We start from the raw sequence: 922,746 nt of genomic DNA on the forward strand, positions 1-922,746 counted from the left end.
GTATGCTTTGTCGCTGGAATGAAACTGGAAATTATCTTGCTGGGTATGGGTAACCGACGTAAAGGCAAAAAATACCAGTGTTACCGTGGTGATGAATAAAATTCTTCTGAACGGATAAATTTTTCCCATCGCATGCTCCTACCTAATAATTATTAAATCCTTTCATCTGTTATTACAATTAAACAGCTATCAGGTCTCAATTATTAAGAAGGAATGTTGATTTCTCTTGTAGGTATTATCCTTACAACAGGTTTTAAGATTGGCAGAATATTCTGATTAGTAACATCTCAATTACACTAAGTCCTTATCTGATACCGATCGCAGTTATTAAAGAAATTATATCCTTTTAAAGTTAATTTTGTCCTGTGGTGATAAATGCAGCTAAGACGTGAGATGTGTTTTCCAGAGCATTAAACTTTTTGATATATGTTTTACTTGTGAATTATGATTAAATCGGTGTCACGAAGTAAACTTAATTCCTACAGTTGTTTAGGTAAATCCCTTACATCTTCGGAAATGGAAATTTGTTAAATAGGTTTAAATTTATAACCCAAAGGAGAAGCTATCTTGAAAAACATTTTGATACCAACACTACTACTGGCAATGTTACTTACCGCATGTACCAGCTCAGGGGCTTTTTTATCGGCTAATCAAACAATTGTCAATCTGAATGAGGGCAACTATGCTTTATCGGCAACAAATGTCGCCGGAGAGGCAGAGTCCGCCTACCTGCTCGGGTTAAGTTATTCAACCGGTTTTACGGCCAGTACTTTGGCTATTGCCAGGGTTGAAGGTACAGGAATGCTGTATGCCGAAGCTCTGGAAAATCTGTGGGAAAATTATGAAAATGAATATGGGGCGATTTCAGGTCAAAAGCTGGCGCTTACCAATGTTCGATACGATACGGATATCCTGAATCTTGTACTTTACACAAAAGTGAAAGTTATGGTGAGAGCCGATATTGTTGAATTTGAATGATCTGCCTGTAGTAAAGAGTGTTTTGGAAAATCACGCATTTTGATCAGTATTAAAGCGTGAGGAAATTCAAAATCGTACCATAGAAAGGCATATGTGTGGGTTTTGAATTTGTGAAAATGCAGGGATTAGCTAAAAGAACGGTTTTGCAAAGGCTCTATAAAATGATAATAGTTCGGATGGCAAGGACGCATCAATAGTAGGTCTAAAGTAATCTTAAGCCGGGCGTGGGGTTCTATTGGATCTCATTTTTCAGTTCTCGGAGTAAAGAAAAGAATAGCTAAAAGTATCAATTTGAGCAGCATGACTGTGTCCCACAGAAATATTGGACAAAACGATCACTCCTTTTCTATTGTCTGCATCCAATACCATGGAAGAGCGGTAAGCCCCTGTCCCCCCATTGTGCCAATACCATGTTGTGGTTGAATCCCGCCTTAGGATAAACCAACCCAGCGCAATATCCATTTTTTTGCTTATACTGAATGTCTTTTCCCGTTGTAATTTCAAAATTACATCATCCTTGTCAAAATTGGCCTGACCGAATTTGACCAGATCCTCCGAAGTGGAAAGAATAGCTCCGGCCCCCGGAATGGCCCCCAGATCCCAGTTGCTGGCAGTTTTCCCGCGCTTACTTAATCCCGGTATAAGTTTATCCTCAACCAATGATCGTTGCTTCGTGGATTATTGCATATCCAATGGTTGGAAGATCACTTGTTGTAACATCTCCTCGTATGATTGATCTTCAAACTGGGTCAACACATATCCAAGGATGCCGGCCCCGATATTGGAATACTGAAATACTTTACCCCGTTCGTTTTCTGATTCCATTTTGTTGCTCATATAGTTTCGGAGTTTTTCTTCATCATAATCTTTATAGGGATTATCCATGTGCCATAGTAATTCCCTTATAAAGCCAGAAGGACTTCTGGGCAGACCTAACATATGATTTACGAGCTCTTTGAAAGTAATCTGCAAGCTGTCTTTTAGCGGGAAGTTTGAGTAATGCTGTATTGGCTGATCAAGCAGTAGTTTATCACGATAAGCCAGATTGGCAAGCAGGGTAGAGGTAAATATTTTCGAAAGGGATCCTATTTCAAATACGCGTCTTTTGTTGTCAATCGTTTGTATCGTATCAGCTGTACGGATACCCCATAAAATACCGTGGATGTGTCATCAATGAATGCGATCGACAGTTGGGTCTGGTTGGGATAGTAACGTAGTGTGTTAAAAACATGGTCTATCTGTGCCTCGGATACCCCGGGTGAGTGCTGAAGGTTATTTATGGCTACTTCAGGATTGCTGACACTTCCAAAGGCAGTAACCATTATGATTAATTTCATCATAAATTCCTCTTGTTTTATTAGTTAAATGGTGTGTTTGTGAACTTCAGATTTAGTTAAGTCTAAGTAAGTCGTTCGCTTTTAGTGTACCATTTTATGATTCTACAGTATGTTAGCAGTCCTGCTAAATCTGCTGTGGGAATTTGGCATGCACGGATATAAGTGATTTACCTACATTGATTTGGTGCTTTCCCTTCCAACGGTATAATCAAGGATCTCATAAGTTTTTTTATCAATGAAAACATGAAAGACATGAAATGAGGGAACTGCCGTTTACGATAGATCAATTTTTACAGGTATTTGAAGTCTATAACCGAGCTATTTGGCCAACACAATTTGTTGCTTATCTGCTTGGTACAGTGGTGATATGGCTTGTAATAAAACAGGGTCTATCCTCCGAAATATATATAAACCGAATAATTGGTTTATTCTGGATTTGGATGGGAGTAATTTATCACATCATCTTTTTTGCAGTGATAAATCCTGCAGCTTATATCTTTGGAGCTCTGTTTATCCTGCAGGGGGGGCATTCTAGTGACTGAAATAAAAGATGTCCAACTACGATATAGATTTGGAAAAGATATTTATAGTGTAACAGGTATTATTTTTATCCTGTATAGCATAATTATTTATCCGCTGCTCGGATATAGTTTTGGCCACGTCTATCCGCAGTCGCCTGTGTTTGGACTTGCCCCCTGTCCAACAACCATATTTACCTTTGGAATACTTCTCCAGGCCAAAGGGAGAATCCCCCTTTGGCTCATAGCCATACCCGGAATCTGGTCGCTCGTAGGCTTTTCTGCCGCATTCCAACTTGGGATCTACGAAGATATTGGATTGATCGTAGCAGGAGTGTTGGGAGTAGGTATGCTGATGTTCAAAAATCATAAATCAAAATTTGATATTGCATATGGAACGTAACAGATTCATTAAATCCGGCAAAAGTTTTTATATCCTGATGGGATTGATCCTATTTCAGGGAATAAGCGGAATTTTTGGAGGAGGCGCATTAATACTGGATTCCAGCGGTGCTATATTGCAAATGCCACTCAGTATGCTTAGAGGTTCACCTTTTGAAACATTTTTGGTACCCGGAGTCATCCTCTTTTTTGTATTGGGGATTTTCCCATTGATCGTGTTTTCAGGGCTCTGGAAGAGAAAGTCATGGGCATGGACAGGAGCACTACTGGTGAGTATCGCTCTTATAATTTGGATTAGTGTTGAAATCGCCTTGGTAGGATATCACTCCGAACCGCCCCTGCAGTTGATGTATGGGTTAGTGGGAGTGGCTTTATTGTTGCTAACGCTGATGTCTTCTGTTCAGCATAGGCTTAGAAGTGATGCTTTTCGCGCTAAAAAGTAAAATTTACTATGGGGAAAATAATCTTCTCGCTTGTCATAGTTATCCATGGGTTAATTCACTTGTTGGGATTTGTAAAAGCCTATGATTTGGCACCCGTTGAACAGCTAACCGAAAATATATCTAAAACAGCGGGGCTGATCTGGCTGCTGGTATGCATACTGTTCTTGGTCACAGTATTTCTTTACTTTACTCAGAACGATGTCTGGTGGGTAGTAGGACTAGTGGCGGTTATTATTTCGCAGGTGCTTATTATTCTTTCCTGGAGCGATGCCAAAGCGGGGACAATTGCTAATATTATCATTGTGATACCTATCATTATAGCTATTGCCGATCATCTCCCAGATAACTAATGCTTATTATTTGATGTCAAAAGATGGCAAGAATCGATAACTCATCACATAAAACTGCTTTACCGGGTAGGCAGTACTGCCACGTTTCTCGCGCTTGGATTTAACGTGGTTGATGTGGCACTGGGGATCGGTAAGGCGAACTTATTTTTCCTGGAGCAAGAGAGGCTGTCGGTGGTTTGCTGACTATCACATGGTTTCTTCTTACGGCACTTAGGTTATTCAAATTGAGTGAATCTAGAATTGGGTGAAAATAGTTACCCGCAAGTGATCATTCTAAGAGTAAAGAAAACCCCTACAAATTTTTTATGATTTGTCTTGCAGGGGGCGCCTGAAAAACTGGTAAAATTCAGTAGTGATAATTTAGAATACAAAAGAGGAAGTCTTATGGAAAGTTTTACAAAAAGTTAGAAAATGGGAAAAGTTATAACTCTGAATGAGCCCAAAATTACCAATCATCGGTGGCAAAGGCTCTCTAAGCTCGGTGGGCGGCTTATACAGATCTGCAACATCCTACAGAGATCGATACCGGGTAAAGAGTAAAAATCCTTCTGATTTGAATTAATCGTCCAGATAAATTGAACAGCAAGTCAAAAGAATCAATTCAACTAAAATACCTATCCAAAAATGCTTGAATCCCTTTTTGAATATCTAAAACCTGCAATACGCTTCTGTATACGATTCCCGTCAATCGTTCTTGGTACAGGCTTTTTGCTGGCTGCAGTTGGATTGCTTCTTGCTCTGAACCTCCGCATTGATAACGATTTCTCAAAATTACTTCCGGAAAGCTATCCTAGTGTGCAGTCACTTGAGAAACTGAGGGAACAGGTTGGTACTCCCAATGAAGTGGCTGTAATAATTAATAGTACTTCTTTTGAACTGAATAAGGAGTTTGCGCAACGGCTTATACCGGAAGTAATGAAAATGAAGAACCGATCGGACGATTCTCCCTATTTTAGCAGGGTCTTATTTCGAAAAGAAACAGATTTCCTGAAATCTAATGCCCTGTGGTTTGCCACTGATCAGGAATTAAGTCTTATTGAATCCTACCTCGACGAGGAGATTGAACTTGCACGGATGAGGGCCAATCCTTTCTATTTTGAACTGGATGATGATACGGCTGCGTCTGATTCACTTGGAACTGAGCTTCAACAGGCCTATGACGAACTTATCGGATCGGAATACCCGATTTCGGCTGACTCTCTGACCATGGCTGTCCGCTTTTATCCTGCCGGTTCCCAAACCGATATCCGGTATATTCGTGAACTTTACGAAGACCTTAAGCTCCTTACTACCCGGCTTGCGAAAGAATTCGGTCAGGAGGATCTAAACCTGGTCTTGGCAGGGCGACTTCTCCGCTCTCTCATCGAAATCGACAGTATATATCTTGATGTGCGCGATTCCTTCTGGGCAGGTACGATCATGCTTTTGTTATTGGTTATGGGCTATTTTTTTTACAAAAATTACCACATTCGTACAGGGGGAGTCCACTCTCTGAAAGTTTTTGTATCCGAACTATTCAGGCTTCCGGTTACAGCATTAATCATGGCGGTCCCCCTGATTGTGAGTCTCTGCTGGACATTCGGCATTACCTGGTTGACTTTCGAAACCCTGAATATCATGACTTCTACTCTGGGTTTGTTGCTGTTTGGTATGGGAATTGACTTTGGTATCCATTTTTATGCCCGCTATATCGAAGAGCGCGGTGAAGGTAATCCGATTGAAAAAGCGATTGAAACAACTTTTATGACGACCGGACAGGCGATAGCATCGGTAGGTATTACTACTTCAGTGGCATTTTTCATATTAATGATCGCTGATTTTAAGGGTTTCAGTGAATTTGGTGCCATTGCCGGTATAGGGTTACTCTTCTCTATCTTTTCCATGATATTTCTGTTGCCTGCATTGATAATACTGTTGGAAAAAATGGGTTTTCTGAAAACTTTAATGTCTGTCAATACATTTCAAAAAAAAGATAATAACAGTTTGTCTAAGCCGGATATTGACAGAAGAATACTTGCAACCGGTGTTATCCTGATATGCCTGGCAGCCACTGTTTTGTCGGGCTGGCATGCCCGCGGCCTAGACTTTGAATATGATTTCGGAAAACTTGAACCGGTCTATGAATCGTATAACATTGTTGCACAAGAAGCCCGTAAAGTATATAGCGACCGGAAAACCAGAAATGCGGCCTATATTATTGCCGATAATCCGGAAGATGCCATTGAATTACGAAATGTGTTGTTAGAACGAATCTCTTCAGATACACTTACTTCAACGATAGAGTCGGCTGAGATATTCCAGGACCGTTATCCTTTTTCTGATGCAGAACAGCAACAAAAACTTGCCAGAATTGAAGGAGTTCGGGACAGGCTCGATGACTCATTTCTACGAACCAGTGATTCTGAGCAACTTCATCGATTGAAGCGGGCGGCATCTACTGTTGAATCGATTCATCTTGAGCAGGTCCCCGATTTTCTATTGGAACCGTTTACCGCTAAAGACGGGTCGATTGGAAACCTGGTTATCATCTATCCGTCGGTCCCGTTATCCGACGGACGCAACTCGATGAATTTTGCAGATGACCTATCTAATATCGAATTGAGCAATGGAAAAATCTATAACGCGGCTTCGACCTCAATTGTAGCTTCCGATATGTTGCGACTGATGATTCATGAAACGCCCCGTATGGTTGCTATCACACTTACGTTCATTATTTTGATAAAGCTGATCATTTTCAGGAGCGTGAAATGGATGGTTCTTGCACTGTTTCCATTGGCTGCCAGTTTTCTCTGGCTGTTCGGTTTTATGGAAATTGCAGGGTGGAAACTCAACTTTTACAACATTGTCGTGCTTCCTACAATACTAGGCATTGGAGATGATAGTGGTATTCATATCATCCATCGCTACCTTGAGGAAGGCAGGGGATCTATCTACAAAGTGATCCGTTCCACGGGAGAACATGTTACGGTGAGTTCGCTTACTACGATGCTGGGCTTCGCCGGGTTGTTGTTCTCCACTCATCCGGGGATGAGATCGATTGGAGAACTTGCCGTGGCCGGTATCGGCCTGATGCTGTTTGCATCTTTGGTTTTATTGCCCTCTATTTTATACATCCTGGAAAGATGGAATAAAATCAGAATCCGTTAGGTTGATCAGTATAAGAAGGACAGATGAATTTTTACAATCAAAAAATTTTAGCCATCTAATACCCTGTAAAATCGTTTCTTGAACCACTCCGTGGCCCAAAGATATACAAGGCCGATCAACACCATTGAGAAAAACATTATACCTCCAAGTGGAACAAATCCAGTTATATCATAGATAGGGAGATAAATCAGGATTATGGTGGCTACAATGGTTACAATTGAGGTACTAACCAAGCCACGTGAGATGGCCGGCCTGAAAAAACAGACTTGCGGGATTTTGTGAGAGGTTGTGTGTAGCTGAAGAGGCGGAAGGTGCACTGGCAATTTGGTTACGAGTTTCATGGGCCGGTGCATTCAACATTGGGATTGCTTTTTTGGAAGGGCGGGTATCCCCCGAAGTTATAGCATTCGGAGTGTTTGCGAATTTCTATGTCTTTCCTCTCGTCTCAGGTGCTATGAATGGCATCATCATGATCAGTGCTACCGTGGTGATTCTTCGAACCGGTGTCTTCTGGCGATGGCTGGGCTGTTCCGGAATCTTGATCGGCATTAGGCTATCGGCGGGTTTGCAGCGTTTGTTGAAAACAACCCCGGCGGACTGTTTGCAACCATTAGTGCTTTCGTCTGTCTTGCTTACTTTTTGTGGATTGCGGCGGTGTAGATTGAATTGGTACGGGCTAAAATATGACGATATCAAACAGCCTTGATATTTAAATAAAAAGAAACAAACTGATCAACTGAAAACTTTATGTCATTGTCCCAAAAGATAATCAATACCCTTACTTCAACAACAATTAACCTACCTACATAGGGTGAGCAGTGGCTTGGCGTATCTTTTTAAAATATATAAGCAAAAAATTGATGAAAGGTCTGGACATATATCTAATATGATGGGTAATTTCCAACATTGTTGGTATTCTGATGTTCTGGGCAGCTTATAAAAAGCCCAAGCTGGCTAGGGGAATGTTTTTCCTGTTGTTTGGATGGGCAAGCTGGTTCAATTACACTACAGCTCATACAACCCCTGAAGTATATCTTGACTATGCCTCAATGTCGGTGGATTTGTGCAGTGAATCTATATTGGGCTGGTTCAGCCATCAATATCATTCCTGTCATTTCAGTAATACCTGTTGGTCATGGTATTATAGCTCTCGGTATGATATTCAGGGGTCTGTGGGTTAAACTGTCTTGCACAGGTGCGATTATATTTTTGCTGAGTATAGCACCGCTCGGCGTGGGTACGGGATTTCCGTTTTCCATCACAGTTTCAATTGCTGCTTACCTGATCAATTGCAAGGAAGGTTATGATTATTTATGGATATCCCCAAAACAGAATGCCATAAACAGCCATCTCTTTGAGACGTTAATATCATCAAGTAGTGAATTCCCTTAGTTGAACAGACATATATGACCTACAGTAATTCAATCTGACATCGGGTTAATTAGATATATAATGAGCTGGAAAAAGATAAGTACGGTTCTCAAAAGTTAATCATAAGTGGATATGCAATGGAACTGAATAAACTACCGTTTTATGACGTCTCCGATAATCCGACCGGTTGTTGTCCACGGTTTAAAGCCGAAGGGTGGGACAGACAGGAGCTACATTTCAGCATAAACCATTTGTTAAGGCTACAACCCGAAGCCTGTTCCACATCCCGCTGAATATGGGTCGTGTGTTTTCGAAAACTTTTGATACCATAGAGAAAGCGGGAGCTCTTGAAAAAGATCAGTTTGTTGTGTTAACCCGCGATCTTTCTCCATGGAAAAGCGAGCACTATTTTTCAGTTAACAAAGAAGTGACGGGAGAGGAGATGGAATATATCAGCGGAGATTTCCGCACTCGTGTATTCGAGGGGCCCTACCGCGAAGCCGGTAGATGGTATTATGAACTGAAGGTCGAGATCAGTCAGTCGGGAAAACATCCGGAAGCAATATATTTTTACTATACAACATGTCCCAAGTGTGCCAAATATTATGGCAAGAATTATGTAGTCGGTTTCGCCAAAATGAATAATGAGAGAGTCAATTAACGAGTAACAGGCAAATGAATAACAAATATTTTTTTAATCTGAAGAAATACGCGTTATCGGATTACGGCAGGGAGCTCGAAGAGGGGGAACTGTTTCTGGGTAGGAGACTTCTCCAGGAGAATACTAAGGAGCGATTCAAAAAGCTCAGTGACAGAGGTATCAGTAACCTTGATGAGCTGGCAGAAATTCTAAAATCCAAAGGAAAGATAGATCAACTGGCAGATGAGTCAGGAGTTCCTGCAGAGTACCTGAAAATTCTTAAAAGGGAACTTAATCGGCTTTTGCCCAAGCCGGTCTATCTGAATAATTTTCCGGGCATTCCTGTATCTGTCATTGCTAATCTGGAAAAGTATGGTATCAAAAATACATTCCAGCTATTTGAACAGGCCGATACAATCGAAAAAAGGGACAAGCTTTCAAAGTAAGCAGACATAAGTCTTGCTTCTATTAATGAACTGCTCAAATTATCTGATCTTTCCAGAATATGGGGCGTAGGATCTGTGTTCTGCAGAATTTTTTTTAAGGCTGGTTTTGATTCGGTCGGCAAAGTGGCAGAGGCCGAAACATCAGAATTATATGAAGCGCTGACAGAAACCAACAGAAATGGAAACTATACAAAGGCCAGATTTACGGTTAAAGATGTGGCGTCCTGCATTGAATTTGCGCGGCAGCTGCCAATAATCATTAAATAAAAATTTTAACACAGAAGCAATGGATACGAACAACATTCTGAATGAAGTTCGAAGGGAGCTGAAACAAAACAGCGAGCCTGAAAACAGGAAAATCGGCAAGACCTTCTTCAAAGAGGAGGTCCGGTTGTATGGAGTTAAAACGGCAACCGTAACACAAATAGCAAAGAAATATTTCAAAGAGATCAGTGATCAAAAGAAATCTGAAGTATTTGGGCTGTGCGAACAGCTTTGGCAGTCGGGTTACACGGAGGAATCCTATATCGCCTGCAACTGGGCGTATGCTCTACGTAAAGATTATGAGCCGGATGATTTCATCATATTCGAAAAGTGGCTTCATCTATATGTAGTAAACTGGGCCTCGTGTGATACGCTCTGCAATCATACAATTGGTACCTTCATCGAGATGTATCCTGAATATCTGCCAGAATTAAAACTGTGGGCTAAAGCGGAAAATCGGTGGGTGAGACGCGGATCTGCCGTCACGTTAATTGTCCCAGCTCGAGATGGCAAATTTCTGAAGGAAGTTCTGGAGATCTCCGAACTGCTGCTTATGGATGACGATGACCTGGTGCAGAAAGGGTACGGTTGGTTAATGAAAGCAGCCAGTGAATCCCATCAAAAAGAGATTTTTGATTATGTAATGAGCAAAAAAGAGATCATGTCGCGGACGGCCTTGCGGTATGCTATTGAAAAGATGCCGGATGAACTGCGAGCGGCGGCAATGGATCGGGCGTCAAAATCAGCATAACTAATAGTGTGCGTGAGATTAATGGGAAAACTAAGAGAAGGATAAAACCATGGAACAACAAAATTCGCATAAGACAGTTGGATATTGGGCTGCCATCTTTGCCAGCGTGTTCAGTATTGCTTATTTCGTAGCGCAGCTTTTCGAATGGATGGGAATGCTGGGATCGCACGGGGACCTGAAAGCTCTAGTACTCCGATGGGCATTGTACTATTGCTGACGCCTTCATTGCTGCTGGGCGTATCTTTTGTGGTATTGATGGCTGCCGTGCACTATCAGGCTTCGGAGGAGAGAAGAATCTGGAGTCACATCGGCTTGAGTTTCGCAACGGTCTATCTCACGCTGATCGGAATTGTTTACTTCGTTCAGCTTGTGCTGGTTTTGCCACGTATTATGCGTGGTGAACTTGAGGGTATTGAGTTTCTTGTTTTCGTTCCTTTTGATTCGTTCCTATATGCCGTTGACATTCTTGGCTACAGTTTTATGAGCCTGTCGACCTTGTTTGCAGCAATGGCTTTTACCGGTGATGGACTGGAACGAATCGTACGGCGGTTTATGATTGCTAACGGGCTTATTTTACCTTTCCTGGTTTTTCAAATGTACTTTCATCCTCTTATTTGGATTGCCAGCCTCTGGGCGATCACCTTCCCGGGGTCGACGATATCACTGTGGCTGTTGTTCAAGAGGAAGGTACCGAAATTGAATAGATTCGGAGCTGTTTAGCCCACTAACCTCTAATATGGTATAGAATGGGTAAGCGAATCAAATATTCTTCAATAAGAACAATGGACTGGAAACGAAAACTTATTGTGCTTGTAGGTCTGTCGGTGATAGTGATTGTTGCTTATTTTCAGATACCACCGGTCCATATTTGATGACTTATGGCTCATCCAATCTTCCATAAGATGTTCAACTTCTTTTGTCCGGGTATTCTGCACTCGTTCTGTCATTTGTTTATAGAATTCTTGGTTTGGATTTTTACCATTTCTTTTTCCAGTTTATCCAGCAATTCTTTCACCTGGTTCCAGTCGGTGTATTCGGTATCTTTTGACGTATCGGTACTTCCTCCGCTTTTCTGGGCAATCATTCGCATAATGATTTTTTTAAAAAAGTTATATTTTGTATAGCGAAGTGCGCCGGCCACCTGCTCTACAAAGGTCGGATTCCATCCCGTTTTGTCAAAAAAATTATTAGCGATTTTTTCAAGCTCTTTTTGGTTTTGGGAATCATCATAAACAGCCGTCAAACTTACCGATAAGAAACCCGTGGGCATTTTATTTAAAGATTTGTGATGTTCTTGAACGTAGTGTTCAACAGAATATTGGTATTTTTCAGCATGAAGCGAAGCTCCGATAATAGTCGCATCAAAACTATTTGGATTTACATCGGGGCCGGTGGCATCCACAATCGTAACCTGATGGCCATTATCTACGGCTTTGCCACGCAGATAGTTGCAAATTTTTCTTGTTTGTCCTTCCGTTGTACCGTATACAATTAGCAATTTCATGGCGAATTGAATAGTTGGTTATCAAGCTAGTTTGTTTATAGTAAAATATAGGTGTCTTTTGCTGACAAGGTAGAAGGATAAATAGAAGATTAGGGTAGGCATTTTCCCTACAATAGTGTTGGCAAGCAACGGAACTATAAGGGATCGAGAGAATTTTTGCAGCTTGGAACGTGTATCTAAAACAAAGATGCAGATTAAAGAGTGTAGTATTTGAACTGACAGCATGCGGGGAAATGAACTACATTCTCTTCAGTAAATTACACTGATACGCTGGATTAAATAATTTTGTATCCTAGGCTTAAAATTGAACTATTATATCAATTCATGAGATATGGCATCATCCAGAAATATATTGTTCCTCTTGGTTACGACAGTGATTCTTTTCCTTTATTCCAACAAAAAAGAATCCATTGCCTCTTTTGAAGTTTCAGCCCCAGAAATGGCAGAAATTATTTACACTTTTGAAGATACAGTAAAGATTAAGGACTATTTTAAGGTGATGGACAACATTGTAAACCGCTATGACTCTTTGCTCACTTATCCAGTTTCGGAACATTTGATTGTCCGAAATAACCCTTGGGTTGTCGATTCGCTTGCTGCCACTGATTATTATGGATTAAAGGAACGGGGTATTACCAGTTTGAAGATTAAAGAACGCACCATATTCAAACCGGGAGATTCTCTGCTTATTCCCGATTCCGCAGCGGTTGATAGTCTGAATCGGATTTTTGAACAGACCTGGCTGGATATCAATCTTCCGGAATTTATACTACGAATTAGACAGGATAATAGCATAACCTATGAATTTCCAGTACGTATAGGACGTAATGAACGCAAATACCTGGCCATGGCTGGCAGGGTAGTGGATCTACGCACTCATACCGGAGAGGGAATCATTGTCCAGCACAGCAAAAATCCAAACTTCATCAATCCCAGCAATAACCGCGCCTACCACGTCACCCGTCGGGACGATGGGGTAGTGACGGATTTGCCCAATGTTCCCTGGCTCGTAACTGAGATCAATGGTATACACTATGGTGAGCTTATACATCCCACCACCAATATTGAGACTCTGGGCAAGGCGTACTCGAACGGCTGTATCGGTACTTCGGAGGCGGCCGCCTGGTACATTTATTATCACGCACCCTTAGGCACACGCATCGTTATTCGATACGATTTGGAGATTGTTAATGAAAAGGGAGATACCCTGAAACTGGAAAATATCTACAATCGGTAGCCTGCTTAAAATCCTTCGCTCCGGCGGCCATACATACTTGGCTGTACTTGGCTGTCTATTTATCCTCTTGATTGAAATAATTCGCCGGAAATTGAATACTCCAGATTCCCCTTAGCTCACCGATCTCAAAACCGGTGGCCATATCCTCGGGATACAACTCTTGAATGATCTCAACATCTGATTGTGAGATATCCGTCCCGGGACTGCCGTGACAACTCAAGCACAGTTGTCCTTGAATGCGAATAGGGGCGTGATAAATGATGGCATTTTCCCGGGTGTAGGTTACCGGTTTTAATTCACGGCCTTGCTCGATATTTCGTATATATTCTTTTATAGCTATCATTTCCAGTGAATCAGCTTTATTGACCGGATTTCTGGGCTGGTGAGACGCCCGCTGAAGCTCAATGCCGTAATGGGAAGCAAGGGAATCGGTAAGAGGCATTGCTTTTATATTACAAAATTCAAGGGCGTTGGATACACCTCCTTCACTCATGGCCTTTTGTAAATTACTACTTAGCGTCTTAAAAGATGCCGTAGTAATTTCCTTAGCTGCTTCGACCACTGCTGTTGTATCAATATTAACAACTTTGTCTATACTCTCGGATTGCCGATTATCATTTTCGGGGCTACAACTTAGTAGAAGCAGAAAAAAAGAAAGAATGGCAAATCGCATAATAGGATAGTTTTTTATGTAATGGTTGAACTATCCGTAAAATACGGCAGAAAGTCTTTTGGGAATTACAGTTAAGGATGAAACAGATGTAGTCTAAATCCTTACATTTTTACATCTCCCAGATCTGATCTACGGGCAGCTTGTTGTTTTGGCACCATTCCCGGACGGTGTCTTTGTTTCCGTAATGGGTTACTAGGATAAAATCAGCGTCCCATCGTTCATACCCCAGTTTAATAATTTTTTGTAGCGGTCGCTTGAGTCTTTTTAAATCTTTTGGATTATCTTCGATAAATTCAAAATAGTAAATGATTTCATTTTTTTGGGCCATTAGCGGAGGCGTATATCCCATCTCCTTTATGAGGGTATGATTGACTTGCGGATCTGGATATTCTGAATCATTGTTAATGCGTATATCCGAAAAATTTAGGTGCCTGAGCAACCGCGTAAGATTTTTAGTCAGCTCATCCATTGGGCATGGGATTCTTAAACGTTATATGGGTAACCTTTCTCTCAATTTTACTAGATAATAAAAGTCTACAGAATTAATAATTAGTTAGCAATATCATTTTAAAATTGATGGATTAAAAATCTCCAATATTATCGGGTATTTCATTACAACACGGTAAATAAGAAACGCTTATAATTTATTACAAAATAATCTTCACCTTCTTAAAAGGAGGTCCAAATGATCGTATTAAGTGGAACAGCAATTTTTTGGTTTACCGCATTGGGGCTGGTGATCGGCTCGCTTTATGGACTTATTATAAAAAAAGAAGGGATTTCAGTCATCGGAAATATAATATGGGGCGTGATTTCATCAGTTTTAACCGGATCACTTGGTATCTGGCTTAACTTTGGCGATGGACTGTTATTCGCTTTTATGTATACCATTGCCTTCCTGTTTATTGTGAATGTGTTTCACCAACACCATGAGGAGGACATCTATGGAAATAGTGAGCCACGTATTCGTTTGGAGTGATGGAAATGTAAGATTTATCCTCAAGCTTAATCAAGCATAAGTCCGGTTTATTTTAATGAACTTTGAATTGGGAAAGTAGAAGTGGAGAATTAAAAAAGCCCCCGCATACATATTATATACAGGAGCTTTGCCCTCAAGCAATTAAATTGAAGCCATTGGTTTCCTTTCGCCGGTATGGCCCGGATCAAGTTCAAGGGGTTTGATCTCAGTCTCAAATCTCTCGTTTGTGACACCCTCAACCGTTGGCTTCTTGTTGCCCACCTTCCAGTGAACAACGTAAAACCTGAGCACACTCTCTAAATCCCTTACTGTAAAGTGACTTATCAAGAAGTCGAAGGTAAATTTTCAGACTTACTTACGTTTGTACCATAGTACCTCCGTAAGCTGTGCTCTTATATTTATATCATTATTTAAAAAGAACTTCTATCACTTATCTATCTTTGATTTCTAATTATAAAATAGCTTTAGTAACGTTACCTGTATGTAGGAAAAATGATGAATAACCTGTAGGGTTTTCCCTACTTAACCTTTTTCGGATCTGAATTACAGGCTTTCATCTTTTCCTTGTTTCTTTGCTTCAATACTGTAACGGGTGTGAGGAACGGCTTCTAATCTTCCCTTGGATATTGGTTTTCCGGTAGCTTTACAGATACCGTAGGTTCCATCTTCAATTCTCTGTAGTGCTTCATTAAGTCGATTAATGGAATTTTCTGGTTCTTTGCAGGAACTGATAATTCATCTGTTTTTCTTCGGTATCGGAACCAAAATCTCCCATATGATGTGCAATAGAGGATTGATCCGCATCATCAGCTTCATTTAAGTTGGAAATATTATTTTCAATTTGTTCTTCCTGTTCTTCAGCTTCCCTGCGTTTTTCCAAAAGGAGTTCCTTAAAGTACTGAAGTGTTTGTTGGTCAAATGGGGACTTAATAGTGGTTGTAGTTTCCATAACATTACCTCATATCTGTTTGGATGATTTTCTGTTTATCTGTTTTACTTTTTAATAACCCAAAATATTAACTACCGGATTATAGTAGATTGATCTATAGATCCTGTAGTGTTATTTCTTACATCTTATCTAAGCTTTTAATTATTTGTGACTAGTAGCCTTTCTTTTTGTAGGGTATTCGCCCTCATTGCAGACGGGAATCTGACTGTAAACAATTGACATCTGGGTTTGAGATAATTATGGCAAATGAAACTTAATTCTTTAAACCGACTTACTGTTATGGCTATCAAGGAAATAGAAAAAAGAGAATGGGGTAATTATTTCAATTCTTTTTCTAAAAAATTCTTAAAAGACTCGCAGCCGGAATATGCTGAAATACGGGTATTAGCTGACGCACTGGGAATGCAGCCTGAAACGCAGTGGATGCTGCTGAAAGGGATCACCTATGATGATAAGTCTGATTTGCTGGATATTCAGTTGGATAAATTAAACCGGTTAATTCACCACCCGGAAAAAATATATGTTGATGAAGCGGATGAGGGATGGTTGCTCAGTTTTGAGGTGGTTCAGCCAGACGGTACCAAAAGTATCATTGAAATACGTTAATCATCGCTACATAACCTATGGCTCCTAAGTCCAAATTAATGTTTCAGGCTAAACTGCTGAAACAGGATGCGAAAGAACTTTCCCGCAGACATACTTTTACTTATCAGAATAAAGATATTTTACCTATAAAGCCGCGGCTTGAGGAAGCGAAAGAAGGATTGACAAAGGCATATAAAATTCTGGCTACATCGGTTAAGCAGAATAAAGATATCACGCCAGCCGCCGAATGGTTAATTGATAATTTTTATATCATCCAGGAGCAAATTGTTCAGGTAGAGAATGATTTTCCCATCGGTTATCAGCGCAATATCCCCCACCTTTCTTCTGGGTCTAATATGGGGTTGCCCCGTGTTTATGATCTTGTGCAAAACTTGGCACTCCATACCGATAATGTAATTGATATTGAAGGTCTGACCCGGTATGTCCAGAGTTATCAGGAGGAGGTACCGCTAAAGGTCGGTGAGCTTTGGGCTATCCCTGTTATGGTACGTTTAGTACTCATACGCCATTTGGCATTAAAAGCCAGCCGAGTGCTGAAAAGGCGTAATATCCGGACAGATATCCAAGACCTCATCAATCAGTTAGTGGAGCATGATACTGATGAGCCGGGAAGAGTGTTGCGAAGGGTTATCGAATGGTTGGACGAGCGAAAAGATTCGTATGATGATCGATTACTTTACGTTGAACTTGCTCACCAATTACAGGGGGCGGGACTGATATCCGAAGAGGAGAAGAAATGGTTCGAGTACAGGCTGCGCTCTCATGATACAACACTCGATGAAGCCCTGAGAGACGAAGCACAGCGACAGTCCAAACTACATGTCAGTATCCGGAACGCTATCCTTTCAATGAGGGAGGCTTCCGAAACGGAGTGGCAGGAGTTTGTTGAAGAGTGCTCCATTGTTGATCAGATTTTGCATCTGGATCCAATGGAAATTTTTACAGATATGGATTCAGGCACTAAGAATAAGTACAGAAGTACTGTTGAGCGGTTGGCCAGCCACTCAGAATATACTGAGAAGCAAGTGGCAGAAGAAGTGCTTGTGCTTTCGGAAAGCCATATTAATCACTCTGGCAGGGATGCCAATGATATTTTTAAGGGTTACTCGGTGTTGAAAAAACATGTGGGCTATTACCTGCTTGGGGAAGGTTATGATGAGTTGACCCGGCGTATCAGATATGATATGCCGCTGGGCGAACGCATTCGACGAAAACTTGAGGAAACAGCCGGTTATTACATTGGATTTATAGCTTCTTTTACCATCATTTTACTGGCAGTGCTCTGGCTGGCTACTGATGCTATAAGTTCTTCTATATTTGTTTCTTTGAGCGTACTGCTGGTAGGATTTTTTCCCGCCCTTGAGCTGTCAATCTCAGCCATAAACCGCTTGTTTGTATTTTCGCTACCTCCCCGGATACTCCCCAGAATGAGGATTAATAAGGAGATACCAGGCCAGGCCCGCACCCTCATTGTAGTGCCTACCCTTGTCGGATCACCTGCGGAGATGGAACACCAGCTGGAAAAACTGGAAATTACCTCATTGGCGAATCCCGATCCGGGGCTGCAATTTGTCTTGCTGTCTGATTTTACGGATGCCGATCAAGAGCATATGCCGGGAGATAAGAGTATTCTTGAAAGGGCCGAACGAGAAATAAACAGACTCAACGAGAAATATTCGTCCAGCTACGGTGATAAATTTTTTGTGCTGCACCGCCAGCGAGATTGGAATCCTTCAGAAGTAAAATGGATGGGCTGGGAACGAAAACGCGGGAAGCTGGAAAAGTTGAATGAGTTACTTTGTAACCCGTCGGGTGGGTCTCCATTTCCATATATGATGGGCAATTTTACCAATTCTATCCAGAAAAAACCCGTCCGGTTCGTTTTAACCCTGGATGCCGATACCCGAACTCCACCCGACAGTATCATCGACCTGGTGAGAATAGCTTCTCATCCACTGAACAGAGCCTTTTACGATAGGGAAAAAGATCGCATTACCAAAGGCTACGGTATTATTCAGCCCCGGATATCCATTCCCCCCGATGCAGCAAACAAGTCTTTATTTGCACGAATATTTTCTGGGAATGTAGGCATCGATCCGTACACTACCGCTGTATCGGATATTTACCAGGATTTGTTTGGAGAAGCGATTTTCACGGGTAAAGGTATTTATGACGTACGTGCTTTTCATACGGTTCTTAAAGATCGGTTCCCCGAGAATAGAATACTATCGCATGATTTAATCGAAAGCAATTATGTACGGGCGGCGCTAAGTACAGATATTGAACTCTTCGATGAGTATCCAACGAACTACGCTAGTTATTGCAAAAGAAATCACCGGTGGACACGCGGTGACTGGCAGATTGCAAGATGGCTCTTCCCTCGCGTTCCTGGACCCGACGGGACCACAAAAAATCCAATTAATTTGTTATCACGCTGGAAGATATTTGATAATTTGCGTCGGTCGCTCAATCCTTTCTTCCTAACGCTCTTTTTTGTGACTGGGTGGTTTTGGTTGCCCGGATCTGCCCTTATATGGACAATGGCCGCTTTTGGTATTCTTGCTTTTCCCATATATGTGAGCTTCTCAACGGATATATTCAATCGTCCTGCCCGTATAAAATGGAAATTATATTTTGAAAAAGTCCGATCAAACTTAAAAATAAATACCGTTCAGGCTATTTCGACACTGGCTATTCTTCCTCATCAAGCGGTTCTCCAGCTGGATGCTATCGGCCGAACCCTGTGGCGCTTGATTGTTGCAAAAAAACGGCTGATGGAATGGACCTCCGCTTCACAGGCTGAAAGCCTTAGTGCAAATGATCTGGGTTCTTATTTCCGTTCTATGGCAGCTTCGGTTGTCTTAGGAATAGGTGTCTTAGTGGCGGGAATATTGATTGATCCCGCTGATCTCTGGATTGTTATCCCATTTTCAATGCTGTGGATAAGTTCTCCCTGGTTTGCTAAGTATTTCAGCACCACCGACCGAGAGAAAAAAAGTGAGCTTTCTGATGATGATAAAATAAAGCTGCGGACTTATGCCCGGCGCACTTGGTTTTATTTTGAGCGACTGGTCACTGAAGAATATGCTTGGCTACCCCCTGATAATGATCAGGAGGATCCCCCGCTTCCACCGGTTGCCCGTACTTCACCGACCAACATCGGGCTGACACTTGTTTCCACGCAGGCAGCCTATGAAATGGGATATATTACGGTAAGCGAACTTTTGACTCGGCTGGAGAATACCCTGAACTCACTGGTACAGCTTGAACGCTACAAAGGTCACTTTTACAACTGGTACGAAATTAATTTGGGAGAGGCTCTAAGTCCTAAATATGTATCTACTGTTGATTCTGGTAATCTTGCAGCGGGACTTATTGTAATCAGACAGGCTGTAGGTCAGCTTATGAAGCAACAGAATCCCAGCGGTGCTTTTTGGAATGGACTGAGGGATACAATTGAAACCCTGAGATCTATTGTATCCGATCTTAAAGAAGAGGTTAATAATGAGGATGTATGTACTGAGATGATAGCTTGCCTGAATGCAATGGAGGATTTATTGAAGAGTGAAGAGCCAGCTACGGTTTCAGGCACCCTCCAGCTATTAGATGAATTAAAAGAGACAGCCTGTAATCTATGCGGAAAAAATATTATGGAGCTTCGCGGTTTACTTGGGGATGAGCAAATGGATGATTTGCTTTACTGGCTGGAAAGTCCACTTCGACAGATAGATAGTTATAAGCATGAATTGAGAAAATTGGAAAACTCCGCTTCGGAAGATTCTCTGCAATCATCACCTGAAGAGCGTTTAAAAAATCTGGGGAATGAAACAGAAAACAGTAGTGCATATAAGTTGTTGAAAAGGTGGGAAGATCAAATTCAATCTATAAATGATATCAGTGAGCGATTGGTATCCGAGATGGATTTCCGCTTTTTGTATGATAAAAAACGCGGATTGTTCAGCATTGGTTATAATGTGGAGAAAGCGGAGCTTGACGAGGGGACCTATGACCTGCTGGCCAGTGAAGCTCGTATTGCTTCACTGATTGCCATTGCCAAAGGAGATGTTCATTCGGAACATTGGTTCCGGTTGAGCCGGCGGTTAACCAGTCGTCATCAACATGAGTTTCTGCTTTCCTGGGGCGGAACGACATTTGAATATCTGATGCCCCACCTGTTTCAGAGGTCGTATCCTAATACCTTGCTAAGCCATACCTATGGACACATAGTGGATCTGCAGCGCGAGTATGCAAATAAATTTGACCGCCCCTGGGGATTCTCTGAAAGTGCCTATAACAGTCTCAATATGGATTTGAATTACCAGTACCGGGCTTTTGGGGTACCTGGACTTGGCCTGAAAAGGGGATTAGCTGAGGATTTTGTTGTCGCGCCTTATGCTTCTGTCTTATCGTTGATGGTAGATCCTAAAAAATCACTGGATAACCTGGAAGAACTGGAAAAAATAGGGGCACTCGGGCTGAAGGGATTTTACGATGCTGTTGATTACACACCGGATCGCCTAGAGAAATCAGAATCCTTTAAATTGGTAAAAACGTATATGGTGCATCATCATGGGATGAGCCTTATAGCCCTTTTGAATGTACTGCAGGGTTGGTCAATTCATCGTTATTTCCATTCCCATCCCCAAATTAAAGCCTGCGAACTCTTACTGCAGGAACGTATCCCACGCGGTATTCCGGTCAAAGAACCCTACCCGATTGACGTAGAAATGGAACCCGGGGAGCAGCAAAGTGTAACGTATACTGTTGATCATGCGGGAATGAATAATATTGATGATTCCCCTCCACGAGTACACCTGCTATCAAATGGCCAATTTCATTCGTTTATAAGTCACGCCGGTACCGGAAGTTCCCGCTATGAAGATATCAGACTCACAGGATGGGAAGCTGATGCTACGGAAGATCCGCTGGGTCAGTTTATATATGTCAAGGACCGGGAAAGTGAAAAATATTGGTCGGCTTTTCATCAACCGGTAAAACGGAAACCTGATCGCTACGATACCTGGTTTCACAATGGGAAGGTACAGACCTCTAGAGTGGATGACTGGATAGAAACGACAACGGAAGTATGTGTATCACCGGAGAATCCCATTGAGCTTAGAAAAATTACGCTCACTAACTATTCCGACCGCCAACGAACCCTGGAGCTTACCAGCTATGCCGAAATAGTACTTAATGGAGCAGAAGACCATAAATCTCATCCAGCTTTTTCAAAGTTATTCCTGCAAACCGACTATCTGGCTGAGCATCATGGTCTTCTAGCCTGGCGCAGACCTCGAAGTGCTGATGAGGATTCTATATGGATGGTCCATATGGTAGCAAGCCATGACCTGGAAAATCTTTCGGAACCGCTTCAATTTGAGACCGAACGGGCAAACTTTATAGGGCGAGGTCGGTCGCTGGAGAATCCCTGTGCTATGGATGCAGGGTATAAGCTCAGTGGATCCATAGGGAATGTGCTGGATCCCATACTTAGTCTGCGACGATCAGTGATATTGGGTCCGGGTGAAAAGATAAGTATTACCTTTGGTACTGGTTGGGCCGGGAGCCGGGAAGAAGCAGAAGAGCTGGCAGATATGTTTGATAATCCACATGCCGTTGAACGCGCTTTCGAACTTTCTTCCATCTATAACACGGTGGAGCTAGAGCATGTTGGAATAAGTAGCACACAGTTTCAGTATTTCCAAAAAATGACAGGGTATTTGTTATATAATGATTCCCGATTTAGAGCAGATTTGGATGTACTTATTCAAAATCGCCACCAGCAATCCGGATTATGGTCATACGGGATTTCAGGGGATTATCCGATTATAGTATTCAGAATTAGCAAGACCGATCAGTTAAAGTCACTGAAAAAGATGCTGAAGGGGCATCTCTTTTGGAAACATCGTGGGCTGAGAGTTGACTTAGTGATTGTTAATGACCATCCACCGAGCTATGCTGATGAGCTGCAGGAAGGTATCCAGCGGATAGTAGAAGCCTTACACAGCAGCCACCGGGGACATGGAGAGGGGGATGTATTTACGCTGCGGTCTGACCGCCTGTCCCATAAAGATTTGACACTGATCCTAACGGTTGCTTCAGTAGTGTTAAAAGGTAGTCTCCCAAAAATGGAAACGCTTATCTCTGCTAATACTGAAGAGGTAAGCTCCTTTAGCGAGGACCGTGAGTTTCAACTGTACCAGAAAGCCTCGATAGGTGATCATAAGCCTGAGGAAGATGAGGAGGTTGTAAAAGATCTCCAATTTTTCAATGGTTATGGAGGTTTTTCCAATAATGACCGTGAATATCGTATTATTATTAAGCCTGATTTTGATCAAGCAATATTTCAGTATCCCCCGGCCCCCTGGATCAACGTAATTGCCAATTCAAATTTTGGATTTCTGGCTACCGAAAGTGGAGCCGGATATACGTGGAGTGAAAACAGTCGGGAAAATAAATTAACTTCCTGGTCTAATGACCCGGTGCTTGATCCGCCGGCTGAGGCATTTTATATCCGCGATGAGGACAAAAAGATCTATTGGTCGCCCACACCGGCCCCTGTATCCGGACAAAATCGCTATGAGGTGTCACATGGATTCGGATATACGAGATATGAACACACCTCTTATGACATAGAATCCAAACTGTTGCAATTTGTACCTGAAAATGATCCGGTTAAGATTTCAAGGTTAACAATACGCAACAAAAGCGACGAAAGTAGACATCTTTCTCTGTTTAGTTATCGTGAATGGGTGTTAGGTATCAACCGGGAAGATTCTGCTCCTTTTATAATTCAGGAAGCTGACCAAGACAAGCATGTAATCTATGCGCGAAACCATTACAACAATGAATTTGCTGGTCGTGTAGGTTTTGCTTCCTCTTTAACAGAGGCAAAGAATGGAGCTGAAATTTCGTTCACAACTGATCGCCAGGAATTTATTGGTCGAAATGCTTCGCTGAAAACCCCAGCATTCGTTATAGCAGAATCTCACCTTGATAATACTGTTAAAACTGGTGGAGACCCTTGTGCTGCTTTTCAGATCAAGGTGGTTGTGGAACCGGGAGAAGAAATTGAATGGATAACAGTAATGGGAGAAACAAAAAACAGCGAAGAAGCGGAAAAGCTCGTCCAGAAATACCAGCATAAGACGGAGGTGGACAGCGCATTTCGGGATATAACAGCGTTCTGGGAAGAGCGTCTGGGACGCATTCACATAGATACCCCCGATTCCTCCCTTAATCAAATGATGAACGGTTGGTTGATGTATCAAAATATAGCCTGCCGTATGCTGTCACGAACAGGCTTCTATCAGGCTGGTGGAGCGTACGGTTTTCGCGATCAGCTGCAGGATGCCATGACTGTTTTATATGTTGATCCCCAGATGACGCGGGAACAAATTTTATTGCATGCGTCCCGACAGTTTCCAGAGGGTGATGTACAGCACTGGTGGCATCCTCCGACGGGTCGGGGAGTGCGAACCAAAATATCGGACGATCGGCTTTGGCTTCCTTATGTGGTCAACTTTTATATCGAGTCGACCGGGGATGAGGAAATTTTGGAGGAGCAAGTTTCATACCTCGAAGCCCGGACACTAGAAGACGATGAACACGAGGTTTACCTGCAACCCCAGCAGTCTAATAAAAAGGCTTCCCTTTATGAACACTGCATCAGGGCCATCGAGGTCACCATGAAAACTGGTAAGCACGGTCTGCCGTTGATGGGGACCGGCGACTGGAATGACGGTATGAACCGAGTGGGGGACGAAGGAAAAGGTGAGAGCATATGGCTGGGGTTCTTCCTGCATATTATCTTAAAAGAGTTCACAAAATACTGTGAAAAGCAGGGAGATAAGGAAAGAACTGAACGCTACCACACAGAGGCTCGGAAGTTAGCGAAACATCTCAACAAGGAAGGATGGGATGGAGAGTGGTATCTGCGGGCTTTCTATGACGACGGCACCCCGTTGGGTTCTGCTGGGAATATGGAAGGACGTATAGATGCCATCGCACAATCTTGGTCAATTATATCGGGGGTGGCCCCCAAAGAGAAAAATAAAAAAGCTCTTGAGGCTTTGGAAACGTATTTAGTTTCGAAAGCGGATCGTATTATCCGTCTGCTCACCCCGCCTTTTGATCAAACGGACAAAAACCCGGGATATATTAAAGGGTATATTCCCGGTGTACGGGAAAATGGGGGACAATATACCCATGCTGCAGTATGGGCGATTAAAGCATTTGCTGAAAGTGGATTGGGAGACAAGGCTGTCGAGTATTTACATATGATAAATCCGGTTAATCATACTTCGACTCCTGAACAGGTCTCGGAGTACATGGTTGAGCCTTACGTGGTGGCGGCCGATGTCTATGGCGAACCACCACTCACGGGCCGGGGAGGTTGGACCTGGTATACCGGATCAGCAGGGTGGATGTACCGGGTAGCCCTGGAATCGATTCTGGGTATACATATCAAAAAGAATGTAATGACGATCAATCCCGTGATTTCGTCGGATTGGAATTCCTACCGTGTGAAATGGAAGCTGAGAGATGGAGAAACCGTTTACCAGTTGGAAATCCTTAATCCTGATGGATTGCAAAGCGGGGGACTTGAAGGAACGGTTGATGATGAGCCGGTTTCTTTTTCCAAAGGTAAAGCCAGGATCACTTTGAAAAGTGATAGAAAATACCATTCCATATCATTACAACTTATCAGTAAATGAATCAGAACATGTTATTAGCAAATTACTCCTGTAATAAAATGTAATGCATTCCCTCACATTTTATCCCCCGAAGACCGTACAACAGCTGACGGAAAGAGATAGTATAATCCAATAGACAACAATTAATCCGAGACCTGTCTTCTAAAATGGCTTTGGATAGCATTTTGGAAAGATGTCATTTGATATAGATGCGGAAACCAACTGGCTGTGTATGAATTATATAAATAGGGAGGGTTGCTTCCCAGAATGTTGAACAATGCAGGCAGTGGGATGAAAAGTAGAAGGAGTTTGCCATGGAAAAAATTAAAGTACTTGTTCTTGATAATAATATAGTAGTCCGGCAGGCCATTGCTGGAGTGCTGAAACGGAAGTCCGATGTAGTGGTTCGGGTCAGTGGAGAGCTAACAAAAAGTGAACAATTGGTTAGTAAAGAAAATCCTGATGTTGTTTTATTGGATATCGAAAATTCGGCATCGGACGGATATACGATTTTTAATACCCTACGGATACGATTTCCAAAACTGCCGATAGTGGTTATTAGCTCGCGTTCAGAAAGGGGAGCTGAGGCTGCAATTTATGCTCTTCAAAATGGGGCGGTCAATGTTTTTACCAAGCCGGAAAAAAGTAATGCCCTTTTATTTTCCAGTCATCATTTTGGAAAGCGCTTGCCACAGATAATACGAGGAGTCGAGCGGGTGATTAGGAGAAATGCTGTCGATGGGTGGAGTATAGAGAAAACAGCCCACCAGAAATCAGAAAAAACGGAGGAACAGCCGGAAAGAGAAGAACTAAGGATAAACAGAGGACCGGTCAGACTGATTGTTACAGGAGGCAGTATGGGTGGACCGAAGGCATTGAATGAGATTCTCAAGAAGCTCCCTGCTGATTTTTCGGTTCCGATTATTTCTGTCCAGCACTTTCCCAGGCATTATACCCGGGAATTGGCAAGGATTCTAAAAGACGTATCCCCTTTGGCTGTAAGGGAGGTTCTTGAGGAGGAAGTACTTATGCCTGGAACGGCTTGGCTAGCTCCAGGAGGCCACCATTGTGAAATTATAAAGAGCGGTAACCGGCCTTTTGTTAAAGCCCATCGTGGTCCCAGAGAAAATGGGAACCGTCCTTCTATTGATGTCCTTTTTAGATCTGCGGCAAGATTATATGGAAAGGGTGTATTGGGTATAATTTTAAGTGGGGATGGAGTTGATGGATTGGCCGGGGCCCGGACAATCCGGCAGGAGGGAGGGCATGTCATCGTTCAGGATCCCCGGGATGCAAAGGTTGATGATCTACCGTTGTCTGTGATAAGAGAAGGTATGGCCAATCACTATTCTTCCGCAGAACAGATAAGTCAACAGCTTCAAAAATATGTGATGCAGCCCCTCGATAACCGAGAGATGGAAGGATATACTCATATTAATATTTTTAACAGAAATCAGGACTATTTCAGAACCTTATAATGAATCAACATTCTCTAGAAGTACTATGAGCAGCCCACATTCCCTTAAAAAGTCTGAAGAAGCATGGGCTGATGAAGCGAAAGATGTAATTAAGGCCTTGGAAAGTGAACAAGAGAGCGGACTCACCAGTTCGGAAGTTCAAAACCGTCTTAAACAATTCGGTCAAAATCAGCTTAGAAAGCATAAGACAAAGACGTTATGGCAAATTCTTGTTGATCAACTCAAGAGTCTGATCATCTTATTACTGGCTGTGGCGACATTGATATCCTTTCTTTACAATGAAATACTGGAAGGTTGGGCTATTGCGATTGTCATTATTATTAATACAGCCATCGGTTTTTTTACCGAGTTGAGGGCTGTGCGATCGATGGAGGCCCTGTTCAAGCTTGGAAAGGTGGAGACTAGGGTACGCAGAGACGGAGAGGTTATGATGGTAGACGCCCGGGACTTGGTTCCCGGTGATATTATCTTGGTAGAGGGGGGAGATATCATTACGGCGGACGTTCGTATCCTTACTTCTTCAAAACTGCAGGCCGATGAATCGGCCCTGACAGGAGAGAGCATGCCAGTGGGTAAAAATCCGGAACCGGTTGATGAAAATATGGTTTTGGGGGAACGTACGTCTATGCTCTACAAGGGAACATCAATAACTCGGGGGTCAGGAGAAGGTATTGTCATTTCAACCGGTCAGGAAACAGAACTGGGACATATTTCTTCGCTGGTTGAGGAGGCCGAAAATGAGCAGACGCCGTTGGAAGAACGACTAGATCGACTCGGTTACCGGTTGATCCTGTTAACATTTGTGATAACGGTTTTTATATCGATAAGTGGTATTTTGTCAGGCAAGGAGATATTCCTGATGATCCAAACCGGTATTGCCCTGGCCGTGGCCGCTATCCCTGAGGGGTTGCCAATTGTTGCCACTATTGCGTTGGCCAAGGGGATGCGGATTATGGCCCGTAAAAATGCCCTTGTCAACCGACTTTCATCCGTTGAAACACTAGGAGCTACGGAAATTATTTTTTCAGATAAGACAGGGACACTCACGGAAAATAAAATGAGTGTTACCCAGTTATTTCTCGCGGAAAGGGGGATAGAGGTTGATTCGAGTTCGGGTTTTTCAGGGAAGAATGGAGAAGAGGAGGACATAAGGCTAGCCTTGGAGACGGGAGTCTTTTGTAATAATGCAACTTATACAGCTGATACAGATGGAGGAAATAGCGGTGATCCACTGGAAATTGCGTTGCTGGAAGCGGGGCATCTTGCTGGTATTGAACGAGATATTCTTTTGGAGCAGTATCCCGAAGTTCGGGAAGAAGCCTTTGACCCTGAGGTCAAAATGATGGCCACCTGGAATGAAATTGAAACAGGCCGATACCGCATTTCTGTAAAAGGGGCCCCCGGTACGGTATTGGAGCATTGTGACTCTTTTTTGGTAAAAGGGGAACACCGTTCGTTAAGCGGGGAGGAGCAAGAAAAATGGAAAGCTATGAATGAGAAACTTGCTGCGGATGGTCTTCGAGTACTGGCCCTGGCTTATCGGGAGACGGATACGGTGGATGGTAATCCCTATGAACAGCTGATCTTTATAGGGATGGTTGGATTACTGGATCCGCCCCGGAGTGATGTTAAGGAGGCGATGGAAGCCTGCCGGGCTGCAGGGATTCGCGTTGTTATGGTAACGGGCGATCAACCCCATACGGCCGAATATATTGCAAAATCAGTAGGTTTAGTTACGGAAGAAGGGGGCGGGGCGAAAGTGATTCACGGTCGGGATCTGCCTTCCCCGCAGGAGCTTGAATCATCGCAACAGGACACCAATCAAATAATATCAGCCAGTATTTTTGCTCGTATCAGTCCCAAACAGAAACTTGACCTTATTGAATTATATCAAAAGAAAGGGCACGTTGTAGGCATGACTGGTGATGGAGTAAATGATGCACCAGCTCTTAAGAAAGCGGATATCGGCATAGCTATGGGACAGCGCGGCACGCAAGTAGCCAAAGAAGCTTCGGATATGGTATTAACAGATGATGCCTTTTCGACAATTGTTACGGCTATTGAACAGGGACGTGTTATTTTTACGAATATACGGCGGTTTGTATATTATCTACTGTCCTGTAATGTCAGCGAAGTGTTTGTTGTAGGACTGGCTTCCCTCTTGGGAGCACCATTACCGATATTGCCACTGCAAATACTTTTTTTGAACCTTGTAACGGATGTTTTCCCAGCCCTGGCCCTCGGCGTCGGAGAAGGTACGCAGGGAGTGATGCAGCAGTCTCCCCGTAAAGTTGATGAACCGATTTTGAGTCGTAAACACTGGCTTGGCATAGGTGGTTATGGGATGGTAATAACAAGTGTGGTTCTCGGAGCCCTGTTTATCGGTCTGTATTGGTTGGAACTCTCCGAGCGCGGAGCCGTTACCCTCAGCTTCCTGACTCTCGCTCTTGCCCAGCTTTGGCACGTATTCAATATGCGGGATAAGAACAGTGGTATATTTGACAATGCAATTGTGCAGAATAAATGGATATGGAGAGCTATTGTCCTGTGTCTCATGCTGATATTCGGAGCTATTTATGTCGGGCCTGTTGCCGAAGTGATGCAGTTATCACCACCGACCGGAGAAGGATGGTTAGTGGTAGCGGTCATGAGCTTAATACCATTATTGGTTGGTCAGCTTCAAAAAGTCTGGGCTGCCCGGTATGCCGAATGAGTATAACCATGAGTTTGATCCATGGAAATTACGATTTTTATTTGATTCATTGAACACTTTTTAAAAAACTATTAAAACATGAAAGGATCGTTAAACCTAGGTAAGGTAGCCGGAATCAGGGTCAGAGTTCACTGGACTTTTCTGCTGCTGATACTTTGGATTGTTTTTATGGAGGTAAGCAGAGGCAATGATCTGGAAGCTATACTGTGGAGTGTATTATTCATCTGCGTTCTGTTCGGATGTGTTGTATTACACGAACTGGGGCATGCGTTAACGGCTGGCAAATTTAACATAGGTACCCGCCAGATAACACTTCTGCCGATTGGCGGGGTGGCAAGTCTCGAGGCTATGCCCGAAGATCCCCGGGAGGAATTTCTTGTTGCCGTAGCAGGTCCGGTTGTAAATGTGATTATAGCCTTGCTGCTCTATCTTGTTGTACCGATTGAAAACTACCTGAATCAGGATCCTGAGATGCTTGAGCAGACAATGAGTTCCATAAATGGGGCCAATTTTTTGTTTTATTTATTTTCGGCCAATGTGATGTTGGTCTTATTTAATCTCATACCTGCGTTTCCGATGGACGGCGGAAGAGTATTCCGGGCTATGCTCTCTATGAAGTACGACCGGGTAACTGCCACTCAAATGGCGGCCCGGTTGGGGCAGGGGGTGGCGTTCTTTTTCTTTCTGGTCGGACTACTGTACAATCCTATTCTCATATTGATTGCTATTTTTGTCTACTTTGGCGCCCAAGGGGAAAATATAATGGTTCAACAGCTTGCACTGCTGAAGGATTATAAAGTAAAAGACGCAATGATGACAGATATTACAACCGTTCAACCCGATGATACACTCAACGAGGTGGTTGATATTATTTTAACCGGAACGGAGCGTGACTTTTTAGTTATTGATAATGGAGAAGTGAGCGGTATTCTTTATCAGTCTGATCTCATGCAAGCATTTAAAAATAAGAATGCCGAGGCTAAAGTTAGGGATGTTATGGATGATGAGTTTTACCAAGTACAAATCAATGATAATTTGACCGATATTTACCGGAAAGTTCGTTCAGGTAATAAGACCTTCTTTCCCGTTATGAAAGGTGGAAAGCTGGCAGGAGCAATAGACATGAACAATATAAATGAATTTATGATCTTTCGGGCTCCGCTCGATTATTGATATGAATATGAAGAATGTGTCGATGAGGAATATGGTTGGTTTAAAAACTATATTACTTACTATTTCTGAAATTAAATAGCTAAAACGATGAGTACTACAAAAAAGACGATGACTTTTTCTGAGGTTATTAATAGTGATATCCCTGTACTGGTGGATTTTTATGCCGACTGGTGCGGTCCCTGTAAAATGATGTCTCCAATTCTCAAAAAATTAAAAAATGAGATGGGCGACACACTCAACATCATAAAAATAGATACCGAAAAGAATGCCGATGCAGCTATTAAGTATCAGGTGCGAGGAGTACCTACGCTAATTTTGTTTCACAAAGGGAAACTCCTTTGGCGTCAGTCAGGCGTAGTGCAACTGCATCAGCTTAAAAGAATTATCGATCAGCTGCTGCGGGAGATATAATCAGACTGAAGTAATACTGGTTAAAAGCTTACAACCACTGGAGAATATTTGCTTGACAACCAAGACGTCGAAGGAAGCACCAACGGCCTGCCCAACAAGGATTTACTGAAAAATCTGCCACTTTAATTCAGTTAGGATACCATATCTCCATCAGGATTAAGCACATAGATCCCGAGGATATCACATTCAGGTAAACCTTTCTGCCGAGGGGCTTCCCACTAACTATAGGTCTAATGTTTAAATGTTGTAAGCATTCAAGGTAGAAACTCGGATACTCATTATCCTCAGTTTTTCTTCACCATGCATGGTTTTACCATAGCACAAGTTTGGATTTTGCGTCCCTGAACAGTCAGTTCACACCCATAGCTTTTCAACTGGGCACTAATTGTAGGTTATAAAATCTATTGGCTTAATTAAAGGTTTAACTCATGTGTAATATAAGACCTGTAATATGGTCCAGAGGCAAATTTAAAACAAATATATTAGGGGGATATTGAGTGGCAATCTGTATTTACTTTTTAACTATAACAGTTTGAGAATAAAACTCTCAATTCATGGCACTCAGGAATTTTTTATCAGAGTTGAAATGTTGAGAAAAATATTCCTTCTTTGTTTCGATATTCCCGCCTTCCAGGATTCGTACAGATTCAGACAGCAGGTTTTTGGCTGTCTGACTGTCGTTATTAATAATAGCCTGATGGAACGCATCAAGTGGCTTGATTACATTTTTCTCTGATGCGGAAGGCTGACTTACAGATATGGAAGTTCCAATTATAAATAGGAGAACTGCAGTTAATGATATTCGAGTAGCATAATGTAGTTTTAATGATTAATTGAGTTGGGTTAAGGTCAACCGATCAATAAGTATGGTTCCAGTTCCATTTAGCTTTAGCCCCACACTTCCGGCCTCGGGAGCATCCCCATGGCCATGCACCACCATCTCTTTGTTGATATACCCACGGAAGTGAGTGCTGTTACCGACGGTACGTAAAAACAACATTCCCGAAGCAGAATAAGATTCTTCGGCAAATACTTCACGGTTGCCCTCGCTGACCCGTCCCTGGGATATCGTGCCATCAGAAGAGAGCATCACAAAGTCATAGTTCTGGGCATCCTGCACATGGTTGACGAGCGAAACCTCTCCATTGAAATCAGACAAATTCAGATAGTAATCTACCTGCACATTTTGGAATGAGTCCTTGCCCACAAAGAAGCTAGTAGTAGAATTGGCAGATATTTTAAGCAGATAATTACTTCCACTGTTAACAATAGTTGGCTGCAGCTGGGAAGCTGACCCTTCCAGCCAATGGAAGCGGGAAAGTAGCGTGCTTATGCTATTCGGACCAATTTCCCAAGACCAGTTGCCATCGTCACTAGCGGTGAAGGTTGATCTTGTCTCTTGAAGACTATCCGCTTCGGGTGACGATGAGCTTTGTTGCTCGACCAGCTGACCAGTCCCAGCGCCATAGCCAAAGACCAATTCGGCACCGTGGTCTCCTGTTTCATAAAGAAAGAAGACTCCGGGTAGAGCCACGATAAACAGCCCAATTTTGATCATTTTTTGATCGATCTTTTGAAACCAATGGAGTAGAATTCGCAGCACGGCATAGATCCCGAAAAACCAGACCGTCCAGAGCGCCCAGTCGCTATGCTCGTTTAAGACCGTTTGGGCACCGGAGGATAAAAATACACTATCAGCTGCCAGCGACCCCGTATAGTAAGCAGCAATAGCCGAAATGGCTCCAATCCCATATAGAATCGTTGTTTTAAGCTCATCCCACCATTGGTCGGGCAGAAAAAAGTCCAGCAAGTCCATCAATACCGCTACCAAAATAATGGCAATGGGAAAATGAACAAGGATCGGGTGAATGTTGGGTGCCCATTCAGGAATCAATTCCATAATATGAGGTTCTTTTCGTTATAACAATTGGGTGTAAGCAAATGCTAACAATCCTAAGACATTAATGATAATAAATAGGGTAACAGCAATTTTCTTAATCTTGCCACCGCTTTCCATATCCATCATCTTCATCTCGTGACTCTGCAGGTACTTTTTATGCAGCCATACCAATCCGGCGGCAATCCAAACAAATACAAGATTCATCCAGAAAGTATAGTCGATTTTGAACTGAGTGATCTCAGAAACTACGCGCTTGCTTTCCGGCACAATATCCAGAATTGTGAAAAGACCGTTCAGGATTAGTGCTGTAAGTACAATGCTGACAAACATCACACCGGCAATATACAATGCGACCCGCCATCCATAGTATTTGGCGTTAATATGAACCAGTGGTGGCACCATCAAGTCGGAGTAGATAAAGCCCATAATGCCCGCAAATAGCACCCCATTTTGATTGAGTACGGTCGCCAGGGGGATATTACCCATCGATCCAATAAAGGTGGAGGCAGCCACAAAAGGAGCAATAGCAGCATTCTCCAAGGCTACCAACCAGTCGGGAAGGTGTTGGGCATCAGCCAGGAATAGGGTGGTCCAGAACGACTCGGGGACCAGCACGGCCACAAATCCGGCAATAGTGAAGCCAATCAGGATATCCTCCCAGGCCATCTTCCAGTCGTTGACAAATTTGTGGCCAACCAGTTGCCATCCTTCTTTACTTTTGATGCGTTTTTTCCAGTCAAAATCTTCGGTTAGTCCATCGTCATCGCTTTCAACTTTTTCGCGGGCGGCCTCCAGCCAGCTTTCGGGATAGGTCCATTTGATGAGCAGGCTGCTAATGGCAATGAGGACAAGTCCGCCAATAAGTTCTGCAGCTAGAAACTGCCATCCCAGAAAGATGAGTATCAATATACCCAGTTCAATAACAAGATTTGTAGAGGCAAACATAAAGGCCACAGCTGCAATGAAGTGAGCTCCTTTCTTGACCAGCGATCGGGCCGCGGCCAGGGCTGCAAAAGAGCAGGACGAGGAAGCCGCACCAAAGAAGGTAGATAGGGAAATACTTTTCAGATCAGCATCGCCCATGTATTTGGTAAGTTCTTTCTTGGGGACGAAAGCTTGGATCATCCCGCTTACAAAGTAGCCGAGCACAAAGGCCCAACCGGATTTCCAGAAAAAACCCAGTGCCGTTTTTGCTGATTCACCAAAAGATTGAATAAAAGTTTCCATTTATAGTCAATAATCAATTCAAATTATTGATTTTTTATTACTTAGGTAATCTCTAAGTTCGCCATCATCCCCGCATCTTCGTGTTCAAGATTGTGGCAGTGAAACACATACAATCCTTTAGGAGCATCGAACTGTATAATGATTCTAACTCGTTCACCCGGCATAACCAGGGTGGTATCTTTCCATCCGGTTTCGGTTGGGTGCAGGCCTCGGTTTCCGCTGCGGCTTAGTACCTTAAATTGTACCGCGTGAATATGCATGGGGTGAGGGACAGCAGAGTTGTTTACGAATTCCCATATTTCTGAATCTCCCTGGGTTACTTCTTCGTCTACCCGAAGCATTTCAAAAAGGCGTCCATTTATGGTATGGCCGGTCATCATTTCCATGTTTAATTCTATTCTTCGGGTGCGTACAGCGTCATCTTCAGTTGGGAAATTAACCTCAGAAAGTTGTTGGGGTAGATTCATAGAACTTGACGTGCCAGAGGTATTATCTATCCGAAACTCCATCAGTGGAAATTCACTGCCTTGCTCGGGTCCGCCGCCTCCCATCATCTGAGACATATTGCCCATCATGCCACCGTTTGAAGGGACCGAGAATTCCTTGCTGATTAATTCCGCCGAGCTGCCAGAAAATCCGTTGGAAAAATCCACCAATAGATCCGCACGTTCTCCGGGAGCCAGTAAGAGTTCCTTAGTTTCAACGGGCTGAGGTAAAAGTCCACCGTCGGAACCAATCACCGTAAACGATTGCTCGTTTCGGAAAGCAATATTATAGATTCGGGCATTGGAACCATTCAGTAATCGCAACCGGTAGGGGCGTGGCTGCACTTCGTGGTATGGATTAGGGATGCCATTAACCAAAATATGTTCACCCAGATAGCCCGTCATCATGCGCTCCGGCATAGAAGGATCATAGTAAATATTGCCAGCGTCATCTATTTTACGGTCCTGGATGACCAGCGGTAGTTCATAATCCCCGGATGGTAGGTTCAACGCCTGTTCTTCTTCGTCCGTTACGATAAAAAATCCCGCTAAGCCTCGATATACCTGTGGGCCTGTAATTTTGTGGGGATGCGGATGATACCAATAGGTTCCGGCTCGCTGATTGATTGCAAAGTCATAGGAATAGATGCCTTCCGAAATGACGTCTTTGGGATGACCGTCCATGTCAGGAGGTACAATCATGCCATGCCAATGGATAATGCTTTCCTGCCCAATGTCGTTTTGAAATTGAACCTGGAATCGCTCTCCTCTTTTTATGCGAACAGTCGGACCCGGCAGGCTTCCATTAAACTGCAGGGAGTCCAATGTATATTGTTCAGCAATTGTAAGGTCGTCGCGAGAAGCCCGAAGCTGATCACTGTCCAAGGGATCGGGAAATCGTAGGGGATAGCGATAGATATCAGATGTATCTGTACTGAAATTCATACAGGAGGTGATAAAAGAGGGGGGCAAAAAGAAAGCAGCACCGGTTCCAGTATACTTTAAGAAGGTTTTCCTATCCATTTCAGTTATTTTTGCAATTCTTGTTTTCGCCTTTGGAACTCCTCTTTATCAATTTCCCCATTGGTATACCGGCGTTTAAGGATATCCATTGGTGTTTCTTTATGTTGACTCTGATTGGATTGACCAGAGTTTATAACCGCACGGATGGCAAATATGACTAGTACAATAATCAAAAACCACCAGAAAAACATCATCCATCCACCTCCAAAGAAATTAAAATCATGCATAAAAGATCCTTGTGATTGTATTAGTTTAAAGTAAATATACTACTAAAACCACATGCGAACGCCGCCAAGCATGCTAAAGCTGTCCACATGTCCACCCTCCGTGCGAGCCATATCAGCAGTTTTGCCCAGCTTGCGTTCCCAGTTAATGCCGATGTAGGGAGCAAATTCCCGCACAAACTCATAGCGAAGCCGAAAGCCAAGTCCGATATTATTTAATCCGGATCCGACGCCCCATTCAGAAGTCTCCTGTAGGGCAACGCTTGTTTCAAAAATGGGTTGACCGATAAGCCGCTGCGTGAATAGTAGATCGTATTCGGCTTCCAGATCGGCGGAGATATCACCGTCCTCGCTTACATATATTCCACTTTCAAAATGAATAAAGTAGGGCGCCTTGCCTTGAAGACCGACAGTTGCAAAACCTCGGGATTTATTGCCGTGTTCATAGGCCAGATCATAACGGAGGCCGCCCAAAACGTCAAGGTAAGGACTTATGGCTCGGCTGTATACCCCCTGAAATTCCATATGCGCCTGACTTTCGTTTGGTACAGCTTCCCCGTGGGATTTGAACCAGAACTTGCCCAGATCTTTGCCTATATAGCCTTTTATATCCCACATAATAGGATTTGAGCCACCTACGCTGCGGTACTCCAGTTTATCGGCAATCAGGTAGGCGTAGGTTTTATCGCCCATCATCAGGTCGTTGCTAAACTCGGGTGCTTTTTGTGCAAAGGCTGAACTGCCGGCAATTATAGTGATAACAAAAGTGGTGAGAATGATTGTTGATATGCGTTTAGTCAAGGTCATGATCATACAAACTTATATATCAGAAAGAATTCGTTCGTAATTATTTGTTTCAATCCATTTATGAATAGTCCTGTCCATAAATGCTGCCGTCCTCATCGGCTACCTGGACGACGCGGAACATGCCGCGCTCCATATGATAGAGGATGTGGCAGTGGAAGGCCCAGCGTCCTTTGTCGCGTGGCGTGACGAGGGCTGAAATCCGCTGGGCCGGCTGCACGAGCAGAGTATGCTGCCGGGGGTTATACTGCCCGTTTCCATTTTCCAGTTCCATCCACATACCGTGCAGATGGATAGGATGCTCCATCATCGTATCGTTGACCAGCGTCAGTCGGAGCCGCTCATTGTGTCTGAACTCAATAGGACCGTCCACCTCGTGAAACTGCTTCCCATCAAACGACCACATGTAACGCTCCATATTGCCGGTCAGGTGGAGCTCTACTTCCCGCTGTGCATCGCGTGTGTCCTTATTGGGACGTAGGCTTTTCAGGTCATTATACGTCAGCACGTTGCGACCGTCATTTCCGAGGCCGATGCCCGGTTCGTCGAGTCTGTCAAACTGATTCGTGGCAATGGCAGCTGCCCCCAGTCCGTGCTTATCGGGACCGTGTTTTACAGGTGTTTCCTTCATGGCTGGCATTTGCATATCTTTATGGTCCATATTCCCATGATCCATGCCTTCCATATCCATTTCCTTCATATCACCGTTTTTCATGTCCATGCCGCCCATCGACATCATCATGCCCATGTCCCGCATGCTGCGCTTTGGGCGTGGACGAAGTTCCGGAACGGGAGCCGACATGCCTTCGTTCGGGGCCAGCGTTCCGCGAGCAAAACCTCCGCGGTCCAGAGATTCCGCAAAAATAGTATAGGGTTTTTCTTCTTTTGGTTCTACGATGACATCATAAGTCTCGGCAATACCGATTCGAAACTCGTCGATTGGCACCGGCTCCACATTTTGGCCATCGGCTTGAACCATCGTCATTTTCAGTCCGGGAATACGAACGTCAAACGCCGTGGTTCCGGCCGAGGCGTTAATAAATCGCAGGCGCACTTTTTCCCCTTTTTTGAACAAGGCATTCCAGTTGGAGTTAGGACCATGTCCGTTCATCAGATAAGTGTAGGTGGCACTGGTTACGTCTAACAGGTCGGTAGCCTTCATGCGCATCTTTCCAAATGAGTGGTAGTCCTTAACTGTATCTCCAAATCCTTTCTCTTTTATATCTGCAAAAAACTCTCCAATTGTACGCTGCTGATAATTGTAGTAGGCATCCAGTGATATTACATTGTCCAGCACGTTGTGGGGATCTTCAAAGGTCCAGTCAGAAAGTACGATTGGATATTCACGGTCATACTCGACCGGATCTTCTTCGGCCGGATCGATAATCATGGGGCCATAATGGCCAAGCTGTTCTTGAAATCCTGAGTGACTATGGTACCAATAGGTTCCATTTTGCCGCACCGGGTACCGGTATTCAAATGTTTCACCCGGGGCAATGCCGTCAAAACTAACACCGGGTACGCCATCCATCTGGAAGGGCAGGAGAATTCCGTGCCAGTGGATAGAGGTAGGATCGTCCAACTCATTGGTTACTCGGAGCATCACGTCTTCTCCTTCTTGCAAACGGATCAAGGGACCTGGCACTGAACCGTTGATACCTATGGCTTCGCCTCGCTTACCATCAATCTTGTGCGGCATTTTACCGATGGTCAGATCAATGATATTATCGGTGCCTTTAGGAGTTAACACTTCTCGTTTGTCCTTACCGAAGCCAGCTAAAGCGTAGCCCGGCAATACCGCACTTGCACTGGCAAAGGCTATCAAGGAGCCAGCATATCGGAGAAAGGTGCGGCGATTCATACCATTATTGTTATCGTCATTCATAAATCAGCGTAGCCTGTTATTTTAATTAGCTAAAGTATTGGTTTCAGAATATCGAACCTAAACATACGAATAGAACCTTAAATTAAGCTTAAAACATTATTGGTCCGTGTCCTTTATCTTTGAGGTGTTATTTATTTCACGGAATAGAATTACGAGTTTATGTGGATATTATTAGTTGAAGATGAAAAACAGCTTGCCCAGTCCCTTAAACGTGGACTGGAAGAGGAGGGACACGTGGTGGAAGTAATGCATGATGGAGAAGAAGCCGAATTGCAAGGTTTGGTCAATGATTACGATATGGTGATATTGGACTGGCGGCTGCCCAATCGTGATGGCAAGCAAATTCTGGAGCATTGGCGCGGAGAAGATCGGACGTTCCCGGTTCTCATGCTGACGGCGCTCGGGGACCTGGATCACAAAGTGTCGGGACTTGATGCGGGAGCTGATGATTATATGGGCAAGCCGTTTTCGTTTGAAGAGCTGCTGGCCCGTGTTAGGGCATTGGGACGGCGATCATCGGAAATGCAGAATAACGAAGTGGTTTCGGTGGGACCTATTGAGCTGGATCCGCGTAAACACTGGGTTAAGGTATGTAATATTGAGCGGTCGCTCAGGCCCAAGGAATTCATACTATTGGAACTATTACTAAGTGAGCCGGAAACGGTGTTTTCTAAGACCAAATTGGCAGAACGGGTATGGGGATCGGCCTATCACGTAAGTGATAACACCATTGAGGCTACGATTTCAACACTGCGCCAGAAACTGGCCGAATCGTTTGAAGAGTGCAACAAAGAATTTCTGGAGGACCACTCCCAAGTGATTGAAACCATACGCGGAGCAGGATATCGACTGAATAATAAGCTAATGGATAAAAGTGAGTAGGATTATGAGTAGCTTAACAAGCTTTTTTGATCGGCTTTCGATTTCTAAAAAGCTAGCATTTTGGTATGGATTGAGTTTATTTATAATGCTAAGTGTTTTCGGCTATTTTCTATATGAATCCTTTCATCAGTCGATCCATCATAACTATGATCGTCATCTGCGATTCGAGGCTGAGCAGCTGCTTCCGCATATCAATACCAGCGGAGATTCCCTTTCCATTAATCTTACAGGATACAGCAGGAATGCAGCACTTAAAAGCGGCGTGGAATATGGGACCTACGTTCGATTGTACAGCCAGGTGGAGCACCTCATTTATAAAAGCTCCAACTTCGCGGATGTAAAACAGCCATTGGATACAAATATTCCTGAAAGGCCCGAGGAATATTCTTTTAGCAGCCAGTGGCAGGAACTGCCGGCACGAACGCTGTTCTATCCGATTATGGATGATGCTGGTCAGCTTTGCGGCTGGCTTGAGGTGACCGGATTTGAATGGACGTTACATGAAGAGTTGAGTCGATTCAGGCAGTATTTATTGGTTTTGATTGCCATAAGTGTTGCTTTTTCGATTCTTGGAGGATACTGGCTGTCGCGGCGTGCCTTGTCCCCGGTTTCTTCAATCATTGATGGTGCCAAATCAATAACAGCCACAGACTTGGATAAACGTATTCCGGTAAACTTTCAGGTGAGGGATGAGCTTACCGATCTGGCTGAGACTTTTAATATGATGCTCAATCGTCTTCAAAAAGGTTTTGAGCGGGAGAAGCGTTTCACCTCCGATGCGGCCCACGAACTGATGACACCACTTTCATCGATGCGCAGTGATGCTGAAATCATGCTCCGTAAACCTCGTTCAAAGGAGGAATATCGAGAAACCATCCAACGAATGTTGACGGAAACCTGCCGCATGAGCGAGATGGTACACTTACTGCTTCAATTGTCAAGAGTGGAATCAGTGCATCGTTCTGAGCCGAACATCATTAATATAAGTCGTATCACGAAAGTGGTGGTGGATGGGTATCAGGAAAACGCTCAAGCTAAGAATATAAATATTCAAACACAGATTAAACCTGACCTGCAAGTCCGGGCGCATGAAGCTTATATTAAGGAGGTTATCAATAATCTGTTGGGAAATGCATTGAAATATACCCCCAAAGATGGAGCTATAGAGATACAGCTTCAACGATCTAGTGGCAAGGCGGTACTGTATCTTATTGATACAGGTATTGGATTTGATGAAGTTACAAAAAAACATCTATTCGAGCGTTTTTACCGTGCTAATAAACAGGATGTGCAGGAAAGTCCCGGTAGTGGATTAGGATTACCTTTGGTAAAGGCGATTGTCGAGTTATATAATGGTAAAATTCGGGCATATAGCGACGGCGAAGGGAAGGGGAGTACATTTGTAGTTGAATTGCCTTTGATAGAAGATTTTAAAAGTTAATGGGGTTTTCTGGCGTCAATCCGTTTCACAATTCCACCGGATGTTAAGTCGCAGACATTCTTTATATCCCACCCTGCCTTTTTTACATTTGAAACTGTTCTGCGTGCAATATGTACCCCACTCAGGAAATGGATAGGACTATCAAGCTTATCCATTATAAAAGCTAATGCAGAGTGATCAGCACGCATGTGTTCTAATAGATGCAATTTACCGCCGGGCTTGGTCACGCGCAGCGCTTCTTTTAATCCCAATATCGGATCGGGAACCGAGCAAAACACGAAGGTTGCTACTACCTCATCAAAGATATTATCGGAGAAATCCATCTGCTGGGCATCCATCTCTTTAAGGGTAGTACGGTTTTTCTGCCTGTCTGCCAACAGCTCTTTTGCCCGTTTTAGCATGCCCGGGGAAAGGTCAATTCCTGTTAATTCAATCCCTTCGGGGTAGTAGGGGATATTTTTGCCTGTTCCTACTCCAATTTCAAGCACTTGTGGTCCCGTTATTTTTTCCCAGAGCTCTTTTCGCCAAGACTTGAAAAGAAGCTGTTCAATGGGCCATTCCATAACATTATAGAGAGGCGCAATTAAATCGTATCGGCTACGTGTGTGTTTTTTTCCTCTCTTAGGCATAAGCAGTTTAGCTTTCAGAATTAACCACTATGGGTTGTGATTTTCTTCAATAATGCGCTTACGTTCTTTATATTCTTCTTTTTCTATTTCTCCCCGTGCAAATCTTTTCTTCAAGATATCTAAGGGGGCTTCGCTGGATTTAGAAGAAGAGTAACGGTAGGGCAAAACATTAAATACAGTTAATAATATGATCAGCGTTATAATAATCCACCAAACCCAGTGCATTCCGATAAAGTGATGATCGTAAAACATGATGCTAATTTCTTTGAGGTCAATATTATGAAACCATTAATTATGATGCTGTTGATGTTTATTTCCTTTCTTTGATTCCTTGTTCATCATGCCCCTCTGATCCATCATATTTCCCTGCATCATCTGCATACACATCATGTGCATTTCCATCATTGATGAATCACCCATCATGTTTTTCATTTTAGAGTGATCCATACTGCCATCCATCATAGATTGCATCATTTCCATATGCTTTTGTAATTGTTTTTTCATCTGAGGATCATTCATCATTTTTTCCATATTGTTCTTAATAGTTGAGTGATTCATATTCCCGGACGTCATCATGTGTTGCATCATTCTTTTGCGCATTTCAGGATTCTGCGCCATATGTTCCATCATCATGGCTCGCATGGTGGAATCTTTCATTATCTCCTGAATTTGTTGTTTCTTATTGTTCATATCGCCTTGCTTTTGTTGGGCAAAAGAAGTGCCGACTACTAAAAGTGAAATTGAGAGTGTAAGAATTAAACGTTTCATAGTATGCACCTTGAATTTTATAATGATTTGGTTAACACTATCTGTTTTCAACATAAAGATGGTTTGCTTAAAGTAACCTTAAATTCTCGTTGTTAGTTGAAAATACCTGAACTCTGTTCACTATCTCGTATGCGGCTTGTTCAATAGGGGGGGGATATAAATGATACCATTTCCTTTGCGACCGGTATATCCGTGTTTTTTGGATTGTTTGAATTAATATTTATTGAATGCAAATTGTAAATTCAGAGAACATGAAACATCCGTAAGTTTCCTCTGTTAAAGTTAATCTAAGGGAAACTTGTTTTTAAAAGCATGTAACTTTTTTACGATTCAATCGTCATACTCATGCTGTAAATGATCATCTGCATTTTTAATAAGCTATGAAATTTACCAAACTGCTTTCTTACACTACTTTGTTTGCTTTACTGGCATTCTTTATTACCAGTTGTGATACAACAAGTACCAGCACCGAATTGGGAAAAGGGAATGTGGAGCTACAGTTTAAAACTGTTTCTGGCAGTTCTTCCTCTAAAACTTCTTCTTCCGGTACCATTGCCTCCACACATGATTCTCTCACGATAGAAGGGACCAATGGGACACTACAGATCGATGACATTCGTTTTATCGTTTCAGAATTTGAACTAGAGCCAGCTGATGCAGAAGATGACTCTGAGGAAATCGAAGAATTTGAATCTCGGCCATTCTTTGTTGATTTGCCACTTGGGGAAGATGTGCTGAGCCTGGCAAATAATCAGATTCAGGCGGGCTTATACGAAGAACTGGAGTTTAACGTTGAGGACTTAGACTTCGACGACGATGGAGAAGAGGAGGAACACCAAGCCTTGGCCGATTCCATCCGTTCCGAGTTTGCTGACTGGCCGGATGAAGCCAGTATGGTATTATTTGGTACTTTTACCTCCACGGATGGTCAAACACAATCGTTTAAAGTTTTTGCAAAGGCAGAAATTGAGATCGGACGGGAATTTAATCCACCGCTTGAAGTGACCGAAGACAATATACAGCAAGTTGTTTCGGTTCGAATCAATCCCACAACGTGGTTAGTAAAAGAGGACGGCTCTGTACTTGATCTTACGCAGTACGACTGGGATGAACATCAGGAGCTGATAGAGTTTGAAGTCGAGTTCGAGAACGGCGTAGAGGAGATCGAAGTAGATGACGATGATTTTGAAGATGAGGATGATGATAATGATGAGGAGGAAGATGATAATAATGAAGACGATGATTAATTGCGTCTTATAATCATCCGATAAACTAAATAAAAGCCCGGAACTCTGTTCCGGGCTTTTATTATTTTAAAGAGTATATCCTGCTTTTGTTAACAGAATTCCGAATGTACCTGAACTTGCTACATTTTTCTCTATTCTGCCTATGGGTTTTATGTCTAGGGACGTGAATTATCTTATGCTCAAGCTATTTAACAGGGGATTATTATTTAGGTTACTACAAAGATCAGGTTTCAGAATTGTTTGAAATTCGTAAGGTATTGTTTGATTTCTATAATTTGATTGGCAATACCTTCGCTATGTTGTGCCTGTAAGCATCTCTTCTCCTAAGGTTAGGGAATTCTGCAAATCATAATCTAAGTTATTAACAATTTTAAAAATGAATTGGATCTTGTCGTTTTGGGTTAAATACTTTATTCAGTTTAAAAAGAGAATAGCAAGCTTTTGTAAAATCAGGTGATACCTGTAGATTAGATGAAACTGAACAGGAGTAGATATTATGAGTAATTCTAAAAAATTACAAGACTGGTACAAACAAAAAATTGATTCCGTTCCTGAAAAAACGCAGATGGAGAATGAGCGTTTTGATGTATTTAAATTAGATCCTTTTTTGGGAGATAATCCTGCACCCGTACCCTACGATCAGAGAGATTATTACAAAGTCATGCTGTTTAGGGGCAAAGGTAAAGTCTTATATGCCGATAAAGTTATTGAAGTGAAAAAACAAGCACTCAGCTTCTCTAATCCACTTATTCCATGTGAGTGGATTGATAAAAAAGATGTGATGGGGGGCTTGTTTTGCATATTTGATAAGGAGTTTTTCCAAGAATTTGCAGACTTCAGTGAATATTCAGTATTTCAGCCTGGTGGAAATCATGTGTTTGAGCTTACCGATGAGCAGCTAAAAAAAGTTGCTACTTTTTATAAGCGCATGTTTAAAGAGTTGAATTCTGACTATCAACACAAATATGATGTTTTGCGAACTATCATTTTTGATTTGATGCACTTTGCTATGAAGATGGAACCTTCATCCCATATCAGAAGCAAAGAAATTAATGCCTCGCGGCGTATTTCTATGATGTTTCAGGATCTTTTAGAACGCCAATTCCCGATTGACGACTCCCATCGTTGCTTAAACCTTCGTATGCCTTCTGATTTTGCTGAAAAACTTAATGTACACGTGAACCACCTGAACCGGGCGTTAAAGGAAACGACCGGGAAAACTACTTCTCAGCATGTTAATGAACGGATACTTCAGGAGGCAAAAATTCTGCTGAAGCGTAGCCAGTGGAATATTTCTGAAATTGGCTATGGATTAGGATTCAGCGAAGCCCCCCATTTTAGTAATTTTTTCAAAAAGCATGTTGATATGAGTCCCTCGGAATTCAGGGATGTTTGAAATTTGTAAGCTATTGTTTGGTAAATGTAATTGATTGGGCGAGCCTACTGTTAATTTAGGTTTAGATATTTAAATATAAATTCATTTTGTATGAAAACAGTTAGGCAAAGGAGGCAACTTGGGGAAAGCGGTTTAGAGGTTTCAGCCGTTGGATTGGGCTGTATGGGCATGAGCTTTGGATTTGGTTCGGCATCGGATAAGCAGGAGATGATTAAACTGATCAGAACTGCTTTTGATAAGGGCGTTACCCTTTTTGATACAGCAGAAGCCTATGGTCCTTTTGAAAATGAGAAGCTTGTTGGTGAAGCGCTGGAACCTATCCGTGGTAATGTGGCCATCGCAACAAAATTTGGTTTCAAAAATGGAGAACCAGGAGAGGGACTCGACAGCCGGCCTGAACGCATTCGTGAAGTGGCTGAAGCATCACTCCGGCGGCTAAGGACTGATTATATTGACATCTTCTATCAACACCGGGTTGACCCAGATGTTCCCATCGAAGATGTTGCGGGAACTGTTAAAAAGTTTATTGAAGAGGGTAAAGTGAAACACTTCGGAATGTCGGAAGCGGGAGTAGGAACTATTCGGAAAGCGCATGCCGTTCAGCCGATTACGGCTGTTCAAAGTGAGTACTCTATGTGGTGGAGAAAACCAGAGGAGGAACTCATTCCAACCCTCGATAAGCTTGGGATCGGCTTCGCCTAATACAGTCCGCTTGGCAAAGGTTTTCTGACCGGTGAGATTGATGAGGATACCACTTTCAAGGATGATGATTTCCGTAGTATCGTCCCTCGTTTTAACAAGAAAAACCGGAAAGCCAACCAGGATCTGGTTAAACTACTCGGCGAAATTGCAGATGATCATAGCGTAACGCGGGCTCAGATTGCCATTGCCTGGGTACTAGCCCAAAGGCCTTGGACTGTTCCCATTCCGGGAACCACGAAGTTGAAGCACCTGAAAAGTAATATGGCGGCCACTGATATCAAACTTGCCGAGGATGATCTCGATCAAATCGATGACGCTTTGTCAAAGATTGATATACAAGGCGCTCGGTATCCGGAAGAGTTGGAAGTACTCACAGGGAATTAAAATTTTATTATCATACATATTTTTAAAAAACAATAGATAAGGAGTTTAATATGGAAAAAAGAAATCCCGTTATAGGTAACTTGTTCAACAAAATGATTGTTCTTACAGTCATGATAGCGGTAGGAATCCTAGCCAATACAGCCATTGGGCAGGCGCAGCAAACGGAGAAATATCCGGTTGGTAACCCTCTGGGCCTAACATCCAATGGTGATTTTCAGCCGATCTCACCCAATGTAACCGTATTTGGAGCCATTAATAATGCCGAGAGTTGTATTTATGATGCTGAACGAGACCTGATTGTCGTACCAAGCCGTGGGGTGTCTCAACGTATGCAGGAAAACAATGCCTGGGTTTCGCTCATCAATTCCGACGGATCTGTTCATACCACGAAATGGATTGGGGTTCAGGATCCTGACCGCCGCAGTGAATTATCTCCTCCCCTTGTCTTAAATGATCCGCTGGGAAGCGAAATAGCAGGTGGTGTTCTCTATTTTGCCGACCGCGATGGTGGGACAAATGGTGATGATCCGACGGTGGCCGTCATTCGCCGGTTTGATTTGAAGACTGGGAAACCCCTCAAAGATATTCAAATCGAGGACTCTCCGTGGATTAACGACATTACCGTGGCAGAGGACGGTACCATTTACACCACACAAACCGGAGATTTGGGACAAAATCCCGACCCGAAAACTTGGAAAGTATGGAAAATATCTCCAGAGGGAAATATTTCTGAATTCGCCGTGGGCAATCCTATTAACGTCCCGAACGGCATTGCGATAGATCCGGACGGAAATATTGTAGTGGTCAACTTTGGTAATCCCGAAGTCCTCACATTTTCACCAGAGGGGAAGCTGATAAAAACGGAAAAAGCTGTTCAGACGGGAGGCGATGGAATAGAAATTATGCCTGACGGTACCAAATATATAAGCAGTGTGAGACAGGGAGGTATTTCCCGAATTACTCCCGATGGATCCGCCGAGCTGATTGCAGAGAACATCCCAAGCGCGGCATCTATTTGCTATGATTCTGGAGTAAATCAACTTGTGATTCCGATGACTTCACAGAGCACGCTGGGTTTTGTTCCGCTCGATTAATCAATGATCCCAATTCAACCTTTTATGTGAAAACGTTTTTAACATTATGAACATTAAAAAATATTTTTTGACTTCCTACGGTGAAGGATGCTCCAACTATTTAACTGAGACCATACAACAGTTTTCTGTTCTGTTTCTTCTCGTGGTACTGTTTATTGCCGGATGCAGCGAGTCTGCAGCCGACAAGGAGTCTTCAATTGAAACAAACCCGGAGATTGTGTGTGCCGCCGACAACGGTGGTATTACACTGCCGGACGGATTCTGTGCGAGCCTCGTAGTTGATAGTCTTGGTCGTGCACGTCATATCGCCGTGGCATCTAATGGCGATATCTACGTGAAAACGCGTAGTGAAGAGGGAGGTATTGCAGCATTGCGGGATACCACAGGTGACTTCCAGGCGGATATCATTGAGCGATTTAGTGATATGACTCCGATGGGCAACGGAATTTTGTGGGAGACAGGAATGGCTATTCACAATGGCTATCTCTGGGCCTCGAACACCGAGGCTGTCTATCGTTGGCCCATGCCCGAAGGTGGGAAACTAGTTCCAGAAGGGGAGCCAGAGATTGTCGTTAACGGCTTCCCCGAGCAGCGGGCGCATGCCTCCAAGTCCATTACTTTCGACGAGAGCGGCCACCTCTATGTAGCCGTGGGCGCACCCTCGAATAATTGCCAGCAGGAACCGCGTACGCCCGGCTCTCCGGGATTGGATCCTTGTCCACAATTGGAGCGGCAGGCAGGTATCTGGCGTTTTTCGGCTGACTCTGTGGGTCAAACGCAGCAGGATGGTATCCGTTACGCCACGGGTATTCGCAATATCGTGGGCCTCGACTGGAACACGTCAGACCACGCACTCTACGTCATGCAGCACGGACGTGATCAGCTCAACCAGCTTTGGCCGGATCTCTACACCACAGAGGATAATGCGGAACTTCCAGCCGAAGAGATGCTGCGTCTTACCGAAGGCGCCAACGCAGGCTGGCCCTACTGCTATTACGACCAGCAGCAGGAGCAGAAAGTGCTCTCCCCCGAATACGGTGGCGATGGCCAGGAAGTAGGTCGCTGCTCTGAGTTTCTCGATCCAGTGGCGGCTTTTCCGGGACACTGGGCACCGAATGGCCTCATGTTTTACACGGGTGAGCATTTCCCTGAACACTACCGGGGGGTGCCTTCGTTGCTTTCCACGGCTCCTGGAACCGTGCTCCGCTGCCCCAGGAGGGCTATAAGGTCACTTTTACCCCCTTTGAAGATGGTACTCCGGCAGATGATTACGAAACGTTTGCCGATGGCTTCGCTGGTGTGGATACCATCACTAGCCGAAGCGCGGCGGAATACCGCCCGATGGGTCTGGCAATGGGACCGGATGGTGCCCTCTTTATCTCCGACTCCCAAGAGGGGCGCATCTGGCGCGTGGTATATACCGGTAAAGAGAACAACGAAGAGAGGGGCGGAGGATAAGCTCCATGGCGTCAACACGCTACAACCAATGTTCATTACCTATTGACAAATTTACAATCATGAAATATAAACCCTCTTTCACCTTGCTACTGGTCGCATTCTTTGGGCTTATTTCGTGTTCATCAAACGCCCAAGAGCAGGATGCCGCCACTGGCGAGATAGATAAAGAAAATATCTTATTAGTATATCTATCCCGTACAGGCAACACCGAGGCGGTAGCAGAAATAATCCAACAAGAAGTGGGTGGTGAAATGGTCCAACTCAAGCTGCAAACACCGTATCCGGAAAATTATGATGCCATAGTAGAACAGGTGGATAAAGAAAATGAAACGGGTTACCTGCCCCCACTTAAGACCAAAATTGAGGATATTCAGGATTACGATACTGTTTTTCTTGGATTCCCCACTTGGGATATGCAACTACCGCCGCCGATGAAAAGTTTTTTGAACGAATATGATTTGAGTGGTAAAACGGTGATCCCCTTTAATACCAACGGGGGATACGGCCTCGGAAGCAGTATTCAACAAGTAGAAGAACTATGTCCTGAATGCAATATCCTGGATGCCTTTTCAACCAAAGGCGGCTTGGAACGAGACGGGATATACCTTGCGATAGAAGGAGAACGAAGAGACCAAGTCCATGCCGAAGTAACAGATTGGTTGCAAAGTATTGAGATACAATAACTGTTTGGGACAAAAACTACTTAACAATAAATATTTAACTCTTAAATAATCATGATTATGAAATCACTAATTACAGGTATAAAAATATTACTTATCGGACTGTTTTTAATCGCTGTGGGTATGCCATCCTTCGCTCAAAATGCTGATGCGGAACAGCAGGTCACAGATCTCTCTAAACAAAAGTGGCAATGGATGGCCGACAAGAACGTGGATGAGCTTGCCACTCTTTTTCACGACAAGTCAAAATTTGTCCATATGAGTGGAACCTGGAGTAAGGACCGGGAGCTTGAAATCATTGAAAGCGGAAGCATTTGGTACAAAAATACGGATGTTCATGAGGTTGCGGTAGAAATTGTAGGCGATACGGCCATCCTTTGGAATCGTATTACGCTGGTGGCGGTTGTCCGAGGTAGTGAAGTATCGAATGAGTTTACCGTTACCGAAGTCTATAAACAACAAGAGGACGATTGGAAATTATTAGACTTGACCTTTAGCAGTGTACGAGACACCCATAGCATTGAATGATAGTGGATAGCATTAAAATAATGGATATTCCATACCCGGTGATATTGCACTACTTGGTTATGGCGACCTTCCCATTTGTCAACAGGCTCGGCCCACAATTACTTCAATTTCTACAGATTCCCAAAAACTTGGGAAGGCTACCATTGACAAATTAATGAAATTAATATTACAGTCAGACTGTAATATTAAAACCACAAGCTATATTCTCGTTTCTGTATTAGAACGAGAATCTGCTTAGGTAGAATTGTGCAGTTGGTTTAGACTAATGTTTCTTTATAATTTATTTGTAGAAAAAATATTAACAGTTAGCAACAATTTAAGTTATTCATCTGGTTTATTTGATAAACATTTATTAAAGGTGATTTAATGCTGAAATTTTTGTATAATAATTATAACCCAAAACAAAATCAGATGGGTTATGAAATGGGCTTTATTCATATTAATTTTTCTTCCTACTGCGTTGCAAGCCCAGGAATATGAAGTTAAAGATCGATGCATGGGTGGAGGTACCTATGCAATGGTAGTTGAATTTAGCGATCAATACTATGTTGTAGAGACTCCCCAATACTTTCAGCATAATTGGGTTATTATAGATTTGATGGGGATTGTACATGGTGGAACCAATCTACTTTATTATGCAAATGCAGGCGGAGCTACCAAAAGTTTGCAAGTCAGAGTCTTATCTCGAAGACGTTGGAAATATGCTGGTTTAATCGGAGCAAGTTCGGTATGTAAACAGATCACACAGGGAGGGTTTAGACGCTTTTCTGCTTGACTATATATTTCTGTGTAAACCTTGGTTGTTAAAGTGAAAGCATGTAAGCCAGAACGTCGATTCATTTTATGGCCGACGGGGTACAGAACTATGTGGGGCCTAGCCTGCCTGAAAAAAGCCAATGATTTAGGTTGTAAATAAATCAGATAAAAACCTTATCTTGAAAAAAGGCTTATAGGTTTCTTGACCCTTTTAAGGGTTCAGTATTTATAATTCCAGACCTTATTAAACCGGTTTTAACATATCAGGAATGGAACTTTTGTTAAGCATTTTGAATTAAAATTTTCACATTTTTGTAAAAATTGTTGTTATTAGTGATGCTGGCATGATTACAAAATGTTGATACGAAGTTCCGAAATCCCACTATTTACATCATAAATATGTGTCTACAGAAAGTACTGGTTTAGTCGGGGCATCTCCAATGTAGAATGAGTAAAAAGAATTACATGATCAATCGACGGTTATTTCCTTATTTCTTATTGTTGGTGTGTTTTGCTATTCCTGTTTCTTTATTTGGCCAATCGGAGAGGAATTCTATGCGTGAGGATAGGGTTCTGCAAGAATTAATAACAGAATTAGATTCTTTACTATCAGAAAAATCGCGGCGTATTTCTGATGGAGATACAGATTATTATAAGGAGCTACACAGGTTATTTGCTACAAGAGAGAAAACACTAAAAGATGACTCAAATCCACGCTTGGATGAAATATCAGCTGAGCAACAACGATTTTATAATGATTATGGGCTGAGCTTTAATTGGAGTTATCTGAATAATATTGAACAGGGAATATTTACAGGAGGCGATATTTTTTATAACAAACGCCTCACAACAGGCCTGAAGTGGGATATCCTCGGGAATGGATTATTGGATAACAGAAGCAGGGCTGCAGAACTGGAGGTGGAAAAAGAAATAGCCGAGAAGCAGTTAATGCAGTCTAATGCAGAAGACAAATATAAAGTACTCTACAAAAAAATTCTGTATCTCTTCACCAAAAGTAAATCAGCGTATATTAATGAATATCTTGATGTTGTTTCAGTCAATTTGGAACTACTCCACCGGTTACATTACAAGGATCTGTTATCTTGGCAGGAAGTACTTAGACTAAGTTCATTAAAGGCACAATTGGAACACAAACTGGACACCTACCGTGCGGTAGAAAAGCAACTTGTAGAAGCAGAGGGTATAGAAATCCTTTCTAAAAGTACCCCGGAAGTGACGAATTTAGCAGTACCTGATTTAGATATCGAACTGTTTTTGAATTCGGTGCGAAATTTTCATGAAGATATTCAGCTTAGCGACGATAAGCTTGATAAACTTGATTATAGTTTCTTATCAGATATCTCATTTTCCGTTTCGGCCCAATACAATATATACGATAATTTATATGATCGTCCGGAAAATGAAGCCGTGGGAGGTCGGGAATATTTTTCTACAACATTTAATATTTCATTCCCGCTTCCAATAAATATGGGAAGTAAAAAGAAATTAGCGGAAGCCCGGAAACGCAGAATAGTGCAAGACCAAAAGGAAAAGCGCCGGAATATATCCGATGAGATAACAGATCATTTTTTAGAATATCAACAGCAGAAACAGCGATACCTGGAGTTATATGAAACGTATTTGATGCGGGAAGAAGAGATCAAAAGCCAGCAAGCGTTAAGAAAGATTGGTAGTCCTGATTTCAGCATCCGTAAATTAAGTAATGCGATGATTGACCGCTACGGAGCTGTTTTAGACCTTATTGAAGCCAAACAGCAGCTTTATTTGAAGCTGGTTAATATCGACTCGTATTTACCGAACGAAGGAATAGAACAGTTCATCTCCGGATCCCAAATTGAAAACTATGAACCTAAGGCGAAAAGAAAAGCAGATCAGTTATATATATGGTCGTCTTCATTTGCAGAAATAAATAATCAAAAATTATTGCATTATCTCAAAAGAGAGGGTTTTAGTCATCTCTTTTTGTCTGTTGGACCTGATACCTCGTTATATCGCAAGGCAAAGGCCTTTAACCAGTTAGCCTCAAGACAGGGTATTACAGCCGAAATGCTTATTGGTAACAACCATCTGGTTAATCATGAAAACCGGGCAAATGAATTTCTTCAACTTGCCAATCGGGCAGAAAGGTTGCAATTTGAGGGTATACATCTGGATGTTGAGCCCCATACTTTCGATGATTGGGATTCCAACAGGGAAATGTACTTGCGCAGTTATGTAAATATGCTTGAAGCCGTACGGGCGTCGCTGGAGGATACCTCATTAAAGTTAAGCATCTCCATACCCCATTTTTATGATTCAATAATTTCAGATTTAGTTCAGTATGCCGATACCATTGTAGTAATGGCATATGAAACCACAGATATTAAAGATCTCTTGGATAGAACAGAAGTGGAGAGAAAAATATTAATGGATCGTTTGGCTATTGCATTGCGACCAACAGATTTTAGTAATCGGCGTGAACTGAATAATTTTGTACGCGAGATAGTCTCTCAAACTAAATTTCAAACATTTGTTTTGCACGACTATGATGCGTTAAAAGAACTAGAGGTGAAGTAGATGAAAAGTGAATATTTTAAAAAGGGAAGTCAGCCCTCTAACATCAGAGGCACCCGGGAGAAAAAGCAGCCCCAGAGTAAAAATTGGGATAAAATAATCTATCTTTCGTTTGTTGCGGTAATACTTCTTGCCATACTATATGTCGTTTTCTTTAATACTTTCTTCGTAATGGGACAAGGAGTGGTCGTTTCGGAGAATGTTGACATTAAAGCACCTAGTGATATAAGCATAGAAAATTATTTTAAAAAGCATGGTGAGGAGGTACAAAGAGGGGATTCTCTTTTTTCTTACACAACAATGGATTGGACAAAAAGGGTTGAAAAAGGTGTTGAGCTGAGAGAAAAGATCAGTGAGCTTGAAAGCGAACGGAGTGATATAGAAGATGAAATTTATCTGAAGAATCGGGTAATACAGCTTTCTGAAAGCAGAGTTGACTTTTATGAGGAAAACCAAGCGGAGATCCGGCAGAAAGTAGAGCTTGATTTAGTACCGAGTACTGAATTGTCTGCGGTAGAGCGGGATTTATTTGAGGAACGTACCCGGCTTGAGGAGATGGAAACAGAATTAACGGTATTATACAATCAAAAGAATCGCCTGAACCGGCGCATTAGCGAATTGCAGGATGATCTCCGGAAGGGAGTTGCTGATCAGCTTGTGCAGGTATTTAATTCGCCGGTAAAAGGTACGGTAACAGAAATTTATGAATCAAATAGCAAACAAATATTTAGGTCAGATCGGGTGATGAGAATTAAGCCTGAAGAATCTGAAGCTTATATCATGTCCTTCTTCCCACGAGATGATGTTAAGCACCTGGAGACAGGAATGGTACTTTCAATTGAATTTGACAACGGCGTAGAAAGTGAAGGAGCGATCAGGGATATATACGATGCCCGGGAAAATATTGTTGAACATTTTGAACAGACCGGGAATTTAATCCTTGAAAATGTAATTGTTGAGTTGGTTCCTATTGATAGTGGTGCCGCCCAGCAGTGGTCAGAATTCAATAGGATGGGGCTAGAGGCTTCCCGTACAAAGTATGGGATTTTAGGGCTGGATAAAGAGGACGTAGATATACGCCAATAGAGTTTATTTAACTAACTTTTTATGAATTTGATACTATGATAAAGAATAGTCAGGATCAAGAATTAGTGCATGATGATCTTACCTTTTTAAAAGTGGATCCGCTTGAGTCATTTGATATGAAATGGCTGGAAAACGGCAAGGTGGATGCCATTATTATTGAATATCGAAAAGCCCTGAGTGTATTGGAGTTTATCAACGATATTAGGTCTCATAACAACAAGGAAGTGTACCTGATGCCGGTTTTTCTCTATAAAATTCATGGGGAGACAGATCCTGCGGTTTCTCAGCTGGCAGATGGCGAGATTACGAATCTGTCGAATCTCAATCCGCTAGCTGATATAGCAAAAAAAATTAAGAGTCGGTTTTAGAAAAAGTAAAGGACATTATTGTAATTAACGCTTATGGAACTGAATTGTATAATAGTTGAGGATGATCCCACTTTTCGTGTTGTTCTAAAAAAGAATGTGGAAAGTAAGTCCTCTTTAAATCTCATTGGAGTCGCTGAAAATGGAAAAGAGGCGATTAAGCTTATAAATCGGAAATCGGTTGACTTGGTTTTTCTGGATATTAACCTGCCGGATATGACCGGATTTGATGTCATTGATCTCGCCAAAGATCTGGATCCCAGCAAAGTTATTATAATAAGCGGGAGTAAAGAAGACGGTATAAAAGCATTTGACTATGGTATTACCGATTATATCGTTAAGCCGTTTGAAGAAGGACGCTTTGATGAGGCATTAGGCAGGTATATCAGGGATGTGGGGAGGAGTCAGAAATCTGCTTCTTTTGTTGACCGAATGATTGAAAAATCATTAGAATATATATATACAAGGCAAATACGGGATTATAAACCCCTCTCTTTTAGAAATGCAAAGCTGGGATACATTTATCCCATGTTGACTGCTAATTTTGACTTTGAACGGGAAGATCAGGTCCCAAAAATTCTGGATATCGCTGTTAAGGAGGGGTTCCTGACATCAGAATATTATGACAGTTTTTATACTTGCAATCACTGTAGTAATAGCTATCTTCACTTCCGGGAAAGTTGCCCTAACTGTCATTCTACAAACATTGAATCCGAAGACCAGATTCATCACTTTTCCTGCGCCTACATGGGGCCCCGATCTGATTTTGAATCAAATCCAGGCTCCAGGGACCTGATTTGTCCTAAATGTGATAAATCACTTACACATATTGGCGTTGATTATGACAAGCCCTCTGAAATATTCGAGTGTAACCAGTGTAATGAGATGTTCCAGGATCCTTTGGTAAAAGCAAAATGTAGGAACTGTAATTCAGATATTAAGGTAGAAAACCTGGTCAAAAAGAAATTAATGTCTTATCAATTGACGAGTCTTGGTGAGGATGCTGCCAAAGGCAAGATTGCAGTTGATGTGGGCGAATTGGATAACATGCTTGATGTTATCGACAAAACCTATTTTAAACGTTCTTTATCTAAAGAAATAGAGCGCAAAAAGGAAGCTAACTTCGAAAGTACTATCGCTTCTATCTATTTGGAAAATATCTCAGAGTTATATGATCAGTTAGGGGACCAAAGAAGTAAAAACTTTGTCCGAGAGTTATATGAAGTCGCCCTGAATGAGGTAAATCGTTCTGATGAAGTAATTTTTAAAAATATGGTTACTCTGTGGTTACTTATTACGGAGAACAACGTACAGGAGGCGGATTCAATGACTGGAAAGGTCATGAAGCGGATAAAAGAGTTGGTGGATGATAATAATCCAAACTTTACGCTTAAAATTTCTAAAAATTTACAACCGGTTGAAGCCGATAAAAGTGCGGATGAGCAACTCAGACAATTGGATATCGATAAAGATTAAGCCTTACTAACACATATATAAATTATAAATGGCTGATTTTTTCCAATTTTGGACTAACCAGGGAATAGACGGATTCCTGAAGATTTTTTGGTTTTATTTTATTTTGGAATTTCCCCGTTATGTACTTTTAGCATATATCTTTTTGATTATCCACAAGATTAAGACTCATTTTAACAAAGAAAATTATGAGGATGCCAAGAGGCAATTGTGGAATGAGCATCCTCTAATTTCAATTATTGTACCAGGCAAAGACGAAGGTAAAAACTACTATAAACTGGTACGAACACTTGAGGAACAGACCTACGACCATTTCGAGATTATTATCATTGACGATGGCTCTGAAGACGATTCTGAATTGATTGGTAGAGACCTTGAACGCAATGGGAAAATTGATCTGTTCTTAAGGAATGAAACCAGGGGAGGGAAAGCTTCTGCTGCCAACTTAGCCCTTCGGTACGCAACCGGAAAGTATGTTGTACATTTGGATGCAGATAGTTCCTTTAATCGGGATGCAATAGAAGAAATTTTAGTTCCCTTTTATGAGGAGGAAAAGGTAGGGGCAGTGGGAGGTGCCATTGAAGCAAAAAATGGGGGACAGAACTTAGCTACTACTTTTCAGGCTATTGAATACTTCAATATCTTTACGACAGGGCGTATGATTGCGGATTCACTTGGAATCCTGAGGATTGTATCCGGTGCCTTTGGGGCCTTTCGGCGCGATTTATTAGTGGAGCTGGGGGGATGGGATGTCGGCCCCGGGTTGGATGGGGACCTTACTCTGAAGATTAGGAAAAAAGGCTATAGGATAACATATACCCATCTGGCTATTTGCCTGACCAATGTCCCGACATCTTTTACCAAATTGGCCAAGCAGCGTATTAGATGGAGCCGGTCGCTCATTCGGTTTCGATTTAGGAAACATCGGGATCTACTTTTTCCCACAGATAATTTTAGCCTGAGTAACTTTTTTGCTGTAGTTGAAAATGTATTTTTTAATTTTATTCTCAACCTTCTTTGGTGGGCATATTTGATATTTCTTGCCCTGTATTTTAAAGCAGAATTTGGCTACCTGATTATTGGAGGAACATTTTTATATAGCATATCCAAAATAATTGAATTTGGAGCGATTATAGCACTTTCAGCCAATAAAAGTGATAAAGCTAAATATATTTCATATTTGCCGGGGATGACTTTTTATGTGGGGTTATTTTTGAGAGGGGTAAGAACCTATGCGTATATCAGGGAACTATTTTTCTACGACTCCTATAAAGATGCATGGAATCCAAATAAAACATCCAGAGCCGCCAGAAAACTGGAGGATAAAATTAAAAAGGTGTTTCAGGGCAATTAAGAAAGCTTAATTAGGATTCTTTGCCATTTAGATTTATTATTTAAACTAATAAAATATCATCTTATTCAGGTTGGCTTAAAAACAATACTACTATGTCTTCTTATCCCCAAATAGCTATACATATTACTGTGGTTGCGCTGGTATTAGCGTTGACCAGCTGTGACTTTTTATCAGCTGATGGCAATTCTCCCTATGTAGAGCCAGAGTTTTCAGTAACTAATGACGTTACCAATCGATTAACGCTTTATGATGATACCGGGAGTAGCGAAAGTAAAGCTAAACCTTCGAGAGGTATAGAATCGGAGCTAAGTGTTGCGGCTACAGTTAGACCTCCTGTGGTAAATACTGAGGCAACAAGAGCCAGTCACCTCGATTATGATGGAGAGTATATTCATGTAGGATATAAGACCTATGGAGAGAAATATGGTGGTGGCGTAGATATCTTCTCCGCCGATGGTGACTTAGAAGTATCCAATCGTTCGTTTCAGGGAAATGACTTTGATGTTCAGGAAGTAGTATATGATAATGGGGAAAATGCAATTTATATAGCGGGTGCTGTAAAAGGTAAAATCACAGGTGATTTTAAAGCACAGCTCTTGAAACTGGATGGAGAATCAGCAGAAGTGATGGAAAGCATTAGTACCGAAGGAAACTTGGTAAAAAGTATAGACCGGACTGATAACTATATCTATGCCGTATCAGATCAAAACCATATGTATAGATTTGCAAAAGATCTGGATGCTTGGGAATTGTTGCCAGAGTCTGCGTCTGAAAATGTTAACAACTATCGTTCAATATGGACTGGAATTCCGAATGAAATTTTTACCCTGGACCAGTTGGGAACGGTAAGAAGGGTAAATCATAATTACAATGGGTTTAGAATTACTCAGAATCTAATTGGCAATAACGGACAGAGCGAAGATCCTCGTTTCCAGGAGGGAACCATTGCCCGTCTCTCTTCTTTTACTCACACAAATGGTCGTAACTATGTTTTGGCGGCCTTGAACGAATTTGGATTTACGGTGCTGGATACGGAAGGGGCGGTTAAGTGGAATAGTAAAATGGATTCCGAATCAATTGAAGTTCAAAACAGGCATTATACTTCTGTAACAACATTTGAGCCATCAGGCCCATCCGGAAAAAATAATACCTATGTATATGCTGGTGGAAGTGATGAAACCGGGAACTATATCGATATCTTTGAGGTGCCCAATGGATTTAACGGTAGAGGTTTGACGTTGGTTAATAGTCACAACTTAGATGAATTTTCTGAGATTAATTCAAGTGGTCAGGTTAATCATATTGTTGCAACCCAGAGTCGATTATATGTTGCTAAAGGATCAGATGGTCTCGTTATATTTGATTTAGAATAAAAAAACTTTGTGTGGGTATTACTCTGGTTTAATCCCACATCAATCGGTTATTACAATTTGTGCGTGCTATAGCATCAAGATGATTTCTATGTTATAGCACTTTTTATTTTTGGACTAAAATTGTCGCTTCCCACAATTTAATTTATTTTAGCGGGTTAACATCTGTTTAGATCCTAATAACTGAAAATGTAATACTTTATGATTTGGCAGGATAGCCATTATCTTTGGTTTTTATTGTTGGTACCGATACTTATAGGTATTGTCTATTGGTATAACAGGCGGATGAGCCAACAAAGGGAAGAGTATTTTGGCAAAGAGCTTTTCCAGAAACTTCGCACGGGATTTTGGCCTTTGGGAAATCGTATTCGTCAACTAAGCTTGTATGTGGGTTTAACCCTCCTTATTATTGCTGCAGCAGGTCCAAAGATAGGTACAGAGGTCCGAGAAGTGAAAAGACAAGGAGTAGATCTGCTTGTGGCGTTAGACCTCTCTGCCAGCATGAATGCCGAAGATGTGAAGCCAAGCCGACTAGAAAAAGCAAAGTATGAGATAGACCGACTTATTGAGAAGCTAGAAGGAGATCGGGTGGGTCTTATTGTATTCACCGGCGAGGCTTACTTGCAATCCCCCATGACATTGGACTATTCTGCCTTGAGGATGTTTTTAAATATTGCCGAAACTAACCAAATGCCGTCTTCTTCCACCGATTTTAGTGCAGCTATGGAAACAGCAGCAGAAGCTTTTTCGGATGGAGAAGAATCAGAATCGGAAAATCAGGCATCCAAAGTGCTCCTTATTATTTCCGATGGTGAAAATCATGGAGATAGTTATGATGCTAGCCTGCAGGCACTGCGTGAGGAAAATGTATCCATTTATACTTTAGGATTGGGAACAGAGGCAGGGACTAACATTCCCTTGTATGATGAATCGGGATCTCTTATTGGATATAAAAGAAACAGCGAGGGGCAGGTTATAACTACCCAGCTTCAAACGGATGTGCTGCAAGATATAGCAAATGAGGGCAATGGTGAGTATTATGAAATTCGCAGCGGTAGTTCAGGAATTGATGCTTTCCTGGGCCGGCTTGATGAACTTCAGCAGGGAGAGTTTGCCAGCCAAGAGTATGCCGATTATAAAAACCAGTACCAATGGTTAACAGGTATTGGTTTAGCATTTTTACTGCTGGGTATGATTTTCCCCTATTATAAATCTTCATAATTATATTAATACAGGACTGTGTTTCTTTTCTCCGGAGTCTTTTTTAAACAGGGATAAATAATGATCAAACTTTTTATTACCGACCTTGACGGTTGTATTTCTACGCCTTTTAAAAAGCCCGATTGGAATGTACTTTCGGAAATTCGTCGAATTAATGAACAGCATGTAGATGATATGGCCGTTCCCCCTCTTAGTATCTGTTCTGGACGCCCCCAGCCTTACGTGGAAGCTGTGGCGCAGTGGTTGGGAATTCGCCATCCGGTATCCTTTGAAAGCGCAGGTATCTTTCATATCGATAAAAGCGAAATTGAGTTTTTACCGGTTTTCAACCGAAAAGCGGAAAAACAGGTACACGAGCTTAAGCAATGGTTGAAGGATGAAATTATCGCAGACTATTCAGGGATGATGCTTGAGTTTACGAAGCGGATGGATGCTGGTATCATACATGCGGAAAAGGAGGTTATAGATGAAGCTTATCCTAAAATAACCTCGTATATATCAGATCGCTATCCATTATTTGAAGCTCATAAAACAGATGTATCCGTAAATGTTATACTATCGGATAATAACAAAAGAAATGGAGTGCTCACGCTTTGTGAACGATTTGGAATAAAGCCGGAAGAAGCCGCTTATATCGGAGATAGCAGTGGAGATATTCCCGCACTTGAAGTTGTTGGAAGGCCCTTTGCTCCGTCAAATGCAGCAGATGTTGTCAAGGACCATGCCGAGGTTTTGGATCTTGAGGTCACGGAAGCCGTGCTAAAGGCTTATCGTCTTATTATCCGGGAAAACCGGGAAGTACTTTCTGAAAAATTATCCGGTTAACCCGATAATTTGAGAGATTTACGAATACCCATCTCCAATCCTCTTAATTCCGCCAACCCCCGGAGACGACCCAAGCCAGAATAGCCGGGATAGGACTCTCGATGCAGGTCATCCAGTAGTCGGTGTCCATGATCCGGCCGCATGGGAATAGTAATATCTTCCCTTCCTTCGGAGGCCCGGCGCTGTTGTTCCTTTATGAGCGCAAGCATGACTTCGAACATTCCTGCATCTCCTTCAAGATGACGTGCTTCCTGGAAGCTTCCGTCATCATCTCTTTTAACGCTGCGCAAATGGATAAAGTTAATCCGGTGGCCTAATCTTTCAACCATATCTGCCAAGTGGTTATCAGCACGGGCGCCGTAGGAGCCGGTACAGAAGGTCAGACCATTATATGGGGAGTCAACGGTTTCCAGCAACTGTCGAGCATCTTCTTCGGTACTTACAATACGGGGAAGTCCAAATAGAGAACAGGGAGGGTCGTCTGGATGGATTGCCATTCGGACCTCATGTTCTTCAGCTACCGGTATTATTTCCTGTAGAAAAGAATACAGATGGGAACGCAATTTTTGATCATCGATATTCTGGTATTCCTCTAAGAGGGTCCGGAACTTTTCGACGGTCATTTCTTCGTCACCGGGCAGGCCTAAGAGAATGGTTTCTGTCAGCTGGGTAATCTTATCCGTATCAAGAGATTCAAAATAGCGTTCTGCTTTTTCTTGTTCTTCTTTTGAGTAATCCTTTTGGGCACCATCTCTTTTTAAAACAAAGAGCTCAAAAGCAGCAAAGGCTGTGGCATCAAAACGCAGGGCGGTAGAACCGTCATCCAGTGGCTGGTTGATGGTGGTGCGTGTCCAGTCGGTAAGCGGCATAAAGTTGTAACAGATCGTATCAATGCCGCATTCTGACAGGTTTCGGATCGTCCCTTTATAATTTTCGATATAACTTTTATAACTGCCGGCCTGTTTTTTAATGTCTTCGTGGACGGGTACACTTTCCACTACGGACCACTGCAGGCCGGTATCTTCAATAACTTTCTTTCGATTTTCTATCTCTTCAACAGGCCATACTTCTCCATGCGGGATATGGTGAAGGGCCGTGACAATACCGGTGGCGCCTGTTTGTTTAATATCTGTTAAAGGTATGGTATCGTAGGAGCCGAACCAGCGCCAAGTCTGTTCAAAGTGCATGAGTTAAATAGTTAAATTATTAATATCAAATCTTCTAGTAGTCAATACTGAGGATATTTTTAGAGGCCAAATACTTCTGGAAGCCAGAGTGTTAATTGAGGGAAAAAGGTGATCAGTAATAAAGCAATGATCATGGCAAGAAATAGGGGAAGTAATGGCTTGATAACTTTTTCTATGGTAGTTCCGGCGACTCCAACACCAACGAATAGGATTGTCCCTACAGGTGGAGTACATAACCCTATTGACAGGTTTAAAACCATCATAATACCAAAATGCAGGGGATCGATCCCGAGTTCGGTTACAATGGGCAGAAAAATCGGGGTGAATATGAGTACCGCCGGGGTCATATCCATAAAGGTCCCCACAAAGAGAAGAATAAAGTTAATCATAAGTAAAATAACAATTTTACTGTCACTCATTGCCAACAAAGCGGCACTGATATCCTGGGGAATATTTTCGAAAGACATAACCCACGACATGCTAATGGAAGTGGCTATGAGTAGCATTACGATAGCGGTAGTGTTAACCGAACTCATTAGAATATCGGGTAAGTTTTTAACAGTAACTTCCCGGTAAACGAAACCCAGGATAAGGGTATATACAACGGCTATTGCTGCCGCCTCAGTAGCAGTAAAAATACCGGCTATAATTCCTCCGATAACAATAATAAGCAGAAGGAGGCTTGGAAATGCCTTTATAAATGTACTAAAAACTTCAGAAAGGTTGCTTCGTTCGCCAACCGCAAAATTTTTACGCTTAGCCCAAAAAGCAGCTACTCCCATCAAGAGGAGACCGGTTAAGATTCCGGGAATATAACCGGCTACGAAAAGCGCAGCAATGGATACACCACCACTGGCTAAAGAATAGATAATAAGAATATTTGATGGCGGAATAATAAGGCCCGTGGTGGATGAGGTAATATTAACCGCTGCCGAAAATTCTTTTGTATATCCTTCCTCTTCCATGCGCGGCCCCAGAATTGAACCGATAGCAGAAGCTGCTGCTACGGCTGAACCGGCTATGGCTCCAAACATCATAGCTGCAAAGATATTTACGTATGCAAGCCCCCCAGGCAGAGAACCCACCAGGGTTTTAGCGAAATCAATCAGTCGTTTAGCAATGCCTCCACGATTCATTACTTCTCCGGCCAGTATAAAGAAGGGGATGGCAAGCAGGGTAAAACTGTTTAGCCCGGTAGCCATCTGTTGGGCTATGGTGGTAAAAGCCGAGATTGATTCCACATTTAATAGGAGGGTAACGATACCTGAAATACCCAATGTCCAGGCAATAGGAACCCCAAGCCCCAATAAAACGACAAAGCTTAATACCAGTATAATAATTTCTAAGTAATCCATAATGTTATTGGGAATCTGTTTTTTGGGGAGTTAGATCCGTTTTAAATAGTTGCTTTATCTCAATTACTTTGTAATAGATAATCAACAATCCACTTAATGGAAGCACGATATATATATAAGCGAGGGGAATGTTTAGGGCCGAGGAGCTCTGTCCTAAAACATAGCTTATTTGGACTAATCGTCCTCCTCCTATTACCATCACCAGTAAAGCAAAGAGAATGACGATAGAGAAGGTAAAGATTGAAAGTTTTCGCTTGCCCTCTTTGCTTAGTCTATTGGGTAAAAGATTGATTGATAGATGCATTTTTTTACCTGCGGCGTACGCTCCTCCTAACAGGCAGATCCAAATAAGCAGGAATCGGGCCAGCTCTTCGGTAAAAGTGCTGGGGCTGCCGATGATATATCGGCTGATAACTTGCCAAACAACATTAAAGAGCATAAAGCCCATTAGAAAAACCAACGTACCTCGTACCAGTCGATCAATTTGTTTTCGCATATTCTAAGCTAGCTGTTTTTATTTTACGTTTTGAATCCGTTGGATTAGTTTGTAGAATTCTGGTTCGCTTTCTTTAAATTCTTCGTAAATGGTTTGAGCTTTTTCCTGAAAGGGTTCTTTATCGGGACGGATAACTTCGACCCCGGCTTCCTGTACGGTCTTTAATGCTTCTTCTTCGGCCTCAGCCCATATTTTCCGCTGATATTTTTTTGAACTGTCCGCAGCTGTTTGAATCCATCTTTGCTGTTGGTCGGTTAAATCATCCCATGTTTCTGTACTGATAAGCAGGACATCAGGGATGGCTGTATGTTCATCAAGGCTAAAATAATTGGAAACTTCATAATGGCGTGAACTTTGAAAGCTTGGCGGGTTGTTTTCAGCCCCATCTACAATTCCCTGTTGAAGAGCCGTATAAAGCTCCCCCCATGAAATAGGTGTTGGAGAACCGCCGAGCGTATTAATCATATTGACGGCCATGGGACTTTCCTGTACTCTTATCTTTAATCCTTCAAGATCTTCAGGAGTCCTGATAGGCCGGTCCTGAGTATAAAAGCTTCGCTGTCCGGCATCATAATAAGTTAAGCCCCTGAGCCAGTACTTTTCACCGGCAAGTAATAGCTCCTGACCTATTTCACCATCTAAAACGTTAAAATAGTGTTGTTTGTCTCGAAACAGGTATGGAAGGCTGAAAACCCTTGTTTGAGGGACAAAATTTTCGAGAACGGCACCGGAAACCTTAGTAACATCTAAGCTCCCTATCTGGAGAAGTTCCAGAAGTTCGCGTTCAGATCCAAGCTGTTGACTCGGATAAATTTGGACCTGAAGTTTCCCATCTGATTTTTGATTAATTAACTCAGCCATGCGAACCATTCCTTTATGGACTGGATGCGTGACATCCAGGCTATGAGCTAGCTTAAGGGTCCTAACATCCGTTATTTCTTCGCAACTTGAAAGTATCCCTAGAAGAAAGATACCGATAAAAGCGAGGGATAGACTTTTGATTATATTCATAGTTTGCTCTACGACCTAATTTCTTTAATAAGTGCCAGCGTGTTGCGCACATGCTCTTCAAGCCCTTCAAAGTCTTTGCTGTTGAGGAATTCCTTAGTGACAAGTTTTGATCCCATTCCCACACAAGTAGCTCCGGCTTCAAACCAACTGCGCAGATTTTCTTCTTCTGCGGTAACCCCGCCGGTAGGCATGATACTGGTCCACGGACAAGGACCTTTAACGGCTTTGATAAAGCCAGGGCCCAGTTGGCTGCCAGGAAATATCTTGACGATTTCTGCTCCGAGTTCTTCAGCATAATTAATTTCAGAAAGAGTACCGCAGCCGGGGGACCAGAGAACTTTTCGACGATTGCAAGTTTTACCGACATCTTCCTTAAGCATAGGGCTAACAATAAAATTAGCTCCCAATTGAATATAAAGTGAGGCAGTTCCGGCATCTGCAACAGAACCAACACCGAGAATCATTTCTGGTAATTCTTTTGCTGCAAACTTGTTAAGCTCCCCAAAAACTTCGTGGGCAAAGTCTCCTCGGTTGGTAAACTCCAGCAGCCGTGCTCCGCCCTTGTAACAGGCACGCAATACTTTTTTACTGACTTCTATATCGTTATGGTAAAAAAGCGGAACTAAGCCAGAAGATTCCATTACTGATGCTACATGAGTACGTTTAAATCGAGCCATAATTTAAAATGATTTCAAAACCACAACTAAAAAGGACCTTAAAGTACTATTTAAGTAGATAAAAGCCCGTTGTGTGTTAATTGTGATTAATTTTGATTAGTGATTTTATGAATTTATTAAAAAGACTGTAGGCAAATGTAAAAGGTTTATTAAATCTCCACTTACTCTTTTTGAGTATATATGTCCTATATTAATCAAAAGTTATTAAGAAAGAACTGAAGGATAGAAACAAAGTCCTGTCCTTCAGTTCATTTATGGTTTTATCGAGATACCCGTCCGGAAGCATCACCTTCCATAAGCTTCTCAACTTCTGGTACAGTCGACAGGTTGGCATCCCCATAAATAGTATGCTTTAGACAGGAAGCTGCTACAGCAAACTCCAGGGCCTCTTGATCAGTATCATACGTTAAAAGGCCATAAATAAGACCACCCATAAAAGAGTCACCACCTCCCACTCGGTCCACAATATGGGTAATCTGATAAGTGGGTGCTTCTAAAAACTCATCACCGTTGTATAACACACCGGACCAGCTGTTATGGGAAGCACTGATAGAGCCGCGCAGAGTTGTAATTACCTTTTGAGCTCTTGGAAATCGTTCCATAAGTGCTTCGCAGGTAGCCCGGTAAGCCTCGGCTTCAACAGAATCACCTTGTGTTACGTCTACACTTTCCGGATGAATTCCAAAATGTTTTTCAGCGTCTTCCTCATTGCCTAAAATGATATCACAACCCTCCACAAGCTCGGGCATAACTTCTCCAGGTTCCTTGCCGTAATTCCATAGCTTTGCTCGATAGTTTAGATCTGTTGAAACAGTTACCCCCAGCTCGTTGGCAGCCTGGATCGCTTCAAGGCAAACGTCAGCCGCTCCCTGGGAGAGTGCCGGGGTAATACCAGTCCAATGAAACCAGCCGGCTCCGTCAAAGACTTTTTCCCAATCGATAGTTCCTTTCTCTATTTGTGAAATAGCCGAATGAGCACGATCATAAATAACCTTGCTTCCACGGCTTACAGCTCCGGTTTCTAAAAAATAGATACCTAAACGTTCTCCGCCCCAGGCAATATGATCAGTACCAACCCCGCGTTTGCGCATTTGCATCATCGCACACTGTCCAATATCGTTTTCGGGGAGACGAGTCACAAATTCTACCGGTACTCCATAATTTGCAAGTGAAACGGCAACATTTGATTCTCCACCACCATAGATAATATCAAATGAGTTAGCCTGTGAAAACCGAAGTTTTCCAGGTGGTGAGAGCCGCAACATAATTTCGCCAAATGTAATTACTTTTTTCATAATACAGACACCTTATCGTTTAACTATTAACATTAAAGTATTCTTTTGTGTTATTGTAGATAATATCAGAAGCAATTTCACCATCTTATGCTTCACAAATCCATGTTAATTATTATCGAGCTACCCGCCCTGATTTATCTCCTTTCATCAGTTTTTCAACTTCATTTGTAAAAGAAAGATTAATGTCACCAGGAATAGTATGCTTCAGACAGGAGGCGGCAGTCGAAAAATCTATAGCTTCCTGATCAGTCTCATACGTCAAGAGTCCATAAATAAGACCTCCCATAAAGGAATCCCCTCCACCTACTCGATCAACAATATGAGTGATTTGATAGTCAGGAGCCTTAATAAACTTCTTTCCATTATAAAGGACTCCCGACCAGTTATTATGGGAAGCGCTTATTACTTCCCGAAGACTTGTTGCAATTACACGTGCTTTTGGAAAGCGGTCCATTAGCTTTATGCAAGTAGATCGATAGGTTCCTTCTTCAGAGTTATTATCATTAGAATCAATATCAAAATACTTTTTGGCAGCATAGCTACCACCAAGAATAATATCACATTTTTCAACAAGCTCCGGCATTACCTCAGAAGGGCTTTTACCATAGTTCCAAAGCTTGGAACGATAATTTAGATCGGTAGATATAGTGATTCCCAGCTCTTGTGCAGTATTGAGTGCTTCGAGACAAACATTAGCAGCTTGCTGAGAAATAGCTGGAGTAATGCCCGACCAATGAAACCATTGAGCATTACCGAACACTTTCTCCCAGTTGATCATGCCTCGTTTGATTTCTGATATTGCCGAGTGGTTCCGGTCATAGACAACCTTTCCACCACGGCTTACCGCTCCTTTCTCCAAAAAATATAAACCAAGTCTTTTACCTCCTCTGGCAATATAATCAGTTCCTACCCCGTACTTTCTAAGCTCCATTATGGCACGTTGTCCGAAATCATTATCGGGTAAACGGCTTACAAATTGAGTAGGAATACCAAAATTAGCTAACGATACAGCTACATTGGAAGCTCCCCCTCCAAACACAATATTAAAAGAATCGGCTTGTGAAAACCGAAGATTCTTCGGCGGAGAAAGCCGCATCATAATTTCTCCAAAGGTGATTACTTTTTTCATGAAAATCCCAATAATTATTTTTCTGGAAAGGTAAAGTATTCTTTCGCATTATTATAACTAACATCTGAAACTATTTTACCAAGCCAGTCCAAGTCATTGGGCAGAAGCCCCTTTTCTACATCATTGCCGATAAGATTACATAAAATTCGCCGGAAATATTCATGTCTGGGATAAGATAAAAAGCTTCTGGAATCGGTTAGCATACCGATGAAGCAGCTAAGTAAGCTCATGTTGGATAACGTATTTAGCTGTTTTTCCATCCCATCCTTTTGATCCAGAAACCACCAGGCTGAACCGAACTGCATTTTTCCCCGGGTGGAACCATCATTATAATTACCGATCATCGTAGCCATCACTTCGTTATCCCGCGGATTCAGGTTGTAGAGAATTGTTTTAGCCAGCTGATTGGTAGAGTCGAGTTCATTTAAGATACGCGCCAGATTACGACTTTGAGGGAAATCGCCGATAGAATCAAAACCGGTATCCGGACCTAGTTTGCGACGCATCCGTTCATTAGTATCGCGCAGTGCACCCAAATGATACTGCTGTACCCAGTCTCTTTGTTCATACATTTTGCCGAGTTCAAGCAGCAGATAATAGGTGAGTCCTTTTTTCTGGCTATCAGAAATTCTAGTGCGGTTTCGGATTTGCTTAAACCCTTCTTCAAGTTCTTGCAGGGAGAGGTCGGCATAGGGTATATTCTCAAGTCCGTGATCGGCTAGGCGGCATCCCTGGCTGTGGAAATAATCAATTCTGTTTTCCAGTGCACTAAGAAGGTCGGTCAGACTTTCAATATTCGTATTGGAAACTTCGCTCAGCTGGTCAAGATAATCATTGTATTCTTCTACATTGCTAAAGGAATAAGCTTCATCCGGACGAAAAGCGGGTAGGACCGTAGTATCAAAGGATTGTTGTCTCATCTCTTTGTGTTGATTCAGCGAGTCCACCGGATCATCGGTCGTACAAATAATTTCTACATTATTTTTTTTGATAAGGCTTTGCGTACTGAATGAGGGTTTTTGTAGCATTTCAGTACATGAGTCATAGATTTCTTCGGCAGTATCATCATTGAGAAGCTTATCAATTCCAAAGTACCTTTTTAGCTCCATGTGGGTCCAGTGATACAATGGATTTCGCATAGTATAGGGTACCGTATGAGCCCATTTGAGAAACTTTTCCTTATCTGGGGCATCACCGGTGATATATTTTTCATCAATTCCCAGGGTTCTCATGGCCCGCCATTTATAATGATCTCCATCGAGCCAGATACCGGTTAAGTTATTAAAATTTTTATCGCTGGCAATGTCGTTAGGAGGAAGATGGCAATGGTAATCTATAATTGGCTGTGGAGCGGCATGATCATGGTATAACTTCTTTGCAGTCTCCGTTTCCAGTAAAAAATTTTTTGTAAAAAAAGTTTTCATAATATGGTGTTTTTAAAAATCCTTAGACGCAAACGATTGCATAATAAAATAAATATGATGTTTATTACAAAGCTTGTTGCTCTGCTTTGACTTTTTCTTTACGCATCGAAGACGCTCTGATTATAAGTTCCGGTTTGAGTGTGGTATCAAAAGGAATATTTTTTGAATCGGAGTTTATCTGTTGAAGAAAGACCTGGGCTACTAACTCTCCCATTTGGCGGGTATGTTGGTCTATTGACGTTAAAGGGGGATCTATAAAAGAAGTGGACAGGTCATTACTGAAACCTACAAGAGCGACTTCATCGGGAATTTTTATATTCTTTTCCTTTAAGACTTGTATGGCTCCCATGGCGGCAAAGTCACTTGATGAAAAAATAGCATCAGGTATTTCATCCCCTTCAAAAAGTTTATGAGTAAGCCGGCGCCCGGTCTCCAGAACTTGTTCTGTTTCGTCAATAAGGTCTCCCTCCAGGATCCAGTCCTCATTGATCGGAAGGTGGTGTTCTTTTAAAGCATCTTTAAACCCCCTAAGACGCTCTTGATATATATTCAAATGACGTTTCCCCATGAAATGGGCAATTTTTGTACATCCCTGCTCTATGAGATGATTAACCGCCATTACCCCACCTTGATAATCATCATTAACCACTGTATTTACTCCGAGTTCTTCATTTACACGATCAAATAAAATCAAGGGGACACCCCTTTTAATCGCCCGTTTAAAATGGGTATAGTCGGTTGTTTCGCGGGCTATAGAGGCAATAATGCCATCTACCTGTACTCTCAATAAGGCATCTATATTTGATTCTTCTTTGGATGCTATATCATCTGATTGGGAGATAATTAAATTATAGCCCTCTTCCCTTAAAACTTGTTCAATACCTTTAATAACAGAGGCAAAAAACCTGCGATCTGAGGTAGGAATAATAACTCCTATAATATTGCTTTTCCCTTTTCTTAGTGCTGAAGCAATATTATTCGGTTGGTAATTGAGCTTATCCGCCATTTCAACGACTGCTTTTTTTGTAGCATCGCTAATCCGTGGATGATTTTTTAGTGCTCTTGATACAGTTGATGCCGTGACATCCAATTTGTCGGCAATATCCCGAATCGTAATTTTTTTCTTTTTCATACTTTAATTATGCAAATGAAAGAAAATAAAATGAGCAGTATCTTATTTTCTTTAAAGCAATTTTAGTTAGTCTGTTGAGAAAAATTTCTATCAGCAGAGAATGTATTAAAAAATATTTTGCTGATATATACAAGTAGTAACTACTGATTGGAGGATAAAATGGATTTAACAACAATATTTAACTTTGTCACCATCAAACCCCAAATTTTTAAATTAGTTAACCATTGTTACGCTTTAATGCAAAACAATATCAGAATTACCTCTCCATTGTAAGAAAACTGACATGAAGTTATAATCCTTCACAAAAGAACCAAACCGCACTCCAGAATTAAATGTAAAATTATGTAAATAATACTTGATAAAGTCTGGAGGTCTTTTACATTGACATTTGTGCAAACGTTTTCGCAGACATCGAAAATTATTCCGCGATCATCAAATTTTTTGTTGGTTTATTTAAAACTAGAAAAGGGTAACTAAATCAATATAAATATAAATGATATGCTAATAGGCTTCTTTATCTGTGCATTAGAAATGCGAACATTTCTTTTTAATCTTAAAATAATAAGGGACTGAAATATGGGGAAATTGAATACGATTAAGATTTTTATCTTTATAATTTGTGTTGCTCTGTTCGGAGGGATCTCTGTCAATGCTTTCGGACAAGGGGCTCAGGAGGTGAGTGGGACAGTCACCTCTGCCGCGGATGGAGAAACACTACCAGGAGTTAATATTTCGGTAAAAGGGACCTCGACTGGTACCTCTACCGATGCTAGTGGTGAGTATTCACTCACTGTTTCATCGGCAAATGATACGCTTATCTTCTCATTTGTCGGCTATCAAACCCAGCAAGTACCTATTAATGGTCGATCAACCATAAATATAGAAATGGTATCGCAGGCGATAGCCGGTGATGAAGTGGTTGTGGTCGGTTATGGACAACAGGAGGCACAGGATATTACTGGTTCTGTATCCTCAGTTTCTTCTGAACAGCTAAATGAAGTTCCGGTATCCGATCCTGCCTCTGCATTACAGGGTAGGGCCGCTGGAGTTATGGTTTCAAGTACTGGAAACGGCACGCCGGGAGAAGGCGTAGTAGTTCGAATTCGAGGACGTCGTTCACTTACCGCCGGCAATGATCCTCTGTTTGTAGTTGATGGTATCCCATTTAGTGGGGGATTAAATGACATCAACACAGAGAATATTGAATCCATGGAAGTGTTAAAGGATGCTTCTGCAACGGCCATTTACGGGTCTCGTGGGGCTAACGGCGTCGTTTTGATTACCACCAAGCGCGGTGGTGATTTTGGAACACAGGTTTCCTACGATGGGTATTACGGCATGTCTGTTCAACTCTCAAATCCAGATGTATTTAACGGGGAAGAGTTTGCAGAAATGAAGCGTGAAGCACATCGGAATGCAGGAAGCTACGGGGGAGATGACGAGAATATATTTACAGCACCAGAGCTGGAATCTATACAAAATGGTAACTCGTACGATTATGCTGATCTTGTTACCGATGATTTTGGTTATCAGCAAAGTCACAATATTACCATTCAGGGGGGGAATCAAAGCACGCAGTTTGCAATAAGCGGTAACTTCTTTAACGAGGTCGGCATCATTCCCGGTCAGAGCTTCGATCGCTATAATATGCGTATCAATTTGGACCACGATGTCAGTGATAGGCTTCACATTGGTACATCGACCTTGCTTGCACGAACGGAACGAGATGTAGGTACCAATCCTTTTGGAACAGCATTGGCCTTGAACCCGCTTGGCGATCCATACAATGATGACGGAACCCTTGATTTTCGACCTACCAACGACGGCTTGATTGCCAATCCGTTAAATGATTTGGTTCCGGGAAAGATGCTTGATGACCGTAACAGAATGCGCATTTTCAGTAATATTTTTGCTGAATACGATATTTCTGACAACCTTTCATATCGGTTGAACTTCGGTCCGGACCTTTCAACCTACCGGCGCGGGGTATTTCAAGGTACGCTCACCACTGCCCGTGCTGAAGGAACTCCATATGCTGAGAAAGAGGAGCAGATAAATTTTGATTATACCATTGAAAATATCGTGAACTACCAGCAGGAATTTGGGGGAATTCATGCTATTGAAGCAACGGGACTTTTTAGTTATCAGTCCAGCAATTGGGAACAGGATGTTATCGCGGTTTCCGGCCTCCCTTATGAGAGTCAAAAATACCACAACTTAGGTACTGCCAGTCAAACTGAGAACTACGGCAGTTACCTGTCAGAGTGGAGCATCATGTCTTACATGGGGCGGTTTAACTACCGGTTAAATGAGAAGTACCTGTTAACAGTAACCGGACGTGCCGACGGTTCATCCCGGCTGGCCGAGGGTAATAAATGGGGAGTATTCCCTTCCGCAGCCTTGGGTTGGAGGATTATTGAAGAATCGTTCATGGACGGTCAGGACCTGTTTTCTGATTTGAAATTAAGAGTCAGTTATGGTGTTACCGGTAATACAGCTATTGATCCCTATCAGACCCGAAGCTTACTTTCTCAAACGGCTTACCAGTTTGGGGAAGCAGCCGGTTACGGGTATGCGCCAACACAGATTTCTAATCCGCGCCTGCAGTGGGAAACCAGTAAGCAGTATAACATTGGATTAGATTTTGGCTTGTGGAATTCGAGGGTAGTCGGTAGTATAGAGGCCTATCAGACGAATACGACGGATATGCTTCTTGAACGAAATCTGCCCATTACTTCCGGGTTTGAATCAATACAGGAAAACATTGGCGAAACTAAAAACAGAGGTCTGGAAGTAACGTTGAATACCCAGAATATAGCTGGTAATAGCCGTGACGATTTTAGCTGGAACAGCGATCTTACGTTTGCTACTAACTATGAAGAGATTGTAGCCCTTTACGGGGATAACGAGGATGATGTCGGAAACCAATGGTTTATCGGCGAACCACTTACCGTCTGGTACGATTACGAAAAGGTCGGTATCTGGCAATCAGACGAAGCCGAGGAAGCTGCTTCCTATGGACAGGAACCCGGTGAAATCAAGGTTAAGGATCAAAATGAAGATGGTGCTATCAATGAGCAGGACCGGGTAATACAAGGCACCAACATGCCAGACTGGACTGCCGGTTTTAATAACCATGTCAGCTATAAAGGACTTAACCTGTCCGTCTATTTGTATGCCAGTGTCGGTCAGACCATCTATAATTCGTTTAACGCTCCGAATATGATCGGTCGCTATAATACGGCTGATCGTGAATACTGGACACCAGATAACCCAACGAATAAACAACCCCGACCTGAAGCAGGTGTCGAGAGTCCTCTGTATGGCTCTTCACGGGGATACCAAGATGGGTCTTTCTTGAAAATCCGTAATATCAGGCTGGGTTATAACTTTTCACCAAATCTGACTAATCAATTGGGAGTCCAGTCTCTGAGGATTTATGCTAATGCAGAAACCCCGCTGCTTTTCTCCAAAACAGGTAATATTGATCCCGAGCAGTATGATGGGAATATCGGGGGAGAAGTACCGACGACGCGTCTCTATACAGTTGGTGTCAACATTAATTTTTAATGATTAAGGAATTAGCATAATGAAGAAATTAATATTTTTATCAATCATATCTACGTTAGTAGTTCTCCTCTCGTCTTGTGGTGACGCCTTAAATGAGGAGTTAGTATCAGAAGTAAGTACCGATTCGCATTATACCACGCCCAGTGGTTTCGAAGATGCGGTAAATGCCGCGTATGAACCATTGCGTAACTATTATGGCAATAATGTGGGTGCATACCTCGAAGAGTACGGGACCGATCTTATCCAGAATGCAGGCCATGGTGGATTTCATCACTATAATCAGTTTACGGCCGCATTGAACTCGGAAGATGATATTATTACCTCTCATTGGAGCAATACATATCCTGCGATTAATACAACCAATGCAGCCATTAACCGTGCTGGTGGAATAGAAGACATGGACGAAACCCTGAAACAAACCAGGCTGGGGGAAGTCCACGCACTTCGGGCGTATTATTACTTCATGTTAGTTCAGCATTTTGGTGCTGTTCATCTTACCACGGATGAGACTATCGGTGTAGAGACTGAGGCCAGTCGTACCGAGCCGGCTCAGGTTTATGAGCAGATCGTAAGTGATCTGGAAACGGCGATCAGTAACCTGCCGTCCGATCCTTCAGATCAGCAATGGGGACGGATTACAGAGCCGACTGCAAAGATGATGCTATCCCAGGTACTTTTGACCCGGGGTTATCAGGATTTCGCGGGGAGTGATGATTTTAGTCGTGCGGCAACGCTGGCGGAAAGTGTTATCAATGATTACAATTTCCAGCTGGTTGAGGATTACGAACAAATATTCGCCCACGATAATCAGCAGAATTCTGAAATTATCTGGTCCGTACAATACGGACAAGATCCACTGCTTAATGGACCTGGGAATCACAGCCATGTGTATTACCGACCTTGGTATGAGGTGTACAGTGATGGGCTCGTAAGAAGCATGGAATATGGTCGTCCCTGGATTCGATTCAAGATGACGCCATTTGCCCTGGAGAACTTCCGGCCGCTCGATCAGGATTCCCGGTATGACAAAAGCTTCCAGGATACCTGGAGGTATAATGACGCCGCGAGTCTGCCAACGGAACAATATCCCAACGTTTCTGTTGGCGACACCGCCATCTACATAGATCCTGATATGACTGCTCAAGAAGTAGAACAACAACAGGATAATACACCGTATCACCTGCAATCCTGGGCAACTACTCACACAGCGGAGAACATAAATATGTTCCCCAACCTGAAAAAGCATGACGATCGTCAGCGTCCCTCTATAAATGAGTATGCTGGTACCAAAGACTACTTCGTATATCGTCTTGCTGAAGCTTACCTGTTTGCTGCAGAAGCCCATTTCAATATGGGGAATAATCAGCAGGCGGCCGACCACATTAATGTGGTTCGCAGACGTGCTGCCTGGCCGGGACAAGAGTCCAACATTGAGATATCCGCCGGGGATGTTACCCTAGACTTCATTCTCGACGAGCGAGGCCGTGAATTTTACGGTGAATCCAAGCGCTGGACGACGCTCAAACGCACTGGAAAATTGATTGAGCGAGCTTCAAAATATCCCGGTGAATTAGCAGGTGAACCTTCAAGGGATGTGTCTAATCTCCAAACTACCGCGAATGAACAATATGGAAATAAGGGGTATAAGTACTTGTTGAGGCCCATTCCGGCTACTCAAATAACAAGAACGGAAGGGGGTTATCCGCAAAATCCCGGATATTAAATAGTAATAAATACTCATGAGATAGTATCCCTTTTGAGTGATAATGCCTGTAAAAGGCAATGAAGACCTCAGCTCTTCTTCCGAAGTCCTAATAAGAACTTTCGGGGGAAGAGCTTGAGGTATTTCAGGCCGATATGTAAATCTCTGAATGATTAATAATTTTAACGAAGAAATTGATAAAAATAACCAACTGGTTCATGGATCATATCCCTGTCAAGGCAGGTCTGCTGTTTTTAATTGTTGGCTTCACTGCCTGCTTGGATAGCTCCGAAAATGGAGGTGATGAGTCGTTGTATGATACAGAAATTCCTTTTGCTGTAGAGAATACCGGCACCGATTGTATAATTCCTTCAATTATCAATTATACCGATTTGGAGAAGATTCCGCATATGCCTGATCCTTTTCTGGACATGGAAGGAAACCGAATTACGGATATCGAGGATTGGCGCTGCCGTCGCGCAGAAATTAGTGCACAGGTACAGAAATTTGAATTGGGTCTAAAACCCGAAACTGCTCAGGAAAAGGTATCCACTACCATGGATACAGATACCACAATGACTGTTACTGTTGAAGAAAATGATACAACGATTTCTTTTGAAGTAGATGTTAACTATCCCAGCCATGGGAAAGCACCCTATCCGGCTATGATCGGGATAGGCCGTTCATTTTTGAATAATTCGGACCTGGACAGCCTGGGAGTGGCCGTTATTCAATTCCCTAATAATGAACTTGGGGAACAGATGGGCAGTAATTCTCGAGGCAAAGGAAAGTTTTATGATATTTTCGGAAATGAGCATACTGCCAGTGCCATGATGGCATGGGCCTGGGGCGTCAGTCGTCTCATTGATGGGTTGCAAACGACCGAGGGTATTGAAATTAACCCCGAGCGCATTGGGATTACCGGCTGTTCACGTAACGGAAAGGGAGCCCTGATGGCAGGGGCCTTAGATGAACGCATCGTACTCACTATTCCACAAGAGTCCGGTTCGGGGGGCGCCGCTGGCTGGCGTATTTCTGATGCTCAGTATGAAAGGGGACAAGAAGTCCAAACCTTAAGGCAGATCGTTCAAGAAAATGTATGGTTCACCGAAGATTTCGAAAAATTCAGCGAATCAGTGGAGAGGTTGCCCTACGATCACCACTCAGTCATGGGGATGATTGCGCCACGCGCCCTGTTGATTCTTGAAAATAGCGATATAGAGTGGCTGGGTAATGAAAGTACGTACACCACCTCAGTCATTGCAAGGGAAATATGGAAAGCAATGGGTATTTCCGATCGCATGGGAATATCTCAGGTTGGTGGCCATAATCATTGCCAGTTACCTGATACCCAAAGGCCAGAGGTAAATGCATTTGTCAAAAAGTTTCTACTAGACGATTCAACAGTGAATACCAGGGTTGTAAGAATGGATACAGATTTAAATGTTGATCTGACAAAATGGGCTCCCTGGGAAACCCCGACGCTTTAGAAAATGTCTGGTGCTTTTTTGTTAGATTATATGATTTGTAAAGACAATTAATTTCAATCTGTTAATTTATTTGGAACTACAATTATGCAAAGTATGATGTTAAAATCGGCCAAAGCGTTACTCTTTTTGTTCTGTACTGTATCGATGAGCTTATCTGCTGGTAGTATAGCACAAGCTCAATCACAGGAAATTGCTGAGTTTACGGTGCATGCTGGGGAAAATGAACGTCTTAATACTCCTGTCAGTGCCTCACTGGATGGTATTCCACTGGGACTTCAAACAGGGCAGGAACTTAAACTCTATGAAATAACAGATGGAAGGGAAGAATTGATCGCCTCGCAAATTGATGCTGATGGTTATGACAAAACGCTCCGCTGGATTTTAAAAGGGAAGACCCCTGCCGGGACACAACGGAGTTTCTTGTTGAAAAGAGAAAAGGAAAGCGATCGGTCCGGAGATGATGAAAAGGCCGTTCAGTTTAAGGACGATGGCAAATCCTTAATACTGATGGTTGAAGATAAAAAGGTGTTGAGCTATCGCTATGCCCCTACGCCACCACCAGAAGGGGTTTCAGAGCTTTACACACGAAGTGGATATATTCATCCGCTCTGGTCGCCTGAAGGGGAAGTGATAACAAGAATTCAGCCTTCCGATCATTATCACCACTATGGTATATGGAATCCGTGGACCAAAACTAATTTTGAAGGTCGTGAAATCGATTTTTGGAATTTGGGTGACGGAGAGGGAACCGTTCGGCATAAATCACTTCCCACTACTATTGAAGGAGATGTATATGGCGGATTTGAAGCGTTTTTAAATCATGTTGACTTAAAAGCTGAGACCCCTGATAGTGAGAAAGTGGCGCTCAATGAAAAATGGGAAATCAAGGTTTGGAATGCAGATCCGGAACAGGGCATTTGGCTGGTCGATTTTGTTTCCAGGCTTAATCCCGCTACGAAATCGCCCCTAACTATTAAAGCCTATCGCTACCAGGGATTTAGTCTTCGGGCTACCGAAAAATGGGATGATGATACTGCTACTTTGCTAACTTCAAAAGGGAAGGATAAAAGCAATGGTAATGCCACCCGGGCCCGGTGGACTGATATCAATGGCGTGTCAGAAACAGAATCGGGGACTTCCGGAATTTTGTTTATGACGCATCCGGGCAATCAAAACTTCCCTGAGCAACTTAGAATATGGCCAGAAGGAGCCAACGGCGGGGAAGAGAATGTGTACTTTAACTTTAATCCCGCCCAGGAACAGGATTGGAAGTTGAAGCCGGGTAATAGTTATAGCCTTAAATATCGCATGATGGTGTATGATGGCAAGATAAAACCCGCCGATGCAGAACGTTATTGGCAGGATTTTGGAAATCCGCCCAGGGTAGAGGTCCAAAAAAAGGTTCTCAAGGATAGTCGGGTATTAGTTTATACCAAAAATGGGGAGGGCTATGTACATGAGAATATCCCCAACAGTATTGAAGCAATAGAAGAACTTGGCAATAAATATGATTTTACGGTAGATGCTTCTGAAGATCCGGCAGACTTTACGGAAGAAAATCTTAAAAAATACGATGCTTTGATCTTTTCCAATACGAACAATGATATTTTTAATACTCCTGAGCAGGAAGAAGCCTTACAAAACTATATGAAATCAGGAGGAAACTTTGTAGGTATTCACTCAACTTCCGGAGCAGAGCGTGACTGGCCCTGGTTTTGGAGTCTGGTAGGAGGCACTTTTCACCGGCATGCTCCATTTCAGGAGTTTACGGTAAATGTGACGGATAAGACGCATCCTTCCACCTCATTCCTTCCAAATAATTGGGTACGTGAAGATGAATGCTACTATCTTAAACAGTTGAATCCCAATATAAATGTGTTGTTGCATGCGGATATGACAACAGTTGAGGATGAAGAAAAAGGCGAATATCCCGGGCAGGTTTATGGAGATAAATTTCCTTTGGCATGGTATCATGAGTTTGAAGGTGGACGTTCCTGGTATACCACATTAGGGCACAGTGTGGAGGATTACGATGATCCCGTCTTTATAAAGCATATTCTGGGCGGTATTGAATGGGCTGTATCGGGAGGATCTCTCTAATAAAATAATCAAAGCTTAATATAAATTTTAGAGTATCATTATGGATAAAAAAAATAACGATAGCAGTAAAATGTCGCGGCGTGAATATTTAAAAACATCGGCTATGGGGACAGCGGGACTCTTTTTTGCTCCTTCCATCGTACCCTCTTCGGTGATGGGGTCTAATCCGCCGAGTGAAAAGATTAACATCGGTCAGATCGGTTTTGGCCGTATTGCACGGGGGCACGATCTACCGGAGACAATGAAAAATGATGTGGCCCGCGTAGTGGCGGTGAGTGACGTAGATTTGGATCGCGCACGGGACGGCAAGGCATTCGTAGAGAAGTATTATGCCGAAAAGAAGGGCAAGGAAAATTATGTGGATGTAGATGTCTATCAGGATTACCGGGAAATGCTGGAAGATCCCGAAATTGATGCTGTTATTATTAGTACCCCGGATCACTGGCATGCCCAACCTGCTATTGAGGCAGCCCTGGCCGGGAAAGATATTTATCTGCAAAAACCGGCGTCTCTGACGGTTGAGGAGGGACGAGCCATGAGTGATATTATTCACCGAACGGGTACCGTTTTTCAAATTGGTAGCCAGCAGCGTTCGGTTAATCCATGGCCGCAGTTTAAGCAGGCATGCGAACTAGTGCGCAATGGACGTATTGGGGAACTCCAGAGGGTGGAAGTAGGCCTGCCCGGTGACCCTGGTGGTGGAAATCCGACTCCCATGTCAATTCCTGAAGGGCTTGATTATGATATGTGGCTTGGCTCCACACCTGATGTACCATACACGGAACATCGGGTACATCCCCAGGAAGATTATTCACGTCCGGGCTGGCTGCGAATAGAGGCTTATAGTGCAGGTATGATTACCGGATGGGGTGCGCATCATATTGATACAGCACATTGGGGAATGGGTGCTGAATATACGGGACCTGTTGAAGTTGAAGCTACGGCGCAGTTCCCAACAGATGATCCGAATTACAAAGGTCTTTGGAATGTTCACGGCGATTTTCAGGTAACAGCGAAGTATGCCAATGGTGTTGTAATGACCGTCGGTGGGGATAATAAACAAGGCGTTCGTTTTGAAGGATCTGACGGCTGGATCTATGTTAAACGCGGAGATGTAGGCGTTACGGACAGTGATCCGGATACTGGTGAAGAAGGTGAAGAAAAGGAGGAGCCCTTCCAGGCAAGTGATCCGAAAATTTTGGAGTCGGAAATTGGGGAGAATGAAATTCATCTTTATGAGAGTCAGGAACAGCATGATAACTGGCTGAAATGTATTAAATCCCGGGAATTAACGGTTGCTCCTGCGGAAGTAGCTCACCGATCCTGCAGTGCCTGTCTAATATCTCATATAGCAATGAAGCTGCCCCGGAAGTTGCATTGGGATCCGGTTAATGAACGCTTTAAGAATGACGATGAAGCAAATTCTATGCTTTCCCGTTCACAGCGTTCTCCCTGGGGAATCAAGTATATAGATGGACTTAAATTATAAATTTATTATTAACTAATACTGGTATTTATCATATTTGATGCCTGCTTACTACGTTAAGATAATCTTATAATGAAGGTAAGCAGGCATCTGAATTTAAAAAGAGGAAAGAAGTGAAGAACTTATCTTTAAAATCGTACGTATTTGTATTTATGCTGTCTTTAGCATTTTATTCCTGTTCAAACTCTGATTCCGATAATAATGCAAGTCCGGAAAATGAGTTTACAGGTGCCGATGACGAGGTGAAATTAATGACTGTGGATCCTGGACATTTCCATGCCGCCCTTGTTCAAAAATATGGGTATGAGCAGGTTGATTCCGTGGTGCATGTATATGCACCTGAAGGAAAAGATCTCGAATTGCATTTAGATCGGATTGAACAGTATAACAACCGCGAAGAAAATCCAACAAACTGGGTAGAAGAAGTCTATACAGGGCCCGATTTTTTTGAGAAAATGTTGGAAGAACGGCCAGGGAACGTAGTCGTGCTTTCCGGTAATAATGCTAAGAAAACACAGTATATTAAACAATCGGTAGATGCAGGACTAAATGTGTTGGCTGACAAGCCGATGGTTATTAAACCTGAGAAGTTCCCAATGCTTAAGGAGGCGCTGGCCCAAGCACAGGAAAATGATGTCCTGCTGTATGATATTATGACCGAGCGTTTTGAGATTACCACCCTTTTACAACGAAAACTTTCACAATATTCCGATGTTTTCGGGACATTGGAGAAAGGTACTCCTGAAAATCCGGCTATTACTAAAGAGAGCGTCCACTATTTCTTCAAGTATGTCTCTGGTAATCCGCTAATTCGACCCGGCTGGTTTTTTGATGTTGACCAACAGGGAGAGGCAATTGTTGATGTTTCCACTCATCTTGTCGATATGATTCTATGGGAAACGTTTCCAGGCGAGGGGATAGATACCACACAGGTAGAAGTGGTGGAAGCCGAACGCTGGGCTACCGAAATGACACCTGGTGAATTTGAAAAAGTCACTGAAATGGAGCCTTATCCTGACTACCTTGAAGAAGATTTGAATGATGAAAATAACCTGGAGGTCTATTCCAACGGCTCCTTTGTATTTAAGGTGAATGGAGTTCACGGGAAGGTCTCAGTTGAATGGGGATATGAGTCTTCTGAAGGCGGAGATACTCACTATTCAATCATGCGGGGCAGTAAGGCTAATTTAGTGATCAGACAAGGCGAAGAAGAGGACTATGTCCCCACCCTGTATGTCGAACCGGTAAATGATAATAGTGGTGATCAATACGAGGCTGCATTGCAGGATGCTATTGATGAAATTGCAGAAGAATATCCCGGCCTCTCGTTAAATGAAACATCCAATGGATGGCAGGTGGCTATACCCGATGAACACCGGGTTGGTCATGAAGCTCATTTTGCTCAGGTTACCGAGCAGTACCTGCAATATCTTGTCGACGGGGAAATTCCCGAATGGGAAAGAAAAAATATGCTAACAAAATACTATTTGACTACTCAGGCATATAAAAAGAGTCGATAAGATTAAAATAAGTAATCCTGATTTAAGAAAGCTGATAAAGCTGTAATTCCAATCCACTCATCGTCCCGTTACCGATCTTGATGAAAATATATTCCTTTAATTGATTTTGAGGGAAAGGATGACGAGTGGTTGCTGAGTAGGGATTATATTAATTCAAAAATCATCTTCAATCGAATTAGAAATTAATGCAGAAGCAACAGTGTAGTAATAATCTTTACCGATATCGGTATTTCCCGTTCTTGGTTTGTTTTCTTATTTCTTTTTCTGTGTTTTGGTCTACAGATTCGCTGGCTCAAAGTAATACAGCCATGGATAGAACCATTGAGATCAAGGCTATTTCGGGATTAAAATATGATAAGGTCCGTTTGGCGGCTGAGCCCGGCTCTACTATTCGGATTAATCTGGAGAATGACGATGAGATGATACATAATCTGCTGATTGTCAAGCCCAGTACCCGAATGGATGTAGTTAAACAGGCCGAGTCTATGGGAGAAGAGGGAGCAGAAAATAATTATGTACCCAATTCATCAGATGTTTTGGTGAGCACGCCGCTCCTCAATCCCGGCGAGGAAGCGTCAATAATATTTGAAGTACCCCAAGAAGAGGGAATCTATCCCTATGTCTGTACCTACCCAGCCCATGGAATAGTCATGTACGGGGCTATTTATGTAACCAACAGCCCGGATGAATTGCCACCAATTGAAGAAGATCCCAACATACCGGAACAGGTGCGGGATGAAATGGCAGCTTCCGATTCCATGCATCCTTATCCTTTGGAAATGCCTACACTTACCCGGCTCTTTATGCCGGAATCAAGTCCCGCTGCTATTGCCGTGGGTATGGAAAAAGACCAGTCATATAATTGGGATGCGGGCTACAGTTTCCTTCGCTACGCGTGGGATGGTGGATATATTGACGCTAGTGATCAATGGAATGATAAAGCCCAGGAAGTCGCAAAAGTAGTGGGAGATATCTACTATCGAAATACCACTGGTTTCCCGTTTAGGATTTCTAATCCGGACTCTATTCCGGAGCCGGATTTCCAGGGATACCGCATGGTGGATGGGTATCCACAATTTAAATATAAGATGGGAGATATTACGGTACATGAACTGATCTTACCGGCAGAAGTCACTCCCGGCTTTCAGATAAATTATATGCTGGAAAATGTACAGGAGCCGATCTGGTATATGCTAAGTGACAATGATAATGTCAGTATCGATTTTTCTGAAGGTGAAAGAGAAGGAAATCGAATAAAACTGACTCCCGAAGAAGCCAAAGAGTTTACAATATCAATTGTTTCAGAAGAGTAGGATGAAGTATAGAATACAACAAACTTATAGAGATTTTTGTAAAACCGGTCTAACCCAGTTTCATCGGTCGATTTATCAGGGACTTAGGAAATATATATTGTCACTAGTATCAAGAATTTCATCCAAAGCGATCCCAATTGCTGTCGTTCTTTTAGGAGTTCTTCTAAGTTCGGCCTGTCAGCAGGAGGATATGGAGCCCGAAGGACCGGCGTACAGCGTAGAAACTATTAAAACGCCCGAAGGATTGAGTGTGGAATCCGGAGGACTTGATTTTCTGCCTAATGGACGAATGATTGCATGTTTTCGGCGCGGTGAGGTGATGACTTATAATCCTGAGACCGAAGAATGGGATCTGTTTGCCTATGGACTGCAGGATCCCTTATGGATTAAGGCGGTTTCCGATCATGAGGTTTATGTAATGCAGCGTGCAGAGTTAACCAGAGTTACCGACACCGATAAGGATGGAAAAGGGGACCTGTATGAAACAGTTACCGATGATTTTGGCATGTCGGGGAATTATGCTGAATTTGCTTATGGACCGGAAATTGATGAGGAAGGAGATTTCTTTATCTCACTGAACACTGCTTCGGCCATGGCAGACGTATACAATATCATGCGGGGCGAGTTTTCTCCTATTGGACGAAAAGGTCGTATGTATTCAGCCGTTCCCTACAGGGGTTGGGTGCTGAAAGTAAAACCGGATGGAACAACCATTCCCTGGGCGAGTGGACTACGATCCCCAAACGGTCTTGAATTAGATGATGAGGGTAATTTATTCATTACTGATAACCAGGGCGACTGGCTCGGAACCAGTAAATTGTATCATATCAGAAAAAATCATTTTTACGGGCATGCTCCCAGCTTGGTTTGGGAAGAAGGATTTGAAAATATTGAGCCGCTGGAATTGCCCGTTCCGGTACTGGATAAAATGCGCACGGAGGCGGCCGTACAGTTTCCTCATGGATTTTTTGTAAACTCTCCCACTCAGCCCCTGATCGATCGGACCGGCGGGAAGTTTGGGCCTTTTACAGGACAGATGTTTGTTGGAGAGATGAATCATAAAAGAATAGTACGTGTAATCCTTGAAAAAGTGCAGGGAGTATTCCAGGGAGCAACTACCTCCTTTATAGATTCTACAGGATTAAATATCGGTAATAACCGGTTGTCCTTTTCTCCCGAAGGTGAGCTGTGGGTAGGTCAAACCGATCACGGATGGCCGGGGGATCAGGGAATCCAAAAGATTACCTGGAATGGTAGCGTACCCATGGAAGTCCTCAATATGAGTCTTACTGAAACGGGTTTTGAACTGACATTCACCAAGCCGGTAAATCCGGAACTCGCTTCCCAACCAGAGAACTATAATTTTGAACGATATTACTATAAGTACCATCAGGCCTATGGTTCGGATCGTTACGGTATTAAAGATATTAAGGTAACCGGAGCGGAGGTATCTGATGATCGCAAAAAAGTGACCCTGCAACTGGAAGAACTGGATTCCGATTTTATTTATGATATGCGGATTGAGAACTTAGAATCGGAGAGCGGAGATACCCTTGTACATAATAGGGTATATTATACGATCAATCGTCTGAGGTAATCATTGTAAATATGAAACAGCGAGTTCCATACACTTTTCTGGCTCCCTGCACTCGTGGGGTTGGATTCTGTATGATGCTGTGCCTTATATTGCTTACAGGCTGTTCTTCATCCCCTGAATTGCAATGGAATGAAGAAGAACATTTTCGCTGGGCGGAGGTGTCTCCGGGCTTTTGGGGAGACGCAGGATTCCAATCACTTTCGGCCTCCCAAACCAATATTCAGTTTGAGAACCAAATTTCCAAGGAGGAAATTACAGAAAACCGTCACTATTTGAATGGCTCTGGAGTGGCCGCGGGAGATATTGACGGTGATGGACTGGTTGATCTCTATTTTGCCGGTTTGAGCGGCCCGAACAAGCTGTATAAGAATTTAGGCCACATGCAGTTCAAAGATATTACCGATGAAGCAGGCATCGCTCATGAAGGATTCTATTCTACGGGAGTTGTCTTTGCTGATGTTGACAGTGATGGAGATCTCGACCTGTTAATTACGGCCATGCATAAGGAAAATGTACTGTATATCAACGATGGCTCCGGCAACTTTACGCTCAAAGAAGACAGCGGTTTGGATTCAGCTAAAGGAAGTATGACAATGGATCTCGCCGATATAGATACCGATGGGGACCTCGATCTGTATGTGACAAATTACAAAGAGCAATCAGTTAAAGATATTTATACCACCGAAGAGCTCGAGTGGAATAAAATTTTAAAAGAGCCATATAACGAACAAAATCAAACCGGACCTTTTACGCTGGTTCCTCCATTTGATGAACATTACCGCCTATTTATGACCGAAGATAACAGGCTGTCTGGGGCTGCGGAGTCGGGAGAGGAGGATGAGCTTTATATTAATGAGGGGGGGACTTTTCACAAAGTTTCGGATACGGAAAATGTTTTTCTGGATGCAGATGGAGAGCCGCTTGGATTACCTCGGGACTGGGGTTTGACAGCAAAGTTCCAGGATTTAAATGATGACGGCCTGCCCGACCTTTATGTATGCAATGACTTTTATCCCCGTGATCGAATCTGGATTAATCAAGGTGACGGTACCTTTCGTGCGATTGAATGGTCAGCTATACGCAACATGAGCTTTGCCGCTATGGGTGTGGACTTTTCTGATATTAATCGTGACGGACACCTGGATATTTTTGTTACTGAGATGCTGAGTCCAAAGCATGAGCGCCGTCTTCGTCAGGCAGGTTCGGACGATCCCACACCGGATCGTACTGATATGATAAAAGCCATTCCCCAGTACAACCGTAATTCCATGTATCTGAAAAGAGAGGATGAGACCTACACAGAAATCTCATACTACACTAATACTGAGGCCACAGAATGGTCTTGGGCTACCCGTTTTATGGATATCAACCTCGATGGGTACGAGGACCTGATTGTAAATACCGGTTTTACCTACGATATACTGGATATTGATACGCAGACAGGAATGATTCGTGACGGCCGCAATATGGATGAGGATTATGATGAGTTGGTGAACCGGGCCCCATCACTGGAACTTGAGAATAAATTCCTCATGAATAACGGTGATCTTAGCTTTAAGGATCAGAGCACCGAGTGGGGATTCCGGGAAGCGGATGTTTCACACGGTCTAGCCACAGCCGATTTAGATAACGATGGAGATTTAGATTTTGTCAGTAATCGCCTTAATAAATCGGCCGCTGTATTTGAAAATAAAACCAATGCCCCCCGCATTTTAGTACGGTTAAAGAGAAAAAAATCCAATAGCCGAGGCATCGGAGCTAAGGTCAGGTTGAAAGGCGGGGAAATGCCACAGGAAAAACAACTATCTGCCGGGGGCGACTACCTTTCTGGATCTACTCCGGTTGCGATGTTTGCGGCAACTGAAGATACTAACTATATCATTGAGGTAGTTTGGCCAGACGGATTGAAAAGTCGGATCAAAAATGTGAAATCCAACAGAATTTATGAGATCAATAAGTCGTGGGCTCAACCGGCAGAGAATACAGCCGATAGTTCTATAGCCGATCAGCAACCAATCTTTCAAGACGTCTCAGACCGTATCGCCCATACTCATCATGAAGACCCGTTTAACGATTCGGAGTTACAGCCGCTTTTGCCGGTAAAACTTAGTCAGCTGGGTCCGGGTGTTAGCTGGATGGATATCAATAATGATGGTAATGACGACCTGATTATCGCTTCGGGAAAGGGAGGGGTACCGGGCGTATTTGCAAGCCAGGGAGACGGTTCATTTAAACCTTTAGACCAACCTCCTTTTAATGATATCGCACCGGGTGATCAGACTACCATACTCGGATGGGATACAGAAGAAGGCTTCCATTTATTTGTAGGGAGTGCCAATTATGAACAGGGAAATCCACAAGTGCCCGCAGCTTTCCATTATCGAATGTCAGGTTCTGGAATTGAGCAGACTGAGAGTCTATCAAATTACTCTACTACAGGAGCGATGGCAGCTGCGGATTACGATAACGACGGAGATATTGACCTGTTTCTCGGGGGAAGGTTTGTACCGGCCCATTATCCCCGAAACGCCACTTCACGGCTGTTTACCAATGAGAATGGGTCCTTTGTACTTGATCGGGTCAATTCGCAAAAATTAGCCGAAGTCGGTCTTATTACTGGTGCCGTATTTACCGATTATGATGGGGATGGAGATCAGGACCTGTTATTTAGCCGCGAATGGGACTCTATTATGCTTATGGAAAATGAAGATGGTGTTTTTAATGATGTTTCAAAACGTGAGGGGCTCGAAGAATATAAGGGATGGTGGAGTGGTATAGCCACCGGGGACTTTAACAATGATGGTCGGCCCGATATCATCGCTGCCAATTGGGGATTGAACAGCACCTATCAGTTGGCTAACGATAATCCACTGCGAATGTATTATGATGATTTTAACGGTGATCGCCGCGTAGACATCATCGAAGCATACACAAATAGTGAAGGTTCCTACGTGCCTGCAAAGCGATTATATGAATATAATTCACTTCCGGTTATAACAAACCAGGTAGATAGTTATCAAGCATTTGCAAATTCTACATTGCAGGATATTTTTGGTGATCGATTGCCACAAATTCCATATAAGGAGATAAACACACTGCAACATATGCTGTTCATTAATACGGATGAAGGATTTAAAGCTCAGCCATTGCCAAAAGAGTCACAATTTACGGCCGGATTTCATGTTGGAGTGGCTGATTTTAATAACGACGGGAACGAAGATCTCTTTATGAGCCAAAACTTCTTTGGAGTACCGCGTCAGGTTCCTAGGCTAGATGGAGGGCGGGGATTATGGCTGCAGGGAGACGGACAGGGAAATTTCACTAAGGTGCCAAGTAACAGATCCGGTATTAAAATTTACGGTGAGCAGCGGGGTGCCGCTTTCAGTGATTACAACAGTGATGGGAAAGTAGATTTTGTTGCATCTCAGAATAATGCAGAAACTAAGTTATACGTGAATCAAACAGATAAAAGCGGGTATCGTATTAAACTCAAAGGTCCTGCTCAAAACAGAAATGGAATCGGTTCTGCTATACGACTCGTATATAGTGATGGAGAAAAGGGGCCGGTTCGTGAAATACAGAGTGGTTCTGGCTATTGGTCACAAAATAGCTTCACCCAGGTTTTGGGAATTCAATCTGGTAAAGAAGTTCATAGCATTGAAGTTAAATGGCAGGATGGTACCCGGAAAACAGTCACTGTAAAAGAGGGACAAAGAGAATATCAAGTTTCCTACAAGGAATAGATTATATATGAACATATAATTCAAAGTATTATAAAAACGGTCTCACTCAGAAAAGAGTGAACCGGGAACTATTATTATCAGAGCAAAACCAAATGGTTAAACTCAGATCAGATAATTATTAAGAGCGAAAAATAAAAACTTGCAATAAAATTTATAGAGTTTTGACCAAAATGATAATTAAGTTACTAAATTTATACAGGAATATGCTTTAGATCCTCAATAAGAATAAGGTTAAAGTCGACAGGTTTTTTTTCGAGCAGTGCCTGACCGATTTCTTTTAAATTTTGATACAGGTAAATGACAATGATGCCTTACCAGGTAATACTTTTTTTATTATTGGTTGTGGGATGTGAAAATAATAACCCCGCTGAACCGGAAAAATCGAACGAAATAAAAGCAGATGCTTCAACCATTAATTTAGCTGTGGATGAGCAGATTATACGAGGCTTCGGAGCTGCTAATATCGTTGGATGGCGACCGGATATGACCAACTCCGAAATTGAAAAAGCATTCGGTGCTGGTGAAGGGCAACTGGGTTTTACTATCCTTCGCCTGAAGATACATCCTGATCCCTCTCAGTGGCAGCAGAGTGTATCTGCGGCAAGGAAAGCGTACAACATGGGAGTTAAAATCATTGCAGCCCCTTGGAACGCCCCGGATGATATGCTTATTCTTGGTACAGAAAAAGATACAGTAGCTGCTGACAAATACGATGAATATGCCGCTCATCTGGAATCATTTAGAGATTATATGTCAGATAATGGAGTCCCGATCTATGCGATCTCAATTCAAAATGAACCAGACTATGCCAATACTTGGACAGGGTGGAGCCCGGAGGGTATGCTTACCTTCATGAAGAATCATGCCGATGTTATAGATACCCGGATTATGGCTCCTGAGTCCTTTCAGTTCAGGAGAAATATGTCGGACCCTATACTTAACGATCCGCAGGCAGTTGGGAATATCGATATCGTCGGCGGTCACATTTATGGAGGAGGACTTGAACCTTATCCTCTGGCCGAAGAGAAAGGAAAGGAGGTGTGGATGACCGAGCACTACACCACAAGTGACCGGTCTGGGAACCTTTGGCCCGATGCGCTTGAAGTGGGCCATGAAATCCATCAGGTAATGCGTGCGAATATGAATGCCTATATCTGGTGGTATATCGTCCGGTATTACGGCCCAATCGGCGATGGGGAGGAAAATAGAACTAAAGGCGAAATCACAAAGCGGGGCTATGTGATGTCGCACTATTCCCGTTTTGTTCGTCCCGGATACCATCGGTTAGCAGCTGATGAAAATCCCAAAGGAGAGATTTACATCACCGCATATCAGGGAGACGACAAGGTCGTTGTGGTAGCTGTAAATATGGGTTCGTATGACCGTGAACAGCAGTTTGTTTTGGAGAACCGTGACCGTACCATCATTTCCATGACGCCCTACGTGACCTCAGAAACACAAAGTATGGCAAAAGGCGAGCCACTCACTGTTTCAGATGAGTATGGTACGTTCACATATGAAATTCCAACCAACAGTATTGTAACCTTTGTTGAAGAATAGCTGATCAAATAATCTATCCGTTATGTTTACAACCAATCCATCATTCAGCATTATGAATGCTACTACCACACTCTTTAGAAACCTCAGTTTAACCTGTCTGTTGGTTTTTAGCCTTGCACTAACTGTCGCAGCGCAGCAAACGAGCGGACTAGCATCCGAAATTATTACAACTCAGCCTCAGTCTGATGTTGATTTTCCTATTGTCAGTGAGGGTGCCGAGGCATCGCCGCTGCGGTATGATGCCAACGATTATGAAGGTGTAGTCCGTGCCATTTGCGACCTTCAATCGGATATTGATACGGTTACTGGGATGCAACCAGAACTAGTGACCTCGGAAAGTTCGGCCGGGCATCAAATTATCATCGGCACGCTGGGTAAAAGCGAGGTGATCGATCAGCTTGTCACAGAAGGTAAATTGGATGATAAAGATCTGAAAGATAAGTGGGAGAGTTTCGTTATTACAACAGTAGAAAATCCAAGTACCGGCGGAGACCAGGCACTGGTTATTGCTGGCAGCAATGAGCGGGGGACTATTTATGGAATTTACGAATTATCAAAGCAGCTGGGTGTATCTCCCTGGTACTGGTGGGCCGATGTACCAGTCGATCAGCGTGCTTCAGCATATGCTTCTAGTGGGTACTACACATCTGGCGAGCCGGCCGTAAAGTATCGCGGTATCTTTATTAATGATGAAGAACCTGCGTTCGGCGGCTGGGCACGGGAGAAGTTCGGCGGCATCAACAGCGATATGTATAAGCATGTATTCGAACTTATTCTGCGGTTGCGCGGGAACTATATGTGGCCAGCCATGTGGGGTAAAGCGTTTAACGAAGACGATCCCAAAAATCCGGAGTTGGCGGATAAATACGGCATTGTAATGGGCACGTCTCACCACGAGCCGATGATGCGGGCTCAGGCGGAATGGTCGGCCCATGGGGATGAATACAATAACGGGGAATGGAACTACCTCACAAATGAAGAAGGGCTAAAACAGTTCTGGATAAATGGCTTTGAGCGAAATCATGAATATGAGAACCTCGTCACGCTGGGCATGCGGGGGGACGGCGATATGGAAATGGAGGGCACCGGAAGCCTGCAGAAAAATATCGATCTCATGGAAAAAATTATCGCCGACCAGCGCGATATCATTGAAAATGTCACTGGTAAATCGGCCTCCGAAACCCCGCAGGTGTGGGCGCTCTACAAAGAGGTGCTGCAATATTACGAGCAGGGGATGGAAGTGCCTGACGATGTGATTATACTTCTGGCCGACGACAACTGGGGCGATGTTCGTAAGCTGCCAGAACTGAATGAGGAGAAGCATCCTGGAGGGTACGGCATGTACTATCACGTTGATTACCACGGCGCTCCGCGTTCATACCGCTGGCTCAACATGAATCAGCTTCCGCACATGTGGGAGCAGTTGCAGCTTACCTATGATTATGGGGTGGATAAGGTATGGATTCTGAATGTGGGTGACATTAAACCGATGGAATATCCCACTACCTTTTTCCTGGATATGGCCTGGAATCCTGAGTCGTTTAATGCCCATAATCTTAAGGATTATGCAGAGAAATTTCTTGAGGATAAGATAGGAGCCGACAGAGCAGAAGAAGCGGCTGATATCTTAACCACCGCTTCCAAGTTTAACAGCCGTATAACTGCGGAACTGCTGGATGAGAATACCTTTAACCTGCAGAGTGGGGAGTTTCAGCAGGTACGCGATTCGTATCTGGCACTGGAAGCCCGGGCACTGCGTCAGTATAAAGACCTGCCCAAGCGCTATGAGGATGTCTATTACCAGCTCATACTCTTTCCTGTACAGGCGATGGCCAACCTGTATGATATGTACTATGCCCTTGCCATGAATAAGAAACTGGCGGCTGAAAATGACTTGCGAGCCAACTACTGGGCCGACCATGTAGTCGAGGCGTTCAAGCGGGATTCCGCACTCACTGAAGAATTCCATCAGATAGCCGATGGTAAGTGGAACCATATGATGGATCAGACCCATATTGGATATGAGTCATGGACACAGCCGAAGGGGGGTGACCAGATGCCTGAAGTGAACCGCGTGGATTCAAGCGAAGCCACTCAAGGCGGTTATATCTTTAACGAAGCAAATAATGATGTAGTGGTGATGGAAGCGGAACACTACTATGAAAATGAAGCTGCTGACAATGCCAAATGGACCGTAATACCTGATCTCGGGCGTACGCTCTCCGGTATCGCTCTGATGCCGTATACCGAACAGACCGATGGTGCTTCGCTTACGTATAGATTCAATCTCGATACCGAGGCTGACAGCGTTAAGTTGCGTACAATATTCGGCACTACGCTTCCATTTAACGGGGAAGGGCACCATGTTGCCGCTTCGCTGAACGGAGGAGAAGAGGTAGTCTGGAATATCAACGAAAATCTGACATGGGAGAATAACTATTCACTAATGTATCCTACGGCAGCTGCGCGGATCATCGAAACCGAACAGACTATGGCGCTGCCGGAAAGCAGTGACGATACCCATAGGCTGACGATTCGTCCATTAGACCCGGGGGTGGTGTTCCATAAGATGATTATTGACGAAGGCGGCTACGTTGAAACATTCCTCAAGATGTCGGAAAGCTCCTATGTAAAAGAGTAATAACTAAGAGTACCTCCTTAGAAAAGGAGGACAGGAGGATTGATTTAGTCTGCTCCTGTTACTACCAACATCAATTTCAAGATTATGTACTTAAACGTTCCCAGAAATTTAGCCCTGAATCAGGGCTGCGGCCGGGATTCTGCCCCGCCTGCAGTTGAGCAAACCACAGCATCAGCTGCGTCTGATCCCAAATTCGACTGGTTTAAATATGAAGGTAATGACCCTGTCTATCAGCACCTGTCGGTTGGCGAGAATGAGTTTATCAATCCGATTAACGCCGGTTTTTACCCCGATCCGAGTATTGTACGCGTAGAGGATGACTACTACATGGTGTATTCATCCTTTATCTACTTTGCGGGTACGGTAATCGCTATGTACGCGTATGAAGACAATAAGTACTAATCATTATAAAAATCATGAGAACCTTAATTGAAATCGTATGAGGAAATATGCGCAACAAAAAAAATGACAGAACAAAAGTAGACCATCTTTTTTCTGACAGCAGAGGGGGCATGATGGTACTGCTTGCACTTCTGTTTGTTATTTCATCCTGCACCAACAGTGCGAATAATTCTGCTGGTCAGAACAGATCGTGGATCGGTACGTGGTCGAGTTCTCAACAGTTGGTGGAACCGCGTAATATGCCACCGGAGCCGGGACTTGAAAATAATACGCTACGGCAGGTGGTACACGTTTCGCTTGGCGGAGACTCTCTGCGTGTTACTTTCTCCAATACATATGGCAATGCGCCTCTAACCCTGAATGAAGTGCACCTCGCCGTTTCGGATGACAGCAGTGCTATTAGGCCCGAAACCGACCAGACACTATACTTCGATGGAAAGAAACAGGTGACAATTAACCCGGATACGACCGCTACTACCGATCCTTTTGCTTTCGACCTGCAACCGCAGAGTAATGTGACTATTACTATTCATTACGGACAGGTGCCTTCCGACCTGACCGGGCATCCGGGATCGCGGACCACATCATATGTAGTAGAAGGTAACCAGCTTTCAGCCACTGCTTTTGATAGTTCCGGTCAGAAAAACCGCTGGTATACCATTCGCAGCATTGAGGTGCTGGCACCCGATTCGGCTGCCAGTGTTATCGCTCTGGGTAATTCTATTACCGACGGGCGTTCATCCGGAATCAACAAACAGGCCCGGTGGACCGACTACTTGGCCCGCAGGTTGCAGGCCAATCCTGAAACCAGCCATATATCAGTGCTGAACCAAGGGATAGGAGGTAACTGTGTGCTCAAAGACTGTCTTGGTCCTTCCGCACTGAGTCGTTTCCAGGAGGATGTACTGAATCAGCCGAAAGCTAAATGGCTGATCATCATGGAGGGCGTCAATGATATCGGCGGTTCTCAGGGGGCGGAAGGAGCAGCCCAAGTTGCCGAGAATCTGATCGATGCCTATAAAACGATGATCGACAAGGCCCATGATCACGATATGAAAATATACGGTGCAACGATTACGCCATTTGGAGGATCATTTTACGATTCACCACCAAAACGGGAAGTGTGGAAAAAAGTCAATGAATGGATACGAACTAGTGGACACTTCGATGCTGTTATCGATTTCGCTGCAGCCCTCCGTGATCCGGAGCAACCCACGCGATTATTGCCTAAAGCTGACTCTGGCGACCATCTTCACCCAAGCCCCCAGGGCTACCAGATGATGGCAAAGGCCATCGATCTGAAACTTTTTAAAAAAGACTCCTGATGAAATTGTTGATACAGTATAGCTTGTCTATATTTCTGATGGTATGCTTTTTGATCAGTTGAAGTAACATTTGAAGTGAACCTGTAAAAGAAGTTTGTAACATGGAAGTCAAGTGGTAGGATGGCTCCCGGGAAATCGTCGCTGTAAAAAATGGGAAGAAAGAATATAAAATTAACTATAATGAATAGATATAACTGAATTTGAAGGGAATATTTATACAAATAATCACAAGGTTAGGCCTATTATGATACTCAAAATATACAGATACCTATTGGTGTTATTGCTTTTAGTAGCGGGACTTGGTGTGCAGCATCTAGAGGCCGATGATGGTTATCGACTCTGGTTGCGATATGATCAGATTTCAAATGAAGAGGTACGTGAGCAATATCGATCGTCTATTGGAGAAGTTGTTTTAAATGATAATTCAGATACCTTTGCACTGATCAAAGAAGAAATTACCAAGGGACTAAGCGGTCTGCTGGGGAAGGATATTCCGGTTAACAGTCAGGTAACTGATAATCCATCCCTGATCATTGGGACCCCCTCCAACTCAAATGTGATTTCATCTCTTGATCTAACTGAAAAACTAAAGTCTGTTGGAAATGAGGGCTTTTTAATTGAACAACACGAGATAGATGGAGAAAATCATTTCATAATTGCCTCAAGTACGGATATAGGAGCTCTTTACGGTACCTTCCATTTTTTGCGATTGCTTCAGACGCATAAGGATTTGCAGGATATCGCCATTGAAAGTGCACCCAAAATCCAACACCGCGTTTTAAACCACTGGGATAACCTGGATCGTACTGTTGAACGCGGATATGCCGGTCTCTCATTGTGGGAATGGAAGACATTGCCAAATTATGAGGATCCACGATATAAAGACTATGCCCGGGCCAATGCATCTATTGGTATTAACGGAACGGTGCTCAATAATGTGAATGCCAATCCAAATATGCTAACCGAACAGTATATCAAAAAAGCGGCTAAGCTTGCTGATATATTTCGTCCATACGGAATTACCGTATATTTTTCGGCTAATTTTTTTGCTCCAAGCCGTATTGGAGGACTTGAGAACTCGGATCCGCTGAATCCCAAAGTACAGCAGTGGTGGAAAGATAAGGTTGATCAAATTTATAAACATATTCCGGATTTTGGGGGATTTCTTGTTAAAGCCAACTCTGAAGGGCAGCCCGGTCCCCAGGACTATGGCCGTTCTCATGCGGAAGGGGCAAACGTATTGGCCGAAGCACTGGCTCCCCACGATGGCATAGTGATGTGGCGGGCCTTTGTGTATAGTCCCGAGCAAGAAGATCGCTTTAGAGAAGGCTATGATGAGTTTGTGCCGCTGGACGGAGAATTCGCTGATAATGTAATATTGCAGGTCAAAAATGGTCCCATCGATTTTCAGCCGCGCGAGCCATTTCATCCGCTTTTTGGAGCCCTTCCTGAAACAAATACGATGATGGAGCTACAGATTACACAGGAATATTTTGGATTCAGCAACCATCTGGCATATCTGGGTCCGCTGTATACCGAAGCCATAAACGCCGATACCTATGCCAAGGGGGAAGGATCAACGGTTGCCAAGGTTATCGATGGAGAAGTATTTAATTATGAGCATACAGGGATTGCAGGGGTTGCTAATACCGGCACTAACCGTAACTGGACCGGACATCCCTTTGGACAATCGAATTGGTATGCTTTTGGACGGCTGGCATGGGATCATACCTTAACGGCAGAAGAAATCGCTGACAATTGGATTCGAATGACATTCTCGCATGAACAGGATCTTATGGAGCCGGTCAAAGAGATCATGATGATGTCGCGTGAGGCAGGAGTGCGTTATAGAAATCCGCTCGGACTTACCCATCTGTATGCTCAGGGACATCACTATGGTCCGGCCCCCTGGACTTCAGAATTATCCCGTCCTGACTGGACCGCCGTCTATTATCACAAAGCTGACGAAGAGGGCATCGGTTTTGATCGCACAGAAACAGGATCGAATGCGATAGAACAATATCATCCACCAGTGAAGGAAAAGTTTGACGAATTGGAAGATACGCCTGAAGAATACCTTCTTTGGTTTCATCACGTAAGTTGGGATCATGAAATGTCTACCGGCCGGACACTTTGGGAAGAGCTTGTCCATCGCTATTACCAAGGGGTGGAGGACGTTCGGGAAATGCAGCGAAAATGGGCCTCCGTTGAAGGACTAATTGATCAGGAGCGGTACGATCATGTGGAATCTTTGCTTGAAATACAGGAAGAAGATGCCATATGGTGGAGGAATGCCTGTGTGCTTTATTTCCAGACGCATTCGGGTAAGCCCATTCCCGAAGGATATGAAAAGCCTGAACACTCACTTGAGTATTATAAAGAGCTGGAGGAAACGCACCATATTGCCCGGTTCTGACAGCTCCCGAAGCAAAAATGGACAGTGAGTAAAAAGCCGGGAGGATCTGATTAAAAAAATTATCGGTCTAGAAGTGGTTTCATAGGTGATCCACCAGATTTAATTTGGGTTTACTATAAAACTATGTTTTTATTTAATATAGACACTGATTGTGTAAACGATTGTACATAATAATGAACACTAGGAACTGAAATAATAGCGGATGACTGCTGACTGCAAGATTATTTGAGAGGGCGCAGTTTAAGCATTAAATAAATAATTGAAATCAGAAATAAAGTAAACGGGATTATGAATAGGGAATATTCTTTTACGTGGGGACACTTGCTGTTACCCATACTTTTATTTGTAGTATTATCCTGTCAGAAGTCGGTGACTGAGAACTCCGAAAAACTTCCCGCCCTGAAAGAGGTTTACAAAGATCATTTTGTTATAGGTGCGGCCTTAAATCAAAATCAGGTTGATAATCCCAACTCCAAGGCCATGGAATTAGTAAAGCAGCAATTCAATTCCATAACCCCTGAAAATCTTTTAAAGTGGGAATCTGTCCACCCTGAGCCAGACAGTTTTAACTTTCAGCCTGCTGATCAGTATACACAGTTTGGTGAAAACCAAGGGATGTTTACAGTGGGGCATACCCTGGTTTGGCATAACCAGACCCCGGATTGGGTCTTTACGGATCAGGAAGGAGAGGAATTAAATCGCAGTGATCTTCTCAAGCGAATGGAGAACCATATTTCTGCTGTGGCAGGAAAATACAGCGGAAAGATTGATGGCTGGGACGTAGTTAACGAGGCTTTCGAAGATGACGGCACCTTTAGGGAAACCGAGTGGTATAAGATAATCGGTGAGGACTATATCGAACAGGCTTTCCAGTTTGCTCACAAAGCAGATTCAAACGCTCAGCTGTATTACAATGATTATAACCTGTGGAAACCGGAAAAGAGAGATGCTGTTATAGCCCTTGTTAAAGATCTTCAGTCAAAAGGGATTAAGATAGATGGGGTAGGCATGCAGTCTCACCTGGGACTTGAAGACCCGTCTGTTGAACAAGTTGAAGCCAGTATTGAGGCGTTTTCAACACTTGGTATAGATGTTATGATCACCGAACTGGATATAAATGTTACCAGAACCCTGATCGATAAAGATATAGAATTTGAAGGAGCGCTTCCTGATTCACTCCAACAGCAATTGGCGTCCCGTTATGCCGATCTATTTAATCTCTTCGATAAACACAAAGATAAAATATCACGAGTAACATTTTGGGGCGTTAATGACGGCCAGTCGTGGCTCAACTACCGCGACGATAGCAATAGAAGAAACTATCCCTTACTGTTTGATCGTGAAAATGAACCTAAATCAGCTTTCTATTCTGTAATTGAGGTAGTGAATGAAGAGATGTAGTATATAAACTATATATTATTAGGATAACAGGCATTTAAAAAATAAAACCTTAATAAAATCGAGTGAGGTAAAAACTATGAAAAGTAAAGTTACCTTATTACTTATAACTATATTAATTCTAGGATTCGGGCAGGGAGTGGTTGCTCAAGATAAACCGCTATACCTGGATCCGGATCAACCTACGGAGGAAAGGGTTGATGACCTGATTCAAAGGATGACGCTTGAAGAAAAAGCATCGCAAATGCAACACGACTCTCCTGCGATTCCACGATTAGAGGTTCCAAAATATAATTGGTGGAATGAAGCACTCCATGGAGTCGGCCGATCCGGTGTGGCAACAGTTTTTCCGCAAGCCATTGCAATGGGAGCTACCTTTGATAAAGATTTGATCCATGAGGTAGCTACCGCTATTTCTGACGAGGCACGAGCCATGTATAATATTTCCGTCGAAAAGGGATACCGTCAACAATACGCAGGATTAACCTTTTGGACTCCTAATGTAAATATTTTCAGAGATCCCCGTTGGGGAAGAGGGCAAGAAACGTATGGTGAGGATCCCTTCCTGATGTCTGAAATGGGAGTAGCATTTGTAGAAGGATTGCAGGGCGATCATCCCGAATATATGAAAGCTGCAGCCGGAGCCAAACATTTTGCTGTGCATAGTGGTCCGGAACGACTACGCCATGAATTTAATGCAGAGGCATCTAAGAAAGATATGTATGAAACCTACCTGCCAGCCTTTGAAGCTGCAGTTAATGCTGGGGTGGAAACCGTCATGTGTGCCTATAATGCAACCAATGGCGCCCCGGCTTGCGCCAGCGATGAGCTATTAAATGAGATACTTCGACAAGAATGGGGATTTGACGGTCATATTGTCTCAGATTGTTACGCACTTGAGGACTTATATACAGAAGGAGCTCATAATGTTGTTGAGGGAGAAAAAGAAGCAGCAGCCCTGGCTTTGGAAACCGGCGTTAATCTCAATTGTGGAAGTACCTATTCAACGCTGCCCCAGGCAGTGGAAGCGGGCTTGATTAGTGAAGATAAAATTGATGAAGTACTTAAACCATTACTGACTACCCGGTTTAAACTGGGCATGTTCGATCCATCCGAAATGAACCCTTATAACGAATTATCTGAGGATGTAATTAATAGCCCTGAACATCGCAGACTGTCCAGGGAAACAGCAGTTAAATCTATCGTGATGCTCAAAAATGACGGTGTGCTGCCCCTTGAAAATGATTTATCCCGGTATTTTGTAACGGGTCCCAATGCTACGAGTATTGAGGCTCTTATTGCAAACTACTACGGCATTAATGATCAGATGGTAACCATATTGGAAGGATTAGCCGGAGCCATAGAGCCTGGCAGCCAAATGCCTTATGAACAAGGGGTCTTATTGGACCGCGAAAATGTGAATCCCATTGACTGGGCCAGCCCGAATGCGAGTATTTCTGATGTTACGTTTATGGTTATGGGCATTAACAGCTTACTTGAAGGAGAAGAGGGAGCATCTATTGCCTCGCCTCATTATGGTGATCGTCTGGATTACAACTTACCCCAAAACCAGATCGATTACCTTGAAAAATTGACCGAAGGGAATGACAATCCGGTTGTAGCAATTATAACGGGAGGAAGTCCCATGAATCTAGCTAAAGTTCATGAGCTGGCTGATGCAGTATTGCTAGTCTGGTATCCCGGACAGGAGGGGGGAAATGCCGTTGCGGATGTGGTATTCGGAAAAGAGTCGCCATCGGGCCGGCTTCCGCTTACATTTCCAAAATCATTGGATCAACTTCCTCCCTATGAAGACTATTCTATGGAAGGCCGAACCTACCGGTATATGGAAGAAGAACCGTTATATCCGTTTGGATTTGGACTCAGCTATACAGAATTTGAATATTCTGATATCGAATTATCTTCAGCAAGCTTAACGGAAGGGGATTCCGTAACAGCCAAAGCAACGGTAACGAATGTCGGAGATGTTGAATCCGATGAGGTTGTTCAGCTTTATATATCCGATCTGGAAGCCTCAGTGAGGGTACCTATACACTCCTTAAAAGGGGCAGAACGCATCAGCCTGAATCCGGGTGAATCAACCGAAGTTGAATTTGAGATTAACTCAGAGTTGCTGGAATTGGTTAATGAAGAGGGAGAAAGACAACTAGAACCGGGAGAATTCCAGATCACAATAGGTGGTTCCGTTCCCACTGAACGCAGCATGGAATTAGGAGCTCCAGAACCTGTGGAAACTATACTCCGGGTTGAGCAATGATTTATTATTAGTACGAATATGCTGTACTAAACATCCTCTTTAACCCCATGTCCTTTGTGTAAGGATATGGGGTTATATTATTTATTGGTTCCAAATCTCTATGTGACACCAATAAAGCTTTGAAAAGTACTGAACCTATACCAGGTAGAGAAATAAACTGCCAATTAGAACTTGGTTGCCAATATTTAAGATAATCGGATGGGCAGGAAGACAAGATGAATTTGATTTAATAAGATTGGTCAATGTTAGTTGTGTATAGTATTTTCTTTCAGAAAAATGCTTCTTGGCAGCATGATAATGAAGGAAATGAAATCCGGTTACCTCGATAGGGGTTTGTGTTTCTGGGGTATTTTTTTTAAATAACCAACCAATCATTAGGGATAATCTGTTTAAGCTAAAATAATTCAATTTTTGATATGCTGCTTTAGCTAAAGGCAGCATAATTTTTTCAGATAATACTTAACCGGTTAAATATGGCTACTAAGAAGTTAAAATTAGGCTTCATATTTCATTGTTTATAGCAAGTAGAAGGGATTTAAAATTAATTAAGAATACTTAGGTAAGATGAAAATAGAGCATTTTGCGATAAATGTTGAACAACCCCTGGAAGTGGCTGACTGGTATGTCAGGCATCTGGGATTTGAGATTGTGAAGCAAGATTCAGAACCACCGTATACAACTTTTCTTGCTGACGATGAGGGACGCGTAATGATTGAGGTCTATAATAATCCTTCCGATAAGGTCCCGGATTATTCAAACATGGATCCGTTGATTCTGCACCTGGCAATGGTTTCTAAAGATCCGGCAGAAGATAAGAAGCGATTAATTGAGGCGGGGGCGAAAGAGGTAAGCGACGAGATACTGGAGGATGGATCGCATTTAGTAATGCTAAGGGATCCCTGGGGATTTTCAATACAGCTATGTAAGCGTTCTACTCATATGTTAAGGAAGGGAGATTAGCTAGCTATTTATTTGAATCAGGTGAAAAAGAGAATCATTGCTATAAAAACCACAGTGTGAATGGTAGTAATTTTTGGAAGCAGATATATGCAACAACTTAATATATAATAAAATGTAAGTTATGCTCGAAAGGAAATGGAACCGAATTAGAAGTATTTCATTAAAAGTGAGGTCTGGTGTTAAAGTTTTTGCGGGCTGCCTGATACTCAGCTTGTTTGTGCCAGGAATGGTATATCAGCCCAAGCCGGTTACCCTGTATTTAATAGGCGATTCCACCATGTCCGAGAAAGAAGTGCAAGCCTATCCTGAAACTGGGTGGGGGATGCCGTTTAAATATTATTTTGATAAAGGAGTAGTGGTGGAAAACCATGCCCGGAATGGACGGAGTACTCGTACCTTTTTGGATGAGGGTCGTTGGGAGCCTATCCTTTCTAATTTAAAAAAGGGCGATTATGTCTTTATCCAGTTTGGCCACAATGATGAGGTACAGAGCAAGGAACAATCCACTACGCCGGAGGAGTTCCAGGCCAACCTGGCAAAATATGTAACGGAAACCAGATCTCGCGGAGGCAAGCCGGTTTTGTTGACTCCCATCGCCCGTCGCCATTTTGATGAGGATGGACAGCTTATCGATACCCACCACCAGTATTCGGAACTGGTAAGAGAAGTAGCTCGCAAATTTGAAGTATCGCTGATCGATATGGATCAAAGAAGCCAGAAACTATTAAAGGCTTTGGGGCCAGAAAAATCAGTTTTTCTGTATCTGCATTTGGATGTGGGACAAAACCCTAATTATCCTGATGGTGTGAAGGATAATACACATTTCAGCGAATTGGGAGCCCGTATGATGGCAGAGCTAGCTCTTAAAGGTATTAGAGATCTGAATTTGGAGCTGGCTTCACATATTCCAAAGTAATAGCTATAACTTTCAATTTTATTTGAGTTTTAATTTTAATATATCTGAGATTATGTCTAATCCAACAATAAGAAGTAACGGGATTTACTCAAAGCAATTATACACGGTAATTTTATTTTTGGCAGTATTAATAACGGTAACATGCGAGGCGATGGCGCAAGAAAATCAGGTGCCTGAAGATATCGCCCCCATTAATACTCCATTTGATATGGCGGAAGTTGAACGCCCTTCCTTTCCGGACAGAACTTTTGATATCCGGGATTATGGAGCGCAGCAAATGCAGGGAGAGAATCCGTTTGAAAATACGGATGCCATCCACAAAGCTATCGAAGCCGCTCACCAAGCGGGCGGGGGAAAAGTATTGATCCCCAAAGGAGAATGGTTGAGCGCTCCCATTCATCTTAAAAGTAATATAAACCTGCATGTAGCGGAGGGGGCTACGGTCTATTTTAGTACTGACAAAGAGGATTATTTGCCGGTAGTAAGGCAGCGCCATGAAGGGGTGGAAGCTTATAATTATTCTCCCATGATTTATGCATATAAGCTTAATAATGTTGCAGTAACAGGTAAGGGAGCACTGGATGCCCAGGGCGACCATTGGTGGGAATGGGCGGAAGGTAAAGACTTTGGTGAGCGCACGGAAGTTACCAAAGTTCCCCTGTCACGGCGCGCCTACGGAAAGGGGGCGGGACTGGAAGGCATGCGTCCTAATTTCCTGATTTTCTGGAAGTCTGAGGATATCCTGGTGGAAGGAATCACCCTGAAGGATTCTCCGATGTGGAATGTTCATTTAGTGTATAGCAACAGGGCCATTGTCCGGGATGTCACCGTAAACAGCTTGCGCGCTCCCAATGGGGATGGTGTGGTACTGGACTCTGCCAGTGATGTGTTGGTAGAGTATAATCATTTCCAAACCGGAGATGACGCTGTTGTACTGAAATCCGGGGTTAATGAAGAGGCCCTAAAGCTCGATATCCCAACTCAGAATATCGTGGTACGGAACTTCGAAGCTCGTAATGTACGTACCGGCAGTGGAGGAATTGTTTTCGGAAGCGAAACCTCCGGTGGTATCAGAAATGTGTATGTACATGACGCCTATTTTGAAGGTTCTGACCGGGGCATCCGTTTTAAGACTGAACGGGGACGCGGCAATGTGATTGAGAATATTTATATCCGTGATATTGAAATGAAGGATATCGACAGCCAGGCGATAAACTTTAATACCTATTACTCCGGTCCGGGATTAACGGGACCATCACCGCTGATCCGAAATATTGATATCCGTAATATCCAGATTGACGGTGTACCGGAACCCATAGTGTTAATGGGTTTGCCGGAGAAGTGGCTGGAAAATATCAATCTACAGGATATTCGCGTCATTAATGCCGAAGAAGGCGCGCGAATTACCCGCGTAAAGAATCTCACGATGAAAAATGTCGAGATTAGCTCCAATACCCGGGCAATGATCGTTGATGATACCTATGAGCTTACGCTTGATAACGTGACACTTACAGATAATACAGAGGGAGCAGAACTTCTTCTTGAAGGAGAGTATACGGGCGCCATTTCTATCGGTAATATGACTCTTAACCAGGTGGAATTTGGGGAAGAAGTATCTGAAAATATAATAAGGGAAAATTGATGATTAGGGATAATAAACAAGCCTGTTTTATTCTACCATTAGTTCTGGCACTCTTAACTGGATTGTCCAATAATGGTTTCGCTCAACAAGAAACTGAATATTTGGTAGCCAAAGACGGTAGTGGTGACTTTACCAATATTCAGGCCGCTATTGACGACAGCAAATCGTACCCCTACGAACGTATCACTATTTTTATAAAGAACGGCGTGTACAAAGAAAAAGTGAAGGTTCATTCATGGAACCCCAACATTTCGTTGATAGGTGAGAGTAAAGAAAAAACCATTATTACCTATGACGATTATTTTGATAAAGTGGATCGGGGACGAAATAGTACGTTCCATACATACACCTTGCTGGTAGATGGCAATGATTTCCACGCGGAAAATCTCACGATCAAGAATAGTGCCGGTCCGGTAGGTCAGGCTGTAGCCCTGCATGTGGAGGCCGATCGGGTTTCATTTGAAAATTGCAGGTTTTTAGGTAATCAAGATACGATTTACCTGGCTGGAGAAGGAGCCCGACACTATTTTAACAATTGTTATATTGATGGTACGACCGATTTTATTTTTGGATCTTCAACGGCCGTATTTGAAGATTGTACCCTGCACAGTAAGAAAAATTCGTTTATAACGGCGGCTTCCACTCCCCAAAGTGAGTCCTTTGGATTTGTATTTCTTGACAGCAAACTAACGGCTGAAGCGAATGTTGACAGTGTATACTTGGGACGCCCCTGGCGAAAATATGCGCAGACGGTTTTTATAAATACGTATATGGGAGATCATATTGTACCGGAAGGATGGGATAATTGGGGAGATGAGTCTAACGAGGAAACTGTCTTTTATGCAGAATATAACAGCCAGGGAGCAGGAGCATTCTTAGATGAGCGGGTGGACTGGTCTGAGATCTTATCAGAAGATCAGGCCCAAAAATATATCCTAAACAATATTTTTGGCGATTGGGAGCCTAATCTGAGAAAATAAATGGAAAATAAAATTGAAATCGACAAAACCTTTCATTATTTGTATCATAGTTATGATTAATTAATAGCATAAAAATAAAGGGAATAAAATGATTCGATTTTTAAAAGTAAGGGTTTTGCAAATCTTGGGATTACTTTTGTTATTAACTGTTCCATTACAGGCACAAGACTGGCAGGAACTCTTCAACGGTGAGAATCTTGATGGGTGGACCCAAAAGGGTGGAGTCGCGGAATATTTTGTGGAAGAAGGAGCCATTGTTGGTGAAGCCATTCCCAGTACTCCCAACTCTTTCTTGGTTACCGAGGAAGAATATGGTGATTTTATACTGGAATTTGAAGTGTATATGGATACCCAGCTTAATAGTGGTGTCCAAATTCGCAGTAAGAGCAGGCCAGATTATCAGGATGGTCGTGTTCACGGCTACCAAGTAGAGTTAGACCCTTCTGATCGGGCCTGGAGTGGAGGTATTTATGATGAAGCCCGGCGGGGATGGCTCTATCCTCTATCCAGGAATAAAAAGGGACAAAAAGCCCTGCAGCTTGGACAATGGAATACCGTTCGGGTAGAGGCGGTTGGATCCAGCATCAACACATGGATTAATGGAATACAAACGGCCCGGTTGGTAGACGATATGACAGCTGAAGGATTTATTGGCTTGCAGGTACATTCTATTAATGACTGGATGATGGAAGGAGCCCAGGTAAAATGGCGCGATATTCGTATCCTCACAGAAAACGTCGAAGCACATCGGAAGACACCGGATCCACAGGTGGAAGAAGTAAGTTATTTAAAGAATGAGTTGACCCAATGGGAAAAAAGTAAGGGCTGGCGACTTCTTTGGGATGGACAAACTTCTGAGGGCTGGCGGGGTGCAAACCTTGATCATTTTCCCGAAAGTGGTTGGACTATTAATGAAGGAGTGCTTACAATTGAAGCCACGGATGGAGGCGAAGCCACCGGACCCGGTGATATCGTAACCACCGCACAGTATAGCGATTTTGAACTGGAGCTGGAGTTTAAAATTACCGAAGGGGCCAATAGTGGTATAAAGTATTTTGTAGATCCGGATCTGAATAAAGGAGAAGGTTCGGCAATTGGAACTGAATTTCAAATTCTGGATGACCAGCGTCATCCCGATGCAGACCGGGGAGTAGAAGGGAATCGTACGGTCGGTTCGCTCTATGATCTTATTCCTGCAGAGAACTTGTCGGTTCCAGGACGAGGGAAGCCTTTTAACGGCGTTGGAAATTGGAATAAAGCCCGGATTGTATCTAAAGATGGACATGTCGAGCATTGGCTCAATAATCAGAAGGTAGTTGAGTATGATCGTTTCTCACAAATATTTGAGGCATTGGTCGCATATAGTAAATACCAAAAATGGGAAGGATTCGGCCAATGGCCGCAGGGACATATTCTGCTGCAGGATCATGGAAATGAAGTTCACTTCCGCAGCATTAAGATCAGAGAATTTTAAAATAGTTGAATACTAAACAGATATAGAATAATATTATGGGATCACGAAAAGATTTTATCAAAAAAGCAACGTTAGGCGCCGGTGGATTAGCATTGGGATTATCCGCAAAAAGTTACGGCAGAGTAATGGGAGCTAATGATCGTATCAATATTGCGATCATGGGATGTGGTCGCCGTGTAGGCGCCTATTATGAGATTCTCTCCTCTGATTACAATACCAATCTAAGCTGGCTTTGTGATGTAAAAGCAAGCCAGCGCACAAAAGTGATTGAAGCGTTGAAAAAGGAAGAGATAGATGCCGAGCCAAAGCAGACGGATGATATCCGGGAAGTACTGGAGGATCCTGAAGTGGATGTCATTTTTAATGCCACCCCTGACCACTGGCATGCGCCGGGGACTTTAATGGCTGTTCAGGCCGGAAAACATGTATATGTAGAAAAACCTTGCAGTCACAACATGGAGGAGAGTAAAATGCTTGTAGCAGCCCAGCAAAAGTATGACAAGATCATACAGATGGGGAACCAACAGCGTTCGGCCCCTCATACCATTGAAATTATTAATGAAATCCACAATGGAGCTATTGGAAGACCCTACAAAGCGGTGGCATTTTATAATAATCAGCGAGGAAAGGTTCCAAATCCCGTTCAGCAGGATCCGCCGGAAGATTTAAACTGGGAGCTGTTCCAGGGACCGGCGCCTCGCGAAGCCTACCATCATGATACGTGGGACTATAACTGGCACTGGTACGGCTGGAAATGGGGAACCGCTGAGACCGGCAATAACGCTACTCACGAGGTTGATGTCGCACGCTGGGCCCTGCAGGTTGACTATCCTGAACAGGTTGACGTAGACGCCGCTAAACAGCACTTTCAGGATGATGGATGGACTATGTATGATACCATGTATGCAACTTTCCGCTATGCTGATGACAAAACGATCAATTGGGATGGAAAGAGCCGAAATAGCTTGCAGACGTATGGTGCAGGCCGGGGAACAATTATTTATGGAACGGAAGGATCAGTTTTTGTAAACAGAGGCATTTACCGGCTTTTTGATCGGGAAGGAGAATTGGTACGAGAAAAATCTGCTGGTGGTAACGAGCAGGGGACGGCCTTGGGTGGGGGCGGAAGTATGTCCACCCGGCATATTCTTAATTTCCTGAATACCATCCGGGGAACATCAGATCAGCAAAATTCTCCCATTGATGAAGGATCCAAAAGTGTAGATCTTTGCCATTTGGCCAATATCGCCTATCGCACGGGCAAAAGCTTAGAAGTTGATTCTTCGACCGGTCGTATTTATGATCGGGAAGCAATGCAACTTTGGGGACGGGACTATGAGTCCGGTTGGGAGCCCAAGGTATAGCATGCATCTTTTTTAAGTATTGAAGTAAATAAAGCTTTTTGTGTTTTAAATTTTTACTTTACCGCTTACTTAAAGTAGTTTACAGTTAAACATTATTATTAATCATATTTATAATTTTACTAAATAATTATGCTTAGAAAGTATTCACTCGGTACCGGGGATCGGTTTGGACAGCAGGGGATAGCGCAACTAAGATCCGTTTTAAAGGCCAAAGAAGAGGAGGGGGTTACCATTACTCCTGTATGGAATAAATCACACCGGGAGCACGAAATTATTGGTACCACTCACCAGGATGTACGCAAGGAGGCAGACGATGCTGTGGACACGCTTAACTGGGCGGACGGCTATTGTGTAGATGCCGATCATATTACCAAGGAGATTGTGGATCCCTATATTTCATGCTCTAACTTTTTTACCATTGATGTGGCTGATTATATCGGAGAGAAAAGTGATTCAGAAGCGAAGGAGGCATTCCTTCAGAAGAACGAAGAACTGATTGGAAATCTGAAAATTCCTGGAATTGAGGAGAGCTTCAAGGTAACGGAATCGTTTTTAAGTAACTGGGCCGATCAGTATTTGCTTGCTATAAAGGAGGCCAGAGCGATATATGAATATATCGCGAAGAAGAAAGATGGCGATGCAGTCTATGAAATATCCATGGATGAAGTGGAAACTCCCCAAACGCCTATAGAGCTTTATTTCATCCTAAAGACGGCTGCAGAAGAAGATATTGAGATTCATACTATTGCCCCAAAATTTACCGGGGATTTTTATAAGGGGGTCGACTATGTGGGAAATTTAGATCAGTTCGTAAAGGAATTTGAGCAGGATATCCTGGTAATTGACCATGCTGTAACGACCTTTAATCTACCGGATAGCCTAAAACTTAGTATTCATTCGGGAAGTGATAAATTTTCTTTATATCCGCATATACACGCGCTGCTAAATAAACATGAGGCGGGAGTTCACCTTAAAACATCCGGAACCACCTGGCTGGAAGAACTTATAGGATTGGCGGAATCCGGCCCAGAGGGTCTGGAAATGGTTTCAACAATCTATAAGGAAGCCTATACCAGATATGGCGAGTTAACCGGTCCTTATAAGCCAGTCATTAAGATCGATCAGAATCAGTTACCCGATCCGAATGAATTTGCGGGATGGGATGGAGCAACCATTGTTGCCAAATTAGAACACCGGCCCGAGCATCCGGAATTTGACTCACAACTAAGACAGTTCCTGCACTGTTCTTATAAGATAGCAGCAGAACAGGGAACCGGTTTTATTGAGCTATTAAAAGAAAACGAGTCAGAGGTAGGTAGCAGAGTTACCAACAACCTTTATGACCGTCATATTAGGCCCTTATTTTTAGGTGAGTAAAGCTAACTAAGCTTATTAAATACCACTAAAGGCGTTAAATCCACCGTCTACGGGGATAACAGTACCGGTAACAAACTTTGAGGCATCACTGCATAACCAAATAGCTGTACCGACTAATTCATCGGCCTCACCAAAGCGATTCATGGGAGTGTGATCGACAATTGTTTGTCCGCGATCGGTCAGGCTCCCATCTTCATTGAGAAGTAAATCACGATTTTGCTTTCCAATAAAAAAGCCGGGTGCAATAGCATTAACGCGGAGATTTTCTCCATGCTTGTTGGCCAGTTCTACCGCCAGGGATTTTGTAAAATTATCTATAGCAGCTTTGGCCGCGGAATAACCGATAACCCGGCTTATAACCTTTTGTGCAGCCATAGAAGAAATATTGATAATGATCCCCTGTTGTTGACCTATCATCTCCTCAGAGAATATTTTACACGGATAATAGGACCCATGCAGGTTAAGATCTACTACTTTTTCGAAGGCTTCATTATCTAAATCCAGAAATGAGTCGTCGGGATCCACAACAGCCCCGGAAATATTTCCTCCGGCTGCATTTATGAGGATATCAATTTTCCCCCATTTAGTTAAGAATTTTTGTTTAGCAGCCTTGAGGTCCTCTTCATTAAGAACGTCTGCAATTAATGATAATGCCTCACCGCCATTACTTTTTATCGTCTCGACTTGTTCTTCAACTGTCTCGCGGGTGCGTCCCAGGATACCTACCTTGGCTCCCGCCTGGGCAATTCCTTCGGCCATTGCTCCCCCCAATACTCCATTACCACCGGTTACAATTGCAGTTTTGCCCGTTAAATCAAAAAGTTTGTTCATAATGTAAAAATCTGAATAATTTAAGTTAAGCGTATCTTCTTATGCATATGGATTGAAACAAAATTCCGACTACATTGTATTGCGCTACAATCAAGTAAGCAAAAAATAACCTGTTTTTTGTCGCTTGTTCGAATGAGGGTAAATATTCCTTAATTTTTTTTGAAAACCAAGTAAGATTATATTTCCCAAAGGATTATACAGATTTTGGAGAAGTCGTTATATATTTACCTATACCGATGTAAAACTCTGTAGCTTACTATCAAAAATCCCTCCCAAATATCATCAAATAGGACCATTGTATTTCCATATCCATCTGTTTGTACAATCGTTTGCATAATATAGAAAATATATTGGTCTGTTTGTAAAAATACTCCTCCTTGTTAGTAGTTGGAGGTGAATTTATTTCTGGAAATAGTCTTCAATGGATAGCTATAAAAAAAGGGATACCGTTGATGACGGTATCCCTTTTTTATTAATGAAAAGAGTGATTATACTTTTCCAGTATTTTTCCACTCTTGAATTTCCATACGAATCTCTTGTGCTTTTTTCTTCATTGCCTGAAGAGTTTTACGGGCACGTGTTCCGGCAGCTTTATTGCCCTTCTCATAGAACTTATTGATGTCAGGTTCCAGCTGATCTAATAGTTCGTTCATTTCATCGTATCGGCTCATTATATAACTCCGTTTTTTATAATTAATATTATCAAAATCGTTCGATGCTGATATATAACATCAGCCTCGATAAGGTCGAATCTATGTATATGGAATTGATCTGTCAAGTAAAAAGCCCTTTTTAATGCAATAAATAGGATTTTTTACATATTTAGACCGGATTTATCCTTAAAAATAAGGTTCTAAAAGAAATATGAAGCTCATTCTACAATCAAAATGGCATTTTCGAGGCTGGGAAACTGACCAAAATCCTGGGCCGTAGTTAAATAGCACCGCCTATTTAGTTTGCTGAACTCATCGGGAATTTGGACATTCCGGAACTCTTTGTCCATCGACTCCCAGCTTATTTTTGAAGGCATATTATTGGTGAAAATTTCGGCTTTGTCTGATTTCGAAAAAATAACCAGCTCATCGCTATTCAGTTCTTTCTGCAAGAAGGATAACAACTTGGGTAATTCAACGGAAATTTCCTTATTACGATCAAGATCCTGAACTAATGTTGAAATTAAAAGTACTGGCTGATCAGAAATGTTCTCAAGGAAAGTACGGTCGAGTTGTAAATTGCCATCCTTAAGGGTAATAAAATTTCGTTTATAGGGATTGATTCCAATAGTGGAAACGCCTTCATCTGCTAGTAGCGCTACCAGTCTTTTGTTTAGATCTTTGAGACTTCGAATGGTAGCTTCTTCACGCATTACACCTGTTTGAATAATGCGCTCAGTATATTCGCTGTCGGTATGTACGATAATAGAGCGAATATTGTTATCGCTTTGCTGCTGTTGAGCCAGAGATCGAGCCAAAGCGGTTAGAAATATCCCATTGTCAAGGTGATCATGATCAAGTGCTGCAAGGTAACGCATATAATTTTTTAAAATCTATAAATTTGAAAGAGCATTTGAATGAAAGCTAAAAGGGAGCAGGTCTTTGGCAAAATGGTTGGACCGCGTATGATCGGAATGATGTAAGTATATCTTTTTTTCGGGTATATGTTCGATAATTACCTGGCGGCAGGCCCCACATGGGCTGCTATAATCTCCATCTCGGGAATGAATATGAAGTGCTTTAATATTGAGATCATAAGTCAGAGCTTTAGCAATAGCCACGCGCTCCGCACAAAGCCCCATGTTCCATGAGGTACATTCAATATTAGCTCCTCCAATATATCCCTGGTTTGTTTCTGCCAGTGCCGCAACGGGGAAGTTGGAGTTCGGAACCCGTGCCCGCTCCAGCAAATTGATTAAAAGTTGATCGGGGGTGTCATGATCATGTAGGATGATTTCAGCAAGGACGATATCTGGTGGGTTTTCTGTATCAAGCTTTTCCACTGATATATTAAACTCTTTCTTCCATAAGGGAAGAAAGGGGTCTTCCGGGTTTGTAGTCAGTAGCCTGTCCGGCTTTTTCCCTTCGCTAATACAGCAAAAAAGCGCATTTTGTGCAGCCGTAATGGAAAGAGGATACGAAATATTTTCTATTCGTATACCCGGGAAATACTCTCCCTCTTGACCACGTACCAAAGCGAGTTCCGGCTGATGAGAATAGGGCACATAACTATGTTCGTATCTTTGAAGAAGATCCATTAATCAATAACTGAAGTGATTACAGCATTGGCCACCGCTGCTCTTATTTTACTAATATTCCGTCCATATGACCGATACGGATAGACGCGGTTCGTAAGAATAATAATTGTCAGATCATGCTCCGGGTCAACCCAAAAACTGGTACCGGTAAATCCGGTATGACCAAACGTTTTTTCACTGGTAAGCGATCCCGCTGAACTGGAATCTTCGTCTTTTCGGTCAAAACCCAGTCCACGGTTTACATACTCCGACTGTTTGCGGGTAAAAGAATTGATAATAGCGGGAGACAAATATTGTTGTCCGCCATAGGTCCCCCCGTTAAGTAGCATCTGAGTATAAGCTGCCAGGTCAGATCCGGACGAGAAAAGTCCGGCGTGACCCGCCACTCCATCCATATAATATGCGCGTTCGTCATGTGCTTCGGCCCGTATGGTCTTTTGGCGATATATAGTATCGATTTCCGTGGGAGGGATACGATTTGAGACCCACTGTCCGACATCCCGGGGATTAAAATAGGTACTATTCATTCCCATGGGCGAGTAAAAGGTATCCCGCATGTATCGATCCAGTCTTTTGCCGGTAACCTTTTCTACAATTTCGCCCATTAGGATAAAACCCAGATCACTATATTCATAAGTGGTTCCGGGTTCATTGATAAGCGGTTCATTCTTAATGGCTTCTACTATTGCACTGCGGGATTTAAGCTTATCTACATAAACGCGATAAGCAGGCAGGCCTGAGGTGTGTAGTAAAAGATGGCGGATGGTGATATCCTGTTTCTTTCCTTTGTTAAACTCAGGAAAATATGAGGAAACTTTGTCATCAAGGTTAATCTTTCCTTCATCGATGAGTTTCATCATGGCCGGAGTGGTAGCGGTCACTTTTGTCAGTGAGGCGAGATCGTAGATATCAGATTTGTTAACCGGATTATGTTTCTCGTAGGTTTCATACCCAAATCCTTTTTGGTAAGCGACCACGCCATCTTTAACAACCGTTACCACGCCTCCGGGAAAGGTTGAATCAAAAATTGCATCATGCATGATGGTATCGATTTTATAGAGGGAATCACTTGAAAGCCCCGCTGATTGGGGGTCCCCGAATCGTATGGTAGTCTGTGGAAGCGATAATCCCCTGTTAATGCCATAGGAACCCGGAATTTCAATGGGCAACCTGCCCCCTATATTTGAGGCGCCAAAGAGGGCAGGGGCGGTATTACGCAGTTGTAAGTCGGATCCCTGCCAGGCCAGCAGGTGAAATCGGGCATTCGGAAGATCTCCAACCGCGTAAGGATTCCCAAAAGTGATAACCCCTTTTGGAGTACCATCGGGTAACGAATGGATTAGACGCCGCTGGGCTGCATCAAAATGGTGCCCACCACTCGAATTGATATAAACATGGGAGCCAATGATAATAAGATTTGCCCATTGTGCACTTTGAATAATATCCTGACGATCTTCAGCACTTATATTACGATGAAAGACCCGGTGCCGTACAGCGGGGTGATATTTACGCATTTCATAGGCCAGTGCTGCTCCTCTTTCCTCATTATCGTTGTCGGTAACCGAAAGTAGCAGAATACGGGAATAACGATTGGGCTGTATTGGGAGCATTCCCCTCTCATTTTTTAGGAGTGTTAGTGATTTTCGGCTAATTTCATTTGCTATTTCTCTATTCTCGGGATTGCTTATCGCAATATTCAGCTGATTAATATCGATTTTCCTTTGCTCAAAGAGACCCGCTTGTTTCTTTTTTTTCAGGATTTTACGCACCGAGCGATTAATGCGATTTTCCGTAAGTATTCCTCTTTCTACTGCCCGCTCCACTTCTTGTATGGCCGAAATTTCATCAAGGCTTAGCAGCATCATGTCAGCCCCGGCCTTGAGAGATCGGATAACCGCTTCACCAGGCGAAAAATGGGCGGATATTCCCCGCATTTCGAGTCCATCGGTAGCGATAAGCCCTTTAAAATTAAGGGAATCAACCAAGATGCGCCGAAGAATAGAGGGATCCAGCGTACCGGGAAGGTTAGGATTATCACTGATATTGGGGAAGGCAATATGAGCACTCATAATGCTTTGAATGCCGCTATCTATCATTTTTTTAAAAGGAACCAGTTCCACCTCCTCTAACCGTTCATAATCATGGTTTATTACAGGAAGAGCATAGTGGGAATCGGTATCCGTGTCGCCGTGGCCGGGAAAGTGCTTGCCGGTAGCAATAATGTTTTGTGACTGGATTCCCTCCATAAAACGCTGTCCATACAGGGCAACGGTATCCGGCTTTCCTGAAAACGAGCGTACATTGATTACCGGATTACGGGGATTGTTATTTACATCCAATACAGGAGCAAAAACCTGGTGAACGCCCAGCGCTTTGGCTTCCTGTGCGGTAATCCTTCCCGCCAGGTAGGCATAATCTGGGTTTTGAGTTGCGGCAATGCCCATTGCCGGAGGCAGGCGCGTGGTACCCTCCACCCGCATGGCCGCTCCAAACTCCATATCCTGGGTTATCCAAAGAGGTAAACCACTGATCTCCTGTAATTGATTCGTGAGCACCGCCTGACCGTAAACCGAGCCTTTAAAAAAAACAATACCTCCTACATGATATTGTTTAATCAAAGAAGCCAGTTCCCGATAATCTTCATCGTTAACGTTTTGAAAATATCCCTGGGCACGAACGAAGAAAAGTTGTCCGATTTTTTCCCGGAGCGAAAGTTTGTTCAATAGGGAATCGACTTGAATCTCTTTCTTTTTATGCAGTGTATCGACTGAATCGGTGATAGTAACGGGTAACTTGTAATTTGCATCAGGAATATCCTGGGCATAAGCCTTCGTTGCTCCCTCCAGCTTTTCAAAAGAGCACGCCTGTATAAATAGAAGTATTATTATAGTCGACCCCAGAGCGGTGCATATTTTAATGATATTATGATGAAATTGAGGCATAAGTGGTGTGTAGAGGATATCTAAAAGGATTGATCACATTGATAAATATCGAAACGGAAACATAGCTCAAAGCGGCTGTCAAGTCAATGGTATTTATGAGATTTTGTGGTTGTTTTAGTTTATAGGTAGTAGCCGCATCGTCTCATATGCTGCATTATTAAAGAAAGTGCTGTCCCTGTAAAGCCGTTTATACTGTCCCTCAATCCAGCTTTGAGTTTGGTTGCCGTAATAGGGGGAAAATGGATTCTCTGATTGCCCGGTTGGAAGAATCGAAAGGGTATAACCGGGTTCTGAAAAGTCAATAATACGGCGAATGGAGGGACCTAAAGTCATTTCATAAGGATCATTCCAGTCGTATTCTCCGTTATTAAGCGTTGAACTATGACCCCTGACGGGAAGAGGTCCGATGCTCAGCAGGTTCTCTACAATTATTTTTAATGCTGAAGGCGCCTCTGGCTGTTCGGCCGCTTCACCCAATAGCTCGGGCTTAAGCGTAATAGTGTGGAGTTGTTCCCAGCGCCATTCAAACGGCTCGGGACCGAACCGGCTCCTTAGAAAAGAAATGGTTTGGTCCATGCTGCGATTTATGATTTGTTCTCTTGTTTCCTGCTCATCCGTGTTGATATTATCAAAGAATGAGCTGCCGTCTTGCAATAGACGTATTAGTATACGTTCCGGAATGGCCGTAAATTTTATAAAGCTTTCATATACCGGCTCTGTCATCTCATCGGCAAAGGTATTTTGGGAAAGGCGGAGCATAAAAACATCCATAATGGATGCCGCTGTCTCAGACTGGTTATAGGAAAAATCCCAGTTTTCGAGATAAGAGATTACCGTATCGAAACGGTCGGGATGTTTCTTTAATACCGGAAAGATCTGGTCCATCAATTTTTTTGCGTAAAGAGAACGGCTGTCGTTTTGCATCTGCTGGAAAATTTCGGGGGAAAGTTGCTCATTTTCTGCCATATACTGGGTAATACGATTATAACGGGCGTTATCTTCCCAGTAAATGGAAAGATAATGCGGATAATTATCATTCACCGGTTTTTGGTTGGCGTTTGCGACCCATCCCCGGTCGGGATTTATCTCCGAGGGAAGCTCTTCATAGGGCACATATCCTCTCCAATCCTGTGAAGGATCCCAGCCCTTCCGAAAGAGAATAGGATTATTATCTCTGACTGGCACGTTGGCCAAAGCCAGTCGGGCAATATTCCCATCCCGATCAGCATATACAAAATGTTGGCCGGGAACTTTAAAATCACGGGCATGCTTTTGGAAAGCCTCAAATGACTGGGCCCAGTTCATGCCCAGCAACGCTTCTACTTCATTACTGACTTCATGCCCGGTCCATTTCATGGTAATAACCCGGTCCCCAATAAGTTGTTGGTCGGGATAAATATCTGATATAACCGGACCGTGTTTGGTAAGGCGGCGTGTAAATACCGTGTCCCCCTCATTTTTTATGGGAATAACCTCTTGCTGTTCTTCAAAGGATTCATAGAGTGGTTCTCCGGCCAGGGAATCAAGCAGATATTCATCTGGATTATCGGGATCGATGGCTTCCTCAAAGAAATCAGTATCATCGAGCATAATATTGGTAAGTGACCATGCCAGGTGATCGTTACGTCCCAATACCACCATCGGAGCCCCGGGAATAGTCGCTCCCGACAAATTTTGGTCATTCACATTAAGATGCACCTCATACCATTTACCGGGAATACTAAGTGCAAGGTGTGGATCCCCACCTAATAATGGTGATTCGGTAGTAGACTTATCCGTATTTACGGCCCAGGCATTACTGCCTGTATGGGTGCCCTGAGCCCCAATAATGTGCCGTACTCGCTGATCATTTTTAAGAAAGGGAAGCAGGGTTGTCGTCAGGCTATCCGTAGTGTCTGCAGCGGTCTCAAAATTAAAAAATCGATTGTCCGGCAGGATCTGTTGAAATTGATTCCCCGGGAGTTGTTCAAATAGGTAGGCATACGTAAGCTCTGAACGCCAGGCAAGGTTTAGTTCCCAGGCCATCATCCGGGCTAGTGCAACGGAATGAGTGGGGGTCCATGGGATGGGTTCCATATCGGTCAGTGAAAACTGTATGGGTAAGCTTTTAGGATGCTGATCAGCATAAGCATTAACCCCCTTGGAATAGGCTTCTAAATAGGATCTGGTGGAATCTGACAGGGTAGTTTCTATCTTTTGAGCCATTCGCCAAAAGCCCAGCGTCCGTTGGGTAATATCAAGAGGCAATAAATCTTTACCCAGGAACTCCGCAAAGCGTCCCTCTGCTGCCATCTGGGTGACGGTCATTTGCCACAGGCGGTCTTGGGCATGTGCATAGCCCAGGCTGTAGTAAAGGTCTTCTTTATTTTGGCCGTAAATATGCGGAACGCCATGACTATCCCAATACAGGTCCACCGGCTGATTGAGTTCCGGCTGTTCTAAGGTAATATTGTATTCAGGAAGAGGACGATAGAACGTCCAGTAGATGCCAATAGCAATAGTGCCTGATAATAAAATTAAAAGGCCGGTAAAAATACCGAAAAACTTTCTCATGAAATAGAAGCTTTTATTAACAATTCAAAAAGGAAGGTAGCAAAGTTATGGATGAATGTCAGAACGGAAGCCATTGAAAATGCCGTAGAAATTTGATACTCTCTGCATGGATAAGTTAAAATAATCAGTCAAAAAAGCAGAGCAATGGATATAAAAAAAGCAGCAGTCATTGGCGGCGGCACAATGGGCAATGGCATTTGTCACGTTTTTGCTATGAATGAGATAACTATTCACTTGGTCGAAATGAACCAGGAGCTGGCGAATAAAGCAGTAGCCACCATTGACCAAAATTTGGATCGGATGGTCACCAAGGAAAAAATAGATGAATCTAAGAAGGAGGAGACGCTTGATCGTATAATCACATTTACTGATACGGCTGAGGCCGTGGCTAAAGTCGATTTAGTTGTGGAGGCTGTGCCCGAAAATTTTGAACTTAAGAAAAAGGTTTTTGCGGAAGTTGACCAGGCTGCACTGGATAAAACCATCTTAGCCACTAACACTTCATCCATCTCTATTACCAAATTGGCCGCAACTACCTCACGTCCAGGACAGTTTATCGGGATGCATTTTTTCAATCCGGTTCCGGTGATGAAACTGGTGGAAGTTGTGCGGGGGCTTGATACGAATGAGGAAACAGTAAATACTATTACGGAAACGGCGAGGTTGCTTGACAAGAATCCGGTTGAAGTAGCTGATTATCCAGGTTTTGTATCTAATCGTGTGCTGATGCCCATGATCAACGAAGCTATTTATTGTATATATGAAGGCGTTGCAGAGCCCCAAGATGTGGACCAGGTTATGAAATTGGGTATGGCTCATCCCATGGGACCACTAAGACTGGCCGACTTTATTGGCTTGGATGTCTGTCTGGATATTCTAAACGTACTGCATGATGGCTTTAAAGATCCCAAATATCGCCCATGTCCATTGCTGGTTAAAATGGTTGATGCCGGTAAGCTGGGTGATAAAACGGGCGAAGGTTTCTATGAACATTAAAAGAGCTGTTTGTTAGTTCAATCAGCAGTCGTTCGCCATTTTTAACCAGCTCCTCCGGCTGCTCCGCCTCCGGCCGCACCGGCTGAAGCACCACTACCGCCCGCCGTACCAGCGGAAGAAGAACCGGGAAAGGAAGTTGTGCCGGTGGCGCTGAGGGTACTGAAAGAGTTGGCAATATCCGCGGATGAACGGGCGCCGCTCGGATATATCATCAACCAAACAAAAGCGGAAGAAGAGGGATTATTTTCTTCGATAATGGTTTTTATTTGACTCTTGGATAAGCCAAACGCGACAGCATAGATTACATGTTTATCAAGGATATCGTTACCAATAGAATGGGCTTTGGCATTTTTAAGTCCCTCTTTATAGGCCTTCCAGCGTTTATAGGTTTGTTCTCCTTCAGCAGTGCGGCGAATTATTGCTACGGAACTCACCAATAAGACAAATGTTATAGCAAGTGAGGCAATACCTAAAGGGCCTGCCCAATAAGTAGCCAGAATAGCGAGGATCAACAAAAAGAACTGGACCCCTGCATTGCTATATGCGCCTTTATAACTTTCTTTGTCATACCAATTTTTTGCCCGACAATAATCATTGAGCTGTTTCTTCCAGTTCGAAAACCATTTAGATGAGCTATAACTGCTATCCGAGAAAAGTTCATCAATATAATTATTTCCCCCGCCAATCTGCTCAGACACAAAAGATGATAAACTGGATTCCCAATCGGTCAGTTCATCTGGGAAAGTGGTTTCTGTTTTTTCAATACGGAAACGTTTTTTCTCGCTGCCAAACCATCCTTCTTCGGATTTCTCTTCCTTAATAATGAATTGACCCTGTCGTGCCAGATCCAGTAGTGTTGCCATCAGGTGGGTGCTGTTTATATTTCGTCCCTGAAGCAGCCATCCCGTTGTAGCAGGTTTCAGCCTGCCGGGTGTCATAATAGTTTCTGTAGATGAAATATTGGTCGAGAACCGCTTACCATATTTCCGATAGAAAAATAGAAAAGCAGCAATACTCAGCAGGGATGTGAGAATCGTCAGCTGCCGTCCATATTGAGCATAACGGTCGTCCTGCTCTTGTTGTTCCGCTAAAGCTTGCTGATATTGCTGTTCATCCTCCCGAGCTAAGGCAAGCGTAAAATCTGAATTGGTAGTTGTGACATCCTGCTGATTAAATATATACCTTGGGAAGACACTTCGGATTTTGACCGACTCATCCTCGTTCAGGTTTTTGGCAGTCACGAGATAACCGTTTTCTGTATTGGTGAGTGTAATCTTGTTCGCTGGACCGCGTTCCCAGCTATAAATGGAATCAGATCCTACGGATTGCGGCAGCTTCATTTCTATATGCAGCCTTTCTGTGTCTTGGTCTCGGTCGGCACTGATATAATTCCAAAAGAATTCCACCCATTCAGATCCAACTACAACCGCACCTTCCAGTGTATAGGATATGGAAAAGGTGCGTTGTTCATCATTGGCGTCATAGAACCATTGTATCCGTATCTGCTCATCACCCCGCTGTACCTGGAATGTACCCGGCTCTTCACTGTTTTGGTTGATGAAAGCCGTATTATTTTCCCTGACACGGATATCTTTGATAGCGGTATATCCCTGCAAAGGAAGGCGGTAATCGGCCCAGGAAAAAGAGCCGTCAAAATAGTAGGTGCGATGTTCTGTAATATGGATGGTACCGTCTTCCTGAACAGCAACCTCTACCCGGATTTCCGGAATAGTATATGACTTGGCCTCCATGCTATGAGGCAATAGAGTAGAGATCAATAACAAAAAAAATGCTGATATATATGTATAATATCGATATCGCATGAAAGTGATTGATTGTTGAATACGAATGATTTTACTTAACAATAGTAGCCTATTTTGTTCAAATAATAAATTTATCACTATGAGAGATCTTTCTAACCAAGTGCTTACTGACGATGCCAGAAGCAGCACTAATTTTTTTAAGAGCGATCATATTTTCCGGCATTATCTGCGAAAACACGTTCCCGATTCCGTCTTGGAATATATGGCTCCTAAGCTGGAACGTGTTGGTCAGCAGGCCGCAACCCGCATGAATCCCCTTTCATTAAAAGCTGACCAACAGCGGCCTGAGCTTAAGAAACGAACAAAATTTGGAGAGACGATTAATGCCGTTCAATTTCATCCTGCGTACTGGAAACTGATGGATATTGCTGCCGAGTCTGAAATGTTCTACGTAAAATATAATCCGGAGTTGCGGGAACGCTTTGAAGGAAATCGGCATGCGTTGGGCTTTGCAGCGGGACAGTTGTATGGGATGAGTGAAATTGGGGTATACTGTCCACTTTGTATGACCGATGGAGTAGCACACTTGGTGGATCAATATGCTCCTGAGGATATCCGAAAGCGGTTATTGCCTAAATTGTCGGCTTGCAAGGGCGCCTTACTTAATACCGGCGCTATGTTTCTAACCGAAAAGTCCGGCGGTTCGGATGTGGGACGGAATATAGCCACCGCGGATAAAGTATCCGGACGAAAGTATAAGCTGAATGGTGAAAAATGGTTTTGTAGTAATGTTAATGCGGAGGTGATTATGGCACTGGCACGAACAGGAAACGCAGAGGATGGTACGCGCGGACTGTCGCTTTTCTTAGTGGAAAAGGAACTTCCCGATGGAAGCCGAAATCCGATGAATATTATACGCCTGAAAGAAAAATTGGGGGTGCGTTCGATGGCAACCGGGGAAGTGGAATTAGAGGATACCATCGGTATTCGTCTGGGTGAAGAGAATAGAGGATTCAAGGTGATGACAGAGATGATCAATATCTCTCGGATTTATAATGCAGTTGGGGCCGTTGCAGGCATCCGCCGGGCCATTATTGAGAGCTACGAGTATTTAAATCATCGTATTACTTTTGGAAAAAAGGCTGTTGAACATGCGTTAATACGGCAAAAATTCCATGAGATCGGGTCGCTCTATTTGTCCGATTTTCTGCTGACCTGGCGAGCCATCCGGGCAATGGATAGCGCGGAGCAGGGCAACCAAAAAGAGAAGGAATTGCTACGGACTCTTATCCCAATGGCTAAATGGAGCTCGGCCGAACAGGCCGTTTATATCGTGCGGGAGTGCATGGAGTTGATGGGCGGTAACGGATATATTGAAGATTTTGTAATGCCTAAGTTACTTCGAGACATTAATGTACTGCCTATATGGGAGGGATCGGGTAATATTATTGTACTGGATATATTGCGGGCGACTCAAAAATCGGAGGGATTGGATATTATTATCGATAAGATTCGCGGCACTGCAGAACGGTCTCAAAATTACGGTTCATTAATGCAGGATAAACTAGATAAAATTCTCGCGGTCTGGAAGGAATTAAACGATACAGATGATCGGGAGGTTGTTGAATCCACTGCCAAGCCGCTTTTTGAAGAACTTATTCACCTCTATCAAATGGCCCTGATGATTGAAGAACGCGATGGACAAAGTGAAGCATGGATCGATCCGGCGATGGATTATATGGCCTCGGAGTTAGATGATACGCTGAAAATTAAAAATGCTCCCGATCTGGATATTATTCAAAATCTCATCGGGTGGAAGTATTAATGAGAAAGGTTAGCGCATTTAATACTTGCGGTAAAAATAGTTTTTATAGAGGTAGGTTGGTTACTAATCATATTTATAAAACTTCAGAATCATTTTGTTGAAAAAAGTTATTCCACTTTTGCTACTGTTTCTCCAATCGCTGGCTTCTATACCAGCGGTATATTCTCAGCCAATCGGTAGTACTGCATCAAATATGGATATCCCCGTACAAAGTATATACCTGGAATTAGGTGGTCCTGGCAGTATCTATACGGCAAATTATGATGCCATTTTCGACAGTGGATGGGGATTTCGAATAGGAGGAGCGTATCTGCCAGAGGAAACCTACCGTTCACAAAGTACTGGGAACTCATATTTTGGAACCGATCTTTTGGTTATTCTCCTCATGGGAGAATATGTTACTGGGGAGGGACCTCATAAATTCGAATCCTCATTTGGGATCATGCTAGGAGAGTCCAATATAACCAATATTGATGTCTCTGTGCCTGACCCTCCGGGATTGGCAGCTTCCTTTGGCTATCGCTATTTACCTAAGGAAGCAGGCAAATTGACCTTTAAAGCTGCGTTTACTCCGGTTATTGCCAAGGGACATATTTATCCCAAAATCGGGGTGAGCATCGGATTTATTCTACCATCAGAATAATGAATTTGAGAGCTCATATTCTATATTAAATAGTGATGCTTATAAGACGGATACATTGGGTTGCTATTTTTTTAATGGTGTTTGTAGTAGATTACATTGTCAGCCCACTTCTTTAATACCGCAGTCGTCTTACAGGATTTCCGACTATTCAATGAACCTTTGGAGAATACCCAAAGACTTACAAAAATATTTTGCTGTGTTTCCATTTCTACCATATTCTTCTTATCTCATTACTTAGTAAACAAAAATGTTAGTTCAATTAAGTTCAGATATAAATAGATGGATACCATTGAAATACCCACACCCCGAAGAATAGAGCAAGCACGGGAAAAGCTGGGTGAGAAAGTGCGTCGTACGCCCGTTTGGGAGTGGGAGGGTGACGTGGCAGATCAGCTTTTAAGTAAAGAAACGAATATTTTTTTGAAGCTTGAGCTCTTTCAATATGCCGGCAGTTTTAAGCCTCGGGGAGCTCTTATGAATATGCTGGATTTGACTGAAGAACAGTTGGAAAAAGGAGTTACGGCCGTAAGTGCCGGTAATCACGCTATCGCAGTCGCCTATGCGGCCAAATCTCTTGGTACTACCGCCAAAGTGGTAATGCCCAAAACCGCTAATAACTTCCGGGTGGAAAAGTGTAAGTCGCAAGGAGCCGTAGTGGAGTTGGTCGATGATGTGCATGTGGCATTTGAGTGGGTTAAAGAGATTGAAGAACAAGAATCACGAGCATTTATTCATCCCTTTGAGGGAAAGCAAACGGCCCTAGGAACGGCTACAGTAGGGTTAGAGCTTTGCCAGGATATCCCTATGCTGGATGCGGTTATCGTACCCATCGGGGGTGGGGGACTTTGTGCGGGAATCGCTTCGGCGGTAAAACAGCTCAATCCGGATTGCAAAGTGTACGGTGTAGAACCGGTAGGAGCCGATAGTATGAGTCAGAGTTTACAAGCCGGAAAGCCGGTAGAGATAGAGAAGGTCGATACTATTGCCGACAGTCTCGGTGCACCCCATGCGGCACCATACAGCTTTAGTTTATGTCAGCGTTTTGTGGATAAAGTGGTAACCATTACCGACCTGAAGATGGCCCAGATGATGCGTACGATGTTTGAAGAATTGAAGCTGGCAGTAGAACCCGCCGGGGCATCGGCGCTGGCCGCAGCAGTAGGTCCGCTTGCGGATAAAGTTATTGGAAAGAATGTAGGAATTATTGTTTGCGGTACAAACATCGATACAGAAAACTTCCAGAGGATTATCGGTAAAACAAAATAACATTGAATAAACTCAAAGATAGCATAGTTCATTTTTTGATATGATCGATTTGAGAAGTGATACGGTAACGAAGCCTACAACCGAAATGCGTAAAGTCATAGCCGATGCCGAGGTTGGAGACGATGTATTCGGGGAAGATCCATCTGCCAATGCTTTAGAAGAAAAGGTAGCACGAATGTTCGGCTTTGAAGCAGGCTTGTTTGTTCCCAGTGGTACAATGGGCAACCAGTTGAGCATAAAGGTACTCACGGACCCGGGGGAGGAAGTACTGATTGAAGAAGCAGGACATATCATTAATTATGAATCTACGGCAGCAGCACACCTTTCGTCGGTACAGCTGACTCCCATCCGGGGAGACAAAGGTAAGATTTCGGTAGATGATTTGCAGGACAGGCTACGTGGGACTCATGACTGGGAGCCTAGAACGAAAGTTTTATCGATAGAGAACTCAACCAACAAGGGAGGAGGGTGCTGCTATACGGAGGAGGAATTGCTGAGGATACGTACATTTGCTGATAAGCAGAATTTGGTAGTGCATCTCGACGGAGCTCGTATCTGGAATGCAATGATAGCTACGGGAACTAAACCGGAATTTTACGGCAGTATTGCCGATACTATGTCGGTTTGCTTTAGTAAGGGTCTGGGAGCCCCGGTGGGATCGATGGTTTTGTCCACCCAAAAAAATATTGATCAGGCGCGCCGGATGCGTAAGATGTGGGGCGGTGGTATGCGCCAGATAGGGATGCTAGCTGCGGCGGCGGGTTATGCTATCGAAGAACATCTTCCATTGCTGCAAGAGGATCACCGTCGGGCTCGGGAGCTGGCAGAAACAATTGAGGGATGCTCGGGGTTTGCCATAGGCTTGGATTCAGTAGAGACCAATATTTTAATTTTTGATGTATTGGATGAATCAGCTGTGTCTGCGGTAGAGCGACTGGAAGAAGAGGGGATACGGCTGGTCCCATTTGGTCCCAATACATTGCGAGCTACGTTCCATTTTCAGATTACAGATCAAGATTTAGAGCAGGTGCAATCGGTGTTTGAGACCTGTTTTGGATAGTAATCGTTAAGTACAGGGTGACATCTTATTTCTAATTACAGAAAAACGTTTCATATCGAAACCAGTTGTGGTTCTCACATTGAACAATTCAAATCCTATATCAACGTTATAATCTAAAAGAACTTGTCCGACGAAACCTTGGTGTAGTCGGGCTTTTTTCAGGATCTTGCCCAGCCGAATATCTTTAGGGCACATCCCGGGAGGACAACAAGATAAAAAATCGGGAACAGTTCTTTTATTCCCGCTTTTTATTATTACTATCTGATTGAAAAAGCGGGTTGTCGCGATCTACTATAGGTAAATCATATATTTGGTAGACTCCGAATTCAAACTGGTTATTGATATAGGGAGCCACCGTTTTCATAAACTGCCACATCCAGTCGGGACCGATACTTCTTTCCAGCTCTTTGCGATAGGCTTCTACGGCCATATCAAGATATTCCTGACCCTTAAAAGGGGGAGTATAGTATTCCGTTTCACTGGGAACTTCATAACTGCCCATTTCACTCATAATGCCCCCCGACATTGAACGGTCAAATTTAGACTGCATATTCAGCTTCCGTTCTTCCTGCTCAGGTTCAATTTCTTGCCTAGTAGTATCTGTTTCTTGAGCAAAGGTGATTGTTGGGATCACCCCAAAGAAAAGGAGGAGTAAGAAAAACCGGCGATATGTAAGGTTCCTTTTTGCCAATAAATAGTATTTTATTCAGTGATCATTCAGGTATAATAACTGAAAAGTAATCAATTTGTTATATCCGGAGCTGTTTTTTTAATGGAGTGGGCAAGCACATGGGCCAGAGTATCCAGTTCTTCTTCACTGATAATCAGGGGAGGAATCAGTCTAATTACATTACCACTGGTACAGTTCGAGAGAACTCCCTGTTCCATCATTGCAGTTACTACCGGACGCCCTTCAAAGGCGAGCTCCACACCAATCATGAGTCCTTTACCCCGAATATCCTTCACCGATGGAAGATCTTGAGTAAGATTACGAATTTTCTGTCTTAGGAATACACCTTTTTCTTTTGCTGCCTCCGAGAGATTTTCATCGAGGATAGTCTTAATAGCAGCAAGGGAAGCAGCACAGGCCAGGGGATTTCCTCCATAGGTACTGCCGTGGGCTCCATAGTACATGGACTGAGCAACTTTTGACTGGCAAAGCATACCGCCGATGGGAAAGCCTCCGCCCATGGCCTTAGCTACCGCAATAATATCGGGCTGTATTTCATAGTGCTCAAAGCTAAACATCCGTCCCGTGCGGGCCATTCCGGTCTGTACTTCATCCACAATAAACAGGGCATTGTGCTGATCGCAAAGATTTCTAATTTCCTGTATAAATTTTGGGGAGGCGATCTGTAATCCTCCTGAACCCTGTACGGTTTCCAAGACCACTCCCAGAGTTTGATCATTAAAATTGGCTTTTAATGCGTAAATATCATTAAAATCGACCTCATAAAAGCCTTCTAAGAGGGGATCATATCCTTTAGTATACTTATCCATGCCCATGGATATTGTAGCTACTGTACGGCCATGGAAAGCGTTTTTTACCGTTATAATCGGTCCTTTTTTGTGATTTTGGGTTCCAAATAGCCTTGCTGCCTTAAGAGTAGCTTCCATCGCTTCACCTCCACTGTTACAGAGAAAACCGTGACTCATCCCGGATATTTCAGTAAGCAGTTGCAGTAGTTCCGCCTGCGATTTACTGTAATAAAAATTTGAAATATGCATTAACTCAGCGGACTGTTTTTGGACGGCTTTAACCACCTTGGGGTGGCAGTGTCCCAAGCTGTTTACAGCGATGCCAGCCAGGGCATCGAGGTACTGATTTCCGTCCTCATCCCAGACCTTTGTACCTTGACCTTTCACCAGGGTAAGTGGAAATCGATTGTAGACGGGTAGGTGATATTTCTCCGTGATCTGTTGGGCATTCATGGATACAGATTTAAGGATTAAAAAAGTGTTTTTTGTTGATTTGATATAGCCAATAGTAATAAAAAATAAAGGCTATTCCGCAATAGTAATTCGGTAAGTCTGAATTATTTATTTACCCAAAATAGAAGTTGCAATTCCCTGGCTATATTTTTTGTGGCTGTTTGGTTGACTAACTAAGAAGGAGGTAAATATTACTACCCAAAGTAAGACCCGGATACTCACTTTAAGCTTGATCAGTCATTTTGACAGAGTAGACATAACTAATAAATATAACAAGAGAAAAACTATCATAACTATTTGGGCTGCAATAGGTTATGAGCTTCTATTAAAAAATAGAATATTATGGGGGTAATTTTGGTAAAAGAAAGCATAAAATAAATAAAGCAAATATATATAATCAGGTATAAAAATATGTCTTAATATATTGTGAAGTAACAGGTTACAGATATTAGTTAATACATAATATATATATCTTTAATGCACGATATTGAGAGTGGCTTAAATTATTTAGGCAGGGAAAAATAGAATTTATGAACTTAATATTAATTTCTAGATGATTATTTCTATAAATATAGTAATAACAATTACTTATAGAAATAAAAAATAGTATATAGACCTAATTTTAAGACCTTTTAATTTTACCTAAATAATTTAGGTTTTTGGAAATATACCCTTAAGCAGACAATTTATCATACCTATTTATGGTAGTATAATACACTGGTATTAAATAACTTATGGTGTTTATATAAAAATAACTTTATATAAAAAATTTATTTCTGGTCTCAATTTTGGGAAGAATGGATAAAATCCTGATAAAAAAGCCGTTAACCCGAAAGGAGTTAACGGCCAGAAAGACAGTAAGAAGAAAGGAGAAAATTAGATAGGATTGCAGAAGAAGTTACTGCTTCAGGGCAAGCCCTATGCGTCCCCTTTCCAGATCGAGGGAAACAATTTTGAGTTTTAGAATATCACCTACCGATACAATTTCGTGCGGATCTTCTACCTTGCGGTCAGCCATATTTGAGATGTGTAAAAGTCCGTCTTGCTTCACGCCGATATCAACAAAAGCGCCGAAATCTACAACGTTGCGTACCGTCCCTTCGACCACCTGACCTTCACTCAGATCTTCCATCTTCATGATGTCATTTCGGAGCACCGGTTTGGGTAGGGAAGCCCTCGGATCCCGACCGGGTTTTTGCAGATTTTCGATGATCAATTCGAGGGTGGGAACGCCCACATCAATTTGTTCAGCAACCTCTTTTTTATTAATATTTTTGAGTTTTTCAGCAACAATATTTTCCTGACTATTCAGGGAGTCCAAATCTATCTTGAAAAGGTTGCAGAGTTTTTCAGTTGCCTCATAACTTTCCGGGTGAATGGCCGTATTATCCAACGGGTTTTTAGATTCCGGTATACGCATAAATCCGGCGGCCTGCTGGAAACGAAATTCACCCACGCCCCGTATATCTTTTATTTCATCCCGGCTGGAAAAAATTCCTTCGTCCTCTCGACGCTTCACAATGTTTTTGGCAACCCGACGACTGAGTCCCGATATATGAGTAAGCAAAGGAGCACTGGCTGTATTTAAATTTACCCCTACTTTATTGACACAGCTTTCAACGACATCGTCCAGCGACTGGGCCAGTTGATTTTGATTTACATCATGTTGATAAAGACCCACTCCGATTGATTTGGGATCGATCTTAACCAGTTCGGCCAGCGGATCCTGTACGCGTCGTGCGATAGAGATATTGCCTCGTTGTGCTGCTTCGAGGTCGGGAAACTCCTCGGCTGCTGTTTTGGAGGCTGAATAGACCGAGGCTCCTGCTTCATTGACAATCAGATAATTGAGTTCCTCGTCGGGATGCCGTTCTTTTCGTTTTTGTATAAACTCCGCCACAATCTGTTCGGTTTCCCGGCTGGCCGTACCGTTGCCAATAGCAATCAGGTTGACATTATATTTGTCGATTAGTTTGTCAAAGACCTTTTCGGCTTCGGCTACTTTATTTTGTGGAGGGGTCGGATAGGTCGTGGTTCCCTCCAGATATTTACCGGTCTCGTCCACTACAGCTACCTTACAGCCCGATCGATAGGCAGGGTCGATGCCCATGACCACTTTGTGATCGAGCGGCGGCTGCATGAGCAAATTGGAAAGATTGGTAGCAAAGGTTTCGATGGCATGCTGGTCTGCTCGTTCGGTAAGGTCATTGCGCAGCTCTCGTTCGAGAGAAGGAAACAGCAACCGCTTATAGGCATCTTCTACGGCATCCTGTAGGTGCGGGGTAAAGATACTTCTGTCGTTCGTAATGACAATATCGTCGATATTTTCGAGTGTTCTCTCTTCCCACAGTTCTACATCTACAAAAAGGATGTTTTCGCGTTCACCCCGGTTGATCGCCAGAATCTGATAGGGTTTCAGATATTTCGCTTTGAGAGAGAATTCGTAGTAATCTTCGAAGTTCGTACGTTTTTCCACGGCAGGGTTTTTCTCTGTTTTGATCACTGCGTGTTCCTGGAAAATACTTCGCAGCTTCTCACGTACTTCGGCCGATTCATTGATCCATTCCGCTACGATATCCAACGCGCCCTCCATAGCGTCTTCGGCAGTTGGCACCTCCTGCTCTTCATCCACAAATTTGGCGGCGTGATCCCTGGGATTACCCTGCTCGGTTTCCTGGACCCAGATAAGTTCTGCCAGCGGCTCAAGACCTTTTTCTTTGGCCATATCGCCTTTAGTACGCCGCTTGGGCTTGTAGGGCAGGTACAGGTCTTCAAGGGTATTTAGGTCTTCACAGTTTTTTATTTTTTCTTCGAGCTCATCAGTGAGCTCGTCCTGCTCTTCAATAGTTTTCAGGATGGTTTTCTTCCGGTCTTCAAGCGTGCGATGGAAATCCAGCTTATCTCTCACGCTGCGGATATCCTCTTCATCGAGGCCGCCGGTGGCTTCCTGTCGATAGCGGGCTAGGAAAGGTACGGTAGCCCCGTCATCCAGAAAGTCGGCAACCGTGCTAATCTGTTTGGATTTAAGGTTTAGTTCATTGGCAATACTTTGGTATATCTGGGCTTCGGTCATATAATTATTCTACATTCTTATTTCTGAGTCCTATATTTGGGTAGCTGAAAATAATCACCCTAAGACAATATGTACACATGAATTTTGATCTCGATACCATCCATAAGTTAGCGATTAAAATTGCCAAAAAGGGCGGTGACCATACGCTTAATTATTTCAACAAATCTTTTGAGGTGGAGCGGAAGTCGGATGATTCGCCCGTTACTATTGCGGACCGGGAGGCGGAGTCAATTATGCGCAAGGCCATTGCAGAGCGGTTTCCAGATCATGGCATTATCGGTGAAGAGCATGGTAAGTCCAATGAGGGGAGTTCCGTACAGTGGATTTTGGATCCCATCGACGGTACGAAATCGTTTATTCATGGCGTTCCGCTCTATACGACACTTATTGGAGTGGTAGTGGATGATGAACCGGTAGTGGGCGTAATTTATGCGCCGGCTCTGGATGAATTGTGCGAGGCAGCAAAAGGAAAAGGGGCCCGATTGAATGGTGAAAAATGCAAAGTTCGAAGCTGTGATAGTTTAGGTGAGGCCAGTTTTATGAGTACGGATGTCTATACGGCAGAGGAGTTTGATTATGGTGATGCCTTTGATATGCTGATTGAAGAAACACAGATACACCGGACATGGGGCGATGCCTATGGGCATATGCTGGTGGCTACCGGCCGCGCAGACCTGATGTTTGATCCTGTGTTAAGTATCTGGGATGCGGCACCGCTGCTAACTGTTTTGCAGGAGGCGGGTGGTGTTTTTTGCGATACGGATGGGAATGAAACCATTCAGTCGGGCAACGGGTTTTCCACCAGTCGCCCATTGATACCGGAGGTACTAGAGGTCTTTAAGAAAAGTTAGGTAGTCTTTTAATTAGATCTCTTTTTTAAAAAACAATAGCGCGGGAGTTAATTCCCGCGCTATTGATAATTCAAAGCTATTGGGTGTTTGTACTTTACATTTCCAGCACGACTCGGAAACGTGCTTCATTATTAATCATTCTATCGTAGGCTTCATTAGCTTTTTCAAGAGGGAAAGTCTCAATTTCAGGAGTGACATCGGTTAGAGCGCTAAAACTGAGGGTCTCTTCCGAGTCTTTGGCATCGCCACTGGGCCAGCCAGAAATGGATTTTCGTCCCATAATAAGCTGAAAAGGAGATACTTCAATGGGATCGTTAGTGGCAGCTACAACCATTAGCTGACCATTGCGTCCCAATCCGTTAATAACAGAGGAAATGGCTTTACTGTTCGGAGCGGTAGCAAGCAGCACATCCGCACCGCCAAGCTTTTGCAGTTCTTCTGCAGGATCGGTGGCTTCGGTGTCGATATATTTATGAGCACCGAGTTTAAGTGCCAGTTCTTTCTTTTCAGGTCCGCGCGACAGCGCTACAACTTTGCACCCGAATTTATTCGCATATTGTAGACCCAAGTGACCAAGTCCCCCGATTCCCTGAACGGCTACGATATCACCGGGTTCAATATTGCTGTTCCGCAGTGCGTTAAAGGTGGTGATTCCCGCACAGAGGAGTGGAGCTGCTTCGGCAGAATTCAGTGAGTCGGGTATGTCTGCCAGGGCGCTTTCTGGTGCGGTGAGATATTCGGCATAGCCACCATCGAAGTGGATACCGGTTACCTGTCCGTTTTCACAATTAATAAAATCTCCGTTTCGGCACGCCTCGCACTGGTAGCAATGTCCGCCGTGCCAGCCCACGCCCACGCGCTGTCCCTCTTTCCAGTTCGAAACATTATCACCCTGCTGTTCAATGGTACCGATGACTTCATGTCCGGGTACGCGGGGATATTCAATACCTGGCATTAAACCGTCTTTTACGAAGGCATCACTGTGACAAATACCGCAGGCCTGTACTTTAATTAAAACTTCATTCTCGGAGGGAGTTGGAATATCTTTTTCAACGAGTTCAAAATCAGAACCCGCTTCCGTTATTTGCATTGCTTTCATAATAATTCTGTCCAATATTTTAGATTAAATTTTTTATAGCAAAGAACTATCAAAAGAACAGAAATGTTTTTAAAATCATTTACTGAAAGGGAACATAAAAACTATATTTTACTTAGATTTATCCAGCGGTATAAGAGTCTTGGTATTTTTTACGTTATGTTTAGAAATGGAGCAGTGATTTGGTAACCTTAATTCTGAAGTGATCTTATGAACAGAACTGAATATCCAGCTACATTAACTTGTGATTATATTTGTGTTTTTTGTGCGTTGATCTTCTTATTGATGATGTGTCCGGCCGGTTTAACAGCTCAGTCCTTTGATTATGAAGAACATCCCCGCCTTGATTTTGAGTTGATGAATTTAGAGCTGGATTTGGGCATACAACCACAGAACTTGCGTTTTGAAGGAGCTGCTAATTATCAGCTTGAAGCAAATATTGATGGAGCGGATACCTTGATAGTGCATACGGCCCATCTGGATGTTCGATCTACTACCGTCGATGGTAATAATGTGGAATTTCAGCTCCAAAATGACTCCCTATTTATTCCAGTTTCCGATTCTGCAGAATATGGAGAGTCATTTGAGGTTCGCATCCGTTATAGCGGGGATTCACAATTCGGCTTACTTAAGAACGGCAATGGAACGGTCTGGACCTCCTATCTGCCGCAGGCCCAGCGTCATTGGGTTCCGATCATTGAAAACCCTCATGTTACGCTGCAAACCACTTTTAATATTTCTGTTCCCTCCGATTACCAGGTTTGGGCAACTGGACGGAAGACCGGGGAAAATGAAGTGAATGAAAGTACCATTCAGTATAACTTCTCGTCGGAAACGGAAATCCCGGCCACAGATCTGGCTTTTGCTATTGGTCAGCTTGAAAGCACATCCACTACCTATGGAATCAAAAGAATTAACCTAGCTATTGAAGAAGGATTGACCGATGAAATTGTCGTGCAGGAACTATTGCAAACGGCCTACGACGAATTACAAGCCGTAGAAGAGGGGATGCAGTCAGAGTTTCCGTTTGAAAGGTTGAATGTTATTGTTCTGGAAGATCATAATTGGGAGACCCGCTCGTGGGGAGCTTCGACCATATTCTTATACGAAAATGCAGGGGATATAAAACAACAGCTGCTGCGTGGTATTATTGGCCAATGGATAGGATCCAGGCAGAGGGCAGCACAATGGGAAGACGGAGATATTATTACGTTATATCAGACCATTGCCTACGAATCCCTGAATGATTCCCTTTCGATATTTGAAGTTAAAGATCGTCCTGATAAAGGAGAGCAAAGCCTTTATGATGTGTATAGTCCCGAATATTGGAATGGCTGGCAAAACCAGTGGGAGCGCTGGCAGGGCGGTTCGTGGGGAGCGGTTGTCGCAGGATTATATCCCAATTTATTAAATCAAATGCTGCCGGTGATAAGCTGGAAAGATTTTGCCAACCACTGGTATCAGCAGAGTGGGCAGCCGATGTTTGATGCGCCGAATATAGTAACAAAAACAGGTAAGAATAGCTCCAGAGATAGTGTATCTGTGGCCGATACGGTGGTATATGAGGTGAATTATCAAACGGGTGGCGCAGGTCAGAACTTAAGGCTTACCTTTGAGGCGGATGGAAGAGAGGTATTTGATGAAATTGTGACACTACAGGCTCATCGCGTGTACGAAAACGGCAGTGAGAGCGATGAAGTAAGTTTTACAGGAGCACGGGATTCTGTAGATATCTCCATCTCGGCCGATATGCGGACTTTACGTTTGGAGGTGCCGGATGGAATTCCCTTAAAGCTCAGGGAGCACAAACCCGTTTCTTTCCTACTATATGAACTGAGAAATTCCGAGACCTTAGAGCAGCGGGTACAGGCGGCAGGGAATCTGGGTACTCATACCGAAAATCCTGACCTCCAGCTGGCCATTACCGATATGCTGGAAAGCGGGGTAGACCCCAGAGTACACGCGGCCTTGTTGACTTCACTGGCTGAAATTACCCAGGGTGCAGCCGGAACAGAGCAAATGTTTCTCAATGCTCTGGATTATGAGTATCCTTTAATCCAGAAAGCCGCACTTGGAGCTTTGAAGTATTACCCGGATAATGCTGAGATCCTAAAAGCGGTAAAGAGTATGACTGCCAACACTGATGATCCTTCTTTGTTTCGGCAAGGCGTTGCTGTGATGTCCGATATCGCTGGAGAAAAGGAAATGCAGCAATTCTTTACTGAGATTGTTCAGCAGGATACCGTAGGTCATCGCTCACTTGCTGCAATAAATCAGCTCCTAAAAATGGGACAAACCGATCTTCTTTCGGAAATGGATCAGTTTTTGGAAAATTCGTATGACTATAGCGTTCGGGCAGAGGCATTTGAGATCTTAATCGAGCATGATGACAGTGCACAGAATTGGCTGACCAGGGCTAAAGAGTTTTTAAATGAATCCCCCGATCCTCGCATTCGATATTTAGCGGTACGGGGACTTTTAGAACATCAAAATTCGGATATCCAATCGTTTCTGGAAGAGTATCAGCCTGATGAATATGATGCCCGGGTGTATAATCTTATTCAAAGAGAGATAGAATGATTTCTGATTATTAGTGGCAAAACTATTGTTTTATCCACTTCATTAACTCTTTAAAACTGGCGCTTTGCCCATAGCTGAGGATGCCCACACTATATATTTTGGCGCTTATCCACATTGTTCCGGCGAAAGTCACAACCATTAACAGAATGGATAGGGAAATTTGCCAAAAAGGGACGTCCGTGATGGCAATGCGGGTGATCATTACAATGGGTGTGCAGAAAGGAATCAGTGATCCTACAATGGAAAGAGTTCCATCGGGGTTTTCCATCGCTTGGAACATAATAAAATAGGCAATCATCACGGGAATCATGATCGGAAACATAAACTGCTGGGTATCGGTCTCTGAGTCTACTGCGGAACCAACAGCTGCAAAGAGGGAGCTGTATAGCAGGTAGCCCAGTACAAAGAAGAGGACAAAATAGATGATAAGGGATGCTTCAATTTCAGGGATAGCAAACACAGAGGGATCAATGGGAGCGGCCTCGGCTGTAGATGCTGACGCCATGATATCAGAACCCATTAGCATGCCGGCTGCCGGCCCGGCCATTGCCCCAATACCGAAGAGGGCTGCAATCCAGATACTCAATTGAGTAAGGGCCAGGGCACCAACGCCACCCATTTTGCCCAAGAGTAATTCTATCGGTTTAACGGAGGAAGTAATGACTTCAATAATGCGATTGGTTTTTTCTTCAATGACGCTTCGGGTGAGCATTCCGCCGTATCCCAGAACCGAACCAAAGATGATAAATCCCATAGCTACACCTACAATCGTTAAAAAGCCGGTATTATCATCTTTTGCTTCTCCTTCTTCGGTTAGCTTGCTGGTGGTCAGGGTAATTTCAGTTTGGAAAACCTGTTGCACGTCTTTTGATACATTAGCCCTGCTAATACGTTCATCTCGGATTACCTGCCGCAGATCGGCGCGAATACTGGATTGCAGGCTCATTCCACCAGCTCCACTAGAAACATATTCAGGACTTTCCTCGAGATTAATATGCTCTTCCTGAAGAATAATATATCCGTCTATTGCTTCATTTAGAGTCAGTGATTGGAGGGAGTCCTCGGAGAGGGACGAAAAATCCTGATATCGCGCCTTATTTAACTTCTCAAGACGTGGGTAAATAACTTCTGTCTGATCAACAATACCGATGGTATGCTCTGCTTCAGACTCCCATACAGCCATTCCTACTACAAATCCGATAAAGGCTATCATACCGAGTGGAATGAGAATAGTTGCAACAATAAAACCTTTAGATCGAAGTCTGGTTAGATATTCGCGTTTTAGAACTAATAAAATCTGATGAATATTCATTGAATTGGTTAGGCTAATTCATTGGGATTGATGTTATCTTCTCCTACGGTAGAGATAAATATTTCGGTAAGAGAGGGTTCCATACGCTCAAACTTATAAATTTCGGCGTGCTCCATAGCCTTTTGTAATATGTGCTGCATATTCTGCCCGTCAAGCACCCGAATTTCAGCAAAATTAGTAGAACGATTATTGATGCGGACATTTTGAAGTTTATCTAAAAAATTATGATCTCCCTCAAATTCGATATTGATCGTATTTTTGCCGAAGGACTGTTTGATTTCTCGCAGATTTCCTTTAAGTACCGCTTTTCCTTTGTTGAACAGACAGATATCGTCGCACATCTGTTCGACCTGTTCCATACGATGTGTCGAAAAAAGCACCGTCTTTCCACGCTCCCGAAGCTCTATTACAATCTCTTTAAGCATTTCGCTGTTAATGGGATCCAGTCCGCTGAACGGTTCATCAAAAATATAGATATCGGGGTCGTGAGCAATGGTAGCAATAAACTGTACTTTCTGGGACATACCTTTTGAAAGCTCTCCAACCTTCCTGTCATACCAGTCCGATGCATCAAAACGATCCAGCCAGTGTTGGGTTACTTTCTTTGCCTCTGCCAGCGTTAATCCTTTTAAGCGAGCCAGATAAATGAGCTGCTCACCCACCTTCATCTTCTTATATAATCCTCGTTCTTCAGGCATGTAGCCGATCATTTTTTGGGTTTGGGGGCTCACATCTACACCATTAATAGTAATGCTCCCACTATCCGGAATGATAATATGGTTGATCATACGAATGGCGGTTGTTTTGCCGGCGCCGTTTGGTCCTAATAAGCCGAATATACGTCCCTTCCTGACTTCAAAGTCTACTTTTTGTACTGCCTGTGTTTCCCCAAATGATTTGGAGATATTGTTAACCTCTATAACTGGCATATTGTTTGTTAGTTTTTGGAAAATTTAGTGCGAATATCTTCATAAAGAAAGATATTGATTGGAGCGTAAACTTTTGATTACTTGCAGTTAACTTGTATTTCGTAAATTTTGGCGTCAGCGTAATAGCATACGGCCAATGTAAAAAGGAGTTTCATTGTATGAAAATAATTCATGTTAGTGCAGAATGCTATCCTGTTGCTAAAGTAGGAGGACTTGCTGATGTAGTAGGTTCCTTACCCAAGTATTTAAGGGCTGATGAAGTGGATGCTTCTGTTATTATGCCCAAGTATGGGAATGAGTGGATGGCAAATCATAACTTTAAAAATGAATTAAAAGCTCAGGCGCCCTTTGGAGACCTGCCGTTTGATTTCTCTATTCAGCGAGAGAAAAAAGATACACTGGGTTTTCCACTTTATGTTACTGATATACCTCACCGATTTGATCGGGCGGGAATTTATGTTGATCAAGAGAGTGGAGTCCCATACAGTGATGAATTCGAGCGTTTCCTTAGCTTTCAAGTTGGGGTGCTCGACTGGATTAACCAGATGGATAAAAAGCCGGATGTCATTCATTGCCATGACCATCATTCTGCGCTCATTCCCTTTATGGTTTCCCAGTGCTATCGATATGGAGATTTAAAGCATATCCCTACGGTCTTAACGGTCCATAATGGGGAGTACCAAGGCGTTTTTAGTCATGAGAAACAGCATCTCATTCCCGATTTTGATCCGAAAAACGGTGGATTATTAGACTGGGATGGCAAGCTTAATTGTTTGGCAGCGGGACTGAAAACCTGCTGGCGGATAACGACCGTTTCACCTTCCTATATGAAAGAATTGAGTTATAATAGTCATGGTTTGGAGGAGTTGTTTCGTAGTGAACAGCAAAAATCACGGGGTATTATCAATGGGATAGATACAGAAGTGTGGAATCCCGACACCGATCCGATGATTGCCCATCATTACAATAAAAAGAAAACTGCAAAGGGAAAGCGGAAAAATAAAAAAGAACTCTGCGAATATTTCGGTTTGGATCCACAATATCCCACTTTCTCTTTCATTGGCCGATTGGTTCGTGAAAAAGGGGCTGATCTGTTGCCGGATTTGTTCAGGACATTTCTGGAATCTACGCAAAGCGTCAATTTTGTTGTGTTGGGAACCGGCGATCGGGCATTGCATTATCAGTTTGAGGCTATGAGTGATCGGTTTGTAGGTTACTTTGATGCCACTTTAGATTATAATGAATCTCTTGCACATCAAATCTATGCCGGTAGTGACTTTATGGTAATGCCCTCGCGGGTTGAGCCTTGTGGACTGAACCAAATGTATGCTATGCGCTACGGTACGGTCCCCATAGTTAGGAATATAGGAGGATTAAAGGATTCAGTTGTTGATATTGGAAAATCGGATGGATATGGAATAACGTTTCATGATTTTTCAATCGAAGCAGCAGCTGAGGCTATCCAGAGGGGGATAAATTTATATCAACAGGGAAATAAAATGGCCGGCACCCGTAAAAAAATTATGAATCTCGATTTTTCTTGGAATGCTTCAGCTAAAGAATATATTAAATTGTATCATGAACTAATAAGGTAACCAAACTTTCTGCTTATGAAAGGATCAACTATTGCGCTTATATTGGGAGGCGGTCAGGGAACACGTCTTTTTCCGCTTACAAAATTACGTTCAAAACCTGCAGTTCCTATTGCGGGAAAATACCGTTTGGTAGATATCCCTATCTCTAATTGCCTAAATTCCGATATCCGCCGGATTTATGTACTTACCCAGTTTAATTCGCATTCGCTAAATAGACATATTAAAAATACCTACAACTTTGATGTCTTCAGCAGTGGTTTTGTAGATATTTTAGCAGCCGAACAAACTCCTGAAAGCAAGAATTGGTATCAGGGCACGGCAGATGCCGTTCGACAGTCTATGCATCACATGCGAAATAAGGATCATAAACATGTGGCTATCTTATCGGGCGACCAGCTTTACCAGATGGACTATCAGGACATGATTGCCGAACATGAGGAGAAGGATGCTGACCTTACGGTTGCGACTATTCCGGTAAATGCTGAGGATGCGACCGGATTCGGAATTATGAAAACGGATGAAGAAGGGGCAATAGAGCGGTTTATTGAAAAGCCTGATAAAGAACAATTAAGTGAGTGGCAGTCAGAAGTTCCGGAAAAATTTAGCAATGAAGGCCGGAATTACCTGGCTTCTATGGGAATTTATATTTTCAAAGAAGAGATTCTTACAGAGCTTTTGGATAAATATGAAGATTCAACAGATTTTGGGAAAGAGATTATTCCAAAAGCAATAGAAACCGATTACCGGGTGCAAAGTTTTGAATTTGATGGCTATTGGACAGATATAGGAACCATCAAATCGTTCTTTGAAGCGAATCTGGCTCTGACCGATGATCTTCCTCAATTTAACCTCTATGATAATGAGGACTTTATATATACCCGGGCGCGATTGTTACCGGCTTCTAAGCTTTCCGGAACAACTTTCGATCATTCGGTATTGGCAGAGGGATGTCTTATTGAAGCCAGCCGCATTGAGCGGTCAGTTATCGGAATACGCTCCCGAATTGGGAAAGGAACCACGATAGAGCGGTCTATCATTATGGGTAATGACTATTTCCAATCGCGGGAAGAGTTGGATGAGAGTGATGAAGATAATCCTCCTCTGGAAATTGGCCAGCGCTGCTTTATCAGTAATGCGATTATTGATAAAAATTGTAGTATCGGAGATGATGTGCGTATCGCCGGAGGCGATCATCTTGAGGATGGCGACTACGGGGAATACCATGTTGTTGACGGTATTGTGATTGTGCCCAAGCGCTCTGTAATACCCGATGGAACAAAGATTTAATAGATAATCAGGAGTTTATTTAGCCTTACTAAACTTTTCAAAGGTTTAGTAAGGCTTTTTTTATCCGGCCTGAATTTCCTTGAGCTTCCCCATGGCCCTCTTATTCAGATTATCAAACAGCTCTTTGTTAATATCTCCGACGGTATATTTGAGATGCAGCCAAACAACGTAGGTAGCCATAACATCTTCGTAGCAGTAGTGCTCAATTTCAGGAAGTTCTCCACGCCGGTACATTTCCAGAACCTCATTTCCTTCCCCCGTTTGCTTGAATGGAATATCAATTAGATGGCCCAAATGTTTGAGCTTCGGCCAGGAGCTGGCGCCATAGTTACTGAATTCGTCCAGTAGATCCACATTGTCATTGCTGTAGCGGTATTTAATATCGTAATGATTTAATCGCATGGGCATCTGGAGACTATGCTTCATTGCCCGATAAGTCAGCAGCGGGAGGTCAAATCCCCGTCCGTTATGGTGAATTAGTCCGAAGTCTTTATAGGTGCTCAGGGCATCAAAAAGTTGTTCAAGTCCCTGGCGCTCATCGGTGCCATGCCAGGAAACCTTTTGTTTGGGCATGCCATTATTTTCTATCCACAGCCCTACCCAGGAAACCATGCGGTGGAACATTGGTGGAAGAAAACCGGAGGAGTTTCGAGCCAGCTCTTCGCTTGCCTGAAGAAGTAACTCATCCTCATCTTCTTCAGGTTCATCAATAACATGGCGCACAAATTCAAAGTCGGGAATTGTTTCTACGTCAAAGATAAAAAACATGATAGTTACGTTAATTCACCTGCTAAGTTTTTCTGAAACTGTTGTGTTACCGTCTCTGCATCGGGATGCTTACCCAGAAGATACATTAATTTTGTGAGTGTTGCCTCTGTAGTCATATCCTCCGCACTGAGGGCCCCCAGTTCAAGCGCGTGGCGACCGCTTTTGTAATTTGATAAATCCACGGCATCGTAGGCGGCCTGGGACGTAATAATTAACATGGTATCATTTGATAAACATCGCTCAAAGAAGGGGAGAAGGTTTTGATCTCCTCTGATGGGAAAGTTACCACTGCCAAAAGCCTCTATGACCAGGGCTCTTATATTGTCGAGGGGAAGCTCTTGTAAAAAAGCGGGGTCAAGATTGGGATATAGCTTTAAAAGGAATAGCTGATCTGAAAATTGAGTTGATAAGCTGAGTTCCCCGGAAGGGGCTCTGACGTGCGGTTTCATCTCAATGTGTAATCCGATTTCAGCCAGAGGCGGATAGTTGGGAGAGCTGAACGCATCAAAGTCTCCAATACTTATCTTTGTAGCCCTGTTACCCCGATAAACATAGTCGTTGAAGCAGATAGCAACTTCCGGCAGATTCATCGTTGCCATTTCAATTGAGTTAATAAGATTCCGGCGTGCATCGCTTCTGATGCTGCTCATCGGTACCTGGCTGCCGGTTAAGATAATGGGCTTTTGAATATTTTGCAGAGCAAAAGAAAGGGCAGAGGCCGTGTAGGCCATCGTATCGGTACCGTGTAGAATGACGAACCCATTGTACTGCTCATAATGTTGCTGGATGTAGGAGGCAAGCTCTGTCCAGTGCCGGCGATTAATATCTGAACTATCCTCAAGAAAAAGCCTTTCTGTTTCAATATTCGCAATTTCAGAAAGCTCGGGAATAGTTTGATTAATCAGATCAGACCATTTGGTGGGATTTATTGTTGGACCGCTATCTTTTTGGCCCTCCATGGCAATGGTTCCCCCGGTTTGAATGAGCAGAATCTTTTTCATAAAAAATATTTTTTTAATCTGATGCAGTTAATGTTACCAAATTTCAAACAAAGTATTGAGTTCAAACCTTTTTTTGTATTACTTACTCATATAATAATTTAATTATCGGAAACGGCGATGGATGTTAAGCCATAAATATACTAGTTCTATGATGGTTCTACATCATGAGCCAGCTTGGCAGGTATGTTTCCATTCAAAAATGGAGGTTAATTATGAGAGTTTATCCATCATCCAGAGTTAGAAATGTTGTATTGTTGGGCCATGCTGGCTCGGGAAAAACCACACTCTCCGAAACAATGCTGTATGAATCCGGGAGTAAAAGCCGCCGAGGCTCAGTAGAAGATAAGTCAACCACATCGGATTATCACGATATTGAACATGAGAAAGGGAAATCGGTTTTTGGTACGTTGCTGAACCTGGACTGGCGGGGTAATAAAATAAATCTGATCGACACACCGGGCACCTCAGACTATATCGGTGAGGTTATTGGAGCACTTCGTGTAGCAGATACTGCTATTTTTTCGCTCAATGCAGAATATGGGATTGAGACAGGAACCGAATTACACTGGAAATATACAGAGCGTTATAACATTCCCTCATTGCTGATTGTCAACAAGCCGGATAGCAATCATGCAGATTTTCAGAGAACAGTAGATATGGCTAAAGAGCGGTTTGGACGTGGGGTGGTGGTTGTGCAATATCCCTATAGTGAGGGCGAAGACTTCCATGCCATTATTGATGTGCTTAAGATGACGATGTATGAATTTCCCGAGGATGGCGGCAAGCCGGATAAGCTTCCAATTCCTGATTCCCACCAGGCCCAGGCCGAATTACTGCACAATGAATTGGTGGAATCGGTGGCAGAAAATGACGAAACACTGCTGGATGTTTATTTTGAACAGGGCAAGCTTACAGAGAGCCAGATGCGTGAAGGATTACAGCAAACATTGCTCAACAGGGATATCTTTCCACTATTTTGTTGCAGTGCCAAGCGGAATATGGGAACGGGACGTGTAATGGGTTTCCTGGGAAATGTAGCACCAAATCCAATAGAAGCCAATCCGCCCAAAACGCTGGATGGAGAAGAGATAAAACTTGATCCTGAAGGTGATCCGTTGATGTTTATCTTCAAAAATAGTTCGGAGTCGCATATGGGAGATATGCTATATTTTAAGGTGTATGGAGGTTCTGCGGAATCGGGATTGGATTTGATCAATCATACTACAGAAAGCACCGTTCGCTTGCCGAGTTTATATCTGATGAATGGGGAGGAGCGCCAGGAAGTAAACAGGGTGAATACGGGGGATATAGGAGCTGCGGTCAAACTAAAGAATACCAATGTCAATGACCTTTTACATACTAAAGGCGACTCAGTAGATATTGATCCCATACATTTCCCGGAACCGATTATTCGTACGGCCATTAAGCTAAAACGAGAGGGAGAGGAGGATAAGCTTGGGACGGCGTTGCACCAGCTTCAGCGAGAAGATCCTTCATTACAGGTAGAGCACAGCCAAGAATTGAGACAGGTTATTATTCATGGGCAGGGAGAAGAACACTTAGCTGTAATTAAATATGCTCTTGAAAATCGATTTAATATTGACTTGGAATTTGTAAAGCCACGAATTCCTTATCGGGAGACAATTACGAAAGAGGTTCGTACAAATTATAAGCACAAAAAACAGTCCGGCGGGGCAGGACAGTTTGCACAAATTTCGCTGCTGATGGAGCCTCTGCGTAATCATATGCCCGAACACAGTGATCTTAAAATTCGTGATGTCCAAGAAATTGATCTTGATTGGGGAGGAAAGCTGGTTTTTAGAAATTGCATTGTAGGGGGCATAATTGATAATCGGTTCATGCCCGCTATCTTGAAAGGAATCATGGAAAAAATGGAAAATGGACCGTTGAGCAATTGCCGTGTACGGGATATCCGTATCTCGGTTTATGATGGAGCAATGCATTCGGTAGATTCTAATGACGCTGCTTTTCGTTCGGCGGCCCTTATGGCTTTTCGGGAAGGCTTCAGGCGAGCTGCTCCTAAATTATTAGAACCGATCTATACCATTGAAGTGACTATACCCGCTGATTATATGGGGGATGTAATGAGTGATATCAGCACCCGGCGGGGACAGATTACGGGGATGGATGCGGAAGGTTCTATTCAGAAAATAGAAGCACAGGTGCCTCTGGAAGAACTGGATCATTATGCCACACGCTTAAAATCCATTACCCGGGGGAGTGCCGGCTTCAAAAGGACGTTTTCACATTATGCTGAGGTTCCCCGTGATGTCCAGAAGAAAATTGTAGAACAAACAAAAAAACAGCAGGAAGCATACTAACCAACTCCTGTTGCTCTAAATTTAGGATATAACAAGTAGCAATGACTGCTAAAGCTAATCTGTTGTCGTTGCAGTGGAGTCTTCGTCAGGGGCTTCAGGTTCTACTTCAATATTCTCATCAGTATCAATATTATTTTCATTATTCTTCGGAAGTCTCGGACTTTCGGGGTGGGTTTTCCTGAGATGTTCAATGTATCGCTCAGGAAGCTCGAAGAACAGTTCTTCCGGGATAGTTGGAAAACGGCTTTCCATCGGCTCGGCGGGTTTTTGGGGACGAAGATCAGGGTTCCAGACAAATCCTTCGAGTTTACGTTGGGCTGTTTCTTCACTTTCGGGAAAGAAGGATCCTTTGTTAGAACCGTTTGCAATCATGCGTACAAGTTCACCGTCTTCAAATAGTATGCGAATAGTAGGAGCGGATAACTCAATAGCTCCATCAGATTCATTCTGTTGATTCTTTGTAAACCGAAGGAGCTTGGCATTGTTAAAAACAAAAATCTCGCTGAGGTTACCTTCGGTAAAGCCAGCGGTGAGGGTATCGCCGGTTATTTGGTTGAGCCGATCAATAGTAGTGTCTTTTTGTACGGAAAAGGGCTGAGGATATGACTGGAGGCTGTCAATATCACCATCTTTGAGAATCGCTTTAATATAAGGGCCGGTAAGCTGAACATTATCATGCCAGGCTTTGGCATTGGACCACAACTCAAAGGTTTGAGTACTGTCGGAGTATTGGGTGGTATCAGAAAGGGAGGCAAAACTCGGTGACCAGACCCGCACATTTTCATAGGCATGGGTAACAATAGTGGTATCTGTTGGATAACGATGTTCCCGGGAAATAATAGTTTGAGCCCTAATATGAGTGGTATCGGCAGACTGAGTGGTGTCGCTGGTATCGGCCTCAAAATTTATAAGCCAGGCGTCATCCCCCTCCAGCAGCCGACGTCCAGTAGAGTCTGCCTCAAGATATGCTCCCTGAAGCATTGTATTGTTTTCCTGGTCATCTCCAAATATTTGGCCGTGAATCTCATAATAATCCTTGCTTCTATTGCTGAAGAGAGAATCTCCTTCCAGGTATTGGAGTGAATCGGTTAGTTGAACCTGACCGTGAAACCGAACGCTGTCGGCCGAACGATAATAATAGCCCGAATCGGCTCGGAGAACTCCACGCTGATCTTCAAGGCGAATTTGATCAATAAAATGGGCTACTTTTGTAGAAAAACGATAGTCCACACTGTTGCCAAAAATAATTGTGCTGTCAGCATCAATTATAACGCGTCCACGAAGCTCGCTAAAATCAACATCAGTGTAATAGTTCAGGGAGTCTGTCCATATAATTTCCTCACCTGTATCAATCTCAATATTTCCAAAAGCGCGAATCTCACTTTTATCGATAAATTGATAAGCGCTGTCACAATACATCTCCAGATCGCCATGCCTGAGATGGACTTCATTCAGGATGCGGCGAACTTGTTCGCCCTCATAGGTGCCGCCGACAATCCGGGATGCATTCAGGATATTGACCTGTCTTTGTTGGGCCTGGGCATCAGTAACGAGAAAGGCTGCGCCAGCTACTCCGAAAAGGAGGAATAGGCGTTTAGACAATTTCCGGGCTACATTGTAGAGAGATGGGAATATCATATCAGTCGATAACAAATTGTCCCGTTGGTTTTTCGATGGTGTAATCGTCACTCAGATCCGTCGTTCCTTCAAAACCGGTTCCCGCTATACTGTCGGAAGGGGTGGTAATAATAACAAATTTGGGGGTGCTGATGATATCTTCACTTTGAATCCATTTCAGGTATTCGGAGGTAAGCTTCCGGTTGTCAGCGGTGTTCACTCGAACATCGCCAAAAAGTTCAAAAATGGCATTATCGGCATCATAGACGGCGCGTTCCGAGTAAGCACGGGTCGTAATAGTACCCGTTGAATCATAGAGGTGAATAATAACTGGACCTTTGACGCGGGTTGAGCTGCTGTCCTCAGTAGTATAGGTAGCGGCATATGACCCAAATAACCTCATTTTTTTTGTACCATCTTCAATGATTTCCATATCCACATCCCAGCTTTCGGTTGTGGAAGTGAGGGAATCACTCAGTGCTTCGTCCACCTGTGCACTCTGTTCTTCGGAGAGCTCGCCGCAAGAGGATATAGAGATGGTCAGAAGAAGACTGAATAGAAATAGTCTGAAAATTTTAATGTTATGTTGTTCCAAAATATCGATCACCTGCATCACCTAATCCGGGGACGATAAATGCATCGTCGTTGAGTTTTTCATCAATGGCTGCCGTAATGGTATGGACATCGGGATGTTTTGAGCCGATTCTTTCCAATCCTTCCGGGGCACAGATTAACGAAATAAAACGCAAATGTTGTGCGCCTTCCTTTTTAAGAAAGGATATGGCGTCATCAGCACTGCCGCCGGTTGCCAGCATCGGGTCAACGACCAAAACCAGGGCATCCTCAACCCCGTCGGGAATATTGGAATAATAGTCCACGGGCTCGTGGGTGCTCTCATCCCGGTACATCCCCAAATGTCCCACTTTGGCATCCGGTATAAATTGAAGCAGGGCATCGGAGAGGCCAAGGCCGGCCCGTAAAATCGGGACTACAATAATATCCTGGTCTATATCATAACCAGTTGTTTTTTCGATAGGGGTTTCTACTTCGAACTCTTTTAAAGGCAGTTCTTTAAGCGCATGATATGCTAAAATAATTGCAATACGCTTAAGCGCCGATCGAAAATCATCGGTAGAAGTATTGACGTCCCGCAAGATGGTCAAATCCCTGTTAATAACAGGATGTTCAATTAATGTCAGATGCTCGAAAGATTGACTATCCATAATTATCGCTGATTAGGATTCAGGCGAACTGTGATCTCTGCTGAAATATTTTTGAGTAATTTGATATGCTTTTCCTGAAAGTGCAAACAGCGCAACAATGTTGAAGAAAGCCATAAGTCCGAGCATAACGTCACCAAATGCCCAGATAGTAGTTAGGGTAACAACGGCGCCGAAAAAGTGCATAGCTACAAAGACAACCCGATACCAAAAGATAGATTCGAAACCTAACAGGTATTGAGCAGCCCGATCTCCGTAATAGCTCCAGCTAATAGAAGTGGAGATAGCGAAGAGAAGCACTGCAAAGGTAACTACGTAACCTCCACCGGGGAATAAGGGATTTAAACCAATTTCAAAGGCACGGATTGTAAGTGGGGCACCATTTTCAACTATTCCGCCATGGAGCTGGGACAATTCGGTGTCACCTTTTGTATAAACAGCAACGGCACTATAAGTGTCGCTGCCTTCTGATTTAGTAAGTTCAATACGCCCGGTAAAAGGCTCGCTGTAATTGGCATCGGTATACATGGTATCTACCGGAATATTATAGTGTTCCATTGTACCGTTCTCTGGTACCCCATCACTAAAATAGAGCGTTTCGGAAGCACTACCGGCCGCTTTTTCAGAGAGAGTGTAGGAGAAGGAATCGGTAGAGGGATTTACCGTTGTTTTATGCTGCATATCCCACGCTCCGGTAGAAACAATCACCAAGCCGGTCATGGTACAAATAATGAGTGTGTCAATGAACGGTTCCAGCAGGGCAACCACACCTTCACGAACGGGTTCATCCGTTTTGGCGGCAGAGTGTGCAATGGGAGCGGAACCCTGGCCCGCCTCGTTAGAAAATATTCCCCGCTGTACTCCATAGCTGAGGGTGAAAATCAGGGCACCGGACCCCACTCCAAGGGCGCCTGCTTGCGGATTAAATGCATAGCCGACGATCATTTGGAGGGAAGGAATAATTTGATCGTAATTAAGAATAAGAATAACTAAAGCTCCAAGTACATAAAGAATTCCCATAAAGGGGACCAGCTTGGAAGTTACTTTCCCAATACGTTTAATACCCCCCAAAATTACAGCTGCAACCAAGCTGGCGGTAATAAGACCTGTTACCACCGTTGGAATCTGAAAATCACTTTGCATTACGTCAGCTACGGTATTGGCTTGGACGGCATTACCCGTTAAAAAGGCACAAATAGCAGCGGAAACGGCAAAAGCCACCGCAAGCCATTTCCAGTTTGATCCAAGTCCCCGCTCAATATAATACATGGGACCTCCAGAAACGGTACCGTCAGGATTGGTTTCACGATATTCCTGGGCCAACGTAACCTCTGTGAATTTAATAGCCATCCCAAAAATAGCGGTAACCCACATCCAGAAGAGTGCTCCGGGACCACCATAATGAATTGCCAGGGCTACACCAGCAATATTTCCAATACCTACCGTTGCTGATAACGCCGTAGTTAATGCCTGAAAGTGATTAATGTCCCCCTCATCTTCCGGGTCATCGTAGAAACCGGTCACCACTTTAAGCCCATGAGCAAAGCGCCTGACCTGTACGAATCCCAGCCGGAATGTAATAAAAACTCCGAAGGCAAGCAGCAGTACTACCATCGCAGGCAGACTTTCGGGCGTGTTCCAAATTAGATTTTCAAGAAAGGCAATAATTCGTTCAAAAGTTTCCATGGACTGTTATTGGCTTAGATTTTTTATATACAATCAGGCTGAATGTATAAAAAGATTTCCGAATTTTTTAGATTAAATTTAGCCTAAGCTATGACTATCCATTAAAAAACGTTAAAATATAAGTAATTGAAAGGATGTATTTTTTTAAATTAAGGATAGGCTTCTTAAAGCAGGATGCTTCTGTACACTCAAGCTGTTATTTTATTGGGTATGGAAGTTGCAAGTGTTAGTAGGGTGTATTAAATATTTATAGGCTATTTAAATTCTAAATTGAGTTTAATATAAGACAGTATAAAAGGTGAATTCTTATGACTAAAGCAGATATAGTAGATGTAATTGCTTCTTCAACAGGTTTAACAAAAGTCGAAACTGAAGCCGTAGTCAATGGTTTTATGGAAACGGTTATAGATGCTATGAAAAGGGGGGAACATATAGAGCTACGAGGTTTCGGAAGTTTTAAAGTTGTAAAGCGAGCACAACGCGTAGCCCGAAATCCCAAGACAAATGAAGAGGTCATTGTACCGGAACAATACGTTCCTGTTTTAAAAATGTCTAAGATATTTAAAGAACAGGTAGACGAAGCTATGAAAGAGAAAGAAGAGGGATAATACTTATACTCCTGATATAATAGCTACAACACTCCTGACTCTGAAGAAATATTCCCCCAGACGTAGTGATATTGATTAAATCATAGCTTATGATTTTACGCAGCCACTTGATTATGCAGCGTATGGTCTGCCAGCTTAATAACTCTGTTTGATTTAATAAGTAATTCCTGAAGAATACGAAGCACAAATTTATGCACCTCATTCAGACTGTTAAGATCGGAAAAAGTGTACTGGAAGTAGGATAAAAGGTTAACTGCAGTTAAATATTTACCGCTTGGCGTACCATCGACCTCAACATGCCAGCGACTGATAATATCATCATCAGCAAGCAGATCGTTTACCTTATGATTAATTTCTTCCATCCACTGACTGGCAGCTTCTACTTTGTGATAACCATTTTGTGCAGAGAGATCAGGATTTGAGGCCCTTTCATTAAAAAGCCAGGTAACTTCAATATCAATATCAGGTGAAATAGAAGTGCTAACCATATTTTCTTCTTGGAGAAAAGGATGCTCTTCCATGCCTTTTAACTGCTTGGCAAGAACGGTTTCACGGAAACGGTCCCAATCAAAATTAATTGCAATTGCTTTGATAAAATCAGAATCCTGACTTACATCGATTTTGATTTCCAGTCCCGTTGCATTTATTCTATCTTCATCCCAGGTGCGAAATGATTGAATAGAGATCTCTCTTCTTTGAAGGTCGCTTTCTATCCGGTTGACTACAGAATTAAAAATCGGATATTTCATTCGTTGAGCCTGTTTAATATTAGTTATTCGGAACGTCTCTTTTAGTTAATTAAGCATGAACAATTATTACACGTTAATATATTTAAACCGCGAGATAAAAGAAAAAATCTGTGATGGTTTTTTTGACTTCGCTATTAGTCCCCATAAAGATGTTCTGCATATTTATATAAAAACAAAGGAAGAGACCTATAGATTGATTTTTAGTGCGAATTCGCGGGAAACAGCTCTCTTTCTGGATTATTATCGTCCACCCAAAAAGCGTAACGTGCTTGATTTTTTTTCTTCTCTGGAGGGGCAAGAAGTGAGCGAGGTGAGTCTGGCAAAAAAGGATCGGTTGCTGTCTGTTTATTTTGAAAATGGCAAACATCTTTTGTTTAAGCTGTTTAGCGGACGTCCCAATGTTTTTTTAGTGGATAACAACCAAATTACAGATGCCTTTAAAAACCCTGAAAGTCATAAAGGCGAGGCACCTCCTGAACCGATGGCACCGGACTTTAAGGAAGAAGTAAGTCCCAAAAGGAGTGCGAAAAACCAGATGACGGAAGTGAATCCATTGCTTCCGAGAAATTTACTTCCTTATCTTATCGAACAGCATGATGTAGAAGAAATGCCGCCAGCGAAAGTCAAGGCTTTTACCCGGCAGGTGACACAGGCATTGAGGGAGGATCCGCATCCCCGGGTATTGAAAACCGGTGACTTTTGTCTGTGGTCAAGGGAATGGCTGGATATATCAACAAATAAACAATGCTCGGAAGTAAATGATTGTGTAGCGTATGCCTATAAAAATGCGGTTCATTTGCGTCGGCTGCATAATAAGAAGGAAGATATCGTACGATTTTTGAAACGGACAGTAGAGCAAAAAGAGGGGACCATAGCCCAATTGTCCCAATCCAAAAAGAGTCTGGAACGGGCTGACCGATATGAAAAGTATGGTCACCTGTTGATGGCACATGCCCATGAATCGATCTCTCCGGGAACTGAAAGCATTACCATCAAAGATTTTTATGAAGATGATGAAGAGATAACTATTCCATTGCAGGAGGGTCGGGACATTGCGCAGAACGCTGAATACTATTATGAAAAAGCCAAAGATGCGCGAAAATCCTATGAAAATGCTCAAAAAAGACTGCCTGTGGAAAAAGAAAAGCTGGAAACGCTTCAAAAGTTATTGGATGAAATAGATCAGATTGAACGGTTGCCAGATCTAAATTCGTGGATTAAGGATCACAAAAAGAAATTGCAGCAGATTGGCTTTGGCGATAGTGATGACAAACAGGCAAAATCGCCATATAGGAAATTCAAGGTGGGGAAATATGAAGTTTGGATCGGAAAAAATGCGAAAAGTAATGATCAGCTTACCAGCCGGGCCCACAAGGAGGATATCTGGTTGCACGCCCGGGGAGTAGGTGGATCGCATGTAGTAATTCGGATGGGAAATCAAAAAGATTATCCTCCCAAGAATGTTATCTTAAAAGCTGCAGGATTTGCAGCCTATTATTCAAAGGCTCAGGGAATGAAAACAGCACCTGTGATGTATACAAAGCGGAAATATGTGAGGAAACCCAAAGGAGCAGCCCCGGGGGCAGTAGTTGTGGAGCGGGAGGAGGTTGAGATGGTACCTCCGATTAATCCCCAGGAAATAAATTAAGTAAAGGAGGATAGATAGAGTATGATGAAACATTTGTCGGACGGTACGAATATTTTTCTAAGCGGCTTTATGGGAACCGGTAAATCAACTATTGGGCGCCTACTGGCCGATAAGTTGGAATGTTCTTTTATGGATTTGGATGATTACGTAGAGAAAAAGGAAGGTAAATCCATTCCTGATATTTTTGAGGAATCCGGGGAGAAGGGATTTCGGGATCTTGAAAAACAGGTATTATTAGAGGTATGTAAGGAGTTTGAAGGGGTGGTGGCCCTGGGCGGAGGGAGCCTGCAAAATCAGCATTTGGTAGATCATCTGAAATTGAACGGTATTCTTGTGTTTTTAAAGACGCCATTTCCGATTATTTTAGACCGCATCTGTAAAGATGTGAATCGTCCCCTGTTATTAGATGAGGAAGGAAATCCCAAGGATCGGGAAAAGCTTCGCCGGGAACTAAAATTACTTTATGAAAAACGGTTACCGCTCTATGAACAGGCTCCAATCATTTTAAAAACAGGGGGTGATAAAACCCCTGAAGAAGAAGTAGAAATTTTGATTAATAAAATTCGTAACCATGTCGCATAACATCGATGTCTCGGTATCACTTAACAAACGGTATTCCATCCACGTGGAGAAAAATGTAGAAAAAGCTTTTTTTGACTTTTGTGCTGATCGTTATTCAAAAGAAAAGGTGATTCTCGTAGTCGATGAAAAAGTATATGAACTGCATGAAACCAAAATAGAATCAATGTGCAGCCGGTATTTCGAGAACTTATTTGTTTTAAAAATACCGCAGGGAGAGAGCTCGAAATCACTTAGCCAGTGGCAACAGTTAGTTAATGAGATTTTAGCAGAGGGCGTAGAGCGAAATACTCCTTTGGTAGCAATTGGGGGTGGCGTTACAGGGGATCTGGCCGGTTATGTAGCTGCTTCGGTGCTTCGGGGGATCCCGCTTATTCATCTGCCGACTACCTTATTAGCGATGGTAGATAGTTCAATTGGAGGTAAGACGGGACTTAATCACGATACTGGAAAAAATCTGATTGGAGCATTTTACCAGCCGGATGCAGTATTTGCTGATGTAGAATTTTTAGAAACACTTGAACAGAGAGAGTGGATTACCGGAATGGCAGAAATTATAAAATATGGGGCTATTCGCAGCCCGGAACTGTTCAGTCAGCTCGAAAAGCTGAAGGATAACTTATCGGCTGATGATGGAGAATGGATAGAGGTGATTCGTGAAAGCGCACGCATAAAAACGGATATTGTTCAGGAGGATACGCTCGAGGCCGGTAAGAGAGCGCACCTTAATTTTGGCCATACCTTTGGACATGCACTGGAACGCGTAGCCGGGTATGGAAGTATTTCCCACGGAGAGGCGGTCTTTGCGGGGATGATAGCGGCCACTTATTTTTCGAAGGAACTGGGGCACCCGATAGATGATACGGTTTTTACCCCATTTATGTCGCTTTATAAGCAGCAAATCCAGTCATTCCCTTCCCAGCCGGACAAGCTAATAGAGGCGATGAAAACGGATAAAAAAGTGAAAAATAATATCATCCAATTAGTGTTATTGAAAGAGTGGGGTTCGCCTTATATTAAACCATGCACAGATCTATCGAAACTAAAAGCGGCCTGGAACTACACGATAGATCAATTTAACTGATTATACAATTGAGAAACAAGTAATTGATTCTTCGCTGGCTACATAAAAGTTGGAAATATCTGTGGGGAATCATCCTGACAGTTATTCTTATTTTGCTTATAGTATCGGCAAGTGTTATAGGACTACTACAGCTTGATATTACTCAGGGCTATCTGCTTGACAGGGTCAAGGACAGGATATCCCAAGATTATAAGACACAGATTACGATAGGGGATGTACAGGGTTTTTTACCCTTCAATATCGAGTTAAGGGAGGTGGTGATTGCAAATGGTGATTCAAGTCGCACAGATACCCTGGCAAAGATCGATGGTGTTACCAGTCACATTGATATATGGGGATTTTTGCAAAACAAGGTAACAATTACCGGCTTTACTCTTGAAAATCCTGAAATTTGGGTGCGAAGGAGTGCAGATGGCCGCATTGTGTTTTTGGAAAGAAAAGAGGCACGACAGGATACGTCATCTTCAGAAAGACGCTGGTTGAATAACGTAGAAATATTAGCCCCGCAGATAGAAATAATTGAGGGTACAGCGCACTTAGAATCCTTGACAGAAGATGGGGACCTTGTACATTTGCCATCCCGGGTTACCTTATCAAATCTTAATACCCAGTTCTTTTTGGAGTGGACCGGTAATCAGCGTTATTTAGATATCGATCAATTTTCCGCAACAACTGAGGACCTGAATGCCAAAAAATTTTCTATAACGGGACAGGTATACAGTGACCGGCAATTTTTGGAGTTTAATTCCTTTTTTATGAATATCGGTCAAGCCGAAGTTATTATTAATGGGGAGATTGAGGGATTAGATCTTGGAAGTCCGGGGATCAGGGAGCAATTTTTATCTTCCAATTATGATTTAGGAGTGATGGCTACTTCTTTATATCCCAGGGAACTCAGAGAATTTCTTCCGGTAATACCAGATATAGAAGGTCCCTTTGCTCTTCAACTTTATACCGAAGGAAATACAGAGTCGCTTTGGGTAGAGGAAGTTTCTATTGAAAAAGGTGAAAGTTTTTTCAGGTTAAATGGTGAGTTTCAAAACCTTACGGAATCCAATCTTTTTACTTATGAGGCGAGTATTGATAGCTTAAATCTTCGGAGCGAAGATTTAGCTCCTATTCTTGATACGCTCCGTCGGCCAGAATACCGGGCGCTGGAAGATTTGTCAATGCGGGGCAGTGCATCGGGAACTCTCGACTCTATATATGTGGATGTGGCGATGAGTTCTCCTATTGGCTCTATGGATTTGCAGGGCGGGAGCCAATTAAAGTCACCTTATAGGTACGAGGGAGCATTGGATGGGCAAAATATTGATATTAGCTGGATGGTACCAACCGTCTTTGATACGACCTCTATAAATATGACAGCCCAATTATCGGGATCAGGCATAACTCTTGAAGAATCTGCTACGGATTTCGAAGCCTCCTTTACTCAAAGTTTATTTGACCAGCAGACGATTGACCAGGTGGAACTTTCATCATCCTTATACGGAGGATTATGGAGCCAAAAGTTTCAATACCAGAATGGAGGACAGGTTATTACAGGATCAGGCGAAATTGACTTTAGTCGTGAGCGGCCTCCGGTTACCATGAAAGGAGAGGCCCGGAATATAAATTTAACCGATTTTGCAAGAGATTCTGTGATTGCTTCTACCGATCTGGATTTTACATACAGTATAGAAGCGGCTGGACTATCGCTGGACGAAATACGGGGACAAGCAAATTTTGATGTGGCTCCTTCAGTTATTGGGGGCGATTCAGTCGAGGCCCATCAATTTTATGCAGATATTAGCAATATAGGTGAGCAACGGCGTTCATTTCGCCTTACCAGCTCCCTTTTGGATATGAATGTAGAGGGACAATTGTATCCTAAAGTAATTATGAACCAGTTTCGATTTTGGTCGGCTTACTTAAAGGAGCGTTACCGAAAAGAGATTAGCATGAATGATGGAGAAGTACAACGGGCAATTTCAGCGCCGGAAGAAAGCGTAATCATTGATGGAAATATTACCTTAAAAAACCTGAATCTTATCAAGAAGTATATTCCAGTATTTCCTTCTATACATACTGATTCTCGTATTGCTTTTAATATGAATGCGGATGCAGACCGATTGCTGTTCTCCACTGAGATGCAAGCCGATACATTATCATTTAATAGCTGGGCTAGTCAGAATAGCCAAATTCAGTTCACCGGCAGTTTTCGCAGTGATCGTACGCTAAAGGAATTTTCATCCGTTGATTTCCGGGCAGATATCGGAACCTATACTTCTAACACTTTTAATATGGATTCCCTTGGAATCGTAGCCACCTTAGAACAGGATTCTCTCTATTACCGGCAGGCTATCAAGAATATTGGTGAAAATGCGCGCTTTAATCTTGAGCTTAACGGCGCACTTTCAGATAGCTCTGCATTAGTTTACATCAATGATTTTTTTCTGGGTAACGAAAGCTATGCATGGAGAAATCAGGATGTTCCTACTTTAGAGGTAGAAGGAACGCATAGAATTCAGTTCAACGATTTCAGGTTCGCTAATCAAAATGAATACCTGCAGCTTCAGGGAGCCTGGAGCCAGAGTAGTGAGGATTCCCTTTCATATACGCTAAGAGATATAAATTTAGAACGTATTTCTGAGTTAGTGGATGGAGAGGTTAGTTTTAAAGGGGTGCTCAATGGGGAATTAATGACCAAGTCTATTACAGAGCAACCAACGGTACAAGGTTCCTTCAATATAAGCAGGTTGGCGCTTAACAATCGTACGGTAGGGGATCTGCAGTTTAACAGTCAATATAATGCTGATGCTGATCGCTTTGATACTCGTATTGAAGTATTTACAGATCCCCAAAAGTATGAGGACTATCTGGAAGCGAACGATGGAATTCAACAGCATTTTGTACTCGATGGTTATATAGGCGGAGGGTCAGGCCAGGGCAACGAAGATGATTTGTATCACTTTGATGCCGATTTTAAACAGATCGATATATGGTTAGTCCCTTTAATTGTGGACAATCTTTTCCAGCAGATGGAGGGACAGGCTGTGGGGCAAGGGTATATAAGTGGAGATCTGGAAGATTTTGACTTCCACGGCGAATTTGATGTACAGAATGCTTTCATAAAACCCCGGTTTTTAAACACGAACTATTTTGTAAATGGGGGAGTTACGGTAGATCGCCAAGATGGCGTTATCCTTGATTCACTTGAGGTAATTGATACTAAGGGAGGATCAGGAAAAGTTTGGGGCACAATCGATCTTAACGATTTTAATCCATTGACATACCTGGATTTAACTTTTACAATGGACCGCCTGCAATTTTTGAACAGCACTATGGATCCCGATGTGCCGTTTTTTGGAAATATCTCAGGAACGGGTACACTCAGACTTAGCGGATCCAATGCTGATCTTTATTTGCGAACCAATAATCCCATACAGGTAACAAGTGATTCAAAAGTTTCTATCCCTTTACTTGAAGAAACTGAACTGACTGAAACGGGGCGGTTTATACAATTTGTGGATTCTTTTGAGGAACGTTTTGATTCTCCTACAGCCGCTGGCGAGGAGGGAACCAGCAGGGAGGAGGAAATCAGGAATAGCCTCGAAGATATGACATTCAGTGAACGTTTTGATCTGGATCTGCAATTTAATACCGCCCAGGATATAGCTGTCAACCTTATTTTTGATCCGGTTACCGGGGAGGAGTTAAATGCCCGCGGTTCTGGACAGATGCGTATATCCATGCAGAACCAGGAAGTCCAGATGTTTGGCAGATATCAAATTAACAGCGGAAGTTATCAGTTTGTAACCGGGGAGATTATCAGCAGGCGACTGCAACTTCGCCCCGGCGGAACCATCGTATGGGAAGGACCTCCTGATAATGCCCGGTTAGATATCAGTGCCGTTTATCGCGCGCGTCCTAATATTTCAACACTTTCAGCTGAAGGGTCTGTAGGCTCACAAAATCGCAGTAATAGTCAGCAGGTACCCGTTGATCTTATAGTGGATATAACGGGTACATTGAATAGTGTAGAAAATAGTTATTATTTTGAGTTGCCGAGTTCGCTGGATATTTCATCAAATTCCACATTATCATATACCATCAATCAGATCAACCGGGATGAACAGCAAAAATTGCTGCAGGCAACCAGTATTCTGTTTACGGGACAATTTATTCCAACCCAGGGAGCAGGTAGCGCAACAACATCATTAAGCCAAAATTTAACCCGTGGTTCAACGGTATTGAACCCGCTGCTTTCAAACCAAGTAATTAGCCCCTTGCTTTCCAACCAGATCAATGCGTTATTAAACAGCGATGTAAGCAGACTGGATGTGGATTTCAATCTAAATGCCTATAATGAAGTTGATTTAGGAATTGCATTGAGTTTGTATAACGACCGCCTCATTTTAAGAAGGGAAGGCCAATTAACCGGTGGAAACGCTCAAACGACTCTAGGAGATCGAATTGGGGATCTGAACGCAACATATCGGATTAATCGGCGTCTCTCGCTAACGGCCTTCCATCGGCAAAATCAAATTTTGAGTAATTTTGGCGCACAATCACAGGCGGGAGATGTAACACCGAGTGTAGATGGTATAGGATTAGAAGCAATGTTTCAATTTAATACGTGGCAAGAGCTTTTTGATCGAATTACCGGTACCTCCGATACAAGTTCTGCGCGAAAAGAGGAAGAAGCCTCAGTATCTGATACTGATACTGAATAGAAAATTTAACATTACAGTTTAAAAAATATTTAATGAGTAAAAGCAAACGAGAAACATTTGAAGAGATTATTCTGGATATATTACAGAATAATCCTGAAGCACAAATTCCATTTGAAGCCTTACAGAACATACTGCAGGTTGAAGGTGGCAAAGACAATCAGCGGCTCAAGAGTGCTATTAACAGCCTGTTTGACCGTAATTTGATTGTCAAGCGTAGAGGAGGGGATATTCAACTGGCCTCTGGAAATGGAAAAAAAGAAAGACCAGCAAATAGTAATGTAGTAATAGGTAAGATTGATATCAGCCGTCGCGGAACAGGTTACCTGATCACCGAGGACTTTGATGAAGATGTTCGTATCCCTTCCAAACACTTGGGTACGGCCTTACAGGATGATAAAGTAAAAGTAGAGCTCTTCAAACGTGGCAGGGGAAAACGCCGTGAAGGGAAGATTATTGAAATTCTGGAACGGGGGCGATCAATTTTCGTTGGGAAACTCAAAAAGCAGGGAAAACAGAATTATCTGATTCAGCCCGATGAGAAGTCGGCCCATATTGATTTCTTTGTTTTACCCGAATATGTGAAGGATGCCCAACCCGGGGACAAAGTTATTTTTGAGTTGGAGGACTGGGTTCATCCGCGTTCTCTACCTGAGGCCCGTATTGTCGAAATACTTGGCAAGGAAGGTACCAACGACGCCAATATCCTTTCTATTCTGGCCGAAAATCAAATTAAGGCTTCGTTTCCGGAAGAGGTAGAAGAGTATGCTGAAAATATTTCAACGGAGATTCCGGAGAAAGAGATTATGCGGCGTCATGACATCCGGAATAAAACCGTATTTACCATCGATCCCGATGATGCCAAGGATTTTGATGATGCTATCAGCATAGAAATTTTGGATAATGGTAATTATTATCTCGGCGTACATATTGCCGATGTAACCCACTATATGCCGCGCAATACGATTTTGGATGAAGAGGCTTATAAACGGGGAACCAGCGTCTATCTGGTTGATCGGGTTATTCCCATGCTGCCGGAGAAATTGAGTAATGGAGTTTGTAGCCTTCGCCCCCGTGAAGATAAGTTGGCCTACAGCTGTTTTATGGAAATTGCCCCCAATGGAAAAATGGTTGACCATTCTATTGAAGAAACAGTCATCCATTCCAATCATCGGTTTACCTATGAGCAGGCTCAGGAAGTGATTGACGGCAAGGAAAGTGAATTTTCTGAGGAAATGGGAATGGCAGCTAAACTGGCCCATATCCTTCTGGATAAGCGTTTCCGGGAAGGAAGCATAAATTTTGAGACGCCGGAGCCTAAATTCGTGTTGGATGAAAACGGAAAGCCTATAGATGTTATTCTCAAAGAGCGATTATTTGCTCATCGACTGGTGGAGGAATGTATGTTGATGGCAAACCGGACTGTGGCCAAGCATGTAGATCAGCTCCGGAAAAAATCCAACAAAAAGACAACAAAGGATCTGTTTCCGTTCTTCTATAGGATACACGACCAGCCGGATCTGGAAAAACTGAAAAATATTGAAGATAACGTTAAGCCGTATGGGATTAACTTCCATATAGACAGCCCAACGGTTAGCTCCAAGGCACTCAATACCTTGCTGAAGGAAATTGAAGATACCCCGCTTGAGCTTACGGTTAATGATTTAATGCTGCGCGCGATGGCTAAAGCAGAGTACCATCCTAATAATATCGGGCACTTTGGGTTAGGATTTGAGAACTATGCACACTTTACGAGCCCCATTCGTCGTTATCCCGATGTGGTTGTGCACCGGCTGCTTAAAAGTTATGCGGCGGGACAACCCAGTTACAGCTATGATGAACTTAAAAAGGTTGGTTCTCATTGTAGTGAACAAGAACGGGCAGCGATCGATGCTGAACGTGATTCTATAAAGCTAAAACAGGTTGAGTATTTGAGCCAGCATCTGGGAGAAGAATTTCCCGGAGTAATTAGCGGAGTTATAGAGAATGGTATTTTTGTTGACCTGAAAGATATTCATTGCGAAGGTATGGTTCGGGTTAGCGATTTAAGTGATGACTACTATGAGTACGATGAAAAACAGCATCAATTGGTTGGTAGAAATCACGGAAAGAAGTATTATCTTGGAAAGGAGATACGCGTAAAAGTTGTGCGGACTGATATAAAGGCACGCCAAATTGATTTGGAACTTGTGGATGATGGCGAATAATATAATCTTTGAGTAAAAGCAAAGACATTTGGAATTATGAATAGATGGAAAATTGTAGGACGATTACTGACAGGTTTTTTGATTTTTACGGTTATCGCCGGTGCCGTAAATGAGGTGAGTGCCCAGTATTTTTCATTTGGGAAAAATCGTGTTAAATACAATGATTTCGACTGGAGGTACATTCAGTCCGAACATTTTGACGTCTATTATTATTCTTCAGGCAATTACGATTTAGCTAATTTTGCCGCCATTTCTCTGGAAAGTGCATTAAGGCAGCTTCACGAAGAGTTTGACCATCAAATTACGGATCGTATTCAGGTTATTATTTATGACTCTCACAATGACTTCTCTCAAACAAATGTGGTGCCTTTACCGGTAAGTGCGGAAGGGATAGGCGGGGTAACGGATGCCTATAAAAACCGTATTACCATGCCTTTTACTGGCAACTTCAGAGAGTTTCGCAGTACCCTGCATCACGAGCTCGAGCATGCCGTAGTAAATGATATGTTTTATGGCGGTAATGTTCAGTCTCGATTGAGTGGCAACGCTCTCCAGATACCTCTGTGGTTCAATGAGGGGATGGCCGAGTATACTTCGCTGGGCTGGGATACCGAGACGGATATGTGGATTCGGGATGCGGTAATCAATGACTACTTACCCCCAATTCAGCGACTGGGTGGATATTTTGCGTATCGCGGGGGGCAGTCGGTCTGGAATTACATTGTTGAAGAATACGGACGCCAGAAAATTCCGGAAATAATGCAGACAATTAAGAGTCAGCGTAATGTGGGAACGGCTTTATCGAGTACTCTTGGCTATGATATTGAAGAGCTCTCGGAGCAATGGCGGGATTTTTACAGGAAACGATATCTGCCCGAAGTAGCAAACCGGGAAGATATTGATAATTTTGGCGAACTAGTCACCGAGCGCGGAAGATATGGAAGCTATAATACGAGCCCTTCTGTTTCTCCTCAGGGCGATAAGATTGCTATGATCACCAATGCCCGAGGCTATTTTGATGTGGTGGTTATCAGTGCTTTGACAGGAGAAAAGTTGAAAACGCTTATTAAAGGGGAGGATAACGTCAATTTTGAAGAGCTTAATATTTTAAACCCAAATTTAAGCTGGTCTCCACAGGGCGATAAAATTGCCCTTTCGTCCAAGTCCAAGGGGAATGATAACTTAGCAATAGTCGATTACAATACCGGGAAAGTGCAGATGATTCAGTTCCCGCGGTTAGACGCTATTGGTTCAGTCGCATGGTCGCCGGATGGGAATAAAATTGCCTTTGATGGGAATATTGGGCCCTTCCAGGATATATATGTCTATAACCTGCAGACAGAAGAGTTCAGTAATGTGACCAATGATGTTATTTCCGATATGAATCCGGCGTGGGGCGGGAATTCCGAAACTATTTATTTTGTGTCTAACCGAGGTGACCAGGTAAATTTGAACAGCGTCAAAAACACGAGCCGTCTGTTGTTAACGGATGACATGTACAGTTCAGATATTTATTCGGTAACAATAGGAGATTCACAGGCTCAGCGTCTAACAAGAACTCCTCTGTGGGATGAAAAGCAGCCTGTGACCACACAAGGTGGGCAGCTGTTCTTCGTTTCCGATGAAAATGGAATTCCCAATGTATATCAGATGGATCTGGAGGATCGAACAACAACCCCCCTCACGAACCTACAGACCGGCGTTATGCAAATGTCGGTTAGCTCTGATGGTAGCCGGTTAGCCGTAAACTCTATCAACGAGGGAAACTTGGATATTTTCTTGATCCGTTCCCCTATGGCCCGGGCCAAGGAGCAGTCACTTGAGCGAAATCAATGGTCACAACGCCGAGCTTCGGAAACACAGGCTGAACGTGTACCGGCTACCGGTTATGTACGGGAACGGCTTCGTACCTCATCACTCAACGAAGTTCCTCTTACGGAAAATGTTGCTGATCTGCTTGTAGGTCCGGAACCCAAAGAAGCGGTTGTGGATACGGTGGCCCAAGCTCAGCCGGATACGGTGGAAGCCGATACCACACAGCAAGAAGCGGATCCCGAGAATATAGACTTTCGGAATTATGTCTTTGACTCTTCTGTCGAAGATGATTCGGTATTTGCTGCCAAATATCTTGAAGAATCCGTGTTCGATATAGAGGGCAATCAAACAGATGACGGACGATATATTCCTCGGGAGTATCGGCTGAAATTTTCGACTGATCTGGTCTATGCGGGCGGAAGTTTTTCAACTTATTATGGGACCTATGGACTTACCCAGATCGTTTTTAGCGACCTTCTTGGAAACCATCAAATAGCATTTGGCAGTAATTTGAATTTAGATCTGCGCAACAGCAGCTACTTCCTGCAGTACGGGTATATGGAGAATCGGGCAAATTGGATATTCAATTTTTTCCATAATGCCAGTAATTTCCAGGACTTTAGCGGCCGCTTATATCGCTTCCGTTCGTATGGGGGGGCAGTTAATATGCGGTACCCAATTGATAAATTTCGGCGGGTAGATGTAGGATTATCAGCTGTAGGTTTAGCACAGGATTTCTCAATTGCTTTTACCGACAGCACTCGCAACGAGACTTCTTCTTTCCTTTATCCGCAGGTTACTTTTACCAGTGATAAAACACTGCCGGGGATGATTACTCCTGTTGGAGGCCACCGGTATGCCGTTAGCCTGACTGCCAGTCCGCCTATTACCAGCGAAACACTCCGATTTGCTTCGATACTCGGAGATGTGCGCAAGTATATTAATCTTGGATCAAGATATTCCCTTGCTTTTCGCGGTTCGGGAGCGGCTTCTTTCGGCCGCGACTCCCAGACCTATTTTATGGGAGGTATGCTGGGCTGGATTAACCAAAAATGGTCCGGACGTTCCATACCATTAGATCGTTTGGGTGATACATTCTTTACCCTGCCAGCTCTTCCGCTGAGGGGGCATCCCTATAATTCAATGTATGGTGATCGCTTTAGCTTGGTGAATGCGGAATTCCGTTTCCCGCTTTTTGCAGCAATCTTACCAGGACCCATACCAGTTATTCCGCTTTATAACTTAACGGGAGTGGCCTTCCTTGATGCCGGTATGGCATGGGGACAGGAAGTGCCCCATGAGGCCAGTTTTTCGAACGGAAGAACTTTAGAGTATGCAAACAATCCTTCGGAGCTGAATTTCCAACTTCAAAAATTGGAAAACAAATACTATGATGGACAAACAGGAAACATCTTAGATGAACGACCTGCTGATTTTGAGACCAGTCCGAACAGGTATGCTGAGCTGCCCTATGAGCGCGGTGATATTTTAATGGGCGCCGGATTCGGGCTGCGTACGATCCTGTTTGGTTTCCCGCTCCGTTATGATGTCGGCTGGCCCTACTATCGCGATGGATTCGGCAGTGACCCTATCCACTATGTGACCATCGGTATTGATTTTTAGCGTTGGAGGTCAGGGAATACAGAAGGTTTTGCTATAGTTTCCCAAAAAGAACTAGGCCTGCAACGAAGAAAGCGGATATTGGCCTTCAAAAACAAACTGTGCGGGACCTTCCAACTGTAAGTCTGAGTAGGATTTATCCGATGAGTTGTATGAAAAATAAATATTCAACCGGCCGCCTTCCGTTATTACAGACAAAGGTTGTATATCTTCTTGTTTGTCATCCTGCAGATGATGCCAGACAAGGGCGGAGGCAAGAGCGCCCGTCCCGCAAGCCAGTGTCAGGTCCTCCACGCCACGTTCATAGGTCTGCAGCCTTAGTTTCCTCTCGTTAACTCCCGAAATGAAATTTACATTGGTTCCCTTGGGTTGAAATTTCTGATGGTAGCGAAGTTTCCGTCCCTCGGCCACCAGTTGGTCAGATTGTTCAAGCTTTTCATCTTCCACAACCGTAACAATATGTTCGGTACCGGTATGGAGTTTAAATATTGTTTGTCCATCAATTGTCAACTCATCGATAGACGTCTGAGCCGGGAAGGTAAGGCGTACGTTTTGTTGGTCGATAACCTGAGCCTGATAAAGGTTCTTATGTACGCTAAAGTTATGGTTCCGGTCAAATCCAAGTTGGTGGGCGAATAACGAGAGACAGCGTCCTCCATTTCCACACATTCCTGCATCGCTGCCGTCCGGGTTGCGATAAAACATTTGAAAATCTGCGTTATCCATATCCGAGGGGAAAAGTACTAGTAGTCCATCGGACCCAATACCAAATTTTCGATCACAGAGCTGTGGAGTCCACTTAATGAGCTCTTCTTTTGAAAACTGTAGGCTGCGGTTGTCTATAACCACAAAATCGTTTCCAGCTCCCTGCATTTTTGTAAATGGAATAAATATTGATTGAGTATCCATGACTAACCAGAGAGTGCGGGTAAATGTTTATGATTTTCATTATCGGGAATAACGAGATCCAGGTCACGCATCAACCGTGAGAAGCGAAGGGCCAGTACGGTAAAAACATATTTGGCTTGTACATTTTGATAAATCATCGGCTTGCACCGGTTTACCTCTTCGATCATTTCCTCCAAACGGGCATCACCCAGTGTTTCGCAAAATTTCTGGATTACTTCCAGCTGACCGGCATTGGTAATCAGCGAACTGTTTTCGGTAGAACGATAAACAAGCAAATCGCGTAGAAACACCTCCAATACATTTAAAATAGAAATTTGTCCTTCGATATTTTGCTGGCTCTGCCAATTTTGGGCTGTATCAGTAATCTGGACAGCATCCTGCATGTATGAGGCACGGAGATAGTTGACAATTTCTTTTCTCAGGCTTTTAAGTTGACTGACATCAAAAAAACGGGTCATTGCATAATTGCCTCCCGAAACACGGGAAAGATAGTCCGCATCATCTTCAGATAGCCCGTCATAAGTTATAAGCGCTTGCTTGATTTCTCCGGTTTTCAAAGCTGATAGCTGTATATGTTGACACCGGGAAATAATAGTGGGAAGCAGGGCCTCGGTATGATCGGTCGTTAATAGAAAGATGAGGTCATCAGAAGGTTCTTCCAATAATTTCAGAAAAGCGTTTGCCGCCTCTTTACGCATCTGCTCAATGCCCGTAAGAATAATAACCGTTTTTCGACCCTCGTTCGGCTTAAGACGAGCAGTCTTGCGAATATGTTCTCTGAAATAATCTATGGGATAGAAAGCCTGCAGGTTTTTAGAAGCGTCGTCATCTGTCAGGGAGGGACGCAAACTAAAATCGACAATTTCGTAGGGATCGTCACGCAGCATCTCAAGACGGGGTCTCAGTTCAGCTGATACATTCTTATTACGGACTGCACTTGTGGGCATTGGTAGAAATACATTAATATCAGGATGGGTAAACCACGATGATTTTTTTGAGAATGCCTGTCCTTTGATATCAGTAATATTGTCTATGCCGTTTATTATTTCAGCAAAGGCCAAGGCAAATGCGGTCTTGCCGATTCCCGGAGGACCGGAAAATAGGTAGGCATGGCTGATACGTTCTGATTGTATAATACGTTTTACCTGTTTTCGGGCAAACTTTTGCCCCACAAGTCGTCGGTCGCCAAAATCAAATTCTAAATCTTTAAATTCAATCATGATTAATCGTCCCAGATATAGTCAAAAAGCAAAATGCCGGCTGTTATGGTTGTTCCCACATAGCCGATGAGCGCCCAGAAATCATTGAGAAAATTCTGATCAATATTCTCAATAAGTGCGGCCTTCGTGAGCTGAACTAAAATTAGAATTAGCGGAAAGAGCAGCGGCAGGCTTAAAACGGAAAAAATAGCTCCCTTGCGGTCGGCCTGCGAAACAATCGCTGCCAGCATAGTAGCTACGCTTGAAAGTCCTGCTGTACCGAAGACTAAAACAGAGATCAGCGCCCAATGATCGGCAACGGAGATACCCAATAAAAATATATAGACCGTAAAAGTTACTAAATTTACAGTAAAGGTAAACAGGTAGTTGAAGCACAGCTTTCCGAGATATACATTCGATGCTTTTCCGTGGAGCCGAAGCAAATTAAAGGTTTGCTTATCAGTTTCCATGACAAAGGACCGGGAAAGACTTGACAATCCTGCAAATAGAATCACAATCCAAACTAATGCACTTTGTGGTTCTGCAGGCAGCTGTTCCGCCTTTAGGGCAAATAAAATTAATAACAAAGCAGCCCCTACAAATGCGAGGACGGTGTTAAAGGCATAACGCGAACGCAGCTCGGTTTGTACGTCCTTAAGTAGTATGGCAGTTATTCCACGAATAAAATTCATGAACAAAGTTTACAAAATTTGTGGGGAAGAATTAAGTCTAGGTTAAATATGAAAAATTAATGAATTAGGTTGTTAATAGACTTGTATCAGAAGCTAAACGATGCCTATATTTAAACGGCATATGAAATAAATGAATTTAGTCAATTTTCGCATGAATATTTTCAGCTTGTTAGATACAGAGACTGTTATACCGAACTTAGAAGCCCAGAATAAGGTTGAGATATTGGACAAGCTGGTTTCTACGTTGGAGAGTAAAATTCCAGCCGATAAAGTAGAAAAGATATTAACAGCAGTAAAAGAGAGAGAAGAAATTATGTCCACAGGTGTGGGTAAAGGATTGGCTATTCCTCATGGAAAAACATCCGCAATTGAGCAGACCTACGCTGCTTTTGCTGTTTTGAAAGAACCTGTTGAGTATGAGGCGATTGATCAAAAACCTGTAAAAATGGTTTTTTTGCTGGTGGGTCCACAGTCAAGCAACAGCCTGCATATCAAAATGCTAAGTCGTATTTCTCGTTTAATGAATAATAGCGATTTTAGGACTCGCCTGCTTAACTGTACCTCAGCCGAAGATATTATCCAACAGTTTCAAAGTGAAGAGTCTATGACGCTCAGCGGATAACTGAATTGTAATTAATTATTTATCATATGCTTGGAAAAAAAATATGTGCCGTTGGCTTTGCTACGTTGGCGCTGCTTGCTGTTCGTCCGGCTGAAATATCTGGCCAGAACATTATTTTTTCACCGGAAATTATTCAGACCGTTGAAAATAGCCGGGCTGCTGATGCCTTTTGGTCCGTTATTGTTCGAGACTCATCGGGCACAATTTTGGAAGGCTATAACTTTGATAAGTTTGTGCGCCCCGCTTCTAACTTGAAACTCATAACCTCCGCAGTGGTTTTGGATGAACTTGGGGCTAACTTCCGATATTCCACAAAAGTTTACGGGACAGGATCCCAGGTTGAAGATAAATGGATGGGAGATATTATTGTCCGGGGGAGTGGTGACCCGTCTATCAGCGGGATCTTTTACAATGAAGATCGGTTTCATGTATTTGACAAGTTTTATAGGACTCTTGATTCTCTGGGCATTAAACATGTCAAAGGTTCACTTATAGGCAATGATTCCTATTTCGATCAAAAGCCATATCCGGAAGGGTGGAGTTGGGACGATCTTTCCTTTTATTACGGAGTGGAGATTAACGCCCTTTCTTTTAATGAAAATGCAGTTGACCTAAGAGTTTACGCCAGAAACGGGATTGGAGAAAAACCCGATATTGAGTGGTTCCCCTTTGACACCGATTACGTAGAGTTCGTCAATGAACAGGTGATCACTCCGTCATATTCTGAATATGACGAATCGTATCAGCGAATTTTGGGTACGAATACCATTCTCTTGAGAAGTTCACTACCCCAGGGGTATGTGGAAAAAGAATCATTATCTATTTTGGATGCTCCCCGTTTCTTTATCGATACATTCAAAAAATACTTGGAGCATGGAGACATTACCTTTGAAGAATCTATTATGATTGAGAGCGACACGCGCCATTGGAAAGATAACCGCTATACTGTACTTGCCAGCCATAAATCAGTACCATTAAGCCAATTGCTAGGCGAAATGAATAAAGAAAGCAATAATTTTTATGCTGAGATGCTTTTAAAAACGGCTGCGGCAGAGCACTACAATACCTCGGGAAGTACAGAGCTGGGAATTAGTTTGATTGAAGAGTTCATGGAAAGAATGGGAGTCAATCAGGATCATATTGAAATAAGTGATGGTTCGGGGCTTGCTTCCTCAACATTATTAAAGATGGAAGATTTGAGTAATATTTTGGTTAAAATGCAATCAAATCCACAGTTTGATGTTTATAAACAAAGTCTTTCCGTGGCAGGAATAGACGGGACTTTAGAACATCGTTTCCAAAATACGCCCATAGAAGGTAAGTTTTTGGGCAAGAGTGGATATCTCTCGGGCGTGCGAGCCTTAAGCGGATATTTAGAAGCGGAGTCCGGGCAGCAGCTGATCGTCAGCATAGCCACCAATAACTACACTATTTCAACTTCTTATATCGACAGGATACAGGAAGAAATAATCCAAAAAGTATACAAAAAATATTAGTTTAGTATAGATGAGTAATCGCGAGCCGACCATAATGGTAACGGATGATGAAAAAAGCATTCGTAATTCACTGCGGGAAATTCTCGAATTTGAGGATTATCGGGTTATTGAGGCAGAAAGTGGGGATCAAATATTCGAGATTTTATCTGATGAGTCGGTCGATTTGATGTTGCTGGATATCAAAATGAAAGGGATGGACGGGATAGAGGTCCTTACCAGGCTAAAAGAGGAGAATTACAGATTTCCGGTTATCATGATATCAGGACATGGTAATATTGAGATTGCCGTGGAGGCGACAAAGAAGGGGGCTTTTGATTTTATCCAAAAACCACCAGACTTGAATCGGCTTTTAGTGAGTGTGCGCAATGCTCTTGATCAGCAGCGGCTCTCCGAAGAAAATAGAAATATTCGTTCCCAGCTGCCGGAAGTCCCGGAAATTATTGGAGAAAGCCCTGCAATCAAGAAAATTAAGAAGACAATTGATAAGGTTGCGAAAACCAATTCAAGGGTATTGGTAACCGGCGAAAATGGAACGGGAAAAGAGCTTGTTGCCCGGTGGATACATGAAAAAAGTCAGCGCAGCAGCGGAGCATTTGTAGAAGTTAATTGTGCTGCTATTCCTACAGAATTGCTTGAAAGTGAACTTTTTGGCCACGAAAAAGGAGCTTTTACCGGTGCTCATGATCAACGAATCGGTAAATTTGAACAAGGGGACGGAGGAACCCTGTTTCTGGATGAAATTGGGGATATGAGTGCCGATGCCCAGGCTAAAGTTTTACGGGCATTACAGGAGAGCGCAATTATTCGCGTGGGAGGAAGCAAAAAAATATCCGTGGATGTACGGGTTATTGCTGCGACAAATAAAGATTTGATCGAAGAAATAGAGGCCGGAAACTTCAGAGAAGATTTGTACCACCGACTTAATGTCATTCCAATACATGTGCCGCCCCTGCGTAAAAGGCGCGAAGATATTCCTGCTCTTGCCAAACGGTGGCTAAACCATCTTGCTGAAGAGGATGTCTTGTTTTCAGCGGTATCTTTTTCCGATGAGGGACTTGAAGCGCTTAAACAACAGCATTGGTCCGGGAATGTACGAGAGTTACAGAATGCTGTGGAACGATTGGGACTACTGGCAGAAGATGACATAATTGGTGCCGAGGATGTAGAAAGTATGACGCGCACTCCGAAAAAGAAGTCTGATCAGACGGATGATTTATTGGATCAGAAAACTACCTTCCAAGGTTTTAAAGAATCGGCAGAACGGTTATTTTTGCTGCGAAAACTTGAAGAAAATGATTGGAATATTTCACAAACCGCCGAAGCTATTGATATTCAGCGCAGTCATATGTATAACAAAATGAAAAAGTACAATATTGAGCGATGACACTTTGTGGATGTGAAGAAGACGATGTATTCCATCATTTCATCAAATCAAATTTAATTTTTTAGTTTTTTATTGATGTCCGCTAAAATTATTGACGGTAAAAAAGTAGCAGGAATAACCAGGGATGAAGTTCGCCAGGATGTAGAAGATTGGCTTGATGCAGGAAACCGGCCTCCATTTCTGCAGGTTTTGTTGGTGGGCAATGATCCTGCTTCCAATGTGTACGTGGGAGCTAAAACACGGGCATGCAAAGAAGTGGGGATTGAGACGGATACTCATCGACTGCCTGATACCGTTTCTGCTAAAGAGCTTAAGAAAACTATCCATCGATTTAACGATGATGACTCAATAGACGGAATCTTGGTTCAGTTGCCGCTGCCTTCCCATCTTTCCTCTCATGATGTTATTGAAGCCATTGATCATAAAAAAGATGTGGATGGATTCCATCCTATGAATGTGGGACGCCTAACCGTGGGGCAGCCCAGCTTTCGTTCCTGTACACCCGCAGGTATTTTCGAATTGTTTAAATACTATAGCATACCAACTAAAGGTAAGCATGCCGTGGTAGTTGGGGCTAGTAATATTGTGGGACGTCCCATTTCCATTATGCTTTCCAAAGAAGATTCCGAGGGGAAGGCTACGACAACCATTTGTCATAAGTACACGAAGGATTTAACGGCTCATACCATATCAGCGGATATATTGATAGTCGCTGCGGGCCAGCCGAACCTTGTCAAAGGGGAGATGGTTAAAGAAGGTGTGGTCGTCGTTGATGTGGGCATTAACCGTGTAGCAGACGAGACTAAAGAGAAAGGGTATACCCTGGTTGGAGATTGCCATTTTGAAAGTGTTCAGGAAAAAGCCAGCTGGATAACGCCGGTTCCCGGTGGGGTTGGACCTATGACGGTAGCCATGCTTATGAAGAACACCCTGTTGGCGGCCAAGCGATCTATTTATCCTGAATAAATAGCATTAGGAAGTTTTGATTAACGAGTTATTTAAGGAGAAAACAGTTGCTATGCTATGACTAATTGGAAATAACCAGAAAGCCCAAAAAAGGGTGCCAATTATGAAGAACTTCCTAATTTTACATTATGGGTTTGAAAGACCCACTTCAGAAGAAATGACCGCTTGGAAAAAATGGTTCAAATCAATTGCTGATATTCAGGTTGACAGAGGGGGGGCTTCGGGATGGTCGAGAAATTACTCAATCAGGAACTAATAATCTCCCATTCACTAAAAATTCTATTACTGGTTACACTATTATTGAAGCAAGTAACCTTGATGAAGCAGAAAAAATAGCCAAGCAATGTCCAATTGTTGATAGCACAAGGGTTTATGAAGTAAACAAAAGTTAAACCAACTAACACTGACAAGCCTTGCAACCTCCCTGTTTTCCTATAATGTACTGTCCGTGCTTGCTATGCGTCAAATCGCTATAAACATTTATCTGGATTGTCAGGGTCCAGGTGACAGGTATCCGATTGCATACTTCTACTGAGCTTTAATTCCCGATGCAGTTTTTCCAATATCTTTTCAATTTTTTCCGGGGCAGTCCATATCTGGTAACCATCACTCAGCGCAGGTAATTGATTCCTGGTTAGAGTATCAGGCAAGGATCCATTGCTGTCTGCTTCTACGACTTCATGAGCTACGACCATTTCTTTAAGCTTCTCTTCAATACGCCTGGTAAAAGGGGTTGAGGTATTTTTATAAAATGTAAGCATAAATTAATAAGTAGAAGTATTTGCCGCGCTTATATTTTTTATGGAAACAATTCTATTTCACCTGCAATTCCATTTTAAGTGACCCGTTGGTTGTATTCTGACCGTTTAGGCTTGAATTGAAGAGAGCTTTATAGTTACCACAAAACTTTTTTAAATAGGGGTGACATAACGCTGTCACTCAGGCTGGTTAGGTTGGGAGTGAAGATTAATTAAACTCAAAAATCGGTTATGAATACAGCAATTAAAACTTCCCGGCAACAGTCAAAAGTAAATCTTGAACCTGTACTCCAAAAAGTTATTAGGCAGGCGAAGAGAGAGCATAAGGAACTTCAGCAGATGTTTGAATTGATGGGCTGGGGAGATTTGCCCGATGCGCTTAAAATGGAAATTAAGGACGATGTAGCCGCGATGGTTGATGAGTTGCAGGGGCAGTACTCCAGCTGCGATCCGCATGTGGAGCGTCGCCGCCAACGCGTAGTTTACTGGGTTAATAGTTTTAAGGATGACATATGCTCCTTGAAAACGGCTGTTGATGCTTTGCGTATTCGCAGCCTTTGAACAATCTTTTTTAGAAGAGAGGCAGCTTGGGCTGCAGTGAGATGTGGGCGATTTCTGCTCTATAGATTTTTTTGCAAAAACTGTTAAGCAGGTCGTCCACATTTTTTTTATCTTTGCCCAAACCTGAATCCCAACGCTTGCAGATCCCAGCAATCATGGAAAATTCCTCTCCTTTTGATCGCATTACACGTCAAGGATTAACATACGATGATGTACTTTTAGTACCAGCGTATTCACAGATTCTTCCACGTAATGCCAACACTAGCGTCGACCTTACCTCGAACTTAACTCTCAATATACCTGTCATCAGTGCGGCGATGGATACCGTTTCTGAATATCGCTTGGCAATAGCTCTGGCCCGGGAGGGAGGCATTGCCATGCTCCATAAAAATATGTCCATCGAAGATCAGGCTGACCAGGTGAGAATGGTTAAACGGAGTGAAAGCGGGATGATTGTCGATCCGGTAACGCTGGATGAGGATTCTACGGTTCGTAAGGCCCGTGCTTTGATGAAAAAGCATAAAATTGGCGGTATTCCGATTGTAGAGGAGGATAATACGCTGGTTGGTATTGTAACTAATCGTGATTTGCGCTTTGAGCACTATGTGGATAAGAAACTGAGTACGATTATGACTCGGGATAACCTGATTACGGCCCGAGAAGGAACTACGCTGGAAGAAGCCGAAAAGCTACTGCAGGAACACAAAGTGGAAAAGCTTCCTATTGTTGACGAGAATAATAAGCTGGTTGGGCTTATTACTTTCAAGGATATTGAAAAGAAAATGAATTTCCCTCATGCCTGTAAAGATGACATGGGCCGGCTTCGCGTTGGCGCCGCAGTAGGTGTTACATCTGATACCATGGATCGGGTTGCTGCGTTAGTTGAATCCGGTGTTGATATAATTACCATTGATACGGCACACGGTCATTCTAAAGGCGTTTTGGAGATGGTCAAGAAAGTTAAATCTGCTTATCCAAATCTGGATCTTATTGCTGGAAATATAGCCACTAAAAATGCAGCTGAAGCCTTGGTTGAAGCCGGAGCAGATGTTCTCAAAGTAGGTGTGGGACCCGGGTCTATTTGTACTACCCGTGTTGTAACGGGGGTAGGGGTACCGCAGCTTAGCGCCGTCATGGAAGTCGCTGAATACGCCCAAAGTGCCAATGTAGGTCTTATCGCTGACGGAGGTATTAAGCAGACAGGGGATATTCCGAAAGCGATAGCGGGGGGAGCCGATGCCGTAATGATGGGATCAATGTTTGCCGGTGTGGATGAAAGTCCCGGCGAAACCATTATTTATGAATCACGAAAGTATAAATCATACCGTGGCATGGGCAGTATCGGGGCGATGGAGAAAGGTTCGAAGGACCGTTATTTTCAGGATGTAGAAGATAATATTAATAAACTTGTACCGGAAGGTATCGAGGGACGGGTGCCCTATAAGGGATATTTGAGTGAGGTAGTGCACCAGATGGTTGGCGGACTTCGTGCTGCAATGGGATATGCCGGTGCGGAAGATATTTCTAAGCTCCAGCAGGCAGAATTTGTCCAAATATCGGCTGCCGCCTATAAAGAAAGTCATCCCCACTCCGTTCAAATTACCAAAGAATCACCGAACTATTCAGTTAGCTAAAAAAGATTGTTATTTTCGTACCGAATACAGGGCTCCGAGCCCTAAGCCCAAAAATAGGAGATGAGGCAAGAGAGCCGCAAGCAAAGGAGACATTTCTCCACTGCCTCCAAAGGGTTCAATAACTTTCATCATCACTAAGTAGAGGAAGCTGACTGCCAGTCCGGCGGCAATATAAAATCCTTTGCCTCCCTGGCGCCGAACCGAAGCGATGGAAAAGCCGACAATGATAAGAACAATAATAGAAAAGGGATAGGCATAGCGTCCGTAGAGCTGGACTTTGGGAGTCCCTACATTGCCGGCGCCACTCCGCTCGATAGACCGTATATATTTTCGGGCCTCCGGGTAGGTAAGTTGATATATATCAGAGGTGGTACGAGCCAGGTCCTGGGGATAGATACTAAAAGTGGTATCCATTGAATCAATACTAACGTACTCATAGCCTGTGGGTGTAAAAATACGTTTATCAATATCTCTCAGGGCCCATTGTTTCTTTTCCTCTTTCCAGTTCATCCGCTGGATATAAAGAGTTTCTTTTATACTGTCGGCAGCAAAGGTCGTAACATCTACGCGATAAGCAGTGTTTTCATTGGCATTGTAGTATCCAATCTTTAAGATAGATTGTTCCGATTCCTGTCGGAACAGTCGGTTGCTGTCTATTTGTTCCGACTTTCCCTGCAAATATTTTGATTCGAATTCTATCCGTTTTTCGTTTGCGTCAGGAATAAGAAAACCATCCATATAGCTTATGGCAGCCGTTATAATGAACGCGAATACCAGGTAAGGCACAAGCAACCGATACAGGCTGACTCCGGATGCTTTAAGTGCAATAATTTCAAATCTTTCAGACATCTGTCCGGTTAGATAGAGGCAAGCTATAAATATAGCGAGGGGACTTATTAACCGAATAATTTCTGGTATATAGTTCAGGTAATACACCCCGAAGATCTCTGTAAAGGTAGCTCCACGGTCCGTAAAATCTTCGCTGTGTTCCGAAAAGTCGATAACGATAAAGATGAATACCAATGCCATCAGCAAAAAAACAGTGATGGTAAAAAGGCGTAATAAGATATATTTATCAATCTTCTTTATCACGGTTGTTCCACAGGTTTGATAATTTAAAAGGAGTAGAAATTCGAATAACTAAATAGGTTCCGATAATGCCTAAAAGTACGTTAGAGAACCACATTCCAGTGCTGGGAGCAATAAAAAGCCGGTCGGCCAGCTTTTCGCCCTGTATTATAGATATCCAATAAAAGGACAATAGAATAAGACCTATCAGGGCGGCATAGCCCAGATTTCCTTTTTTGGTATACATTCCGATAGGAGCTCCGAGCAGCACAAAGATAATACAGGCTACAGGAATAGAAAATTTCTTATGTATTTCCACCATAAATTGGGCAATTTTGTTAATTCGCCAATCGATATCCGTAATGATATTTTCAAAGAGAGAGCGGTAATTGCGTAATTTGGAAACGGTCATGCTTTGCAGGGTCTGCTGGTCCGATTCCGATTCCAATGAATTTAGGACAACAAATCGGCTATCATAGGGAGGTTGCTTTATTGAATCTGGCTGAGATCCTAATCGCCGGGCATATTGCGATTTCTCTTCATCAACATTAATTGCAGGAACGATATAGCTGTTGCTATTTATCACCTGTTGTTTTTGATCGTTAACTTCTCGTTTTAGAGAATCTACCACCGCTTGCATGGCCTGTACGTCCATTGTACGATCATTACGAGAACGATCTTGCGGGTTAGACCGGGAAAAGGAGAGATCGGACAAGTCGAAACTGATGCGATAACGATCAAAAGCAGTTTCTTCGAGAACAGTAATTTTCCGTCCCTCTTCGCGACGATCCAGATACCGAAGTATTGTACCTTCGCGAAGAAAGAGCGTCATGGTTTCACCGTTATGCTCGCTTACCAATTCACCTCTTTTAGCCTTAATAAGGGCTTCTTTGCGGTTGTCGTCGGGATGCTGGAAGATGGTGACATCATGAAGAGAATCAGATTCATTGGTCATGTCCTGAACCAAGAATGTATATCCGTCAATCCCTTCGTAGAATTCTCCCGGTTTGAGGTCAAATCCGGGCTTTTTCATCCGTATGTCTATAAACAGGGACCGTGCACGCTGGTTGGCATCCGGCAATACATCATTAGAAAACCAGACTAAGAAAATAGAAAGAATGGTGCCTACGATCAGGACCGGTTTGATAACCTGAAAGGGATTTACACCGGCAGCTCTGAGGGCAGTTAGTTCATTCAACTCGGTTAGTTTACCAAAAGCCATCAGGCAGGCAACCAATACGGCCATAGGGATGGCTAGTACTACCATCGAGGCCAGGTTTGTAAGAATAAGTTCTACAATAACCCCAAAAGGAAGTCCCTTGCCCACCAGCAGATCGATGTATAAAATCAAAAACTGCATTAGCAGAAAGAACATTACGGTAAAAAAACAAAAGACAAAGGGCCCGGAATGTCGCTTTAGGACATCAAGTTGTAGTTTATTAGGTAAAAAACGCATATAATATATTCATTGAACGAACTCTAAATTAGGCCTATACTTGTACTATACAAAATGGCCTATTGATGAGAGCAGTGAAAACTCAACTTTTGAGAAAGGAAATTAACTATTATTATCTTCACAGGCACAATTTAGCATTTTTTAATTTTTAAAAAAGAGGAGCTGCGTATAGAATAGCGATACGATTGATTTTGGATCAACACATCATAGGAAATTATTGTAAAACTATACGTGCAGCTCAGTACAAAAATATTTTTTGTTACGCTGTTATTCTTGTTCTTAACCGGTGTTACGGCTGGTTTAAGTCAGGATAATAATAAAGAACAGCAACTTTTACAGCCGATGCCTTTTTCGGCCGTACAAGATACGATTCCATATCTGTATCAGCCCCGGAGAGTTAATCATGCGTTTTGGGAAGTTCCTCCGAATCTCTTTTATATCCGGTTGCCTCAGGAAGAATTCTCAGTGCGGCGCGATTCACTGGGTACCTATGTAAGCCGCCGGATGTTATATCAGCATCCTATTTCACTTCCCTATGTAATGGATTTTGACGAGTATGTACGAAGACATCGTCAGCAATCCGTACGGGAAAATTGGAGCCGGTTGTTACAGGAACAAACCTCAGAGGGACTCAAGGGAGGATTACTGGATTTTAGTATGGATCTCCCCGGAGGCGAAGAATCCACTTTTTCTACTATTTTTGGCCGCCCGGAGGTGAATTTGTCTATCAATGGGACCGCAAATATGAATGTTGGGGCTTCTATCCGGAAGACGGAAAACCCCAATATACCGGCCGATCAGCAGACGCAGGTTGTTCCTACTTTTGAACAAAGCCTGCAGCTCAATATCCAGGGGACAATCGGAGATAAACTCTCGATACAAACCGACTGGGATACCGAAAGGGCCTTTGATTTCATGAACCGGGTGAATATAGTCTATGAGGGTTATGAGGATGAGATCATACAGCGGCTTGAGATGGGAAATGTTTCAATGCAAACAGGAAACTCCCTAATTCGTGGAGGTAGCGCACTTTTTGGAGTGAAATCTGTCGTTCAGCTGGGATCCCTCGAACTCACTTCCGTTCTTTCGCAGCAAGAGGGAGAGGAACAAACGGAGACTATAACCGGCGGATCGCAAGAGAAAGAAATTAATATACGTCCTATAGATTATGAGGATGACCGCCATTTCTTTTTGGATTTTTTCACTCGCCAGGAATATGAAGGAAATGTTTCAAATCCCCAGCAATTGGGACAAGCGCTCCAGCTAACCGAAGTTAATGTTTGGGTATTGCGGGAGTCTTCACAGTCTGAAGAGGGAGAACGCCAGGCCATAGCACTGGGCGAGCTCGGAGTCATAGAAAATGCTGATGGGAATTATGCTCCTCCGAATGAGGGGGGAGATATTTTCCCGGAGGGGCTCCTTGATCAGTATAGAGATCCTTCACTGGGCGTTTCTGCCGGAGACCTAAACGCTGATCCATCTACTTTTGTAGAGGGATATTTTATTCCCTTACAGGAGGGAACAGACTATGAGCTTCATCGCTCTCTTGGATATTTATCATTAAAGCGGAATTTGGCCTCGCGTCAGGCTTTGGCAATCTCGTTTAAATATATTGATCCCCAGAGTGGTCAAATTGTGAGTGTCGGTGATATAAGTCCGGGTGGGGGAAATCGAATCTATCTTAAACTCATTCGTCCCCAGACCTTAACGACCGATAACTATCTATGGGATTTAATGATGAAAAATGTGTATTCCATTGGTGCGAATAATTTAACACCGGACGGGCTGGATATTGATATCAAATATACAGAGCAGAATGTACCGGCCAGCTCGCTGCCGGGTCGGAGTTCTATTTTGCTCCAGGATTTAGGGCTGGACAGGGTTGACCGGCAGGGGAGCCTGAATCCCGATAATGAAATTGATTTCAGTACCAGCGTGTTAAATCCAAATACCGGTCGCATTGTTTTCCCCTATTTAGAACCGTTTGGAGATCGGATTGTTACCCTTCTGGAAGAGAGCGGAGCTACGCAGGATCAAATTGAAAACTTGGCTTATGATGAGTTATATATCGAGCGAAAAGATAATGCGGCTCAAAGCGCTAAAAATAATTTCTATCTGATTAACGGGGAAGCCCAGGGAGCTATTTCAGCTAGTTATAGCTTGGGATATTCCTTGGTTGAAGGTTCGGTAAACGTCTATGCCAATGGACGGGAACTGCAGGAGGGAACAGACTATGCAGTGGATTATTCTATTGGTAGCATTACTATCTTAAATGAGCAGTATTTACAGCGGGGACAGGAAATTCGGATTGAATATGAAAATAATCAGATCGCCCGGATAGGTCAGAAAAATTTTACGGGAATCCGGGCTCAATATAGCATATTTGATAACATAAATCTGGGAAGTACCTACTTCAATTTAAAAGAGAAACCCCTGCAAGATAAAATTCGCATTGGGGATGAGCCTGTGAATAATTCGGTGATTGGCCTGGATGCAAATGCCCATTTTGATGCGCCGTGGCTGAGCCGCATGCTCGATCAATTGCCCTTATTGCAAACCAAAGAGCCCTCCGCTATTAGTTTAAGTGGAGAATTTGCCCAGCTGAACCCCGATGTATCACGAACGGGTGCTGTTAATGATGCCATTGATGACAACAGATTGTTTGAGGATGAAGAAAATGGCCTTTCGTTTATCGACGATTTTGAAGGTTCGGATATCAACCTCAGCTTTATGAACCCTTCTCAATGGAAGCTGGCTGCAGCCCCGGCTGCCGTGCCCGGCTATGAACCCGATGAAGCGATTTTTGAAGAGGATTCGACTTCCAATCCGATGCAGAACCTGGCGGATAAGATAGCCCGTTCCGATTTACGCAGTACTTTTGCATGGTATAGTATCCCCCAAAACATTGACGAGATTCTTGACGATGCGGAACGCACTCCTGAATCTCAGCAAGTTAAAGTCACTGACGTGTTCCCTAATCGGGATGTACTTACGGAAGAAAACTTCATCCGCACGCTGGACGTCCATTATAATCCAACAGAAAGGGGACCGTACAATTATAATAGCAACTTGAGAAACCTCCTTCGTAATGAGCCGTCCCGAACCTGGGGAGGAATGACCACCACCTTACCGGCTGGCCAAGAGGATTTAACCCAAAACAATATTGAATTTCTGGAATTCTGGGTCCAGTCTGTTTTGCCTGATGGTCGTACGCCTACGGTTCAGGATCTCCAGGACTACGAAGGGGAAATCTACATTGATGTGGGCGTTGTATCTGAAGATGTTGTTCCAAACTTTAAAAACAATACCGAAGATGGATTGGCTCGCCGGCCCGATAATTTGGAGCCGGATAATCCCGTCAATAGTATCCGGTCATATATACCAATACCTCCCCCGGCACCGGAAGGGCAGTTTTCGAATGAAACACGATCCCTGGAGGATGTAGGACTGGACGGGGCTCCAAACAGTGAGGGTATAGATAATAAAAATGAGCAAACTCTTTTTGCTGACTTTATCAATAACATGCAGGCTGAATATGGTAGTAACAGTCCCGAATTTGAAGCTATACAGAGTGATCCATCCAATGACGACTATATATACTACGGGGAGAGCCAGATTGGTGAGCTGGTGCTTCACGAGCGCTTCCATCGTATGTTTGGATATCATGATGGAAACTCTCCGACAAACCAGGAAGATAAACGGGCCGTAACTAATACACCGGATACGGAAGGACTGATCACCCCTTCCAATGTAGAACAGAATAACAAGTACTTTCAATACCAGGTGGACTGGAATCCCGCCGAGGTGGACGACATCGATGTCGGCACTGAAAGAGACTATATCGTAGATAAAGTGGATGGGCCTAATCAACAGGATCGTTGGTACCAGGTACGTATTCCGCTTAAAGACTGGATTCGAAAAGTTGGTGGTATCGAGGATTTTCAGAACATCTCTTATATCCGGGTGTGGATGTCGGGCTATGAGAAACCATTTACGTTACGTTTTGCTACTTTTGAACTGGTCGGCAGCCAGTGGCGCGATGCCGATAATGTGGAACAAGAACAGGGACCACAGCAGGGAGAAATGGACATATCTTCAATTAATATTGAGGAGAACAGCCAGCGCCGTCCTATTCCATATCGCCAGCCCGAGGGTGCTATCCGCGAAACAAACAGAAGCCGTCAGCGTCAGACTATTGCCAATGAACAATCTATTGCATTGGGAATAGATAACTTGGGTCCGGGAGAACTTAAAATGATAAAGCGCATCTATCCCGGGGGACTTAATATGGTACATTATTCGAATGTTCGAATGTATGTTCACGGGGAAGGGTATGATAACCGGAGCGATGCGGAGCTCGTTGTTCGGTATGGAACGGACTTGACGAATAACTACTACGAATATCGCCAGCCCATAAGTCCTTCCGATCCCGATTACCCATACAGTTTTGAAGCGCTCAATGAAATGAGCAGTAGTGAGCTGGAACAGGAAGCAGAAGAGGTTTGGCTCTATGAGGAGAACAGCATGAATATTATTTTGCGGGCGTTTAATGAGCTAAAGCAGCTGCGTAATCAGGAGGGGAACGATCCATCGGGACGTTATGAACGCTCTGACCTTCTTGAGGAGGCACCGCCCGGCGCAGTGATTGCAATTAAAGGAAACCCCTCATTGGACCGCGTGGGAGAAATTGGGATTGGTATCCACAATCCTTTTGATCCGCAGAATCCTTCCGGAGGAGGAGTTTCATCGCTTGACGGACAATTCTGGTTTAATGAACTGCGCGTTTCAGGTTTTGACAATCGGTCTGGCTGGGCTGCCAATGCTAAAGCACGCGTGGAGATGGCAGATTTTGCTTTATTAAACGCAAACTTAAATCGTGAGACAGACGGATTCGGAGCCCTTAACTCCCGCTTGGGTCAGCGGCGTACCTCAGATCTTCTTTCGTACGATGTGAATTCTACTTTTAACATGCATAAATTCCTCCCGGGTCGGTTTGGATGGAATATTCCGGTAACCTTATCTACCCGCCAGTCAAATTCCACTCCCCGATACCTTCCTAACCAGGGAGATATTCGTCTTTCCGACTTCGAAAATGCCGTTTATGCACGTCAGGATATTAACGAGGACCAGAAAGAAAGGATTATTCGGGAACGTATCAGGGAAAGCCAAACCGCAATGGAAAGTTACTCCATTAACCTATCCAATATTTCAAAATCGCGTTCAACCTCTACCTTGGCCGAATATACCTTAGACAAGACTACCCTGAATTACGTGTACAATACAACGAAACGGCGTGATCCGCAATATAGCCGGCAGAACAACTGGAATTATAGGGGCAGTCTTCGCTATAACCTCAATTTTAGAAGCACACAATTATTTCGCCCATTTGACTTCCTGGGGGATATGCCGCTTCTTCATCCATTAGCTGGCATACAGTTGGGATATACTCCGGCTTCTATAACAGCCGGGACCAGTATTGATCGTGATTATAACGAGCGGCTTCGACGGTTTGCGTCCGGCACTGCTGAAAATCCCCTACAGCAATCCCATAGCTTTACCTATGACACCCGTTTAGGGTTTGGTTATAACCTGACGCCTTCCATTAAAACCACCTTTCAGACGCAGTCGGTCTTTGATCTTTCAAGGGCTGGTATACAGGAAGATCCGGAATCAGGATCGGATAATTACCGGGTTCGTTCTACTAAAAGCGTACTGCAGGATCTTGTTTTGGATACGCTCTCGGCACGCCGAAGTACCTACCAGGAGTCCTACTCCGCAAATTGGCAGCCTAACCTGAATTCATTTGAGCCCGTTAGCTGGATTGATTATTCCTCCAACTACAGCGGGGGATATCAATGGAGAAACAGTCCTGCCGGATCCGGATTAGGATCAAATATCTCTAACAACTTGAGCCTAAACCAAACCCTTGATTTCAATATACAGGAATTGTTGGAACGCATGGGATGGTATAATAATCTTACAACATCAACAAATAGCAATAGCCGATCCGAACCTGATAATCCAGATGGAGATGGTGGACTAGCTACTCTTGCCCGGGAAAGCCTTCAAGCGATCCTGAGCATTGAATCACTGGATGTTAGTTTTAATGTCTCCAAAAACGCCATACAAAGCGGATATGATGGGGGATCCCAGTTTTTCCAAATGTTCAATCGGAGTGGGAGTCAATTTTCACCTCCCTTTTCTTACCGTACAGGGCTGACTGATCATATAGGACGGGATAGGTTAATCAGTAACCCGGGTGGTAGCTCGCTTCAAATACCGTCTAATCGCAACTTATCAGATGATTTGAGGGTTGAGACCAGCCTCAGACCGTTCCAAAACCTGACCATAGATTTTACCTGGAATGCGGAATGGAATAAAACAGATACGGAGTCTATTTCGCTTCTTCCCAACGGGGAAAGAAGTACGATCCGCAATCAAAGCGGGCAGATAAGGTCCAGCGTATGGGCGCTCGGCGAAGGATACAAAGGATTTTTCCGAAGGCAGTTACAAACCGCTTTTGATGATATAAATGCTCAGAATGGGGTTATATCGGATTCAACCGGTAACAACGACGGACGTTCTGTATTGGGGAAAGCGTCTCTGCAGGAAGATTTCCGCAAATCATATCTGGGAATCGGGACCGGGGCAATAGGCGAACGCAGCTTTATGCCGTTTCCGCTTCCTGATTGGCGCATTACATGGTCGGGCATAGAAACGTTTCTCCCATTTGGAGAAGATATAATGAGCCGGGCCTCCATTACGCATAATTATAGTGGTTTATACCGATTGGGCTGGACATTCAATGCAGATCAAAATCTTTTGCCAGGTATCTCATTGGGGAATTATTCCGTTCAGAACAGGCGTCCTGAGTATGAAGCCAATACCATCAATATCGAAAAACGTTTTAGTCCGCTGGTGGGATTGAATGTGACCTGGATCTCGGGATTACGATCAAATATACAGTACGAGTACAGCAAGCTGACCAGTCTTTCGCTTTCCAATACCTCGGTTATAGAACGGTTATCGCGTGGACTGAGGTTTTCTTTTGCCTATACCATTCGCGATTTTAAACTTCCGCTTTTTCCCCGCATTGACAATGCCGTAGATATTACACTTAACGGGAGTTTTATTGAGGATGAAGAGAAAAAGTTTGTACTTGATTCCGATCTCGAAGATGTTCTGGAAGGCGATTTAAGCACTCTTCCCACCGATCCGGACCAATATGATTTTACCAGCAGCTTTACCGGGGGACAGTCACGGTTCAACGGTTCTGCGGTTGTCGGATATCGGTTTTCCCAAACCATCCGAGCCAATTTTGAGTACACTTATAGCCGCCTTATTCCAAAGTCTTCGAATATTTATGCCCGAACCGATCACGACATACGATTTAATGTTGTTATGTCTATACAGTCGGATTAGGAGCGTTAAAGCTTTAATTATTCGTCTTTTTGGACCAGCTTCAAATTCAAGATTTTCGGTTATTTTTGTTCTTAATAAATATATAACCGATGCCTCCGAATGCAAGTAAAAGCATGCCGATCGGCAGCCAGTCGCCATATCGGGCATAAAACGTTTGGGAAGTGAGAACAGGGACGTCATAGCGGAATGCAGTGGTTTCCCAGTAGGGGGTTCGCACTTCAACAGAGCCATCCGGGGCAATAATGCCTGAAATCCCGTTATTGGCACTGCGCACTACCCACCTGTTAAATTCAATAGCCCGAAGCCGTGCATAAGCAAAATGCTGGGAATGTCCGCTGGTATTGCCCCACCAGCCGTCATTGGTAATAATGGTCAGGTAACCGGCTCCTTCCTGTACAAAACTTTTTACCCAGCTGGGGAAAACCGAATCGTAACAGATAAGTGCCGGCGTTTGGGTAGACCCTACAAAAAACTGATCGTTCTCCTGTCCCTTGCCATAGCCCTGTATCTGGTTCCAGTTGACCCAGCCAAAAAGATCAATCGCATCCAGAAAGTGTACAAAGGGGATACGCTCGACAATGGGTACCAGGTTGTATTTTCGGTATATATCCAGTTGATTCGGAGAGAATGCCAGAGCCGCATTAAAGGGAAGATAAGGACGACTGTTGCGATCATAATAGGGGAGAGTCGGAGCATTATCAGGAGAATAGAACTCGTAGTAAGTAGCCCCTGCAATAAGTGTAGCATCCCATTCCCGGACTTTCTCCAGCAGCCGTCGTTTGGTTTGTCCGGTGGGATCGCCAAAGCTGTCGCGATTGGTAATATTTGACTGGATAGCGTTCTCGGGCCAGGCAATGAGTTCCGTATTCGGAGTATAGAGAGAGTCGCTGAGCTGAATCAGGTGATTGGTGGCTTCTGCCGCGTTGTCAAATCCGCCGTTGGGTTCATAGGAGTCAAAATTGGGCTGAACGACGACAACCTCTTGCAGCGCTTTGGGTTTTTCGGCAGATGAAAAACCAAGCATGATGACCGATACCAGGGGGAAAAACAGAAGAGATGCACCGGCCAGGATCGGCCTTTCTTCGGCCCGAAACGCCTGGTAGGCCAGGGCTGAAGTCAATACGATCCAGAAAGAAATCCCCAAGTAACCGGTAAGAGAAATGTATTGAACCAGTTCGGGGACATTGGACCACGCATTGCCCACGGAGAGCCACGGCCAGGCCAGATCCCAGTGGTGGTGTAAAAATTCAAAACTGATCCAGCAGGCCGTTTGAAAAAGGGCTATAAGTCCGGACGACATGCTGGATTTCTGGAAATAGTACTGCAGCATCACCGGTAGCGTCATGACGGCCGCATTGGCCAGGATAGCCGCTATGCCACCGGCCATGGTTGCCATGGTCAGCCAGTAGGTACCGATGATATTCCAAACCAAGAAGGCGGGATACGTATAATACGCCGCTTCGCGGGCAGATGCTGAGAGGTCTACAATGCGGAAAATGAGAATAAAAGCGGGAATGGTAAGAAAGGGAAGGGGGACCGGTGGATAACTAAGTCCCAGGAGTATACCCGCTGTAATACTGAGCCATCCCTTTGAGTTCCAGAGTTTTTGTATAAAATCCATTATTCACTGTAGCTTTTAGGGGCCATAATTACAACAATTTCACCCTTTATCTTGTCTCTCAGTTCAAAAGTATCGAGCACCGTTTTAAGTCGGCCGCGGACGATCTCCTCGAATTTCTTGGTAAGCTCCCGGCATACCGCCACCATTCGTTGATCACCGGCATATTCCCGCAGCTCCGAAAGCAGCTTTTGCAGCCGGTAGGGGCTCTCATACAGTATGACCGACCGTTCCTCCTCCACAAGCTGTTTTAATCTCTTTTGCCGGCCTTTCTTCTGGGGAAGGAAGCCTTCAAAAACGTATTTGTCGCAGGGAAGGCCGCTTGCCACCAAAGCGGTAGTGGCCGCATCGGGTCCCGGGATAACGGAGACGGTATGGCCGGCCTGGTGCGTGGCTCGTACCGCAAGAAAGCCCGGATCGGAGATGCCCGGCATCCCCGCATCTGAAATAAGCGCCACATCCTGGTGTGCATTAAGGATATTCATGAGATGGTCTACCTTCTGGTACTCATTATGCTGATGAAAGGCAAAGGTCGGGGTGGCAATGCCCCATTTGTCCAATAACACCTCCGAGGTCCGGGTGTCTTCGCAGGCGATATAGGAAGCCGATTTGAGTACCTCTACGGCCCGTTCTGAGAAATCTTTTAGGTTACCAATAGGGGTTGCAACGAGATAAAGAGTGCTCAAAACAAAGATTTAGTTGTAATTTATCGTTTCAGTCAATTGCCTGCGGGATCGCCCGGCAATTGCAGCCGGTACATATTAATAAATTTTGAGGGAGGTTGTTATCCGAATTTTAGAAAACTATTCCCTTTGCAGGATGAAATTTAGCCGTAAAAAGGATATACTAAGCTGCATTCACAGCTTATGAGAATTCGATAAAATATTAGTTAATCTTTAAAACTATTATGGCAAATTTTAATCCTTCCGGTATTAATCATATTACCATTCGCGTGAACGAAATTGAGCGTGCGGAAGAGTTTTACGGAGAAATATTAGGTTTCGAGCAGGTTCGTAAAATGGGGAAAAGCATGGCCGTGTATCGCGTGGGTGAAGAAGATACTCTTGTACTGGTTGAAGCGGAAACCAGCTACGATCCATCCTCGCGTGATTACCGGGTTGACCATTTTGGATTTTACCTGGATTCGGAAGAGGAGGTGGATGAAATGGCGGAGTATTTCCGGGAAAAGGAGGTCACCGTTTTAAGCGGACCGGCCAACCGGAAAAGAGGACGCTTTTTGTTTATCTCCGATCCCGACGGGAATATGCTTGAATTTTTCTATGAAGAAGATGAGGAATAATAAATACCTCTGCTAAGGACGTTTGTATAACAGCATGACAGTATGGACCCTTCCAGAGTTGACAGACTAAACCTACGTAAGTTTGTCAGCTCAATCGGGGGTATGTGGCAATGGCATGTTATTTGCATGCTATAAACCGAAAGAAATAAACAGAACTAAATCATTACAGTTATTTGTACATGGGTGAATCTAAAGAAGAATCCACAAAAGAAGTAAAAGAACAGGAAGTTGATCAGCAGCAGGAATCGGCCGAGCTAAAAGAACAGCTGACAGAAAAATTTCAAGATCTTGATGAAGAAGAGCTCCGTGAGCGGTTAGTTAACCGGGAGCAGGAATATCATGAACTGGAAAAAGAGCTGACTAAAACGCAGGAGCAGCATCTGCGGAAAGCTGCTGAACTTGAAAATTATCGCAAGCGCGTGCAGCGTGAACGTTCCCAGATCTATGAAACGGCCAAAGCCAATGCACTGGATGACTTTCTGGATATTAATGACGACCTGCGCCGTACCCTGAAGGCTGCCGAAGATGTTGAAGTGAATGATACCTTTATGGATGGCCTGTTGCTGGTAGCTAACAAATTTGAGGAAGTATTAAATAAGTACGGAGTTGAACGTATTGATGAAGTAGGCGTTCCCTTTAATGTTGATCTGCACGATGCCATGATGCGCAAAAAACCTGAAGATGAAAACGTCGGCAGCGACGTAGTACTGGAGGTCATTGAGAATGGCTATCGTATGGGCGAACGTACGATCCGTCACGCAAAAGTAATTGTAAGCGAATAATTTTTTAAGGTAAAAAGTTTTATTCATGTCCAAACGCGACTACTACGATGTTTTAGGCGTCAGCAAAGATGCCTCGGAAGATGAAATTAAGAAAGCCTATCGAAAGCGGGCTATGAAGTTTCATCCGGATCGCAATTCGGATGACCCCAAAGCAGAAGAGAAGTTTAAAGAGGCTTCGGAAGCCTATGAAGTACTCAGCGACAGTCAAAAGAGGCAGCGCTACGATCAGTATGGCCATCAAGGCCTGAATGGCGGTAGTGGCTTTGGCGGCCGCGGTGGCGCCGGATTCGAGGATATGGGCTTTGAAGATATCTTCAGCCGGTTCAGCGATATCTTTGGAGGCGGCGATCCTTTTGGCGGGGGACAGTCCCGTGGACGCCGTTCTCCCGGTCAGACCGGCTCGGATATGAAGCTTCGCATTGAGCTGAGCCTTGAAGAAATAGCGTTTGGTACGGAGAAAAAGCTTAAGGTCAAAAAACAGGTGAAATGTGATGCCTGTAACGGTACCGGCGCGGAAACCGAAGACGATTTCGAAACCTGCGGAACCTGCAACGGTATGGGTCAGGTGCGGCAGGTACGCAAAACGATGCTGGGACAAATGGTTAATGTGCAGCCTTGTCCCGAGTGCCAGGGTGAAGGACGTATTATCAAGGAGAAATGTTCGAAATGCCACGGTGAGGGACGGTATAAAGGCAAAGATGAGATAAAAGTGCGTGTCCCTTCCGGCGTTTCCGAAGGCAATTATATTACCATGCGCGGACAGGGTAATGCCGGGAAACGCGGCGGCGATGCCGGCGACCTGGTCATCCTGATCGAAGAGAAAGAGCATAAGCATTTCGAACGGGACGGCAACGATATCTATTACGATCTCGTATTAAGCGTACCGGATGCCATCCTGGGTACCGAGGTGAAAGTGCCTACTCTTAAAGGAAAGGCTAAAATTAAGATTGATGAAGGTATTCAGCCCGGCAAGCTGCTGCGGATGAAAGAGAAAGGTATCCACGGCATGAAGCGATCGGGCATTGGCGACCAGTATGTACGGGTTAATGTCTACATTCCTAAAGATCTGTCTGGCGAGGAGCGTGAACATATCGAAGCTCTGAGAGGAAACGACCACTTTGAGGCTTCCAATAAAGAAGACGACGGCAAAGGCTTCTTCTCCAAGATAAAAGACGTATTCACTTAGAAAGTAGAAGATTTTAAGTGTTAAGTCTTAAAGTAACAACCTGTTCAGTGAACAGTAAACAGTGATCAGTGTGTCAGTTGTGTAGTTAAGTAGGTAGGTCAAATGTTGCAGGTTGAAGGTTGTGCTCAGCTCAAGCAACACCCGAATAACCAATAGCCGATTGACTAATAACTAATATTCAAATTAATCCTTGACACTGAGTACGGAAATTGGCAGCCTGCTAACTGCTAACTGCTAACTGCTAACTGCTAACTGCTAACTGCTAACTGCTAACTGCTAACTGCTAACTGCTAACTGCTAACTGCTTCACTGATTCCTCATCCACTCGTCGAAAACTTTGGCAAAGCGTTCCGGTGACTGGGGATCCATATTAAAGTACAGGGAAGGCTCGATGAGCTCCAGCTCCATGAGAGCAAAGCCGTTTTCGTGACGCACCAGGTCTATTCGCGCGTATAGCGGCTGCGGGGTAATGAGATCCAGTATCTTACGGGATATTTGCCGCATCTCCGGTTCGGCTTCCACCAGTTTCAGCACGCCCCCGTGTTCTTCCTGCACCCGGAAATCATCCTTTTTAGGCGTCTTGAGCACGGTATGGCTATAGGTATCACCAAAATAGAAGAGTGAAAATTCTCCCTCTTTGATGATATCCGGCATAAAAGGCTGAACGATGTACGGCCGGTCGGCAAAGGTAGATTGCAGCTGACCGGTATATTCGTCCGCCCGGTCTTTCGGGATGCGAAACGTATCTTCAGCCCCGGCGCTGATGGTGGGTTTAACAATAATTTCATCCGATGACAGACGCTTAAACGAATCCATGTAGGTCCCATTGTCAAAACGCTCTTCCCACAGGCTGGGGACGATGGTAATGCCCTGTTCCTCGAGATCGCGCAGATAGGTTTTGTCGATATTCCATTCTACCAGTTCCAGCTTGTTTTCCAGAAGGGCGGAGGAGGCCTCAATCTCTTTCAGTACCTCAAAGAAGGCTTTAGGATCCTGCTGGTAATCCCACGGACTACGGATGATGACGGCCTCGTACTGGTCCCAGTTCGCCTGCCTATTGCGCCAGGAGATCTCTTCGGCCGACCACCCGTACTTTTGGAACGGTTCAAAAAGGAGGTGGTCGTAACATTCATAATCCTCGAGGCTGTCCATGGACAGAAAAGCACACTTTTTCATAGGGTAGAGCAGTAATGATTTAAAGATGCCGATTAAGAAAATTGAAGCCTAAAATAGGGGATCTGCGGTGATAAAGAAATGCCTTTTTCTGTGTAACGGGTTTGTATTTGGATAGAAAGGCGGGAAATAAAAACGAAAAAAAATAAAATTTTTTGTAAGGATTGGGCTCAAAAAGGTACTTACCTATAATGGAAGCCGCAAATATACAGGCTTTCCTTATTAAAAAAACACAAACTAAATAATATATATTATGGCTATTTCAATCAAAGCTATAGAGAAAGGCGAACCGGGAGTTGCGGGTGGAGGCGAGACCAAATGGTATGCTTCTGCTAATGCAACCGGTGATATTAATATTAATGAACTCTCTGAACTTATTGAGATGATCAGTACGGTCAGTGATATTGATATTTCCGGGGTCTTAAAAAGCTTTATCAAAGTCGTGCCCCGCGAGTTGGCAGCGGGCAATATTGTACGGCTTGGTGACCTGGGATACCTTCGCGTGAGTATTAGCAGTGAGGGACATGACTCCGAAGACGAAGTGGGGCCCAACAGCGTAATCGGCCGCCGTATCATCTTTACACCGGGACCGGAACTCAAGAAGATGCTTCATAATCTTGAATTCAAAAAGATAAACGGTGAAGCTTCGTAAGGAGCTGCCATGAAGACTTCCCTGCTGTCGTCTGAAAACGGCAGTAGGGATTTTTCGGGCAGCAGGCAGGTCTTTTCAGAGAACACCCGTGTTCTCCGGGAAGAACACACGTCTTCTTCCGAAAAAAGACCCGTCTTTTTGTCCGAGAAGACCCGTCTTTTTCCAACAACTCAAAAAACGCTCTTTACATCCCGTAGGGGGCGTTTTTTTATTTTACCCTTTTTGATGGTTGAATAATGGTGAATGTGTGGGGACCAGAAGTGGCGAATATGGTGGAGAGATATTGGAATTGAGTTCAATCAAAAAAGGATTAACCTAAAAATTGTCATAAGATCAATTCGCTTTTGGGACTAGCCAAAGCCAAATTGTCGGGACATTTAAAACTCGCTTAAGAACTATGAAATCCTAGAGTAACTTTTTGGCGACTTGTATAGGCCGTGAAGGTTCCGGCCTAGTCAAGGATATAAGCTAATGCTAAATAGTTATAACCATGAGGCTATTCCTTGGAGTGTAAATCCTATGACAATTAATATAATTCCTAAATAGCCTTTGGCTCCATAATTTTTCATCCCGACAGTATAGGTAGAACCGTCAGAATCTTCTATAGGAATCCCCATTCCGTCTATAAACCTAGGAACCCCATATCTAAATGTTATAACAACACCAATCACATCAAGTAAGAGTCCAAAGGATATTATTGTAGCCTTAATATTTGAGCAGATGAAATCTATTACAGCCATTATTTACTTTCGTCAGGCTTCGGCTTTGGAGGTTGCTTAGGTGGTGTGGCTCCATGCGTATAAGGAGGTTTCTTATCTGTCATTTTATTTGATTTTTTAGTTTTGTTTTTGTCTGACATAGCAAAAGTATTTAGTTGAAATTAAAGTAAACAAAGGTTAGGATAAGGAAAATCCCTATTGCAAAAGTTATACCAGAGGCATAGTTAATACGATCTGTATATTTAGCAAACTTACCGCCAGTCCTTGAATTATCAGCATTCTCAGGGCTATCAATATCTTTAATGGCCTGCTTGAAAGCATTAACACTCATCAGGTGACTACCGAGCTGGAGTAAAATTGAAAAAGTTAAAAACCCCCAACCAGAAATTATTAATGATGTATAAACTGGTTTACCAGTAATAAATGCATCCATAAATGCAAAAGAAACTGCAAATGCTCCACTGGAAAGTGTGAGTAAGGTTTTATCATAAATCCTTTGAGAAGTAATTTGCTCCTCTGAATAAAGCTTTCTGTAATCCTTCTCTTGTTCTAACATTTGTATAGCTCTTGACTAAGGTTGCGCATTATTACACAATAATACACGCAAATATTCGAAATGATGCCAAAAATAAATCTAACGGTCTTGCGCATAACCAACGTATAGTTTATTATAAATATAGATATTTATAATACTGAAGTGGAGGTAACGGGAATTGAACCCGTGGGGCCAAGGTCTCAAATCTCAGCACCCGCAACCTGCTACCCCCACACATTCAGTATTTATATTTAAGCCATTCAGCCATTATTGGCTGGGTGGCTTTTTATTTCCATTATCATTATAAAAAAACCACCTTTTTTAACGAAGTGATAATCATATTAAGTAATCTAATAACTTCGCTTATTTAAATATACAGTCCATATATTTCGGAGCAAATCCTTACAGAATTTTTTTCCACAAAATGGGGAAGTTATCCACGATTTGAGATGGTGGGGAGACTAATTCCAAAGAAATTTGAATTCTTTCTAACTCAGTAATGTGGATAACCTTGAACAAAGTTACATTTTGCCAACAACGACCCTACACATACCAAAAGGCGGAAAAAAAGCCCGAAAAGAGCCTGTTCGACTACCGGTGAAGGTTTAGGATGCCGGCAGGCCTGTCTACCGAAGCTTTAGCGCAGGTATGGTAATCCGAACCTGGTCACCGACACCGGTCGCCAGCGATAGGTTTGAAAAACAGTTTATAAAATAGAAAAGAAAGAATACTGGGTGAGGACTATCTACTTGACATTTTCCTTTTTGAAGGGGTTATAGAGCATGTAGGTATTAATCCAAGATTATGATATGCAGGAATTTCAAAAAATTAATTCTTTCGAAAATTTTGTTGATCATCATCTACATCGATAAAAATCGGTTCATCATTTTCATCAACTAGCCAAGTATAAACTTTTCCTTTCTCTGGTTGACAAGTTTCCAAAGGAATGCCAGTTAAAAAAGACATTAAATAAGAATATTCATCATTGTCCCAATCGTCAAAAATAGGCTTGGAGCTAAACCCTTGAATAGGAAGTAAATGTGTCTCTACTGGACCATCTCCTGTCTGAGTGTTTATGAATTTTGGGGTTCGATTCATAAGCAAACCCTTATATAATATTTTTGCGGTTAATTCTCGAAATTGCAGAGGATGCAAGTCTACTTCTTTATGTATATCCAAATGGTGTTCCATATTTTTGGTAGCCTTACAATCCTGTAAATGTACCATTAATCCAACATCACCCATTCTTATTGATATGAATAAAGTTTGATGATTGTCGATGAAGTCCCATTGATCTTCTATTTTTTGTGGTTTTTGTGTCTTAAATAAATAAATTGAAGCTGGGAAAAAGTTGGAAAATGAATGCTTACCTCTGATGCCTTGAAGGAATAGGAAATGGGAGAAAAATGAATCTATATATTCAGGATTTGTTATTGTCCCTTTCTCCGGATCTGCTCTGTCTAAATTCAGGAATAATTCACGGTACATCATCCCAAAGTAAATCTTACCTAACCAATAGAACAACGTTTCTTCAGATAGGCTACACATTCCCTCAAATCCATTTTCAAAAGCCTTCTTTACTTTATCTTCAAATGGTTTTAGATGAATATTATTGCACTCAAAACAGCAGGGAATAGTGAGATTTTTATAGGGGAAAAGGGTTCCATTTAATAGTGTAATTTTTTGATCCCACAAGTTGAATTCGTATTGTAACCACTTAGGAATTACATGTTCAACCGTGCTGTTTTCTTCATTTAGTTGGCAACCACAAAGAAAGCATTGATCTATTGAGTAATTGCGTTCTTCAATTTGCTTGAAAATACCTGTCAGCTCACTCATTATGCTCTTTAACATATAATTAAGCGGAGTACTAACTAAACCAATTTCCTTATAATATTGGCTTTTATCCAGTTATTTATCGAGAGAGCACATTCAAAGTATTTTATCTGTAATAGTGGGTCCTGATAATGTATTCAGATAAGAATTGACTGATCTCCTCCCTACAGCATGGAGTACCCACTCCATAGTGACCGTACTTACTACTCCATACCGACTGTACTTCTAAGTACAGCCGTAGGGGACTTATAAGTACATAATGTAAGTACTTGAATAACTACAGAATTTAAACGCTGAGAAACGTTTGGCGAAAAAACGCTAGCGGTTCTGTTTTCAGGATAAAGAGTAACTATAAAAACCATTAATGGGCAATAAATGGCGAGGCCTGTCCGCCGCTAGCGCGGTTAGGTAGCGGATGCTAGTTTTTTGTTATCAAAAGTTTTGCAGAATAATCTTTATTCTCTAACTCCACATTATATTTAGGATAGGGGTTTAGTGAGAGAAGTTGGACTTTATATTCATGGATATTGGTTTGTTTGGGTTCCAGGTAGGTATTTAGATTAGCCTCTGCATCATTTAGTTGAATAACAATTTCTGCATTCCCGGCCCAAACACAAGTCACTCCTTTTGGACATCTTGAATCTTCCAAAACATCACTGAACTGGAGACTAATGCCTTCTTCAGGAATAGTGATTTGTTTACCAAACTCAATTTCAAATTCTTCGCCCAGCTTTGGCTGAACAGGTGAGGTAGTGTTTTGACAACTGAGTATAACTGATATAATGAGCAGAGTGATTATCTTTCTCATGCCGATCCACTTTTTATAGTGATACACACTCGAATATCAAAATAACTAGTTTAAATTTTAAAGCCACCTAACGATTTTCGGCATAAAGGGCACGGTAATTATAAATAAAAATTAATAGGTAAAGCGATAACTGCAAAGAGAGGATCAGCCGAAAAGGGGAGCGAGTCCATGATCAGTTGTCTTATTGGCGTACAATTTCTAGCGCTTTTTCTAGAAATTCATCCCGGCCGTTCCTGACGCCCTCGATCGTTTTCCTCACGGGTACAGTTGGTTGTATGCCAATCATATGATGCTGCGAACCGTCGAGTTTTACAACTTTCTGCCCAGTCCAGGTCGTGGAATATCCCCCGGGAAGGCGCAATGCGTTTGTGACGCCGTTGACTCCCCCTGTGGGTTGACCGACAATTTCAGCCAGGTCGTAATGGGCAATAAAGCTCAGAAATGCTTCTGCATAACTAACGGCACGTGCATCGGTCAGGAAGACGACCTTGCCCTGAATGTGCGGTTTAGCTGGCTCCAGCTTCCATCCCGACTTTTTGTATCCCAGAAGTTTCTTCTGGTCCGGATAAATGTATTTAGGAGTTTTAAACCATTGATTCGAGGTGTCCGGCTCGCTCAAAAGATGACTGATAACCTGGTGATTGGAGTTCGGATATCCCCGCAGGTCAAAAATAACGCCTTTAGCTGCGGCTATCTTCTCCAGCTCTTCATTAATCTGACTCATTGAGGCTTTGCTCAAACTCACGTAATATATATCCTCTTAGATCTTGTCGATGACCGGTAGATGAGACCATTCCATTTCATCTGCAGATTCACGGTCGATACGTAAGACGGAGTATATCGAGATACCATTGCCTTGCTTAACCTCCACCTTTGCCTTAGTGTCCGGCTTGCCCGTGCCAAAGAGTCTGAGAGAGCGATACCGCGAGTGCTGGGATGATCCCGATATAAGCTCCATCTGAGATTGTACTATATCACCGGCTGGTACTTTATCCAATGTTAGAATGATATCGCCCGGCTTGATAGACGTGTGTTGAGAATGAGTCACTACACCCTTGTCATCAATCCAGTCCACGATAAAGGGCAACGCGGCTGGCTTGTCCTGGGAGGGATGGGTAAGCCAGATATGTCCGTCCTGAAGAGAGACCAGCATTTTGCTTAAGGTAAGGTAAAAATCCTCCTCCGTTTTGTCCGTCAACGCCCCCTGAAGAGTCCGGATCAATTGCTGTTCCCAGTCGGTATGCACCACATCAAAGTAGGGGTAGAAATGCTGAAAGACGTTCCATGCAATAATGACATCGGCCAGTCGTACATTTACATCATCCGCTGTGGCGCTGTCGGTATTGACGGCATTTAAATGGCTATTCAGTTGCTCAAAGCGTTCTGTATTCCCCGGGGGCAAGGTGTGTTCATCATCCCTGTAAAGCGCCAGTGGCACTTCGCTGTACAGACCGGGTGCGATCTCGCGTTTTGCTGTTTTGCCCACCTCGGGATGCTTGTCAAACAGCCGTGTCGGTAATTCAATCCTGTAGCTCTGCTTTCCTGAGAAAGAAGCTTCATCGGTAACCGCCCCATAATTGTTTCCGCTGGCCAGCCAGGTATGAGTGGGAGAAGAATTATGGACGCCCTTCATTCGACTCCATTTACGCGCGTTCACAATCATCCAACCAGCCAAGGGATCCGTAAACAGCTTTTGGTCATTTGAATGCAAATACTGCTCCTCAAAACCAGCATTGGGGAGCGAAACCGGTTCCCAATTTCCGTCTGCCATTTGGGCCGATAAGGTTACATCGTCAATCCACAAAGTACCGGGACCATATAGACTAATTTCAATAGCTGCTTCTTCCAGACGCTTCTTTACGTTAGACTCTACTTCAATAATCCTCCACTTATCCGGGGAGTAACCTGGTGTTGAAGCGTTTTCGACGGTACTGGAAATGCTTTGAGACCAATCATGGCCCTGTCCTTGTTCTACTTCAATCGATACCTGAACTTCACTGTCTTCGCTTTTAAATGTGGTCTTAAGTGCAGCCCGGAGTCGTAGTTTCTTGCCAGCGACCTGCTGGGGGTCCACATTATGACGCAGGCCAAACATATCTTCGAGAAGCCTGTTGACCCGGATGCTGTTATAAACAATACCGGGACTTTGCAAACTAACTCCCAGGTGTTGCCATGCCACCGGTTGCAATTTGGTTGTATCATAATCCAATTGGTTGAGATAGGATGAAATAAAAGGGCTGTCGGCAAGTTCCTTTTGCCGAATTCGCACGGTGGGAGCGATGGGAAGGAACAGGGAATTCAATGCCTCCTTCAGTTCATCTCTGTTTGCTGCTCCTTTTACTTCTTTTACTCCATGAATAGCAAACTTATTCCAGTCGATTGCGCTGGCCTCATCGCTCGGATGAAAATACTTGATATGGCCGTACAGCCTGGCAAATGCAACGAGATTTTGGATCTCTTGATTTGGTTGTTCCTTCAAATCCTGAGATTTACAGGAACGAGTGCTGCTTAGGATTAAAAATAGTGATATTATTATTGTACCTGCTCTTGATGGAACCATAGTGTGTAAGTTAGATAGCAAACGCCCTCGCGGCCTACTGCACGCACCGTCGCCAAAGCATTACTTCCCACTTCAAAGTATGGTTAGAATACATGCTATGGTGCGTAGGAGACAGAAGTAGCTCTACTACGTGTAAGACTTCGTAGAGCAGGTCCAACTATGCATAAAGGTTTCACTCACGCAGAAGTAGCATTTGCTAGGTACCTGTGCACCGAAGTGCTCCGGCACGCAGGCGTAGGCTGTACTTAAGGTGCAGGCGCCAAGGCGTTAAATTGTTTATAAATAAGATTTTAACTATAAAATAGGAATCGCGCAAGAGGTGCAGCCTGCAATTACTTATGAGCTGCTCCATTTTAAATTTTTCCCTCTAAGAATTTAACTTCTTGATGGCTCTTTGATGCTAATTTTCTTTGGATACATATTCTTTATTTTATTTCTCTCATCACTTCCTTCTTCAAGCGTTTTATAAGGTTTGTCGAACAATTCCATTGAAGCCTGGTCTCTCAATTCCTCATAGACCCCCATAATTTTATCAATGGCATTGATATACGTGTCTCGAGGTGTTTGTTTAGCAGTTTTTATTGTTATGATCGCATCTTTCGGACTTTCTGATAAACTTGCAGATTTTCCGTTATTAGTTAAGAATTCTTTTGTTAATCTATCAACTTAAGAAAGCGTGGCGGGTTCTTTATTAATTAGCAACTGTCCCGCTTCATTAATGAGTATGCTCAGGACATTACGACTATCTGGTCTGGGGCTCCAAGCCTCCCTGGGCTGGCTATCATTTGATTGCACAGTGGAATAATTAATTCTCAGGGTGCCATTTTCACGGAGGATTTTTTGTACGTCCGTAACCAAACCCGTGGGGACATTCTCATGCACTTCAAAATCAATAATTATCTGATCGGGATTTATTGACAGTTCAGAAAACGCAGATTCAAACTGAGAAGCCGAAACAGTTTCGCCATTCAGTTTTATGGTTTCAGCGTCTACTATTTCCACGCTTACTATATCTTCAATTTGATTATCTGATTCCATACTGGCTGGTTCACAACCAAAAGTGATGCCAAGAAGAACAAAGAATGGTATAATCAATGCTAATTTTAAGGAAGAACGGTATGTTGAGTGGCTAAGAGTCATCATCTGGAACCTCTTCTTTGTAATGTTAAAATTTAGACTGGTGCTAAGATAGTGAGCTGATTTAGCGGTTCGCATTTTTAGTAATAAGGTCTGGTAGTCTGCTATATCCGTACCATTAGACAAGACCTCATCGTCTGCAATATATTCGTGATTGACCTGGATTGCTTTTTTATAAAAGTACAGGACGGGATTAAACCACCAGATGGTTTTCAAAATCTCTACGATGAGAATATCCAAAGAATGATTTTGTTCGGCATGGATGAGTTCATGAATCATTACCTCTTCGCTTATTTCTTTATTTTCGTACTGCTCTTTATTTACAAATATGGTTTTCCAAAATGTGTGGGGGACTACTTCCTTATCTACCAAAACCACTTTGTGACCTTTAAAAGAGGTAGCTGGATTCTTCATTGACTTAAGTTGCATGCAATAAAAATGTCGAATCATTCGAATAGACAGGATCAGTGTCACAATACCGTAAACCCAAAAAATGAATGGAGTAATCCATTCAACGTATGAGGTGTGGCTTGCAGAATTTTCTTCTGTCGGATTATCCGTAACCTGATGAACAGACTTAGCATTGGTGTTCTCAATTCCACCTGGAAGTATTTGTGATATTTCAGTATTGCTGCCTAAGGTTAATAAAGAGTCAGCTATTCCAAAGGGCATAAATGGGACGGTCAATGAAAATAGAAGGCCGACAAGCAGATACCCGCGATTGATCTGATATATTTTTTCCCTTGCAAGAACAGCATGATAAAACAGGAGGACTAATCCCAGGCATATTGTTGAGTATATCAGGTAAGAAATCATTGATCTCTCTTTTTAAGTTCTTTGTTGATAATGTCCTGAAGCTCCTCCAGTTCTTCCTCTGATAAGTTAGTTTCTTTCGTGAAAAAAGAAGCAAAGGTCGAGGGAGAATCATTAAAATATTTCTTAATCAGACTATTTATGTGCTTCGAGAAGTAGTCTGACTTTTTTACCAGCGGATAGTATCTTCGTGAACGTCCCATCTGCTCATAATCGATATAGCCTTTGTCCTGCATTCTTTTCAGTAAGGTTGCGACCGTACTGCTGGCTGGTTTGGGTTCGGGATATTTTTCGAGCAGGTCACTTAAGAATGCCTTCTCAAGTTCCCAGAGATACTGCATCAACTGTTCTTCTGATTGCGATAGCTTCATATTATTCTACATTATTAGAACTGTTTCTACAAATGTAGAAATAAAATCGTAAAAAATCCAAATTTTAGTTCTCAGTAATGTTTTTGTGGTACTAAAGTGATGAAGGTAGGAGGGCGAAAGACTACATATAACGACATGGTGCCCAGTATTGAACCGTCTTGTTTTTTTCGGAGACCGATTATGTTACTCCCCGTGTTGATGTAAGAAGCGGGAGATGGTCGGGCCGATCTGTTTTGATTGCTTCAGCCATGGCGCATGGCCTCCTTCGACTGTATGCAGCTCGGCCGCGGGCATAATCTCTGACATCCTTTTTCCTACCTTCGGTGACCCAAAGGGGTCATTCTTTCCCCAAAAGAGCAGGGTTGGTTTATCAATCCGGGCAAGCTGTCCGGCCGTCAGCATCATTTCGGGTCGACCGCCCCGCAAACGAAGCAAGGTATTAAGCATGGAGAGAAACGTTTGGCGAAATTCCGGCAGCTGTTCGGTTTTAAGGAGAAGATCTGCTAACTCAGGTACAAGGGGATATTCTTTAACCATTTTACTCAGCTGTTCCACCTGTTTTTCTGATGGGGACTGCAGTCTAGTCAGCAATGATCCGAGGCCTTTAACCGCAAGGAGGCGCATCGGTAGGGGAGCGGAAGTATCAAGTACCAGGGCGGGGCATCCAATGTATACCAGGGCCGAGACCCTATTGGGTTGGTCCAAAATCAGCCAGCTTGTCCATAACGCACCCAAAGAATTGGCTATAAAAAAAGGAGATTCCAGCTCAAGTTCATCCAGAACTTCGCTGAGGAAGCGAATAGCATTATCCTTAAGGTTTTCAGAGAATGTATCGGTGGTATCGGTAAGACCGAAGCCGGGCAAATCAACGGCATACAAAGAAAATTCATTGAGTTCTGCCATCAGGGGAGCCCACATAGCACCGGGCGTTCCTATACCATTAACCATAACCACAGCCGGCCCTACACCTGCAATCAGAACGTGGGCACGTCCGCCAACAGAAGGGATATCGATGAATTGTGACTCCGCTTCAATGTCATAGCGACCGAGCATCCGCTGTTGCGCATTCATGAATTTTTTCCGGCTATTCATAGTTGATGGTGAGTTGATGTTACATAAGCATAAGTTATAACGGTCTTAGTAATCACCTTTGAACGGTAGTTCCTTTAATTTTACTATTTCACGGAAAGAAAAACAAAGCTGGGCAGCGATCCATTTTATCTTATATGAGGTATTAACTACTGGGAACTGATTCCTGAATAAACCATCACTTCTGGGCACTTACCGTAACAATGCGCTGCTCATAGATAAAAGCATTGTCATCCTCATCTACGAACTCCTGCCACTTATTGACCACATCCTCCTCCAGTGAAGTTTTTGCCTTTTCATTCGCTTCCGCTAAAACGCCAGCCAGAGGTGTACTATAAATATATTGCCAGAGGAAATCTTTCGGGGCGGGGAGAGATAACGCCTTGTTCTTTGCTTGTATATCCACATTGCGAAATCCAGCGTTATGGATGAGCTGCCGGATATCTTCGGTATCATTGAGCGCAAATACCTGGTCTACAAAGTGTTTGGCTTCGGGACTAATGTTTCGCTCCATTGCCTCGGCCATAATGGCAAAGGGTTCCCCTGCAGGACCTGGGACGTTCAGGAGAAGACGTCCGCCGGGAACTAGAACGCGATGCATCTGCTGCAGCGCAGCCGTTCTGTTTTCCATAAACTGTAGACTTAACTGGCAAATAACCACATCAAAGGATTGATCCTCAAACGGTATTTTTTCGGCATTGGCCTCATGCCACTTTATGGGCAAATCCTTCGTAATTGATCGGGCTACCGCCAGCATTCCGGGATTAATATCCAGTCCTGTTACCGCTCCTTTACTGCCAACTTTCTTTAAAGCCAGCCGGGCTATAATTCCGGTGCCGCAGGCGACATCCAGTACCCGTTCGCCCGCCTTGAGTTCTGCCTTTCGGATCAGATCTTTTGCCACCGGTTCGCCGATGGTTGGGACAAAGAAACGCTCATAGTTTTGGGGTGGTTTTGAGCCAAGGTTTTCATTGTAGTGTTGTTTTATTTCTGTCTTCATTGGTGTACTCCATTTTATAGTTAGTCCTCAACGGTTATCAGGATGAGGAAGAATTGTTTATAAGATTGTGAAGTGCATTCGTAAATGCGTTAGGACGCTCCAGCTTAGGATCATCCCGGGTTTCTTCAATAACCTGCAGTGGCCATCCGAATTTTTTGCTGGCAGCTTGGGCAATTTTAAGCTTGTTCGCTTTGTCATGTCGTCCCCAAATCAGGGCCGTAGGTACATTAATTCTTTGGAGTTCTTTATCAGGAATCTTTGGGATGCCGAGGTTTTTCATCATGAATTGTAAAGCATCGCTGCGTTCTTTGTCACGAGCGCATTCAAGATTATATGCCACAAAGGGATCCCAGTATTTACCCATGCCTTGGCGCAGATTATCTACATCATACATGCAGTGCGGGAAGAAACGGCTAAAGTTTTTCTCGGTTGGCCAGAGCATGAAGCGCATTAATCTAAAAGCAAAGCTGGGTTTTGGCCTGAACTTTCCAAGTCCAAGTGAATTGACGAGCACCAATCGACTGATCTGATTTCCATGGTTGACTGCAAAGCGGACTCCAATGGATCCGCCAAGAATGTTACCCACCAGGATAGGAGGAGAGGGGCAGGTTTGTTTGATCAGATCGCTGAGCCAGTCGAATACGAGGCCGGTATCCAGGAATCCTTTATTGACTTTGGATTCTCCGTGTCCGGGCAGGTCGGGTACGATTACCCGGTTATCCTTTATCAGTTTTGGAATGACGCGCATCCACCAGACGGACGACTCACCCGGACCATGCAGCAATATCATTGGAGATCCTTCGCCACCTATAAGTACAGCTGTTGAAACTCCGGATAAATTAAGCTGATGCTCTGTTACGGGGAGAGCTGCCGTAAGCTGTGTGCGGTTTCTATTTGCAGAGGTCTGTTTCTCTTTTTCATGTGTGGAACGTACTGGATTCATCATAATCCCCACCTTTAACTTGTGAGTAAGTAGAAGTTTTATTTACCAGAAATATAACCGGTAATAGAGGAGAGCGAATCGGAGAGAGTACCCAATTTCTCAAAAAAATAGATTTAGGTAATATTACCCATTTCCTGACACTGAACTAAATACGCTGGCCGGGTCGTGGTTTTGGCTTTGCATATAGAAAGCTAGTGGGAAGATGAGTTATCCAGAAGGCAGGGTATCGAATACGGATACACTACACCGTTATTAAGAATCAAGCTTCACATCAGATCATGTTCATAGGCATAAGCAGTGGCGGCAGCGCGGGTTTCCACATTAAGCTTGCCCAGGATGTTGCTAACATGGCGGTCTACCGTCCGTTCGCTGATGTACAGCTCTTTGGCGATATCCTTATTGGTTTTGCCGGTAACAAGAATACGGAGTACTTCCAGTTCACGTGGCGTCAGTCCGTGAGTGTTTTTAGGTAACTCTTTTTTGATGAGCGAATTGACCTTGAAAAGGTCAGGCTCGGCCCCAAGTTGTTCAAATATCTCCCGGGCAGCTCTAAACTCCATAACGGCAGTGTCTTCATCTCCAATCCTGCGACAGGCAAGTCCGATAAGTACCTGTGTCCGGGCAGATTCATAAGAGGCCTCAAACTGTTTCAGCAGGGACCAGGATTGACGTAATTTTTTAAGTGCGGTCCCGGGTTTTGAGTTTTCAAGAAGAACGCTTCCCTGGGCTCGTGCAGCTATGGCCTTCAGATAAGGAGCTCCGATCTTAGTGGTAATGTCTGAAAGCTCACTGGCTTTTTCTTTAGCGGTCTGCAATTCCTGTGAGGCAAGCATAATTTCCACATATGCAGGTAGTATTCTTGAGCGAGCCATCCGTTCCTTGGTTTCCTCTTCCACATGGTGGATTGCTGTTTGGGCAGCGTCGATATCGCCTTGAGCCAGCCTTAAAAGAGCCAGGCCGGGTTGTGGACTTCGGCCCCACTTGCTGGTATCCTGGTATGCTTTTTCCGCTTTGGGATAATGGCCCTGCAGCCGGTGGAGCTCGGCTTGCCTGTAAAAAGCTTCCCCGGTAGCGGGCGGACTTGAAATTTGTTTGAGCTGGCAAGCCCGTTGGACTTCATTCATGGCATCCGACCATCTGCCATGTAATTGCAGGATTTCAGCACGGCGCACCAGGCACTGTCCGCGATAGGGAACCAGGTCCGGCTGAGCATCACACCATCGGCTCAGGGCATCTGTCCATTCCTGGGCGCGCTGCAAATCATAAATTTTTTGGCATGTTTCGATGACGGCACAGTAAACAATTCCGGCAACGATGGGCGAGAGTTCATTGGAAATAACGTTCACCATCGCCTCGTCAAGCAGTGTTGTCCCTTCTTCTATTTTATTTTGCTGGATTAACGCTTGTCCACTGCCTAACCTGCCCAGTGTTTGAAGGTCCGGATTATTGAAACGAGTTCCGATCTTCGCAGCCTGTCTGAAAACTTTATGAGCAGCCTCACCGTTCCCTTGACGAAGTTGTTGAAGTCCACGGGGTATCAGCAGAAGCCCCTGCTCAGCGCATTCCTTTTTATGCTCTTTGATCAATCGCTCTGCCCGGGCCATCCAGCCGTTGCCCTGAGCACGTTCCCCCCGATTAAAGAGCACCATCCCCAGCCAGAACGCACTGCAGGCTGCCCGCTCAGTATCATTCTGATCCAAAAACTTTTGATGGGCCCGTGCCCATATTTCGGTACATTTTGATTCTTTTCCGATCAGGTATGCAGCTTTTGCCAAAAGCTCGAGATCTTCAGCACTAAGAACGGTTTCTTCATCCGCAGCAGACAGAGATATATATGCATCAGCCCACGCCTGCTGACGAAATGCCTGACGCCCCTGTTTAAGTGTATTGTCTTTGGCCATGTGGAATTCCTTTTAAAATAAAAGATCCTCCATCGCTATTAGAATACGGGAAAAAGTTTAAATATTGAAAAGGAAATCACTTTTGTGTTGGTGAGCCAGGGGGGATAGGCTTTAAACACCTGCGGAACGCCACTGTGTGGTTCTGCTCTGCGGAATCCACAAGGGCAGGTGCCAATGTGTTGAAATTGTTTACAAAGGAAAGGTTGACTAATAAAAAAGCGGGCAAAAATTGGAATGGTTTTGCTGCCTATTGGTGGAGAATTAGCCAGCCGGGGATTGATATTTTCCTTTTTGAAGGGGGTAGGTGGCTGAATTAAATATTAGTTTCTTACTACTAACACGTTTGTAAATTGGTCATAGAGTGTTTGTTTTTTTGAACTTAACAAAAGAGTCAGCAGATAGATACCAACCAATATCCAAACAAGAATAAAACCGATTAGGATTATTGGACTGGGCTCTTGGTTGCTATCACTCATTTGCCAAATGCAAGTATGTGCCAGTTCCCATGGAATGAATTTTAACGCTGTTCGGCCCAAAGCTCGTATCCGACTCAACCTTTCCCCGTTATTGTGAACCACTTTTATTGCTTGCCAGCGCTTTCCCCATGTCGCCTGATGAGATGAGGATTCTGAGATTGTGAAATAAAGAGTGACAGGTAACGTAATCAAAACAAATCCAGATAACTGACCTGATAAAGGATTACCGAATAAAGGCTGCAATATTCTGTGATTAACCGATTGGATGAGAATACTTATGGCAACCAAAAAAGCAATATAAAGAGAGATTACAAGGTAATCAGCAGAAAATGCCTTTACTCGAATCCATAAACCTGCATATGACTGTGACAATTTCAAAGATATTTTTTAATGTTTAAGCCATCTATCTACTTGGTGAATAAGGTGCGCAAGAATGAATGTTGAGTTGATAAATAATAAATGAAAAGCTTAAAAGCTAGATATTTGCAAGATCTGGTGCCTGTCCACCATAGTCTTCTTGATCTACAAAGATTTAGCGTATTAGATGGCGCAGGAGGAGGTGTGTCCCCTTAAATGCTATTTAGATTTTGGTAATACCATAGGGGGGAGGGACTGATTCAAGCGTTGGCTTTCCTTTCTTTTATTTAAATAATGCAAAAGGGCTACAAGCATAGCATTATTTTTTTACCTTTAGAAAAATTGATCACAGCCAATAGAATCTAAATTAAATTACGGGTAGATATAGATATGAAGAAGCTTTTAGTACTGTTGCTGGTCCTGTTCTGGGGTGCCGGAGTACAGGCTCAGAACGGGGAGGATGCGGAATGGGATGTCAATAATCCCGGGGAACCCCATGAGGAGATCGAGTTTTCTACAACCGAGGGTACCTGGATGAATTTGGATGTAAGTCCGGATGGAGATCAGGTGGTCTTCGATCTGCTGGGCGACATCTATATTATGCCTATGGAGGGAGGCGAAGCGACCGTATTGCGTGATAACCTGGCCTATGAGATACAGCCGCGCTTTAGTCCCGACGGAGAAAAGGTATCTTTTACCAGTGATGCCGGGGGCGGGGATAATATTTGGGTAATGGACACAGATGGATCCAATGCCCGACAGGTAACGGACGAGGATTTTCGCTTGCTGAACAATGCCGTTTGGACGCCCGACGGGGAATACCTTATCGCCCGAAAGCATTATACGTCCACCCGCTCGTTGGGAGCCGGGGAGATCTGGATGTATCATCATTCCGGCGGATCCGGAATACAGCTGGTAGAAAAGGCCAATGAACAGCAGGATATCGGTCAGCCGTTTCTTTCACCCGACGGACGCTATGTCTATTACAGTCAGAGCGTGTATCCCGGGGGATATTTCCAGTACAACAAAGACCCGAACAGCCAGATTTATGTCATTAACCGCTATGATCGGGAAACCGGGGAGACGAAGCGTATTACCGGCGGGGCTGGAGGAGCGATCAGCCCGACGTTATCTCCGGATGGAGAGAAAATGGCCTTTATCAAGCGGGTGCGGACGAAAAGTGTACTGTATGTCCGCGATCTGGAGTCCGGTATTGAGCGGCCCGTCTATGATCAGTTGAGCAAAGACCATCAGGAGGCATGGGCAATTTTTGGTCCCTATTCCAATATCGACTGGACGCCCGACAGTGAGCAGTTGGTGTTCTGGGCAGAGGGAAAAATCCGAAAGTTGAATGTGGAAAATCAGGAAGCAGAAATTATTCCTTTTGAGGCTGATGTACGTCAGCAAATAGCGGAAGCCCTGGAATTTGAACAGAATCCCGCTCCCGAAACCTTTACGGCCAAAGCCATACGACATGCTGTAACGGCTCCCGATGGCGATTATATGGTCTTTAATGCCGCGGGTTATCTATGGACAAAAGAGCTTCCCAATGGCACGCCGGAACGGCTAACGGACGGGAATGCCTTTGAATTTGAGCCTTCATTCTCTCCCGATGGGAATTCACTGGTCTATGTAACGTGGAGCGATACGGCATTGGGGAAAATAAAGGTGCTGGATATGAACAATTCCAATGCGGAGCCCCAAACGCTCACCGAACGCAAAGGCATTTACCGGCAGCCTTCTTTTTCACCTGACGGAGAAACCATCGTATACCGGCGCGAAGATGGTAATAATCAGCAGGGGCATGCCTATACGAACGAGCCGGGAATTTATACCATGCCGGCTTCGGGTGGGGAAGGGACTCTGGTAACGGAAGACGGCTCGAATCCCCGGTTTAGTGCCAACGGAGAGCGCATCTTTTATCTGGGAGGAAGCTATTTGGATAACTCATACGAAAGTGTCGACCTGTCCGGGAATGACAAGCGCGTGCACTTTACTTCCAAATATGGAAACAATTTCGTTCCCAGTCCCGATAACCAGTGGGTGGCATTCAACCACCTTTTTAAGGTCTATATTGCCCCTATGCCCCGGGCCGGGAAAGAGATTGAGCTAAGCGCCGATACCAAAGCCATTCCGGTAACCCACGTTGCGGAAGATGCCGGAATTAATCTCCACTGGAGTAATGACGGTCAGCAGCTGCACTGGACACTGGGAGAAGAATATTTTTCGGTAGGGGTGCAGGAAGCTTTTGACTTCCTGGAAGGGGGAGCAACGGATAAGGAACTCCCCCTGGATACGAATGAGGGACTTGATATCGGACTGGAGATGGAAGCAGACCGTCCCGATGGAATCATGGCGCTGACCAATGCCCGTATCATCACCATGGATGGCGACAAGGTGATAGAGCAGGGAACCGTGGTTATTCGTAACAGTCGCATTGAAGAAGTGGGCGCTTCCGGTGAGGTGGACCTCCCTTCAAATGCTGAAGTTATGGATGTGGATGGCAAAACAATAATGCCGGGTATTGTGGATGTTCATGCCCACATCGGCAACTTCCGGGAGGGATTGAGTCCCCAGCAGCAGTGGGAGTATTTTGCAAACCTCGCTTATGGCGTTACTACAGCACACGATCCTTCCTCCAATACCGAAATGATTTTCTCTCATTCCGAAGCAGTAAAGGCCGGTCATATGGTGGGTCCGCGTATCTTTTCTACGGGACGTATTTTATACGGAGCCGAAGCAGAATTTAAGGCGGAGATTGATAATTACGAGGATGCCAAGTCTGCGCTGGAGCGGACCAAAGCGTTTGGGGCTTTTTCCGTGAAAAGCTACAACCAGCCCCGGCGCGATCAGCGACAGCAGGTAATTAAGGCGGCCCGGGAACTGGAATTATTGGTATTGCCGGAAGGGGGATCGACCTTTACGCACAATATGAGCATGATTATGGATGGTCATACGGGAATAGAGCATAATATCCCGGTCTACCCAGTGTATAAGGATGTTCATGAGCTATGGAGCGCCAGTGGTACGGATTACACTCCCACGCTGGTTGTCAATTATGGCAGTGTAAGCGGGGAATACTATTGGTATCAGAACACCAAGGTCTGGGAGAAAGAGCGGCTGCTTAACTTTACGCCCCGCAGTATTGTCGATTCCCGATCGCGTCACCGTAAGATGATTCCGCAGGAAGAGTACGAAAACGGACACATATTGAGTGCCGCAACCGCCAAAAACCTGCAGCGTAACGGCGTAAATGTGAATCTCGGTTCACACGGACAACTTCAGGGACTTGGAGCCCACTGGGAACTCTGGATGATGCACCAGGGAGGAATGACCGAGCTGGAAGCCCTACAGGTTGCCACTATTAACGGAGCTCGTTACCTGGGGATGGATCATGAGCTGGGATCTATTGAAGAAGGAAAGCTCGCAGATCTTATTATCATTGATGGAAATCCGCTGGAGAATATTCGCGATACGGAAAAGGTAACCCACACGATGGTTAATGGAAGGCTGTATGATGCCGCTACTATGAATGAAACAGGAACGCGAGAAAAAGAGCGGCTGCCGTTTTGGTGGGAGCAGGAAGGGTATCCCGCTAATTTTGATTGGCATGCCCAAACGGATGCTCACGGTCATATACAGTGCAGCTGTGGATATCAGCCGGCTTATCTAATGGAATAGAAAGGGAAATTAATGTGCAGTACATATAATCCGTTTAGTGGTTGGCTTTTAATGGTAACTCTATGTCATCCCGGACTTGATCCGAGATCTCGCAGGGGTAGTCTACGTTGATCTTCTTTCCGTTCTTGTATCAACGTTACTATAATTATTATGAGATCCTGAAACTAGTTCAGGATGACATAATAGCTGTTTTTAGTCACTAAACGGGAAACAGACTATATATAAATAAAAAGGCCCTGTGCTAATCACAGGGCCATTGACATTAAAAAAAATGTTATCAGTGGGAGGTAAGGAAAACCTAATTATGCAGCGGAAGGCTCTTTCTCATCCGCTTCCTGACGCTCTTTGCAGGCTTCCTGATCTTTGCAAACTCCAAAAAAGTGCAGAGAGTGACCGGTGATATTAACTTCGTGGATTTTTTCCATCATATCCTTTATTTCCTGGATACGCGGATCACAGAATTCCAGGACCATACCACACTCTTTGCAAATTATATGATCGTGTTGCTGGTAAGCGTATGCCCGTTCGTAATGGTATTGGTTTTTGCCAAATTGCTGTCGCTGTACCAATCCGCATTCAACGAGTAGATCGAGCGTGTTATAGACCGTAGCGCGCGAGACTCGTGTGCCCCCTTCCTTCATATTGAAAAAGATATCATCAGCATCAAAATGACCATCGGCACGGTAAATTTCTTCCAGTACCATAAAGCGCTCGGGAGTCTGCCGCTGATTATGCTCCTTTAAATAAGAGCTGAAAATTTCTTTTACGAGGTCAATTGTTTCTTCTTTCGCCGGATGTGCCATGCTATCATTTTTCTTTTAATATAAGAAATACAAGTACTGAATAAAATAGGATCCTTTCAACAATTCTTACTTTATTACATAATAGTAAGTGCTGAAGTTTCATTTCAAAATGTTATATTCATTTATCTATCCTAAGATCAAGCATAGCATGGGGTATTGCGGCTAATTAATTAGTAATAAAATTTATAATTATATGCCTACAGTAGTAGCGTTTGAAACACTAACTGAGCTTTTTCAGAACCTTGCTAATAAATATCGCGGGACCGATAAAACAGCCTTTGCGCGTAAACCGGCCAGCGATGCTCCCTATGAAACCATAAACTGGGACCAGGTTTCCGAAGATGTTCATCATTTGGCCGCCTTTTTAATTGAGAAGGGTGTTGAATCCGGCGACCGTGTGGCCATTTTAAGTGAAAACAGGTATGAATGGGCCTTGGTGGATTTAGCCCTGCAGCTTATTGGTGGCATTAATGTATCTCTCTATACTACGCTTCCAGCCGGACAGTGTGAGTATATTCTGCAGGATTCAGAAGCAAAACTCTTTTTTGTCTCTACCGGAATACAGCTTAAAAAAGCGCATGAGATTTTTGACAGATGCGATGATATCCAGCGGGTTATTGCATTTGATGAACCTAATATTGAACGCTTTTTGGATGAGCCATATGTCAACTTGTTCGAGGATGCTATGATAGAAGGGGCCAAAAGATTCCCTGAAGTTGAGGAGGAGATAAAGCAACGGAGCAAATCGATCGCCCCGGAAGATTTGGCTACGCTTATTTATACATCCGGAACGACAGGAAAGCCTAAAGGGGTGATGCTAACTCATCGAAATATTGTAAGTAATATTAAGGCAGCTCACCAGCTTATCAATATCAATCAGGATGATCGGTGTCTTTCCTTTTTACCGCTTTGCCACTCTTTTGAGCGAACGGCAGGCTATTATGCCATGCTGGCCGGAGGCGCGGAAATCTATTATGCAGAAAGCGTGGATACGGTGGCTAAAAATATGACGGAAGCCAGTCCTACAATCGTTATGAGTGTACCCCGCCTGTTTGAAAAGATATACAATCTCGTAACAAAAAGTGTTGAGGAGGGATCTGCCGTTAAAAAGAAGATATTTGAATGGGCACAGTCCGTGGGCCAAAAATACGCTGACGGGGAACGCGGACTGATAACGATGCAGAAGAAACTGGCGGATAAGCTGGTATTTGATAAACTGAAAGAACGTACCGGTGGACGTATACGATTTTTCGTTTCAGGCGGGGCAGCTTTACCGGCGGAGATAGGTACGTTCTTTATGGGGGCTGGCCTGAATATTATTGAGGGTTATGGACTTACAGAAACATCTCCTATTATGTGTTGTAATACCCTTGGAAATGAAATAATGGGAACCGTCGGACGGGTACTTCCGGGTGTAACGGTAGCAATTCAGCGGTTGGAAGACAGTGAGATTGTGACCGCGCTAAGTGGTGAGGATTATCCGACTTCCATAGATACGGAACAGGGAGAGATTTTATGTAAGGGGCCCAATGTAATGAAGGGATATTGGAAAAATGACGAGGCCACACATGAAATGATAGACAATGAAGGATATCTGCATACCGGAGATGTGGGTAAATTTGTAGACGGGAAGCTTCAAATTACCGATCGTATCAAGCATATGATTGTAAATGCCGGAGGGAAGAATATCTACCCGGGACCAATAGAAGATCTCTTTAAAACAAGTAAGTGGATTGATCAACTGGTGGTGGTAGGAGAGCGCAAACCGTATATGGCTGCGCTGATTGTACCTGATTTTGAAGCTCTTGAGGATTACGCCGAAGATGAGAATATGACTTATGGAAGTATAAGTGAGCTAATTAATGAAGAGAGAGTACAAAAGATTTACCGAAATGAGATTCACAGCTATTCTAAGGAATTGGCTTCACACGAGAAAATCCGGGATTTTAGGTTGGTTTCCAATGAGTTTACGGTGGAAAGTGGTGAATTGACGCCCACCTTAAAAGTAAAACGACGCATTGTAGAGGATAAGTACGGCCATTTGATAGAGGATATTTTTAGCAATTCCAAGGTCTGATTATTGGTTATATTCAAGTGTTCCTGACTCTTCATGTCGTACCAAACGTTTTATTCTCTCCACATCTATTCTTATGTAATATGGTTGCTGGCTTTTGCCGGGAGCCTTTTATTGGCATCCAAAGTCAGGGAAGAGACTGATGTCCACCGAAAACGGCAATATATCCGGTACGAACGATTAATCACGAATATAGGTGCCCATCTGGCGGCCCTGGGAATCTTGATATCCGGTGGAGGGATGGTTTCGCTGGAAGAGGGGCCGCGATGGGGATGGTTTGATTTTCAAGAACATACCTGGCTCGCCGTAAAACAGCTTTTCTTTGTTCTTATTTTGGTGTGTATAGGGTTTTCCATAAAACGAAGCCGAGCTCTTAAAAGAGAGATTCGGAATTTCGATCAAGTAATGAATGATCGTATTTCCCAAAAATGGTCCTCAGCCTATCGGATGTCACTTTTGGTCTATATGCTGGTATTAATGAATACCTTTTTAGGATTTGTGAAGCCTTTTTGATCAATTTCCAAGGGAGATAGATTATTGAATTAAAAAGGGTAAGGCAGAGAATTTTGTATAACACCCTCACTCTCTTTGATGCTTTTCCATAACAGACTCTCCAAAATTTTCTTATCTACTAAATTATGTAAAAAGAGTTTTTATTTAGGGTTTGATTTCAAATATTATCTGCAATATAGATTGTCACAAGACAGTACAAAAATGGGAACGTGGTGGGATCAGGCTCATATCGGGAAATGGGAATTTAAAAATAATCAAGTATTATTGGGGAGACAACTCCACCAAAGAATTGCCATTATTGATCTAGCTATATTCAAACTAAAAGTATTAGGTAGAGATAGTTATGAAATCTTTTAGGAAGAAAGTTCTCCCGGCTTTGCCGGTATTTTTGTATGCACTGCTTTTAATTTTGTGTGTTAGTCTAGAAGTATCCGCCCAAAATGATGAAACGGATAATATCACTCCCACACTGGGACTTGAACAAGGCTATCTGGATTTTGAAATTCCCAACTTTCGGTTGAAGCTCGTCAAGGCTTCACAGACAATAGCTGCATTAGAGCCCAAAGGAGAAGGAGGGTTCGATTTTACGCCCGCCGACTGGCTGGAACGGCGCAATGGAGATGGCTATTACCATTTGGGAGATCTTACACTGCGCTTAAGAACCGGAAAATCAGGTGAATGGACTAGGTACTCAACAGCCGATAAGCGTGCCCCGGTAAAAGCATTGGAGTCATCATCTTTTTTGGCTGGAGCGCTGCTTAATCCCACCTTAGACGAGGATATACCGTTGCAGGTCCGAAGGTATTGGCAGGTAAAAGAGGGAAATCTTGTATTACGTTTTGAATTAGAAAATACGGGTAATGAAGCTGTTGAGGTGGGCGGACTTGGTATTCCCATGGTTTTTAATAATATCCTGCATGAGCGTGATTTGGAAGAAGCCCATGCGAAGTGCTCTTTTTATGATCCGTATATTGGACAGGATGCCGGGTACTTGCAGGTGACCCGTTTGAATGGTCAGGGTCCGGCACTTATTGTAGCACCGGATAAAAATAAATCCACTTCCTTTGAATCCTATAAGCCTCTGCTGGCAGATTCCACACAAAAGGGGATTACCTTTGAGGGATTTCATGAGTGGATGGTCCATACGGAAGCCTATGAACAAAACGAATGGAAAGATGCCGATAATTGGAATGAGACTACCTCTGCTGTAATAGTACCGGGGGAAAGCCGCAGTTATGGCATAAAATTTCTGCTTTCGGATACCATCCGTGATATTGAAGAAACCCTGGTAGAAAACGAGCATCCTGTTGCCAAAGGAATGCCCGGCTATGTATTACCGCAGGATCAAGAGGGACAGCTTTTTCTGAAATATACACAGGATATAGCGTCTGTGTCTGTAGAGCCGGAAGGATTATTGCAAATAAATCGTAGCGGTACTACCCAAAACGGTTGGAACCGAATTAAGATAAATGGTGAAGAGTGGGGACGTGCCCGGCTAACGGTTACCTACCAGGATGGGGTTAAGCAGTCGGTTCATTACAAGGTAATTAAGCCGGAATCGGAGGTCGTAGACGATATGGGCGATTTTCTTACAACAGAACAGTGGTTTGACGAGCAAAATGATCCCTTTAACCGAGCCCCATCAGTTATTAGCTACGATTATGGGAAAAAAGAGCAGGTACGCCAAGATAATCGCGCCTGGATCGCGGGATTAAGTGATGAGGGGGGAGCTGGTTCCTGGCTTGCTGCAGTTATGAAACAGCTTGTTGATCCCGATCGCGAAGAAATAAAAAAGCTGGAAGCTTTTGTCGATAATACCTTGTGGGGAGGGATTCAATACAGCGAGGGGGAGCAAAAGTACGGGGTTCGTAAAAGTATGTTTTACTATGAACCAGATGAGATGCCGGAGGGCACCTACAGCGAGGATGTTAATTTTGGGGGATGGTCGAGCTGGAGTAAAGAAGAAGCCCGGTCGGTCGGGCGATCTTATAATTATCCCCACGTGGCTGCGGCCTATTGGGTGTTGTATCGCCTGGCACGCAATCATGAGGGACTGGTAACTAACCATCCCTGGGACTGGTACCTGGAGCGGGCTTATGAAACCTCGGAAGCCATGGTTGAGTATGCCCCGCACTACGCCCAGTACGGACAGATGGAGGGAACTGTGTTTTTACTGATTCTAAAAGACCTCCAAAGGGAAGGTTGGGAACAGGCGGCGTCCCTTGAAGAAACAATGCGGGAGCGAGCCGAACTTTGGGAGTCTCTTCCATTTCCATTCGGCAGCGAAATGCCCTGGGATTCCACCGGACAGGAAGAGGTCTACGCCTGGTGCAAGTATTTTGGCTTTGATCAAAAAGCCAGGGTTACGTTGAATGCAATTCTTGGATATATGCCAACCGTACCCCATTGGGGATATAATGGAAGCGCTCGGCGTTATTGGGACTTTCTTTATGCCGGTAAGCTAAGCCGTATTGAACGGCAGCTGCATCATTACGGATCGGGATTAAATGCTATCCCCGTGTTGACGGAATACCGGGAAAATCCCGAAGATTACCACTTGCTCAGAGTAGGTTATGGTGGATTGATGGGATCCATAGCGAATGTCACGCAGGATGGTTTCGGTCCGGCAGCATTTCATAGCTTTCCTTCTACTTTGGCAATTGATGGTTATTCAGGAGATTACGGATCCGGTTTCTTTGGGCATGCCGTAAATACCGGGACCTATGTAATTGACCATCCCGAGTTCGGGTGGCAGACTTTCGGTGGAAATTTAGAACACAGCGAAAACTGGATTACAGTAGAACCCCTGAATTCAGCACGTTCCCGGTTTTATTTGGCCCCCATGGGACTATGGCTTACCCTGGATGCCGGTAAGTTTGATAAAATTCGGTTTAATCCCGATACAAAGGAAGTACAGTTGGTATTTGAAGAAGAAAACGAGTTTACCAAGGAAGCTCGCCTGCGTATTAACCAACCGGCTAAAAAAGAAATAGTAGGTACTTTCAAACCACAAACCGAATGGGAAAAGGAACGCGGGGCATTTGTCATTCCACTCGGTAAAGCAAACAACAAAGTGAATCTTGATAGCAACTAATTATACAGGGTAACTATGCATTATTTAAAATATATAGCTGTTTGTTTTTTCATTTTTTTCGCAACGGTTGTTTTACAGGCCCAGCCGGAGTCTGTCAGCCGCCTGTATATCACAGTTGAACAATACCAGGCAGATGTTCGGAGCCTTGAGCGTGCTTTTGTACTTGAGGAGAGTCCAAAATATTTTGACCGCATGGAACAACTGCATAATAACTGGCTTAACCGGCTGGATCAGATGAATTACAGTGATCTTAATACTTCTGAAGCGGTTGATTTTATTTTGTTGCGTCGAAATATCAGAAGAGATCTGCAGGAGCTACAGCAGTCGCGCTCGAGCTATAACGCCATAAAGCCAACCATCCGGTTTGCCGATATTATTCAAAATCTACAGGAAAAAAGAAGGGTGGGAGTTGATATAGAAGGCAGCCGTTTTGCCGAGCAGCTGGATACACTTGCAGAGGCCATACGGAAAAATAAAGAGCAAATAAAAGATCAGGGACGGCTGGAACCGCATGAATCCCGTCGATCGGTTGAGGTTGTGAAAAATTTACGACAGACACTGGATAATGTGTACACTTTTTATGATGGCTATGATCCCGATGTAACTTGGTGGGGCCCGGAATCCTATGAAGATGCGGATACCACGCTATCCAACTATGCTACATATCTTGAGGAGTGGACGGTTGATCAGTCGCACAAAGATGACGGCAGTGGCATTATCGGTGACCCCGTCGGTAGAGAAAAGCTTTTGGAACTTCTCGAATATGAAATGATCCCCTATACCCCTGAAGAGCTTATCGAGCTTGCTGAAAAAGAATACCAGTGGTGTTTGGATCAGATGCTTAAAGCTTCAGAAGATCTGGGATACGGGGATGATTGGCATGCGGCACTTGAGCATACGAAAAACACTTATGTGCCACCGGGGAAACAGCCGGAAGTTATTTATGATCTGGCTATCCGAGCTATAGATTTCCTTGAAGAACGCGATCTTTTGACAATCCCCGAACTGGCTAAAGAAACCTGGAGTATGGAAATGATGACGCCCGAACGCCAGCTTATCAATCCTTTCTTCCTGGGAGGCAGAGTAATTCGCATTTCCTATCCCACCAATACAATGGATTATGAAGCGAAGATGATGAGTATGCGGGGGAATAACCCTAACTTTTCCAATGCTACGGTTCATCATGAACTTATTGCCGGACACCATTTGCAAGGATTCATGACGGATCGATATCATCCATACCGTGATGTCTTTCGTACTCCTTTTTGGATCGAAGGGTGGGCATTATATTGGGAGCTTCAGCTCTGGGATATGGACTTCCCGGAGACTCCGGAAGAACGGATCGGTATGCTGTACTGGCGGATGCACCGGGCCGCTCGCATTATCTTTTCACTACGCTTCCACCTGGGAGAAATGAGTCCCCAGGAAGCGATCGACTTTATTGTGGAAAAGGTGGGCCACGAATATAAGAATGCAGAAGCTGAAGTACGCCGCTCTTTTGAAGCGAATTACCCTCCACTGTACCAGGCCGCTTACATGCTGGGAGGACTGCAAATCCGTGCTTTATATAATGAACTTGTTGTAAATGGTGATATGCCCGATAAGAATTTTCATGACCGGATACTTAAAAATGGCAATATGCCCATAGAAATGGTCCGAAAAATTTTAACGGGACAGAAACCACCTAAAGATTTTGAAACAAACTGGCGGTTTTATGAGGAATTGAATTGAGATGGAAGACTGCCGGGGATTGCAGGACAGAACGAATAGGCGAATGTAAAATGTAATTGAAAAAATACTTGTTGAAACTAAGAATATATTTGTATGCATAGATCTGGAAAAATAATAATAGGGCTCGTTTTCTTTGGCTTAGCTGCATTGCAGGTACAGGCACAAGATATAACCAAAGAAGATTACCAACGAGCCGAGCAGTTTTTATATCAGAACGTAAATGAACTGGTCTTTCGGGTGGATGTAAATCCCCATTGGGCTGAAGTACAACGCAAGTTCTGGTACCGGGTGGATACTCGAAAGGGAGAGGAATATTTTTTTGTTGATGCTCGGGAAGAAAAGAAACAGTCTTTCTTTGACCAAGAGAAACTGGCGCAAAGTTTATCGGAAAGCTTTGGTGAAAAGGTTGATCCTTATGACTTGCCGCTGAGTAGACTGGAGTGGAAACCGAAAGATGAAAGTCTTGAGTTTTTTCACAAGGATAAAAAATGGAAAGTGGATTTGGGAACACTGGATGTTTATGAGCTCGAAGAAGAGGAAGAAGGGGCTGAGTGGTATGACCAGAGTCAGCTGTCAGAATCCCCGGATGGCAAGTGGACGGTAGCCCGGAAGGATTATAACCTATGGGTAAAAAACAATGAAACAGGGGAAGAATACCAGCTTACGGAAGATGGAAACAAAGAAATGATTTACGGTGCTTCTCAACCATGGGCCTGGAAAAAACAGGAAGGTCCCAATGAAAAAGAGCGTGAGGATTTGTGGCTTAATGTATCCTGGTCACCGAATTCCCAAAAATTATTTGCCAATAAACTTGATCTGCGTAAGGCCAAACTGATGTACCTTCTGCGGTTTGTACCGGATGAGAGCTTCCGGGCACAATCAGTGTCTTATTACCGGGCGCTCCCCGGAGAGGATAGCGTAGCTAAGCAGATTCCTTACGTATTTGACATCGTTAATAAAAGCCGGACCCGAATTAAGGCCGGACCCTATGATGATCTTATTGCCGGAAGCTGGAACTGGCATGGAGACAGCAATGATACGCTTTATATGTTAATTCGTGAACGCGGATATGGTTCGGCTACATTGCTAAGGGCAAATGCGGAGAGCGGTGCGGTGGATACGGTATTCAGGGAAGTGAGTGATACGTATGTGGATCCCGGTAAATCGGAATCAGAATACTTACCTGATACGGATGAGTTTATCTGGTTATCCGAACGGGATGGGTGGAATCATATTTATTTGTACGACCTTAATACGGGGGAAGTAAAGCAACAGGTTACCCGGGGCAAATTTGTGGTTTACGACATTGAACATATCGACAAAGAGAATCGAAAAATATTTTTTACAGCCGGGGGACGTGAAGCCGACCGCGATCCTTATCTTGAACATCTTTATTCGGTAAATTTTGATGGGTCAGATCTTCGGCTGCTAACGCCTGAAAATGCGGATCATAATATAAATTTTTCTTCCGGCTATAACTACTTTGTGGATACCTATTCACGGGTTGATAGAAAGTCCACTTCGGTGTTACGAAGAAGTTCGGATGGGAAAGTGATTATGAAACTGGAGGAAGCGGATATTAAGGATCTCTTGGCTACCGGATGGCAGCACCCCGAACCCTTTAGTGTTAAGGCACGGGACGGAGAAACGGATATTTACGGAGTAATTTACCGTCCTTCAAATTTTGATCCTAATAAAGAATATCCTGTTATCGACGGTACTTATTCCGGGCCCCAAGCGGTCAGAACGCCCAAAAGTTTTGCCGGGGGATACCAAAACAGTGACCAGCCATTAGCGGAACTGGGATTTATTGTGATCACGGTAGATGGACTTGGAACAGCCGGCCGTTCCAAGGAATTTCAGGATTATTCCTGGAAAAATCTTGGCGACATCGGTTCGTCGGATCATATTAAAGCTATTAAAGAACTAGCTGAAAAATATACCTATATGGATACTAGCAGAGTGGGTATCTACGGGCATTCTGCCGGTGGATATGATGCGGCGCGGGCTGTTATGAAGCATCCCGATTTTTATAAAGTGGCGGTATCGTCTGCGGGAAATCATGATCACCGTATAGCGAAAGCGTTCTGGCCGGAAATCTATATGGATTATCCCGAGGGACCACACTATGAAGAGCAGTCAAATGTTAATTTAGCAGAAAATCTGGAAGGGCATTTATTATTGGCTCACGGCGATATGGACGATAATGTGCATCCCACCGGGACCATCCGGATGGCCGATGCGTTAATAAAAGCCGGCAAAAGTTTTGATCTGTTGATTATGCCAAACGAAGATCATGGGATGTCTGGCACCGATTATTTTACTAAAGCACGGTGGAATTATTTTGTAGAGCACCTGCTTGGAGCCGAGCCACTTCGACATTATCAGATTGGTCAGGATTAGCGGGTTGATGTGGGAAGTTGGATAGAAGGGAAAGAGATTATCAGCTAATTATTAAAGGGAAGATGATCAAGACATTCTTCGATACTGTTAGCTGTTTTTAGAAGGGTTCGGTTTTGTGGACTTATAAAACCACTCTCCACGGCGTGATCTATAAAAGCAATAAGCTGATCGTAATAGTGATCAATATTGAAAAGAATGACCGGTTTCTGATGAATACCCAACTGAAGCCAGGTAATGGCTTCCATGAGTTCTTCAAATGTTCCGAATCCACCAGGAAGGGCGATGAAAGCGTCGGATAACTCAGCCATCATCGCTTTACGCTCATGCATGGTATTTGTGATATGGACTTTTGTTATATCCGGATGGGCATGTTCACGATCATTAAGATGTTTTGGAATAACACCGTGGACTTTTCCATTATTATTAAGCGCTCCGTTGGCAACTTCATTCATAATGCCGACCGAACCACCTCCATAAACAACTTCAATATTGTTGATCGCCAGTTGCTGTCCCAATACTTTTCCCTTTTCGGCAAAAGCAGGGTTATTTCCTTTTTTAGAACCACAAAAAACACAAATACGCCTGGAAGTACTCATCAAGAAGTGGGGGCTTTTGAGGCCATGCGATTTATAACAATTTCCAGCTTTTCTAAGAGGTAATCGATGTCATCTTCAGTATTATCTTTCCCCATACTGATGCGAATACTTGAGTTGGCTACCTTATTATCCAAGCCAATATTATCGAGCACATGCGAAGGTTCTATCGTTCCGGAAGTACAGGCGGAACCATTAGATACGCATATCCCTTCAACATCCAGGTTTAGCAACAGCATCTCTCCGTCAAATTGTTCTCCGGTATCGGTAAAGGAGAGGTTAACAATATGCGGGGCACATTTTTCTTTGTTGCAATTTATCTGGTAACGGTCGCCGAACTTTTTATCCAGTCCGGAAACCAAGCGGCTGCGTAGTTTTTTGAAGTGCCGGGCATGTTGATCCATCTCTTCTACCGCCAGCTCCAGCGCTTTGGCCAATCCAACAATTCCAGGTACATTCAGAGTCCCTCCACGCCGGCGGCGTTCTTGAGATCCACCGTGCATCCAGGGCAGCCATGGAGTCGCGTGACGCATATAAAGCACCCCGATACCTTTTGGCCCATATATCTTATGTGCACTCATACTTAGGAAATCAAGTCCCAGCTCATCCACATTCACCGGTATCTTTCCAATGCTTTGAACTGTATCTGAATGAAATGGAATATTGTGCTCCCTGCATACTTCCGAAATTTCTTTTAGCGGATTGATGGAACCAATCTCATTATTCACGTGCATCAGGGATACAAGAGCCGTATTCTCCGTAATTGCATCAGCTACTTTTTGTGGATTTACCGTACCGTCTGGGTTTGGCTCTACATAAACAGGTCGGCCACCGTCTTGCTTAAGGGCCTCAGCTGTATGAAGAACCGCATGATGCTCAAGTGGAGAGGTAACAACCTCGCTTTTACCCGTTGCTTTGACCACACCTTTTATGGCAGAGTTATCACTTTCAGTCCCGCCGCTGGTAAAAATAATTTCAGCGGGTTCCGCCCCAATGATATCGGCAATAGTTTCTCGTGCATCTTCGACTGCTACCTTTGCCTGGTTACCCATTTGATGGGCTGAGTTGGCATTTCCGAAATGTTCGGTTAAATAAGGCTTCATAGCCTCAAGAACGCGCTCATCAAGAGGCGTAGTGGCAGCGTGATCGAAATAAACGGTCTTCATAATTCCTGCTTCAATATTCGAATTAACCTATCAAAGATATTTAAATTTGATTAGAAAAACAGTTCCTAAAATAGAAAACCTCCCAAAATAGGAGGGTAATAAAATTAGCTATTTGGATTGATCAATGTGTGTTGCCGTTGTATCTTGAGGCGACTTTTAATTTAAGTACGAAAAGATATTACTATGGATAAGATGACGTTGAAAGATGCTGATGTTGAAGGAAAGAAGGTGCTCATGCGGGTTGACTTCAATGTGCCGATTGAAAATGGCCAGATAGGAGATGACAACCGCATTGTTCAGGCATTGCCTTCCATAAAATTTGTAACCGATAGGGGAGGAAAACTTATCCTAATGAGTCACTTAGGGCGCCCCGGTGGCGAGGTTGATAAATCACTGAGCCTGAGACCCGTGGCAGAGCATTTGGAGACATTAGTAGATACAACCGTTCATTTTGCGGAAGATTGTGTAGGAGAAAAAGCCTCAAATGTAATTGAGCAGGCAGCAGATGGGGAAATTGTATTGCTTGAAAATGTTCGCTTTCATGCGGGAGAAAAGGCAAATGATGAGGAGTTTTGCAAGCAATTGGCTGCACATGGGGATCTCTTTTGTAATGATGCTTTTGGCAGCAGTCATCGTGCCCATTCTTCGGTGGCAGGTGTTACACGCTTTTTGCAGCCGGCCGTATCGGGCTTTTTGCTGGAAAAAGAAATTAAGTATTTAAGCGGATCTATCAATGATCCTGAACGACCATTTGTTGCCATTTTGGGAGGAGCAAAGGTCTCAGATAAAATTGGCGTTATAGAAAATCTACTGGACAAGGTGGATACTATTATTATAGGTGGCGGCATGACCTATACTTTTTATAAAGCCAAAGGATTACCCATTGGTGATTCCCTCTTGGAAGAAGACAAGGTAGAGTTGGCTGCAGAGCTCATGGAAAAAGCAGATGAAAAAGATATTAAGTTTGTACTGCCTATGGATTCAGTTGTTGCCAGGGAATTCAAAAATGATGCGGAGCATAAGGTAGTAGATGAAGATGGAATTGAAGATGGCTGGATTGCTGTTGATATAGGTCCCCAATCGGCGATTTCATTCGGAAATGTAATTAAAAATGCTCAGACGGTTGTATGGAATGGTCCGATGGGAGTTTTTGAAATGGAAAACTTTGCAGATGGAACGAATGCCGTTGCAGAAGCACTGGCGCAAGCCACTAAATTGGGAGCTACCACCATTATAGGGGGTGGTGATTCAGCTTCTGCTATTAAACAGGCAGGTCTCGAAGAAGAGGTCTCACACGTATCCACTGGTGGTGGAGCCAGCCTGATGTTCCTCGAAGGGAAAGAGCTCCCGGGCGTTGTGGCGTTGACAGATAAGTGAGATAGAACTTTACTAATACTTTATCCCGATATAGCCCGGCCCTGTTAAGTCAGCGGGTTTTTAATACGATATTTCAAAATTTCTGGGGAAACCCAGATAATTTGAAGAACTTTTTTTGGAAAGAAATATTTCTCAAAATTGCTCTCTATGCAATATAGAGGCGTAAAAAGTGAGATAATCAAAGAATAAAATAAAAAAAGTAAAAAAAATTCTGTAAGGATTTGCTCCGAAATATATCTTACTTACCTTTAGAGAGAAATACTAAACAAAACGGAGACAATTATGAGTTCATTAAATAAAGCTATGATCATCGGCCGACTTGGGCGTGATCCTGAAGTACGCTATACACAGTCTAATACAGCAGTGGCAACATTATCAGTTGCAACTTCTGAACGATACAAAGATAAGCAAGGCGAATGGAAGGAAAATACCGAATGGCACCGGGTCGTTGCCTGGGGACGTTTGGCGGAAATTTGCCAGGAATATCTCAAAAAAGGATCTCAGGTATATATCGAAGGTCCTATTCAGACACGCCAGTGGGAAGATAAAGAAGGTCAGACGCGCTATACTACAGAGATAAAGGCGCTTACCATGACCATGCTGGATAGCAAAGGAAGCAGCGAAGGTGGTGAGAATGTACCGTCACAACCCGATAGCTCCCAACCTGTGTCCAGTAACGTTGATCTAAGTGAAGATTTTGATGATATGGATGATGATTTGGATGATGATTTGCCATTCTAATAAAGCTCACTTATTTAAAGGAAACGAAAAGCGACAGGATGATTTAGTTCTGTCGCTTTTTCATTCTTGCACCAGAAGCTTGAAGTATATAGCTTTAGAAAAAATGAAGTCTCATAACTAATTGGACGAACCGAATAGTTTATTTTTGATTACCTTTCTGCAGTCGACTGATATTGTTGAACTATCTTCGACAATAGATCCGGTTGGACTGATTATTGAAATTTCCATCATTATTATTGGATTCATATTTTCAGCTCTTTTCTCAGGATCTGAAGTTGCTTTTTTCTCGCTTTCTTCCCAACATAGCTCCATTATAGAGAGTGATGGACATCCAGAAGACAAGTTGATCAGGCGGATGCTGAAACGTCCACGCCGATTGCTGGCGACTATACTGATTGGAAATACTTTTGCCAATATTGTGACTTCAATCCTTGCGGCGGTGGTTACCGGTAATATTATAGCTTATTATGGGTTTTCAGAGTTTTGGATTTACTTGTCGGAAGTTATCGTACTTACCTTTTCAATTTTGGTTCTGAGTGAAATAACTCCAAAGGTCATTGCTATAAATGATCCACTGAAAAATGCCAGGCTTATTAGCCGTCCTATCTATTTCTTTTATATTATTCTTAAACCACTTGCAGTTCTTATAGCAAACAGTACGCTCAGCCTTGAGGAACGGCTTCCCAAACCAAATAGCAAAATGACTTCCGAAGATATCATGACGATGGCTGAAGTCAGTGAAGAGGAAGGATCGATTAGAAGAGATGAACGGGAGATTATTGAAAATGTAATAGAATTTGGGAATATCAGTGTGCGGGAAATTATGACCTCTCGGATTAATATTGTAGCTATATCTACTACGAATTCCCTCGATGAAGTATTAACACTTATACGTGAGAAAGGACTCTCACGTATGCCTATATATGAGAATGATCTGGATAATATCCTGGGGATTATTCATTCAAAAGATGTGCTCCCCTACATTAATTCTGATATAGAGCGGACAACCATAAATTGGCGGACTATTGCCCGAAAAGCACTTTTTATACCTTCTACTAAAAAACTTGATGACCTTCTTCGTGATTTTCAGCAGGAAAAAACACATATCGCAATTGTAGTTGATGAATATGGTGGCACAGAAGGATTAATTACACTAGATGATATCCTTGAAGAAATTGTAGGTGATATATCTGACGAATACGATGGGGCAGAAGAACAGCTGTTTACCCGTTTTCGAAGCGGGGTCTATGTATTTGACGCCAAAATTGACCTGGATGATATGGAGGAAATACTCGAATGCACGCTAACTTCTGGGGAGGATGATTTTGAGACGCTCGGAGGACTTATGTATAATCTGACCGAGCGCATCCCGAATGTAGGGGAACGAGTCTATTACAAAAATGTCGAATTTACCATACATTCAGTTCAAAATAATCGGGTGCGGAAAGTACGAGTAAAAGTACAGGAACCAAGATCCAAAAATGCCCGAAATTCTTCAGAGAATAAGTAATTACTGTATGCCAGAATCGCTTAACAAAATTGTAAATCAGGATGTCCAGTTACGTCCGTATAATACCCTCGATATTCCAGCCAGGGCCCGTCTTTTTGCATCCATAACATCTGTAGAAGAACTCCAGCAGCTACTTCAGGAATCGCCGGTGGATACAGATGATATGTTAGTATTGGGGGGAGGAAGTAACATCCTTTTTGCTGGTGATTTCCCGGGAATGGTTTTGCAAATAGCGATTAAAGGAAAGAAAATAGTTGAAGAAGATGATTCCTTTGTCTGGTTAGAAATAGGTGGAGGAGAAAACTGGCATCAAACCGTACGCTACGCTATAGACAAAGGATGGGGAGGCATCGAAAATCTCTCGCTTATTCCCGGAACCGTGGGTGCTGCCCCTATCCAGAATATAGGTGCTTACGGCGCAGAATTGGCGGATGTTTTTGAAAGACTGGAGGCGGTAAATATAGCATCTGCAGAAGTACGGACATTCAGCAAGGAGGAATGTGAGTTCGGATATCGCGACAGTATATTTAAGAGGGCTCTTAAAGGGAAATTTGCAATTACCAAAATAGTTCTTAAGCTATCGAAAAGACCTGAGATTAACAGTTCTTACGGGGCAATACAGTCGGAACTTGAAAGAAGAAATATCAATGAGCCCACCATCCGCGATATCAGTGACATTGTTATTTCTATTCGCAATGATAAACTTCCAAATCCTGAAGCGCTGGGTAATGCTGGTAGCTTTTTTAAAAATCCGATAGTTGAAGCAGAAAAGTTTGAAAAATTAAAACAATCTTATCCACAGATACCCGGTTATGAAATAAGTGAAAATGAGATCAAGGTTCCCGCCGGATGGCTTATTGAAGAAGCGGGGTGGAAAGGAAAAAAGATTGGTAATACCGGTACCTACCGACAACAAGCGCTGGTAATTGTAAATCACGGGGGGGCAACCGCCGAAGAGATATTGAATCTCGCTGCTAAAATTCAAGAATCTGTCAGAGAAAAATTTGAAATTGATTTGGTCCCAGAAGTAAATATTATTTCGTAGGATGAAGGAGGAAACTGATCGTGCTGTTTATTTTACAAAACACCTTTTTCGGACGGGTTTAGGATGTCCTACAAAGCTTTATTACAAAGCTAAAGATTATCCTGAAAGCCAGGCAGGACGACCCTTTATTGAACATGCCATTCTCAACAAAAGGCTTTTGAAATCATTAGTACATTCAATTTATCCCAGTGGTGAATTTATAAACGGGCGAAATACTAGGGAGTCTGCAGAACAAACAAAGGGTCTTTTTGATAGTAAAGAGAGTATTATCTTTGATGCTACCTTCATTCATAAACGAATGATGGCCAGGTTGCCGGTCATATTGAAAAGTGCAGACCGTCTTACGGTCATGCATATACAGACTAAAGCTTTCAACGCTAGAAAGCATAGCCTATTAGACAGAAATGGAAATATCCATTCTAAATGGAGAAAGTATTTATTTGATTTTGCGTATCAACTATATATTCTTCAGGAAGAATATTCGGATTTTTCTATACTTCCTTTATTAGTTTTACCCGACAAATCTTCTTATGCCCAAAGCAGTGAATTGCCGGGCGCACTAAAGCCTTTTGAACCGGATTCTATAGCCTCGGATATACCTACTTCAAATCAACAGCTATTGGTAAAGCTGGATGTGAGCGATCCGTTAAAAAAAATATGGCAGGATTCGGATTTTGCGGAAGAGCACTTTCAAAAAGAATCTTTTGAGGAAACGCTATTTTACCTGAGAGATATTTATCTGGAACAGGAAAAGGTTGATCCGCAAGTGGGTACGAAATGCAAGGAGTGTGAATTTAGAATTGTCTCATCTCGGGTTGAAAAAGGCGAGAAAAGCGGTTTTAATGAGTGTTGGGATCCATTGAGACCGGAGGAATCAAAATCAGGACACATATTTGACCTGATTGGTGCCGGCACCCAAAAGTGGTTGGATGAAGGAAAATATTTTCAGCAGGATATTGATGAAGATAGTATTTTACCGATTAATTTTATTACAGAGAGTACGAATAAAATTACGGCCCAAATGCGCCAGTCTCTTCAGGTCCATAAAGCAAAAGGGCGGTCCGTTCCGGAAGAAATTTTACGTCCTCCTCTCATAAAAGAATTGCGAAGATGGAAGTATCCCGTTCATTTTTTGGATTTTGAGGCTGGAAATTATGCCGTGCCGGTGCGTAGAAACCGCCCTCCATATCATCTGGTGGTGTTTCAGTTTTCCTGTCATACGCTCCAGAAAAATGGAGACTGGGAACATCATCAGTGGCTCGATGACCTCGGCAGTGTTTACCCTAACTATGAGCTGGTTCGTCGATTAATGAACGTGCCTAACATTAATAAAGGTACAATTGTACAGTACTCTAATTTTGAGCGTAATGCCCTGAAGATAATTCGCCGGGAATTAAGAGATGAATCCGAAATTATCCCCGATAGTAAATGGCTTATTCAATGGATTAAAACCATCATTAAACGTAATGATTCCAAGCATGCTCATCCACCATATGTGGCTGATTTAAGCCGTCAGGTAAAGGATTATTATTACAATAGAGAAATGGAAGATTCATTGAGTATCAAGGATGTGCTGCAATCTGTTATGACACAGAGCGACCTTTTGAGGCAGAAGTATTCCAAACCATATAGCAGCCATAATTTTGATAAAGTAACCTGGTGGCAACCGGATAAGAATAATAAGGCCCGAAATCCATATAACATTTTGGCAGAGAGATCGGAAGCGTTAGTTCGTCGTGGCACAGAAGCGATGGTGTGTTATGGGAAACTTTTAGCCCGTGACTTGAGTAAGAGTCAAAGAGAAGCGTACCGAAACTCTTTACTTCGGTATTGTGAACTTGATACACTGGCAATGATGATGATATATGAGCATTGGAAGGAGAAATTGAATCAGTTATATTAATTTTAATAGAATGATTCAACTGAGATAAAACAAATTTAACGGGCATACTATTATGAAGCTATTACATTTTCGGAATATTGTTTTATTAGCCTTATCTGCATTGCTGATAACTTTTTGTGTGGTACAGCGGAGTCCAATTACGGACCAAAAGCGAGCCTATGGCTATAGCTGGGAAAAAGAAGTTCAAATAGGACAACAGGCTGATAAGCAAATACAACAACAGTATGGTATATACGATGATGAGCAATTATCGAATTATGTTGAAAATATCGGGCAGGAAGTGCTTTCGGTAAGCCACATGCGCCGTGAAGATACTGATCCCAAGTATAAAGAAACTGAATTTTATTTCCGGGTATTGAATAGCGGCACACCCAATGCTTTTGCTCTTCCGGGAGGGTATATTTATGTAACCCGGGGTTTATTGGGGCACTTGGAGAATGAAGCCCAGCTGGCAGTAGTCCTTGGACACGAAATCGGTCATGTTGCTGCTCGTCATGCTTCGCAGCGAGCATTTGAACAACAGATGGGGCAGCTCGCTCTCATTGGTGGAGCAGTAGCAGGACAGGAGCTACTAGGTGTTCCGGGACAGTCGATTCTCAATATGGGAGGTCAGGCAGCACAATTTCTGTTTTTAAGTTACAGCCGCGATGATGAAAGAGAGTCCGACCGTTTGGGAGTCGAATACTCTGCAATGCAGAATTATGCAGCGGCCGAAGGAGCAGGTTTCTTTTCAGCTTTGAAACGCATATCCGAACAATCAGGACAAAGTATTCCGGCTTGGGCTTCCACGCACCCCGATCCGGCTGCACGGGAACAGACTATCCCACAACTGGCCCAGGAGTGGGAGGAAAAAGGATATGAGCAGACGATTCGGGATACTGACCAGTTTATGCAGGCTATTGACGGAATGGTATATGGGGAAAACCCTCGTGAAGGATTTACTCGCGACGGGATGTTTTATCACCCGGAACTGGCCTTCCAGTTTCCTTATCCAAAAGGATGGCAATTGGCTAATCAACCTTCCGCAGTGCAGATGGTGAATGAAGACCAGAATGCGATAATTGTTTTCCAGATTGACAGTAAAAATAATTCTCCAAAAGCTTCGGTTAACGAATTTTTGAATCAGGATGGAGTAGAGCCGGCTACAAGTAGCGCTATATCTCACAATGGCTTAGAAGGTTTTGAGGCCACCGCAAGTGCCCAAACTCAAGATGGAGCCGATGTACGATTCTATCTCTATTCTGTAGCCTATGACGGGAATATCTATCGTTTTGTATCCTATACACTGGCGGATCAGTTTGACGAGTACAGGTCACAGTTTGAGCAAACAGCGAACTCTTTCCGCTCTCTTGAAGATCGGTCAATTCTTAATATCCAGCCCGCACGGGTTCAAGCGTTCCGAACAGATCGTTCGGGGACTTTCCAGTCATTTTTACCCGATAACCTGCCGCTTGAATTAACACCGGAAGATGTAGCCATAGCAAATCAGGTACAGCTGGATGAAACAATTGAAGCAGGAACTTGGATTAAGATTCCTAGACAATAAAAGTTAGCTTTTTCTCCTACAAATAAATCCAATATCTTTGGGGCATAACAGAACCCGAACTTTTTGGATATTTATTTCATGATTGAGCGATATTCCCGTAAAGAAATGGCCGATATCTGGTCACTGGAAAACCAATTTCAGGCCTGGCTGGATGTGGAACTGGCTGCCTGCAACGCTTGGAGCAAACTGGGCAAAATTCCCAAAAATGATGTCAAAAACCTCTATGAAAATGCTTCTTTTGATGTCGATCGTATCAAGGAAATAGAAAAGAAGACTCGTCATGATGTGGTGGCCTTTACGCGGTCGGTTTCGGAGTCGCTCGGAAAGGAAAAGAAGTGGGTCCACTATGGGTTAACCTCCACCGATGTGGTCGATACCGCCAATGGGTATCGGCTCAAGCAGGCCAATGAGATCCTGCGAAAAGATATTCATGATATTATTGATGTACTCGCGGAGAAGGCGAAAAAGCACAAATATACCGTCATGATGGGGCGCACCCACGGCGTGCACGCTGAACCCACAACCTTCGGCCTGAAATGCGCACTCTGGTATGCCGAAATGAAGCGTAATCAGGAACGCTTTGAAAAAGCAGCCAAGGCTGTTGAGTTTGGAAAGATGAGCGGTTCGGTAGGGACTTTCGCAAATATTCCGCCTGAAGTTGAAGAATCGGTCTGTGAGGAATTAGGTCTTTCTCCCGCGCCTATCTCTACCCAAACCCTGCAGCGCGATCGTCACGCTGATTACATATCCACACTGGCGCTTATTGGTTCGACTATGGAGAAAATGGCGGTTGAAATTCGTCACCTTCAGCGCAGTGAAGTCCGGGAGGCTGAAGAGTTTTTCCGGAAAGGACAAAAAGGTTCTTCCTCAATGCCGCACAAGCGTAATCCGGTCAGTTCAGAAAATATATCGGGATGCTCACGCGTGTTGCGTGGTTATATGATGTCGGCTTATGAAAATATTCCCCTCTGGCACGAGCGCGATATTTCACACTCATCGGTAGAGCGTATTATTTTGCCCGATGCTACTATTTTACTGGACTATATGCTTAATCGTTTCTCGGGCGTTGTTGAAAAGTTGACGATATTCGAGGACAATATGCACGACAATATCTATAAAACCTACGGATTAACGTTCTCTCAGCGTGTCTTGCATAAGCTTATTGATACGGGAATGTCACGTGAAAAAGCCTATGATACCGTCCAGCCACTGGCGATGCAGGCGTGGGAGGAAAAGACAATGTTCCGTGATCTGGTGGAAGCGGATGAAACCGTACAGGAAAATCTAACTGAAGAGGAAATTGATGAGGCTTTTGACTTGGATCATCACACCCGAAATGTGGAACGTATTTTTAAGCGAGTGGGATTGGAATAGAATGCATATGAAACGGATAAAGCAGGTTACTGCAGGTAGAATTGATAAAAAATAGTCGAATCAGAATCATCCGTATTTAATTAAATTACTGTGCAAAGCTGGCCTAATCTCATCTTTTCGGATACTCTTTCTTTTGAGGAGAAAGTCCAACAGGTTTTCGAATATCAGTCTGAGAACAATCCCGTATATCGGAGATATTGTGAGGCATTGGATAATATAGAAGCTATTCCATTATTACCTATCAAAGCGTTCAAAGAAGCCGCGGTAACGGCCCATCCTAAAGAGGACTACGAGCTTGTATTCAAAAGCAGCGGTACTTCGGATATGCAGCGGAGTATCCACAAAGTGCATGATCCTGAGCTTTATGATCAATCGTTGTTAAAAGGATTTCGCCATTTTTACAATCTGGAGAATGCGGTAATTTGGGGATATACGCCGGGCTATGCTGATAATCCGCATTCGTCGCTTATTTATATGATCCAAAAACTCATAAACCAAGGTGAAAGTGGATTAAGTCGCTTCTTACCACTTGATAAGCCTTTACAGGCTGATGATATTAAGGAAGTCAAACAAAGTGGAAAACAACTGATTCTATTCGGTGCTGCATTTGGACTGTTGGATCTTTTGGAACTGGATGTTCCTTCTATCCCCTCAAATAGTGTGATCATTGAAACCGGCGGGATGAAAACCCATAAGCGCGAGATAAGCAGGAAAGAGCTCCACAGAAAACTGAGCAGGGGATTTGGACTGGACCAAAGCCGGATTCACTCCGAATACGGCATGGCGGAGCTACTGAGCCAAGCGTATGCTACCGGAGGAAAATGGTTTAAAACCGTCCCCTGGATGCAGGTTTCCATTCGAAATCCCGATAATCCCGCAGAAGTGTTACCAGCCTATAGGGAGGGGCTTATTGCCGTCATTGATTTAGCCAATGTTCACAGCTGTTCGTTTTTACTAACCCATGATAAGGGCGTAATGGACCCAGAAGGGCGGTTCCAGATACTGGGACGGTGGAATCCCAAAGATCTGCGTGGCTGTAACTTTTTAATCGAAGAAGATTAGTATAGTAGTTCACAGAGAAATCTTCAGGACCCAGGTAACATAATGGCTGAATTGCAAAAACGTATAGATACATTACTCGAGGCCTCCGATAATTGGCTCAGCAACGATAATCATTACCTGATGGATGCCATTGACCGTACCATTCGCGAAGGATACTTTAGTTTCGAAGATGTAAAGTATGCCCTTAAAGTGATAAAGGAGAGTTTAGATAGAGATGCCGTGGAGGAGTGGGCTGAACGTGCTGAGCTTGATCACAAACAGGAAAATAATGCCTCCGGACAAAACGTAATGTGCCTGCATGCGGGGAATCTGCCGTTAGTAGGATTCCAGGATGCTTTTGCTACGTTGTTGAGCGGAGCCCGCTATACGGGAAAAGTCTCACGGAAAGATCCGTATCTACTGCCTACTTTTTTGAACGAAATTAAAAAGACGGGAATGTGGACCGATCGTGATGTGCAGTGGACGCACCGGCTTGATGATTTTGAAGATATGCCCCATGACGCTATTATTTTTGCAGGTTCAGAATCATCTGTGCCTGGGGTAAAGCAAGCCATTGAAGAGTACAACCTGGCAAAAGATAATACCCGATATCTTATCCGCACGGCGCATTTTTCTATGGCTTTTTTCGATCGCAAAGATGAGAAAACAATAAAGAATTTAGTGGATGGTGTATTACGATATGGTGGAAAGGGTTGTCGATCAGTCGGTATTGTGGTTTCCCCTTTTTCTTTAGAGGAAATTAAAGATGAACTATCCGATTATATACGGTCATTTTGGGAAGCGAATCCACAACATGAATTTCCACCTCCTAAACTCAGGCAGCAGTTCGCCTATAACAAAGCCGTAGAGCGTTCACAGCTATGGCTGGAATATCTTCTTTTGCAGGAGGGAGGCCTAGAATTTGACCAGGATTTTGTGTGCTATTGGGTAGAAGGTGATGAATCGAAGGTGGCAGAATTAGGCGAAAAATATGCCGCCCAGCTACAGAGCATTTATGTAGCTCACCCGGAAGTAGCAATTCCCGGCTATGGTGAGCAAACTGAATTTTTATCCAATGCACAACAGCCCTCGCTTTCCTGGAAACCGGATGGAGTGGATACATTGGAGTGGTTGATCGGCTAACGGATTAACTATCGGTTCTATAAAAGCCTATTCAGCGATCATCTCCGGTTTTTCCATGACCACATAGATATCCCTGCCAGATTTATTCTCGGAATTAATTAGTTGAAAGCCAGCATGCTCTAATTCATCGACGACTGTTTCAGCGGTAACCCCATGCTGATCATTTGAGTCTCTGCCTGAAGGTTCAGCTTCGGAACCCCGCGGCTCAAAGTCAATGATTGCAATTCGTCCCCCTGGTTTCAGCGATTTCCAAAGACTTTTATTCATTGAGGCTGGGTTCCCAAAATGGTGGTAAACTCTGCGCATATACAAGGCATCACAGCATTGTTCAGGCAGGTTCGTCTGTGCTGGTTCTCCTTCAATAACGGTAACATTGTTTAATTCTGTTCCGTTAATAGCGCTTCGTAAATTTTGTATTTTTTCTGATCCAAGTTCGGTACTGTATACATGTCCGTTGGGACCAACATGTTTTGCTATTTCTATGGTCTCATCGCCATCTCCCGCACCAATGTCGGCCACCACAGAGCCCTCCTTTAATTCAAGAACCTCAATCAGCCAGTTAGTATCATCAGCATTCCCTGGAATTTGGGCACAGGCCACGGGACTCGACAGTACAATGGTTAATACAACCACTATTAAATATTTTAATTTTTTTGTGGTACTCTTCGATAGTAGGGTCTTCTTTTCTGATTGTCTCATAATGCAGCAACTGTTAGGTTAAGTATTTGTTTCCTTCATGCTCTAATTTATTGTGCGAAATTACAGAGTTAAATTCAATAGCGGTATTGTTTTCAGTTCGGATGTTCGGAATGGAAACGAATTAACTTCTAAATCCAGAGATATGTCAACTTTTACTATATTTAGCAATTTCGGCTAATCCCTTCTTCAAACCAGTCCATTTTTTTCTTATCTTTGGCAACTTATGCATAAGAGCGCTGATGAATTGCCAATAATTGGATCAGTAATAATATAGAGTAATAGCGTATTATTTTATTACATACCTGTATAAGAGCGCTTTTAGCCTATTACCCAGAATTATAATTAAGCTTTAACCAAACGTTTGAATGAGCTCGTATAGTCCCGAAAAAATTGAAACTAAATGGCAGCAGTACTGGCAAGAGAACAAAACGTTCAAAACGCCGGAGGACCATGATAAGCCCAAATATTACGTGTTGGATATGTTTCCCTATCCCAGTGGTTCGGGCCTTCATGTAGGACATCCGGAGGGCTATACCGCAACAGATATTCTGGCCCGTTATAAGCGGATGAATGGTTTCAATGTACTGCATCCGATCGGATGGGATGCATTTGGATTGCCCGCCGAGCAGTATGCTGTTAAGACGGGAACACACCCGCGGGATACTACGCAGAAGAATATCGATCGATTCCGTGAGCAATTACAATCTCTGGGTTTTAGTTATGACTGGGATCGGGAAGTCAATACAACGGATCCCGACTATTATAAATGGACCCAGTGGATCTTTTTGAAACTCTATGAGAAAGGGCTGGCCTATGAAGACGATGTGCCCGTAAACTGGTGTCCGGAGTTGGGAACCGTTTTGGCAAATGAAGAAGTAATTGACGGAAAGAGTGAGGTGGGAGGCTATCCAGTTGTAAAGAAGCCCATGCGTCAGTGGGTGCTGAAAATTACCGAATATGCGGATCGTCTGCTTGAGGGACTTGATGATCTCGATTGGCCGAAATCTACTAAAGAGATGCAGCGTAACTGGATTGGAAAATCCATTGGGGCCGAAATTGATTTTGAGATTGCCGATTATGATGAATCCCTGCGCGTATTTACTACCCGTCCCGATACAATTTTCGGAGCTACTTATATGGTGTTGGCTCCGGAGCATGATCTGGTTGATACTATAACTGAAGACGATCAGAAGGAAGCGGTAGAAGCCTATCGTGAGGAAGCAGCGCGGAAATCTGATCTTGAACGTACGGAGTTGAGTGATGAAAAAACGGGTGTGTTTACCGGGGCTTACGCGGTAAATCCGGTAAATGGAGAAGAAATTCCAATTTGGGTAGCTGACTATGTATTAGCTACCTACGGGACGGGCGCTATTATGGCTGTACCGGGACAGGACGAGCGTGACTGGGAGTTTGCAGAAAAATTTGATTTGCCGATCATCCGTACGGTAGAACCACCCGAAGATTTTGACGGCAAAGCATATACCGGGGAAGGGAAGACGATCAATAGTGATTTTCTCAACGGACTGGATGTTCCCGAGGCTAAAAAGAAGATCATTGAATGGCTGGAAGAGCATAATGCCGGAACTAAAGCAGTAAACTATAAGCTGAGGGACTGGTTATTCTCGCGCCAACGGTATTGGGGCGAGCCTTTTCCCATTATTCACGTAGATGGGGAACCCAAACCTGTTTCGAAGGATGGGCTTCCGGTGACCCTCCCGGAAATGGATGATTTTGAACCAACCGATGATGGCAATCCACCCTTGGCCAAAGCCGAGGACTGGGTCAATACTACCGATCTTGAAACAGGAAAACCGGCCAAAAGGGAAACGAATACCATGCCCCAGTGGGCCGGTTCGTGTTGGTATTATCTGCGCTATTGCAGTCCCCATTTTGAGGAAGGCCCCGTAGATCCCGATGAGGAAAAATACTGGATGCCTGTAGATATGTATGTGGGCGGAGCCGAGCACAGTGTGTTGCACTTGTTGTATGCCCGATTCTGGCATAAAGTATTATATGATTGCGGGGTAGTTTCTACCAAGGAACCGTTTCAGCGGCTGGTGCACCAGGGGATGATTTTAGGCGAGATGGAATTTACCGGCTTTAAGAAGGATGGAAAATGGATTGATTATGAAACTGTTGAAAATTTATCAGATGAAGAATTAGGAGGTCCTGGAGTTTACACTGAGAAAGTGAAATTGGATAAAAGTGATGTTGAGAAAAGAGGCGACGATTTTGTTATTGAGGGTACTGATGTAACGGTCGATGCCAAGGCCCATAAAATGTCCAAATCACGGGGTAATGTAGTTAATCCCGATGATATTGTAGAACAGTACGGGGCTGACTCCATGCGGCTCTATGAGATGTTTATGGGGCCTCTGGAACAGGTTAAGCCGTGGAGCACCAAAGATGTGGACGGGGTCTATCGTTTTTTGAGTCGTGTGTGGCGATTAATTATTGATGAGAAAAGCGGAGAGCTGAACGAGTCGGTACAAGATACCGAGCCTTCTAAAGAACAGCTGAAAGCCTTACATAAGTGTATTAAAAAGGTGACAGAGGACGTAGAAGACCTGTCTTTTAATACGGCAATTTCAGCGATGATGATCTTCATTAATGAGGCGAATAAATGGGATGAACATCCGAAGGCACTGCTCGAAAGTTTCATGAAACTGCTTTCACCCTTTGCACCGCATATCTCTGAAGAGCTCTGGTCGCGTTTGGGTCATGAACAGAGCATTGCCTACGTTGATTGGCCGGAATTTAAGGAAAAATACCTTATCTCAGATACCCAGATGTATCCCATCCAGGTGAATGGCAAAGTGCGGGGAGAAATATATGTTCCCCGCGACAAAGCCAAAGATAAAGAGTATGTACTTTCGGAGGCTAAAGCGGTTGAAAACGTTGAACGATATCTGGAAGAGGGCAAGCTAGTTAAGGAAATTTTTGTTCCCGAACGTATCGTCAACCTGGTAGTGAAGTAGAAGCTTATATTATTTCAGGGTTATTTCTTATTTATTGAAAGCCTTTGAAGTAATTAATATCCCGGTCTTTACGGAGGATAGCGGGAAGTTTTCCCTGGGCTTTCTCCTTTCCCTTTTGCTGCAGCCAGTTATTTACCTGCTGTTGTGAAATAGTATATATCTGAGGCTGGCCAAGGGTGTTATTTTCTCGGCGAATGGTATAGTGCCTGTTCATTTGGCATATAGTATCGTCTAGACGCTTGGCAAGTTTATCCAATGTATCTGAATGAAGGGATTCATCGGTTTGTATAAACCAAAAATGACGTGGGATATCCTGTTCACTGCCCATTTGTGCCCCTACGGTAAATTTGCCAACCGTCAGTCCCATACTGTCAGCCGTTTGCTGAAGTGCTTCTTCGGCCTCATAGGCATAGAGCGCTTCTCCATAGTCGTCGAGCATTTCGCTTACGCGTCCCATTACTTTAATACGCGGCGGATCTAGTTGCGTGAATTCAATAATATCATTTAAAGCATATCGCCAGAGGCCCGCATTGGTTGTTACGAGCAGGGCATAGGGGGTATCCGGTTCTACTTCCCATAGTGGAACGGTTTCCTGAATAGACATGGAATCGGGATCGGGCAGCGGATTTGGGATAAATTCAAAAAAGATACCGTTATCGGTTACCAACTTGAGGTCATCACGATCTACATGACTACTAAAACCGATATATCCCTCGGAGGCTCCGTACGTTTCAATGAAATGGACTTCTTTATTGCCGATCAGCTTTTCTAAATGGGGACGGTAATTAGCCAGCTTTACCCCACCACAGATCAGAAGGGTCAGGTTAGGCCAAATTTCTTTGATGTGTTTCTTCCCAGTTTTTTTGAGTAATTCCTGGAAGATAGTCAGTACCCAGTTGGGAGCTGCCGTTATGACTCTTACATCATGGTTGATGCCTTCTTCCAAAACCCGATCTATTTTTTTATCGAAAGAAAGATTAGTAAGCTCATTACTGTCGAAAAGTTGCAGGGGGCTAAGCCACCATGGAGCTTTGAGAGCGGTAAAGGCACTTATTTCACCAATTTGAAAATTATTTTTTTGTTCTAATACCCCGGGAAGGCTGATGTGGGTGCCAATAATATCAAATATATTAGGATTTTGTTTAAGATATTGCAGGGCAATCATACGCATGAAACGCCGATCGGATTGCAATCGCTGATTGGACAGGGGAAGGTGTTTTCCTTTGCCTGAAGTCCCCGCAGATACGGCAAAATGGTTAATTTGACCGGGCCAAAATAGATCGGCCGATCCATTTTTTAGCTGTTCTATCTGGTTGCTAATATCTTTATAAAAAGATATGGGAACTTCCTCGCGGAAATCCGGGTAGCGTTGAATTTTTTTGAACTCATGCTCTTGGCCAAACTTTGTGTTGGTAGCCGTACGTATTAAATCAAAAAGCTGTTTTTCCTGTCTTTGATGGATGTTCAAAACAAAAACTATTATTAGGATGCAAATATAATTTCAGGCCAAATATAAAAAAAGCCCCGAAGTTAACGGGGCTCAAAAATAAACTAAAGATCGGTTAAGTATCTTACCGTTCTTCAACCGGTACCCAATCGAGATCCTTTTCGCCGGTATAAAGGGCGCGCGGACGTACCAGACGATTGTTTTCGGCCTGTTCAATATAATGACCCGTCCATCCTGAAACGCGACTCATAGCGAAAATACAGGTATATAGATCGGGGCTTATACCCATAGAATAGTATACCGTGGCTGAGAAGAAATCAACATTGGGATCGATTCCAATTTCATCCTTCATCGTTTTAAGAATGGCTTCAGACCATTCATACAAGGTTTCATGGCCGGTTTCTCTGGAAAGCTTTTCAGACATGCCGCGCAGGATACGTGCTCGGGGATCCATAGTTTTGTAAACTCGGTGACCAAAGCCCATAATTTTTTCTTTGCGCTTTAAACGTCCCTTCACATAATCGACGGGATCGGCATCCTGTTCATCAATATCCATCAGCATATTCATAACCTGCTGATTTGCTCCGCCATGCAAAGGGCCTTTGAGCGCGCCAATCGCCCCGGTTACCGAAGAGTACATATCGGACTGAGTGGAGCAAATGGCCCTGTTGGTAAAGGTAGAGGCATTCATGCCATGCTCAGCGTGCAAGATCAAGCAGAGATCCATGGTCTTTTCAGCCTGGTCGCCCGGCTCTTCACCGTTAAGCATATAAAGGAAGTTAAAAGCAGTGCTATGATCTGAGAGCGGTTCTACAATTTTTTTGTTATTTCGGGCACGATCATAAGCGGCAATAATAGTAGGAATTTTTGCCGTGATGGATATCGCTTTATTTAGGTAAAATTCTTTATCATTTTCTGTGTCAACTTCATGAAAGTCTGAGAGCATGGAGACCGCCGTACGGAGCACCGCCATCGGCTCCGCTTTTTTGGAGGTATTTTCCAAGTAATTGATCACAGCAGAGGGGATGGACCGTTCCTTCCGTAACTTCGTTTTTAATTCCGACAGTTCCGATTCGTTCGGTAGGCGATCATTCCAAAGCAGAAAACAAACTTCTTCAAAAGTAGCATTTTCCGCCAAGGTATCAATAGTGTAGCCAGCATAAATGAGTTTTCCTTCTTGTCCGTCAATAAAACTTTTAGTAGTAGAAAAGGCAACAATTCCTTCTAATCCTTTATTGATGTGCGGATATTGACTTAAGTCAATGTCTTTTTTTAAGCTCTCAGCCATTCTTGTACTCCGATTTTTGGATTGGATATAAACTTTATAATTGGGGCTCAAATATAATATTTGCTAACCACAAAATCAGATTTTGATTTAGGTACTCTGTTTATCTGATAAATCGTTAAGTCATTTAACACAGAACGACTTAACAGCGTTTACTTAAACGTAAAATTTAACACTCTTTAATAGGTTAGTTTTGGGAATGATTTTTAGCTTCATTCCAATAATGATCCATATCCTCAAGCGGCGTTTCCCGGATGTCCCTATCGTCTTCCTTCAATTTTTCCTCGATATATTGAAAGCGTCGAATAAATTTGCGATTCGTTGAGCGGAGACTGTCTTCGGCATCAAGCTTATAATTCCTGGCTACATTGACCAGTGAGAAAAGAAGGTCCCCTAATTCGTCCTGTTTTGCCTGATGATTTTCACCATCCAGCGTTTCCTTAAATTCGTCAAGTTCTTCTTCGAGCTTTTCCCAAACCTGTTCTTTTTCTGGCCAGTCGAAACCAACATTGGCTGCTTTTTCCTGCATCCGTTGAGCCCGGATTAGAGCGGGAAGCTTTTTGGGAATACCTTCTAAAACAGATCGTTTACCTTCCGTAAGTTTTATGTTCTCCCAATTTTCAGCAACCTGTTGCTCGTTATCAGCTTTGGTATCTCCAAATACGTGTGGATGACGTCGAATTAACTTTTCCTGAATAGCTAAAATGACATTTCCGATATTAAATTGATCGGTTTCATCGGCCATAATACTGTGAAAGACCACTTGTAACAAAACATCTCCCAATTCTTTCTTTAACTCTTCAAAGTCTTCCATGTCAATAGCCTCGATAGCCTCGTAAGATTCTTCTATTAAGTGGTCCTTGAGGCTTTCGTGGGTCTGTTTTTTATCCCAAGGACATTCTTTGCGAAGAATTTTGACGATTTTGACCAAGTCATCGAAACTTCTTGTTGCTTCCATCAGAAAAATATAAAGTTCAACGATTTTATTTCTCGGAATGTAAGCAAAAGTTGGCACTTCTGATATCCCGGATGAACGGAAGAAGTACTACCCTTTATTCATATTATCGGCAAGATATTCAGGAGCAAAGTTTTTCATCTCGCGATAGAATTTATACAAGGGAAACCCCACAACGGTATTGTAATCCCCATCTATATGCTTAACAAAAAGCGCCCCGAAATCATCCTGAATGCCGTAGGCACCGGCTTTATCCATTGGAGCCCTGCTTTTAACGTAGATGGAGATGTCGTCGGCATCAATTTCACCAAAGGTAACCTTTGTCTGTTCCACAAAATGATGGTACTGGGGGTCCTTATCTTCAAAGGTTTTATAGAGGGCTACACCGGTCAATACGGTATGTGTTTGTCCACTTAATTCCATCAGCATTTTTATTGCCTGTCGTGGATTTTTCGGTTTTTCTAATATTTTGTTGTCGTAAACTACAATAGTATCAGCACCTATAACTAAATTTAAAGCGGTATTTTGGGCAATGTCCCGGGCCTTTCGATCTGCCAGAATCTGAACAATATCAGTTGGCGGACGTTTAGGATCATAGTGTTCATCCACAGTACTGACTTGAACACGAAACGTTAAATTAATTTGTTCGAGTAGTTTCTTACGGCGGGGACTTCCGGATGCAAGGATAATGGAATTCAAAAAAGACGTATATTTGGATGAAATTTTTTGTTAGTTTAACTTAATAAGATCAGAAAAAAGATAAACCTGTTTTTAGGTTTATAACAATCAAGATTTGCAACAAAAATATCAGTTTAATGGTAGCTCAAAAAAGTAAAGGCCGCAATTCTAAAAAGCCGATGATATTTAGTCCCTGGAATTACAAAGTTCTTGCCCTGGGATTACTTTTGGTTATTGCCGGATTTACCGCAATGTATTTGGAAAATGAGGTGGAAGGTATTATATCACTGTACATTTCGCCTATTGTAATAATGGGAGGTTATATTACTGTAGTAGTGGCAATTCTAAAACATGATGGCGGCTCTTCTGCTATGTCATCCGACCAATCTTAATTACTACAGGTGGATCGTAAACTCAATGTTCTCGTTTCCTTTTTAGCGGTTGTTATATTTGTTTGGAGTGCCGATAAGGCTGCTTATAATTATACCATAGCTTTTGGTGCTGCTTTAGCTTTGTTGTTTTCCCTTGTAGCTTTTATCGCGGGATATTTAACGCTGGATGGTCTTTTTTCGGCAACGGCAGCCGGCACCATTGTTTTTGGAATTGGAGACTGGGCTGCCGCTTCCGTATTGATATTTTTTTTCGTTAGTAGTGCACTTATCACGGGTCGCAGGGAGGACCGTTCTTACGAAGGAGTACGTCGCACTGGCATGCAGGTGTGGGCAAATGGATGGAGTTTGGTATTCTTTTTTATAATTGCCGCATTACTTCAGGCAGAGGTTTTTATTATCGGCGGATTAGCAGCCTTGGCAGTAGCTACTGCCGATACCTGGGCTACTGAATTGCGAAGTACAGATCCGAATTCAACCTACCTAATTACTAGTTTTGAGAAGGTGCCTCCCGGCACTGATGGGGGAATTAGTGTTAAAGGGACTCTTTGGGGGATAATGGGGGCACTGATTATTTCTATGCTTGCAAAGTATGTTTTTTTACTTTCTTTTCCCGTCTTTTTATTCATTTTTATAGGCGGATTTTTTGGATGCCTGGTCGATTCGTATTTCGGAGCGACTATTCAGCGTAATAATATGTTAGTATCGATCCCTTTGTTTAATTGGCAATTTTATATTGACAATAATGGAGTTAATGCAATTTCAACAGGGATAGGAGCAATGCTGACGATAATTTTAAAATTACTCATCGCATGAAGAAATGGTATAAACAGCTTCATTGGCAAATTATTATTGGATTAGTACTTGGTCTTATCTGGGGGCTTGCTGCAAGCGTGGGAGGATTTTCTGTGTTTACCGCTGATTATATCAAGCCTTTTGGGACCATTTTTATAAATTTGCTTAAGCTTATTGCAGTCCCATTAGTGCTTGCTTCTCTTATTGTAGGCGTGACAAGTCTAAATGATACAGCTAAACTCTCACGCATGGGTGGTAAGACGGTTGGAATATATATTGTTACAACCATGTTTGCCATTACCATCGGATTGACGGTGGTGAATGTATTGCAGCCCGGTGATTTTTTGCCTGCAGAAACACAGCAGCAAATGATGTCAAGTTACCAAGATAATATTGAGGGTTCCGCCCAGTCAGCCCGGGAAGTTATGGAGCGGTCTCCCTTAACATTTTTTGTCGATATTGTCCCGGAAAACTTTTTTGCTTCCGCATCTGATAATGGCAATATGCTTCAGGTGGTCTTTGTAGCAATTTTACTGGGGATAGGTATTATTCAGATCCCAAAAGAAAAGGGCCGTCCGCTAGTCAGCTTTTTTGATTCTCTCAACGATGTCATTATTAAAATTGTGGATTTAATAATGCTACTTGCTCCCTATGGCGTATTTGCTCTTATGGCGGGCGTTATTGTTGATTTGGCAGGGGATGACCTTACTCAGGCACTGGATTTACTGGGAGCCTTGGGATGGTATACAGCAGCGGTATTAATTGGATTAATCCTGCATGTGCTGATTATTTATAGCAGTTTGTTTAAACTATTCAGCAACATGAAGTTGCGAGACTTTTTTAAAGCTATGCAGCCGGCTATTCTATTAGGATTTAGTACCAGTTCCAGTTCAGCAACCCTGCCTGTAACTATGGAAAGAGCCGAAAACAATTTGGGTGTGGATGAAGAAGTTTCAAGCTTTGTTTTGCCCATTGGAGCAACCATAAACATGGATGGTACCAGTTTGTATCAGGCAGTTGCAGCCGTATTTATTGCCCAGGCTTTGGGACTTGATCTTTCTGTTGCACAACAGTTAACTATTGTGCTTACCGCTACCCTCGCGTCGGTAGGGGCTGCAGGGGTTCCAGGGGCCGGGATAATTATGCTGGTGGTTGTACTGGAGGCCATACAGGTACCAGTAGAAGGGATTGCCTTAATTCTCGGGGTAGATCGTATCCTCGATATGTGTCGTACGGCCGTAAATATTACCGGCGATGCCGCAGTTAGTGTGGCCGTTGCACACACCGAAGGGTTATTGGGAGAGATGCATCTCGATGATGAATAATTTAATAAGTATTTAGACAGACGAAAAGTAGATTAGCTTTCGTTAAGAAATGCAACAAACAGATACTGATGACTTAATCCGCTTTATGAATATAAAAGTACTCTCTCTTTTTATCTGTCTGATGGGATGGTTCGCATTACCAAGTATTTGTTTAGGCCATTCCAGCCCGGATTCAGTTTCTTATGACCAGCAACTTAGCCATGGTATTGAGGCTTTCTATCAGTCTGACTGGAAGGAAGCTTCTACTATATTTGAAAAGTTACAAGAAGTTAATCCTTCCGATGCCCGGGCCTATTTCTTTTATTCAATGATTCCATTTTGGCAGTATTATTTTGGAGACCAAAGTCATGGGGCCGCTAACCTATACTTGGAACGTTCAGAAAAAGCCCTCTCAGTCAGTCATAAACAGTTAGAGGATAACTCCCGCGATACCACTATGATATTAATGCTTAGTGGACTTTATGGTTATCGTAGCCTAATCGCGGCTTCTGAAGAAAATTATAAGACGGCTGTCTCAAGTGGATTAGATGGATTTAAATATACCCGAACACTTTTATCGCTCGATAGCAGTGATCCTAAAGCCCTGATAGGTAAGGGGATGTTCTATTATATGATGGGAACAGTACCGTCTTCGCTTAGGTGGGTTACCAATATGGCCGGTGTAAGCGGTAATATGGAAGAGGGGTTCCGGGCTCTTGAGTCGGCAGCCCGGTCGGATAGTTATGTTCGGAATGATGCAAAAATGATACTTGCCTATTTATACGAAAGGGAAAATAATTTAAGCAAATCTCTCGAACACCTGCGGGACTTATCTGAAGATTATCCTAAAAATATAATCTTTCAGTATAATCTCGGTAGAGTTCTTGAGCGGACTGGAAAGGAAGCAATGGCAGAGAAAAGATACCAGTTAGTGGTAGATATGGATACTTATTATTTGAAGTCTTTACAGTCTAAAAGTGAAGAACGTTTGGAAGTATTGAGAAATGGATAGATTTCTTATGAAAGTTTTTATAAAAAGAGTAAAAAGGTTTTGCATAAGTTTGATTAATAAGTAAAAAAAGTTTAAATATAAATATAGATTCTGGGATGTAAACTGATATTATTATATGGCAAAAAGGCTACTGCGCTCCCTTACATTTTTGTGGCTCTTCAGCGTTCTCCTACTTGGAGTTAACGGCCGGGGTATGAGTCAGTCTTTAGGGGATATTGCCTTTGTTGAAGTCAGCAGCAGTACCAATTCTTTTATTATCGGTATACAGAATGATCTACCGGCTAATACTACCATTTTTTTTACGGATTCAGAATGGGATGGTGAATCATTCAGCAATGAAGGGGGGATTATTCGTTGGCAGACAGGAGATGAAGTAATCTCATCAGGAACCATTATTTTTTTTGAAGAAATTAATTCAAATGAGGTAAAAGTTAGTACTGGAAGTGCCTATGGATCGGGAATAGATATTCGAAAAGGGGATAGGAGTTTGCTTGCATATACAGGAACTGATTGGCAAATCCCTTCTTCCTTGCTTGCCGCAAATATTGGTGAATATTCAAATAATAGACAGGAAAAACTGAAGAATACCGATTTATGGGAGCAATTGGAGCGGGATATTGTAAATATGCCCGTTCAGGTTGCAGACACAAATCAAAATGAACGGATTGATATAAAGGAAGGTATGAAGCTTCTGAGTAATCCGTTTGCCCAGTCCATTTCCGTAGCGGCCTTAAAAGAGGTGCTTAGGAAGACGGGTTCCGAGTTAAATGGTCATGTCTACATCTGGAATCCGGAATTTGGTAAGAGTAATGGACGATTTGAACCGTTAGCATCTCAAGAGACGATTGCGCCATTTCAGGCTTTTTGGGTTTATTTTAAGGATGGGAATATTGATGGTTTGCGTTTTAATCGAGCAGAGCTTGTTGCCGGTGAAGTGGATCAACCGGAGCGGTCAAATAATATCGTGGGGAATCTAAAAATTCAACTCGGAGATGGCGAACAATTTGATCAATATGGGATAGAGTTCAGGAGTGAAGGAGAAGCTGGGGAAGACGATCTGGACGTATATAAACTGTTTTCTTTACAAAGAAGGGCAATAAATATTTTTAGCACTACGGAAACAAATGATAGGCTTGCCCGGAATGCTATTCCTCATCGATTGGAAGAACAACTTCAAATTCCATTACTGTTTTCAGCTCCCGAACGTGATAGATTAACATTTAACTGGGAGATTCCGGATAATTTGCCCCGTGATTGGGATTTTTTACTTCTGGATCGCGAAACAGATCGTGAAATTGATCTAAGAACAACCAATTCCTATTCGTTTGATTTGGATGAGATTGATACGGAAAAAAATAATTCAGCTGAGATATCGAATCCTCAGATATTTAAAGATAAGGAGGAGAGGGATGCAAACAGTCGTTTTACTTTGCTTGTGGGCCCTTCGGGGGCAGGAGATGATGAAATTAATCAGGAGACGACCGAATCTATTCAATTAAAACCCAATTATCCGAATCCCTTTACAAATTCCACAACAATACCCTTTGAACTAGCTGAAGAAACCGAGGTTAGCCTGACGGTTTGGAATATGATAGGGCAAAAAGTTGAAACGTTAACAGAGGGACCTCGCGGGGCAGGTTCTCATGATGATGTCATCTGGAATGCTTCAAATATGCCCAGTGGAATGTATATTATTCGGCTGGAAGCGGATGGAGAAGTTTTTACGAGAAAAGTGACCCTGATAAAATAGCGTTCAGTTAATATAATTATAATTCTTTTTTAGAACTGCTATACATTCTATATTTTATCGAACATTATTGCCATATAAGCTGTTATATAACTTAATTTAAACTAAAATAAACGGAGTATTACCTTTAGTACAGATGCAATATAAAAATATACAGGGACTGGATGTGCCCGAAATAGGTCTCGGAACCTATAAACTCCATGACAGAGAGTGTGAAAATGTAATTCGAACTGCGCTCGATATAGGGTATCGTCATATTGATACTGCCCAGATGTATAAAAATGAAAGAGAAATTGGAAAAGCGCTCAGTGTATCCAATGTCCCTCGCGAAGACATTTTTCTAACTACAAAAATTTGGCACACCAATCTCGAATCAGATGATGTACTGCAGTCTACGGAAGAAAGCCTTAGACAACTGGATACTCCCTATGTAGATTTGCTTCTTATTCACTGGCCTAACAACCAGTATGATTTGAGGGCAACAATTGAATCTATGCTGGTATTGCGCGATCAGGGGAAGGCCATGAATATTGGGGTCAGTAATTTTCCTCTCCCACTGTTGAAAAAAGTTAATGAAGAGATCCGTGCCCCGATCTTTTCTAATCAGGTCGAATTTCATCCCTTTATCGATCAGCTTGATCTGTTGGATTATGCTATCGAGAATGATATTATGCTGACGGCCTATGCTCCCTTGGCGCAAGGGAAAGTAGCAGAAAATGAAGAGCTTCGGGAAATAGCTAAAAAATATGATAAGTCGGCCGCACAAGTTTCTTTGCGATGGCTTATTGAGCAGGAAAATGTGGTGGCTATTCCCAAGGCTTCAAGTAAAACGCATCTACAGGAAAATTTTGAGGTTTTTGACTTTTTCCTTGAGGATGATGATTTCGAACGTATTGATCAAATGGAAAAATCAATGCGGTTGGTTAATCCCAGCTTTGCTCCCAATTGGGGATAGTGAATATTTAAGTTATTAAAAGCACATCTCAAAAAGAGGGATGTGCTTTTTTTATTTTGTCTGGGCCAGTACCAATGTTTGTTGGTTTTCCTGGTTACGGATTTCAAAATAACAGCCGCCCTGGTTGTTATCCGTTGATAGTACAAGAACCGTATCTCCAAGTCCGGCTTCGCCGGTAAATTTAATATCTAAAACGCTTTTTACTTTTTCTTCTGGCAGGCAGGCCAAACCCCATTCTATATATCGTACGTTATTAACGTGCTGGTTTAAATCAAGGTCAGACTTTCTAACTGCAAATAATTGAGTTCCTTGAGGATGCTCAATGTTCCTGAAATTACCTTCATTAACGGGCAGAACGTGTTCACTTTGTTTCGGAACACTTTCTAGTATTGATTTGGGTATACGCTTTGGCCGACGGCTCTCAATATCTAGTATGAGCCAATAACTTAGGGATTTCCCAATAATATTATTCTCGCTATCCAATATCAGGAAATCACGGTGAGCACGCAGTCCGTCACCGCCAGAAGGCCAGGTTTTAATAGTAATAGTATCTCTCCAATTCGGGAATTCATCCATCTCTATCCGGAGCCGGTGAAGAACCCACGTTAGCTTGTCTTGCTGAAGATCAGTTATATCAAATCTTAGTTGCCGAGCATGATTTCCAGCCACCTCCTGAAGCAGTTCGCAAATAGCTGGCAACGTTGCTTTTTGATGAATGTTGACTTCAGAAGCACGTATTTTAAAGGACTCTTGGTAGATTAACTTCTCGTTAGCCATATTTACTCTTTTACTTTAAAGGTAAATAGGAAAGTAAGCGTTTCTACTTTACATCGAAATAAATAAAGGATAGCAAGTGACATCCATCCTTTTAGCTGCAATTGATAGAGCCTGTGGTAGTTGAAAATCTCTTAACTTTATACATTCCAGCCGTTTTGCCATACACGGCTCCCCCAGCATTTGATATCATCAAGAATTAAATAGATAGCTGGGAGCACTAATAGCGTAACCACGGTTGAAAAAGAAAGTCCGCCGACAATGGCCCGTGCCATTGGAAAGTATGGAGGGCCGTCTCCGCCAATTTGAGTGGTGCCAAAGCACAGAGGCAGAAGTCCGAGTACGGTAGTAGCTGCCGTCATTAAAATGGGACGCATGCGATCTCTTCCTCCTTTTATGATCGCTTCGAATCGTTCCATTCCACCCATTCGGAGCTGGTGGATGTGATCAATCAGCACAATTCCATTATTAACTACGATACCCATCAAAATAAGAATGCCAATCATAGCCATAAATGAAAAAGTAGTACCGGTAACGAAGAAAAACCAGAATACGCCAACTACAGCAAAGAAAATGGATGTTATAATACTGGATGGGAAAAGTACCGACTCAAACAGAGAGGCCATTACCAGATAAATTAAAAACATGGCCAACAACATATTTATAAGCATTTCATCCATTGCTTCCTGATCTTCCTGGAAGCTGCGTCCCTGGCTCCATCCATAACCAGCCGGGTAATTAATTTGATCGAGAATGGGAAAGATACGTTCCTGGGCTTCACTCATGGTAATACCATCCAGGTTGATATTGATTCCCAGTGAAGTTTGTTGATCTTCTCTCTGGATACTTCTCGGTCCGGTGCTAATTTGGTAATCAGCCAGTGAAGCCAGCTTCATGCTTTCATTATCACCCACATTTACGGGCAAATTCATCAGGTCATCAATATTTTTTCGATCGGATTCGCGCAGTGCAAGTACGACATCTGTTTCACCCTGATCACCGCGAACGCGCCGCAAATTCATGCCCCTCATCGAGTTCGATACCAAACTTGCAATCTGTTGACTGGAGACATCCAAATTCCGCGCTCGCTCTCGATCTACAACCACTTGTACTTCTTCCGTTCCGGTTTCGGCCTCCGAACGTACATCCGCGAGACCCGATACATCTTCAAGTCGGCGTTTGACTTCAGATGCAAGTTCTGTTAGTACATCTGAAGATTCTCCGATGACAAAAATCCGAAGCTGATCCCCGCCGGTACGATCCCGATATTCAAATGAAAGTTCACCGATGGAGAGTTTGGGTAAGTTCTCAACAATTTCTTCTTTTATGGTTTTAACGTCCTTTTTAGCTATGTCATCATCGGTAAGTAAAAGGGTTGAAGTAGCATGACCCGGCTCGAAATAAGAGTAGACTGCATCAATCTCAAATGCTTCTTGGTTATCGTAGAGATATTTTTCTACCCGTCTTACCGACTGTTCAACGCGCTCGAGAGTATAGGTTTCATTTAAATTATAGTGCAAATATAATTCGCGTGATTCGGAGGAGGGAAACATATCAATATTGGTCATATTCATCGGTATGACCACACTGAAAAGAATTCCCAGTATTAAAAATGAAGAGGCATAACGCCTTTTGAGTAAGCTGCTTAATATTCTGGAGTAAACGCGCTCTATTTTGTCAATATACTTGGTCTGTGAAGTCTGTTCAGGCGCCTTTATTTTGGACGTTAATAATGGAATAACCGTTAGGGAGATAAGCAATGAGGCACTCAGGGCCAGAATGATAGTTATGGCCACATGGTAAAGTTGAATAGCAATCATAGAATCTTCACTGATAATATTGGGAAGGAAAACTATGATTGTAGTAAGAGTACCTGCCGTTACGGCCATCCCAACCTGTTTAACTCCATGCCTGGTAGCTTCTGCTTTATCATCCATCATATGCTGGTTGCGATGGATATTCTCGGTTACCACTACTGCGTTATCGACCAGCATTCCAACCGCCAGCATAAGTCCCATCATCGAAAGAATGTTTAGGGAAAGATCCATAAAATAAAGAAGTCCGAGCGTAACTATCAGTGAGAAGGGGACAGCAAGCGCCACAATTAAGGTAGTGCTGATCCTGCGCAGAAACAGATACAGAATGATAATAGAGAAGAAGGCTCCCAGGAGACCGGCTTTCAAAAGCTCGGTGAGGGAGCTGATGATACCCGTTGCCTGATTGTGCATCTCGAAAATATTAATTCCCTTCATCTCGGGCAGTTGGTTGATTTCTCCGATTTCTGCAAGTACACGGTTACCCACCTCAACCGTATTTGCTCCTGACTCTTTGAATACATCCAACCCGATGGCATATTTTTGATCCAGATGGCGGCCATACTCTCGTTCTGGACTGCCATATCCAACGGTTGCCACATCATGTAATTGTAAATTATTGGGACCGATTACCAGCTGAGCAAATTCATCAGGTTTTGTCATTTCACCAGTGGGACGTACCATATAACGTTTACCGGCTTCGTCAACTTTTCCAGCAGTTACTGAAAAATTACTTTGCCGCAGGGTCTGTGCCAATTCATTTAAATTGACGTTATGGGCTTCAAGTCGTTCGGGAATAAGTTCAATGCGAATTTGCCGTTTTTCAACTCCATAGAGGTCCACATTTGCGACTCCCCGTATGCGTTCAATCCGTTGTTTTAAGTTCCTGTTCAACAATTCGTAGGCATTTGATAAATCGCGCTCAGAGGAGAGCCTAAGATTCATCATCGGGTTGTCCTGTGCCGAAAACTTATTTATAAAAAAGCGCTCCATATCATCTGGCAACTGGTTACGCACACCGTCGATTTTTTCTTTTATCTCCATCGCTTTCAGGCTGATATCAGATCCCATTTCAAACTCTACAAAAATACCCGCCTGGTTTTCACTGGATGAAGAATTCATTCTCTTCAGCCCGCTGATGGTAGCCAGAGCTTCTTCAATGGGCCGTGTAATGGTTCGTTCGACTTCTTCCGGAGTGGAATTGGAGTAGGGTACCGAGACATATGCCCCGGGAAAGGAGATATCCGGAAAATATTCCAATGGTACCATACGGCTGGCAATAATCCCGATAACGACAAAACTGATAAATATCATTATTGTTGTTACCGGGCGGCGGAGGGAGAGGTCTGTGAAGTTCATTTTAATCCCCCTGATCTTTTTGAATAGATTCATTCCCGGCAACAGCGGGTTGTTTGTATACTTTGCGATCCATAATCGCGTACATTACCGGAATAACTACCAGCGTTAAAAGAGTAGAAATCACTAGACCGGCAATGACCGTTATTGCCATAGGCGCACGAAGCTCAGCGCCATCTCCTATACCGATAGCCAATGGCAACAGGCCAAGGGTAGTAGTCAGGGTAGTCATTAAAATGGGGCGAAGTCTTGATTTTCCTCCCTCGAGAATAGCCTTGATCTTTGCCATTCCGCGCTCGCGGTATTGGTTGATTAAATCAATGAGTACAATAGCATTATTTACCACTATTCCGGCCAGTAGAATAAGACCGATAAATACTACCACGCTAATGGTTGAACCGGTTATCCAAAGCCCCAAGATGGCACCCACAAGCGCCAAAGGAATCGTAAACAGGATGATAAAAGGGTGCAAAAGTGATTCGAATTGTGAAGCCATTACCAGGTAAACCAGAAATACGGCCAGTGAGAGTGCGAATAGGAGAGATTCGAAAGAATTTGTCATCTCTTCATTTTGTCCACTTACTTGGGCCTGAATACCGGTCGGCATCACTGTTTGATTGATGATGCTACGGATATCTTCAGCAGCTGTGGAAAGATCTCCATAGTTTAAATTAGCGGAAATAACCGCTACACGCTGTTGGGCCGTGCGCCGTATCTCGCTTGGACCTGTAGCTCTTTTGATTTCAGCAATACTTGCAAGTGGTATCGGGGAGCTGCTGTTGGGATTGATAATCAGGTTTTGTATATCAGTAGCGGATGAGCGATCCTGCTCTTTGGCGCGTACGAGGACATCAATTTTTTGATCTCTCCATGAATAACGAGTAGCAACATCGCCGCGTACTTTGCTTACTACGAGATCTGCCACTTCATGGACTTGTAGTCCCAATGCTGCTGCTTTGGATCGGTCAAAGGTGATCTGTATTTCAGGATTGCCATGTTCCATAGTTGATTTGATATCGGTAAATCGAGAATTATCCGATATTCTTTGGACCATTTGATCACTGACTTTTTTAAGGTCGTCCAGATTGTACCCGGAAATTTCCACTTCAACAGGTGTATCAAATGTAAACAGGGCAGGGCGGGAGAATTTATATTCTAGTCCCGGAATACGCTGAAGATCGGTTCGAATTTCCCCCATAGTGCTCTCTTCAAGCGTTCGTCCCGCTCCACTTGTCAGGGCAACGTTGAGTTCCCCCCAGTTTTCACCGCCCTGGTTGGGATTAGCATCCATTTTATTGCCCGTACCGGCTACGGCAAAGGTTGTATTTATGGAAGAAACATTTCCGGCCGTTTGCTGAATTTTTTGAAGGGCACGGTCGGTTTGTTCTATCGGAGTACCGGGCGGCAGCTGGAATTCCACGTTAAATTCCCCCTGTGATAATGAAGGGATAAGTTCCATTCCCAGCTGAGGAACCAGCATTAAACTTCCTATCAATGACATGAAGGCAAAGGAAAGAACCATAAATCGGTGACGAAGGGACCAGCTTAAAAGGGCAGGATATCGATCTTCAATGGAGGTGAATCCTTTGTCAAAAAGGTTGAGGAGCGGATTAAGCACAAACATGATGCCCTTGCTAATGGCGTGTATCAATTTGCTGATTATTCCAACAAAGAAGGTGGGAACTGTTTCGAATATGAAGATTCGGGCTTTGCGCATCCAGCGCCCCACCTTTGTTTTGGGTTCTCGCAATTCCGGCTTTTCAATCTCCGTTTTTTCGCGTCCCGCCAGTGAGGAAAGCATTGGAATAAGGGTAATGGCAACGACCAGCGAAGCAAGCAGTGAAAAGGTGACCGTAAGGGCCTGGTCGCGGAATAATTGTCCCGCAATGCCGTGAACAAAAACGAGTGGAAAGAATACTGCTATGGTTGTAAGCGTAGAAGCAATTACAGCTGTACCAACTTCACCGGCTCCATCCCGGGCGGCCTGAAGGGGTGTTTTCCCCATATCCCGGTGACGTGATATATTTTCAAGTACCACAATAGAGTTATCGACCAGCAGGCCTATGCCTAATGCAATACCGCCAAGGGACATAATATTCAAGGTGATATCATTGCCATACATAAGATTGAATGTGGCGATGACTGAAACAGGAATAGACAGTGATATGATGACGGTGGCCCAGAAGTTGCGGAGGAATAGGTATAATATTATGATTGCTAAAATACCTCCGATAATCCCCGCATCCACTACTTCGTTGACAGCAGAAGAAATAAAAGTAGACTGGTCATATACCTTGGTAACAGCCATTCCCTCGGGTAGACGTTGTGCTACGTTTTCCATCTTTAATTTAACATTTTCAGCCACATTGACCGTATTGGCATCTCCCTCCTTATAAATAGCGATTTCAACCGCTTCCTGACCATTAAGCCGGGTAATGGCCTCCCGTTCCTTATATCCCTGGCTGATTTCTGCCAGATCTTTGAGATATACCGGGCTGCCTTCTTGAGTAGTTATGACTACATTACGAATGTCATCAACCGTTTGGAACTGGTTGAGTGTACGCACCAGGTATTGTTGGGTCCCTTCCTCCAGTCGTCCACCGGAAAGGTTTACATTTTCAGCTCCGAGGACCTGCGTGATCTGTTGCATTGGAATATTCAGATGGGCAAGCCGGTATTGATTTACAGCAACCTGGATTTCTTCCTCCAGTCCCCCGCTTATTTTAATAGAGGCTACGCCCTGGGCTGCCTGCAGATCTTTCTTAATCTGATCGTCGGCAAAGCGTCGAAGTCTCTTGAGTTTGTTGATATTATATTCCGATTGCTGTTGATCCTGGTAAGTGGCATAGTTGACTTCAGGATTTCGTTCCGACTGTGAATCCTCAATAAAGAAAGCATATCGTATAATAGGATCGAGCGTAGGGTCAAACCGGAGGATAACCGGCCGACCCACTTCGAGCGGAAGTTGCAGGGCGTCAAGCTTTTCACGAACATCGATACTGGCAAAATCCATCTCGGTTCCCCAGGCAAACTCAAGAGTTACATCCGACTGACCTGACCGCGAAATAGATCGTACCTGCTGGACATCCTTGACGACTCCCAAGGCCTCTTCAATTGGCTTGGAAACAAGGTTTTCAACTTCTGCCGGCGCAGCTCCTTCAAATTCCGTACGGACGGTAAGCGTAGGATAACTGAGTTCAGGCAGCAGGTTGATATTAAGTCTGCTCAGTGAAACAAAGCCAAAAAGGATAATCCCAATCGTAAACATGGCGATCGTTACTTTGCGGCGAATAGAAAAATCAATCAAATTCATAGTCGGGCTCCCCGTTAAGATATATAATGCTGGTTTTTAAAAGGAGACAATCTCAACTAAAGCACTGTCTTGCAGGCTGCTTTGGCCAATAGTTACTACGGTATCAGCGGGATTTAAACCTTCCAAAACCTCGATGTTATCCCCGTTTGAATAGCCGGTATTAATATTCCTTCGGTATGCGAGTTTATTGTTAATAACAAAAACACTTTTAATACCATCTTCGCTTATCACGGCATTCTTGGGAATTAAAAGTGCATCCTGATGGGTGTCATATACAATTCGAACACGTCCGAACATACCCGGCTTCAATTGCCGTGACTGGTCGTTTACAGATACCGTAACTTTAAATGTACCGGTTTCTGAATTTACAACCGGACTTACGCGTAGAACCTTTCCCTCAAAGCTTGCTCCCTGTATGGCATCTACCTGAATGAGTGCTTGTTGTCCTTTGCTGAGTTTATCCATCTCGTGCTCAGGGATGTGTAAAATAGCCAGCAGGGGGTCGAAATCTGTGATTCTAAAGACTTCTTGGTCAACATTGATCATATTTCCCGCTTTAATTAGCCGTTCGGAAATGACCCCGCTAATCGGAGCCTGGATTTTTGAATATTTCAGCTGCAACAGGGTAAGTTCATAATCCGATTTTTGTGCCTGGTATTCATAATTAGCATTTTCAAATTCCTGGGCACTAATTAATTCTTTTTGAAAAAGTTCTTCCTTTCTATTGAGTTCATTCTTTAGGCGGTCCATCGTTGCTTTGGCACGTTGTGTTTCCAGTGCTAATTGTTCCTCATCCAATTCTGCTAAAATATCACCTGCATTTACAATGTCGCCCTCTTCAACGTTTAGCTTTTCAACTATACCCCTGACTTTAGCTACAACCATGGCTTCTTCATCCGCTTCCAAAGTCGCCGTGCTGGAATAGTAGGCCGATATTTCACCGGAATTAGCAACAGCAATTTCGACAGGCACAGTGGCCGTGGAATCTTCATCCGTCATGTTTTTGGATTGGGTTTCGGAGCTGCAAGAAGAAAAAGTAACTGAGAAAAGTCCCAGCAAGCCAAGTATTATTAGTTGTGTAAAATATTTTATCGACATCGTCCCGAGCTTAAATTATTTTATTTTGATAACTACTCGGGATTACGAATAGGAATCACTAAAAGTTGCGATAAATTTTTTTAACGATTGGAAAAAATGACTGTAACTTTAAGATAGCACTGGATTAAGGCACATCAGTATTTATAAGTAAAATAAGTGTTTAGAGCCTATGGGATAGGCTATGCCTTGATAACAGATAATTACTTTGTAAATAAAGTGGGATGGTCTCTGTGAAAGTCTGTAGCCTGCTGGTATTTATTTGCCACTTCAAGAAGCGTTTCCTCATCGAATAAATCTCCAATAAAGGTAATACTGGTAGGTTGGCCTTCATCAGTAAATCCATTGGGTAGTACAACGGATGGATGTCCCGTGAGGTTGGTTAATAAAAGATTATTTCCTCCATAAGTCGGAGAGATATAGAGATCTACTTCGTGCATCAGTGAATCCATTTTTCGGATAAGTTCCTGTCGGGCTCTGTTGGCCTGTATATATTCAACAGCCGGTATAAAGCGGGCAGATCGAAAGAGATTGGGCCATGCCGACTTGCCCTGCCGCACCATTTCATCATCTTTATCGCTCAGCGTAAGCTGGTCAAAAGCGGCGGCTCCTTCAGCCATTAGAATGAAGCTAAGGTCCCCGGTAGGATAATCTGGCAGCTCCATAGGAGTAAGTTTGGCGCCCAGATCTTTGAGCGTAGCCAGGGTGAGGCTGTCGCGCTTTTGGTTATCATAATCACTTTCAAAAGCTGATTTTAAATAACCGATAGTAAGTTCACTCAAATTCACATCTGGAGTGTAATTAAAGGGGAGGTCAACAACCGTCTGATCTTTGCCGTCGGGACCTCGAATGGCATCAAAGACAATAGCAGCATCTTCTACTGATCGGGTGAGGGGACCTACTTTATCCATGCTCCAGCTCAGTGCCATTGCTCCGTGGCGGCTTACACGTCCGAAAGTAGGACGCAGGCCCGTAGCCCCGGTTCTGTTTGCGGGGGAGATAATTGATCCCCACGTTTCTGTCCCAATGGCAAAGGGAAAAAAGCCGGCAGAAGTACCGGCTGCAGATCCTGCGGAGGAGCCACTGGAACCCTGATCGAGATTCCATGGGTTGCGGGTGGTGCCTCCAAACCAGACATCACCGTACGCAAGTGCGCCCAGGGTCGTTTTAGCAATAAGCACTGCTCCGGCTTCTTCCAGCTTTTTGGCAACCGTCGCTGTTTCATTACGGATCTGGTCTTTATAGGGTTCAGCACCCCATGTCGTTTTATAATCTTCAACAGCAAACAGGTCCTTCAGTCCATAGGGTATTCCGTGCAGGGGACCGTGATATTCCCCGTTTCCCAGTTCTTCATCCATCTTTTGGGCTTGTTCCAAAGCCAGTTCCTCGGTAACGGTGATTACTGCCTGGAGCGTATCATCGTACTGGACGATCCGATCCAAAAAAAATTTGGTGAGCTCTACCGACGTAATTTTATGCTGCCGGATGAGTGAGGCAAGTTGCCTGATGCTATAAAAGGCAAGATCAGCCTGGTTTTCCGGTAGATTTACATCGTGGGGAATATGCCATTCTATAGGTTTTTCTGTAGTGTCGAAGGTACGTCCTGCGGGAATGGGATTGAAATTTAAAGCGGGAGGGATGCTGTTATCCAACTTAAGTTTACGCAATGATTGGTAAGCCTCTAGGTTACTTTCGAGTTCGGTAATCATGGAATCCTGTTCAGCTTGGGTAAACTCTATACCGATTATTTTAGAGGCTTCACTAATTACATTGGAAGTAATATCATCGTTGATGAAATGTACGGAAGTAAATGCCAGCAGGAATCCCAAAAAAAGTCCAAGTAGTAAGGTGTAAATTCGCTTGCCCATGCGGGTAAATTTTAATTGTAAAGTGAAAACAATATTAATATAACCTATCAAAACTAAAAAGAAGCGTATTCAGGTAACTTGTGGTAGTTAGAACTAATTTGGCCCGAAGGTAACCGGATAGAAAGCAAACTATGGATAAGTGCATTTGAAAAAGGTATTAGCTTATGACAGATCAGACTATTATTTTCTTCCTCAAGTTATTTTTAACGTACTGATTCGATATGGGTCCGTATTATTTATTTGTGAGATAATGCGGTTAAAAGGGAATTCGGTGCTTCTTATAATTAAACCTGTAAGGAAAGTCCGAAGCAGTCCCCGCTGCTGTAAGCTCCTTAACGCTTTAAATCCTTCGATAACCACTGTTTCGTTTTCTAAAACGGGCGGGAAGGTTGTTTAAAGTGGAGTAAGCCAGAAGACCTGCCAGTATTGATGACGGAAAACGCTTTCGGGAGAAAAGCTGATCCATGATTTGCACGCGCTTGTACCAGCCCTGTACATTCATACTTTTGGTCGGATATTTCATTTTATTGCTTCTTTCGGGAGCAGCTTGTCAGTCGGAACATCCGGATCAAACCCAGCCTGCGGTAACCGCCGATTCAGTTCATTTTTCTCATAAGGTGCAAGCCAAGTACGCCGAAGGATTTCGCATCAGCTATCATAACAATCACAAGCTGCTCGAGATAATAAAGCCTTTTCAGGATCAGGTGGATACACTCCGCTACGCATTGGTGCCCAGAGAGTTAAGTGATGAAGTGCAGGTTGAAGGTGCTGAAGAGATCGCAATCCCCATTAAAAGCCTGTTGGCCACATCAGCTACGCATATCGGACTTACAGATATGCTCGGAACCATCGATATAATTACCGGTATGGCTGGCGCCAATTATGTCTATCATAAAAAAGTTCGGCAGGGTATCGAAGAAGGTAACATAGTGAGCTTGCCACAAGGTGAACTAAACAAAGAAGAAGTGCTATCGCTCGATCCTGATTTAATGATGATATCGGGTGGGCAGTCGTCGCAGTTTGACAATTACAAAGTGCTTATGGATTCCGACATCAACGTGATGGTAAACTCGGAATGGCTCGAAACAACACCTCTGGGGAAGGCTGAGTGGGTAAAAGTGCTGGCCGCTCTGCTAAATAAAGAGAAACTCGCGAATGAGAAATTTGGACAGGTGGCCGAAAAATATAACCGGCTAAAGGCAAAGGTCGATACGGTGGATAAGATGCCACTGGTGATCAATAATATGCCGTATAAAGGCGCGTGGTTTGTGTCGGGCGGAGACAGCTTTACGGCCCAGTTTCTCAAAGATGCCGGCGCAGATTACCCATGGTATGATGAACATGACACAGGCGGACTCCGCAAGAGTTTTGAAGTGGTCTATGAGGTCGGACTCGAAGCCGATATTTGGATCAATCCCGGAACAGCCGAAACCAAGGAAGATATTTTGGACAAAGATTCCCGGTTTAAAGATTTTAACCCCTATAAAACGGGTGAGATCTACAACAATAACCGACGCACAAACGAAAGTGGGGGTAATGACTATTGGGAGTCGGGCGTGGTGCATCCCGAAATATTGCTGGCTGATTATATCAAGATCTTTCATCCCGATGTATTGCCTGAGCACTCTCTGTATTACTACAAACAAGTTGAGTGATGGCTGAGCAATCGACGCAATATCGCACGGGCATGCGTCCGCTTTACTTCTTTCTGCTTATTGGCGGAGTGGCAGGGCTATTTCTGCTTAACCTGGCACTGGGTTCGGTGGATATACCTCTACACGAGATTGTACAAGTGCTACTGGGTGATGGATCGGTCCGCGACTCATGGCAGAAAATTGTGATCAATATTCGTATTCCCCGTGCGGTCACTGCAATTTTGGCTGGCAGTGCGCTATCCCTGGGAGGATTATTAATGCAGACCCTCTTCCGGAATCCCCTGGCAGGTCCCTCTGTATTGGGGATAACCGCCGGGGCCAGCCTGGGAGTGGCTATCGTAATGCTGGCTGGAGGGACCATCACCAGTATCTTTGCCATTCAGCAGCTTTCGGCAATGGGCAGCTGGCTGATTGTTATTGCGGCCAGCCTCGGTTCGGCGGGCGTACTGCTGCTTATTCTGTTGATCTCCATCAAAGTACGAGATAATGTAACGCTGCTCATCATCGGACTAATGGTTGGAAACATGACGATCGCTCTCGTGAGTATCTGGCAGTATTTTAGCCGGCCCGAACAGATACAGGATTACCTTATATGGACCTTTGGAAGCCTGGGTGGAGTGCCGCTGGAACAGCTTTGGATCCTGGGCGCTGTTACCATTGTAGGCACTTTAATAGCGTTGTTACTTGTTAAACCACTAAATGGCTTGCTATTGGGAGAAAGTTACGCCCGAAGTATGGGCTTATCCGTCACCTCTTCCCGGATATGGATTATCATAAGCACAAGTCTTTTAGCGGGGGGCATTACTGCTTTTTGTGGCCCGATTGGATTCATAGGTATTGCAGTGCCACATCTCACGCGCTCTCTATTCGGCACAAATGAACACCGGGTGCTGATACCCGGGACATTGCTGATGGGCGCGCTGCTCCTGCTTGTTTGTGATATTATTGCCCAGGTACCCGGGACTGCAACTACTTTACCTATTAGCGCCGTTACGTCCATGATTGGCGCCCCGGTTGTAATCTGGGTGATCATTCAACGCAAAAATTTACAGGCCTCATTTTAATGGATCCCCATAAGCCTATCATATCTACAGAGAAATTAAGTATCGGATTCTCCGGTCGGGGAAGGGAAGCCCCTAAAACGGTGGCTGCTGGTATTGATGTATCGCTGAAGAGCGGGCAGGTGGTATGTTTGTTAGGGCCCAATGGATCGGGGAAATCCACCTTAATCCGAACACTTGCCGGACTTCATCCACCGTTAAATGGTGAAATAAGTTTGCTGGGAGAGTCGATGGCTCAACTTACCAATAAAGACATTTCCAAAAAGATAAGTACCGTTCTAACGGATCAGCTTACCATAGGTAACTTGACCGTCCGGGAGCTGGTTTCTTTCGGCCGATCTCCCTATACGGGATGGTTTGGTTCTCTGGATAAGCGGGATACTCAAAAGGTGGAATGGGCCATTGAATCCACAGGTATTGCTTCTTTTGTGAACCGGGATGTACTACAGCTGAGTGATGGCGAGCGGCAAAAGGTGATGATTGCCCGTGCTTTGGCCCAGGATACCCCGGCCATGTTACTGGATGAGCCCACAGCCCATCTCGATTTGCCCAATCGGGTAAGTATTATTCGCTTGTTGAGGAAACTCTCGCATAATACTCAGAAAGCGGTACTCTTTTCGACCCATGAGTTGGACTTAGCGTTAAAGGCTGCTGATCATTTATGGCTCATTAGTCTGCAGGGAGAAGTTATTACCGGAACCCCGGAAGACCTCGTCTTGGATGGGACTTTTGAGTCGGTATTTGAAAAGGATAGCTTTGTCTTTGATCGGGCTACCGGTTCTTTTAAGCTGCACGAACCATCCAAAATGCCTATTTATTTGTATGGAAATGAAGTAGGGGTGTTCTGGACACGGAGAGCTTTGGAACGTGCGGGCTATAAAGTGAAAGAATCAAATGGGGCCGGACTGGAAGTAAAGGTGCAGCAATCTGATGATGGGTTCCAGTGGATTGTAACTGAAAAAGGAAAGGGGCACCGGAAAGATTCTGTTCAGCATTTGTTATCGCTCCTCCATGATTTATAAATCACTAGCAAGGAGTAGGTATAAGCAAAGTGATACGCATTTATTTATGGTTAAGGAAATTTTAAGATAGAAAATTAAGTTTCATTTTATCCATAAACGCCCTACTTTTCCTACGCTCTTTGAAATAGTGTGTTGGTTTCCGCCAGCTGGCGGATGAAAAGGGAATTCCGTGCTCCGTATCAAGTTTTTGAACGGAAATTCGGAAGCTGTACCCGCAACTGTAAATCCATGCAAGTGATGTCTCCAACCTTTTGCCACTGTCCGCCGAATAGCGGATGGGAAGGCCGGACATCAGGATGAGCCAGAAGACCTGCCATACAATTTCTATTTCTTGAGAAACTTTCGGGAGTTAAAGTTTCTGCGAGGACATTTTATGACCCAATTATATAAACAAATCAGTACAGCTGTTTTATTCTGTACGTTCTTATTTCTTTATCAGGCAGCCTATGGCCAGACTATAGCTGATACACTTCAATTGGAAGAAATTGAAGTAGTGGCTACCCGTATACACCAGCCTTTAATCTATCAGCCCACGAATGTAGAAGTGACTGATTCTTCGCGCCTCAGTCTTTTAAAGGGACAGTCTATAGGAGAAGTGATAGCCATGGAGTCTTCTCTGTTTATCAAAGAGTACGGGCCGGGCGGCATGTCTACGGCCTCTCAACGGGGACTTTCTTCCGAGCAGATACAGGTGCTTTGGGAAGGCGTTCCTATCAATAGTCCTACGCTTGGGCAAACAGATCTTTCGCTATTGCCCGCCAATATTTTTTCGGAGATACAATTGAGCTCGGGAACGCCAAGCACAGCTTTTGGTGGGGGAAGTTTGTCCGGCGCACTCTATTTGCGATCTGATTGGAATGCCGGGAAATATTTTTCTGCTCGTCAAAGGATTGGGTCATATGGGCAATGGCAATCCTCAATGGAAGGACACTATAGTACTCAAGAACTCCAGGTTTCGGTGCACAGCATGTACGACTACTCTGAAAATGATTTTGAGTATTATAACCGAGCCTATAACCGAACGGAAAAGAGAGAGCATAACCGCAGTAAAGGCGTTAATGTAATGGCTTCGGTAGGTAAAGAATTAAACAATGGACATTGGAAATCTGTTTTTTGGGTGGCTGACAAAGATAATCAAATTCCGGGATCTATTTTAAAAACTGACAGTAAGAGCCGTCAGGAAGATCAAGCTCTTCGCTGGTTAGGTACCTATGAACGTAAGCTTGGGAATGCAGAATTTTCGTTTAAGAACTATTTAAGTCGTGTGGAGCTGAACTATTTTGATCCGGACACAGATACCCGAAGCTTTAGTACCAATAAGCGCTGGATGGTCAGTTCCGATCTGAAATATCCTGTTGCTGAACAGTTGTTATTGAAAGGAGAGATCAGTGGAGCATTGACGGGTGTGACCTCCAATAACTATGTGACTGATAAAAGCCGTAGTCAGTTTAGCATGCTTGCCAATCCGGAAGTGATGCTGGTGGACCACAGGTTAAGGCTATATCCGGCATTGCGAATGGATGCATACAATGATTTTGGAACTGTAGTCAGCCCTTCATTGGGGATAAATTATGAGTTGTTTCCTGATAAGCTTTTTCTGCGGGGACAGCTGAGCCGGGATTTTAATCCGCCCACTTTTAACGCGTTGTACTGGGGACAAGGTGGAAACCCAAATTTGAAAGCAGAGCGAAGTAACACCGGCGAAGCAGGTATTATAATAACTCCGCGAAAATTTTTGGGTGTATCTTCCATTAGATTAACGGGCTATTACAGTAAGATCAGTAATGGCATCCGCTGGTATCCCGGGGATGATGGTATCTATACGCCATCTAATGTAGAAGAGCTAACTACAAAAGGAATAGAAGCCGAAATTGACAATAGTTATTTGATTTCCCCAGGCTGGCAATTGAATATTCAACAATCGGGTATCCTAAACCGCACAGAGATAATGACTCCTCGTTTTCCCGGTGATGAGGCTGTTGGGAGCCAGCTACGGTATACTCCGCAGTGGAAATATAACGGTACCCTCAGCTTACAAAAAGATATTTTTAAGGCTCTCATTCAGTATCGCTGGGTTGGTCGGCGATATACGACTGATACCGAAGACCTGCGTGATTCACTCGATCCTTATCAGGTATTGGATGTGAGTGTACAAACCCAAAAACAACTGCAAGCATTGGAGCTTACATTACAGGCAGGAGTTAAGAATCTCCTGGATACCAATTATGAGATTATTCAGTGGTACGCCATGCCTCAACGAAATTTTAGTTTATCATTAACAGTAACTTATCATTTATAAATTCTCGATTATGAAAATTAGATACATTCCCTTATTACTTTTGATAACAGTGACCCTGAGTTCCTGCCTGGGGGACAACGGAAATAATCCTGATCCACTTGAGCTTGCAACCGTTTATGTTAGCAATGAAGGAAATTTCAGCGATGCAAACGGCACCATTACAAGTTACGACCCCAAATCCGGAAGTACCTTGAAGGCCGCTTTTGAAGATGCTAATGGTCGGCCTCTTGCTGGTATCATTCAATCTGCTAAGATACGCGGCTCTCGAATGTATATCGTGCTCAATGAAGCTAATAAAATAGAAATCGTTGATGTAAGATCGTTGGAAAGCATTGGAACTATTGAGATGTCAACGACTCCAACAGATTTCGAGATTCTTACTGAACAGGTCGGTTATGTAAGCAATCTTTACGATGGAAGCATTTCGATAGTGGATCTGGAAAACTTTGAGGAGACAGATGAAGAACGAATTTCCGTCGGCTCCCAGCCCAGAAGCATGGTCCGAATAGGAAATTTTGTTTATGTCGCCAACAGCGGCTCCGGTGATGATCAAACTGTAACGGTCGTTAATGGAAGCAACGATACCGTCGAAGAAACTATTGAAGTAGGGGCTGGACCTACGGAGATTGCAAGAGATACTGGTAATCGCTTGTGGGTGGTGTGTAAAGGAAAAATAGCCTATGATGAAAACTGGGAGCGCGACCCGGAGAATGATATTCCCGGTAGTGTCCATATCATTGACGGTCAAACAGCTACCGTTATAGATTCTATAGAAACCGGAGGGCATCCTACGGGTATTGCCCTCAATAATAATGGAGCCGAAGCTTATTTAATAGACGAGGTGTTATCCGCGATCAATATGAATACGTTTGAAATAAAAGAGGATACCCTCATTGATCGTACTTTCAGCAGCATTGAGTATATGCCTACCGAAGGCAGACTTTATGTCGGAGACAGTAAGGGATACAGTCAGAATGGACAGGCAATTGTTTATGAACTAGACGGAACAGCGATAGATTCTTTTAGCGTAGGTATTGCACCTAAAGCATTTCACTTCATAGTGAACTAAGTATCGTAAAATTATCGGCGACAAAATGCCGAATGCTAGTATAGCAGAATAGATATAAGAGTTCCGGGGAGGGAAGCCTGCCCGGAACTCTTTATTTTTTATAGCATCCAGATTCAACACAGTCAGAAGTCATTAATAAATGGAAAAAGTGATATTTAATTGGAGTGGAGGAAAAGACTCCTCTTTGTGTTTGCTCAAACTCCTGGAAAGTGATCAGTATGATATTTGCAGGCTGTTGACTACCGTGAATCAGGAGAAAGGCCGCGTTTCCATGCATGGAATCAGGGAAGAGCTGATTCATTTACAGGCTGGGCAAATTGGCATTCCGCTTCATTGTGTAATGTTGCCCGATCAGCTTGATATGGAACAGTACGACCGTATAATGTCCGAGTCATTGCAGGCGTTTAAAAGAGAGGGAGTCCATCTTGGAGCTTTTGGAGATATCTTTTTGGAAGACCTGCGCAAATATCGCGAAAATAAGCTCAGAGAGATTAATGTGGAAGCAATTTTTCCTTTATGGAATAAAGACACTGATCGGCTGGCCCGAGAGTTCATCGACTTGGGATTCAGAGCCATAATTGTTTCTGCCGATGGTCGGAAACTTGATGCCTCATTTGTGGGCCGCGAATTTGATCATCAGTTCTTAAAAGACTTGCCGGAGGGAGTTGATCCCTGCGGAGAAAACGGGGAGTTTCATTCTTTCGTTTTTGACGGTCCGATATTTAAAGATCCCGTTTCATTTGAGAAGGGGAAGCTTGTTGAGCGAAGCTATGAAGCACCCGGTGATTCAGCCTATTCTTTTTCCAATCGACCAGCTCAAGGATCTTCTTGGTTTTTAGATTTGTTGCCGGACAACTAGTTGATAGGGGATTACAAAGCATTAGCTACCTCCCTCAAAGAGTTATCCACAATTAAAATGCGCGAGAAAATATAATTTCTTAGGAATTGGTCTATAGGTGGCTAAAAATTGTGGATAACTTCCCCATTTTGTGGAAAAGTAATTGGGTTTTTTACTTGCTCCAAAGTTGCAGTCCGTTATATTTAATTATAGAAAATGTGGAGTTATTAATTGTTTTATAAATCCCTTCTACAACGCAGGTAAGTAATAATTATTAGTCAAGTAACTGGAGAAATTATATGAAATTTACACGCTTTTATACTCAGGATGATTGGGAAACCCCATTCGGGGACATGAAATTTGAGAGCCGGAAATCGGAGATTAAAAATCCGGACGGCTCAATGGTTTTTTCGATGGATGAGCTAATTGTACCTGAAGACTGGTCGCAGGTATCAACAGATGTGATAGCTCAGAAATACTTTCGCAAAGCCGGAGTCCCCAAAAAGACTAAGAAAGTCAAGGAAAAGGGAGTACCCAAATGGTTGCAGCGTTCCGTACCTGATGAAAAGGCGATGAAAGATATTCCCGAGGATGAGCGTTTTGGCGGAGAGGATGATAGTCGCCAGGTATTTCATCGTCTGGCGGGTTGCTGGACCTATTGGGGCTGGAAGCATGACTACTTTGATTCGGAAAAGAATGCAAAGGTATTTTATGATGAACTGTGCTATATGCTGGCAAACCAGATGGCGGCTCCAAACAGCCCGCAGTGGTTTAATACCGGCTTGCACTGGGCTTATGGCATCAACGGGCCGTCGCAGGGACACTATTATGTCGACGGGAAGTCCGGAGAGCTTAAGCGCTCGGAAGATGCCTATACCCATCCACAGCCGCATGCATGCTTTATCCAGAGCATTGATGACAACCTCGTGAATGAGGGCGGTATTATGGATCTGTGGGTACGGGAGGCCCGCCTCTTTAAATACGGATCCGGAACAGGCAGCAACTTTTCCAAAATTCGCGGTGAAGGAGAACCTCTGAGCGGCGGCGGAAAATCTTCCGGTCTGATGAGTTTTCTCAAGATTGGAGATAAGGCGGCCGGTGCTATCAAATCCGGTGGTACGACACGTCGTGCGGCCAAGATGGTAACGCTGGATCTGGATCATCCTGATATTGAAGAGTATGTAAACTGGAAGGTGCGCGAGGAGCAAAAGGTCGCTTCTATTGTAACAGGATCCAAAATCCTTGAAAAGCATCTCAAGAAAATTATTAAGCTGTGTAATAAGCCGGTGGAGATTGACGGGCGTACCTTCAACGGGGCGGTCAGCCGTGATCCTCTGAAAAACAAGGAGCTCGGAAAAGCAATTAAAGAAGCGAAGGAAGACCAGGTGCCGCTGAATTATATTGAACGCGTCGTTCAGCTGGCTGAGCAGGGCTTTACGGATCTGGAGTTTGATACATATGATACTGACTGGGATTCAGAGGCTTATCGTACGGTGAGTGGACAGAATTCCAACAATTCGGTCCGTATTCCCAATAAGTTTATGAAGGCCGTCAAAAATAATGACGAATGGAACCTGTATTGGAGGACTGAAAAACGTAATGCTGAGAAAGAGGGCAGAGAACCAGAGCCCTGCAAGAGTATGCCGGCGCGTGAACTCTGGGACGATATCGCCAATGCGGCCTGGGCATGTGCTGATCCGGGAGCGCAATACCATGATACGATTAATGAATGGCATACTTGTCCCGAGGACGGACCCATAAACGGTAGTAATCCCTGTTCGGAATATATGTTCCTGGATAATACGGCCTGTAACCTGGCTTCACTGAACCTGATGAAGTATTTTAAAACGGATCAGTGTCAGGAATTTGATGTGGAAGCGCTTCGTAATGCTTCCCGTTTGTGGACAGTTGTGCTGGAAATTTCAGTGCTGATGGCCCAGTTTCCCTCCAAAGAGATCGCAGATCTTTCTTATAAGTATCGCACGCTCGGTTTGGGTTATGCGAATATAGGCGCGGCTCTGATGGTTCAGGGCGTTCCCTATGATAGTCCCGAAGGTTGTGCGATTGCCGGTGGGCTGACTAGCATCATCCACATGAATGCTTATGCGACCAGTGCGGAGATGGCAAGTGAGTTGGGGACCTTTGAACGCTATGAAGCAAATAAAGAACACATGCTTCGTGTGGTTCGCAACCACAAGCGAGCGGCTTTCAATGTGGATCCCGATGAGTATGAAGGGCTTACCGTCAAGCCGATGGGTATTGATGCGAATGAATGTCCCGACAACCTGTTAAAAGCGGCACGGGAAGACTCCAAAAAGGCCGTAGAAATGGGTAAGGAACATGGCTACCGCAACGCCCAGGTAACGGTTATTGCACCGACCGGAACGATCGGTCTGGTTATGGACTGCGATACTACCGGCATTGAGCCCGACTTTGCCCTGGTGAAGTTTAAGAAACTGGCCGGCGGCGGACACTTTAAGATTATAAATCAATGCGTGCCCAAGGCGTTAGAGAACTTGGGTTACAGTCCCAAAGAGCGTAAGGAAATCATTAATTATGCAAAAGGATACGGCACGCTGGACGGTTGTCCGCATATTAATGAGGAGAGCCTGCGCGAGAAAGGCTTTGGTGATAAACAACTTGAAGCCATTGAGGAAGCGCTGCCCAGTAGTTTTGAAGTGAAATTCGCTTTTAACCAATGGACGCTCGGCGAGGATTTCTGCAAGGAAGAGCTCGGACTTACAGATGAGCAGCTTGCTAATCCGCAATTTGATATACTCAAGCATCTCGGGTTCACCAACGAGGAGATCAGGGAAGCTAATAATTATGTGTGTGGAACCATGACCGTAGAGGGCGCTCCGCATCTGAAAGATGAGCACCTGCCGGTCTTTGACTGTGCTAATCGATGTGGACGTATCGGAACACGGTACATCAAACCCGGCGGACATATCCGCATGATGGCTGCTGCACAACCGTTTATTTCCGGCGCTATTTCAAAAACGATCAACCTGCCGAACGAGGCCACCGTAGAAGACTTCAAGGATGCCTATATGGATTCCTGGGAGCTGATGCTCAAAGCCAATGCGCTTTATCGCGATGGATCAAAGCTGAGTCAGCCGCTGAATAGTCTCAGCGATGTCTTTGAAGACCTCGACGAAGAAGATCTGGATGAGGAGACCGCGGAAGCTCAGAATAAGGTAGTTGAAACGGCTGAGAAGATTATCCATAAGTATGTGGCTGATCGTCAGCGCCTGCCTAACCGTCGAAGCGGTTATACGCAGAAGGTGAAGATCGGCGGACAGAGTGTCTACCTGAGAACGGGTGAGTACGAAAACGGACAGCTAGGTGAAATCTTTATAGATATGCACCGCGAAGGCGCCGCTTTCCGAAGCCTGACCAACTGCTTTGCTATTGCAATTTCACTTGGACTGCAGCACGGGGTACCACTCGAAGAATTTGTGGATGCCTTTACCTTTACCAAGTTTGAGCCCAGCGGAACCGTTAATGGAAGTCCGCATGTTAAGATGACGACCTCTGTTATCGACTATATCTTCCGCGAGCTGGCTGTAACCTATCTCGGTCGGGATGATTTGGCTCATGTTCCTGCAGAAGATGTGATGTCGCGAAAAATGCGGCCTTCGGAAGAAGCCGAACAGGCCCGTGAAAAGGCCAAGCGCGTAGATCCAAAGCAGGCCCCTGGTACCGATGATGATAATGGTGAATCTGAGGAGCCAGAAACGGTGGTGCAATCACAACCGACGAAAAAGGCCCAGACTGCCGCAGATGACAACAGTTACCAGAGCGATTACGAGAAGGCGAAAGAACTGGGTTATACCGGCGACTCTTGCCCCGAATGCGGAAGTATGACGATGGTGCGCAACGGCACCTGTCAGAAGTGTATTACTTGCGGGTCGACTACCGGTTGCTCGTAAATAAAATTAATCATGGCGAGCCTTTTAAACTTGCCGTGTTCTGATACTTAACTTAATTACAAAAGCCCCGACAGATATATGCTGTCGGGGCTTTTATCATAGTTTAATTTTTAAAAAAAGACTTATTACAATGGCACCTTTTGGCGGGATGGAAATTATAACAATGTTACTCATCTTCTTATCACCGTGGCTAATTGTGATCGGTTATTTTCTTTGGATTGGAGCCAAGATCAGCCGTATTGCAAAAGCCCAGGAAGATCATAGCAAGCATTTGGAAGAGATTATTTCATTGCTTAAAGAGGAAAAGTTGTATTAACAAATGCCCCTATACTCAAGGTGTTCCTTTAATTTACCCGGCAACAAATAATGATACCGGTAGCCCATGCTAAGCGGCATACATTGAGATGTGAGTATTCATTAAGTGTCTTCAAAAGTTTTTTCACCTTTTTTTCATGTCCCTCGGGCCAGTTTTGCTGGGGACTCATATCATCGATTATGTAGAATCCTCCAACGTTAAGCAGATCCAGGGTTTCATCCAGCAAACTATACTTACCCGGCCAGGCATCCGCGAAAATCAGATCATAATAATTGGGCTGTGCCTGCCTGATAAAATCTCCTCCATCACAGTTGTGAAATGTAAGGCGTTTATCATGCCCAAGATGTCGCCGGGCAATTTCAAGGACTGTATTATCATTATCAACTGAGTCGAGCAGCGAAGACGGATGCATGCCGGAGAGAAGCCAGGCTGTCGAAAGCCCCGTCCCGGTTCCCAATTCAAGGAAACGTCCACCGGGTTTGGAGCTAACGAGTGTACGCAACAGTGATCCTGTTTTACGTTCAGAAGGCATCGTAAAGTCACTCTTTTTAGTATCCTGTTCAATGGACTTGAGGGCCTCTGGAATTTGTTGGAATGCAGTATCTTTCATAATGTAGCTGTTAATTAAGTGCTAGCTGATGGAACATAATCCTTGTTGCTACCGCGAAGTACCCAATATCTCTATCCCGATATAGGGTACTTCGGGGTAGGGAAGTTATCTATATCAGGGAAGGACCCAGCAGAAATACTATTCGGTGCCTGAGTAGATGGTAGCGATGAAGTAGATCTGACCCATTTAGAATTGTTGCAATACTATATCTTCAAACACGGCTAGTATCAGAGACTTGCCGAATTTTATATGACCTTTAATAATTACTAACCAATCCAGGGGTAATTATCCCAGTTCGGCTTTCGTTTTTCCAAAAAGGCATCGCGTCCTTCTTCAGCTTCATCCGTCATGTAAGCCAGTCGTGTAGCTTCGCCGGAAAATACCTGTTGGCCTACCATGCCGTCATCCACTAAATTGAAGGCGTATTTGATCATTCGTATTGCAGTGGGACTTTTTTCCAGGATCTCCTGCGCCCACTGATAAGCCGTTTCTTCCAGTTCTTCATGGGGAACGACTTCGTTTACCATGCCCATATCAAAAGCTTCCTGGGCAGAGTAGTTACGCCCCAAAAAGAATATTTCCCGTGCCTTTTTCTGCCCTATTTGCCGCGCGAGCAGGGCAGAGCCATACCCACCGTCGAAGCTAGCTACGTCGGCATCGGTTTGTTTGAAAATAGCGTGTTCTTTACTGGCCAGCGTTAAGTCACAAACTACGTGGAGACTATGTCCGCCGCCGACCGCCCAGCCGGGAACTACGGCAATCACCACCTTGCCCATAAAGCGGATAAGCCGTTGCAGATCAAGCACATTGAGGCGCGGCGTTCCGGCATCATCCTTGTAGCCGGCTTTCCCGCGTACGTTCTGGTCGCCGCCGGAGCAAAACGCCCATTTTCCGTCTTTGGGAGAAGGCCCTTCGCCGGTAAGTAAAACCACGCCTATATTTTGATCTTCTCGCACATTCAGAAAGGCCTCCTGTAGTTCAAAGAGCGTTTTGGGACGGAAGGCATTGCGGATTTCAGGTCGGTTAATAGCGATGCGTGCCACGCCGTTCGATTTTTTAAAAGTGATGTCGTCGTATTTTTTAACCGTTGTCCAGTTCATAATTATTCGTGAGTTAGTCTAAAGTAAATTTATTGATAAATTGATTTATGGTATCCGCAAACTGTGTGGGATTATCCAGGTGGACCCTATGACCGGCTTTGATGGATTGAAACGTAGTATTGGGAAATTGTTTCTCCAAATAGCGGTTTATGCGCTGGTATTTCTTATCCGCTGTACCAGCTATTAAAAGAACCGGTAAATCCAGTTGTTTGATATCACTGCAGGCCGGAGTCATTGATCCGGTACCAAATCCTCGTAAGGAAGCTGCCAGACTGGTGGGCGATTGGGCCAACTGAATCTGGTGATACTCCTGCATTAACGATTTATTAACAGACACAGGAGACTTAAACAAATCTAACTCTTTCCATCTGGATATAAAATGCTGGAAATCGGTTTCAATTTGATTCGCTCTTTTGTTGTCGGTCTTTATTCGCTCCTTACGTTTCGCTGGATCAGTGATTCCACAGGTAGTGCTTTCCAATATCAGCCCTTCAAACTCCCCGGATGTATGGAGTGCCGTTTTCAACGCCAGTCTTCCGCCCATGCTATAGCCGTGGATATATAATTTTTCTACCTCAAGGTGATTTATGAAAGCTTTAATGTCGGCTATTTGGTGTTGCTCATCATAGCGATATTCGGATGCAGGTTTGGATGATTCTCCATAGCCGAGCAGATCAAGAGTTACGGGATTACAAAAACTACGCAGATCGTCCATCAGATGATTGAACACACGATGATCGCCCATAAAGCCATGGAGCATCAGCAGGAAGGGGAGCCCTGCTTTTTGCTGATGGATGCAATAGGTATAATTTTGCTGATTGAGTTCAATGGTTTCCATAACTAGAAATTCCAAAGTTTCTTGCGGAGCGCCATGGAAGCATCCGAATTCGTACGGCATTCGATAACCGAGAGACGAGGGTGCCGCTCTTGCCATTTCTGGAGATCAAATTCCCATAAGGCTGAAAGATCAGCAATCTGGTGGTAGTCAATACCGTAGGATTGTACCAATTGCTGGATATCAGCAGATTGCGGCGTTTCGAAATACTCTTCAAAATAGTCTTTATGCTTTTTGATCGGAAGCATCCGGAAAATGGAACCTCCACTATTATTGACCACAACAATAGTTAGGTTTTGGGTTACCATTTTATGGTTCAGCAGGGCATTTGTATCGTGCAGGAATGCCAGGTCACCAATAAAAAGGATTCCCGGTTTTTGAAGGCCGGCACTCAGGCCAATGGTGGTGGAGATCACTCCGTCAATGCCGCTGGCGCCCCGGTTCAGAAATAGCGGGTGCCGGTTGACATTCCGGCCAAAAAGTTGGATATCCCGCGCGGGAAATGAGTTGGATACGGCAATGAAATACTCATCTCCGCATTGAGGAAGCAACTGATGAAACAGGTGTCCATCAGTTAGTTCTGCTGTTTCATTAATATTCTTTTTAAGGTAATTTCTAAAACTGTAATCTGTTTTTTTCCACTGATTAATCCACTCTTTGTTATCCGAATGATTTACTTGCTCAATAGCAATGGGGCGACCTAGCCAGGGGAGATGCCTGCTTCCGGCAAAGGTGGCATCCTGCCAGTCAGTGGTACTTGCAAAATGGAAATGGTGATCGGTATCCCAATTTCGGAGCGCCAGTTCAACTGCTTTTGACGTAGGCTGGAAGCCAAAACGCAGTATTAAATCGGGCTGTAAATTATTCCGGACATCGGAACTCTTCAGAAATCCCGCAAAGCCATTGATAGCATAGTCAGTTTCAGCAGTTGATTCGGAAAGTACGGGACAGTCTAATTGTTCGGCCAGACTGGCAATAGATTGGGTATCATCTTCTGGAGCAAGGGGACCGATTATGATAAGTGGCCTGGAGCTGGATGCAATAGCTTTTTGAACGCCATTTGGCAAGTGATAAATCTCTTGGCGGAATTGTGTTAAGGTACTAGTGTTCACAGTTGTTTCCCGGTTTTCCTTTTCCGTTTCTTTTACAAAATCGGGTGTGGGTTCGAGGGGTTTTCGGAAAGGAAAATTAAGATGTACGGGTCCCCGACGTTGCTGTGAAATACCTGCCGATTGACGGGCAAGCATTTTCAATCGTTTAAGGTCTTTTTCGTCAGCATGTGGTTCTCCCACTTCATGAAAGAAGACCGGGTAATCTCCAAACAATTTAATTTGATCGATAGCCTGGTTGGCTCCCGTTGACCGTAAATGCGGGGGACGATCAGCAGTGGCAATAATAAGTGGAACACCCGATTGGCGGGCTTCTATAACAGCCGGGTAATAATTAGATGCGGCGGTTCCGGAAGTACAAACAAGTATCGCAGGTTTGCCCGTGGCCTTTCCTATGCCCAAAGCAGTAAAGGCTGCCGATCGTTCATCCAAAATAATATGTTTTTGCAGCTTTGGATGAGCCGCTGCAGCCATGGTAAGGGGAGTGGACCGTGAACCCGGGGAAATAACCACATGACGAACCCCGGATGTCAACAGGCTGCGAATAAAAATCGTAGCCCAGTAAAACGAAATGTTTCTTGTTTCCAGATCAGTCATATTCAAAAGCCGAGAGCATGGGTCTCAATTTCAAATTGGTTTCTTCCCATTCCGATTGGGCGTCAGAGTCTGCAACAATTCCGCATCCTGCAAAAAAGTGCGCATGGGTGCCGTTTAAAAGTCCACTTCGGATGGCTACAGCAAATTCTCCGTTACCGCTGCCGTTAAGCCAGCCTATGGGACCAGCATACCATCCCCTGTCAAAATTTTCAAACTCTTTTATATGAGGAGCGGCCTCTTCCCAGGGATAGCCGCCAACGGCTGGTGTAGGATGGAGTTGTTGCAGCACCGACATAACATTAACATCAGGCTTGAGGTCAGCACGTATGGGAGTATATAGGTGTTGCACATTGGAAAGCTTTTTAACTTTGGGTTGCTCCTCCCTGTAAACAGTATGTGCCAGGGATTTGAGTCGTTGTTCTATATCGCGTACTACAAATTGGTGTTCCTTCTGGTTCTTTGAACTAAAAGAGAGATTCTGTGCCAAAGCTGAATCCTCTTCGGGGGTTTGTCCCCGCTGTATACTTCCCGCCAAGGCTTCGGTAAAAAGTTTGCCGTCTTTAAAAGAGGCCAATTTTTCTGGGGTAGCTCCCAAAAAAGTGTGATCTTCATCTTGGCGAACAAGAAAGCAGCTGCAATTGGGATATTGCTCTCTTAGCCGGGAAATGAATCTGACGGCCGATTGTTTCGATTCGTAGGGCACGGAAATCTGTCGGGCAAGTACGATTTTTTGGAACTTCTGTTCATCAATAAAATCGACGGATCGATTTACGGAAGTTTCCCACTCCTTGTAATTGGGGCTTGATTCCGGGAAGGAACGGTTATTTTTATATTCTGAGTCTCTCGGACTGTTGTTTTCTGAATTGAAAGACTGCTTTTTGTCCGGTACGTTCTCAATCCGCCGGATAACTTCTTGATGCAGTTCATCAGGGTTGTCAAATGTATCCAAGTGAAAGGTCAGTGTCAGAAGAGTATGCTCAGAATCTTGCACTATCAGCCATTTGGGTACCACTAGGGATGCAGCTTCAAAAGAGTCCCATAGCGGTTGCTGCATTTCATCAAAAAAAGAGAATCCCCCTAAAAACATGAGTCCCGCGCAGGGATGAGAAAGAGCTGAAAAAGTTGCAGTAGAAGATATAACTTCCTGTTGCTGTTCCTGAATATCTGAAAACCGGTCGGTGCCCGCAGACGAAAGTTTTATAAGGCTTTCCCCGGCAACAATTGAAAATTGTTTTGAAGGTTGTTCCCAATAATAGCAGAAACCTTCTTGTTTATATACCGAAGACAGGAGGGAAAGGGGATCGGTATTGTCAACAGGAAAAGTAAATACAGCTTGTTGTATACTCGGCTGTTGAAATAAATCTTTAATAAATTCTTTCAGGTGTTGATCGGCCTTTTGTGCCGAATCTAACGCCAAAACGGGTATGGTTGATTTTAAATCGGTATCCATAAAGATTACAACTGAAGAATAACTTTCAGAACTTTCAATAAAAATTGAAAATAACTTATTCTTCCGTAAATGTCATCCTTATTTAGCAGAGAAGTGTCTCAACGAATAAAACAATTACTGGATAGCCAATAATCGGTAAGTTTAAAACTATTTGGCCTCGTCTGCCTCGTTCGATTCAAATGGATTGTAAATGCCGTATTCTGAGGGATCATATTCGGCCAATGCAAAAAAATGTTTCCATGCTTCTTTGCTGTTGCCATTTTCGTCAACCCAGTTAGGGTGACTCTGTTTGATGAGACCAACGGCACGCTTGGCGTATTCAATGCGTTCCTCCTCATCTTTAATGCGTGGGAGGGAGGCGATCATGCGATCCAGATTTGAACCGCAATCAAAATCTTTAGGTTTCTTTTGTTCTATAAACATGCTTTAAGGATAAAATCTATTTTTTGTTTGCAAAGAAGATAAGACGCTTGGCCATCGAAATAAAGAGGAATTCGGTGGATTTCCACAAAATCCCTATATTATGGAATAATTTCCTAAATAAATTGAACATTAATTTAAGCTCAGAAATTGTCGGATGTACTATAACTCAATACTGGAAACAATCGGTAATACGCCCTTAATAAAGCTGAATAATCTAGCTGATGATCTTCAGGGGACGGTTCTTGTTAAAGTTGAATACTTTAATCCGGGCCATAGTGTAAAGGATCGTATCGGATTAAAAATGATTGAGGATGCAGAAAAAGAAGGATTGATCGAGCCTGGCGGGACCATTATTGAAGGTACTTCCGGCAATACCGGAATGGGATTAGCATTAGCTGCCGTAATCAAAGGATATGACTGCATTTTTACAACGACCGATAAGCAAAGTAAAGCAAAACTTGATATGCTGAGGGCCTTGGGAGCTGAAGTAAAAGTATGCCCTACAGATGTAGAGCCCGATGACCCCCGGAGTTACTATTCCGTAGCAAAAAGGCTAAGCGAAGAGATACCAAATTCCTATTATCCCAACCAGTACGATAATCCCAGCAATACCCAGGCTCATTATGAGACAACAGGTCCTGAAATATGGGAGCAAACAGAGGGAAATGTAACCCATTATGTTGCAGGTATGGGTACCGGAGGAACGATTTCTGGCACTTCAAAGTATCTGAAGGAGCAAAACGAAGATATCCAAACGATAGGGGTAGACAGTAAAGGATCGGTTTATAAAAAGTATTTTGAAACAGGCGAATTCGATAAAGATGAGATTCATCCCTATCTGACTGAGGGAATTGGAGAAGATATTATTCCCGAAAACATGGATTTTGATCTTATTGATGCAGTTATGCAGGTAAATGATGAAAATGCATTTATTACGACCCGCAAGCTGGCACAAGAAGAAGGCTTGTTTGTGGGGGGATCCTGCGGCGCAGCGGTCTATGGAGCCTTAGAATATGCCCGTTCCGGAGATTTTGGTGAAGATGATTTGATGGTGATTATATTACCCGACAGCGGAACCCGGTATGTATCTAAAATATTTAACGACAAGTGGATGCAAGAAAAAGGGTTTCTGGATTAAATTACCATATCCAAAATCTATGCGCTTTATTACCCACAGTATTTTGTTGATGGGGATTGGGCTCTTATTTGGGGTTTCAAATATTAATGTCCAAAATTTTGAGCGCAGTGTAGCTGTTCTTGAAATAAATAACGAGCAAACCGGCAACCCGGATCTAGCCAAGACATTATCTGTCAGGTATATGGCGGAGGTTGCCGGTGTTCCGTTTGAGATAACTCAAAATTTTGAACGAGCTATTGAGCACTCAGTGCTTATTGCCACGGAGGGATTTAATGAAACAAACCTTTCCAACGTAGAACGGGATATACTTAGAAATTATGTCGATAATGGAGGAGTGTTAATATCACCTAATTTTAAGGATTCCAATCTTTTTGATGTCTTTGGGATTCATAATGAAGAATATTCGCGAAGCCGAAAGTCGATCACTTTTGAGGTAGATGAGTTTGATCAGATTTATCAGCTATTTAATGAGCCACGGGAAGAACAAGTTCCTTTGGGAAGCCAATCTACTGAAAATGTGATTTTAAGCAGGGCCTATTTTCAGGACGGCGCTGAAATTTTGGCAACGTTTGATGATGGCAATCCTGCTATAACCCGCAATAGTTATGGAGAGGGCTATGCATATGCTATTGGTATTTCTTTTCGAGATGTTATTGTAAGGAATCAGCTGGGGCTGGATTTTTCGGCCAACAGGGATTACTCTAATGCTTTTGAGCCTGGAGCTGATGTCTATTCGCTTATGTTACGAGGTATATTTGCAGAACACATTCCCTTTTTGGTTTGGAAACATACTTCTCCCTCAAATACCAGTTCCTCTGTAATTCTCACGCATGATGTGGATAGCGAAAGCAGTATGAAGGTTATGAATCGATTCGCCGAATTTCAAAACGGTCGCGGGATAACTGCCACTTATTTTATCACTACGCATTATATTCATGATGCTCTTGACGGTGACTATTACACTGCATACAGAGATTCTATTGCAAAGCTTGACGAACAAGGGCAGAACATTGGAAGCCATGCTGTAGGTCATTTTCCAGATTTCGATAATCTCCCCGTTGGCAATCTGGGCGAAACTAAATCAAGCTATAATCCTACACACAGTAATGGAGAAACACAGGGCGCCACATTAGCCGGAGAGCTGGAGGTTTCGAAAAATCTTTTAAGTCAGGATGCATCTCAGGATCAGAAAATCCAATCATTTCGGGCACCTCACCTGTTGTTCCACGACAAGTTGATTAATATGCTTGATACCCTGGATTATAAATATAACTCAACCTTTTCGGCTAACAACATTATGACCTCTTTTCCCTATTACAGTTTGAAGGACCGGTCTTTTTCCGGGGAGGAGACGGGATTACTTGAAATACCGCTTACTATTTCTGATGTGATTGACGGGGAATTTGACGGGAATAATTATGAAGAGGTAGTGAGTTTATGGTTAGAAGTAACAAAAAAATATGATGCAAATTCCTCACCGACTGTTTTATTAATACATCCAAACAGGGATTATAAATTGAGGGCTTTAAAGAATTATTTGGATCGCTTACCTCCGGATATGGGTATTGAATCCATTGAGTCGTTTGGGCAATTCTGGAATCAAAGAAATAAAGTTCGTTTTGAAAGTTATTTAGAAAACAATACTCTCAATATTCACTTGTTAAACAAAGTTCCGGAATTTAATAGGATCTCATTCAAGATAGAAAATGGGATGGAGTTGGATGAAGTACACGTGTACGATACAGAAGGTAGTCAGTTATCGCTTCAATCTGAGCAATCAGATAATGGCTCTCTTCTGGTTTATACAATGCAAGAATCAGATGAGACCTCCGAATCCGATAGCTTACCAAAGCCGGTTGTTTTATACCCAAATTATCCCAATCCTTTTAGTGGCACAACCACAATACCTTATGACTTAAAAGAAGATTCGAATGTTACTTTGGAAATATATACCATACTGGGAGAGAAAATAGTGGTATTAGTTGATGAAGATCGGGAAAAAGGACCTCATTGGGTAGATTTTAATGCAGAAAATCTTTCAAGTGGCATATATTTATATAAGCTTAAGGTAAATTCATACGTAGGAACTGGAAAGCTAACTTTAATTAAATAGAAATTGATATGTCTGACAAAAGCAGTAACCTGAAAAAAGGTCAGATAGAAATAGAATTGCCCGACGAAGAGGCAAGTGGAACGTATTCCAACTTAGTTATGATATCACACTCTGCCTCTGAATTTATTTTGGACTTTATCTCCGTAATGCCCGGACGCCCGAAGGCAAAAGTGGTAAAGCGAATGGTCCTCACTCCGGATCATGCAAAACGTCTGGTCAATGCGTTATCTGAAAACATTAAGCGGTTCGAAAGCGAAAACGGGACGATATCAAATGATGATCAGATTGATGTACCCTTTAATTACCGGGGACCGACACCTGAAGCATAGCCTATTGAAGACATCATGCTAGATTTTTTAAAACAGCTTTTTAATAAGAAGGAGCGGGATTTAACCTTTGTATTATTTGATGACCGCGAGCCTGATCCTTCCTCCAGCTATCGTTTTAAACCGGTTAAGATATTCTATCTTATCGGTGGAATGTTATTAACAGTAGCCGTAGGGGTATTTCTGCTGCTAAAGTTTACCCCGATAGCTGGTTTGTTTTTTTCCCAGACTGAAAAGGAGTTACGAACACAGGCTATTGAAATTGCCCAACAAGTTCAGATGCTCCAGGATTCTTTGGAGGTACGTAACGAGCAGCTTCTCCAGTTAAAAGAGGTGATAGCAGAAGGACAGGATACGGTCTTTGCCGTGAACCAATCACGGAGCGAAGCAGAAATTCCAGAAAATGAAAAAAGTTCGGAACTTTCAAACTTTTCGCAAGTACACACTATGCAGGATACCTTATTGGCAAAGAACGAAGTTGTTCTTTCCGATATATTTGAGAATAAACCGGAATTTCCAGTTGGCTATCCGTTGGAAGGAACCATCACACGAGAATATGATCCTGGAAAAGGTCATTTCGGTATAGATATTGCTACCCGAGAGGGTAGTGCATTCGCAGCAATTGCAGACGGTGCTGTTATCAATCAAAGTTGGACTTTAAATTACGGATGGGTATTATACATACAACATAGTAATGATATAGTTACCGTCTACAAGCACGCTGCAAGTGTTTCTAAATCTATAGGTGATATTGTTTTAAAAGGTGATGTGCTTGGCACTGCCGGGAATGTCGGTATTATAAGTTCGGGTCCTCATTTACATATAGAAATCTGGAAAAATGGTGTTCCTCAGAATCCTAATTCTTATCTCATAAATTTGTAAACAGCTTTATGTTTAATAAAAAGAACGACAATCAAAATAATATGAGTTCTAATAACAACAAACCCAATAGTCCCTCAGTTAATATGATTAGTGAAGGCACAACATTAGAAGGTACGCTTAAAACTAAAAGTGACGTCCGTGTTGCCGGTACCGTAGACGGAGAGGTTAATGCGAAAGGAAAAGTCATTATCTCTTCAACGGGCAATATTAAAGGAAATATTGAAGCAGTTGATGCGGATATTGCCGGCCATGTGGATGGTAAAATAAAAGTTACCAATAAACTTGTTTTACGAGATTCGGCCGAGATTGAAGGTGATATCTATACTGAAACACTATTAGTAGAAGAGGGTGCCCAAATAAATGGTGAATTCCATATGACCCAAGAAGGCAGCAGTAGTGGTAGCAATAGTAAGAAATCTACGATAAATGGCCTGACGGGAACAAAGTCAAAAACGAATTCAAAAGATAAAAAAGAAGACAAGGATAAGGAGACTAAAACTCAAAAGAAGTAATTATCTCCCATATTGAGCAAACAAAATTTTCTTGCCGAGTATATTAGGTATGTCTCTTTGGGGATAGAGATAGCCGGGGCCCTTGCTATACCTATATTAATTGGATATTGGCTCGACAGTTATTTTGATTTGGCTCCCTGGCTTTTGCTGACTGGCTGTTTGGTGGGCATTTTAAATATTTTTGTGATGATTTTTAAGCTTAACAGGCATTTTAATCAGAAGTCTTAACGTGTAGCGTTGGCTGGAAAAACTTTTCGCAGGGTCTTTGTTCTATTCTTATGGGTGAGCCTGTTTATCTTAGTTTGTATTGCTCTGCTCTCATATTTCCTTTTTTATCCTGCCTTTTGGATGATAGTAGGAGCGAATGTACTTAGTTTCATTTTTGTCGGATCAAATTTCATTATTGTTAAGAACTTCAGGAGAAAGCCCCATAAAGTATTTTACCGACATTTCCTTATTGTTTTGTCCCTCCGCTTTATTATAGTGCTGGTAGGATTAATCCTTATTTTACAGACTATAAAATTTCATCAAATTTCCTTTACAGTTAGTTTTATAATTTCTTATATTCTCCATTCTGTAATTGAGATTTTTTCAATCAACAAAATACTGCAAACTGACAATTAAAAAGTAAATGCTACAGGCCTTTCGCCGCGTACTCGTTACCTTATTGATTTTCTTATTTGTTGCTTCTTCTGTAAAAGCCGCACAGGCAGATGAGGAGGATTCAGGTTCTGTTATTGATGTTATGGGAAAGGTGGTTGATCATCATTATTTTGCTTTGCCCGGATATGAGTTGCAGTTACCTCGTATTATGTTAGTGGACGGAGAGTGGCATTTTTATTCAAGTACCGGGGCGGCTCTTAATTCGGGAGATTTTGTTGAAGAAAATGGAGTACTGGTTCCATCCAATGGGAACGAAGTTACATTGGATATGTCAATCACTTCTCATTTAGTTTATGTATGGATTGGTATCGGACTGACTCTCTGGTTGACTATTGCTATGGCTCGTCGGTATAAAAGGGGACAGGGACGAAAGACAGAGCCAAAAGGCTGGTTTCAAAATCTATTTGAGGTTGTATTTGTATTTGTTCAGGATGATATAGCGAAGCAAAATATTTCCAATGATAAATATCGAAAATTTGTTCCTTATCTATTTGCCGTTTTTGTAGCCATCACTTTTATGAATCTTTTCGGGCTCTTACCGTGGGGAGTTACGGCAACGGCTGATATAACGGTTACGGCTATTTTGGCATTTATTACTTTTGTATTAACACAGTGGAATGGCTCGAAGGACCACTGGGAGCATGTCTTTTGGTTTCCCGGAGTTCATCCTCTGATGCGTATTATTTTAACTCCTATTGAGATTATCGGTCTTTTTACCAAGCCTTTCGCCCTGGCCGTACGTCTGTTTGCAAACATGCTTTCTGGTAAGATTATGATTATTTGTATTCTGGGGCTGATCTTCATCTTTGCTGATATCTTTGGTTCAATTGCAGGAATAGGAGTTAGTTTCTTGTCTGTACCACTGACAGCGGTATTGTATATACTGAAGGCATTTGTCGGGATTTTACAAGCTTATATTTTCACACTGCTTTCCGCCGTGTTTATTGGGATGGCAGCAGCAGAGCACGAGCACCATGAGGAAGGAATTGAGGCTCATGCTTAATATTTTTCACTCATACATACTTATTAATTCAAATAACAACTAAACATAACAGGTAAATACTATGGGTTTATTAGCAGCAGGAATCGGAGCAGGAATTGTAGCAGTTGGTGCAGGAATAGGTATCGGTATGATCGGCAAGGGTGCTACGGAAAGTATTGCTCGTCAACCTGAAGCATCCGGAGATATTCGTGGAGCCATGATTTTGACTGCAGCTCTTATTGAGGGTGTAGCTCTGATCGGTGCTATTGTTTGTATCCTTCTTGCACTCCAAGTATAAATGATAATAATTATTATATAATCATCGAATCATGATGCTATTATTGGCAGGTGGAGGTGGAATCCTCTCATTTAACGGGGGGTTCGCTATATGGGTACTTATAAGTATGATCATCTTTCTATGGATCATGGGTAAGTATGCCGTTCCTCTTATTATGGATGCTCTGCAGGAACGTGAAGAACGGATTAAAGATTCATTGGAATCTGCTGAGAAGGCACTTAACCGTGCCGAGCAAATTTCAAAGGATAATGAGAAAGCTCTTCGGGAAGCGGAAAAGAAGGCTCAGGAGATTCGTAAAGAGGCAATACAAGAAGCTGAGATGCTTCGTGCTGAACGAATTGAAAAGTCTAAGAAAGAGGCAGAAGAGATGATTGCCCAGGCTAAAAAAACCATTGAGCAAGAAAAGGAACGTGCGCTCATGGAACTTCGGGATGAAGTTGTTCACCTGGCCGTGCAGTCGGCATCTAAAATTATTGATGCAGAGCTTGACGAAAAGAAAAATAGCAAGCTCGTGGAGAGCTTTATCAAAGATATCTCTAAAAATTAAGGTATATGCATACAACCAAAGCAGCCACAAGATATGCAACGGCCCTCTTGGGGGTAGCCAACGAACGAAATGAACTGGAAGAAATACTTGAAGATATCCGGTTCATTCATAATACGTTAAATGATTCTAGTGAATTGGTTACTTTTTTGAAGAGTCCCGTTATTAAGTTTGATGACAAAACGGCTGTATTGGATAAGCTTTTTTTTGATGAGATCCGGGAGGCTACAAAGCTTTTTTTAAAGCTTTTATCGCGTAAAGATCGTATTAATCTGCTGGATCAGATTACCACTGCCTTTATAGCTCAATATAAAAAACAGGTCGGCATTATTACGGTTAATGTGTATGTGGCCGAAGAGCTGGCAGATGAACAACGGGAGTTGTTGCATCAGAAGCTAGAGGAAAAAACCCAGAAGAAAGTAGAGATGGATATCAGCCTGGATAAATCATTGAAAGGAGGAATGGCTATCCGAATCGATGACACAGTAATTGATGGTACGGTTAAACATCAATTGGAACAGCTGGAAGAATCACTGCTTTCATCTACTGTAGAATAGAAATCAAATACGTTTTAAATTACAATATAAGCAATGAGTCAAGTAAGACCAGACGAAGTATCAGCAATATTACGCAAGCAATTATCCGGTTTTGAAAGCGAAGCGGATGTCTATGATGTTGGAACTGTTCTCGAAGTAGGGGATGGTATTGCCCGCGTCTATGGCTTGTCCAAAGTACAGGCCGGAGAACTTGTCGATCTTCCTGATTCTAAAGATGAAGATGGAAATACCGTTCGAGGCATGGTTTTAAACCTCGAGGAAGACAATGTGGGAATTGTACTTTTTGGTCCTACTAGTGCTGTGGAAGAAGGCGCCACCGTGAAGCGGACCAAGGATATTGCTTCTATTAATGTGGGGGATGGTCTTTTAGGGCGCGTTATTGATCCACTGGGACGTCCCCTTGATGGAAAAGGACCTATCTCCGGAGATACTATTCGTGTCCCTCTTGAACGAAAAGCTCCGGGTGTTATTTACCGAGAACCGGTTAAGGAACCCTTGCAGACTGGAATTAAAGCTATTGACTCACTTATCCCAATTGGACGGGGCCAGCGTGAGCTGATTATTGGTGACCGCCAGACCGGAAAAACTTCGGTAGCTATTGACACCATTATAAATCAGAAACAAACACAGGATACGGAAAAACCGGTACATTGTATTTACGTAGCGGTTGGACAAAAAGGATCTACGGTTGCAGGAATTGCTAAAGCTCTTGAAGATCATGATGCCATAGACTATTCCACTATTGTTTCTGCACCCGCCAGTTCCACGGCTCCCATGCGATATATCGCTCCATTTGCAGGAGCAGCAATTGGGGAGTACTTCCGTGATACAGGCCGGCATGCACTAGTCATTTTCGATGATCTTTCGAAACAGGCCGTTGCTTACCGGGAGCTTTCACTACTGTTGAAACGACCGCCTGGACGGGAAGCTTATCCTGGTGACGTTTTTTATCTGCACAGCCGGCTTTTGGAGCGTGCTGCTAAAATAATTGATGATGATAAGATTGCCCGGCAAATGAATAATATTCCGGAGCAATTAAGGCCGAAAGTTAAAGGCGGTGGATCTCTGACTGCTTTGCCGATTATTGAAACACAGGCTGGCGATGTTTCTGCGTATATTCCGACTAACGTTATTTCTATTACAGACGGACAGATATTTCTTGATACGGATCTGTTTAACTCCGGTGTCCGTCCCGCTATTGATGTAGGGACCTCGGTATCTCGTGTAGGTGGTTCTGCTCAGGTTAAATCCATGAAAGACCTCTCGGGTACTATGAAGCTGGACTTGGCCCAATATCGTGAGCTTGAGGCATTTGCTAAGTTTGGATCTGATCTTGATCCTGCCACTCAGCGACAATTGAAGCGTGGAGAGCGAACGGTTGAACTGTTGAAACAGGATATTTACCAGCCTCTTGCGGTGCAAGAGCAAATTGCATTGCTTAAGATAAATAGTGAAGGATTGCTGGATGAATTGGAAATTGATCAGGTTCAGGAATTTGAGGCCGAATACCTCGAGACAGTGAATGTTAAATTTGATGAAAAAATGACTGAACTGGCAGAATCCGGTAAGCTTAGTGATGAGTTTGCTGACAAGTTATTGAATACTGCTCAAACAATAATTGATCAACTTACAGCTACTGAGAACTCTTAAACATGGCGAATCTTCGCGACATACGAAACCGGATAGAATCCGTTAAAAATACGCGGCAGATTACGAAGGCCATGAAAATGGTTGCTGCCGCTAAATTGCGAAAGGCTCAAGATAGAATCATTGAGACCCGCCCCTACGCTTCTAAAATGAAGCAGATTGTAGGTCGGTTGGTTCAAAATGCTTCTGAAGATCACGAGCTTCTCAGAGAGCCGGAAAGCCGTAATGAGGTTTTGTTTATTATTATCGGTTCCGATCGGGGCTTGTGTGGTGCTTTCAATAACAATCTGTTTAAGGTTATTGGAAAAAAAATTGAGGAAGAATATGCAGAACAGAGGTCGAACGATTCCCTTTCTCTTGTTTGTATCGGACGAAAAGCAATCAAGCATTTTGGCAAGCGTAAGTATAATATTATAGCTGAATATCCTAACTTCTTTGAAGATGTTCAATTTGCCCAGGCTTCAGAAATTATGAAGTGGGTCATTAAAGAATATACGTCTGGTAAGTATGATGAAGTAAAGCTGGCTTATAATGAATTTAAATCAGTTATTGCTCAAGAGCGTATAGTCGAATCTGTTTTACCTATTGACCCGACTTCACTGATTGATGAAGAAATCAGTGATCAGCCTGAAAGAGAATATATTTATGAGCCGGATGTAGATAGTATCCTGAAAGAATTATTACCTTCCCACTTGAATTTACAGTTATGGAAGGCTATTCTTGAATCAAATGCAGCTGAGCAGGGGGCGCGAATGACCGCAATGGATAACGCTACCGAGAATGCAAACGAGTTGCAGGAAGATCTTGAACTTGAGTATAACAGGGCGCGTCAGAGTGCTATTACAACTGAAATTTCAGAAATTATTTCAGGTGCACAGGCGCTGGAGAATGCATAGATAAATTTATTGTTAAGATACTGGAGGGATGGCAGAGTGGTCGAATGCGGCGGTCTTGAAAACCGTTGAGGCCTTATGGTCTCCGGGGGTTCGAATCCCTCTCCCTCCGCTCTGATAAGGTATAGCCTCTTCCATTAGGGAGAGGCTATTTTTTATTAAATAAAAAGAGATGGACAAACGTTTATCAATCGAACTTCTCATTGAATAGATACTTCACCGCTATGAAGAAAACTACCTTTGTTTTAGTATTACTTTTATTCTTCTGTTCGTATGGAACTTTTGCTCAGGATACCGTGCGGGTATCAATGCAGGAATTTATTGAGCGGGGAATTGAAAATGCCTCACAACTTGATTATGAACAGCAAAAAATACATTTAGCCGAGAACCAGATTGACCAGGTAAATGCCAAACGTTATTTGCCTTCATTTGAATTTAGTACCCAGCATGGAGTAGTGCCGGGTGTTGTTAGTCAACGCGATGATTTGAGTGAAGATGAATATTATTTGGATCCAAATCTTAAAAATGACTGGGAAGATTGGGCGGTATTTACCCGGGCCGAAGTAAGTGCGGCGCAACCTCTTTTTACTTGGGGAGCGCTAAGTAATGCTGTAAAAGCAGCCAAATCAGCTGCAGTAGCGGCAAAAGAGCAGTTTGAACAGCAAAAATCGGATTTGGAAGTTCGTTTAATAGAGCTTTACCAAAGCCATATCTTGACAAATGAAATTATGCGATTGCTAGAGGAAGCAACTAATACTATTAAGGATATCGAGAAACAGCTTGAAGAGAAACAGGAGGAGGGAGCTGAAGATTTTGATGAATCTGATTTTTTTAAGTTTAGAATTTTTAAATCGGAATTCGCCAGTCGGGCGGCTGAAGTTCGGGAAAGCGCACAAATGACACGTCGAATATGGAACTATGTGTTACAGGCAGGAGAAGATACACTTTTTATTCCGGAGGAGTCATTTTTGGATCCTGTTACCGGGGAATTAAGGGAATTTGATTACTACCGGATGAATGCCGTTAGTAATCGTTCAGAAATAAAAGCGATCGAAGCGGGGATGAATGCGGCTGAGTATGGTTTGGAAGCTGAAAAGAGTAGAAACTATCCCGCACTGGTTCTTGGTATGTCCGGAAGTTTTGCCAATACTCCCAATCGGCCCCGCCAGAGCAATCCCTTTATCATTAACAATGCCAACTACCTTTCAGCATCATTTGGCTTAATTATACGACAGAATCTGGATTTTTTAAGTATGAATGCTAATGTAGAGCGAAGGCAGCTACAATATCGCCAGACAAAATATTTAAGGGAGGCGGCCGTTGATGGTATTGAATTAGAACTTAATGAGGCTTATAAAAATGCCTCACTTTCAAAAACTAAAGTGGAGAACACCGATGAAGCTCTTCTAATTAGCAAGAAGTGGCTTCGTCAGGAACAACTGGACTATGATTTTGACATAGGCAATACCAAAGATCTGATTGATGCCATGAAGAAAGAACTTGAACTGAGAGTACAAAAAAGGCGTGATATCTATGATTTTAATACGGATATGCTTGAATTACATCGTAAGTCCGGTTTGCCGTTAACACCAATTTTTAATAATGAAGATTAATATGAAGTTTTTTAAAAATTATTTCCGCATATCACTCATTGTATTATTAGGTATACTTTTTGTGCAACCCGTAGATGGATGGGCGCAAAGAGATGTTTCAGACATCAAACAGCTTTTCGAAGAACGGGATCGGGAAATTAAGGCCTTATTGGGGCCTAAAGGAACCGAGTATACTGATGAGCAACGGGAGAAACTCAAAAATATAATCAACGGGAATATAGATTATGGAGAAATGGCTCAATTCGCTCTGGGAGATACTTATGATGAGTTGTCCGCTGATAAACAAAATGAATTCGTCGATCTATTTTCAACGATCATTCGTGATCAGTCATTAAATAAGCTGGATATTTATCGTGCAAAAGTAACCTACGAAGATATAACGGTAGAGGGAGATAGTGCTTTTGTAAGTACTATTGCGGAAATGGATAAGGTCCGTACGCCTGTAGGTTACGAACTGGAGTATGAAGAGAAAAACGGTACGCAGCAGTGGGTGGTAACAGATATGATTATTGACGATGTATCAACAGCTGGTTCTTATCAGCGACAGTTTCAGAGAATTATTCGCAAGAAAGGGTTTGATTCACTTATGGAGACGCTCCGTAAACGGGCAGCCCGATAGGACAGAGAGGTTTTAAAATTTGACAAGAATAGTTGTATATTTAGCCCAAATTATATAAAAACTGTCTATGCTAAGGTCTGTCCAAAAGAAAAATCTAGCTCCTGAGGGGTATATATATACAACTTACGGCCATCCAAAATATCTTAAGCACGCCGTTGCTTCGGTTATTTCGCTGAGACGCTATGATGATGAGCGACCCGTTGCCCTTGTTTGTGAAGAGAAGCATAAAAGGATACTCGAAGAGCGTAATTTAAGTGGCATCTTTGATCTAATTCATATTATGTCACCGGAACATGCTTCCATCGTGGGATTTAAGCATAATATCCATGAATATATGTTCTTCGAGCGGAATATGTATTTGGACAGTGATATTATTTGGTGTAAAAACCCGGATTCTTTATGGCAGTCCTTTAAGCCCCATCCTTTTACTATCACAGGAACCCAAGTTTCAGATAATTTCTTTGGGGGACCGAAAAATATTGGGATTATAGCAGATATTATTTTACGTCGTCGCCGCCGTACGCTCAATCATTTTGGCCTGACTTATTTGAGTCGCGTCCAAACGGGTATGATCTATGCACAGGATTTTACTCTTACCAAAAAAGTATGTGATTTTGCCCAGAAAATGCTCAATCGAAAAGATGAGACTCACTTTCGAAGCAGAACATTGGAACAGGGCCGCAGTGAAGAATCTTGCGAGTGGAGTATGGCTATGGCAATGTCGAAACTGAACTTGCCGGTTTATCCCTGGCTACAGGGACATACCAGTCCACAACTGGATTATATAGGGGATTTAACCTCACATGATGATGACTTTGAATATGTAGTATGCAAATACTATTGTGATAGCTTTGTATACAATTTACGGGGATTAAAGATTAAATGGCTGAGAAGATTTCTGATAAAATTATTTTCGCTTATTCCTGGAAAAGGTGACTATTTAGAGACCACCCCTTACTGCCTGCATTTTGGATGGTATCATCAAAAAAAGCCGTTTTTTGCTTTTGCCGATAGAATGTGGAATGCCCTTAAAAAAGAGAAATTCAGCAGCCTGATAGAGGGGAAGGATCGCTTGGTAAACTACGGTTAACCTATTGATCAATATGGACCAATGTTCTTATCAGATATATGGTATCATTCTATCATTTTTTTTAATTCTTTTCCTTGCTGATGTTTGTCAAGCTCAGCAAGAGAAGGTAGAATATGGACTTGAAACATCGGCTTATCTGGGCTTATCAGAAGCACTTCCTTTTTGGCTGTATGCTAATACAGATGGAAGGGTTGATGCTTCCTCTTCTAACTTTATAAATCGATTTTATAGCACTTATTCCGTTTCTAATAGTTCAGAAGAACTTCATTTTAGGAGTGGATTCAATATGAACGGGCGGATTTCTCAGCAGACTGCACTTTTCTTTACCCAGCTTTTTGGTGAACTGCGCTACAAGGGAGTGGCTTTAAAAGGGGGGCGATATTATGATCCTATTGGGCTAAATGATCGTGAGTTATCCATGGGTTCGATGATGGTTAGTCGGAATGCCACACCTGTACCAAAAATTCGTTTGGGTACGGCAGGTTTTGCCCATATACCCGGAACCCGGGAACGTCTGGAGCTAGATGTGATGATGAGTCACGGCTGGTTTACGGATGATCGTCATATTGACGGGCCCTACCTGCACCAAAAATATTTTTATCTTAAATATAATCATCCTCGGTTTGACCTGACCGCAGGTGCTATACATAACGTCATGTGGGGAGGCACTCACCCACGGTTTGGGGAACTTCCATCGTCTTTTTCAGATTTTCTAAGAGTAGTGAGTGGCAAAGCAGCAATAGGGAATAATGCACCCGCAAATGATACTGCCAATGTCATTGGGAATTCGGTAGGAGCTTACGATTTTAAAGCCGGTATTAATTTTACCCATTTTCGCCTTAAAGTCTATCGGTTGTTCTACCTCGAGGATAAGGTTGCCTTGCGGTTTCGAAGCCCGTGGGATGGTATATGGGGCGCAGGAATAGAATTTGATGACCAGGAAGGGATTGTTACTGAACTCCTATGGGAACATATGAATACCAAACGTCAAAACTCATGGATAGGAGATCCCCCGGGAAGGTCGGGATACTATCACAATGGTGTTTATCGGTCGGGTTGGTCTTACGAGGGTAGAGTTTTAGGAAATCCATTATTATTAATTGGACCTAATGAGCACTTTGAGGGGAGGGGAGAGATATCAAATAATATGATTGTGGCCCATCATATTGGGCTACAGGGAAAGCCATCAAACCGGTTAAGTTATAAAGCCTTTTTCACCTATTCGCGCAATTATGGTACAGTCATTATGCAAGGGGAAGAGCCACCCTATACGCCATTGGAAGAATTGCGGATAGATCAATATTCAGTTCTGTTGAGTGGGTCATATAAGTTAATTCCAGAGCATAGAATTAGTGCTATTGCTGCTGTTGCTGCAGACATTGGAGAACTCTACTCAGAAAATAGGTGGGGAATGCAGGTGGGACTAAAGTTGGATTTTGGAAACTGATCGTCATTTGACGATTCCGATTTGACTGATACGTCTCAGATCAAAATTGTATTGACCGATAAGGAAAATCAGCAATATTTTTTTCGATGTATTTTTGGTCCTTATCAGGCAATAGATCAAATTTCTTAGAGCTGGACAGTTGGGCTGAAGTATTCTTCTTTTTCCATTTTTCTTCCTCTTTAATAAGTGTAGAGGCGGTTTCATGGTATGACTGAATCATCACCGGATAATAGGGAAGTCCTGTCTTTTTACAGAAAGCCTTAAGTACTACTTCAGGCTCGCTTACCAATTGTTCATAGGATATAAATAGATGCTTTTGCGAACCTAAATATTGCTTCGAATATTTTGTGCTTCTATTCCACCAGTAGACACACTTTTCGATAGATCGCTCCCCGCCCCATTGCTCAGGATGCTTTTGGGTGGCAAAGTACATGCTTGAAACAACCTCTTTCCCTTTCCTGATGATATGGATAAACCTGCTATCTGGATCAGCTTTTGATATTAGAGAAATGTAGCGCAAGTGACGGGGGGTTTTTTCCAACCAAAAAGCCGAATTTTCTTCCGCAAGGTGATTCGCTAAGCGGTCAATATTTTCCAAAATAACATTAACCCATGCAGCGGATCTGAAAATTACGGATTTTGGTTGGAATACTTGTTCTCTGTTAAGTCCCAGATCTATCATGCTTCTAAGCAAAACAGAGCGGGAGGTCGATCCATAGATTTTTAAAAATCGTAAGACTGGATTTACCGGAATAGTGTGCGACAATAGGTGTGTTTCCGGAAAAGAAATGACCTTTGGATGAGAACTTAGCATACTTTGTAATAAAGTAGTTCCAGAACGGGGGCATCCAACCAGAAATAACCTTTGCATTATTATTATTTGAGTGTTTTAGCTAATCGTGATTAAGCATGAGCTATCAGGGTTATGATAACAAGTTTGCTTATCTGCTTTACAATAATTCCAGTTGTCTGGAGTCATTTATATAGTGCTGAAATGCTTTTTCTGCTTGTGGAGGAAGAGAAAACTTCGGATGACTGAAAAGGTCTCCTTTAATTTTTTTATACCAGAGATAAAGAATTGCGTCTTTTGGGTTGTTTCGGATACGTCTTAAAAAGTGATTCTTTCCCCAGGTGTTTGATCCGTGATAGCACCGAATGCATAAGTAAGAATATTTGTCGGGAAGTTGTAAATAGCGTTTTTCCATCCACTTTTCTAAATATACCGTGTCTTCAGCTCGTTTTGTATGGGGATATTTGATGTCAAAATTTGTCCGGTGCATAATGCTTCCCGGAACCCCGTTGGGTAGATGTCCAATATAGGGCTGGTTCTTATATGGCTCTACGTTCAGATGCATTAGTGTGCCGGAAAGACAGCAGGCGTCATACCCTTTAAGGAGTGTGTTAACCTGTTTTTCAATTCGTTCGGGATGGTACCAATCATCGTCATCCCACTGGGCTATGAACTGTCCTGTTGCTTCTTTCAATGAAAGATTCCTCAGCTTGCCCAAAGTATTGTCAGGTTTGGAAGGGAGTTTTACATAGTTTAGTTGTGAAGAGGGCAGAACTTGCAATACATCATGCAGATCTTCCTCTCCATCATCTACAATGATTAATTCCCTGTTGGGGTATGTCTGCTTCCGATAGCATTCAATAGAACGTTTAACCAATTCCTTCCGGTCAGCTGTAACCATTACGCAACTGACTTTCGGTAGAGATGAATCTATAGTTTTGTTATTGTTCTTTTGCAAAGTAATTGTAATCTATTTTTTTGGTAAATAATGACTGCTATAGAAAGATTTTCTTTAATCTATTCTTTATTCATTTGAATCTTTAAAATCGGATAATGTTTCCATGTTTTTTTGAGGTTCCGGAACGACGTCACTTTGTTTAGATAGATTTGACAATCCAAAAGCTGCAACATTACCTATCTTATTCAGCGCACTTTTTGCCAGCATAATACCGGCAATTGATTCTTCGGCAACGGCCAAATCACCTGCGATGCTAATACTAATACTTGCAAAAATAAGATCGCGATTCGGCAGAAAGGGTATGCGAGAAAGAATGATTTCGATTGCTAAGTACGTAAACCATATGTACAGTGGAATATCGGGAAGTACAATTATATACATGAGCAAGTTAACGGTTTGTACCAGTAACAACCGTACCATTTGAATACCAAAAATCTGATAAGCTGTCTTTATGGGCATTGAAATGACATAGTGCCGAAATTTGACGAAAATAAAAATGATGAGTACTAAAAAGAGTCCTCCCCCTATAAAATACATTTGGTTTTGATTAGCGATCCATTCCATAATTTTTATCTGGTCAGTAAAAAGAAAAATGGAAAGCAGGGCGATTGAAAGAAGGGTAGAGGCAACAGAGGAGATTATGTTATTGTCTTTAATGATTTTAAAAATCTCCGATCCCGATAAATCGAGAGTATTTTTTGCCCAGGCAAAGAAGTAAAATTCTCCAGAATAGCCTAAGACATCCTTATTATAAACTCGTTTTACCAAAAAGACTGGAATGGACCTAAGAGAATCAAATTTCCAGGTAAGTCGATAAATAAGCACTTCAAAGAGAGGGAGCTGGAAAAAGAGAAAAAGAAAAAGAATGTAAAATAACGGTTGGCTGGGAAAGGATTGCCAAACTTTAAGCCAGCCTATTTTGTTCAGCTCATAAATCAGCCATACTAATACACCGACATTAATAAGATGCTGACTCCATTTAAGAATCAACTTGCCGCGCTCTGTTTTGAAAAACTCAGTTATTTTACCTGTTAACGAACTAAAACTCATTTTTATCAAGTATGGCTATTGCTTAATTTAGGCGGCTAAATATACAGTATATTTTCGTGAGTATTTAATTCAATAAGTATTTGACCTAATAGATAAGAATTTTTCGTAGGCAAGATTAGAGCATACTATTCGTTGATAAGAGAAATGAATATTGATAAAAATCATTTATGAGAAAAGCTACCGCTATCACTATTATCCTACTTTTAACGTTTCATTATTCAAATGCCCAGAGTAGGAGTAGTAACAGGATGTTGGAAGAAGGCCATATTCTTGAAAATTTTGAAAACGATGAAATCGGGACATTGCCACATAAGTGGTATAACCAAAAAGGGGAACAATCAGTCACTGAATTCTCCGAGGAAGAGCGGGAAAAATATAAATATGAGGTTGTAAAAGGAAGGGGGGGCAATAAGTATTTAAAATATAGCGGCCGTCGTGCAATGCATTTGAGCCTTCCATTAATTAATAAGGATCGTGAAAATATTTATGGCATTAATATTTTTGAAACGCCTATTCTTTCCTGGAAGGTACGTGCATACAAACTTCCTGAAAATGCCCGGGAAGACGATGATAGCTATAATGATTCCGTTGCAAGTATTTATGTGGCGTTTGACATGGGACGAGTGGCCTTAGTGAAAAAAGTACCCAAAACCATACGATATACCTGGAGTTCTACATTGGAAAAAGGCACAGAACTTTCTAAGTTTTTTGGTAATCAAAAAGTGGTAGTAGTAGAATCAGGAGATGAACGCACAGGAAAATGGATTACCTTTAAGCGTAATATTGTAGAAGATTATCGACGATTATTTGGTGATGACCCGCCTAAAAATCCAATAGCTATTCTCATCCTAAGTGACGGTGACAGCACTCATTCCTGGGCTGAAGCCGATTACGATGATATTAAACTATTGCCCGAGCAGACTAAATAAATATGATTAAAATGATTAACTTCATCGCTGATTTGTAAAATCTGATTTTCGACTGTTAATGGAAAAGATCCTACACTTTTTTCGTCCTCTAATAAAACTAAATTATAAGTATCCTTTTTGGATCGTTGGCATAACGGTACTGTTGGCTGCTGTATTGGGGAACTACGCCGTACAGCTCAAAATAGATACGGACCTTGCGAACCTATTGCCCAAAAGTAATCCCCATGTTAAAGCACTGGAAGAGTTGCAGGAAACAGTTGGAGGTGAAACACCAATGGAAGTGGCGATCAAGTCTCCCAGTTTTGAGGATAATAAACGGTTTGCCGAGGATTTAATATCTGAAAGTATGGAGCTGAGGGATACTCCTCGTAACCGCCAATATTTTGAACGTGTTGTGTTTCATAAGGAAACTTCTTTTCTCAGAGATAATGCGCTCTATTTTGCCAATCCTAATGAGCTTAAAGATATTAAGTCGTATCTCAAAGATGAGATACAGTCCGCTAAAGAACAGGCAAGTCCGTTCTTTGTGGATTTTGAAGAGGATGATGAAGAGGAATTAAGTGAAGAGCTAAGTGATTTTGAGGAAAGCTATGAATCGCTCATTCCCTCTGAGTATCCCATCAGTCCGGATAGTACGGTTATGATGTTCCAGTTGTTGCCTACCGGCTCTAAGAGTAATCTCAGCTATCTGAGGAGCATGTTTGCATCTTATGACTCCCTTGTAACGGAAATGAGTCCCGAAAGCTATAATAGTGAAATGGAGGTTCGATATGGAGGGCGGCTTAAACGGCATCTTTCGGAAATTGATTCTATCATGGGGGATGTTTTTAAAAGTTTTGCATCGGGCATTTCGGGAGTTATTCTTCTGGTGATGTTCTACTTCTCCATTAAAAAGTACATAAACTATCGAAGAGGAGATGCCGAAGAAAAGGAACATCAGCTTTGGGAACATCTTATTCGAATGCCGGTTCCTGTTGTAGTCATCGGCCTTCCCCTGATTATCAGTCTGGCATGGACGTTTGGGATCACCTATTTCGCATTGGGAACTCTAAATACCATGACCTCTGTATTATTTGTCATCTTATTTGGGATGGGTATTGATTATGGGATTCACTTTTATGCCCGTTATATCGAATTTCGTTCGAAAGGAAAATCGATTTTAGATGCCCTCCATGAAACGTATGATAATACCGGTTCGGCTATTGTTGTAAGCGGACTTACTACCGCTTTTTCACTGTTTGTGCTTATTATCGCACGGTTCCGGGGGTTCTCAGAGTTTGGCTTTATTGCAGGATCAGGCATTATATTGGCATTAAGTTGTATGCTTTTTGTTCTGCCTGCCTTGCTTGTAATATGCGAGCGCTGGAATTGGATACTTCTCAATACAAACAGCAAAGCCTATGAGTCGTCAAGCACTACATTATTTACGCGATTTCCGATGGCACGGTCAATCGTATTATCGGGACTTTTGGTAGTCTTAGCCGTTGGGATAAATCATCAGCATTTGGGTTTCCAGTATGATTTTGGGGAGCTCGAGCCAGAATTTCCAGAGTATCAGGCTTTCATTGAATTGTCAGGAGAGGTTTCTCAGTCAAATAAGCGCAATCCAGCCTATATTTTGGCGGATAATCAGCATCAGGTGTTGGATATTTTGGAGAAAATCCGCCACAAGATGGAAACGGATACAACCAGTCCTACCATTCTGGATGTTGAGGCACTGCCGGAGCGTTTTCCCCCGACGGAAGAGGGAGCGAATCAAAAGTTAAAGGAAATAGCAGAAATTCGTGAGCTGTTAAACGATCCTTTTATCAGAGAACAGGATGATCCTCAGCTGAATAAACTCCGCCGTGCTGCTCAAACCAAAACTCGGTTACATATTGATCAAATACCAGACTATTTTAAGAGTCAGTTTGTCACAAAAGAGGGAGAAATAGGCAACTTTGTGATCGTTTACCCAAGTGTTGGTCTTTCAGATGGAGAAAAATCGATTGCCTTTAAGGAGGATATTGGTAAAATAACGCTAGATAGTGGAGAAACTTTTTATGCTGCCAGTACTTCTATCATCGCAGCAGAAATGCTTGATCTGATGCGCAGTGAAAGTCCTTATATGGTAGGAGCTACCTTTTTGGTTGTATTCCTTCTGATGCTTGTTTCCTTTCGTTCTTTTCGCTGGGCTATAATAGCAATGCTTCCGCTGGTTGTAGGACTCGTTATATTATTCGGAATAATGATGTTAACGGGCATGATGTTTAACTTCTATAATTTAGTGGTATTACCTGCTATACTTGGAATTGGCGAGGATAACGGCGTGCATCTGGCTCACCGCTTCAGGGAAGAGGGGGGGAGCATGTGGGAGGTGCTTTCAAGTACGGGACAGCATGTCACGGTTGGCTCACTGACTACTATACTTGGATTCTCAGGCCTTTTGTTTACCTCTCATCCGGGATTGCAATCACTGGGGAGTATGGCGGTTATCGGTATAGGAATGACCTTGGTAACGGCGTTGACATTTCTGCCGGCCTTGATACAATGGCTTGAAGACCGTAATTGGATTTACTACTAGATTCTTTCTCTATTTATTGCTTCCAGAAGGCCGGAGTAAAAATAAGTAGAACGGTAAATAGCTCAAGGCGACCGATCATCATCATAAAGATGAGAACCCACTTTCCGATATAAGGTATTTGGGCATAGTTATCAGTTGGGCCAAATTCTCCCCAACCGGGGCCAATATTCCCAAGGCAGGCGATGCTGGCTCCAATAGCTGATTCCAGGTCAAAGCCCATAGTTGCAATTATAAAAGCTCCCAATCCAAAAATAATCAGATAGAGGACAAAAAAACTTAGAACTGTGCGTTGGATATGATGATCGATGGTTTTATCACCTATTCGGATAGGAAGTACGGCCTTTGGGTGAACCATCTGTTTGAATTCTCTGAAGGTATTGCGGATAATAATCAGCCATCGGATCATTTTTACTCCGCCACCGGTTGAACCGGCACAACCCCCGGTAAAAAAGAGCAGAAAAAGGAAAACGCTGCCCAGGGAATACCAAAGTTCATAGTTATCAGTACCGAAACCGGTGGTAGTAACAATAGAAACAACCTGAAAGGAACCGTATCGAAGAGCATCGCCCACAGAATATTCGTTGAAAAGCCAGAGAGAAAGACTAACGATAAAAATACTTATCAGTGTAATAAGCGTATAGAAACGGGTTTCTCGATTGTTGAAAAAGGATTTTATGTCCCCGCGAAGAAGACGGAAATGCATGGCAAAGCTAATACCTGCCAGAAACATAAATAAAGTGATAACAGAGTCGATATAGACCGAATCAAAGGCCTGAATGCTAGCATCTTTGGTTGAAAAACCTCCGGTAGCAAGGGTAGCAAAAGCGTGATTAATAGCTTCAAACCAATCCATCGATGGATGTACCCATAAGAGTAAAAACTCCAAGCCTGTAAAAGCGACATACACCTCCCAGAGAAGTTTGGCTGTTTCCTGTATGTGAGGTGTAAGTTTATCTGTGGTAGGCCCAGGGGACTCCGCCCGGAAGAGCTGCATTCCACCTACCCCTAAAAGAGGGAGTATCGCCAGAGTGAGCACAATAATACCCATGCCACCAAGCCAGTGAGAGAGTGATCGCCAAAAAAGAATGCTCATGGGCAGGGATTCGATATTAGGATTGAGAAATCCACTGCTTGTTTCTCCTCCAAAGATGGTGGCACCGGTAGTTGTTAAACCACTCATGGTTTCAAAGACGGCATCGGTATAGCTGGGCAAAATACCGGATATCACAAAGGGCAGGGCACCCACCAGCGACAGGAAAAGCCAGGTAAGGCTTACTACCAGGAATCCTTCCCGAATGCGTAACTCTTCTTCGGGTTTAAAAAAGTAATAAAGTGCTCCCCCCAAAATAAAGGCGATAGAAGCGGAATAAAGGAAAGTGTGCCAAATCCCCTCATCGTAAATGAGATCAATAAACATGGGAGCCAGCAGGGCAAAGCCTAAATAGAAAATAAAAGCACCCAAAATTCCCAAAACGTTAAGGAAGTTAATATGGGGATGCCTGAAACGATTAGCCATAAAGAATACTGCTTATTTAAATAGCGACGTTATTTTATCAACAGCTTCAGGAAGACAGAAAACGATGACACGATCATTGGCTTGTATTTGCGACTGTCCCGTTGCAATATTAGCTGAGCCATTTCTCAAAATACCACCAATTACACACCCATCGGGAAAGCGAATTTTGTGGATGGGTTTCTTGACTACCTTTGAATTTTCTGCGGCCTGTAATTCAATCACTTCTGCCTTAATACCCTGCAACGAAGTTACTGAGATGACTCGTCCTTCTCGTACGTGCCGGTGTATTTCATTAGAGGCTGCCGACTTTTTATTGATTGCAGCATCCAATCCAATAGTCTGACTGAGGGGGATATAATCTGATTTAGAAACTAGCGCTACGGTCTTTTTAACTTCAAGATGTTTGGCCATCAGGCAGGAAATAATATTTGATTCCTCGTCGTCAGTAACGGAAATAAAAGCGTCAGTATCCGTTATTCCCTCTGTGGCCAGAAGATCTGGATCCGTTGGATTTCCATTGAGCACAAGTACATCTTTTAGCTCCTGCGCTAACTCTATTGCTATATCTTCGTCAGGTTCAATAAGTTTTATGTTCCATTTTTTATCTTCTTGACTTAAAATACGAGCAATGATAGCTCCAATGGGAGTTCCTCCAGCAATCATTACGCGGTTAAGCTCAATATCAGGCTTGCCGGTTGTTTCAATGATTTCAGGAATAACATTGGTTTTGGAAATGATAAAAAGCTGATCATATGCCTGTATTTTTGTTGTTCCATTGGGAATGATAGTCAGATCTTTACGCCAGATTGCAACTACCCGGAAAGTAAGGTTCGGAAATGCCTCGGCATATTCTGTCAAAGACTTTCCAACAAGGGGAGATTGCTTCCCAATACGGAGTCCGATCAATTGCATGCGACCATCCGCAAGATTGATTAGGTCACTGGCAGATGCTCGCTTGATAAGTCGTATGATTTCTAAAGCTGCGCTTCGTTCAGGATGGATCAGTACGTCAATACCCAAATCAGTGGATTTTAAGGGGGCATTGGGACGGGATAACTCTTCACTTCGGACCCGTGCGATAACAAGCTCTACACCTAGTCTCTTACTCATCATAGAGGCGATCATATTGACTTCATCAATACTGGTCACCGCAATGAGAATATCAGCATCTTTAATACCGGCCTCTACAAGATCTTCCGCGGAGGTGGCATTTCCCTCGAAACACAGAACATCAAGGTTTTCAGTAACTTTGGAGAGGGCTTCTTTATCTCGGTCTAATACTATTACGTCATGATTTTCTTTCGACAACAGGCTGGCTAATTCATATCCGATTTCGCCAGCGCCAATTATAATAATTTTCAAAGTAGAAACTCCTTCATTTTTTTACAGAAGTACGCTAAAAGTCGATAAGTAGAATTAGAATTGCAACATTATTTAATAATTTAAGAGATTGCGAATTCTAAATAAGATAGCCTTAGTTGGAAGTTTCGTCCAAGCTTGTTTTTTTAGTAACTTAGTGCGATTCTTAGGCGCAACTCCAGCCAATTTAAAATGAAAACCTGTAGCCACACCATCCATGATCGTTGATCTGTTAAAACCCGAATTTGATGAGCTGATTGAGGCCAAGGATTGGGTCGCTCTTAAAGATATTTTAAATGATGTGCCCGCTGTGGATGTAGCGGAATTGCTTGAAGAGTTAGATAATGAGATAGCCATAGTTATCTTCAGACTATTAAAAAAGCAGAAGGCCGCTGATGTCTTTTCTTATCTCAGTTCCGGGAAGGGAATGGATCTTCTGAATTTATTTACGGCTCAACAGCTTAGCGAGGTAATGTCTAACTTAGAACCTGATGAGCGGGTATCGCTCATGGAAGAACTGCCCGGACATCTGACCCAACGGTTGATGAATTCCATGCAGACCAAAGACAGAAAACAGGTTCAAAAATTGTTGGGCTACCCGGATGAGAGTGTAGGTCGCCTGATGACGCCGCGCTACGTAAAAGTTCGCAAGGACTGGAGTATCCAAAAAGCAATGGATCATATCCGAAAGTTCGGACAGAGTGTGGAAACAGTGAACGTGATTTATGTAGTGAATGAGGATGAGCGACTGATTGATGACCTGCGGTTGAATCAGCTTATTCTTGCTAATCCGGAGAATCCCATATCTTCCCTGATGGACGAGAGCTTTGAAGCTTTAAGTGCTTTTGATGACCAGGAGGATGCGGTAAAAATGCTCAGTAAATACGACCGCGTAGCGATGCCAGTGGTAGACTCGGATGGAATATTGGTGGGCATTGTAACGGTGGATGACGTTATAGATGTGGCCGAAGAGGAAACCACCGAGGATATGCAGCTGATGGCTGGTATGGATGTGTTGGATGATTACTATTCTCAAACGACTATATTTGAGATGGTAAAAAAACGTATCGGTTGGCTGGCATTTTTGTTTGTGGGCCAGCTCTTTACAGCCACTGCAATGGGAGCCTACGAAAGCGTTATTGCCAATGCGGTCTTTCTCTCGCTGTTTATCCCTATGATTATTTCCACTGGTGGTAACTCTGGAACTCAAGCTGCTACCCTGATTATCCGGGCTATTTCTACAGATGATATTGACTTGGGAGAGTGGCTTAAAGTACTCGGCCGGGAATTGTTGTCAGGATTGATGCTTGGATTAATAATGGCTGTCATAGGATTTTGTGTGATAGTAAGCTGGGGCTTTGTGACCACCGGGGGGTTAACCGAAGAGCTTGTACTAAGTGCTCTGGTTGTGGGACTCAGCTTGATTGGGGTCGTTTTATGGGGCAATCTCAGTGGATCTATGCTACCGTTTGTACTTTCAAAAATGGGCTTGGATCCCGCCGTGACCTCTGCTCCTTTTGTATCAACATTAAGTGATGTAACCGGAATTATTATTTATTTTTCCATTGCCATTGCCTTACTTGAAGGCGTGGTGTTATAACAAGAATTAAAACTGTAAGGACAAAAAGATATGAGACAATATTTAGATCTGGTTCGCAGTGTACTGGAGAACGGAGTTAAAAAAGAAAACCGGACCGGTATTGATACGATTTCAAATTTCTCGGAATTCTATAAGATAGATTTATCAGAAGGATTTCCTCTGTTGACAACCAAGAAAGTATATTTTCGGTCGGTAATTCTGGAGTTGCTCTGGTACCTCAGGGGAGAAGATCATATACGCTGGCTGAGAGATGAAAACGACTGTCACATCTGGGATGACTGGGCTGATGAGGATGGACAGGTTGGGCCCATTTATCCAGTGCTATGGCGACGGTTCCCCTATCATGAAGAGGAGGAAATACGCTTTGAAGGGGATGCTTCACATATTTGTAAAACGGTTTGGATAAAGAAAGAATTTGACCAGGTGCAGCGTGCCATCGATATGTTAAAAGAAAATCCCAATAGCCGCCGGATAGTAGTTAGTGCCTGGCACCCGGGATTGTTAAAGAAGATGGCGCTGCCGCCTTGCCATCTAATGTACATTTTTAATGTAGCTGACGGGAAGCTTAACTGTCATCTCACACAGCGATCCGGAGATATAGCCCTGGGAATTCCTTTTAATTTGGCCTGCTATTCGGCACTGACCATGGCTATTGCTAATGAAGTGGGACTGGAATACGGGACTTTTGCCCATACCATTGTCGATGCTCATATCTATGAAAACCATGTTGAAGGTCTCAAAGAGCAATTAGAGCGGGACCCCCGGGATCTTCCGAAGCTTAATATCGCTGACAAGCCGGTTGATGAGCTGGAGTTTGAAGACTTTACGCTTGAAGACTATAATCCACATCCTTCCATAAAATTTGAAGTAGCAGTATGACTCTTGCCGCTATTGTTGCACATGATCCGAACCTGGTAATCGGCCGGAAAGGAGAATTGCCCTGGCATTATTCAAAAGACCTGAAATATTTCAAGAAGGTAACGATGGGACATCCCATTATTATGGGAAGAGTAGTGTTTGAAGAGTTAAATGAAAAGCCGTTACCCGGTCGTGAAAATATTGTATTAAGCAGGTCGCGTAACTATGAGCATGTGCCCACTTTTAATGCCATAAAAGGTGCCTTGGATTATGTAGCGGATGAAGATATTGCCTTTGTTATTGGGGGTGCCGAAGTTTACCGGCAGTTAATGCCCAAAGTGGAAAGATTATTTGTAACCGAAATCCACGAGGAGTACCAAGGGGATACCTATTTCCCTGAATATCGGCATGAAATTGGCTCCATATGGAGAGAGAGAAAACGTGACACTCATTCGGAGCTGAGTTTTGTAGTGTATGAGCGGATTTAAGGGTACTTAAGAAATCAATCATACTTCAATGGATTTCAGATGCACCACATAAGGCTTAATTACGGGTTCAGTGAGGGCAATAATATTTTGGGTGTCTGCTGCTTTGGAAAACTCTACTGCTTTGTCCTTTTCTTCTAAAATCCAGATTCCTTCATTTTCATAGCGATAGGCCTCGCTGTAACTTTTGTCAAAGGAAAAATAATACTTAGTGGCTTCATCACTGTAAGGTAGGTTCCGTTCTTTTAAAACTTTTTTGGTCTTTTCTCTTACAACTCCTTTTAAATTATTCGACGGATTTTTTTCTAAAAAAGTAGTACGGAACAGAGCCCGGGATTGGAACCGCTGGCAGAGATCAGATAAAATAGGATCATTTGAATGCTGCCAATATTTAATACTTTGGTAGATATCATTGTCATCCAGTTGGAGATACTTCTGAAGTACCGTTGACGAAATCCCTTTCTTGGCGCTTGGCCTTTTTTCGAGAAAGTATTTTAGAGCGGGAGAGGGATGATATAGCTTTTCATTATCATCGATGAGCATCCGAACCCGGCGGAATATCTGGTGAAGCAGTTTATCCGCACTCAGAACTGTTTTATGCAAGTACACCTGCATATACATAAGGCGGCGTGCCAGTATGTAATTCTCAATAGCATAAATACCTTTTTTCTCAATAACGATATTTCCTTTATATACCCGCATGGTTTTAAGAATGCGTTCAATGCCCACTGATCCTTCATAAACAGAGGTGAACACGCTGTCACGTTTGAGATAGTCAAGCCGATCAATATCCAACTGTGAGGAAATTAATTGATTGAGGAACGGCTTTTTAGGATACTGGTCTGTAAATATTTTAATGGCCATATCCAGCGCTCCATTCATTTCCTTATTGAGCTTACGCATTACGGCCAAGGTCATCATTTCGTGATGAAAATCCTTGATCAAATTAAATTCCAGCGTATGGGATAATGGGCCATGTCCGATATCGTGCAGTAAAACAGCAATCAATGTCCCTTCATATTCGGCGGGACTTATAGTCGTATCTTTTTCGCGAAGATTATTGAGTGTACGTTGCGCTAACTCCATTGCTCCCAAAGCATGGGTAAAGCGGGAATGCTCCGCGGCTGGGAATACCAGGTAGCCGAGCCCCATCTGTTTAATGCGTCGCAGCCGCTGTATATACGGATGGTCAATCAAATCCAGGATAATTCCTTTGGGTATGGTTATAAAACCATGAATGGGATCATTAAATATTTTATACTGCGTACTTTTATCCATAAATATACTGTGTGGAACTCTGTTTTTAGAGCTGTTTGATTAATTAAGAATCCAAGATTTCCTTGGGAAGGAAAAGCTTTTCTCGCTGACTAATATCAGGAAGTTTACTTGGGCGTTGCTTGTTGAGATCGAACCAAACCCCATGGGCTTCGGCTACGGAGACCAGGGTTTTATCCTCTTCCGTGTAGATCGCCTGAAAACTAGATATACTGGTATTTCCGGTTGACCGGATGCCTGTCCCAATTAATAGTTCCCCGGGATATTCTGCAGGATTTACAAAATTAATTCTAATGTTAGCCAATACAAAGCTAAAGCCTTCATCCAGTTGATTGGAAAATTCGGGGACACGTTGAATAAATTTAATGCGGGCTTCTTCGTAGTAGGTACTGAAAAGAGCATTGTTTACATGATTAAGTGGGTCCAGGTCACGGAATCGAATGGGAATAGAAGTCCAATGAGGAAATAAGTTTTGCTGGTAAGCAGGTTTAAGCATCTTGTAAGTAAAACTCAGAATTATGAAAATTTAAAATGAAGGAAGTTAGATAATTTAACTAAATATAGCATTGAGAAAAAATGGACAAGGACTGGCCTAAAATATCTGGAAGGAATAATTTATGGGATCATAATGGATTGTTTATATTCAGTACCTTTGAAAACAAACTACTAAGTCTGAAAGAAAAGTCATGATGGATAGGCAAGAACAAGAATTTTTAGAAGAGTTATTAATCACTCCCAGTCCCACAGGTTTCGAATCGCAAGGGCAGAAGGTATGGAAGAAATACGTAGAACAGTTTGCGGACAGTGTAGAGGCAGATGCCTACGGCTCGGCTTGTGCCAAGCTTAACACTAGTTTTGACGTAGTAACTGTGATGCTGGAAGCACATTGTGATGAGATCGGAATGATTGTACAGCATATTACGGAAAATGGGTTTGTGTATATAAACAAATTGGGAGGAAGTGATTCTACTATTGCTCGGGCAAAAAGAGTCAATATACACACCAAAAAGGGAGTGGTATCTGGAGTTATTGGTAATACGGCTATTCATCTGCAGGACAAAAAAAACGGTGGAGGAAAGCAACCGGCCTGGAAGGATATTTATGTTGATATCGGTGCACAGAGCCGCGAGGAAGCGCTGGAAATGGTTCAGGTTGGTGATCCTATTACCTATGCCGATGAATACGAATACCTCTCGGATGATATCCTGTCAGGACGAGGACTGGACAACCGCATCGGCGGATTTATGATAGCCCAGGTACTTCGGAAGTTAGAAGAACGTCGGGATGAGCTGAATGTTAATGTTGTGGCGTTAAATTCTGTTCAGGAAGAAATAGGGGGTTATGGTGCGCGGATGATGAGTTATCGCATTGATCCGGATATGGCTTTGGTAACGGATGTAACCCATGCCACGGATACGCCAGGTATTAAAAATAAGGAACATGGATTGGTAAAATTAGGAGAAGGGCCCTCACTGCAACATGGCGGGGCGAACCATCCTAAAATTGTGGAATACCTGGAAGAGATCAGCGAACAAAAAGAAATTTCCATTCAACATGAAGCTACCAGCGTGCGTACCGGAACAGATACCGACAGTATTTTCTATCAGAAGACAGGTATTCCCAGTGCTCTTATTTCGTTACCACTCCGCTATATGCATTCACCAGTAGAGACAGCATCACTAAAGGATTTGCACTCTCTAGTTGACCTGATGACCGAGGCTGTGCTCTCTATGGAACCCGATCAAACATTTCAGGTCTTTTAAATTAAAATAGCCTGTTCCCGATAATGGAACAGGCTATTAATGTTATCCAAGGAAGCAGGAAACCTTTATCTATTCTTTAGAGGGCACTTCCAGTATGGTATCGATAATGTGAACTACTCCGTTATTTCCTTCAATATCAGCTGTACTGACGGTTGCCTCTCCATTAATGATGATATTCTCTCCATCGATTTCAACCGTCAGTTCTTCTCCGCTGAGAGTTTCATAGGTTTGCGAAGAGCTAAAATCATCAGACATTAATTTCTGAGGTACAACGTGATACTCAAGGGCATCCTGAAGTGTTGCATCTTCAAAGGCTTCATCCTCCGGGGCAAAGACGGTATAGTTTTGTGTGGTGTCTGCAAGATCAGCTTGCAAATCAGCATCAGATAAAGCACTATCCAGACTGTCAAGTTGGTAGCGTTTGGAAATAAGTCCCGCCGTATGAAGATAAGAGTCGGGGAGCATAACTTTATTAATCTGGTAGATAACCCCATTGTCTGCTCCCACGCTGGCAAGGAGTTGCCCACTATTTACAAAAGAGCTGTCTGTTCCTACCTCAAAATAGAGATCATTACCCTGCATGCTTTCAATACGTTCTTGGGTATCCACATTATTGAGATCAACCACCTCTTCTACGATATGATAGGAAAGGACCTCAGTAAGTTCTTCTTCTGAAAAAGAAGAAAATGTTCCTTCCGGAAGCTCATCAAAGGCCTCTTCGGTTGGAATAAGAACGGTAAAAGGACCTTCATTCGCAATCGTAGAATCGAGTTCTGCTTCGTCTGTCTCGCTTAAATAGCCCACAAAAGTATCAAATTCGGAGTAGGATTTTGCTTCTTCAAGTAAATTTCCCGGTGCCTGATTGGGATTTGAGCTATCCAGACAGGAAGTAAGAACGAATGAACAAATAAATAGGATAATAGGTAGATGTAAAAGAGATAAAGTGTTGTTCTTTTTCATAATAATATAAAGTGTGTACTAAAGATTAGGGTTTCATTTCCTTTTAAGGTTTATAATACACACCCTTTGATGAGTATAACTATTATGATCTCTCTCTATATCGATTCCTGAGTTTTTCAATCAGCTAATAGCTTTTCGAATCCTGTTTTCAAGGGCAGGAATCAACGGATGATCTTGTGATTGGGTAAACCGTTCAATGGCTATCGCTTTATACCCTTCATAATCAGCTTGGCGGAAACGGTCATAAAGTTCACGGGCAAATTTTTTAAAGTCTCCATCATATTCTATGATATTGTTACTTTTTTTATTGGCATTATGGCTGTGGAGCAGATAAAGTATATCCGGATTATTTAACTGACCTTCCTTATTCAACCATTTTACCTTTGCATCCGGAGAATAATGAGAATATTTAGTACCCGGACTTTTAGGGGTTTCCTCAGATTGGTTTCCTTTATTACGATGAATCTTTTTACCTATCGTATCCTCAATTTCTTGAATAGTGACCGCTCCCGGACGATAAATGAGGTAGGGCTCTTTTGAAACGTCAAGGACCGTTGATTCTAATCCAATGGCTGTTTCGCCGGCATCAATTACCGGGAAGTCTTCCCCAAAGTCCTCCCGTACGTGTTGGGGTTTCGTGGGGCTGGGCTTCCCGGAAGAGTTGGCGCTGGGAGCTACCAGAGCCCCTGTATTTGCGATAAGCTCTTGTGACAGAGGATGGCTGGGCCAGCGGATGGCTACCGTATCAAGCCCGGCAGTTACCAGGTCTAGTACTTCAGATTTCTTTTTAAAGATGAGGGTTAGTGGACCCGGCCAAAATTTTTGAATAAGTTTTTGGGCGTCTTCCGAAACGTCATCGGTAAATTCATGAACCATAGATGTACTCGCTACATGAACAATCAATGGATTATCGGAAGGACGTCCTTTCTGAGTAAATACCTTTTGAACGGCACTCGGATTCCATGCATCTGCCCCAAGACCATAAACTGTCTCAGTGGGAAAGGCAATGAGTTCTCCCTTTTTAATTAATTGTATATATCGATCAAGCATAACTTACTTCTTTAGTGTATGCAGATGATATTTCCTTTAGAAACTTTGCGGCTGCTTCCGGATCCGGAATTTCGTGAATGACAAACCGTACCTTGTCATCTTTTTGAACGACTTTGAATTTATTCTCAGCCTCCTCTTGCAGTGTTTTTAGTAATTTTTGGAAGCGTTCTCCATAGAATTCTTCTCCAAGGTCCGAATCGTGCTTAGGACACTCCATCCACATCCGGTTGGACCGGATACGTACTTTCGTAATGAAAAGTCGTGAAGCAAAAAGCTTAATAACCGTTGCCGTAATGAGGTTCTGTGTAGCTTCGGGTACGGGTCCAAAGCGATCTTTTATCTCTTCCTTCCAATCACGAATCTCTTCCAGCTGTTGAGCACTGGCCAGTTTCCTATAAAGATTAAGCCGTTCGACACTGTCAGATACATAATTACTTTCAAGCAGAGCCGGCAAATCAAATTCCACCTGAGTTTCGGGAAGCTCCAGGTCTACTTCAACATCACTGAAAACGTCGCTGAATTCTTGTTCTTTAAGTTCTCTAACTGCATCATTGAGAATTTTTTGATAGAGATCAAATCCTAAGTCGTTAATAAAACCACTCTGTTCGGCTCCAAGGATATCTCCGGCACCGCGAATGTCCAGATCGCGCATGGCAATATTAAAACCGGAGCCCAGATCAGAAAACTCTTCTAGTGCCAACAGGCGTTTGCGAGCATCATCAGTAAGGGTTTTGATCTCGGGAGTAATCAGGTAGCAAAATGCTTTGCGATGTGATCGTCCCACGCGTCCCCGCAACTGGTGAAGTTCTGCCAATCCGAAATGGTCGGCGCGGTTGATAATCATGGTATTGGCATTTGAAATATCTATACCGTTTTCTACAATATTTGTGGAAACGAGAACGTCAAACTTGTGCTCATAAAAATCTTCAATAATCTTTTCGAGCTTATTGGAACTCATTTGTCCGTGAGCAAAGCGAACGCGAATATTTGGGACAAGCTGTCGTACCATATTCGCAGTTTCTTCAATATTTTTAACCCGATTATGGATGAAAAATACCTGTCCGCCGCGAGATACTTCCTGACTGATGGCATCTCGAAGGAGATCCTCATCAAAGCTGTGTATTTCGGTTTCAACCGGTTGGCGGTTAGGCGGTGGGGTGTTGATAATACTAAGATCACGGGCACCCATAAGAGAAAACTGAAGTGTTCTTGGAATGGGTGTAGCTGTCAGGGTGAGTACATCCACCGTCGCCCGGTATTCCTTAAGTTTTTCTTTAGTAGACACGCCAAAACGTTGTTCCTCATCTACAATAAGCAGGCCAAGGTCATCGAACTCCACATCTTTGGATGTCAGGCGATGAGTCCCAACGACAATATCAACCTTTCCCTCTTTTAATTTGTTGAGTGTCTTTTTCTGCTCCTTTCGGCTCCGGAAACGGGAGAGCACGTCAATAGAAACCGGAAATTCTTTCATTCTTTTTTTTAGGGTCTTGTAGTGCTGGTCGGCCAGGATGGTAGTAGGAACTAACATAGCTACTTGCTTGTGGTCCATGACCGCTTTAAAAGCGGCACGCACGGCTACTTCTGTCTTTCCAAAGCCTACATCACCACATATCAGTCGATCCATGGGCGTATCGGTTTCCATATCTGATTTTACAGCCTCGATGGCATCACGCTGGTCCGGTGTCTCTTCAAACTCAAAACGAGCCTCCATTTCCGTTTGCCAGGAGTTGTCATTCGAATAAGCATAAGCATCCTGTGCCTTTCGTTTGGCATAGAGCTTAATAAGATCTCTGGCAATATCTTTGACCTTCTTTTTGGTCTCAGCCTTTTTGCGTGCCCAGCGTCCCGAGCCCAGCTTATTGATGCGCGGCTGGGTACCTTCCTTTCCCGAATATTTCTGGATTTTATGGAGGCTTGAAACATTTACATACAGAAGGGAATCTTCTTTGTACTCGAGTACAACCGATTCCTGCTCTACACCGCGGACCTTAATATTTTTAAATCCTCTGAATTTTCCAATACCATAATCTACATGTACCACATAGTCCCCTATATTGAGATCCCGAAGCTCTTTTACTGAAATACTGCTGCTGACAGACTTGCGCCGGCGGACCTTGGGACGGTGGTAGCGGTTAAAAATCTGGTGATCGGTATAAACGGCCAGTCCTTGTTCTTGCAATAGGAATCCCTGGTGGAGCGTCTCTACCGAAAGGTGATATCGAAAATCCTTCGATGGTTCACCCAGCAGTTCTTCAAAGCGGTCGCGTTGCCCCTCGTTATCACATAAAATATAGGTATCGTATCCCTGCTGGCTTAATTCCTGAATATCTTCCCGAAGCAGCTTAATGCTTCCGTTAAAATCGGGTTGTGGTCGGGCATCCAGCCGGAAAGACCAGTCCATTTGTTTATTACCGGAAAATCCACCCAGGCAAAGATGAGCGCACCCCTCAACAGACTGTTTAAATTGATTGGGATCTACAAAAAGTTCCTCTGGCGGTAATGTATTTTCGGTGGATTCAATTTGTTCATACTCCTGTACAGCCTGTTCAAAATGCTCGTTGAATTCTGTCTGGATGAGTGACTGATTGATCATTAAGACGAGCGTATCATCCCCAAAATAGGAGAGGAGCCCCTTTTTTGTTCCTTCATCCAGGTTGGTTGCGTCCGGAACAAGACGGACCGTATCCAGAAAAGAGACAGAGCGTTGTGAGTCGGCATCGAATTCACGGATCGAGTCGACCTCATCACCAAAAAACTCCAGCCGAATGGGATATTCTCCTGAATAGGGGAAAACATCCATAATTCCACCCCGATGAGCAAATTCACCTGGCTGACTGACAAATCTTACCGGATCGTATTTTTGGTTGACCAGTGTTTCCTTAAGTTCATCAATATTGACTGAATCTCCATTTTGGATAGTGATAGAAGCATCTGAGAAAACACTCGGTGATACAATTTTCTCAAACAAGGCGGGAACGGATGAAACCAGTACAGACCTTGAACTGTCCTGTATATTTTCAAGTACTTCTGAGCGCTGAACAACTACCGAGCTATTGGTGATTTGCTGGTCATCATAGGGCTTATGTCCGGTGGGGGGAAAGTAGTTCGTGTTTGATAGCTGAAGTGCATCCAAATCTCCCTTCATGAATTCAGCCGATTCAGTATCTGGATGGATGACGACAATCCGGTCATATTTTTCGGCTAAACGGGCAACTAACAGTGCCGGGGTTGATCCGACAAAATGATTGAGAGCCAAGGTATTACGCTTGCTGATATTTTTCTTTAGCTCTTGCCAGGGAATCTGGCCGGAAAACGTTTTAAGTACAGACTGTAACGCCATGAAAACAGGTAAAAATGAAAATTTGTTTTCTCTAAATCACTAAACAAAGGTAAGGATTAAAACCGTTCTTTTTGAAGGATTTTTAAGTAATGGATTGGATACGAACAGCTTTGCTTCTTAACAGGTGAATGTCAAACAAACAAGAAGTTTAGGTTACTCCACAGCATTTCTGAAGATAAGGCGATCAGAAACGATAGACAGTATAAACAGGAATACAGCTGGAAGCAGGAATCGGGGATAAAGATCCTGATAATCAGTATAAATAATTTCTTCTATCTCGGTTTTTTCAAGCTCATTAATCTGGTCATAAATTTCCTGCAGGTTTTCGGTATCAGTGGCGCGAAAATAATTGCCGTCCGTCATATTGGCAATTTCAGTGAGCATCTCTTCATCAATGTTTACTTCCACATTTTGATAGCGATTGCCAAATATGGGATCCTGTACAGGATAGGGAGCTGTGCCCCGGGTTCCGGCTCCAATGGTATAAATCTTTATGTTGTGAGATAGAGCCAGTTCTGCTGCGGTAACGGGATCAATTTCTCCGGAATTATTTTGTCCGTCGGTTAATAGAATGATAACCTTACTCTCGGCACGGCTTTCCTTGAGGCGGTTGACAGCGGTAGCAATGCCCATACCAATTGCTGTTCCATCTTCCACCACTCCCATTTCAACTTCACCGAGTAACCGATTTAACAAATCGTAGTCCAGGGTGGGGGGGACCGCCGTGAAGCTTTGCCGGGCAAAAAGCACCAACCCTATGCGATCGGAAACACGCTGGTCAATGAAATCACTTGCTACATTTTTGGCTGCTTCCAGTCGATTGGGTTTCAGATCTTCCGCTTTCATTGAAGTAGATATATCAAGCGTAAGTACGATATCTATCCCTTCGGCATTACGTTCCACCGTAGTATTTTGGTATTGGGGACGTGCCAGAGCACAGACGACCAGAATAAAAGCAATGCATTGAAATAACGGGGCAAGATAGATGCCGTAGTTTTTCCAACTTCCGGATAGCTCACTGAGGGTGGAAGTATTTGAAAAGGTAAGAGTAGGGTTACGGTTACCTAAATATTTCCAAAGCTGATAACCAATGACTGGTATCAGTAATAGAAGCAACCACAGCCATTGTGGATTAGCCCAACTCATGCTTCTACCTCTTGCTGATTTTGTCGTTCTTTATGTTCTTCTCGTTCAGCTTCGACTCGTGATTGATGCTCGCGACGCATATGTTCAACCCGGGGAGCGTCAATTTCTTTGGCACGTTCCAGGAAATTATAACCTTTTTTCAGGGCGCGGCCCGCTTGCTCTTCGGTGGGAGTAAAATTAGCAAACTTGACCATATCAGCCTCCTGCAGTACGGCGCGGGTATCATCAATGAGGGTATAGTCAATAGACCGGGATCGGAGTTTTTGAAGGATCTCGGTACTGGTCAATTCCAGAGCCCGGATCTGGTGCAGCTCCTCAAAATAACGGCGTATAGCATCTCCCAGTTCTGTATAGAATATTTGAAAGTCCTTGGTTGAAGATAAATCCATTTGTTCCAGCCTGTTTATATCTTTTTCCAACACTTTAAGAGGATTGATAAAAGGCTTCGGTTTAAATGGTTGAGGTTCTACTATTGTCTCTTCTTTCTCTTTTTTTGTTAAGTAGTAATACAGGAGAAAACCTACTATCAAAAGCAACAGAAAGCCTATAATATAAGGCCACCAGGCCGCAGCAAAATCGTAGATTGGTTTAAGAGGCCGAAGTGATTCATCTTCTTCTGCCAGAACACTGCTGAATTTTATGGGGACAGGGTTTGTATAGACCGTTGTTGTATCTTCCTCGTTTATCAAAAGGACCGGAAGAGGTGAGAGTATGGTATCGGAAGTTGCAAAAAATTGCAGATCGTAGGAGATGCTATCTTTAAAAGAAGATACCTGGAATCGGGACTGGGAGCGGATTTCGAAGTTAGATGAAAAATTGGCACTGTCGGGGAAAGTGATTCGATCGTAATCCTCGTCATAATTGACGGTAATAGAAAAGTTGAATCTATCTCCAACTTTTAAAGAATCAGCACTCGTGTACTCTTTAACGGTTTGACCAGAGCTATTTAAGGTAATCCCCGTAAAAAGCCAAAGTAATAATATTCTTTTAAAAAGTTTTCCGTAACCCACCGAATTGATATGCATTAATTGGTACTAAAAACAGAGATAATAACCTTTAAAAACAATCATTTATTGCATCGGCGCTCAAAATAGAAAAAATCTTTCCATTCGGAAAAACTTATTATGATTTTAGGATTTGCTAAAAGTCATTTTTTGTGTGCATAAAATTATTAAAAATGGTATATTTGAGTGTTTTAAAATCAAAAAAATAAGAGTACAGCATTTTATGATAAGGGCATTTTCTTTAGGGCTTCTCATGATAACCATTCTATGTTCTTGCTCGAAGGAACCGAAGAAGGCGAGCCCGGTAGAAGCTTCTTCAGTAATTCAACCAGAAGATACCGTTAAGGCTTTAGAATTGGAAGTTGATGAGTTTGGTTTACCTATTGCCAGTGTCGAAATCGAGGAGCATACGATAGAGCGAAATGAAAGTCTTTATGTCATTTTTGACAAGCTTGATTTTGATCCCCAAGAGATATATTCAATCAGCGAAAAGGCAAAAAAAATAATTGATTTCAAGAAAATTCGTCCGGGACAACGGTACCGCACTTATTTTAAAGAAGATAGCACCGAAGCACTTTCGCATTTGGTCTGGCAGCCTAATTCAATGGAATATGTGGTTTTTGACTGGAAACAGGATTCGCTGAATATATATAAAGCCGCTCGCCCTCTTTATACCAAAACTGAAGTTACCTCTGGAGTTATCAATAACTCGTTATATCAAACTATCAGTCACGCTGGGGGTAGTCAGCTTCTGGCCCATAAATTGTCTCAGGTTTTTGCCTGGCAAATTGATTTTTTTAGCATTCGTAAAGGAGATAGCTTTAAGACACTTTATGAAAAAAAGTATGTTGACGATGAATTTTATGGAACTGGAGATGTTTTAGCCGCTCAAATAGAGCATAGGGGGGAGCTATTCCGCGCTTACTATTTTTCCGAAGATGGAGTAGAAGGCTATTACACAGAAGAGGGGGAAAGTGTGCAAAAAGCTCTGTTGAAAGCTCCTTTTGAGTATGACCATCGCATTAGTTCACCTTTTTCGAAGAACAGAATGCACCCTACTTTAAACAGGCGCCGCCCACATAACGGTGTTGATTATGCTGCACCCAGGGGTACTCCTGTACTTTCAACTGGTGATGGAACGGTAACAAGAGCCGGATACTATGGAGCCAGCGGTAATATGATTCGGGTAAAGCATAATAAAACATTCGAAACCTCTTATTTGCATCTCAATGGATTTGCTAGCGGGGTACATGCCGGTGCCAGAGTAGAGCAGGGACAAGTTATAGGATATGTGGGAACGACCGGTCGCTCAACCGGACCGCACTTGCATTATGAAGTTAAAAGAAATAGCCGTGCCATTAATCCATTAACGATGGATTTACCTTCCTCAGAATCCATTCCTGATAGCTTAATGGATGACTTTAAGGTAGTTCGAAATGCCTTTGATCGTCAACTGAATCAAGTGCAGCAGGATACTGCTGAAACTGACCGTCCTGTAATTACTTTGAATGATACCTTCATTAGTAACGATGCATTCGACGTCGGAAGAACGCGATAAGGGGACGGATATAGGACGCATTTGTCTCAACCTCGATCATGTCGATTTTTCTGCGCAGGGATTGATTACGCAATTCTTCTTTTTGTTGCCGCCGTTTTCTGCGATATTCATTACGAACTTTTTCACTAGAGGTATCTACTAAGATTTCTTCTCCCGTTTCAGCATCTTTTAAAGGAATAAGTCCGAGATTGGGAAGATCATCCTCCAGTTTATCATTGATAAATATATTTACCAGATCGTGTTTACGGTTTGTTATTTTCAGCTGGCGATCATACTGATTATCCTGAAAATCACTGGCTAGAATAATAATAGCCCGCCGGTTTAGCAGGCGATTAATGTAAGACAGGGCCTCACTAATATCCGTTCCATTTCCCTCTGGTTCAGTTGTGAGGAGTTCTCGAATAAGACGAAGTACATGTAGCCGACCTTTTTTAGGGGGAATTACTTTTTCAATTTCATCTGTGAAAAGTACCAATCCAACCTTATCGCCATTCTTAATGGCGCTGAAAGCAAGAACTGCGCATATCTCTATGGCAAGTTCCATTTTACTCTGACCCCGACTTCCGAAAACACCACTTGGGGATATATCAACGCACAACATGAGGGTTTGCTCTCGTTCCTCTTCAAATTTTTTAATGAAAAGATCTCCCGTTCGGGCTGTTACATTCCAGTCAATCTGGCGAATATCATCACCATATATATACTCTCGAACCTCGGAAAATTCCATACCCCTTCCTTTAAAGGCCGATTGATATTCACCTCCGAAAATACTGTTAACCATTCCTTTTGTCCGTATTTCAATTTTACGGACTTTTTGAAGTATTTCTTTTGAAATCATATCGAAGTAAATTGTTTTATCTGAAGATCAAAGGATACAAGAAATCGGTCATTTTTAAAAGACAAACCTATTATAACAAGCAGGAAATGGTAATAATATCGTAATACATGGGTAACTTTAGGTTTAATATAAAATGTTCTTTTTAAACAAAACTAATTGTTATGGTAAATAAATAGTTAAATGATTATTGGCAGTAAGTTTAGCAGAAAATACCATCAGCTGTTAATAAAAATAGGAGAGCTTTCGCTGGGAAAAATAAATAAGGAAATATCCGTAAAGAATTTAAATTCAGACCTGGATATGGATAGAACAGAAATTAAAAATGCTTTGGAATATCTGGAAGAATTGGGATATATCCATATTAAAACCATAGGAGGTCCTTTATTGTATGGCCATATTACAATAACGGAATCAGGACTTCAAAAATATCACAGCCTGTAACTATATGATATTTCGTTGGGTTTATATTTTGATGAGCATGACTAAAACTTTTCCAAAAAAATACCTACCTTTATCACAAAATTTTCTGGTTTATTAAGATAACCGTTTTTTAAAAATCAGCCTCTTCCTGAATTGGGAAGCAACTCATCAAAATGAAACTCTAAATTTAATATTCACATCCATGATTATAGGTGTACCCAAAGAAATAAAGACTCATGAAAATCGCGTTTCCCTACTACCCGGAGGGGTATTGAAGTTAGCAAAACATGGACACGAAGTCTTAGTCGAACAGGGGGCCGGAGAAGGCAGCGGGTTCTTTGACAAACAGTATGAAGACTCGGGTGCTACCATTATGGAAGATATTGATGAGTTATGGGAGCAATCAGATATGATTATGAAGGTCAAGGAACCCATAGAAGTAGAATACCCGAGAATGAGGGAGGGGCAAATTATTTTTACTTACTTCCATTTTGCTGCAAGTGAGGCTCTGACAGAGGCTGTAGCTAAATCCCGAAGTATTGCTATTGCATATGAAACCGTTGAAGAAGAGGACGGTACGCTGCCGCTCTTGGTTCCAATGAGCGAAGTGGCCGGACGAATGGCCTCGCAGGAAGGCGCAAAATTTTTGGAAAAACCTGAAGGGGGGAGAGGTATTTTACTCGGAGGTATTCCAGGAGTTAAACCAGCCAATGTTATGGTGCTCGGCGGCGGAATTGTGGGTGTTAATGCTGCAAAAATTGCCGCCGGAATGGGGGGCAATGTAACCATTATGGACATTAGTATGCCACGATTACGTTATTTGGATGATGTTATGTCTAAGAATGTAGATACCATGTTTTCGAATGAAGCTAACATCAGAAGTATGCTTCCGCATGTGGATATGATAATTGGAGCGGTACTCAAGCCCGGGGCCAAAGCGCCTCATCTTATTACCAGAGATATGCTATCGGAGATGCAAAAAGGAACGGTATTGGTAGATGTTGCAATAGACCAAGGAGGATGTTTTGAAACTTCCAAACCTACGACGCACGATAATCCCGTCTACAAGGTAGATGATGTGGTACATTACTGTGTTGCTAATATGCCGGGTGCTGTTCCCTATACTTCTACACTGGGATTAACAAATGTAACCCTTCCATATGCTGTTTCTCTTGCGAATAAGGGCTGGAAACAGGCTTTGAAGGATGAAGAAGAGCTTCAAAAGGGACTAAATATTGTGGATGAAAAAATTGTGTACAAGCCGGTTGCAGAAGCATTTGATATGGAATATACTGCAATTGAAGAGGTACTGTGATGAGATGAAATAGGGAGCCATAATATTTCATCAAAGAACTTTGGCTCACTTTTTAATCAGTTCTTATTCTTTTAAGAGGGATTCTCTGTAAAATGAGGTTAAAATTATGGGGATAAAATAAATTGTTAACTGAGCGGTTATAATATATTGATAACCATAATGATAGGTTATTTGTAATCCGGTTGACAACTTGTTGATAAGTATTTTTGTTTACCATAAGACATCCCATTATATTTTCGAGACATTAGAGTAATAATCGTTGTAACAGACATTTCATATGGGTAAAGTAATTTCCATTGCCAATCAGAAAGGAGGGGTTGGTAAAACTACTACAGCTATTAACCTTGCTGCCAGCCTTGCAGCGATTGAGCATACTACTTTAATCATAGATATTGATCCCCAGAGCAATACGACTAGCGGATTGGGAATTGAGTCGAAAACAGTAAATAATTCTGTTTATGAAATTATGGTTGGAGGGGTGGAAGCAGAGGATGCAATTCGTGAAACAGAACTTCCTTTTTTAGAGATTATACCTTCCCATATTAATTTGGTAGGGGCTGAAATAGAAATGATAGATCGTGAGCGCCGCGAACGCATCCTGGAAAAAGCGATTAGTGGTTTAGAAGAAAAATATGATTTTATAATTATTGATTGTCCTCCTTCATTGGGGTTGCTTACTATTAATGCTCTGACAGTTTCAGATTCTGTTATAATTCCGGTCCAGTGCGAATATTTCGCCCTAGAAGGATTAGGTCAGTTATTAAACACTATTAAGATCGTACGTCAGCATTTGAATACTGAGCTGGAGATAGAAGGGGTCTTGCTGACGATGTTCGATACGCGCACCCGTTTGTCCGATCAGGTGGCCGATGAAGTAAGGAAATATTTCGAAGATAAAGTTTTTGAGGCGGTAATTGCACGAAATGTGCGGCTGGCAGAAGCGCCAAGCTTCGGCAAACCGGCTTTGTTATATGATTCAACCAGTCGTGGTGCAAAGAACTACCTTGCATTGGCACGTGAGATCATCCATCGGAATAAGAATTTATTTAAAAATAGTCCTGTTTTTGCAAACAGTTAGGAAGGAGTAATTATGGCATCTAAAAAAGTTTTAGGGCGGGGTCTTGGTGCTTTCTTTCCAGAGTATGATGAAGACAAAGACCAAAAGGGAGAAAAGAATCAGGAGGGTGCGCCGGATAAATCTGCGTACGCTACACCAGAGCAACGTGTAAATGTAGTTTTGGAAGTTCCTGTTGATAATATTCGTCCAAACCCTCATCAACCTCGTAAGGAATTTAATGAAGAACGTCTTCGGGAATTAGCCCAGTCTATTGAAGAACATGGGTTAATACAGCCTATAACAGTACGCTATATCGGTGAAAAGAGGTTTGAGCTGATTAGTGGTGAACGGCGGCTTCGCGCTTCAAAGCTAGCCGGAATTGATAAGCTGCCTGCATATATTCGGGAAGTGAGCGATGATGATGTTATTTCGTACGCTCTTATTGAAAATATTCAGCGGGAAGACCTGAATCCTATTGAAGTAGCTATGGGATATCAGCGTTTAATTGAAGAAGCGGAATTCACTCAGGCAGAAGTTGCTGAACAAGTGGGTAAAAACCGATCTACTGTTGCTAATATGCTTCGACTGCTTAATTTACCGCCTTTTATACAAGCGGCTTTACGTGATGAAAGTCTCTCAATGGGACATGCACGAGCATTGCTTGCGGTTGAGGATCCCGAAGATCAGAAAGCTATTTTTAAAAGAATTATTGATAAAGGATATTCGGTCAGAAAAACGGAGAAAGCAGTTAAGGCATTATCAAAGGACAAAGAGAAGTCAACTTCTCAAAGCTCTGATGACCAACAGAGTGCTTTTTTAAAAGAAATATCAAATAGGCTTCGGAGCAAATTAAGTACCAAGGTCAATATTAAGTCCAAAAAGAATGGTGGTGAAATACGTATTGAATACTATTCGGATGAGGAGCTTGATCGGCTGCTGGAGTTGTTTGAGAAGCTTTCTTAGCCTGCTTGTTCTTCTCTTGGGGTTTGTGCTGCACGCATCAGCCCAGCAAACGGACAATTATTCTTCTCTTTCGATAGATCGATTAGAGAAAAGCCGCCATTTGCACATTGATGGTCGCATTCAGGAGCAAAATTCGGCTAATGATACGTTACCATCTCCTAAGAGTGTCATGTACAAATCAATGATCATTCCGGGATGGGGACAGATAACAAATAAACAAATTTGGAAAGTACCTATTGTTTATGGTCTGTTAGGGGGGCTGGCCTGGTATAGCAGTGATCTTACAAAGCGTTATCATGATTATAGAGCAGCTTATTATAATTTGCATCCACAAACAGACGAAGATCAGCGATTTGGACCAACACCTGATTATATTCCGGAAACCGCTAATTTGGAGCAGTTAAAAACCATCAGAAATACCTATCGTAACAGGCGCGATATGGTATATATCGGCATCGCCCTTGCCTATGGTTTAAATATTGTGGATGCATATGTATTTGCACATATGCGCTCCTTTGATGTATCTGATGATTTAAGTATGCGAACGCGTATTCAACCTTCTCTTACTGCTCAGGCAACACCGGGAGTTACACTTTCGATAGATTTTATAACTAAATAGAGACTGGAAAAATGACCAATAAAAAAGATGAAAAGTTAAGTGTGCCCGAGAATTTTGAAGACACTCATCACGATGATGTCTGGAGTGTTTTCAAGATTATGGGGGAATTTGTAGAAGGATATGATAAGCTTTTTAAAATTGGCCCCTGTGTTTCTATCTTTGGTTCTGCACGAACGTCAGTAGAAGGGAAATACTATGAGATGGCCCAGTATACTGCACAAAAAGTAACAGAGCAGGGTTTCGGAGTTATAACAGGTGGTGGACCCGGAATTATGGAGGCCGCCAATAAAGGAGCACAAGAAGGAGAAGGGAAATCTGTTGGTCTGGGGATTACTTTGCCCCATGAGCAGGGGTTGAATGCATTTGTGGATAATGATTATGTCATTAACTTTCACTATTTCTTTGCTCGAAAGGTTATGTTTGTTAAATATGCACAGGGATTTATTGTATTTCCGGGTGGGTTTGGAACACTCGATGAGTTTTTTGAAGCATTAACCCTTATCCAAACAAAGAAGGTTACCGCGTTCCCCGTCGTTTTAATAGGAACAGAATATTGGAAGGGATTGGTTGACTGGATTGAAAATACTATGATAGAAAATGGTACCATTTCAAAAGGAGATTTAGACCTCTTTCATCTTACCGACGATCCGGATGAAGCAGTCAATATTATTTGTGAATTTTATAAGGAACATACGTTACAACCCAATTTTTAGGGGATAAAGAGGTTGACTTATTGAAATGAAACTTTTTCTTTTTATGAGGCTTTAAAATAATAAGTAGTAGAAATGTCCGTTTTAATAATGGAAAAGAGAATATTGTTTAATATCAAAAGAAATTTATAATAAAAGCGTACAGTAATGAGTTTTACTTTTAAATAAATAGTTTAATTCATTACATTGATCGCGTTTAATACTCAACCAAAACAGGATGACCATGAAGTTGCTTAAAAATAGCGTTACAACACTGTTACTGGGTCTGTTTATCATTGGCTTAGTTTCAAATGTTAATGCACAAGATAAACGAAAGGCCGTTGAAACTTATAATCAAGCCTTGGAACTCATGAAAGCGAGTGAGTATCAACAGGCTATAACCCAGTTTAATAATGCTCTTTCGCAGGCAGAGGCACTTGGGGAAGAAGGGCAAGACATTATAGAACGGGTGCATAACCAATTGCCGGCTGCTAATTTTGAATTAGCTAAAAATGCATACCGTAATTTCCAGAATGATAAAACAATTAGTAACCTGGACCGGGCTATTGAAGCTTTCCGCCAGGCTGCTGAAGTAAGCGAGGAGTATGGGAATGAACAGATAGCGGAAAAAGCGCCAAATATTATTACCCAACTAATGTACAACAAGGCATTGGTGCAATATCAACAGAAGGAGTTTGAAACGGCAATGGCAACGCTCGATGAAGTAATAGAGCGTAATGCCAATTATGCCAAAGCTTATTACCAGAAAGGTATTGTAGCAAAAAATATGGATGGACGCAGCTTGGACGAGGCCCTTGGTTTCTTTGATAAAGCCGCTGAAGTAGGTAATGAAGTCGGAGATAATCAGATCGTAACTCGTGCTCAAAATGCAGCTGCGGAAGAGCTCGTTTATCAGGGATCTCAGGCTGTACAGAATAGCAATTATAATCAGGCTCTAGAATATTTAAACAGAGCTTTGGATTATAATTCTGAATCAGCAACCGCTTATTTTCGCTTGGCCGAGGCATATAATGGACAGCAAAATTGGCAGCAGGCTGCTGAAGCCGCTCAAAAAGGACTTGATCTCAGCAATGGTGGACGTACCGACAATGCTAAGTTCTATTTTACTTTGGGTACTGCCTACCAGGGAATGGGACAAAAGAACGAAGCCTGCGGCGCCTTCGAAAATGCATCATACGGCTCGTTTAAATCCTCCGCAGAACACAAAATGGAATATGAGCTTAAGTGTGATAGTTAATTAAGTACCTCTAATTACTTTTATCTTATAAAAAGGCTTCTGATTCTATTCAGAGGCCTTTTTTTATAGATGCTATTCTGTATTTGCATTTTTCTTTTATGTAAGCAGAGCTTTGGCTATTTTCTTTACTAAATTTTTGTCATAAACTAATAAATACTACCGGGATTTTAACTGATGAGTCAAACTACTACCAGTTCTTTGGATGAACTTTGCGTCAATACAATAAGAACCCTTTCAATGGATGCCGTACAGGCGGCTGAGTCTGGCCATCCGGGTATGCCTATGGGAATGGCCGACGCTGCTTATGTGCTATGGACAAAATTTCTAAAACATGATCCGGCCCACCCCGATTGGTATAATCGCGACCGTTTTGTTCTTTCAGCGGGTCATGGGTCAATGCTGCTTTATAGCCTGCTTCATCTTACCGGATATGATGTGCCCTTGGAAGAGTTAAAAAACTTTCGCCAGTGGGGAAGCATAACCCCTGGTCATCCAGAAGTACATCTTACTCCAGGTGTTGAAACAACTACTGGTCCGCTGGGACAAGGATTTGGTACGGGAGTAGGTATGGCCATGGCTGAAGCTCATTTAGCAGCGAAGTTTAATAAAGAGGGATATGACATAACTAATCATTTCACCTATGGTATTGTTAGTGATGGTGACTTGATGGAAGGTGTATCGCAAGAAGCAGCTTCCATGGCCGGGCACATGAAGTTGGGCAAACTGATCTACCTTTATGATGATAATGAGATCTCTATCGATGGGAGTACGGATTTGGCTTTTACCGAAGATGTTGAAAAACGCTTTAAAGCAAACAAGTGGCATACTATCAAGATTGATGGCCATGATCATGCTGCTGTAGAAGAAGCCATAAAGGAAGCTCAATCGGTTACTGATAAGCCCTCCTTAATTTGTTGCAGAACTCATATTGGATTTGGTAGTCCGAATAAGCAAGATAAGTCAGCCGCACACGGAGCACCGCTTGGTGAGGAGGAAATAGTAAAGACCAAGGAAAATTTGGGATGGGAGAACAAGGAAAAATTCCATGTACCTGAAGATGCATTGAATCATTTTCGGAAGGCAAAAGAGCAGGGAGCCAAAGCATATAAGGAGTGGACGGATAGCTTTGCAGAATTTGAAAAAGTGCATAGCGAAGAAGCTAAAGCCTTTAAATTAGCTGTTGAACGTCAACTGCCTGATGATTTTGAAAGTTTTTTACCTGTTTTTGAACCGGACGAGAAGGGAGTGGCTACGCGTAAAGCCTCGGGTACTGTGATTCAATCTTTGGCCGCCAATATTCCACAGCTCATCGGAGGTTCAGCAGATCTGACAGGAAGTACCAAAACCTGGATGGATGATTTTGGTATTTTTGATTCTTCAAATTACGGAGGCAAAAATATTCACTTTGGTGTTCGTGAACATGCAATGGGAGCCGCTGTAAATGGAATGGCGCTTCATAAAGGGGTTATACCTTTTGGCGCCACATTCTTAATTTTCTCTGATTATTGCCGACCTGCTCTACGAATAGCCGCCCTGTCTCATATTCCTTCCATAGTTGTTTTTACCCATGACAGTATTGGGCTCGGCGAAGATGGCCCTACCCATCAGCCTATTGAGCATTTGGCGTCTTTGCGTGCTATGCCTAATGCACTGATACTACGTCCCGCTGATGCTAATGAAGTAGCCTGGGCCTGGAAGGCTGCACTGGAGCATACCGATGGTCCTTCCTTGCTGGCATTAACCAGACAAAGTCTGCCGATATTTGAACGTACGGATGCTAATTCCGCCCAAAATACTACTAAGGGAGCGTACATCCTGGCTGATTCCGAAAAAGATCAGCCGGATGTGATCCTGATGGGCAGTGGCTCTGAAGTTCAAATTGCGATGGAAGCCAAATCCCTGCTTAATGAAGAAGGCATTGACGCACGGGTAGTAAGTATGCCATCCTGGGAGCTTTTCCGTAAGCAGGAAGATGCTTATAAACAAAAAGTGCTGCCGAAGGAGGTAACCGCCCGTGTTTCTGTAGAAGCAGCTGCTACTTTTGGCTGGCAGGAATGGGTTGGACATGAAGGTACTGCCCTCGGCATTAATCATTTTGGAGCTTCTGCACCGTATAAGAAGATCTTTGAGGAGTTTGGGCTTACACCAGAGCGAATGGCGGAGGAAGCACAAAAACTTATCTCTTAAGTTTTAAAAGATAGAACTGAGTAAATAAAAAGAGAAGGGTGGACAGTTTTGGACTGTTCACCCTTTTTGATTTGGAAAGAGAGTGGATTGATTTGTTATAAAATCCCATCCACTTTGTACATTTAGAGTATGTGATATTAGTTCGAGTGATGCACACAGGTGAATGTAATATCATCGGCGGGTTTTTCAGAACCAATAAAGTTTTCCAATGACGACTGTATCTTTTGGACAATAGATTTGGCATGTAATGATCCATAGATGTTCATAATGGCATCGAGTCGTTCTTCCCCGAATTCTTCCCCATTATCATTTCGGGCTTCTGTAAGCCCATCTGTGTAGAAAAGTACACTATCACCGGCTACAAACTGGAATTTCTTTTCCTGGAGGTGTGCTTTCAGATGATTGGTTGAAGTCATGCCGAGAGCAAATCCATCTGAACGGAGGTCAAAAGTAGCATCTTGTTTTTTGCTAAATAAAATAGGAGCATTGTGTCCGGCCCGGGCAAAAGTGAAGTGTTGGCTGTCTTTGGGAAAGAATGCGGCACAAGCGGTAACAAAGGTTTTATCCTTAATATCTGACTTTACATAATTATTTAATTCTAAAAATAATTCTTTTGGTGAAGGATTATCTTTTTCGATAATAAGGTGGACCAGCGCTTGCATGCGCACCATATACAGTGCAGCGGATAAGCCTTTTCCTGAAACATCCGCAATAATCATATATGTTCCTTCATTGGTCTTGATAACATCTACGTAATCTCCGCCTACTTCTTTTGCAGTATTGGCAAATGAAAAAATCTCCAGATTTTCTGACTTATAAGCTGTAGCAGGTAATAAGCCAAGTTGTATTTCCCTTGCAAGATCGATCTCGCGCTTGACATCTGATTTTTCCAAAAGCTCAACCAAGAGCAGCATCAGCATTGAACTAAAGGCAAAGGGAAGTAAAATCTCATGAAATAAGACGAAATTTATAATTCCAAAGAAACTGGATAAATAATATATCAGGAATGCAATGATTGAGAGTCCGAATAAAAGACGTCGGGTAGGATTTAAACGCTGGGTGAGGGCAGAAAATAGTTTTAAGAACTTAAGATGTGCCGGAATCTCTTTTTTTTCGAATTGAGAATCCTGCTGGATGGCTTCTTCATATAGCTGTTTAAGCCGATCGGTATCTTTATAAAATTCTTTGCCGATACGTTCCGGGGTCATGCCGGAAACATATTCTTTATAAACCGATTTAGTATTTTGAAATGCTGTCTGTGCTTCGTTTTTTAAGCCCATATAAATCTTTTATTAATCATCTGTGACAAATACTTATTCGTAATAGAATAGAAAAAGTTTTACTTTTTTATTATTGAACGGAAGGTATACATAGTCCGTGAATTATATTAGAAACTTAAATTAATGACAAAATAAAGAATGTCTAAAAGTGTTCTGTTTTTACTGGATGGTATGGCCTTGGCTTATCGTTCACATTACGCATTTATTAGCAGTAATTTAAAGAATTCCGAGGGCATCCCTACCGGGCCTATTTTGGGGTTTGCCAATACGCTCGAAAAATTATTAGAAGAACATGAACCCTCCCATATAGCGGTTGCCTGGGATACCAACGTCCCCACTTTCCGTCACGAAATGGATGAAGATTATAAAGCAAACCGTCCTCCTCAACCTGAAGAGCTTAAAATAGGAATTCCCCTTATTAAGGAGATGATTGAAGGATATGGCATCCAAAATGTTGAACAGGATCGATATGAGGCCGATGATCTTATTGGGACTATTGCCAGTGATGCTAATGCGGAAGACGTTGATGTGTATATGGTTACACCGGATAAGGATTTTATGCAGCTGGTACATGACCATATAATGATGTATAAGCCTGATAATCAGAATGGGGGGTTTAATCTTATAGACCGAGAGGGAGTGAAGGACTATTTTGGGGTATATCCGGAGAAGGTGATCGATGTGCTGGCTATTTTGGGGGATACATCCGATAATATTCCCGGCGTGAAAGGCATTGGCAAGAAAGGAGCACCTAAACTCATTAACAAATACGGCACGCTGGAAGCAGCCATTGAGGATGCGCCCAATATGTCTTCAAAGCGGCATCGCGAAGGCCTGCAGGAATACGAAGAAGAAGCCCTCCATGCCAAGGAAATGGTAACGATTAAGACTGATGTGCCGGATACCGTAAAATGGGAAGAGCTTAACTGGGAAGGAGCAAATGAGGAGGAACTGGGTCGGTTTTTTAAACGAATGGAATTTCGTACGCTGACGCAGAAATACCTGGGAGAAGAGATAACCCGATCTTCTCGTGAAAAGTCGAATAAAAATCAGACTGATCTTTTTGGCAGCAATGAGAAGGAGGAAGAAGAGAGTGAGTTAGAGTCTTTTGAGGAGGATATTGTCAATTATGAGCTGATTAATGAAACGGAGCATCTCGAAAGTCTGGTTACTAAATTACAGGGCGATACGCTCTGTTTTGATACCGAAACTGACGGGGTTGACCCCATGGAAAATAAGCTGGCGGGTATTTCTCTTTCAACCACGGCCGGGGTAGCCTACTACGTGCCGGTAAATGTGGAAAATGGGATTCCCCAGACAAAAGCTATTACCATCCTGGAGCCGTTATTTACGGATGAATCAACGTTAAAAATAGCCCATAATTACAAATTTGACTTTATGATGCTCTATCGGGCCGGGGTGGAGGTTTCGGGACCGGCTTTTGATACGATGATTGCCGCCTATTTGATTGATGCCGACCAGAAGCTAAAGATGGATGCCCTGGCTGAGAAGTATTTGAATTATGAGACTATTCCTATTACCGAGTTAATCGGTTCGGGACGTAAGCAAAAGACGATGGATGAGATTCCTGCTGAGGAAATCAGAGTGTATGCTTGCGAAGATGCGGATATTACGCTCCGTCTATATGAGATACTCGGCGATATCCTGGAAGAAGATGAACTCTCAGAAATAGCGGAAACCCTTGAATTTCCGTTGATGGAAGTACTGGCGAAGATGGAAATGGAGGGCGTCTTGGTGGACCGGGAGATGCTGGGAGCGTTTTCTAAAACGCTCCATGACGATCTGCTTGCCCTGGAACAGAAGATTTATGACAAGGCAGGTACAGAATTTAATATTAACTCCCCGAAACAACTGGGAGAGGTATTATTTGATAGAATGGGTTTGCCCGCCGGAAAGAAAACAAAAACAGGCCAGTATTCAACGGCGGAATCGGTACTGAAAAAGCTGGCAGCAGAGTATGAGATGCCGGATCTTATTCTGGAATATCGTGCGCTCAGCAAGCTAAAATCTACGTATGTGGATGCTTTACCCAAGCTTATCAATGAAGAGACAGGACGCATCCATACGGACTTTAACCAAAGTATTGCTGCTACTGGTCGACTTTCTTCCTCAAACCCAAACCTTCAGAATATTCCCATTCGCACCGAACGGGGACGGGAGATCAGGAAAGCCTTTATTGCCGAGGAGGGTCACCAGTTGCTTTCAGCTGACTATTCCCAAGTAGAGCTGCGGGTTATCGCCTCTATAGCTGAGGATGAAAATATGATTCAGGCCTTTCAGGACGGGGAAGATATTCACTCCCGCACGGCCAAAGAGATTTTTGACCTGGACTCCCTTGATGAGGTAACTCCAAATCACCGCCGTAAGGCGAAGGAAGTCAATTTCGGCATTCCCTATGGCGTTAGTGCTTATGGACTCGCTAACCGGCTTGGAATAAGTAACAACGAAGGTAAGGATATGATTGACCAGTATTTTGACCGTTTTCCGGGTATTCTGGATTATATTAATGAAACGAAGGCCTTTGCCAAAGAAAATGGCTATGTAAAAACATTATTGGGCCGCCGCCGCTATATCCCACAGATAAATTCCGGAAACTGGAATGTACGATCTTTTGCCGAGCGTACAGCTATAAATATGCCTATTCAGGGGACGGCTGCGGATATCATCAAGCTGGCAATGATTAATATTCAGGAATATATCGAAGAAGAGCAGCTAGGCACCCGAATGCTGTTGCAGGTACATGATGAATTGATTTTCTCGGTTCCCGATGAAGAAGCGGATGAAGTCCCGGAAAAACTTAAGGAACTGATGGAAACCGCTTTTGAGCTTTCCGTCCCTCTGGATGTAGAGATGGGCCTGGCCAATAACTGGCTGGAAGCCCATTAGATGTGCCCATCCAACAGAGCATAGATCAAAGAGACTGTATGTATGTCAGAGCCGAGATATATCCTATGTGAGGGCTACGACATGACCCTGTCGTGGTCGTGATACATCCTGTGCTAAGGCTACGACATATTCCTGTCGTAGGTGGGGGATCTCCTCAGCGTAGGGCAGGCAGTAGTATCCCCATTTGATATTACTCAACTCTTTCTTGTACATAGCACTGAGTGAGAATAATATCAGAGGCTGTCAACACTGGGCTGTTTCAGCACCAATGCTTCACTCTTCCTCCAGTTTAAAGCGTGGCAGGTGCAGTCCCCATTGAATGGCTGCCAGCCGGAGCCCAATAACGACAATCATAGCCGTCATAATGTTAACAGATGAGGGCAGGGCAGTGAGCTGCAACAAAAGGTAAACAGTAGCACCGGCCAGGGCAGCGGTAGCATAGATATCGCGCTGTAGAATCATTGGGATTTTGTTTGTTAGCACATCACGTATCAGTCCGCCGACGGTGCCAGTGATAGCGGCCATAATGACAATAATAACTTCATTGGAAACAACTTCCTGGGTGATCTGGGCTCCCGTAATGGTAAACACGGCCAATCCGAGAGCATCCGCCAGAAGCAGTGCTTTTTGGGGCGGCTCCTTATGGCGGGTATACCAGATGGTGAGTAGGGTACCAATGATTATAGCTGTCAGGTATGTGGGATCGGCAATCCAGAAGACGGGATGTCGATTAAGCAGAAGGTCGCGCGTAGTACCGCCTCCTACAGCGGTTACAACGGCAATGACTACCACGCCCAGCAGGTCGAGACTCTTTCGTCCGGCGGCCAGAGCACCGGATACGGCAAAAACCACGACGCCGAAGAGGTCCAGCCAGTATAACAGTTCAATCTCTTCCCAGCTCATTTTCCCTTATTATCTGAAGCTAAAGGAAAGTCCTGCATTTGCCGTTGAATATTTGGAAACGTTAAACTCACCGAAAATATGGAAGAAAGCCATTTTAAAAGTTACACCACCAATCAGGCTAAATGAGTTTTGGCCATTTTCGGAGTAGCTAAACGGATCTTCAATCACGTCATATCCCTGAATCCCATTGACTTCCATACTTACAGGATACTCCCCCGTTACATCCATATTAAAAGCCGAGGTTTCATAACCCACGCCTCCGTAAAATGAAATAAAAGGGAGGTCTTTGCCCGCCAGTGCTTTAATGGTGAAGGTATTTATATTGACATTGCCCTGCTGATTATCAAAATCAGCAGTAGCTGCATCCGGATTTTCAGGATTCGGAATAGCACCGGGTTCAGGTTCCAAATCGAAATTCATATCCAAATTGATATTGGTATAGCCAGCAAGCACGGAAAGGTTAACAGGGAGAAGATTACCGCCCGGCAGCCATTGATTGATGCCGTGCTTTAAACCAAATCCGGACATATTGAAATTGCCGTCGCTACCGATCGATATTTCCGGAACATATCGCACTATTAAATCGGTATCCCTTACAATACCCACTCCCGCCTGGACCATTGGAGCCGGTACAAAAGAGTAGCCTGTGCCTTCGGGTAAGTTGAACCGTGCCACTTCATTGCCGTCATCTTCAACAATGACTTCCGGGCCTAATTCGTCATTACCACCCACTGTGGGACTAATAGTATTTGAAGGGTCAGCCGGCTTTATCTTTTCGAGGTTAAGATCATTTAAATCAAATGACTGATCGTCTCCCGGAATAAATGAAAGTGCACCTCGGACCTGAATATCAAATCCTAGGGTACTGTGGGGCTCAGCAGAAGTAGTCCATCCGGAATTGATATCAGCACCCAATCCCGATGGAATAGGTTTTAGATATGCTCTGGTAACTTTTTCGGCATCTTCGGCTCCGGCTCTCAGCACATCTCCAATATCGCTGAATTGTGCAAGAGTAGTGGATGTTCCAGTTAAAAATAATACTCCGAATAATAATATTAGTTTCTTTTTCATGGGTTATAATAGCTAGGGGAATTTTAATCCTGAAGGTAAATCATTAAAAATATCTAATACTTGGTAATATCAGGATTTTGAGGGAATTTAAAAAAGTAAATTCCTAAGGATAATGGCAGTATTAAAATAGATAGACTTTCTCTGGGAATCGCATTTGGCCATCTAGGTGAAGGCAGATAAATTATTGGGCCGTTAATCGTTTTCCAGGGAATCTAGGATATTTAGGTAAGAGTCATAGCGATCGGGATGTATATGGCCCTCTTCAAATGCCTCCATGACGCCACAGCCGGGTTCGTGGCTGTGGGTACAGTTATTGAATTTACATTGCTGTCTGAATTCGAGCATTTCCGGGAAAAACAGGGAGAGCTCCCATGGTTCGATATTAACCAATCCGAATTCCCGGAGTCCCGGTGTATCTACCAGATAACCGCCTAACTGCAAGGGGAGAAGCTTGGCAAAAGTAGTGGTATGGACTCCTTTTTCGTTGTAATCGGATACGGCCCCCACCTTGTGGTTAATAGAGGGCTCAATATGATTAAGCAGGCTTGTTTTACCTACACCCGAGGGACCAACAAAAACGGAAGTTTTATCCTGGAGATCTTCTTTAAGCCGTTCCAGTGATTCCTCGTCTTTAATGCTGGTAAGCAGAACATTATAGCCCAGAGAATCATAAAGTTCTGCAAGATTGTCGATATGTGGTTTATCTTTATCCTCAGCCAGATCCATTTTATTTAATATGATACGAGCCGGTATTTGGTATGCTTCACAGGTTACCAAAAACCGATCCAAAAATCCCCGCTTGATGTTTGGCTTTTTAATAGACTGTACCACATAAGCACAATCAATATTGGATACCAGAATCTGGTTTCCTTCTTTGTGATGCGTTGATTCCCTAATAAGATAATTTTGTCGGTCCTCGATTTCCTCAATACTTCCGGAGCCGTCATCATTTCTTGAGAAGTGCACATAGTCTCCTACCGCAATGGGGTTGGTAAGCTTGTGATCTTCGAGACGAAAGCGACCAGGAAGGCGACAACTAATGGTTTGACTGTCATCTCCCTGTGCATAGGCCACTTCATACCATTGGCCGGTTGATTGTACAATGCGTCCTCGGTGTGTCAAAGGCAGTTTGTTTTTTTATTAAGGTTGCTTCAACATAAAAAAGTCACCCCGATTAATCGAGGTGACTAATAAGATTAATTTAAATAATTGAAATATTAATTTGGTGTAAGCTCGGTATGTATTCCTTCTCTATACTCTTCGATCATTTTATCGATAAAAGCGGGAAGGTCATCGGGGCTTCGGCTTGTGGTCAATCCCTTATCAACAACCACTTCTTCATCTACCCATTTGGCACCTGCATTCATTAAGTTTGTTTTGATGAATGGATATGAGGTCATTGTCTTACCCTCAATCTCTTTTGTTTCTATCAGCATTTGCGGTCCATGACAGATCGCTGCGATAGGGATTCCTTTGTGTAGAAACTGAGCTACAAACTCATTGGCTTTTTTATCTTTTCGAAGTTGATCAGGATTCAATACTCCGCCGGGTAACAACAGCCCATCATAATTGTCTACACTTGCAGCTTCAAGAGAGATGTCGACTTCATAATCATCGCTCCAGTTTCCCTGGTTCCAGGCTTTAATGGAACCTTTCTTTGGAGAGATAAGATGAGTATGGGCTCCGGCGTGATGTAATGCTTCTCTGGGTTCGGTTAATTCTACTTATTCAAAACCATCTGTGGAAAGAATAGCAATTTGCTTATCAGCTAGTTCGTAAGCCATAGTTCAGATAATTTTATTAACAATTCCCAGTTTAGTTTGAACATTGTTAAAATGCTTATACAGCCTTAAAAGTTTCGTTTGTGCCTTACTAGACTACTATGTCTTAACTACTTATAAATAAAAAAACCGCTTCTCCATCGAGAAGCGGTTTTTAAAGGGAGCATATTTATCTAATCCATAACAATGGTTTCTTCAGTGGAATCTTTATCATCCTTAGCTCTATCGTTACTCCGGTTTTTGTGCTCTTCGCTTACTTTAAAGCGGTCGACGGGACTAAGAACCGGTTCATCTTCAAGCACAATATCCAGCAGGGGGTCCATGCGTTCCAGATATTCCACTTCGAGATCTCCGAGGACATCCTCGTCAATTTCTGCTACATCTTTTTCATTTTTTTCCGGCAGCAGTACTTTTTCAATACCTGCGCGTTTGGCCGCCAGTACTTTTTCTTTGATACCGCCCACCGGGAGTACGAGTCCACGGAGCGTAATTTCGCCGGTCATAGCCAGTGTCCCTTTCACCTTACGCTGCGTAAATATTGATGCTACCGCAGAAAAGATAGAGACCCCTGCCGAAGGTCCATCTTTTGGAACAGCTCCTTTTGGAACGTGGATATGGAGATCCCAGTATTTAAACGCTTCTTCAGGGATATTGAGCTCTTCGGAATTGGCTTTTAGGTAAGACATGGCAAGCATGGCGGATTCTTTCATCACATCCCCCAGCTGACCCGTTATGTGTAGCTTGCCGCTGCCTTTGGATACACTGGCCTCAATAAAGAGAATATCGCCGCCGTAAGGGGTCCATGCCAGTCCCGTAGCAACCCCGGGTACTTTGGTTCGTTCAGCTACTTCAGAGAAGTACTTCCTCTTGCCGAGGTAATCTTGCAGCTCGTTAACGCCTACTTTATGGGGCCCGTCATCGCCTGTGGCAATTTTAGCAGCTACTCCCCGGCAAACCGAACCGATCTGACGTTCCAGAGATCTTACTCCTGATTCACGGGTATATTCGTCAATAATTTTCTGGATACCCTGATGAGTAAGTTTAATTTGTTCTTCTTTCAGGCCATTCTCCTTAATTTGTTTAGGAATGAGATGTTCTTTGGCTATCTCAGTCTTTTCCTGCAGGGTGTAACCGCTGATATTGATAATCTCCATACGATCACGCAATGGTGCCGGGATCGTATCCAACGAGTTAGCCGTGGCAATAAACAGTACTTTTGAAAGATCGTATTCCAGCTCCAGGTAATTATCTGCAAAGCTGTCGTTCTGTTCCGGATCGAGTACTTCCAGCAGGGCAGAGGTGGGATCGCCTCTATAGTCAGATCCTACCTTATCAATTTCATCCAGCATAATAACAGGATTACCCGTTCCGGCTTTCTTCATTGATCGCAATATACGTCCCGGCAGGGCGCCAATATATGTTCGGCGATGGCCTCGAATTTCTGCTTCGTCATGTATTCCTCCCAGGCTGAAGCGCTCAAATTTTCTATTTAAGGCACGGGCAATTGATTTTCCGAGAGAAGTCTTACCCACACCCGGAGGTCCGTAGAAGCAGAGAATAGGTGCTTTCATGTCGCTTTTAAGCTTAAGCACCGCGAGATATTCAACAATTCGTTTTTTGACTTTTTCAAGCCCGTAATGGTCTTCGTCTAATACATTCTGCGCATTATTCAAATCAAGGTTATCGTCGGAATATTTATCCCACGGTAGATCAAGGATCCATTCGATATAGCTGTGAATAACCCCGTAGTTGGGGGAAGAGTTAGGGGTACGCTCTAGTCGCGTAATTTCCTTATCTACGGTTTCTTGGGCTTCCTCAGGTAGATTCTTTTCTTTGGCTCGTTTCCGAAGTTTCTCAACTTCCTGATGTTCTCCATCTTCCCCCAAAGCTTCCTGAATGGCTTTCATCTGCTGGCGCAGATAGAAATCACGTTGCTGATCATCAATGTCAGATTTTACCTTCGTGCGTATCTCTTCGCTGAGGTTTAATACCTGGAGTTCTTTATTAAGAAATTCCATAACGCGTTCCATACGCGTAGAGAAAGTGCGGATTTCGAGCACTTCCTGCTTTTCATTTGTGGAGACGTTGAGATTTGAAGAGATAAAGTTAAGCAGGAAAGTAGGACTGCTGATGTTATTAATTGCAATGGAAGCTTCGGAAGGTATATTCGGTGAGAGGTTTACAATTTTTCTTGCTGTCTCTTTTACCGACCGAATAGAGGCATCGAGTTCTACTCCTTCCAAATCCATTTCCTGGCGATAGGGCTCTACAATGGCTTTAAAATAAGGGTCTTTTTGAAGAAACTCCTCAATCTTAAAGGTCGTCTTGCCCTGAATGACAATACTTTTACTGCCATCAGGCATCTTAATTAGTTTTAAAATCTGGGCTACCGTTCCTACTTCGTACAGATCTTTCTCATTGGGATCCTCATCCTCCTCATTTTTTTGACTGACTACTCCAATCGTTTTGTCAGCTTCATATGCTTCCTTTACTAATTCGAGGGAACGATCACGTCCTACAGTAATAGGTACAACCACACCGGGAAAAAGCACCGTGTTCTTAAGTGGAAGAATAGGAAGTTCGTCGGGAATTTCAGACTGTGTTAATTCTTTTTCTTCCTCTTCCGACATAAGAGGAATAGCCTGTTCAAAATCGTCGAACTGGTCGTCAATATCTTCAAAATTGACCATGTTTTTGAACATTTCCTTCATGTATGCTAAGGTTTTAAATCAAAGTTTTAGTATTGGAAACAATTAAGTGCAAATAAAGAGCCAAGCTTCTTCCATCTACCAATTAGTCATGGATACTGGCAAAATAACAAAAAGTTAGGGAAAATAGAGTATTAATTGACAGCTTGGCAGTAATTGGATTATCAGAAATGAAACTGCAGTCCCCCGATCGCTCCGCCGGCCAGGGCTGCTTGTTGAGATTGAGGATATATTAAGGCCTGAGAACCAAAAGTAAAATCCCAGTATTTTGTTTCTAATCCAGTTGAAAAACCTACTTGCAGAGGCATATTTGAAGCTAATTTGGTTCCCATTCGCAAAGGTATTCTTTCAAAGGGCCGGGCTTCCATTCCCAGGTAGACAGACAAGTTCTTGGATGTATAGGCACTGTTATCGAGTCCGAGGGTAAGATCTCCGATAAACTTGACGGTCGATAAGTCAACTAATATACCTGCGTTAACGGATGTGGGTAGCATGGTTGAGTAGGCTTCCTCAGAGCTCTCTTCAGCGCTCAGTAGCGGGTTAGGCAGTGATTCGGCTTGGTGAAGGTGGTTAATATATTGTCCGCCAGACCCAATAAACATTTCATTTAAGGGTGATTGTTGCTGGGCAATAGTGGTATCTCCAGGAGTATCAATGGTGAGTGGTTGTTCCGTTTGACGCAGTACTCCGATATCGGCAAGAGATAAAGCAATACGCAGTGATTTTTTAGGAATACCTTCTGTACGCTGTGATAATCCTTCATCACTAAGGGGAATTACATAATTGAGTCCAAAATCAAATCCCAATCCATACCCGCTTTGTTCAAAGTGATAGCTGCCAAAATTGTTTTGTATTGCCTCTTGGGGATTTTCGGACTGCATATATGCATGGATGGCATCACTGAAGCGCCCGGTACTTTGCAGGCTAAAGTCAGAAGTAAAAGGATTTGCCTGGGCGTTTATTCCGTCATCATAATAACGGGCATGATAGCGGGCATCTAGCTTGGGACCAGCTACTATTAGTTTTGGAGCAAACCCAATATAGAGTTTGCTCAATCCCGGCATCAATCCGTTTACAAAAGTGAAATCCTGTGCGTAGCCAAAGGAAAGTTCATAGAGTTCGCTTTGTTGTTGAGATAAGGTAAAATCCCGGACGGTCCGATTATTTTGACCTATGAAGCTATCATCATACCATCCTCTTCCGGTAATAATCCGGGAAGCCAGACGCGCACGCAAAGCAATAGAAATTGCATAGTCTTTTCTGTACCAATGGATTCCTCCTAGCATTATCTCAGCTCGTGATGGGGTATTGGCTTGTAGCCTCTGTCCCCCAAAATGTTTATCAAGAATTGTAGTACGCTGCGAAGAATTTATACCAACATACTTTTGAATATAGGGACGATATCGGTTTCGGAAATTGGTGAACTGTCCTGAAACAGTATTCGAGGATAGAATCGGGTTAATTTGCAAGGCAGCTTGTCCGATATCTAAATGCAATGTGCCCGGACGATTGGGAAGCATTAAGTTAGCTGGATTGCTGAATGCAGCTTCGCTTCCGCTAAAATATGCGATACCGCCGCCATTCAAGCCCAGGTTATTTGAAGTGAGAGAAGGTTGGGCTTTGAGCGTGTGGGTGAAAATCATGGCGATAAGCGCCCACGTGGCGATAGCTATACCTTTTTTGATCGTTTGTATGAGGAAATAATTTTTCATCTATAATATCAATATCGCCCTATAGGCTAACCAATAACCCTGAGTTTTGCTACGCGAAGCATTAATGTTTTACGCTGTTGCCGTTCTTTAAAGTAGATAACCACTTTCGTTTTTTCACCTTCACCACTTCTGCTTATAATTTTACCCTGACCAAAAATATTATGTTCCACTTTTGCTCCTACCTGAAATGGATCTTCATCGGGATTGTCATAATATACCTGAGTATTATTAGAAGACCGATTTTTCTTTTTATAAAGTGGCTTTTTCCAGTCGTATTCAATCCGAGTATCTCCGTTTTGAGACGAAGAACTATTTTTTTCAGAGAATCGATCCTTATCTTGTTTTATGGAGGATCCGGTTTCCGTACGAACAACATCTGAACTTACTTCGTCTAAGAAACGGGAACGTCTTTTTCGTTGTTCTTCACCGTATTTATAACGACTGCGGCAGTGACTAAAAAAGAGCACTTCCTGTGCTCGTGTAATAGCCACATAAAAGAGTCTCCGTTCTTCTTCAATATTGACTTCTTCATTATTTCGACTGCCCACCGGGAATAATTCTTCTTCGAGCCCCACAACAAAAACAGCCGGGAATTCCAGCCCCTTAGCTGCATGAACGGTCATCATGGTAACGGCAGGTTTCTCCTCATCGTATTTGTCGGTATCGGTAATAAGGCTAATTTCCTGTAAAAAAGAGCTTAGTGAAGCGTTGTTGTTATTTTTTTCGAAATAGGATATCGCGTTTTCAAGTTCTAAAATATTTTCGCGACGCGTCATTGACTTGGGAGAGTTTTCCTCTACCAGTGACTTCATATAGCCTGATTTTTCCAGCAGCTTTTTGGTAACATTGATGAGCTTTTCGTTATTCTTCAGGTCATTCTTAAGCTCATTGATCATGGCTACAAAATCCTTGACACTATTCTCTGCCGGTTTATAAAGATCAATCTGATCCACATTTTTTAAAACCTGCCATAAAGACTGGTTCGTGGAACGGGCGCGGGCCATGAGATCATGCAATGATTTATTGCCAATCCCCCTGGAGGGTTCATTAATGATGCGGACAAGATTAGTATCATCATCCGGATTGATAAGAAGGGTCAGATATGCCAGTACATCTTTGATCTCTTTGCGCTGATAAAATGAAAGTCCGCCTACCAACTGATAGGGAATACCCTTACGGCGGAACGTTTCCTCATAAACCCTGCTCTGATAATTCGTCCGATAGAGTATGGCGAAATCATTGTAGTCATAACCTTTCCGGGCTTTCAGTTCTTTGATATAATTCGCTACCCGATTGGCTTCATCCCGCTCATCGTAGTTGTCGAGTACCGTTATGGTATCGCCCATGTCGTTGTCGGTCCAGAGCGTTTTATCCAGCTGACTCTCATTATTTTTGATAATAGAGTCTGCCGCTTTGAGTATGGCCTGGGTAGAGCGATAATTTTGTTCCAGCGGAATCTCAACCGCATCCTCATAATCATTTTTGAAATCGAGGATATTATGAATATCAGCACCCCGGAAGGAGTAGATACTTTGGGCATCATCCCCAACCACACATAAGTTCTTATACTTTTCAGCCAGCATGTTGGTCACTTTATACTGGGCATGATTGGTATCCTGGTACTCATCAATCAAGATATATTTAAAGCGATCCTGATATTTTTCGAGCACATCTTCGTTTTTTTGAAACAGCTCGATGGGTTTGACAAGCAGGTCATCAAAGTCCATCGCATTATTGTGTTTCAGGCGTTCGACATACTGCCCGTAGATTTTGGCGGTAATATCATCAAGCGTGCTATGTACAAATTTTTCCTGGTAATGATCCGGATAGATGAGCTCATTTTTGGCATCACTGATTAGTCGCTGAATAGTACGCGGACGTATCTCTTTGGGATCGTAGTTATTTTCCCGAAGTAGCTGCTTAATGGCATTTTTAGAATCTTCCATATCGTAAATAGAATAATTGGAAGTAAAGCCAATCTTTTCTGCCTCGAAACGCAGAATTTTTGAAAAAACGGAGTGAAAAGTTCCCATCCAGAGTTTGCGTGCTTCATCCCCAATAAGCTGCTGGATACGCTCTTTCATCTCTTTGGCAGCCTTATTGGTAAACGTCAGGGCCAAAATATCATCCGGGGCTGCTTTCTGCTGCTGAATAAGATAAGCTATACGGTAGGTAAGCACACGGGTTTTGCCACTGCCAGCTCCCGCTACAATCAGTAGGGGGCCCTCGGTATGACGTACTGCCCGTTTTTGTTGTTCATTCAGATCATGTATAAAATCTGGTTCTTTTGGCATAAAAATACTAAAAACTAAATATCTTGTTGTTATTACATCTCCCGGCTGCGTAAAATAAATACGGAGTTGTCCTCCACAAGGGGGGGGCACCTTCGAAGGAATCCGATTTATCGGGAGTAATTACGAATCCAATTCGCTTAAAATTTCGCGTAGTTTCTCCAGGTCTGTTTCAGTGTCTTCTTTCTTATCGCGTTCACGCTGGACAACCTCCGCTGGTGCATTATTTACGAATCCATCGTTTTTCAACTTGCCCTCGATAGATTTCAGAAAACCTTCCAGACGGTCAATTTCTTTTTGGATACGCTCGCGTTCCTTATCCAGATCGATGAGTCCCTCCAGCGGGACAAACAATTCAGTGCCTTCAATAACCGCAGAGGCCGATGTTTCGGGCTTGTCCAGATCCGCTTCTACTTTAAACGTATCAATGGACTGAAGCTTGCGGAAAATCCACTCGTTTTTACTGATAGCTTTGGCGGTGTTATCATCCTTGGCCTTGATAAGCAGATCAATCTCATCATTGGGACTTAGCTTAAATTCCGCACGAATATTACGGATGGCAGAGATCATCTTTTGAATGGATTCAAAAAGGGTTCTATCGTCCTTCGAGACAGCCTTTTCATCAAATTTCGGCCAGGAAGCTACGATTATCGCTTCATCCGTATCACGGTTGCGGGTAAGCTGCCAAATTTCTTCTGTGATAAACGGCATAAACGGATGCAAGAGTTTCATCAGCTGTTCAAAGATATTGAATCCACGTGAAAGGCGATCTTCTGGAATGCTGGCGCCCGGCTCATCGGCTTTGATAAGTTCAATATACCAGTCACAGAAATCATCCCATATCAACGAGTAAATTTTGTGTAGTGCCTCATTGATCCGAAAGGATTCCATATCCTTATTGATAGCATCGATCGTTTCGTGCAGACGAGAAAGCATCCAGCGGTCGACAAGATTGTCTTCATCAATCTTAAGTTCGATAGCCAGTTCGGTATCTTCCGTCCGATTCATCGACAGGAATCGGAAGGCATTCCAAATTTTGTTGGCAAAATTTCGTCCTTGCTCGCAAAGCTGCTCTTCGAACAGCAAATCATTTCCGGCAGGAGAGGAGAATAGCATCCCCACGCGCACGCCATCCGTACCGTATTGTTCCATGAGCTTAAGCGGATCGGGGGAGTTCCCTAGCGACTTCGACATTTTACGCCGTTGGCTATCGCGGACGATGCCTGTATAATAAACATTGCTGAACGGCTTTTCGTCTTTAAACTCATATCCAGACATAATCATCCGTGCAACCCAGAAAAACATGATTTCCGGAGCGGTAACCAAATCCTGTGTAGGATAATAGTATTCCAGCTCTTCATTAGCTTCGCCCGTACGGATAAACTCAGGGTCAAAAACGGTAATTGGCCATAGCCATGAAGAAAACCAGGTATCAAGCACATCTTCATCCTGACGGACATCATCAGTTGAAAGATCAGCATTCCCTGACTTTTTACGTGCTTTTTCAAGGGCTTCATCTTCGGTTTTAGCTACAACGTAATCATCCTTGCCGTCTCCGAAATACCAAGCAGGAATACGCTGTCCCCACCAAAGCTGACGCGAAATGCACCAATCGCGGATGTTTTCCATCCAGTGGTTGTAGGAGTTTTTGAACTTCGCCGGATGAAACTGAATATTATCGTTCATTACATTTTCATGGGCCGGCTTGGCTAGTTTATCCATCTGGCAGAACCACTGCAGCGATAGGCGCGGTTCGATAATAGCGTCGGTACGCTCGGAGTATCCGATTTTGTTTTCCAGCTCCTCGATCTCAACAAGCTGATCAAGTTCTTCAAGGTCTTTGATGATCAGTTCACGGGCATCAAAGCGGTCTTCTCCAATATAGTTTTCGGCTGCTTCATTCAGGGTCCCATCGGGATTGAGTATATCGATAATTTCCAGATCGTGCTTCTGACCAATTTCATAGTCATTTTCGTCGTGGGCCGGGGTGATCTTCAGACAACCTGTCCCATATTCCATATCTACATACTCATCGGCAATAACCGGGACTTCACGTTCCACGATTGGAATAATGGCCGTTTTACCGATCAGATCCTGATAGCGTTCGTCTTCCGGATGAACACAGACAGCGGAATCTGCCAAAATGGTTTCGGGACGTGTAGTGGCAATAGTTACCCACTGATCGCTGTTATTAATCTTATAACGGACGTGATACAGTTTTGATTTTTCCTCCCGGTGGATGACTTCTTCGTCAGAGAGCGCGGTTTGTGCTTCGGGATCCCAGTTGATCATGCGCTTCCCACGGTAAATATAGCCCCGCTCATAGAGTTTGATAAAGCAATCCACAACGGCTTCATATAGTTCATCCTCGAGCGTAAATCGCGTACGCTCCCAGTCGCAGGAAGCGCCCAATTTTCGGAGCTGTTGCAGGATAATTCCCCCGTGTTCTTCCGTCCACTCCCAGGCATGTTCTAAGAATTCATTACGGGTGAGATCGGCCTTGGTAATACCTTCTTTACGGAGTTTCTGAACGACTTTGGCTTCCGTTGCAATGGAGGCATGATCGGTGCCTGGTACCCAGCAGGCGTTCTTGCCCTGCATGCGGGCGCGGCGGACCAGCACATCCTGTATAGTATTGTTGAGCATGTGTCCCATATGCAGCACGCCCGTAACGTTTGGAGGAGGAATGACCACCGTATAGGATTCACGGTCGTCGGGTTCGGAATGGAAAAATCCGTTATCCTCCCAAAAGCTGTACCATTTGTCTTCGATGCTGCCGGGATCAAAATGCTTGGGAATATCCTTTGAAGCAGTTGTTTTTTTCAAAATTAATGAATGCGCTTTATGATGTTCAGATTAGATTTTACTGGAGGGTGAAGATACGAAAAAGGAGAGAAGATTTTGAGCCAATTATTGCTTCTATTTTAATAAGGCCCGCCTGACGGCTGTTATTTAGTCAAGTACATAAATATCCTGAGCCGTCCGGCGGGTGATTTTTTATAAGGTTATGAAGTTCGTTTTAATAAAACTCCGAAATGACCGTCGCAGTTATGTTTATGGGGGAAAGTCTGATATCCGAATCCACCGTCGACCATCACTTCTTCCGGTACATAGCCTTCCACGGTCTGCAGCTCAAAATTCTCATGGCGGTCGAGGAAATTCATTATCTGGTCCATATTTTCCTCTTCTTCAAGGGAACAGGTACTATATACCAGTCGCCCGCCTTTTTTAACCATTTTCGCGGCTGAATCCAGCAGTCGGGCCTGTTGCTCAACCGCATTTTTGAGTCCTTCCTCATCTCGTCGCCAGCGCAGATCTGCTCGTTTGCTCAGTACGCCCGTTCCTGTACAGGGAGCATCCAGAAGAACCCCGTCCGCTTCATCAAGTTCGAGTTCAGTTACATCTGCCCGGCGCACACGGATGTTTTCTGCGTGATAGGTAAGGGCACTTGATGCCAGTTTGTCCAGCCGTTCCGAAGAAATATCTACGGCCAAAATACTTCCTTCTGCATTCATTCGATCAGCCATCAGGATGCTTTTTGTACCCGGAGCAGCACATAGATCGTAAATTTCCTCACCGGGCTGAGGATCAAGAAGAAAGGGAGCGAAGCCAGCGGCTATATCCTGTACCTGGCAAAAACCTTTGTCAAGCCAACCCTTGGATATAAAAGGAGCAACGCTATCCACTTGAAAATAACCTGGAAGCCAATCGCTCTCCGTAAAGTCAATGTCGTGCTTCGTCATTCTCAGTTTAAAATTTTCTGTTTTGGTACGCAGGTTGTTAGCCCGGACATAGTAGACCGGCCTTTTGTTATTAGCCTGCATCAGCTTAAAAGCTTCACGCTCTCCAAACCGCTTCGTCCATCGTTCTACGAGCCATTCCGGATGTGAAAAGGTCGTTGCAACGAGTTTTGTCCGGTCTTCATAGGAGGGTTTGGGAAGGTTATCAATATCGCGCTGGAGATTCCGGAGAATTGCATTGGTGAGATCACCCGTACGTGAGCCGAGTTTCAGCTTAGCAAGTTCCACCGACTCATTAATCGCCGCATAATCAGGGGTACTGTCCATGAATACCATATCATAGATGCCCAGGCGTAAAATGTTTTTTAAGCTGGGCTTCATCTCCTTGATCTTAACATTTGAAAACTCGTCAATAAGGAAATCAAGATAGGTGCGGCGTCTTAAAATATTTTGTACATATTCGCGGACTTCAGCACGGCCGCGCGAATCCAATTGATCTGCAGTCGAATAATCTAATACGTTATTTTTGTCAAAATTGATTAATATTTCTACGCTGACAGAACGAGCCGATGCTTCAGTTTCCAATGCGATATCCAATTTAAATTATATTTTCAGTGATCTGTTCGCTGCGGACAAAAAAGAGTTCAGGACCAGTGGATTTCGAAATGAATCTTAATCAAAAAATGGCTGACTCTAAAATTGATGGAACAGGTTTAAAAAAATACAGTTTTAGGAGGGGAGTTGCTAATACGGAATAAGAAATCTGGTCACTGATTTTAATACTTTATTTTGATCAGTCATTACCTGTTCTGTGCGAAATAGTATACTGGTAATCCTAATAGAAGAATCAGAATTCCAACAAGTGCTCCCCATCCGGTGAATACAACACTAGAATAGAGCAGGTACAGGCAAACGGTCATAAATAACAGGGGAGTAAGAGGATAGAGTGGAACTCTAAATGACAATTTATAGTTGGGATTTCTTCGGAAAACAAAAAGAGATAAAGTTGTTAAAAAAATAAAAAACCAAAATACCGGTGCGGTATAATCAACCATTGTAGAAACAGCTTCTTCTGTAAAGCCACCCAGTATAACAAGTCCAAAAGCAATAAAACCCTGGAGTAGCAAAGCATTAACGGGGGTGTTATTGGCATGATTCCATTGGCCAATAAATTTGAGAAGAGGGAAATCACGTCCTAATGCATAATTTGTTCTGGCTCCGGTAATAATCGTAGCATTTGCAGTAGAAAGGGCTGAAATCACAATGAGGACTGCCATTGCAAATGATCCGCCGGACCCAATAATTTTATTGCTCAGGCTAACTCCGATAGTATCGGAATTTCGCAGGGTTTCAAGCCCTAAAAGCTGGAGGTAGGCACTGTTAATAAGCACGTATAGGACGGTAATAGTCGCCAGGCTTAACAGAAGTACGCGAGAAATATTTTTCCGAACATCCTTAATTTCGGCGGAAAGGTATACGCCTTCGTTCCAGCCTCCGTAAGTGAGCAGTACAAATATCATAGCTGCTCCCGCGGAGGTAGTCACACCTGAGTCGGAAGCAGCTTGTACCGGTTCAGCGCTGAATCCGGTTAATACTCCGGCTAAACCAGCCAGCAGCAAAACAACCACAATTATAGAGGTCATAGCCGTTTGGATATTTTTAGAGGGACCGGTGCCTATAATATTGAGGGCGGTTAGCCCAACGACCGTAATTCCGGCATAAATAGAGGAGCTGTAGGTCCCTAGATCATAAATGACAGACGCATAATCGCCCAGAATAAAAGCTGCAAGAGTAATGGAGCCGGTTTGTATGACGGTCATACGTCCCCATGAAAAGAGAAAACCGGTACCCGGACCAAATGCCTTGGTAAGGAAAAAGTACTCTCCTCCCGCATCGGGCTTGGCAGAGGCTAATTCTGCATAGCAAAGTGCCCCAATAATTGAAATGATGCCTCCCGCTATCCAAAAGCTAAGATAATGCAGTTCTGAGGCGGCATTTTGTGCAACCATGGAGGGCAGGCGAAAAATACCAATACCTATAACAATGCCTATTATGACGGCAATCGCATTGAAGTTGTTAAAAATTCGCCGGGGCTTGCCCCGGGAGTCCTTTTTCATATAATAGTATAAATAATTATGGCTATCTCACTTATTTGGCATACCAATGTAAAAGCTACTCGCGGGTAGCAGTCCAGGGAGAAAATGTCTTTTCATTTGCATTATGGTGTTGCATGGAGCCATGGATTTGATCGCCTTCTACACGTCCGCTGAAAATGTAAAACTGGTTGCCATTCGAGGCTTTTATAGTAATGCGGTCGCCTCTTAACAATTGTTGCTCTGTCTTATAGGTAGTGCCATTTTGATCAGTGAGTGAAGCGGTAATCTCCTGATACCTTTGCGTTAAATTAATTTCAAAATCTTTGCCGTCAGCCGAAAAATTCCAGTTGCCTGCTACTTTTGCTGGAATAACCCAGTAGTAAATGTCATGCGACCGACTGCTTCCCTCTGATTCAATAGTAAGTTTTTTATCTGCTTTCCAATCTCCCATATCAAAGCTGTGAGAAACAATACGTGTACCCGGCTGCAGCCTATCGAGTAATTCCGGACGTAGTTTCTTGTTTACGGAGGGCAGGAGATACATGGTAATTACGGATGCTTCACTGAAGTCGGTTTCAAAGAGGTTGCCTTCGATAAATAGGATTTGATCGTCTACTCCGGCATCCTGTGCATTTTGACGCGCTTCTTCTATGCGTTCCGGATCAAGATCAATTCCATGACCATTGGCCCCGCGTTCTGCTGCAGCTATTACTATGCGTCCATCGCCGGATCCCAAATCAATAACATAGTCACTTGGTTTAACGTCGGTAACCTCTAACATTTTTTGAACTACGTTATCGGGCGTAGGTACATACGGAACATCCAGATCTTGCGCTTGTAGCGGGGAAGAAGCCAGTAGTAAAAACAGGCTAACAACAAAAGCAGTAATCGTTGATTTGAGAAATCTATTTATTGATGAAGTTGACATATTCGTCACCATTTTTTAAAAGGGTTGAAAAGGGAAGATTATAGCTAATGAATATAGGTTAAAAATCATGCTCAAAAACAACACTAAGTTAAATAAAGGTTATAAACTTAACAGTTACAACTACAAGCTATATTCATTATGTAATAAAGAGTTAAAATTGTTAGAAGTTCCCACCAACCTCATGTAATTGGATTCAAATAATTTGGTTTGAAAGATTATGTATTGCTTTTGCCTTTTCCTTGGAAAAAGCCTAACTTTCGTCGCTTCCAGAGTGATGGAACATTTCGACTAAAATTACCAAAATTAACTCATTATAATCGACTATTAGATAATGAATAAAGGAACCGTTGCACAGGTCATTGGTCCGGTTGTGGATGTGGACTTTGATGAGGGAAGCATCCCCCCCGTATTAAATGCCCTCTATATTGAACGTGAAGACAAATCTAAACTTTATCTGGAAGTTGCCCAGCACCTCGGAGAAAATCGTGTGCGTACCATTGCGATGGACTCTACCGATGGCTTGGTTCGGGAAATGGAAGTCGTTAACACCGGTGCTCCGATCTCCATGCCTGTCGGCGAAGATATTCGCGGAAGAGTATTTAATGTGGTTGGAGAACCAATTGATGGCATTGAGCCACCTAAAGGAGACCGAACGTATCCCATTCACCGATCTGCTCCCGAGTTTAAAGAATTGGCAACTTCTACCGAAATGCTGGAAACCGGTATTAAGGTTATTGACTTGCTTTGTCCCTATGCCAAGGGTGGTAAGACTGGGCTTTTCGGTGGTGCCGGAGTAGGGAAGACGGTTCTTATTCAGGAGCTTATTAATAATATTGCGAAAGGTCACGGTGGATTATCCGTATTTGCCGGGGTGGGAGAGCGTACCCGGGAAGGAAATGACTTGATCCGTGAGATGCTTGAAGCCGATATTATTGACTATGGAGAGGCTTTTAAGGAATCTTTTGAGGAAGGTAATTGGGATCTTGAGAAGGTAGACAAGGAGGCCCTTAAAGAATCAAAATCTGCTTTTGTATTTGGTCAGATGAATGAGCCCCCGGGAGCTCGTGCACGTGTAGCACTTTCAGGTCTGACGATAGCGGAGTATTTCCGTGATGAGGTAAGCCGTGATATCCTGTTTTTTATTGACAATATTTTCCGCTTTACCCAGGCAGGCTCCGAAGTATCTGCCTTGTTGGGACGAATGCCATCAGCTGTTGGATATCAGCCAACACTTGCTACGGAAATGGGAGACCTACAGGAGCGAATTACTTCTACTAAAAATGGGTCTATTACCTCAGTACAGGCGGTTTATGTACCGGCTGATGACTTGACAGATCCCGCTCCGGCAACGACATTTGCTCACCTCGATGCAACGACGGTATTAAGCCGTGCACTGACGCAGATTGGTATTTATCCTGCGGTGGATCCCCTTGACTCTTCTTCCCGTATTCTTGATCCCCATATCGTAGGTGAAGAGCATTATAATACGGCCCGTGGAGTTATTGAGATTTTGCAGAAGTATAAGGATCTGCAGGATATTATTGCTATTCTCGGTATGGATGAACTTTCTGATGAAGACAAAACGGTCGTAGCCCGGGCACGAAGAATTCAGCGATTCCTGAGCCAGAACTTCCACGTAGCTGAGCAATTTACTGGCCAGCCGGGTGTTTTCGTAAATGTTGAAGACACCGTGAAGGGCTTCAAGAAAATTCTGGACGGAGAGCTTGACCATTTACCTGAGAATGCTTTTTACATGGTTGGTACTATTGAGGAAGCCATAGAAAAAGGCGAAAAATTGTTAGCCGAAGAAAAGGAAGCTGAGGCAGCAGAATAAAATGACCAGTTTCAAAGCTCAAATTCTAACTCCAGAGGGTTCGCTTCTGGATGAAGAGGTAACAGGTGTTAAACTGCCCGGAACAATGGGCAGCTTCGAAGTTAAAACGCTGCATGCCAATATTATGTCTACTCTTGAAGTAGGTGAAGTGGTGGTTCGCAAAGCAACCGGGGAAGAGCAGCATTTCGCTATAACCGGTGGATTTGTAGAGGTTGTGGATAACCACCTGCATTTACTTGCTGAGGCTGCTGAATCGGTAGAGGAGATTGATGTAGAGCGTGCAAAAGCTGCAAAAGAACGAGCACGTGAACGTTTGGCATCAGCATCGGAAGATGACTCTATCGATAAGAAAAGAGCGAAGAAAGCTTTAGAAAGGGCAGAAAACCGTATCAAACTAGCGGCTGATGTAACGGTATCTACACAGTAAGGCAGATGGTTACTTATTTTCTATAATAGTTATCCGAAAAAATTAGGCGATCTCTCATTGATTGAGGGATCGCCTTTTTTATTGTTTAGATCTTTCCTTGCCTAGTCCAGCTTTTATCGTATTAACTCAGCATCAGGACGTATCCCATTACTGAAAAGTAACGTACTATTATTACCTTACCAGTCAATCCGACCGGTACCGGTGTTATTACCGTTGTTGCCGGCACCTTCCCGGGGCATCACAAATCCTGCAGGAGGTTCAAATGCTTCATAACTCCAGGGAGCATCGGGATCGGATGAGGCAAGGTTCATGAATCGACCGACCATTGGGAGTGCTGTATGGGCCCCCTGACCGGTCCTGCTGGTCTCAGGGAAGCGAATACGCCGGTCGGCACCGCCCACCCAAGCTCCCATTACAATATGAGGAGTCATTCCCATAAACCAGTTATCTGCCGCATTCTGTGTAGTTCCGGTCTTTCCGGCAATATCCTGTCGGATATTATAAGTGCTTTGCAGGCGCACGCCGGTTCCATAGTAATCTTCTCCGCCCCGTATAACCCCGCGCATCATATCAATCATAATATAAGCTGTCTCAGGACTTATTGCTTCCTGCTGAAACTCCGGCTGATATTCTTTAATTACATTGCCGGACTTGTCTTCAATACGGGTAATTGCGAAGGGTTCAATATGCACGCCCTGATTCGCAAAAGTGGTATAGGCGCTTGTTAATTCCAACAGCGATACTTCCGCTGTTCCAAGGGCTATAGATGGGAATACGCGTTCATCCGAGAGGTCAATCCCCATATTTTCAGCCATCTGCTTTATCTTTTGCGCTGCTGGCATTAAATCTTCAACACGGTTTGTATTCGGAGCCCCCGCAATTTCGGGCAGCAGTCCAACCGTCACATTATTTAAGCTCCGTGCCAGTCCTTGCCGCAGGGGCAGCATATCCGGTCCTTCGGGAACACTCGGATCTTTGGGGGCCCAAACTCTGCCGCTCTTTTGAACAAATTTGCGGGGATATTTTGAGAATCTGTGATAGGGCATATAGCCATTATCAATAGCCACGGTATATACAAAGGGCTTAAAGGTTGATCCGGCTTGTCGTTCGGACTGGTAGACATGGTCGAACTGTACATCACCATAGTCGGAGCCGCCTATCCAGCACAGGATTTCGCCCGTCTTGGGATCAATCCCTACAAATCCTGCTTCTAAGCGCATTTTAGCGCGCTTGACGGAGTCCACAAAAGCTTCATCGGCCCTCAATTTTTCCATAACTACCGAGGATTGATCGGTGTCATATTTAGAAAACCCGTTTTTAAAACGATCGGTTTCACGAATAAAACTGGGTAAGAACTGGGGATATCGCTGCCAGAAGATATCCATAAACTCCCCATTGGAGGAGGTCCATTCATCTACGAATATCGACTGCAAAGAATCAAGCTTAGTCTCTACGGCTTGTTGAGCATATTTTTGATACCGTGAATCAATAGTGGTATAGATCGTAAGTCCATCGGTATTAAGATTATAGCCGTTTTCTTCGGCCCAACCTTCTATTTGTTGCCTGACATATTGCCCAAAATACCTGCTTTCAGTTCCGGCTTTGGAGGGAGGATGATAATCTAATTGCAGGGGTTGTTCTAAAAGTTGGTTATAGGCCGTATTATCAAGAAATCCCCGTTCATTGAGGAGCATAAGCACCGTATTGCGGCGGGAAATAGCATTTTCAGGATTAATGCGTGGATTATAAAGATAAACTCCTTTTAATGAACCTATGAGTGTAGCGGCTTCAGGGGCTGTAAGTTCTTTGGCTGTTTTACCATAATGCGTATATGCAGCAGATTGAATACCGAAGGCGCTATTCGGAAATTCAACTGTATTCAAATACATTTCTATTATTTCACGCTTAGTGTAATTGCCCTCTATTTCAATGGCAGTTATCATTTCGCGCAGTTTCCTGATGATCGAAAATTCACGCCCGATCTTCTTATATAAATTTCGGGCTAGCTGTTGGGTAATAGTAGATCCTCCTTGTATCCGTCCGTTCAGCAGATGCCAGGGTACGGAGAGGGTGCGGATCATATCTATACCCCAATGTTCGTAAAATCGGTGATCCTCAGTAGCTATTAATGCATTTATAGCATGGGGGGATATATCTTCATAGGGTACGTAGGTACGATTTTCTGTATAAAAACGATCCAAAACAACGCCGTCCCGACTTTTAACTTCGGAGGCAATAGCTGTTTGAGGATTTTCAAGTTCGGATACTGAAGGAAGACCCGAAAAAAGAAAAATAAGAAAACCGGTAAACAATATAACTGTTATACCACCAGCAATGGTTGTCCACTTAACAAAATCATTTTTATTCCAGTTAAAGGAGAACCAATTTTTATAACCTGAGTGGCCAGAATTATCCTTTGAGGCCTTTTGCCGGCGGTATTCGGGATCGTTAAAATAACGATCCATTTCATTATCAAAGTCTGAGTTACTCATTTAATTTTTGACTCAAAATGGTTTAAGAGAATGTGTTTCAGGCTCCCAACAAACGAGTTTAATGGCTGAATTATTGTAAAGGGCCAAAGTACGATGCTTGTAAAAGGTACCTAAATTTATATAGCTTCCGAAGTCATATTGTTCCCGGCGGGGTATATGATCGTGACCAGAAATTATTAAATCGAAATCACTTTTCTGTAACTGATCTTTTGCCCAGTTAGAAAGCATTTCTTTATGATTTTCAGGATCATCGAGTTTTCTGTTAAAACGGGAAAAGTATTTCATTAGTGTCAACCCAGCCGACCCATTTAATATAGCCCGATAACATTTCAGAAAAAAGGAATTACGCAGGATCCTGTGCATCAGTGGCCTGGGTAGATCAAAATGGGAATTTGCTAAGCCATCTCCATGCAAGAGCATAAGTTTTTTTTGGTCCAGGGAACATTGAATATATTCGTGAGTGATTTTGAATCCCCTGTCTATAAGATGTCCATACGTCCAGTGATCATGATTACCTGTTATATAGGGAATAGAGGAGATATTACGATTATACGTTTCAAATCGGTCAAGAAGTTTATTTCCATAGGAGGGAATATAGTCAGGAAATTCCATCCAGTAGTCGAATAGATCCCCCAGGATAAAAATTTGAATAGATCTTTGTTCGCAATAATCGATCAGCTGGATAAGTTCGGTTTCTATTCGGTGGTTCTCCTGGTCCGAAAATCCCCCAAAATGTACATCAGAGAGGAACAAGACTGGAGGCTTAATAGTGGATAAGTCCATCTGGCGGCCGCTTATTTTTTTCGGCTGATGATAAACTCAATAAGATCCTCAAATGCTTGTCGGTCTTCGGACATGGGAAGCGTCTCTAATTCCGAGAGTGCCTTTGAGGCATATTCTTTCATTATGGACTGAGCATATTTAATTCCCCCTTTTTCGTGAACAAAAGCGACAATTTTATCGATGTCAGATTCTTTTTTATTCCGTTTCCTCATTAGATGCCGGACATGAATTTTTTCCGTTATGGACGCATTATCCAGCGCCTTTATAAAGGGCAGGGTTACTTTGCGTTCACGAATATCATTTCGTTTGGGCTTACCAATATCATCAACCCCATAATCAAAAAGATCGTCGCGTATTTGGAATGCAATCCCCACATTCATTCCAATAGCATGCATCTTTTGATGATAATCCACATTATCAGTGGTAGAGATAGCCCCACATTCGCAGCAGGCAGCAATAAGACTGGCTGTTTTTTCAGAGATGACTTTGAAATAGTAATCTTCATCCATATTAAAAAGGCGGGCTGCTTTAAACTGCCGTAATTCTCCTTCGCTCATACTTTCTACCGCTTTAGAAAGTACTTTTAGTAGTTTAAACTCGTCATAGTCCAGAGCAATGAGTAGTCCTTTGGAAAGTAAAAAATCGCCTAACAACACTCCTGCTTTATTATTCCATACTTTGTTTATACTTAGAAATCCCCGACGTATATCAGCTTCATCAACTACATCATCGTGAATGAGGGTTGCAGTATGCAAGAGCTCTATCATGGTTGCTGCCACATGACTTCTGGTAGTAGGCTCCCCAAATAAGCGGGCCGACATAAATACCAGGGTAGGACGGAGTTCTTTTCCCTTTTGGCGGAGTAGGTATTGCACAATTTTATCGAGTACAAACACATCAGTTCGAAGAGCATCTTTATAAAAATGCCTGAATTCCGAGAGTTCATCCGCTACTGGACGAGTAATCTGGCGAAGATTTTTTTTCTTCTTCCGATTAAAGGAAGTAAGTTCTTGCAACTGAGAGTCTATCATTTGATAAAATTAAATAGCTTTAGGTGCAGCGGTAAATAAAAGTTGAAATTTAATAATTATTCAGGTTTTATACTCCCGTCATTTACAATACCTTTGAGCAACAAAAATATAGAAGTTGAATAGACAATTACGAAAAATTTTAATGATAAAATGATAAAAGCTGATTATAGCCGTGCTCGGTCTTTTTTGACAGATAATGAGTACGAAGAAAGTTACGCTAAAGCGGAGCAGTCCTTCCAGTTAATTAAGCAAGAAAGTGGTGAAGGAGCCGAATGGCTGGGTTGGCGGAAGATGCTAACGGATCCTAACGATGCAATACTCGAGGAGTTGGATAGCCTGGCCTCTACCATTAGAGAAGAAGCAGATGTATTTGTGGTCTGTGGTATTGGAGGCTCTTACCTGGGATCTCGTGCGGTAATTGAGGCATTATCCTCATTCTTTGGAGGGGCAGGCCCAGAAATTTTGTTCGCGGGGCATCATCTCAGTGGAAAATATCTTGAACAGCTTATCCAATATTTGGAAGAGCCCAATGATGAGGGAGAACCCAAAAGTGTGTATTTAAATGTGATTTCAAAGTCTGGAACAACTTTGGAGACGGCACTCTCATTTCGCGTTATCCGTAATTGGATGGAGGATAGGTTCGAAGATGTTGATGGTCGGATTATTTGTACTACCAGTGCAACGGGTGGTGCACTAAATGCCCTGATTGAAGAGCACGGATATCAGAAATTTGTAATTCCCGAAGATGTCGGCGGACGCTTTTCTGTGCTTACACCCGTAGGCTTGTTGCCCATAGCTATAGCGGGAATAGATATTCGTTCCCTGTTTTATGAGGCCGTATCACAGTATGAACAGTTGGAGGAAGATCCACAAAATGTTCTGAAATATGCGGCAATTAAGCATGCATTATATGAAAAGGGAACAGTTACGGATTTGTTTACGACTTTTGAGCCTCAGTTAAACGATTTATGCGGCTGGTTGCAGCAATTGCTGGGTGAAAGCGAGGGAAAAGATGGAGTGGGAATGTTTCCCGCTAAAGCAGTTTATTCTACGGACTTGCATAGCTTAGGACAGTTTGTCCAGGATGGACCTCGTAATTTAATGGAGACTTTTATCCAAGTTGAGCAGGGTAATGATCATATTACAATTGATGAAGATGAACAGAACCATGATGGCCTAAATTATCTAAGCGGGCGCTCTTTTCATGAAGTTAATACAAGGGCTCTGGAGGGGACATTGCAGGCACACTATGAAGGAGGAGTGCCGTGCATTGTAATAAAAATGGAAGAGTTAAATGCTCAGCATATCGGTGAGTTTATTTACTTTTTTGAACTTATGACAGCCATTTATTGCTATTGTTTGGGAGTCAATCCGTTTAATCAGCCGGGCGTGGAGTTTTATAAAAAAGAAATGTATAAACTTTTGGGAAAGAAGTAGTCTGATGGCAGAAAGTGAACATCATCCTATTACGGAACAGGTATCTGACGATGAGTTAAAGTTTATCTCCGTTGCTGGTAATATAGGCGCTGGTAAATCTTCTCTAACGGGATTGCTCGCTAAGCATTTTGGCTGGGAACCATTTTATGAATCGGTAGATGATAATCCTTATTTATCCGATTTTTATGATGATATGCGGAGATGGAGCTTCAATCTGCAGATTTATTTTCTTTCCAGTCGTTTCAGACATCAAAAACAGATGTTGCAACGGCCTGGGCGTTTCGTACAGGATCGGACGATATATGAAGATGTGGAAATTTTTGCCAAAAACCTGCATGAAATGGGGCTAATGAGCGACCGAGACTTTGAAAACTATCAGGCCTTATTTTCAGAAATGGCCCATTATCTTAAACCTCCGGGACTACTAATCTATATTCGTGCACAAGTTCCAACCTTGGTTAAGCAAATCCAACAACGGGGAAGGGATTATGAAAATACAATACGCATCGAATATTTAGAGCGATTAAATCGTTTATATGAGGACTGGATTGACCGTTATCCCCATGAAAAGCTAATTATTGATACCGATGATCTGGATTTTGTAAACAGTAACGAAGATTTAGGGCGAATTATTGAACTCATTGAACAGCGTTTATTTGGCTTGTTTAATTGATTGCAGGTAAAGCCAAATATTCATAACTTTGCAAGCTGTAAAAGTTATGTCAAAACTTGAATTTAACATAGTTGAGATACCCGAAGGAGAAAGTCGGCGAACTGTCGACCTGCCGGACGAAGCATTGGATCTGGCTCCTTATGAATTTAAAGGGGGACACATAGATCTTAAATTCTATCGAACCCTCCATTTTATTCGGGTGAACTTTCATTTAGATGCCGATGTAGAATTGGTATGCGATCGATCGCTGGAAGAATATACTCAGCCGATAGCATCTGACTATGAAGTTCTTTTTAAAGTTGATGTACAGGAAGAAACGGAAAACGAAGACGGGGCCGTTCGCCGGTTTAATTTCTCGTCGAACACCCTCAGTATAGAGGAAGAAGTAAGAGATACAGTCTTACTAAATATTCCGATAAAAAAGCTGCATCCTAAATTTATTGATGAGGATGGAGCTCCCAAAGAGTTTGAAATAAAGAAGTTTGGGGATATCCGAGATGAATCTGAATCAGATAACATTGATCCCCGTTGGGAGAAATTGAAAAAACTTAAGAATTAACAGAAACACTATTACCATAGATAATGGCACATCCAAAGCGTAGACATTCCTCTTCACGAACTAATAAGCGGCGTTCACATCACAAAATTGCTGAACCCACTCTTGCCGAATGCAGTAATTGTGGTGCATATCATAAATATCATCATGTGTGCACAGAATGCGGATACTACCGCGGTCGACAGGTACTGAACGTAAATAAATAATTTTATCTTAATTCAATAATCCATGGTTATTGCTGTTGATGCCGTAGGTGGGGATTTTTATCCGCAGAGTCCGGTAAAAGGTGCTGTTCAGGCTTCTGAAAAGTTACCCGATCTTAATCTTATTTTAGTCGGACCTGAAGACATAATTGAAGATGAGCTTTCTAATTATGATCATGATTCTCAACGCATAAAGATACAGCACGCCCCTGAGATTATTGGAATGAATGAATCGCCTGCCCAAGCGGTTAAAACCAAGCAGAACTCTTCTATTGTCTCAGGGCTGGGCATGCATAAAATGGGTAAATGCGATGCTTTCGTCAGTGCCGGGAATACGGGTGCACTTTTGGCAGCATCTACTTTTTTATTAGGTAAATTAAAAGGAGTTTCCAGGCCCACTATTGCTGCTGTCTATCCAACCATCCAAGGGTTAAGATTAATGATGGATGTGGGGGCAAATTTGGAAGTTCGCTCGGAAATGTATGTTCAATTTGCTCAAATGGGTTCAATTTATGCTCATGAAATTATGGGCATTGAAGAACCTAAAGTTGGACTGCTCAATGTAGGGGAAGAAAAGAGTAAGGGTACTGAGGATCTGAAAGAGGCTTACGAAGCTCTGGCTGAGCTACCTAACTTTGCCGGGAATATTGAAGGACGGGATATCTTTGATGCAAAGGCAGATATATTTTTGTGTGACGGACTTATAGGAAATATCTTGTTAAAGTTTGGAGAATCTATACCAAAAGCTCTTAAAGTTTTCTTTAAAAAAGGTATAAAGAATTTAAATTTGGGCCCCGAAGAATCAAAAGTAGTTCAGCAGGTTCTTAAAAGTTCACTAGAAGAATTTAATCCGGATCGGGTAGGTGGTGTGCCTTTTCTAGGCGTTGACGGACTTAGTATGGTGGGACATGGAAGCAGTAAACCCCGGGCAATGAAAAATATGATATTGAATGCAGCGAAATGCCTCGAGCACAATATCAATGAAAAAATTGTAGCATCTCTTAATTAAATAAACCCCTTACATGGCGGAAAGAAAACTGGCAGGAATTACATCTGTAGGTCACTATTTGCCTGAATACAGGTTGACCAATAGTGACCTTGAAGAAATGGTGGATACAAATGATGAATGGATTCGTACTCGTACGGGCATCAGTGAACGGAGGATCCTAAAAGACGAAGGTAAGGCCACTGCATTTATGGGGGCAAAAGCGGCGGCAGAAGCCATAGAACGCCGGGGTATTGACGCTGATGAGATAGATGTAATCATCGTAGCCACGGTCACACCCGATTATCTTTTTCCAGCAACGGCCTGTTTAGTTCAGGAACAAATAGGGGCTAATAACGCCTATGGATTTGATCTTTCAGCCGCCTGTTCCGGATTCCTGTTTGCCCTGTCTAACGGTGCCAATATGATTGAGTCAGGCAGAGCGGAGAAAGTACTGGTTATAGGGGCCGATAAGATGAGTTCCATTGTAGATTATACCGACCGATCAACCTGTATTTTATTTGGGGATGGAGCCGGAGCTGTATTATTGGAACCTACAGAGGATGGTACTGGCATTATTGATTATATACATCATACTGAGGGGGATACTAATGGAACGCTTTATCAACCTGCAGGGGGGAGTTTAAACCCGGCTTCCCATGATACCGTAGCGGAGCGACTTCATTATGCAAAACAGGACGGGCGTACGGTGTTTAAAAAGGCGACGGTAGGCATGGCTGATGTATCGGCCGAGATAATGGAAAAGAACGACCTTACGGCCGAAGACATAGCATGGTTGGTACCCCATCAGGCGAATTTGAGAATTATTGATGCGACAGCTAATCGCATGGGACTTGATAGCGAAAAGGTAATGGTTAATATTGATAAATACGGTAATACAACTGCTGCAACTATTCCACTTTGTTTATACGACTGGAAGGATAAATTAAATCATGGCGATAACCTGGTCCTCGCAGCTTTTGGTGGCGGCTATACATGGGGATCAATTTATATGAAATGGGGGGAACAATAATGAGTACTGCTTTTATATTTCCTGGACAAGGTTCTCAATCTGTTGGTATGGGACAAGCCCACTATCAACAAAATGAACAATTTGCCCATTACATAAATCGGGCAAATGAAGTATTAGGTTTTGACCTTAAAACTATTATGTTTGAGGGACCTGCAGATAAACTCAAGCAAACAGAATTTACACAACCAGCCATTTTCTTGCACTCCATAGCCCTATATAATACATTAGATGCCAGTCCAGATATGGTTGCAGGGCATAGCCTTGGCGAGTTTTCTGCTTTGGTTGCATGTGGGGCAGTATCATTTGAGGATGCCCTGCGGATTGTTCGCAGGCGGGGTGAGCTTATGCAGCAGGCGGGAGAAGAAAACCCGGGCACGATGGCTGCTGTTATTGGCATGGACGATGAAGTAGTAGAACAAATTTGTAAACAGGCTGCCAAGCAATTAGGTAAAGAAGTTATTGCAGCAAACTATAATTGTCCCGGACAAATTGTAATTTCAGGTGATGTAGAGGCTGTTGAAAAGGCCGTGGAATTGTTGAAGGAAGAAGGATGTAGGTTAGCCAAAATATTGCCGGTAAGTGGAGCCTTTCACTCTTCATTAATGCAGCCGGCTTATGACGGATTAAAAGAAAGTTTGGAGCGTTTATCTGTTAGTGAACCAGCATGTCCGGTTTATAGCAACTATACGGCAGAACCCACTATCGATCCTGAGGAAATCAGGTCAAACGTACTTAATCAGTTGTTGAATCCCGTATTATGGACCCAAACTTTAATGAATATGCATGAAAATGGTGCAGATTCTTTTGTAGAGGTAGGGCCGGGTAATGTACTCCAGGGTTTGGTAAAGCGAACGCTGGATAATGTAGAAATAAATGGTCATCAATAATTTAATGAGCTTATGAGTTTAACATTAGAAGGAAAAACAGCCTTGGTTACCGGAGGTAGTCGGGGAATCGGGCGTGCTATTGCACTTGTCCTTGCTGATTTAGGAGCAGACGTAGCCATTACTTATGCTCATTCTGTGGACGCTGCAAACGAGGTCAAAGAAGATATTGAATCCAAAGGACGGCGGGCTAAGGCCTTGCAGGCTGATGCCGTGAGTTTGGAAAAGGCAGGAGAAGTTATAGATGAAATAACTTCGGATTGGGGTAAGTTAGATGTTTTGGTAAATAATGCCGGTATTACCCGGGATAATTTGATCCTGCGAATGAGTGAGGAACAATGGGATCAAGTTATAGATACGAATTTAAAAAGTATTTTTAACTATAGTAAAGCCGCAGCAAAACCGATGATGCGCAATCGGGGCGGGTCTATCATAAATATTAGTTCAGTTGTTGGAATTAGTGGAAATGCCGGTCAAAGTAACTATGCCGCATCGAAAGCAGGAATTATAGGATTTACAAAATCTTATGCAAAAGAACTGGCATCCCGTGGTATTCGTGCGAATGTAGTTGCTCCAGGCTATATTACTACTGAAATGACCGATGAACTGGATGATAATCTTCTTGAAGCAATTAAAGATGAAACACCATTGGGACGTCCCGGTGATGCTGATGAAGTCGCACAAGCAGTTGCATTTTTAGCTTCAGATCTAAGTTCGTACATTACCGGAGAGATTATTCGGGTAGATGGTGGTATGGCAATGTAGAGAATTAAGTTAGCTGTACAGAAAGTGTATTTTTAATAATTTAAATTGTATTTTCTGCCCATGCTTTAGTTAAGCAGGTAGATTTGAATTATATCATAAACATAAATTTAAGCTAAATAATAGTCATTATGTCACAAGATGTTGAGTCAAAAGTAAAAGCCATTATCGTTGATAAATTAGGTGTTGACGAAGAAGAAGTTACGCACGAAGCTAATTTTACGAACGATTTAGGTGCGGATTCTTTGGATACCGTAGAACTCATTATGGAATTTGAAAAAGAATTCGATATCAGCATTCCTGATGAAGATGCAGAAAACATTGCAACAGTAGGTAATGCTATTGAGTATTTGCAAGAAAAAGTATAGGTACTATACTGCATTCATAAATCTTACACGCTAAGCTATTAGCATGTCCAATAGAAGAGTAGTCATTACCGGAATCGGTGCCCTTACCCCAGTAGGTAAGACGGCACCGGATTTCTGGAATGGATTAATTTCCGGAAAGAGTGGGGCCCAGCCCATAGAACATTTTGATACCGAGGACTTTACAACAAAGTTTGCGGCCCAAATTGAGGATTATAATGAGGAGGACTATTTTGATCGCAAGGAAGCCCGGCGCTTAGACAAAGTTTGTCAATACGCGCTTATTGCTGCCGAAGAAGCTATCCAGGATACCGGCTTAGATCTCGAAGATATCGATAAGGATCGTGTGGCTGTTATTGTTGGAACTGGTATTGGTGGTATGATCACTTTTTACGATCAATCAATCTCTTTCCATGAACATGGACCCCGAGGAGTTTCTCCTTTCTTTATTCCTATGCTCATACCCGACATGGTTGCGGGGCAGATTTCTATCAAATATGGCTTTAAAGGACCAAACTTTTGTGCTGTTTCTGCCTGTGCAACAGGATCTCATAATATTGGCTTAGCGTATGATTCTATTAAAAGCGGTCAGTGCGATATGGCAATTTCTGGTGGTTCGGAAGCTCCCGTGTCCCGGATTGGAGTCGCGGGTTTTACTTCCATGCGAGCAATGTCTAGCAGAAATGACGACCCAAAACGGGCCTCCCGACCGTTTGATAAGGATAGAGATGGATTTGTATTAGGAGAAGGTTCCGGCATCTTATTTTTAGAAGAGTATGAACATGCCAAGGAACGTGGCGCAAGAATATATGGGGAACTGGTTGGATACGGTTTTTCAGCAGATGCCCACCACATCACCGCACCAGATCCAGATGGAGAAGGAGTTATTTTAGCGATTAACAGGGCATTGGATTCTGCCGGAATAAAGCCAGAGGATGTAGATCATATAAATATGCATGGAACATCAACACCTCTGGGAGATATTGCTGAGACAAACTCCATTAAAAAAGTCTTTGGAGACCATGCTTATAAGATCAACCACAATTCAACAAAATCGATGACAGGGCATGCACTCGGTGCTGCCGGGGCTTTGGAAGCTTTGGCGACAATGCTTTCAACCTATCATGGTATGATTCCACCTACTATCAATTATGAGACACCCGATCCTGAGTGCGACCTGAATTACACGCCTAATGAAGCCGTCGCTCGGGATGTAGATTATGCCTTAAACAATGCTTTTGGGTTCGGAGGCCATAATACCACTCTTGTATTTAAAAAGTTTGAAGAATAAGTATGTTCGAAAAGCTTAGGGCTCTTTTTCAATCCGAAGAACCGCTCCCCCCTGAGCATCAAAAAAGAGTAGATAAACTTCAGCGAATAACTGAAGTTCCCGTTGAAAATCCGCATATTTATATTCGGGCATTACGCCACCGATCTACTTTGGCGGATGAGAATTATAGTCCCACAGATTCGTATGAACGTCTGGAATTTTTAGGAGATGCTGTTCTTGACCTCATTGTTACTGAGATTATTTTTGATCTTTTTCCAAAAGAAGAGGAAGGATTCCTTACAAAACTGCGAGCTAAATTAGTCAAGGGAGATACACTGGCAGAATTTGCACGTGAACTGGAACTAAATGAGTTGCTATTGCTGGCAGATCGTGCACACGGACAAGGAATAGAAAACTCTAAGAGTGTCCTCTCAGATGTATTTGAAGCCCTTGTTGGAGCGCTTTATCTGGATGCCGGATATAGATCGGCATCAGAATTTGTACGCAGTGTAATCGAACAGTATATCAATTTTGATACTATTACAAATACCTTAGATAATTATAAAAGTTTGTTGTTGGAGTTTGCCCAGGCAAATAAGATGGAAATTCCAACTTACCGTGTGGTAAAAGAAAAAGGTCCTGGTCATGACAAAACGTTTGAGATTGAGGTCTTTGTAGATAACCAGCCTATATCTACAGGTATTGGTAAGAGTAAAAAGAAGGCAGAACAACAGGCCGCCCGTAAAGCATTACAGATCCTGAAAAAATAAAGCAGAATCCTGCCTAATATTCTGCAATCATTATTTTTCTACACTAATTATTAGAAAGGAATAATATTGTTTTTTCCAAAAAAAATTGAATATTGAAACTCTATCTTCTGAAGAAGAAATAGAGACGGAGAGATTTAGATTTTAAAAGCTTAACCATTTGTAAAATATCATTGGGTAATTCAGTATGGCAAGTCACGATTTTATTCAAAATAATGGGAGCTCTTCAAATGGCACTTCATTTAAAAAGAGCATCTCGCAAAAGGCAAATATAGCTCAACAAGAGCTGATCGATTTTAAACGGTTGTTTTCATTAATCAGCAGGTATAAATGGGTATTCTTGCTGTGTATAATCATTTTTGCTTCAGGGGCCTATGCTTATGTGAATTATTATTTGGCACCTATATATAAAAGCAGTGCTACAGTATTAATAGAAAATACTGAGAGTAACTTACCTGGATCGGAAAGTGAAATAGGACAAATTGTTTCTTCCTCCTTTAGTATCGGAAGAGGACAGAATGTGGTACAGAATGCTATTTATCTATTCCAATCTAAGGAACTTTCTAATAGGGTAGCTGAAAAGGTGCTCCAGTTTGATGAACAACCGAATGGTAAGAGGTATCCAATTTTTTGGACCAATTACCCGGAGGATTCTACAATGGTATCTTCGGCTACGGTTGCGAGCAGAATTAGAAGTGGCTTAAAAGTCGAGCGTTCGGAACAAGGCTCTTCACTTCTGGTTGTTTCCTATGAAAGTTATTCTCCCTATGAAACGGCACAGATCGTTAATTTTGCAGTTAATGAATACCAAAACCTTTCATTGGCAAAGAAAAAGAAATCGGCTAGTAATGCACATGAGTTTCTTGCCGAAAAAAAGGAGGAATTAAAAGAAGCACTGGACCGATCAGAACAGCAACTTAGCCAATTTACCGGAAGTCAGGATTTGGTTGCTTTGGAATCTCAGGCAAGTAATGCGGTTAATTCTTTATCGGAATTGGAGGCCGAACGTCAGTCAATACAGATTCAGCTAGAATCTACTAATACTGCTATCGAAAATTATGAAAACAAAATAGAGTCTATTAAACCGGGTTTATCAGATCAATATTCAAAGGCTATTGGACCACAAATAGCAAGTTACCAGCAACAGTTGGCCCAGCTGACAACCCGACGATTTATACTGCTTTCTAATAACCCAAGATTAAAGGAAAATCCGGATTCGGAACCTGAACTCAAAAAACTAAACGAACAAATTGAGGAACTGCGCTCGGAAATTGAATCCCTAAGTGCCGAAATGTTAGGAGAAGACGGGCAGTATATTGGATTTGTTGGTGAAAATAGCGGTAATATGGCACAAGAGCTTGGGAATATCCAGAGGCAGCTGATGGAGCTACGGATGCAAAAAAGTCAATTTGAAGCACAAATTTCTGCCCTGGATCGACGGATCGAACAATCACGTGGATTTTTGGATCGAGTGCCGGACAACAGAGTTCAACTGGCCCGACTGGAGCGAACGGTTGAAATGAACCGGGAGCTTTATACTTCTATTTCCCAACAGGAGGCAGAAATAGGTCTTTGGGAACAAACACAAAGTAGCAATGCAACAATTTTCGACCATGCTACCGTAAATATGAGCCCGGTTAAACCTCAAAAAACTATATGGTATCTGGGTAGTATCCTTTTGGGATTTTTACTTCCGTTGGCCATTATATTGGCAAAGGATTATTTTACTTCAGTTATAAACAGCTCGGAGAAATTAAAATCTTATCCCTATCCATTATTGTCAGTAATTTATCACTATTCTCTTTTGGAAAGCCGGGGATGGAACTTTAGTAAAAAGAAAGGAAGTGAGAAAGGCGTTTCTGAAGATTTAGTGATGTACCATGATACCACTTCACCTATTGCTGAGTCTTACCGACGCATGGTAGGTAATCTGTTGTATGGTAACCCCGATCATATACCGAAAACTTTGCTTATTACCAGTAGTGGAGCTGGAGAAGGTAAAACTACCCTGACGGCTAATTTAGGATGGGCTCTTGCTGAAATTGGAAAAAAGGTTCTGATTATCGATTGTGATTTTCGTCGGCCTAATTCCCATAAAATGTTTAATTTGTCTGTTAGTCCGGGATTAACAGAATTAGTTTATGATGAATCTACGGCAGAAAAAGCAATACGATCTACAAAAATGACTGATTTGTATGTTCTACCGGCCGGTAAGAAACCTATTCAGCCTGCAAAATTAACTTCAAGCAGTAAATTCAAAGAACTTGTTAAAAAATTAAAAGAAGAATACGATATCGTATTATTTGATACTCCTCCTTATGGTATTGTATCCGATATAACTCCAATTATTGGTATGAGTGATCAAATCATTGTTGCGGCTAAATTCAATGAAACTAAAGACGTGGTTCTTAAAAATACGTTGGAAGACTTAAACAGGGGATATGATGAGAATAATATTGGTCTTGTCTTAACCATGTATAAGCCCAAGAAAAGCAGCGATAGCTACGAAACGAAAGGGTTATATCAGTACAGGTATCAGGAGTATTACGACTATGCAAAGACGAACTAACTTCCTGACAATATTATTAAATCAAAAAATAAATATATTATTATAGCATTATGACCTTTAAGAAATGGATTAAATATGTATTGAGTACTTTGTTAGTATTAGTAGTAACTCTCCCCGCATTTGGTCAGTTTGATGAGTTTAATAATGTGAATCCTGGGTTTATCAAAATTACTAATACGGGTCAGTTAGCTGATACATTAAGTTTATGGGGAGATGTGGGGCGTTCTGGACGTTATATCATTCCGCAAGGGACAACAGCTCTTGAATTAATATCATATGGCGGGGGATTTGGTGGTACCCGTCTTAATGGGAATAATTCCGCTTTTGCAAGAATACAGATGAGAGTAAGTATATCGAGATTTAATGAACAGCTAAACAGAGAGGAGGTGGACCATTTCAGTTTTAGACATGGAGATCCGGTTCCCCAGGGGTTGCGTACTTATCAGCTTTCTAGTGAGGATGTGGTAACGCTACAGGTTAAACGTAAACCTTCATTTATAGATGTACTGGGTGTTGTGGGACCAATTCTTTCTACTATTACAACCAGTTATTTTATATACACAGAAATTATTAAATAAAGAATAAAGGGAAGTCTGAGTTAAGACTTCCCTTTACTTGATTTTGATATTTGTACCTATCGTTTCAATTGGCAAATCAGCTTAAATTGTATATATGAAGTGGTCCCCTAAGTTTAGACAATTGGTTAAGTACATGATTTGGTAGATAGATTAGTAAGGATACCCAAATATTGCCGGCAGCATTCTATAGTGGGTGGAATGGATACGCTGGCGATTGTAGTACACTTCAATATATACACTTCTCGTTGAATGGCTGTGTGGGTCAATGATGGATGTATTAGGGCTTCGTTTCTTAGGATGGGGAAGAAATTTCTCCACCAGAGTATTATCCCAACAGTTCCCCTTAGCAGAACTTGCTAGCAATCATTTCCGAGAGAGCCAGTAATCGGAGTAATTCCACGAGGCATATTAGCTTTCCCAAGACGAGTGAAGGATCCGCGTCCCTAACAGATGCCCGCTAGCCTATGGCCATTCGAAGAGCATCGATATCCAGCCGTTTATGCAGGCTCTTTTGTATGGACTATCCGATCACTCGTCGAGAATAAAGGTCCTACGACCACTGTCAGATAGATCCAATCCAGACCACTAAGGCAGGTCGGTCAATATCCTGTTGGCGGTAGCGACTCGGAAACCTCTGCGGCAGAAGATTTTCACAATCGGCGGTTACCATAGCAGCGCTTGGGTCTATTTTCCCGCAATCCCAGAATATTCTCAAACAGCTAACGGTCATGGTCTCCCCGAAAGGCTTCCCCGGTGGGGGCAACGGTAATAGCTGCTGGGAGAAACCTCCATGGCCTTGCTCAGGCGCCGGATGGCAGATCGTTTTATGGGATCGATCAATCAATACCTTAGCAGTAGCGCGGAGCAAGGATAACTGCAGCTTTTTTAAAAGCATTCTTCAGCTCAAGGTTGTAGAGGTTTTCTTTCAAATTAGCTAGCCCTTAACCCTTGGGCATCCCGCTTACTAAGATATATGGATTTCAAAGCTCCCCTTTTTTTCGGACCACAGAAAAATAGAGGATCTCGGTTGAAGTAGTAGTTCTACCGCTGCTTTATACCCCAGCGACCAGTGGGGTCGGTTGTGTTTATAATCGTATTTCCATTACTGGGTTTTCTGTCGTACTTCGCTTAGCGTTTTGAATATATAAGCATTCAACAGCTCTGACTGCCGTTGAGCCGTTTGACATAGGCATTTTGCGTTGGTTTGCTTAGCTGGATAAAGGCCAACGTCTTGTTATGATACTTGCACCAAAGGGTCTAATTTGTGAGAGGTAACCCCCGGGCCTTTATCCATCCGAATCATCTATGGGAGCCCACGAGACTCTTTCAGGTTTTCGAACATGCGAATGACTCGCAGGGCTGGTATAGAATATCTGTTTTGATCCAAAGCACTTGAGGCTGGAGTCATCGATCCCATTGAGCATGTGGAACGTACGTCCACCACAGAGACTTTCATGCATAAAATCCAGACTTCATACCTGGTTAGAGCCTTCGGGCTGGAACAGTTGTTGCTTAGCTCTTACGTGTAGTCACTTCTTCGATCGGCGGCGGATATTAAGCACCAAGGCCGTATAGATCCGATACACCTGCTTGTGATTCTCGGGATATCCCATTGTCCCCAGGCGGTAGTAACATTGCCAGAAGCTCGTCAATAATTGATTGATCACCTCTCGGTTTGCGCTCGTATCCGAGGTATGCCAACGGCTTTACAACTCTGATGTATGCTCTCCTTATGCTGCTGGCGGATATACGTGACCATTACTCATCTGCGGTCAGAAGCTTATCCTTTTCTAGAGAGCATCTTTGAGTAGTGCATGATGGACGAGACTCAGGTTTGCGTATATACACCTAAGCTTGGAATCTTCTTTTTTTAAGTTCATTAATGCGATCCAACTTATGCTGAGTCCTCCATACTTGGCTTATCAGTTGTAGAAGGTCCCGACGCTGATGTCAGGCCTACAACAAATGTCTCGGACCTTCAGTCCCTGCTCCGGTTTGTTGAGAATAAAGATGATTCGGGATTTGCTAAGTTATGATTTTTTTACAGTTGAAAGGAGTCAATTTTATCAACTCTCGGGTAAGCTTACAGTCCAAGTTTCTAAGAAAGAACAGTTATATAGAGATAAATAGAAAAAATAACTTCAGGAAATAGAGCGATAAAAAAACGAAAGGCAGATATTCTGCCTTTCGTTTTAATGGTAGGTATTATTAATAAGTTAATTAGCAGGCGCCAATAAGCAATTAAACTAGGAATCTATTCTGTGCTCTGATCACATTTGGCACTCTACTATTCAATTGCTTTTCCTCCAACTACCCCATGGGCAGCAATGTAATATTCGTTATTTTCGCATGCTGCTATTTGATTATTTTCGAAGTCGTTTTCAGACCCAATTTCTAAACTGAAAGTATATTCTGAGAATAATTCATCCGGTTCGTACTTAAAAGGAAATTGTCCGGGTGTAGTAGTATTCTGGCCACCTTCCTCTTCATAACTACAACCTATCCAAAGGTGAGCTTCTTCATACAAATATCCTCCTGTAGCAGCATAAGTTATTGAAAGTTCGCTTTGATTAAGGGAAACGTTCAACCAACCAACCCAGAGATCTTCTAAGTCTTCAGCCGTATATGTTCCATCATCCTTGCCTGCTCCAGCAATAAGGGGTGTTGAAGAAGCAAAGTTATTTTCTTCATTCAAGGTGGTGACATATACCCATCCCCATTTACCGCTACTATCTTTTCTGAAGTTAATTTCTCCGAAAGCCCAAAATGTTTCATCACAGGGCACAATAACTGTTTGGGTATCAGAATCGGTCTCTACAACACAGATCTCTTTTTCCAGTTCGTCATATGATTGAGCAGTTAATCCGTCACTCTTCGATTTCTGAGTTGTTTGATTCTTCACCTCTGCAACAATATTTCTAACTTGCTCCTTACTAAAGTTAAATTCTCCGTTGGTAACCATTCGGCTTGGAATGTCATCTACGGATATTTTATCCAGATCAAATTTTGGGAAATCCCGGAGGGCCCAAATAGCAACCTGTATTTCTCGATAAGTTATATCAGGATTATTAGCCAGTAAATGGTCTTTTATTCCTAGTAACCGACGAATAGGTTGCCAGCGCTCATCTTCAGCTAATGAAAGCTTAAGGTTTTCCTGTACTTGTCCGTCAGAATCTATTGGTTTATCATAGGCGATACACCAGCCTTCATAAATGCCATTATTAATATAATTATTAGGCTCTATATTGCTAAAATCCATCGTAAAGTAACTGTTAGTACCTTTATTGACTTTTAAATCTACATTTTGGGCACCTTCAATAGCAGTTACCTTTGGTACAGTTTCCAAAGAATCCTCAATACCTGTTGTAGAGTTATCTTCGCAACCCGTAAGATAAATACCTCCGATTACTAGAAGTGAAACACTAAGTATAACTCTCTTTATTTTCATCATTTTATTTTTCCTCACCCATTATTAGTTTTTTATTTAGCCAAGCAACTCTTTTTAAAAGAATATGTTTTATGTTAAGAAAACAGCTTGCCTTACTAAAGTTAATTCTTCTTAATAATTAGTTGTTGCAGGCTTTTGTAAGCAGATATAATTTAATCCAACTTCATCATATTTTGATTATTTCCTAGAAAAGAAAGTATATATCAAAAGTGAAGGCGATGTTTTGAGGATCATAATTTTTTCCCGAATTGTCTGAAAATCCTACCAGTCCTAGGAGAGCCTGTAATTCAACACCAACTTTAGTATTTAATCCATATTCAAGTCCACCCCCGATGATAGCGCCAGCCTCGTAAGGAGTATAAAGATGAGTTACATCATCCGAGAAACTATTTTCAAATTCTATACCTATTGGTGCTCCCCGATTTGTGCCAGTGAAAGTAGCATCAATAAGATATCCTCCATAAATACCAGTCGAAATGTGATACGTAGTTTCTGCCCAAGGCCGAGGAAATTCGGCACGATCAGGAGGAGTGGTTGTAAATTGAAATAGAATAGGAAGCTGAAAATAGGTGAGGTCTGTCCTGCTTTCGGATTCAAATTCGAAATTGTTGTATAGGAATGTATCAGAATAACTGGCTCCAACTTGAGTAAGCGTCGGTTCAAGCTGCATTCGGACGTTGCGGCCAAATATCTGCCTGTAAATAAGCCCTGCGTTATATCCTTCTGTGAATTCAGGTGAAAAATTCAGCTCTGTGTCTCCAAACTGATATGTAAAGTCATTAATGTGAGTGCTGAGATTAAATCCCACAGAGGCCCCCAGGCCTACATTTTGGGCATAGGATATATGGCTCCAGAAAGGAACCATAAAAAGTAATAGAGTGAATAACTGAAATCTCTTTTTCATAGTATAAAGTACATTAAAGCAATCAGAAAAAAACGTTATTTTAACAGTTTCTTTAGTGTTGATCTATATATGGTTTTGGTTAACTTATTATTGACTGCCGGGTTCGTGAGAAACTTATTTTTGAGTATCTTTTTATAAAACTGGTATTTAATAGCCATATCTGTTTTTAAATCCCGGTCTACTTTAAATCTGATTTGATCCCCAAGTATTGAGATAATTTGATCTGACATCTTTTTATAAACACGCCTGTTAAAGTGCCGGATAGTTGTTCCCATATCCGATTGGGAGCTCGCAAGTTTCCTTACATCCACTAAGTAGCAGTTTGACGCTTGATTGATAAATTCATCAAGTGCATTGTTCATTTCTTTATGTCTTTGGAGGGCAGCGGGCTCTCCTTCAGGATCGGGATTTATTTCAGCTCCATTAATAAATATGATAGGGAGATTAGCAGAAAGAGTATCCCTTAATTTATGAAGCATTTCTTTAAACTCTTTAGGGGAGAGTAAACCTTCGTGGTCATAATGATTATCAAATTCTTCTATAAATGTGTTGGGATTTTCTATTCCCCGGCTTTCAAGGTATTCAATCATTTTCTGATTCTCTGTTTTGAAAGTCAACAGATGATCATATTCTCCCCATGCAATTCGGAATCCATATTTTTTATGTCGATATACATTTTGACCATAATTAGCAACCACGCTATATATCAAAGCGTTGTAGTTTTCGCGAAAAACTTTGTTCTCCAAGTTATGTTGACTTAGGAATGGAAGTTCTTCTAGTAAATTGAGATGATGTTCATCCTTTATGAATTTACTATTTAAGATCGTGATAAGGTGATCTGGAAATTCGGGAAGGTTATCTTTCCCCACTTCGACTACATTTTTTTGGATGTGTTTCGAATAGGCCTGAAGGTAATATAAAACAGATCCAAGCTCACAGCTCCCCGTAAATAATAGCTTTGTTGAATAATCAGTATCTTGTTCCTTCAATTCAGGGGAGGATGAATCCTTTGTATCTGTACTCTGTAGCTGTTCACTGATCCAGTCAATGTCCGAATCCTCTGTTAGCGATATAGCCACGTCTCCTTTAATATCAATATCCGGGTATTTGAGTTTTTGATAGACGAATTGTTCAACTCCGAGGTTTAAAATGCGACAGGAGAAGACAAAATGAGTGAGTTTATGGTGATCTAAATCGTATTGAACAAATCCTACAATCCCGTAATCACCAAATTTATCTTTTACCTTAAGTGCAAAGGACAAATTGGTTTGATCATTGATAACCATTTCTACCTGTTGAGGACTTAGCCGTTTCTTCGTAAAGTTCAGTTGGTTCGTACGGGAAATAAGTTCATGAATACGTTCCTTTATTGGAGAAAGATCTTCGATATAGGTTACTTGAATATTTGAATCTCTGAGAAATGCTACATTGGAAGAATACTTTTCCTGCTCCTCCGATTTTTCTTCTAGCAACTTATACTGTTTTAACCGGGAATGGCCCCTGTCATCTTTCCCTTCAAGAGCCTGGTGGGTCATGTTTTTTAAGATAAAATCCGGTGATTTAGTCCAAATATTTTTATTGTAATACTTAACTTCTTCGCGGTTAAGGTGGTTGTCATCCAGAAACAGTACATTTTCTGCTCTAAGTTGACAATTCTCAATAATCTGCTTTACCTGTTGTCCTTTTGCCTGCCAGCTTATTGAGGGGAAAACAAAATACTCCCATACATCCAAGTCAATAAGCTTTTCTTTTGCCTGCTCAAAATCATTTTTTGAGCATATGCTGTTAATGATCCCCCTGGATGTGAGTGTTTTCAGAATATCAATATTCTTTTCTTTTGCAACCACTCCTTCTTCTGAAAGCGTCCCCTCCCAAAAGGTTTCGTCCAGATCCCAGATAACTAGTTTTATTTTTTCCATAATGAATAGACCGAGCCAACTTTTAAAACTGATTTTTTAGATAGGTAAATAAAAATAAAATCAGCTGCAAAATAAGAAGCGAACCTTAAGAAATATTAATGTCATTTGTCTGTAAAATATAGGAGTTTATGTGATGTCAGGAGAGAAGAAATTTTATAATAGGTTGATTACAGACGAAATAAAACGAATAAAAGTTTATTAAAGGTATGTTGGGGTATATAAGAAGTCGTTTCTTGATATTTATTTTACTTATAGTTTCTGGAAGCATGATGCTGTTATCATGTGAGTATGAACAACAAAATAGTCAGGAAGATGAACAACTTGTTCCTTTAATACCAGAGGCACTAAATGCAATGAGTTTTTCTATTTCCACTGATGACTCAATTGCACAGGCCTATTTCGACCAGGGATTGCAACTCGGATATGCTTTTGGTAGGGGAGATGCTCGGAGATCATTTATAGAAGCACAACAGCTGGATTCCACCTGTGCTATGTGTTATTGGGGTGAGGCTTGGGCAAGGGGTCCTTATCTTAACAATCAGTGGTATGTTCAGCCCGGGGCCTATGATGCCGTCAAAAAGGCTATGGAATTGGCGGAAGCAGGACATACTAATGCTATGGAAAAATCTTTAATTACTGCCCTGGATACCAGGTATAACAAAGAAGATGATTTAACAAACAGGGCCCAATTGGATACCGCCTATGTGCAAGCTATGGAAAAAGTCTACCAAGAGTTCCCGGGGCATCCGGAAATAACAACTCTTTATGCGGAAGCTCTTTTTATCCTTGAACCCCGAAGGGGAGAACGAAGCCTTGCAGATCCGGATGTGAAGCGTATAGTAGAAGTACTTGAAGAGGCCATGAAAGAAACTGGGATGCATCCGGGACTATGTCATTTTTATATTCATGTTCTGGAAGCCTCCGACCAGCCGGAAAGAGCGTTATCATGTGCGGAATATATCGGTGATTCCATTCCGGGAGCCAGTCATATCAATCATATGCCATCGCATATCTGGAATCAGGTGGGAGAATGGGAAAAAAGCGTTTCGGCAAATATTAATGCTTGGCATACCGACCTGAAAGCAGATCGTGGGGAAGCTTTTGAAATTTATGAGGGACATAACCTCCATATGTTAGCTTTTACAGCTGCTATGGACGGACAGGGAGCCATATCGATACAAGCCGCCAAGGATCTGGCAAAAATAACAGGTAGTAATGTTCAGCATTTGTTAGCCCTTATTCGTTTTGGAAGGTTTGAAGAGGTATTAGAGCTGGTTAGTCGACCGGACGGAGAGACTGAGGGCGGGATTTGGGAATTCGCGCAGGGCTATGCTCAGCTAAAAACTGGGAATAAAGACACTGCACAGGATTATCTTGAGTCACTTAAAAGCATTGCTAATAATTCTGAGGATAACTATAACCGGCATCCTGCTCAAAAATTATTGGGTGTCCTTGGTTATATCCTTGAGGGAGAGATTTTCAGAAAAGACAAGAGCTATATAAAAGCCGTAAAAGCATTTGAAGAAGCAGTTACCATTTATGACCAATTTGAGTATTCTGAACCGGAGCCACTCCCATTTTCGCCTCGTCATTGGTTGGGGTCAGTTCTGATTGACATGGGGGACTATAGCAAGGCAGAAGAAGTGTATCGCAGGCAGCTGGAGCATCATCCCAATAATGGATGGTCATTGTTTGGTTTGAAAGAAGCGCTAAAGAGACAGGGGAAACCAGAAGAAGAAGTAGAAAATGATTTTCTGGAAAGTTGGAAGCGATCGGAAGTATGGATTGAATCGGCGCAATTTTAATGAAGTTCCTAAACACAATATCATCAAAAAGAGACTCGAATGTTGAATAAAAAACTTAAAGAGATTGATAAAAGATTTTTAAATTCTTATCTCTTTAAAAAACTAAATCCCAGGAAGGCAAGAATTTATTGTGTGGGAACCCCAAAATCGGGAACACATTCAATTCGCCAAATTTTTAAAAATAATTTACGAGCAAGTCATGAACCTGAGCGGCTCGCTTTTATTGATGCTATTAATCAGTATCAGGCTCAACGATTGAATGAGAAACAACTTGTGAAATACTTGCGAAAAAGAGATCGGAGACTATGGCTTGAAGTTGATTCCTCATTTCTAAATTATTTTTTCCTTGATCAATTTATCCGTGAGATGCCTGATTCAAAATTTATTCTAACGATCCGGGATCCATATTCCTGGATGGACTCTTGGCTGAATCATGAACTCAATGTACCAATGGCAGAGCCGCTTCAGGCTATTTTTGACCAGCTATCCGGTAAAGAGCAGGAAAAATATGCTCCAGAAGAAAAAATACTGGAGAAACTTAATTTACCATCCTTAAAAGGATTGTTACAGTATTGGGAAAAACATAACAGTCAAGTTATTAGTAAAGTACCGGGAGAACGATTGTTGGTCGTGCGTACCGATCAGATTACAGATCGGCAGGATGAGATTCTTAAATTTGCCGGGGTATTAAATGGAACCTTACCCCAAAAGTCGTCAAACTCGCATGCATACAAGGCAAAACAAAAACATCATATATTAAATAAAATAGATCCTAATCATCTTAAGAAAACGGTTAATGAGTTTTGTAGCCCAGTAGTTGAGGCATTTTTTCCAGAAATAAATGTTTCAACAAATAATGTCCTTCGTTTTGGAAAAGGAACTAATTAAAATAAATAGAGAGATCATGAAAAATATTGCTTCAGGTTTGAATAAGATATCTTCTTATGTCGGTAAGATAAATAAAAAGAAGAGGCGTGATAGAGAGTTACAGGAATGTTTTGACCAAATCCGCTTACACTCAGCAAAAGAACTTGAAGAGCAGATGGAAGAATATAGGTCAGATGAGGCTCACTTAAATAAATTAAAAGAATTCAATAAGCGATTTTTGGGTGGATACAATAATATCGGCTGGAATATGCTTCTTTGTACCCAAACAGGCATAATGTCAGAAAAATTTATTCCTGAGGATGTATTTGTGAATCACATAGAGCCAAGGCTAAATAATGTTCATCATGCAAGAAGCTTCCAGGAAAAAAACAATTATGATACTATATTTCAGGATATTAGGAGGCCAGAGACACTTGTTCGATATGTCAACGGAACCTATTTCAACGCACATTATGAACATATATCTCTTGAAGAAGTTATGAATATATTAGCTTCCCATGATAATCCTTTACTTCTGAAACCAACACTCTTTAGTGGAAGGGGGCGTGGGATAGAAATATTTCAATCGGGTCAAGAGGAAGAATTAATTAACTTTATACATAAAAATAAAAGTACTCACTATTCTTCTATTGTTCAGTCATGGGTTAATCAACATCCCGAGCTTGCGAAAGTCTATTCAGGAAGTGTAAATACATTGAAAACGATAACTCTACGTATTGATGGTGAGATAGTTCACCTGATGAGCAGATTGAATTTTGGAGGAGGAACAAGTCATACAGATAAGATCGGCTACATTGTGGGAGTTAATGAGGAGGGACAGGCACAAGTAATTGCATTTAATAAGCAGACGTTGAAAAAACAAAAAATTCACAATGATTCTGAGATTGCCTTTGGAAGTATCCACGTACCTTCTTTTGACAAGGCAGTTAGTATGTGCAAGAAGGCTCATCAGCGATTACTTCATTTTGATATGGTATCTTGGGATATTGCTATTGATTCTGAGGGAGTACCTGTGCTTATCGAACTTAATATAAAATCTCAGGGAATTGTTCAGATGCAATTGACTAATGGACCTTTGTTTGGAGAGCATACCGAAAAGATATTGCAAAACATGAATCTGAATATATACTTCAATATTTAAAAAATGAGTCAATTTTTATTATCGAAAAATAAAGGCGAAGAGAAGTACAGTAATTCAGAAGGATATCGATCTGAACAGGCTAAAACTAAAGTATTTGATTTAGATTGGTGTCGGCTGAGTTTTTCTTGGTTTGAAAAAAATAACTTCAACCCGGTCTATGAAGACCAACAGAACTCATTTTTTTGTAATGGAATTTTATATATTGAAGAGCAGAGGATAGATAAAAATTGGCAAAAGGTAGCTTCTGTCTGGGGGACATCTGATTCCAGCGGTATCAAAAAACTTAACGGGTTTGGAAACCTGTTGGTGTATTCCAAGAGTGAGCGGCTAATTTATATCATTACCTCCAGGATGGGATTTTTGCCTATTTACTTTGGGAAAAGTACAGATGATAAGGATAAACGAGCCCTTGGAACCCACCCCGATGAAATTGCTTCTTTTCTTGGGAGGAATAAGCTCGATAAGCTGAGTATAGCCGAATTTATTTCGACCAGTTGTATAGCTGCACCGCACACCTATTATGAAAATATTAAACAACTTGAGCCCGCATCAATTTATACTTTTGACGGAGATGAGCTAATCCGTAAGAAGGTTTATTGGGAACCTAATTTAGATCATAATGACTTTGCTGATTCTGAGGAGTCAGCAAAGCTTATTGCTGACTTTATTAAAGAATCCGTTAACAAGCGGATATCAAACAATGGGAAAGGATTATTGCTGTTAAGCGGTGGACTTGATTCCCGGTCTGTATTATTCGCTCCGGATAACCCTTCGGAAATGCTTGAAGCGGTTACCTTTTACAATGAACCCAATACCGAGCTAAGACTGGCCTCAGAGTTGGCTAATAAAGCAGATGTCAAACATCATCATCTACAACGTGAATATGACTATTATGGTAAATTAGCAGTTGATGCTATTAAATTGACCGGGGGGATGTGGAACTTTGGTTGTTTCCACACATCCGGGTTTAATCGGGAATTGAGTGAATTGAACCATGGAATTTTACTTTCCGGGATGTATTTCGACACTTTTTTTAAAGGTTTTGCTTTCGATAAAGAAAATCTGCATAAAAAGCTGACTGGAAAAATATACAAAAGATATCCAGCTCAGGATGTATATTGGGATACAAAAGGAGCTGATGATTTAAAACGGGAGTGGCGGGAGGCAATCCATATGAGACGTGTAGAAAGTTACGGGTATGATAAAATATCCCGAGATGAGTTAACCCCCCAAATACTGAATAAAGTTAAATACAGCCGGATAGGTAATATGGCCAGAATACGAAGTGGGGGGATGGATATTGCCTTATATCGATCTCAATATTATGATATGGTTATTTCTGACAACAAATTTAGTGGTGTATTTAGTTTTTTAAATCCTTTAGATGAGGTTAAGGCGGACTTTATGGAATCAATTATTAAACAATTGACCAATGAACCGCTTTCAGTGGCCGATTCAAATCAGTTAAATTCAGAATTTGTATCGAATAACTACTACCTGACGGCTGCAAGAAACATACTTAGAAAGCGAATACGGAAAATTTCTCCGGTACAAAATAAATCTGCTGACATTGCTATGGGATCTTCCTGGATTGATTGGTATACCTATCGGCAGGAAAGTGAGCTGATCAGCCAGCTGTGGAAAGAGTGTGAGCAGGATGAAACGGCCTGCGAAGCAGTAGAGCAAATCATGGATTATAATCCGTTTTTCTTGGAACCTGATTATTCTTCCAGCAAATATGACTTTTTAAATCTTCTTACAGTGGGATTGTGGCTTAAATATGGGTATGTAAACTAATGATTATTAATTACTTAGCATGCATTAAAACATGTCTACGACTATATGATAAAGAAAAGAGCAAAAGAACTACTATTTAGTTTTTTTTATTTGTTGACTAAATATGTTTATCCACGAGAGAAAAAAGAAAAATATATTAGATCTTACTCTATATTTTTTTATATACATAGATTTTATCAGAGTTTATATTTTATAAAAGATCATATAATTAAGAAGAAATATAAAACCATTGATTATAATGGTGAATTTTCTCCTGAATTAAAATTCGTTTTACCCCATGCATATTGGCACTATAAAAATGGCACATTAGAGAAAACAATTTCTTCAGAAGACACCGCGTGTTTTTATTTTTTCTCTGAAAACCATCATGAAAAGTATAGAAAAAGGAATGATCGTAATGTCTCGTTAAAAATTCCGAATTCAGAAGATCATAATCATCGGTATTATCTGAAAAAATGGAAGAGAGTTCCTTTAAAAACCTTTTACCAAAATGGTATTTTTGAATTTGAAAAACCCTTGCTTATTATTTCCAATAAATATAATATTGAATGGGGCAAAAGGCCGATCAATTACTATTCTTTGGAACTTTTAGCGTGGATATTCGAAGAATTATCTGAAAAATATCAAATCATTTATAATAGACCATCCTCTTCTCTTATTGTAGATGATAATTCTGAAATATTAGAATTTAAGGATTCAGAATTAATGCAAGAATACCCAAAAGTTATTGATTCGAGAACACTTTATTCAAAGTATAGTGATAAATACTCATTCAATACTTTTCAGATGCTTATTTATGCAAATTGCCGAAAATTTATTTCAGTCCACGGTGGATCTTGTGTATTGGCCAGTTATTTTGGAGGAACTAATCTTATTCTCTCTAAAGAGGGGAAAGAACACCACTTTGACGAATTTAATAATTTTTTTCCAAAATTATCTGGGGCCAAGATATTATTAGCAACCAAAGATGAAGATGTGATTCCTTTAGTTCAGGAATACTATTAAAATATGTTTTTGAGGATGGCAAACTATCTTTCTTTAGTTATTCAATTCCTGTTACTACGGGTGAACGAAGGTTTGAACGCATGTAAATAGTGATATATTAAATTGTTTTCATATATCATAATCTGTTGGTGTTGCTAAGGAAGTTCTGCTATCTTAATCGAATAGCAAGGGATGGGTAGAAAAGGTTAAAAGAATAATTTAATTTCTTGAGATGCTAGATAGTTTAAAAAAAATATATCATCTGTTATCCAAAAGTGATCGTTACAAGTTAGTTGGGCTCTTTTGTTTAATGGCGTTTACTTCTGTTTTGGAGATGGCCGGACTTGGTGCTATTCCGGCATTTGTTTATACACTTTCCGACCCGGATAAAGTACTTTCCTATCCTTTAGTATCCGATTTTTTTAAGGCACTGGATATTACTACTCAAAAAGAGTTGATGTTATTTGGAGTGATTGCCCTTATTATTTTATATGTTGTCAAGAATGTGGTTATAGGTTTTGTGCATTATATGAAAGCCAAATTTGTAAATAACCGTAGGGTTAAATTTGGCGTTCGTCTGTTTAGATCCTATATGCATGCTCCATATACATTTCATCTTGAGAACAATACTTCCCGATTGTTACGAAATGTAAATGGTGAAGTGAATTTGTTGATAAATATAATGCTGAATTCTCTTACCATATTAATGGATGCTCTGCTGATTATTTCTGTTTTTATCATGCTTCTGTATGTAGAACCTATGATTTCTATTATTTCCATCCTGGCACTTGGACTTACAAGTCTTCTTTTCCTACAGCTTGTTAGAAGTAAAATAAAGGAGTATGGCAAAGAACAACAGTTCCACCGTAATGAGATGATTAAAGCTGTAAATCAAGGTCTCGGGGGCGTTAAAGATGCCAAGATATTACGTAGAGAAAAGTACTTTATTGATGTTTTTAAACATAGTGCAGATAGAAATGCATATACAAATCGTTATAAAGTAGTTGCAAAAAGCTTACCCAAAAATTTTATCGAGACTATCGCAGTCGTTGGGATGCTGATAATTTGTGTCTTATTTGTTTATCAGGGCAGAGAGGTAGCACAAATCTTGCCAACCTTGGCTCTGTTTGGTGTGGCTGTTGCTCGATTACTCCCCGCCTTCAAAGATATGGTATCAAACTTTACAAATATTCGCTTTGATCTCTATGCTGTCGATCCGGTTTATGACGATTTACAGTCACTAGAGCATAATTATACAAATGAACGAAATGCTGACCGGGCAAACAAGAATAAAAGAGTTCAATTTGAGCATCAGATACATATTCGTGACCTGTATTATTGTTATCCTAATGGTGATGAACAGGCTTTAAATGGAATTAGTATTGATATCCCTAAAGGATCGGCCGTGGCATTTGTAGGTCCCTCTGGTGCAGGCAAAACTACCATTGTAGATGCCATACTGGGATTATTAGAGCCCACAGGTGGACAAATTTTAGCGGATGATTATGATATATCTCAGAACATCAGGGGATGGCAGAAAAATGTCGGATATATTCCACAGTCCATTTATCTTTCTGATGAGTCAATTAAGAGTAATATTGCTTATGGAATTCCTGAAGAAGAAATTTCAGAGGAACAGCTTTGGCAGGCTATAAAGGCTGCCCAGCTGAAAGAAATGGTTGAGTCTCTTTCCGATGGAGTTGATACAGTTATTGGTGAGAGGGGAGTAATGTTATCTGGAGGTCAACAGCAGCGCATCGGAATAGCACGTGCTTTATATCACAATCCTGAGGTACTCATAATGGATGAGGCTACTTCAGCACTGGATAATATTACTGAACAATTTGTGATTGAAGCCATTGAACGACTTAGGGGGGAGAGAACAATCATTATGATTGCCCATCGCCTATCTACGGTTCGAAACTGTGATAATATTTTTTATATGGAAGAAGGGAAAGTGATTTCTGAAGGTACATATGATGAATTGTTGGAAAACAGCGAGAGTTTCCAACGAATGGCAGTCTAAGGAGTCATAGTTAGTAGTTTTTTAATCGAGCTAAAGGAGAATAGAAATGTTAATTTCGGTTGTTATACCTTGCTATAATGTAGAAGAGTATATTGACGATTGCCTTCACTCCATTTTGGAACAAGAATATAAGAATCTAGAAGTTATTGTTGTAAATGATGGTTCAAAAGATCGCACTTCCCAGATATTATCTTCATGGGAAAAGTCAGGGTCTCTTCAAATAAAGGTAATTGAGATTAAAAACAGTGGAGCTGGAGCTGCCCGAAACAGAGGAATACGGGAATCAAAAGGAAAATACATACAGTTTTTGGATGCGGATGATCTATTACATCCTTTCAAAATAGCTCATCAGGTTTCACTTATAGAAAAAAATAATGGCAAACCTGATTTTATTGCTGCTACCTACAAATCAAAAGACAAGAAAGGTCAAACAACGCTTTTTGAACCGGATCATCGAGGAGTTTGGTATGGGCTATTATCGTCAAATTTGGGAATTACCTCAGCAAATTTTTTTAAAAAAGAATCTTTGCGAGAAGTAGGTGGCTTTGATGTATCCCTGGCTAGCAGTCAGGAATATGACTTGATGTTTCGACTTCTCAAAAGACCGAGCTGTTCCGTTTTGTTTGATAATGCTATGTATACTATTAAAAGAGACATTAATGCAGAGGCAATATCTTCCGGAAATCAGAAGGCCAATATTTTGAGATTTGTCAGTCTTAGAAAAAGAATGCTTGAGTATCTGGAGTCTTCGGGTTCGCTTACAGATGATTTATATAAAACTTGGTGTGAAGTGGTTTTTAATGCTATTAAAAGACTTTATCAATACGACCGTTATGAAAGTATCAGGCTATATAATAAGTTAATTCCTCAAAGCTTTGTTCCTGCCTTATCAGGTGCCATATCAAAAAAATACCAGTTTTTTTATCGATATTTTGGTTTTAGAGTGGCGCAGTATTTATACAGTTTGAAGATGAAATGGTATTAGGATGGATAAGATTGTTATTTCTGTAATAATCCCGGTTTATAATGACAGTAAACGTTTAAAAAACTGTTTAGAAGCCTTAGAAGAACAAACTATTTCAGAAAATTTTGAGATTCTGGTTGTAGATAATGGATCGGAAGAAGATATTTACAAGATTGTACAGAAGTTTGAAAGAGCAAAATATTATAACGAAAAGAAAGTGGGTTCCTACACAGCACGAAATTGTGGAATAGAGCACTCATCAGGAGATATCTTGGCTTTTACGGATGCAGACTGTATACCAGAACAGGGTTGGTTAAAAACAGGTATAGATTTTTTAAGAAATAATCCGAACTGCGATGCTGTAGGTGGGGAGATAAGCTTATTTCCGAAAACAAACTCGCCTAATGCATTTGAACTATATGATATTACATTCGGTTTTCGGCAGGAAAATTCAATTTATAAACATGGTTACAGCGTCACAGCTAATCTATTTGTGCGTGGAACAGCCTTTAAGGAGATTGGTTTATTTAATGAAGAATTAAAATCGGGGGGAGATGCCGAGTGGTGTCAACGATTAATTTCTAAAGGAGGAAATTTATGCTATTTAAGCAGTGCCCGGATTAAACACCCTGCCTTGCATTCATTTCAGAGTTTCAAAAGAAAGTATAGAAGAATTGCTGGGGGGAGATTTCAAAAGGATATTTTTGATTTTTATACGCTATGTCGAGCCTCTTACCACCATTTGTTATCACTGATCAATCTCAGAGGAGATTCCTTTCAAAATGAATATACCGATAGTTTTTATCGGAAAATTTCTTTATTTGGAATTCACGTTGTTAAAATAAGCGTATATATAGTTACTTATTTCAAGTTATATATTGGCATAGGAAAACCAGGGAGGGAATAGATTGTCTTACAAAGTTTCAGTAGTTATTCCATGTTATAATGTAGAAAAATTTGTTGGGAAATGTATTGAATCCGTATTGGGCCAAACTTATAAGAATTTTGAAATTGTTTGTGTAAATGATGGCTCACAAGATAATACCCTGGAGGTGATTCAAAAGTATGAAGCGGAATTTGGGGATAAAGTTTTGGTGTTAACCCAAAAGAATGAGGGACAGAGTAGTGCTATAAATAAAGGTATTAGAGCTTCTGGTGGAGAATACTTACAGTTCTTAGATGCAGATGACTTTTTGAAAAAAGAAAAGATAGAACATCAGATAAGGTTAATAAAAAAAGGAGATGTAGAGCCAGATATTATTGCTTCTGCAGTTGAAAAAAGATTTGAAGATGGACGGATAAAAATAGACAAGAATATAGAATATGAACCTTGGGAGGGGCTTGCCAGATACCATATAGGTATAACAAGTTCTAATCTATGGAAGAAAAAAACTGTACAACTAGTAGAAGGATTTGATGAGAATCTGTCATCTAATAAAGAGCATGATCTAATTTTTCGAATGTTAAAAAATGGAGCGACTGTTCTGCATGACCCAGAACCATTAACTGTTAAAAGGCAAAGAAGCAGTGGATCGATATCTTCTCAGAATGACCATAACCACCTTGGACGAAAGGTAATTCATAGATATAAAGTATATGAATACACAAAAAAGAATGATTTGTTGAGTAAAGAACTATTGAACTACTTAATACTCGAAAATATTAGTGACTTAAAACGTATATATGATAATGATTCTCTGATGGCCCTTGAACTACATAAAAAGTATATACCTGATGGCTTTAAGCTGTCCAGTAATTTGAGTAGATCGTATCGTTTATTATACAATTTATTGGGATTTAAATATACAGAACTATTGCGTAGCTATTTAGGAAAATAGGATTACATGAAAATTCTTTATTATTCTCCCTATCCAAATCTTAACTTGTCTGCTCCTGCTAGTTATGGTACCCATATGCGTGAGATGATTACCACCTTCGAGCGGTCGGGTCATGAAATTTTGCCGGTCATTATGGGAAGAATACACTTAGCTGATAAAGAATCGGCTGAAAGTACAAAACCGAGATGGATAGATTTTATAAAACCATATTTTGGAAAAAGAATCTGGCAAAGTTTAAAGGATCTTAAACTGCTGGCTTTTGATAAGGGGGAGCCAAAATCCTGGAGCAGAAGATAAAATATTTTCAACATAATTTTATATACGAACGGACAAACTAAAGTAAAAAAGTAATTAGAAATGGTTTATCTAACATTAGGAGAAGGATATTCCGGGGTATATAAAAGTCAAGTTATTGATGTATGTATTCACCTAAGAAATGAATTTGATAAAGATATCAAGCTTGTATCAATAATTTCATTAAGAAATTTCTTTCAAGAAAGACGTAAAATTAAAAAAGAGATAGAGCATGCGGTTATACTTCCCATGATGCCACAATTTTTAGGATGGCTATTAAATCTGCCTCTACTTTTGCTGTTTTTCCTTTTTAGTAAAAGGTACTCTGTGATCTGCAGAAATGTAAAAGCAACTAATCTTTGCCTTATAATTAAAAAGATAGGTTTGCTTAGCAAAGTATGTTATGACGGGAGGGGAGCTATAAAAGCTGAACGGGAGGAATATTTGGATAATAATGGCCTGAAATATCATGAATTTGAGCTAAATGCCGTACAAAAGTCTGATTTTAGGATAGCTGTATCTAATCAATTAGTTGAGTACTGGAAGCAAGAATTTAACTATACAGGTAGTGCCCATCTGGTTATACCCTGTACTTTAGGGTTATCTTTTACAAGTTCCCTTCTAAATGAGGAGAAAAATATTAAAGTAAGGAAAAAATTAGGGTTCAATAAAAAAGATATAGTACTAGTATATGCCGGATCTTTAGCAGGTTGGCAATCTTTCAATTTGATAAAAGATTTTCTTAATTACGTTTTACAAAAGAACTCAAATGTTAAGGTACTCCTAATGAGTAAAAGGGATGAGAATGTGAATAGAATATTGAATATGTTTCCCAAAGATGTGGTGTGTACTTGGGTAAATCATCGGGAGGTACCAGATTATTTAGCTGCCTGTGATTATGGTTTGTTATTAAGAGAAGATAGCGTAACTAATAGAGTCGCAGCGCCTACAAAATTTGCGGAATATTTATCCGCAGGTCTTTCTGTGATTATAAGTAATACTGTTGTTGACTATGCTGAGTTGGTAGAAAAAGAAAATCTAGGGATTGTTGTTGACAATTATAATCTTAAAAAAATAATAATTGATAAAGTTTCTTATAAAGAAAAAATAAATAGAGCCAATTTTTCCAAGAAATATTTTTCCAAGAAATCTTCTTTAAACATCGGAAAATATAAAGAGCTTTTACGTGCCTTAGAATCTGATTTATAACAGGTAATTAGCAGAGATCTAAGCATAAATTGTATTCATGAAAGTATTATTACTTACAGATGGCATTTATCCTTATACCATAGGAGGGATGCAAAAGCATTCGTATTATTTAGCTAAGTTTTTAGCCCGGGAAGGTGTTATCCTTGATGTATTGATCCCGACAATACCTGTAGAGACAACTGCTAAGTTAGAAGATTATCTGACTCTCGAAGAGCAGAAAAAGATTAATTTTATTGAAATCAATCAACCTAAAGTTGGTTATTTCCCTGGGCACTATATCTACGAATCGTATAAATATTCTAAAAATATATATAATCAAGTTATTGATCATATTGATGAGTATGACTTTGTTTATGCCCAAGGATTTACGGCTTGGAAATTATTAAAAGAAAGAAGTGATGATATTAAGAGGTTACCGATAGGCGTGAATTTTCATGGATTGGAGATGTTCCAGATAACGGATGGAATTGCTTCAAAAATGGAACAGTTTTTATTCCGCTCTCCAGCGCGTTATTGTTTGAATAAGGCAGATTATGCTTATTCATTAGGTGGAAAGTTAACAGACATTATTGATAGGGAAACGGATGGAAATACTGATATTCTGCAAACACCTATTGGAATAGAAGATTATTGGCTTGAGAATGTACACCTGAATATTGAAAGACCCAGAAGATTTGTTTTTATAGGGCGCTACGAAAAACGAAAGGGAATAGATTTACTAAATAATGTGATCGAAAAAAATTACTCTGGAGATTTTTACTTTGATTTTATTGGCCCTATACCTGAGGAGAAAAGGGTTGACTTTCCTAATGTATATTATCACGGAGCCATTTATGAGGAAAATAGAATTATTAAAATACTCAATCAGGGAGATGTACTTTTTTGTCCAAGCTATTCGGAGGGTATGCCTACGGTTATTTTAGAAGCAATGTCCCGGGGACTGGCAGTGGTGGCCACTGATGTTGGGGCCGTCAACTGTTTAGTTTCTTCGCAAACCGGTTGGCTTATAGAACCTGGTGATCAGGAATTGCTGGATAAAACGTTTAAAGAATGTATCAATATAGGTGAAGAGGAACTTATAGATAAAAAAAGAGCGGCCCATCAACTTATAAAAGAGGAGTATACTTGGACTAATATTGCCAAAATAAATAAACAGGCTATACTTTCGGCTGTGGAGGAATAGATGCAATCGGATATTCTTATCTGGTTAAGGCACTGAAATTTAAAGAAATCCTAATCTCTGAATAGTAAATAAACTCCCGGAATTTGATTATTATTCTAATAGGGGTTAATACTGACGGAGTTATATTTAAACAACCATTTGAATGAATCGCAAGAGTGCTTTAACATCTCTATTTGGAAATCAGACATTAGTAGCTTGCTTACTGATCTGGTTGGGTTCAAGCATTATACTGGGTGGACTATCTCCCGTCATTGTCATTGCTACAGCTCTATTATTGGCTTTTAAAAGAAGGTACCTGGAACTTTTTATAGGATTTGCCTTTTTGCTTTTTGTGGCCGACAGCCGACAGGATATATTTGTTTTTGCCAAGAATTCACGCGATGTCTACGCGGTAATCATGACGCTTTGCATTGTTTTTGATAAACAATTTCCAATTTACAGGAAATTTTATAACTACTTTTTGCCTTTTTTCCTGATTGCGGTATTGGCCTTATTTTTTAGCCCTACAATTGTACTGGGAGGCTTAAAAACTATTTCTTACCTACTAATTATCCTGATTGTTCCGAATTTCGTTATTCATATTTATGAATTATATGGCAGTATCTTTTTTAAGCAGCTTCTCTCATTGGGATTTGTCATATTAACTATTGGTATAATTCTTTCATTTGTTAATCCCGGATTCGTTCACTTGGGAGGACGATATAATGGATTGCTAGGTAATCCAAATGGTATGGGATTATTTGTTTTACTTATTACTATCTTATTTGAGGTATTATATACAAATAACAAGGATGAGTTCATTAGTCAGGGGAGAATTTTTTTTCTAGGAGTCGCGTTTATATCCATTATACTTTCCGGTTCCAGAACGGCGTTAATGGGGCTGGCAATATTTTTTGTGTTGCGCTATACGATAAGAGTTTCCCGGGCTCTGACATTTGTTTCTTTGATATTGGCAGTAGCTTTTATTCCGCTAATAATGCAGTATTTACCGCTTATTATACAGGAACTAGGATTAGCAGAATTTGCCCGTTTAGATTCATTACAGGATATGTCCGGAAGAGCCGTGGCTTTTGAGTTTTCTTGGGCACAGATACAAAATAATTTTTGGATGGGGAAAGGATTTGGTTATTCCGAATTTCTCTTTAGTCAGTGGAAGGAATATCTAAGTGACCTCGGTCACCAAGGAGGGACCCATAATACCTATCTCACGGTTTGGTTGGATACTGGATTATTTGGAGTCCTTTGTTTTGTTGGAGCATGGATAGGTATTTTCAAAAAGGCCTTTAGTGTGTCAAGTTTAGCTCTACCTGTGGGATGTACTGTTATTTTTACTACAATTTTTGAATCCTGGCTCTCTGCTTCTTTAAATGCATTTACCATCATTTTATTAATTATAGTCACAATACTGACGATACCTCATTTAACTAATGAATTTGAATACGAATAGTAGTAAGAAGATACTTTTTTTATACGCTGAGCTGGCGCAGTATTTTATTTCATGCGTCAATAGTTTGAAAGAAAATTATGATGTTGAAATTCATATCGTACGTTGGGAAGTGAACGAGCATGCCCCCTTTAATTTTCATGTCACGGATGGAATTATAATAGATAATCGGGGTAATTTTAATCGTTCTTCGTTGTTGGATTTAGCACTAAATTTCGATCCGGATCTTATTTTTTGCAGTGGATGGATGGATAAGGATTATCTAAAAGTCTGCAAAGAGTTTCGGGATAAAATTCCAATAGTAGTGGGTATGGATAATCAGTGGGACGGGGGGATAAAACAGCAACTTGCAAGACTAGTCAGCGATTGGACTGTGCAGAAGTGGTTCAGTCATGCCTGGGTTGCAGGGGGACCGCAAAAAGAATATGCCCTTAAGTTGGGATTTGATGAATCTCATATTCTGGAGGGGGTATACTCTGCTGATTATACTTATTTTGCAGAGCAATTTGGAAATACGATTGCATCAAAAGAAAATGAGCTGCCCCATCGGTTTTTGTATGTGGGGAGATATATTGAAAGAAAAGGAATTGAGGATCTATGGGAAGCTTTTTCCAAGCTTTGTGAGGAAACGGAAACTGACTGGGAACTGTGGTGTTGCGGCACCGGACCATTAGAAGAGGCGGCAGCTCAGCATCCTCAGATCAAACACTGTGGCTTTGTTCAACCCAAGGAAATGGAGAAGGTGATTACCGAAACGTCTGTGTTTGTTTTGCCATCCCATAAAGAGCCTTGGGGAGTAGTTGTTCACGAGTTTGCAGCCGCAGGATATTCCCTAATCTGTAGTGATCAAATAGGGGCCGCAACCCAATTTTTAGAAGAAGGGGAAAATGGCTACCACTTTGAGGCAAGAAATTCAGAAAATCTAAAAGAACAGATGAAAAAGATTATTAGTAAGTCGGATGAAGCTCTTGTAAAGATGGGGAAAAAGAGTTTTGAAATTGCCTCAAGGAATACACCAAGCATTTGGGCGAATAAATTGATGGATATCACTAAAGAAATTGAGAGAGAATAAATAAGATGTGTGGAATAAACGGCATATTTGGACTTGAAGATCAAAATCAACTCGACAAAACGATTGTCTCTATGAATCGGTGCATTGAGCATCGAGGTCCCGATGACACAGGAACTTTTTGTGATCATCAATTGGCGATGGGGCACCAGCGCTTATCTATTCTGGATTTATCAGAGGCAGGACATCAGCCTATGAAAAGTTTTGATGGTCGGTATGTCATCGTTTTTAATGGTGAGATATATAACTACAGGGAATTAAAAGGTGAACTGATTAAATATCCATATACCTCCACAACCGATACCGAAGTAATATTAGCTGCTTATATGAAGTGGGGCAAGCGTTGTGTGGAAATGTTAAATGGGATGTTTGCATTTGCCATATGGGATACCAATCAAAAAGAATTGTTCATCGCCCGGGACCGGTTGGGTATTAAACCACTTTACTATTATAAAAATGAAAATCTGTTTCTTTTTTCATCTGAAGTAAGAGCTCTCTTGGAAAGTGGACTCATTCCCCAAAATATCAATCGATCAGCATTGGTGGACTATCTGAAATACCAGACGGTTCATGCCCCGGAAACAATGGTTAGCAATGTTAAAATGTTGATGCCCGGTCATTATATGACCGTAACAGAAGATCAAACAACTGTAAGGAAATACTGGAGTTTAAGTGATCATGTTCAACCGAACGATAATAACGAAGGTTATGCCCAGATAAAGCAGGTCGTAAGAAAAAAACTGGAGAAAGCGGTTGAGCGACGAATGATTGCGGACGTACCGATCGGTGCATTTTTGTCTGGGGGTATAGATTCCAGTGCCATTGTTGCATTAATGAGTCAGATAAGCCCGGGAAATGTCAAAACATTTTCGGTTACTTTTGATGAGAGTAGATACAGTGAAGCTCCATACGCTCGAATGATAGCTGAAAAATTTGAAACAGATCATACTGAAATCCGGCTTACCCCGGATGATTTCCTCAATATTCTTCCTGAAGCATTGGGGGCTATGGACCATCCGAGCGGAGATGGTCCTAATACATACCTGGTTTCAAAAGTAACACGGGAGGCGGGAGTTAAGGTTGCTCTTTCTGGGCTGGGAGGAGATGAATTGTTTGCCGGTTATCGGGTATTTAGTCAGTCAGCCAGATTGGAAAAATATCGATGGTTTGCCGATCTGCCTCAAGGCTTAAGAACATGGGTGGCTAATATCGTTCAAGGAGTAGGACAACGTACAGCAACGGATAAAATATCGGCACTGTTTAAGCAACCCAGTTGGGACCTCCAGCATTCTTATCCTTTATCGCGACAGGCCTATATGAATCACGAAGTCCAAAAATTGCTAACACTGAATGGAGAAGTAGCTGAAAACAAGGTTCAGAAAATTGTTCAAAGTATTATTGAGACTACAAATTCATCGAATTTACTCAGCAGAGTTTCTTGTTCTGAGATAGAAACCTATATGCAAAATACCTTGCTTCGAGATACTGACCAGATGAGTATGGCTTCGGCTCTTGAAGTACGGGTCCCTTTTTTGGATCACGAACTGGTAGAATATCTTTTATCACTTTCAGATAGTGCTAAATATCCTTCTTCACCTAAAAAGCTATTGGTAGATGCACTTCATCCATTGCTACCGGATGAAATAGTGAATAGGAAGAAGATGGGTTTTACCTTCCCTTGGGATGTATGGATGAGAAATGAGTTGAGAGAACAAACAACATCAAGCCTCAAAAACCTTGCAGACCGGTCATTCTTTGATGCAGACTCAGTCATGAATATGTGGAATAGGTTCCTGGAAAATGATAAACGTATTAATTGGGCCAGAATATGGATTTTAGTAGTTCTGGAGCAGTGGCTGGAAACTAATAATATTAATTAGTTTTGCCGTACTTAAAATTAAAAAGATCATCTAAAGCAGGTTATACGATATTATTAAAATGATTAGAGTCGGGATTGATGCTTCAAATATTATTAGTGGTGGTGGATTAACTCATCTTGTTGAAATTTTGAATAATGTTCAAATTGACAAGGTAGGGATAGATTCCATAGAAGTTTGGGCATCGCAAAATACTTTATCTTTCTTGCCTGAAAAGGAGGGAGTTGTCTTAAGGCATCATCCCTGGTTGGATCAAAATTTACTGAAAAGAGGTCTCTGGCAACGATTTAAGTTAACTGCTGTAGCAAGGGATCATTATGACTTATTATTTGTACCGGGAGGGAGTTACCTGGGATCTTTTCGTCCTTTTGTAACGATGAACCGCAACCTGCAGCCATTTGATCAGGATGCAATAGATCGGTATTCCTGGTCTCCACAGAAATTGCGTATACAGTTGCTTAGTGTCATCCAGAAGTACACCTATAAACAGGCTGAGGGAGTGATCTTTCTGTCGGATGAAGCCCGTAAAATAACATTAGAAAATTTAGATCGGGTATCATTTGATACCCGGATAGTTCCTCACGGGATTGCACAAAAGTTTTTTAAAAAACCCAGGATACAAAAACCGATTGGGGAGTATTCGTTTACATCTCCGATGAGATTATTATATGTATCTACCATTAATCTCTATAAACACCAGTGGAATGTTATTGAGACCGTTGCTCATCTTAGAGAAAAAGGATATCCAGTGGTATTAGATCTTATTGGGAATATTAAAAACAAGCAGGCTGGAAAAAGATTCTGGGATGCGGTAAAAAAATATGATCCCAATAATGAATTTATTTTCTATCATGGTAGCAGAGATCAAGATCAATTGATAAAAGACTATCATAATGCAGATATTGCTGTTTTTGCTTCCTCTTGTGAAACGTTTGGACAGATTCTCCTGGAATCTATGGCAAGTGGCCTGCCGGTCGCCTGTGCCGACCGTAGTGCAATGCCTGAAATTCTGCAGGAAAGCGGAGTATATTTTGATCCGGAGAATGTATCTTCGCTGATAGATGCGTTGGAAAAATATATTGGTGACACAGAATTAAGAAATAAAATGGCTCATTCTGCCTATAAAAGAGCCCGGAATTTTTCATGGGATAAATGTGCAGAGGATACCTTCAGCTATTTATCTCAAATAACAAAACAATATTATAGTACGAATTAATTATGCTTCAAATCATTCAGGATCTAAAAAACGGGGACACAACCCTTGAAAAAGTACCCGTACCAAAAGTCAAAGAGGGAGAAGTGCTCATTCGCTCCCATTCCAGTCTTGTTTCACTGGGAACGGAACGAATGGTAGTAGAATTTGGCAAAGCGGGGTTATTGGGCAAGGTACGCCAACAGCCGGAGCGTGTGAAGGAAGTGTTGGCAAAGATGAAAACCGATGGTATTATGCCGACAATTGAGGCAGTTCGGCGTAAGTTAGATATGCCTATCTCTCTTGGATATAGCAATGCTGGCACTGTTGTGGAAGTCGGGAATAATGTTTCCAGTTTGAAGGTAGGGGACCGGGTCGTCTCTAATGGATGCCATGCAGAATATGTAAGAGTTCCTGAAAATCTGGTTGCCAAGATCCCGGATTCTGTAACTTTTGAGGAGGCTTCTTTTACCGTTGTGGGAGCAATCGCTTTGCAGGGAATACGCTTGGCGGATCCAACCTTTGGGGAAACGGTGGTAGTGATGGGGCTTGGACTTATCGGTTTATTGGCTGCGCAGCTGCTCAAAGCAAATGGTTGTAAGGTCATTGGCGTGGATCTTGATACGTCAAAGCTGGATATTGCTGAACAATTAGGTATTGAAACTATCAATGCTTCTACCAATGATCCGGTTAAAGGTGTTAAACAGTTAACAAATGGGATAGGAGTGGATGCAGTTATAATAGCAGCATCTTCTCAGTCAGATGAAGTAATCAGTCAGAGTGCCAAGATGAGTCGCAAACGGGGACGCATCGTCTTGGTTGGGGTTGTAGGACTCGATATCAATCGTTCTGATTTCTTTGAAAAAGAGCTCACTTTCCAGGTTTCCTGTTCTTACGGTCCGGGACGTTATGATCCGGAGTATGAAGAAAAGGGGCATGACTACCCATTGCCTTATGTGAGGTGGACAGAGCAACGAAATTTTGAAGCCGTGCTGGAAGCGATTCGATCTGACCAGCTCAATGTAAATCCGCTGATTACCGAAAAGGTTGCTTTAGAAGATATCAGTCAGATTTATGGGGAAATGTCCGATTCAGACAGTATTGCCTCATTGATTACCTATCCCCAAAAAGAAGACAGTAACTCGAAACCGAATCGATCGGTTCATATTAGTGATGAAACGTTAGAAGAAGTCACGGAAGGAATAGCTATAGTTGGAGCAGGAAATTTTACACAATCTACGATCCTCCCGTCGCTTCAAAACGGAGCCTTTCCGATTAAATATATTGTTAGCTCACAGGGGCTTTCTTCCACCCAGATGGCCAAGAAGTTTAATATAGAACAAAGCACTACTGATTTTAATAAAGTGCTGGAAGATCCCTCTGTTCAGGGCGTACTGATAACAACGCGACATAATCAGCATGCCCCGATGGTTATTAAGGCTCTTAATGCCGGCAAGCATGTATTTGTAGAAAAGCCGTTAGCGTTAAATAACGATGAGTTAGAAGAAATTATCGAAGCCAAAGAAGCTTCCGGAAAGAGTGTTTCCGTGGGATTCAACCGCCGGTTTTCTCCCCATACGCGTAAAATGAAAGAACTGATTGGGAATGATCCTACTGAAATGAATATAGTGGCAACAATGAATGCAGGATTCATACCAGAGGATTCCTGGGTACAGGATCCGGATATAGGAGGTGGACGTATCGTCGGTGAAGCCTGTCACTACGTTGATCTCATCCAGTACTTAACCGGATCGCTGGTTGAGTCCGTTTATATGCAGGGGATGGGACAAAATCCCAAATCTACTACCGATAATGCTTCTATTCTTTTGAAGATGGAAAACGGTTCTACCGGGGTGATCAATTATTTTTCCAATGGAAATAAATCATATTCAAAAGAACGTATAGAAGTCTTTTACCAAGGTAAAAATTTGATATTAGACAACTTCAGAAAGCTTTATGGTTATGGTTACGGGGGATTAATCACCAACAGGCTCCTGAAAACAAAACAGGACAAGGGACATAAAGAGCAGTTCGAACGATTAGCTCAGAGTTGGAAAGAGGGGGGGAGCGTTCTGATTCCCTTTAATGAAATTGTAAATACAACGCGGAGTACCTTTGCGACAATACAGTCCTTGAAAACCCAACAAAAAACAGAAGTGAAATAGGGGGTTATATGTTAAAAAATTATCCTTGGCTTGATATTAAGTTGTTAGGGCAATTGTTATAGAGTATAATATGTTAGAGAATATAAAAAGGTATTACCATACCATTAAGCATTTAAAGCTGAGACAGCTGGTATATGGTATCTATTATCGATTTCGAAATCTTTTTCTCCCGTTTAAGTTCGATGATTCGGCAATTCCCGCCAAAACGAATAACCTCAAATTTCAAGACTTTGTTGCTCATCCTACAAGCTTACTCTCGGAAAGAACCTTCAAATTTTTGAATAAGAAACACCAATTCAAAGAGTCCGTTGATTGGAATTTTCAAAAGTATGGGAAGCTGTGGACCTATCATTTGACTTACTTCGATTTCCTGCATCAGCACAACATGAATAGAATTGAAGGAGTGAAGTTGATTAAGGATTTTATTCGAAATCAAGAGACTATTCAAGATGGTATGGAACCTTATCCGATATCACTGAGGGGCGTAAATTGGATTAAATTTTTAAGTAAACATCAGGTACAGGATTCAGAGGTAAATAAATCGCTGTTTAATCAGTATCAGCTACTTGGTCAAAGAATAGAATATCATTTGATGGGTAACCATCTGTTGGAAAATGGAATCTCTCTTCTTTTCGGGGCTTTTTATTTTGGGGATCCCGATTTCTTAAAAAGGAGTAAGCAAATTTTGAACGAAGAGCTTGAGGAGCAGGTATTGGCTGATGGAGCACATTTTGAACGATCTCCCATGTATCATTTAATTCTGTTACACAGGCTCCTGGATGGCTTTAATTTGGTATCCAACAATAAAGATAACGGATCTTATGACACTGAGTTGGAATTGTTATTACTGGACAAAATAAAATTAATGCTGGATTGGTTACTGGAGATACGATTTGATTCAGGCCAACTTCCCGCATGCAATGACAGTACAAATAAGTCCCCGATTGATGCAGATGATTTGCTGGAATATGCCAATAGACTTGGATTTAACATCTCTTCTATAACAAAGAACAATCATCAAAGCACAGGTGAAAGTGGATATCGGATGGTGAAACATTCAAATTATGAACTGTTGATGGATGTTGGGAAGCCCGGTCCCGATTATATTCCCGGTCACGCTCATTGTGATATATTTTCATTTGTTCTACATATTAATAACGTCCCTTTTGTGGTTGATCCCGGAGTTTCTACCTATGAAGAGAGTGAAACCAGAATGAAAGAGCGATCAACCGAGTCTCATAATACCGTCATATTTGATGATGTGGAGCAGAGTGACATATGGAAATCCTTTCGGCTTGGCCAGCGGGCACGAGTTGAAATATCAGATGAAAATGAGCAGCTGTTGTCAGGATATCACGATGGCTTTAAAGAAAAGGAAGTTATCCATAAACGGACCTTTCAATGGAATTACGACCAGATATTCATTGAAGATATAATGGAAGGGACGAATAACAACAAAGAGTCTAGGGCGTTTTTGCACTTTCATCCCAGCCGTAATGTTGTAGCTGATATCGATAATATCACGGTGGATGATAAGGTTACATTTAAATTTGATGGGGCTGCCGGACTACGAGCAGACTATTATCAGTATGCACATGATTTTAATGATACCGAGCAGGCGCAGCGCATTGAAATTGTATTTAAAGAGAAACTGGTCACAAGAATAGAGATTTCGGAATGAATATACTTTTCATCACAGATAATTTTCCACCCGAAGTTAATGCTCCGGCCACCAGAACGTACGAGCACTGCAAGAAGTGGGTAGAGCTTGGAGCTGAAGTGACAGTGATAACCTGCGCTCCCAACTTTCCACACGGTGAAGTATATGAGGGATATCGAAATAAATTATACGATGAAGAACAGGTTGACGGTATTAGGGTAATAAGGGTGTGGAGTTATATTACGGCCAATGAGGGGACTATCAGCAGAATTATCGACTACCTGAGTTTTGCCTTAACCAGTTTTTGGGTGGGACTGTTTCAAAAAACGGATGTTATTATTGCAACCTCTCCCCAGTTTTTTACAACCTGGTCGGCATTCGCTCTTTCAAAACTAAAACGGAAACCCTGGATATTTGAGCTGCGGGATCTCTGGCCGGAGTCCATCAAAGCAGTGGGAGCGATGAAGGACGGCTGGTTACTTTCACTACTGGAAAAGATAGAACTCTTTTTATACAGGGACGCTGATTTGGTAATCCCAAATACACCGGCTTTCAAAACTAATTTGACGGAACGTGGAATTGATCCCGATAAAATTAGAGTCATTCCCAATGGAGCGAACACGGATTTATTTGGACCCCGGCCCAAGGACAAAGGTATTGTTAAGCAGTTAGATCTGGAGAACAAGTTTCTAGTCGGTTATTTGGGAACCCATGGCATGGCTCATGGACTTAATTTTATTCTAAATGCCGCTGCTGATATTCAAGATGAGAATATTCATTTCTTATTTATAGGCGACGGCAGTGAAAAAGATGCTCTTGTCAAACAGGCTGTGGATCTTGGCCTGGAAAATGTAACCTTTCATGAACCGATTCCTAAGGAAAAAGTCCCGGCCTACCTTTCCGTTTTTGATATTTCTCTGGTACCGTTAAAAAAGAATGATACCTTTAAAACGGTTATTCCTTCAAAGATTTTTGAAGCAGCAGCGATGCATAAACCTATTTTGCTGGGAGTTGAGGGTCAAGCTGAGGAACTGGTAAAGAATTATAAAATTGGACTGTGTTTTGAACCGGAAAATAAGAATAATTTTTTAGAAAAATTATACATACTGAATACTCAAAATGGACTGTCCTCGGATATAGAAAAGAATGCTAAGAAATTTATCCGGCATTTCAGCCGGGAAAATTTAGCTGAGGAGATGTTGGAAATAGTAAAGAGTACGACTTAAAAAAGTTGATAAAATGCTGACTATAGGATATTCAAACAGAACAAGATATTGGCAGAAATATGTTTTTAATAATCCGCCTATAGGAGTAAAGTATAAGAGAGCAATAGATATTCCATTTCATTTAATGGGGATTAGTAATCAGTTTTTAAAGCACACGAAATGGATGATTCCTTTACAGAATTGTGATATGTATCATACATATAATAGTATCGTGGGAGGATATAAGCCGTGGGTGGTAGAAGTGGAATCAGATATTCCTAGGTATGGTCCAATGAATGAAACCAGTCGATTATTCCGGTGGGGAATAAAAAGGTTAAGATCTAACCAGTGCAAAAAAATAATTTTTACATCTGAATGTAGTCGTGAGTTGAATAGGGAGAATTTCAGCAAATGGGGCATTGATGAGGACAAATGTCATGTTGTTTATCGGGCTGTTGAACCACATAAGCCCCTTGAACGCTCAGGTGAAGAAACTAAATTTTCAATTTTAATGGTAGGAAATGCTTTTTATAGAAAAGGGGGGATAGAATTATTAAAAGCTTTTGAACAATTTGATCATGATGATGTTAGTTTGACTATAATATCAAACTTCGAGGTTGACTGGGCAATGTATCCCACTCCAGAGGAAAAAGAATATGTGGCAAGGAGTATTAACAGAGATCCGAGAATAAACGTATTGTCTAATATTTCGCATCAGAAGGTAATTAATTGGATGAGAAGATCGGATATTTTTGTAAGCACAACGTATGCTGATCCATTTAATAATACTGTTTTAGAAGCACTCTCGTGTTCTCTGCCAGTTATAACTACGGATGTTAGGGCTATTCCTGAATTTGTTATTGACGATTACAACGGATTTATCTATGAATTAGATGAAAATATTGAAAGAGAATCTATTATCAGCTTTGTCTTGGGTAAATTGAACAACTATTATGATAATCAAGACTTATTACAAAGGCACAGTGAAAATGCATTAGAGATGGTTAAATCTAAATTTTTAATAGAGCATAGAAATAAGCTATTGATTGAAAAAATATATGCTTTGTAATATGTAGGTGAAATACTATGATCGACTTTTTTATTTTGAGTTCTCCAAGAAGTGGTTCAACTTTTTTGCGATTAAACCTTGACAAATTAAAAGTAGTAACAACACTTCCTGAAACACATTTCTTCGGATTTTATGACCGATACAAAAAAATTGATCTTCGAGAAGAAGAACACAGAACAGAAGCAATAGAAGAATGGATAAACTGGTATAAAGTAAAACGGTTGAAGATTAACAGACAAGATTTAAAAAAAAATCTTTCCGATCATGTTTCTGGCTGGAAGGACATATTGGATCTGACAATACAGTTTTATTTAAATGATCGTGGGATTAATAGGGAGGGAATCTTAATTGGAGAAAAGAGTTCTAATCATATTTTTCACCAAGATCATATTAAAAAGTTCTATCCGGATGCTAAAATTATATATTTAGTTCGGGATCCCAGGGCTATTGTTGCAAGTTTAAAGGGATGCGCCTGGAGTACTTCCAATGTAGTGACTAATGCAAGAGTTTGGCGTAACGGGGTAAGGGAAATTGATAGTATGAAGCCCAATTTTGTTATTCAGTATGAAAAGATGATAAGAACTCCTGAAGAAACCATGGAGAAGTTAAGCAATTTCCTGAATATTGAATATGTAGAAGATATATTTGAAACTAAAACAGAAGATAAAATTGAGGAAGAAAGTATTACGAGTAAAAATTCTCTTAAACCTCCTTCCAAAGAGCATATTAATAAGTGGAAAAATATACTTTCACGTACAGACAGAGATATAGAAATCATAGAATATATATGCAAAGAAGAAATGAAAAATTATGGATATAAGTTTGAGGGAGGTTCCTACGATTTTAGGTTTTATTCTACCTTAATTACACAAAGTATGGCTTCATATCTTGCTAAATTTGGTAAGAATTAATTACCTGTATAATCAAAATTATCTGAATAAGAATTATTTAAAAAAGATCTCTATGTTACCAAATCTGGTTGGTATTGGTGTACAAAAGGCTGGGACTAATTCCTTGTATACTATTTTGCAAAAACATCCTGAAGTAGAAGTCTCCTATGAAACGGAAATTCACTTTTTTGATTTAGATCGTAAATATAGTAAGGGGATTGGGTGGTATGAGCAACAATTTCCACCTGTTAAAGACGAGAAATATCTTTGTGAAATCACTCCGGAATATATCTATAAGGAAGAAGCTTTGGAGAGGATCTCTGAGACCTTAGATAGCAAGACAAAGTTTATCCTAATGCTCCGCCATCCTGTTGATCGTGCCTATTCTCACTATACTATGAATAAAATGGGGGGAGTGGAAAACCGGACGTTTCAACAGGCTTTGGAAGAAGAAGAGACTTCTGGTGGTAATAAAAAGTATATACAGAAGAGCCTGTACGGCAAACAATTAAACAACTTCTTGAAATATTATTCACTGGATGATATCCATTTTATATGGTTTCATGAATTTACAACTAACCAAAATAAGTCGATTACTGACTTATGTGATTTTCTAGGGATTCCCTCAATTGAATTAAATAGAGATGTACATCGGAATCAATCGGGAGCGGTAAAATATTCGTCTTTGAGATGGATTTACAAAAATAATAAATTTTTGGATCCGATTAAGGATACCTTACATCGTTTTCCTAAAATGAGATCATTTTTAAAATCCTTTTTAGAAAATAGGCCTAAAAAACTCTCAGTAGAAGAAAGAGAATTTTATTTTTCAAAATATTTCCAGAAGGATGTAGAATTGTTAGAAAGAACTCTGGGAAAAGAAATAAAAGAGTGGCATGGCAGGGATTTTGTCCCAGCCGAAGGTTAACATTTCTTATTAGTTGTAATCAAGCTGTTTATGAAACAAATTATGGTAAAAAGGGTTAAATAGGGTGCTTTTTTGGTAGGTAGCGTGTCAAATATAAAGTTCATTCAGCATGTTAGAGTTACTTTTATTTATTAATCTTATTACTCCCTTTCCATAATTAACTACTGTCATCTTTAATGATTAATAGCACGCTTTTGCATAAAGAAAAAGTATTGTTTCTCGTTGGCCTTTTATTCCTTATTTGTACCTTGGGTCCCATCCCGGCGACTGCGCAGCTCCCGCAGGATCACGGGTACCAGGGCGAACTTCGGAATTATATAGGGTCACTCTCGGAGGGAGATTTTGAGCTTGATTTATCCCCATTAACGGTAGAGACCAGTTATTTTGATACCGATGCGGAGATTTATCAATCGTGGTTGGTTTTTGGACATGATGCCTCAGAATTTCCTCCAGCCGATGGGATACGGGTGGGTTCAGATTATTTTACTCTTGATGCTATTGAATCCGGTGGGAGCGTGCATATGACCATTGGCCGCGGGGGATGGATCTCGGCGCTGGCCACTGCTTTTTTTGCCGACTGGAACTATGAAGGCAATCCGCATTACGATTCCCGGGCGGTCAAGCTCCGGGCCTTTGTAGCCGCATCCGTCGATATGATGATGCAGGATCAGGCCCACGATGAAGGTAATGGCGACCGCTCTGATTTTTTGGGTGGACAGTTGATCCAGTGGGCCTATGCGTATGGGGTGGCCAAAGACGAGCTGCCGGAATCGGCCAAAGCCGCCTTTGAGGAAGGGCTCATCCGCATGTTTGAAAAATTGGAGTCGTGGGGCCCGACCGGGACCCATGCTGATATGGATACGCGTGCTATCCCGGGGGTACTTTATGTGGCCCGGCATGTGGAGAGCCAAGACCTGACCCAGCGGGCGTATGATTATATTGACCGGGTATTGGACAGCCATTTTAGGCCAGCCGGCTATATTGATCATGGCGGGGCGTATGATGCCTCCTATAACGGCATTAGTTTGTTCCATCTGAATTGGGGAGCGTATTTGTCCGAGTACTCCCCGATCGTAGAGGCCCTGCAACAAATGACGAAACTGAAAGCCCACCTTACCTTCCTGGATCCGGACGGGGACCACAATACGCCCCATCACAGCAACTCCTCGAGTGCGGGGGATGCCGCGGAGGACCAGTGGATGCGTCATTTTCGTAATGCCGGGTTGGCCTACTGGTCGGATGAGGGGATGGCCCTGTTGGGAGAAGACAATATAGCTGATGCCTCAACGATGATCAGTGATATGAATTTTAGGTCGGACTTTCTGAATAGCTCCGACGGGCAGGAAGACTTTGATGATCCGGACAGCAGTACGCCGGGGGAATGGGAGCGACGGCACTGGACGGTGACGAACTTTAACTATACGTCGCTGTATTATCGGGAGGACCATTATGATCGGCTCCGGTCGGCCACACAGCGAGAATTAACCCTTCCCTTTGAACGGGGTGAAAAGTTTATTGAGAGTTTCGATGATAAATTTTTGTCCACCCGCCAGAAAGGATACGGAACGGTGCTGTTTAATGACCGGCTTTCCTGGTGGACCAGCGAAGGACAAACCGAAGAGCTGAATGGGTTTGGGGGTGGAAATATCTCGGCTTTTTGGACGCCTGCGACCGGAACGGTACTTATGGGGGTGGCCCGGGGCACCCGTCACGGCGGGCACGACCTGCAGGACTGGCCGATGTGGCCGGTCCACGCGCTGAGCGGCCAGACGACGGGAGGAGCGGCCTTTAGTTCCGCCCTCCAGCGTCATCCGGAGGCGAGCTATGCCCTCAATCAGGATCTTCCCACGGTCACGGTCAGCGGGGATCTGTCGAATGAGTGGTCCGATCCCACAGGGGGGATAAGCGGGCAGGCCAGCTACCAGCGGGAGTTTACGATTGGGGAGGAGGAACTCTATGTGACAACCTCAGTTAATGGGGATTCCGGCACCGAGGTGGAGGAACTCTATGAGATTCTGCCGGTATTCCGCCGCAATGCCTCCGACCAGTCCTCCGATACCCAAACGCAGATTGCCTTTGAGGTGGATGGCAGCTGGGAGCCGGCCGGCACGGATATGAAGACGGTCACCCGCATTCGCCTGCAGCGGTTTGAGGGGACGGTCATGATTGAGTTTGCCAGCCCTGCCCGGGTGAAGCTGTCTTCGGAGGATTTTTACATCAACCCGTCCAGTCAGAGCGGAGCCCAGGTACGCAATATTCTGATTGACCTGCTGGGCAGTGGCGGCCCCGCCCCGCTGGGAGGGCAGGCCATCGAATATCGAATTTATAATGCGGGTCCTAAAAAGGAACTAAGCGGATCGCAAAATGGAAGATTTATTCAAAACCCTCCTCTGCTAAAACAAAATTATCCCAATCCTTTTACCGGGAATAGCAGTACGACTATTGAGTTTGAAATGCCAGATACCCAAGAGGCCTCTCTAAAAGTTTATGATATTACGGGCAGACTAATAGCTACTTTGGCTAATGGAGTAATTGAAGACGGATCACATACAGAAGTTTTCAATGCCGACGGATTAGCATTAGCGAGTGGCATCTATTTTTACAGCCTTACAACCGAAAATGCTATTCTTACAAGAAAAATGACCTATCTAAAGTAATGTTACATGATAGGTAGTACTATGGATGATCGCTTTCCCCAGTATATAGTATTTTCAGTAAAAATTGCTGGGACAAATATCTCTTCTAAGTTTGATTTTATAATTAAAAGATATTTTTTCGGAACACTTCCTAGGAAGTTGTGTTAAAGAAATATAATATTAAAATTTATTAATAAATAAGCTTATATTTGAGTTGGTTAGTAATGAAGCTGTTTTGCAGTTCGTTTGATATCATTTACAAATAATATTTTCCCATTTAAATAGATTAATAGCACGCTTTTGCATAAAGAAAAAGTATTGTTTCTCGTTGGCCTTTTATTCCTTATTTGTACCTTGGGTCCCATCCCGGCGACTGCGCAGCTCCCGCAGGATCACGGGTACCAGGGCGAACTTCGGAATTATATAGGGTCACTCTCGGAGGGAGATTTTGAGCTTGATTTATCCCCATTAACGGTAGAGACCAGTTATTTTGATACCGATGCGGAGATTTATCAATCGTGGTTGGTTTTTGGACATGATGCCTCAGAATTTCCTCCAGCCGATGGGATACGGGTGGGTTCAGATTATTTTACTCTTGATGCTATTGAATCCGGTGGGAGCGTGCATATGACCATTGGCCGCGGGGGATGGATCTCGGCGCTGGCCACTGCTTTTTTTGCCGACTGGAACTATGAAGGCAATCCGCATTACGATTCCCGGGCGGTCAAGCTCCGGGCCTTTGTAGCCGCATCCGTCGATATGATGATGCAGGATCAGGCCCACGATGAAGGTAATGGCGACCGCTCTGATTTTTTGGGTGGACAGTTGATCCAGTGGGCCTATGCGTATGGGGTGGCCAAAGACGAGCTGCCGGAATCGGCCAAAGCCGCCTTTGAGGAAGGGCTCATCCGCATGTTTGAAAAATTGGAGTCGTGGGGCCCGACCGGGACCCATGCTGATATGGATACGCGTGCTATCCCGGGGGTACTTTATGTGGCCCGGCATGTGGAGAGCCAAGACCTGACCCAGCGGGCGTATGATTATATTGACCGGGTATTGGACAGCCATTTTAGGCCAGCCGGCTATATTGATCATGGCGGGGCGTATGATGCCTCCTATAACGGCATTAGTTTGTTCCATCTGAATTGGGGAGCGTATTTGTCCGAGTACTCCCCGATCGTAGAGGCCCTGCAACAAATGACGAAACTGAAAGCCCACCTTACCTTCCTGGATCCGGACGGGGACCACAATACGCCCCATCACAGCAACTCCTCGAGTGCGGGGGATGCCGCGGAGGACCAGTGGATGCGTCATTTTCGTAATGCCGGGTTGGCCTACTGGTCGGATGAGGGGATGGCCCTGTTGGGAGAAGACAATATAGCTGATGCCTCAACGATGATCAGTGATATGAATTTTAGGTCGGACTTTCTGAATAGCTCCGACGGGCAGGAAGACTTTGATGATCCGGACAGCAGTACGCCGGGGGAATGGGAGCGACGGCACTGGACGGTGACGAACTTTAACTATACGTCGCTGTATTATCGGGAGGACCATTATGATCGGCTCCGGTCGGCCACACAGCGAGAATTAACCCTTCCCTTTGAACGGGGTGAAAAGTTTATTGAGAGTTTCGATGATAAATTTTTGTCCACCCGCCAGAAAGGATACGGAACGGTGCTGTTTAATGACCGGCTTTCCTGGTGGACCAGCGAAGGACAAACCGAAGAGCTGAATGGGTTTGGGGGTGGAAATATCTCGGCTTTTTGGACGCCTGCGACCGGAACGGTACTTATGGGGGTGGCCCGGGGCACCCGTCACGGCGGGCACGACCTGCAGGACTGGCCGATGTGGCCGGTCCACGCGCTGAGCGGCCAGACGACGGGAGGAGCGGCCTTTAGTTCCGCCCTCCAGCGTCATCCGGAGGCGAGCTATGCCCTCAATCAGGATCTTCCCACGGTCACGGTCAGCGGGGATCTGTCGAATGAGTGGTCCGATCCCACAGGGGGGATAAGCGGGCAGGCCAGCTACCAGCGGGAGTTTACGATTGGGGAGGAGGAACTCTATGTGACAACCTCAGTTAATGGGGATTCCGGCACCGAGGTGGAGGAACTCTATGAGATTCTGCCGGTATTCCGCCGCAATGCCTCCGACCAGTCCTCCGATACCCAAACGCAGATTGCCTTTGAGGTGGATGGCAGCTGGGAGCCGGCCGGCACGGATATGAAGACGGTCACCCGCATTCGCCTGCAGCGGTTTGAGGGGACGGTCATGATTGAGTTTGCCAGCCCTGCCCGGGTGAAGCTGTCTTCGGAGGATTTTTACATCAACCCGTCCAGTCAGAGCGGAGCCCAGGTACGCAATATTCTGATTGACCTGCTGGGCAGTGGCGGCCCCGCCCCGCTGGGAGGGCAGGCCATCGAATATCGAATTTATAATCCAGATGTATCAACTAACGATGATTGGCAAGACGAACCGGATCCAGATACTACCTCTCCTGAAATAAGTGTATCACATAGCCCATCAAATCCGAATGATACCGACGAAATTACGTTTTCTGCTACGGCAGAGGATAGCAGCGGCATCTCGAAAATAGAGATTTACGTTAATGAAAATTTAGAGAAAACCTGTGAAGGGTCTACAAATTGTGAAGTAATCGGGGGTCCTTATCCGGCGGGAGACGTTAGCTACCATGCAATTGCATATGATGCATCCGGGCAAGCCAATAAGGCAGAAAGTAGCGTAAAGACAGTATCTGTATCTAATTCAGAAGACACAGAGGCAGATACTACTGCTCCCGAAATAAGTGTATCACACAGTCCCTCCAATCCGGATGAAACCGATGAAATTACTTTTTCTGCTACGGCAGAAGATAGCAGCGGCATCTCCAAGATAGAGATTTATGTTAGTGATAGTTTGGAAAAAACCTGTGAGGAATCTACAGACTGTAAACTAACCGGGGGTCCTTATCCGGCGGGAGACATCAGCTACCAGGCAATTGCATATGATGCATCTGGGAAAACCAATGAAGCAGAAAGTAAGTCAAAAACAATTTCTGTCTCTGAGGAAGAGTATCCTGAAAATAATAACTGGCCAACTATCGATACCCCCGAGCTTAGTAAGAAGGGAGAGATGTTGCATGTGGAAGCTTCTAAAGCACAGGACGAAGACGGAGACTCTGTTTTTACAAATATTGATTGGCGCATAAACGGAGAAAGTATTTCTCTTATTAATTATTCTTTTGATGTAGAAGGTTCGGTAGCAAAGGATTCTTTAGCAAAAGATTTTACTTCATATCAGAATCATGGAAAGCAAAAAACTAAGTCACATATCCCTGCCTGGACGACCAAAGGGAGAAAGGCGGGGGCTTACTATTTTGATGGGCAGGGAGATCATATTTATACACCGACATCTGATAAGATTGAATCACTCAAAGCATTTACTATCGAGTTTTGGATGAAACATGATAACTGGGGAAAAGAATGGGCTACCTTGGTAAGTAAACCTTATTATAATGATAAATGGGAAGATCCGTGGAGTGTGTTTAAAATTGGAAGAGATGGCCCTAGAGAACAATTAAATTTTCAAATTACGGTGAGCGATGGTAAGGCTGTAAGTGTCCAATCCAAAAGTGACATTTCGGGTAATCAATGGGTCCATGTAGTGGGGACTTATGATGGAAAGATGCTAAAGTTGTATATAAATGGAGAGTTGGATAAGCAAATCCAGGTTGATGAACCACTGGTTTCCGGGAGAAAGACGGGTATATATCTGGGCAGTAAATGGGGGAAGGATAATGAGCAAGAAGCGTACAGAGGATTGATGGATGAATTTCGTCTTTTCAATAGGGCGTTATCCCCTCAACAGATTGAAAGACATTATGCCACCAAGTATACGGATTTTTCTTTGGATGAAGTATCGGATGGAGAGGAGTGGACAGCTTTGGTTACCCCAACAGATACTAAAGTTTATGGGGAGAGTAAAGAATCCAATGAATTGGTAATCGAACAGTCAAACAATGACGAGGGTTCAGAGTTAACTCTTAGTCAGAATTATCCGAATCCTTTCCAGTCTGAGACTAATATTGAGTACACATTACCGGATGAGGAAGTAGAGGTTAGCCTAATTATATATAATACCGTTGGCAAAAAAGTAGCTACACTGGTCGATTCCGAACCACAGTCCGGTGTACAACAAATTCCATTTGATGCATCTGATTTTAATCTTAGCAGTGGAATATATTTTTATCGATTAAAGGCAGGCGACACTCATTTTTTAAAAAAAATGACCTATATAAAGTAGGTATACAACAACCCACCTTATCATTTTCTATTTTAAGAATACCATTATATATAAGATATATGAAGTTATATTTTACTAATATTGATTAAGGAATATTAATAAATTATTACAGACTAATAGTCTTTTCTTTTTTTGCTTATCTTATGATGATCAAACAATGAAAAATTGGTGTTGAGTAAAATGAAAAAAGAGTAAAAACTATTTTACTTACCAGTTATCATATCTCTATAATAATCCCCTGTTCTTTTGTTTCCACCCATTATTCAGAATAATACTGATTAAGTTTTTTTAATGAGTGTCTATTTCCTTGACTACCAATAAGGAATATTCTACCATTAAAAAAAGGGTTTTCGGAATAGTTTAGAAGAGAGTTCTAACTAACAATACATTGTAAAGAATAATAATCTTGAGGGGTACAATGAAGGTAGTAATTCTTGCTGGGGGTTATGGTACACGACTAAGTGAAGAGACAGCTGTTCGTCCAAAGCCGATGGTTGAGATCGGGGAGAAACCCATACTTTGGCACATCATGAAAATATATTCTTCATATGGCTTAAATGACTTTGTTATTTGCTGTGGTTATAAGGGACGGATAATCAAAGAGTATTTTTCTAATTATTTTTTGCACGAGTCAGATATGACATTTGACTTGAAAAACAACAGCATGGAAGTTCATCATAATGATGTTGAACCTTGGAAAGTATCTTTAATTGACACCGGTAGTGGAACAATGACCGGAGGGCGGCTGAAAAGGGTCGGTCATTTACTTGATGGTGAGACTTTCTGTTTAACCTACGGAGATGGGGTCAGTAATCTGAATATCAAAAAACTTATCGAATTCCATAAAGACCATAATTTAAAGGCGACACTGACTGCTGTACAGCAGCCCGGCAGATTTGGAGCATTTAAATTGGGGAAAGGAGAGTATGTAATTGACTCGTTTAACGAAAAGCCCAAAGAAGAAGGGGCTTGGATTAACGGTGGTTTTTTTGTTCTGGAACCTGAAGTTTTAGACCTAATCGAAGGTGATTCTACTGTTTGGGAAAGAGAGCCACTGGAAAGGCTTGCTAATTCGCAAGAACTAGCTGCATTCAGGCATTATGGGTTTTGGCACCCAATGGATACACTTAGAGATAAAAATAATTTGGAGGATTTATGGAAATCCGACAGTTGTCCGTGGCGTGTTTGGGCAAAGAGTAGCAAAGAGGAATATGTATAATTATATAATTGCCGGTGGCGGAATAGTGGGTTTAGCGACCGCGTTTGCGTTAAAGCAGAAGAAACGTGATTTGTCAATCATAATTTTGGAAAAAGAGAATGCTCTTGCAACTCACCAGACGGGTAGAAATAGTGGAGTAATTCATTCGGGAGTGTATTATAAACCGGGTAGTATTAAGGCAGATTTAGCCACACGTGGGAGCAGAAGTATGATTGAATTTTGCCGCGAGTTCGGAATAGCCTACGAGAAATGCGGAAAAGTCATAGTGGCTACAGATCAGCGCGAATTGGACTATCTCGATGTGCTGGCAGAAAGAGGTAAGATGAATGGTTTGTCAATTAAACGAATAGGGAAGGATGAACTGAATGAGCTTGAACCACATGTCAACGGTATTGCAGCCTTACACGTACCTGAGGCGGGAATAGTAAACTATCGTGAGGTTTCAGAAGTTCTTGCCAATGAACTGTTGAAATCGGGAGTGGAGATAGCTTATAACAATAAAGTTACGGGAATTGTAACGGAGTCCGAAAATTGTTTGATTGAAGCTACTGGTGGAATTTTTAAAGCAGAATACCTGATCAACTGTGCCGGTTTGAACAGCGATATTCTCGCTGCCAAATCAGGGATTGAACTCAGGCATAGAATTGTGCCATTCAGAGGTGAGTATTATGAGTTGATTCCTGAGAGGCGCTATTTAGTTAAAAATTTGATTTATCCGGTTCCCAATCCTTCTTTTCCTTTTCTCGGGGTTCATTTTACAAGAATGATTGACGGTAGCATTCATGCGGGGCCTAACGCTGTGTTGAGTTTGAAAAGGGAAGGCTATGAAAAATTCTCTTTCAATGCATCCGATACGTGGAGCACAATTTCATATCCTGGATTTTGGAGGCTGGTACAAAGGCATTGGCAAGATGGATTTAGAGAGTTTTATCGATCAATTTCTAAAGCTGAATTTGTTAAAAGTCTCCAAAAGCTCATACCTGAAATTAGCGCTGAGGATTTAATACCCTCCCCATCTGGAATCAGAGCCCAGGCATTGAATCCGGACGGTAGTCTCGTGGATGATTTTCTAATCATGTACGAAGGTAGGAGTATACATGTTTGTAATGCTCCTTCACCCGCGGCAACTGCCTCTTTGGAAATCGGGAAAAAGATATCAGAGTATGCTTTAAATCTAAATAAATTAAAAACAGTAGCATGAAAATTTTAGTCACGGGAACAGACGGATATATTGGTTCAATTTTAGGACCATATTTAATTAAAAATGGGCACGATGTAACCGGTCTAGATACGGGGTTCTACCGGTCAGGGTGGCTATATAATAATGATGAAGGGAAAAAGTACCCAAGCTACATCAATAAAGATCTGAGAAATATTAATGCAGAGGACTTGGAATCGTTTGATGCGGTGGTTCATCTCGCAGAATTATCGAATGATCCGCTGGGAAAGCTGAATCCGGAGATAACGTATAAAATCAATCATAAGGGCAGTGTTAGAATTGCCGAGCTGTGTAAAGAGGCTGGCATAGAACGATTTGTTTATGCTTCATCGTGCAGTGCATATGGGATTGGAAATGATGGCTACAAGACGGAGGAATCGGAGGTAAATCCACAAACGGCCTATGCTGAGTGTAAGGTCCGTGTTGAGCGGGATGTATCAAAATTGGCGGATGACGATTTTTCTCCAACCTTTTTACGTAATGCTACGGCATTTGGTCCGTCACCACGTATGAGGTTTGATATTGTTCTTAACAATCTCTCTGGTTTAGCTTGGACTACCGGGGAAATCAAAATGATTAGTGATGGAATGCCGTGGCGTCCCCTTGTTCATGTAAATGATATAAGTAAAGCTATTTTGTGTGTATTAAATGCTCCCAGAGATGTAGTCCATAATGAGATTTTTAATGTGGGAGATACTGATGAAAATTTCCGGGTTAAAGAAATAGCCCAGATCGTGAGTGAAGCTTTTCCGGGATGTGAGACATCCTTTGGAGACAGTGGGGGAGATAATAGGAGTTACCGAGTGTCGTTTGAGAAGATTAATAACAATCTTCCGGGATTTTCTTGTGAATTTACCGCCGAAAAAGGTGCAGAACAGCTCTATAAAATATTTTCCAAAATCAATATGGATGCTGAAACCTTTGATTACCGGGCATACACACGTCTTGAGCAACTAAAATACCTGTTAAGAACTGAACAGTTGAACGAAGATTTATATTGGGTGTAAAGATGATATTTCATAAAACAAATCTCAAAGATGCCTACATCATAGAATTGAATAAGCTGAAAGATGAAAGAGGCTTCTTCGCCCGGCAATATTGCCAGAATGAATTTCGTGATCATGGTATCCAGATATCTATAGTTCAGGCCAATGTATCCTACAATAAGTTAAAAGGGACACTTCGGGGAATGCACTACCAGACCGAGCCCCATGGGGAAGCTAAGCTAGTACGGTGTACAAAAGGAGGAATTTATGACGCTATAATAGATGTACGGTCAGGTTCGCCCACCTTTAAAAAATGGATCGGTGTGGAATTGACTGAGCATAATCACAAGATGTTATATGTACCAGAGGGATTTGCACACGGATTTATTACCCTGCAAGATGACACGGAAGTAACTTACCAGGTTTCAGAGTTTTATACCCCGGGTGCGGAAGAAGGTATACGATGGAATGATCCCACCTTTAATATCGATTGGCCAGCCGAGGTAAATGTGATTTCAGAAAAAGACCTTAATTGGCCGGATTTTGATTCTGAGTAACCAAGGTTAATTGAACTAATAAATATTTTTTTAAAACGGGAAGGGGTAACTGATGATAATAGTTGACAAAGCGCTTGAAAAAAGAGAAAAAGAGAAAAATCCTATTAAAGTTGGAATGGTTGGGGCTGGTTTTATGGGAAAGGGAATTGCCCTTCAGATTCATGCGGCAACTAAGGGAATGAGGCTGGTTGCTATTTCCAATAGGGACAAAGAAAAAGCATATAAAGCTTATAGTAAAGCAGGAATCAAAAATGTTGAAGAAGTTGACTCCGTTGACAAGCTCGATAGTGCAGTTCGCAATAATAAAAGTACGGTAACTGACAACCCATTTCTTTTGTGTAAATCAGCAGAAATTGATGTGATAGTTGAGGTAACCGGGGCTGTTAAATTTAGTGCTGAAGTGGTTTTAGAAGCTATTCAAAATAAAAAGCATGTTGTGCTGATGAATGCGGAACTGGATGGAACGGTCGGACCTATTTTAAAAGTGTATGCCGATAAAAATGATGTAATTATAACAAATGCTGATGGTGACCAACCCGGTGTCATCATGAATCTTTATCGGTTTGTTAAAGGAATTGGAGTAAAACCAGTGCTATGTGGGAATATTAAAGGGCTCCATGACCCGTATCGAAATCCAACAACCCAAGAGGGCTTTGCCAAAAAGTGGGGACAAAAGCCTTCAATGGTAACCTCCTTTGCTGATGGGAGTAAAATCTCTTTTGAACAGGCTATTGTGGCAAACGCTACAAATATGAAAGTTGGGAAGAGGGGAATGTATGGTCCCACGGTGCCTTCGGGTACGCCAATCTCCGAGGTTATACGGGAATATCCTGAAGAATTATTGGAAATTGAACAGGGGGTTGTTGATTATGTTGTGGGGGCCGTACCCGGACCAGGTGTATTTATAATCGGTACACATGATAATCCAACTCAGCAGCATTATCTGAATCTCTATAAGCTGGGAGAGGGGCCATACTACTGTTTCCATACCCCTTATCACTTGTGCCATTTTGAGGTTCCCAATACAATAGTACGTGCTGCTTTGTTTGATGACGCAACTATTGCTCCGAACGGAGGACCATCCGTCGAAGTTATAACCATCGCCAAAAAAGACCTAAAAGCCGGCGAAGTGATCGACGGGATAGGCCACTATATGACATACGGCGTTTGTGAAAATGCAGAAGTAACCGATTCGGAGAATCTGTTGCCTTTAGGTGTGGCTGAGGGATGTACATTGAAAAAAGATATAGCAAAGGATCAGGCGATTACTTACGACGACGTTAAAGTACCCGAAGGAAGATTAATTGACCAGCTGCGTATTGAACAGAAGAAATATTTCTCATAATGCTATGATCCTAATATATATTTGTAAAGATAATCAAAGATGAAAGAAGATAACTACATACTGGGTATATCAGCCTACTACCATGACTCTGCAGCTGCTATTTTAAAAAATGGCGAAATTATCGCCGCTGTTCAGGAAGAGCGTTTTACTAGGAAAAAAGGGGATGCAAGATTTCCAATTGATTCTGTTTCATATTGTTTAAATGAGGCCGGGATAGTTATTTCGGAGTTGGACTATGTAGTATTTTATGAAAGCCCTTTTTTAAAGTTTGATCGCCTTATGGAAACATACATTTCTTTTTGGCCGGCGGCTAAAAAACTTTTTACCGAATCATTTCCATTGTGGGCAAATCACCGGTTGCATATTTCCAGAGAGATAAAACGAGAATTGGGAGATGGATTTGTGGGAGAAATTGGTTATACCGATCACCACCTGTCACATGCTGCATCTGCTTTTTTCCCATCACCGTATGAAGAGGCCGCTATTTTAACACTTGATGCGGTTGGTGAATGGTCAACCAGTTCTGTCGGTGTCGGAGAAGTGAACAACGTGGAACTCCTTCGGGATATGCGATTTCCGCATTCCATTGGAATGTTATATTCAGCCTTCACTTATTATACAGGATTCAAGGTAAACTCCGGGGAATATAAATTGATGGGGCTAGCTCCCTATGGTGAACCTAAATATGTAGACACGATTTTGGACAATGTCATTAAGGTTAACGATGACGGTTCAATATGGATGGATATGAGCTATTTTAATTACGCCAAAGGGTTGGCAATGACTTCTGATAAGTTTCATAACCTGTTTGGCGGGCCGCCGCGTAAAACAGAAGAGACTATTCAACAGAAGGATATGGACTTAGCTGCATCGATCCAGAAGGTTACGGAGGAAATTATACTTCGTTCCGCTAAATATGCTTATGAACTTACAGGTAAAAAGAATTTGGTAATGGCGGGTGGAGTTGCCTTGAATTGTGTTGCAAATGGCAAAATATTACGTGAAGGTCCCTTCGAAAATATCTGGATACAGCCGGCGGCAGGGGATGCTGGTGGGGCACTCGGAGCTGCACTATTAATGTGGCATCACCACTTGGATAAACCAAGAAATGTGCATCCTGATGACAGTCAAAAGGGGTCATTCCTTGGTCCCTCATTTACCAAAGATAAAGAACAAATTTATTTGGATTCAGTTGGTGCAATTTATGAATTAATTGAGGATGAAAAAGAACTTATTGACAGAGTTTCGGACCTGCTTAAAGAGGAAAAAATAGTGGGCTGGTTTAACGGGAGAATGGAATTTGGACCTCGGGCGCTGGGTAGTAGAAGTATAATAGGAGATGCCCGTTCCTCCCAAATGCAACAGACCATGAATTTGAAGATTAAGTTTCGGGAATCATTTCGTCCTTTTGCTCCATGTGTGCTTCATGACCATGTCCATAAATACTTTGAAATGAAGGAGGGCAGGGAAAGTCCTTATATGCTTTTTGTGGCACCGGTAAAAAAAGAGGAAAGAACAGAACTGAGTGAGGAGGAGATTAAAAAAATGAACGATCCTGATTTGCGTAAACGGGTAGCAGTACCCCGATCCACTATTCCAGCAGTAACGCATGTGGATTATTCAGCCCGAGTCCAGACCGTTGATGAGAAAAGGCATGGCCGGTATTACCGCATGATGAAGAAATTTTATGAGAAAACAGGTTGCCCTGTTATTGTTAACACGAGCTTCAATATACGGGGGGAGCCTATTGTTTGTACTCCGGAAAACGCATATAAATGTTTTATGGCGACAAATATTGACTGCCTAGTAATAGACAACTTTATGCTTTTAAAAGAGGAGCAACAGGAAGGCTTATTACCTGAGATAGCAAATTACAAAGATTTATTTGAATTAGACTAAACGAGATTAAACTATGCTTACACTTCCGAATAAGATTGTTTATAACACTTTAAAAAGCTTCTGGGTGGTTTTGTGTACAACGGTATTAGTACTTTCTTCTATTATTGCTGTTGCTATTACAGGTTCTTTTATCTGGCTATCTTTACTTCTGACAATCCCACTATTTGTTTTGATCGGAGTTAAATATCCAAATAAAATAGTAAAACCTTATGCATACTTTAATGCAGCACTTAGAAGAATGGTATCTCTATTGCAATATATAGTTCTGCTTATTGTGCACTACCTTTTACTTGTTCCATTGAAGTTAACTGGGGGAAAGCTGAAATTTTCTAAAAGTGATACAATGTGGGAAGTTAAAAAGGTTACCAGCTTAATCGGAGAAAAAGGGAATCAAGATGTTTCCTTAGACAGCTCTCAGAAAAGGTTCAGGTTTTATTCCATGCTGAAATGGATTATAAAAACAAAAAAATGGTGGGTTTTGGCAATCATCCCTTATCTATTTGTGCTTTCAATTTTGTCTGAACCAATAGAAGATATCGAGGCCGCCTCCGATACATACACCCTGTATTAGTACAATAATTTAGAATATAAAATTTTATGTTACGGTTAATATTAATAACACCTTTTTTTCTTCTCTCCATGGTATTGGTCTTACCAGTACTGATTATAATTTGCCCTCTTTGGTTGTTTGTTTTTTTGTGTAAAAAAGTAGACCAGTCATTAATGTTGAATGGAGTTACCAACTGGAATGAAATAATACAGTATAATTCAAAAATCGGCTGGCAACCTTATCCATCATTAAATGATGTCAAATATCAAGATCCTGTGGGAGAAATCGGAACAATTACTACCGATAGCTTGGGCTGGCCTCATAGTAAGGCAATAGAGGATAGCAATATTGTAGTATTTGGTGATTCTTTTGCATTCGGGTTTGGGTCAAAATTGGAGGATACCTATTATGGGAAGGAAAATGGTATTAATATTAAACCAATTGCAGCTCCGGGATATAATATGGTACAGGAGTTGATGCTAATGGAAGAATATCGTGAGAAGTTAGAAGGAAAATTAATCTTTTGGTTCGTTTGTCTTGAAAATGATCTTGTAGAAAATTTGAAGCCATACAATTCCAAGAATTATACTAATCCTTTTCTAAGGATTAACGGGGATGACAACTGGGAAATTGTAACTGAGCATTTACAGCCCCACAAATGGGAGTATGCTGAAGAGGCAAAGAACACACTTCATTTCGCTGAAATTTGCACTGAATCCCCATATTCTAAGAGGGTATTTTTAAGCGTACATTTTCTACTGGATAGAGCCAAAAGTATTTGTGATTCTGTTGGTGCAGAACTCGTTGTTTTTACCATTCCTGATAAAAGACAATTAAGTGGCGATGGGGTTAAGAGCTTCAAAAAACATCTGGATAAAAAAGCTAATTTTAATGCCGACTACCCAGATGATAGGTTCGGGAATATTTGCAGGGATCTGAATATTCCATTTATAGCAGGTAAATCACATTTAACGGATGAGGATTATAAGATTTATGATCCTCACTGGAATAAAAAAGGGAATAAGAAAGTCTCTCAAGTAATAAAGGACTATTATACTACGGTTTATAAAAACGGGAATAAAGAGAAGGATATTTATGTCAAAGGATAACTTGCCGTTAGTTACAATCGGAATTCCAACCTATAATCGTGCTGATGCATATCTAAAGGAAGCGCTTGAATCTGCTTTAAATCAAACCTATTCGAATATTGAAATTGTTGTATCTGATAACTGTTCAACTGATAATACCAGTGAACTTGTTAATTGCTATCAAGATTCCAGAATAAAATATTATAGGCACAACGAAAATATTGGAGCTAATAATAATTTTAACTATTGCCTGGAAAAAGCTTCTGGAGAATATTTTCTTTTGTTGCATGATGATGACAAAGTCGATAGTGATTTTGTAGAGGCATGTTTAGAGGATGTTAATTACCGAACAGATGTTGGTTTGATAAGGACCGGGGTAAGAGTGATTGATGAATTTGGAAATGAGCTGCAGTTTCGCAAAAATTTTGTAGATGCTGATACGATAGAGAAGTTTATTGAGCAATGGATGGACCAAAGAAAGGTCTCTATTTACTTATGTAGTGTACTCTATAACAGAAAGGGTTTACAGCAGATCGGAGGGTTTACATCACCCCAAAATTTATTACAGGATAATGTTGCTGAAATCAAGCTTACTGCGATGATGGGAAGGGCAGATGTCAGTCAGGTTAAAGCAAGCTTTCGTCGTCATGGAGACAATAAGGGTGGTTCGGAATCTGTACAAGAGTGGGCGATGGATTCAAATCATATTTTGCATTTGATTAAAGAGCATGTGTCAGATCAGGATTTGATCAAGAAATCTACTATAAACTTATGCGAGTGGAATTATAATCGCGTATATCGGATAAAATCTCCTTTGGTAAGATGGCGATCGTATTTAATCAATTACAAGATGTTTGATTACTATTATTCCCCCTTTAGTTATGTATATAAAAGAGATATTAGGCCGAAGCTAAGAAAAATACGTTCTTTATTTTTCAATACAGAAACCATTTAGTAATGGACAGCAAGAATAATGCGAAAGTGATAGGCCTGATACCCGCTGCAGGCATGGCTCATAGAATTTCACCTTTGCCATGTAGTAAGGAACTATTCCCTATAGGCTTTACTAGCTCAACTAGTAACAAAACGGGTACACCCAAAGTAATATCGTCTTATCTATTAGACAGTTTTAAAAAAGCAAGTGTTGACTTATGCTATATGCTTATACGCAAAGGGAAATGGGATATTCCGGAATATTTTGGTAATGGGGAAAAATTTAATATTGACTTAGCCTACGTGGTTACGGATGCCACAAATGGAGTTCCATACACATTAGATAAGGCTTACTCGTTTATAAAAAATAAAACAGTACTATTTGGCTTCCCTGATATATTATTTCAACCTGAAGATGTCTATAGCTCATTACTTAAAAGAAAAGCGGAAACCGGAGCAGATATTGTATTAAGTCTTTTTAGAACTAAGAATCCGCAAAAAGTGGATATGGTGAAAATAGATAAAGACCAAAACGTTCAAGAAATCCATATTAAGCCAGAGGAGACCAACCTCAAGTTTACATGGCTTCATGCGGTATGGTCAAATCAATTTACGCTCTTTATGCATAAATATGTTGCCAATCATAATATTAAAAATTCCTCAAAAAGAGGAAGAGAATTATTTATGGGGGAGGTTATTCAAGAAGCTATTCATGCTGGATTAAATGTTGAATCGGTGAAATTTGAGAATGGCTTTTATGTAGATATTGGTACATATGAGGATTTAGTAAAAGCAATTAATAATCAACTCATACAGTAAATAAAAATGAATATCTCCTATTATTGGGAAAGGTTGTTAAATAAGAGCTTAAAGGATGTCGTTGGTACTACTACATCGGTTAAAACCGAAGAAAAAGTAGCAGCATTGACATTTGATGATGGACCTCATCCTTCCAATACACCGCAACTCTTAGATTTATTGGAAGAATTTAATGCAAAAGCTACATTCTTTGTAATTGGAGAATTCGCCCAAGAACATCCTTTAATAATTGATCGAATAGTAAGTGAGGGACATGAACTTGGCAATCATACTTGGTCTCATAAAGACTTACCTAAAATGACCTTAGGAAAAGTTTATAAAGAAATTCAATCCTCAAGTTCTGTTATTAATACTTCATATTTTCGTCCTCCATTTGGGCATCAAAATATAAGAACCTCCCTTATAGCAAAAGTACTAGGTTATAAAATAGTAACTTGGAATTTTCACCTCGAAGATTGGGAGAATAGAGATTCTAAATGGATGTTTCAGAAATTTAAAAAAAATATTTGTCCAGGAAGCATAGTACTTTTACATGATAGAACTTTTGAAAAAGAAATAATAAATGATGACAAGACGTCATTATTTGAGGTATTAAATAAGATATTTACTACAATTGATGATTATAATTTTATAACAGTTTCAGAATTGTTAAAAGATAGGATAGAAAACAATAAATTATGGATTAAGTAAAGTATTAATTGTTTCTATGAAGAGTTCTAATTTAGCCGACATATCTTTGAGTGTAATTGTTCCTTGTTTTAATGAAGAAGATAATTTAAAGTTTCAAGTAGAAGCTTTACTTAATGAATCATGGGATGAATCGTGGGAGGTACTGCTATGTGATAATGGATCAACCGACTCTACAGTTAAAGTAATAAAGAGGTATTCAAGAAATGAAGATAAAATAAAATATGTGGATGCTTCGAAAAAGAAAGGTGTTTCGTATGCGAGAAATCGAGGTGTTGAGGAGGCCCAAGGAGAGTTAATTGCATTTATTGATGCAGATGATATAATCGCAACTGGTTGGGTACCTGCAATAGCTGAAGGCATTAGATTGCATTCCTTTGTAGCTTCAAAAAGGGATCAATTCGTTAATGATAACAAAGTGGGAAACAAAATTAATACTAAAAATCCAAGTAAAGGATTGATTCAATATAATTATGTAGATTACTTGCCTTTTTCGGGAGGTTGCGGGCTAGGTATTCGTAGAAAAATCCACGAGAAAATAGGTGGATTTGATGAAGAGCTGATTTATTGTGAAGATACTGATTATTGCTGGAGGGTTCAGCTTCAGGGAATACCTTTGATTTTTTGGCCAAAGGCATTAGTTCATGTCAGAACGCGAGAATCTACGATGGACTTATTTAGACAAGGATTAAATTGGGGGGAGTATAACGCTCTTTTATATAAGAAGTTCAAACCATATGGAATACCAAATGTAAGCTATTTAAGGGGAATTAAGCTATGGGTCAAATTATTAAGAAGAATATTTTTTTTATGGAAAAAATGGCAAAGGGATACGTTTATAAAAGGGCTTGGATATAGAATTGGAATGTTAAAAGGTAGTATAAGATTTAGGGTTTTTGCTCCCTAACCTTAATATCAACAATAACTGTTAATATTATTGTATTATTGTAAGTTTCTTTGATTGAACTGTATTTTCTGATGTAAGACGATATATATATATTCCGCTTGCTAAATTTGTTGCACTGAAAGTTATATTATGGAATCCAGCTTTTTTTTGAGTATCTACTAGAATAAGAATTTTTTTTCCTATCATATCAAATAATTCCAGACGGACATGTGAAGCTCTTGGGATTCCAAATCGTATCGTGGTTCCAGGATTAAATGGATTGGGATAATTTTGTTGTAAAACAACTTCACCAGGAATCATTTCTTGTGGGGAAGTAGTTGTAATTGAAGTATCAGCCGACCAGCTACTGGTGCCGTTACTGTTTACGGCCCGCATCTGCAAGTCGTAGGAAGTTCCCGGGCTCAGATCGGAGATAGTGAATGGATTAGTTGTACCTATGTCAATTGGGTCTCCTTCATCTAGTCGATATTCATAACTGCCGGTGTTATTAACCTCGATGTAGTAGACTTTGGCCGTAGTTTCTGTGGTGGTAACCTCATCAATAATTGGCGGACTGTCGGGAGATTGTGATTCTTGCTGTGTAGTAAAAGTAGTAGTGGAAGACCAGTCGGAATTTCCGTCAGAGTTGACAGCTCTCATCTGCAGGTCATAGGAGGTACCGGGCCTCAGGCCTTCAATGTTAAAAGGATTGGTAGTTCCAATATCGACCGGTTCATTCCCATCCAGACGGTATTCATAACTATCGGTATTATCGGTACCGGAGTAACTGACCGTAGCGGTAGTCTCGGTAGCATTGACCTTATCTATGTTAGGGGGACTGCTTGGTGGATTAGCGCTTTCCTGAGTGGTAAAAGTTGTATCAGTGGACCAGTCACTGGTACCCTCACTGTTAACAGCCCGCATTTGAAGCGTGTAAGAGGTGTTGGAGGTAAGGCCGGTTATTTCGAAGGGATTGGAGGTCCCGATATTAACTGGGTCTCCACTGTTGAGCCGGTACGCATAACTATCGGCATCGGATACGGTTGAGTAGGAAACTTCAGCCGTTGTAGTGGTGGTGTTAATATTGTCGAAAGCGGGAGGGCTTTTTGGTGGCTGGTTTTCCTGATTGGTGTTAAAGGTGGTCGTGGCTGACCAATCGCTGGTCCCATCGCTGTTGACCGATCTCATCTGGAGATCGTAGGCGGTGCCAGCACTGAGATTGGTAATTCCATAAGGATTGGTGGTTCCGATGTTAACCGGATCACCTCCGTCGAGGCGGTACTCGTAGCTATCGGCGTTGGAAATTTCACTGTATACGACCTCTGCAGAAGAGACGGTTGTGCTAACCTCATCAATAGAAGGGGGATTTGACGGAGGTTGGCCTCCGGAACCGTCATCTGTACCGTCTATTGCTATCACCCAGTCCGAACTGTTGGGGGCCATCCACGTTATTTGGCTATTGGAAATAATATTTGAAGTGATGTTTATTTCAGTATAGGGGGCAGCTCGGGTATCGACTGCCACGGCAGATTCAACGGTAACCCCCGTTAAATCCATATCAATGGAACTGGTACTTTCTTTGTAGAAAATAAGCTTATTTTTAGAAGGGGTTGACAGAGCATATCCGTCGGTTAGGCTGTTGTTGCGTTCAAAATCTACAGCAAAGCGGTCAGTCCAAAAATTGGAAAAGACTTTAAACATTCCTTTGTTGTCAAATACAGAAGAATGACTGTATTCGTCATTAATCCAAGGTCCATGGCCCCATATACTTCCAACTCCACCAACCATGGCAGACTCCCATATTGTTTTTCTGACTCTGTTGTCATCATCAAAATTTCGAGATTCCTCTTCCCCCGTATCTATTCGGAATCTATCCTCAGAAAGGTGGGGTTTGTTGGGATACTCAGTAAGCCAGTCTACCCACCTGTCATAGGCTATATTACCATTATAATTGATTGTGGCATGGTCTTCATGGCCTATATAGTCAGTTTGATTAGTCATTATACTAGATATGGGGTCATCGTTTTTATGTATTCTTCCGCCAATTATATGAGGCCATCCTAGTTTGGAATGGTAATAATTTCTCCATGTAGCAACTTCAGCCCCCGTCCAACGGTCCCAAACATCCCATCCAACTCCCATAGTCCAACCAGGTAATGGACCTAGCCTAGCTGCTACGTAGCGCTGTAGTCTTTGCATTCTTACACTGTTCCTTCCTATTTCTCCAGAGTCCATCCCTGTTATTGGGCCATGATTCCAAATATGAATAAAACCACCTTCTTCATATATTCGTTTTATAATTGATTCCATTACTTTGAAAGCTTCTGGGTCAGGAGATACATTCGAATCGGTCATATCAAGGGAACTATTGGTATATAAACCATCTTCCGCGGTAATATCCCACCAACTGTACCAGACTGGGATGTGGAAACCCTTAAATCCATGTCCCCCAATAAACTCCGTTATATCAGCATCCAATTGAGAAAGATTATTATGGTATTGATCCAGACCTTCCCCACCTCTCATTACAAGTGTTGGGATAAAGGCTTTTTCATTACCTACCCAAATCCATTTTGCATTTTGGTGATTTATAAATCCACGAGCCTGTGTAGCATTACTTTGTTCAACCACTTCAATAGAGCCCGATAATCTATTAAGTGCAGATTCGTTTGAAGAGGTATTAAAGATCCATTCACCTAGTTTTGTCCCTGAAAACCTAAATTTAAAGATATTTACCGAACCTTTGGTCCCGGTTTCCCAGTCCCAGTCACCATCATAAAACATTTCAGTGATAATTTCTTCACCACTAGAAGTATGTGTAAAAGTAACAGTTGCAATTACATCGAACGGATTACCAGAATAATCAGCGTGTTCAACTTCCCATTCTGCATAAGGATAGTATAGGGGAGTTGAATCAGGATCTTGTGCATATAGGATATCCGCTACTATAAATAATGAAAAGAAAAAATACAGGATCTTGAAGTGAGTGGATTTTTTAGACGGTTTAGATTTATAACACACAATACACCATTCGGCATGAAATTGAGTTGAAAATTTAAAAGTGATAGAATCAATTCTTTGGTGAATATATTTACCCGAAAATCGATATATTTATTATTGAACATTAATACCTAAAAAAGGTTCCGCATTTCTGTATACATCCAAATTTAATTTAAATTTTTAATAGATTATTTATAGAAACTTTTTAATGATCAGGGATTAAATCATAAATCTATACAAGTAACAATGCCATGGTAAAAAAATTAGCAAAGCAAATTATTGGATCTATGGGGTTTGAGTTATCCAGGTTCAGTGAGTCTGAGAAAAAGGTAGCCGAGGAATTTGAATGGGATCTTGAATTATTTGCTTATAAAGATTTTCAGGTTGCACGTGGCATTGCCTATTCAGGTTTAATGACAGTTGATGAGGCACGTTTTTTATCTACCTTAGTGCAGCGCACATCTGAAGAGGATCCTATTATTGAGATTGGAACTCTGTTCGGGTTTTCGACGATGGTAGTTACAATCAATAAAAGTAAAGCACAAAAATTGATTACGGTAGATAATTACTCATGGAATCCACATAATATTTCACCGGTTGCCCATAAACTTGCAACTGCTTCCAGGCTACAAGATGCAAGTTCAAATCATAATGTTGAGATTTTAAATAAAAGTAAGAACGATTTTTATAATGAATATTCAGGGCCGATACCAGGATTATTTTTTTGTGATGCTAACCATGAATATGAATCGACACTTGATGATCTAAGATGGGCACGCCAAGTGGGAGCTAAAATTATCTGTGGGCATGACTACAAGTCCAAATTCCCTGGTGTAAAGAAAGCAGTCAAAGAATTCGGAGGACCAAGTGAATTGGTGGGGTCATTATTTGTCCTTTAGCAAAGTCAGTCTCAATAATATTACTTTCCTTTTATATTTAAAGGATTCATTTAATTTGCTGGTTTTTTAGATTATGGGTTCTTTTTTAAGTAATCCACTTCTGACTGGTTAAGCAATTTTTGATATTTTACATCAGTAACAAGATTTATGATAGGTGGAGAAAAGTTCACTTGTTCATATCTGGAAAGTGCTTCTACAGTACTAGGTTTTTCCTGTCCACTAAATGAGGAACCGCCTCCTTGGGAACTCATAGTCGGAATAATATCAACTTTAAGCTCTAATTGTTGTAGAAAGTTTAATCTGTATTCTTTTGAAACAATCCATTTTTCGTACTCCCATACTTTGAAGTTTTCTGGTATAGAATGCCACTCTAATAGAGTTTCGAAAAATGAAACATCAACATTATGTTCTGAGTACCCAATACCTTCGCTTGCTTTCTTCTGAAGATATCGAAGTCTACTCGCGACCACATTTAGGACACTTCGTTTTATGTAAATAGCTTCATTCCATTTTGGGATGCGAAAATTATTATAATTTGGCCCACAATCTTCTGCAGAAATAATAAGATATTGACAGTTTTTAATTAGTTCCCGGTTATTCCACAATACGCTCAAAAAACGTTTTCCTGACTTAATATTAACTTCATCAAGAAAAACAGTTTTACCAGTGCTTGTTATGTATAAATTGTCAATCTTAGGTTTAAGACTGGCATACTGTTCTTCAAGTGCGTTTGTCAGCCAGTTTATAAAAGCATGATTACCGCTTCGCCTCATACCGATAACATAATAAACTATCGGCCCATGGATGAGATACAAAACAATAGTTTTGGCGATCAGATTTTTTGTTGATTTAATAAAGCTCATAATTCTAAAAATATTTTACATTTGATAGTAAAACTGCCCACGGTCCGTTACCGGGTGCTGTAAGTTGGACAGTGCTGCGACCCTTGACCGGGATTTCATTTTCCCACTCGTTATTCTGAATGTTTAGCCATTGCAGAGAAAGTGCTCCGGAGGCATCGGAAACATCAATGGTAACTGAACCACCATTAGGAAAATAAACGGCATATTGATGCTCAACGTCAGCCATGGCATATGCTTCGTCGTCATGACGATACCCAAGCAAGTGATTAGCCGGTTTGCTTAAAAAAACATTCATCCGGTCTGTTAGCATGCGCATGCTCTTTATGTGGGTTTGTGCCAAGGGAGAAAGACCTATGCCTGATGGATTAAAGGGATTACTTGTTCGATGAAAACGTGAAGATGCAAAACCTCCGAATATATTCCGCCATAACTTATGAGTACCTTCTTCAAAACCACCGCCATGATTTAGACCTCCATAAATTTTAACACTATTTATCGGTCTGCGCCCATTTTCCTGAATCTCAGTTCGGACCTCTTGAGCATTATCCCAATGTGCTTGTTCCTGCTGATGGTTATTTTGTGATATATCTACATAGGTATAGAGGTTGGGTTTTTCAAAAGTAGCTTTATGCATCGGATCAGAAAGATCCCATGCATCCCACATTTCTGTTACATGAATAAGTACATTTTTTTCCTTAGCACTTTTCAAAATATAATACGCCCAAAAGTCGCTCCATTTTGGTGACTCATTTGTTTCATTACTGATACAGTACAGGATATGGGGATATTCCAGAGAGATCGACAGTATCTGATCAACAAGCGCCTCCTGGAATTTGAGCAGGAGAGGGTTGTCTTCGAATTCCGGTGGAGATCTAAAAAATGGATTTTCTTTCTGTCCGGGATGGGTTTGGATTACCTCGGGAAGTCCACTCTCCTCTGAAGTATAATTCACATTGTTTTTTGGATTAAATGGATTCTGATTCCATGGATCCCGGGCAAAATCAAAGCGATCCCATAATTCAATTTGGACAATAATATCACGTTCATATGTCATGGTAAGAAAATCCTTAAAACGATTCCAGTATTCTCCATTCCATGTTGTAAGATCGTAGATTCCATCTTGTGTTTTCCCAAACGGCCAGACGTTTCCGTGATCCCTGCTCGACATTGTATTTCTTACATAGTTACCACCGTTATATGCCATTAAATCGAGGTGAGACTCAAGTCCGTAGGGCCAGATATCTGGATGATTAAAAAGATTGTCTTCGTCTGAAGCTCCCAGCAGCAGTACGGGTTCTCCCTTGTATTGCCAGTATCGGGCATTTTTTTTATAGGGTTGTATTCTTAATGAGTCTTTCTTAACGGTTTGGTGATATCCCATTTGAAGGAATTGTTCATACGATTCCGTTTTAATATCAATTGGGGGAAATTGTGATTTTTCTTGGCATGCCGAAAGCAGGTAACATATTGAAAGGGTACAAATAAGTATTAATAGAACCTGACTTTTCATTTTATGTTATTACTGGGATTCTAACTCAAGAAAATTTTTGACTGCTTGTTCAGCTTGCATTTCATCAAAAACAGGAAGATGGGTCATATTCCCGTTCAACCAATCCTTGTTTTCATCCCATGCCTGAATCATAGCTATAGCCAGGGCATCAGTATCGTTTGATGGAACGAGCTCCCCATTTTTACCTGCAATTACCAATTCGTCAATGCTCGCATTAGAAAAACCGATCACAGGCACTCCTAAAAGAAGACTCTCAATCACAGTATTTGGTAAATTATCCGCTCGGGATGGAAGTACAGAGGCGATAGAATCAGATACGATCTTATAAAGTTGAGAAGAAGGCTGGTGATCAATCCAGATTAACCTCTCTTTGGTATCTTCTAATTTTTCATGAATTGGAGTACCGATATCCTGAGAATATCTTCCAACCCATACCATTTTTAAATCCGGATTTGATTTCCATGCTTTTTCTAATGCCTCAGCAACCAGATCGGTGCCTTTTCTAAATCCGAGAATACCAAAATGAACTAAATACCTTTTGGGTAAATTGAAGGGTATTTTTTTAGCGGGATCTATATATAAAATGGCAGGAGGACGTACAACAGAGATATCCAATGCATATTTTTTTTCAAAATAATCAGATAAAAACTGACTGGGGGAATAAGAATGATCCGCTTTTCGGATACAGTGGAGATCAATTTTTTCAGTAATTTTTTGACTTAACTTGATCTTTTTAAAGGAAGCTTTATCAAACAGTAGTCTTGATGTGCTTAATCTTAAATAGTGCTTACGTCCTTGCTTTCTTTTTACAAAAAATCCTGTTTGGGGATAATTTGTTGATTGGACAATATCAAATTTTATGTTTTTATCTCTTTTCTCAAATGCTTTATTAAGGATATACGAATAAATGATCGTATTAATATTCTCATAAGCCTCTTGGCTAAATAAATAAAGGATCAGCCTCTTTAAGACTTTGAATAATATGCTATCTGGTTTCTTAATACTGTGAATAGTAATGCCATTCACGATAGTTGTATTGTGGGGATGGTTTACCAATGCAAAAACTTCTACATGATGACCATGCTTAGATAAAGCGGCGCCCATTTTTGCCAAGTAATTTCCAACGCCTCCCTCATTTTTATCATCAGTAACATATTGATCTGTAAGAAAAGCTATTTTCATATAAATCCCTTGTTGTATCCCCTGTAATAATGGTAGTTATTGCTTCCTGGCAAAACTAACTATTAAACTAATGCCCAGATTTTCTCTGAAACTTTAATATATCTCTTTTATTTATGGAACCTCTCTATTTAAAATAACCAATGCTTTTGCTTCAAAAACTAATTAGATATTTCTAATACTTACGCTAAGCGAGAGATTTAAGATTTTAAATACCGAATATAAATTTTCGGTATTTCCCTGATCTGGAGAAGTCTAGGATTGCCTTATGGGTATGGTTTAGAGCTTTTTATAAAAAAGGCTCTGTAGGTGGAAAGTTAAATTCTTGATTTTAATCATTATAGAATCTTGTATAAAGATAGATAGGAATAAAGGATATTTTACTTAATAGTCCTACCAAGAAAAGTTTTTGCAGAAGCTATTTCAGTTCCCTTTTCAAAGTCATTAGAATGAATGTCAAATTCTGTACCCAGAACAGTAATTATTTTTTGAATGAACCTGGAGGTGAGACTATTTCCTGGTTTGGATTCAGACCAGTACAGTATTTTAGTTCCATTAAACTTTTCAATTAACAGTCGAATAATGATACGAATGGTGAAAAAAAGACGTTTAACACGCTTTTGACCAATTTTCGGCAGTTCTAATAGGGGTAAAATTCTTTCACTTCCTGCCTGTAATTTCAGTAATTCTTTATTTTTGGCTGGTTTTAAGAAAATATTTTTTTCCGATAGGGCGATAATGTCTTTACTAATAATTGTAGCGCTATGCCAATCCAAACCAAAAACTGGGATTGTTGTTTTAGGACGAATTGGATCAGGGTACTGGTAATTGAAAATTCCCTCATGACAAATCAAACTAATAGCCTTGGCCTCTTTAGCTGGCATTTTACTTTTCCATTTATAAACATTTTCTGAATTTATTGGCTTAGATACTTTGTTTTTCCAAGTTTCTTTTGGGGAAACTAAGTGCCTAGCTGATATAGTCGGATCAAACATAGTACCTTCATGCTGAATACCAATGTGGGTGCAAATTTTATCTAGTATGAAAGTCGTTCTATTTACTAAGTCTTCATATCTAACAGAGATACTATTTTTTAATTTTTCGTTATTTGTTAGCTGACTCTCCAACCTATACCAATGATAACTGTTGATAATAGCAGAATCACTCGCATGAGGTAGTTTTTTCATGGAATTACATGCATCCCTCGGATCGCGAATAATTTGTATTATTGATGCGTTAGGATAAAGATTTAAAATTTCTGGTAAGTGTAGTAAGTGGTTTGGTGTTTTCTCAGCCCAAAATGGTTTATCAATATTTTTTGCAAATTGGGCGGTAAGTGATTCTAGCATGGCTTGTTGTGAGGGCACAGAATCCTTTAAATAGGTATATATTTGTTTTTTAGATAGCTTAAATAATTTGTATACAAATTGCCCACTTAGCTTTATTGAAGTGATTAAACTAACAGCCTGTTCCGGCCAATTTGGATCTTCGACAGCTTCTTGCCTTTGTTCAAAACTGGTTTTAGAAAAAAAATGAGTTTCCGGGCCACAGGCAATTTCACTATGCGAAGATATTAAAGCTGCTAGAAGAGTTGTTCCAGATCGAGGTATACCAACTATAAATATTGGTCTTCTTTTATCGTATAATAATGGTTTATCTGAAGCAATAGGTATGTTTTCATGAGACATGGTGTTATGCTATAAGTAGCTAAATAGGTTTTGTAAAATTCTAAATGATAACTTGCATTATGCTCCCAATTTAATTCTTCTTTAATGTATATTCTTTTCTTTTTTCTAAATTTTAATAATAAATGTATATCGTGTTGAGCACTTCTTCTACCATCAAGATGAAGTTGAATGTTCTTACTGACCTCCTCCCTAAAAACTGGTCCATTGTAAAGTAGAGTTTTCGGGCAATTATGCTAACTTAAAATAAATCATCATTGCCATGAAAAAATCAAAATTTACCGAATCTCAGATTGTCTTTGCCCTCCACCAGGCCGAGACGGGAACCCGCGTTGGGGAGGTCTGCCGCAAGATGGGCATCAGCGAGGCGACCTTCTACAACTGGAAGAAAAAGTTTGGTGGGCTGGGCACCTCCGAGCTGCGCCGCCTGCGTCAGCTCGAGGAAGAAAACAGCCGGCTGAAGAAGCTGGTGGCCGATCTGTCCCTGGACAAACATATGCTTCAGGAAGTACTCAAAAAAAAGCTATGAGGCCGGCCCGCTGCCGCGAGCTGGCCCGGTGGCTGGTCGAGGAGTACCGCATCTCCGAGCGCCGTGTGGCGCAGGTGACCGTGCTCGCACGGCCCACCTTTCGTTACCAACCCGTCGAGCGTGATGACGACCCCCTTCGCGCTCGTATTCGTGAAATCGCCATGACCCGGGTTCGATACGGATTCTGGCGGATCTACGTGTTACTTCGTCGGGAAGGCTGGATGGTGAATCATAAGCGCGTATATCGGCTCTACAAGCTTGAAGGGCTGAATCTGCGTGCCAAACGCCCCAGAAGAAGCCGGGCGGCCGCGCATCGCCTGGATCGCCCCGACCTCAGCGGGCCCCACCAACTATGGAGTATGGATTTTGTGGCCGACCAGCTCTTCGATGGGCGCCGACTGTGAGCCTTAACTGTAGTGGATAATTTTAGTCGCAGCTGCCTAGCCATCCATGCAGATCAGTCGATCAAAGGAGGGGATGTAACCGGAATTATGGAACGAATTTCCCGTCGAGTTGGTCAGGTGCCAGAACGGATCCAAGTCGACAATGGCAGTGAATTTATCTCTAAAATACTCGACCAGTGGGCCTACGACAAAGGGGTGACGCTGGACTTCTCCAGGCCGGGGAAACCTACCGACAACCCGTATATTGAATCGTTCAACGGGAGCTTCCGCGATGAGTGTTTAAACCTACATTGGTTCTTATCGTTGGAAGATGCTCGCCAGAAAATCGAGGCCTGGAGAACCGAATATAACGGCTTCAGACCTCACAGTTCACTAGGAGATTTGACCCCGAATGAATACATTGAACAACACCGCATAACGTCCGATTCTCTACTTTTGACTGGGTGAATTACGGGGAGGGGCTCATTACCAGTTGAAATATATACGGATTGCGATTCAGAAAGGGGGGATAAGATTTTTTATTTTTCTAATCTAGAGATATTAATATTAGAAAAAGAAATTTGATTATTAGGTCTTATAGGTATAATAGTAGGCTAATTGGATAAGGATTTGACGATTGATTAAAATGAATTTCTGATACTTATTCTGAGGCAAGCATTTTAAGATTTAGAATTACCGAACGATTTACCCCTTGCATTTGTAAAATAGTTGATCATGATAACTTGAGTTAATATTAATAGTAGAATTATTTATGCCCGAAGGACCGGAAATTTGGAGAACTGCAGACGTACTTACCGAATCCCTAAAAAATAAACCGATAAACGACCTCTTTTTTGCTTTTGATAAACTCAAGGAATATGAGTCTAAATTAGAGGGACAAAAGGTTAACAGGGTAGAGGCCAGGGGAAAGGCGATACTCACGTACTTTGAAAGTGATACCGTTATGTACAGTCACAATCAGCTTTATGGTAAGTGGATGATTAGTAAAAATGGCGAGCAACCTGATACCAACCGGTCCCTGCGAGTAGCTATTCATAACGATGAAAAATCAGCTTATCTTTATTCTGCTTCAGAAATAGAGATTTTGAATAGAGATAAGGTCAATGAACATTCCTATATCCAAAAGTTAGGTCCCGACGTCCTTCATCCAAAAACAACCTATGAAGATATCCTTGGACAGTTTCAATCTGATAAATTTAAAAACCGAAAGCTTACGACTTTACTGTTAGATCAGGGGTTTGTAAGCGGTATTGGGAACTATTTGCGTAGCGAGATTATGTTTTACGCCAAAGTCAATCCCCGTGAAAAGCTTCGTGAATATTCGAATCAAGAGAAAGAAGCGTTAGCAGAAGCCACCATTAAACTCTCTGAACGTTCCTATGAAACGGGAGGGGTAACGAACGACGAAAAGATTGTGAACGCCCTTAAACGCGAAAATGCATCGTATGATGATTACAGACATTTCGTTTATAATCGGACTGATGATCGGTGCCATAAGTGCGGTACGGTTATCGAGGAAGAGAAGACCGGGGGACGTAAAATCTATTATTGTCCGAATTGTCAGTTAAACTGATTGATGATCCTAATGTCCAGAAGGCTTGAAAAAAACGGACTCCAAAATGACCGGAGCAAAAGGTCTTTATTTCAGTGGTCCTTGGCTTTTTAGGAGCCTTTTGTGTCAATAGAAAAGGCGGACGAAAATCGATTTTTTCCGAATTACCAGTTGAATATGAAGGATGATCTGGATAAGGTAAGGGCAAAATTAATTATATTGTAATTGAACTTTCATCAAAAAACCCTTCGACTATGGAAAATTCATTACAACGAGATTTGCGAACGCTTTACATGCGAGATCTTGATCAGCTTATTGATAATATAGAAGCCATTCCCGAGGATCTGCTTTGGAATGCCCCCGAGGGAGTTACTAACAGTTGTGGAGTATTGGTACAGCATCTGGTCGGTAACCTCAATCATTACATTGGAGAAGGTATTGGGGAAACCGGCTATGTTCGTCAGCGTGAACAAGAGTTTACGACTACTCAAACATCTAAGAAAGATCTGATTGCGGATGTCGAGTCTTTACAAAGAACGCTCGATACTGTTTTTGATACTTTGGAGGATAGCGACTTATCCGAAGAATATCCGCTGGAGACTTCATATGAATTTTCAACTCGGGGGTTTCTTATTCATTTGTATGGTCACTTAAACTATCACTTGGGACAAATTAATTACCTGGGGCGCTTATTATCTGAAAGGGGATGAAAAGAAGCCGGGAGAATCATACCTTTGGAACCCTTGGAAATATAAATTTAAAGCAGAAGTACGTTCATGAAAGACAATGATTTTTTAAAGCCGGGAGATACCATTGCACATAGTAATAAACAGCTGATGGAATCCCCCGAAGTAGAAAAAATAGCGGAAATAGTGATTGAGCGCGAAAGCCTGGATTTCGGTCCCGCTGAAATTGGCTACTTTCTCGTTTATCCTAATCTCTCAAAATATAAAGCAGCCAAATGCGTCAAGGCATCCCGGGAGGTACAATACTATTCCGGAAATAACTATTTGATTGAGATATCCGGGGAAATGTGGGATATGCTCGACCAAAAAACGCGGGAGATGGTTCTTTTCCATCAGCTTATGCATGTGGATCCCGTTTATAAAGCCAAAAATCAGGAGTGGAAGATGAAGATCCGCAAGCCAGACTTTTCCGATTTCTACGAGATTAATGACAAGTACGGCAATGACTGGTACAAAACGGTGCAGGCAACAGTATCTTCTCTTTATGATCTTGACCCCAAAAGAGAGAGTAAAGTATCTTTATAAATAAGTTATTCGTAAGCTTTGAGGGGTGTATATATAAATATATACATCCCTTTTCTTTTTTAATTTATAGCTGAGTTACTGTTAAGGCTGAACGTTTTTGCCCTTAAATGTTATTACGATATTTACTACGAGCCTTAGGAGCAGATAAAGTGAATTCTTTAGACTCTACAGTAGATGGGATTGCGATTAAGCGGAGAAAATAACAAGAAAGAGAAGGGAACCGGGATTAAAAAGTACTTTGATGTACATGGTCCGGTTTTTTGGCCATGTTAGTGATTGTTATAGCGATGGTCGTCGGTACTATTTCGTTAGGGAAGCACAGCCAGAGACCATTTTTATTCTTCATGTTCTTCGTTGTCCCACAATCTATATTGTTGATTCTTTTGTGTAGAATATTCGGGATTGTTGAAGAGTATCCTTGACAAATATTGAGTCCTACTATTGGCGTTCTTTTCCATTAATTACCTCTTCCAGCGACTGTAAACGCTTATCTATATCCAGCAGCTTTTGAATGATAATAGCATGGGTCTTTCCGGCGTCAATACCTACCGGACTATCATCGCTTTTAATTTGGTTGAGTATTGCTTTTAGCTGTTTTTCAGTAATATTTAAGTTTTCCATCACCTTCTAACATTCAACATGTAACTTTACAACTTTTATTTAACTTCAAATCCTTCTTTCTCAAGAAATTTTTGCACCTTGGCTACGTGATCGCCCTGAATTTCAATCGTTTTGGCATAACTGGTGCCGCCTGCTCCACAGTGTTTTTTTAGCTTCTTTTCCAAATCTTCGATAACCTGTGGATTGTGTTTAATATTACTAATAACGGTAACTGTTTTACCTCGTCGTCCACCGGTTTCTTTCTTTATTTTGATAGCCATAATGCCTTAATATTAAAAAATTATTTGGTCTGGGTTTGCTCTTCCTTTTTTTTCTGCTCTTGCTTCCATTTACGGTAACGTTTGAGATGCTCTACATAAATATCATATACGCATCGGTCACATCCGCTACCACAGCAGTCCGTGGGAAGAGGTTTAATTGGTTTTTTCATAGTGACCGAAGATAGAGTACCTGAGGACTTTAATCAAAGAAATTTATATTTGTTAAAGAACATATGGTCGAAGAATACGAGTGAAAGCTGGGACGGGCATTCATTTTTAAACTGAAAGTTTATTAGTTTAATAGTGAAGTATTAAATTGATGACCTCAGGTATACTTATGGGCGATAAAAATTATTTAAAAGATCTGTTTCACCGAACCTTAACAGCATGTTCGCCCGAGAATGCTGTCAGAGAGGCCGTAGAAATAGAGGGAGCAAAAATAAAAATAAGGGACCATCACTTTGAAAGCGATGAATATCCGGTATATGTATTAGCCGTTGGTAAGGCTTCGATTCCTATGTTTAAAAGTTTAGATAATATCATTGGCAACAGGATAATTAAAAGCTTGATTGTAACCCCGAATTCTCCTGAAAATTGTTCGGCTGATCAGATTATAACAGCGAATCATCCCGTTCCGGATGAGGAAAGTATAAAAGCGGGACGTGCCGCTGCTTCTTTTATGGAAAGCGTGCCCAAAAACGCATTAATTATAACATTGATTTCAGGGGGAACTTCTTCCCTAATGTGTAATCCGGCCGGGGCAATCACGCTATCAGATTTACGTACAACATTTGATTTATTGAATCAGTGCGGGGCATCCATAAGTGAAATAAACACGGTAAGAAAACATTGTTCCCAGATAAAAGGAGGTCAGTTACTGCGTTATTTGCATCAAGATGTAACCCTCATAGATTTGATTATTTCCGATGTACCTAGTAATGATCCGACCTTTATTGGAAGTGGTCCGACCGTGGGTGATCCATCAACATACCAGGATGCTTATCATGTTTTATTGGAATATCAGTTGTGGAACAAGATTCCTGAAAGCGTTAAGAGTCACATAGAAAAAGGATTAACCGGAGAAGTGGTGGAAACATTATCTCCAGAAGAAGAGACGATTAAAAGGCATGAAACTGAAATTATTAGTTCGGCAGAACAGTTTACTCAACAAGCGGCCGATTTTGCCAGTGAGGATGGTTATAAGTGCGTCCTTTCGGATCAACCATTTAACGAAGATGTTGAATCGGTAGCCTCATATATAACAGATAAAGTGTTATCCAATGAAGACCGAGATGGGAATCCTGCAATATTCTTTTTTTATGGAGAAAGCAGGGTAGTGGTAACCGGTGAAGGCAAGGGAGGGAGGAATCAGGAACTAGCGCTGCGTGGGGCCCTTAAGATAGCGGGATATAACAATTTAAGCTGGCTGAGTGCCGGTACAGATGGGGTTGACGGTCCTACTGATGCGGCCGGAGCCATCGTAGATGGGCAAACCATAACAAAAGCAAGAGATAAGGGAGTAAACCCTGATGAGCATCTTCAAAACAATGATTCCTATCATTTTCACAAGCAGATGGATACCCTGTTAGTAACGGGCCCCACCGGAAACAACTTGATGGATGTCGTTTTTGTAATACGAAATTAGTGCCGGTAAAAAATACCGTGGCATTACAAAGTTGACTAACCTATTACTTTATTGTAACCCCACGCTTGAATATCTTTCTCCTTTTAGCGATTAATTTGTACAATGGTGGTAACGATCAGGGCCAGAGTAGAGGTGACCGTAGATAAAATACTTATACGTTCCTGTGGTGAAAGTCCGGCAGTGGGCGACTCTTCCGGCACGACAATGGTGGCTCCCGGTTCCACATCTGGGAAATTCTTAAAGAAAAGGAATTTCTTCACGCGATCCACATCGCCGTTGGCATGGATAATATATGCGCGTTTTTTAATGGCCAGGTCATTAAATCCACCGGCAGCTGTTATATAGTCTCTAAAGGATCGACCGTCTTCATACCGAACCGTGGTAGGATAAAATACACCCCCTTCTACTGTAACCGTTTCAAGTTTTTTGGGGATAAACAGGGAGTCTCCTTCTTCCAATAGTAAATCGTATCTTGATCCGGGATTTTGCAGAACCTGTGGAAGTTCAATTCCAACCTGTGCAGACTCATCCTGTAATCTTTGCTGGCGCTGTTCCTCTAGTTGTTGTGCCCGTTCTTCCGCTGTCAGGCCTTCTCCCTGCACATTTGCAGTCATTTGTTGTGATTCCTGTTGAGTAAACTCTCGCTTACGAAAAAGAGTGGCCCCATCGGTATAAGCGTCAGGAGTCAGCCCGCCGGCTCTTTCAATAATATCTGAAATACGTTCATTTCTAGCGGAAATAGCATATTTGCCTGGGAATTGTACTTCTCCTACAACATGGATTTCCTGCTGTTCTTCATAATTTGGGAGTCTTCTGATATACACCTGATCAAAGGGCTGTAACTTAAACGAAGCGTCTTCTTCGTTCAGCGTCAGATCTTCATTTACTTCAAAAGTTTGAACATCGGCAATAAAAGAACTGCTTTTGGCGGTCTGACTGGCATCCCGGATTCGCCTCGCAACCTCTATACGATAGGGGGCAGCAGACTGCATAAATCCTCCGGCCTGGTAAATCAAATCTTCCAGAGTCATACCATAGGCAAATTCATATTGGTCAGGTTTTTGTACCGGACCATTAATAGTAACAGTATAATCTTCTCGAAGATCAAAGATGGAGGATATGCGAACACGGTCATCTTTTTGAAGATCAATATTATTTTGTTCTGGATTCCTAATGAGCTCGCGAACATTAAACGAGATGGTTTCTATCGTGTAATCGTCACGGGTACGATAGATAATACCCCGGTTCATAAAGGCATCTCCCATAAGTCCGTCGGCTCGTTGAATAAGGGAGTAAAGCGAGGTAGTATCTTCTAAGGCATATTCTCCCGGACGAAATACCGCTCCTTCAATTTGGACCATATTTTCAAACCGATCCAGTATTTTTCCAACCGATACCGAATCACCATTTTCCAGAATATAATTATCAAAAAATCCTTTCCGCACGTCGGTAATACGCTTCTGTTTTGGAGTGTTTCCAATGACTTTTATACGTTCGGTATAAGCTTTATTGGTAAAATCACCGGCATAAAGAATAAGATCCTGGAGCGTTTCTTTCCCCATTAGTTCATAGATACCGGGACGTTTAACTTCTCCTTCAATTTCAATGCGATTGTTATATGGCTTGACTTGGATAATATCCTGCGAGCGGAGTCGAATATTACTGGACTGGTCGCCATAAACAAGCAAATCATAAAGATCAAATGTAGCCACGGTTTCACTACCTCGGATAACATTAATTTCCCGAAAACTACCTGAAGTTGTTGGCCCGCCAGCCGCATATAATGCATTAAACACGGTTGAAAGGGAGGAAAGGGTATAGGAGCCCGGCACGGAAACTTCACCTAGTACTGTTACGTTGATGCTACGCACCTGCCCCAGGGATAGCTGCATATAGGTATCCTTGTTTTGTTCATTCTGGGGATCCAAGCCCGAGTAAATTTGACCCAACCGCGCTCTCAGACGTTCTTCTGCCTCCTTAATACTTAGTCCATTTACATTCACGGGCCCAAGGTCCTGAATTTGTATAAATCCCTCCGGTGAAACAGGCAGGTTATAATTCATTTGGGCTGCTCCCCAAATATTGATAACCAGTTCATCGCCCGGACCTATTTGATAATCCTGGGGCGTAGGGATATTCATGGCCGGCTCAAAAGTAACCCTTTCATTGGTAAATATCTTATAACCGAATATTTTGTCCTTCATTTGACGTTCCGCTCTTTTGAGCGAATCGGCTATCATATAAAGGGAATCAAACTTTGTGGAATCGGGAGCAGGCCCTTCAATGGGAACCTGATTCCTTAATTGTCCGGGAAATCCTTGCTCTTGACCTTGCCCAGCGGTACCAGCGCGAACCTGCTGAAGTCGTTGGCGAAGCTGGCTTGCCTGGGATTGGGGGAGGCCCTGTGCAACTGCTAACTGTACTGTTTCATCAATAGATAAACCCCTGGATTGTGCTCCACTGTAAATGCGCTGGATTTGCTGGTCGGAAAGTTCACTTACGCGTACACTTTTAAAATCTATATCGGAAAGGCTTTGAGCACTTGCTGAAACAGCAATGCATAGAAAGAGAATAGTTAACAGGCTCTTCGTCAGTCGCATTGATTTTTATAATCTTATTGGTATTGGATTTTACTAAGCACTCAAATTAATGAATTTCAAGGTAAACTTACATTATGAATTTACGCTGGACAGAGGTTTTTAGGCTTGAGGGCGAACTTAACTATAAAGTAGATAACAAGGAAGGAAAAGAAATAGTAAAGAAAAAAAATAAGGCGGCATCCGGTATTCCAGGTATGCCGCCTTTAGGGATTATGATAAGGGATATCGGTTAAAAAATAATTTCAAATATTTTTTTTGCCATGGATATTGCCCTTTCTTCGTTTATAAAGGTATCCTAATACTTATCTAGTTGTTAATTGATTATGTCTACTAAGGCTGATAGAAAGCTTCTATTAGACGGTTATCGAAAGAAATGCTAAAGCGCGGAAAGTATATATGTAAAAAAGTAATAAGTCAATACCTTATTTTGTGTATTTTTAACATTATAAGATATATAAAAATAGCCTTAGGAAGACGCTGGAAGGACTATTGAGAAGAAGGCTCCTTATAGAAAAGCTGTTATTTAATTTTATTTGATAAGAGGAATGCGGTAAAATGGCGAACAAGGCCAAACTTCATAAAAGGGATCTTCACGTAAAACACATAAAAATGCCACAACAGTTATTGAAGAAATAACCCTTGTTGTGCGAACTACATGCTTGGAACAGGTGTTAAGAAATAATGATTTGCTATAACTATCAGGAAAAGTCAACCGGTGGGGCTGTAGGCTTCCGGCCGTTTGGTTTTCAGTTCGCAACCATGGAAAGTATAATTCTTCAGATGCCACATAAAGCGCTGAAATTTAGAATCCGGAAGGGTAAATGAAACAATAGAATGAGCAGCGCGCCGGAGTGTTTTATCAGCATCAGTGTATTCATTAATATCTACTACAACCAACCCATTAAAAGCTTTTACCTTTTTCAGAAAATAGCGTTCCTGTGGAGTTGCATACTTTACGCGGGAAGATGAGTTGCCAGTATATGAACCACAGAATTTGCCACCATTTTTGAAATAGAGAATGGTGTCTGACTGCTGAAGGTCCTTGAAAAGGTTATCCAGCCTCTGAAATGTTTCGGATTCTATTTTAGTTACCAATTCAGCGGTGTCAATAACCTTTACCTCACGCTCCAGTGTATCGGCCAATTCTTCTAATGCTTTCTTTTTATTCGGCTCATATAGTCCCAAAAAAAGGCAGAGATGATGTTGGTTCTCGTTTGCTGTTCGCGATAATTCATCTTTTAGATCCTCAAAAGAAGAGTCCCCGTACGCGATATCCTGGAACGTATTATCAACGGATTGGATGTCCATAAAAATATATTGAATACTACTTACTGTTCAGTTTAAAAAAACTATGCTTATGATAATTAGTATTCGGGGTCTTTGCAAAACCCCAGAAATTCAAACTTGTCATTGCGAATAAGCGAAGCCTGCCTATGCTGAAGCTTTTTTAACAAGGGTAATTATATACAATGCAAGGCTCCGCGCAGGCAAGCAATCTTCCGGCAAAAGCCTCTAAAAAGAGGTCGATGCACTCCGTTCGCGATTACAATAAGGTTTTGCAAAGACCCCTATTCTTCAAAATAGCTAATGATCAGCCACAGGAGTCGTTTTACCTGCGGGTACCACTAATTCCGCTGTACGTAGTCGTATTGCCTGAAGGGGTGGTAACACTAATTTTAAGTGTCAGGCTGGCAGCTTCATCCGATTCATCATCCGTATCCCGGATAGAGAAGCTAAAGTTTGTAGCACCCGCCCCCGGAGTTATATGATCGCCAAGGGTAAAGTTTGTATCTCCGGTTAGCTCGATACCGGCCCCGGCCTCAATAGAGATTTGAGTACCCTTTGCCATGGGATTACCATTAACATCCTGTACCGTGTAATTAAACGAAGCTCCACCATCCGGATCCAGATCAAAACTTGTGGGACTTGCTGAAATATATGCTGTCCTGGATGAGAAGACTATCGGTATCTCTTGAGTTATATCTTCTCCGTTTTCTCCCTTTGTTGAAGCCGTAATCGTAGCCATGCCATTAGTTGGCCGGGGGTTGCCCGAAATAAGATCCACTTCCACAATACCGTCTTCGTCGGTTTGGCCTGATCCCTGGATAACACCCCCGGTGGTTTCAAAATAAACAACCGTACCGGGCTTAACGGGATTGCTGAACTTATCCCCAACCACTGTTGAAATAACATTGCGGTTATTATTAATGTCCCAGCCCTCGAAATTAAAATTTTCAGCGGCAATGCTAAAGTGATCCTGGTCAGGGAAGCCTCCGTGTATAGCCACTACAATGGGACTTGATTTTATTTCTATTCCGTCATCGCGGTTAACCAGTGCCTGTACTTTGATCTCACCGGCCGTATTTCCACTGAAAAGGGTAGTGGTTACATTACCTGAACTGTTCGTGGTAGCGGTAGCCGGAACCAAGTCTTCGCCACCGCCCGGACCGTTAATGATGCTAAACGAAACCTCCACGGCATTGTTTGACGACAAGGCCCGGCCCAGAGAATCCTGCACTTGGAAAGTCATAGAGGTACTTACCTGGTCCCCGGTTTCATTAATATTAATAGCACCCTCAGGCTGATCGGTCAGCACAATGGCAGCGGCACCTACCGTTTCTCCATTTTGGTCACCACCCCCGTTATCACCATCACCATTACCGTCATCTCCTTCTGCAGTAAGTTCTATTACCAAATCATTTATTTCGTCATTAGAAGAGACCTCAACATTGCGTGTAGCACTCTGATAGCCTTCTTTTGTTACTTCCAGAGTAAGAGCAACAGAACCATCATCTGGTTCCACATCAAAAGAAAAACGCCCGGATGAGTTCGTTATGGTGGATTGCTGAAAATTCTCCGGCTGAATAATTTCAACGGTAGCCCCTTCCACCGCATTTTCGGAACTGGCTTCGATGACCTCTCCGCCTACAACAGCAGGTTTGGATTTAAAATAATCGCAAGATTGTATAAAAAACAGTGAGACAAGGGTAAGTAAAACCAGTTGTATTTTTCGCATTGATCCCGATCGTTTACAGATGAATTATATTTGATCCCAATACACCAAATGGAATAATAACCGAATAAGATTAAGGTTAATCGGCATTATTGTCAAATGGTTTTAGTTGGCGGAGGGCAGTTACCAGTTTGCAGATGGCAGATAGCGGGAAGGGTTCGAGTCCATGCAATCTGCTATCTGATATTCGTAATCCCCTTAACTGCTTGCCAGAACCCTTCATTTATTCTCTATTTGAATTATAAATCAATTTGAAAGCTGTGAATATTTCACTTTATTTATCTTTGGCTCAAAACAATAACCAATTCAAGAGCAAAAAGATATGACCCTTGCCGGTTGGGCGGTGGTTGCCGTCATCTTATTATGTTTATTTCTGCTGATTAAGACGCGCATCTCGGCCGATGTGGTATTTATGTCGGGCCTTGCGATACTAATTGTCAGCCAGGTTATTCCTGCCTCAGAAGCCCTGGTCGGCTTTTCTAATGAGGGCATGCTTACGGTGGCGTCATTATATGTGGTAGCGGCAGGGATGAAGGAAACCGGGGCCATTGAATATATCGTTGCGAAAATTATTGGCCGATCGAAGAGTATCCGGCGGGCACAGCTTCGCATTATGGCTCCAGTGATGATTGTGAGTGCTTTCTTAAATAATACACCGGTTGTAGCCTCTTTTATACCCGCTCTCGAAGATTGGGCTCGAAAAAATCGTATACCCGCCTCGAAAATCCTTATCCCTCTCAGTTATGCGGCCATTTTGGGAGGGACCTGTACACTTATAGGTACGAGTACCAATCTTATTGTAAACGGACTTTTGATTGAAGAAACCTCTTATGGGTCACTGGGAATTTTTGAACCGGCCTATATTGGGATTCCCTGCGCTATTGCGGGTTTTATTTACATGTTCATATTCGGAAGGAAGCTTCTGCCTATCCGGGGTTCAGGTTTCGACAGTTTTAAAGATCCAAGGGAATATACCATTGAGATGCTGGTGGATAGTGGAAGCTCCCTCGTGGGCCAAACGATAGAAGAAGCAGGGCTCCGTAATCTTCCGGGGCTTTTCTTGGTGGAAATTTACCGGGATGATCAGATTCTGGCGGCCGTTGACCCGGAAATACGCCTGCAGGGGAATGATCGTCTTATTTTTGCCGGGGTCGTAGATTCTATTGTTGATTTGCAGCAGATCAAGGGGCTAAGCCCTGCTACCGACCAGCTCTTTAAACTGGATTCCAACCGCCGGGAACGTCTTCTGATGGAAGCAGTGGTATCACCTACGCATCCAGTGAACGGACAAACCATAAAAGATGGGCGATTTCGCAATCTCTATGATGCGGTGGTATTGGCTGTGGCACGAAACGGGGAGCGGGTAAAGGAAAAAGTGGGGGATATCCGTCTTAAAACAGGAGATACCCTGCTGCTGGAAGCACATCCTAACTTTTTGGAGCAGTATCGTAATTCCAGCGATTATTACCTGGTGAGCGGCATCAGTGGATATAGTCGGCCAAACTATGAAAAATCCGGAGTTGCATGGTCTATTCTCGGGGTGATGATTGGCAGCGTTGCAGTGGGACTGTTAACGATGTTCCAGGCCTCTTTTATGGCGGCGGGACTGATGATTCTGTTTAACTGTTGCGGTTCGGCAGATGCTAAAAGTTATATTGACTGGTCAGTATTGCTTGTTATTGCCGCAACGCTGGGCATCGGTAATGCCATGCAGTATACCGGTGCCGCTGAGGTTTTGGCAACAGGATTTTTAAGCCATGTGGAGTCCAATCCACATTTAGCACTTATTGGAGTCTATATTTCTACCTGGATATTGACGGAAATGATTACCAACAACGCAGCCGCCGTTCTTATTTTCCCTATTGCTATTTCTATAGCAGCCTCTTTCGGGGTAAACTATATTCCGTTTGTGATGACTATCATGATGGCGGCCTCGGCCAGTTTTTCGACGCCTATCGGTTATCAGACAAACTTAATGGTCTATGGTCCGGGGGGATACAAATTTACGGATTTTACTAAAATTGGCCTGCCTCTTAATTTAATTGTAGCGACTATCACTATTATTTTAGTGCCGATTATCTGGCCGTTTTAATGGTTTCTGCTATAAAAAATAAAGAGTAAGTAAGGATACTGAGTGATCAGTATGAAGTCTTAAGTTGAAAGTGTTAAGTTTTAATTAAACGTTGAAGGTTTAATGTTTATGAGGGGTACTGATTCGTTTAGGCTGGATGCCAGGTGGAACTGAATAGGTGCCATATATTAAAGCCTATCCCTAAAAAATATCCATCATCATTCTGGACCCCGATCCGGGATCTTGTAAAGCTTCAAACGTTTATAACATTTGTAATTAGATAAACGGGATGGTTTAATGCGAGATCCAAAACTAAATTATGGCTTTTAAAGTGCTTTTAGGGTTTTAGAATAAATGAGTATGTTAAGGAATCGGTGACAAATCAATACAACATTCTTTTAAATTTCAGGGCTTTATCAATGACTCAGGGATATAGCAAGCATCTAGTACAGTTTTTCAAAAAGAATTCAGCGGGATGGTTATTACTTATCACGGGACTGGTTTCTCTGGTTTTTCTGATCGTTGGATATCTGACATTTACCATAACCGAAACCGAATTGAATGGCTACGTTTTCTCTGCCTTATTTGCTGGAATGGCACTATTCGTTTCAGCTATTTTTTTAGCTTTGGAGTATAAAGTTGAAACCCGCATTCGCGATGCCGAGATCGAACTGAAAGCGACAGTAGGTCTTGCCAATTATACTAATATAAATCTGCCGCTCAACTGGGGTGATTACGCCATCACCGCGCACTTTTTAGATCGGTTGGTAAAGGAGATCCATCGAAATAAACCAGCATTGATTTTAGAATGTGGTTCTGGGACCTCCACAATGGTAGCGGCTTCCTGCTTGAAAGAGATGGGGCAGGGGAAAGTGGTCTCCCTGGATCATCTGGATCAATATGCCCGGAAGACCCGGGACTTTCTCCGTTTGGAAGGATTGGAAAAACATGCAGAGGTCGTAACAGCCCCGCTCACTGAGTATGAACTGGATTCCGGGATGTTTCAATGGTATGGAAATGGCTATGAAGGTCATATAGACAGGAGTATAGATATGCTGGTAGTTGACGGTCCGCCGGGGCGCCTGCAGTCGTTATCCCGCTATCCAACGGTGCCGCTGTTGCGTAATTCGTTAGCGGATGAGGTAGTCATTATGCTTGATGACGGGAATCGTAGCGACGAGAAAAAAATTGCAAAGAAGTGGGCCGACGAGCTGGATGCCACTCTGGAATATGACGACGGATATAAGGGATACTGGGTGGTCAGGAAGAATTCTTGAGTTTTAAGTTAAATGTTGAAGGTCAAAAGTTGAAAGTTGTAGGTTTAAGGTTGTTGTGGTTTCGGATAGCGGATAGGTCATATCGGAGTTCCAACCCCAACCTAAAAATATCCATTGCCATTTGGGGGAAGTGCAGTGAAACCGGAGGAACTTGATTTTTTGAGCACCTTTTGCATCAAGGTAAAAGGTGCAAGTAAACGCTATTCAAAGATAAAACCCTACGCTAAGCGCCACTGGTTAATTCAAATTCTCGGCGAATCGTCGTTGAAAAAATGGAACAAGGGAAAAAGTATAAGAATATCACCTTACTAAAAGGAAAAACTTAACAATATTAATAGTGTCCCTTTTGGCTTGATCCAAAAGAGACGAAAAGATCAAGGACCATTTAACTCCTCAGGGTGGACAACATTCGGAAACGTTGACTTTAGCTTTAGACCACCCCTCGTCAAACAGAAATGGTCCGTGGTGGTTTTGTCACTTTCAATATAACCGTAGAGTTATTGCGACCTTGAAAGATCAAGAACATATTTCCTCCGGCCTTGGGTTGTGAGCCGATCAGAGTAAGGACGTGAGAACCGGCCGTAAATAAGCTTGTTTGAGTGACCAACGGGAGCGAGTTTTGCTTTTTTACAGGTTCGAACGGACGCGCTCAGGCGAAGAACCTACAGCCGGCGACGTTTTTGGGTTCCGTTTTTGCGTCGTACCAAAAATGGAACAACTCTATTATTTACAAAAAAATAAAATGAATCAAATCATCCCCCATAGCCCCCTTTGGTTCTTAAGCAGCGGCTTTTTAGCGGTCCAGCCACAAGGGGGACTTTAATTCTTGACCTTTAAAAGTCTGGGCTTCTCCACCATCCGGCGAATCGCAATAACTGGCGTTGATTTGGCTTTATCAATCTACCTGCCTCGTGGAATCTCCCGTTGCACTGGGAGGCCACTTTAGTGGCATTCCATAGGCCCTGCCCGCTTTACGGCCGGTTGTCGGTCACGGCTCCAAGGCGGAACTCCCAAAGACCTATCCTGAAAACCAAAGGTCCATCACAAGTATGATATGCCAAGAGATAATCGTGAAGTCCACAATTACTTGGCCTTCCGGTTACCAGGACCGCAACAATAAGCCATTGGCTTTGGTAAACCCACTTTCAGCAGGGAACAGGGAAAAAGAAACATAATGAATGGTTAAAATTTCTTTTTTATCATTTTTTTAATGATTAACTTGCTTTTTTACATACAAGGTTAAATATTACCTATGGATTAAAGAAATCTAATTTGTAGGACGTGATGGAAACGGTTAACGTTTAATCAGATTATCATTTACAAATAAAACATCGAAACAGACGGTCTTGAGTACGGCAGGTAGCTTACCAGTGGCCGGCTTTTTTATAAATAAAATAAACAAGGCTTTTTTCGGTCTAACTTAACAACAAATCAAATACAATAGGTAAACTACTATGGGACAACAACAACTCTTACTCGTAATTTTGGTAACCATTATCGTGGGCGTAGCTACGGTCGTGGCAATTAACACCTTTTCATCGGCAGCGGACAATGCTAACTTAGATGCTGTGAGAAATGATATGGCTACTATAGCTTCTTCCGCTCAAGGATATTATATGAAACCTGATATGATGGGTGGTGGTGGAAATTCTTTTACAGGAATGACTTTTGATGATCTCGCGTTTGCTACAGATGGAAGTGAATCATCAGGGGCCACTGAAGTAACGAATGGAAACGGTACATATACACTCTCTATTAATGCAGATAATTTTACTATAACTGCTGTTCCTGCACAAGCTGATGGAAATATTGTAGCTTATGTTGAAAAGGATTGTATGGATATGAGTGATTATGATCCGAATGGATCAGCTTCCTCTCCTGGCTCTTGCTCAAGTTCTTCTTAGTATAATTTTTTATCAATATTTGAGGCTTCACTTTAATTAGTGAGGCCTTTTTTATTTATATATCTTCCGGCTCATTCAAAGTATGAAATATTTATTTGGTGAAGGGGTTTTGCTTGTTATTGTCGGGATTTTAATCTGTCTTCCAACATTACAATATGAACCTTATGGTATTGACCATTTATATAATACGAAGCGGTTATTTGAAATTGGGTTGCTAGGATTAATAGGAAGTGTTCTATTATTTTCAACAAATAGTAGAATCCAAACAGCTTCATTTATACAATTCTATTCGATCAAATTCAGGCTATTTTTAATGGCCATTTTTCTTATTGGTGCCGTTTCCTGTTTTTTTAGCCTTCATAAAGAATGGGCCTTACTAGATTATAGCCATTACTTATTGCTAAGCACCACTATTTTTTTTGTGGCTTCTATTACATATAAAGATATCAATAAAGCTGTTTTATATCTTAAGGTGGCTGTAATAGGCTTTGTTTTTTTTTATTCATGTCGAGTTTTAATCTTTTATTTTTTATCCCAAGTAGGTAGTATACCGCTATGGCCTGGTAGTGTAAATGGTAAAGCACTATATAGTTTTTCATATATTCGCTTTTTTAATCAGACTCAAACTTGGACAATTCCCATATTAATTAGTTTAAGTTGGTATGGTTGGAATAGTATAAAGAAAGATTGGCTGCGTTGGGGCTCGGTTATACTCACTATTTGGTGGGGGGCTCTAGTTTTTGCCAGTGGTGCAAGAGGCACCATACTAAGTATAGTAGTAAGTTTCTTTATAATGTTCGGATTGTTTGTAAAAAATAAATCTTCATTCCTTCGGCATAATTCTCTGATTGTAGCTTTTACCCTAATTTGCTATTACATTTTTTTTAAAATACTTGGAAGTAGTACTAGCTTGTCAGTGTTACGTACAGATAGTTCAGGTCGAATAGACCATTGGATAGATTTAATTCATGGTATGCTAGAGAAGCCATTATTGGGATATGGGCCTATGCATTATGCTTCTGTTGAATTAAACAAGTCCTGGGGACATCCACATAATTGGTTTTTACAGTTTGGGTATGAATGGGGCATCATAGTAGCTCTTATTTTACTAGGTATTTTTATTTTTGGCCTATACAAATTTGGAAGTCAATTAAAAGTTAATTTAAAAACAGAAAATTATACTCAAGAAAGGTATTGGATTAAATTTGGTTTACTTTGGTCAATGATTGCTGCATTTATTCATGGCTTTTTGAGTGGAATTATTGTAATGCCTTTAAGCCAAGTATGGTTAATACTTATTGTGGGGGTATCAATGGGTTTATATATAGAGGAACGAGAAACAGGGAAAACTTTACTCAAAAGTAAAGGAGATAGAGTAACTGCAAATATAGTAGCGAGTTTAGTTATAATATCATTTATAGGATTTTTAAGTTGGTCTATGAAGCATCCGATAGATAGAGGTAAGGCTGATTCTTTATTTTATAAAAAGTCGGAATCAAGTAAATCATACCCTCGGTTTTGGCAGCAGGGCAAGATTGGATGGGAGAAGGACGAACCCGGCAAGAGAGAGGTAGAAATAGACAATTAGGAATTAAGAATTGGTAATCGTTCGCTGGAGTCAAGGTTTGCAGTCAAATTAAATTGAAATATTGAAGGTTTCAGGTTAAAGATTTTCCAATGGAGAATTAAAAATTAGGAATTATTCTAACCAACCCTTGTCATTACGAGGAGGAGCCTGCGACGACGAAGTAATCTCCCTGGCTAAGACTCTGCCTGTTCGAGGAGATTGCCTGCCTATGCCGAAGCTTTTATAACAAGGGTGCCATATTCTATAAAAGGCTTTGCGCTGACAGGCCGCGTCGCCCGGAAACCCGCGGGGCTCCTCATAATGACAGGCGTTGTTCATTTTTCTAGCCTGTCTTCAACCAAAAAAGAAGATAAAGAAAATTTGAAAGTGGGCGGCTGTGGTCGGAAGTCTGTTGCCGGATTGAGTTTAAAGGTTATAAAGTTTAAAGTGTTAAGTTTTAAGTAATGGTCAATTAGTCCTTGACACATGGTGTTGAAATCAGCAGCCTTCCATCCGCCAAGGGATGGAACAATTACCAAGAGCTGTACTATAATCATAATCTGAAACCCACTTTAGAAATAAAAAAACCGGGCCTTAATTTTAGTGTTCTTTATTTATTAGTGGCTATTGGATCATGAAATTTTTAATTTTGTCCGCTTTAGTTTTATCATAAACAGAAAATCATTTATGCGAAAATATAAATTGAGTCACATCCGGCAGTTGGAAGCCGAGTCTATTCATATAATGAGAGAAGTCGCCGCCCAGTTTGAGAATCCGGTACTGATGTTTTCAGGCGGAAAGGATTCGATTACGATGGCGTGGCTGGCAAAGAAAGCTTTCTGGCCGGGAAATATTCCCTTTCCCTTTCTGCATGTGGATACAGGGCATAATTTTGATGAAACCATCGAATTTCGCGATCAGCTGATGGATGAGCTGGGCGTCAACCTCATTGTGGCCAAGGTGCAGGATTTAATCGATGCCGGGGAGATCAAGGAACAAAATGGTCCCAATCCCAGTCGTAATAAACTGCAGATTCCCACGCTGTTAAAGGCGCTGGAAGAGCATGAGTTTGATGCGGCTTTTGGAGGCGCGCGACGGGATGAAGAAAAAGCCCGTGCCAAAGAGCGGTTCTTTTCGCATCGCGATGAATTTGGACAGTGGGACCCCAAGAATCAGCGTCCCGAGCTGTGGAATCTCTACAACGGCAAGAAAAACCACGGCGAACACTTTCGGGTATTTCCGCTAAGTAACTGGACCGAGATGGATGTGTGGCAGTATATTGCTGCAGAGGAAATTGATATTCCAAGTCTCTATCTCGCACATGAACGAACGGTTGTGGAGCGCGAAGGTACCTATCTGGCGAAATCGCCTTTTATTAAGCTGAATGATGATGAAGAGTATAAAGAAGAAACGGTTCGCTTCCGGACGATAGGAGATATGACCTGCACCGGGGCCTTTAAATCGGAAGCCTCTACGGTGGCCCAGATTATTGAGGAGGTCGCCTCCGCGCGGATCACCGAACGGGGTAATCGTACCGATGACAAACGTGCCGAAGCCGCAATGGAAGAACGAAAGAAACAGGGATACTTTTAGGGCTGTTAAAAGTGTTAAGTGTAAAGTTTTAAGTAATGGCTTATCAATCTTTTGAAGATCTTAAAGTATGGAAAAGATCAACTCGCTTGTCGGTTGAACTCACGAATTGTTTAGTAGAGTGCAAGGATTATGCTTTTAAAAATCAATTACTAAGATCTTCAATATCAATTCCTTCTAATATTGCGGAAGGAGCAGAACGTCAATCATATAAAGAATTCCGTTATTTTCTTAATGTAGCGAAGGGGTCGGCAGCAGAACTAAGAACTCAGTTTTATATAGCAATGGAAACACAGCTAGTTGACAAAGAAGTTTGTCAAAAGATGATTGATGAGCTGAAAGAATTATCCTCAATGCTGCAAGGTTTGATTAAAAGTATATATAAGAAACTTAACACTTAAAACTTTAAGCTTTACACTTTCTACAAAATAAATAACAAGTTTAAAGAAATTAATTTAAATACTCAGATTCATTTACGATGAGCACCACCAACGAAAACAGCGCCAGTAAATACTTAAATATGGATCTCCTTCGCTTTACTACGGCGGGGAGTGTGGACGACGGCAAGAGCACCCTGATCGGGCGATTGCTATATGATTCTAAATCCATTTTTGATGATCAAATGGAAGCCATTGAGGAGTCCAGTAAAAAGAAAGGGGATGAGTACACAAACCTGGCACTTCTGACAGATGGTCTTTCTGCCGAACGTGAGCAGGGCATTACTATTGATGTAGCCTATCGCTACTTTTCAACGCCCAACCGGAAATTCATTATTGCCGATACCCCGGGTCACGTGCAGTATACCCGCAATATGGTAACCGGTGCTTCTACTGCTAACCTCGCGGTTATCCTGGTGGATGCCCGCAGTGGCGTAATCGAGCAGACCTGTCGCCATTCCTTTATTTCTTCTCTGTTGCAAATTGAGCATATCGTACTCTGCGTGAATAAAATGGATCTGGTGGACTATAGTGAAAAACGCTTTAAGGAAATCCGCGAGGAATTCCGGTCCTTTTCTTCCAAACTGGACGTACCCGACATTCATTATATCCCGATAAGTGCGCTCTACGGGGATAACGTAGTGGAAAAATCGGATAATATGCCGTGGTACGGCGGCTCCACGCTGCTTTATACCCTGGAGAATGTGCAGGTAGACAGCGATTACAATCACGTAGACAGCCGTTTCCCCGTTCAGTGGGTAACGCGACCGCAGTCTAAAGAATATCCCGATTATCGCGGCTATGCCGGTAAAGTAGCGGGCGGCGTTTTTAAGCCGGGCGATGAAATAATTGCTCTTCCATCCGGATTTACAAGTACGATTAAAACGGTGGAAACCTATCAAAAGGAGGAAGAGGAAGTCTTCCAGCCGATGTCGGTAACAATGACGTTAGAAGATGATATTGATATCAGCCGGGGAGATATGATTGCGAAGCCGGATAATCAGCCTTCTGTAGGACAGGATATTGATCTAATGGTTTGCTGGTTGAATAAAGAACCATTGAAACCCAATGGAAAGTACGCCATCAAGCATACTACCAAAGATGCCCGCTGCATCATAAAAGAGGTGAAATATAAAGTGAATATTAATACGCTACACCGTGTAGAGGGTGATAAGGAGATTGGACTTAATGACATCGGACGTATCCAGATCCGTACTACTGAGCCGCTTTTTTACGACAGCTATAACCGTAACCGTACTACTGGCAGCGTTATTTTGATTGATGAATATACAAATGAAACCGTGGGCGCCGGAATGATAGTAAAAAGGGATTGATAAGCTGTTCTAGGTGTTCAAAAAATAAGCTTGCCCTATTTACTTGTACATCTCTTGTTCCGTTTTTTAGTGACGATCCGCCAGTGAGTGAACCAGAAAACTGGTTAGCAGATATTGGATGGTGGATAGCAGGTCTAGGAGATCACAACTGGTTCAAGTTTGTAACTTGGACCAGTTATTAGTTTTTTTCTTACTAGTGGGGAAGGGATGGGGCAAAAAAGAGGGAGTGGCTACTTTTATTACCTAACCGCGGGAATGGATTCCCGCGCTAGTGATAGATTAACTTAGTTCTGTGTCCTACCAATCCAAGCCCTGGATTCACCTTTCTGTACCTAAACGGCTCGTTCTATTTTCAAGGCCGGAAATTAATTTTCCCCTTGTGGGAGGGTCGTAGAAAGGCTTTTGAATGCGAACTGAAGGGGGCATGGGCCCCGTGGAATGCCCATTTAGGGCCCGCTTTAGCGGATTCCATGGGGCAGGCTGAATAAATTTTGCCGACGTTCCCCGCGTCTGCGCTAACAGCCTACTGTTCATTTTTTTAATCATAAAAAAACGAACCAAAAAAATGACCGGCGATGAAAATGTTGCTGCCGTTTAGGGGCCTTCGTTAAAATCATTTAAAACTCCTCCCGATGGTCGTCAGACAAAAATAATTTTTTACCACTACGGCCCCTGCACTTTTATCAGCAACATATTCAAAGGCCGGAGGATAGGCTACTTTGAAAGCGACAAAACTAACCCGGACCATTTCTGTTTGACGAGGGGCGGGCGGTGGCTGTTATCAACGCCACGGGCCGAAGTCCGCACCGAGGAGTTAAATGGTCCTAGCGTTTTTACGAGCCTTTTGGGGCAATGCCAAAAGGCGGAATAGAATTTAAGGGCTTGCCCGGGATAATGGATTCCTGCTTTTATTACCTGCAATTCAATTCTCCTAGTAAGCACAGAGACCATGTCCTAGTAAGGGCAAAGACTCTGTCTTACTAAGGACAATCTCCCTGCTAAAGTATTACAAAGACTTTGTAAAGTAATGTCAGACACCTTGTAATAGTTTTACAATCTGTTTGCAATAGTAATGGCAAACACTTTCCCATATATATGAAAAATATAAACAACGCCCGTCATCGCTAGGGAGCGTATCGTGCGACCACGGCCTGCCTGTGCGGAGCCATGTATTGTATATGATTACCCTTGTTATGAAAGCTTCGGTCTCTTACGCTTCATAGTATAGCCTTCGCAGCTTGGGCTTCGGCGTAGTAGGCTTTCAGCGACGTAGCCCATGGGCAGGCGATCTCCCGGAAACAGTTTGTGAATGGATAAAGGATAATCCCAGATAGGTTGTAGTTCGTTACTAGGAGATTGCCACGTCGCCCGCAACCCACGGGCTCCTCGCAATAGACAATAAATATAAATAATGAATGCTAATTGATATTGTGGCGTCTCTTTCTTCCGTGATTTTCAGGGAGAACAAGTCTGACGAAGCCGTGTTTTTGGGCGTAGTTGTGCGGGATGGGTCAAAAAAAGGAGGATTACATATTAGGCATCTCGTGATTTGGTGGCTGCCGCAGTTCGTCGGAAGGGCACCCCTGATCGGGTCCATCGGGCGGCTTAATTGACCCATAATCTGTCAACCTATACCAGGATAAGCCCCCAATATCCACCATCTTCAATCTGTTATCTGCTAACCGCAAACTGCCATCCGGTATCCAACATCCGGAATGAACAACCTTGAACCTGCAACTTTTAACATTAAACTTTTTCAGCCCAAAACCTGTAATCCGATGACCGACTACTCTCATACAACTCTCAATTCTTATAAAAATCTTCCATTTTGAAGGAACGATCCACTTCACTACATTACTACTTGTATTTTATATTATGTCATACAGAAGTAAGGGGTCCCATTAATTCAATAGTAAACGTACGTAGCTAATGCCACAATTTCGATTGAAGGCTATTTCGGCTCAAGGCAAACCCATGCAGACGGAGTTTGAAGCCGATAGTAAAAAACAAGCACAGAATAAGGTAAACAGGCTTTCCAGTAAAAATGGTTTTGAAGTTAAAGCCATTCAAAAGAAAGAAACCTATGTTTATAAGGTTCAGCGCGGGACCAAAGATCCGGTGCAGGGCGAGCAAGAAGCCTATTCTAAAGAAGAACTTGAGCGGGCACTCGTTAAGCTCGGTTATAAGGTACATAGTATTAATAAAAAGTGGTTCGACTGGAAGGGAGGCGTACCTAAAAAAGATGTAGTTACCTTTATCCGTCTCTGTTCCGACCTTCTGCGTCAACAGCTGAGCTTTGATGAAATTCTGGTGCTACTGCAGGACGACACCCAGAATAAACGGCTTAAAGAGGTCATACGTACCATCCAAAAAGACTTAAAGGATGGAAAAGAAGGGGAAGAAGTATACGGTAAGCATAAGGATGTGTTTGGTGAGTTTGCGGCCTATATGTTGAGTGTGGCTTCTACCAGTGGTAATATGGCTCAGGTATTTGAAAGCACGGCCAAGTTCCTGGAGCGCGATGCGGAATTCAAGAAAAATCTGCGCCGCTCCCTGTTGATGCCGGGAATTACCGTGTTGGCAACGCTTGGAGTACTTCTCTTTTATGTGGGATATATTTTTCCTCTCACAGCCGAATTGTTTGTGGAAATGAATATTCAACTGCCACCCATGACGGCGGCAACGCTAGAGATGAGCTATTGGCTGCAGGACAACTGGATAATGTTGACGTTGGCTTTTGTGACACCCATTGCAGGCTTTGTGTACTTTGTATCTACTCCCAAGGGCAGGCTTTGGTTTGATAAAAATATCATAAAAGTGCCCGTAATCGGTGATTTGATGCACAAAACCAGTATTGAGATATTTTCCAGGGTTTTCTATACCCTTTACAGCGGTTCCGGTGAAAATATTGAAGTAATAAAGATAGCTGCTGAAGCCTGCCGTAATAAGTATATGGAAAAACAGATCAAGCAGGTCGCTATCAAAATGATGTTGAAAGAGGGAGCGGGGCTGGTGGAATCGCTAAAAGCGACCGGTGTATTTACAAATACGGCTATTAGCCGGTTCAAGTTGGGGGCAGAGTCGGGGGCCCTGCGCGAAAATGCCCATCAATTGGCACAGTATTATGAAACACAAACCACTTATAAGATGGATAAGGTGGTGGATATGATTAATCTTTTTGTCAATATTTTTATAACGATTGCCCTTATTGTTATTACTATTATTTCTTCTGAATCGGCTATTGTACAACCTGAATCGCGCTTTTAAGGGGTATGTTCGAGAAAGTGTACGGGCTGGCATTATTTAAAAGTTTTTAAAAGTATATTTAAAATATTAGGTTTCTTTAATATCTCGGCAGTTTACCCCTGGCCGGTACAATTTCTAACGTATCTTTTTTTTACAGATGGCTAATGTAAATACACGGCAGCATATTGGGAATCTTCTGGTTGATCGGGGCGTCATAACGATCGAGCAGCTTCACGAAGCGATGGCTATACTTCGGGAAGAACCGGAAACATCTAATCGTCGTTTAGGTCAGATTCTCTACCAGGATCTCGGTTTGAACCGGCATGAAATAATGCGGGAAATTTCTGCGATTTATGCTTTCCAGGAAGTATTTGAAGATAAAGAGAAGATAAGTCCCGAAGAGATCAAGGAGATAAAAGAGCATATCGATGATCTTCCTAATGATATCGTCGATGAGCTTGTGTACCAAAAAGCAATTCCACTGGAAAAAAACAGGCGTTCGGTTACCGTCGCGGCTGCAGATCCTACTGATCCTGAATTACGGGGCATTATAGAGCAGCTTAATTTTAAACAGCACGAAATTGTTTATGTTCGCTACGAGCTTATCGAACAAATGATTACCCAGGTCTATGAGCAGAAAAACGAATTCCTGGAAATGCTCGACGACCTTGATTATGAAGAGCCTGATATTGAAGAACAGACGGAAGAGGAGGTAGATGAGGAAGAAATAGATGCCGAGATTAACCAGAGTATGCTCAACTCCCTGGTGGAGGGTTTCTTGGTGGAAGGGGTTAGAAAAGGAGTAAGTGATATTCATATTGTGCCCAGTGGAAATGCATCAACCGATATTCGTTTTCGTATTGATGGTAAATTGCAGCTCTGGCATCGCCAGGAAAAAGTGAAGCCTGAAGCTATTTCTGCGGTAGTAAAGGATAAAACCCGTAATGTAGATCGATTTGAACGAGATGCAACCCAGGATGGATTTATCCAGCGTACGGTAGATAACCATAGTATTCGTTACCGGGTTTCCATAATGCCGATGGTAGGGAAACAATTTGATAGGAAATTTGAATCTATTGTCATACGTATACTGGATGACCGGAAGGTAATTACAGACCTCAACGTGCTGGGTCTGCAGGAGAAGGCGAAAGCTGATTTTGTAAAGGCTATTGAAAAGCCTTCGGGTATTGTGATCATTACAGGTCCTACAGGAAGTGGTAAGTCCACCACTCTGGTAGCGGCTCTCTACTATGTAAATGATCCGACGGTTAATGTATTAACGGTAGAAGATCCGGTAGAATATCTGGTAGAAGATGCACGTCAGCTCAAAATCGGCAACGATATGAGTTTTGATCAGGCTATGCGGGGTATCTTGCGGCATGACCCGGATATTGTACTTGTGGGTGAGATTCGGGACTTGAAGACTGCAGAAATTGCGATAAAACTGGCCAATACTGGTCACCTTACCTTTTCAACGCTGCACACAAATGATGCGCCGAGTGCTATTTCCCGGCTTTATAAAATGGGTGTGGAGCCTTTTCTGATTGCCAACGCGGTTAATTTGATTATGGCCCAGCGGCTGGTTCGTAAGCTCTGCGATAACTGTAAAGAGGAGTACAAACCACATCCGGAAACAGCCAAGGGGATAGGGTTTACGGAAGAAGAAGTCAGAGATACTACTTTTTATCGTCCGGTTGGGTGTGATAAATGTACCAAGGGATATAAAGGGCGAACTGCTATTATGGAAGCGCTTTATTTTGATAAAAAAATCCGGAAAATGATTCTTGAATCCGGTAGTGAGATTGATGAGGCGGCTATTAAGGAACATGCAATCAAGCAGGGAATGCTTAGTTTACGGGCTTCCGGAAGGGAGCGTATTAAAAACGGAGTTACCTCTATTGATGAAATAATGGCGATAACCATAGAAGATTAATAAATGAGTATGTTGGTATGCAGACTCTCAGCCGGCACAGTGATTTGCGGGTGACCTCAATTTAAATATGAAGTTGTTCTATGAACGATTTTAATCCATCACAAAAAAAGACAACACCGGATTATATCCGGCATTTTTTGAAAAATCCGCCGCTGCTATTGCAGAATTTTCATTATGAAGATAAGATGGAATTTTTGAAGATAGGATCAATTCACAATTACAGTAATGATGAAGTAGTGGTAGAAGAAAATAAGCAGGTAGATTCGGCTTACCTGGTAACACGCGGAAAGGTGGGGATATGGAAAGAAAATATTCAGCTCACTTCTTTAGGAGAGGGAGATTTTGTTGGAGAAGCATTTTTGTTTAGTCCTAACAGCCGTATAGCAAAAGTAATTTCTGAAGGTGACAGCCAATTGCTTAACTTTAAACGATATGAAACCTTAAACTTTTTTAGAAAAAGGCCGGAAAAATTATTTAATATTTTCACCCGTAATATTATCGAAATTCAACAAGCCAAGATTACAGAGACAAATAATCAGCTTATGCAGGTAAAGAGACAGCTACTGGATAAGCATGAGTAGGGAACCTTCAATGGATTCTACTTAAAGTTGTAGCCGTAATTCTAAATAACTATACTATGAAAAGTCGTTGTGCTTTTTAAGCCATTAGTATTAATTGAGTTAGCGTAAACAAGCATAAGGGAAGTTTTGTTAATTATTTTTAATAAACGTTTTAAAAATTCCCTTTTTAATGCTAAAATACATCTAACATCTGTTAGAAAGGTACCCGGGATACAGAATTGGCTTCTTTATATTATATATATAGCATAAAATCTATACATGGTAACATTTGAATATGGACGCAGGGATACAAAAAGATAAAATTAAGGATCTGATTGCTCCGATGGCAGGGAAGCTTAGCCCCAATTTAAGCGGGGTTGATCGTCATGAAACGATCGGAATTATTATTGCCAATCAGCAACCCGAGGTGCGTTCCGAGCTGAAAGGAGTATTGGATGGATTGCTTCGGAAAATGTACGATAACGAGGCTTCCGATATTGACTTGGGGGGACCCGGTTGTAAGGGGAAAGTCTGGTATCGTATCTATGGAGACAAATCTCCTGCTAAATGGAGTCCTGAGTTTACGCTTACTGAGACCGATTTCCTGCTTCATAATATTATGATGCCATCCCAGCGTGAGCGGCTGCTTAAAGAACGAAATCTCGATTTTTCCTATTCGTTGGAGGGAGGATCGGATGACGACAGTTTTTCCAACCGGTTTAGGGCCAATATCTATTTTGATATTGAGCACCTTGCACTGAATATGCGTAAAATTGATAATGAAATTCGTCCCTTTAAAAATCTGGAACTCCATCCGGAAGTTGCCAAAGCCTTAAGTCTGCAATACTATAAATATGGACTGACCTTGGTTACCGGTATTACAGGCTCGGGTAAGTCGGCGACTCTTGACACCATAATTGATGCCAATAATCGAACGGTAGATGCTCATATTGCGATTATCGCTTCACCGGTTGAATTGATTCACCGACCAAAGAGATCGGTAGTACGGCATCGTGAAGTGGGAAGGGATGTTAAGTCTTTTAAAGAAGGGGCGGTGCAGTCCTTGCGTCAGGACCCCGATATCATTGTTATTGGTGAGCTTCGTGATCCGGAAACGATTATGACTACTCTCGAGATAACAGATTCGGGTCATAAAACTTTTGGTACCTTGCACACGAGTTCTGCGATGGAAAGTATTGAGCGTATTTTGGGAGAAATTCCTGTGAATGAACAGAACAGGGTGCGTACACGTCTTGCTGATGTGCTTACCTGTGTAATCAGTCAGAAATTAGTACCCAGCCTAGATGGCAAGCGCGAGTTGGCAAAAGAAGTGTTGTTGGTAACAAGCTCCGTTAAAGCCGCCATTCGCAATAATAATGTGAATGAAATCTATCAGATGCTGATGGAAGGAGGCAAAAAGGGTATGAATACCATGGAACAAGATTTAAAGCGTCTCTATGATGAGGGTAAAATCTCTAAAGAGGTGGCAATGAACAATGCCAACAATAAGAAGCGATTAAGTGACTTACTCTCACAGGATCAATTTGAACATATCAGTGGATAGGATAACCTGACGGATGTTTGGAAATAAAGAATTTACGGGAATTAGTCTGGAAAGCGACCTTCTTCGTCTCGCACGTATTGAGGTGGTTAATAATAAATTCAAAATTAAAAAACTGGATCAGTTTTCTCTTGTTGAAGAAGTCTTTTCAACGGCTCATACCGAAGATGTCCAGCAACAGGAAGAGGAGGTTGATCAGGCAGAATCGGTCTTCGGCTTTGATGAACTTGACGATGAAGAAGAGGAAGAAGATATAAGTTTTAGCGACCTGGAGGGTGGAGAGGAAGGATTTGTCTCCGACATGGTACAAGAAACGCAGGAAGCCCAGTCCAATGACATTCTCTTATATACTGTTCTATCGGATATAAATAAAGAGACGCTTCACCTTGGGTTGAACGTACCTGCTGGTAATACCATTTATCAGATTATCAGCAATACGGACTTTAGACAGGTTGAAGAGGATGATCTGAAAGAAGATCTCGAAAATAAGTTGGAATCTATATATGGGGTGCCGCAATCACCTGATAACTATTCGTATGAGATTCGCGAAGACGGCTCGCTGCTTTTGGGATCCGTTGACGAAGAGTCGCCCACGCTCTCCATGGTAAATGCTGCCCGGGAATATTATAGCGGCAAGCTTAAGGTAGAAGAGATCCTGGCCGATGAAATGGTACTGGTTGGACTCGTACGAATGAACTACGAGCTTGCCGAGGATGAGATAAGTTGTATTATTCAGTGTGGCAGAAAAGTGAGCCGGGTTATTTTCATGCGGGGAAAGGAAGTTTGGCTGGTCGCTCCGCTTATTAACGAAGGAACCGACAGCCGTTCCTTTTTGAATACGGTCTTTAGTAAGATATTATTCCAGCTGGATACTGGTGAGGTACCGAATCTGGATCGTATTCTGCTTGCCAATAATACCCTGGGCAATTCAGCCATAAAGTTTTTTAAGGACAACTTTCCGGATGTAATTGTTGAGAACCTTACCTTAGACGAGAAATTATTTGATTTTAGTGCGGTAAATTCTGAGTCCGTTCGTACTTTTACGACGGCTATTGGAGTAGCACTGGGAGCCTCCGGGTCGGCGACAGAAAATTTCCCTAAGCTTTCCTTTCTCCCCTCGTATGTAAAGGAACGGCAAAAGATATTTAAGTTGCAGTGGCATGGTATGGTACTGCTGTTTCTGATATTTCTGTCTCCGATTACTTTTAACTACTTATATAATCAGAATGTCCAAAAAATAGAAACGGCAGAACGGGAACTCACGCAGATCAATTCACAGATCACCCAGATAGAACCAATTGTTGAAAGTACCAACGAGATTAAAGATAACCTGGCAATTTTAAGGGAAAAATTGGTATTGCTGGACACTCTCTCACAAAATAGTATGGAATGGTCGGTAAAGTTTGATATCCTTAATGATGGAATTAACCAGGTTAACAATAGTTGGATTACCTCTATGTCGGAATCAGATGACGGCGTTTTTATACAAGGATATGCCCTTAATAGAAATAGAATCCCCCGCATCGTAAATATATTTAATGATGCTACTTTGCTGAATGTAACATCCGAAGAGATACGAGAACAGGAGGTGTATAACTTTTCAATTTTAGTAAAAGGTTTTGTTGCCGATCCTTCGGTTTATTCTCCCGATTCCCCTGATGAAGTCCAAGCATTAATAGAAAATTAAAATTCTGCTGTAGTATATGTCATATGCCGTTCGAAATACACTGGTTTTACTTTTAGTGCTGCTTATATTTGTCGGCGCGGGATGGGGCTATATCTATTTTGTTCAACAACCAAAAGTTGAAGATCTGCAATCACAAGTAGCTGAAAAAAGGACAGAGCTGCAGGAAAAAAGAGCCATAGCGAATCAATATCCGACGCTTAAAAACCGTTTTGATAAAGCTACTGAATACTTTAATAGTTATGATAAAGCACTCTATGGAAGTAGTGATGAGGATGACGTATTCGATTTTTTAAATCGTATTAATACCGGTTCCGCTGCTACCGATTTTTCCTTTTCATTTTCCGACTCTACATTTCAGGAAGAGTATGGTACACTAAATATGGAAATTACGGGGGAAGCACCATATAGTAATTTTGTGAATTTTATGCGGCAGATTGAGCAAAGTAAGCCTTTGAACAAGGTAGATGATGTAACGGTCAATCCTATGGCAACAGAGGATTCGCACAATTTTGTCAGCTTTAGTTTTTCCCTGCAGAGTTTTTACGATCGGGTGGCCCTGTTGGGTGAGCCCTCTCTTGACGTGACCAATAATTTACAGGCTTCAATACCGAATCCTTTTTTCCCGCTTATTCGGTCCATAACAGCTAATGAAAATGGATTGCTCGATGTTGAGTCAAGCACTCTTGTGGCTGTCAGTAGCAACAGGGTTTTTATGATGAATCAAAATGATACCATGCAACAGCTTTCACCAGGAGACCGGGTCTATTTGGGCAGACTCTCTTCTATAAATGTAGAACAGGGTGCGGCTACTTTTGAATTAAATAAAGGAGGGATTGTAGAACGCATAACTCTCCGGGTAAATAATGAAGATGGAAATCAAAGTAACTGATATGACTATTAGTAAAATTACAACCTCTGTACTTATAATTTTTGTATTTTCGTGCCTAGCACCTGTGGTATTATTAGGACAGAATAGCGATCGCATGCCTGTGCGTGAATATACCAATCCCGACGAGGTTGTAACTTTTGACCGTTCCATTTCTTTTTCCCGGGCGCTGGATGTATTTAATGAATTTTCCCAGGAGTATCGGGGTAAAATGATTATTGACCGTACGGGAACAGAAGGAAATATCGGTATCTCTATTCCTTCCATGCACTGGATGGATGCTCTTGAAACTATTTTAAGGGTCAAACAGCTACGGCTTGTTGAACAAGAGGAGTTTTATGAAATCGTATTTCCCAGAGAAGGAGCCACAACGGGGGGGCAGGCTACTGCCAGTGGAGAAGATGGAGAAGGGCCTGCCGCAACTATCGATACCCGGGAAGTACGGATTAATGCTATCTTTTTCGAGGGCAACAGGCGCGCGCTTCAGGAAGTGGGAGTCGACTGGTCTACCTTAACGAATAATGTTCCTGATAATGTTGGTTCTTTTGTAAATGAACAACAAGGCGGCCAGGGTGGTGGAGGAGGCGGCCAGGGAGGACAGGGTGGACAAAGTCAGGGGCAGCTACCTGCCGGTGACGATTTTATCGGTCCCTTCGTTTCGGTTAACTCCAAAGGTGCACAGGATGTATCCCAGAATGTATTTAATTCCTTGATTAACCTGGGCGAAATTGGCAATACCGGGATACGGGTACAGGCCTTGTTTAGTGCTTTTGAAGCGGATAACCTGGGCGAAATATTAGCCTCACCTACAATAAAGGTTGTTGATGGTCAGGAAGGAAGAATTCAGGTAGGACAGGACTTTTCCATTAAACAGCGTGATTTCGCCGGTAATGTGGTGGAAGAATTTTTTAGCGTTGGTACTATTCTTACGGTCACACCACAAATTATTACCCATAACGATACTACTTTTATTCATCTGGACATTGATGCTGAACGTTCTTCAGCTCAACCTGATCCCGTGAGTACTATTATCAACAAACAGCAGGCAGAAACAGAAGCGCTGCTCTTGGATGACGAGGCAACGATCCTAGCCGGTTTGTACAGAACTGAGAAAACAGAAGTACGGCGGGGTGTGCCCATATTGAAGGATCTTCCCCCATGGTTTTTTGGTCTGAAATACTTGTTTGGATATAATTCGCAGGATTATCAGATGAGGGAACTGGTAGTGTTACTGCAAGCATCTATTGAGCCTTCTATTCAGGACCGGTATGATAAACCGGATACCAGAAATAAATTTGAAATTATTCAGGATGAACGCGATCGATTCCGTCAGGATATCAGGGACAGTCAGCGCGAATTAAATAATGAAGGCGTGATGGATGACCTGGAGGGCAAAAATACCGAAGATCCCGATTCCTTAACGGAAGATACAGAGCAGCCGGAACCGGAAGATAATTATGACAAGAATCAGGAAAGAGACTCACCTGATGAACAACGTTCTGAGAACCAAGTGCAGCAGGAGAAGGAGGAAACACCTAGAGTTAGGGATCCGGAAGTGGAGGTTAAATCGGTAGAGATCGCAATGGATGAAGAGGAGGATCGCGATGACCAAAATAAAACGGATACTTCGGTAACCGAAGAGGAAACAGACACACCGGCACGTTCTGAATCTACAGAGGCCGAATATTACATTATTGCCGGTTCGTTTAGTGTCCAGCAAAATGCTGTGGATCTGCAGAACGAGTTGCAAAATAAGGGATATAACTCAACTATTATTCAGAAGTCAGGTTCCTCAATGCAAATGGTTACTTTTGGAGGCTATGACGATTTTGGAGTGGCGCAATCTCAGCTAAGCGAGATCCAGACGAATGAAAATCCGGATGCGTGGCTTTATCGCAGCAATTAAGAAAAGGATATTATTTCTTCCTGACTTTTCAGGAGTCGGTAGCGTCCCAAAAGATTTGCTGTTAGACAGGAGTGAACCGGTAAGACCATCAGTGTATCGCCTATAGCAAAGCGATCAAAAGTTGTATCTGAACATTGTATGATGCCGTGCTCTTGGGAGAGTTTCATAAGATAGGTGTCATTGTCCATAATCTTCCATCCGTTATTCTCCTTTTCCGCTATCCATCCATAATGTTTAAGTCCGTTAATGGTTTCCAGCACTTCCTTAGAGAAGTGGATAGCGCCTCCGTAGATCGCGATCTGATTGCGATCAGGGTAACGGTCAACTATAGGGCAGGTGACCGCTGTCGCTATATCTGAGACCTTACAGCTGCCAATTTGATACTGCATCAGATCATAGAAGACAAAATTACCGGGACTTATAGCATCAATGGAGTCAAAATTTGTACACTTCGAGCAGCATGGAGTATCACCAATACAAACCTCATAAGATGAGGTAGAATCTGAAACAATTGAGCGTAACTGCTTTATTTTCCAAGCAACAGTTTGATGGATGTTCTGAATTTCCTCCATAGAGCGGGCATTATAGGAGTGACCCGGGTGGGAATAAAACCCTTTCCAGCTGAGTTTATCCACACCTTTTAAGACATTTAGGAGTTGATTAATTGTTGATATATCCTCAGTGGGTATCCCGGTTCGTTTGGATCCGGTATCAATTTCAATATAGCAGTCAACATCCGCTGTAAGCTTTTTTTGGAGTTGTTGTGCGGTGAAAGTGGAATTTACCAATAAGGTCAACCTTACCTTTTCCGCCAAGTCGTTGATAGTTTCTATCTCTGTTAAGTTTACAGGAAAGGCAATGGTAATATCGCTCCACCCATTTTCGGCAAAATAATTTGCCATAGTCACTGAGGAGACGGTTATCGCTTCTACTCCCTCCGCTTTGAACCAATCCCCGATGTGAGCCGATTGATGAGTCTTCATATGGGGTTTAAAAGTCAGATTATGTTTCTGTGCCTTTTGAGACATCCGCTTTATATTGGCGTGGGCAATATCTTCATCAAGCAGAAGGGTAGGTTTTGTTATTGGATGCATATATAAAGTTGAATTAAAGTTCTTTGTGAGCTTTTAAATAATTAAGGAAGGTTATTGATTCTGCATACCCTCAGCTACCTTATTGACCTGCTCCCAAACCCGAAAAATATTACCGGATGCAATTTTCTGTACATCTTCTTCGCTGTATCCACGATCGAGGAGTTCGTCAAAGAGATTGGGATAGGAAGATACGTCTTTCAATCCGGTGGGAAGAGTATTGCCCACGCCATCGTAATCGGAACCTAATCCCACGTGTTCAATACCAACAAGTTCCACTACGTAATCTATATGATCGGCTGCCTTTTCTACGGTACTGTACTGAAAGTTCTCTTCGAAATAGGTTTCACTAAATTCTTGAGCTTCCTTACTGCCGGGCTCCAGTCCCCGTTCTTCGATTTTCTCCTCAATTTCAGTTCGTACTCTCGTACTGCTCTTATTTGAGGTACTATCAAGGAATGTGGAGCCGAAATTAATCATGATCACACCATTATTTTCAGCCAGACGCGTAATCAGGGTATCGCTCATGTTTCGCTCAAACCCGGGGGTGAAATGTCGGACGGATGAATGGGTTGCCACCACCGGAGCCTGAGTTACCTCCATCACGTCAAAGAACGCTTCGTCCGTTATATGAGATACATCTACCATCATCCCTACACGGTTCATCTCCTGGACGACTTCCCTTCCAAAATCACTGAGTCCATTGTGAGTGTCTTCTGTAGTATCGTAGGAAGAATCGCTTATTTTATTATCCCGGGAATGGGCCAGCGTTATGTAGCGAATACCCCGATCGTAGAAATACCGGATATTGGAGAGGTCCGTCCCTATGGGAGCCCCGTTTTCCATTCCCGTGGGAAGAGCGATTAATCCCTCATCAACGTGTTGCCTGATTTCTTCGGGAGAAGTAGCGATTGCAAACTTTTTCGGATGGTCATTTGCTATTCCCTGAACCATATTGATTAAGCTATCGGCCACGGCTTTGGCTCCACCGGTTTCCTGGTATCGTACCGGAATATAAATGGACATAAACGGGGCATCCAGGCCACCTTCCTTTGCTCTCGGATAATCGAAGTCACCGCTCTGGGTAGAATCAGAAATATCTTCCCAGTTATTTCGCAGTCGATAAGGGACATCAATATGACCGTCTACAATAATATATTTCTGAGCTAACTCTTTCCCGCTTGGTGGAGTAGGTTCTTTAGCCTGTGATTCCGTTTGGGGTTGTTTTTGGGAATCAGGAGAGGTACAGCCCAGACTAATAGCTATCGCTATAACAAATAGTGCCAGTTTTTTGAAAAGCTTCATGACCCGGGATTTTGTTAAAAAGTTTGAATATAAGATTGAGGAAATAATAATTGCTTTGCAAATCTTATCAAATATTTTACAACATTTGGATGATAAGTACTTTATCCTTTATTGAATCCTGAAAAGATAGGCAATAGGTTATTTGATGAGCAACGTCCAATACTTTTTATTCTTTCCGCTATTGATAGTCTTTCTTTTCTTTCATCTTGAAAGTTGTGACGAAAAAAAGAGGCATAAGGGAGGACTAAAAAATGATCCCCATATTACCAAAATATATAGAGGAATTGAAGTTGATTCTATAGAAGCAAATATACGTTCGCTGAGAAATTATCATACTCAGGATGATATAGATGCTGTCCGTCATTGGATATATGATACTTTTAAAAGATACGAGGAGGCATCCGATCATAATCTGAAGGTATCTTATACCTATAGAAGTGAAGAGGAAGACTCGGCAGAGATTGTCAATATAGCAGCTATTTTACCAGGGACTCAGCTCGAAAGCAAAGAAAGGATGTACGTGGTAAGCGGACTGTATGATGCCGCTCAATCAGATAACAAGAATGATATCCGCCATATTCCTAATATGGGTGTTATTATGGAGCTGGTACGGACGATGTCTGAGCATGAATTTGATGCTACTCTTGTTTTTTTAATTTCAGTGGACAGAAAGAAAAACCGTACCGGGACAGCGCATTTTATTAAGGGAATCCAGAAATATAACCTGCATATCGCAGGCTTAGTTTTAAATGATTTAGCCAGCTACAAGCATAGGGCCAATAAGTACAAAAACGAAGTCCGGATATCGGTACCGCGGATATCTGGCGGAGAAAACCAAAACACCAATAATGACCTCCAGTCGCGAGAGCTGGGACAATATTTTTATGAAATGTCCGAACAGTTTGTACCGCATATTTCTGTTGAGGTAGTGGAAAGGGAAGATACGGAAAGAGAATTATTTGCGGATTTCAATGAATATCCTGTAGTACGATTGGATCCCCCCGGACAGGAGGACCGAGAAAGGGAAGAAGTTCCGCCTGCAAATGCGGCACGCTACGTTGACTATAACTATCTTCATCAGGTTGTTAAATTAAATGCTGCCGTACTCAGTACCTTGGCAAATGCACCTGCCGGACCAAGTGAGGTGCGCGCTGACATTGCCCAGTCGGATGATAATATTAGCTTGCAATGGGAGCCGAATAACGAACCTGATTTAAAAGGATATGAAGTTGTCTGGAGAGCAATGGATGAACCCTATTGGACAGATTCTGAGTTTGTCGGTGATACCACAGCCTTTACCTTAAAAGGAGTTTCAACAGAAGACCTTTTTTTCGGAGTCCGTGCTGTTGATCGCTATGATCATAAAAGCCCGGCCGCATTCCCTATGTCAATTCAAGATTAGGTGGTGGTCTTACTATTATATTCTTGCTGCTCCTCATCAATCCATTTCCGAACCTCAGATAATTCGTCTTGTTTAAATAAGAGCGGCCGCCCCCGGTATTTGATTAGAGGAGATTTATGCTGTTCTTCTTTAAAGTTGACTTTGAGTATGGCCGATTGCGGATGCAAATAGTGGGTCCAAAAGGGGAGGTCATTGGACGTAGGCAGGATCGATTGAATCGCAGAGCGATCGAACTGTTCGTTTAGCACTTCCTTTTCGTTTTGGACATAGGAGATTAGCAGATATTTGGAGTTAAAACTGAGTTCTACTTCCATAGGCGATTCCATAAGTTTTAACGTACCAAAGACGGTAAGCGTAAAAAATATAAAGGTAACCAACCGAAGTATCCCTATCCACAGAGGATCGGGGATATTCCAGAACAGGATAAAAAACAGGATGGTTAACATTGCAGAAGCAAAAGTGCCTTTACGCCATATATCATGGCGTTGCTCATATATTATCATTGATCTGTCCATAAAAAGCCATGTATTTCTTTATTTACCCGTACCCCTATAAGATAGCTGATAGCTTTTAAAGGAAAAAATGACCTTTATTTTGGAAATAACCCCTAAGAGCTATAATTTGATTTAAAAGGCCAACAAATAGGAGTCGTTATGGATAAGAAAAAAGTTCAGAAAAAGAAAGAGATGTCAGATGAACAGGCAATAGCGGTTTCTGTACTACTCATTGGCGCTGGTGCTGCAGCTGCAATTTATGCGCTTGTTCTTCTCTTTAATTATTTCTTTCCCGGATTTTAGTTTTGGGAGGCATCTAACGGTATCAAAATTCCGGAAAATTTTAAAGAAGCCACATCGCAAATCATATAATTCCATGCAGTATTTTAAATCCTTTTAAAAATACTGCTTTAGAAAATGACCGGCTTCCGGATGGTCTAATTCCTTTGCCCTGAGAAAGTCTTCCCGTGCATTATCCATTTGTTCCCGGAGCATATAGCTGCATCCCCGATTAAAATGAGCATTGGCAAAGTCATGATCTAATTGAATTGCCCGGCTGAAACATTCGATTGCTTTTTTATGATTTGAATGTTGATTGGCAGCAATGAGCCCCAACCCATAGTGAGCCAGGGCATTGTTATCATCGAGGGCAACTGATTTTTTGAAATATTTTTCAGCCCTTTCTGCTTTATTCAGGCTCATATAATAGCTGCCGGCAATTTGATGCAGCTCACTATCCTCAGGGACCTGCTTTAAAGCAAACTGTAGGAATTCCTCTGTTTCCTGGTTCTTCTCCCTGTCAATTTTAATTATGAGCTTATTTTTGAGCGCCTTTTTATGACCGGGTTCTCTGTTAAGTACCTGGTTGAAAAGACGCAGCGCCTGTTCGTAGTTCTTTTTCCGGAGGAAAGACTCCCCGCGGTTGTAAATACGTTCTGTTCGTTGTCCCATTAATTTGTTTTGAGTGTGATATTACTAAAGAATAGCAGCTAAAAAATAAAAAGGCTGCCTATTGGTCGTAAAATAGACAGCCTCGTTTAATGCGTTTTAAAATGGCCTAATAGGAATTGCTGCGAGTATAACTGGTGCAATTACCATTTTCTTTGCCATCTTTCTTACATTCTTCTTTGTCCTCAAATCCGCCATTGGAGTACGCTTCTATATCGCCGTTTTTGGCTGTTCTTCGCCATCTCCATTCTCCTTTGGCATCTTTATAAATTTCACATCTAGGCATAAAAAGTGCTGTTCTTTTGGGTTATGTATTGACAATCATGCTTTTTAAAAAATAAACTGCATATATCTATTTACAAAAAAAATGTCTGTTTAATTCCGTGTTTTTGACAAACTAAAGCGTAATCCTAAACTATCCACTGATAGGGCATCTTTTAAGGTAGAAGCTTGAAATTATAATCCACATTTTCCTTTACTTCTATTCTTGGCAGATCTACCTGGGTATCGTTTTCTTCGGCCTCCTTCAAAAGAGCTTGGTGAAAATCTTTGGAAAGCAAAAGCCGGTGGTACTCAGTTCCTTCTTCGTAAATATAATCTGTAATTGCATCACGCAGTCGGTTCATCTTTTCCATAACATTCAATGGGTTAGATTAATTTTCTATCAGTTCTGTTACTAATGTAAAGAGGTTCGAGCGTTAAATCAGCCTTCCCTGCGATTTAACGCTCGAATAGTATTGATTTATGGCAGGGGTTTTACCTTTATGTTTTTGTAGTACACCACACTTTCTGGGTCGTGTCCCTGCAGGGCAAAGGTACCGCTATCGAGTACGCGTCCCTCGCGGTCCACATTTTCCGGTTCGGTATACTCAATGAGGGTCTCTCCATCCAACTTCACCGTAACGTTTTTATCTTGGACCTTGATGTGCAATGTAAACCATTCACCGTCTTTGGCGGGAGCATCATTCATGATGTCTTTCACGGCATAGAGACTGGCGGTTTTTCTTGGATCATCATCAGTATTATTAACCTGTACTTCATACCCCTTTTCCGGCCAGCCTTCTTCCTGGTATTCGGTGTGGAAGTAGATGCCCGAATTAGATCCTTCGGTCGTTTTTACATCCGCTTGGAACTCAAAATTCGTGAAATCATGATTTTCCACAGGTCCCGAATAAAACAGGTGTGCGCGGGGACCATCAACTTTAATGATTCCATCTTCTAACGAAAAGGTCTCCGGATTTTCACCGGCCTGCCAATTTTCCAGTGTTTCACCGTCAAACAGGGAAATCCATTCTCCGTTTGTTTCCTGCGCCGAAGAGGAGAACGCTCCGCCCAGCACCATTGCGATGACAATCATTGCGGTCATTACTTTGATCGAAAATTTCATAATAGTTTAATATGCCTTATAAGTTCGTGTTATACTTTCCCATCAAGGGACAAGCGGTTTATTAATAGCTACCTTACCATACGCATTTTAACCCGTTCCTTCAACTTGTAATATCCTTGTAGAGGATTCTTACAGGCCGAGAGGGGCAGTATACCCCTACTAATAATGCTCACTGCCATGGGAATGATATTCTAAAAGTTATTAGTATAACTTTCTCACTGTTATACTAATAACACTACCTATGTTACCCTAATAACTGTAATACTGTTATCTAAATAACTCTGTGTAAGTTATACTGATAACAGTGAAGTTACGTCGGTTAGGGGGAACGTTACGCAGAATTACAAAGGATAATTCATTCAATATCCTACTAAAGCAAAGGCGGGAGGAGGATCAGGCTAGCTGGAGTTTAGTATCAAGTCTTCCCGATCGAATTTCGGATGAGCTGTGCATTATTGCCCGTATTTCTAGCCGGTAACTGTCAGCCGTGAGGGTATCGGGAATGGCAAAGATCAGCTCTTTGGGCATATTCCGGATGAATCTGTTTACGCGAATCTCTGTACCGTCATGGCTGATAAAGAATACCCCTTGCTGTTTGTCATCCGGATCTGTTTTTAAACGGTAACCACGGACGATAGCGATGCTTCCGGGGGTGAGCAATTCGTTTTTCGTATCGGAATCCACATCTAAAAACCGGGTGATGGCGGGGCGGGGAATATGTCCGTTTACTTTTTCCAGTCGAAGCTTTCCGGGAAGGGTTTTTAAACGCAGCCCACAGTTACAGTTGATATGCAACTGGTGGCGACTAGGATCGAAGTAATCTTCATGATCTTTAAAAATACCCGAGATAGACAGGCTGATATTCATCAGGGGAGTATCAATACGGTGGCCGCGGGAAAGAGCACGTTCAATGGCCGCTTCATAGTTTTCGAGCGTGGCCAGTGCATCGGCTTTAGTTATCGTTGATCCCCGGCTGATCATTTCATCAATAATATCTTCCATCGAAAGGCTTTTCCCGTGCCGGACGATAGCCCGGTGGTCGTTCGGTTTATTGGTCAGATGGTTGGGGTAAAGGGCGTAGGTAATGGGCATAGCTTTTTGTTTGTTTTGAACGTTTATGGGTTGTAATAAATCACCCGTGTCATTCTGAATTTATTTCAAGCTCTGGAGGCGTTAGTATCTGCAATAAATGCTGAAATGGTTTGCATGATATAGTAGTTATGCTCTTTCTCAATAAGTAAGATCCTTTTGGAGGGGAATCCTTACAGATTTTTTGGCCCATATCGGGATTCTGTTAAACCTGTTTATTCAGGAGGTTATTGATAGGACAGGTTGCCAATCCGTTTGGACTGGTTAACAACTCGTCCTGTAAAGCGACCCAGGGCTATAAGTGTTTATAAATAACTGGGTAAAAGGGACAGGAAATAAGTAGCGCGGGAATTAATTCCCGCGCTATTGACTCATACATATAGCTGTTTCAAGTTTACAATGCAGACCCACAACAGAACCTACTGATTATAACTATGCACACTGGTTTTCCATGAAACCACTTTGGTGCCATTTATACATCGAAACTTTCCTCCGGAATGTTAACAACTTAGGCTAAATGTGGAAAAGTAATCGTTGACAATGAACGCCGAAGCTGTTTTCTTAAAAGTAAGATTTAAAGGTGTCCCGACCACGGTCGGGGTGAAAAGGGAATCCGGTGATTCCTGAGAAGGAGAATCCGGAGCTGTTCCCGCAACTGTAATCCGATAGATTTCTTTGTTAAGCCACTGTCTCAGCCCCAAAAGAGATGGGAAGGATCAAGGAAATTTCGGTAAGCCAGGAGACCTGCCTTTAAATTGAGTAAACGAGGCCTTCGGGAGTTAAGGCGTTGTTGAAAGACAGGAACGGCGTAGGTCTTCATTATGGTTTATGTGATATTTTTTATCTCCTGTCTTATCAACGTTTTAGCGTTCTCACCTCGTATAATTATAAGCTAAAACAAGGTATTACTCATGCTTACTCACAACCTCGGATACCCGCGGATAGGTATCAACAGAGATCTTAAAAAAGTCGTAGAATCTTATTGGAAAGGCGATATCAGTAAATCAAAACTGGTGGAATCCACCGAAGCCCTTCGGGTGATGCACTGGACCAAACAGAAAGAAGCCGGCATAGACTGGGTGCCGTCGAATGATTTCTCACTCTATGACCAAGTGCTGGATACGGCGCTGCTGGTGGGGGCTATCCCGGAGCGCTACCAGGAGTTGTATGACCAGGAGAATGACAAAATCCTGAGCTATCCCATTGATACTTATTTTGCCATGGCACGGGGCATACAGGATGAAGATCATGACATCTCGGCCATGGAGATGACCAAATGGTTCAATACTAATTATCACTACATCGTCCCGGAGTTTTCGGCCGATCAGACCTTCCAATGTCTTTCATCAAAAATATTTGACGAGTACGAGGAAGCCAAAGCCGTGGGCGTAATTACAAAGCCCGTGCTTATTGGTCCGGTCAGCTTCTTGCTGCTGGGCAAGGAAAAGGAGGGAGGCGGTGATTTTCACCGCCTAGACCTGCTAGATAAGCTGCTGCCTGTATACCAGGAAATTTTGGATAAGCTCGAGCGGATGGGCGTCGAGTGGGTGCAGATCGAAGAGCCGTTTCTTTCTCTGGACCTTGATGGAAAAGTCAAGAAGGCCTATCGGAAAGCCTATCAAAAACTGGATGAAGACCTGGGAGAATTAAACTTGCTGCTGACGACCTATTTTGAGGGTCTCGGTGAAAATTCGGATCTGGCGTGCGAACTACCGTCAGACGGCCTTCATATCGATCTGGTAGAAGATCAGAATCAGCTGGAAGTGGTGCTTGATAAAATGAATGGGGAGCAAGTGCTTTCCCTGGGATTGATCAACGGACGGAATATCTGGAAAGCAGATCTTGAAAAAGCAGCAGAGATTATTGACCAGGCTGAGGAAGCAATTGGAAGCGACCGGCTTTGGATAGCACCTTCGTGCTCGCTGCTGCACTGTCCGGTGGATCTGGAGCAGGAAACGGATGAGACGGCGCTGCCTGCCGAGGTCAAGCGCTGGATGGCTTTTGCCAACCAGAAACTGGACGAGCTGTCCCTGATGAAGAAGCTCGCAGAGGATTCGTTGACAGACGAAGAGCAGGAACTTGTAAGGGCGCACCAGGCAGATCTGGCTGACAAAGGAGAGTCAGCGCTGGTGCATAATCCCGATGTGCAGGAGCGCATAGAGAATCTGGATGATGGTATCCTACACCGCGACCATCCCTACAGAGAACGAAAAAAGGTACAGCAGAAACATCTGGATCTGCCGGACCTGTTCCCCGCTACCACCATTGGGTCCTTCCCGCAAACTAAAGAAGTCCGGCAGTGGCGAGCGGATTACAGAAAGGGAAAGTTATCCTGGGAAGAGTACGAACAGCATATCAAAGAGGCGATTGATAAACTGATCCAAAAACAGGAAGAGATTGGCTTGGACTTGCTGGTCCACGGTGAATTCGAGCGCAATGATATGGTAGAATATTTCGGTGAGCAGTTTGCCGGATTCGCTTTTACCCGCAACGGCTGGGTGCAAAGCTATGGCACCCGCGGGGTAAAGCCGCCCATCATTTATGGCGATATCCACCGTCCGGAAGCCATCACTGTCAAATGGTCCTCGTACGCCCAGTCCCAAACTGACCAGCCGGTCAAAGGAATGCTCACGGGTCCGGTAACCATCCTGCAATGGTCCTTTCCGCGCGACGACCAGCCCTGGTCTGAAACCGCTAAGCAGATTGCCCTGGCCATCCGCGATGAAGTAAAAGACCTGGAGGAAGCCGGCATACAGGCTATCCAGATTGATGAACCCGCTTTCCGGGAAGGGTTGCCATTGCGGCGTGACGATTGGGATCGTTATCTGGAATGGGCGGTAGATGCCTTCCGCATGGCTTCTACGGTGGTAGAGGACCAAACACAGATCCACACTCATATGTGCTACTCGGAGTTTAATGATGTGATCGAACATATTGCCCGCTTGGATGCGGATGTGATCTCTATGGAGACTTCCCGTTCCCAGATGGAGCTGCTGGATGCCTTTGTGGAGTTCGAATATCCCAATGAAATAGGTCCGGGTGTCTACGATATCCATTCTCCGCGGGTGCCTTCAACCGACGAGATGGTCGCGCTGCTGGAAAAGGCTGCGGATGTACTTGAGCCTGAACAGATCTGGGTAAACCCCGACTGTGGACTTAAAACCAGAGGCTGGGAAGAGACGCTGCCGTCGCTGGAAAATATGGTGGAAGCAGCCCGCCTGATGCGGGATAAAGTATAAAATTTTAATCTATACGGACGTAGCATACTACGTCCCGACAAAATCTATTTATTTATGAACAACAAACTAATAGGACGCACTTCAGTACGTGATAATATTAAACTCAGTGAAGATCCCTCATATCCCATTTTCAAGGAGCTCTACGAAAAACAAAAAAAAGCGATCTGGTTTCCGGAGGAGCTGAATATCCAGCAGGATGCGCTTGACTATCACTCGCTTTCGGATGATGAAAAGGATCTCTTTGATACGGCTGTGGGCTACTTCTGCTCCTCGGAGCTGCTGGTACAGAATGTGCTGGTAAACTCCTTCTTTCCGCTGCTCACCGATCCACACGCCAAGATGAGCTTCAGCACGCAGCTGTTTATGGAGAATATCCACAGCGATTTCTTTGAGATTGTGCTGCAGTCATTCGGTATGGACCGCGAGAAGATGTACGATGTAGCCTTTGATGACCCCATCCTGCGCAAAAAGCAGTCGCTGATTGTGGATGAGATCGACAAGATCAGCTATGAGAAGATCGATCCGGAAACGCTTGAAGGACAGAAGCAGGTCCTGCGGGCCATTTTACTGAATAACATTATCCTGGAAGGGATTTTCTTTTACTCCTCTTTTGCACATTTCTTCGCCCTCAAAGATATGGCCAAGATGAAGAATGTGGTCTCCGGGGTAGAACTGGTGCTGATTGACGAGTCGTTGCACCTGCAGAACGGTATTGAGGCAATCCTGATTATGCTGGATGAAAATCCGGAGATTGTGGAAGATACCGAGTACGTGCAGGATATACGGGACATCATTTTGGAGGGAACCGCCCTGGAAATAGAATACGTGAAACATAAGTTCGGAGACCGTACGATCCTGGGAATTTCTTACGGTGAACTGGAGCGCTACCTGAAGTATATCACCGACCGGCGCCTGCAGGAATTGGGTTTTCAGCAGGAGTTCCACATCAACGAAAATCCCCTGCGATTCCTACAGAAGGAAGATGTAAAGAAGCTGATCAACTTCTTTGAGGTATCCTCAACCGAATATACGAACTATTGATATAGCACCCTATAGATATTGTAAAGACCACTTTCAAAGAGCAAGCAGTCTATTAACCCTTTATAAGGTAACCCCCACAGTTGACAGGAAATGATACTACCGGGCAAAAAAGCTCGGTGGAGACAAAACCCTTGACAAGTGGCAACGAGTAGGGGCTGTGCGGATTAACCTTCAATATTTAACCTTTCAACCTTTCAACACTATGAAAAGAACTGTCATAAAGCGCGACGGAACGGAAGAACCGTTCAGAACACAGAAAATTATTAACGCCATTTTTGAAATTATAGAAGGACTGGAGGTAGAGGACGACTACGAGCTGGTCTTTCTGATCATGAAAGAACTGGACCTAAAAGTCCCGGAGCGGGTGTCCACCGAAGAGCTCGACCGGCTGGTGCTGAAGGCTATAGAACAGCTCATTCCTAAACACCCGGTCTACGATACCCTGGCCACAAGGCAGTTGTTGAAGCTCATTAACAAGCGAATTGACCGGCGACTGGATAGCTTCCGGGAATACCTGAAAAAAGGATTTGAACAGGAGCTGCTGCATGAACGGCTCAAAGCGTTCGATTTTGATCTTCTGGAGCAGTCGGTCAACTTTGAGCGGGACAGCCTGCTTGGTTATTTTGGCTTAACGACCATGAATGACCGTTATCTGATGAAAAACCGCGATGGTGAGGTCATGGAGAAACCGCAATGGTTTTTTATGCGGGTGGCCATGGGCATCGGTAATTCCAACGAGGAGATCGTCAAGATCTACAACAAGCTTTCAAAGCTGGAGTACCTGCATTCCACGCCAACATTGTTTAATTCGGGTACCGTTACCTCGCAATATTCTTCCTGCTATGTGAGCGTTATCGATGACTCCTTGGATTCGATTATGGACAAGGCACGCGAGACGGCATTCCTGGCCAAATATGCCGGGGGTGTGGGGACGGATGTCAGTCGTATCCGGGCTACGGGTTCGAATATTGCTTCGCTGAATGCACCCTCATCCGGGGCCATTCCCTTTATAAAGATCTTTGATACGCTGGTTAACTCCATCCAGCAGGGGGGACGCCGCCGCAGCTCGCAGGTAATCTCCATGCAGCCCTGGCACCTGGATATCGATGGTTTCCTGGATCTGCGGGAAACCACGGGCAACGCCTATTTTAGGACACCATCGCTCAACACGAGCTTATGGATGCCCGACGAAATGATGCGTCGAATTGACCAGGGAGAGCCGATCTACCTGTTTGATCCCGGTGAGTGTTCCGAACTGGTAGATGCCACAGGCGATGACTTCAAAAAGAAATATGAGCAGCGTATTGAGCAGGCCGAAGTCAATGAGTTGGAGCAATTTAGGAAACTGGACAGCCAGGATTTTTTCAAGAAGTATCTCTTCAAGCTGGCGAAAACAGGTCACCCGTGGCTGATCTTTAAAGATGAGCACAACCGCCATAACCCGTGTCCGGAGTATAGCGTGATCAACAGCTCCAACCTATGTACCGAGATCTCCATTCCCAATCGTCCTGACTCTACGGCTGTTTGTACGCTGGCATCGGTGAACCTCTCGAAACATGTGAAAGAGGACCTGAGTGATATCGACTGGGAAAAGCTGGAAGATACGCTCGAAACAATGACCCGGGGATTGGATAATATCCTGGATAAGAATTTTTATCCCTCCGAGGCTGCAGAGCGTAATACAATGGACTTGCGTCCCTTGGGTATCGGACTCATGGGTTTTGCGGAGGCCCTGATCGACCTAGAAATTGCCTATGACTCTGAAGAAGCCGTTATGTTGGCCCGGAAACTGGGAGCCTTCATGCGGAAGATTGCCTACCGTACCTCGCAGGAGCTGGCCGAAGAGCGCGGGGCATTCAGGCATTACCAAGAGATGGAAGAGCAGGGTAAAGGGTATGATTACCCGCCACGCCGCAATGCCGTACTATTAGCAATTGCGCCAACTGCGTCGATCTCCATTATCACCGGTACAACCTCGTCCATCGACAGTTATTTCAGTAATCTTTATTCCCGCGATACTCTTTCCGGCAAGCATATCGTTATTAACCGTCAGCTGATTGAGGACCTGGAAGAAAAAAGAAAGTGGAGCGATGAGATCGCCGATGCCATAAAGGCCAATAACGGCTCGGTGCAGTATATCGATGAGCTTGATGGCGTTATTGACAAAGAGTTGTATAAGACCGCCTATGAGATCCATCCCAAGCGGCAGATTGATATCGCGGCGGCTTTCCAAGAATCCATCGATCAGGCCGTGTCCAAATCGCTGTACATTGATGAGCACTTGCGTGACAACATGGAGGAGATCTATCTTTATGCTTGGGAAAAGAAGCTGAAGTCCACCTATTACTGCTTCATTGACAAGGTAGTAAAAGGGGAGAAGTACACCGAGAAAGTAAATAAAAGGGGATCGCGCAAAGGGTTCGGAGCCTCATCTCCATCTGAAAACGATGGGGCGAAACAGAAAACCGATCCGGTAGAAGAAGATAAGGCAGAACTAGAGGCCAAAGCACGGGAAAAATTTGGTGATGAGGTCGTAGATGAAGCACTCGAAGCCAATGCCGACTCGTGTCCCACGGACCCGATGCTGCGGCGGATTTGTCCGGCGTGTGAATAGTAAATATTTCAAAATATATCAATAGCCCGGGAATACATCCCGGGCTATTGATATATAGTAATGCTAATCTGTTAAAAGTTTAAATATTTTTTATAAATCTGTAATTGATTAATATACAATTGGTTATAGGAAATACTTAAACTAACTATTAGATCTGTTTTATCCCCGAATCAACCAGGCACCCGGCGGTACGTTGCGAGAGAGCGTGTAGCAGTCACCGGGTGGAGGCTGGTGGCCAGGTGGAGTATTGGGATACCAGATTCTGCAGCTTCCGGGAGGCGGCATATGTCCGGGAGGTACTTTTCCAACGCCTTTCCGATGGTCAGGTCTCCGCTCATGTTTTTCTACAGCTACCCCGCCTCTTTCTCCTTCAAGGATAAGAAGTCCATGGGAGCAGCCAGAAAGTAAAACCGTGACCGTAATAATGAACAGTACTTTTAAAAGGTAACTTAGCTGGTTTTTCATAATATGGCGTTCTCATTGCGATTTATTTCAATAAGAACAGACAAATACCCGTTTTAAATAGCATGTTTGTGCTAAATCACCTTTCAGGCGCGTTCGGCCAGTTCAAACCAGCGGCTGGTTTTCTTTTCTATTTTGGCGTTGAGTTTTTCGTATTGTTTTGATTTCTCCTGCAATTCGTCGTGACTAAGTTTTCCGCTGCTTATTTCAGTTTCAAGCGCTTCCTTTTTCTGCTCAAGTTTTGCAATATTTTCTTCCAATTTGTTATACTCCCGGCGTTCATTATAGCTGAGCCTTTGTTCATCGGTGGATGAGGATGAATGATTTTGAGCAGAGGAATCTGTTTCTTGTTTTGGTTCCGGGGAGGATGTAGATGAAGAGGATAATTGTTCTTCCAAGATCTGTTCTCTGTACTCTTCGTATGTACCGTGGTGATCCCTTATTTGCCCTTCACCTTCAAAAATAAAATAGTGATCAACTAGCTTATCCATGAAAAAGCGATCATGTGAGACGATGATCAAGCATCCTTCAAAATCCAGGAGAAACTCCTCTAATTTATTAAGGGTCAGCAGATCAAGATCATTAGTGGGTTCATCCAAAATGAGAAAGTTAGGGTTTTGGATAAGTACTAACATTAGTGCCAGCCGGCGTTTTTCGCCACCGCTAAGCTTGCGCACATGTGTATATTGCATTTCAGAGGTGAACATAAAGTGCTCAAGAAAACGGGAGGCCGTAATTTTTTTGCCGTTGGCCAGTTTAATAATTTTAGCCTCGTTCTGAATAATATCGATGACCCGTTCATCTTCATCAAACTCCAGTCCCTGCTGTTCATAATGGCCAAATACGACGGTTTTACCGGTTCGTATTTTTCCGGAATCCGCCTGCTCTTTTCCGGTAATCATATCTAGGAAGGTGCTTTTACCGGCCCCGTTTTCGCCAATTATCCCGATACGCTCTCCCTCTTCAAAAGTGTAATAGAAGCTATCCAGTATTTTATTGTCATCAAACTTTTTGGAAACATTTTTAAGTTCTAAAATTTTACCTCCAAGCCGTGGCATATCAATACTCAAGCGCAATTCCGGATCTTTGGGTCCGGTTTCGGTTTTATCCTTTAGTTCCTTGAAATCATCAATACGGGATTTAGATTTAGTGGTCCGGGCTTTGGGTGAGCGGCGCATCCATTCGAGCTCTTTTTTGAAGAGTTGCTGGGCTTTGTGAGCTTCTTTGCGTTCAATTTCTCTTCGCTCCGAACGCTTCTCCAGAAAATACTGATAGTTGCCTTTATGATGGTATAGTTTGCCTCCTTCCAGTTCGAGGATGTGGTCGCAAATCCGATCCAGAAAGTAACGATCGTGGGTGACCATCAAAAGTGTTCTGTTGGTACTAATGAGATATTCCTCTAACCACTCGATCATGGCAATATCCAGGTGGTTTGTGGGTTCATCAAGGATAAGAAGATCCGGATTATCGAGGAGCACAAAAGCAAGGGCCACACGTTTGCGTTCTCCACCGGAGAGGGTGGCGATGGATTGGTCAAGATTGTGAATATTAAGCTTGCTCAGAATCTTTTCCATGCGCTGCTCATAATCCCAGGCGCCGACGGTATCCATGGCCTCAGAAGCACGTTCAAACTTTTTCCGGTTCTCTTCATTGTAATCTTCTGCCTGTTGTTCAGCGGCTTGGTGGTATTGCTGTATTATTTCAACGGTTTGATTGTCATTTTGAGCAATGAATTCCCTGATCGTCAGGTTTTCATCCAGATTGGGATCCTGTTCCAGAAATCCGATTCGTATATCATTTTGGACCATTACTTTTCCACCGTCGGGCTGTTCCTCGCCGGCCAGAATTTTCAAAAGGGTAGATTTGCCGGTCCCGTTCTCCGCAATAAGAGCTGTTTTATCTCCTTCGGTAATACCGAACGACAGTCCTTGAAAAAGTACTTTTGGACCATAATTTTTAGATAGATTTTCCGTAGAAAGATAGGTCATAAATTACTTAATAGTCATTTATCGGATTATAAAATTTTGAAAGAGATCTCTGTTTGATTCCTTAGCGGCTGAGAATTTTTGCGAGAATAACAGCCTGAATATTATAAGCTTATTCAATCGAATTCTCATACATTTTTTCACCAGCAGTGATTGCTACTGACAGCTGATTTTCCAGGGGTGGGAGGGGACATGTTGCGTAGTCGGTAAACACACAGGGAGGATTATAAGCCTTATTAAAATCAATAGAGGTAACACTATTTTTGTTCGGAGTGTTTATATAGAGATACCTTCCGCCATCGTAGGTGGATTTACCATTGGTTTTATCTCCCAGGATGATGAAAAACTCTTCGTCATTATCCGGATGACCTAACGGTGCTAACTGATATTCTTGGTCATTAATGGTAAAATGAAGGGTTCCGTATAGTGAATCTTGGTAGCTTTCACCAAGTATATCAGGAATAGTAACAGTGCGGGGAGACTCAAAACGTTCAAAGGTTGCTTTTATATTCCATTTACGATCAACGGGAAAGCGATCAATGCCATCGAAGGTTGAAAAATTAGGATGTTTGGTATCTTTGAGACGCAGGTAGTAATCCCCCCGCCTTTCTATGATATACCAGATAAAATCATTGTGCCTTAGTTTGGTGGGAGCTTGCTCTCCCTGGACCTGGAGGTCAATTTCAGAAATGGTATCTCCTTCTGAACTTACTGAAGCTTCGGGATCCGCAAAAAAGGTCAGGGAATCCTCCTTGCGTATAATAGTTCCGATATATGGAGCTACTCTGTCAGGAAGAATAATATCATTGGTGGAGTCAGCCCCGACGGCATGTTCCCCCTTTTCAATTCTGTATAGTCCGGCCAGGCTTAGCCAGCTGTCTTCTTCCTGCAGAGATTCAATGCGTTGTTTGTGCCATTCATTAATAGTTTGAAAGTATTCTTCATCACTCATACGATCCTGCTCTGTACTGCAGGAAATAATAATACATAACCCCAAAAAAGGCATGACCTTATAGAGGATAGATACGATTTGAAGAAACATCGGAGATAGATTTGCCTACATCGTTAAAGATTTTCAGGGACATGAACGAGCATTGGAACATGGGTATGATAGGTCAGTTCTTGTGTATTGTTGGCCCAAAGCAGTGTTCTCAAAAATACTTTTTTATACCGGATGAGGATAATCAGAGATACCGGATATTCTTCGAGGAAGCTCGAAACCCCTTTGGAAAATCGTTCTGCTTCAAGGTGATGGAATTCGAGTTTTGAATAATCGATCTCCTCTTTTATTAAATCTTTAAATCCTCTGAAGCGGATATCAGTATCCATATCCTTCTCTTCGGAAACATGAAGCACATGAACTTCCGCATCAAAAATGCTGGCCAGAAAGACGGTCGATTTAAGCGCTTCCATATCCTTGGACCGGAAATCCGTAGCAAAAAGGAAACGATCGAGATAGGGCTTCTTACTGTTAATAGGCACGGTCATGACCGGAATTTCTGAATCAAGAATGACATCAGACGTGACATTCCCGTAAAGAATACGTTTTAAGCTGGATTCCCCCTTAGTGCCCATAACCAAAAGATCAGCCCCTATTTCATCGGCCTTTTGATTGATAACCCCATAAGGCTTACCTCTTTCAATGTGATATTCAATATTCAGATGTTCGAAGTCGGATGCTGCTTCCGCTATGAGCTCCTCAAAATGCTCTTCGGCTTTTTCAATAAGAGCATCTACTGTTTCTTCAACGCGGGTTGCAAAATCATACGGCTCTTCAATAGCATGTAATAAATGTAGTTCTGCGTCGGCTTGAGCTGCTATTTTAACGGCGTAGGTATAAGCCTGGGCGGCATCCTCTGTAAAATCCGTTGGAAATAAAATTGTTTTTAAATGATCCATCTTCTCGATTTTTTGAATGGTTGTGTTGCTAAATTACACTTCCATTAATAGTAAATAAAGTAAGTAGAATAATTTTTTGCTATGGTATCCCATTTAGCTCCCGTGTTCCAAAAGAATCTGTTTAATTGATCTCCAGATCAATAGATACCTCTTTGTATGTTTTATAAAAGAGTGGAACCATAAGAGCTGCAATATAACAAATGATACCAATAGCAACGAATGTGAAAGCAACTGTTCGGTCATATTGCAATGCATCTAATTGGAATAACAAGTTGTACCAGTCATGGGCCTCTTCACCCAGGTTGCCAATAAGTGGTAGTTGACGTTCACTTGCATCGGCCGCATATCCGGCTACGTCCATCCAGCTGAATCCTAACAAACAAAATGATAGCTGAACTCCAATGCTTTTTCTGTTAATCCAGCAAAATATTAAAATAGCCAGAGGTAGTAATATCTGGAATAAAGAACCTCCTAAAATAGTGATAAACCGGAAACCAAAAATACCGAAGAATGTATGTCCCGCTTCATGAGTAATGAGCAAGAAGGTATCTATAAACAGGTGAACAATATTGAGTGGAAAAGGATAGGAATAGTTAACTGAAAAAAAGATGTTGAAACGAAGTGCCCAGTACATCTGATGGATAGAATAGATAATGAAGGGGAGAATAAGGAATGAGGCCCACCATTTTTTAAAAAATGCAGCTGTTATTTTTTTTAGTCTCTCAGTTTGCATGCCATTTATCTTATTTTAATCTGATCCCTTCTCATATATCAATTATCCATCAGATCCCGAAAGGTGTCTTTGCCTTTTAAAAAATAATCCCACACCAGACGAACGGGAAGGATAGTAGGGGGATCTGATTGCTGTTTGCGGCTTTGTTGCAGGTTTTGCCTCTTCTCATGAGTAACCGTGAATTCTGTCCAGAAATGATAGTGGGCTTTGGCTATAGCAATAAATTCATTCCAATTACCTGTTAAAAGGGAACGCAAGCCTGCAATGATATCCAGTAGATATCTTCCCCAAAAGCGCGTGATCAGGCTTTCTGTACTACAGTTCTTCCAAAGCATTTTTAAGCTGTTGCGATAATTGTAATAGAGCTTTCGCGGAGAATCCATCGGAAGGGATCCGCCACCAAGGTGATAGATCATGCTATCGGGACAATAACGAACCTTATAGCCGGCATTCCATACCCGCCAGCATAGATCGATTTCTTCCATATGAAATTCGAAATCCTCATCAAATCCCCCATGTTCTTCGAATATTTCTTTTCGGATGGCCAGGGCGGCTCCGCTGGCCCAAAGAATCTCCTGTTCATCATCATATTGGCCTTTATCCATCTCGATCGTGTCAAAAACTCGTCCCCTGCAAAACGGGTAGCCATATTTATCCAGATATCCACCTGCCGCTCCTGCATATTCAAAGTATTCGGGCTGTCTGTCAGATCGCAACTTGGGTTGTACGGCTGCCGTTCTGGAATTTTTAAAGCAGTTGGATAAGCCATTCAGCCAGTCCGGCTCTACGCGAACGTCATTGTTAAGGAAAACAAGAATTTCTCCATTTGCATAGGAAACGGCCCGGTTATTACCCCCGCAGTATCCATAATTTTTATCCAGAGAGGCAATCTTAATATTAGGGTACTGTTCCTGCACCCAATTTTTTGATCCGTCAGTGGATGCATTATCTGCCAAAATTATTTCATAGTCCGGATAGTTGGTCGCTGTAACACTCGGAAGATATTCCTGTAGATGATGTAAGGCATTCCAGGAAACGATAATTATGCTAAAAGAGGGCAACATAAATAATTTAGATAAAGATAAAATGTTTTGATTGCCAGCGTTAACGTTTTAATCTGCTAAGAAAGAGTTGAAGGTAGTAATTAAATAGTAAAGATCGAATAAGTGTCATGCATGGGAAAAGGTGGAAATCTATTTTTCAATTGATGTAATTTTTACTGATACTGAAACTTTGTACATTTGGTAGTGTTTTGATTGTATAGATGAAAATGAAGAAGGAGCATGATTAAGGTTGGCCTAATTTCGGATACACATAATTACCTTGATCCTCAGGTAGCGGAATATTTTGCAGATCGTGATGAAATATGGCACGCCGGGGATTTTGGAACTATTGGCATCGCTGAACAACTCAAATCCATTGCACCATTAACCGGGGTTTATGGTAATATCGATGGAAATAAAATTCGTCAGGAATATCCGAAGCACCAACGGTTTGAACGACAGGGGATTGATATTTGGATGACCCATATTGGAGGAACACTGGGGCGATATTGTTTGCCAATCCGGGAAGAGATGGAGAAAAGTCCCCCGGATGTTTTTATTTGCGGCCATTCGCATATTTTAAAAGTCGGACGGGATCAGGAAAAGAACAGGATGCTTTTTATAAACCCTGGGGCTGCGGGCAGATATGGCGCTCAAATATACAGAACCTGCATTCGATTTACGATAGACGAAGGGAAACTCCAGGATATGGAGGTTATTAATTTAGGACATACCTAAATTAATGGTTGGATATCCTGAGCTAACCATTCAGTTTTATTCATATCTTTGAATAAGTTCAAAAGCGTGAAATGCAGAGAGGGTAACCAAGGGGATTCCTCCTCCGGGATGGGTACTTCCGCCCACCAAATAAAGGCCATCTATTGAACGTGATTTATTGGCCGGCCGCAGAAAAGCGGCTAACTTGCTATTGGAAGAGGTTCCGTAAATACTCCCCTTGTTACTGCGATATTTCGAGTAAAAATCCCGGGGAGTAATTGTTTGGGAAAACCGGATGTGGTCGTTAAGGTTTGTTAGTCCCCGTTGGCTTAGCTCATTAATAAGAAAATTTTGGTATTGGGATTCTTTTTCTTCCCAGTGATATGCATTGCTTAAGTAGGGTGCATTTACTAATACAAACAGGTTCGATCCACCCGGGGGGGCATGATCCGGATCCGAATGCGACGTATTTGCAATGTAAATTGTGGGATCATCAGGCATTATTTTTTGGTTAAATATCTGATGGAATTCCCTTTTATAATTGCTTGAGAAGAAAATATTGTGATGCGTGAGCTGTTCATATTGTTTATCAAGTCCAAGCAGTAATACAAATCCAGAGCAGGAGGGTTCGGCTTGTTCTATTTTTGTTCGGTTCAGCCAAGAGGAATCAGCAGTATTGAGCAGGTTCAGGTAGGTTTCACAGGCATCGGCATTGGAAATGACTATATCAGCTGGATAAAACTCTTGGTTATCACCTTCTACTCCTGATGCTCTTTTTCCTTGTAACCGGATGCGCCGTATCGGTGTATTGGTAGCTATATTAACGCCTAATTTTGTAGCAAGAGCATGCAAAGCTTTTATGAGAGCATACATACCATTTTTGATATAGTATCCGCCCAGGCTAAGTTCCACATGCGGTATGACATTTAGGGTTGCAGGGGCCTGATAGGGAGAGGAACCGTTATAGGTTGTAAACCGCTTAAAGAATTTTTTAAGTTCAGAAGATGTAAACTGGGTATCAACGCTTTCGGCAACAGTTTGAAAAGCATCGATGTGTAAAAAATCGGTTAATTTGAGAGAACTTAAATCTGTTATCCCGTAAAGGGGATTGAAGAGAAAGGAATCTTTGGTTTTTTGATACAGATCCTGTGAATGATTCATGAAATCCTGGTAGACTTCAACATCTCCCTGAGCAAATTCTTTTATCTGGGAAATATTGGCAGCCGAATCCTGGTAGCAGTCAAATTGGGTACCGTTTTTATAGAAATATCGACAAATCGGATTTACTGTTTCGATAGTAAGAAATTCCTGAAGCTTGTATCCACACCTTTCAAAGAGAGATTCAAGAATAAAAGGCATCGTCAAGAGTGAAGGTCCAGTATCAAAACGAAACCCTCCGGTTTGAACCTCATTTATTTTACCCCCGATGGCATCGTTTTTTTCCAGGATAGTAATATCGTGTCCTTGGGAAGCCAATAGGCATGCAATGGATAAGCCGCCAAGTCCGGATCCAATAACAATAACTTTCATAAACAGGACAGAATTGAAAAAGTTAAGGTGTGAGGGGTAAAATACAGCTAATAATACTATTTAAAATATTGATCCACGACTTGCTCGCGATAATCAAAAATTTCCTGCAATTTATTTTTTATGAATAACTTGTTAGCCAGCACTCCCAATGGTCCCAAAGGGGGCTGATAGGTTACGACATCTTTCATTTTAACTCCATCTTCTACCGGCTCAATATGATGCTCATGATGCCAGATATTATAAGGACCAATACGTTGTTCATCTACAAAAAACTTCTTCTCTCTAAGATGTGTTATTTCTGTTACCCAATCGGTTTTTAACCCCAAAAAGGGACTCACTTTATAACTGATAATCATTCCTTCATACATCTTTTCGGGCAGTTCTGCAGAGGTGATATCGAAGCCCATATAATCCGGAGTAATTTTACTAAGATTCCGGGGAGTCGAAATAAAATTCCAGACCTCGGAGATATCTGAGGGAATAACCTGTGTACGTTTTAGCTGGTAAAAAGCCATTTTTTTATTAATGATTTGAGGAAGGAGCTGAAATGTTTTGAATCATGCCTTTGAAAATGAATGCATGAACAGGAAGCAGGGCATACCAGTAAAGTCGTCCCCATAAACCCAATGGACGAAAAGTTGCGGTCTGGTAAAGCACGTTGTCTTTAATTTTGAATTCCAGCCAGGCTTCACCAGGTAGTTTCATTTCGGCATAAAGCAATAGTCGTTTTTCTGACTTATCTGCATAGAGAACCCGCCAGAAGTCAAGAGAATCGCCAGCTGATATATTGGTATTGCTTTTACGTCCCCGCCTCAATCCGACACCTCCAACCACTTTGTCAACAAAGCCACGCAAGGCCCAAAGACTATCACCGTAGTACCAACCGGTTTCACCCCCGATGGACCAAACTCGGTTAAGGACCATTTGTTCATCATTTATATGTTCTTGTTGTTTATCCTTGAAACAGCCATAAGAGGGCACCTCAATCAAATTCGATATGCCTTCCTTCAATACCTCACTTGAACGAGCATCGGTCCAGCTGGATAATACTTCCTGCTGTTCTATCTTGTCAAAAGCCATGCGAATAGCTTCTTTGTAAGAAATAGGAGTTATACTCAGCAACTCCTGCAGATTGTTTTCGCCGCATACCACTTCTACCTTCATGCTATTGACTAAGTTAACGGCCAGCCTATAGGAGGTAGAAGTAACGAAATAAAGCCAGTACGAGGAAAGCTTTGGTGTCATTACCGGGACACTGATAATCGTACGTTTCAGATTTCGAACTTCAGCAAATTGGAGCAGCATCTGCTTATAAGTCAGAATTTCTGGTCCGCCGATGTCAAAGCTTTTATCAAATGTTTCGGGATGGTTAAGCACTCGCTTCAGGTACGTAATCACATTACGGATAGCGATGGGTTGTGTTCGGGTACTTAGCCATTTGGGAGCTATCATAACCGGTAGTTTTTCAACCAAATCGCGGATAATTTCAAAGGATGCGCTGCCGGACCCCACAATAATTCCTGCCCGAAGGGTGGTCAGGTAAAAAGAGCCAGAAGATAAAATTTCCTCAACCTTCTTGCGTGAGCGTAAATGTTTGGAAAGGTTATCACTGTTAATAATTCCACTTAGGTACACAACCTGTTCAACCTGGGTATGTTCCAGTTGGTTTACAAAGTTTGTAGCGGCTTGCTGTTCAAGGACTTCAAAATCTTCGCTTTGGGATGACATTGAATGAACCAAATAATAAGCTGCATCAATTTTTTTAGGTATTGCATCAAGTGTGGAGGCATCCAATAAATCAATACTAATAACTTCCACTTGGTCTGCCGGGTATTGGGAGGTATTAAAACGTTTTTTGTCTCTTGTGCAGCAAATAACATGGTGACCTTCGTCAAGAAGCACAGGAAGCAGCCTTTTGCCAATATAGCCGGTAGCACCGGTAAGCAGTATATTCATAATTACATATATCCGAATTAAATATTAAGCCCCCTTCCTAAACATACAGTCTTTTAAGTAGGATAATATATAGTTTTTGAACCGGCGATAGAGTTATAATTGACAAGAGATAAGAAAACGATATTTAGCCATCGCTTTGACTGGCTCTTAACGACATTTTATTGCTTTATCGTTCCTGCTAATTAGGAATATTTGTTATACATTTAACACCCAAAACTTATTGCCGTTAATTTTGACACTCTAAATTTTAAGACCGGAACTATGAGAAAGATTTTGTGCTTTGCTGTAATGTCAATGCTCCTCATATTTTATCCAGCCTCAATATTGGGACAATCCTCCTCTTTTTATTTGTTTGTAGGGACCTACACCTCCGGGGAAAGCGAGGGAATTTACGTGTATGAATTTAATGCTGAAACGGGAGAGGCCAATTATATCAGTAAAGTATCAGGGGTGGAGAATCCCTCATATATAGCAATCTCTCCGGATGACAACTATGTTTATGCAGTAAATGAGACAGGGGCTGAGAACGGAGGGTCGGTAAGTGCTTTTTCTTTTGACAAAGCCAAAGGAGAACTTAAATTCCTGAATAAAAAGTCAAGCAGGGGAGGCCATCCCTGCTATGTGTCGGTGGACCAAACCGGGCGCTGGGCTTTTGCCGGTAACTACAGCGGAGGATCACTATCTATGCTTCCTATTGCCGAGGATGGAAGCCTGCAGGAAGCTAAGGCATATTTTGAACACAGCGGAAGCAGCGTTAATAAAAACCGCCAGGAACGTCCCCATGTACATTGTACTTATGTGGCCCCGGACAATGAACATGTTCTGGTTGCTGATTTGGGGACAGACCAAGTTAAAAGTTACAGATTTAATGCATCAAAAGGTGAACTGGCCCCCTTAGAATCTGGCGTCTATGAAGCCGAACCCGGATCGGGGCCGCGTCACATAACTTTCCATCCGGAAGGCGACTTTGCCTACCTGATTAATGAACTTAATGGAACTATTGATGCTTTTACTTTTGAAGCCGGGAAACTTAATAAAATTCAGCAGGTTTCTACACTTCCGGAAAATTATGAGGGGGTTGTTTCCGGTGCAGACATTCAGCTCTCTCCGGATGGAAAATTTCTTTATGCCTCAAACAGGGAAGATCTGAATAACATCGTTATTTATTCAGTGAATCAGGAAAATGGTCAGTTATCGTATGTTGGGAAGCAGAATTCAGGTGGAATCCATCCGCGGAATTTTATGATTGATCCTACCGGTCAATACCTGTTGGTTGCTAATCGAAATACAGACAATGTGGTAGTATTCAAAAGAGATAAGGAATCCGGCATGTTGACTAAAACAGGGAATGAATTTGAAATATCGATGCCGGTATGCCTTAAAATGATGTCTGTGGATTAATGGCAAGCGACCTTATTTAACTTGGGCTACTGAAAAAACGGTTTAGAAGCTTTCGGGTTGTATGGTGATTTTCTTCAAAGTGAGGGGCATTTAACATAGTGACCGGAGATTGGATAAAGGGACCGTCACTTCTTTTAAGTTCATTGTTGCTATGTTGGATTAGTTCATCGAGTCCGTCTTTTGTTATTTCAAGATGGAACTGCAGCCCCATAATTTGCTCATCCACTAAAAAGCCCTGATTAGCACATCCTTTACTGGAAGCCAGGGAAAGAGCTCCCCCAGGCAAGCTAAATTGATCTCCGTGCCAGTGAAGTACGATTTGATTGGTCGGCAGAAAATCCAATAAGCGGTGATTCCGAGCTGATTCGTTCCAATTGAGCGGAAACCAGCCGATCTCTTTTTGGTTCATGGAATTGACCTCTGCTCCCAGTACATCCGCAATAAGCTGGGCTCCCAGGCAGATACCCAGTACTTTTATTCCTCGATCAATACAATTGTTAATAAATCGTTTTTCTTTTTTAAGCCAGGGATATCGTTTGGCGTCATAAACACCCATTGGACCACCCATGACAACTAATCCGTCAATTTCCCGGGGAGGAGGGAGTTCCTCATCTTCATACAAACGGGTACGAGTTAACGAAATATTATTATTTTTACTCCAGGAGCGAATAATACCGGGTCCTTCAAAGGGAACGTGTTGCAAATAGTGTAATCTCACAATGATGCAATAGTTATAAATATAATCAGAATAAGTAATCTAGTTCTTTAACCGAAGTTTTGCGACTGTTTCTATGTGGTAGGTTTGAGGAAACATATCAACCGGCTGTAGTTCTTCTATGTCATAAACCTCACTCATCTTTTCTAAGTCGCGGGCCATAGTAGAGCTGTTGCAGCTGACATAAACTAACTTTGGCACTTTTAATTTATTGATATTTTCGACCACATCCGGATGCATACCTGCCCTTGGGGGATCCGTGATCAGGCAGTCGGGAGCACCATACTTTTTGGTGATTAATTCGCCAAATACATGCTGCATATCTCCCTGCTGAAAATCTACATTATCAACATCATTGGATTCGGCATTTTTGCGTGCATTTTTTATGGCTACATTTGATAGTTCTATGCCTAGCAGGTTCTTAGCCTTTTCACTTAAAAACAGACTAAGGGTTCCTACGCCACAATAAAGATCATACACCGTATCGTCAGGCTGAATATCCGCATATTTTTTTGCTACTTCATAAAGCTCTTCGGCCTGTCGGGTATTCGTTTGGAAAAAAGCGTTTGCATCAATCTTAAAGTGATAGGAACCTATTCTATCTGTAATATAACCAGGTCCGTAAAGGACCTTTTCATAACGTCCAACTGCGGTAGGGTTTTTACGATCGTTAATATTATTGATGACGGTTGTAATTTCAGGAAATTCATTAACAAGCGCTTCAGAAAGTGGAGATACTATTTCGGAATCATCTTTCAGAGTTACGAGATTTACCATCAAATCATCCGTATGATATGAATTTCGGATAACTACATTGCGCATATAGCCCTTATGATCGATAGTATCGTAGGGGGGAACATCGTGATTAATGCACCAGGTGCGGACAAAATCCAGAATTTTATAGGAAATGGGGTGCTGTAAATGGCAATCCTGAATATTCAATACCTTGTCGAAACGTCCCGGTACATGAAGGCCAGCAGCAAAGCAATGGTCGTCCACATATTCATCCCGGTTGATTTCTTCCGGGCTCAACCAGCGGCGGTGGCCTATGGAATACTCCATTTTATTTCTATAATAAAAGGGCTGATCGCAGCCAATAGTATCATTGATATCAATATTGTCAAATCCCCCGATACGCTCCATGTGATCCCGCACTTGCTCTTTCTTAAACTCCAGCTGGTAATCGTAATCCACATGCTGCCAGCTACACCCTCCACAAACACGAGCATGCTGACATTTGGGTTCAATACGGCGCGGACCTTCTTCCAGTACTTCCAATAGCTTCCCTTCACGGTAATTCTTTTTACTTTTTGTAATACGTGCCCGAATGCGATCTCCGGGTGTAGTATTAGGTACAAAAACAGCCAATCCGTCTACTTTAGCTATTCCTTTTCCTTCGAAAGCAACACCTTCGATTGTTAATTCTGTTTCCGTTCCCTTTTTAAGCATTTTTTTGAATGATTAGATAAGCCTCTTTTGTAAATCCGGAAAAACTGGAAAGATAAAAGTATCCGGAAAAAGCTTTGTGATTAAAAATAATTAGAAATAGACACGCAGCTATTGCCTGAGTTTATTTACAGGTGCTCATTTTCTTGTTGATCGATATAAGTCTCGAACTGTAGAGCAAGTGCCTGTTTAGCCCCGCTTTGTTTTTTGAGTTCATTTGTTACCAGTTCGAGTTGTTTCATGGCTACCATGGCAAGTGTCTCCATGAACTTTACGGCAATAACAGGATGGCGCTTCTTTAAAGTTTCAAAGTCAGGCTTAAAGAATCCCATGAGCGTGCAGTCTGTCAGGCATTTAACGGTTGATATACGTCGTATTTCATATCCTATTGACAAAGCGCCAAAGCTTTCCGGCGCTTCGATAGTATAAGATTGATCCAAATCCTGACGCTCTTCTTCATTCTCTATGATAAGTTGAACTTGTCCTTCTTCGATAAAGTACATACCGGTTCCGGGATCTCCCTGGTAATAAATGTATTCATTTTTCTTGTATTTTCTACGGTGACAGTAGTGGAGGAATTCGGATCGTTCCAGCAGGCTAAGGTTTTGTAAAAAACGGGAATTGAAAATAATGTCCGATCGCTCTTTTATTTTTTTAAACCGACTTAAATTTAACATAATAAAAAATTTAGGATTAATAATAGCTACCCGCGCCCGTCTGGTATCTATTAATATATAAAAATGATCTTTGTTAGAAAGAGTGGCCAATACCGAAGCTAAAGTACAGCTTTTTATTGTTAAACCAACCTTCTTGTAGATCATGGACCCGGAAAGCGAAGTCAAACCGTATTACAATATATTCCCAGTCGATTCGAAGTCCCGCACCCGAACCGACCGCAATTTGGCGGTAAAAGTTATCGAATTTGAATTTACCCATTTCCAGGATTTCCTGCTGCGTTAGATTTGTCTGGGAATTGTTATCTTGAGCTGAGGGGAATTCTGTGCGAGGACCATACCAGATATTACCAGCATCAGTAAACCATGCGGCTATCCAGTTAGAGGAAAGGAAGTCCGTAAATAAGCGCTGCCGGACTTCAGACTGGGCAAGCAGTTTAATTTCCCCTCCATTAATGGTTACATCCTCAAGTGGAATAGATCCCGGCCCCAAACTGTAAAAGCTCCATCCCCGGATATCATTGGCACCTCCAGCATAATAACGCTGATTGAGCGGAACCGAGTTACTGTTTCCATACGGAAGTGCGACTCCCAGAAATCCCCGATAAGCAAATACCCCATTGTTTGAAATTGGAATATAGCGACGATAGTCGGCTGTTCCCTTAAAAAAGCGACTATAAGCCAGACTGTTTTGGCTGGAAGGAAAGATGGGGGGCAGGTTTCCCTCCAGGGTATTCGGGGTGACAATGAAGCGATCAGTTAGATAGGGAATGTTACCTCCTATAGCAGCAGAATATTCACTGAAATACCCAAAATTTCGTTTAATGAGGTCCGTGCGCCTACTTTGAAAGGTATATCGCAGGATAGAAGATACTTGGGGTCGGAAATCCTCCAGAATCCGCTCATACTCAAATGAGTCTTCTCCAAATTCTTGCTGTAAAGATTCCCTAAACCGCCTTGAAGGGGTCGTATCTAAGAGGTCCAGTTCAACAAGATCAAGGAAACTGGAAAATCGATCGTTGTGTTTTACTTCATAGCGCAAGTTGAAGCGAATATCGGAATTGATATCAAACAATAGCTGATCGGAACGACTAAAAGAAAGCCCATAGACAGTTTGGGCATTCGAAAATGAGGGATAGTTATCTAAAAAAGCAAAAGGAAAATTCAGGCGGGGCAGGGAGTATTCCAATCGAGAGTCAAAACTCTGGAAAAAGCCTCCCTGAACAGATTGAGTCGAATCGGAATCGGGAGAGATATCCCGTACGGTTTCAGAACTTACGTATTCAAAACTTCCATTCAAGCTCAGCTGCAGATTTTCAGCTTTTCCAAAAAGATTATTATTTGTGTAGGTTAATCCTGCACCCGATCCAAAACCATACCGGCGCATCCCAAAGAAATTTAAATTTACAGAGTGTTTGGGACGGCTTTTAAGTGAAAACATCACCGGTAGTTCATTTCCGGAATAATCGGGTAGAGAACCGTCTTCACTGAGGCCAAATTGCTGTACGTTGAGCATGCCCAGGTTCTGGAATTCGTTAACGGTACGGATATAGAGTGAATTATCAAATGTCTCGCCGGGTTTGAATAGAATTTGATCTGTTAAAAGGCTGTATTTTGTTTGTGCAGAAGGTGCTTTATGAAGGAAAATTTTTCTTCCGGCTGTGAGTTCTGAGTGCTGAACCGTATCCTTTTGGGTGAGATTGCTTTCCTCTTCTGGTCCCGCAAGACTAATATGAACATCACCAAAGGTGTATTTGCGTCCGGGATTAATAGTAAAAAGAGCGTCAAGCTGATGTCTGTTTTCGGGATCTCTCTTCATCAGAACTGAAACCGAATCATTTTGGATAGCCGCAAAGCCATTATTTTTTAAAAAGGTAATGATGCGGTTGCGTTCCTCGGTAAGGCTATTTTCCAAATAACGTTGGTTATGTGTAAAAGTGGTATCATTAATCTTTTCCCGGGTTAGTGAGCTTTCTTCGTAAAACTCCTGGATTTTTGTAGAGTCTTCGAGAGCAGGCATGCCCGTGTAGCTTATCGTTTTTATGGTAGAGGGATTCCCTTCGTCAATTAAAAAAGAAACTTCTACCCGGTTTTCTTTAAACTCAACAATATTGGTATCAACAGAAGCCTCTAAAAAGCCAATTGACTGATAATATCGTCTGATTCGTTCAATATCATTCCCAACAGTTTCCCGATTAAGATAGGAGGGAGCCTCTCCGAATTTTTTTGTCAGTTGCCAGATAAAATACCACGGTGTAAAACGAGGTATGCCCAAAAATTCCCGGTTGGTTTGTGTGCGTATAAGGGTCTCAAGTGTATTGTTATTTACATTATCATTGCCTGCAAAACGTATAATACGGACGACATTATCCGTGGTATCGCTTGATGCGGTATCGGTTTGACCAATGGCAGGAGATGCCATAGCTATAACTAAGAAAATGGCAAGCAATAACGAGAATAGCTTGCAGCGAGCGATAGAGTAACCCAAAAGATTGTTTATTGAAAGTTCATAAAAAACGGTTGCATGAAAAAAATCATGCAACCGTTCCTAATACAGATAATTCCTACATCAGAGGTCTAAACGTCGTCGTAGTCAAATCCTTCATCTTCTTCATTATGGAAGAAATCCTCCTTTCCGATATAGTCGGGCCAGATGTCTTCCATGTCTTCATAGACAACATCTTCGCCCTCTTCGATTTCTTCCAGGTCATGTAAATTATCGAGTACCTGCTGGGGAGCGCCATTTCGCACTGCCCACTCAATTAGTTCTTCTCTGGTTGCAGGAAAAGGGGCATCGTCTAAAACGGCTGCTAATTCAACGGTCCAAATCATAAATATAATAAGTTATTTTTTATTGCTTATAAATTTCTCTAAATGCTAACAAATGTTTCACACATTAAATTCAACTCAATTTTTAACGGAAATGCAATTATTTTTTTCTATCTAACACTCAAAGATCTATAAAATTATTATTATCTTACCTGTGCTTAATCTATAAACTTAATTTAGCGAGGAATATTATATGGGAAGTTTCGGCGGAATGGAAATATTAATCGTATTAATGGTTATTTTGCTGTTTTTTGGCGCAAAACGCATTCCAGAACTGGCTCGCGGTATTGGTCAGGGTATGAATGAGTTTCGTAAAGCTTCGGATCAAATCAAGCAAGAGCTTGAACAAGGAGAAAAAGAAGGGCTTGGATCAGAAGCAACTAAAAATAAGAGTAAAGAAGAAGCCAAAGCACAAAAGAGCCAAGATTAATATAAAAATCGAATATATCGTTGAGTTTTTCAGATTATAGTCAGGTCCGAACTGCCTTAGAAAGTGGAGATACAACTGTAACCGAAATTGTACAACATTATCTGCAGAATATTGAAGAGCGGAATGATGAAGTTAATGCTCTTGTAAGCTATGATGAGCAGGAAGCCTTAGACAGGGCTCAGAAAATACAGTCAAAAATTGATGAGGGCACGGCCGGACGGTTAGCCGGTATGGTCATAGGCATTAAAGACTTGATCTGCGAAAAAGGAAAGCAGGCAACCTGTGCCTCAAATATTCTATCTGACTTTGAAAGTATTTATGATTCTACCGCTGTTAAACGCCTAAGGAATGAAGATGCTCTCCTGTTGGGAAGATTGAACATGGATGAATTTGCCATGGGATCTTCAACCGAAAATTCTATCTATGGCCCTACGCGAAATCCTGTGGATACATCAAAAGTATCAGGAGGTTCATCTGGTGGTAGTGCCGCTGCGGTTGCCGCTGATTTTTGTACAGCGGCTCTGGGTACTGATACCGGTGGGTCTATCAGGCAGCCTGCTTCTTATTGTGGTGTCGTAGGCCTGAAGCCTACTTATGGTAGAGTATCACGCCACGGACTTATTGCGTATGCGTCTTCTTTTGATTGTATCGGTCCGCTTACACATTCTGTAAAAGATGCGGCACTACTACTGGAAATTCTCGCTGGATTTGATGAAAACGATAATACAACTTCCAGCAGAACGGTCCCTGACTATCAGCAGTTTGCTGAAAATCCAGATGCGAATATCCGCATTGGAGTTCCTGAGGAATACTTTGGGGATGGATTGGATGAAGAAATAAAAGCTGGCATTCAGGAACAATTGAATGAGCTGGAGCAGGATGGAGCAGAGTTAGTTCCTATCCATTTGCCGCATATGAAATATGGTATCGCGACCTACTATATCCTGGCTACTGCAGAAGCTTCGAGCAATCTTGCGCGATATGACGGTATTCGATACGGTCATCGTGCAGATATAGAAGAAGTGGAACAAGAACTAAAGAAGGAAAAGGATGCTCTAAAAGAGCAGATAGAGCTTGCCGAAGGGGATAAGAAAGTGAAGCTGGGTGCAGAACTTGAGGACGTAGACAGCTCCCTGATCCGTCTTTATAAAAAGAGTCGTACCGAAGGTTTCGGTACAGAGGTTAAACGTCGCATTATGCTGGGTACATACGTATTAAGTGCAGGATATTACGATGCTTATTATGCTAAGGCACAAAAAGTGCGTCGTCTCATAAAGCAGGACTTTACGGACGCTTTTGAAAATGTGGATGTCATTGTTTCACCTACGGCACCAACTACCGCATTTGATGTGGGAGCTGATATTGATAACCCGGTACAGATGTACTTAAATGATATCTATACTATTTCCGCCAACTTGGCGGGTATTTGTAGTATCAATATTCCGGCGGGCACTCATTCCAATGGCTTGCCTTATGGAATGCAACTTATGGCCAATACTTTTGAAGAGGGAAAGCTATTTAATGCGGCCCGATTAGTTGAGCAGCTGGATTAGCTTGGAAAATAGCTGCAGATAATGCCTTAAAAGATGGTCAGGCTGTTATTTTATAAGAAGTTAAAAAGTAGGAAAGTAATAATATGTGGGGCAATGGCAGCCTAATCTTATTTTCCTTAAAAACTGAGCCATGTTTTTTAAGCTCAAAGGGTAGTTTGTTTATTCTAGTTTACCGTTAAATTAAATTTTAACATCAATTATGAAGAATAGGCTTTCAAATAAATGGGCGATTATTACCGGAGCTACCTCGGGTATAGGAGAAGCTACAGCCTATGCATTTGGGGAATCAGGATGCAACCTTATATTGACAGGGAGACGTCAACAGCGCCTGGATGAAATCGCCGATACGTTACGATCAGATTATAATATTGAGGTTGAAATAGCTGCATTTGATATTAGGGATGCAGATGCTTGCAGGAGTATGGTGGAAGGATTATCCAATCCAATTGATATTCTGGTTAATAACGCAGGCCTTGCTAAAGGGGTCGAAGGAGTCTATGATGCGGATCTTGAGGACTGGAATTTAATGATTGATACCAATATTAAGGGGCTTATGACCATGACGCGTCTTATTTCTCCCAAAATGAAGAAGCTAGACCGGGGACATATTATCAATATAGGATCTATTGCGAGCCACGAGAGTTATCCCGGGGGCTCTATCTATTGTGCAACAAAGCATGCTGTTAAAGCTTTTACAGAAGCTACAAAAAAAGATCTGCATGGTACCAAAGTGCGAGTAAGTATGGTTTCGCCCGGACTGGTGGACACCGAATTTAGTGTGGTTCGATATGATGGAGATAAAAGTCAGGCCGATCAGGTCTATGAAGACATGCAGCCTCTTGTTGCCGAAGATATTGCAGAAGTGATTCATTTTACGGCTAATCGTCCTCCTCACGTAAATATCATGGATACTATCGTTTTTCCTGTTGATCAGTCTTCCGCAACCATGGTGCATTATGATGACTAATAGAAGTCTGTTGATACCATTCTTACTAACAAGTCTCCTTCTTTTCGGATGCAATGATACCGAAAAAATTCGATTGAATTTTGAAGAGCAGGGGCGGACAGTTCCCAACTTTTCAGCAGACAGTGCTTATCATTTTATTGAGCAACAGGTGAGCTTTGGGCCTCGCAATCCCAACTCCGAAGGACACCGCAAAACTGCTCAATACCTTTTGGATAAGCTATCGTCATATGCTGGCGAAGAGCTGGTATTTGCCCAATCGTTTAGTGAAGAGGGATATGAGGGGGATACCCTTAACCTTAAGAATATTATAGCCTCTTTTAATCCGGCGGCTACTGATCGTATTTTTCTCTGCGCGCATTGGGATACCCGTCCCCGCGCGGATAAAGATCCTGAAAACCCCGATCAACCTATTTTAGGAGCGGATGATGGGGGGAGCGGAGTGGGCGTGCTTCTGGAGCTTGCCCGGATATTTAGTGAACACAGACCTCCAATAGGGGTTGATATTGTGTTATTTGACGGAGAAGATTATGGTAAGCAGGGAGAGACTGATCGTTATTTTTTGGGGTCACGCTACTGGTCTAATAATCCACCCGTCGAGGGATATTCACCACGGTTTGGTATTTTACTGGATATGGTTGGCGGTGAGGGAGCTGTATTCCCCAAGGAACAGTATTCTATGAATTATGCCCCTGCATTGGTAAATGAATTGTGGTCCATTGCCGAGGAAAAAGGATATGGAGAGCTATTTATCGATCAAAGGGGAAATGCCATTTCTGATGATCACGTGGTAGTGAATCGGATTTTGGGAATTCCTACGGTTGATATCATCCATCATCATCCGGATCGGGAGGGACTAGGATTTGCTCCTTACTGGCACACCCACAATGATGATATGGATATTATTGATCCCCAAACTCTGCAAGCTGTAGGAGATATCCTAACCGAGTTGATTTATAATCGCATTTAGGTAACTGATTGAAAATTTACAGTTGAAAAATTCTTCAACTGTCAACTTGTTACTTTCAACCTCAAACGTTCTATGAAATATATCAAACTCGTAATTAGCTTAGCTGATGAATACCAGGAGACGCTGATTGCCGAGCTTTTTGATATGGGTTTTGATGGATTTGAACAGCTGGAAGACCAAATTATAACCTATACTGCCAAAGAGAACTTTAGTGTAGGGGATCGCGAACGTATGGATCAGCTTTTAGCCGGCTTCCCGGGGAAGGGATTCATAGAATCGGAAGAGATTGTAGCCGATCAAAACTGGAATGAGCAGTGGGAGGAAACGATTAGCGCACAGACCATCGGACGCTTTTATGTAAAACCTACCTGGGATAACAGTACTGTTCCACCGGATAAAATATTGCTTGAAATAGATCCCAAGATGTCCTTCGGTACGGGATACCACGAAACTACGCGTTTAATGTTACGGCTTCTACCGGATGTGTTAGAGAAGGGAGATCACGTTATCGACGCCGGTACCGGCACGGGAATACTGTCTATAGCGGCAATTAAGCTGGGCGCCGAATCGGCCTTTGCTTTTGATATTGATGAATGGAGTATTAACAATACCTTGGAAAATATTATACTCAACGGGGTAGGGAAGAAAATGATCGTTAGAGAAGGATCCTCGGAAGTTATTCCTGAAGGGGACCAAGCGGATGTCATACTGGCCAATATCCAAAAGAATATTATTATGGATCTCTTGCCGGACTTTATTGATTCTTTAAAAGAAGATGGAGATATCCTTCTTTCCGGATTGTTGGAAGAGGATAAGGAAGAAGTCGTTAAAAAGCTGCAGTCTCGAAAATTGGAAATAGTGGATACCCGACAGGAAAACGAATGGATTGCCATTCATGCTCGTCGTTAATACATACTGACGAACACTTTGTTGTAGTAATTCAGTGTTGAGAGGCTTTACAAAGCTTAGTGTTTATTTAAATAAAGAAAGCCCCGCTATAAAACGGGGCTTTGAACATTACTGATCTAATATTAATTATTAGATGTTAAAGCGAAGTCCTGCAGAGAGGGCCAGCTGATCAGCATTGCCGAGCACATATTTGAGCTCTGTATAGACATTGGCAAAGTCAACATCAAACTCAGCACCGCCTCCAAGGTTCAAACCTACCTCAGAGCTAGACCCTGAAGCTGATCCAAACTCACCAAAATCAACACTAAAAGACATGGTAGCATAGTTAAGACCACCCAATCCATATACTTTCATACCTTCTTCAGCAAGGAAATCATAGTGAACATTGGCGTTTAATTCCCACCAGTCAAAATTTTCCGGGAAATAAATAGCAAAATCAGCAGCTCCACTTATTTCTGGAGTGAAGGCATATTTACCACCAGCCTGTATCCCTATAGCTTCTACTTCAGTACCATAAATTAATCCACCGCCGACTAGAATGTCAGAAGATTCCTGAGCATAACTATTTGAATTAAAGGTGAACATCAAACCGAAAAGAACGCAGCTTGTAAGTATTAGTTTTTTCATTTTTTATTGTTGGTTAGTTTATGTTTGTTTTGAGTTAGCGTCTGATGACGTTTTTTAAAGATCCTTAGGTTTAAACTGTAAGTAAGTACTATTAGAAGCCCAATCCTTACAGATTTTTTTCTGTTACATTATGTATACGTAAGCGCTGAGATAATTAGCTCATTTTTTTCTATGTTTTAGAATGGGAATAAAGCGGCACTTTCACTAAGTTTAGGCCCTAAAGTAAAATTATATTTGTCAGTTTAAGGAATGTCGGATTCTACGAGTCGTAATACGTCAACATCAGATGCACCTCGGGAGAACGCTTCGGAGAGCAGTTTGGAGGACGATGTCTTAGTACAGGAAGCCAGAGAAGGGGACGAACATTCTTATAAAAGGCTGGTTAATAAATATGAGCGTGCCCTATATTATCATATCCTAAAGATGGTGAAGAATAAGGAACAAGTAGAAGATCTGGTACAGGAAGCCTTTGTAAAAGCCTTCGATAACTTAGAGAGTTATAACACTAATTATGCTTTTTCTACCTGGCTTTATCGCATAGCAACTAATCACACAATTGATTACCTGCGAAAGAAAAAGCTTCAGACTCTTTCCATTGACAAGCCGCGCAAAACAAAAAGCGGTGAGATGGAGATGCAGCTGGAAGATCATTCAGCCCAGACCGATCGCAGTATTATCCGAAAACAGCGGCAGAATATAGTACAGGATGCAATTGATGAGTTGCCGGCAAAATATCGAAAGGTGATCCAGTTACGGCATATGGAAGAAAAAAGTTACCAGGAGATATCGGAAGAATTGGGTAAGCCTTTAGGCACAGTAAAGGCCCATATATTCAGAGCCCGAGAGATGCTCTACAAGTCACTTAAGGATAAGCGAGGACAATTCTAAGATCGGACTCCTATTTTAGTTTACTGTGTAAGAAAAGACCTTACTGAGTTATAAGTTTATAGGTATCATTTAACAGTTACGGCATTCGTTTGACGGCTATTCTCGGCCACGGCCTCAACGGTATCTTTAAATTTATTGAATTTAGCCCGGCGTATGGGCGTCCCTTCAAAAAGCTCATTGTACTGCTCGATGTCCAGCTCTTCCCAAAAACCAATATCTTTATCCAATAACTTTTTCCGGGGATTCAGGTCTTCCATGCTTCCATATTGCGCGTCCCTGTTCCACGGACATACATCCTGACAGATATCACAACCGAAAAGCCATTCGCCAACATCGGAACGCTGCTCTTCGGGAATTTCATCCTTGAGTTCAATATTCAGGTAGGAGATACACTTGGTCGCATCCACACGATAGGGTTCATAAATGGCATTCGTGGGACAAGCATCGATGCACCGGGTGCAACTGCCGCAGTGGTCCGTTACCGGCTGGTCGTAATTGAATTCAACGTCGATGATCATCTCACCAATAAAGAAAAAAGAACCCATATTCTTATTGAGAAGCAGGGAGTTTTTGCCCCTCCATCCGAGTCCGGCACGAATAGCCCAATCCCGGTCTAAAACTGGAGCCGAGTCGACAAATACGCGTCCACTCACCTCGGCTCCTACAATCTCTTCTGTTTTTTTAAACAGCTTTCTGAGCTTCTTTTTATAGATTTTATGATAATCGCGCCCCTGGGCATATTTCGCAATTTTTGGGGCGTTTTTTTGCTGTTGTCGCTCGTGATCGGGGTGAAAGTAACTCCCGATCACGGAAACAACTGACTTAGCCCCTGGAACTAGTTTGGTGGGATCCACCCGCTTATCGAGATGGTTTTCCATCCATTGCATACTGCCGTGCCGTCCCTGGTTAAGCCACTCGCGGAGCCGCCGTTCTTCGGTCTCCAGTCGGCCTGCCTTGGCAAACCCACAGGCATTAAATCCGAGCCGAAGTGCCACCTCTCGTACTTTCCGGGTATGTTTGTATCGACTCATGGATGGTAACCAATGGATTATTAATTATTTTGTTACAGACCCTTCAGAACACTTTCGTAACAGCGATGGAGAATGGAAACTGATACTCCCTTGTAAAGTAACGTTTAAAACAGCGATTGGAAAATTACTACTGTATCTGGTTAAAGCTCTTTGGCATTGACTTCCGATATCCTTCCATTTTTGAGCTTTAGGGTCCGATAGGGATATTGTTTCACCGTATCATAATCGTGAGTAACCATAAGCACGGCCATTCCCCGGTTATTAATGCGTTCCAGAAGCTCCATGATGGAGGCAGAAGCCTCCGGATCAAGGTTGCCGGTAGGCTCATCGGCAAGCAGGATGCGAGGCTCATTAGCCAGGGAGCGGGCAATAACCACGCGCTGCTTTTCACCGCCGGATAGATCATTGGGCATATTTTTTCGCTTGTGACTGAGTCCCACCATCCCCAATACCTCGAGCACTCGCTGTTTTATATAGCTATTTTTAGCGCCTGTGACCTGCATGGAAAAGGCAACATTTTCATAGACCGTTCGGTCGGGCAGCAGCTGGAAATCCTGAAAGACAATACCCAGTCGGCGGCGCAGGTAGGGGACTTCCTTTTTGGACATGGTGGTAACATTATAGTCAGCTACTTGTACATGACCGGTATCGGGGACTAAATCCCGATAGATAAGGCGGAGAAAGGAACTTTTTCCTGCACCGGTCTGACCAATAAGGTAGGCAAATTCCCCATTACCAAGGGTGAAATTTACCTTTTCGAGTACTGTTTGCCGGTCGTAGGTAACCGTGACGTTATTAAAATCTATGACTGAATGCTTGGACATTGTAAAACCATTGTTATTCTTAAACTTTCATCATGTGCCTCGTCAAATTCAAAGCCGTCATATTGGGCTTTGATTTCATAATCCGTTTGAGCGATAATATCATGCATTTGACGTAAAGTATAAATCTTTTGGCGATGAGTTTCCCGAAATTCTTTTAGGATCGTTTTGCCGTCTTCTGCCAGTTGCTGAATCTGAAACTCATTGACATGAATCTGTTCTTCCTTATTATAGCGACTGCTTCTGTAGAAACGAAAATTATTATTAGTTATTCCCTGTTCGTTATGCAGGTAGCTGATTGCTTCTTCAGAATTAATAGGAGTGGTAAAGTCAAATATCAGAAGGCTTTGGGGGGTAAGCAGTTTTTTGCATTCAGAAAGAAAGCGAAGAACCTCATCAGTAGTATGTAGATAGTTAATACTGTCAAAAACAGCGAAAACCACATCAAATTTTTCCGACATTGTGATGTCAAGAAAATCCATCACTGAAAACGTAGCATTGCACATGCGCAGTTTATTTTTAAGCCGGGCTTTCTCAATCATCTGGGAAGACATATCTGTGCCCCAGATTTCGTAACATTCCAGTTCATCAAGGGAAAGGGCAAGCGACCCTGTTCCGCAGGCCAATTCCATGATTTTTTTCGGATCAGGATGATGCTGAAGCATAAGCGCATCGATATAATCTGCCCAGAGATCGTAATCAACCTCTGACATCACCTCGTCGTAAATTTCAGCCAGTTTGGTATAAACCCCTTTTTCTATAGCAGCCATAATTACTGTGCTTTCTGTTTGCGATTCGCTGAAAGCTGGCGGGCCAATGAAAATGCCTGTTCAAATGAAGAGGGATTTGCTTTTCCCTTTCCTGCAATGTCAAAAGCGGTACCATGATCAGGGGAGGTGCGCACAATGGGAAGTCCCGCTGTAAAGTTAACGCCGGCGCCGAAGGAGAGGGCTTTAAAAGGAACCAGCCCCTGATCGTGATACATCGCCAAAATACCATCGCACTCCTCATACTTTTTATTTCCAAAAAAACCGTCGGCGGCATAAGGTCCCGAAACATTGATAGAAAGTTCCTGTGCCTTTTGTATGGCTGGGGAAATGATATCCTGTTCTTCTTTACCAATAATGCCTCCATCTCCGGCATGTGGATTAAGTCCGAATACGGCTATACGTGGCCGGGCTATATTAAAATCCCGTTGCAAGCTGCTATTCATAATGCGTAAATATCGGGTGATGGAATCTTCAGTGATATTCTGCGGAACATCGGCAATGGGAATATGCACACTAGCCAGCCCCACTCGTAGGTTATCATTGACCAGCATCATCATAAAGTCATCAGTATGGGTATGCTCAGCCAGAAATTCCGTATGTCCGGGAATATGATATCCAGCGAGGTTCACAGCCTCTTTGGAAATAGGGGCGGTCACAAGAGCATCGGCCAGACCAGTGTTACAAAGTTCAATGCCTTTTTCAACGGCCTGCATGGCACACTTGCCCGCTTTTTGGCTCAGTTTTCCCGGTTCAATATTGATATCATCATAACACTCCAACACGTTAACCTTTCCGGGTTGTATTTCATCAATAGTTCGAACATTTTGGCGGGGCAGGGGGATGTCCAAGAGCTCACTATAAAAGTCAATCACTCTTTGGGAGGACAAAATGATAACCGTATCATTTTGTGACTTTCGCTTGTTTAAGCACTTCAAAATCACTTCGGGACCAATTCCGTTATAGTCGCCGCTGCTAATAGCAATGCGATGGCTCATAGATATGGGTACGATAAATTAAAAATCAAAATTAGTTGGTTTTTAATCGGAAATCTCCAAATCCCGAGGTAGCCTCAAACACAAAGTTTCGGTTTGGATAGGTCCATATCTCAACGGTAGCACCCTTGGTCGGGTATTTACGCTGGATATTGTCCGGGGGACCATATTTTATATATATTTCTCCCTGGTCGCTATTATACCCGATAGTATTTTCGGTAGTAAAATTTTCATAGGCATAATCAACCCGCCGATAATATTCGGCCATTAGCTCATTATATTCGGTTTTTGGCGTAGGATCTTTTTCTCCCCAGAAGTCCCGGAATTTGCGCTCTCGCTCTCTTTGTGAGCCGCTTGAAAGACGGTCAATAGTTTCTTTATCCGTGATATACTGAAGCATATCGATGGCTACGTCAAGGCTCAAAAGGCTGCGTGGCATGTCTATCCAGAGAGAACGGAAGGAGGATTGTACCGCTCTCTTATCGCTATTCTTTTCTTTAACCTGCAGGTTAAAGGTGGTATTGGGGAAGGTACTATTGGGAATGTTGACCAGGGCGTACGCAAAACCATTGGAATCTTCCTGAAGATGGAGCGTATTTGTACCCTGACCGGATTTTAGGACGGGACGAATATTCCGGTAAATATTATCTTCGGAAATTGTTTTAGAAAAGAGCTGTTGAATATTAGTAGTATCATTCTTTGACCTTTCTGTCTCAAAAATAGTCATTGTATAGTCGACATCCTGCTTGTAATCAGGAATATAAACGAGTGCGTGAAAATCTTTGCCGTACTGCACATTTTGTCCCATGCCCAACAGGTTAAAAGTGATATTGCCCCCTTGGTTAGAAACCTCCTTACCAAAATAGACCGCTCCCTGCTTCATATCCCGGTAAGACTGAATACGTGAGGTTCTGACACGGGAAAATTGGGTCTCTTTGCTATCTCCTCTGTTCATTTGCAGAATATAGCTATAGATGCCGGGCGAGAGTGATACATTCATGCTTCCGCTAATAAAGTTCCGTTCCGACTGTGTTTCCTCGTAAGTGGAAGTATAGGCCGTATCTCTCCAAAATGATCTTTCTATAGATTCCAGCCGCTCTACAGAGATATCCTGATCGTTTCTTTTGAGCTGCTCTTCAGTAGCATTAAAAACCTCCATATTCATGCTCACAGGGCTATAAAAAGAGTGATCTTCAGCCGTTTGTCCCGACTTTGGAAGCTTTTTAAACGGTAAATATTGGTAGGAGATACTGAAAACCGCAGCAAATTTAACCGATTGATCCGTTTCACCGGGTAGTACCATAAAGTCAGTATAAACAGGAGAACGCTGTTGTTGAATTCTGAGGTCGCGATAATTAAGGTTTCGTTGTGCTATAACTTCAGAAACGAGGCTAAAGCACAGAAATCCACAAAGCAACAACGAGAATAAACGGGTAGATACTTTCATAGAAAATCAGCTTTTTAATAAGTACTGTCAATAGTAAGATACTTACTATTAGATTAATATAGGGGATCCCTTTTGGGATTGCTAAAAATCGTTATTTTGAAAACGAAAATAATCGGCCAACTAGTATAAAAAATAAGATTCTATGAGTAATAACGATTCCACACCATCCACAGAGCAGGATTTACATTCACTCATTCAGGAAATTAATAAAACAGAGGCTGAAATAAAGAAAGGAGGAGGAGAAAAACGTATTAAAAAGCAGCATGACAAAGGGAAGCTGACGGCCCGGGAGCGCATTGACAGGCTTGTTGACGAGGAGAGTTCTTTCCGGGAACTAGGCTTGTGGGCCGGCCACCAGATGTATGAGGAAGAGGGGGGATGTCCCGCCGGTGGTGTTGTGGTGGGCATCGGATCCGTATCCGGCAGGGATTGCGTGCTGGTGGCTAATGATGCCACGGTTAAGGCAGGTGCCTGGTTCCCAATCACCGCCAAAAAAAACCTCCGGGCCCAGGAGATTGCTCTCGAGAACCATTTGCCTATTATCTACTTGGTCGACTCGGCCGGTGTATATCTGCCTATGCAGGATGAAATATTTCCGGATAAAGAGCATTTTGGCAGAATTTTTAGAAATAATGCGAAGATAAGTGCCGAAGGTATTCCCCAGATTGCGGCCATTATGGGCAGTTGTGTAGCCGGAGGGGCCTACTTGCCTATTATGAGCGACGAGGCTTTAATTGTGGACGGTACCGGGAGTGTATTTTTGGCCGGAAGCTATCTGGTTAAAGCCGCTATTGGGGAGGAGGTTGATAACGAGACGCTGGGAGGAGCCACCACCCATACGGAAATCAGCGGGGTCACTGATTATAAGATGAAAGACGACGAGGAATGCCTGAGTACTGTGCGGGATCTGGTGGATAAACTGGGACCTTTTGATACCGCTGGATTTAATCGCAAAGAGTCGGTAGGACCCTCTCGTGATGTAACGGAAATTCTGGATGCCTTTCCCGACGATCGTTCCAAACCGTACGATATGCATAATGTGCTGGAATGCATTGTGGATGAGGACTCCTTCACCGAGTATAAGAAAGGATACGGCCAAACACTGATTACCGGCTTTGCTCGAGTAGACGGGTGGAGTGTAGGCATTGTGGCCAACCAGCGAAAGGTCACCCGCACCCAAAAAGGGGAAATGCAGGTGGGGGGAGTCATTTATTCAGACTCAGCCGACAAGGCTGCTCGATTTATCATGAACTGTAATCAAAAGAAAATTCCGATTGTATTTCTGCAGGATGTCACCGGATTTATGATTGGCAAGCGAAGTGAACACGGGGGCATCATCAAAGATGGGGCCAAGATGGTGAATGCCGTATCCAACAGTACGGTCCCCAAAATCACCATTGTAGTGGGTAATAGTTACGGAGCCGGCAACTATGCCATGTGCGGACGTGCATATGATCCTCGTTTCATTTATGCCTGGCCCTCGGCCCGAATAGCCGTTATGGGCGGTACGCAGGCCGCCAAGGTGTTGACCCAAATACGGGTTTCTTCCCTTGAAAAGCAGGGCAAGGAAATCACTGAAGAGGAAGAGCTGGAAATTATGAAAGAGATCAGCGAGAGTTATGAGGAACAAACAGACGTACGCTACGCCGCTGCCCGGCTCTGGGTGGATGGCATCATCAATCCAATAAAAACGCGACAGCGCATATCAGAGTCTATTCGGTATGCCAACCATAATCCCGATATCGAAGATTTTAAAACCGGGGTTATGCAAGTTTAAGCACAGTTAACTGTTATTCTGTTCACTGATCACTGTATCTCCTTTACATATTTTATCTTTTGTGGTCTTTAAAATTATTATCAAAATTCTCTTATTGATCAATTGGAAAATAGATATTCATTCAGCCAAAAGTAACTCTACAACCAATAAAATACCGCTATGAAATTAGTACGTACCTTTTGTATGTGTATTGTCCTTTTGACGGCAATCAGCTTACAGGGATGGTCACAGTCGGCTCCGGCCGAGGCTTTTGATAATGTGATTATCCACACGGCAGACGGACAGGTTATTAAAAATGGCACTATTGTCTGGCGCGATGGATTGATTCGTGCGGTCGGAGAGGACGTAGCTATCCCTTTTGATGCTTATGTGCACGACGGAGGGGACAGCCTGCATGTGTATCCCGGATTTATTGACGGACTTGCATTCTGGGGAAGTCCCGATGATAACGGAAACCGGGGTCGGCCGGAAGAGCCGGGCAATCCGTCCTATGAACGGGCCGGAATCCAGCCTCATCTTCACCCGGGTAACGAAATGAAGGCGAATGATAAGGCCCTAAAGGAAGCAACCAAACACGGTTTTACTACAGCAGCATTGGGATTAAAAGGTCAGATGCTGCCGGGCCAAGTTGACCTTTTCTTCATCAATGGAGAACAAACCGAAGACCAGCTGCTGGAAGAGGGAATCGGAATATTGGCCCAGTTTGAGGAAGCGAATGGCACTGCTTACCCATCTACCACTATGGCACTGATGGTTCAGTTCCGTCAGCTTTTTTATGATGCCCAAGCCCAGAAGGAACAGCAGGAGTATTACGCCTCGGTTTCGTCTGATTATCCCCCTCCCAGAAAAGAAAAAGTGCTGGAGGCGCTTTACCCGGTGATGCAAAAGGAACAGCCCTTCTATTTTGTGGCGGACGGCAAAGAGAATATTGAACGGTTGTTTTGGCTGCAGGATGAATTGGACTTCAAGGCAGTTTTGGTTTCCGGGAAAGAAGCCTATAAAAAGGCTGCTGAGTTGAATGAGCGCAATATCCCTGTACTTGCCACGGTTGACCTTCCCGATAAACCCGAGTGGCTGAAAGAGGATTACGAAGAAACAGAGGAGATAACCGAAGAGAGGGAAGCCTTCCGGGAAAAACAAGAAGCGGCTTACCGGGAACAGGTGCAAAATATAAAGACGTTGCAGAAAGCTGGGGTCCGTGTTGGATATGCCTCAAACGGACTAAAGTTGAAAGACATTCAAAAGAACCTGACCATTCTGAAAGAGGACGGAGGTCTGAACAATAGTCAAATTCTTAAACTCATTACGCAGTCAACTGCTGATATCCTCGATTACGGTCAGCGACTGGGAGACCTTAAAGAGGGACGGGTCGCCAGTTTTACGGTCTTTGATAAGCCTTTCCTGGAAGAGGAAGCAAAAAGCGTCTATTCCATTATTAATGGGAAGCTTACCGAGGTTGAATAGAAATTTTCTAAACAGTTTTGATCTAGAATTATGAAGAAGTTTATACTACTTAGCTGTATTGTGTTGTTAGTATTGGGGCACAATGGTTATGCCCAGGAAAAAGGATCGGTTCTTATTACGAATGGAACGGTAATCACGATTACCGATGGAACCAAAGAAAATACGGACGTTCTTATTGAGGAGGGTATCATTACTGAAATCAGGGAGGGAATAGAAGCGCCGGATGGTGTAGAGACTATTGATGCCTCCGGAAAGTATGTGATGCCCGGGATTGTTGACGCCCATTCACACATCGCAGCCGAGGATGTGAATGAGTGGACACACCCGGTTACGGCCGAAGTATCCATGGAGGAATCTATTGATCCCAATGACATAAACATGTATTGGGCACTAGCCGGCGGCGTAACCAGTATTCACCTGATGCACGGATCAGCCAATGTAATCGGGGGACAAAATGAGACTCTGAAACTCCGGTATGGGGCGGATATGGATGCCCTAAGGTTTGACGGAGCCCCGCGGACCATCAAGTTTGCACTTGGAGAAAACCCGACACGGGTCCACGGACAGAATTTTAATGTTCAGCCGCGTACGCGTATGGGAGTTGAGCAGGTGATTCGCGATCATTTTGAGGAAGCATTGGATTATAAGCGTAACCGACAGCAATACCTTGAGGCCAAGGAGGCCTATGAAAGCGGTAACAGGGATAATCCACCGGTGCCGGTAGCCCGTAATGCTCGAATGGAGGTGCTCGTCGATATCCTGGAAGGAGAGATATGGGTGCATTGTCATTCGTACCGGGCGGATGAAATTATGATGCTGATGCGCGTTTTCGATGATTACGGTATCGAAAATTATACTTTCCAGCATGCAAATGAGGCTTATAAAATAGCACCCGAGCTTCGGAAGAATAATGCCTATACCTCGGTATTTTCCGATTGGTGGGCTTATAAGTTCGAGGTGTACTACTCAACGGCGTATAACGCTTCCATTCTTAATGAAAATGGAGTTAAAAACAGCATCAACTCCGACAGTGGTGAGCTTATTCGTCACCTTAATCACGAGGCGGCCAAGACGGTACACTACGGCGAAACCTCCAAAGAGGACGCCCTGAAGATGATTACCATCAATCCCGCTGAACAGCTTGGTATAGATGATAAGGTGGGCAGCATTGAAGAGGGCAAGCACGGAGATGTAGCTATCTGGAGCGGCCATCCGCTGAGTATCTACAGTATCGCTGAAAAAACTTTTGTGGACGGGAAGAAGTACTTTGACCGCGAAGAAGATCCCGATGATATGCGGGTGAAGATAGATCCGGAAACCGACTATGACGAGGCTTCACGCCGCTGGTATGAGGAAAGCGGTCGGCATGGAGACAGTTGCCTGCGAGGCGCTGAGATCCGCTTTAATGAAAACGGAATGGAGCTTTAGAAGCAGATAGATATGCGAATCCAAATTACGAGATATACAGAAATAATGATGAAGTATTATAAGCGAATTTATACGGGCTGTGTGTTGCTGCTTTTGATTGCAGCAGGCGCACAGGCACAAATTACTGAGAAAGCGGAATTCGGTAAGTTTGCCATTACCAATGCTACCATCCATACGGTTTCTGATGGTGTTATTGAAAATGGCGTTGTTCTCATTAACGGTGAAAAGATCGAATTTGTAGGTAAGAATGCGAAGATAACTACCGAATATCAGCGTATTAATGCAGAAGGAAAACATCTGTATCCGGGCTTTATGGATTCTGGTACCCAACTCGGACTCCAGGAAATCGGGGCCGTGGAGGTGACTAACGATCAGGCTGAGCTGGGGGCTTATAATCCGCATGTGCGTGCTTTTACGGCTATCAATCCCAGCAGCGCAAGTATTCCGGTAACGCGCGTGAATGGGGTCACGCACGTCATTTCTCTGCCTGTATCGGGACGGCTGTCCGGGAAGGCTACGCTTATTGATCTTTATGGCTATTCGCCTGATTCCATGGCGGTAAGTCCCAATGCCGGGCTGCACCTGAATTGGCCTTCGGCTCAGAAAGGTGGTTCGTGGGACGATCGCAGTGATGAGAAGGTTCAAGAGGAGTATGAAGAGGATCTGAAAGAACTGAATGAGTTTTGGGAGAAGGCGGTTTTTTATGACAAGATGGTATCCGCTTACGAAGAAGACCCTTCTAACAAAGAACAGCCGGATGCGGATAAAAAAATGGAGGCGATGCGGGAGGTGCTTAGCGGGGACGTTCCGGTCGTCATATCCGTAGATCGAAAACAGGATATCCTGAATGCCATTGAATGGACACAGAAGCATCCGGATGTTCGTTTCATATTAGCCGGCGTCAAGGAAGGGTGGCGCGTAGCGGATGAAATTGCTGAGTCCGGATTGCCGGCACTGGTTGCCACGCTGTATACCCCGGAACGCGATTACGATAACTATCAGCGTCCGTACCAAAATCCGGGGATGCTGCACGAAGCGGGAGTGAAGGTGGCCATTGCCACCGGAGAAGTGGAGAATGTACGAAATGCCCCGTACCATGCCGGGTACGCGGCTACCTATGGACTTGGAAAGGAGGAAGCGCTGAAGGCTATTACGCTAAATGCAGCTGAAATTTTTGGAGTGGAGGATAAGCTGGGCAGTATTGAGGCCGGAAAGCAGGCTAATCTTTTTCTGTCGGATGGAGATCCCTTTGAGCCGATGAGTCAGATTGAGCAGGTGTTTATTCGCGGATATAAGATACCGATGGTGAGTCGCCACACCCAGCTCAATGACGAATACCTTGACCGCGGAGCAGAGTCAACCAATTAATGATATTAAGGATCTGCAATAATAAAGGCGTGAGGATATTCCCACGCCTTTATTAGAATACTTACTTGGTGGGATATGAAAGTTATCCCGTTGATTTTACAGAGACATCCAGATCCTTTAGCCGTCCATTCTCGAGATTATAGATCCAGCCGTGAACCGTTAAATTATCTCGCTGCTCCCAGGCGTCGGTAACAATATTCGTCTCTGCTATATTTTTTACTTGCTCCTGCACGTTTAGCTCACAGAGGAGATCATGCTTTTCGTCAAATGACAGGACCTGCAGCTGATCGCTGTGCAAGCGGGCCACATCCCGGATATATTCGAGCCAGTTATCAATAAGGCCCAGTTTCTGATCCTCAAGGGCTGCCTTAACGCCGCCGCATCCGTAGTGACCACATACTACAATATGCTCAACCTCAAGCGCTTCAACGGCATATTGGAGTACAGAAAGCAGGTTCAGATCAGAATGAACCACCATATTTGCAATATTGCGGTGGACAAACATTTCGCCCGGCGGCAGGTCCATGATTTGGTTGGCCGGTACACGACTGTCTGAACAGCCAATCCAAAGCAAGTTCGGCTGTTGTCCTTTTGAGAGGCGTTCAAAAAGCTCTGGATTCTTTTCCTTTTGCGTTTTCGCCCATTCTTTATTTTGATCTAAAAGAGATTGTAGGGTATCCACGAATATATGTGATTTGTTTGTGGTTTATTTATGCGTTCAATAACCGACCTGAACGGTTATTGGCAGTTAACTAAAATAAGTTACTGCATAATAAAAATGATCTCTAATCAAGAGGCAAATAAAAAACAGGAGGGAGGTATGTAGAAATAATATTATTCATCTGGAGATAGAGATACCGTATCGGTACCGGCCAGTTTCTCTACGTGGCAGGGGCCACTGCGAAAAGCGTATTCTTCGCTAAAATGAAGACTTTCTTTTGTGCCTTTAACCAAAACAATTTCTTTGGTTTCACTTAACTCTCCAAAGAAACCATCATGCATAATGGTATAGGTTCCGGTATTAAATTCATAGCAGTTATTATTTTCACAAATATCATATTCATTACCGGTCTGCTTATTCGTCACCTCAATTTCAACAGAATCCGCGGGTTCTTCATTGGGCCCAAGAACGGTTATCGTATGTATGACAAACTCATCCGTACAGGCATAGGGTGCTTCGCTGTTTGAGCAGTATTGGAACAGCAAGAGCGTCAGGATGAGAAAAGTTATCCATAGAATATCTCTCATAAGCGGTTATCAGTTAAGGATTAAGGTCTCCGACTGGTACTATCTTAGATGTAGATATACACATCAAAGCTAGGTAATAACTACTGAATAGTTGATTAATTTTTAAGTAGAAAGCCGTTAGGGGGCATAACACGTGGGGTTAAGGGTCGTAACACGTCGTGTTAAGAGGATAAAAACGGCCTGAGGTTTGGCGAGCCGCTATCGGTGGATTTAAATTTCTCTTTTTGTGGGGGGGGGATTTTGAGTTTAAAGTATCAATATCTTTTCAGTTATCAATGTTTTCCCAAACCATTGCTACTTTTCCTTTGGTACGCATGTTTTCAATATAGCTGATGACTTTAGGTATTTCTTTATATAAGAATAAGTTTTATCAATATTAACGTTAATTTTACCCTCCTTGATCAACGTTGACAATGTCTCTAAATCAGTGGTGTTCACTTCAGCGGTAAACTGAGCCAAAGGGTACTAGCTGAAAACATTAACCAGAATGTGGTTACTCTTCAAATTAGGTTTTTCAACATCTTCTAATTGAAGATTTTTTTGTCCTCCATATTTAGATTTTGTAATAGCTTTCATTTTATTTTTTTCCTAGTTGAAGAATTGGATTTTTGGGGAAATGCAATGTAAGTCCTAAACGCATAATCGGCAGACGCCGGAGTTTTTAATTATTTGTAAAAGAAAGGTTAGCTAAAAAATGGGGAGCGGGCAAGGCTTGTCCGTTTGAAAAGCGTGTTATACCAAAATTTATAGCAATAGTTGATAAATTGCCGTTAATTCAAGATCGTATCTAGAGACGTTACTTGAAATAAAAGTGCTGTAATCATAATTAATCTATGGAGATGAGAAGACTTTTCCCGTTCGTCATATTCTTTTTTTTAGCAAGCTGTACATCCAATTCAGTTCCAGATGAAGTTATTCATCCGGTACCCGATAAATTGCCTCCTGATGAAAACATTAGTTTCACAATTGATATAGAAGCAGCACAAGAAAGTCGGGAAATCCCCGATTTTTCCGGGAATATTCACTCATCAATTGATCAAGATGCTTCTGGCTCAGAACTATATGAGCTGGAGGATGTAACCATTGACGGAAATGGGTACGTCTATACCAGAACTCTTGAATCAAACTCGATTGAGGTCTATGATTTTGACGGGAATTATCATTACACAATTGGCAGAGAGGGCAGAGGCCCGGGTGAGTTCACTAACCTGCGGGCAATGGATTTTGATCCCTCATATGAGAACCTGTATGTGCTCGAAATGAATGAAATTGAGATCTTTTCAAGGTCTGAATATGGGCAATTTGAACCAACAAATACCATTTATCATGGCTTAAATCTTCCGGCTGATATATGTGTATTGAGGGATAACATATATGTGAGCGGTATGAGTTTATCAACGCTGGATGCGCCGAGTGCCCCGAACGACCCTCTGTCTATTTTTCAATTCAAAGACGCTTCAATACATTCATTCAATGTGGATAGCGGTGAACATACAGACTCGTTTGGTCAAACTTACAATTCCTACTCAGGTAACCCAATTGCAGATGCAAACTTATCAAGAACGTTTCTGTCATGTAATGAAACTACCAACACAATTGTTGGCTTGTTCGCTAATTATGGATATTTCTTTGGTTATGATTTGCAGGGTGAATCAAAATGGATATCCAAAGTCAATAACTTCAAAAGTCTTAAGATAAGAGAAACCGGCATACATTCACCTACCCCAGGTTATGGAGGAGTGCCTAATTCAACAGCCGATTTCTTTACTCCATTTAGAGAGACTGATTTACAGATGGAACTGATCCAGATAATACGTGATGATGCTGAAGTATCTACGTTGTATCTGGATTCAGAAACTGGCGAATTAATTTTTGGAGGCTCTTCTTCAATTATACCCGTTTCAAAAACTCAAAATGTTGGCGCTACGATCACATTGCACGACGATGAGTATCATTCTATGTCAATTCAAACAATAGAATTTGAGTAAATACTACCAATCGAATGAATTAATGAAGATCCGATCTGAATTTTGAGTATAACGATCTGGCGCATAAGGGGCAGGCGCCGGAATGTCGAATTAGTTTAAATCGAAAGATTAACTAATAAATGGAAGTGAAGCAAGGTGATGACGAGCCCCCAGTCGTTCAACCCGTACGTCTAAAGGGGAGATAGTAAATTAAGCCATGTGTGGGACTTGGGAATTGGCCGGTTAACGATCTGGGATGGTAGCTCCACGTGCTACAGTCTTTGTTGATATAAAATCACAGGCCGATCGTAGTAACTTCATTCTATTCTTTCGATAAAGCTAGCCCCAATTGTATCCCGACGGGAGTTGATAAATAATTGTGAACGTACAGCTTGTCGTGCAACTGAATCAGAAGTTCGTTTTTTATTCTTATCAAATAGTTCCCCTGGATGGGATCTCAAATGCAGACTATACTTAAATTCATTTTCTGAAAATACAAAGTCAACATTGAGAGTGCTATCAACCTCAATTCTATTCGATTGTATTACCATAGCATAACGTTGATTCATTGCAGTATATGTTGTCCAGGCATTTATGATATAAGTGCTTGTGTCAATTCCAGTAATCCTGTAATATCCTGTAGAATCTGATATCACCCTGAGTGAATCTCCAAGTGATAACCCATACTTATCGTTTAGAAAAATGGTGGCATTACTTATCGGTTTAGCAGTTTCCAACGAAACCACATATCCGTAAATATTATTTTGGGCTTTGCCAGAATGAGTAACGAAAAGTAAAACGGTCCCAAGCAGCAATAATTTCTTCATTTTAAGTGAATACTGAATTCATAATGGATAATCTACAAGACACAAAGGATAACAGGTCATTACCATATAACAAAGATTATTGGACGGTTCGCGTCCGTATGCCATAGGCTTCCTGCGGATTGCGGACCAACAGCTGATTGATTTCATCATCCGTAAATCCATTTTCCCGAAGGGCAGGGAGGAGGTACTCAATGATATCGGTGTACTCACGGAAATCTCCGCCGTTTTCCTCATCCGGATTGTAATAGCCGGCATCGTGGGAGATCAACACCCTGTCTAACAAGCCGGCTACTTTAAGATCAGTAAGACGTTCCACAAACCAATCGATACTGTCATCTTCGCCTTCCTCTTCTTTATCGGCTGCTACAGATGGATCATAGCTGAAATTATCCAGTGATATCCAGGCCCCTTCTTTACCAAGTTCAATCTGCTTTTCGAGTGTGCCTCCCTGTGCATGGGTCCATACCCAGGCCGAAGGGGATAAGTCCATCTCTTTAAGCAGATCTACCTGCGCCTGTGCCGGCTGGTCGCCCGGAGAGTGAGAAACAATCGTCAATCCCGTTTCCTGATGGGTAAGGCCTGCCGCCCGGACAATCTTTTGGTGCAGCTCGGATAAAGGCCCTTCGCCTTTGACAGAAATTTTTATAAAGCCCGGACGGATGCCCGTGTCCTCGATTCCATTTTCAAATTCATCAATCCAGCGGTCAGCAAGCTCCCGGGCGGTCTCTTCCCAGGCGTGTTCCGGCATAAAATTGTTATCAACAGCCCCGTAATATCCGGTATTGGTGAGGATCTGCACTCCCGAACGCTTGGATAACTGCTGCAGTAAAACAGGATCGCGTCCCAGGTAAGCCGGAGTCGTTTCCAGCATCGTTTCGACGCCCTGTTTCTTCGCTTCATTTATAAATTGCAGAACCCGCTCCACCACCGCATCGCGGTCCCACCGGTGATAGCCGGTACTGTCCGCACCGATCCAGTCGACCAGCACGTGTTCATGGATTAAGGTGGTCCCCATATCCTCCGAAGAAATTTCGCCGGTGACCGTCATAACGGGATACGTTTCTTCAGGGGCTTCATCGCTTTGTTGGCAGGCCGTAAATCCGATAGAAAGCAGAAAAAAGCTGAATAGAAGTGTTGATAGTGAGTAACTGATATTCATTTGGTTATAACTTTATGAATTGATTAACAAATTTAGAAAGTATGGCTGGTACAAGCATTACCCTATGGACGTCCCCATTCTATTTCCCGAATTTTGTACTTTTTGTTCTCTTCGGATACTACCACAGACACAGCCTCAGAAAATCCGTCGCCGACCATGGCCACATAGGCCCAGCCAACATCTTTTGCTTCTTTTGATGGCCATTCCGTCATTTCTTTCATGAGCTCGATATGATGAACCGGACCCTTTCCGTATTCAATCATTTTTTCAAATGCCTTTTCCAATCGTTCAGGATTCAGTTCGTTTTGTTGTTCTTCTGAGAGTAGTCTATAGGCTTCAGAAAAATTACCATTGGTTATGGCCGAAGCAAACTGAAAAGCCAGTTTGCCATGCTTTGATTTTATCGATCCCTTCATTTTGTTCTAGGTTTTGAATATGATCCCGTTGTACATACCGACGAAAAGATAAATAACTAAAATAATTTGTGCAGGCAAGCAGCAGTAAATCTCTATGTAAATAGTTATTGTTTCCTACTTGTAATTTTATCTAATTGCCTATATACTCTTTGAAGAAAAGAAGGGATTGTAAAAATATATTTTGGAATTATTTCTTCCTCTTTAAACCTTTTAACATAACAATCGAGTTGTAAAAATGCCTCAGCAGCAAACAGCAAGTGACCCCACCATTGCATTGATACCAGCATTGAAGTCTTCTTATGCAGACATGGTAGAAAAGCTAAATGTAGGCTGGCATGAGAGGGCCCTGCAGATTTTTCTGGCCATCGTGCTTGCCCACTGGGCCGAACATTTGGTACAGGCCTATCAGATTTGGGGACTTGGCTGGCCTATCCCGGAGTCGCGGGGGGTGTTAGGTTATTGGTTCCCATGGATGGTATCGTCTGAACTTTTACACTATGGCTATGCGCTGATAATGCTTATTGGGCTGTGGATATTACGCACCGGCTTTACCAGCAGCGCTTATACCTGGTGGATGGTCTCTTTTTGGATTCAATTCTGGCATCATATTGAGCATGGATTGCTTCAGGGGCAGGCGATAGTGGGCGAAAATTTAGCCAACTCACCGGTTCCGGTTAGTATTTTACAATTCGTGATTCCACGTGTTGAGCTGCATTTGATCTATAATACGGCGGTGTTTATCCCAATGATTATAGCCATGTATCTGCATATGTTTCCGCCCCCCGGCGAGGAACAACACATTAAATGTTCCTGTGTGGTACAGCCTAAATCGTCATCAAATTCATCATAGTTTTGAGGTACTGATTAGCTTTGAATCACTTGTACCGTTGTATTTATAGCAATCATTGGTCAGAGAACTATTCGCAGGTATTGGGTCTCTTATTTTTACTTTTACTATTTGGGTCATTAACAGCAGGATGTGCTTCAAATGCGGAAAAACATTCAGATATCAGCCTCAGTTGGGAAGTAGAACCTGATCCGCCCAGGGTTGGGAGAACTACGATGGATATCACTCTAACCGATAGTACGAACCAATTGATAAAGGGGGCCAAAGTTGAGCTGCAAGGGAATATGTCACATCCGGGTATGAAACCGGTGGTGGTAACTGCCGAAGAGGTGAAACCGGGACATTATTCGGCTGATTTTGATTTTACAATGGGCGGTGATTGGTTTTTTATCATAACTTCAACGCTTAGTGATAAACGGGTTGTGGAACGAGAAATTACAATACCCGGAGTTCGTTCAAAGGAATAATAACAGGATAACAACAGGCAGTAATGGGCTACAATAATCCTACAGGGCAAGGCGGATCCGCAACAAACCTGTTGGATCTTCCACTCATCGGAGATTTTTTGCGTTGGCGCCACTCCCGCATGTTTATGCAGAGTATCATGTTGATCATTGCCCTTGCAATGATTTTACATGGGTTGCTTGGTCCGCAACAAGCTCCCAGAAATCTTTCAACGCTGCTTACGTGGGTTCATTACCGTGGTGTCTTGGTACTAATACTGCTGGTAGCGGGTAACTTTTTCTGTATGGCCTGTCCGTTTATGCTACCGCGGGAGCTTGCAAGGCGCTTTTCCAAGCCCGTACGAAACTGGCCGCGATGGCTACGAAACAAATGGCTTTCTATCGGATTATTTGTTCTGATTCTATTTTCCTATGAGTATTTTGACTTGTGGGGATCTCCCTGGTGGACAGCCTGGCTTATCATTGCTTATTTCTCGGCCGCACTCCTTGTGGATGCATTCTTTAAAAAGGCTTCCTTTTGTAAATATGTATGCCCGATCGGACAGTTTAACTTTATCTCTTCCACCGTTTCTCCGCTTGAGGTCAAGGTAGCGGATCCTGATACCTGTTTGGAATGTACCACAAAAGACTGCATTAAAGGCACTCGTGATCCAAACGACCATGATAAGGTTGTTCAGCGGGGATGTGAGCTTGCCCTTTTCCAGCCGAAGAAAGTAGGTAACATGGATTGTACTTTTTGCATGGATTGTGTCCATGCCTGTCCCCACGACAATGTTGCCGTTTCCACGAAGGTACCGGGAAGCGAACTGTGGGCAGACACACGTCGGTCTGGAATCGGACGTTTTGGAAACCGCAAGGATCTGTCCGTGTTGGCGCTAGTTTTTACGTTCGGGGCGTTGCTGAATGCCTTCGGGATGGTTAGTCCGGTTTATGCATTTCAGAACTGGCTTGCAGGAATCATGAATACCACCTCGGAAGCCACGGTCTTGGGCACCCTGTTTTTTTTGATGCTTGTTGTGGAACCGATTGTTTTGTTGGGGCTGGCAGCTTATGGCACCAGCAGCTGGACCGCAACCGGCGAAAAACTGCTTCCCGTGGTTATGCGCTATTCCTATGCGCTGGTTCCCTTTGGGTTTGGTTTATGGGTCGCTCATTACAGTTTTCATTTCCTGACTGGTATATGGACTTTTGTTCCGGTAATTCAGGAAATGCTTGCAGATTGGGGAATCCCTATTTTCGGAGCCCCAGCTTGGCAATTATCTGGATTACCAGAACAGCTCGTATATCCACTGGAACTGGGTTTTCTTAGTTTGGGTTTATTAGGTTCACTTTTAGTGACATATCGTATCTCATTCAGAGAATACAAGGCTCGTCCCTGGCAGGCATTTATTCCCTGGGCCGTTCTTTGCGTAGTATTATTTTGTGCAGCGTTATGGTTGCTTAACCAGCCTATGGAAATGCGGGGTACATTTCTCGGGGGATAGACGGAAACTTGATCAGGAAAAATAATAAGGAATAATAGCTTAAATGAATACGCCTCAGGATAATGTAAGTACTCGAAAAAGGAAATGGTATTATGCCATGGTTCTTATTTGTTGCCTGATTCTTTGGGCACCCAAGACCGATGCCCATGAAGGACCGCCTTTTCGTATTATTGTTGACCAGGAGGTAGGCCCTTATTTAGTAACGGTTTGGACCGATCCTGATATTGGTATAGGGACCTTTTTTGTGGTTCTGGAACCCATCTCCGGTGATAATGAAAAGTTACCGGAGATATCCGCGGTTAAGGTTGGCGTTGCGCCTACTTCCGGGAGACTTGAAGAGAAAATTTATTCAGCGGAATCGCAACAAGTAAGAAATGGCGCCCGGTATCTTGCTGAAGTAGAGTTCGATCAAGGGGAGATGTGGAAGGTGCGGGTAATAATAGAAGGACAGGATTGGGAAGGAGAGCTTAATTCCGAAGTAGAAGCTACCCCTGATGGTTCAATCGGACCGATTGTTATTGTAATTTATGCGCTTCCCTTTATTGGTATTGGTATACTCTGGATTCGTGCAATTATGCGTAGACGGGAAACAGAAGAGTGAATATTTCGAGCCATGTGCATGGCATTTGCAATACAAAACAGGAGGGAGAGATGCATTATTATATTTCCTTTAGCAGTTTTTCTTTTATCTCCCCGTACCTGTGGGTAAAATGAACGCCGATTTGGGATTCCCGAAGATCAAAGCCAAAAGCTCTTTTGCTTACCACAATAATGGGTGGTGATTGGATACGTTTAAAATAATTGGTTTTAAAAAGTGTCCAGGTATGCTCCAGGTCTTTTATAAAATCCTGGTGGCTATCAAATATTTGAGATACCAAGCCCGGTTCTATACCCAACTTTTCTTCCAGGCTTCCATCCCTATAATAACTGAGTATATCTTCCGGATCGAGCCGGAATTCTATAAAGGCTTTCAGCAACTGATCATGGTAGGGATAGACAAAGGGATCTCCTTCTCCATTCTCGATATTCTGTTTATCACTCAGTTCGGCCGAAGCGGGGATATCAAAAAGTTTGTCGGGGAAAATATTCTCATCTTCGATGGAATTGATGTGGCGGCAAAGGTCATAGACTTCGGTTTTATAGAGATCCGCAATAGGAGCCAGGGCACCGTTAATATCCCCGTAAATGGTGGCATAGCCGGTAGCCGTCTCACTTTTGTTGCCGTTATTCACAAACACCGCCCCCAGGGCAGAGGCAATGCCGGCTATTATCCGGCTTCCCCGGTCGCGGGCCTGTATATTTTCCCGCACCAAAGAATTGAGCGGTAGCTCAGTTGTTTGGCCGGAGCCATCCAGTCGTGTAAATTCAGTGTTTTCAAACTGCTGGACGGTATAATCAAAAGCTTTCTGTATGGGGACAATCGCATAGTTTAGATGAAGGGTTTCGGCCAGCTCCTGTGCGAGTCCCTTCGTGATATCCGAGTTGAATTTCGAGGGCATATTTACCGCATACACATTGTCCGCTCCCAATGCCCTGCAGAGCAGATATGCGCTCAGGGAAGAGTCGACGCCACCGCTTATGCCGATGACCACTTTTGAGGCATTGATCAGTTCGAAAAACTGTTGAATTCCATATATCAAGCCCTCCAATAATTCTTCATTATCTTTGTTCGCTGAAAGTGCCGGTTTCTTTTGCCCCTCTTGGTGATCGCCATTCAGGGGTACCCGTAAAACTTCTTCTTTATAGTCTTCTGCGACTTTACGTACCGATCCATTAGGATTATAGACCGTGGTGTCTCCATCAAAGAGGTATACATTTTTCCCATTATTCTGGATACCAATATTATTCACATAGATAAGCGGTGCCGAATGATTTTTTAGACGATCTTTTACCACCCGGTGGCGCTTGTCATTTTTCCGCCAGGTCCAAGGGGAGCAGGAAATATTGATAATACATTCCGCTCCCTTAGACAAGAGTATTTGGATAGGATCGGCAGCATAATCATCGCTCCACATATCTTCACACAGGGTAATGCCGATTGTTCTCTGTTCACCATTGATATCTACTTGTAACGGCTGCAAGAAATCCTCTATCGCAATATCCTTATCCGCGGACAGTTTCCGGGCAGAATAGAAGTGGCGATCATCTTCGAACTCCCGGTAATTGGGATGCAGCGTTTTGTGGAACTTTCCAACCATCTTTCCGTTCTGAGCGGCAAAGGCGGTGTTCAGTTTTCGGATTCTTCCGTCTTCCCCCGCGGCATCTTTATTTATATCTACATTTCCCCATACCACTACTATTCCTTCGGACGATTCAACGATCTGTTCGTTATACCGGTAGCAGTCGGTAACAAATGCCTTATTTTGCCATTCATCGCCAATAATATAGCCCGGTACGGCCATCTCGGGAAAAACTACGATATCATCTCCCTTGGCTTTTGCTTCTTCAATATGGCGGATGATCTTCCTGGTATTTTCATCCGGATGGCCCGGAGAGACTTCGATCTGGCATGCTGCAATATTTAAATCCATGTGTTAAATAAATGCTGTATGATTAAAGAAGCTATCGCTGTTATTATTAGCTTTACGGAATACCCGGATGGGGTAGGCCACCAGGCAAACTACAGATAGGGTTAGGATACTAATTTTAACCTCATCAATCCAGACTTTGAAATTATTACTCCGCAACATGTAGTCTGGCTGAAGGATGCTAACTATCGTCCAATACTGCCTGTAGCAGACAATCCCGGGAAGGGTATTAATATCAGTTAGGCAAGGAGAGATTTCTCTTATCAAAAATGGGGATTGTCTGTTGACTTTAAAGGCCAATTATAGTTTTTACTCCTTTTATTATAAATCGGACCGAGTCTATTGTCCCAGTGGTAAGTTAGCCCCGAGGTATGGGTAAGCAGATCGCGAATAGTGACCGGATTTTCTGCTGGTGTCGTTGTCGGATCTGAACTGGTACTGTTTTCTGAATCCGCTAACACGCGGGCATTTTCAAAAGCGGGAATATATTTTGAAACGGGATCGTTGAGCAGAAACCGTCCTTCTTCGTAGAGCATCATAACAGCCGCCGTTGTGATAGGCTTAGTCATGGAGGCAATGCGGAAGATGGTGTTTTCCTTCATGGGGATATTCTCCTCAAGGTCTTGCATGCCGGACGCATTCAGGTAGGCGATTTCTCCGTCCCGGGCAATGAGTACCACGCTTCCGGCCAGCTGGCCCTCTTCAATGTTATGTTCTATCTCACGGGTGAGATGCTTTAATCGATCACTTGACAGGCCAACCTCCTCCGGTGGGGTAACGGTAACTGAAAGATCATTAACGTCAGCCGACCGGGCTTTTACGGGGCTGTTTAAAAGACCAACTCCAGCGATGAGGAATAGAAACAACAATCCCCAAGCGAATGAATTCATTACATTGACTTGCTTTGAATCAGAATCAACCCGGAATGGGGATTCGCTATTTTTGTTAAAACCAGCACTGTTCCTATGCCTTATAGATTTGTAGAATCCCATCATCATCCTCTGTTTAAGTAAGTTATTATATTAATTTGCATCGTATTGAACGACCTTGCAGCCTACTACATGCACCGTCGGCGAAGCATTAACCACCCATTCCCAAGTGTTAGAATACATGCTATGGTGCGTAGGAGACCAATGAACAAACTACGTAGGCTGTATATTAGGTGCGTAATAAAAATTGTTTTTTGATAAATAATGAACGGGGAGCTAAAAAGCCAAAAGATTGTCAGAGGGCTAGACCCTTTTAACCCGCTATACTCACAGAGAGTAACTACTACGTACCGACCGTAGTTATAACTACATACCGACTGTACTTACTACTCCAGTCGCACTGTACTTAGAAGTACAGTGGGAGCGGAGTGAAAACTAAAGACACCAACAATTGAGAGCATAACCCTGATCCGCCAGTCCGCGGAGATTTTGGATGCCGGCAGATTGAGATTTCCCTTTTAAGGAAACTGTAGAAAAAATATAACCCTGCCCCAAACAACTACAGCTTATCAATTTTTCCTAGAATAGTCTGTTTGTCGGTCTGTGTTTTGGCAAGAGACAATGCTTTTTGGAAATACTGCTTAGCCTTTTGGGTCTCAGTGTCTTTGTAGAGCTCTCCAAGAAGGGTATAGTAATAATGGTTATCTGTTAATTTCAGTTTCTCGGCTTCGGCAATGGCAGCTTCTTTTCCATGTATTTTTGAAAGGGCATACGTTCTGTTGAGTGCCGCAATGGGTGAATATTCCTTAATCAGCAGTTGATTATATAGTTGCAGAATATTTTTCCATTTTTCTTTGGTGCCTTCCTTATTTGTATGCCACCAGGCAATGCTTGCTTCCAAATGGTATTTAGAGACGTTGTTTCCTTGTGATGCCTGCTTGAGGTAATAGGCACCTTTTGAAATTAATTTCTCATTCCATAACGTTTCGTCCTGATCCTGATACAAAATAATCGTTCCATAGTCATCTTTTCTGGCTTCAAACCGAGAAGAGTGAAAGCACATAAGTGCCAGCAGGGCATTTACGGCAGGTCTATTGGTCTGTTCGTTTTCAGCAAGTAAATACGTTAATCGCATCGCTTCAAGACACAGGTCCTTTCTCAAGACCAGATCATTGCTTTCTGAATAGTAACCTTCGTTAAAGAGTAAATACAATGTTCTCAATACCGTATCCAAACGATTGTCAATTTCGGTTTCGTTAGGCACTTCAATGTCCACGTTCTCTTCTCTCAATTTCTTTCTGGCTCTGTACAGTCGTTTATTAATGGTTTCTTTGTTGGTTAAAAAGGCATCGGCAATCTCTTCAATGCCGAATCCACAAAGAATCCGAAGTGCCAGTCCGATTTGCGGTTTTTGAGAAATAGAAGGGTGGCAAACCGTAAATAGCATCTGAAGCTGACTGTCCGAGATATTTTCATCAGAAAGGTCGATGTTTGCTTCCCTGCTTTTTGGAGCGGCATATTTTATCTGTTTCGAAATTTTATTCTGGAAGAGAGCTCTACGATTAAAGTGATTCCGGGCTTTGTTTTTTGCAACCTTTTAAAGCCAGGCGGCAGGATTTTCAGGAACTCCTTTATAGCTCCATGATTCTGCGGCTGCTAAAAAGGTCTCACTTGCAATGTCTTCTGCCGTTTCAATGTGAGCGATGCCGAAGCGTTTACAGAGCACAGCCGTAATTTTGCTGAATTCTGTTCTGAATAAATGAGGGATGATCTCTTGTTCCATCTTAAAAAAATAGCTTCTGCCCTGAACAAGCAGAGCAGAAGCCAAGATTATTATTCAGGTTGTTCGTGTTTAGCAATTTTGCGTACTTCTACGCTATTGCCTTCCCCCTGCAATACCGGGCTTCCTTTTGCAAATTTTACAGCTTCATCGACAGATTCTGCCCTGACTATGATATAACCGCCGATGGTTTCTTTTATATCCCCAAAAGGTCCATTAGTTACCACATCGTCATGTTTGACAACTCTGGCGTCGTCAAAAGATAATCCATTTCCCTGGCTGACCAATTTGTCCTGAGCGGCGATATCTCCCAGCCAGTCCATGGTTTGTTGCATCCATTTTTGCATTTGTTCCGGTGAAGTCACCTCACTGCCATCTTCGTGTCTGAATATTAAAAGAAATTCTTCCATGGTACTTGAGTTTTCGTTGTTATTATTATTGAATAATGAACTTCACTCTTATAACAAACAAGTCAGGAGAAATTGGACAAAAACTGAAAATAATTTTGATATCCTTTGAGCACATGGAAAATGCCCTATAATACGACTAATTTATTATATATCATCCGTCTGATAAAATCCAGAAAATACCTTTATTATGCTTATAAAGGGTATATATGGATTTTATACGACTTGCTATTCGTATATACCGGTCGCATAAAACCACATTCTTTTCAGGCGTTTATGAAAAGATTTGGAGTAAATCGACGATTATATAATAATTTGAAATTTTTATTTTATACACTACATTTATAGAAATAATCATAGACTTCAAGAGTAAAGAATAAAAATACCACAAAACGAAGAAGAGTTGATACAGCATTTGCGGAAGCTGGAAAAGGTTTTATGAATGGCCTGCTTGAACAATACCCTGCCCCAAAACCGGTTCCAATCACAGTTACCCCAGCTGCATTATCTGTTCACTTACAAAAAAGAGATTGCCCATGATGTTTCGACAGTATTCACCGTTCCGATCAGGTTCAAAGACCGCTCTGCTCTGGCCTTTCCTGGCTTTGCTTACGCTTACGTTCTGCAGCCAAAAAGCTGATTATTCAGATTCCAAAACAAGTAAAATATACCATGATCCAGAACTTCATTTTGATGGCGAGCTCTCTGAAGAGCTCGGGAAGCCTTTGGCCACGCATTATACTTCTTCCGGAGAGCCTTTCACGGGAACCCAAAAGGTGTATTACACCGAGAATGACAGCCTGCATATGGAGCTATATTTCGAAGACGGGTTAAATACCGGTTCTGTCCAATATAAAGATGGAGACACTATTCGAATAAAGAGTGGTATATATCAGAAGTTCCCTCGCTTACAAGAAATGTATGTCAATGATCATTTAGTATATAAAGATGTTTTTCCTACTGAAAGTGAAGACGGAATGGGAAATATTCGCATGTGGCACAATAACAGACAGCTCTCCGTTAAAGTAAACTACACCGGCGACCAAGTATACCAGGGACTTATGACGGAATACGACAAAGAGGGTAATATCATCACCCAAGAGCGGTATGAGGACGGGGAAATGGTGGAGAAGATAAAATAACGAGCGTTTGTAATAGGCTCTTCGATTAGAAAACCGGAACGGGCATTCCCTCATAATACTTATCAGCCGGTGGATTAAATATCTTTTCGATACGTTGGGATTTACGGTTAATCCAGACTTCAAGAACAGGTGTTTTATTTACTGCCTGAAGCAATATTTCCTGACCGTTAGCCTTGCCATCGGGACCAAAATGTGCCAAAGAAAAAATAATTTTGTAGCGACTTTGGTCTTTACTGCTTGGCCACTCATGAGTAGGTACTTTTCCCTCCAGTATAAACATTGGTACCTCTGATACAAAAAGTGAAGCAGGCATCACATAGTTGATGAACCGTTGATCTTGAGGTTTGGGGGAGTGCCTAATTCAACAGCCGATTCATTTACTCCCTTTAGAAAAACTGATTTACATATGGATATGATACAGATCAGAAGTGACGACAATAAACTATCTACTTTGTATCTGGATTCAGAAACTGGTGAATTAATTTATGGAGGCTCTTCTTCAACTATACCAGTTTCAAAAAATCAAAATGTCGGAGCCACTATCACATTTCGCGATGATGAGTATCAATCTATGTCAATTCAAACCATTATAATTGAGTAGAATAGTATGACTCCTACAAATTGATTCAGATCTGGCTTGATTTTTTGGGTAAAGCGGGATGGCATTTAAGCGGCGCAGGGATTATTCTTTCGTAAAAGGCTACACATTTCGACAAATATTGGCAAGAAGCCAAACTAAAGCCGCGTCTGCGTCCGACTTGAAATGCCTAACCTATAATTATACAAACAAGCCAATGTCATAATGATATTATCGTGCAAAGACATAGTTTGCTAAAAATACCGTTCAAACACAAAAAACGTATTATGCTGGGATATTATCATGCATAGCGCCCCTTTTTTGTTCATATAACAGATTGACATAATATTTTTTGTAAGGATTGGTCTCTTTTTAGGTCTTACTTAAGAAAACAGACTTAAAATTAACAGGAGGGAAGATGGCAAAATCAGTATTGCTTAATAAAATGCGTACCGAAATCAGGAGACAAAATTACAGTTATCGTACGGAACAGGCCTATACGAAATGGATTGTTCGGTTTGTGAGATATCACCAGCTTAAACATCCGCTTTCGATGGGGGAGGAGGAAGTGGAGACTTATTTGAATTATCTTGCAAATGAACGAAAGGTCTCGGCTGCTACGCAAAACGAGGCGTTGTCTGCAATACTGTTTCTTTATGAAAAGGTATTAAAACGTCCACTGGGAGAAGGAATGGAATTCCGAAACATTTTAAATTCCCAAAAAGGTCTTGGAATTTTTAATCAAGGAGCTAAATAACTAGGGGATAAGGTTATTTTCGCTTGTCTCTTACATAAATGGCGGCTGCATGTCCGTGGCCGGTGGACCGCTCTTCTATCTGAAACAGCTTGACGGCTTCTACCAGCTCACCGAGCTTGCGGTAGCCGTAGTTTCGGGGATCGAATTCCGGGGATTGCTTGGCAATATAGCTGCCAACTTGTCCTAGGTGAGCCCAGCCGCTCTCATCAGAGGAAGCCTCAATGGCATTCCGGATTAGTTTTACGAGCTTGGTATCCTGTTTAAGTTCCCGGGATGACATCCGGTCAATGGAGGTGCTTTCATCTTTTTCGTCTTCACTTCTGAGGACTTCCGTATAAACAAATTTGTCGCAGGCGGCCACAAAAGGATCAGGTGTTTTCTTTTCCCCAAAGCCATAAACCGTCAATCCCGATTCCCGGATGCGGGCTGCCAGCTTGGTAAAGTCACTGTCGCTGGTAACCAGGCAAAAACCGTCAAATTCTTCGGTGTAAAGTAAATCCATGGCATCAATAATCATGGCGCTATCCGTGGCATTCTTACCGGTGGTATAGCCAAACTGCTGGATAGGCTGGATAGAATACTGGAGGAGATGTTCCTTCCAGCCCCGGAGTCGGTTCGAGGTCCAGTCGCCGTAAATACGTTTTACACTGGCGGTTCCAAACTTGGCAATTTCAGCCAGCATCCCCTCAACAATGGAAGGTTGAGCATTATCGGCATCAATAAGGACGGCCAGCTTGTTATTCGGTTCTGTATCCATCTATGTATAAAAATTTAGGCACTAAGTGGTAGTATTGGTGTTAAGGTACAGTAAAAGCGTCGGATTCCCATATCTTATTCCAGGGCCCGCATAGTACCCGGATTTGTTAGGTGGAGTCAGACTTCCTGCAAAACTGAAATAGAATAATTGCTAAATGAATATTTTAACTATTTAAATAGCATATACTTATATAGTATATGTAGATTTATTATAGATCCATATTAAAAATTTAACATTAGCTTAACAATACTTTGCTTTCAAAAACTTACCTTAGCTTTCTCAAATTTTAAGGACAGCACACATATAAAGTCTAAACATCCTATAATAATGAAAAAAATATATACAGCGTTATTTTTGGTTGGAGCTCTCTTCATTACTTCCTGTGGATCCGGAGGTTCTGATGATCAGATGTCCGGTGAGATTAAAATTGACGGATCCAGTACGGTATTTCCCATTTCGGAAGCAGTAGCGGAGGAATTCCGATCTGAAGCTCCTCGCTTGCGCGTTACGGTTGGGGTATCCGGAACAGGCGGAGGCTTTCAGAAATTCTTGCGGGGTGATACTGATATTAATAATGCCTCTCGAGAAATTAGTCCGGGCGAAATAGAAACGGCCGAAGAGAATGGAGTGGATTATGTACAGCTGTCAGTAGCTTATGACGGACTTTCAGTTGTGGTTCATCCAGAGAATGACTGGGTTGATCTTTTCACGGTAGAAGAATTGAAAACGATCTGGGAACCGGAAGCACAGGGAGAAATTACACACTGGAGCGATGTGCGCGAAGAATGGCCAAATGAAGAACTGCATCTTTTTGGTCCGGGTGTTGCTTCAGGTACCTATGATTACTTTACAGAAGCAATTGTAGGCGAAAGTGGAGCCAGCCGGGGCGACTTTACTGCCAGTGAGGATGACAACGTGCTGGTGCAGGGTGTAAGTACCGATCAACATGCATTGGGATTCTTTGGGATGGCCTATTACGAAGAGAACAGCGAAGACCTTAAACTGGTAGGCGTGGAAAACGATGAGGGAGAAGTCGTCAAGCCCACTATGGAAACCGTTTCAAACGGGACCTATAATCCGCTCTCACGTCCGCTGTTTATTTATGTAAACAAACAAGCTGCTCAAAAGAAAAGCGTCCAGCAGTTTGTAAATTTCTATCTGGATAATGCGGGTGAATTAGCCAGACAAATTGGTTACATTCCCATGCCGGATTCTCTTTATGAGAAACAAAAGGAAAAATTTGAAGCTTTTACAGCCTCAGATTCGGCCTCTGTAAATAATCAATAATAAAGGGGAAAATAACTTCCCGACTGATACTCCGAATGCTTTGTCTATGAAGGTGAAGGAAAAGATTATTGAAAAAGCACTGGCAGTCTGTGCTTTAATCACGATACTTACTACGGTCGGTATTATTTTGATTCTGGCCATTGAGGCATTCAGCTTTTTCAAGGAAGTATCCATTATTGAGTTTTTTACCGCTACCGAGTGGACACCGCTCTTCACACAAAAGAGTTATGGTATTTTACCACTGCTAAGCGGAACATTCCTGACGGCAACCATCGCAATTTTGGTTGCCCTGCCGATGGGACTTACCATTGCGATTTATCTGAATGAATATGCGACCAAGAAGTTTCGGAAAATTCTGAAACCCTTACTGGAGATTTTGGCCGTGGTGCCGACCGTGGTGTACGGGTTCTTCGCTCTCATGATTGTAACTCCTTTTCTAAAAACATTTATCCCTGAGTTATCCGGCTTTAATGCACTTTCTCCGGGGATTGTGATGGGGATTATGATCATTCCTTTTGTTTCATCTCTCAGTGAAGATGCCCTCAGCTCGGTCCCGAATTCTCTTAGGCAGGCCTCTTTTGGAATGGGTTCTACAAAATTTCAAACGGCATTTCGGGTGATGGTTCCGGCGGCTTCATCCGGTATCATCGTATCAGCTATTTTAGCGGTTTCCCGTGCCATTGGTGAAACCATGATTGTAGCCATTGCAGCGGGCCATCAGCCACGCTTTACCTTAGATCCAACGGTGCCTATTGAAACGATTACCGCCTACATTGTACAGATTAGTATGGGAGATGTGCCGCACGGTTCAACGGCCTATCAGACCATATTTGCAGCTGGAATTACTCTTTTTGTGTTTACTTTTATCTTAAACAACATTAGCTACTGGATTAAAGACCGATATCAGGAGCATTATGAATAATAAGGGCAGTACAAGAGATAAAATTTTTCGTTCCATAGGACTGACGGCCACTATTTCCTGCCTGCTTGTGTTGGCGATCTTTCTTGGATTTATATTATATATGGGACTGAGCCGGCTAAGCTGGGATTTTATGATGAGTCTGCCTTCCCGTTTTGCGGATCAATCGGGGATTTATACCGCTTGGATCGGTACCCTCTGGGTACTGGTATTGACCACCCTTATTTCCTTTCCACTTGGGGTTGGCGCCGGCATTTATCTTGAGGAATACGGAAAGAAAACCCGGCTAAACAAGCTATTGGAAATTAACATTGCAAATTTGGCCGGAGTCCCATCCATTATTTACGGTTTACTTGGTCTGCAGGTTTTTGTGCGGATGATGCAGATGGGGAGCAGTATTCTCGCAGGTGCTCTTACGTTGGCACTGTTAATTCTGCCTATTATAATTGTAGCTACACGTGAGGCCGTTAGTGCTGTTCCAAGTTCTATCAGGGAAGCTTCATTGGCTATGGGAGCATCCAAATGGCAGACTATTTGGAAACAAGTTTTACCAGCTTCTTTCGGGGGTATTCTCACAGGTGTTATTTTGGCCCTTTCCCGGGCCGTGGGAGAGACAGCCCCGCTTATTGTGGTAGGCGCATTGGCCTACGTTCCCTTTGCTCCACGGGGACCGTTAGATGAATTTACAGTACTGCCTATACAGATTTTTAACTGGGTATCGCGTCCCCAGCACGAATTCGCAATAAATGCTGCAGCGGCTATTATTGTGTTACTATTAATTACTTTTATAATGAATGGTATCGCCGTCTATTTACGCAATCGCTGGCAAAGCAAGATGGACTGGTAATAGTAATTGTATATAATTTTGATGATAAGATATTTTTAAACTATGGATGAAGTTAGCTCAAAACCGTCAGGGCCTAAGGCTTCAAAGCAGAAAACAAAGCCTAAAGTTACAGATGGAACAAAAGACTATAAGCTGCGGGCCAAAAATATTGATGTCTTCTATGGCGATTTTCAGGCTGTTTATGATATCTCATTAGATATTCTTGAGCAGTCGATTACTGCTTTTATTGGTCCGTCGGGTTGCGGTAAATCTACTTTTCTTCGCTTATTCAATCGCATGAATGATTATATTGACGGTTTTAAGATGAATGGGAGTATTCTGCTGGAGGGACAAGATATTTATGAACCCTCCGTCAAAGTAGAGGAGCTTCGGAAGAAAATCGGCATGGTATTCCAGAAGCCAAATCCTTTTCCAAAATCAATTTTTGAAAATGTGGCGTACGGATTGCGCATCCAGGGCATAAAGGATAAAGAATTTATTGAGCAGCGTGTAATTGAATCCCTGAAGCAGGCCACGCTCTTTGATGAAGTGAAAGATAATCTCGAAAAACAGGCACTATCTCTTTCCGGGGGACAGCAACAGCGCCTTTGTATTGCTCGTACGCTGGCGGTAAAACCCTCCGTGCTGCTCATGGATGAACCCACTTCTGCGCTTGATCCTATATCAACCGCAAAAATTGAGGAGCTTATTTTCGAGCTCAAAAAGAAATATACCATAGCTATTGTAACCCATAATATGCAGCAGGCAGGACGTATTAGTGATAATACCGCTTTCCTTTATATGGGAAAGCTCATTGAGTATGGAGATACACAAAAAATATTTACGAATCCGGAAAAAGATCGCACACAAAATTATATAACCGGTCGTTTTGGATAATATTTCCAAATTTATAAACGAAGAGGTTTGATTTATGTCAAATTTAGATAATGAAATTAAGTTACTGAAAGACAATATCTTAGAGCTGATGTTCATGGTTAAGAATCAGCTGGAAAAAGGTCAGCGGGCACTGGACAGTTTTGATGAAGAGCTGGCTGAAGAAATTACCATCAATGAAAAAAGGGTAGATAGCCTGGAGCTCACAATCGACCGGGATTGCGAAAACCTACTAGCCCTGTATAATCCCGTTGCTGTAGATCTTCGGTTTGTGATGGCTTCCTTTAAAATAAACTCTGACCTGGAGCGTATTGGAGATCATGCTAACAGTATCGCCAAATATATACTGGATTTCGGTGAGGCGATGGATGAGGAATCCATCAAAAAAATGCAGTTAGATAAGATGTATAAAACCTCACTCCGCATGATGAGTAATATATTTAATGCCTTTATCACCGAGGATACAGATTTAGCCCGCAAGGTCTTTAAACTGGATAAAACGCTCAACCAGATTAACAGGGAGGCTTCTTCGATAACGACCGAACTAATTAGTGCAGATGTAGAACATACCCAAAACTATCTTTACCTGTTTTCGATTATCCGGAAACTGGAGCGGGTTGGTGACCTCACGAAAAATATTGCAGAAGAACTCATTTTTTATATCGAAGCGAAAGTCCTTAAGCATCAGAAAATGAAGTCGAAGAATGGGAATGGGACTAATGATGAGAATGGAAATGAAGAAAAATAGGCTCATTCTCTGCCGGATAGTTTAAAAATATATTTGATCCGATACCGCTTGCGGATTGGTTTGTAAAAGCGGAATAAAAATAGATCAGTACACTTTCATACAAATTAAAATATCATTTATGAAACGCGCGGTATATCTCTGTATCACTGTTTTCCTATTATTGGCTAGTAATGTATATGGACAGCTTTCAGTCGGCGAAAATGGCACTCTTAAAGGTTTAGCATATACCGATTACTATTGGTTTGCACAGAGCCATAATGATAGTTACGAGGGGAAAAATGGATTTTGGTTCCGTAGAATTTACCTGACCTACGAACATGATTTGGGGAATTCATTTTCCAGCAGAGTACGGCTGGAGATGAGTAATCCGGGTGACTTATCGAGTGGAAGTAAAATGAGTACTGTAGTAAAAGATGCCTACCTGAAATGGTCGAATGAACAGCACCAGATACTGGCCGGTATTTCGGGGTCTCCAACTTTTGGACTAACTGAAGATGTTTGGGGATATCGTGCTGTTGAAAAAGCTCCTCAGGATCTGTTCAGTTTTGGAAGCTCCCGTGATTTTGGGATCGCCTTTAAAGGGGCATTGGGCAGTGAGGAAAAATGGAACTACCATTTCTTCCTGGGCAATGGGAATAGTAATGGCACCGAGATGAATAAGGGTAAAAAAATTATGGGCGCCCTGGGTTACTATATCACTGAGAACTGGGTTGTACAGGGATATTTTGACTATAATTCTACCGGTGATGAACCGGGTGCGCGGGACCATTATACCCTGCAGGGCTTTACCGGCTATGAATCTGAGGAACTAAATGTTGGCTTTCTGTATGCCCGTCAGCACCTTGAGGCACTACTAGGAACTGGTCCTACTGAATTGGATCTTGTTTCTGTATTTGCCAATGCAAAGATAAATGATAAGCTTCATGGTTTTATCCGGGCTGATCACCTGCTTGATCCCTATGCCGGGGGACCAACCACCAGTTATCTGCCAATGAGCGACCAGGGGAAGCCGCTTTTTTTAGTAGGAGGGGTGGACATCAGCCTGGCAGAGCAGGTACATTTAATGCCTAATATCGAGTCCGTTCTGTATAGGGTAGATGAGCAGGGAAATAGTCCGGATGCTGATATTGTGCCTCGTTTAACGCTCTTCTATTCTTTTTAAGTGCAACACTGGCTATAACTTTTTACCAATATTTTTGTAAAAAGGCATAGAGGGCTACCCCAACCGTAACCGATACGTTCAGGGAGTGTTTATGGCCATATTGCGGGATTTCCACAAAATCATCTATGTAAGGGAGTAATTCTTCATCGATTCCCGTTACCTCATTTCCAAATACCAGGCAAATTTTCTGTTTCTCAGGCAGGGGATAGTCGGGAAGCAGAATACTTCCTGTCATCTGTTCAAGCGCTATGAGGCAATAATCTTCTTTTTTTAATTCTTTAATCGTTTGGACAGGGTTTTCCGATGATTGCCACTCGATATGCTTTTCGGCCCCTATAGCTGTTTTACTGATTTCAGGACGCGGTGGAGTAGGAGTATATCCTGAGAGCAATAATTGGTGAATACCAAAAGCATCAGCACTTCGAAAGGCCGCACCCACATTATGCATGCTGCGGACATTATGGAGCAGTATTTTTACATCACCCAGCTTACCCGGTGTTGTACGCTCCAGATTTTGGTGTAGAATTTCTTTTGTGCTCAGTTTTTCCATCTTTATTGCAAGTTTAGCATAGTTTTTAAAATAAGAAGGCAAAAGATATAAACTCCTCGCAGATAATAATAATGAACACCTGTACGGACGGTTATTATGATTGAGGCTGGTGCAAAAGTAAGCTTTTAAATTATTTCTTAAGAAATTCTTAATACCTCCGATAACACTGCTAGAGATGAGTAGAAGTAATAACAATTCGGGGTCTCTGCAGTATTCTTTATCCCTACACCTAGATTCAAGATACCATCAGAAATTAAAATGTCTCTTATATGAGCTTTATTAAAAATCTTTTCGATAAATTTTTATCAACCACCGGTGATGCTAACAAAACGATCGGTAAACGTATTATGTATATCGTTGTTGGTGGTTCAGCAATTACCCTGATTGTTGGCCTTGCGGCTATTGTTTCTCTTTATACGATTAACAACTATTCCGATCAGCTTGTTGATGTAAATATCTCTGAATGGGATGTGGCAAATGCTATAGAAAAGAATATGTGGGAGGCTGGCTACAATCTTTCTATGTACAGCAGAACTCATGAAGAGGAATTGTATGATAAGGCGATCAGTCGTTTACAGCAGGTAAAAACAGAAATCGATAGTGGCAAGACTCTGGCCGAAACCTATGATCTCCAGGAATTTAAAGCAGAACTCAATAATATTGAACAGGCTCACGTCAATTATAAAGAAGCAGTAGATCTTTTTCACCAGGCAATACAGGATTTAATCCAATATAGAAGGAATACGGGGGAGGCATCCGGAGAGTTTGTAAGCAGCATGGACGAATTTGTGGCCATTGGAACCTCAAAAATTAAAACGCTTAATAATGCCCAGGAGATACAGCAAGTTCAGGAAGGGATCGCCAAAGCCGATGAGATTACTAAAAAATTCTTAAACAATACCAGTTCATTATGGCAGTCAGAAGCTTTAAATAATACTGATCAGCTGGCAAGTCTGGAGTCTGATTTTGATAATCTCCGCTCAGAACTGGGTAATTTATATGAAGGGGTGTCAGATCCTGAAGGAGATATGCTGCTGAGTATTGCCCTTGCTGTGCTTAATGACAATGTTGAGGCCATTAAAGCGATGATTACGGCCCGGAATACGGTGGATAAGCAGGAGCAGATCCGGGTAGAAGCCTATAACCAGATCATTAATAATGCCTCCACATTAGCCGATCATTCCAAAACGTGGGCCGATGAACAGGGAGAGCTGATGAGTTCTACTGTAACGAGTTATGTCTCATTTCTGGGTATTGGGGTTCTTTTGGCTTTAGCCGGGACAATCGTATTCGGACTATTCATGCGAATGTCTATAAATAATGTTTTGAATGATATTATTGAACGTCTTTCTGCAGGGGCTCAACAGGTAAACGAATCCGCGATACAGATGAGCGGTACGAGTCAGGAATTAGCTGAAAGCTCAAACCAACAGGCAGCCGGACTCCAGCAAACTACAGCTTCTCTTGAAGAGATTTCAGCTCAATCAAAACAAACGGCTGAAAACGCCAAGCAAGCTGAAGTTGCAATGAAAGAGGCGAAACCGAGGGTAGAGGATGGAGTAGAAGCAATGGAGCGAATGAATGAGGCTATGGAGGAGATCCACGAATCTTCATTAGAAACGTCAAAGATTATTAAAACCATTGATGATATCGCGTTCCAAACCAATTTATTAGCACTCAACGCGGCAGTAGAGGCCGCACGGGCTGGTGAGGCAGGTAAAGGATTTGCGGTGGTTGCAGAAGAGGTGAGAAGCTTGGCGCAACGAAGTGCTGAAGCTGCTAAAAATACTTCTGAACTAATTGAGAGTTCCCAGGAGAGCTCGGAAAGAGGAGCAAAAGTCGCTGATGAAGTTTCAGAAAACCTTCAGCAAATTGAGGAAAGTGTCAGCGATGTAAATACGTTGGTTGTTGAAATATCAGCGGCATCATCCGAGCAGCGTAAGGGTATTGAGGAGATGAATTCAGTGATGCACGATCTGGATAAAAATGTGCAGAATAATGCTTCCAACTCTGAGGAATCTGCAAGTTCAGCGGAGCAATTGTCATCCCAGGCTAAAGAATTAACGAAAATTGTAGAATCCCTTGAATCGCTGGTGGGGAAAAGAAATGCGACCGATGATATGGAAAATGAAGAGGATGATTTCGAAGAGTACAATGGAGAATTATCCTCAAACGGACATAAGGATAATAGGATATCCGAGTCAAGTAATTATTACGACAAAAATTATTCTACCAAAGAGGATAATGGTAAGAATGGAAATGTCCTTTTTGAAGAGGATCAGGAAGCTTTCAATAGTTTTTAGTGTGTGTGCAACAACCAAATTTCATCTATTTATATAATATCTATCATTAAAACATTAAACCAGTCCCTTTTAATTACAACCGCCTAAATAAATATCATGCAGATTTCAATCAAATATATCATTCTTTCGTCAAGTTTTTCAATGGGTTTATTCGCATGCCTCCTTTTTACTTTTGTATTTAGTCGGCCTGCGATGAGTCAGAGTGCCTCGGGTGAAATACATACCGTGGTTGATGTAATGCCAGAAATAGAGGGAGGATTATCAGCCCTTTATAAAAAAATAAAATATCCCCAGAAAGCTATAAGTGAAGGCATATCGGGCAGAGTTTATCTGCAACTTATAGTGGATGAAAACGGGAATGCCCAAAATCCTGAAGTGTTAAGAGACATCGGCGGAGGTTGTGGCGAGGCTGCAGTAGAAGCAATTAAAAAGGTTAAATTTACTCCGGGTAAACAGGGTGGAAAGGCTGTAAAAGTTAAATATTCCCTGCCGGTTACCTTTAGAATTGAAGAGTCCTAAACGGAACGTTTCGTAACTCAGACTCACGTGTATGAGTTATGAATAAATATGCCATATCCCCATTTGTTTTTGAGAAGTCCTGTATTTATTTAATACAGGACTTTTTTATTTTTGTTATTAATTTTCATATACGGTTATTTATCTAATTATCAGTTTAATAATAAACCAGAAAAGGAACGGGGAAACTGATTTTTTGTTCTTTTATCATACGGTAAAGACTTAATTAAATAGTGGAGGCTTAATAGTGAAATATAGAAAATTGGGGAACAGCGGACTCATTGTAAGTGAAGTTGGGCTTGGTACCATGCAATTTGGAGAAGATATGCAGATGGGTGGACTTGGTCAGGAAGAGACAAATGAAATGGTAAAGTTTGCTCTTGATCATGGTATTAACTACATCGATACGGCAGATGTTTACAGTCTGGGTGAAAGTGAAAAGTTGCTGGGTAACGCTTTAGAAGGCATCCGGGATGAAATTGTTCTGTCGACTAAATTTCGCCTGCCAATGGATGAGAACATAAACCATAGCGGGGCCACACGCGTAAATATTATGCGTGAGGTTGAGGCAAGTCTGCGACGTTTAAAGACCGACTACATTGATCTCTACCAAGTACATAGCTGGGATCCTTATACTCCGCTGGAAGAAACCTTGCGGGCTCTTGATGACTTAGTCCGGCAAGGCAAAGTGCGGTACATTGGACTCAGTAACTATATGGCCTGGCAGGCAGCTACTGCTTTAGGATTGCAAGAACGACAGGGCTTGGAAAAATATATAACTGCGCAGATGTATTATAGCTTGGTTGGCCGGGATCTGGAGCATAATTTTATGTCGTTTGCGGATTATCATGATATGGGTATTATTGTGTGGAGTCCGCTGGCCGGTGGTTTTCTTTCAGGAAAATACGATCGTAACAATCCACCTCCCGAAAATTCGCGATTTGCTGAAGCAGGCCAATTCGTTCCTTTTGATATTGATAAGGGTTTTGAGATCGTTGATGCCTTGCATAAAGTGGGCAAACGCCACGGGGTAAGTCCAGCCCGGGTAGCCATTGCCTGGACGCTCTCCAGAGATAATATCAGCAGCGTATTAATCGCTGCCCGCAAGCATAAACATCTGGAAGATAATATTAAGGCGGTGGATCTCGAACTCTCAGAAGAAGATTTAGAACTGCTTGATGAGGTTTCCGATCCGGGCGTTCCTTATCCCCGCTGGATGGTACTGCAACAGGCAATGGCAGAAGATCCCAGGGCCCGGACGCTTGAGCCGGAAAAATTCGAAGACGGTGGTCCTTGGGAGGATCTGCGTTTTAAAAAGATGCCGCTCGAAGAATAACCAATAATTTATTATAAGACAGGATCAACGGAATAACTGTCGTTAGATAATAGAACGTCCATTAGTAAAATAATTTACCTATTTTATTTATGACGTTGATCCTGCTTAACATGTTATTTAAACACTTTAAGTCTTTTTGAATAACGTATCAATTTCCTTCAGTTTTGCTTTATACATTAAGTTAATTTTATCAAAGGGTTCATCTAACTAAATTAGAAGCATACTAAACTTTGACACCTCTATTGGAAGAGTTCCATTTATTTTTTCGATTAAAAAATCAATACAGCATGCATTCTGATAGTTTTGAACAGGAAATTGTACCATTTATAGTCAATAGGTTATGCGTCTGTGTGGTGATATTATTTCTTATGCCCACCGGCCTTCTGTTTGCCCAAAATTCGCTCCCCTCGGTTTCAGCATATCAGGTAGAATCCTCTATTTCCGTTGATGGGAGACTTGATGAAGTGGTCTGGCAACAGGCCGAAGCCGTATCGGGATTCCGGCAATTTGAACCCAGGGAAGGGGACAACGCCTCCCAATCTACAGAGGTACGTGTTCTTTATGGTAATGGTAGTATTTATATAGGAGCTATATTATATGACGATGAGCCTCAAAAAATTGAACAAACATTAGGCCGGCGTGATGAATACAACAGAGCAGATTGGTTCTTGGTATCCATTGATTCCTATTTTGATCGAAGAACAGCCTATAGCTTCGGGGTCAATGCTGCAGGGGTACAGTTCGATGCATTTCGTACCGGAGGGGGTGGAGGCCCAACACCGGGCATGGATACTTCCTGGGATGCTGTCTGGTACTCCAGTGCAAATGTAACTGATCAAGGATGGATAGTTGAGATGGAAATCCCTTACAGCATGTTACGCTTCTCAGAGGAAGAGCTTCAAACGTGGGGAATTCATTTTTCCCGCCGCATTCCTCGCCAGGGAGAAGAGTCAGAATGGCCCCTAATTCCACGAACTGAACGGGAAAATCTGGTAGCCCGTTTTGGTCGTTTGACAGAAATTAGAAACATAAAGCCCAGGCCCAATATACAGGTTACTCCCTATTCACTTGGACGACTCAATACTTACGAAAGTGAGACTAATCCGGGGGAACTGGCCACCCAATCTAGCATGGATGTTGGCGGCGACATTAAAATTGGGTTAGGTCCAAATATTACCATGGATGCAACTGTTAATCCGGACTTTGGACAAGTAGAATCTGACCCCGCAGTTCTAAACCTGACAGCCTTTGAAACCTTCTATGATGAACGTCGTCCGTTCTTTTTGGAAGGGGCTAGTATCTACGAGTTTTCGGTAGGACCGGGTGAGCTGCTTTACACAAGAAGAATCGGGGCTAGTGATCCCATTATTGGAGCTACGAAGATTTCTGGACGGACTGCAAAAGGCCTCTCTTTTGGTGTTTTAGGAGCTACTACCGGAGATGATTTTTCTCCAACCCGTAATTCCGGAGTGGCTCGTATGAGTCAGCAACTGGGAGATTTTTCCAGTGCAGGAGGGATGCTTACCGTTTTTGACGGGCCAAATAAACAGGATGAGGGGCGGATACAGTCCCTGTCGGGTGGAGCTGATTGGGATCTTCGAATGCTTGATAACCGATATGGCATTGAAGGGTTTACAGCATTTACTCACCGTAACTGGACGACAGAAAACCGGGATGCCCAGACCGGTTTTGCAGGCAAGATGTGGATGAGAAAGCGGCAGGGAGTAATTAATGGCTTTGCAGGAGTTGATGTATTCAGCGACCAATTTAATCCCAATGAGTTGGGTCAACTTCGCGAAAATAATTTCATTGCCACTCTGAGTGAAATTGAATATCAAATTAATGGAGGTCAGCCATTTGGATCTTTTCAACGTGCAAATGTAAATGTGTTTGGGCTTCAACAATTTTCTTATCAGGAGAAATTAGATCTTGGCTTAAACTTGGATATAGAATCTCAATGGATATTGGAAAGCTTTCAGCAATTTGAAGTAGGTACATCATTTGAGAATATTTTCGGCGGCTACGATCTCTATGAGACAAGAGGTCTTGGTCCCTGGGCTCGTCCCTCGAGTATTGAATTCGTATCAGAACTTGAGACGGATGACCGGCGGAACTGGGAAGTAGAACCGGAAGTAGCCTATACCATAACAAGTGACGGTGGCCGAGGCTATAGCATGGGTTTGCGTGCCGACTGGGATGCCGGAAGCCGGTTATCTTTATCCGGAAACCTGGAAGGGGAATGGGAAAACAATGTTACGGCTTGGGTATCGAACGAATCTTTTAGAAGCGTAGACGGGGGATGGCAAATCGGACAAGAATCAGCATCCCCCGATCAGCTGGATAATGATGACTATGTCAATTTTAATGACGAAGGAATGCTTAACAACATTTTATCTGATGTAGAGCCTTACGATACAGGTCAATATTATGTTCCTGTCTTTGGAGGCCGGGATACGCGCTCTCTCGATTTTACATTGCGAGGCACCGTAACCTTCACACCGGATCTTTCATTACAACTCTATAGTCAGCTGTTCCTGGCGCGCGGACATTTTGAAAAGTTCCGAATCCTGCAAAACCCGGATCAGCTAGCCGGGTTTGATCCGTATCCCAAAAGGAACGATTTTACATTAAACAGTTTACAGTCAAATGTGGTGCTGCGATGGGAATATCGTCCGGGATCCACCCTCTTTTTAGTCTGGACACAAGGAAGAAGTCAACGAAACCAGCAAAACCCACTGGCTCCCCAAACACCTTCACCCTACAATAGGTCGATAGGAGATCGCATAGGTGATACTTTTGATATATTCCCTCAGAATGTGTTTCTGGCTAAAATAAAATATACCTTCTTGTATTAAGGCACTCTCAGCATCTAGCCAAATCCTCCGCTTGGCATTAACAAGCGGGGGGAAGGTACAATATCCTTGTCCAATTCAGAGTATTCATTCTGAGAAATATGTAGAAGCTGATGATATTCCCCGCAGACCTAACCAGAGTCTTTATTTTAGTAATAGGTCCTTTTTAATGGGAATAAATTTGCTTGCCGCATTAATGAGCGAGGCTGCCGTAAGCTGCTCTACTCCATATACCTCCATCGTTACGTCATAATCTTCTTTTACTTTATCCGCGAGCAGGGCAAAGTCGCCGTCTCCAGAGGCCAGTACGATAATATCTGCTTTTTGGGCCCACTCCATGACATCAATGGTAATTCCCACATCCCAGTCTCCTTTTGCTGAGCCGTCACTTCGCTGTATGAAAGGCTTCAGTTTTACTTCGAAACCGATCCCACGGAGGATGTTCTGGAACTGCTTTTGCTTCTCGTCATCCCGGTGGATGGCATAGGCATAAGCCTTCAACACTTCCCGGTTCGAGGTAGCCCGATCCCAGAAAGTATTGTAATCAAAATTACAGCTAAAGGCTTCCCGATTGGTGTAATAGATATTCTGTACATCCACAAACAGGGCTACTTTTTTCATATGGGTCTTTGAGTTCTTGGGAAATAGGCAGAACAGCTTACCGGTCCGTGTTGAGCCCCCTTCTTTCCAGGAGATGCTTCACATCCGGTTCCTGGCCGCGATATTCTTGATAGAGCTCCATTGCTTCCTGGCTGCCACCCTGTGATAGAATATACTGTCGAAAACGATCGCCGTTTTCTCTTTCAAGTCCACCTTCTTCCTGCATATATGCAAAAGCATCGGCAGCAAGGACCTCACTCCAAATATAGGCGTAGTAGTTGGCCGCATAACCTCCCGAAAAGATATGTGCGAAGTAGGGCGACTTGTACCGTGGAGGTACTGCTTCCATATCCAGATTATATTTGGCAAGAGCTTTATTTTCAAATGCCTGCATATCTTCAGGAATATCTTCCGTACCCAGCAGATGCCACTCCATATCCAGCATGGTAGCTGCCAGGTATTCCTGGGTATCAAAACCCTGGTTGAAGTCGCGTGCGGCAATAACCTTGTCAAGGAGATCCTGCGGGATCTGTTCTCCGGTTTCGTAATGAACAGCGTAATTTTCCAGTACTTCGGGCTGGATGGCCCAGTCCTCTTCAAAAGTAGAAGGAAACTCCACGAAATCACGAGGAACCGATGTACCAGACTGAGAGGGATATTTTACATCCGAAAAGAGTCCGTGTACTGCGTGTCCCATTTCATGGAACATAGTAGTTACATTGTCAAAACTGATGAGGGCAGGTTCGCCTTCGGCCGGCTTTGGAATATTCATTACATTCACGATGACTGGCTTCTTATCGAGCAGATGCGACTGTGACACAAAGGAATTCATCCAAGCTCCACCACGCTTAGAATCGCGCTCAAAGTAATCGGCGTAAAAAAGTCCGATCTGTGAATCATCTTCATTATAGACGTTAAATACACGAACATCGGGATGGTAGACGGGAAGATCATGGCGTTCTTCAAAACTAATCCCAAAGAGCTTATTCATCGTATAGAATACTCCATCTTTTAACACACGGTCTAACTCAAAATAAGGACGAACCTCCGATTGATCGATATTATATTCGGCCTGGCGGACCTTCTCAGCGTAGTAGTTCCAGTCCCACGGCTTCACTTCTTCCTCAATACCTTCCTTCCTCATCATCTCTTCGATAGCTTCTGCTTCCTGTTCGGTATTATTAATAACCGGTGGAACCAGGTCGGTGAGCATGTCAAGCGCAGCCTCAGGTGTCTTTGCGGTCTGAGGCTCTAATTTATATGCGGCATGGTTTTCATAGCCCAGCAATTCGGCTCTTTCTGCACGTAATTCGGCCAGATCCAGGATAATCGGGCGGTTATCAATACCGCCATTTTCACCGATACCGCGGTAGGCAGAAGCCTCCCAGATTCGCTGTCTCAATTCCCGGTCATTTAATTCCTTTAGAATGGGCACCCGGGTGGTATTGGTAATGGTAAGCAGATACTGATTGTCGTGACCGCGTTCGGCGGCGGCTTCTTTAGCAGCAGCAATACGGTCTTCACTGAGTCCGTCTAGTTTTTTTCTATCATCTACCACTACGGCTCGCTCCTTGGTTAATTCAAGCAAATTCTCTTGAAACTCCGTAGTCAGCGTAGAGATTCGTTCATTGATTTCACGCATGCGCTGCTTTTCATCTTCGGTTAGTTGAGCACCGGCACGTACAAAATCGCGATGTGTGTCTTCCAGTAGTTTCAGTGAGGATTCATCCAGATCGAGTTCATCACGCCCTTCATAGAGGGTTTTTATCCGTTCATAAAGCTTGGCATTCAGCAGTATATCATCGGAATGGGCTGACAGCTTGGGCGCCATTTCCTTTTGAATCTCCTGTATTTTGTCATTCGTATGGGCTGAGGTCAGGTTGTAAAACACCGATTGTGTGCGACGCAAAAGCGCCCCGCTTTTCTCCATGGCCACAATTGTGTTTTCAAAAGTGGGAGATTCGGGATTAGAAGCGATGGCCTCTATCTCTTTGATTTCTTCCTCCATGCCTGCTTCAAATGCAGGACGAAAATGTTCAACATTAATTGCATCGAAATCAGGTGCTTCAAAGGGGAGTGAACTCGGGGAAAACAGGGGATTATCGGTCATTTTTCTTGATTGACTATCGGTTTTGCTACAGGCCGATAACAATAGACTACCTGCCAGCAGTATGATAAAAAGTGATGGAATTCTCATAATTTTGTGGGTTAAGATAAATAGGGATCCATACTAAATCAGGATCATGACAAAATTACATATAGTTTTATAAGTATTGGTAAGGTAAACACTTGAGAATAAGTTTGTGCCAATGTTTCTACTATAAATTATAAAACCCTGCAAGCCAATGGCTTGCAGGGTCTAAGTGGGTGCTACTGGATTCGAACCAGTGACCTCTACCGTGTCGGGGTAGCGCTCTAAACCAGCTGAGCTAAGCACCCCAATGTAACTGGAGCGCTAATATAGTCATCTTTGGGGCTAGTTAGCAAGAATAAATATTTCATTCATTTAGCTTTCAGCTGTAGAGTAGGTTTTGTATTTTTAAGCTTCCTGAAATTTTCGCCAATATATAGTATGTCTCAACGAAGAAAAGCAAGAAAAGCAGTTTTGCAAGCACTCTATGCCAATGCAATTAGTAAAGGCAAGTGGACTCATATTACAAATTCAGTGCTTAAACCCAGGCTCAAGGATGATAAAGAAAATTTTAAATTTGCAGAGCGCCTGTTTTTAAAAGCAGTTAATAATAGTGAAACGGTTGATGAGATTATTCAAAATCATATTAATAACTGGAAAATAGAGCGTTTGAACACTATCGACCGTCTTATTCTCGAGATGGCTATTACAGAATTTCTTTTCTTTGAGGAAATCCCTCCAAAGGTAACAATTAATGAGGCGATTGAGATCGCCAAAAAGTTTTCAACGAAACAATCTGGGAATTTTGTAAATGGTATTCTGGATTCCGCCCTTGAACAGCTCCAAAAAGACGGTAGAATTAATAAAAAGGGCAGGGGCCTCATTGAAACCTCTTTAAATTAGAATAAACCCTAGTGTGAAAAAAAAGAAGTATATTGCTATTGGAGATGTACATGGTTGCGCAGAATCACTTAAGGCTTTAATAGAAAAGTTGGATGATTTTGGTAACCGTTCTTTTGTGTTTTTGGGAGACTATATAGATCGGGGGCCAAGCTCACGCGAAGTCGTTGACTATCTGCTTGATTTTAAGGAAGAGGCAGATTGTATCTTTTTGAGAGGTAATCATGAGCAGATGATGCTCGATGCCATTGATGAGGGGGATACGAGTTTATGGATTATGAATGGAGGAAGAGAAACTATTGATTCGTATGAACGAGATGGAAAGCGCTTTAAGCTTTCAAAGGCCCATCGAAAGTTTTATGAGCAGACAAAATTTTATTACGAGACGGACGATTACTTCTTTGTGCATGCAGGGCTTTCGCCCGACAAAACTATTGCAGAATCCCTCAATGACGAGCAAGAAATCGATAAATTCTTGTGGGAGCGTTCTCATCTCAATTCCATGGATAAGCCTTGGGAAAAGACCGTGATCTTTGGTCATACTCCCCGACCCGAACCCGTACAGGATTCCAAAATGATTGGTATAGACACCGGTTGTGTGTACCAACGCGTTGGATATGGCAAGCTGACCGCAGTAAAACTGCCGGAAAAGGAATTTATTCAGCAGGAATGTATAGATGAAAAGTACTTAAACTAATTTTCATAACTAATTTATTTACATGAGCTTACGATGTGGAATTGTAGGACTACCTAATGTGGGTAAGTCCACACTTTTTAATGCCCTTAGCGATGCGGGAGCTGACGCCGCTAATTTTCCTTTTTGTACTATTGACCCAAATATTGGAGTTGTTCCCGTACCGGATAAACGATTGGATAACCTTTATGAGATTGTCGGATCAGAGGAAAAGATCCCGACCAGTGTTGAATTCGTAGATATCGCTGGATTGGTAAAAGGGGCCTCTGAAGGAAAGGGGAAGGGCAATGCTTTTCTTTCTCATATCCGGGAAGTGGATTTGATTGTTCATGTTGTCCGCTGTTTTGATGATGAAAATGTGATTCACGTGGAAGGCGATGTCAATCCGACGCGTGATGTGCATATCATTGAAGATGAACTTATATTGAAAGACCTCGAATCCGTTGAGAAACGCCTCGAGAGTCTAAAACGGGATGCAAAAAGCGGCGAGAAAGAAGATCTGAAGCGCATGGAAGTAGTGCAACGCCTAAAGGAACATCTCGAAAATGGAAATGCAGCACGGACCTTTGATGCCAAAGAAGAGGAGCAGCAAGCCTACAGGGAGCTTTTTTTGTTATCCGATAAACCGGTTTTATATGCCTGTAACGTATCAGAAGACGACTTGGATAGCGGAAATCAATGGGTTGATGAGGTCCAGGAAATCGCTGATCGCTTTAATGACGAGGTGGTTACTTTTTGTGCTAAAATTGAAGAAGAAATTGCTGAACTTGATGAAGATGAAAAACAGGCCTTTCTTGAAGAACTAGGAGTGGAAAGCGGGGGACTTGAGCGGCTGATTCGTGCTGCTTATAAAGAATTGGGACTTATTACCTACTTTACCACTGGGCCTAAAGAAACTCGTGCCTGGACTGTCAGAAAAGGGGCAAAAGCTCCGGAAGCTGCAGGAGTGATCCATAGCGACTTCGAGCGAGGATTTATTCGTGCTGAAACAGTCAGTTACAAAAAATATAAGGAACTGGGTTCTGAAAAGGCCGTCAAAAATGCCGGTGAGATGCGTCAGGAAGGCAAGGATTATGTGGTACAGGATGGGGATGTAATGCTCTTCCGTTTTAATGTATAAATATAAATATTTTCATTGTATACGTTTTATCCAGGGGAAGGCTTGTCTGGGGAACTCCTGTTTTTAATAGTAGCTATGGCCTATGGTTATTACTTTGGACAACCGGGATGGTATTTTTTTAATTTAGTTGGTAATCATTAATACTGGTCTCTGACGAATCTTCTGCCGCAAAGCTGACGCTATCCGCCGGAACATTAGCGGGGTCAATACGATCGGGAACCATCCAGGCTTCAGGATATCCTTTTTTTACCAACCGGGTAAACCCTATTGCTTTGGAGCGGCTTTGAAAGTCCCCCACATGTACCCTGTAATAGGGCTGCTTGAAAAAGACGTAGGTCGGAGCCTGGTATTGCGGAACTTCTTCCTGCACCCAATCCTCAAATTCGGTCGCAACGGAATCTGCTGTTTCTACATTTCGGGTAGAAATGAGCTGAACACGAAATCCTTGATAGGGATTACTTATTGCTGAATCCTCTGGATTTTGAGTAAAGATCGGAGGAATTTCCAGTTCTTCATTGGTTTCATTGATGTCAGCAAGGGAACTCCTGTGTTGGGTTAACAATCGCTCCAACGCTTCCATATCCTCTTCAGTAGAAACTTCCTCATCTTCTAAATCAGGTCCGCCGGAATCATTCCCGGACGGTCGCATGGTAGAACAGGAAGTTAGAAGGACCATAAAAGCAATTGCAATGGTTAAGTATAAGTAGCCTGAAAAAGTTTTCATATGATCAGTATCCTACCGGATGCCAGGTTGTTTTGGTTTCTTGGAATTCAGTGATAAAATAGGGGGATTGTGTTTCTTTATCCTGCCAGTTTTCAACGGGTTTTCTTACAATATGTTTTAAATTTAAAGCCCCGTTCTCGTCAATTTGTTTCCGCTGATCCTGATCAATATCAGGATCGGTATAAAAGAAAGCATTAACATCCATATGGGTCGTCATATGTTCAAGTAATTCTTCCCGGAAACCTGTTAAAATATTCACAACACCACCGGGTACATCTGAAGAGTTTAATACTTCAGCAAAGCTTACAGCACAGAGTGGATATTGTTCTGAAGCTAAAACTACACAGGTATTTCCACCTACAATTACAGGAGTAATCACAGAAATTAGTCCCAGTAGTGGTTGTTCTTCTGGTGCCCAGACATTAACCACACCGGTAGGCTCGGGCATTGAAAAGTTAAAGTGTGAACTGGCGACAGGATTTATAGTTCCGAATACCTGCTGATATTTATCTGCCCAGCCGGCGTAATAAATTAGCCGGTCAATAGAGTCATTAACTTCGGCCTTTGCGCCCTTGCTTTTATAGCCGATGGTTTCCAATTCCTCAATAAATTGAGCCTTACGTGTTTCGAGCATTTCTGCAATACGGTAGAGAATTTGTCCGCGGTTATAAGCGGTTCGGTTGCTCCAGCCTTCTACGGTCGATCGAGCGGCTACAACAGCATCGCGAACATCTTTACGCGAGCACTGGCAGGCATTGGCCAGAATATTGCCATTGCCGTCATAGACTTTATAGTAGCGCCCCGACTCGGTACGGGGAAAATTACCGCCTATGTAGGTTTTATATGTTTTCAATACTTCAATTCTATTTGACATAATACGACTTATTTAATCTGGACTTTGGCAACCAATACCATCAGTTTTCTAGTTTTACATATGGGTACAATCCTTGCAGGCCACCTTCACGACCTTTGCCGCTTTCTTTATAACCACCGAAAGGTGAAGTCGGATCAAAATGATTATAGGTATTCGCCCAAACCACACCATTGCGAATCTTACTTCCCACTTTAAAAATTTTGGAACCTTTATCAGTCCATACTCCACCAGCTAATCCATAGGCAGTATTATTCGCTTTTTCAATACCTTCCTCAGCTGTTCTAAATGTTTGGATAGTTAATACGGGACCGAATATTTCTTCACGAACTATTCGGCTCGATTGACTCACATTTGTAAAGAGGGTAGGGCGACAAAAATATCCCTGTTCCGGAAGCGTACAAGAACTCTGATACATCTCGGCCCCTTCATTTACTCCCAGTTCAAGGTATTCATTAATTTTGTTGTACTGCTGCTCGGAGTTAATAGCCCCGATATCTGTATTTTTGTCCAATGGATCCCCTACAATCAGTGTTTCCATTCGGTCACGAAGCTTTTGGATAATCCGGTCAGCGATTCCTTCCTGAACCAGCAACCGCGAACCTGCGCAACAAACATGTCCCTGGTTGAAGAAGATAGCGTTGATGATTCCCTCCACGGCTTGGTCGACAGGGGCATCTTCAAAAATGATATTAGGACCTTTGCCACCCAGTTCCAGCGTATATTTTTTATCAGTGCCGGCCAATGATTTCATAATAATTTTTCCAACTTCCGTTGATCCGGTAAAGGCAATTTTATCAACATCCTCATGGTTCACTATCAACGAGCCGGTTTGTCCGGTACCGGTAACGATATTGACAACGCCTTCCGGAAGTCCGGCATCCCGGCAAAGTTCAGCAAATTTCAATGCGGTCAGGGAGGTGGTTTCAGCGGGTTTTAGTACTACGGTGTTACCTGTGGCAAGGGCGGGAGCCACCTTCCAGGCCAGCATCAGCAAGGGAAAGTTCCAGGGAATAATTTGTCCAGCTACTCCCAGAGAATGTGCTTTTTTCCCGGGAAAAGCGTAGTCAAGTTTGTCGGCCCATCCGGCATAGTAGAAGAAATGAGCTGCTGCCAGGGGGATGTCCACGTCCCGGGATTCACGAATCGGCTTGCCGCCGTCCAATGATTCAATGATAGCAAATTCACGGGCACGTTCCTGAATCAACCGGGCCAGGCGAAAAACGTATTTTCCTCTTTCAGAGGCGTCAATCTTGGACCAAATTTTGGTATAGGCCTTGCGGGCAGATTTAACAGCCTTATCTACATCCTGCTGGGTCCCTTCCGCTATAGAGGAGAGTTCTTCTTCTGTAGCAGGGTTAATGGAAGGCAAGTACCGCCCCTTCACTGGCTCCTGGAAAGTACCATCGATAAAATGTCCGTATTGGTCATCTATTTTAGCATGATCAGTACTTTGGGGAGCATCATCGTAGGTCCAGACATCTTTGAAATTTAGCTTCGATGTTGGAGAACTCGGCTTAAACGTCTCCTCCTCAACCTGTTCAGCAGTTTCTTGTTCTTCAGCCATTTCTAAAAAGGGTTATTGAAAGTTGACTATAAAACTATTTTTGATTGTTAACTAAGTGTGTCTGGCATCATTAATTTATTTTTTATTGAGTTAACCAGATGCAAAAGTTAATCATTTGAAAAGTAAAGTTCGCTTTGGTAAACGCCGGTACTCTGTTTAACAATCTGCAGTAACAGATCATTTGCCAGCGAGCTGGCTCCAAACCGAAAATATTCGGGAGTCAGCCAGTCAGCTCCCAGCGTTTCCTTAACCAATACCAGGTATTGAAGTGCCTGCTTGGCTTTGCGGATTCCTCCCGCTGGTTTCATTCCCACCATTCGATCAGTTTCGTAGTAGTAATCCCGTATCGCCTCCAGCATAACCAGTGTAACTGGTTGCGTTGCTGCCGGTTGGACTTTTCCGGTAGATGTTTTAATAAAATCTGCCCCGGCCTCCATGGCAAGGTCACTTGCCTTGCGTATATTTTCAAACGTTTGGAGCTCTCCTGTTTCCAATATCACTTTCAAGTGAGCTTCTCCGGCAGCTTCTTTTACGGCCGCAATTTCTTCAAATACATAATCATAATTACCTCTCAGGAATTCACCCCGCGAAATAACCATGTCCACTTCATCGGCACCGTTTTCCACAACCTGACGGGTTTCCTCAATTTTTGCTTCAAAAGTAGCCATTCCGCTGGGGAAGGCTGTAGCAACACTGGCAACATTTATGTCGGTTCCGCGCAGAGCTTTATAGGCGGTCTTAACCATACTTGGATAAACGCAAACGGCTGCAACGGTGGGCAGGTCAGGCATTTCGGCATGGGGCTCTTTTGCTTTTTGACAAAGTTGAATGACCTTGCCCGGTGTATCCATCCCTTCCAGAGTGGTTAAGTCAACCATGCTTAAAGCCATCTTGAGCGCCTGTACCTTTGATTCTTTTTTTATGCTTCTGCTGTTCAGGCGGCTCACGCGTTCTTTTACCCCCACTTCGTCAATGGGTACAGTCTGATTAAAATCCTGCATTTATTATTCAAGTTATTTTAAGAATAAAACATCATAGCCGATAAATAAATCAATACAGTGAAGGTAACAATTAGTTTTAAATGTCCCCAAGTATAATGTCTGCTTTAAGTTACTATTAAGTACTATTGCCTAAAGGTATTTTAATTTTTTTATACCCTTATTTTATATTAATTTTTAAAAGATTAATATTTTCTAACATTTTTATTCGGCTAAAAAGGGATCAAATTATTACTTAGGGTATAAAAGGCATATAGTTAGAAGGCTCAGTTAAAAAAGGTATAACTAATTACAGGTTGGCTATGCAACAACATCGTATATTGCTGGTGGATGACAACGAGGCTATCCATGAGGATATTGAAACTATTTTAAAAGGTTTCCAAAAGGACAGGGAATTCAAGGATATTGAAGATCGGCTTTTTGGTTCCTCATCTGAAGAGAATGAAGATGTTGAAGTAAGTTATGCCATAGACCATGCCTATCAAGGCCAGGAAGCCATTGAAATGGTCGAAGAAGCAAAGAAAGAAGGAGATCCTTATTCACTTACATTCATGGACGTACGCATGCCGCCGGGAATGGATGGGATACAAGCCATTAAAAATATTTGGGATATTAATCCATATACGGAAGTAGTCATTTGCACGGCTTACTCCGATTATTCATGGGATGAAATTGTTCAAACCTTGGGTAATACAGACAAGTTCCTGTTCATGAGAAAACCTTTTGACTCGACAGCCCTAAAGCAAACGGCTATGTCGTTGACCGCTAAAAATCAGCTTCAGCAGGAAACCCTAAGGCATACCCAACGACTTGAGCAAAAAGTTGCAGAGCGCACGGCCGAGCTCAATAAGTTGGTCAAGGATTATAAAAAAATGAAAGATAAAGCCGAGGAAGTATCGGCTGCCAAAAGTATTTTCCTTGCAAATATGAGCCATGAGATACGTACACCTATGAATGGAGTTATAGGGATGAATGACCTGTTGCTTGATACGGACTTAACCGAGGAACAGCGCGAGCTCTCCCAAATGGTTAAAAGGAGTGCGCAATCATTATTGCGGGTAATCAATGATATCCTGGACTTTTCAAAGATTGAGGCCGGGAAAATGGAAATTGAGTCCATTCCTTTTGAAGTTAAAGAACTGGTTAAAGAAACCGTTCAGTTGGTATCATTTGCTGTAGATGGTAAAAAGGAGTTAAGGATAGAGCATCTTATCGATGATAAAGTGCCCGAAGAGCTTGTTGGGGACCCCACCCGTATAAAACAGATTCTGGTAAATTATGGAAGCAATGCCGTCAAATTCACGGATGAAGGAGAAATAATATTTAATGTGGAATGCCTTGAAGCTGAGGATGACAAATTCCTGATTGAATTTTCCGTTCAGGATACCGGGGAGGGGATCCCACAGGAAAGACAAGAAAAGCTTTTCGATTCATTTACCCAGGGAGATTCTTCAACAACCCGAAAATTTGGCGGTACTGGATTGGGTTTAGCAATCTGTCGTCAACTGGCTGAGTTGATGGCTGGAGAGGTAGGGGTAAGTAGTACAGTTGGAAAAGGGGCTACGTTTTGGTGCCGTATCCCCTTGAGAGAGTATAAGGGTGAAGAAAAAGATCAAGCTGATGAGCAGGAAACTGTACAGGATACTGCCATCCAGTCCAAACCCAGTCAATTTAAAATATTGGTAGCTGAGGATAACAAGGTCAATCAGATTGTTACTCAGAAAATCCTCGAAAGGGAAGGATATGAAGTTAATATTGTAGAAACAGGTACAGAGGCGGTAAAGGCTGTTGAAGAAAATGACTATGACTGTGTATTAATGGATATACAGATGCCTGAAATGGATGGCTATGAAGCAGCGTCTTTAATCAGGGAAACAGAAAAGGTAAGCAACGAATATATTCCAATCATTGCATTATCCGCTGCGATCACTGAAGAAGATCGTCAGAGATCTCAGGAAGTGGGGATGAATGCTTATGTGGGGAAACCGGTGGAAAGGGAAGATCTTTTGGAAGCGATAAGAGAGGTGGTTGGTGCGAATGTTGATGTCTCTGATAATACGTAGGTTTAGTCCGCAACTATATGCATAAACATTTACTAAAAAGGGGACTTGTAAATAGTTGGGGAGTCAGTATCATTTGTTTATTGATACTATTAGTGCTCTTTCAGGCGGAGGAGACTTTTGCACAGGATCGAAATATCGAGTTTAATCACCTGACCCAACAGGACGGGCTTTCGCAAAGTACGGGCCAGGTAATCTATCAGGATAGCGATGGATTTATGTGGTTTGGCACCAACGATGGCCTAAATCGGTATAATGGCTATCAAATGACGGTGTTTAAGCATGACCCCGAAGATTCCACCACCATTAGTAGTAATAATGTAAGTGAAATTTATGAAGATAATGAGGGGGTGCTGTGGGTGGGGACCTCAGGCGGGGGACTTAATAAGTTTGATAAAGAAACGCAGCAATTTTCGCATTACCGGGTTAATTACGAAAACCGGGAAGAGAGTATAAGTGATTATTCGATCACGAGTATCGTCGAAAGAGAAAACGGCGAATTCTGGATAGGAACCTATAATGGATTGAATCGTTTTGACCGGGACAGTGAGGAGTTCTTCCACTTCTATACAGATCCTGATGATCCTGAAAGCTTAAGTAATAGTTATATCAACTGCGTGTATGAAGATTCGCAGGAGAATTTGTGGATAGGAACCAATGAAGGACTCAACCTATGGAATTCAGAAACGGAAACTTTCAAAGTTTTCAAACATGATCCGGCAGATCCATCCAGTATTAGCGGGAATCGCGTAATGCAGGTCTATGAGGATGACGGAGGCACTCTTTGGGTGGGGACAGGTAGTGGATTGAATAAGTTCAATCGGCAAACAGAGGCCTTCCAATCGTATATCCATGAGGATGATGATCCCTATAGTATTAGTGGAAATACTATTTACTCAATTTTGGAAGACAGCAGGGGCGTCTTGTGGGTTGGCACCGAAAATAATGGATTAAATCAATTTGACCGGAATACAGGTCGATTTTACCATTACCAGAGCAATCTGGATAACCCCAATAGCATTTCTGACGATGCAATTTATTCATTATATGAGAATAATGATCAGATTTTATGGATAGGTACATATTCCGGGGGAATTAATTTTTTAGACCGAAAAAATCCAAAGTTTGAGCATTACAAATACGAATCGTTCAGTGACTACCCCTTAAGTAATAATTCGGTTACCTCTTTTCTAAAAGATAGCAGGGGTAATATGTGGGTGGGAACCGATGGAGGGGGATTAAATCTTTTTGATCAGAAAACCGGCCGGTTTTATCCCATCAGGCATAATCCCAATAATAGCAACAGCCTTGCCAGCGATATAGTATTAGCTCTGCTCGAAGATCATAATCAAAATATATGGATTGGATATTATAATGGCGGCATCAGTAGATTTAATGTGGCCGATAGTACTTTTGAGCATTATAAACATGATCCTGAGGATGCAAATAGTCTTTGCCATAACGATGTTTTTGCTCTTTATGAAGATAAAGAACACAATATATGGGTCGGCACAAACGGAGGTGGAGTTTGTAAACTTAATCCTGAAACCGGGAATTTTACCCAATATTCACAGGAGGAAGGAACGATTAGGGATATCTCTATTGATCCCCAGGATAGAGTCTGGATGGGAACGTATGGAGGAGGACTGAAACTACTCAATAGAGAACAGAATTCGATTTGGAATTTTTATGAAGGGGATCAAGGGTTAACGAGTAATATTGTACTGACTATTCATGTAGATCAGAAAGATAGATTTTGGATTGGTACTAAAGAAGGAGGCCTCCATCATTTTGTTTTTGATTGGGATCACCATGAATTTACAAGCTTCAGTGTGGATGAGGGCTTGCCCAACAATCAGGTGAAAGGCATATTAGAGGACGACTCCGGGAACTTGTGGCTCAGCACAAATAACGGTATTTCAAAGTTTAACCCCAGTGATACCACCTTCACAAACTTTCATCTGGAAGACGGGTTACAGGGACAAGAGTTTAATGACCTTTCGTATTATAAAGATAATGAAGGATATATGTATTTCGGGGGCAATAACGGGTTCAATCGATTTCATCCCGACAGTGTTCGAATAGATTCCTTTGTGCATCCGTTGGTCTTAACGGATTTTAAAATTTTTAATGAGTCTGTGACCATCGGGGAAGATTCGCCTCTTCAAAAAAATATTAATCATGCAGATCAGATAAAACTTTCCCATACAGCTTCGATTTTCTCTTTTGAATTCGCTTCCCTGAATTATAATACCATCAAGGGAGATACTTATGCTTATATGCTTGAAGGGTTTGACTCCGACTGGAACCAAGTAGGGGAAGATCGATCAGCCACCTATACAAACATTGATCCCGGTGAATATACCTTTAGAGTTAAGTCGGCAAACAGTGATGGGATATGGAATACAGAAGAAGCCTCGATCAAGCTGGTCATAACGCCTCCTTTTTGGCGGACTACCTGGTTTTACTTGTTATCTGCCTTATTTGTATCTGGATTAATCTTTGGCGGATATCGTTACCGGATGCGCATTGTTAGAAGGCAAAATAAACTACTTGCCCGAAAAGTGGCGGAGCGAACCAGTCAGTTAGATCAGAAAAACAAAGAGCTTCAGGAGACCCTGGAAGATTTAAGCAGCATGCGAAGTGAGCTTATAAAGAAGGCTCACAAGGCGGGGATGGCGGATCTGGCAACAGGGGTACTGCATAATGTTGGTAATATTTTAAATAGCGTGAATACGTCAAGCGATGTGATTCACGAAACGATTCATCGGTCCAAGATAAATAACTTTAAGAAGGCGAATCAATTGCTGAAGGATAAAAAAGACAATTTTGAAGATTTTCTTTTAAATGATCCGAGAGGGAAGGATCTAATTCAATATTACTTGAAGCTTGAAGAACCGCTTGATAAAGAATATGAGAAGATTAAAGAACAGGCTAAAAGACTTAAGGACAAGGTCAATCTCATCTCCGAAGTAATTGAGGCGCAGCAGGATTATGCAAAGGTTGGGCGTGTGAATGAAGAAATTAGCCTTAAAGAGGTGACTAAAGACGCTCTCAAGCTACAGGCGGGTAGTATTGATCGTCATAATATAAATGTTCGGGAAGATTACAATGATACCGTAAAAATCCCCGTCCAGAAGAGTAAGTTTATTCATATCCTGATCAATCTTTTTAAAAATGCCAAAGAAGCGATGGAAGGGATGGCTCCAGGCGAAAAAAATCTTTTTATCCGTACCTGGGAGGATTTGGAAAAGGTCCATCTTTCTATAACTGATAACGGGGATGGGATAAAGAAGGAGAACCTTAACAGCGTTTTTAATCATGGATTCACTACCAAAGAAGATGGCCATGGGTTTGGTTTGCATACCTGTGCAAACTATATGACCGAAATGGGGGGAGAGATTAAAGCGGAAAGTGAGGGGAAGGGAGAAGGTACCACATTTACTGTAAGTTTTACTCGTAAGTCAGAAACAGAAAATAGCTCTTGACTTTTTAAATAGTTTCTTGCATCTAAAATATTTTATATGCTGGTAGAAATATAGGATCGGACTATTCAAAACGAATTACTGTTTTGCAGAAATTATTTTAGATGCTCATATCTACGAATATTATTATAACACTATTCGCGATAAATTCAGGTTGTGGGAATGTTATCTTTCCTTTTATAACTGCTATAGGATTTATTTTATTTGGCTTCGCTGTAGGATTTGATAACGAAGAATCGGGATCATCAGGAAACAATACTTTTACATTAGGGGAAGCACACCGTCTTTCGCAAGCTAATTACAGTCCCCGCATATTAGGCTTTGCCGGGAGTTTTCTACTGATCGCACTGTTAGTCATCAGCAATAATTGGTCTAACTGGTTTTTCCTCTATATGAGTATCTATTTTCTCATATATCCTCACTTGGTGCTGTTAGTGGCAAAGATTTTTCCCGAAAAGAAAAAAGTTGAAGTTAGGGCCATGATGTTTGATGCCTTTATACTTGGTCTATGGACTGCTCATATTCACTTTTCGCTTTGGATATCATTTGCTTTTCTGACTTCAACAGTGCTAAACCATATTATGGTCGGTGGTCATCGCCAGCTATTGAAGGGGTTGGGGCTATTTCTGCTTGGAATAATCATTGGTGGCGTTATGACGGGCTTCCGGATGGAGCTTGAAGCTGCTTTTCATATTGAACTTTTGGCAATGGCCGCACTACTGGCATATATTTTTAGTTCCGCCGGAATATTTTATAAACAGACGCGTCGTTTGGCAGAAATCCGTGTGGAATTAGAAGACAAAAATGAAATGTTAAATGAGACTGTACAGGAGTTGGAGAGCACCAGAAACGAACTGGTGGAAAAAGCCCACAAGGCAGGTATGGCAGATATCGCTTCTGGGATATTACACAATGTAGGCAATATCCTCAATAGCGTAACTACTTCAGCTTCTTTAATCAGGGATACTGTCAAGCAGTCTAAAGTTGAAGGATTAGAACAGGCGAATACTATTCTTCGGGAACATATTAATCATATTGAGGAGTTTATAAGTAATGATCCAAAAGGAAAAAAGCTGATGCATTACTACCTGAAGATTGAAGAACCCCTTAAAGAAGAACAGAATAAGGTGATCAAGCAGTCAAATCGGCTCATTGATAAAATAGAGATGATTAATAGTACAATTGCCGCCCAGCAGAATTATGTTGGGGCAAGAATGCATGACGATCATATCTCCCTATCCGAAATAGTTGATGATGCGCTTGCGTTGCAGGCGGGTTCCATTGAGCGACATGAACTGAAAATTAAAAAAGATTTTCAGCCAGTGGATGTTATTGAGGCTCACCGTTCAAAATTGATTCATGTATTGATTAATATTATTAAAAATGCCAAAGAAGCGATGGAAGAGGTGAATCAGGAGGAGAGAAAACTTGAATTTTCTACTTGGCAGGATTCAGAAATGGTTTATCTCTCCATAATGGATAATGGGGAGGGAATTAAGGAAGAGAATAAGACAGCTATTTTTAAACACGGTTTTACGACCAAAAAGGAAGGACACGGATTTGGGTTACATAGTAGTGCTAATTATATGGCTGAAATGGGAGGTGAAATAAAAGTAAATAGTGGTGGGAATGGAAAAGGAACCACGTTTATTTTGAGTTTCTCCAGGAAAAAGAAAAATACTGATTAAGCTGAAAAGCTAAATCTTTAGAGGAGAAATGGAAACCCCCAATTAATATTTGGGCAGTAATAGTAGCCATGAATCCTCCATTCTTTATAGTTTAGACCTTAGTACAGATCTCTTTCGGAACAGTCTTGGATGTCGGCAGTGGAAATGACGGAAGAGGACATTGGAGACAGGAATATGGCCAAAATATTTGGATTTACATTTATTTTTGAACTCATTATTGCTTTAAGTTGGCAATTATTTGAACGGTAAAAAGAAAAGGTGTTGTTTTTATGAAATATATCGGAGCCCATGTTAGTGCTGCGGGCGGGGTTGAAAACGCGCCCAAACGAGCATATGAAATAGGTGCTACTGCTTTTGCCCTGTTTACTAAAAATCAGCGGCGATGGGAAGGTCCCCCGCTAACCAGGGAAAATATTGAAGGATTTAAAAAGAACTGTGAGAAATACGGTTACTCCATGAACCAGGTGATGCCCCACGACAGTTATCTTATAAATTTAGGGCATCCGGAGCAGGATAAGCTGGAGAAATCGCGAAATGCTTTTCTGGATGAAATGCAACGCTGTGAGCAGCTGGGAATAGAATTGTTAAACTTTCATCCCGGTAGTCATCTAAACAAAGTAAGTGTGGAGGAATGTCTTAATCGTAATGCAGAGTCCATAAATTGGACATTGGATCAGACCAAAGGAGTAACAGCTGTTATTGAAACAACGGCCGGACAAGGCACCAACACCGGCTTCACCTTTGAACACCTCGCTGCTATTATCGATGGAGTAGAAGATAAGAGTAGGGTGGGGGTTTGTATTGACAGTTGTCACGTTTTTGCCGCAGGCTATGACCTTTCTACCGAAGAAGGGTATCAACAAATGTTTAAGGAATTTGAAGAGATTGTAGGGTTTGAATATTTAAAGGGGATACATCTCAACGATTCTAAAAAAGAGTTGGGCAGTCAGGTCGATCGCCATGATAACATTGGTGAGGGAAAAATAGGACTAAATTCCTTTAAGCTGATGATGCAGGATGAGCGTCTGAATGAGATTCCAATGATTCTGGAAACCCCTAACACAGAGCGATGGCCCCAGGAAATTGAAATGCTAAAAGAATTTGAAGCCACAGGCTCTGTACAGCAGTGAAAGCTTATCTTATATAACTGAAAATTCTTTTATAATTTTAAATTTTAGCCTTAATAAGGAAACTAAGGTACGGTTAAAAAATCCTCTGAAGGTTGCCTCATATCCTTAACTTTTCGTTCTTGCATTATTCCCCCATTCCTTTATTTTGGATGGGTGGCTTTTTAAGGCTCTTAATAGCTATGAAAGTTATTTGCGACGCGGGAAATATAATTTCAAATATATTAAGGATTTTAAAGCGATAAATTGGAAAGCTACTGAAATTTATTTACTGAGCACTAAAGGAGAAACTGAGTTTTAACTTTTTATTGATAGTTATACAAGATGCAATTATTAGGATTTGATATAGGGAGTTCAGGGATTAAAGCATCACTCGTTGAAGCCGCCACGGGGAAGGAAATTGCTTCGGCTACTTCTCCTGAAAAAGAGCTGGAGATGGATGCTCCCGAACCGGGATGGGCGGAACAAAATCCGGAAACATGGTGGCAACATATCGTAAACGTAAGTCATGAGGTATTAGAAGCAGAACAGGCGGAACCCGCGGCTGTAGCGGGTATCGGAATTGCCTATCAGATGCACGGGCTGGTATTGGTTGATGAGGATCAAAACGTATTGCGTCCCGCTATTATTTGGTGCGACGGTCGGGCCGTTGATATCGGGAATAGAGCTTTTAAAGAGATTGGGGAATCCTACAGCTTGGAACACTATTTGAATTCTCCCGGTAACTTTACCGCTTCCAAACTGCGGTGGGTCAAGGAAAATGAGCCGGAGCTGTTTTCAAAAATACACAAGGCAATGCTGCCCGGCGATTATGTTGCTATGAAGCTATCCGGCCAAGTTCGAACTTCAATATCAGGACTTTCAGAAGGTATTTTCTGGGATTATCTTTCTTCTGATATTGCTACTAGATTATTAGATTTCTATGAGCTATCCCCGGATTTACTTCCCGAGTACGATCCAAACTTTGCTGTTTCTGGCACGCTTACATCACAGGCGGCAGAGGAACTGGGGTTGAATGAGGGTATTCCCATAGGTTATCGCTCCGGCGATCAACCCAATAACGCGCTTTCACTTAATGTATTAAATCCCGGGGAAGCTGCCGCAACAGCCGGTACTTCGGGTGTTATCTATGGCGTTACCGATAAGCCACTCTATGACGAACAATCGCGCGTTAATACCTTTGTGCATGTAAATCACGATGAGGAGCAGTCCAGGTATGGGGTACTGTTATGCATCAACGGCACGGGTATCTTAAACAGCTGGTTAAAGAATGAACTGTTTAATGAATTGAACAGTTACGAAGAGATGAATACGATGGCCTCTGAAGTAGCAGTGGGATCAGAAGGTATTCATGTGTTCCCATTTGGCAACGGACCCGAACGGGTGCTGGGACAGCAGGGCATTGGTTCTCAATTCAGAAATATTGATTTTAATCGACATTCCAGGGCGCATATTATTCGGGCGGCTCAGGAAGGGATCGCTTTTTCCATGAATTATGGGCTACAGGTAATGCATCAGATGGGTCTGGATATCGATACTATTCGCGTAGGAAAGGGAAATATGTTTTTGAGTAATGTTTTTCGGGAAGCCTTTACGAATACGACCGGGTTATCGGTTGAACTTTACGACAGCAGCGGTTCTTACGGCGCCGCTATCGGAGCGGGTATCGGTATCGATGCTTTCCCTAACAGGGAGGAAGCATTTAAAGGACTTAGAAAAAGCGATACGCTACAGCCCGAACCGGAATTAGAAAAAGCCTATTCTTCGGCCTATGACCAATGGAAGGAGAAACTAGAAAAGGAATTAAAAACTGATTAATATACTAAAAGCCTCAGAATGTAATTTCGAGGAATTAAACAGGATTTTTTAGATATATTTCCATTTCTTTGGCTTAAGGATGGGTTTCTGATGGAAATTATATAAATAGGAAATTCACAAATACACTAAATTATTACTAACTATTTAATATTATTGACCTTTTATGAAGATTACTACCGGAGACACTTCTTACTTTCCAGACATCAATGAAATTCCCTTTGAAGGCAAAGATTCAGAGAATCCGTTATCATTTAAATATTATGATGCCGGCCGAAAAGTAGGGGATCAAACCATGGAGGAACACCTTCGGTTTGCGGTGGCCTATTGGCATACCCTCTGTGAAACCGGCGGAGATCCATTTGGATGGGGAACCCGCGAGTGGCCATGGATGAAGTTCGATGATCCCCTGGATCGCGCCCGGGCGAAGATGGATGCAGCCTTCGAGTTTATCACTAAACTGGGAGTTCCTTTTTACTGTTTCCACGATGTGGATGTTGTAGATGAAGCGGACAGCATTGCTGAAACAGACCGGCGGCTGCAGACCATGGTTGATTATGCCAAACAAAAACAGGAAGCAAGTGACGTACAGCTGTTATGGGGTACCGCGAATCTGTTTAGCCATCCACGATATATGAATGGGGCGGCAACGAATCCTGATTTCGAAGTGGTTACGCACGCAGCAACACAGGTAAAGCGAGCGCTGGATGCTACCATTGAACTAGGGGGACAAAACTACGTGTTCTGGGGCGGAAGAGAAGGATATATGTCACTGCTCAACACGGAGATGAAGCGCGAAAGAGACCATCTTGCGCGATTTTTACATACAGCGAGAGATTATGGACGAAAAAATGGTTTCGAGGGGACCTTCCTTATCGAGCCAAAGCCAATGGAGCCCACCAAACATCAATACGATTTTGATACGGCTACCGTCATCGGTTTTTTACGGGAATACGATCTATTGGACGATTTTAAGGTGAATATTGAGGTAAACCATGCCATACTTGCCAAGCATACCTTCGAGCACGAGCTTCAGGTAGCTGCCGATGCCGGACTGTTGGGAAGCATTGATGCCAATCGCGGTGACTACCAAAACGGCTGGGATACCGATCAGTTTCCTGCCGATATTTTTGAGCTCACTCAGGCCATGTTGATAATTCTTCAGTCAGGCGGCTTTGATACCGGGGGAATAAACTTTGATGCAAAAATTCGTCGTAATTCTACCGACCTTGAAGACCTGTTTTATGCCCATATTGGCGGGATGGATGTACTGGCGCGGGCTCTGCTGACTGCTCATGAAATTCTTGAAGAATCATCCTATGAAGAACTCCGCAAAGAACGATACGCCTCTTTTGATAAAGGAGCTGGAGCTGCCTTTGAAAATGGAGAGTTGAGTCTGACAGACCTTAAGAAACTGGCTGAAGAAAATGGAGAGCCAGAACAAATTAGTGGACGTCAGGAATATTTTGAAAATCTCATTAATCAATACATCTAATAAATATATGATAATGAGCAGGGTATTCTTTATTCATTTATAAGCCAATAGTACAGAATAATACATTGAAAAGATCAGATTTCAAGGGCGTACTTGGAGAAAAACAGGTTGATTTATTCAAACTTGAGAATGCCAATGGAGCTAAAGCCTCTATTACAAATTATGGAGGCCGATTAGTGGAATTGTTAGTTCCGGATCGTTCAGATAATTTTGGAAATATTGTCGTAGGCTATTCTTCTATGGAGGAATTCATGGATAAACCTGAGCGGTATTTTGGAGCGATTATCGGCCGATACGCCAATCGAATTGCTAATGGGAGGTTTAGTATTGAGGATAAAACATATACCCTTAATACGAATGACGGGGTCCATCATCTTCATGGAGGTCCGGGTGGTTTCCACCGGGTAGTATGGGGTGCCAATCAGATAGATGATCAAACGCTCAGCCTGTCTTACCGTTCTCCTGATGGGGAAGAAGGATATCCGGGTAACCTGGGTATTGGCGTGAGGTATAAACTCACTGATGATAATGAGCTGAAGGTTAGCTATAAAGCGGAATCTGATCAAAAAACAATCCTGAACCTTACAAGTCATCCCTATTTTAATTTGAATGGAAGTTCCGGCGGATCAACCGCTTACAGTCATCACCTGAAAATAAATGCAGATAAATATACGCCTATTGATGAGGGGTTAATTCCAACGGGGAAATTAGTCGGCGTAGAGGAAACCCCATTCGACTTTCGGGAGAGTAAATCTATTGATTCGGCTTACGATCCCCATCATCCTCAAATACAGAATGCTGATGGATTTGATCATAATTTTGTATTGAACAAGAATAGTGGTGAGGACCCTACTCTTGCTGCCTCTGTTTATGAACCAAAGGGAGGGCGACAGCTTGATATCTATACTACCGAACCGGGCCTACAGTTTTATGCCTGTTCCGATCCAGTCGAAGGTATTCAATCGGCCATCTGTCTTGAGCCCCAGCATTATCCGGATTCCCCCAATCAGCCTGAATTTCCTTCGGTTGTGATTGATGCTTTTCAGCCGTTTCGTTCAGAAACTATTTACCGTTTTACTTGTAATTAATATTTAAAAAAGAATACTTATTGCCTTAATAGTAAGGGATATTGATTTGATAGCGATAATAACTAAAAAACACCAAGATGAGTTCAGAGGTTACCCTTAAGGAGATAGCAGAGTCGCTGGGCGTTTCAGCGATGACGGTTTCACGAGCCCTTAATAATAGAGATAATGTAGACGAGGATACCCGAAAAAAAGTCGTATCTAAAGCGGAAGAAATGGGGTATACTCCCAATTATGTAGCCAAAAGCCTTGTTTCGAACAAAACATATACCATTGGGGTGGTGATACCGGAAATTACCCACGCTTTTTTCCCGGAAGTAGTTCGAGGCATAGAGGAAGTAACGAATAAATCCGACTATCAGCTCCTGTTAACCAATGCAAATGAGCAATTTATCAGGGAAAAAAAGGCCGTAAATGCGTTACGGTCCCAGCGTGTTGATGGTTTATTGATATCCACTTCTATTGGTATCGACGATTTTTCTTTTTACGAACAGATTATAAATAGCGGTACAAAGCTCGTCTTTTTTGATCGCTGTATCGAAGGGCTTGGGGCAAGCTGCGTAAGTGTAAATGATCGGACTAGTTCTTATCAAATTACCGAGCATTTAATAACGGAACATGGTTATTCTAAAATAGCCCATTTAAGTGGTCCCCCTAATGTATCCATTGGGAAGGAAAGGATGGAGGGATATCTGGAGGCCCTGGAAGAATATGAGTTACCTATAAATAATCAATGGATTATAGAAGGTGGATTCCAGAAAATAAAAGGATATGAGTCCATGCAAAGTCTTTTGGAGCTGCCCGAGGAGGAATACCCGGAAGCGGTAGTGGTTGTGAACGATCCTGCAGCCTTTGGAGCAATAAAAGCGCTAAAAGATTTTGGATTATCCGTTCCTGAGGACATGGCAGTTGTGGGTTTTACAGATGATATTAGAGCTCCTTTGTTGGAAACACCTTTGACAACAGTGCACCAGCCTGCTTATGCCGTTGGTCAAAAAGCGGCAAAAAAACTAATTGCTGCCATAGAAAATAAAGATGAGCCTATCGAAAATATTGAAGTTTTAACCACACTGAAAATTCGGGCTTCTTGTGGGTGTGGGAATTTTTAACCATAATAAATGATGTAGTAAACTTTTGTATTATAGCTACAAATGTACCTAAACCTGCTTATATAACTAAATAACGCCAAAATGAATATTAGAAATTGTTCAGTTCTGACTGTTCTTTTTATTGGATTATTTTTTATTCAAACTGTAAATGTGCAAGGCCAGTCAGGGCAGTGGCAGCCCGCCAATGGACCTCTAATGAGCCAATGGGCAGATGAGGTAAGTCCCCAAAATGCCCTTCCCGAGTATCCTCGGCCTATGATGGAACGGGAGCACTGGCAAAATCTGAATGGTCTTTGGGATTTTAAGATAACAGGGAAGGACACTGATCACGGGGAGTACAATCAGCAAATTTTAGTTCCGTATCCGGTGGAGTCGGCCTTATCGGGGATTGGAGAAACCGTAGGTGCTGATAATCGAGTATGGTACCGGCGCACCTTCCAGGTTGAGAATCCCTATGAAAACGGACGCGTACTACTTCATTTCGGAGCCAGTGACTGGGAGACGGATGCATGGGTAAATGGGGAATATATTGGTAAACACCAGGGAGGATATGATCCTTTCACCTTTGACATAACCGATCAGCTGACAAATGGAGAGCAGGAAATTGAAATTACCGTTTGGGATCCGACGGATCTGGGAAGTCAGCCGGTAGGCAAGCAGACGCATGATCCCCGGAGTATCTGGTATACCGCTGTAACGGGCATTTGGCAAACGGTATGGCTGGAATATGTACCGGAATCCTATATTCAGGATCTTAAAATTACTCCTGATATCGATAACAATAGAGTGAAAGTAGAGGTAGAGGGCAAGCATCTGTCAGAGGGACATCAGTTAAGGATAGAAGCCCTGAAGGAAGGGGAAGTTGCAGGAGTAGCAGAAGGAAATCCGGAACAGGATTTTTTAATCCAGCTGGATGACCCTGAATTATGGTCGCCCGATAATCCTTATTTGTATGACCTGGAGGTTAAACTCATAGCAGAAAACGGAGAAGTGGTGGATGAGGTATCCAGTTATTTTGGTATGCGCAAGATCGAAATTGCCCGAGCCGAAGATGGACATATGCGATTATTCCTGAATAACGAACCGCTTTTCCAATTGGGTCCCCTGGATCAGGGATGGTGGCCGGATGGATTATATACCGCGCCCACCGATGAAGCGCTCAAATACGATATTGAGGCGACAAAAAAACTGGGTTATAATATGCTCCGCAAGCATGTGAAGGTGGAGCCGCAGCGCTTCTATTATTGGGCGGACAAGCTCGGCATTTTGGTCTGGCAGGATATGCCTAGTGGAGATATGCGTCCCGAACCTATTCCCGAACGTACCAAGGAGTCCGCTAAACAGTTCAAGAAAGAATATAAGCGAATGATTGATGCCTTCTATAATCATCCATCTATTGTTATGTGGGTTCCATTCAACGAGGGCTGGGGGCAATTTCAAACGGAGGAGATTGTCAATTGGACCCAAAAGCTTGATCCCACCCGATTGGTTAATAATGCCAGTGGTTGGACCGACCACGGGGTTGGAGATGTCATTGATATGCATGAATATCCGGGTCCGGACATGCCAGAAACAGAAGACAGTAGGGCCGCCGTGTTAGGTGAATTCGGGGGACAGGCATTGGTTGTTAAGGATCATTTATGGATACAGGATTTTAGCCGTGCGCCCAGCCATTATGAGACCTCGCAGTCAGAGTCCAAGCTGCATGATACCTATGATCAGATGATTGAGGAGCTTTATAAGCTCAAGGACAAGGGGCTTTCTGCTGCCGTCTATACCCAAACCACGGATGTGGAATCAGAAGTCAATGGCCTTATGACTTATGATCGAGAGATTATCAAATTTGATGTTGCGCACATGCAGGAAATTCACAAGTCACTAATCGAGGAATGACCTAAAAGGTGAAACTTATCTCTATATTTATAAACGTACTCTCCAGAATAGTCCTTATCCTGATTATTGCTTTCACCATTAGCTGGTCCGCTAATACAGCGGTTGCACAATCGGAAGAAACTCTTTCAGGCAATACTGAAATCATTCCGGTAGCAGAAGGATGGGCCCGTAACTCTATAAATACCGTTATTTTTCGGACAAATAGTGTTACTACCTTTCAAAATAAGCAATATACCGCTTTCTATGATTCCGACGGAAATGTAATGGCTGCCAAAAGAGAACGTGGAAAGAAAGAGTGGGAAATCAATAAAACGGGACTTCAGGCTGATGTGGAAGATGCCCATAATTCTATCAGTATTGCTGTAGACGGGAATGGCTTGTTGCATCTTTCATGGGGAATGCATGGGCAAGAGATCCTCTATGCACAGGGGAAAAAGCCGGGTAGCCTGGAGTTTGATCGTCAACCCACTATGACGGGAAAAAATGAGGAGGCGGTAACCTATCCACAATTTTATCGATTACCAGATGGGGATCTCCTTTTTATGTACCGTGAGGGTAGTTCCGGGCGGGGAAATGTAATGGTCAACCGCTATAATATTGAAGATAAGGAGTGGAAGGCCATACAACATCCCCTGATTGATGGCGAAGGTGAGCGAAATGCCTATGTAAATGGAATAGCTATAGATGAAAAAGGCGGTTGGCATCTATCCTGGACTTGGAGAGAAAGCTGGGATGTAGCCACGAATCACGATATCATGTATGCTTATTCACCAGATGAAGGCAACAGTTGGGAGACGTCAAAAGGAGAAAGGTATGTGTTACCAATAACCTTGGATAATGCTGAAATTGCATATAAAATTCCGCAGGGAAGCGAGTTAATTAACCAAACCTCTATGACTGTAAATAGTGAAGGTAATCCGGTTATAGCTTCGTATTGGAAAGGCCAGAACGATGATGCCCCCCAGTTTTATGTGGTATGGAATAACGGAGAGGAGTGGAAGAAAGAAAAAGTAGGAAACCGCACACTCGACTTTTCGCTAAGTGGAGGAGGGACCAAGCGTATACCTATTTCTCGTCCCCAGATTATAGCTGGAGAAAAGGGAAAAGTGCACCTTATTTTTAGGGATTTTGAGAGAGGAGGCGGGATTTCTATTGCTGCCTCAGAGGGTTCGGACTACAGTAAGTGGAGTGTTAATGATATCTATCAGGAATCAGTAGGACTTTGGGAACCAACTTTGGATTCACAAGCCTGGAAAAAGCATCGCGAGCTATATCTCTTTGTACAAAATGTAGGTCAGGGGGATGGGGAAACGCTGGAAGACATTGCTCCCCAGGAAATCTTTCTATTAAAATGGAGACCATAACTTTTTGAAAATTTGAGATTAATATGGGAGCATCAAAATGGATTATTCTAGTTGTATGTTTGAGTTTTGTCGCCTGTAGCGGCAACCAGGAATCATCAAAGGGAGAGGAAGAATTAGAGCCTGAAGCTATTGACGGATACACTTTGGTCTGGCATGACGAATTTAACGAAGGCAACAAGCCCGATACTTCTAACTGGGGCTATGAGCACGGATTTGTTAGAAATAATGAGCTTCAGTGGTATCAGCAGGATAATGCTACTATTGAGGATGGCCGCTTGGTTATTGAAGGAAGGAGAGAGCGTGTTGAAAATAGCTTCTATGATTCTACAAGTGACGATTGGAGAAGAAGCAGACCTTATGCAGGATATACCTCGTCCAGTATTAACACCCGCGGGAAACAAGAATTTCAATTTGGACTTTTTAAAATTCAGGCCAGAATTGATACTGCCAAAGGAATGTGGCCGGCCATATGGACCTTGGGAACTCATCCCGAAAGAGGTTGGCCGGCAAATGGTGAGATAGATGTTATGGAGTTTTACCGAAGCGAGGGGGAACCGGTGATCCTTGCAAATGCAGCATGGACTGATGGGAATAATCAGCCTGTTTGGGACGAAGGGAAAGTATCTTTTGAACATTTTCTAAATCAGGACCCGGATTGGCCGGAAAAATTTCATGTTTGGAAAATGGATTGGACGCAAGACTACATAAAGTTATACTTGGATGATGAATTGATAAATGAAATAGATTTGAGCAAAACAGAAAATCCGGATGGATTCAATCCCTTCCATCAGCCCCATTATATTTTGTTAAATCTGGCCATTGGCTCAAATGGAGGGAATCCTTCTGATACCCAGTTTCCAAAACGCTATGAAATAGACTACGTAAGGATATATCAAAAAGAATGAATATTAAATTTACCTATTTAATTCTGCTACCGGTCGTATTGTTTGCCTGCCAGTCCATTAAAGTCGATGAGGCTAATAATGACCCGGAACCATTGGAGTTGACCATAAATTTTGAGGACAAGAAGCAAGAGATCGAGGGATTTGGGGCCTCCGATGCCTGGAGCGTGCAGTTTGTGGGAAAGAATTGGCCAGTGGATAAACGGGAACAAATCGCCGATTACCTGTTCAGCACAGCTACTGATACCGAAGGGAATCCGGAAGGCATTGGCCTTTCGATGTGGCGATTTAATATAGGGGCTGGTAGCGCCCGGCAGGGAGAAGAAAGTGGTATAGATGATCCCTGGAGACGGGCGGAAAGTTTTTTGACGGCCGACAGCACCTACGACTGGAGTAAACAGCAGGGCCAACAATGGTTTATGAATGCAGCCAGTGACCGTGGAGTGGAGAAGTTCATTGGCTTTGTAAACAGTCCACCGGTACTCCTTACCCAAAATGGTAAAGCCTTTGGCGATGGCAGCGGACAAGCCAACATCATTCCGGAGTATTCTGACGAATTTGCGGATTACCTGTCAAAAATTGCCCGGTATTTTAACGATCAGGGAACGCCGTTTACCTATATTAGCCCCGTAAATGAACCGCAGTGGGACTGGTCTCAGGATAACGGGCAGGAAGGCTCTCCTTACCAAAACGAACAAATTTCGGGTGTAGTAAAAGCTCTTGATCAGAAGATCCAGGAATATGGATTGGATAGCAAAATTGAGATACCGGAAACTGCACAAATTGATTTTTTATACGATGGCGATCTTTCCGGCAGAAGCCATCAGGCCGAATACTTTTTTGGACCGGAAAGTGAAGTTAAAGATCTGCCGACTGTGGCCCGGAAAATGGCGGCTCACAGCTATTTTACCACCTGGCCAGTCAGTGAGATGATTGATCAGCGCAGGCAGGTTAGAGAAAGTATACAGAATACGGATATCCCCATTACATACACGATGTCCGAGTACTGCATCCTGGCCGATAACGAAGAGATACAAGGTAATGGTCGGGATCTGGGAATGGATCCGGCCTTGTATGTGGCCCGCGTGCTGCATTTTGATATGACCATCGCTAATGCCACTTCCTGGCAGTGGTGGTTGGCTATAAGCCCCTATGATTATAAAGATGGTCTGGTCTACATCGATAAAAACACTCAGAACGGTACGGTTTCAGATTCCAAGCTGCTTTGGGGACTGGGGAACTACAGTCGCTTTATTCGACCCGGGGCCGTTCGGCTGGGAATTTTCCGATCCGATAACGCAAGCCCTGAGGAGGCTGCACAGCAGCTAATGGCCTCCGCTTATGTCCATGAAGAGCAAGGTACCCTTACAGTGGTAGTGGTGAACTATGGGCATGCAGACCAAAGGGTGAGTGTGAGCGGCACGAATGTAGAAGACTATAATCTGTCGGATTTTGAATCTTACCTTACTTCCGGAAAAATGGATCTTCGGAAACAAGAGCCGGTAGCTCAAGATGAATCGGTGATCATACCCGCCCGATCCATTATGACACTGCAGGCCAATATTGAAAACTAGTCTTTTGTAAGAAAAGTAATCCATGGTTACGTCTCAGCGATCAGATCCAGTATTCAAAATTAGGTTACGGTTATGACTCAAAAAAATTTACAAAGTAAACTATTACCTGCAGTCACTCTTTCGGATGCAGATTCCGCTCTTAAGATAGCTGAAGCTTTACTCAAAGGTGGTCTTAATGTCATGGAAGTTACCTTTCGTACTGAAGCAACGGCACCAGCTATCTCTGCAATAGTCCAGGAATTTCCTGAAATGCAGATTGGAGCGGGAACTATCCTTTCACCAGATCAATTGGCCGTGGCCAGAGACGCCGGTGCACAATTTGGGTTATCGCCGGGATTTAGTAATCCGGTAACTAAAAAAGCTAAGGAGCTGGATTTTCCATTCATTCCTGGTGTTATGACTCCCACGGATATAGAAACAGCACTGAATGCTGGTTATAAAACACTAAAACTTTTTCCCGCATCTGATATGGGTGGGATTAATTATATCAACAGTTTGGCAGGTCCCTATCAGCATACCGGAATCAGATTTTTAACGATGGGAGGTATAAATGAAACTAATCTGGACTCCTACCTCAAACACGAGATGGTTATTTCGGCGGGAGGATCATGGCTATGTCCCACAGACTTAATTCAACAGAAAAAGTTTGATGAAATTACTGCAGTAGCACGAAAATCAGTCAAACTGGCAAATAATATTTGAGGGCTTTCACCTGTCATTGCGATCCGCCGGTGGAGAAGCAATCTCCTGATTTAAACCTCAAAAAGGAGATCGCAGTACTCCTTTCGCGATGACAGTTTGGTTTTGCAAACCCTCTATTCAGTATATTTACTGTCATATTTTTTTAAAAAATCGCTAACTGTAAACTATTATACCACGATATAATAGAGTAGCAGGGCCATTGCAAAACCGACAACCGAGATAATAGTCTCCATTACCGTCCATGATCGAAGGGTTTGTTTTTCCGTTAATCCCAGGTATTTATTAACTAACCAAAAGCCGCTGTCATTTACGTGCGACATAATGGTTGAACCTGCTGCTATAGCAATTACGATTAACGCCTTTTCTGGTGATGACATATCAAACTCACTGATTATAGGAGCGACCATCCCGGCAGAAGTGACCATTGCTACAGTAGCGGATCCCTGGGTAATACGAATTACTACGGCTAAAATATAGGCTAGGACAATAGGTGCTACCTGGTAGGCTAAAATAGTTTGAGCCAGTGCTTCCCCAACACCACTGTCAATAAGAATTTCCTTGAATACGCCTCCGGCACCGGTTACTAGAATAATCAAGCCGGCCGGGGCAAGTGCTTTATCCGAAAACTTGAGCACCTCCTTGCCAGTAAATCCTTTTTTATATCCCAGAAAGTATGCCGCCACAAGCGTTGCAATAATCAAGGCAATAAAGGGATGACCTAAAAACTGGATGAGATTCAATAAAAAGTACTCTCCGGCTATAACTCCAGAGGACTGAAGGGTATCAAATATTGTTGCATTTACGATTAAAAAGAGGGGAAGGAGAATAACAATGAGGATAATATAGAAATCCCATCTGTTTTCTAAATCAGGTTCTTTGGTCTTAGCTGTTTCACTGAAGTCAGGAGGAGCTACATCTATTTTATTGCCAATATACTTCCCAAATATTGGGCCCGCTAAAATGGCTGCAGGGATACCAGCCGCAAAACCAAAAATGATGACCCAGCCAAGAGAAACGCCGATGATTTCTGCCACTGCTGTAGGACCAGGTGTAGGAGGAATAAAGGCATGAGTTACGGCAAGCCCCGCCAAAAGGGGAATAGCATAAAATAAAGTAGATTTTTTAGATTTTCGGGCCAGGGCATAGACAATGGGTACAAGTATAATGAATCCAACATCCAGAAACACCGGAATGGAAATGATAAAGCCAGTAAGGGTAAGTCCCCATGAGGTGCGTTCTGTACCAAAAATTTGTACAATATTTCGGGCTAATGCTTCGGCTCCACCGGATACTTCAAGCAGTTTCCCAATAATGGAACCAAGACCTACAATGATAGCAATAAAGCCTAAAATACCGCCCATCCCTTCCTGTATACTGTCCAGAACTCCCTGGAAGTCCATACCGGCCCCCAAGCCTACAAATGCGCTGACAATGAGAAGAGAGATAAAAGCATGAATTTTAAGCCTCATTACTAAAACAAGCAGAATTACAATAGCAATGAGAGTAATAAGTAGTAAATAAAGCGGTTCCCCTATCATAGTGATTCGTTTAGTCGTTTATCATTTGATTTAGAATAATACGCTGACCGGCCGAAGTGATATCTTCCTGTGGATTTAACTCCGGTATTATATAATCTAGTCCCAACACATCCAGTGCTGTTTTATAATAGAGCGTTAGTTGGCTGTCGCCCCATAGAACAATATTTTCAGTCTGACTAATACACAGTTCATTTAGTTCTGTCCCGATGAGCAGGCCGCTCAGAAAGTCGTAATTATCAGTTGGTTCTGAGCTGTTGAGAAGATCATTTGCCCGGATCGTAAACAACGAATGCAGCAAATTTTCCTCCTGTGCTAGTTTGATTCCTTTTTTAAAACTTTGTTCTGGGTTCAGTACCTCACCTTTCTCGACAGAGTTCGATAGTATACTTTTTGAAGATATTAAATCAAAAAGCTCTCCGGTCATATAGGTTTTAAATGCAGTGATGAAGTTTTCTTTGACAAAAACATGCTTGCTATGTGTCCCTGTCAGGAGGAAACATCCGGTTTCAATATTCAATTTTGAGGCAATACCCAAGAGCTGTGTCTCTTCTCCTCGCATTACATCCTTCGATGAGCAAACTCCGGATATTAGATAGATATCATATGAGAATTGGCGGGTTTTCTTTATGAATTCCACGTTCAGCTTTGGTTTGCTTAGGGATATAGGGAGTTGGGTGTAAGAGAGTTCTTTCATCCCGATACTTGAGGAACCCATCCCGGATAAAACCAATGGCAATGAGGCCAGATCCTTTTCTGTCTGCTTTGACAACTCTGATATTTGGTCATTTAAAAACGATCGGTAAAAATCGATTCTGCTTAAAGTTCCCCGGTATTCAGACCATTGTTTGTACAGTTCCTTAATACCTGCAGCATTGGAAATTTCAACAAGAGTCTTTCCGGAATCCCATTCCAAAAGTTTCAGCCGAAAGGAGGAAGTGCCCCAGTCGCATCCAAGGAAATATGAGTCGGTATGTGGGGTAGTTAAATTCAGGGAAGAGGTTACCATTCGCTTATGGATCCATCTTCGTGCCGCCAAACCGGATTGTGCCAATCATGACCTTCTTGGGCAGCTTCCTTTACCTTCTCTTCATCGATCTCAATTCCCAGTCCAGGCAGGTTATTTCTTTTTATATAGCCGTTCTCAACCTCGAATACTTCGGGATTGGCAAGGTAATCCAACAGATCCATGCTGTCATCATGATAGTGAATGCCCAGGCTTGTTTCCTGTATCAAGGCATTGGGGCTGCAAAAATCAAGTTGAAGGGCAGAGGCAAAGCTTATAGGTCCGAGGGGACAGTGGGGAGCAATTGCCACATCATAAGCTTCTGCAATGGCGGCAATTTTCCGGGTTTCCCAGATACCTCCGGCGTGACTTAGATCCGGTTGTATAATATCAGCATATCCGTTTTCCAAAAGTGAGCGAAATCCTGATCGTCCGAATAGCCGTTCGCCGGTAGCAATGGGAGCTGTGGTACACCGGGAGATTACTTTCAGGGCCTCCAGATGTTCAGACAAAACCGGTTCTTCAATAAACATAGGTTTTACCTGCTCCAGTTCTTTAACGAGATTTTTAGCCATCGCCTTGCGAACTCTTCCATGGAAATCCAGTCCAATGCTGACATCCCATCCCAAATGCTCTCGGATATCCGCTATTTTTTGAACGATATTTGATATCTGTTTCGGAGTTTCAAGCCATTCTACGTTGCCCACAGCGTTCATCTTTACATGCCTAAAACCGGCTTCCTGACGCTGCCGTATAGCTTCAATCAATTCTGAAGGCTTATCACCGCCAACCCAAGAATATACTTTCATTTTATCTCTTACTGGGCCACCTAACAATTCATAGACCGGAACCCCGAGTGTCTTCCCCTTAATATCCCAGAGTGCTTGTTCAATACCCGAAATCGCACTCATCAGGATGGGGCCACCCCGATAAAAACTTCCTCTATAAAGTGTTTGATAAATATCTTCTATATGACCGGGATTTCGACCTATTAATACCTCTTTGAATTCTTTCACTGCGGCTGCAACCGTATCTGCTTTTCCCTCAATAACTGGTTCGCCCCAGCCGACTACCCCATCGGAAGTAGTGATTTTTAGAAATAACCATCGCGGCGGAACCTTGTAGAGATCAATTTTTTCGATTGTGCTCATTTAATAGGAGAATATTGGATTTTTTCACACCTTTGAATTTATTACTGTCTTTATATAAAATATTTTTTTTAATAGTCAAATACTTTGGCTTAGAATATGAAGTCCGCTGATACTCATCTGTTTATCTTTATTGCGGGTAAAACGGTCAGAATATGGATACATCAGGAATGGTAGTTGATACAAATGATAATGTCCTTTAAATGGGATTAACGTTGTATTGACTTCAGGAACATCGTTATTGTAGTGAAATTATTTTTTTTATACATAAAATATGTATGTTTAAAAGGCTCGATGTTTTAGGAAATTTTATAAATACTTTTCGAGGCTTTCGGGACAGAGTATTTAGTATAAATTCTTTCTTTTATACTCCATTGAGTATGAGCAGGGATTTCTTAGCCGAATGAGAATTAAATTTTAAATCTCCCTGCGAATTATATTTAGTAATCATCACTGACAAAGATCTTTTACAGATAATTATGAATATCCAATCAATATCTATAGGTACCTGTATGCTATTTTTCAGCTTTGTTGGAAATCTAATTGCGCAAACATCAGAGAATAACTGGGAAAATCCTGAAATGATTGGTGAGAATAAGATAACAGCACATGTAGATGTTATTCCCTTTCAAAATGAAGAAGCTGCTAAAGAAGGGAATTCCCGAAAATCGGCCTATTATCAGTCGTTAAATGGAGAGTGGAACTTCAAATGGAGTAGAAATCCCGACAAACGTCCTGCTTCTTTCTACAAGAATGATTTTGATGCCTCTGGTTGGAGTAAAATTACTGTCCCTGGAAGCTGGCAGATGCAGGGCTTTGGCACCTTGCTTTATACAAATACAAACTATCCGTTTAAGAAAGATCCGCCGAACATACCTTCGGACCATAACCCAGTAGGTTCATATAAGACTACTTTTTCGGTACCCGAGTCCTGGAATGAGAGGAAAGTTATTCTGCATTTCGGTGGGGTCTCATCGGCCATGTATGTCTGGGTGAATGGCGAAAAGGTTGGATATTCTCAAGACAGTAAACTGCCTGCAGAATTTGACTTGACTTCTTATCTACAGAAAGGAGAAAACACCCTCTCTGTAGAGGTATATCGCTGGTCGGATGGGAGTTATCTTGAGGATCAGGATATGTGGCGTATGAGTGGACTGCAACGCGATGTATATTTATATGCTAAGCCTAAACTTAATATCAGTGATTATCACGTAAGCGCAGAGTTAGATTCGGATTTTAAAGACGGACTTTTAGCTCTTGATATTATGGTGCAAAATGAGTCCGACAGTAATCAAAATAGCGAGATTGGTTATCAACTCCACGACTCTGAAGGAAATATAGTAGCCTCATCAAATAAATCAGTTTCCTTGGAGGGAGAGGCTTCAGCTACCGTATCTTTTAGTGAGAGCATTAATAATGTGCAGCGGTGGTCAGCAGAAAAACCCAATTTATATACGTTGTTGCTTAATATTTCAGGGGGCTCATCAGAACCAGAAATCATATCCCACCAAGTTGGATTTCGGACAGTCGAAATCAGGGATGGACAGTTGCAAGTTAACGGGGAACCGGTACTTTTGAAAGGCGCTAACCGCCATGAACACGACATGGTTAAGGGACATACGATGAGCCGTGAGGACATGCTTGAGGATATCAAAAAAATGAAAAGAGCGAATCTTAATGCTGTTCGTACGGCCCATTATCCGCATGATCCGTACTGGTATGAGTTGACAGACAAATATGGACTTTATGTTGTTGATGAGGCCAATATTGAATCCCATGGAATGGGAGTCTATGATTATCCGGAATATGGATACCGCATGAGTAATGAGCTGGCAGAAGATCCAAAATGGGAAAAAGCTCATCTGCAGCGAATAAGCAGAATGGTTGAACGAGATCGCAACCACGCTTCTGTAATTATTTGGTCTTTGGGAAATGAAGCAGGAGCGGGAGAAACTTTTGCCAAAGCATACGACATGGTGCACGAAATCGATGGCAGTCGTCCCGTACAGTATGAACAGGCATGGACCGACGATTATACAGATATTGTAGCTCCCATGTATCATCGAATTCATCAGATGAAAGAGTTTGTGGAGTCCGGTGATCCTCGCCCCATGATTCTTTGCGAATATTCACATTCAATGGGAAATAGTACCGGTAATCTGGTTGATTATTGGAATCTTATCGAAAATCATAAACAGCTACAGGGAGGTTTTATTTGGGACTGGAAAGATCAGGGTATTCTTAGCAAGTTACCGAATGGATCGGAGTATTGGGCCTATGGAGGCGCTTTTGGTCCTGAGGATACACCCTCAGATGGTCCATTCGCTTTAAATGGGATTCTATTTACAGATGGATCTCCCACACCAGCGCTCGAAGAGGTAAAAAAAGTTTATCAGTATATTAAGTTTTTACCAACGGATCTTAAAAATGGAGTTATAACTATTGATAATCGGTATCAGTTTACGAATTCCGATGATTTTATTTTTGAATGGGAGATTCTTAAAAATGGAGATAAAATAACAGAAGGCATTATCGACTTGAATACTTCCATAGAAGCTGGTGATAAGAAAGAAGTAAATATTCCGATAAAAAATATAGAAGTAGATAATACTAAGGAATACTTCTTGAATATTTATGCAAAGACAAAAAAGGAAACAGAACTGATAGACAAAGGATATACTCTTGCCCGCGAACAATTCCTATTACCTTTTGAACACGAAGTACCTAAATTCAGTAATAAAAAGAATAAAGAGCTTTCAGTATTTGAGTCGGACGAAGAGATCCGCATTGAGAATGACGAGTTTACAATCATTTTTGACCGTCGTAAAGGATTTCTTAAAGCTTATATATACCAGGGACAGCACCTCATACAGGATGGGTTGAAGCCCAACTTCTGGAGAGCACCTACTAGCAACGATGCGGGTGATGGGTTGCCGGAACGAGCATCGGTATGGAAGAATGTTGAACAGCATAGAAATTTAATGGATATCAATACTGAAACCGGCCCGGATGGCAGGATTATGATCTCTACCCATTCTGTTTTAAAAAATACAGGCTCTATTTTTGATGCAGATTATATTGTCTATGGAGATGGTTCCATACAAGTGCAGGCTTCTTTTGAGGCGGCGGCTGATTCCTTGCCGGAATTGCCGAGAATGGGGATGAGTATGGAACTGCCCGGAGAGTTTAAAAATATGGAATGGCTGGGTAGGGGACCCCATGAAAATTATCCGGATCGTAATACGAGTGCATTTGTAGGGCATTACTCTGGTACGGTCTTAGAACAGTTTGTTCCCTATATGACGCCTCAGGAAAATGGAAACAAAACCGGTGTGCGCTGGATGCGATTAGAAAATGATGAGCAGCGAGGGTTGATAGTAAAAAGTTTATCAGAACCTTTGAATATCAACGCTCATCACTATCGTACAGAAGATTTAGAGGGAGAATTAGATTATTATTATCAAGTGCCAACACGAGACCTCGTAGAGCTCCATATTGATCATAAGCAGCGCGGAGTAGGCGGAGATAACAGCTGGGGAAACATGCCACTGGATAAATATCGTCTCCTGGATAGCCGATACAGCTACGACTTCATTGTAAAGCCAATTAGGAAGTAGATGCGATCAATAGGAGGAGCAAAAGGCTTTATGACTGCTGATATCTTTATTGAAAAGTAAAATACTTGAAAGTTATAAAAAGTATTTTATCTTGCCCGAAAATGTTAGCGATAACAATAAAGTTTTTATTCAATTTTTTTGCATTGCAGATGATACTTTTTCAAATTGGGTACGATTATCAAAATAATTACAAGAGCTCCTTTCATTCAAACTATTAGTTAACGCTACATGGAATTTTCCACGATTGACACGATTGTATTCTGCGGCTATGCCTTACTCATTGTTGGGCTTGGCCTATGGGTTTCGCGGGATAAAAAAGGCCATCAAAAAAACGCCACCGATTACTTTCTGGCCGGCAAATCCCTTCCGTGGTGGGCTATTGGCGCCTCCCTGATTGCGGCCAATATATCGGCCGAACAAATTATCGGGATGTCAGGCTCCGGCTTTGCCGTGGGACTGGCCATCGCTTCCTATGAGTGGATGGCGGCAGTCACCTTGATTGTGGTCGGGAAATATTTCCTGCCAATCTTTATCGAAAAGAAAATTTTTACCATCCCGGAATTTGTCGAGCAGCGGTTCAATACCACCCTTAAAACCATTTTGGCGGTGTTCTGGATTGCGCTGTTTGTCTTTGTCAACCTCACGACGGTGCTTTACCTGGGCGCACTGGCTCTGGATACCATTATGGGCACCGGCGATGGGAGCTTGATGATCTATGCTCTTATCGGCTTGTCTGCCATTGCTGCGGCGTATTCGCTGTATGGAGGGCTGGCCGCGGTGGCTTGGACCGATGTGCTGCAGGTGGGGCTGTTGGTGCTGGGCGGGTTTGTCGTCACCATTGCCGGCCTGTACAACGTGACGCCTGAAGGCGGGGTTGTGAACGGGCTGTCCCATATCTATGATGTGGCAGGCGATAAATTTACGATGATTCTGGACCGATCCAATCCCGAATTCGATAACCTGCCCGGTATTGCCGTCCTGATCGGTGGCATGTGGGTGGCCAACCTGTATTACTGGGGGTTCAACCAGTATATCATCCAGCGAACGCTGGCCGCAAAATCGCTCAAAGAATCGCAGAAGGGGATTATCTTTGCCGGGTTTTTAAAATTAATTATCCCGCTGATTGTCGTCATTCCGGGTATCATTGTGTACGTACTGTTCAACCAGCCCGAAGGGACTACACAGATCCCCGGCGTCGTGGATGCCTTCACCCAGCAGGATGGAAGTATTCAATACGATAATGCCTACCCATGGCTGATGAAGATCTTTTTAACCCCGGGGTTCCTGGGATTGGTTGTCGCCGCACTGGCCGCGGCTATTGTTTCGTCCATGGCGTCCATGCTGAATTCGGTCGCCACCATATTTACAATGGACATCTATATCCCGTATGTCAACCAGAGCGCAACGGACCGGCAAACGGTGAACATGGGGCGCATTTCTGCCGCTGTGGCGCTGATTACGGCCGCGTTTATGGCCCCGCAATTGGACAACGTCCCGCAGGTATTCCAGTACATCCAGGAATACACCGGCATGGTGAGCCCGGGCATACTGGCGGTATTTTTGATGGGCCTGTTCTGGAAGAAAACGACCGCTAAAGGAGCGATTTATGGTGTATTAGCATCCATTGTTATTGCCGTATTCTTAAAAACCCCGGCGGTCCAGCTACCCTTCCTGGACCAGATGTTTTATACCCTTATTAGTACCATTGCCATTATTGCAGGGGTAAGCTTAACCACTAATCCCCATGACGAAGATCCGAAAGCGATCCATACCACCGCCGATATGTTTAAAACCAGCCCTGCGTTCAATATAGGGGCCTACGTTATTCTCATATTGGTGGCGATGCTATATGCCATTTTCTGGTAATCACGACCTTACAAGTCATTAGTTAGAAATACATGCAAGACATTATCCAAAAGATAACCACGGAATTTACCAACCGCTTTGGGGAGGATTATACCCTGATTAAATCGCCCGGACGGGTGAATCTCATCGGCGAGCATACTGATTATAACGGGGGCTTTGTTTTGCCCGCCGCCATCGACAAGAGTATTATTTTGGCCTTATCGCTAAATAGTACGGATGAGTGTCGTCTTTTTTCGTTAGACAAGCAAGAAGCATATGAAGCGGATATTGCGGGAGAGATTCGAAAATCAGAGAAAGCATGGCCCAATTACCTGCTGGGCGTTGTAGACCAGCTTCGGAAACATGATTATGAGGTGAGCGGTTTCGATTGTGTGTTTGGCGGAAATGTGCCTATTGGGGCTGGCATGTCCTCCTCGGCTGCCCTCGAAGGCGGTGTACTGTATGGGTTAAGGGAACTATTTGATTTGGATATTGGCCCGTTGGAGATGGCAAAAATGGCCCAAAAAGCCGAAAACGAGTTCGTGGGCGTGCAGTGTGGGATTATGGATCAGTTTGCGAGCCTGAACGGCCGGGAAGGATATGCGATCAAGCTTGATTGCCGGTCCCTGGAGTTCGAATACGTGCCGTTTTCCCAGGAGCAGGTGCGAATTGTGCTGTGCGATACCGGCGTGCGGCGGGAACTGGCGTCCTCGGAATATAATGTGCGTCGCGAGCAGTGCGAGGAGGGAGTGGGGGTACTGCAAAAGTTTGACGCCTCAATAACAAGTCTTCGTGATGTCGAGCTGGCCTTCCTGCTCAGGCACCAACAAGAGCTGGATCCCACCGTCTTTAAGCGCTGCAAGTACGTGGTGGAAGAGAACAAAAGAGTAATCCAGGCCGGGAAAGATTTAGCCCAACATGACCTGGAGGCTTTTGGCCAGCGGATGTATCAGTCCCACGCCGGCCTTCGATTTGCGTATGAAGTCAGCTGCAACGAGCTGGATACGCTGGTGGATATCGCTCGCGATACGGACGGTGTATATGGGGCCCGAATGATGGGCGGAGGGTTTGGGGGCTGTACCATTAATCTTGTTGACCGGGCGCAAGTAGCGGCTTTTACCAAGCGTATTAAAAAAGAATATGCCGAGAAAATGGGGCCGGAGATTGATATATATCAGACGAACGTTTCCCGGGGCACCCATGTGATGGCCGAAACCCAAGTTGATATTAGGAATTAAGGAACTAAGAAAAATCCCGTTATGTCTTTAGATCTATCAAATGACCCACATCGTCGATATAACCCGTTAACAGGGGAGTGGATCCAGGTCTCGCCCCACCGGGCCAAGCGGCCCTGGCAGGGCAAACAGGAGGAGACGCCGGGCGAGCAGAAACCCAAGTATGATCGGGAGTGTTACCTGTGTCCCGGCAACGACCGGGCCGGCGATGCCCGGAATCCGGACTATGACTCTACCTTTGTATTCACCAATGATTTTAGCGCCCTGAAACCAGAGACTCCTTCGGAATCGCTCAATACCAGCGATCTGCTGATAGCCCAGGGAGAGAAGGGGATCTGTCGGGTCATTTGTTTCTCGCCCCGCCACGACCTGACCCTTCCCGAGATGGCCCTCCCGCAGATCAGAGAGGTTGTCGATCTTTGGGTGGAGGAATACACTCAGCTGGGCAGCCGGGAGTACATAAACTACGTGCAGATCTTTGAGAATAAAGGGGAGATCATGGGCTGCAGCAATCCGCATCCGCACGGACAAATATGGGCCCAGCAGACCATCCCCGACCAGCCGGCCAAAGAATTAAAGCAGCAAACACAGTACTATGAAGAGCATGGCCAGACCCTGCTCGGGGATTACCTGGATCTGGAGCTCGAGCGGGGCACCCGGGTGATCGTAGAAAATGATCACTTCGTGGTCGTCGTACCGTATTGGGCGTTCTGGCCGTTCGAAACCCTGCTGATAAGCCGCCGTCCGTTTGCCCGGTTTACCGATATGAGCAGGGAAGAAAAAGAGGCCCTGGCTGATATTACCAAACAGCTTACCGTCCGGTACGATAATCTTTTTGAGGTTTCTTTTCCCTATTCGGCGGGATTCCATCCGGCGCCCACCGACGGGAATGGGTATCCGCAGTGGCATTTCCACCAGCACTACTATCCGCCGCTGCTCAGGTCGGCGACCATCAAAAAGTTCCGGGTGGGCTATGAAATGCTGGGCACCCCCCAGCGCGATATGACGCCGGAAGCAAGCGCGGCCCTGCTGCAAGAAGTATCGCCGGTCCATTACAACGAAAGGTAAAGGTTCACCTCAAAGGATACATTTTCTTTTTTATGAAAAAAATGAGGCGAAATTCGAAAGATAATTATAATATTATCATTGCATTTTATATATAGAACCAGTTCTTTTACAGATGAAATTTAAATCTTTATTGAAATTATGCTTAACAGAACAATCTTCACCGTTACCGCTTTTATAATTTTCACCATATTTATTTCCGTTTCTGTTTCTTGTGCACAGGAACAGGAGATGCAACCGGAGGATACCGAAGTATGGGAACCTGTCCCCCCTAAAGTTGATCCCGGTTCCTTTACAAAATTGCCTCCGCCGTCTGATGCAGTTGTTCTGTTCGATGGAGCCAATTTTGACCAGTGGGAACATACAGATGGAGGCGGTAAGCCGGAATGGAAAATTGAAGACGATCATATGACAGTGGTCGCGGGAACTGGTAGCATACAGACGAAAAAGGATTTTGGCTCAGTTCAGCTTCATATCGAATGGCGTTCTCCTGAAAAAATAGAAGGAGAAGGGCAGGGCCGGGGTAACAGCGGCGTATTTTTTCAAAACAGATATGAGGTACAGGTACTGGATGCCTATGAAAATGAGACCTATGTAAATGGAATGGCCGGAAGTATTTACAAACAGCATATTCCAGAAGCAAATGTGGCCCGCAAACCCGGTGAATGGCAGAGTTATGATATTGTATTTATCGCACCTGAGTTCTCTGATGACGGTAGCCTGGAGTCACCAGCCAGAGTTACGGTATTTTGGAATGGGGTACTCGTTCAGCATGACGTAGAATTGGAAGGTCCTACCGAATATATAGGTCACCCCAGCTATGAAGCCCATGGAGAAGCTCCTATAACGCTACAGGACCATAGTAATCCGGTTAGCTTTAGGAATGTTTGGGTACGTGAACTGGACAAGTAATTTTAAAATCACCTCTAAGTAATTCTATTTTAGATAGTCTTTGGCACTTTAGGCACATTAAATTGGCTTATTTAATGTGCCTAAGTTGTTGAAAGTGTTGAAAAATATTTCTATAGTTTTTCATAGGGGTTTAAAAACTGAAAGGGCATAAGTAAAATATAGGATTAGTATTTGATGAAAGGTTACAGATCAGACGATAAATATGAAGATTGGTCCTGCCAAAGGGTTTGGGAACAACTCCAGGAAGGGGATCTGCAGGCTTTAAGGAGCCTTTTCCTGCGTCATCATAATCACTTGTTTGATTATGGAATGCAAATAACTTCTGATCGCTTTTTAGTCGAAGACTGTATCCATAATCTTTTTTATCGAATTTGGGAAAGCAGGGAATCTTTAGGAGAAGTGATCTCAGTTAGATCATATCTATGGATATCTTTTAGGCGTGAACTTTTCAGATCCGCAAATAGTAATGAGCCTGAATTCCTGACCAATACCATCCAGAGCTATACTCCTGAGATAGGTTTTGAAACGGAAGAAATGATGACCGTAGAGGAAAGAAGGGGAGAATGGAATTCCTCTTTGCAAACCGCGATGAACAATTTATCGAACAGGCAACGGCAAGCTATTTATTTGAAATATTTTAATGGAATGGGATACGATGAGATCCAGCAAATCATGTCCATCAATTACCAGACGGCTCGAAATTATATTTGCAGTGGAATTAAAGCTTTAAAAATTCATTTCCAACATATGGACAGAGAAAAAATCCCTGAACAATTTTCATGATATTTCATTTTCTTACATAAATATAAAGGGATATCTATTTTGCCTGTTTTAGTAATTAATAGAAAAGTTCGCACAGCTCGTAAATTTCATTAAGTTTTATTTTTACTTTGAATTCATTATTTGGGTTAAAATGCCTTTTAATAGGCGTAAAGGGTGAAAGTTTTTTGAAAAAAATTTGAGTACAAATAGAAAAAATTTCTTCTTTATTAGCTAAGGATCAGTTACATTTATTTATTATTGCTTTTATAAAATGAAAAAAACGATTTCCTCAGTTGAGGATTTACTTTCAGAACCATCATTCAGAAGATGGGCTATAGGAACTGCTTCAGAAGAAGAGGCAAAAAAATGGGATCAGTGGTGTCGCCGGAAAGAAATTAACAGGCGACACGCAAAGGAAGCTCAGGCAGAAATTTTGGGGTTGCAACCCGATGAAACCGATAATAACGTTAGTGCTGAAAATTCCTGGAACAATTTAGTCCATAAATTATCACGGAATGGTAATCGATTGCATCGGCAGGTACGACCAATAGTCTGGGGGTACCGGACCGCTGTTTTATTTCTTGTTATCGCTATCACAACTTTCATTGTGTACCAATTTAATTTAAATATCGTTGACCATACCGAGGTAAAAGAAATAGCTACTAAGAAGATCAGTACTGAATATGGAGAACAAAAAACACTGTCACTTACCGATGGTTCACAGATAACCCTGAATGCGAATTCTTCACTGAAATATCCCGAGAAGTGGCAGCAAAATTCAAAAGTAAAAGTTCAATTAACGGGCGAAGCCTATTTTTCTATTTCAACTGATGATTTTAGTAAGGGTTCAGAATTTGTGGTTTCTACACCGGATGGCAATGTAAATGTTACCGGAACCCGCTTTGTGGTAGAAACCGGTAAGGATAATACACAGGTAGTTTTGGAAAAAGGTTCCGTAAATATTGCGCAAGCCCAGAATGATAGTGGCGATAATAATCAGGAAATGGTTGAACTGAAACCGAATCAACTTATCTCTTTTAGCCGTTTTGATAATGAAACCAATATCAGAAGAGTTAATCCTTTAATCTATACCTCCTGGAGAAATAAAGAATTGATACTCGAAAGTACACCCTTTTCAATGGTGGCATCCAGAATCAGTAAAACATATGGGGTAGAAATAAAGGCCTCTGAAAAACTTTTGAACCGGAAACTTTCCGGATCTATAAACTTAAAAAGTCTTGACAATGTGATGGAATCTCTCGCAGAAGTAATGAAGATAGAAGTCATAAAATCAGGACGCACTATTTATTTAAACAATAACCCTAAACAATCCTAAATGCTAAACATATATCAGTTACCAACTGTTGACTAATAACCTTCTAATCGAAGAACCTAACATATGAAAACTCTTAAATACATTATAGCAGTGCTCTTTATTTGCAGTGCTGTTGTACCATCCTTACAGGCTCAGGAAGTCCAGGGAATAAGTCAGGTACTCCTTACGGAGAATAATACTACTGACGACCGAAAGGCCTTACAAGCCGGTACTTCCTTAGACGACGCATTGAATATTATAGAAAATAGATACAACGTATCTTTTCTCTATGAAGATCATGTAACAAATTCAAAGATGATATCTTCAGATATTGAGTTATCTGATAACGTTATCAGCGTTATACGGCAAACGTTAAAAGAACATGCTCTTGAACTACAGCAAATTGATGATCGTGCTTTTGGCATTACATCGGTAGAGGTAGTTGAAGATAATAACGAGCAGCCGGAAGCAACGGTAACAGGAACAGTAACCGACAATAATGGAGACCCCTTACCCGGTGTTAACATTAGTATTCAGGGGACGACCCAGGGTACGACTACCGGACCTCAGGGGAGTTATGAACTCGATGTTCCTTCCCTGGAAGAAACACTCGTATTTTCTTTTATCGGTTTCCAGCGCCAGGAAATTCCACTTAACGGACGTGAAACGCTCGATGTCCAAATGGTTCAGGAAACCTATTCCGGTGATGAACTGGTTGTTGTGGGTTATGGTACACAAAAACGTGAAACCTTAACCGGCTCGGTTAGTGCTGTTGGAGGAGATGAACTTCAAAAAACACCCGTTACCAATACCTCTAACTCTATAGGTGGTAAATTGCCTGGTGTGGTGACAATAACCAATAGTGGTGAGCCCGGTTATGATGGTTCTACCATTCGTATCCGAGGCCAGCATACACTGGGTGATAACAGCCCGCTCATCGTCATTGACGGTGTTCCCAGCGATGCCGGATCACTTGACCGGCTGAATCCTCGGGATATTGAGGATCTGACGGTATTGAAAGATGCTTCAGCAGCTATTTATGGATCCCAGGCTGCTAACGGGGTAATTCTGGTTCAAACGAAGCGTGGAAGCGAGGGTGCTCCCGAGTTGACTATTGATTTCAACCAAGGTTTTAACCAGCCAACACGTATTCCTAATATGGCGGATGCCCCAACCTATCTTACCATGTTGAATGAGATAGATCGGTACAGAGGAAATGAACGTCGATATTCTCAGGAAGAAATCCAGCGTCACGAAAATATTGAAGAGCAGGATCCTTGGTTATATCACGATACTGACTGGTTTGCCGAGGCATTAAAGCCTGTATCTCTTCAAACACAAGCAGATGTATCTATGGCTGGTGGTAGCGAAAACATGCAGTACCGTCTTTCATTAGGTGCACTTACTGAGGACGGTTACTATCAAAATAGTGCTACTCAGTATAATCAGTACCAGTTCCGAAGCAATATTGACGGACAGGTAAATGAGAATATTAATCTGCAGTTTGATGTGAGTGGTCGATTTGAAGACCGTAATTTCCCGACTCAACCAGCCGGAGCAACCTTCCGTATGCTGATGCGTGGAAAGCCACAGCTTCCTGCCTATTGGCCCAACGGATTACCAGGTCCTGATATTGAAAATGGTCAAAATCCTGTTGTTACGGGGACTGATGCTACTGGATACGATCAGGATGATCGGTATTATGTTAATACCAATCTCGTAGCAGATATTGAAATTCCCGGGGTTGAAGGCTTGGGTGTTCGCGGGACCTTCTCTTTTGACAAGGAATTGCGTGAACGTAAGCAATGGCTGACTCCATGGACGCTTTATGGCTTTGATGAAGCAGGCTACCGAGCTAATGGAGGAGATCCCGCACAATACTTAACCGGCGCCTCACGACCATCCGGTCAGGAGCCCCAGTTAAGTCAGTGGAGTGAAGATAACTATAACGTTCTTGTCAACGCGGTAGTCGAATACCAGCGTGACTTTGAAAATCACTCTATTAGTGTTCTTGGAGGTGCTGAACGCCGACAGGCCAAAAATGCATATATGTATGCCTTCCGCCGCAATTATATTTCACCAGCTATTGACCAGCTGTTTGCCGGTGGAGAAGAACAGCGCGCCAATGATGGGAGTGCCAGTAAAGAAATTTGGCAAAGTCTCTTTAGTCGTGTTAACTACGATTACCAGAGCAAGTACTTAATTGAATTGGTAGGGCGTTATGACGGCTCCTACATTTTCCCTGAAGGCGACCGTTATGGATTCTTTCCCGCGGTTTCTGTTGGATGGAGGCTGACTGAAGAAGAATTCTTTAGAAATAATGTAGGCTTCTTTGATAACCTTAAAATTAGAGCTTCATGGGGACAGACCGGTAATGACCGCGTAGCTCCTTATCAGTATCTTGCCAGTTATGGATTCGGAGGTGGTTACATCTTTGGTGGTGGTACAGAAGTACCCAGCTTATACCAAACACGGACCCCGAACCCAAATATTACCTGGGAGGTTGCTAACCAGTTCGATGTCGGACTTGAAGCTTCTATCTTGGATAACCGTCTCTCTTTCGAGGTCGATTACTTCGACTATTTGAGAGAAGATATTCTCACGCAGAGAAATGCTTCGGTTCCTCAAACTTCAGGACTTAGTCTTCCGGAAGAAAATATAGGTAGAGTGTCAAGTTACGGAGTTGATGGTTCTATTAATTGGAGCGACCAGGTCAATGAAGATTTCATTTATGACATCTCGTTGAACGCTGGATGGGCCACCAACGAAATAGAATTCTGGGATGAAGCTCCCGGAGCGCCCGAATATCAGCAATCTACCGGAAGTAAGATGAATACCGGTTTATTCTATGTTGCTGACGGTATCTTCCAAAACCAAGAAGAAGTGGATAGCCGTCCAAGCTGGCCCGGCGCCCGACCTGGAGATGTCATCTTTAAAGACATCGATGGTAACGGTGAGATTAATGCTGACGACCGTGTACGGTCCGACCGCAATAGCATCCCTGAATGGACTGGAGGTATAACATTCTCCGCTTCCTATAAGCAGTTTGATTTCACTGCTTTCTTCCAGGGTGCTGCCGGTGCATCGCAGTACATTCAGACCGAATCAGGCGACTTTGGTAACTACTTTAACCAGTTTGCCGAAAAACGATGGAGACCCTCAGAGGATGACCACATGGTACAGCATCCCGACCAGGATCATGCGGAAGGCCCTCGTGCATTCCAGCGTACAGAGGAGTACTGGATATCCAATGGGAATACCTATTTCTTCAGAAATACAGACTATATTCGACTTAAAACGTTGGAGGTAGGTTACAACATGCCTACAGAGCTGACCAGCAAGATTGGCATGCAGAATATGCGCATATACCTCAATGGATTTAACCTGCTTACCTGGGACTCTTTCGGTCTTATGGATCCGGAGACACAGAACGGTGCAGGTTCCTACTATCCACAGAAAAGGGTATTCAATGCTGGAATCTCTTTAACATTTTAAGTACTTAAATATTAGATAACTATGAAAAACTTAACTTATATATCAACCTTACTTTGTGTGATGTTACTGGTCATAACGGCCTGTGATGTCCAGGAAGCGTTGGATCAAGAGCCGTTAGATCAGATTTCTGAGGAAGCGGTTTGGGATGATCCGGCACTTATTGAGGCCTATGTCAATGATATCTATCTTGGTATGGGCCACGGTCTGTACGAAGTGATGTTATCTTCGGCTGCAGATGAAACACATTTTACCCACGGATACGGTATTCCGGATATCGTGGAATCAAATATTACTCCAAGTAACCGCGGAAGCTTTGCAAGTCGTGGAGACTATAACCACTGGGATTGGCCGGATCTCTACTTTCGCATCCAGCAGGTAAATACCCTGCTGAGCGAAATAGAGGACTCAGCGATTGAAGACCAGGCAATTATTGACTCCTATGTTGGACAGGCTCACTTCCTGCGTGCCTATTTCTATCATAATCTGCTACGCATTTACGGTGGCGTTCCTATCCTTACTGAACCAGCATCCCTGGATGATGAGGATTTGACCCCCGCGCGTAATAGTTTTGCGGAGACGGTAGACTTTATTGTTCAGGAGGCTGAATTAGCTGCTGAACGTCTTCCCGTTACTCAAAGTGGAGATGATTTAGGACGCGCCAGTGGTGGTGCTGCTTTAGCACTTAAATCGCGTGTACTGCTGTATGCTGCCAGTGATCTCTTTCACCAGAATCCAAGCGGCATGGCTGTAACCGGTTATAGTGGAGCTGATCAGCAGCAGATGTGGCAGGATGCCAAAGATGCTGCTCAGGCAGTGATGGACTTGGGAGCTTATAACCTCTTTCGTCCGAATCCAGCCAGTGCTGAGGAAGCAAGCCAAAATTATCATGAACTGTTTCTTACCGAAGCACCCAGTAACCCTGAAACCATTATGGAGCGTTATTTTATAGAAACACGCGATGATGGTCACAATCCGGGGCTGGATAATGGGCCCAATGGCTATCACAACTGGGCTGGAAATACACCTCTTCAGAATATCGTAGACGACTACGAGATGGCCGATGGCTCTGAATTTGACTGGAGTAATCCGGAACATGCGGCTAATCCTTATGAAAACAGGGATCCTCGTTTAGAGGCCTCTATTCTTCATGATGGTTCTGATTGGGTTCAAAGACCTGCAGATGCCGTACAATATGACGGTGACAATATTGTCCAAACCTTTAAGCAGCTTGAGCTTCCAGACGGAAGTGTGGTACCGGGCGTAGATACCCGGGATGGTCCTATTGAGGATTGGAACGGTAGTTACACCGGATATTACCTGAAAAAGTTTATCCGGGATGACATGCAGCATGGAACAAGCGGTAAACAGGAAGGATCCTGGATCTTTTTCCGATATACGGAAGTACTGCTTAACTATGTGGAAGCTTCTATTGAATTGGGCGACTACGCAGATGCGCGTCGGGAGCTCAACAAAATCCGTACACGTGCAGGTATGCCGACTTATGATGCTACAGTAACCGGAGATGAGTTAATGGAAGAATACCGCAATGAAAAGCGTATTGAAATGGCCTTTGAAGAACAGCGCTATTTTGATGTGCGTCGCTGGATGATCGCTCCTGAGGAAATGAATGAAACAGCTAAAAATATCATCATTACCGCTGATGGAGAAGAGCAGGCTGACCGTAGTACCTATTCAAACTATACATACGAAGTTGGTACACAGGTACCGGGCAACAGAGCCTGGGAAGACAAGATGTACTTCCAGCCTATACCATTTGAGGAGATGAACCGTAACGATGAGTTGGTTCAGAACCCCAATTATTAATCTTAGTTAACGATTAGATATTATTTGCTTGTGTTATCCGGCTTGGAACAGGGATTTGCCTTTGGGCAGGTCCCCGTTCCCTCCGGAGGCACAAGCATTTAATATTTTAAGCATATACGTAGCACCTATTTTATTTCACTTCATTTTATTTTTTCAAGAATAATAGCGCCATTTCTTGGTTTATATTATATATCAATCTTTTTATAACCCATACCGCATTTTTGTTCACGCTTCCATCCATACTCAATGATTGTTAACCAACTAAAAAGAAATTTTACCTTTGTACTATTTACTGTAGTACTCTTTTCTGCTTGTACAGGCACTACCGATATACAGTGGAATGAGGAAGAGGGCTACCAATGGGCGGAAGTATCTCCGGGATATTTTGGGAATACAGGATTTACAGAAATTGAACCCTCACAAACCGGAATCGATTTTACAAACCAGGCAAGTGTAGAGAACATAAAAGAGAACCGTAATTTTTTGAATGGATCGGGAGTTGCCTTGGCAGATGTTGATGGGGATGGGCTCATCGATATCTATTTTGCTCAGCTCGAAGGTTCCAATAAGCTCTACAAGAATTTAGGGGGTTGGGAATTTGAGGATATTACTGAAAAAGCCAATGTTGCTTTAGAAGACTATCATTCTACGGGAGTTGTTTTTGCAGACGTCAATGGCGATACCTATCCAGACCTATTGACAACCTCCCTCACAAAAAGGAACGAACTCTTTATCAATAATGGTGACGGGACCTTTAGCAAGAAGGAGAACAGCGGTCTGAGTTCATCGCAGGGTAGTAATACAATGGCACTGGCCGATATCGATAACGATGGCGATCTGGACCTTTACATCTCGAATTTCAAATTAAAATCGGCCCGAGATATTTATTCTGCGGAGGAATTGTCCACTGAAAATACCGTTCAAAAACAGGGGGATTCCCTTGTCGTGGTACCTCCATACGACGAATACTACGGAATTATTGAGACGGAAGGACAGTCATATCGTAATGAATACGGAACTAAAGATGACCTTTATATCAATGAAGGTGACGGAACCTTTATAAAAGCCGATGACCGCGAATACTTTTTTACATCCGATGGGGAGGAACGCGGTCTTTCCCGAGATTGGGGATTGACGGCGAAGTTCCATGATATTAATAACGACGGTTATCCTGACCTGTATGTTGCCAATGATTTTTGGACCCCCGATCGTTTCTGGATTAACAGGGGAGACGGAACTTTTCGAATGATAGATAGAAATACCATACGGAGCATGAGTTTTGCCTCCATGGGCGTAGATTTCTCCGATATCAACAGAAACGGACATACAGACTTTTTGATTACTGAAATGCTAAGTAGTGTACATCAAAGAAGGCTGCGTCAATATGCGGAACATCTGGATCCTATTGATGGACGCCCCCAGTACAATAGAAACTCCTTTTATTTTAACAGGGGAGACAATACCTTTGCAGAAATATCCAACTACAGTCAGCTGCCAGCTTCCGAATGGTCGTGGGCTACTAATTTTTTAGATATAGATCTGGATGGTTACGAGGATGTTATTATTGCCACGGGCTATGGATATGATTACCAGGATATCGATACCCAAATCGAGTTAAATAAGAATAGCATGCAGGGCCGGTCGGGAGGAGCGGATGCCGTGAGCTATCCCCCTTTGCCACTGAGAAACAAGATGTACCAGAATAACAAGGACCTCACTTTTGATAATAAAAGTGAGGAATGGGGCTTTAAGGAACAGGATATTTCTCTTGGACTTGCCATTGCAGATCTGGATAATGACGGTGATCCTGATTTTGTGACCAATCGTTTTAACGAGCAGGCGGCTCTTTATGAAAATAACACCAATAAAGATAGAATAGCAGTTCGTTTAAAAGGTTCAGGGAATAATACGCATGCTGTTGGTGCGAAAGTTAAATTGGAAGGTGTTTCGGATATTGCCCAAACTAAGGAGATAGCGGCGGGCGGGAGCTACGTCTCTGGATCAGATTATCAGGTATTCTTCGCTGCTGAGGAGGGCACAAATCATACGTTGACCATAACCTGGCCCGGCAACAATAAAATCTCGACTATAGATAGCGTTAAGGCAAACAGGATTTATGAAATTGATCAATCTGAGGTTCCTTCAGATAATATTTCGGAACTGGAGAGAAAAATATCCGAAGATCCATTATTCACAGATGTTTCGGATGATATTAGTCATATCCACCATGAAGACCCATATAATGATTTCAATGTGCAGCCATTACTTCCCTTTAAGGTAAGTCAACTTGGGCCAGGAGTTGCATGGGTGGATTATGACGGAGATACAGATGATGATCTTTTAATCGGCTCCGGAAAAGGAGATGGGCTGGCACTATTACAGAATGAAGGAAATGGGGAATTTAATAGGGTTAGCAACAATCCTATAACAGAAACAGCATCCGGAGACCAAACATCCATTATCAGCTGGAAGGAGTCCGATACAGTTCATCTAGTTGTCGGAAGCTCAAATTTTGAGCAGGGCGATCCCAATGTACCTTCCACTTTTCATTATGAACTGCAGGATGGAGAGGTGATCGGAGAATCAACTATTCCCGGAATACTATCGACTACAGGGCCGTTAGCAGCGGCCGACTATAACGGTGACGGTACCATAGACCTGTTTGTGGGTGGAAGGTTTAATCCCGGACGTTATCCTGAAGATGCTTCTTCAAGGCTTTTTGCTAATAATAATGGGGATTTCCAGCTGGATAAACGGAACTCTCAAAAACTACTGGTATTCGGACTGGTAACCGGTGCCGTGTTCACGGATTACGACGGTGATAGCGATCCCGATCTTTTGATAAGCAGGGAATGGGATAGCTTGGTTTTGTTTGAAAATAGAGACGGAGTCTTTCACGATGTAAGTGCCGAAGTTGGATTAGAATCGTATAAAGGATGGTGGAATGGAGTTGCCACCGGCGACTTTAATAATGATGGACGTCCCGACTTCATAGCGACGAATATTGGTCAAAACAGCGCTTATCAATTAAAGGATTCAAATCCATTGAAGTTATTCTATGAGGATTTTAACAATAACGGGAAGCTGAACATCGTGGATGCCTACTATGAAGAAACGTTGGGAGGGTATGTACCCCGCCGAAAGCTTTATGAGCTTAATTCGATACCCTCAGTTTTGCAATATGTTAATTCTCACGAAGAATACGCACAGTCATCTGTTGATCAAATTTTCGGCAAGAACTTTGATATTGTCTCCAGTAAAGAGATATCGACAATAAAGCACATGCTGTTTATTAACTCAGAAAATGGATTTGAAGCACATCCGCTCCCAGTGGAAGCTCAGCTATCAGCAGCATTTCATCCAGCAATAGCCGACTTTGATAATGATGGGAACGAAGATGTTTTCCTGTCTCAAAACTTGTTCACCTTTCCAGGTACTATTCCCAGAATTGATGCCGGCCGGGGACTTCTACTAAAAGGGGATGGTACAGGAAACCTTAAACCTGTTCCAGGACAGGTAAGTGGTATAAAAGCGTACGAGGATCAGCGGGGAGCGGCGGTCGGAGATTTTAACATGGATGGCAAGATCGATCTTGTTGTCGGGCAGAACGAAGATAAAACTAAGCTATATCAAAACAATCAGTCTAAAAGTGGACTAAGAGTCAAATTAGTGGGACCTCCTGAGAATACAAGTGCTGTTGGATCAAAAGTTCGGGTCATTTATTCTGATAATACAAAAGGACCACTTAGAGAATTACAGGCAGGCTCAGGTTATTGGTCCCAAAGCAGCTATACACAGGTCTTGGGTTATGCTAAAGACGTTAAAGAACTGGAAATTCAATGGTACGATGGCAGGTCTAGCACAGTTGAAGTAAATCCCGACAAAAGGGAGCAAACTATTACATATTCTAAACTCTTTTAGATTGCTTATTCATATAATCTTTAGTAAGATAATTTTTATTAATTACTGTTTGAACTAATAAATATTTCATTTTCTTATGTTTGAAGCGCGATACGTAACGTTGTTTTTCTTTTTGATGTTTCTTTCTGGCAATGCATTTTGTCAGGATTTCACCCCTTATGAAGAGCAAATACCCAATTCTGAACAGTCCATTCAAATGGTCCCGATTGAGGGCGGAACCTTTTTAATGGGAAGTCCGAAGGGTGAAGAAGGACGTGATCCCGATGAAGGTCCACAAAAAAAGGTAAAAGTGGATTCCTTCTGGATGGGAAAATATGAAATAACGTGGCAGCAATATGATCTGTTTGTTAAAGAAAAAATTCAGAATGTACGCAATAAGGTTTCCAGTGCAGAGGGAGAAGTTGAAATTGAAGCCGATGCAGTGTCTTTACCTACGCCCCCTTATATCGATATGAGTTTTGGTATGGGCCGGGAGGGCTTTCCGGCTATTAATATGACAAATTATGCCGCCATAATGTATGCCAAATGGTTAACGGCACAGACTGGTAATTTTTATCGTCTACCAACCGAAGCTGAATGGGAATACGCCTGTCGTGCCGGTAATAATACGGCTTATTCTTTCGGAGATAATCCTGAAGCTATTGGAACCTATGCCTGGCATAAAGGAAATAGTGAAAGAAAATATCATCAAATTGGCTCCAAGGAACCCAATGGCTGGGGACTTTATGATATGCAAGGAAATGTGGCCGAGTGGACGATGGATCAGTACAAAGAAGATTATTTTGAATTACTGGAAGGAAGTCCGGCAGATAATCCTTGGTTTAAACCCGAAACACTTTATCCCAGGTCGGTCAGGGGAGGGAGCTGGAAGGACGATCCCGAAGAATTGCGATGCGCGGAACGGGAAGGGTCAGAAGCCAGATGGAAACAACGTGATCCTCAGCTTCCCCGTAGCCTCTGGTGGCTCACTGATGCACCTCATGTGGGATTCCGCTTGATTCGACCTGAAAATCCACCTTCTGAAGAGGAAATGGAGAAATATTGGATCGAGGCAATGGAAGATATTTAATAATGTAACTATTTGGGATTAATAGAATTACAGATATAAATTAATGTAACCTAAAAGTAAAATATACCGACTATGGCTCAACAAAACGATGACACAAAAAATGGAATGTCCCGCAAAGATTTTGTCAGAAATGCTTCTCTGGCAGCTGGAGGCGTATTCTTAAGTACCTTTCCGGCAATGGGAGGACAGCGAAATAAAAGTAATGAAATGCTAAAAATTGCTCTTATCGGCTGTGGCGGACGTGGTACCGGTGCCGCTAACCAGGCGTTAACCGCAGATAGCGGTAATCAATTAGTTGCTATGGCTGATGCTTTTAGAGATCGTCTTGATGATTGCTATGAGACGCTGTCTAAAAGGTATGGAGATACGGAACAGCTTAATGTTCCGGAAGACCACAAGTTTACCGGCTTTGATGCCTATAAAAAGGCCATTCAGCTGGCAGATGTAGTAATTTTAGCCACACCTCCCGGTTTTCGTCCTGTTCACTTTGAGGAAGCAGTTAATGCTGACAAGCATGTGTTCATGGAAAAACCACTGGCTACGGACGTTCCCGGCATACATAAGATTTTAGAGGCCGGAAAACTGGCTGAGCAAAAAAATCTTAATGTAGTAGTAGGACTGCAGCGCCACTATCAAAACAGCTACCGGGAAGTTTCCAAGCGCGTACATGGCGGAGAAATTGGTAGCATTGTCGGTGGACAGGTCTACTGGAATAGTGACGGTGTTTGGGTCCGTCCTCGCGAAGATGGCCAGACCGAGATGGAGTATCAGATGCGCAACTGGTACTATTTTAACTGGCTTTGCGGAGATCACATTCTGGAGCAGCATATCCACAATATCGATGTTGCCAACTGGATGATCGGTGAGTATCCGGCATCAGCTCAGGGCATGGGTGGACGTGAAGTGCGTAACGGTAAAGAGCACGGTCAAATATTTGATCACCATTTTGTTGAGTTTACATATCCCAGTGGTGCCGTTATTGCCAGTCAGTGTCGTCACCAGGAGGGCACTATGAACCGGGTTTCTGAATTCTTCCAGACAACCGAGGGGACTATTGATACAGCTGGTGATAGGGGAATTATTACCAGCTGGGATGGGGAAACCTTGTATGACCACAATGCTGATGGAGATATCAATCCCTATCAACAGGAGCATAATGAGCTCTTTGCAGCTATTCGAAATGGCGAGGTCATCAATGATACTGAACGGAGTGCCAAGAGTACACTTACGGCAATTATGGGTCGTATGGCAACCTATTCCGGAGATGTGATTAGCTGGGAAGATGCCATGAACGGTTCTAAGAAGCTTGTGCCGGATGCACTTTCCTGGGATTCCGAGCCTCCCGTTACTCCTGACGAGAATGGCAATTATCCTGTGCCGGTTCCCGGAGTAACAGATGTATTGACCTAAGGAGCCTTTCTAATCTTATATTATGTTACTGTCCGTTTATTGATAACGGACAGTGACTATTTTCTATCTCCTTTTAGAATTCTAACCATTAGTAAAAAATAAATTATGGACAGGAAAAATTTCTTGAAAAATGGCCTCTTAGCCGGATCTGTCATGGCAACAGGGGTAGGGGCAAGTTCTCTTGCACAAACGGAAACGATTGAAGGCAGGCCTGAAGGTAAGAATGATTTTAATCTGAATTATGCTCCTCATTTCGGAATGTTCCGGCATCATGCAGGTGACGACCTTCTTGACCAGTTAACGTTTATGGCCGAAAGAGGATTCACCGCACTAGAAGATAACGGGCTAATGGGACGTAATCCCGAAATGCAGAAAAAGATTGGAGAACGACTAGCCAAACTGGATATGCAAATGGGTGTTTTTGTCATCGACAAAGGCGGCAATGGTGCCAATACGTTTGCATCAGATAACGAGGAACATACTGAAATCTTTGTAAATGCCTGCAAAGAGGCTGTGGAAGTGGCTAAGCGGGTCAATGCGAAGTGGATGACCGTAGTACCCGGAAATTTTGAGCGGCGGCTTCCTATGGATATTCAAACCAGCAACGTTATTGAAACGCTGCGTCGGGGAGCGGAAATACTTGAACCTCACGGACTGGTAATGGTACTTGAACCGCTAAGTGATACGCCTGATTTGTATCTGCGTACCTCAGCCCAGACTCATATGATATGTAAGGCTGTAAACAGTCCTTCTTGTAAGATTCTGTATGACATATATCACATGCAGAAAAATGAAGGGAATCTTATCAGAAATATTGACTTGTGCTGGGATGAAATTGCCTACTTTCAACAGGGCGACAATCCAGGACGGAATGAACCTGGTACCGGAGAAATTAACTTTAAAAACGTCTTTAAGCATATTCATGACAAAGGCTTCGACGGTATTATGGGAATGGAACACGGTAATTCAATGGATGGCAGGGAAGGCGAGCAGGCGGTTATCGATGCTTACCTTGAAGCCGATTCTTTTTAAAGAGGGGATAGGCATTCTTAGCTGGAGAAAGAATCGGCTGTAAAATGCCTGGCTTATTTATTCAGAATCAAGAATCAATCGGTTGAAATGAGCCGATTGATTTATCTTGATTCCTTCTTCTGTTTGATGTTGATATTCAATACGTCCCTCTACACTACATTTTTGATTGATTAGAGATATTCCTTCCTCAGCATCCATTACGCTGAGGGCTGAAGCATAGCTGTCCGCTGTAATACCATCGGGCGCTATGACCGTAACCATGCTTTGTGTCGTTAATCCCATACCGCTTTTGGGATTAATAATATGTGAATAACGCTCGCCATTGATATATACATACTGAAACAAATCTCCGGAGGTTGCAACTGCCCGGTTGGATAATTGAAGCGTTATATTATTGGAAGTTCCTTCTTTAGTATGGACAGGTATCCGGATGATCCATCCATTTTTGCCCGGAGGCGGATCACCGACTCGGATATCGCCACCGGCATCAATGAGGGCCGAATGGATATTTTGGTTACCTAAAATACGAAGTACTTCATCCGTTGTATACCCCTTAGCGATCGCCCCCAGATCCAACTGCATATTTTCTTGTTCCAAGGCAATTGAGGTGGTGGAGGAATCCAAGGCTACATTCTGATACCCGATACGGGTACTGAGGTCTTTCAAAACCTTTCGATCTGGTAATTTTGGTTCCTCCATTTGGCGTATTTCTCTCCAAAGCCTAACGAATGGACCAATAGTAATATCAAAGGCCCCATTCGTTTCTTCTGCAACCTCCTGTGATTTACTTACTACGGTAAAAAGGGTAGAGTCAACCGGAATATATTTATCCGATCCAGAGCGTTCGGATAGCTTATTGAGATTACTATTGGGATCATAATCGCTTAATATGGTATTTAACTGCTCAATCCTTTTAAAAGCCAAGTCTGCAGCTGATTGTGCTGTTGAATCATCGGGCGCATAAAAAATGAGAGTAAAAAGTGTTCCCATATGCTGCTCCTTAAAAGTATATCGGCTTAACTCTTGGGCGTATGATAAATTGACAAAACTTGTTGTACACCATAATATTACAGCTAATGATATGATGTATTTTTTAAAGTTCATTCAGTTTAAATATTTGTGATATTTGAAATTCTACTAGGAAACTATTTACAGTGTATTTTTATTGCTGGCCGTTCTGTTTCCCCCGGCGTTCTTGGAAAAATTGCTTTAAAAGCCATTCGCAGTCTTTTTCCATGAATCCATGTAGAACTTTAGGCTGATGATTTAATTTTTCACTGCCTGCAATATTAAATATGCTTCCACAGCCACCAGCTTTAGCATCAAGGGCCCCAATAATAACGGTATCAATTTTGGCCCACACTAATCCACCAGCACACATGGGACAGGGTTCAAGCGTTACATAGAGCGTACAACCCGTGAGATATTTTTCTTCAAGGGTAGAACAGGCTGCTGATATTGCCAGCATTTCTGCATGAGCCGTCGGGTCTTTTAGCCGTTCAGTTTGGTTATATCCTTTCCCAATAATTTGATCGTCTTTGACAACTATTGCTCCAACAGGAACCTCTTTTTCTTCGTAGGCCTGCTCTGCCAGATGAAAAGCCTGCCTCATAAACTGGAGATGTTTCTTGGCCCCGGAGATATCGTTATTCATATTTATTTGCTTCCTTGGTTGTTAAATAGATATTATCAAATCGAAAATCTTAAACAACAAGATAACGGGAATGGACGAAGTTAGACAAAAGATTATTGCATTACTTAAAGAAAATATCCGGAATGTACCGGATTTTCCGAAAGCGGGTATCCAATTCAAGGACATAACTCCTTTATTACGCAATCCCGATACGCTGGAGTTAACCTCACAAATTCTTTCCCGTCCTTTTCGTAATGCCAATATTGATTACGTAGTTGGCCTTGAGTCCCGTGGCTTTTTATTTGGTACTAATTTGGCCCAGGACCTCCATGCCGGATTTGTTCCTATACGTAAACCGGGGAAACTGCCCGCAGAAACGATCTCCGCTACTTATGCCCTCGAGTATGGGGAGGATACAATTGAAATCCATAAAGATTCCTTTGCCACAGGAGACAGGGTATTGATTCACGATGACTTGATAGCTACCGGTGGTTCCGCTTTAGCAGCGACTGAATTAGTGGAACAATTGGGAGCAGAAGTAGCCGGATACTCCTTTATAGCCGAATTAGCCGCTCTTTCTGGCCGGGATCAGCTTAAGGAAAATATCCCCATAGATATTTTATTGGCCCTTTAAAATTGTCAGGAACAATTGTTCCTTCATCCTCTATAATTAGTGTTCTTAGCAAGAAGTACGTTAACTATAACATATAGATGGATGATATTTATGGAAACATTTACCAAAAAAATGGGATGTGTTTTAGTTTTGGCTCTATTAATTTTAGGGGGCTGTAAGTCAATGGCTATTAATAAGGTTGACTATTCGCAGCCAATCGAGTCAGTTTTAGAGCCGGATAACGAGGGAAATGTAGAGGATATAAAACACGGGCTTAAGTTTAATATACTTCCCCTGCAATACATGGAAACACAGGATACTACGTCGGTCACCACTTCCGAAATTCGATATATCAGGGGCGAGAAGGGGTATTACTATATTACAGCACCAACATACCAGCATGTTTACCTTATGAGTCCCGAAGAAGGAGCGCTTGAACTCGAAGAGAGATTTCTTATCAATAAAGCAGGAATACAAGAGCCTGCTTTTAACCAGCGGAATAAATATATAGAACTGCTTGACCGAAGAAATGGAGAAAGTTACAGGCTAACCATAGAAGGGCTGGAACAAGATGAATCCGAAATGAAAAACTCTGAGGAGAACTCATTATGAAACATTCACTAAGTCTTTTAAGCGTTTTTTTACTTTTTTGTACGACTCAATCATTTGCTCAGCTGGATGAAAAATCAGATTATGAAATCCAGCAGAGCTTTAAAGCTGAGTATGAGGAGTTTCAGGAGAAAATAGATACCGTAAGCATTTCTGACAGCGCCAGAGCAATAACGGAGGATATAGAAGCTTTTGATGAGACCTATAGCCCTCATGAGGAACTACTTGACAAAGCACTGTATCCCAATACTTATGAGCAACAAATAGCCGAACTTAGAAAGGCATCAGAATCAACTGCTAACAGGCTGGCAAAAATGGAGGAACAGGATGAACAGCTTACAACCTTAGAGATTCGCCTTCTGGCTTATCAAGAGCATGTACATCAGCTTACTCAACAGGCCGATTCTCTAAAAAAGGCGATGGAAGAATCCATACAAAGTGAGCGTCAGCTCTCGGGAATGGTTCAAAACTACAGGCAGAATCTTGAAGAAAGAGACGAGCTCATTCTGGCTTTTATTGATTCCACGGTTGTTGCCTATGAGCAGATGGATCTGGAAGCCTTGGCTCAGCTTGAGGAATTAAATAAAAAGAGAAGGCTGGATGATAATGGTGATGTACTGACGTTGCTTAGAGATATTTCTGCTGAAAATGTCAATATTCTGGAAGAAAACACTAGCAGACTCTATCTGGAAGACTATATGCGCATGTATGAGGTTCAGCAACGTTTTGATCGGATGTGGAGTCAGCTCGGCGATAAAATTACTGAAGTTTACGGAGGAGATAATGCTGAAACGTTGTCTCAGGAGGTAAATAATAATCTTCAGGAATGGGAGCAATTGCTCCAGGAAAATACTCTTGCAAGTATGCAGGATTCTCTTCGTGAAAAAGGAATTAATATTGATGGGCTTAATAATAAAAGTGAATTTTATGCTTCTCTAAATTCCTATTTGGATAGCGCAATCCAACGAAGTAAGGAAGGTGCTTCGCAAACAGATTATGAGCACTACCGATCGTTTCAGGACTTTTGGAATCCTATTGAAAGAAGATGGTCCTCAAACTTCGTTAATGCTGATTTCATGACGGATGACCAAATGATGACTATCTCAGAAAAGACAGATACATGGTCGCGTCATGCCGAACCGGAGTCCAACACGATGCTTTACCTGTTTATTGGTACCGGAATTATTGCACTTATATTGGGGGGATTTCTTATCCGTGAAAAGCGTTCAAAGAAAGGGTAAAATTCAACCGGCCAGTATCCAAATTATTTCTCACTTTAACAGGCCACAGCCAACCAGCTGTGGCCTGTTATTTTTTTATATTATTCTTCATATCTGATTTTATATCAAATAGTTACGTATACCGTGCTGGTTGTTATATATTTTTCCGGAAATAAAAATTGAATCAACAAGGAGAACTTGAATGCATTGCTATGGGACAGGAAGGTATTATATACTGTAATTTAGCTGAAGGCTGTAATGGTTTCTATTTACAGAAAGTTTATTCAATAGGTGATAGATAGTATAATAACTTGTATACTTAAACCCGTTGTAAATTCATCGTAACTAACGGAGATGAATAGATTGCAAGAAAAGAAATTAAAAATAATCGGCCGGCTTGAACGCATCAATTTTCCGGAGTGGGATCTTTTTGATATAGATGCTAAAATAGATACTGGAGCCTATACTTCAAGCCTTCACTGCCATCATATTGAACCATTTTCTAAGGAAGGACGCTCGTATGTCCGTTTTAACCTGCTGGATCCGTCTCATGAAACCTACAATGAAAAGCTTTTTGAACTTCCTGTTCATGCTACAAAAAATATTAAAAGTTCTAACGGAACCACAGAACAGCGTTATATTATCAAAACAGCAATACGCCTTTTAGACAAAGAATTTAAAGCTGAACTTTCTTTAGCCGATCGCTCAGAAATGCGTTATCCGGTACTTTTAGGGCGTAAATTTATCAACAAACGCTTTGTAGTAGATGTATCAAAAAAATATTTATCTGATAATAATTAAGTTACTCTTTATTTAGTATATGCATATAGTAATTTTATCCCGAAATCCTAAACTTTACTCGACCTCCCGGCTTGTGGAAGCTATTGAAGACAGTGGACACATTGCTACGGTTCTCGATCATTTAAAATGTGACATTGTAAGTGAGGAGGACAACCCCTGTATCTATTATAAAGGAGTAAAAGTAAAAGATGTCGATGCTGTAATACCTCGAATTGGGGCTTCTGTTACTTTTTATGGTTCTGCTGTAGTACGACAATTTGAAATGATGAAAGTATTTACTGCTGTTGAGTCACAGGCTTTGGTTCGTTCTCGTGATAAGCTTCGCAGCCTTCAAATTATGGCAAGAGCAGGAGTAGGAATGCCCAAAACCGTTTTCACCAATTATTCCACCGAAGTAAAAAAAATTATCGAGTCTGTTGGAGGGCCTCCGCTTATTGTCAAACTACTTGAAGGAACCCAAGGGGTTGGGGTGGTGTTAGCTCCTACCTTCCAGGCAGCAGAATCCATTATTCAGGCCTTCCATAGCATGAAAGCGCGTGTGATTGTGCAGGAATATATTGAAGAAGCTAAGGGAGAAGATATACGGGCTTTTGTGATAGATGGTAAGGTGGTAGGTGCCATGAAGCGTAAAGGAGAAGAAGGAGAATTCCGCTCTAATTTACATAGAGGCGGTTCCGGTAACCTGATCAAGCTCAGCAAGGAAGAGCGGAGAACAGCCTTAGTCGCTGCTAAGGCGATGGGTATATCTGTAGCAGGGGTTGACCTGTTGCAGTCTAGTCGAGGCCCCTTGGCTCTTGAAGTAAACTCTTCTCCCGGCTTACAGGGTATTGAAGCTGCTACCGGAAAAGATATTGCCGGAAAAATCATCTCTTTTGTAGAGCGAAAAACGAAACAAAACAAGTCTAAAGGAAACCAGATTCCCAGAAATGTCTGATTCAGAGGTAATAAACATTAATGGGCATCAGGTTGGCCGGGGAGAACAAAAACAAATTGAACTTAATATCGCCCGGCTTCCAACCCACACAAATATTGATCTTCCTATACAACTTTTCCGGGGCAAAGAGGAGGGACCGGTACTGCTATTGACCGGGGGATTACACGGGGATGAGATCAATGGCGTAGAAATTATACGCCGGATGATCCACCAAAATTTGCTCATGCCTCAAAGAGGTACCGTTATTGCCATTCCATTAGTTAATACCTACGGTTTTATACAAAATATTCGCGGATTGCCTGATGGTAAGGATATTAACAGAAGTTTTCCCGGTTCGGAATCTGGCTCACTGGCCAGCCTAATGGCTTATACTCTGATGAATAAAATTATTCCTCATGTAGACTATGGAGTAGATTTTCATACCGGAGGCGAGGCCAGATCGAATTATCCCCAAATTCGCTGTGAATGGGAAAACAAGTCAAACCAGGAAATAGCCCGGGCTTTTTCACCTCCGCTTATTCTTGACTCATCAGTAATCGATGGAACATTCCGAAAGGCAGCTCAGGAAAAAGGGACTCCTATTATTGTGTTTGAAGGAGGAGAAGCGCTTCGATTTGATGATTTTACGATTCAGGAAGGCATGAACGGAGCACTGAGGCTTATGCACTATCTTGATATGATTGAGGAAGGCCCTGAAAAGCAGGATACGGAGATATATGATTCCTCTCCATGGATTCGGGCCCATTATGGTGGATTATTTCAGCATGAATCAAAACTCGGAGACCACGTAGAGAAAGATCAAATTTTAGGATATATAAGTGATCCTTATGGTGAACTTTGGTATGAGGTGAAGAGCCCGGAAGAAGGACGGGTTATAGGTCTTAATAATGCGCCTGTTGTATATAAAGGAGATGCCCTGGTACATATAGCTTGCGATTTTCTCAAAACAATTTAAATGAAAAGAAACAAAATGCGCGACGATTTAATCTTTCATATAACTACCGAAGAAAATTTTAATACATTTAAAAAAAATAAAAACTATGAGCCGGAATCCCTTGATGAGGACGGATTTATCCACTGCTCTTCCGGTCACCAGGTAGAAAGTACGGCAAATAAAAAATTTGCTGGACAAGATAAATTATTATTATTGGTGATAGATGTCACGGCACTGAATTCAACAATTAAATATGAGAAGGATCCCGAAAGCGGAAAGAAATATCCCCATATTTATGGTCCGCTTGATACCAATGCCATTATAGATAAAATTGAGGTCTTGGCCGAAGATAACGGTGACTTTAAAATTGGCTTTATATCAAAGACTTAATTGTATGGTATCAAACCTTTTAAGCCATATTAAGCAAGTCGCTGAATGTCCTTCGTTCAGCACATATGAAGAGCGGCTTCATCCTTATATATATTCTGTATTTGAGTCCATAACTGATGATGAATTAATCGTTGAGGGAAATAATTTGGTTTTCCGATTAGGAAATAATCCTAATAAACCGACTATAGCTCTTACAGCACATCTGGATAAAATCAATCATTATGGAAAGGACTATCCGGATTTATTGCCAGTGGCTATTACCGACCATTATATAGAAGGAGCCATGGACAATAGTGTGGGGGTTGGACTCTTATTATATTTTGCGGGAAAGGCGAAAGAAAACCCTTCTTGGCCTAATCTTTTATTCTTTTTCTCGGAGATGGAAGAAAGTAAAGGACTAAAAGAGCACCCCGATTTACTCAAAAATAATGGTAAAGATTTTGATCATGGAATGGGAGCCAGGCGAATAGCTCAAGCCTGTATCGATAAGGATTGGTTACCTGATCAAGTGATTACATTAGATACCACACCATTATTCAAAGGAAAGCAGGGTATCGCACTATATGCCAAACACTGGGAGCTTAATGGCCTCGAAGAAACTGAATCACTGAGACTAATAACAGAACAAGTAGTACAAAACTTTCTCGCTATTGATTCAACCATCCAACTCCATAACAATACCAACGATTACTTACATTATGGATACGAATTTAATGCTCATACGGGTAAGGATATCATTTCAATAGCGCTTGAGCCTGCTATCTATCCTTATCATCAAAAGGGAGAACGTGTTTTTATAGAGGATCTAATGCAACTGGTCCAAATATTGAAAGCGTATCTCAAGTATAATGATAAGTTAAGGAAGTAGATATAGCAGTGATATTTAAATGTAATAAATCTGTGCTATTGAATCACTCCGTTTATAATGTGAATAACTCCATTGCCAGCCCGAATGTTGCTTTGTTCCAGGGGATAGTTTTCTATAGAAAGAGAGCCATTATCCATTTTTACTATCTCTATAGTAATACCACTGAGGCAAGTTACCTGTGACATATGTTGTAGGCTCCGCTTAGTAGCAGAACCCGTAATAATATGGTTCAAGAGAAAATTTGAATCTGTTTTAAGTTTGTCATCCACTTGGGCAAAAGCATTATTCGAAGGAGCAAATACGGTAAACGATCCGCTATTACCAGAAAGTCGATCATCCAATCCGGCATTTTCGAGCGCCGCTGCAAACTCTGACGTCTGTCCATTTGATTTTAGTGTTTCAAATACAGATTGTGCAGCAATATTTTGAATTCCGATAAATAATATTCCAAAAACCAAAAATCCGAATATTTTGAATAATTTTTCCATAACAATGGTAATTAATATTTGATTTAATCCCAGAGTGCTTTTCACGATTTTATGATACCATAAATTGATATAGATACCAATATAAAAACCTTCTTATGCAACAACGTTTATGAAAGTTCCTTTAATATCTTTTTTCTTGTAAAAAACATGAATAAGGCCAAAAATGCTAATAGGATAGCATTAAAAAATAATTTAAGCCGCTTAGAAGCCAAATTTGAAATAAATGCATTTTAAACAATCTAAAGGGCATTTCTAGTGTTTAAACATTAATTTAGTCTTAAAATGCTACGCAAAAGAGTAAATAATCAAATAAATTCAATTAAAATTATAGAGAGACAATGAAATATAAGAGACCAAAGCGCTGATTTTCATTAATGATATTATTTTAAAGGTATGATCAGTTTATGCTTTACTATCACAAAATAAATGACCTTAGAAAAGTGATCTTTGAATTATGATCAATTTATTTTTACAACTCCTAATATTTAATCTATGGAAACAAGTTTTTGGCCATATCAACATATAGTATATAGAATGCGGTATTATAATATGGATACCTATATGTCGTATAATTTATATTATGTAAAGTAAAGATAATTAGTCGAATTGGGTTCATCCATAATATCGATAATTATCCTCCCTATTTATCTATATTGAAACATGCAGATACCAAAAACATAAATTGAAAACATGTATAATGCTCATTCATTAAACTTACTTAATAATTCCTTTTAAGTACTTTGACTATTGTTTTTTTGAGTACATCAATATTGTCCCCCCCCTCCTTTAAGGTTACTACTATGCCACTTTATATGGATATCCATTATGTTGGTGAGATTTCTGTTGCTGATATCCGGGAAGCTCATATTAAAGATTTAGAAGTTCAGGAAAAGTATGGTGTAACCTATCACCAGTACTGGTATAATAAAGAAGTCGGCACGGTATTCTGCCTGATGGAAGGACCGGATAAGGACGCTTGTATTGCTACCCATAAAGAAGCGCATGGGTTTACGGCATGTAATATTATAGAAGTGGAAGGTGGTCTCTATGATTTATTTATGGGTAATAATTCAATTACAGAAAATAAAGTCCAAATATGATCCTAAAAACTTTTTCCATGTTAACCAGAATATTAAACCAGAGTTAATTTGAGAAAAGGAATCTTTTGGAAAAATAATTTAACTATCCGATAGGTTGTAACTCAAATCCTTATATAAAATTTATTATTTATTGTCGGATGAAAGACTTTTTTGAATTGATTTGAAATCTGGGAGATCGGACGAGTCTTCAAGTACTTCTTTATACTGTATTAATCCTTCCCTATCGATTACAAAGGTAGATCGCTTTGCAACCCCCTTCATTCCAAAATAATCATCATACAAGACACCATAGCGAGCGCTAACTTCCTTATTAAAATCACTTAAAAGGGTAAAGTTTATATTTTCTGATCTTTTGAATGCCTTTAAAGCAAAAAAGCTATCTATGCTTATACCAATAACTTTAGCATCAAAAGCATTATACAGCTTCATATTGTCCCGGATAGAACACAGTTCATCAGTACAGACATCGGAAAATGCCAATGGAAAGAAGAAAAGAACTTTTGGTCTTTTCGAAAAATCGTTTAGCGAAATGCCTGTACCGTCGGTGTTCTTCAATGTAAAGTCCGGAGCCTTGGTATTTACTTTAGGTACCATAAACACAATTAATATTTATGAGCATATTTATATCCAAATACGGTAGTTAATATTGCAACAGAAATAATGTATTTCCAACTTGAGGCTCCTCCTGAAAAGCTCCAATATGTTATAAATGATATTAAAAATAGAACAACTCCAGCCAGAATATAGATATATTTATTCAATCTATAGGTATATACTCCATACATCATTAGAGCTATGATAAGTGCACCCGCCTGATACAAAAAAAACAGCCACTCTTTTAAAACTATATTATCCAGAACAAAGAAATACGAGATGACGATAAAAAGAGGAAGTGCCGTATATGCCATGGGAAATTGGGCGAATACAGGCTTAGACTCGCGTATAAAAATAGCCATTGAGCTAAGTATAAAAGCCAGGCAAAAGAGATGTCCCCATTCAATAATAAAAGATGCTATTGCCGCAAAAGTGGAAGAAGTAAAAAGTGAGTTCAGTACAACAACAAACTCAAGAAAAGCGAAAATTCCGGCAGCAATAGTAAGCCCCAGAAACTTAAGCCGTCCCCTGCCCCGGGCAAATTTAATGAGTTCAAAAGAGGCATAAATTCCAATGAAAATTAGTAGTATATCAACCCAGGGTATCAAAATATTGTTATTTCCTAGTGGGCTTATCAGCAGAATTATCTGAATTGTTGTTAGTCTGCTGCCTATCTCTCCTGCTTTCTATTTCACGTCGATTTTCTTTTTCCTTACTATAGACCATGGCGCGATTGGCAATTTCCTTTAGCATGCGACGCTCAAACTGAATCATCTCCTGCATGAAATTAAACAATAGAATGGGATTATTGTCCTCATATATAACTGTTTCCCAATCAATTAGCGATATTTCCTTGATAGAATTTACGAATCCCACTCGATGTTTAGATATTTTCCGAAGAATTTTTTGGATATTATTTACTTCACCATCAAACTCAAAGCTATCTTCATAGTGAGTAAAATTGTCAATGTGGGTTGGCCGTTTACTCTTTACCGTTTCTTCCATAATTGGACGAAAATAAGAGAGCTGAGCATGATCAATAAGCAATAGTATTTCAGCTATCGATCGTTTACCGGGTGGTTTTACTTCATAAGGAACATTATCGATGACATATTGAAGAGCATCAGCTTCGTCCTGCAAATAAGCCGCATCTTCAACAAGCTGATTAACCTGTTCCTGAGTAATCTCTTTTTCGGTCATCATCCGCTACCGTTCCCAATGAGATTTGGCTTCCACATTATCGTTATGCTCTTGTTGTTCTAGCATATCAACAAGAGAAAGGCCGGAATTAAATTCCCGATCACGGTCGCGGACAGAATGAATATTGTTTTCTTCCTGAAAATCCCAGAACTGTCCAAATTGATTGTTTTTATATTCCCGAAGAAAATCAAGCCGTTCTTTCAGGTCCTCTTTGGGAACGAGTAGCCGTTCTTTATCGTAAATAGCCTCTTCCCTTGATTCAAATACAATATCATAGTCTTTGCTCATTACAATGGCTTCCTCGGGACAGACTTCTTCACAATAACCACAGTAAATACAACGCAGCATATTAATTTCAAAGAAGTCCGGATATCGCTCTTTAGGATCCTCTTCATCCTCATTAGCCTGCATACTAATTGCCAGTGGCGGACAAGCCCGGGCACAGAGTCCGCATGCCACGCATCGTTCTTTCCCATCATCCTCAACCAAAACCGGTCTTCCGCGAAAGATAGAAGGCGGATTCCACTTTTCCTCGGGATAACGAAGCGTAGTTTTGGGCAAAAACATTTGCTTAAGAGTATACCACAGCGCCTTAAATATTTCCGGCAGATATAAATTTTCTAAAAAAGATAAATCCCGCTCGCGCTCAAAGTTTTTGTTAAGCGCATTTGCCCGCGGTTGCTCTAAATTTTGTGGTGTCGGCATTTTTTCTATCTGTTAGTAGTAATTATTGCTCAACGTAATGTCGTCGGAAAAATAACTGATTCAGTGATTCACTTCAAAGGTTAAATCAGTTTATTTTTGTTTAAATCTCAGTGTTATTGGAACCCCCTGAAATCCAAATTCTTTGCGTATCTCGTTTTCAATATAACGCCTGTAATTGGCGGGTAGTTCTTCCGGGATATTCATAAAAAATACGAACACCGGGGGATCTGATTTAACCTGCGTGGCATACTTTATTTTCAACGCAACTCCCCGGCGCATCGGTAATGGCTTGCGTTTCAGAATACGCTCCATAAAGTCATTGAGCTTAGGTGTGCTTACCGTTCTTTTCCGCTCCTGCAGTACAATATCAGCAGTTTTTATGACTTTGTATATTCGCTGGCCGCTCAAAGCCGAGGCTGAAACAATAGGTACATAATCCATCATGGGAACTTTATCGTACACATATTCCTCAAATTCTTTGTGAATATTTGAGTCCTTTTCCGGCACTAAGTCCCACTTATTGAGCACAATGACAATACCTTTGTTGTAGTTTTCAGCCTCACGGAGGATATGTTTATCCTGTGCCTCAAAACCTCGCATAGCATCCAACATTAGAATAGCTACATCACATTCCTTCAAGGCTCTGTCGGTGCGAACTGTGCTGTAAAATTCTATATTCTCCTTGACCTTGCGTTTTTTGCGAAGGCCCGCTGTATCGATCAGTATATAGTCTTTCCCATCAAAGCTAAGCTTACTGTTGATGGAGTCGCGTGTTGTTCCGGGGATATCTGTAACAATACAACGCTCATCCTTAAGTAAGGAGTTAATAAAACTACTTTTCCCTACATTCGGCCTCCCCACTACGGCCAGTTTGGGGATATCTGGTTCCTGATCTTCCTTTTCTTCCGGTAACAGAGTTACCAGACGATCTAACAGATCTCCGGTTCCCCTCCCGTTAATAGCAGAAATCGGATGCATTTCTTCGAATCCCAATTCATAGAATTCTGCAGCATTGAGGGTGCGTTCATCATTATCCGCTTTATTGGGTACCAATAATACCGGGGTTTCCTGATCCTCTCTGAGCATGCGGGCTACCGACTTATCAAGACTGGTCATTCCGGCCTCGCAATCCACCACAAATAAAATTACATCTGATTCATCTATGGCAATATGAACCTGTTCACGGATACCTGCAGTCATTATATCAGTTTCATCCGGCTGATACCCTCCTGTATCAATTACATTAAAGGTTCGTCCGTTCCAAAATGATTCACCGTAGTGACGATCACGGGTAACCCCGTACTCATCATCGACGATGGCCTTTCTGCTGCCAATAAGGCGATTAAATATAGTGGACTTACCAACATTGGGTCGCCCTACAATTGATACTACCGGATGCATGTGGACTTTATTCTAAATTTATATGATATTGTATTTTATTGGTGGAAAATAACGAATTAACGGATCAAAGTAGAGCGAAAACTCAATGCTGCAAACCTTTTATAACAATTTTGGATTCCTGGGATCTATTTCGATAGCATTTCTTATTTTCCTAGTCTTTATATTCTGGTTAGCAGGTATTGCGGGTGTGTCTCAGCTTAAGGACGGGCGATCCAAAAACATAAAGCTTATTATTTCTATCCTCTTCCCTCCCTTTCCTATTGCATGGCTTTTCTGGGACATGTATTCCCAAAGTCAGTATATGAAGGAAGAAGATATCCATTAAATTTCCATGTCTGCAGTTCGTTTGGAAATGGATCGATATTCTCTTTTTAATTTTGGTTAGACACGAATATATTCCATGCTTTATTAGGTATCTATGGAATATTCTTATCAAACTATGATTTATGCTAAATGAACCCTCTTATATACCCGATAAAATTGGATGGATAGAGGTTGTCTGCGGTGGTATGTTCAGTGGAAAAACAGAAGAGCTTATCCGCAGGGCTAAACGGGCACATATTGCCGGACAAAAGGTCGTGGTTGTTAAACCTAAAGTCGATAATAGATACAGCGAGGAGGATATTGTTTCCCATAACGAAACCACTCTCCCCGGTCTTATTGTAGACACAGCTGACCAGATAGTGTTATTGACGGGCGATGCCCAGGTCGTCTGTATTGATGAAGCCCAGTTTTTTGACAAGCAGCTGATCAACGTAGCAAATACACTCGCAAATGATGGGAAACGTGTAATTATAGCTGGTTTGGATATGGATTTTGAGGGCCGACCGTTCGAGCCAATGCCCCAGCTATTGGCAATTGCAGAATATGTTACTAAACTTCATGCCATCTGTGCGGAAAGCGGTACTATGGCTCACTATTCACAGCGTGTTGTTGAAAATGAAGAGCGTGTGCTTGTGGGCGAAACGGATGCCTACGAACCCCGGGCCCGCCATTGTTTCCGCCCCCCTGTCGATAAGAGACGGGGTACTCCGGTTAAGCCTATCACCAAGAAGAAAAATAACAGTAATAAAGATTAGATAAAGATATGATCGATATCCTCCGTGGAATGATCGGAATGGTGGCCATTGTAGGCATCGCTTATGCATTCAGTAAAAACAAAAAGGAAATTAACTGGCAGCTGGTTGGTACCGGATTTGGAATACAGTTTATTCTGGCAGTTTTTATTCTTAAAGGTCGGGATATGGCTGAGTATTGGGCTCCTTTGGGATGGCCCAAAGAATTTTTTAGCTGGGTATCCTCCTTTTTTGTAATAGTATTGGATTTCACCACAGAGGGAGCTGAATTTATATTCGGAGATCTGGCTTTAAGTCCCGGTATGGAAAACAGTATGGGTAACTTTTTTGCATTCCAGGTGTTGCCTACCATCATCTTTTTTGCTTCACTTACCGCTATATTATATCACTATGGTATCCTGCAGCGACTTGTTCAATATATGGCTAAAGGAATGCAGAAGCTGATGGGGACTTCTGGAGCTGAATCCCTTTCGGTTATTTCAAATATATTTGTAGGGCAAACTGAGGCACCGTTGGTGGTAGAACCCTATATTAAAAAAATGACAAAGTCTGAGCTTCTGGCCGTAATGACCGGGGGAATGGCAACTATAGCGGGCGGTGTAATGGCGGCTTATGTACAAATGCTTGGAAATGCCTATGCGCAGGCACATGAAGTATCTCTGGATGTAGGACGACTAATGTTCGCTGAACAGCTGCTGGGAGCCAGTCTGATGGCAGCTCCAGCGGCCTTGGTCATAGCCAAAATAATTTTTCCTGAGGTGGATAAACCAGCTACGTCTGGTGATGTTAGTATTAAAGTAGAACAAACTGACGCCAACGGAATTGATGCGGCAGCAAGTGGAGCCACTACCGGACTGAAATTAGCGGCCAATGTTGGAGCTATGTTGCTTGCTTTTATAGCTTTATTGGCTATGGGGAACTACTTTCTTGAAAGTTTTGGTGACCTCACAGGATTAAATTCTGTTATACCGGAAGAGAGTTTGCGCATTGAAACTATTTTGGGATGGATTCTGGCCCCCGTCACTTTTATTATTGGGGTTCCCTGGGCTGATGCCGTTAATATGGGTTCCCTTTTGGGTACCAAAGTGGTACTTAATGAATTTGTAGCGTATCTTCAGATGTCAGAAATGGTAGAGAATGCCGTGTTATCCCAAAAAACTATTACTATGGCTACATTTGCGCTGTGTGGTTTTGCAAATTTCTCATCCATTGCTATTCAAATTGGGGGGATCGGTGGATTGGCTCCCAGCAGAAAGTCAGAGCTGGCTCAATTTGGTCTAATCGCGGTATTAGCAGGTACTTTAGCGAACTTAATGACAGCAACGATTGCTGGAATGCTATACTAACATGATTCTTTTTAAGCACTCTTTCAAAATATTTTTATTCATTGGTGTAACTGCTGTAGTTATTGCTTCCTGTGAGCAGTCCTATATAGAAAGCCAACAGGAAGAAAGTAATTTAGCGCGGGTCGGCAATCAATATTTAACGCTCCAGGAGGCTAAAAAACAAATTCCTGCTTTTGTTTATAAGGAAGATAGCATCCAGGCCTTACAGCAGTTCCGTGAACAGTGGATACAGCGACAGCTTATGCAGAATCAAGCTGAGGAGCTGGGAGTTTCGGAAGAAGAATCTGTTCAACAAAAAATCCAGCGGGCCAAGGAAGAGGTCATTCAGGAAGCGCTGCGTTCCTATATAATTAAAACTGAGGTAGATACCACAATTTCTGAACAGGAAGCTTTGAATTACTTCGAGCAAAACAAAGCCCATTTTGTGCTTGAAGAACCTTATGTTCAATTCAGGCATCTTCGAACACCGAATGTAGAAGATGCCCGGGGCGCAAAACAAGCATTACGAGATGAGCTTCCCTGGACAGAAGTGGCGGATAGTTTTAGTACCAGTCCTGAACAGGCAATTCGGAATGCAGAACGACACTTTCCTATTTCTATGGCCCTGAATGAAATTGAAGTCATGAACCGCTATCTCCAAAACATGAATGTTGGAGAAATTTCAGCGATTCAGCGGGAAGATGGAGATTATCACTTCGTACAACTAATAGATAAGCGTGGACAAGGAGAGCATCCTGATCCCGAGTGGATTATGGATAAAATCAAAAGCTGGATCATCCTCAATAAAAGACAGCGAAAATTCAGTTCCTACCTTAAGAATCTTTATCTTAAGGCCGAATCGAATAATGAAATAGAGACTTACGACGTTATACCAACGGAAACTAATTATAATAATACGACTGCAGATACCCTTGAAAGTACCTCAACAGATGAATAAGCCTTTATATACATTCTCTTTTATCCTTTTATTGTTTTTAATTCCCCTTTTCGGATTCGCACAACAAGCGCCTGAAGAATCTGTGGATAAAATTGTCGCTGTTGTCAATGACCATATCATTCTCAAATCGGACGTTGACGAACAGGTACAGCAGTACATGTTTCAAATGCAGCAGCAAAACCAACAGATCTCTTTCGGGGAAGATATTTGGTATGCTGTGCTGCAGAATATCGTGGATCGTAATATCATGTTGGATCAGGCTGCTATTGACTCAATAACGGTAACTAACCAACAAGTAAATCAACGAATTGATCAGCGCATCGATCAGTCTGTTCAACAATTGGGCAGTGAACAGGCTTTGGAAGAGCAAATGGGAAAAAGTATCGTTCAGATACGCGCTGACTTACGTGAAAATTATCGCGAACAAATGATTGTTCAGCGCTTTCAGCAACAGAAACGCGAAGAGGTAGATATCACTCGTCCTGAGGTTAAAGAATTTTACGAAAGTATTCCCAAAGATTCTTTGCCGGTTATTCCAGAACAAGTTGGGATCTCACAAATTGTCATTGAGCCCCCTACACTTGAAAACGCCCGGCAGGAAGCACTTTCCCTGGCCAAGCAGCTGCGGGACTCTGTTCTAAATCACGGAAAAACCATTGAAGAACTGGCCAAAAGACACAGCGATGGCCCTTCCGCTTCGGATGGCGGAAAGCTCCCGCTCATATCCCTCGACGAATTGGTTCCGGAGTATTCGGCCGCAGCGGCTGCCCTGGAGCCAGGAGAAATTTCTGAAGTAGTGGAAACCTCTTTCGGTTTTCACGTTATACGCCTGAATAAGAGAGTAGGCGATCAAATAGATACTAATCATATTCTTATTTCTATTGATGAAGATAGCTATGATAATCAGGCGGCCATAGACCGCTTGAATGAATTGCGGGATTCTTTGCGGACTAATGAAGATGTTACTTTCTCTGAATTGGCCCGTGAATATTCAGATGATCCCAATACAGCATCACAAGGCGGTCGTATATTGAACCCGCAAACCGGACAGCGTTTGCTTACACTTGAAGAGCTCGATCCGGCCCTATACAGGATTGTACTGTTACTGGATGAAGAAGGCGATATTTCAGAACCCAAATCTTTTCAGCTTGGTAACAGCAACAATTCCAGGCGCGCCTATCGAATTGTCCGTTTGGATCAACACGTTCCGGAACATGTTGCCAACCTTGAGCAGGATTACCAGCGAATTAAACAAGTAGCCCTGCAGGAGAAACAGCAAGAACATATCCAAGATCTTATTAGCGAATTACGGCAGGAAATGTACGTAGAATATAAGATCCCAATTCCCGATCGTTATGAAGATCCGGAAGAAGATCCTATGCTTTAAAAAGGATTAACTTTTCTAACAGATGTAATATTGTCAGAAGCCTTGGTTTGTTCATTTAAACTGAGGCTTCGTTTTTTTGTACTTGCCAGTCAAATAATGGTATTGTATATATGACAAGTATTAGCCCCAGTGGTGCCGTATTATAAACATTTTTCAAGTACTATGAGAGGGTATCTTCCAGAAATGAAATGCTTCCCTCCTGCACATTAATCTCAGCTTGTATTCCTATCGGAAGGGTCAGCATATGATCAATATGTCCGATAGGAGCACCCGAAAAAGCTGGTATCTGCAAGGGCTTGATATGTTTGTCAATAATTTCTTTAAGTGAAAATCCATAAGGTTGTGATTCATCACAAGCAGTACACTGCCCCAGGATAAATCCCGATATCTGGTCTAAAATTCCGCTTAGTTTGAGCTGAGTAAGCATCCGATCAATTCGGTAAACATCTTCTCCTACATCTTCAATAAAAAGAATGTTGTTATTAAAGTCCGGTAAGTAATCGGATCCGATCATTGCTGTAAGAACGGTTAAGTTGCCACCTAAAAGTCTCCCTTTTGCTGTGCCGGGGCTAACTATTCTATAAGAGTTATAGCTCTCTGAAAGTCTCTCATTTACGAATAGAGTATGCTCACCTCTGTTTCCCGTTACTTTACGAAAATGATCGGTGGTAAAGTGTGTCCATATTGATTTTGCGACGGGACCGTGAAAGGTCACTAATCCGGTTTTAGCATAAATAGAAAGTAGCAGTGATGTTATATCACTAAAGCCTATGAGCGCTTTAGGATGATCCTTAATTATTTGATAATCAATTTTATCAAGGATGCGATTGCATCCCCAGCCGCCACGAAATGGAAGAATCGCTTTTACAGAAGGGTCAGCAAACATTGTATTAAGATCTTCAGCACGTTGATCATCCGTACCGGCCAGATATCCATGTTTTTCCCTTGCATGCTTCCCCTCCTTAACCTTATATCCCATTTGCCGAATGGTTTGAATAACTTTATCGTAATCCTCATCTTCACCAATAATTCCCGCAGGACTAATAAGGCCAATGGTATCGCCGACATTAAGTGGTTTAGGCTTGATCTGTTGAGGAGATTTTGAAAGGGTCCATCCTGTACTTAAAGCCGGCATTACTGTGCCCAAACTAAGCGTCTCTATAAATCTTTTTCTATCCATGGGCCATTATTTATACAATTTTCGGTCCAGGATAAATTCTTCTACTCTGGTTGGCACCAGACCATCTATTTTTTCGCCTTTCCGAACTTTTTTCCTTATTTCTGTAGAGGAGATATCCATCGGTTCATGCGATACAAAATTAGTATTCTCTCGTATTTTATTATTTAGTTTTTTGACATCATAGGAAGGCCGGCGAGCAACCAACAGTTCACAGTATTTCAAAATTTCTTCCCATTGGTGCCAACTTTCAAAATCTATAAGGGAATCCTCTCCCATGCACAGGAAAAAACGCTTATTTTTAAACGTTTTTTTTAATTCCCTAAGGGTTTTTACGGTATAGTATGGGGGTCTGAGCTGTTGCTCAAAATTGCTTACTTTGGCATTTTTTACATCTGCAAAAGCAAGCTGTAACATTTCAAATCGGAGATTATAACTAGTTTTCTCCTCTCGCTGCTTATGAGGCGATTCGGGAGTAAGCATAACCCACAATTCGGATATATGGGACGCATTTAGAAAAGACTCGGCAATGGATATATGTCCCCTGTGTATGGGATCAAAACTTCCCCCAAAAATTCCTACAGCCGTTTCACTCAAAGCCATTATCTTGAGCTTCCGGTGCTGGTATCATCAACATCAAGCGAATCTTCTTGTTGAGCCCCTTCTGGATTCTCTTCCAGATTGGCAAGGGCTGCCCGGGCCTCATCAACGTGATCCTCTGCTTCAGAGCGGTATTTCCCGTCCGGGAAAAGCTGGATGAATGTTTCATAAGCCTCAACTGCAGATTGATACCGCTCACGCTGTTTACTTGCAACACTTCGGTCAGCATAAGTTACATAGGTATCTATTTTGTCCACGAGTGCCCGCTGTGCCCATATAGACTCGGGATAATCATCGATAGTAAGATCATAATATACAATAGCCGCTTCATAGCGATCAGTTCTCAGATAAAGGTCTGCGGCATAGTAGAGCTTTTTAGCAAGCTTTGACCGAAGTTCTGTAATATATTTTGCGGCTTCATCTACCCTATCTGAATTCGGGTAGCGGGAATTATAGAGTCGAAATTTTTCAATAGCCGTACGGGTATGTTTTTGATCGAGCTTATAACGGGGACTTAATTTATAATAACTAATTGCCTCTTTAAATTGAGCATCCTCCCTCTTGTCACTTCTTGGATGAAGTGTAACATATCGGCTATATTCTGATGCTGCAAGCATATACCGTTCATCATTAAAGTAAGATTCAGCAAGATAATACTGAGCCTCCCGTCCGTACTCAGTACCGCGGCCAATTTGGATAACGGTCTCAAAAGCCTTAGCCGCATCTGAATAATCTCCGGATTGATACAGGCCCATTGCTTTTTTATATGCCACATCTATAGAATCTCCACGCTGTATTAGATTTTCATTCTTGCAGGAAATAAAAGCTGCTGCTAGAAATAAAATACAGACTAATCTTAGAAAATTTGATGATAATATATTCATACTTTGATTTATGGATTTCAAAATTCTCGAGATATTAACCGATTTAAAAAACTAATTAACTGATCTTTGTAAATAGATGACTCAAAGACACCTACAAGATTTAATGATTGTTGATAGTACTCTTTAATAGTAAGCCGGGTAGAATTAATTATATCCAGATTTTTATAAAGTTCCACCACTTGAGTCACATCGTTTTCGGAATTGTTTTTCTTCCTGAGGATATCCTGTAAGATTTTTGCCTGTTTATCATTACATCGTTGTAACGCAAGAAGGGACAGGTATGTTTTCTTACCCTCCATGATATCTCCGCCTCGTTGTTTCCCAAATTTTTCGGGATCGGCAATTACATCCAGCAAATCATCTTGTATCTGAAAGGCAATCCCCATCGTTTGTCCTATATCATAAAGTTGTTGCAAGATTTTCTCTTTTGCCCCTGCTACAGCCCCTCCAATAGCCAGTGAACCGCTAATGAGTGCAGCCGTTTTGCCCTCAATCATATGCAGATATTCATCAAGAGAAACTTTGATTCGATCTTCAAAATCGAGATCGTAAGCTTGACCCTCGCATACACTTTCTGCACTGTCTAAAAATATATCAATAATTTGTGCATACTGTTCCTTAGAATAGTTTCTGTTGCGGCCATAATACTGTAACTGCTTAAAAGCCTTTGCATACATGGCATCCCCGGCAAGGATAGCCGTATTGGCATCCCATTTTTTATATACACTGTCTTCTCCACGCCGTGTTTCGGCCGCGTCCATTATATCGTCGTGTAGCAATGTGAAATTATGAAGGAGTTCAAGAGCAATAGCTGCTGATAAAGCCTCTTGGGGTTCTCCACCGGCAATACCACAGCCTGTAAGCGTTAAGAATGGCCGTACACGCTTTCCCGGCAGGTCAAGAGTATAACGAACCGGATCATATAAGAGCCCCGGCGTATCCGGCAGGTTTAAAGCCGAAAGCCCCTCTTCAATAAGCGTCGATAACTGTTTATGTTCAGTAGTATGCACAGAAGGAAATCTAATTTTCTAAAAGGCCAAATATAAGCATTTTAGTGGAAGATGTTACCGGTCTCTACGCTTTAATTTCACATGCTTGGGTTTTAAGTCATCCAGTCGTTCACAGCCTAAAAGCGTAAGTATTATTGTCAATTGACGTTTCCAGTTCTTATACAGCTTTTTTAGGCCAGATTGACCGTCGTCGACAATAGCCTTGATAACCGGCTGGGCGGCAGCCGAAAAATCACTGCCCAGACAAATAGACTTGGCTATATCATGACTGGATCTAATGCCTCCGGAAGCGATAAGTTGAAAATCGAAATCTTTTTTTAGATCCGCTGTTTGGAGTAATGCTTCGGCTGAAGGAATCCCCCAGTCATTAAACGTATCCTGAGGATCACGATTACTTTTCCTCCTGTTCTCAACTTTGGCCCAGCTGGTACCACCTGCCCCTGCGATATCAATTACTCTTACTCCTTCGTCCAGCAGCCGCCGCGCGACTTCTGCTGAAATACCTGCTCCGGTTTCTTTAACAATTACAGGCAATTCACAATCCTCGACTAGTTGACCTATTCCACTTAAAATGCCTTTAAATGACCGGTCTCCTTCCGGTTGCATAAGTTCTTGAAGAGGATTCAAATGCACAATAACGGCATCTGCTTTAATAGAGGATATAAGTATCTCCACCTTTTCTTTTGCCAGCCCCCCTATTAACTGTGCGCCGCCAATATTTGATGCAATAAACGCATTAGGAGCCCGCTCGCGAACGATAGAAAAAGAGGAGATCGCTTCCGGATCTTCCAGCATAATACGCTGGCTTCCAACGCCAAACGGAAGATTATATTCCTCGCAAAATTCTGCAATAACAGCGTTGACGGCTCCGGCATCCGTATACCCTCCCGTCATTGATGAAATAAAAAGAGGAAAATCAAAAGTCCGATTCAAAAACGTTGCTTCGGTGGTAACGTCTTCCATATTGACTTCCGGGAGAGCGTTATGTATAAACCGGTATTGTTCAAATCCTGTGGCCTGTTTATAGTCCACCTTTCCAGAGGTAGTAAGATCTACATGGTCTTTTTTTCGCTGTTTAATGGTCATTAGCAGACCGCGATAGTTTCATTGATTATTAAATTCTTTTGATTAAGGTAGGTAAGTTAGCCGGAAAGCGAAAATATATCTAACTGATTATTAGTCATTAAAGCTAATTGATGATAGAAAAAATCCTTCTGCATAAAAATTATCGGAAAACCATTTTGCCATAAAGCTTTCGGGATCTACAAATTCCTTTATTCTTGTTTCATCTTGGATGAAATGCCATTCACGTAGTTTTTAACCATGTCAATTTCTTGAGATAAATTAGATCCTAAAAAACCAGTTATATCCTCATTGGATATATTTTTGTTATAGTATGCTAAATATTTTTTTGCCAGCGGCAGATAGGACCAATGCCATTTTTCCTCGTTGTATCCCGTACGACCATTTTGACTTTTGTCCGTATAAGGCTGATAAAAGCCAAAATCATTGGCGTGTTCTTGCAGCCATTCGTATTCTTTTTTTCCCTGTCCCTTTTCGAAATAACTGTTGTTTAAATTATTAAGATCGATATCAGTTCCCCAATGATGGCGGGAGGTCATTGGCATGGAGCTGTATTCCAGTATTTCAAGTGCTTTATCCAAATCGGAATCTGCTGATGAATTATTCCATTTTTGTTCCCAAATGGCTTTTTGATTACTAAAATTACGTGTCCCAGAAATAAGAGTAAATGTAACTCCATCAGCCTTGGCACTATCAACCATTGCTTTAAAAGCCTCATACGTTTTTTTGTGCAGGTATATTTCTTTTTTGACGTATTGCGGATCTACCTGTACAAAATCATCATGCGTGGTGAAATCAAATTGTCCGGTCACAAAATCATCGGAAACTTCAACCTTTAGCGTATCCTTTGAAGCGCTTTGAAGCGCTTCCTTGGCTTGAGCTTCTTGATTATTGGAGGAAGAGTTATCTGTACTACAACTTAGCATCAAAATAGGGAGCAAAAAATAGATCATTCTCATAAAAACTAAATACGTATATAAACTTAAACTGGGAATTAATATCTGGATGAATTAAAAACTACAATTCTTCTACAAATTTTCCATAAATCCAGCCGGTAATGTCATCAGTGGTTCGAATTTTATACCACTTTTCTCCACTCATGGCTTCAATATCATTTTTACTGATAGTAGCCTCCGTTGCACCATATTCGGGAGTAGAGAAAGATGCATGAACGGAGTCATTACGATCGTCAAGAATACTGAGAGCTTTGCCTCCTGGCAAACGTATCTTGTTTCCATTTTTAACAATAGTTATTTCACGTTTAAGGATCGCCTCTTTGCTATCACCCGTACTATATTGATCAAGGATTTGAACTTTTGTTCCCTTATTGGCAACTACGCCAGCCGACGGTGATTCAGTGGTATGATCACTTCGGATGATAACATTTGAGCCGGTCACCCGACCTTCTGTAGCCATATTATCTTTTGAAATTTGTTCTAACTTATCCTGGGCTTCGGACCGGAATTCTCCTTCCGGAAATTCTTTCAGGTATTTTTCAAATATCCCGGCGGTTGAATCCTCTTTGATAGATTCCCAATATCGGGTTTCGGCCCGTTTTTTTGCCTCTTCAATGTGCTCTCCCTTTGGATTGGCTTCTATATATTCCTGATATGCTTCGTAAGTATCCTCTTGTTGGGCATCTTCCCAAGTTGCAGAACTACAGCCTACCATGAGGCCCAGTCCCGCTAATGTCATCATAATTACAGAAATTCGAATAAATCTTACGTCCATGATATTATTACCTTTTTAAGAAAGTAGGTATTAATTTTATCTCTACTATCATTTTAATTAAAAAAATGACAGTATTAAAAGATTTAATCCAAGTTTTTGCTTCAATATTTGTAACAAAGATTTATCGGCTCTATTGTTATTATGTCTATTAAATCATATAACTACCGCCATTAATATGAAATGTAGAGCCAGTCATATGTGATACCTTGCCAGAGGCCAGGAAAACCACCAATTCTCCGACTTCTTTGGGGGAGGTAATTTCGTCAAAGGCCATCCCCTCTGTTAAATATTCTTCTCCGTATACATCGATGGAATCCATGGCCATATCTGTTTTTATAAATCCGGGAGCAATGGAGTAAGCAGAAATATGATCCTTTCCGAAATCCCGGGCGATACTCTTGGTAAAGGCTACAAGTCCCCCTTTGGATGCGGCATAAGCTGCGTATTCTTGGGTATCTCCCCGGTAAGCGGCCCGGGAGGCGATGTTGATAAGAATTCCGCCCCCTTCTTTTCTCCAGCGCTCAAGGGCCCATTTAGATATCAATGCCGGAATGCGGAGATTTACCTGCATTGTCTGATCCCAGTTTTCCAGCCATTTACTTTCTTCGGCAGCCATATCCGCATCCTGAAAAATCCCGGCATTATTAACTAATACATTTGGGGCTTGGTCACGATTAAAAACCGGATGTAAGATTTCCTTAACTTCCTCAATATGGGCCAAATCAACATGGAAGCCCTCAAAACGGTCATTTTTTATAAATTGATCAGGGAATGCCGAGCTTCGTGCCGTACCAATAACCTCCCCTCCTTCGCTTAATATTGACTCAGTTATACTCTTGCCTATGCCTCTTGAGGCCCCGGTAACGAGTGCATATACAGATGATTTCTTCATACTACTATTCATTTATTTGTTGTTTCAAATAGTTCAATAATTCTGTGCTTCGTTGACTTTGAGGCTGCAGATCAGCTAACTTTTGTGCATGTGAAAGTGCTTTCTGAAATTGTTCCTGCTGTATATAAAGAGTACACAACCCATAGCGATAGTCGGGATGATCAGGATCTATTTCAATGGCTTCAAGATATTTTTGTTCTGCCTGCTCAGGACGTTCAAGCTGTTGCAGGCTGATTGCCCAATTATAGTGTAACCGCGCATGCCCTGGCATCAAACGGGCAGCCTCTTCAAAATAGGAGGAGGCCTTTTCTAAACGCTGTTCCTCAGCCACCAAGAGTCCCAGCGAGTAGTAAGCAGGGCCATACTCTGAATCTATTTCAATGACGGTCTTTAGAAGCTGTTCAGCTTCATCATTATTGCCCTGCTGATTATAAAGATAGGCTAAATTGATTCGTGCCGGATTAAAAAGCGAATCTTTTTTCAATGCATCGCGATAGGCCATTATTGCCTGTTCTGGCTTTCCCCTCTTTTCAAAAAACTGCCCTTTGTTCATTAATCCCTGTGGAAAATATTGGGTTACCTGTAAATACTGCCTATATTCTTGGAGCGCATTTTTAAAGTGATCTTTAAGTGGAAATGAAATATCGGATATAGAAAATTCTGTAAGACCTCCCGCAGCAGCTACTCTTACTGACCGTACCGAATCGTCCAACGCTTCCTGTAATGGATTGATTTTTACCTCTTCCGGGAGATTACCTAATACACGGGTGGCACTCGTTCTGACAAGTGGATTCTCATCATTAAGCATTTCGGTGAGCAATCCAACATGTCGGCCTGCTCCCCATTCTCCCAGATACCAGATAGCGGTAGCCCGGGCAATGTCAGGCTGGGAAGTATCAGCAATGAGTGCTTCTAAATCTGTAGCAACCTCTCTTCCCTCCTCATTTGCTTTAAGTAAAACTTCAGAAAAATGATTGGGCCGATCGGGGCCATACCATTGCTCAATAGCATTGGCTGCCCATTCCGGCGACTGCTCAGTGTGACAATTATTGCAGGCATTGGGCGTATCAAATTCGGCACTTAAATCCGGACGTGGAACTCGGAAGCTGTGATCACGGCGAAAATCCACTTCCATATAATAACGTCCCATCATATGACAATCGATACAGCGTGATCCTTCAGTTCCTATACTATGCCTTAGATGTTCATATGTATCATACTGAGACTCATGACATTGCATGCATAGGGTATTGTCAGTTACATTTGCCTTCAACTCAAGGCTGTGAGGATCATGACAGTCCGAGCATTCTATTCCCTTTCCAAACATTTTGCTTTGAAGGAAAGAACCGTAGACATAAACCTCATCCTTTATTTGTCCGTCTGGAAAATAAGCTTCTGGATGCGGCAAGGTAACACTATAATGATCTAAAAAATCACCCTTATGTTTATAAGTGCCGGTCACCTCTTCGCGGAGAGCATGGCACTGGGCACACTGATTGATTTGATCCATTTGTCCACTCTTGGAGGTCAGCTGAAGGTCCTCCCGAATTCGTTCGATCGTCGCATCCGCTGCTTCATCGGATTTCATAAAAGTTACATGATCTTTGGCGGGGCCATGACACGCCTCACAGCTTACATTCATACTGCTCCAGTTGGTATGAAAAGAATCAGCTTCTGCAATATAATTTTGTCGCAAGTTCGTCGAATGGCAGTCGGCACACATGGTGTTCCAGTTCATTGCTCCTCCCGACCAATGAAGCCAGTCGCCATGACTAATATCCTGATCCGGATTCAGCGCAAACCATTCTTTTTTTTCAGTATCCCAGGCGATGTTAAGTGCTTGTAATTTACCTTTGTCAAAATCAATCAGGTATTGCTGTAGGGGCTCCCACCCAAAGGTATGTGAAATTTGGTACCGGACAGACTCATCATTCGAACCTGGTGCTTCTACCATATAAAGAGAGTCTCTACGGAAAAACCGGTATGTTTTCTGATTATGCGTAAATGTTACATCCTTAAAGTTACCTCTTACAGTCGTTTCATTCGCTTCATTCATCGCATAATCGTGATGAGAGCCTTTCCAGCCCTTAAATTCATCAAGATGACATGACTGGCAGGCCTCATCTCCTACAAAGGATGCATGAGGAGAAGTTTCTCCTGCGGTATCCTTTGCTTTTTCCTTTGACTGATTACAGCTGTAAAAAATCCCGACTCCGGCGGTAAAGAACACAATAAAGAGCAGTAGTGTTATTCGGGACATCCTTCCTGAACTTATGGTCGATTAAATTAGAACTTAATGTTGATGAGGAGAAGCTATTGAATACTTCAGTTGCCTTCAAGAAGCTTGACTACTTCTTTGTGATTATTATTTATGGCAAATTCAATTGCCGTTTCTCCGTCTTTATCCTTCAGTGATACATCTGCTCCGTAATCCAATAGTATTTCCACCACCTCAACATTTCCTTCTGCCGCGGCAAACATCAGTGAAGACCATCCTTCCTCATTGTCAACAGCATTGGGATCAGCTTTTTCTTCAAGTAGAAGTTCCACTGTTTCCGGATATGGCCCGCTGGCTGCAAAGATTAGAGGTGTTCTTCCCTGACTATCCCGGTTTTTTATATCAGCTCCCTCATCAAGTAGTTTCTCTACAACTGTGCTATGGCCATTAAAAGCGGCTAACATCAGGGCTGTTCGTCCCATACCGTCCGCTTCATCTAGTGGAGTATTCTGCTTGATTCCCATTTTTACTAATTCCTCTTCCCCATTAAAGGCCGCCTGTCGTAGTAATTCAGGACTAACTTCCTGTTCAATACTCATTCCTCTGGATGCTGAAGCTCGGTCGGCAGAATTTTCTGAAGGAGGTTCTTGATCTGAACTACTGCACCCTATTGTAAAACTAACAACAAAAAAAGCCCCCAATATAACTAAGTTCATAGAATTTGATATATACATCATGAGAGTAGTTCGTAATAAGAATTTTTAAAGGCTAATTAACTTCCCTAATATTTAGTTAATATACAGGAGAATTTATTGCAGTATAATAAAGCTCAGGGAAACTCTCTATAACTTGTTGTTTCTTTCCCCTTTAATAATATTCTGGTGTAGTCAGAGAACTTGATTAAATAGCAGGTCAATAATGAAAAAAACTTCTTTTCTTGGTATTCTTCCTTTCTTATTTCTTATATATGGATGCCAATCAGATTCTCCCTCTGCGACTTCTTTTGAAAACCCTGCGGATTTAAACAGTAAGTTCCCTTATCTCTATGCCACAAATAATAGCCTCTACATGAGCTGGATTTCTTCGAATGGCGATGGTTCCCACTCCTTGAATTATGCTAGATATGACGGTGGAGCATGGGATACACCACAAACTATTGCGCGAGATAGTAGTTGGTTTGTCAACTGGGCCGATTTTCCGTCGATCATAGCCGACCAAAATGGTTTATTGGCTATACATATGCTAAATAAAAAGCCAGGTGGTCCCTATGCCTACGATGTTAATATATATCCTTTTCAAAACGGAAAAAGTAGGTCACCGTTGGTCCCCCACACCGATAGCACTGCTACTGAGCATGGATTTGTGTCCATGGTTCCCTGGGATGATGATACCATTCTTGCCGTATGGCTTGACGGACGTCAATCAGCCAATCGGACCGAGGAACAATATTTTGATCTAGACTATGCCATGACCCTTCGTGCGGCATTCATTTCTACATCCGGGGAGATAAAAGATTCTTTTTTAATTGATGATGCAGTATGTGATTGTTGCCCCACTTCCCTGGTAAAAACCCCGGAAGGGGCACTTGTTGCATATAGGGATCGAACCGAGAAAGAGATCCGGGATATCAGTATTAGCCGTTTTGACGGTACTAGCTGGTCAGATCCTCGAACTATTCATAAAGATAACTGGAATATAAGGGCATGTCCGGTCAATGGCCCGGCCCTGGCCGCACAGGATTCTTTGGTTGTTTTGGGTTGGTATACCGGGGCTGATGATAATCCCCGGGTGCAGGCTGTTCTTTCTCAAGATGGTGGGAATAATTTTCAAGATTCCCGAGTTATCAGTGATCAAAAAGCTATAGGTAGGGTTGACGCTACCATACAAAATGGTCACATTTATCTTTCTTTTCTTGAAAACTCAAGCGATAAGGCTGTTTTGCAAATTGCTTCACTGGATCAGAATAGCATACAATCATCAACTGTAGATACCCTGAGCAAATCCCGAAAAACCGGATTTCCTCAATTAGAAGCAATTGAAGATAAACTTATTCTGGCCTGGACAGCGGTTTCGGATACCTCAACCAGCATCAAGACCGTTCAGGTAAACGCCTCCCACTTTAATTAGTAAAAGCTGAATTACAAAATTAAAACAAAGATTATTTTGCAACTCATTGTTTGCTATTTATTTAATTCAGTCCTCCCGGCCAAATAATCTAGTCATTAAGCGAATTAATCCACTCAGCGATTTGCAGGGCTTCTTCTTCCGGAACGATTGTCATAGGCGGCATTGCGGTTGCATAATCCGGCCAGTTGGAAAGATCAGGATTGTACATCAGCTCTACCATCTTCTCATTTGAGTAGTTTCGCTTGGCAATTTCAGCAAAGGGAGGACCAACCTTTCGTTCATCTGTGCTATGGCATGATGTACAGGTATACTGACTTAACATCGGTTTAATAGTTTCATATGAAGGTACGGCTTCAGTATCGGTATCAGCCATTTTATTACCATTACCATCACCCTGTTGCTTTTGATTTTCGGTCAAGGAATTATAGGTAGAAAGTTCATTTTCAGTCAACTTTTCTCCCGATGGAATTTCATTAAGGGTATAATAAGCTGAATTATGTAACAAAGGTAGCTCATTTTCAGCGGAACGGATACCATCCAGCTCAATATGATGCACATAGTATTGCCTCATGTTATCAACGACAATTCTGACTTTTGTACCATCTTCCGAGAGTCGGACTCCCTTAATGTTCCCTGATGCAGGATCTACCATAGGACTTCCATATACAGGATGATATTTATAGGTAAAGCTCGATACAGCATAAGAAGCGATATCCTGTGCTGTTTTTTCGTCAACTGGTTTTGTAAAGGTAATCTCAAATCCATCAGCTTTAGCCCGAATGGTCTTCACCTCAAAAGGAGTCTGGCCATTCCATAAAAGGCGTTGTAACCCCTGGTTCGCCTGTCCGGCTGATCCCCATCCCCGGTTCGTTTCACCGATAAATAAGGAGCCGTCATCGGCCCAGGCCATACGAAGTACTCCGGATTGGAATCCACTGCGGAAGTCAAAAGCTGCACCCTGATAGACACCATTTACTTGTTCCAGATCAATCCGCATGATTTTACTTTGCCCTTGGTCGCCAACCAGTAATTGACCTTCAAAGGGACCAAAATGTCCGTCAGGTATTTTTTGTATATCCGAATTAGATATCCCCAGGATACCATGAGGTAACCAAACGGCCGGAACCTTAAGGTCCGGAAGCTCATCCAATAAGCTAAACATCGTTGCATAATTCTTTTCATTTTGAATATTCTCCGGCTTTATGTAGTCACCATCCTCATCTTTATTATAGCGAGGATCCACATGTTCATACAGTTGTTCAGTAGTCATATCGAGAGGAGAATTCGACTTGTCCGTCCACCGCAATCCGGCAGGGTGGCCCGTAAAATCGCCCTTTTCAACATGCCATAATCCTCCTGATCCTATCCAGTCTCCCTGATTTTCCGTATAAAAAAGCTCGCCGTCAATAACATTAAGTCCGGCGGGTGAACGCATCCCGGTAGCCCAGGGCTCCATTTCGCCATTTTCACTAATACGCATCATCCATCCTCTCCATGGCACCCGGCTTTCCCCCCTCCACCACTGCTGATCGCCAAACGCCACGTTTGCAGAAACGAAAAAGGAACCATCCGGTCCAATAACCGGACCGAAGCTATATTCATGATAGTGTCCCGACAGAGGCCAATCATAAACAGTTTCAATTACGTTGGCCTTGCCATCCATATTAGTATCTTCGAGCTTCGTCAGTTCTCCTCTCTGGGCCAAATAAAGAGCGCCATCCTTGTGGACTAATCCCAAAACCTCGTGGAGTCCTGTAGCGAACTGCCGGAAATAGGGATTACTGCTCGTTGGATTTTCTACAACAAAAACGTCTCCCCTTCGCGTAGCAACGCCAAGATTTCCGTTTGGCAAAAGAGTTAATCCACCAACTTCCAGTAAAATACCTTCGGGGGTTCTGACATTAACTATATCAAAATAATCTTCTTCACTCGGTGTTTCCTGAGCAAAGGCTGATAGACTAAAACATAAGACAAAAATCAGCGTGACTATATAATGTTGTTTGGAATGCATAAAAGTGTTCATTTATTAGTAATAACTTTCTTTTTTAAAAAAGGATGGTATAATTCAATGTAGAGGTCGCTGGAACAATAAGCTCCTGCTGGTCCTCAATCGTTCGAATAAAGGCTTCGGCATTAAGTGAATCATCAAGCTCTAAATAGTAAGATTGATCATTAACCAGATACCGGTTGTTGTTTCCTTTTTCTATTGACTGGCCAACTGCTATTCTCACGTATAGATCTTCAGCAATATTTTGAAAATTCATAGTGCGTTTTACTCCATTAGCTTCGGGTAATACACGAATTTTATCCTCTATATCGGTACCATAAACCTGATATTTAAAAGTAGGATTATCATTTCTATCCAACTGATATCCTTTAGTATTGAATGCGTTTTCTGCAGTATCACTTTCCCAGGCCTCCTGTTTATCTCCAAGTTGAGCAACAGCAAATGCCGGTTGATCAAGCAATTGCTCTACAGAACCGGTTGGCCGGGAAGAACCATCTCCCCTATTGTGCCACATAGGAGTAACATCCAGGAATCTTCCTCTCCATATCTGAACAATATTTCCTTTCTTTAGATCATAGGTGTAGTGTATGTTATTCGGACTACTTACAGATATTGCATGGGTCAATCGACTTCCATCAGGTAAATCCCGGAAGCTTCTTAAAACCGGTTCATCTTCAGCCTCAACATAGATAGGATTAACACTGCTCTGTCCGGTCACTCTCTGATCACTAAGCTGATAGGGACGGAGTCCCTCAGAAGAAACTGTGAGATTAAAGCCGGGTGATCCCCACTGTTCCTGGCGAGCATAATATAGCTTAAAAGGAATATTCCCGGCTTCTAGGCTAAGACTTCCCTCTTCTTCGTCAATTCCGATTACCTCCTCTCCATCGATGAGTAATAATCCTCCACCCCCCGAGGCATTTAATTCAAAGGTATAATTGGATGCTTCCTTTATATTCAAAGTCCCCTCATAATCAATAAGAAATTGATCAGGTAATGGTCCCAAGTTAGTTGTTAAGTGTTTAGCCTTACCAGAATGGACGGCTGTAAGGGTATCAAAGTCAGGTACTTCTCTGAAAGCTCCTTCAAAGATATTAAAAGTAATATTGTCTGCAGATGGAGCTTGCTGATCAAACCTGTTCATTGAAATATTTCGGAAAGCAATGGCTCCATGATCTCCCTGAAAGCGCAAAGGGCCCTGAGATACTTCTGCATTACCGATAGCTCCCCTTGTGGGTCCCAGTAGCTCAACATCCTCATGAATGGTTACTCCGTTAAGCGTAGCTTCTATGATTTTTGCATTTTCAATTTTATTACCAATATCATCAAAACGAGGAGCCTGGAATGAAATTTTTAAATGCTGCCACAACCCTGGAGCCCGGCTGGCATTTTGTCTTGGTGGGTATCCCTGAAATCCTTTTTGTCCTTCGGGACGGTTTTCATCCCATCGCTCATAAATACCGCCATTGTCTCCGGAAGAAGGATTTTTAGTAGTCCAACTGTCAAGGAGTTGCACCTCATATCGGCCTTGTAAATAAATGCCGGAATTGGACTCTTTGGCCATCATGTATTCAAGCTCCAGATCAATATCTCCATGCTCAAAATTAGTAAACAGGTCTTTTCCCTGGTGATCACTTGGATCATTCACGAGAACTCCTGTTCCCTTCCTCGTGCTGATGGCGTTTGCTTCTTCCAGCGAAGCCGAAACGCCTTCTACAATACTCCAGCTTTCGCCGGGATCCTGAAATGCCGAAAGATCCTGAAGAGTCAGGTCATCGGTCGTTTGAGCCTGAGCAATAAAACTCCCGCTCCCTAATACTACAACCGTAACTAAAGAGAGTCTGAATAGGAATCTATAGAGAACATTTAAATAAGTAAATTGAGGAAGGGTTCGTTGTTTCCTCAAAAGTTTTTGTTGAATTGATTTCGTAAGCATATAAAAGTTTGATCAATTTCTGTATTGAGATGTATAAATAGTTAGGAATCATTAGAGCAAGCCAAATAGTTATTGGATTGCCCGTCATACTAATCCCCTTCCCGTAGTATTTGCAAATATAGCCAAGTATATGAAATAGATTTAAAAGCATTAAATAATCTTTTCACCATCTTTACTTAAAGATATAGGGCATGCTACTTAAAGAGCCGCATGCCCTATACTTTTTTAAGACTGCTTGCCTAAATTAAGCAAATAAAACACATTTAGTACCCTGGATTTTGCTCAAGTGCGGGATTCGTCTGTATTTCATCATCAGGTAATGGATATAACAGATGATGTTCTTCGTATGTTTGTCCCCAGTTGTTAGACTGACCAACAACATCTACAAAGTTCACTTCTCCCGGATTATTCTCTGAAGCTACAGGATACATTCTGGTACGCTGTATATCCGACCAAATTTTGAAGTTAAGCGCAAGCTCACGAAGCCGTTCTTTCCAAACCTCTTCCACAAACTCTTGTTCAGAAAGTCCGGTTAACTCAGCCTCGATTTCACTTCTGTCTGTTTGCCAGTAAGCTCTGCTACGTACATCAGCGAGATAGGAGACAGCCTCATTGGTAACACCTTCTGAACGGGCAATGGCCTCAGCTGCAATCAATAAGACTTCTGCATAGCGATATACCCTGATATCTCGTTCTCCTCTACCCGTCTCAAATATAGCGTTCTCTTCAAACCAAAGATATGGAGCCCATTCTCCAAAATCATAATTTTCTCCATTTCGGCTGAAGGAATTGTAAAACAGTTGTTGGTTTTGAATTCGAAGATCTTCATCCTGATTATAAAACCAAGTATATTCTTCAATCGGACGGTAAGCATTCAAGGTACGCCCATAGTTAATGCCTTCCGGTCTAACTACTCCGGGGATTGTAATACGCGGATTATCGTTGGGAGAAATCTCGGCATTATATTCAATACCATATACATATTCCCTGTCAGTATCGGAAGTACGAAGTTTATTATAGGCGCTTTCCTCAACCGTTTCGCCGTGTTGAACCAATTCGTGTCCGCCTGCCTGTATAACTGATCTGGCAGCATCCGCAGCATTGGCGTAATTATCCGTTTCTTGCAAGGGAAAGCCTGACATTTGGAGATAAACATCCGCTAACAGCGTATATGCTGCACCTTTCGTTATTCTATAACCGTTCATTGGGAAAGGCCCTTCAGGTAATATCTCTTGGTCAATAGCCCAGTTAAGGTCATCAATAATTTGGCTATAGACCGCTCCAGTATTAGTTCGTTCAACCTCAATTCCTTCCAAACTTTCTACCGGCTCAGTTACCAGAGGAACATCTCCAAAAAACTTAACCAATGCAAAATAATTTAAAGCTCTGAAGAACCGGGCTTCGGCTAATAATCGGGTCTTCTCATTTTCGGACATTCCCGACATATCGGGAATATATTTCAGGGCTGTATTTGCTCGTGAGATTACCTCGTAATGACCCGACCACCAGCCATCAAAGAACTGATTCAAGACTTCAGGTCCTACCTGTAAATCTTGGGCTACCTGTCCCTGGATGCGTTCACCTTTCCCTTCGTTATCAAAATAGCCGGACATATATCCGCCCATCATAACATCAGCACCACCGAAGCCGCCGGAGTCATAAAAGCCGGCTCCCTGGCCATCTCTATACAAGCCATTTACCAATCCCCGGGCTCCATCTGGTGTTTCAATTAATTGATCTACTGATATCTCATCTTTGGGTGTTTCTGCTAAAAAATTATCGCAGGAACTCAGTACCCATAAAGACAATGCAAAAATAATCACTAGCTTCTTCATAGTATTTAGATATGTTTTAAGAAATGAGTATTTAGAATCTGAAATTTACTCCAAGGGTAAATGTTCGGGGTTTAGGATATTGATAGAAGAAAATGTTTTGCGTATTCGGATTTCCCTGCCATGAAGTTCCTTCGGGATCGTGCCCTTTAAAGTCAGGGTGATGAATCACAAATGCATTTTCTAAGCTTGCAGTAATCCTCATTTGCTGCATACCTAATCGAGTGGTTAAACTCTGATCAAAGGTGTAACCCAGTGAAAAAAGATTCCCTCGTATATAGGAACCGTCAACGATCCAATGGCTGTCAGCCTGAGTATTTTGTCCGGAAAGAGGCTGATGCCTAATTCGCTGAATCGGGGTATCCTGATGGTCTTCGGTCCAGGCATCATGCAGTTGAGTACTGATTCCATTGGTAAGGGCTTGTCTGTCTTCGGCAGTGTGTAAAAACTGCTGCATAATTTCGCTTCCATAGACAAATTGAATATCAGCGGTGAAATCAAAGCTCCCGAAGTTAAACTCATTAACAAAACTTCCGGTCCAATCTGGCATGCCATGACCGATGATTTGTCGTTCCTCTGATCTCTTCGCTTCTCCGGGAATACGTCCCGCTTCGGCAGCTTCAGCGGCCTCATCGGTGTTCCAGGTTCCATAGCGCTCAAATCCGTAGAAAGTGCCTATAGGTTCACCGACTCTAAGGATCGTTTGGCTTCCCGATACCCAATTAGGTCCAGGAAAAATATCCTCATCTTCGACTCCAAGACTTTCCACCCTGTTTATGTTATAATTGAAGTTAAGCGTAGATGACCAGAAGAAATCAGAGGTCTGAATATTTCTTGTGGTTAACATAAAATCAACTCCTCGATTAGAAACGGAACCCACATTATCCATCACTACATCAAAACCAGTAGTAGCCGGGATAGGCCGATCCAACAACAGGTCGTCAGTCAACTTATAATAATAGTCTGCCTCTAAGGAAATGAGTTGATCTAACATATCAACCTCAACACCCACATTATATTGGGTTGTCTTTTCCCACTCAAGATCAGGATTAGCTAATCGCTGAAGGCTACTTGATGTTTGCCGGGCCCCACCTATCAATACCGTACCGGAACTGATCGTTGATAGTGACTGGTAAACACCAATTTCAGTATTACCGGTTTTCCCCCAGGATCCCCTAAACTTCAGGTGATCGATAAAATTAACATCCTCCATAAAGTCTTCGTTTGAGGCTGTCCAGCCCAATCCAAGAGATGGAAAAAATCCATACTTATTATTTTCACCGAAACGGGATGAGCCGTCCATCCTGCTTGTCAAGGTAATGCTATAGGTTTCGTCGTAGGTATAGCTGCCCCTGGCAAAGTAGGAGTTCATCGTCCAATTCCAGGCGTTAGAGGCGGGAATACTGTTAATATCGGTGGCAGCATCGATATTATTTGTACGATATAAGTCGTTAGGAAATTCACGTACGCTTGAAGAATTGGCTCTGTAATCCGTTCCCTGCCAACTTGCACCAAATACTGCGTTGAGGCTGTGTTTATTAGTATCAATAATGTAGGTCAGATAGTTCTCATTTTGCCAGTAAGTGGTTTCACTGTTAGAAATACTGGCATTCCCTACAGAGGTTGAGGGGGATTCCAGATCGGTTGGCGAATAGTTTCTTGCCTCGAAGATCGTATTATCAATACCAAACTGGGTGCGAAATTCTAAATTCTCGGTAATTTGAAATTCAGCAAATGTATTACCGAATAACTGGATCCGATCTCTGAGCCTATCCTCTTCTAATGCTCGATGCACTGGATTGGGCTGACCTTCAAGAGTAAGACTTTGTATGTCATTAAAGTGGGTATAAGTACCGTCGTCCCATCGTACCGGTAAAATCGGGGCGAACTCAATCATAGTCCGGCGGATTTCCTGGCCTCCCCCTCCTTCTTCAATGTTATTTTCCCAGGTTTTATTAACGGTTAAATTTGTACCAATGGATAACCAGTCAGTGGGATCAGCATCATATACAATTTTTGCGCTGGCCCGTTTCATCCATGAGTTGAGGATAATACCCTCATTGTTTGTATAGTTGAGAAAACCTCCGAAAGATGACTTTTCTCCTCCAGACTGTATTCCTATCTGATGATCATGGGAAAGAGCAGTACGGGTCACAGCATCCTGCCAATCCGTATCATATATGGGATTGCCCTGCTCATCAAATAAAGTTCCCATGTCAGGAGTTAAATCTAATTCCGGCTCTTCACCCGGAGCATAGTCATCAAATAAAGGAGCATTTTCATAGCCAGTACGCTGGACCTCCATAAACTCTTCCGCATTCATTGCATCCATACGTCCCCGCATTTTGCCAACGCTAAATGATCCATCATAGCTTACCGCAACATCTTCTCCGGCGGTATCACCTCGCTTTGTAGTTACCAGAATCACACCGTTAGCTCCTCGTGACCCATAAATAGCTGTTGCTGAAGCATCTTTTAACACCTCGATACTTTCGATATCATTAGGGTTCATATATTCAATCCCATCTTGCATGGCAACCCCATCTACTACATATAACGGATCAGTATCGGCATTAATAGATCCTGAACCTCTAATCACTACCCTGTTACTGCCTGTGGGTGAACCAGAGTTTGTAAAGATATTAACTCCGGCTACCTTTCCTCTCAAGCTTTGCAGGGCATTAAAGGAAGGTTGTTTTTCAAGTTCATCGGATGAGACCATGCCAATGGAACCTGTAACATCCGATTTTCGCTGAACACCATAACCGGTTACTACTAATTCCTCTCCAGAAATAGCCTCGGATTGCAAAGAAATATTAATTTCATTTCTGCCATTGATGGGCACCTCCTGACTTTGATATCCAATAAAGGAGAAAATAAGCGTATCCTGTAAGGAAGGCACAGTCAGTTCAAATGTACCTGTATCATCTGTTGAAGTACCAGTAGTGGTGCCTTTTACCATTACATTGACCCCGGGTAAAACATCCCCTGACTGCGCATCCGTAACCGTTCCGCTAATCTCTTCTTCGGGCTGCAGCAAGTGAAAGCTCTTACCCAGCAGTACATAGGTCTGCTTATCAATACGCTGAAAGGTAATCCCCATCTGGTCCAATATCCGGGAAAGTTCACGTCCGGTCTTTTCACCAATCTGTATCTCATTTCGATTTACATATTTATTTGCCATTATTTCGTTTTTATACAAAAACGTGACATCAAAATGTTGTTCTAAGGTGGAAAGTAAATTTGATAGTAAGATCTTTCCGCTATTTTGCAAGTTATTACCAGCATCGGTACTGGTAAGCAACATCGCCTCAGAATTTGATGATGAGTTCTGGGCAACAAGCACCATATTCGTCATTCCCTGCATAACGAATGATACTAAAAGGAGTATCAAGATTTTCTGTAGCTTTTTCATATCTATCCCATTTTTTGTCTGTATTTAGATTTCTCTTTGTATGTGAAGTTTCAAATGGAGCTTTACAATATTTATTTACCTGGTTCCTATCATTAATTGTTCTTTTTTTTGTTTAATATTTGTATGAAGAACTTCCTCAAGGGCTTCCTTTAATACATTAAGGTTACTGCTCTTAATAGATCCGGAGAGCGTTTCGTGTGTTAATTTAGTTGATAATACAACCTTCACTCCAAAGGTGTTTTCAATGCGCTTCGCTACTTCGGTCATAGGAGTATTTTCAAAAATAAGTTTATCTTTGATCCATGAAGTATAAACCTGAGTATTTACTTCTTTGATTGTTATTGTGCTATCATCTGCTTTAAAACGAGCCAGTTCACCGGGAGAAAGTTCATAGTTCGCTGATGAACCGGGGTTGTTAATAGTTACCTTCCCCTCTTCCAATACCGTTTTCGTTTCTCCCCGAAAAGTATTCACCACGAAGCGTGTACCCAGTACGCTTACGGTTCCATCGTTAGTTCGAACAGTAAAAGATCGCTGCTTATCCCCTTCCAGGTGTGTAATCTGAAAATAGGCCTCACCTTCAAGCCATACTTCCGTGCTTAATCCGTTTTTTTCGGTAGTAGAAAATGTAAGATTTGAATTACCATTTAGTGTGATACGCGAACCATCACTCAATCGAAAAGTAATCTTTTCTCCGTAATCTGTACTATATCGCTCTGTCTGCTGGGTTTTAGCTAGTTCTTGACTCCCTGATAAGGTTCCATTTATATAGAAAAAACTTAATGCCCCGCCCAGTAAAACAACAATTGCCAGAAGTGCAGCGGTGGCATGACGAGTCATAGTTCGATAAGACTGATTACCACGATTGGAATAAGAGGAAATCAGCCTATTAAGTTGCTGGTGGCTCTCATATTGGTTAATGGCTTGATTTAATTTTTCTAATTCCTCATAGGGATCGGGAACCTCATGCTCATTATCAATGGTATTAATAATATTTTTTGCTTCCCTTACAATTAGCTGCCGATCAGGATTATCATGAAGCCAATTATCCCAATACTCTTTTTGTTCTGCAGTAGCCTCTCCCCTTAGCCATAAAACAAAAGACTTGTCTGCAAGTAAATCTTCGAGTGAATTATTCATTTTTAATAGAATTAAGTTCTTGCTTCTTCAGTCGTAAAGAACCCCCCAGACCGTGATTGTCCCGAAATATATTTTAAAAAAGGCATTATGATTGTTTACCGAACAAAAAAGGCCAGTAAGGAATTAACCTTTCTGGCCTTTTAATTATTAGCAGGCTGATCAGGGGACCATATGCAGTATTAAAGGATACTAATCCATATTCAACATTTATTTAATAATCCGATTAGTAGTATCTGTAATAAAACGACATCCCATTCAATTCTGTCCAGATAATTTTTCGTTAGATTTTATTAACTCCGCCACTTTATTTTTCAAACGCTTTGTGGCCTCATAAATAAGATTACGCACCCTTTTATTGGAAACATCCATTATTACAGCAATCTCTTTATTTTCCATACCGCTATCAATACGCAGTAATAATGCCTCTTTTTGTCTTGGGGTTAGGGTTTGCAGCGCTTCACGGAAAAGTGCATTACGTTGTTTCCTTTCTTCTCTCAATATAATTAACTCCTCCATATTGAAAATATCGCTGTGTTCTTCCTCTACATAAACAGCATTTCTATTATTCCGGGCTTTAATACGCTTGTTATTGCGCAAAAGTATTCTGCGAAAAGACACATATAAGTAACTATCTATAGAATTAGGGGTTTCTAAGCTTTTTCTCTTTTTCCATAGACGAAAAAATAATTTCTGTATTCCATCTTTAACTGCCTCGTGCTTTGGGCCGGATAGAAAATTCATTCCGTATCGAAACAATCGATCATAAAACCGAAGAAAAAAAGCTGAAAAAGCCTCCCTGTCATCTTTAGAAAAAGCTTCCCACAGTTGTTCATTACTATATAGCTTCCATTGTTCATCATCAGATCTGTCAGTATCTGGTGTCAAAAACATATCCCATATCCCCTAGATTAATACTGTTTGCTAACTGCAACAGTGAATAAGACTCGCGTTAAGAATTTCTATACTAATAGCTGTGAATGAAGAAACAACCAAAACCAAATTGTCCCGAGTTTAATTAGATAATCTTAATATTATTTGAAATTATTTTTTACAAAAGTCAAAAGTTAATTTAACTATTTTGCAAAATTGTTATTGCCGGGAATGTAAACTTTAAAAACAGCTAATGGTTTTGGCCAATATTTCTTTAACGGCTTAAAACACTAATAAGTAATAATCTGAATTTTTCCTCAGTATTGACATAGTATTATATCTTGATAATCGCTGTTTAAGCATAATATTAAGAAGGAGTAGCTACTCTGGAGGGTAAAGAAAACAGGTTTTTAAGAGAGAGTTCATCAACAATTTGAACTCTGAATCTATCGGCTCACTTCCTCTCTTTTCCATAAACTTATAGCCTCGATTAAAATCCATATCGTAAAGCCCAGGATAATAGCTCCAAGGAAAAAGAGAAGTATATTAGAATCAGATGATCTTAAACCAGACCATTCAAATACGACCTGCTCCGTCATAGCCCATAGGGTCATAAAGAAAAGAAATATCATGGGAATAAGAGTATAAATGATAGGCCTCCCTTGCCGTTTCAACCATATAGTAATCAAGAGGAAACTAATACCCGCTAACAATTGATTGGAAGTTCCAAAAAGAGGCCATAGCAGGTAACCACCGGAACCGAGTCCTCGGGGCCCTTCAGGGAGTAATACGAGAGCTGAGCTTGATATCACGGCAATAGAGGTAGCTACGTGAACTCCGGTAAGCTGTTTGATATTATAGACTTCGCCCAACTCAGCGATGATATACCGCATCAGGCGTACCGAGCTGTCCAGGGTGGTAGCAGCAAAACTCACTACAATAACTGCAATAATAGTACGAGCAGATTCGGCCGGAATCCAAAGTCCCGTAGCCAGCTGACCTGCCCCCTGTATAAAGGTATTGAGTCCATTAGATCCGGCAGCTGAAAAGGAGGAGTATGTGGAGTTAAAGGCCTCACCACTCGAAAAATAGGTGGCTACCGCCAATATGGTAATGATGGCCAGAGCACCCTCTCCTATTGCTCCAAGGTATCCTACAAATCGGGCATCAGGCTCTTTATCTATTTGTTTTGAGGTTGTACCCGATGAAACCAGTCCATGAAAACCCGATACTGCTCCGCATGCAATGGTAATAAAAAGCAATGGGAACCAACTGGCATCATTAGCAGCAGGATTACTTGCGGGAGCAGTAACGTTGGGGACCATCACGAACAGTCCGAGGTACAAAATAATTAACCCCAAAATTAATTGTTGAGCATTTATAAAGTCCCTGGGTTGAAGAAGCTTCCAAACTGGTAGAACAGAGGCAATATATACATAGACCATAAGCACAATAATCCAAATAAGGAAAGCCATGGAAGTACTGCTAAGTCCAAATAGAACGGTATTCCCTTCTCCTCCAAAGTAACGGATGAAATCAATTTGCAGGGCCGGAATATAGGTAGCTATTATAGCTGAGGCATACATTACAGCCAGCACAATAACAGAGGGAATCAACATGCTGCCCTGCCGCTTATAGGTATGATACCCAATCCAGACAGCCAATGGAATCTGAATAAAAATTGAGATCACACTGGCCGGAAATGAAATAAACAGATTAGAAATGACCCATGCAAAAACAGCATTTATCATTAGTACGAGAATAAGAATAATAAATAGAAAAAGGATTCGTCCCCGTTTTCCAATCAGTTCATCCGCCAAAGTTCCAATGGAGCGCCCCTGGTGACGAATAGATAAAACCATCGTTCCAAAATCATGCACCCCAGCGGCAAAGACCGTCCCGATAGCAACCCATAGAATAGCAGGTAACCAACCCCAATAAATAGCAATAGCAGGACCTACAATTGGGGCTGCACCTGCAACAGAGGTAAAATGATGTCCTAATACAATCCATTTATTTGTCGGGACAAAATCCCGGCCATCTTCAAGTTTATGGGCAGGAGTTTCATAGTCAGGATCAAGTTGGTATATCTTACGGGCAAGGAATTTAGAATAGAAAGCATATCCGAGCGCAAAAATTATTATAGCCCCTATTGCAAGTAATATGCTATTCATATAACCTTAAAGTTTGCTCTATCCTCTTACTTATTTGAATACAAAAAACCGCATAACAAAATTAAAGCAAACTTTTTGGTCTGTTCAATAGCCTAAACCATTTGTTCAGAATATGGATAAAATATAATATTTAGAGATGGTTAGCTGCTCTCCTCCTTAGCAGAAAATATTTGGCTATAGATCATAAGATCCGGAATAACAAAAAAATAGTACTGAAGATTAGCTCCTCTTTTATAAAAGAAGGGACAGGAGATCTATCCCCTGTAAACCGGCACGTTTGAGCATGCCTCACCGTACATTAACTTTTTAACATGCGGTATAAGCTTTTGAGTAGCATAAAGATAAACGCTATCGGGTACAGGACGCTCATCATCACTGCACCCTTTGAGAATCACAAATTTATCAGCGTATTGGCTCCAATCCACCGATTCCAGCTTACGGGTATATAGTTCATGAATGATCTCATCCGGCTGGGCCTTAAAGACCTCTTTGGCGTATGGGGTCAAGTGTTTGCCTACCAGCATAAAAGCCCACTTTGAAAGAATTGCATCAGTAGAGCAATATACACATACATACTGGTCTTTATACTGCTCCCAATCATATTCCTCGAGCTGCTCCCGAAAGTCCTTCTCCTTTAAAATAAGTCCCTTAAACAGGAACTGCTTTAGATCGAGGCCTATACGTTGGGTATCATCGTAGTATTTCTGGAGATCAACCGTTACGAGCTTATCGGATTGTTTTACTTTATTGACGATTTCGCCTTGAGTATCTGTAGCCATAATTTACACCGAAAATGATTCTCCGCATGAACATGTACGCGTTGCATTCGGGTTTTCAAAGTAAAAACCCTGACCATTCAACCCTTCGGTATAATCCAGTTCGGTCCCAGAGAGGTATAAGAAGCTTCGCATATCCACGATCAGTTTAATACCGTTGGTTTCAAACTCTTGATCCTCTTCCGTTTCATCTTCCGGTTGGGTATCAAAATCGAGATCGTAGGTTAAGCCTGAACAGCCACCGCTAACAACACCTACCCGAAGCTTGGCGTCATCCGGCAAATGCTGTTCATTGCGAATTTCTTTAATGCGTGCTGCTGCTCGGTCACTTACCGTAATGGACATATATTTTAAACACTAATCTTATTTAAACAGAAACTACTTGTATTTCAGGATCAATGCGCTTTACCATGCTTTCTATAGCATAGAGCGTACCGCTAGTAGCCGTAGGACACGTACCACAGGATCCCTGGTAATGTATTTTCAAGCGGTTACCATTTAAACCTAATATCTTCAAGCCCCCCCCATCTGCCAGGAGATACGGTCGGACCTGCTCATCAAGCAATTTATTGATTTCTTGTAACCGAGGGTCATCTGACTCCTGTACCTCTTTGGTTGCATGTACTTCGTCGTCTTCTTCGACATCTGTCTGGGGAGTTGCTTCTCTGATAGGTGGAGCAAGTTTGCGAAGTAATTCCGACCAAACGGCCTCTCCATCCTGAGTGACGGTGACATACTTGTCCACATAATAGACATTAATAACATTGTCTATGGCAAATAGCGCCGATGCAAGCTCATCATGCTCAGCATCAGAAGCATTTTCAAATGATTTAGTTACTCCGTTTGTCAGAGGTTCTCCCAATACAAAACGCATGGCATCGGGATTAGGTGTTCGTTCAATTTCTTTAATCTTAGGCATAATTTGATAACGGTTTAATTACAGTTTACCGCTCTGCTGTTTAGAACGAATATAAATAAATTATAGTTTCCAGAAAACCAAAGAATTAATCAGAAAAACTTTTTTGCCTGTTTAATTCCTTCAGCAAGCCGGTCTATATCATTTCTGTTGTTATAAAAAGAGATGGAGGCCCGTGCTGTAGCCGGAATATTAAATCTTCTCATTGTTGGCTGTGCACAATGATGGCCGGTGCGGACCGCTATGCCCTGTTGATCCAGGATAGTACCGATATCACTGGCATGGATATCATCAAAAACAAAAGATATTACAGATGCCTTATCTTTGGCTGTACCTACAATACGAAGTCCTTCAATAACTTCCAGTTGTTCGGTTGCGTAAGCCAATAGTTCTTGCTCATGGTGAGCAATGTGTTCCATTCCAATATCAGTTAAATAGTCAATAGCCGCTCCAAAGCCAATACCTGCTGCAATGGGTGGAGTCCCGGCCTCAAATTTATGAGGCAACTTATTAAAAGTGGTTTCTTCGAAACTCACTTTATCAATCATATCTCCGCCACCGCGATACGGGGGCATTTCATTGAGATACTGTTCTTTTCCATAGAGAATTCCGAAACCCGTAGGACCGCACATTTTGTGAGCAGAAAAAGCATAAAAATCAGCATCCAAATCCTGTACATCGATCGGGGAATGAGGTACAGCCTGTGCCCCATCCACTAAGACGGGAATATCATATTTGTGTGCTTCTTCAATGACTTCTTTCACCGGATGGACCGTCCCCAATGCATTAGAAACATGTCCAATAGCCACCATAGCCACATCTTCATCGAGTAAATCAAGGTAAGCCTCCCAAATCAGTTCTCCACGATCGTTTACGGGAATAACAGCCAATGAAGCACCGGTATCTTCTGCTACCATTTGCCAGGGTACAATATTGGCATGATGCTCAATTTCAGAAACGACTATCTTCTGCCCCTCTTCAAAAAAGGTGCGCCCGTAGCTTTGTGCCACGAGATTTATGGAATCTGTCGTACCACAGGTATAGATGATTTCATGACCGTGGCGTGCGTTAATCAAATCACGTGTTTTCTTACGGGTTTCCTCGTAGAAGTCCGTTCCCTCCTGACTCAAGGTGTGAATACCGCGATGCACGTTTGCGTGCTCGTGACGGTGATAGTAATCAATACGATCCGCAACCTGTCGGGGCATCTGGCTTGATGCTGCGTTGTCCAGATAGACCAAAGGATTCCCCTTAACGGTCCGTTCAAGAACCGGGAAATCCTTTCTAATAGCGTCAAAATCTATCTGACGCTTAGTGGTCGTATCTTTAGCAGGCTGTGCCATATCTAAGCCACTAACTGAGAATCTAATTGATTATTTGTAAAGTTATGAACCTCCTGAACTAACAGTTCTTGTACCGAATCGACCGTAATATTTTCGATAGTCTCCAGTGCAAAAGCATAAATCAACAGTTCACGAGCTTTTTCTTCATTCAGGCCGCGACTCTTCAGATAAAACAGCTCATCTTCTTCGAGTTGTCCTACCGTGGCACCGTGGGTACAAACAACATCGTCGGCAAATATTTCCAGCTGAGGCTTAGTATTAACCAATCCTTTTCTGGAAAGCAGCAGGTTCCGATTCTCCTGGAAGGATTCGATTTTCTGTGCATCACGACGAACGAAAATCTTACCGTTGAATACAGAGTGTGCCTTGCCATTGATCACACATTTATGAAGCTGATGACTGTCACAGTGCGAAAAACGGTGATCCATAACAGAATGCGTATCAGAAACCTGATCTCCGTCGATAAGAACCAGTCCGTCTACAGTAAATTCAACCTCTTCGTCCCGCTGCGAAATACGCGGTTCATTTCGAGAAAGCTTAGCTCCTCGTGTAATCGTATAAGACTCGTAGTTGGCATGTTTGGCAACAAAAGCTGCAGTTCTTGCAATATGAATCGCTTCCTTGCTGTCGCGCTGAATCTTGGTGTGTTTGACGTATGATTCTTCTTCAGCATTCACTTCCACGACCGGCAGATTGAAATATTTGTTGTCGCCCAGTCCGATGTGATCTTCTACTATTGTGACTTCTGATTCTTTATCAGCCACAACCACACTGCGGGAGGTAGTAAAGTAGTGTTCATCAGCATCAGTCTGGATATACAAGAAATGTATGGGAGCCTCTACCTTTTTGCCTTCCGGAATATAAACAAAAGCTCCGTCTTTAAGGAAAGCACTATTGAAAGCACTAAATATTTCGCCGTCAAAATTGGCATCCAGATACTTGTTAAGATGCTTTTCCAGTAGTTCATTGTCTTCTTCTACCAGGCTCGCAATATTCCCGATTACGACCTCATCGGGAAGTGCTTCTGTAGAGGAATGTTCCGCAGAAAAGCTTCCGTTAATAAATACCAGCCGCGAGTCCTGACTTTCCGGTAAATAATGACTGCTAATATCAGGGACATTTACCTCCAGCTCAGAGGCCAGCTTATAGGTATCCTTATAAAGATCCCGGAGGCTGATAAATTTCCAATCTTCCAGCTTTTTAGTTGGGAAAGGTGTATTGCGGACGGTCTCAGCTCCTTTCAGGCGCACTTCATCCAAATACTTGGATTTGCCGTTTAGAGCTCCCTGATAGTCCAGTAAATCCTTTAAAAAAGTACGTTCTTTTTGTTGTTGCTTCACTTTAGCCATTTTTTTTACTGTTCTCCATTTACAGATGCAGCATTCGTTAACCAGTCGTAACCTTGATCTTCAAGCTTAATAGCAAGATCCTTGTCGCCCGACTTAGCAATTTTACCGTCAATCATTACGTGGACGTAATCCGGGGTTACATAATCCAGAATACGCTGATAGTGAGTAACAAGTACCACTGCATTATCATCAGCAGAAATTTCATTAATACCATTTGCTACTATTTTAAGCGCATCAATATCGAGGCCGGAATCGGTCTCGTCCAAAAATGAAAGCCGTGGATTTAAAACAGCCATCTGGAAAATTTCATTACGCTTTTTCTCTCCACCACTAAATCCGGCGTTAACGCTTCGATCCATAAACTCTTTCTTCATGTCAATAAGCTTAAGCTTCTCAAGAGCGTAATCTTCAAACTCAAGCGGATCTAGCTCGTGACGACCGCGTTCCTTGGCTACCGTATTGTAGGCCTGACGCAGTAAATTTTTATTCGTTACGCCCGGTACTTCAACAGGATACTGGAACGCCAGGAAAATACCCAGATGAGCACGCTCATCGGCCTCGAGCTCCAGAATACTTTCGCCATCAAACAGGATATCGCCCTGAGTAACCTCATAGGCCTCATGCCCTGCTACGACCTTGGAAAGCGTACTCTTACCGCTTCCATTGGGTCCCATAATGGCATGAATTTCACCTTCATTTACTTTTAGATTAACTCCTTTTAGAATCTTTTCAGATGGATCTTCTTCTACGCGAACATGTAAGTCTTTGATTTCTAACACGCTAACTTATTCCTCTAATATTAATTTTAATTGTTAAAAATGATATATGGATTAACCGACGCTGCCTTCAAGCTTAATGCCAAGCAACTTATCGGCCTCAACAGCAAATTCCATGGGCAGTTCCTGAAGTACTTCTTTAGCAAACCCATTTACGATGAGGGAGATAGCATCGTCCTCATCCATACCGCGCTGCTGCAGATAAAAAATCTGATCTTCTCCAACCCTGCTGGTAGATGCCTCATGCTCAACCTTAGCTGTAGGATTTGCGGATTCAATATACGGGAACGTATGCGCCCCACAGGTTTGTCCGATTAGCATAGAGTCACAAACCGAATAATTCTGTGCTCCATCGGCACGGGGACTAATTTTCACAAGTCCACGGTAACTGTTGTCGGAATTACCCGCTGAAATACCTTTGGATATAATGGTGCTCTTGGTATTCTTGCCTATGTGAATCATCTTAGTTCCGGTATCCGCCTGCTGGCGCTGATTCGTTACAGCAACGGAATAAAATTCACCTATGGAATTGTCTCCCTGCAAAATCACGCTTGGATATTTCCAGGTGATGGCAGAACCCGTTTCAACCTGGGTCCATGAAATCTTGGAATTATCACCGCGGCAGTGCCCTCTCTTTGTAACAAAGTTGAATATACCGCCCTGACCGTCTTCATCTCCGGAATACCAGTTCTGAATGGTAGAATACTTGATTTCAGCATCTTCAAGGGCAACTAACTCTACAACCGCAGCATGCAGCTGATTTTGCTGGTACTGAGGGGCCGTACAGCCTTCGAGGTAACTAACATGGCTATTGTCCTCACAAATTATGAGGGTACGCTCAAATTGTCCGGACTGCATGTTGTTGATTCGGAAATAAGTAGAAAGCTCCATCGGACAGACCGTATCTTCCGGTACATACACAAAAGATCCGTCAGAGAATACGGCGGAGTTCAGTGCCGCATAGAAATTATCCCCTTTCGGCACTACGGTTCCCATATATTCTTTTACAAGCTCCGGATGTTCTTGGATTGCTTCCGAAATAGAACAGAATATAACGCCCGCTTCTGCCAGCTTTTCTTTAAAAGTAGTGAAGATAGATTCACTGTCAAAAACAGCATCAACAGCAATGCCTTGCAGCTGTTTCTGCTCATCCAACGGGATACCTAGTTTTTCATAGGTTTCCAGAATCTGAGGATCAACATCCTCAAGACTATCGGGCTTTTTCTTACCATCCTTCTTTTTGGTAGAAGAATAGTATTGGATGTTTTCGAAGTCAGGGCTGGTATATTCCACATTGGGCCAGTCCGGCTCTTCCATCTGCTTCCACTTTTCAAAAGCTTCCAGACGGAATTCTAAAACCCACTCTGGCTCATCCTTGCGTCGGGAAATTTCCCGAATAATATCTTCGTTAATACCCGTGGGAAAATCTTCATATTCTACATCAGTGGTGAAGCCGTACTTATATTCACCACCAACCATTGATTCAAGAGCTTCAGTTTCACTCATAAATAATCAGTCCGGTATTTTAAAATGTTGTAAATTTGCTTATTTAAATATCAGAAGGGCTATTTATATCATAAATCCTTATCCATCTGAATTAATTAGCAATTAATGCTAAATACGCACCTTTAACAGAGCCGAAATATAAGGAACATTACCGCTAATCTAAACTAAATTAACTACTTATTGTCCACTCATCTTCAGTAGTGCTCTTTACTCCCTAAATATGAATAGAACCACTATAAAGTTCCAATTGATAAGAGCTATATCATAGATAAGGTCTGCTTATAAAAAAACGTTTAACTTAACAGAAATTTAAAAGTCAACGTATAGCTTTTTAATACTTGCACCCTCCTCTTTTTATTATTAGGATTGGTAAAAAGGGATTCCCTAAAATACTACAGTTCATGTCTGATTCAAAAGAACCGAATATAACTACAGATTTTAAAACTGCCTATTCTTATCGTAAACGGTTATTTTATACGTTATCTGCTATTGTAGCAGCTATAATTATTGCCGGCTTCTGGAATTATCATTTGGTAGATGGATTTGGTCAGGATATTATTGCCGGAAATACCATCGGCGATACATCGGAACTGAGTAATGATTATGAAACAAAAGGTAGTGGTTTTGGATTTATCTTTGCAGCTATTGCAGGTCTTGCCGCTACTTTTACAGCCTGTAACTGTGTGGTATTCGCTATGATTCCGGGTTTAGTCTGCCCGGTTGATGAACAATCACACCAGACCTCTGCCTGGAAAGCATTTGGATTATTTGTGCTGGGAGTCTTAGGCATTACAGCACTTTACGGAGCGTTCATCGGTTTCCTGGGAGCTGATGGTACTGCCGCTCTTAATGAACGATCTGTTCGCCTAACGCAGGCACAGGTAGTTTTTAGCCTGCTGGGATTGATCATGCTGATATGGGGACTGCTCGAAATGGAATTTTTCGACTCAGTCAGAAAATCCTTCCCGGATCGTCTCCGTTCATTGATGAATCGGACAACATCAAAAGCGTTGCTATTGGGACTCTTGGTTGGTTTCTTTGCGATCGGTCGTCCTTTCCCTGTTTTTAGAGAATTCCTGCTGTATGCTGCTAGCGCTAACAGCCCTGTTTATGGAGCTGGAGTAATGGTTGTTCAGGGAATTGGCCAAATTGCCGTAATGGCTCTCCTTTTTGTGTTGATTATTTGGTTAGGGAGAAATAAGATAAGCGCTACTGCCCAATCCAGTCCATACAAGTTTCAACTTATCAGCGGGGTAGCACTGATTACAGGGGGCATGTATTTCATCTACTACTGGGGACTTGCTTTTATTTTTGATATTGGTCGATGGGGCTTTAAACTAGGCTGGTATTAATGATTATATGCCACCAGCGTCGTTATACTAAAAGCAAGATCGCAATAATTGCAATAGCTATTCCTCCCCACTGTTTTTGGGACACTATATCGTCCCAGAACCATAAACCCAGAAAGGTTCCTCCCAGTACATTAAGCGTATTAACAATTGGAAATGCTACAGCTCCACTAATCCCATCAAGAGCATAGATTAAAAATATAGCTGAATAGAGATTCGGAATACCAATGAGCATACCCATTTTAACCTCTTCCCAGGTGGCTAAAGATCCTTTCCGGAATATCGCAAGGACCAGTCCAATGATAAAAGCACTCAAAAAAATCCACGCCATAAATATGGACTCACTAAAAGCGAGGCTAAATTCCTCATTATACACCTTCAGTGAGGCATCTGCGAAACCGGTAAGCAAAAAGATGATCAGCAACAGCCACGAAGCATCTAAATTACCAATCCTGATATTTCTACCGCGCGAAATAAGAAGCAAAAGCGCCCCAACTACCAGTACTATACCCAATATTTTAGGTCCGCTCATCACTTCGCTATAAATAATGACGGATAGCAATACCGGAACTAACAGGGACAGACGCATAGCCGCTACAGAAATCCCCATTCCATTGGCATGAACGGACTTACTGTAAGCAATAAAATTGCCAATAAAAAAAGCACCAATAACCAGGCAGAACAATAAAACGGGGACTGACGGTCTGACTACCCATTCTGCCGATTGTTGTTCCGTAAATCCCACTCCAAAAGCCACAATAAATGCAACCAGGTAGTTGACCATAAGGGTATTTAGTGTGCGAAGCTTCTTGACCTCAGTAAGCTTCAGCAGGTGTGCTATAAGCAGTGAACAGACAGAACTTAACAAGAGATATAAATAAAACATATTATCTTTCCGGAATGAAAAAAGATAACGTACGATCACCGTAGAGCATGGGAGATTGTGAGCGATCGTGAAGGCGTCGGGAAGTGTAAGAAATGTTCTGGTTTAAGAGGCTGTATATTTGAATAATATCGGTCCTATGTTGTTGCAACGCCCGGGCAAAAAGATAAGGAAATATATGGTGATTCTTGTCCTCCGTAGATGAACGGTACAGCCGTGAAGGACGTCCAGGTTCACTTCCCAAAAGAAGAGCAGTATTAGGATCTTCAGTAAAAGCAGAAGCGTGTGATGCCATGTATTGCTCTACCTGATAATTTGAGAGGCTATCCGGCATACTTATGCTGAAGTCAATATCAGCTAATACCCATTTTTGCTGGGCCGGAATATTACCGAGTCGGGTTAAAAATGCCTTCAGTGGCAAATCCACTGCTGCATTCGATTCCTGTTCAATATTTTTCAGAAATAGCTCATTACCCTCTTGATCCGCCTTAATAGCTCCATAGCCGGCTATATAGACAAACAACTCTGTATTCTCATCGGCTGATGAATCTATCTTCTCGATTATATCAAAAACTTGCTGAGGATCATTTATATCCTTTAAAAAATGAATATTTTCATCCTGATATCCCAAACCATCTTTTAGGTACGCTTCTATTAGCCGGCCGTCTCGGTGAGTGTAGCGACGCTGAGGCAGTGATTCCACATAACTTTCGTTTGTAACAATGAGGGCCTGTGCACTTTGTATGTCTTCCCTTAGATGTGGGATATTACTTTCCACATCAATATTACCAAATGGGACAGTAGGAATGGTAATAATTTCAGTATCTTCTGAGAAGTTAGCCGTTCTCCACTGTATTTCGGCATCATCTCTGCGGATATAGCTTTCAAATATACCGTATCGCACTTTATACCAATCGTTATTATGTATTCCCTCTACATAAACCTGACTCCCTTCCGCTAACTGTGCCAAAACGTTTTCCGGATTTACGGCTGGCTCCCTGCGAAGTTCCGTAAAATCTGTATTTACCCGGGCGTAAGGGTCCAGAATAGAAGATACCGGATTCGAATAATGATAGGTTGAATCCTGGAATTCTATTTCTACCTCAAACTGTCCTGGTTGAGGATCTGTAAGCTTAAGATCTTCAAATCGGTTGGCAAGTGGAATATTGATTTGTCCTCCACTAATTTGTTCTATTTCTTCTTCAAAAACCGTGCGATTATTATAAGTTACAGAAACATTAGCTGGAGAAGAGATATTTTTGTCAACACGAACGGTATCGGTTTCGATAAAAGTTCCGGTATCATTAAGATACCGTTCCTCTCCGACAGGGCGAGGTTCTCCATCGGGCTTAAGATTAAAAAAACCAGAAACGGATAATAATGCACCAATGGTGTTTAAGGTGATAGACTGCATCCTATTACCTCCGAGTTGGCTCGAATTACCGGCATAAAAGGCGGCTGCTCCACCGGCAAGTCCCAAAATTACAAAACCCGGACGCAATCGGTATTCCTGTATCGTACGCTCGACCAAGATTTTCTCGGTATATTGGAAAGTCGTATTTGAAAGTACTTCTAATTTAAGAACGGGATTTTCGGGTGAAAGGGAATCAGACAGATGTAAAAAGGTTTCTTCATTAAGTACCTTTGAATCTGAGGAATCTACAGCTTCGCGATCCTTTACAACCCATCGGCTGGTCGTACAAGAAACGGATAGTAGCAAAAAAAATGCTGCAATCGTTATGTGTATTAAGCGTTTCACTATTTATACCTAAAGATTTATAACGGCTCCAAGTCCGATAACATTGCGAAATTTAAAAGAAGATGCGTCACCCGGATGAGACAACCACAGTGGCAGATCGTAGCGAAGCATAAGTCCGCGATTTTTTCCGAGGTAGTCGGGAATATTTATTGAAAACATAAAGCCCGGGCCCGCATCTGAAAATAGCGTATTTTGTTCCTCTTCCCTAAGTCCCAATGAGGTACCCGTGTCAAAGAACAGGTACGAATGAAGCTCAATAAATTCACCAGCAACGGGAATAGTTTTAATTACTTTATTTAAGGGGTTAGGGTAATCAAGCTCCAGGTTGACGGCGGAAAATGAGGTATAAAGGGGAGCTGTTCTTTCATTTAATAAATCAATATCCTGATGGGTATATCCGCGAAGGTTTGCATCGCCGGTAACCTGAATGTTACCTGATTGCATCCAGGAAGGCGGGATGGTTCCGCGGGCCCGGGTCCATCCACTATTCATCCACTTTCGGCCTGTTTTAAAACTCCTGGAAAAAAGATGTTCCGGTGCTGTATTTGTTGTCGCCAGACCTGTAAATAAGTGACTATTTAAGGTTACTGATTCAGTGAGCGGTATACGTTGTTTAAAGGTTATCACTGCTTTGGAAAAATTATTATATTTCCCCAATATATTAGCATCCGCAGATATAGAAAACACATAACGCCCCAGCCTGTTATCGTTGGTTTTCAATAAGTTAACGGATATTGGAAACAGCCATTCCTGTTGCCATAGCTGAGAATACAACAAGTAACTTTCTTCGAAATGACGTTGGGCATCCATGCCCAGGGAAAGCTCGGTGTAGTTTGTTTCATCAAATCCCTTTTGCCACCGTTTATTAAAGGAAAGTCCATGGGTTTGGAAGCCGGTACGAAAGGAGCTCCTTCCCCGAATGTTAGCCTCACTACCAAATTCAGATAGCGAAGGAATAGGCTCAGTAAGGGATATATAATAAGATACAGGATGAGTGGGTATTTTTGTCCCCAACCAGATTCCGGCATCCAGTCTATGGGGACCGTCACCAAAGGTGCCGGACATCTGACCTCGTACTCGTCCCCCAACCCGTATACCATCCACACTATTAAACCAAAGGTCAGGCGCAGGAAGAAGCTCATAGCTCCTATCGTCCTGTGCTATTATAGTGGTGGGCCCGGCAAAGAAGGCAGCAGCGGTAATTAAGACAAAAGATATTATGATTTGTTTGGTATAATCCACTCGTCTAACAATTTGTTTTGAGTTACTATCGAGATTAACAGCTTCATGAGCCGCCGCTGTTCCGGCCACCAAATATAATCAGATATTTGCTCTTTACGAATCCACCGGGCTTCTACATGCTCATAATTTAGATTGATTGGGGCTGACTGTGTTGCTATCTCTGCTGCAAAAGCTGGAATTTGCTGAATAGTGTCTGACTTAACATCGTAAAATTGATTAACGGACGGAAGAGTCCAAAAGGTCTGTGGCTTCCACCCGGTTTCCTCTGATAATTCCCTTTGTGCCGCCTCATATGCTTTTTCACCGGACTCTACCTTGCCGCCAATCATCCGCCATTGGCCTGCATACATAACGTCCGGCGATCTTTTTAGTATTAGTATTTTTACCTCTTCACCACCAGTTCGGTAGGCATAGAGATCAACAAGGCGACTCATTATATCAAATATCAGTCGTTGGCCAGAACCTTCTTTTTGAAATAATCCAATGTCTTACTAAGTCCCTCCTTTCGATCGTACTTTGGTTCCCATCCCAGTACTTCCCGGGCCCGTGAGATATCAGGCTGCCGTATTTGCGGATCGTCTTTGGGAAGTTCCTCAAATACAATCTCGCTATTGGAATTGGTAAGATCAATAATCTCTTTGGCAAACTCCAGTATGCTAATTTCCTGGGGATTACCAAGATTTACTGGCTCCACAAATTCGCTCTGTGAGAGTCGCCAAATACCTTCAACCAAGTCATCGACATAAATGAAGGAACGTGTTTGCGACCCGTCTCCATAGACTGTAATCGAATTGCCAGTGAGCGCCTGACGCATGAAAGTCGGCAGAGCTCGTCCATCGTGCAAACGCATTCGCGAGCCGTAGGTATTGAAGATACGGACGATCCGCGTTTCTATTCCATGATAACGATGATAGGCCATTGTCATGGCTTCAGCAAAACGTTTGGCTTCGTCATAAACCCCCCTGTGACCAATAGGATTAACATTTCCCCAGTAATTCTCTTTCTGGGGATGTGTAAGGGGATCACCATATACTTCACTAGTAGAGGCCAGCAGGAATCGAGCGTTTTTAGCTTTAGCCAGCCCCAACGCCTTATGCGTACCCAAGGAACCTACCTTCAGCGTTTGGATAGGCATCTCGAGATAATCGATAGGAGATGCAGGCGAAGCAAAATGAAGGATAAGATCCAGATCACCGGAAACATGAATATAATTCGTTACGTCATAATTGACAAAGGAAAAGCGATCATTGCCAACCAAATGAGCGATATTGTCGCTGTCTCCCGTAATAAGATTATCCATACAGATAACCTCATACCCCTCCTTTATATAGCGGTCGCAAAGGTGAGAACCTAAAAATCCAGCCCCACCAGTGATAAGAACACGCTTCATATTTTGATCTTCATTCAAAGTAGACACCTTAACTATTTATTGTATTATGGGGTATCATCTTATTAACACCCAGAACCGGCGCTTGAATTCTATTACACATTTACTGCCGGACGTCCTACACTGATATAAGTAATGCCAGCTTTTTCTGCACGGTCCAAGTCATAGAGATTGCGACCGTCAAAAATGACCGGCTGCTTCATCTCGTCGGCAAAATTATCGACGGTGGGGCGACGAAACTCATTCCACTCGGTACAAATGACCAAAGCGTCTATATCATCCAGCGCTTCTTTCTGATCATGTACAAAGGTGGTATTATCCAGCACTTGCTGGTTGGTCGCCCGCTTAAAAGTACTAATCGCCTCTGGATCATAAGCTAACAGCTTTGCTCCCCGTTTTACAAGCTCATCGGCGATGTATAGCGCCGGAGCTTCCCGGATGTCATCTGTTTCCGGCTTAAAAGAAAGTCCCCACATCCCAAAAGTCTTGCCGCTAAAATCGTCAGTACCATAATAATCCTCCATCTTTTCAACGATAGATATTTTCTGAGATTCGTTGACTTTCATAACCGAATCTATAATTCTAAAATCATAGCCATTTTGCCGGGCCGTGTAGTGAATAGCCTGAACATCTTTAGGAAAACAGCTCCCCCCATATCCAATGCCAGCAAAAAGAAAACGCTTACCGATACGGGAGTCCGTTCCTACCCCGCGACGCACATTATCTACATTTGCGCCCACCTTTTCACAGATATTGGCAATTTCATTCATAAAGGTAATTTTCGTTGCCAGCATTGCATTAGCAGCATATTTAGTTAGTTCTGAGCTGCGCCGGTCCATTACAATAATGGGATTACCCGATCGGACAAACGGTTCATAGAGTGTGGTCATGATTTCGGCTGCCTTCTCGCTGGAAGTACCGATTACTACTCGTTCGGGATACATAAAATCATCTACAGCCGCTCCTTCACGCAAAAACTCCGGGTTGGAAACCACATCAAACAATGATTCATCTAAATTTTCAGCGATAGCTTTATGTACGCGGTCTCCCGTACCTACAGGAACGGTAGATTTGTTTACAATGACCGTATAATCATCAATAAGCGATCCCAGCTGGTCGGCCACCTTCATAACGGCGGTGAGATCAGCCTGTCCGTCACCGCCCGGAGGAGTAGGTAAACACAAAAATACAATATCGGCCTCCTTTACGGCTCCCTCTATCTCGGTTGTGAAATGGAGACGTCCCTCACGCTGTCCGCGGGAGAACAGGGTTTCCAGGCCCGGTTCATAAATGGGAATTTGGCCTTCTTTCAGTTGGTCAATTTTCTCTTCATTGATGTCTACACATGTAACCTTATTGCCCGAATCAGCAAAGCAGGTACCACTGACCAACCCCACATATCCGGTGCCTATAACTGCTATGTTCATTTATTTATCGCTCAATATTTTTGATTTCTAGTTTTAGTTCTCCGGCCGGCACTTCCACTTCTAGTACGTCTCCTATTTCGGAGCCCAAAATAGCCTGACCGATAGGTGATTTAACCGATATCTTGCCCTCTTTAAAGTTTGCTTCATCCTTGGATACCAAGGTATACTTCACCTCTTTATCTACAGTATGATTGTAGATGGTGACTGTAGAAAGCAGGTATGCCTTGTCTATATTTACATCTTCTTCATCGAGGATGCGGGCATTAGCCAGAGCATTCTCAAGTTCAGCGATACGCTTTTCAAGCATACCCTGGGCCTCTTTTGCCGCATCATACTCGGCATTTTCACTTAAATCACCCTTAGCTCGAGCCTCAGCAATCTCTTCGGCTATCTCCTTGCGTCCTCTTCCTTTAAGATCTTTAAGCTCTGCTTCCAGTTTTTCAAATCCTTCACGTGATAAGTAGTTCTTTTCCACGATACTCAGCTTTTGTTTTAAAAGTAATTTAAGCTTGGAATAAAAAATGCCAGCGGGAAGGCTGACATTTTATCTATGATAACGGCATAAAATACTATCTTATTGACACTTATACCAAATCTAAATTTAGCAGCACCGAAAGTTTTTTGCTGGCAATAAACATTTATGGGTTATTAATATGTCAGCTACTAGTGGCGATCGATTTATAAAAAAACTTTAATCGTTTACAATCTATTTTGACTCCCTTTTGAGTTGCAAATATTTATCGGGAAACTGCTCAATTCCATTTAAAGATTGATAATTGTAAGTGCTCACGTCCGTAGAGCTTTCTAACTATCGCATAAATTAATAGGCATACTTCTCTCATAATTTGTCTTCAGTAAAGTACTTTGTCTAATCCCCAAAGGGAATTATTTACTGAAATACCGGCAATCAGTGTTAAACCTACTAACTTTTCAAAGTGTCAGGAATTCTCGACAACGAAAGTAACCTTTGCATTCACCCGGTACTTTTCGATCTGGTTGTTAGATACAATTCCCTGGATATTTTCGCAGTTGACACTTTTAATGTTCTGAACTGTTTTCGATGCTTGTGTTACGGCATTCTGAACTGCTTGTTCAACGGACTCTCCTTCAGCGATGACCTCTATTACTTTTGCTAACGACATAAGTGACCTCTTTTTGATTGTTTTTTAATATATGATTCTGGGCAGGTTTATTAACGTCTCCAACCTTATCCTGCTACATTATATTATTGTAACGAAAATTGGGCAGAGATAATACTGTTCTTTTATCCTTTTAACAGGTATAAACTGTCTTTAAAAAATCACTGTCAGCTATCATTAAATCAATCCACACATCACCAAAGCATTATTGTTATTTTTAGCTGGATACTCTTATTTTCGGTTTCTATAAAACTAACTGTCAAAATTTAGCTTCATGTCCAAACGCACTCTTGTTACTTCTGCACTGCCTTACGCTAACGGTCCCATACATCTGGGACATTTGGCCGGGGCGTACCTGCCCTCTGACCTCTATGTACGCTATAAGCGCCTAACGGAGGAAGATATTATTCATATCTGCGGTTCGGATGAACATGGAGTTCCCATCACTATTGCAGCCGAAAAAGAAGGAGTCAATCCCCAGGATATTGTGGATCGTTTCCACGAACGTAACAAGCAGATATTTGAAGATTTCGGTATCGAATTTGATTACTACGGACGGACCAGCTCCGAAACACATCACGAAACCTCACAGGCTTTCTTTAAAAAACTTTATGAGGACGGGGTCTTCGTGGAAAAAACCGAAGAGCAACTGTATGATCCCAAGGCTGAGATGTTCCTCCCCGACCGGTATGTAAAGGGAACGTGTCCCCATTGCGACTATGATGAAGCTTATGGAGATCAATGCGAAAGTTGCGGAACCTCCTTATCTCCCACTGATCTGATCAATCCCAAGAGTGCTATTACCGGCGATACGCCCGAGACGCGGGAAACAAAGCACTGGTACCTGCCGCTGGGGGATTTCCAGGAGAAACTGGAGCAATGGTTGGATACCCGTGAAAACTGGAAGCCCAATGTAATGGGACAGGTTAAGAGCTGGCTCGATGATGGCCTTGCAGACAGGGCTGTTACGCGTGATCTCAGTTGGGGAGTTCCGGTACCGGTGGAGGATTCTGAAGGCAAGGTACTTTACGTGTGGTTTGATGCCCCTATCGGCTACATTTCGGCAACCAAGGAATGGGCTGAGCAGCAGGGCGATCCTGAGCGGTGGAAAACTTACTGGCAGGATGAAGAAACAGACCTCATCCATTTTATAGGTAAAGACAATATTGTGTTCCACTGCATTATGTTTCCGGCTACGCTTATGGCCCACGGTGACTATGTTTTGCCCAAAAATGTACCGGCCAATGAATTCCTGAACCTGGAGGGCAAGAAACTCTCAACTTCCCGTGGATGGGCCGTATGGCTGGAGGATTACCTTGAAGATTTTGACGCCGACCTGTTACGCTATGTACTCGGCACTACTCTCCCGGAAACAAAAGATTCTGATTTCTCTTGGGAAGGATTCCAGAATAAGGTCAACAGCGAACTGGCTGATATCCTGGGCAATTTTGTATTCCGAACCACTTCATTTACTAAGAAATACTTTGAAGGGGAAGTCCCTAAGCTCATTGATCCCACGGAGAAAGACCTCGAGACCTTGAAGAAAATTCAGGATCAGAAAGAAAAGATAAGCGCTGCTTATGAGCAGTTTAAACTGCGGGAAGCTATCGCCGAGACCATGAATCTCGCGCGTATCGGGAATAAATATTTTACAGAGATGGAACCCTGGAAAACGCGGAAAGAAGACCGCATAATCTGTGGCAATACTCTTCACGTATGCCTGCAAATTACTGCGGCCCTGAGCGTGCTTTTTGATCCTATCCTACCCAACAAGATGAAGCAGCTTCGCAGTGAACTAAACGTTTCGGACGATACCGGATGGAAAGAGATCAACTCCTCCCTCCTGTCTGCGGGAGCTTCCATTGAAAAGGGCGCCATTCTTTTTGAAAAGATAGAAGACGAGGAAGTGGAAGAACAGTTGCAAAAACTGGAAGAGCGTACCGCAGAACAGGAAGAAAATTCAGACATTGAGCCGCTGAAGGAAAATATGACCTTCGATGACTTTATGAAGATGGATCTACGTGCCGGCAAAATCATTGCAGCCTCCCCCATTGAAAAGGCCGATAAGCTACTTAAGATCGAAGTTGACCTGGGCTTTGAACAGCGGACTATTGTTTCCGGGATCTCCAACGATTTTAGTGCAGATGAAATCGTCGGGCAAAAAGTATGCGTAGTGGCAAACTTGGCTCCAAAGAAACTTATGGGCGTGGAAAGCAACGGCATGATCCTGATGGCTGAAGAGGCCGATGGTTCCCTTAAGTTCGTAGAAACCGATGCCAAGCCGGGTAGTCCTATTATGTAGTTCCCCGTAATAAGATCTGTTTATTACAGACTGCAATTTATTAAGGAGAAAAGCCTTTAAGGTTATAATTATGGACCCTACTATCATATGTATTTTGCTAATGTACTATTTGGTCCATTAATTATAATTGATAATCTCATCATATATATTTTGATCTGTACAGTCGTTATATGCCCTAAAAGCCGTATCCAATATTACTATAATAAATTATGAATGATAAATCTCCTGCTTTAGGATTAATAATATTTGTCACTTTTTTATTCTTTTCATGCACACAGGAAAACGACTCTGCCGATCGTCTTTCCAAAGATCTATTTGAAGCGTTACCTATGGAGACAGTTTTAGTTTACGGAGTCAAATGACATCGCCTTTCGTTATATCCGATCGATGGAAATAGATAGACGGGGGAACATTCTGATCAATGATCCCAGTCAACCCGTGGTGTTCATGCTCAATGGGAAAGGGAACTTGATTCAGAAAATTGGTAAAGAAGGACGAGGACCAGGTGAATTTCAAAATGCAGGTTCTTTTTTAACCGTTCATGACAGCTTAGCAGTTACCGATGGTCCATCCCATAAAATTGAAGTATTCCAATATCTCAATACCAAATACGAACATATTCGAACCATTGATATTGAAAATCAAAAGCTTTTAGGCAACCTGCTTGGTCTTACAGATAAGGGGATACTCTTGGAGAATGATATTTGGTTGTCTCCCTTTGCCCCAAAAAATCCTACTGAAACAGCGATAAGCTTTCTTGACCATAAAGGGGATATTCTTCAAGACACTTTGTTTAGTGTACCAATTCATGAATTTGTTGTACATGATAATTCAGAAACCGCTTTTGTCAGAGGAAAAATTTTTGGAAACAGCTCAAAGTTGGCATACGATGACAACAAAGGAAGGATCTACTCACTATGGACAGATAAACTGAGTATTGACTATTTCACACTTGACGGTGAAAGGCACCACGCATTTTCATATCCCCTCCTCCAACCGGTCAACATCACTAAAGTTGAGCGCGATAGCGCCTTAAACCGCTTGGATGAGCCTACACGAGATATAATGCGTAAGCATATGCCTGATGTAAAGCCCATTGCAGGTCATATGGTGGTAGATGATCAACAACGTTTATGGGTGGAGCTGTTGTCTGAAGAATTAGGACATGGATGGTTCGCATTTAGCGCGGATGGTGAACCATTATTTCATATAAAAATTCCTCATCACAATGCTATCCTTCAGGATATCCGTGGAAACACTTTCCTCTGGAATTACACCAATAAAAAGGGAGTTCCAACTGCTGTGAAATCAAGAGTCAATATACCAGAAGTATAGCTGCACTTCGATTGAACATAACCAAAATTCATTTTCACTCATTACTTATTTATTTAAAAAGATCCCTCTCACAGGCTATAAATTGCGTTTTTTGAGTTCTAGAAAAAACACGGGTCTTCTTCAGTGAAAACACCCGTGTTCTTTGGGAAGAACACGCCTCTTCTTTTCCGAAAATACCGGTGTTCTCTAACAGGAACTGCTTGCTTCTTTCGGCGAACGACGTTAGACCGGTAAATTTTTATGCTTGCAACATCTTGCGGTTGCTTGCAGATTCACAAAACGGGACGGATTCTTTTCGCCCATTTTGTTTTCTAAATGACTTATAGTAAAATTGGTTTAGAATGAATTGTCGCCCATGTTTTATTTTTAATTCAGGGTTTGTTGAATCGACAAAATTTGCCGCAAAATGCTTTATTTCGCTTATGGTTCAAATTTGTATTCCAAACGATTAAAAAGCCGCGTCCCTTCGGCAACTAAAGTGGCAGCAGTCTCGCTGCCGGATTACGAGCTCTTTTTTGATAAGAGAGGAACCGATGGATCCGGTAAAGGAAACATCAGGAAAACGAATGATTCTATCGTTTATGGGGTCATATATGAAATTAATGCTGAGGAAAAGGTCACCCTTGACAGGATTGAAGGTGCTGGCTATGATGACGTATCACTTCAGATTCCTGTTGGAAGTGAATTGATTAAAGTCTTTACTTATATGGCGAAAGAGAGTCATACGGATGATTCATTAAATCCTTATTCGTGGTATAAAAATTTAATAATTGCCGGTGCAAAAGAGAATAACCTGCCTGAAGAATATATTAACGAAATCCAAGAGGTAGAAGCAATTAAGGATCCGGAGGAGGAGCGGGCTAAATTAGAGCTGAAGATTCTTGAATGAATTTTATCTCTCACGTTTCTTGCCAGCTTCCCGTTTTATAGTTAACCTTTTATCCAGAGACAAAATTATAATCTTGTTTTACCTATAATTCTTATGAAATCAACTGTTGATGAAATCCGAGAGCGTTTTGATAATGATGTCGATCGGTTTTCCAACCTTGAAACCGGTCAAAGCGCTACTATTGATGCTCCATTGGTATTGGAGCTCATTACCCAGGCCGCGGCAAAAGTGAATCCCGATGCCTCCCATATACTTGATATTGGCTGTGGAGCTGGTAACTATGCGTTAAAGCTACACCAGATCTTAGAGGATTTTAATGTCGATTTGATTGACCTCAGTAAGCCTATGCTGGAACGCGCAACGGAAAGGATTGAAGAAGTATCTCAAGGGGAAGTGTTTGCAATGCAGGGCGATATACGGGAATTGTCCTTGGAAGATGAACGCTACGATATTATAGTATCCGCTGCTACCCTCCACCACCTCCGCGATGAAAAGGAATGGGAGCAAGTATTTGCAAAGGTTTACCGTGCACTTAAACCGGGCGGATCATTCTGGATTTCAGATCTGGTTAAACAATCCGTTGATGCCTTGCAATCACTTATGTGGCAACGGTACGGGGAATATCTAACTGATTTTAGAGATAAAGAATACCGTGATCAGGTATTTAGCTATATTGAAAAAGAAGACACGCCCCGCTCCGTGATATATCAAATTGACTTGATGCGTAGCGTCGGATTCAGGGAAGTAGAGATCCTACATAAGAATACCAATTTTGCTGCATTCGGGGGAATTAAATAGTATAAGAAGAATATATGTACTCCCAAATGAATAATAGTACTCTCTTACTCATACACGATAAAGCTCACATTTTGGCAATCGTTTAATTTATACCTAAAAATTTTATGATAGACACACTCATCGAGGGATTTATATCAGAATACTACTCATTTGTAGCATTTCTGCCGCGGTTAATTACAGCTTTGGTTGCAGTGGGAATTGTATACCTGATCGGAAAAGTTCTTGCATCCGGTCTATTGCAGGTTTTAAAACGAAGCTCCATGCCAGAAGCATACCACAGTTATTTTAGTAAGCTGGTGAAAGGAATTGCTATTTTCATAGGTATCATTCTGTTTTTGAATGTAATCGGCTATGGTACGCTTTCAGCGAGCCTGGTTGCCGGTGGCGGACTTACCGCAGTCATGCTGGGATTTGCTTTTAAAGATATAGGAGAAAACTTCTTGGCCGGTTTTTTTCTGGCATTCAGTCGCCCCTTCAATACGGATGATATCATTGAAACCGATGGCATTACCGGAAAGGTAAAAAGCATTCAGCTGCGCCATACTCATATACGAACTCCTGAAGGATGTGATGTTTTTGTACCAAGTGCCCAGCTCTTTACACAGCCTCTCTTTAATTATACACTGGATGGATTAAGACGGGGCAGTTTTACCGTAGGTATTGATTATGCAGATGATACTAACAGAGCATTAGATATAATGCTGGATTGCGTACAGAATACGCCGGGCGTACTACAGTCTCCGATAGCAAATTCATCCATCAAGGGGTTTACTCCCAATTATGTAGAGCTGCAGGCATTTTTCTGGATTAATGCCAGAGACCAGGAAATGGGACTGGCAAGGGTAAAAACAAGTGCGATGAATAACTGCCGGTTAGGACTTATTGAGGCAGGCTTTACATTTAGCTCTAATGTTTCTACTGCCCTGACGATGAGTCCGGTGGATGTTCAGCTTCATGAATGAAAGGACGAAACAAATAATTGATAATTATATATCGCAAAGGCAACAGCTAATTACCCCGATTGTACTGGATTTTTAGGCAGACGAACTTCAAATTGAGTTCCCTTACCAGGCTCACTTTCTACTGATATTTCTCCCTTGTGCATTTCTACAAATTCTTTACAAAGCAATAAACCCAGCCCCGTTCCTTTTTCGCGCTCGGTCCCTTCCCGCTAGGGACGATCCTGGGGATTAAAAATATTTTCCCGAACATCTTCTGGCATTCCTAACCCTTCATCCTTAACCATTACTTTTCTGACATCACTATTTGAATCAATTTCTATAAAAATACGGTCTCCATTTTCCGAGAATTTGATTGCATTTGATATCAGGTTACGGAATATGGTTGAAATCATCTGCTGGTCCGCATATAGCATCGCATCCTCACCCTCAAAATGTAGATCTACCTGTTTTTTCTTCGCCTGAATTTGATATAAGTCTATACAGTCTTCAATACAGCTGTAAAGCGAAAATTCCTTAGGGTCCATATCCATCTCTCCACCTTGCATTCGAGTCCAGCTCAGAAGGTTTTCCAATATTTGATTGGCTGAATGGGCGGACTGGTGGATTAAAGCAATATGTTCTACTATCTGTTTATCTACGTCTTGCTCATCGAGATCGGACTGTAGTACTTCTGCCAGTCCCGAAATCCCAAATAATGCTCCCTTTAGATCATGGGCAATAATGGAATAGAGTTTTTCTTTTGTTTTGGTCAATTCCTGAAGTTTTTGCTGCTGTTGGATAACCTGGTCCCGTGCTCTTTTTAAACTCAGGTGGGTTTTTATCCGTGCCAATAGTTCCCCGGAATTAAACGGTTTGGTTACATAGTCAGACCCTCCGAGGTTAAGTCCCTTTATAACATCCTCCTCTTCGGAACGAGCGGTTAAAAATATAATCGGAATATCTGAAAGTTCCTGGTCAGATTTCAACTCCTCGCATACTTCATATCCCGATTTGCCGGGCATCATAATATCCAACAAAATCAGATCCGGTTCGTGCTTTTTTGCTGTTTGCAAAACACGATCACTATCGGTTACGGCAACGACTCCATATCCCTGATTATCCAATACTTTCCCAAGGAGCTGGATATTTTTAGCGATATCGTCTACAATAAGTATCAAAAAGTCTTTTTCTTCAATATCCAATTTCATAACGAATATCTGTTATTTCTTTTAAAAGTGGATGTATTTAGCATTGAAATCCCAGGGACTTAATGATTGAGGCTGGCAACTAGTTTTGGATATTGCTGAGTTATCAAATCACGTATACGGTCAATATCGAACAAGTTAATGGCCGACTCGAGATTATTATTAAACTCAACAAGTTGAGTTGCCGGTATTTCATTTTCAATACCTTTTAAATCCTTAAGAAGCTCCTTGTATTGATCCATCATAATTGATTCTGTATCAAGCCCTGCAATAGAAGCCGATATTTTATCATCAAGTTTTTTTGCCAGCTTCTTTTTTTTCTCCTCACTAAATTTGGGGGAAACAGTTTTTTCTGAACTCTCACGCTTGGTAATTACTGATTGGTCTTCTTTTCCCTTTTCTAAACCGATATAGCGCTCCAATTCTTCCAAAATTTGAATACGGTCGACTGGCTTTCGCAAATAACCGTCAAACCAAATATCTTTTTCCTGTTCTGAATGCACGTCAAAAATAGAAGCTGTTAAAGCGATAACAGGCAGATCCTTTTTACTTTCCTTTATCAGTCTCATCGCTTCCACCCCACTCATGTGCGGCATTTTTATATCCATGAAGATAAGATCCAAATCTTCCTCTCTTGCTATACGTACGGCATCCATTCCATTTTTTGCTTCAATTACCTTAATGGGGTATCCTTTTAAAAATTCAACAATTAGTTGACGATTTAACTGTATGTCATCGACAACCATTATTTTTCCTTCATTGAGAGCAATATTATACCGTCCCCCTGCTTTTTCCTTTGATTCCTCCAGCATTGTAGAGATAGGTACTTCAGGAATATATACCGTAAATGTACTTCCTCTACCCTGTACACTAACTACATCAATGGAACCATCCATAAGCTGAGCCAGACGATTGGAAATAGACAGTCCCAAACCGGTACCTCCATATTTGTCGGAAGTAGAGTAATCTTCCTGTTCAAATTCTCGAAAGATAGTTTCCTGTTTAGCCTGCGAAATTCCAATTCCCGTATCCTTTACATATAATTCCAGATTAACATGGCTTTGTGTTTCACTAATTTCCTCTGATTTAATCCCAATTTCGATAAATCCTTCATCGGTAAATTTTATGGCGTTACCCATAAGATTTACTAAAATTTGACGCAGTTTCATTTCATCTACCAAAAGGGCAGCAGGAAGATTTTCGTCAATTATTGACCGTATTTCCAGTCCTTTATCACCCGCCTGTAGTGCAAATATACTTTTCACCTCATCTACCACCCTTTCAATATTGACCGGATGTCTGTTAATTCCTTTCTTACCAGCTTCTATCTTTGAAAGATCGAGAATATCATTGATCAATTTAAGTAGGTTTTTACCACTTTTACGGATGTTTTCGATATACTCTTTTTCCAGATCGCTATTGGCCAGCTCTTTCATCATATCCGCAAATCCCAAAATGGAATTCATGGGAGTACGGATTTCATGGCTCATATTCGAAACAAAATGACTCTTTGCCTTATTGGCTTCCTCCGCTTTTTCCTTTGCATCAATTAGTTTCTGCTCTAATTCCTTCTGTTCATTAATATCTTTGGCAATGGCATAAAGCAGACCGGATTCTTCATCAAAGGTTGAAGTCCAAGACAGCCAATAATATGAGCCGTCTTTACGGCGAAACCGGTTTTCAAAATTTACAGTTACATCGCGTTCTCCGACAGCCAACTTTTCGATCTCCACCATGGTCGGTTCGACATCTTCTGGATGAATCAGATTTACAAATGGCTGGCTTAGCAGTTCATCTGAGGTATAGCCCAATACCTCTGTAAAATGAGGATTTATCTCCTTAAAATAGCCTTCTGGTGTAGCAGTACACATTAAGTTCAGAGGCAAAGAATAAAATTTCTGAATTTGCCGGTTAGCTTTCTTTCTTTTCGATATATCTCTTACAACTCCCAGATAGCCTATCTCTTCCCTATTTCCGTTCTTTATTTTCTTTAAAATAGTTTCGGCTTCCAGAACACTCCCGTTTTTTTTGCGATAACGGGCTTCAAAAGTAATGGAATTTTTATCAGACTTTTCAAAAAGATCTTCTGTTTCTCTCTTTTCAAACTCTGCTGGTTCGGCATAAAAACGCTTTACCGGTTCACCAATTATTTCCGACGTTTTATATCCAAGGATTGATTCGGCACTTTCATTTACGGCAACTACATTGAAATCAAGATCCTCTATCACTACTATATCGGGAAAAGAATCTAAAATATAATCGAGGGGAGTGCCTTTCTGAGTTAAAAACTCTACGAGGTCAGGATCTAGATCTTTTTTCCACTGCATACCTAATAATTTATTTCAAAAGATTATGTCCAGATATTCAAGAAAGGCGATCTGGTGTATATTTATGCCCAATCAAATTTACAGCCGTCAATCTGTTTTTAAAGTATTAAATAATATACCTCCTACCAAAGTTAGCATATATTATAAAATTAATCTTAAGGAAGCATTCCCCTGCCTCCTCTAATCATTGTCCATGCCTTTTATAAATAGTATTTTACAGTTAAATCAAATTAGTATTTATCATTTCAGATATAGATCACATCACTTTCTAATCTCCCCTTTTAGATTTAAATCTTTTTAATTTTTCGTATCTTCCCGTTTTAATCAGCCATTATTCCTATTAATAAATTCAATCAAAAAAGAGTCTAAATGAGTGAAATACAGCCAAGTGTCAGCTACAGCTTTACCATGCGTTTATACATCGAAAATAAGCCTGGTATGCTGGCTAAAGTACTTAACGTAATTGCTGAACAGAAAGGAGATCCTGGTGCCGTCGATGTTGTAAAAGTTGAGGGACGTTATAAGGTACGAGATCTGACAGTAAGTGCACGGGATGAAAAGCATTCCCGTTCCATTGTAAAAGAGGTTAAGAAACTTGATGGCATAAAGGTGCACAATGTATCTGACCGGGTATTCCTTCTTCACCTTGGCGGAAAAATTCGGATTGAAAACAAGGTACCGGTAAATACCCGTGATGCCCTATCTATGGCCTATACGCCGGGTGTTGGACGGGTATGTGAAGCTATAGCTAAAGAAAAGGAAAAGGCCCACACCCTTACCATTAAGCAAAACTCCGTAGCCGTTGTTAGCGACGGGTCGGCGGTATTGGGGCTTGGCAATATTGGGCCGGAAGCCGCTATGCCCGTTATGGAAGGAAAAGCGATGTTATTTAAGGAGTTCGCGGATGTAGATGCTTATCCTATTTGCCTGGATACGCAGGAGGTGGATGAAATTGTCAACGCCGTAAAGTGGATGTCACCAGGTTTTGGAGGTATAAACCTGGAAGACATCAGTGCCCCCCGCTGTTTTGAGATCGAACAGCAGCTCAAGAAAAAACTGGATATACCCGTATTCCACGACGACCAGCACGGGACTGCAGTGGTAACCCTGGCCGCTACTATTAATGCGCTCAAGGTCATTGGCAAGGAGTTAGGTGACCTGCGAATCGTAATTGTAGGAGCTGGTGCCGCCGGTGTGGCTATTACGCGAATACTCCTTGAAGCGGGAGCCGGAGAAATCCTATGCTGCGATCGAGATGGTATTATCAATCGGGGAAATCTCGAAGAATATGAAGCCAGCAAAAAATGGATTGCAGAGAATACCAATCCGGATAATAGTTCCGGCTCGCTTATGGATGCCACAAGCGGAGCCGATTTGTTGATTGGTGTCAGTGGACCCGGTATTGTGCCCCGCGAAGCGATTGAAAGCATGGCAAAAGATCCAATTGTATTCGCCTTGGCAAATCCCGTACCCGAGATCAGACCCGAAGAAATTCATTCTATAGCCCGCATCATTGCCACCGGAAGGAGCGATTACCCCAATCAAATTAATAATGTATTGGCCTTCCCCGGACTTTTCCGCGGGGCCCTGGATGCCAGAGCCAAAGATATCAACGAAGAGATGAAATTGGCAGCGGCTCACTCCATAGCCAACTGTATTGAAGAAGGAGATTTGGGAGAAGAATATATTGTACCGAGTGTATTCAATAAACAGGTGGTGCGGAATGTAGCCAAAGCTGTTAAGAAAGCAGCTTTTGAGAGCGGAGCTGCAAAAAAAGGCAAGAAAACAAAATAATTCAGATACTCCTTTAATAAATAGTACATTTTTCTGGTCTCATTCCGGTATGTTATACCGGGATGAAGGCCCATTCCTTTCGCTTTTGTATTAACCTGGAATCACCCCAATAGGTGATATCACCTCGCCCCTTCCCTTGATTTATTAATTTTAATTATTATACTTATTAAGCATCTAAATATATATGGATGTATAGCCTTAAAGAAGCAGTCAATTCTAATCATATCAAGAGGTACCATGTTAATAAACAAAGCAAAAATAATCCCCATATTCTTGATGGGAGCTTTTCTACTCACATCATGTAGCGAATCTTCTATCTATTCAACTACCGAAGAGAATAAATCTTCTCCCACCATTCAGCCAAAAGCAAAAAACATGAATGGTCTTGAAGATCAGAGAAACCTAACCCCTAACTCCATGAAAAGCCTGGAGGATATTAATGATGCTCTGGCAACAAGTGGAAAGAATATACGTCTCTCCCATGCCGAAACCGTTACCCTTGCAGATGGAGGAGCCACGGAAGTCGGTCAAACGATATATGCCAATGACCGGCAAAAGCGTCTTAGCTCACAATGGGTACCCGGCGATGAACGGCGCAATGCTGATGGAAACAATCTAACTTACCTGGTTTATGAGCCTTATGCTCCGGCCAATTGGGGAACACCGGATCAAGTGGATGGTGAACCCGCAATTGACTCCTCCTTTGATACTTGGAATCATATTAAGGGAAATGCAAAGCTAAATATTGTCAAGGTTCCGGATACGGGATTAAATCCAAGTTATATCCTGGGAGGAAGTCCATTTTTGGCGGATATATCAGAAATTGGATTCCTTCCTCCTTTATACTTTGAGTTATTTTTAAGTCCCGGTTCCAGTGAAAATGTTCTGAGCGTTACTTTTACTTTTAATTTTGTGGATGAAAATGGGAATCCAACTGATATCAATAATGACGGTTATGCCGATACGGCCCTTAAAGAGGTATGGTATAATGATGCCTTTTTATGGACTGATTCCGGCAATAGCGGCGATGCTGTCGATATTGAAACGGTGGCCCTACACGAAAACGGTCATGCCTTAGGTTTTGGCCACTTCGGTAAAATTTCTGTTACCGACAACAATAACAAGCTGCACGTTTCTCCACGGGCAGTTATGAATGCAATTATTCTTGGAACACAGCGAGACCTGTTGGGTACCGATAAGGCTTCATATAATAATATTTATGGCAACTGGGCTAAAAACTAAGTGATGTAATATTAATCGTTTTCATATATTTTATCGCCTCTTTCCAGTTTAAGGAAAGAGGCGTTTTTATAAATATTACTTTTTATAGGCAGCTTGCTTATAGAAATGGTACTCCTATGGATCAATATACCAAACCGCAGTGGTCAAAATCTGCTCTCCTGACTATCGATGTACAAGAAGATTTTACTCGGCCCGATGCTCCGGCATATATAAAAGGAACAGCCCCTATTCTGCCCAGCATCAGGAAACTCCTGGAGCACTATCGAAACGTTAATCTCCCAATTTTTCATATTGTAAGGCTCTATAAAACGGATGGGACGAATGTAGATATCTGCAGGAAAAAAAGTATTGAAGAAGGCCAAAAGATCGTTTCTCCCGGTTCCGATGGTGCAGAGCTGGCTTCAGAACTTAAACCGAACTCATCCATACGTCTAATAATCCAAGCTTATTGATGAAGGGAGAGCCGCAACAACTGGAAGCCAACGAATGGATTCTTAACAAGCCTCGCTGGGGCGCATTTTTTCAGACAAGCGTAGAGAAAATTCTTTCGGGACAGAATATCTCTACGCTTGTTGTTTCCGGGTGTAACTTTCCCAACTGTCCCCGTGCAACTATCTATGAAGTCAGTGAACGCGATTTTAGAACGGTTGTGGCTACAGATGCGGTTTCAGGTCTCTACCCTCAAGGAGAACAAGAACTTGAGAACATCGGAGTTGCTATTCTCAAAACACGAGAGATTATCAATCGGAGTTTAACCCAACAGTAAGATCCATTATTTAGCAGAAGTACTACCCTAATTTTTCTTTGTGCTCATTTAGTTAAGATAATTATAAACGAGCTCTATCCTACAGGAGTAGTAAAATAATAACAACGAGAAGCGCAGTAGTTAAGCTTATAGTCAGTACCCTGTCTGCCTGCTCCATATCCTGTTGTACGTAATCAGCAAATTCATCCAGATCCTCCCCTGCTATTCTATCATAGTTCTTGCGCCCGTCTAGCTGATTTGATTTTTCTACAATCTCACTTTTGTAGGAACGAAGCATTGCTAACTCTTCCGCCGAAAGTGAAGCTTTGGATTTTATTTTATCTATTGCAGTAAGCATCTTGTTAAGCGATTTATCTAAGATAGCACGCTTTTTTTCTGCATTTTTTTCATTCTTTACCTCTTGGACTGTTTCATTTATATGCTTTTTAAAGGTTTTGGTAACGTTAAGAGGTTGAGAAACCGCTGCCGTTTGAGATATTACAAGAAATACAATCAGAGAGAGACCTATTTTAATAGCTTTCATGGTATCAGGATTAGATTGACAAGTATTATTTGTTACTTATATTACACCTTAACTCATAGAGTTAAGGTGTAAATGTATATCCTTTATCAAGATTAAAAAAAAGCTTGCATTCTCCATGCTCTATATTCTCTTTTTGCCTTTTTGTTCCCGGGGAAACATTAAGGTGAAGGCAGCCCCCTTTCCCTCACCTTTGCTATCAACCGTTATCTTTCCTCCCATCTCGGCGATATAATTGGCACTGCTATGTAGCCCAAAGCCATGTCCCTCCTGCTTAGTAGTAAACTCCTGAGTAAATATTCTATTTAAATTTTCTTGCTTAATTCCAGAACCATTATCGGTTATAGAAAGATAAACCCAATCTTCATCCTGCCAAGATTTTATAAGAATATCTTTTTTCTCGGGAGGATTATCCTCCATGGCTTCTTTGGCGTTCTTAAAAATATTAACCAATACATGAATAAGTTTAGATCGCTGTATTACAATTGAATCGACCTCTTGCATCTCTTTCTTTACATTCAGACCGTGGCGTTCAATCGATCCGGCCTGAAGGGCCAGAGCATCATCAATCATCTCCGAGAGAGAGGTCTTATAGGCATTCATACTTGCTCCGGCATAACTCTGCTGGGCTGCAATAACGTCATTGATCAACTTAATTTTATCAGTTAGGCGTTCTATTTGATTGAGTACTTTTTTTCGGTCTTTCTTCAGCGGTTCTTCAAGCTTTAAATAATACCGCATCAGTTTTATTCCTTTTGGATTGTGGGCAATAAACTCCTCAATATCGTCAATATGTTCCCGAAGTATGCTATTTGCCTGTATTACTCCTTCGATATTTGACCGCTTCATAGTATCCTTGATCAGGGAAGCCGAAGTATTTACGCTATTTAAAATATTCCCGACGTTATGCAAAATTCCTGATGCAAGATCCGCCATACCGGCCTTGTGTGCATTTTCAACTAACTCATCTTTAGCTTCCTCAAGTTGTTTAAGTGCACTTTTCAAATCTTCATTTTTCTTATTCAATTCAGAAGTACGTTCTTTGACCTCCTTTTCGAGTCGTTTACTGTATGCTTTGATACCCCGCACTCTTTTCTGATAACCAGCATAAACTATTCCAATAATAAAAAGGGCTGAAAGCACATAAAACCAAGTAGTCTGCCAAAAAGGAGGCGTAATCGTTAGGGCAAGAGCTACCCCTTCTTCATTCCACACGCCATCATTATTTGCAGCTTTTACACGAAACGTATAATCACCGGGATCTAAATTTGTATAGGTTGCATTCCGCTGATTATCTACATAATTCCATTTTTCTTCAAAGCTCTCCATCATATAGGCATACTCATTTTGATCAGGCTTTGTATAGTTCAAAGCTACAAATTCGAATGAAAATACATTATCTCGGTAAGAAAGGGTCAATGAATCCGTCATAGATATATGCCGATCAAGCGGAGAGTCCGGGTCATTAACATTGACCGACTCGTTATATAGTTTAAAATCGGAAAGGTAGACCGGTGGGATATTAGGATTCATGTAAATATTATCCGGATCAAACAAGTTAAATCCGTTTATCCCGCCAAATAGAAGTTCACCTGTACTCAATTTTAATGCCGCATACCGCGAAAATTCGTTTGCCTGCAGTCCATCATTACGGTCATAATTTTCAAACGTTTTCTTCTTTGGATCAAAATTTGAAAGTCCCTTTATAGTTCCAATCCACAATTCTTGATTATCAGATTCCACGATAGACCTAATTTCATTACTGGGGAGCCCATCTGATTGATCATAGGTCATAAAATGATCTTCATCTTCTATATATTTTGACAATCCACTTTTAGTAGCAATCCAAATATTATTGGAACTATCCTCATAAACTTGACGTATCAGATCATCCGGTATACTGGTGCTGTCATTCTCTTGCTGAATATATCTTTTAAATAACCCTTCATTTTTAGCATCTGCCGAAAGATAATTCAAACCGTTTTCGGTGGCGAACCATAGATTTCCCCTGCTGTCCTCAAAAATATTTAGGATAGCATTTGACGATATGGCATTCGCTTGCTCTGAATTAGCCTCAAATAATTGTAACTCTTCGGTTTCGGTATTATATCGATACAGGCCTTCGGCGTTGCTAGCTATCCATATATAATCATTTTGGCTGTCGAAATGTACATCAAATACATTTTGGATGGGATATTGATGGTTTCCTATCATCTCTTGAAAAGAAACAAATCTCTTTTCTTGCCGATCAACTAGAATATTCAATCCCCCACCCCAGGTACCAACCCATATTCGTCCGGAAGGATCCTGATCAACCTCTATAACGGCATCGGAGGGTAACGAATTCGGGTCATACGGATCATGGCGATAAACTTCAAAAGTTTGTTCAGTACGATTAAAATAATTGAGACCGCCACCATCAGTTGCAATCCAGATATTCCCATCTTCTGTTTCATAAAAATCTCGAATAATCCCATTACTCAGCCAGTTTTCTTTGCCAGCGGAGGTAGTATAGTGCTTAAATTTAGAGGCATAAGGATCGGCAATATTTAACCCATTAATACCTGTACCAACCCAGTACCGTCCTGCACTATCTTCAAAAAAACAGTAAATGGAGTTACTGGAAAGACTATTAACATCTCTCGGATCGTGCTCATAGCGATAGAACTCATCTGCTTCAGGGTTATATAAATGTAGTCCCCCATTTTCATTCGTGATCCAAAACTGATCCCGTCTATCCTGTTTCATATAGAAAATATCATTATTTCCCAGGGAATGGGGATCCCCGGGGACATGGCGATAATGTACGAAGCTTGTATCACCGTTTTCTACTACCATTCGGTCAGCTCCTGCATTATTCGTTCCCACCCATAAATTTCCTTTTGAGTCGAACTGCACAATATTTAAATAATTGGATCCTAATGATTGAGGATCAGTGGGATCGTGCAAAAAGGTTTGTTCAATGGTAGCTTCTTCCGTATTAAATTTTATCAATCCATTATTTGAAGTAGTTAACCAAAGAATAGAGCTTTCTCCGACCTTCAGGGAACTTAAGTCCATGCCTTTAAAGCTACCTTTTGGAATAAATTTTTGTTGATCCGGATCAAAGTAGTAGAGACCTTCTGCTCCTCCCAACACCCATAATCGACCATTCTCATCTTCTTCAATAGCCGTGTTATTTATATAGATATTGGGATTTGCAGGAACATAAAAGGTTGTAAAATTATTTTTAGTCCGGTTATAACGACTTATACTACTACGGGTGCGAACCCAAAAGACGTTATTTTGGTCTTCATATACATCTTGCACTATATTATCTCCCAAACTAGTAGAGTCATCCTTTTTATGAATATATTCATGGAATTGAATACCATCATATCTGTGTAACCCACTGTAGGTACCGATCCACATGTACCCAAATTTATCCTGATATATATCTGTTACGGTATTGCTAAGGAGTTCTTGCTGAATATGATTAAAATTTAATTCTGGTTTCGCATCCTGAGACTGGCCTAAAGCCGGTACGTAGATTACCATCCATATAAATAAGCAAAAGCATAGTCTGACCAATCGCTTTGAAAACCCATTTATGTACCTGCTCATAAATTTTTTACTATTATAAATTAACATAACCGCTACCAATTGGTTCTTTTTCTGATAACCGAGCCTTGGAATTGCAATTGATGGATTATTTAAATATTTGTTTTCTAATAAGACTGCTGGAATACTGAAATTAAACAAGCTTATTAATTTATTTTTTTGGTATTTAAGGAGTTTGCTTTTCACCTATCCGAGGAAATGTCAAAATAATGGTAGCTCCAATCTCCTTTTCTCCCCTCTTCACTTCAATTTCGCAACCTATTTCAGATAGATAGTTTGCACTGCTATCGAGACCGAATCCGTGACTACTTTCTTTGGTGGAAAAATCCTGAGAAAATATTTTATCGATATCATTTTTCTGGATTTCAATTCCATTGACTATAATAGAAAGGTATACATTTTTTTCATCCTGCCACGTTTTTATAACGATCTTTCTGTCTTGGGAAGGGAGTTCTGACACCGCTTCCATAGCCTTTTCGAAGATATTAACCAGCATATAGAGGAGTTTCGTACGCTGAACGGCAACAGGATCTGTCAATCCTAAATCTTTTTCAATTTTCAAATTATGCTGATCAATGAATCCCTCCTGAAAGAGGAGAGCGCTATCAATCAACTCCTTAAGCGATGTCTCTTCAGTCTCTGCACCAGTAGCAACGTATTTTTGCTGTGCCTCAATAATTTCCGTCATAAGTTGAACTTTATCATCTAGCCGATTGCTATGTTTTTGTATCTCTCTGTATTCCTCAACCATCGGTTCCTCAAGCTTTAAATAATAATTCATCAACTGCTTGCCCCGGGGATCTTCTATAATAAATTTCTTAAAATTATCCTGATGTTCATCCAATAACCTATTAGCCTTCTTAAGGCTGGAAATTTTAGAACTTTTAAGAGTTTCTGCAATTTGTCCGGCTGAAATATTTACGCTATTTAAAACATTACCAAGATTATGAAGAATGCCTGTAGCTAAATCAGCCATCCCAGCTTTATGAGCCTTTTCTGACAATTCTTCCTTCGTAGAATATAACTCTTCAATGGTATTATCTAATTTCAAATTTTGTTTGTCCAAATTTAAGCTATTCTCTTTAATACGAATATTCTGCTTATAAAAAGTTCCTCCTAGATCAACCATATATGCGAGGAGAAATAATACCGTGAATAGCTCTAAATAGAAGGGACCATCCAGTTCAACCACAAAACCTGTTAGTAGCCCTCCACATAAAACCCCGCTAAGCAATGGAACGTGTGATACAACTATCTGGCGATAACCGCCAACAAGTCCATTTTGGATGACCGTGGCAAGATGCAGTGCAAATGTCCCCCAAAGAAAGAAATTGGCAAAAGGTATCCATAGGCACATTATAAAGGCTTCAATCATCATGGCTCCTTTCTCAATCTTTTTCGTTCCCGGTGCCATTTTTGATGCTAATAGAACGAGATGAGGATATATTAAAAAGGAAAGTACCAGAAATGGAAAATACCAATAGGACCATCCTCGCTCAACAACTAAAAAAGAAAGAATAAGGAATGCCGCAAGATCTCCCATCACCCGGGGCAGATATTTATCTCTGCTCAGCTGATGGGCCTCACCCAACTTAATTCCTATTATAGAAAGGGTCATTATAAATGCCAAGTTAATCCAAGTGATTTAATCTAATTTAGGCATCCGATATTTATTTTAAAAAATGATAGTACCTTTACATTCTGCTTTCCGAAAACAAATGAGATACTTTAAGGAGCCGCACCTCCTTCATCGGTACCTTCAGTATCGTTTGGGATTCTTGGAAATACCAACGTAAAAGCAGCCCCCTTTCCGTCGCTTTCCACCCTTATATCACCACCCATGCTCTGCATATAATTAGCGCAGCTATGTAGCCCAAAGCCATGACCGTCCTTTTTCGTTGTAAATCCCTGTGTGAAAATTTTATCTATATTTTTTTCTTTTATTCCATACCCATTATCAGCTATAGTAAGGTACACATTATCTTCATCCTGCCAGGTTTTTATAGTTATAACTTTATCATCGAAATCATTATCTGCCACAGCCTCCTTCGCATTCTTAAATAGATTAACCAAGATATGGATTAGTTGTGTACGATGTGCTTTAATAGCATCTATAGCATTTAGTTCTTTTTCAATAGTTAGGTCATGGCGTTCAATACTTCCAGACTGAAGGCTCAAGGCATCATCAATCATTTCCTCCAGTGACATCTGGTCGGCTTCCATACTGGCACTGGCATAACTTTGCTGGGCCGCTATAACCTCCTTAATTAAATTAATTTTCTTATTTAGCCGCTTGGATTGTTCCAAAACCTTTTTTTGCTCTTTTTTAAGCGGATCTTCAAGCTTTAAATAGTATGAGAGTAATTTTTTCCCTTTGGAACTGTTGAGTATGAAATCCTCAACCTGGTTTATATTCTTTTTAAGAAGGTCATTAGCTTGGTAAAGATTATGTAGCTCAGACTTTTGTGCGGTTTCCTCTATTACAGAGGCAGAAGTATTAACGCTATTCAAAATGTTCCCCACGTTATGCAGCACCCCTGTGGCGATATCCGCCATTCCCGCTTTTCGGGCCTTTTCCACCAACTGACTTCTCGTTTCCTTAAGTTCAGTAAGCGCTTCTTCCAAGTCACTATTTTTCTCATGCAATTCGGCCGTGCGCTCTGCAACTTTTTCCTCGAGCTGTTCATTGCGACTTCTTACACTGAGTACTTTCCATTGATAGAATCCCAAGAATAGAATAACTCCAAATGTACCGATAAATACATAGAAAGCATATGTGCGCCAGAATGGGGGCGTTATAGTCACCTCAACAGATGCTCCTTCTTCATTCCAAACTCCATCATTATTTGCAGCTTTTACTCGAAATGTATAATCACCGGGATCTAAATTAGTATAGGTAGCATTCCGCTGGTTTCCTATATAATTCCAATCCTCATCAAAACCTTCCATTTTATAGGCATACTCATTTTTATCAGGCGTCGAATAATTTAATGCCGCAAATTTGAACGAAAAAACAGATTGTTTGTGTGATAATGTTATATTATCCGCTTCCGTAATTTGATTCTGCAACGGTGAGTCGCCTCCTATTGGAACATCTTGATTAAACACCTGAAAGTTAGTAATTACCACTGGAGGAACAATATTATTTTTCCGGATGCTATCCGGATGGAATTCATTAAGTCCATTTAATCCCCCAAAATACATCCGTCCATTACTAGACTTCACTGCAGAACGACTGTTAAATTCATTTCCCTGCAATCCATCGTCAGGTGAAAAATTACTGAAAGTAGAATCCTTTGGATTAAACTTTGAAAGCCCTTCGTTGGTACCCAACCATAGATTGCCCTTAATATCTTCTAGTATACTTTTGATCATATTTGAAGGGAGGCCATCTGCTGTGGTAAATGTGCTAAATGTGCTATCGCTGTAATGAAATTGATTTAATCCACTATCAGTACCAATCCACAAACGTCCTTTGGTGTCATGCAAAACATCAAAAATATTCTTACCCCGAATAGAAGTAGAATCACCCTCCTGCTGATAAAAGTGATGAAACCGTTCTTCCTCTCTCATAAATAAGTAGAGACCAACAGCCGAAAAGCCAATCCAGATATTTCCACGTCGATCCTCATAGGTCAAACTGGGATAATCATCACTTATAGTAGCCGGGTCATTCAAATTATCGGAATTGGATTTATAATGAATTAAACTATCGGCATCGCCCCCCTCTAAATAGTTTAATCCTTCACCAAGCGTTGAAATCCAGATATCTCCTCTGCGGTCCTCATAAATGTCAGAAATATTATTTAGACTGAGGCTATTGGGATCTTCCGGTTGATGTTTATAATGGGTAAATGTTTGTTCAGATGTATTCAATACGCTTACGCCATCACCCCAGGTACCGGCCCACACGTTGTCATGCTGATCAACCAAAATGCTTAATACATAATTGCCGGCTATACTATTCTGACCTGGAACATGGGTATAGCTGGTAAAATTATTTGTTGCTGGGTCTAACTTGTTGATGCCTCCCCCATCTGTTGCCATCCAAATATTTCCCTCTGAATCCATGTCAATTTCCTGAATATTATTGTCATTCAGACTGGAATCATCATCTATCTGGGTATGATAATGAACAAATTTTTTAGCGTTTCGATCATAAAAATTTACTCCACCGCTGTATGTGCCTAGCCACATATTATTTTTGTCGTCCCGATAGATGGCATAAATAGAATCGTTACCCAGACTTTTCTCATCATATTCATTCTCTTTAAAAACAGTAATAACATTATTTTTAACATCAAAAATATTGAGACCACCATTTTCCGTCCCTATCCATAGCCGTCCTCTTGCATCCTCATTTATGGCTAAAATGACGTTATGGGAAATAGTATTCGGACTATCTTCTTGATGGGTATAACGAGTAAAATCATCGGTTTTACTGTTATAAACCGCCATTCCTCCTCCCTGCGTACCTATCCAAATTTTGCCATTAGTGTCCTTATGTAATGCAGATATTCTATTATGAGGAATGGTGGAACGATTGTCTGAATCATAAAAATATCTTGTAAAGGCATCTTTACTGATATTATATCTGGTTAACCCCCGGTATGTCCCTATCCACAAGTTTCCCTTGTTGTCCTTTTCTATGGCTGTTACATGTTCATGAGAAAGAGTGCTAGAATCTTTGGGATCATGAACATATTGAATAATATTTTTCTTATTTCTGTCTATTCTGTCAAGCCCATCGTCAGTTCCAACCCAAAGAGAACCTTCAGAATCTTCATAAAGAGAGGTTACAATATTGCTTGAGATTGAATACGGATTTGAATCAGTAGTATAGCGTGTAAAGTTATCTTTTTTACTATTATATTTGTTAAGTCCACTGAATGTTGCTATCCACAAATTTCCATCCCTATCCTTCAGAATATCTCTCACATCATTACCACTTATCGTAGTAGTGTCGGTCAGGTTATATTGATAGTGTTTAAATTCATATCCGTCATATCTGTTTAACCCATTGCGCGTTCCAAACCACATAAATCCGTTATGATCTTGATAAATAACCATAACATTATTTTGAGACAGCCCCTCATTTTGGGTTATATGTTCAAATTCTATATTACGATAGTTTTGTCCCTGTATAGAGGTTCCTATGCATAAAAAGCCTATCAGAATAGTTATAAAAGAAAAAAACTTCTTCATTTTAAATAGAGATGTATGATTTTGCCCATAAAGGAATGGCATATACCGTATCATTAACAATTGGTAGCTTTATAATAGGGTTGTAAAAATATCCAACGTATAAAGTTTTATGAGGCAATTGCTCCTTCCCGAAAACTAGCTAACCCATCAATAGTTAATTGTCTGCAAAGTTATATTTCGCTCGGGCAGTTTCCTTTAATGCTCGAATCAACTCATTTTTATCGACTGGTTTAGATACATAATCATCCATACCAGCTTGGAAACACAGATCACGATCTTCTTCCATAGCCGATGCTGTTAGTGCAATAATGGGGATATGTTCATCACTATTTTCTTCTGCTTCCCGGATTAATTTTGTGGCATCATACCCATCCATCTCAGGCATTTGAATATCCATAAGAACAAACGCATAATCCTTGTCTTCGACAGCTTTAACAGCCTCTGTTCCCGTTTCAACGATATCCACTTCAAATCCTTCTTTTTCAAGAATCTTTCTGGCGACTATCTGATTAATCTTATTGTCTTCGGCAACTAAAATATGGAGTTTTTCCAGCAATGGTCGCAAGTCTTCTGCAGATCGTTTGGGGTCTGTTGTAGAAACCTCTTCTGTTCCCTCATACTTACTTAATGGTATCGTAAACCAAAATGTTGATCCTACCCCTAATTCGCTTTCAACCCCCACTTCACCCCCCATAAGTCCAGCCAATTGTTTGGATATTGCCAACCCGAGTCCTGTCCCCCCGTATTTCCGGGTAGTTGAGGAGTCAGCTTGCTCAAAAGAACTAAAAATTCCCTTTAGTTTATCTTTTGGAATTCCGACCCCTGTATCCTTAACAGAAAATTTTATTATATGATTATTTTCATCCTCAGATTCAAGCTGCGTAATTTTGAATAAAACTCTTCCCTCTTCAGTAAACTTTACAGCGTTGCTTCCATAATTTACAAGGATTTGCCTTATTCTCGTCGAATCTCCGAGTAGTACTTCTGGTATTTTGTCCTCAATTGAATAATCAATCTCAATATTTTTTTCATTGGAGGAGAAAGAGATCACCTGTACTACCTCTTGAATAATTCTTTTTATTTCAAAAGGTATTTCTTCAATTTCCATCTTGTCGGCTTCCATTTTGGAAAAATCCAAAATGTCATTGATCACTCTTAACAGAGATTTGGCACTTGTTTTAACCATCTTGGATAGCTCGCGCTGCTCACTACTAAGGTCTGTTTCCAGCAACAGGTCATTCATCCCAATGACCCCATTCATGGGGGTACGAATTTCATGGCTCATATTTGCCAGAAATACACTTTTGGCCTCGGATGCTTCCACAGCCTTGTCCTTCATCTTTTTATACTCTTTTACCAACTCATTTAATTCTTTCGTCCGTTCCTGAACTTCCTTTTCAAGCTTTTCAGTATACGCAATAGCTTCTTGCTGGAGCTTCCATTTGTTCGTAAGCGATAATGCCGTCTGTTTTAAAGCCGTAGCATCAAAAGGCTTTTTCATAAATAATAACTTATCAGTATTGCCCAGGTTACGAACAATTTCATCCCATGAATAATCGGAATAAGCGGTACAGATTACCATCTCGATATAAGGATAATCTTCCCATATTTTTTTGATAGTTTGTATGCCGTCTATACCGGGAGGCATTCTTACATCCATAAAAACCAGAGCATAAGGATTTCCCTTTCCTGCCGCATCCTCGACCATTCGAATGGCTTCCTCTCCCTGGTATGCATGGTCTATATCATATTCAATATTCACCCCTTCATCTTCTTTGTCGGATGATGGGGTACCAAAAAGCTCATCGGCCATCTCTTGAAGCTCGACGTCTGAGTCTTTTGTATGGTTTGTAAGTATAGCCTCTATATCCTCATGAATGGCTTCATTATCATCCACTAAGAGAATATGATATGCCTGATCCATAGCTGATTTACTTGTTTAATTTGAACCCTACCACATCCTTCTATTTCTTCGCCGTCATCAGATGCTTAATAATTAGAATAATTAAATATTTGTAAAAATATCCTTTTATAAGATTAACTTAAAAAATAAATAAGTACAACATTTTTCATGTTTGACTAAAACTTTTCCAAAAAATGAATTAATCCCATGTAATCATAACGAAAAACCCGACCTTTATAAATTCTATACCTGGCAATTTAATATGGTAATTAATAATCATCATCAAAATTGGACTGGTTGTCAGTTCGATTAATCTTCCATTTTAGGCTTCTCTTTTGATCTGGGAAAAACAAGAATAAAAGTCGCTCCTTTACCAATTCCTTCACTTTCCACCCGGATTTTCCCATCCATTTCGGACATATAATTGGCACAGCTGTGCAATCCGTAGCCATGCCCTTCAGTCTTAGTGGTAAATCCATGATTAAATATCTTGGATCGGTTTTCAGAGGTAATGCCTTCCCCTTTATCAGAAATAGACAAATAAACGTGTTCCTCATCCTGATAAGTACGAATTATAATCTCTTTATCATGAGAAAGGTTATCTGCCATGGCCTCTTTGGCATTCTTAAACAAGTTAATAAGAATGTGGATGAGCTTGCTTTTCTGGACTATAACCGGTTGGGTCTCTCCAAAATCCTTGACTATATCCAAACTATGGCGGTCAATACTACCTGCTTGCAGTGTTAAGGTATCTTCAACAATCTGTTCCAGCTGTACTTGTTCATTGAGTCGCCCCACCCGGGCATAGTCCTGCTGAGTATCAATAACCTCAATCATAAGCTGTATCTTTTGATTCAGCCGCTTACAGTGGGTTTTCAGCTTTTTATGTTCTGCTTCCAGGGGTTCTTCCAGTTTTTGATAGTACTTTAGCAATTTCTTGCCACGGGGATCCTCAATAATAAATTCTTCCAGGTTATCTTTATGACTGTCCAGCAATTCATTAGCCTTTTTAAAATCAGAAAGGGAGGAATGGGTCAGAGTCTGTTTAATCTGATTGGTGGAAATGTTCACGCTATTCAAAATATTACCGATATTGTGCAGCACACCTGTCGCTAAATCTGCCATCCCCGCCTTATGAGCTTTGTGGACCAACTCATCTCTGGTTGCATGAAGTTCTTGAACTGTTTCATTTAAAGCACTGTTTTTCTCTTCCAGCTTACCGCGAATCCCAGCTAATTTGCGGGCCTGAGTAAAGAAAGAAGCTGCTGCATTGGTAACGAAGAGTATAAGACTGAGCATTGCTGCAACCTCTATATAAAATGGGGCCTCGGGCTGATATTCAAACCCCATAAAAACTCCACCTATTAACATACCAAAAGCAAACAGGAATAATGCCTTAAACATTTGCTTAAATCCTCCAATCATTGTATTGGTAATGAGTACTCCAGCAAGAAAAGCAAACGACTCCCAAATAAAGAATTGGGTAAATCCAGTCCATATACCTACCATCAACGACTCAAACATCATGGCTTTTATCTCTACCTGTTTATCTCCAGGTCTGGATTTAGCTGTTAAATAAACCAAGTGTGGATAGATTAAGAAGGATACCACCATAAACGGGAAGTACCAATATGATAGGTCTCGTTCTAAAACTAATAGCGTAATTACTACAAATGAAGCACCCAAACCCAATATCCGAGGAAGATAGTTAGCCTGCGATAACCGGTGTGCTTCGCTAAGTTTAATTTCTCGAAAATTCGATGACATTTTGTTTACCATAGCTTAGCTGTTACAACGCACCAAATATGGGGTATGTACTTGCTGCTCAGTGAAACTTCTAAAACTATCTTTCACCAGCTGAAATTCAAATAATTAAGTTAGGAACCAGTTTAAATCCAATAATATACAGCAGTCAGCCTCTATGTTATTTCCCATCAAATATCCCAAGTGAGTATGCGCCTATAGAAATAAGATAAATCTCAACTTAAATAAATAATAAGTAAGTACAATCTTTTTTCGAATAAACTTCGGGCACTTTTGTTTTTTAAATTTTAATAAACTTTTATTCCTGACATTTTTTTCAAAAATTCTATTTGTAACTGTTCTCTTCACATTACATTTTATGGAAAATTCTTTCTGAACACTTTTAAATAAAAACACGGAGTTTAATCTTTGGCATCATCAACTATAGACCGGGGTAGCTGGAACTCAAAACTGGGATTTGTACTTGCGGCTGCCGGCTCGGCGGTGGGATTAGGAAATATTTGGCGTTTTCCGACAGAGGCTGCTTCTAATGGGGGCGGAGCTTTCTTACTCATCTATCTAGCCTGTTGTTTTCTTATCGGCTATCCCGTTATGATGGCAGAAATTGGCATTGGACGGAAGACCGGTAAAAATCCTGTTGGCGCCTTTAAGGCACTCAGTACGAACAAGTTCTATCCGCTGATTGGTATGTGGGGGGTGCTCTGTGGGGTTATGATCCTCTCCTTTTATACAGTAGTTGCCGGTTGGACGGTAAGTTATGTATTTGAAGAAATCTTTTTCTTTGCGGGCTATACAGAATGGGCCGCGTGGATTGGTGATACGAGCAATGGCTGGCTTAATGCTTTCTTTTCGATTGTATTCATGTTTGCTACCGTATCAATTATTACTGGAGGGGTTAGTGATGGCATTGAAAGGGCAACAAAAATGTTAATGCCTCTCCTTTTTATCATATTATTTGTATTAATCGGATATGTTGTTCTTCAGCCCGGTAGCACCGAGGGCCTGGCCGTTTACTTAAAACCGGATTTTTCACGTATCACTCCCGAGCTTGTATTTGCGGCAATGGGCCAAGCTTTCTTCTCTCTGTCTTTAGGAATGGGAGCCCTTATTACTTATGGATCTTATCTCAGCAAGCAGGAGAATGTACCGGAAGCCGCAGCCTGGGTTACCACTACGGATGCACTCGTAGCCTTTTTGGCCGGACTTCTGATTATACCTGCTATGTACATGGCTCAGGCACAAGGTATCGCCATTTTTGATGATGGAGGAGAACTCCTTGCAGGTCCCGCGCTGATATTTCAGGTACTTCCCTCCTTGTTTCATGATCTGGGTGGAATATGGGGTATTTTTCTTGGGATCACCTTTTTCGTCTTGCTTAGTGTAGCCGCTCTAACCTCAACTATTTCACTGCTCGAAGTTCCGGTATCTTATGTGATTGATGAATTCCAGGTGCAACGCAAAAAAGCCGCTAAATATATAGGCCTCGGAATACTGGCTATCGCTTTAATCATTTCATTTGATACCTCTCTTATTGGCACCCTTGATTTTGTTTTCAGCCAGATCGGCTTACCCTTAGGAGGAATCATGATATGCCTGTTTTTGAGCTATGTCTGGAAAATTGATAGTGCAATGGAAGAACTTGAAACAGGGAACCCAGGATTCGGCAGAGGCATTGTGGGACGAGTTTGGAAAATAATGGTTATGATCATCTGTCCCCTTGTGATCTTTTATAACCTGATCAATAACTTTCTTTAAAAAAGAAAGGGCTTGTTATACTTCTGAGCTCATGGTATTTTTGAGCCAGAATTTTCAGATGAATTTAAAAAGATATATGGCCAAGGTTTCTACTTCTAACTTTCGAACCGGGATGGTAATTGAAGTTGATAATGAACTTTATTCCATTGTTGATTACCAACATGTTAAACCCGGCAAGGGCGGTGCTTTTCTTCGCACAAAGCTCAAAGGTGTTGTCAATGAAAAAAATATCGAAAAAACCTTCCGTTCCGGGGAAAGTGTAAATGAGGTGCGTGTAGAGCATCAACCTTACCAGTTCCTGTACCTCGACGGGAACCTTTATTATTTTATGAATCAGGAAACCTTTGAACAGGTCCCTATTGAAGAAGAACGGATTAATAAATCTGAGTTTATTGCAGAAGGACAAGTCTGTACTCTTGTAGTTGATGTAGATAACGAGCAAATACTTTATGTATATCCACCAGACCATATCGTTGCAGAAGTAGCCGATACACGTCCCGGACTTAAGGGAGATACGGCACAAGGTGGAAGTAAACCTGCAACGCTTACCTCAGGGGCAACTATTCAGGTTCCCCTGTTCATCAATGAAGGAGAAGAAATAAAAGTCGATACCCGAACCGGCGAATACATTGAACGTGTAACATCAAATTAATCAGCTATCATGGATTTAAAAGTAATTGAAAACCTTCTTGATCTCATTGCCGAAAGTGAAGTCAATGAAGTTTCTATTGAAGAAGGAGACTTTAAGATTAAAGTTAAAAAGAAAGCCGATATAGAACAGCAGGTTCCGCAACAGTTGCCGGTACAATACCAAGTTCCTGCACAGCCACAGGCGCCGCAGCAACCGGCTCAACCACAACAAGGGCAGCCTGCTCCCTCCTCCCAACAGCAGGCCAGCAGCGAAACGGCAGAAGAGTCTTCATCAGAACCTTCAGGCGAAGTTGTTAAATCGCCTATTGTAGGGACATTCTATCGTTCTCCCTCCCCTGATGATGATGTTTTCGTTAAGGTTGGAGATCAGGTTGAACAAGGACAGACCCTGTGTATTGTGGAGGCAATGAAGATAATGAACGAAATTGAATCCGATTACGCCGGTGAAGTGAAAAAGATTCTGGTAGAAGACGCCGAACCGGTAGAATATGATCAACCCTTATTTATCATCGGATAAAAACAGACTTTCATGTTTAATAAAATTCTTATCGCCAATAGAGGCGAAATCGCTCTTCGTATTATTCGTACCTGTAAAGAAATGGATATCAATACGGTTGCTGTCTTTTCTACGGCAGACCGAGACAGCCTGCATGTTAAATTTGCTGACGAAGCCGTCTGTATCGGCCCTCCGCCAAGCAGGGAAAGTTATCTTAAGATTCCCAGAATTCTCTCGGCAGCAGAAATAACCAATGCCGAAGCCATTCATCCGGGCTACGGCTTTCTCTCCGAAAATGCTAAATTCTCCCGTATTTGTGGGGAGCATGATATTAAGTTCATCGGTCCCTCTCCTGAGGCCATTGATGCAATGGGAAATAAGTCCGTTGCCAAAAAAACCATGATTGAAAGTGGTGTTCCGGTGGTACCGGGCAGTGAAGGATTGATAGAATCGGTGGAAGAGGCCAAAGAGATATGTGATGAAATTGGCTACCCGGTTATTATTAAGGCATCTTCCGGAGGCGGAGGACGCGGAATGAGGGTTGTCCATGAAAAGGAAAATCTGCAGCAGAACTATAACATGTGTAAATCGGAGGCTGAAACCGCTTTTGATGATCCCGCAGTATATATAGAGAAATTTGTACAAGACCCCCATCATGTGGAGATTCAGGTTCTGGGCGACCAGCATGGAAATGTTATTCATCTCGGGGAACGGGACTGTTCGCTGCAACGACGCCATCAAAAGATTTTGGAGGAATCCCCCTCTCCTCTTATGACGCCCGAACTGCGCGAAGAGATGGGACAAGCAGCTATCGACGCAGCTAAAGCCGTTGATTACGAGGGTGCTGGTACTGTAGAGTTCCTCGTAGATAAAGATAGGAAATTCTACTTTATGGAGATGAACACCCGTATTCAGGTTGAACATCCCGTCACAGAAGAAATTACCAATTATGATCTTGTAGCTGAACAGATTAAGGCAGCTGCAGGCATAGAAATGGAGGATAGAGAATTTAAAATGAGAGGGCATGCTATTGAATGCCGGATTAATGCAGAGGATCCGGAACACAACTTCCGTCCATCAGCCGGTAAAATAAAAGTGTTCCATCTTCCAGGGGGGCATAGTGTACGCGTTGATACTCATGCTTATGCTGATTATAACATTCCTCCCCATTACGATTCGATGATTGGCAAACTTATTGTTAGTGCTCCAACCCGGGAAGATGCTATAAAGCGTATGAAGCGATCGCTGGAAGAGTTTATCATAGAAGGGGTTAAAACAACAATACCCTATCATCTCCAGCTTATGGATGATGAAAACTTCAAAAAAGGTGAGTTTAATACACACTACCTGGAAGAATTTGATTTTAATCCTGATCCCAATAAGAAATAACCACTTTATGAGTTATCCTGAGGACCTAAAATATACCAAAGAACATGAATGGCTACGAGACAACGGTGATGGAACAGCTACAGTTGGTGTTACTGATTTTGCCCAGAGTGAGTTGGGTGATATTGTCTTTGTAGAGCTTGAACCCGAAGGTACTGAGTTTGAACAAGATGAGGTATTCGGAACCGTTGAGGCTGTTAAGACTGTATCTGAGCTATTTGCTCCAGTTGCAGGAGAAATTATGGAAATCAATGAAGCATTAGAAGCGGAACCAGAACTTGTAAATGACGATCCGTATGGGAATGGATGGATGGTTAAAATTGCTGTTACCAATGAGGGGCAGCTCGATGAGCTTATGACTGCCGAGGAATACAAGGAAATTGTAAATTAATCTTAAAAATTACCGGGTATCTATAAAAAGGACCCTTTTTTATTATAATATTATTTTATGCAGCACCGACCTTCCGACTGGATTCTAATCCTTGATTACGGATCCCAATACACCCAACTTATAGCACGTAGAATAAGAGAATTTAATATTTATTGTGAAATTCATCCCTTCAATAAGGATCTTTCCGACTTTGAAAATAATTTGCCCAGCGGTGTTATTATGTCGGGAGGCCCCAGCAGTGTTAATGATGAGGACGCTCCCTACCTGAATACAAATGTCTTTGACTTTGAGGTCCCTGTATTGGGTATTTGTTATGGGCTCCAGATTTTAGCCCATCATATTATCCCCGGTAGTGTGGAAAAAGCGGAACGACGAGAATTCGGCCGATCTGACCTTATTGTCGACGACGACAGTGATCTACTAAGCAATATCCCGGAAGAATCCGTGGTTTGGATGAGTCATGGCGATCATATAAAAAAACTTCCTGCGGACTACGAAATAATTGCCCACACTGATAATGCCCGGGTTGCAGCCGTACGCCATGTAAATGAAAAAATATTTGGGGTTCAATTTCATCCGGAAGTAGTTCATACGGTCTATGGCAAGCAAATACTTAAGAATTTTGCTCTTGACATTTGTAAACTTGAAGGTACCTGGACCGCAGAATCTTTTATTGAATCGACCGTAAAAGAGATTCGTGAACAGGTTGGAAATGACCGGGTAGTCTGTGGACTTAGTGGTGGTGTGGATTCTACCGTGGTCGCCTCCCTCATTCATGAAGCCATTGGTGACCAACTACAATGTATTTTTGTAGATAATGGGTTACTTCGTAAAAATGAATTTCAAAAAGTACTGGATCTATACGAAAAGGAACTTAACCTGCCGGTAAAAGGTATCGACGCTTCCGATCAATTTTTAGAGGCCTTAAAAGGAGTTACTGATCCCGAGAAAAAACGAAAGATTATCGGAAACGTTTTTATCGATGTATTCGATGAGGCTATCAGCAACGACAAGAGTTTCAAGTTCTTGGGTCAGGGCACCCTTTATCCGGATGTTATTGAGAGTATTTCTTTTAAAGGTCCCTCTGCAACTATAAAATCACATCACAATGTAGGCGGACTTCCCGAAGAGATGAATCTATCACTGATTGAACCAGTAAGGGAATTATTCAAAGATGAGGTCCGAAATGTCGGACGCAAGCTGGGGATTCCGGATGGTTTTATAAAACGCCATCCCTTTCCAGGACCCGGACTGGGTATCCGCATTTTATCGGATGTTACCAGGGATAAGCTGACACTGTTGCGTGAAGTAGATGATATTTTTATAAGTGAACTTCGGAGTCAGGATCTGTATGATGAAGTCTGGCAGGCCCTGGCGGTACTTCTCCCGGTACAAAGTGTAGGTGTTATGGGAGATGAGCGTACTTATGAATATACTGCTGCCTTACGGGCTGTAACCAGCGTGGATGGCATGACGGCTGATTGGGCCCATCTTCCTCATCCTTTTTTAGCATACGTTTCCAACCGGATTATCAACGAGGTGCCGGGTATTAATCGCGTGGTATATGATGTAAGTTCTAAGCCCCCTTCTACTATTGAATGGGAATAAATGACAGAACAAAATGAGCTGAAAGAAGTTAAAGTATTCTATGAGGCTATTTAAGAATTACAACTATCAGTTACTTCCGTTTTACTCAATACTCATCCTTTGCCTGACGATCAGTGCTAATGGAACTCTTATAGCACAAGACGCCACCTTTGATGAGGCATTGGACCATTACGAGAACGAAGAGTATGCCCAGGCTGCAAATCTATTTGACAAGGTCCACAACACACGAGGCTTGCTTTTTGCAGGAAAAGCCTATTTTGGCATGAAAGATTTTGCTACGGCTGAAAGTCGCCTCCTTCAGCTTAAAGAAAACACTGATCTTACTCCTCTTCTCGTAGAAGCCGATTATACCCTTAGTCTTATCTATTTCAAACAGAAAAATTATTCTGATGCCCTTATAACTCTTTATGATCTGTCTGAACAGGAAAATCATCCGGAAGTTGCATCACAAAGCAGCTACTTTTATGAAGATTTACTTAAATTCCTGACCTTCGAACAACGGAACGAGATCATGGATCAGGCAGATAATGAAACCATCCTATTTGATCTCACTTCCAGCGCAATGGGACGAGTAGAGTATAATGACGCGAAGGTGCTTTTTGCAAAATTACGCAATAATACAAGAGATATCCCCTCTTCTGAATTAGAAGAACTCTCTTCGATTCTTGAACGTAAAACAGAATATCAGCAATTAAGTGATAAAAGGTCATTAGAGGTTCCTGATAACTTTACCTATAATATTGGAGTGGCTTTACCCGCTTATTCAAACGACACGGATAACTATAGAGTAGCACAGGGATTATACCTGGGTTATACCCTTGCTGTAGAAGAGTTTAATAAAGAGCAAAATTTCAACACGAGACTTACCTATCAGAATACCGGCATTGAAGTAGATTCTGCACGACAGGCCCTAGAAACTCTTTCAACTATTGCGGGTGTAGATGCCGTCATTGGACCTCTATACTCTGAACGTGCCCAATCAATGGCGAAAGTAACCGATAAGTATAAAGTACCTGTTGTCGCTCCTTTGGCAAATGCTTCTGCTATTGCCGAAGAAAGCGAATACATCTACCAGGCAAATCCTACCTTTGAGGTTCATGGTAAAAATATGGCTCACTTTGCCTTCGATGAATTAGAGCTGAATAAAGTGGCTATCATTGCTCAACAGGGATCACTCGGGGAATTATCTGCCCGGGCATTCCGGGATGAGTGGGAAGAGTTGGGGGGAGAAGTGCCCTACTATTTTATTGAAGATCTTGCTGGACGTGGACATATTCTCTCTAAATATACGCGTTATTTTAAGGAAGAGCGTGACCCGACGGTTGAATCTGCAGTATCAGCAGTATATGCCCCTTTTACCGGGAATACATCTTCGGCCCTTATTGATCTTTTATTAGGTCAATTAAATACCAATGAAAGTACTGTTACAGTATTAGGGTCTCAGCAATGGGCCAACACTAATGTTTCCTCCGGCAAGATTGGCAAACGACCGGTATATTTTACTGAAAGCTTTTACACAAACCCGAATAATTCAGAAATTAATTCTTTCAAAGCAAAATTCCGGCGACGGTTTGATCGTCCGGCTAATCGTTTTGCAATGATTGGTTATGACACCACCACTTTTTTATTGAAGGCACTCAAAGAAGCTGTAAACCCAGCTAAGCTTCAAGAAGCATTAAAAAAGCAGCCCATACATCGTGGACTCATTACGAACATTGAATTCAAGGATACCAATATTAATCAACAGTTGATGATCTTTAGGTTAACAAACGAGGGCAGTCATCCTATAAACTAATAATGGACTCCTTCCCTCTTATTCGCTTCTATTATTATTATTCCTTTCCCGCTCCTCTTTAAGGCGATATTGCTCATTTAGCCATTGCCTCCATTCAGCACTTTTGCGTTTATGTTCCTCAAAAGTTTCTGAAAAATTATGGTTCCCTTCTGGAGCCGCAACCATATAAAGATAATCATGCTCTTCTGGAAATAAAGCCGCTTCTATAGAGCTCTGAGAAGGATTAGTAATAGGCCCCGGCGGTAATCCCTCATGTAGATAGGTATTATATGGATGTTCAACTTTGTAGTCTTCATACAATAATCTCCGGCGCTCTCCTACCGCGTAATTCACTGTCGGGTCAGCCTGCAGCCTCATTCCCCTATTCAAACGATTCCAGTATAACCCACTAATAGTTTTTTTCTCATCATTCTGACTCGCCTCCCATTCGATAATTGAAGCCAGAATGATCGCTTCATTCATCGTAATATCTAGCTCATCTAGTCGCTCTCTATACTGTTCGGTAACCTTCTGATTAAAAGTTTTAAAAATACGTTCCACTACTTGTTCGGATGAGGCTGTCCAGTAAAAGGAATATGAATCAGGATAAAGATGTCCGATGACTTCTGTTGTATCTATGCCATGTTCTGCCAAAAATGTAGAATCACTTAAGGTTTGGCTTAACGCAAGAGAATCAAAACGGAAGGATTGATATATCCTTTTTTTAACATCCCAAGGAGGCCGGCCAGGTAATAGTGTAAATTGTATAGGGTCCTGAAGTCCCCGCCCCATTCTTGAGAATAGCTCATTATATGAAGTGCCTTCCTCAATACGATAATGCCCCGCCTGAAAACGCCGCCACCGAAGAGTATTGATAGCCCAGTTAAATTCCTGAATATCCTCAATCAATCCTTTCTCCGTTAGAATTTCTTCCAGTTTTTCCGGACTGTGTTCATCATCCAGATACAGATCAACTAGCTCATCAGTATCCAAAGCAGGGTCTTGATAAAGGCGTGTCCAGCGGGATTCACCAACCAAGAATACAGCTATACCGAAGAGAAGAACTGCTATCAGGATCTCCTTAGAGATATGTCTATTATTTTGTGGCAATGAACAATCTCCGCTATCGTCGCTGCAATTTGGAAAGTAATCTTAGCAGCTCGATATAAAGCCATACAAGCGTAATCATAAGCCCAAATGAAGTATACCACTCGAAATACTTTGGTGCGTTAGATGCAACCCCTTGATCGATCATATCAAAATCGAGGACAAGATTAAGGGCTGCTACTCCGACAATAATCAGGCTGAAACCGATCCCCATCAATCCGCTGCCATGAATAAGGCTTATATTAATCCCAAAAAAGCTAAGCACAATACTGGCAATATATACCAAAGCGATTCCCCCGGTAGCAGCCACAACTCCCATACGAAATTTTTGGGTAACCTTAATAAGTCCCGATCGGTATGCCATAAGCATAGCGGCGAAAGTTCCTAACGTTAATAGTACTGCATTAAAAACAATACCATCGTACATGTTCGCATATTGCAGGGAAATTCCTCCTAAAAAAAGTCCTTCAAGTCCGGCATAGACAGGGGCGGTAACGGGCGACCATTCCTTTTTAAAGACAGTAGCAATAGCAACGATAAATCCTCCGATAGCTCCTCCCCAAATAAACAAGGGGGTGGGTTGATACCAACTGATAGAAGCCCCTAACAGTAAAATGAGAAATAAAGCTACAGTTTTATTTATAGTACCGCTTAATGTCATACTCCCTTCGCCAGGAGATACACGTGCTGCTTCTTGAAAGGTCTTTTTTGTTAGCGTTGGATTCGCTGTTCTCATAAATAAAGTTAGTTTATAATTCAGGCCAAATATAGCATCTGTTTGCTAAGAATAACAACCGAACCGGTAAAATAATTTATTTGGAAAAACTTGTAACAATATCTTTTTACTCACGTATATATTTATGTCATACATTATTTCTAAACGTTATCTGTGATATAAAACAGAAGTTCATTGGATTTATAATGCAAATGAATAAGATACCACTTATTCTACTAGCCATAATCTAATGAATAACGATTTGGAACAAGAACTTTTGGACGCTCCTATGTCCAAATGCCCTAAAGAAGCCAGGCCCTCAGTCTTGACCGATTGAGGGCCTTTTTATTTTTTGAGTTCCCAAAACTATTCCCTATATATTTTGGTTCATAAGTTAGCCTGAACCTATAACTTAAAATTCAAACAGTGCTGATTAACCATAGCTCATCTAATTCAGTTCATTTACTATTAATATTTACATTTCTCTTAATCGGATTACATTCAACTTCTTTTGCCCAGCAGCAGGATGACAGTCTACGTGTAGAGCTCGATCCTATTAACGTTACAGCTATTCGTTCCACTATTGGGGTAGCCGATGCTCCCCTATCGCTTCGGGTAAGTAGCAAAGATCTTGAGACTATTAATCACAGTGCTTCTCTTTCATTGAAAAGCATAGGTGATGATTTACCCGGACTCTGGATTGGAGACAGGCAAAACTATGCCCTTGGAGAACGAATGACCATCAGGGGAATTGGTTGGAGGGCCCAGTTTGGCGTACGGGGAATGCAGGTTATTCTCAACGATATGCCTCTTACTATAGCCGACGGACAAGCTATGACAAATATCATTGATCCCGCTTTTATAAGGCGGGCAGAACTTATCCGCGGTCCGGCGGCCACATACTGGGGAAACAGCAGTGGCGGGGTACTGTATCTCTCTTCTATCCCAAACTACGGCCCTGGTACCCATGGACGATTTCGTACGATGGCAGGATCGTTTGGTACATATAAACAGGAAGGGGAAGTTTCCTTTTCCTCAGAAAATCACCAACTCTCCGCCTATACCAGTTATTTAACCTCTGACGGTTTTCGTGACTATAGCGCCGTAGAAATGTTGCGATCAGGCATTACCGGTTCGGTGAACCTGACCTCAAAAAGCGAACTAAAGTACCAGGCTGCAGGTATTTTGATGCCAAAAGCACAACACCCCAGTAGTCTGAGCAAACAGGATGCACGAGAAAACCCCACGATGGCAAGTTCCTATTTTGAAAGTGCCCAGGCCGGTAAAGAAATTTCACAGGGTCAAGCCGGATTGAGTTACATTCTGGACACTTCAGTAGGAACACTCAATGTAACAGGGTACGGAATCTACCGTGACCTTCATAATCCCCTGCCCTTTGGCATTATCACGGTTGACCGAAAAGTAGGCGGCCTTCGTGCCACACTGGATCACACCCTTAACCAATTCGATTTGCAGTGGGGTGGTGAAATTAAATTCCAAAATGATGACCGGGTGGAATATGATCATGCCGGAGGAGGAGAACGCGGAGATATTACCGTGGATCAGGTAGAAAAAGTACATAACCAGGCCTTGTTTATGAACTGGAACTATAGTCTGGGCGGTGTAAATGTTTTAGGAGGTATTCGTTACGACCGGATGAACTTTTCTACCGATGCCCCCAGTCGGGATCAGTCAGGTGAACGTACATTTGATTCAGTTAGTCCAAGTATAGGGTTAAGCTATCAACCACAATCCTATACTCTTTACACTAATTTAAGCACCTCCTTCCAGGCACCAACGACTACAGAACTTGTTAACCGACCAGGCGGAGGCAATGGATTCAATCCCGATCTAAAACCCGAAAGCACCGTAGGACTTGAAGCCGGAATTCGAAGTAACGGTTCAAATCAATTTGAGTATGATGTAGCAGCTTATCACTTGTGGATCTATGATCTCCTTTTCCCCTACCAGCTGGAAGACGGAGGGGCGACCTTCTATCGCAATCAGGGAGAAACGTCACACCTGGGAGTGGAGGGCTATATCGGTTACCAGATGGGAAGAAACTGGGAAATAACGGCTACAGCCAATATTATGGCAGCAGAATTTAAGCAGGCTCAAACTCTTGATAACGAGTCTCTGGAAGGCAACACCATACCGGGTATCCCGAGACACAGGCTTAATTCAACTCTTCGCTGGTCTCCTGATAATTTCTTAGGTACCCTCTCCTATGAGTATGCCAGCAGCCATCCGGTTAACAACCTTAACACAGAACAAAATGATGCCTATAATGTTTTGGACCTGAAAATAAGTTATCAATTGACTTTTCGGGAAAATGGGATAATGCTTCAGCCCTTTGTTAATATCAATAACCTGCTTGATGAACGCTACAATGGCTCTGTAGCCATCAATAATCCCGGTAACCGATTCTATGAGCCCGCACCGGGACGTAATTGGCAGGGAGGTCTTTCCGTCAATTTTTAGTTGGTATTTTAAATTATTCTAACTTTATCCGTCTGTTAAAATGAGTATTTTATTTTACATTATTTAACAGACGGATAAGCCATGATTAAAAAGCTATTCTTGCTCTTTATCATTATAGGTGCAGGGTATTATTATTGGACTACGCGTCCAATTTCTCACGGCCCGGGTATTGTTGCACCCGATGCTCCCGTACAAAGAGATATCCCAAAAGTTCCGGATATTTCTTATAAAGATTTTACACTGGATCCAAAGGCTGAGATTCAACTCGAATCTCGTATCCTCTCTATCAAAAGATACAGTGATATTTACACAGACCTCACCAAAACTGACGTTGTTTTTGGGTGGGGGGCAATGTCAGATGAAGAAAATCTGACCTCCCTTTTCGTTGGTCAGGAAGACCGTACATTATCTTTAAAAATTGCGAACCCTCCTATTGATCCTCCAGAAATATGGACGCACATATCCAATATGCATCTTATCCCATCAACAGAAGAAATAAGTGATAAAATTAATTCCTTACGAAAGGGACATATTGTTCGTCTGAAAGGATATCTGGTTGACGCTAGATCTCATACAAACGTATGGGAGCTAAAAACATCGCTAAACAGAACAGATCGCGGCAAAAACTCCAGTGAACTTCTTTGGGTAAAAACACTAACTACACAACATTAATACCATTCACTTATTTAAGTGATAGTAGTTAGAATAATTGTGATACCACTTTAAATAGAAGATTTCCTGACATATCTTCCATGAATCAACTTATTATATTCAAAAATATTTAAACATGGACTGGCTTAAAGAAGTAGTTGTAGACATTACTATATGTCTGCTTATAATTATAGCAGTACTTATTAACAACTCTATTCTAAATGGGATTGTTATAGCTTATTCCCTATTAATGCTTTTAATCAAAACACTTGTTTATTTCGGCGGGGATACTCTTAATCTAATGAAGAAAACCCAAACCTCTGCGCCACCTTTGTTTTCACATACTCTCTATGCTATAAATACCGGAATTCTCTATGGATTCCATTGGTGGTATGTTGCAACGGCTTGGGTACTTATCTGGTTGTTTTCCTATTTAATACAGCGGAAACTAGATCAATAAGCAGAGTAAATGTCTAGATTTATTTCTTAACCCCTTTCACATTCATTGGGAGGCGATAAACCGCTGAGGGAGTCGTTATAAAGAGAGTTGCAAAGTCATTTCCGCCCCATTCCATATTTGTTGCTCTGGCCGGAAGGTCAATCTTTTCAACTTGGTTACCGTCAGAGGAAAATATAAAAATCCCCCCGGGTCCGGTTGAATAGACCCTTCCCTCTTCATCAACTACCATACCATCGGCAGCTCCGGTATCCGAGGAGGCACCTACATTGGCAAATTGCTCTCCATCTTCAAACGTACCGTCCGCAGCCCTTTCAAAAACCATAATATCTCCGGAAGAGGTGTTATTTACATATATTTTTGATTCTTCCCTGTTCAAAACAACTCCATTTGGAGTATCAAAACCATCGAACAACAATTCCGGCTCCTCTCCTTCAACAAGTTTATAAACTCCACTAAAGGCTAGTTCTTTATCCTCATCACTTACTCCGAAAGGTGGATCGGTAAAATAAATGGTGCCATTAGATGCCACTGTCACGTCATTCGGACTGTTTAGACGTTGTCCTTTATAACTATCTGCCAGAGTTACCAGTTCTTTCTCATCGTTAACCTTTGAAACTAACCCGTCATGCTGAACAAGAAGCAGGTGCCCTTCAGCCGTTTCCGTAATGCCATTTGAATGACCGGAAGGCTTAATGTAAACCTCTGAATCCTCAGATCCCGGGGTCCATTTATATATCGTATTTGCCGGAATATCACTAAAAAGAAGGTATCCATCCGCATGCCAATATGGCCCTTCAGTAAACTGGAACCCTTCTGTTATTACCTCAGCATTATCTGCAGCCAATGAGTTTTCCTGGGCTGTTACAGTTACCGTAACGAATAATGTAACCAGCAATAATGTTAAAACTATTTTCCCTTTCATAACAGGTATCCCTTTGTTTTGAATTTAATTAGATTGGGTTATTCTAAGAAAAGTTTTGGCCATATTAAAACGGAACTGCTAAAATATGTTTTGTTAGTTTAAATCAAATATTCTTTTTTCGGTACTCTTCATAATTTACTATCATAATCCTGATATAAATTACCTGCTAAACAATACTTAAAAGTTAAAACCATGGCATCTGGATCTAAAAAAGTTATTTACGCAGCGCTCATTGCAAATGCCATTATCGCCGTTGTTAAATTTATTGCTGCAGCCATTACCGGAAGCTCAGCCATGTTTTCGGAGGGTATCCACACCACTGTGGATACTGGTAATCAGCTTATGTTATTATTAGGATTAAAAAAAGCCAAGAAGCCAGCTGATAAACTCCACCCTTTTGGCTATGGCAAAGAAATTTATTTTTGGAGTTTTGTTGTAGCAATCATGATATTTGCTATCGGGGCCGGTATCTCTATCTATGAAGGAATCCATAGCGTATTGGATCCACATCCAATTGAAAATGCAATTGTTAGTTACGGAGTTTTGGGGGCAGCCATGGTTATAACAGGAATCGCCTGGTATTTTGCGTGGAAGGAATTCAAGCAGGTAAAGGGGAATCGCGGGTATTTTGAAGCGGTACAAAAAGAAAAGAATCCGACGACTTTTGTAGTACTATTTGAAGATTCTGCTGCACTACTGGGACTTTTTGTAGCTATTTTAGGTATCGGACTTAGCCAATGGACGGGCATGCCTGTTTTTGATGGTATCGCCTCTATTGTTATCGGTCTAATTTTAGGTACCACTGCTGCTTGGCTGGCCTACGAAACGAAGGGACTTCTTATTGGAGAAAGTGCCGATCCGCGGATGCTAAAAGAAATAGAAAAAACGCTCTCTTCTTATAATAAAATCAGGTATGTCAATGAAGTTTTGACACTACATATGGGTCCTAATTTTGTTCTTCTGAATATCAGTGTAGACTTTCAGGATGATATTTCTTCCGATCAAATAGAAGTCACTTCCACAGAGCTTTCAAAAGAGTTAAAAAGTAATTTCCCGCTTGTTAAAAGGGTTTTTATTGAGTCTGAAAAGTCGAACGACGCTTAAGCAATTTTGATTAATAATTACTTTTATAAATTTTTATTCCTTTTGTTGGTTTCTGGGTTGTGTGTATCCAATGCACGAGCTCAAACGAATTCACCAATTGATACCACAGAAAAGCTGGATCAAAACGATAAACACCAGCAAATAAAATCACAAGAATTAAAGAATCGGAACGAATTTTCACTTTGGGTTGGTTTTGCATTTGATTCATACCGGTTATGGGGAAAAATGCCTAATACTAAGATTCGTTCTACCGGTATCCAATATAATCGGAAACTGGCTTATAAAAGAAAGCTAATTATCAAATATAATCTCTCAGCAAGCCTCTATTCCAAATATTCTTATCCGAGCTCATTAGAGGAGGATACGCGAACATCTCTGTCGGGATTTGGTATATCCCCATTGGGATTTCAAGTCAATTTTGCTGGAGACACGAATATTCAGCCGTTTCTCAATACTTCGGCAGGACTGATGCTTTTAAATAAGCGCTTCCCCGATATCAGAGGAAAAAAAATGAATTTCACATTCGGAGCGGGTGGCGGAATTGAAATATTACTGTCCAAATCGGTATCATTATCGGCTGGGATAAAATACCATCATCTCTCCAATGGGGACCGGGGCGAAATTAATCCCGGCATCGATTCCAACTTGTATTATACCACTATTACTATATTCTAGACTAACACTAAACTATAGTACCAATTTAACCGTTATAACAATGCAATAGTCTCGTAATGGCAAATAAATAGCAATATTATGTCGCGATTACTTCGTATTTATTTACTTTTTTTCTTGCCATTCATTTTTATGGTTAGCTGTGGAAATAGTAATAAGCAGCACCTTGAAAAAGCTTCCTTAAAAATAAATAACTCCTTGCAAACATCATCAGCTGATACTATGGATAGATATGAAGTTTTTAAAACCGAAGAGGAGTGGAAACAGATATTAAGTTCGGGAGAATACCGGATATTGCGTGGGCGTGGTACCGAGTTGCCTTTCGTAAACGAATATTACGATAATGAAAAAGAGGGGATCTATTATTGCAGGGCTTGTGGACAGCCACTCTATTCTTCAGAGACTAAATACAAATCCGGCACAGGTTGGCCCAGTTTTTGGCAACCAATAAAATCTTCCCTTGTAGAGGAAAAGGAAGATAACAGCTTCTTTATGACGAGAACTGAAATAGTATGCTCTCGATGTGGTTCCCATTTGGGGCATGTGTTTAATGATGGACCGGAACCTACGGGACTTCGGTACTGCATGAATTCAAAGGCACTTACTTTTAAAGAAATGGATCTTTCCGATGTGGATGTAGAAGAACTAAGTGTTATTGAGGTGGAGTAAAGTTCATCTTTTTGTCCTCTCTATTGGGTAACAATTATCGTTAGCCTTAATACTTCTATTATTACTATATAACCTTGGGCTAATTTTTCCGTAAGAGTTAATAACTCTGTTAATTAATCAAAAGATATGAATCAAGGATCATCCATTCTACAAACCGCTGAATTCAATCCTAAAATCAAAAAGTACCTACTATTTTACGGAGCACTAATACTTGCCCTCACTATTGTAGGTATCGTACTTATTCCCATCTGGTTGCTTATTGCCCCACGATTTATAGATAAATACTTTGACAGGTTGCAATGCCAGCTTACTACCCGATCATTAAGTTTTCAAAAAGGTATTATTTTTCATGTGGAACGAACAATCCCTCTGGATAAGATTCAGGATTTGACGTTCAGGGAAGGCCCTCTCCTGAAGGCATTTGGACTAAGTATCTTTAAAATTGAAACAGCCGGCAATACTGGTCAGGGAGGCAGTGATATGACTCTTATCGGAATCATAAATGCTGCAGAATTTCGCAAAAAAGTATTTGATCAGCGCGATAAGGTAACCGACCATTCCGGATCGAAGGAAAGTCAAGAGAGTACTATCAAAATATTGACTGAAATACGCGATTCTATAGCGCGCATTGAACAAAAAATGTAATTACAGCTTATGTGATTTGAACCTGATCATATAATGAAGCTAGTAATTAGCCGATTTCACAAAGTATTGGAACTGAAGTATTGAGCCGCTTAATCTGAGTTCCCTGTTTTTGCTGCAATCTTTTTGTTATAGATTATCAGCAGGACCATAGCTACTCCCCACTGTAGCAATACCGTAGCTACTGAATACATGCTTAGTGGGTTGTACCAGCTGTCTGGGGCATACTCAAAAGCACTGAGATACATCCACCAAACCAAAAGGGTAAATACTTCAATCGGAACCACATATTTGATAATAATTTCCCACCATCGTCCCAGCGTCCACTTTCGCTTTTCGGTATTAACAAGCTGATCGCGAAATTTTGCAGGGCTGAATTTGATCACAGCAAATGACATAAACGCACCAGAAACCAGCAATCCAACGCCCCAAACGAAATCCTGATTTGCGAGAATATCAGTTGAAATTGCTGAAGGGAGTCCAAACGCAAAGCCGGTCAGACAAACCCCAACTGTTGCCTTTTTACGAGAAATATTCATGTCTACCAGTACCCGACTGGCGAGCTCTATCATAGAAATTAAAGAACTAAAGGCTGCAAAAGTAAGCCCCAAAAAAAACAGAATAGCAAATAAACGCCCCCCTGCCATTTGTTCAAAAAGCTGTGGCATCCACATAAAAGTTAATCCAGTTCCTGCGGGACCAGAAGACTGCATAATCTCCAGGATCTGACCATCATTCATGGTACTTCCCAGAGTACCAAATACCGTTGAGAAAATAGTTATTGCTGCCAAAAGAGAAACGATATTATTGCCAATTCCAGTCTGCAAAGCACTGATAGTAATATCATCCTTAGAACGCATATAAGCTGCATAGGTAAGGATTAGTCCCCATGCAGCTCCCGTATCCCACGCATTCTGAGTTAGAGCTTCAATCCATATACGTGGTTCAGCCAGTGTTGACCAATCCGGTGTGAAAAGATATTCAATCCCCTGGAAACTGCCCGGGAGCATAACTGCCCGAATTAATGAAATAATAACTACAAGCAGTAGCGAAGGAATCAGAACCTTGTTAATGCGTTCAATAGAAGAAATGCCCTTAACAACGATATATCCTCCGGCACCAATCATTAATGCGTGAAATACCGATGGAAAGACTGATCCCTGGAAGCCATACCATACGGTTTCGGCTTGCTCAATATTTTGTGGAAGCCCGCTGTATACGGATTCTATAAAATAATACAGACACCAACCTGCAACCACGCTATAATAAAACATGATAGCAGTAGCTACGAAGCCGATAAACCCACCCATCCAAGCGTACTTTTCGCCCACCAAATTAATAAAAGAGCCGATAATACCTTTTCGGCCGTGGCGGCCAATGCCATATTCAGCAATAATCAGGGGGATAGAAAAAAGAAACAGACAGGCCACCCAGGCAATGATAAATGCTCCTGCTCCATCAGCACCACCATTCTGAGCAGCAATACGGGGGAATCGCCATATATTACCGGTACCCACAGCAATTCCCAGAACACTCAGGATTAAACCCCATTTGGAAGAAAATAATGAACCATTTTTCTTTTGATTCGGCATAAAATACACAGGCTCTTTTTAAAAATAATATCCTTGGCATACCCAGCCCTATTTTTAAACAATTTTTTACGGATTGGCAACCCATAAAATCATGGGAATCAAAATATTATAAACCTAAACGAAAAAAAGATGACTTTTCAGAGCAGAATAATTTCTACACCTGACAATCGTAAGTATCGCTGTAAAAGAGAGTGGCCAAGCGCGTTTATGACTATTTCTCTGTTCAATTCTCTGGTAATAACATCACCCATAGCTTATTTTTTGGGTAAATACCTGAAACGAGAATAAGAGTAGTTCATATACCATTTTTAATATCATGGAATGGAATTTGGATTACCCAGAGAATATAAATACCTAAAACCATAGCTAATAAGGTCACAAAAAATATTTGCAGGGCTCCATCGTTAGCAAATTTAATTATAGAAGGTTGGCTCTCTCTTAAAACGGCCAAAATATTTTGATTCTATTGAACCTATGGCTATTATTGCCTGCCTATATCATTCATTATAAAGCAATCACTAATATAGCTGCGAATGTTTTCGAACCATAGAAAAACCAATCGGGCTCTAGCTCTTTTTACTTTTTTAGCTTCGCTTATCCTCTACCTAATGACCATGGCTCCTACCGCCAGCTTTTGGGATGCCGGAGAATTTATCGCCGTTGCTCACGGCCTGCAGGTAAATCATCCGCCCGGAGCCCCTTTTTACTCCCTATTGGGGCGAATATTTTCCATGTTCATGCCCACCGGTTATGTAGCGGCCAGCATTAATTTTATTAGTGCATTAAGTTCGGCCCTTACTGTAATGTTGTTGTATTTGGTTATCGTGCGGCTGGTGCGGGAATGGAAAGGCAGTCCCGATCAGATGGAAGTGATCAGTAAAATTGGGATGTATGGCGGAGCCCTGATCGGTGCTCTCACGTTTGCCGTTACCGATACGTTCTGGTTTAATGCCGTGGAAGCAGAAGTCTATGCAATATCTATGTTCTTTACCGCCTTAGTTGTTTGGCTGGCATTGGTTTGGGCCGAAAAACACGAAGAACCTCATAATGAACGCTGGCTTATCCTTATTGCGTACCTTTTTGGTATTGCCCTCGGCATACACTTGTTGAACCTGCTGACGCTCTATTTTGTCGCCCTTATTATCTATTTCAAGAAAAGGGAATTTAATTTTGTCTCCTTTTCTGTAGCCGCCGGGATTGCCGTAGTCTCCTTTTTGGTAATCTATCCTTTTACCGTACAATCGATCCCTTCCATTATGGAGGGCATTACGCACGCCAGTTACGGCTTAATCGGCCCCATTACCTTTATTATTTTTGTGATAGTGACCTTGGCATGGGGACTCTATTACACTCAGAAAAATAACTATCGCATAGCGAACATCGTGGTGCTCTGCTATACGATGATTATGATCGGCTATTCCTCCTACGCCCTTATTTTTATCCGCTCGATCGCCGATCCGCCCATCGATGAAAATGACCCGGAGACCGTAGAAGCCTTTATCAGCTACTTGGAACGCGAACAATATGGGCAAACCCCGCTGCTTTCGGGCAACACTTTCGATAATGAGATTGGAACGATTAACCGGGAGGAAGAGTCCTTATTCCCCCGCCGCTATTCTACCAACCCGCAACATATACAGCAATACCGACAATACTCCAGCGACCTGGACTACTTTTTGAGCTACCAGGTCAACCACATGTATATCCGCTATTTTAACTGGAATTTTATTGGACGCGATTCCGATATCCAGGATGCTGGCTGGCAGAGTGGGTTTACTGAAACAGAAAACGAAAATAATCCTGCCCACAACAGCTACTATTATATTCCCTTTCTGCTGGGGCTTTTTGGAATGCTGTTCCATTTTCAAAATGACTGGAAGCGTGCGTTATCCGTGCTCGTCTTATTCATCATGACGGGACTTGCTATCATTGTATTTCTTAACCAGACTCCCATGGAACCACGCGAGCGAGATTATGCCTATGTGGGATCTTTCTTTGCTTTCTCTATTTGGATTGGTATGGGCGGCATAGGATTAATTGAATTAGTTAAGGAGTATCTTAAGTCTAGTCGAGTGGCTGCGTATGCGATTTTAGCCGTACTATTCTGTACCTCCCCCCTGCTAATGGGCGTACAAAACTTTAATGATCACGACCGAAGTGAACGATACGTGGCTCCCGACTACGCATACAATCTACTTCAGTCTACCGCCCCAAATTCCATTTTGTTTACCAATGGAGATAATGACACGTTCCCATTATGGTATCTGCAGGAAGTAGAGGAAGTCCGTACGGATGTCCGGGTAGTTAACCTAAGTCTCCTTAATACCGGCTGGTATATTAAACAGCTGAGGGATCAGTGGTCCCATGAATCTCCTCCACTTCCGATATCCTACAGCGATGATGAAATTGAAGAAATGACCAGTAGCCTCTCCCTGTATCAGCCGGATACTATTTCTATTCCGGTCAATAAAGATCTTCTGAAAAGTGCCTTCTCTGGAGATACTAGCTACAAAGAAACTATAGGCGTTAAACCTGATACTTCCCTTGAAATTTACAGTAAAGGGATTGGATTTGGTATTCCGGTAGATTCGCTGGATGATGAAGTTTCCTGGTATTACGAAGGGCGTTCTGCCGGACAGGACCAGCAGGGGAACCGTCGCTATTATACACAAGTTCAGGATGAAGTAATTTTAAATATTCTCAAAAATAATAAATGGTTACGTCCTGTTTACTTTTCCAATACTGTTTCATCACAAAGCCAATTAAATCTTCAACCTTATTTTAGATTTGAGGGAAAGGCTTTCCGAATTGTTCCCCAGCGACATGAAGGTGGATCTTACGGCTGGGTTGATCCTTCCGAGCACGCCAAACGATTGGAAAAATTCCGCTTCCGCGAATGGAATAATCCCGATGCTTATTTCGATGAAAATATTCGTCGCATGCTGCGAAATTATCAATTTAGTATAACAGAGCTTGCTAACAAATATAAAGAAATTGGTAAACCAGACAGTGCCAACTATTGGCTTAAATGGGGCGAAGAAAATCTTCCTTTTAGACCAAATAGTAATAACATAGCCTCCTTATCACTCTATGCATATAATTACGCGAGTGTAGATGATGACAGCAGCGCTGTGAGACTTGCCCAGGATGCAGAGGAACAACTCTTAAAAAACTTAGAGCGAGGAATGGAGAAATTTGAAGATATGCAACAAGAACTTACCAGGTTGGATGAAGAAGCCAATCAAGCACAACAGAATGCTGATATGGCGAAACGACAGTCCATTGAGCAAGAGATCCAGAACGTTGCCTCACGGCGGGAAAATATTACCCGGCAAATTTCCTCTGCTATTAGTCATCTAACCATTGTACAACGGATCTACTTTATGGCAGGACAGGATCAACGGGCATTAGATCTGGCTGATCGGGTCGATGCTATTACCGCAGCCCAAATTTCGCTTCCCTCCTCCAAAGAAGAAAACAAGAAGCAGTTTGATCAGTTTCAACTAGACTAAAGAGCTATAATATTAGTTAAATTTCTTATTTTGATCTCTGTATCGTATCTTTTATTAAAGTTGTAAGATACCTGTAGAACATATATAAATTCCATGGTTCACCAATTTACAAAAGAAAATATTGACGAAATTGCCCGGATTTTAGAAACTGAGGCAAAACCCCTTGGTAATGATGTTTTTCGCCTAGAGGTTGTTAACAAGGAAGAAGGTCGAAAACTGGCCTTGGAGATCCATTTAGGAATGAGCGTAAATGGAAAGGAACTCAATATGGTTTCAGTTTATGCTCAAAATACTTTCCTTCAGCTCCATAACTGTACGGCTTTTATTGCCAGTGATATGTTGAAACAGGTGACCTTTTTTGGCAAACAAGATGAACGTACATCCGGGTTAATTATTGAACAGGGAGCCGGCTGTAGTTTATATTCAAATGTAAGTGAAGCCGTCTTAAATAGCGACTTCACAAAACTTCCCGAAGATTTGATGATGTGTGCCGTCGCTTTATCTCTTACCGAATCTATCGATAAAGACAGCTTTTCCTTTGATGAGGAATAAGAAAGATGGCCGGTAAGCAAGTGAATATCCAGGTATTTAATCAGTCCGAAACCTCACTGCCCCTCTCCCAATCTGATTATGAAAACCTAACAAAAGCAGTTAGTCGTGAAGAAGATATTTCCTTTAAATTTATAGAAGTGGTATATGTTGATGAAGAAGAGATCGTCAACATAAATAAGGAACATCTTGATCGTGACTACATAACGGATATTATTACCTTTAGATATAGCGATTCCACTGATTTTCACCATATAGAAGGGACCCTCTATTGCTGTGCACCGCGGATCGTTGAACAAGCACAAGAATTTAATGAAACCAAAGAACAGGAATTTAAGCGGATATTTGTTCATGGACTGCTTCACCTGGCCGGTTACGATGACCAGTCAGATGAAGCCAAGAAAACCATGACCATAAAAGAAAATTTCTTTCTCTCCGGATTAGGATAACCCGGGTTATGTAACTCTTGGCAACGCCTGACGTATATATTTCACACCCAGGTAAATTAATACTTTCAAATGAGCGATATATCCAATAAAGATACCGGGAATGCTCTTGGTCACGCGAAGGAAATGAGCAAAGAACAGGGACGCCGGCTGTGGGAAATTATCAAACGCTATAGTCAGGTAGATCGCCTGACCGTTTCTTCCAAAGGCTCTGTCTCCGTATTAAAACCTCCTCCCAAGAAACGTTACAGTTCTGTCCTTTTATCAATTCTTTCCATATTCCCCTATTTGCTGCTCTTAACATTTGGATTCTCATTCTACTGGGATTTTGACGGCATTACATCTTCTTTTTTTAACTATCCTCTAGAATTCCAAGGACTTTTAAAGATCGTCAGTGTGAGTGGACTCATTGGTTTCCTTACCAACTGGGTTGCTATTACCATGCTTTTTAAACCAGCCAAGCGGAGGCCGTTATTAGGTCATGGGCTTATTCCTGCTCAAAAAGATCGCATTGCCTTTCGCCTGGCCCAAGCTGTATCAGAAGACCTGATTAATCCTGATATTATTAAGCAGAAAATCAACGAATCAAATATAATCAGCAAATACCGTAAATCTTCAACCCGGTATGTTAAAAATATTATTGACAACCCAAATTTCAGGGAGGAACTTAAGCAATGGGTGGTGACTTATCTTAATGAAATGATTGCCGATCCAAATATAAGGGCAGCTCTTGCAGAACGTATTTTACAACAGATCGAGGAGGCCATACAAGATAAATCATTCGAAAAAGTTGCGCTCAAGGCCTATTCCTATGTAAAAGGACAGGAAATGCAACATGTTATAGAAGAGGCACTTACACAAATCCCCACCTCCGTTGAAAGTGGTTTAGATAAAGTAGATGAGCTGTTGGACCAACTGCCAAAAAAAATTGACGATCATAGTGAAGTAATCGAAAATACCGTTACCAATCTTTTATATAAGCTTATTAATCAATTGGATGTGCATAAACTGGTAGAAGAAAACTTGCGCAGTTACGATGAACAGCACATTTCAGACATCATCCAAAATGCTACCAACGAACAGCTGCGATACATCCAATACCTGGGCGCAGTATTGGGACTTATAGGCGGATTCATCATCTGGGAACCGTTGATCAGTCTGTCTGCATTGGGAATTATATTCATATCAGTATTGGCACTGGATCATCTGCTTTATCGCCAGTTTTATAGCTGATAGTATTTTATTAGTAGCTAAAACCTACGGTGATTCAACGAGGGGATAGCTTTTCTCACCTCTGTAATGCGGGAAGGATTAATTTCAGCAATTGCGATACCTGGCTCTTCTCCTCGATTTGAAACAACCTCTCCCCACGGATCTATGATCACGGCATGCCCCCATGTTCGACGATCATCCCCGTGAAGACCCGTTTGGGCGGGGGCAAAAACATAGGAAGTATTCTCTATGGCCCGGGCTCTTAACAACGGAAGCCAATGATGTTTTCCAGTCGTATAGGTGAATGCCGAAGGAATAGATAGGATTGCCGCTCCCCTGTCAGTTAAAAGCCGATAATATTCCGGAAATCGCAGATCATAGCATACAGAAAGTCCCCAGCTGCCAATAACTGTATTGCTATACACAGCCGGCTCGGGCACCCCAGCTTCCACATAATCTGATTCCTTGTATTTTTCTTCATCACTCAGCTCTACATCAAAAAGGTGTATTTTATTATAGTTTATTACTTCTTCTCCTTTCGAATTGTACAATGGTGACCGATTAAATACTTTACTCTCGGTAGCTGGAACCGGATAGCTGCCACCCAGTATGTATACGTCAAATTCTTTTGCTGTATGGGATAAAAAATCCGGAACCTTTTCTGCAATTACTTCTGCTTGTTCCATCCGCATAGAAAGTCCCCCTAAAAAAGAAAAATTCTCTGGTAGACCTATTACTTTAGCTCCATGGTCTGCGGCTTCTTTAATATAGTTATAGGCTTTCTGTAAGTTTTGATCGATATCTGTTTGGCTGTTCATCTGAACAACAGCTGCTTTATATGGCGCAGTAAACATCATATTTCTTTATCTGATTGAATAAGACTTACTAATGTTAATATATACAACTTCTTTCAAGATAGTGATTAAGACAGAGGAAATATAAGCCCGCATACTTATTAACCTCAGAGACTCTTAAAAATCCCTTAAAAACAAACATTATTTATGGTATGGTCTATTGCTTTCCCCATGGGCTATTGATACCTTTTTAGACTAGTCTTATTAAAACTGCTGCTTTATGAACAAACAATTTATAGCTATAATTTTTCCCTTATTTATAATAGTGGGATTGCTGGGATATTTAAAAAGTTCTGAGAGCACTTCCCCAAAAGATCCCTGCAAACTCCCCCGTACTTATCAATTAGGTGATATTGATAAACGGTTTGATATAAACCGACAGAAGCTTTCCAATGTATTGACTAGTGTTGAAGATATCTGGGAAAACTCTCTCAATCATGAAATACTTCGATACGATCCTGATGGTGAAATTAAAATTCACTTGGTATACAGCGATCAACAGGAATTAATTGATGCAGAGCAAAGAGCTTCTAAACAGATCGCAACGAAACGTGCTCAAAGTAATGAAGCAGAAAAAAAGTACAAGAGAATACGCGATGAGTTTGATCAAAAACATAATGAGCTACAGAAGATTATTAATCGACATAAAGAATTAATTGAGGTTTACAATAAAAAGGGTAAGCAATTTACGGAGGACTCCAAATTAACCGAAGAAGAGAAAAAAGAGCTCAAAAAACGACAACAGCAAATCGAGCAGGTAGAATCTGAGCGGGACTCACTCCTCGAAGCAGTACAGGAACTCCAAAGAAGAGTCAACAACCAATCTGATCGTGTTAATCAAATTATAGATCAGGAAAACAGGCTTATAGAACAATACAACCAGCAATTCAGCGGTAAGCGAAAATTTGATCAAGGTCATTATATTCGCAATAAAGACGGTGAACGCATTAATATTTACCAGTTTAGTTCAAAAAATGAACTAAAGGTTGTGTTAGCGCACGAATTTGGACATGCGTTGGGGCTTAACCATGGGGATAATCCGGAATCAATAATGTATCATTTGATGAATAAGCAGAATTGGGAAGATCCCACCTTAACGGAAGAAGAACTTATGGAATTCAGAAGTCGGTGTTTATAAAAATTATGCAGCAACACATTTTAATTCTACTTTAAAAAAGGGGCTTTTATGAGTGCAGGACATATAGGAGCGGGTGAAGTTATCAATCTTCAAAATCTTGATGGCAGACCAGATGATACAACACTGGCCCTTGTTAAGACCAACGATATGGAAGTAATTCGTATGGTGCTTCCAAGAGGCAAAGATATCATGGAGCATAGTGTGGATGGCGAGATGTCGGTACAATGCATTAAAGGTAAGGTATTGTTCCAACTGGATAACAATGCCCATGAGCTGACCGAAGGTGACTGGTTATACCTCGAAGGCAAACAGAAACATGCTCTCTATGCCAAAAGCGATGCGGTTTTGCTTATTACCATACTTTTTTCCAAAGATGGGTAGCCTAGCCGGAGAGTTGCAAACTCTCCTAAAGAACAGTAGCTTCCCGGGCAGATTAAGATTAGATTAATTCAGCCCCTGCTATGGATCCCCTTACACACGGACTTATTGGGAGTACCGCGGCACAATCACCGGCCTCCAAAGAGAAAGTTCGCTACGCTGCTATTGTCGGTTTCTCAGCAGCACTTCTTGCAGATGCTGATATTTTCATCACTAATCCAAGCGATCCCCTACTGAATGTCGAAATACACCGGCAATTTTCGCATTCCCTTATTTTTATTCCCATCGGGGCGCTTATCGCAAGTCTTCTTCTATGGTTTTTCTTCAAAGAGAAGTTATCCCCTAAAGAAATTTACGGGTTTAGTCTGTTAGGATATGCAACGGCTGGGCTTATGGATTCCTTTACCAGTTACGGTACCAAACTCCTGTGGCCGTTTACTGATGAACGCTATAGCTGGAATATCATTTCTGTTTTCGACCCGCTATTTACAGTCGGTATACTTATTTTCGTTTTATTGTGTCTTTACCATAGAAAAAAACTTTTCTTATGGCTAGGGTGGCTGTGGATCTTCTGCTACCTACTCTTAGGTTTTTTCCAACATGAGCGGACAGAAAAGAAAGCTTATAGCTTTGCCAAGGAACAAAATCAATCTATCGAGGGACTTGTCGTTAAACCCACAATCGGCAACCAGTTACTTTGGAGTATTCGATACGTAGCAAATGATACTCTTTACGCCCATGGTCTCTATCTTAACCCATTTTTAGGGTCTAAATTTTATGAGGGGACATCCACTCCTTTACTAGACTGGCGTAAAGAATATGAGACATACAAGGGAACGACCCTGTATAATGATATTCGACGCTTCGAAAAACTATCTGAAGGATATCTTATCCGCCATCCTGAACAAAAAGATGTTATAGGAGACGGCAGATATGCCATGTTACCCACCTCACTCTCCCCTCTCTGGGGCATAAAAGCAGATACATCCCAACCACATCGACACGTGCAATTTTTAAACTTTAGGAATGCTTCAGAAGAAATAAGATCGGAGTTCCTGAAAATGCTTTTTGAAAAATAGCATCCCGGGAAAATCTTGGGGAATCCTATCCCTAAGCCTTATCTTTACTTTTATTGATCATTTCAACTTTAAAGACTCTATGCTCACTTTAGGTACTTACAAAATTTTAAGCGTTTCCGAAGAAACTGAACACGGCTATATCCTCAAAGAAGATAAAGGGGATGAAGTTCTTTTACCCGGTAATCTGGCGTTCAGAGACCTTCAGAAAGGAGAAAATGTACGTGTATTTCTCTATAAAGATGGTGAGGAACGATTAACAGCCACTATGCAGGAACCCGATGTGAGTCTTAATAATATGGCAATGCTGAAGGCAAAAGATTTAACACGATACGGTGCCTATTTTGACTGGGGACTTGATAAAGACTTATTGGTACCCCATAGCGAGCAAATTGGTGAACTTCGGGAAGGACAGGATTACCTAGTTTATTTGTATCTGGATAAAGAGACCAATCGATTGGTTGGCAGCATGAAAATAGATCGCTTTCTGGATAACAGTACCATTAGTGTAGATGAGGAAGAGGAAGTAGAATTAAGGATCCTCAATAAAACGGACCTAGGCTATAATGTAGCTATCAATGGCAAGCATCGAGGACTCATATATCATGATGAGTTTTTTACCGATATTACTTACGGGGAAAAGAAGACGGGATATATCAAAAATATTCGTCCCGATAAAAAAATTGATGTAACTCTTCGTCCTATTGGATACAAAAAAGTGGAAGGGGCGGCTGATCGCATCCTCAATAAGCTTAAAGATTCTGAAGGCTTTTTAAATCTTCACGATAAAAGCGATCCTGATAAAATCCGGGAACGGCTTTCTATGAGTAAAAAGACTTTTAAGAAAGCAATCGGCCGGCTATACAAAGAAGATATTATTCGGATAGAAGAAAATGGTATTTACCTTCGAGATTAACTTATAATTATTTTAGGAAAAAACAATAAGTTATTACCCTATTCAACGATAGATGTTTCCTTAATAAAACGTCTGGCTGCCCACTGGCTTCCCCAGTAGCCCATCATGATTGACAGTAAAATCATAGCACCGCACAAATAATACCATCTACCAAAAGGCCATGAAAGGATACCAAATTGCGGAAGGTATTCGGGAAGTAAAACATGGAAAGTAGTATACATTACTCCCACAGCCAATACACCAGCTATAAGCCCTTGAATAACCCCTTCTACGACAAATGGGCGGCGGATAAAAGCATTTGTGGCTCCAACCAGTTTCATTGCTTTGATGAGGTCTCGCTTGGCATATATGGTAAGACGAATCGTATTAAATACTAAAATAAGTGCCGTTAATAAAATAAGGAGTCCCAAACCCCCTCCTGCCATTGCAACCGTACTAAACTGACGCTGCATCATCTGCAACAACTGCTGATTAAATCTTACTTCCTCGACTTCATCAAGTGTCCTTATTTCAGAAACCAGGCTATCAATCGTAGAAACATCTGCATTAGAGCTCATTTCCAGTCTAAAAGATGCCGGCAAGAAATTGAGCTCAGCCATTGCATTACTTCCGGTGCCGAACTCTTCCTTAAAAATGGCAGCTGCACTATCCTGAGATATATAATTAACCTGCTGAATAAGCTCTTCTTCATTAAAATCTTGTTCAAGCTGTTGGGTACGATCATCACTTATATTGCTTAAAAAGACCTCGACATCAATAGATTGTTTAAGAGTTTGCGCAACCTGGTAAGCATTGTATGATACACGTGCTAAAATGCCAAGTAACAGTACAGCAATAAAAAGTGAAAAAATAGCGGTGAAGGAAGCCAGACGAGCGCGTCTTAGTCCTGCAACTCCTTCTTTTAATACGTAACCTAAGCTCATAAATATTCTTTTTAGTTTCTAAACAAGGCTCTTACTCCAAATATAAAACGTCGCTGAGACATCGGATATTGAGCCGTTTCAAAGTAGCCTAGTTGATTAACATCATCAAGCACATTTTCAAATCGCATGACGAACATAATTGAACGTACACGGGCAGAAATGTCAACATCCAGGCGGTTGTATGCCGGAAGCTCTTGGTCCACGCTCATGGGTTGCCAGTAATCCAGCTGCGGTTGATAGTGATCTGCCTGGTATTGAAAGGGCGCCATCATTCCGGACAGCCCTGCTTTCACATAGGTTGCGCGATCAAAAAGGTAACCTTTCCAGTATACTCCTCCCTTAATCCAAAGCCGGGGATCATTTTGCATAGGAATACTCCCAATGGGATTCAAAAAGCTGTCTGTAAATTGATGGAGTGTTGCAGAGCTATTGATCTCAAAAGATTTTGAATCCAAGTTTAGAAAGGCAGTAGCCGATTGGGAACCGTAGTTCTCCATATTAGCAAAGGTGCTATCGGCCCCAACCATCACTCCGTTGCCTATCTCTTTGTGTTGAACTCTTGCTCCAATTCGACTTTCCTTCGAAAAGTTATAGGAAAGCTCAACGCTCCCCTCCTGTATCTCCTCGTTTTCTAAATCATTAGTACCCTGAAATATATCTGATTGCCAATAGAGTTGTTGTGGCGTAGGCATGAGCGTGCCCGAAGAAATAGAAGGTGATAAATGAAGCTTTCCAAACACAATTTCAGCACCCGCCTGCAGCCTGTAATTTTGGAAACCATCAGTGCGAAGGGTAATCTCTGCATCTCCCACCAGATTTAAAAATGAACCGGCCCGTAATACTGCTTTCCCATCTGCCGTTAATTTTCCCCATGAATTAATTGATAAAGGGCTAAGGCCAGACTTTTTTGGGAAATAATGCTCATATTGAGTTCCTCCTTCTAATTCTAAAAATGATCCTATATCCAACCACTTCCTCACATTTAGTCCCCCCGTTCGTATGTTATAGGAGGTTGAATCGGCGGAATACTCCAGTGTACGCTGTATTTTCCGATGAAATATACCGGCATGGAGGTTATCCGTAGCTTTTGTAGAATCGGCACTGCGCTGATAGAAGTTTAAGGCGAATAAATTGTTTATTCCCCTGGAATTCCCCGAGGACTCGCTTGGATCTGCCCGGTAGTGATCAAAATGAAAGGTACGAAGATCACCGGTAAGATAGCCAAACGGCCGTCCGACCTGAAGGTTATTGTTGATATAATTGAGTTTGATATATCGTCGGTCTCCTAAATGATGACTCCCTTTCACATAAATTTGTCGCCCTGTGACTTGGGAATTCCTATATTCACCTCCTGCCCGGCGATCCCAATAGCTTAACGTAATATTTGTTTTTTGTGACAGGTTATGGCTTACCTCGAACTCCAGATCGCGGTTGGAAAATTTGCTTTCACTATAGATAAGTCTCGAAAGCGGCTTATTTAAGTAATATTGATTTAAATAAAAGGACGTACGATGATAGGTTCCCTTATCTTCACTATAGACTTTATCAATTTTGTGCTGGGGAATCAGTGCCCAATTCAGATTTCCTGAAATAGGATCGTTGAGCGGAACTCCCTCCCAATATAGCTTTTGGTAACGGGGCTCATGGGCAAAACGCTGTACGGCATTCGAGCGTAAACTTGTCCCCATCCTATAGGTTATCACCCCCGGCTTCCTATTTAACTTATGTGTCCAGTCAGGCCAAATTTGCCACCGAAGGGTACTATCAGAGGCGGTAACATCAGCCCCAAGCGGAGCATGAAATTGCCAGGGTACAACTTGTTCTAATGGCTCATCCTCATTGGTTGTAGATTGCGATAAAGTGACAGTATCCAGCGCAATACTATCAACTTGTATAGTAGTATCAATAGTGATAGAATCTACTCCCACCGTTTCTACCTGCGCGACGCTTTGAAGCGGTAGAACCAGAAATAAAACAATATTTAATATATAAAATAGCTTCAAACCGTCTGCTTTTGAAGTCCGTAGGGCATTTCTGAAATATTTAGAAGTATTCGACGTACCATCTCCAGAGCAACAAATACAGAGCGCTCTTTATTAACCCATCGATCTTTTGTGAATTCTCCTTTAATTGCAAAATGCTGATCTCGGTTCCAAAATCCAATCCAAACTGTCCCTACGGGTTTTTCCCTGGTACCTCCCTCCGGACCCGCAATACCGGTTGTTGATACCCCGATATCGGCACCCATTTTCTGAGCAATTCCTTTGGCCATCTGAAGGGCAACCACTTTACTTACAGCCCCATATTTTTGCAAATCCTCTGCTTCTACATCCAGTTCTTTAACTTTCACCTCATTAGCATATGCTATAATCCCTCCTTTCATGTATCGGCTGCTGCCCGGAATATCAGTCACCTTACTTCCTAACAGTCCTCCGGTACAACTTTCAGCAGTAGCCATAGTCAGATTCTTTTCAGTCATTAGCTCTCCCAGAACTTTGGCAAGATGAAGATCTTTGCCCTCACCTACAATATATTCTCCCGCACTCTTTTTAAGATGTTCAATTACAGGTCTCATTTTGTTTTCAACATCTTCTTCTGAAGATCCGCGTGCCCGAACTCGAATACGAGTACCCTGCGTAGAAGGCAAATAAGCCACGCTTATATTTTCATTAAAATAGGACGATAAATCTCCTACAACCTCATCGCTGAGCGTACTTTCACCTATCCCAGAAGTTAGGAGATAACGGGCTTTCCGGACAACGTTTCCGTTTAGTAACTTCCGGAGTTTGGGTAAAACTTTTTTCTGCATTAGATGTTTCATCTCATAGGGAACGCCCGGCAAAACAACCAGAATAGAGTTATTCTTTTCCAGCCATAAGCCTGGTGCAGTACCCTGTTCATTAAATAACACTTCACTATCTGCAGGTACCTTGGCTTGCAAATGATTCGACTTTGAAAAAGGAATATTCCTTTTCTTAAACGTTTTTTTAATAAAAGAGAGTGTAGGTTCGTGCACAATAAGCTCCGTATCAAAAAGATCAGTAACCGCCGTTTTGGTTACATCATCATGTGTTGGACCTAATCCACCTGTTGATATTACCAAATCAACAGAATCCAGAGCGTCACTAATTGTTTCCTTAAGAACGGACAGATCATCCTTCAGCGTTACTATGCGCTCCACTTCTACCCCATATTCTGATAACAACTGTGCCATCCAGCTGGCATTTGTATTAATCGTATCACCAATAAGGAGCTCATCACCAATACTTATAATCCAACACTGCATACTGTTATTCTAATTCGTATTTTTATAAAAATTTGAAGACCAAAATATCAATCTTTGACACCTTTTCGAAGCACTTAATGATATCAGCTTTGAAAAATAAATGGCTCTCAACCAATAACTCGCATTTAGTTAACGTGCAAAGGCTTCCTAACATTTTAAGCACCATAAGATTAGTGCTTGCACCCATTTTTCTAATTCTATATGTACAGGATGAGGTCGTGTGGAGAGCATTAAGTGTCGGAATTTTTGCGGTAGCAGTCGTCACTGATTTTTTTGATGGCTATCTTGCCCGTTTGTATAGTGCTCAAACGGCCTATGGCGTTTTTTTAGATCCGTTAGCTGACAAGTTTTTAACCTTTGCAGGTTTTATCTGTTTGCCCTTTATTGATGCCACACAGTTTCCATGGTGGGCTGTAGGGGTTATTGTGCTTCGGGATGTTGTTATTACCGGTATGCGTATTATAGCTGAACGACGTAACGTGAGTATAAAAACGCGTTTAACGGCAAAAATAAAGACCATGAGCCAGATGTTTTTTCTTTATCTTGTGCTTTTGGTAGGAGTCTTTGTAAATACCGATGTATGGCTAAGCAGCTACTGCATTCAATTATTAGAATCCGGAATTCTTGGCTGGCTAATGATAGCTATCGTAGTTCTTACCCTATATTCCGGAATCGAATACATATACGTAAATATTAATATTTTTATAAATAAACATGATGCAAAAACTTAAACCTATTTTAGGTAGCTTTTTCTATGCTGGCTTTTTACCCAATGCCCCGGGAACATGGGGAAGCTTCTTTGCCCTCTTCCCTATTTATTTTATTGGCGTTTATGCTCCCTGGTATGGCATTGCGTTATTTACCATTTTTTGCTCTTTCCTTACGGTTTGGGTGTCTGCAGAATGCGAACGCGTTTGGGGCGGTGATCCCTCTCCTCTAGTAATGGATGAATTTGCCGGTCAGGGAATGGCCTTTATTGGCATCAGTTTTTTTAGCGGTCTTGGGCCTAATATATTATTACTTTTCGCTGGATTTGTGTTTTTTCGTTTTTTTGATATTAAAAAGCCTTTGGGTGTAAATGCTTTACAACAACTTCCAGGTGGATGGGGCATTCTGGTCGATGATCTTCTAGCCGGATTTTATGCCTTCTTATGCCTTAAAATTGTTTTATATTTCATTTAAAATTAAATTTGTAACATTATCTGTTATACTGATCCAATTTTTGTCATTTAACCATTTAATATATGCTTATTGATTCATCCTTTGCGAAAGAAATAGCGCTTGACCTCCTCAAGATAAATGCTGTTATACTGCAACCCAACGATCCCTTTACTTGGTCTTCTGGCTGGAATTCCCCTATCTATTGTGATAATCGACTGACCATGCGTTATCCGAAGATCAGAAAAAAGATCGCCCAAAAATTTGTAGCTTTTATAAGAGAGGAGTATGGTGATATTGATGTCATCACCGGCACGGCTACCGCTGGCATACCTCACGCTGCGTGGATTGCGGAAAATATGGACAAGCCAATGTCGTATGTAAGAGCAAAGGCCAAAGCATATGGATTGGGAAATCAAATAGAAGGGGGTATTCAAAAAGGAGAATCCACAGTAATAATCGAAGATCTTATTTCAACAGGTGGATCAGCTATTTCTGTAGTGGAAGCACTCCAATTTATTGATGCCGATGTACAAGCCGTACTCAGTATCTTTACATACGGCTTCGACAAAGCCATCCAGCGGTTTGAAGATGCAGGTGTCGCTCTTTACACCCTGACAGATTATACAACACTTATTGATGTAGCTAACGAGCATGGTTATGTGAATGAGAATGATTTGGAGGCCCTTGCCGAATGGCGTAAGAGCCCCGAAACCTGGCCAAACTAAATCAAGCACTTCCGGATGAATGGATAATCAGATTTGTTAATAATCTTAATCAGGTCCATATTTTCTATGATCACCTGAATTACGTCCCTTTTTTCTTCATGAAGTTAAGTTGGTAATGGTTTCCCACACTTCTTCACTAACAGGTATTCCATTCTCTATATGATCTTTACGGGTGGCCAGGGTTTTTTCACCGGGATAATAGGTGCGATCCCCTTCATTTATTGGAGGTACGTCGTGAACACTATCTATAATCTCGTTTAGTAGTTTGTCTTTCAGATTCCCATCCGAAAATTTCTGTGGATCTATACAGATAAATATCTGGGAAATTCCCACCTCATATCCATCTTCCCCAATTTTACATGTAGACTTTCCATCCGAAAGTAAGGCAGCCAACATATCAAGAACTATCGACAAGGCAGAGCCTTTCCAGTAGCCGATAGGTAATCCTCGTTCTTTGGAAAGAATTTTCTCCGGATCTTTTGAAAGATTGCCCTCATCATCCCATCCCCCATAGAATGGCAACTTTTCATTATTAAGTTTATATGTATTAATTTTCCCAAAAGAAAATTGCGACATAGACATGTCCAGCACAACATGTCCCTCTTTTCTGGGAATTGCTATAACAAAAGGATTATTACCAATGCGACTCTCCTTCCCACCCCATGGCGGCATATTAGGCTTAGTATTGGTAAAACAAAGGCCTATTTTTCCCTTATCAGCTGCTTGCCATCCATAGGTGCCACCTCGCATCCAGTGGTTGGTATTGCGCAATGCGACGCATCCAATAGTATGTTTTTCGGCAAGTTCTACGGCTCGCTCCATGCATCGATGGGCATTGGAGACACCAGCCCCTAGTTGACCATCCCAGCGTTCAAGTGTTCCAAAGCTGGCAATTTTTTCAGGGTCAACTGCTATATCGATTAACCCTTTTTCAACATATTCAATAAAAAGGGGAAAACGATTAAGTCCATGGGAGTAAACCCCATCACGGCTGGATTCCGTATGCACTTTGGCGATAAGCTGAGCCTTTGAATCAGGAAAATCGTACTCTTTTAAAATCTGGACTAAAACGTCTTTTATTTCTTTAAGTGGGAACCTCAACATAAAAGCTTCAATTTTGACCGTTATTAATAAATTTCGAATATGCGCTATTCTGTAAATGCTAAATCATCGACCTTGTTAAGGTTTCCAAACTTAGTGAAACTAAAGGTAACATCCAGTCAATAATTAACTTTCGCATTGAGCAAATTCAAGTAGTAAAGAATATGACCACGGTTATCTTTAGAATCCCTGCCAACAAATAGCTTATTGACTTTCATAAAGAGGCAATCTCTTCTTATATTTAGCCTTTCATAACCAGCAAGCAAAAACTTTATTCCCTTGGATCAACGCAACTTTTATATCGAAACATATGGCTGCCAAATGAACGTCTCTGATACAGAGATTGTCAATTCTATTTTGATGGAAGAAGGTATGCAGCCGGTTAATGAGCCAGAAGACGCAGAAGTGGTATTCATTAATACCTGCTCTATTCGTGAAAATGCTGAAGAGCGCGTTTGGAACCGGCTCAAGGAATTTAAGGCGATGAAAAGAGAAAGAGATGGAGACATGACCGTCGGCGTGCTGGGCTGTATGGCCGAGCGTATCCGCGAGCAAATCATGGAAAAGGAAGAGCTCGTAGATCTTGTTGTAGGTCCCGATGCCTATCGCGATCTCCCAAAATTGCTTTCTGATGTTGATGACGGACGTAAAGCAGTGAACGTTTTACTGTCTCTGGAAGAAACCTATGCAGATATTAAACCGGTGCGTACTAACGATAATGGGGTTAGTGCTTTTGTAACCATCATGCGCGGATGTGATAACATGTGTGCCTTTTGCGTAGTCCCTTTCACGCGCGGACGTGAGCGGAGCCGTCCTGCCGAAAGTATTCTCGATGAATTAAAACAGCTCAGTGACCAAGGATACAAAGAAGTTACTCTGCTGGGACAAAATGTAAATTCCTATGACGACGGGGAAAACACTTTTGCTGAACTGATGTTCAAAGCAAGCCAGGTTGACCCGGAGATGCGGATTCGATTCTCTTCCCCTCATCCCAAGGATTTTCCCGAAGAATTGTTGGAAAGTATTAGTGAACAACCAAATCTTTGTAGTTATATCCATATTCCTGCACAATCCGGAAGTAATGCGGTTCTTGAACGGATGCGCCGCCCTTACACACGTGAGCAGTACTTGGAGTTGGTAGAGAAAATGCGCGATATTATTCCGGGAGTGACGCTTTCTACTGATATTATTACCGGATTCTGTGATGAAACCGAAGAAGAACACCAGGATACCCTTTCCCTGATGGCCGAAGTGAAGTATGATTTGGCCTATATGTTTGCTTATTCCGAGCGCGGTCGTACCCTTGCGGAACGAAAATATGAAGATAATGTCCCGGAGGATGTTAAAAAACGACGCCTCTCTGAGATTATAGAGCAACAAATGAGTATACAGGAAGAACTCAACAAAAAGGAAATCGGTCGCCGGCACTTGGTCTTAGTGGAAGGAACCAGCAAGCGTTCTGATGAACAGCTTCGTGGACGTACTGATACCAATAAAATGGTCGTATTTGATCGTAAAGATTTTGAAAAAGGAGATTATGTGGAAGTGACTATCACTGATTGCACTTCGGCTACTCTCATGGGCGACCCTATTAAGAAAAGCAGTATTGCGGAATTTGAGGCCGAGCCTGTCGCAGTATAAGAGTTCTGCCCCCCTACTATGTCCACTATAGGTTACTGGATATAGTGGCATTTTTTTTGCAATCCCTCCATATAATAAGTTAAGCGAGATGCGAAAGCACCCCGCTTAACCTTTATAGATAAAAACACTTATAGGTTTTTATTAAATAGATTTTAACGTTTACAAAAAGCAATCTCATCATGAAGATTACTGGGTATTTCATCCCCGTCTGTCAGCAATGCCTGAACACTCATGTTTACTATATAGGCACAAGGTTCTAAATCTGAGATCGAAAAATCAGGCGTTGCGTTCCCATGAAGATCGCCTGGTGTCGATGCTGAAGGCAGCGTAAAGCTATATGGTCCACCGGGTCCGGTCATATTAATATTTACAGAACCCAAGTTAGGATGAGCTGCAGTAAATACGACATCCAGATCTGTAGTAATCCCCAAACATCCACTGCCCTGTAGTTGGGCAATATCAACCATAGCCACAGCTAATTGATTATTTCTGATATTTGAATACCAATCGGGATGACTATTAATACCATCATATAGCCTATTATTTACAGCAATATGTTCGCACATTCCTGCAATTTCCTCAGTTCCAGAACTACCCTTTTCTCGTACAATCATCCGAATAGCAAAATGTTTATTTTCTACTAACGGATGAACGTCTGTTACTGAATTACCAGTAACCAATCCTGTTAGGTCGGCATCAGGAAAAGAAGCAATGCTGCGGCTATTCAGTGATATTAAATCATGATTAGGTGTAAAAAAGCCAGTACTGCTTAAAGGATTATCACTTTCCTGCGGCACCTGTATCCAATCGATACCGCTATCAGTGATTATATTTACCGGTATTTCGTCAGGTTGATTAGGCTTTATTACATAATCCACATTTTCAATTGGATTAGGGCTTGTTGCTGGAAAATCAGGATTAGCTCTTTGTAAAGTTCCGATTTTTAATTTCCCTAACTGGCTTTCCAGAACGGGTTCCCATCCACTACCGGTGAGATTACCGGAAGCATCTGTTTCATGTACTTCGAATCGATATTCCAGATCACTTCCATTTAATTTCTTGGATAGCGTTCCATTTAACCGAAGATTTCGGAAAAATGCCCTTTCTGAACCTATAGTAAGGCCAGTTCCTGAATCTATATCATCTTCATAGTCATAACTTCCTATATGGCTAAAGAATGGAAGAACATCGTTTGGTCCGGGTTCGGGCGGTACATCCGACAGACACAAAGTCGTACAGAAACAGGCCCCTACGTTTTCCCGGTCCGAATCTCTTCCTCTGGAAGGATCCTCATTTAATAGCGGAGCTCCCAAAGTAGTTTCCACTCTAAAATAAAGATCGGGTCCTCCGATTAGTTCAACATCTATAAAAGTACCCGGAATAAAATCGTTTTCAGAATAGTAAATACGGAAATGACCTGAAGAATCAGTGATAGCTGTACCGAGTTCATCGTCTTGTAGCCAATCTCTATCAAAAGCCATTACCCGAACTTTGGGGATTGGTTCCTCATTTTCACAATCTACTACTTGCCCACAAATAACATAGGCTCCCAGTAAATCCCGGATTTTACACCAAAAACGTTGAGAAATACAGTGCTCCCAGGCAGCAATAGCTCCTTCTTCAGCTTTCTTCCATTGAGGTTGAAGGGTGGTAATTGTAAATTGTATAGGTTCTACATTTTCAGCCCGTTCCTCTTGGCCGGGTGCCTTTTCAATATATATATCAATTTCGAAGGCTTCTCCTTCATATTCCTGATCATCACCCAATTCAAATTGAAAACTACCATCTTCCCTGGTTTGGGTCTCATCAATTAGCCATTCTTCCTTATCTGCAATTTCTTTCTCGGATAGAATGGCAAATGTATTCTTAGGATTAGCAGTAGCTAATACGGTCTCCCGCTGATCTTTTCGAAGCCTATACAGCTTAACTTGGACATTCGAAAGATCTTCTTCACAATTCGCACACAGACGTCCACAAAGGGTTCCTTTAAAAATATAACTCATGATATGATCTCTCTTCTATTTTAATTAGTATTTATGGGGTAAATTATCTTTTTAAAAAGGTAAAATATCCCTTTCACGAGAATCCATTTACTACCCGACATTAGTAAGATCGTTTTAAGCACCAATCCTTACATTTTTTTTGAGTTTTTTTAAAAAAAGTGTTTAAGGATAAGAATTATTCTTTTGGTTCTCTCTTTCTGATAAACTATTCGTTCCTATTTATTCAAACATAAAAAAAGGGTCCGCAACTGATGTTGCGGACCCTTGCCCTAAAGAAGCAGTAACATCATATAGAAGTACTGCTTCTGACTTGAAGTCTACTGCTGATTTAGCTCAACAGTTCCTAAGTCATTGGATTGCCCTATTGTAACGCTCACGTCTTCCACTGTTTCAGATTGATAGTCATCATTTCTGGGGTCAATAGACACGTCGTAACTTCCTTCTTCAAGTCCAATAATCTTGAAATCGCCGCTTGTCGTATCCGCAATAGTTGAAGCAAGTGTATCAGGTTCTGTTGCATCTACATCGTCTATAGCATAAACTACGGGTTGTGCTTCGGCAGGATCTACGACTCCTTCAATGTTACCAGTAATAGCTTTCTCTTTTGCCTTAATAACGGGCTTCAAGAGGTATTTAACGGCATCACCAGGAGGGCCTGCAGCGACAACAGAACGGCTGGCATCAAAGTCCAGCAGAAGTACATATTCAATATCAGGTTCAATTTCGGCATCAATATTGAGTTTAATACCAGTCTGAGGCCCACTTGGAACCTTCATGTCATGTACCTCACCACCTACTTCTACACTATGTCCGCCTTCGCTTAGTATAAGTCGAATTTGATTATACGTTCCGGGCTCCAGTTCTTTGGTACCAATTACTTCTGTAGCCCCGTTTGTTAGCTCCAGTAAATTATAACTCTGTTGGGGTTCATTCAGTACGATCCAGCCTTCTTCCTCATTTTCAGCATTATTCACTTCTACGCGTTCAATGAATACGTTTACTGCATCGGCCGAATCAATGGGAGCATCAGTCATCTCTACGGTCATCGTACCCATGCTTCCGTCTGATCCTGTTCCACTGTTATCACATGCTGTAAAAAATACTGCTACTGCAAAAAATAGTACTAATGGTAGGGATAGTATCTTATTCTGTAACATATAATTGTTATTAATTTAAAATTGTTTAAATGGGGTTTTATCTCATTCTGTACATAAGACGACCGAAAATCCGAATGGTTACAAGTTTTTTTGAAAAAAACTTGTACTAAAGCGGGATTGATATAACACCCTTAATTGTTGCCATTATTCCCTCCGGGATTGCCATTTCCCCGGTTATTATTACCGCGATCTGGTCGGTTTTCCAACCCCTTCGGTATATTCCCTGGAGGGCCACCCCCAATATTGCCATTAAAAAGATTCTGTAATACCTGTTTTGCGGGGGTACCATTATCCATTTGCTGGGCAACACCTTCTATAATAGAGGCAGCAGGCAGCTGACTACGTTGTTGTCCCATCTTCATAGCCGAGGGAAGTTGCTGTAATTTATCGGCATCGAATCCTCCTTTTAAAGCTCTGACAATAAAGGATGCAGAAACTTTCGGTTGATTAGCAGTAGTAGGTAAATCCGGGAGGATACTTACTGCAGTAATTAAGTCTCCGGGTGTACTTCTGGAAATAATTTCTTCTGAACCAATTTCATGAAAGATACTTTGCACATTATCCGAGGGAACATTTTGCACAAATGACTTGGAAGTCGCTTTGATCATTTCATTGCGAAAGCCGTTTTCCGACATTGATTGTCCACTCTGTTTCAGAAGGCCCTGTACTTCATTTCTGCCCATCCACGGATCTACTACCTCTGCTGCCTGCCGCATGCCCTGTCCAATCCTATTCACAGCAGGAATAAGTCGTTCGCCTGGCACGCCCTTGGATAGACCTTCAAGAGCCTTCTCAATAGCCAGTTGACCGGGTAAATTTTGTTCAGACAAACTCAGGGCCGATTTAAGGATTTGGCCGAGTTGTTCGTTACTGATTCCTTGACTTTGGGCTCGGTTTTGAAGCTCAGACAAAGTAACTTGCTCCATACCAGCAGCTTCAGCCCGCTCAACAAGTACAGACAGATCTGTATTCTGGGCATGTACCTTTTCCAAAGGCCACAACCATAAACACATACTGCAGACAAATAATGATAGAAATAGAAGTTTAGAGTTTTTCATAATTCTGATTGTTAATTTATTCGACTAATAACATTGCATTTTTACTGCCGAAACCATCATCTACAGTATAGACTTCATTTGAAAATTCAAGCCATTCTTCTGAATCTCCATGAATTTTTAGGACTTTGTACTCATAAGAACCGACTTCAAGCCTTAGTTGGGCTGTGTAAATATTTTCAGATTGTTCTGTTAAAGGAATTCCATCTTTATCCCAGTTATTAAAGCTTCCCACTAGATAAAGCCGTCCCTGACCGGAATATCGTATTTGAACTCTCTGTTGCTTGTTATTTTTGTTCCACTCAGGCTTAATTTTGGTGCTCCCCCTGTTAAATTTAGGTTCAATACTAAAACGTACGCCCCCGGATACTTTATAATCATTGGAAGTATTTTCAGTATTCTCACTTATAAAGTATAGCGTTCCAACTCCTGCAAAAACTGAAAGCCGTCTACTGAGGGGAACAGTACCATCCACCCCGACCCGAACAATTCGATCTGTATTGGTTACTATTCTGGTAGAAGAACCGCCCCCAATGGGAGGAAAAGTATCTCCTCCATTACCATCGGTGACTGTCTGATCGAACTGGAATTGTTGCATGCTTCCAGTAACCGATATAGAAGTTCCGTTTCGAAAATGATATCCCGCTGAAGCCTGTGTGGTAAATCCTTCCCGAGGGTCCGCCAGTGTATTCAATGCACCATATATTCCTGCCCTCAGTCTCCACTGGTAACTGGGCCATGTTTCAAATTCCAAGCTATATAGATCCAGGCGATCCCTAGTCTGTTCTACCTCGTTAAAATTTTTGTAACTACGAAAATTAGGACCAATCTTGGCCCGAAATAAGGAAAAGGGAGTAACAAACCATGTAAGTTTTGGCTGTATCCAAATAAGAGTACGACTATATTGATTTTGCATATAGCTGCCTCCGCTCTCGATCCCTATATTAAACTTCTCTGAAAGACGATAGCTATATTCAAATAGACCAATCCCTCCCGTCCAACTGGATGCCTGTTCATTGAAAAAGGGCTCATAAACTAATCCCCCCGTTACAGAAATTGAATGTCCCTGTCCGTACCAAAACGATTGTCCAAGAAGAGAGGTAAAGTTATAGGCCGATTCTATGGAGGGATTCCATTCCCCCAAAAAAGGGTTTAAATAGCTGTTGGTAGAATACCCAACCCTGGAATCAAGAGATACAATAGTCCGCCCTTGTTGACTATATCCAGCTGATGTAATCAAAAGCAGGCACATGATTGTCAGGCTTAACCTCATAAATAGATCACTGCATTTTTGTTTCCAAAACCATCATCGCGATGAACTGTAGCCAGTGGATCAGTAACCCACTGCTCATTGTTCTTCACAAACATATAATTATGTTCCCCTCTTGGCATGGATACGAGACCTGTCCAAACTTGCTCACCATTCACTTCCTGTTTTGTCATTTCAACAGGTTCCCAATCGCTAAAATCGCCGGCAACGGCTACTGAATTAGCTTCTTCATCAATGTAGACGAATCGAAGCATTACTTCATCACCTTCAGAAGCAACCTGTTGTACCGAATCATTCAGATTGGTTATTTCCTCCGAGGCCAAGGTTTCACTGCTTCTTTCCATATTCTGAACCATATAGAGCGGGTAACTCAGAGATAATAATATCAACATAGCTACCGCAAATGCATACACCGGCCGCCACTGTATTTCCCGTGGTACCCATAAGTCGCGATACCAAGCTTTTAATCGTTCTAATAAACCGGGGGAACTCGCTTCTCCTTTTTGGACAACCTGCTCCATTACCCGATCCGAAAACCCCTCGGGAACCGTGTGTTCACGAACCTTGAAGGAGTTCCCCAGGAAAGCGTCATGCAGTTGTTGCTCAAAACGCAGCATAGACCGGAGTTCTTCATCCTCCGCAATCTCATGGAGAACTTTTTTTTCCTTTTCAGCAGATAATTCTCCGTCCAGATATTGCTGGAACAACTTTTCTTTGTTCGTCATGGTTTAACTGTTTTGTTCTATAAATGCCTTTAATTCCTTCTTAGCCCGGTAAACCCTTACTTTTAAAGCACTTTGTGAAACATCTAGACGATTCGACATCGCTTTATAGGTCATACCAGACTCATATTTCATCAAAAAAGCTTCAGCATAATCTTCATTAATCTCTTTAAGGGCTTGCTTTAACAAGGAAACCCATTGACTCTTTTCCATTTCCATATCTGGCGCCCCAAATGAATCCATTTGTTCTTCAAGATCACGATCTTCCATTTGACTAAACGACTTATTATGGCGCCGAATATTTTTCGCATAATCCCGGCAATGATTTTGGGCAATACTATACAACCACGAAGAAAATTTTGAGTCTCCGTTAAAGCTGGACAAACGCTCATAGGTTTTTACAAAAATTTCCTGAGCAAGCTCTTCTGCATCGTCTTCATGGTCTACAAATCGATTCACTATATCAAAGACCAGCGGAGCAAAGCGATCTACCAACTCCCGATACCGATCCTTTTGTCCATTTAGGACCGCTTCCACTATCTGAAATTCTTCCTGATTATCTATCATCTGTAAAATCTAACTGCAGAAAATATATTTATCGCCCCTTTTTATCATTAGCTAAAGTACAGATAGTTTCCACTACATTCATAGGACGATTGAAATTACCAATGGTTACAAATTTTTTTTAAAATTAAAGCCCTAAATAAGCATTAAGCTAACTTCTATGGTTCTTTAAGACATAACGTATTCTACCTTACGTACTTTTTGAAAGGACTTCATTTTACCTTACTTATATGTAGTTAGAATAAAAATAAGATTAATCTCAAATTTATTAAGCAGAACCTTGGAAAAGTCATTTGAAGATATACTTGGATCGCTAAGTAATATTCGGGAAAAGGCACAAGAACTTCGCGAGATTCTTTTGGCTAATCTTGTAATGGCCGGTGAAATTCCGGCCCCTACCTTTGAAGAGGAAGAACGTATTGAATTCTTGATGAATCGATTCAAAGAGGCCGAAATTACCAAGAACTCCGTTGATGAGGTGGGAAATGGTATTGGTATTATCGAAGGGAATATTAGTGAAGACAATATTTTAATAGTCGCCCATGCTGATACCGTATTCAATGCTAAAGTAGATCATACTATTCAAATTCAACCAGAATCGGTAAGTGGTGCAGGTGTAGCTGATAATAGTTTGGGAATAGCTGTTCTGGCTACATTACCCATTATTCTGGAGAAAATGGACATACAGCTTAACCATAATCTTATTTTAATGGGCGCCAGTCGTAGTCTTGGACGCGGTAATTTGGAGGGACTTCGCTTTTTTCTCTCTAACTTTAATCAGCCAATAAAAGCAGGAATTGGTCTTGAAGGAGTAGAACTGGGACGTCTGAGTCATACTTCCATAGGCATGAAGCGAGGAGAAATAGTCTGCCGGGTTCCAGAAGAATATGATTGGTCCCGCTTTGGAGATGCCAGTGCTATTCTAACGTTAAACGAAGTCATTAATCACATTAATGAACTGCGTCTGCCGCAGCGCCCCCGAACAAGTGTGGTTATGGGATCCATAGAAGGCGGAAGTTCGTTCAATACTACGGCCTTAAATGCAAAACTTCAGTTTGAAATCCGTTCTGAATCATCAGATATGGTTCAGGATCTACATCAATCGATGGAGGAAATCGTTTCCGAAGTCTCTTCCCGTAGTGGTGATACCATCAATCTGGATATATTTGCCCAGCGCGAGCCCGGCGGTATCTCATTTTCACACCCCTTGGTTCGCCGTACCCGCCGAATTATGGACCAACTTAAAATAAAACCGCGTCCAGGTCCAAGCACATCCGAACTCTCCGCTTTTATAGACAAAGATATTCCCGCTATCACATTAGGTCTAACCCACGGAGATAATATTCACGAAACAAATGAAAGTATAGAAATAGAGCCAATATACACGGGGATTGCACAAATAATTGGCACACTTTTAGCAATTGACGGAGGTTACTGTGAAGAAGATTAAAAAGTGGATTGACAAAAACACCTATCATCATTCTGAATTCTGGGATCTAAAAAAACTTGTTGAAAAAAAACAAAAGAATGATCTGACTATCTCGCTTTGTCTGCCAACTCTTAATGAAGAAAAGACCATCGGTAAAGAGGTGGTTATTTTTAAATCAGAATTAGTAGACCGTTATCCCCTGCTGGATGAGATAGCGGTGATAGACTCCGGATCAGATGATAATACCCGGGAAATAGCAACTAATTTCGGAGCTGATGTTTACCTGGCCGATGATATCTTACCCGGGCTTGAAAAGAAAAAAGGCAAGGGAGAAAATCTCTGGAAGGCAATCTATCAACTTAAAGGCGATATTATCGTATATGTAGATGCCGATATCAGTAATATTCATCCCCGCTTTGTCTATGGACTCGTGGCTCCTCTTATTCACCGGGAAGAGGTAAAGTATGTAAAAGCCTTTTACGACCGTCCCTTGGCTGTATCGGGCTCTGTACGACCTTCGGGAGGGGGACGCGTAACCGAAATTTTAATCCGCCCCCTATTCTCGCTCTATTTTCCTGAACTTACAGGCATTATTCAACCCCTGTCAGGAGAATATGCCGTTCGTCGAGAGGTACTTGAAAAAATAAACTTCCCTATTGGTTATGGAGTAGAAACCTCGCACCTAATTGATGTATATACCAAGTATGGGCTGGATGCTTTTGCACAAACAGATCTGGACCAACGAATTCATGAAAACAAGCCCACGCGTGCGTTGGGAAAAATGGCCTTTGGAATCCTCCAAACCTTCATTAAACGTGCTAAGGCGCTTGGTATAATAAAAGATATTGCAGACTTTGAAACTATTCTTCGGCAAACTCAGGCTAAAGACAATGTTTATGAACAGGCTGAGCTAAGCATTATGGAAGAAGAACGCCCTCCCATGATCGAGATTGAAGAATACTGCACAAAGTTTAACCGAACTTTTGAGGACAATGAATAAGCAAAAGTTACTGGAACGTATTCAGGATCTCACCCATCCTCTTTCTCCAATATCCATTGATCACCCCACCAAGCTGGATACTCTTACCGATATTCAATGCGTAGCCTTTGATTTTTATGGTACGATGTTTATTTCTTCTGTCGGTGATATTGGGGTGGACAAAGATCAGCAAGAGCATAGTGAGGCATTTTTTTCTGAATCACTTCGCGATACCGGCTTTGAAATTTTAAAAGATGAGGTTGGAGGCAGAGGAAATAAATTATTTGAAGAAACAATTGATAAGTCGGTCACTGCAGCTCAAAAAAAGGGGATTGATCATCCCGAACCTGATTTAAGAGCGGTCTGGTGGGATGTTTTAACCAAACTTACGGATGAGCAATTAATTGAAGGAGAACTCACAAAAGAAAGAGTTATTCAATTTGGGATTGAGTTCGAATTTAGAATCAATAACATCTGGCCTGTACCCAATCTGAAAACAGTACTAACCACTCTTCTCAATCAAGATATACGACTGGGAATCATTTCCAATTCTCAATACTATACTCCCCTTGCATTTGAAGCGTTTTATGAGCAATCTCCCGAGGAATTTGGTTTTGACCCCAACCTTATTACATGGTCGTACCAAGCACGGCTTAAAAAACCGTCGGTAGACTTTTACAAACAATTTGCAAAGACCCTAACGCAAGAGAACCTGATATCTGAGGAGGTCCTTTATGTGGGTAATGATATCCGCAAAGATATTGCACCGGCGAAAAGTCTTGGAATGAAAACGGCACTCTACGTAGGGGATAAACGATCTATTCGGCATAAACCCGGTGATATTGAGAAAGAAGCATATAAACCAGACCTCATTATTGATGATCTAACACAGCTAACCAATTGTATTTCAGCTGGTTAACCATAATGTTTCAAATGGATCTATGGTTAATTCGGGGTCAATTTCTCTCTTATTATCCGACAACAGATCAGTTAATTCTATCTGATTAACCGCAAAGTCCGATAATTCATCGCTTTCTACAGAAGCCTGATTGTTCGTGAGGTTACTTATTACCAACACCTTTTCAGTTTCAGACTCACGTATAAAGGCAAAAAGATCACTTTTTAAGGAAAGTACCTTTTGCTTTGCCGCCGGACTAAAAGCCGGATGTTCCTTTCGAATACCAAGCACTCGCTTAAAGTAATTCAACACAATATGAGCAGTATTTTCAGTATCATCCAGTCGGTCTTTTAATTCCTGATAGGACCATTTCTTACGATTTATTGATCGTTTTTCTCCATCTTCAAGGACTCCCCCCATATCATTTTTAGTAGCCACTAAATTATGAAAATAAATGCCCGGCACTCCCTGCAAACTCAACATTATCACTTGTGAACACAGATAACGCTTAAGCTGTAAATCTGTATCTGTTATTCCCGGTTCTTCAAAGGCATCAAAATAGGTAATATTCAACTCATAAGGACTTTGCGAACCATCAGCATTCGTTTTATAGGATACAAAACCTCCTCGCTTTTTAGCGCTCTCTACGAGATATTTAAACTCTTCATCTGGCACAAGCCCCTCCAGCGGACGAACTCCGATACCATCATGAGAAGCCGTAAAATTAAAATAGGTGCATCCTTTTGGAGGAGCGGGCAGCTCTTTTGCCCAATCTGTTAAATATTCCGCATTCTCGGTCAGTATGGCATGCAACAGCAGCGGAGGCAGACTAAACTGATAAATCATATGGGCCTCATCCCCCGATCCGAAATAACTTACATTTTCATCAAAAGGAACATTCGTTTCTGTGATAAGCGTACGATCGGGATCTATAGAATCCACCATTGCCCTAAAAAGCTTAACAATGCGGTGGGTTTTGTCAAGGTGAATAGAATTCGTGCCAATTTCTTTCCACAGATAAGCAATGGCATCCAGTCGGATATACTGAATACCTTCCGAGAGGTAAAAGAGAAAGATATCAATATATTCGAGAAGCACTTCAGGATTTGAAAAATCCAAATCTATCTGGTCATCACTGAAGGTAGTCCATACATGCCGCAGTCCATTGCTGGTTTGTACTGCTGTCAATAAAGGAGAACTACGGGGACGCGTAACATCTGAGAGGTTAATATCCGGATCCACCTCAATGAAATATTCCTTACCGGGCTGTTTTCCCATCTGATAGTTTTCGAACCACTCACTGTAACGGGAAGTATGATTAATAACCAAATCGGCCATTAACTGGTATTTTTCTGACAAACGTTCAATATCCGACCATTGGCCCAGATCTTCTCGTACTTTTTTATAATCTATAACTGAAAACCCCTGATCCGAGGAGCTTGGGAAAAAGGGCAAAATATGAAGCGAAGTAATGACATTTCCCACATACTCCTCCAGAAAATTCTCCAGATGTTTTAATTTACGATTCTCATGACCATCAGTGTCAATGACATCTCCATAACTTATCAAAATAGTTTCCTTTTGATGCCATGGAGACCGTTCGGTTTCTTCTTCAGCCATACTAAACCCATAATGTTGGATACGATCCTGTATCTTTTCAATGAGTTCTGAAGCCGTTTCTTTGTCGTAAACTTCGGAGAGGTGTTTTAAAGCCTTTTCCTTAAAAATCATTCACTAATATTAAACTTGTTTCTGGAATCCAGTTATTCAAGCCCTAAAAATAATTATTGAATAATAAATTTAAAGTAGAAATGTAAAAAAGTTCCTTTCTGATTCTTTCCCGAATTCAAAACAATTCTTTTTTATAAAAAAGACAGAAGGTTAGTTTAGGTATCTAAAACAGTAATCCTTACCTTTAATTGTCATCAAATATCCTTACTAATTAGTAATTTTAAATTCCTTTATGGATCGCGAAGCATTTCAGGAAAGGTTTGGACTCATCGGCGAGTCTGCTGCTCTTAAACAGGTTATTGATAAAGTAATTCAAGTAGCTGATACAGATATAACTGTACTTTTACAGGGAGAAAGTGGCGTAGGCAAAGATATAACGGCTAAGGCAATACATGAAATAAGTCATCGCAAGCATGAAAACTTGGTTATTGTAAACTGCGGGGCTATTCCGGAAGGAATTATAGAAAGCGAACTTTTTGGTCATGAAAAAGGGTCATTTACCGGTGCCCATGAAGCCCGGGAAGGGTACTTTGAAAAAGCAGATGGTGGTACCATTTTTCTCGATGAGATTGGCGATACCCCTGCGAATGTACAGGTTAAACTACTTCGGGTACTGGAAACAGGAGAATATTTTCGGGTTGGCTCCAGTAAACTACGGAAAACCGATGTTCGAGTTGTTGCAGCTACTAATAAAGACCTCTGGCAGCTTGTACAAGATGAAAATTTTCGAGAAGACCTATACTATCGTCTTGATACCGTTAAAGTTAAGCTTCCTCCACTTCGGGAACGTCCGGAAGATATTATCCCCATATTCCGAAAATTCGTAACTGAATTTTCAGCTAAATATGATTCCGTTTTTAAGGGTTTTTCTGACGAAGCAAAAGAGCTGCTAATTTCTTATAGGTGGCCGGGAAACGTACGGGAGCTCCGCAATGTGGCCGAACAACTGGTGGTGCTCGAAAAATCGCAGTTCATAGATACTGAAAAATTACAGAAATATCTTAAAGGACGACAGCATACCGGATCTGCGGATAACCTCCCTGTTTTGGCCAACAGGGAACAAAATCAGTCGGACAACAGTAGTAGCGGCCGGGGCTTTGATGACGGTGACCAGCAACTTATTTACCGAGCTTTGGTAGAGCTAAGAAACGACATCAGTGAGCTCAAAAAAATGATTGGTACTTTTCTTTACTCTACTTTTTCGCAGAAAAATATTAAGGCTCTGCCACAGAATATCCAGGATGAAGTGCAGATGGGAAATATGCCAGATCTGGATATCGATACCGAAAGTTCGACTGATGAAGATATTGGCGTACAACCCTATACCGAAGCCGATATTACGGAGGAAGATGAGGAAGAGGGGGCCACTTTATCCCGCTTCCTAAATGATGATGAAATCCCCTCCATTGAAAAGACTGAACAATTTTTAATAGAGCATGCTCTGAAAAAATTTGATGGCAACAGACGTAAGGCATCTGAAGCGCTTGGAATAAGTGAGCGAACTCTCTATCGTAAACTTGACCAGTATGATCTTTAAAAGAATTATTCCCGGACTTATATTACTAGTGATGGCTTTGGCCTTAAGTAGCTGTTTTAGATATAGTTTTACCGGTACTTCTATCCCGGAAAACGTCAATTCAGTCTATATTCCGTTCTTTGCTAACCAATCATCGGGAGGTATAGGTAATCTGAGTGATCTTCTCAATGATGCTCTTATTGATCGGTTTATTACCCAAACACGACTACAGCTTGCAAACTCTCAGGCCGATGCCGACGCTATATTAGAGGGTTCAATTACCCGGTATACCAATCAGACCTTTAGTATAACCGGAGAGGATGAAACCAGTCTCAATGAGGTTACTATTTCTATAAATGCCACTTTTCAGTATACGGGTGAAAATGAACCGGAATGGAATAAATCATTTAGTGGGTCTGCCACCTACGATACGAATGAAAATCCGATTGAGGGAGAAACTACTGCGGCGCAAGAGGCCCTGAACCAAGCCGCGGATAATATGTTTAATGATGCTGTAAGCGGCTGGTAATTCTTTTTTTATTTTTGTTGACTGCTATAACTTTCAATTTGTATAATAAAGTGATCGCGTTGTCGGGAACTTTCTTAATTAAAGTAGATGCTCCAATTACCTTTTGATATACCAAAATCACTGGCTTCTTATGCTGAACATTTTGAAGAAAATCCCCAAAAGGCTACTCAACGACTGGAAAAACAGTTAAAAAAACGAGGTCCCGATGCGGTCGGACGTCTTTTACTTTCCTGGTTTTATCATTTGCAGGAAAAGCATGATGCCGCCCTTGATGAAGCACTCAAAGCACGTATTTTTGCTCCCGGAAGCCCTTTCCTTCAAAAACTTCATTACTATCTGTCGCATCCCAAGTTATTTGAAGCTTGGACTCCTCAACAGGATGCGGGAAGAAACGTCTCCACTCCTGTCTCCGATCACCGTGATCCCCTCTTAGATCTCGATTCATTAATTCAAAAGCTTTCCAGTGTAGAATCTAAGAAGATACGTCCCCAGTCACCTACTTTTGAAGAATCAAAGGAAAGTGCAAAAGTCGAGAAAGAGGTCGATGATATCGTATCCGAAACTCTGGCCAAAATTCACGAACAGCAAGGAAAAATTGATGCTGCTATTCGCTCATATCAGCAATTAAAAAAGATAAAAAAGGAAAAAAACGACTATTACGACGAGCAAATTGAACGCCTCAACAAAATAAAAGATCAATCATCAGAAGAATAACAGCAAAGCGTAAATGAACCGACAGGATCTTATCCTCTAACAAACGGATTGGACTGTTTTTCATGACCAATAGTCGTATTAGGACCATGACCGGGATAAACTGTGGTATCATCCGGAAGGGTATATAGCTTTTCCTGTATTGATTTTTTCAGCAGTTCCATACTTCCCTTATAGAGATCTGTCCGCCCTATCCCCTCTTTGAATAACGCATCTCCGGCGATGACAATATTTTCATCCGGAAGGTATAACGAAAGATGATCAGGAGAATGTCCTGGAGTGTAGCGCACGTCAAAATTAAAATTAGCAATGCTCCACGCTGATGAAACCGGTAGTACCTCTGGGATAAAATCAAATCCCCGAGCTTTCAAACCGAACATCTGGGCCTGTGACTCAAAATTATTCCAGAGGTAGTAATCTTTATCACTTAAATAAACCGGGATATCATAATGATCAAGCACTCGATGTAATCCCAGTGCATGATCCACATGTGCATGGGTCAGCAGTACATAGTTAAGATCCACCTCTTTCCTGTCTACTATTGACTGTACCTTATTAAATTCTTGCTGATCAGCAAAGCCCGGATCTACAAGCAATCCTTCGTCACCCTCAATAAGCAGATAACTATTTTCGGCAAAAGGTCCGACGTTAAAACGATGTATTTCCATAAAATACTTATTTATACAAATAAAAAAGGATGCACTTCTTCATGATGTGCACCCTCTTATATTCTTTGTGACCAAAACTCGGTTTAGTCAGTTCCGTAACGCTTCTTAAAGCGATCAATACGACCGGCTTTCTTTTGAAAGTTCATATTGCCGGTGTAAAAAGGATGGTTCTTTGAATCTACCTCACTGCGATAAACCCCATCATCGGGATCCATGGTACTTCGCGTTTTAAATTCGGTTCCATCGCTCAGGACAACCGTAATTTCGTTGTATTCTGGGTGAATTCCTTTTTTCATAAGATTCTTAAATTTCTTTATTACCTATTTTGGATGTGCAAATATAACAGTATATGAGGCTTATTGCAACGATAATTACTACTGGAAATCTTCCAAATTATCGAGATCATCAATCGAGCCCAGCATACTTCCCAGCATATCCGAATAGCTGCGGCCATTATCTATTTCTTCCTTCCCTAACATAGAGTATTGATGCAAAGATTCAATAACGAAATCCATAAGAATATAACGATTTTCAGGTTGCTTATCCTTTCCATATTCCTTAATAACAGAACCCAGTCCCTCAACCTGTTCAAGAGCCTTTTCATAGGCTTCGCCAGACATATTATCAGTAAGTTCAAGAGTATTGCCATTAGCAAACCAATCCAGTAGAGGCTGATAAATACTGGGATCTTCCTGTTTTTTTTGAGCTTCCGGATCTGGAAATATTCGCTTAAAAGATTTCTTGATAGCCTTTCCGATAAGATGCTTTACCACATTAAGGGAGCCCTCCTGTTCCCCCTCATATACGAGCTCCAACTTTCCGGTCAGAGCAGGCACTACATGAAAGAGATCCGTTATTCTGGCAGTCGTACGCTTTTCTCCGTTTACCAATGCCCGTCGTTCGGCTGATGAAATAAGTTGCTCCATAGCCGTAATCGTCATTCGCGTCGATACTCCACTCTTCTGATCGATATATTCTGATTCCCGGGCTTCAAAGGCCACCTGCTCCAGCAACTCACGCAAAAGATCAGGGATATTGACCTTAATTTTGCTATTACGATCGAACCACGCCTCCTGACTGGTGATTTTCTTCCCTATTTCCAGTTTCCTAGGATAGTGAGTGAGAATCTGCGCATCGATACGATCCTTCAACGGCGTAATGATATTTCCACGGTTTGTATAGTCTTCCGGATTCGCGGAAAATACCATAAGCACATCCACCGGAATACGTATGTTAAATCCGCGGATCTGTATATCGCGTTCCTGCATAATATTTAACAGAGAAACCTGGATGCGCGGCTGGAGATCCGGCAGTTCGTTAATTGCAAAAATACCTCTGTTTGTGCGCGGGACCAGTCCAAAATTAATCACATTTTCATCCGCTAATGTCAGTTTTTGGGCTGCCGCTTTTATGGGATCAATATCTCCGATCAGATCGCCCACGGCTGTATCCGGAGTTGCAAGCTTTTCTCCGTAGCGCTGGCTGCGATGAATCCATTCGATGGGAGTCTCCTCTCCGTGTTCATCGATCATCTCAATGGCCTGTTTAGAAACAGGATTTAACGGATCATCGTTAATTTGTGAACCTTTAACAACAGGTGCATATTCATCGAGAAAAGCTGGCAGCTGGCGTAGAATTTTTGTTTTAGCCTGCCCCCGCAATCCCAGCAGGATGAAATCATGTTTGGACAACAAGGCGTGCTGCAACTCCGGGATAACGGACTTGTCATATCCCAGTATCCCCGGGAATAGTGTTTCCCCGGACTCAATTTTTCGAATTACATTTTTTCGGATTTCATCTTTTACAGATAGGGACTCCCAGCCTGAATCCCGAAGTTCTCCCAAGGTTTTAAGTTCAGTGTATTGCTCATCCATAAATAATGATAAAATATAATTCTGTTTTCTTTTATAACTCCAGATATCCCTTTTTCATTCAATAGCATTTATCCAAATGAATTATCAGTCTCTCTTCCAGCCTACAATAGATAGGCTGTGGAAGTTTTCATGCCGAAAGTTACATCTGAAATAAAATTATTAAAGCTACTGTGGACATCCCTGGCCAACAACTATTAGACATACAAACCCTCCTGCCTGAGATATATCGTTATGTATTTCAGTGCTATACTTTTAAATTAATTTGCATAGCAGGTTAATATTTTTAAATTAATTTTAACTCGTACTTACAATAATAGGGACGGAGAGTAAGATTAAACTTAAGTTCACAAGATATATAGAGAGAATGTATCATATTTTCGTATCGGCCCCTATGGTGAGAATTAAGTTTTTAACCAATTTTATTGATATAGAGAGTCTGTTTTGTGTTTCCTAATGAAAGTAAATAAGAGGTCAGTTCTACCAACTATATTTGGTCTCCTAATTGTTTTACAAGCTGCGACCAATCCTTCCAACCTCTCAAAGAAAACACCCAATATTATTTTTCCATTTACGGCTACCTGGATGCCTCCGCCGACACCCAGTGGGTGCGCGTAACCCCGGCGCGGAAGCAGCTTTCAACGGACATTATCCCCGAGATGACTGTAACCCTGGAGGAACTGGATTCCGCAAATTCTGTTATCATGAATGACTCGCTAATTACCCTGGCTAACGGTATTAGCTTTGTGAATGTGTGGACGACCATGGACATCCAACCCGAGCATACTTATCGGCTGGTGGCCAAACGCCCGGATGGAGCTACCAGCAGTGTAATTGTAACCATCCCGCCGCCGTTTCCTATGCCTGTTGTAGAGTACCAATGGAACGACTGTCGAGCCCGTCTTACGGTTCAGGATGTGCAGCGATTAGCCGATGTACAATGGATCTGGTATTACAAGATAAACTCATCAGGAAATAATACGGAAAAAACATTTCGGCTTTCACGTCGCAAAAGCGCTGACAGCTTGGGTCCAGGAAGATATTCGGCCCTCATAAGACCGCTTAAGAGGGATCCCGCCATTGTCCTTTCCGAAGGTGAAGTTGTGGAACACCGTAAAACTATTTTTGTGGCAGCCGGAGGTCCTGAGTGGGATGACGACATTGAAACACTGAGTGATATCGAATACACCCTCCAGAAGACAGGTTCTAACATCAAAAATTGGGTAGGATACCTAATAGACATTTTTAGTCGAAGGCCACTCTATCAATGTGATGAATAATAGAAATAGAGGCATGTGATTGAGGATAGTTATATAGTCAGTTTTTATGGAGAGCAAAGAATACACAAAACATAGGGAACGGTGGACAGAGCAGAACAATAGCTCTCGTTTCACCCATTATGTTTTACTCCAAAACTTACTCTGCCTCATTTTTTGTCTGCTAATAGTATCCGGCTGCGATCAATCCTTCCAACCTCTCAAAGAAAACACCCAATATTATTTTTCCATTTACGGCTACCTGGATGCCTCCGCCGACACCCAGTGGGTGCGCGTGGCCCCGGCGCGAAAGCAGCTTTCAACGGACACCATCCCGGAAATGACCGTAACTCTGGAAGAGGTAGAAACCGGCAACAGTTCGGTGATGCATGATTCACTGTTCCAGCCAGCCAACAAATTCAACTATATCAATGTGTGGACGACGATGGACATCAAGCCCGAGCACACCTACCGCCTGGTGGTTGAACGCCTGGCTGATGTACACTGGAGATATTATTACAAAATAAATTCGGACGGATATATGAGAGAACGTTTTTTTAGATTCCGAGCCCGGAATTGGTTTAGTGAAAAAAGTCCTGGTAACTATGTGGGAAGACTGGACCCAAATGCTGACCATATAAATACCCCACTCCCCGAAGGAGAAGTAGTGGAATTTGAGCGAACCGTCTTTGTAGCCGCCGGCGGCCCGGAGTGGAATGAAGAGATTCCCTCAATCGAGGACCTGGAGTATGCCCTGCCGGAAACAGCATCTAACATCAAAAACGGGGTAGGCTATATGCTGGGGATCGTCAGCAAGACCATTCCTTTCGAATGTCAAGAGGATTATCCCTAAGGAAATTAATAGCGAAATATTAAGGTAAGAAGAACTACACGCATTGAAACCGCTGCAAACGATAAGTAAGAATAATTATTAAGAATAACCTGCTATGCTAAACAAAGAGATACTGCTATTTCTATTTTTAGTTATCCCCGCATGGTTCAACACGGTCAACATCGTGTTGGGACAGGACGCCACTATGCAGGGTATCATTACTAGAGAAAATACCGGAGAACCCATGTACGGCGCCAACGTTGCATTGCGCTCGTTATCCGATGAAGATGTTTTAGGTACGGCGGCCGACAGTGATGGGTTTTACCGCATCGGTTCTATTGAACCGGACACATATGCTATTCAGATTACCTATATCGGTTACAAGACCTACGAAGACACGCTGGCATTCGAAGCGGGGGAAAACTACACGTTGAATGTGGCATTGCAGCCAGGCGACGCAGAGTTAGGTGAAGTCGTCATCGAACAGTCTACCGGGGCCGTTATGCGCGATGAAGGCAGTCAGCGGATTAGTCCGGTTGATCTGGGCCGCATCCCCAGCCCGGCATTGGGAGATCTTTCTACCTATATACAAACCCTGCAGGGCGTTGTCGCCCTCGGCGATCGCGGAGGGCAGGTATTTATACGGGGCGGGACCCCTTCCCAAAACCTGGTCCTGCTGGATGGAGCGATGATCTATCGCCCCTCCCATATTGTGGGCTTTTTCTCTCCCTTCCCCAAAAACATTATTTCGGGCGTTGATTTTTATGCCGGCGGATTCGGTCCCCGTTATAACAGCCGCGTCTCCTCCGTTATGGATATCCAATTGCGCCACGGCGACCGCAATAATTTTGCCGGGTCGGCATCTATAAGTCCGTTCGCGGGAGAGCTTTTTTTCGAGGGGCCGCTTAAGGAAGGTAAAGCCTCATGGATGCTGTCGGCACGAAACTCATTGATCGAAAGGACAAGTGCCGGGGTCTATCCCATAGATGACCAACCCCTGAAATTTGGAAGTCAGTTGTTAAAAGTGAGTTTTCCCGGCCAAAATGACCGCTGCTCCGCCATGATTATGCACACGTACGACCGGGGACGTATGGACTTTGAGGTGGATGAAAGCATTAAGTGGAGGAACTTCGCGCTAGGCGGCAATTGTGTAGTATTGCCAGAAAACTCCCGAACCCTCATGCAGTCCAATGTAAATATATCCAGTTTTTCAAACTCACTAATAAATGAGGAAGGGTTTGGCTTTTCATCCAATATCTGGCGCGTGAATGTGGATATAAACCTGCGTCAATATGTTGGGGATACCCGTTTAAATATGGTTTCTTTGGTCGTTTAGAGCGGCTCGGGTATGATATGGATGAGGAATTTTTAGGACTGAATGGCGATAATTCTTCCCAATTTATTCTGGGTGGATATATCAGTACGAAGATACCGCTCGGCGACCGTTTTTGGGTTGAACCCGGGACGGCCCTTACGATGTTTACAAATGATTTTCCCCTTAGTTTGGAACCCCGCTTCCGGTTTACCTGGCAGCCATTTGGCAGTGAAAATCAGGAACTGGGCGGGGCTTTGGGCCTCTACCGGCAGTCGGTGACCGGGGTGAGCGATATGCGTGACGCCAGCTCCGTATTTGTAGCATGGATGAGTTCTCCAGCGGACGGAAGCCAGATGGAGTCGATTCATGGTACGTTAGGCTGGCAGCAGTCAATTGGACAGGGATTTAGTTGGTCGGCCGAGGGATATTATAAACGTATTAAGAATCAGCCAGTACCGGTGTGGAGTACCATTGCACAGTTTACAACCAACCTGTCTATGGCCAATGGCGATACTTACGGAGGCGATCTAAGAGTGGAATATAACAGGGGACGATTCTACGGTATGTTGGGATATGGCTATACCTGGACACTTTACGAAGCGGCGCAGGATCACTTTAGCCTCTGGTTCGGAGAACCCGTTCAGGAATACCACCCGCCACACGACCGCCGTCACCAGGTCAATGCCCTGGTTAGCGTTGATCTCGGATCATATACGGCGGGCGTGCGATGGCAACTGGGTAGTGGCATGCCCTTTACCAACCCCTTGGGATTTGATGATATGCTGGACTTCAGGGAGCGGCTACCGGATGTAAACACGGACCAAGGCGTACGGCGGGTTATTCTTGACAAGCCATACCAGGGACGCATGCCAACAGTTCACCGGCTGGATGTCTCACTGGAACGCAGCTTTCAAATCGCTTCCGGAGCCCAGCTGAATACCCGGATTGGTGCCGTAAATGCTTATGACCAGACCAACATATTTTATTATGATGTGTATACTCACCGGCGTATTAACCAATTACCTGTTGTTCCTTATCTTACATTAAAAATGGAGATCGTAAAGTAATTTCACTCCATAGCATTTATCAAGGCACGTGCTTTTACCAGCGTCTCCTCCCATTCAGCTTCGGGATCGGAGTCCCCCGTGATAGCCCCCCCAACTGCGTAATATAGGGTTTCATTTTTGATAATTGCCGTACGAATGACCACATTAAAATCAAAATCTCCATTGGGCTTAATATATCCAATTGCCCCGGAATACAGCCCGCGTTTATAGGTTTCCAGCTCCTCAATGGTTTTCATGGCGCTTATCTTTGGAGCGCCGGTCATAGACCCCATAGGAAAGCATGCTTTTAATATTTCAATAGCATCTTCTCCTTCCGCTACCTTGGCCATCACTGTTGAAACCATCTGGTGTACCGTCTCAAAGGATTCAATATTAAATAATTGTTCAACCTTCACGCTTCCTTTCTTAGCAATATGACTTAAATCATTTCTGACTAAGTCAACAATCATGAGGTTTTCGGCCCGTTCTTTTGAGGAATGATATAATGCTTCTTTCAGATCTTCATCCTCCTGCTGGGTTCTCCCCCGCTTTGCTGTCCCTTTAATTGGCTGGGAAAAAATAGTTTTCCCTTCTCTCCGTAAAAAACGCTCTGGTGATTGGCAGCAAGCAGACCAGTCATCCACTTCCAAATAAGCCCCAAAAGGAACACGACCTGCTTTTTTCATCTTGGAGTAAAGCTGTTGGGGATCTCCACGGAACGCACCTTTGAGCTGATGAGAGAGGTTAATCTCATAAAAATCACCCTCTATAATACGTCTCTGTGCTTCCTTTATTTGTTTTATATAATCGACCTTTGCAACTCTGGGTCCAAAATCTTCGATAAGATATTGCTGTTTATCCAAGGAAGAGAAAGTATCCGGATTAACTCTTGGCGCTCCCTCTCCCCCGACCATTTCAAACCGGCCATCCCCCTTTTCTTTTTTTAACAGGTATTCGGGGACCATAAAATAAAGATCCGGCAGTCCCAGAGGATCCTCATTCTTCGATGATAAATCCTCCAGGTAGTTTTTTAGATCATATCCCAGATAGCCAAGCAGCCATTCGTTATTATATTTTCTTCGAAAATCCTGTAGTGCATTCCAGGGATTATCTTCGAAGCTGTACTCTTCTCCTTCTTTGACAATCTTAATCTGGTTCCCATAGGCTTTTATCTCCACTTTGGGTTGTGCTGCTAAATAAGTAGTACGAGACCATGGATGCTCATTAGACTGTGATTCCAATAAAATGATTGGCCCCTTGTTAGCTAGTATGTGAGTAAGATTTTCGAGATTTTCTGCCATTTAACCCGAAAGTGGTTTCTTATACTTGTTTCTGAATGTTGTATAGTCTTTTCGAAGTTGATTAAGAATAGAATGATCCGTACCAAACTTATGGGTATTGATTTGGCAAACAGGCAAAACCTCACGAACGGAGTTGCATATGGCCACCGATTCTGCTTCGTACAAGCGTTCCATCGGATATCTCCCCTCTTGAATTCTTAAATGGCTGTTCTTGTTGACAATATCGATTACAATATCCCGGGTAATACCCGGTAGCAAATCGCATGCTTCGGAAGGGGTAAAAACGTTATCTCCCTCAATCCAAAAAATATTGGCAATAGTAGCTTCCGAAATCCATCCTTCCGTTGTTTGCATCAGTGCATCATCTGCTCCTTTATCCGCAGCTTCTTTGGCTGCAAGAATATAGTTGATACCATTCGTAAATTTACCAAAGCCAGGCAGCGATTCTGATGGAATACGAGAGGTAGCTACGGTTGCTAAACGGACCTCTCTGTCTTTAAAATCGGGGCATTCGCTTGCCGTGATCAGGTACTGCAACTCCACTTCATTCTTACCGGCCAGATATCCCCGGCTTCCATCTCGCCAAAACTGTAACCGGACAATGGCGCTATCAATCAGCAGATTATCCTTTGAGAGTAACTCCAAAATCTGCTCCTCTAAAAGTTTTTCTTCAGGGAATTGATCTAAATTTATCCCCAATTTATTTAAGCCTCTTTTGAGCCGATCCAGATGTTCGGAAAAGAACAAGGTTTCTCTTCCATAGGTACGAATCGTCTCAAAAGCGCCTTCTCCGTATAATAAGGCCCGCGAATTTGCTGAAACAATAGGGGTTTCAGCAGAAAGGAGAGCTCCATTATGGATGATATGACCGTTATCCGTCATTAATAATGGTACTTAAACTATCAACTTCAGCTTTATTAAGTATACCAAGGGAAATATATTGTATTTTTCCATCAGGATTATAAAGAAGATGAGCAGGCAGACCCGGCACTCCAAAAGCCGAAAACTGTTGGGAGCCAGCCACATAGTGAAAAGGGAAATTATTTTCACTAATAAAAGCTAAAGCCTCCTCTTTCCTTAGCCCCACCATGGCAGATATAACCTCCAGATCATTGGTAAAGCTATGCTTAAGTTCAGCCACCTTCAGATGCCCCTCATCAGAAGAACCCGACCACTGCGACCAAAAATATAGCATCACGAATTGCCCCCTAAAATCACTGATTCTCAGGCTGTCGGAAGTCTTAACCTCCAACCAAGAAGTAGTTTTAAGGGAATCTTGTTTTACGATTTGCTCCCGAAAAGCAGCCTCACGATCAAGAGGAGTACTAATGGTAAAATAAGAAATAATAAGGGCCCCAACTATTGCCAGAACTATTAAAAAGGGTTTAAAGTATTTCTGATCAATGCGCATGCTACTGTTTTTCGGGCATTAGGATTGCCCCAGATACTGGAGGAAGTTTTAATTCAATTTCATTTTTGTCCAAATCCACACGTCTGCCGGTTAAACAATTTTTTAAAACAGCCGTTTCATTTAGCTCAAAAGGAGCAATCTCAATGCGGATACTTTGCGGTTCTTCGGACTTGTTGATTACCACAATACCAAATTTTTCCAGGTTAAGAAACCTTGCAAAAGCGAGGATATTCCGATTGTCGTCCGTATTCAGAGGCTGAAAGTCTCCCGTTTGAAAGGCTAAATGCTCATTTCGTATCTCCCCGAGCCGTTGATACCAGCTAAACAGATCGTTATCAAAATTATTATCATCGGGTGTTCGCTCCTTGTTCAGCGGATGTTTTTTCTCCGGCTCATAATCAAATTCTGGCCATACCATCGGCTTCCGATCATCCGGATCACCCGCTCCCCACATACCAGCTTCGGTCCCGTAAAAAATCATGGGAGCCCCAATGTAAGTGTATTGGAAAAGAGCAATCAATTTTTGCAGCCTTCGTTCTTCTGTTGTGGGTTTACGTACGTCAAAACCATGTTCCGGACGGCCGTTCTCATTGTATTCCCGACCCGGATTCACAATCATCGACGCCAGTCGGGGCGTATCATGGCTATCCATCAGGTTCTGCATAACCATAGTGGCCTCAGAGGGCAATTTCTGGCGTACTTTTTTTAATTCATGCAAGAACTCCGAGGCCGTTAAATCTTCATCAATCATATAGCTCTGCACAATTTTCGCAAAGGGATAATTCATTGCGGCCGTAAACAGATCCTCACTCACCCATTCTTTTGATTTTGTGGTCCAGATTTCTCCTACGGTATAGGCCTCCGGATTTATGTCTCGAACCAAGGCGTTCCATTCCCGCCAAAAATCCTTGCCTATCTCTTCGGGCACATCCAGCCGCCATCCATCAATGCCGTCCGACGGATCGCCATCCCCGTCGGGATCCATCCACCGCCGTGTAATTGCATATATGTGCTCCCTAACCGGCTTGATTAGCGTTCCATCCTTCTCCTTAAACTCCGGAAGTGACCAATGCCCCCACCATCCGTCATAATCAAATGGGATGTTAGAGTCTTCATCTCTAAAGGACTTAACTTCGTACCAATCTTTAAAAGGAGATTGTTCCTGGTGTTTAACCAGATCGCGAAAAGCCCAAAATTCCGTACCGGTATGATTAAAGACTCCATCAATAATGATATACATACCACGGTTATGCACTTCTTCGATAAGCTTTAGAAAAAGCCGGTCTGCGGAAGTCCACTGCCAGGTAGAAGGATCCATGGGATTTTCCTGCTCCATAATTTCCTCATCCCCCTTCGGGTCGGGACCAAAGAAACGGTCCACATGATGATAGTAACTGGTATCATATTTATGGAGGGAAACGGCATCAAAAATAGGATTTAAGTAAATCCCTCCTATTCCTAATGACTGTAAATAATCCAATTTATCAATAATTCCCTGCAGGTCACCTCCATAGCGGCGATGATAGATGCTGTCGGTAAACTTGTCTCCCAGTGATTTCTCCCAGTCTGTTTGGGCATACCAGTCAGCTGTCCATGAAGTAACAGACCATCCCTCGGGTCCATAAACATACTCCCTATGCGGATCATTGTCAGGGTCTCCGTTACGAAAACGTTCGGGAAAAATCTGGTACCAAATCACATGCTTGGTCCATTCGGGTGCATGGTAAACATCATTTTTATCGGATGTAATATCTTCAGTATTATCTGTATCTACTTTTGTCATGCAATTCTAATTTTCATCTATAAATTATCATGCTGATTATTTTGTGCTGCCCCAATTGGACATCTGTATTATTATATTATAACCAGAAAATATTCTTAGATATGTTAACCGGCATTTTTTTCGAAAAAATATGCTATTCATCTATATACCAATAAGTTAAAAGGATTATATCAAATAGAAATTATATCAGCTACTCGTACCAGTTCTTTATCCATTTTGGGGTTGCGCTTGGTTGCATGATCCAATTCTGTATATTCCACTTTCCGATTACGAATCCCAACCATAATATCTCGTTTACCATCACGCAAGGCTTCTACCGACAATACCCCCAGACGACTGGCAAGAACCCGGTCGCCGCAGCTGGGACGTCCACCACGTTGCACATGTCCCAAGATGGTTACCTTGGTCTCATAACGGTCGCCAAACTGTTCCTTAACCTGTTCCTCCAGATCGTATACGCTGCCATTTTTATCACCCTCAGCAACAATAACCAATCGGGAACTTTTATTACGCTTCGAAGTGCGTTCCAGTGATTCAAAAAGCTGCTCGATACCCCGGTCTTTTTCGGGTATCAACACCTCTTCTGCACCTCCTCCAATCCCTGAATACATGGCTATAAAACCAGCATCACGACCCATTACCTCAATAAAAAAGAGACGGTTATGGGAAGTCGCGGTATCCCGAATTTTATCCACGGCTTCGACCACCGTGTTGAGGGCCGTATCAAATCCGATGGCAAAATCCGTTCCGTAAATATCGTTATCGATGGTGCCCGGAATACCAACAATGGGGAAATCGTACTTATTGCCGAACTCCATGGCCCCCTTAAAGGTACCATCTCCGCCGATTACTACTAAGGCATCCAGCTCGTGTTCCTGAATATTTTCCCAGGCCTGTGCCATTCCTTCCTTCGTTTTGAATTGGGGACTTCGGGCCGACTTAAGAATCGTACCGCCCTGGTGGATGATATGCTTTACCGACCCTGCATTCATCTGTTCAACATCGTTTTCAATGAGTCCTTCATATCCCCGGTAAATACCAAAAGGCTCAATACCATAATAAACACAGGAGCGTACAACAGCTCTGATTGCGGCATTCATACCCGGAGCATCGCCCCCGGAAGTTAATACTCCAATACGCTTTATCTGATCTTGCTGGGTAGACATATAATATTAATGTATTCTGTTATTATCGATTATAAGTTCTTACTGTATATTTTCTGTCGTTGATCGGTGTATGAGTTCAGGTATATACGCCTCCTGCACCAAATCTGCTTTTTCATCATCAATATGATGAAATAATACCTTTGTGCCTTCATATCCCATCTTAGACATGGGTTGACGCATTGTTGAAAGTCCAATATATCGTGAAAGCTGAATATCGTCGTAGCCAATAATAGGAATTTCCACATCCTGCTCCTTCATTGCTGATAGCGCACCAATAGCCTGTATATCCGAAGCACAAACAACAGCCTCCGGAAACGGATCCAGTGCTAATAGCTTATTCATAGCCTCATAGCCGTTACTTTCATTAAACCCATCGCGATAGGTAGTATTTCCAGTAACGATAGGCACGCTATCTGTATCTACTCCATAACCATTCAGTGTTTCCAAAAAGCCTTCCTGGCGTTTAGCTGCCGGAATCGAGTTTTTTTCCGCAGTAATCAAGGCCAGTCGGCGCAGTCCTTTCTCTAAAAAAAATTCTGTAGCCTTGCAGGCTCCCTGTTTATTATCAATCTGAAAATAATTAGAGGCCGAATAGGCGTCATCAATTAATACCATATGCTGACCTAATCTGTGAATTTCTTCCCACTCTTCATTTGAGAGATGAGTGGACACAAACAGGTAACCGTCCGCCCACTTACGTCCCAACAGCCTTTTCAGCTGTCCTATACGCTCTTCCTTGGGTTTCACATTATAGATATGGAGTTCGAAATCCGTTTCTGAAATAGCATCCTGAATTCCACTTAATACCTGCAGGAAGAAATAATTTGAAAGTAATGGCACTACCGCCATTATCACTTTCTTTTGCCGTGCGGCCAATCCCTGTGCAAATCCTTGGGGATGATATCCAACCTGATCGGCAATTTGAAGGACCTTATCTCTCGTTTTAGGAGACACTTTGGTACTTTTATTAAATACGCGGGATACCGTTGCTATACTAACCCCTGCCTGCCGGGCTATGTCGTATATGGTATGTGACAAATTTTAAGCCGCTTAATTTCAAATATGCGGAATAATACTGAAAGCGCTTACACTTGTCAATAGATTTTAATGCTTAACAACGACCCGCTGACACTACAGCTGTTGAATCAGTTCCTGGCATTCTCTTTTCAGTTCATCATCACCTATAACTTTTGACTCCATGCTTATGGCTTCCTTACAACTTTCACGGGCATTGTCTTCTTGTCCCATCTCTTCATATACCTTTGCCAGATCCAGATAATAAAGAATATAATCCTCCTTCTGCTCCGTAGCCTTTTCAATATACTCAGCAGCCTTTTCATTACTGGCATCACCTGGAATTCCACCAAATAGAGTATTTGCCGCGGCACGTTCAAACCAGCCAAGATTCGCTACTTTAAAATGCCAGCGTCCCAACACATGAAGTGCTCCGGCGTGATCAGGATCTGCTTCCAGGGCTCTATCGGCATACTTCTTTATATCCCGGGAAGCTGCCACCCGAGCCTTAGCCCCTGAAATCAAAGCTTTTCGCCCCATCGCCACAGCCATCACAAAATTTGACTGCACATCAGTGGAATCAATGGCCAATGCACGCTCAGCAAGTTCAATGGCTTTATTGAAGTGTTGTTCTTTGGTGGATTCATCCTCTGCCCGGTTCCCAACCCTTGAATTCAAAAAACTTGCCCGCCACAGCGCCTCATAATTATTTGGGTCCTCCTCGATAACCTGCTCATAAAGCTGCAGCGCTTTGTTTTCTTCATAGTTTCTATATAATGAGTCTGCCCGCTCTTTTAAATTCTCTCCCTGCTGGGCAAAAATGATAGCGGGGAATAATACAAATCCGATAAATATCAACACTCTCGTAAATTTTGTACACATAGCTTTACTTATTATTAATTGAACGGCTAATTATTTAATACAACACCTCATGATTAAGAGTATGCCAAGCTATCGTCATATATTATCTAAATATGTACATGCTTCTCTTTAATAGTTAACTAACGCACAACTATTACAAACAGTCTGCAATAAAATAAATTAGTTGTTCAGTGCAATATCTACCTTATTCAAGTTACTTTTAATAAGCTTTTGATAGAGCTCGTCAAGTGCCCCTTCCAGAGATTGACTCGTATCTATCTCAATCAAATTATGAGGACTCAATTCCTGCGGAGCCTGATACTTCTGATCTATTTTCTCAAAATCATCCAGTCGGGCGTCTGAAATAACCCCCTCCTTTCTTTCTCTTTCCTTTAGACGTTCAGTGATTAATTCATCGGGAGCCTGCGTTTCTATAAAATAAAAAGTAGCATCCATGTTTAGGGTATACAACTGATCAATCAGCCTCTTTCTGTTTTCTTCTTTACTATAAGTTGCATCCAGGATAACACTATTTTGAGACGCAAGATATTCCCGGGCCTTTTCACTCAGCTTATTATATACCTTTTTGGTCATGGATTGTGAATACAATTCTTCACGTTGCAAAACATCCGTTCGCTCATCCAAAGGAAGGCCTTTCAGCGACTTTCGAATACGATCTGAAGAACAATATTCGATATTTATCCGGCTGCTTAACGATCTTGCCAAGGTACTTTTTCCTGTGGCTATTCTTCCCATAAACACAAGCACTGTTGGGCGAGAACCAAGCAGCGCATACCGAAGAGATAAATTGAAATAAGATCGGGCCTTCAGGCGTGCTTTTTCCCGCTCCTCTTCCCCGACCTCCTCTTCCGAGGCCTGCATGCTTTTTACCTTGCCCTTAACGTAAGCCCGGTAGCATTTATAAAAATCAATATGGATAAGCAGATCCGGGTCATTGAGTTTTTGGGTCATCTTTTCCAAAAAATATCGCTCCTCTTTACGGCTGTTGGTAAAATCCAGATCCATTGCAAGGTATGCCAGGTCTGCGGCCGTATCACCGTAGCGGAAACGATCGTTGAACTCTATACAATCGTATATGCGTACCCTATCCGGGGTAATATGGATATGCTCCAAATGTAGATCACCATGTCCATCTACAATACGCTTTTCATCTATTCGCTGCTTAAACAGAAACGAAAAAAGATCATAATACCGATTGGTATATTTCCGAATGGCCTTAAAGCTATTTTCATCAATAGTTTTCCCGATAAAAGACTCAGTCTGACTAAAGTTTTCATCGGTATTAAATCGGACTTTCTCTATTGCTCCCCACTTCAGGATGTCTTCTTTCGGTTCCTGCTTGTTATAAAAAGTGGAAAGTTTGTTTGCAACCCGATCCATCATCCGAAGTTGGAGTGCTCCCTGATCAATAAAAGAAGTCAAAAAATACTCCTCCTCAAGCCTCTTCATTTTAACCGCATATTCGATAACATCTTCCCCATCCTCTGATTCAAGGATGAAAGTATCAGCGGTTTTTCGGGCAATAGCTATAACGCCCAGATAAATATCTTCACAAAGTCTTCTGTTAAGTTCAACTTCTCTCTGGCAATAAAACTTTCGTTTCTCAAGAGTACTGAAGTCCAGGAACTCAAAATTGACGGCTTTCTTTATCTTATAGACATACGAACCGGCAATAAATACGTGAGAAATATGAGTTTGGATGTGCTCAACCCGGTCTGGATGATGAGCATAGGAATCCGGGTCTTCCATAAAATCAATAACTGCTGCACTCGGTCCCTGGGACGAATCACTAATGTTCATTAAAAACAGATCTGATTATTTTAACACGAGAGTGCTATATTAGTATGAACAAAAGCTTTGCCAGAAAGATCCCATTTTAAAAAAGGAATTCTTTCAACACCAGCAAACGTCTGCCTTTTAACCGTCCCAATTACTGCCTTTTGTTTTGATGAGGACAACTCCAGTCCCCCCGCGGACCCCATATGTTGCGGCTTCCGCGTCTTTAAGAACCCGTATATAATCAATGTCCTTAGGACTTAACATACTATTCACCCGAGAATAAGAATAGCCTACTGTAGTGCCGTCAATAACATACAAAGGCGTAATGTTCGAAGTAAAAGAATTAATTCCCCGTACAATTACCGTGACATTATCACCTGAACCCGAAACATTAACACCGGGAACACGATAGAGAAAATCGGCCAGGCTGGTAAAATTATTATTCCCTTCAGACACACTGCCCCTGGGATTCTCCTTCTTTTCCGAATCTATAACTGTTCCCGAAGAAGAACAACCAGCAAAAAGAAGAGACATTGATAGAATAGATAAAAAGATAAGATTTTTCATATTAACCCCCTCTTTTCCATTCAATAACTAATCTTTTGAATGGGGTTAAAGTATTTAGTGTAACGCACTATAATATTTTAATTAAAAGCGTGAACAAATACAATAAATATATTAACTACATTTTAAGTTATGATTTCTTCCGGATAACAATAAAAGAGAGTACACCTCAGACCATATTTTCAGGTTGTGTTTTTGTAAAGTTTAATCTCAAATAGCTCTCTAAAAAGATCTTTCCTTTTCTACTCTACTTCATTTATGATCCCCTCTCCGTCAATCCGGAACTCCTTATATTCGGTATTAAGCTGTTCGATAGGATATTCTATATCACGTTCAGTATTGGCGGTAATCACCAAGCCGCCGCCCTGTCTGTTTACCTCAATATTGGAAAAAATGTGTTCCTTTAAGTTTTCTCGGTAACTGCCTACTATTTGAAAGTTAAGCAACTGATCCCCTTCATAGGTAGCGGCCATCAATTCCCAGTCCCGATACATTGATTCCCGGATGCGCATCATCCACTTTATGTCAATATTGCCAAAAGGGGTTTCTCCAAAAAGAAACAAGGCATAGGAAGTTTCTTCATCGGCACCTACACAATTATCCAGACCCCCTATCGTCTCCTCATTAATAACTGTGGAGTCTACTTCAAAAGGAATGGTAAGCTGACGAGTAGATTCACATTCTGCTGCATTCTTCAGATAGCCCACTAAATCAGAAGGCTGACTGGTATTGGCGTCTTGCTCTTGCCGGGTACTTTCGTTAAAAGCGTTAAACTCTTCGGAACTGGTAAACTGCTCATTCACGGTGGCCTCATCTTCATTCCCTGAGCTACAGCCCGTTATGAACGAGAGACAAAGAATTACAAGCCCGATAACAATAGCATATCTTTGCATAATGATCCTGCTTTTATGAGATCTTTACAGCAATATTATTTCATTTTTTACCGGATGAGGGTTTCAGGCAACCCTTACTCTTCCGCTTCCTCCATCTCTTCGGATTGTCCGTAATTACGCATCACATAATCATCCAGGATTTCCCGAAACTCCTCTGCTATATGATCGCCACGGAGCGTGCTGTGATGTTCCCCATCCATATAGACAGGTGCTTTGGGCTCCTCAAACGTGCCGGGCAATGATATGCCGATATTGGCATTGCGTGACTCTCCGGGACCGTTTACCACGCATCCCATCACAGCGACATTCATTTCTTCTACCCCGGGATACATCTCCCGCCACACCGGCATCATCTCACGCAGATAATCCTGGATCTCTTCAGCCAGCTCCTGAAAATAGGTGCTGTTAGTCCGACCACAACCTGGACAGGCGGTTACCTGAGGTACAAAACTGCGAATACCCAGCGACTGCAGTACCTGTTGACAGATACGCACCTCTTCCGCCCGGTCACCGTTGGGCTTGGGCGTTAATGATACGCGGATGGTATCGCCTATTCCCTGTTGAAGCAGTACCGAAAGCGCCGCCGTACTGGCCACAGTCCCCTTCATGCCCATGCCCGCTTCCGTAAGTCCTACATGCAGTGGATAATCCAGTAGCTCTGCGATACGTTCGTAGACGTGAACCACATCCTGTACATGTGACATTTTACAGCTGATGATAATCTTATTGGATGGCAGTCCCACGCTTTCGGCCAACTCTGCAGACCGGCGGGCACTTTCCACCATGGTATCGAGCATAACCTGCTTCGACGACTTCGGATTGGCTAGCTCACTGTTTTTATCCATCTTTTTAGCCAGAAGCTGTTGATCCAGTGAGCCCCAGTTGACACCTATGCGCACCGGTTTGTCATACTCGATTGCCTGCTCCACAATAGTACAGAAATTCTCGTCGCGGGTTTTGGTACCGGTATTCCCGGGATTAATACGAAATTTGGACAACGCCTTTGCCGCTTCGGGATACTTAACCAACAATTTATGGCCGTTATAGTGGAAGTCGCCCACAATAGGCACCGTTACATTTTCGGCCAGCAACTTATCCTTGATATGGGGCACTGCTTGGGCGGCCTGATCGTTATTGACGGTAATACGGACGATCTCCGAGCCGGCCTGATGCAGGTACTTAATCTGTTCGGCGGTCGCTTCTACGTCAGCTGTATCGGTATTGGTCATGGACTGTACCACTACCGGTGCACCACCGCCTACCGGCACATCACCCACCATTACCTGTATCGATTCGCGACGTTTTATATGAGACATATGTGTTATTTTGTTGTTCTTTTTCTTCTATCTTAGCAGCTGCTGTTACAGCAAGCTACCTTATATATTCTTCCTTTTTTGTGAACCTATAAAAATACGCCTGTACTGTAATTTATGTTCAAAATTCTGAATCAACAGCAAAAAGACAAATCCAGCGGTTATTTACTCGTTAATGTCACCGGATACTGTTCCAATCAAATGCTTATTCTTTCTTACTAAGCTCAAAAAGTTTTTTCTTCTCCTCTTTGGTTAGCCCGTCATATCCTTTTTCAGCAATCTTTTCCAGGATGGTATCGAGCTCATCCTGTTCAGTTTCATCGATAATCTCCACATCCGAAACCGCATGCATATTCTTATTCCGGGGCTTCGACTGACTTTCTTCATACGTACCCTTCAGCCGGTACCAAAACTGTTCAATCGGCAAGATCCATTTACTCAAATCGTAGCCCTGCTGCATTCTTTTCATCATCAGGTAACCAATGCCTGCACCGGCCAGGTGTACAATACGTGCCGTACCGTCGGAAGAGCCCAAGAGCAGCATATCCAGGGCTATCAGTCCCGCTACCACGTACCGCGCCTGTATGGGTGGAAGCAGCAACAGCATAATCGGCATAGTGGGGAAAAGCATGGCAAAAGAAACCATGATACCGTACACGGCACCGGATGCCCCGATGACCGGATTGTAACCCAATAAAGGAGCTGCAACCACATCCAGTAACGCCCCGCCAAGTCCGGCGGCGAGATAGATTACGCTAAAGGTTCGGGGACCCAAATGCTCTTCTACAGCCCGTCCCATCCACCAAAGCCACAGCATATTGAATATCAGGTGGAAGGCGCCTCCGTGGAGGAACATATAGGTAAACATTCGCCACGGTTGAAATAAGGCCGTCTGCCAATCGGGATAAAAAGCAAAGGTTCTGATGAGGGAATTGCTGTACTGCGAACTGAAAATACCCAGCAGCACCTGCAGTATAAAGACGGCCACATTAAGGGTAATAAGCGTACGAATGGCTACGGGCAGTGCCCGGTATCCGCGCTTAAAAGAGTCACTAAACGATTCGTTGTACATTCCTTGCATCTTGGTTACCTGCCAGTGCTTTGCTCTATAAAGTTAGGAATTAGATTATTCATAAGTTAATAATTAGAACGTTCACCCTTTAGTCCCCAGTACTTGATCAGGATAAAGCCGACCAGCATACCGCCCAGGTGAGCAAAATGCGCAACGCCCGAATTGGACCTCGTTAATCCGCTGATGAGCTCAATGGCCCCAAAGCCCGCTACAAAATACTTTGCTTTTATCGGGATGGGCGGAAACAGCAACATAATGGGCCGGTCCGGAAACATCATCCCGAAAGCCAGCAAGATACCGTACACCGCCCCGGAGGCTCCCAGCGTGGGCACGCCTCCAGGACCTACGATCATGTGCAGGATGGCAGCGCCAATACCGGTCAAAAAGTAATAAATCGTAAATCGCTGAGTACCCCAGAAGTTTTCAATGGCCTGACCAAACATCCAGAGTGCAAAGAGGTTAAAGAAAATGTGTCCCAGTCCCGCATGCAGAAACATATAGCTGACCAGCTGCCAAAAGCCAAAACGGCCCGACTCCAGCGGCCAGAGCGCGCCATATTCAAACAGCATCTGGCCGATGATCGGGGTATTCAGACCCACAAAAGCCAGTCCGTTTATGATAAGCAAATGCTTAACTGCCGGGGGGAAAATGGAAAATTGCGTACTCGGTTGATAGTTCGAAGACTGATAATTCAAGAATAATAGCGTTTGTTGGTATTTTCTTTCATCGGAATATACAGTTCCTGACGTTCAAATCGAACTGTTTCAAAAAGGGAATCATTCCCTCCTTTTGAGTATATACGCAGACAGGACTCAAATGTTTTGCTGTTATACCTTTTCACTGATAGGGACACAATGAATTATTATATCCTTTTACTTTTTAATTTTATATATCGCCAATTGAAGCTTACCTGATTTCAAACGGGATTTCAAAAAGCTTTATCATATTTCTCCTGGAAAATGGGTTACAAATAGACGGCTAAAAATAGCCGCGGTGGTGCAGACCGGAAATAAATCATTAGTAAGGTGGCCTTAGATTGTGGATTTAAAAATTTTTCGTAGCTCACTTCCTGCAGGGAGTTCAAGGTAAAATTCAGCCTCTCCTTACCGTTATCAGAAAAACTGGACCAATAAGTAAAGTTTCTGAGCTTTGGGAAAAGCCTGAAGCTCAGCAAACCATTATTTTAGGTCTATCAGTAAAATAAATTGGTACTTATTGGGAAATAGAAGTTTGATTTTCGATTATTTTTTCTAATTTGAATTACTACTTGCAAAAATTTCTGTTCTTATGCCTTTATTCATGGATTACCATCTCGTTTCCGACATCGACATCGATGCGGTAAAAGAGGGCCATTTGGCTGATAAATCCATACAGGAAAAATACGGCGTCAAGTATATTCAATTTTGGGTAAACCAGGAAGCCGGAACGATATTCTGCCTGATCGAGGCCCCTGATAAAGAATCCTGTGAACTGGTTCACCAAGAAGCCCATGGGAATATTGCTTGCCAGATTGTACAGGTCGAAAGCGGTTTTTATAAACTATTTATGGGTGAACCCCATCAGCTCGATGACGGGATTGTAGTTGGGAAAGACGGCGACTTAGACAAAGCCTACCGGTTTGTGCTTGCAATTCATATTCTGGGAATCACAAGTGCTGTAGATTCGGATGATTTGAGCCAGCTGATTCTGCCCGGTAAACCTAAAACACTGATTCAGAGAATCATCCCATCGTACGATGGACGAGAGGTTAAAAACGGTGATTATGATGGAATACTTTGCGTCTTTTCAAAAGCCGAAGAAGCGATGGGCTGTGCTATTGAAATTCAACAAGAGTTTTTAAAACGGATAATGAACCCGGAAGACGAATCCTGGAATATCACATTCAAGATAGGGATAGGTGGTGGACAGCCTGTGACAATGGGCGAACATTTTTTTGAAAAAACGATCCGGCTTGCCCAACGGCTCAGCTTAGTTGCCGGCGACGGGGAGATTATAGCATCGAATATGGTTAGAAAATTGAGTGAAATAGAAGAGAAACATAAAGGTCCGTCATCATTAAAAGCGATACAGTCCGCTGAGGAAGAGTTTCTGGAACAACTATTTGACATCACGGAGAAAAATCTCTCCAATGATGCATTTAATGTTGAACAACTTTGCCGTGACATCGGTATCAGCCGGTCGCAGCTGTACCGGAAAGTCAAAGCCATAACCGGAAGTTCGCCGGTCGTGTTTATTCGCGATATACGCTTGAACAAGGCCCTCTCACTGATCAAAGAAAACAAATACAACCTTTCCGAAATTGCATTGGAAATTGGATATAACAATCCCTCCTACTTTTCAAAATGTTTCCGGGATAAGTATGGTGTAAAAGCGTCAAATGTAGCTGTATAGTTTTGTGATCTGTATTCTGTAGAATTTCATAGAGACTTCAGAAGTATTAGTACATAACCTGAATTAGAGAGTTAGATTAATTATCTACTCCCTTAACAATTACTACTATGCCTTTATACATGGATTGTCATGATACTCCGGGAATTAAAATTGAGGAAGCCGAAAAAGCTCATTTAAAAGATTTGGCCGTTCAGGAAAAGTATGATGTGAAGTACATATCCTATTGGGTAAATGAAGACAGCGGTAAAGTTTTTTGTTTGATGAAGGCCCCCAACAAAGAAGCCATTCATAAGACACATCTTTTAGCAAATGGCATAGAAACGTGCAATATTGTGGAAGTGGAGGGAGGGCTTTACTCAGCCTTTATGGGGAAAGACTTAACGGACAGAGACGATTTAGTTGTAGATGAAAACGGAACTCCAGATGGCGGATATCGATTTATCATGAATCTGGATATCATTGCCGTCACCCGGCTGACTGACTTTATCGATTTTGATGAGCTAAAACTACCCCAGAAACCACTTGAAGCTGCAGAACGATTCATTTTAAAAAACAATGGTAACGTTGTAAACCAATTGTCTTACGATCGAGTCATTGCTGTTTTTAAAACACCGGAAAGCTGCCTGCTATGTGCCAAAGAGATCCAGGAGGAATTTCTCTCCCATCAATTTCATTACACTTCAAATGAGTGGAATTTTAAATTCACAATGGGCTTGTGTATCGGAGAACCGGTATCAAAAACGGATGACCAGATTTTCCAAAAGGCATTAAATAAAAGTATGTGGTATTGCAAAATTGCAGAAAATGGAAAGATTGCACTGCCCATTGAGTTCCAGGAGATAAGCGTTTTATGCAAAACAGAAATGGACGAACCCGGTATTAGCATTATCGACAAATCCGACCAGGTATTTATTCAGCGGTTATTTGATCACATCAACTTGAATATTTCTAACGTTGATTATACCATTGACAAATTAAGTAAAGAGATGCGATTGAGCCGGGCTCAATTGTATCGGAAATTAAATTCCATGTCTAACACCTCTCCGGTTCAATTTGTCAGGGACATCAGGCTTAGATTCGCACTGAACCTGATCAAAGAGAGAAAGTTATCAATCTCGGAAATAGCCTATGAGTTGGGGTTCTCCAATCCATCCTATTTTGCCAAATGCTTCAAAGAAAAGTATGGTATCTCTCCCTCCAAAATAAAAGTTGAAGTGTAGCCACTGATAGAAAATATAAATCAAGAAATCTCCAATAGTGACTTGAGATTCTTTTCGGCCGGTGCAACAAATGTTGCATTTTTTGCAACAAATGAGGTGGAAGAGCAACAAATACGGCTGTATATATAAACTGACATTAATATTTAACCTTAAAAAAAGGTGACTATTATGAACAGTTTATATAAAATTTCTCTGATCTGTACCCTCCTCCTCTCTTGGGCATCCACAGCGTGTCAGGCTCAATCTGAAGATGGTATTATGACCGAATACCCGGAAGAAAAAGCCGAAATTTTACAAACGTGGAATGAAATTATTGAAAGCGTGAAGAACGGTGATATAGACAAATTAATCTCTTTCCATGCCTATGGACCCAAGTTCACTGAATTTAAACAAGGGGCTCCAAGAAACGGAGGTGAGGAAAATGAAGCCTTTGAACGAGGAGTGTTTGGAAGCGTTAAGGAAGCGTTAAAAATGGACGCAAATGATATGAAGATTGCCGTCTATTACGGGAATGTAGCCGTGGTGACCTTTCATTCAGATTTTCATTTGCAGTTTGAAGAAGAGATGGCCGTTGTGAATGATCAGATCAGCCTTGTATTTGTCAAAAATAATCAGGGAGAATGGAAAATAGTGCACGAACATCATTCACCTCTTACTCAATCATAGAAAGAGATCAGTTCTACTTTACACATAGGTAAGTATACAGGTATCAATAGTAAGCATTAGCACTCTTTGTATGTGAAACACAGGTACCTGCTCTACAAACAATAAAAATAGCAAGGGGAGACACATGATTAATATTGAAGAATTACAATCAACATTTAGAGGTCGTTTAATTCAGCCAAACGATTCTGATTATGATGAAGAACGACAGGTCTGGAATGGATATATCGATAAACATCCCGCCCTGATCGCAAAATGCTCCGGCATGGCAGATGTGATCGATGCGGTAAACTTTGCACGAAAAAACGATATCGAAGTGTCCGTGCGTGGCGGCGGACATAATGTAGCCGGCTCCGCACTTTGTGATGACGGGATGGTGATTGATCTGTCTGAAATGCGCGGAATCCATGTCGACGCATCTCAGAAACTAGCCCGGGTGCAGGGCGGTGCAACCTGGGGAGATCTGGACCGGGAAACACAGGTATTTGGATTAGCCGCTCCCGGTGGCGTGGTATCTACAACCGGAGTCGCCGGCCTGACCCTGGGAGGAGGATTGGGATGGATGCGAAAAAAACACGGACTAAGCTGTGATAATCTTCAATCTGTGGAGATTGTAACGGCCGATGGAGAACTACTTACGGCCAGCGATACCGAAAACCCGGACCTCTTCTGGGCACTTCGCGGCGGAGGCGGAAACTTTGGGATTGTTACGTCCTTTGTATTTCATCTTCATGAAGTTGGCCCCACTGTGATGATGTGTGCCGTCATGTACCCGGTTGAAATTGCCAAGACCGTGCTCTCTACATGGAAAGATTTTATGATAGCCTCGCCCGATGAAATTAGCTCGCAGCTACTGTTTTGGGCACTGCCAGATACCGACGATTTCCCCGATGAAGCAAGAGGAAAACATGTCATTGCCATTACAGCCATGTATGTGGGTGATCCGGATGAAGGTGAAAAGGCCTTCCGGGAGTTACGGGAAATCAACACACCTGTTTTAGATTTGAGTGGAAAGATCCCCTATTCGGTGGCTCAAACCATGTTCGATCCCTTCTTCCCCAAAAATGAACGGCACTACTATTTCAAATCCCAGGATCTGGCATCTCTGAACCAGGAAACAATGGACGCTCTTATTGAAGGCGCCAAAAACAGGCCGGTACCGTCGATGCTGCTTGCCATTTGGCATTACGGAGGAGAGATGAATCGAATCGCCAGTACCGATACAGCGTTTGGAAGCCGAAATACAACATTTCTGATGAGTGTTGACTCCGTTTGGGATGACCCGGCTGATTCCGAAAAAGTCATTTCATGGTCTCGAAACTTTCTGGATCAAATGAAACAGTTTTCCGGTGACGGGATGTATGTGAATTTTTCCGGATTTGGTGAAGAAGGAGAAGACCTGGTTCAGAAAGCTTATGGAGATAACTATGAGCGGTTAACTAAAATTAAAACTGAGTACGATCCTGATAATTTCTTCCATCTAAATCAAAACATCAAACCCGTTTCTGAATAACTAAATTAAGTAATCCGTTTTTATAACGGTTGCCATCAACTGATACTAGTAATTGGTTGAACAAACCAATTCAGAAAATACCCATAGTTTTCCACTAAATGTTAATTCTTGCCATAAATATGACGCAGGTACAATTCTCCCAGATATGAGACAGCAAATTATACCCAAATATTTGATCTATTTATTTTTAGTAGGGTTCCTAACACCTGAAGTAGTAGCACAAGTCCAGGTTAATGGGACCGTAGTTGCTGCCGATGGATTGCCGCTGCCATCAGTAAATGTAATGATCCTGAATGAAACCGATTCTGCATTAGTAAAAGGGGCCGTAACAGACGATATCGGGATTTACCGGATGGCCGGAATACAGCCCGGAAATTACATCCTTTCCATCTCAATGGTTGGTTTTCGAACCCACGAGGAAGCTATTTCTATTTATGAGCCTGGAGACGAAAACTTCAGTATTGATAAAATAACTTTAGATGAATCAATCGAACAGCTTGGAGAAGTAGTTACCACGGCACGGCGGCCCCTGTATGAGCAAGAAATCGACAGATTGGTCGTGAACGTTCAGCGGAGCGTTACATCCTCCGGCAGCACTGCTCTGGAAGTACTGGAAAAATCACCTGGTGTACAGGTAAACCGTCAGAGTAATGATATATCCCTAACCGGGAAATCTGGAGTTATAGTGATGATTAATGACAAAAATGTACGATTACCACTGGAATCGGTTATTACCATGTTAAATGGAATGAGTGCAGCCAACATAGAGAAGATTGAATTAATAACTACTCCACCCGCTAAATATGAAGCCGAAGGAAATGCCGGCATTATCAATATCCAGATGAAAGAATATTCTGACTTGGGTTATACCGGTTCTTTCGGTACAAATATTGGATATAGCAGTGCTGAAACACTTGGAGGAAACTTCGCATTTAGTCGCAGGAAAAATAAATTAGCATTCCTTCTTAATTACTCCATCAATTACAATAATTCTGAAGAATCCATGTTTAGTGAAAGGTTCTTCACAGAGGATGGTTTTACCCAGACAATCCGCAGTGAAAATTTCAGAGACCCAATCACGACTGTGCAGAATATTTCAATGGGTTTTGAATATGCTTTGACGGAAAAAACAGATACAGAGCTTTTATTGACTGGCTTCCAAAGAAAATGGGATACCTCAGATGTTTCAGAAAGCCTGGATCACTCCAGCCCAAACTCCCTACTCATCATGGAGCAAAGTATAAATGAAAAAAACTTATGGAGGAATGGAATTATAAATTTTGGCATAGACCATGTATTTAGCGAAGATAGAACACTGAATTTTGACCTGGATTACCTGTACTATAAAAATAGCAACCCTTCCAGTTACCGGCTTGATGTAGTTACAGGGGATGTTTCTCCAAATAATGCCGATGCCATCAATGTGGAAAAAGAAACTCCAATCAACATATGGGTTTCTAAACTGGATTATCAGCACGAAGTTTCTTCCAAAATAACGTTTGAAACCGGGTTGAAGAGCACATACTCAGATTTCGTCAACGACGTACATGTTAGCGACCGAGTAAATGGTAATTTTATAGTCAATAATTCTTTTACAAACGAGGCCGACCTGGAAGAGTTTATCGGGGCTATTTACCTTTCTTCGAGTATTAGTCCTTCTGATAAATTCCAGATAAATGCCGGGATTCGCTATGAACATATAAGCCGAAATTTAAACTCAGTTACTGAAGGGAGTATAGTTGACCGAAAAACAGGTCGATTATTCCCAAGTTTGTTTATCCAAAAAAGTATAAAAAATGATCATAAAGTAAATCTATCGTACAGCCGAAGAACTACGCGACCAACGTTCTGGGATCTTGCACCATTTGTATTCTTCATTGACCCAAAAACCTTTCTGTCGGGCAATTCAAATTTAAAATCTGCAATCAGTGATGGGTTTAGTTTAGGGTATTCCAGAAAAAGTTTCCTGGCCACTCTCGCTTATACGCATAGCAGTGATGAAATAGCAAGGTGGCAACCAAGCTTTGATACTGAGACCAATAATCAAATATATAGCACGCAGAATTTAGAATTTTTAGATACCTATTCACTCACATCAAGCTTTCCCCTGGAACCGCTTGCTTGGTGGAGTCTGCGTATCAGTGCTACCGGCAGATATCAATTTTATCGCTCGGCACACTTGGAAGACAACTTCTCGGGAGAAGCAGCCGGATTCAATTCAAATGTCGTAAACACGCTTGATTTACCGAAAGACTTTTCTTTTGAGGTATCCGGATTTTATCAGTCAAAATCAGTTTGGGGCATTGCAAGATCCAGACCACAGGGATCATTAAATCTTGGTCTGCAAAAGAAAATAGGAAACGGGCAGGGTACATTGAGATTAACAGCCACAGATATTTTAAATACAAATATTTTACAAGCTAATAATAATATCGAGAGTGCTAATATTAATTCTTTTTGGCGCTATAACTTTGATGCTAGGTCAGTTACAGTTTCTTTCACATGGAACTTTGGCAGTAACGAATTTGAAAAAATTGAGGTAAGCTCTGGGTCTGAGGAAGAGCAAAATAGAGTTGGAATCAATTAATAGAATAATCCACTCAAAATTACAATTTCTAGAGAGGTGTATTTATTTATGAAGTAACTACTTATTATATGTCTTTATTTCAAACCTATCGCTGGCGATCGGCTCGGTGATTTATCCCGGATTTCATAGCCGAACACGCCTCTCTCCTCCTGCCACTATTGGTTTTGAGCCCCTTCTTTCGTTAATTGCTAATTCAACGCTAATCACTGTGCCGATTATATGCCAGATCGTTATTTATAATACATTCGTTTATCTTACCTTATACACTTAAACTTCCATCCCATGGGCAAATCAAATAGAGCGCACCTGTATACCGAAAAAGAGATCGGGGCATTAATCAAGCGGGCCACCGAAATCCAGGAAAAAGCCCATGAATCCTTTCCCCAGGGGTTATCACTGCAAGAGATCAAAGACATCGCCCGAGAAATTGGTATCGACCCCAAACATATTCGATCGGCCGCTTCTGAACTTGAGCATCAAATGGCAACAGAGCAACGATCCAACTTCTTAGGAGCCCCCTTTCTGATCGAACAAAAGCGGGCTATCCGAGGTGAGATTAGTGCTGAGGAGTGGGAAGACCTGGTCCGCCAGATACGTCGCATGACCGGCAGCTCCGGCCGAACGACGACAGTGGGTCAAACTCGGCAATGGCACCGAAGTGTCAAGGATATGAGTACTACCTTAGAGGAAACCCATCTGCAGGTAGTCTCGCAAAAAAACCAGTCCATTATCGAAATCCGCAAACATTTCCAGGGAGGTGCATATATAACTTACTTGATGGGACTGATTATTTCGGGAACGCTGGCTGGCATATTACTGGACGGCAACGGTTATACTAACCTTGTGAATACCGGTGTTGTCTTAACCAGCATGAGCGGTGGATTTGCTGCTGCACGCCTTGCAATAATATCGTGGACAGGACGCCAACGCAGGAAGATGCACGGCCTGATGAATTGGATTCAGGATCAGGTTGCCGGTTCCGGAGTTACGGAAGACATCGAGAAACAGGAAATTGATATCCCGGGATCTGAAATAAATACAGATCAGAAAGATATGAAAAGAGGACGAAGATCCTCCGTATGATTTATATAAAACCGACTCTCAAAACTTTCTTCAAAAAGGAAAAATGACTTCATATCCACTAATAATTGAAAGGAGAATGTTATGAGTGATGCCAATCAACATCAAAAGGAACCAGTGCCCTGGAAGTCTCTTCTTGATATCCTTCGGGGACGGCGTTCCCGCCGCTTCGGTTTGGGAATGGAAATGGAGTCCGGCCCAATGGCCTATAAGAGCCGCCATCCGGGACTGCCACTTACCGAGGAAGAAGAGGCGCTGCTGACGTTTGCCGCCTGTGGAATTACCGGTCATGCCCTGGGCGACCTCGTTTACGATTCCGGAGAGGGCGGCACGATACTCGCGGGGCTGGCCGGACGAACGGTGCCGAGCGGTGATGCTATCCAAACCTCTTCTTTGATTGTTATGAACCAGGAGGCCAGTTATTTCATTAAACGGCCCCAGGACTTTCCGCCCGAAGCGATCTCCGAACTTGCCGGGCTAGCAGAGCAGGGAAATTACCTTGAACTCTATCAGCGCAGCCGGGTAAAGATTCGCGACGGACGATCGAACCCGCCACTGGAGCCGTTCTTCAATATCAACTGCAACCGATGGTCGCTCTACGATCCATCGGCCACCTATTTCCTTCCGGTCGAAGACTTCACACTGATGTATATTAATGCCCTGCTCGAAATTTTCAATGAGCACAATGGCATCTATCCGCTGGATGAACGTGCGTGCTTCCGGCCCGCGGGAGTCAAACAATTTGCCAAAAGTCGCGGTGGACACCTTATCGACGATCCCCGCCGGGAACGCTCTATTACCGTCCAGCAGCTGGAGACTCTCGTCACCGAGTTTGTTACGTCCGAAGCCGGTATGATCATCCAGAACCTCGGCCTGATGACGCAGGCCATGGGACTGGGTGGCTTCCCTCACTGGGCGGCGCATTATTACGGGTGGTTCGAAGCGCTGGGATTTCGCATGAGAGAGATGAAGGCAACCCAGTATCTGGGAATGGGTTGGCTTTACCGGATGATAGCCAGGCTGCTGAATCGCGATCAACCTGTTCCCCTGGTGGTGGGACTAGATACGAAGGATGGCACATCACTGATCAAGCCGTACTGTCCTCCGAACTACTCCTCAATGAAGGAGGCGGTGCATGCGGTGGTGGAAATGAAATGGGGACGCAAAGGCATTTTCAGAGAGGGCGCTTCCGAAAGTGCATGGCAGGATCCCTCGAAGATCAGTGATGCCGCACCGGAGGTAAGCGAAGCAGCCGTTGAGGCCACGGTCGCCTATTGCAGTTATCTATATGAACGGTATGGGCGTTTCCCCGCCTACCAGCCCCCGCTTCGGACTCTGCTCGGATTCCAGGTTAACCACGTAGACACAGAATTTTATGATCGTTTTTACCGCCCCGAAGCACTAACGGACCTGCAACGAAATCACCTCCGCAACTGGCACAACAAATAATAAACATCTCTTGTATGAGGATTTTTACTCTTCCTGTCACTTTATATGGTTGACTATCTTTCTGTTTTCTTTTTCAGGATAGCCCCATTTAAGAATGATTTTTAAGCGTCAGGATCATTAACACATATTAATTCAGAGCTTTCAAAAAAAATTATTATATAAAAATATTGATATTGATAAAATAAACAGGGATTAGGGAGGGATATATGTTCATTTCATTTTGGGTAAAACGTCCAATAGGATTTACAATACCCTTAGCACTATCAATAATGGTGCTGTTGTCGGCCTGTAGCGATGCTGATACACAGCCACAAAATAAAAGTACGGTGGAAGTAACGGCTACTCACGATGCTGAGGAAAATAAGCATCTATTTGAAGTGAGTACTAATGAAATCTCATCCGGATGGACAACATTTCAATTTAAGAATGCATCGGGATATGACCATTTCTTTTTGATCTGGCAAATTCCAGAGGTAGGAATTAAGGCCGCTGAAGCTGCTGGCGAACCACTTCTTGACCATTTTTACCAGAATATTACCGAACCCTTCCAAATGCAGTTTAATCCATATATAGAGGGTGGCATGGAGTTTGGTGAATTTACAGACAGTTTGGTGGCCACCCTTTCAGAAACGGCTCCCTGGTTCTTCGATCCTGGAGCTAAAACCATGGGGGGACCGGGATTTACTGCAGCCGGGACCACATCTGAGACTACCGTCCATTTGGAACCGGGTGAATACATCATTGAATGCTACGTAAAGAATGAAGACGAGATATTCCATTCCTATATCGGCATGCTCGAACACATAAGTGTTACTGACAACCCATCTGATGCCCAAGAACCGGAGCCTACAAAAACCGTAATGATTTCATCTACTGAAGGAATTCAGGTTGAACAGGCTTTAACAGCAGGAAGTCATGTCATTGAAATATTTTTTAAAGACCAGGAAACGTATGCTCATCTTCAAGGCCACAATGTACAATTGGTAAGGTTAAATGATAAAGAAGATGAAGAGTTGCTAAAGAATCTCGCAGCCTGGATGGATTGGAGGAAGCCCGGAAGCCTTGTTAACCGGGCCCCTGAAGGTGCAGAATTCATGGGTGGAACAATGGAAATGACCAAAGGTGGTACCGCATATTTCCATGTGAATCTGGAGCCGGGGGATTATGCCTGGATTGCGGAAATACCCAATCCTGCTGATCACAATATGTTGAAGATCTTTACTATTGCAGAGGAAAGTGATTCTGGAAATTAAGGCTGCTGTCCTTATAGTTTTTGTAGCTAATACAGTGACTTAAATTCTCAACTCTTTGCGTGCATATATACAACTATATGTAACATTAGTTAGAACATTTTTTCTATTCAGGTATCATATCTTCCATTGGCTTGTTCAGCAAGGGATAGTCTTTATATATGATTGAGACTAAAGACAAACTGACCATCCGGTGGATGCACGCACCAGTTCTGCATCCGGTCCTCAAGGTCGTTAGTAATCACATTGGCTTAGAAAACGGAAAAAATTATCGGGAAAGTAATTGTTTAAGCTGCCGGACCGTTCGTTGGGCACTTTCCACGGCACCATCCATATAACCCGGGAATTCGGTAGCCGTTTCTGATCCTGAAATTAGCAGCCGGTTATTTAGAAAAGGTTCTTGAAATATGGGGTGCCCATTATGCTGATGAGGGAAAATGGGCTGTTCATAATGGCTATAGGAAAAGGGCTCGTCTTCCCAGACCAATTCCCGGTATGCTCCATAGCTGTCAGCCTTTTCTCCATAAAAACGGCGGAGCTGTTCAATGACCAGCTTTTTTCGCCGCTCACGGGTTGCCGCCTGATAGGTATTATTCATAAACCCTTTAAGGGCATAGTGCTTGTTAGTTGAATGATCGTACATTTCACTGACGGGACCTACATTACTAAATATCGTCCCGCTCGAATCCGAATGGCGCCAAAAGGGTTCCTCAAACGTAAGAGCAACCTTGATGGACTCTGCCATCCAGGTGTGTGTTTGTGAAGCGATATCGGTAAGCTCGTCAGGCAGGGAAGGAGAGCAATCTATACTATCGGCCAGTAGCTTGGGTGGCAGGGTACTTATGGCAAAATCAGCCTTAATAAGATCGCTATCTGTTTGGATTTCCAGTGTGGTATCCGTTTTCCGAATAGTTTTTACCGCCTGATCTAAATGGATTTGGTTTTCTTCAAGGCGATCTGCCAATACCTTTATTATATTGTTTGTTCCTCCTGTAATACGGCAACTTGGTTCTTCGTTGGGAGGCAAATCAACAAGCTGCGGTGGCGTAACCGACATGGGTTCATAATATCCTTTACTGCCCATATATTGCTCGCAAATATCAATATCCAGCTTATCAAGTAAATCTAGCAAATGGTGATGTTTCTTGCCTAACCAAGTGGCGCCCATTTCTATGGGAGGGGCATCATTCGATCGCAGGGTATATATGCGTCCGCCCAGCCGGCTGCGGGCTTCAAGAATTGTGGACATCACTCCTTTTTTTTGGAGTAGATAAGCGATGAGCAGACCGGAAAAACCGCCACCAATGATGACAATATCAGGATCAGAAGTTTGCATAAAAACATTTCGGAATTTACTTTGAAAAGATCCAAAAGGTAAATAACCGGCCGTAGTGAAACAAGCTTAAGCTCCCGGAGTCCATAGGAAACTAACCTAATAAAACCGAAGCTCTTAAATTTAGTAGTGAGGACGAACCAACGTATTATAATATAAAGAAAAGCCCTCCCCCATTCTTGCTTTCAAATAGTTTTATATCTACTAATTTCAATAGATAATGATTCCCGTTGATCTGCGCTTGAGCGCAAGGCCGCTAGTTCGAATCGGTACCACAATTTTTGGGCAACCTAACAATTAAACCGTCCGAGGATTTAAGGAAATGAATTATTATGAGATTCCCGCCGATCTATGGCGCCAGGCGCAACATGAACAGAATATTCCATCCTGGTTCGTCGATTTCAGTTTAACGGACCGTTGGAAAAACTACAGCGAGCATACTGAGACTGATACTCGATTTACATCGATAGAAATCCAAATGCGGTATACACACAAGCATGGTCAATGTTACCAAATACAGGAGTATATCGTCTGGGATTACGAAGTAACCATACGAACAGGCACACTCTGCTACTACCTTAATGTCAATACCGAAGCGTTGCTCCGTTCTCGTCAATTTGCGATGCGGTTCTTATGGGATCGTACGCTGAATGCATTGGCGAGCTACTACGATCCTACGACTGGTGTTGCAGGTGGCCTGGCCGACATCGGGGTGATCGTGTCCGGCGCATCGCTACCGCCAATATTTTCAGACATAGCTCAAGGTATTTCGATGGGCCAATTGCTTGATAATATTCAGGATATCACCGATCGTGTTGAGACAAGACTGAATGAAATAGATCGTCTTCTTGCTCTTGACGGCACTGAGCTATTTTGCTTTGAGGATGTGAAGTGGCGGCGCAGGTACCAAACTGTCAAGACTTATTCTTCTGTGGAGATAGTTGAAGTTGAATGTACCGACTGGATTCTGGAAATACCGGAAGGTGAAACTCTGCATATTCCCGAGCAAACTGAAAGAATCTATCCTTTACCTGAACTCGACCAAGAAGACACTGGTAGATTCAAGAGTCTTCGCAATGCATACTCAACCGACAAAAGGAACGCCGGCATAGGATTTTTGAAGGACGTGATTAAGAAACAAGAAATACAGAAAACTGACACTGATAAAAAGAGGTAAAACAGATGGGCAAAGAGTATAAACTTATTGAATATATTAAAAGCTTATACGTGGCAGGCTAACCGAATCCGAGACGACTGACCTCGCTCCTATCGTTGATAAACCCTCTATCTCATTTATTTACAGGATCTTATATGGATTAATAAATATCTAGTAAAAGTTATTATTAATTAAACCTTGATTTAGTAAATTACAATAAAGTTTCGGCAACCATCAGTTAAATAATAGGGATTATATGGGGAGGGACTATCCAGAAAATACCATGACAGAACCTGATGTACAGCTGCAGTCCAACAATCGTTCTGCTCAACCGGTGGGCTTGCTGGTTGTACACGGCATTGGCGATCAGAATCGGGGTGAAACACTCGAGGGAGTACTTGAAGGATTGAGGCTGGCATATGGAAATCGACTCCGTGTACAGCGTGAAAAACAAGACTACGCCTTAGTTAAAGGATTTACTCGTCCTATTCATATTTTCGAAGTATACTGGGCCGATCTTCTGCACGGAGAAACCGTGAAAGGAACCTTTGATATAGACCGCATTTTTGAGATCGCATGGTTCCCCCTGTTTAACTATAAATCTAATCTGCTTGCGCACGGAATCTCCCGCGGCTATGTATTGCGATGGACCTGGATTCTCGCGCCCCTGAGTTCTTTTCTAGCCACTGGTATTCGGGGCGCCCAATTTCTGGCATCAATTGCAACTGGGCTGAAGGAGTCTGGGGGCCAACGTCGTCTCGAACGGAATCAAGAGCAGCCACAAACTTTTTGGGAGAATGTTCGCCGCAAACGAGATTCGGCTCTAGAACGAGGCACAGTCCTTGATGATATTCTGGACCAAGTAGCCGGGGACGTGTTCAACTATACGCATGGGGTTTTTGAGGCTTTTCCGGAAAAAAGCGAGAAAAACGCCAAGCTTAGCGACAATACAAAAGAAATGCATAAAAGATTTCGCCAGACGGCTCAGCGAGCCGTCGATCAGGGCTGTCGCGAACTTCAAGTCCTGGCTCACAGCCTTGGTACTGTCGTTGGATTTCGGTCCATGTGCACTGAGAGAACCAAACCAATTATAAATACTGAGACCCCCGTTTACTTAAGTCGATTCTACACTATTGGCAGTCCGCTAGAAAAATTTCGTTTTTTCTGGCCCCGACTATTGGAAGAATCCACTAACGGTCCGGCCATCACTGCTCCCGACGATTCACACCTTCTGGCAACGAATCAACCACAAGATGAGCACTCTACAATGAGTTGGGATAATTTCTACAGTCGAAGTGATCTTGTATCCGGAGAGCTACTTTCTTTTGATGGATGGCCTAAACCGACTAACCATAAGGCACGCGGACTTGGAGGGATAATCCGGTCGCATGTATCTTACAATAGAAATCCAAAATTTCTGTCTCTCCTCGGAGAGGGATTAACCGGAGAAGAACCAACGATAAAAGTAAACAAATTCCGTAACTTTGGTCAGCAATTCGTTGGAAGTCTTGAGAATTTATTACTGCCGGCCTTGTTGGTCTTCCTTGCCCTTTTGGGTGCCGTTGTTATGGTAGGAATGGGAGGAGGTGTAGGCTGGATTATTTCCCAACAATTCAAATGGTTCGGTCTTGAAAGTGTGGCGATTGCAATCCGATTCTATTTTCTTGCAGTAATCGTTTTGGGACTTACTATTATACCTATCTGGGTGGGAAAATCGAATGCCCAAAAGCTGCATGCTCGTTATTGGTCACCGGAGGAAGATCAAAAGCAGTGAATTAACTGATGTGCTACTGAAACTTATTTATGAGAGGCGATGTATGGGAAAATCTCGGATATATTATCTTGCAAATAGATATTTGTCCATAACTCATCATCACAAAAGACATCCAATAAATAAAATAGCCTTCCTACTAATATTAACTATTCTGATGCCTCTTGCGGCACAAGCACAGCAATACTCGGCCGATCCTGTGTCTTCCGGAAGTCTGTTTCAGAATCAACTCTTCAACAATCACATAAGGATACAACCGTAAAGACCAATGAAAACCGATATTGGATCAATACCGGTCTGGGAGTTGGAACAAATGGTATGGCGTTAATTGTTGGTACCCATTATCAGTTTGGCCCAAATTTATTGTCATTTCGAGGATGTGCTACTACAGAAATTTTTGGTGACGAATATTGGGACATTGGTTTGCTGTATGGCTGGGCAAGCTCAGAATATGATTATCATGTTTCCTTTTCTTCGGGAATTGCTGTTATAGGAGGAAGCCGGTCTGAAGGTGGCTTGTTTTCCGATACGCCCCGGGACGTTATTTCTGCCCAATTTGGGATCCCGCTGGAAGGACAATTCTTCTGGCGCCCTTTTGGGAACGTTGGACTCGGACTATACGGATTTGCAAATCTCAATGCCGAACAGACTTTTGCTGGACTTGCATTATCCGTTCAACTGGGTAAATTGAGATAGGTATCCCAAATTCAAATAACTATTAGGATGGATTTAAAGGACCATTACAATAAAATGTGGACAGCCTCACTTCAAAAATTTAAGAAGCAGCAATTTCAGTTTGACCCCCTGCTTGATGCCGACGACGATAACCGGTATGGTCTAACTCTATTAGCCCGCCCTTCAGAAGAGGTAAAACAAAGTATTTTAGATGCCCTTGAGGAAATAAAGAGAATTGCCCCCAGCCAATATTATTATTCCCATCCCGATCTGCATATAACCATACTGTCAATCATTTCCTGTTATCCCTGTTTTTCACCAGATGCAATTGATACAGAGGAATACTGCAAAATTATTAGTTCTGCCGTTGCTTCGGTTGCTCCCTTCCGTATATCTTTTTGTGGAGTTACGGCCTCCTCTTCCTGTATTCTAATCCAGGGATTCCCGGGAAACGACCAACTCCAAATATTAAGAAATACCCTCCGGGATACGTTCAGGCAATCCGGGCTGCAACACTCCATCGATAAGCGATATCAGCTACAAACAACACACATGACAGCTATTAGATTCAAAGAATCCTTTGCTGAATCGGAGGCATTTGTCAAGGCCATCGAAAATTTAAGAGAAAAAGATTTCGGTAGTTGCTCGGTTAAGCAGCTAGAACTCGTGGGAAATGATTGGTATCACCGGGAAGAGAAGGTGCAGCGCATTTGCAAATTTAAGCTCTCCAATTAATTAGACGGATTACAATCGTGTAAAGCATCATAGGAGACAATCAATTCCATCAAGCGCCATATGGATTAAAAGTCCCAGTCCGATTAAATGGAACATATCTATGGTAGATTTCAATTTCCAATCATCAGCCTTTCGTCCCAATATCAGAGGGAGAATAAACAGCATCCCATATAACACAATTGCAGGGATCGTATGCAGCGGGTGAAATCCAATCGAACACCGTTCAGGATCATAAATAGGATCAGCAAGCAGGTGATCCAGATCGACAACCATCGTTGCAATCAGGATGACAGTGACGTTCTTCCACCTCTTACGGTAGAAGTAAAGGGCAACCAGCAAGGGAACTACCAAATGTAAAACAATATGCAGCATAGCATGTCAGTTAGAACATCGCCTCAAACTAATTCCACAATGGGTGGTCTTCCGGTATTTGATCCCCAATCAGCTGCAGCAACTGAATGGCATTCAGACTCCACTGCGCCGTTTCATTGGTGGACGTCCACGGACTGACCTCCATCGGACGGAGGGTCTCGGGACCACTGATTTCTTTGGTCTCGAAACGATTATCCGGATCCTGCCAGCCCGGATTGCCAAGAAAATTCTCCCAGGCCTGTGCTGCCAGCTCAGTATCATCAAGTTCAACTGCGGCATAGGCCAAAAGGCGGGCATGCCATGATTTAAAGCCGCCATCACCGATCCCTCCATCCGAGGCGGTCCGGCCAGGCGCATCCTCCGGCAAGGAATAAAGTCGGCTGTACTGAAGGAAAGCATCTTTGAAACCTTTATGATCAATAAGGTCCAGCAGTTCGAACGACACCTCTGCCCCACCCATAATCATTACCAAGTGCGAAGTATGGTGGTCATCCGGTTGCCCCGTATCATTAACCAACCGGCCACTCTCGGGATAAAACCCCAGCACGCCCGGCCCGGAGAACAGCCCATATTTCATATTCGCTATACTGTCAAACCCGTTTCTAATTTTCTCAAGATACTTGTTATCACCAGTGCGCTCCCATTCGGTCATCCAGTTTCCGGCCAGTGCCAACCAGTCGGGTCCTACCCGAAGGCGGGTTGGGGCCTCGGTCGGATAGCGATCTGCGGGCATGGCATTCCTCATGGGATCGAGCTCTTTATAAGATTCCTCGGTATCACGAACCGCGTGCATTAAATCACCAGTGCGCTCATCGGTGGTCAGGTAGTAATAGAAACGGCGTAGGGCAGCCTGACTTATCCGCGCTTCCTTCGCTCCGTCCCCCCAGTGAATAACGTTGTGACGCGTACCCAGATCTTCAAACCGCCCGGAGTGATATACATCCACCTCCCCGGTATGACGTGTCATCGCCTCGGCCATCCGGAAGATATCTTCGCGTCCGGTGCGCAGGTAGCTGTACCATAACCACATATCGGGCACCAGCTCTGAGTTAGCCCAGGCAAAACCACCCACGTCATACCGCCAGGTTTGGCGGACGTTATCGTAACTGTGCATCACATCTCCATAATCCCAGAAGCCATACCAGCGTCGTTGATCAATCTCTTTTTGATACAGATCTATGGCCGCATCCAGCTTATTCTCAATCCATTTTTTGCCGGGTGATGAGCGATCGGGCAGACTCCAGATTCCAAATACATTTGCGGCATGCATGTGCTCGGGTGGAGCCGTTAAAAGCGGGGGTTCCTGACTCAGCGCCACCATATCGGTAAATGTTTTGTGAGAAGAAACCTTGCTGTCTGGGAAAAGGGTGATCGTATGGGTGCGGGCCACGCCGTTGGCAATGCTAAAGCCCTCCTGCACATCCTCGTAACTAGCTGCAAGTCCGTGAGCTTCAGTATCGTAGTGACGCATGTCTATGGCCGGTGCTTCGGGGGACCACATCCACAAATTAAGTTGAGCGGTATCGGCTGTGGCATTATTAATTTCCAAATGCGAAGGATACGTTTGCCAGAAATCTTTCAATCCAACTCCCAGCCCCCCATTTACATCTCCTACAAAGGCCAGGCCGGAAGCACGGGTACCCGCATTTACAGAAATCCAGGAACTCTCCGGGTTTGTCCGTTTCTTAATCGTAAAACCATCGGGGCTCTCCTGTACCATCTTATAACTGTTCCAGTCGGCCAAATCATTAATCAGGCTTTGTACACCGGAATCAAATTCTTCAACATCAGGCAGGCGTTTCCCTTGTTCCTGATCGGGATAAACGGACTCATTCTGAAAACTGATTTGCCGGCGGCTCTCCAGCGGTTTGACAGGCTCAGCAAACAGCCCGTTCCCTTTTCCGCTAAAACGTACGTGCCTGTTGTGCACCTGCTCCTGCATCGGCATGTCAAACCGAACCCCCAGCCCTTTGATAAAATCCTCTTCCTGGTTACCATCATAAATAAATGAGTGTACCATCTTAATAGGCTTTCGATCCGCATAAAAATAAAACCTTACCGTAAATGGCAACCATTCCCGGCCTCCGGTTTCCGATTGATGAATACCGTCGTACCGTACTACGGCCCGAACCGGTCCATCCTGTTCAATGTTAACAGAGTCGATCCGACTGTTCCTCTTTTCCATTTTGGGAGAGTGTAACGCATCTCCATCCGGTCCCTGCTGATGGATGGAGACTAGCTGAGCACTACCGGCCACTTTATATTGATCGACCACCAGGGAATCAATCAGGTTGCGTCCTTTTTCCGGCAGGTAAGCTGTCATCGCTCCGGTATTAATTCGGATTGTCCCGTTCTCTTTCTGCACCTCAATGCCCGTAAAGTTATCGCCGAACTGATCTTGATCCTGCTTATTGTCTTTGCCCACGATGGAAAGGGTGAGAGGGCCTTCACTTTCAGTATCTGCAATAGTAGCTAAACCACTCCATTTCACAGAACCGTCCGGCCAGTATGCCGTAGACCAACTTTGGATGGGTAATTCATGTCCCTGTGCGGTTTCAAGTTTAAATTGCGCATCTCTTTGGACTTCCCCTTCTGGCCATGGAACGCCCCAGCTTATTCCCGTTGGTTGGACGGGTGAACGGTCGCTTAACCACTGTAGCTTAACATCCTGCTGCCCCAGAGCGTGTTCATTGTTAATAACCAATATAACTGCAATCAAAATGAAGGATACCCACTTTGTTTTAAATCTCATATCTAAATCCCTGATCATTCTAATTATTTATTCTTAGCATTGTTATTTGTTTGACCAATACCGAATATCGGTTACCCCGCCCTTGAATAAACTGTTTTTAGCCGTTCCTGGCAACCCTTTTTGACCTATTTAATGGATTATCTGGAACAATTATTTTTAATCATTCTTTCCCCATTAATCTCATGGCACTAGAACCTGGAATACCCAACTAAAGGATACTCTCTACGATTTATTGCTTCCCAAAATTTTTATAATTAAAATGAAGCTAATTTATAATTTTGGAGTAGTGATTTGGAATTATACACCAGGTAATGTTGAACCATGGATAAACGAACCTTTCTGAAATTATCTTCTATAGCAATGACCGGAAGCTTATTTGCCCCACCCTTTCTCTACAGACCGGATGAAGAAATCGGGACTAACTGGGCGGGGAACTATCATTACAAAGCTAAAAAGCTGCATGAGCCGGATAATATCGGTCAAATTCAGGAAATCATCCGTGACAGCAAGAAAGTGCATATCCTCGGAAGCCGCCATTCGTTTAATGGTATTGCCGATAGCCCCGTAGATCTTATTTCACTGAAAAATATCGAGCAGGATATAATTCTTGATCGTGAGGCACAAACAGTTACCGTTCCTGCGGCCATGAAATATGGTGATTTGGCCATATATCTCCATGAAAAAGGTTATGCCTTGCATAATCTTGCGTCCCTCCCACATATATCTATTGCCGGGGCCTGTGCTACGGCAACGCATGGCTCAGGCGTCAATAACGGGAACCTTTCTACCGCGGTTTCCAGACTTGAAATTCTGACTGCCGATGGTGAATTCCAAACACTTACTAAAGAAGATGAAACATTCCCGGGTGCAGTAGTAGCGCTGGGCGGACTCGGCGTAGTTACCCGGATAACACTGGATATTGAGCCTACATATGACGTAAAGCAGCATGTTTACAGGAATTTATCACTAGAACATCTGGCGGATCATTTTAATGAAATGATGTCCACGGGATATAGTGTAAGTTTTTTTACTGATTACAGGAACCGTACGATCAACCAAGTTTGGATAAAAAGTCGATTGGATGATAAAGAGAATTCTTTTGAGGCTACTTCCACCCTGTTTGATGCACAACTGGCTGAGAGACATATGCACCCTATTGAAGACATTTCCGCTGAAAACTGTACGCGTCAGCTAGGCATGCCCGGCCCCTGGCATGAACGTTTGCCACATTTTCGGATGGACTTCACTCCCAGCAGTGGTGACGAGTTGCAGTCGGAATATTTTGTACCTTTTGAAGACGCCTATGATGCCCTAGAAGAAATGTTTGGGATGAGCGATCAAATTTCACCATATCTACTGATCTCTGAAATACGCACTATTGATGAAGACAACCTTTGGATGAGTCCCGCTTACGGACAGCCCATGGTATCTATCCATTTTACCTGGAAACCGGACTGGGAGTCCGTCCGGAAGGTACTGCCCGTTATTGAAGAACGACTGGCCCCGTTTAATGTTCGTCCCCACTGGGCCAAACTATATACCTTGTCTCCCCATATCCTACAGACGCGCTATCAGCGGCTTTCTGACTTTCAAAAGTTATTAAAAGAGTACGATCCCAGAGGGAAGTTCCGAAACGATTATTTAAATCAGTATATTTTCTAGAAATTATTATCACAAGAGATACCTACTTTATAATTCCGAAACCTATTCAAAATGGATTCTTACAAAAAACCTGTCATCCTATCCACATTTTTTGCATTACTATTTGCTATTACATTAATAAGTAACGCTCAAATTAATGTGAAAGTAATGGTTGATGAAGTAATTATATATACCGAACAGAATATAGATACTTCATCTACTATTCGTACAACCAAAGGAGATATTTTTGAAGTAACAGACGTTCAGGATGGCTGGACCCAGATACATCTATTTTCAGGAGAAGAACGGTTTATAAAAAGCTCTCAGGTAAGCACTATTCACGAGATACCGCCCTACCCTTCTTATACTTCTGTTCGAAAAGACCTCTGTGCCAAAGTAAAAAAAGCCAGCAGTAAAGCTTCCAAAAATTCTTTATCAAAGTATCCGAATACTATAGACCAACAAAGTTCTTATGAGTACTTTCTCTTTGACAAATATGTTTTAGACATCTACAGAACATCGGATATTCCCGCATCTAATTATTCAAAGTTGATTGAATGAGTAGACGACGGTTTGATTAGAGAGATTTATATAGACAATTAATTGTATTGAGATCTTTGATACTTTTAATTTGATCAAGCAGTTCCGGCTATTCAGTATGAGTTTCAATAGAGGCGACATTTTCAACTTAAAACAAAGTAATGCGACTACTTCATCATTTCGGAAAAACGGTAATCATTTTAATCACTATTTTAATTTTTTCCTTAGACCTCAGTTATTCCCAAACTTCCGTTGAAGCGGGTTTTTCTGTCGGTTTTAACAGGCACACCTTTAACACAGAAGATGAAAGTGGAATTCTAAAGCCGGGACTTGGCAGGTACTTACGGAATTCCCGTGGTTATAAAGAAAAACAGATGGGAATTACATACCGGATTTTACGGAAACGACTTATCTCAGTCCTATTACTTTAATGTTCCCGGTGGAGCTACCTTTGGTGAGCGTTCCTTCTCAAGTGATATATCTACCTATAAAATCCCTTTTCGAATTGGCAGAACATTAGTTTGGACTAACAGAGCCAGCTTATCACCACAAATTGGCTTTTCATGGCTTACAAGTCAAAGAACCGGACTAACCGGGACTGGAAGTGGTAGCTATGGATCAGCTGTAGAATATAGTTTTGAAACCCATGCGATTAATAAAAATAAATTTATGGCTGAAGCCGGAATAGATCTCAACATCTCTGTTTTCCGTACGCTAATATTATCACTTGGAACCCAATATTCATTGGGACTCCAATCTGTAGAAAGAATAGATCTCACCTATCAAGTAAATAATCAAATCTACGAGGGGATGGTATATTCAAAAGGCACAGGCTGGAAATTTAACATTGGATTAAAGTTTCCATTCATTAATTAAGGAAATCCATTCGTATCCTTTTGCAAAGCAGTCAATGATATTGAATTAAAGCCCCGGGCCCCAGATATTGAGCAATCATCTAAGGTAAAAATAATCGTAAAATGAACTTCAAAAGCTAAAAGTAAGACCCAGTCGGAGAGTGTTCCTGTACTTAATACTTGTTCAAAATCCTTCTTTTTTATAAAATTATCTCTATTAGGACTCCTGCGGAATTATTTTCTATTTCTATTCATTATTTAATGTCAAATGAAGTTTTTATTTAAAACCAAATAATTAAGGATTATGAAATTCATTAAATATGGTATTTTTCTGTGCTTTGTCTTCCTCTTTATGGGGTGCGGCAGCCAATCTGATTCCGGTCCAACCCTCGATTTCGCTGAAAATAATGGGGGCATTACCCTACCGGATGGCTTCCAGGCTATTATTGTAGCAGATAGCGTAGGACCTGCGCGGCATATCACCTCGGGTGATGATGGGGATATTTATATGGCTCTTTCGGAAGCTCACAACGGAAATGGTATTGCTGCTTTACGAGACGAAGATGGGGATGGCAAAGCAGATGTAGTAGAATACTTTGGAAATCTAACGGGAACCGGCATACAACTTCACAATGGGTATTTATATAGAAGCTCAGATACCTCTATTGTACGATATCCAATAAATGAAGAGGAATTAGTTCCAAGTGATTCAGCAGAAACCGTAGTTAGTGGTTTCCCGGATCAAAACTCCCATGCAGCTAAATCATTTACCTTTGATCAGTCTGGAAATTTATATGTCAATATCGGAGGTCCCTCAAATGCGTGTCAGGAAGAAGGCAGAACACCCGGATCGCCCGGACAGGATCCATGCCCACAGCTGGAAAATCATGCAGGGATCTGGCAGTTTGATGCCAACACCACCGGGCAAACATTTGAAGAAGATGGAGAACGTTTCGCAACAGGTATTCGAAATTCTGTAGCACTGGACTGGAATAAAGGTGAAGATCAACTTTATGTAGTGCAGCACGGTCGTGACCAGCTTCATTCCTTATGGCCTGACTATTACACGGTGGAAGAGAATGCTTCTCAACCGGCCGAAGAGTTTTTCCAGGTAGATAAGGGAGATAATTTTGGCTGGCCTTATGCTTATTATAACTGGGAAAAAGAACAAAAAATGCTCGCACCCGAGTATGGTGGGGATGGCGAAACACCAGCTGAGGAAGGAAAGTATGAGGATCCCATTATGGCATTTCCGGGTCACTGGGCTCCTAACGATTTGACTTTCTACAGCGACTCACTTTATCCCGGCAAATATATGAATGGCGCTTTTATTGCCTTCCACGGCAGCTGGAATCGCGCTCCGGAACCACAACAGGGTTATAAAGTGGTGTTTGTCCCATTTGATGGTAACACGCCATCCGGTGATTATGAGGAATTTGCTGATGGTTTTGCTGGCGCAGACACGCTTAAATCTCCCGGAAATGCGGAACACCGTCCGATGGGCTTGTCCGTATACGAGGATGGCTCACTATTAATTTCCGATTCCCAGGAAGGCAAAATTTGGCGCATAGTGTATACAGGAGATTCATAACCTAGCTAATATTTATCTTCTGTTTACGTAGCAAAAGTATTTATCTCTTACATAAGATGAGAAATAAAAGCGGCCTCCTTATTGTTCAGGAAGGCCGCTTTTTTATTATACATGGTTAGATTTTATTTTCAACTAATCGATAGCAACCACTTCGGCGAGATTTGGAATAAGAGCATTCTGGGTTGCCCAGAGCCTTCCATCATTACCAAAAGTAATAGCCGTTAAAATTGGGATTTCAGTAGCCACTTCGGTGCAAGAAGCCGCATCAAGATCACAGGAGTTGATCGTACCTCCGACTCCTCCTCCAAGTACTTCTACGGCAAACCAGCTCTGCTCATCCAGTTCAGCAACATGAAGGTTCCCTTCCGAATCAAAGACCAAATCTATGATTGAGGTAAACCCTCCGTCAAACACCTTCATACAATCCGGACTTGAGCCGCATTCTGCCCAAGAAGCATCCGGTGCAATCCTCCAGATGTTGGATGCATTGCTCGGTGCCGGAAAACCTTTTAGCTCTCCTACATAGTAGTATCCGTCAGGCCCTATCGCAACACTGGTTGGCACCGGTTGGGCTGGCATCATATCCGGCAGTCCACAAAGCCCGGCTCCTGAGTCAGGACAACCAACCAGTTCCTTGATGTTAGCTGTCGATACCAATTCATCCGGAAAAACCGCCAGTACCTTAAGATTACCTTTATTATCGATGTGAAGCAGATCATTTCCACCGGCATCCACAACAAGTGCGGCCTTTCCGCCGAGTGACTCAACATCAAACGGATTGGAATCAACAACACCACCATCGGGATTATTAGTCGCTTCAAAAGAGAATAGATCGGCAATGACCTTATTTTTACCTTTCGATACGCGATATAGGGCCTGACCCGTATCATCACCGGGAGCTCCCGTTAATCCTTTCAGAGCCCACATTGTGCCCCGCCCGATTGGACTCATATCGGAAACGCCAGGTAAAGGAATATTCGTACGACCATCAAGAGTAGCAACACCTGCACCGGCATCAGCTACAAGAATATTCCCGTTAGGAGCGGTTGCAAGTCCAAAAAGTGGACTTGCAAATCCATCTTCATTCGCTGTATGAGCACCTTTTGCACGGAAATTTGATGACATTCCGACTGATTCACTAAGATATCCACTACTGAGAATAGCATGTGGACTAACCTCGGTTGATGAGACTAAGTCATCGCTATTATCGGTTGTTTCAGTAGTCGTCACACTGCTTTCAGAACAAGCTATCACAAATAAAGAAAGGCAGGCAATCAATAAAAACTTCATCATCCCTCCCCTCTTTTTTTCTAAACGATCTGTGGTGAATGAGTTTATATCATTCATATTTGACCTCTTATTTAATTGATTGGTTATAATTTATACGCAGGGGTAGGTACCAATCTGAATAGATGAATAGTAGATCTTATTTATATCAATATAAAATATTATTGTTGATAAAGTTCAAATAGTAAAAGCTAAAATAGGTACTTAATACTATCCTTAATTAGTAAATAAAAAATATCCCATCATACTATAAATAGTGAATCATTCATCTTGCTACACAAAACAACATCTCTTTAATTTTCTGTCAGTCACGTAAAAAACAGTTATAATTAATTTGGTATCAGCTCAATAGCTAACCTTAAAACCAACAGCTCAATAAAAAACACCCTATATATTTTTAGTTGGTCCTGATCGAGATTTATACAACGTGAAAGATACTTTTCGCAGTTGCCTGTAATCCCCATAAGCTGTAACTTTGTAACGCTTCAGGATATATTTAAAAATTTACTTGGCTAAATAATACATTGATGACGAAGCTCGGGGGCTCTACCGGCATAACTATGCCGTCACGTTTTTCTTTACTCTTATTTATTTTCCTATTCTTCGAGAGTGTTGGGTATTCTCAATCACAGGAGAAACTCAAACAGGATATTATCTCTCTGGATAAGATTAAAAGCAGCATAGATAATAATAACATCTCATCGTTAAAAGGAGATACTGTAACCGTAACTGGAATTGCCAATATTTCTACCGGTCTACTTCACGAAAACTATTTACAGGTCTTCATCCAGAATGATTCTACAGGTATATCCCTTTTCTCTGTATCTTATAACAAAACCATAAACCACGGTGATAGTATCGTTGCCACAGGTGTAATACAGGATTACTATGGCCTGACAGAAATTAATGTTTCTGAATACTCCGTATTTCCCACTAACGGGAAGCAGCCGCCAATTATTCCTTTATTCCAGGCTGTGGATAGCCCCCAAAGATTTGAGGGTATGTTGGTAAACGGAACAGGTAATGTAGTTAGAAAAGGAGATCGATTTAATGGCAAATACATTATGGTTGCTCCATATAATAAACCGGATAAATCGATGATGGTCTACGTTACCAATTTCCATTCCATGTACCAGCAATTTGATTTTGAGTCGCTGAGTGTTGGGGATGAGGTTCGCATAACCGGTGTATTAAGCTTGTATAACCCAGACAGTAAGGGGGAAGAAGAGAGCACTTATAAGATTCATTTGCGCACCCCAAATGATTTAACACCTATTGGTTTTACGCAAAGCCAAGTAACACTTTGGGGATCAATGGGACTTCTTTTAGTACTTCTTGTAATAGGATGGATTATTTCTCTACGATCTTCAGTTAAGAACAAAACCGAAGATTTACAGGAATCTCTGAATGACAAAGAAATATTATTAAAAGAGATTCACCACCGGATAAAGAACAACCTAGCCATCATGTCCGGACTCTTTGAACTCCAACTGGAGGGAGTTGAAAATGCGGAAACCCAAAAAGTTCTGCGCGACAGTCAGTCTCGGCTAAAATCAATGGCCTTGGTACATGACAAGTTATATCGGACCTCTACCCTCACAGACATCGAAATGTCACAATATATTACCGAGCTGGTTAGAAGTCTGCGTAATACTTTTGCAGGAACGAATCAGGAAATTGACCTGGAATTTGACCTTGATGATATTTCACTGGACATCGATCAAGCTATCCCGTGTGGATTGTTGATCAATGAAATAGTAGTAAATGCCTTTAAACATGCTTTTAATAATAAAAAAACAGGCGTCATTAATATTTCCCTAAAACGTCAAGGAGAAACTATTCAATTGGTTATTGCAGATAACGGAGAGGGTATTCCGGATGATATTGACCTTGAGAACAGAAGTTCCCTGGGAATGATGTTGATTGATACTTTTAAAAAGCAACTGGAAGCCACAATGGAGATAACAAACACCAATGGCACTCGATATTCTATCAGCTTTCCTATTGAAGAGTAATTTAGTTATCCACCGACTTATTTTCTTGCTATCTTATTGATCCAATCTATTATTCCCTGCATCATAGCGGTAATTGTCTTAAATCCCATATATACTAGTCTTAAGAAAACTGAAATTTATTAAAAAAAACTAATTATGTAGGTTTTAATACCTAGTTGTAATACTTTATTCATTGATAATAGGATCGCCTCCCTCAATAAAGCTGTTATCAGGAAACTTTACTGTCTGAGTCCCTCTTCTTATCAGGCTTATTCAACTTTAAAAAATTTAGCTGAGTTTAAATACTCGGAGTAAAAAATGAAAACGATAAATACCCTTTTAACGATTACAGTATGTACCGGTTTCCTTTTCCTCAATAGTTTAATAGTTAACGGTCAAAATTGTAAATGCCCAGATGAGGTTCTTGTTGTTTATGAGGAACCTGCAATGCCATTAGTTTCAATTACAGAGAAGGATTACCCAAACTTTTTAAATATTTCGGGTTTAGAAAGATATTCAAATATTAAATATCTGGGATCAACTAAAAATTCTAAATCATACACTCTCAAGAGTAAAAGTAACCAAGTAAATCTAAATGCCACCTATGCGCAAGATGGGAAGCTAATTCATGGTAAACTTACTGTAAAAAATGCTCCTCTTCCTAAAATTATATCCCGTCATTTAGCAAGCGACGATTATAAAAATTGGATAATGAAAAGTAATAAAACTGTTATACACGACTTTGATGCCTTAAAAACAGAATACGAGATAAAACTTCAGCAGGATAAAAAGAAACAAACCTTATATTTTAATCATAAAGGAGACCAGATTAAAAAACTTTCTCGTCGTTTATAATATATCTTCAAGCATAAACTGGAGTTAAAGGTGTCCAACTAAATCCGTTGAATATCAATTAGCTCTATAAAAGAGTTCTCGGATTAACTATAGTCCGAGACCTCTTTATTCTCACTTTATATTAAAACTAAATATTACAGTTTTAGAATTAAGAAATATTTGTTCATTCAAGCATTTAGCTTAGAATTGAATCGGCTATATAGTCGGGTATTATTCCGGAAGAATTTATTTTGAGGTCCACAGTATCGGAACGGGTATTACCAGAAAGCACCAACAGCGTTTTAAGCCCGAATTTGTTCCCCCCGAGAATATCTGTACTTAAAGTATCACCTACCATCAGGATATCTTCTTTAGCAAAGGTACCGGTTTTATTCAGCTCGTCGAAAGCATACATAAACATTTGGGAATCGGGCTTTCCAAATCGTATAAATTTTTGATCAACTATATACTCTACAAGCCTTGAAATACCCCCTATTGCAATAGCGACATCACTTTTGGATACCGGGTAATATTTATCAGAATTTGCCACTATAACCGGCAGGTTTTTGCGACGGAGAAAGTTTACAGTCTTGTTAATATGAAGATTCCAGTCAAATCCTTCATCATCCAGAAACAAAAATGCTGAAATATCATCGATATCTTTCATACTATTGAGGTCAACATCGGATATAGGCACGTGTTCCAATCCCGATTGCAAAATATATTCTGCTGAATTTTCTGTACCCAGGTAAGCAACTTTACCAGAAGTTATTTTAAGCTCTAAAAACTGCCTGGCAAGCATTCCCGAAGTGATTATTTCCTCTTCACGAAGTCCTTTAAGTCCAAGGTTTTTAAATACTTGTATCTGCTGTTCCTGACTGCGCGAGGCATCGTTAGTAAGAACTCTAAAAGGAATATTCTGGCTTCGGATATAATCAATAGAGTCCTGTACCCCATCGATAAGTCCCTCGTGGTTTTTTAGTACACCATAGGAGTCGATAAAAACAGCTTTAAAATTCTTTACAAGCGAATAAAATGATACTTTTTCCATTGTTTTTGCTAAAGATTGAGTGCTTCTAATAACGGTTCTGGATCAAATTTTTCGTCAACTACAGGCAAATGCTCATTATACGCTTCCTGTTGGAGACGTGTTGCAAATACCTCATGAAAGAAATATCGGCCATATTTTACAACATAATTAAGCAAGAAGAAACGATAGGCCTCTTTCAAAAACCGAATTTCCACTTCTTTGAGTGGATATTCATTGTGATATACCTTCAAAAACCGCAGGAAGCGGTCTTCCATAAGCGGATCCAGATCATAGCTAAAAATTGTTTGATCCCCAGCATGTGACACAATACGGCTGAAAAAATAAAAATCCATCATTCTAGAACTAACACGGAACCAGTCGTAATCCCATCGTGAATAAAGCTGGAAATTTTTGGTTACTGAAAAGTTTCCAATATTCCAGTCTACAAAAACAGGGATTACGTCCAGTTCATCCGTTCCAAGCTCTTCAACATTCTCTAAAAAGGTGTGGCATTGTCGCTTAATTAACTCTATGTGCATACGATGCTCATGCCGGCCTTCCTTGGTTTCAAGTATCTCAAGCAAATGATTGATATCAACTTCCAGAGTCTTAGATGAGGGAGGTAGAGTATTTTTAATACTATGACATGCTTTATGAAAGCGGGCAAAACTTACCGCGAGTTTATCTATTTGATCCTCATTCAATCGTTTTGGCAATCGCTTTCTTACCTCCATGGGGCGATAAAAAACGACCCAAACATCGATCAGTTCATCCTGATGGCGATGCACAAAAAGAGAATTCCCCTTAATCAATGACCGCGCTAAAACATTTTCAAAGGGAGATGGAAGATTATTAGCTAATGAATTAATAATGCTATGATCTTCCACGAAATGCTCGAATTTACCGAAGTAAGAAAGCTTTGCAATAATCACATTTTTATCTGAGAAAGAAATCCGATAGACATGGTTTGTAGAAACCTTAGCACTAATGTCTGTAATACTAATAATTTCTTTACTATCATCATAAGCCTCAACAGCCTCTCTTACAATTTGATTAAAATCAATCTGAAGCATAAATAAATAGTATTAAATAATTTCAAAATAACGTTGTAGTTCCCAATCGGTTACCTGCTTTGAAAATTGCTGCCACTCCCATTCTCTGGTCTTAATAAAATGATCCGTAAACTCCTTACCAAATAATTCTTCGGGCAGTTTTGAAGCTTTCATAACATCCGTGGCTTCCCTGAGTGATGCCGGTAACGGTTGGTTTTCACTATTAGCGTATTCGTTACCCTGTGTTTTTGCAATATCCAAACTGAGGTTATGCTTGATTCCATATAATCCGGATGCCAGGCTGGCTGCCATAGATAAATAGGGATTGGCATCGGCCCCGGGTACCCTCGTCTCTATCCGAGTAGCACTAGCCCCATCAGGAATAACTCTGAGTGCGGTTGTTCTATTTCCTATACCCCAACTAACAGTTGTAGAAGCCCATGAACCTTCTACAAAACGTTTATAACTGTTTACAGTTGGAGCATACATCGGCAATATATGAGGCAGACAATGGAGTTGTCCCGCTAAATAGTACTCCAGAATTTTACTGATATTATTTTCTCTTGAAGAATCATAAAATACATTCTTCTCCTTATCTTTGTCCCATAGACTTTGGTGAATATGTCCGCTGCATCCCGGTAAATCATTATTCCACTTTGCCATGAAGCTAGCGACCAGTTCATGCTGATATGCGATCTCCTTAACAGCCGATTTAAATAGCACTGCGCGGTCAGCGGCTTCCAGTATATCAGCATAGGTAATGCTGGCTTCAAAGACGCCATCTCCGGTTTCCGTATGCTGACCTTCAATGGGTACCTTAAATGCAAACAACTGGTCATACAAGTCATTAAAGTAGGGAGCATTTTGTGAAGATCTGAGAATCGAATAACCAAACATACCCGGCGATAGCGGGATTGGGTCTTTATAATTTTTTTCTTTTAAACTTTGGGGAGTCTCCCGAAAGTTAAACCATTCAAACTCATTAGAAAACTGTGGATGGTATCCCATATCGATACTACGCTGTCGAATCTTTTTCAGCAATGTACGGGGACATACTCCTGCCATATCTTTTGAACGACTGAAATCAGCTAAAAAAAATGGCATCTCCCTTTCCCAGGGAATGGTTCGGTAGGTAGAAGGATCAATAGAAGCGTAAGAGTCCGGATAGCCCGTATGCCACCCTGTTACAGAAGGATCATCATAAACGGCATCATTCATATCCCAGCCAAAGATGACATTACAAAATCCGACCTTTTTATCCAGGCTTTTTAAAAATTTTGATTTGGATATGATTTTCCCGCGGAGGATTCCATCTATATCCGTTACAGCAAACTTAATTCTATTGTCTTTCTTTTTCTCTATTTCTTCAACAACTGCTTTCTGATCCATTATACTAATTAACTTATCTTCCTCAATTTAATATGGGTTTGCAGGGCCAGCATTATATCCAGATTTCGACTTAGGTATTAATAATCGGAGAAATTATTTTTGGTAGTGCCTTAAAATACGAATTCCCCTTTGATGTCAAAGCAGATATAATGAAAAACCCCGTCTCCTCACAGAAACGGGGTTTTTAAATCAGAGGTAATTAACTCTGTACTTTAATTAGAGATCGACACTATTGACCGTCTCAATAATACGAGCCCCTACTTTATAGGGATCAGCATTAGATGCAGGACGACGATCTTCCAGGCGTCCAATCCAGCCGTCTTCCTTCGTAGTAACAGGAATTCGAATAGAAGCACCACGGTCAGAAACTCCATAACTAAACTTATCTATGGATTGTGTCTCGTGTTTACCGGTCAGACGTTTGTCATTATCTGCACCGTATACTTCGATGTGTTCATCGATATGATCTCCAAAAGCTTCACAAATGGCTTTCATGTTTTCTTCGCCACCAGTTTCGCGCATAAATTCATTGGAGAAATTAGCATGCATACCTGAACCGTTCCAATCGGTATCACCCAGTGGCTTTGGATGCCAGTCAACAACCAATCCATATTTCTCAGCAAGACGTTCGATCAGGTAACGCCCAATCCATATTTCATCTCCGGTTGACTTTGCACTTTTACCGAAAATCTGGAATTCCCACTGGCCGGCAGCGACTTCAGCATTGATACCTTCGATATTAAGACCAACTTCAAGGCATAAATCCAAATGTTCTTCAATAATTTCGCGACCGAAAGCAGAATCTCCACCAACTCCGCAATAATAAGGTCCCTGGGGTGGAGGAAATCCATTATTTGGGAAGCCTATTGGTCGACCTGTATCGGGGTCTGAGAGGAAATACTCCTGCTCATAACCAAACCAGAAATCACCATCCTCTTCATCAATCGTAGCCCGGGCATTACTTTCATGAGGAGTACCATCAGCATTTAGTACTTCCGTCATTACCAGGTATGCCGACTTCCGTGAAGGATCAGGATAAATAGCTACGGGCTTCAATAAGCAGTCAGAAGAACTGCCTTTTGCCTGTTCAGTAGAACTTCCATCGAAGTTCCATATTGGCGCATCTTCAAGTTCACCACTGAAATCATGAAGAACTTTGGTTTTACTTCTCAACGATTGGGTTGGCTGATAACCATCAAGCCAAATATATTCGAGTTTAGAGAAAGCCATGTAAGTTTCTATAATTGATTATTAAATTATTAGTTAGCTTAAAACTGGAATTAAACTATCTGAAAAGTTAGTTTTCGAAGGATCACGGTAAATTTACTACCAGTGTTTGACACTTGAAAATCTTTCGTTTACTGAGCTATGTTAAAAGCTTAACTTTCCAGTAGCTTAATTTTAAACTATAATAAAAAGCTAATTAATCATTTATGCAAAAATATTTTAGACTTAACAATATAAAAACCTAATTAAATTACTGTAAACTTAATTTAATTCAGTTTTATTGCTTTTAACTTCAATTAGTACAGTAATTTTCAGGTTTTAACCGCAAAGAACTTAATTTTTTATCTGCTTTGAACACCCCTTTAATAAAAAGCTGGATTAATGCCGCCCGCCCTCAAACATTACCCGCCGCATTTGTGCCCGTTTTTCTGGGAACCGCACTTGCGATTCATGACTACGTTTTTGATATCATAGCCAGTTCGGTGGCCCTGCTTTGCGCCTTTCTCATCCAGATCGGTACCAACTTTGCGAATGACTATTTTGATTTTAAAAAGGGAGCTGATACCAGTGAACGTATTGGCTTTGAACGGGCTACGGCATCGGGCCATATCCCTGAACAAGGCATGCTCAATGCAACCATTATTACAATGGGGCTTGCTTTTATATTTGGACTCTATCTCGTTTGGCACGCCGGATGGGTAATCCTTGCGATTGGAGTGGTCTCTCTTATTTGCGGAATTTTATATACCGGGGGCCCTTATCCTCTGGGTTATAATGGCCTTGGAGATCTGTTTGTTTTTATCTTTTTTGGCATTGTAGCGGTTATGGGCACCTATTATGTCAATGCTCTCTTTTGGAGTATAGATCCTTTCTGGGCTTCCCTTGCCGTTGGAGCCCTTTCTACCAATATATTGGTTGTAAATAATCTACGCGATATAGAACAAGATGGTCCCGCTGGCAAAAATACACTCGGTGTACTATTCGGTGAACAATTCCTGAAGTGGGAATACCTGTTTATGATGCTTCTTGCCTTCGTAATCCCACCACATTTTTATTTTAAACTGGGATATGGATGGGAAATCTTCCTGCCCTTTTTGTCATTGCCCCTGGCAGTAATACTCGTTTATCGAATATGGACAGAAGATAATAAGCGCAAGCTCAATAAGGTTTTAAAACTTACCGCCGGTTTTATGCTTTTGTTCACGCTCCTGTTTGGCGCCGGAATCCTTCTTGATCTCTCTTGAATCTGACTGCCTACACATATCGCCTGCCCTTTAGCCAATCGCTCAAAAACAGTCAGCATACCTATCGGTACCGAGAAGGGATCATTTTATACCTGGAAACTTCCGAGCGATCCTACGTTGGTGAGGCCGCTCCCCTGCCCGGTTTCTCATCCGAAAATCTGGCTGATATTAAAGCTCAAACAAAAAAACATATCAAAATTTGGCATTCCCTTATGGGGCATGCACAACCGTTTCAACTCCTCCAAAACCATTACCAACAACCGATCGCATCGTCCCTGCAATTTGCGCTGGATACGCTGGCTTCTCAGCTGGAGGCCCACAGAACTGGAAAATCACTGCAGCAGCTACTGTTCGATCAGTGGAATAAAAAAACTCCTCTCAATGGACTCTTATCTCTTTCTACTAATGAGGTTTTGTCATCCGTTGGTAAACTAAAAGAAGAAGGCTTTACGACTTTCAAATGCAAGGTAGGTATAAATTTTGAAGAAGAGCTGACCCAACTTCAAAAGATAGGGACCCACTATCCGGATTTTCGCATCCGGCTGGATGCCAACCGGGCTTGGTCTCTCCCTGAGGCTGCCTCATGTTTCGAGAAACTCGCAAATCTGGATATCGAATACTGTGAAGAACCTTTAGCTAAATCCACCCCTGAAAACTATAAAGAATTAGCATTACAAAGTTCTATTCCCCTGGCCCTGGATGAATCCCTGAACATGCATACCAAACAATGGATGGAATTGCTTCCCCATATCTCTTTCCTGATAGTGAAACCAATGGTTATAGGCAGTTTTGAACGAATTAAGAAGATTTATGAGCAATCAATCAGATCCGAAAAAAAAATCATTTTTACTTCCAGCCTGGAAAGCAGTATCGGACGAACCATTACTTCTATTCTTGCCTCGGGATGGGGAGCCAAAGACCATGCGCATGGACTGAATACCGGGAATATGCTCGAACAAGATATAACGGCCAATCAGCCGATGATCTTCAATGGCTCTATTAATTCTAGTGACATGGACGCTGTAACCGTAACAAATACACATTTAGAAACGATCACTACTAAAATTATAAGCAGTACATGAATTCTGAATCAAACGTCCCTCACTTTGATCCCCCTTTGCCGATTAGCCTGTTTCTCAAGTCATCTGCGAACACCTATATTTACGATGATCTGAGGCAATTTGAACATCACTTTCTCCATTTTCTTAAAAAAATTGACTACGACTACACCAAACCGTTGGCTCTGTCAGCCCCCTCTTCTGATGAACTGGTTTTTATCCTAGCCTCCTGCTGGAGACTTGGCATCCCTTTTGTCCCCATTGATTATAAGCTTTCCCAAAAGGAACAGTTGGTATTACTGAACCAGCTCGATATTGAGCTCCTTATTACAGATCAGGAAACATCGAATCTGTCGCTTCAATCTGCAAATATTGAACAATTTTCGTTATCAAAAATTTTAAGTCCTGATTTTACTCCCAAAGAATGGGTAGCAGAGCACAAGGAGAGCGTTAAGCCTGCACAGCTGTTTGGCTATTTTTTTACCTCAGGCACGACAGGATCGCCCAAGATTGTTCCTTTAAAGCGCAGACAAATGCTATATGCAGCACAGGCCTCAAGCCAAAACCTTCAACCCCGTCGGAACCACTTATGGCTCCTGTGTTTACCCCTGCACCATATCGGTGGTATCTCGGTTATACTGCGTTCACTCCTCTATGGATCGGGAATTTACCGGATGGATAAGTTTAATCCTACAAAAACCATAGCACTTATAAGCCAGTATAAACAGCTCGTTGCCGCTTCCATGGTTCCCACGATGCTAAATCGCCTGATGAACAGAAACGATTTCGCAGCTCATGACAATTTTCAGGCCATTTTACTGGGTGGCGGCCCTATTACTCCTTCCCTTATTGATGACTGTTTTAATCGGGGAATTCCAATCATTACCAGTTATGGAATGACGGAAAGTTGTGCTCAAATAGCAGCGAATCCCCTTAAGACCGTAGGCGATTTGAGTCGGCCAAAAAAGAGCGTGGGAAAAGTCTTTGATCCAAATAACATTGATATCCGCAATGACGAAGGCCATTCGGTGGAACCTTCTGTATCGGGACAAATTTGGCTTAAGGGTCCCCAGATTTTCGATGGCTACCTAATCAATAATAACGCGGACTTTTTTGATAGTGAGGGATGGTTTAATACCGGAGATTACGGCTATTTAAATGACCAAAATGAGCTTTTTATTGAAGCCCGCCGCACCGACTTAATTATCAGTGGCGGTGAAAATATTGCTCCACTGGAAGTGGAAAATGCCCTAGAGGCACTTCCCAACATTGAAGAGGCTGCTGTTGTTGGACTCCCCGATGAGAAATGGGGACAAAAAGTAGTAGCAATTGTCAAAACTACGAATAATCAAAAGATAAAAAGCGGAACCATACAAAAACTACTGAAAGATCATTTGCAATCTTTTAAAATACCTAAAGAGATTGTCCAGGTAGATTCTATTCCCATTTCTAAAACTGGTAAGATCAAGCGCCTCAAAGCAAAAGAATATTTCGATAAATAATTTTTGAGGCAGAAAAAGTTATTATCTTTGATCGTAATCATATAAGTAATGGATGCGGGAAAAAATCTGCATCCATTACTATCCTCTTTCCTTACTCATCAATATAGGCCAGTCCTTTTGCTCCTATATCCGACCGGTAATATTTATTCGAGAACGAGATTTTATCTACTTCTTTATATGTATTCTTGATTGCAGCCTGCAGTGTTTCTCCACTTGCCACAACGTTCAGGACACGTCCCCCATCAGTTAAAATCTTCCCATCCTCAGCCTTGGTTCCGGCATGAAATACCAAAGCCTCATCCGAAACGTCTTTAATACCGGTTATTTCTTTTCCTTTTTCATACTCCACGGGGTATCCATCTGATGCAAGCACGACGCAGCAGCGATACTGGTCATCAATTTTTAACTCTTTAAGGTGTAATTTTTCTTCCGTTGCAGCATACATCAGATCCAAGAAATCAGATTGCAGTGAAGGCAGAATAGCCTGACATTCAGGATCACCAAGGCGGCAGTTGAATTCCACCACCTTAGGACCCTCCGTAGTAATCATCAATCCACAGTATAAAATACCTTTGTAGGGATGTTCATCCAGTAACATAGCAGAAATTGTAGGAAGGATTATCTCCTTTTCTACACGCTGCAACATACGTCTGCCTATAACCGGGGTAGGTGCATAAGCCCCCATTCCCCCGGTATTTAAACCGGTATCTCCTTCTCCTATCCGCTTATGATCCTGTGCGTAATGAATAATTTTTGCAGTTTTGCCGTCGGAAATAACAAATACAGAGGCTTCCTTACCCTTCAAGAATTCTTCAACAACCAGCGTATCGGCAGCTCCTCCAAAACGATCGCTTTCCTTTAGTTCCTCAAGCCTCTTCTCCACCTCTTCTTCCGTCTCACAAATAAATACTCCCTTCCCACCGGCCAGTCCATCGGCCTTCAGTACAACAGGATAAATATCTTTTGCCTTAATATCTGCCAGAGCCCGGTCAAATTGCGCCCTGGTATAGCTTTCAAAGTCAGCCGTGGGAATGCGATTGTCGCTCATAAATTCATTGGCAAACTTCTTGCTGCCTTCAAGTTGAGCCGCATACTTGGAGGGACCAAATACCTTATGTCCCTCAGACTCCAGGAAATCAGTAATACCAGCCACCAGCGGCTGTTCGGGACCCACAACGGTTAAATCAATATCCTCTTCCTCTACAAAAGACAGGATTCCATCAAAATCATCGAGAGATAGATCCACATTCTTGCCGATTTCTGCAGTGCCGGGATTCCCCGGAGCAATAAAAAGCGTATCCAATTGATCGGATTTTGCAATGCTCCAGGCCATCGCATGTTCTCTTCCGCCATTGCCTAAAAGTAAAACGTTTAAACCCATAATATTTTAAGAAAGGTTACCTGCTATTTTAATGATATCGGTAAAGCTATCGGCTTTTAGAGAAGCTCCGCCAATCAATCCTCCGTCAACATCGGATTGGCTTAACAGTTCTTCAGCGTTATGGGGCTTCATGCTTCCGCCATATAGAATCTGAATACTGTCTGCGGTATCCTGACTATATAAGTCAGCAAGCACCTCGCGGATCATGGCATGCATTTCCTGGGCCTGATCTGGTGTTGCCGTTTCCCCCGTTCCTATAGCCCATATAGGCTCATAAGCAATAACCAATTGTTCGGCTTGTTGTTCTTCGACTCCAATCAGAGCGGCTTCAACCTGTTTGCGGACTACCAGCTTATGTTCATTGGCTTTGCGCTGTTTTAGGGATTCTCCCACGCAAATGACGGGACGCAATTCATCTTCAAGAGCCTTTACTGTTTTGGCATTTACCGTTTTATCGGTCTCTCCAAAATACTGGCGCCGTTCAGAATGACCCAATATTACATATTCACAGTTAACTTCTTTAAGCATCTTTGTACTGACTTCACCCGTGTAGGCACCGTTATCTTCGGAATGTACATTTTGTCCACCCAACGCAATGTCTTCCGCTTCCTGAAGTTCCTCAGAAGCAGTTTTTAAAGAAATAGTAGGCGGACATACCAGCACATCTACGTTATCGGGGATCGTTACTCCACTGTTTTTAATGCCCTGAAGCAGAGCGGCTGTTTCTCCAGGCCCGCAATTCATTTTCCAGTTACCTGCAACTAATAAATTTCTCATAATAAAATTATTGATCTTGGTTTAAAAGAGTTTGAATTCCCTTGATAACTTCCTGGTACTCTCGGCCTACATATTTACGTATAATTTCTCCTTCACTGTCCACTAAAAAACGCGTTGGTATAAGGCGGATATTAAATTTTTCCAGTAGCTCATCACGGTCAAATGCCTGTGCATCTGCAACGGGCCACGCCCGTACCCTTTCATCAAAAAAAGCATCCACCGTTATTTGGCTCTCATCAAGTGGAATGGTAACCACCTCTAAATCATAATTTTTGTATATGCTATGGATAACAACCGTCCGATCGAACTGCTCCTGATAAAGCTCGTTAGACAAACGCGTAATTTCAAGAATATATGGGCGGCCCAGCAGTGAATCACGACTTGTGGTCTTTCCATTACTGCTAAATTCAAAAGACGGGAGTTCATCTCCTGGTGAAAGATAATTCAGGTCATAATCTATAGATTCAGCCCATTCCATAGCCACTGAATCTTCGGCATACTGTTGACGAAACTCATCCAATCTTTCCTGTGCTGCCGATATACGGGCACTATCATACAGTAATTTTATACGTTCTCTTTCAATATTTTTAAGCTGCTGTGTTCCTTCCGTAAGATCAGAAAGCGTATCAAGATAGGCCAGAGTGGGCTGTAATCCCCTACTCCGTGCGAGATAGTCTTTGCCATAGTTGAGACCTAAATACACCAAATCATCATTATCCTGAACAGAACGAATGCGATTCATCATCTTTTCACCGTTCCAGCCCTGTAACAGTCGGATGGCTTCAGCCGCTGCCAGCGATCCAGCCCGGGTTTGTTCATTTTCCTGATAGAGTTCAAAATAAAGATCACTCCATTTATCAAGCTCTTGCTCTAATGAGTCATCACTTAATCGTCCCGCATTGGCATATCTTGCTATACGCTGAAATCCATTATTCAAGCGGCCAAGTTTTTGCATGGCATCGTGTTCACGCGAAGAGATATTAAGGGTCTCTTCGAGATTTGAAAGCTCACCGGTGATCTCCAGCGTATCATCTTCTGCCAAAATTACGCCAAAGCGACCGATGTTATTTCCATCCTTACTGATATAAACCGGATATCTACCTTTCTCCCGAAATGAAGCACTCCCGCTAAAATGTCCGGATGAATCCGTTTCCTCGTGAAATAAAGTATCGGGATCGGCCTCAGCGGAATCCTGTCGTACAATTGTAAGGCTAATTGGCAGAAGACTATTATCAGCAGTATTCATACTATCAGAGGCTGAAAACTGTCCTTTTACTATAGCCTGCCTGGAGTCATCACCGGAGGAACACCCCCAGAATAACAGAGCAGCAGCGCTGATGATTAGCAGCAATCCATTATTTTTCATATTCCGCAATTAGTCGTTAGAACTACCCCTTAAGCACGCAGTGATTTTCTACGAATTATCGAGTCTATCGCTAACAAGCTCCCGGACCAGTTGAGGATTAGCTTTCCCTTGCGATTTTTGCATTACCTGGCCAATAAAAAAACCAATAAGTCCCTTTTTGCCATCCCGATAACGTTCGGCCTCGTCCGGATGGTTCTCAATCACCTCATCCACAATAGGTTCTATAAAGCTGGTATCGGATACCTGCATCAGGTTCATTTCCTTAGCCAAATCCTCTGCCGATTTATCCTCTTCGAGCATGGCATCGAAAATCTCGGTCATAGCAGAGGAATTAATTTTATCCTCCTCGCGAAGAGACACTAATCCGGCCAGGCGTTCCTCAGAAATGGGAAATTCCTTAATATCGATACTTCGCTCATTCAGCACACGCAGTACTTCCGACAATATCAGGTTGGATACCGCTTTGGGACTGTCAACATATTCAAGAACCTCTTCATAAAAGTCAGCCAGGTAACGGCTTTCCGTTAGCGTCTGTGCGTCATCTTCACTCATCTCAAATTCTTCGACAAAACGCTTCTGCCGTACATCCGGCATTTCCGGAAGACTTTCTTTTATATCCTCGAGCATCTCATCCGTAACCATAACCGGGGGAATATCCGGTTCCGGGAAATACCGATAGTCGTGAGCTTCCTCTTTGGTACGCATAAGACGCGTTTCCATCTTATTGGCATCCCACAACAATGTCTGCTGTACTACCTTGCCGCCCGATTCGATAAGATCAATCTGGCGGTCTATTTCATATTCAATAGCCCGTTCTACATTGCGAAAAGAGTTCATATTCTTAAGCTCCGTTCGCGTCCCAAATTCTTTTTGTCCCTTGGGTCGAACCGAAACATTGGCATCGCAACGGAGACTCCCCTCTTCCATATTTCCATCACAAATTTCAAGATACTGTACAATCTGCTTGATCCTCTTCAAATATTCATAGGCTTCCTGAGCCGTTCGAATATCGGGTTCAGATACAATTTCGATAAGAGGCACACCGGCCCGGTTCAAATCAATGAGGGTATTAAAAGGATCCTGGTCGTGAATAGATTTACCCGCATCCTCTTCCATGTGGATACGTGTAATACCAATATCCTTGCTGTATTCATCCAAATTGATGGTGATATTCCCATCGTGGCAGATAGGAGTCTCATACTGCGATATTTGATATCCCTTGGGTAAATCCGGATAGAAATAATTCTTACGGGCAAAAATTGATTTTCGAGCGATACCGCAGTTAGTAGCCAACCCCATCTTAATGATATAACGCACCAGGTTTTCGTTAAGAACGGGCAAAGTACCCGGATGCCCCAGACATAAAGGGGTCACCTGCGTATTCGGAGAACCGCCAAACTCCGTAGAAACCGGGGCAAAGGCCTTGCTTTCTGTTAGCAACTGGGCATGAACCTCAAGCCCAATAACTGCTTCGTATTCTTTCGAACTGCTCATAAAAGATAGTTAATTACCGATTCGATTTTATGGCGAAAGATATTAAACCTCAGGGACATTTATTAATCTATTTACGAGATTATATCTTTCAAACAAAGAATAAAAAAGCCTGGGAAAATCAGCTCTGGCTTTTCAAATAATCCATCACCTGCTGAACCCCCTCTTCAGGTGTAATGTCAGTTGTATCTATATCCAGCTCAGGATTTTCTGGTTCTTCATAAGGATCACTAATACCGGTAAAATTATCAATTTCTCCTTTCCTGGCTTTTTCATAAAGCCCCTTTACATCCCGGCGTTCGCACTCTTCCAGCGGTGTGGATATATAAACTTCGGTAAAATCCTCACACATATCGCGAACAAAATCCCGTGCATCCTGATAAGGTGAGATAAAAGAGGCCACCACAAAAACTCCGTGCTTCTGCAGAAGACTCGCCACAAATCCCACCCGTTTAACGTGGCTGTCGCGTTCTTCTTTACTGAATCCCGTTGTAGGGAAAACTTCGCGTACGGCATCGCCATCTAAATGCTCAACCTCATATCCTTCCTCATTTAATCGGGCATAAACTTTTTCGGAAATAGTACTCTTTCCAGAACCTGATAGTCCGGTAAACCATAAAACAGTCGGTTTAAGCTTCTTTTCTTCTGACATGAATCAAACCTCTAATAATATTATTTGTATTTAAAATTCGTAATTCTCTTTAAGGCCAATCATAAAACCTTTATTTTTTAAATTGGGCTTATTGTAAGTGAGTGGAGAATGGTGAACGCCCTTTTTTGCTGAATACCGATAAACACAATCTCCAGCGGCTACATCCCATTCCATTGTCGGACCCATCCGGGGATATATATCGGCTTTGCCCTCAGCTACCAGGCAAAATTTGATAGAACTACCCGCAGGAATAGTTTCTTCTACATTCAGTCCCTTTTCCTTGAGCTTGTTGATTAAATCATCAGATCCGTGCGAACGACTTTGAACAGCCCTCAACGCATCCCCGGTATCCGCAGATTCTGAATATATCTTTTTGGGTTTTCCGTCGGCTACCTGTTTAAAAGATCCAAGTTTATTGGTCGCATAGTATGTTGTCTTTTTATCTGGCACGTGCACAACCCCCATTATGGGCTTGCCGTTATCAATGAGCGCAATATTAACAGTAAATTCTCCATTCTTTTTAATAAACTCTTTGGTACCATCTAGCGGATCAACAATCCAAAACTTTCGCCAATCCTTGCGCTCCTCATAATCCGGTATCCCCGATTCTTCCGAAATAACAGGAGTATCCGGATCTAACTTTTTTAAAGCAGCAATAATAATATGATGAGCCGCTAAATCGGCTTTGGTAAGTGGAGAGTCATCATCCTTTTTCATTACCTCAATATTGGTGGCATAGAATTCAAGTATCGCTTCTCCTGCTTCACGGGCTGTCTCTACAATTTGTTCTATCATAAGTACCTTTCAACTAATACTTTTATTTAAACGGTTTGCGGCAAAGATACTAAAAAAAATGTCCCTCGCGAATACCTTTATCATAAAAAATGGGCTTCGCCATTTAGACAAAGCCCATATAAGGGAGTAAAAATAAATTGAATAGACCTTATCAGTCTATCTTCAAATACTAATTTATTTTAATTATTGATCAAATCCGTAATATTCGGCTACTGCTTCATAATCTGAAGTATCCAGATGATCGGGAATAATAGAATCGCCAGCTATCTGCTTAGTATTATCTATCGTATTGGAAGAACCGATTTTGATAATTTCAATACGGTGATATTCTTCTCCAGGTCCATCCGACTCTCTTATTTGCATATAAGCAGTGCTATAGCTATCAGACCAATAAGAAAATCTTGTATAAAAGGTTTGATCATTTATCCCATATCCAGGAATTGCATAATAACTTTGTATTCCTGTTGAAGAAGATTCATAAACAAAATAGACAAGCCAGGCATGTGTAACTAATTCATTTTCACTATTAACATCTAAAATGTAAATGCCGGGATCACTGCTAAAATCTGTAGCCGGATAGAGATATCGCGTTACATTTGCATTACCATCAGCTCCTTTCAGGTTTATAGGAGTTCCCCAGCCACTCGCCGTCTTGGGTCCGTACAACTCGTAACTACTTTTATCAAGATAGTAATCTCCTTCAACTCCCAACGATGCATCGGGGGTACCGGTGCCTGCATAAATCTGGCTGCCGTCTGCTCCGTCTTGGCCATCGGCTCCATCCTGGCCGTCATCACCACTCAGGTTCATAGGCGATCCCCAGCCGCTGTCCGTTTTGGGGCCGTATAAATCCTTATTGGCGGTATCAAAATAATAATCACCGCTGATTCCCAGCGACGCATCAGGGGTCCCGGAACCCGAATAAATTTGGCTCCCATCAGCTCCGTCCTGCCCATCTTTTCCGTTCAGATCAATCGGATTTCCCCAGCCACTGTCGGTCTTCGGACCGTATAGGTTCTGGTTGGCTGTATCGATATAAAAATCACCAACCACTCCAACAGAAGCATCCGGACTTCCACTTCCAGAATGAATTTGGGTACCCTCTTTTCCGTCTTCACCGTCTGCCCCATCTGCCCCATCTGCCCCATCTGCCCCATCCTGACCGTCTTCTCCCATTAATACGATAATGGGATTTCCCCAGCCGTCACTATCTTTGGGACCATACAACTCCCCGGTATTTTGATTCAGGTAATAATCTCCATTCTCCCCAACATCAACAGTTGGAGCCTCTTCCCCGGCATACATAACGCTTCCATTCTCCCCAGCCGGTCCAATCAGTCCCTGTGGCCCTTCAATTCCCTGGGGTCCCTCTGGCCCATGGGGGCCCTTACAGCTTGCCAAGGTAAACAAACAAGCTATAGTTAAAAATAAAAATCTTCTTGCGATTTGTCGTCCGATATTTGTACTCATAAATACATACTATTATTAGAGATTACTTTTTCGCAATCTTTTGATCGCTATAATTAAATACGATATTGAAATAGAAATAGGCTCAAAAAAGAGCGTATAATACTCATGTATAGACCAAATTTTATTCAGAGAAGCTTTCTTTTATTTAACCTTGCAAACAATAATAAATGATTATCAAGATTTTATTTCTTGAATTTTAATTGATAATAGATTTTTATAATTTAAATGCCGTATTTAAGGGGGATCTATAAATATGTTACTTTTGGCTTCTTTAAACCTCAATATTATCTACGTAAAACTGAGTTAATTTAGCTCATTTCCATTTACTATGGCTGAATCGTCAGATGTTACCAGATTATTAATAAGTCTCAAGAAAGGGGAAGACGGGGTATATGATAAATTGTATCCGCTAATTTATGATGAGTTACGGAATTTGGCCTACTCTCACATGAATCGGCAATCAGCGGACCATACCCTCTCGCGTACTGAGCTTGTTCATGAAACGTATTTGAAAATGATTGACCAAACCCAGATTGACTTCTCGGATAGAAGTCACTTTCTGGCCATTGCTTCTCGGTGTATGCGGCAAATTCTGATCGACTATGCCCGCAAAAAACAAGCTGAAAAACGAGGTGGCAAGCAAAAAGATCTTACATATATTGATGGTATTTTTAACGGGCAAAATAGCAAGGCACAGGAACTCATTGACATCGACGATGCACTTAAGCGTCTTGCCGAATTAAATGAGCGTCTCAGCAAAGTGGTAGAAATGCGTTTTTTGGGAGAAATGACTATTGAAGAGACTGCCGATGCTCTGGATATTTCAGAAAGTACTGTTAAAAGGGATTGGATGAAAGCAAGAGGGTGGCTCTACAAAGAGCTTAAAGAACGTTTTGAAGTAAGTTAATAGGTGTTCCTCCACTTTGTAATGTAATTATATAACGGTCGTTGGCGGTGTTTATATGGGACACGAATATTTCATCATGATTGAAAAGTTGTTATGGGTAACATCAATTGGAATAAAGTAGAAACCATTGTAGATCAGGTCCTTGATCTCCCCCAATCAGAAAGGGTCGAGCATATCCATCAGGTCTGTGCAGGAAATGAAGCATTAAAAGGAGAAGTTACAAAGCTACTCAATTCTATTTTTGATTCTGAGGGATGGCTGGATGATCCCAAAGAATTTAAAGAGGGTTTCTACCAGGAAATGGCTGAGGATGCGGAGAATATTGAAAACAGCCATTCCCTTATCGGGAAGACCATCGGTTCTTATACCATTAAAGAACTTTTGGGGGAAGGTGGGATGGGTCAAGTATACCTTGCTGAACGTTCAGATGGTACGTTTGAACACAAGGTAGCCATTAAAATATTACATTCCGCCCGATCATCTCCGGAAAATATTCGCCGTTTCAAGCAGGAACGGAATATACTCGCAGGCCTGAACCATCCTGGCATTGCCAAATTATTTGATGGAGGAATTACCGATAGTGGACTCCAGTATTTAATTATGGAGTATATTGATGGCAAACCCATCACCACTTATTGTAAGGATAATAATCTGTCTCTCAATGAGAGAATAAAACTTTTTAAAAAAGTACTTTCAGCTGTTCAACATGCTCATGAAAGTCTGGTTATTCACCGTGATCTCAAACCGGATAACATTTTTGTCACTTCTGAACGCCAGATAAAAATTCTTGATTTCGGTATTTCAAAACTCCTTGAAGATACAGAAACATCACCTGGCCATACTCTTAGTGAAGGCCGCATGCTTACCCCTAAATATGCTGCTCCGGAACAAATCCTGGAAGAGAAGGTAACGACCGCGACTGATGTTTATGCATTGGGGATTATTTTTTATGAACTGCTCTCAGGAAAGCATCCTTATGATCTAAACAACAAATCATATTTTGAGACAGAAAATATAATTCTTAATAAAATTCCTCCTGCCCCTAGCGCCAATACCGATTCATGGGGTAAACAGCATCGAGGCACGCTCCGGGATGACCTCGATGCTATTGCTCTCAAAGCTATTGATAAAGATCGTAAAGAACGCTACCGGATGGCCAATCAATTTCTGTCTGATTTAAATAATTTTGAACAAGGCCTCCCGGTTACTGCTCAAGCAAACTCACTGACCTACCGTGCTAAAAAGTATATTGTCCGTAATAAATTAAGTATAGCGGTAACCGTAATCTTTCTATTTTTATTAATTAGCATATCAATTTTTCATACTTCACGTTTAACTCAAGAACGAAATAAAGCCCAGCTTGAAGCAGAAAAAGCTGTTCAGATAAAAGAACTCTTTAGTGAAATCTTACAACAGTCGGATCCCTTTACACAACCTGAAAGGGATATCACTTTATCGGATGTTCTTAGTACAGGCGCCGATAAAGTAAAAAATAGCCTAAATAGTCAGCCACAAATTAAGGCAGAGTTACTGGGACTTTTAGGCGGTACTTATGCCTCTCTCGGCAATTTTAAAGAGGGAGAAGAATTACTTGAAGAAGCCTTATCCCTTGATTATCCCTTAGAATTAAAGACAGAACGACAAACGTATATCAATAATTTGACCCAGGTGGGAAGGATCTATTATAGAACCGGACGATTCGTGGAAGCAGAATCTGCCTATCTTAAAGCTCTTGAAATGAGTAAAAGATTACATGGGGAGGAATCAGGAAATCTGGCAGGTATGTATATCTCTTTAGCTTCCATTTATCGGGAAGAAGGACACCTTCTTAAAACCGAAGAGTTTTATAAAAGGGCTATTGAGATCTCAGATTCAACTCATAAATTATTACTTGCAACCTCATTGGGTAACCTAGCTATTGCCTATCGCGATCAGGGAGAATATGAAAAGGCGTTAAATCTTCATGACCGAAGCCTTAAGCTGGAATATGAGGTCCACGATAGTCTGCATCCGGATATCGCCAGTGGATACAATAATTTAGCTTTTACCTATCAACAGATGGGCAAGTACCAAATGGCTGACTCCCTGCATCAAATAGCACTATCCATGCGCCGCAAATTATTCCCACCCGACCATCATCATATTGCCTCCTCCCTTGTTCGTCTTGGCCTGCTGAAGATAAAACAAATGCATACCGTAGAAGCTGAAAATTATCTTGCGGAAGGGTATCAAATTTTACAACAGAAACTACCGGAGGATCACTGGCAACTCATCAGTGCCCGTGGCGGCTTAGCTGTAAGCCGGGCAATGCAGGGAGAGTTTAAGGAAAACGTACCCATTGTAGAAGAGGCTTATCAATTTTTTAACGATCGGTTTGGCGAAGATGACTGGCGAACCCGTGAAGCTGCTGCGGCTCTTACTAACTTATACCGCATTTGGGGGAAAACCGAAAAGGCCGAATTCTATTCGGATAAACTATAAATAACTATGGCAAACGAGAATTGGGCTAAGGTAGAAACAATTATTGATAAGGCATTGACCCTTTCAGAGCCTGAGCGGGGAGCGTATATTGAAAAGGCCTGCAAAGATGACCAAAATCTTAAGGGAGAAGTTACCCAGCTGCTGGAATCGATATTTGCTTCAGAATCAAAAAAATGGCTTGAAAATCCTTCTGAACTTAAAGGTGGCTTTTTTAAAGACATTGCAGAAGAGCCATCAGACTCTGAATCGATGATAGGCCAAACAATCGGTTCATATACTATCACTAAATTGCTGGGGGAAGGAGGTATGGGGCAAGTCTACCTTGCCGAACGTTCAGATGGTTCTTTTGAACACCAGGTGGCTATTAAAATTATCCGGGAGGGACGGGTCACAAAGACCAATATTGAAAGATTCAGACAGGAACAAAACATTCTGGCTGGACTCAATCATCCTGGCATAGCCAAACTATTTGACGGCGGTATAACCGATGACGGTTTCCCGTATTTGGTTATGGAATACGTTGATGGCGTCCCTATAGATCAGTTTTGTATAAATAAAAAATTGTCTCTGCAACAATATATCGAGCTTTTTATAAAAATATTGGAGGCCATCCGTCATGCACACGAAAACCTGGTGGTTCACCGCGACCTTAAACCAGGAAATATTTTAATTACACCTAATGGTGACGTTAAGATCTTAGATTTTGGTATTTCAAAATTAATTGCTATACCTGAAGATCAATCTCTTACTCAAACTCAAACACGACTGTTAACCCCAAAGTATGCGGCTCCTGAACAAATAAAACAACAACCTATTACCACAGCTACTGATATATATTCGCTTGGTATTATATTTTATCAGCTTCTGTGCCAAACCCTGCCGTTCGATTTTGAGAATATTTCCTCTTACGAAGTAGAACAACTCGTTTTAAATCAACAACCCCCTCCCCCAAGTACCAATGTAGTATCCGGAAATATTACTCCTCATCAACTAAAAGGAGATCTCGATGCTATTATACTCAAAGCGATCCGGAAAGAACCTGAGGAACGTTACAGGGGAATCTCTGAGCTGCTTGATGACTTAAATAACTATCAGAAAGGGCTTCCCGTTTCCGCCCAAAAAGGAACTACCTTTTATCGTACAAAAAAGTTTTTTAATCGCCATAAAAAAGGCACGGCCGTAGCAGCAGGAGTGCTTCTTTTAATTTTCAGTCTTGTTGGCTTTTATACAAATCGTGTAGAAGCTGAACGAAAGCAGGCCGAACTATCAGCAGCCCAAGCTGAAGAGACAAAGGATTTCTTACTGAGTATCTTTAACACTACCAATCCGGAATTTGCATCCTACTCTGGAAATGATATTTCCGCTAAAACACTATTAATGAATGGGGTGGAAGAAGTTGATGCAAGCTTATGGGATCAGCCCAGTGCTTACATTGAATTGATTTCCTCTATTGGAGCAGCTTTGAAAAATCTGACTGCTTATCCCTCTAGCGAAGAAGCCTATGAGAAAGCTTTAGCAAAAAGTGAAGAGCATTATGGAACTGACCATCCACAAACCGCATCTCTTTTGGCTGAAATAGCTCTATTGAAGCGATCCCAGGGGCAAAGAGAAGAAGCTGAAAAATTAATTATCGACTCGATAGAAATCCTCGAACAAAAAAATATTGATGCTTCTTTGTCTCTGGCAAATAAGTACTCGATCTATGCTTTTACCAAAGCATATCAGGGAGAATACTCAGAAGCACTGAATATTTTTCAAAAGGCTGATAGTCTCTATCTAGCCTCAAATAACGAAGAATCATTACATCGCTTCACTACATTAGATAATAGAGCTGAAACGGCAATCAGAATGGGAGAATATGAAGAAGCCGAAAAATATCTTTATGATGTTCTCAATTTTTATCAAAATTATTATAAAGGACCCCATTTTAATATTGCTCAAACATTATCTTCACTGGGGGCATTATACGCCAATACCAGTGAATATGGGAAATCCAATGAGTACCTATACCAGAGTATAAAGATGAAAAAAGAACTTCTGGGGGAAGATCATGTTGATCTATCCAGTACTTATGATCGCCTGGCCCTGAACTATCGGGAACTAAATGAATTGGATAAAGGAGAAAAGTTTGCCCGTCAAAGTCTAAAACTCAATGAAGGAGCTCATGGAGAAAATAGCATACAATATGCGGAGACATTGAACAACCTGGCCCTTATACAACTCGATCGAAATCAGCTTGTGGAGGCTAAAAGTAATTATGAACATATTATAACCATAAAAGAAGAACTGCTGGAGCCAACCCATACTTCTCTGGGAATTGCCTACTATAATTACGCTTCCGTTTTACAGGATTTAGGTGCGCTTACTGAAGCTAAAAACTTTTTTGAGAAAACAATTGAAATTGACAAGGCAACTTATGGTCCAACTCATCCGGGCGTAGCAATTGACTATAATGCTTTAGCTTCTGTCCTGACAGAATTGAACGAATATGAACGAGCAGACTCATTATTTTCTTTGTCCCTCTCAATTTATCAGGAAACGCTCCCTCCCACTCATTACAGGATCGGACAAAATCTCGTTGAACATTCTAAACTATTATATATCAAGAAACAATACACCCTGGCCCAAGACAAGCTAAATAAAGCTATTGATATCTATAAACAATCATTCAGAAAGAGCGATCCAAGAATTGAAAAAGCAGAAAAGCTACTCGATAAATGTAACGAACAAATAAAAACGTAGATTCATCAAATAATCTGGATATCACTTTGTTAAAGGACCTTATGCTTTTACTTAGCTTGGAAGTTCATCACTATCTGGATTAATACATTCAATCTAATTTACCACACCTAAGCAGTATCCATTCTCCCGTAGCAAGTGTATAGAACACGGTTATAAAAAACTCTAATTCAATTCTTTTTAAATGAATCAACTAAATTTCATCATCTTGGCGCATTGTACTTCATAGTTTTGCCAGTAGAAAAAGATATATAAACTATTTTAGGTTGTAAGCGCTTACCCATGTGAATGCATTCGCATTTTCCTGTCTGCTCAAATTGAGCTGTATAAATGCTTATACTGATCATCTTATAGATGCGGATATAAAAAAGACCGCAATAAAAATACTATCAGCCAAAAATTAAAATACAAAGCCTAAAACTGTAGCAATGAATACCTATTCACAGCTTAAGAGCCGTATTGGTCTGGATTATTTAGACCTGGAAAATAATGAGAAGGACCATTGGAATTTGACTCCACCAGAGCTTTACGAAGAAGCAATAAAAAACGGGGAAGCTATCTTAACAAAAGACTATGCCCTTAGGGTAAGAACCGGTAAATATACAGGGCGTTCTCCTTCCGACAGGTTTATCATCAATCAGCCTTCTATTCAAAACGATATTGATTGGGGTAAGATAAATAAACCCACAGATGAAGGTGTCTTCGAGAATCTTTTTCAAAAAGTAACCGCCTACCTTCGGGATAAACAATTGTATGTTAAAGACTGCTATGCAGGAGCAGATAAGAAGTATCAGCTAAATGTAAGAGTGATCAGCGAAGCGGCCTACCACGGTCTTTTTGTACATAATATGTTTATCCGTCCATCGGAGGAACAACTCAAAAACCACGAACCTGATTTTACGGTTTTGGCAGCCCCTAACTTTAAAGCCAATCCGGAAGTAGACGGGACAGAATCCGAAACATTTATTTTAATTAACTTCGACCGAAAAATTATCCTCATTGGAGGAACGCTCTATTCCGGAGAACTAAAAAAAGGAATATTCTCGGTCATGAATTACCTTCTTCCCAAGCAGGGAGTGATGGCCATGCACTGTTCTGCCAACATGGATCAAGAGGGAGATACAGCCGTGTTCTTTGGACTTTCAGGAACCGGGAAAACAACACTTTCCTCTGACCAGGATCGTATCCTCATTGGCGATGATGAACACGGATGGAGTGAAAATGGAGTCTTTAATATTGAAGGGGGCTGCTACGCCAAAACAATAAACTTGTCAGAAGAAAATGAACCTCTCATCTACGCTACCACCAAGATGCCGGGTACTATCCTGGAGAATGTAGTACTCGATGAAAACCGTGCTCCTGATTTTTATGACACTAGTCTCACGGAAAACACACGCTGCTCTTATCCCATTCATTACATTCCCAACGCCAGCGAGAGCGGAGTAGGAAACCATCCAACCAATGTCATTTTCTTAACCTGTGATGCATTTGGCGTGTTACCCCCTATCTCAAAATTAACCCCCGAACAAGCGATGTATCACTTCATAAGTGGCTATACAGCAAAAGTCGCAGGTACGGAACGAGGTATCGATGAACCACAGGCGACGTTTTCAGCTTGCTTTGGAGCCCCCTTTATGCCATTACATCCCACTGTATATGCGGAACTCCTAGCGGATAAAATACGGAAATACAATTCTACCGTTTGGCTTCTCAATACCGGGTGGACAGGAGGTCCCCATGGAATTGGCCACCGGATGAAACTTTCCCATACACGGCAAATGCTGAGTGAGGCACTAAAAGGAAATCTGACCGATGTTACCTACGATGTTGATCCCATATTCGAACTATCAATTCCACAAAAGATAGATGGCGTCCCAAACAATATTTTAAATCCACGAAATACCTGGGATAATAAGCTGGCATACGACCAGAAAGCAGAAAAGCTGGCCGCTATGTTTGCTGATAACTTTTGCCAATTTAAGGAAAATGCTAATAAAGAACTTGTTCAGGCAGGTCCACAAGTATAAGTGCACTTTAATATTATTAGTAATTGGGAGAATCTAATCTCCCAATTACTAATAACTATAGCCTAATTTTCCATTATTGCATTCAACTTATCCAGGTTATCCTGTACCCGAAGTGCTTCAATAACCTCATCCACCTCCCCTTTCATGATATCTTCAAGATTGTAAAGCGTTAAGTTAATACGGTGATCCGTAACACGGCTTTGTGGATAATTATAGGTGCGAATTTTTGCACTGCGATCGCCGGTAGAAATTTGACTCTTGCGTTCTTCTTCCCGTTCCTTTCGAAGTTTCTCTTCCTCCTTTTCATATAGCTTTGAGCGCAGCATTTTCATAGCCTTCTCCTTATTCTGATGCTGAGAACGCTCTTGTTGGCATTCAACCACTACCCCCGAAGGTTCGTGTGTAAGACGTACCGCTGAATCTGTTTTATTAACGTGCTGTCCTCCTGCACCACTTGCCCTAAAGGTATCTACCCGGATATCAGTCATATTTACTTCAATATCTACCTCTTCTGCTTCGGGCAGTACGGCTACAGAAGCTGCAGAGGTATGTACCCGTCCCTGAGTTTCTGTCTGTGGCACCCGCTGTACCCGATGGACCCCACTTTCGTATTTCATTTTCCCATATACTTCTTCACCTTCAAGGCCAAAGGTCAGTTCTTTATATCCTCCCTTCTCTGATTCACTGAGACTAAGCAGATTAAGCCTCCATCCCATATTTTCTGAATATCGGCGGTACATATCAAACAAATCCCCGACAAATATAGCAGCTTCATCCCCTCCGGTTCCGGCCCGAAGCTCTACGATTACATTCTTGGAATCATCCGGATCCTTGGGAATGAGCTTATATTTAATAGCTTCCTCTAATTCTTCGAGTCGTGGTTTAAGCTCTTGATTTTCTTCACGGGCCATTTCCGTAATTTCGGCATCGTCTCCTTCCTCAATTAGTTCCTCATTCCCCTGAATTTGACCACGGACATCCTTCCACTCATCATAGAGTTCAACCAGATCTTTTAAATCACTGTGTTCCTTGGTCAATTCCGTATAGCGATCGGGATCGTCATATACCGCAGGATCACTCATTGCTGCCGTTACTTCTTCAAAACGCTCCTGCACCTGCTCTAATTTCGCTTCAATATCCATCTATTCTAAAATACTTTATATAATTGCGGATGATCTCGGTTATCTGCTAATTTCTAAAATACGATTCTTTCGGCAAAATGAAGAATCCGGAATCGGAATTGAATGCATTCATCTTTCTTCTTCACTTCTGAGTGAATTATTCTTATGTTTTATCCAAAAATTTAAAACAGATAATTATTTGATTAATGGACAAGAACCCACTTTCCGCAAATTTTCGACTGGGATTTTTAGGAGCCGGCCAGCTGGCTCGCATGTCTGCCCTGCAGGCTTTTCGTTTTGGCATACAAATAGGAGTTTTTTCGGACAGAAACGAAAAGGAACCCGTAGAATTTATGACACCCTATTCTCAGACTGGCTCGTTTGATTCGGCTGATGATCTGACCCTTTTTGCAGATACCTGTGATGTGTTGACCCTGGAAAATGAGTTCATTGATTCAGAAGTACTTGCACAAGCACAGGAGAACAGCGGAACTCCCATATTCCCCTCCCCTCAGAGCTTTGGGCTTATTGAAAATAAACTGATTGAAAAGCAAACCTTTGAAAATGCCGGACTCTCTGTTACTCCTTATCAATTAATTGAACGTGATAAAGATCTTAACTCCTTTGGAGAAAAACATGGATGGCCTTATCTCTTGAAATCCTCCAAAGGCGGATATGATGGCTTTGGAAATGAAACTGTTCATGATCTGGACGAAGCCAGAGATGCCTTTAAAAAGTTGGGGGGAAAGGATGGACACGATATCATTGCAGAAGCTTTTGTTGATTTCACCCACGAATTGGCAGTACAGGTAGCCCGTAATGAAACCGGACATGTGGTCTATCCCTGCTGCGAAACGGTACAGGAAGATCATATCTGCGTAGCGGTAAAATCTCCAGCTCCAGTGGTTAAATCTATCCAAAAGAAGGCTCAAGAGATGGCAGTACAGGCGACCAAAGCCATTGACGGGAAAGGTATTTTTGCCTACGAATTTTTTCTGACCACAGACGGAGAGCTACTGCTCAATGAATCGGCTCCGCGCCCTCATAATTCCGGACATTATACGATTGAAGGATGCGTAACTTCCCAGTTTGAAAACCATGTACGCGCAGTAATGGGCCTTCCCCTTGGTTCAACAAAGCTTCGAAGTCCCGCTGTAGCAATGGTGAATTTATTAGGTAACAAACGAAGAGATGCCCAAGTTGATCATTCCTTTGATGCTTTGCAGGAAGCCGATGGACATCTGCATTTTTATGGAAAGCTGGATAGCAAACCAGGAAGAAAGATGGCCCATTATACGCTGTTGGGTAATGATATAAAGAAAACCTATGCAACCGCTCGTAAACTGACAAAGGATATAACTATTTAGATCTCTATCCAGAATATTAATATTATATACTACTTAAGTAACGAGAATAAACCTCTAACATATTTATAACCTAAATAATGAGTGATAACGAACCTAAAGTCGGAGTAATTATGGGCAGCGACAGTGACTGGCCCACCATGCAAAAAGCCTGTGAGATATTGGATGAATTTGAGGTGTCTTATGAAAAGAAGGTCGTTTCCGCCCACCGTACACCAGACCTAATGGCCAAATACGGCAAGGAAGCGCGGGATCGGGGTATACAAGTGATTATTGCGGGAGCCGGTGGTGCAGCCCACCTTCCGGGTATGACTGCAGCCCACACTACCCTTCCGGTTATCGGCGTTCCCATAAAAACAAGCACCCTCAGCGGACTGGACAGTCTTTACTCTATCGTTCAGATGCCACCAGGCGTTCCTGTTGCTACGGTAGCTATCGGTAAAGCTGGCAATGCTGCGCTTCTGGCTATTCGGATGTTAGGCATGAGCAATCCCACACTTGCGGAGAAACTGAATAATTACCACCAGGAAATGGCCCAAGCCTCTCTAGACAAAACAAAAAATCTGACTTAGTTTGTATGTAGGATAATGGCATTTTTCCAACAGGATTTTGTACTACGGCAAATTAAACGTCTCACACAACTCTTGGAGCAAATCATATTTAAAAAGAATCAAAAGCAATATGATCAGGCCATAGAACAGATACAAAATGCCTTTCAGCAACTTACAAAAGACCACCCCAAAAAATTCTCTGAACTGAGTCTGGCTGAAACCCAAAACATCTTTAAAAGAGATCAAGATTTTGAAGCAGACTTGGCGCTTGCTGTTGCTGATTTACTCATTGAGGAGGGAGAAATGCTACGGAAGAAACATTACAGCCGTTCTCAAAAATGCTATCTTCAGGCACTTCTCTTATATAAAAAGGCTCAGCTCACAACCGAAACACCGGTACCTTTAAATATTCAACAAAAAATAACACGACTTAAATCTGAAATTCAAGATCCAGCTCATCTGGGCACCATTAACGAACTGGTAACTTAACTATATAAGTATTTTTTAATGTTTTAAATGGTGAAAGGTGGAAAAGTAAATGATATCTTACTGTAAATATCAACTAATATTAGCTCGTGAGCGACTATAATAAAAAATTAGAAGATCTACTTGATCATCAGCTCATCAGTAATGATCAACTGCAAAAGAAGAAAGAGCTGGGGGGAATCGGCTATCTTATCAACGGTAACATGTGTCTCGGTATATATGATAATTTTCTTGTCGCACGTATTGGTAAATACTTAGCACAGTCATTAATCGATCGCCCGGGTATTAAACCTTATACTTCAGATAATGATGGATTTGATGATTTTATCCTGGTGGCAGAACAAATCTATGAGCATCCCAAGGCACTCCGAAAGTTTATTGATCAATCTATAAAATATACGTCAGGCTTGTCAGAAAAGAAGAATCAAAACAAGGTATAACAGATTTCCCTGTTATTTAAGAAAAATTAATCCCAGAAATAGATCACTCTTAATCATAATCCCTCTTTACCGCCAGAAAAACCCCGTGCCAGCTCACTTTGACAGTATCCCCCGTTGAAGAGGCATCCCATTCATTGATAAGCAGATTCATTTCCCGTTTTGTCAGTCCCCGGCCTTCTGTTTGGGTACCCGCTCCTATTTTTTTAAGGTATTCGAAGAAATTACGCGCACTCTCAAAAGACTGATATATCGTATCCTCATAATAATCTACCTGGGCCGGGCCCAGCGACATTTTAATAACCATCTCTTCCACATCCGGAAGAATATTTCCCGTGTACGGAATTCCCAATTGCTGGCAATATTCCCGCCATTGGGGAAAACTCTCACTCCCGGGAAAAGAAGTCAATAAAAGTCCACCAGGTTTGGTGGCTTCCAACCATTTTTTCAAAGTTATTGCAGGATTTTGAAACCAGTGAGGAGTAAATCCACTAATGGTTAACGCATATTCCGGTTGATCAGGGATTAATTCTTCGGCATCCTTGACCTGAAATGTTACATTATCATTATCTGCAAATTTTTGTTGACAATAATCAATCATTCCGGGGGCAATATCGACACACTCAATTTTCCGATCAGGATAAAGCTCTAAAAGTCCTTCGGTTACAAAACCAGTTCCACACCCAAGTTCAATAATTGGCCCTTCGGGAATGATTGCTGTCCATGGTTCAAGAGAGGCAATTAGCCGGTCCGCCATCTGCTTCTGAAGATCAGCATATTTTTCGTAATGCACAGCAGACTCGCTGAACCCAGATGTAATTTCCTTTTTAACAGCTCTCATTTCTGACTCAGACATAAATATACATCACCTGACAGTAAAACTATCTATTGCATCTAAACGGAATGATTAAATTCATACAATTTAGATTAAATAATTATTGTAAGTAGCTATATACTAAGTAGTTAGGGATAGTATTTAATTAATAATATTTCCCTTTTTATTGAGTAGGACCTTGCCACGTTGAATCGGATTCAAAGGTGCGAAGCATGGTTCTAAACTGGCGCACAAACCTTCGCTTATCATACTTGGGAGCGAACTGGCCAAACTCTAAAATAAACAACCGATCCGTTTCATCATCATATATGGTCAAGTTCGCAAAGGGGCCGCCCATGGCATCTTTAGTCATTCGCCAGGTACCAAGCGTTTCATAGGCTAAATCTCCATTTATCTCGAAAGATTCTGTTTCTACCGGGCGACGATATTCAGTCGTTACATACGAACTGTCCCGCGTACCCCGAATCCATTGTTCCATCAGAGAATCGCGCTTAGCGTTAATCCATTCGTCATCCAAAAAACTATTGTCGGTGACATCTTCTTTCCACCACGCCCAAAACCACCGGTCGTTTTCCGGCAGCGGCCGGCGCATTGTAAAGAAATGATTTTCTTCGCCATTATCAGTATAAGTAGTATCGATACTTTTCCTCCAGTCATGCTGAATCCTTATTTTCCAACCGGCTTCAGTCCATAAACTATCAGCTAACTCTGTCTGTTCTCCCCTTTCATAAACCTCTTCCTTCCATCTAGCAAATTCTTTTTCCATCAGGTGATCGGTTAAGGTTTTTTCCGAATTGCGAATCTGTTCAGCCAGAGCCGAGTCGGTTGGAGCGGAAAGAATCATTGTCCACTGGTTTCTATACCATCTGTCCTGAAGCGGAAAAGCAAAGGACTCCCCATTTTGAACCTGGCTCTCAATCTCATCACTAAGTAAAGCACGGATAAATTGGGCTGTGTTGGTGCTGTCGTCAATAGGAGCGGCAACGATTAAATTTTTAGACCGCTTTAAACGCTCAAGCTCATCATTATTTTGAAAGTCCTTAAATTGCAGATTAAAGAGGGGCTGGGGATTGGGGATCGTTCGTACCCATCGACCGTATGTTTCCCGTAAAGCCTCGGCAGTTTCACTATCCCACTGTGTGGAATCCATCATTACTGTCACTTGACCAGATCCGCCAGTTGCTTCCTGACGATAATCTCCCTCACAGCTAATCCAGACAACCGCTGTTAAAATTAGTAGTCCAATTTTCAATAATGATTTCATAAATATACTGTAATTATTAAAGTTAAGACTTACCATACTTTAAGGTTCTAACAAAATCAAATACCTTTTCTTTCCAGTCATTTTCCGGATAGTGTTCCCGGATGGTATCTATGAGCGCACTACCAACAATGAAGCCATCCATATCTGTAGCTATGCGTTGCGCATCTTCATGGGTTTTAATTCCAAAACCTACCATCTTAGGATTTTTAACCACATTTTGTTTTACCCGGTTGATAAATCGCGCGACGGATTGGGCGACCTCATCACCTTCTCGAGCCCCTGTAACACCTGTCACAGATACACAATAAACGAATCCATCGGATGCCTCATCAATCTTTTGCATTCTCTGGTCGGAAGAATTAGGAGCCACCAAATAGATGAGTGAAAGTCCCTGAGACCTAATTTTTTCGGAAATCATTCCAGACTCTTCTATGGGTATATCCGGAATAATAAGTCCATCCACCCCAGCTTTTGATGCTTCCTCACAGAATTCATCAATTCCATACCGTAAAACAGGGTTAATATACCCCATAAGTACTATAGGGATTTCAGACTTTTGGCGGACCTGCCGGACCATCCCAAAAATTTTATCCATCGTAATCCCCTTTTCAATAGCAATGTTACTGGAATATTGAATAGTAGGGCCATCGGCCAAGGGATCACTGAAGGGCATTCCTAATTCAATAAAATCTGTTCCATTCTCTTCCAATCCTAAAATCAAATCTACCGTCGATTCCAGGTCAGGATAACCAGCCGTTAAGAAGAGACTCATTATTTTTGAGGATTCGTTATGCCTCTTAAAAAGCTGTTTTATTCTATTATCGGTCTTAATCATCTTGTTGTTATTCATTTACACACAGATTAAGCTAATTCTATTATTATAAGTTCTTTGATATCGTGCCCATGTCTTTATCTCCGCGGCCAGAACAGTTTAATACCACAATTTCATCTTTGGAAGTTTGTGGCATCAACTCATCCAGGTAAGCAATGGCGTGAGCCGTCTCCAATGCTGGTATAATCCCTTCCAGATCGGAAAGTAGTTTTACTCCCTTCATAGCCTGATCGTCCGTAATTCCGGCATAGGTAACTCTTCCTGAATCACGCAGATAGGAGTGCTCGGGACCAATTCCCGGATAATCAAGTCCTGCACTAATAGAATGTGCCAGCTGAATCTGGCCTTCTTTATCCTGCAGTAAATAACTCATTGATCCGTGTAGCACACCCGGTTCTCCAATTGTTAATGTAGCCGCTGTCTGATCAGTATTGGCGCCCAAACCCGAGGCCTCAAGTCCGTACATCTTTATGGATTCATCCTCTATAAAGGGATAAAACAGCCCTATCGCATTTGAGCCACCTCCTACGCAGGCGAGCAGATAGTCCGGCCCTCGTCCTTCGGCCTCCTGCAGCTGGCGACGTGTTTCATCACCAATGATGCGATGGAAATTGCGTACCATCTTTGGATAGGGATGTGGCCCCACTACCGAACCGATAATATAGAAGGTATCTTCCACATTAGTCACCCAGTCACGTATGGCCTCATTGGTTGCATCTTTCAGGGTCTTTGAACCACTCTCAACGGATCGTACTTCAGCCCCAAGCAAACGCATGCGTTCAACATTCAGCTTTTGCCGCTCCATATCTTCGGCGCCCATATATACAATACAGTCAACGCCAAATTTAGCGCATGCTGTAGCGGTAGCTACGCCATGCTGTCCCGCTCCGGTCTCAGCAATTATGCGCTCCTTTCCCATACGCTTGGCCAGTAATATCTGCCCGATTGCATTGTTAATCTTGTGGGCCCCGGTATGACATAAATCCTCTCGCTTAAGATATATCTTGGCTTTGCCGTAGTACTCTGTTAATCGGTTGGCATAGGTAAGCTTTGTTGGCCGGCCTACATAATCATTAAGCAAATCAAGATATTCCTGACGGAATTCCTTATCAGCCCAAGCTTCATTATATGCTTCCTCTAAAGTTTCCAGAACGGGAATCAATATTTCCGGAACAAATTTACCGCCGAAATTACCGTAATAACCTTCTTTTGTTGGCAGATCGTATTTCATAGTAATGTTTAACTAATTTTTAACAAATAACGAATAAATATAAAACTAACTAAAGTCTCCCTTTTCTTGCATATCCCAAATTTCCCGCATTTCATCCATAAAGGATTCTACCTTACTAAAATCTTTTATACCAGGCTCTTCTTCGAGTCCACTCGAAAGATCCACAGCATAAGGGGAAACAGTTTCACATGCTTTACGAATATTTCTATCATCAAGTCCGCCGGAAAGAAAGAACGGAGCGCGATCAGTGATTTTATTCAGTTTTTTCCAGTCGAAAGTTTCGCCAGTTCCGCCCCATTGCTTCTCGACCTTAGTGTCAAAAAGAAAAAACTCTGCCACCTCAAGATAGGGCTCCAAACGGGAAATTATATCATCAGCTGTATCCTTCTCTTCGATATGAATAGCTTTAATAACAGGTTTATCAACAAGCTCACAGTATTCCGGATTTTCATTTCCATGCAGCTGGACATAATCAATACCAGTCTGCCTGCTAATCATATTAACGTCATCCAAAGGCTGGTTCACGAACACTCCCACACATTTGGGGCCCTCTACCCAGTTAATAATAGCACCAGCTTTGGCGGGTGTAACATGTCGTGGACTTCTTTCATAAAAAATAAATCCTACATAATCAGCCAGCGCCCCAGAAACAAAGCGGGCATCTTCAAGTGTTGTTATTCCACAAATTTTGACTTTTGTTCGTTCCTTATTAGGTGCCATTATTTACTGTTCTGTGAGTTTTTTATTAGCTCTTGCACATTATCCTTCAGTTTTTTTACCGCGTCACCCGGATCAGGTTGACGCATAAAATATTCTCCTATCAGTGCTGCATGAATATCATTATTAAATAAATAATGTAGATCATCGGCACTGCTCAGACCACTTTCAGAGATCAGGACCGTTTCTTCCGGAGCTTTATTCAGGAGGTCTACTCCGCGGTGTAAATCGACCTCAAAGTTTCTTAAATCTCTATTATTAACTCCAAGTATATCAACAAATTCAAAAGGTACACGTTCATAATCCTCTTCCGAATAGCATTCTACCAGCGCCTGTAATCCAAATTCCTCGGCAGCATGCAATAACTCCTCAAGCTGATGGCCATCCGTTATTGCAACAATTAATAAAACCGCATCTGCTCCATAAGATCGCGCTTCCTTAATCTGATATGGTTCTATAATAAAATCTTTGCGCAACAATGGAATAGAAGTTTTATTACGAACACTTTCAAGGTATTTCAGATCACCTCTGAATGCCGGTTTATCGGTCAAAACAGAAATAGCAGCAGCTCCGCCCTTTTCATACTGATTAGCAATTTTCTCGGGATCAAAGTCGGGGCGTATGAGCCCTTTAGATGGAGAAGCCTTCTTTATCTCCGCAATAATTGATACCTCATCGGCCTGTTTTAACGCGTCACGAAAATTCCTAACCGGTTGCTCAAAATATTCAAACGAATCTAAATCATTAAAGCTGACTTTCTTTTTTCTTTTTTTGAGATCAACTGCTGTTTGTTCTACAATTTCATCAAGTATAGTAGACATCGGATTACCCTTTCTGTGCTATATCATTAGTAGCTTCAACGAACTTATCCAGTGCTTGCCGTGCCGCTCCTGATTGCAGGCTTTCCTCAGCAAGCTTCTTCGCCTCTGTAAGATGGTCCACTTTTCCCGAGGCATGGATTCCAAAAGCAGCATTGAGCAGAATAATATCCCGCTGGGCAGCCGTTGCCTCATTATCCAATATTGACCGAATAATTTGGGCATTATAATCGGCATCACCTCCAATAACCTCTTCTATATCGGCCCATTCAAAATCAAGAGCACGGGGATCAAAAGTGGAAGCATCCTTAACCATGCTATTGGTTAGCTCAAAAATTTCGGTCTGGGCACTTAAGCTTACTTCATCCAACCCATCGTGTGAGTTAAGGGTATAAGCAAACTCCGTATCCAGATTTGCCAAAATTCGGGCGATCTTACGGGCGACCTCTTTGCTATAGGCCCCAATCACCTGCCGCTTTACCCCTGCCGGGTTCATAAGTGGCCCCAAAATATTGAAGAAAGTGCGAATACCCAGGACCCTTCGAGCAGACATCACGTGTTTCATCGCCGGATGAAAGTTAGGAGCGAACATAAAAACGAGTCCAGCTTCATTAAAAACCTGTTCCACCTCTTCCTTTTGGAGGTCAATCACCCCTCCGAGTACTTCAAGCACATCCGCACTCCCACTCTTGCTGGATACGCTTCTGTTCCCATGTTTTAGCACAGGCACTCCTGCGCCGGCTACCACAAACATGGCCGTTGTAGATATATTAAAAGTTCCAGAACTATCCCCTCCAGTCCCGCAGAGGTCCACTGCACCGTTAGTTTCTACCTCTGGCTTGACAGCGGCTTCCCTCATAACTCTAACAAAAGCAGTGAGCTCTTCGGTGGTCTCCCCCTTCATTCTCATAGCCGTTAGGAACGAAGCAATACGCTCGTTTTCTACCTCTCCGGCAATAATTAGTCGAAGAGCTTTTTCTGCCTCCTCAGACGACAGATCACCGCGGTAGATTAATTGTTCTAATATATCATTGAAATCCATATCCTAATGGTATTATTATAATTACAACTATTATATAAATTAATTTTATACTAAATTATGTTTTATCGTCTGTCGATACCAATTCTTAACGATAGCCGGCCCCTCAACGGTAAGCACACTTTCCGGATGAAATTGGATTCCTTCAATCGGAAATTCTTTATGTCTAATTCCCATTAGCACTCCCTCGTCACTTCGAGCGGTAATTTCCAGTATATCCGGTATTTGATCCGGATCAAGTATCAGTGAATGATAGCGAGTAGCGATAAAATTATCGGGAATATCCCGGAAAATAGATTTGCCGTCGTGTGTTATGGGAGAAGTTTTTCCATGCATCAACTTGGGAGCATGAATAACACGACCTCCAAACACCTCTCCTATAGCCTGGAGTCCCAGGCAAACTCCCAAAATCGGGACCTTATGGCCCAATTGTTCAATAATGGGTTCGGTGATTCCTGCATCAGCCGGACGACCCGGGCCTGGAGAAATTAAGATCCCTGAAGGATTTAATGCCCATACTTCATCCACTGAGAGCGCATCGTTGCGAACGACCTTATAATTATCCGTTTCTTGTGCTACGATATCCACCAAATTGTAGGTAAATGAATCGTAGTTATCAATGACTAAAATCATGGGTTCAAACTCCTTAGCTTTTCAGTGAATATTGGTGGGATTTAAATAATCCCGTTACTTCTCGAATCGGTTCCATCACGGTTTCAGCCCTTTTTCGAGCTTTCTCGCCTCCTTCTTGTAAAATATCGTGAACCCGATCCAAGTCTTGGGACAATTCTTTTCTTCGCTCACGCGCTTCGGCAAAGTATTCTTCAATCATTGCTAAAAGCTCCTTCTTGGCATGACCATATCCATACCCTCCTGCGCGATATTTTTCGGCTATTTCCTTTTGCTTCTCCTCATCCGCAAAAAGTTTTATAAGAGCGAATACATTGCAGTTCTCCGGATCTTTTGGTTCATCCAGGGGTGTTGAGTCCGTTTTAATAGACATTACCTTCTTTTTAAGGGTTTTACCCTCATCAAAAATATTAATCGTATTGCCATAGGATTTACTCATCTTTCGTCCATCGACTCCCGGTACAATTGCTACGGATTCAACAATATGCTCTTCTGGAAGTTTTAGATAATCATTGCCATAATTATGATTGAATTTCCCAGCCAAATCGCGACAAATTTCGATATTTTGTTTTTGATCTTGTCCCACAGGTACCAAATCCGAATGATAAATTAGGATATCCGCCGCTTGCAGAATCGGATAGGTAAATAATCCAATATTCGGGCTCAGCCCTTGTCCGACTTTATCCTTATAGGCCACCCCTTTCTCCATTAAACTCACCGGACAAAAAGTGCCTAAAATCCAAGCCAGTTCAGCGACTTGTGGTACATCACTTTGAACAAAGAACGTACACTTTTCGGGATCCAGTCCCAGTGCCAAATAATCCAAGGCTACATCAATAGTATTCTGGCGTATTTGTTCGCCATCATTAATGGAAGTCAGAGAATGATAATTAGCAATAAAATAAAATGCATCTCCCTGTTCCTGCATTTGAATATGCTGGCGAAGTGCTCCAAAATAATTTCCTAAATGTAGTTTACCGGATGATTGGATACCGGATAAAATCGTCTTCATTTGATCGCTATCAGTTTTAAGTTGCAATTTATAACTGTTTAATGATTATTCACTACCGGTAATCGTTAGTGCAACACTCAGCGCTTCAACAAGTGCACCGGCTTTATTCTTAGTTTCTATATACTCCTTCCCAGGATCACTGTCAGCTACAATCCCAGCCCCGGCCTGTATATAAACATTAGAATCCGTTACCAACATGGTACGAATAACTATACAGGTATCCATATTACCAGAAAAATCAAAATATCCTACTGCTCCCGCATAGGGACCTCTTTTGGTAGGTTCCAGCTCATCAATAATTTCCATTGCCCGGATTTTCGGAGCTCCGCTTACGGTTCCGGCCGGAAAGCATTGCATTAAAGCATCAACCGCTGTCTGATGCTCCGCGAGTTGTCCCTTAACATCCGATACAATGTGCATAACATGGGAATAACGCTCAATAACCTGCTCGCGGACGGGTCGTACCGTACCCGGCTGGCAAACCCGGGACAAATCATTACGTCCAAGATCCACTAACATCACATGCTCAGCAATCTCCTTGGGATCGTTCTTTAGATCCTCTTCTAGAGCCAAGTCCTCTTCATCTGTTTCTCCCCTTGGGCGCGTACCCGCTATGGGTAGCAGCTGCGCTGTTTCATCCTGAACGCGTACCAAAACTTCCGGAGAAGAGCCAACCAAAGCAAAGTCTTCAAAATCCAAGTAAAAGAGATAGGGCGAAGGATTTACCATCCGCAGCGCCCGGTAAAGCATAAAGCGATCCCCCTCAAAATCTGTTTCAAAACGCTGGGACAGCACTACCTGGAAAATATCTCCTTCATATATATACTCCTTAGCACGTTTAACCATACCCTCAAATTCATCCCGGTCAATATTGCTCGTCAGGTTTTCAGGATTGATAGAAAAAGAGTTCGTTTCAGGTAACGGCTGATAAACGAGCTCTTCCAACTCATCCAATCTTTTCTGCGCCTGTTTATAGCGCTTCTTGACGTCTACGTCTGCTGTATCATCTATAAAAACAGTTTTGATGATAATAATCTGCTGCTTGACATGATCAAAGGCGAACACCTCGTCGTAAAAAGCCCATATTGCTTCCGGGATTTCCATTTCCGAAGGTGGAGTATTTGGCAGGTGTTCTATTTCCCGCACAGTATCATAAGAAGAAAAACCTACAGCCCCGCCTGTTAGCCGGGGAAGTTCGGGAATTTCAGGTTCAGTATGACGAGTCGTTAATTCTTTTAAGGCCTCAAAGTAAGTTTGATCAAGCTGCTCAACATTTCCTTCTTTTTGAAGCGTTACTTCATCCTTCTCATATCGCAAGATCTGATAAGGATTTCGCCCCAAAAAGGAATACCTTGCTAACTGTTCCCCTCCTTCTACCGATTCCAACAGGAAGGGAATTTTAGCCTTTTCCCTAAGTTTCAGGAATAACGATACAGGGGTCATAACATCAGCCATTAGCCGCCGGTAAACCGGTACAGCCGTATATTTCTTTGCTAAATTCTCAAATTTTTCAAATTTCATAAATGATATTCCTCTGAATAAAACACTCTTTTAATAAAAAAACCCACTCCAGTTTCCTGCAGTGGGTTTTCTAAAAACTTTAAATAAAAATCTAATTTATAGCTCAGCCACTGCCTGTATTTTTTTCACTACAGGCCACCACCAATTAATGCTATTTTGAACAGATTTTTTCACGACGAGTTGAAGATAATAGCCTGCTTTACTAAAAGCAAAAAAGATCACTATTCTATTTTAAAATTAATTTGACTCTGGATAATTAATACTCTCCATTCTGAAAAGCCTCCTTGTAAAATACAATCCCCCCGATTATAAGTCCTTTAATAATGAAGGCCGAAAATACAATCATCAGTCCCACTTCCTGTAATAAAAGAATAAGAACTCCATAAAAAAGAAACAGGGCCAATTTTCCTTTATGCTTTTTAATGGATTGTTTATCAAAGCTTGGAATTTTATCAAATGGAATGGTGCTAACCATTAAAAATGATAGCAGAACAATAAGGGGAACTAATACTGAGTTGAGACCATACTTTAAATCTGAAAATAACTCAGGCCGATTGTAGAAAGTAAGGTAAAAAGCCGCAATCATAATAGCTTGAGCCGGTATCGGCAGTCCTTTGAAAAAATCGGTTCGACTTTCCTGGGCGTCCACGTTATATCTTGCCAGGCGAACAGCCCCGCAAAGTGGTGGAAGCGCACTTAAAATAATCCCGACAAAGGGCATTTCTGACAGACCGAACGTATAAAGTAAAAAACCGGGCGCCACGCCAAAAGACACTACATCGCTGATAGAATCAAGTTCAATACCAAATTGACTGGTTGCATTGGAAAGGCGAGCCATAAATCCATCCAGCGCATCAAAAAGTCCTGCAATCACAATAAGCCAGGCTCCAAAAAATAATCGCCCTTCGGATATACTGATAATCGCCAGAAAGCCGCAAAAAAGGTTCATGAGCGTAAAAAAGCTGGGAACTACAATCCGTGGAATCTGCTTCCGGGGCCCCTTTTTCTTCTTTTGCTTCCTACGCCGTCGAAACCGTTTCCACTTCTGTATTGGATATTTCATTTCACAAATTAATCGTAGCTAAAATTGTTTTGCCAGCCACTGCCCGGTCACCTTCAGAAATATTGACCTCTGCACTGGCGGGGACAAGTATATCCATTCTGGATCCAAATTTCATCATCCCAAATCTTTCACCCGCAACTATATCTTCACCCTGTTTAATATGGTAAACGATTCGACGGGCCATAAAGCCGGTTATTTGCCTGAAAAATATCTTTGTACCACTTTTATGACGTACCCCAAAATCTGCCCGCTCATTTAGCTCGGAGGCCCGGTGGTCCCAAGCCATCAAATACTGACCGGGATGATATTCCAAATACTCCAGCTTTCCAGTGACAGGTACGCGGTTAACATGAACATCCAAAGGAGAAAGAAAAATACTGATCTGTTTTGCCGGCCCTTTTATATATCGGTCTTCTTCAACGTCCTGTATAAGCACCACATTCCCATCAGCGGGAGAAATAACGATGTTTTCGCCCTTTGTAATATCTCGATCAGGATCGCGGAAAAAAAAGAGAATAAAGGCAACCAGTAAACCGGCGATTGCATAGATAACATACGAAAACCAATGATCCAAATAGTACGCCCCGGCACTTAGCAGCAATGCAAAGAGTACCGCTATAAATATGGATAAATATCCCTCGCGTGCGAACATAAAAAAGGTTTAGCCGAACTGTCGGATTATATCATTAAATGTAACGAAAATGAAAAGAGCAATAATAAGCAGGAACCCGATCTGCTGAAGCCACATCCGTACTTTAGGCGAGGGTTCGCGCCGGGTAATTCCTTCATAGATAAGAAACATCAGATGTCCTCCGTCGAGTACCGGTATAGGAAGAATATTCATGATAGCCAGTGTGACACTCAGGAAAGCGGTAATATTCCAGAAACCAACCCAGCCCCCTCTGTCAGTGGCTTCTTTTGTAATATTTGCTATTGCAACCGGTCCGCCGAGACTTTCCCGTACGGCTATGTCGCCGGAAAACATTTTGCTAAATCCCTGAACGATACCTACTACCGTTGCATTGGAGCGCTCAACACCTACACCCATCGATTCGAAGAATCCATATTCGAAACGTTCAATGGCAAAAAGGCTATCCGGATTAGGCGCATAAATTCCCAGTTTATTATTGGCATCAGTAGTAAGTTCGTACGACAACTCTTCGCCTTGCCTGTTAATCGTCAGCGATATGGAATCTTCTGTTGAGCTTATGAGCTCAACGGCCTGTACCCAGTAATCAACCGGCTGGCTGTTAATGGAAGTAATTTCATCTCCAGCCTTCAAACCGGCCTTTTCAGCGGGACTTCCGGACTGTACGTTACTTATTTTACTCGGTAAAGCATTAGCCAGGCTAATCAATCCCTGTTGACCAATATCATCGAGCAGGCTATCTGCCACTGTTACCGTTGCTTCCCGCCCATCCCGTTCTACAATATATTGGAGGGTTGAAGAAGTCATAACTTCAGGAGCTATAAGATCATTAAAATATGATACTCGCTCTCCGTTAACTCCTACAAGTCTGTCGCCTGTCTGAAACCCCACCTGCGATGCAAGAGAACCTTCGGCCACATAAATTTCATTGACACTATCAAGTTGAACCTTGGTTTCCCCATTACTAAATGCCAAGCCGCCATATATAATTGCAGCCAAAATCATATTAAAAATAACACCCGCTGTAATAACAACGATACGCTGCCACACAGGTTTGCTGCGAAACTCCCAGGGTTTAGGTTCCTCATCGAGGTGTTCGGTATCCATACTCTCATCAATCATGCCAGATATTTTTACATATCCTCCCAATGGAGTCGCCCCGATGCAATAATCAGTTTCTCCTTTTTTAAAACCAAAGATACGGGGAGGAAATCCCAATGAGAAACGCTCAACACGCATCCCAAAAAACTTCGCCGCTAAAAAATGTCCCAGCTCATGAAAAAATACCAGTATAAGAAGAGCTGCAGCAAAAATTGCAAGTGTTGATAATAAACCTAAAATCCATTCCATGAATTGTATCTGTACTATTTAAAAGGTTAAAGCCAACTTTCTGGCTTCTTTATCAATTTTCTTTAAGGACTCTAACGTAAAAGGTCCGGAATTGTTGAGTCGTACAAGGGATGATTCTATAATATCTGCTATTTGAATATACGAAATTTCCTCTTTGAGGAACCGACTGACCGCCACCTCATTTGCCGCATTTAAAATGGCCGGGGCAAATCCACCGTCGCGGCCGGCCTCAAGGGCTAATCTCAAGCATGGAAAACGATCATAATCCACGGGCTCAAAGTTAAGCTGAAAAGCCTCTCCCCAATCAAGTCGGGGGACATGCAATTCTTCCCGGTCAGGATAGGTGAAGGCATACATAATGGGTACTTTCATTGTCGGGGGACCAAGTTGGGCCTTACTAGAACCGTCATTAAAGGTTACTACTGAATGTATTATACTTTCCGGATGCACCACAGCCTCAATCCGTTCATAGGGTATATCAAACAGCCAATGTGCCTCGATAATTTCCAGTCCCTTATTCATCATAGTAGCGGAATCGACGGTTATTTTGGCGCCCATTGACCAGTTTGGGTGATTAAGGGCATCATCAACCGTTATACCTTCCATCTGTTTTTTATTCCAGGTTCGGAATGGGCCTCCGCTGGCGGTAATGATCAGATTCTCCACTTCATCAATAGGTTCTCCTAGCAAGCACTGTAGCATAGCGCTATGTTCAGAATCCACAGGGATAAGTTGCCCCTTACTTTCTCCTACAATTTTATTTATTAAAGCTCCCCCCACTACCAGCGATTCTTTGTTGGCAAGCGCTACTTTGTTTCCCGCTTTAAGTGCTTCAAGGGTCGGTTCGAATCCCGCGTAGCCCACCAAACTGTTTAATACAATATCAGCTTTCTCCAAAGTAGCAAGATTCAACAGTTCTTCTTTGCCGCTTAACAGCGTGGTATCGGTCTCAGATATTGCCTCATTAAGTACAGAAAAGTGTTTTTTATTGGCAATAAGCCCAAATTCAGGCTCAAACTCTTTTATCTGTTTAGCCATTTTCTCCCAGCTGTTATTACAGCTGAGAGCCAACAGGTTAAACCTATCGGGATGCTCACGGATGATATCCAGCGCTTGCACACCGATGGAACCGGTAGAACCAAGTATGACAATGTTTTTGGGATTCAACGGCTTTCAATTCAATTAGAAAAACATTTGAAAATAGAGAAAAACAGATACAAGTCGGAATCAAATCTGCATCTTAATAACCGCTTTCTGTAGTACAATCTCAATAACAATATTTTTGTGCGATTCCATACATCTGTGCATGTGCTTCTACAGTCTCTTTTAACGTTGGAGCATATCCTCCGGATAATAACAATACCAAAGGCACATCATGGCTTTTAACTTTTCTGATAACAAGTTCGTCACGTCTTTTTAATCCGTCTATACTTAGCGATAAACGACCCAGCTGGTCGGTTTCAAGAGGATCTATTCCTCCCAAATAAAATGTTAAATCTGGATGAAACTGAGTAAATATCTTATGTAGGGCTTCCCCCAATACCTGGAGGTAATCTTTGTCTTCGGTTCCATCCGGTAGTCCTATATCCAGAGACGAAGGTGGCTTTTTAAACGGGTAGTTGTTGGCCCCATGGATTGAAAAAGTAAACACCTCTGCATTATTTTTAAATATTTCAGCGGTTCCATTTCCTTGGTGAACATCGCAGTCTATTATTAAAATATTAGAGGCCCACATAGACTGCTGCAATACTTTAACGGCTACTGCCACATCATTAAACACACAAAATCCTTCACCAAAATCAGGCATGGCATGATGTGTTCCTCCAGCCAAATTCCCAGCCATCCCATCCTCAAGAGCCATTAAAGCAGCATTAATTGTTCCCTGTACCGCCAGTCGAGAACGCAATGCTAACCTCCGGGACCAAGGCAAACCCAAGCGCCGACTTTTCTTGCGATCAAGTGTTCCTTCCAGGATCCCCTTCGCGTAATTGTTGGTATGTACCGTAAGGAGGTTGGTCATATCCACCGGAGATGGAGCGACAATATTACCGGGAGCAATAATCTCTTCATCCAACAGGTACCTATGTAGACCCGTAAACTTTCCCATTGGGAAAATATGATCATCCGGAATTGGTGCGTAATAAGAAGGTGCGTAAGATACTCTCAAATTCTCGATCCTTTATCGTTTTAACCGGATTAGCGCCATCATACGTCCGCTGTTATCTCCTTCTCTGCGGTAGGAATAAAAATGATCTTCATCTTCGATCGTGCATTCTTCGCGAACTTCGATCTGAGCTGTTCCCATTCCTTCCTCCCTGAGCTGATGTACTAAAAACCGTTTCAAATCAACATGGGGTTTCGAAAATTGATTATAATCAACGAATTCTGTTGGAAATTGTTCCGCCACTTCAGTTCCCACCTCAAAATTTTCAAGAGCTAAGCAGGGACTTATAAACGCCTTTAGTACTTGAATTTCAGCTCCTTCTCGTCGCATTATTTGTAATCCTTTGGGAACAATTTTGGCGACAGCTCCTCTCCATCCTGCATGGAAGGCACCTACTACGTAATTGATCGGATCCCAAAGTAATACGGCAGCGCAATCCGCTACCTGTATGGCCAGCGTTAAGCCTGGTAATGTTGTAATTAAGCCATCTGTGGCACTGTATGTCCCCCCTTCATTTACCACCTGAACCCGATTACTGTGGACTTGGTCGGCATAAGCAACCCACTCCTCATCGATGTTTAAAGAAGCAAGTAATGCCAAGCGGTTTTTCAGAATTGCTGATTCATCATCAGACGTATTAAAACCTAAATTGAGGCCTTTAATATGGCTGTCAGGAGCTTGATAGGCACTGTTTTTGAGTGTAAACCATGCCTCAACCGCATCATCTTTTTTTATGACTTCAGGAATAATGAAAGAAAAATCACTCTTCAAGTTTCCCATATAATCTTTCGCGAATTATATCCAATGGAAATGAATTACCGGTCCAATATTCAAATGAGCGACTACCCTGTTCTATTAACATTTCGAGTCCCCCAATGGTTTCTGCACCTGCGGTTTCCGCCTGCTTTAGAAATGTTGTTTTAAGAGGATTATAGACAATATCATAACAAATAGAATCCTGCAGGTATTGCTGTTCTCCCGCTCCAACTGGAGATGATTCTACCCGGGGGGCCATTCCAAGTGGAGTAGCATTGACAATCAAAATAGCATCTTCGCCATAAGCATTCCACTCGGGATATGAAATTATTTGTACGTTCTCAAAGGAGTTAAAAGAATTAATCCTGGCGGGCTTTCTTGAAACAAGATATATCTCCTCCATCCCTACTCGACTCAGTGCCGTAACAAGAGCCCTTGAGGCCCCGCCTGTTCCAAAAATGATAGACCTCCCTCCCATAATATCATCCAGATAATCTTCTAGTGGAGCTAAAAAACCGCTTACATCCGTATTATATCCTTTAAGCCTGTAATCCTTCTTTACGATAGTATTCACCGCCCCTACTGCTCTGGCAGCCGAATCAATCTCATCTAAATATTCGGCTATTTTTTGCTTATAGGGAATGGTTATATTTGCCCCTTTTAACGTATCCTTGTTTAGGTAAGAAGCAAGTATGCTCAGTTCATTACTCTGGAGTTCAACTGCATGATAGCGCTCCTCCATATCATAATATTCCAGAGCTAAGTTATGCATTAAGGGAGAAAGGCTGTGCTCAACAGGATTTCCAAACAAAACATAATGTGGACGAGTTACTTCTTGACTCTCGAGAAAAGACGTCAGATTCATACAGATAAAAAGTAAAAGGAGATTATCGGACAAAAAAAATGCGCACTCTAATAAAGTGCGCATTGATATTAAGAATATAAATCTTGCTTATGCGGCTGCTTCCTCTTCTTCCGCTTCGTCAGCAGCTTCTATTTCTTCAAGAGTATCATCCGCATTTTGTTTAAAAGTATCAGCTTCAGCTTCTTCCTTGAACCGCTGCAAATCTTTTTTCATTTGTGCCGGAAGCGCCTGAATAAATTCGGCTAGTTCTTCTTCGGGCTCTCCAAAAAATGTTCGATAGTCTAGGCTAAAATCGACGCGCGTACGTTCTCCATTGTCTAGAGGAGTAAACCGAATAGTTCCGGTTTGATTTAGATTGCCGTTAATAGTAATCCATGCGAATCGGGTATTTCGTAGATTGTCAATGATATTAGTTGTCCATTGATAATCCTTTCCTCCCATTTGAGTTGCGAACTCAAAAGTCTGAGAATTCACTTTATTTACATGATCGATACGTTCAAAGAAGTGCGGAAAGTAAGTTGGATCACTTAAGTATTCGTAGACTTTGGCCAGTGGCAGATCAACATCAATTCTTTCGTGCGCCATAATTTATATACTTCGAAATTGGTTAAAGTTACTAATTGAAAACGATGAAAAAGTGATTTTTCCAGTTCGTAAGTAGGATTTACCCACAATGCAATAAAATTACGCATTTTTTGCCTAATCAGCAATTAATTTCGGGCTCAATTTAAAACTGATTTTTTAATTCTTAACCGTATGTTCCTTCCGTTTTCCATTCCCCTTTTTACTATAAATCTACTACCTGTTTTCACCTCCTTTAAAAAAGGTCTCCACATGAGTCCAGATTTGTTCCCCGACCTTATGGGCGGGCTGTGTTGCATCCACAGTATAGAACCTTTCTTCTTGTTTAGATAAGCTGTTAAATCCTTTAATTACTTTTTCAAAAAAGAAATCTCCTGCCTGCTCCATGCGATCTTTCTCCTTATCTTTCATCCTTTTTTTAGCTTCATCCAGTGAAACTTTCATATAAATCGTCAGGTCTGGTGCGCGTTTATGGCTGGCAATGCTATTTAATCGGTGAATCTCCTCTAAAGATACTGACGCTCTTCCATAACCCTGGTAAGCGGTAGTAGAATCATAAAACCGGTCTAAGATAACGATACACCCTTCCTCCAAGGCTGGCAAAACTTTTTCTGCGACTAACTGGGATCGCGCAGACGAAAAAAGCAACAATTCCGTAACAGGATCAATATCATAATTAGGATTTAATAAGATATTGCGAACTTTTTCAGATACCTCCGTTCCTCCGGGATCCCGAAAAACTTTTACCTCTGCCCCCTCCCGCTCAAAAGCTTTTTTTAGATTAGCTATCTGGGTTGATTTGCCGCTCCCGTCTATTCCTTCAAATGTTATAAACACCTACTAAATGAACTTATTTTATGGTTGTCATCCTGTCAAACCTTAAGATCAGGAATTTCAATGGTGCAGACAAATTCTTAAAAATCGAATTGACTATCCATTTCAGGTGGTTCTTTGTCCAACACTATGGCCAAAGCAATATAAATCAGCAATGACATCCCAGACCCCGCGAAGAGTGTAATGACAAAAAGGAGCCGCACCACGGTACTGCTAATCCCAAAGTACTTAGCCAATCCTCCGCATACACCGGCGATCTTCTTATCGGAACGAGATTTATATAATTTTTTAGACTGCCGGAAAGCATATCGATCAAACCGATACTTTTCTTCAGAATATCCTTTCTGCGACTTCTTTTCCCCTAAATCATTATCTAGTGTAAAGTCTTTTTTCTCCTCTTTATCAAAATTAAAATCGTACTCCTTAGCTCTCTTCTGCTTTCGTTTTTTCTCCTTTTGTGCCTGCTTTACTTTTTTTCGATCACCTACAAAATAACCAAAACCAACCAAGGTCACCAATACTCCTCCAATAAGCGGCAAGGCATTAATAAACCCGGAAAGATCGGGCCCCCAGCTTAATCCAATCAGCTGTATTACATACATCATACCCACAAAAAACATTGCAAGTCCCGCGATTGTAGCAAAATTCCAGATATTGGTTTTTTCCTTTTCCTCTTCCTCGAGAAATTCCTCCATCGTTTGATGCAGCTTCCGCTCATCAATATCCATAAAGGAATCAATTGATTGTGTAGCTGATTGTTGTCTTGTTTTTGCTGTCATAATTTTTCACCTCCTTTTCTCCTAATACGAAGATAAGGAAACTTTGTTACATCCGATTGATACAGATTCCTACATTCATTATTTGTTTTAAAATAAAAAAGTGAGATGTGAAAATCTTATTGAAATAATCGTACGACTAATGATATTCCCACTGCGGGCCGGAATTGGCTGTCTTCATCAATGGCCACATACCCTCCGGAGATAATTGGATCGTGGGACTGAGCGCAAATGAATATCCGGCTATAAGACCGCTAACCGAAGTATTACCATATTGTCGGCCACCAAACATCAAATCATTAGACATTCCGCCCAATCCCAGGTATGCTGAATTGACGGGCTGTCCTCCAAGAGATTGTTTTTTAAAGTAACAAAACATTCTTAGGCCACCCGCCGGATATACGCTAAAGTATCGCCTGGATCCCCTCTCCAGACCTATCCTATCATTGGTTCTATTTTAACGCTTTGGTTAATCCATAAAGCTGGAAATGTAAGGGCCCCTCCATAAGTAAAGGTCATAACACTACCGCTGGCAGTTACGGACATAGGAGGAAAATATCTGTCGGAAGTGGAACGAGTTATATCTTGGGCACTGCCTGCCGACCAGAAAAACAGCACAATAAATGCGGTACTTACTAATTGTTTTAGTTGTAACATCCTGTTGATTTATAGTTTTAAACTATTATTAAGTAATAGGGTTTTTCTCCAACAATGAATAAATAATCTTTTCTAAGCTACGGCTATCCACAAAAAAATCAAAGAATACCCGGGCTATCTTCTAATAATCCGTTTTTCCGTAATAATTTTATCCAGGGCAATATCAAAAGGTTCAATTGGTAGTTCATCAACCATATTTTGTTCAAAACAAAGCCCTATTTTCGGACATGTAATATCCTCCAGGAAACGATCATAGAATCCTCCTCCGTAGCCAATGCGGTAACCCTGTTCATCTCCCCCCACCATGGGAACAATAACCAACTCTATTTTTTCAATTGGACACTCTTCGCCACCTTCCGGTTCCAGTACGCCCCATTTATTAGGCTTTAGTTCATTATATGACTCCAAGTAGAAATGACGCAGATTTCCAGCCTTAAATTGGGTGACCGGTACGACCATTTTTTTTTGTTCATTCAATATCTCTAGGATTAACGAATGGGTATTGACCTCTCGTCGGTCATTCATGGAAACGTAGGCGTGAATAATTCGAGCCGTCTTATACTCACGTTGATCTTTTAGCTTTGAAATAATCTTATCCGACCATTCCCTGAAATTGGCATCCGAAATATCCCTTCTATTTTTTCTAAGTTCTTCCCGGATAATCTCCTTCCTTTCTCTTTTATCCATATTGCTGCTGTCATTGCACATAAATCAATTTATGCTGACTAAAGTCCTCTCCATCTTCAAGCTGAGCAAGCAGTTCATCCCATATATCGAGACCAAATTTGTTCATGAAATAAATTGTAGCTATGGATCGCTCCTGAAGACTTCCCTCCGGAAAGAGATGTTTATGGATTTTTCGGATACGCTTTAATTGTGTCTCTTCCTGTTGCTTTACCGCGCGGTATACTTTCCCTTTTAGCTTATCCAGTTCGCCAAAATATACTGCGGTTGCTTTACCTGCTGCTCCGTCAAGGGTAGCATCCACTTCAGCTACTTCCTTTCTTTTGGGCTTAGCTATAGACTCAACCTTCTCCTTCCAGTCCGAAAAAACAGCTTCAATATTTATTTGATCGGATTGTTCTACATAAGCCGACTCCAAATCTTCAATGCGCTGAGAATAATCATGGAATGCAAACGGCAGCTCGTCAAAGATGCGATCTATCGCAGGCCCCATAATAGTAGCACTTATACGAGGGAAGATAACCGGCATTTCCATGTCAAAGCAGGAATAGAGTCCCTTCATTTGGCCATAATAAGCAATCTCCCCCGGACCTGCTACATAACCCAGTGTTGGGAGCAGCCTATCCTGTACCAAGGGACGCAAAAAAACATTGGGAGAATATTGCTCCGGATGCTCTTCTATATCTTTAAGCAATTCTTCGGTCGTCCATTCCCATCCGTTTTCGATGGACCAGTGATTTTCATCCGCCCTGTTAATTTTTATACGTTGCCCGTTTTCTTCCAAATAGAAAAGATTAGAATCATATAGGGTTACTTGCTGGTGGAAAGCCTCCCCTATTTCTTCGGTTTTCTTTTGGAGGCAATGCTTTATCCCTTCCACATCCGAAATCGACCGTTTCAGCGTACCTGAGACCAACGATTTTACCTCACTATGATTACTACCAGCCAGCACCACCCCATGTTTTGAAAAAAGACGACTTATCAAATGCCCAAATGCCTGACCAAAAGTCCTTCCTGACTCATAGCAGGTGTCCAATAACTCCCACAGATCAGATGAAAAGTCAGTTTCAACTAGGGCAGATTGCACCTCTTCTTTGAAAGCTGCCAGTTCGCCGTCGGGAAGGGTAATATTCGCAACCGGTGGCAAGGGCTGAGAGCGCGAGGGTAAGGAGCAGCTTTGAAACTGGTCCCTGTTTAACAAATTTAGCTTGCTTACCTCATCATAATCATGATCTTCATCTGCGAGCCAGAATACTGGGATAACAGGGCGATCAAGCATATCCTCCATCTGCCGGGATAAATGGATAGTACTAATTGTTTTTAAAACCGTATATAAAGGTCCTCCATAGATACCCATCTGCTGGCCGGTAACAATAACAAGCGCATCCTCCTCTTCCAATCGCCGGATATTCTCTTTCGCCCGTTCATCTAAATCAAAGGGGATATTAAAATGCTCAAGTATTTCAACGAGCCGCTGACGGTCGCCATCAAATTGAAAATCCTTAACATGTTCCTTTATCGCTTCCTCATCAAAAGGATTCGTCTGATAAAAGGAATTCAGTTTCGAAAAATCAGAAACATATGTTTGAAATAGCTGGGAAAACGGCAGCTGTCGGAATGAATAATTTTTCTTCTGCAATGACTCTAGCTTTTTAACTTCTGAATTTCATCCCGTATGCGGGCCGCCTTTTCATAATTTTCGGTATCAATAGCAGTTTGGAGTTCATTCTCAAGCTTTTCAAGCTTGCTCATCTCTCCCCCCGATTCTTTTCCCTGGGATGTTGCCGTAAGATCTCCCTCACCCTCTGATTCGGAAACAATGCCTGCCTCATCGAGGACCTCACTATTTACAAAGATTGAAGCACCAAAACGAACAGCCAAAGCAATGGCATCACTGGGACGGGCATCCTGTTCACGTTCTTCACCGTTATCGTCATAAATAATTTTAGCGAAAAAAGTCCCCTCGCTTAAGTCATTTATAAAAACCTGATTTATATTGGCTCCAAACGCCTGCACCATATTTTTCAAAAGATCATGCGTCATTGGCCGCGGCGGCTTGATGTGTTCCAATTCCAATGCTATGGCCTGTGCCTCAAACGTACCTATAATAATAGGTAAACGACGATTACCCTCGATCTCATTTAATATTAACGCATAGGCTCCTCCACTACTGGGACTGGTTGAGAGCCCTAAAATATCCATTTTTATCTTATCCAAAGCTGTAATACTTATCTTTTGAAATTAAGGATTCAAATTTACTGATTTTTTATGTACCCGTAAACTTTTTACGGTGCTTTATTAAACGTATAATATCAAACTTTTGTTCAAAAAATAGATTCTTTATAAAAAACCTCGATTATTATGACTAAGGATGTACAATCTCCAAAAGTTGCCTCTATCAAATGGGGTAAAATTTCTTTGGAAAACGGAACTACTTATAAAGATGCAAAATTATTTCCAGGCGGCTCCCGCACGTGGGACTGGAATGAAACCGGCACCCATCACACTCCTGGAATACAACCGGCAGATGTAAAAGAATTACTGGACCATGATGCCGAAGTGGTGATTCTTTCACAGGGATTTAATGAACGATTACAGGTTTGTGATGAAACCCAAGAGTTTCTATCCGAACAAGAAGTTACATACCATATACTACAAACCGAAAAAGCAATACAGAAGTACAACGAGCTATGCGACGGTTACGGCGTTGGAGCTCTTATCCATTCCACCTGTTAGAAGTATTAGTGGCCAAACACCCTATTGCAGGCGAAACTACTGTTTATATCTATTTTAAATAACAACACCTCAGAAAACTTAGTGTGTTTTGAACATCAGAAATCCTATATTCCCCACCTTATTTTATTGACATTATGGGCGTTGGCTACTAATTTCTGACTGACAATTTTAACCGATTTTGACTGATGCTAAATAACTATCTTCCAATCATCATATTAGGCGGTATTGCCATTGTTTTGGCTATTCTGCTAATGAGTCTATCCCGGCTATTGGGCCCCTTCCGTCCGAACACTAATAAGCTCAATCCCTATGAAAGTGGAATGGATCCTGTGGGTGAAGCAAGAGACCGTTACTCAATCAGTTTTTATTTGGTAGCAATGGAATTCATTGTCTTTGATCTTGAAGTTGTCTTTATATATCCCTGGGCTGTTCGATATCTTGATTACGGTTTAGGAACACTCGTAGCAATGATTATATTTATCGTAACACTTTTTATCGGTCTGCTTTATACCGTAAAAGTCGGCACCCTCGATTGGGATGCAAAACAAGGAATGTTTAACTAATTAGACCTGTAGATTTATGGGTATAGAAAGTTCTCTTGGTGACGGTTATTTCACCACAAAAGTTGATGCTTTAACAAATTGGGCACGCTCGAATGCGGCTTGGCCAATGCCTATGGGGCTGGCATGCTGTGCCATCGAAATGATGGCATTTGCCGGACCCAAATACGATGCGGCTCGTTTTGGTTCGGAAGTGATGCGTTTTTCTCCCCGCCAAAGTGATGTGATGATCGTGGCCGGATGGGTAAATTATAAGATGGCCCATGCTATCCGGCGAATTTGGGACCAAATGCCTGATCCCAAATGGTGTATTGCCATGGGAGCTTGTGCTTCAACCGGAGGAATGCACCGATGTTACGGGGTTGTTCAAGGTTGTGATAACTTTTTGCCTGTCGATGCTTATGTGTCAGGCTGCCCTCCCCGTCCCGATGCCCTCTTGCATGCCCTTATGAAAATCCAGGATAAAATTCGCACAGAACACTCTGTAATGCTTGATACCTAATATGGATTTAGAATTATCAGATACACTAAAAAAAGTAATAGACGGACTTTCCGATCAGTTTTCGGATTCGTTCATCGAAGTTTACCAGTCAACCGGCGATACCTTTGTACGAGTTGAAGCGGATGCAGTGGTAGATATTTGTAAATATCTAAAATCTACGCATCATTTTATTTACTTGAATGACCTTTTTGGCACTGACCGGTTTACCTCTGAAGAGCGATTTGAGGTGGTATACAATTTAATTTCTCTTCGCGATCGTGAACGCCTTTTCCTTAAAGTGCGTCTACCCGAAGAAGATCCACGATTAGAATCCGTTGCTGATATATGGAAATCAGCAAGCTGGATGGAGCGAGAAGTCTATGATATGTTCGGAGTTCACTTCGATAACCATCCGGATTTCCGACGCATATTTATGCCCGAAGATTATGAATATCATCCCATGCGTAAAGAATTTCCATTGTTAGGCATACCGGGATCGATTGAACTGCCAAGTACAACGCCAGATACCGAGTAGTCTTTTATGAAAACCAAGAATATTTCAGATCAAGTTGATCCCAAGTTTTTTAAAGAGCATCAAAAGAAGCTCTATCAATCTCTTGAGGATAAGCATACAACGATTGAAATGCAGGATGATGACCCATTGAACACCGAAATGGTGCTTAATATGGGTCCCCAGCATCCTGCTACCCACGGTGTGCTTCGTCTTATTCTTCAGCTTAACGGAGAGCTTATCCAAAAAGCCAAAGTGGACATTGGATATCTCCACCGGGGAGTAGAAAAGATTGCAGAGAACAAAACATATCAGGAATTCATGCCTTATACCGATCGCATGGATTATCTCTCCCCTTATAGTAACAATGTTGCCCTTTGTACGGCCGTTGAAAAAATCGCTGATGTTGAGGTGCCCGAGCGCGCTCATTATATACGGATGATTGGTTGTGAATTGGCTCGTATTTCTTCGCATCTCCTTTGGCTGGGTACCATGGTTATGGATGCCGGTGCTGTATCGTTCTTTATATGGACGTTTCGTGAACGCGAAAAATTATACGACATTTTTGACCATATTGGCGGACACCGATTTACTATCTCGCATGCACGTATAGGTGGAGTTGCTAATGATCTTACCGATGATGCAATGTCGCTCATCAAGGAATTTGTTAATGACTTTCCACAAGAACTGGAGGATTTTCATAATCTGCTTGATCGTAACCGTATTTTCTTCGATCGTAATCGGGAGGTGGGTGTTTTAACTCCTGAACGGGCACTAGAAATCGGAGCAACCGGCCCTACCCTTCGTGCTTCGGGCTACGCATATGATATACGTGACTTTGCTCCCTATGCTCGCTATGACGACGTAGATTTCGAGATTCCTACACGAATGGAAGGTGATAATTTGGCTCGCTACTACGTACGTATGGAAGAAATGCAGCAGAGTATCCGCATTATCCAGCAGTGCCTGGATAAATTACCCAAAGGGCCTGTCCGTACAGATAATGCCAAGCAGGCATACCCCTCCAAAGATGAAGTATATTACTCCATGGAGGGAATGATTCATGACTTTATGATGACTGATATTGGAATTTGTCCGCCTGAAGGGGCCGAAAGTTACCATGCTGTAGAAGGACCGAAAGGAGAGCTGGGATATTTTATCCAAAGTGATGGCACCGGACACCCCTGGCGCCTTAAAATAAACTCTCCGTCTTTTAAAAACCTACAGGCACTCGAAGATATGCTGGACGGAGAAATGGTTGCCGATACGGTAGTTATAATCGGTGGTGTTGACCCCGTAATGGGCGAAGCAGATAAATAAAAAACTAACACAAGTAACAAGGTAGAGCATCGTATTTAACTAATCGCTGCTCATATCTTTAACTTAAAACTTTAGACTGATAGTTTAATGGCTGAATTGTCATTTACAGAAGAAGAGCTACAGGAAATTGAACGCATCAAAGCCAAGTTTCCTACCGTTAAAGCAGCAACTTTGCGTGTATTATGGGTTGCCCAAAATAAATACGGCCACGTAGAACCGGAAGTACAAAGCTTAGTAGCGGAAACACTGGATCTTCCCAAGTCTCATGTAGCAGGTGTCGCCAGTTTCTATACCCAATACTATAAAGAGAAAAAAGGGAAATTTGTGCTGGATGTTTGCACCTGTTTAAGCTGCCAACTTTGTGGAGGATATGATATCCTGCATCATCTCGAAGAAAAATTAGATATTGAAGCAGGTGAAACTACGGATGATGGCCTGTTTACCGTAAATGAGGTTGAATGTCTCGGCGCCTGTGGATATGCTCCAATGCTGCAATTAACAAACGATGTGTATGTTAATAACCTCACCAAAGAAAAAGTTGATACCCTCATTGAAAATTTGAAGAACGGCAAAAAGCCCGAGTTTGAATCAATGGCAATGCCGGAACTGGAAAAACGAAATCAAGCTGCTTCAGAATAATGGCTCAAGACTGGAAATCATACGAACCACTGTTAATTCCCGATATTCCTAATCTGCAGGAAATTGATGTCTACGAAGACAATGACGGATATAAAGCATGGAAAAAAGTTTTAAGTGATCAGAATAAGTGGTCCCGGAATAATGTGATTAATGAAGTAAAGGCAGCCAATATTCGTGGTCGTGGCGGCGCCGGTTTTAACGCCGGGCTGAAATGGAGTTTTATGCCCGAACCAGATGGAGGCCCGCGCTACCTGGCCTGCAATGGTGATGAATCGGAACCCGGTACTTTTAAAGATCGGAAGATCTTTGAATACAATCCCCATTTATTTATCGAAGGGGCTCTTATTGCGGGATATGCGATGAAGGTGGATGTTATCTATGTTTACATCCGCGGGGAGTACATTTCATGGGTACACCAGTTGCAAAAGGCCGTTGATGATGCCTATGAAAAAGGATATTTAGGCGAAAATATTTTAGGTACTGACGTTTCCATGGAGATGGAACTCACGTACGGAGCCGGTGCCTATATTTGTGGTGAAGAAACGGCTATGCTGGAATCTCTGGAAGGCAAGCGGGGTTATCCGCGGACCAAGCCCCCCTTTCCGGCTCAAAAAGGTCTCTGGAATCGACCAACCACTATTAACAATATCGAAACTCTGGCCAACGTACCCCTGATTATTAATAATGGAGCCGACTGGTACGGAAATATTGGTTCAGAAGAACATCCCGGTCCTATTCTGTATGGAATTTCAGGACATGTGAATCGTCCTGGTGTATATGAATATCCTTCGGGCGTTCCTGTCCTGGATCTTATTAATGAAGTGGCTGGGGGCATTCGGGGAGGGAAAGAACTTAAAGCTATTATTCCCGGAGGATCTTCCACTCCCCCCCTACGAGCAGATCAACTTGAGGGTGTAACCATGAACTCAGATTCGCTAAAGGATGCCGGTTCTATGATGGGAACAGCAGGTATGGTAGTCATGGATGAAGATACAGATATGGTAGAAGTACTTTGGAGAATTGCACACTTCTACAAGCATGAGTCTTGTGGCCAATGCACCCCTTGTCGCGAGGGTACCGGCTGGCTTGAAAAAGTATTGATTAAAATAAAAAACGGGGAGGGAGAAATGAAAGATCTCGACTTACTCCTCGATGTGGGTAACCAAATGGAGGGTCGCACAATCTGTGCCCTGGCGGATGCCGCAGTTTGGCCGGTGCGCCACACTATAAATCGTTTTCGAGACGAATTTGAAGCACGTTGCAAGAAATCAGCGCACGCAGTGGCCTGATTGATTGTGTTATTTAAAAATAAAAGTAGAAATTTTGATATTGCGGACATCTTTAAACGGGTGTCTCTAAACAATAAATATAAAAAACGATGCCTGAAGTATTTATAGACGGTAAACGTTACGAATATGAAGGAGACCATATGCTGCTCCAGTTCATTCTGGACCAGGGATTGGAGGTTCCTTTTTTCTGTTATCATCCCTCTATGTCAATACCGGCAAATTGCCGGCAATGTATGGTGAAAGTAGGGACTCCTGTTAAAGATCGTGAAACAGGTGAATACGAGCTCGATGAAAATGGGAAGCGTAAAATCCGGTGGTTTCCTAAACCTCAAACATCCTGCTCTACCCCACTGCAGGATGGAATGGTTGTCCATACCCAGGAAACGTCCGAAGAGATTGAACGTGCTCAAAAAGATAATCTGGAGTTTATTTTAATAAACCATCCACTTGACTGCCCCATTTGCGATCAGGCCGGGGAATGCCCACTACAAATACAGACCTATAAATATGGACCTGAAGGCAGTCGTTTTGAAGTTAAAAAAGTGCATCGTCCCAAACGTGTTCAGCTTGGGCCTCGTGTTGTACTGGATGCGGAACGCTGCATTAACTGTACACGATGTGTCCGTTTTACGGAAGAAATTAGCGAAACTAATCAGCTTACGATTGTAAAACGCGGTGCTGATAACTATCCCATGACTGGTCCAGGGGAAGAGTTTGATGATCCATATTCCCTCAATACCGTTGATATTTGCCCTGTAGGCGCCTTGACATCAGCAGATTTCCGATTTAAGGCTCGTGTGTGGGAAATGAATCAGACCCCAAGTATTGATATTACAAACGGTAAAGGATGCAATATCGATTTATGGACGCGTGATAATGAGGTACTGCGTATTACTCCGCGTCAAAATCCAGAAGTGAACGATTATTGGATGCCCGACGCTGGTCGTGAAGCATACGAACAATTTAATGAGAATCGGGTTTCTCGACCCTCTATAAAACTGGATGGTAATAACCATTCCAATACTTCATGGAATAATGCTGTTGAAACCTTTGCTGAGGCCATAGAAGCACATGATCCAAAAGATTTTGCGGTCATCGGCTCTCCACATGCCTCGGTAGAAGAAAACTATGCATTCAACAAATTCTTTAACTTACTGGGAAGCCCAAATGCTATCTTCACCCCTCACATTATTCCTGGTTATGGTGACGATTTTCTTATCACCGACGATCAGGCTCCCAATACCAATGGATGTCGCCTGATTAATCTTGATGAAGTAGATGAAAACGGAATTAAGACAGCCATAAAGGAAGCAGAAATTGTTGTCATCTTATCTGATGATTTAGTGGGAAGAGAAGTATTAACGGCCGAAGATTTTTCTGATACCTATACCATTTCACTGGCAACCAATAAGACAGATACCACAAAAGCTTCTGACTTGGTCATTCCAATTACGTGCATAGCAGAACATGCGGCTAGCTATGTGAATATCAATGGCCGAATTCAACGTTCATATCCGGCAAAAGAAACAAAATATACCAACAGACGTCTTAACCTTGAAATGTCTGAAGGACGCCTTGACCGCTACGGTACCGATTTCGATAACTGGGTGAGTGAAGATAATAAAGTGGACTGTCTGCCACTCTGGGAATTCTTAAATCATCTGGGAGATCGACTTGGACTTGAATTCAATTTTGAGCACTCCCGTTCTGTTTTCAGTGAGTTAAGTGACCATTTTGAAGCACTTGAAAACGTTAGTTACCAAAAAATGGATGAAGAACAAGGTGTTCAGCTTCCCATTGAAAATACTGAAGTAAAACAAGCTTAATAACACTATTACATGGAGCCTGTAACTACTACATCATATATTGTTTTAGGAATTGCGCTATTTATGCTGCTTAATTCGGCAGCTATAGCCGTTTATGCGGAACGACGCGTTTCGGCTTTTATTCAAAACCGATTGGGCCCTAATCGGGTGGGACCGCTGGGACTGTTTCAGCCTTTGGCTGATGTTGTAAAGCTTTTGCTAAAGGAAGATGTGACTCCGGCCAAGGGTTTTAAAACCATTCATGCCATTGCCCCGATGATTCCGGTGGTAACCGCCCTGATGACCATTGCGGTTATTCCTTTCGGAGATGGGCTATACGTAACGGATATCAACGCAGGAGTACTTTACCTGCTAGCTGTAAATTCACTGGGAGTCTACGGTGTTACACTTGGGGGCTGGGCTTCCAACAGTAAATACTCTCTTCTTGGAGGGTTACGGGCCGCTGCCCAAATGATCAGCTACGAATTGCCCATGGGAATGGCAATCGCCTCTTGCATTCTCTTTACCGGTTCCCTTAGCTTGATTGATGTAGTTGATTCCCAGGAAGCATGGTGGAATTTATTTAGAAACCCTATTGCCGCGGTCATATTCATTGTAGCCGCTTTTGCCGAAGCCAACAGAACTCCCTTCGATTTGGTTGAGGCAGAGCAGGAACTTGTTGGTGGATTCCATACCGAATACAGCGGCATGAAATTTGGTATGTTCTTTCTGGCCGAATACATGCACGTAGTCATTGGCAGTATGCTTATCACTACCTTTTTCTTTGGCGGCTACCACCTGCCCTTTGCCCAGTATTGGCTGCCCGAAATGGGCGCAACCGCAAAGGCGGTACTGGATGTTTCAGTATTTACACTCAAAACAGTGTTCTGGGTGTTTACTTTCATTTGGGTACGGTGGACTATTCCTCGATTTAAGTATAACCAAGTGATGAAGCTGGGATGGAAACGTATGCTGCCTATCAGCATTATTAATTTTATTGTCTTGGCAATTATCGTTTATGGATGGCATCACTACGTTGCTTAATAGCAAATAAATAGATAATCTAGGGAAGGGATTGACTGCAATTCCTTCCCTTTTTTATTGGAAAAAAAGTAATCCAAATATATCACTAATCGAATTTTGCCACTTCATTTTGTAAGTTAAGGGAGCAAAAAGATTATAGAGATAAGATTTTAGTTTACCGGATATCATGAAAAAAGCAGCCTTTAAAACCCTCGGATGTAAGCTGAACTATTCAGAAACCATGCGGATTCAACAAGATTTTGAAGAAGAGGGCTATAACATTGCTGATTTTGACCAGAAGGCCGATATCTATGTCATTAACACCTGCTCTGTGACACAGAGTGCAAACAGTACCTGCCGAAGAACGGTGCGTAAAGCTTTGCGTAGAAATCCGGAAGCCTTTGTTGCTGTGATCGGTTGCTACGCACAGTTAGAACCAGATGAGATTGCTGAAATTGACGGTGTGGATGCCGTTCTGGGCGCTAAAAATAAATTTAAGCTTCTTGATCTCTTTGATACCTTTGAAAAAAGAAATGAACCTATTGTTTATAATTCCGATGTAAACCAAGCCGTCGATTTTCATAATGCTTTTTCTGCGGATGACCGAACTCGAGCATTTCTGAAAGTTCAGGATGGCTGCAGTTATAAATGCTCTTTTTGTACGATCCCAATGGCACGGGGCGAAAGCAGAAGTCCTAAGATTAACTCCGTAGTACAAAATGCCAAGTTATTGGTCGATGAAGGATTTAAGGAAGTCGTTATTACGGGAGTAAATGCCGGAGATTTTGGCCGCGGTACTGATGAAGACTTCTTCATGCTGTTGCAAGCACTTGACCAGGTTAGTGGACTTGAACGCATTAGGTTTTCTTCGGTGGAGCCAAATTTAATGCATGAGGAATTGATTCATTTTTCTGCGGAGTCAAATAAAATTCAGCCTCATTTCCATATGCCACTGCAAAGTGGAAGTGATAAAATGCTGGGACTTATGCGTCGACGTTACCAATCAGACCTTTACCGAGAACGCGTTCAGCTCATCAAAAAGTTAATGCCCGATGCCGCTATCGGCGTAGATGTAATTACAGGCCACCCGGGCGAAACCGATGAACTTTTTGAGGAATCTTTTGACTTTATCGAATCACTACCTGTTTCCTACCTGCATGTATTTACCTATTCTGAACGCCCCAATACCCATGCTCTTAATATTGAACCCAATGTACAGGACAGTGTGCGAAAAGAGCGTACCCATAAGCTACGGCGCCTTTCGGAGAAAAAAAGATATAACTTTGATACTTCCTTTTCAGGAGAAAAGCGAAAAGTTCTTTTCGAAGGTTCCAATCATAATGGGGCTATGCTGGGTTGGACTGATAACTATATCCGGGTGGGAATTCCTTATAATCCACGGTATGAAAACAAGGTTTTACCCGTACACCTTGGGGCCCGTTCACGCGAAGGATACCTCCTTGGCGAGCTCACTAAAGATGCTAAAGAAGAGCAGCAGGTAATCGCAGAACTTGTAGGTTAATTAACGAACTAATGGCTAATTCTAAATCCAAACAAATTATTGAAGAGGTTCTTCATTTTTTAGAAACTGAGCGCAGCCTCTATGGTGATTTTGAAGTCTCTCAGAATGATTCTGATGCAAAGGAACAGGAGAAAGAAGCTAAAGCCAATTCCTTTTCTAATGAAACTGACATCAATATAACTTCTGAACCTTCACCTGATACAAATGCCCCTGCTCAAAAAAAGGCTAAAGATAGTTCGAAAAGCATTTATGAGCAGATAGATCAATGTAGTACACTGAAGGAGTTGGAAGATCTTTGCCGAAAAGCAAATGTACTTAAAACAGATTTAGATGATACACAATTGGTTTTTGGGGTCGGCAATCCTGATGCGGACCTTATGCTTATCGGTGAGGCCCCTGGTGCGGAAGAAGATCGACTGGGAGAACCGTTTGTAGGCAAAGCCGGACAATTGCTTAACAAAATTCTCCATGCAATCGACTTTGATCGTGAAGAAGTATATATAGCAAATATTTTAAAACACCGCCCCCCGAATAATAGAAATCCGAAACCTGAAGAACGCAAGCGTAGTCTTCCCTTTTTGCTTAAACAGATAGACCTGATCAATCCAAAGTTAATCCTGGCTCTGGGAAAAGTATCCGCACAAACCCTCCTGGGCAATGATCAGTCCCTGACAAAGATGCGGGGCAAATTTCACTCTTTCGGAGATAAATATCAGCTTATGGCTACTTATCATCCCGCTGCCTTATTGCGACATAAGAAGTGGAAGCGCCCAACCTGGGAAGATGTACAACGGCTCCGTAAAAAGTATGACGAACTCAATGGCGAACCCTAATTTTAATACTTTTAATACGATTAGCACTTCGTTAAAAGCAGTGGATTTATTATACTTTATGATCCCTTAAAGGCCGAAATAATCTTCGTTAATCTTCTCCTTAAAATAATATTTAATTCAACAGTTTTTTACTTCGGATGGCATCAGAAGGGTCAAACTTTAATAACAACGACGCTCAGATTATGGATCAGGAAGGGAGAGTCCCCCCACAGGCAGTAGAAGTTGAAGAAGCTGTCTTGGGGTCAATGCTTATCGAACATGAGGCTGCAACGGTAGCCCTGCAAATGTTATCAGCTCGAGATTTTTATAAACCAGCCCACCAGCACATTTTTGAAGTCCTTCATGATTTGTATGAACGGGATAATCCCCTTGACCTTTTAACTGTTGAAAATGAATTGCGGGATAAAGGGCTGCTGGATACATGTGGAGGTGCAGGTTATTTATCAGAGCTTACCCGTTCCGTAAGCTCAGCTGCCAATGTCGATTATCATGCACAGATCATAGCTGAAAAGGCAACCAAAAGGAACCTTATTCTGGGATGTACTGATATTATCAAGGAAGCATATGACAGCTCCTCTGATCCTTATGATGTGCTCGATAAAGCAGAACAACGTATTTTTGATCTTGCAAACTCCAAACAGCGGGCTCAGGCTCAACCTATTGGAGATGTGTTAAAAGATACGCTTTCTCATCTTGAAGATATTCGGGGCCAATCTGCCGGTATTACTGGGGTTCCTACCGGTACAGATATAGATAAAAAAACAGCCGGATGGCAAAATGGAGATCTCATTATTATTGCAGCACGCCCTTCTATGGGTAAAACTGCCTATGTACTAACAACTGCCCGTAATGCAGCCCTTCACCAAAATCCTGATTTGAGAACCAAGGTCGCAATTTTTAGCCTTGAGATGTCTAATCAATCTCTCGTGCAACGCTTGCTAACTATGGAGGGGCGCATAAACGCTCAGTCTGCCCGGTCGGGAAGACTGGAAGATGAAGAGTTTAAACGTTTGATTGATGCGGCGGGTCGACTTTTTACCGCTAATATATTTGTAGATGACACCCCGGGACTCAGTATCATGGAGCTTCGTACGAAATGCCGAAGACTTAAAAGCGAGCATGATATTGGCCTCATTGTAGTGGATTACCTTCAACTAATGACTGCTTCTGGTAAAGACTTCGGTACACGGGAGCAGGAAATTGCATCTATATCACGTGGACTCAAAGCTCTGGCAAAAGAACTCAATGTTCCTGTGGTAGCCCTTTCACAGTTAAGTCGTGCAGTCGAACAGCGCGGTGGTGATAAGCGTCCACAGCTTAGTGATTTGCGTGAATCGGGATCTATCGAACAGGATGCCGATGTGGTTTGTTTCTTATACCGCCCGGAATACTATGGAATCAAAACAACTCCTGAAGGACAATCAACAACCGGACTTGCTGAGATAATAATAGGTAAGCAACGGAATGGACCTACAGGTACTGTTCCCCTCTACTTTGTAGAAGAGTATGCCCGATTTGAAAATTTGACTGCTGCCGAACCCAGTCCATTTGAAGAAGGCGGTAACAACGAAACAAATAATAGCAGTAGCGAAAGCAGTGGTCCTCCCCCTATGGGACATAACCCAGGTGGTGATGGAGACAAAGCACCATTTTAAACTCTTCCTTCTATTTCCACAAATTCTATAACTTATCAGTAATTAATACGGCTTCTCTAACAGCTCGCATTTCTGAATAAGTTCCCCTAAAAATATTTAATTATTTTTTTTTAATATTAGTTAGAAATTACTAATTTACTTTCAGGTTTAAAACAAACCCAAACAATCAGCGATTTTTCGTTGGTTCAAAGGATAGAAGAAAATAAATATCTTCTTCCTTCACTTTAACAAAAGGTGTTAGATATGGGGACATCCAGATTTGCAGCTCTTACTTTTTACTCGATAGCTATTCTTACTGCTTCTGTATTGGTTATCGGATTTTTTCTATTGCTGGATTGGCCTTTAATGGCTGAAATTCCGATAGGTATAGTGAGCTTTATATATCTTGTTGTATTTTCACGCTATCTTTTTAATAACTGGGAAAGCATTAAATCTGTTGTGATGAATGGCGCAACTGATCATGTTGGGTCATCACTATTCGACAACCAGTATTCTTCCAGTGAAGAAAACCATTTGTCCTGATATTTAATTAACTATGGTTAAATAGTAAGAATAGCCTTTATACCTGTTCCCCCCCTCTCTCTTTAACCAAGTAGTGAACCTACTTCACAGCCACAAGTAAAGGCTACTCACTCCTTTATGAATTCTGCAAGCTTCTTGAAGCCAATAGTTCGTTTCTTATTACTATTTAAAGCTTCCGTTTCAGAGGATAAATCATCGGATTTAACAAGATTTTTATCTTTATAAATACCAAATAAGTGTTTAAATATTAATTTTATACTTGGCAACATAACAGAGCCCAATATTAATGTAATACATAGTAGCATACTGGGTTCCAGGTTTTGCGTCATATAAATTAATCCGATAATAACCGTATTCGCTATCCAGAGACTTATTGAAGCATAATGCTGTGGAATATTTGATTCAATCAATTTGTGATGAATATGATTATGGTCCGCTATAAAAGGAGAATGTCCTGACAATAATCGTATAACTGATACTCTGAGTGTATCTACTACGGGTATTATCATAACAGCAACGGCCATTACGGTTGCATTTTCTATATACCATCCACTCTCTGTAATAGTTTGGTTAAGACTGATAAACTGTAAAGATAAAAATGCCAGTATAAAACCTACTGCCATTGCACCGGTATCCCCCATAAATATTTTTGCCGGATGAAAGTTAAATATCAGAAAACCAATAAGAGCTCCGGAAAGAACAAAGGAAAGCATTCCCAAGGAATGGAAACCAGCACCAAAAAACCATATTCCCAGAAACACTGATGCTACAAGTCCCACTCCTCCTGCAAGACCATCAATTCCATCTATCAAATTATAAGAATTGATTAGTGCGACAATAATAACGACAGAAAGACATACTCCTACAATCCAAGATAACTCATAAACTCCAAACAGTCCGTTTAGGTTATCAATATATATTTTCCCCCCGAGTACTATTTCAACAGCGGCTAAAAGCTGAACAATAAACTTTTTAGCTGGCGAAATAACCAGGATATCGTCTTTTATACCGATCAGAAACAACATAAAAAGGGAGGCAACAAAAAAAGGATAGGAGGTTAAATTGGTAGCTCCACCCCAAACCGAAAAAGAAATGAGAAAAGCTGCAAATATTCCTATTCCTCCTAATGTTGGTATCATGCCCGAATGAAATTTTCGTACATCATCCGGTTCGTCAATAAGATTTTTCAACCCCGCAATCTGAATAATAACCGGCATCGAAATATAACTAATCAGCAATGATGTAAGTACTGCTGGAAAAACCCACACTAAACTTTCAGACCCCATAACTTTTCCCTCAAGTTACTCTCTATAGCCAGACGGCTTTTTTTAACCCGACTAAACTATATTTTTATTTATAAAATTGTAAATCTTTTATAGGTGCTAAACCTAATCTCTTAATAAGGAAATAACCCTTAAAGTCTCTTCAGATAGATACAAATTATTCCATCCTTTTTACAGTTAAAATTATTTAATCTATCCCCCTTTCCCACTTATTCCAGAATTAAATAATTACAACAATAAAGTATAACTTTTACCTAAAAAATCTTCTTAAAGGTGTACAGTGAGCATATTAGCTGTTCTATTCACGATAAATTATCTACTTCCTCTATCGATTTATTGCGCCACTCACCAAGCTGTTTAGCAATTCTATTGCGCACGGTCTCTCTAAGCTTATCTACCTCATCAGCGGTCTTTCCTTGAGTAAGAACCGGATCCATAATTTTCAGCTTTATGTGCTTAGCCTCACCAAATTTCCAACTGCGCTTTGGAAGCGTATTTTGGGTTCCATCAATTACCATTGGCAAAATAGGAACCCCTTCTCTGACAGCCAGTGCAAAAGCGCCCTTGGCAAACCTGTTTAATTTACCATTTCTTGAGCGTGTTCCTTCCGGAAAAAAGAAAACGGAACATTTGTTATTTAAATAATGACGTGCCTGAAGAAAAGTTTTCACTCTCCGGTCTTTTGCACGGCGATCTACCGAAATATCTCCAGCCAACTTCATCATCCAACCAACAACAGGAGTATCAAAAAGTTCCTTCTTTGCCACCCACTTCATCTCCCATGGTAAATTCGAAATGAGGGGAATGTCTGCCTGTGATAAATGATTACAGACCATAATATAAGGTTCCCGATCATCGATATCTGTTCGGCCACTGATAGTAATTGCCCAATTAGGATTAATCTTAGATATGGCCTTTCCCAACTTTCTAAATAGCTTCCCCGTCTTATAAAAAGCCTTATCCCGATCAAATAGCCGGCGGATAGCCAACATAGGAAGCCATATTAGCAATAACAGCGCTACCCCTAACCAGATAAGGGCTGATTTTATGCTATCCCCCATCACTTAAAATATTTTTGGAATAAGACTCTTTATTACCCCCCAAAATCCTTTGGCCGGTCGCAATTTTCTTCGATTTCGAACAACTGCACGTTCAATAACTTCCGGCTGATATATATCCTTGTTACTGACCTCAATCTTCTCTTGATAAAGATCTTCAGACTCATCAGCTTCCTCTAATGCAGCTTTCTTATCTTGTCTTGTGGATTTTTTTTCAACTTTCTTTTTATCCGATGATCGGTCCTTTTTAGTTCCAGAATGAGTTTGTTGCTTACTCTTTTCTTCATCACCAGATTCACTTTGAGTGACAGGCTCTTTTTCTTTCTGGGGAGATCTTTTATCTTTAGTAGTGGTCTGCTCTCTTTTCTTACTCTCTGAAGTTTTCTCCCTTTTTTGTCTCTTTTCTCTACTTTGTCTGTCGTTTCCTTGTGATTCATTCTTTTCTTCTGGAAGCTCCTTAACAGAAAGTTGATCCCCCACAACTTCCTTAATGGAATGATAGTATTTTTTATCCTTATTACTTACAAAAGTAATTGCGGTCCCGGACTTATCATAGCGCCCCGTTCGACCAATTCGATGAATATAGTCTTCCGGATTATTGGGCACATCAAAATTTACAATAAGGGATACATCGTCAATATCTATACCTCTTGAAAGTACATCAGTTGCCACCATTACCGGATGACTTCTATTTTTAAAGAGGCGCAGCGCCTCATTCCTTTCTTTTTGATCGCGATCGCCATGCATGCTTACGGCATCCACGCCCCGCTTTTTAAGCATCCGCTCGACCTCATCTGTACCGCGTTTCGTGGCACAAAAGACAATAGCCGTTTCATACTTATCCGCATCAAAAAGCTTTTCAAATAGCTTCAATTTCTGTTTGGGATGCACAAAATAAATCTGTTGATCTACGCTCTCCGCCGGTTTGGATACTTCAAATTCCACCTCCGCCGGATTTTTCATCACTTGGTCAACTACTTTCTGCACCTCTTCCACCATGGTAGCGGAAAAAAGCATTGTTTGACGTTCTTCGGGCAGTTTTTTTACGATCTTCATAACATCAGGAAGAAATCCCATGTCGAGCATACGATCGGCCTCATCCAAGACCAGATAATTGAGATGACTGAAATCAAGGTCCAATACCTTCATTTGGTCAATAAGTCGTCCGGGAGTCGCTACAATAATATCCACTCCGGCCCGTATTGCCTTAACCTGTGTACCGTAATCACTCCCCCCCGTAACTGTTGCAGAACTCACGCCTGTATGGTATCCCAGCGCAAATATTTGTTCTTCAATCTGCTGGGCCAGCTCCCGGGTAGGAGATAAAATTAGCGCTTGTGTATGTTCAGACGGATTCTCCATGATTCGCTGTATTAAGGGAATCACAAAGGCCCCCGTCTTCCCTGTTCCGGTTTGAGCTGCTCCGATAACATCTCTACCATTTAAAATTAAAGGTATGCACTCTTCCTGAATAGGTGTTGGGTCTGTATAATTAAGATCTTGTAACCCGAGACTCAACTTTTCATTTAGTGTAAATTGCTCGAAACTCAAAAGTATACCTGTAGCTTTATTGTAATTTATGAAATGCTTACGGCTCTTGACCGAACTCAAAGATACGATTTTATATTTAATTCACTTAACTTGATCCGTAAATTTTTTATAAGATGAAAATTTGGATACCTTTGGAACTTAACTGCAAATTTAAAATTCAATAGTTACAATGATATCAACAAAACTATCTACCTTTTTCTCAATACTTTTCATAGTTCCGGCCTTACTTTTTAGCGGATGCAGTTCGGAATCAGATACCGTATCATCTGATGTGTCCCTTGAAACTAATATCGATAGCGTAAGCTATAGCCTTGGCTATCAAATCGCATCAATGTCTTTGAAAAATCAGGGGATGACAGATATTAAGGCAAATAAATTTGCAGGTGGACTAAAAGCCGCACTTGAAGATAAGGAATCTGCCCTCTCGCAATCTGAGATGCAACAAATTGTGCAGTCTTATCAAATGAAGGCCCAACAAAGAGCACAAGAAGAACAGAAAAAAGAAGCAGCCGAAAACCAACAGAAAGGAGAAGAATTTCTGGCAGAAAACAGAAATAACGAAGGCGTGCAGGTTACCGATTCCGGACTTCAATATAAAGTAATGGAAGAAGGTTCCGGAGAATCACCCACCGCTTCCGATGAAGTTAAGGTTCACTACCGGGGAACCCTGTTAGATGGGACCGAGTTTGACAGTTCCTATGATGGTGATCCGGTACAGTTTCCTCTCAACCAAGTTATTCCAGGATGGACTGAAGGCGTTCAATTAATGCAGGAAGGGGCTAAATATAAGTTCTGGATTCCCGGCGAGCTTGGCTATGGATCAAATCCACGACCCGGCGGGCCAATCGGACCTAATGAAACGCTTACTTTTGAAGTTGAATTACTGGAGGTAAATCCTGAAGATTCTTCAGCAGCAAATTAATTCTTAATGAAAGAGATACTAAAAGGCATGGCGGTTAAACCAACCCCATGCCTTTTTTTCTCTCTTATTTTAATTCTTGGCGGAGAATTTTAAGCAATTCTCGTTTGGCCATGTTAAATTCATTGTTATAATCCACTCTGCTAAAATTAATAACCTCTTTTGCTCCCTTCCTGCCATAAATATCAGTAATTTTACACTTCCGTTTCTCATTTCCAAATGGACTCTCCTTATAGGTAAGAAAATAATGCGACAATCGTTCCACCAAGTGCTCCGGGGCCTCTGAAATATCACGTATATGCCCAAACGAAGCATCTCCCTGCAGAACCGCAATTACTTTGTCATCGGCCTCCTCCCCATCTATCATACGGAGTCCTCCTATTGGGATAGCATCTAAGATTAAATTACCATGGGGTAAATTACGTTCGGTCAACACACAGATATCCAGAGGGTCTCCATCGCCTTCAATATTATCATATCCTGAATTCTCCATACAATAGCGTCCAACTTCTTCGGCACATAAGGTTTGGGGCACAAAACCATAGGGAACGGGACAGATGTTTGAAAACCGTTGCGGCCTATCTACTTTAAGATATCCGCTTTCTTTATCAAGCTCATATTTCATCGTATCCCCGGGAACAATCTCAATAAAAACTTTGATTACGTTTGGTGCCTCGTCCCCAATATTAATCCCATGCCAGGGATGGGGCTTGGAGAATAACTTCATTTTACCTAGCAAACGTCGCAGCTGATCGCTTTCCATTGAACAAATCCTTTTAAAAAATTATATAAGATTAATGAATGAAGGTACTAATTTTTTTGTGATCAATCACTACCTTATACAAGGGATTAAAAATAGAAAAGGAGTCGACGGTTAATCGACTCCTTTTCCAACAATAAATTATCCCAATATGTGAACAGGTTAATTTTCGATGTTAATGAGAATCATAATGTCAGAAACTAATTGGGCTTCCGCATCTGTGCCGGCGGTAAATAAATTACTAACCAGCGTTTCTACTGCTGAATAGAAAGTGGAATACGCATCTACGATGGCATCCGTATTAGCGCTGGCTCCAATACTCGCCACTAATGTAGCTTTGATACCGCCGGTACTATTAATTTGGCTATTAATACCAACAATTGTTTCTGCATTAGCGGAAAACTCCTGTTCAAGTACATCAACAATTTTATGATTATAAGAAGCAAACAGGCTCTGAATTTCGCTTGCTCCTGCAGTAGCTTTACTCCGTACATCCGCACGCAACTGGGTACCGGCCTGTGCTGCTGCCTCTACAGAAGATTCTGCAATTTCGGCTGCTTCCATCCGAGCTTGTACCGCTTTATCAACAGCAATAGCAACAATAACTGCAGAGTTTGCCCTTACTTCTGATTGTGCTGAGCTGGACAATTCAGTAGTATTTTTAATAATCAGGTTGCTCGCTCCTTCTTTAGCCTTCGCATATGCATTTGCATTAATACCTGCCTCAGTATGGGCCGAAGCAACTGCTTGGGTATAGGTATTATAAGCATCGGCTTTAGCAGATTGACTGGATGATGCATATAAGGAAGCATGAAGATTTGCAAGCGCTTCCGCTTTTGCATTTTTGATTTCCATCATCTGCTCTTCAGTAATTTCTATCGACTGATTAGCAAAAAACGTTGCCCGGGCCTCTGCCTCTTTAGCCAGTGCAACAGCAAATTCAGCAGCTGCTTCAGAGTTAGCTTGAATTTCAGCCGCCGCTTCAGAACCGATATAGGTCTCAATATCAGCTTTGGATACTAATCCGGTTTCTCCCCTGGCAACTACTTGCTGATAAACGCTTGCTTCACCACTGGACTCAATAGTAATAGGCTTAAGATCTATAGAAGAACCATTTTTAAGTTCTCCATACAGGCATGCCTTCCATTGCTGGCCTTCCTTTTCGGCCACTACAATAATATCGCCGGAAGCATCTGTTACAGCGTCGGCATCTACCTGGAGAGTAAATTCCCCTTCTGCATTGGTTTCGGCGCTTGCGTTTTGAATTGCTTCCAAACTACCATCCGCAGTTACCCGAGCCATAGTAACTGTCGCTCCTTCAACTGCTGTTGATTGATAGCCAGAACTCTTTGCTTTTTGACCCTCGTTACTTTCGACACGTCCGTTTACCGTTGCCTCGTCGCTATCTGAGGATGTCGAAAGATCACTGCAGGCAAACCCTAATAATGATATTGTGAGTACAATAATAGTATTTTGTATCTGTCTGTAACGCATAACAATAACTGATTTATTAATGTTAATTTGCTGTTTGTATTAAAGTGGGTAAGCAAAAAACTTGTTCCAATTTTTGAGGAAAAAATCATAAACACTCGCTACTTAAGGCCTATAATTCCTTTTCTAAAGGTTATAAAGGGGATATAGCGGAAACTTTTCTGGGAAAGGAAAATTCTCTTAAAATAGAAGAAGCCGGCTTTCAACCGGCTTCTTCTTGTACGTTGGCTTTTCGGGGTACAAATCAATGGTTACAATAGGTAACCAGGGATCAGTATGTTCACTAGTAGATACTCGGATCATAAAGTTTTGTTCCAAATAATTTTATTTTTTTTAAATAAAATTATTTGCCCCCCCACAAATAGTCTGCGAGGCCTGAATTGCGACGTAATTTTTGTTCAATTCCCTTTTTCAATACTGCCTTTTTCCCAAGTATAGAAATCCTTGATCGGGCGCGGGTAATGGCAGTATAAATTAACTCTCTGCTTACTACTTTTGACATCATATTCGGAAGTACAAAAAAAACTTCATCAAACTCTGATCCCTGACTTTTATGAACGGTCAAAGCAAACGCAGTCTTATGCTCGGGCAAACGTTCGGGGGATACAGAACGAACAGAACCCTCACCACGAAAATGGACCTTTAATGCTCCTTCCTCATCTGGCATACATAGACCAATATCACCATTAAACAGATCCAATAAATAGTCATTTTTATTTATGATAACCGGTTTACCCGGATACCACTCTTGGTATTTTGGAACAAGCCTTTCTCCCTGTAATATTTTCTCTGCAATACTATTTAAATGGGTTACCCCACCCGGACCTCTCCGGTGAGCAGTAAGTATTCGAAATTCATTAATCTGGTCAAGCGCTTTACCCCTTGAATTACAATCATTTACCGAATTAAAGTATTCAACTATTTTTTTCTCCAACATAGATTCCAGATCTAATCGGCCATCTACCTGGAAAAAAGAAAGATCTTCGTAACCTAAAAACTCTAGAACTGATAAAAATTGTTCTGCGTCCCCTTTATTAACAGCGCTTGCTAACTGAGCTATCCCACTCTGCTCCTCAAAACGATAGCTCTTAGTCAATAAAGTAATATTATCAATAAGTGGTGTAGGATGATCAGTAGAAAATTCGGAAGGGACCTTCAATCCCAGTGTTGACAGCCACTGTATACTCATTTCCGAAAACTTATTATTGGAGATATTACAAATATCTCCCAATACAGAACCCGCCTCTACTGATGCAAGCTGATCTTTATCTCCGAGTAAAATAAGCTGTGCATCCTCGAGCAGGGCCTCTACCAATTTGCTCATCAGGGCCTGATCTACCATCGAGGCCTCATCCACTATCACCAGATCGTAAGGCACTGGATTATCCGCATTATGCCGGAACTGAGAACTATATCGACGTGCTCCCAATAACTGATGAAGCGTTTGGGCTTTCTCCGGGATACTATCCCGGAGCTCGTTAGAAACATCCAATCCCTCTTTAGCGCTAAGAATTGAATCTTTAAGTCGAGCAGCTGCTTTCCCCGTTGGAGCAGACAATGCTATATTGGGCGGGGTCTTGCCTTTTTTCTGGTACTGTTCCAAGATCAACGCTAGTACGCGAACTACGGTCGAGGTTTTCCCCGTTCCGGGTCCGCCCGATATAATAGATAGTTTATTATAAACCGAGGTGGCAGCAGCGACCTGCTGCCAATCAATAGTATTGGGAGAATGAGTAAACAGTCTATTCAATCCATCCCGCAACAGGTCTTTATCAATTCCCGGCACCTGCTGATTGCTTTTCTTAATCAGCTCTTCGCCCAACGTATGCTCATAATGCCACAACTTGTGCATATACAGCCGGTTGGAATCATCTAAAATCAACGGCCTGTAATCTCCAGGGGTACCCACTGCGGTACTTTTCTTCAATTCGTGGAGCCATGGGTCCAGTTCCGGAAGTTTGATTCCATCTCCTTCTCCTCCTTCTTTAAACACTTGTTGATCCGCATATTCATTCAGTGGCAGACATATATCGCCCTGACGATACAAATAACTGACCACACAAGCTGACTTAAGAACACATTCTGAAATATTTGGATGTTGATCACAAAGAAAACGACATAATTCCATATCAATGGGGCGAATAATATCCTCCCGACGAAGCTGTTCTAACTTGTTCAGTAGATTATCCATTGAGCTGCCCTTTAATGTATTCATCCAATTCTTTGATGATCTTTTCATCAGGACAATCAAAAAATATACCTTCCCGTCCCTTTTCATTTATTCCCCGTACAAAGAGGTAAAAAGCCCCTCCGAAATGATTCTCATACGAATAATTTGGCAGTTGCTTATTCAAGAATCGATGCAAAGCAACGGTATATATGTGATATTGTAGGTCATAGGATGCCTCACGCATTTCGTGCTTCAGTTCCTCCAACTGGTAATCACTGATCGAGTCTCCCAGGTAATTGGTCTTATAATCCAGTAGATAATATTTACCGTTGAATTCAAAAGTCAAATCAATAAATCCCTTCAAAAATCCCGATTCAGCCTCTCCCCTGTTTCCCCATTCAGGGATTGCTCCATTCCGGATAATTGATAACAACCTCTGGGTTTCAATATGATTATTCTGATAATAAAACTCCATTTCCGGGATCTGTCTGTCCTTAATTGTCGATAAGCTAAGGCCTTTTCTATCTGGGTGCAGAGACTTTTGTAATACTAAATCGAGCATTCTGGAAACGGTACTTTTCCAAGATTCATTAATTCCATTTAGCTGTAACTGGTTTAAAATAACCTCATCCTTATCTCCATCCTTGGAAAAATAGTTCTCGAAAATATTGTGTATGCAGGTTCCCGGCTGCGGACCTTTTGGAAAGGTAAATATTGTCTGCTTTTCGGCTTTCTGAATAGTTCGTTCGTCGAGCTCTTCATAATCCATAAATTGATCGTAATCCGGTACATTGGGATCCTCTTCTTCCATCCAGCTGCTCAGTGACGAAAAACTGGATACCTGGTAGCTTGTTCGCAACGGGGTAGTACGTTCAAAAGAACGGATATGGTATTCCGGCTTCTCATCTGTGATACCTGGGAACTCAAGTTGATTATTTTTGGATTGTTTCGGTTCGCGTTTCAGGGTAAAAAGATTAGGATATTCATCACATATATCTTCGATAGCTTCATGCATCGCATCACCGGACCAATCCACAGATTCATCAAAGCCTACCTTTTCCCGCAACAATGCCTCCGGTTGTCCAGGGTCCTGCAACAAATAACCGAGTGATGAAAACTCCGAGGCTTTGGCAAACTCCCATGTCAGGTATAAGCAATGTTCCGCTCTGGTCATCGCAACATACGCCAGGCGAAGACTCTCAGCCAGCTCCTCGCGGTGGTCATAAAACCGCTTTTGGGGACGATCAGGATCTGACTTTCCGCTTAAATCCAAATAAGAAACCTCATTATTCTCCGGATGGTGATATACCAGCGGCTGTCCTTTGTCTTGAATATGAGGCCCATGCCACAGGAATGGACAAAAAACAATGGGATATTGCAGTCCCTTGCTTTTGTGCATCGTCACAATTTTGACAAGCTCCTCATCACTTTCCAGGCGCATTTGCTCCTCTTCGCGCTTATTATTGCTGTTATCCTGCCTTTTCCGGGCCAACCAATGCAGCAAGCTACGGGTACCTTCCCTGTTATCCTGTGACTCTTCCTGAAGCAGCTCTCCCAGGTGAAGTAAGTTAGTGAGTCTGCGCTCACCATTTGAATACTTAATTACATGATCGGCAATATTCAGCTCATCCAGCAGCGACCGAAACATCGCAGAAAATCCCTGATCTTGCCACATCCTATGCCAATCACTAAACTGTTGGAGTACGATAGTCCAATGCTTATCATCTTCTTCAATGCTAAATAGCTCATCGGCAGAATACCTGGTAAGAGGCAAGGACAGGGCCGTTTTAATCCGCGTTTCATTCGCAGGATCTGCCACCGCTTTCAAGAGCTGTTCCAGCTGGCCAGCCTCATCACTTTCAAAGACACTTTTTTCACTGTGCTGGACGCTCTTAATATCGAGCTCCCCGAGGGCTTCGGCAATCAAGTCGGCCTGTTTATGCTTTCTAACCAACACCGCAATATCTTTCGCTTTGACCGGTCTGTCGCCAAGTATAATCTTATTTTTTTTTCCATCTTCAAGTAAACGCTGAATCTCTTTTGCGGTATCCCGAGTCGCATTTCCCCTGGCCTCTCTTTTATTCAGTGAGTCCTGTCCCGGCTCCGATAATCGCCTGAAACGAATGGGGGGACGTTTCGTCCCATACTCAATCAGGGCATTATATTTTTGCTCAGGCCATCCCCATGTTACCTTCTGATATTTAATGTCATCCACCACAAAAGGGATGTCCTGCCCGCCCCAAAAGGCATTCAGCCCCTTTAAAAGATCAGGAGTTGACCGGAAATTCCGATCCAACAGGTATCGTTTCTCCACCGGAGCATCCTTACGTGCTTTGATATAGGAGTATACATCAGCTCCCCTGAAACTGTAGATAGACTGCTTGGGATCACCAATCATAAACAGTACCCTATCGGAATCCTTATAAACTGTACGAAAAATATCGTACTGATTGGGATCGGTATCTTGAAATTCATCCACCATGGCTATGGGATACTTTTGCCGAAGCTTAGCGGCCAATTGTTGCCCTTTTCTCTGGTCCAAAAGAGCATTGCGCAGATGTAAAAGCAAATCGTCATAAGAGAGTACCTGCAACTCTTCTTTCTTTTGGCTGAGTTCTCCGCGCAAATATGTCAGCAGTTCTTTTTTAAAGATTACCTCGAAATCTTTTACCGATTCCTTGATCTCTTTATATTCATCAATAAGCTTAAAAAAGATATGCTGTGGAGATTTTTTGCCCTGCTCCCGGGGCTTTTTCTTGAGACTTTTATCAATTTTACTTTGCTGAAAACGATAAAACTGGGTGAAGGTCTCAAATGGGGGAACATCAGATTCCAGAAACCCATCCATCAAGCCGAACCACTTGTTTAGCGCACTTTCAGTATAGTAACTCAGATCACCTGAATTTAACAGGTCAAAAATTTCCTTTCTTTGGTCATTCCACTCAGACTGAAGCTGTTCATATATCTCCCAAAGTTCCTCCAGCTGCTCTTCAATTTGATAGCTCTCTGTCTTCTCAGGAAGCACCTGCAAATACGGTTTGCCGATATAGGATCCCAGTTCATGGGCTAAGGTGTCGGGCCCCACATTATTATCGATAAAAAGTTTTAGGAGCGGTTGCTTTTTAGGATGTTCTGAAACCTCGGCTACCCACTGTCGCCAGTAGTCGTCTACTGCTTCCTGTACAATCTCAGAATCGTCACCAATCATCTCTGCATCGTACATGGCTCCACTTTCAAACGCCTGTTCCTGCAGGGCCTGATAACAAAACCCATGGATAGTATACACCGAGGCTTCATCGAACATGCGAACAGCCTTCTCCAGCTTTTCCACTGCTTTTGGAGGATGGTCAACCTCATCCAAAAGCTTCTCCAAGAAATCATCAGACTCCTTGTCCATTTTTCCGGACTTAAGCACCTCAATAGAGTCCCGAATACGCTTTAGCAGCCGATCTTTAAGCTCCTTTGTAGCCGCCTCGGTATAGGTTACAACCAATATTTTTCCAACAGAAATATCCTGTTCAATAAGTGCACGGATATAGAGCGAGGTAATATTATAGGTCTTACCTGTTCCTGCACTGGCTTCTACAAGGTTGACCCCAGAGAACTCAATAGCAAATGGCTCCAGTAGTTCCATTTTAGCCGCCCTCTTCATTTAAAGCCTCAAAAAAAGGTGTCCAAAACTGAAGCGCGGTCTCCGTAAATTCGTCATCAAATTGATTTTTCCGCGACGTAATCAATTGATTGTAGGCATCATCCCCCTCTCCCGGGCGGGAATAATACGGCGTATTTATAGCTTCCCATTCCTTTTTAGCCTTTTCTATCCCCACTTCAATATTTTTTCCGTTTTTAGCTACGTTCTCAGCAAAGGCATAAGAGGAATCACAATAAAGCTGCAACGGTTTTTGCAATCCCCGCCAATACCAACTCAAAAGTTCACCTAAAATCATTTCAGCATTTTCTACAGGAGACAAGCGATACTCTTCAAATGATCCGCCATCCCATGCAAATAATAAGCTCTGTCCGGAATGGGTCTGGGATTTAAATTTCTGAAACAATAAATGCCGAATCCACCAATCAATTTTATCCTTGGGACGAGCTTTGCCAAATCGATAGGTCATCTGAGCATCTTCAAATACATTGGAGAGAGTCCCGATAATGCGAAAATCGTTGATCGAAAGAACCACTTCTATATCATCCAGTTGTTGTAATTCAAGGTACTGGCGAATTTCATGGCCAAATGCCCTAACTTCTGCGGCCTTCTGCTGATACGCCTGCTCCCCGCTCCAGCCCTCGGGCAAGATGTCTCTGGATTTCATGACCTCTTCATAGGATTCAAGCGATTCATTTTTAAGGAAGCGTTCCAGCAATTCCTGGCCAATTTTATATCCATCTAACTTATCCAAAGAAAACGGTTCCCGATCATCGGTCAGCACATCTTCTTCCCGCAGATAGATGCCGAGTCTGTTACGCAGTATAAATTTTGCCGGATGCTGAAAAAAGGTGACCAAATCGCTAATAGATAGCTGCTTCCATTCCTCATCGGGCTCGGGTAACTCAGTTCCAAAGAATGCTTTTGTCATTGATTCCGACAAATTACGACAGATCTCAAGTTGTGACTGAGAGTAGCTAAAATAATTTTCATCCCTAAAATAATGAGAGCTAAAGGCTTGCAAACGATGACCTTGTACGATCGATTGAGAATCCAATCCATAATACTCTTCCAGATAATCCAAAAATTCCTGTAGAATCACCGATGGAGGGAAGTTGGAATCCTGCCTGTTACTCTGGCCCACATAGCTGAGGTAAAGACATGTCCGGGCCGACAACAAATTTTCCAAAAACAGATACCGGTCTTCATCTGCCTGTTTGGGATCGCCGATTTCCGGATCCAAGTGCATTAAATCAAATTCGATTGGGATTTTTGACCGCGGGAATGCTCCTTCATTCATCCCGATGATGCCGATTACCTCAAAAGGGATACTGCGCATTGGCATCAGGGAACTGAATGTGATCCCACGACCCAGACGTCCCCCGCCCGTGGATGAATCCTGCAGATTTTCTCCTATCCATCTCCGTACAATAGCGAATGGAACGTTATGATTATAACCGGCCAACGAGGTTTGGTCGGACAATTCATTTACTGCTTTGCGTATTTTGGATATCTCCCAAAAATAGTCGCGATTGTCAGGCAAAAACTGATCTGCGATTTTATTCAGTTCCTGCTTCCATCCATCCGGCGATATCGACTTATTTGCCAGCCTGTTAACTTTGAACAATTGATTCAGAAAATACGATAGTTTTCCAGCCAACTCAGCATCGTCCGAGGTCTCAACTTCATCATAGGCATAAATGTCTTCGTATAAGCTATCTTCAACGGGATGCATTATATAACCCAACAGCACCCGGCGGAGTCCCCTCTGCCAGGTAAAATGATCGCTCCCGGGAAGGTTCAGGTCCTCTTTACTTTTCCCATCAATACCCCAACGGACACGATTATCAGCAATCCACTGCTCAAGCCTGTTCAGCTCGTCATCTGAAAAATCAAATGCATCTCGAATGGCCTTGCTGTCCATCAGATCCATTACGTCAGTAACCTTAAAGCGGCTCTCACATAACTCCATAATCTGTAAAAAAGCCTTGATGGCAGGCTGTTCTTTTCCAACGCTCTTATCAGCAATAGCATACGGAATCTCCGGCTGGCCCTCATCCGGTGTTGAAAACACTGCCTCAATTATGGGGGCATACCCTTCAATATTTGGGGTCATGATAAGAATCTCATTGGGACTTAACTCCGGATTTTCATCCAAAAGAGCCAAAATTTGATCATACAGCACCTCCACTTCCCGCATTGGGCTGTGGCAATTATGTACCTGAATGGATTGATCTACCCGAGGTACATTTAACTTACGCCCTTTTAATGCATTGTCTGATCTAAGATCACTTTGGATAGCTGAAAAAACTGAGGGAGTTGGGTCATCTTCGATATTATTCACAAATTGATAATCCGTATCAGAATATCCGGAAAAGAGAGACATAAACTTGGTCCCCTCACTTCCCAGCGACTGCAGCAATGGATTTTGGAAACGATCACTGTCTTTGATTTTGGGATCTACGGAGAGTTGATAAAAATGGACCTTTGTAAGTTTCGATACCTTCACCATCGTTTCGATAAAGGCCGGTGAAGCGGAAGAAACACCGAAGACCGAAATGCGATCGGGTAATTTGTCTGCCGGCAGTCTATCCTCATGAATGGCTTTCCAAAGATTTTGCTGCAATTCTGCCCGGTGAAGATATGTTCCGTCGTGATGATCTTTCCAATGAGTTATTAACCTTCTCCATAATCGAGACTGCCATTTTTCAGCATCTACATTTTGGGTATATAGCTTTCTCTTCTCCCAGTCCAATATCATTTGTGGCCGATAAATCAAATACTGGTCAAAGACATCAGCAATCTTAGACGCCAGCTTCCAGCTGCGCATTGAGCGCTGTACAGGATCTTCTTCATTTATATAGTGACGCAAGTTCTCAAATTCGGCCAAAAAAGTCTCTTCCTCGAAAAGTTCCATTAACGTCCATGTCATCGGACCGCGATCAGAAGGTAACACATCAGGAATATTATCATCCTGAAGGCGAATGAGGCTCCAGATCCGTTCGGAAGGAAATTCGAATTTAAGGTTGGCTGCAATTCCGTCTTCCTGTTCAGCCATCCTGAGCGTGATCCATTGCCCCATACCATTGTTCGGTACCACAAATATTTCTTCATCCAGCGGATTTTGAGGAGGATTTTCATCAAGCTCCTTAAAAAGCTGATCAGCTAAGTTTTCTAATTCAGTACCGAAAAAATATTTGAGCATTAAGTCTCGCTTGAACGGATCACTAATGTAGTTTCAAAGATTATCAAAAACCGAAAAAAGCATACAAAAGTAAACATTCACATCTAAGGAATTTGAATGATCTACTTTCAATATGATTCCATATATATCATTGATTTTCTACTGCCTCAAGGTATTCTTGTATACGGTGGGCATTTACCCCTATATCGCCCCGCCCTATTCTGGAAACAGAACGGACATCAATTTTACTGCGCTCTGCCGTTTCTGCGGTATCCACACGGATAACTACATCATCTATAAAGCCGAACCAGGGCAACCTGTCAAATGCCTCAATCATACCGGCTTCTTTATCCACTGTCACAATCTCTTCCCAAGGCATCTCCTGGGCGGCAGCCAGGGCACGATCAAAAGCCACAGAATAACCTACATCTAAATACAGGGTTTCAATATTGGGATAATGCTCGCGCTGTGTTTGTGCTTTTTCCTGATCACCATAGGTTGTGTCATTAGGCGCATCTGCCCGCAAAGGTACAATAGCGCGAAACTCAGGTGGATTTTCAATATCGGTGGTGATATCGTGTATGGGGGGATACTTCTGCGCTTCCATATACCAGTAGCCCACCGTACCCATTACCGCAAGGCTGAGAATGAGACCCAGAGCCACAAATCCTGCTCCTTTTTTATTCGGGCTATTTCTTCGCGCAAAACCAAATACAATAGCCAGAGAAAAAGCGATAAGCCCTACTATGGTGCTGCCCGGCAATAACCAGGTAAACGAGGTTCCCAGTCCCCACCAATCCCACTGATATCCGTATCCCGCAAGAAGCAAAGTGATGATAGCAATTATTCCAAATCCTGCACTAGCTAATGCCCATTTAGATGTTTTTTCCTGATCCATAATACCCTGTCCTTACCTTAAATTATATTTTATATGAGATAGTTTTATATCTGCATCCCAAGATACCAGAAATATAGATAGTCATCCGATATTATCAAGCATTATAAGCTATCTCCATCCCTAAGCTCTCAAACGCTTTTTCTTGAACTGTATTAATACAACGGCAGCAAGTACCAACAAAATTCCGAATATCTGAAAGTAGGTCAACACTTCCTGAAACATACATACGCCGAGGAGTGTTGCTACCACCGGTTCAATAGTCGCTGCTATAGAAGCACGCCCGCTTTCAATCATTGACAAGCCCATGGTATAAAGAAAATAAGCCAAAGCCGTAGGAAAAAAGCCAAGACCCAAAATGTTTAGCCAGATATACGCAGAGGATAGCTGTTCAGCAGTAATAGTCATTCCGATGGTTGGTAACATCACTATCGAGGCAAAAACAAAAGTATAGGTAATAACAGTCAAAGGATGGTATGTCCTGAGAGCATATTTGCCAAAAATACTATACAGCGCATAGCCAAAGCCCGCCCCCAATCCCACTATGATTCCATACCAGGAAATATGCTTAGATCCTATTGGAATCACTTTTATAGCGAGTGTGCATCCCAATAGTGTTAAAATCAAAGCACCTATTTTACGAGCAGTTAACGGTTCCCGAAAGAAAAATCGAGATAGAACAACCACAAAAGCGGGTCCCGTATACAGCAAAATAACTGCTATAGAAAGCGAAACTTCACGGATGGCAGTGAAATAACACCAATTAAAAAATACAATACTGAAGATGCCCGTACCTATAAAGTATAACGAATCTTCCAGGTTAATCTGTAACAACCGGGAGTTAGTAATAGCCAAGAATAAAATAAGAATCACAGTAGCACTTATAACCCGAAGGCATACAATCTGGAAAATAGTAAATCCCGATTCAGATAACTCGTTCACAAATATCCCAATAATCCCCCATAATGCGGCACCAAACAATATGTAAATATAGGCTAGGCGGTTCTTACTTAAAATCAAAAGGATATTCTTAGTTGCAATTTATCATCAACTACAAGATGTTAGCAATCTGTTTCATATAAATCGAATATTACGCCCCATAAATGATCCGTCCTACAAAAGATATAACCAAAGAGTCAGCTCATTTACTTTACAAGCAATTATTGCTTCCACGGCGTATCGAAGAACGAATGCTGAACCTCCTGCGGCAAAATAAAATCAGCAAATGGTTTTCCGGTATGGGACAGGAAGCCATCTCTGTTGGCGCTACATACGCACTCGATGATAAGGATTATCTATTACCCATGCATCGGAACCTGGGACTTTTCACTACCCGGGGCGTAGACCTGTATAAATTATTCTGCCAATGGCTGGGAAAAGCCGATGGCTATACCGGCGGACGTGACCGTTCTTTTCATTTTGGAATACCCGAAAAACGTATAGTAGGCATGATATCACATTTAGCGGCCACTATGCCTGTTGCAGACGGATTGGCGCTCGCTTCAAAGTTACGTGATGATCGTTTTGTTGCCTGTAGTTTCTGTGGGGATGGAGCTACCAGCGAGGGAGAATTCCACGAAGCACTCAATTTAGCCGGTGTGTGGAAACTTCCGGTTATTTTTATAATAGAAAACAATGGCTATGGCCTTTCCACTCCTACCAGTGAGCAATATGCCTGTGAAGATTTGGTGGATCGGGCCCGGGGCTACGGTTTGGGTGGTATGAAGATAGACGGCAATAATATTTTTGAAGTTATTGAGGCAGTAACAAAAGCAAAAAAATATGCCTTGAACGGCCATCCGGTACTTATTGAAGCCAATACCTTTCGCATGCGGGGGCATGAGGAGGCTTCGGGCACTTTCTACGTGCCCGACGAAAAGTTTGAAAAATGGGCAGAAAAAGACCCCATCGATCGTTTCGAAGAATGGCTCAAATCAGAAGGATTAATTTCAGGAGAGGAGGAACTAGAAGCCATTCGGGAAGAAGTGAATCAACAATTTCTCCCTCATCTGGATAAGGCTCTTAAGGCCGAAGATCCTGTTTTTGACCGACAAAAAGAAGAGCAAAGACTATTTGCGCCCTCTGTTCTTCCCCAATACCCGAAAGCGGTTACATCTACTTCCGAAAAACGCTTTGTGGATGCCATACAATTTTCCCTGAAGCAAGCTTTTGATGAAGATGATCGCTTTCTCATTATGGGACAGGATATTGCAGAGTACGGAGGAGTTTTTAAGGTAACAGAAGGGTTTTTAGATCAATTTGGAAAGGAGCGGGTTCGAAACACCCCCATCATTGAAGCCGGAGCACTGGGCGCTGCAGTAGGACTGGCTTTGGAAGGATTCAAGCCGGTAATTGAGATGCAATTTGCTGATTTTATTTCCTGTGGATTTAATCAAATAATCAATAATATTTCAAAGGGTCAGTACCGCTGGATGCCTCCACTCAATATAACCATTCGTGCACCTCACGGCGCAGGAGTTGGCGCAGGTCCTTATCATTCCCAATCACCCGAAGGATGGTTTATGCAACATCCAGGACTTAAAATAGTGGTTCCCTCTACAGTAGAAGATGCCCAAAACCTGCTCTATAGCGCCCTATTTGATCCTAATCCGGTACTCTTTTTTGAACATAAAAAACTCTATCGGAGCATTCGAAATATTACTCCCGACCGATGTACACCTGAGGAACTAGGGAATGCAAAAATCTACCGGAAGGGATCCGATGCCACTATCATTACCTATGGGATGGGAGTCCATTGGGCACAAGAATTAGCAGAAGATTACACTGCCAAAGGATTGGAACTCGAAATTGTAGACCTTCGTTGCCTGGCTCCACTGGACTTTAAAACTATAAAGCAATCTGTCTCAAAAACGAACAGAGTATTGCTTCTACAGGAACCCTCCACTACACTGGGACCTATGAGCGAGCTCTCATCACTCATCTCCGAAAACTGTTTTAAACAGCTCGATGCCCCGGTTTTGCGCTGTTCTTCTCTGGATATACCCGTGCCATTCAGTCCGAAGTTAGAAAAGGAATATTTAGCGGATGCCCGTTTAAAGGAGAAGTTAGATGAGCTACTGGCCTATTAATCAGCAAGGGGAGCCGTTTGTTCCTTTGAGATCACTCCACCGGGCAACTCCATTATATCGATCTTTCTAAAATGCACTTCCGAACCTTCTGATTCGGGACAAATGTATCCTTTCTTGCGTTTGGTTGAACGTATTCCATTGACAAACTTGCCATTAACGGCCAGCTTCAGCGTACCATCGACACAAACAACAATATATCGATTCCATTCTCCCGTACCGTTCACTCTGTTCTCCAGGGCATAACTTCGGCCCTCAATTTCAGAAGGATTATCAGGAATCGTTCCCTCAAGATTCATTGCCGGGAAAAGATGACCGTGTACATATTCAATAGGACGATCATTGATCTCGGCCCACTGAACATCCAGCATTTGCACTTCCATACCCTTAGGATAGGGCTGATCTTTGTAAGGCTTACCATCAGCCCAAACAAACACTCCGGAATTTCCGCCGGGCTCCATATGACGCCATTCTATATCAAGAATAAAATTCTGATACATCTTTTCTGTACGCATCACTCCAATGGGCTGCCCAGTACACTTTAGAATTCCTTCTTCCACCCACCACGTGTCGGCAGAGGTATTCACATCCTTAAATCCACTTAAATCCTTTCCGTTAAAAAGTGGTTTAAAAGAAAGCACCTCCTCCCCAGCTGAATGCTCTTTATCTGAACTTTGCGACAGTGGATTCCCAAAAAATGCGGCTCCCAACAATGCCTGCCTTGCAAAAGTGCGTCGATCCATGATATCAGGAATAGCGTTGTACAGGAGCAGGTGCGGATCCTACTACAGGTGGATTTTCCGGCACTCCGCTAACGGGACCAAATTCATATTTTCCGGGGCCCAACCTAAGATCGGAATTAACCACTTGCTCCCAGGTAATTTCCTTACCGGTATAAGCGGCCATTCTGCCCATCAATGCCATTCTTGTCGAATTAATCTGGATTTCCGAGTCATTAATATAGTTCCCGGTGCGAATTGCTGTCACCAGCTCTATATGTTCCTGAACATACGGGTTATTTACATACCAATCGGATTCTTCATTGTCATCTTCGGGATACGGATACTCCCAGATAACTTCTCCCTGGTGATTGTATAATGTACCAGTTGCATCGGCATAACCTTTAGTTCCGGTTATATGCTGTACTTTATCATTGTCACAATCATTAATCTGTCGGGTAGCACAATGAACGCGTCGTCCATCTTCATATTCATAGGCCACACTAAAGTGGTCAAACTTATTACCCGAAACTTCTTGAGCCCGTCCCCCATAACCAACTGCCTTGGAAGGGAATTCTCCAATGTGCCAGTTCATAACATCTAGTTCATGGATAAACTGTTCCACAAAATGATCGCCGGAGAGCCATGTATAATTCTGCCAGTTTCGAATCATGTATTCCATTTCACTCCACTGATCCTGGCGCTCGACCCACCAAATAGCCCCTCCGTTCCGCAAAATATTGGCACCAATTACGTCTCCTATTGCGCCATCGGCAACACGCCGCTGTGTTTCGATAAAATCTTTCTGATATCGGCGAATGGTTCCACTAACCATGCACAGGTTTTTCTCCTTTGCCTTTTCGGTCGTCTCCATCATTGCTCGGGCACCAACCGGATCAACGGCTACAGGTTTCTCCTGAAATACGTGCTTTCCGGCATCAATGGCTGCGGCTACATGTTGAGGACGAAAATGCGGAGGCGTGGCGAAAATAACCACATCAACATCAGAATCTATGACTCCTTTGTAATTATCGAAGCCGGTATAACAGTTTTCATCGGGTATCTCTACATCACGGGCTTTACCTAAAAGTTCACGACATTTTTGGAGCTGATCCTCAAATATATCTCCCAATGCAACTATCTCAAGATTAGGACCAGCATCCAGAAAGTTTACAGCGGCACCACTGCCTCGCCCACCGCAGCCAACTAAGCCTGCTTTAAGAGGTTCTCCATCCGGCGCCTGATTCCTTAGTGATAGTGGAGTGCCTTCCTTTAGCTCAGCAACGGCATCTGAGGTAGCACAGTTTGTTAGAAGTCCGGCTGCACCAAAAGCTCCTACTGTACTCCATGCTGCAGTTGATAAAAACTCACGGCGACTTTGCTTTTTCTTATCCATAAATTAAGTATCCCAGTCTATATCTATAGGTTAACAATGTTTGTATTCTTTAATGTAAGAAAGCCTTGCTAGTAACAACAGTTAAACTGCTAATGAAGACAGTCCGAAATTGTAATTAATATCTTTTTAATCATAACTTCAACAATGATTAATAATGAAGTGAAGAAATAAATATTTATCAAACATTGATAAACAAAAGTTTAGCTTTTCTTTTCATTATTTATTTGCCATTAGATTATGTAGCACATCGTATTTTTTTTAGATTAGGATGAATGGCTCTTTTGGAATATGTCGTTTCCATTTCATACACTCATTTGTCTGGGGGTAGCCGCTTTTACAAGTATTTTCAATGTGAACAACCACAAATTTTAATACAAAAATACCGTTTTAGTAATGAGCAACGATGTTATCAATATTTTAGTAGTTGGATGTGGAAACATGGGTACTTCCCATGCACGGGCCTATGACCGACTGAAAGGTGTACAAATTATCGGCTTAGTTAGTAGAGGTCCTGAAAGCAGAAATCGACTTTCCGATGAACTGGGAGGTCTGCCCACTTTTGATAACTACGAGGAGGCTCTTGAACAAACAAAACCTGATGCTGTTTCTATCAATACCTATCAGTCTACCCACGCCGACTATGCCATTCAGGCTTTAGGCCATGGAGCCCATGTTTTTGTGGAAAAACCATTGGCGGAAACTGTTAATGAGGCACAGGCGGTGGTAAAAGCTGCCCAACAAGCTGATAAAAAATTACTGGTTGGCTATATTCTGCGCCATCATCCCGGCTGGATCCAATTTGTGGAACAGGGGCAGAAACTAGGAAAACCGCTTGTTATGCGTATGAACCTAAACCAGCAGAGTACGGGTCCCCAATGGCAGGTTCATAAAAATCTTATGTCTTCAATGTCCCCTATTGTTGATTGTGGCGTACATTATGTAGATATGATGTGCCAGATGACACAGTCTCTTCCAGTAAGTGTTCATGCTATTGGCGCGCGACTGACAGAAGAAATTGATTCTGACATGTACAACTATGGTCAGCTGCAAGTGACCTTTAAGGATGGTTCTGTTGGATGGTACGAGTCCGGCTGGGGACCTATGATGAGTGAATCAGCCTATTTTATTAAAGATGCCATTGGACCCAATGGAAGTATAAGTGTCCAGAAGAATACCTTTGATGGAAATCGTGGAAAATCGGCTGATATTGAAGAACATACCAAAATAAATAAGCTCCTGGTGCACTATTCGGATACCAATGACGAGGGGAACCTTATTAAAGATGATATCGTAATAGAGACTCCTGATGAGCCAACTCACGATGAGCTTTGTTTTTACGAACAAGAATACTTTATCAAAGCGATCCGGGAAGACCTTGACCTGAATGATCACATGCTGGCCGCAGTGCAAACACTCCAAATAGTTCTTGCATGTGACGAATCGGTTAAGACTGGGAAGAAAGTAAAATTATAGATTATCTGTCTTCTTAAAACATCCTATTGTATGGTTACACTACCTTTCTATAGATAGACTCTAAATGAGCCTTCTATCATCAATAATTATTTCCTAACAGGAAGATGTTGTTAATTTACTACAATAGGATCTATATGGAACACTTATATCTACGGTCAGGTTAACATTAAATGTAGCATCAAGTTTTTAATTTCTTGTACAACCAATATAAATTGTACCAATTTTCTGATTTAGAAATACGATGAGAAAAACCAGATGGTTTTGTAGCCTGCTTAAACAGGCATTGGTAGAGCTACAAAAAAATGATCCCCTAAGGTTAAGTTCTTCTACCGCTTTTTTTGCGATGTTTTCGCTGATCCCCATCATCGTACTTTTGTTAGAGTTTTTGGGCATTGCCATTCAGATACAACCATTGAAAGAGGAAATTTTTAATACCTTGCAGGAAATCCTTGGGGGAGAAGCGGCAAACTATTTAGCCGATACACTGGCTAATATTCAGAATATGCAGGAGGGCTTTTTTACTACTGCTGGATTACTCATTTTTCTTGTTTTTATAGTAACCACATTGTTTAATGTTGTTCACAATTCATTTAATCAAATTCTTAAGGTCAAATTAAAAGATCCTAGTCTCCATTTTTTCTTAAAAAACAGGGGACTATTCTTAGTCATCATTTTTGTGGGTGGAATGTTATTACTCGCCAGCTTTATTATCGATGTCATCATCAACTTTGCAGGAAATCATATTTTTTACCTTATAAATATCCATTCCACAATTGTATTTATACTGGATATGATTTTTTCAATGGCCTTATTTACTACCTGGCTGGCCATCGTGTACAAGTATTTACCTGACATGAAATTACCCTGGCGACCCGTCTGGATAGGATCATTCATTACTACCGTATTAGCTTTTATCGGACAATTTATTTTGGGCAAGATCATTGCTATGGGAAATTTGAATAGCATTTACGGATCTTCTGCCTCCACTATTTTAGTCTTGTTATTTATTTTCTATGCTTCCTTTCTCCTTTATTACGGTATTTGCTTGATAAAAATTTATGCAGAAGAGAACAATTATGATCTTGAATCCATAAAATATGCCGTTCAATACGAAATAAAAGAAATCGAATAATCTACGGCCTTTAAAAAAGATCGATTTTATTCTTTAAATCGGGGGTACCCGTCCATGCTGAGGTTTTACTAAAATTTCCTCAACAATCGTTCGGGTGGAAAGTTGGGTAAGATTCAGGATAATTTTTGCCACATCATCCGGATCAATAAGCAGGTCGCGATCAATGAGGGATCCCTCCCATGAGGTCGATTGTGTCTGACCCAAATTTACAGCAGTCACTCCTACTTCGGTATTCATTAATTCCTGCCGCAATGAACGGGTGTATCCCAAGAGAGCATGCTTGGATGCCGAATAGGCTCCACTGTCCTTTAAACCTTCTATGGCACCTACTGAGCATATATTAATAATTAGGGCATGAGATTTTTCCTTCAGCTTATCCAGAAAGTAATTGGTTATATTGACAGCTGAATATAAGTTCGACTGTATCTGCTCCACAAGCTCTTCATGGGATGTTTTTGCCAAAGGTTTTAACAGAAAAGAGCCAGCGTTATTTATCAAAAACTGTGGTTGAGGAAAGTTATCGGGGAACTTCATCTTTTTTACTGCCTTAGGATTGGAGGCATCACATTTTATGATTTCTACATCATTATCTCCCATCTTGCGACAGAGCGTTTGTGTATCTTTCAGATCTGATTTCGTACGGGCAATAAGAAGAAGTGCAAAGTCTGTCTCTCTTGCAAAAGCCATAGCAATCCGTCGTCCTATTCCCCGGCTTGCTCCCGTAATTACGACAGAATGAGTTTTCTGATCCGTCACTATCGGACTCCCATAAATTTATGAGTTTGCAAGCTGATTCCCCACTCCGGATTTTCCTTAACATAATCTATAATAAGCTCAACTGCTCCCTCCTTTTCCCATTCCGGTTGAAGCAGAAGTTGGGTATTCTCCGGGCATTTATCGGCATTTTTCTCAGCCCATTCCAGATCCTTGCTCGTCAATACAACGACCTTTAATTCATCCACATAGGGAAAAATATCATCGATCGGTTCTTTAAAACGCTTGGGGGAAAGTGTTATCCAGTCCAGGTAACCCGATAACGGAGATGAACCGCTGGTTTCCATATGAGTTTTAATTCCCGCCCGTTTTAGTTGAAAAGTCAGAGGATCCAAATCGTGTAATAGTGGTTCGCCTCCTGTAATGACGGCAAATTCTGCCCCGCTTTCCTTCGCACGCTTTACAATATTACCAACCGATTCTCGGGGATGTGCCTCTTCGTCCCAACTTTCCTGTACATCGCACCACCAGCAGTTGATGTCGCATCCTGCAGTACGAATAAAATAGGCCGGACGACCGCTATGTGCTCCTTCTCCCTGGATAGTGTAGAAATCCTCCATCAGGGGATATTCAACGTTCTTCATCTTATCCGAAGCAATTATGGTTTCCAGTTGATCCTGTGACTTAAACATGTAGAAAATTTCTTATTGAATTCACAATACTTCTAAAAATAGCCAATATTAAAGATAATAAGAATTATTAAAGCAGATTAATATACATTCCAATACTATTATCCTTTCCTGCTTTTTACTCATATATTTTCAATATTTTTGTTGTCTTTAAAAAAGATGCTGGCTATCATTAATGAAGTTATAGAACTATTTACTTTGTAAATATGACTATTCATCAGATACTTATAAATTTAAGATATAGTTAACCATAATGCGTACCTCCTATCAAAATAATATTCTCGTTGCCTTGCTAGTTGCCGTTGGCATTGCCCTAGCCGGGTGGTTTATTGGGGACGGCTTTATAGAAGCCAGAAGCGGCGATCGTTATGTGACAGTTAAAGGGGTTTCTGAACGTGATGTTATGGCTGATATGGCTTTGTGGCCTATTCGATACGTAGCCGCCGGAAATAATCTGAATACAGTGCAACAAAAAATACGCCAGGACCAAAACCGTATTCAAACTTTTTTAGAAGCACATGGTATAGCAGAAGAGGCTATAGAATTACAAAACCTCGAAGTAACGGATCGCACGGCCCAATCGTACCAGTCGGGTTCTTATGAAAACCGTTTTATACTCGAACAGACGCTGATGGTTCGATCAGAGAGCGTCACGAAGATCGAGGATGCCAGCCAAGATATCGGGACGCTGGTTGAAGCGGGGATTATTCTCAATAGCCAATATTCAGGCGGCGGTCCCACCTATCTTTTTAACGGACTCACCGAGCTTAAACCGGATATGATAGCTGAAGCTACCAAAAACGCACGACAATCGGCCGAACAATTTGCAAGCGATTCAGGGAGTGAGTTAGATGGTATTCGCAGTGCCAACCAGGGAGTTTTTGTGATACTTGCGCGTGACAAAGCTCCCATGCTTCAGGAAGAAAAACAAATTCGAAAAACAGTACGCGTAGTTTCTACGATTGAGTATTACCTGGCAGAATAAGTTACATGATAAAATAATCAGCAATAATATCGCTTATTCCCCTTCATCCGTGTATTCTACCCAGCAATTCTCAGTTTCCCAGACCGTGACCTTAAGCGTTATACCCTCAGGAATGCGGCTCATCGTCTCTTTATAAATAAACTCTGCAATGCGCTCAGCTGTGGGGTTAACCGGAATCTCTTCATTCAATACTGAATGATCAAGTCCCCCTTTTTCAGATCCTTTGGCCGCCCATTTCAACTCTTTAAAATCACAGACCATATCATCCGTATTCAAATACTTTGAGGGATTGAGCTTATTGGATTCAGCGGAAATATGCACTTTATAACTGTGTCCATGCAGACGTCCGCACTTACCATCATATCCCTCAATTCGGTGGGCAGCATCAAATTTAAAGGTTGTATGTAGCGTCCATGTAGGCATTTACGATTATGATTATCTAATATTAAAAAAAGAAAGGCTTGCCAGTTATCCTGACAAGCCCTTAAAAATAATGAAATATTAGGAGAATTAGGAATCAGTCATGCCCTGTACAATACGCCAGTTGTAATGTTAGACTCAAATCCAATATCATATTTTACTCTGGCCACTTTATGGTACAGCCCAATGCTTTGGTAGTCTTCGGATCAATTTCATTCCCTGCCACCAAATTTTCAATAGCATTTTTCAAAAAAGTCTTTTCAACATCCTCTGCTGATTTTGCATTATCATCAATGGCCCCGGTATAAACCAATTCCATATCGCTGTTGAATAAGAATATATCCGGAGTACGAGTAGCACCAAATGCCTCTGCCAACTTAGCCTGTTTATCCAATGCATAATAAAACTGATAATTGCTTGACTCAGCCCGTTCCTTCATATCCTCCATTGACTCTCCTTCATCACGGATAGCCGCATTTGGATTCAGCGCGATAACCCCAATACCATTACCTTCAGCAAGCTCAGCAATAGGATTATAACGATCCTCCCACGCCTTTACCCATGGGCAGGTATTACAAGAGAAGTTCACCAATAATCCATTTTCTCCTGCAACCTCTGCAAGGGTAAGTGTTTCACCGGATACATCGGTAACCTCCACATCCGTAAGTGGAGCTTTGGCTCCGATTTCCAATCGCTCAGCCGGATTATTTTCCACCGGCAAAAAAGCCAGCAGTCCAATAGTAAGTACTATAGAAAGTATATAAGCTGTTTTATTTATATCCATGATAATCAGTTGTTTAGTGCTTTTTTGATATTAGTTTTGAACTTCTCATACTCTGCTCCCTGTTCCCAACTTGCAATCACATGACCATCTTTATCTAAAATCTTAGTGAAAGGTAAAGCCCCGCTCCAATTCTCAGATAATGCCTCGATAAAAGGTTGATCTTTGCCCGTTTTAAAATAGGTCATCCAATCTACCTCCTGTTCTTTCAGGAATTTTATTGCACGTTCTCTATTGTCCGGAAAATCAGCCGAAATAAATATAACCTGGACTTCATCCTGATACTCGCGCTGCAGTTCAACGATATGTGGAAATTCCTCAATGCAGGGCGCACACCAAGTTGCCCATACATTAATCAATACGGCCTTTTCGTCCTCGTAAGAATTGATAATCTCCTGTAACTCCTCCCTCGCTACATCCTTCAGTAAAGGTTCTGAATCTGAAGTGGTAGTCTGGGCAATCCCAACAACAACAGTTGCAAAAATTACAAATCCTACCATCAATATACTTTTAAAAGCTACAGAATTTCTTATCATGCTATACTAAATATTTTGTTCATTAGGATCCCACAAATGTTTTTCTATATCAATCTGGTAGTCATCTACAAATGTAACTCCTTCCTGCTTTAAACGTTCCCGCATCGTATCATCCGGAAAATGAGCACGTCCCGTTAGCTCGCCATACCTATTAACAACACGATGTGCAGGAATATTCGTTTCAGAAACGTTATTGAGCGCATATCCCACCATTCGAGCACCCGATGCAATCCCCAAATAACGGGCAATAATTCCATAAGTTGAAACTCTACCCCTCGGAATTTGAGCAACTACCGAGTATACGCGCTCATAATAATCATCCATAAATTATTTTAACAAATTAGACAGGTTGATTGCAGTATCCTGACCAAGATGTCCGGCATCCCTAACCATATCCACGGTTCTATTCCCTAAGGTCTTATAAACTTCTAGGAGTTCAGGGTTATCCTTCAAAATATCCAAATGTTTTTTAACAGTTGTTATATCACCTCTTTTTATAGGACCGGATAATGCAGCTTCAAAAGAGGACTGTTTTGCATTATTCAATGATGTTTGAACAAGCGGAAGTAATGCTCTCTTAATATCTTCAGCAGGTAAACCGCTTATTTCAGCTAAAGAAACAGACGATTGAAGCAAGGCATGAAGATAATTGGAAGCCATAACGCCGGCAACATGCAGATGCGATTTTTGACTGGCAGTTACCTCCATAGCCTTAGCTCCAAGGCTCTTGGCTATCTTCCTTAGAAGACCAAAAGACTTCTCATCACCCTGTAGGCTAAAAAAGATATCGCTAAAATCGTCTGTTGTAGAAGAGGAAGTAAAGGTCTGAAGAGGATGAAAAGACGCCACCGCCCCTCCCTCCTTTCTTAATGGGGAAAGCAGCTCTGCAGATTCACTTCCCGAACAATGAACAAAAGTGTGATCCTCTACATTGCCGGAAAGTTTTTTTAGTCTGGCCGTTATTTCTGATATGGCTCCATCCGATACTGTAATAAATACTATCTCTCCCAACTCATTAATCCCGGAAGGAAAACCTCCGGCAATGTCTATATTCAACTTGCGAGCTACAGAATAAGCTGTTTTAGAAGTACGATTATAAACACTTTTTACTTCAACTCCCTTTTCGACAAGCGCCCGAACCAGCGTTGTTCCAAGTGCGCCTAATCCTATAATCGTGACGTCTGGTTTTTCCATGACTGGCTATTAACTAAAAAACACCTGTTGGCGATCGGCATAGGCCGTAAGCAAACTACCCTCATAATTCTCATAAATATTTTCAAGAAATGTAAGATCGGCACCCCATTTATTGGCCACAATAATACCAGCAATAAAAGAGGTTGTTCCTTTTATCTTTGATTCACCACTGTTCAAATAGTTCAGCAAACCGGAGTGATTGTTTTGTGATACCATCTCGGCTACCTTTCTAAATTCTTTCTTATGAATATTTTCAAGTTCACAACAAAAAACCAATAGAGCATTGCGTGAAGCTAACACCTCCTCCAATACATAAGCCACTTCTTTCACAATGGCCGGATTAGTATCTGCAATCTGTACACTAACGGCAGAAATATCTTCCGTTTGTGTTTGGATAAACATCAGTTGTTGAAACAGACTAATATCCTTGTCAAATGCCTCATCGTGGATGTAAAAATCATCATCCTCATCACAAAACTCATTACGCATATAATCATTCACCGGTACTTTACCGAGGGGCGTCTCAAAATAATCATTTGAAGCCATTGGGAGCTTCTTGTCCAGTGATTGATCATGCGATTCTATAACCACAACCGTATCAAAAGCCGAAAAGTCCACACGACTGTATATATCGCATACCCTTTTAAAATTATCTTCATTAATCACTTGGGGAGTAAATAAAATTCGAACATCATCTGAAGGCTCTCCATAATTTTTTCGGGCAGTATTGATTCCTTCTTCTATCTGTTGTCGGGAATAAGAGGTAATGTTCATAGAAATTTTAGCTGATCAAATTCATTAAGAATAAAACGCAATGGCTAACCAGTTATTATCGAATTGAAAACTACAAACTTTAGCTTGTTTGTCATTATCTAATTTTGCTAAAAAATAATCGCCATCTTTCAGGACCTTAACGTCATTCATATTTAACCGTAGCCCTTTGCCCAGAAGTTTAATATAGGCTTCTTTAATGGTCCATAACTGGATGGTAGAAACAGTATCCTTTCCATCTTTTTCTTCGGGATGCATTATTCTTGTTCTTAGTCCATCGGCCACCTTTCTATCTGTGGGTTCAAGATCAATTCCGATCGGATGTTCCCTGGCAAGACCGCACAATACTTTTTTATTTGTATGCGCAATACTAACTTCAAACTGCTCCAAACGGGTTTTAGCAAAAGGATTTCCCCATTCATTTTTCCAAACAAGAAATTCCATCTCAGGCAATTCCCATTCTTGAGCCAACTTTTTAAATAATAACCGCGAGCTTACAAACTCCCTCCGCCGACTTTCATTTTCTAACTGATTCAATTCTTGCTGTTCTTCCAAATGCAACCTATTTAGTTGCTTTGAGGAAGGTTCAGCGATGTCATCAAGACCAAATATAGCTTCAAAAGGCAGAGGAACTTGATCCCGATTAAATATATTTGACATTCTAATAATGAAAGTTTACTGGCTCACCTTTTCGTTCTTACAGCTTAAAATCGATAAAATTGTGATATTATAAAACTATTCAACCATAACAAGAAAAAACTCACAATTTTGTGGCTAATTCCCTATTTTTAGCGACTTAGCAATACCTCTTTAAACAGAATTAAATTTCATCTTATTCTCATGAGCAATACTGAGTCCTCAGTAAGTGAACAACACGAAATACGTCTTGAAAAACTAAAAGAGCTGCGGGAAATGGGGGAAAATCCTTATCCCTATGACTTTGAGGTAACACACAAAAGTAAATATATTCTTGATCATCCCGAATTAATAAAAGAAGATGATCAGGATGAGGACGATGTTGAAACAGTTTCTGTAGCGGGACGTGTAATGACACGTCGAATCATGGGAGGATCAACCTTTTTTAACCTGCAGGATTCGGAAGGACAGATTCAGGTTTACATCCGTAAAAATGATGTAGGCAAGGAAAAATACAATGAAGTATTTAAACGTTTAACCGACATCGGAGATATTGTCGGAATCAAGGGTCACGTATTTAAAACCGGAACTGGCGAAACCACGGTTTATGCGAAAGAATTTCAGCTCTTAAGCAAAACTCTCCGCCCTATTCCTCTTCCGAAGGAAGTAGAGGAAGACGGAGAAACCAAGGTGTATGATGCTTTCTCGGATAAAGAACAACGGTATCGTCAACGGTACCTGGATCTGATCGTTAATCCTGAAGTTCGTGATGTATTCCAGCAACGAACGGAAATGGTACAGGCCATGCGGAATTTCATGAACGACAAAGGCTATATGGAGGTAGAAACGCCCATTTTGCAACCCATATATGGTGGAGCCTCGGCAGAACCATTTGTAACCCATCATAATGCGCTGGATATGAAACTATACCTCCGTATCGCCAATGAGTTATATCTCAAGAGGCTGATCGTCGGAGGATATGACGGCGTATATGAATTTTCAAAAGACTTCCGTAATGAGGGACTTTCTCGGTTCCACAATCCCGAATTCACCCAGGTCGAATTATATGTAGCCTACAAAGATTACAACTGGATGATGGATTTTGTGGAAAAAATGATTGAAAATGTGGCCAAGACACTACACGGTTCTGCTACCGTTCAGGTTGGGGACAATGAGATTGACTTCTCCGCCCCCTGGCCTCGCATACCCATGTTCGAAGCTATTGAAGATGAAACCGGTAAAGACATATATGGCAAGGACCTAAGTGAATTAAAAGAAATAGCTAAGGAACTTCATATTGAGCTAGAAGATAGCTTTGGAAAAGGAAAAATAATCGATGAAATATTCGGAGAATATATTGAACCTAACCTGATTCAACCGACTTTCATCACGGATTATCCCATTGAAATGAGTCCTCTTGCCAAGAAACATCGCGAAAAAGAAGGATTGGTTGAACGTTTTGAATGCATCTGCAATGGCAAAGAAATTGCCAATGCTTTTTCTGAACTCAATGATCCGGTTGACCAACGTGAACGGTTCGAAGAGCAGTCTCGTCTGCGTGCTGAAGGCGATGAAGAAGCGATGGCCATTGATGAGGATTTTCTGCAGGCACTCGAATACGGTATGCCTCCCACTGCGGGACTCGGTATCGGTATCGATCGATTGGCTATGATTATGACGGATTCCGATTCTATACGTGACGTGCTGTTCTTTCCGCAGATGAAGCCGGAAAAGTAACACCAACCATCATGAATTTCGAGTGGTACCTGGCCAAACGTTACTTTCAAGGCAAACGTAAAGACTCCAGCTTTTTATCGTTTATTAAAGCTATGGCCATTACGGGCGTAGCCGTAGGATCGGCAGGGTTGCTTATTGCTCTTTCCATTGTACACGGGTTTAAGTCATCAATAGACAGCAAGGTTTTAGGCTTTGCTCCTCATTTTACTGTTACTACATTCAGCAGTGGCGAGCCAATCTTACGGGCTGATACTCTTCTCACTAAGCTAGAAGATTATCCTGAAATTGCTCAGGCACAAGCCGTAATTCACGGACAAGCCATGATTCAATCCTCAGAGGAAGTTACAGGCATCTTAATGAAGGGGGTCAACCAGGAAGGCGATGTCACCGACATCAGAGAGTATATCCATCGCGGAAAATATAACTTAGACAAAGATAGTACTGGTCTGCCCGGCATGGTCATAGGCTCAAAGCTGGCGAAAACCTTAAATGCAGACATAGGTTCTAAACTTACCACTTATACCGTAGAAGGACTTCCTTCACCGCTGAGTTCGCCAGAAATTAAGCAGTTTAGACTAAGTGGTATTTATCAGACAGGTATCGGACAGTTCGATGAGACTTTTGCATTGGTTGCCCGTCCCCATGCACAAGAGCTTTTCGGGACTCCCAAAAATGAGGCCTCACAGATAGAAATACGCCTTACAGATTACACGCAGATACCTGAGTTCAAACAACAAATAAGTGGCGACCTTGACTTTCCTTACTTTGCTGAAAGCATTTATGAAAAGCATAGTAGTATTTTTGCGTGGATCGATTTACAGGAGCAAACCATCCCCTTTGTTATCGGAGTCATGATTATTGTTGCGGCCTTTAACCTTATCGGCACAGTTCTGATGATGGTACTGGAGCGAACCAAAGACATAGGCATCCTCAAGACAATGGGAGCCAACGACAAAAGCATCCGCTATATCTTTTTGTTGGAAGGCCTTTTTGTAGCTATATCCGGGCTGCTTATCGGTATTGCTTTATCTCTTTTATTTGCCTGGCTCCAATCTACCTATCAGCTTATCCCTCTTTCAGAAGAAAACTATTACATGGCCTATGCTCCGGTAGAACCACATGGACTCGATTTTGTTATTGTCGCGGGTGTTACCCTTTTGCTTTGTGCCCTTTCTTCCTATCTCCCGGCACGCATAGCTGCCAAAACAGATCCACTGAAGGTTATCGCTTACGGCAGGTAATTTGGTTAATAGTTATTGATAAACTGTTACCGACTTTAACTACCTAATCCGTGATGGAACTAATACCGTCCACGGATATTGGGACGAATCTCATCTTCATATAAACGACGGAGCTTTTTATGTACCTCACCGGACAGAGGCTCAAGAGAAGACGCACCAGTATTGCTTTTTATGTGCTTCTTTTTGGTCGCACCAGGGATAACTGTTGTTACCTCAGGATGATCTAAAATCCACCGTAAGGCAAGCTGAGGCATCTCGCCCCCAGGCATAATATCTTCAATTTCTCTTGCAAACTGAACGGCCTTTTCGAACTTAATACCTGCAAATGTTTCTCCTACATTAAATGCCTCACCATCAGCATTAAAATTTCTATGGTCCCCCTCGGGGAAAGTGGTATTTTCATCAAATTTTCCTGTCAGTACCCCACTTGCCAATGGTACCCGTACAATCAGATCTACATCCTTTTGGGATGCCTCTTCAAAAAATTCATCGGCCAGATGCTGGCGAAAGAGATTAAAAATAATTTGCAGCGAAGCCAATCCTTCTTGCTCCAGACAGATCTTTGCTTCTTCCGTTGTTTCAACGCTTGCTCCCCAATATTTGATAAGTCCTTCGTCTTCCAATCGACGGAAGTGATCAAAAACATCTCCCTTTTGAAGCTGTTCTTTTGGAATGCAGTGGAGCTGGACCAAAAAGAGCTGGGAAACTCCCAAATTTTCGAGAGAACTTTTTACGTGATCGCGCATCGCTTCATATGTAAAATTCTTTGGCCAGCCGTAATCATTATCCTCTCGTCTTCCCAGCTTAGTTGCTACATAAATTTCCCGGTCGCTATCCAGCTGGTTTAAAAATGTACCGATCGTCCGTTCACTTACTCCCATTCCATAAATATCGGCAGTGTCAATAAAGTTGCCTCCTTCATCGATATAGGATTGTAAAATAGAGAAAGCTTCCTCTTCGCTTACATCACCCCATTCAGAGCTTCCCAGCTGCCAGGTTCCAAGTCCTACTTCAGCAATTGAGGCTTCCTTAAAAGATCGGTAATTCATAAAACAAAAGTTTGTAATTGTAATTAGTGAGGCTAAAATATAATTAAAAACGCCTGGTTATCCATTGGATTAGTGTGGAAAGAAAAATCTCATTTTAAGAGCTTTTAAAGGGCCGGAGATATTTCCATCTGGCTGCATTCATCAAACATAGTATCAAATTCTTCAATCCTTTCGGGCCAGTTCAGATGCTTATTAATATTTTGCAAAGAAGACTTTGGCAAAGGATTGGTTTCTCCAGTCAATAAATCCTTTAAATAATGGAAGAGATCATCTTCAGTATTATAGAGTACTGGTGCGTGAAGCAAAGGCTTATGGAGGCTTTCAGGAATGAGCTCCGGATAATGAAGCCTGTTGGGCAAAAGAGGATGACAACCACAGTATATAGCTTCCATAATAGCCACACAGAAAAACTCATAGGTAGCCGTGGATACTACAATATCACCGCTATGGAGCAACTTGCTGTAATTTTCACGATTTTCTACATATCCAAAGTGAGTAATATGCTGGCCGTATCGCTGCCATGCCTTCTCGAATTCTTCAGGCTTTTCATGTTGGGTATCTCCAGCCAGGATCAGATCAAAAGTCAGATCAATATCATTAAGACGATTAAGCACCCGGAAAAACATTGCGGGATTGCGATCGAACTGCCAGCGCTGATTCCACACGATAACCGGATTTTCGTTTGATTCCCGCTGGTCAGGCTGGGTGTTGAACCGATGAAGATCAAGTCCCGGATATAACACCATGCTTTTTTCCGCTATCTTATCCACGGGATAATAGTATTTGTCATCGGGATAATACTCTAAAAACTCGGGCAGTGCTTTCAGAAAATCATCACGGTGAAAGTTTGATGAAAAAATAAGCTTATCAGCGGAGAGCATACTGATATAATTAAGATAGCAGTAGGTCAGGTCCCGTTCTTCATCCTCAGGTATTGGCTGAGTAAACTGGTTTTCATGCATATACATGATCTTTGGCACATCAGCAAACCGCGGATTCGTCAATGATAAAAAAGCAGGTAAGTTTGTCATGCTGCTAACCAGCAACAGATCAATATCTTCAGAGATCTCCTGGGTCATGCCGGCCAGTTTAACCGAGTTCCCGTGCATCTGCCATTTTTGTCCCTTGTAGCTTAAATTTACAGGAATGATATTATGACGGGAGTGACTTTTTAATCCCTTTAAGAAGGCTTTGTGCGAACCGCTGTAAAAAGGTTCTACTGCTAGGATATTCATTCAGAATAATATTATAATCGAAATTCAAGACAGATGTAGAAAACAGATAGCCATAATGTAATAGGATTGAGCCAGAAATATTATCGGAAACGTGCTTCTATATCTTCCAAAGGGATATATTCGAGGGTTGGCTTATTCAACGGATCACTATATGGCTCATCACAGGCGAAAAGCTGGTCAAGCAGGTTCTCCATTTCCATGTCCGAAAGTCTTTTTCCTTTAGGAATAGCTGTTTTTGCTGCAAATGCTATTGCCAAACTTTCACGCGCATCAAACTCAAACTGCCCATTAATTTCCTGGTATTGCTCCAGCATCGATTTCAAAACCGATTGCTCGTCCCCGACATTGATATCAGCCGGGACCCCGCTTATCATAGCGGTGTTTCCACTGAGCAATTGGACATTAAAGCCCATCCGCTGTAAAATAGGATGTACTTCCTCCAAAAGTGAAAACTCAGAAGCAGAGAACTCAACAGTCTGTGCAAAAAGAAGCTGCTGGGTACTTGGAATCGCTTCTTCTGTTGCGCTAAGCGCCTTCTCATAAACAATGCGCTTATGGGCCGCATGTTGATCAATCAGGCATAATCCTGAACGGGTCTGTGTGAGAATATAGCGGTTATGCAGCTGCCAGAACCCCCGGTCGCCCATCTGTTCGGGCTCTTGTCCTGTAAAATCTTTTTGCCCCTTGTCACTGCCTTTGTGTTGTTCAAAACTATAAAGCTGCTGGGACTTATCTTGATCTCCTTTGGAGGATTTAGACCGGTCAAAATTTATACGGGACGGAAACTTAACCGGCTTCTTTTTTTCGCTTCCCCCCGACTGACTTCCTCCGAAATTAAAATCCGTGGAGAAATTACCACTGCGACTTCGATGCGATTGACGCGATTCAGGACGAGAGACATCCGGTACTAGAAACTGCTCGTTCAGCGTTTTCTTAACTACTGATTTAGTCAGCTTTATTACGCTTTGTTCATCTTCAAACTTAACCTCTTCCTTGGCAGGATGAACGTTAACATCTACCTGTGCAGGATCTATACTCAGAAAAATAGCGTAAAAAGGATAATCTTTGTCACCTGTCCATGTATCATAAATACTCAATATAACGTATGTCAGCCACCGGTGCTGAATTGGTCGCCCATTGACGAACAGGAATTGCTCTCCACGGCTCCTTTTTGTCAGTTTAGGATCAGCCAGAATACCCCGAACCGTAAGGTAGCTGGTTTCCTCTTCAAACTCTATAAGACTGGCGCGGTAGCTTTTGCCAAACATATCGGCAATTCGCTCTTTTAACAGCTGGTCCTTGGGCAGATCATAGATTATATCTGTATCAGCCACAAGCTCTATACCTAAATCGGGATTTGCCAATGCTGCTTGCTGAACCGTTTTCAGGATATGACGAAACTCCGTAGCATCTGTTTTTAAAAACTGACGGCGGGCTCGAACATTATAAAAAAGATTACGAACAGCTACCGAAGTACCATCCTCCACAGCAGCGGGCTCAAACGATTTCTCTTCGCCGCCCCAAATTTCATATTTATATCCAATATCATCACCCGGACGCTTGGTTTTGAGTGTTACCTGGGAAACCGATGAGATTGAGGCCATAGCCTCTCCCCGAAAACCAAGTGTGCGAACGCGGAAAAGATCATCCACATCCTGAATCTTGGAAGTGGCATGCTGTTCAAAACAAAGCCGTATATCCTCCTCTCCCATCCCGCAGCCGTTGTCGATCACCTGTATAAGCGTTCGTCCGGCATTTTGGATAACGATTTTTAATTCGTCCGCTCCGGCGTCAATAGCATTATCCAGTAACTCTTTAACCACTGAGCTGGGTCGTTGTATCACTTCGCCAGCAGCAATCTTGTTGGAAATCTCGGGAGGAAGCTGATGAATAATGGAATGTTGGGAATCCGTTTCCTGAGTCAATGTACGGGTTAATTTTTCGGGTTTACTATTGTACTTCTAACGACAGACTGCCTAAGATCCAAAGATATGATTCTATGATAATTCGTAAAATTTAAAGCAGATACATAATATAAATAACCAGCGACAAACCCAGCGCATACATCAACACAGAGCGTCCCTGATGATATTTTTTATGAGAACGTCGGATTTGTATTCGTTCCTTTCTGCTCTTCTCTTTCTCCGGGTCATGATGCCGAAAAGGATAATCAAATTTTTTGGGCCGGGGCCGGTGCCCGAACATTGGCTTGATCATGGCTGCTTCCTCATATGATATAGGGTAGAAGTTTCCATTAAGTATGAACATAATATAACCAGAAAATTGGATAAAATGCAGTCCCCATACTTCTTCTTTTTCAACCTGTGCACCTGCCTGTTTTTTTTGCTATACTTAAAGGCAAATTAAATTCAAAAATCTATTGCAGAAATTCCATGAGTTACGACAAAATAACTGCTCCAGAAAAAGGTACCAAAGTTGAAAAGAAATCCGATGGCTCTCTAAAAGTAGGTGACAATCCTATTATTCCATTTATCGAAGGTGATGGAATAGGAATTGATATCACTCCTACTATGCGCCACGTTTTAGATAGCGCTGTCGAAAAAGCATATGACGGCCAAAAAGAAATTGAATGGTTCGAAATTTATGCCGGCGAAAAAGCCCTCAAGTATTATGGTGAAGGTCATTGGCTGCCGGAAGATACGCTTAAAGCTATTAAAGACTATAAAATTGCTATTAAGGGTCCGCTTACAACCCCTGTTGGTGGCGGTATTCGCTCCTTGAATGTAGCTATTCGTCAAAAACTGGATTTATTTGCCTGTGTGCGTCCGGTTAAATATTACAAAGGTACTCCAAGCCCTGTTAAGCATCCCGAAAAAACAGATATGGTCATTTTCCGGGAGAATACCGAGGATATTTATGCAGGAATTGAATATCAAACGGGAACAGAGGAAAATGAAAAACTCAAGAATTTCCTGATCGATGAATTGGGTGTTGACCAAATCCGCTTTCCTGATACCACTTCTTTAGGTATTAAACCTATATCCATTGAAGGAACAAAACGTCTCGTTCGGTCTGCCATTGATTATGCTCTTGAAACTGGTCGCGACAGTGTTACCCTGGTACACAAAGGAAATATCATGAAGTTTACCGAGGGAAGCTTTAAAGAATGGGGTTACGAAGTAGCGCGTGAAGAGTATAACGCTGAAGTTATTGGCGAAGGTCCCTGGTGTAAGCTCCCTAATGGACTGGTTGTTAAAGATGTTATTGCAGATGCTTTCTTGCAGCAAATTTTAACTCGTCCCGATGAGTACGACGTTATCGCTACAATGAACCTCAACGGCGATTATATTTCTGATGCTCTTGCTGCTTGTGTAGGAGGAATTGGAATTGCTCCCGGAGCGAACATCAACTACAATACCGGACTTGCTGTCTTTGAAGCGACACACGGTACCGCGCCTAAGTATACCGGTCAGGATAAAGTAAATCCTGGATCTCTCATCCTCTCTGGAGTTATTATGCTGCGGTATATGGGCTGGAACGAAGCAGCAGACCTTATTGAGAAAGGAATAGAGGCTTCAATCAGTCAGAAGAAGGTAACCTATGATTTTGAGCGCCTGATGGAAGGAGCAACCCTTCTGAAGTGTTCTGAATTTGGTGACCAAATCGTAGAGAATATGTAATAGACAATATATCTCTTTGTAAAAAGATCAAGCCCGCAAGGTATTCATGCTTTGCGGGCTTTCTTTTTGGTATTTAGAAAATTTTATCCGCCTTCCTTCTTCCTTCCTGCTAGAATGAGCTAAAAAACTGTGCATTCTTAATAGTTTCCCATTGTCCTTCGTAGGAAGACAATCTGGCATCAATAGCCTCAATCAGCTCTGCTTTATTTACCTGTACTTTTGCAAAACCTCTGATGCCCTGATGGTCCGTTACTTCCCTTTTGGCTGTTTCCCGCATGTGCGATACTTCCTCTACCGCATCTGCCGCCTTTCTGAATTCAATTAAAAAGCTGGGATCTTTCAGCTCCGAAGTCTGGCCTTCTCCATCAATAATATTGGTGCGAATATTTTCAAGACGATCAGAAACTTCACGTTTCAGCCGTGCGATTCCCCAGGCTTGGGCTTTCGATACAGCTCTCTCGGGGTCACTGTCAATAGCTGTTGCATAGGCAGTAATTGTCGTATCATTATCTGTGATCTCTTGCTCACTAAACCATTCGGGCATCCATTCGAGCTCTTCCTGTGGAGCCTGCTGATTAGCAGTGCTGTCCACCGTTGGGGCGCTGGCAGAGCATCCAATCAATCCCATTAATATTATTGCTAGTCCTAATTTCAATAAAATCCTGTCCATAATAATTTTGTTTAAAATAAACTCATTAATAATTTTATAAAAAAGACTAAAATCAGCCATAGATTGACCACTTGCAACCAAAATCTTATCCATTCATATGGTCTGGTATTATGAGAGAGCAGATTAAAAGGGATCAAAAATTATTTTATTCCGATTGGAATAGTTCCAGCTCAATCTCTTTTTCTATCTCTTCTCCTTCCCGCCAAATATTTACTAAAACCACTTCACCGGGACTCATTACTGCTATCTTTTGTTGCAGCTGATTAGATTCATCAACAGGTGTCCCGTTTACGCTAAGGATAACATCATCTTCTTCTAAGCCGGCCTCGGCCGCTGCCCCATCCGGTACCACCCGTTGAATACGTACTCCCCTAATAGTATCCATACCTAATTCTTCAGCAGCTAAAGCATCTATACTGCTAATGGTAACACCCAGCAAGGCACGACGCACTTCGCCATACTCAATAAGATCTTTAGCTACCTTCATTGCTAAATTCGAGGGGGCGGCGAAGCCGTATCCCTGGTAGTTTCCACTCATTGAGGCAATAGCTGTATTTACACCAATCAGCTCTCCACTGGTATTCACCAAAGCGCCTCCACTATTTCCTTTATTAATAGCTGCGTCGGTTTGAATAAAGCTCTCCACCCGCATTCGATCCTGAATAATCTGCATGTCCCTACTCAACGCACTGACGATACCAGCGGTAACGGTGGATCGGAGTCTAAAGGGGTTTCCGATGGCCAAAACCCATTCCCCTACCTCTACTTCGTTGGAATTCCCTACGGTTATGGCCGGCAAGCCTTGCGCATCAATCTTCATAACGGCCAAATCAGTCGTGGGGTCCTTGCCAACCACCCGGGCCTCAAATGTTCGTTTGTCATTGAGCGTAATATGAACGCCGTCTTCGGCCGCTCCCTCGATTACATGATTATTGGTTAAGATATAGCCATCGCTGCTAATAATAATCCCCGAACCTACAGTGCGGGCTCTCCAGGGAAAAATGTTTCCCCACATGCCCTCTTTCTCTTCATGTAATTCATCATCGGGAATATCTTCTTTTGAGATGGGGATCTCAGTTTCAATGTAGACCACTGTAGGCCTTACGCGTTCCGCTATTTTTTTAAACAGAAAACGACCATCCAGTTTCTCGAGATCCTCATCCGAAAAAACAGGCTGTGTACTTTGGGTCACTTGCGTGACTTCTACCTCTGCATGATCATTGACTCCGTTTTGCTGATATATCGTAAAGAGTGCTCCTACCAGAATCCCGATTAAAAGCAACAGTATGGCTGTCAGATAACGGTCTCTTCTTTTCATGGTGTTTCCTGCAAAATTTGTTCAAAAATGGCGTCCGACTTTCGGTCTTTTAACCCCTCTACATGGTACTTAAAATATCGGTCTAATAATTTAATCAATCCTTTTAATTCTCCCGACTCAAATGAAATATCAAAGAGTGTTGAACTTCTCGCCTGCAATGCGATTGTTATAAATTTAGCTTGACGAGAACTTAACTTATATGAATGCGAAGAAATATTCCTTGTAGATACTAAACCGGATTCTATGTTTAAATAGTTCATTTCTTCGAGGGATTCCCCTGCATCGAGCTGCAGGCCAACACCCGTAAGTTCGGCTAAGCGTATTTGCAGATAGGGAAAAATAACCGGAGGATGAACATCCGTACGGTCCAGCCATACCAACATTTTTTGGGTAAAATCAAAGAGAGGCTCGTTTACTTCATTATCATGCAACAGCTGACTGATCAGCTCAATGGCCGAAGTCATAGTAGCCATTTTCTCAAAATTGGTACGCAGATTCATGGTCTTTTGCTGGTAACTGGCCTCACTCAGAATCTGAACAGAGCGGGAGCTTTTATAGTAATAAACGACATCCAGCATATTTCCCACTTCAATAAGTCCGGAAAACTTACTTTTGGGCTTTTTCGCTCCGCGTACCATTAATGCGATTTTACCATGTTCGCGGCTAAAAACGGTCACAATCTTACTCGACTCCTGGTAATCAACCGTTCTAAAAACGATGGCCTCCGTATGAGAAATCATTCCTTTTCCATAATCAAAGCGTTAATCTGTATATAGAAAAGGACGGGGAGTACCGATACAATTGCAACTCTTAAATTAGTTGGAACTACCGGTAAGTTGAAAGGATCGTGCCGGTCGACTATTGACAGAAGGTTGCTCAATAAGACGTAATTTTTGTTGTGACTCCTCCAAGAGGGCCTCGTAACTGGTATCATCAAGGCTTTGACCATTAAAATGGAGGACATTATTGCGATCAACCCATGGCTCGACCTCTTCTTCCTGAGCCATTATAGTCTGAAACAGCTGTGTATCCAGTGAAAATCCACTGCTACCGGTTGTTACCTCGGTTTCGGCATCACTACTTGTCGAGGAGGTCGATAGTTGCTGGCGATTATCCCCTTCGCTACCTATATAAAACCATGCCCCTCCGGCCGTAAGAGTAAGAGCAATAGTTGCTGCAACAGCATATTTAAAAGCAGGCTTAAACGAAGATATAGTAGAGGCCCTGTTTTTTTGAGCCTGAGCGGCCGCCTGCTCCATAATTTGATCGCTTAACTCCGATGGAGGATTTTTTTCGGGCAGCCTATCTAGCTTTTTTAGCGTCTGCCGCATACTTTCAACCTCAATAAGGAGGTCTTCATCCTCCATCATTGCTCGTTCCATCAGTAGTTCCTCAGAAGGATCCATCTCCTTCATCAGATACCGAATACAATCATTGTTCTCATTGCGCATAATTATGTTCTTCTTGTTCTTTTTCTTTATCAAAAAGTTTTCGAAGATTTATTAACGCATACCGCATGCGTCCTAGTGCGGTATTTATTGAAACATCGGTTAAATCTGCAATTTCCTTGAACGGCATTTCGTAATAGTGACGCAACATTACCACTTGCCGCTGTTCTTCAGGAAGTTCACCAATATGCTTCATCAGGCTGCTTTTCGTTTCTTGCTTCTCAAGCTGTTCCTGTGCGCTGACAAGATCTTCGTCAGGTAAACGATCGTAGAAATCCGTATTGGAGTCCTCGTCGTAAGAAGCATTAACGTCCACAAACCGTTTTTGTTTTCTTAAATAATCAATTGTTGCATTATGGGCTATACGCATAACCCATGCAATCCATTTTCCCTGTTCATTGTAGGTATCGTCCATCTTCGTAATAACCTTGGTAAAGGTCTCCTGGAAGATGTCGTCCGCTTTTCCGCTACTTCCTACCATACTGTAGATATAGGAGTAGACTTTGGTTTGGTGACGATTCATAAGCTCACTGAAGGCCTGTTCATCACCGTTTTGGCGATAAAATCTAACCAGGTCTTTATCATCCAGCTGCTTATATTTCTTACTAATATGTTTGGATTGTTCGAGCTTCATAATATCCTCACGCCTGATTTAAGAATTTAAGTCAATCATACAGCTCAACAAGCTATATGTAATTGACCGCCATCTATCACCAGAACAAATTTCTTTAAATTACGATTCAGTAAGTTCTACACTATGTTGAGTACGTAATTCAGGAACTTTTGTTCCATTGACAGTCAATTATCTATACGCATTCTAAATACTGTAGAACTTATTGTATATCACATGTTAATGTTAGTCACCTTTGTGTTCTTCGTTATTACTTCCAAAATAATTAAATACTCTTTGACCCATTTTCGTTCCAATTTCGGCTTGCAGCTCGTCTAAAGGAGCCTTTTGAACTGATGATACCGACCCAAACTCCTTTAGAAGCTTTTGGGCTGTTTTCTTACCTACTCCTTTAATTTGTGTCAACTCGGTTTTAATCGTTCGTTTTGAACGTTTATCACGGTGGAAATTAATCGCAAAGCGATGCGCTTCATCCCGTATCCGCTGCAAAAGCTTCAATGCCGAAGATTTCTTTGGAATCATTATGGGTTTAGACTTGCCCGGCACAAAGACCTCTTCCAGGCGCTTGGCCAAACCGATAACTTCACACTCTCCATAAAAACCAATTTCTTTCAAAGCTGCAACAGCACTGCTTAATTGCCCTTTACCCCCATCAACAACAATAAGATCGGGAATATGCTGTTTTTCCTTCATTACGCGGCTGTACCGGCGTTCCAGCACCTCTTTCATGGAGGCAAAGTCATCGGGACCCTCAACTGTTTTTATGTTAAATCTTTTATACTCGCTTTTTCTTGTGCGGGCATCCACAAAACAGACCATTGAAGCCACCGGGTCGCTTCCCTGCAGGTTCGAGTTGTCAAAACACTCGATGCGCCGTGGCAGGCGGTCTAAATCCAGTTGTTCCTTAAGCTCCTTTATTGAATGGGGGATTCGTTTTCGGGCGGCTTTCTCTTTTTCCAGCTTCCGTTCACCCAGCATAAGCTTGGCATTGGAAAGCGCCATGCGGATCATCTTGGCCTTTTCTCCGCGCTGTGGCCGATGGATACGCACCTGCTTTCCCCGCTGCTCTGACAGATACTGGTACAGCGGCTCATCATTCTTCAGTTCGTGACTTACATACACTTCATCAGGGATTGTATCCGATCCAAACTCCTGGGAGCCCGTATAATAATCTTCCACAAAGGATTGAAGCATCTCTCCTTTCTCCAGATGATCTATATTCTTCAGGAAACGATGGAATTTACTAATCAGTTTACCCTCGCGGACTTTAAACAGAACCCCACAGGCCTCCGATATCTCTTTATCCACCCGCAGAGCAAACAGATCCCGATCTACCTGCTTGCTGGCTACCATCTTCATCTTTTTGCTGTATTTCTGTACGGCCTTTAAACTATCACGTATGCGGGCTGCCTGCTCAAAGGCCAAATCATCGGAAGCAATAGACATTTCTTCTTTCAAATCCCGTATCAGAGCCTTAGTACGGCCATTCAGCATACGCTCGACCTTTTTGATGGTCTCCTGGTATTCTTCCAGATCCCAGTCCCCGGAACAGCTTTCCAGATAGTCGTCAAAGCAGGAGTGCCATTTGGGCGGACCTTTTGTTCGATTCACCGTTTTGCGGGCTACAGCACAGGTACAAAGGTCAAAAGCCTTACGAATGGTTTCCATCATCCGCTTCATGTGCATGACACTGTCATAAGGACCAAAATACTTGCTACCATCCTTAATGACCGTCCGAGTGGAAAAAACACGGGGACGCTCTTCATTGGTGATACAAATATATGGATAGGTTTTATCATCCCGGTACATCACATTATAGCGGGGCTGGTGCTTCTTGATAAGGTTATTTTCCAGGATGAGAGCCTCAGACTCAGAATCGGTTACAATCACGTCCAGATCGTCAATCTTCTTAACCATCACCCGAATACGTCCGTCATGACCTCCGGAATCCTGAAAATACGAGCGAACCCGGTTCCGCAATCGTTTGGCCTTACCGATATAAAGCTCACGCCCTTTCTTATCTTTAAAAATGTATACACCCGGAGAAAGCGGCAGATGATCTACCTTCTCCTTTACATCAATTTCTGCAGAATCCGTGCTCATTGATTACCGTAGATTAAAAACTCGTTTTTCCTAAAATATAAATTATCACAATAATGATATACCGCTATCCCCGAATTAGTTCTACCGAGACTATAATAAAAACGGCGACTTACTTTGTTCATAAATTTGTTTACATAGCTAAGGTCATTATTTTTACACTTTTCAAATATTTTCAGCAACAATTTCTGATGGATTACACCAACACCCAGCCCAATATTCCCATTGTTTTTGAGGATGAACACCTATTGGTTATTGACAAGCCCTCGGGCCTCCTGTCGCAAGAAGATCATACTGGGGATCCGGATGTTTTAAGCCTTTGCAAATCCTATCTCAAGCGGTCGGCATCTTCAACCGGCACCCCATACCTCGGACTCCTCCATCGCCTGGACCGCCCGATAAGTGGGCTTATGCTCCTTGCTAAAGACGGAAATGCCGCTCAGGTATTATCCAAACAAATACGTGACCGTACGATACAAAAAACCTATTGGGCTGTTTGTGAGGGATCCCCACCCCGGAATGGAGTATTAACACACTATCTTGCTAAAGACCGGGATAGAAATGTAGTAGAGATAAAGCCGGAAAGCCAAAAAGAAGCTAAGAAAGCCATATTATCTTTTGCGACCATGGAACAGCAGGAACAATTAAATCTACTGTCCATTCATCTTCAAACGGGACGTCCCCATCAAATACGTGTACAGCTAGCGGCAGAGGGATACCCGATTTGGGGAGATTACAAATATGGCAGCAATCAGCCCGATGGAAGGGAGATGGCTCTCCGAGCCGTTGAGTTGATTTTTGAACATCCCGGGCATAAGCAGCAAGTGTGTCTCGAAGTAGCTCCTGCCAACCAAATGCCATGGTCCCTCTTTTCAATCGCCCAAATGTAATGCAATCTGAATGAAATTAACCCATTTAAGTCAATCGGCCGCTTTTATCACCATTAAGTTTTATGGACTCACTCGGGATGAGCGATATCGAGCTCTCTTTGAGAAGGAAACGATACGGTATTATGAAAAGATGGTTTCTTTCTTACCTGCCCCTCTCTCCTACTATCACTACTGGCTGCAATTCAAATGGGCACGACTGTTATACATTGCTGCTGAGGAAATGCTTTTGCCGGGGGACCTGCTCCATATTCTTGCTCGGAAACAGTTTGTGGAACACATGGCCGATGATCTGCTCGAAGAAGGATATGACCAAGTACTTATCCTGGGAAGCGGCCTTGATCATCTGGGACTCCGATATGCCCGGAGTAACAAGCCTACAATTGAAATCGATACTCTGCGTATGTCGCAGTATAAACAGGCTTTTTTAGACCAACACTATCCCCATTCAGAGCATCCTCATCTATTGGGTTGTAACCTATCGGAGCAACCGCTCAGCAAGATACTGGAATGCCAAGAGATCCTTACTCCAAAGAAAAAAACGATCGTTATTGCGGAAGGATTTTTCGATTACCTTGCCCCGCCCACCGTTCATAATACCCTTTCCAACCTTCGGGATTACTTTTCTTCCCCGGCCGTTATAAGTACCCATTTCGCACTGGATGAACTATCTCCCTTTCATCGCTGGATCTTTCAAACAAGCCTTCGATTCGCCGGAGAACCACTACAGTTTCATACTTCAATGGATGAATTTGAACAAATACTAGATGAATATCATCTCTGGCTCTCTTCATGTTACGGGACGGATGATTTGGCCACCCGGCTGAATACTCAGGTAGAAATCAATCTTCCGCTTTTAAAAGGATTTTACCTTTTTACCGCAAAATAAGCATTCCTAAAAAGCAATTGGCAACAATCCATTAATTATAAGTGGAACATTCGCAGGTATCTATATGTTGATTAAGTGAACAGCGCCATTCTCACTGAAAAAACACTTCTCGGCCAACCAGAGTTATGGGCAAAAAGGAGCTTACCAAATATGAAGCGCTCAAGCTGATTACCCCCGTAGTGGATGACGAGGTATGCCAGGAAAAAAAACAGACTTTTTTTGAGTTCATAGAAAAGCATGATGACGTGCGGAAGCAATATGAGTCCACCAAAAAAATTAAATCGCTCATCTGTTCACGATGTCCCTCCCGAAAAGCCCCGGAAACCCTGCGAATCAGTATTAAGAAAATAATTCGAGAAAACTGTAAGTGATACTGCTAACTTACTGGTATGCAATTGGTAAGAAAATACATATAAAACTGTATTAAAGATAGGATGTCGTTAAAAACGTATACGCGTAGCCAGCAACGGAATGGTTTCATCCATAATATTCGCTGAGGATACTCCCAGGGCAAAAGAATTTCGCTGTTCCTGATATTTCTCCACCGATTTACCTACACTCATAATATTATAGATAGTACTTCCAATAATCAGTGCTCCCCCTATCAATATCTTGGTATCTGTTAGCTTAACCTCTTTATTGTCCACCGGAAAGGCATCTGCAAAGCGACTACCCAGTATTTCACTGGTCGCATTTTTCATGAGCACCATACCCGTCCCCCGCAGCGCTAATCCTGCAAATCCACGGCCGTAATCCTCCGCATAAAAATTACCGGTTGAAGGTCCTGTTGCCAGTCCATAAACGGTTAACGCCGCTCCGACGGTCTGAACCGTAGGATTCTCAAAAATTGCTACCGTACCAATACCAACCGCCAATGGAATCACCGTATTTGTTACGGCTATATTGCGAGCTTGCGAAACACTTTTAATTTGCTGCTGGTTAATCTGGATTGCCTGCTGGGCTTGTGCCTCAATTGTAAACAGCATTACCAGTAAAATACCTGTAAGAATTATAAAATAGTTTTTCATAAGGCCCTAAATATGGAAAGGATAAGATTCATCTACAAACCAGCTTTAAAAACAATGCAGCAAACATTTTAAAAAAGACGACTAGTCTTTTTGTTCTTCCTGCTCTTCCCCATCTCCATCACTTATCTGATTTCTTTCCCTTATATCCTGTGGAAGCGTTTTACTGGATTTAGCCCCCAGCTCCCGCAACATTTCTACTTGCCGTACCACATTACCCCGTCCCTCTGAAAGCCGTCCCATAGCCTCATCATAGCTCTCCTGAGTCTGGCGGATACGCTGACCGATATCCTGCATGCTTTCTACGAACAGCACAAACTTATCATAGAGCGCTCCGCCGCGATCGGCAATTTCCTGTGCATTCTTGCTCTGGTATTCCTGCTTCCACACGCTGTCGATGGTGGCCAGGGTGGCCAGCAGTGTAGAGGGACTTACAATCACGATATTCTGATCAAAGGCATCGTAATAAAGACTGGCGTCCTGCTGCAGGGCCACGCCAAAAGCGGATTCGATAGGTACGAACATCAATACGAAATCGGGACTGTTGCCGCCGTAAAGCTGCTCATAGTTTTTACTGCTGAGTCCCTTCACATGACTACGCAATGAATTGACATGCTGTTTCAAAGCCCGTTGACGCTCCTCGTCATCATCTGCAGAAGTATAACGCTCGTAGGCTGTCAGCGATACCTTGGAGTCAATCACCAACCGCTTTTCATCTGGCAGGTGCACCACCACATCCGGATGCAGGCGTCGCCCGTCGTCGGTAGTATGGTGCTCCTGGAGCTCATATTCCCGACCCTTTGTAAGTCCGGATTTTTCGAGAATACGTTGTAAAATTACCTCTCCCCAGCTTCCCTGAGTCTTAGATTCTCCTTTAAGTGCCTTGGTTAAGTCCTTGGCTTCTTCGGCCATCTGCTGATTCATCTCCTTCAGATGCTTGAGGTGCTGCTCCAGCGAACTACGTCCTTTGATATCCTCTTTGTGGGTTTCCTCTACCTTTTTCTTGAACTCCTCCATCTTTTCGCCGAGCGGCTTCAGGAGCTGATCCAGCTTCTCTTTGTTCTGCTCAGTAAACTTTTGAGACTTCTCTTCTAAAATCTTATTCGCCAGATTCTCGAACTCATCCTTGAACCGCTCCTGCAGGTTTTCCATCTCCTCTTTCTGCTCGGAGAGCCGTTCTTTTAGATTGCGATAATCAGCCTTGAGTGAGGCCAGTTGCTTTTCGGCTTCGTTGGCGCGGCTCTGCTCTTTCTGGTAATTATTTTTCGCTTCTGAAACCTCCGCATCGAGTCGCTCGTTCCGCTCTTCGAGCCGGGATATGGTCTGCATCGCCTCTCCCCGCTCCTGTTCCAGGGCATCGGCTTCTTCTTTGGTTAGTGCCTGACTGCTTTTGTATTTAAAATGGGCGATGGCGTAACCTAGAATTAGGCCTACGAGTATAAACAGGATTGAAATCAGTTCCATGTGTGTGGGTTACAAGTTACAGGTTTTAGCATTTAGCATTTAGCATTTAGTATTTAGTATTTAGTATTTAGTATTTAGTATTTAGTATTTAGGCTGGCGATTTTGAATAGCGATGTCAAGAATTAATTTAAATATTTGTTATTGGTTATCCGGTTCGGTAGTTGCTTAAGCCAAGGAGAACCTTCAACATTTAACTTTTAGCCTGCAACTACTATATGAACACTTCTTTTATCTTGGAGAAGAAGCCTTGGTATAGTGGAGCAATATCACAGTTCTGGCATCCAGTTTCCAGTATGGTTTGTAGATGTAAAAGCTTAAGATATAGAGGTGGGGTGACGGCATGGTGGCAGACCATCTATAGTTTCTAATTAGCTCAATTCAAATCTTTACTAATAGTTTCGAACTCGTATAAGTTACAAACTTGGAGGAGTTTTATATTTTCATTTAGACATGCGGCTGGCCCATACTCGTCCAAGTTGCAAACTTGAACGAGTATTAGGAACCAACTTTTCCATCTCACTCCTCCTGCCCTTACTTACTCAGTCTCCTTGAGATCATAATCCCGGACACTACGAGATACTAAGCTCATACACTCCGAGATTAGTTTCTCAGACACTATGAGTAAGTAATCTCAGTCAGTAAGGGATATACTTCTCAGTCCGACCGAGCAGTGTTAAATGCTCCCCAGGCTATAAATCATGCAGGATCTCTTAGAACAGTCTTAAGGTTAACCTTCACAAAGCGCCGCTAAACAGTTCTTGGATTTAGTGTATTCGATATCTAATATCAGTTAATATGGCAAGTGATATTTCAATCCTACTTCTACTTAAAACGTAAAAAGCTATGCGACATCAAAACTGGCAGTGTCCGAAGTGCAATAACAGGGAATTTGAGACGGGGGTAGTTTCCGGGACCGGTGGATTTTTATCCAAGTTTTTTAACATTCAAACCCAAAAATTCACCACCATTACCTGCACAAGATGTACCTATACGGAAATGTATAAAGGCGAAAGCAGTACCATCGAAAATATTTTCGATTTCTTCGGTAACTAAGAATCTTATAGGGTCAATTCGACGATCACGGTACAATTGTGAAGCTCATACGAAGAATTATCAGGTGGTGAGTTTTTTGGTTCATTTTTTCCTCATTGAAAAAATGAACAGCCAAAGAATAAAAAGATAGTTAAAAGGTTTCGGTCCTTACACTGACCCCTTCTTGTTCCTCTCCCCTCAGAATTCGAAACCCTGAATGAGTGTAAATTCAGGCTAAAAGATAGCTATCATTCACATTCTAAATCCTGAATCGGCCTTTCCCCTTCTTTGACCAGATAGAGCTCCACCTCGGCAAGCCCATCATCAATAATATTAATTTTTTGGGCTGCCTTGCGGGAGAGATCAATGATGCGATCCCCTGTAAAAGGTCCCCGATTATTAATGCGCACCTCGACGGATTTCTCATTTTCAACATTAACTACGCGGACAATGGTATTAAAGGGAAGGGTTTTATGTGCCGCCGTGAGTGTTTCTGTATCGTACCTCTCTCCACTTGCGGTCAGCTTGCCGTGGAAATATTCACCATACCAGCTAGCAGTGCCGGAATCTATGAAGCAGTCGTCCTCCTGGAACGTGTCGCTCTCCGGAATACAACAGGATATAGTAAACAGGCTTGAAATCACTACCAAGTATAATGGGATATATAAAGACTTATTGATCATACTATTAGTGATATTGCTATAGCAACGCCTTTGTTTCGCAAATAATAAAAAAATGACCTTGCCGAGGATCATGATATATGATTTTAGCCACAACCGCGGGAATGAATTCCCGCGCTATTGATTGGAATAAATTATTGCAAGTTCATCACAAGCGCAGAATTTTCAATCCTACGCCTATTTAACACAGAATATTATCTATATACAATCAACATTGTATTTCTGGGAAGGAGAACAAGCCTGCGCTACGAAGCCGTGTTTTTGGGCGTAGTTGTGTGGACGTGTCAAAATAAGAGCAATAACTTTGTTAAGGTACCGGACCAGACTACTCCGACCCTCCGAGTGGACTACTACAGAGCTTTTAGTAGTAAGAACAGAAGGTCCGAGTAGTCTACTACGAGCGAATGTAGTAGTGCTTGATCGGAATATATTCAGCCGTGTGGAATGTTTCGCAGCTTGTACGGTTTTACATTAAAGGCTGTAACCAACAAGATAACACCGCTTAATGGGCCACTTTGAATTTATCGAACATACCGCCGATAAAGGATTCCGGGTGGAAGGGACTTATCTCCGGGAACTCTTCGATACATCTGTACATGGATTGGCAAAGTTACTTCGGGAAGCATGTACCAGCTCATACGTGCTCACCGGCACGTCTAAAGGGATGGAATCCACCTTCGGCTCTACCTGTCACGGGGCCGGGAGAACGATGTCACGAACGGCCGCAAAAAAAAGTAGATGCCGCCGAACTTATAAGTTCGGCTCAATAAAAATGAGATACACGTACAGGCAGCTTCCAAGAGCGGGGTGGCCGAAGCCCCCCTTGGCCTATAAAGAAGTGCTCACCGTAGTAAATACCGTTGAGCAGGCAGGACTAGCGGAGAAAGCTGTTAAAATGCGTCCCGTTGCCGTTATCAAGGGATAAATTTATCCTTAAATATTCTGCCCCCCCCAATGTATAGCCTGTACTATATTCAAATCCAATTATATAGCACTGATTCGTCCTTTATTTCTCCTTGCAGTTTTACTGATCTATATTGACATTAGCATGCCTTCACTGGAAAGGTAAAAAGAGTTACGACTTCAAAATTAAGCCAATTAATATGAATTCTAATCTTCTCATCCTTAAATTAAACCAGCTTGAGCACTGGCTTGAAGAAACAAAGGGACATTACGGAAAATATCCCCTGCGATGGCTGGGGTATATGGTAGTGGCAATAGTAATGGTAATGAGCAATCTCCTGGCCCTGATTCGCTGGCCCATCCACAGTCTGATCAAGGTCTTTCAGACCACCCAGTCAAATGTGGAAGTTGCCATACATAGCAGCCAGCCCAACGACGTGGATGCGGATCTGCTTGATGAAATTCTAAAAAAACGACCCAAAGTGTTGGTTGACTTCTGGGCGGCGTGGTGTGGCCCCTGCATTATGATGAACGAGCCGCTGAAGAAAATAGCGGTATCAAAGGATACGGACTGTACGATTGTGAAGGTAAATACCGTGAAATATTCTCAGCTGACGGAGCAATATAATGTCAAAGGGTTACCGACCCTCGTCCTGTTTGAAAAAGGGAAAGAAGTAAAGCGTTATGCCGGGGCACTCTCCTACACTGAACTGAAGGATTTTATAAACAGTTAACTGAAATATTATTTTTTGGTTTGGGATTCGGAAATCGGCAAAAGATTTTCCAAACTAAGGACAAGCATTCTACTGGATTGCGTAAATAGCCTATTTATCATCACCATTGAAGTCGCTTCCAGATCATTCAACGCTCCTCTTTTGGCAGCTTCTGAACTTGCCCTGATGCTCTGCCTATCGTACGTATCCACTTGCTTCAGTATTTGATCCGGTACTTTATCAGGTTCTTTTTCACTAATGAGCAGTGGCTCCAGATCATTAAATAGTTCACTTAGACGATTTTGAAATACCTCAAGTTGACTGTTTAAGAATGAATTATTCGCCAGTTCAAAGTCCTCTAAGTCACTGCGGACCTCCTTTAAATTTTTGGTTGCATTCATAATACTCCGGCTGGATCTAAGATATTCTTCCATCTTTTTTGATTCTTCCGGTTCCAGTTCCGTGGTATTTATCCTGGCATAGTATTCAAAAATATTACCGTGCAGTTCCTTTAGCTGTCCATAAACCTGATCAGCAGTGCCCATAATACGATGCTGTAATGCAGGTTCTTCGGCATCAGAGAGCACCTTCGGTATTTTCAAATCATATAAAATGATCAGATATCGACGGGATTCAATAAACTGGTGCACGATCTCCTTTTTAAATGCCTCCTGAGCAGCATCGGGTATATCCGGAGAAGTATTTTGGATATAGTGCGTCAGGATCCGCCGGGGTTCCTGGAATAAAGTGTTTAACTTATCGGTAAGCTGTGTTATAAACGGAAGAAAAAGCATAATGCCTATGATGTTGAAGAGCGTATGAAATAACGCAATGCCCATAATGACATTCTCTTGCCATCCAAAACCTACTTGTATAAACCATACAACTACCGGGAGCAGTAAAAATACTACTATCCCGGTCACCAGATTAAAAGTGAGGTGTCCGAGTGCCACCCTCTTTTTTATAGGGATGCCGCCCACAGAGCCGAGCACAACCGTAACTGTTGTCCCCACATTCGCGCCGATCACCATAGCGGCCCCGGATTCAAATCCCAAAATCCCACCATTAATGGATGCCAATATAATAGCTATGGTTGCCGAACTCGACTGCATTATAGCAGTAAGTATGATCCCGGCCAATAGAAAAGTTCCTGTACCATAACCGGCCAATATGGCTACATCAAACAACTGAGTAATCTGATCAACACTGGTTTTCATATAGTCCAAACCATGGAACAGAAATCCGAAGCCTATCAAAAGTTTGCTTACATTGAGGTATCGCGGAGAGGAAGAAAAGAAAATAAGTCCCAGCCCGCCAATGGCAATTAACGGCAGAGCAAAACTCTCTATGCTTATTTTAAATCCAAAAAAGGCGACTATCCACGCAGTAAAGGTGGTGCCTATGTTTGCACCTAAGATAACGCCCATAGCATTGCCCAGACTCATGATCCCTGCCCCAACGAACGCTAACACCATTAAGTTGACGGCAGAGCTGCTTTGCAGGATGGCAGTGCTGAATGTACCCGAGAGTACCGCTGAAAACCGAGTTTCGGTATAGCGCCGGATTAATGTTTTAAAAGCTTTTCCAGCCAGTTCTTTGATGGAATCTTCCATCAGGTAAATACCGAACAGGAATATACCGAGTCCGGCCAGCAGCCGCCAAATATCAAAGGTTTCACTCATAGTTTAAGAACTCAATGCAATTTTGCATCCGAAATTCAATAAATATCTGTTCTATTCAAAATATTCTGAACTTTCCTTTTCTTAATATATCAATGGTTAAAGGTTAAATAGATGGTGTCTCTAATATGATTATATATATTTATAATTTATTCTCTTCAATATGTCCCTGAATCAACTTCAAAATTACTATGACTAACGATTATACCGTCCCCGCCCAAACAAGTATCGGACATGTTCACCTGAAAGTCAGCGATCTACAGCAGGCACTCGATTTCTACTGTAGGCTCCTTGGCTTCGAAATTACTACTACCTATGGTGACCAAGCCGCCTTTATATCCGCCGGCGGATACCATCACCATATCGGACTCAATACCTGGCACAGCAAAGACGGACCTCAGGCTCCGAAAAACAGTACGGGGCTGTTTCATACCGCCATCCGCTACCCTACTCGGAGCGATCTTGCTGAAATACTGGTGCGGTTGAGAAGTGAAAGTTATCCCCTGACCGGCGCGAGCGATCACGGGGTTTCGGAGGCGTTGTATCTGAATGATCCCGACGGGAATGGCGTGGAACTTTACTGGGATCGTCCCCGGGAAGAATGGCCATTTAATAAAGATGGTTCTCTAAATATGTATACCCGTCCGCTGGATTTGGTAGATCTGCTACAGGAAATTGAATAATTAGTCAAAAATACTTGTTTCAAAGGGAACAAATAAACATGCTGTGACTTTGAGCAGTATAAGCATTAAATATTGATAGAATACACAGTCCCGTTTTATGGAACTATATCTTCGTTTGATCGGAGGTATTATCCTCCTTCTTCTTAATGCATTTTATGTAGCTACTGAGTTTGCGTTAACCCGGCTTCGTCAATATGACCGGAATGAACTCGAGGATAATGCCGGGCTTAACCGCGCCTGGGAAATGACTGAGACGCTGGAAATCTACCTCACCTCTTGTCAGATTGGCATTACGACTACCAGTATTTTATTAGGCGTTATTGCAGAGCCGGCCGTTACAGAATTAATTGAACTACTAATCACTGCGGATGCCATAGGCTCCATTTCCTCCCATACCATCTCTATTATCCTGTCAGTAACAATAATAAATCTCGTTCATACCATTTGGGGAGAACAAGCCCCTACTTACCTGGGGGTGGAAAAAGCCGAAACGGTAGCACGCCATTGTGCATATCCGCTTTACTGGTGGACATATGCGATTTATCCGGTTCTTGTATTTGGCGATTATGTTACAAAAGCTACCCTCCGGTTGTTTGGTATCCAAATGGATCGCTCTTGGTTGAAAGGAGAAAGTGCTTCCGGATCCGGTGATATTCGATCCGAAATGGTTGACCTGCTCAAAACCGAGGGCGTCTCAGGCGACCGCCGGGAAGAGGTACTCAATGCCCTGGATATTGATAATATTGCTGTGCAGGAAATCATGATTCCACGGGAAAAAATTATTTGCTTAAGTACAGAAAAATCATTTTCCGATAATCTCAACATTATCCGTGAGCATATGCATGCACGCTATCCTTTAGTTGGTGAAACTATCGATGATGTTAAGGGTGTACTCTATACTCCCCAAATAACCGCTAATATGAAGGAGCTGCTAAATGGAGGTAAAGAACTTGACGATTTTGACTGGCCCAGGATGATTGTATCTAAGAACCTTCCGATAAGTAAGCTCATTGACGAATTTCAGGTTGAGCACCAAGAGTTGGCTATGGTAAAAGAAAATGGACGTATTGTAGGTTTAGTTACCCTTACTGATGCCTTCGAAACGATTATTGGAAGTGCCGAAGATCCGCTGGACTTACTCAATAACTGATTATATTCCCAAAAACAGGTTCCACTCTTCAAAAGAGTATATCTGGATAGCTTTCAATAAAGGCCATTCATTTGGAATGGTTTCCGTTTGAACTTGTTTACCTTAGTAGCTATACAAAACGTACTACACTAAGAATTTAATATTGATAATTGATATGAAAGTCGAAATTTGGTCCGATATAATGTGCCCCTTTTGCTATATAGGCAAGCGGCGATTTGAGCAAGCTCTTAATCAATTTGAATATGCCGATGAAGTTAAAGTCGAGTGGCGAAGTTTCCAGCTTAATCCCGATATGGAAACAGCCCCCAATGCCAGCATCAATGAATACCTGGCCGAATCCAAGGGCTGGTCGTTGAATGAAGCCAGGCAGATGAACGAACGGGTTACTAAGATGGCTGCCGAAGAGGGGCTGGAATATCATATGGATCAAGCTGTGGTTGCCAATTCATTTGATGCGCATCGCCTCATCCAGTTTGCCAAAAGCAATGATTTAGGCGATGAAGCAGAGGAAACACTCTTTCAAGCATACTTTACCGAAGGGAAGAATATGGACGATACAGATACGCTGGTAGAAATTGCCGAACAGATTGGACTGGTAACGCAAGAAACACGCGAAGTACTGAAAAGCGACCAATATGCTAAAGCTGTTCAGCATGATATCCAGACCGCCCAAGCGATGAACATTCGCGGCGTACCCTTCTTTCTATTTAACAGAAAGTTTGCCGTTTCTGGTGCCCAGGAATCAGAAACCTTTTTAAAAGCACTTAAACAGTCATGGAATGACTGGGTTGAAAAACAAGAAGCAGAAGAAGAACCCGCCACAGAAAAACAGGCCAACTAACGTTTAAATCTGCTTTTTGAAGGGGCTGGACTGTCTTTCCAATGTCACGATGAAATACATGTCGTTGCTTCCAGGCCCCTCCTTTTACCTCTTTGCAGTGTTCCAGATCTTTATTAAATGTATCACTAGGGTTTCGGCAATCGTTCAACACCTCAATTAAACTTCTCATCCGAAATTCATTAAATACCTGTGTAGTATTTCATTCCCTCAATCCTTTTATTATTTAATATGAAATGAGGATTGGATATAAGAATCCAGCGATATATATCAGGAAATAAGCAATTTTTAGCATATTTTATACTTTGCTGTGTATATCTTAAAACGAGTAGCTTAGGTTGAAAATACTTTCTCTCCTCAAGGTGATGACTGGAACAACCTTTCTGAGGTTGCTATACTTATATCAGGTTCAGCTTACGAAATAACATTGTTAGCATTTCATAAATATTAACTGGGATACCATCTTGATCGAACCTGCTTTTATATTACTTCAAAGCATCGAAGATACCTTTTATACCTTTCTTCAAAATATCCGTATTGTTGATCTGCTGGATATTATTATCATCTCCTTTTTTCTCTATATCGTACTGAACTGGCTGCGTCAGAGTGCTTCGCGCCGTAATTTACTTAGTTTTTTGGTGATCTTAATTGTTTATGTCATTGCCCGCTTTACCTGGATGTACCTTACGGAACTACTTATCGAAGGACTTTTCATTATAATTTTGATTGGTATTGTCGTTGTATTTCAATCTGATATGCGACGGATCATCGACCGCATCAGCAACTGGCGTTTTTTTGACATCTCCTAGCCCGATTCCACGGACATTTCAACCAGTATTATTACAGAAGCGGTGGCCAAGATGGCGGATCAGCGAATCGGAGCCCTCATTGTGCTAGAGGGTAGAGAAGACTTGGACCGGCACGTTCATGGCGGTATTGAGCTAGATGGCAAGATCACAATTCCGCTGCTGCACAGTATCTTTAACACTAATGCACCCGGCCACGATGGAGCAGTGCTCAGCGACGGACAGCGAATTTTAAAGTTTGGGGTCCATTTACCCCTTTCGACCAATTTATATAAACTGTCGCGCGGCGGTACACGGCACACAGCTGCGCTGGGTCTTTCGGAAAAGTGTGATGCCCTGGTAATTGTGGTTTCGGAAGAACGGGGAACTATCAGTATTGCTGAGAACGGACAGATCAAAGAACTGGAATCCCACAGCGATCTCAAGAAACATCTTGATGATTTTTGGGCTGAATATTATCAATCAAAAACAACATCCAACAAACAATGGGGCGAACGCCGAAGCCTAAAAACTGCTTTGGCTGCAGGCAGCCTTGCCTTTATTCTATGGTTATCCTTTGCCTACCCTTCGGAAACTGTATATCGAACCTATGCCGTGCCAATTGAATACAGCAACCTCGAATCTACCTCTTATGCCCTTCAGGATACGGTGCCACTGCAAGCGCGGATTACCCTCTCGGGTTCTGAGCAGGCCTTCCGTACGTTTGACCCCTCAGAGCTAATTATATCATTTGATCTGGCCTCCGAAGAGGTTGAAGACCTTGAGCTCGATATCGACAGCGATAATATTAATCTTCCGGCGGGATTGCAGTTTTTCGAGGCCTCCCCGTCCGTGCTTCAACTTAAAAAGCAATACTTTGTACCTGTAAACGTCCCGGTCAAAGTGCCCGTGACAGGTACCATAGCAGAACATCTGCAATTTCAACCTGTCGTCCCCTCTCCTGAAATCATAACCATCTTGGTGGATACCGCCGCTGCAACAATCGATTCGGTTTTGACCGAGCCCGTAGATCTAAGCCAAGTTGAAGAACAAACGGTACAACAAAAAATGCTCCAGCTGGAAGGTGACTCTTTTCGCCTGTCTGAACAAGCTTCCCCAAATATTACCGTAACTATAAACGTGCGTAAGATTCAATCATAATTTCTTCTTATTAATAAAAACTTTGCTGTTTCGGGCGAGAGCGGACCAGTTTAACGTTAAATCTGCTGTTTAAAGGGCCTGCTAAGTCCTTCCAATGCCCGACGAAACACATTTCGCCGCTTCCAGGTCTCTCCCTTCACCTCTTCACAGTGTTCCAGATCTTCATTGAAATGAGTTACCAGGGTTTCGGCCAGTTCTTCACTAAGTGCCACCAGATTTACTTCATCATCTTTAAGCATTGACCGATGGTTGAAATTCGCAGAACCAATACATGAAACAAAATCATCAATCACAATAATCTTGGAGTGCAGCATTGTTTTTTGATATTGCCAGAGAGTAACACCGGCATCCAACAGATCATTAAAATGATCTCCACCTGCAATATTGGCCACCCGCTTATCCATGTGCTTACCCGGCATCATAATCTGTACATTCACTCCACGCTTAGCCGCATCGCACAGTCGCTGCACCATTGGCTTATTAGGATTAAAGTAAGCGGTGGTAATAAATATACTTTCCTGAGCCATTTGTATAAGCGTTTTATACAAAATAACGATATCACTCCAACGTACTGAAGCGGAGGTCCGAACAACTTGCAGGGGAATATCCTGGATTGAATGATCGTCCGGGAGTGGTGTTTTACCATTATTTTCATGCCAGGGAAGACCAATTTTAAGATTTCTTCCCGCTTCAATCCAGTTTTCCAGAAAAGCCGACTGTAGTCCCTTTACAGCTGGACCTTCAATGCGGAAGTGTGTTTCTCTCCATTCGGAAGGATTGCGCGCGTCCCCCTCCCATTCTTCTGCAATCCCTACTCCCCCGGTAAAAGCAACGCAACCATCACAAATTAATACTTTGCGATGGGTACGGTTATCACTCTTCCAGACTTTCCATTGCTTGAATGGGCGAAACCATTCTACCTCTACCCCACTGGTTTCCATCAATGCAACCAGTTCTTCCGGCATAAAGGCCGCCCCGAAACTGTCTAAAATAACCCGTACCTCTAAGCCTTCCTCGGCTTTTTTTGCCAGTATTCGGGCAAAACGATCAGCGATATTTCCTTCCCAATAGACGAATGTAAGGAAATCGACCTGGTGTTCGGCGGCTTTAATAGCCTTCAGCATTGCCGGAAAAATTTCATCCCCATTCTTTAGTACTTTTACGGCATTCCCCTGTGAAAAAGGAACGCCCACCGTCGCTTCCAGGGTTTCTTTATAATCCATTCCATTATTGGTTGCCGTATTAAAGTGAAAGAGAGTAGAATTATCTACTCAAGCATCAGTATTCCCAATACCTACCCTTAGATAGTCATGATGACACCGTTCGGTTCCTACTTATTCAAGTTAGGATGACGATACGTTGCTGCCACTCCAAGAATAGCTGATAAGAACAGGATGCCTGGTGCAAGTAAGGGATAGGATCCTTTAATTGCCGGCCAGATAGCTTCCACAGCTGAAAATGAGGGATTAATTTCCAAAGTGAACTGGTAGTTCCCCATAAAATGCAGATACATACCGTATAGACTGCTCAGGGCAATAAATCCCATTATCCAGCGAAGGGTTGTTAAAATTTTACGGCCCGGCTTTCTCCAGGCAGCTGCTGATATAAAAAAACCAATAACCGATAAAATAATAGGAATCCACTGCTGGGTTTCCTCATAATGCTCCAACAGGTAAAGTTCAGCAATCGTCCCAATAAAAATAAAGGCAGCAACTCCCAACAAAAATGAACGGAGTTGCTGCTCTACAGTAGATGAATGTTCCACGGTTTACTCAGACTTTAAATACGTCTTGGCTGTAGCAAGATCTTCTTCATCGACATAAGAAGTAAGATTTTCGAGAAATGCATCGTTGGAATCATACGGTCTTGCATCAATCAGTTCCTGGGCCGCGTCGGCATCTACGCCCGGAAGCTGCTGAAGGGTAGCAGCATCGCTGTTATTCACATCAATAGGAACGAAGATATATTCTTCATAGGCAGCAACCTGGTCCTCATCCACATATTTTCCAATCTCCTGACGAAATTGTTGAATACTGACATAGGGTCGATATTCTTCAAATTCGTGCACCATCTTGTCTCCCACATTCGGGATAGTTCTGAATTCTTCTTCGGAAGCTGTGTTAACATTCAGCTTTGCTTCGGGTGCTGTCGCTACCGTCGTATCTTGCTCAATTGTTCCTTGAGATGTGGGCTCTTGTACTACTTCCTGCTCGTTACTTTCACTGCCGCCACAAGCTACAACGCTCATCATTAAGGCAATGAGTAAAGAACCGGAAACTAATCTGTTAATTTTATTCATTTTTCAATTCTTTAAATTTATTAAGTGCTTTGAGTTACAATTTCACCTGAATATAAAAGTTATATTGGTCGGCACCATATTTTTTATGGTATATCCTACTGGAAACATATACCCAACGATTAGCTTAATAAAATATTTATATACAATTAGTCATTGAAAACAATGATAACCCTCATAGATAATAACAAAAACTTTATACCTGTTTTTGTTTATGCTCTGTAGAATAGTCCGTATCTTCAGCGCAGAATTTTTACAAAAATCAACAATCTTCACTTACACATTCCATGAGGAATTATCTGCAGTTTGTGCTGAAAGAAAAGCGCCTGCTGTCCTTCGGTTTCACTTTTACTTTTTTCTCCAGCTTTGGACAAACCTTTTTAATTTCTCTCTTTGTCCCCTTTTTCTTATCCGATTTTAACCTCTCTAATGCCAGTTTCGGCTCTATTTATTCAGTAGCAACCCTTGCCAGTGCGTTCACCCTTCCCTTTATAGGTAAGTGGATTGATTATTTACCACTAAAAAAGTTCAGCTTATTGGTGGCAATGGGACTTATGATCGCTGCTTTTACGGTTTCCGTTTCGTGGCATGTTGCAATTTTATTCATTGGACTTCTGTTACTCCGCTTAGCCGGACAGGGACTAAGCAGTCATACAGCCCAAACAGCTATGGCTAAGTTTTTTCGGCTTCAGCGTGGCAAGGCCCTTAGCATTGCTAACCTCGGATATCCTATAGGAGAAGCCATCCTGCCATTAATGATCACAGCATTGATTCCTATTTTAACATGGAGAGGTGCATGGGGCGGTATCTCATTGGCTATCGGTATACTTCTGATTCCTTTTGTAATAAATATTCTAAGTGGTAAAACCGAAGAGCTTACGACACCTGAATCTGCTACTGATGATTCGGAAGCTTCTCCTGCAGATTACAGCATAGTACTTACAGATATACGATTTTATCTGCTCTTACCGGCTGTACTTTTACCGGCATTCTGGATAACAGGTCTGTTCTTATATCAGGTCTCTATTGCTGAACAGCTGGGATGGTCTGCTACACTCATTGCGTCTGCTTTTGTTGCCTTCGCCGGAGCCAGGATCATCAGTTCCCTGGGAGTAGGTCCAATTATTGATAAACTTAGTGCTCGACAGCTATTTCCCTATTACATGCTTCCCATAGGAAGCGGATTTTTAGTCGCCTATTTTCATCCCGGACCATGGTCGGCCTTTGCCTATATGTTTTTACTAGGCGTAACCATGGGATTTGGCAGTAATCTTAAATCTGCTCTTTGGGCTGAAATGTACGGAGAGGATTCTGTCGGTACGATTCGCAGTCTGTTTTCTGCACTCATGGTATTCAGTACGGCCTTAAGCCCCTTTTTAATGGGTTGGCTTCTGGACAATAGTATTGCCATGACTGATATTTTGCTCAGTGCTTTTATCACCGTAATCATCGGTACGTTAATGGCGATGCTTGCTTTCCGTAAGCAGTTGTGGGGGTAACCTTTTATCTAAAACTTTAAAAGTATAATCCCTATACGTGTTTAAATTAAAATTCTAACACCCCATCCTACTATTAAAGCCAACAACGTAGAAAGTAATGTTCCTATTAAAACATATTCGGCAAAAGAACGATCGTCTTTAAAATTATTAAAGCGGGTCACTCCTTTTGCGGCCAGGATAAATCCGATGGCACTATATTGATTAAGCAGAACAAAGATGAAGATAAAAATTCGTTCTAGCAGTCCGATGAGTCGACCCATACTATATTCTTCATCGCTCACTTTATCCTCCTGTTCACCTATCGATTGAAGTCCCATGACGTTAAGTATATAGCGAAGTACTATATTCATTTCATTAATCACCAGCAATATTCCCGCCAGTATAATTTGTATAGTATTCACCATATCAATATCTAGATAGATATTCTGTCCCGGAAGAAACATCCATCCAAAAAAACTTATCCCTTTTTCAACCAGTAATCCCCCGCTAATATTCAGTAACGAACTGCATATAATGCCTGTAATGAGCAGATGATACAGAAAAGTGAGCGCCCTATTCCGGTTAAGTTTTTCTTTATTCCGTTCTGCAGCTCTCATTACAAACGGATAGCTAACCAAGTGAATAGCCAGCAATCCCCAAGCCCAGCTAAACTGAACGAAGGGAAGCACCAATAAGGGCAAAGCGCCAATAATTATCAGATCCTTGTCGGTTACGCCCTTATCACGAAAGATGAGTCGAAGGCGGGCCAGCAACGTCAGATTGAGAATAGTTAAATAAATTGCGTAGTTCATTTTGTTAGTTGTTGGTCAATAAGTTCAGATATATTATCCATTAGTTTACTGATAACATCCAGTGCGCCCGCCTCTCTATTTTTATAAAATGCCGGCGGAGAAATATCCAGCTGTTCCACAATCTCTTTGTAATCCTTTCCCTCTTTCGACATGTGTAAAATTGATAATCGGTTTTTCTTCCATGTTTTTATTTCATGGGAAAGCAACCGAAGGCTGTTATTGATAAGAGACAGCGTGGTATTATCCTCCTCTTCCACATTCAGATGAAAAAAGAAGCCGCTCTCTTTCAGTTTCTCCATTCCTCTGCGTGCCTCGTGAAAAGCCGGACCATCCATTCCAATGGCCTGTTCGTTATTTATAGGCGTAGCGATACTACCCACCCCCAAGGAGAAACGTATTCTCACGGGATACAAAACAGCTAGAATTCGAAGTAGATGAACAAACAGCCTATCTGCCTCTTCAAATACCGCCTGAAATTCATCCCCCAGTGTAATGGTATAAGGAGCAACTGGCGCATGATCAGTTTGATTTAAATAATCCAATTCTTCCTGCATTTTATCCTGTAAAGCCTCTCGTTGTTCTTCTTTGATCTCCTTCGAAGACTCAATATCCGCTATAAGTACCAAATATCGTTTCATAAGACTGTTTTTTTATCTTTTCCAATATATAACCAAAATAGTTTAAATATTCAATTTTTAACCAAAGTAGTTATATAATGTATTTTTAAACCAATACAGTTACTCATAAGATTGGATTATCCTCTCATCTCTTAAAAGATTGCTAAAACCAATGAATAGAAAGAAATAATTTTCAACTACATATATGGATCTGATACAAAATCAGCTTCCCAAATAAAAGGAAGTTATCTCCTCGTACGGGCATGATTTATATTTTATTAAGAGCGTTAAATAAACGATCTTAGATTCTGCATTTAACAAAATGCTTGCTATTTTATGTCTGGCAATTATTATCGGGATCACTATCTATATATTTAAAGGTCTAATCTTTTTTGAGCTAATTAATTGATTATGAATCGTCTTTTCAATTCTTCAGGATCTGTTTTTCGTATCGCATTTATTTTTCTACTGGGTCTAATTCTTCTGGGGGCTCTTTCCGACTGGATTATAGAATGGCTCTGGCTCGATAACCTGGGCTATGATGAGGTCTTCTGGACCATTAAGATAACCCAGGCCCTCCTCCTTTTATCAGCTCTCGTGGTTTCACTGGCTTATGTTTTACCCAATATGAAAGCACTGGGACAAAAAATCGGAACGATGAGTTTCGGCAACTCTCCCCTGGCCCAACTGAATCTGGATCAGATTAGTACCCAAAAGATCAAGCGTCTTTTTATGGGGATTGGAGGGGCGATTAGCCTGTTTTTTTCGCTGGCTTTTTTCATGCGATGGGATACCTACTTCCGCTTCCACTGGAATGAGACGGTAGGTCAGTTGGACCCCATTTTCAGCAACGACATCGGCTTTTATCTTTTCCGTCTTCCCTTTATCGAACTAATACAAAACAGTCTCACCTCGCTGGTATTTTTTGTTACGCTTATCACCATCATTTTATATATCTATTCAGGAGCTGTTTCACTCCGATCCAAAAATGAGCTTAGCTTTCATCCCGGGGTTAAGAAGCAAATCAGCATAAACCTGGGGATCTGGTTCCTGCTGCTATCATGGGGATACTACCTGGAGCGGTACAATCTGCTGTACAATGATACAGGAGCTGTCTATGGCATGAGTTATGTAGACCTCAATGTAAATCTGCCCATTTTATGGATCGTAAGCATTCTCTGTTTTCTATTAGCTGCCCTGTCCTTTTACCAGCTGTACAAAAATCGCTTTAAATGGCTTGCCATAGGCGGTGTTATTACCCTTTTAATTGGCGGTGTTGGATTGAATATGCTTCCGGGTGCAATACAAAGTTTCGTTGTAAATCCCAGTGAATTACAGCTGGAAACGCCTTACATAGAAAACAGTATAGAACAGACACGCAAGGCGTATGCCCTCGATAAAATGCAAACACGTGAATATAGCGCACAGCCCGCCGAGGAAATGTCGTGGTCTACGGTGGAAGAAAATGAAGAAACTATAGAGAATATTCGACTTTGGGATCCTCGCCTGCTAATTCAGACATACCGGCAACTTCAGGAAATCCGGTTGTATTATCAGTTTTATAATGTAGATGTAGATCGCTACCACACAGATGAGGGCTACCTGCAGATGATGGTCGCAGCACGAGAACTTTCCGAAGAAATGCCCCAGGGATCCGATACTTGGGTGAATCGAAGACTACAGTATACTCATGGATATGGAATGGTTATGAGTCCCGTTGCTCAGGAAGGCTCTCAGGGAGACCCCCGCATGGTCATTAAAGATATCCCTCCCAAAAGCGAGATTGGGCTGGAAGTTGAAAACCCGGCTATTTATTACGGGGAGCACAACGACGATTACAAGATCGTCAATACCAATGTACAAGAGCTCGACTATCCCCAGGGAGATCAAAATGTTTATACAAATTACCAGGGAACCAGTGGGGTCTCCATTAATAACATTTTTGAGCGGCTACTCTTTGCCTGGAATTTTGGGGATATGAATATCCTATTGACAGACTATATAAATGAGGATAGCAAAATTATTTTTTGGAAGCGTATACAGGAGCGAGTACAACGTATTGCTCCCTTCCTGAGGCTCGAAGACGACCCCTACCTGGTACTGGAAAACGGACAACTGTACTGGATACAAGATGCCTATACCACTTCGCCTGATTATCCCTATGCCGAGCCGTTCAATAATCAGTACAACTATATTCGAAATTCCGTAAAAGTGGTGGTGGATGCCTATGACGGTACCGTGGACTTTTATGTATCCGATGAGGAAGATCCGGTTTTAAAAGTATATCGTGATATCTTTCCCGATATGTTTCAACCCTTGGATGCAATGCCTGAAGGACTTAAAGAACATATTAGATATCCGATACATCTCTTTGAGGCGCAAATGGATAAGTACAATAAATATCACATGACTGACCCCCAGGTATTTTATAACAATGAAGACTTGTGGACCCGTCCCAACGAAAAATACGGGGGGCAATCTATCACTATGGAACCTTACTATGTGCTCACTAAACTGCCGGGACAAGAAGAACTACAATACCTGCTTATCAGTCCTCTTACTCCCAGCAACCGGGATAACATGATTGGCTGGATGGCCGCCAATTCGGACGTACCTAACTATGGTGAAGTCACCGTGTTCGAACTCCCGAAGGATCGGCTCATATTAGGTCCTGCACAGATTGAAGCACGTATTGATCAGGATACTGAAATATCGCGCCAATTAGCCCTTTGGGATCAGCGCGGCTCGCGGGTTATTCGAGGCAACCTGATGATTATTCCAATACAGGATTCCTTTCTTTATGTTGAACCGGTTTTCTTAATAGCCGAAGGGGTTGACATACCACAGCTACAGCGTGTTATTGCCACCTCCGGCGAAAAAATTGCCATGCAGCCTACCCTATGGCAGTCAATCGAAGCCCTGTATGGCCAACGTCGTCGCATTGCTGCTCCATCCGATACTACAGCAGCTCCTGTTCCCCAAGCAGTGGAACAGATGCCTGCAGAAGGAGAGGAAAACTATCGGGAACTGCGTAATTTGTGGCAGGAAGCTCACGAGGCCCTGCAAGATGGCGACTGGACTCTGTTTGGAGAGAAAATGGATGAAATTAACAACCTGATAGAGAATGATTCCTGATGACCAAGATTAGTCTTCCAGGTAAAATTGCATTTGGAAATGAGTTCCCGAATTTTCAGGGATATAAGATATCTGTCCCTGTAATTGTTCAGATAACGTATTAATAAGCTGTATACCCAACGACTTGGGATTTTTAATACTGGTATCTTCCGGCATCCCTATGCCATCATCTTTAACATTAAGGGTTACCATTTCCTCTTTTTCCTGAACGGAAATCCAAATATTTCCGTCTGGTTTTTCCTTAAAGGCGTGCTTATAGGCATTGGTAATGAGCTCATTAAGTATCAAACCACATGGAATGGCTTGATTAACCGTAAGGTCCACGGGGTCGGCATCAATATGGACGTCTACCTTCGTAGTATCGGTATGCATGGAGGAAACAACAACTTTAAGCAATTGCTCAACATAGGTGTCAAATGAAATTTGAGAGAGATCCTCGCGCTGATAGAGCTTTTCATGAATCAAAGCTATAGAATTAATGCGCATTTGACTCTCTTTTAGTACTTCTACAGCCTCTTCCGAAGTGGTATTATAGGCCTGCAATTCAAGCAACCCGGTAATAACGGCCAGATTATTTTTAACCCGGTGATGGATTTCGGCCAAAAGAACCTCTTTCTCTTTCAGGGATTCCTTAATCTTATTTTCTGCTTGTTTGTTTTCCGTCACATCCACGTATAGTCCATAAATCGCGATCGTCTCGTTCTGTACCTTCACAGGCACCCCATAAATCAAAACATCGACAACACTCCCATCTTTACAACGTCTCTTCCCCGAGGTCTGTGCCGTATTCCCATTATATATCCTCTTAGATACTTCATAGGCATCACTTTTAGCATCCTCCGGTACAATAACTTCATCAATATTTTTACCCTTAATTTCCTCTGTGGTGAAGCCAAATACATTGGTAAAGGATTCATTCACAAACTGTAGTTCCTGATCCTCATTCATAAACGCAATGCCGATAGGAGCATTCTGAAAAAGCTGCCGAAATTTTTCCTCGCTCCGACGTATTTTCTCTTCGGCTTCGTATCGCTCACTGATATCACGGGCAATGGTGATAACAACATCATCTCCAAAATATTTTCCGGGATTAGCGACGACTTCTTTTGGGAAAATTTCACCATTTTTTCTTTGTCCCCACCACTCAAAACTCTGCGGAGATCCATTCAGGGCCTTTTGAATAAGCTGATGAGTATCCTCAATATCTACCTTATTTTTTGCTGCCAGAAACTCAGGCGTTTTCCCAATGAAGTAATCACGTTTGTATCCATACATCTCTTCAGCGCCGCGATTGACCTCTAAGAAACACCCTTCTTTATCCTGTATATAAATTGCGTCGCTTATAGAATCAAAGAGATCTTTAAAACTCTCCAAGCTCGACCGGTATTGTTTGACAATCTTTTTATTATGTGTGGTATCAACCAGGGTCCCCACCACTGCAGGCGCTCCGGCATATTTAATTGGAGATCCAAAAATATTTACATGAATTACCTGATCATTCTTTGTGATCCCTCTAAATCCATATTCAACCGATTCCTCGACCTGCTGAATTCGATCAGTAACATTTTGCTGCACTTGCTTCAGGTCATCCGGATGAGCCAAGTCAGTAATACTATATTTATTTTCAACTTCTTCTTTTGCGTAGCCAAAAATCTCGGCAAAACGGGGATTTACATAGCGGAATACCCCATCCTGTATCAAAAAGATACCTACCAATGACTCTTCAGAAAGAGCCCTGAACAAATTTTGAGACTCTCTTTTTTCCGTAATATCTGCGATCAGTGCACGGGCAGAACGCAGACTCCCATATTCATCATACAGTAACGAGTTATACCATTTATAATAGCGTACCTGTCCCCCTTTCGTACGTATCCTACTTTCTATTGTATATTGGGCTTGCTGATCCTTTATATTATTTTTGCATTTTTCTTTCCAGTCAACAAATGTATTTTCAGGCAGGATATCCTCCAAAAAAGCTTTTTCTCCTTTGGCTTCCTCTTCTTTCCATCCTAAAAGTTCTTCTGCCTGTTCGGACCAGTAGTTAATCCTATAATTGACATCCCATCCTATTTCAGCAAGGGGAAAATTAGCCTTATGGGCTTCCAACTTGGGATATTGGTTTGGGTCGCTTTCCTGGTGGTTGATTTGTTCCGATATATCATGGGCAACTGCGAACTTTGCCAGTTGACCTTCAAAATTAAACTGATGGTAGGTCAGCTGTACAAAAAATTCTTCTCCTATTTTACTTCTGTGAATCCAAATCGAATTATTTTCATTAAGATCATTTATTATCTCCCTATGGGTTGATCTCTCTCCTAGATCATAAAAGTTCATCCCACACAATTCATCATAGGCATATCCGTATTTTTTCAAAACAGCCTCATTAACATCTAAAATGTCGTGGGAGCAATCATCCAAAATAAACAGTAGCTGGTTCGATAGGTAGGAAGAATTTTTCTGATGCATTAAAAGTAAATAAAGTTAATGATTTTATACTTTCAGCGAGTTCTAATATATCGTGATCTGCCAAAAAATAAAGAAAAAAATAGCCTGTCCCTCTTTTCTAATTTTTATATCTTTAAGGGCTTAATTACAGAAATAAATCTTTAATAGCATATTAACCTGCCGAATGGCTGACCAAATTACGATTACTTTACCCGACGGAACACAGAAGCAATATCCCAAGGGTATAACCGGACGTGAAATTTCGGAATCTATCTCTATGGGATTAGCACGGGAAGCACTGAGTATTACACTCGACGATGAAATATTGGATTTAGATCGTCCGATTGAAGAAAGCGGGAATATTACCATTAATACCTGGGATAGTGAAGACGGTCAGTACACCTTTTGGCACTCATCAGCTCACCTCCTGGCCGAAGCTATTCAGGAACTTTATCCCAATACCAAGTTTGGAATTGGTCCACCAGTTGAAAACGGCTTTTATTATGATATTGATTTTGGAGACCAAACCATAGGACAGGACGATCTCGATGAGATCGAAGATATGATGATTGAACTGGCCCGTAAGAAATCGGAGTTCAACCGAAGAAAAGTTTCCAAACAAGAAGCTCTTAATTTTTATAAAGAACAGGATAACGAATATAAGGTAGATCTTATAGAAGATCTGGAAGATGGTGAAATCACCTTTTATACTCAGGGCGAATTTACTGATCTTTGCCGTGGGCCGCATATTCCGAATACGGGTCGTATTAAGGCGGTTAAGCTAACCGGACTGGCCGGTGCATACTGGCGTGGAGATAATGAAAGTGAACAGCTTACCCGTATTTATGGTATTAGCTTTCCAAAGCAAAAGTTACTGAAGAAATATCTTAAACGAGTTGAGGAGGCCAAGAAACGAGATCATAAAAAGCTTGGCAAAGAGCTGGAACTCTATATGATCGACTCGATGATCGGCCAAGGATTACCGGTTTGGTTGCCCAATGGAACGGTAATACGCCGGGAACTGGAGGCCTTTTTAAGAGAGGAGCAGAAAAAAAGAGGATACAAGGAAGTTATCACACCTCATATTGGGAATCTGGAATTGTACCGTACCTCCGGACATTATCCCTATTACCGGGAATCACAGTACAATCCTATCCAGGTCGAAGATGAGGAATACCTGCTTAAACCGATGAATTGTCCGCACCATCATCGTATCTACTCGAATAAAATGCATAGCTATCG

751 protein-coding genes, 2 tRNA genes, 8 pseudogenes and 4 riboswitches (2 of these 765 cut by a window edge) are annotated in these 922,746 nt (G+C 42.2%); of the genes and pseudogenes, 417 read left to right on the top strand and 344 right to left on the bottom strand.

The window, feature by feature from the left end:
- On the bottom strand, positions 1-129 hold the 5' portion of the coding sequence (locus ABEB05_RS00800; RefSeq protein ID WP_265786630.1) for a c-type cytochrome. It extends 1,059 nt beyond the left edge of the window; only the first 129 of its 1,188 coding nucleotides appear in the window; the start codon lies at positions 127-129; its stop codon lies beyond the left edge, outside the window.
- Positions 130-567: 438 nt separating this feature from the next.
- Here ABEB05_RS00800 and ABEB05_RS00805 point away from each other — a divergent pair, with 438 nt between their 5' ends.
- Positions 568-978: a DUF6567 family protein gene (locus ABEB05_RS00805; protein WP_265786631.1), complete on the top strand. Its 411-nt coding sequence runs from the start codon at positions 568-570 to the stop codon at positions 976-978.
- Positions 979-1,227: 249 nt separating this feature from the next.
- On the opposite strand, the pseudogene ABEB05_RS00810 reads toward ABEB05_RS00805, so the two are convergent.
- Both ABEB05_RS00810 and ABEB05_RS00815 read right to left on the bottom strand, forming a co-directional pair.
- Positions 1,228-2,142: pseudogene (locus ABEB05_RS00810) on the bottom strand (serine hydrolase domain-containing protein).
- A complete protein-coding gene (locus tag ABEB05_RS00815) occupies positions 2,064-2,318 on the bottom strand; it encodes a hypothetical protein (RefSeq protein WP_265786632.1) in 255 nt (84 codons plus the stop codon). Before ABEB05_RS00815 ends, ABEB05_RS00810 begins: the two are co-directional and overlap by 79 nt.
- Before the next feature lie 254 nt (positions 2,319-2,572).
- Between ABEB05_RS00815 and ABEB05_RS17065 the strand changes: the two genes are divergently transcribed.
- The 12 genes and pseudogenes from ABEB05_RS17065 (at position 2,573) to ABEB05_RS00865 (ending at position 11,367) form a co-directional block, all read left to right on the top strand.
- Entirely contained in the window at positions 2,573-2,857 is a 285-nt protein-coding gene (locus ABEB05_RS17065; protein WP_350356641.1) for a DUF6064 family protein, read from the top strand.
- Positions 2,850-3,236 (top strand): DUF6064 family protein, encoded by a 387-nt coding sequence (locus ABEB05_RS00820; protein ID WP_345694222.1) that lies wholly within the window; start codon positions 2,850-2,852, stop codon positions 3,234-3,236. The genes ABEB05_RS17065 and ABEB05_RS00820 overlap by 8 nt, the downstream gene beginning before the upstream one ends.
- On the top strand, positions 3,226-3,678 hold the full coding sequence (locus ABEB05_RS00825; protein WP_265786636.1) for a hypothetical protein: 453 nt from the start codon (positions 3,226-3,228) through the stop codon (positions 3,676-3,678). The genes ABEB05_RS00820 and ABEB05_RS00825 overlap by 11 nt, the downstream gene beginning before the upstream one ends.
- An 8-nt stretch (positions 3,679-3,686) precedes the next feature.
- Complete coding sequence (locus ABEB05_RS00830) at positions 3,687-4,028, top strand: hypothetical protein (protein WP_265786638.1); 342 nt, start codon at positions 3,687-3,689, stop codon at positions 4,026-4,028.
- A gap of 624 nt (positions 4,029-4,652) precedes the next feature.
- On the top strand, positions 4,653-7,175 hold the full coding sequence (locus tag ABEB05_RS00835) for an efflux RND transporter permease subunit (RefSeq protein WP_265786640.1): 2,523 nt from the start codon (positions 4,653-4,655) through the stop codon (positions 7,173-7,175).
- A 920-nt stretch (positions 7,176-8,095) separates the two neighbouring features.
- Positions 8,096-8,356, top strand: coding sequence for a hypothetical protein (locus ABEB05_RS00840; RefSeq protein ID WP_265786642.1), 261 nt, complete (start codon positions 8,096-8,098; stop codon positions 8,354-8,356).
- Between the two features lie 327 nt (positions 8,357-8,683).
- Positions 8,684-9,207 (top strand): annotated as a pseudogene (locus ABEB05_RS00845) (hydrolase).
- Positions 9,208-9,221: 14 nt separating this feature from the next.
- On the top strand, positions 9,222-9,632 hold the full coding sequence (locus tag ABEB05_RS00850) for a hypothetical protein (RefSeq protein WP_265786646.1): 411 nt from the start codon (positions 9,222-9,224) through the stop codon (positions 9,630-9,632).
- Positions 9,633-9,638: 6 nt separating this feature from the next.
- Positions 9,639-9,899 carry a DUF4332 domain-containing protein gene (locus ABEB05_RS17070; protein WP_350356644.1) on the top strand — a complete coding sequence of 87 codons (261 nt, stop codon included), beginning with the start codon at positions 9,639-9,641 and terminating at the stop codon, positions 9,897-9,899.
- Positions 9,900-9,918: 19 nt separating this feature from the next.
- Positions 9,919-10,647 (top strand): DNA alkylation repair protein, encoded by a 729-nt coding sequence (locus ABEB05_RS00855; protein ID WP_265786648.1) that lies wholly within the window; start codon positions 9,919-9,921, stop codon positions 10,645-10,647.
- Between the two features lie 49 nt (positions 10,648-10,696).
- Positions 10,697-10,864 (top strand): hypothetical protein, encoded by a 168-nt coding sequence (locus ABEB05_RS00860; RefSeq protein WP_265786650.1) that lies wholly within the window; start codon positions 10,697-10,699, stop codon positions 10,862-10,864.
- Positions 10,843-11,367: a hypothetical protein gene (locus tag ABEB05_RS00865; protein ID WP_265786651.1), complete on the top strand. Its 525-nt coding sequence runs from the start codon at positions 10,843-10,845 to the stop codon at positions 11,365-11,367. Before ABEB05_RS00860 ends, ABEB05_RS00865 begins: the two co-directional genes overlap by 22 nt.
- A gap of 223 nt (positions 11,368-11,590) precedes the next feature.
- Here ABEB05_RS00865 and ABEB05_RS00870 read toward each other — a convergent pair whose 3' ends face one another.
- The gene (locus tag ABEB05_RS00870; protein WP_265786653.1) at positions 11,591-12,151 is read right to left on the bottom strand and encodes a flavodoxin domain-containing protein; all 561 of its coding nucleotides are present in this window, start codon (positions 12,149-12,151) and stop codon (positions 11,591-11,593) included.
- Positions 12,152-12,482: 331 nt separating this feature from the next.
- Here ABEB05_RS00870 and ABEB05_RS00875 point away from each other — a divergent pair, with 331 nt between their 5' ends.
- Positions 12,483-13,388: a L,D-transpeptidase gene (locus tag ABEB05_RS00875; protein ID WP_265786655.1), complete on the top strand. Its 906-nt coding sequence runs from the start codon at positions 12,483-12,485 to the stop codon at positions 13,386-13,388.
- A gap of 55 nt (positions 13,389-13,443) precedes the next feature.
- On the opposite strand, the gene ABEB05_RS00880 is transcribed toward ABEB05_RS00875, so the two are convergent.
- Positions 13,444-14,061 carry a Tll0287-like domain-containing protein gene (locus ABEB05_RS00880; protein WP_265786657.1) on the bottom strand — a complete coding sequence of 206 codons (618 nt, stop codon included), beginning with the start codon at positions 14,059-14,061 and terminating at the stop codon, positions 13,444-13,446.
- 109 nt (positions 14,062-14,170) lie between these two features.
- Complete coding sequence (locus tag ABEB05_RS00885) at positions 14,171-14,530, bottom strand: hypothetical protein (RefSeq protein ID WP_265786659.1); 360 nt, start codon at positions 14,528-14,530, stop codon at positions 14,171-14,173.
- 216 nt (positions 14,531-14,746) lie between these two features.
- Here ABEB05_RS00885 and ABEB05_RS00890 point away from each other — a divergent pair, with 216 nt between their 5' ends.
- Entirely contained in the window at positions 14,747-15,040 is a 294-nt protein-coding gene (locus ABEB05_RS00890; protein ID WP_265786661.1) for a hypothetical protein, read from the top strand.
- A gap of 144 nt (positions 15,041-15,184) precedes the next feature.
- Positions 15,185-15,287: riboswitch (TPP riboswitch) on the bottom strand.
- Positions 15,288-15,583: 296 nt separating this feature from the next.
- On the opposite strand, the gene ABEB05_RS17075 is transcribed toward ABEB05_RS00890, so the two are convergent.
- On the bottom strand, positions 15,584-15,775 hold the full coding sequence (locus tag ABEB05_RS17075) for a TraR/DksA family transcriptional regulator (RefSeq protein ID WP_350356645.1): 192 nt from the start codon (positions 15,773-15,775) through the stop codon (positions 15,584-15,586).
- Complete coding sequence (locus ABEB05_RS00895) at positions 15,738-15,989, bottom strand: hypothetical protein (protein WP_265786663.1); 252 nt, start codon at positions 15,987-15,989, stop codon at positions 15,738-15,740. The genes ABEB05_RS17075 and ABEB05_RS00895 overlap by 38 nt, the downstream gene beginning before the upstream one ends.
- A 279-nt stretch (positions 15,990-16,268) precedes the next feature.
- Here ABEB05_RS00895 and ABEB05_RS00900 point away from each other — a divergent pair, with 279 nt between their 5' ends.
- From ABEB05_RS00900 to trxA, 6 genes are all read left to right on the top strand, one after another.
- Positions 16,269-16,595, top strand: coding sequence for a DUF5335 family protein (locus ABEB05_RS00900; RefSeq protein ID WP_265786664.1), 327 nt, complete (start codon positions 16,269-16,271; stop codon positions 16,593-16,595).
- 17 nt (positions 16,596-16,612) lie between these two features.
- Complete coding sequence (locus ABEB05_RS00905; RefSeq protein ID WP_345694223.1) at positions 16,613-25,312, top strand: glycoside hydrolase family 94 protein; 8,700 nt, start codon at positions 16,613-16,615, stop codon at positions 25,310-25,312.
- Positions 25,313-25,605: 293 nt separating this feature from the next.
- Positions 25,606-26,769: a chemotaxis protein CheB gene (locus ABEB05_RS00910; RefSeq protein ID WP_265786666.1), complete on the top strand. Its 1,164-nt coding sequence runs from the start codon at positions 25,606-25,608 to the stop codon at positions 26,767-26,769.
- A 25-nt stretch (positions 26,770-26,794) separates the two neighbouring features.
- Positions 26,795-29,482, top strand: a complete 2,688-nt coding sequence (locus ABEB05_RS00915) for a cation-translocating P-type ATPase (protein WP_265786667.1) — start codon at positions 26,795-26,797, stop codon at positions 29,480-29,482.
- 78 nt (positions 29,483-29,560) lie between these two features.
- The gene (locus tag ABEB05_RS00920) at positions 29,561-30,655 is read left to right on the top strand and encodes a site-2 protease family protein (protein WP_265786669.1); all 1,095 of its coding nucleotides are present in this window, start codon (positions 29,561-29,563) and stop codon (positions 30,653-30,655) included.
- An 87-nt stretch (positions 30,656-30,742) separates the two neighbouring features.
- A complete protein-coding gene (gene trxA / locus ABEB05_RS00925) occupies positions 30,743-31,066 on the top strand; it encodes a thioredoxin (RefSeq protein ID WP_265786671.1) in 324 nt (107 codons plus the stop codon).
- A gap of 829 nt (positions 31,067-31,895) precedes the next feature.
- On the opposite strand, the gene ABEB05_RS00930 is transcribed toward trxA, so the two are convergent.
- The 6 genes from ABEB05_RS00930 to ABEB05_RS00955 are packed head-to-tail and all read right to left on the bottom strand — an operon-like array spanning position 31,896 to position 38,614.
- Positions 31,896-32,966: a DUF2231 domain-containing protein gene (locus ABEB05_RS00930; RefSeq protein WP_265786673.1), complete on the bottom strand. Its 1,071-nt coding sequence runs from the start codon at positions 32,964-32,966 to the stop codon at positions 31,896-31,898.
- Between the two features lie 18 nt (positions 32,967-32,984).
- The gene (locus ABEB05_RS00935) at positions 32,985-34,193 is read right to left on the bottom strand and encodes a permease (RefSeq protein ID WP_265786675.1); all 1,209 of its coding nucleotides are present in this window, start codon (positions 34,191-34,193) and stop codon (positions 32,985-32,987) included.
- A 41-nt stretch (positions 34,194-34,234) separates the two neighbouring features.
- The gene (locus tag ABEB05_RS00940; RefSeq protein ID WP_265786676.1) at positions 34,235-35,701 is read right to left on the bottom strand and encodes a multicopper oxidase family protein; all 1,467 of its coding nucleotides are present in this window, start codon (positions 35,699-35,701) and stop codon (positions 34,235-34,237) included.
- 5 nt (positions 35,702-35,706) lie between these two features.
- Complete coding sequence (locus ABEB05_RS00945; RefSeq protein ID WP_265786678.1) at positions 35,707-35,928, bottom strand: SHOCT domain-containing protein; 222 nt, start codon at positions 35,926-35,928, stop codon at positions 35,707-35,709.
- A 42-nt stretch (positions 35,929-35,970) separates the two neighbouring features.
- The gene (locus ABEB05_RS00950; RefSeq protein ID WP_265786680.1) at positions 35,971-36,732 is read right to left on the bottom strand and encodes a copper resistance protein B; all 762 of its coding nucleotides are present in this window, start codon (positions 36,730-36,732) and stop codon (positions 35,971-35,973) included.
- 58 nt (positions 36,733-36,790) lie between these two features.
- Positions 36,791-38,614, bottom strand: coding sequence for a copper resistance system multicopper oxidase (locus tag ABEB05_RS00955; RefSeq protein WP_265786682.1), 1,824 nt, complete (start codon positions 38,612-38,614; stop codon positions 36,791-36,793).
- Positions 38,615-38,773: 159 nt separating this feature from the next.
- Between ABEB05_RS00955 and ABEB05_RS00960 the strand changes: the two genes are divergently transcribed.
- Positions 38,774-39,496: a response regulator transcription factor gene (locus tag ABEB05_RS00960; RefSeq protein ID WP_265786684.1), complete on the top strand. Its 723-nt coding sequence runs from the start codon at positions 38,774-38,776 to the stop codon at positions 39,494-39,496.
- A 4-nt stretch (positions 39,497-39,500) separates the two neighbouring features.
- The gene (locus ABEB05_RS00965) at positions 39,501-40,937 is read left to right on the top strand and encodes a sensor histidine kinase (RefSeq protein ID WP_265786686.1); all 1,437 of its coding nucleotides are present in this window, start codon (positions 39,501-39,503) and stop codon (positions 40,935-40,937) included.
- Here the strand turns inward: ABEB05_RS00965 and ABEB05_RS00970 are convergent.
- The 3 genes from ABEB05_RS00970 to ABEB05_RS00980 are packed head-to-tail and all read right to left on the bottom strand — an operon-like array spanning position 40,934 to position 42,334.
- Complete coding sequence (locus tag ABEB05_RS00970; protein ID WP_265786688.1) at positions 40,934-41,566, bottom strand: class I SAM-dependent methyltransferase; 633 nt, start codon at positions 41,564-41,566, stop codon at positions 40,934-40,936. The genes ABEB05_RS00965 and ABEB05_RS00970 overlap by 4 nt on opposite strands.
- Positions 41,567-41,593: 27 nt before the next feature.
- Complete coding sequence (locus tag ABEB05_RS00975) at positions 41,594-41,818, bottom strand: SHOCT domain-containing protein (protein WP_265786690.1); 225 nt, start codon at positions 41,816-41,818, stop codon at positions 41,594-41,596.
- A 36-nt stretch (positions 41,819-41,854) separates the two neighbouring features.
- On the bottom strand, positions 41,855-42,334 hold the full coding sequence (locus ABEB05_RS00980) for a hypothetical protein (protein ID WP_265786692.1): 480 nt from the start codon (positions 42,332-42,334) through the stop codon (positions 41,855-41,857).
- 380 nt (positions 42,335-42,714) lie between these two features.
- Between ABEB05_RS00980 and ABEB05_RS00985 the strand changes: the two genes are divergently transcribed.
- From ABEB05_RS00985 to ABEB05_RS01060, 17 genes and pseudogenes are all read left to right on the top strand, one after another.
- On the top strand, positions 42,715-43,581 hold the full coding sequence (locus ABEB05_RS00985; protein ID WP_265786694.1) for a hypothetical protein: 867 nt from the start codon (positions 42,715-42,717) through the stop codon (positions 43,579-43,581).
- A 496-nt stretch (positions 43,582-44,077) separates the two neighbouring features.
- A complete protein-coding gene (locus tag ABEB05_RS00990; protein ID WP_265786696.1) occupies positions 44,078-44,977 on the top strand; it encodes a helix-turn-helix domain-containing protein in 900 nt (299 codons plus the stop codon).
- A 90-nt stretch (positions 44,978-45,067) separates the two neighbouring features.
- Positions 45,068-46,063: pseudogene (locus tag ABEB05_RS00995) on the top strand (aldo/keto reductase).
- A 50-nt stretch (positions 46,064-46,113) separates the two neighbouring features.
- Positions 46,114-47,157 (top strand): SMP-30/gluconolactonase/LRE family protein, encoded by a 1,044-nt coding sequence (locus ABEB05_RS01000; RefSeq protein ID WP_265786698.1) that lies wholly within the window; start codon positions 46,114-46,116, stop codon positions 47,155-47,157.
- Between the two features lie 46 nt (positions 47,158-47,203).
- Entirely contained in the window at positions 47,204-48,661 is a 1,458-nt protein-coding gene (locus tag ABEB05_RS01005; protein WP_265786700.1) for a PQQ-dependent sugar dehydrogenase, read from the top strand.
- A 13-nt stretch (positions 48,662-48,674) separates the two neighbouring features.
- On the top strand, positions 48,675-49,298 hold the full coding sequence (locus ABEB05_RS01010) for a flavodoxin family protein (RefSeq protein ID WP_265786702.1): 624 nt from the start codon (positions 48,675-48,677) through the stop codon (positions 49,296-49,298).
- Positions 49,299-49,355: 57 nt separating this feature from the next.
- Complete coding sequence (locus tag ABEB05_RS01015) at positions 49,356-49,823, top strand: nuclear transport factor 2 family protein (protein ID WP_265786704.1); 468 nt, start codon at positions 49,356-49,358, stop codon at positions 49,821-49,823.
- Between the two features lie 31 nt (positions 49,824-49,854).
- Positions 49,855-50,061: a substrate-binding domain-containing protein gene (locus ABEB05_RS17080; protein ID WP_350356646.1), complete on the top strand. Its 207-nt coding sequence runs from the start codon at positions 49,855-49,857 to the stop codon at positions 50,059-50,061.
- 180 nt (positions 50,062-50,241) lie between these two features.
- Positions 50,242-50,598, top strand: coding sequence for a hypothetical protein (locus tag ABEB05_RS01020; protein ID WP_265786706.1), 357 nt, complete (start codon positions 50,242-50,244; stop codon positions 50,596-50,598).
- A 536-nt stretch (positions 50,599-51,134) separates the two neighbouring features.
- Positions 51,135-53,156 carry a glycoside hydrolase family 18 protein gene (locus tag ABEB05_RS01025; protein ID WP_265786707.1) on the top strand — a complete coding sequence of 674 codons (2,022 nt, stop codon included), beginning with the start codon at positions 51,135-51,137 and terminating at the stop codon, positions 53,154-53,156.
- The gene (locus tag ABEB05_RS01030; RefSeq protein WP_265786709.1) at positions 53,157-54,239 is read left to right on the top strand and encodes a putative HlyD family type I secretion protein; all 1,083 of its coding nucleotides are present in this window, start codon (positions 53,157-53,159) and stop codon (positions 54,237-54,239) included.
- A gap of 35 nt (positions 54,240-54,274) precedes the next feature.
- The gene (locus tag ABEB05_RS01035) at positions 54,275-54,607 is read left to right on the top strand and encodes a hypothetical protein (RefSeq protein WP_265786711.1); all 333 of its coding nucleotides are present in this window, start codon (positions 54,275-54,277) and stop codon (positions 54,605-54,607) included.
- Positions 54,608-54,640: 33 nt separating this feature from the next.
- A complete protein-coding gene (locus tag ABEB05_RS01040) occupies positions 54,641-56,080 on the top strand; it encodes a TackOD1 domain-containing metal-binding protein (RefSeq protein WP_265786713.1) in 1,440 nt (479 codons plus the stop codon).
- Positions 56,081-56,108: 28 nt separating this feature from the next.
- Positions 56,109-57,431, top strand: coding sequence for a glycosyltransferase family 2 protein (locus ABEB05_RS01045; RefSeq protein WP_265786714.1), 1,323 nt, complete (start codon positions 56,109-56,111; stop codon positions 57,429-57,431).
- A gap of 92 nt (positions 57,432-57,523) precedes the next feature.
- The gene (locus ABEB05_RS01050) at positions 57,524-58,804 is read left to right on the top strand and encodes a hypothetical protein (RefSeq protein ID WP_265786716.1); all 1,281 of its coding nucleotides are present in this window, start codon (positions 57,524-57,526) and stop codon (positions 58,802-58,804) included.
- A 282-nt stretch (positions 58,805-59,086) separates the two neighbouring features.
- On the top strand, positions 59,087-60,022 hold the full coding sequence (locus tag ABEB05_RS01055) for a VWA domain-containing protein (protein ID WP_265786718.1): 936 nt from the start codon (positions 59,087-59,089) through the stop codon (positions 60,020-60,022).
- Positions 60,023-60,082: 60 nt separating this feature from the next.
- Entirely contained in the window at positions 60,083-60,847 is a 765-nt protein-coding gene (locus ABEB05_RS01060; protein ID WP_265786720.1) for an HAD hydrolase family protein, read from the top strand.
- Here ABEB05_RS01060 and uxuA read toward each other — a convergent pair.
- The 9 genes from uxuA to ABEB05_RS01105 form a co-directional block, all read right to left on the bottom strand.
- Entirely contained in the window at positions 60,844-62,034 is a 1,191-nt protein-coding gene (gene uxuA, locus ABEB05_RS01065; protein WP_265786722.1) for a mannonate dehydratase, read from the bottom strand. The two genes, ABEB05_RS01060 and uxuA, sit on opposite strands and share 4 nt — an antisense overlap.
- A 59-nt stretch (positions 62,035-62,093) precedes the next feature.
- Positions 62,094-63,389 (bottom strand): TRAP transporter large permease, encoded by a 1,296-nt coding sequence (locus ABEB05_RS01070; protein WP_265786724.1) that lies wholly within the window; start codon positions 63,387-63,389, stop codon positions 62,094-62,096.
- A gap of 4 nt (positions 63,390-63,393) precedes the next feature.
- The gene (locus ABEB05_RS01075; protein WP_265786726.1) at positions 63,394-63,885 is read right to left on the bottom strand and encodes a TRAP transporter small permease; all 492 of its coding nucleotides are present in this window, start codon (positions 63,883-63,885) and stop codon (positions 63,394-63,396) included.
- A gap of 18 nt (positions 63,886-63,903) precedes the next feature.
- Positions 63,904-64,896 (bottom strand): TRAP transporter substrate-binding protein, encoded by a 993-nt coding sequence (locus tag ABEB05_RS01080; RefSeq protein WP_265786728.1) that lies wholly within the window; start codon positions 64,894-64,896, stop codon positions 63,904-63,906.
- 8 nt (positions 64,897-64,904) lie between these two features.
- Positions 64,905-65,573 carry a bifunctional 4-hydroxy-2-oxoglutarate aldolase/2-dehydro-3-deoxy-phosphogluconate aldolase gene (locus ABEB05_RS01085; protein ID WP_265786729.1) on the bottom strand — a complete coding sequence of 223 codons (669 nt, stop codon included), beginning with the start codon at positions 65,571-65,573 and terminating at the stop codon, positions 64,905-64,907.
- A gap of 260 nt (positions 65,574-65,833) precedes the next feature.
- The gene (locus tag ABEB05_RS01090; protein WP_265786731.1) at positions 65,834-66,868 is read right to left on the bottom strand and encodes a sugar kinase; all 1,035 of its coding nucleotides are present in this window, start codon (positions 66,866-66,868) and stop codon (positions 65,834-65,836) included.
- Positions 66,869-66,980: 112 nt separating this feature from the next.
- Positions 66,981-67,997: a sugar kinase gene (locus ABEB05_RS01095; RefSeq protein WP_265786733.1), complete on the bottom strand. Its 1,017-nt coding sequence runs from the start codon at positions 67,995-67,997 to the stop codon at positions 66,981-66,983.
- A 14-nt stretch (positions 67,998-68,011) separates the two neighbouring features.
- Positions 68,012-69,421 carry a glucuronate isomerase gene (gene uxaC, locus ABEB05_RS01100; protein WP_265786735.1) on the bottom strand — a complete coding sequence of 470 codons (1,410 nt, stop codon included), beginning with the start codon at positions 69,419-69,421 and terminating at the stop codon, positions 68,012-68,014.
- 64 nt (positions 69,422-69,485) lie between these two features.
- A complete protein-coding gene (locus ABEB05_RS01105; RefSeq protein ID WP_265786737.1) occupies positions 69,486-70,553 on the bottom strand; it encodes a LacI family DNA-binding transcriptional regulator in 1,068 nt (355 codons plus the stop codon).
- 576 nt (positions 70,554-71,129) lie between these two features.
- On the opposite strand from ABEB05_RS01105, the gene ABEB05_RS01110 reads away from it, so the two are divergent.
- From ABEB05_RS01110 to ABEB05_RS01220, 23 genes are all read left to right on the top strand, one after another.
- A complete protein-coding gene (locus ABEB05_RS01110) occupies positions 71,130-74,123 on the top strand; it encodes a SusC/RagA family TonB-linked outer membrane protein (protein WP_265786739.1) in 2,994 nt (997 codons plus the stop codon).
- 19 nt (positions 74,124-74,142) lie between these two features.
- Positions 74,143-75,846 carry a RagB/SusD family nutrient uptake outer membrane protein gene (locus ABEB05_RS01115; protein WP_265786741.1) on the top strand — a complete coding sequence of 568 codons (1,704 nt, stop codon included), beginning with the start codon at positions 74,143-74,145 and terminating at the stop codon, positions 75,844-75,846.
- Between the two features lie 197 nt (positions 75,847-76,043).
- A complete protein-coding gene (locus tag ABEB05_RS01120) occupies positions 76,044-77,315 on the top strand; it encodes a glucuronyl esterase domain-containing protein (RefSeq protein WP_265786743.1) in 1,272 nt (423 codons plus the stop codon).
- A 93-nt stretch (positions 77,316-77,408) separates the two neighbouring features.
- The gene (locus ABEB05_RS01125; RefSeq protein WP_265786745.1) at positions 77,409-79,415 is read left to right on the top strand and encodes a ThuA domain-containing protein; all 2,007 of its coding nucleotides are present in this window, start codon (positions 77,409-77,411) and stop codon (positions 79,413-79,415) included.
- A gap of 40 nt (positions 79,416-79,455) precedes the next feature.
- Positions 79,456-80,904, top strand: a complete 1,449-nt coding sequence (locus tag ABEB05_RS01130; protein ID WP_265786747.1) for a Gfo/Idh/MocA family protein — start codon at positions 79,456-79,458, stop codon at positions 80,902-80,904.
- 149 nt (positions 80,905-81,053) lie between these two features.
- Positions 81,054-82,421: a putative oxidoreductase C-terminal domain-containing protein gene (locus tag ABEB05_RS01135; protein ID WP_265786749.1), complete on the top strand. Its 1,368-nt coding sequence runs from the start codon at positions 81,054-81,056 to the stop codon at positions 82,419-82,421.
- Positions 82,422-82,606: 185 nt separating this feature from the next.
- On the top strand, positions 82,607-83,734 hold the full coding sequence (locus ABEB05_RS01140; protein WP_345694224.1) for a plastocyanin/azurin family copper-binding protein: 1,128 nt from the start codon (positions 82,607-82,609) through the stop codon (positions 83,732-83,734).
- 97 nt (positions 83,735-83,831) lie between these two features.
- Entirely contained in the window at positions 83,832-85,331 is a 1,500-nt protein-coding gene (locus tag ABEB05_RS01145; RefSeq protein WP_265786753.1) for a DUF7133 domain-containing protein, read from the top strand.
- Positions 85,332-85,342: 11 nt separating this feature from the next.
- A complete protein-coding gene (locus ABEB05_RS01150) occupies positions 85,343-89,074 on the top strand; it encodes a CRTAC1 family protein (protein WP_265786755.1) in 3,732 nt (1,243 codons plus the stop codon).
- A 303-nt stretch (positions 89,075-89,377) separates the two neighbouring features.
- Complete coding sequence (locus ABEB05_RS01155) at positions 89,378-90,634, top strand: glycoside hydrolase (RefSeq protein ID WP_265786758.1); 1,257 nt, start codon at positions 89,378-89,380, stop codon at positions 90,632-90,634.
- 22 nt (positions 90,635-90,656) lie between these two features.
- The gene (locus tag ABEB05_RS01160; RefSeq protein ID WP_265786760.1) at positions 90,657-93,275 is read left to right on the top strand and encodes a glycosyl hydrolase 115 family protein; all 2,619 of its coding nucleotides are present in this window, start codon (positions 90,657-90,659) and stop codon (positions 93,273-93,275) included.
- Between the two features lie 84 nt (positions 93,276-93,359).
- Entirely contained in the window at positions 93,360-93,677 is a 318-nt protein-coding gene (locus ABEB05_RS01165) for a family 43 glycosylhydrolase (RefSeq protein WP_265786761.1), read from the top strand.
- Positions 93,678-93,724: 47 nt separating this feature from the next.
- Entirely contained in the window at positions 93,725-95,002 is a 1,278-nt protein-coding gene (locus ABEB05_RS01170) for an SGNH/GDSL hydrolase family protein (protein ID WP_265786763.1), read from the top strand.
- Positions 95,003-95,246: 244 nt separating this feature from the next.
- Entirely contained in the window at positions 95,247-97,418 is a 2,172-nt protein-coding gene (locus ABEB05_RS01175) for an alpha-glucuronidase family glycosyl hydrolase (protein WP_265786765.1), read from the top strand.
- Between the two features lie 288 nt (positions 97,419-97,706).
- Complete coding sequence (locus ABEB05_RS01180) at positions 97,707-98,819, top strand: endo-1,4-beta-xylanase (protein ID WP_265786767.1); 1,113 nt, start codon at positions 97,707-97,709, stop codon at positions 98,817-98,819.
- Between the two features lie 76 nt (positions 98,820-98,895).
- Positions 98,896-101,094, top strand: coding sequence for a glycoside hydrolase family 3 N-terminal domain-containing protein (locus ABEB05_RS01185; protein WP_265786769.1), 2,199 nt, complete (start codon positions 98,896-98,898; stop codon positions 101,092-101,094).
- A gap of 564 nt (positions 101,095-101,658) precedes the next feature.
- On the top strand, positions 101,659-102,054 hold the full coding sequence (locus ABEB05_RS01190; RefSeq protein ID WP_265786770.1) for a VOC family protein: 396 nt from the start codon (positions 101,659-101,661) through the stop codon (positions 102,052-102,054).
- Positions 102,055-102,280: 226 nt separating this feature from the next.
- On the top strand, positions 102,281-102,970 hold the full coding sequence (locus tag ABEB05_RS01195; RefSeq protein WP_345694246.1) for a rhamnogalacturonan acetylesterase: 690 nt from the start codon (positions 102,281-102,283) through the stop codon (positions 102,968-102,970).
- 151 nt (positions 102,971-103,121) lie between these two features.
- Complete coding sequence (locus ABEB05_RS01200; protein ID WP_265786772.1) at positions 103,122-104,612, top strand: glycoside hydrolase family 28 protein; 1,491 nt, start codon at positions 103,122-103,124, stop codon at positions 104,610-104,612.
- Positions 104,612-105,592 carry a pectinesterase family protein gene (locus ABEB05_RS01205; protein WP_265786774.1) on the top strand — a complete coding sequence of 327 codons (981 nt, stop codon included), beginning with the start codon at positions 104,612-104,614 and terminating at the stop codon, positions 105,590-105,592. The genes ABEB05_RS01200 and ABEB05_RS01205 overlap by 1 nt, the downstream gene beginning before the upstream one ends.
- Before the next feature lie 88 nt (positions 105,593-105,680).
- Positions 105,681-107,066, top strand: coding sequence for a 3-keto-disaccharide hydrolase (locus ABEB05_RS01210; RefSeq protein WP_265786776.1), 1,386 nt, complete (start codon positions 105,681-105,683; stop codon positions 107,064-107,066).
- 35 nt (positions 107,067-107,101) lie between these two features.
- On the top strand, positions 107,102-108,430 hold the full coding sequence (locus tag ABEB05_RS01215; protein WP_265786778.1) for a Gfo/Idh/MocA family protein: 1,329 nt from the start codon (positions 107,102-107,104) through the stop codon (positions 108,428-108,430).
- Positions 108,431-108,559: 129 nt separating this feature from the next.
- Complete coding sequence (locus ABEB05_RS01220; RefSeq protein ID WP_265786780.1) at positions 108,560-109,807, top strand: tagaturonate epimerase family protein; 1,248 nt, start codon at positions 108,560-108,562, stop codon at positions 109,805-109,807.
- Between the two features lie 15 nt (positions 109,808-109,822).
- Here ABEB05_RS01220 and ABEB05_RS01225 read toward each other — a convergent pair whose 3' ends face one another.
- The 6 genes from ABEB05_RS01225 to ABEB05_RS01250 all read right to left on the bottom strand — a co-directional run bounded on the left by ABEB05_RS01225 (position 109,823) and on the right by ABEB05_RS01250 (position 118,384).
- Complete coding sequence (locus ABEB05_RS01225; RefSeq protein WP_265786782.1) at positions 109,823-110,638, bottom strand: SDR family oxidoreductase; 816 nt, start codon at positions 110,636-110,638, stop codon at positions 109,823-109,825.
- A 488-nt stretch (positions 110,639-111,126) separates the two neighbouring features.
- Positions 111,127-111,309, bottom strand: coding sequence for a histone H1 (locus tag ABEB05_RS01230; RefSeq protein ID WP_265786784.1), 183 nt, complete (start codon positions 111,307-111,309; stop codon positions 111,127-111,129).
- Between the two features lie 200 nt (positions 111,310-111,509).
- On the bottom strand, positions 111,510-112,169 hold the full coding sequence (locus tag ABEB05_RS01235; RefSeq protein WP_265786786.1) for a hypothetical protein: 660 nt from the start codon (positions 112,167-112,169) through the stop codon (positions 111,510-111,512).
- A gap of 15 nt (positions 112,170-112,184) precedes the next feature.
- The gene (locus tag ABEB05_RS01240) at positions 112,185-112,889 is read right to left on the bottom strand and encodes a cytidine deaminase (protein ID WP_265786788.1); all 705 of its coding nucleotides are present in this window, start codon (positions 112,887-112,889) and stop codon (positions 112,185-112,187) included.
- Positions 112,889-115,831 (bottom strand): serine hydrolase domain-containing protein, encoded by a 2,943-nt coding sequence (locus tag ABEB05_RS01245; protein WP_265786790.1) that lies wholly within the window; start codon positions 115,829-115,831, stop codon positions 112,889-112,891. The genes ABEB05_RS01240 and ABEB05_RS01245 overlap by 1 nt, the downstream gene beginning before the upstream one ends.
- A 114-nt stretch (positions 115,832-115,945) precedes the next feature.
- Positions 115,946-118,384: a penicillin acylase family protein gene (locus ABEB05_RS01250; RefSeq protein ID WP_265786792.1), complete on the bottom strand. Its 2,439-nt coding sequence runs from the start codon at positions 118,382-118,384 to the stop codon at positions 115,946-115,948.
- A gap of 150 nt (positions 118,385-118,534) precedes the next feature.
- Between ABEB05_RS01250 and ABEB05_RS01255 the strand changes: the two genes are divergently transcribed.
- Positions 118,535-119,380: a 3-hydroxyacyl-CoA dehydrogenase family protein gene (locus ABEB05_RS01255; protein WP_345694247.1), complete on the top strand. Its 846-nt coding sequence runs from the start codon at positions 118,535-118,537 to the stop codon at positions 119,378-119,380.
- Positions 119,381-119,421: 41 nt separating this feature from the next.
- On the opposite strand, the gene ABEB05_RS01260 is transcribed toward ABEB05_RS01255, so the two are convergent.
- Positions 119,422-121,203, bottom strand: a complete 1,782-nt coding sequence (locus ABEB05_RS01260; RefSeq protein WP_265786794.1) for a DUF2207 domain-containing protein — start codon at positions 121,201-121,203, stop codon at positions 119,422-119,424.
- Between the two features lie 79 nt (positions 121,204-121,282).
- Between ABEB05_RS01260 and ABEB05_RS01265 the strand changes: the two genes are divergently transcribed.
- The 4 genes from ABEB05_RS01265 (at position 121,283) to ABEB05_RS01280 (ending at position 125,937) form a co-directional block, all read left to right on the top strand.
- Complete coding sequence (locus tag ABEB05_RS01265; RefSeq protein ID WP_265786795.1) at positions 121,283-122,968, top strand: acyl-CoA dehydrogenase family protein; 1,686 nt, start codon at positions 121,283-121,285, stop codon at positions 122,966-122,968.
- A 118-nt stretch (positions 122,969-123,086) separates the two neighbouring features.
- Positions 123,087-123,611, top strand: coding sequence for a hypothetical protein (locus ABEB05_RS01270; RefSeq protein ID WP_265786796.1), 525 nt, complete (start codon positions 123,087-123,089; stop codon positions 123,609-123,611).
- A 279-nt stretch (positions 123,612-123,890) separates the two neighbouring features.
- Positions 123,891-124,877, top strand: a complete 987-nt coding sequence (locus ABEB05_RS01275; RefSeq protein WP_265786797.1) for a threonine ammonia-lyase — start codon at positions 123,891-123,893, stop codon at positions 124,875-124,877.
- Positions 124,878-124,917: 40 nt separating this feature from the next.
- A complete protein-coding gene (locus ABEB05_RS01280) occupies positions 124,918-125,937 on the top strand; it encodes a threonine aldolase family protein (RefSeq protein WP_265786799.1) in 1,020 nt (339 codons plus the stop codon).
- 235 nt (positions 125,938-126,172) lie between these two features.
- On the opposite strand, the gene ABEB05_RS01285 is transcribed toward ABEB05_RS01280, so the two are convergent.
- From ABEB05_RS01285 to ABEB05_RS01295, 3 genes are all read right to left on the bottom strand, one after another.
- The gene (locus tag ABEB05_RS01285) at positions 126,173-126,628 is read right to left on the bottom strand and encodes a hypothetical protein (protein ID WP_265786801.1); all 456 of its coding nucleotides are present in this window, start codon (positions 126,626-126,628) and stop codon (positions 126,173-126,175) included.
- A 50-nt stretch (positions 126,629-126,678) separates the two neighbouring features.
- Positions 126,679-127,869 carry an aspartate aminotransferase family protein gene (locus ABEB05_RS01290; RefSeq protein WP_265786803.1) on the bottom strand — a complete coding sequence of 397 codons (1,191 nt, stop codon included), beginning with the start codon at positions 127,867-127,869 and terminating at the stop codon, positions 126,679-126,681.
- 898 nt (positions 127,870-128,767) lie between these two features.
- Positions 128,768-130,942 (bottom strand): Tex family protein, encoded by a 2,175-nt coding sequence (locus tag ABEB05_RS01295; RefSeq protein WP_265786805.1) that lies wholly within the window; start codon positions 130,940-130,942, stop codon positions 128,768-128,770.
- Positions 130,943-131,019: 77 nt separating this feature from the next.
- Here ABEB05_RS01295 and hisN point away from each other — a divergent pair, with 77 nt between their 5' ends.
- Entirely contained in the window at positions 131,020-131,793 is a 774-nt protein-coding gene (gene hisN / locus ABEB05_RS01300) for a histidinol-phosphatase (protein ID WP_265786807.1), read from the top strand.
- A gap of 94 nt (positions 131,794-131,887) precedes the next feature.
- Here hisN and ABEB05_RS01305 read toward each other — a convergent pair whose 3' ends face one another.
- Positions 131,888-132,892 carry an alcohol dehydrogenase gene (locus ABEB05_RS01305; RefSeq protein WP_265786809.1) on the bottom strand — a complete coding sequence of 335 codons (1,005 nt, stop codon included), beginning with the start codon at positions 132,890-132,892 and terminating at the stop codon, positions 131,888-131,890.
- A 207-nt stretch (positions 132,893-133,099) separates the two neighbouring features.
- On the opposite strand from ABEB05_RS01305, the gene ABEB05_RS01310 reads away from it, so the two are divergent.
- The gene (locus tag ABEB05_RS01310) at positions 133,100-135,469 is read left to right on the top strand and encodes a hypothetical protein (RefSeq protein WP_265786811.1); all 2,370 of its coding nucleotides are present in this window, start codon (positions 133,100-133,102) and stop codon (positions 135,467-135,469) included.
- Between the two features lie 22 nt (positions 135,470-135,491).
- On the opposite strand, the gene ABEB05_RS01315 is transcribed toward ABEB05_RS01310, so the two are convergent.
- Entirely contained in the window at positions 135,492-136,781 is a 1,290-nt protein-coding gene (locus ABEB05_RS01315) for an ABC transporter permease (protein WP_265786813.1), read from the bottom strand.
- An 8-nt stretch (positions 136,782-136,789) separates the two neighbouring features.
- A complete protein-coding gene (locus ABEB05_RS01320) occupies positions 136,790-137,710 on the bottom strand; it encodes an ABC transporter ATP-binding protein (protein WP_265786814.1) in 921 nt (306 codons plus the stop codon).
- A gap of 158 nt (positions 137,711-137,868) precedes the next feature.
- Here ABEB05_RS01320 and ABEB05_RS01325 point away from each other — a divergent pair, with 158 nt between their 5' ends.
- Together ABEB05_RS01325 and ABEB05_RS01330 are read left to right on the top strand one after the other, a co-directional pair.
- On the top strand, positions 137,869-139,305 hold the full coding sequence (locus ABEB05_RS01325) for a glycogen synthase (protein ID WP_265786816.1): 1,437 nt from the start codon (positions 137,869-137,871) through the stop codon (positions 139,303-139,305).
- Positions 139,306-139,320: 15 nt separating this feature from the next.
- Complete coding sequence (locus ABEB05_RS01330; RefSeq protein ID WP_265786818.1) at positions 139,321-140,592, top strand: glucose-1-phosphate adenylyltransferase; 1,272 nt, start codon at positions 139,321-139,323, stop codon at positions 140,590-140,592.
- Between the two features lie 60 nt (positions 140,593-140,652).
- Here ABEB05_RS01330 and ABEB05_RS01335 read toward each other — a convergent pair whose 3' ends face one another.
- Positions 140,653-141,360 (bottom strand): ribonuclease H-like domain-containing protein, encoded by a 708-nt coding sequence (locus tag ABEB05_RS01335; protein ID WP_265786820.1) that lies wholly within the window; start codon positions 141,358-141,360, stop codon positions 140,653-140,655.
- Between the two features lie 5 nt (positions 141,361-141,365).
- Positions 141,366-142,361: an asparaginase gene (locus ABEB05_RS01340; RefSeq protein WP_265786822.1), complete on the bottom strand. Its 996-nt coding sequence runs from the start codon at positions 142,359-142,361 to the stop codon at positions 141,366-141,368.
- A 212-nt stretch (positions 142,362-142,573) separates the two neighbouring features.
- Between ABEB05_RS01340 and ABEB05_RS01345 the strand changes: the two genes are divergently transcribed.
- Complete coding sequence (locus ABEB05_RS01345) at positions 142,574-144,703, top strand: elongation factor G (RefSeq protein WP_265786824.1); 2,130 nt, start codon at positions 142,574-142,576, stop codon at positions 144,701-144,703.
- 54 nt (positions 144,704-144,757) lie between these two features.
- Here ABEB05_RS01345 and ABEB05_RS01350 read toward each other — a convergent pair whose 3' ends face one another.
- From ABEB05_RS01350 to ABEB05_RS01365, 4 genes are read right to left on the bottom strand one after another with little or no spacing between them, the layout of a single operon-like run.
- Positions 144,758-146,341 (bottom strand): OstA-like protein, encoded by a 1,584-nt coding sequence (locus ABEB05_RS01350; protein ID WP_265786826.1) that lies wholly within the window; start codon positions 146,339-146,341, stop codon positions 144,758-144,760.
- A 1-nt stretch (position 146,342) separates the two neighbouring features.
- Entirely contained in the window at positions 146,343-146,915 is a 573-nt protein-coding gene (lptC, locus tag ABEB05_RS01355) for an LPS export ABC transporter periplasmic protein LptC (RefSeq protein WP_265786828.1), read from the bottom strand.
- Positions 146,902-147,543 (bottom strand): uracil phosphoribosyltransferase, encoded by a 642-nt coding sequence (upp, locus tag ABEB05_RS01360; RefSeq protein ID WP_265786830.1) that lies wholly within the window; start codon positions 147,541-147,543, stop codon positions 146,902-146,904. The genes lptC and upp overlap by 14 nt, the downstream gene beginning before the upstream one ends.
- A gap of 12 nt (positions 147,544-147,555) precedes the next feature.
- Positions 147,556-149,226, bottom strand: a complete 1,671-nt coding sequence (locus ABEB05_RS01365; protein ID WP_265786832.1) for an alanine/glycine:cation symporter family protein — start codon at positions 149,224-149,226, stop codon at positions 147,556-147,558.
- 308 nt (positions 149,227-149,534) lie between these two features.
- Between ABEB05_RS01365 and ABEB05_RS01370 the strand changes: the two genes are divergently transcribed.
- Positions 149,535-149,834 (top strand): HU family DNA-binding protein, encoded by a 300-nt coding sequence (locus tag ABEB05_RS01370; protein WP_265786834.1) that lies wholly within the window; start codon positions 149,535-149,537, stop codon positions 149,832-149,834.
- 95 nt (positions 149,835-149,929) lie between these two features.
- Here the strand turns inward: ABEB05_RS01370 and ABEB05_RS01375 are convergent, their stop codons facing one another.
- Complete coding sequence (locus tag ABEB05_RS01375) at positions 149,930-150,583, bottom strand: hypothetical protein (protein ID WP_265786836.1); 654 nt, start codon at positions 150,581-150,583, stop codon at positions 149,930-149,932.
- Between the two features lie 55 nt (positions 150,584-150,638).
- Between ABEB05_RS01375 and ABEB05_RS01380 the strand changes: the two genes are divergently transcribed.
- The 6 genes from ABEB05_RS01380 (at position 150,639) to ABEB05_RS01405 (ending at position 164,251) form a co-directional block, all read left to right on the top strand.
- Positions 150,639-152,231, top strand: coding sequence for an NFACT RNA binding domain-containing protein (locus ABEB05_RS01380; RefSeq protein WP_265786838.1), 1,593 nt, complete (start codon positions 150,639-150,641; stop codon positions 152,229-152,231).
- Positions 152,232-152,252: 21 nt separating this feature from the next.
- Positions 152,253-152,813 (top strand): shikimate kinase, encoded by a 561-nt coding sequence (locus tag ABEB05_RS01385; RefSeq protein WP_265786840.1) that lies wholly within the window; start codon positions 152,253-152,255, stop codon positions 152,811-152,813.
- The gene (aroB, locus tag ABEB05_RS01390) at positions 152,803-153,894 is read left to right on the top strand and encodes a 3-dehydroquinate synthase (protein WP_265786842.1); all 1,092 of its coding nucleotides are present in this window, start codon (positions 152,803-152,805) and stop codon (positions 153,892-153,894) included. Before ABEB05_RS01385 ends, aroB begins: the two co-directional genes overlap by 11 nt.
- Before the next feature lie 92 nt (positions 153,895-153,986).
- Complete coding sequence (locus ABEB05_RS01395; protein ID WP_265786844.1) at positions 153,987-158,609, top strand: translocation/assembly module TamB domain-containing protein; 4,623 nt, start codon at positions 153,987-153,989, stop codon at positions 158,607-158,609.
- Between the two features lie 32 nt (positions 158,610-158,641).
- Entirely contained in the window at positions 158,642-160,813 is a 2,172-nt protein-coding gene (rnr, locus tag ABEB05_RS01400; RefSeq protein ID WP_265786846.1) for a ribonuclease R, read from the top strand.
- Between the two features lie 36 nt (positions 160,814-160,849).
- Complete coding sequence (locus ABEB05_RS01405) at positions 160,850-164,251, top strand: peptidase MA family metallohydrolase (protein WP_265786848.1); 3,402 nt, start codon at positions 160,850-160,852, stop codon at positions 164,249-164,251.
- Between the two features lie 51 nt (positions 164,252-164,302).
- Here ABEB05_RS01405 and dapF read toward each other — a convergent pair whose 3' ends face one another.
- Genes dapF through ABEB05_RS01420 form a run of 3 tightly spaced genes read right to left on the bottom strand, consistent with a single transcriptional unit; the run spans position 164,303 to position 167,048 of the window.
- Positions 164,303-165,157 (bottom strand): diaminopimelate epimerase, encoded by an 855-nt coding sequence (dapF, locus tag ABEB05_RS01410; protein WP_265786850.1) that lies wholly within the window; start codon positions 165,155-165,157, stop codon positions 164,303-164,305.
- 2 nt (positions 165,158-165,159) lie between these two features.
- Positions 165,160-166,377 carry a DNA polymerase III subunit gene (locus ABEB05_RS01415; protein ID WP_265786852.1) on the bottom strand — a complete coding sequence of 406 codons (1,218 nt, stop codon included), beginning with the start codon at positions 166,375-166,377 and terminating at the stop codon, positions 165,160-165,162.
- Between the two features lie 2 nt (positions 166,378-166,379).
- A complete protein-coding gene (locus ABEB05_RS01420; protein ID WP_265786853.1) occupies positions 166,380-167,048 on the bottom strand; it encodes a heme exporter protein CcmB in 669 nt (222 codons plus the stop codon).
- A gap of 130 nt (positions 167,049-167,178) precedes the next feature.
- Between ABEB05_RS01420 and ABEB05_RS01425 the strand changes: the two genes are divergently transcribed.
- The 5 genes from ABEB05_RS01425 (at position 167,179) to ABEB05_RS17085 (ending at position 171,908) form a co-directional block, all read left to right on the top strand.
- Positions 167,179-167,670: a PTS sugar transporter subunit IIA gene (locus tag ABEB05_RS01425; RefSeq protein WP_265786855.1), complete on the top strand. Its 492-nt coding sequence runs from the start codon at positions 167,179-167,181 to the stop codon at positions 167,668-167,670.
- Between the two features lie 26 nt (positions 167,671-167,696).
- On the top strand, positions 167,697-169,166 hold the full coding sequence (gene dacB / locus ABEB05_RS01430) for a D-alanyl-D-alanine carboxypeptidase/D-alanyl-D-alanine endopeptidase (RefSeq protein ID WP_265786857.1): 1,470 nt from the start codon (positions 167,697-167,699) through the stop codon (positions 169,164-169,166).
- Between the two features lie 10 nt (positions 169,167-169,176).
- Entirely contained in the window at positions 169,177-170,550 is a 1,374-nt protein-coding gene (locus ABEB05_RS01435) for a sigma-54-dependent transcriptional regulator (protein WP_265786860.1), read from the top strand.
- A gap of 75 nt (positions 170,551-170,625) precedes the next feature.
- A complete protein-coding gene (folD, locus tag ABEB05_RS01440) occupies positions 170,626-171,516 on the top strand; it encodes a bifunctional methylenetetrahydrofolate dehydrogenase/methenyltetrahydrofolate cyclohydrolase FolD (RefSeq protein ID WP_265786862.1) in 891 nt (296 codons plus the stop codon).
- Between the two features lie 203 nt (positions 171,517-171,719).
- Complete coding sequence (locus ABEB05_RS17085) at positions 171,720-171,908, top strand: YciI family protein (protein WP_350356642.1); 189 nt, start codon at positions 171,720-171,722, stop codon at positions 171,906-171,908.
- Between the two features lie 78 nt (positions 171,909-171,986).
- Here the strand turns inward: ABEB05_RS17085 and ABEB05_RS01445 are convergent, their stop codons facing one another.
- Positions 171,987-172,277, bottom strand: coding sequence for a hypothetical protein (locus ABEB05_RS01445; protein ID WP_265786864.1), 291 nt, complete (start codon positions 172,275-172,277; stop codon positions 171,987-171,989).
- Positions 172,278-172,505: 228 nt separating this feature from the next.
- Between ABEB05_RS01445 and ABEB05_RS01450 the strand changes: the two genes are divergently transcribed.
- Complete coding sequence (locus ABEB05_RS01450; protein ID WP_265786866.1) at positions 172,506-172,835, top strand: hypothetical protein; 330 nt, start codon at positions 172,506-172,508, stop codon at positions 172,833-172,835.
- A gap of 155 nt (positions 172,836-172,990) precedes the next feature.
- Positions 172,991-174,469: an IMP dehydrogenase gene (gene guaB, locus ABEB05_RS01455; RefSeq protein WP_265786868.1), complete on the top strand. Its 1,479-nt coding sequence runs from the start codon at positions 172,991-172,993 to the stop codon at positions 174,467-174,469.
- 9 nt (positions 174,470-174,478) lie between these two features.
- Here guaB and ABEB05_RS01460 read toward each other — a convergent pair whose 3' ends face one another.
- Positions 174,479-175,561, bottom strand: a complete 1,083-nt coding sequence (locus ABEB05_RS01460; RefSeq protein WP_265786870.1) for an LptF/LptG family permease — start codon at positions 175,559-175,561, stop codon at positions 174,479-174,481.
- A complete protein-coding gene (locus ABEB05_RS01465) occupies positions 175,545-176,993 on the bottom strand; it encodes an LptF/LptG family permease (RefSeq protein ID WP_265786872.1) in 1,449 nt (482 codons plus the stop codon). The genes ABEB05_RS01460 and ABEB05_RS01465 overlap by 17 nt, the downstream gene beginning before the upstream one ends.
- A gap of 231 nt (positions 176,994-177,224) precedes the next feature.
- On the opposite strand from ABEB05_RS01465, the gene sov reads away from it, so the two are divergent.
- Complete coding sequence (sov, locus tag ABEB05_RS01470; protein WP_265786874.1) at positions 177,225-184,415, top strand: T9SS outer membrane translocon Sov/SprA; 7,191 nt, start codon at positions 177,225-177,227, stop codon at positions 184,413-184,415.
- A 46-nt stretch (positions 184,416-184,461) separates the two neighbouring features.
- Here the strand turns inward: sov and lnt are convergent, their stop codons facing one another.
- Together lnt and rsmI are read right to left on the bottom strand one after the other, a co-directional pair.
- Entirely contained in the window at positions 184,462-186,036 is a 1,575-nt protein-coding gene (lnt, locus tag ABEB05_RS01475; protein WP_265786876.1) for an apolipoprotein N-acyltransferase, read from the bottom strand.
- Positions 186,036-186,719: a 16S rRNA (cytidine(1402)-2'-O)-methyltransferase gene (rsmI, locus tag ABEB05_RS01480; RefSeq protein WP_265786878.1), complete on the bottom strand. Its 684-nt coding sequence runs from the start codon at positions 186,717-186,719 to the stop codon at positions 186,036-186,038. The genes lnt and rsmI overlap by 1 nt, the downstream gene beginning before the upstream one ends.
- Positions 186,720-186,940: 221 nt before the next feature.
- Between rsmI and ABEB05_RS01485 the strand changes: the two genes are divergently transcribed.
- The 3 genes from ABEB05_RS01485 to dnaJ all read left to right on the top strand — a co-directional run bounded on the left by ABEB05_RS01485 (position 186,941) and on the right by dnaJ (position 189,301).
- The gene (locus ABEB05_RS01485; protein WP_265786880.1) at positions 186,941-187,333 is read left to right on the top strand and encodes a VOC family protein; all 393 of its coding nucleotides are present in this window, start codon (positions 186,941-186,943) and stop codon (positions 187,331-187,333) included.
- A gap of 179 nt (positions 187,334-187,512) precedes the next feature.
- Positions 187,513-188,115 (top strand): nucleotide exchange factor GrpE, encoded by a 603-nt coding sequence (locus ABEB05_RS01490; RefSeq protein WP_265786882.1) that lies wholly within the window; start codon positions 187,513-187,515, stop codon positions 188,113-188,115.
- 25 nt (positions 188,116-188,140) lie between these two features.
- On the top strand, positions 188,141-189,301 hold the full coding sequence (gene dnaJ, locus ABEB05_RS01495) for a molecular chaperone DnaJ (protein ID WP_265786884.1): 1,161 nt from the start codon (positions 188,141-188,143) through the stop codon (positions 189,299-189,301).
- Positions 189,302-189,607: 306 nt separating this feature from the next.
- Here the strand turns inward: dnaJ and ABEB05_RS01500 are convergent, their stop codons facing one another.
- Entirely contained in the window at positions 189,608-190,477 is an 870-nt protein-coding gene (locus ABEB05_RS01500; RefSeq protein WP_265786885.1) for an ATP-grasp domain-containing protein, read from the bottom strand.
- Between the two features lie 250 nt (positions 190,478-190,727).
- On the opposite strand from ABEB05_RS01500, the gene ABEB05_RS01505 reads away from it, so the two are divergent.
- Both ABEB05_RS01505 and ABEB05_RS01510 read left to right on the top strand, forming a co-directional pair.
- Positions 190,728-191,126, top strand: coding sequence for an HU family DNA-binding protein (locus ABEB05_RS01505; RefSeq protein WP_265786886.1), 399 nt, complete (start codon positions 190,728-190,730; stop codon positions 191,124-191,126).
- A 9-nt stretch (positions 191,127-191,135) separates the two neighbouring features.
- Complete coding sequence (locus ABEB05_RS01510) at positions 191,136-191,363, top strand: hypothetical protein (RefSeq protein WP_265786887.1); 228 nt, start codon at positions 191,136-191,138, stop codon at positions 191,361-191,363.
- A 245-nt stretch (positions 191,364-191,608) separates the two neighbouring features.
- Here ABEB05_RS01510 and ABEB05_RS01515 read toward each other — a convergent pair whose 3' ends face one another.
- The 13 genes from ABEB05_RS01515 to ABEB05_RS01575 form a co-directional block, all read right to left on the bottom strand.
- Positions 191,609-191,866, bottom strand: a complete 258-nt coding sequence (locus ABEB05_RS01515) for a hypothetical protein (protein ID WP_265786888.1) — start codon at positions 191,864-191,866, stop codon at positions 191,609-191,611.
- Positions 191,867-191,996: 130 nt separating this feature from the next.
- A complete protein-coding gene (locus tag ABEB05_RS01520; RefSeq protein WP_265786890.1) occupies positions 191,997-192,401 on the bottom strand; it encodes a hypothetical protein in 405 nt (134 codons plus the stop codon).
- A gap of 807 nt (positions 192,402-193,208) precedes the next feature.
- Positions 193,209-194,219, bottom strand: a complete 1,011-nt coding sequence (locus ABEB05_RS01525; protein ID WP_265786892.1) for a hypothetical protein — start codon at positions 194,217-194,219, stop codon at positions 193,209-193,211.
- 415 nt (positions 194,220-194,634) lie between these two features.
- Positions 194,635-195,024, bottom strand: a complete 390-nt coding sequence (locus ABEB05_RS01530) for a hypothetical protein (protein ID WP_265786894.1) — start codon at positions 195,022-195,024, stop codon at positions 194,635-194,637.
- 181 nt (positions 195,025-195,205) lie between these two features.
- Positions 195,206-195,769, bottom strand: coding sequence for a S41 family peptidase (locus ABEB05_RS01535; RefSeq protein WP_265786896.1), 564 nt, complete (start codon positions 195,767-195,769; stop codon positions 195,206-195,208).
- A 15-nt stretch (positions 195,770-195,784) separates the two neighbouring features.
- Positions 195,785-197,503, bottom strand: a complete 1,719-nt coding sequence (locus ABEB05_RS01540) for a S41 family peptidase (RefSeq protein ID WP_265786898.1) — start codon at positions 197,501-197,503, stop codon at positions 195,785-195,787.
- A gap of 747 nt (positions 197,504-198,250) precedes the next feature.
- Positions 198,251-199,537 (bottom strand): M56 family metallopeptidase, encoded by a 1,287-nt coding sequence (locus ABEB05_RS01545; protein ID WP_265786900.1) that lies wholly within the window; start codon positions 199,535-199,537, stop codon positions 198,251-198,253.
- The gene (locus ABEB05_RS01550) at positions 199,534-199,905 is read right to left on the bottom strand and encodes a BlaI/MecI/CopY family transcriptional regulator (protein ID WP_265786902.1); all 372 of its coding nucleotides are present in this window, start codon (positions 199,903-199,905) and stop codon (positions 199,534-199,536) included. Before ABEB05_RS01550 ends, ABEB05_RS01545 begins: the two co-directional genes overlap by 4 nt.
- A gap of 183 nt (positions 199,906-200,088) precedes the next feature.
- The gene (locus ABEB05_RS01555) at positions 200,089-200,976 is read right to left on the bottom strand and encodes an alpha/beta fold hydrolase (RefSeq protein ID WP_345694225.1); all 888 of its coding nucleotides are present in this window, start codon (positions 200,974-200,976) and stop codon (positions 200,089-200,091) included.
- A 196-nt stretch (positions 200,977-201,172) separates the two neighbouring features.
- Entirely contained in the window at positions 201,173-201,994 is an 822-nt protein-coding gene (locus ABEB05_RS01560; RefSeq protein WP_265786906.1) for a class I SAM-dependent methyltransferase, read from the bottom strand.
- A gap of 37 nt (positions 201,995-202,031) precedes the next feature.
- Entirely contained in the window at positions 202,032-202,940 is a 909-nt protein-coding gene (locus ABEB05_RS01565) for an alpha/beta fold hydrolase (protein ID WP_265786908.1), read from the bottom strand.
- A gap of 263 nt (positions 202,941-203,203) precedes the next feature.
- On the bottom strand, positions 203,204-204,838 hold the full coding sequence (locus ABEB05_RS01570; protein WP_286668528.1) for a LuxR family transcriptional regulator: 1,635 nt from the start codon (positions 204,836-204,838) through the stop codon (positions 203,204-203,206).
- Between the two features lie 320 nt (positions 204,839-205,158).
- Positions 205,159-205,686, bottom strand: coding sequence for an RDD family protein (locus ABEB05_RS01575; protein ID WP_265786910.1), 528 nt, complete (start codon positions 205,684-205,686; stop codon positions 205,159-205,161).
- A gap of 375 nt (positions 205,687-206,061) precedes the next feature.
- Here ABEB05_RS01575 and ABEB05_RS01580 point away from each other — a divergent pair, with 375 nt between their 5' ends.
- Entirely contained in the window at positions 206,062-209,352 is a 3,291-nt protein-coding gene (locus ABEB05_RS01580) for an amidohydrolase family protein (protein ID WP_265786912.1), read from the top strand.
- Between the two features lie 302 nt (positions 209,353-209,654).
- Here the strand turns inward: ABEB05_RS01580 and ABEB05_RS01585 are convergent, their stop codons facing one another.
- Positions 209,655-210,155, bottom strand: a complete 501-nt coding sequence (locus ABEB05_RS01585; RefSeq protein WP_265786914.1) for a Fur family transcriptional regulator — start codon at positions 210,153-210,155, stop codon at positions 209,655-209,657.
- A gap of 193 nt (positions 210,156-210,348) precedes the next feature.
- Between ABEB05_RS01585 and ABEB05_RS01590 the strand changes: the two genes are divergently transcribed.
- From ABEB05_RS01590 to ABEB05_RS01610, 5 genes are all read left to right on the top strand, one after another.
- Entirely contained in the window at positions 210,349-212,232 is a 1,884-nt protein-coding gene (locus ABEB05_RS01590; RefSeq protein ID WP_265786916.1) for an AMP-dependent synthetase/ligase, read from the top strand.
- A gap of 33 nt (positions 212,233-212,265) precedes the next feature.
- Positions 212,266-212,742 carry a hypothetical protein gene (locus tag ABEB05_RS01595; protein ID WP_265786918.1) on the top strand — a complete coding sequence of 159 codons (477 nt, stop codon included), beginning with the start codon at positions 212,266-212,268 and terminating at the stop codon, positions 212,740-212,742.
- Positions 212,743-213,085: 343 nt separating this feature from the next.
- The gene (locus ABEB05_RS01600) at positions 213,086-215,836 is read left to right on the top strand and encodes a DUF5695 domain-containing protein (RefSeq protein ID WP_265786920.1); all 2,751 of its coding nucleotides are present in this window, start codon (positions 213,086-213,088) and stop codon (positions 215,834-215,836) included.
- A 15-nt stretch (positions 215,837-215,851) separates the two neighbouring features.
- Complete coding sequence (locus ABEB05_RS01605) at positions 215,852-217,567, top strand: DUF885 family protein (RefSeq protein WP_265786922.1); 1,716 nt, start codon at positions 215,852-215,854, stop codon at positions 217,565-217,567.
- 93 nt (positions 217,568-217,660) lie between these two features.
- Complete coding sequence (locus ABEB05_RS01610; protein WP_265786924.1) at positions 217,661-219,970, top strand: S9 family peptidase; 2,310 nt, start codon at positions 217,661-217,663, stop codon at positions 219,968-219,970.
- Between the two features lie 44 nt (positions 219,971-220,014).
- Here the strand turns inward: ABEB05_RS01610 and ABEB05_RS01615 are convergent, their stop codons facing one another.
- Complete coding sequence (locus tag ABEB05_RS01615) at positions 220,015-220,566, bottom strand: LOG family protein (RefSeq protein WP_265786926.1); 552 nt, start codon at positions 220,564-220,566, stop codon at positions 220,015-220,017.
- On the bottom strand, positions 220,566-221,729 hold the full coding sequence (locus ABEB05_RS01620; protein ID WP_265786928.1) for a cysteine desulfurase family protein: 1,164 nt from the start codon (positions 221,727-221,729) through the stop codon (positions 220,566-220,568). The genes ABEB05_RS01615 and ABEB05_RS01620 overlap by 1 nt, the downstream gene beginning before the upstream one ends.
- 183 nt (positions 221,730-221,912) lie before the next feature.
- Here ABEB05_RS01620 and ABEB05_RS01625 point away from each other — a divergent pair, with 183 nt between their 5' ends.
- The 9 genes from ABEB05_RS01625 to ABEB05_RS01665 all read left to right on the top strand — a co-directional run bounded on the left by ABEB05_RS01625 (position 221,913) and on the right by ABEB05_RS01665 (position 233,409).
- Positions 221,913-223,106 (top strand): phosphoglycerate kinase, encoded by a 1,194-nt coding sequence (locus ABEB05_RS01625; protein WP_265786930.1) that lies wholly within the window; start codon positions 221,913-221,915, stop codon positions 223,104-223,106.
- Positions 223,107-223,388: 282 nt separating this feature from the next.
- Complete coding sequence (locus ABEB05_RS01630) at positions 223,389-223,847, top strand: single-stranded DNA-binding protein (RefSeq protein WP_265786931.1); 459 nt, start codon at positions 223,389-223,391, stop codon at positions 223,845-223,847.
- Positions 223,848-223,992: 145 nt separating this feature from the next.
- Positions 223,993-225,357, top strand: coding sequence for a hemolysin family protein (locus ABEB05_RS01635; protein ID WP_265786932.1), 1,365 nt, complete (start codon positions 223,993-223,995; stop codon positions 225,355-225,357).
- Positions 225,358-225,364: 7 nt separating this feature from the next.
- The gene (gene murB, locus ABEB05_RS01640; protein WP_265786933.1) at positions 225,365-226,402 is read left to right on the top strand and encodes a UDP-N-acetylmuramate dehydrogenase; all 1,038 of its coding nucleotides are present in this window, start codon (positions 225,365-225,367) and stop codon (positions 226,400-226,402) included.
- Between the two features lies 1 nt (position 226,403).
- A complete protein-coding gene (locus ABEB05_RS01645; RefSeq protein WP_265786934.1) occupies positions 226,404-228,305 on the top strand; it encodes a DUF2779 domain-containing protein in 1,902 nt (633 codons plus the stop codon).
- Positions 228,306-228,357: 52 nt separating this feature from the next.
- Positions 228,358-229,851: a M48 family metalloprotease gene (locus tag ABEB05_RS01650; RefSeq protein ID WP_265786936.1), complete on the top strand. Its 1,494-nt coding sequence runs from the start codon at positions 228,358-228,360 to the stop codon at positions 229,849-229,851.
- Positions 229,852-229,929: 78 nt separating this feature from the next.
- Positions 229,930-231,225 (top strand): adenylosuccinate lyase, encoded by a 1,296-nt coding sequence (gene purB / locus ABEB05_RS01655; protein WP_345694248.1) that lies wholly within the window; start codon positions 229,930-229,932, stop codon positions 231,223-231,225.
- A 90-nt stretch (positions 231,226-231,315) separates the two neighbouring features.
- Positions 231,316-232,287, top strand: coding sequence for a LuxE/PaaK family acyltransferase (locus ABEB05_RS01660; protein ID WP_265786938.1), 972 nt, complete (start codon positions 231,316-231,318; stop codon positions 232,285-232,287).
- Between the two features lie 42 nt (positions 232,288-232,329).
- Positions 232,330-233,409: an acyl-CoA reductase gene (locus ABEB05_RS01665; RefSeq protein WP_265786939.1), complete on the top strand. Its 1,080-nt coding sequence runs from the start codon at positions 232,330-232,332 to the stop codon at positions 233,407-233,409.
- Positions 233,410-233,436: 27 nt separating this feature from the next.
- Here ABEB05_RS01665 and ABEB05_RS01670 read toward each other — a convergent pair whose 3' ends face one another.
- Positions 233,437-234,108: a class I SAM-dependent methyltransferase gene (locus tag ABEB05_RS01670; RefSeq protein WP_265786940.1), complete on the bottom strand. Its 672-nt coding sequence runs from the start codon at positions 234,106-234,108 to the stop codon at positions 233,437-233,439.
- 365 nt (positions 234,109-234,473) lie between these two features.
- Between ABEB05_RS01670 and leuS the strand changes: the two genes are divergently transcribed.
- The gene (gene leuS, locus ABEB05_RS01675) at positions 234,474-237,086 is read left to right on the top strand and encodes a leucine--tRNA ligase (protein ID WP_265786941.1); all 2,613 of its coding nucleotides are present in this window, start codon (positions 234,474-234,476) and stop codon (positions 237,084-237,086) included.
- A gap of 31 nt (positions 237,087-237,117) precedes the next feature.
- On the opposite strand, the gene ABEB05_RS01680 is transcribed toward leuS, so the two are convergent.
- From ABEB05_RS01680 to ABEB05_RS01695, 4 genes are all read right to left on the bottom strand, one after another.
- A complete protein-coding gene (locus tag ABEB05_RS01680) occupies positions 237,118-238,554 on the bottom strand; it encodes a GH3 family acyl-acid amido synthetase (protein ID WP_265786943.1) in 1,437 nt (478 codons plus the stop codon).
- Between the two features lie 103 nt (positions 238,555-238,657).
- On the bottom strand, positions 238,658-239,821 hold the full coding sequence (locus ABEB05_RS01685) for a citrate/2-methylcitrate synthase (RefSeq protein WP_265786945.1): 1,164 nt from the start codon (positions 239,819-239,821) through the stop codon (positions 238,658-238,660).
- Positions 239,822-240,005: 184 nt separating this feature from the next.
- Positions 240,006-240,776: a nucleoside triphosphate pyrophosphohydrolase gene (mazG, locus tag ABEB05_RS01690; RefSeq protein ID WP_265786947.1), complete on the bottom strand. Its 771-nt coding sequence runs from the start codon at positions 240,774-240,776 to the stop codon at positions 240,006-240,008.
- An 87-nt stretch (positions 240,777-240,863) separates the two neighbouring features.
- The gene (locus ABEB05_RS01695; RefSeq protein WP_265786949.1) at positions 240,864-241,472 is read right to left on the bottom strand and encodes a Maf family protein; all 609 of its coding nucleotides are present in this window, start codon (positions 241,470-241,472) and stop codon (positions 240,864-240,866) included.
- 116 nt (positions 241,473-241,588) lie between these two features.
- On the opposite strand from ABEB05_RS01695, the gene ABEB05_RS01700 reads away from it, so the two are divergent.
- The 6 genes from ABEB05_RS01700 to ABEB05_RS01725 all read left to right on the top strand — a co-directional run bounded on the left by ABEB05_RS01700 (position 241,589) and on the right by ABEB05_RS01725 (position 247,653).
- A complete protein-coding gene (locus ABEB05_RS01700) occupies positions 241,589-241,843 on the top strand; it encodes a hypothetical protein (RefSeq protein ID WP_265786952.1) in 255 nt (84 codons plus the stop codon).
- Positions 241,844-241,852: 9 nt separating this feature from the next.
- Positions 241,853-242,656: a DUF92 domain-containing protein gene (locus tag ABEB05_RS01705; protein WP_265786953.1), complete on the top strand. Its 804-nt coding sequence runs from the start codon at positions 241,853-241,855 to the stop codon at positions 242,654-242,656.
- The gene (locus ABEB05_RS01710; RefSeq protein WP_265786956.1) at positions 242,653-243,960 is read left to right on the top strand and encodes a dicarboxylate/amino acid:cation symporter; all 1,308 of its coding nucleotides are present in this window, start codon (positions 242,653-242,655) and stop codon (positions 243,958-243,960) included. Before ABEB05_RS01705 ends, ABEB05_RS01710 begins: the two co-directional genes overlap by 4 nt.
- 49 nt (positions 243,961-244,009) lie before the next feature.
- Complete coding sequence (locus tag ABEB05_RS01715; RefSeq protein WP_265786958.1) at positions 244,010-244,951, top strand: tetratricopeptide repeat protein; 942 nt, start codon at positions 244,010-244,012, stop codon at positions 244,949-244,951.
- A gap of 115 nt (positions 244,952-245,066) precedes the next feature.
- Entirely contained in the window at positions 245,067-246,701 is a 1,635-nt protein-coding gene (locus ABEB05_RS01720; protein ID WP_265786959.1) for a T9SS type A sorting domain-containing protein, read from the top strand.
- 133 nt (positions 246,702-246,834) lie between these two features.
- The gene (locus tag ABEB05_RS01725) at positions 246,835-247,653 is read left to right on the top strand and encodes an aldo/keto reductase (RefSeq protein WP_265786961.1); all 819 of its coding nucleotides are present in this window, start codon (positions 246,835-246,837) and stop codon (positions 247,651-247,653) included.
- 51 nt (positions 247,654-247,704) lie between these two features.
- Here the strand turns inward: ABEB05_RS01725 and ABEB05_RS01730 are convergent, their stop codons facing one another.
- From ABEB05_RS01730 to ABEB05_RS01750, 5 genes are all read right to left on the bottom strand, one after another.
- A complete protein-coding gene (locus ABEB05_RS01730) occupies positions 247,705-248,430 on the bottom strand; it encodes an acyl-[acyl-carrier-protein] thioesterase (RefSeq protein WP_265786963.1) in 726 nt (241 codons plus the stop codon).
- Positions 248,431-248,567: 137 nt separating this feature from the next.
- Complete coding sequence (locus ABEB05_RS01735) at positions 248,568-251,600, bottom strand: efflux RND transporter permease subunit (protein WP_265786965.1); 3,033 nt, start codon at positions 251,598-251,600, stop codon at positions 248,568-248,570.
- Between the two features lies 1 nt (position 251,601).
- Positions 251,602-254,910: an efflux RND transporter permease subunit gene (locus ABEB05_RS01740; RefSeq protein ID WP_265786967.1), complete on the bottom strand. Its 3,309-nt coding sequence runs from the start codon at positions 254,908-254,910 to the stop codon at positions 251,602-251,604.
- Positions 254,911-254,946: 36 nt separating this feature from the next.
- Positions 254,947-256,008: an efflux RND transporter periplasmic adaptor subunit gene (locus ABEB05_RS01745; protein ID WP_265786969.1), complete on the bottom strand. Its 1,062-nt coding sequence runs from the start codon at positions 256,006-256,008 to the stop codon at positions 254,947-254,949.
- Positions 256,009-256,208: 200 nt separating this feature from the next.
- Positions 256,209-257,873, bottom strand: a complete 1,665-nt coding sequence (locus ABEB05_RS01750; protein ID WP_265786970.1) for an amidase — start codon at positions 257,871-257,873, stop codon at positions 256,209-256,211.
- A 206-nt stretch (positions 257,874-258,079) separates the two neighbouring features.
- Positions 258,080-258,312, top strand: a riboswitch (cobalamin riboswitch).
- A gap of 25 nt (positions 258,313-258,337) precedes the next feature.
- On the opposite strand from ABEB05_RS01750, the gene ABEB05_RS01755 reads away from it, so the two are divergent.
- The 8 genes from ABEB05_RS01755 (at position 258,338) to ABEB05_RS01790 (ending at position 270,065) form a co-directional block, all read left to right on the top strand.
- On the top strand, positions 258,338-259,528 hold the full coding sequence (locus ABEB05_RS01755) for an ABC transporter substrate-binding protein (protein WP_265786972.1): 1,191 nt from the start codon (positions 258,338-258,340) through the stop codon (positions 259,526-259,528).
- On the top strand, positions 259,528-260,592 hold the full coding sequence (locus ABEB05_RS01760) for an iron ABC transporter permease (RefSeq protein ID WP_265786974.1): 1,065 nt from the start codon (positions 259,528-259,530) through the stop codon (positions 260,590-260,592). The genes ABEB05_RS01755 and ABEB05_RS01760 overlap by 1 nt, the downstream gene beginning before the upstream one ends.
- Positions 260,592-261,611, top strand: a complete 1,020-nt coding sequence (locus tag ABEB05_RS01765) for an ABC transporter ATP-binding protein (RefSeq protein WP_265786976.1) — start codon at positions 260,592-260,594, stop codon at positions 261,609-261,611. The genes ABEB05_RS01760 and ABEB05_RS01765 overlap by 1 nt, the downstream gene beginning before the upstream one ends.
- A 115-nt stretch (positions 261,612-261,726) precedes the next feature.
- Positions 261,727-261,943: riboswitch (cobalamin riboswitch) on the top strand.
- A gap of 41 nt (positions 261,944-261,984) precedes the next feature.
- On the top strand, positions 261,985-263,910 hold the full coding sequence (locus ABEB05_RS01770; RefSeq protein WP_265786978.1) for a TonB-dependent receptor plug domain-containing protein: 1,926 nt from the start codon (positions 261,985-261,987) through the stop codon (positions 263,908-263,910).
- 10 nt (positions 263,911-263,920) lie between these two features.
- On the top strand, positions 263,921-264,979 hold the full coding sequence (locus ABEB05_RS01775) for a YncE family protein (protein WP_265786980.1): 1,059 nt from the start codon (positions 263,921-263,923) through the stop codon (positions 264,977-264,979).
- A gap of 139 nt (positions 264,980-265,118) precedes the next feature.
- Positions 265,119-265,838 (top strand): Dph6-related ATP pyrophosphatase, encoded by a 720-nt coding sequence (locus tag ABEB05_RS01780; RefSeq protein WP_265786982.1) that lies wholly within the window; start codon positions 265,119-265,121, stop codon positions 265,836-265,838.
- Between the two features lie 278 nt (positions 265,839-266,116).
- Positions 266,117-269,749, top strand: coding sequence for a vitamin B12-dependent ribonucleotide reductase (locus ABEB05_RS01785; RefSeq protein WP_265786984.1), 3,633 nt, complete (start codon positions 266,117-266,119; stop codon positions 269,747-269,749).
- Positions 269,750-269,879: 130 nt separating this feature from the next.
- Entirely contained in the window at positions 269,880-270,065 is a 186-nt protein-coding gene (locus ABEB05_RS01790; RefSeq protein ID WP_265786986.1) for a hypothetical protein, read from the top strand.
- Between the two features lie 28 nt (positions 270,066-270,093).
- Here the strand turns inward: ABEB05_RS01790 and ABEB05_RS01795 are convergent, their stop codons facing one another.
- The 6 genes from ABEB05_RS01795 to ABEB05_RS01820 all read right to left on the bottom strand — a co-directional run bounded on the left by ABEB05_RS01795 (position 270,094) and on the right by ABEB05_RS01820 (position 276,189).
- The gene (locus tag ABEB05_RS01795; RefSeq protein ID WP_265786988.1) at positions 270,094-270,675 is read right to left on the bottom strand and encodes an O-methyltransferase; all 582 of its coding nucleotides are present in this window, start codon (positions 270,673-270,675) and stop codon (positions 270,094-270,096) included.
- Positions 270,676-270,941: 266 nt separating this feature from the next.
- The gene (locus tag ABEB05_RS01800) at positions 270,942-271,775 is read right to left on the bottom strand and encodes a 1,4-dihydroxy-2-naphthoyl-CoA synthase (RefSeq protein ID WP_265786990.1); all 834 of its coding nucleotides are present in this window, start codon (positions 271,773-271,775) and stop codon (positions 270,942-270,944) included.
- A 13-nt stretch (positions 271,776-271,788) separates the two neighbouring features.
- Positions 271,789-272,628 (bottom strand): 2-succinyl-6-hydroxy-2,4-cyclohexadiene-1-carboxylate synthase, encoded by an 840-nt coding sequence (menH, locus tag ABEB05_RS01805; RefSeq protein WP_345694226.1) that lies wholly within the window; start codon positions 272,626-272,628, stop codon positions 271,789-271,791.
- Positions 272,616-274,316, bottom strand: coding sequence for a 2-succinyl-5-enolpyruvyl-6-hydroxy-3-cyclohexene-1-carboxylic-acid synthase (menD, locus tag ABEB05_RS01810; protein WP_265786995.1), 1,701 nt, complete (start codon positions 274,314-274,316; stop codon positions 272,616-272,618). The genes menH and menD overlap by 13 nt, the downstream gene beginning before the upstream one ends.
- Entirely contained in the window at positions 274,309-275,766 is a 1,458-nt protein-coding gene (locus ABEB05_RS01815; protein WP_265786997.1) for an isochorismate synthase, read from the bottom strand. Before ABEB05_RS01815 ends, menD begins: the two co-directional genes overlap by 8 nt.
- A gap of 147 nt (positions 275,767-275,913) precedes the next feature.
- On the bottom strand, positions 275,914-276,189 hold the full coding sequence (locus ABEB05_RS01820) for a DUF4290 domain-containing protein (RefSeq protein ID WP_265786999.1): 276 nt from the start codon (positions 276,187-276,189) through the stop codon (positions 275,914-275,916).
- A 154-nt stretch (positions 276,190-276,343) separates the two neighbouring features.
- On the opposite strand from ABEB05_RS01820, the gene ABEB05_RS01825 reads away from it, so the two are divergent.
- The 17 genes from ABEB05_RS01825 to ABEB05_RS01900 all read left to right on the top strand — a co-directional run bounded on the left by ABEB05_RS01825 (position 276,344) and on the right by ABEB05_RS01900 (position 291,513).
- Positions 276,344-277,327, top strand: a complete 984-nt coding sequence (locus tag ABEB05_RS01825; protein ID WP_265787002.1) for a PLP-dependent cysteine synthase family protein — start codon at positions 276,344-276,346, stop codon at positions 277,325-277,327.
- 19 nt (positions 277,328-277,346) lie between these two features.
- Entirely contained in the window at positions 277,347-279,440 is a 2,094-nt protein-coding gene (locus ABEB05_RS01830; RefSeq protein WP_265787004.1) for a T9SS type A sorting domain-containing protein, read from the top strand.
- An 8-nt stretch (positions 279,441-279,448) separates the two neighbouring features.
- Positions 279,449-279,769 carry a DUF3467 domain-containing protein gene (locus tag ABEB05_RS01835; RefSeq protein ID WP_265787005.1) on the top strand — a complete coding sequence of 107 codons (321 nt, stop codon included), beginning with the start codon at positions 279,449-279,451 and terminating at the stop codon, positions 279,767-279,769.
- A 15-nt stretch (positions 279,770-279,784) separates the two neighbouring features.
- Positions 279,785-280,648, top strand: coding sequence for a murein hydrolase activator EnvC family protein (locus ABEB05_RS01840; protein ID WP_265787006.1), 864 nt, complete (start codon positions 279,785-279,787; stop codon positions 280,646-280,648).
- Between the two features lie 8 nt (positions 280,649-280,656).
- The gene (locus ABEB05_RS01845; RefSeq protein ID WP_345694227.1) at positions 280,657-281,160 is read left to right on the top strand and encodes a bactofilin family protein; all 504 of its coding nucleotides are present in this window, start codon (positions 280,657-280,659) and stop codon (positions 281,158-281,160) included.
- 12 nt (positions 281,161-281,172) lie between these two features.
- Positions 281,173-281,388: an AtpZ/AtpI family protein gene (locus ABEB05_RS17090; RefSeq protein ID WP_350356643.1), complete on the top strand. Its 216-nt coding sequence runs from the start codon at positions 281,173-281,175 to the stop codon at positions 281,386-281,388.
- Positions 281,389-281,791: 403 nt separating this feature from the next.
- Positions 281,792-282,826 (top strand): F0F1 ATP synthase subunit A, encoded by a 1,035-nt coding sequence (atpB, locus tag ABEB05_RS01850; protein WP_265787009.1) that lies wholly within the window; start codon positions 281,792-281,794, stop codon positions 282,824-282,826.
- Between the two features lie 61 nt (positions 282,827-282,887).
- Positions 282,888-283,103, top strand: coding sequence for an ATP synthase F0 subunit C (gene atpE, locus ABEB05_RS01855; RefSeq protein ID WP_265787011.1), 216 nt, complete (start codon positions 282,888-282,890; stop codon positions 283,101-283,103).
- Between the two features lie 31 nt (positions 283,104-283,134).
- A complete protein-coding gene (gene atpF, locus ABEB05_RS01860) occupies positions 283,135-283,650 on the top strand; it encodes a F0F1 ATP synthase subunit B (RefSeq protein ID WP_265787013.1) in 516 nt (171 codons plus the stop codon).
- Between the two features lie 5 nt (positions 283,651-283,655).
- Positions 283,656-284,204: an ATP synthase F1 subunit delta gene (gene atpH, locus ABEB05_RS01865; RefSeq protein WP_265787015.1), complete on the top strand. Its 549-nt coding sequence runs from the start codon at positions 283,656-283,658 to the stop codon at positions 284,202-284,204.
- Positions 284,205-284,237: 33 nt separating this feature from the next.
- Positions 284,238-285,854, top strand: coding sequence for a F0F1 ATP synthase subunit alpha (gene atpA, locus ABEB05_RS01870; protein ID WP_265787017.1), 1,617 nt, complete (start codon positions 284,238-284,240; stop codon positions 285,852-285,854).
- 2 nt (positions 285,855-285,856) lie between these two features.
- Entirely contained in the window at positions 285,857-286,747 is an 891-nt protein-coding gene (atpG, locus tag ABEB05_RS01875) for an ATP synthase F1 subunit gamma (protein WP_265787019.1), read from the top strand.
- 22 nt (positions 286,748-286,769) lie between these two features.
- Positions 286,770-286,856: transfer RNA gene (locus ABEB05_RS01880), tRNA-Ser, on the top strand.
- A gap of 112 nt (positions 286,857-286,968) precedes the next feature.
- Entirely contained in the window at positions 286,969-288,357 is a 1,389-nt protein-coding gene (locus tag ABEB05_RS01885) for a TolC family protein (protein ID WP_265787021.1), read from the top strand.
- 1 nt (position 288,358) lies between these two features.
- A complete protein-coding gene (locus ABEB05_RS01890) occupies positions 288,359-288,976 on the top strand; it encodes an MlaC/ttg2D family ABC transporter substrate-binding protein (RefSeq protein WP_265787023.1) in 618 nt (205 codons plus the stop codon).
- A 67-nt stretch (positions 288,977-289,043) separates the two neighbouring features.
- A complete protein-coding gene (locus ABEB05_RS01895) occupies positions 289,044-290,066 on the top strand; it encodes a hypothetical protein (RefSeq protein ID WP_265787025.1) in 1,023 nt (340 codons plus the stop codon).
- Between the two features lie 13 nt (positions 290,067-290,079).
- The gene (locus ABEB05_RS01900; protein ID WP_265787027.1) at positions 290,080-291,513 is read left to right on the top strand and encodes a capsule assembly Wzi family protein; all 1,434 of its coding nucleotides are present in this window, start codon (positions 290,080-290,082) and stop codon (positions 291,511-291,513) included.
- 40 nt (positions 291,514-291,553) lie between these two features.
- Here ABEB05_RS01900 and ABEB05_RS01905 read toward each other — a convergent pair whose 3' ends face one another.
- The 3 genes from ABEB05_RS01905 to ABEB05_RS01915 form a co-directional block, all read right to left on the bottom strand.
- Positions 291,554-292,384: a sulfotransferase family protein gene (locus tag ABEB05_RS01905; protein ID WP_265787029.1), complete on the bottom strand. Its 831-nt coding sequence runs from the start codon at positions 292,382-292,384 to the stop codon at positions 291,554-291,556.
- A 79-nt stretch (positions 292,385-292,463) separates the two neighbouring features.
- The gene (locus tag ABEB05_RS01910) at positions 292,464-293,204 is read right to left on the bottom strand and encodes a glycosyltransferase family A protein (protein WP_265787031.1); all 741 of its coding nucleotides are present in this window, start codon (positions 293,202-293,204) and stop codon (positions 292,464-292,466) included.
- Positions 293,205-293,327: 123 nt separating this feature from the next.
- Complete coding sequence (locus tag ABEB05_RS01915; RefSeq protein ID WP_265787033.1) at positions 293,328-294,311, bottom strand: hypothetical protein; 984 nt, start codon at positions 294,309-294,311, stop codon at positions 293,328-293,330.
- A 167-nt stretch (positions 294,312-294,478) separates the two neighbouring features.
- Here ABEB05_RS01915 and ABEB05_RS01920 point away from each other — a divergent pair, with 167 nt between their 5' ends.
- Together ABEB05_RS01920 and ABEB05_RS01925 are read left to right on the top strand one after the other, a co-directional pair.
- Positions 294,479-295,240: a DUF3047 domain-containing protein gene (locus ABEB05_RS01920; RefSeq protein WP_265787035.1), complete on the top strand. Its 762-nt coding sequence runs from the start codon at positions 294,479-294,481 to the stop codon at positions 295,238-295,240.
- Positions 295,241-295,298: 58 nt separating this feature from the next.
- The gene (locus ABEB05_RS01925; protein WP_265787037.1) at positions 295,299-297,803 is read left to right on the top strand and encodes an efflux RND transporter permease subunit; all 2,505 of its coding nucleotides are present in this window, start codon (positions 295,299-295,301) and stop codon (positions 297,801-297,803) included.
- 13 nt (positions 297,804-297,816) lie between these two features.
- Here the strand turns inward: ABEB05_RS01925 and ABEB05_RS01930 are convergent, their stop codons facing one another.
- Together ABEB05_RS01930 and trkA are read right to left on the bottom strand one after the other, a co-directional pair.
- The gene (locus ABEB05_RS01930; protein ID WP_265787039.1) at positions 297,817-299,319 is read right to left on the bottom strand and encodes a TrkH family potassium uptake protein; all 1,503 of its coding nucleotides are present in this window, start codon (positions 299,317-299,319) and stop codon (positions 297,817-297,819) included.
- Positions 299,320-299,331: 12 nt separating this feature from the next.
- A complete protein-coding gene (gene trkA, locus ABEB05_RS01935) occupies positions 299,332-300,681 on the bottom strand; it encodes a Trk system potassium transporter TrkA (RefSeq protein WP_265787041.1) in 1,350 nt (449 codons plus the stop codon).
- Between the two features lie 214 nt (positions 300,682-300,895).
- Here trkA and mgtE point away from each other — a divergent pair, with 214 nt between their 5' ends.
- From mgtE to ABEB05_RS01950, 3 genes are read left to right on the top strand one after another with little or no spacing between them, the layout of a single operon-like run.
- Positions 300,896-302,278 carry a magnesium transporter gene (mgtE, locus tag ABEB05_RS01940; protein WP_265787043.1) on the top strand — a complete coding sequence of 461 codons (1,383 nt, stop codon included), beginning with the start codon at positions 300,896-300,898 and terminating at the stop codon, positions 302,276-302,278.
- Positions 302,279-302,308: 30 nt separating this feature from the next.
- Positions 302,309-303,157 carry a thymidylate synthase gene (locus ABEB05_RS01945; RefSeq protein WP_265787045.1) on the top strand — a complete coding sequence of 283 codons (849 nt, stop codon included), beginning with the start codon at positions 302,309-302,311 and terminating at the stop codon, positions 303,155-303,157.
- Positions 303,154-303,624, top strand: a complete 471-nt coding sequence (locus ABEB05_RS01950; protein ID WP_265787047.1) for a dihydrofolate reductase — start codon at positions 303,154-303,156, stop codon at positions 303,622-303,624. The genes ABEB05_RS01945 and ABEB05_RS01950 overlap by 4 nt, the downstream gene beginning before the upstream one ends.
- A gap of 18 nt (positions 303,625-303,642) precedes the next feature.
- On the opposite strand, the gene ABEB05_RS01955 is transcribed toward ABEB05_RS01950, so the two are convergent.
- Both ABEB05_RS01955 and ABEB05_RS01960 read right to left on the bottom strand, forming a co-directional pair.
- Positions 303,643-304,899 carry an HD domain-containing protein gene (locus tag ABEB05_RS01955; protein WP_265787049.1) on the bottom strand — a complete coding sequence of 419 codons (1,257 nt, stop codon included), beginning with the start codon at positions 304,897-304,899 and terminating at the stop codon, positions 303,643-303,645.
- A 43-nt stretch (positions 304,900-304,942) separates the two neighbouring features.
- Entirely contained in the window at positions 304,943-305,392 is a 450-nt protein-coding gene (locus tag ABEB05_RS01960; RefSeq protein WP_265787051.1) for an acyl-CoA thioesterase, read from the bottom strand.
- Positions 305,393-305,582: 190 nt separating this feature from the next.
- Here ABEB05_RS01960 and ABEB05_RS01965 point away from each other — a divergent pair, with 190 nt between their 5' ends.
- The gene (locus tag ABEB05_RS01965; RefSeq protein ID WP_265787052.1) at positions 305,583-306,659 is read left to right on the top strand and encodes a M42 family metallopeptidase; all 1,077 of its coding nucleotides are present in this window, start codon (positions 305,583-305,585) and stop codon (positions 306,657-306,659) included.
- 69 nt (positions 306,660-306,728) lie between these two features.
- Here ABEB05_RS01965 and ABEB05_RS01970 read toward each other — a convergent pair whose 3' ends face one another.
- From ABEB05_RS01970 to ABEB05_RS01990, 5 genes are all read right to left on the bottom strand, one after another.
- Positions 306,729-307,619: a fasciclin domain-containing protein gene (locus tag ABEB05_RS01970; protein ID WP_265787053.1), complete on the bottom strand. Its 891-nt coding sequence runs from the start codon at positions 307,617-307,619 to the stop codon at positions 306,729-306,731.
- Between the two features lie 120 nt (positions 307,620-307,739).
- Entirely contained in the window at positions 307,740-308,669 is a 930-nt protein-coding gene (locus tag ABEB05_RS01975; RefSeq protein ID WP_265787054.1) for an L-threonylcarbamoyladenylate synthase, read from the bottom strand.
- A complete protein-coding gene (mfd, locus tag ABEB05_RS01980) occupies positions 308,662-312,012 on the bottom strand; it encodes a transcription-repair coupling factor (protein ID WP_265787055.1) in 3,351 nt (1,116 codons plus the stop codon). The genes ABEB05_RS01975 and mfd overlap by 8 nt, the downstream gene beginning before the upstream one ends.
- A 153-nt stretch (positions 312,013-312,165) precedes the next feature.
- On the bottom strand, positions 312,166-313,158 hold the full coding sequence (locus ABEB05_RS01985; RefSeq protein WP_265787057.1) for a vWA domain-containing protein: 993 nt from the start codon (positions 313,156-313,158) through the stop codon (positions 312,166-312,168).
- A complete protein-coding gene (locus tag ABEB05_RS01990) occupies positions 313,155-314,183 on the bottom strand; it encodes a hypothetical protein (RefSeq protein WP_265787059.1) in 1,029 nt (342 codons plus the stop codon). Before ABEB05_RS01990 ends, ABEB05_RS01985 begins: the two co-directional genes overlap by 4 nt.
- A 202-nt stretch (positions 314,184-314,385) precedes the next feature.
- Here ABEB05_RS01990 and ABEB05_RS01995 point away from each other — a divergent pair, with 202 nt between their 5' ends.
- Positions 314,386-315,720, top strand: a complete 1,335-nt coding sequence (locus ABEB05_RS01995) for a M23 family metallopeptidase (RefSeq protein WP_265787061.1) — start codon at positions 314,386-314,388, stop codon at positions 315,718-315,720.
- Here the strand turns inward: ABEB05_RS01995 and ABEB05_RS02000 are convergent.
- Positions 315,683-316,558: a DUF58 domain-containing protein gene (locus ABEB05_RS02000; protein WP_265787063.1), complete on the bottom strand. Its 876-nt coding sequence runs from the start codon at positions 316,556-316,558 to the stop codon at positions 315,683-315,685. The genes ABEB05_RS01995 and ABEB05_RS02000 overlap by 38 nt on opposite strands.
- A 180-nt stretch (positions 316,559-316,738) precedes the next feature.
- Between ABEB05_RS02000 and ABEB05_RS02005 the strand changes: the two genes are divergently transcribed.
- From ABEB05_RS02005 to tkt, 8 genes are all read left to right on the top strand, one after another.
- Entirely contained in the window at positions 316,739-316,999 is a 261-nt protein-coding gene (locus ABEB05_RS02005; protein ID WP_265787065.1) for a hypothetical protein, read from the top strand.
- A gap of 181 nt (positions 317,000-317,180) precedes the next feature.
- Positions 317,181-318,293, top strand: a complete 1,113-nt coding sequence (gene ald, locus ABEB05_RS02010; RefSeq protein WP_265787067.1) for an alanine dehydrogenase — start codon at positions 317,181-317,183, stop codon at positions 318,291-318,293.
- Positions 318,294-318,570: 277 nt separating this feature from the next.
- Positions 318,571-319,371, top strand: coding sequence for a ParA family protein (locus ABEB05_RS02015; RefSeq protein WP_265787069.1), 801 nt, complete (start codon positions 318,571-318,573; stop codon positions 319,369-319,371).
- Between the two features lie 12 nt (positions 319,372-319,383).
- Positions 319,384-320,313, top strand: a complete 930-nt coding sequence (locus ABEB05_RS02020) for a ParB/RepB/Spo0J family partition protein (protein ID WP_265787071.1) — start codon at positions 319,384-319,386, stop codon at positions 320,311-320,313.
- Positions 320,297-320,932, top strand: coding sequence for a DUF5683 domain-containing protein (locus ABEB05_RS02025; RefSeq protein WP_265787073.1), 636 nt, complete (start codon positions 320,297-320,299; stop codon positions 320,930-320,932). The genes ABEB05_RS02020 and ABEB05_RS02025 overlap by 17 nt, the downstream gene beginning before the upstream one ends.
- An 11-nt stretch (positions 320,933-320,943) precedes the next feature.
- A complete protein-coding gene (locus ABEB05_RS02030) occupies positions 320,944-321,645 on the top strand; it encodes a TIGR00730 family Rossman fold protein (RefSeq protein ID WP_265787075.1) in 702 nt (233 codons plus the stop codon).
- A gap of 220 nt (positions 321,646-321,865) precedes the next feature.
- Positions 321,866-322,879, top strand: coding sequence for a tetratricopeptide repeat protein (locus ABEB05_RS02035; RefSeq protein WP_265787077.1), 1,014 nt, complete (start codon positions 321,866-321,868; stop codon positions 322,877-322,879).
- A gap of 174 nt (positions 322,880-323,053) precedes the next feature.
- Positions 323,054-325,066 carry a transketolase gene (gene tkt, locus ABEB05_RS02040; protein WP_265787079.1) on the top strand — a complete coding sequence of 671 codons (2,013 nt, stop codon included), beginning with the start codon at positions 323,054-323,056 and terminating at the stop codon, positions 325,064-325,066.
- Between the two features lie 137 nt (positions 325,067-325,203).
- Here tkt and ABEB05_RS02045 read toward each other — a convergent pair whose 3' ends face one another.
- Positions 325,204-326,346, bottom strand: coding sequence for a PP2C family protein-serine/threonine phosphatase (locus tag ABEB05_RS02045; RefSeq protein ID WP_265787081.1), 1,143 nt, complete (start codon positions 326,344-326,346; stop codon positions 325,204-325,206).
- Between the two features lie 138 nt (positions 326,347-326,484).
- Between ABEB05_RS02045 and polA the strand changes: the two genes are divergently transcribed.
- A complete protein-coding gene (polA, locus tag ABEB05_RS02050; protein ID WP_265787082.1) occupies positions 326,485-329,253 on the top strand; it encodes a DNA polymerase I in 2,769 nt (922 codons plus the stop codon).
- Between the two features lie 63 nt (positions 329,254-329,316).
- Here polA and ABEB05_RS02055 read toward each other — a convergent pair whose 3' ends face one another.
- From ABEB05_RS02055 to ABEB05_RS02110, 12 genes and pseudogenes are all read right to left on the bottom strand, one after another.
- Entirely contained in the window at positions 329,317-329,466 is a 150-nt protein-coding gene (locus tag ABEB05_RS02055; RefSeq protein ID WP_265787084.1) for a hypothetical protein, read from the bottom strand.
- 60 nt (positions 329,467-329,526) lie between these two features.
- Positions 329,527-330,156 (bottom strand): trimeric intracellular cation channel family protein, encoded by a 630-nt coding sequence (locus tag ABEB05_RS02060; protein WP_265787086.1) that lies wholly within the window; start codon positions 330,154-330,156, stop codon positions 329,527-329,529.
- 9 nt (positions 330,157-330,165) lie between these two features.
- Positions 330,166-331,227 carry a DUF6588 family protein gene (locus ABEB05_RS02065; protein WP_265787087.1) on the bottom strand — a complete coding sequence of 354 codons (1,062 nt, stop codon included), beginning with the start codon at positions 331,225-331,227 and terminating at the stop codon, positions 330,166-330,168.
- A gap of 192 nt (positions 331,228-331,419) precedes the next feature.
- On the bottom strand, positions 331,420-332,349 hold the full coding sequence (rsgA, locus tag ABEB05_RS02070; protein WP_265787089.1) for a ribosome small subunit-dependent GTPase A: 930 nt from the start codon (positions 332,347-332,349) through the stop codon (positions 331,420-331,422).
- A 95-nt stretch (positions 332,350-332,444) separates the two neighbouring features.
- Positions 332,445-332,939, bottom strand: a pseudogene (locus ABEB05_RS02075) (type 1 glutamine amidotransferase domain-containing protein); the annotation flags it as partial.
- Between the two features lie 242 nt (positions 332,940-333,181).
- Positions 333,182-335,698: an endopeptidase La gene (gene lon / locus ABEB05_RS02080; RefSeq protein ID WP_265787091.1), complete on the bottom strand. Its 2,517-nt coding sequence runs from the start codon at positions 335,696-335,698 to the stop codon at positions 333,182-333,184.
- A gap of 182 nt (positions 335,699-335,880) precedes the next feature.
- Positions 335,881-337,428: a DUF5723 family protein gene (locus ABEB05_RS02085; RefSeq protein ID WP_265787093.1), complete on the bottom strand. Its 1,548-nt coding sequence runs from the start codon at positions 337,426-337,428 to the stop codon at positions 335,881-335,883.
- Between the two features lie 26 nt (positions 337,429-337,454).
- Positions 337,455-339,722, bottom strand: a complete 2,268-nt coding sequence (locus ABEB05_RS02090) for an ATP-dependent helicase (RefSeq protein ID WP_265787095.1) — start codon at positions 339,720-339,722, stop codon at positions 337,455-337,457.
- Between the two features lie 120 nt (positions 339,723-339,842).
- Positions 339,843-342,545: a valine--tRNA ligase gene (locus ABEB05_RS02095; RefSeq protein WP_265787097.1), complete on the bottom strand. Its 2,703-nt coding sequence runs from the start codon at positions 342,543-342,545 to the stop codon at positions 339,843-339,845.
- Positions 342,546-342,724: 179 nt separating this feature from the next.
- Complete coding sequence (gene rsmB / locus ABEB05_RS02100) at positions 342,725-344,056, bottom strand: 16S rRNA (cytosine(967)-C(5))-methyltransferase RsmB (protein WP_265787099.1); 1,332 nt, start codon at positions 344,054-344,056, stop codon at positions 342,725-342,727.
- A gap of 203 nt (positions 344,057-344,259) precedes the next feature.
- On the bottom strand, positions 344,260-345,576 hold the full coding sequence (locus tag ABEB05_RS02105; RefSeq protein ID WP_265787101.1) for an APC family permease: 1,317 nt from the start codon (positions 345,574-345,576) through the stop codon (positions 344,260-344,262).
- A 55-nt stretch (positions 345,577-345,631) separates the two neighbouring features.
- Positions 345,632-346,483, bottom strand: a complete 852-nt coding sequence (locus ABEB05_RS02110; RefSeq protein WP_265787103.1) for a class I SAM-dependent methyltransferase — start codon at positions 346,481-346,483, stop codon at positions 345,632-345,634.
- Between the two features lie 331 nt (positions 346,484-346,814).
- Between ABEB05_RS02110 and atpD the strand changes: the two genes are divergently transcribed.
- On the top strand, positions 346,815-348,317 hold the full coding sequence (atpD, locus tag ABEB05_RS02115) for a F0F1 ATP synthase subunit beta (RefSeq protein ID WP_265787105.1): 1,503 nt from the start codon (positions 346,815-346,817) through the stop codon (positions 348,315-348,317).
- A 1-nt stretch (position 348,318) separates the two neighbouring features.
- Positions 348,319-348,744: an ATP synthase F1 subunit epsilon gene (gene atpC / locus ABEB05_RS02120; RefSeq protein ID WP_265787107.1), complete on the top strand. Its 426-nt coding sequence runs from the start codon at positions 348,319-348,321 to the stop codon at positions 348,742-348,744.
- 176 nt (positions 348,745-348,920) lie between these two features.
- On the opposite strand, the gene ABEB05_RS02125 is transcribed toward atpC, so the two are convergent.
- The 3 genes from ABEB05_RS02125 to ABEB05_RS02135 are packed head-to-tail and all read right to left on the bottom strand — an operon-like array spanning position 348,921 to position 353,050.
- Positions 348,921-351,236: a penicillin-binding protein 1A gene (locus tag ABEB05_RS02125; RefSeq protein ID WP_265787109.1), complete on the bottom strand. Its 2,316-nt coding sequence runs from the start codon at positions 351,234-351,236 to the stop codon at positions 348,921-348,923.
- Between the two features lie 12 nt (positions 351,237-351,248).
- Positions 351,249-352,019 (bottom strand): UDP-2,3-diacylglucosamine diphosphatase, encoded by a 771-nt coding sequence (locus ABEB05_RS02130; protein ID WP_265787111.1) that lies wholly within the window; start codon positions 352,017-352,019, stop codon positions 351,249-351,251.
- Positions 352,020-352,030: 11 nt separating this feature from the next.
- Complete coding sequence (locus ABEB05_RS02135) at positions 352,031-353,050, bottom strand: polyprenyl synthetase family protein (protein WP_265787113.1); 1,020 nt, start codon at positions 353,048-353,050, stop codon at positions 352,031-352,033.
- A gap of 150 nt (positions 353,051-353,200) precedes the next feature.
- Here ABEB05_RS02135 and ABEB05_RS02140 point away from each other — a divergent pair, with 150 nt between their 5' ends.
- From ABEB05_RS02140 to ABEB05_RS02200, 13 genes are all read left to right on the top strand, one after another.
- The gene (locus ABEB05_RS02140; protein WP_265787115.1) at positions 353,201-354,487 is read left to right on the top strand and encodes a glucose-6-phosphate isomerase; all 1,287 of its coding nucleotides are present in this window, start codon (positions 353,201-353,203) and stop codon (positions 354,485-354,487) included.
- 4 nt (positions 354,488-354,491) lie between these two features.
- Positions 354,492-355,160, top strand: coding sequence for a deoxynucleoside kinase (locus ABEB05_RS02145; protein ID WP_265787117.1), 669 nt, complete (start codon positions 354,492-354,494; stop codon positions 355,158-355,160).
- Between the two features lie 46 nt (positions 355,161-355,206).
- On the top strand, positions 355,207-355,719 hold the full coding sequence (locus ABEB05_RS02150) for a YceD family protein (protein ID WP_265787119.1): 513 nt from the start codon (positions 355,207-355,209) through the stop codon (positions 355,717-355,719).
- Positions 355,720-355,742: 23 nt separating this feature from the next.
- The gene (gene rpmF, locus ABEB05_RS02155; protein ID WP_265787121.1) at positions 355,743-355,922 is read left to right on the top strand and encodes a 50S ribosomal protein L32; all 180 of its coding nucleotides are present in this window, start codon (positions 355,743-355,745) and stop codon (positions 355,920-355,922) included.
- 22 nt (positions 355,923-355,944) lie between these two features.
- Positions 355,945-356,928, top strand: coding sequence for a phosphate acyltransferase PlsX (plsX, locus tag ABEB05_RS02160; RefSeq protein ID WP_265787123.1), 984 nt, complete (start codon positions 355,945-355,947; stop codon positions 356,926-356,928).
- A 13-nt stretch (positions 356,929-356,941) separates the two neighbouring features.
- The gene (locus tag ABEB05_RS02165) at positions 356,942-357,937 is read left to right on the top strand and encodes a beta-ketoacyl-ACP synthase III (RefSeq protein WP_265787125.1); all 996 of its coding nucleotides are present in this window, start codon (positions 356,942-356,944) and stop codon (positions 357,935-357,937) included.
- Positions 357,937-358,824 carry an ACP S-malonyltransferase gene (gene fabD / locus ABEB05_RS02170; protein WP_265787127.1) on the top strand — a complete coding sequence of 296 codons (888 nt, stop codon included), beginning with the start codon at positions 357,937-357,939 and terminating at the stop codon, positions 358,822-358,824. Before ABEB05_RS02165 ends, fabD begins: the two co-directional genes overlap by 1 nt.
- Positions 358,825-358,836: 12 nt before the next feature.
- Entirely contained in the window at positions 358,837-359,586 is a 750-nt protein-coding gene (gene fabG, locus ABEB05_RS02175) for a 3-oxoacyl-[acyl-carrier-protein] reductase (RefSeq protein ID WP_265787129.1), read from the top strand.
- Between the two features lie 128 nt (positions 359,587-359,714).
- Complete coding sequence (locus ABEB05_RS02180; protein WP_265787131.1) at positions 359,715-359,951, top strand: acyl carrier protein; 237 nt, start codon at positions 359,715-359,717, stop codon at positions 359,949-359,951.
- Between the two features lie 43 nt (positions 359,952-359,994).
- Positions 359,995-361,239, top strand: coding sequence for a beta-ketoacyl-ACP synthase II (gene fabF / locus ABEB05_RS02185; RefSeq protein WP_265787133.1), 1,245 nt, complete (start codon positions 359,995-359,997; stop codon positions 361,237-361,239).
- A 2-nt stretch (positions 361,240-361,241) separates the two neighbouring features.
- Positions 361,242-361,988 (top strand): ribonuclease III, encoded by a 747-nt coding sequence (gene rnc / locus ABEB05_RS02190; RefSeq protein ID WP_265787135.1) that lies wholly within the window; start codon positions 361,242-361,244, stop codon positions 361,986-361,988.
- A 184-nt stretch (positions 361,989-362,172) separates the two neighbouring features.
- The gene (locus ABEB05_RS02195) at positions 362,173-364,554 is read left to right on the top strand and encodes a GumC family protein (protein ID WP_265787137.1); all 2,382 of its coding nucleotides are present in this window, start codon (positions 362,173-362,175) and stop codon (positions 364,552-364,554) included.
- A gap of 50 nt (positions 364,555-364,604) precedes the next feature.
- Positions 364,605-365,132 carry a polysaccharide biosynthesis/export family protein gene (locus ABEB05_RS02200; protein WP_265787139.1) on the top strand — a complete coding sequence of 176 codons (528 nt, stop codon included), beginning with the start codon at positions 364,605-364,607 and terminating at the stop codon, positions 365,130-365,132.
- A gap of 562 nt (positions 365,133-365,694) precedes the next feature.
- Here ABEB05_RS02200 and ABEB05_RS02205 read toward each other — a convergent pair.
- The 5 genes from ABEB05_RS02205 to ABEB05_RS02225 form a co-directional block, all read right to left on the bottom strand.
- Entirely contained in the window at positions 365,695-366,000 is a 306-nt protein-coding gene (locus tag ABEB05_RS02205) for a hypothetical protein (RefSeq protein ID WP_265787141.1), read from the bottom strand.
- A gap of 418 nt (positions 366,001-366,418) precedes the next feature.
- The gene (locus tag ABEB05_RS02210) at positions 366,419-366,592 is read right to left on the bottom strand and encodes a hypothetical protein (RefSeq protein WP_265787143.1); all 174 of its coding nucleotides are present in this window, start codon (positions 366,590-366,592) and stop codon (positions 366,419-366,421) included.
- 827 nt (positions 366,593-367,419) lie between these two features.
- Positions 367,420-368,583 carry a hypothetical protein gene (locus ABEB05_RS02215; protein ID WP_265787145.1) on the bottom strand — a complete coding sequence of 388 codons (1,164 nt, stop codon included), beginning with the start codon at positions 368,581-368,583 and terminating at the stop codon, positions 367,420-367,422.
- Positions 368,584-368,764: 181 nt separating this feature from the next.
- On the bottom strand, positions 368,765-369,484 hold the full coding sequence (locus ABEB05_RS02220; protein WP_265787147.1) for a porin family protein: 720 nt from the start codon (positions 369,482-369,484) through the stop codon (positions 368,765-368,767).
- A 35-nt stretch (positions 369,485-369,519) separates the two neighbouring features.
- Positions 369,520-371,403 (bottom strand): HAD-IIIC family phosphatase, encoded by a 1,884-nt coding sequence (locus ABEB05_RS02225; RefSeq protein ID WP_265787149.1) that lies wholly within the window; start codon positions 371,401-371,403, stop codon positions 369,520-369,522.
- Between the two features lie 266 nt (positions 371,404-371,669).
- Here ABEB05_RS02225 and ABEB05_RS02230 point away from each other — a divergent pair, with 266 nt between their 5' ends.
- The 36 genes from ABEB05_RS02230 (at position 371,670) to ABEB05_RS02405 (ending at position 418,175) form a co-directional block, all read left to right on the top strand.
- On the top strand, positions 371,670-373,208 hold the full coding sequence (locus tag ABEB05_RS02230) for a tetratricopeptide repeat protein (RefSeq protein ID WP_265787151.1): 1,539 nt from the start codon (positions 371,670-371,672) through the stop codon (positions 373,206-373,208).
- A 39-nt stretch (positions 373,209-373,247) separates the two neighbouring features.
- Positions 373,248-374,096, top strand: coding sequence for a sulfotransferase (locus ABEB05_RS02235; RefSeq protein WP_265787153.1), 849 nt, complete (start codon positions 373,248-373,250; stop codon positions 374,094-374,096).
- Positions 374,077-375,237 (top strand): sugar-transfer associated ATP-grasp domain-containing protein, encoded by a 1,161-nt coding sequence (locus tag ABEB05_RS02240; protein ID WP_265787155.1) that lies wholly within the window; start codon positions 374,077-374,079, stop codon positions 375,235-375,237. Before ABEB05_RS02235 ends, ABEB05_RS02240 begins: the two co-directional genes overlap by 20 nt.
- Before the next feature lie 3 nt (positions 375,238-375,240).
- Positions 375,241-377,034, top strand: coding sequence for an asparagine synthase-related protein (locus tag ABEB05_RS02245; RefSeq protein WP_265787157.1), 1,794 nt, complete (start codon positions 375,241-375,243; stop codon positions 377,032-377,034).
- Between the two features lie 45 nt (positions 377,035-377,079).
- Entirely contained in the window at positions 377,080-378,039 is a 960-nt protein-coding gene (locus tag ABEB05_RS02250) for a hypothetical protein (protein ID WP_265787158.1), read from the top strand.
- A 289-nt stretch (positions 378,040-378,328) separates the two neighbouring features.
- Positions 378,329-380,044: an ABC transporter ATP-binding protein gene (locus ABEB05_RS02255; RefSeq protein WP_265787159.1), complete on the top strand. Its 1,716-nt coding sequence runs from the start codon at positions 378,329-378,331 to the stop codon at positions 380,042-380,044.
- Positions 380,045-380,090: 46 nt separating this feature from the next.
- Positions 380,091-381,029 (top strand): glycosyltransferase family 2 protein, encoded by a 939-nt coding sequence (locus tag ABEB05_RS02260; RefSeq protein WP_265787160.1) that lies wholly within the window; start codon positions 380,091-380,093, stop codon positions 381,027-381,029.
- A 1-nt stretch (position 381,030) separates the two neighbouring features.
- On the top strand, positions 381,031-381,915 hold the full coding sequence (locus tag ABEB05_RS02265; RefSeq protein ID WP_265787161.1) for a glycosyltransferase family 2 protein: 885 nt from the start codon (positions 381,031-381,033) through the stop codon (positions 381,913-381,915).
- Position 381,916: 1 nt separating this feature from the next.
- Positions 381,917-382,846, top strand: coding sequence for a glycosyltransferase family 2 protein (locus tag ABEB05_RS02270; RefSeq protein WP_265787163.1), 930 nt, complete (start codon positions 381,917-381,919; stop codon positions 382,844-382,846).
- 6 nt (positions 382,847-382,852) lie between these two features.
- Positions 382,853-383,143 carry a hypothetical protein gene (locus tag ABEB05_RS02275; RefSeq protein WP_265787165.1) on the top strand — a complete coding sequence of 97 codons (291 nt, stop codon included), beginning with the start codon at positions 382,853-382,855 and terminating at the stop codon, positions 383,141-383,143.
- Between the two features lie 60 nt (positions 383,144-383,203).
- On the top strand, positions 383,204-384,349 hold the full coding sequence (locus ABEB05_RS02280; protein ID WP_265787167.1) for a glycosyltransferase: 1,146 nt from the start codon (positions 383,204-383,206) through the stop codon (positions 384,347-384,349).
- 37 nt (positions 384,350-384,386) lie between these two features.
- Complete coding sequence (locus ABEB05_RS02285) at positions 384,387-385,532, top strand: glycosyltransferase family 4 protein (protein WP_286668541.1); 1,146 nt, start codon at positions 384,387-384,389, stop codon at positions 385,530-385,532.
- A 142-nt stretch (positions 385,533-385,674) separates the two neighbouring features.
- Positions 385,675-386,979 carry an O-antigen ligase family protein gene (locus ABEB05_RS02290; RefSeq protein WP_265787168.1) on the top strand — a complete coding sequence of 435 codons (1,305 nt, stop codon included), beginning with the start codon at positions 385,675-385,677 and terminating at the stop codon, positions 386,977-386,979.
- Entirely contained in the window at positions 386,966-388,048 is a 1,083-nt protein-coding gene (locus tag ABEB05_RS02295) for a glycosyltransferase family 4 protein (RefSeq protein WP_265787170.1), read from the top strand. The genes ABEB05_RS02290 and ABEB05_RS02295 overlap by 14 nt, the downstream gene beginning before the upstream one ends.
- Positions 388,049-388,053: 5 nt before the next feature.
- The gene (asnB, locus tag ABEB05_RS02300) at positions 388,054-389,925 is read left to right on the top strand and encodes an asparagine synthase (glutamine-hydrolyzing) (RefSeq protein ID WP_265787172.1); all 1,872 of its coding nucleotides are present in this window, start codon (positions 388,054-388,056) and stop codon (positions 389,923-389,925) included.
- Positions 389,926-389,983: 58 nt separating this feature from the next.
- The gene (locus ABEB05_RS02305; protein WP_265787174.1) at positions 389,984-391,138 is read left to right on the top strand and encodes a glycosyltransferase family 4 protein; all 1,155 of its coding nucleotides are present in this window, start codon (positions 389,984-389,986) and stop codon (positions 391,136-391,138) included.
- A gap of 2 nt (positions 391,139-391,140) precedes the next feature.
- The gene (locus ABEB05_RS02310; RefSeq protein ID WP_265787176.1) at positions 391,141-393,279 is read left to right on the top strand and encodes a bi-domain-containing oxidoreductase; all 2,139 of its coding nucleotides are present in this window, start codon (positions 391,141-391,143) and stop codon (positions 393,277-393,279) included.
- Between the two features lie 277 nt (positions 393,280-393,556).
- Complete coding sequence (locus ABEB05_RS02315; RefSeq protein WP_265787177.1) at positions 393,557-394,960, top strand: alginate lyase family protein; 1,404 nt, start codon at positions 393,557-393,559, stop codon at positions 394,958-394,960.
- A complete protein-coding gene (locus ABEB05_RS02320; protein WP_265787179.1) occupies positions 394,957-396,165 on the top strand; it encodes a glycosyltransferase family 4 protein in 1,209 nt (402 codons plus the stop codon). Before ABEB05_RS02315 ends, ABEB05_RS02320 begins: the two co-directional genes overlap by 4 nt.
- Positions 396,166-396,178: 13 nt before the next feature.
- On the top strand, positions 396,179-397,213 hold the full coding sequence (locus ABEB05_RS02325; RefSeq protein ID WP_265787181.1) for a glycosyltransferase family 4 protein: 1,035 nt from the start codon (positions 396,179-396,181) through the stop codon (positions 397,211-397,213).
- Positions 397,214-397,230: 17 nt separating this feature from the next.
- A complete protein-coding gene (locus ABEB05_RS02330) occupies positions 397,231-398,124 on the top strand; it encodes a sulfotransferase family protein (RefSeq protein WP_265787183.1) in 894 nt (297 codons plus the stop codon).
- 52 nt (positions 398,125-398,176) lie between these two features.
- Positions 398,177-399,031, top strand: a complete 855-nt coding sequence (locus tag ABEB05_RS02335) for a sulfotransferase family protein (protein ID WP_265787185.1) — start codon at positions 398,177-398,179, stop codon at positions 399,029-399,031.
- 194 nt (positions 399,032-399,225) lie between these two features.
- Entirely contained in the window at positions 399,226-401,688 is a 2,463-nt protein-coding gene (locus tag ABEB05_RS02340; RefSeq protein WP_265787187.1) for a T9SS type A sorting domain-containing protein, read from the top strand.
- Positions 401,689-401,967: 279 nt separating this feature from the next.
- Positions 401,968-405,966 carry a LamG-like jellyroll fold domain-containing protein gene (locus ABEB05_RS02345; protein WP_265787189.1) on the top strand — a complete coding sequence of 1,333 codons (3,999 nt, stop codon included), beginning with the start codon at positions 401,968-401,970 and terminating at the stop codon, positions 405,964-405,966.
- Between the two features lie 418 nt (positions 405,967-406,384).
- Positions 406,385-407,185, top strand: coding sequence for a glucose-1-phosphate cytidylyltransferase (gene rfbF, locus ABEB05_RS02350; protein ID WP_265787191.1), 801 nt, complete (start codon positions 406,385-406,387; stop codon positions 407,183-407,185).
- Positions 407,178-408,386 carry an L-2-hydroxyglutarate oxidase gene (gene lhgO, locus ABEB05_RS02355; RefSeq protein ID WP_345694250.1) on the top strand — a complete coding sequence of 403 codons (1,209 nt, stop codon included), beginning with the start codon at positions 407,178-407,180 and terminating at the stop codon, positions 408,384-408,386. The genes rfbF and lhgO overlap by 8 nt, the downstream gene beginning before the upstream one ends.
- On the top strand, positions 408,383-409,411 hold the full coding sequence (locus ABEB05_RS02360) for an NAD-dependent epimerase/dehydratase family protein (protein WP_265787195.1): 1,029 nt from the start codon (positions 408,383-408,385) through the stop codon (positions 409,409-409,411). Before lhgO ends, ABEB05_RS02360 begins: the two co-directional genes overlap by 4 nt.
- Before the next feature lie 2 nt (positions 409,412-409,413).
- Positions 409,414-409,947: a dTDP-4-dehydrorhamnose 3,5-epimerase gene (rfbC, locus tag ABEB05_RS02365; RefSeq protein WP_265787197.1), complete on the top strand. Its 534-nt coding sequence runs from the start codon at positions 409,414-409,416 to the stop codon at positions 409,945-409,947.
- Between the two features lie 52 nt (positions 409,948-409,999).
- Positions 410,000-411,292, top strand: coding sequence for an NAD(P)H-dependent oxidoreductase (locus tag ABEB05_RS02370; protein WP_265787199.1), 1,293 nt, complete (start codon positions 410,000-410,002; stop codon positions 411,290-411,292).
- 39 nt (positions 411,293-411,331) lie between these two features.
- The gene (locus ABEB05_RS02375; RefSeq protein ID WP_265787201.1) at positions 411,332-413,191 is read left to right on the top strand and encodes a carbamoyltransferase family protein; all 1,860 of its coding nucleotides are present in this window, start codon (positions 411,332-411,334) and stop codon (positions 413,189-413,191) included.
- A gap of 13 nt (positions 413,192-413,204) precedes the next feature.
- Positions 413,205-413,762: a hypothetical protein gene (locus tag ABEB05_RS02380; RefSeq protein ID WP_265787203.1), complete on the top strand. Its 558-nt coding sequence runs from the start codon at positions 413,205-413,207 to the stop codon at positions 413,760-413,762.
- Positions 413,763-413,914: 152 nt separating this feature from the next.
- A complete protein-coding gene (locus tag ABEB05_RS02385) occupies positions 413,915-414,850 on the top strand; it encodes a hypothetical protein (RefSeq protein WP_265787205.1) in 936 nt (311 codons plus the stop codon).
- Positions 414,837-415,784 carry a glycosyltransferase family 2 protein gene (locus ABEB05_RS02390; RefSeq protein WP_265787207.1) on the top strand — a complete coding sequence of 316 codons (948 nt, stop codon included), beginning with the start codon at positions 414,837-414,839 and terminating at the stop codon, positions 415,782-415,784. The genes ABEB05_RS02385 and ABEB05_RS02390 overlap by 14 nt, the downstream gene beginning before the upstream one ends.
- A 2-nt stretch (positions 415,785-415,786) precedes the next feature.
- On the top strand, positions 415,787-416,581 hold the full coding sequence (locus ABEB05_RS02395; RefSeq protein WP_265787209.1) for a sugar phosphate nucleotidyltransferase: 795 nt from the start codon (positions 415,787-415,789) through the stop codon (positions 416,579-416,581).
- A 6-nt stretch (positions 416,582-416,587) separates the two neighbouring features.
- Positions 416,588-417,271 carry a polysaccharide deacetylase family protein gene (locus tag ABEB05_RS02400; RefSeq protein WP_265787211.1) on the top strand — a complete coding sequence of 228 codons (684 nt, stop codon included), beginning with the start codon at positions 416,588-416,590 and terminating at the stop codon, positions 417,269-417,271.
- A 46-nt stretch (positions 417,272-417,317) separates the two neighbouring features.
- Complete coding sequence (locus ABEB05_RS02405; RefSeq protein ID WP_345694228.1) at positions 417,318-418,175, top strand: glycosyltransferase family 2 protein; 858 nt, start codon at positions 417,318-417,320, stop codon at positions 418,173-418,175.
- 27 nt (positions 418,176-418,202) lie between these two features.
- Here ABEB05_RS02405 and ABEB05_RS02410 read toward each other — a convergent pair whose 3' ends face one another.
- Positions 418,203-421,175: a fibronectin type III domain-containing protein gene (locus tag ABEB05_RS02410; RefSeq protein ID WP_265787215.1), complete on the bottom strand. Its 2,973-nt coding sequence runs from the start codon at positions 421,173-421,175 to the stop codon at positions 418,203-418,205.
- Between the two features lie 230 nt (positions 421,176-421,405).
- Here ABEB05_RS02410 and ABEB05_RS02415 point away from each other — a divergent pair, with 230 nt between their 5' ends.
- Positions 421,406-422,053 (top strand): class I SAM-dependent methyltransferase, encoded by a 648-nt coding sequence (locus tag ABEB05_RS02415; RefSeq protein WP_265787217.1) that lies wholly within the window; start codon positions 421,406-421,408, stop codon positions 422,051-422,053.
- A gap of 71 nt (positions 422,054-422,124) precedes the next feature.
- On the opposite strand, the gene ABEB05_RS02420 is transcribed toward ABEB05_RS02415, so the two are convergent.
- The 4 genes from ABEB05_RS02420 to ABEB05_RS02435 all read right to left on the bottom strand — a co-directional run bounded on the left by ABEB05_RS02420 (position 422,125) and on the right by ABEB05_RS02435 (position 427,293).
- Positions 422,125-422,916, bottom strand: a complete 792-nt coding sequence (locus ABEB05_RS02420) for a hypothetical protein (protein WP_265787219.1) — start codon at positions 422,914-422,916, stop codon at positions 422,125-422,127.
- Positions 422,917-422,920: 4 nt separating this feature from the next.
- On the bottom strand, positions 422,921-424,297 hold the full coding sequence (locus ABEB05_RS02425) for a hypothetical protein (protein WP_265787221.1): 1,377 nt from the start codon (positions 424,295-424,297) through the stop codon (positions 422,921-422,923).
- Positions 424,298-424,435: 138 nt separating this feature from the next.
- Positions 424,436-425,608 (bottom strand): glycosyltransferase family 4 protein, encoded by a 1,173-nt coding sequence (locus ABEB05_RS02430; RefSeq protein WP_265787223.1) that lies wholly within the window; start codon positions 425,606-425,608, stop codon positions 424,436-424,438.
- Positions 425,609-425,985: 377 nt separating this feature from the next.
- Entirely contained in the window at positions 425,986-427,293 is a 1,308-nt protein-coding gene (locus ABEB05_RS02435) for a sulfotransferase family protein (protein WP_265787225.1), read from the bottom strand.
- A 259-nt stretch (positions 427,294-427,552) separates the two neighbouring features.
- Here ABEB05_RS02435 and ABEB05_RS02440 point away from each other — a divergent pair.
- The 4 genes and pseudogenes from ABEB05_RS02440 to ABEB05_RS02455 all read left to right on the top strand — a co-directional run bounded on the left by ABEB05_RS02440 (position 427,553) and on the right by ABEB05_RS02455 (position 431,046).
- Positions 427,553-428,670: pseudogene (locus ABEB05_RS02440) on the top strand (IS3 family transposase).
- 304 nt (positions 428,671-428,974) lie between these two features.
- On the top strand, positions 428,975-429,796 hold the full coding sequence (nei, locus tag ABEB05_RS02445) for an endonuclease VIII (RefSeq protein WP_265787227.1): 822 nt from the start codon (positions 428,975-428,977) through the stop codon (positions 429,794-429,796).
- 233 nt (positions 429,797-430,029) lie between these two features.
- A complete protein-coding gene (locus ABEB05_RS02450; RefSeq protein WP_265787229.1) occupies positions 430,030-430,485 on the top strand; it encodes a DinB family protein in 456 nt (151 codons plus the stop codon).
- A gap of 66 nt (positions 430,486-430,551) precedes the next feature.
- Positions 430,552-431,046 (top strand): putative metallopeptidase, encoded by a 495-nt coding sequence (locus ABEB05_RS02455; RefSeq protein WP_265787231.1) that lies wholly within the window; start codon positions 430,552-430,554, stop codon positions 431,044-431,046.
- 438 nt (positions 431,047-431,484) lie between these two features.
- Here ABEB05_RS02455 and ABEB05_RS02460 read toward each other — a convergent pair whose 3' ends face one another.
- From ABEB05_RS02460 to ABEB05_RS02470, 3 genes are read right to left on the bottom strand one after another with little or no spacing between them, the layout of a single operon-like run.
- On the bottom strand, positions 431,485-431,667 hold the full coding sequence (locus ABEB05_RS02460) for a hypothetical protein (RefSeq protein ID WP_265787233.1): 183 nt from the start codon (positions 431,665-431,667) through the stop codon (positions 431,485-431,487).
- A gap of 35 nt (positions 431,668-431,702) precedes the next feature.
- Positions 431,703-431,927: a translation initiation factor gene (locus ABEB05_RS02465; RefSeq protein WP_265787235.1), complete on the bottom strand. Its 225-nt coding sequence runs from the start codon at positions 431,925-431,927 to the stop codon at positions 431,703-431,705.
- 20 nt (positions 431,928-431,947) lie between these two features.
- Positions 431,948-432,097, bottom strand: a complete 150-nt coding sequence (locus tag ABEB05_RS02470; protein WP_265787237.1) for an oxidoreductase-like domain-containing protein — start codon at positions 432,095-432,097, stop codon at positions 431,948-431,950.
- 167 nt (positions 432,098-432,264) lie between these two features.
- Between ABEB05_RS02470 and ABEB05_RS02475 the strand changes: the two genes are divergently transcribed.
- On the top strand, positions 432,265-433,572 hold the full coding sequence (locus ABEB05_RS02475) for a glycerate kinase type-2 family protein (protein WP_265787239.1): 1,308 nt from the start codon (positions 432,265-432,267) through the stop codon (positions 433,570-433,572).
- Between the two features lie 83 nt (positions 433,573-433,655).
- On the opposite strand, the gene ABEB05_RS02480 is transcribed toward ABEB05_RS02475, so the two are convergent.
- Complete coding sequence (locus ABEB05_RS02480) at positions 433,656-436,172, bottom strand: SLBB domain-containing protein (RefSeq protein WP_265787241.1); 2,517 nt, start codon at positions 436,170-436,172, stop codon at positions 433,656-433,658.
- Positions 436,173-436,246: 74 nt separating this feature from the next.
- Between ABEB05_RS02480 and ABEB05_RS02485 the strand changes: the two genes are divergently transcribed.
- Positions 436,247-436,405 (top strand): hypothetical protein, encoded by a 159-nt coding sequence (locus ABEB05_RS02485; protein ID WP_265787243.1) that lies wholly within the window; start codon positions 436,247-436,249, stop codon positions 436,403-436,405.
- Positions 436,406-436,880: 475 nt separating this feature from the next.
- Here the strand turns inward: ABEB05_RS02485 and ABEB05_RS02490 are convergent, their stop codons facing one another.
- Entirely contained in the window at positions 436,881-437,480 is a 600-nt protein-coding gene (locus ABEB05_RS02490; protein WP_265787245.1) for a hypothetical protein, read from the bottom strand.
- A gap of 301 nt (positions 437,481-437,781) precedes the next feature.
- Positions 437,782-439,188, bottom strand: coding sequence for a carboxypeptidase regulatory-like domain-containing protein (locus ABEB05_RS02495; protein WP_265787247.1), 1,407 nt, complete (start codon positions 439,186-439,188; stop codon positions 437,782-437,784).
- Between the two features lie 319 nt (positions 439,189-439,507).
- Between ABEB05_RS02495 and ABEB05_RS02500 the strand changes: the two genes are divergently transcribed.
- The 14 genes from ABEB05_RS02500 (at position 439,508) to ABEB05_RS02565 (ending at position 461,144) form a co-directional block, all read left to right on the top strand.
- Positions 439,508-441,277: an SLC13 family permease gene (locus tag ABEB05_RS02500; RefSeq protein WP_265787249.1), complete on the top strand. Its 1,770-nt coding sequence runs from the start codon at positions 439,508-439,510 to the stop codon at positions 441,275-441,277.
- A 398-nt stretch (positions 441,278-441,675) separates the two neighbouring features.
- Positions 441,676-442,533 (top strand): class I SAM-dependent methyltransferase, encoded by an 858-nt coding sequence (locus ABEB05_RS02505; RefSeq protein ID WP_265787251.1) that lies wholly within the window; start codon positions 441,676-441,678, stop codon positions 442,531-442,533.
- Between the two features lie 1,454 nt (positions 442,534-443,987).
- Positions 443,988-444,437 carry a hypothetical protein gene (locus ABEB05_RS02510; protein ID WP_265787253.1) on the top strand — a complete coding sequence of 150 codons (450 nt, stop codon included), beginning with the start codon at positions 443,988-443,990 and terminating at the stop codon, positions 444,435-444,437.
- 82 nt (positions 444,438-444,519) lie between these two features.
- Positions 444,520-446,025 carry an O-antigen ligase family protein gene (locus ABEB05_RS02515; RefSeq protein ID WP_265787255.1) on the top strand — a complete coding sequence of 502 codons (1,506 nt, stop codon included), beginning with the start codon at positions 444,520-444,522 and terminating at the stop codon, positions 446,023-446,025.
- Positions 446,026-446,691: 666 nt separating this feature from the next.
- Positions 446,692-447,597: a sulfate adenylyltransferase subunit CysD gene (gene cysD / locus ABEB05_RS02520; protein ID WP_265787257.1), complete on the top strand. Its 906-nt coding sequence runs from the start codon at positions 446,692-446,694 to the stop codon at positions 447,595-447,597.
- 35 nt (positions 447,598-447,632) lie between these two features.
- On the top strand, positions 447,633-447,995 hold the full coding sequence (locus ABEB05_RS02525; protein ID WP_265787259.1) for a four helix bundle protein: 363 nt from the start codon (positions 447,633-447,635) through the stop codon (positions 447,993-447,995).
- A gap of 77 nt (positions 447,996-448,072) precedes the next feature.
- Positions 448,073-449,365, top strand: coding sequence for a sulfate adenylyltransferase subunit CysN (gene cysN / locus ABEB05_RS02530; protein ID WP_265787261.1), 1,293 nt, complete (start codon positions 448,073-448,075; stop codon positions 449,363-449,365).
- 1,929 nt (positions 449,366-451,294) lie between these two features.
- Positions 451,295-452,632: a type II secretion system F family protein gene (locus tag ABEB05_RS02535; RefSeq protein WP_265787263.1), complete on the top strand. Its 1,338-nt coding sequence runs from the start codon at positions 451,295-451,297 to the stop codon at positions 452,630-452,632.
- Positions 452,633-452,768: 136 nt separating this feature from the next.
- Positions 452,769-454,544 carry a GspE/PulE family protein gene (locus tag ABEB05_RS02540; protein WP_265787265.1) on the top strand — a complete coding sequence of 592 codons (1,776 nt, stop codon included), beginning with the start codon at positions 452,769-452,771 and terminating at the stop codon, positions 454,542-454,544.
- A gap of 80 nt (positions 454,545-454,624) precedes the next feature.
- The gene (locus tag ABEB05_RS02545) at positions 454,625-455,125 is read left to right on the top strand and encodes a Crp/Fnr family transcriptional regulator (protein WP_265787267.1); all 501 of its coding nucleotides are present in this window, start codon (positions 454,625-454,627) and stop codon (positions 455,123-455,125) included.
- A 274-nt stretch (positions 455,126-455,399) separates the two neighbouring features.
- The gene (locus ABEB05_RS02550) at positions 455,400-456,668 is read left to right on the top strand and encodes a type IV pilus twitching motility protein PilT (RefSeq protein ID WP_265787269.1); all 1,269 of its coding nucleotides are present in this window, start codon (positions 455,400-455,402) and stop codon (positions 456,666-456,668) included.
- Between the two features lie 13 nt (positions 456,669-456,681).
- Positions 456,682-458,352 (top strand): PilN domain-containing protein, encoded by a 1,671-nt coding sequence (locus ABEB05_RS02555; RefSeq protein ID WP_265787271.1) that lies wholly within the window; start codon positions 456,682-456,684, stop codon positions 458,350-458,352.
- Between the two features lie 16 nt (positions 458,353-458,368).
- Positions 458,369-459,241 (top strand): type 4a pilus biogenesis protein PilO, encoded by an 873-nt coding sequence (gene pilO / locus ABEB05_RS02560; RefSeq protein ID WP_265787273.1) that lies wholly within the window; start codon positions 458,369-458,371, stop codon positions 459,239-459,241.
- 1 nt (position 459,242) lies between these two features.
- Positions 459,243-461,144: an SPOR domain-containing protein gene (locus ABEB05_RS02565; protein ID WP_265787275.1), complete on the top strand. Its 1,902-nt coding sequence runs from the start codon at positions 459,243-459,245 to the stop codon at positions 461,142-461,144.
- On the opposite strand, the gene ABEB05_RS02570 is transcribed toward ABEB05_RS02565, so the two are convergent.
- Both ABEB05_RS02570 and ABEB05_RS02575 read right to left on the bottom strand, forming a co-directional pair.
- Positions 461,141-462,238, bottom strand: a complete 1,098-nt coding sequence (locus tag ABEB05_RS02570; RefSeq protein WP_265787277.1) for an alanine racemase — start codon at positions 462,236-462,238, stop codon at positions 461,141-461,143. The two genes, ABEB05_RS02565 and ABEB05_RS02570, sit on opposite strands and share 4 nt — an antisense overlap.
- A gap of 51 nt (positions 462,239-462,289) precedes the next feature.
- Complete coding sequence (locus tag ABEB05_RS02575; RefSeq protein ID WP_265787278.1) at positions 462,290-463,540, bottom strand: dipeptidase; 1,251 nt, start codon at positions 463,538-463,540, stop codon at positions 462,290-462,292.
- Positions 463,541-463,685: 145 nt separating this feature from the next.
- Between ABEB05_RS02575 and ABEB05_RS02580 the strand changes: the two genes are divergently transcribed.
- Positions 463,686-464,942, top strand: a complete 1,257-nt coding sequence (locus tag ABEB05_RS02580) for a hypothetical protein (RefSeq protein ID WP_265787280.1) — start codon at positions 463,686-463,688, stop codon at positions 464,940-464,942.
- Here the strand turns inward: ABEB05_RS02580 and ABEB05_RS02585 are convergent.
- Positions 464,939-465,457: a hypothetical protein gene (locus tag ABEB05_RS02585; protein ID WP_265787282.1), complete on the bottom strand. Its 519-nt coding sequence runs from the start codon at positions 465,455-465,457 to the stop codon at positions 464,939-464,941. The genes ABEB05_RS02580 and ABEB05_RS02585 overlap by 4 nt on opposite strands.
- 138 nt (positions 465,458-465,595) lie before the next feature.
- Between ABEB05_RS02585 and ABEB05_RS02590 the strand changes: the two genes are divergently transcribed.
- Complete coding sequence (locus ABEB05_RS02590; RefSeq protein WP_265787284.1) at positions 465,596-465,739, top strand: hypothetical protein; 144 nt, start codon at positions 465,596-465,598, stop codon at positions 465,737-465,739.
- A 93-nt stretch (positions 465,740-465,832) separates the two neighbouring features.
- Here the strand turns inward: ABEB05_RS02590 and ABEB05_RS02595 are convergent, their stop codons facing one another.
- The 5 genes from ABEB05_RS02595 to ABEB05_RS02615 form a co-directional block, all read right to left on the bottom strand.
- Positions 465,833-466,387, bottom strand: coding sequence for a tetratricopeptide repeat protein (locus ABEB05_RS02595; RefSeq protein ID WP_265787286.1), 555 nt, complete (start codon positions 466,385-466,387; stop codon positions 465,833-465,835).
- 106 nt (positions 466,388-466,493) lie between these two features.
- Positions 466,494-466,670: a YegP family protein gene (locus tag ABEB05_RS02600; RefSeq protein WP_265787287.1), complete on the bottom strand. Its 177-nt coding sequence runs from the start codon at positions 466,668-466,670 to the stop codon at positions 466,494-466,496.
- Positions 466,671-466,821: 151 nt separating this feature from the next.
- Positions 466,822-467,019 carry a hypothetical protein gene (locus tag ABEB05_RS02605; protein WP_265787288.1) on the bottom strand — a complete coding sequence of 66 codons (198 nt, stop codon included), beginning with the start codon at positions 467,017-467,019 and terminating at the stop codon, positions 466,822-466,824.
- A 107-nt stretch (positions 467,020-467,126) separates the two neighbouring features.
- A complete protein-coding gene (locus ABEB05_RS02610) occupies positions 467,127-467,771 on the bottom strand; it encodes a 3-keto-disaccharide hydrolase (RefSeq protein ID WP_265787289.1) in 645 nt (214 codons plus the stop codon).
- A 393-nt stretch (positions 467,772-468,164) separates the two neighbouring features.
- The gene (locus tag ABEB05_RS02615) at positions 468,165-468,863 is read right to left on the bottom strand and encodes a DNA-binding domain-containing protein (RefSeq protein WP_265787290.1); all 699 of its coding nucleotides are present in this window, start codon (positions 468,861-468,863) and stop codon (positions 468,165-468,167) included.
- A gap of 558 nt (positions 468,864-469,421) precedes the next feature.
- A riboswitch (cobalamin riboswitch) is annotated at positions 469,422-469,626 on the top strand.
- Positions 469,627-469,771: 145 nt separating this feature from the next.
- Here ABEB05_RS02615 and metE point away from each other — a divergent pair.
- The 3 genes from metE to ABEB05_RS02630 all read left to right on the top strand — a co-directional run bounded on the left by metE (position 469,772) and on the right by ABEB05_RS02630 (position 475,754).
- Positions 469,772-472,099 carry a 5-methyltetrahydropteroyltriglutamate--homocysteine S-methyltransferase gene (gene metE / locus ABEB05_RS02620; protein ID WP_265787292.1) on the top strand — a complete coding sequence of 776 codons (2,328 nt, stop codon included), beginning with the start codon at positions 469,772-469,774 and terminating at the stop codon, positions 472,097-472,099.
- 54 nt (positions 472,100-472,153) lie between these two features.
- Positions 472,154-473,140, top strand: coding sequence for a ribonucleotide-diphosphate reductase subunit beta (locus tag ABEB05_RS02625; RefSeq protein ID WP_265787293.1), 987 nt, complete (start codon positions 472,154-472,156; stop codon positions 473,138-473,140).
- Between the two features lie 202 nt (positions 473,141-473,342).
- Positions 473,343-475,754: a ribonucleoside-diphosphate reductase subunit alpha gene (locus ABEB05_RS02630; RefSeq protein WP_265787294.1), complete on the top strand. Its 2,412-nt coding sequence runs from the start codon at positions 473,343-473,345 to the stop codon at positions 475,752-475,754.
- Positions 475,755-475,913: 159 nt separating this feature from the next.
- Here ABEB05_RS02630 and ABEB05_RS02635 read toward each other — a convergent pair whose 3' ends face one another.
- From ABEB05_RS02635 to ABEB05_RS02660, 6 genes are all read right to left on the bottom strand, one after another.
- Positions 475,914-476,219 (bottom strand): hypothetical protein, encoded by a 306-nt coding sequence (locus ABEB05_RS02635; RefSeq protein WP_265787295.1) that lies wholly within the window; start codon positions 476,217-476,219, stop codon positions 475,914-475,916.
- An 83-nt stretch (positions 476,220-476,302) separates the two neighbouring features.
- Positions 476,303-478,204 (bottom strand): ABC-F family ATP-binding cassette domain-containing protein, encoded by a 1,902-nt coding sequence (locus ABEB05_RS02640; RefSeq protein ID WP_265787296.1) that lies wholly within the window; start codon positions 478,202-478,204, stop codon positions 476,303-476,305.
- Between the two features lie 109 nt (positions 478,205-478,313).
- Entirely contained in the window at positions 478,314-479,153 is an 840-nt protein-coding gene (locus tag ABEB05_RS02645; protein WP_345694229.1) for a DUF1684 domain-containing protein, read from the bottom strand.
- A 113-nt stretch (positions 479,154-479,266) separates the two neighbouring features.
- Complete coding sequence (locus ABEB05_RS02650) at positions 479,267-480,100, bottom strand: universal stress protein (protein ID WP_265787298.1); 834 nt, start codon at positions 480,098-480,100, stop codon at positions 479,267-479,269.
- Positions 480,101-480,221: 121 nt separating this feature from the next.
- The gene (locus ABEB05_RS02655) at positions 480,222-480,833 is read right to left on the bottom strand and encodes a hypothetical protein (protein WP_265787299.1); all 612 of its coding nucleotides are present in this window, start codon (positions 480,831-480,833) and stop codon (positions 480,222-480,224) included.
- A gap of 38 nt (positions 480,834-480,871) precedes the next feature.
- Entirely contained in the window at positions 480,872-481,897 is a 1,026-nt protein-coding gene (locus ABEB05_RS02660) for a glycosyltransferase family 2 protein (RefSeq protein ID WP_265787300.1), read from the bottom strand.
- Positions 481,898-482,116: 219 nt separating this feature from the next.
- On the opposite strand from ABEB05_RS02660, the gene ABEB05_RS02665 reads away from it, so the two are divergent.
- Positions 482,117-482,614 (top strand): metallophosphoesterase family protein, encoded by a 498-nt coding sequence (locus ABEB05_RS02665; RefSeq protein ID WP_265787301.1) that lies wholly within the window; start codon positions 482,117-482,119, stop codon positions 482,612-482,614.
- Between the two features lie 36 nt (positions 482,615-482,650).
- Here ABEB05_RS02665 and ABEB05_RS02670 read toward each other — a convergent pair whose 3' ends face one another.
- From ABEB05_RS02670 to ABEB05_RS02680, 3 genes are read right to left on the bottom strand one after another with little or no spacing between them, the layout of a single operon-like run.
- Positions 482,651-484,123 carry a phytoene desaturase family protein gene (locus ABEB05_RS02670; protein WP_265787302.1) on the bottom strand — a complete coding sequence of 491 codons (1,473 nt, stop codon included), beginning with the start codon at positions 484,121-484,123 and terminating at the stop codon, positions 482,651-482,653.
- A gap of 56 nt (positions 484,124-484,179) precedes the next feature.
- Positions 484,180-484,638, bottom strand: coding sequence for an SRPBCC family protein (locus ABEB05_RS02675; RefSeq protein ID WP_265787303.1), 459 nt, complete (start codon positions 484,636-484,638; stop codon positions 484,180-484,182).
- 7 nt (positions 484,639-484,645) lie between these two features.
- Entirely contained in the window at positions 484,646-486,079 is a 1,434-nt protein-coding gene (locus ABEB05_RS02680; RefSeq protein WP_265787304.1) for an SDR family oxidoreductase, read from the bottom strand.
- A gap of 261 nt (positions 486,080-486,340) precedes the next feature.
- Here ABEB05_RS02680 and ABEB05_RS02685 point away from each other — a divergent pair, with 261 nt between their 5' ends.
- Positions 486,341-487,480, top strand: a complete 1,140-nt coding sequence (locus ABEB05_RS02685; protein ID WP_265787305.1) for a lactonase family protein — start codon at positions 486,341-486,343, stop codon at positions 487,478-487,480.
- Between the two features lie 16 nt (positions 487,481-487,496).
- Here ABEB05_RS02685 and ABEB05_RS02690 read toward each other — a convergent pair whose 3' ends face one another.
- The 5 genes from ABEB05_RS02690 to ABEB05_RS02710 all read right to left on the bottom strand — a co-directional run bounded on the left by ABEB05_RS02690 (position 487,497) and on the right by ABEB05_RS02710 (position 493,147).
- Positions 487,497-488,198, bottom strand: coding sequence for a type 1 glutamine amidotransferase (locus ABEB05_RS02690; protein WP_265787306.1), 702 nt, complete (start codon positions 488,196-488,198; stop codon positions 487,497-487,499).
- Between the two features lie 39 nt (positions 488,199-488,237).
- A complete protein-coding gene (gene rlmD / locus ABEB05_RS02695; protein ID WP_265787307.1) occupies positions 488,238-489,644 on the bottom strand; it encodes a 23S rRNA (uracil(1939)-C(5))-methyltransferase RlmD in 1,407 nt (468 codons plus the stop codon).
- A 125-nt stretch (positions 489,645-489,769) separates the two neighbouring features.
- On the bottom strand, positions 489,770-490,318 hold the full coding sequence (locus tag ABEB05_RS02700) for a cyclic nucleotide-binding domain-containing protein (RefSeq protein WP_265787308.1): 549 nt from the start codon (positions 490,316-490,318) through the stop codon (positions 489,770-489,772).
- A 73-nt stretch (positions 490,319-490,391) separates the two neighbouring features.
- The gene (locus ABEB05_RS02705; RefSeq protein WP_265787309.1) at positions 490,392-492,737 is read right to left on the bottom strand and encodes a BamA/TamA family outer membrane protein; all 2,346 of its coding nucleotides are present in this window, start codon (positions 492,735-492,737) and stop codon (positions 490,392-490,394) included.
- A gap of 155 nt (positions 492,738-492,892) precedes the next feature.
- The gene (locus ABEB05_RS02710) at positions 492,893-493,147 is read right to left on the bottom strand and encodes a DUF2795 domain-containing protein (RefSeq protein ID WP_265787310.1); all 255 of its coding nucleotides are present in this window, start codon (positions 493,145-493,147) and stop codon (positions 492,893-492,895) included.
- A 190-nt stretch (positions 493,148-493,337) separates the two neighbouring features.
- On the opposite strand from ABEB05_RS02710, the gene ABEB05_RS02715 reads away from it, so the two are divergent.
- The 5 genes from ABEB05_RS02715 (at position 493,338) to prmA (ending at position 497,970) form a co-directional block, all read left to right on the top strand.
- Complete coding sequence (locus ABEB05_RS02715; protein ID WP_265787311.1) at positions 493,338-493,574, top strand: Sec-independent protein translocase subunit TatA/TatB; 237 nt, start codon at positions 493,338-493,340, stop codon at positions 493,572-493,574.
- 20 nt (positions 493,575-493,594) lie between these two features.
- Positions 493,595-495,127 carry an amidase family protein gene (locus ABEB05_RS02720; RefSeq protein WP_265787312.1) on the top strand — a complete coding sequence of 511 codons (1,533 nt, stop codon included), beginning with the start codon at positions 493,595-493,597 and terminating at the stop codon, positions 495,125-495,127.
- A 199-nt stretch (positions 495,128-495,326) separates the two neighbouring features.
- Positions 495,327-496,094, top strand: a complete 768-nt coding sequence (locus ABEB05_RS02725) for an SDR family NAD(P)-dependent oxidoreductase (RefSeq protein WP_265787313.1) — start codon at positions 495,327-495,329, stop codon at positions 496,092-496,094.
- A complete protein-coding gene (locus ABEB05_RS02730; RefSeq protein ID WP_265787314.1) occupies positions 496,084-497,061 on the top strand; it encodes a M28 family peptidase in 978 nt (325 codons plus the stop codon). The genes ABEB05_RS02725 and ABEB05_RS02730 overlap by 11 nt, the downstream gene beginning before the upstream one ends.
- A gap of 72 nt (positions 497,062-497,133) precedes the next feature.
- Positions 497,134-497,970, top strand: coding sequence for a 50S ribosomal protein L11 methyltransferase (gene prmA, locus ABEB05_RS02735; RefSeq protein WP_265787315.1), 837 nt, complete (start codon positions 497,134-497,136; stop codon positions 497,968-497,970).
- A gap of 129 nt (positions 497,971-498,099) precedes the next feature.
- On the opposite strand, the gene ABEB05_RS02740 is transcribed toward prmA, so the two are convergent.
- Complete coding sequence (locus ABEB05_RS02740) at positions 498,100-498,597, bottom strand: outer membrane protein (protein WP_265787316.1); 498 nt, start codon at positions 498,595-498,597, stop codon at positions 498,100-498,102.
- A 249-nt stretch (positions 498,598-498,846) separates the two neighbouring features.
- Here ABEB05_RS02740 and ABEB05_RS02745 point away from each other — a divergent pair, with 249 nt between their 5' ends.
- Complete coding sequence (locus ABEB05_RS02745) at positions 498,847-499,485, top strand: RNA polymerase sigma factor (protein WP_265787317.1); 639 nt, start codon at positions 498,847-498,849, stop codon at positions 499,483-499,485.
- Positions 499,486-499,550: 65 nt separating this feature from the next.
- On the opposite strand, the gene queG is transcribed toward ABEB05_RS02745, so the two are convergent.
- The 5 genes from queG to ABEB05_RS02770 form a co-directional block, all read right to left on the bottom strand.
- A complete protein-coding gene (queG, locus tag ABEB05_RS02750; RefSeq protein WP_265787318.1) occupies positions 499,551-500,516 on the bottom strand; it encodes a tRNA epoxyqueuosine(34) reductase QueG in 966 nt (321 codons plus the stop codon).
- Positions 500,517-500,656: 140 nt separating this feature from the next.
- A complete protein-coding gene (ftsE, locus tag ABEB05_RS02755) occupies positions 500,657-501,340 on the bottom strand; it encodes a cell division ATP-binding protein FtsE (protein WP_265787320.1) in 684 nt (227 codons plus the stop codon).
- Complete coding sequence (locus ABEB05_RS02760) at positions 501,319-502,107, bottom strand: class I SAM-dependent DNA methyltransferase (RefSeq protein WP_265787322.1); 789 nt, start codon at positions 502,105-502,107, stop codon at positions 501,319-501,321. The genes ftsE and ABEB05_RS02760 overlap by 22 nt, the downstream gene beginning before the upstream one ends.
- Positions 502,108-502,109: 2 nt before the next feature.
- Entirely contained in the window at positions 502,110-503,102 is a 993-nt protein-coding gene (pdxA, locus tag ABEB05_RS02765) for a 4-hydroxythreonine-4-phosphate dehydrogenase PdxA (protein ID WP_265787323.1), read from the bottom strand.
- 31 nt (positions 503,103-503,133) lie between these two features.
- Entirely contained in the window at positions 503,134-504,546 is a 1,413-nt protein-coding gene (locus ABEB05_RS02770) for a GWxTD domain-containing protein (RefSeq protein ID WP_265787325.1), read from the bottom strand.
- 142 nt (positions 504,547-504,688) lie between these two features.
- Between ABEB05_RS02770 and ABEB05_RS02775 the strand changes: the two genes are divergently transcribed.
- From ABEB05_RS02775 to ABEB05_RS02790, 4 genes are all read left to right on the top strand, one after another.
- Complete coding sequence (locus ABEB05_RS02775; protein ID WP_265787327.1) at positions 504,689-506,323, top strand: acyl-CoA carboxylase subunit beta; 1,635 nt, start codon at positions 504,689-504,691, stop codon at positions 506,321-506,323.
- Between the two features lie 159 nt (positions 506,324-506,482).
- Complete coding sequence (locus ABEB05_RS02780) at positions 506,483-507,787, top strand: amidohydrolase family protein (RefSeq protein WP_265787329.1); 1,305 nt, start codon at positions 506,483-506,485, stop codon at positions 507,785-507,787.
- Positions 507,788-507,817: 30 nt separating this feature from the next.
- On the top strand, positions 507,818-509,215 hold the full coding sequence (locus ABEB05_RS02785) for an amidohydrolase family protein (RefSeq protein WP_265787331.1): 1,398 nt from the start codon (positions 507,818-507,820) through the stop codon (positions 509,213-509,215).
- A gap of 12 nt (positions 509,216-509,227) precedes the next feature.
- Positions 509,228-510,583, top strand: a complete 1,356-nt coding sequence (locus ABEB05_RS02790) for an amidohydrolase family protein (protein ID WP_265787333.1) — start codon at positions 509,228-509,230, stop codon at positions 510,581-510,583.
- An 82-nt stretch (positions 510,584-510,665) separates the two neighbouring features.
- On the opposite strand, the gene can is transcribed toward ABEB05_RS02790, so the two are convergent.
- Together can and ABEB05_RS02800 are read right to left on the bottom strand one after the other, a co-directional pair.
- Positions 510,666-511,265, bottom strand: coding sequence for a carbonate dehydratase (gene can, locus ABEB05_RS02795; protein ID WP_265787335.1), 600 nt, complete (start codon positions 511,263-511,265; stop codon positions 510,666-510,668).
- 152 nt (positions 511,266-511,417) lie between these two features.
- Positions 511,418-511,831, bottom strand: a complete 414-nt coding sequence (locus ABEB05_RS02800; RefSeq protein ID WP_265787337.1) for a hypothetical protein — start codon at positions 511,829-511,831, stop codon at positions 511,418-511,420.
- Between the two features lie 833 nt (positions 511,832-512,664).
- Here ABEB05_RS02800 and ABEB05_RS02805 point away from each other — a divergent pair.
- Positions 512,665-513,819: a 6-bladed beta-propeller gene (locus ABEB05_RS02805; RefSeq protein WP_265787339.1), complete on the top strand. Its 1,155-nt coding sequence runs from the start codon at positions 512,665-512,667 to the stop codon at positions 513,817-513,819.
- Positions 513,820-514,115: 296 nt separating this feature from the next.
- On the opposite strand, the gene ABEB05_RS02810 is transcribed toward ABEB05_RS02805, so the two are convergent.
- From ABEB05_RS02810 to ABEB05_RS02820, 3 genes are all read right to left on the bottom strand, one after another.
- Positions 514,116-514,625 (bottom strand): peptidase associated/transthyretin-like domain-containing protein, encoded by a 510-nt coding sequence (locus ABEB05_RS02810; protein ID WP_265787342.1) that lies wholly within the window; start codon positions 514,623-514,625, stop codon positions 514,116-514,118.
- Positions 514,626-514,701: 76 nt separating this feature from the next.
- Positions 514,702-515,784 (bottom strand): phosphotriesterase family protein, encoded by a 1,083-nt coding sequence (locus ABEB05_RS02815; RefSeq protein WP_265787343.1) that lies wholly within the window; start codon positions 515,782-515,784, stop codon positions 514,702-514,704.
- Positions 515,785-515,846: 62 nt separating this feature from the next.
- On the bottom strand, positions 515,847-516,200 hold the full coding sequence (locus tag ABEB05_RS02820; protein WP_265787344.1) for a hypothetical protein: 354 nt from the start codon (positions 516,198-516,200) through the stop codon (positions 515,847-515,849).
- 235 nt (positions 516,201-516,435) lie between these two features.
- Between ABEB05_RS02820 and ABEB05_RS02825 the strand changes: the two genes are divergently transcribed.
- Genes ABEB05_RS02825 through ABEB05_RS02840 form a run of 4 tightly spaced genes read left to right on the top strand, consistent with a single transcriptional unit; the run spans position 516,436 to position 519,596 of the window.
- Positions 516,436-517,050, top strand: coding sequence for a hypothetical protein (locus ABEB05_RS02825; protein ID WP_265787345.1), 615 nt, complete (start codon positions 516,436-516,438; stop codon positions 517,048-517,050).
- A 29-nt stretch (positions 517,051-517,079) separates the two neighbouring features.
- A complete protein-coding gene (locus ABEB05_RS02830; protein ID WP_265787346.1) occupies positions 517,080-517,514 on the top strand; it encodes a FixH family protein in 435 nt (144 codons plus the stop codon).
- Between the two features lie 23 nt (positions 517,515-517,537).
- Positions 517,538-518,995 carry a 4Fe-4S binding protein gene (locus ABEB05_RS02835; protein ID WP_265787347.1) on the top strand — a complete coding sequence of 486 codons (1,458 nt, stop codon included), beginning with the start codon at positions 517,538-517,540 and terminating at the stop codon, positions 518,993-518,995.
- Between the two features lie 43 nt (positions 518,996-519,038).
- The gene (locus ABEB05_RS02840) at positions 519,039-519,596 is read left to right on the top strand and encodes a hypothetical protein (protein ID WP_265787349.1); all 558 of its coding nucleotides are present in this window, start codon (positions 519,039-519,041) and stop codon (positions 519,594-519,596) included.
- 58 nt (positions 519,597-519,654) lie between these two features.
- Here ABEB05_RS02840 and nadE read toward each other — a convergent pair whose 3' ends face one another.
- The 4 genes and pseudogenes from nadE to ABEB05_RS02860 form a co-directional block, all read right to left on the bottom strand.
- Positions 519,655-521,526, bottom strand: coding sequence for an NAD(+) synthase (gene nadE / locus ABEB05_RS02845; RefSeq protein ID WP_265787350.1), 1,872 nt, complete (start codon positions 521,524-521,526; stop codon positions 519,655-519,657).
- Positions 521,527-521,786: 260 nt separating this feature from the next.
- Positions 521,787-522,413 (bottom strand): serine hydrolase domain-containing protein, encoded by a 627-nt coding sequence (locus ABEB05_RS02850; RefSeq protein ID WP_265787351.1) that lies wholly within the window; start codon positions 522,411-522,413, stop codon positions 521,787-521,789.
- Positions 522,414-523,011: 598 nt separating this feature from the next.
- Positions 523,012-524,235, bottom strand: a pseudogene (locus tag ABEB05_RS02855) (RNA polymerase sigma factor).
- Between the two features lie 50 nt (positions 524,236-524,285).
- On the bottom strand, positions 524,286-524,642 hold the full coding sequence (locus tag ABEB05_RS02860) for a YciI family protein (protein WP_265787355.1): 357 nt from the start codon (positions 524,640-524,642) through the stop codon (positions 524,286-524,288).
- Positions 524,643-525,175: 533 nt separating this feature from the next.
- Between ABEB05_RS02860 and ABEB05_RS02865 the strand changes: the two genes are divergently transcribed.
- Positions 525,176-525,781: a toxin-antitoxin system YwqK family antitoxin gene (locus ABEB05_RS02865; protein WP_265787357.1), complete on the top strand. Its 606-nt coding sequence runs from the start codon at positions 525,176-525,178 to the stop codon at positions 525,779-525,781.
- Positions 525,782-525,806: 25 nt separating this feature from the next.
- Here the strand turns inward: ABEB05_RS02865 and ABEB05_RS02870 are convergent, their stop codons facing one another.
- Positions 525,807-526,094: a hypothetical protein gene (locus tag ABEB05_RS02870; RefSeq protein ID WP_265787359.1), complete on the bottom strand. Its 288-nt coding sequence runs from the start codon at positions 526,092-526,094 to the stop codon at positions 525,807-525,809.
- A gap of 99 nt (positions 526,095-526,193) precedes the next feature.
- Here ABEB05_RS02870 and ABEB05_RS02875 point away from each other — a divergent pair, with 99 nt between their 5' ends.
- Complete coding sequence (locus ABEB05_RS02875; RefSeq protein WP_265787360.1) at positions 526,194-526,382, top strand: hypothetical protein; 189 nt, start codon at positions 526,194-526,196, stop codon at positions 526,380-526,382.
- 394 nt (positions 526,383-526,776) lie between these two features.
- Complete coding sequence (locus ABEB05_RS02880; protein ID WP_265787362.1) at positions 526,777-527,115, top strand: site-specific integrase; 339 nt, start codon at positions 526,777-526,779, stop codon at positions 527,113-527,115.
- A gap of 13 nt (positions 527,116-527,128) precedes the next feature.
- Here the strand turns inward: ABEB05_RS02880 and ABEB05_RS02885 are convergent, their stop codons facing one another.
- On the bottom strand, positions 527,129-527,872 hold the full coding sequence (locus ABEB05_RS02885; protein ID WP_265787364.1) for an NYN domain-containing protein: 744 nt from the start codon (positions 527,870-527,872) through the stop codon (positions 527,129-527,131).
- Positions 527,873-528,199: 327 nt separating this feature from the next.
- On the opposite strand from ABEB05_RS02885, the gene ABEB05_RS02890 reads away from it, so the two are divergent.
- The 6 genes from ABEB05_RS02890 (at position 528,200) to ABEB05_RS02915 (ending at position 533,708) form a co-directional block, all read left to right on the top strand.
- Entirely contained in the window at positions 528,200-529,159 is a 960-nt protein-coding gene (locus ABEB05_RS02890; protein ID WP_265787366.1) for a PstS family phosphate ABC transporter substrate-binding protein, read from the top strand.
- A 46-nt stretch (positions 529,160-529,205) separates the two neighbouring features.
- On the top strand, positions 529,206-530,081 hold the full coding sequence (pstC, locus tag ABEB05_RS02895) for a phosphate ABC transporter permease subunit PstC (RefSeq protein WP_265787368.1): 876 nt from the start codon (positions 529,206-529,208) through the stop codon (positions 530,079-530,081).
- Positions 530,074-530,925, top strand: coding sequence for a phosphate ABC transporter permease PstA (pstA, locus tag ABEB05_RS02900; RefSeq protein ID WP_265787370.1), 852 nt, complete (start codon positions 530,074-530,076; stop codon positions 530,923-530,925). Before pstC ends, pstA begins: the two co-directional genes overlap by 8 nt.
- A 42-nt stretch (positions 530,926-530,967) precedes the next feature.
- Positions 530,968-531,801, top strand: a complete 834-nt coding sequence (gene pstB / locus ABEB05_RS02905) for a phosphate ABC transporter ATP-binding protein PstB (protein ID WP_265787372.1) — start codon at positions 530,968-530,970, stop codon at positions 531,799-531,801.
- 34 nt (positions 531,802-531,835) lie between these two features.
- Positions 531,836-532,546, top strand: coding sequence for a phosphate signaling complex protein PhoU (gene phoU, locus ABEB05_RS02910; protein ID WP_265787374.1), 711 nt, complete (start codon positions 531,836-531,838; stop codon positions 532,544-532,546).
- Positions 532,547-532,664: 118 nt separating this feature from the next.
- Positions 532,665-533,708, top strand: a complete 1,044-nt coding sequence (locus ABEB05_RS02915; protein WP_265787375.1) for a hypothetical protein — start codon at positions 532,665-532,667, stop codon at positions 533,706-533,708.
- Between the two features lie 22 nt (positions 533,709-533,730).
- On the opposite strand, the gene ABEB05_RS02920 is transcribed toward ABEB05_RS02915, so the two are convergent.
- Positions 533,731-534,258 (bottom strand): RNA methyltransferase, encoded by a 528-nt coding sequence (locus ABEB05_RS02920; RefSeq protein ID WP_265787377.1) that lies wholly within the window; start codon positions 534,256-534,258, stop codon positions 533,731-533,733.
- A gap of 269 nt (positions 534,259-534,527) precedes the next feature.
- On the opposite strand from ABEB05_RS02920, the gene ABEB05_RS02925 reads away from it, so the two are divergent.
- The 4 genes from ABEB05_RS02925 (at position 534,528) to ABEB05_RS02940 (ending at position 541,268) form a co-directional block, all read left to right on the top strand.
- Positions 534,528-536,561 carry a methyl-accepting chemotaxis protein gene (locus tag ABEB05_RS02925; RefSeq protein ID WP_265787379.1) on the top strand — a complete coding sequence of 678 codons (2,034 nt, stop codon included), beginning with the start codon at positions 534,528-534,530 and terminating at the stop codon, positions 536,559-536,561.
- A gap of 192 nt (positions 536,562-536,753) precedes the next feature.
- A complete protein-coding gene (locus ABEB05_RS02930) occupies positions 536,754-537,080 on the top strand; it encodes an energy transducer TonB (RefSeq protein ID WP_265787381.1) in 327 nt (108 codons plus the stop codon).
- A gap of 244 nt (positions 537,081-537,324) precedes the next feature.
- Entirely contained in the window at positions 537,325-538,413 is a 1,089-nt protein-coding gene (locus tag ABEB05_RS02935; RefSeq protein ID WP_265787383.1) for an aldo/keto reductase, read from the top strand.
- Positions 538,414-538,700: 287 nt separating this feature from the next.
- Positions 538,701-541,268, top strand: coding sequence for a DUF5916 domain-containing protein (locus tag ABEB05_RS02940; RefSeq protein WP_265787385.1), 2,568 nt, complete (start codon positions 538,701-538,703; stop codon positions 541,266-541,268).
- 141 nt (positions 541,269-541,409) lie between these two features.
- Here the strand turns inward: ABEB05_RS02940 and ABEB05_RS02945 are convergent, their stop codons facing one another.
- The 3 genes from ABEB05_RS02945 to ABEB05_RS02955 all read right to left on the bottom strand — a co-directional run bounded on the left by ABEB05_RS02945 (position 541,410) and on the right by ABEB05_RS02955 (position 544,304).
- On the bottom strand, positions 541,410-541,886 hold the full coding sequence (locus ABEB05_RS02945; RefSeq protein WP_265787387.1) for an NYN domain-containing protein: 477 nt from the start codon (positions 541,884-541,886) through the stop codon (positions 541,410-541,412).
- Between the two features lie 37 nt (positions 541,887-541,923).
- The gene (locus tag ABEB05_RS02950; RefSeq protein WP_265787389.1) at positions 541,924-544,062 is read right to left on the bottom strand and encodes a M3 family metallopeptidase; all 2,139 of its coding nucleotides are present in this window, start codon (positions 544,060-544,062) and stop codon (positions 541,924-541,926) included.
- Between the two features lie 167 nt (positions 544,063-544,229).
- Positions 544,230-544,304: transfer RNA gene (locus ABEB05_RS02955), tRNA-Val, on the bottom strand.
- Positions 544,305-544,335: 31 nt separating this feature from the next.
- Between ABEB05_RS02955 and nusB the strand changes: the two genes are divergently transcribed.
- From nusB to ychF, 3 genes are read left to right on the top strand one after another with little or no spacing between them, the layout of a single operon-like run.
- Positions 544,336-544,899 carry a transcription antitermination factor NusB gene (nusB, locus tag ABEB05_RS02960; protein WP_265787391.1) on the top strand — a complete coding sequence of 188 codons (564 nt, stop codon included), beginning with the start codon at positions 544,336-544,338 and terminating at the stop codon, positions 544,897-544,899.
- Positions 544,900-544,912: 13 nt separating this feature from the next.
- Positions 544,913-545,593 carry a metallophosphoesterase family protein gene (locus tag ABEB05_RS02965; protein WP_265787393.1) on the top strand — a complete coding sequence of 227 codons (681 nt, stop codon included), beginning with the start codon at positions 544,913-544,915 and terminating at the stop codon, positions 545,591-545,593.
- 22 nt (positions 545,594-545,615) lie between these two features.
- Positions 545,616-546,710: a redox-regulated ATPase YchF gene (gene ychF / locus ABEB05_RS02970; protein ID WP_265787394.1), complete on the top strand. Its 1,095-nt coding sequence runs from the start codon at positions 545,616-545,618 to the stop codon at positions 546,708-546,710.
- A 118-nt stretch (positions 546,711-546,828) separates the two neighbouring features.
- Here ychF and ABEB05_RS02975 read toward each other — a convergent pair whose 3' ends face one another.
- The 4 genes from ABEB05_RS02975 to deoC form a co-directional block, all read right to left on the bottom strand.
- Complete coding sequence (locus ABEB05_RS02975) at positions 546,829-547,434, bottom strand: SPOR domain-containing protein (RefSeq protein WP_265787396.1); 606 nt, start codon at positions 547,432-547,434, stop codon at positions 546,829-546,831.
- A 4-nt stretch (positions 547,435-547,438) separates the two neighbouring features.
- On the bottom strand, positions 547,439-548,308 hold the full coding sequence (locus ABEB05_RS02980; RefSeq protein ID WP_265787398.1) for an aldehyde dehydrogenase family protein: 870 nt from the start codon (positions 548,306-548,308) through the stop codon (positions 547,439-547,441).
- Between the two features lie 40 nt (positions 548,309-548,348).
- The gene (locus tag ABEB05_RS02985; RefSeq protein ID WP_265787400.1) at positions 548,349-549,872 is read right to left on the bottom strand and encodes an aldehyde dehydrogenase family protein; all 1,524 of its coding nucleotides are present in this window, start codon (positions 549,870-549,872) and stop codon (positions 548,349-548,351) included.
- Positions 549,873-549,979: 107 nt separating this feature from the next.
- Positions 549,980-550,873, bottom strand: coding sequence for a deoxyribose-phosphate aldolase (deoC, locus tag ABEB05_RS02990; protein ID WP_265787402.1), 894 nt, complete (start codon positions 550,871-550,873; stop codon positions 549,980-549,982).
- A 299-nt stretch (positions 550,874-551,172) separates the two neighbouring features.
- Between deoC and ABEB05_RS02995 the strand changes: the two genes are divergently transcribed.
- The 13 genes from ABEB05_RS02995 to eda all read left to right on the top strand — a co-directional run bounded on the left by ABEB05_RS02995 (position 551,173) and on the right by eda (position 571,169).
- A complete protein-coding gene (locus tag ABEB05_RS02995) occupies positions 551,173-552,933 on the top strand; it encodes a response regulator (protein WP_265787404.1) in 1,761 nt (586 codons plus the stop codon).
- Positions 552,934-552,950: 17 nt separating this feature from the next.
- On the top strand, positions 552,951-556,418 hold the full coding sequence (locus ABEB05_RS03000; protein ID WP_265787406.1) for a sensor histidine kinase: 3,468 nt from the start codon (positions 552,951-552,953) through the stop codon (positions 556,416-556,418).
- 101 nt (positions 556,419-556,519) lie between these two features.
- Positions 556,520-558,103 (top strand): ATP-binding protein, encoded by a 1,584-nt coding sequence (locus ABEB05_RS03005; RefSeq protein WP_265787407.1) that lies wholly within the window; start codon positions 556,520-556,522, stop codon positions 558,101-558,103.
- 269 nt (positions 558,104-558,372) lie between these two features.
- Positions 558,373-559,233 carry a deoxyribonuclease IV gene (nfo, locus tag ABEB05_RS03010; RefSeq protein ID WP_265787408.1) on the top strand — a complete coding sequence of 287 codons (861 nt, stop codon included), beginning with the start codon at positions 558,373-558,375 and terminating at the stop codon, positions 559,231-559,233.
- 321 nt (positions 559,234-559,554) lie between these two features.
- Entirely contained in the window at positions 559,555-561,048 is a 1,494-nt protein-coding gene (locus ABEB05_RS03015; protein ID WP_265787409.1) for a xylulokinase, read from the top strand.
- Positions 561,049-561,211: 163 nt separating this feature from the next.
- Complete coding sequence (xylA, locus tag ABEB05_RS03020; protein ID WP_265787410.1) at positions 561,212-562,540, top strand: xylose isomerase; 1,329 nt, start codon at positions 561,212-561,214, stop codon at positions 562,538-562,540.
- A 65-nt stretch (positions 562,541-562,605) separates the two neighbouring features.
- Complete coding sequence (locus ABEB05_RS03025; protein ID WP_265787411.1) at positions 562,606-563,628, top strand: aldose epimerase family protein; 1,023 nt, start codon at positions 562,606-562,608, stop codon at positions 563,626-563,628.
- 77 nt (positions 563,629-563,705) lie between these two features.
- Complete coding sequence (locus ABEB05_RS03030; RefSeq protein WP_265787412.1) at positions 563,706-564,734, top strand: LacI family DNA-binding transcriptional regulator; 1,029 nt, start codon at positions 563,706-563,708, stop codon at positions 564,732-564,734.
- Between the two features lie 81 nt (positions 564,735-564,815).
- A complete protein-coding gene (locus ABEB05_RS03035) occupies positions 564,816-566,627 on the top strand; it encodes a glycoside hydrolase family 2 protein (RefSeq protein ID WP_265787413.1) in 1,812 nt (603 codons plus the stop codon).
- A gap of 8 nt (positions 566,628-566,635) precedes the next feature.
- Positions 566,636-567,991 carry a BNR repeat-containing protein gene (locus ABEB05_RS03040; RefSeq protein WP_265787414.1) on the top strand — a complete coding sequence of 452 codons (1,356 nt, stop codon included), beginning with the start codon at positions 566,636-566,638 and terminating at the stop codon, positions 567,989-567,991.
- Positions 567,992-568,014: 23 nt separating this feature from the next.
- A complete protein-coding gene (locus ABEB05_RS03045; protein ID WP_265787415.1) occupies positions 568,015-568,896 on the top strand; it encodes a glycoside hydrolase family 16 protein in 882 nt (293 codons plus the stop codon).
- A complete protein-coding gene (locus ABEB05_RS03050; RefSeq protein WP_265787416.1) occupies positions 568,893-570,467 on the top strand; it encodes a glycoside hydrolase in 1,575 nt (524 codons plus the stop codon). The genes ABEB05_RS03045 and ABEB05_RS03050 overlap by 4 nt, the downstream gene beginning before the upstream one ends.
- Before the next feature lie 72 nt (positions 570,468-570,539).
- Positions 570,540-571,169, top strand: a complete 630-nt coding sequence (eda, locus tag ABEB05_RS03055; RefSeq protein WP_265787417.1) for a bifunctional 4-hydroxy-2-oxoglutarate aldolase/2-dehydro-3-deoxy-phosphogluconate aldolase — start codon at positions 570,540-570,542, stop codon at positions 571,167-571,169.
- A gap of 167 nt (positions 571,170-571,336) precedes the next feature.
- Here the strand turns inward: eda and ABEB05_RS03060 are convergent, their stop codons facing one another.
- The 3 genes from ABEB05_RS03060 to dgoD are packed head-to-tail and all read right to left on the bottom strand — an operon-like array spanning position 571,337 to position 574,861.
- Complete coding sequence (locus ABEB05_RS03060) at positions 571,337-572,707, bottom strand: GntT/GntP/DsdX family permease (RefSeq protein WP_265787418.1); 1,371 nt, start codon at positions 572,705-572,707, stop codon at positions 571,337-571,339.
- A gap of 10 nt (positions 572,708-572,717) precedes the next feature.
- Positions 572,718-573,758: a 2-dehydro-3-deoxygalactonokinase gene (locus ABEB05_RS03065; RefSeq protein WP_265787419.1), complete on the bottom strand. Its 1,041-nt coding sequence runs from the start codon at positions 573,756-573,758 to the stop codon at positions 572,718-572,720.
- A complete protein-coding gene (dgoD, locus tag ABEB05_RS03070; protein ID WP_265787420.1) occupies positions 573,707-574,861 on the bottom strand; it encodes a galactonate dehydratase in 1,155 nt (384 codons plus the stop codon). Before dgoD ends, ABEB05_RS03065 begins: the two co-directional genes overlap by 52 nt.
- Positions 574,862-575,337: 476 nt before the next feature.
- On the opposite strand from dgoD, the gene lacZ reads away from it, so the two are divergent.
- From lacZ to ABEB05_RS03135, 13 genes are all read left to right on the top strand, one after another.
- Positions 575,338-578,475, top strand: a complete 3,138-nt coding sequence (gene lacZ / locus ABEB05_RS03075; RefSeq protein ID WP_265787421.1) for a beta-galactosidase, LacZ type — start codon at positions 575,338-575,340, stop codon at positions 578,473-578,475.
- Positions 578,476-578,703: 228 nt separating this feature from the next.
- Positions 578,704-580,341: a sodium/sugar symporter gene (locus tag ABEB05_RS03080; RefSeq protein WP_265787422.1), complete on the top strand. Its 1,638-nt coding sequence runs from the start codon at positions 578,704-578,706 to the stop codon at positions 580,339-580,341.
- Between the two features lie 32 nt (positions 580,342-580,373).
- Positions 580,374-581,558, top strand: coding sequence for a galactokinase (locus tag ABEB05_RS03085; protein ID WP_265787423.1), 1,185 nt, complete (start codon positions 580,374-580,376; stop codon positions 581,556-581,558).
- A 21-nt stretch (positions 581,559-581,579) separates the two neighbouring features.
- Positions 581,580-582,623 (top strand): UDP-glucose--hexose-1-phosphate uridylyltransferase, encoded by a 1,044-nt coding sequence (locus ABEB05_RS03090; RefSeq protein ID WP_265787424.1) that lies wholly within the window; start codon positions 581,580-581,582, stop codon positions 582,621-582,623.
- Between the two features lie 138 nt (positions 582,624-582,761).
- The gene (locus ABEB05_RS03095) at positions 582,762-583,532 is read left to right on the top strand and encodes a 3-keto-disaccharide hydrolase (protein ID WP_265787425.1); all 771 of its coding nucleotides are present in this window, start codon (positions 582,762-582,764) and stop codon (positions 583,530-583,532) included.
- 174 nt (positions 583,533-583,706) lie between these two features.
- The gene (locus tag ABEB05_RS03100; RefSeq protein ID WP_265787426.1) at positions 583,707-584,315 is read left to right on the top strand and encodes an RNA polymerase sigma factor; all 609 of its coding nucleotides are present in this window, start codon (positions 583,707-583,709) and stop codon (positions 584,313-584,315) included.
- Positions 584,316-584,565: 250 nt separating this feature from the next.
- Positions 584,566-585,630, top strand: a complete 1,065-nt coding sequence (locus ABEB05_RS03105) for a FecR family protein (RefSeq protein ID WP_265787427.1) — start codon at positions 584,566-584,568, stop codon at positions 585,628-585,630.
- A gap of 63 nt (positions 585,631-585,693) precedes the next feature.
- Positions 585,694-589,104: a SusC/RagA family TonB-linked outer membrane protein gene (locus ABEB05_RS03110; protein WP_265787428.1), complete on the top strand. Its 3,411-nt coding sequence runs from the start codon at positions 585,694-585,696 to the stop codon at positions 589,102-589,104.
- A gap of 21 nt (positions 589,105-589,125) precedes the next feature.
- Positions 589,126-590,928 (top strand): RagB/SusD family nutrient uptake outer membrane protein, encoded by a 1,803-nt coding sequence (locus ABEB05_RS03115; protein WP_265787429.1) that lies wholly within the window; start codon positions 589,126-589,128, stop codon positions 590,926-590,928.
- 246 nt (positions 590,929-591,174) lie between these two features.
- On the top strand, positions 591,175-594,849 hold the full coding sequence (locus tag ABEB05_RS03120; protein ID WP_265787431.1) for a CRTAC1 family protein: 3,675 nt from the start codon (positions 591,175-591,177) through the stop codon (positions 594,847-594,849).
- Positions 594,850-594,925: 76 nt separating this feature from the next.
- Entirely contained in the window at positions 594,926-595,918 is a 993-nt protein-coding gene (locus ABEB05_RS03125; protein WP_265787433.1) for a formylglycine-generating enzyme family protein, read from the top strand.
- Positions 595,919-595,990: 72 nt separating this feature from the next.
- Positions 595,991-597,328: a Gfo/Idh/MocA family protein gene (locus ABEB05_RS03130; RefSeq protein WP_265787435.1), complete on the top strand. Its 1,338-nt coding sequence runs from the start codon at positions 595,991-595,993 to the stop codon at positions 597,326-597,328.
- A gap of 105 nt (positions 597,329-597,433) precedes the next feature.
- Complete coding sequence (locus ABEB05_RS03135) at positions 597,434-598,360, top strand: hydroxypyruvate isomerase family protein (protein WP_265787436.1); 927 nt, start codon at positions 597,434-597,436, stop codon at positions 598,358-598,360.
- A gap of 57 nt (positions 598,361-598,417) precedes the next feature.
- Here ABEB05_RS03135 and ABEB05_RS03140 read toward each other — a convergent pair whose 3' ends face one another.
- Positions 598,418-599,350 (bottom strand): FAD:protein FMN transferase, encoded by a 933-nt coding sequence (locus tag ABEB05_RS03140; protein ID WP_265787438.1) that lies wholly within the window; start codon positions 599,348-599,350, stop codon positions 598,418-598,420.
- A 172-nt stretch (positions 599,351-599,522) separates the two neighbouring features.
- Positions 599,523-600,014 (bottom strand): tRNA adenosine(34) deaminase TadA, encoded by a 492-nt coding sequence (tadA, locus tag ABEB05_RS03145; RefSeq protein ID WP_265787440.1) that lies wholly within the window; start codon positions 600,012-600,014, stop codon positions 599,523-599,525.
- 70 nt (positions 600,015-600,084) lie between these two features.
- On the opposite strand from tadA, the gene ABEB05_RS03150 reads away from it, so the two are divergent.
- The 8 genes from ABEB05_RS03150 (at position 600,085) to ABEB05_RS03185 (ending at position 606,362) form a co-directional block, all read left to right on the top strand.
- A complete protein-coding gene (locus ABEB05_RS03150; RefSeq protein ID WP_265787442.1) occupies positions 600,085-600,627 on the top strand; it encodes an adenine phosphoribosyltransferase in 543 nt (180 codons plus the stop codon).
- 162 nt (positions 600,628-600,789) lie between these two features.
- The gene (locus ABEB05_RS03155) at positions 600,790-601,218 is read left to right on the top strand and encodes a hypothetical protein (RefSeq protein ID WP_265787444.1); all 429 of its coding nucleotides are present in this window, start codon (positions 600,790-600,792) and stop codon (positions 601,216-601,218) included.
- The gene (locus ABEB05_RS03160; protein WP_265787446.1) at positions 601,215-602,456 is read left to right on the top strand and encodes a hypothetical protein; all 1,242 of its coding nucleotides are present in this window, start codon (positions 601,215-601,217) and stop codon (positions 602,454-602,456) included. The genes ABEB05_RS03155 and ABEB05_RS03160 overlap by 4 nt, the downstream gene beginning before the upstream one ends.
- 342 nt (positions 602,457-602,798) lie before the next feature.
- A complete protein-coding gene (locus ABEB05_RS03165; protein WP_425558396.1) occupies positions 602,799-603,236 on the top strand; it encodes an ATP-dependent zinc protease family protein in 438 nt (145 codons plus the stop codon).
- Positions 603,237-603,255: 19 nt separating this feature from the next.
- Positions 603,256-604,170, top strand: a complete 915-nt coding sequence (gene rimK / locus ABEB05_RS03170) for a 30S ribosomal protein S6--L-glutamate ligase (protein WP_265787450.1) — start codon at positions 603,256-603,258, stop codon at positions 604,168-604,170.
- Positions 604,163-605,125: a succinylglutamate desuccinylase/aspartoacylase family protein gene (locus tag ABEB05_RS03175; RefSeq protein ID WP_265787451.1), complete on the top strand. Its 963-nt coding sequence runs from the start codon at positions 604,163-604,165 to the stop codon at positions 605,123-605,125. The genes rimK and ABEB05_RS03175 overlap by 8 nt, the downstream gene beginning before the upstream one ends.
- Positions 605,126-605,494 carry a DUF952 domain-containing protein gene (locus tag ABEB05_RS03180; protein WP_265787453.1) on the top strand — a complete coding sequence of 123 codons (369 nt, stop codon included), beginning with the start codon at positions 605,126-605,128 and terminating at the stop codon, positions 605,492-605,494. It begins immediately after the preceding gene.
- Positions 605,495-605,498: 4 nt separating this feature from the next.
- Complete coding sequence (locus tag ABEB05_RS03185) at positions 605,499-606,362, top strand: M28 family peptidase (protein ID WP_265787455.1); 864 nt, start codon at positions 605,499-605,501, stop codon at positions 606,360-606,362.
- Positions 606,363-606,397: 35 nt separating this feature from the next.
- Here the strand turns inward: ABEB05_RS03185 and ABEB05_RS03190 are convergent, their stop codons facing one another.
- Positions 606,398-606,850 (bottom strand): fasciclin domain-containing protein, encoded by a 453-nt coding sequence (locus ABEB05_RS03190; RefSeq protein ID WP_265787457.1) that lies wholly within the window; start codon positions 606,848-606,850, stop codon positions 606,398-606,400.
- A gap of 812 nt (positions 606,851-607,662) precedes the next feature.
- Between ABEB05_RS03190 and ABEB05_RS03195 the strand changes: the two genes are divergently transcribed.
- Both ABEB05_RS03195 and ABEB05_RS17095 read left to right on the top strand, forming a co-directional pair.
- Positions 607,663-607,950 carry a DUF4242 domain-containing protein gene (locus ABEB05_RS03195; protein WP_265787459.1) on the top strand — a complete coding sequence of 96 codons (288 nt, stop codon included), beginning with the start codon at positions 607,663-607,665 and terminating at the stop codon, positions 607,948-607,950.
- Positions 607,934-608,002, top strand: a complete 69-nt coding sequence (locus tag ABEB05_RS17095; RefSeq protein ID WP_350356647.1) for a BBE domain-containing protein — start codon at positions 607,934-607,936, stop codon at positions 608,000-608,002. Before ABEB05_RS03195 ends, ABEB05_RS17095 begins: the two co-directional genes overlap by 17 nt.
- A 71-nt stretch (positions 608,003-608,073) precedes the next feature.
- Here the strand turns inward: ABEB05_RS17095 and ABEB05_RS03200 are convergent, their stop codons facing one another.
- The 5 genes from ABEB05_RS03200 to der all read right to left on the bottom strand — a co-directional run bounded on the left by ABEB05_RS03200 (position 608,074) and on the right by der (position 611,850).
- Complete coding sequence (locus ABEB05_RS03200; protein WP_265787461.1) at positions 608,074-608,544, bottom strand: redoxin domain-containing protein; 471 nt, start codon at positions 608,542-608,544, stop codon at positions 608,074-608,076.
- 8 nt (positions 608,545-608,552) lie between these two features.
- Complete coding sequence (locus ABEB05_RS03205) at positions 608,553-609,152, bottom strand: hypothetical protein (protein WP_265787463.1); 600 nt, start codon at positions 609,150-609,152, stop codon at positions 608,553-608,555.
- Between the two features lie 7 nt (positions 609,153-609,159).
- Positions 609,160-609,747 carry a hypothetical protein gene (locus ABEB05_RS03210; RefSeq protein ID WP_265787465.1) on the bottom strand — a complete coding sequence of 196 codons (588 nt, stop codon included), beginning with the start codon at positions 609,745-609,747 and terminating at the stop codon, positions 609,160-609,162.
- A 3-nt stretch (positions 609,748-609,750) separates the two neighbouring features.
- Positions 609,751-610,449, bottom strand: coding sequence for a NuoI/complex I 23 kDa subunit family protein (locus ABEB05_RS03215; RefSeq protein ID WP_265787466.1), 699 nt, complete (start codon positions 610,447-610,449; stop codon positions 609,751-609,753).
- A gap of 90 nt (positions 610,450-610,539) precedes the next feature.
- Positions 610,540-611,850 carry a ribosome biogenesis GTPase Der gene (gene der / locus ABEB05_RS03220; protein WP_265787468.1) on the bottom strand — a complete coding sequence of 437 codons (1,311 nt, stop codon included), beginning with the start codon at positions 611,848-611,850 and terminating at the stop codon, positions 610,540-610,542.
- Positions 611,851-612,037: 187 nt separating this feature from the next.
- Between der and ABEB05_RS03225 the strand changes: the two genes are divergently transcribed.
- The 5 genes from ABEB05_RS03225 (at position 612,038) to ABEB05_RS03245 (ending at position 616,596) form a co-directional block, all read left to right on the top strand.
- On the top strand, positions 612,038-612,175 hold the full coding sequence (locus tag ABEB05_RS03225; protein WP_345694230.1) for a hypothetical protein: 138 nt from the start codon (positions 612,038-612,040) through the stop codon (positions 612,173-612,175).
- Between the two features lie 121 nt (positions 612,176-612,296).
- Positions 612,297-612,929, top strand: coding sequence for a thymidine kinase (locus ABEB05_RS03230; RefSeq protein ID WP_265787472.1), 633 nt, complete (start codon positions 612,297-612,299; stop codon positions 612,927-612,929).
- Positions 612,930-612,937: 8 nt separating this feature from the next.
- On the top strand, positions 612,938-614,272 hold the full coding sequence (locus ABEB05_RS03235) for a NupC/NupG family nucleoside CNT transporter (RefSeq protein WP_265787474.1): 1,335 nt from the start codon (positions 612,938-612,940) through the stop codon (positions 614,270-614,272).
- 1 nt (position 614,273) lies between these two features.
- Positions 614,274-615,209 carry a peptidylprolyl isomerase gene (locus ABEB05_RS03240; RefSeq protein WP_265787476.1) on the top strand — a complete coding sequence of 312 codons (936 nt, stop codon included), beginning with the start codon at positions 614,274-614,276 and terminating at the stop codon, positions 615,207-615,209.
- The gene (locus ABEB05_RS03245; protein ID WP_265787478.1) at positions 615,202-616,596 is read left to right on the top strand and encodes a peptidylprolyl isomerase; all 1,395 of its coding nucleotides are present in this window, start codon (positions 615,202-615,204) and stop codon (positions 616,594-616,596) included. Before ABEB05_RS03240 ends, ABEB05_RS03245 begins: the two co-directional genes overlap by 8 nt.
- A gap of 160 nt (positions 616,597-616,756) precedes the next feature.
- On the opposite strand, the gene ABEB05_RS03250 is transcribed toward ABEB05_RS03245, so the two are convergent.
- From ABEB05_RS03250 to ABEB05_RS03295, 10 genes are all read right to left on the bottom strand, one after another.
- Positions 616,757-617,776: a S66 peptidase family protein gene (locus tag ABEB05_RS03250; RefSeq protein WP_265787480.1), complete on the bottom strand. Its 1,020-nt coding sequence runs from the start codon at positions 617,774-617,776 to the stop codon at positions 616,757-616,759.
- 6 nt (positions 617,777-617,782) lie between these two features.
- Positions 617,783-618,370 carry a nicotinate (nicotinamide) nucleotide adenylyltransferase gene (nadD, locus tag ABEB05_RS03255; protein WP_265787482.1) on the bottom strand — a complete coding sequence of 196 codons (588 nt, stop codon included), beginning with the start codon at positions 618,368-618,370 and terminating at the stop codon, positions 617,783-617,785.
- Between the two features lie 5 nt (positions 618,371-618,375).
- Complete coding sequence (locus tag ABEB05_RS03260) at positions 618,376-619,257, bottom strand: outer membrane protein assembly factor BamD (RefSeq protein WP_265787484.1); 882 nt, start codon at positions 619,255-619,257, stop codon at positions 618,376-618,378.
- A gap of 17 nt (positions 619,258-619,274) precedes the next feature.
- The gene (locus tag ABEB05_RS03265; protein WP_265787486.1) at positions 619,275-620,267 is read right to left on the bottom strand and encodes a polyprenyl synthetase family protein; all 993 of its coding nucleotides are present in this window, start codon (positions 620,265-620,267) and stop codon (positions 619,275-619,277) included.
- A gap of 54 nt (positions 620,268-620,321) precedes the next feature.
- Positions 620,322-621,353 carry a type 2 isopentenyl-diphosphate Delta-isomerase gene (gene fni, locus ABEB05_RS03270; RefSeq protein ID WP_265787488.1) on the bottom strand — a complete coding sequence of 344 codons (1,032 nt, stop codon included), beginning with the start codon at positions 621,351-621,353 and terminating at the stop codon, positions 620,322-620,324.
- 188 nt (positions 621,354-621,541) lie between these two features.
- Positions 621,542-622,309, bottom strand: coding sequence for a M15 family metallopeptidase (locus ABEB05_RS03275; protein WP_265787491.1), 768 nt, complete (start codon positions 622,307-622,309; stop codon positions 621,542-621,544).
- Positions 622,310-622,367: 58 nt separating this feature from the next.
- Positions 622,368-623,081: an SH3 domain-containing protein gene (locus ABEB05_RS03280; RefSeq protein WP_265787493.1), complete on the bottom strand. Its 714-nt coding sequence runs from the start codon at positions 623,079-623,081 to the stop codon at positions 622,368-622,370.
- A gap of 148 nt (positions 623,082-623,229) precedes the next feature.
- Complete coding sequence (locus ABEB05_RS03285) at positions 623,230-623,973, bottom strand: SDR family NAD(P)-dependent oxidoreductase (RefSeq protein WP_265787495.1); 744 nt, start codon at positions 623,971-623,973, stop codon at positions 623,230-623,232.
- Between the two features lie 4 nt (positions 623,974-623,977).
- Complete coding sequence (locus ABEB05_RS03290) at positions 623,978-626,233, bottom strand: tetratricopeptide repeat protein (protein WP_265787497.1); 2,256 nt, start codon at positions 626,231-626,233, stop codon at positions 623,978-623,980.
- A 65-nt stretch (positions 626,234-626,298) separates the two neighbouring features.
- Positions 626,299-626,907: an ankyrin repeat domain-containing protein gene (locus ABEB05_RS03295; protein ID WP_265787498.1), complete on the bottom strand. Its 609-nt coding sequence runs from the start codon at positions 626,905-626,907 to the stop codon at positions 626,299-626,301.
- 202 nt (positions 626,908-627,109) lie between these two features.
- Here ABEB05_RS03295 and ABEB05_RS03300 point away from each other — a divergent pair, with 202 nt between their 5' ends.
- Positions 627,110-628,318 carry a hypothetical protein gene (locus tag ABEB05_RS03300; RefSeq protein ID WP_265787500.1) on the top strand — a complete coding sequence of 403 codons (1,209 nt, stop codon included), beginning with the start codon at positions 627,110-627,112 and terminating at the stop codon, positions 628,316-628,318.
- An 88-nt stretch (positions 628,319-628,406) separates the two neighbouring features.
- On the opposite strand, the gene ABEB05_RS03305 is transcribed toward ABEB05_RS03300, so the two are convergent.
- The 14 genes from ABEB05_RS03305 to sufB all read right to left on the bottom strand — a co-directional run bounded on the left by ABEB05_RS03305 (position 628,407) and on the right by sufB (position 648,359).
- The gene (locus ABEB05_RS03305) at positions 628,407-630,329 is read right to left on the bottom strand and encodes a c-type cytochrome (RefSeq protein WP_265787502.1); all 1,923 of its coding nucleotides are present in this window, start codon (positions 630,327-630,329) and stop codon (positions 628,407-628,409) included.
- 34 nt (positions 630,330-630,363) lie between these two features.
- Positions 630,364-632,262: a 3-keto-alpha-glucoside-1,2-lyase-like domain-containing protein gene (locus ABEB05_RS03310; RefSeq protein ID WP_265787504.1), complete on the bottom strand. Its 1,899-nt coding sequence runs from the start codon at positions 632,260-632,262 to the stop codon at positions 630,364-630,366.
- A 263-nt stretch (positions 632,263-632,525) separates the two neighbouring features.
- Complete coding sequence (locus ABEB05_RS03315) at positions 632,526-634,097, bottom strand: RagB/SusD family nutrient uptake outer membrane protein (RefSeq protein ID WP_265787506.1); 1,572 nt, start codon at positions 634,095-634,097, stop codon at positions 632,526-632,528.
- A 31-nt stretch (positions 634,098-634,128) separates the two neighbouring features.
- Positions 634,129-637,509, bottom strand: coding sequence for a SusC/RagA family TonB-linked outer membrane protein (locus ABEB05_RS03320; RefSeq protein ID WP_265787508.1), 3,381 nt, complete (start codon positions 637,507-637,509; stop codon positions 634,129-634,131).
- Between the two features lie 75 nt (positions 637,510-637,584).
- On the bottom strand, positions 637,585-638,649 hold the full coding sequence (locus ABEB05_RS03325; protein WP_265787510.1) for a FecR family protein: 1,065 nt from the start codon (positions 638,647-638,649) through the stop codon (positions 637,585-637,587).
- Positions 638,650-638,904: 255 nt separating this feature from the next.
- On the bottom strand, positions 638,905-639,540 hold the full coding sequence (locus ABEB05_RS03330) for an RNA polymerase sigma factor (RefSeq protein ID WP_265787511.1): 636 nt from the start codon (positions 639,538-639,540) through the stop codon (positions 638,905-638,907).
- Positions 639,541-639,965: 425 nt separating this feature from the next.
- Positions 639,966-641,693, bottom strand: a complete 1,728-nt coding sequence (locus tag ABEB05_RS03335) for a carbon starvation CstA family protein (RefSeq protein ID WP_265787513.1) — start codon at positions 641,691-641,693, stop codon at positions 639,966-639,968.
- A gap of 254 nt (positions 641,694-641,947) precedes the next feature.
- Positions 641,948-642,472 (bottom strand): DUF2480 family protein, encoded by a 525-nt coding sequence (locus ABEB05_RS03340; protein ID WP_265787514.1) that lies wholly within the window; start codon positions 642,470-642,472, stop codon positions 641,948-641,950.
- Between the two features lie 3 nt (positions 642,473-642,475).
- Positions 642,476-642,814, bottom strand: a complete 339-nt coding sequence (locus ABEB05_RS03345) for a HesB/IscA family protein (protein WP_265787515.1) — start codon at positions 642,812-642,814, stop codon at positions 642,476-642,478.
- Between the two features lie 22 nt (positions 642,815-642,836).
- Positions 642,837-643,388, bottom strand: a complete 552-nt coding sequence (locus ABEB05_RS03350) for a NifU family protein (protein ID WP_265787516.1) — start codon at positions 643,386-643,388, stop codon at positions 642,837-642,839.
- A gap of 89 nt (positions 643,389-643,477) precedes the next feature.
- Complete coding sequence (locus tag ABEB05_RS03355; RefSeq protein ID WP_265787517.1) at positions 643,478-644,728, bottom strand: cysteine desulfurase; 1,251 nt, start codon at positions 644,726-644,728, stop codon at positions 643,478-643,480.
- A gap of 2 nt (positions 644,729-644,730) precedes the next feature.
- Positions 644,731-646,077 carry a Fe-S cluster assembly protein SufD gene (sufD, locus tag ABEB05_RS03360; RefSeq protein WP_265787518.1) on the bottom strand — a complete coding sequence of 449 codons (1,347 nt, stop codon included), beginning with the start codon at positions 646,075-646,077 and terminating at the stop codon, positions 644,731-644,733.
- 5 nt (positions 646,078-646,082) lie between these two features.
- Entirely contained in the window at positions 646,083-646,856 is a 774-nt protein-coding gene (gene sufC / locus ABEB05_RS03365; protein ID WP_265787519.1) for a Fe-S cluster assembly ATPase SufC, read from the bottom strand.
- A gap of 51 nt (positions 646,857-646,907) precedes the next feature.
- Positions 646,908-648,359 (bottom strand): Fe-S cluster assembly protein SufB, encoded by a 1,452-nt coding sequence (sufB, locus tag ABEB05_RS03370; RefSeq protein WP_265787520.1) that lies wholly within the window; start codon positions 648,357-648,359, stop codon positions 646,908-646,910.
- A 401-nt stretch (positions 648,360-648,760) separates the two neighbouring features.
- Between sufB and ABEB05_RS03375 the strand changes: the two genes are divergently transcribed.
- Positions 648,761-649,711 carry an urease accessory protein UreH domain-containing protein gene (locus tag ABEB05_RS03375; protein ID WP_265787521.1) on the top strand — a complete coding sequence of 317 codons (951 nt, stop codon included), beginning with the start codon at positions 648,761-648,763 and terminating at the stop codon, positions 649,709-649,711.
- Positions 649,712-649,733: 22 nt separating this feature from the next.
- Here the strand turns inward: ABEB05_RS03375 and ABEB05_RS03380 are convergent, their stop codons facing one another.
- The 8 genes from ABEB05_RS03380 to ABEB05_RS03415 all read right to left on the bottom strand — a co-directional run bounded on the left by ABEB05_RS03380 (position 649,734) and on the right by ABEB05_RS03415 (position 657,548).
- Positions 649,734-650,594, bottom strand: a complete 861-nt coding sequence (locus ABEB05_RS03380) for a hypothetical protein (RefSeq protein WP_265787522.1) — start codon at positions 650,592-650,594, stop codon at positions 649,734-649,736.
- Between the two features lies 1 nt (position 650,595).
- Entirely contained in the window at positions 650,596-652,311 is a 1,716-nt protein-coding gene (locus ABEB05_RS03385) for a caspase family protein (protein ID WP_265787523.1), read from the bottom strand.
- A 48-nt stretch (positions 652,312-652,359) separates the two neighbouring features.
- Positions 652,360-653,592, bottom strand: coding sequence for a hypothetical protein (locus ABEB05_RS03390; protein ID WP_265787525.1), 1,233 nt, complete (start codon positions 653,590-653,592; stop codon positions 652,360-652,362).
- Positions 653,568-654,026: an NUDIX domain-containing protein gene (locus ABEB05_RS03395; protein WP_265787527.1), complete on the bottom strand. Its 459-nt coding sequence runs from the start codon at positions 654,024-654,026 to the stop codon at positions 653,568-653,570. Before ABEB05_RS03395 ends, ABEB05_RS03390 begins: the two co-directional genes overlap by 25 nt.
- Before the next feature lie 11 nt (positions 654,027-654,037).
- A complete protein-coding gene (locus ABEB05_RS03400) occupies positions 654,038-654,982 on the bottom strand; it encodes a UDP-glucuronic acid decarboxylase family protein (RefSeq protein ID WP_286669010.1) in 945 nt (314 codons plus the stop codon).
- Positions 654,983-655,074: 92 nt separating this feature from the next.
- Positions 655,075-656,406 carry a UDP-glucose dehydrogenase family protein gene (locus ABEB05_RS03405; protein ID WP_265787530.1) on the bottom strand — a complete coding sequence of 444 codons (1,332 nt, stop codon included), beginning with the start codon at positions 656,404-656,406 and terminating at the stop codon, positions 655,075-655,077.
- A 4-nt stretch (positions 656,407-656,410) separates the two neighbouring features.
- Entirely contained in the window at positions 656,411-656,884 is a 474-nt protein-coding gene (greA, locus tag ABEB05_RS03410; RefSeq protein ID WP_345694252.1) for a transcription elongation factor GreA, read from the bottom strand.
- A 460-nt stretch (positions 656,885-657,344) separates the two neighbouring features.
- Positions 657,345-657,548 carry a dodecin family protein gene (locus ABEB05_RS03415; protein ID WP_265787534.1) on the bottom strand — a complete coding sequence of 68 codons (204 nt, stop codon included), beginning with the start codon at positions 657,546-657,548 and terminating at the stop codon, positions 657,345-657,347.
- A 271-nt stretch (positions 657,549-657,819) separates the two neighbouring features.
- Here ABEB05_RS03415 and metG point away from each other — a divergent pair, with 271 nt between their 5' ends.
- The 5 genes from metG to ABEB05_RS03440 all read left to right on the top strand — a co-directional run bounded on the left by metG (position 657,820) and on the right by ABEB05_RS03440 (position 663,831).
- Entirely contained in the window at positions 657,820-659,847 is a 2,028-nt protein-coding gene (metG, locus tag ABEB05_RS03420) for a methionine--tRNA ligase (protein ID WP_265787535.1), read from the top strand.
- Positions 659,848-660,225: 378 nt separating this feature from the next.
- Positions 660,226-661,182: a 6-bladed beta-propeller gene (locus ABEB05_RS03425; RefSeq protein ID WP_486322321.1), complete on the top strand. Its 957-nt coding sequence runs from the start codon at positions 660,226-660,228 to the stop codon at positions 661,180-661,182.
- 406 nt (positions 661,183-661,588) lie between these two features.
- Positions 661,589-662,071 carry a gamma-glutamylcyclotransferase family protein gene (locus tag ABEB05_RS03430; RefSeq protein WP_265787539.1) on the top strand — a complete coding sequence of 161 codons (483 nt, stop codon included), beginning with the start codon at positions 661,589-661,591 and terminating at the stop codon, positions 662,069-662,071.
- Between the two features lie 93 nt (positions 662,072-662,164).
- Positions 662,165-662,869: a class I SAM-dependent methyltransferase gene (locus ABEB05_RS03435; RefSeq protein ID WP_265787540.1), complete on the top strand. Its 705-nt coding sequence runs from the start codon at positions 662,165-662,167 to the stop codon at positions 662,867-662,869.
- 104 nt (positions 662,870-662,973) lie between these two features.
- Entirely contained in the window at positions 662,974-663,831 is an 858-nt protein-coding gene (locus tag ABEB05_RS03440; RefSeq protein ID WP_265787542.1) for a mechanosensitive ion channel family protein, read from the top strand.
- Between the two features lie 50 nt (positions 663,832-663,881).
- Here the strand turns inward: ABEB05_RS03440 and ABEB05_RS03445 are convergent.
- Both ABEB05_RS03445 and ABEB05_RS03450 read right to left on the bottom strand, forming a co-directional pair.
- A pseudogene (locus ABEB05_RS03445) lies at positions 663,882-665,018 on the bottom strand (hybrid sensor histidine kinase/response regulator).
- Positions 665,019-665,077: 59 nt separating this feature from the next.
- On the bottom strand, positions 665,078-667,342 hold the full coding sequence (locus ABEB05_RS03450; protein WP_265787544.1) for a PAS domain-containing hybrid sensor histidine kinase/response regulator: 2,265 nt from the start codon (positions 667,340-667,342) through the stop codon (positions 665,078-665,080).
- 369 nt (positions 667,343-667,711) lie between these two features.
- Between ABEB05_RS03450 and ABEB05_RS03455 the strand changes: the two genes are divergently transcribed.
- The 4 genes from ABEB05_RS03455 (at position 667,712) to ABEB05_RS03470 (ending at position 671,144) form a co-directional block, all read left to right on the top strand.
- Complete coding sequence (locus ABEB05_RS03455) at positions 667,712-669,136, top strand: NAD-dependent malic enzyme (RefSeq protein WP_265787546.1); 1,425 nt, start codon at positions 667,712-667,714, stop codon at positions 669,134-669,136.
- Between the two features lie 237 nt (positions 669,137-669,373).
- Positions 669,374-670,378: a zinc metalloprotease gene (locus ABEB05_RS03460; RefSeq protein WP_345694232.1), complete on the top strand. Its 1,005-nt coding sequence runs from the start codon at positions 669,374-669,376 to the stop codon at positions 670,376-670,378.
- A 116-nt stretch (positions 670,379-670,494) separates the two neighbouring features.
- The gene (locus tag ABEB05_RS03465; protein ID WP_265787550.1) at positions 670,495-670,830 is read left to right on the top strand and encodes an isochorismatase family protein; all 336 of its coding nucleotides are present in this window, start codon (positions 670,495-670,497) and stop codon (positions 670,828-670,830) included.
- Entirely contained in the window at positions 670,830-671,144 is a 315-nt protein-coding gene (locus ABEB05_RS03470) for an isochorismatase family protein (RefSeq protein ID WP_265787551.1), read from the top strand. The genes ABEB05_RS03465 and ABEB05_RS03470 overlap by 1 nt, the downstream gene beginning before the upstream one ends.
- Positions 671,145-671,223: 79 nt before the next feature.
- Here the strand turns inward: ABEB05_RS03470 and ABEB05_RS03475 are convergent, their stop codons facing one another.
- The 6 genes from ABEB05_RS03475 to ABEB05_RS03500 form a co-directional block, all read right to left on the bottom strand.
- Positions 671,224-671,667, bottom strand: a complete 444-nt coding sequence (locus ABEB05_RS03475) for a hypothetical protein (RefSeq protein WP_265787553.1) — start codon at positions 671,665-671,667, stop codon at positions 671,224-671,226.
- Positions 671,668-671,787: 120 nt separating this feature from the next.
- The gene (locus ABEB05_RS03480) at positions 671,788-675,201 is read right to left on the bottom strand and encodes a two-component regulator propeller domain-containing protein (protein WP_265787555.1); all 3,414 of its coding nucleotides are present in this window, start codon (positions 675,199-675,201) and stop codon (positions 671,788-671,790) included.
- A gap of 229 nt (positions 675,202-675,430) precedes the next feature.
- A complete protein-coding gene (locus ABEB05_RS03485; RefSeq protein ID WP_265787557.1) occupies positions 675,431-676,882 on the bottom strand; it encodes an ATP-binding protein in 1,452 nt (483 codons plus the stop codon).
- Positions 676,883-676,992: 110 nt separating this feature from the next.
- Positions 676,993-680,469: a two-component regulator propeller domain-containing protein gene (locus tag ABEB05_RS03490; protein WP_265787559.1), complete on the bottom strand. Its 3,477-nt coding sequence runs from the start codon at positions 680,467-680,469 to the stop codon at positions 676,993-676,995.
- A gap of 154 nt (positions 680,470-680,623) precedes the next feature.
- Positions 680,624-682,393, bottom strand: a complete 1,770-nt coding sequence (locus ABEB05_RS03495; protein WP_265787561.1) for a response regulator — start codon at positions 682,391-682,393, stop codon at positions 680,624-680,626.
- Positions 682,394-682,681: 288 nt separating this feature from the next.
- Positions 682,682-684,139: an ATP-binding protein gene (locus tag ABEB05_RS03500; RefSeq protein ID WP_265787562.1), complete on the bottom strand. Its 1,458-nt coding sequence runs from the start codon at positions 684,137-684,139 to the stop codon at positions 682,682-682,684.
- Positions 684,140-684,544: 405 nt separating this feature from the next.
- On the opposite strand from ABEB05_RS03500, the gene ABEB05_RS03505 reads away from it, so the two are divergent.
- Genes ABEB05_RS03505 through ABEB05_RS03535 form a run of 7 tightly spaced genes read left to right on the top strand, consistent with a single transcriptional unit; the run spans position 684,545 to position 692,218 of the window.
- Positions 684,545-685,891, top strand: coding sequence for a sodium-dependent transporter (locus tag ABEB05_RS03505; protein ID WP_265787564.1), 1,347 nt, complete (start codon positions 684,545-684,547; stop codon positions 685,889-685,891).
- A 58-nt stretch (positions 685,892-685,949) separates the two neighbouring features.
- Positions 685,950-686,543 carry an elongation factor P gene (efp, locus tag ABEB05_RS03510; protein WP_265787565.1) on the top strand — a complete coding sequence of 198 codons (594 nt, stop codon included), beginning with the start codon at positions 685,950-685,952 and terminating at the stop codon, positions 686,541-686,543.
- Between the two features lie 9 nt (positions 686,544-686,552).
- Positions 686,553-687,059 (top strand): acetyl-CoA carboxylase biotin carboxyl carrier protein, encoded by a 507-nt coding sequence (accB, locus tag ABEB05_RS03515; protein ID WP_265787566.1) that lies wholly within the window; start codon positions 686,553-686,555, stop codon positions 687,057-687,059.
- A 12-nt stretch (positions 687,060-687,071) separates the two neighbouring features.
- The gene (gene accC, locus ABEB05_RS03520; protein ID WP_265787567.1) at positions 687,072-688,427 is read left to right on the top strand and encodes an acetyl-CoA carboxylase biotin carboxylase subunit; all 1,356 of its coding nucleotides are present in this window, start codon (positions 687,072-687,074) and stop codon (positions 688,425-688,427) included.
- Between the two features lie 7 nt (positions 688,428-688,434).
- On the top strand, positions 688,435-688,815 hold the full coding sequence (gene gcvH, locus ABEB05_RS03525) for a glycine cleavage system protein GcvH (RefSeq protein ID WP_265787568.1): 381 nt from the start codon (positions 688,435-688,437) through the stop codon (positions 688,813-688,815).
- Between the two features lie 57 nt (positions 688,816-688,872).
- Entirely contained in the window at positions 688,873-690,423 is a 1,551-nt protein-coding gene (gene guaA / locus ABEB05_RS03530) for a glutamine-hydrolyzing GMP synthase (RefSeq protein WP_265787570.1), read from the top strand.
- 40 nt (positions 690,424-690,463) lie between these two features.
- The gene (locus ABEB05_RS03535; RefSeq protein ID WP_265787572.1) at positions 690,464-692,218 is read left to right on the top strand and encodes an ABC transporter substrate-binding protein; all 1,755 of its coding nucleotides are present in this window, start codon (positions 690,464-690,466) and stop codon (positions 692,216-692,218) included.
- Positions 692,219-692,236: 18 nt separating this feature from the next.
- Here ABEB05_RS03535 and mltG read toward each other — a convergent pair whose 3' ends face one another.
- Together mltG and ABEB05_RS03545 are read right to left on the bottom strand one after the other, a co-directional pair.
- Positions 692,237-693,307: an endolytic transglycosylase MltG gene (gene mltG / locus ABEB05_RS03540; RefSeq protein WP_265787574.1), complete on the bottom strand. Its 1,071-nt coding sequence runs from the start codon at positions 693,305-693,307 to the stop codon at positions 692,237-692,239.
- 13 nt (positions 693,308-693,320) lie between these two features.
- Positions 693,321-694,040 carry a Bax inhibitor-1/YccA family protein gene (locus tag ABEB05_RS03545; protein WP_265787576.1) on the bottom strand — a complete coding sequence of 240 codons (720 nt, stop codon included), beginning with the start codon at positions 694,038-694,040 and terminating at the stop codon, positions 693,321-693,323.
- Positions 694,041-694,445: 405 nt separating this feature from the next.
- Between ABEB05_RS03545 and ABEB05_RS03550 the strand changes: the two genes are divergently transcribed.
- The gene (locus ABEB05_RS03550; RefSeq protein WP_265787578.1) at positions 694,446-696,500 is read left to right on the top strand and encodes a TonB-dependent receptor family protein; all 2,055 of its coding nucleotides are present in this window, start codon (positions 694,446-694,448) and stop codon (positions 696,498-696,500) included.
- An 81-nt stretch (positions 696,501-696,581) separates the two neighbouring features.
- Positions 696,582-697,172 carry a hypothetical protein gene (locus tag ABEB05_RS03555; protein WP_265787580.1) on the top strand — a complete coding sequence of 197 codons (591 nt, stop codon included), beginning with the start codon at positions 696,582-696,584 and terminating at the stop codon, positions 697,170-697,172.
- A 458-nt stretch (positions 697,173-697,630) separates the two neighbouring features.
- Here ABEB05_RS03555 and ABEB05_RS03560 read toward each other — a convergent pair whose 3' ends face one another.
- Positions 697,631-698,533: an SMP-30/gluconolactonase/LRE family protein gene (locus ABEB05_RS03560; RefSeq protein ID WP_265787583.1), complete on the bottom strand. Its 903-nt coding sequence runs from the start codon at positions 698,531-698,533 to the stop codon at positions 697,631-697,633.
- 192 nt (positions 698,534-698,725) lie between these two features.
- Between ABEB05_RS03560 and ABEB05_RS03565 the strand changes: the two genes are divergently transcribed.
- The 4 genes from ABEB05_RS03565 (at position 698,726) to ABEB05_RS03580 (ending at position 701,623) form a co-directional block, all read left to right on the top strand.
- Positions 698,726-699,637 carry a cation diffusion facilitator family transporter gene (locus ABEB05_RS03565; RefSeq protein WP_265787585.1) on the top strand — a complete coding sequence of 304 codons (912 nt, stop codon included), beginning with the start codon at positions 698,726-698,728 and terminating at the stop codon, positions 699,635-699,637.
- A gap of 57 nt (positions 699,638-699,694) precedes the next feature.
- Positions 699,695-700,312 carry an acyloxyacyl hydrolase gene (locus ABEB05_RS03570; protein ID WP_345694233.1) on the top strand — a complete coding sequence of 206 codons (618 nt, stop codon included), beginning with the start codon at positions 699,695-699,697 and terminating at the stop codon, positions 700,310-700,312.
- A gap of 219 nt (positions 700,313-700,531) precedes the next feature.
- Entirely contained in the window at positions 700,532-700,978 is a 447-nt protein-coding gene (msrB, locus tag ABEB05_RS03575) for a peptide-methionine (R)-S-oxide reductase MsrB (RefSeq protein WP_265787587.1), read from the top strand.
- Positions 700,979-701,104: 126 nt separating this feature from the next.
- Entirely contained in the window at positions 701,105-701,623 is a 519-nt protein-coding gene (locus tag ABEB05_RS03580) for a PH domain-containing protein (RefSeq protein WP_265787588.1), read from the top strand.
- A gap of 89 nt (positions 701,624-701,712) precedes the next feature.
- On the opposite strand, the gene ABEB05_RS03585 is transcribed toward ABEB05_RS03580, so the two are convergent.
- Positions 701,713-703,212, bottom strand: a complete 1,500-nt coding sequence (locus tag ABEB05_RS03585; RefSeq protein ID WP_265787590.1) for a sodium-dependent transporter — start codon at positions 703,210-703,212, stop codon at positions 701,713-701,715.
- Positions 703,213-703,745: 533 nt separating this feature from the next.
- Between ABEB05_RS03585 and ABEB05_RS03590 the strand changes: the two genes are divergently transcribed.
- The 4 genes from ABEB05_RS03590 to ABEB05_RS03605 all read left to right on the top strand — a co-directional run bounded on the left by ABEB05_RS03590 (position 703,746) and on the right by ABEB05_RS03605 (position 708,952).
- Positions 703,746-706,724, top strand: coding sequence for a protein O-mannosyl-transferase family (locus ABEB05_RS03590; protein WP_265787592.1), 2,979 nt, complete (start codon positions 703,746-703,748; stop codon positions 706,722-706,724).
- 93 nt (positions 706,725-706,817) lie between these two features.
- The gene (locus ABEB05_RS03595) at positions 706,818-707,276 is read left to right on the top strand and encodes a hypothetical protein (RefSeq protein WP_265787594.1); all 459 of its coding nucleotides are present in this window, start codon (positions 706,818-706,820) and stop codon (positions 707,274-707,276) included.
- Between the two features lie 5 nt (positions 707,277-707,281).
- Entirely contained in the window at positions 707,282-707,722 is a 441-nt protein-coding gene (ybeY, locus tag ABEB05_RS03600) for an rRNA maturation RNase YbeY (RefSeq protein ID WP_265787596.1), read from the top strand.
- A gap of 69 nt (positions 707,723-707,791) precedes the next feature.
- The gene (locus tag ABEB05_RS03605) at positions 707,792-708,952 is read left to right on the top strand and encodes a DUF445 domain-containing protein (protein WP_265787598.1); all 1,161 of its coding nucleotides are present in this window, start codon (positions 707,792-707,794) and stop codon (positions 708,950-708,952) included.
- Between the two features lie 17 nt (positions 708,953-708,969).
- Here ABEB05_RS03605 and ABEB05_RS03610 read toward each other — a convergent pair whose 3' ends face one another.
- On the bottom strand, positions 708,970-709,788 hold the full coding sequence (locus ABEB05_RS03610) for a carbon-nitrogen hydrolase family protein (RefSeq protein ID WP_265787600.1): 819 nt from the start codon (positions 709,786-709,788) through the stop codon (positions 708,970-708,972).
- 217 nt (positions 709,789-710,005) lie between these two features.
- On the opposite strand from ABEB05_RS03610, the gene ABEB05_RS03615 reads away from it, so the two are divergent.
- From ABEB05_RS03615 to ABEB05_RS03630, 4 genes are all read left to right on the top strand, one after another.
- On the top strand, positions 710,006-710,923 hold the full coding sequence (locus ABEB05_RS03615; protein WP_265787602.1) for a matrixin family metalloprotease: 918 nt from the start codon (positions 710,006-710,008) through the stop codon (positions 710,921-710,923).
- Between the two features lie 48 nt (positions 710,924-710,971).
- Positions 710,972-711,304 carry a cupin domain-containing protein gene (locus ABEB05_RS03620; RefSeq protein WP_265787603.1) on the top strand — a complete coding sequence of 111 codons (333 nt, stop codon included), beginning with the start codon at positions 710,972-710,974 and terminating at the stop codon, positions 711,302-711,304.
- A gap of 80 nt (positions 711,305-711,384) precedes the next feature.
- Positions 711,385-712,380: a metal-dependent hydrolase gene (locus ABEB05_RS03625; RefSeq protein ID WP_265787604.1), complete on the top strand. Its 996-nt coding sequence runs from the start codon at positions 711,385-711,387 to the stop codon at positions 712,378-712,380.
- Positions 712,381-712,459: 79 nt separating this feature from the next.
- The gene (locus ABEB05_RS03630) at positions 712,460-713,293 is read left to right on the top strand and encodes a CvfB family protein (RefSeq protein WP_265787605.1); all 834 of its coding nucleotides are present in this window, start codon (positions 712,460-712,462) and stop codon (positions 713,291-713,293) included.
- A gap of 38 nt (positions 713,294-713,331) precedes the next feature.
- Here ABEB05_RS03630 and ABEB05_RS03635 read toward each other — a convergent pair whose 3' ends face one another.
- The 3 genes from ABEB05_RS03635 to ABEB05_RS03645 are packed head-to-tail and all read right to left on the bottom strand — an operon-like array spanning position 713,332 to position 717,502.
- The gene (locus ABEB05_RS03635; RefSeq protein ID WP_265787606.1) at positions 713,332-714,216 is read right to left on the bottom strand and encodes a cell division protein FtsX; all 885 of its coding nucleotides are present in this window, start codon (positions 714,214-714,216) and stop codon (positions 713,332-713,334) included.
- An 11-nt stretch (positions 714,217-714,227) separates the two neighbouring features.
- Entirely contained in the window at positions 714,228-716,219 is a 1,992-nt protein-coding gene (locus ABEB05_RS03640) for a putative porin (protein ID WP_265787608.1), read from the bottom strand.
- Positions 716,216-717,502 carry a competence/damage-inducible protein A gene (locus tag ABEB05_RS03645; protein WP_265787610.1) on the bottom strand — a complete coding sequence of 429 codons (1,287 nt, stop codon included), beginning with the start codon at positions 717,500-717,502 and terminating at the stop codon, positions 716,216-716,218. The genes ABEB05_RS03640 and ABEB05_RS03645 overlap by 4 nt, the downstream gene beginning before the upstream one ends.
- An 89-nt stretch (positions 717,503-717,591) precedes the next feature.
- Here ABEB05_RS03645 and ABEB05_RS03650 point away from each other — a divergent pair, with 89 nt between their 5' ends.
- The 3 genes from ABEB05_RS03650 to pyrE all read left to right on the top strand — a co-directional run bounded on the left by ABEB05_RS03650 (position 717,592) and on the right by pyrE (position 719,388).
- On the top strand, positions 717,592-718,233 hold the full coding sequence (locus ABEB05_RS03650; protein ID WP_265787611.1) for a CDP-alcohol phosphatidyltransferase family protein: 642 nt from the start codon (positions 717,592-717,594) through the stop codon (positions 718,231-718,233).
- Positions 718,217-718,684, top strand: coding sequence for a phosphatidylglycerophosphatase A family protein (locus ABEB05_RS03655; RefSeq protein ID WP_265787613.1), 468 nt, complete (start codon positions 718,217-718,219; stop codon positions 718,682-718,684). The genes ABEB05_RS03650 and ABEB05_RS03655 overlap by 17 nt, the downstream gene beginning before the upstream one ends.
- A 62-nt stretch (positions 718,685-718,746) precedes the next feature.
- Positions 718,747-719,388, top strand: coding sequence for an orotate phosphoribosyltransferase (gene pyrE / locus ABEB05_RS03660; protein ID WP_265787615.1), 642 nt, complete (start codon positions 718,747-718,749; stop codon positions 719,386-719,388).
- Between the two features lie 96 nt (positions 719,389-719,484).
- Here the strand turns inward: pyrE and yiaK are convergent, their stop codons facing one another.
- Positions 719,485-720,492 (bottom strand): 3-dehydro-L-gulonate 2-dehydrogenase, encoded by a 1,008-nt coding sequence (yiaK, locus tag ABEB05_RS03665; RefSeq protein ID WP_265787617.1) that lies wholly within the window; start codon positions 720,490-720,492, stop codon positions 719,485-719,487.
- Positions 720,493-720,768: 276 nt separating this feature from the next.
- Between yiaK and miaB the strand changes: the two genes are divergently transcribed.
- Positions 720,769-722,130, top strand: a complete 1,362-nt coding sequence (miaB, locus tag ABEB05_RS03670) for a tRNA (N6-isopentenyl adenosine(37)-C2)-methylthiotransferase MiaB (protein WP_265787619.1) — start codon at positions 720,769-720,771, stop codon at positions 722,128-722,130.
- A gap of 152 nt (positions 722,131-722,282) precedes the next feature.
- Here the strand turns inward: miaB and ABEB05_RS03675 are convergent, their stop codons facing one another.
- The 6 genes from ABEB05_RS03675 to ABEB05_RS03700 all read right to left on the bottom strand — a co-directional run bounded on the left by ABEB05_RS03675 (position 722,283) and on the right by ABEB05_RS03700 (position 728,904).
- Complete coding sequence (locus ABEB05_RS03675) at positions 722,283-724,133, bottom strand: transthyretin-like family protein (protein ID WP_265787621.1); 1,851 nt, start codon at positions 724,131-724,133, stop codon at positions 722,283-722,285.
- Between the two features lie 317 nt (positions 724,134-724,450).
- On the bottom strand, positions 724,451-725,290 hold the full coding sequence (locus tag ABEB05_RS03680) for a DUF4382 domain-containing protein (RefSeq protein WP_265787623.1): 840 nt from the start codon (positions 725,288-725,290) through the stop codon (positions 724,451-724,453).
- Positions 725,291-725,421: 131 nt separating this feature from the next.
- A complete protein-coding gene (locus tag ABEB05_RS03685; RefSeq protein ID WP_265787625.1) occupies positions 725,422-726,348 on the bottom strand; it encodes a hypothetical protein in 927 nt (308 codons plus the stop codon).
- A gap of 16 nt (positions 726,349-726,364) precedes the next feature.
- The gene (locus tag ABEB05_RS03690; RefSeq protein WP_265787627.1) at positions 726,365-727,585 is read right to left on the bottom strand and encodes a glycogen-binding domain-containing protein; all 1,221 of its coding nucleotides are present in this window, start codon (positions 727,583-727,585) and stop codon (positions 726,365-726,367) included.
- 29 nt (positions 727,586-727,614) lie between these two features.
- The gene (locus ABEB05_RS03695) at positions 727,615-728,340 is read right to left on the bottom strand and encodes an early set domain-containing protein (RefSeq protein WP_265787629.1); all 726 of its coding nucleotides are present in this window, start codon (positions 728,338-728,340) and stop codon (positions 727,615-727,617) included.
- Positions 728,341-728,343: 3 nt separating this feature from the next.
- Positions 728,344-728,904: an RNA polymerase sigma factor gene (locus tag ABEB05_RS03700; RefSeq protein ID WP_265787631.1), complete on the bottom strand. Its 561-nt coding sequence runs from the start codon at positions 728,902-728,904 to the stop codon at positions 728,344-728,346.
- A 277-nt stretch (positions 728,905-729,181) separates the two neighbouring features.
- On the opposite strand from ABEB05_RS03700, the gene ABEB05_RS03705 reads away from it, so the two are divergent.
- The 3 genes from ABEB05_RS03705 to ABEB05_RS03715 are packed head-to-tail and all read left to right on the top strand — an operon-like array spanning position 729,182 to position 732,228.
- Positions 729,182-730,351 carry a M20/M25/M40 family metallo-hydrolase gene (locus tag ABEB05_RS03705; RefSeq protein ID WP_265787633.1) on the top strand — a complete coding sequence of 390 codons (1,170 nt, stop codon included), beginning with the start codon at positions 729,182-729,184 and terminating at the stop codon, positions 730,349-730,351.
- Complete coding sequence (locus ABEB05_RS03710) at positions 730,338-731,330, top strand: glucosyl-3-phosphoglycerate synthase (protein ID WP_265787635.1); 993 nt, start codon at positions 730,338-730,340, stop codon at positions 731,328-731,330. Before ABEB05_RS03705 ends, ABEB05_RS03710 begins: the two co-directional genes overlap by 14 nt.
- The gene (locus tag ABEB05_RS03715; RefSeq protein WP_265787637.1) at positions 731,323-732,228 is read left to right on the top strand and encodes an HAD family hydrolase; all 906 of its coding nucleotides are present in this window, start codon (positions 731,323-731,325) and stop codon (positions 732,226-732,228) included. The genes ABEB05_RS03710 and ABEB05_RS03715 overlap by 8 nt, the downstream gene beginning before the upstream one ends.
- On the opposite strand, the gene ABEB05_RS03720 is transcribed toward ABEB05_RS03715, so the two are convergent.
- Positions 732,217-733,938: an alpha-amylase family glycosyl hydrolase gene (locus ABEB05_RS03720; protein WP_265787639.1), complete on the bottom strand. Its 1,722-nt coding sequence runs from the start codon at positions 733,936-733,938 to the stop codon at positions 732,217-732,219. The two genes, ABEB05_RS03715 and ABEB05_RS03720, sit on opposite strands and share 12 nt — an antisense overlap.
- A 232-nt stretch (positions 733,939-734,170) precedes the next feature.
- Here ABEB05_RS03720 and ABEB05_RS03725 point away from each other — a divergent pair, with 232 nt between their 5' ends.
- The 3 genes from ABEB05_RS03725 (at position 734,171) to ABEB05_RS03735 (ending at position 736,697) form a co-directional block, all read left to right on the top strand.
- Positions 734,171-735,475 (top strand): sigma-54 interaction domain-containing protein, encoded by a 1,305-nt coding sequence (locus ABEB05_RS03725; protein ID WP_265787641.1) that lies wholly within the window; start codon positions 734,171-734,173, stop codon positions 735,473-735,475.
- Positions 735,465-735,983, top strand: coding sequence for an LptE family protein (gene lptE, locus ABEB05_RS03730; RefSeq protein WP_265787643.1), 519 nt, complete (start codon positions 735,465-735,467; stop codon positions 735,981-735,983). Before ABEB05_RS03725 ends, lptE begins: the two co-directional genes overlap by 11 nt.
- Positions 735,984-736,070: 87 nt before the next feature.
- On the top strand, positions 736,071-736,697 hold the full coding sequence (locus tag ABEB05_RS03735) for a hypothetical protein (protein ID WP_265787644.1): 627 nt from the start codon (positions 736,071-736,073) through the stop codon (positions 736,695-736,697).
- 29 nt (positions 736,698-736,726) lie between these two features.
- Here ABEB05_RS03735 and ABEB05_RS03740 read toward each other — a convergent pair whose 3' ends face one another.
- From ABEB05_RS03740 to ABEB05_RS03750, 3 genes are all read right to left on the bottom strand, one after another.
- Positions 736,727-737,362: an MBL fold metallo-hydrolase gene (locus ABEB05_RS03740; RefSeq protein ID WP_265787645.1), complete on the bottom strand. Its 636-nt coding sequence runs from the start codon at positions 737,360-737,362 to the stop codon at positions 736,727-736,729.
- An 83-nt stretch (positions 737,363-737,445) separates the two neighbouring features.
- Positions 737,446-737,658, bottom strand: a complete 213-nt coding sequence (gene rpmE / locus ABEB05_RS03745) for a 50S ribosomal protein L31 (protein WP_265787646.1) — start codon at positions 737,656-737,658, stop codon at positions 737,446-737,448.
- A gap of 78 nt (positions 737,659-737,736) precedes the next feature.
- The gene (locus ABEB05_RS03750; protein WP_265787647.1) at positions 737,737-739,236 is read right to left on the bottom strand and encodes a sigma 54-interacting transcriptional regulator; all 1,500 of its coding nucleotides are present in this window, start codon (positions 739,234-739,236) and stop codon (positions 737,737-737,739) included.
- A gap of 605 nt (positions 739,237-739,841) precedes the next feature.
- On the opposite strand from ABEB05_RS03750, the gene ABEB05_RS03755 reads away from it, so the two are divergent.
- The 4 genes from ABEB05_RS03755 to ABEB05_RS03770 all read left to right on the top strand — a co-directional run bounded on the left by ABEB05_RS03755 (position 739,842) and on the right by ABEB05_RS03770 (position 743,703).
- Positions 739,842-740,513 carry a hypothetical protein gene (locus tag ABEB05_RS03755; protein ID WP_265787648.1) on the top strand — a complete coding sequence of 224 codons (672 nt, stop codon included), beginning with the start codon at positions 739,842-739,844 and terminating at the stop codon, positions 740,511-740,513.
- Between the two features lie 46 nt (positions 740,514-740,559).
- Positions 740,560-741,342, top strand: coding sequence for a hypothetical protein (locus ABEB05_RS03760; protein ID WP_265787650.1), 783 nt, complete (start codon positions 740,560-740,562; stop codon positions 741,340-741,342).
- Between the two features lie 94 nt (positions 741,343-741,436).
- The gene (locus ABEB05_RS03765) at positions 741,437-742,657 is read left to right on the top strand and encodes a TonB-dependent receptor (protein WP_265787652.1); all 1,221 of its coding nucleotides are present in this window, start codon (positions 741,437-741,439) and stop codon (positions 742,655-742,657) included.
- 17 nt (positions 742,658-742,674) lie between these two features.
- The gene (locus tag ABEB05_RS03770) at positions 742,675-743,703 is read left to right on the top strand and encodes a TonB-dependent receptor (RefSeq protein ID WP_265787654.1); all 1,029 of its coding nucleotides are present in this window, start codon (positions 742,675-742,677) and stop codon (positions 743,701-743,703) included.
- 2 nt (positions 743,704-743,705) lie between these two features.
- Here ABEB05_RS03770 and pabB read toward each other — a convergent pair whose 3' ends face one another.
- The 13 genes from pabB to ABEB05_RS03835 form a co-directional block, all read right to left on the bottom strand.
- Complete coding sequence (pabB, locus tag ABEB05_RS03775) at positions 743,706-744,983, bottom strand: aminodeoxychorismate synthase component I (RefSeq protein WP_265787656.1); 1,278 nt, start codon at positions 744,981-744,983, stop codon at positions 743,706-743,708.
- Positions 744,984-745,865, bottom strand: a complete 882-nt coding sequence (locus tag ABEB05_RS03780; RefSeq protein WP_265787658.1) for an aminotransferase class IV — start codon at positions 745,863-745,865, stop codon at positions 744,984-744,986.
- Positions 745,855-746,394, bottom strand: coding sequence for a TlpA family protein disulfide reductase (locus ABEB05_RS03785; RefSeq protein ID WP_265787660.1), 540 nt, complete (start codon positions 746,392-746,394; stop codon positions 745,855-745,857). The genes ABEB05_RS03780 and ABEB05_RS03785 overlap by 11 nt, the downstream gene beginning before the upstream one ends.
- Position 746,395: 1 nt before the next feature.
- Complete coding sequence (locus ABEB05_RS03790; RefSeq protein ID WP_265787662.1) at positions 746,396-748,177, bottom strand: glycoside hydrolase family 13 protein; 1,782 nt, start codon at positions 748,175-748,177, stop codon at positions 746,396-746,398.
- A 170-nt stretch (positions 748,178-748,347) separates the two neighbouring features.
- Positions 748,348-749,343: a 6-phosphofructokinase gene (gene pfkA, locus ABEB05_RS03795; protein ID WP_265787664.1), complete on the bottom strand. Its 996-nt coding sequence runs from the start codon at positions 749,341-749,343 to the stop codon at positions 748,348-748,350.
- Between the two features lie 39 nt (positions 749,344-749,382).
- Positions 749,383-750,381 (bottom strand): LacI family DNA-binding transcriptional regulator, encoded by a 999-nt coding sequence (locus tag ABEB05_RS03800; RefSeq protein WP_265787666.1) that lies wholly within the window; start codon positions 750,379-750,381, stop codon positions 749,383-749,385.
- Between the two features lie 93 nt (positions 750,382-750,474).
- A complete protein-coding gene (locus tag ABEB05_RS03805; RefSeq protein WP_265787668.1) occupies positions 750,475-751,239 on the bottom strand; it encodes a tetratricopeptide repeat protein in 765 nt (254 codons plus the stop codon).
- Positions 751,240-751,398: 159 nt separating this feature from the next.
- Positions 751,399-753,039: a bifunctional aminoglycoside phosphotransferase/ATP-binding protein gene (locus tag ABEB05_RS03810; protein ID WP_265787669.1), complete on the bottom strand. Its 1,641-nt coding sequence runs from the start codon at positions 753,037-753,039 to the stop codon at positions 751,399-751,401.
- A gap of 117 nt (positions 753,040-753,156) precedes the next feature.
- A complete protein-coding gene (locus ABEB05_RS03815) occupies positions 753,157-753,585 on the bottom strand; it encodes a TonB-dependent receptor plug domain-containing protein (RefSeq protein ID WP_265787671.1) in 429 nt (142 codons plus the stop codon).
- 239 nt (positions 753,586-753,824) lie between these two features.
- A complete protein-coding gene (locus ABEB05_RS03820) occupies positions 753,825-754,475 on the bottom strand; it encodes a hypothetical protein (protein WP_265787673.1) in 651 nt (216 codons plus the stop codon).
- A 74-nt stretch (positions 754,476-754,549) separates the two neighbouring features.
- Positions 754,550-755,791 carry a flavodoxin-dependent (E)-4-hydroxy-3-methylbut-2-enyl-diphosphate synthase gene (gene ispG, locus ABEB05_RS03825; RefSeq protein WP_265787675.1) on the bottom strand — a complete coding sequence of 414 codons (1,242 nt, stop codon included), beginning with the start codon at positions 755,789-755,791 and terminating at the stop codon, positions 754,550-754,552.
- Between the two features lie 202 nt (positions 755,792-755,993).
- Positions 755,994-756,860 carry a rhomboid family intramembrane serine protease gene (locus tag ABEB05_RS03830; RefSeq protein WP_265787677.1) on the bottom strand — a complete coding sequence of 289 codons (867 nt, stop codon included), beginning with the start codon at positions 756,858-756,860 and terminating at the stop codon, positions 755,994-755,996.
- Between the two features lie 65 nt (positions 756,861-756,925).
- Complete coding sequence (locus tag ABEB05_RS03835; RefSeq protein WP_265787679.1) at positions 756,926-757,555, bottom strand: rhomboid family intramembrane serine protease; 630 nt, start codon at positions 757,553-757,555, stop codon at positions 756,926-756,928.
- Between the two features lie 592 nt (positions 757,556-758,147).
- On the opposite strand from ABEB05_RS03835, the gene ABEB05_RS03840 reads away from it, so the two are divergent.
- The 8 genes from ABEB05_RS03840 (at position 758,148) to ABEB05_RS03875 (ending at position 769,016) form a co-directional block, all read left to right on the top strand.
- On the top strand, positions 758,148-759,251 hold the full coding sequence (locus ABEB05_RS03840) for a nickel-binding protein (protein ID WP_265787680.1): 1,104 nt from the start codon (positions 758,148-758,150) through the stop codon (positions 759,249-759,251).
- A 107-nt stretch (positions 759,252-759,358) separates the two neighbouring features.
- Entirely contained in the window at positions 759,359-760,471 is a 1,113-nt protein-coding gene (locus ABEB05_RS03845; protein WP_265787682.1) for a nickel-binding protein, read from the top strand.
- A gap of 168 nt (positions 760,472-760,639) precedes the next feature.
- The gene (locus ABEB05_RS03850; protein ID WP_265787684.1) at positions 760,640-761,137 is read left to right on the top strand and encodes a YybH family protein; all 498 of its coding nucleotides are present in this window, start codon (positions 760,640-760,642) and stop codon (positions 761,135-761,137) included.
- A gap of 124 nt (positions 761,138-761,261) precedes the next feature.
- On the top strand, positions 761,262-762,647 hold the full coding sequence (locus tag ABEB05_RS03855; protein WP_265787686.1) for an FAD-binding oxidoreductase: 1,386 nt from the start codon (positions 761,262-761,264) through the stop codon (positions 762,645-762,647).
- A 145-nt stretch (positions 762,648-762,792) separates the two neighbouring features.
- Entirely contained in the window at positions 762,793-765,234 is a 2,442-nt protein-coding gene (locus ABEB05_RS03860) for an outer membrane beta-barrel family protein (RefSeq protein ID WP_265787687.1), read from the top strand.
- Between the two features lie 282 nt (positions 765,235-765,516).
- A complete protein-coding gene (locus ABEB05_RS03865; protein WP_265787688.1) occupies positions 765,517-766,317 on the top strand; it encodes a DsbA family protein in 801 nt (266 codons plus the stop codon).
- Positions 766,318-766,398: 81 nt separating this feature from the next.
- Positions 766,399-767,763, top strand: a complete 1,365-nt coding sequence (locus ABEB05_RS03870) for a hypothetical protein (protein WP_265787689.1) — start codon at positions 766,399-766,401, stop codon at positions 767,761-767,763.
- 206 nt (positions 767,764-767,969) lie between these two features.
- Positions 767,970-769,016 (top strand): hypothetical protein, encoded by a 1,047-nt coding sequence (locus ABEB05_RS03875; RefSeq protein WP_265787690.1) that lies wholly within the window; start codon positions 767,970-767,972, stop codon positions 769,014-769,016.
- Positions 769,017-769,281: 265 nt separating this feature from the next.
- Here ABEB05_RS03875 and ABEB05_RS03880 read toward each other — a convergent pair whose 3' ends face one another.
- Positions 769,282-770,349, bottom strand: a complete 1,068-nt coding sequence (locus ABEB05_RS03880; RefSeq protein ID WP_265787691.1) for a flavin monoamine oxidase family protein — start codon at positions 770,347-770,349, stop codon at positions 769,282-769,284.
- Between the two features lie 475 nt (positions 770,350-770,824).
- Between ABEB05_RS03880 and ABEB05_RS03885 the strand changes: the two genes are divergently transcribed.
- The 4 genes from ABEB05_RS03885 (at position 770,825) to ABEB05_RS03900 (ending at position 774,683) form a co-directional block, all read left to right on the top strand.
- The gene (locus ABEB05_RS03885; RefSeq protein ID WP_265787692.1) at positions 770,825-771,523 is read left to right on the top strand and encodes a hypothetical protein; all 699 of its coding nucleotides are present in this window, start codon (positions 770,825-770,827) and stop codon (positions 771,521-771,523) included.
- 235 nt (positions 771,524-771,758) lie between these two features.
- Positions 771,759-773,276 carry a hypothetical protein gene (locus ABEB05_RS03890; protein WP_265787693.1) on the top strand — a complete coding sequence of 506 codons (1,518 nt, stop codon included), beginning with the start codon at positions 771,759-771,761 and terminating at the stop codon, positions 773,274-773,276.
- Positions 773,277-773,591: 315 nt separating this feature from the next.
- A complete protein-coding gene (locus tag ABEB05_RS03895; protein WP_265787694.1) occupies positions 773,592-773,969 on the top strand; it encodes a hypothetical protein in 378 nt (125 codons plus the stop codon).
- Positions 773,970-773,996: 27 nt separating this feature from the next.
- Positions 773,997-774,683, top strand: a complete 687-nt coding sequence (locus tag ABEB05_RS03900) for a 2'-5' RNA ligase family protein (RefSeq protein ID WP_265787695.1) — start codon at positions 773,997-773,999, stop codon at positions 774,681-774,683.
- A 27-nt stretch (positions 774,684-774,710) separates the two neighbouring features.
- Here ABEB05_RS03900 and ABEB05_RS03905 read toward each other — a convergent pair whose 3' ends face one another.
- Together ABEB05_RS03905 and ABEB05_RS03910 are read right to left on the bottom strand one after the other, a co-directional pair.
- Positions 774,711-775,055 (bottom strand): DUF6122 family protein, encoded by a 345-nt coding sequence (locus ABEB05_RS03905; protein WP_265787696.1) that lies wholly within the window; start codon positions 775,053-775,055, stop codon positions 774,711-774,713.
- A gap of 28 nt (positions 775,056-775,083) precedes the next feature.
- Complete coding sequence (locus ABEB05_RS03910; protein WP_265787697.1) at positions 775,084-777,807, bottom strand: exo-rhamnogalacturonan lyase family protein; 2,724 nt, start codon at positions 777,805-777,807, stop codon at positions 775,084-775,086.
- Between the two features lie 321 nt (positions 777,808-778,128).
- Between ABEB05_RS03910 and ABEB05_RS03915 the strand changes: the two genes are divergently transcribed.
- The 4 genes from ABEB05_RS03915 to ABEB05_RS03930 all read left to right on the top strand — a co-directional run bounded on the left by ABEB05_RS03915 (position 778,129) and on the right by ABEB05_RS03930 (position 782,433).
- Positions 778,129-779,469, top strand: coding sequence for a D-arabinono-1,4-lactone oxidase (locus tag ABEB05_RS03915; RefSeq protein ID WP_265787698.1), 1,341 nt, complete (start codon positions 778,129-778,131; stop codon positions 779,467-779,469).
- A gap of 51 nt (positions 779,470-779,520) precedes the next feature.
- Positions 779,521-780,009: an SH3 domain-containing protein gene (locus tag ABEB05_RS03920; protein ID WP_265787699.1), complete on the top strand. Its 489-nt coding sequence runs from the start codon at positions 779,521-779,523 to the stop codon at positions 780,007-780,009.
- 309 nt (positions 780,010-780,318) lie between these two features.
- On the top strand, positions 780,319-780,864 hold the full coding sequence (locus ABEB05_RS03925) for a hypothetical protein (protein WP_265787700.1): 546 nt from the start codon (positions 780,319-780,321) through the stop codon (positions 780,862-780,864).
- Positions 780,865-781,146: 282 nt separating this feature from the next.
- Positions 781,147-782,433: a PQQ-dependent sugar dehydrogenase gene (locus ABEB05_RS03930; RefSeq protein WP_265787701.1), complete on the top strand. Its 1,287-nt coding sequence runs from the start codon at positions 781,147-781,149 to the stop codon at positions 782,431-782,433.
- 132 nt (positions 782,434-782,565) lie between these two features.
- On the opposite strand, the gene ABEB05_RS03935 is transcribed toward ABEB05_RS03930, so the two are convergent.
- Entirely contained in the window at positions 782,566-783,780 is a 1,215-nt protein-coding gene (locus ABEB05_RS03935) for a ScyD/ScyE family protein (protein WP_265787702.1), read from the bottom strand.
- Positions 783,781-784,280: 500 nt separating this feature from the next.
- On the opposite strand from ABEB05_RS03935, the gene ABEB05_RS03940 reads away from it, so the two are divergent.
- Positions 784,281-785,735: a histidine kinase dimerization/phosphoacceptor domain -containing protein gene (locus ABEB05_RS03940; protein ID WP_265787703.1), complete on the top strand. Its 1,455-nt coding sequence runs from the start codon at positions 784,281-784,283 to the stop codon at positions 785,733-785,735.
- Between the two features lie 297 nt (positions 785,736-786,032).
- Entirely contained in the window at positions 786,033-786,569 is a 537-nt protein-coding gene (locus ABEB05_RS03945; protein WP_265787704.1) for a hypothetical protein, read from the top strand.
- Positions 786,570-786,744: 175 nt separating this feature from the next.
- On the opposite strand, the gene ABEB05_RS03950 is transcribed toward ABEB05_RS03945, so the two are convergent.
- From ABEB05_RS03950 to ABEB05_RS03965, 4 genes are all read right to left on the bottom strand, one after another.
- Positions 786,745-787,599 (bottom strand): HAD-IIA family hydrolase, encoded by an 855-nt coding sequence (locus ABEB05_RS03950; protein WP_265787705.1) that lies wholly within the window; start codon positions 787,597-787,599, stop codon positions 786,745-786,747.
- An 8-nt stretch (positions 787,600-787,607) separates the two neighbouring features.
- Positions 787,608-788,651: a hypothetical protein gene (locus tag ABEB05_RS03955; RefSeq protein WP_265787706.1), complete on the bottom strand. Its 1,044-nt coding sequence runs from the start codon at positions 788,649-788,651 to the stop codon at positions 787,608-787,610.
- 12 nt (positions 788,652-788,663) lie between these two features.
- Positions 788,664-790,019, bottom strand: a complete 1,356-nt coding sequence (locus tag ABEB05_RS03960) for a glutamine synthetase family protein (RefSeq protein WP_265787707.1) — start codon at positions 790,017-790,019, stop codon at positions 788,664-788,666.
- Between the two features lie 216 nt (positions 790,020-790,235).
- Positions 790,236-791,249, bottom strand: a complete 1,014-nt coding sequence (locus tag ABEB05_RS03965) for a glutamine synthetase beta-grasp domain-containing protein (protein WP_265787708.1) — start codon at positions 791,247-791,249, stop codon at positions 790,236-790,238.
- 347 nt (positions 791,250-791,596) lie between these two features.
- Here ABEB05_RS03965 and ABEB05_RS03970 point away from each other — a divergent pair, with 347 nt between their 5' ends.
- From ABEB05_RS03970 to menE, 3 genes are read left to right on the top strand one after another with little or no spacing between them, the layout of a single operon-like run.
- The gene (locus ABEB05_RS03970) at positions 791,597-792,490 is read left to right on the top strand and encodes a 1,4-dihydroxy-2-naphthoate polyprenyltransferase (RefSeq protein ID WP_265787709.1); all 894 of its coding nucleotides are present in this window, start codon (positions 791,597-791,599) and stop codon (positions 792,488-792,490) included.
- The gene (gene menC, locus ABEB05_RS03975; RefSeq protein WP_265787710.1) at positions 792,487-793,572 is read left to right on the top strand and encodes an o-succinylbenzoate synthase; all 1,086 of its coding nucleotides are present in this window, start codon (positions 792,487-792,489) and stop codon (positions 793,570-793,572) included. The genes ABEB05_RS03970 and menC overlap by 4 nt, the downstream gene beginning before the upstream one ends.
- On the top strand, positions 793,569-795,050 hold the full coding sequence (gene menE / locus ABEB05_RS03980; protein ID WP_265787711.1) for an o-succinylbenzoate--CoA ligase: 1,482 nt from the start codon (positions 793,569-793,571) through the stop codon (positions 795,048-795,050). Before menC ends, menE begins: the two co-directional genes overlap by 4 nt.
- Positions 795,051-795,141: 91 nt before the next feature.
- Here the strand turns inward: menE and purD are convergent, their stop codons facing one another.
- The 7 genes from purD to ABEB05_RS04015 form a co-directional block, all read right to left on the bottom strand.
- On the bottom strand, positions 795,142-796,431 hold the full coding sequence (gene purD / locus ABEB05_RS03985) for a phosphoribosylamine--glycine ligase (RefSeq protein ID WP_265787712.1): 1,290 nt from the start codon (positions 796,429-796,431) through the stop codon (positions 795,142-795,144).
- A 6-nt stretch (positions 796,432-796,437) separates the two neighbouring features.
- A complete protein-coding gene (tpiA, locus tag ABEB05_RS03990) occupies positions 796,438-797,208 on the bottom strand; it encodes a triose-phosphate isomerase (protein WP_265787713.1) in 771 nt (256 codons plus the stop codon).
- A gap of 7 nt (positions 797,209-797,215) precedes the next feature.
- A complete protein-coding gene (locus ABEB05_RS03995) occupies positions 797,216-798,574 on the bottom strand; it encodes a TlpA family protein disulfide reductase (RefSeq protein WP_265787714.1) in 1,359 nt (452 codons plus the stop codon).
- 48 nt (positions 798,575-798,622) lie between these two features.
- Positions 798,623-800,068, bottom strand: a complete 1,446-nt coding sequence (gatB, locus tag ABEB05_RS04000) for an Asp-tRNA(Asn)/Glu-tRNA(Gln) amidotransferase subunit GatB (RefSeq protein WP_265787715.1) — start codon at positions 800,066-800,068, stop codon at positions 798,623-798,625.
- 118 nt (positions 800,069-800,186) lie between these two features.
- Positions 800,187-800,717: an adenylyl-sulfate kinase gene (cysC, locus tag ABEB05_RS04005; protein ID WP_265787717.1), complete on the bottom strand. Its 531-nt coding sequence runs from the start codon at positions 800,715-800,717 to the stop codon at positions 800,187-800,189.
- A 30-nt stretch (positions 800,718-800,747) separates the two neighbouring features.
- Entirely contained in the window at positions 800,748-801,512 is a 765-nt protein-coding gene (gene cysQ / locus ABEB05_RS04010; protein WP_265787719.1) for a 3'(2'),5'-bisphosphate nucleotidase CysQ, read from the bottom strand.
- 183 nt (positions 801,513-801,695) lie between these two features.
- Entirely contained in the window at positions 801,696-802,982 is a 1,287-nt protein-coding gene (locus tag ABEB05_RS04015) for a collagen-like domain-containing protein (protein WP_265787720.1), read from the bottom strand.
- A gap of 328 nt (positions 802,983-803,310) precedes the next feature.
- On the opposite strand from ABEB05_RS04015, the gene ABEB05_RS04020 reads away from it, so the two are divergent.
- The 4 genes from ABEB05_RS04020 to pckA all read left to right on the top strand — a co-directional run bounded on the left by ABEB05_RS04020 (position 803,311) and on the right by pckA (position 811,136).
- On the top strand, positions 803,311-803,889 hold the full coding sequence (locus tag ABEB05_RS04020; RefSeq protein ID WP_265787722.1) for a sigma-70 family RNA polymerase sigma factor: 579 nt from the start codon (positions 803,311-803,313) through the stop codon (positions 803,887-803,889).
- Between the two features lie 93 nt (positions 803,890-803,982).
- Positions 803,983-806,370 carry a serine/threonine-protein kinase gene (locus tag ABEB05_RS04025; RefSeq protein WP_265787724.1) on the top strand — a complete coding sequence of 796 codons (2,388 nt, stop codon included), beginning with the start codon at positions 803,983-803,985 and terminating at the stop codon, positions 806,368-806,370.
- Between the two features lie 6 nt (positions 806,371-806,376).
- The gene (locus ABEB05_RS04030; protein WP_265787726.1) at positions 806,377-809,112 is read left to right on the top strand and encodes a serine/threonine-protein kinase; all 2,736 of its coding nucleotides are present in this window, start codon (positions 806,377-806,379) and stop codon (positions 809,110-809,112) included.
- 425 nt (positions 809,113-809,537) lie between these two features.
- On the top strand, positions 809,538-811,136 hold the full coding sequence (gene pckA / locus ABEB05_RS04035; protein WP_265787728.1) for a phosphoenolpyruvate carboxykinase (ATP): 1,599 nt from the start codon (positions 809,538-809,540) through the stop codon (positions 811,134-811,136).
- 62 nt (positions 811,137-811,198) lie between these two features.
- On the opposite strand, the gene prfA is transcribed toward pckA, so the two are convergent.
- A complete protein-coding gene (prfA, locus tag ABEB05_RS04040) occupies positions 811,199-812,278 on the bottom strand; it encodes a peptide chain release factor 1 (protein ID WP_265787730.1) in 1,080 nt (359 codons plus the stop codon).
- A gap of 185 nt (positions 812,279-812,463) precedes the next feature.
- On the opposite strand from prfA, the gene purK reads away from it, so the two are divergent.
- From purK to ABEB05_RS04060, 4 genes are all read left to right on the top strand, one after another.
- Positions 812,464-813,624 (top strand): 5-(carboxyamino)imidazole ribonucleotide synthase, encoded by a 1,161-nt coding sequence (gene purK / locus ABEB05_RS04045; RefSeq protein WP_265787732.1) that lies wholly within the window; start codon positions 812,464-812,466, stop codon positions 813,622-813,624.
- 77 nt (positions 813,625-813,701) lie between these two features.
- Positions 813,702-814,193, top strand: a complete 492-nt coding sequence (purE, locus tag ABEB05_RS04050) for a 5-(carboxyamino)imidazole ribonucleotide mutase (RefSeq protein WP_286668675.1) — start codon at positions 813,702-813,704, stop codon at positions 814,191-814,193.
- Between the two features lie 15 nt (positions 814,194-814,208).
- Positions 814,209-814,661, top strand: coding sequence for a hypothetical protein (locus tag ABEB05_RS04055; RefSeq protein WP_265787734.1), 453 nt, complete (start codon positions 814,209-814,211; stop codon positions 814,659-814,661).
- An 86-nt stretch (positions 814,662-814,747) separates the two neighbouring features.
- A complete protein-coding gene (locus tag ABEB05_RS04060; protein ID WP_265787735.1) occupies positions 814,748-815,098 on the top strand; it encodes a TfoX/Sxy family protein in 351 nt (116 codons plus the stop codon).
- Between the two features lie 49 nt (positions 815,099-815,147).
- Here the strand turns inward: ABEB05_RS04060 and ABEB05_RS04065 are convergent, their stop codons facing one another.
- The 25 genes from ABEB05_RS04065 to ABEB05_RS04185 form a co-directional block, all read right to left on the bottom strand.
- Positions 815,148-815,951 carry a methyltransferase domain-containing protein gene (locus ABEB05_RS04065; RefSeq protein ID WP_265787737.1) on the bottom strand — a complete coding sequence of 268 codons (804 nt, stop codon included), beginning with the start codon at positions 815,949-815,951 and terminating at the stop codon, positions 815,148-815,150.
- Between the two features lie 142 nt (positions 815,952-816,093).
- Positions 816,094-817,194: a DUF4837 family protein gene (locus ABEB05_RS04070; RefSeq protein ID WP_265787739.1), complete on the bottom strand. Its 1,101-nt coding sequence runs from the start codon at positions 817,192-817,194 to the stop codon at positions 816,094-816,096.
- A 22-nt stretch (positions 817,195-817,216) separates the two neighbouring features.
- Positions 817,217-818,044 (bottom strand): tryptophan synthase subunit alpha, encoded by an 828-nt coding sequence (gene trpA, locus ABEB05_RS04075; protein ID WP_265787741.1) that lies wholly within the window; start codon positions 818,042-818,044, stop codon positions 817,217-817,219.
- Between the two features lie 28 nt (positions 818,045-818,072).
- Complete coding sequence (trpB, locus tag ABEB05_RS04080) at positions 818,073-819,257, bottom strand: tryptophan synthase subunit beta (RefSeq protein WP_265787743.1); 1,185 nt, start codon at positions 819,255-819,257, stop codon at positions 818,073-818,075.
- Positions 819,258-819,302: 45 nt separating this feature from the next.
- Positions 819,303-819,977 (bottom strand): phosphoribosylanthranilate isomerase, encoded by a 675-nt coding sequence (locus ABEB05_RS04085; RefSeq protein ID WP_265787745.1) that lies wholly within the window; start codon positions 819,975-819,977, stop codon positions 819,303-819,305.
- The gene (gene trpC / locus ABEB05_RS04090; protein WP_265787747.1) at positions 819,977-820,795 is read right to left on the bottom strand and encodes an indole-3-glycerol phosphate synthase TrpC; all 819 of its coding nucleotides are present in this window, start codon (positions 820,793-820,795) and stop codon (positions 819,977-819,979) included. Before trpC ends, ABEB05_RS04085 begins: the two co-directional genes overlap by 1 nt.
- Before the next feature lie 4 nt (positions 820,796-820,799).
- Positions 820,800-821,834, bottom strand: coding sequence for an anthranilate phosphoribosyltransferase (gene trpD / locus ABEB05_RS04095; RefSeq protein WP_265787749.1), 1,035 nt, complete (start codon positions 821,832-821,834; stop codon positions 820,800-820,802).
- A gap of 45 nt (positions 821,835-821,879) precedes the next feature.
- The gene (locus ABEB05_RS04100) at positions 821,880-822,464 is read right to left on the bottom strand and encodes an anthranilate synthase component II (RefSeq protein ID WP_265787751.1); all 585 of its coding nucleotides are present in this window, start codon (positions 822,462-822,464) and stop codon (positions 821,880-821,882) included.
- Between the two features lie 13 nt (positions 822,465-822,477).
- Entirely contained in the window at positions 822,478-823,473 is a 996-nt protein-coding gene (gene trpS, locus ABEB05_RS04105; RefSeq protein WP_265787753.1) for a tryptophan--tRNA ligase, read from the bottom strand.
- Between the two features lie 45 nt (positions 823,474-823,518).
- Positions 823,519-824,994: an anthranilate synthase component I gene (gene trpE, locus ABEB05_RS04110; protein ID WP_265787755.1), complete on the bottom strand. Its 1,476-nt coding sequence runs from the start codon at positions 824,992-824,994 to the stop codon at positions 823,519-823,521.
- Positions 824,995-825,250: 256 nt separating this feature from the next.
- Positions 825,251-826,057: a CDP-diacylglycerol--serine O-phosphatidyltransferase gene (gene pssA, locus ABEB05_RS04115; RefSeq protein WP_265787756.1), complete on the bottom strand. Its 807-nt coding sequence runs from the start codon at positions 826,055-826,057 to the stop codon at positions 825,251-825,253.
- Between the two features lies 1 nt (position 826,058).
- Positions 826,059-826,709, bottom strand: coding sequence for a phosphatidylserine decarboxylase family protein (locus ABEB05_RS04120; RefSeq protein ID WP_265787758.1), 651 nt, complete (start codon positions 826,707-826,709; stop codon positions 826,059-826,061).
- A gap of 9 nt (positions 826,710-826,718) precedes the next feature.
- Positions 826,719-828,056, bottom strand: a complete 1,338-nt coding sequence (gene rseP / locus ABEB05_RS04125; RefSeq protein ID WP_265787760.1) for an RIP metalloprotease RseP — start codon at positions 828,054-828,056, stop codon at positions 826,719-826,721.
- A gap of 18 nt (positions 828,057-828,074) precedes the next feature.
- Positions 828,075-829,223, bottom strand: coding sequence for a 1-deoxy-D-xylulose-5-phosphate reductoisomerase (locus ABEB05_RS04130; protein ID WP_265787762.1), 1,149 nt, complete (start codon positions 829,221-829,223; stop codon positions 828,075-828,077).
- 100 nt (positions 829,224-829,323) lie between these two features.
- Positions 829,324-830,223, bottom strand: coding sequence for a histone deacetylase family protein (locus tag ABEB05_RS04135; protein ID WP_265787763.1), 900 nt, complete (start codon positions 830,221-830,223; stop codon positions 829,324-829,326).
- A gap of 12 nt (positions 830,224-830,235) precedes the next feature.
- Positions 830,236-831,000: a peptidoglycan editing factor PgeF gene (pgeF, locus tag ABEB05_RS04140; protein ID WP_265787765.1), complete on the bottom strand. Its 765-nt coding sequence runs from the start codon at positions 830,998-831,000 to the stop codon at positions 830,236-830,238.
- Positions 830,981-831,841, bottom strand: coding sequence for a shikimate dehydrogenase (gene aroE / locus ABEB05_RS04145; protein ID WP_265787767.1), 861 nt, complete (start codon positions 831,839-831,841; stop codon positions 830,981-830,983). The genes pgeF and aroE overlap by 20 nt, the downstream gene beginning before the upstream one ends.
- A gap of 87 nt (positions 831,842-831,928) precedes the next feature.
- Positions 831,929-832,426 carry an SRPBCC family protein gene (locus ABEB05_RS04150; protein ID WP_265787769.1) on the bottom strand — a complete coding sequence of 166 codons (498 nt, stop codon included), beginning with the start codon at positions 832,424-832,426 and terminating at the stop codon, positions 831,929-831,931.
- Positions 832,427-832,639: 213 nt separating this feature from the next.
- Positions 832,640-833,260: a dTMP kinase gene (gene tmk / locus ABEB05_RS04155; protein WP_265787771.1), complete on the bottom strand. Its 621-nt coding sequence runs from the start codon at positions 833,258-833,260 to the stop codon at positions 832,640-832,642.
- A gap of 77 nt (positions 833,261-833,337) precedes the next feature.
- Entirely contained in the window at positions 833,338-834,036 is a 699-nt protein-coding gene (locus ABEB05_RS04160; RefSeq protein WP_265787773.1) for a PspC domain-containing protein, read from the bottom strand.
- A 136-nt stretch (positions 834,037-834,172) separates the two neighbouring features.
- Complete coding sequence (locus tag ABEB05_RS04165; RefSeq protein ID WP_265787775.1) at positions 834,173-834,412, bottom strand: hypothetical protein; 240 nt, start codon at positions 834,410-834,412, stop codon at positions 834,173-834,175.
- 56 nt (positions 834,413-834,468) lie between these two features.
- Entirely contained in the window at positions 834,469-834,690 is a 222-nt protein-coding gene (locus ABEB05_RS04170; RefSeq protein ID WP_265787777.1) for a hypothetical protein, read from the bottom strand.
- 114 nt (positions 834,691-834,804) lie between these two features.
- A complete protein-coding gene (locus ABEB05_RS04175) occupies positions 834,805-835,377 on the bottom strand; it encodes a 5-formyltetrahydrofolate cyclo-ligase (protein ID WP_265787779.1) in 573 nt (190 codons plus the stop codon).
- A 10-nt stretch (positions 835,378-835,387) separates the two neighbouring features.
- On the bottom strand, positions 835,388-837,013 hold the full coding sequence (bshC, locus tag ABEB05_RS04180) for a bacillithiol biosynthesis cysteine-adding enzyme BshC (RefSeq protein WP_265787781.1): 1,626 nt from the start codon (positions 837,011-837,013) through the stop codon (positions 835,388-835,390).
- A gap of 5 nt (positions 837,014-837,018) precedes the next feature.
- Positions 837,019-837,591, bottom strand: a complete 573-nt coding sequence (locus tag ABEB05_RS04185; RefSeq protein WP_265787783.1) for a bifunctional nuclease family protein — start codon at positions 837,589-837,591, stop codon at positions 837,019-837,021.
- A 144-nt stretch (positions 837,592-837,735) separates the two neighbouring features.
- Between ABEB05_RS04185 and ABEB05_RS04190 the strand changes: the two genes are divergently transcribed.
- The 13 genes from ABEB05_RS04190 (at position 837,736) to ABEB05_RS04250 (ending at position 850,270) form a co-directional block, all read left to right on the top strand.
- Positions 837,736-838,110, top strand: a complete 375-nt coding sequence (locus ABEB05_RS04190) for an Mth938-like domain-containing protein (RefSeq protein WP_265787785.1) — start codon at positions 837,736-837,738, stop codon at positions 838,108-838,110.
- Positions 838,111-838,295: 185 nt separating this feature from the next.
- A complete protein-coding gene (locus ABEB05_RS04195; protein WP_265787787.1) occupies positions 838,296-838,673 on the top strand; it encodes an NADH-quinone oxidoreductase subunit A in 378 nt (125 codons plus the stop codon).
- Positions 838,674-838,689: 16 nt separating this feature from the next.
- Positions 838,690-839,172 (top strand): NADH-quinone oxidoreductase subunit B, encoded by a 483-nt coding sequence (locus tag ABEB05_RS04200; protein WP_265787789.1) that lies wholly within the window; start codon positions 838,690-838,692, stop codon positions 839,170-839,172.
- A gap of 1 nt (position 839,173) precedes the next feature.
- Positions 839,174-839,686: an NADH-quinone oxidoreductase subunit C gene (locus ABEB05_RS04205; RefSeq protein ID WP_265787791.1), complete on the top strand. Its 513-nt coding sequence runs from the start codon at positions 839,174-839,176 to the stop codon at positions 839,684-839,686.
- Positions 839,687-839,692: 6 nt separating this feature from the next.
- Positions 839,693-840,982, top strand: coding sequence for an NADH dehydrogenase (quinone) subunit D (gene nuoD / locus ABEB05_RS04210; RefSeq protein WP_265787793.1), 1,290 nt, complete (start codon positions 839,693-839,695; stop codon positions 840,980-840,982).
- Between the two features lie 87 nt (positions 840,983-841,069).
- Positions 841,070-841,621, top strand: a complete 552-nt coding sequence (locus ABEB05_RS04215; RefSeq protein ID WP_265787795.1) for an NADH-quinone oxidoreductase subunit NuoE family protein — start codon at positions 841,070-841,072, stop codon at positions 841,619-841,621.
- Positions 841,621-842,910, top strand: coding sequence for an NADH-quinone oxidoreductase subunit NuoF (gene nuoF / locus ABEB05_RS04220; protein WP_265787797.1), 1,290 nt, complete (start codon positions 841,621-841,623; stop codon positions 842,908-842,910). Before ABEB05_RS04215 ends, nuoF begins: the two co-directional genes overlap by 1 nt.
- Positions 842,911-842,999: 89 nt before the next feature.
- Complete coding sequence (locus ABEB05_RS04225; RefSeq protein ID WP_265787799.1) at positions 843,000-844,736, top strand: NADH-quinone oxidoreductase subunit G; 1,737 nt, start codon at positions 843,000-843,002, stop codon at positions 844,734-844,736.
- A 12-nt stretch (positions 844,737-844,748) separates the two neighbouring features.
- The gene (nuoH, locus tag ABEB05_RS04230; RefSeq protein ID WP_265787801.1) at positions 844,749-845,759 is read left to right on the top strand and encodes an NADH-quinone oxidoreductase subunit NuoH; all 1,011 of its coding nucleotides are present in this window, start codon (positions 844,749-844,751) and stop codon (positions 845,757-845,759) included.
- 166 nt (positions 845,760-845,925) lie between these two features.
- Positions 845,926-847,260, top strand: a complete 1,335-nt coding sequence (gene mtaB / locus ABEB05_RS04235; protein WP_265787803.1) for a tRNA (N(6)-L-threonylcarbamoyladenosine(37)-C(2))-methylthiotransferase MtaB — start codon at positions 845,926-845,928, stop codon at positions 847,258-847,260.
- Between the two features lie 11 nt (positions 847,261-847,271).
- Entirely contained in the window at positions 847,272-848,093 is an 822-nt protein-coding gene (locus ABEB05_RS04240; RefSeq protein WP_265787805.1) for a uracil-DNA glycosylase, read from the top strand.
- Between the two features lie 137 nt (positions 848,094-848,230).
- Positions 848,231-849,748 carry a replicative DNA helicase gene (gene dnaB, locus ABEB05_RS04245; protein WP_265787807.1) on the top strand — a complete coding sequence of 506 codons (1,518 nt, stop codon included), beginning with the start codon at positions 848,231-848,233 and terminating at the stop codon, positions 849,746-849,748.
- Positions 849,749-849,991: 243 nt separating this feature from the next.
- The gene (locus ABEB05_RS04250; RefSeq protein ID WP_265787809.1) at positions 849,992-850,270 is read left to right on the top strand and encodes a hypothetical protein; all 279 of its coding nucleotides are present in this window, start codon (positions 849,992-849,994) and stop codon (positions 850,268-850,270) included.
- A 107-nt stretch (positions 850,271-850,377) separates the two neighbouring features.
- On the opposite strand, the gene ABEB05_RS04255 is transcribed toward ABEB05_RS04250, so the two are convergent.
- From ABEB05_RS04255 to ABEB05_RS04265, 3 genes are all read right to left on the bottom strand, one after another.
- Complete coding sequence (locus tag ABEB05_RS04255; protein WP_265787810.1) at positions 850,378-851,556, bottom strand: MraY family glycosyltransferase; 1,179 nt, start codon at positions 851,554-851,556, stop codon at positions 850,378-850,380.
- Positions 851,557-851,855: 299 nt separating this feature from the next.
- A complete protein-coding gene (locus ABEB05_RS04260) occupies positions 851,856-852,614 on the bottom strand; it encodes a lysophospholipid acyltransferase family protein (protein ID WP_265787812.1) in 759 nt (252 codons plus the stop codon).
- A gap of 3 nt (positions 852,615-852,617) precedes the next feature.
- Positions 852,618-854,162, bottom strand: a complete 1,545-nt coding sequence (locus ABEB05_RS04265) for a DEAD/DEAH box helicase (RefSeq protein ID WP_265787814.1) — start codon at positions 854,160-854,162, stop codon at positions 852,618-852,620.
- Between the two features lie 271 nt (positions 854,163-854,433).
- Here ABEB05_RS04265 and bamJ point away from each other — a divergent pair, with 271 nt between their 5' ends.
- A complete protein-coding gene (gene bamJ, locus ABEB05_RS04270) occupies positions 854,434-855,084 on the top strand; it encodes a BamJ family beta-barrel-assembly machinery protein (protein ID WP_345694254.1) in 651 nt (216 codons plus the stop codon).
- 64 nt (positions 855,085-855,148) lie between these two features.
- Here the strand turns inward: bamJ and ABEB05_RS04275 are convergent, their stop codons facing one another.
- From ABEB05_RS04275 to ABEB05_RS04305, 7 genes are all read right to left on the bottom strand, one after another.
- A complete protein-coding gene (locus ABEB05_RS04275; protein WP_265787818.1) occupies positions 855,149-855,844 on the bottom strand; it encodes an inorganic pyrophosphatase in 696 nt (231 codons plus the stop codon).
- Between the two features lie 159 nt (positions 855,845-856,003).
- Positions 856,004-857,335 (bottom strand): hypothetical protein, encoded by a 1,332-nt coding sequence (locus ABEB05_RS04280; protein WP_265787820.1) that lies wholly within the window; start codon positions 857,333-857,335, stop codon positions 856,004-856,006.
- A 340-nt stretch (positions 857,336-857,675) separates the two neighbouring features.
- Entirely contained in the window at positions 857,676-859,523 is a 1,848-nt protein-coding gene (gene recD / locus ABEB05_RS04285) for an exodeoxyribonuclease V subunit alpha (RefSeq protein WP_265787822.1), read from the bottom strand.
- On the bottom strand, positions 859,516-863,136 hold the full coding sequence (recB, locus tag ABEB05_RS04290; RefSeq protein ID WP_265787823.1) for an exodeoxyribonuclease V subunit beta: 3,621 nt from the start codon (positions 863,134-863,136) through the stop codon (positions 859,516-859,518). Before recB ends, recD begins: the two co-directional genes overlap by 8 nt.
- A gap of 1 nt (position 863,137) precedes the next feature.
- On the bottom strand, positions 863,138-866,356 hold the full coding sequence (gene recC / locus ABEB05_RS04295) for an exodeoxyribonuclease V subunit gamma (protein WP_265787825.1): 3,219 nt from the start codon (positions 866,354-866,356) through the stop codon (positions 863,138-863,140).
- A gap of 127 nt (positions 866,357-866,483) precedes the next feature.
- Entirely contained in the window at positions 866,484-867,233 is a 750-nt protein-coding gene (locus tag ABEB05_RS04300; protein ID WP_265787827.1) for a DUF1499 domain-containing protein, read from the bottom strand.
- A 120-nt stretch (positions 867,234-867,353) separates the two neighbouring features.
- Complete coding sequence (locus ABEB05_RS04305) at positions 867,354-868,250, bottom strand: DMT family transporter (protein WP_265787829.1); 897 nt, start codon at positions 868,248-868,250, stop codon at positions 867,354-867,356.
- 83 nt (positions 868,251-868,333) lie between these two features.
- On the opposite strand from ABEB05_RS04305, the gene ABEB05_RS04310 reads away from it, so the two are divergent.
- Positions 868,334-870,319, top strand: coding sequence for an alpha-ketoacid dehydrogenase subunit alpha/beta (locus tag ABEB05_RS04310; protein WP_265787831.1), 1,986 nt, complete (start codon positions 868,334-868,336; stop codon positions 870,317-870,319).
- Here ABEB05_RS04310 and ABEB05_RS04315 read toward each other — a convergent pair.
- On the bottom strand, positions 870,316-871,059 hold the full coding sequence (locus ABEB05_RS04315) for a 3-keto-disaccharide hydrolase (RefSeq protein WP_265787833.1): 744 nt from the start codon (positions 871,057-871,059) through the stop codon (positions 870,316-870,318). The genes ABEB05_RS04310 and ABEB05_RS04315 overlap by 4 nt on opposite strands.
- A 4-nt stretch (positions 871,060-871,063) precedes the next feature.
- Positions 871,064-872,431, bottom strand: coding sequence for a Gfo/Idh/MocA family protein (locus ABEB05_RS04320; protein WP_265787834.1), 1,368 nt, complete (start codon positions 872,429-872,431; stop codon positions 871,064-871,066).
- A gap of 393 nt (positions 872,432-872,824) precedes the next feature.
- Between ABEB05_RS04320 and ABEB05_RS04325 the strand changes: the two genes are divergently transcribed.
- Entirely contained in the window at positions 872,825-873,904 is a 1,080-nt protein-coding gene (locus ABEB05_RS04325) for a Gfo/Idh/MocA family protein (protein WP_265787836.1), read from the top strand.
- A 241-nt stretch (positions 873,905-874,145) separates the two neighbouring features.
- Positions 874,146-875,036, top strand: a complete 891-nt coding sequence (locus ABEB05_RS04330) for a YihY/virulence factor BrkB family protein (protein ID WP_265787838.1) — start codon at positions 874,146-874,148, stop codon at positions 875,034-875,036.
- A 33-nt stretch (positions 875,037-875,069) separates the two neighbouring features.
- Here ABEB05_RS04330 and ABEB05_RS04335 read toward each other — a convergent pair whose 3' ends face one another.
- Entirely contained in the window at positions 875,070-875,792 is a 723-nt protein-coding gene (locus tag ABEB05_RS04335; RefSeq protein ID WP_265787840.1) for an SDR family NAD(P)-dependent oxidoreductase, read from the bottom strand.
- Positions 875,792-876,442, bottom strand: a complete 651-nt coding sequence (locus tag ABEB05_RS04340; RefSeq protein ID WP_265787842.1) for a 7-carboxy-7-deazaguanine synthase QueE — start codon at positions 876,440-876,442, stop codon at positions 875,792-875,794. Before ABEB05_RS04340 ends, ABEB05_RS04335 begins: the two co-directional genes overlap by 1 nt.
- Positions 876,443-876,692: 250 nt before the next feature.
- Between ABEB05_RS04340 and ABEB05_RS04345 the strand changes: the two genes are divergently transcribed.
- Positions 876,693-877,424 carry an SIMPL domain-containing protein gene (locus tag ABEB05_RS04345; RefSeq protein ID WP_265787844.1) on the top strand — a complete coding sequence of 244 codons (732 nt, stop codon included), beginning with the start codon at positions 876,693-876,695 and terminating at the stop codon, positions 877,422-877,424.
- 33 nt (positions 877,425-877,457) lie between these two features.
- On the opposite strand, the gene ABEB05_RS04350 is transcribed toward ABEB05_RS04345, so the two are convergent.
- The 7 genes from ABEB05_RS04350 to ABEB05_RS04380 all read right to left on the bottom strand — a co-directional run bounded on the left by ABEB05_RS04350 (position 877,458) and on the right by ABEB05_RS04380 (position 881,786).
- The gene (locus tag ABEB05_RS04350; protein ID WP_265787846.1) at positions 877,458-877,847 is read right to left on the bottom strand and encodes a 6-pyruvoyl trahydropterin synthase family protein; all 390 of its coding nucleotides are present in this window, start codon (positions 877,845-877,847) and stop codon (positions 877,458-877,460) included.
- Between the two features lie 154 nt (positions 877,848-878,001).
- Positions 878,002-878,628, bottom strand: a complete 627-nt coding sequence (locus ABEB05_RS04355) for a thioredoxin family protein (protein ID WP_265787848.1) — start codon at positions 878,626-878,628, stop codon at positions 878,002-878,004.
- Between the two features lie 5 nt (positions 878,629-878,633).
- Positions 878,634-879,161, bottom strand: coding sequence for a TlpA family protein disulfide reductase (locus ABEB05_RS04360; RefSeq protein ID WP_265787849.1), 528 nt, complete (start codon positions 879,159-879,161; stop codon positions 878,634-878,636).
- Between the two features lie 6 nt (positions 879,162-879,167).
- Positions 879,168-879,485, bottom strand: coding sequence for an MGMT family protein (locus tag ABEB05_RS04365; RefSeq protein ID WP_265787851.1), 318 nt, complete (start codon positions 879,483-879,485; stop codon positions 879,168-879,170).
- Between the two features lie 3 nt (positions 879,486-879,488).
- Positions 879,489-880,355, bottom strand: a complete 867-nt coding sequence (locus tag ABEB05_RS04370) for a Rossmann-like and DUF2520 domain-containing protein (RefSeq protein ID WP_265787853.1) — start codon at positions 880,353-880,355, stop codon at positions 879,489-879,491.
- 9 nt (positions 880,356-880,364) lie between these two features.
- Complete coding sequence (gene amrB, locus ABEB05_RS04375; RefSeq protein ID WP_265787855.1) at positions 880,365-881,129, bottom strand: AmmeMemoRadiSam system protein B; 765 nt, start codon at positions 881,127-881,129, stop codon at positions 880,365-880,367.
- Between the two features lie 24 nt (positions 881,130-881,153).
- Complete coding sequence (locus ABEB05_RS04380) at positions 881,154-881,786, bottom strand: 4'-phosphopantetheinyl transferase family protein (RefSeq protein WP_265787857.1); 633 nt, start codon at positions 881,784-881,786, stop codon at positions 881,154-881,156.
- Between the two features lie 180 nt (positions 881,787-881,966).
- Here ABEB05_RS04380 and lysS point away from each other — a divergent pair, with 180 nt between their 5' ends.
- The gene (gene lysS / locus ABEB05_RS04385) at positions 881,967-883,499 is read left to right on the top strand and encodes a lysine--tRNA ligase (protein ID WP_265787859.1); all 1,533 of its coding nucleotides are present in this window, start codon (positions 881,967-881,969) and stop codon (positions 883,497-883,499) included.
- Positions 883,500-883,510: 11 nt separating this feature from the next.
- Positions 883,511-884,740 (top strand): ABC transporter permease, encoded by a 1,230-nt coding sequence (locus ABEB05_RS04390; RefSeq protein ID WP_265787861.1) that lies wholly within the window; start codon positions 883,511-883,513, stop codon positions 884,738-884,740.
- A gap of 59 nt (positions 884,741-884,799) precedes the next feature.
- Here the strand turns inward: ABEB05_RS04390 and ABEB05_RS04395 are convergent, their stop codons facing one another.
- The 4 genes from ABEB05_RS04395 to ABEB05_RS04410 all read right to left on the bottom strand — a co-directional run bounded on the left by ABEB05_RS04395 (position 884,800) and on the right by ABEB05_RS04410 (position 889,292).
- Entirely contained in the window at positions 884,800-885,789 is a 990-nt protein-coding gene (locus ABEB05_RS04395) for an aldo/keto reductase (protein ID WP_265787863.1), read from the bottom strand.
- 104 nt (positions 885,790-885,893) lie between these two features.
- Complete coding sequence (locus tag ABEB05_RS04400) at positions 885,894-887,024, bottom strand: tRNA-queuosine alpha-mannosyltransferase domain-containing protein (RefSeq protein ID WP_265787865.1); 1,131 nt, start codon at positions 887,022-887,024, stop codon at positions 885,894-885,896.
- Positions 887,025-887,104: 80 nt separating this feature from the next.
- On the bottom strand, positions 887,105-888,949 hold the full coding sequence (mutL, locus tag ABEB05_RS04405; RefSeq protein WP_265787866.1) for a DNA mismatch repair endonuclease MutL: 1,845 nt from the start codon (positions 888,947-888,949) through the stop codon (positions 887,105-887,107).
- 91 nt (positions 888,950-889,040) lie between these two features.
- Entirely contained in the window at positions 889,041-889,292 is a 252-nt protein-coding gene (locus tag ABEB05_RS04410) for a hypothetical protein (RefSeq protein ID WP_265787868.1), read from the bottom strand.
- A gap of 125 nt (positions 889,293-889,417) precedes the next feature.
- Here ABEB05_RS04410 and icd point away from each other — a divergent pair, with 125 nt between their 5' ends.
- Positions 889,418-890,665 carry an NADP-dependent isocitrate dehydrogenase gene (icd, locus tag ABEB05_RS04415; protein WP_265787870.1) on the top strand — a complete coding sequence of 416 codons (1,248 nt, stop codon included), beginning with the start codon at positions 889,418-889,420 and terminating at the stop codon, positions 890,663-890,665.
- Between the two features lie 109 nt (positions 890,666-890,774).
- Here icd and ABEB05_RS04420 read toward each other — a convergent pair whose 3' ends face one another.
- From ABEB05_RS04420 to uvrC, 6 genes are all read right to left on the bottom strand, one after another.
- Entirely contained in the window at positions 890,775-891,428 is a 654-nt protein-coding gene (locus tag ABEB05_RS04420; RefSeq protein ID WP_345694234.1) for a membrane-bound lytic murein transglycosylase EmtA, read from the bottom strand.
- Positions 891,429-891,480: 52 nt separating this feature from the next.
- Positions 891,481-892,653, bottom strand: a complete 1,173-nt coding sequence (locus tag ABEB05_RS04425; protein ID WP_265787874.1) for a S1C family serine protease — start codon at positions 892,651-892,653, stop codon at positions 891,481-891,483.
- Positions 892,650-893,393 carry a DNA repair protein RecO gene (recO, locus tag ABEB05_RS04430; RefSeq protein WP_265787876.1) on the bottom strand — a complete coding sequence of 248 codons (744 nt, stop codon included), beginning with the start codon at positions 893,391-893,393 and terminating at the stop codon, positions 892,650-892,652. The genes ABEB05_RS04425 and recO overlap by 4 nt, the downstream gene beginning before the upstream one ends.
- A gap of 75 nt (positions 893,394-893,468) precedes the next feature.
- Positions 893,469-894,104, bottom strand: a complete 636-nt coding sequence (locus tag ABEB05_RS04435; RefSeq protein ID WP_265787878.1) for an anti-sigma factor — start codon at positions 894,102-894,104, stop codon at positions 893,469-893,471.
- Complete coding sequence (locus tag ABEB05_RS04440; protein WP_265787879.1) at positions 894,094-894,735, bottom strand: RNA polymerase sigma factor; 642 nt, start codon at positions 894,733-894,735, stop codon at positions 894,094-894,096. The genes ABEB05_RS04435 and ABEB05_RS04440 overlap by 11 nt, the downstream gene beginning before the upstream one ends.
- A gap of 222 nt (positions 894,736-894,957) precedes the next feature.
- Positions 894,958-896,835, bottom strand: coding sequence for an excinuclease ABC subunit UvrC (gene uvrC, locus ABEB05_RS04445; RefSeq protein WP_265787881.1), 1,878 nt, complete (start codon positions 896,833-896,835; stop codon positions 894,958-894,960).
- 188 nt (positions 896,836-897,023) lie between these two features.
- On the opposite strand from uvrC, the gene ABEB05_RS04450 reads away from it, so the two are divergent.
- The 3 genes from ABEB05_RS04450 (at position 897,024) to ABEB05_RS04460 (ending at position 898,979) form a co-directional block, all read left to right on the top strand.
- Entirely contained in the window at positions 897,024-897,722 is a 699-nt protein-coding gene (locus ABEB05_RS04450) for an RluA family pseudouridine synthase (protein ID WP_265787882.1), read from the top strand.
- Positions 897,723-897,732: 10 nt separating this feature from the next.
- Positions 897,733-898,608, top strand: a complete 876-nt coding sequence (locus tag ABEB05_RS04455) for a class I SAM-dependent methyltransferase (protein ID WP_265787884.1) — start codon at positions 897,733-897,735, stop codon at positions 898,606-898,608.
- 125 nt (positions 898,609-898,733) lie between these two features.
- Positions 898,734-898,979 (top strand): hypothetical protein, encoded by a 246-nt coding sequence (locus ABEB05_RS04460; protein ID WP_265787885.1) that lies wholly within the window; start codon positions 898,734-898,736, stop codon positions 898,977-898,979.
- A 69-nt stretch (positions 898,980-899,048) separates the two neighbouring features.
- On the opposite strand, the gene ABEB05_RS04465 is transcribed toward ABEB05_RS04460, so the two are convergent.
- Together ABEB05_RS04465 and ABEB05_RS04470 are read right to left on the bottom strand one after the other, a co-directional pair.
- Complete coding sequence (locus tag ABEB05_RS04465) at positions 899,049-899,636, bottom strand: hypothetical protein (protein WP_265787886.1); 588 nt, start codon at positions 899,634-899,636, stop codon at positions 899,049-899,051.
- Between the two features lie 81 nt (positions 899,637-899,717).
- Positions 899,718-901,097, bottom strand: a complete 1,380-nt coding sequence (locus tag ABEB05_RS04470; protein WP_265787888.1) for a DNA recombination protein RmuC — start codon at positions 901,095-901,097, stop codon at positions 899,718-899,720.
- An 843-nt stretch (positions 901,098-901,940) separates the two neighbouring features.
- Here ABEB05_RS04470 and ABEB05_RS04475 point away from each other — a divergent pair.
- Positions 901,941-902,150 (top strand): zinc ribbon domain-containing protein, encoded by a 210-nt coding sequence (locus tag ABEB05_RS04475; RefSeq protein ID WP_265787889.1) that lies wholly within the window; start codon positions 901,941-901,943, stop codon positions 902,148-902,150.
- A 227-nt stretch (positions 902,151-902,377) separates the two neighbouring features.
- Here the strand turns inward: ABEB05_RS04475 and ABEB05_RS04480 are convergent, their stop codons facing one another.
- Positions 902,378-902,812, bottom strand: a complete 435-nt coding sequence (locus tag ABEB05_RS04480; RefSeq protein WP_265787891.1) for a septal ring lytic transglycosylase RlpA family protein — start codon at positions 902,810-902,812, stop codon at positions 902,378-902,380.
- A 502-nt stretch (positions 902,813-903,314) separates the two neighbouring features.
- On the opposite strand from ABEB05_RS04480, the gene ABEB05_RS04485 reads away from it, so the two are divergent.
- Together ABEB05_RS04485 and ABEB05_RS04490 are read left to right on the top strand one after the other, a co-directional pair.
- Positions 903,315-903,734, top strand: coding sequence for an RtcB family protein (locus tag ABEB05_RS04485; RefSeq protein ID WP_265787893.1), 420 nt, complete (start codon positions 903,315-903,317; stop codon positions 903,732-903,734).
- Positions 903,735-903,912: 178 nt separating this feature from the next.
- Positions 903,913-904,446, top strand: a complete 534-nt coding sequence (locus ABEB05_RS04490; protein ID WP_265787895.1) for a thioredoxin family protein — start codon at positions 903,913-903,915, stop codon at positions 904,444-904,446.
- Between the two features lie 8 nt (positions 904,447-904,454).
- On the opposite strand, the gene ABEB05_RS04495 is transcribed toward ABEB05_RS04490, so the two are convergent.
- Positions 904,455-906,107, bottom strand: a complete 1,653-nt coding sequence (locus ABEB05_RS04495) for a Na/Pi cotransporter family protein (protein ID WP_265787896.1) — start codon at positions 906,105-906,107, stop codon at positions 904,455-904,457.
- Positions 906,108-906,295: 188 nt separating this feature from the next.
- Between ABEB05_RS04495 and ABEB05_RS04500 the strand changes: the two genes are divergently transcribed.
- The 5 genes from ABEB05_RS04500 (at position 906,296) to ABEB05_RS04520 (ending at position 910,721) form a co-directional block, all read left to right on the top strand.
- Positions 906,296-906,787, top strand: a complete 492-nt coding sequence (locus tag ABEB05_RS04500) for a VOC family protein (protein ID WP_265787898.1) — start codon at positions 906,296-906,298, stop codon at positions 906,785-906,787.
- A gap of 97 nt (positions 906,788-906,884) precedes the next feature.
- Positions 906,885-907,937, top strand: a complete 1,053-nt coding sequence (locus ABEB05_RS04505; RefSeq protein WP_265787900.1) for a CNNM domain-containing protein — start codon at positions 906,885-906,887, stop codon at positions 907,935-907,937.
- Between the two features lie 154 nt (positions 907,938-908,091).
- Positions 908,092-908,778, top strand: a complete 687-nt coding sequence (locus ABEB05_RS04510) for a DsbA family oxidoreductase (RefSeq protein ID WP_265787902.1) — start codon at positions 908,092-908,094, stop codon at positions 908,776-908,778.
- A 461-nt stretch (positions 908,779-909,239) separates the two neighbouring features.
- Positions 909,240-909,584 (top strand): hypothetical protein, encoded by a 345-nt coding sequence (locus ABEB05_RS04515; protein WP_265787904.1) that lies wholly within the window; start codon positions 909,240-909,242, stop codon positions 909,582-909,584.
- 42 nt (positions 909,585-909,626) lie between these two features.
- Positions 909,627-910,721, top strand: a complete 1,095-nt coding sequence (locus ABEB05_RS04520; protein ID WP_265787906.1) for a DNA integrity scanning protein DisA nucleotide-binding domain protein — start codon at positions 909,627-909,629, stop codon at positions 910,719-910,721.
- A gap of 56 nt (positions 910,722-910,777) precedes the next feature.
- On the opposite strand, the gene ABEB05_RS04525 is transcribed toward ABEB05_RS04520, so the two are convergent.
- The 3 genes from ABEB05_RS04525 to ABEB05_RS04535 all read right to left on the bottom strand — a co-directional run bounded on the left by ABEB05_RS04525 (position 910,778) and on the right by ABEB05_RS04535 (position 913,020).
- On the bottom strand, positions 910,778-911,944 hold the full coding sequence (locus ABEB05_RS04525) for a phospholipase D-like domain-containing protein (RefSeq protein WP_265787908.1): 1,167 nt from the start codon (positions 911,942-911,944) through the stop codon (positions 910,778-910,780).
- A 107-nt stretch (positions 911,945-912,051) separates the two neighbouring features.
- Entirely contained in the window at positions 912,052-912,486 is a 435-nt protein-coding gene (locus ABEB05_RS04530; protein ID WP_265787910.1) for a hypothetical protein, read from the bottom strand.
- Between the two features lie 3 nt (positions 912,487-912,489).
- Positions 912,490-913,020: a ComEA family DNA-binding protein gene (locus ABEB05_RS04535; RefSeq protein WP_265787912.1), complete on the bottom strand. Its 531-nt coding sequence runs from the start codon at positions 913,018-913,020 to the stop codon at positions 912,490-912,492.
- Between the two features lie 284 nt (positions 913,021-913,304).
- Between ABEB05_RS04535 and ABEB05_RS04540 the strand changes: the two genes are divergently transcribed.
- On the top strand, positions 913,305-914,516 hold the full coding sequence (locus ABEB05_RS04540; RefSeq protein WP_265787913.1) for an MFS transporter: 1,212 nt from the start codon (positions 913,305-913,307) through the stop codon (positions 914,514-914,516).
- A 41-nt stretch (positions 914,517-914,557) separates the two neighbouring features.
- Here the strand turns inward: ABEB05_RS04540 and ABEB05_RS04545 are convergent, their stop codons facing one another.
- Together ABEB05_RS04545 and ABEB05_RS04550 are read right to left on the bottom strand one after the other, a co-directional pair.
- A complete protein-coding gene (locus ABEB05_RS04545) occupies positions 914,558-915,307 on the bottom strand; it encodes a hypothetical protein (protein ID WP_265787915.1) in 750 nt (249 codons plus the stop codon).
- A complete protein-coding gene (locus ABEB05_RS04550; RefSeq protein ID WP_265787917.1) occupies positions 915,304-915,945 on the bottom strand; it encodes a SatD family protein in 642 nt (213 codons plus the stop codon). The genes ABEB05_RS04545 and ABEB05_RS04550 overlap by 4 nt, the downstream gene beginning before the upstream one ends.
- Before the next feature lie 390 nt (positions 915,946-916,335).
- Between ABEB05_RS04550 and ABEB05_RS04555 the strand changes: the two are divergent.
- Positions 916,336-918,801 (top strand): annotated as a pseudogene (locus ABEB05_RS04555) (UPF0182 family membrane protein); the annotation flags it as partial.
- Positions 918,802-919,068: 267 nt separating this feature from the next.
- On the opposite strand, the gene ABEB05_RS04560 reads toward ABEB05_RS04555, so the two are convergent.
- Positions 919,069-921,525 (bottom strand): PAS domain S-box protein, encoded by a 2,457-nt coding sequence (locus tag ABEB05_RS04560; protein ID WP_265787921.1) that lies wholly within the window; start codon positions 921,523-921,525, stop codon positions 919,069-919,071.
- A gap of 163 nt (positions 921,526-921,688) precedes the next feature.
- Between ABEB05_RS04560 and thrS the strand changes: the two genes are divergently transcribed.
- Positions 921,689-922,746: the 5' portion of a threonine--tRNA ligase gene (gene thrS, locus ABEB05_RS04565; protein ID WP_265787923.1), read on the top strand. Its footprint extends 883 nt past the window's final position; 1,058 of the gene's 1,941 nt are visible here — the first part of the coding sequence; its start codon is at positions 921,689-921,691; its stop codon lies off the right edge, out of view.

Source organism: Fodinibius salicampi, assembly GCF_039545095.1.
Taxonomy (GTDB): Bacteria; Bacteroidota; Rhodothermia; order Balneolales; family Balneolaceae; genus Fodinibius; species Fodinibius salicampi.

Coding starts and splice junctions, on each gene's coding strand:
- ABEB05_RS00815 (WP_265786632.1), bottom strand. CDS start 2,318: ATGATGAAATTAATCATAATGGTTACTGCCTTTGGAAGTGTCAGCAAT.
- ABEB05_RS17065 (WP_350356641.1), top strand. CDS start 2,573: ATGAGGGAACTGCCGTTTACGATAGATCAATTTTTACAGGTATTTGAA.
- ABEB05_RS00825 (WP_265786636.1), top strand. CDS start 3,226: ATGGAACGTAACAGATTCATTAAATCCGGCAAAAGTTTTTATATCCTG.
- ABEB05_RS00830 (WP_265786638.1), top strand. CDS start 3,687: ATGGGGAAAATAATCTTCTCGCTTGTCATAGTTATCCATGGGTTAATT.
- ABEB05_RS00835 (WP_265786640.1), top strand. CDS start 4,653: ATGCTTGAATCCCTTTTTGAATATCTAAAACCTGCAATACGCTTCTGT.
- ABEB05_RS00840 (WP_265786642.1), top strand. CDS start 8,096: ATGTTCTGGGCAGCTTATAAAAAGCCCAAGCTGGCTAGGGGAATGTTT.
- ABEB05_RS00850 (WP_265786646.1), top strand. CDS start 9,222: ATGAATAACAAATATTTTTTTAATCTGAAGAAATACGCGTTATCGGAT.
- ABEB05_RS00855 (WP_265786648.1), top strand. CDS start 9,919: ATGGATACGAACAACATTCTGAATGAAGTTCGAAGGGAGCTGAAACAA.
- ABEB05_RS00860 (WP_265786650.1), top strand. CDS start 10,697: ATGGAACAACAAAATTCGCATAAGACAGTTGGATATTGGGCTGCCATC.
- ABEB05_RS00865 (WP_265786651.1), top strand. CDS start 10,843: ATGGGCATTGTACTATTGCTGACGCCTTCATTGCTGCTGGGCGTATCT.
- ABEB05_RS00870 (WP_265786653.1), bottom strand. CDS start 12,151: ATGAAATTGCTAATTGTATACGGTACAACGGAAGGACAAACAAGAAAA.
- ABEB05_RS00875 (WP_265786655.1), top strand. CDS start 12,483: ATGGCATCATCCAGAAATATATTGTTCCTCTTGGTTACGACAGTGATT.
- ABEB05_RS00880 (WP_265786657.1), bottom strand. CDS start 14,061: ATGCGATTTGCCATTCTTTCTTTTTTTCTGCTTCTACTAAGTTGTAGC.
- ABEB05_RS00885 (WP_265786659.1), bottom strand. CDS start 14,530: ATGGATGAGCTGACTAAAAATCTTACGCGGTTGCTCAGGCACCTAAAT.
- ABEB05_RS00890 (WP_265786661.1), top strand. CDS start 14,747: ATGATCGTATTAAGTGGAACAGCAATTTTTTGGTTTACCGCATTGGGG.
- ABEB05_RS00895 (WP_265786663.1), bottom strand. CDS start 15,989: ATGGAAACTACAACCACTATTAAGTCCCCATTTGACCAACAAACACTT.
- ABEB05_RS00900 (WP_265786664.1), top strand. CDS start 16,269: ATGGCTATCAAGGAAATAGAAAAAAGAGAATGGGGTAATTATTTCAAT.
- ABEB05_RS00905 (WP_345694223.1), top strand. CDS start 16,613: ATGGCTCCTAAGTCCAAATTAATGTTTCAGGCTAAACTGCTGAAACAG.
- ABEB05_RS00910 (WP_265786666.1), top strand. CDS start 25,606: ATGGAAAAAATTAAAGTACTTGTTCTTGATAATAATATAGTAGTCCGG.
- ABEB05_RS00915 (WP_265786667.1), top strand. CDS start 26,795: ATGAGCAGCCCACATTCCCTTAAAAAGTCTGAAGAAGCATGGGCTGAT.
- ABEB05_RS00920 (WP_265786669.1), top strand. CDS start 29,561: ATGAAAGGATCGTTAAACCTAGGTAAGGTAGCCGGAATCAGGGTCAGA.
- trxA (WP_265786671.1), top strand. CDS start 30,743: ATGAGTACTACAAAAAAGACGATGACTTTTTCTGAGGTTATTAATAGT.
- ABEB05_RS00930 (WP_265786673.1), bottom strand. CDS start 32,966: ATGGAATTGATTCCTGAATGGGCACCCAACATTCACCCGATCCTTGTT.
- ABEB05_RS00935 (WP_265786675.1), bottom strand. CDS start 34,193: ATGGAAACTTTTATTCAATCTTTTGGTGAATCAGCAAAAACGGCACTG.
- ABEB05_RS00940 (WP_265786676.1), bottom strand. CDS start 35,701: ATGGATAGGAAAACCTTCTTAAAGTATACTGGAACCGGTGCTGCTTTC.
- ABEB05_RS00945 (WP_265786678.1), bottom strand. CDS start 35,928: ATGCATGATTTTAATTTCTTTGGAGGTGGATGGATGATGTTTTTCTGG.
- ABEB05_RS00950 (WP_265786680.1), bottom strand. CDS start 36,732: ATGACCTTGACTAAACGCATATCAACAATCATTCTCACCACTTTTGTT.
- ABEB05_RS00955 (WP_265786682.1), bottom strand. CDS start 38,614: ATGAATGACGATAACAATAATGGTATGAATCGCCGCACCTTTCTCCGA.
- ABEB05_RS00960 (WP_265786684.1), top strand. CDS start 38,774: ATGTGGATATTATTAGTTGAAGATGAAAAACAGCTTGCCCAGTCCCTT.
- ABEB05_RS00965 (WP_265786686.1), top strand. CDS start 39,501: ATGAGTAGCTTAACAAGCTTTTTTGATCGGCTTTCGATTTCTAAAAAG.
- ABEB05_RS00970 (WP_265786688.1), bottom strand. CDS start 41,566: ATGCCTAAGAGAGGAAAAAAACACACACGTAGCCGATACGATTTAATT.
- ABEB05_RS00975 (WP_265786690.1), bottom strand. CDS start 41,818: ATGTTTTACGATCATCACTTTATCGGAATGCACTGGGTTTGGTGGATT.
- ABEB05_RS00980 (WP_265786692.1), bottom strand. CDS start 42,334: ATGAAACGTTTAATTCTTACACTCTCAATTTCACTTTTAGTAGTCGGC.
- ABEB05_RS00985 (WP_265786694.1), top strand. CDS start 42,715: ATGAAATTTACCAAACTGCTTTCTTACACTACTTTGTTTGCTTTACTG.
- ABEB05_RS00990 (WP_265786696.1), top strand. CDS start 44,078: ATGAGTAATTCTAAAAAATTACAAGACTGGTACAAACAAAAAATTGAT.
- ABEB05_RS01000 (WP_265786698.1), top strand. CDS start 46,114: ATGGAAAAAAGAAATCCCGTTATAGGTAACTTGTTCAACAAAATGATT.
- ABEB05_RS01005 (WP_265786700.1), top strand. CDS start 47,204: ATGAACATTAAAAAATATTTTTTGACTTCCTACGGTGAAGGATGCTCC.
- ABEB05_RS01010 (WP_265786702.1), top strand. CDS start 48,675: ATGAAATATAAACCCTCTTTCACCTTGCTACTGGTCGCATTCTTTGGG.
- ABEB05_RS01015 (WP_265786704.1), top strand. CDS start 49,356: ATGAAATCACTAATTACAGGTATAAAAATATTACTTATCGGACTGTTT.
- ABEB05_RS01020 (WP_265786706.1), top strand. CDS start 50,242: ATGAAATGGGCTTTATTCATATTAATTTTTCTTCCTACTGCGTTGCAA.
- ABEB05_RS01025 (WP_265786707.1), top strand. CDS start 51,135: ATGCGTGAGGATAGGGTTCTGCAAGAATTAATAACAGAATTAGATTCT.
- ABEB05_RS01030 (WP_265786709.1), top strand. CDS start 53,157: ATGAAAAGTGAATATTTTAAAAAGGGAAGTCAGCCCTCTAACATCAGA.
- ABEB05_RS01035 (WP_265786711.1), top strand. CDS start 54,275: ATGATAAAGAATAGTCAGGATCAAGAATTAGTGCATGATGATCTTACC.
- ABEB05_RS01040 (WP_265786713.1), top strand. CDS start 54,641: ATGGAACTGAATTGTATAATAGTTGAGGATGATCCCACTTTTCGTGTT.
- ABEB05_RS01045 (WP_265786714.1), top strand. CDS start 56,109: ATGGCTGATTTTTTCCAATTTTGGACTAACCAGGGAATAGACGGATTC.
- ABEB05_RS01050 (WP_265786716.1), top strand. CDS start 57,524: ATGTCTTCTTATCCCCAAATAGCTATACATATTACTGTGGTTGCGCTG.
- ABEB05_RS01055 (WP_265786718.1), top strand. CDS start 59,087: ATGAGCCAACAAAGGGAAGAGTATTTTGGCAAAGAGCTTTTCCAGAAA.
- ABEB05_RS01060 (WP_265786720.1), top strand. CDS start 60,083: ATGATCAAACTTTTTATTACCGACCTTGACGGTTGTATTTCTACGCCT.
- uxuA (WP_265786722.1), bottom strand. CDS start 62,034: ATGCACTTTGAACAGACTTGGCGCTGGTTCGGCTCCTACGATACCATA.
- ABEB05_RS01070 (WP_265786724.1), bottom strand. CDS start 63,389: ATGGATTACTTAGAAATTATTATACTGGTATTAAGCTTTGTCGTTTTA.
- ABEB05_RS01075 (WP_265786726.1), bottom strand. CDS start 63,885: ATGCGAAAACAAATTGATCGACTGGTACGAGGTACGTTGGTTTTTCTA.
- ABEB05_RS01080 (WP_265786728.1), bottom strand. CDS start 64,896: ATGAATATAATCAAAAGTCTATCCCTCGCTTTTATCGGTATCTTTCTT.
- ABEB05_RS01085 (WP_265786729.1), bottom strand. CDS start 65,573: ATGGCTCGATTTAAACGTACTCATGTAGCATCAGTAATGGAATCTTCT.
- ABEB05_RS01090 (WP_265786731.1), bottom strand. CDS start 66,868: ATGAAAAAAGTAATTACATTTGGCGAAATTATGTTGCGGCTCTCACCA.
- ABEB05_RS01095 (WP_265786733.1), bottom strand. CDS start 67,997: ATGAAAAAAGTAATCACCTTTGGAGAAATTATGATGCGGCTTTCTCCG.
- uxaC (WP_265786735.1), bottom strand. CDS start 69,421: ATGAAAACTTTTTTTACAAAAAATTTTTTACTGGAAACGGAGACTGCA.
- ABEB05_RS01105 (WP_265786737.1), bottom strand. CDS start 70,553: ATGAAAAAGAAAAAAATTACGATTCGGGATATTGCCGACAAATTGGAT.
- ABEB05_RS01110 (WP_265786739.1), top strand. CDS start 71,130: ATGGGGAAATTGAATACGATTAAGATTTTTATCTTTATAATTTGTGTT.
- ABEB05_RS01115 (WP_265786741.1), top strand. CDS start 74,143: ATGAAGAAATTAATATTTTTATCAATCATATCTACGTTAGTAGTTCTC.
- ABEB05_RS01120 (WP_265786743.1), top strand. CDS start 76,044: ATGGATCATATCCCTGTCAAGGCAGGTCTGCTGTTTTTAATTGTTGGC.
- ABEB05_RS01125 (WP_265786745.1), top strand. CDS start 77,409: ATGATGTTAAAATCGGCCAAAGCGTTACTCTTTTTGTTCTGTACTGTA.
- ABEB05_RS01130 (WP_265786747.1), top strand. CDS start 79,456: ATGGATAAAAAAAATAACGATAGCAGTAAAATGTCGCGGCGTGAATAT.
- ABEB05_RS01135 (WP_265786749.1), top strand. CDS start 81,054: ATGCTGTCTTTAGCATTTTATTCCTGTTCAAACTCTGATTCCGATAAT.
- ABEB05_RS01140 (WP_345694224.1), top strand. CDS start 82,607: ATGCAGAAGCAACAGTGTAGTAATAATCTTTACCGATATCGGTATTTC.
- ABEB05_RS01150 (WP_265786755.1), top strand. CDS start 85,343: ATGAAACAGCGAGTTCCATACACTTTTCTGGCTCCCTGCACTCGTGGG.
- ABEB05_RS01155 (WP_265786758.1), top strand. CDS start 89,378: ATGATGCCTTACCAGGTAATACTTTTTTTATTATTGGTTGTGGGATGT.
- ABEB05_RS01160 (WP_265786760.1), top strand. CDS start 90,657: ATGTTTACAACCAATCCATCATTCAGCATTATGAATGCTACTACCACA.
- ABEB05_RS01165 (WP_265786761.1), top strand. CDS start 93,360: ATGTACTTAAACGTTCCCAGAAATTTAGCCCTGAATCAGGGCTGCGGC.
- ABEB05_RS01170 (WP_265786763.1), top strand. CDS start 93,725: ATGCGCAACAAAAAAAATGACAGAACAAAAGTAGACCATCTTTTTTCT.
- ABEB05_RS01175 (WP_265786765.1), top strand. CDS start 95,247: ATGATACTCAAAATATACAGATACCTATTGGTGTTATTGCTTTTAGTA.
- ABEB05_RS01180 (WP_265786767.1), top strand. CDS start 97,707: ATGAATAGGGAATATTCTTTTACGTGGGGACACTTGCTGTTACCCATA.
- ABEB05_RS01185 (WP_265786769.1), top strand. CDS start 98,896: ATGAAAAGTAAAGTTACCTTATTACTTATAACTATATTAATTCTAGGA.
- ABEB05_RS01190 (WP_265786770.1), top strand. CDS start 101,659: ATGAAAATAGAGCATTTTGCGATAAATGTTGAACAACCCCTGGAAGTG.
- ABEB05_RS01195 (WP_345694246.1), top strand. CDS start 102,281: ATGGTATATCAGCCCAAGCCGGTTACCCTGTATTTAATAGGCGATTCC.
- ABEB05_RS01200 (WP_265786772.1), top strand. CDS start 103,122: ATGGCGCAAGAAAATCAGGTGCCTGAAGATATCGCCCCCATTAATACT.
- ABEB05_RS01205 (WP_265786774.1), top strand. CDS start 104,612: ATGATTAGGGATAATAAACAAGCCTGTTTTATTCTACCATTAGTTCTG.
- ABEB05_RS01210 (WP_265786776.1), top strand. CDS start 105,681: ATGATTCGATTTTTAAAAGTAAGGGTTTTGCAAATCTTGGGATTACTT.
- ABEB05_RS01215 (WP_265786778.1), top strand. CDS start 107,102: ATGGGATCACGAAAAGATTTTATCAAAAAAGCAACGTTAGGCGCCGGT.
- ABEB05_RS01220 (WP_265786780.1), top strand. CDS start 108,560: ATGCTTAGAAAGTATTCACTCGGTACCGGGGATCGGTTTGGACAGCAG.
- ABEB05_RS01225 (WP_265786782.1), bottom strand. CDS start 110,638: ATGAACAAACTTTTTGATTTAACGGGCAAAACTGCAATTGTAACCGGT.
- ABEB05_RS01230 (WP_265786784.1), bottom strand. CDS start 111,309: ATGAGCCGATACGATGAAATGAACGAACTATTAGATCAGCTGGAACCT.
- ABEB05_RS01235 (WP_265786786.1), bottom strand. CDS start 112,169: ATGCGTTACCTTGCAGCACTTGATCATGATCACCTTGACAATGGGATA.
- ABEB05_RS01240 (WP_265786788.1), bottom strand. CDS start 112,889: ATGGATCTTCTTCAAAGATACGAACATAGTTATGTGCCCTATTCTCAT.
- ABEB05_RS01245 (WP_265786790.1), bottom strand. CDS start 115,831: ATGCCTCAATTTCATCATAATATCATTAAAATATGCACCGCTCTGGGG.
- ABEB05_RS01250 (WP_265786792.1), bottom strand. CDS start 118,384: ATGAGAAAGTTTTTCGGTATTTTTACCGGCCTTTTAATTTTATTATCA.
- ABEB05_RS01260 (WP_265786794.1), bottom strand. CDS start 121,203: ATGCGATATCGATATTATACATATATATCAGCATTTTTTTTGTTATTG.
- ABEB05_RS01265 (WP_265786795.1), top strand. CDS start 121,283: ATGAGAGATCTTTCTAACCAAGTGCTTACTGACGATGCCAGAAGCAGC.
- ABEB05_RS01275 (WP_265786797.1), top strand. CDS start 123,891: ATGGATACCATTGAAATACCCACACCCCGAAGAATAGAGCAAGCACGG.
- ABEB05_RS01280 (WP_265786799.1), top strand. CDS start 124,918: ATGATCGATTTGAGAAGTGATACGGTAACGAAGCCTACAACCGAAATG.
- ABEB05_RS01290 (WP_265786803.1), bottom strand. CDS start 127,869: ATGAATGCCCAACAGATCACGGAGAAATATCACCTACCCGTCTACAAT.
- ABEB05_RS01295 (WP_265786805.1), bottom strand. CDS start 130,942: ATGACCGAAGCCCAGATATACCAAAGTATTGCCAATGAACTAAACCTT.
- hisN (WP_265786807.1), top strand. CDS start 131,020: ATGAATTTTGATCTCGATACCATCCATAAGTTAGCGATTAAAATTGCC.
- ABEB05_RS01305 (WP_265786809.1), bottom strand. CDS start 132,892: ATGAAAGCAATGCAAATAACGGAAGCGGGTTCTGATTTTGAACTCGTT.
- ABEB05_RS01310 (WP_265786811.1), top strand. CDS start 133,100: ATGAACAGAACTGAATATCCAGCTACATTAACTTGTGATTATATTTGT.
- ABEB05_RS01315 (WP_265786813.1), bottom strand. CDS start 136,781: ATGAATATTCATCAGATTTTATTAGTTCTAAAACGCGAATATCTAACC.
- ABEB05_RS01320 (WP_265786814.1), bottom strand. CDS start 137,710: ATGCCAGTTATAGAGGTTAACAATATCTCCAAATCATTTGGGGAAACA.
- ABEB05_RS01325 (WP_265786816.1), top strand. CDS start 137,869: ATGAAAATAATTCATGTTAGTGCAGAATGCTATCCTGTTGCTAAAGTA.
- ABEB05_RS01330 (WP_265786818.1), top strand. CDS start 139,321: ATGAAAGGATCAACTATTGCGCTTATATTGGGAGGCGGTCAGGGAACA.
- ABEB05_RS01335 (WP_265786820.1), bottom strand. CDS start 141,360: ATGTTTTTTATCTTTGACGTAGAAACAATTCCCGACTTTGAATTTGTG.
- ABEB05_RS01340 (WP_265786822.1), bottom strand. CDS start 142,361: ATGAAAAAGATTCTGCTCATTCAAACCGGGGGAACCATTGCCATGGAG.
- ABEB05_RS01345 (WP_265786824.1), top strand. CDS start 142,574: ATGAGAGTTTATCCATCATCCAGAGTTAGAAATGTTGTATTGTTGGGC.
- ABEB05_RS01350 (WP_265786826.1), bottom strand. CDS start 146,341: ATGATATTCCCATCTCTCTACAATGTAGCCCGGAAATTGTCTAAACGC.
- upp (WP_265786830.1), bottom strand. CDS start 147,543: ATGGATAGTCAATCTTTCGAGCATCTGACATTAATTGAACATCCTGTT.
- ABEB05_RS01365 (WP_265786832.1), bottom strand. CDS start 149,226: ATGGAAACTTTTGAACGAATTATTGCCTTTCTTGAAAATCTAATTTGG.
- ABEB05_RS01370 (WP_265786834.1), top strand. CDS start 149,535: ATGACTAAAGCAGATATAGTAGATGTAATTGCTTCTTCAACAGGTTTA.
- ABEB05_RS01375 (WP_265786836.1), bottom strand. CDS start 150,583: ATGAAATATCCGATTTTTAATTCTGTAGTCAACCGGATAGAAAGCGAC.
- ABEB05_RS01380 (WP_265786838.1), top strand. CDS start 150,639: ATGAACAATTATTACACGTTAATATATTTAAACCGCGAGATAAAAGAA.
- ABEB05_RS01385 (WP_265786840.1), top strand. CDS start 152,253: ATGATGAAACATTTGTCGGACGGTACGAATATTTTTCTAAGCGGCTTT.
- aroB (WP_265786842.1), top strand. CDS start 152,803: ATGTCGCATAACATCGATGTCTCGGTATCACTTAACAAACGGTATTCC.
- rnr (WP_265786846.1), top strand. CDS start 158,642: ATGAGTAAAAGCAAACGAGAAACATTTGAAGAGATTATTCTGGATATA.
- ABEB05_RS01405 (WP_265786848.1), top strand. CDS start 160,850: ATGAATAGATGGAAAATTGTAGGACGATTACTGACAGGTTTTTTGATT.
- dapF (WP_265786850.1), bottom strand. CDS start 165,157: ATGGATACTCAATCAATATTTATTCCATTTACAAAAATGCAGGGAGCT.
- ABEB05_RS01415 (WP_265786852.1), bottom strand. CDS start 166,377: ATGATTGAATTTAAAGATTTAGAATTTGATTTTGGCGACCGACGACTT.
- ABEB05_RS01420 (WP_265786853.1), bottom strand. CDS start 167,048: ATGAATTTTATTCGTGGAATAACTGCCATACTACTTAAGGACGTACAA.
- ABEB05_RS01425 (WP_265786855.1), top strand. CDS start 167,179: ATGAATTTAGTCAATTTTCGCATGAATATTTTCAGCTTGTTAGATACA.
- dacB (WP_265786857.1), top strand. CDS start 167,697: ATGCTTGGAAAAAAAATATGTGCCGTTGGCTTTGCTACGTTGGCGCTG.
- ABEB05_RS01435 (WP_265786860.1), top strand. CDS start 169,177: ATGAGTAATCGCGAGCCGACCATAATGGTAACGGATGATGAAAAAAGC.
- folD (WP_265786862.1), top strand. CDS start 170,626: ATGTCCGCTAAAATTATTGACGGTAAAAAAGTAGCAGGAATAACCAGG.
- ABEB05_RS01445 (WP_265786864.1), bottom strand. CDS start 172,277: ATGCTTACATTTTATAAAAATACCTCAACCCCTTTTACCAGGCGTATT.
- ABEB05_RS01450 (WP_265786866.1), top strand. CDS start 172,506: ATGAATACAGCAATTAAAACTTCCCGGCAACAGTCAAAAGTAAATCTT.
- guaB (WP_265786868.1), top strand. CDS start 172,991: ATGGAAAATTCCTCTCCTTTTGATCGCATTACACGTCAAGGATTAACA.
- ABEB05_RS01465 (WP_265786872.1), bottom strand. CDS start 176,993: ATGCGTTTTTTACCTAATAAACTACAACTTGATGTCCTAAAGCGACAT.
- lnt (WP_265786876.1), bottom strand. CDS start 186,036: ATGGATTTTATACAAAAACTCTGGAACTCAAAGGGATGGCTCAGTATT.
- ABEB05_RS01485 (WP_265786880.1), top strand. CDS start 186,941: ATGGCAAATTTTAATCCTTCCGGTATTAATCATATTACCATTCGCGTG.
- ABEB05_RS01490 (WP_265786882.1), top strand. CDS start 187,513: ATGGGTGAATCTAAAGAAGAATCCACAAAAGAAGTAAAAGAACAGGAA.
- dnaJ (WP_265786884.1), top strand. CDS start 188,141: ATGTCCAAACGCGACTACTACGATGTTTTAGGCGTCAGCAAAGATGCC.
- ABEB05_RS01500 (WP_265786885.1), bottom strand. CDS start 190,477: ATGAAAAAGTGTGCTTTTCTGTCCATGGACAGCCTCGAGGATTATGAA.
- ABEB05_RS01505 (WP_265786886.1), top strand. CDS start 190,728: ATGGCTATTTCAATCAAAGCTATAGAGAAAGGCGAACCGGGAGTTGCG.
- ABEB05_RS01510 (WP_265786887.1), top strand. CDS start 191,136: ATGAAGACTTCCCTGCTGTCGTCTGAAAACGGCAGTAGGGATTTTTCG.
- ABEB05_RS01515 (WP_265786888.1), bottom strand. CDS start 191,866: ATGGCTGTAATAGATTTCATCTGCTCAAATATTAAGGCTACAATAATA.
- ABEB05_RS01520 (WP_265786890.1), bottom strand. CDS start 192,401: ATGTTAGAACAAGAGAAGGATTACAGAAAGCTTTATTCAGAGGAGCAA.
- ABEB05_RS01525 (WP_265786892.1), bottom strand. CDS start 194,219: ATGAGTGAGCTGACAGGTATTTTCAAGCAAATTGAAGAACGCAATTAC.
- ABEB05_RS01530 (WP_265786894.1), bottom strand. CDS start 195,024: ATGAGAAAGATAATCACTCTGCTCATTATATCAGTTATACTCAGTTGT.
- ABEB05_RS01545 (WP_265786900.1), bottom strand. CDS start 199,537: ATGATTTCTTACCTGATATACTCAACAATATGCCTGGGATTAGTCCTC.
- ABEB05_RS01550 (WP_265786902.1), bottom strand. CDS start 199,905: ATGAAGCTATCGCAATCAGAAGAACAGTTGATGCAGTATCTCTGGGAA.
- ABEB05_RS01555 (WP_345694225.1), bottom strand. CDS start 200,976: ATGAATGCGCAACAGCGGATGCTCGGTCGCTATGACATTGAAGCGGAG.
- ABEB05_RS01560 (WP_265786906.1), bottom strand. CDS start 201,994: ATGAAGACAGAAATAAAACAACACTACAATGAAAACCTTGGCTCAAAA.
- ABEB05_RS01565 (WP_265786908.1), bottom strand. CDS start 202,940: ATGATGAATCCAGTACGTTCCACACATGAAAAAGAGAAACAGACCTCT.
- ABEB05_RS01570 (WP_286668528.1), bottom strand. CDS start 204,838: ATGGCCAAAGACAATACACTTAAACAGGGGCGTCAGGCATTTCGTCAG.
- ABEB05_RS01580 (WP_265786912.1), top strand. CDS start 206,062: ATGAAGAAGCTTTTAGTACTGTTGCTGGTCCTGTTCTGGGGTGCCGGA.
- ABEB05_RS01585 (WP_265786914.1), bottom strand. CDS start 210,155: ATGGCACATCCGGCGAAAGAAGAAACAATTGACCTCGTAAAAGAAATT.
- ABEB05_RS01590 (WP_265786916.1), top strand. CDS start 210,349: ATGCCTACAGTAGTAGCGTTTGAAACACTAACTGAGCTTTTTCAGAAC.
- ABEB05_RS01595 (WP_265786918.1), top strand. CDS start 212,266: ATGTCGTACCAAACGTTTTATTCTCTCCACATCTATTCTTATGTAATA.
- ABEB05_RS01600 (WP_265786920.1), top strand. CDS start 213,086: ATGAAATCTTTTAGGAAGAAAGTTCTCCCGGCTTTGCCGGTATTTTTG.
- ABEB05_RS01605 (WP_265786922.1), top strand. CDS start 215,852: ATGCATTATTTAAAATATATAGCTGTTTGTTTTTTCATTTTTTTCGCA.
- ABEB05_RS01610 (WP_265786924.1), top strand. CDS start 217,661: ATGCATAGATCTGGAAAAATAATAATAGGGCTCGTTTTCTTTGGCTTA.
- ABEB05_RS01615 (WP_265786926.1), bottom strand. CDS start 220,566: ATGAGTACTTCCAGGCGTATTTGTGTTTTTTGTGGTTCTAAAAAAGGA.
- ABEB05_RS01620 (WP_265786928.1), bottom strand. CDS start 221,729: ATGAAGACCGTTTATTTCGATCACGCTGCCACTACGCCTCTTGATGAG.
- ABEB05_RS01625 (WP_265786930.1), top strand. CDS start 221,913: ATGGATAAGATGACGTTGAAAGATGCTGATGTTGAAGGAAAGAAGGTG.
- ABEB05_RS01630 (WP_265786931.1), top strand. CDS start 223,389: ATGAGTTCATTAAATAAAGCTATGATCATCGGCCGACTTGGGCGTGAT.
- murB (WP_265786933.1), top strand. CDS start 225,365: ATGCCAGAATCGCTTAACAAAATTGTAAATCAGGATGTCCAGTTACGT.
- ABEB05_RS01645 (WP_265786934.1), top strand. CDS start 226,404: ATGAAGGAGGAAACTGATCGTGCTGTTTATTTTACAAAACACCTTTTT.
- ABEB05_RS01650 (WP_265786936.1), top strand. CDS start 228,358: ATGAAGCTATTACATTTTCGGAATATTGTTTTATTAGCCTTATCTGCA.
- purB (WP_345694248.1), top strand. CDS start 229,930: ATGATTGAGCGATATTCCCGTAAAGAAATGGCCGATATCTGGTCACTG.
- ABEB05_RS01665 (WP_265786939.1), top strand. CDS start 232,330: ATGGCTGAATTGCAAAAACGTATAGATACATTACTCGAGGCCTCCGAT.
- ABEB05_RS01670 (WP_265786940.1), bottom strand. CDS start 234,108: ATGAGACAATCAGAAAAGAAGACCCTACTATCGAAGAGTACCACAAAA.
- leuS (WP_265786941.1), top strand. CDS start 234,474: ATGAGCTCGTATAGTCCCGAAAAAATTGAAACTAAATGGCAGCAGTAC.
- ABEB05_RS01685 (WP_265786945.1), bottom strand. CDS start 239,821: ATGGCTGAGAGCTTAAAAAAAGACATTGACTTAAGTCAATATCCGCAC.
- mazG (WP_265786947.1), bottom strand. CDS start 240,776: ATGGAAGCAACAAGAAGTTTCGATGACTTGGTCAAAATCGTCAAAATT.
- ABEB05_RS01700 (WP_265786952.1), top strand. CDS start 241,589: ATGGTAGCTCAAAAAAGTAAAGGCCGCAATTCTAAAAAGCCGATGATA.
- ABEB05_RS01710 (WP_265786956.1), top strand. CDS start 242,653: ATGAAGAAATGGTATAAACAGCTTCATTGGCAAATTATTATTGGATTA.
- ABEB05_RS01715 (WP_265786958.1), top strand. CDS start 244,010: ATGCAACAAACAGATACTGATGACTTAATCCGCTTTATGAATATAAAA.
- ABEB05_RS01720 (WP_265786959.1), top strand. CDS start 245,067: ATGGCAAAAAGGCTACTGCGCTCCCTTACATTTTTGTGGCTCTTCAGC.
- ABEB05_RS01725 (WP_265786961.1), top strand. CDS start 246,835: ATGCAATATAAAAATATACAGGGACTGGATGTGCCCGAAATAGGTCTC.
- ABEB05_RS01730 (WP_265786963.1), bottom strand. CDS start 248,430: ATGGCTAACGAGAAGTTAATCTACCAAGAGTCCTTTAAAATACGTGCT.
- ABEB05_RS01735 (WP_265786965.1), bottom strand. CDS start 251,600: ATGAACTTCACAGACCTCTCCCTCCGCCGCCCGGTAACAACAATAATG.
- ABEB05_RS01740 (WP_265786967.1), bottom strand. CDS start 254,910: ATGAATTTGATTGATTTTTCTATTCGCCGCAAAGTAACGATCGCCATG.
- ABEB05_RS01745 (WP_265786969.1), bottom strand. CDS start 256,008: ATGTCGATAAAATATTTTACACAACTAATAATACTTGGCTTGCTGGGA.
- ABEB05_RS01750 (WP_265786970.1), bottom strand. CDS start 257,873: ATGGGCAAGCGAATTTACACCTTACTACTTGGACTTTTTTTGGGATTC.
- ABEB05_RS01755 (WP_265786972.1), top strand. CDS start 258,338: ATGATTTGCACGCGCTTGTACCAGCCCTGTACATTCATACTTTTGGTC.
- ABEB05_RS01760 (WP_265786974.1), top strand. CDS start 259,528: ATGGCTGAGCAATCGACGCAATATCGCACGGGCATGCGTCCGCTTTAC.
- ABEB05_RS01765 (WP_265786976.1), top strand. CDS start 260,592: ATGGATCCCCATAAGCCTATCATATCTACAGAGAAATTAAGTATCGGA.
- ABEB05_RS01770 (WP_265786978.1), top strand. CDS start 261,985: ATGACCCAATTATATAAACAAATCAGTACAGCTGTTTTATTCTGTACG.
- ABEB05_RS01775 (WP_265786980.1), top strand. CDS start 263,921: ATGAAAATTAGATACATTCCCTTATTACTTTTGATAACAGTGACCCTG.
- ABEB05_RS01780 (WP_265786982.1), top strand. CDS start 265,119: ATGGAAAAAGTGATATTTAATTGGAGTGGAGGAAAAGACTCCTCTTTG.
- ABEB05_RS01785 (WP_265786984.1), top strand. CDS start 266,117: ATGAAATTTACACGCTTTTATACTCAGGATGATTGGGAAACCCCATTC.
- ABEB05_RS01790 (WP_265786986.1), top strand. CDS start 269,880: ATGGCACCTTTTGGCGGGATGGAAATTATAACAATGTTACTCATCTTC.
- ABEB05_RS01795 (WP_265786988.1), bottom strand. CDS start 270,675: ATGAAAGATACTGCATTCCAACAAATTCCAGAGGCCCTCAAGTCCATT.
- ABEB05_RS01800 (WP_265786990.1), bottom strand. CDS start 271,775: ATGAACTGGACAACGGTTAAAAAATACGACGACATCACTTTTAAAAAA.
- menD (WP_265786995.1), bottom strand. CDS start 274,316: ATGACTGATCTGGAAACAAGAAACATTTCGTTTTACTGGGCTACGATT.
- ABEB05_RS01815 (WP_265786997.1), bottom strand. CDS start 275,766: ATGGATACCGATTTAAAATCAACCATACCCGTTTTGGCGTTAGATTCG.
- ABEB05_RS01820 (WP_265786999.1), bottom strand. CDS start 276,189: ATGTTTATAGAACAAAAGAAACCTAAAGATTTTGATTGCGGTTCAAAT.
- ABEB05_RS01825 (WP_265787002.1), top strand. CDS start 276,344: ATGTACTATAACTCAATACTGGAAACAATCGGTAATACGCCCTTAATA.
- ABEB05_RS01830 (WP_265787004.1), top strand. CDS start 277,347: ATGCGCTTTATTACCCACAGTATTTTGTTGATGGGGATTGGGCTCTTA.
- ABEB05_RS01835 (WP_265787005.1), top strand. CDS start 279,449: ATGTCTGACAAAAGCAGTAACCTGAAAAAAGGTCAGATAGAAATAGAA.
- ABEB05_RS01840 (WP_265787006.1), top strand. CDS start 279,785: ATGCTAGATTTTTTAAAACAGCTTTTTAATAAGAAGGAGCGGGATTTA.
- ABEB05_RS01845 (WP_345694227.1), top strand. CDS start 280,657: ATGTTTAATAAAAAGAACGACAATCAAAATAATATGAGTTCTAATAAC.
- atpB (WP_265787009.1), top strand. CDS start 281,792: ATGCTACAGGCCTTTCGCCGCGTACTCGTTACCTTATTGATTTTCTTA.
- atpE (WP_265787011.1), top strand. CDS start 282,888: ATGGGTTTATTAGCAGCAGGAATCGGAGCAGGAATTGTAGCAGTTGGT.
- atpF (WP_265787013.1), top strand. CDS start 283,135: ATGATGCTATTATTGGCAGGTGGAGGTGGAATCCTCTCATTTAACGGG.
- atpH (WP_265787015.1), top strand. CDS start 283,656: ATGCATACAACCAAAGCAGCCACAAGATATGCAACGGCCCTCTTGGGG.
- atpA (WP_265787017.1), top strand. CDS start 284,238: ATGAGTCAAGTAAGACCAGACGAAGTATCAGCAATATTACGCAAGCAA.
- atpG (WP_265787019.1), top strand. CDS start 285,857: ATGGCGAATCTTCGCGACATACGAAACCGGATAGAATCCGTTAAAAAT.
- ABEB05_RS01885 (WP_265787021.1), top strand. CDS start 286,969: ATGAAGAAAACTACCTTTGTTTTAGTATTACTTTTATTCTTCTGTTCG.
- ABEB05_RS01890 (WP_265787023.1), top strand. CDS start 288,359: ATGAAGTTTTTTAAAAATTATTTCCGCATATCACTCATTGTATTATTA.
- ABEB05_RS01895 (WP_265787025.1), top strand. CDS start 289,044: ATGCTAAGGTCTGTCCAAAAGAAAAATCTAGCTCCTGAGGGGTATATA.
- ABEB05_RS01900 (WP_265787027.1), top strand. CDS start 290,080: ATGGACCAATGTTCTTATCAGATATATGGTATCATTCTATCATTTTTT.
- ABEB05_RS01905 (WP_265787029.1), bottom strand. CDS start 292,384: ATGCAAAGGTTATTTCTGGTTGGATGCCCCCGTTCTGGAACTACTTTA.
- ABEB05_RS01910 (WP_265787031.1), bottom strand. CDS start 293,204: ATGGTTACAGCTGACCGGAAGGAATTGGTTAAACGTTCTATTGAATGC.
- ABEB05_RS01915 (WP_265787033.1), bottom strand. CDS start 294,311: ATGAGTTTTAGTTCGTTAACAGGTAAAATAACTGAGTTTTTCAAAACA.
- ABEB05_RS01920 (WP_265787035.1), top strand. CDS start 294,479: ATGAGAAAAGCTACCGCTATCACTATTATCCTACTTTTAACGTTTCAT.
- ABEB05_RS01925 (WP_265787037.1), top strand. CDS start 295,299: ATGGAAAAGATCCTACACTTTTTTCGTCCTCTAATAAAACTAAATTAT.
- ABEB05_RS01930 (WP_265787039.1), bottom strand. CDS start 299,319: ATGGCTAATCGTTTCAGGCATCCCCATATTAACTTCCTTAACGTTTTG.
- mgtE (WP_265787043.1), top strand. CDS start 300,896: ATGATCGTTGATCTGTTAAAACCCGAATTTGATGAGCTGATTGAGGCC.
- ABEB05_RS01945 (WP_265787045.1), top strand. CDS start 302,309: ATGAGACAATATTTAGATCTGGTTCGCAGTGTACTGGAGAACGGAGTT.
- ABEB05_RS01950 (WP_265787047.1), top strand. CDS start 303,154: ATGACTCTTGCCGCTATTGTTGCACATGATCCGAACCTGGTAATCGGC.
- ABEB05_RS01955 (WP_265787049.1), bottom strand. CDS start 304,899: ATGGATAAAAGTACGCAGTATAAAATATTTAATGATCCCATTCATGGT.
- ABEB05_RS01960 (WP_265787051.1), bottom strand. CDS start 305,392: ATGCTTAAACCTGCTTACCAGCAAAACTTATTTCCTCATTGGACTTCT.
- ABEB05_RS01965 (WP_265787052.1), top strand. CDS start 305,583: ATGATGGATAGGCAAGAACAAGAATTTTTAGAAGAGTTATTAATCACT.
- ABEB05_RS01970 (WP_265787053.1), bottom strand. CDS start 307,619: ATGAAAAAGAACAACACTTTATCTCTTTTACATCTACCTATTATCCTA.
- ABEB05_RS01975 (WP_265787054.1), bottom strand. CDS start 308,669: ATGCTTGATCGATATATACAATTAATTAAAAAGGGAGAACTCATTGCC.
- mfd (WP_265787055.1), bottom strand. CDS start 312,012: ATGGCGTTACAGTCTGTACTTAAAACGTTTTCCGGCCAGATTCCCTGG.
- ABEB05_RS01985 (WP_265787057.1), bottom strand. CDS start 313,158: ATGAGTTGGGCTAATCCACAATGGCTGTGGTTGCTTCTATTACTGATA.
- ABEB05_RS01990 (WP_265787059.1), bottom strand. CDS start 314,183: ATGCATATCAATTCGGTGGGTTACGGAAAACTTTTTAAAAGAATATTA.
- ABEB05_RS01995 (WP_265787061.1), top strand. CDS start 314,386: ATGATAAGGGCATTTTCTTTAGGGCTTCTCATGATAACCATTCTATGT.
- ABEB05_RS02000 (WP_265787063.1), bottom strand. CDS start 316,558: ATGATTTCAAAAGAAATACTTCAAAAAGTCCGTAAAATTGAAATACGG.
- ABEB05_RS02005 (WP_265787065.1), top strand. CDS start 316,739: ATGATTATTGGCAGTAAGTTTAGCAGAAAATACCATCAGCTGTTAATA.
- ald (WP_265787067.1), top strand. CDS start 317,181: ATGATTATAGGTGTACCCAAAGAAATAAAGACTCATGAAAATCGCGTT.
- ABEB05_RS02015 (WP_265787069.1), top strand. CDS start 318,571: ATGGGTAAAGTAATTTCCATTGCCAATCAGAAAGGAGGGGTTGGTAAA.
- ABEB05_RS02020 (WP_265787071.1), top strand. CDS start 319,384: ATGGCATCTAAAAAAGTTTTAGGGCGGGGTCTTGGTGCTTTCTTTCCA.
- ABEB05_RS02030 (WP_265787075.1), top strand. CDS start 320,944: ATGACCAATAAAAAAGATGAAAAGTTAAGTGTGCCCGAGAATTTTGAA.
- ABEB05_RS02035 (WP_265787077.1), top strand. CDS start 321,866: ATGAAGTTGCTTAAAAATAGCGTTACAACACTGTTACTGGGTCTGTTT.
- tkt (WP_265787079.1), top strand. CDS start 323,054: ATGAGTCAAACTACTACCAGTTCTTTGGATGAACTTTGCGTCAATACA.
- ABEB05_RS02045 (WP_265787081.1), bottom strand. CDS start 326,346: ATGGGCTTAAAAAACGAAGCACAGACAGCATTTCAAAATACTAAATCG.
- polA (WP_265787082.1), top strand. CDS start 326,485: ATGTCTAAAAGTGTTCTGTTTTTACTGGATGGTATGGCCTTGGCTTAT.
- ABEB05_RS02055 (WP_265787084.1), bottom strand. CDS start 329,466: ATGTACAAGAAAGAGTTGAGTAATATCAAATGGGGATACTACTGCCTG.
- ABEB05_RS02060 (WP_265787086.1), bottom strand. CDS start 330,156: ATGAGCTGGGAAGAGATTGAACTGTTATACTGGCTGGACCTCTTCGGC.
- ABEB05_RS02065 (WP_265787087.1), bottom strand. CDS start 331,227: ATGAAAAAGAAACTAATATTATTATTCGGAGTATTATTTTTAACTGGA.
- lon (WP_265787091.1), bottom strand. CDS start 335,698: ATGGTCAATTTTGAAGATATTGACGACCAGTTCGACGATTTTGAACAG.
- ABEB05_RS02085 (WP_265787093.1), bottom strand. CDS start 337,428: ATGAAAAATTATTTCCTCATACAAACGATCAAAAAAGGTATAGCTATC.
- ABEB05_RS02090 (WP_265787095.1), bottom strand. CDS start 339,722: ATGCCAAAAGAACCAGATTTTATACATGATCTGAATGAACAACAAAAA.
- ABEB05_RS02105 (WP_265787101.1), bottom strand. CDS start 345,576: ATGAAAAAGGACTCCCGGGGCAAGCCCCGGCGAATTTTTAACAACTTC.
- ABEB05_RS02110 (WP_265787103.1), bottom strand. CDS start 346,483: ATGTCAACTTCATCAATAAATAGATTTCTCAAATCAACGATTACTGCT.
- atpD (WP_265787105.1), top strand. CDS start 346,815: ATGAATAAAGGAACCGTTGCACAGGTCATTGGTCCGGTTGTGGATGTG.
- atpC (WP_265787107.1), top strand. CDS start 348,319: ATGACCAGTTTCAAAGCTCAAATTCTAACTCCAGAGGGTTCGCTTCTG.
- ABEB05_RS02125 (WP_265787109.1), bottom strand. CDS start 351,236: ATGAGTAACTCAGACTTTGATAATGAAATGGATCGTTATTTTAACGAT.
- ABEB05_RS02130 (WP_265787111.1), bottom strand. CDS start 352,019: ATGGACTTATCCACTATTAAGCCTCCAGTCTTGTTCCTCTCTGATGTA.
- ABEB05_RS02135 (WP_265787113.1), bottom strand. CDS start 353,050: ATGATAGACTCTCAGTTGCAAGAACTTACTTCCTTTAATCGGAAGAAG.
- ABEB05_RS02140 (WP_265787115.1), top strand. CDS start 353,201: ATGATAAAAGCTGATTATAGCCGTGCTCGGTCTTTTTTGACAGATAAT.
- ABEB05_RS02145 (WP_265787117.1), top strand. CDS start 354,492: ATGGCAGAAAGTGAACATCATCCTATTACGGAACAGGTATCTGACGAT.
- ABEB05_RS02150 (WP_265787119.1), top strand. CDS start 355,207: ATGTCAAAACTTGAATTTAACATAGTTGAGATACCCGAAGGAGAAAGT.
- rpmF (WP_265787121.1), top strand. CDS start 355,743: ATGGCACATCCAAAGCGTAGACATTCCTCTTCACGAACTAATAAGCGG.
- plsX (WP_265787123.1), top strand. CDS start 355,945: ATGGTTATTGCTGTTGATGCCGTAGGTGGGGATTTTTATCCGCAGAGT.
- ABEB05_RS02165 (WP_265787125.1), top strand. CDS start 356,942: ATGGCGGAAAGAAAACTGGCAGGAATTACATCTGTAGGTCACTATTTG.
- fabD (WP_265787127.1), top strand. CDS start 357,937: ATGAGTACTGCTTTTATATTTCCTGGACAAGGTTCTCAATCTGTTGGT.
- fabG (WP_265787129.1), top strand. CDS start 358,837: ATGAGTTTAACATTAGAAGGAAAAACAGCCTTGGTTACCGGAGGTAGT.
- ABEB05_RS02180 (WP_265787131.1), top strand. CDS start 359,715: ATGTCACAAGATGTTGAGTCAAAAGTAAAAGCCATTATCGTTGATAAA.
- fabF (WP_265787133.1), top strand. CDS start 359,995: ATGTCCAATAGAAGAGTAGTCATTACCGGAATCGGTGCCCTTACCCCA.
- rnc (WP_265787135.1), top strand. CDS start 361,242: ATGTTCGAAAAGCTTAGGGCTCTTTTTCAATCCGAAGAACCGCTCCCC.
- ABEB05_RS02195 (WP_265787137.1), top strand. CDS start 362,173: ATGGCAAGTCACGATTTTATTCAAAATAATGGGAGCTCTTCAAATGGC.
- ABEB05_RS02200 (WP_265787139.1), top strand. CDS start 364,605: ATGACCTTTAAGAAATGGATTAAATATGTATTGAGTACTTTGTTAGTA.
- ABEB05_RS02210 (WP_265787143.1), bottom strand. CDS start 366,592: ATGCATGAAAGTCTCTGTGGTGGACGTACGTTCCACATGCTCAATGGG.
- ABEB05_RS02215 (WP_265787145.1), bottom strand. CDS start 368,583: ATGATGAAAATAAAGAGAGTTATACTTAGTGTTTCACTTCTAGTAATC.
- ABEB05_RS02220 (WP_265787147.1), bottom strand. CDS start 369,484: ATGAAAAAGAGATTTCAGTTATTCACTCTATTACTTTTTATGGTTCCT.
- ABEB05_RS02225 (WP_265787149.1), bottom strand. CDS start 371,403: ATGGAAAAAATAAAACTAGTTATCTGGGATCTGGACGAAACCTTTTGG.
- ABEB05_RS02230 (WP_265787151.1), top strand. CDS start 371,670: ATGATGCTGTTATCATGTGAGTATGAACAACAAAATAGTCAGGAAGAT.
- ABEB05_RS02235 (WP_265787153.1), top strand. CDS start 373,248: ATGTTGAATAAAAAACTTAAAGAGATTGATAAAAGATTTTTAAATTCT.
- ABEB05_RS02245 (WP_265787157.1), top strand. CDS start 375,241: ATGAGTCAATTTTTATTATCGAAAAATAAAGGCGAAGAGAAGTACAGT.
- ABEB05_RS02250 (WP_265787158.1), top strand. CDS start 377,080: ATGATAAAGAAAAGAGCAAAAGAACTACTATTTAGTTTTTTTTATTTG.
- ABEB05_RS02255 (WP_265787159.1), top strand. CDS start 378,329: ATGGCGTTTACTTCTGTTTTGGAGATGGCCGGACTTGGTGCTATTCCG.
- ABEB05_RS02260 (WP_265787160.1), top strand. CDS start 380,091: ATGTTAATTTCGGTTGTTATACCTTGCTATAATGTAGAAGAGTATATT.
- ABEB05_RS02265 (WP_265787161.1), top strand. CDS start 381,031: ATGGATAAGATTGTTATTTCTGTAATAATCCCGGTTTATAATGACAGT.
- ABEB05_RS02275 (WP_265787165.1), top strand. CDS start 382,853: ATGAAAATTCTTTATTATTCTCCCTATCCAAATCTTAACTTGTCTGCT.
- ABEB05_RS02280 (WP_265787167.1), top strand. CDS start 383,204: ATGGTTTATCTAACATTAGGAGAAGGATATTCCGGGGTATATAAAAGT.
- ABEB05_RS02285 (WP_286668541.1), top strand. CDS start 384,387: ATGAAAGTATTATTACTTACAGATGGCATTTATCCTTATACCATAGGA.
- ABEB05_RS02290 (WP_265787168.1), top strand. CDS start 385,675: ATGAATCGCAAGAGTGCTTTAACATCTCTATTTGGAAATCAGACATTA.
- asnB (WP_265787172.1), top strand. CDS start 388,054: ATGTGTGGAATAAACGGCATATTTGGACTTGAAGATCAAAATCAACTC.
- ABEB05_RS02305 (WP_265787174.1), top strand. CDS start 389,984: ATGATTAGAGTCGGGATTGATGCTTCAAATATTATTAGTGGTGGTGGA.
- ABEB05_RS02310 (WP_265787176.1), top strand. CDS start 391,141: ATGCTTCAAATCATTCAGGATCTAAAAAACGGGGACACAACCCTTGAA.
- ABEB05_RS02320 (WP_265787179.1), top strand. CDS start 394,957: ATGAATATACTTTTCATCACAGATAATTTTCCACCCGAAGTTAATGCT.
- ABEB05_RS02325 (WP_265787181.1), top strand. CDS start 396,179: ATGCTGACTATAGGATATTCAAACAGAACAAGATATTGGCAGAAATAT.
- ABEB05_RS02330 (WP_265787183.1), top strand. CDS start 397,231: ATGATCGACTTTTTTATTTTGAGTTCTCCAAGAAGTGGTTCAACTTTT.
- ABEB05_RS02335 (WP_265787185.1), top strand. CDS start 398,177: ATGTTACCAAATCTGGTTGGTATTGGTGTACAAAAGGCTGGGACTAAT.
- rfbF (WP_265787191.1), top strand. CDS start 406,385: ATGAAGGTAGTAATTCTTGCTGGGGGTTATGGTACACGACTAAGTGAA.
- lhgO (WP_345694250.1), top strand. CDS start 407,178: ATGTATAATTATATAATTGCCGGTGGCGGAATAGTGGGTTTAGCGACC.
- ABEB05_RS02360 (WP_265787195.1), top strand. CDS start 408,383: ATGAAAATTTTAGTCACGGGAACAGACGGATATATTGGTTCAATTTTA.
- rfbC (WP_265787197.1), top strand. CDS start 409,414: ATGATATTTCATAAAACAAATCTCAAAGATGCCTACATCATAGAATTG.
- ABEB05_RS02370 (WP_265787199.1), top strand. CDS start 410,000: ATGATAATAGTTGACAAAGCGCTTGAAAAAAGAGAAAAAGAGAAAAAT.
- ABEB05_RS02375 (WP_265787201.1), top strand. CDS start 411,332: ATGAAAGAAGATAACTACATACTGGGTATATCAGCCTACTACCATGAC.
- ABEB05_RS02380 (WP_265787203.1), top strand. CDS start 413,205: ATGCTTACACTTCCGAATAAGATTGTTTATAACACTTTAAAAAGCTTC.
- ABEB05_RS02385 (WP_265787205.1), top strand. CDS start 413,915: ATGTTGAATGGAGTTACCAACTGGAATGAAATAATACAGTATAATTCA.
- ABEB05_RS02390 (WP_265787207.1), top strand. CDS start 414,837: ATGTCAAAGGATAACTTGCCGTTAGTTACAATCGGAATTCCAACCTAT.
- ABEB05_RS02395 (WP_265787209.1), top strand. CDS start 415,787: ATGGACAGCAAGAATAATGCGAAAGTGATAGGCCTGATACCCGCTGCA.
- ABEB05_RS02400 (WP_265787211.1), top strand. CDS start 416,588: ATGAATATCTCCTATTATTGGGAAAGGTTGTTAAATAAGAGCTTAAAG.
- ABEB05_RS02415 (WP_265787217.1), top strand. CDS start 421,406: ATGGTAAAAAAATTAGCAAAGCAAATTATTGGATCTATGGGGTTTGAG.
- ABEB05_RS02420 (WP_265787219.1), bottom strand. CDS start 422,916: ATGAGCTTTATTAAATCAACAAAAAATCTGATCGCCAAAACTATTGTT.
- ABEB05_RS02425 (WP_265787221.1), bottom strand. CDS start 424,297: ATGGGATATCACCAAACCGTTAAGAAAGACTCATTAAGAATACAACCC.
- ABEB05_RS02430 (WP_265787223.1), bottom strand. CDS start 425,608: ATGAAAATAGCTTTTCTTACAGATCAATATGTTACTGATGATAAAAAT.
- ABEB05_RS02435 (WP_265787225.1), bottom strand. CDS start 427,293: ATGTCTCATGAAAACATACCTATTGCTTCAGATAAACCATTATTATAC.
- nei (WP_265787227.1), top strand. CDS start 428,975: ATGCCCGAAGGACCGGAAATTTGGAGAACTGCAGACGTACTTACCGAA.
- ABEB05_RS02450 (WP_265787229.1), top strand. CDS start 430,030: ATGGAAAATTCATTACAACGAGATTTGCGAACGCTTTACATGCGAGAT.
- ABEB05_RS02455 (WP_265787231.1), top strand. CDS start 430,552: ATGAAAGACAATGATTTTTTAAAGCCGGGAGATACCATTGCACATAGT.
- ABEB05_RS02460 (WP_265787233.1), bottom strand. CDS start 431,667: ATGGAAAACTTAAATATTACTGAAAAACAGCTAAAAGCAATACTCAAC.
- ABEB05_RS02465 (WP_265787235.1), bottom strand. CDS start 431,927: ATGGCTATCAAAATAAAGAAAGAAACCGGTGGACGACGAGGTAAAACA.
- ABEB05_RS02470 (WP_265787237.1), bottom strand. CDS start 432,097: ATGAAAAAACCAATTAAACCTCTTCCCACGGACTGCTGTGGTAGCGGA.
- ABEB05_RS02475 (WP_265787239.1), top strand. CDS start 432,265: ATGGGCGATAAAAATTATTTAAAAGATCTGTTTCACCGAACCTTAACA.
- ABEB05_RS02480 (WP_265787241.1), bottom strand. CDS start 436,172: ATGCGACTGACGAAGAGCCTGTTAACTATTCTCTTTCTATGCATTGCT.
- ABEB05_RS02485 (WP_265787243.1), top strand. CDS start 436,247: ATGAATTTACGCTGGACAGAGGTTTTTAGGCTTGAGGGCGAACTTAAC.
- ABEB05_RS02490 (WP_265787245.1), bottom strand. CDS start 437,480: ATGGACATCCAATCCGTTGATAATACGTTCCAGGATATCGCGTACGGG.
- ABEB05_RS02495 (WP_265787247.1), bottom strand. CDS start 439,188: ATGCGAAAAATACAACTGGTTTTACTTACCCTTGTCTCACTGTTTTTT.
- ABEB05_RS02500 (WP_265787249.1), top strand. CDS start 439,508: ATGACCCTTGCCGGTTGGGCGGTGGTTGCCGTCATCTTATTATGTTTA.
- ABEB05_RS02505 (WP_265787251.1), top strand. CDS start 441,676: ATGACTCAGGGATATAGCAAGCATCTAGTACAGTTTTTCAAAAAGAAT.
- ABEB05_RS02510 (WP_265787253.1), top strand. CDS start 443,988: ATGGGACAACAACAACTCTTACTCGTAATTTTGGTAACCATTATCGTG.
- ABEB05_RS02515 (WP_265787255.1), top strand. CDS start 444,520: ATGAAATATTTATTTGGTGAAGGGGTTTTGCTTGTTATTGTCGGGATT.
- cysD (WP_265787257.1), top strand. CDS start 446,692: ATGCGAAAATATAAATTGAGTCACATCCGGCAGTTGGAAGCCGAGTCT.
- ABEB05_RS02525 (WP_265787259.1), top strand. CDS start 447,633: ATGGCTTATCAATCTTTTGAAGATCTTAAAGTATGGAAAAGATCAACT.
- cysN (WP_265787261.1), top strand. CDS start 448,073: ATGAGCACCACCAACGAAAACAGCGCCAGTAAATACTTAAATATGGAT.
- ABEB05_RS02535 (WP_265787263.1), top strand. CDS start 451,295: ATGCCACAATTTCGATTGAAGGCTATTTCGGCTCAAGGCAAACCCATG.
- ABEB05_RS02540 (WP_265787265.1), top strand. CDS start 452,769: ATGGCTAATGTAAATACACGGCAGCATATTGGGAATCTTCTGGTTGAT.
- ABEB05_RS02545 (WP_265787267.1), top strand. CDS start 454,625: ATGAACGATTTTAATCCATCACAAAAAAAGACAACACCGGATTATATC.
- ABEB05_RS02550 (WP_265787269.1), top strand. CDS start 455,400: ATGGACGCAGGGATACAAAAAGATAAAATTAAGGATCTGATTGCTCCG.
- ABEB05_RS02555 (WP_265787271.1), top strand. CDS start 456,682: ATGTTTGGAAATAAAGAATTTACGGGAATTAGTCTGGAAAGCGACCTT.
- pilO (WP_265787273.1), top strand. CDS start 458,369: ATGTCATATGCCGTTCGAAATACACTGGTTTTACTTTTAGTGCTGCTT.
- ABEB05_RS02565 (WP_265787275.1), top strand. CDS start 459,243: ATGACTATTAGTAAAATTACAACCTCTGTACTTATAATTTTTGTATTT.
- ABEB05_RS02570 (WP_265787277.1), bottom strand. CDS start 462,238: ATGCATCCAATAACAAAACCTACCCTTCTGCTTGATGAAGATATTGCC.
- ABEB05_RS02575 (WP_265787278.1), bottom strand. CDS start 463,540: ATGAAGCTTTTCAAAAAACTGGCACTATTTGTTATAGCGATAGCTATT.
- ABEB05_RS02580 (WP_265787280.1), top strand. CDS start 463,686: ATGAGCAACGTCCAATACTTTTTATTCTTTCCGCTATTGATAGTCTTT.
- ABEB05_RS02585 (WP_265787282.1), bottom strand. CDS start 465,457: ATGGACAGATCAATGATAATATATGAGCAACGCCATGATATATGGCGT.
- ABEB05_RS02590 (WP_265787284.1), top strand. CDS start 465,596: ATGGATAAGAAAAAAGTTCAGAAAAAGAAAGAGATGTCAGATGAACAG.
- ABEB05_RS02595 (WP_265787286.1), bottom strand. CDS start 466,387: ATGGGACAACGAACAGAACGTATTTACAACCGCGGGGAGTCTTTCCTC.
- ABEB05_RS02600 (WP_265787287.1), bottom strand. CDS start 466,670: ATGCCTAGATGTGAAATTTATAAAGATGCCAAAGGAGAATGGAGATGG.
- ABEB05_RS02605 (WP_265787288.1), bottom strand. CDS start 467,019: ATGGAAAAGATGAACCGACTGCGTGATGCAATTACAGATTATATTTAC.
- ABEB05_RS02610 (WP_265787289.1), bottom strand. CDS start 467,771: ATGAAATTTTCGATCAAAGTAATGACCGCAATGATTGTCATCGCAATG.
- ABEB05_RS02615 (WP_265787290.1), bottom strand. CDS start 468,863: ATGCCCATTACCTACGCCCTTTACCCCAACCATCTGACCAATAAACCG.
- metE (WP_265787292.1), top strand. CDS start 469,772: ATGCTTACTCACAACCTCGGATACCCGCGGATAGGTATCAACAGAGAT.
- ABEB05_RS02625 (WP_265787293.1), top strand. CDS start 472,154: ATGAACAACAAACTAATAGGACGCACTTCAGTACGTGATAATATTAAA.
- ABEB05_RS02630 (WP_265787294.1), top strand. CDS start 473,343: ATGAAAAGAACTGTCATAAAGCGCGACGGAACGGAAGAACCGTTCAGA.
- ABEB05_RS02635 (WP_265787295.1), bottom strand. CDS start 476,219: ATGAAAAACCAGCTAAGTTACCTTTTAAAAGTACTGTTCATTATTACG.
- ABEB05_RS02640 (WP_265787296.1), bottom strand. CDS start 478,204: ATGACCTATCTTTCTACGGAAAATCTATCTAAAAATTATGGTCCAAAA.
- ABEB05_RS02645 (WP_345694229.1), bottom strand. CDS start 479,153: ATGAGTGATGAAGAATACTTTCAAACTATTAATGAATGGCACAAACAA.
- ABEB05_RS02650 (WP_265787298.1), bottom strand. CDS start 480,100: ATGGATCATTTAAAAACAATTTTATTTCCAACGGATTTTACAGAGGAT.
- ABEB05_RS02655 (WP_265787299.1), bottom strand. CDS start 480,833: ATGCAAACTGAGAGACTAAAAAAAATAACAGCTGCATTTTTTAAAAAA.
- ABEB05_RS02660 (WP_265787300.1), bottom strand. CDS start 481,897: ATGTTGCCCTCTTTTAGCATAATTATCGTTTCCTGGAATGCCTTACAT.
- ABEB05_RS02665 (WP_265787301.1), top strand. CDS start 482,117: ATGATTAAGGTTGGCCTAATTTCGGATACACATAATTACCTTGATCCT.
- ABEB05_RS02670 (WP_265787302.1), bottom strand. CDS start 484,123: ATGAAAGTTATTGTTATTGGATCCGGACTTGGCGGCTTATCCATTGCA.
- ABEB05_RS02675 (WP_265787303.1), bottom strand. CDS start 484,638: ATGGCTTTTTACCAGCTAAAACGTACACAGGTTATTCCCTCAGATATC.
- ABEB05_RS02680 (WP_265787304.1), bottom strand. CDS start 486,079: ATGAATATACTGCTTACCGGTGCTACCGGCTATATTGGCAAAAGGCTG.
- ABEB05_RS02685 (WP_265787305.1), top strand. CDS start 486,341: ATGAGAAAGATTTTGTGCTTTGCTGTAATGTCAATGCTCCTCATATTT.
- rlmD (WP_265787307.1), bottom strand. CDS start 489,644: ATGCTTAAAAAGGGAACGGAAACAGAATTAACAATCGAAGGTGTTGCT.
- ABEB05_RS02700 (WP_265787308.1), bottom strand. CDS start 490,318: ATGTTAAATTTAAGTCGGTTTAAAAAAATAAAAGAGCGATCGGACATT.
- ABEB05_RS02705 (WP_265787309.1), bottom strand. CDS start 492,737: ATGGCATCTCCTGCCATTGGTCAAACCGATACCGCATCAAGCGATACC.
- ABEB05_RS02710 (WP_265787310.1), bottom strand. CDS start 493,147: ATGATTTGGACCGTTGAATTAGCAGCCGTTTTAGACGATGCCCCTTTT.
- ABEB05_RS02715 (WP_265787311.1), top strand. CDS start 493,338: ATGGGAAGTTTCGGCGGAATGGAAATATTAATCGTATTAATGGTTATT.
- ABEB05_RS02725 (WP_265787313.1), top strand. CDS start 495,327: ATGAAGAATAGGCTTTCAAATAAATGGGCGATTATTACCGGAGCTACC.
- ABEB05_RS02730 (WP_265787314.1), top strand. CDS start 496,084: ATGATGACTAATAGAAGTCTGTTGATACCATTCTTACTAACAAGTCTC.
- prmA (WP_265787315.1), top strand. CDS start 497,134: ATGAAATATATCAAACTCGTAATTAGCTTAGCTGATGAATACCAGGAG.
- ABEB05_RS02740 (WP_265787316.1), bottom strand. CDS start 498,597: ATGAAAAAACTAATACTTACAAGCTGCGTTCTTTTCGGTTTGATGTTC.
- ABEB05_RS02745 (WP_265787317.1), top strand. CDS start 498,847: ATGTCGGATTCTACGAGTCGTAATACGTCAACATCAGATGCACCTCGG.
- queG (WP_265787318.1), bottom strand. CDS start 500,516: ATGAGTCGATACAAACATACCCGGAAAGTACGAGAGGTGGCACTTCGG.
- ftsE (WP_265787320.1), bottom strand. CDS start 501,340: ATGTCCAAGCATTCAGTCATAGATTTTAATAACGTCACGGTTACCTAC.
- ABEB05_RS02760 (WP_265787322.1), bottom strand. CDS start 502,107: ATGGCTGCTATAGAAAAAGGGGTTTATACCAAACTGGCTGAAATTTAC.
- pdxA (WP_265787323.1), bottom strand. CDS start 503,102: ATGAGCCATCGCATTGCTATTAGCAGCGGCGACTATAACGGAATTGGT.
- ABEB05_RS02770 (WP_265787325.1), bottom strand. CDS start 504,546: ATGAAAGTATCTACCCGTTTATTCTCGTTGTTGCTTTGTGGATTTCTG.
- ABEB05_RS02775 (WP_265787327.1), top strand. CDS start 504,689: ATGAGTAATAACGATTCCACACCATCCACAGAGCAGGATTTACATTCA.
- ABEB05_RS02780 (WP_265787329.1), top strand. CDS start 506,483: ATGAAATTAGTACGTACCTTTTGTATGTGTATTGTCCTTTTGACGGCA.
- ABEB05_RS02785 (WP_265787331.1), top strand. CDS start 507,818: ATGAAGAAGTTTATACTACTTAGCTGTATTGTGTTGTTAGTATTGGGG.
- ABEB05_RS02790 (WP_265787333.1), top strand. CDS start 509,228: ATGCGAATCCAAATTACGAGATATACAGAAATAATGATGAAGTATTAT.
- ABEB05_RS02800 (WP_265787337.1), bottom strand. CDS start 511,831: ATGAGAGATATTCTATGGATAACTTTTCTCATCCTGACGCTCTTGCTG.
- ABEB05_RS02805 (WP_265787339.1), top strand. CDS start 512,665: ATGGAGATGAGAAGACTTTTCCCGTTCGTCATATTCTTTTTTTTAGCA.
- ABEB05_RS02810 (WP_265787342.1), bottom strand. CDS start 514,625: ATGAAGAAATTATTGCTGCTTGGGACCGTTTTACTTTTCGTTACTCAT.
- ABEB05_RS02815 (WP_265787343.1), bottom strand. CDS start 515,784: ATGAATATCAGTTACTCACTATCAACACTTCTATTCAGCTTTTTTCTG.
- ABEB05_RS02820 (WP_265787344.1), bottom strand. CDS start 516,200: ATGAAGGGATCGATAAAATCAAAGCATGGCAAACTGGCTTTTCAGTTT.
- ABEB05_RS02825 (WP_265787345.1), top strand. CDS start 516,436: ATGCCTCAGCAGCAAACAGCAAGTGACCCCACCATTGCATTGATACCA.
- ABEB05_RS02835 (WP_265787347.1), top strand. CDS start 517,538: ATGGGCTACAATAATCCTACAGGGCAAGGCGGATCCGCAACAAACCTG.
- ABEB05_RS02840 (WP_265787349.1), top strand. CDS start 519,039: ATGAATACGCCTCAGGATAATGTAAGTACTCGAAAAAGGAAATGGTAT.
- nadE (WP_265787350.1), bottom strand. CDS start 521,526: ATGGATTTAAATATTGCAGCATGCCAGATCGAAGTCTCTCCGGGCCAT.
- ABEB05_RS02850 (WP_265787351.1), bottom strand. CDS start 522,413: ATGAATTCATTCGCTTGGGGATTGTTGTTTCTATTCCTCATCGCTGGA.
- ABEB05_RS02860 (WP_265787355.1), bottom strand. CDS start 524,642: ATGGAAGAATTTCTTTTAATATTCAGACACGAAGATGGCAGTGAGGTG.
- ABEB05_RS02865 (WP_265787357.1), top strand. CDS start 525,176: ATGATGTTTCGACAGTATTCACCGTTCCGATCAGGTTCAAAGACCGCT.
- ABEB05_RS02870 (WP_265787359.1), bottom strand. CDS start 526,094: ATGCCTGCTTCACTTTTTGTATCAGAGGTACCAATGTTTATACTGGAG.
- ABEB05_RS02875 (WP_265787360.1), top strand. CDS start 526,194: ATGATACAGATCAGAAGTGACGACAATAAACTATCTACTTTGTATCTG.
- ABEB05_RS02880 (WP_265787362.1), top strand. CDS start 526,777: ATGGCAAAATCAGTATTGCTTAATAAAATGCGTACCGAAATCAGGAGA.
- ABEB05_RS02885 (WP_265787364.1), bottom strand. CDS start 527,872: ATGGATACAGAACCGAATAACAAGCTGGCCGTCCTTATTGATGCCGAT.
- ABEB05_RS02890 (WP_265787366.1), top strand. CDS start 528,200: ATGAAAAAAATATATACAGCGTTATTTTTGGTTGGAGCTCTCTTCATT.
- pstC (WP_265787368.1), top strand. CDS start 529,206: ATGAAGGTGAAGGAAAAGATTATTGAAAAAGCACTGGCAGTCTGTGCT.
- pstA (WP_265787370.1), top strand. CDS start 530,074: ATGAATAATAAGGGCAGTACAAGAGATAAAATTTTTCGTTCCATAGGA.
- pstB (WP_265787372.1), top strand. CDS start 530,968: ATGGATGAAGTTAGCTCAAAACCGTCAGGGCCTAAGGCTTCAAAGCAG.
- phoU (WP_265787374.1), top strand. CDS start 531,836: ATGTCAAATTTAGATAATGAAATTAAGTTACTGAAAGACAATATCTTA.
- ABEB05_RS02915 (WP_265787375.1), top strand. CDS start 532,665: ATGAAACGCGCGGTATATCTCTGTATCACTGTTTTCCTATTATTGGCT.
- ABEB05_RS02920 (WP_265787377.1), bottom strand. CDS start 534,258: ATGGAAAAACTGAGCACAAAAGAAATTCTACACCAAAATCTGGAGCGT.
- ABEB05_RS02925 (WP_265787379.1), top strand. CDS start 534,528: ATGAGCTTTATTAAAAATCTTTTCGATAAATTTTTATCAACCACCGGT.
- ABEB05_RS02930 (WP_265787381.1), top strand. CDS start 536,754: ATGAGTCAGAGTGCCTCGGGTGAAATACATACCGTGGTTGATGTAATG.
- ABEB05_RS02940 (WP_265787385.1), top strand. CDS start 538,701: ATGCATTCTGATAGTTTTGAACAGGAAATTGTACCATTTATAGTCAAT.
- ABEB05_RS02945 (WP_265787387.1), bottom strand. CDS start 541,886: ATGAAAAAAGTAGCCCTGTTTGTGGATGTACAGAATATCTATTACACC.
- ABEB05_RS02950 (WP_265787389.1), bottom strand. CDS start 544,062: ATGAGAATTCCATCACTTTTTATCATACTGCTGGCAGGTAGTCTATTG.
- ychF (WP_265787394.1), top strand. CDS start 545,616: ATGAGCTTACGATGTGGAATTGTAGGACTACCTAATGTGGGTAAGTCC.
- ABEB05_RS02975 (WP_265787396.1), bottom strand. CDS start 547,434: ATGAAAACTTTTTCAGGCTACTTATACTTAACCATTGCAATTGCTTTT.
- ABEB05_RS02980 (WP_265787398.1), bottom strand. CDS start 548,308: ATGTCAAATAGAATTGAAGTATTGAAAACATATAAAACCTACATAGGC.
- ABEB05_RS02985 (WP_265787400.1), bottom strand. CDS start 549,872: ATGGCTGAAGAACAAGAAACTGCTGAACAGGTTGAGGAGGAGACGTTT.
- deoC (WP_265787402.1), bottom strand. CDS start 550,873: ATGCAGGATTTTAATCAGACTGTACCCATTGACGAAGTGGGGGTAAAA.
- ABEB05_RS02995 (WP_265787404.1), top strand. CDS start 551,173: ATGCAACAACATCGTATATTGCTGGTGGATGACAACGAGGCTATCCAT.
- ABEB05_RS03000 (WP_265787406.1), top strand. CDS start 552,951: ATGCATAAACATTTACTAAAAAGGGGACTTGTAAATAGTTGGGGAGTC.
- ABEB05_RS03005 (WP_265787407.1), top strand. CDS start 556,520: ATGCTCATATCTACGAATATTATTATAACACTATTCGCGATAAATTCA.
- nfo (WP_265787408.1), top strand. CDS start 558,373: ATGAAATATATCGGAGCCCATGTTAGTGCTGCGGGCGGGGTTGAAAAC.
- ABEB05_RS03015 (WP_265787409.1), top strand. CDS start 559,555: ATGCAATTATTAGGATTTGATATAGGGAGTTCAGGGATTAAAGCATCA.
- xylA (WP_265787410.1), top strand. CDS start 561,212: ATGAAGATTACTACCGGAGACACTTCTTACTTTCCAGACATCAATGAA.
- ABEB05_RS03030 (WP_265787412.1), top strand. CDS start 563,706: ATGAGTTCAGAGGTTACCCTTAAGGAGATAGCAGAGTCGCTGGGCGTT.
- ABEB05_RS03035 (WP_265787413.1), top strand. CDS start 564,816: ATGAATATTAGAAATTGTTCAGTTCTGACTGTTCTTTTTATTGGATTA.
- ABEB05_RS03045 (WP_265787415.1), top strand. CDS start 568,015: ATGGGAGCATCAAAATGGATTATTCTAGTTGTATGTTTGAGTTTTGTC.
- ABEB05_RS03050 (WP_265787416.1), top strand. CDS start 568,893: ATGAATATTAAATTTACCTATTTAATTCTGCTACCGGTCGTATTGTTT.
- eda (WP_265787417.1), top strand. CDS start 570,540: ATGACTCAAAAAAATTTACAAAGTAAACTATTACCTGCAGTCACTCTT.
- ABEB05_RS03060 (WP_265787418.1), bottom strand. CDS start 572,707: ATGATAGGGGAACCGCTTTATTTACTACTTATTACTCTCATTGCTATT.
- dgoD (WP_265787420.1), bottom strand. CDS start 574,861: ATGAGCACAATCGAAAAAATTGATCTCTACAAGGTTCCGCCGCGATGG.
- lacZ (WP_265787421.1), top strand. CDS start 575,338: ATGAATATCCAATCAATATCTATAGGTACCTGTATGCTATTTTTCAGC.
- ABEB05_RS03080 (WP_265787422.1), top strand. CDS start 578,704: ATGGAATTTTCCACGATTGACACGATTGTATTCTGCGGCTATGCCTTA.
- ABEB05_RS03085 (WP_265787423.1), top strand. CDS start 580,374: ATGCAAGACATTATCCAAAAGATAACCACGGAATTTACCAACCGCTTT.
- ABEB05_RS03090 (WP_265787424.1), top strand. CDS start 581,580: ATGTCTTTAGATCTATCAAATGACCCACATCGTCGATATAACCCGTTA.
- ABEB05_RS03095 (WP_265787425.1), top strand. CDS start 582,762: ATGCTTAACAGAACAATCTTCACCGTTACCGCTTTTATAATTTTCACC.
- ABEB05_RS03100 (WP_265787426.1), top strand. CDS start 583,707: ATGAAAGGTTACAGATCAGACGATAAATATGAAGATTGGTCCTGCCAA.
- ABEB05_RS03105 (WP_265787427.1), top strand. CDS start 584,566: ATGAAAAAAACGATTTCCTCAGTTGAGGATTTACTTTCAGAACCATCA.
- ABEB05_RS03110 (WP_265787428.1), top strand. CDS start 585,694: ATGAAAACTCTTAAATACATTATAGCAGTGCTCTTTATTTGCAGTGCT.
- ABEB05_RS03115 (WP_265787429.1), top strand. CDS start 589,126: ATGAAAAACTTAACTTATATATCAACCTTACTTTGTGTGATGTTACTG.
- ABEB05_RS03120 (WP_265787431.1), top strand. CDS start 591,175: ATGATTGTTAACCAACTAAAAAGAAATTTTACCTTTGTACTATTTACT.
- ABEB05_RS03125 (WP_265787433.1), top strand. CDS start 594,926: ATGTTTGAAGCGCGATACGTAACGTTGTTTTTCTTTTTGATGTTTCTT.
- ABEB05_RS03130 (WP_265787435.1), top strand. CDS start 595,991: ATGGCTCAACAAAACGATGACACAAAAAATGGAATGTCCCGCAAAGAT.
- ABEB05_RS03135 (WP_265787436.1), top strand. CDS start 597,434: ATGGACAGGAAAAATTTCTTGAAAAATGGCCTCTTAGCCGGATCTGTC.
- ABEB05_RS03140 (WP_265787438.1), bottom strand. CDS start 599,350: ATGGGAACACTTTTTACTCTCATTTTTTATGCGCCCGATGATTCAACA.
- tadA (WP_265787440.1), bottom strand. CDS start 600,014: ATGAATAACGATATCTCCGGGGCCAAGAAACATCTCCAGTTTATGAGG.
- ABEB05_RS03150 (WP_265787442.1), top strand. CDS start 600,085: ATGGACGAAGTTAGACAAAAGATTATTGCATTACTTAAAGAAAATATC.
- ABEB05_RS03155 (WP_265787444.1), top strand. CDS start 600,790: ATGGCTATTAATAAGGTTGACTATTCGCAGCCAATCGAGTCAGTTTTA.
- ABEB05_RS03160 (WP_265787446.1), top strand. CDS start 601,215: ATGAAACATTCACTAAGTCTTTTAAGCGTTTTTTTACTTTTTTGTACG.
- rimK (WP_265787450.1), top strand. CDS start 603,256: ATGCATATAGTAATTTTATCCCGAAATCCTAAACTTTACTCGACCTCC.
- ABEB05_RS03175 (WP_265787451.1), top strand. CDS start 604,163: ATGTCTGATTCAGAGGTAATAAACATTAATGGGCATCAGGTTGGCCGG.
- ABEB05_RS03180 (WP_265787453.1), top strand. CDS start 605,126: ATGAAAAGAAACAAAATGCGCGACGATTTAATCTTTCATATAACTACC.
- ABEB05_RS03185 (WP_265787455.1), top strand. CDS start 605,499: ATGGTATCAAACCTTTTAAGCCATATTAAGCAAGTCGCTGAATGTCCT.
- ABEB05_RS03190 (WP_265787457.1), bottom strand. CDS start 606,850: ATGGAAAAATTATTCAAAATATTCGGATTTTTGGTTTTTGGAATATTA.
- ABEB05_RS03195 (WP_265787459.1), top strand. CDS start 607,663: ATGGATATCCATTATGTTGGTGAGATTTCTGTTGCTGATATCCGGGAA.
- ABEB05_RS03200 (WP_265787461.1), bottom strand. CDS start 608,544: ATGGTACCTAAAGTAAATACCAAGGCTCCGGACTTTACATTGAAGAAC.
- ABEB05_RS03210 (WP_265787465.1), bottom strand. CDS start 609,747: ATGATGACCGAAAAAGAGATTACTCAGGAACAGGTTAATCAGCTTGTT.
- ABEB05_RS03215 (WP_265787466.1), bottom strand. CDS start 610,449: ATGCCGACACCACAAAATTTAGAGCAACCGCGGGCAAATGCGCTTAAC.
- der (WP_265787468.1), bottom strand. CDS start 611,850: ATGCATCCGGTAGTATCAATTGTAGGGCGACCCAATGTTGGTAAGTCC.
- ABEB05_RS03230 (WP_265787472.1), top strand. CDS start 612,297: ATGCTAAATGAACCCTCTTATATACCCGATAAAATTGGATGGATAGAG.
- ABEB05_RS03235 (WP_265787474.1), top strand. CDS start 612,938: ATGATCGATATCCTCCGTGGAATGATCGGAATGGTGGCCATTGTAGGC.
- ABEB05_RS03240 (WP_265787476.1), top strand. CDS start 614,274: ATGATTCTTTTTAAGCACTCTTTCAAAATATTTTTATTCATTGGTGTA.
- ABEB05_RS03245 (WP_265787478.1), top strand. CDS start 615,202: ATGAATAAGCCTTTATATACATTCTCTTTTATCCTTTTATTGTTTTTA.
- ABEB05_RS03250 (WP_265787480.1), bottom strand. CDS start 617,776: ATGGATAGAAAAAGATTTATAGAGACGCTTAGTTTGGGCACAGTAATG.
- ABEB05_RS03260 (WP_265787484.1), bottom strand. CDS start 619,257: ATGAATATATTATCATCAAATTTTCTAAGATTAGTCTGTATTTTATTT.
- fni (WP_265787488.1), bottom strand. CDS start 621,353: ATGACCATTAAACAGCGAAAAAAAGACCATGTAGATCTTACTACCTCT.
- ABEB05_RS03275 (WP_265787491.1), bottom strand. CDS start 622,309: ATGAGAATGATCTATTTTTTGCTCCCTATTTTGATGCTAAGTTGTAGT.
- ABEB05_RS03280 (WP_265787493.1), bottom strand. CDS start 623,081: ATGGACGTAAGATTTATTCGAATTTCTGTAATTATGATGACATTAGCG.
- ABEB05_RS03285 (WP_265787495.1), bottom strand. CDS start 623,973: ATGAAGAAATCATCTGTATATGCACTCGTTACCGGGGCCTCAAGAGGC.
- ABEB05_RS03290 (WP_265787497.1), bottom strand. CDS start 626,233: ATGTCCCGAATAACACTACTGCTCTTTATTGTGTTCTTTACCGCCGGA.
- ABEB05_RS03295 (WP_265787498.1), bottom strand. CDS start 626,907: ATGAACTTAGTTATATTGGGGGCTTTTTTTGTTGTTAGTTTTACAATA.
- ABEB05_RS03300 (WP_265787500.1), top strand. CDS start 627,110: ATGAAAAAAACTTCTTTTCTTGGTATTCTTCCTTTCTTATTTCTTATA.
- ABEB05_RS03305 (WP_265787502.1), bottom strand. CDS start 630,329: ATGCATTCCAAACAACATTATATAGTCACGCTGATTTTTGTCTTATGT.
- ABEB05_RS03310 (WP_265787504.1), bottom strand. CDS start 632,262: ATGCTTACGAAATCAATTCAACAAAAACTTTTGAGGAAACAACGAACC.
- ABEB05_RS03315 (WP_265787506.1), bottom strand. CDS start 634,097: ATGAAGAAGCTAGTGATTATTTTTGCATTGTCTTTATGGGTACTGAGT.
- ABEB05_RS03320 (WP_265787508.1), bottom strand. CDS start 637,509: ATGAAAAAGCTACAGAAAATCTTGATACTCCTTTTAGTATCATTCGTT.
- ABEB05_RS03325 (WP_265787510.1), bottom strand. CDS start 638,649: ATGAATAATTCACTCGAAGATTTACTTGCAGACAAGTCTTTTGTTTTA.
- ABEB05_RS03330 (WP_265787511.1), bottom strand. CDS start 639,540: ATGTTTTTGACACCAGATACTGACAGATCTGATGATGAACAATGGAAG.
- ABEB05_RS03335 (WP_265787513.1), bottom strand. CDS start 641,693: ATGAATAGCATATTACTTGCAATAGGGGCTATAATAATTTTTGCGCTC.
- ABEB05_RS03340 (WP_265787514.1), bottom strand. CDS start 642,472: ATGGCTACAGATACTCAAGGCGAAATCGTCAATAAAGTAAAACAATCC.
- ABEB05_RS03345 (WP_265787515.1), bottom strand. CDS start 642,814: ATGTCCATTACGGTAAGTGACCGAGCAGCAGCACGCATTAAAGAAATT.
- ABEB05_RS03350 (WP_265787516.1), bottom strand. CDS start 643,388: ATGCCTAAGATTAAAGAAATTGAACGAACACCTAATCCCGATGCCATG.
- ABEB05_RS03355 (WP_265787517.1), bottom strand. CDS start 644,728: ATGGCACAGCCTGCTAAAGATACGACCACTAAGCGTCAGATAGATTTT.
- sufD (WP_265787518.1), bottom strand. CDS start 646,077: ATGGCTAAAGTGAAGCAACAACAAAAAGAACGTACTTTTTTAAAGGAT.
- sufB (WP_265787520.1), bottom strand. CDS start 648,359: ATGAGTGAAACTGAAGCTCTTGAATCAATGGTTGGTGGTGAATATAAG.
- ABEB05_RS03375 (WP_265787521.1), top strand. CDS start 648,761: ATGTCTGATTCAAAAGAACCGAATATAACTACAGATTTTAAAACTGCC.
- ABEB05_RS03380 (WP_265787522.1), bottom strand. CDS start 650,594: ATGTTTTATTTATATCTCTTGTTAAGTTCTGTCTGTTCACTGCTTATA.
- ABEB05_RS03395 (WP_265787527.1), bottom strand. CDS start 654,026: ATGAGTCGCCTTGTTGATCTCTATGCCTACCGAACTGGTGGTGAAGAG.
- ABEB05_RS03400 (WP_286669010.1), bottom strand. CDS start 654,982: ATGAAGCGTGTTCTTATCACTGGTGGGGCTGGATTTTTAGGTTCTCAC.
- ABEB05_RS03405 (WP_265787530.1), bottom strand. CDS start 656,406: ATGAACATAGCAGTTATAGGCACCGGATATGTGGGGTTGGTCAGTGGT.
- ABEB05_RS03415 (WP_265787534.1), bottom strand. CDS start 657,548: ATGTCGTTAGCAAAAGTAATAGAGGTCATCGCTGAAGGAGAGTCCGTT.
- metG (WP_265787535.1), top strand. CDS start 657,820: ATGTCCAAACGCACTCTTGTTACTTCTGCACTGCCTTACGCTAACGGT.
- ABEB05_RS03430 (WP_265787539.1), top strand. CDS start 661,589: ATGCTTTATTTCGCTTATGGTTCAAATTTGTATTCCAAACGATTAAAA.
- ABEB05_RS03435 (WP_265787540.1), top strand. CDS start 662,165: ATGAAATCAACTGTTGATGAAATCCGAGAGCGTTTTGATAATGATGTC.
- ABEB05_RS03440 (WP_265787542.1), top strand. CDS start 662,974: ATGATAGACACACTCATCGAGGGATTTATATCAGAATACTACTCATTT.
- ABEB05_RS03450 (WP_265787544.1), bottom strand. CDS start 667,342: ATGCAGTGGAAAAAAGATCTAGATCCTGACCTCGTAGAGTTTTTAACT.
- ABEB05_RS03455 (WP_265787546.1), top strand. CDS start 667,712: ATGAGTGAAATACAGCCAAGTGTCAGCTACAGCTTTACCATGCGTTTA.
- ABEB05_RS03460 (WP_345694232.1), top strand. CDS start 669,374: ATGTTAATAAACAAAGCAAAAATAATCCCCATATTCTTGATGGGAGCT.
- ABEB05_RS03465 (WP_265787550.1), top strand. CDS start 670,495: ATGGATCAATATACCAAACCGCAGTGGTCAAAATCTGCTCTCCTGACT.
- ABEB05_RS03470 (WP_265787551.1), top strand. CDS start 670,830: ATGAAGGGAGAGCCGCAACAACTGGAAGCCAACGAATGGATTCTTAAC.
- ABEB05_RS03475 (WP_265787553.1), bottom strand. CDS start 671,667: ATGAAAGCTATTAAAATAGGTCTCTCTCTGATTGTATTTCTTGTAATA.
- ABEB05_RS03480 (WP_265787555.1), bottom strand. CDS start 675,201: ATGGTAATCTACGTACCGGCTTTAGGCCAGTCTCAGGATGCGAAACCA.
- ABEB05_RS03485 (WP_265787557.1), bottom strand. CDS start 676,882: ATGACCCTTTCTATAATAGGAATTAAGTTGGGTGAGGCCCATCAGCTG.
- ABEB05_RS03490 (WP_265787559.1), bottom strand. CDS start 680,469: ATGAAGAAGTTTTTTTCTTTTATAACTATTCTGATAGGCTTTTTATGC.
- ABEB05_RS03495 (WP_265787561.1), bottom strand. CDS start 682,393: ATGGATCAGGCATATCATATTCTCTTAGTGGATGATAATGAAGCCATT.
- ABEB05_RS03500 (WP_265787562.1), bottom strand. CDS start 684,139: ATGTCATCGAATTTTCGAGAAATTAAACTTAGCGAAGCACACCGGTTA.
- efp (WP_265787565.1), top strand. CDS start 685,950: ATGAATTTAAAAAGATATATGGCCAAGGTTTCTACTTCTAACTTTCGA.
- accB (WP_265787566.1), top strand. CDS start 686,553: ATGGATTTAAAAGTAATTGAAAACCTTCTTGATCTCATTGCCGAAAGT.
- accC (WP_265787567.1), top strand. CDS start 687,072: ATGTTTAATAAAATTCTTATCGCCAATAGAGGCGAAATCGCTCTTCGT.
- gcvH (WP_265787568.1), top strand. CDS start 688,435: ATGAGTTATCCTGAGGACCTAAAATATACCAAAGAACATGAATGGCTA.
- guaA (WP_265787570.1), top strand. CDS start 688,873: ATGCAGCACCGACCTTCCGACTGGATTCTAATCCTTGATTACGGATCC.
- ABEB05_RS03535 (WP_265787572.1), top strand. CDS start 690,464: ATGAGGCTATTTAAGAATTACAACTATCAGTTACTTCCGTTTTACTCA.
- ABEB05_RS03545 (WP_265787576.1), bottom strand. CDS start 694,040: ATGAGAACAGCGAATCCAACGCTAACAAAAAAGACCTTTCAAGAAGCA.
- ABEB05_RS03555 (WP_265787580.1), top strand. CDS start 696,582: ATGATTAAAAAGCTATTCTTGCTCTTTATCATTATAGGTGCAGGGTAT.
- ABEB05_RS03560 (WP_265787583.1), bottom strand. CDS start 698,533: ATGAAAGGGAAAATAGTTTTAACATTATTGCTGGTTACATTATTCGTT.
- ABEB05_RS03565 (WP_265787585.1), top strand. CDS start 698,726: ATGGCATCTGGATCTAAAAAAGTTATTTACGCAGCGCTCATTGCAAAT.
- msrB (WP_265787587.1), top strand. CDS start 700,532: ATGGATAGATATGAAGTTTTTAAAACCGAAGAGGAGTGGAAACAGATA.
- ABEB05_RS03580 (WP_265787588.1), top strand. CDS start 701,105: ATGAATCAAGGATCATCCATTCTACAAACCGCTGAATTCAATCCTAAA.
- ABEB05_RS03585 (WP_265787590.1), bottom strand. CDS start 703,212: ATGCCGAATCAAAAGAAAAATGGTTCATTATTTTCTTCCAAATGGGGT.
- ABEB05_RS03590 (WP_265787592.1), top strand. CDS start 703,746: ATGTTTTCGAACCATAGAAAAACCAATCGGGCTCTAGCTCTTTTTACT.
- ABEB05_RS03595 (WP_265787594.1), top strand. CDS start 706,818: ATGGTTCACCAATTTACAAAAGAAAATATTGACGAAATTGCCCGGATT.
- ybeY (WP_265787596.1), top strand. CDS start 707,282: ATGGCCGGTAAGCAAGTGAATATCCAGGTATTTAATCAGTCCGAAACC.
- ABEB05_RS03605 (WP_265787598.1), top strand. CDS start 707,792: ATGAGCGATATATCCAATAAAGATACCGGGAATGCTCTTGGTCACGCG.
- ABEB05_RS03610 (WP_265787600.1), bottom strand. CDS start 709,788: ATGATGTTTACTGCGCCATATAAAGCAGCTGTTGTTCAGATGAACAGC.
- ABEB05_RS03615 (WP_265787602.1), top strand. CDS start 710,006: ATGAACAAACAATTTATAGCTATAATTTTTCCCTTATTTATAATAGTG.
- ABEB05_RS03620 (WP_265787603.1), top strand. CDS start 710,972: ATGAGTGCAGGACATATAGGAGCGGGTGAAGTTATCAATCTTCAAAAT.
- ABEB05_RS03625 (WP_265787604.1), top strand. CDS start 711,385: ATGGATCCCCTTACACACGGACTTATTGGGAGTACCGCGGCACAATCA.
- ABEB05_RS03630 (WP_265787605.1), top strand. CDS start 712,460: ATGCTCACTTTAGGTACTTACAAAATTTTAAGCGTTTCCGAAGAAACT.
- ABEB05_RS03635 (WP_265787606.1), bottom strand. CDS start 714,216: ATGAGCTTAGGTTACGTATTAAAAGAAGGAGTTGCAGGACTAAGACGC.
- ABEB05_RS03645 (WP_265787610.1), bottom strand. CDS start 717,502: ATGCAGTGTTGGATTATAAGTATTGGTGATGAGCTCCTTATTGGTGAT.
- ABEB05_RS03655 (WP_265787613.1), top strand. CDS start 718,217: ATGATGCAAAAACTTAAACCTATTTTAGGTAGCTTTTTCTATGCTGGC.
- pyrE (WP_265787615.1), top strand. CDS start 718,747: ATGCTTATTGATTCATCCTTTGCGAAAGAAATAGCGCTTGACCTCCTC.
- yiaK (WP_265787617.1), bottom strand. CDS start 720,492: ATGTTGAGGTTCCCACTTAAAGAAATAAAAGACGTTTTAGTCCAGATT.
- ABEB05_RS03675 (WP_265787621.1), bottom strand. CDS start 724,133: ATGAGTTATATTTTTAAAGGAACCCTTTGTGGACGTCTGTGTGCGAAT.
- ABEB05_RS03680 (WP_265787623.1), bottom strand. CDS start 725,290: ATGTTACAGAATAAGATACTATCCCTACCATTAGTACTATTTTTTGCA.
- ABEB05_RS03685 (WP_265787625.1), bottom strand. CDS start 726,348: ATGAAAAACTCTAAACTTCTATTTCTATCATTATTTGTCTGCAGTATG.
- ABEB05_RS03695 (WP_265787629.1), bottom strand. CDS start 728,340: ATGACGAACAAAGAAAAGTTGTTCCAGCAATATCTGGACGGAGAATTA.
- ABEB05_RS03700 (WP_265787631.1), bottom strand. CDS start 728,904: ATGATAGATAATCAGGAAGAATTTCAGATAGTGGAAGCGGTCCTAAAT.
- ABEB05_RS03715 (WP_265787637.1), top strand. CDS start 731,323: ATGAATAAGCAAAAGTTACTGGAACGTATTCAGGATCTCACCCATCCT.
- ABEB05_RS03720 (WP_265787639.1), bottom strand. CDS start 733,938: ATGATTTTTAAGGAAAAGGCTTTAAAACACCTCTCCGAAGTTTACGAC.
- ABEB05_RS03725 (WP_265787641.1), top strand. CDS start 734,171: ATGGATCGCGAAGCATTTCAGGAAAGGTTTGGACTCATCGGCGAGTCT.
- lptE (WP_265787643.1), top strand. CDS start 735,465: ATGATCTTTAAAAGAATTATTCCCGGACTTATATTACTAGTGATGGCT.
- ABEB05_RS03735 (WP_265787644.1), top strand. CDS start 736,071: ATGCTCCAATTACCTTTTGATATACCAAAATCACTGGCTTCTTATGCT.
- ABEB05_RS03740 (WP_265787645.1), bottom strand. CDS start 737,362: ATGGAAATACATCGTTTTAACGTCGGACCTTTTGCCGAAAATAGTTAT.
- rpmE (WP_265787646.1), bottom strand. CDS start 737,658: ATGAAAAAAGGAATTCACCCAGAATACAACGAAATTACGGTTGTCCTG.
- ABEB05_RS03750 (WP_265787647.1), bottom strand. CDS start 739,236: ATGGATGAGCAATACACTGAACTTAAAACCTTGGGAGAACTTCGGGAT.
- ABEB05_RS03760 (WP_265787650.1), top strand. CDS start 740,560: ATGGAGAGCAAAGAATACACAAAACATAGGGAACGGTGGACAGAGCAG.
- ABEB05_RS03765 (WP_265787652.1), top strand. CDS start 741,437: ATGCTAAACAAAGAGATACTGCTATTTCTATTTTTAGTTATCCCCGCA.
- ABEB05_RS03770 (WP_265787654.1), top strand. CDS start 742,675: ATGGATGAGGAATTTTTAGGACTGAATGGCGATAATTCTTCCCAATTT.
- pabB (WP_265787656.1), bottom strand. CDS start 744,983: ATGGCAGAAAATCTCGAAAATCTTACTCACATACTAGCTAACAAGGGG.
- ABEB05_RS03780 (WP_265787658.1), bottom strand. CDS start 745,865: ATGACGGATAACGGTCATATCATCCATAATGGAGCTCTCCTTTCTGCT.
- ABEB05_RS03785 (WP_265787660.1), bottom strand. CDS start 746,394: ATGCGCATTGATCAGAAATACTTTAAACCCTTTTTAATAGTTCTGGCA.
- ABEB05_RS03790 (WP_265787662.1), bottom strand. CDS start 748,177: ATGACAAAAGTAGATACAGATAATACTGAAGATATTACATCCGATAAA.
- pfkA (WP_265787664.1), bottom strand. CDS start 749,343: ATGTCTACCCAGCAAGATCAGATAAAGCGTATTGGAGTATTAACTTCC.
- ABEB05_RS03805 (WP_265787668.1), bottom strand. CDS start 751,239: ATGTGTACAAAATTTACGAGAGTGTTGATATTTATCGGATTTGTATTA.
- ABEB05_RS03810 (WP_265787669.1), bottom strand. CDS start 753,039: ATGAACATTAGTGATTCGTCCCAGGGACCGAGTGCAGCAGTTATTGAT.
- ABEB05_RS03815 (WP_265787671.1), bottom strand. CDS start 753,585: ATGAAAAATCTTATCTTTTTATCTATTCTATCAATGTCTCTTCTTTTT.
- ABEB05_RS03820 (WP_265787673.1), bottom strand. CDS start 754,475: ATGCAAAGATATGCTATTGTTATCGGGCTTGTAATTCTTTGTCTCTCG.
- ispG (WP_265787675.1), bottom strand. CDS start 755,791: ATGTCTCATATAAAACGTCGCGAATCGATACAGGTAATGGTGGGTGAT.
- ABEB05_RS03830 (WP_265787677.1), bottom strand. CDS start 756,860: ATGTACAACGAATCGTTTAGTGACTCTTTTAAGCGCGGATACCGGGCA.
- ABEB05_RS03840 (WP_265787680.1), top strand. CDS start 758,148: ATGCCTTTATTCATGGATTACCATCTCGTTTCCGACATCGACATCGAT.
- ABEB05_RS03845 (WP_265787682.1), top strand. CDS start 759,359: ATGCCTTTATACATGGATTGTCATGATACTCCGGGAATTAAAATTGAG.
- ABEB05_RS03850 (WP_265787684.1), top strand. CDS start 760,640: ATGAACAGTTTATATAAAATTTCTCTGATCTGTACCCTCCTCCTCTCT.
- ABEB05_RS03855 (WP_265787686.1), top strand. CDS start 761,262: ATGATTAATATTGAAGAATTACAATCAACATTTAGAGGTCGTTTAATT.
- ABEB05_RS03860 (WP_265787687.1), top strand. CDS start 762,793: ATGAGACAGCAAATTATACCCAAATATTTGATCTATTTATTTTTAGTA.
- ABEB05_RS03865 (WP_265787688.1), top strand. CDS start 765,517: ATGGGCAAATCAAATAGAGCGCACCTGTATACCGAAAAAGAGATCGGG.
- ABEB05_RS03870 (WP_265787689.1), top strand. CDS start 766,399: ATGAGTGATGCCAATCAACATCAAAAGGAACCAGTGCCCTGGAAGTCT.
- ABEB05_RS03875 (WP_265787690.1), top strand. CDS start 767,970: ATGTTCATTTCATTTTGGGTAAAACGTCCAATAGGATTTACAATACCC.
- ABEB05_RS03880 (WP_265787691.1), bottom strand. CDS start 770,349: ATGCAAACTTCTGATCCTGATATTGTCATCATTGGTGGCGGTTTTTCC.
- ABEB05_RS03885 (WP_265787692.1), top strand. CDS start 770,825: ATGCGGTATACACACAAGCATGGTCAATGTTACCAAATACAGGAGTAT.
- ABEB05_RS03890 (WP_265787693.1), top strand. CDS start 771,759: ATGGGGAGGGACTATCCAGAAAATACCATGACAGAACCTGATGTACAG.
- ABEB05_RS03895 (WP_265787694.1), top strand. CDS start 773,592: ATGGCGTTAATTGTTGGTACCCATTATCAGTTTGGCCCAAATTTATTG.
- ABEB05_RS03900 (WP_265787695.1), top strand. CDS start 773,997: ATGGATTTAAAGGACCATTACAATAAAATGTGGACAGCCTCACTTCAA.
- ABEB05_RS03905 (WP_265787696.1), bottom strand. CDS start 775,055: ATGCTGCATATTGTTTTACATTTGGTAGTTCCCTTGCTGGTTGCCCTT.
- ABEB05_RS03910 (WP_265787697.1), bottom strand. CDS start 777,807: ATGAGATTTAAAACAAAGTGGGTATCCTTCATTTTGATTGCAGTTATA.
- ABEB05_RS03915 (WP_265787698.1), top strand. CDS start 778,129: ATGGATAAACGAACCTTTCTGAAATTATCTTCTATAGCAATGACCGGA.
- ABEB05_RS03920 (WP_265787699.1), top strand. CDS start 779,521: ATGGATTCTTACAAAAAACCTGTCATCCTATCCACATTTTTTGCATTA.
- ABEB05_RS03930 (WP_265787701.1), top strand. CDS start 781,147: ATGAAATTCATTAAATATGGTATTTTTCTGTGCTTTGTCTTCCTCTTT.
- ABEB05_RS03935 (WP_265787702.1), bottom strand. CDS start 783,780: ATGAATGATATAAACTCATTCACCACAGATCGTTTAGAAAAAAAGAGG.
- ABEB05_RS03940 (WP_265787703.1), top strand. CDS start 784,281: ATGCCGTCACGTTTTTCTTTACTCTTATTTATTTTCCTATTCTTCGAG.
- ABEB05_RS03945 (WP_265787704.1), top strand. CDS start 786,033: ATGAAAACGATAAATACCCTTTTAACGATTACAGTATGTACCGGTTTC.
- ABEB05_RS03950 (WP_265787705.1), bottom strand. CDS start 787,599: ATGGAAAAAGTATCATTTTATTCGCTTGTAAAGAATTTTAAAGCTGTT.
- ABEB05_RS03955 (WP_265787706.1), bottom strand. CDS start 788,651: ATGCTTCAGATTGATTTTAATCAAATTGTAAGAGAGGCTGTTGAGGCT.
- ABEB05_RS03960 (WP_265787707.1), bottom strand. CDS start 790,019: ATGGATCAGAAAGCAGTTGTTGAAGAAATAGAGAAAAAGAAAGACAAT.
- ABEB05_RS03965 (WP_265787708.1), bottom strand. CDS start 791,249: ATGGCTTTCTCTAAACTCGAATATATTTGGCTTGATGGTTATCAGCCA.
- menE (WP_265787711.1), top strand. CDS start 793,569: ATGAATTCTGAATCAAACGTCCCTCACTTTGATCCCCCTTTGCCGATT.
- purD (WP_265787712.1), bottom strand. CDS start 796,431: ATGGGTTTAAACGTTTTACTTTTAGGCAATGGCGGAAGAGAACATGCG.
- tpiA (WP_265787713.1), bottom strand. CDS start 797,208: ATGAGAAATTTATTAGTTGCAGGTAACTGGAAAATGAATTGCGGGCCT.
- ABEB05_RS03995 (WP_265787714.1), bottom strand. CDS start 798,574: ATGAAAAATAATGGATTGCTGCTAATCATCAGCGCTGCTGCTCTGTTA.
- gatB (WP_265787715.1), bottom strand. CDS start 800,068: ATGAGCAGTTCGAAAGAATACGAAGCAGTTATTGGGCTTGAGGTTCAT.
- cysC (WP_265787717.1), bottom strand. CDS start 800,717: ATGTCAGAAGAAAAGAAGCTTAAACCGACTGTTTTATGGTTTACCGGA.
- cysQ (WP_265787719.1), bottom strand. CDS start 801,512: ATGATAGAACAAATTGTAGAGACAGCCCGTGAAGCAGGAGAAGCGATA.
- ABEB05_RS04015 (WP_265787720.1), bottom strand. CDS start 802,982: ATGAGTACAAATATCGGACGACAAATCGCAAGAAGATTTTTATTTTTA.
- ABEB05_RS04020 (WP_265787722.1), top strand. CDS start 803,311: ATGGCTGAATCGTCAGATGTTACCAGATTATTAATAAGTCTCAAGAAA.
- ABEB05_RS04025 (WP_265787724.1), top strand. CDS start 803,983: ATGGGTAACATCAATTGGAATAAAGTAGAAACCATTGTAGATCAGGTC.
- ABEB05_RS04030 (WP_265787726.1), top strand. CDS start 806,377: ATGGCAAACGAGAATTGGGCTAAGGTAGAAACAATTATTGATAAGGCA.
- pckA (WP_265787728.1), top strand. CDS start 809,538: ATGAATACCTATTCACAGCTTAAGAGCCGTATTGGTCTGGATTATTTA.
- prfA (WP_265787730.1), bottom strand. CDS start 812,278: ATGGATATTGAAGCGAAATTAGAGCAGGTGCAGGAGCGTTTTGAAGAA.
- purK (WP_265787732.1), top strand. CDS start 812,464: ATGGACAAGAACCCACTTTCCGCAAATTTTCGACTGGGATTTTTAGGA.
- purE (WP_286668675.1), top strand. CDS start 813,702: ATGAGTGATAACGAACCTAAAGTCGGAGTAATTATGGGCAGCGACAGT.
- ABEB05_RS04055 (WP_265787734.1), top strand. CDS start 814,209: ATGGCATTTTTCCAACAGGATTTTGTACTACGGCAAATTAAACGTCTC.
- ABEB05_RS04065 (WP_265787737.1), bottom strand. CDS start 815,951: ATGTCTGAGTCAGAAATGAGAGCTGTTAAAAAGGAAATTACATCTGGG.
- ABEB05_RS04070 (WP_265787739.1), bottom strand. CDS start 817,194: ATGAAATCATTATTGAAAATTGGACTACTAATTTTAACAGCGGTTGTC.
- trpA (WP_265787741.1), bottom strand. CDS start 818,044: ATGAATAACAACAAGATGATTAAGACCGATAATAGAATAAAACAGCTT.
- trpB (WP_265787743.1), bottom strand. CDS start 819,257: ATGAAATACGATCTGCCAACAAAAGAAGGTTATTACGGTAATTTCGGC.
- ABEB05_RS04085 (WP_265787745.1), bottom strand. CDS start 819,977: ATGGCACCTAATAAGGAACGAACAAAAGTCAAAATTTGTGGAATAACA.
- trpC (WP_265787747.1), bottom strand. CDS start 820,795: ATGTCTACTATACTTGATGAAATTGTAGAACAAACAGCAGTTGATCTC.
- trpD (WP_265787749.1), bottom strand. CDS start 821,834: ATGGATTTCAATGATATATTAGAACAATTAATCTACCGCGGTGATCTG.
- ABEB05_RS04100 (WP_265787751.1), bottom strand. CDS start 822,464: ATGATTTTAGTCATTGATAACTACGATTCATTTACCTACAATTTGGTG.
- trpS (WP_265787753.1), bottom strand. CDS start 823,473: ATGAAGACGATTTTATCCGGTATCCAATCATCCGGTAAACTACATTTA.
- trpE (WP_265787755.1), bottom strand. CDS start 824,994: ATGAAATTTGAAAAATTTGAGAATTTAGCAAAGAAATATACGGCTGTA.
- pssA (WP_265787756.1), bottom strand. CDS start 826,057: ATGAAATATCCAATACAGAAGTGGAAACGGTTTCGACGGCGTAGGAAG.
- ABEB05_RS04120 (WP_265787758.1), bottom strand. CDS start 826,709: ATGTTCGCACGCGAGGGATATTTATCCATATTTATAGCGGTACTCTTT.
- rseP (WP_265787760.1), bottom strand. CDS start 828,056: ATGGAATGGATTTTAGGTTTATTATCAACACTTGCAATTTTTGCTGCA.
- pgeF (WP_265787765.1), bottom strand. CDS start 831,000: ATGGGAAACTTGAAGAGTGATTTTTCTTTCATTATTCCTGAAGTCATA.
- aroE (WP_265787767.1), bottom strand. CDS start 831,841: ATGAATCTGACGTCTTTTCTCGAGAGTCAAGAAGTAACTCGTCCACAT.
- ABEB05_RS04150 (WP_265787769.1), bottom strand. CDS start 832,426: ATGGCGCACGAAAGAATTGATGTTGATCTGCCACTGGCCAAAGTCTAC.
- ABEB05_RS04160 (WP_265787773.1), bottom strand. CDS start 834,036: ATGACAGCAAAAACAAGACAACAATCAGCTACACAATCAATTGATTCC.
- ABEB05_RS04165 (WP_265787775.1), bottom strand. CDS start 834,412: ATGTTTTGTTACTTTAAAAAACAATCTCTTGGAGGACAGCCCGTCAAT.
- ABEB05_RS04170 (WP_265787777.1), bottom strand. CDS start 834,690: ATGTTACAACTAAAACAATTAGTAAGTACCGCATTTATTGTGCTGTTT.
- ABEB05_RS04175 (WP_265787779.1), bottom strand. CDS start 835,377: ATGGATAAAAGAGAAAGGAAGGAGATTATCCGGGAAGAACTTAGAAAA.
- ABEB05_RS04190 (WP_265787785.1), top strand. CDS start 837,736: ATGACTAAGGATGTACAATCTCCAAAAGTTGCCTCTATCAAATGGGGT.
- ABEB05_RS04195 (WP_265787787.1), top strand. CDS start 838,296: ATGCTAAATAACTATCTTCCAATCATCATATTAGGCGGTATTGCCATT.
- ABEB05_RS04200 (WP_265787789.1), top strand. CDS start 838,690: ATGGGTATAGAAAGTTCTCTTGGTGACGGTTATTTCACCACAAAAGTT.
- ABEB05_RS04205 (WP_265787791.1), top strand. CDS start 839,174: ATGGATTTAGAATTATCAGATACACTAAAAAAAGTAATAGACGGACTT.
- nuoD (WP_265787793.1), top strand. CDS start 839,693: ATGAAAACCAAGAATATTTCAGATCAAGTTGATCCCAAGTTTTTTAAA.
- ABEB05_RS04215 (WP_265787795.1), top strand. CDS start 841,070: ATGGCTGAATTGTCATTTACAGAAGAAGAGCTACAGGAAATTGAACGC.
- nuoF (WP_265787797.1), top strand. CDS start 841,621: ATGGCTCAAGACTGGAAATCATACGAACCACTGTTAATTCCCGATATT.
- ABEB05_RS04225 (WP_265787799.1), top strand. CDS start 843,000: ATGCCTGAAGTATTTATAGACGGTAAACGTTACGAATATGAAGGAGAC.
- nuoH (WP_265787801.1), top strand. CDS start 844,749: ATGGAGCCTGTAACTACTACATCATATATTGTTTTAGGAATTGCGCTA.
- mtaB (WP_265787803.1), top strand. CDS start 845,926: ATGAAAAAAGCAGCCTTTAAAACCCTCGGATGTAAGCTGAACTATTCA.
- ABEB05_RS04240 (WP_265787805.1), top strand. CDS start 847,272: ATGGCTAATTCTAAATCCAAACAAATTATTGAAGAGGTTCTTCATTTT.
- dnaB (WP_265787807.1), top strand. CDS start 848,231: ATGGCATCAGAAGGGTCAAACTTTAATAACAACGACGCTCAGATTATG.
- ABEB05_RS04250 (WP_265787809.1), top strand. CDS start 849,992: ATGGGGACATCCAGATTTGCAGCTCTTACTTTTTACTCGATAGCTATT.
- ABEB05_RS04255 (WP_265787810.1), bottom strand. CDS start 851,556: ATGGGGTCTGAAAGTTTAGTGTGGGTTTTTCCAGCAGTACTTACATCA.
- ABEB05_RS04260 (WP_265787812.1), bottom strand. CDS start 852,614: ATGGGGGATAGCATAAAATCAGCCCTTATCTGGTTAGGGGTAGCGCTG.
- ABEB05_RS04275 (WP_265787818.1), bottom strand. CDS start 855,844: ATGGAAAGCGATCAGCTGCGACGTTTGCTAGGTAAAATGAAGTTATTC.
- ABEB05_RS04280 (WP_265787820.1), bottom strand. CDS start 857,335: ATGCGTTACAGACAGATACAAAATACTATTATTGTACTCACAATATCA.
- recD (WP_265787822.1), bottom strand. CDS start 859,523: ATGGATAATCTACTGAACAAGTTAGAACAGCTTCGTCGGGAGGATATT.
- recB (WP_265787823.1), bottom strand. CDS start 863,136: ATGGAACTACTGGAGCCATTTGCTATTGAGTTCTCTGGGGTCAACCTT.
- recC (WP_265787825.1), bottom strand. CDS start 866,356: ATGCTCAAATATTTTTTCGGTACTGAATTAGAAAACTTAGCTGATCAG.
- ABEB05_RS04300 (WP_265787827.1), bottom strand. CDS start 867,233: ATGGATCAGGAAAAAACATCTAAATGGGCATTAGCTAGTGCAGGATTT.
- ABEB05_RS04310 (WP_265787831.1), top strand. CDS start 868,334: ATGATCCGTCCTACAAAAGATATAACCAAAGAGTCAGCTCATTTACTT.
- ABEB05_RS04315 (WP_265787833.1), bottom strand. CDS start 871,059: ATGGATCGACGCACTTTTGCAAGGCAGGCATTGTTGGGAGCCGCATTT.
- ABEB05_RS04320 (WP_265787834.1), bottom strand. CDS start 872,431: ATGGATAAGAAAAAGCAAAGTCGCCGTGAGTTTTTATCAACTGCAGCA.
- ABEB05_RS04325 (WP_265787836.1), top strand. CDS start 872,825: ATGAGCAACGATGTTATCAATATTTTAGTAGTTGGATGTGGAAACATG.
- ABEB05_RS04330 (WP_265787838.1), top strand. CDS start 874,146: ATGAGAAAAACCAGATGGTTTTGTAGCCTGCTTAAACAGGCATTGGTA.
- ABEB05_RS04340 (WP_265787842.1), bottom strand. CDS start 876,442: ATGTTTAAGTCACAGGATCAACTGGAAACCATAATTGCTTCGGATAAG.
- ABEB05_RS04345 (WP_265787844.1), top strand. CDS start 876,693: ATGCGTACCTCCTATCAAAATAATATTCTCGTTGCCTTGCTAGTTGCC.
- ABEB05_RS04350 (WP_265787846.1), bottom strand. CDS start 877,847: ATGCCTACATGGACGCTACATACAACCTTTAAATTTGATGCTGCCCAC.
- ABEB05_RS04355 (WP_265787848.1), bottom strand. CDS start 878,628: ATGGATATAAATAAAACAGCTTATATACTTTCTATAGTACTTACTATT.
- ABEB05_RS04360 (WP_265787849.1), bottom strand. CDS start 879,161: ATGATAAGAAATTCTGTAGCTTTTAAAAGTATATTGATGGTAGGATTT.
- ABEB05_RS04365 (WP_265787851.1), bottom strand. CDS start 879,485: ATGGATGATTATTATGAGCGCGTATACTCGGTAGTTGCTCAAATTCCG.
- ABEB05_RS04370 (WP_265787853.1), bottom strand. CDS start 880,355: ATGGAAAAACCAGACGTCACGATTATAGGATTAGGCGCACTTGGAACA.
- amrB (WP_265787855.1), bottom strand. CDS start 881,129: ATGAACATTACCTCTTATTCCCGACAACAGATAGAAGAAGGAATCAAT.
- ABEB05_RS04380 (WP_265787857.1), bottom strand. CDS start 881,786: ATGTCAAATATATTTAATCGGGATCAAGTTCCTCTGCCTTTTGAAGCT.
- lysS (WP_265787859.1), top strand. CDS start 881,967: ATGAGCAATACTGAGTCCTCAGTAAGTGAACAACACGAAATACGTCTT.
- ABEB05_RS04390 (WP_265787861.1), top strand. CDS start 883,511: ATGAATTTCGAGTGGTACCTGGCCAAACGTTACTTTCAAGGCAAACGT.
- ABEB05_RS04395 (WP_265787863.1), bottom strand. CDS start 885,789: ATGAATTACCGATCTTTTAAGGAAGCCTCAATTGCTGAAGTAGGACTT.
- ABEB05_RS04400 (WP_265787865.1), bottom strand. CDS start 887,024: ATGAATATCCTAGCAGTAGAACCTTTTTACAGCGGTTCGCACAAAGCC.
- ABEB05_RS04410 (WP_265787868.1), bottom strand. CDS start 889,292: ATGTTCATACTTAATGGAAACTTCTACCCTATATCATATGAGGAAGCA.
- icd (WP_265787870.1), top strand. CDS start 889,418: ATGAGTTACGACAAAATAACTGCTCCAGAAAAAGGTACCAAAGTTGAA.
- ABEB05_RS04420 (WP_345694234.1), bottom strand. CDS start 891,428: ATGGATAAGATTTTGGTTGCAAGTGGTCAATCTATGGCTGATTTTAGT.
- ABEB05_RS04425 (WP_265787874.1), bottom strand. CDS start 892,653: ATGAAAAGAAGAGACCGTTATCTGACAGCCATACTGTTGCTTTTAATC.
- recO (WP_265787876.1), bottom strand. CDS start 893,393: ATGATTTCTCATACGGAGGCCATCGTTTTTAGAACGGTTGATTACCAG.
- ABEB05_RS04435 (WP_265787878.1), bottom strand. CDS start 894,104: ATGCGCAATGAGAACAATGATTGTATTCGGTATCTGATGAAGGAGATG.
- ABEB05_RS04440 (WP_265787879.1), bottom strand. CDS start 894,735: ATGAAGCTCGAACAATCCAAACATATTAGTAAGAAATATAAGCAGCTG.
- uvrC (WP_265787881.1), bottom strand. CDS start 896,835: ATGAGCACGGATTCTGCAGAAATTGATGTAAAGGAGAAGGTAGATCAT.
- ABEB05_RS04450 (WP_265787882.1), top strand. CDS start 897,024: ATGGATTACACCAACACCCAGCCCAATATTCCCATTGTTTTTGAGGAT.
- ABEB05_RS04455 (WP_265787884.1), top strand. CDS start 897,733: ATGAAATTAACCCATTTAAGTCAATCGGCCGCTTTTATCACCATTAAG.
- ABEB05_RS04460 (WP_265787885.1), top strand. CDS start 898,734: ATGGGCAAAAAGGAGCTTACCAAATATGAAGCGCTCAAGCTGATTACC.
- ABEB05_RS04465 (WP_265787886.1), bottom strand. CDS start 899,636: ATGAAAAACTATTTTATAATTCTTACAGGTATTTTACTGGTAATGCTG.
- ABEB05_RS04470 (WP_265787888.1), bottom strand. CDS start 901,097: ATGGAACTGATTTCAATCCTGTTTATACTCGTAGGCCTAATTCTAGGT.
- ABEB05_RS04475 (WP_265787889.1), top strand. CDS start 901,941: ATGCGACATCAAAACTGGCAGTGTCCGAAGTGCAATAACAGGGAATTT.
- ABEB05_RS04480 (WP_265787891.1), bottom strand. CDS start 902,812: ATGATCAATAAGTCTTTATATATCCCATTATACTTGGTAGTGATTTCA.
- ABEB05_RS04485 (WP_265787893.1), top strand. CDS start 903,315: ATGGGCCACTTTGAATTTATCGAACATACCGCCGATAAAGGATTCCGG.
- ABEB05_RS04490 (WP_265787895.1), top strand. CDS start 903,913: ATGAATTCTAATCTTCTCATCCTTAAATTAAACCAGCTTGAGCACTGG.
- ABEB05_RS04495 (WP_265787896.1), bottom strand. CDS start 906,107: ATGAGTGAAACCTTTGATATTTGGCGGCTGCTGGCCGGACTCGGTATA.
- ABEB05_RS04500 (WP_265787898.1), top strand. CDS start 906,296: ATGACTAACGATTATACCGTCCCCGCCCAAACAAGTATCGGACATGTT.
- ABEB05_RS04505 (WP_265787900.1), top strand. CDS start 906,885: ATGGAACTATATCTTCGTTTGATCGGAGGTATTATCCTCCTTCTTCTT.
- ABEB05_RS04510 (WP_265787902.1), top strand. CDS start 908,092: ATGAAAGTCGAAATTTGGTCCGATATAATGTGCCCCTTTTGCTATATA.
- ABEB05_RS04525 (WP_265787908.1), bottom strand. CDS start 911,944: ATGGATTATAAAGAAACCCTGGAAGCGACGGTGGGCGTTCCTTTTTCA.
- ABEB05_RS04535 (WP_265787912.1), bottom strand. CDS start 913,020: ATGAATAAAATTAACAGATTAGTTTCCGGTTCTTTACTCATTGCCTTA.
- ABEB05_RS04540 (WP_265787913.1), top strand. CDS start 913,305: ATGAGGAATTATCTGCAGTTTGTGCTGAAAGAAAAGCGCCTGCTGTCC.
- ABEB05_RS04545 (WP_265787915.1), bottom strand. CDS start 915,307: ATGAACTACGCAATTTATTTAACTATTCTCAATCTGACGTTGCTGGCC.
- ABEB05_RS04550 (WP_265787917.1), bottom strand. CDS start 915,945: ATGAAACGATATTTGGTACTTATAGCGGATATTGAGTCTTCGAAGGAG.
- ABEB05_RS04560 (WP_265787921.1), bottom strand. CDS start 921,525: ATGCATCAGAAAAATTCTTCCTACCTATCGAACCAGCTACTGTTTATT.